This window comes from Virgibacillus necropolis, assembly GCF_044793635.1.
GTDB lineage: Bacteria > Bacillota > Bacilli > Bacillales > Amphibacillaceae > Virgibacillus_F > Virgibacillus_F necropolis_A.
The window spans coordinates 1,614,801-2,537,546 of the sequence record NZ_CP084992.1; the positions used below are offsets into that span (position 1 = coordinate 1,614,801).

At 38.2% G+C, this 922,746-nt stretch carries 875 protein-coding genes, 22 tRNA genes, 9 rRNA genes, 1 other RNA gene, 10 pseudogenes, 7 riboswitches and 8 other annotated features (2 of these 932 running past the window's edge); of the genes and pseudogenes, 458 read left to right on the forward strand and 459 right to left on the reverse strand.

Annotation, left to right across the window (positions count from 1 at the left end; all coding sequences use genetic code 11):
- From LG329_RS07730 to LG329_RS07855, 26 genes are all read right to left on the reverse strand, one after another.
- Positions 1-177: the start of a GntR family transcriptional regulator gene (locus tag LG329_RS07730; protein WP_404455520.1), read on the reverse strand. Its footprint begins 540 nt before the window's first position; only the first 177 of its 717 coding nucleotides appear in the window; it begins with the start codon at positions 175-177; the stop codon falls past the left edge of the window.
- A 98-nt stretch (positions 178-275) separates the two neighbouring features.
- Entirely contained in the window at positions 276-2,132 is a 1,857-nt protein-coding gene (locus LG329_RS07735; RefSeq protein ID WP_404455522.1) for a DUF2264 domain-containing protein, read from the reverse strand.
- Between the two features lie 147 nt (positions 2,133-2,279).
- A complete protein-coding gene (locus LG329_RS07740; protein ID WP_404455524.1) occupies positions 2,280-3,047 on the reverse strand; it encodes a sugar phosphate isomerase/epimerase family protein in 768 nt (255 codons plus the stop codon).
- 16 nt (positions 3,048-3,063) lie between these two features.
- On the reverse strand, positions 3,064-4,062 hold the full coding sequence (locus LG329_RS07745) for a hydroxyacid dehydrogenase (RefSeq protein WP_404455527.1): 999 nt from the start codon (positions 4,060-4,062) through the stop codon (positions 3,064-3,066).
- 144 nt (positions 4,063-4,206) lie between these two features.
- On the reverse strand, positions 4,207-5,031 hold the full coding sequence (locus LG329_RS07750) for a sugar phosphate isomerase/epimerase family protein (protein WP_404455529.1): 825 nt from the start codon (positions 5,029-5,031) through the stop codon (positions 4,207-4,209).
- Positions 5,032-5,079: 48 nt separating this feature from the next.
- Entirely contained in the window at positions 5,080-6,243 is a 1,164-nt protein-coding gene (locus LG329_RS07755; protein WP_404455532.1) for a dihydrodipicolinate synthase family protein, read from the reverse strand.
- Between the two features lie 14 nt (positions 6,244-6,257).
- Positions 6,258-7,406, reverse strand: a complete 1,149-nt coding sequence (locus LG329_RS07760; protein WP_404455535.1) for a Gfo/Idh/MocA family protein — start codon at positions 7,404-7,406, stop codon at positions 6,258-6,260.
- 497 nt (positions 7,407-7,903) lie between these two features.
- A complete protein-coding gene (locus LG329_RS07765; protein ID WP_404455538.1) occupies positions 7,904-9,649 on the reverse strand; it encodes a beta-galactosidase family protein in 1,746 nt (581 codons plus the stop codon).
- 118 nt (positions 9,650-9,767) lie between these two features.
- Positions 9,768-13,445, reverse strand: coding sequence for a polysaccharide lyase family 8 super-sandwich domain-containing protein (locus LG329_RS07770; RefSeq protein ID WP_404455541.1), 3,678 nt, complete (start codon positions 13,443-13,445; stop codon positions 9,768-9,770).
- Between the two features lie 213 nt (positions 13,446-13,658).
- Positions 13,659-14,486, reverse strand: a complete 828-nt coding sequence (locus LG329_RS07775) for a carbohydrate ABC transporter permease (protein ID WP_404455543.1) — start codon at positions 14,484-14,486, stop codon at positions 13,659-13,661.
- 15 nt (positions 14,487-14,501) lie between these two features.
- Entirely contained in the window at positions 14,502-15,380 is an 879-nt protein-coding gene (locus LG329_RS07780; RefSeq protein ID WP_404455546.1) for a carbohydrate ABC transporter permease, read from the reverse strand.
- Between the two features lie 83 nt (positions 15,381-15,463).
- Positions 15,464-16,831 (reverse strand): carbohydrate ABC transporter substrate-binding protein, encoded by a 1,368-nt coding sequence (locus LG329_RS07785; RefSeq protein WP_404455548.1) that lies wholly within the window; start codon positions 16,829-16,831, stop codon positions 15,464-15,466.
- A gap of 380 nt (positions 16,832-17,211) precedes the next feature.
- Positions 17,212-18,042 carry an AraC family transcriptional regulator gene (locus LG329_RS07790; protein WP_404455551.1) on the reverse strand — a complete coding sequence of 277 codons (831 nt, stop codon included), beginning with the start codon at positions 18,040-18,042 and terminating at the stop codon, positions 17,212-17,214.
- Positions 18,043-18,077: 35 nt separating this feature from the next.
- Positions 18,078-18,998 (reverse strand): glycerate kinase, encoded by a 921-nt coding sequence (locus LG329_RS07795; protein WP_404456492.1) that lies wholly within the window; start codon positions 18,996-18,998, stop codon positions 18,078-18,080.
- Complete coding sequence (locus LG329_RS07800; RefSeq protein ID WP_404455554.1) at positions 18,973-19,206, reverse strand: glycerate kinase; 234 nt, start codon at positions 19,204-19,206, stop codon at positions 18,973-18,975. The genes LG329_RS07795 and LG329_RS07800 overlap by 26 nt, the downstream gene beginning before the upstream one ends.
- Before the next feature lie 145 nt (positions 19,207-19,351).
- Positions 19,352-20,344 (reverse strand): LacI family DNA-binding transcriptional regulator, encoded by a 993-nt coding sequence (locus LG329_RS07805; protein WP_404455557.1) that lies wholly within the window; start codon positions 20,342-20,344, stop codon positions 19,352-19,354.
- 252 nt (positions 20,345-20,596) lie between these two features.
- A complete protein-coding gene (locus LG329_RS07810; RefSeq protein ID WP_404455559.1) occupies positions 20,597-21,859 on the reverse strand; it encodes a Gfo/Idh/MocA family protein in 1,263 nt (420 codons plus the stop codon).
- 53 nt (positions 21,860-21,912) lie between these two features.
- A complete protein-coding gene (locus tag LG329_RS07815) occupies positions 21,913-22,530 on the reverse strand; it encodes a YesL family protein (RefSeq protein WP_404455562.1) in 618 nt (205 codons plus the stop codon).
- A 59-nt stretch (positions 22,531-22,589) separates the two neighbouring features.
- Positions 22,590-23,486: a carbohydrate ABC transporter permease gene (locus LG329_RS07820; RefSeq protein WP_404455565.1), complete on the reverse strand. Its 897-nt coding sequence runs from the start codon at positions 23,484-23,486 to the stop codon at positions 22,590-22,592.
- Between the two features lie 12 nt (positions 23,487-23,498).
- The gene (locus LG329_RS07825; RefSeq protein ID WP_404456495.1) at positions 23,499-24,431 is read right to left on the reverse strand and encodes an ABC transporter permease; all 933 of its coding nucleotides are present in this window, start codon (positions 24,429-24,431) and stop codon (positions 23,499-23,501) included.
- A 111-nt stretch (positions 24,432-24,542) separates the two neighbouring features.
- A complete protein-coding gene (locus tag LG329_RS07830; RefSeq protein WP_404455568.1) occupies positions 24,543-26,153 on the reverse strand; it encodes an extracellular solute-binding protein in 1,611 nt (536 codons plus the stop codon).
- Between the two features lie 111 nt (positions 26,154-26,264).
- Positions 26,265-27,884 carry an extracellular solute-binding protein gene (locus LG329_RS07835; RefSeq protein WP_404455571.1) on the reverse strand — a complete coding sequence of 540 codons (1,620 nt, stop codon included), beginning with the start codon at positions 27,882-27,884 and terminating at the stop codon, positions 26,265-26,267.
- A gap of 126 nt (positions 27,885-28,010) precedes the next feature.
- Positions 28,011-28,931 (reverse strand): ROK family protein, encoded by a 921-nt coding sequence (locus LG329_RS07840; RefSeq protein ID WP_404455574.1) that lies wholly within the window; start codon positions 28,929-28,931, stop codon positions 28,011-28,013.
- Between the two features lie 276 nt (positions 28,932-29,207).
- Positions 29,208-30,203, reverse strand: a complete 996-nt coding sequence (locus LG329_RS07845; protein WP_404455577.1) for a Gfo/Idh/MocA family protein — start codon at positions 30,201-30,203, stop codon at positions 29,208-29,210.
- A gap of 515 nt (positions 30,204-30,718) precedes the next feature.
- Positions 30,719-30,916, reverse strand: coding sequence for a hypothetical protein (locus tag LG329_RS07850; protein ID WP_404455580.1), 198 nt, complete (start codon positions 30,914-30,916; stop codon positions 30,719-30,721).
- A gap of 610 nt (positions 30,917-31,526) precedes the next feature.
- On the reverse strand, positions 31,527-32,891 hold the full coding sequence (locus LG329_RS07855; protein WP_404455583.1) for a sugar porter family MFS transporter: 1,365 nt from the start codon (positions 32,889-32,891) through the stop codon (positions 31,527-31,529).
- 162 nt (positions 32,892-33,053) lie between these two features.
- Between LG329_RS07855 and LG329_RS07860 the strand changes: the two genes are divergently transcribed.
- The 4 genes from LG329_RS07860 to LG329_RS07875 are packed head-to-tail and all read left to right on the forward strand — an operon-like array spanning position 33,054 to position 37,754.
- On the forward strand, positions 33,054-34,235 hold the full coding sequence (locus LG329_RS07860; RefSeq protein ID WP_404455586.1) for a galactokinase: 1,182 nt from the start codon (positions 33,054-33,056) through the stop codon (positions 34,233-34,235).
- Positions 34,236-35,237 carry a UDP-glucose 4-epimerase GalE gene (gene galE / locus LG329_RS07865; protein ID WP_404455589.1) on the forward strand — a complete coding sequence of 334 codons (1,002 nt, stop codon included), beginning with the start codon at positions 34,236-34,238 and terminating at the stop codon, positions 35,235-35,237.
- The gene (gene galT / locus LG329_RS07870; protein ID WP_404455592.1) at positions 35,234-36,712 is read left to right on the forward strand and encodes a UDP-glucose--hexose-1-phosphate uridylyltransferase; all 1,479 of its coding nucleotides are present in this window, start codon (positions 35,234-35,236) and stop codon (positions 36,710-36,712) included. Before galE (LG329_RS07865) ends, galT begins: the two co-directional genes overlap by 4 nt.
- 13 nt (positions 36,713-36,725) lie before the next feature.
- Positions 36,726-37,754 (forward strand): aldose epimerase family protein, encoded by a 1,029-nt coding sequence (locus tag LG329_RS07875; protein ID WP_404455595.1) that lies wholly within the window; start codon positions 36,726-36,728, stop codon positions 37,752-37,754.
- A gap of 298 nt (positions 37,755-38,052) precedes the next feature.
- Here the strand turns inward: LG329_RS07875 and LG329_RS07880 are convergent, their stop codons facing one another.
- The 6 genes from LG329_RS07880 to LG329_RS07905 all read right to left on the reverse strand — a co-directional run bounded on the left by LG329_RS07880 (position 38,053) and on the right by LG329_RS07905 (position 41,997).
- Complete coding sequence (locus LG329_RS07880; protein WP_404455598.1) at positions 38,053-39,219, reverse strand: ROK family transcriptional regulator; 1,167 nt, start codon at positions 39,217-39,219, stop codon at positions 38,053-38,055.
- A 467-nt stretch (positions 39,220-39,686) separates the two neighbouring features.
- Positions 39,687-40,637, reverse strand: coding sequence for a nuclease-related domain-containing protein (locus LG329_RS07885; RefSeq protein WP_404455601.1), 951 nt, complete (start codon positions 40,635-40,637; stop codon positions 39,687-39,689).
- 229 nt (positions 40,638-40,866) lie between these two features.
- Entirely contained in the window at positions 40,867-41,085 is a 219-nt protein-coding gene (locus tag LG329_RS07890; protein ID WP_404455604.1) for a DUF2922 domain-containing protein, read from the reverse strand.
- A 33-nt stretch (positions 41,086-41,118) separates the two neighbouring features.
- On the reverse strand, positions 41,119-41,343 hold the full coding sequence (locus tag LG329_RS07895) for a DUF1659 domain-containing protein (protein ID WP_404455607.1): 225 nt from the start codon (positions 41,341-41,343) through the stop codon (positions 41,119-41,121).
- A gap of 109 nt (positions 41,344-41,452) precedes the next feature.
- The gene (locus LG329_RS07900) at positions 41,453-41,593 is read right to left on the reverse strand and encodes a hypothetical protein (protein WP_404455610.1); all 141 of its coding nucleotides are present in this window, start codon (positions 41,591-41,593) and stop codon (positions 41,453-41,455) included.
- A gap of 5 nt (positions 41,594-41,598) precedes the next feature.
- Positions 41,599-41,997, reverse strand: a complete 399-nt coding sequence (locus tag LG329_RS07905; RefSeq protein ID WP_404455613.1) for a nucleotidyltransferase substrate binding protein — start codon at positions 41,995-41,997, stop codon at positions 41,599-41,601.
- 247 nt (positions 41,998-42,244) lie between these two features.
- On the opposite strand from LG329_RS07905, the gene LG329_RS07910 reads away from it, so the two are divergent.
- Both LG329_RS07910 and LG329_RS07915 read left to right on the forward strand, forming a co-directional pair.
- Positions 42,245-42,703 carry a hypothetical protein gene (locus tag LG329_RS07910; RefSeq protein WP_404455616.1) on the forward strand — a complete coding sequence of 153 codons (459 nt, stop codon included), beginning with the start codon at positions 42,245-42,247 and terminating at the stop codon, positions 42,701-42,703.
- Positions 42,704-43,249: 546 nt separating this feature from the next.
- Positions 43,250-44,329: an LCP family protein gene (locus LG329_RS07915; protein WP_404455619.1), complete on the forward strand. Its 1,080-nt coding sequence runs from the start codon at positions 43,250-43,252 to the stop codon at positions 44,327-44,329.
- An 84-nt stretch (positions 44,330-44,413) separates the two neighbouring features.
- On the opposite strand, the gene LG329_RS07920 is transcribed toward LG329_RS07915, so the two are convergent.
- Positions 44,414-45,469, reverse strand: coding sequence for a glycosyltransferase family 4 protein (locus LG329_RS07920; protein ID WP_404455622.1), 1,056 nt, complete (start codon positions 45,467-45,469; stop codon positions 44,414-44,416).
- 145 nt (positions 45,470-45,614) lie between these two features.
- On the opposite strand from LG329_RS07920, the gene LG329_RS07925 reads away from it, so the two are divergent.
- A complete protein-coding gene (locus LG329_RS07925) occupies positions 45,615-46,331 on the forward strand; it encodes a glycerophosphodiester phosphodiesterase (RefSeq protein ID WP_404455625.1) in 717 nt (238 codons plus the stop codon).
- A gap of 508 nt (positions 46,332-46,839) precedes the next feature.
- Here LG329_RS07925 and galE (LG329_RS07930) read toward each other — a convergent pair.
- The 5 genes and pseudogenes from galE (LG329_RS07930) to LG329_RS07950 all read right to left on the reverse strand — a co-directional run bounded on the left by galE (LG329_RS07930) (position 46,840) and on the right by LG329_RS07950 (position 53,366).
- On the reverse strand, positions 46,840-47,856 hold the full coding sequence (gene galE, locus LG329_RS07930; protein WP_404455628.1) for a UDP-glucose 4-epimerase GalE: 1,017 nt from the start codon (positions 47,854-47,856) through the stop codon (positions 46,840-46,842).
- Positions 47,857-47,886: 30 nt separating this feature from the next.
- Entirely contained in the window at positions 47,887-48,693 is an 807-nt protein-coding gene (gene tagH, locus LG329_RS07935; protein WP_404455630.1) for a teichoic acids export ABC transporter ATP-binding subunit TagH, read from the reverse strand.
- 14 nt (positions 48,694-48,707) lie between these two features.
- Positions 48,708-49,535 carry an ABC transporter permease gene (locus LG329_RS07940; RefSeq protein ID WP_404455633.1) on the reverse strand — a complete coding sequence of 276 codons (828 nt, stop codon included), beginning with the start codon at positions 49,533-49,535 and terminating at the stop codon, positions 48,708-48,710.
- Between the two features lie 111 nt (positions 49,536-49,646).
- Positions 49,647-50,819, reverse strand: a pseudogene (locus LG329_RS07945) (CDP-glycerol glycerophosphotransferase family protein); the annotation flags it as partial.
- Positions 50,820-50,837: 18 nt separating this feature from the next.
- The gene (locus LG329_RS07950) at positions 50,838-53,366 is read right to left on the reverse strand and encodes a CDP-glycerol glycerophosphotransferase family protein (RefSeq protein ID WP_404455636.1); all 2,529 of its coding nucleotides are present in this window, start codon (positions 53,364-53,366) and stop codon (positions 50,838-50,840) included.
- A gap of 225 nt (positions 53,367-53,591) precedes the next feature.
- Between LG329_RS07950 and LG329_RS07955 the strand changes: the two genes are divergently transcribed.
- The 3 genes from LG329_RS07955 to LG329_RS07965 all read left to right on the forward strand — a co-directional run bounded on the left by LG329_RS07955 (position 53,592) and on the right by LG329_RS07965 (position 56,238).
- Positions 53,592-54,452, forward strand: coding sequence for a sulfotransferase family protein (locus LG329_RS07955; protein ID WP_404455637.1), 861 nt, complete (start codon positions 53,592-53,594; stop codon positions 54,450-54,452).
- Between the two features lie 225 nt (positions 54,453-54,677).
- Entirely contained in the window at positions 54,678-55,076 is a 399-nt protein-coding gene (gene tagD, locus LG329_RS07960; RefSeq protein ID WP_404455640.1) for a glycerol-3-phosphate cytidylyltransferase, read from the forward strand.
- A complete protein-coding gene (locus LG329_RS07965) occupies positions 55,069-56,238 on the forward strand; it encodes a CDP-glycerol glycerophosphotransferase family protein (protein WP_404455643.1) in 1,170 nt (389 codons plus the stop codon). The genes tagD and LG329_RS07965 overlap by 8 nt, the downstream gene beginning before the upstream one ends.
- Positions 56,239-56,273: 35 nt before the next feature.
- On the opposite strand, the gene LG329_RS07970 is transcribed toward LG329_RS07965, so the two are convergent.
- Positions 56,274-57,344: a glycosyltransferase family 4 protein gene (locus LG329_RS07970; RefSeq protein ID WP_404455646.1), complete on the reverse strand. Its 1,071-nt coding sequence runs from the start codon at positions 57,342-57,344 to the stop codon at positions 56,274-56,276.
- 209 nt (positions 57,345-57,553) lie between these two features.
- Here LG329_RS07970 and secA2 point away from each other — a divergent pair, with 209 nt between their 5' ends.
- Both secA2 and LG329_RS07980 read left to right on the forward strand, forming a co-directional pair.
- The gene (gene secA2 / locus LG329_RS07975; RefSeq protein ID WP_404455648.1) at positions 57,554-59,938 is read left to right on the forward strand and encodes an accessory Sec system translocase SecA2; all 2,385 of its coding nucleotides are present in this window, start codon (positions 57,554-57,556) and stop codon (positions 59,936-59,938) included.
- A gap of 21 nt (positions 59,939-59,959) precedes the next feature.
- Positions 59,960-60,844, forward strand: a complete 885-nt coding sequence (locus LG329_RS07980; protein WP_404455650.1) for an accessory Sec system S-layer assembly protein — start codon at positions 59,960-59,962, stop codon at positions 60,842-60,844.
- Positions 60,845-60,954: 110 nt separating this feature from the next.
- Here LG329_RS07980 and LG329_RS07985 read toward each other — a convergent pair whose 3' ends face one another.
- The 6 genes from LG329_RS07985 to LG329_RS08010 form a co-directional block, all read right to left on the reverse strand.
- A complete protein-coding gene (locus LG329_RS07985) occupies positions 60,955-62,943 on the reverse strand; it encodes an S-layer homology domain-containing protein (protein WP_404455653.1) in 1,989 nt (662 codons plus the stop codon).
- A gap of 410 nt (positions 62,944-63,353) precedes the next feature.
- Positions 63,354-65,096, reverse strand: coding sequence for an S-layer homology domain-containing protein (locus tag LG329_RS07990; RefSeq protein ID WP_404455655.1), 1,743 nt, complete (start codon positions 65,094-65,096; stop codon positions 63,354-63,356).
- 488 nt (positions 65,097-65,584) lie between these two features.
- Complete coding sequence (locus tag LG329_RS07995; RefSeq protein ID WP_404455658.1) at positions 65,585-66,346, reverse strand: hypothetical protein; 762 nt, start codon at positions 66,344-66,346, stop codon at positions 65,585-65,587.
- 960 nt (positions 66,347-67,306) lie between these two features.
- Complete coding sequence (locus LG329_RS08000; RefSeq protein WP_404455661.1) at positions 67,307-70,528, reverse strand: S-layer homology domain-containing protein; 3,222 nt, start codon at positions 70,526-70,528, stop codon at positions 67,307-67,309.
- Between the two features lie 618 nt (positions 70,529-71,146).
- Positions 71,147-72,793 carry a S8 family peptidase gene (locus LG329_RS08005; protein ID WP_404455663.1) on the reverse strand — a complete coding sequence of 549 codons (1,647 nt, stop codon included), beginning with the start codon at positions 72,791-72,793 and terminating at the stop codon, positions 71,147-71,149.
- Between the two features lie 71 nt (positions 72,794-72,864).
- Positions 72,865-74,259, reverse strand: coding sequence for an N-acetylmuramoyl-L-alanine amidase (locus LG329_RS08010; RefSeq protein ID WP_404455666.1), 1,395 nt, complete (start codon positions 74,257-74,259; stop codon positions 72,865-72,867).
- 409 nt (positions 74,260-74,668) lie between these two features.
- On the opposite strand from LG329_RS08010, the gene LG329_RS08015 reads away from it, so the two are divergent.
- The 5 genes from LG329_RS08015 (at position 74,669) to csaB (ending at position 82,432) form a co-directional block, all read left to right on the forward strand.
- The gene (locus tag LG329_RS08015; protein WP_404455667.1) at positions 74,669-76,999 is read left to right on the forward strand and encodes an S-layer homology domain-containing protein; all 2,331 of its coding nucleotides are present in this window, start codon (positions 74,669-74,671) and stop codon (positions 76,997-76,999) included.
- 92 nt (positions 77,000-77,091) lie between these two features.
- Positions 77,092-77,823, forward strand: a complete 732-nt coding sequence (locus LG329_RS08020) for a WecB/TagA/CpsF family glycosyltransferase (RefSeq protein WP_404455670.1) — start codon at positions 77,092-77,094, stop codon at positions 77,821-77,823.
- A complete protein-coding gene (locus LG329_RS08025) occupies positions 77,820-79,376 on the forward strand; it encodes an oligosaccharide flippase family protein (protein WP_404455673.1) in 1,557 nt (518 codons plus the stop codon). The genes LG329_RS08020 and LG329_RS08025 overlap by 4 nt, the downstream gene beginning before the upstream one ends.
- 39 nt (positions 79,377-79,415) lie before the next feature.
- On the forward strand, positions 79,416-81,338 hold the full coding sequence (locus LG329_RS08030; protein ID WP_404455676.1) for a DUF5693 family protein: 1,923 nt from the start codon (positions 79,416-79,418) through the stop codon (positions 81,336-81,338).
- Positions 81,338-82,432, forward strand: a complete 1,095-nt coding sequence (gene csaB, locus LG329_RS08035; protein WP_404455677.1) for a polysaccharide pyruvyl transferase CsaB — start codon at positions 81,338-81,340, stop codon at positions 82,430-82,432. Before LG329_RS08030 ends, csaB begins: the two co-directional genes overlap by 1 nt.
- A gap of 259 nt (positions 82,433-82,691) precedes the next feature.
- On the opposite strand, the gene LG329_RS08040 is transcribed toward csaB, so the two are convergent.
- Together LG329_RS08040 and LG329_RS08045 are read right to left on the reverse strand one after the other, a co-directional pair.
- A complete protein-coding gene (locus LG329_RS08040; RefSeq protein ID WP_404455680.1) occupies positions 82,692-83,021 on the reverse strand; it encodes a hypothetical protein in 330 nt (109 codons plus the stop codon).
- A 193-nt stretch (positions 83,022-83,214) separates the two neighbouring features.
- Complete coding sequence (locus LG329_RS08045) at positions 83,215-83,508, reverse strand: hypothetical protein (protein WP_404455683.1); 294 nt, start codon at positions 83,506-83,508, stop codon at positions 83,215-83,217.
- A 280-nt stretch (positions 83,509-83,788) separates the two neighbouring features.
- On the opposite strand from LG329_RS08045, the pseudogene LG329_RS08050 reads away from it, so the two are divergent.
- Positions 83,789-83,982: pseudogene (locus LG329_RS08050) on the forward strand (IS110 family transposase); the annotation flags it as partial.
- Between the two features lie 114 nt (positions 83,983-84,096).
- Here LG329_RS08050 and LG329_RS08055 read toward each other — a convergent pair.
- Positions 84,097-85,971, reverse strand: coding sequence for an LTA synthase family protein (locus LG329_RS08055; RefSeq protein WP_404455686.1), 1,875 nt, complete (start codon positions 85,969-85,971; stop codon positions 84,097-84,099).
- Positions 85,972-86,124: 153 nt separating this feature from the next.
- On the opposite strand from LG329_RS08055, the gene LG329_RS08060 reads away from it, so the two are divergent.
- Positions 86,125-87,936, forward strand: coding sequence for an FAD-dependent oxidoreductase (locus tag LG329_RS08060; protein WP_404455689.1), 1,812 nt, complete (start codon positions 86,125-86,127; stop codon positions 87,934-87,936).
- 68 nt (positions 87,937-88,004) lie between these two features.
- Here the strand turns inward: LG329_RS08060 and LG329_RS08065 are convergent, their stop codons facing one another.
- On the reverse strand, positions 88,005-89,222 hold the full coding sequence (locus LG329_RS08065; protein WP_404455692.1) for an acyltransferase: 1,218 nt from the start codon (positions 89,220-89,222) through the stop codon (positions 88,005-88,007).
- 247 nt (positions 89,223-89,469) lie between these two features.
- Between LG329_RS08065 and LG329_RS08070 the strand changes: the two genes are divergently transcribed.
- Entirely contained in the window at positions 89,470-90,915 is a 1,446-nt protein-coding gene (locus LG329_RS08070; protein WP_404455695.1) for an MBOAT family O-acyltransferase, read from the forward strand.
- A gap of 12 nt (positions 90,916-90,927) precedes the next feature.
- Positions 90,928-91,998, forward strand: coding sequence for a hypothetical protein (locus LG329_RS08075; RefSeq protein ID WP_404455698.1), 1,071 nt, complete (start codon positions 90,928-90,930; stop codon positions 91,996-91,998).
- A 19-nt stretch (positions 91,999-92,017) separates the two neighbouring features.
- Here LG329_RS08075 and LG329_RS08080 read toward each other — a convergent pair whose 3' ends face one another.
- Positions 92,018-93,067, reverse strand: coding sequence for a glycosyltransferase family 4 protein (locus tag LG329_RS08080; protein WP_404455700.1), 1,050 nt, complete (start codon positions 93,065-93,067; stop codon positions 92,018-92,020).
- Positions 93,068-93,342: 275 nt separating this feature from the next.
- On the opposite strand from LG329_RS08080, the gene LG329_RS08085 reads away from it, so the two are divergent.
- Positions 93,343-93,516 (forward strand): hypothetical protein, encoded by a 174-nt coding sequence (locus LG329_RS08085; protein ID WP_404455703.1) that lies wholly within the window; start codon positions 93,343-93,345, stop codon positions 93,514-93,516.
- Between the two features lie 46 nt (positions 93,517-93,562).
- Here LG329_RS08085 and LG329_RS08090 read toward each other — a convergent pair whose 3' ends face one another.
- The 9 genes from LG329_RS08090 to LG329_RS08130 form a co-directional block, all read right to left on the reverse strand.
- Complete coding sequence (locus LG329_RS08090; RefSeq protein WP_404455706.1) at positions 93,563-95,020, reverse strand: APC family permease; 1,458 nt, start codon at positions 95,018-95,020, stop codon at positions 93,563-93,565.
- Positions 95,021-95,187: 167 nt separating this feature from the next.
- Positions 95,188-98,811, reverse strand: coding sequence for a CDP-glycerol glycerophosphotransferase family protein (locus LG329_RS08095; RefSeq protein WP_404455709.1), 3,624 nt, complete (start codon positions 98,809-98,811; stop codon positions 95,188-95,190).
- A 647-nt stretch (positions 98,812-99,458) separates the two neighbouring features.
- A complete protein-coding gene (locus tag LG329_RS08100; RefSeq protein WP_404455712.1) occupies positions 99,459-100,460 on the reverse strand; it encodes a sulfotransferase family protein in 1,002 nt (333 codons plus the stop codon).
- A 110-nt stretch (positions 100,461-100,570) separates the two neighbouring features.
- Positions 100,571-101,686, reverse strand: coding sequence for an acyltransferase (locus LG329_RS08105; protein ID WP_404455715.1), 1,116 nt, complete (start codon positions 101,684-101,686; stop codon positions 100,571-100,573).
- A 164-nt stretch (positions 101,687-101,850) separates the two neighbouring features.
- Positions 101,851-102,603, reverse strand: a complete 753-nt coding sequence (locus tag LG329_RS08110; RefSeq protein WP_404455718.1) for a hypothetical protein — start codon at positions 102,601-102,603, stop codon at positions 101,851-101,853.
- Between the two features lie 81 nt (positions 102,604-102,684).
- Entirely contained in the window at positions 102,685-103,761 is a 1,077-nt protein-coding gene (locus LG329_RS08115) for a glycosyltransferase family 4 protein (RefSeq protein ID WP_404455721.1), read from the reverse strand.
- A gap of 82 nt (positions 103,762-103,843) precedes the next feature.
- Entirely contained in the window at positions 103,844-104,443 is a 600-nt protein-coding gene (locus tag LG329_RS08120; RefSeq protein WP_404455723.1) for a TetR/AcrR family transcriptional regulator, read from the reverse strand.
- Positions 104,444-104,460: 17 nt separating this feature from the next.
- A complete protein-coding gene (locus tag LG329_RS08125; RefSeq protein WP_404455726.1) occupies positions 104,461-105,477 on the reverse strand; it encodes an ABC transporter permease in 1,017 nt (338 codons plus the stop codon).
- Between the two features lie 3 nt (positions 105,478-105,480).
- Positions 105,481-106,206 (reverse strand): ABC transporter ATP-binding protein, encoded by a 726-nt coding sequence (locus LG329_RS08130; RefSeq protein WP_404455729.1) that lies wholly within the window; start codon positions 106,204-106,206, stop codon positions 105,481-105,483.
- 379 nt (positions 106,207-106,585) lie between these two features.
- On the opposite strand from LG329_RS08130, the gene LG329_RS08135 reads away from it, so the two are divergent.
- The 3 genes from LG329_RS08135 to LG329_RS08145 all read left to right on the forward strand — a co-directional run bounded on the left by LG329_RS08135 (position 106,586) and on the right by LG329_RS08145 (position 108,415).
- Positions 106,586-107,011, forward strand: a complete 426-nt coding sequence (locus tag LG329_RS08135) for a DUF2935 domain-containing protein (protein WP_404455731.1) — start codon at positions 106,586-106,588, stop codon at positions 107,009-107,011.
- Positions 107,012-107,200: 189 nt separating this feature from the next.
- Positions 107,201-107,947: a threonine/serine exporter family protein gene (locus LG329_RS08140; protein ID WP_404455734.1), complete on the forward strand. Its 747-nt coding sequence runs from the start codon at positions 107,201-107,203 to the stop codon at positions 107,945-107,947.
- A 24-nt stretch (positions 107,948-107,971) separates the two neighbouring features.
- Positions 107,972-108,415, forward strand: a complete 444-nt coding sequence (locus LG329_RS08145) for a threonine/serine exporter family protein (RefSeq protein WP_404455737.1) — start codon at positions 107,972-107,974, stop codon at positions 108,413-108,415.
- 103 nt (positions 108,416-108,518) lie between these two features.
- Here the strand turns inward: LG329_RS08145 and LG329_RS08150 are convergent, their stop codons facing one another.
- From LG329_RS08150 to LG329_RS08165, 4 genes are all read right to left on the reverse strand, one after another.
- On the reverse strand, positions 108,519-108,821 hold the full coding sequence (locus LG329_RS08150; protein ID WP_404455740.1) for a hypothetical protein: 303 nt from the start codon (positions 108,819-108,821) through the stop codon (positions 108,519-108,521).
- Between the two features lie 253 nt (positions 108,822-109,074).
- Positions 109,075-112,131: an efflux RND transporter permease subunit gene (locus tag LG329_RS08155; RefSeq protein ID WP_404455742.1), complete on the reverse strand. Its 3,057-nt coding sequence runs from the start codon at positions 112,129-112,131 to the stop codon at positions 109,075-109,077.
- 6 nt (positions 112,132-112,137) lie between these two features.
- A complete protein-coding gene (locus tag LG329_RS08160; protein WP_404455745.1) occupies positions 112,138-112,995 on the reverse strand; it encodes an efflux RND transporter periplasmic adaptor subunit in 858 nt (285 codons plus the stop codon).
- 155 nt (positions 112,996-113,150) lie between these two features.
- Positions 113,151-113,654 carry a competence protein ComK gene (locus LG329_RS08165; RefSeq protein ID WP_404455748.1) on the reverse strand — a complete coding sequence of 168 codons (504 nt, stop codon included), beginning with the start codon at positions 113,652-113,654 and terminating at the stop codon, positions 113,151-113,153.
- 329 nt (positions 113,655-113,983) lie between these two features.
- Between LG329_RS08165 and gvpQ the strand changes: the two genes are divergently transcribed.
- The 12 genes from gvpQ (at position 113,984) to LG329_RS08225 (ending at position 119,732) form a co-directional block, all read left to right on the forward strand.
- Positions 113,984-114,523: a gas vesicle protein GvpQ gene (gene gvpQ / locus LG329_RS08170; RefSeq protein ID WP_404455751.1), complete on the forward strand. Its 540-nt coding sequence runs from the start codon at positions 113,984-113,986 to the stop codon at positions 114,521-114,523.
- Between the two features lie 48 nt (positions 114,524-114,571).
- Entirely contained in the window at positions 114,572-114,853 is a 282-nt protein-coding gene (gene gvpA / locus LG329_RS08175) for a gas vesicle structural protein GvpA (RefSeq protein WP_404455754.1), read from the forward strand.
- A gap of 77 nt (positions 114,854-114,930) precedes the next feature.
- Entirely contained in the window at positions 114,931-115,194 is a 264-nt protein-coding gene (gene gvpO, locus LG329_RS08180) for a gas vesicle protein GvpO (RefSeq protein WP_404455757.1), read from the forward strand.
- A gap of 28 nt (positions 115,195-115,222) precedes the next feature.
- Complete coding sequence (gene gvpN, locus LG329_RS08185; RefSeq protein ID WP_404455760.1) at positions 115,223-116,113, forward strand: gas vesicle protein GvpN; 891 nt, start codon at positions 115,223-115,225, stop codon at positions 116,111-116,113.
- The gene (locus LG329_RS08190; protein ID WP_404456498.1) at positions 116,109-116,882 is read left to right on the forward strand and encodes a GvpL/GvpF family gas vesicle protein; all 774 of its coding nucleotides are present in this window, start codon (positions 116,109-116,111) and stop codon (positions 116,880-116,882) included. The genes gvpN and LG329_RS08190 overlap by 5 nt, the downstream gene beginning before the upstream one ends.
- The gene (locus LG329_RS08195) at positions 116,879-117,133 is read left to right on the forward strand and encodes a gas vesicle protein GvpG (RefSeq protein WP_404455763.1); all 255 of its coding nucleotides are present in this window, start codon (positions 116,879-116,881) and stop codon (positions 117,131-117,133) included. Before LG329_RS08190 ends, LG329_RS08195 begins: the two co-directional genes overlap by 4 nt.
- Before the next feature lie 15 nt (positions 117,134-117,148).
- Entirely contained in the window at positions 117,149-117,949 is an 801-nt protein-coding gene (locus tag LG329_RS08200; RefSeq protein ID WP_404455766.1) for a GvpL/GvpF family gas vesicle protein, read from the forward strand.
- A gap of 14 nt (positions 117,950-117,963) precedes the next feature.
- Entirely contained in the window at positions 117,964-118,224 is a 261-nt protein-coding gene (locus tag LG329_RS08205; RefSeq protein ID WP_404455769.1) for a gas vesicle protein, read from the forward strand.
- Positions 118,205-118,504 (forward strand): gas vesicle protein K, encoded by a 300-nt coding sequence (locus LG329_RS08210; RefSeq protein ID WP_404455772.1) that lies wholly within the window; start codon positions 118,205-118,207, stop codon positions 118,502-118,504. The genes LG329_RS08205 and LG329_RS08210 overlap by 20 nt, the downstream gene beginning before the upstream one ends.
- A 38-nt stretch (positions 118,505-118,542) precedes the next feature.
- A complete protein-coding gene (locus LG329_RS08215) occupies positions 118,543-118,860 on the forward strand; it encodes a gas vesicle protein (RefSeq protein WP_404455775.1) in 318 nt (105 codons plus the stop codon).
- Between the two features lie 31 nt (positions 118,861-118,891).
- Positions 118,892-119,464 (forward strand): YtxH domain-containing protein, encoded by a 573-nt coding sequence (locus tag LG329_RS08220; protein WP_404455778.1) that lies wholly within the window; start codon positions 118,892-118,894, stop codon positions 119,462-119,464.
- 79 nt (positions 119,465-119,543) lie between these two features.
- Complete coding sequence (locus tag LG329_RS08225; protein ID WP_404455781.1) at positions 119,544-119,732, forward strand: YjfB family protein; 189 nt, start codon at positions 119,544-119,546, stop codon at positions 119,730-119,732.
- A gap of 94 nt (positions 119,733-119,826) precedes the next feature.
- On the opposite strand, the gene LG329_RS08230 is transcribed toward LG329_RS08225, so the two are convergent.
- Positions 119,827-120,123: a hypothetical protein gene (locus LG329_RS08230; protein WP_404455784.1), complete on the reverse strand. Its 297-nt coding sequence runs from the start codon at positions 120,121-120,123 to the stop codon at positions 119,827-119,829.
- A 233-nt stretch (positions 120,124-120,356) separates the two neighbouring features.
- Positions 120,357-120,776 (reverse strand): 3-hydroxyacyl-ACP dehydratase FabZ, encoded by a 420-nt coding sequence (gene fabZ, locus LG329_RS08235; RefSeq protein WP_404455786.1) that lies wholly within the window; start codon positions 120,774-120,776, stop codon positions 120,357-120,359.
- A 157-nt stretch (positions 120,777-120,933) separates the two neighbouring features.
- Here fabZ and LG329_RS08240 point away from each other — a divergent pair, with 157 nt between their 5' ends.
- Complete coding sequence (locus LG329_RS08240) at positions 120,934-121,080, forward strand: lmo0937 family membrane protein (RefSeq protein WP_404455789.1); 147 nt, start codon at positions 120,934-120,936, stop codon at positions 121,078-121,080.
- A 430-nt stretch (positions 121,081-121,510) separates the two neighbouring features.
- Here the strand turns inward: LG329_RS08240 and LG329_RS08245 are convergent, their stop codons facing one another.
- The 60 genes from LG329_RS08245 to speE all read right to left on the reverse strand — a co-directional run bounded on the left by LG329_RS08245 (position 121,511) and on the right by speE (position 188,717).
- On the reverse strand, positions 121,511-122,014 hold the full coding sequence (locus LG329_RS08245; protein ID WP_404455792.1) for a DNA-directed RNA polymerase subunit beta: 504 nt from the start codon (positions 122,012-122,014) through the stop codon (positions 121,511-121,513).
- A 45-nt stretch (positions 122,015-122,059) separates the two neighbouring features.
- Positions 122,060-122,890 carry a flagellar hook-basal body protein gene (locus LG329_RS08250; RefSeq protein WP_404455795.1) on the reverse strand — a complete coding sequence of 277 codons (831 nt, stop codon included), beginning with the start codon at positions 122,888-122,890 and terminating at the stop codon, positions 122,060-122,062.
- 10 nt (positions 122,891-122,900) lie between these two features.
- Positions 122,901-123,704, reverse strand: a complete 804-nt coding sequence (locus LG329_RS08255) for a flagellar hook-basal body protein (RefSeq protein ID WP_404455798.1) — start codon at positions 123,702-123,704, stop codon at positions 122,901-122,903.
- Between the two features lie 68 nt (positions 123,705-123,772).
- Positions 123,773-124,774, reverse strand: coding sequence for a rod shape-determining protein (locus LG329_RS08260; RefSeq protein WP_404455801.1), 1,002 nt, complete (start codon positions 124,772-124,774; stop codon positions 123,773-123,775).
- A gap of 487 nt (positions 124,775-125,261) precedes the next feature.
- Positions 125,262-125,573 carry a sporulation transcriptional regulator SpoIIID gene (spoIIID, locus tag LG329_RS08265; RefSeq protein ID WP_404455804.1) on the reverse strand — a complete coding sequence of 104 codons (312 nt, stop codon included), beginning with the start codon at positions 125,571-125,573 and terminating at the stop codon, positions 125,262-125,264.
- 596 nt (positions 125,574-126,169) lie between these two features.
- Positions 126,170-127,198 carry an AimR family lysis-lysogeny pheromone receptor gene (locus tag LG329_RS08270; protein WP_404455807.1) on the reverse strand — a complete coding sequence of 343 codons (1,029 nt, stop codon included), beginning with the start codon at positions 127,196-127,198 and terminating at the stop codon, positions 126,170-126,172.
- Positions 127,199-127,435: 237 nt separating this feature from the next.
- Positions 127,436-128,458: a peptidoglycan DD-metalloendopeptidase family protein gene (locus tag LG329_RS08275; protein ID WP_404455810.1), complete on the reverse strand. Its 1,023-nt coding sequence runs from the start codon at positions 128,456-128,458 to the stop codon at positions 127,436-127,438.
- A 226-nt stretch (positions 128,459-128,684) separates the two neighbouring features.
- Positions 128,685-129,812 (reverse strand): stage II sporulation protein D, encoded by a 1,128-nt coding sequence (gene spoIID / locus LG329_RS08280; RefSeq protein ID WP_404455813.1) that lies wholly within the window; start codon positions 129,810-129,812, stop codon positions 128,685-128,687.
- A gap of 544 nt (positions 129,813-130,356) precedes the next feature.
- Positions 130,357-131,292: an NlpC/P60 family protein gene (locus tag LG329_RS08285; RefSeq protein WP_404455816.1), complete on the reverse strand. Its 936-nt coding sequence runs from the start codon at positions 131,290-131,292 to the stop codon at positions 130,357-130,359.
- The gene (locus LG329_RS08290) at positions 131,293-132,396 is read right to left on the reverse strand and encodes a mandelate racemase/muconate lactonizing enzyme family protein (protein ID WP_404455819.1); all 1,104 of its coding nucleotides are present in this window, start codon (positions 132,394-132,396) and stop codon (positions 131,293-131,295) included.
- A 58-nt stretch (positions 132,397-132,454) separates the two neighbouring features.
- Positions 132,455-133,375: an LD-carboxypeptidase gene (locus LG329_RS08295; protein ID WP_404455822.1), complete on the reverse strand. Its 921-nt coding sequence runs from the start codon at positions 133,373-133,375 to the stop codon at positions 132,455-132,457.
- A 214-nt stretch (positions 133,376-133,589) separates the two neighbouring features.
- Positions 133,590-134,414: a M55 family metallopeptidase gene (locus LG329_RS08300; RefSeq protein WP_404455825.1), complete on the reverse strand. Its 825-nt coding sequence runs from the start codon at positions 134,412-134,414 to the stop codon at positions 133,590-133,592.
- 313 nt (positions 134,415-134,727) lie between these two features.
- Positions 134,728-136,050: a UDP-N-acetylglucosamine 1-carboxyvinyltransferase gene (murA, locus tag LG329_RS08305; RefSeq protein WP_404455827.1), complete on the reverse strand. Its 1,323-nt coding sequence runs from the start codon at positions 136,048-136,050 to the stop codon at positions 134,728-134,730.
- 33 nt (positions 136,051-136,083) lie between these two features.
- Positions 136,084-136,803: a YwmB family TATA-box binding protein gene (locus tag LG329_RS08310; RefSeq protein WP_404455830.1), complete on the reverse strand. Its 720-nt coding sequence runs from the start codon at positions 136,801-136,803 to the stop codon at positions 136,084-136,086.
- 267 nt (positions 136,804-137,070) lie between these two features.
- Complete coding sequence (locus LG329_RS08315; protein ID WP_404455833.1) at positions 137,071-137,301, reverse strand: DUF1146 family protein; 231 nt, start codon at positions 137,299-137,301, stop codon at positions 137,071-137,073.
- Between the two features lie 314 nt (positions 137,302-137,615).
- Complete coding sequence (locus LG329_RS08320; protein WP_404455835.1) at positions 137,616-138,011, reverse strand: F0F1 ATP synthase subunit epsilon; 396 nt, start codon at positions 138,009-138,011, stop codon at positions 137,616-137,618.
- A 117-nt stretch (positions 138,012-138,128) separates the two neighbouring features.
- On the reverse strand, positions 138,129-139,538 hold the full coding sequence (gene atpD / locus LG329_RS08325) for a F0F1 ATP synthase subunit beta (protein WP_404455838.1): 1,410 nt from the start codon (positions 139,536-139,538) through the stop codon (positions 138,129-138,131).
- A 39-nt stretch (positions 139,539-139,577) separates the two neighbouring features.
- Positions 139,578-140,438 carry an ATP synthase F1 subunit gamma gene (gene atpG / locus LG329_RS08330; protein ID WP_404455840.1) on the reverse strand — a complete coding sequence of 287 codons (861 nt, stop codon included), beginning with the start codon at positions 140,436-140,438 and terminating at the stop codon, positions 139,578-139,580.
- A gap of 114 nt (positions 140,439-140,552) precedes the next feature.
- Positions 140,553-142,061, reverse strand: a complete 1,509-nt coding sequence (gene atpA / locus LG329_RS08335) for a F0F1 ATP synthase subunit alpha (protein WP_404455843.1) — start codon at positions 142,059-142,061, stop codon at positions 140,553-140,555.
- Between the two features lie 18 nt (positions 142,062-142,079).
- Complete coding sequence (locus LG329_RS08340) at positions 142,080-142,625, reverse strand: F0F1 ATP synthase subunit delta (protein ID WP_404455845.1); 546 nt, start codon at positions 142,623-142,625, stop codon at positions 142,080-142,082.
- Positions 142,622-143,149 carry a F0F1 ATP synthase subunit B gene (atpF, locus tag LG329_RS08345; RefSeq protein ID WP_404455848.1) on the reverse strand — a complete coding sequence of 176 codons (528 nt, stop codon included), beginning with the start codon at positions 143,147-143,149 and terminating at the stop codon, positions 142,622-142,624. Before atpF ends, LG329_RS08340 begins: the two co-directional genes overlap by 4 nt.
- Positions 143,150-143,326: 177 nt before the next feature.
- Entirely contained in the window at positions 143,327-143,533 is a 207-nt protein-coding gene (gene atpE, locus LG329_RS08350; protein WP_404455851.1) for a F0F1 ATP synthase subunit C, read from the reverse strand.
- A gap of 94 nt (positions 143,534-143,627) precedes the next feature.
- Positions 143,628-144,350 (reverse strand): F0F1 ATP synthase subunit A, encoded by a 723-nt coding sequence (atpB, locus tag LG329_RS08355; RefSeq protein ID WP_404455854.1) that lies wholly within the window; start codon positions 144,348-144,350, stop codon positions 143,628-143,630.
- Between the two features lie 23 nt (positions 144,351-144,373).
- A complete protein-coding gene (locus LG329_RS08360) occupies positions 144,374-144,742 on the reverse strand; it encodes an ATP synthase subunit I (RefSeq protein WP_404455857.1) in 369 nt (122 codons plus the stop codon).
- A 533-nt stretch (positions 144,743-145,275) separates the two neighbouring features.
- Positions 145,276-147,450, reverse strand: coding sequence for a S8 family serine peptidase (locus LG329_RS08365; protein WP_404455860.1), 2,175 nt, complete (start codon positions 147,448-147,450; stop codon positions 145,276-145,278).
- A gap of 404 nt (positions 147,451-147,854) precedes the next feature.
- Complete coding sequence (gene wecB / locus LG329_RS08370) at positions 147,855-148,967, reverse strand: non-hydrolyzing UDP-N-acetylglucosamine 2-epimerase (RefSeq protein ID WP_404455862.1); 1,113 nt, start codon at positions 148,965-148,967, stop codon at positions 147,855-147,857.
- An 18-nt stretch (positions 148,968-148,985) separates the two neighbouring features.
- Positions 148,986-149,615 (reverse strand): uracil phosphoribosyltransferase, encoded by a 630-nt coding sequence (upp, locus tag LG329_RS08375; protein WP_404455865.1) that lies wholly within the window; start codon positions 149,613-149,615, stop codon positions 148,986-148,988.
- Between the two features lie 422 nt (positions 149,616-150,037).
- Positions 150,038-151,273 (reverse strand): serine hydroxymethyltransferase, encoded by a 1,236-nt coding sequence (gene glyA, locus LG329_RS08380; protein WP_404455868.1) that lies wholly within the window; start codon positions 151,271-151,273, stop codon positions 150,038-150,040.
- Between the two features lie 115 nt (positions 151,274-151,388).
- Entirely contained in the window at positions 151,389-151,961 is a 573-nt protein-coding gene (locus LG329_RS08385; protein ID WP_404456501.1) for a TIGR01440 family protein, read from the reverse strand.
- A gap of 53 nt (positions 151,962-152,014) precedes the next feature.
- Positions 152,015-152,455 (reverse strand): ribose 5-phosphate isomerase B, encoded by a 441-nt coding sequence (gene rpiB, locus LG329_RS08390; protein ID WP_404455871.1) that lies wholly within the window; start codon positions 152,453-152,455, stop codon positions 152,015-152,017.
- Positions 152,456-152,511: 56 nt separating this feature from the next.
- Positions 152,512-153,117: a low molecular weight protein arginine phosphatase gene (locus LG329_RS08395; protein ID WP_404455874.1), complete on the reverse strand. Its 606-nt coding sequence runs from the start codon at positions 153,115-153,117 to the stop codon at positions 152,512-152,514.
- A 912-nt stretch (positions 153,118-154,029) separates the two neighbouring features.
- Complete coding sequence (locus tag LG329_RS08400; RefSeq protein WP_404455877.1) at positions 154,030-154,584, reverse strand: manganese efflux pump MntP family protein; 555 nt, start codon at positions 154,582-154,584, stop codon at positions 154,030-154,032.
- 113 nt (positions 154,585-154,697) lie between these two features.
- On the reverse strand, positions 154,698-155,729 hold the full coding sequence (locus LG329_RS08405; protein ID WP_404456503.1) for an L-threonylcarbamoyladenylate synthase: 1,032 nt from the start codon (positions 155,727-155,729) through the stop codon (positions 154,698-154,700).
- Positions 155,730-155,885: 156 nt separating this feature from the next.
- Positions 155,886-156,287, reverse strand: coding sequence for a hypothetical protein (locus LG329_RS08410; RefSeq protein WP_404455879.1), 402 nt, complete (start codon positions 156,285-156,287; stop codon positions 155,886-155,888).
- A 66-nt stretch (positions 156,288-156,353) separates the two neighbouring features.
- Positions 156,354-156,962, reverse strand: coding sequence for a stage II sporulation protein R (spoIIR, locus tag LG329_RS08415; RefSeq protein WP_404455880.1), 609 nt, complete (start codon positions 156,960-156,962; stop codon positions 156,354-156,356).
- Positions 156,963-157,276: 314 nt separating this feature from the next.
- Positions 157,277-158,107: a peptide chain release factor N(5)-glutamine methyltransferase gene (gene prmC, locus LG329_RS08420; RefSeq protein WP_404455882.1), complete on the reverse strand. Its 831-nt coding sequence runs from the start codon at positions 158,105-158,107 to the stop codon at positions 157,277-157,279.
- A 13-nt stretch (positions 158,108-158,120) separates the two neighbouring features.
- The gene (gene prfA, locus LG329_RS08425) at positions 158,121-159,191 is read right to left on the reverse strand and encodes a peptide chain release factor 1 (protein WP_404455885.1); all 1,071 of its coding nucleotides are present in this window, start codon (positions 159,189-159,191) and stop codon (positions 158,121-158,123) included.
- Positions 159,192-159,315: 124 nt separating this feature from the next.
- Positions 159,316-160,890 (reverse strand): FMN-binding glutamate synthase family protein, encoded by a 1,575-nt coding sequence (locus LG329_RS08430; RefSeq protein WP_404455888.1) that lies wholly within the window; start codon positions 160,888-160,890, stop codon positions 159,316-159,318.
- 99 nt (positions 160,891-160,989) lie between these two features.
- Entirely contained in the window at positions 160,990-161,607 is a 618-nt protein-coding gene (locus LG329_RS08435; RefSeq protein ID WP_404455891.1) for a thymidine kinase, read from the reverse strand.
- A 354-nt stretch (positions 161,608-161,961) separates the two neighbouring features.
- Complete coding sequence (locus tag LG329_RS08440) at positions 161,962-162,207, reverse strand: type B 50S ribosomal protein L31 (protein ID WP_404455894.1); 246 nt, start codon at positions 162,205-162,207, stop codon at positions 161,962-161,964.
- Between the two features lie 321 nt (positions 162,208-162,528).
- Positions 162,529-163,809 (reverse strand): transcription termination factor Rho, encoded by a 1,281-nt coding sequence (rho, locus tag LG329_RS08445; protein WP_404455897.1) that lies wholly within the window; start codon positions 163,807-163,809, stop codon positions 162,529-162,531.
- A gap of 370 nt (positions 163,810-164,179) precedes the next feature.
- Positions 164,180-165,148: a class II fructose-bisphosphatase gene (glpX, locus tag LG329_RS08450; RefSeq protein ID WP_404455900.1), complete on the reverse strand. Its 969-nt coding sequence runs from the start codon at positions 165,146-165,148 to the stop codon at positions 164,180-164,182.
- A gap of 89 nt (positions 165,149-165,237) precedes the next feature.
- On the reverse strand, positions 165,238-166,524 hold the full coding sequence (locus tag LG329_RS08455) for a UDP-N-acetylglucosamine 1-carboxyvinyltransferase (RefSeq protein WP_404455903.1): 1,287 nt from the start codon (positions 166,522-166,524) through the stop codon (positions 165,238-165,240).
- Positions 166,525-167,004: 480 nt separating this feature from the next.
- The gene (gene fsa, locus LG329_RS08460) at positions 167,005-167,640 is read right to left on the reverse strand and encodes a fructose-6-phosphate aldolase (protein WP_404455905.1); all 636 of its coding nucleotides are present in this window, start codon (positions 167,638-167,640) and stop codon (positions 167,005-167,007) included.
- 86 nt (positions 167,641-167,726) lie between these two features.
- Positions 167,727-168,590 carry a class II fructose-1,6-bisphosphate aldolase gene (fba, locus tag LG329_RS08465; protein ID WP_404455908.1) on the reverse strand — a complete coding sequence of 288 codons (864 nt, stop codon included), beginning with the start codon at positions 168,588-168,590 and terminating at the stop codon, positions 167,727-167,729.
- A gap of 132 nt (positions 168,591-168,722) precedes the next feature.
- Positions 168,723-169,082 carry a response regulator gene (locus tag LG329_RS08470; protein ID WP_404455911.1) on the reverse strand — a complete coding sequence of 120 codons (360 nt, stop codon included), beginning with the start codon at positions 169,080-169,082 and terminating at the stop codon, positions 168,723-168,725.
- Positions 169,083-169,254: 172 nt separating this feature from the next.
- A complete protein-coding gene (locus LG329_RS08475) occupies positions 169,255-170,868 on the reverse strand; it encodes a CTP synthase (RefSeq protein ID WP_404455914.1) in 1,614 nt (537 codons plus the stop codon).
- Positions 170,869-171,037: 169 nt separating this feature from the next.
- Positions 171,038-171,487 (reverse strand): DNA-directed RNA polymerase subunit delta, encoded by a 450-nt coding sequence (gene rpoE, locus LG329_RS08480; protein ID WP_404455916.1) that lies wholly within the window; start codon positions 171,485-171,487, stop codon positions 171,038-171,040.
- A gap of 616 nt (positions 171,488-172,103) precedes the next feature.
- The gene (gene icmF, locus LG329_RS08485; RefSeq protein ID WP_404455918.1) at positions 172,104-175,346 is read right to left on the reverse strand and encodes a fused isobutyryl-CoA mutase/GTPase IcmF; all 3,243 of its coding nucleotides are present in this window, start codon (positions 175,344-175,346) and stop codon (positions 172,104-172,106) included.
- Between the two features lie 26 nt (positions 175,347-175,372).
- The gene (locus LG329_RS08490) at positions 175,373-176,005 is read right to left on the reverse strand and encodes a TetR/AcrR family transcriptional regulator (protein WP_404455921.1); all 633 of its coding nucleotides are present in this window, start codon (positions 176,003-176,005) and stop codon (positions 175,373-175,375) included.
- Positions 176,006-176,941, reverse strand: coding sequence for a methylmalonyl Co-A mutase-associated GTPase MeaB (gene meaB / locus LG329_RS08495; protein WP_404455924.1), 936 nt, complete (start codon positions 176,939-176,941; stop codon positions 176,006-176,008).
- 33 nt (positions 176,942-176,974) lie between these two features.
- Entirely contained in the window at positions 176,975-178,114 is a 1,140-nt protein-coding gene (locus LG329_RS08500) for an acyl-CoA dehydrogenase (protein WP_404455926.1), read from the reverse strand.
- Between the two features lie 13 nt (positions 178,115-178,127).
- Entirely contained in the window at positions 178,128-179,270 is a 1,143-nt protein-coding gene (locus tag LG329_RS08505; protein WP_404455929.1) for an acyl-CoA dehydrogenase, read from the reverse strand.
- Between the two features lie 269 nt (positions 179,271-179,539).
- Positions 179,540-180,391 carry a 3-hydroxybutyryl-CoA dehydrogenase gene (locus LG329_RS08510; RefSeq protein WP_404455931.1) on the reverse strand — a complete coding sequence of 284 codons (852 nt, stop codon included), beginning with the start codon at positions 180,389-180,391 and terminating at the stop codon, positions 179,540-179,542.
- Positions 180,392-180,595: 204 nt separating this feature from the next.
- Complete coding sequence (locus LG329_RS08515; protein ID WP_404455934.1) at positions 180,596-181,780, reverse strand: acetyl-CoA C-acetyltransferase; 1,185 nt, start codon at positions 181,778-181,780, stop codon at positions 180,596-180,598.
- A 129-nt stretch (positions 181,781-181,909) separates the two neighbouring features.
- Positions 181,910-184,036 (reverse strand): (Fe-S)-binding protein, encoded by a 2,127-nt coding sequence (locus LG329_RS08520; RefSeq protein WP_404455937.1) that lies wholly within the window; start codon positions 184,034-184,036, stop codon positions 181,910-181,912.
- 270 nt (positions 184,037-184,306) lie between these two features.
- Complete coding sequence (gene argS, locus LG329_RS08525; RefSeq protein ID WP_404455940.1) at positions 184,307-185,974, reverse strand: arginine--tRNA ligase; 1,668 nt, start codon at positions 185,972-185,974, stop codon at positions 184,307-184,309.
- Positions 185,974-186,408: a DUF1934 domain-containing protein gene (locus LG329_RS08530; RefSeq protein ID WP_404455943.1), complete on the reverse strand. Its 435-nt coding sequence runs from the start codon at positions 186,406-186,408 to the stop codon at positions 185,974-185,976. Before LG329_RS08530 ends, argS begins: the two co-directional genes overlap by 1 nt.
- A 596-nt stretch (positions 186,409-187,004) precedes the next feature.
- Complete coding sequence (speB, locus tag LG329_RS08535; protein WP_404455946.1) at positions 187,005-187,874, reverse strand: agmatinase; 870 nt, start codon at positions 187,872-187,874, stop codon at positions 187,005-187,007.
- A gap of 15 nt (positions 187,875-187,889) precedes the next feature.
- On the reverse strand, positions 187,890-188,717 hold the full coding sequence (gene speE, locus LG329_RS08540; RefSeq protein WP_404455949.1) for a spermidine synthase: 828 nt from the start codon (positions 188,715-188,717) through the stop codon (positions 187,890-187,892).
- Between the two features lie 157 nt (positions 188,718-188,874).
- On the opposite strand from speE, the gene LG329_RS08545 reads away from it, so the two are divergent.
- The gene (locus tag LG329_RS08545) at positions 188,875-190,926 is read left to right on the forward strand and encodes a transglycosylase domain-containing protein (protein WP_404455951.1); all 2,052 of its coding nucleotides are present in this window, start codon (positions 188,875-188,877) and stop codon (positions 190,924-190,926) included.
- A gap of 391 nt (positions 190,927-191,317) precedes the next feature.
- On the opposite strand, the gene LG329_RS08550 is transcribed toward LG329_RS08545, so the two are convergent.
- Entirely contained in the window at positions 191,318-191,833 is a 516-nt protein-coding gene (locus LG329_RS08550; protein WP_404455954.1) for a YwhD family protein, read from the reverse strand.
- 137 nt (positions 191,834-191,970) lie between these two features.
- Between LG329_RS08550 and LG329_RS08555 the strand changes: the two genes are divergently transcribed.
- Positions 191,971-192,519, forward strand: coding sequence for a hypothetical protein (locus LG329_RS08555; RefSeq protein ID WP_404455957.1), 549 nt, complete (start codon positions 191,971-191,973; stop codon positions 192,517-192,519).
- A 221-nt stretch (positions 192,520-192,740) separates the two neighbouring features.
- Here LG329_RS08555 and LG329_RS08560 read toward each other — a convergent pair whose 3' ends face one another.
- Positions 192,741-193,238 carry a YwgA family protein gene (locus LG329_RS08560; RefSeq protein WP_404455960.1) on the reverse strand — a complete coding sequence of 166 codons (498 nt, stop codon included), beginning with the start codon at positions 193,236-193,238 and terminating at the stop codon, positions 192,741-192,743.
- Positions 193,238-194,548 carry an HD domain-containing protein gene (locus tag LG329_RS08565; protein WP_404455963.1) on the reverse strand — a complete coding sequence of 437 codons (1,311 nt, stop codon included), beginning with the start codon at positions 194,546-194,548 and terminating at the stop codon, positions 193,238-193,240. The genes LG329_RS08560 and LG329_RS08565 overlap by 1 nt, the downstream gene beginning before the upstream one ends.
- Positions 194,549-194,634: 86 nt before the next feature.
- Here LG329_RS08565 and LG329_RS08570 point away from each other — a divergent pair, with 86 nt between their 5' ends.
- On the forward strand, positions 194,635-195,486 hold the full coding sequence (locus tag LG329_RS08570; protein ID WP_404455965.1) for a biotin/lipoate A/B protein ligase family protein: 852 nt from the start codon (positions 194,635-194,637) through the stop codon (positions 195,484-195,486).
- 87 nt (positions 195,487-195,573) lie between these two features.
- Here LG329_RS08570 and pta read toward each other — a convergent pair whose 3' ends face one another.
- Positions 195,574-196,545 carry a phosphate acetyltransferase gene (gene pta / locus LG329_RS08575; protein ID WP_404455968.1) on the reverse strand — a complete coding sequence of 324 codons (972 nt, stop codon included), beginning with the start codon at positions 196,543-196,545 and terminating at the stop codon, positions 195,574-195,576.
- Between the two features lie 188 nt (positions 196,546-196,733).
- Here pta and hemQ point away from each other — a divergent pair, with 188 nt between their 5' ends.
- The 4 genes from hemQ (at position 196,734) to LG329_RS08595 (ending at position 199,346) form a co-directional block, all read left to right on the forward strand.
- Positions 196,734-197,489, forward strand: a complete 756-nt coding sequence (gene hemQ, locus LG329_RS08580; protein WP_404455971.1) for a hydrogen peroxide-dependent heme synthase — start codon at positions 196,734-196,736, stop codon at positions 197,487-197,489.
- A 601-nt stretch (positions 197,490-198,090) separates the two neighbouring features.
- Positions 198,091-198,513, forward strand: coding sequence for a cell wall hydrolase (locus tag LG329_RS08585; protein WP_404455974.1), 423 nt, complete (start codon positions 198,091-198,093; stop codon positions 198,511-198,513).
- 28 nt (positions 198,514-198,541) lie between these two features.
- Complete coding sequence (gerQ, locus tag LG329_RS08590) at positions 198,542-198,946, forward strand: spore coat protein GerQ (RefSeq protein WP_404455977.1); 405 nt, start codon at positions 198,542-198,544, stop codon at positions 198,944-198,946.
- Positions 198,947-199,094: 148 nt separating this feature from the next.
- Positions 199,095-199,346 carry a hypothetical protein gene (locus LG329_RS08595; RefSeq protein WP_404455980.1) on the forward strand — a complete coding sequence of 84 codons (252 nt, stop codon included), beginning with the start codon at positions 199,095-199,097 and terminating at the stop codon, positions 199,344-199,346.
- Here LG329_RS08595 and LG329_RS08600 read toward each other — a convergent pair.
- From LG329_RS08600 to LG329_RS08640, 9 genes are all read right to left on the reverse strand, one after another.
- Positions 199,341-199,709 carry a DUF423 domain-containing protein gene (locus LG329_RS08600; RefSeq protein ID WP_404455983.1) on the reverse strand — a complete coding sequence of 123 codons (369 nt, stop codon included), beginning with the start codon at positions 199,707-199,709 and terminating at the stop codon, positions 199,341-199,343. The two genes, LG329_RS08595 and LG329_RS08600, sit on opposite strands and share 6 nt — an antisense overlap.
- A 21-nt stretch (positions 199,710-199,730) precedes the next feature.
- Positions 199,731-200,030: a YwdI family protein gene (locus tag LG329_RS08605; protein WP_404455986.1), complete on the reverse strand. Its 300-nt coding sequence runs from the start codon at positions 200,028-200,030 to the stop codon at positions 199,731-199,733.
- 688 nt (positions 200,031-200,718) lie between these two features.
- Positions 200,719-200,856 (reverse strand): hypothetical protein, encoded by a 138-nt coding sequence (locus LG329_RS08610; protein WP_404455988.1) that lies wholly within the window; start codon positions 200,854-200,856, stop codon positions 200,719-200,721.
- A gap of 133 nt (positions 200,857-200,989) precedes the next feature.
- Positions 200,990-202,564, reverse strand: coding sequence for an FMN-binding glutamate synthase family protein (locus tag LG329_RS08615; protein ID WP_404455992.1), 1,575 nt, complete (start codon positions 202,562-202,564; stop codon positions 200,990-200,992).
- A gap of 30 nt (positions 202,565-202,594) precedes the next feature.
- Positions 202,595-203,170, reverse strand: a complete 576-nt coding sequence (locus LG329_RS08620) for a cytochrome c oxidase subunit 3 (protein ID WP_404455995.1) — start codon at positions 203,168-203,170, stop codon at positions 202,595-202,597.
- Complete coding sequence (ctaD, locus tag LG329_RS08625) at positions 203,163-205,085, reverse strand: cytochrome c oxidase subunit I (protein WP_404455997.1); 1,923 nt, start codon at positions 205,083-205,085, stop codon at positions 203,163-203,165. The genes LG329_RS08620 and ctaD overlap by 8 nt, the downstream gene beginning before the upstream one ends.
- Positions 205,086-205,120: 35 nt before the next feature.
- Positions 205,121-205,810: a cytochrome c oxidase subunit II gene (coxB, locus tag LG329_RS08630; RefSeq protein ID WP_404456000.1), complete on the reverse strand. Its 690-nt coding sequence runs from the start codon at positions 205,808-205,810 to the stop codon at positions 205,121-205,123.
- 172 nt (positions 205,811-205,982) lie between these two features.
- Entirely contained in the window at positions 205,983-206,285 is a 303-nt protein-coding gene (locus LG329_RS08635; protein ID WP_404456003.1) for a phasin family protein, read from the reverse strand.
- A 2-nt stretch (positions 206,286-206,287) separates the two neighbouring features.
- The gene (locus LG329_RS08640) at positions 206,288-207,907 is read right to left on the reverse strand and encodes an ABC1 kinase family protein (protein ID WP_404456006.1); all 1,620 of its coding nucleotides are present in this window, start codon (positions 207,905-207,907) and stop codon (positions 206,288-206,290) included.
- 257 nt (positions 207,908-208,164) lie between these two features.
- Here LG329_RS08640 and LG329_RS08645 point away from each other — a divergent pair, with 257 nt between their 5' ends.
- Together LG329_RS08645 and LG329_RS08650 are read left to right on the forward strand one after the other, a co-directional pair.
- Positions 208,165-210,306, forward strand: coding sequence for a choice-of-anchor J domain-containing protein (locus LG329_RS08645; RefSeq protein WP_404456009.1), 2,142 nt, complete (start codon positions 208,165-208,167; stop codon positions 210,304-210,306).
- A 218-nt stretch (positions 210,307-210,524) separates the two neighbouring features.
- Positions 210,525-211,874: a YjiH family protein gene (locus LG329_RS08650; protein ID WP_404456012.1), complete on the forward strand. Its 1,350-nt coding sequence runs from the start codon at positions 210,525-210,527 to the stop codon at positions 211,872-211,874.
- Between the two features lie 43 nt (positions 211,875-211,917).
- Here the strand turns inward: LG329_RS08650 and LG329_RS08655 are convergent, their stop codons facing one another.
- The 4 genes from LG329_RS08655 to LG329_RS08670 form a co-directional block, all read right to left on the reverse strand.
- Positions 211,918-212,748, reverse strand: a complete 831-nt coding sequence (locus tag LG329_RS08655) for a sugar nucleotide-binding protein (protein WP_404456014.1) — start codon at positions 212,746-212,748, stop codon at positions 211,918-211,920.
- 15 nt (positions 212,749-212,763) lie between these two features.
- Positions 212,764-213,789 (reverse strand): acyltransferase family protein, encoded by a 1,026-nt coding sequence (locus LG329_RS08660; RefSeq protein ID WP_404456016.1) that lies wholly within the window; start codon positions 213,787-213,789, stop codon positions 212,764-212,766.
- Positions 213,790-214,516: 727 nt separating this feature from the next.
- Positions 214,517-215,911 (reverse strand): L-cystine transporter, encoded by a 1,395-nt coding sequence (locus LG329_RS08665; protein WP_404456019.1) that lies wholly within the window; start codon positions 215,909-215,911, stop codon positions 214,517-214,519.
- A 121-nt stretch (positions 215,912-216,032) separates the two neighbouring features.
- A complete protein-coding gene (locus LG329_RS08670) occupies positions 216,033-216,473 on the reverse strand; it encodes an OsmC family protein (protein WP_404456022.1) in 441 nt (146 codons plus the stop codon).
- A 195-nt stretch (positions 216,474-216,668) separates the two neighbouring features.
- Between LG329_RS08670 and LG329_RS08675 the strand changes: the two genes are divergently transcribed.
- Positions 216,669-216,938: a type II toxin-antitoxin system Phd/YefM family antitoxin gene (locus tag LG329_RS08675; protein ID WP_404456025.1), complete on the forward strand. Its 270-nt coding sequence runs from the start codon at positions 216,669-216,671 to the stop codon at positions 216,936-216,938.
- Complete coding sequence (locus tag LG329_RS08680; protein WP_404456028.1) at positions 216,925-217,260, forward strand: type II toxin-antitoxin system RelE/ParE family toxin; 336 nt, start codon at positions 216,925-216,927, stop codon at positions 217,258-217,260. The genes LG329_RS08675 and LG329_RS08680 overlap by 14 nt, the downstream gene beginning before the upstream one ends.
- 32 nt (positions 217,261-217,292) lie before the next feature.
- Here the strand turns inward: LG329_RS08680 and LG329_RS08685 are convergent, their stop codons facing one another.
- Positions 217,293-217,652, reverse strand: coding sequence for a DUF488 domain-containing protein (locus tag LG329_RS08685; RefSeq protein ID WP_404456031.1), 360 nt, complete (start codon positions 217,650-217,652; stop codon positions 217,293-217,295).
- Positions 217,653-217,732: 80 nt separating this feature from the next.
- Positions 217,733-219,475, reverse strand: coding sequence for a phospho-sugar mutase (locus tag LG329_RS08690; RefSeq protein WP_404456033.1), 1,743 nt, complete (start codon positions 219,473-219,475; stop codon positions 217,733-217,735).
- 188 nt (positions 219,476-219,663) lie between these two features.
- Between LG329_RS08690 and LG329_RS08695 the strand changes: the two genes are divergently transcribed.
- Positions 219,664-220,755 carry an AI-2E family transporter gene (locus LG329_RS08695; RefSeq protein WP_404456036.1) on the forward strand — a complete coding sequence of 364 codons (1,092 nt, stop codon included), beginning with the start codon at positions 219,664-219,666 and terminating at the stop codon, positions 220,753-220,755.
- Between the two features lie 200 nt (positions 220,756-220,955).
- On the opposite strand, the gene LG329_RS08700 is transcribed toward LG329_RS08695, so the two are convergent.
- Positions 220,956-221,810 (reverse strand): GNAT family N-acetyltransferase, encoded by an 855-nt coding sequence (locus LG329_RS08700; protein ID WP_404456039.1) that lies wholly within the window; start codon positions 221,808-221,810, stop codon positions 220,956-220,958.
- Positions 221,811-221,897: 87 nt separating this feature from the next.
- Between LG329_RS08700 and LG329_RS08705 the strand changes: the two genes are divergently transcribed.
- Complete coding sequence (locus tag LG329_RS08705; protein WP_404456042.1) at positions 221,898-222,071, forward strand: SE1832 family protein; 174 nt, start codon at positions 221,898-221,900, stop codon at positions 222,069-222,071.
- A 173-nt stretch (positions 222,072-222,244) separates the two neighbouring features.
- On the opposite strand, the gene LG329_RS08710 is transcribed toward LG329_RS08705, so the two are convergent.
- Positions 222,245-224,089 (reverse strand): cation:proton antiporter, encoded by a 1,845-nt coding sequence (locus LG329_RS08710; protein WP_404456044.1) that lies wholly within the window; start codon positions 224,087-224,089, stop codon positions 222,245-222,247.
- A gap of 340 nt (positions 224,090-224,429) precedes the next feature.
- On the opposite strand from LG329_RS08710, the gene brnQ reads away from it, so the two are divergent.
- The 3 genes from brnQ to recQ all read left to right on the forward strand — a co-directional run bounded on the left by brnQ (position 224,430) and on the right by recQ (position 228,670).
- Entirely contained in the window at positions 224,430-225,731 is a 1,302-nt protein-coding gene (gene brnQ, locus LG329_RS08715; RefSeq protein WP_404456046.1) for a branched-chain amino acid transport system II carrier protein, read from the forward strand.
- Between the two features lie 409 nt (positions 225,732-226,140).
- On the forward strand, positions 226,141-226,194 hold the full coding sequence (locus tag LG329_RS08720; protein WP_382390841.1) for a putative holin-like toxin: 54 nt from the start codon (positions 226,141-226,143) through the stop codon (positions 226,192-226,194).
- Positions 226,195-226,525: 331 nt separating this feature from the next.
- The gene (recQ, locus tag LG329_RS08725) at positions 226,526-228,670 is read left to right on the forward strand and encodes a DNA helicase RecQ (RefSeq protein ID WP_404456048.1); all 2,145 of its coding nucleotides are present in this window, start codon (positions 226,526-226,528) and stop codon (positions 228,668-228,670) included.
- A gap of 299 nt (positions 228,671-228,969) precedes the next feature.
- On the opposite strand, the gene LG329_RS08730 is transcribed toward recQ, so the two are convergent.
- Together LG329_RS08730 and LG329_RS08735 are read right to left on the reverse strand one after the other, a co-directional pair.
- Entirely contained in the window at positions 228,970-230,271 is a 1,302-nt protein-coding gene (locus LG329_RS08730) for a transposase (protein ID WP_404451027.1), read from the reverse strand.
- A gap of 268 nt (positions 230,272-230,539) precedes the next feature.
- Positions 230,540-231,778 carry an aminopeptidase gene (locus LG329_RS08735; RefSeq protein ID WP_404456051.1) on the reverse strand — a complete coding sequence of 413 codons (1,239 nt, stop codon included), beginning with the start codon at positions 231,776-231,778 and terminating at the stop codon, positions 230,540-230,542.
- 268 nt (positions 231,779-232,046) lie between these two features.
- Between LG329_RS08735 and LG329_RS08740 the strand changes: the two genes are divergently transcribed.
- A complete protein-coding gene (locus tag LG329_RS08740) occupies positions 232,047-232,379 on the forward strand; it encodes a winged helix-turn-helix transcriptional regulator (protein WP_404456054.1) in 333 nt (110 codons plus the stop codon).
- Positions 232,380-232,520: 141 nt separating this feature from the next.
- On the opposite strand, the gene hutG is transcribed toward LG329_RS08740, so the two are convergent.
- From hutG to cls, 7 genes are all read right to left on the reverse strand, one after another.
- Complete coding sequence (gene hutG / locus LG329_RS08745) at positions 232,521-233,474, reverse strand: formimidoylglutamase (RefSeq protein WP_404456057.1); 954 nt, start codon at positions 233,472-233,474, stop codon at positions 232,521-232,523.
- Positions 233,471-234,724 carry an imidazolonepropionase gene (hutI, locus tag LG329_RS08750; RefSeq protein ID WP_404456059.1) on the reverse strand — a complete coding sequence of 418 codons (1,254 nt, stop codon included), beginning with the start codon at positions 234,722-234,724 and terminating at the stop codon, positions 233,471-233,473. The genes hutG and hutI overlap by 4 nt, the downstream gene beginning before the upstream one ends.
- 15 nt (positions 234,725-234,739) lie before the next feature.
- A complete protein-coding gene (hutU, locus tag LG329_RS08755) occupies positions 234,740-236,392 on the reverse strand; it encodes a urocanate hydratase (protein WP_404456062.1) in 1,653 nt (550 codons plus the stop codon).
- Complete coding sequence (gene hutH / locus LG329_RS08760) at positions 236,385-237,905, reverse strand: histidine ammonia-lyase (RefSeq protein WP_404456065.1); 1,521 nt, start codon at positions 237,903-237,905, stop codon at positions 236,385-236,387. The genes hutU and hutH overlap by 8 nt, the downstream gene beginning before the upstream one ends.
- An 810-nt stretch (positions 237,906-238,715) precedes the next feature.
- The gene (locus LG329_RS08765; RefSeq protein ID WP_404456068.1) at positions 238,716-240,140 is read right to left on the reverse strand and encodes an alanine/glycine:cation symporter family protein; all 1,425 of its coding nucleotides are present in this window, start codon (positions 240,138-240,140) and stop codon (positions 238,716-238,718) included.
- Between the two features lie 274 nt (positions 240,141-240,414).
- On the reverse strand, positions 240,415-240,930 hold the full coding sequence (locus tag LG329_RS08770; RefSeq protein ID WP_404456071.1) for an acyl-CoA thioesterase: 516 nt from the start codon (positions 240,928-240,930) through the stop codon (positions 240,415-240,417).
- 20 nt (positions 240,931-240,950) lie between these two features.
- Positions 240,951-242,384, reverse strand: coding sequence for a cardiolipin synthase (gene cls, locus LG329_RS08775; RefSeq protein WP_404456506.1), 1,434 nt, complete (start codon positions 242,382-242,384; stop codon positions 240,951-240,953).
- Positions 242,385-242,557: 173 nt separating this feature from the next.
- On the opposite strand from cls, the gene LG329_RS08780 reads away from it, so the two are divergent.
- The gene (locus LG329_RS08780; RefSeq protein ID WP_404456074.1) at positions 242,558-243,115 is read left to right on the forward strand and encodes a short-chain dehydrogenase; all 558 of its coding nucleotides are present in this window, start codon (positions 242,558-242,560) and stop codon (positions 243,113-243,115) included.
- Here the strand turns inward: LG329_RS08780 and megL are convergent.
- Positions 243,064-244,296 carry a methionine gamma-lyase gene (gene megL / locus LG329_RS08785; RefSeq protein WP_404456077.1) on the reverse strand — a complete coding sequence of 411 codons (1,233 nt, stop codon included), beginning with the start codon at positions 244,294-244,296 and terminating at the stop codon, positions 243,064-243,066. The two genes, LG329_RS08780 and megL, sit on opposite strands and share 52 nt — an antisense overlap.
- Positions 244,297-244,482: 186 nt before the next feature.
- On the opposite strand from megL, the gene rarD reads away from it, so the two are divergent.
- The 3 genes from rarD to LG329_RS08800 all read left to right on the forward strand — a co-directional run bounded on the left by rarD (position 244,483) and on the right by LG329_RS08800 (position 247,177).
- Positions 244,483-245,376 (forward strand): EamA family transporter RarD, encoded by an 894-nt coding sequence (rarD, locus tag LG329_RS08790; RefSeq protein ID WP_404456080.1) that lies wholly within the window; start codon positions 244,483-244,485, stop codon positions 245,374-245,376.
- 232 nt (positions 245,377-245,608) lie between these two features.
- On the forward strand, positions 245,609-246,529 hold the full coding sequence (locus LG329_RS08795) for an SGNH/GDSL hydrolase family protein (RefSeq protein WP_404456083.1): 921 nt from the start codon (positions 245,609-245,611) through the stop codon (positions 246,527-246,529).
- A 15-nt stretch (positions 246,530-246,544) separates the two neighbouring features.
- Complete coding sequence (locus LG329_RS08800; RefSeq protein ID WP_404456086.1) at positions 246,545-247,177, forward strand: YpmS family protein; 633 nt, start codon at positions 246,545-246,547, stop codon at positions 247,175-247,177.
- Positions 247,178-247,221: 44 nt separating this feature from the next.
- Here the strand turns inward: LG329_RS08800 and LG329_RS08805 are convergent, their stop codons facing one another.
- Together LG329_RS08805 and LG329_RS08810 are read right to left on the reverse strand one after the other, a co-directional pair.
- Positions 247,222-248,214, reverse strand: a complete 993-nt coding sequence (locus LG329_RS08805; RefSeq protein WP_404456089.1) for a helix-turn-helix transcriptional regulator — start codon at positions 248,212-248,214, stop codon at positions 247,222-247,224.
- A gap of 60 nt (positions 248,215-248,274) precedes the next feature.
- Positions 248,275-248,895, reverse strand: a complete 621-nt coding sequence (locus LG329_RS08810; protein ID WP_404456092.1) for a hypothetical protein — start codon at positions 248,893-248,895, stop codon at positions 248,275-248,277.
- Between the two features lie 429 nt (positions 248,896-249,324).
- Here LG329_RS08810 and LG329_RS08815 point away from each other — a divergent pair, with 429 nt between their 5' ends.
- On the forward strand, positions 249,325-250,947 hold the full coding sequence (locus LG329_RS08815) for an ABC-F family ATP-binding cassette domain-containing protein (protein WP_404456094.1): 1,623 nt from the start codon (positions 249,325-249,327) through the stop codon (positions 250,945-250,947).
- Between the two features lie 279 nt (positions 250,948-251,226).
- Here the strand turns inward: LG329_RS08815 and LG329_RS08820 are convergent, their stop codons facing one another.
- Entirely contained in the window at positions 251,227-252,183 is a 957-nt protein-coding gene (locus tag LG329_RS08820) for an L-threonine 3-dehydrogenase (RefSeq protein ID WP_404456097.1), read from the reverse strand.
- Between the two features lie 36 nt (positions 252,184-252,219).
- Positions 252,220-253,413 carry a glycine C-acetyltransferase gene (locus LG329_RS08825; RefSeq protein WP_404456100.1) on the reverse strand — a complete coding sequence of 398 codons (1,194 nt, stop codon included), beginning with the start codon at positions 253,411-253,413 and terminating at the stop codon, positions 252,220-252,222.
- A gap of 335 nt (positions 253,414-253,748) precedes the next feature.
- Here LG329_RS08825 and LG329_RS08830 point away from each other — a divergent pair, with 335 nt between their 5' ends.
- Positions 253,749-253,877, forward strand: a complete 129-nt coding sequence (locus LG329_RS08830; RefSeq protein ID WP_404456103.1) for a hypothetical protein — start codon at positions 253,749-253,751, stop codon at positions 253,875-253,877.
- 88 nt (positions 253,878-253,965) lie between these two features.
- Here the strand turns inward: LG329_RS08830 and LG329_RS08835 are convergent, their stop codons facing one another.
- From LG329_RS08835 to LG329_RS08860, 6 genes are all read right to left on the reverse strand, one after another.
- Positions 253,966-254,736: a LysM peptidoglycan-binding domain-containing protein gene (locus LG329_RS08835; protein ID WP_404456105.1), complete on the reverse strand. Its 771-nt coding sequence runs from the start codon at positions 254,734-254,736 to the stop codon at positions 253,966-253,968.
- Positions 254,737-255,504: 768 nt separating this feature from the next.
- Positions 255,505-256,440 (reverse strand): ABC transporter ATP-binding protein, encoded by a 936-nt coding sequence (locus tag LG329_RS08840; protein WP_404456108.1) that lies wholly within the window; start codon positions 256,438-256,440, stop codon positions 255,505-255,507.
- Positions 256,430-257,503 carry an ABC transporter ATP-binding protein gene (locus tag LG329_RS08845; protein WP_404456111.1) on the reverse strand — a complete coding sequence of 358 codons (1,074 nt, stop codon included), beginning with the start codon at positions 257,501-257,503 and terminating at the stop codon, positions 256,430-256,432. Before LG329_RS08845 ends, LG329_RS08840 begins: the two co-directional genes overlap by 11 nt.
- 18 nt (positions 257,504-257,521) lie before the next feature.
- Positions 257,522-258,667 (reverse strand): oligopeptide ABC transporter permease, encoded by a 1,146-nt coding sequence (opp3C, locus tag LG329_RS08850; protein ID WP_404456113.1) that lies wholly within the window; start codon positions 258,665-258,667, stop codon positions 257,522-257,524.
- A 1-nt stretch (position 258,668) separates the two neighbouring features.
- On the reverse strand, positions 258,669-259,598 hold the full coding sequence (gene opp3b, locus LG329_RS08855) for an oligopeptide ABC transporter permease (protein ID WP_404456116.1): 930 nt from the start codon (positions 259,596-259,598) through the stop codon (positions 258,669-258,671).
- 179 nt (positions 259,599-259,777) lie between these two features.
- On the reverse strand, positions 259,778-261,484 hold the full coding sequence (locus LG329_RS08860; protein WP_404456119.1) for a peptide ABC transporter substrate-binding protein: 1,707 nt from the start codon (positions 261,482-261,484) through the stop codon (positions 259,778-259,780).
- Between the two features lie 308 nt (positions 261,485-261,792).
- Here LG329_RS08860 and LG329_RS08865 point away from each other — a divergent pair, with 308 nt between their 5' ends.
- Complete coding sequence (locus LG329_RS08865) at positions 261,793-262,161, forward strand: DUF3899 domain-containing protein (protein WP_404456121.1); 369 nt, start codon at positions 261,793-261,795, stop codon at positions 262,159-262,161.
- A gap of 66 nt (positions 262,162-262,227) precedes the next feature.
- On the opposite strand, the gene LG329_RS08870 is transcribed toward LG329_RS08865, so the two are convergent.
- The 3 genes and pseudogenes from LG329_RS08870 to LG329_RS08880 all read right to left on the reverse strand — a co-directional run bounded on the left by LG329_RS08870 (position 262,228) and on the right by LG329_RS08880 (position 267,059).
- The gene (locus tag LG329_RS08870) at positions 262,228-263,910 is read right to left on the reverse strand and encodes a peptide ABC transporter substrate-binding protein (protein ID WP_404456124.1); all 1,683 of its coding nucleotides are present in this window, start codon (positions 263,908-263,910) and stop codon (positions 262,228-262,230) included.
- A 209-nt stretch (positions 263,911-264,119) separates the two neighbouring features.
- Positions 264,120-265,660, reverse strand: a pseudogene (locus LG329_RS08875) (MFS transporter).
- Positions 265,661-266,150: 490 nt separating this feature from the next.
- Positions 266,151-267,059 (reverse strand): DUF1002 domain-containing protein, encoded by a 909-nt coding sequence (locus LG329_RS08880; protein ID WP_404456127.1) that lies wholly within the window; start codon positions 267,057-267,059, stop codon positions 266,151-266,153.
- 180 nt (positions 267,060-267,239) lie between these two features.
- Between LG329_RS08880 and LG329_RS08885 the strand changes: the two genes are divergently transcribed.
- Together LG329_RS08885 and LG329_RS08890 are read left to right on the forward strand one after the other, a co-directional pair.
- Positions 267,240-268,442, forward strand: coding sequence for an MFS transporter (locus LG329_RS08885; protein WP_404456129.1), 1,203 nt, complete (start codon positions 267,240-267,242; stop codon positions 268,440-268,442).
- A gap of 156 nt (positions 268,443-268,598) precedes the next feature.
- Positions 268,599-268,844 carry a DUF1450 domain-containing protein gene (locus LG329_RS08890; protein ID WP_404456132.1) on the forward strand — a complete coding sequence of 82 codons (246 nt, stop codon included), beginning with the start codon at positions 268,599-268,601 and terminating at the stop codon, positions 268,842-268,844.
- 31 nt (positions 268,845-268,875) lie between these two features.
- Here LG329_RS08890 and LG329_RS08895 read toward each other — a convergent pair whose 3' ends face one another.
- The 5 genes from LG329_RS08895 to LG329_RS08915 form a co-directional block, all read right to left on the reverse strand.
- Entirely contained in the window at positions 268,876-270,042 is a 1,167-nt protein-coding gene (locus LG329_RS08895; RefSeq protein ID WP_404456134.1) for an iron-containing alcohol dehydrogenase, read from the reverse strand.
- Position 270,043: 1 nt separating this feature from the next.
- Positions 270,044-270,439, reverse strand: a complete 396-nt coding sequence (locus tag LG329_RS08900) for a RidA family protein (protein WP_404456137.1) — start codon at positions 270,437-270,439, stop codon at positions 270,044-270,046.
- Between the two features lie 70 nt (positions 270,440-270,509).
- On the reverse strand, positions 270,510-271,115 hold the full coding sequence (locus LG329_RS08905) for a lysozyme family protein (protein ID WP_404456140.1): 606 nt from the start codon (positions 271,113-271,115) through the stop codon (positions 270,510-270,512).
- 7 nt (positions 271,116-271,122) lie between these two features.
- Positions 271,123-271,545 carry a hypothetical protein gene (locus LG329_RS08910; protein WP_404456143.1) on the reverse strand — a complete coding sequence of 141 codons (423 nt, stop codon included), beginning with the start codon at positions 271,543-271,545 and terminating at the stop codon, positions 271,123-271,125.
- Positions 271,546-271,703: 158 nt separating this feature from the next.
- Positions 271,704-272,786 (reverse strand): NAD(P)H-dependent flavin oxidoreductase, encoded by a 1,083-nt coding sequence (locus LG329_RS08915; RefSeq protein ID WP_404456146.1) that lies wholly within the window; start codon positions 272,784-272,786, stop codon positions 271,704-271,706.
- 316 nt (positions 272,787-273,102) lie between these two features.
- Between LG329_RS08915 and LG329_RS08920 the strand changes: the two genes are divergently transcribed.
- Positions 273,103-273,885: a serine hydrolase gene (locus LG329_RS08920; protein ID WP_404456148.1), complete on the forward strand. Its 783-nt coding sequence runs from the start codon at positions 273,103-273,105 to the stop codon at positions 273,883-273,885.
- 48 nt (positions 273,886-273,933) lie between these two features.
- Positions 273,934-275,226, forward strand: coding sequence for a hypothetical protein (locus LG329_RS08925; protein WP_404456151.1), 1,293 nt, complete (start codon positions 273,934-273,936; stop codon positions 275,224-275,226).
- 152 nt (positions 275,227-275,378) lie between these two features.
- Here LG329_RS08925 and LG329_RS08930 read toward each other — a convergent pair whose 3' ends face one another.
- From LG329_RS08930 to LG329_RS08960, 7 genes are all read right to left on the reverse strand, one after another.
- Positions 275,379-275,528: a hypothetical protein gene (locus LG329_RS08930; protein ID WP_404456154.1), complete on the reverse strand. Its 150-nt coding sequence runs from the start codon at positions 275,526-275,528 to the stop codon at positions 275,379-275,381.
- Between the two features lie 791 nt (positions 275,529-276,319).
- A complete protein-coding gene (locus LG329_RS08935) occupies positions 276,320-279,490 on the reverse strand; it encodes an SNF2 helicase associated domain-containing protein (protein ID WP_404456157.1) in 3,171 nt (1,056 codons plus the stop codon).
- Positions 279,491-279,594: 104 nt separating this feature from the next.
- The gene (locus tag LG329_RS08940; protein WP_404456160.1) at positions 279,595-281,613 is read right to left on the reverse strand and encodes an ABC transporter permease subunit; all 2,019 of its coding nucleotides are present in this window, start codon (positions 281,611-281,613) and stop codon (positions 279,595-279,597) included.
- Between the two features lie 84 nt (positions 281,614-281,697).
- Positions 281,698-282,882 (reverse strand): MFS transporter, encoded by a 1,185-nt coding sequence (locus tag LG329_RS08945; RefSeq protein ID WP_404456163.1) that lies wholly within the window; start codon positions 282,880-282,882, stop codon positions 281,698-281,700.
- 284 nt (positions 282,883-283,166) lie between these two features.
- Positions 283,167-283,262, reverse strand: a complete 96-nt coding sequence (locus LG329_RS08950) for a putative holin-like toxin (RefSeq protein WP_404456165.1) — start codon at positions 283,260-283,262, stop codon at positions 283,167-283,169.
- A 124-nt stretch (positions 283,263-283,386) separates the two neighbouring features.
- The gene (locus tag LG329_RS08955; protein WP_404456168.1) at positions 283,387-284,103 is read right to left on the reverse strand and encodes a sulfite exporter TauE/SafE family protein; all 717 of its coding nucleotides are present in this window, start codon (positions 284,101-284,103) and stop codon (positions 283,387-283,389) included.
- Positions 284,104-284,222: 119 nt separating this feature from the next.
- A complete protein-coding gene (locus LG329_RS08960) occupies positions 284,223-285,635 on the reverse strand; it encodes an amidase (protein ID WP_404456171.1) in 1,413 nt (470 codons plus the stop codon).
- Positions 285,636-285,869: 234 nt separating this feature from the next.
- Here LG329_RS08960 and LG329_RS08965 point away from each other — a divergent pair, with 234 nt between their 5' ends.
- On the forward strand, positions 285,870-286,961 hold the full coding sequence (locus LG329_RS08965) for an N-acetylmuramoyl-L-alanine amidase (RefSeq protein ID WP_404456173.1): 1,092 nt from the start codon (positions 285,870-285,872) through the stop codon (positions 286,959-286,961).
- Positions 286,962-287,015: 54 nt separating this feature from the next.
- Here the strand turns inward: LG329_RS08965 and LG329_RS08970 are convergent, their stop codons facing one another.
- The 27 genes from LG329_RS08970 to paaA all read right to left on the reverse strand — a co-directional run bounded on the left by LG329_RS08970 (position 287,016) and on the right by paaA (position 311,103).
- Positions 287,016-287,999, reverse strand: a complete 984-nt coding sequence (locus LG329_RS08970) for a Gfo/Idh/MocA family protein (protein ID WP_404456176.1) — start codon at positions 287,997-287,999, stop codon at positions 287,016-287,018.
- A gap of 30 nt (positions 288,000-288,029) precedes the next feature.
- On the reverse strand, positions 288,030-288,653 hold the full coding sequence (gene hxlA, locus LG329_RS08975; protein ID WP_404456179.1) for a 3-hexulose-6-phosphate synthase: 624 nt from the start codon (positions 288,651-288,653) through the stop codon (positions 288,030-288,032).
- A 17-nt stretch (positions 288,654-288,670) separates the two neighbouring features.
- Entirely contained in the window at positions 288,671-289,621 is a 951-nt protein-coding gene (locus LG329_RS08980) for a sugar kinase (protein ID WP_404456182.1), read from the reverse strand.
- A 440-nt stretch (positions 289,622-290,061) separates the two neighbouring features.
- Complete coding sequence (gene rpiA / locus LG329_RS08985) at positions 290,062-290,766, reverse strand: ribose-5-phosphate isomerase RpiA (protein WP_404456185.1); 705 nt, start codon at positions 290,764-290,766, stop codon at positions 290,062-290,064.
- A gap of 84 nt (positions 290,767-290,850) precedes the next feature.
- The gene (locus LG329_RS08990; RefSeq protein WP_404456188.1) at positions 290,851-292,137 is read right to left on the reverse strand and encodes a TRAP transporter large permease; all 1,287 of its coding nucleotides are present in this window, start codon (positions 292,135-292,137) and stop codon (positions 290,851-290,853) included.
- Positions 292,137-292,622: a TRAP transporter small permease gene (locus LG329_RS08995; RefSeq protein ID WP_404456191.1), complete on the reverse strand. Its 486-nt coding sequence runs from the start codon at positions 292,620-292,622 to the stop codon at positions 292,137-292,139. Before LG329_RS08995 ends, LG329_RS08990 begins: the two co-directional genes overlap by 1 nt.
- 60 nt (positions 292,623-292,682) lie before the next feature.
- The gene (locus LG329_RS09000) at positions 292,683-293,705 is read right to left on the reverse strand and encodes a TRAP transporter substrate-binding protein (protein WP_404456194.1); all 1,023 of its coding nucleotides are present in this window, start codon (positions 293,703-293,705) and stop codon (positions 292,683-292,685) included.
- A 35-nt stretch (positions 293,706-293,740) separates the two neighbouring features.
- Positions 293,741-294,379 (reverse strand): bifunctional 4-hydroxy-2-oxoglutarate aldolase/2-dehydro-3-deoxy-phosphogluconate aldolase, encoded by a 639-nt coding sequence (locus tag LG329_RS09005; protein ID WP_404456196.1) that lies wholly within the window; start codon positions 294,377-294,379, stop codon positions 293,741-293,743.
- A gap of 20 nt (positions 294,380-294,399) precedes the next feature.
- A complete protein-coding gene (hxlB, locus tag LG329_RS09010; RefSeq protein WP_404456199.1) occupies positions 294,400-294,966 on the reverse strand; it encodes a 6-phospho-3-hexuloisomerase in 567 nt (188 codons plus the stop codon).
- Positions 294,967-295,013: 47 nt separating this feature from the next.
- Positions 295,014-296,018 carry a LacI family DNA-binding transcriptional regulator gene (locus LG329_RS09015; RefSeq protein WP_404456202.1) on the reverse strand — a complete coding sequence of 335 codons (1,005 nt, stop codon included), beginning with the start codon at positions 296,016-296,018 and terminating at the stop codon, positions 295,014-295,016.
- A 233-nt stretch (positions 296,019-296,251) separates the two neighbouring features.
- Positions 296,252-297,046, reverse strand: coding sequence for an ABC transporter ATP-binding protein (locus LG329_RS09020; RefSeq protein ID WP_404456204.1), 795 nt, complete (start codon positions 297,044-297,046; stop codon positions 296,252-296,254).
- A gap of 1 nt (position 297,047) precedes the next feature.
- Positions 297,048-298,022, reverse strand: coding sequence for an ABC transporter permease (locus LG329_RS09025; protein WP_404456207.1), 975 nt, complete (start codon positions 298,020-298,022; stop codon positions 297,048-297,050).
- Between the two features lie 35 nt (positions 298,023-298,057).
- On the reverse strand, positions 298,058-299,053 hold the full coding sequence (locus tag LG329_RS09030; protein WP_404456210.1) for an ABC transporter substrate-binding protein: 996 nt from the start codon (positions 299,051-299,053) through the stop codon (positions 298,058-298,060).
- A 118-nt stretch (positions 299,054-299,171) separates the two neighbouring features.
- Positions 299,172-300,314, reverse strand: a complete 1,143-nt coding sequence (locus LG329_RS09035) for a Leu/Phe/Val dehydrogenase (protein ID WP_404456212.1) — start codon at positions 300,312-300,314, stop codon at positions 299,172-299,174.
- Positions 300,315-300,353: 39 nt separating this feature from the next.
- On the reverse strand, positions 300,354-300,755 hold the full coding sequence (locus tag LG329_RS09040) for a thioesterase family protein (protein ID WP_404456215.1): 402 nt from the start codon (positions 300,753-300,755) through the stop codon (positions 300,354-300,356).
- A 27-nt stretch (positions 300,756-300,782) separates the two neighbouring features.
- Positions 300,783-301,754 carry an NAD(P)H-dependent flavin oxidoreductase gene (locus LG329_RS09045; protein WP_404456217.1) on the reverse strand — a complete coding sequence of 324 codons (972 nt, stop codon included), beginning with the start codon at positions 301,752-301,754 and terminating at the stop codon, positions 300,783-300,785.
- A 29-nt stretch (positions 301,755-301,783) separates the two neighbouring features.
- The gene (locus LG329_RS09050; protein ID WP_404456220.1) at positions 301,784-302,560 is read right to left on the reverse strand and encodes an enoyl-CoA hydratase-related protein; all 777 of its coding nucleotides are present in this window, start codon (positions 302,558-302,560) and stop codon (positions 301,784-301,786) included.
- A gap of 15 nt (positions 302,561-302,575) precedes the next feature.
- Positions 302,576-303,787, reverse strand: coding sequence for a thiolase family protein (locus LG329_RS09055; RefSeq protein ID WP_404456223.1), 1,212 nt, complete (start codon positions 303,785-303,787; stop codon positions 302,576-302,578).
- Positions 303,787-304,659 carry a 3-hydroxyacyl-CoA dehydrogenase gene (locus LG329_RS09060; protein ID WP_404456226.1) on the reverse strand — a complete coding sequence of 291 codons (873 nt, stop codon included), beginning with the start codon at positions 304,657-304,659 and terminating at the stop codon, positions 303,787-303,789. The genes LG329_RS09055 and LG329_RS09060 overlap by 1 nt, the downstream gene beginning before the upstream one ends.
- A gap of 147 nt (positions 304,660-304,806) precedes the next feature.
- On the reverse strand, positions 304,807-306,330 hold the full coding sequence (locus LG329_RS09065; protein WP_404456229.1) for an aldehyde dehydrogenase family protein: 1,524 nt from the start codon (positions 306,328-306,330) through the stop codon (positions 304,807-304,809).
- An 18-nt stretch (positions 306,331-306,348) separates the two neighbouring features.
- On the reverse strand, positions 306,349-307,131 hold the full coding sequence (locus LG329_RS09070; protein WP_404456232.1) for an enoyl-CoA hydratase/isomerase family protein: 783 nt from the start codon (positions 307,129-307,131) through the stop codon (positions 306,349-306,351).
- Between the two features lie 3 nt (positions 307,132-307,134).
- Positions 307,135-307,908 (reverse strand): enoyl-CoA hydratase-related protein, encoded by a 774-nt coding sequence (locus tag LG329_RS09075; protein ID WP_404456235.1) that lies wholly within the window; start codon positions 307,906-307,908, stop codon positions 307,135-307,137.
- On the reverse strand, positions 307,901-308,206 hold the full coding sequence (locus LG329_RS09080; protein WP_404456238.1) for an EthD family reductase: 306 nt from the start codon (positions 308,204-308,206) through the stop codon (positions 307,901-307,903). Before LG329_RS09080 ends, LG329_RS09075 begins: the two co-directional genes overlap by 8 nt.
- Before the next feature lie 20 nt (positions 308,207-308,226).
- Positions 308,227-308,733: a 1,2-phenylacetyl-CoA epoxidase subunit PaaD gene (paaD, locus tag LG329_RS09085; protein ID WP_404456241.1), complete on the reverse strand. Its 507-nt coding sequence runs from the start codon at positions 308,731-308,733 to the stop codon at positions 308,227-308,229.
- A 146-nt stretch (positions 308,734-308,879) separates the two neighbouring features.
- The gene (gene paaC, locus LG329_RS09090) at positions 308,880-309,695 is read right to left on the reverse strand and encodes a 1,2-phenylacetyl-CoA epoxidase subunit PaaC (RefSeq protein WP_404456244.1); all 816 of its coding nucleotides are present in this window, start codon (positions 309,693-309,695) and stop codon (positions 308,880-308,882) included.
- Entirely contained in the window at positions 309,692-310,054 is a 363-nt protein-coding gene (gene paaB, locus LG329_RS09095) for a 1,2-phenylacetyl-CoA epoxidase subunit PaaB (RefSeq protein WP_404456247.1), read from the reverse strand. The genes paaC and paaB overlap by 4 nt, the downstream gene beginning before the upstream one ends.
- A 59-nt stretch (positions 310,055-310,113) precedes the next feature.
- The gene (gene paaA / locus LG329_RS09100) at positions 310,114-311,103 is read right to left on the reverse strand and encodes a 1,2-phenylacetyl-CoA epoxidase subunit PaaA (protein ID WP_404456250.1); all 990 of its coding nucleotides are present in this window, start codon (positions 311,101-311,103) and stop codon (positions 310,114-310,116) included.
- Positions 311,104-311,312: 209 nt separating this feature from the next.
- Here paaA and paaX point away from each other — a divergent pair, with 209 nt between their 5' ends.
- Positions 311,313-312,140: a phenylacetic acid degradation operon negative regulatory protein PaaX gene (gene paaX, locus LG329_RS09105; protein ID WP_404456253.1), complete on the forward strand. Its 828-nt coding sequence runs from the start codon at positions 311,313-311,315 to the stop codon at positions 312,138-312,140.
- A gap of 57 nt (positions 312,141-312,197) precedes the next feature.
- Here paaX and LG329_RS09110 read toward each other — a convergent pair whose 3' ends face one another.
- Positions 312,198-312,728 carry a gamma carbonic anhydrase family protein gene (locus LG329_RS09110; protein ID WP_404456255.1) on the reverse strand — a complete coding sequence of 177 codons (531 nt, stop codon included), beginning with the start codon at positions 312,726-312,728 and terminating at the stop codon, positions 312,198-312,200.
- A gap of 17 nt (positions 312,729-312,745) precedes the next feature.
- Positions 312,746-314,053 carry a phenylacetate--CoA ligase family protein gene (locus tag LG329_RS09115; RefSeq protein WP_404456509.1) on the reverse strand — a complete coding sequence of 436 codons (1,308 nt, stop codon included), beginning with the start codon at positions 314,051-314,053 and terminating at the stop codon, positions 312,746-312,748.
- 252 nt (positions 314,054-314,305) lie between these two features.
- Between LG329_RS09115 and LG329_RS09120 the strand changes: the two genes are divergently transcribed.
- Entirely contained in the window at positions 314,306-315,943 is a 1,638-nt protein-coding gene (locus LG329_RS09120) for a BCCT family transporter (RefSeq protein WP_404456258.1), read from the forward strand.
- 232 nt (positions 315,944-316,175) lie between these two features.
- On the opposite strand, the gene LG329_RS09125 is transcribed toward LG329_RS09120, so the two are convergent.
- The 5 genes from LG329_RS09125 to LG329_RS09145 all read right to left on the reverse strand — a co-directional run bounded on the left by LG329_RS09125 (position 316,176) and on the right by LG329_RS09145 (position 321,105).
- Positions 316,176-316,379: a hypothetical protein gene (locus LG329_RS09125; protein ID WP_404456261.1), complete on the reverse strand. Its 204-nt coding sequence runs from the start codon at positions 316,377-316,379 to the stop codon at positions 316,176-316,178.
- A 22-nt stretch (positions 316,380-316,401) separates the two neighbouring features.
- Positions 316,402-317,124 carry an aspartate/glutamate racemase family protein gene (locus LG329_RS09130; protein ID WP_404456264.1) on the reverse strand — a complete coding sequence of 241 codons (723 nt, stop codon included), beginning with the start codon at positions 317,122-317,124 and terminating at the stop codon, positions 316,402-316,404.
- 73 nt (positions 317,125-317,197) lie between these two features.
- A complete protein-coding gene (locus LG329_RS09135; RefSeq protein ID WP_404456267.1) occupies positions 317,198-318,682 on the reverse strand; it encodes a UDP-N-acetylmuramoyl-L-alanyl-D-glutamate--2,6-diaminopimelate ligase in 1,485 nt (494 codons plus the stop codon).
- An 88-nt stretch (positions 318,683-318,770) separates the two neighbouring features.
- Positions 318,771-319,958, reverse strand: a complete 1,188-nt coding sequence (locus LG329_RS09140; protein WP_404456270.1) for a carboxylate--amine ligase — start codon at positions 319,956-319,958, stop codon at positions 318,771-318,773.
- A 79-nt stretch (positions 319,959-320,037) separates the two neighbouring features.
- On the reverse strand, positions 320,038-321,105 hold the full coding sequence (locus LG329_RS09145; protein WP_404456273.1) for an AI-2E family transporter: 1,068 nt from the start codon (positions 321,103-321,105) through the stop codon (positions 320,038-320,040).
- 181 nt (positions 321,106-321,286) lie between these two features.
- On the opposite strand from LG329_RS09145, the gene LG329_RS09150 reads away from it, so the two are divergent.
- Positions 321,287-322,714, forward strand: coding sequence for a Na+/H+ antiporter NhaC family protein (locus LG329_RS09150; protein WP_404456276.1), 1,428 nt, complete (start codon positions 321,287-321,289; stop codon positions 322,712-322,714).
- Between the two features lie 190 nt (positions 322,715-322,904).
- On the opposite strand, the gene LG329_RS09155 is transcribed toward LG329_RS09150, so the two are convergent.
- From LG329_RS09155 to LG329_RS09175, 5 genes are all read right to left on the reverse strand, one after another.
- The gene (locus tag LG329_RS09155) at positions 322,905-323,984 is read right to left on the reverse strand and encodes an alanine/ornithine racemase family PLP-dependent enzyme (protein WP_404456279.1); all 1,080 of its coding nucleotides are present in this window, start codon (positions 323,982-323,984) and stop codon (positions 322,905-322,907) included.
- Positions 323,981-325,069, reverse strand: a complete 1,089-nt coding sequence (locus tag LG329_RS09160) for a DUF1611 domain-containing protein (protein ID WP_404456282.1) — start codon at positions 325,067-325,069, stop codon at positions 323,981-323,983. The genes LG329_RS09155 and LG329_RS09160 overlap by 4 nt, the downstream gene beginning before the upstream one ends.
- 401 nt (positions 325,070-325,470) lie before the next feature.
- Positions 325,471-325,794, reverse strand: coding sequence for a class I SAM-dependent methyltransferase (locus LG329_RS09165; RefSeq protein WP_404456285.1), 324 nt, complete (start codon positions 325,792-325,794; stop codon positions 325,471-325,473).
- 162 nt (positions 325,795-325,956) lie between these two features.
- On the reverse strand, positions 325,957-326,520 hold the full coding sequence (locus LG329_RS09170) for a hypothetical protein (protein WP_404456288.1): 564 nt from the start codon (positions 326,518-326,520) through the stop codon (positions 325,957-325,959).
- An 11-nt stretch (positions 326,521-326,531) separates the two neighbouring features.
- Positions 326,532-327,713 (reverse strand): hypothetical protein, encoded by a 1,182-nt coding sequence (locus LG329_RS09175; RefSeq protein ID WP_404456290.1) that lies wholly within the window; start codon positions 327,711-327,713, stop codon positions 326,532-326,534.
- Between the two features lie 738 nt (positions 327,714-328,451).
- Between LG329_RS09175 and LG329_RS09180 the strand changes: the two genes are divergently transcribed.
- From LG329_RS09180 to LG329_RS09200, 5 genes are all read left to right on the forward strand, one after another.
- Positions 328,452-329,705, forward strand: coding sequence for a GGDEF domain-containing protein (locus tag LG329_RS09180; protein ID WP_404456293.1), 1,254 nt, complete (start codon positions 328,452-328,454; stop codon positions 329,703-329,705).
- A 420-nt stretch (positions 329,706-330,125) separates the two neighbouring features.
- Positions 330,126-330,710 carry a TetR family transcriptional regulator gene (locus LG329_RS09185; protein ID WP_404456296.1) on the forward strand — a complete coding sequence of 195 codons (585 nt, stop codon included), beginning with the start codon at positions 330,126-330,128 and terminating at the stop codon, positions 330,708-330,710.
- Between the two features lie 51 nt (positions 330,711-330,761).
- Positions 330,762-331,079 (forward strand): DMT family transporter, encoded by a 318-nt coding sequence (locus LG329_RS09190; RefSeq protein WP_404456297.1) that lies wholly within the window; start codon positions 330,762-330,764, stop codon positions 331,077-331,079.
- Complete coding sequence (locus LG329_RS09195; protein WP_404456300.1) at positions 331,079-331,390, forward strand: DMT family transporter; 312 nt, start codon at positions 331,079-331,081, stop codon at positions 331,388-331,390. The genes LG329_RS09190 and LG329_RS09195 overlap by 1 nt, the downstream gene beginning before the upstream one ends.
- A gap of 75 nt (positions 331,391-331,465) precedes the next feature.
- Positions 331,466-331,828, forward strand: a complete 363-nt coding sequence (locus tag LG329_RS09200; RefSeq protein WP_404456303.1) for a VOC family protein — start codon at positions 331,466-331,468, stop codon at positions 331,826-331,828.
- A gap of 306 nt (positions 331,829-332,134) precedes the next feature.
- On the opposite strand, the gene LG329_RS09205 is transcribed toward LG329_RS09200, so the two are convergent.
- The 9 genes from LG329_RS09205 to LG329_RS09245 all read right to left on the reverse strand — a co-directional run bounded on the left by LG329_RS09205 (position 332,135) and on the right by LG329_RS09245 (position 338,386).
- Positions 332,135-332,575, reverse strand: a complete 441-nt coding sequence (locus tag LG329_RS09205; protein WP_404456305.1) for a peptidase M56 — start codon at positions 332,573-332,575, stop codon at positions 332,135-332,137.
- A gap of 122 nt (positions 332,576-332,697) precedes the next feature.
- A complete protein-coding gene (locus LG329_RS09210; RefSeq protein WP_404456308.1) occupies positions 332,698-333,105 on the reverse strand; it encodes a hypothetical protein in 408 nt (135 codons plus the stop codon).
- Positions 333,106-333,250: 145 nt separating this feature from the next.
- Positions 333,251-334,318: a 23S rRNA (adenine(2503)-C(2))-methyltransferase RlmN gene (gene rlmN, locus LG329_RS09215; RefSeq protein WP_404456311.1), complete on the reverse strand. Its 1,068-nt coding sequence runs from the start codon at positions 334,316-334,318 to the stop codon at positions 333,251-333,253.
- 509 nt (positions 334,319-334,827) lie between these two features.
- Positions 334,828-335,667, reverse strand: coding sequence for a DUF4097 family beta strand repeat-containing protein (locus tag LG329_RS09220; protein ID WP_404456318.1), 840 nt, complete (start codon positions 335,665-335,667; stop codon positions 334,828-334,830).
- Positions 335,668-335,822: 155 nt separating this feature from the next.
- On the reverse strand, positions 335,823-336,179 hold the full coding sequence (locus LG329_RS09225; protein WP_404456321.1) for a hypothetical protein: 357 nt from the start codon (positions 336,177-336,179) through the stop codon (positions 335,823-335,825).
- A gap of 27 nt (positions 336,180-336,206) precedes the next feature.
- Entirely contained in the window at positions 336,207-336,401 is a 195-nt protein-coding gene (locus tag LG329_RS09230; protein WP_404456324.1) for a helix-turn-helix transcriptional regulator, read from the reverse strand.
- Positions 336,388-336,930 carry a DUF6773 family protein gene (locus LG329_RS09235; protein ID WP_404456326.1) on the reverse strand — a complete coding sequence of 181 codons (543 nt, stop codon included), beginning with the start codon at positions 336,928-336,930 and terminating at the stop codon, positions 336,388-336,390. The genes LG329_RS09230 and LG329_RS09235 overlap by 14 nt, the downstream gene beginning before the upstream one ends.
- A gap of 141 nt (positions 336,931-337,071) precedes the next feature.
- On the reverse strand, positions 337,072-337,731 hold the full coding sequence (gene wrbA, locus LG329_RS09240) for an NAD(P)H:quinone oxidoreductase (protein ID WP_404456329.1): 660 nt from the start codon (positions 337,729-337,731) through the stop codon (positions 337,072-337,074).
- Between the two features lie 262 nt (positions 337,732-337,993).
- A complete protein-coding gene (locus LG329_RS09245; RefSeq protein WP_404456332.1) occupies positions 337,994-338,386 on the reverse strand; it encodes a c-type cytochrome in 393 nt (130 codons plus the stop codon).
- A gap of 271 nt (positions 338,387-338,657) precedes the next feature.
- Here LG329_RS09245 and LG329_RS09250 point away from each other — a divergent pair, with 271 nt between their 5' ends.
- The 5 genes from LG329_RS09250 (at position 338,658) to LG329_RS09270 (ending at position 342,805) form a co-directional block, all read left to right on the forward strand.
- Complete coding sequence (locus tag LG329_RS09250; RefSeq protein WP_404456335.1) at positions 338,658-340,103, forward strand: ATP-binding protein; 1,446 nt, start codon at positions 338,658-338,660, stop codon at positions 340,101-340,103.
- A complete protein-coding gene (locus tag LG329_RS09255; protein ID WP_404456338.1) occupies positions 340,096-340,782 on the forward strand; it encodes a response regulator transcription factor in 687 nt (228 codons plus the stop codon). Before LG329_RS09250 ends, LG329_RS09255 begins: the two co-directional genes overlap by 8 nt.
- Before the next feature lie 147 nt (positions 340,783-340,929).
- A complete protein-coding gene (locus tag LG329_RS09260; RefSeq protein ID WP_404456341.1) occupies positions 340,930-341,421 on the forward strand; it encodes a hypothetical protein in 492 nt (163 codons plus the stop codon).
- Positions 341,422-341,489: 68 nt separating this feature from the next.
- Entirely contained in the window at positions 341,490-341,708 is a 219-nt protein-coding gene (locus LG329_RS09265) for a hypothetical protein (protein WP_404456344.1), read from the forward strand.
- Positions 341,709-341,788: 80 nt separating this feature from the next.
- Positions 341,789-342,805: an LLM class flavin-dependent oxidoreductase gene (locus tag LG329_RS09270; protein ID WP_404456512.1), complete on the forward strand. Its 1,017-nt coding sequence runs from the start codon at positions 341,789-341,791 to the stop codon at positions 342,803-342,805.
- A gap of 472 nt (positions 342,806-343,277) precedes the next feature.
- Here the strand turns inward: LG329_RS09270 and LG329_RS09275 are convergent, their stop codons facing one another.
- The 4 genes from LG329_RS09275 to LG329_RS09290 form a co-directional block, all read right to left on the reverse strand.
- On the reverse strand, positions 343,278-343,877 hold the full coding sequence (locus LG329_RS09275; RefSeq protein ID WP_404450537.1) for a response regulator: 600 nt from the start codon (positions 343,875-343,877) through the stop codon (positions 343,278-343,280).
- Complete coding sequence (locus tag LG329_RS09280) at positions 343,874-345,010, reverse strand: histidine kinase (RefSeq protein WP_404450539.1); 1,137 nt, start codon at positions 345,008-345,010, stop codon at positions 343,874-343,876. The genes LG329_RS09275 and LG329_RS09280 overlap by 4 nt, the downstream gene beginning before the upstream one ends.
- An 81-nt stretch (positions 345,011-345,091) precedes the next feature.
- A complete protein-coding gene (locus LG329_RS09285; RefSeq protein ID WP_404450540.1) occupies positions 345,092-346,144 on the reverse strand; it encodes a fatty acid desaturase in 1,053 nt (350 codons plus the stop codon).
- Positions 346,145-346,297: 153 nt separating this feature from the next.
- Positions 346,298-346,780: a PaaI family thioesterase gene (locus LG329_RS09290; protein ID WP_404450541.1), complete on the reverse strand. Its 483-nt coding sequence runs from the start codon at positions 346,778-346,780 to the stop codon at positions 346,298-346,300.
- Positions 346,781-346,954: 174 nt separating this feature from the next.
- Between LG329_RS09290 and LG329_RS09295 the strand changes: the two genes are divergently transcribed.
- Together LG329_RS09295 and LG329_RS09300 are read left to right on the forward strand one after the other, a co-directional pair.
- A complete protein-coding gene (locus tag LG329_RS09295) occupies positions 346,955-347,932 on the forward strand; it encodes an NAD(P)H-quinone oxidoreductase (protein WP_404450542.1) in 978 nt (325 codons plus the stop codon).
- Between the two features lie 97 nt (positions 347,933-348,029).
- Positions 348,030-349,088: an NAD(P)/FAD-dependent oxidoreductase gene (locus LG329_RS09300; protein WP_404450543.1), complete on the forward strand. Its 1,059-nt coding sequence runs from the start codon at positions 348,030-348,032 to the stop codon at positions 349,086-349,088.
- Positions 349,089-349,706: 618 nt separating this feature from the next.
- Here LG329_RS09300 and LG329_RS09305 read toward each other — a convergent pair.
- Positions 349,707-350,033, reverse strand: a complete 327-nt coding sequence (locus LG329_RS09305; RefSeq protein WP_404450544.1) for an MGMT family protein — start codon at positions 350,031-350,033, stop codon at positions 349,707-349,709.
- 101 nt (positions 350,034-350,134) lie between these two features.
- On the opposite strand from LG329_RS09305, the gene LG329_RS09310 reads away from it, so the two are divergent.
- Positions 350,135-350,410, forward strand: coding sequence for a phospholipase (locus LG329_RS09310; protein WP_404450545.1), 276 nt, complete (start codon positions 350,135-350,137; stop codon positions 350,408-350,410).
- Positions 350,411-350,457: 47 nt separating this feature from the next.
- Here LG329_RS09310 and LG329_RS09315 read toward each other — a convergent pair whose 3' ends face one another.
- On the reverse strand, positions 350,458-352,089 hold the full coding sequence (locus tag LG329_RS09315; RefSeq protein ID WP_404450546.1) for a hypothetical protein: 1,632 nt from the start codon (positions 352,087-352,089) through the stop codon (positions 350,458-350,460).
- Positions 352,082-352,837, reverse strand: coding sequence for an ABC transporter ATP-binding protein (locus LG329_RS09320; RefSeq protein ID WP_404456515.1), 756 nt, complete (start codon positions 352,835-352,837; stop codon positions 352,082-352,084). Before LG329_RS09320 ends, LG329_RS09315 begins: the two co-directional genes overlap by 8 nt.
- A 240-nt stretch (positions 352,838-353,077) precedes the next feature.
- On the opposite strand from LG329_RS09320, the gene LG329_RS09325 reads away from it, so the two are divergent.
- The gene (locus tag LG329_RS09325; protein ID WP_404450547.1) at positions 353,078-353,653 is read left to right on the forward strand and encodes a DUF899 family protein; all 576 of its coding nucleotides are present in this window, start codon (positions 353,078-353,080) and stop codon (positions 353,651-353,653) included.
- Between the two features lie 74 nt (positions 353,654-353,727).
- Here LG329_RS09325 and LG329_RS09330 read toward each other — a convergent pair whose 3' ends face one another.
- Together LG329_RS09330 and LG329_RS09335 are read right to left on the reverse strand one after the other, a co-directional pair.
- Positions 353,728-354,537: a YihY/virulence factor BrkB family protein gene (locus LG329_RS09330; RefSeq protein WP_404450548.1), complete on the reverse strand. Its 810-nt coding sequence runs from the start codon at positions 354,535-354,537 to the stop codon at positions 353,728-353,730.
- Positions 354,538-354,693: 156 nt separating this feature from the next.
- The gene (locus tag LG329_RS09335; protein WP_404450549.1) at positions 354,694-354,846 is read right to left on the reverse strand and encodes a hypothetical protein; all 153 of its coding nucleotides are present in this window, start codon (positions 354,844-354,846) and stop codon (positions 354,694-354,696) included.
- Between the two features lie 229 nt (positions 354,847-355,075).
- Between LG329_RS09335 and LG329_RS09340 the strand changes: the two genes are divergently transcribed.
- From LG329_RS09340 to LG329_RS09350, 3 genes are all read left to right on the forward strand, one after another.
- The gene (locus LG329_RS09340; protein ID WP_404450550.1) at positions 355,076-356,062 is read left to right on the forward strand and encodes an ABC transporter substrate-binding protein; all 987 of its coding nucleotides are present in this window, start codon (positions 355,076-355,078) and stop codon (positions 356,060-356,062) included.
- A 126-nt stretch (positions 356,063-356,188) separates the two neighbouring features.
- Positions 356,189-357,400, forward strand: a complete 1,212-nt coding sequence (locus tag LG329_RS09345) for a dicarboxylate/amino acid:cation symporter (RefSeq protein WP_404450551.1) — start codon at positions 356,189-356,191, stop codon at positions 357,398-357,400.
- A 432-nt stretch (positions 357,401-357,832) separates the two neighbouring features.
- Positions 357,833-358,726: a YitT family protein gene (locus tag LG329_RS09350; RefSeq protein WP_404456518.1), complete on the forward strand. Its 894-nt coding sequence runs from the start codon at positions 357,833-357,835 to the stop codon at positions 358,724-358,726.
- 106 nt (positions 358,727-358,832) lie between these two features.
- Here the strand turns inward: LG329_RS09350 and LG329_RS09355 are convergent, their stop codons facing one another.
- The 12 genes from LG329_RS09355 to LG329_RS09410 all read right to left on the reverse strand — a co-directional run bounded on the left by LG329_RS09355 (position 358,833) and on the right by LG329_RS09410 (position 366,841).
- Positions 358,833-359,909, reverse strand: coding sequence for a sensor histidine kinase (locus tag LG329_RS09355; protein WP_404450552.1), 1,077 nt, complete (start codon positions 359,907-359,909; stop codon positions 358,833-358,835).
- Entirely contained in the window at positions 359,899-360,579 is a 681-nt protein-coding gene (locus LG329_RS09360; protein WP_404450553.1) for a response regulator transcription factor, read from the reverse strand. The genes LG329_RS09355 and LG329_RS09360 overlap by 11 nt, the downstream gene beginning before the upstream one ends.
- A gap of 37 nt (positions 360,580-360,616) precedes the next feature.
- Positions 360,617-361,219 (reverse strand): TlpA family protein disulfide reductase, encoded by a 603-nt coding sequence (locus LG329_RS09365; protein WP_404450554.1) that lies wholly within the window; start codon positions 361,217-361,219, stop codon positions 360,617-360,619.
- Positions 361,220-361,236: 17 nt separating this feature from the next.
- Positions 361,237-361,995 carry a cytochrome c biogenesis CcdA family protein gene (locus LG329_RS09370; protein WP_404450556.1) on the reverse strand — a complete coding sequence of 253 codons (759 nt, stop codon included), beginning with the start codon at positions 361,993-361,995 and terminating at the stop codon, positions 361,237-361,239.
- A complete protein-coding gene (locus LG329_RS09375) occupies positions 361,995-362,651 on the reverse strand; it encodes a hypothetical protein (RefSeq protein ID WP_404450557.1) in 657 nt (218 codons plus the stop codon). The genes LG329_RS09370 and LG329_RS09375 overlap by 1 nt, the downstream gene beginning before the upstream one ends.
- Before the next feature lie 139 nt (positions 362,652-362,790).
- Complete coding sequence (locus tag LG329_RS09380; RefSeq protein WP_404450558.1) at positions 362,791-363,576, reverse strand: sulfite exporter TauE/SafE family protein; 786 nt, start codon at positions 363,574-363,576, stop codon at positions 362,791-362,793.
- 42 nt (positions 363,577-363,618) lie between these two features.
- Complete coding sequence (locus LG329_RS09385; RefSeq protein ID WP_404450559.1) at positions 363,619-363,846, reverse strand: sulfurtransferase TusA family protein; 228 nt, start codon at positions 363,844-363,846, stop codon at positions 363,619-363,621.
- Positions 363,847-363,865: 19 nt separating this feature from the next.
- Positions 363,866-364,996 carry an MBL fold metallo-hydrolase gene (locus tag LG329_RS09390; protein ID WP_404450560.1) on the reverse strand — a complete coding sequence of 377 codons (1,131 nt, stop codon included), beginning with the start codon at positions 364,994-364,996 and terminating at the stop codon, positions 363,866-363,868.
- Between the two features lie 12 nt (positions 364,997-365,008).
- Complete coding sequence (locus tag LG329_RS09395; RefSeq protein WP_404450561.1) at positions 365,009-365,581, reverse strand: sulfurtransferase TusA family protein; 573 nt, start codon at positions 365,579-365,581, stop codon at positions 365,009-365,011.
- 16 nt (positions 365,582-365,597) lie between these two features.
- Positions 365,598-365,894: a rhodanese-like domain-containing protein gene (locus LG329_RS09400; protein WP_404450562.1), complete on the reverse strand. Its 297-nt coding sequence runs from the start codon at positions 365,892-365,894 to the stop codon at positions 365,598-365,600.
- Positions 365,895-365,961: 67 nt separating this feature from the next.
- Positions 365,962-366,441, reverse strand: coding sequence for a DsrE/DsrF/DrsH-like family protein (locus LG329_RS09405; RefSeq protein WP_404450563.1), 480 nt, complete (start codon positions 366,439-366,441; stop codon positions 365,962-365,964).
- A 139-nt stretch (positions 366,442-366,580) separates the two neighbouring features.
- Positions 366,581-366,841: a metal-sensitive transcriptional regulator gene (locus LG329_RS09410; RefSeq protein WP_404450564.1), complete on the reverse strand. Its 261-nt coding sequence runs from the start codon at positions 366,839-366,841 to the stop codon at positions 366,581-366,583.
- A 338-nt stretch (positions 366,842-367,179) separates the two neighbouring features.
- Here LG329_RS09410 and LG329_RS09415 point away from each other — a divergent pair, with 338 nt between their 5' ends.
- Entirely contained in the window at positions 367,180-369,567 is a 2,388-nt protein-coding gene (locus tag LG329_RS09415) for an immune inhibitor A domain-containing protein (RefSeq protein ID WP_404450565.1), read from the forward strand.
- A 512-nt stretch (positions 369,568-370,079) separates the two neighbouring features.
- Here the strand turns inward: LG329_RS09415 and LG329_RS09420 are convergent.
- From LG329_RS09420 to cbpA, 8 genes and pseudogenes are all read right to left on the reverse strand, one after another.
- Positions 370,080-371,665 (reverse strand): annotated as a pseudogene (locus tag LG329_RS09420) (FAD-binding dehydrogenase); the annotation flags it as partial.
- A 131-nt stretch (positions 371,666-371,796) separates the two neighbouring features.
- A complete protein-coding gene (locus LG329_RS09425) occupies positions 371,797-372,783 on the reverse strand; it encodes a 2-hydroxyacid dehydrogenase (protein WP_404450566.1) in 987 nt (328 codons plus the stop codon).
- A gap of 33 nt (positions 372,784-372,816) precedes the next feature.
- Positions 372,817-373,674: an aminoglycoside phosphotransferase family protein gene (locus LG329_RS09430; protein WP_404450567.1), complete on the reverse strand. Its 858-nt coding sequence runs from the start codon at positions 373,672-373,674 to the stop codon at positions 372,817-372,819.
- A gap of 118 nt (positions 373,675-373,792) precedes the next feature.
- Positions 373,793-373,993 carry a CDGSH iron-sulfur domain-containing protein gene (locus LG329_RS09435; protein ID WP_404450568.1) on the reverse strand — a complete coding sequence of 67 codons (201 nt, stop codon included), beginning with the start codon at positions 373,991-373,993 and terminating at the stop codon, positions 373,793-373,795.
- The gene (locus tag LG329_RS09440) at positions 373,986-374,078 is read right to left on the reverse strand and encodes a putative peptidoglycan binding domain-containing protein (RefSeq protein ID WP_404456521.1); all 93 of its coding nucleotides are present in this window, start codon (positions 374,076-374,078) and stop codon (positions 373,986-373,988) included. Before LG329_RS09440 ends, LG329_RS09435 begins: the two co-directional genes overlap by 8 nt.
- Positions 374,079-374,122: 44 nt before the next feature.
- Positions 374,123-374,233: pseudogene (locus LG329_RS09445) on the reverse strand (DUF1028 domain-containing protein); the annotation flags it as partial.
- Positions 374,234-374,426: 193 nt separating this feature from the next.
- On the reverse strand, positions 374,427-374,699 hold the full coding sequence (locus tag LG329_RS09450) for a holin (protein ID WP_404450569.1): 273 nt from the start codon (positions 374,697-374,699) through the stop codon (positions 374,427-374,429).
- A 244-nt stretch (positions 374,700-374,943) separates the two neighbouring features.
- A complete protein-coding gene (gene cbpA, locus LG329_RS09455) occupies positions 374,944-375,570 on the reverse strand; it encodes a cyclic di-AMP binding protein CbpA (RefSeq protein ID WP_404450570.1) in 627 nt (208 codons plus the stop codon).
- Between the two features lie 597 nt (positions 375,571-376,167).
- Between cbpA and LG329_RS09460 the strand changes: the two genes are divergently transcribed.
- Entirely contained in the window at positions 376,168-378,339 is a 2,172-nt protein-coding gene (locus tag LG329_RS09460) for an FUSC family protein (protein ID WP_404450571.1), read from the forward strand.
- Between the two features lie 295 nt (positions 378,340-378,634).
- Here LG329_RS09460 and LG329_RS09465 read toward each other — a convergent pair whose 3' ends face one another.
- Genes LG329_RS09465 through LG329_RS09485 form a run of 5 tightly spaced genes read right to left on the reverse strand, consistent with a single transcriptional unit; the run spans position 378,635 to position 383,884 of the window.
- Positions 378,635-380,383, reverse strand: coding sequence for a CocE/NonD family hydrolase (locus tag LG329_RS09465; protein WP_404450572.1), 1,749 nt, complete (start codon positions 380,381-380,383; stop codon positions 378,635-378,637).
- Positions 380,384-380,438: 55 nt separating this feature from the next.
- Entirely contained in the window at positions 380,439-381,113 is a 675-nt protein-coding gene (locus tag LG329_RS09470; RefSeq protein ID WP_404450573.1) for an ABC transporter permease, read from the reverse strand.
- 23 nt (positions 381,114-381,136) lie between these two features.
- Positions 381,137-382,051 carry an osmoprotectant ABC transporter substrate-binding protein gene (locus LG329_RS09475; RefSeq protein ID WP_404450574.1) on the reverse strand — a complete coding sequence of 305 codons (915 nt, stop codon included), beginning with the start codon at positions 382,049-382,051 and terminating at the stop codon, positions 381,137-381,139.
- Positions 382,052-382,069: 18 nt separating this feature from the next.
- Positions 382,070-382,723, reverse strand: coding sequence for an ABC transporter permease (locus LG329_RS09480; protein ID WP_404450575.1), 654 nt, complete (start codon positions 382,721-382,723; stop codon positions 382,070-382,072).
- 15 nt (positions 382,724-382,738) lie between these two features.
- Positions 382,739-383,884: a betaine/proline/choline family ABC transporter ATP-binding protein gene (locus LG329_RS09485; RefSeq protein ID WP_404450576.1), complete on the reverse strand. Its 1,146-nt coding sequence runs from the start codon at positions 383,882-383,884 to the stop codon at positions 382,739-382,741.
- A 272-nt stretch (positions 383,885-384,156) separates the two neighbouring features.
- Here LG329_RS09485 and LG329_RS09490 point away from each other — a divergent pair, with 272 nt between their 5' ends.
- The 4 genes from LG329_RS09490 to LG329_RS09505 all read left to right on the forward strand — a co-directional run bounded on the left by LG329_RS09490 (position 384,157) and on the right by LG329_RS09505 (position 387,380).
- Positions 384,157-384,708, forward strand: coding sequence for a GbsR/MarR family transcriptional regulator (locus LG329_RS09490; protein ID WP_404450577.1), 552 nt, complete (start codon positions 384,157-384,159; stop codon positions 384,706-384,708).
- Positions 384,709-384,764: 56 nt separating this feature from the next.
- Positions 384,765-385,658 (forward strand): 3-keto-5-aminohexanoate cleavage protein, encoded by an 894-nt coding sequence (locus LG329_RS09495; RefSeq protein ID WP_404450578.1) that lies wholly within the window; start codon positions 384,765-384,767, stop codon positions 385,656-385,658.
- A 2-nt stretch (positions 385,659-385,660) separates the two neighbouring features.
- Positions 385,661-386,629, forward strand: coding sequence for an L-carnitine dehydrogenase (locus LG329_RS09500; protein ID WP_404450579.1), 969 nt, complete (start codon positions 385,661-385,663; stop codon positions 386,627-386,629).
- Between the two features lie 271 nt (positions 386,630-386,900).
- Entirely contained in the window at positions 386,901-387,380 is a 480-nt protein-coding gene (locus LG329_RS09505) for a thioesterase family protein (protein WP_404450580.1), read from the forward strand.
- 56 nt (positions 387,381-387,436) lie between these two features.
- Here LG329_RS09505 and LG329_RS09510 read toward each other — a convergent pair whose 3' ends face one another.
- Entirely contained in the window at positions 387,437-388,951 is a 1,515-nt protein-coding gene (locus LG329_RS09510; protein ID WP_404450581.1) for a DHA2 family efflux MFS transporter permease subunit, read from the reverse strand.
- Positions 388,952-389,115: 164 nt separating this feature from the next.
- Between LG329_RS09510 and LG329_RS09515 the strand changes: the two genes are divergently transcribed.
- Positions 389,116-390,012 (forward strand): TetR/AcrR family transcriptional regulator, encoded by an 897-nt coding sequence (locus tag LG329_RS09515; protein WP_404450582.1) that lies wholly within the window; start codon positions 389,116-389,118, stop codon positions 390,010-390,012.
- 93 nt (positions 390,013-390,105) lie between these two features.
- Here the strand turns inward: LG329_RS09515 and LG329_RS09520 are convergent, their stop codons facing one another.
- Positions 390,106-390,861, reverse strand: coding sequence for a hypothetical protein (locus tag LG329_RS09520; protein WP_404450584.1), 756 nt, complete (start codon positions 390,859-390,861; stop codon positions 390,106-390,108).
- A gap of 131 nt (positions 390,862-390,992) precedes the next feature.
- Here LG329_RS09520 and LG329_RS09525 point away from each other — a divergent pair, with 131 nt between their 5' ends.
- Positions 390,993-391,154: a hypothetical protein gene (locus tag LG329_RS09525; protein WP_404450585.1), complete on the forward strand. Its 162-nt coding sequence runs from the start codon at positions 390,993-390,995 to the stop codon at positions 391,152-391,154.
- 183 nt (positions 391,155-391,337) lie between these two features.
- Here LG329_RS09525 and LG329_RS09530 read toward each other — a convergent pair whose 3' ends face one another.
- The gene (locus tag LG329_RS09530; RefSeq protein WP_404450586.1) at positions 391,338-391,916 is read right to left on the reverse strand and encodes a GNAT family N-acetyltransferase; all 579 of its coding nucleotides are present in this window, start codon (positions 391,914-391,916) and stop codon (positions 391,338-391,340) included.
- A gap of 726 nt (positions 391,917-392,642) precedes the next feature.
- Here LG329_RS09530 and LG329_RS09535 point away from each other — a divergent pair.
- Positions 392,643-393,326: a hypothetical protein gene (locus LG329_RS09535; protein WP_404456524.1), complete on the forward strand. Its 684-nt coding sequence runs from the start codon at positions 392,643-392,645 to the stop codon at positions 393,324-393,326.
- Positions 393,327-393,431: 105 nt separating this feature from the next.
- Here the strand turns inward: LG329_RS09535 and LG329_RS09540 are convergent, their stop codons facing one another.
- From LG329_RS09540 to LG329_RS09555, 4 genes are read right to left on the reverse strand one after another with little or no spacing between them, the layout of a single operon-like run.
- Positions 393,432-393,899 (reverse strand): GNAT family N-acetyltransferase, encoded by a 468-nt coding sequence (locus LG329_RS09540; protein WP_404450587.1) that lies wholly within the window; start codon positions 393,897-393,899, stop codon positions 393,432-393,434.
- A gap of 15 nt (positions 393,900-393,914) precedes the next feature.
- On the reverse strand, positions 393,915-395,519 hold the full coding sequence (locus tag LG329_RS09545; RefSeq protein ID WP_404450588.1) for an ABC transporter permease: 1,605 nt from the start codon (positions 395,517-395,519) through the stop codon (positions 393,915-393,917).
- Positions 395,519-396,436: an ATP-binding cassette domain-containing protein gene (locus LG329_RS09550; protein WP_404450589.1), complete on the reverse strand. Its 918-nt coding sequence runs from the start codon at positions 396,434-396,436 to the stop codon at positions 395,519-395,521. Before LG329_RS09550 ends, LG329_RS09545 begins: the two co-directional genes overlap by 1 nt.
- A gap of 12 nt (positions 396,437-396,448) precedes the next feature.
- Positions 396,449-397,081, reverse strand: coding sequence for a TetR/AcrR family transcriptional regulator (locus LG329_RS09555; RefSeq protein ID WP_404450590.1), 633 nt, complete (start codon positions 397,079-397,081; stop codon positions 396,449-396,451).
- A gap of 304 nt (positions 397,082-397,385) precedes the next feature.
- Between LG329_RS09555 and LG329_RS09560 the strand changes: the two genes are divergently transcribed.
- The 4 genes from LG329_RS09560 to LG329_RS09575 are packed head-to-tail and all read left to right on the forward strand — an operon-like array spanning position 397,386 to position 402,915.
- A complete protein-coding gene (locus LG329_RS09560; RefSeq protein WP_404450591.1) occupies positions 397,386-398,720 on the forward strand; it encodes a sigma 54-interacting transcriptional regulator in 1,335 nt (444 codons plus the stop codon).
- Positions 398,721-398,734: 14 nt separating this feature from the next.
- Positions 398,735-400,039: an aspartate aminotransferase family protein gene (locus LG329_RS09565; protein WP_404450592.1), complete on the forward strand. Its 1,305-nt coding sequence runs from the start codon at positions 398,735-398,737 to the stop codon at positions 400,037-400,039.
- A gap of 51 nt (positions 400,040-400,090) precedes the next feature.
- Positions 400,091-401,470 (forward strand): YjiH family protein, encoded by a 1,380-nt coding sequence (locus LG329_RS09570; RefSeq protein WP_404450593.1) that lies wholly within the window; start codon positions 400,091-400,093, stop codon positions 401,468-401,470.
- Positions 401,471-401,499: 29 nt separating this feature from the next.
- On the forward strand, positions 401,500-402,915 hold the full coding sequence (locus LG329_RS09575) for an FAD-binding oxidoreductase (protein ID WP_404450595.1): 1,416 nt from the start codon (positions 401,500-401,502) through the stop codon (positions 402,913-402,915).
- 93 nt (positions 402,916-403,008) lie between these two features.
- Here LG329_RS09575 and LG329_RS09580 read toward each other — a convergent pair whose 3' ends face one another.
- The 4 genes and pseudogenes from LG329_RS09580 to LG329_RS09595 all read right to left on the reverse strand — a co-directional run bounded on the left by LG329_RS09580 (position 403,009) and on the right by LG329_RS09595 (position 406,697).
- Complete coding sequence (locus tag LG329_RS09580; protein ID WP_404450596.1) at positions 403,009-403,665, reverse strand: Type 1 glutamine amidotransferase-like domain-containing protein; 657 nt, start codon at positions 403,663-403,665, stop codon at positions 403,009-403,011.
- A gap of 19 nt (positions 403,666-403,684) precedes the next feature.
- Positions 403,685-404,080: a GNAT family N-acetyltransferase gene (locus LG329_RS09585; RefSeq protein ID WP_404450597.1), complete on the reverse strand. Its 396-nt coding sequence runs from the start codon at positions 404,078-404,080 to the stop codon at positions 403,685-403,687.
- A gap of 202 nt (positions 404,081-404,282) precedes the next feature.
- Positions 404,283-406,182: pseudogene (locus tag LG329_RS09590) on the reverse strand (DEAD/DEAH box helicase family protein); the annotation flags it as partial.
- Between the two features lie 125 nt (positions 406,183-406,307).
- Positions 406,308-406,697: a (deoxy)nucleoside triphosphate pyrophosphohydrolase gene (locus LG329_RS09595; protein ID WP_404450598.1), complete on the reverse strand. Its 390-nt coding sequence runs from the start codon at positions 406,695-406,697 to the stop codon at positions 406,308-406,310.
- A gap of 141 nt (positions 406,698-406,838) precedes the next feature.
- On the opposite strand from LG329_RS09595, the gene LG329_RS09600 reads away from it, so the two are divergent.
- Positions 406,839-407,489 (forward strand): lysoplasmalogenase, encoded by a 651-nt coding sequence (locus LG329_RS09600; protein ID WP_404450599.1) that lies wholly within the window; start codon positions 406,839-406,841, stop codon positions 407,487-407,489.
- Positions 407,490-407,531: 42 nt separating this feature from the next.
- On the opposite strand, the gene LG329_RS09605 is transcribed toward LG329_RS09600, so the two are convergent.
- Positions 407,532-407,738 carry a hypothetical protein gene (locus LG329_RS09605; RefSeq protein ID WP_404450600.1) on the reverse strand — a complete coding sequence of 69 codons (207 nt, stop codon included), beginning with the start codon at positions 407,736-407,738 and terminating at the stop codon, positions 407,532-407,534.
- A gap of 68 nt (positions 407,739-407,806) precedes the next feature.
- A riboswitch (SAM riboswitch) is annotated at positions 407,807-407,908 on the reverse strand.
- 184 nt (positions 407,909-408,092) lie between these two features.
- Between LG329_RS09605 and LG329_RS09610 the strand changes: the two genes are divergently transcribed.
- Positions 408,093-408,872, forward strand: a complete 780-nt coding sequence (locus LG329_RS09610) for a GNAT family N-acetyltransferase (RefSeq protein WP_404450601.1) — start codon at positions 408,093-408,095, stop codon at positions 408,870-408,872.
- A gap of 64 nt (positions 408,873-408,936) precedes the next feature.
- Here the strand turns inward: LG329_RS09610 and LG329_RS09615 are convergent, their stop codons facing one another.
- Positions 408,937-409,536 carry a YpjP family protein gene (locus LG329_RS09615; protein ID WP_404450602.1) on the reverse strand — a complete coding sequence of 200 codons (600 nt, stop codon included), beginning with the start codon at positions 409,534-409,536 and terminating at the stop codon, positions 408,937-408,939.
- Positions 409,537-409,953: 417 nt separating this feature from the next.
- Between LG329_RS09615 and LG329_RS09620 the strand changes: the two genes are divergently transcribed.
- Positions 409,954-410,703: a GDSL-type esterase/lipase family protein gene (locus LG329_RS09620; RefSeq protein ID WP_404450603.1), complete on the forward strand. Its 750-nt coding sequence runs from the start codon at positions 409,954-409,956 to the stop codon at positions 410,701-410,703.
- Positions 410,704-410,838: 135 nt separating this feature from the next.
- Positions 410,839-411,495: a CAP domain-containing protein gene (locus LG329_RS09625; protein ID WP_404450604.1), complete on the forward strand. Its 657-nt coding sequence runs from the start codon at positions 410,839-410,841 to the stop codon at positions 411,493-411,495.
- Between the two features lie 189 nt (positions 411,496-411,684).
- Here the strand turns inward: LG329_RS09625 and LG329_RS09630 are convergent, their stop codons facing one another.
- Complete coding sequence (locus LG329_RS09630) at positions 411,685-413,610, reverse strand: ABC transporter permease (RefSeq protein WP_404450605.1); 1,926 nt, start codon at positions 413,608-413,610, stop codon at positions 411,685-411,687.
- Entirely contained in the window at positions 413,597-414,364 is a 768-nt protein-coding gene (locus LG329_RS09635; RefSeq protein WP_404450606.1) for an ABC transporter ATP-binding protein, read from the reverse strand. The genes LG329_RS09630 and LG329_RS09635 overlap by 14 nt, the downstream gene beginning before the upstream one ends.
- 196 nt (positions 414,365-414,560) lie before the next feature.
- On the opposite strand from LG329_RS09635, the gene LG329_RS09640 reads away from it, so the two are divergent.
- On the forward strand, positions 414,561-415,232 hold the full coding sequence (locus tag LG329_RS09640; RefSeq protein WP_404450607.1) for a response regulator transcription factor: 672 nt from the start codon (positions 414,561-414,563) through the stop codon (positions 415,230-415,232).
- The gene (locus tag LG329_RS09645) at positions 415,229-416,254 is read left to right on the forward strand and encodes a sensor histidine kinase (RefSeq protein ID WP_404450608.1); all 1,026 of its coding nucleotides are present in this window, start codon (positions 415,229-415,231) and stop codon (positions 416,252-416,254) included. Before LG329_RS09640 ends, LG329_RS09645 begins: the two co-directional genes overlap by 4 nt.
- Positions 416,255-416,324: 70 nt before the next feature.
- Here the strand turns inward: LG329_RS09645 and LG329_RS09650 are convergent, their stop codons facing one another.
- Positions 416,325-417,329 (reverse strand): DUF3231 family protein, encoded by a 1,005-nt coding sequence (locus LG329_RS09650; RefSeq protein WP_404450609.1) that lies wholly within the window; start codon positions 417,327-417,329, stop codon positions 416,325-416,327.
- A gap of 194 nt (positions 417,330-417,523) precedes the next feature.
- Here LG329_RS09650 and LG329_RS09655 point away from each other — a divergent pair, with 194 nt between their 5' ends.
- Positions 417,524-417,865: a zinc ribbon domain-containing protein YjdM gene (locus tag LG329_RS09655; RefSeq protein WP_404450610.1), complete on the forward strand. Its 342-nt coding sequence runs from the start codon at positions 417,524-417,526 to the stop codon at positions 417,863-417,865.
- Between the two features lie 107 nt (positions 417,866-417,972).
- Here LG329_RS09655 and wrbA (LG329_RS09660) read toward each other — a convergent pair whose 3' ends face one another.
- From wrbA (LG329_RS09660) to LG329_RS09675, 4 genes and pseudogenes are all read right to left on the reverse strand, one after another.
- Positions 417,973-418,584, reverse strand: coding sequence for an NAD(P)H:quinone oxidoreductase (gene wrbA, locus LG329_RS09660; RefSeq protein WP_404456527.1), 612 nt, complete (start codon positions 418,582-418,584; stop codon positions 417,973-417,975).
- A gap of 360 nt (positions 418,585-418,944) precedes the next feature.
- Positions 418,945-419,553, reverse strand: coding sequence for a flavin reductase family protein (locus LG329_RS09665; RefSeq protein ID WP_404450611.1), 609 nt, complete (start codon positions 419,551-419,553; stop codon positions 418,945-418,947).
- Positions 419,554-419,574: 21 nt separating this feature from the next.
- A pseudogene (locus LG329_RS09670) lies at positions 419,575-420,520 on the reverse strand (ring-cleaving dioxygenase).
- Between the two features lie 435 nt (positions 420,521-420,955).
- Positions 420,956-422,365, reverse strand: a complete 1,410-nt coding sequence (locus tag LG329_RS09675) for a SpoVR family protein (protein WP_404450612.1) — start codon at positions 422,363-422,365, stop codon at positions 420,956-420,958.
- 222 nt (positions 422,366-422,587) lie between these two features.
- On the opposite strand from LG329_RS09675, the gene LG329_RS09680 reads away from it, so the two are divergent.
- Positions 422,588-423,613: a serine hydrolase domain-containing protein gene (locus LG329_RS09680; protein ID WP_404450613.1), complete on the forward strand. Its 1,026-nt coding sequence runs from the start codon at positions 422,588-422,590 to the stop codon at positions 423,611-423,613.
- Here LG329_RS09680 and LG329_RS09685 read toward each other — a convergent pair.
- Positions 423,610-425,301, reverse strand: coding sequence for an IS1182 family transposase (locus tag LG329_RS09685; protein ID WP_404450614.1), 1,692 nt, complete (start codon positions 425,299-425,301; stop codon positions 423,610-423,612). The genes LG329_RS09680 and LG329_RS09685 overlap by 4 nt on opposite strands.
- A gap of 228 nt (positions 425,302-425,529) precedes the next feature.
- Between LG329_RS09685 and LG329_RS09690 the strand changes: the two genes are divergently transcribed.
- Positions 425,530-425,880, forward strand: a complete 351-nt coding sequence (locus LG329_RS09690) for a hypothetical protein (protein WP_404450615.1) — start codon at positions 425,530-425,532, stop codon at positions 425,878-425,880.
- A 194-nt stretch (positions 425,881-426,074) separates the two neighbouring features.
- On the opposite strand, the gene yhbH is transcribed toward LG329_RS09690, so the two are convergent.
- Complete coding sequence (gene yhbH, locus LG329_RS09695; protein WP_404450616.1) at positions 426,075-427,244, reverse strand: sporulation protein YhbH; 1,170 nt, start codon at positions 427,242-427,244, stop codon at positions 426,075-426,077.
- 183 nt (positions 427,245-427,427) lie between these two features.
- Complete coding sequence (locus LG329_RS09700) at positions 427,428-429,323, reverse strand: PrkA family serine protein kinase (protein ID WP_404450617.1); 1,896 nt, start codon at positions 429,321-429,323, stop codon at positions 427,428-427,430.
- A 294-nt stretch (positions 429,324-429,617) separates the two neighbouring features.
- On the opposite strand from LG329_RS09700, the gene LG329_RS09705 reads away from it, so the two are divergent.
- Positions 429,618-430,142 carry a type 1 glutamine amidotransferase domain-containing protein gene (locus LG329_RS09705; protein ID WP_404450618.1) on the forward strand — a complete coding sequence of 175 codons (525 nt, stop codon included), beginning with the start codon at positions 429,618-429,620 and terminating at the stop codon, positions 430,140-430,142.
- An 80-nt stretch (positions 430,143-430,222) separates the two neighbouring features.
- Here LG329_RS09705 and LG329_RS09710 read toward each other — a convergent pair whose 3' ends face one another.
- Complete coding sequence (locus LG329_RS09710; protein WP_404450619.1) at positions 430,223-430,507, reverse strand: hypothetical protein; 285 nt, start codon at positions 430,505-430,507, stop codon at positions 430,223-430,225.
- Between the two features lie 22 nt (positions 430,508-430,529).
- Positions 430,530-431,702 carry a TraB/GumN family protein gene (locus LG329_RS09715; protein ID WP_404450620.1) on the reverse strand — a complete coding sequence of 391 codons (1,173 nt, stop codon included), beginning with the start codon at positions 431,700-431,702 and terminating at the stop codon, positions 430,530-430,532.
- Positions 431,703-431,872: 170 nt separating this feature from the next.
- On the opposite strand from LG329_RS09715, the gene LG329_RS09720 reads away from it, so the two are divergent.
- Both LG329_RS09720 and LG329_RS09725 read left to right on the forward strand, forming a co-directional pair.
- Positions 431,873-432,184: a winged helix-turn-helix transcriptional regulator gene (locus LG329_RS09720; protein WP_404450621.1), complete on the forward strand. Its 312-nt coding sequence runs from the start codon at positions 431,873-431,875 to the stop codon at positions 432,182-432,184.
- A 21-nt stretch (positions 432,185-432,205) separates the two neighbouring features.
- Positions 432,206-433,123, forward strand: a complete 918-nt coding sequence (locus tag LG329_RS09725; RefSeq protein ID WP_404450622.1) for a DsbA family protein — start codon at positions 432,206-432,208, stop codon at positions 433,121-433,123.
- Between the two features lie 441 nt (positions 433,124-433,564).
- Here LG329_RS09725 and LG329_RS09730 read toward each other — a convergent pair whose 3' ends face one another.
- The 3 genes from LG329_RS09730 to LG329_RS09740 form a co-directional block, all read right to left on the reverse strand.
- Positions 433,565-434,020, reverse strand: coding sequence for an SRPBCC family protein (locus LG329_RS09730; protein ID WP_404450623.1), 456 nt, complete (start codon positions 434,018-434,020; stop codon positions 433,565-433,567).
- Positions 434,004-434,363 (reverse strand): MerR family transcriptional regulator, encoded by a 360-nt coding sequence (locus LG329_RS09735; protein WP_404450624.1) that lies wholly within the window; start codon positions 434,361-434,363, stop codon positions 434,004-434,006. Before LG329_RS09735 ends, LG329_RS09730 begins: the two co-directional genes overlap by 17 nt.
- 126 nt (positions 434,364-434,489) lie before the next feature.
- Complete coding sequence (locus LG329_RS09740; RefSeq protein WP_404450625.1) at positions 434,490-435,317, reverse strand: nuclease-related domain-containing protein; 828 nt, start codon at positions 435,315-435,317, stop codon at positions 434,490-434,492.
- A 141-nt stretch (positions 435,318-435,458) separates the two neighbouring features.
- Here LG329_RS09740 and LG329_RS09745 point away from each other — a divergent pair, with 141 nt between their 5' ends.
- The 3 genes from LG329_RS09745 (at position 435,459) to LG329_RS09755 (ending at position 438,140) form a co-directional block, all read left to right on the forward strand.
- Positions 435,459-435,821, forward strand: a complete 363-nt coding sequence (locus tag LG329_RS09745; RefSeq protein WP_404450626.1) for a PadR family transcriptional regulator — start codon at positions 435,459-435,461, stop codon at positions 435,819-435,821.
- Positions 435,808-436,809, forward strand: coding sequence for an HAAS signaling domain-containing protein (locus tag LG329_RS09750; RefSeq protein WP_404450627.1), 1,002 nt, complete (start codon positions 435,808-435,810; stop codon positions 436,807-436,809). The genes LG329_RS09745 and LG329_RS09750 overlap by 14 nt, the downstream gene beginning before the upstream one ends.
- A gap of 545 nt (positions 436,810-437,354) precedes the next feature.
- Entirely contained in the window at positions 437,355-438,140 is a 786-nt protein-coding gene (locus tag LG329_RS09755) for a metal-dependent hydrolase (RefSeq protein ID WP_404450628.1), read from the forward strand.
- A gap of 43 nt (positions 438,141-438,183) precedes the next feature.
- On the opposite strand, the gene LG329_RS09760 is transcribed toward LG329_RS09755, so the two are convergent.
- The gene (locus tag LG329_RS09760) at positions 438,184-438,786 is read right to left on the reverse strand and encodes an SAM-dependent methyltransferase (RefSeq protein WP_404450629.1); all 603 of its coding nucleotides are present in this window, start codon (positions 438,784-438,786) and stop codon (positions 438,184-438,186) included.
- Positions 438,787-438,790: 4 nt separating this feature from the next.
- Entirely contained in the window at positions 438,791-439,525 is a 735-nt protein-coding gene (locus LG329_RS09765; protein WP_404450630.1) for a TIGR02206 family membrane protein, read from the reverse strand.
- Positions 439,526-439,741: 216 nt separating this feature from the next.
- Between LG329_RS09765 and LG329_RS09770 the strand changes: the two genes are divergently transcribed.
- On the forward strand, positions 439,742-439,951 hold the full coding sequence (locus LG329_RS09770) for a hypothetical protein (RefSeq protein WP_404450631.1): 210 nt from the start codon (positions 439,742-439,744) through the stop codon (positions 439,949-439,951).
- Positions 439,952-439,970: 19 nt separating this feature from the next.
- Here the strand turns inward: LG329_RS09770 and LG329_RS09775 are convergent, their stop codons facing one another.
- Positions 439,971-440,522, reverse strand: a complete 552-nt coding sequence (locus LG329_RS09775; protein ID WP_404450632.1) for a hypothetical protein — start codon at positions 440,520-440,522, stop codon at positions 439,971-439,973.
- Between the two features lie 185 nt (positions 440,523-440,707).
- Between LG329_RS09775 and LG329_RS09780 the strand changes: the two genes are divergently transcribed.
- Positions 440,708-441,913, forward strand: a complete 1,206-nt coding sequence (locus LG329_RS09780) for a sialidase (RefSeq protein ID WP_404450633.1) — start codon at positions 440,708-440,710, stop codon at positions 441,911-441,913.
- A gap of 364 nt (positions 441,914-442,277) precedes the next feature.
- On the opposite strand, the gene LG329_RS09785 is transcribed toward LG329_RS09780, so the two are convergent.
- Genes LG329_RS09785 through LG329_RS09795 form a run of 3 tightly spaced genes read right to left on the reverse strand, consistent with a single transcriptional unit; the run spans position 442,278 to position 445,035 of the window.
- Positions 442,278-443,387, reverse strand: a complete 1,110-nt coding sequence (locus tag LG329_RS09785) for an ABC transporter substrate-binding protein (RefSeq protein WP_404450634.1) — start codon at positions 443,385-443,387, stop codon at positions 442,278-442,280.
- A 26-nt stretch (positions 443,388-443,413) separates the two neighbouring features.
- Positions 443,414-444,193, reverse strand: coding sequence for an ABC transporter ATP-binding protein (locus tag LG329_RS09790; RefSeq protein ID WP_404450635.1), 780 nt, complete (start codon positions 444,191-444,193; stop codon positions 443,414-443,416).
- Between the two features lie 20 nt (positions 444,194-444,213).
- Entirely contained in the window at positions 444,214-445,035 is an 822-nt protein-coding gene (locus tag LG329_RS09795; protein ID WP_404450636.1) for an ABC transporter permease, read from the reverse strand.
- Positions 445,036-445,254: 219 nt separating this feature from the next.
- Between LG329_RS09795 and LG329_RS09800 the strand changes: the two genes are divergently transcribed.
- A complete protein-coding gene (locus tag LG329_RS09800; RefSeq protein WP_404450637.1) occupies positions 445,255-448,461 on the forward strand; it encodes an SNF2 helicase associated domain-containing protein in 3,207 nt (1,068 codons plus the stop codon).
- Between the two features lie 705 nt (positions 448,462-449,166).
- On the opposite strand, the pseudogene LG329_RS09805 reads toward LG329_RS09800, so the two are convergent.
- Positions 449,167-449,779 (reverse strand): annotated as a pseudogene (locus LG329_RS09805) (NUDIX hydrolase).
- Between the two features lie 197 nt (positions 449,780-449,976).
- On the opposite strand from LG329_RS09805, the gene LG329_RS09810 reads away from it, so the two are divergent.
- Both LG329_RS09810 and LG329_RS09815 read left to right on the forward strand, forming a co-directional pair.
- On the forward strand, positions 449,977-450,144 hold the full coding sequence (locus LG329_RS09810) for a hypothetical protein (RefSeq protein WP_404450638.1): 168 nt from the start codon (positions 449,977-449,979) through the stop codon (positions 450,142-450,144).
- 28 nt (positions 450,145-450,172) lie between these two features.
- Positions 450,173-450,298: a DUF6254 family protein gene (locus LG329_RS09815; protein WP_404450639.1), complete on the forward strand. Its 126-nt coding sequence runs from the start codon at positions 450,173-450,175 to the stop codon at positions 450,296-450,298.
- Between the two features lie 54 nt (positions 450,299-450,352).
- Here LG329_RS09815 and LG329_RS09820 read toward each other — a convergent pair whose 3' ends face one another.
- The 3 genes from LG329_RS09820 to LG329_RS09830 form a co-directional block, all read right to left on the reverse strand.
- Positions 450,353-450,841: a hypothetical protein gene (locus tag LG329_RS09820; RefSeq protein ID WP_404450640.1), complete on the reverse strand. Its 489-nt coding sequence runs from the start codon at positions 450,839-450,841 to the stop codon at positions 450,353-450,355.
- 147 nt (positions 450,842-450,988) lie between these two features.
- Positions 450,989-452,305 (reverse strand): Na+/H+ antiporter NhaC family protein, encoded by a 1,317-nt coding sequence (locus LG329_RS09825; RefSeq protein WP_404450641.1) that lies wholly within the window; start codon positions 452,303-452,305, stop codon positions 450,989-450,991.
- 454 nt (positions 452,306-452,759) lie between these two features.
- Complete coding sequence (locus tag LG329_RS09830; protein WP_404450642.1) at positions 452,760-452,891, reverse strand: anti-repressor SinI family protein; 132 nt, start codon at positions 452,889-452,891, stop codon at positions 452,760-452,762.
- Between the two features lie 503 nt (positions 452,892-453,394).
- Here LG329_RS09830 and LG329_RS09835 point away from each other — a divergent pair.
- Positions 453,395-455,269 carry a hypothetical protein gene (locus LG329_RS09835; RefSeq protein WP_404450643.1) on the forward strand — a complete coding sequence of 625 codons (1,875 nt, stop codon included), beginning with the start codon at positions 453,395-453,397 and terminating at the stop codon, positions 455,267-455,269.
- A gap of 99 nt (positions 455,270-455,368) precedes the next feature.
- Positions 455,369-455,641 carry a response regulator transcription factor gene (locus LG329_RS09840; RefSeq protein ID WP_404450645.1) on the forward strand — a complete coding sequence of 91 codons (273 nt, stop codon included), beginning with the start codon at positions 455,369-455,371 and terminating at the stop codon, positions 455,639-455,641.
- Positions 455,642-455,846: 205 nt separating this feature from the next.
- Here the strand turns inward: LG329_RS09840 and LG329_RS09845 are convergent, their stop codons facing one another.
- The 3 genes from LG329_RS09845 to LG329_RS09855 form a co-directional block, all read right to left on the reverse strand.
- Positions 455,847-456,266: a MarR family winged helix-turn-helix transcriptional regulator gene (locus LG329_RS09845; protein ID WP_404450647.1), complete on the reverse strand. Its 420-nt coding sequence runs from the start codon at positions 456,264-456,266 to the stop codon at positions 455,847-455,849.
- 71 nt (positions 456,267-456,337) lie between these two features.
- Positions 456,338-457,072: an SDR family NAD(P)-dependent oxidoreductase gene (locus LG329_RS09850; protein ID WP_404450649.1), complete on the reverse strand. Its 735-nt coding sequence runs from the start codon at positions 457,070-457,072 to the stop codon at positions 456,338-456,340.
- A gap of 12 nt (positions 457,073-457,084) precedes the next feature.
- Complete coding sequence (locus LG329_RS09855) at positions 457,085-457,834, reverse strand: SDR family NAD(P)-dependent oxidoreductase (protein WP_404450650.1); 750 nt, start codon at positions 457,832-457,834, stop codon at positions 457,085-457,087.
- Positions 457,835-458,158: 324 nt separating this feature from the next.
- On the opposite strand from LG329_RS09855, the gene LG329_RS09860 reads away from it, so the two are divergent.
- Together LG329_RS09860 and LG329_RS09865 are read left to right on the forward strand one after the other, a co-directional pair.
- A complete protein-coding gene (locus tag LG329_RS09860; protein WP_404450651.1) occupies positions 458,159-458,383 on the forward strand; it encodes a hexameric tyrosine-coordinated heme protein in 225 nt (74 codons plus the stop codon).
- A gap of 330 nt (positions 458,384-458,713) precedes the next feature.
- The gene (locus tag LG329_RS09865) at positions 458,714-460,099 is read left to right on the forward strand and encodes an amino acid permease (protein WP_404450653.1); all 1,386 of its coding nucleotides are present in this window, start codon (positions 458,714-458,716) and stop codon (positions 460,097-460,099) included.
- 197 nt (positions 460,100-460,296) lie between these two features.
- On the opposite strand, the gene LG329_RS09870 is transcribed toward LG329_RS09865, so the two are convergent.
- Positions 460,297-461,283 carry a virulence RhuM family protein gene (locus tag LG329_RS09870; RefSeq protein ID WP_404450654.1) on the reverse strand — a complete coding sequence of 329 codons (987 nt, stop codon included), beginning with the start codon at positions 461,281-461,283 and terminating at the stop codon, positions 460,297-460,299.
- Positions 461,284-461,826: 543 nt separating this feature from the next.
- Positions 461,827-462,306, reverse strand: a complete 480-nt coding sequence (gene rlmH, locus LG329_RS09875) for a 23S rRNA (pseudouridine(1915)-N(3))-methyltransferase RlmH (protein ID WP_404450655.1) — start codon at positions 462,304-462,306, stop codon at positions 461,827-461,829.
- Positions 462,307-462,488: 182 nt separating this feature from the next.
- On the opposite strand from rlmH, the gene LG329_RS09880 reads away from it, so the two are divergent.
- Together LG329_RS09880 and LG329_RS09885 are read left to right on the forward strand one after the other, a co-directional pair.
- Positions 462,489-463,040, forward strand: a complete 552-nt coding sequence (locus LG329_RS09880; protein ID WP_404450657.1) for a PadR family transcriptional regulator — start codon at positions 462,489-462,491, stop codon at positions 463,038-463,040.
- Between the two features lie 11 nt (positions 463,041-463,051).
- Positions 463,052-463,555 carry a DUF4188 domain-containing protein gene (locus tag LG329_RS09885; RefSeq protein WP_404450658.1) on the forward strand — a complete coding sequence of 168 codons (504 nt, stop codon included), beginning with the start codon at positions 463,052-463,054 and terminating at the stop codon, positions 463,553-463,555.
- Positions 463,556-463,582: 27 nt separating this feature from the next.
- Here the strand turns inward: LG329_RS09885 and LG329_RS09890 are convergent, their stop codons facing one another.
- Positions 463,583-464,338, reverse strand: a complete 756-nt coding sequence (locus LG329_RS09890) for an AAA family ATPase (RefSeq protein WP_404450660.1) — start codon at positions 464,336-464,338, stop codon at positions 463,583-463,585.
- Positions 464,339-464,453: 115 nt separating this feature from the next.
- On the opposite strand from LG329_RS09890, the gene LG329_RS09895 reads away from it, so the two are divergent.
- Entirely contained in the window at positions 464,454-464,813 is a 360-nt protein-coding gene (locus tag LG329_RS09895) for a Lin0512 family protein (protein WP_404450661.1), read from the forward strand.
- 47 nt (positions 464,814-464,860) lie between these two features.
- Here the strand turns inward: LG329_RS09895 and LG329_RS09900 are convergent, their stop codons facing one another.
- Positions 464,861-465,334 (reverse strand): helix-hairpin-helix domain-containing protein, encoded by a 474-nt coding sequence (locus tag LG329_RS09900; protein WP_404450663.1) that lies wholly within the window; start codon positions 465,332-465,334, stop codon positions 464,861-464,863.
- A 141-nt stretch (positions 465,335-465,475) separates the two neighbouring features.
- Between LG329_RS09900 and LG329_RS09905 the strand changes: the two genes are divergently transcribed.
- Positions 465,476-466,021 (forward strand): GNAT family N-acetyltransferase, encoded by a 546-nt coding sequence (locus tag LG329_RS09905; RefSeq protein WP_404450664.1) that lies wholly within the window; start codon positions 465,476-465,478, stop codon positions 466,019-466,021.
- A 56-nt stretch (positions 466,022-466,077) separates the two neighbouring features.
- Positions 466,078-466,455 carry a nucleoside 2-deoxyribosyltransferase gene (locus LG329_RS09910; RefSeq protein ID WP_404450666.1) on the forward strand — a complete coding sequence of 126 codons (378 nt, stop codon included), beginning with the start codon at positions 466,078-466,080 and terminating at the stop codon, positions 466,453-466,455.
- Positions 466,456-466,604: 149 nt separating this feature from the next.
- On the opposite strand, the gene LG329_RS09915 is transcribed toward LG329_RS09910, so the two are convergent.
- The gene (locus LG329_RS09915; RefSeq protein ID WP_404450668.1) at positions 466,605-466,829 is read right to left on the reverse strand and encodes a MerR family transcriptional regulator; all 225 of its coding nucleotides are present in this window, start codon (positions 466,827-466,829) and stop codon (positions 466,605-466,607) included.
- A gap of 88 nt (positions 466,830-466,917) precedes the next feature.
- On the opposite strand from LG329_RS09915, the gene LG329_RS09920 reads away from it, so the two are divergent.
- On the forward strand, positions 466,918-467,241 hold the full coding sequence (locus tag LG329_RS09920) for a hypothetical protein (protein WP_404450670.1): 324 nt from the start codon (positions 466,918-466,920) through the stop codon (positions 467,239-467,241).
- 2 nt (positions 467,242-467,243) lie between these two features.
- Here LG329_RS09920 and LG329_RS09925 read toward each other — a convergent pair whose 3' ends face one another.
- Positions 467,244-467,921, reverse strand: a complete 678-nt coding sequence (locus LG329_RS09925) for a RibD family protein (RefSeq protein WP_404450672.1) — start codon at positions 467,919-467,921, stop codon at positions 467,244-467,246.
- A gap of 161 nt (positions 467,922-468,082) precedes the next feature.
- The gene (locus LG329_RS09930; RefSeq protein WP_404450673.1) at positions 468,083-468,379 is read right to left on the reverse strand and encodes a 4a-hydroxytetrahydrobiopterin dehydratase; all 297 of its coding nucleotides are present in this window, start codon (positions 468,377-468,379) and stop codon (positions 468,083-468,085) included.
- Positions 468,380-468,741: 362 nt separating this feature from the next.
- Between LG329_RS09930 and LG329_RS09935 the strand changes: the two genes are divergently transcribed.
- The 3 genes from LG329_RS09935 to LG329_RS09945 all read left to right on the forward strand — a co-directional run bounded on the left by LG329_RS09935 (position 468,742) and on the right by LG329_RS09945 (position 471,771).
- Complete coding sequence (locus tag LG329_RS09935; RefSeq protein WP_404450674.1) at positions 468,742-469,698, forward strand: Fe(3+) dicitrate ABC transporter substrate-binding protein; 957 nt, start codon at positions 468,742-468,744, stop codon at positions 469,696-469,698.
- Between the two features lie 88 nt (positions 469,699-469,786).
- Positions 469,787-470,782 carry a FecCD family ABC transporter permease gene (locus tag LG329_RS09940; protein ID WP_404450675.1) on the forward strand — a complete coding sequence of 332 codons (996 nt, stop codon included), beginning with the start codon at positions 469,787-469,789 and terminating at the stop codon, positions 470,780-470,782.
- Positions 470,779-471,771, forward strand: coding sequence for a FecCD family ABC transporter permease (locus LG329_RS09945; protein WP_404450676.1), 993 nt, complete (start codon positions 470,779-470,781; stop codon positions 471,769-471,771). The genes LG329_RS09940 and LG329_RS09945 overlap by 4 nt, the downstream gene beginning before the upstream one ends.
- Positions 471,772-471,811: 40 nt before the next feature.
- On the opposite strand, the gene LG329_RS09950 is transcribed toward LG329_RS09945, so the two are convergent.
- Complete coding sequence (locus tag LG329_RS09950) at positions 471,812-472,378, reverse strand: hypothetical protein (RefSeq protein ID WP_404450677.1); 567 nt, start codon at positions 472,376-472,378, stop codon at positions 471,812-471,814.
- A gap of 148 nt (positions 472,379-472,526) precedes the next feature.
- On the opposite strand from LG329_RS09950, the gene LG329_RS09955 reads away from it, so the two are divergent.
- Both LG329_RS09955 and LG329_RS09960 read left to right on the forward strand, forming a co-directional pair.
- Positions 472,527-472,850, forward strand: coding sequence for an ArsR/SmtB family transcription factor (locus tag LG329_RS09955; RefSeq protein WP_404450678.1), 324 nt, complete (start codon positions 472,527-472,529; stop codon positions 472,848-472,850).
- 75 nt (positions 472,851-472,925) lie between these two features.
- On the forward strand, positions 472,926-474,230 hold the full coding sequence (locus tag LG329_RS09960; RefSeq protein ID WP_404450679.1) for an NAD(P)-binding domain-containing protein: 1,305 nt from the start codon (positions 472,926-472,928) through the stop codon (positions 474,228-474,230).
- Between the two features lie 290 nt (positions 474,231-474,520).
- Here the strand turns inward: LG329_RS09960 and LG329_RS09965 are convergent, their stop codons facing one another.
- From LG329_RS09965 to LG329_RS10080, 24 genes are all read right to left on the reverse strand, one after another.
- Positions 474,521-474,790 (reverse strand): adhesin, encoded by a 270-nt coding sequence (locus LG329_RS09965; RefSeq protein ID WP_404450680.1) that lies wholly within the window; start codon positions 474,788-474,790, stop codon positions 474,521-474,523.
- Between the two features lie 25 nt (positions 474,791-474,815).
- The gene (gene arsA, locus LG329_RS09970) at positions 474,816-476,588 is read right to left on the reverse strand and encodes an arsenical pump-driving ATPase (RefSeq protein ID WP_404450681.1); all 1,773 of its coding nucleotides are present in this window, start codon (positions 476,586-476,588) and stop codon (positions 474,816-474,818) included.
- Positions 476,589-476,602: 14 nt separating this feature from the next.
- Positions 476,603-476,968: an arsenite efflux transporter metallochaperone ArsD gene (gene arsD, locus LG329_RS09975; protein WP_404450682.1), complete on the reverse strand. Its 366-nt coding sequence runs from the start codon at positions 476,966-476,968 to the stop codon at positions 476,603-476,605.
- Positions 476,969-477,020: 52 nt separating this feature from the next.
- Entirely contained in the window at positions 477,021-477,440 is a 420-nt protein-coding gene (arsC, locus tag LG329_RS09980; RefSeq protein ID WP_404450683.1) for an arsenate reductase (thioredoxin), read from the reverse strand.
- An 18-nt stretch (positions 477,441-477,458) separates the two neighbouring features.
- Positions 477,459-478,760: an arsenic transporter gene (locus LG329_RS09985; RefSeq protein ID WP_404450684.1), complete on the reverse strand. Its 1,302-nt coding sequence runs from the start codon at positions 478,758-478,760 to the stop codon at positions 477,459-477,461.
- 28 nt (positions 478,761-478,788) lie between these two features.
- Positions 478,789-479,133 carry an ArsR/SmtB family transcription factor gene (locus LG329_RS09990; RefSeq protein ID WP_404450685.1) on the reverse strand — a complete coding sequence of 115 codons (345 nt, stop codon included), beginning with the start codon at positions 479,131-479,133 and terminating at the stop codon, positions 478,789-478,791.
- Between the two features lie 621 nt (positions 479,134-479,754).
- The gene (locus tag LG329_RS09995; RefSeq protein ID WP_404450686.1) at positions 479,755-480,039 is read right to left on the reverse strand and encodes a hypothetical protein; all 285 of its coding nucleotides are present in this window, start codon (positions 480,037-480,039) and stop codon (positions 479,755-479,757) included.
- Positions 480,039-480,677 (reverse strand): hypothetical protein, encoded by a 639-nt coding sequence (locus LG329_RS10000; RefSeq protein WP_404450687.1) that lies wholly within the window; start codon positions 480,675-480,677, stop codon positions 480,039-480,041. The genes LG329_RS09995 and LG329_RS10000 overlap by 1 nt, the downstream gene beginning before the upstream one ends.
- 161 nt (positions 480,678-480,838) lie before the next feature.
- Entirely contained in the window at positions 480,839-481,543 is a 705-nt protein-coding gene (locus tag LG329_RS10005) for a DUF308 domain-containing protein (RefSeq protein ID WP_404450688.1), read from the reverse strand.
- A gap of 56 nt (positions 481,544-481,599) precedes the next feature.
- Complete coding sequence (locus LG329_RS10010; RefSeq protein ID WP_404450689.1) at positions 481,600-482,220, reverse strand: TetR/AcrR family transcriptional regulator; 621 nt, start codon at positions 482,218-482,220, stop codon at positions 481,600-481,602.
- Between the two features lie 218 nt (positions 482,221-482,438).
- The gene (locus LG329_RS10015; protein ID WP_404450690.1) at positions 482,439-483,050 is read right to left on the reverse strand and encodes a class I SAM-dependent methyltransferase; all 612 of its coding nucleotides are present in this window, start codon (positions 483,048-483,050) and stop codon (positions 482,439-482,441) included.
- A gap of 215 nt (positions 483,051-483,265) precedes the next feature.
- Positions 483,266-483,484, reverse strand: a complete 219-nt coding sequence (locus tag LG329_RS10020) for a hypothetical protein (RefSeq protein ID WP_404450691.1) — start codon at positions 483,482-483,484, stop codon at positions 483,266-483,268.
- A gap of 28 nt (positions 483,485-483,512) precedes the next feature.
- Positions 483,513-484,223, reverse strand: a complete 711-nt coding sequence (locus LG329_RS10025; protein ID WP_404450692.1) for a class I SAM-dependent methyltransferase — start codon at positions 484,221-484,223, stop codon at positions 483,513-483,515.
- 4 nt (positions 484,224-484,227) lie between these two features.
- Entirely contained in the window at positions 484,228-484,434 is a 207-nt protein-coding gene (locus LG329_RS10030; RefSeq protein ID WP_404450693.1) for a hypothetical protein, read from the reverse strand.
- Between the two features lie 38 nt (positions 484,435-484,472).
- A complete protein-coding gene (locus LG329_RS10035) occupies positions 484,473-484,742 on the reverse strand; it encodes a hypothetical protein (protein ID WP_404450694.1) in 270 nt (89 codons plus the stop codon).
- Between the two features lie 18 nt (positions 484,743-484,760).
- A complete protein-coding gene (locus tag LG329_RS10040; protein ID WP_404450695.1) occupies positions 484,761-485,219 on the reverse strand; it encodes a GNAT family N-acetyltransferase in 459 nt (152 codons plus the stop codon).
- Between the two features lie 25 nt (positions 485,220-485,244).
- Positions 485,245-485,862, reverse strand: a complete 618-nt coding sequence (locus LG329_RS10045; RefSeq protein WP_404450696.1) for an NUDIX hydrolase — start codon at positions 485,860-485,862, stop codon at positions 485,245-485,247.
- 130 nt (positions 485,863-485,992) lie between these two features.
- Entirely contained in the window at positions 485,993-486,442 is a 450-nt protein-coding gene (locus tag LG329_RS10050) for an NUDIX domain-containing protein (RefSeq protein WP_404450697.1), read from the reverse strand.
- A gap of 304 nt (positions 486,443-486,746) precedes the next feature.
- Positions 486,747-487,178 carry a DinB family protein gene (locus tag LG329_RS10055; protein WP_404450698.1) on the reverse strand — a complete coding sequence of 144 codons (432 nt, stop codon included), beginning with the start codon at positions 487,176-487,178 and terminating at the stop codon, positions 486,747-486,749.
- A gap of 154 nt (positions 487,179-487,332) precedes the next feature.
- Positions 487,333-487,536 carry a hypothetical protein gene (locus LG329_RS10060; protein WP_404450699.1) on the reverse strand — a complete coding sequence of 68 codons (204 nt, stop codon included), beginning with the start codon at positions 487,534-487,536 and terminating at the stop codon, positions 487,333-487,335.
- The gene (locus tag LG329_RS10065; protein WP_404450700.1) at positions 487,533-488,099 is read right to left on the reverse strand and encodes a hypothetical protein; all 567 of its coding nucleotides are present in this window, start codon (positions 488,097-488,099) and stop codon (positions 487,533-487,535) included. The genes LG329_RS10060 and LG329_RS10065 overlap by 4 nt, the downstream gene beginning before the upstream one ends.
- Before the next feature lie 603 nt (positions 488,100-488,702).
- A complete protein-coding gene (locus LG329_RS10070) occupies positions 488,703-488,885 on the reverse strand; it encodes a hypothetical protein (protein WP_404450701.1) in 183 nt (60 codons plus the stop codon).
- Positions 488,886-488,906: 21 nt separating this feature from the next.
- Positions 488,907-489,164 carry a hypothetical protein gene (locus LG329_RS10075; RefSeq protein ID WP_404450702.1) on the reverse strand — a complete coding sequence of 86 codons (258 nt, stop codon included), beginning with the start codon at positions 489,162-489,164 and terminating at the stop codon, positions 488,907-488,909.
- 336 nt (positions 489,165-489,500) lie between these two features.
- Positions 489,501-491,216, reverse strand: a complete 1,716-nt coding sequence (locus LG329_RS10080; RefSeq protein WP_404450703.1) for an ABC transporter ATP-binding protein — start codon at positions 491,214-491,216, stop codon at positions 489,501-489,503.
- Between the two features lie 149 nt (positions 491,217-491,365).
- On the opposite strand from LG329_RS10080, the gene LG329_RS10085 reads away from it, so the two are divergent.
- Positions 491,366-491,740, forward strand: a complete 375-nt coding sequence (locus LG329_RS10085) for a DoxX family protein (RefSeq protein ID WP_404450704.1) — start codon at positions 491,366-491,368, stop codon at positions 491,738-491,740.
- Positions 491,741-492,133: 393 nt separating this feature from the next.
- Here the strand turns inward: LG329_RS10085 and LG329_RS10090 are convergent, their stop codons facing one another.
- The 12 genes from LG329_RS10090 to LG329_RS10145 all read right to left on the reverse strand — a co-directional run bounded on the left by LG329_RS10090 (position 492,134) and on the right by LG329_RS10145 (position 507,372).
- Positions 492,134-493,324 carry a S1C family serine protease gene (locus LG329_RS10090; protein ID WP_404450705.1) on the reverse strand — a complete coding sequence of 397 codons (1,191 nt, stop codon included), beginning with the start codon at positions 493,322-493,324 and terminating at the stop codon, positions 492,134-492,136.
- A gap of 39 nt (positions 493,325-493,363) precedes the next feature.
- Positions 493,364-494,161 carry an MBL fold metallo-hydrolase gene (locus LG329_RS10095; protein ID WP_404450706.1) on the reverse strand — a complete coding sequence of 266 codons (798 nt, stop codon included), beginning with the start codon at positions 494,159-494,161 and terminating at the stop codon, positions 493,364-493,366.
- A complete protein-coding gene (locus tag LG329_RS10100) occupies positions 494,158-495,102 on the reverse strand; it encodes a two-component system regulatory protein YycI (protein WP_404450707.1) in 945 nt (314 codons plus the stop codon). The genes LG329_RS10095 and LG329_RS10100 overlap by 4 nt, the downstream gene beginning before the upstream one ends.
- A complete protein-coding gene (locus LG329_RS10105; RefSeq protein WP_404450708.1) occupies positions 495,083-496,402 on the reverse strand; it encodes a YycH family regulatory protein in 1,320 nt (439 codons plus the stop codon). The genes LG329_RS10100 and LG329_RS10105 overlap by 20 nt, the downstream gene beginning before the upstream one ends.
- Positions 496,402-498,219 carry a cell wall metabolism sensor histidine kinase WalK gene (gene walK, locus LG329_RS10110; RefSeq protein WP_404450709.1) on the reverse strand — a complete coding sequence of 606 codons (1,818 nt, stop codon included), beginning with the start codon at positions 498,217-498,219 and terminating at the stop codon, positions 496,402-496,404. Before walK ends, LG329_RS10105 begins: the two co-directional genes overlap by 1 nt.
- A 6-nt stretch (positions 498,220-498,225) precedes the next feature.
- A complete protein-coding gene (yycF, locus tag LG329_RS10115; RefSeq protein WP_404450710.1) occupies positions 498,226-498,930 on the reverse strand; it encodes a response regulator YycF in 705 nt (234 codons plus the stop codon).
- A 150-nt stretch (positions 498,931-499,080) separates the two neighbouring features.
- A complete protein-coding gene (locus LG329_RS10120; RefSeq protein ID WP_404450711.1) occupies positions 499,081-500,541 on the reverse strand; it encodes a peptidoglycan DD-metalloendopeptidase family protein in 1,461 nt (486 codons plus the stop codon).
- A 468-nt stretch (positions 500,542-501,009) separates the two neighbouring features.
- On the reverse strand, positions 501,010-502,296 hold the full coding sequence (locus LG329_RS10125) for an adenylosuccinate synthase (RefSeq protein ID WP_404450712.1): 1,287 nt from the start codon (positions 502,294-502,296) through the stop codon (positions 501,010-501,012).
- A 236-nt stretch (positions 502,297-502,532) separates the two neighbouring features.
- Positions 502,533-503,891, reverse strand: a complete 1,359-nt coding sequence (gene dnaB, locus LG329_RS10130) for a replicative DNA helicase (RefSeq protein WP_404450713.1) — start codon at positions 503,889-503,891, stop codon at positions 502,533-502,535.
- A gap of 86 nt (positions 503,892-503,977) precedes the next feature.
- Positions 503,978-504,424 carry a 50S ribosomal protein L9 gene (gene rplI, locus LG329_RS10135; protein ID WP_404450714.1) on the reverse strand — a complete coding sequence of 149 codons (447 nt, stop codon included), beginning with the start codon at positions 504,422-504,424 and terminating at the stop codon, positions 503,978-503,980.
- Positions 504,421-506,394: a DHH family phosphoesterase gene (locus tag LG329_RS10140; protein WP_404450715.1), complete on the reverse strand. Its 1,974-nt coding sequence runs from the start codon at positions 506,392-506,394 to the stop codon at positions 504,421-504,423. Before LG329_RS10140 ends, rplI begins: the two co-directional genes overlap by 4 nt.
- Positions 506,395-506,424: 30 nt before the next feature.
- On the reverse strand, positions 506,425-507,372 hold the full coding sequence (locus tag LG329_RS10145; protein ID WP_404450716.1) for a YybS family protein: 948 nt from the start codon (positions 507,370-507,372) through the stop codon (positions 506,425-506,427).
- 250 nt (positions 507,373-507,622) lie between these two features.
- On the opposite strand from LG329_RS10145, the gene LG329_RS10150 reads away from it, so the two are divergent.
- From LG329_RS10150 to LG329_RS10165, 4 genes are read left to right on the forward strand one after another with little or no spacing between them, the layout of a single operon-like run.
- Positions 507,623-508,114 (forward strand): hypothetical protein, encoded by a 492-nt coding sequence (locus tag LG329_RS10150; RefSeq protein WP_404450717.1) that lies wholly within the window; start codon positions 507,623-507,625, stop codon positions 508,112-508,114.
- Between the two features lie 14 nt (positions 508,115-508,128).
- Positions 508,129-508,902, forward strand: coding sequence for a molybdate ABC transporter substrate-binding protein (gene modA, locus LG329_RS10155; protein ID WP_404450718.1), 774 nt, complete (start codon positions 508,129-508,131; stop codon positions 508,900-508,902).
- A 17-nt stretch (positions 508,903-508,919) separates the two neighbouring features.
- Positions 508,920-509,597 carry a molybdate ABC transporter permease subunit gene (modB, locus tag LG329_RS10160; protein WP_404450719.1) on the forward strand — a complete coding sequence of 226 codons (678 nt, stop codon included), beginning with the start codon at positions 508,920-508,922 and terminating at the stop codon, positions 509,595-509,597.
- 15 nt (positions 509,598-509,612) lie between these two features.
- Positions 509,613-510,233, forward strand: coding sequence for an ATP-binding cassette domain-containing protein (locus LG329_RS10165; protein WP_404450720.1), 621 nt, complete (start codon positions 509,613-509,615; stop codon positions 510,231-510,233).
- Positions 510,234-510,271: 38 nt separating this feature from the next.
- Here the strand turns inward: LG329_RS10165 and LG329_RS10170 are convergent, their stop codons facing one another.
- The 10 genes from LG329_RS10170 to LG329_RS10215 all read right to left on the reverse strand — a co-directional run bounded on the left by LG329_RS10170 (position 510,272) and on the right by LG329_RS10215 (position 517,716).
- On the reverse strand, positions 510,272-510,535 hold the full coding sequence (locus LG329_RS10170; protein ID WP_404456530.1) for an ArsR/SmtB family transcription factor: 264 nt from the start codon (positions 510,533-510,535) through the stop codon (positions 510,272-510,274).
- A 56-nt stretch (positions 510,536-510,591) separates the two neighbouring features.
- A complete protein-coding gene (locus LG329_RS10175) occupies positions 510,592-511,023 on the reverse strand; it encodes an SRPBCC domain-containing protein (RefSeq protein ID WP_404450721.1) in 432 nt (143 codons plus the stop codon).
- Between the two features lie 146 nt (positions 511,024-511,169).
- Complete coding sequence (locus LG329_RS10180; RefSeq protein WP_404450722.1) at positions 511,170-512,567, reverse strand: sodium:solute symporter; 1,398 nt, start codon at positions 512,565-512,567, stop codon at positions 511,170-511,172.
- Between the two features lie 146 nt (positions 512,568-512,713).
- Positions 512,714-512,944 carry a 30S ribosomal protein S18 gene (gene rpsR / locus LG329_RS10185; protein ID WP_404450723.1) on the reverse strand — a complete coding sequence of 77 codons (231 nt, stop codon included), beginning with the start codon at positions 512,942-512,944 and terminating at the stop codon, positions 512,714-512,716.
- Between the two features lie 21 nt (positions 512,945-512,965).
- Positions 512,966-513,460 (reverse strand): single-stranded DNA-binding protein, encoded by a 495-nt coding sequence (gene ssb / locus LG329_RS10190; protein ID WP_404450724.1) that lies wholly within the window; start codon positions 513,458-513,460, stop codon positions 512,966-512,968.
- Between the two features lie 15 nt (positions 513,461-513,475).
- A complete protein-coding gene (gene rpsF / locus LG329_RS10195; RefSeq protein ID WP_404450725.1) occupies positions 513,476-513,766 on the reverse strand; it encodes a 30S ribosomal protein S6 in 291 nt (96 codons plus the stop codon).
- Positions 513,767-513,897: 131 nt separating this feature from the next.
- Positions 513,898-514,998, reverse strand: a complete 1,101-nt coding sequence (gene ychF / locus LG329_RS10200; protein WP_404450726.1) for a redox-regulated ATPase YchF — start codon at positions 514,996-514,998, stop codon at positions 513,898-513,900.
- Positions 514,999-515,448: 450 nt separating this feature from the next.
- Positions 515,449-515,646 (reverse strand): DUF951 domain-containing protein, encoded by a 198-nt coding sequence (locus LG329_RS10205; RefSeq protein WP_404450727.1) that lies wholly within the window; start codon positions 515,644-515,646, stop codon positions 515,449-515,451.
- Positions 515,647-515,665: 19 nt separating this feature from the next.
- On the reverse strand, positions 515,666-516,589 hold the full coding sequence (locus LG329_RS10210) for a mechanosensitive ion channel family protein (protein WP_404450728.1): 924 nt from the start codon (positions 516,587-516,589) through the stop codon (positions 515,666-515,668).
- Between the two features lie 101 nt (positions 516,590-516,690).
- On the reverse strand, positions 516,691-517,716 hold the full coding sequence (locus tag LG329_RS10215; RefSeq protein ID WP_404450729.1) for a hypothetical protein: 1,026 nt from the start codon (positions 517,714-517,716) through the stop codon (positions 516,691-516,693).
- Positions 517,717-517,805: 89 nt separating this feature from the next.
- On the opposite strand from LG329_RS10215, the gene yyaC reads away from it, so the two are divergent.
- Positions 517,806-518,453, forward strand: coding sequence for a spore protease YyaC (gene yyaC, locus LG329_RS10220; RefSeq protein WP_404450730.1), 648 nt, complete (start codon positions 517,806-517,808; stop codon positions 518,451-518,453).
- A gap of 71 nt (positions 518,454-518,524) precedes the next feature.
- Here yyaC and LG329_RS10225 read toward each other — a convergent pair whose 3' ends face one another.
- From LG329_RS10225 to rpmH, 13 genes are all read right to left on the reverse strand, one after another.
- A complete protein-coding gene (locus tag LG329_RS10225) occupies positions 518,525-519,229 on the reverse strand; it encodes a DUF554 domain-containing protein (RefSeq protein WP_404450731.1) in 705 nt (234 codons plus the stop codon).
- Positions 519,230-519,259: 30 nt separating this feature from the next.
- Positions 519,260-520,420 carry an aminotransferase class V-fold PLP-dependent enzyme gene (locus LG329_RS10230; protein ID WP_404450732.1) on the reverse strand — a complete coding sequence of 387 codons (1,161 nt, stop codon included), beginning with the start codon at positions 520,418-520,420 and terminating at the stop codon, positions 519,260-519,262.
- A 99-nt stretch (positions 520,421-520,519) separates the two neighbouring features.
- Positions 520,520-521,353 carry a ParB/RepB/Spo0J family partition protein gene (locus LG329_RS10235; RefSeq protein ID WP_404450733.1) on the reverse strand — a complete coding sequence of 278 codons (834 nt, stop codon included), beginning with the start codon at positions 521,351-521,353 and terminating at the stop codon, positions 520,520-520,522.
- Entirely contained in the window at positions 521,334-522,107 is a 774-nt protein-coding gene (locus tag LG329_RS10240; RefSeq protein WP_404450734.1) for a ParA family protein, read from the reverse strand. The genes LG329_RS10235 and LG329_RS10240 overlap by 20 nt, the downstream gene beginning before the upstream one ends.
- A gap of 264 nt (positions 522,108-522,371) precedes the next feature.
- Positions 522,372-523,235, reverse strand: coding sequence for a nucleoid occlusion protein (gene noc, locus LG329_RS10245; RefSeq protein ID WP_404450736.1), 864 nt, complete (start codon positions 523,233-523,235; stop codon positions 522,372-522,374).
- 332 nt (positions 523,236-523,567) lie between these two features.
- Positions 523,568-524,284: a 16S rRNA (guanine(527)-N(7))-methyltransferase RsmG gene (gene rsmG, locus LG329_RS10250; RefSeq protein WP_404450737.1), complete on the reverse strand. Its 717-nt coding sequence runs from the start codon at positions 524,282-524,284 to the stop codon at positions 523,568-523,570.
- 19 nt (positions 524,285-524,303) lie between these two features.
- Positions 524,304-526,190, reverse strand: coding sequence for a tRNA uridine-5-carboxymethylaminomethyl(34) synthesis enzyme MnmG (gene mnmG / locus LG329_RS10255; RefSeq protein WP_404450738.1), 1,887 nt, complete (start codon positions 526,188-526,190; stop codon positions 524,304-524,306).
- A gap of 176 nt (positions 526,191-526,366) precedes the next feature.
- Complete coding sequence (gene mnmE / locus LG329_RS10260) at positions 526,367-527,743, reverse strand: tRNA uridine-5-carboxymethylaminomethyl(34) synthesis GTPase MnmE (RefSeq protein ID WP_404450739.1); 1,377 nt, start codon at positions 527,741-527,743, stop codon at positions 526,367-526,369.
- 196 nt (positions 527,744-527,939) lie between these two features.
- Positions 527,940-528,926, reverse strand: a complete 987-nt coding sequence (locus LG329_RS10265) for a M20/M25/M40 family metallo-hydrolase (RefSeq protein WP_404450740.1) — start codon at positions 528,924-528,926, stop codon at positions 527,940-527,942.
- Between the two features lie 184 nt (positions 528,927-529,110).
- Complete coding sequence (gene jag / locus LG329_RS10270; protein WP_404450741.1) at positions 529,111-529,725, reverse strand: RNA-binding cell elongation regulator Jag/EloR; 615 nt, start codon at positions 529,723-529,725, stop codon at positions 529,111-529,113.
- Complete coding sequence (gene spoIIIJ, locus LG329_RS10275) at positions 529,722-530,492, reverse strand: YidC family membrane integrase SpoIIIJ (protein ID WP_404450742.1); 771 nt, start codon at positions 530,490-530,492, stop codon at positions 529,722-529,724. Before spoIIIJ ends, jag begins: the two co-directional genes overlap by 4 nt.
- An 81-nt stretch (positions 530,493-530,573) precedes the next feature.
- Positions 530,574-530,915 carry a ribonuclease P protein component gene (gene rnpA, locus LG329_RS10280; protein ID WP_404450743.1) on the reverse strand — a complete coding sequence of 114 codons (342 nt, stop codon included), beginning with the start codon at positions 530,913-530,915 and terminating at the stop codon, positions 530,574-530,576.
- A gap of 179 nt (positions 530,916-531,094) precedes the next feature.
- Positions 531,095-531,229: a 50S ribosomal protein L34 gene (gene rpmH / locus LG329_RS10285; protein WP_404450744.1), complete on the reverse strand. Its 135-nt coding sequence runs from the start codon at positions 531,227-531,229 to the stop codon at positions 531,095-531,097.
- A gap of 1,004 nt (positions 531,230-532,233) precedes the next feature.
- Between rpmH and dnaA the strand changes: the two genes are divergently transcribed.
- The 8 genes from dnaA to LG329_RS10325 all read left to right on the forward strand — a co-directional run bounded on the left by dnaA (position 532,234) and on the right by LG329_RS10325 (position 542,801).
- Positions 532,234-533,586 (forward strand): chromosomal replication initiator protein DnaA, encoded by a 1,353-nt coding sequence (gene dnaA / locus LG329_RS10290; protein WP_404450745.1) that lies wholly within the window; start codon positions 532,234-532,236, stop codon positions 533,584-533,586.
- A gap of 186 nt (positions 533,587-533,772) precedes the next feature.
- Entirely contained in the window at positions 533,773-534,909 is a 1,137-nt protein-coding gene (gene dnaN / locus LG329_RS10295) for a DNA polymerase III subunit beta (protein WP_404450746.1), read from the forward strand.
- Between the two features lie 252 nt (positions 534,910-535,161).
- On the forward strand, positions 535,162-535,386 hold the full coding sequence (gene yaaA / locus LG329_RS10300) for a S4 domain-containing protein YaaA (protein WP_404450747.1): 225 nt from the start codon (positions 535,162-535,164) through the stop codon (positions 535,384-535,386).
- A gap of 42 nt (positions 535,387-535,428) precedes the next feature.
- Positions 535,429-536,541, forward strand: a complete 1,113-nt coding sequence (gene recF, locus LG329_RS10305; RefSeq protein WP_404450748.1) for a DNA replication/repair protein RecF — start codon at positions 535,429-535,431, stop codon at positions 536,539-536,541.
- Positions 536,542-536,557: 16 nt separating this feature from the next.
- Positions 536,558-536,842, forward strand: a complete 285-nt coding sequence (gene remB, locus LG329_RS10310) for an extracellular matrix regulator RemB (protein WP_404450750.1) — start codon at positions 536,558-536,560, stop codon at positions 536,840-536,842.
- A gap of 53 nt (positions 536,843-536,895) precedes the next feature.
- Positions 536,896-538,821 carry a DNA topoisomerase (ATP-hydrolyzing) subunit B gene (gyrB, locus tag LG329_RS10315; RefSeq protein WP_404450751.1) on the forward strand — a complete coding sequence of 642 codons (1,926 nt, stop codon included), beginning with the start codon at positions 536,896-536,898 and terminating at the stop codon, positions 538,819-538,821.
- 224 nt (positions 538,822-539,045) lie between these two features.
- On the forward strand, positions 539,046-541,577 hold the full coding sequence (gene gyrA, locus LG329_RS10320; protein WP_404450752.1) for a DNA gyrase subunit A: 2,532 nt from the start codon (positions 539,046-539,048) through the stop codon (positions 541,575-541,577).
- Positions 541,578-541,706: 129 nt separating this feature from the next.
- Complete coding sequence (locus LG329_RS10325; RefSeq protein ID WP_404450753.1) at positions 541,707-542,801, forward strand: HD-GYP domain-containing protein; 1,095 nt, start codon at positions 541,707-541,709, stop codon at positions 542,799-542,801.
- Between the two features lie 60 nt (positions 542,802-542,861).
- Here the strand turns inward: LG329_RS10325 and LG329_RS10330 are convergent, their stop codons facing one another.
- Positions 542,862-543,812, reverse strand: a complete 951-nt coding sequence (locus tag LG329_RS10330; RefSeq protein ID WP_404450754.1) for a YaaC family protein — start codon at positions 543,810-543,812, stop codon at positions 542,862-542,864.
- 178 nt (positions 543,813-543,990) lie between these two features.
- Between LG329_RS10330 and guaB the strand changes: the two genes are divergently transcribed.
- The 7 genes from guaB to proC all read left to right on the forward strand — a co-directional run bounded on the left by guaB (position 543,991) and on the right by proC (position 551,676).
- Positions 543,991-545,460, forward strand: coding sequence for an IMP dehydrogenase (gene guaB / locus LG329_RS10335; RefSeq protein WP_404450755.1), 1,470 nt, complete (start codon positions 543,991-543,993; stop codon positions 545,458-545,460).
- 197 nt (positions 545,461-545,657) lie between these two features.
- Positions 545,658-546,998 (forward strand): serine hydrolase, encoded by a 1,341-nt coding sequence (locus tag LG329_RS10340; RefSeq protein ID WP_404450756.1) that lies wholly within the window; start codon positions 545,658-545,660, stop codon positions 546,996-546,998.
- 52 nt (positions 546,999-547,050) lie between these two features.
- Complete coding sequence (gene pdxS / locus LG329_RS10345) at positions 547,051-547,935, forward strand: pyridoxal 5'-phosphate synthase lyase subunit PdxS (RefSeq protein WP_404450757.1); 885 nt, start codon at positions 547,051-547,053, stop codon at positions 547,933-547,935.
- Between the two features lie 15 nt (positions 547,936-547,950).
- Positions 547,951-548,541: a pyridoxal 5'-phosphate synthase glutaminase subunit PdxT gene (pdxT, locus tag LG329_RS10350; RefSeq protein ID WP_404450758.1), complete on the forward strand. Its 591-nt coding sequence runs from the start codon at positions 547,951-547,953 to the stop codon at positions 548,539-548,541.
- A gap of 32 nt (positions 548,542-548,573) precedes the next feature.
- Positions 548,574-548,789 (forward strand) — a binding site (T-box leader).
- Positions 548,790-548,947: 158 nt separating this feature from the next.
- On the forward strand, positions 548,948-550,222 hold the full coding sequence (gene serS, locus LG329_RS10355; protein WP_404450759.1) for a serine--tRNA ligase: 1,275 nt from the start codon (positions 548,948-548,950) through the stop codon (positions 550,220-550,222).
- A gap of 158 nt (positions 550,223-550,380) precedes the next feature.
- Positions 550,381-550,473 (forward strand) — tRNA-Ser (locus tag LG329_RS10360).
- Between the two features lie 123 nt (positions 550,474-550,596).
- Positions 550,597-550,812 (forward strand) — a binding site (T-box leader).
- A gap of 45 nt (positions 550,813-550,857) precedes the next feature.
- A complete protein-coding gene (proC, locus tag LG329_RS10365) occupies positions 550,858-551,676 on the forward strand; it encodes a pyrroline-5-carboxylate reductase (RefSeq protein ID WP_404450760.1) in 819 nt (272 codons plus the stop codon).
- Positions 551,677-551,725: 49 nt separating this feature from the next.
- Here the strand turns inward: proC and LG329_RS10370 are convergent, their stop codons facing one another.
- Positions 551,726-552,412 (reverse strand): deoxynucleoside kinase, encoded by a 687-nt coding sequence (locus tag LG329_RS10370; RefSeq protein WP_404450761.1) that lies wholly within the window; start codon positions 552,410-552,412, stop codon positions 551,726-551,728.
- A 13-nt stretch (positions 552,413-552,425) separates the two neighbouring features.
- A complete protein-coding gene (locus LG329_RS10375) occupies positions 552,426-553,073 on the reverse strand; it encodes a deoxynucleoside kinase (protein ID WP_404450763.1) in 648 nt (215 codons plus the stop codon).
- Between the two features lie 141 nt (positions 553,074-553,214).
- Between LG329_RS10375 and LG329_RS10380 the strand changes: the two genes are divergently transcribed.
- Positions 553,215-553,287 (forward strand) — tRNA-Arg (locus LG329_RS10380).
- Positions 553,288-553,888: 601 nt separating this feature from the next.
- On the forward strand, positions 553,889-555,604 hold the full coding sequence (gene acsA, locus LG329_RS10385; protein ID WP_404450764.1) for an acetate--CoA ligase: 1,716 nt from the start codon (positions 553,889-553,891) through the stop codon (positions 555,602-555,604).
- A gap of 55 nt (positions 555,605-555,659) precedes the next feature.
- Here the strand turns inward: acsA and hmpA are convergent, their stop codons facing one another.
- Positions 555,660-556,904, reverse strand: coding sequence for an NO-inducible flavohemoprotein (hmpA, locus tag LG329_RS10390; RefSeq protein ID WP_404450765.1), 1,245 nt, complete (start codon positions 556,902-556,904; stop codon positions 555,660-555,662).
- Between the two features lie 139 nt (positions 556,905-557,043).
- Between hmpA and LG329_RS10395 the strand changes: the two genes are divergently transcribed.
- Entirely contained in the window at positions 557,044-557,481 is a 438-nt protein-coding gene (locus tag LG329_RS10395) for an Rrf2 family transcriptional regulator (RefSeq protein WP_404450766.1), read from the forward strand.
- A 69-nt stretch (positions 557,482-557,550) separates the two neighbouring features.
- Positions 557,551-558,066 (forward strand): type 1 glutamine amidotransferase domain-containing protein, encoded by a 516-nt coding sequence (locus LG329_RS10400; protein WP_404450767.1) that lies wholly within the window; start codon positions 557,551-557,553, stop codon positions 558,064-558,066.
- A 55-nt stretch (positions 558,067-558,121) separates the two neighbouring features.
- On the opposite strand, the gene LG329_RS10405 is transcribed toward LG329_RS10400, so the two are convergent.
- Positions 558,122-559,417 (reverse strand): LysM peptidoglycan-binding domain-containing protein, encoded by a 1,296-nt coding sequence (locus LG329_RS10405; protein ID WP_404450768.1) that lies wholly within the window; start codon positions 559,415-559,417, stop codon positions 558,122-558,124.
- Positions 559,418-559,537: 120 nt separating this feature from the next.
- Positions 559,538-560,071: an isochorismatase family cysteine hydrolase gene (locus tag LG329_RS10410; RefSeq protein WP_404450769.1), complete on the reverse strand. Its 534-nt coding sequence runs from the start codon at positions 560,069-560,071 to the stop codon at positions 559,538-559,540.
- Positions 560,072-560,155: 84 nt separating this feature from the next.
- Here LG329_RS10410 and tadA point away from each other — a divergent pair, with 84 nt between their 5' ends.
- From tadA to rsmI, 19 genes are all read left to right on the forward strand, one after another.
- Positions 560,156-560,629, forward strand: a complete 474-nt coding sequence (gene tadA, locus LG329_RS10415) for a tRNA adenosine(34) deaminase TadA (protein WP_404450770.1) — start codon at positions 560,156-560,158, stop codon at positions 560,627-560,629.
- A gap of 93 nt (positions 560,630-560,722) precedes the next feature.
- An RNA gene (ffs, locus tag LG329_RS10420) (signal recognition particle sRNA large type) lies at positions 560,723-560,988 on the forward strand.
- Between the two features lie 299 nt (positions 560,989-561,287).
- On the forward strand, positions 561,288-562,988 hold the full coding sequence (gene dnaX, locus LG329_RS10425) for a DNA polymerase III subunit gamma/tau (RefSeq protein ID WP_404450771.1): 1,701 nt from the start codon (positions 561,288-561,290) through the stop codon (positions 562,986-562,988).
- Positions 562,989-563,059: 71 nt separating this feature from the next.
- A complete protein-coding gene (locus tag LG329_RS10430; RefSeq protein WP_404450772.1) occupies positions 563,060-563,377 on the forward strand; it encodes a YbaB/EbfC family nucleoid-associated protein in 318 nt (105 codons plus the stop codon).
- Positions 563,378-563,388: 11 nt separating this feature from the next.
- On the forward strand, positions 563,389-563,985 hold the full coding sequence (recR, locus tag LG329_RS10435; RefSeq protein ID WP_404450773.1) for a recombination mediator RecR: 597 nt from the start codon (positions 563,389-563,391) through the stop codon (positions 563,983-563,985).
- A gap of 15 nt (positions 563,986-564,000) precedes the next feature.
- A complete protein-coding gene (locus LG329_RS10440; RefSeq protein ID WP_404450774.1) occupies positions 564,001-564,216 on the forward strand; it encodes a YaaL family protein in 216 nt (71 codons plus the stop codon).
- A 75-nt stretch (positions 564,217-564,291) separates the two neighbouring features.
- Entirely contained in the window at positions 564,292-564,558 is a 267-nt protein-coding gene (locus LG329_RS10445) for a pro-sigmaK processing inhibitor BofA family protein (protein WP_404450775.1), read from the forward strand.
- Positions 564,559-564,680: 122 nt separating this feature from the next.
- Positions 564,681-564,875 (forward strand): sigma factor G inhibitor Gin, encoded by a 195-nt coding sequence (locus tag LG329_RS10450; protein ID WP_404450776.1) that lies wholly within the window; start codon positions 564,681-564,683, stop codon positions 564,873-564,875.
- Between the two features lie 167 nt (positions 564,876-565,042).
- On the forward strand, positions 565,043-566,029 hold the full coding sequence (locus LG329_RS10455; protein WP_404450777.1) for a cation diffusion facilitator family transporter: 987 nt from the start codon (positions 565,043-565,045) through the stop codon (positions 566,027-566,029).
- Positions 566,030-566,044: 15 nt separating this feature from the next.
- Positions 566,045-567,478 (forward strand): aminotransferase class I/II-fold pyridoxal phosphate-dependent enzyme, encoded by a 1,434-nt coding sequence (locus LG329_RS10460; protein ID WP_404450778.1) that lies wholly within the window; start codon positions 566,045-566,047, stop codon positions 567,476-567,478.
- A 5-nt stretch (positions 567,479-567,483) separates the two neighbouring features.
- A complete protein-coding gene (gene tmk / locus LG329_RS10465; RefSeq protein WP_404450779.1) occupies positions 567,484-568,116 on the forward strand; it encodes a dTMP kinase in 633 nt (210 codons plus the stop codon).
- A 19-nt stretch (positions 568,117-568,135) separates the two neighbouring features.
- Positions 568,136-568,465, forward strand: a complete 330-nt coding sequence (locus tag LG329_RS10470; protein WP_404450781.1) for a cyclic-di-AMP receptor — start codon at positions 568,136-568,138, stop codon at positions 568,463-568,465.
- A 196-nt stretch (positions 568,466-568,661) separates the two neighbouring features.
- The gene (locus tag LG329_RS10475) at positions 568,662-569,102 is read left to right on the forward strand and encodes a YaaR family protein (protein WP_404450783.1); all 441 of its coding nucleotides are present in this window, start codon (positions 568,662-568,664) and stop codon (positions 569,100-569,102) included.
- A 24-nt stretch (positions 569,103-569,126) separates the two neighbouring features.
- A complete protein-coding gene (gene holB / locus LG329_RS10480; protein WP_404450784.1) occupies positions 569,127-570,113 on the forward strand; it encodes a DNA polymerase III subunit delta' in 987 nt (328 codons plus the stop codon).
- 6 nt (positions 570,114-570,119) lie between these two features.
- On the forward strand, positions 570,120-570,947 hold the full coding sequence (locus LG329_RS10485; RefSeq protein WP_404450785.1) for a stage 0 sporulation family protein: 828 nt from the start codon (positions 570,120-570,122) through the stop codon (positions 570,945-570,947).
- A gap of 16 nt (positions 570,948-570,963) precedes the next feature.
- Entirely contained in the window at positions 570,964-571,311 is a 348-nt protein-coding gene (yabA, locus tag LG329_RS10490) for a DNA replication initiation control protein YabA (RefSeq protein WP_404450786.1), read from the forward strand.
- 86 nt (positions 571,312-571,397) lie between these two features.
- Positions 571,398-572,144 carry a tRNA1(Val) (adenine(37)-N6)-methyltransferase gene (locus LG329_RS10495; protein ID WP_404450787.1) on the forward strand — a complete coding sequence of 249 codons (747 nt, stop codon included), beginning with the start codon at positions 571,398-571,400 and terminating at the stop codon, positions 572,142-572,144.
- Positions 572,131-572,388, forward strand: coding sequence for a GIY-YIG nuclease family protein (locus LG329_RS10500; protein ID WP_404450788.1), 258 nt, complete (start codon positions 572,131-572,133; stop codon positions 572,386-572,388). Before LG329_RS10495 ends, LG329_RS10500 begins: the two co-directional genes overlap by 14 nt.
- A 13-nt stretch (positions 572,389-572,401) precedes the next feature.
- A complete protein-coding gene (rsmI, locus tag LG329_RS10505) occupies positions 572,402-573,277 on the forward strand; it encodes a 16S rRNA (cytidine(1402)-2'-O)-methyltransferase (protein WP_404450789.1) in 876 nt (291 codons plus the stop codon).
- Positions 573,278-573,343: 66 nt separating this feature from the next.
- On the opposite strand, the gene LG329_RS10510 is transcribed toward rsmI, so the two are convergent.
- The gene (locus LG329_RS10510; protein ID WP_404450790.1) at positions 573,344-573,622 is read right to left on the reverse strand and encodes an AbrB/MazE/SpoVT family DNA-binding domain-containing protein; all 279 of its coding nucleotides are present in this window, start codon (positions 573,620-573,622) and stop codon (positions 573,344-573,346) included.
- Between the two features lie 279 nt (positions 573,623-573,901).
- Between LG329_RS10510 and metG the strand changes: the two genes are divergently transcribed.
- The 27 genes from metG to LG329_RS10645 all read left to right on the forward strand — a co-directional run bounded on the left by metG (position 573,902) and on the right by LG329_RS10645 (position 602,540).
- Positions 573,902-575,860: a methionine--tRNA ligase gene (metG, locus tag LG329_RS10515; protein ID WP_404450791.1), complete on the forward strand. Its 1,959-nt coding sequence runs from the start codon at positions 573,902-573,904 to the stop codon at positions 575,858-575,860.
- A gap of 63 nt (positions 575,861-575,923) precedes the next feature.
- Positions 575,924-576,688 (forward strand): TatD family hydrolase, encoded by a 765-nt coding sequence (locus LG329_RS10520; protein WP_404450792.1) that lies wholly within the window; start codon positions 575,924-575,926, stop codon positions 576,686-576,688.
- Positions 576,689-576,940: 252 nt separating this feature from the next.
- Positions 576,941-578,146 (forward strand): ubiquitin-like domain-containing protein, encoded by a 1,206-nt coding sequence (locus tag LG329_RS10525; protein WP_404450793.1) that lies wholly within the window; start codon positions 576,941-576,943, stop codon positions 578,144-578,146.
- Positions 578,147-578,294: 148 nt separating this feature from the next.
- Entirely contained in the window at positions 578,295-578,861 is a 567-nt protein-coding gene (gene rnmV / locus LG329_RS10530) for a ribonuclease M5 (protein WP_404450794.1), read from the forward strand.
- The gene (gene rsmA / locus LG329_RS10535) at positions 578,848-579,732 is read left to right on the forward strand and encodes a 16S rRNA (adenine(1518)-N(6)/adenine(1519)-N(6))-dimethyltransferase RsmA (RefSeq protein ID WP_404450795.1); all 885 of its coding nucleotides are present in this window, start codon (positions 578,848-578,850) and stop codon (positions 579,730-579,732) included. The genes rnmV and rsmA overlap by 14 nt, the downstream gene beginning before the upstream one ends.
- A 212-nt stretch (positions 579,733-579,944) precedes the next feature.
- Positions 579,945-580,814: a sporulation peptidase YabG gene (gene yabG, locus LG329_RS10540; protein WP_404450796.1), complete on the forward strand. Its 870-nt coding sequence runs from the start codon at positions 579,945-579,947 to the stop codon at positions 580,812-580,814.
- 262 nt (positions 580,815-581,076) lie between these two features.
- On the forward strand, positions 581,077-581,346 hold the full coding sequence (gene veg / locus LG329_RS10545; RefSeq protein ID WP_404450797.1) for a biofilm formation stimulator Veg: 270 nt from the start codon (positions 581,077-581,079) through the stop codon (positions 581,344-581,346).
- A gap of 172 nt (positions 581,347-581,518) precedes the next feature.
- Positions 581,519-581,701 (forward strand): small, acid-soluble spore protein, alpha/beta type, encoded by a 183-nt coding sequence (locus LG329_RS10550; protein WP_404450798.1) that lies wholly within the window; start codon positions 581,519-581,521, stop codon positions 581,699-581,701.
- A 268-nt stretch (positions 581,702-581,969) separates the two neighbouring features.
- Positions 581,970-583,628, forward strand: a complete 1,659-nt coding sequence (locus tag LG329_RS10555) for a peptide ABC transporter substrate-binding protein (RefSeq protein WP_404450800.1) — start codon at positions 581,970-581,972, stop codon at positions 583,626-583,628.
- A 594-nt stretch (positions 583,629-584,222) separates the two neighbouring features.
- The gene (gene ispE / locus LG329_RS10560; protein WP_404450801.1) at positions 584,223-585,089 is read left to right on the forward strand and encodes a 4-(cytidine 5'-diphospho)-2-C-methyl-D-erythritol kinase; all 867 of its coding nucleotides are present in this window, start codon (positions 584,223-584,225) and stop codon (positions 585,087-585,089) included.
- Between the two features lie 57 nt (positions 585,090-585,146).
- Entirely contained in the window at positions 585,147-585,962 is an 816-nt protein-coding gene (gene purR / locus LG329_RS10565) for a pur operon repressor (protein WP_404450802.1), read from the forward strand.
- 192 nt (positions 585,963-586,154) lie between these two features.
- A complete protein-coding gene (spoVG, locus tag LG329_RS10570) occupies positions 586,155-586,451 on the forward strand; it encodes a septation regulator SpoVG (RefSeq protein WP_404450803.1) in 297 nt (98 codons plus the stop codon).
- Between the two features lie 502 nt (positions 586,452-586,953).
- Complete coding sequence (gene glmU / locus LG329_RS10575; RefSeq protein WP_404450804.1) at positions 586,954-588,327, forward strand: bifunctional UDP-N-acetylglucosamine diphosphorylase/glucosamine-1-phosphate N-acetyltransferase GlmU; 1,374 nt, start codon at positions 586,954-586,956, stop codon at positions 588,325-588,327.
- A gap of 20 nt (positions 588,328-588,347) precedes the next feature.
- Positions 588,348-589,301 (forward strand): ribose-phosphate diphosphokinase, encoded by a 954-nt coding sequence (locus LG329_RS10580; RefSeq protein ID WP_404450805.1) that lies wholly within the window; start codon positions 588,348-588,350, stop codon positions 589,299-589,301.
- A gap of 126 nt (positions 589,302-589,427) precedes the next feature.
- Complete coding sequence (locus LG329_RS10585) at positions 589,428-590,057, forward strand: 50S ribosomal protein L25/general stress protein Ctc (protein ID WP_404450807.1); 630 nt, start codon at positions 589,428-589,430, stop codon at positions 590,055-590,057.
- 126 nt (positions 590,058-590,183) lie between these two features.
- On the forward strand, positions 590,184-590,741 hold the full coding sequence (pth, locus tag LG329_RS10590) for an aminoacyl-tRNA hydrolase (protein WP_404450808.1): 558 nt from the start codon (positions 590,184-590,186) through the stop codon (positions 590,739-590,741).
- Positions 590,742-590,848: 107 nt separating this feature from the next.
- On the forward strand, positions 590,849-591,079 hold the full coding sequence (locus tag LG329_RS10595; RefSeq protein ID WP_404450809.1) for an anti-sigma-F factor Fin: 231 nt from the start codon (positions 590,849-590,851) through the stop codon (positions 591,077-591,079).
- 206 nt (positions 591,080-591,285) lie between these two features.
- A complete protein-coding gene (mfd, locus tag LG329_RS10600) occupies positions 591,286-594,810 on the forward strand; it encodes a transcription-repair coupling factor (protein WP_404450810.1) in 3,525 nt (1,174 codons plus the stop codon).
- A gap of 209 nt (positions 594,811-595,019) precedes the next feature.
- Complete coding sequence (gene spoVT / locus LG329_RS10605) at positions 595,020-595,556, forward strand: stage V sporulation protein T (protein ID WP_404450811.1); 537 nt, start codon at positions 595,020-595,022, stop codon at positions 595,554-595,556.
- A gap of 654 nt (positions 595,557-596,210) precedes the next feature.
- Positions 596,211-597,803: an oligosaccharide flippase family protein gene (locus tag LG329_RS10610; RefSeq protein ID WP_404450812.1), complete on the forward strand. Its 1,593-nt coding sequence runs from the start codon at positions 596,211-596,213 to the stop codon at positions 597,801-597,803.
- Positions 597,796-599,244: a nucleoside triphosphate pyrophosphohydrolase gene (mazG, locus tag LG329_RS10615; RefSeq protein WP_404450813.1), complete on the forward strand. Its 1,449-nt coding sequence runs from the start codon at positions 597,796-597,798 to the stop codon at positions 599,242-599,244. Before LG329_RS10610 ends, mazG begins: the two co-directional genes overlap by 8 nt.
- A 5-nt stretch (positions 599,245-599,249) precedes the next feature.
- Entirely contained in the window at positions 599,250-599,507 is a 258-nt protein-coding gene (locus tag LG329_RS10620; RefSeq protein ID WP_089060964.1) for an RNA-binding S4 domain-containing protein, read from the forward strand.
- Between the two features lie 693 nt (positions 599,508-600,200).
- Complete coding sequence (locus LG329_RS10625) at positions 600,201-600,668, forward strand: DinB family protein (RefSeq protein WP_404450814.1); 468 nt, start codon at positions 600,201-600,203, stop codon at positions 600,666-600,668.
- Between the two features lie 129 nt (positions 600,669-600,797).
- Complete coding sequence (yabP, locus tag LG329_RS10630) at positions 600,798-601,100, forward strand: sporulation protein YabP (RefSeq protein ID WP_404450815.1); 303 nt, start codon at positions 600,798-600,800, stop codon at positions 601,098-601,100.
- A gap of 59 nt (positions 601,101-601,159) precedes the next feature.
- Entirely contained in the window at positions 601,160-601,696 is a 537-nt protein-coding gene (gene yabQ / locus LG329_RS10635) for a spore cortex biosynthesis protein YabQ (RefSeq protein WP_404456533.1), read from the forward strand.
- A 6-nt stretch (positions 601,697-601,702) separates the two neighbouring features.
- Positions 601,703-602,083, forward strand: coding sequence for a septum formation initiator family protein (locus tag LG329_RS10640; RefSeq protein ID WP_404450816.1), 381 nt, complete (start codon positions 601,703-601,705; stop codon positions 602,081-602,083).
- Positions 602,084-602,156: 73 nt separating this feature from the next.
- Positions 602,157-602,540: a S1 domain-containing RNA-binding protein gene (locus LG329_RS10645; protein ID WP_404450817.1), complete on the forward strand. Its 384-nt coding sequence runs from the start codon at positions 602,157-602,159 to the stop codon at positions 602,538-602,540.
- A 485-nt stretch (positions 602,541-603,025) separates the two neighbouring features.
- Here LG329_RS10645 and LG329_RS10650 read toward each other — a convergent pair.
- From LG329_RS10650 to LG329_RS10660, 3 genes are all read right to left on the reverse strand, one after another.
- A tRNA-Met gene (locus LG329_RS10650) sits at positions 603,026-603,099 on the reverse strand.
- A 126-nt stretch (positions 603,100-603,225) separates the two neighbouring features.
- Positions 603,226-604,698: a DHA2 family efflux MFS transporter permease subunit gene (locus tag LG329_RS10655; RefSeq protein ID WP_404450818.1), complete on the reverse strand. Its 1,473-nt coding sequence runs from the start codon at positions 604,696-604,698 to the stop codon at positions 603,226-603,228.
- Complete coding sequence (locus tag LG329_RS10660) at positions 604,688-605,140, reverse strand: MarR family winged helix-turn-helix transcriptional regulator (RefSeq protein WP_404450819.1); 453 nt, start codon at positions 605,138-605,140, stop codon at positions 604,688-604,690. The genes LG329_RS10655 and LG329_RS10660 overlap by 11 nt, the downstream gene beginning before the upstream one ends.
- 374 nt (positions 605,141-605,514) lie before the next feature.
- Here LG329_RS10660 and spoIIE point away from each other — a divergent pair, with 374 nt between their 5' ends.
- From spoIIE to LG329_RS11155, 99 genes are all read left to right on the forward strand, one after another.
- Complete coding sequence (gene spoIIE, locus LG329_RS10665) at positions 605,515-607,968, forward strand: stage II sporulation protein E (RefSeq protein WP_404450821.1); 2,454 nt, start codon at positions 605,515-605,517, stop codon at positions 607,966-607,968.
- A 105-nt stretch (positions 607,969-608,073) separates the two neighbouring features.
- Positions 608,074-608,814, forward strand: a complete 741-nt coding sequence (locus LG329_RS10670; protein WP_404450822.1) for a hypothetical protein — start codon at positions 608,074-608,076, stop codon at positions 608,812-608,814.
- Complete coding sequence (locus tag LG329_RS10675; protein ID WP_404450823.1) at positions 608,777-609,715, forward strand: serine/threonine protein kinase; 939 nt, start codon at positions 608,777-608,779, stop codon at positions 609,713-609,715. The genes LG329_RS10670 and LG329_RS10675 overlap by 38 nt, the downstream gene beginning before the upstream one ends.
- A gap of 87 nt (positions 609,716-609,802) precedes the next feature.
- Entirely contained in the window at positions 609,803-611,197 is a 1,395-nt protein-coding gene (gene tilS, locus LG329_RS10680) for a tRNA lysidine(34) synthetase TilS (protein ID WP_404450825.1), read from the forward strand.
- Between the two features lie 11 nt (positions 611,198-611,208).
- Complete coding sequence (hpt, locus tag LG329_RS10685) at positions 611,209-611,751, forward strand: hypoxanthine phosphoribosyltransferase (RefSeq protein ID WP_404450826.1); 543 nt, start codon at positions 611,209-611,211, stop codon at positions 611,749-611,751.
- Positions 611,752-612,012: 261 nt separating this feature from the next.
- On the forward strand, positions 612,013-614,043 hold the full coding sequence (ftsH, locus tag LG329_RS10690; RefSeq protein WP_404450827.1) for an ATP-dependent zinc metalloprotease FtsH: 2,031 nt from the start codon (positions 612,013-612,015) through the stop codon (positions 614,041-614,043).
- 308 nt (positions 614,044-614,351) lie between these two features.
- Positions 614,352-615,128: a type III pantothenate kinase gene (locus LG329_RS10695; RefSeq protein ID WP_404456536.1), complete on the forward strand. Its 777-nt coding sequence runs from the start codon at positions 614,352-614,354 to the stop codon at positions 615,126-615,128.
- A gap of 220 nt (positions 615,129-615,348) precedes the next feature.
- Positions 615,349-616,224, forward strand: coding sequence for an Hsp33 family molecular chaperone HslO (hslO, locus tag LG329_RS10700; RefSeq protein WP_404450828.1), 876 nt, complete (start codon positions 615,349-615,351; stop codon positions 616,222-616,224).
- Between the two features lie 21 nt (positions 616,225-616,245).
- Positions 616,246-617,157 (forward strand): peptidyl-prolyl cis-trans isomerase, encoded by a 912-nt coding sequence (locus tag LG329_RS10705; protein WP_404450829.1) that lies wholly within the window; start codon positions 616,246-616,248, stop codon positions 617,155-617,157.
- 95 nt (positions 617,158-617,252) lie between these two features.
- Positions 617,253-618,185: a cysteine synthase A gene (gene cysK, locus LG329_RS10710; RefSeq protein WP_404450831.1), complete on the forward strand. Its 933-nt coding sequence runs from the start codon at positions 617,253-617,255 to the stop codon at positions 618,183-618,185.
- Between the two features lie 96 nt (positions 618,186-618,281).
- Positions 618,282-619,112 carry a dihydropteroate synthase gene (folP, locus tag LG329_RS10715; protein WP_404450832.1) on the forward strand — a complete coding sequence of 277 codons (831 nt, stop codon included), beginning with the start codon at positions 618,282-618,284 and terminating at the stop codon, positions 619,110-619,112.
- A 1-nt stretch (position 619,113) separates the two neighbouring features.
- Positions 619,114-619,476 carry a dihydroneopterin aldolase gene (gene folB, locus LG329_RS10720; RefSeq protein WP_404450833.1) on the forward strand — a complete coding sequence of 121 codons (363 nt, stop codon included), beginning with the start codon at positions 619,114-619,116 and terminating at the stop codon, positions 619,474-619,476.
- Entirely contained in the window at positions 619,476-619,976 is a 501-nt protein-coding gene (folK, locus tag LG329_RS10725) for a 2-amino-4-hydroxy-6-hydroxymethyldihydropteridine diphosphokinase (RefSeq protein WP_404450834.1), read from the forward strand. The genes folB and folK overlap by 1 nt, the downstream gene beginning before the upstream one ends.
- The gene (locus LG329_RS10730) at positions 619,958-620,185 is read left to right on the forward strand and encodes a helix-turn-helix domain-containing protein (protein WP_404450835.1); all 228 of its coding nucleotides are present in this window, start codon (positions 619,958-619,960) and stop codon (positions 620,183-620,185) included. Before folK ends, LG329_RS10730 begins: the two co-directional genes overlap by 19 nt.
- A gap of 337 nt (positions 620,186-620,522) precedes the next feature.
- Positions 620,523-622,004: a lysine--tRNA ligase gene (lysS, locus tag LG329_RS10735; RefSeq protein WP_404450836.1), complete on the forward strand. Its 1,482-nt coding sequence runs from the start codon at positions 620,523-620,525 to the stop codon at positions 622,002-622,004.
- Positions 622,005-623,184: 1,180 nt separating this feature from the next.
- Positions 623,185-624,750 (forward strand): 16S ribosomal RNA (locus tag LG329_RS10740).
- 227 nt (positions 624,751-624,977) lie between these two features.
- Positions 624,978-627,898: ribosomal RNA gene (locus tag LG329_RS10745) — 23S ribosomal RNA — on the forward strand.
- Positions 627,899-628,018: 120 nt separating this feature from the next.
- Positions 628,019-628,134 (forward strand): 5S ribosomal RNA (gene rrf, locus LG329_RS10750).
- A 14-nt stretch (positions 628,135-628,148) separates the two neighbouring features.
- Positions 628,149-628,224 (forward strand) — tRNA-Val (locus LG329_RS10755).
- A gap of 18 nt (positions 628,225-628,242) precedes the next feature.
- Positions 628,243-628,318: transfer RNA gene (locus LG329_RS10760), tRNA-Thr, on the forward strand.
- A gap of 39 nt (positions 628,319-628,357) precedes the next feature.
- A tRNA-Lys gene (locus tag LG329_RS10765) sits at positions 628,358-628,433 on the forward strand.
- A gap of 11 nt (positions 628,434-628,444) precedes the next feature.
- A tRNA-Leu gene (locus LG329_RS10770) sits at positions 628,445-628,529 on the forward strand.
- Positions 628,530-628,550: 21 nt separating this feature from the next.
- Positions 628,551-628,625 (forward strand) — tRNA-Gly (locus LG329_RS10775).
- Positions 628,626-628,641: 16 nt separating this feature from the next.
- A tRNA-Leu gene (locus LG329_RS10780) sits at positions 628,642-628,730 on the forward strand.
- 3 nt (positions 628,731-628,733) lie between these two features.
- Positions 628,734-628,810: transfer RNA gene (locus LG329_RS10785), tRNA-Arg, on the forward strand.
- Positions 628,811-628,816: 6 nt separating this feature from the next.
- Positions 628,817-628,893, forward strand: a tRNA-Pro gene (locus LG329_RS10790).
- Between the two features lie 18 nt (positions 628,894-628,911).
- Positions 628,912-628,987: transfer RNA gene (locus LG329_RS10795), tRNA-Ala, on the forward strand.
- A gap of 107 nt (positions 628,988-629,094) precedes the next feature.
- Positions 629,095-630,660: ribosomal RNA gene (locus tag LG329_RS10800) — 16S ribosomal RNA — on the forward strand.
- A gap of 227 nt (positions 630,661-630,887) precedes the next feature.
- Positions 630,888-633,808, forward strand: a 23S ribosomal RNA gene (locus LG329_RS10805).
- 79 nt (positions 633,809-633,887) lie between these two features.
- Positions 633,888-634,003 (forward strand): 5S ribosomal RNA (rrf, locus tag LG329_RS10810).
- The 16S, 23S and 5S rRNA genes sit together here with 9 tRNA genes alongside, the layout of an rRNA operon.
- A 351-nt stretch (positions 634,004-634,354) precedes the next feature.
- Entirely contained in the window at positions 634,355-635,053 is a 699-nt protein-coding gene (locus tag LG329_RS10815; RefSeq protein WP_404450837.1) for an MgtC/SapB family protein, read from the forward strand.
- 253 nt (positions 635,054-635,306) lie between these two features.
- Entirely contained in the window at positions 635,307-635,774 is a 468-nt protein-coding gene (locus LG329_RS10820; protein WP_404450838.1) for a CtsR family transcriptional regulator, read from the forward strand.
- A gap of 15 nt (positions 635,775-635,789) precedes the next feature.
- Positions 635,790-636,338, forward strand: coding sequence for a UvrB/UvrC motif-containing protein (locus LG329_RS10825; protein ID WP_404450839.1), 549 nt, complete (start codon positions 635,790-635,792; stop codon positions 636,336-636,338).
- A complete protein-coding gene (locus LG329_RS10830) occupies positions 636,335-637,402 on the forward strand; it encodes a protein arginine kinase (protein WP_404450840.1) in 1,068 nt (355 codons plus the stop codon). Before LG329_RS10825 ends, LG329_RS10830 begins: the two co-directional genes overlap by 4 nt.
- Positions 637,403-637,414: 12 nt before the next feature.
- Entirely contained in the window at positions 637,415-639,844 is a 2,430-nt protein-coding gene (gene clpC, locus LG329_RS10835; RefSeq protein ID WP_404450841.1) for an ATP-dependent protease ATP-binding subunit ClpC, read from the forward strand.
- Between the two features lie 233 nt (positions 639,845-640,077).
- A complete protein-coding gene (radA, locus tag LG329_RS10840; RefSeq protein WP_404450842.1) occupies positions 640,078-641,451 on the forward strand; it encodes a DNA repair protein RadA in 1,374 nt (457 codons plus the stop codon).
- 195 nt (positions 641,452-641,646) lie between these two features.
- The gene (locus tag LG329_RS10845; protein WP_404456539.1) at positions 641,647-642,744 is read left to right on the forward strand and encodes a PIN/TRAM domain-containing protein; all 1,098 of its coding nucleotides are present in this window, start codon (positions 641,647-641,649) and stop codon (positions 642,742-642,744) included.
- Positions 642,745-642,851: 107 nt separating this feature from the next.
- On the forward strand, positions 642,852-644,321 hold the full coding sequence (gltX, locus tag LG329_RS10850) for a glutamate--tRNA ligase (protein ID WP_404450843.1): 1,470 nt from the start codon (positions 642,852-642,854) through the stop codon (positions 644,319-644,321).
- A 44-nt stretch (positions 644,322-644,365) separates the two neighbouring features.
- Positions 644,366-644,584: a binding site (T-box leader), on the forward strand.
- 58 nt (positions 644,585-644,642) lie between these two features.
- A complete protein-coding gene (gene cysE / locus LG329_RS10855) occupies positions 644,643-645,311 on the forward strand; it encodes a serine O-acetyltransferase (RefSeq protein WP_404450844.1) in 669 nt (222 codons plus the stop codon).
- The gene (gene cysS / locus LG329_RS10860; protein ID WP_404450845.1) at positions 645,292-646,692 is read left to right on the forward strand and encodes a cysteine--tRNA ligase; all 1,401 of its coding nucleotides are present in this window, start codon (positions 645,292-645,294) and stop codon (positions 646,690-646,692) included. Before cysE ends, cysS begins: the two co-directional genes overlap by 20 nt.
- 4 nt (positions 646,693-646,696) lie before the next feature.
- Positions 646,697-647,095 carry a Mini-ribonuclease 3 gene (locus tag LG329_RS10865; protein ID WP_404450846.1) on the forward strand — a complete coding sequence of 133 codons (399 nt, stop codon included), beginning with the start codon at positions 646,697-646,699 and terminating at the stop codon, positions 647,093-647,095.
- A gap of 1 nt (position 647,096) precedes the next feature.
- Complete coding sequence (gene rlmB, locus LG329_RS10870) at positions 647,097-647,840, forward strand: 23S rRNA (guanosine(2251)-2'-O)-methyltransferase RlmB (protein WP_404450847.1); 744 nt, start codon at positions 647,097-647,099, stop codon at positions 647,838-647,840.
- 3 nt (positions 647,841-647,843) lie between these two features.
- Positions 647,844-648,353, forward strand: a complete 510-nt coding sequence (locus LG329_RS10875; RefSeq protein ID WP_404450848.1) for an NYN domain-containing protein — start codon at positions 647,844-647,846, stop codon at positions 648,351-648,353.
- Between the two features lie 157 nt (positions 648,354-648,510).
- Positions 648,511-649,119, forward strand: coding sequence for an RNA polymerase sporulation sigma factor SigH (sigH, locus tag LG329_RS10880; RefSeq protein WP_404456542.1), 609 nt, complete (start codon positions 648,511-648,513; stop codon positions 649,117-649,119).
- A gap of 71 nt (positions 649,120-649,190) precedes the next feature.
- On the forward strand, positions 649,191-649,340 hold the full coding sequence (gene rpmG / locus LG329_RS10885) for a 50S ribosomal protein L33 (protein ID WP_404450849.1): 150 nt from the start codon (positions 649,191-649,193) through the stop codon (positions 649,338-649,340).
- A gap of 36 nt (positions 649,341-649,376) precedes the next feature.
- Positions 649,377-649,550, forward strand: a complete 174-nt coding sequence (secE, locus tag LG329_RS10890; protein ID WP_404450850.1) for a preprotein translocase subunit SecE — start codon at positions 649,377-649,379, stop codon at positions 649,548-649,550.
- A 199-nt stretch (positions 649,551-649,749) separates the two neighbouring features.
- Positions 649,750-650,283, forward strand: coding sequence for a transcription termination/antitermination protein NusG (gene nusG / locus LG329_RS10895; RefSeq protein WP_404450851.1), 534 nt, complete (start codon positions 649,750-649,752; stop codon positions 650,281-650,283).
- Between the two features lie 179 nt (positions 650,284-650,462).
- Positions 650,463-650,888 (forward strand): 50S ribosomal protein L11, encoded by a 426-nt coding sequence (rplK, locus tag LG329_RS10900; RefSeq protein ID WP_404450852.1) that lies wholly within the window; start codon positions 650,463-650,465, stop codon positions 650,886-650,888.
- 158 nt (positions 650,889-651,046) lie between these two features.
- Positions 651,047-651,739 carry a 50S ribosomal protein L1 gene (rplA, locus tag LG329_RS10905; protein ID WP_404450853.1) on the forward strand — a complete coding sequence of 231 codons (693 nt, stop codon included), beginning with the start codon at positions 651,047-651,049 and terminating at the stop codon, positions 651,737-651,739.
- A gap of 67 nt (positions 651,740-651,806) precedes the next feature.
- Positions 651,807-651,957: a sequence feature (ribosomal protein L10 leader region), on the forward strand.
- An 87-nt stretch (positions 651,958-652,044) separates the two neighbouring features.
- Positions 652,045-652,545, forward strand: coding sequence for a 50S ribosomal protein L10 (rplJ, locus tag LG329_RS10910; RefSeq protein ID WP_404450854.1), 501 nt, complete (start codon positions 652,045-652,047; stop codon positions 652,543-652,545).
- Between the two features lie 63 nt (positions 652,546-652,608).
- Complete coding sequence (gene rplL / locus LG329_RS10915; protein ID WP_404450855.1) at positions 652,609-652,971, forward strand: 50S ribosomal protein L7/L12; 363 nt, start codon at positions 652,609-652,611, stop codon at positions 652,969-652,971.
- Between the two features lie 85 nt (positions 652,972-653,056).
- Positions 653,057-653,659 (forward strand): class I SAM-dependent methyltransferase, encoded by a 603-nt coding sequence (locus LG329_RS10920; RefSeq protein ID WP_404450856.1) that lies wholly within the window; start codon positions 653,057-653,059, stop codon positions 653,657-653,659.
- 503 nt (positions 653,660-654,162) lie between these two features.
- The gene (gene rpoB / locus LG329_RS10925; protein WP_404450857.1) at positions 654,163-657,699 is read left to right on the forward strand and encodes a DNA-directed RNA polymerase subunit beta; all 3,537 of its coding nucleotides are present in this window, start codon (positions 654,163-654,165) and stop codon (positions 657,697-657,699) included.
- Between the two features lie 199 nt (positions 657,700-657,898).
- Positions 657,899-661,522 (forward strand): DNA-directed RNA polymerase subunit beta', encoded by a 3,624-nt coding sequence (gene rpoC / locus LG329_RS10930; RefSeq protein ID WP_404450858.1) that lies wholly within the window; start codon positions 657,899-657,901, stop codon positions 661,520-661,522.
- 132 nt (positions 661,523-661,654) lie between these two features.
- The gene (locus tag LG329_RS10935; RefSeq protein ID WP_404450859.1) at positions 661,655-661,909 is read left to right on the forward strand and encodes a 50S ribosomal protein L7ae-like protein; all 255 of its coding nucleotides are present in this window, start codon (positions 661,655-661,657) and stop codon (positions 661,907-661,909) included.
- 150 nt (positions 661,910-662,059) lie between these two features.
- Positions 662,060-662,473, forward strand: coding sequence for a 30S ribosomal protein S12 (gene rpsL, locus LG329_RS10940; protein WP_404450860.1), 414 nt, complete (start codon positions 662,060-662,062; stop codon positions 662,471-662,473).
- 117 nt (positions 662,474-662,590) lie between these two features.
- The gene (gene rpsG / locus LG329_RS10945) at positions 662,591-663,061 is read left to right on the forward strand and encodes a 30S ribosomal protein S7 (RefSeq protein WP_089530259.1); all 471 of its coding nucleotides are present in this window, start codon (positions 662,591-662,593) and stop codon (positions 663,059-663,061) included.
- Positions 663,062-663,225: 164 nt separating this feature from the next.
- Positions 663,226-665,304: an elongation factor G gene (gene fusA / locus LG329_RS10950; RefSeq protein WP_404450861.1), complete on the forward strand. Its 2,079-nt coding sequence runs from the start codon at positions 663,226-663,228 to the stop codon at positions 665,302-665,304.
- A gap of 106 nt (positions 665,305-665,410) precedes the next feature.
- Complete coding sequence (tuf, locus tag LG329_RS10955; protein WP_404450862.1) at positions 665,411-666,601, forward strand: elongation factor Tu; 1,191 nt, start codon at positions 665,411-665,413, stop codon at positions 666,599-666,601.
- A 552-nt stretch (positions 666,602-667,153) separates the two neighbouring features.
- The gene (gene rpsJ / locus LG329_RS10960) at positions 667,154-667,462 is read left to right on the forward strand and encodes a 30S ribosomal protein S10 (RefSeq protein ID WP_089060919.1); all 309 of its coding nucleotides are present in this window, start codon (positions 667,154-667,156) and stop codon (positions 667,460-667,462) included.
- A 32-nt stretch (positions 667,463-667,494) separates the two neighbouring features.
- Entirely contained in the window at positions 667,495-668,127 is a 633-nt protein-coding gene (gene rplC / locus LG329_RS10965) for a 50S ribosomal protein L3 (protein WP_404450863.1), read from the forward strand.
- A 26-nt stretch (positions 668,128-668,153) separates the two neighbouring features.
- Positions 668,154-668,777 (forward strand): 50S ribosomal protein L4, encoded by a 624-nt coding sequence (gene rplD / locus LG329_RS10970; RefSeq protein ID WP_404450864.1) that lies wholly within the window; start codon positions 668,154-668,156, stop codon positions 668,775-668,777.
- Positions 668,777-669,064 carry a 50S ribosomal protein L23 gene (gene rplW, locus LG329_RS10975; protein ID WP_404450865.1) on the forward strand — a complete coding sequence of 96 codons (288 nt, stop codon included), beginning with the start codon at positions 668,777-668,779 and terminating at the stop codon, positions 669,062-669,064. The genes rplD and rplW overlap by 1 nt, the downstream gene beginning before the upstream one ends.
- A gap of 32 nt (positions 669,065-669,096) precedes the next feature.
- Positions 669,097-669,927: a 50S ribosomal protein L2 gene (rplB, locus tag LG329_RS10980; protein WP_404450866.1), complete on the forward strand. Its 831-nt coding sequence runs from the start codon at positions 669,097-669,099 to the stop codon at positions 669,925-669,927.
- Between the two features lie 55 nt (positions 669,928-669,982).
- The gene (gene rpsS, locus LG329_RS10985; RefSeq protein ID WP_404450867.1) at positions 669,983-670,261 is read left to right on the forward strand and encodes a 30S ribosomal protein S19; all 279 of its coding nucleotides are present in this window, start codon (positions 669,983-669,985) and stop codon (positions 670,259-670,261) included.
- Positions 670,262-670,279: 18 nt separating this feature from the next.
- Positions 670,280-670,621 carry a 50S ribosomal protein L22 gene (rplV, locus tag LG329_RS10990; RefSeq protein ID WP_404450868.1) on the forward strand — a complete coding sequence of 114 codons (342 nt, stop codon included), beginning with the start codon at positions 670,280-670,282 and terminating at the stop codon, positions 670,619-670,621.
- Positions 670,622-670,624: 3 nt separating this feature from the next.
- Complete coding sequence (gene rpsC / locus LG329_RS10995; protein ID WP_404450869.1) at positions 670,625-671,266, forward strand: 30S ribosomal protein S3; 642 nt, start codon at positions 670,625-670,627, stop codon at positions 671,264-671,266.
- Positions 671,267-671,284: 18 nt separating this feature from the next.
- Positions 671,285-671,719 carry a 50S ribosomal protein L16 gene (gene rplP, locus LG329_RS11000; RefSeq protein WP_404450870.1) on the forward strand — a complete coding sequence of 145 codons (435 nt, stop codon included), beginning with the start codon at positions 671,285-671,287 and terminating at the stop codon, positions 671,717-671,719.
- Positions 671,709-671,909 (forward strand): 50S ribosomal protein L29, encoded by a 201-nt coding sequence (gene rpmC / locus LG329_RS11005; RefSeq protein ID WP_404450871.1) that lies wholly within the window; start codon positions 671,709-671,711, stop codon positions 671,907-671,909. Before rplP ends, rpmC begins: the two co-directional genes overlap by 11 nt.
- A 26-nt stretch (positions 671,910-671,935) precedes the next feature.
- Positions 671,936-672,199, forward strand: coding sequence for a 30S ribosomal protein S17 (gene rpsQ, locus LG329_RS11010; RefSeq protein WP_404450872.1), 264 nt, complete (start codon positions 671,936-671,938; stop codon positions 672,197-672,199).
- A gap of 49 nt (positions 672,200-672,248) precedes the next feature.
- On the forward strand, positions 672,249-672,617 hold the full coding sequence (gene rplN, locus LG329_RS11015; RefSeq protein WP_404450873.1) for a 50S ribosomal protein L14: 369 nt from the start codon (positions 672,249-672,251) through the stop codon (positions 672,615-672,617).
- A 37-nt stretch (positions 672,618-672,654) separates the two neighbouring features.
- Entirely contained in the window at positions 672,655-672,966 is a 312-nt protein-coding gene (gene rplX, locus LG329_RS11020) for a 50S ribosomal protein L24 (RefSeq protein WP_404450874.1), read from the forward strand.
- Between the two features lie 26 nt (positions 672,967-672,992).
- Entirely contained in the window at positions 672,993-673,532 is a 540-nt protein-coding gene (gene rplE, locus LG329_RS11025; protein ID WP_404450875.1) for a 50S ribosomal protein L5, read from the forward strand.
- A gap of 29 nt (positions 673,533-673,561) precedes the next feature.
- Positions 673,562-673,747 carry a type Z 30S ribosomal protein S14 gene (locus LG329_RS11030; RefSeq protein ID WP_089060905.1) on the forward strand — a complete coding sequence of 62 codons (186 nt, stop codon included), beginning with the start codon at positions 673,562-673,564 and terminating at the stop codon, positions 673,745-673,747.
- 29 nt (positions 673,748-673,776) lie between these two features.
- Complete coding sequence (rpsH, locus tag LG329_RS11035) at positions 673,777-674,175, forward strand: 30S ribosomal protein S8 (protein ID WP_089060904.1); 399 nt, start codon at positions 673,777-673,779, stop codon at positions 674,173-674,175.
- A 31-nt stretch (positions 674,176-674,206) separates the two neighbouring features.
- The gene (rplF, locus tag LG329_RS11040; protein ID WP_404450876.1) at positions 674,207-674,743 is read left to right on the forward strand and encodes a 50S ribosomal protein L6; all 537 of its coding nucleotides are present in this window, start codon (positions 674,207-674,209) and stop codon (positions 674,741-674,743) included.
- A 34-nt stretch (positions 674,744-674,777) separates the two neighbouring features.
- Positions 674,778-675,140, forward strand: coding sequence for a 50S ribosomal protein L18 (rplR, locus tag LG329_RS11045; RefSeq protein ID WP_404450877.1), 363 nt, complete (start codon positions 674,778-674,780; stop codon positions 675,138-675,140).
- Between the two features lie 24 nt (positions 675,141-675,164).
- Complete coding sequence (rpsE, locus tag LG329_RS11050; protein ID WP_404450878.1) at positions 675,165-675,668, forward strand: 30S ribosomal protein S5; 504 nt, start codon at positions 675,165-675,167, stop codon at positions 675,666-675,668.
- A 13-nt stretch (positions 675,669-675,681) separates the two neighbouring features.
- On the forward strand, positions 675,682-675,864 hold the full coding sequence (gene rpmD / locus LG329_RS11055) for a 50S ribosomal protein L30 (RefSeq protein WP_404450879.1): 183 nt from the start codon (positions 675,682-675,684) through the stop codon (positions 675,862-675,864).
- Between the two features lie 31 nt (positions 675,865-675,895).
- A complete protein-coding gene (gene rplO / locus LG329_RS11060) occupies positions 675,896-676,336 on the forward strand; it encodes a 50S ribosomal protein L15 (RefSeq protein ID WP_404450880.1) in 441 nt (146 codons plus the stop codon).
- Positions 676,336-677,628 (forward strand): preprotein translocase subunit SecY, encoded by a 1,293-nt coding sequence (gene secY, locus LG329_RS11065; RefSeq protein WP_404450881.1) that lies wholly within the window; start codon positions 676,336-676,338, stop codon positions 677,626-677,628. Before rplO ends, secY begins: the two co-directional genes overlap by 1 nt.
- Before the next feature lie 33 nt (positions 677,629-677,661).
- Positions 677,662-678,306 (forward strand): adenylate kinase, encoded by a 645-nt coding sequence (locus LG329_RS11070; RefSeq protein WP_404450882.1) that lies wholly within the window; start codon positions 677,662-677,664, stop codon positions 678,304-678,306.
- A gap of 182 nt (positions 678,307-678,488) precedes the next feature.
- Positions 678,489-678,824 (forward strand): RNA-binding protein, encoded by a 336-nt coding sequence (locus LG329_RS11075; protein WP_404450883.1) that lies wholly within the window; start codon positions 678,489-678,491, stop codon positions 678,822-678,824.
- On the forward strand, positions 678,802-679,020 hold the full coding sequence (gene infA / locus LG329_RS11080; RefSeq protein WP_010652072.1) for a translation initiation factor IF-1: 219 nt from the start codon (positions 678,802-678,804) through the stop codon (positions 679,018-679,020). Before LG329_RS11075 ends, infA begins: the two co-directional genes overlap by 23 nt.
- A 35-nt stretch (positions 679,021-679,055) precedes the next feature.
- A complete protein-coding gene (gene rpmJ, locus LG329_RS11085) occupies positions 679,056-679,169 on the forward strand; it encodes a 50S ribosomal protein L36 (RefSeq protein ID WP_002509257.1) in 114 nt (37 codons plus the stop codon).
- Positions 679,170-679,193: 24 nt separating this feature from the next.
- Positions 679,194-679,559, forward strand: a complete 366-nt coding sequence (gene rpsM, locus LG329_RS11090) for a 30S ribosomal protein S13 (RefSeq protein ID WP_404450884.1) — start codon at positions 679,194-679,196, stop codon at positions 679,557-679,559.
- Positions 679,560-679,581: 22 nt separating this feature from the next.
- On the forward strand, positions 679,582-679,971 hold the full coding sequence (gene rpsK / locus LG329_RS11095) for a 30S ribosomal protein S11 (RefSeq protein WP_404450885.1): 390 nt from the start codon (positions 679,582-679,584) through the stop codon (positions 679,969-679,971).
- A gap of 228 nt (positions 679,972-680,199) precedes the next feature.
- Positions 680,200-681,144, forward strand: a complete 945-nt coding sequence (locus LG329_RS11100) for a DNA-directed RNA polymerase subunit alpha (RefSeq protein WP_404450886.1) — start codon at positions 680,200-680,202, stop codon at positions 681,142-681,144.
- 43 nt (positions 681,145-681,187) lie between these two features.
- On the forward strand, positions 681,188-681,541 hold the full coding sequence (rplQ, locus tag LG329_RS11105) for a 50S ribosomal protein L17 (protein ID WP_404450887.1): 354 nt from the start codon (positions 681,188-681,190) through the stop codon (positions 681,539-681,541).
- A gap of 555 nt (positions 681,542-682,096) precedes the next feature.
- On the forward strand, positions 682,097-682,936 hold the full coding sequence (locus LG329_RS11110; protein ID WP_404450889.1) for an energy-coupling factor ABC transporter ATP-binding protein: 840 nt from the start codon (positions 682,097-682,099) through the stop codon (positions 682,934-682,936).
- Positions 682,912-683,784 (forward strand): energy-coupling factor ABC transporter ATP-binding protein, encoded by an 873-nt coding sequence (locus LG329_RS11115; RefSeq protein WP_404450890.1) that lies wholly within the window; start codon positions 682,912-682,914, stop codon positions 683,782-683,784. Before LG329_RS11110 ends, LG329_RS11115 begins: the two co-directional genes overlap by 25 nt.
- Positions 683,777-684,577: an energy-coupling factor transporter transmembrane component T family protein gene (locus tag LG329_RS11120; protein ID WP_404450891.1), complete on the forward strand. Its 801-nt coding sequence runs from the start codon at positions 683,777-683,779 to the stop codon at positions 684,575-684,577. Before LG329_RS11115 ends, LG329_RS11120 begins: the two co-directional genes overlap by 8 nt.
- A 23-nt stretch (positions 684,578-684,600) precedes the next feature.
- Entirely contained in the window at positions 684,601-685,380 is a 780-nt protein-coding gene (gene truA, locus LG329_RS11125) for a tRNA pseudouridine(38-40) synthase TruA (RefSeq protein WP_404450893.1), read from the forward strand.
- Between the two features lie 99 nt (positions 685,381-685,479).
- On the forward strand, positions 685,480-685,917 hold the full coding sequence (rplM, locus tag LG329_RS11130) for a 50S ribosomal protein L13 (protein WP_404450894.1): 438 nt from the start codon (positions 685,480-685,482) through the stop codon (positions 685,915-685,917).
- Positions 685,918-685,936: 19 nt separating this feature from the next.
- Positions 685,937-686,329 (forward strand): 30S ribosomal protein S9, encoded by a 393-nt coding sequence (gene rpsI / locus LG329_RS11135; protein ID WP_404450895.1) that lies wholly within the window; start codon positions 685,937-685,939, stop codon positions 686,327-686,329.
- 235 nt (positions 686,330-686,564) lie between these two features.
- Positions 686,565-687,239, forward strand: coding sequence for a hypothetical protein (locus tag LG329_RS11140; RefSeq protein WP_404450896.1), 675 nt, complete (start codon positions 686,565-686,567; stop codon positions 687,237-687,239).
- Positions 687,236-688,462, forward strand: coding sequence for an efflux RND transporter periplasmic adaptor subunit (locus LG329_RS11145; protein WP_404450897.1), 1,227 nt, complete (start codon positions 687,236-687,238; stop codon positions 688,460-688,462). The genes LG329_RS11140 and LG329_RS11145 overlap by 4 nt, the downstream gene beginning before the upstream one ends.
- 63 nt (positions 688,463-688,525) lie before the next feature.
- Positions 688,526-688,945 carry a DUF948 domain-containing protein gene (locus tag LG329_RS11150; RefSeq protein ID WP_404450898.1) on the forward strand — a complete coding sequence of 140 codons (420 nt, stop codon included), beginning with the start codon at positions 688,526-688,528 and terminating at the stop codon, positions 688,943-688,945.
- A gap of 21 nt (positions 688,946-688,966) precedes the next feature.
- Entirely contained in the window at positions 688,967-689,305 is a 339-nt protein-coding gene (locus LG329_RS11155) for a DUF948 domain-containing protein (RefSeq protein ID WP_404450899.1), read from the forward strand.
- A gap of 48 nt (positions 689,306-689,353) precedes the next feature.
- Here the strand turns inward: LG329_RS11155 and LG329_RS11160 are convergent, their stop codons facing one another.
- Positions 689,354-689,770, reverse strand: a complete 417-nt coding sequence (locus tag LG329_RS11160) for a DUF948 domain-containing protein (RefSeq protein ID WP_404450900.1) — start codon at positions 689,768-689,770, stop codon at positions 689,354-689,356.
- Between the two features lie 143 nt (positions 689,771-689,913).
- Here LG329_RS11160 and cwlD point away from each other — a divergent pair, with 143 nt between their 5' ends.
- Complete coding sequence (cwlD, locus tag LG329_RS11165) at positions 689,914-690,639, forward strand: N-acetylmuramoyl-L-alanine amidase CwlD (RefSeq protein WP_404450901.1); 726 nt, start codon at positions 689,914-689,916, stop codon at positions 690,637-690,639.
- Positions 690,640-690,762: 123 nt separating this feature from the next.
- The gene (locus LG329_RS11170) at positions 690,763-691,821 is read left to right on the forward strand and encodes a P-loop NTPase (protein WP_404450902.1); all 1,059 of its coding nucleotides are present in this window, start codon (positions 690,763-690,765) and stop codon (positions 691,819-691,821) included.
- Positions 691,822-691,972: 151 nt separating this feature from the next.
- Here LG329_RS11170 and gerD read toward each other — a convergent pair whose 3' ends face one another.
- Positions 691,973-692,608, reverse strand: coding sequence for a spore germination lipoprotein GerD (gerD, locus tag LG329_RS11175; protein ID WP_404450904.1), 636 nt, complete (start codon positions 692,606-692,608; stop codon positions 691,973-691,975).
- A gap of 169 nt (positions 692,609-692,777) precedes the next feature.
- Between gerD and LG329_RS11180 the strand changes: the two genes are divergently transcribed.
- Positions 692,778-693,404 (forward strand): KinB-signaling pathway activation protein, encoded by a 627-nt coding sequence (locus tag LG329_RS11180; RefSeq protein ID WP_404450905.1) that lies wholly within the window; start codon positions 692,778-692,780, stop codon positions 693,402-693,404.
- Between the two features lie 235 nt (positions 693,405-693,639).
- Here the strand turns inward: LG329_RS11180 and pdaB are convergent, their stop codons facing one another.
- The gene (gene pdaB / locus LG329_RS11185) at positions 693,640-694,401 is read right to left on the reverse strand and encodes a polysaccharide deacetylase family sporulation protein PdaB (RefSeq protein WP_404450906.1); all 762 of its coding nucleotides are present in this window, start codon (positions 694,399-694,401) and stop codon (positions 693,640-693,642) included.
- 324 nt (positions 694,402-694,725) lie between these two features.
- Between pdaB and LG329_RS11190 the strand changes: the two genes are divergently transcribed.
- The 20 genes from LG329_RS11190 to rocF all read left to right on the forward strand — a co-directional run bounded on the left by LG329_RS11190 (position 694,726) and on the right by rocF (position 708,964).
- Positions 694,726-694,947: a hypothetical protein gene (locus LG329_RS11190; protein WP_404456628.1), complete on the forward strand. Its 222-nt coding sequence runs from the start codon at positions 694,726-694,728 to the stop codon at positions 694,945-694,947.
- 826 nt (positions 694,948-695,773) lie between these two features.
- Positions 695,774-697,339: ribosomal RNA gene (locus tag LG329_RS11195) — 16S ribosomal RNA — on the forward strand.
- Positions 697,340-697,510: 171 nt separating this feature from the next.
- Positions 697,511-697,587, forward strand: a tRNA-Ile gene (locus LG329_RS11200).
- A gap of 14 nt (positions 697,588-697,601) precedes the next feature.
- A tRNA-Ala gene (locus LG329_RS11205) sits at positions 697,602-697,674 on the forward strand.
- A gap of 74 nt (positions 697,675-697,748) precedes the next feature.
- Positions 697,749-700,669: ribosomal RNA gene (locus LG329_RS11210) — 23S ribosomal RNA — on the forward strand.
- 79 nt (positions 700,670-700,748) lie between these two features.
- Positions 700,749-700,864 (forward strand): 5S ribosomal RNA (rrf, locus tag LG329_RS11215).
- 161 nt (positions 700,865-701,025) lie between these two features.
- A tRNA-Asn gene (locus LG329_RS11220) sits at positions 701,026-701,100 on the forward strand.
- 5 nt (positions 701,101-701,105) lie between these two features.
- Positions 701,106-701,178, forward strand: a tRNA-Thr gene (locus LG329_RS11225).
- Between the two features lie 494 nt (positions 701,179-701,672).
- Positions 701,673-701,843, forward strand: coding sequence for a hypothetical protein (locus LG329_RS11230; protein WP_404450907.1), 171 nt, complete (start codon positions 701,673-701,675; stop codon positions 701,841-701,843).
- Between the two features lie 592 nt (positions 701,844-702,435).
- Positions 702,436-702,510: transfer RNA gene (locus LG329_RS11235), tRNA-Glu, on the forward strand.
- 7 nt (positions 702,511-702,517) lie between these two features.
- A tRNA-Val gene (locus LG329_RS11240) sits at positions 702,518-702,593 on the forward strand.
- A 17-nt stretch (positions 702,594-702,610) separates the two neighbouring features.
- Positions 702,611-702,686 (forward strand) — tRNA-Thr (locus LG329_RS11245).
- Positions 702,687-702,724: 38 nt separating this feature from the next.
- Positions 702,725-702,809 (forward strand) — tRNA-Tyr (locus tag LG329_RS11250).
- A 10-nt stretch (positions 702,810-702,819) separates the two neighbouring features.
- Positions 702,820-702,894 (forward strand) — tRNA-Gln (locus LG329_RS11255).
- A 69-nt stretch (positions 702,895-702,963) separates the two neighbouring features.
- Positions 702,964-703,036: transfer RNA gene (locus LG329_RS11260), tRNA-Lys, on the forward strand.
- A 203-nt stretch (positions 703,037-703,239) separates the two neighbouring features.
- On the forward strand, positions 703,240-704,529 hold the full coding sequence (locus tag LG329_RS11265) for a hydroxymethylglutaryl-CoA reductase, degradative (protein WP_404450908.1): 1,290 nt from the start codon (positions 703,240-703,242) through the stop codon (positions 704,527-704,529).
- Complete coding sequence (gene mvk, locus LG329_RS11270) at positions 704,526-705,488, forward strand: mevalonate kinase (protein ID WP_404450909.1); 963 nt, start codon at positions 704,526-704,528, stop codon at positions 705,486-705,488. Before LG329_RS11265 ends, mvk begins: the two co-directional genes overlap by 4 nt.
- A 186-nt stretch (positions 705,489-705,674) precedes the next feature.
- Entirely contained in the window at positions 705,675-706,652 is a 978-nt protein-coding gene (mvaD, locus tag LG329_RS11275; protein ID WP_404450910.1) for a diphosphomevalonate decarboxylase, read from the forward strand.
- A gap of 6 nt (positions 706,653-706,658) precedes the next feature.
- Positions 706,659-707,768: a phosphomevalonate kinase gene (locus LG329_RS11280; RefSeq protein WP_404450912.1), complete on the forward strand. Its 1,110-nt coding sequence runs from the start codon at positions 706,659-706,661 to the stop codon at positions 707,766-707,768.
- A gap of 296 nt (positions 707,769-708,064) precedes the next feature.
- Positions 708,065-708,964, forward strand: coding sequence for an arginase (rocF, locus tag LG329_RS11285; protein ID WP_404450913.1), 900 nt, complete (start codon positions 708,065-708,067; stop codon positions 708,962-708,964).
- A gap of 97 nt (positions 708,965-709,061) precedes the next feature.
- Here rocF and LG329_RS11290 read toward each other — a convergent pair whose 3' ends face one another.
- Positions 709,062-709,220, reverse strand: coding sequence for an aspartyl-phosphate phosphatase Spo0E family protein (locus tag LG329_RS11290; RefSeq protein ID WP_404450914.1), 159 nt, complete (start codon positions 709,218-709,220; stop codon positions 709,062-709,064).
- A 204-nt stretch (positions 709,221-709,424) separates the two neighbouring features.
- On the opposite strand from LG329_RS11290, the gene sigW reads away from it, so the two are divergent.
- The 13 genes from sigW (at position 709,425) to dacB (ending at position 726,011) form a co-directional block, all read left to right on the forward strand.
- On the forward strand, positions 709,425-709,988 hold the full coding sequence (sigW, locus tag LG329_RS11295; RefSeq protein ID WP_404450915.1) for an RNA polymerase sigma factor SigW: 564 nt from the start codon (positions 709,425-709,427) through the stop codon (positions 709,986-709,988).
- A gap of 15 nt (positions 709,989-710,003) precedes the next feature.
- Positions 710,004-710,654: a zf-HC2 domain-containing protein gene (locus LG329_RS11300; RefSeq protein WP_404450916.1), complete on the forward strand. Its 651-nt coding sequence runs from the start codon at positions 710,004-710,006 to the stop codon at positions 710,652-710,654.
- 192 nt (positions 710,655-710,846) lie between these two features.
- Positions 710,847-711,668, forward strand: coding sequence for a diadenylate cyclase CdaA (cdaA, locus tag LG329_RS11305; RefSeq protein WP_404450917.1), 822 nt, complete (start codon positions 710,847-710,849; stop codon positions 711,666-711,668).
- A complete protein-coding gene (locus LG329_RS11310) occupies positions 711,661-712,893 on the forward strand; it encodes a YbbR-like domain-containing protein (RefSeq protein WP_404450918.1) in 1,233 nt (410 codons plus the stop codon). The genes cdaA and LG329_RS11310 overlap by 8 nt, the downstream gene beginning before the upstream one ends.
- Before the next feature lie 93 nt (positions 712,894-712,986).
- Entirely contained in the window at positions 712,987-714,330 is a 1,344-nt protein-coding gene (gene glmM / locus LG329_RS11315) for a phosphoglucosamine mutase (RefSeq protein ID WP_404450919.1), read from the forward strand.
- 131 nt (positions 714,331-714,461) lie between these two features.
- The gene (locus LG329_RS11320) at positions 714,462-715,133 is read left to right on the forward strand and encodes a response regulator transcription factor (protein ID WP_404450920.1); all 672 of its coding nucleotides are present in this window, start codon (positions 714,462-714,464) and stop codon (positions 715,131-715,133) included.
- Positions 715,134-715,203: 70 nt separating this feature from the next.
- A complete protein-coding gene (locus LG329_RS11325; RefSeq protein WP_404450921.1) occupies positions 715,204-716,583 on the forward strand; it encodes a sensor histidine kinase in 1,380 nt (459 codons plus the stop codon).
- A 78-nt stretch (positions 716,584-716,661) separates the two neighbouring features.
- A complete protein-coding gene (locus LG329_RS11330) occupies positions 716,662-717,747 on the forward strand; it encodes an ABC transporter permease (protein WP_404450922.1) in 1,086 nt (361 codons plus the stop codon).
- Positions 717,747-718,415, forward strand: coding sequence for an ABC transporter ATP-binding protein (locus tag LG329_RS11335; protein ID WP_404450923.1), 669 nt, complete (start codon positions 717,747-717,749; stop codon positions 718,413-718,415). Before LG329_RS11330 ends, LG329_RS11335 begins: the two co-directional genes overlap by 1 nt.
- Before the next feature lie 129 nt (positions 718,416-718,544).
- The gene (locus tag LG329_RS11340) at positions 718,545-720,335 is read left to right on the forward strand and encodes a S9 family peptidase (RefSeq protein WP_404450924.1); all 1,791 of its coding nucleotides are present in this window, start codon (positions 718,545-718,547) and stop codon (positions 720,333-720,335) included.
- A 502-nt stretch (positions 720,336-720,837) separates the two neighbouring features.
- Entirely contained in the window at positions 720,838-722,640 is a 1,803-nt protein-coding gene (gene glmS, locus LG329_RS11345) for a glutamine--fructose-6-phosphate transaminase (isomerizing) (protein ID WP_404450925.1), read from the forward strand.
- A 680-nt stretch (positions 722,641-723,320) separates the two neighbouring features.
- Positions 723,321-724,199 carry a pentapeptide repeat-containing protein gene (locus tag LG329_RS11350; protein ID WP_404450926.1) on the forward strand — a complete coding sequence of 293 codons (879 nt, stop codon included), beginning with the start codon at positions 723,321-723,323 and terminating at the stop codon, positions 724,197-724,199.
- Positions 724,200-724,460: 261 nt separating this feature from the next.
- On the forward strand, positions 724,461-726,011 hold the full coding sequence (gene dacB, locus LG329_RS11355) for a D-alanyl-D-alanine carboxypeptidase/D-alanyl-D-alanine-endopeptidase (protein ID WP_404450927.1): 1,551 nt from the start codon (positions 724,461-724,463) through the stop codon (positions 726,009-726,011).
- 95 nt (positions 726,012-726,106) lie between these two features.
- On the opposite strand, the gene metC is transcribed toward dacB, so the two are convergent.
- From metC to LG329_RS11375, 4 genes are all read right to left on the reverse strand, one after another.
- Positions 726,107-727,300, reverse strand: a complete 1,194-nt coding sequence (metC, locus tag LG329_RS11360) for a cystathionine beta-lyase (RefSeq protein WP_404450928.1) — start codon at positions 727,298-727,300, stop codon at positions 726,107-726,109.
- The gene (locus tag LG329_RS11365) at positions 727,297-728,418 is read right to left on the reverse strand and encodes a methionine biosynthesis PLP-dependent protein (protein ID WP_404450929.1); all 1,122 of its coding nucleotides are present in this window, start codon (positions 728,416-728,418) and stop codon (positions 727,297-727,299) included. Before LG329_RS11365 ends, metC begins: the two co-directional genes overlap by 4 nt.
- Before the next feature lie 83 nt (positions 728,419-728,501).
- A riboswitch (SAM riboswitch) is annotated at positions 728,502-728,610 on the reverse strand.
- Positions 728,611-728,666: 56 nt separating this feature from the next.
- Entirely contained in the window at positions 728,667-729,773 is a 1,107-nt protein-coding gene (locus LG329_RS11370; RefSeq protein WP_404450930.1) for a 5-methyltetrahydropteroyltriglutamate--homocysteine S-methyltransferase, read from the reverse strand.
- Positions 729,774-729,836: 63 nt separating this feature from the next.
- Positions 729,837-730,886, reverse strand: a complete 1,050-nt coding sequence (locus LG329_RS11375) for a homocysteine S-methyltransferase family protein (RefSeq protein ID WP_404450931.1) — start codon at positions 730,884-730,886, stop codon at positions 729,837-729,839.
- Between the two features lie 556 nt (positions 730,887-731,442).
- A riboswitch (SAM riboswitch) is annotated at positions 731,443-731,544 on the reverse strand.
- Positions 731,545-731,685: 141 nt separating this feature from the next.
- Between LG329_RS11375 and LG329_RS11380 the strand changes: the two genes are divergently transcribed.
- The 4 genes from LG329_RS11380 (at position 731,686) to LG329_RS11395 (ending at position 736,602) form a co-directional block, all read left to right on the forward strand.
- Positions 731,686-732,618, forward strand: a complete 933-nt coding sequence (locus LG329_RS11380; RefSeq protein ID WP_404450932.1) for a fumarylacetoacetate hydrolase family protein — start codon at positions 731,686-731,688, stop codon at positions 732,616-732,618.
- Between the two features lie 108 nt (positions 732,619-732,726).
- Positions 732,727-734,961, forward strand: coding sequence for a bifunctional 2',3'-cyclic-nucleotide 2'-phosphodiesterase/3'-nucleotidase (locus LG329_RS11385; RefSeq protein WP_404450933.1), 2,235 nt, complete (start codon positions 732,727-732,729; stop codon positions 734,959-734,961).
- A 267-nt stretch (positions 734,962-735,228) separates the two neighbouring features.
- On the forward strand, positions 735,229-735,714 hold the full coding sequence (locus LG329_RS11390; RefSeq protein WP_404450935.1) for a uracil-DNA glycosylase: 486 nt from the start codon (positions 735,229-735,231) through the stop codon (positions 735,712-735,714).
- A 162-nt stretch (positions 735,715-735,876) separates the two neighbouring features.
- The gene (locus LG329_RS11395) at positions 735,877-736,602 is read left to right on the forward strand and encodes an EcsC family protein (protein ID WP_404450936.1); all 726 of its coding nucleotides are present in this window, start codon (positions 735,877-735,879) and stop codon (positions 736,600-736,602) included.
- A 35-nt stretch (positions 736,603-736,637) separates the two neighbouring features.
- On the opposite strand, the gene LG329_RS11400 is transcribed toward LG329_RS11395, so the two are convergent.
- From LG329_RS11400 to LG329_RS11410, 3 genes are all read right to left on the reverse strand, one after another.
- Positions 736,638-738,371 carry an ABC transporter ATP-binding protein gene (locus tag LG329_RS11400; protein ID WP_404450937.1) on the reverse strand — a complete coding sequence of 578 codons (1,734 nt, stop codon included), beginning with the start codon at positions 738,369-738,371 and terminating at the stop codon, positions 736,638-736,640.
- Between the two features lie 308 nt (positions 738,372-738,679).
- Positions 738,680-739,447: a TerC family protein gene (locus LG329_RS11405; RefSeq protein ID WP_404450938.1), complete on the reverse strand. Its 768-nt coding sequence runs from the start codon at positions 739,445-739,447 to the stop codon at positions 738,680-738,682.
- Positions 739,448-739,722: 275 nt separating this feature from the next.
- Positions 739,723-740,640 (reverse strand): aldo/keto reductase family oxidoreductase, encoded by a 918-nt coding sequence (locus LG329_RS11410; RefSeq protein WP_404450939.1) that lies wholly within the window; start codon positions 740,638-740,640, stop codon positions 739,723-739,725.
- Positions 740,641-740,844: 204 nt separating this feature from the next.
- Between LG329_RS11410 and LG329_RS11415 the strand changes: the two genes are divergently transcribed.
- Complete coding sequence (locus tag LG329_RS11415; RefSeq protein WP_404450940.1) at positions 740,845-741,573, forward strand: MerR family transcriptional regulator; 729 nt, start codon at positions 740,845-740,847, stop codon at positions 741,571-741,573.
- Between the two features lie 705 nt (positions 741,574-742,278).
- On the opposite strand, the gene LG329_RS11420 is transcribed toward LG329_RS11415, so the two are convergent.
- Entirely contained in the window at positions 742,279-743,166 is an 888-nt protein-coding gene (locus LG329_RS11420; protein WP_404450941.1) for a TetR/AcrR family transcriptional regulator, read from the reverse strand.
- A 214-nt stretch (positions 743,167-743,380) separates the two neighbouring features.
- Here LG329_RS11420 and LG329_RS11425 point away from each other — a divergent pair, with 214 nt between their 5' ends.
- Positions 743,381-746,524, forward strand: coding sequence for an efflux RND transporter permease subunit (locus tag LG329_RS11425; protein ID WP_404450942.1), 3,144 nt, complete (start codon positions 743,381-743,383; stop codon positions 746,522-746,524).
- A gap of 294 nt (positions 746,525-746,818) precedes the next feature.
- Here the strand turns inward: LG329_RS11425 and LG329_RS11430 are convergent, their stop codons facing one another.
- Positions 746,819-747,421: a Uma2 family endonuclease gene (locus LG329_RS11430; protein WP_404450944.1), complete on the reverse strand. Its 603-nt coding sequence runs from the start codon at positions 747,419-747,421 to the stop codon at positions 746,819-746,821.
- 739 nt (positions 747,422-748,160) lie between these two features.
- Between LG329_RS11430 and LG329_RS11435 the strand changes: the two genes are divergently transcribed.
- The 3 genes from LG329_RS11435 (at position 748,161) to LG329_RS11445 (ending at position 750,181) form a co-directional block, all read left to right on the forward strand.
- Positions 748,161-748,682, forward strand: coding sequence for a superoxide dismutase family protein (locus tag LG329_RS11435; protein ID WP_404450945.1), 522 nt, complete (start codon positions 748,161-748,163; stop codon positions 748,680-748,682).
- Positions 748,683-748,802: 120 nt separating this feature from the next.
- Positions 748,803-749,399, forward strand: coding sequence for an AAA family ATPase (locus LG329_RS11440; RefSeq protein ID WP_404450946.1), 597 nt, complete (start codon positions 748,803-748,805; stop codon positions 749,397-749,399).
- Positions 749,400-749,416: 17 nt separating this feature from the next.
- On the forward strand, positions 749,417-750,181 hold the full coding sequence (locus LG329_RS11445; RefSeq protein WP_404450947.1) for a DUF3891 family protein: 765 nt from the start codon (positions 749,417-749,419) through the stop codon (positions 750,179-750,181).
- Positions 750,182-750,380: 199 nt separating this feature from the next.
- On the opposite strand, the gene LG329_RS11450 is transcribed toward LG329_RS11445, so the two are convergent.
- A complete protein-coding gene (locus tag LG329_RS11450; RefSeq protein WP_404450948.1) occupies positions 750,381-751,520 on the reverse strand; it encodes a conserved virulence factor C family protein in 1,140 nt (379 codons plus the stop codon).
- A gap of 165 nt (positions 751,521-751,685) precedes the next feature.
- Here LG329_RS11450 and LG329_RS11455 point away from each other — a divergent pair, with 165 nt between their 5' ends.
- From LG329_RS11455 to LG329_RS11535, 17 genes are all read left to right on the forward strand, one after another.
- Entirely contained in the window at positions 751,686-752,516 is an 831-nt protein-coding gene (locus LG329_RS11455) for a GNAT family N-acetyltransferase (RefSeq protein ID WP_404450949.1), read from the forward strand.
- Between the two features lie 53 nt (positions 752,517-752,569).
- Entirely contained in the window at positions 752,570-753,127 is a 558-nt protein-coding gene (locus LG329_RS11460; RefSeq protein ID WP_404450950.1) for a sugar O-acetyltransferase, read from the forward strand.
- A gap of 14 nt (positions 753,128-753,141) precedes the next feature.
- On the forward strand, positions 753,142-753,648 hold the full coding sequence (locus LG329_RS11465) for a GNAT family N-acetyltransferase (RefSeq protein WP_404450951.1): 507 nt from the start codon (positions 753,142-753,144) through the stop codon (positions 753,646-753,648).
- Between the two features lie 14 nt (positions 753,649-753,662).
- A complete protein-coding gene (locus LG329_RS11470) occupies positions 753,663-754,094 on the forward strand; it encodes an NUDIX hydrolase (RefSeq protein WP_404450952.1) in 432 nt (143 codons plus the stop codon).
- Position 754,095: 1 nt separating this feature from the next.
- Positions 754,096-754,575 (forward strand): GNAT family N-acetyltransferase, encoded by a 480-nt coding sequence (locus LG329_RS11475; protein ID WP_404450953.1) that lies wholly within the window; start codon positions 754,096-754,098, stop codon positions 754,573-754,575.
- Between the two features lie 71 nt (positions 754,576-754,646).
- Positions 754,647-755,108 (forward strand): GNAT family N-acetyltransferase, encoded by a 462-nt coding sequence (locus LG329_RS11480; protein WP_404450954.1) that lies wholly within the window; start codon positions 754,647-754,649, stop codon positions 755,106-755,108.
- Positions 755,109-755,125: 17 nt separating this feature from the next.
- Complete coding sequence (locus LG329_RS11485) at positions 755,126-755,497, forward strand: VOC family protein (protein ID WP_404450955.1); 372 nt, start codon at positions 755,126-755,128, stop codon at positions 755,495-755,497.
- 67 nt (positions 755,498-755,564) lie between these two features.
- Positions 755,565-755,665, forward strand: a riboswitch (TPP riboswitch).
- Between the two features lie 144 nt (positions 755,666-755,809).
- On the forward strand, positions 755,810-756,640 hold the full coding sequence (thiD, locus tag LG329_RS11490; RefSeq protein ID WP_404450956.1) for a bifunctional hydroxymethylpyrimidine kinase/phosphomethylpyrimidine kinase: 831 nt from the start codon (positions 755,810-755,812) through the stop codon (positions 756,638-756,640).
- Positions 756,637-757,431: a hydroxyethylthiazole kinase gene (thiM, locus tag LG329_RS11495; RefSeq protein WP_404450957.1), complete on the forward strand. Its 795-nt coding sequence runs from the start codon at positions 756,637-756,639 to the stop codon at positions 757,429-757,431. Before thiD ends, thiM begins: the two co-directional genes overlap by 4 nt.
- 6 nt (positions 757,432-757,437) lie before the next feature.
- Positions 757,438-758,094 carry a thiamine phosphate synthase gene (thiE, locus tag LG329_RS11500; RefSeq protein WP_404450958.1) on the forward strand — a complete coding sequence of 219 codons (657 nt, stop codon included), beginning with the start codon at positions 757,438-757,440 and terminating at the stop codon, positions 758,092-758,094.
- A gap of 42 nt (positions 758,095-758,136) precedes the next feature.
- Positions 758,137-758,625, forward strand: a complete 489-nt coding sequence (gene thiW / locus LG329_RS11505; RefSeq protein ID WP_404450959.1) for an energy coupling factor transporter S component ThiW — start codon at positions 758,137-758,139, stop codon at positions 758,623-758,625.
- 10 nt (positions 758,626-758,635) lie between these two features.
- A riboswitch (TPP riboswitch) is annotated at positions 758,636-758,737 on the forward strand.
- A gap of 53 nt (positions 758,738-758,790) precedes the next feature.
- On the forward strand, positions 758,791-759,477 hold the full coding sequence (tenA, locus tag LG329_RS11510) for a thiaminase II (protein WP_404450960.1): 687 nt from the start codon (positions 758,791-758,793) through the stop codon (positions 759,475-759,477).
- A 169-nt stretch (positions 759,478-759,646) separates the two neighbouring features.
- Positions 759,647-760,033 carry a GntR family transcriptional regulator gene (locus tag LG329_RS11515; RefSeq protein ID WP_404450961.1) on the forward strand — a complete coding sequence of 129 codons (387 nt, stop codon included), beginning with the start codon at positions 759,647-759,649 and terminating at the stop codon, positions 760,031-760,033.
- Positions 760,030-760,932: an ATP-binding cassette domain-containing protein gene (locus tag LG329_RS11520; protein WP_404450962.1), complete on the forward strand. Its 903-nt coding sequence runs from the start codon at positions 760,030-760,032 to the stop codon at positions 760,930-760,932. The genes LG329_RS11515 and LG329_RS11520 overlap by 4 nt, the downstream gene beginning before the upstream one ends.
- The gene (locus tag LG329_RS11525; protein WP_404450963.1) at positions 760,913-761,665 is read left to right on the forward strand and encodes a hypothetical protein; all 753 of its coding nucleotides are present in this window, start codon (positions 760,913-760,915) and stop codon (positions 761,663-761,665) included. Before LG329_RS11520 ends, LG329_RS11525 begins: the two co-directional genes overlap by 20 nt.
- Positions 761,662-762,378 (forward strand): hypothetical protein, encoded by a 717-nt coding sequence (locus LG329_RS11530; RefSeq protein WP_404450964.1) that lies wholly within the window; start codon positions 761,662-761,664, stop codon positions 762,376-762,378. Before LG329_RS11525 ends, LG329_RS11530 begins: the two co-directional genes overlap by 4 nt.
- A gap of 128 nt (positions 762,379-762,506) precedes the next feature.
- Positions 762,507-763,919, forward strand: coding sequence for a LysM peptidoglycan-binding domain-containing protein (locus tag LG329_RS11535; protein ID WP_404450966.1), 1,413 nt, complete (start codon positions 762,507-762,509; stop codon positions 763,917-763,919).
- Positions 763,920-763,925: 6 nt separating this feature from the next.
- Here the strand turns inward: LG329_RS11535 and LG329_RS11540 are convergent, their stop codons facing one another.
- Positions 763,926-764,495 (reverse strand): hypothetical protein, encoded by a 570-nt coding sequence (locus tag LG329_RS11540; protein ID WP_404450967.1) that lies wholly within the window; start codon positions 764,493-764,495, stop codon positions 763,926-763,928.
- Positions 764,496-765,043: 548 nt separating this feature from the next.
- On the opposite strand from LG329_RS11540, the gene hflX reads away from it, so the two are divergent.
- From hflX to LG329_RS11560, 4 genes are all read left to right on the forward strand, one after another.
- Positions 765,044-766,315: a GTPase HflX gene (hflX, locus tag LG329_RS11545; protein ID WP_404450968.1), complete on the forward strand. Its 1,272-nt coding sequence runs from the start codon at positions 765,044-765,046 to the stop codon at positions 766,313-766,315.
- Positions 766,316-766,318: 3 nt separating this feature from the next.
- Positions 766,319-767,224, forward strand: a complete 906-nt coding sequence (locus LG329_RS11550; RefSeq protein WP_404450969.1) for a macrolide 2'-phosphotransferase — start codon at positions 766,319-766,321, stop codon at positions 767,222-767,224.
- Between the two features lie 66 nt (positions 767,225-767,290).
- Entirely contained in the window at positions 767,291-768,484 is a 1,194-nt protein-coding gene (locus tag LG329_RS11555; RefSeq protein WP_404450970.1) for a class I SAM-dependent rRNA methyltransferase, read from the forward strand.
- A gap of 27 nt (positions 768,485-768,511) precedes the next feature.
- Positions 768,512-769,171 (forward strand): HAD family hydrolase, encoded by a 660-nt coding sequence (locus LG329_RS11560; protein WP_404450971.1) that lies wholly within the window; start codon positions 768,512-768,514, stop codon positions 769,169-769,171.
- A gap of 44 nt (positions 769,172-769,215) precedes the next feature.
- On the opposite strand, the gene LG329_RS11565 is transcribed toward LG329_RS11560, so the two are convergent.
- Positions 769,216-770,898 carry a M20/M25/M40 family metallo-hydrolase gene (locus LG329_RS11565; protein ID WP_404450972.1) on the reverse strand — a complete coding sequence of 561 codons (1,683 nt, stop codon included), beginning with the start codon at positions 770,896-770,898 and terminating at the stop codon, positions 769,216-769,218.
- A gap of 178 nt (positions 770,899-771,076) precedes the next feature.
- On the opposite strand from LG329_RS11565, the gene LG329_RS11570 reads away from it, so the two are divergent.
- Positions 771,077-772,123 (forward strand): hypothetical protein, encoded by a 1,047-nt coding sequence (locus tag LG329_RS11570; protein WP_404450973.1) that lies wholly within the window; start codon positions 771,077-771,079, stop codon positions 772,121-772,123.
- 42 nt (positions 772,124-772,165) lie between these two features.
- Here LG329_RS11570 and LG329_RS11575 read toward each other — a convergent pair whose 3' ends face one another.
- Positions 772,166-773,737: a M4 family metallopeptidase gene (locus LG329_RS11575; protein ID WP_404450974.1), complete on the reverse strand. Its 1,572-nt coding sequence runs from the start codon at positions 773,735-773,737 to the stop codon at positions 772,166-772,168.
- A gap of 314 nt (positions 773,738-774,051) precedes the next feature.
- Here LG329_RS11575 and LG329_RS11580 point away from each other — a divergent pair, with 314 nt between their 5' ends.
- Both LG329_RS11580 and LG329_RS11585 read left to right on the forward strand, forming a co-directional pair.
- Entirely contained in the window at positions 774,052-774,471 is a 420-nt protein-coding gene (locus tag LG329_RS11580) for a GNAT family N-acetyltransferase (protein WP_404450975.1), read from the forward strand.
- Between the two features lie 367 nt (positions 774,472-774,838).
- Positions 774,839-775,954, forward strand: coding sequence for an IS110 family transposase (locus LG329_RS11585; RefSeq protein ID WP_404450976.1), 1,116 nt, complete (start codon positions 774,839-774,841; stop codon positions 775,952-775,954).
- A gap of 906 nt (positions 775,955-776,860) precedes the next feature.
- On the opposite strand, the gene LG329_RS11590 is transcribed toward LG329_RS11585, so the two are convergent.
- The 6 genes from LG329_RS11590 to LG329_RS11615 all read right to left on the reverse strand — a co-directional run bounded on the left by LG329_RS11590 (position 776,861) and on the right by LG329_RS11615 (position 782,685).
- Positions 776,861-777,466 carry a hypothetical protein gene (locus LG329_RS11590; protein ID WP_404450977.1) on the reverse strand — a complete coding sequence of 202 codons (606 nt, stop codon included), beginning with the start codon at positions 777,464-777,466 and terminating at the stop codon, positions 776,861-776,863.
- 506 nt (positions 777,467-777,972) lie between these two features.
- A complete protein-coding gene (locus LG329_RS11595; protein WP_404450978.1) occupies positions 777,973-778,416 on the reverse strand; it encodes a YaiI/YqxD family protein in 444 nt (147 codons plus the stop codon).
- 15 nt (positions 778,417-778,431) lie between these two features.
- The gene (gene mnmH, locus LG329_RS11600) at positions 778,432-779,487 is read right to left on the reverse strand and encodes a tRNA 2-selenouridine(34) synthase MnmH (RefSeq protein WP_404450979.1); all 1,056 of its coding nucleotides are present in this window, start codon (positions 779,485-779,487) and stop codon (positions 778,432-778,434) included.
- Positions 779,488-779,513: 26 nt separating this feature from the next.
- Complete coding sequence (gene selD, locus LG329_RS11605) at positions 779,514-780,569, reverse strand: selenide, water dikinase SelD (protein WP_404450980.1); 1,056 nt, start codon at positions 780,567-780,569, stop codon at positions 779,514-779,516.
- A 112-nt stretch (positions 780,570-780,681) separates the two neighbouring features.
- Positions 780,682-781,626: a RimK family alpha-L-glutamate ligase gene (locus LG329_RS11610; protein WP_404450981.1), complete on the reverse strand. Its 945-nt coding sequence runs from the start codon at positions 781,624-781,626 to the stop codon at positions 780,682-780,684.
- Between the two features lie 12 nt (positions 781,627-781,638).
- Complete coding sequence (locus LG329_RS11615) at positions 781,639-782,685, reverse strand: LLM class flavin-dependent oxidoreductase (protein WP_404450982.1); 1,047 nt, start codon at positions 782,683-782,685, stop codon at positions 781,639-781,641.
- Positions 782,686-782,753: 68 nt separating this feature from the next.
- Positions 782,754-782,861, reverse strand: a riboswitch (SAM riboswitch).
- Positions 782,862-783,108: 247 nt separating this feature from the next.
- Between LG329_RS11615 and LG329_RS11620 the strand changes: the two genes are divergently transcribed.
- The 5 genes from LG329_RS11620 (at position 783,109) to LG329_RS11640 (ending at position 786,559) form a co-directional block, all read left to right on the forward strand.
- On the forward strand, positions 783,109-783,504 hold the full coding sequence (locus LG329_RS11620) for a GntR family transcriptional regulator (RefSeq protein WP_404450983.1): 396 nt from the start codon (positions 783,109-783,111) through the stop codon (positions 783,502-783,504).
- The gene (locus LG329_RS11625) at positions 783,505-784,608 is read left to right on the forward strand and encodes a DUF1648 domain-containing protein (protein ID WP_404450984.1); all 1,104 of its coding nucleotides are present in this window, start codon (positions 783,505-783,507) and stop codon (positions 784,606-784,608) included.
- A gap of 157 nt (positions 784,609-784,765) precedes the next feature.
- Positions 784,766-785,263, forward strand: coding sequence for a GNAT family N-acetyltransferase (locus LG329_RS11630; protein ID WP_404450985.1), 498 nt, complete (start codon positions 784,766-784,768; stop codon positions 785,261-785,263).
- 361 nt (positions 785,264-785,624) lie between these two features.
- Entirely contained in the window at positions 785,625-786,005 is a 381-nt protein-coding gene (locus tag LG329_RS11635; protein WP_404450986.1) for a hypothetical protein, read from the forward strand.
- A gap of 5 nt (positions 786,006-786,010) precedes the next feature.
- Complete coding sequence (locus LG329_RS11640) at positions 786,011-786,559, forward strand: DUF6155 family protein (RefSeq protein WP_404450987.1); 549 nt, start codon at positions 786,011-786,013, stop codon at positions 786,557-786,559.
- Between the two features lie 163 nt (positions 786,560-786,722).
- Here the strand turns inward: LG329_RS11640 and LG329_RS11645 are convergent, their stop codons facing one another.
- Complete coding sequence (locus LG329_RS11645) at positions 786,723-787,106, reverse strand: VOC family protein (RefSeq protein ID WP_404450988.1); 384 nt, start codon at positions 787,104-787,106, stop codon at positions 786,723-786,725.
- A gap of 131 nt (positions 787,107-787,237) precedes the next feature.
- Positions 787,238-787,588: an ASCH domain-containing protein gene (locus LG329_RS11650; RefSeq protein WP_404450989.1), complete on the reverse strand. Its 351-nt coding sequence runs from the start codon at positions 787,586-787,588 to the stop codon at positions 787,238-787,240.
- Between the two features lie 249 nt (positions 787,589-787,837).
- Here LG329_RS11650 and LG329_RS11655 point away from each other — a divergent pair, with 249 nt between their 5' ends.
- From LG329_RS11655 to ytxJ, 9 genes and pseudogenes are all read left to right on the forward strand, one after another.
- A complete protein-coding gene (locus LG329_RS11655) occupies positions 787,838-788,194 on the forward strand; it encodes a VOC family protein (RefSeq protein ID WP_404450990.1) in 357 nt (118 codons plus the stop codon).
- Positions 788,195-788,319: 125 nt separating this feature from the next.
- Complete coding sequence (locus LG329_RS11660) at positions 788,320-789,156, forward strand: STAS domain-containing protein (protein WP_404450991.1); 837 nt, start codon at positions 788,320-788,322, stop codon at positions 789,154-789,156.
- Positions 789,157-789,470: 314 nt separating this feature from the next.
- Positions 789,471-791,018, forward strand: a complete 1,548-nt coding sequence (locus LG329_RS11665) for a BCCT family transporter (RefSeq protein ID WP_404450992.1) — start codon at positions 789,471-789,473, stop codon at positions 791,016-791,018.
- 140 nt (positions 791,019-791,158) lie between these two features.
- A complete protein-coding gene (locus LG329_RS11670; protein ID WP_404450993.1) occupies positions 791,159-791,980 on the forward strand; it encodes a squalene/phytoene synthase family protein in 822 nt (273 codons plus the stop codon).
- A gap of 405 nt (positions 791,981-792,385) precedes the next feature.
- Positions 792,386-793,486, forward strand: coding sequence for a sensor histidine kinase (locus LG329_RS11675; protein ID WP_404450994.1), 1,101 nt, complete (start codon positions 792,386-792,388; stop codon positions 793,484-793,486).
- Positions 793,486-794,172, forward strand: a complete 687-nt coding sequence (locus tag LG329_RS11680; RefSeq protein WP_404450995.1) for a response regulator transcription factor — start codon at positions 793,486-793,488, stop codon at positions 794,170-794,172. The genes LG329_RS11675 and LG329_RS11680 overlap by 1 nt, the downstream gene beginning before the upstream one ends.
- Before the next feature lie 452 nt (positions 794,173-794,624).
- The gene (locus LG329_RS11685) at positions 794,625-795,044 is read left to right on the forward strand and encodes a DUF6220 domain-containing protein (RefSeq protein ID WP_404450996.1); all 420 of its coding nucleotides are present in this window, start codon (positions 794,625-794,627) and stop codon (positions 795,042-795,044) included.
- Between the two features lies 1 nt (position 795,045).
- The gene (locus tag LG329_RS11690) at positions 795,046-795,240 is read left to right on the forward strand and encodes a DUF5957 family protein (protein ID WP_404450997.1); all 195 of its coding nucleotides are present in this window, start codon (positions 795,046-795,048) and stop codon (positions 795,238-795,240) included.
- An 86-nt stretch (positions 795,241-795,326) separates the two neighbouring features.
- Positions 795,327-795,679, forward strand: a pseudogene (gene ytxJ, locus LG329_RS11695) (bacillithiol system redox-active protein YtxJ).
- A gap of 37 nt (positions 795,680-795,716) precedes the next feature.
- Here ytxJ and LG329_RS11700 read toward each other — a convergent pair.
- Entirely contained in the window at positions 795,717-795,902 is a 186-nt protein-coding gene (locus tag LG329_RS11700) for a hypothetical protein (protein ID WP_404450998.1), read from the reverse strand.
- 673 nt (positions 795,903-796,575) lie between these two features.
- Positions 796,576-796,713, reverse strand: coding sequence for a hypothetical protein (locus tag LG329_RS11705; RefSeq protein ID WP_404456789.1), 138 nt, complete (start codon positions 796,711-796,713; stop codon positions 796,576-796,578).
- A gap of 732 nt (positions 796,714-797,445) precedes the next feature.
- Between LG329_RS11705 and LG329_RS11710 the strand changes: the two genes are divergently transcribed.
- The 3 genes from LG329_RS11710 to LG329_RS11720 all read left to right on the forward strand — a co-directional run bounded on the left by LG329_RS11710 (position 797,446) and on the right by LG329_RS11720 (position 800,544).
- Positions 797,446-798,924, forward strand: coding sequence for an MDR family MFS transporter (locus tag LG329_RS11710; RefSeq protein WP_404450999.1), 1,479 nt, complete (start codon positions 797,446-797,448; stop codon positions 798,922-798,924).
- Between the two features lie 234 nt (positions 798,925-799,158).
- Positions 799,159-799,896 carry a MerR family transcriptional regulator gene (locus LG329_RS11715; protein ID WP_404451000.1) on the forward strand — a complete coding sequence of 246 codons (738 nt, stop codon included), beginning with the start codon at positions 799,159-799,161 and terminating at the stop codon, positions 799,894-799,896.
- Between the two features lie 195 nt (positions 799,897-800,091).
- Positions 800,092-800,544 carry a GNAT family N-acetyltransferase gene (locus LG329_RS11720; RefSeq protein WP_404451001.1) on the forward strand — a complete coding sequence of 151 codons (453 nt, stop codon included), beginning with the start codon at positions 800,092-800,094 and terminating at the stop codon, positions 800,542-800,544.
- A 155-nt stretch (positions 800,545-800,699) separates the two neighbouring features.
- Here the strand turns inward: LG329_RS11720 and LG329_RS11725 are convergent, their stop codons facing one another.
- A complete protein-coding gene (locus tag LG329_RS11725) occupies positions 800,700-802,064 on the reverse strand; it encodes a copper resistance CopC/CopD family protein (RefSeq protein ID WP_404451002.1) in 1,365 nt (454 codons plus the stop codon).
- Between the two features lie 195 nt (positions 802,065-802,259).
- The gene (locus LG329_RS11730) at positions 802,260-802,610 is read right to left on the reverse strand and encodes a DUF1801 domain-containing protein (RefSeq protein WP_404451003.1); all 351 of its coding nucleotides are present in this window, start codon (positions 802,608-802,610) and stop codon (positions 802,260-802,262) included.
- A gap of 168 nt (positions 802,611-802,778) precedes the next feature.
- Here LG329_RS11730 and LG329_RS11735 point away from each other — a divergent pair, with 168 nt between their 5' ends.
- The 8 genes from LG329_RS11735 to LG329_RS11770 all read left to right on the forward strand — a co-directional run bounded on the left by LG329_RS11735 (position 802,779) and on the right by LG329_RS11770 (position 812,697).
- Positions 802,779-803,090: a PadR family transcriptional regulator gene (locus LG329_RS11735; protein ID WP_404456631.1), complete on the forward strand. Its 312-nt coding sequence runs from the start codon at positions 802,779-802,781 to the stop codon at positions 803,088-803,090.
- A 13-nt stretch (positions 803,091-803,103) separates the two neighbouring features.
- Complete coding sequence (locus LG329_RS11740; RefSeq protein WP_404451004.1) at positions 803,104-803,883, forward strand: HAAS domain-containing protein; 780 nt, start codon at positions 803,104-803,106, stop codon at positions 803,881-803,883.
- Positions 803,880-804,800, forward strand: coding sequence for a phosphotransferase family protein (locus tag LG329_RS11745; protein ID WP_404451005.1), 921 nt, complete (start codon positions 803,880-803,882; stop codon positions 804,798-804,800). Before LG329_RS11740 ends, LG329_RS11745 begins: the two co-directional genes overlap by 4 nt.
- Before the next feature lie 44 nt (positions 804,801-804,844).
- Positions 804,845-805,120: a hypothetical protein gene (locus LG329_RS11750; protein WP_404451006.1), complete on the forward strand. Its 276-nt coding sequence runs from the start codon at positions 804,845-804,847 to the stop codon at positions 805,118-805,120.
- Between the two features lie 215 nt (positions 805,121-805,335).
- Positions 805,336-809,028, forward strand: a complete 3,693-nt coding sequence (locus LG329_RS11755) for a 5'-nucleotidase C-terminal domain-containing protein (RefSeq protein WP_404451007.1) — start codon at positions 805,336-805,338, stop codon at positions 809,026-809,028.
- Between the two features lie 680 nt (positions 809,029-809,708).
- Entirely contained in the window at positions 809,709-810,758 is a 1,050-nt protein-coding gene (locus tag LG329_RS11760) for an ArsR/SmtB family transcription factor (protein ID WP_404451008.1), read from the forward strand.
- The gene (locus tag LG329_RS11765) at positions 810,745-811,983 is read left to right on the forward strand and encodes an MFS transporter (RefSeq protein ID WP_404451009.1); all 1,239 of its coding nucleotides are present in this window, start codon (positions 810,745-810,747) and stop codon (positions 811,981-811,983) included. The genes LG329_RS11760 and LG329_RS11765 overlap by 14 nt, the downstream gene beginning before the upstream one ends.
- A 48-nt stretch (positions 811,984-812,031) precedes the next feature.
- On the forward strand, positions 812,032-812,697 hold the full coding sequence (locus LG329_RS11770) for a reverse transcriptase-like protein (protein WP_404451010.1): 666 nt from the start codon (positions 812,032-812,034) through the stop codon (positions 812,695-812,697).
- A gap of 48 nt (positions 812,698-812,745) precedes the next feature.
- Here the strand turns inward: LG329_RS11770 and LG329_RS11775 are convergent, their stop codons facing one another.
- On the reverse strand, positions 812,746-813,765 hold the full coding sequence (locus tag LG329_RS11775) for a YeiH family protein (RefSeq protein ID WP_404451011.1): 1,020 nt from the start codon (positions 813,763-813,765) through the stop codon (positions 812,746-812,748).
- Between the two features lie 116 nt (positions 813,766-813,881).
- Here LG329_RS11775 and LG329_RS11780 point away from each other — a divergent pair, with 116 nt between their 5' ends.
- Positions 813,882-814,778 carry a LysR family transcriptional regulator gene (locus LG329_RS11780; protein WP_404451012.1) on the forward strand — a complete coding sequence of 299 codons (897 nt, stop codon included), beginning with the start codon at positions 813,882-813,884 and terminating at the stop codon, positions 814,776-814,778.
- A gap of 73 nt (positions 814,779-814,851) precedes the next feature.
- Here the strand turns inward: LG329_RS11780 and LG329_RS11785 are convergent, their stop codons facing one another.
- Complete coding sequence (locus LG329_RS11785) at positions 814,852-816,840, reverse strand: acetoacetate--CoA ligase (protein ID WP_404451014.1); 1,989 nt, start codon at positions 816,838-816,840, stop codon at positions 814,852-814,854.
- A gap of 148 nt (positions 816,841-816,988) precedes the next feature.
- Between LG329_RS11785 and LG329_RS11790 the strand changes: the two genes are divergently transcribed.
- Positions 816,989-817,567 carry a cysteine dioxygenase gene (locus LG329_RS11790; protein WP_404451015.1) on the forward strand — a complete coding sequence of 193 codons (579 nt, stop codon included), beginning with the start codon at positions 816,989-816,991 and terminating at the stop codon, positions 817,565-817,567.
- Positions 817,568-817,605: 38 nt separating this feature from the next.
- Here LG329_RS11790 and LG329_RS11795 read toward each other — a convergent pair whose 3' ends face one another.
- The 4 genes from LG329_RS11795 to LG329_RS11810 form a co-directional block, all read right to left on the reverse strand.
- A complete protein-coding gene (locus tag LG329_RS11795) occupies positions 817,606-818,154 on the reverse strand; it encodes a nucleotidyltransferase domain-containing protein (RefSeq protein ID WP_404451016.1) in 549 nt (182 codons plus the stop codon).
- Positions 818,155-818,341: 187 nt separating this feature from the next.
- On the reverse strand, positions 818,342-818,593 hold the full coding sequence (locus LG329_RS11800; protein WP_404456634.1) for a DNA alkylation repair protein: 252 nt from the start codon (positions 818,591-818,593) through the stop codon (positions 818,342-818,344).
- A 15-nt stretch (positions 818,594-818,608) separates the two neighbouring features.
- Positions 818,609-818,782 (reverse strand): YfhD family protein, encoded by a 174-nt coding sequence (locus tag LG329_RS11805; protein ID WP_404451017.1) that lies wholly within the window; start codon positions 818,780-818,782, stop codon positions 818,609-818,611.
- A 124-nt stretch (positions 818,783-818,906) separates the two neighbouring features.
- Complete coding sequence (locus LG329_RS11810) at positions 818,907-820,844, reverse strand: LTA synthase family protein (protein ID WP_404451018.1); 1,938 nt, start codon at positions 820,842-820,844, stop codon at positions 818,907-818,909.
- A gap of 368 nt (positions 820,845-821,212) precedes the next feature.
- Between LG329_RS11810 and LG329_RS11815 the strand changes: the two genes are divergently transcribed.
- Both LG329_RS11815 and LG329_RS11820 read left to right on the forward strand, forming a co-directional pair.
- Complete coding sequence (locus tag LG329_RS11815; protein ID WP_404451019.1) at positions 821,213-822,706, forward strand: peptide MFS transporter; 1,494 nt, start codon at positions 821,213-821,215, stop codon at positions 822,704-822,706.
- A 191-nt stretch (positions 822,707-822,897) separates the two neighbouring features.
- A complete protein-coding gene (locus LG329_RS11820) occupies positions 822,898-823,065 on the forward strand; it encodes a hypothetical protein (RefSeq protein WP_404451020.1) in 168 nt (55 codons plus the stop codon).
- A 354-nt stretch (positions 823,066-823,419) separates the two neighbouring features.
- On the opposite strand, the gene LG329_RS11825 is transcribed toward LG329_RS11820, so the two are convergent.
- The gene (locus LG329_RS11825; RefSeq protein ID WP_404451021.1) at positions 823,420-824,034 is read right to left on the reverse strand and encodes a spore coat protein; all 615 of its coding nucleotides are present in this window, start codon (positions 824,032-824,034) and stop codon (positions 823,420-823,422) included.
- A gap of 64 nt (positions 824,035-824,098) precedes the next feature.
- Positions 824,099-824,551 carry a hypothetical protein gene (locus LG329_RS11830; RefSeq protein ID WP_404451022.1) on the reverse strand — a complete coding sequence of 151 codons (453 nt, stop codon included), beginning with the start codon at positions 824,549-824,551 and terminating at the stop codon, positions 824,099-824,101.
- 144 nt (positions 824,552-824,695) lie between these two features.
- On the opposite strand from LG329_RS11830, the gene LG329_RS11835 reads away from it, so the two are divergent.
- Entirely contained in the window at positions 824,696-825,643 is a 948-nt protein-coding gene (locus tag LG329_RS11835; protein WP_404451023.1) for an MBL fold metallo-hydrolase, read from the forward strand.
- A gap of 138 nt (positions 825,644-825,781) precedes the next feature.
- Here LG329_RS11835 and LG329_RS11840 read toward each other — a convergent pair whose 3' ends face one another.
- The gene (locus LG329_RS11840) at positions 825,782-826,177 is read right to left on the reverse strand and encodes a VOC family protein (protein WP_404451024.1); all 396 of its coding nucleotides are present in this window, start codon (positions 826,175-826,177) and stop codon (positions 825,782-825,784) included.
- 289 nt (positions 826,178-826,466) lie between these two features.
- On the opposite strand from LG329_RS11840, the pseudogene LG329_RS11845 reads away from it, so the two are divergent.
- The 3 genes and pseudogenes from LG329_RS11845 to LG329_RS11855 form a co-directional block, all read left to right on the forward strand.
- Positions 826,467-826,839, forward strand: a pseudogene (locus LG329_RS11845) (BCCT family transporter); the annotation flags it as partial.
- Positions 826,840-826,950: 111 nt separating this feature from the next.
- Entirely contained in the window at positions 826,951-828,477 is a 1,527-nt protein-coding gene (locus LG329_RS11850) for a UDP-N-acetylmuramoyl-L-alanyl-D-glutamate--2,6-diaminopimelate ligase (protein WP_404451025.1), read from the forward strand.
- 345 nt (positions 828,478-828,822) lie between these two features.
- Positions 828,823-830,124, forward strand: coding sequence for a transposase (locus LG329_RS11855; protein WP_404451027.1), 1,302 nt, complete (start codon positions 828,823-828,825; stop codon positions 830,122-830,124).
- A 203-nt stretch (positions 830,125-830,327) separates the two neighbouring features.
- On the opposite strand, the gene LG329_RS11860 is transcribed toward LG329_RS11855, so the two are convergent.
- Positions 830,328-830,717 (reverse strand): hypothetical protein, encoded by a 390-nt coding sequence (locus tag LG329_RS11860; RefSeq protein WP_404451028.1) that lies wholly within the window; start codon positions 830,715-830,717, stop codon positions 830,328-830,330.
- 294 nt (positions 830,718-831,011) lie between these two features.
- Between LG329_RS11860 and LG329_RS11865 the strand changes: the two genes are divergently transcribed.
- Genes LG329_RS11865 through LG329_RS11880 form a run of 4 tightly spaced genes read left to right on the forward strand, consistent with a single transcriptional unit; the run spans position 831,012 to position 834,145 of the window.
- Positions 831,012-831,386 (forward strand): GntR family transcriptional regulator, encoded by a 375-nt coding sequence (locus LG329_RS11865; protein WP_404451029.1) that lies wholly within the window; start codon positions 831,012-831,014, stop codon positions 831,384-831,386.
- Positions 831,387-831,398: 12 nt separating this feature from the next.
- Positions 831,399-832,088, forward strand: coding sequence for an ATP-binding cassette domain-containing protein (locus LG329_RS11870; protein WP_404451030.1), 690 nt, complete (start codon positions 831,399-831,401; stop codon positions 832,086-832,088).
- Positions 832,085-832,918 (forward strand): hypothetical protein, encoded by an 834-nt coding sequence (locus tag LG329_RS11875; protein WP_404451031.1) that lies wholly within the window; start codon positions 832,085-832,087, stop codon positions 832,916-832,918. The genes LG329_RS11870 and LG329_RS11875 overlap by 4 nt, the downstream gene beginning before the upstream one ends.
- Positions 832,919-832,930: 12 nt before the next feature.
- Positions 832,931-834,145 (forward strand): hypothetical protein, encoded by a 1,215-nt coding sequence (locus LG329_RS11880; RefSeq protein ID WP_404451032.1) that lies wholly within the window; start codon positions 832,931-832,933, stop codon positions 834,143-834,145.
- A 119-nt stretch (positions 834,146-834,264) separates the two neighbouring features.
- On the opposite strand, the gene LG329_RS11885 is transcribed toward LG329_RS11880, so the two are convergent.
- The gene (locus LG329_RS11885; RefSeq protein ID WP_404451033.1) at positions 834,265-834,864 is read right to left on the reverse strand and encodes a short chain dehydrogenase; all 600 of its coding nucleotides are present in this window, start codon (positions 834,862-834,864) and stop codon (positions 834,265-834,267) included.
- Positions 834,865-835,091: 227 nt separating this feature from the next.
- On the opposite strand from LG329_RS11885, the gene LG329_RS11890 reads away from it, so the two are divergent.
- The gene (locus LG329_RS11890) at positions 835,092-835,586 is read left to right on the forward strand and encodes a GNAT family N-acetyltransferase (RefSeq protein ID WP_404456636.1); all 495 of its coding nucleotides are present in this window, start codon (positions 835,092-835,094) and stop codon (positions 835,584-835,586) included.
- Between the two features lie 15 nt (positions 835,587-835,601).
- Positions 835,602-836,069 carry an ASCH domain-containing protein gene (locus LG329_RS11895; RefSeq protein WP_404451034.1) on the forward strand — a complete coding sequence of 156 codons (468 nt, stop codon included), beginning with the start codon at positions 835,602-835,604 and terminating at the stop codon, positions 836,067-836,069.
- Positions 836,070-836,525: 456 nt separating this feature from the next.
- Here the strand turns inward: LG329_RS11895 and LG329_RS11900 are convergent, their stop codons facing one another.
- Positions 836,526-837,398, reverse strand: coding sequence for a YitT family protein (locus LG329_RS11900; protein WP_404451035.1), 873 nt, complete (start codon positions 837,396-837,398; stop codon positions 836,526-836,528).
- Positions 837,399-837,726: 328 nt separating this feature from the next.
- On the opposite strand from LG329_RS11900, the gene helD reads away from it, so the two are divergent.
- Together helD and LG329_RS11910 are read left to right on the forward strand one after the other, a co-directional pair.
- Positions 837,727-840,039 carry an RNA polymerase recycling motor HelD gene (helD, locus tag LG329_RS11905; protein ID WP_404451036.1) on the forward strand — a complete coding sequence of 771 codons (2,313 nt, stop codon included), beginning with the start codon at positions 837,727-837,729 and terminating at the stop codon, positions 840,037-840,039.
- A gap of 133 nt (positions 840,040-840,172) precedes the next feature.
- Positions 840,173-840,523, forward strand: coding sequence for a VOC family protein (locus tag LG329_RS11910; RefSeq protein ID WP_404451037.1), 351 nt, complete (start codon positions 840,173-840,175; stop codon positions 840,521-840,523).
- A 93-nt stretch (positions 840,524-840,616) separates the two neighbouring features.
- On the opposite strand, the gene lipA is transcribed toward LG329_RS11910, so the two are convergent.
- Together lipA and LG329_RS11920 are read right to left on the reverse strand one after the other, a co-directional pair.
- The gene (lipA, locus tag LG329_RS11915) at positions 840,617-841,561 is read right to left on the reverse strand and encodes a lipoyl synthase (protein ID WP_404451038.1); all 945 of its coding nucleotides are present in this window, start codon (positions 841,559-841,561) and stop codon (positions 840,617-840,619) included.
- Between the two features lie 3 nt (positions 841,562-841,564).
- Entirely contained in the window at positions 841,565-842,389 is an 825-nt protein-coding gene (locus tag LG329_RS11920) for a biotin/lipoate A/B protein ligase family protein (protein WP_404451039.1), read from the reverse strand.
- A gap of 127 nt (positions 842,390-842,516) precedes the next feature.
- A riboswitch (TPP riboswitch) is annotated at positions 842,517-842,623 on the reverse strand.
- A gap of 298 nt (positions 842,624-842,921) precedes the next feature.
- On the opposite strand from LG329_RS11920, the gene LG329_RS11925 reads away from it, so the two are divergent.
- A complete protein-coding gene (locus LG329_RS11925; protein ID WP_404451040.1) occupies positions 842,922-843,935 on the forward strand; it encodes a S66 peptidase family protein in 1,014 nt (337 codons plus the stop codon).
- A gap of 83 nt (positions 843,936-844,018) precedes the next feature.
- The gene (locus LG329_RS11930; protein WP_404451041.1) at positions 844,019-844,882 is read left to right on the forward strand and encodes an effector binding domain-containing protein; all 864 of its coding nucleotides are present in this window, start codon (positions 844,019-844,021) and stop codon (positions 844,880-844,882) included.
- Positions 844,883-844,985: 103 nt separating this feature from the next.
- On the opposite strand, the gene LG329_RS11935 is transcribed toward LG329_RS11930, so the two are convergent.
- The 9 genes from LG329_RS11935 to trpE form a co-directional block, all read right to left on the reverse strand.
- Positions 844,986-845,306: a type II toxin-antitoxin system RelE/ParE family toxin gene (locus LG329_RS11935; protein ID WP_404451042.1), complete on the reverse strand. Its 321-nt coding sequence runs from the start codon at positions 845,304-845,306 to the stop codon at positions 844,986-844,988.
- Complete coding sequence (locus LG329_RS11940) at positions 845,296-845,559, reverse strand: type II toxin-antitoxin system Phd/YefM family antitoxin (protein WP_404451043.1); 264 nt, start codon at positions 845,557-845,559, stop codon at positions 845,296-845,298. The genes LG329_RS11935 and LG329_RS11940 overlap by 11 nt, the downstream gene beginning before the upstream one ends.
- A gap of 223 nt (positions 845,560-845,782) precedes the next feature.
- Entirely contained in the window at positions 845,783-846,553 is a 771-nt protein-coding gene (gene trpA, locus LG329_RS11945) for a tryptophan synthase subunit alpha (protein WP_404451044.1), read from the reverse strand.
- The gene (trpB, locus tag LG329_RS11950) at positions 846,546-847,763 is read right to left on the reverse strand and encodes a tryptophan synthase subunit beta (RefSeq protein ID WP_404451045.1); all 1,218 of its coding nucleotides are present in this window, start codon (positions 847,761-847,763) and stop codon (positions 846,546-846,548) included. The genes trpA and trpB overlap by 8 nt, the downstream gene beginning before the upstream one ends.
- Before the next feature lie 5 nt (positions 847,764-847,768).
- A complete protein-coding gene (locus LG329_RS11955) occupies positions 847,769-848,368 on the reverse strand; it encodes a phosphoribosylanthranilate isomerase (protein WP_404451046.1) in 600 nt (199 codons plus the stop codon).
- Positions 848,358-849,152, reverse strand: a complete 795-nt coding sequence (gene trpC / locus LG329_RS11960) for an indole-3-glycerol phosphate synthase TrpC (protein WP_404451048.1) — start codon at positions 849,150-849,152, stop codon at positions 848,358-848,360. The genes LG329_RS11955 and trpC overlap by 11 nt, the downstream gene beginning before the upstream one ends.
- A 1-nt stretch (position 849,153) precedes the next feature.
- Complete coding sequence (gene trpD / locus LG329_RS11965; RefSeq protein ID WP_404451049.1) at positions 849,154-850,179, reverse strand: anthranilate phosphoribosyltransferase; 1,026 nt, start codon at positions 850,177-850,179, stop codon at positions 849,154-849,156.
- Positions 850,163-850,762, reverse strand: a complete 600-nt coding sequence (locus LG329_RS11970) for an anthranilate synthase component II (RefSeq protein WP_404451050.1) — start codon at positions 850,760-850,762, stop codon at positions 850,163-850,165. Before LG329_RS11970 ends, trpD begins: the two co-directional genes overlap by 17 nt.
- Complete coding sequence (trpE, locus tag LG329_RS11975) at positions 850,746-852,152, reverse strand: anthranilate synthase component I (RefSeq protein ID WP_404451052.1); 1,407 nt, start codon at positions 852,150-852,152, stop codon at positions 850,746-850,748. Before trpE ends, LG329_RS11970 begins: the two co-directional genes overlap by 17 nt.
- Before the next feature lie 64 nt (positions 852,153-852,216).
- Positions 852,217-852,479, reverse strand: a binding site (T-box leader).
- A gap of 40 nt (positions 852,480-852,519) precedes the next feature.
- Positions 852,520-852,765 (reverse strand) — a binding site (T-box leader).
- A 390-nt stretch (positions 852,766-853,155) separates the two neighbouring features.
- Here trpE and ddlA point away from each other — a divergent pair.
- Entirely contained in the window at positions 853,156-854,262 is a 1,107-nt protein-coding gene (ddlA, locus tag LG329_RS11980) for a D-alanine--D-alanine ligase (protein ID WP_404451053.1), read from the forward strand.
- 495 nt (positions 854,263-854,757) lie between these two features.
- Here the strand turns inward: ddlA and LG329_RS11985 are convergent, their stop codons facing one another.
- The gene (locus tag LG329_RS11985; protein ID WP_404451054.1) at positions 854,758-855,318 is read right to left on the reverse strand and encodes a nitroreductase; all 561 of its coding nucleotides are present in this window, start codon (positions 855,316-855,318) and stop codon (positions 854,758-854,760) included.
- A 228-nt stretch (positions 855,319-855,546) separates the two neighbouring features.
- Here LG329_RS11985 and LG329_RS11990 point away from each other — a divergent pair, with 228 nt between their 5' ends.
- From LG329_RS11990 to LG329_RS12005, 4 genes are all read left to right on the forward strand, one after another.
- A complete protein-coding gene (locus LG329_RS11990) occupies positions 855,547-856,584 on the forward strand; it encodes a PTS transporter subunit IIC (RefSeq protein WP_404451055.1) in 1,038 nt (345 codons plus the stop codon).
- A gap of 98 nt (positions 856,585-856,682) precedes the next feature.
- Entirely contained in the window at positions 856,683-857,132 is a 450-nt protein-coding gene (locus LG329_RS11995; protein ID WP_404451056.1) for a nucleoside deaminase, read from the forward strand.
- Between the two features lie 294 nt (positions 857,133-857,426).
- Positions 857,427-859,226 carry a ribosomal protection-like ABC-F family protein gene (gene abc-f / locus LG329_RS12000; RefSeq protein ID WP_404451058.1) on the forward strand — a complete coding sequence of 600 codons (1,800 nt, stop codon included), beginning with the start codon at positions 857,427-857,429 and terminating at the stop codon, positions 859,224-859,226.
- Positions 859,227-859,328: 102 nt separating this feature from the next.
- Positions 859,329-859,781, forward strand: coding sequence for a DUF2269 family protein (locus LG329_RS12005; protein ID WP_404451059.1), 453 nt, complete (start codon positions 859,329-859,331; stop codon positions 859,779-859,781).
- A 44-nt stretch (positions 859,782-859,825) separates the two neighbouring features.
- Here the strand turns inward: LG329_RS12005 and LG329_RS12010 are convergent, their stop codons facing one another.
- Genes LG329_RS12010 through LG329_RS12020 form a run of 3 tightly spaced genes read right to left on the reverse strand, consistent with a single transcriptional unit; the run spans position 859,826 to position 863,385 of the window.
- On the reverse strand, positions 859,826-861,706 hold the full coding sequence (locus LG329_RS12010; RefSeq protein ID WP_404451060.1) for a fructose-specific PTS transporter subunit EIIC: 1,881 nt from the start codon (positions 861,704-861,706) through the stop codon (positions 859,826-859,828).
- Positions 861,707-862,636, reverse strand: a complete 930-nt coding sequence (gene pfkB, locus LG329_RS12015) for a 1-phosphofructokinase (RefSeq protein WP_404451061.1) — start codon at positions 862,634-862,636, stop codon at positions 861,707-861,709.
- Positions 862,633-863,385, reverse strand: a complete 753-nt coding sequence (locus tag LG329_RS12020) for a DeoR/GlpR family DNA-binding transcription regulator (protein ID WP_404451062.1) — start codon at positions 863,383-863,385, stop codon at positions 862,633-862,635. The genes pfkB and LG329_RS12020 overlap by 4 nt, the downstream gene beginning before the upstream one ends.
- A gap of 222 nt (positions 863,386-863,607) precedes the next feature.
- On the opposite strand from LG329_RS12020, the gene LG329_RS12025 reads away from it, so the two are divergent.
- Complete coding sequence (locus tag LG329_RS12025; RefSeq protein WP_404451064.1) at positions 863,608-864,147, forward strand: HD domain-containing protein; 540 nt, start codon at positions 863,608-863,610, stop codon at positions 864,145-864,147.
- A gap of 347 nt (positions 864,148-864,494) precedes the next feature.
- Here the strand turns inward: LG329_RS12025 and LG329_RS12030 are convergent, their stop codons facing one another.
- On the reverse strand, positions 864,495-865,493 hold the full coding sequence (locus tag LG329_RS12030; protein WP_404451065.1) for a D-alanyl-D-alanine carboxypeptidase family protein: 999 nt from the start codon (positions 865,491-865,493) through the stop codon (positions 864,495-864,497).
- Positions 865,494-865,667: 174 nt separating this feature from the next.
- On the opposite strand from LG329_RS12030, the gene LG329_RS12035 reads away from it, so the two are divergent.
- Positions 865,668-866,288 (forward strand): NAD(P)-dependent oxidoreductase, encoded by a 621-nt coding sequence (locus tag LG329_RS12035; protein WP_404451066.1) that lies wholly within the window; start codon positions 865,668-865,670, stop codon positions 866,286-866,288.
- 92 nt (positions 866,289-866,380) lie between these two features.
- Positions 866,381-867,568, forward strand: coding sequence for an MFS transporter (locus LG329_RS12040; RefSeq protein ID WP_404451067.1), 1,188 nt, complete (start codon positions 866,381-866,383; stop codon positions 867,566-867,568).
- A 136-nt stretch (positions 867,569-867,704) separates the two neighbouring features.
- Here LG329_RS12040 and pepT read toward each other — a convergent pair whose 3' ends face one another.
- Positions 867,705-868,934, reverse strand: coding sequence for a peptidase T (gene pepT, locus LG329_RS12045; protein ID WP_404451068.1), 1,230 nt, complete (start codon positions 868,932-868,934; stop codon positions 867,705-867,707).
- Between the two features lie 68 nt (positions 868,935-869,002).
- Here pepT and LG329_RS12050 point away from each other — a divergent pair, with 68 nt between their 5' ends.
- Genes LG329_RS12050 through LG329_RS12060 form a run of 3 tightly spaced genes read left to right on the forward strand, consistent with a single transcriptional unit; the run spans position 869,003 to position 870,983 of the window.
- Entirely contained in the window at positions 869,003-869,500 is a 498-nt protein-coding gene (locus LG329_RS12050; protein WP_404451069.1) for a GNAT family N-acetyltransferase, read from the forward strand.
- Positions 869,501-869,551: 51 nt separating this feature from the next.
- Positions 869,552-870,394, forward strand: coding sequence for a sulfurtransferase (locus LG329_RS12055; protein ID WP_404451070.1), 843 nt, complete (start codon positions 869,552-869,554; stop codon positions 870,392-870,394).
- Positions 870,395-870,416: 22 nt separating this feature from the next.
- Positions 870,417-870,983, forward strand: a complete 567-nt coding sequence (locus tag LG329_RS12060; RefSeq protein WP_404451071.1) for a DNA-3-methyladenine glycosylase I — start codon at positions 870,417-870,419, stop codon at positions 870,981-870,983.
- A 30-nt stretch (positions 870,984-871,013) separates the two neighbouring features.
- On the opposite strand, the gene bioB is transcribed toward LG329_RS12060, so the two are convergent.
- The 3 genes from bioB to LG329_RS12075 form a co-directional block, all read right to left on the reverse strand.
- The gene (gene bioB, locus LG329_RS12065; RefSeq protein WP_404451072.1) at positions 871,014-872,006 is read right to left on the reverse strand and encodes a biotin synthase BioB; all 993 of its coding nucleotides are present in this window, start codon (positions 872,004-872,006) and stop codon (positions 871,014-871,016) included.
- A 16-nt stretch (positions 872,007-872,022) separates the two neighbouring features.
- Positions 872,023-872,586 (reverse strand): biotin transporter BioY, encoded by a 564-nt coding sequence (locus LG329_RS12070; RefSeq protein WP_404456639.1) that lies wholly within the window; start codon positions 872,584-872,586, stop codon positions 872,023-872,025.
- Positions 872,587-872,768: 182 nt separating this feature from the next.
- Positions 872,769-874,535 (reverse strand): methyl-accepting chemotaxis protein, encoded by a 1,767-nt coding sequence (locus LG329_RS12075; protein ID WP_404451073.1) that lies wholly within the window; start codon positions 874,533-874,535, stop codon positions 872,769-872,771.
- A gap of 172 nt (positions 874,536-874,707) precedes the next feature.
- On the opposite strand from LG329_RS12075, the gene LG329_RS12080 reads away from it, so the two are divergent.
- On the forward strand, positions 874,708-875,220 hold the full coding sequence (locus LG329_RS12080) for a hypothetical protein (protein WP_404451074.1): 513 nt from the start codon (positions 874,708-874,710) through the stop codon (positions 875,218-875,220).
- A 38-nt stretch (positions 875,221-875,258) separates the two neighbouring features.
- Here LG329_RS12080 and LG329_RS12085 read toward each other — a convergent pair whose 3' ends face one another.
- Positions 875,259-876,701 (reverse strand): amidase family protein, encoded by a 1,443-nt coding sequence (locus LG329_RS12085; RefSeq protein ID WP_404451075.1) that lies wholly within the window; start codon positions 876,699-876,701, stop codon positions 875,259-875,261.
- 195 nt (positions 876,702-876,896) lie between these two features.
- Positions 876,897-877,134, forward strand: a binding site (T-box leader).
- Between the two features lie 147 nt (positions 877,135-877,281).
- Positions 877,282-877,509, forward strand: a binding site (T-box leader).
- 59 nt (positions 877,510-877,568) lie between these two features.
- Between LG329_RS12085 and argF the strand changes: the two genes are divergently transcribed.
- From argF to rsgA, 6 genes are all read left to right on the forward strand, one after another.
- On the forward strand, positions 877,569-878,546 hold the full coding sequence (gene argF, locus LG329_RS12090) for an ornithine carbamoyltransferase (protein ID WP_404451076.1): 978 nt from the start codon (positions 877,569-877,571) through the stop codon (positions 878,544-878,546).
- A gap of 48 nt (positions 878,547-878,594) precedes the next feature.
- A complete protein-coding gene (locus tag LG329_RS12095) occupies positions 878,595-879,854 on the forward strand; it encodes an argininosuccinate synthase (RefSeq protein ID WP_404451077.1) in 1,260 nt (419 codons plus the stop codon).
- Positions 879,811-881,199, forward strand: a complete 1,389-nt coding sequence (gene argH / locus LG329_RS12100) for an argininosuccinate lyase (protein WP_404451078.1) — start codon at positions 879,811-879,813, stop codon at positions 881,197-881,199. The genes LG329_RS12095 and argH overlap by 44 nt, the downstream gene beginning before the upstream one ends.
- A gap of 532 nt (positions 881,200-881,731) precedes the next feature.
- On the forward strand, positions 881,732-883,372 hold the full coding sequence (gene abc-f, locus LG329_RS12105) for a ribosomal protection-like ABC-F family protein (protein ID WP_404451079.1): 1,641 nt from the start codon (positions 881,732-881,734) through the stop codon (positions 883,370-883,372).
- A gap of 75 nt (positions 883,373-883,447) precedes the next feature.
- Positions 883,448-884,272, forward strand: a complete 825-nt coding sequence (locus LG329_RS12110) for an aldo/keto reductase (protein WP_404451080.1) — start codon at positions 883,448-883,450, stop codon at positions 884,270-884,272.
- 319 nt (positions 884,273-884,591) lie between these two features.
- Positions 884,592-885,656: a ribosome small subunit-dependent GTPase A gene (gene rsgA, locus LG329_RS12115; RefSeq protein WP_404451081.1), complete on the forward strand. Its 1,065-nt coding sequence runs from the start codon at positions 884,592-884,594 to the stop codon at positions 885,654-885,656.
- A gap of 165 nt (positions 885,657-885,821) precedes the next feature.
- Here rsgA and LG329_RS12120 read toward each other — a convergent pair whose 3' ends face one another.
- The gene (locus LG329_RS12120; protein WP_404451082.1) at positions 885,822-886,361 is read right to left on the reverse strand and encodes an HD domain-containing protein; all 540 of its coding nucleotides are present in this window, start codon (positions 886,359-886,361) and stop codon (positions 885,822-885,824) included.
- A gap of 220 nt (positions 886,362-886,581) precedes the next feature.
- On the opposite strand from LG329_RS12120, the gene LG329_RS12125 reads away from it, so the two are divergent.
- Positions 886,582-886,890 (forward strand): hypothetical protein, encoded by a 309-nt coding sequence (locus tag LG329_RS12125; RefSeq protein ID WP_404451083.1) that lies wholly within the window; start codon positions 886,582-886,584, stop codon positions 886,888-886,890.
- A gap of 65 nt (positions 886,891-886,955) precedes the next feature.
- Here the strand turns inward: LG329_RS12125 and LG329_RS12130 are convergent, their stop codons facing one another.
- On the reverse strand, positions 886,956-887,546 hold the full coding sequence (locus LG329_RS12130; RefSeq protein WP_404451084.1) for a TetR/AcrR family transcriptional regulator: 591 nt from the start codon (positions 887,544-887,546) through the stop codon (positions 886,956-886,958).
- A gap of 86 nt (positions 887,547-887,632) precedes the next feature.
- Here LG329_RS12130 and LG329_RS12135 point away from each other — a divergent pair, with 86 nt between their 5' ends.
- From LG329_RS12135 to LG329_RS12205, 15 genes are all read left to right on the forward strand, one after another.
- Complete coding sequence (locus LG329_RS12135) at positions 887,633-888,175, forward strand: hypothetical protein (RefSeq protein WP_404451085.1); 543 nt, start codon at positions 887,633-887,635, stop codon at positions 888,173-888,175.
- Between the two features lie 87 nt (positions 888,176-888,262).
- Entirely contained in the window at positions 888,263-889,105 is an 843-nt protein-coding gene (locus tag LG329_RS12140) for a VOC family protein (RefSeq protein ID WP_404451086.1), read from the forward strand.
- A gap of 236 nt (positions 889,106-889,341) precedes the next feature.
- Positions 889,342-890,265: a DMT family transporter gene (locus LG329_RS12145; RefSeq protein ID WP_404451087.1), complete on the forward strand. Its 924-nt coding sequence runs from the start codon at positions 889,342-889,344 to the stop codon at positions 890,263-890,265.
- A gap of 17 nt (positions 890,266-890,282) precedes the next feature.
- Entirely contained in the window at positions 890,283-891,341 is a 1,059-nt protein-coding gene (gene fni / locus LG329_RS12150; RefSeq protein ID WP_404451088.1) for a type 2 isopentenyl-diphosphate Delta-isomerase, read from the forward strand.
- An 80-nt stretch (positions 891,342-891,421) separates the two neighbouring features.
- Positions 891,422-892,285 carry a VanW family protein gene (locus LG329_RS12155; RefSeq protein ID WP_404451089.1) on the forward strand — a complete coding sequence of 288 codons (864 nt, stop codon included), beginning with the start codon at positions 891,422-891,424 and terminating at the stop codon, positions 892,283-892,285.
- Positions 892,286-892,351: 66 nt separating this feature from the next.
- Positions 892,352-892,801, forward strand: coding sequence for a DUF2188 domain-containing protein (locus LG329_RS12160; protein ID WP_404451090.1), 450 nt, complete (start codon positions 892,352-892,354; stop codon positions 892,799-892,801).
- 142 nt (positions 892,802-892,943) lie between these two features.
- Complete coding sequence (locus LG329_RS12165) at positions 892,944-893,804, forward strand: MBL fold metallo-hydrolase (RefSeq protein ID WP_404451091.1); 861 nt, start codon at positions 892,944-892,946, stop codon at positions 893,802-893,804.
- Between the two features lie 72 nt (positions 893,805-893,876).
- A complete protein-coding gene (locus tag LG329_RS12170) occupies positions 893,877-894,599 on the forward strand; it encodes a DsbA family protein (protein WP_404451092.1) in 723 nt (240 codons plus the stop codon).
- 709 nt (positions 894,600-895,308) lie between these two features.
- Positions 895,309-896,262, forward strand: coding sequence for an ABC transporter permease (locus LG329_RS12175; protein WP_404451093.1), 954 nt, complete (start codon positions 895,309-895,311; stop codon positions 896,260-896,262).
- The gene (locus tag LG329_RS12180) at positions 896,252-897,202 is read left to right on the forward strand and encodes an iron chelate uptake ABC transporter family permease subunit (protein ID WP_404451094.1); all 951 of its coding nucleotides are present in this window, start codon (positions 896,252-896,254) and stop codon (positions 897,200-897,202) included. The genes LG329_RS12175 and LG329_RS12180 overlap by 11 nt, the downstream gene beginning before the upstream one ends.
- Positions 897,196-897,954 carry an ABC transporter ATP-binding protein gene (locus LG329_RS12185; RefSeq protein WP_404451095.1) on the forward strand — a complete coding sequence of 253 codons (759 nt, stop codon included), beginning with the start codon at positions 897,196-897,198 and terminating at the stop codon, positions 897,952-897,954. The genes LG329_RS12180 and LG329_RS12185 overlap by 7 nt, the downstream gene beginning before the upstream one ends.
- Before the next feature lie 20 nt (positions 897,955-897,974).
- Positions 897,975-898,916: a siderophore ABC transporter substrate-binding protein gene (locus tag LG329_RS12190; RefSeq protein ID WP_404451096.1), complete on the forward strand. Its 942-nt coding sequence runs from the start codon at positions 897,975-897,977 to the stop codon at positions 898,914-898,916.
- 165 nt (positions 898,917-899,081) lie between these two features.
- A complete protein-coding gene (locus LG329_RS12195; RefSeq protein ID WP_404451097.1) occupies positions 899,082-900,815 on the forward strand; it encodes an IS1182 family transposase in 1,734 nt (577 codons plus the stop codon).
- A 318-nt stretch (positions 900,816-901,133) separates the two neighbouring features.
- Complete coding sequence (locus tag LG329_RS12200) at positions 901,134-901,859, forward strand: SurA N-terminal domain-containing protein (protein ID WP_404451098.1); 726 nt, start codon at positions 901,134-901,136, stop codon at positions 901,857-901,859.
- A 214-nt stretch (positions 901,860-902,073) separates the two neighbouring features.
- Positions 902,074-902,448 carry a DUF454 family protein gene (locus tag LG329_RS12205; protein ID WP_404451099.1) on the forward strand — a complete coding sequence of 125 codons (375 nt, stop codon included), beginning with the start codon at positions 902,074-902,076 and terminating at the stop codon, positions 902,446-902,448.
- A gap of 651 nt (positions 902,449-903,099) precedes the next feature.
- Here LG329_RS12205 and hisC read toward each other — a convergent pair.
- The 9 genes from hisC to hisZ all read right to left on the reverse strand — a co-directional run bounded on the left by hisC (position 903,100) and on the right by hisZ (position 911,301).
- Positions 903,100-904,179: a histidinol-phosphate transaminase gene (gene hisC, locus LG329_RS12210; RefSeq protein WP_404451100.1), complete on the reverse strand. Its 1,080-nt coding sequence runs from the start codon at positions 904,177-904,179 to the stop codon at positions 903,100-903,102.
- Positions 904,172-904,807, reverse strand: coding sequence for a bifunctional phosphoribosyl-AMP cyclohydrolase/phosphoribosyl-ATP diphosphatase HisIE (gene hisIE / locus LG329_RS12215; protein ID WP_404451101.1), 636 nt, complete (start codon positions 904,805-904,807; stop codon positions 904,172-904,174). The genes hisC and hisIE overlap by 8 nt, the downstream gene beginning before the upstream one ends.
- A complete protein-coding gene (gene hisF / locus LG329_RS12220) occupies positions 904,798-905,571 on the reverse strand; it encodes an imidazole glycerol phosphate synthase subunit HisF (protein ID WP_404451102.1) in 774 nt (257 codons plus the stop codon). The genes hisIE and hisF overlap by 10 nt, the downstream gene beginning before the upstream one ends.
- Positions 905,561-906,283: a 1-(5-phosphoribosyl)-5-[(5-phosphoribosylamino)methylideneamino]imidazole-4-carboxamide isomerase gene (gene hisA / locus LG329_RS12225; RefSeq protein WP_404451103.1), complete on the reverse strand. Its 723-nt coding sequence runs from the start codon at positions 906,281-906,283 to the stop codon at positions 905,561-905,563. Before hisA ends, hisF begins: the two co-directional genes overlap by 11 nt.
- A complete protein-coding gene (gene hisH, locus LG329_RS12230) occupies positions 906,280-906,885 on the reverse strand; it encodes an imidazole glycerol phosphate synthase subunit HisH (protein ID WP_404451104.1) in 606 nt (201 codons plus the stop codon). Before hisH ends, hisA begins: the two co-directional genes overlap by 4 nt.
- Positions 906,886-907,059: 174 nt before the next feature.
- Complete coding sequence (gene hisB / locus LG329_RS12235; RefSeq protein ID WP_404451106.1) at positions 907,060-907,644, reverse strand: imidazoleglycerol-phosphate dehydratase HisB; 585 nt, start codon at positions 907,642-907,644, stop codon at positions 907,060-907,062.
- A gap of 501 nt (positions 907,645-908,145) precedes the next feature.
- Entirely contained in the window at positions 908,146-909,417 is a 1,272-nt protein-coding gene (gene hisD / locus LG329_RS12240; RefSeq protein WP_404451107.1) for a histidinol dehydrogenase, read from the reverse strand.
- A 6-nt stretch (positions 909,418-909,423) separates the two neighbouring features.
- Positions 909,424-910,050 carry an ATP phosphoribosyltransferase gene (gene hisG, locus LG329_RS12245; RefSeq protein ID WP_404451108.1) on the reverse strand — a complete coding sequence of 209 codons (627 nt, stop codon included), beginning with the start codon at positions 910,048-910,050 and terminating at the stop codon, positions 909,424-909,426.
- Positions 910,051-911,301, reverse strand: coding sequence for an ATP phosphoribosyltransferase regulatory subunit (gene hisZ / locus LG329_RS12250; RefSeq protein ID WP_404451109.1), 1,251 nt, complete (start codon positions 911,299-911,301; stop codon positions 910,051-910,053).
- 103 nt (positions 911,302-911,404) lie between these two features.
- On the opposite strand from hisZ, the gene LG329_RS12255 reads away from it, so the two are divergent.
- From LG329_RS12255 to murB, 3 genes are all read left to right on the forward strand, one after another.
- Entirely contained in the window at positions 911,405-912,205 is an 801-nt protein-coding gene (locus tag LG329_RS12255) for a histidinol-phosphatase HisJ family protein (RefSeq protein ID WP_404451110.1), read from the forward strand.
- A gap of 117 nt (positions 912,206-912,322) precedes the next feature.
- Positions 912,323-913,138, forward strand: coding sequence for an alpha/beta fold hydrolase (locus LG329_RS12260; protein WP_404451111.1), 816 nt, complete (start codon positions 912,323-912,325; stop codon positions 913,136-913,138).
- Positions 913,139-913,238: 100 nt separating this feature from the next.
- On the forward strand, positions 913,239-914,159 hold the full coding sequence (gene murB / locus LG329_RS12265; protein ID WP_404451112.1) for a UDP-N-acetylmuramate dehydrogenase: 921 nt from the start codon (positions 913,239-913,241) through the stop codon (positions 914,157-914,159).
- A 112-nt stretch (positions 914,160-914,271) separates the two neighbouring features.
- Here murB and ehuA read toward each other — a convergent pair whose 3' ends face one another.
- From ehuA to ehuB, 4 genes are all read right to left on the reverse strand, one after another.
- Complete coding sequence (ehuA, locus tag LG329_RS12270; RefSeq protein WP_404451113.1) at positions 914,272-915,042, reverse strand: ectoine/hydroxyectoine ABC transporter ATP-binding protein EhuA; 771 nt, start codon at positions 915,040-915,042, stop codon at positions 914,272-914,274.
- A gap of 240 nt (positions 915,043-915,282) precedes the next feature.
- The gene (ehuD, locus tag LG329_RS12275; RefSeq protein WP_404451114.1) at positions 915,283-915,984 is read right to left on the reverse strand and encodes an ectoine/hydroxyectoine ABC transporter permease subunit EhuD; all 702 of its coding nucleotides are present in this window, start codon (positions 915,982-915,984) and stop codon (positions 915,283-915,285) included.
- Complete coding sequence (locus LG329_RS12280; RefSeq protein WP_404456642.1) at positions 915,984-916,610, reverse strand: amino acid ABC transporter permease; 627 nt, start codon at positions 916,608-916,610, stop codon at positions 915,984-915,986. Before LG329_RS12280 ends, ehuD begins: the two co-directional genes overlap by 1 nt.
- A 212-nt stretch (positions 916,611-916,822) precedes the next feature.
- Positions 916,823-917,725, reverse strand: a complete 903-nt coding sequence (gene ehuB, locus LG329_RS12285; RefSeq protein ID WP_404451115.1) for an ectoine/hydroxyectoine ABC transporter substrate-binding protein EhuB — start codon at positions 917,723-917,725, stop codon at positions 916,823-916,825.
- Between the two features lie 435 nt (positions 917,726-918,160).
- Between ehuB and LG329_RS12290 the strand changes: the two genes are divergently transcribed.
- From LG329_RS12290 to ytzI, 3 genes are read left to right on the forward strand one after another with little or no spacing between them, the layout of a single operon-like run.
- Positions 918,161-919,075, forward strand: a complete 915-nt coding sequence (locus LG329_RS12290) for a ketopantoate reductase family protein (RefSeq protein WP_404451116.1) — start codon at positions 918,161-918,163, stop codon at positions 919,073-919,075.
- 12 nt (positions 919,076-919,087) lie between these two features.
- Complete coding sequence (locus LG329_RS12295) at positions 919,088-919,516, forward strand: GNAT family N-acetyltransferase (RefSeq protein ID WP_404451117.1); 429 nt, start codon at positions 919,088-919,090, stop codon at positions 919,514-919,516.
- Positions 919,517-919,533: 17 nt separating this feature from the next.
- Positions 919,534-919,695: a YtzI protein gene (ytzI, locus tag LG329_RS12300; RefSeq protein ID WP_404451118.1), complete on the forward strand. Its 162-nt coding sequence runs from the start codon at positions 919,534-919,536 to the stop codon at positions 919,693-919,695.
- A 1,023-nt stretch (positions 919,696-920,718) separates the two neighbouring features.
- On the opposite strand, the gene LG329_RS12305 is transcribed toward ytzI, so the two are convergent.
- Positions 920,719-921,288, reverse strand: coding sequence for a M15 family metallopeptidase (locus tag LG329_RS12305; RefSeq protein ID WP_404451119.1), 570 nt, complete (start codon positions 921,286-921,288; stop codon positions 920,719-920,721).
- A 134-nt stretch (positions 921,289-921,422) separates the two neighbouring features.
- On the opposite strand from LG329_RS12305, the gene LG329_RS12310 reads away from it, so the two are divergent.
- Positions 921,423-922,746: the 5' portion of an MMPL family transporter gene (locus LG329_RS12310; RefSeq protein ID WP_404451120.1), read on the forward strand. 875 nt of this gene lie beyond the right edge of the window; only the first 1,324 of its 2,199 coding nucleotides appear in the window; its start codon is at positions 921,423-921,425; the stop codon falls past the right edge of the window.

A 922,746-nucleotide genomic window follows, 5' to 3' on the forward strand; every position in this document is an offset into this window, starting at 1 on the left:
TTCCCGTTCCAGCTCTTGCAACGCCTGCCTAACTGTTATCCGACTTAAATCATAAAGGTCACATAATTCACGTTCAGACGGCAACTTTTCGTTCTCACGGTATGCCTGTGCTTCTATCTTCTTTATTAAATCCTCCATTAATTGCAAATACAATGGCACCCTACTTTTCTTATCCAATGCTTGAAATGTCACCTCCTAATAGTGGTTATAACCAATTGGGTTAAGTATAAAATACTACTTATGAAAAGTAAAGGTAGTTTTTTTAGTTTTTATCCCTACACCTCCTGTTTTTTAATTTTAATGATTCTTTCCCCTTCCCGATGGATAACATAAAAATCATTTTCCCTCATGATTAATTGAGGAGTTGTTTCCATGTGTTTAGAAAAAAATGATTCATCCGTATGTGCAAATACAGCGGCCGCCAGCCAATGATTTCCGATTTCCAATTCCTTTATTAGTGTCGGAATCTCTGAAACATTAGGGTATAACATGTTTGTATTCGGCGCAGTCCTAACCATTTTAAGTTTTCGCTCTCCTAATAAATCGATAATGCAACTTAGCCCAACTGACGATTTTGCAATATCCCAATCTGGCTTCATTAACCCTATATATGGATCGTCCACCGGGATGGCAAACCCTCCCTCCGCTGTGTCTAACATCCTTTCAGTTTGAATATGATGAACACGAATATGCCAGGCATTAATTGGAATGAGCCAAGTTTCTACTAATACATCTTGCCATGGTTTCCATAGTGAATATATATATTCTTTACTCATTTTGACTTTTTCACATTTACGGCGGACACGGTAAAGATTATCCTTTTCCGATAGGGCCAGCATTGAGTCATAGGCACCGTGAGTCAGCCCATACGGCTCTTTTGAAACACTGAACCCAAACTGGTTGGAGTAAGCAAATTTTGCATACTTTTCAGCGGTATGCGCTGGTTCAAAGTCTGCATATTGACCAGATGTTAAAGCATAAACATGCTCATGATCACGACACATAATCATTTGTGAATGTTTCTGCACCTTGATTTTCTCTAACTTTGGCAAACTTTGTTCTTCCTCCGTCCAAAAAGGATGGCTCTCATTTAACGCCAGTACAAGAAAAGACTTCAATGCCCAGTATGGAGATCCGGGTGCATTGTAATTTTCGGACATGATCAAATTTGGGTATGCATATCCTATTGTTAAAACCCCGTCATCTGTAAAAATTGACTGCTTCATCCACCAGCGTAGATGTCTCAATACAATTCCTTTTATAACACCCCATGGAAACGCTTCAACATCTGCAAAAGCTAATGCACTCCAAAAGGAAGTTTGCGCAAATCTATATGTCATGCTTCTGCCAAAAGGAATAGATGATCCATCTTCAGCAAACCAATAAATAAAATCTTTTGCGAATTTTACTGCTCTATCTTTGAATAACTGAGACCGAATAGGATCTTCTTTCTCCATTAACTTTGCGTAGATAAGGCAATAATAATGAATTGCAAAAGATACATAGTAATCTTTCTGATTCGTTAAGCCATCAGAGTACCAACCATCTCCTAAATAAAAAGTTTCGATACGTTCAAAGGCATGCTTATTCGCTTTTTTATCATATTCCATACCTTGTTTGGCAAGCCCGGTATTAACCAAAACTTTAAAAAGATTCCAGTTATTATCAGGAGTCTTTCTTTTGTTAACAACTTTTATCCATTGATAAAAATTCTCTCTTTCCACAGATGTTAAAGAATCCAAAACATTAGAACCACATAGTGCAAGGGTTAAGCCAAATGCTGCCGTTTCTACTGTGCGTTGATCATAATCTTTTGGAAATCCCCAAAACTCCCTGTGTTGGGGGTTTGTTCCATTTTTAATACCTTCTATATAATTATCCCAAATCGGAACGGATCCCCCACCCGCGATTAGAGGTGCTAACCCCCATAACGGACGGGAAAAGGCCTCAAACCCTGCCACTTGTTCACTATAGTGAGTGGCGGCTTTCCCTAGGTATAAGTGTGCTTTATCTGCGCTAAAATAATTTTCTAGTGGTTGGGCAATTTGTTTCATTAAGGTTTGTAAATCTTTTTTTGTTCTTAACGGGTTGTTCTTTATATTTAAAACAGGATTTTTTTCAATTTGTGCCATTAGGGGTTACTCCTTTCAATAATTTTGATTTTAAGACTTTTAGTACTATACTGCCATTATGCATTTCTTTGTGATTTAATTTATCTAGGAAAATAGCGAAATATATAAGACACGATCATTTAATAAAGATATGAATACACCATGATATTACGGCAGGTTACCATACACAACTAAGTTTTTTAATGCTTTAGCATCCTTTAAAAACTGTTCTATATTATCCCCTTTTACAAATTCCATTAATAAGTAATGAACGTTTTTATCTTTTTTTAATTTACTCAAATATTGTTCCCATTCCACTACTCCTTCAGAAAAAGAAAGCCTGTCCGTATAATTCCAATGAAAAACATGAATATGAGTCAACCATGCGCTTAATTTCTCTATACTTTTCAATCGTTTATTTATTGTTTCACCTACAGCTGGTTGCCAGTACAAATGAATATTAGGATGATTTATTTCATTCACTAGAAGCAAGGCACTTTCTACGTTATCAGTAAGTGTCCCACCATGATATTCAAAGTTAATCTCTATATCCTGTTTTTCTGCCAACTCAGCAATTCTTCTCGCATCCTCAACAACGGCTGTTCTATATTTCTCATCTATTTCATGCGAACCTATCTTTCCTGCCCAAACTCGTATAGAAGGTGCCTTTAGTCTTTGTGCAGTTTCCAATACTACATCAAATGGAATACCTTCCTTTTCATGACCTACTCGATAATAAGATCCGTAAGAAACGATTTCCAAATTGGCTTGTTCTGTTAATTCAGCTACTTCAGCAGCACGAATAGTGTCCCCAGGTGGTACATGGAAATCACCACCCCACTCAATTCCTTCCATATTTGCTCCATGGGCAAGTTTAATAACTTGTTCTACTGTTAAATTCCTAAAAGTTACCGAGCATAAACCAATTTTATACATGGTCTCCCTCCAAGTTTTATGCCATTACATCAAATTCCTTTTTAGATACTTGCCATATTAATTGTTCTCCAGAAAGATAGCGCTTAAATTCATCAAGCATATATGCTCCCATTCTTCCACACTCTTGCCCTTCGCTTCCTGCTATATGTGGTGTTAATACAACATTAGGAAGAGAATATAAAAGGGAATCCACGGAAGGAGGTTCTGGATCGGTAACATCTAAAATAGCAGTAATATCACCGCGTTGTTTCAGAACATCTAACATTTCTGTTTCCTTAACTATTGCTCCCCTTGACGTGTTAATGAAACTTGCATATGGTTTCATCAACTCAAAATGTTTTTTTCTTATCAGCCTTGTTGTTTCGTCCAACAATGGTGCATGCAAAGAGACGATGTCTGCTCTTTCAAATATGTCATCTAATGAACATAGCTCAACATTTAGTTTAGCCGCTTCCTTCTTGTCTACGAATGGATCATATGCTAGTACGTTAATATCAAAATGTCGAAGATATTCATTTACTTTTCGCCCAACTGTACTTAAAGAAATAAGGCCTACTGTACTCCCAAACGATCCTGGTATATGATAAAAGGGTTTTTCAGGATATTTTCTATGTTTCTTAACATCAAGAGCAAACTGCCATCCCCTCTTCAAAGAAAACAGTATTTGCGATAACGTATATTCAGCTACCGGAATGGCATTTGCAGAAACGGCATTAGTTAACACGATATTTCTATCCCAAAAAGCTTCGGTTGCGATTGGCTTTATAGAGCCCGCCGCATAAAAAATTGCTTTAAGATTAGGAGCGGCCTCAAGAAATTCCTTATCCAGTTTAGGCCCACCCCATCCAGTAAAAATGACTTCAGCCTCCTGTAAAATAGACTTGTCTTCAATAATATCCTTCGATGATAGTGGCACGGAATAGATGTTAGCCAATTTTTCTATTTCTTTTTTTACAGTAGATGGGTAAACCAGATCAATAAAGTTTTCATCCATTATAAATAAACCCTTAATCATTTTTTTCACCTCTATAAAGTTTTTTAAGCTAATTCCTTTCTAATATATACTACAAACTATTAGGTATGAGAAAAGAGAATAGCCACAACTACCCTCTTTTTCCAACTCTATTTTTTTATCCCATTCATCAATTTCGCTAAATACTTATACATGCTTAACATAACGATCTTTGATCAAAGAAAGTACATCATTACCAGGTTTATCCCAAATCGCTTGGTTCATGATTTCTACCTCGATTGGCCCATTGTACCCTGCCTGCTCGACTGCTTTTCTAATGCGACGGATTTCGATCACTCCATCTCCCATCATACTTCGGGCTTTAAAGGTATCTGTAATAGGAACAGCCCAATCAGAAACATGAAATCCTAGTATACGCCCTGTAGCTCGAACAATTTGGTTATATAAATCAGGATCCCACCAGACATGAAACACATCCACTACTACCCCAACCTGATTATCGTTATATTTTTCTGCCATTGTATTCGCCTGATCCAATGTCACTACTACAGAGCGATCAGCAGCATACATCGGATGAAGTGGTTCAATTCCCAGTTTCACACCATATGATTCTGCGAATGGAACGAGTTGTTCAATCCCTTCCTCGACCCATTTCCGTGAGGTATCGATATCACGGTCAGGGGCAGCGCCACAAACTAATACTAAGACATCCGTTCCTAATTCAGCAGCCTCTTCAATGGCACGGAAGTTATCATCCAAATTTTTTTGCCTCTGTTCCGCTGTAGACGCAGGAAACATACCACCACGACACAGACTGGAAACTTGTAAACCTGAATCCGCCACAATCCTTTTACTCTCAGCAAGACCGACTTCTTGAATTTTATGTCGCCATAAAGAAATCCATGATATTTCTGCTTTTACGCACCCAGCAACCGCTTCTTTTAAATTCCAATTTTCGGTTGTAATCTGGTTTAAACTAAGACTTTCCAGCGATGGTCCATTTCTTACCATTTCCTCAAATCCTCCCTACAAGTTATTTTTGAAAAATCGATTCGCAAATTATCGAATTCTCGCCTGTGCTAAGACAATTTTCATTCTTTCCACAGCAAGATCGGGATTTCGTAATAATCCTGCTTCATCTGCCATTACGAATAGTTCGGAAAGGTGGATGATTGAGCGGTGACCTTCTGCTCCACTAATCATTCGGAAATGAGGCTGATGTCCATTTAAATAAGCCATAAATACGACACCTGTTTTATAGGCATAAGTGGGTGTTTGAAAAATATGACGTGATAATGGAACCGTTTTTTCTAAAATAGAATAATAGCTTTCAAAATCATCCGCATCTAATGCATGAAGTGCTGCAGTTGCCGCTGGAGCAATTGCATCAAAAATCCCAAGCAGCGCATGACTGAATCCTTGCTCATCTCCACGAATTAGATCTGGATAATTAAAATCATCTCCTGTGTACATTTTTACACTTTCAGGAAGAAGACGTCTCATTTCGATTTCACGTTGATCATCAAGCAATGAAATTTTTATACCGTCAATTTTATCTTCGTTTTCCTTGATTACTCGTAAACATACTTCCATGGCTTTATCAACGTCTTTATAACCCCAATATCCTTTTAACGCCGGATCAAACATGTCGCCAAGCCAATGTAGGATAACAGGTTTCAAGACCTTGCTCAAGATATTTCCATATACCTTCTCATAATCTTCAGGACATTTAGCACAGGCTGCCAAAGCCCGGCTTGCCATTAAAATAATCTGTCCACCCTCATTTTCAACAAATTCACATTGTTCTTCATAAGCAATCTGTACATCTTCAAGTGTGGGATTTACTTGCACCAAATGATCTGTACCAGCTCCACAAGCAATCTTCCCATTAACTGATTTCGCTTCTTTAATGGAACGGCTAATTAACGATTGTGCCTGACTCCAGTTTAAACCCATACCACGCTGAGCTGTGTCCATTGCCTCGGCAACAGCTAATCCTTGTGACCATAGATAATGGCGGTACTGCATCGTAGTCTCCCAATCTATTTGACTATTATTAAGTGGATCGGTATCTGCAAATGGATCACTTACCACATGTGCAGCCGAGAAGGCAATACGTTTTTTTAACGTTTTTCCTTCAGGAATATCAAATGAAACAGCATTTTGTGGCTTGAACGTATATAATTCTCCGCCTTTTTTTGGTAACTTTAATTCATTCCCCAACACTATCCCTCCAATTATTTCAACTCAGGTACATCTACCCAACGACGCTCTTCCCATGATTGTAGTGCCAACTCAGAAAGTTGGGTCCCTTTTGCCCCTTCAAGTAAATCCAAAACATATGGTTCATCAGCAACAACATGTTTTAAGAACATTTCCCACTGAATTTTGAAGGCATTATCAAAGTCTGCGTTATCAGGAACTTCTTGCCATTGTGATTCGAAATTAAATGGGTTTGGAATATCAGGATTCCAGATTGGCTTCGGCGTATTAACACGATGCTGAACCTTACAATCTCTTAGTCCAGCAACAGCACTTCCTTCTGTTCCGTCCACTTGGACAGTTAACAGGTCATCACGGTCTACGCGGACAGCCCATGAAGAGTTTGCCTGAACGATAATTCCATTTTCAAGTTCAAATGTACCGTAAGCAGCGTCATCAGCCGTACAGTCATACTTCTCTCCTTTTTCATCAATGCGCTTTTTAATATGGGTAGCACCTAAACATGATACTGATTTAATTGAACCAAATAAATGTTGAATGACATAACGCCAGTGAGCGAACATATCAACGATAATTCCACCACCATCTTCTTTACGATAGTTCCAGGATGGACGTTGCCCTTCTTGCCAATCCCCTTCAAACACCCAATAACCGAACTCCATACGCACACTTAAAATTTCACCGAAGAATCCCGAGTTGATCAGTCGTTGTAGCTTTAAAAGTCCTGGTAAGTACAATTTATCTTGAACAACACCGTTCTTTACGCCAGCAGCTTCAGCAAGTCTTGCTAATTCTACTGATTCATCCAAACTAGTTGCAGTTGGCTTTTCGCAATAAATATGCTTTCCTGCTTCAATAGCCTGACGAATCCCTTCTGCTCTTCGCACTGTCGTTTGTGAGTCAAAGTAAATTTGATTATAATCATCTGCTAATGTTTCCTCTAAATTCGTACCCCATCGTGAAAGGTTATGTTCTTCAACCAATTCTTTAAGTTTATTTTCACGTCTTCCTACCAAGATTGGGTCTGGCATAATCACATCACCATTTGGAAGCTCAATTCCTCCTTGTTCACGAATCGCAACGATAGAACGAATTAAATGTTGATTCGTTCCCATGCGTCCGGTAACACCATTCATAATAATTCCGATATTTTTAACTGACATTGTTTTTCCCCTTCCAAGCTTTTTGTATAACTTTATAATAGGGCACTTTTATAAAGTTGTCTTATAACGCCAGGAAAATAATTCTTAAATTCGGAAGTAATCTCTTCTTGATATCCTACAATGATTTTCAATCTTCATTTTCGTTCGGCAACTGATAACCAATCCTAAATTTTCAGAAGGGAAATTAGTAAAAGAATCTATAGAAAGTAGATAGCGATTCAAACCAACTTTGTAGCAAATTGGGAATATCTCTATATTTCTGCGACAGATAAAGTGCTTTTTATAAGTAAATACTCGTATTACCGTCTTAGGCAAAACACGAGCTTTTTGACTATGTCTTTGATTGTTATCATAAAAAGGGCCCCCTTTCCATTAAGGCCACTGGGCAAAAATAATGGAAATATCCCATCAAAAATACGGACAAAAAAAGCTAACGACAATATATAGGTCGTTAACTTTTTTTCTTAGACAAATACGAACTTTTTCAGACTGTCATGCTATCCTAATTTATGTGTATCAATCAATGAAACTTCGGCGTTTTTCGTACTATGCATTTCAAAAATAATAATTTCGTTTGTTCCCTTTTTTAGAACTGGACCTGGTAAATATAACGTTTCCTGTGGACCAATTTCCCAGTACCTTCCTAAGTTAAAATCATTAACAAGGACAATACCCTTTACCCAGCCTGGCAGTTCGACAAATGTATCACCAATTTCTCTAACTTCAAATGTTCCACGATAAAACAACGGTTGATCAGACGTTTGTTTATTCGTTTGTTCAAATGCTAATTCTGCTAAATTATTCATTGGTAGCGAGTACATCTCCCAATCAAATAAAAACTGGCGTTCAAAACGTACTCCTTCGGTAATCCCTTTTGGGTCGTTCAATAATGGTCCATAATTTATCCGGCCCATGTTTTCTACTAAAATATCAAGTTTAATTCCTTCTTTAGGTACTTCAATCATAAGTGTGTTGTTGTTAAGACGGTCGATTACACCCTTGTATTCCTGGTCCACATATACAATCGCGCGATCTCGAACGTCTTGAATCGTTAATTGAGCTTTCCCGAGTGGCCCTTTTAAATGGTTACGATAAAGGATAAAACCATAATCCTGACCTAATTTTTCCATTGTTTCTGGATGCGTTTTTCTAACGGGTTTACTAATCTGATCCAATGCATTAAATAGATTAATAGATTCTTTCATCTTAACCGTACCATAATCCATTTTAGGAATAGGTTCAGGTAACACAAGTTCGCCTAAATTCATGTGTTTTGAAATAGCTTCGCGTACTGCATGGAACTTAGGTGTGAGATCACCCGTTTCACTTATTGGACAATCATAGTCATAACTTGTAACAGTCGGAGCATATTTGTCATCGTAATTAGCACCATTGTAAAAACCAAAATTAGTACCACCATGGAACATGTAGAAATTAACTGAATCCCCTCTTGCTAGCATTTCTGAAAACGTATCGGCTGTATCTTGCGGATCGCGTTGATGATGTTCTTCACCCCAATGATCAAACCATCCATTCCAAAATTCCATGACAAAGTTTGGTGTGTTAGGAAAGTATTCCTGTAATTTAGCGAAAGACTTCTCTGGTTTTGACCCAAAGTTAACGGTTGCCAACACATTTTTGACTGTCCCCCCTTGAAGCATTAAATCGGTTGGTCCATCGGAGGTAAACAGTAACACATCGACATTCCTTTTTCGTATCGCATCGTTCATGTAATTTAAATAGCGTTTATCATTTCCATAACTTCCATATTCATTTTCAATTTGCATCGCAATTATTGGACCACCATTCGTTTGCAACAATGGCTTTAACTTTTCTAGTAAAACATCATAATAGTTATCTACTTTTTCTAAATAAGGTACATGGTAGGACCTGATCTGCATATTGCGATCCGCAAGTAGCCATGAAGGCAATCCGCCAAATTCCCACTCTGCACAGATATAAGGACTTGGACGTGCGATGACGTATAACCCTAAGCGCTCCGCAATATGGATGAATTCTACGATATCAGCAATACCCGAAAAATTAAATTCACCTTCTTTTGGTTCATGTAAGTTCCATGGAATATATGTTTCGACACAATTGAAACCACAAGCCTTTAACTTACGTAATCGATCTTCCCAATATTCTGGAACAATCCTGAAGTAGTGGATTGCCCCAGATATTAGTTGGATAGGTTTATCATTCATGTATAGTTCTTTTCCCACTACGGTTAGTTTAGACATGACTTGGCACTCCTTTAAAACATAATTAATATCAAACTAGTAACAATAAGTGTTCGCTTAAATGCCTGGATTATCTTAAGCCTTGTTTGACTGTCTGTTGGTCAATTGCTATTTTAATTTATTCATCGTAAGACCTTTTTAAATAGGAAATGTCTTCAAGCAACAATTCTGCAAAGGATGCTTGAATCTTTTTTCCGGATTGTGCTTGAACTTGGTTTTCTAAAGCATTTAAACCATTTATTATTTGCTTCTCGCCGTTTGCTTTCTGAATATGTTTAATCTTCGACAGTAAACTATTTAAAATACCTTGACTAGTAATCCACCCTTGTTGATTTGCGTAATTCACCGCCTCATCCAAATGATCGACATCCATTTTAACGGTGAAGACAAACTCTTTTACTGTCTGATTTCCAGCCAGATCCGACGCTGTTACCTTTACATTGTGCTCTCCGGTAGACAAAGATATTGGATCAAAAGTATAAGGATGCTCCACCTTCGTACCATCCAACTTGACTTCTAAACTGTCGACACCACTTAACGAATCAGTGATGTTGAAATGGATTGAACCTTTATCTGTTCGGTAAACATTTTTTAATTCCTTCGGTGTAATATCGGGTCCTGTCATATCAATCATCACAGTTGACATTTTAATTTCTTCAATATTCGCCGCATTATCGATGCTGTAATATGCCAATTCATGGATTCCTTCATCTGTAATATCAACGGTGTCCCCCTTGGTAAGTAGCCCTCCGTCTAAACTGTACAACGTTCTCCAAACACCACTTTCTTCATCCGTAGCGGTCAATTTCACCGTTTGTTCTGTTTTCTCCCACCCTGATTTGACGTTTTCCGTCGTTATAGGAGGAGTTTTATCTGGATTTGAGGTAATAATCTCAAGATAAGGTTGATTAGATTCGTTTTCCTTTGTATTCATGACCGGCCAATTACCATTGCCAGTAAGTCCAATTGTCACCTCTTGATCACCATCTAGCTGAGACTTTACAAATGAAGTCACATCAAAAGATTGATACTGCCACTCTTGATTAAATATGGATTGGCTTATAAAGTCACCCATATTTGGTCTGTTGTTCCAAGTGACACCTAGTTCTTCCCAATTATCGTTGTTTACGCCAAAAGCCTTTACAGGGGCAGGACCCTTATCATTTTGTGCATAAACATGTATTTTCGCCGCTACTATTTTATCCTCGATTTCAACCGAGTTTAAATTAAACTTCAAAAATGCTTCCCGGGTGAAATTAGCAGATGGGCTCTCTTTTGCAACCATCCATGATCTTGCACCAAAGTTTTGATTTGCTTGTGAACCTCCATTGACAAACGTATCAGCGACAGGTTCCAAGTTTATCTCCTCGCTGACTGGAGGTTGGTAGACAGGGGGAAGCCCCTCAGGAACTTGTGAATTATATTTCAGTTTGATTGTATGTGATCTTCCCATTGAACCACTCACATCTATTTTCACTTTTGTGAAAGGCCGCTTATGCAATACTTGCACCGTTTCATCTTTACTGATCACTTCCATCCCAATTTTACCTACATCTATTATCAACGTATTTTGTGATTGTGTCGGATCGGACACGGATAGCGTTAAAATGTTCCCTTCTTTCTTAACCATAACGGAAGCTGGCTGGTGTGAACGAACATTATCTACTTTACCCGCTTTCCAAAAGTTCATTGCCGTTAGACCGAGCTCTTTTTCCTTAACAGCCTGGATGTCATTCGTGTTTTTAATAATTTGGATGTCCGAATCTTGACTGTACTGCCTTGTTTCAGAAACGTTTTTATTTGGAAGCAGTACATAAGAATAAGAAGCATTTTCCGGATTCGTCCCATGATCAAAAGACATGCTCAAATAGTTTCTTGTGAACGATTCATCTGTTAAAAAAATGTTGGTGTTGATGTCTGTCCACGAACCGATTCTTTCCTCCCGCAATACGGACACATCACGTGACTTCGGGAAATAGTAGCCGATATCCGAATTCGTAACATTCCCTTCCAGATGGGCCCAACGAGCATTTTCAACCGTTTCCGACCGTCCTAACTCGCTACTCCTGACGTCACCGTTTACCGTAAACGTGTTGTCCCCGCTTTCGTTCAGTCCGCGGTTCTCAATAATTGTTTCAATTTCCCGATCATTATTGCTCGTAATACCGGCACCTAAGGCAACTACCTCATTATCAAACATAAACCAGGATTTCTTGCCCTCAAGTGTACCTTCTTCGTAGTTAAACGCCATACCTGTCGTACCATAAAGTCCATTGATTGTTGAACCACCAACCCAACTTTCAGCGCTTCTCGTATCGGGTTTTTGTTTCAGATCCGTTGTCGTCCCCGGTAACCGAAGCGAATCTATTGTTGGCCAGAAGTCATCGCTGTATTGGGTAAGATCGTTATTGTACAGGTAAGTCATTCCACTCCCTGTATACCAACCTTTTAAATTTTCTCTATTACCAGTTTCATAGTTTTGAATACGATTGGAATACATACTAATACCAAAAGTCCAACCGGGACGACGGTGAACAATACGATCCATGGATGAAAACTGGTAATGGCCAATCAGTTCCCCTCTCGGCTCGATTGCCTCATTGGACATCAATGATTTAACCATTATCATATCGTTAATACTCAGATTATTATAATATTTTTCAAACGCGGTATCTTTAACGACCCAATGTTTGACCATACTTTTTAGCTTTTTCTCAATATCAGAAGGAGCGGCTTCGGATAAGCGAAGTAACGCTATAGCCACTGTCCTTCCATTGGAGTGATCTGATGACCCTTGTCTGGAGATAGCTCTACCTCTTACCATGTCCATCATCGCCCCCTTATAAATAAGAGGCTGAAAGGATTCAAAAGCCCATTGGTACACATTATCTATGCCAGAATTTGTAACATGCCAAGAAGAATCGTGTAAGATATACAGCACATCTACGAGATGATTGAGCAATACAATGCCGTAACTTCCGGTATATGCTATATCATTGTGTTGGATAAATGAACCGTCCTTGTAAAACCCATCACCCTTATTCACATAATTAAATAATTGGCTTAAGGCATCACGGGCCATTGTAATTTTTTCGCTGTCTTTGCCAACAATTCCGCGAACAGCTATAATCAATGCCTTGTCAACCCGGTTAGCTCCAGTTGCTTCAATACCATACCTTGTAAGAATTGTTGGATCATCTACAAAGTGATCGATAGCAGCTGTATAATTGTTAATTTGGGCAGAGGTAAGATCCTCATACATTAATACTAAAATATCTTTTATGGCCATAGGTGAACCGATTTCCCAGTCCCACCAATTACCGTACTGAGATGATGATTCATTGTACCGGTTCAGATACAACCAATCCAAACCATAAATAATCCCTTCTCTTAAATCCGAATTTTGATATAAGGACGATCCTTCCATTGTATATGCAAGCGCCATGTCCTTTAGACGTTCATAGCTTTCTGTCATATAGTTTGGAGGGCGTCCCGTATGATTTTCTAAATCGTCCCATAGGTATTCGTGTTCACCTGACTTATTCATAGTTTGCAAGAATCCCGTTTCCTTTTCGTTTGTGACTCTTGTAACTAGGTCTTCGATGTGGTTTGAAATATCGGGATCTGAGGGGTCATAGTCACTTCCGCCGGTAAGGTAATCTTTCCATTTTTCACGCAATTGATCGAATTCGTCTGCTGCATATGCCTCGTTTTGGGAAAATAGATTCAGAAAAGGTGTGATTAACAATACGGATAAAACCATTATTCCTATCGAACGGTACTTTTTTCGATTCAAGTTACCAACTCCTTCATTTTTCAAAAAACAAAAACCTTAACCACTATCTCTAGTGCCAACAACACATACCAAAACCCAAATGACTCATTATTCATCACCTACATAGTGGCTCATATTTCATTTCCCCCAGAACCGAGCAATTCTGGTAAAACTCTTACATATATATAAATTACATCAGCGATGCAAATTCATAGAATTTAGAAAGTGTATCTTTTAACCTTTAATACCACCCATAGTCATGCCTTCTGTTAACTTTTTCTGTGTTAAGGCATAAAGCACAATCGTAGGAACTAATACTATGACAAGAGCAGCAAATAACGCCCCCCAATCGGTGGCAAAGCGCTGTACTTCCATTAAATTGGCAAGTCCTACTGGTATTGTCTTTTTAGCATCAGTTTGTATCAAAACTAGCGCTAATGCATATTCATTCCAAAATGCAAAAAATTGAAAAATAACAACCGTTAAAATCCCTGGTTTGGCAATAGGAAGTATAATTCGGATTAACGTTGAAAAATATCCACAACCGTCTATAGAGGCTGACTCCTCATACTCCTTGGGAATTGTTTTTAGAAAACCGATGAGAAGATATACTGAAAATGGAACGTGACCAACTGCATAGACTACACTAAGCCAAAACAGATTATCCAACATGTGCATATCGCTCATTAGCATAAATAATGGAACCAGTATATAAAGAGGCTCTATAAACAACCCCGCCATATAAAAATTATGTAAGAATTTCTTTCCAAAAAAATTAAATCTTGCAATTGCATAAGCAGTTGGAATGGTTATTATAAGCATCAGAATCATAGAAAAAACCGTTACAAATATGGAATTAAAAATATACTCCCCCATATGAGCCTTTGTAAAAGCACGTACAAAGTTTTCGAAGTGTAAACTAGTTGGTAGTGACCAAGGACTTTCGAGAATCTCTGTATTTGTTTTAAGGGATGCAAATACATTCCAGATAATTGGATATACAAACCATATTGTTATTAAAATAAGAAATAATCTAATTACTATTTTTGAAACTTTTCCCACGGAAGATTTCCCCCTTTAGGTATCCCGTTCTGTAAGTTTATTGCTTAAGAAAGAAAGAAAGATGGATATTATAAATACTGTTACTGTTATAGCCATTGCGTAACCAAAGTTTGCATTGACGAATGCTTGTTGATACATATAGGTCATAACAACCTGTGAGGAATTATTTGGTCCACCTGCTGTCATAACTGTGACAATAACAAAACTAATAACCAATACACCTTTAATGCTAAAAATAATTGTCACCCTAATGATCTCCCACAGCATAGGGATAGTAATCTTAAAAAACTGTTTGGTTGCCGTCGCACCATCCATACTAGCTGCTTCATATAGTTCCTTTGGGATACTGTCCATACCCGCCAAATACATAATCATATAATACCCAGTTGCTTGCCAAATCATTGTTACCGCAATTGCCCATAGTACCGTTTCTGGATTCCCTAGCCAGGTTAGCGCAAGTTTATCAAGCCCTATAAACTTAAGAGCAGAATTTAAAATTCCCATATTTGGGTGATATATAAAAGACCATAATATCCCAATTACAACAAATGATAGAATACTAGGAAAAAAGAATATTGTTCTGTACAAGTCTTTTTCCCTTAACCTTCCATTTGATAATATGAACGCCAAAACTAACGATAAAAATAAGGTCGCTACTGGAACTATCAACATTAGTATCCCAGTATTTATAAGAGCCTTTAAAAAAATCCCGTCATTTAACATATCAGTGTAGTTTTTCAATCCAATAAATTCACTTCCCCCACCAAACGCAGAGTAATTATACATTGATTTCAAAAAGACCTGTATGGTTGGATAAATTATAAAAAAGCAAAATAAAATAAAAGTCGGTAAAAGGCAAACTAGAAGAAAACCTAATCTTTTCTTGTTTTTCATATATTAACACCCCGTAATTAATTAGGAATATCTACTATTACCAAAGCAGATATTCCTTGTTCTCATGGCTTTTATGAAACGGCTTATTCTTTCATACTTTCTTGGACCTGTGAATATACCTCATACATTTTATCTGCCCATTCATCAATGGTCATTTCACCATTCATAACGCTGGCCGCCTGATTAAATAAAATATCTTGTGGCATTATATTTGTACCTTTTGGTAAGGGCTTCCAATCACTAGTAACTGGGGTCATTCCCTCTTCAACAGCCTTGTAAGTGTTATAGGAAGATGGAGTAATATAATCTTTGACAAGGTCAACTGCTCCTTTTACCGCCATAACACCCTTTGCTTTCTTTCCATTTAAGATAACACCCTTATCCGTATACATGTATTTCAAAAACTTCTTGGCCAGTTTCTTATTATCTGCCTCTTTAGGTATATAAATCTGCTCAATAGCAACTTGAGCACTTATAGGATCTCCTTTTTCAAAGGCTGGAATTCCTAAGAATCCAAATTCAAAGCCTTCTTCTCTTGGTGCATCCTTCATTTCCGTTTCAAACCAACTTCCATTAGTTATAAACATTGCTTTACCCTGCATGAATGCTGTTTGTGCCTGAGTATGGTTAAGTGCAACTGTTCCGTTCATCAACATATTTTCTTCTTCTGCAATTGTCTTGAAAATTCCTAATACCTCTTTAGCAACATCAGATTTCCAAAACTCTGGTTCATACCCAAAAAATTGATCTAAGGCTTCTTGCCCTCCTAAGTCATTTATGGCTGGAATAAATATTTCAGCCAGATAGCCTGGAACAGTTCCTTGATAAGTAAAGAGTGCCCTGTCATGTTCTTTCGCTACATTGTTCAAGGCAAAGAATTCTTTCCACGTAGCTGGCGGTTGAATATTATTTTCCTCGAATAACGTTTTGTTATACCAGAGTCCATTAACATTATAATTGTACGGAGCAATATAAATTTTACCATCATCATATGGTGACGCGAATGATGTTTCAAGCATTCCAGGTAATATTTTATCCTTTAGTGGTATGTCTTCATTCAAAGCTTTACTTTCAAACACATCTGTCAAATCAGTTAGCCCATGTTCCTTAATTAGACCTTGCGTCACTCCTGATGGATCCGTTTGATTTAGATAAACTAAATCTGGCGGATTTCCATTAATGATTTTAGGACGTATCATCTCACCAATTTTGGGGTTGGCAGTTATATTTATTTTTGTTCCTGGGTAATCTTTCTCAAAATTTGCAGCGAGTGCATCCCAAAAGTCTCTTCCAAAGCCACCCTCAAAAACCGCAACGTCAAGCTCTTTATTTCCAGACTGTCCATCTTTAGTCTCCTTATCTGTTTTGTTCGAACAGCCCGATATAGCTATTATGCCAAGCATAAACACAAGTAGTAGCATAACTTGAATCATTATACCCCTCTGTTTCATTTGTTCTCCCCCTTAATTAATTAAGTTAACTTATTATCAAATACTACATTTACTACATATTTTTTTGAAAGCGATAACAAAATTTGCAAAAAATAAAAGATTTAATTTCCAACGAGAAATGTACAGGTATAATTTACATCCCAATTGTAAATTATACTCTCTCTTGTTCACTAATAATTGAAAGAATTAAATGTTCATCCGCGCCACTCAGTTATATCATTATTATTATTCTAATCATGTTTAACTGGCGTAGACACCCTCCTTTCAGAATACTCTGCATAGATTTATACTAGTATATTTTTATAAAAGTTTCTTATAATACTAGGAAATGAATTCTTAATTTCGGAGGTGATTTATTTCTTAATAGATCTCTCTAACTTTCAATCTTCATTTATGTCTGGAATTTGATTAGCAATCCGAAACTTATTGGGAGAAAAGTCAGTAAAAATTTTAAAAGATCTATAGAATGTCGATAATGATTCAAATCCAACTTCGAAACAAATTGAAACTATATCTTTATTTGTTTCTATTAGCATTTTTTTAGCTACTTCCATTCTTACCTCGGTTAAGTATTGGATAGGTGTAATATTATATTGTTCTTTAAAAAGGCTATTGATATGACGAACACTTATACCAACTTTAGTAGAAATATCATTTGAATTTATTACTTCAAAGTAATGTGTATCAATATATTTACGGAGCCGTTCAGCACGTAAAATATTAGCATCCAATATCTTTTGGTTTTTATGAGACCGAGCAAGTATAAGTAATAATTCTGATAACAATATTTTCATTGCCAATAAATTAAGCGGCTTTCCTATCGATTGCTCGTATAACATTCTTCTCAATAATTGTCTTAATTCACCCGCTTCAAAAAGATTTACGTCTATTAACTTAGTTTTATTAAGATTATTAAATAGTAATGCTTCTTGAATTTCTGAATCTAGTTTATCGATTTCAAATTCAAGTACTAAAACAGTTAATTTAGAATTAGCCTCAATCGAATGATTTGAATATGGTGTAATGAACGCTACACTATCCTGTGAAAATTCATAGCTCCACTCATTAAAAGTTATTTCACCATTATTTTCTAGAGCGTAAAGAATTTGATAAACTGGGTGATGATGGCTTTTTACGTAATCATTTTCAAAGTGCTTATTTTCTTTTAAGTGAATGCCATGCAAAGTTAAGTCGCTAGTTTTTTCATTCAAAATCTGCCACCCTCTTTCTTAACTTTTAACTATCTTTAATCTATGTTTACTAAATTAGGTCCCATCAATTTAATAACCTGTTTTATTTGTTGATATAACATTACGTCCGCTTGCTCTATACATTTATCTAAGGGTAGCGGTTGGTTTATTATCGAAAAGCATCCTGCAAAACGTTCTCCCAACGCATCTACATCACCAATAACACTTCCTGAAATCAATACAGTAGGTACATTATATTTCCCTGCAAGTTCTGCAATATAACCAGGTGCTTTACCATATAACGTCTGTTCATCACTTTGTCCTTCTCCAGTGATTACTAAATCAGCATCCTGTATTTCATCCTCTATTTTCATTGCATGTGCTAAGAGTTCTGCCCCAGAGACCAAAGTTCCACCAATGGAAAGTAGTGCAAATCCGATACCCCCTGCTGCACCTGCCCCAGGATCATTTTTTATTGATTTACCAATTACAGATTCAATTGTATCAGCGTAAACATTTAGTGCTTTGTCATATTCATGTATTTGATTTTTTGTTGCACCTTTTTGTGAACCATAAATATTAGTAGCCCCCTTGATACCACAGTGCGGATTATCTACATCACAAGCAACCTTAATAGTAGATTCCATCAACCTCGAATCAATGTCAGAAAAACTAACTTTTCTTACGTTATGTATATCTTTGCCGAAAGGACCTACAACATTTTCATGTTTATCCCATGCCTTCATTCCCAAAGCAAGAAGCATCCCCAAACCACCATCATTCGTTGCACTTCCACCTAGACCTATTATAAAAGAAGTACACCCCTTATTAAGAGCGTCAATCATTACTTCTCCTATCCCAAACGAAGTGGTGATGTCAGGGTTTCGTTGATTGGTAGGGACTTGAACTAAGCCTACAATACTTGCGCACTCGATAATGGCTGTTTTAGAATCAACGATTGCATAAGTTGAGTTTATTTTCTCCCCTAGTACAAACTATCGGAACCCTTTTCCCCTTACCTGATATAAGCAATGAATCAAGTGTCCCCTCTCCACCATCAGCCATAGGTTTCATCACTACCCTATGGTTTTTGTTAACATCCAAAATAGCTTTTCGCATTATTTCAGATGCTTGTAAGGATGATAAACTACCTTTATAGGAATCTGGTGCAATTACTATATTCATTAACGAACTCCCTCCTTATATACAATGCCAATAACAACATGAACAAATCCCCCGCTTATCGTTAAACAATCAACAACTATTGTTTCACCCATAGTATCCGTACCGATGTGCGGACATACTTCGACTAAACAAAAATGCCAGACCACTAAGACCTGACACTCTTCCGTACAACTAATTTCGTCGATATAAAAACCTTTTTCGCTATCTGCCTACCTTCCAACCGCTCAATTAACGTATCTACTGCTGTTTCACCCATGAGTTCTGTATATACTTTAATCGTACTTAATGATGGATAGACATACTTGGAAATAGACATATCATTAATACCGATCACACTTACACGGCTTGGAACAGCAATACCCGCTTCATGCAACGCACGTAAGCTGCCAATTGCCATGACATCGCTACTTGTAAAGAAAGCGGTTGGCAATTCATCGCCCAGATCGTCGATGGCTTTTGCCATTAAGTTATAGCCATCATCTACAGAAAAGGACCCAACATAAACAAAGCGTTCATCATACAACCCTTTTTCCTGCATGTAATTTTTAAATGTCTTTTCTCGTAAATCATTTAAAGCATCTGGCTGTCCTTTGAGAAACTCCCGACCACCAATAAATCCGATTTCCTTATGGTCCGTCGAAATAAAATAATCAATAATCTTTTGTGTAGCTTTTTCAAAATCAATTACCACTGCATCGTATTTATCTTCATTCGGGCTGTAGTCAACAAATACTACCGCTGGGTTAATAGCTGTTAATTCTTTTACCTGCTGATCACTAAATTTCCCGACAGCAATTATCCCTTCAATTTCAGCAGCGTTGATATCATCAATATTATTGAAAAAGTAAATATCAGGATTCAAATCAAGCTGCTTACATCGTTGTTCAATTCCTAGTCGAATCGATAAATAATACAGATCACTTAATTCTTCCTTTTCTGTGTACCAATGAACAACAGCGATTTTTTGACCTGTATATCTTTTCCCTGGTCTCTTCCGATAGGAAAGCTCTTCAGCTGCTTCAAATACCTTTTTCTTTGTCTCATCAGCGACAGATAAGCTGGCATCATAATTAAGCACCCGTGATACAGTGGCAGGTGAAACTCCAGCTTTTTGTGCTATGTCTTTAATTGTTGCCATTTACTAAGGCCCCCTTTCTATTACTGAATTATATAGTTAGTATAGCACTTTTTTACTGTAAACCCTGATTTCTACACATCTTTTGCACAACGGAACCCAATATTACCTGCTGAACTATAATTAGTAAAAATTAGGTCTAGTCATTTTTATCTTATCTCCTTTTTCATTAGCTACTTCAAAAAGATAGGAAGAAAAATAACGATAAAGGTCGATATGAAAACCACCCTTTTTTTTAAAACTAGCAAATATCTATCACACGGTTACAAAACTATCATAATAGTAGTCGAGATCTATTGAACTTCCTTTATTCAACCTCGATTCTTCAGCAGCAAAAGCCATTAAGTGACTTCTTAATGAGACAGCAGCGGATGAGCGGCTTTTATTTTCCCCGATTTGTTCTATATCTCGAAGGAATGAACGAATAATCCCATTATCACCACCTCCATGACCTCCTACGGGTTGATCAAAACGAATGGTTGTTTCATGTTTTGTAAGAAAATCAAAAATAGAGATACTGTTATCTTCCATATTACCGCGAATTTCTCCTTTTGTTCCCATTATTTGAACAATACGTGTTTGCTCTCTCGTAAACCCGCACATGCTGAAGGTTGCTGTAGCGCCGTCTTCGAACTCCATATTAACTACTTGGTGATCGACCACATTATTATCCGATTGATAAACACATTTACCATAAGATGTTTCATTTAATGCTTTAATAATAGCTTCATTTGAATCATCTTCCGTAAACTTTCTCGCCCACCCTCTTCCTTCTCCGAGATAGTAACGTCCTGCATGGAAGGCACATTCCGATTCCACTGGGCAACCATCTAGACAACGCTTTGGTGCATCCTCAGGAGCATTTTCTTCGCGAAAGTGCATAAGTGAACCATATGAACTGATTCGTTTACATGTTTTATCCATAACATAAGAAATAATATCCATATCATGGCATGACTTTTGCAAAATCATCGGACTCGATTTTTCCTTGTTATTCCAATTACCACGAACAAAGCTATGTGACATATGCATAACTTCTACATTTTCATTTAATTGCAGGGATACTACATCACCAATTTTACCTTCTGAAATCACCTTTTTAATAGTAGACCAGAACTCTGTGTAACGTAATACATGACAAATAGTTAATTGGCGTTTGTACTTTTTTGCTACACGTTCCATTTCTATACATTCTTTCGGATCAGGTGACATTGGCTTCTCCAATAGTACATGATACCCTAATTCTAAAGCCTTTATTGTTGGTTCATAATGAAATCTATCAAGTGTGCAAACAATTGCTATATCAGCTACTTTCCCGCTCCCCAACATGTCTTGCCAGGATGTAAAGCAATCTTTTGCCTGAATATTATGAGCATCCTTAAATTTATTTCTTCTTTCATCATTTGGTTCGGCTACTGCTACTATTTTTAATTCATTCGGATATTCTAAAGCATAAGGTGCGTAGGCTCTAGCTCCTCTATCACCTGCACCTATAACGATGGCTGTTTTTGGTTCCATATTAATTTCCCCCTTCTATAATTCGTTAGGCATTCTATTGATTCCGTGCTTATTTAAATAGTTGCTTTTTCATACTTCGCAAATGTTTGAGAGGCCCCCCACATCAAAGCATAGGCTGTAACACTCCCACCAAAAAAGAAAAGTAATGCTGGAATCGTGATAAAAGTAATATAATTTATAAGAACAACTCCCACAATCAAAAATACAGTTAAAATGGGGTGGATTATTCCAATTATAAAAGGCCATTTTATATACTGTACTGTTCGCAGGTTAAAATGGACTAATATTGGAAAGAAATACATTAAAACAATTAAATATAAAATGATAACAGCAATAACTCCAAAACTAGCAATAAAATAAACAAGGCTATCTTGGGCACGTAATATTTGTAGTTCAATAGACAGGATGTACCCCAGAATAAATAATAAGCCTCCTAATAAATTGGCTTTAAAAAATTCATTTCGATACGTCTTCCAAAAGAGTTTAAATATCGCTATATCCTTTTCACCCATTATCCATTTTCTTACAACTGCAAACATAGCTGTTGTTGCTGGCGTAAATCCAAAAACTATCAACCCTAAAAGCGTAAAACTGACCCACAATAAATTAACATAGGCAAATTTCATTACCCATACACATAAATTATAGTATCCGTTCACAAATCCTTTCATGCTAAAATCCTCCTATGATTGATAGTTTTGTTCCACGTATATACGTAATAATGAGTGGATTATTCTTTTACTGATCCAATTAAAACACCTTTAACAAAAAATCTTTGTAAGAATGGATATAAGATAAGTAATGGTAATGCCGATACTATGATTACTGCATACTTAACCAATGAAGCTGTCTTCACTTGTTGTATAAAGGATTCAGCATTTCCCGCTCCCTCACCAATACCATCTGCACCTACTTCATTGAGTATAAGAATTTGTCTCAAAATTAGTTGTAATGGGTACATTTTGTCATCTGATAAATAAATGAGTGCATTAAAGTACTGGTTCCATAAACCAACTGCATGGAATAATGCCATAACCGCAATAATTGGCAAAGACAGTGGCAAAACTATCTTTCTAAAGATTAAAAAGTCAGATGCTCCATCTATTTTTGATGCTTCTACTAGTTGGTCCGGTATACTTTGTTGAAAAAAGGCGCGTGCCACAAGTATGGACCATGCACCAACTACATTTGGAATAACAATGGCCCATATTGTATCCAACATACCAAGTGATTGGATAACTAAATATGTCGGAATCAATCCACCGTTAAAAAGCATTGTGAACAGAATAAACCAGAGTATTATTTTTTTCCCCATCGTTTCTTTTCTAGATAATGCGTATGCACATGGTAACAAAACAAATAAATGGATCAACGTACCTACAACCGTGTATATAATCGTGTTTCGATATCCTAACCATATTGCTTCGTTTTCAAAAACTCGCTTAAACCCATCAAATGTAATGTCTACAGGCCATAACCACATTCTCCCCGAGCTTACTGCTGCTGGATCACTTATAGAGGCACTAATAACAAAAACCAATGGATAAATAATGATCAATGTAATTAGTAATACGAATATTCTGTTCAGGACATCAAATGCTTTATCCGATAAACTAAACCTTTTCATAGCTGTCCCCCCTTACCATAAGCTATTTTCACTTGTCTTTCTTGCAATTTGATTGACTGTTATAAGTAATATAATGTTTATTAGTGAGTCAAAAAGCCCGATGGCTGCCGCAAAACTATATTGCCCCTCTAATAAACCTGTTTGGTAAACGAATGTTTGGATAATATCCGATGTCTCAGCATTTAAGGAGTTTTGCATTAACAATACCTTCTCAAAACCAATAGACATGAAATTTCCAATATTTAATATGAATAATACAACGACTGTAGGTAATATAGATGGAATGTTTATATGAATGATTCGTTGTATTCTTGTAGCTCCATCTACCCTTGCTGCTTCATGTAACTCTGGATTGACTCCAGCCAAGGCAGCCAAATAAATAATTGTTCCCCACCCTAAAGTTTGCCATTGTCCGGACCATATAAATATGTGCCGAAACCATTCTGGACTTGTTAAAAAAGGTACTGCTTCTCCTCCAAGTGATACGATAATGTGATTTACTAATCCAGTTACAGGATCCAAAAAGGCAACAAGCATACCAACAACTACTACTACAGATACAAAGTGAGGAGCATATGTAAGCGTCTGTGACCACTTTTTAAAAGGACCGTTCCTTAGTTCGTTTAAAGAGAGAGCAAAAATAATTGGTAAAGGAAATAATATCAGCCCATATACGTTGAGGATGATTGTGTTTTTTAAAAGTCTCCAAAAATAGTAAGAATCAAAAAAACGGGTAAAATGATCAAATCCTACCCAGGGGCTGCCCATTATTCCTAAATTAGCATAAAAATCCTTAAAGGCTATTTGCACGCCATACATGGGGATATAATGGAATATAAGAAAATACAAGAGTGCAGGTAACAGTAAAATATACAATTGCCAGTTTTTTAATAAGCTTTTTTTTGTACGTTGAAACTTGTTATCAACGGTGATCGATGCATCCATTCCACTCTTTTTCAGCCTCATGCAATGACCTCCTAATCCTATTTTTGTTAATGAAAGGAGGAAATTAACTCCTCCCTTCATTTTATAGATATCCTATCACTCTAAAATCGTTTACTTACTTTTATATCTTTCATAAGCTGCTTGTTTAATTTCGAGATATTCATCTAATCCCATATCTTTTATTGTTTCTACGTATTTATCCCACTCTGAAAAGGGAAGATCACCTGTAATAAATTTATCCCGCATTTCTTTAACATACTTTTCAATATCAGCTCCCGAGGACGATAACACTCGGCTTTCCTCTTCTGTATATGTGAAATCAGGCCATACTTCTTCAATCATATCAGGTTCCAGCTTCTTAGCCGCTTTAACCTCTGAAGGCGAACTTTCAGCCCCTTGGAAAAATTCCTTCTTAACAATACCTGGATAACCTCCACCAGGATAAGTTAAATAATTCGATAATATAGGCGCTCCTCCCTCATTCTTGACTTCATCTAAAAACTCGTACTCGCCTTCTGATGTCTCTTTAAAGGTTTTTCCTTCAATGCCCATAAAGAACAGCTTCGCACCTTCATCACTGTAGAAATGGTCCATCCATCTAATTGTGGCTGCAGGATGTTCATTTTTGTCTGTTATGACAAATCCGCCCATATTAAATACTGGTGAGGACATGATGGTAAACAATTTGTCCCCATGAGGGCCTTCCAAGGTCGGCATACCAGTGTAACTTTTCCCTACATCTCCCCCAAAAAGTTCTTCAGGACTGTTAAAAATTGTACTTCCATATAAACCTTTTGAAGCATTTGCGAGATATTGATCCCACTCAATAGTGAAAATGTTTTGCTGAATTAACTTCTCGCTGTATAGCTTGTTCACATATTTCAACGTTTCTTTATATCCATCTGTAATAGGGTAGAACCGTACATTCTTCTCTTGTGGATCCATGTCTATAAATGAAACACCTCTATTACCTACTCCATACGATCCTTGAATCAACTTTACTAAACTATTAATTGAACTAGCACCAAATGGAATTTCATCCGCTTCACCATTTCCATTTGGATCTTTTTCCTTAACTGCTTTTAGATACTGGTAAAATTCTTCTGTTGTTTGTGGCATATCCATATTTAATGTATTTAGCCAATCCTCTCTAATCCAAGGTTTAACATACATAAGAACCGCTAAAAAGTCAGGTGAAAAAATAGTTGGAAACGAGTATATATTCCCATCTGGAAAGGTTATCGACTTTTTTATATCTGGGTACTCTTCCAATAACTTTTTCAAATTAGGTGCATATTCATCAATTAAACCATTGAGCTTAATAAACGTACCTCGTTGCCCATATTTAAAAATATCCAAATTAGAAAAAGAAGCGGAATGGAAAGCATCGGGTATATTTCCGCTAGCCAGTGCTAGATTCCTTTTTTCTTTCAGCGAGGCAGACGGTACCATTTGCCACTTGATATCAATATTAGTCATCTCTTCATATTTATTAAAAATCATGACATCGTTCCAGTCTTCTGCAGTTGCTGGGGTCTGGCCAGCAAAAAAGTCAAGTGAAATCTGTTCTTTTACAATTGGCAACTCTGAATCAGTTACATTTTTTAACTTTTCTTTATCTAACTCTACTTCTTTGGACCCACCAGCTTCCTCATTGGTACACGCAACTAAAAACAATACTACTGTCGCCATTACTAACAATAAAAATTTTCTGATTTTCAATGGTTGACCTCCTTGAAATTTTTACAAGTATGTTATAAGGAGGGGAATACCCCCCATTCATAAATGTCATTTCTCAAATTAATTAGCTTTTCATACACAATTTCATATCCTTTAATTACTTGCATACCTTTCATAGGCAGCTTGTTGAATTTCCATATATTCCTCAAGCCCCATATCTTTCAACGTTTTTACATATTTATCCCACTGCGAAAAGGAAAGATCCCCCGTAATGAACTTATCCTGCATTTCATCAACATACTTTTCGATGTCAGCTCCCAAAGCTGATAATTTTTTATTTTCTTCTAGCGTATATGTGAAATCCGGCCATGCTTCTTCAATAATATTTGGCTTTAACAGTTCAGCCGACTTTATAGATGAAGGTGCGCTTTCTGTCCCTTTAAAAAACTCTTTTTTTATGATTCCTGGGTAACCCCCACCTGGCCACGTTAAATACTTTGACAATTCCTGATCTAATGATAATCCCTCTTTGCTGTTTTTTATTTTATCTAAGTATTCAAGGTCCCCTTCTGCATTCTCTTTATAGGTTTTGCCTTCAATGCCCATAAAGAATAATTTTGCACCTTTATCACTATAGAAATGATCCATCCATCTAACTGTAGCTGCAGGATTCTCATTCTTATTCGTTATAACAAATCCACCTATACTACCTACAGGAGAGGAGAATCCTGTAAACAATTGATCACCTTGTGGTCCAACCAATGCAGGACCAGCAGTGTATTTTTTCCCTATATCACCCGCAAAGAGTTCTTCAGGGCTGTTAAAAACAGTGCTACCATACATACCTTTTGACGCATCTGCGAGGTATTGATTCCATTCAATTGAAAAGATATTTTGCTGAATTAACTTCTCACTATATAGTTTGTTTACATATTTCAGCATTTCTTTATATCCATCTGCAATAGGAAAGAAACGTACCTTCTGTTCCTTTGGATCCATGTCGATATATGGAACACCCCTATTTCCTACTCCAAATGAACCTTCTAACCAACTAATTATGGTACCAATATTCGTCCCACCATATGGAACTTCATCAGCTTTACCGTTCCCATTTGGATCTTTTTCTTTTACTGCTTTTAGGTACTGGTAAAATTCTTCCGTTGTTTTAGGTAAATCCATCCCTAATGCATCGAGCCAATCTTGCCTAAACCAAGGTCTTCCACCCAGTCGAAGCGACGTGAATTCTGGTGAATAAATGGTGGGAAAAGAATATATATTCCCATCCGGGAACGTGAGAGCTTTTTTCACCTCCGGGTACTGTTCAAATATCCTTTTTAAATTGGGTGCATATTTATCAATTAAATCATTGAGCTTGATAAAGACCCCTTGGTTGCCATACTTTAATAGATCTACATTCGGAAAAACTGCAGTATGAAATGCATCGGGTAAATTCCCACTAGCTAACGCTAAATTCCTTTTTTCTTTCAGCGAGGCAAACGGAACCATCTCCCAATTGACATCAATATTTGTCATATCCTCATATTTGTTCCAAATCATGACATCATTCCAATTTTCAGCAGTTGCCGGGGCCTGTCCAGCAAAAATATCAAGAGAAATTGGCTCTTTTACAATAGGCATCCCTGATTCAGTCAAATTTTTAAGTTTCTCTTTATTTAACTCCACCTCTTTTGGTCCGGCTTCTTCATTGGTACATGCAGCTAATAGCATTGCAAATGAAATAGTTATTAAAAGTAGCAAATTTCTGACTTTCAATGATGGACCTCCTTTAACCTTTTGCAAATTTGTAGTGTCCTTCTGAATCGCTTACATGATAAACATCACTAGTATTTTCTTCCTTGATTAGCCCAAAAAATAGTGATGTAAGATGAGTGCAGTGTTCTAACTAGTGGTCTTAAGATTCACCTCCATCCCCTTTAAACCCGCCCCGACAACGCCTGCATTTTCTTTAAAATGACTTGTCTGTAATCTTTGTAAAACAGATAGTTGTTCAGGAATTAAATATTTCAATAATGCCTCTCTCACAATATTTAGTAAAAAAGGATTATTATTGATTACTCCTCCACCAAAAATTATCTTGTGAGGATCCAGCAAACTTACAATAGAATAAATCCCATGTGCTATAGATTCAGCAACTTCATCCATTATGCCTTTAGCAATAGGGTTTTCCTTTTGAAATTCTTTAAAAAAGTCTTCTGTGGTCATGTTAGGATAGCCAAAGCGATCCACGGCAAGCTTTTGAATTGCAGGTCCGGATGCAGATTCTTCTATACTATGCATCCTGTTTGGTGAGGATTTTGCTAGATCTGGTAGTAAACCTATCTCACCCGCAAATCCATTTCCTCGCAAAAACGAACCCTCTTGAATAATCGAACAAGAAATCCCTGTGCTAACGGTTACATATACGAATGTATCTTTACTCGTACTGTCTGAAGCCTTCCATTCTGCTAAAGCTGCCATATAAACATCGTTATCAATTACGATATTTTCAAGCGCATAGTAGTTTCGTAATCTTTCTACAATCGGAAAGTTCTTCCATGGCAAGTTATTTTGAAAAACAGCAATACCATTTTCTCGATCTACTTTCCCGGGAACACCTACCCCCATCCCCTCAATCATTGATATATCTAATTTCGATTTTACTAAAACATTTTCAATACTTTTAGTCACTTGATCAAACATTTTTTCTTTGTCTGAAGGGTTACTTGGCACCTCCACACGATCAATGATTTCACCATGTTGATTAATAATGACTGTAGCAATTTTTGTGCCACCAACATCAACACCTAATCCATATCTCACCAAAAGTCACCTCATTATTTCTTTCAAAATACATAAAATTATGATTGCGCTTACACAAAAATAAAAACAATTAGTAAATATATTTAATAAATTGTTTACTAATTATTTTTCATATTATCACAGCATATTTTATTTGTCTATACATTATTTAGAATATTTCATAAACTAATTCTGGTATGTATAAGGTGATACATACCCGCAGAACAAAATAAACCTCACAACACAAAAAAAGGAACTCGACAACTAGTCAAGCTCCTTCCCTCTTTACTATTCTATTTAACCCAGCTCCACACGCGCGCCCGTTTCAATCGATTCCATACAAGCATCGATTACACGAATATTGTTGAGCGTGTTTTCAAAATCATTATGAAGTTTACGATCTCCATTCAAAATTGCTTGGGAGATATGTTCGACCTGATCACGATATTGATCGGTGTTTACTGTTTCCGTGCGTGTCACACCTTGCTTTTCAACGATGATTAGGCCATCCCCTCCATTTTTGTCTGGTCTGAATGCTCTCGGAATTAGGATTCGCCCTTCTGTACCTACCACTTCGTATTCATTACGGTCTGTCAGATTAAAACTTGAATCAAATGTTGCTTGCATGCCGTTTGAAAACGTTAAATAAGCGTAAGCATCTGTATCTACCCCATTATCTTTTACAGCATTGACCTGAACGGTTTCAGGCTCTGATTGAAGTACGTTACGTATCACATGAATGGCGTAGCAACCTAAATCGTATAGACTCCCGCCACCAGCCTGATATTTCATGCGAACATTACTCTCCCGATCTTTCATGGGAAAGGAATGTGCTGCCCGCATATAAGAAACATCGCCGATCTCACCTGAATCGATGATTTGTTTTACACGGTCATGCTGCGGATGAAAGTGATACATAAATGCTTCCATAAAGATTACTTGGTACTCCTCACAAGTCGCTTTAATCTCTTCGACTTCAGTCGTATTGACCGCTGCTGGTTTTTCACAAAGAATATGCTTCCCTTTCTTTGCCGCTGTAATTGCCCATTCTTTATGTAAATGATTTGGTAACGGGATATAAACAGCATCAATTTCCGGATCATCCAATAATTTTTCATAGCTGTCATGGGTTTTTCCGATGGAAAATTTATCAGCAACAGTTTTTGCTTTTTCCACCCCACTACTACTAGCGATTGCCGTTACTTCTGCGTTTGACGCCCGTTGGATTGCTGGAATCAGTTGTTTCTGCGCTATTCCTGCCGTACTTAGAATTCCAAAACGTACTTTAGTCATTTACGTGCCTCCTCTATTTACTGAATTATCATAATTAATTATACCTTAGAACGGGGGAGGAAAAAAGATTTCCGTTTTTGTGGTTCTAACTTAAATATATCTGGCGGTGTGTATCTAGTTTTTTATGCTGACGATCGACTACTCTTTTTTGTACAGCGGTACGACCAACAAAAGCGGAAGCGCCCGTTTAGCGGCGTATGGATTGTGCCCACGCAACGTGGGTAGTTCGATGTTGCCACGCAAAGTGGCGGTTTTAATCGAACTTCCTTCTTTCTTTTGAGATAAAGGAAACACGGTAAGCGTAAGCGAATAAGGACGTTCGACTATGTCGAACTGTTGTCGTAAGGAGGTAAAGGAAATCCAATAGTCGCTGGGCGCTGGAGCTGGACGTGGCCCTGCATTGTGACCAAAATATTCAATGTCACATTTTATACTTTCCTTACACACCAAAAAGGAACTCGACAACAGAGCAAGTCGAGCTCCTCCCAATAACTTGCATTTTTTCGTTCTTAGGATTACTTTTTAATTAACTTTCTCAACTTTACTATTTCTGTAAGTTGCAATTTTGTTAACTTTGTAATCTGTTCATTTGAGAAATTTTCATGTATTAACTCTTTAGCAAAATCTTTCGCTGCTTCCTCTCTACCCTCTTCCTTCAACTCTTCAAAAATCTCAGCTAATGTTTGAGATGGATTCCTTTTATCTGTAAGCATCTGGTGTGTCCCCTCCTTATTAATAAATGGGATGATATCTTCCTTTAATTTTGTTGTTAACTCATCTGTTACTTGAAGTATATTATCAATGAAATGAAATAAAGCGGATAGATATGTGCGGATGAGGTCTGGTTGTGTGGTTGTTTTTTGTAGAATTTGGATCATCAATTTTCGTTTGAATGCATAACGTTTGTTTGCGTCATGCTTGGTATAACTCGCACGAGTATATTTCTATACATTTTACCACATCCCTCTTCATAGAAAAATTTATCGTATTTACAATTTTATTATAGAATGAACGTTTGGTTTAAGCAATGTTTTAGCGTCGCAAATCACGCTTGAAGGGAGCTTTTTTAATAAACGGGGTTTATTAACTAGTCTTTTCTATTGATCATTCCATCTTTGGTAAGGGTGTTCGATCGGTTAGATGTTAATGTCGATCGATTATCCGCCAATGCCGATCGCTTGCTCGTTGAAGTCGATCGGTCGTGGACAATTATGGATCGGTTACACCAAAATTCCGATCGATTACGATTCCAACCACCTCAAACCGCACTTCTACACAAATAAAGAGGCTTGATATCAAAATCAAGCCCCCAAAACATCCTATTTACACCTTTTGTGCATCTTTTGCCGAAGTCCTCCGGCGTAATTCTGCTTCAATTTCTTCAAGACTGCGACCACGTGTCTCTGGCAAGAACTTTATTACAAAGAATAACGCACCAATACCAATCGCGGCGAAAATCAAGAATACCTGTCCAATTCCGAGTGCACCTGATACCATCGGGAAGAATTGTGCTACTAGCAAACTACCAATGGATAGTGCAAGCGCGGCAATGCCTGTTGCGGCACCACGGGCGCGCATTGGGAATAATTCTGGCAGCATAACCCATAGTACTGGTCCCCATGTGAATGCGAAAAAGACAATGAATAAAGTCAGACAAGCAACAATGATCCATGCACCTAGACTGGAATCCAGTCCTATTGTTTCTAATAGCACAGCTAGCAAAATCAATGATGCGACCATGCCGATATTTCCGATAACCAACAACTTTTTACGGTCAATTTTGTCAATTATCATTAATGCGAAAATCGTAACGACAACGTTAACTGCACCGATTCCAACAGTTCCAAGAATTGCAGTTGCGTCACCTAACCCTGCTTCATTAAAAATGGTTGGGGCATAATAGATGATTGCGTTGATACCAATAATCTGTTGAAATAGCGCAAACACACACCCGACTATGAGCGTTGGACGCAGCCAAGAAGATGACAAGACCTTCCATGTACTATCCGAAACTTTATCTATTTCAATCATTTCGCGAATTTCAGTTTCAACCTGTGCTGGTTTTCTCGTCAAGCTCAAGACACGGCGAGCCGCCTCTTCGCTTTTATGTTTAAGTAGCCATCTTGGACTTTCTGGCATGAATATAACACCAATCATTAGGATCAATGATGGAACAACCGCTAGTCCAACCATCCAGCGCCATCCTTCCATATCTGCGAAAGCATAGTTCACTAGATAAGAAGAAAGAATACCAATCGTGATCATCAACTGGTTTAATGAACCCAATGAACCACGGGACTCTGTAGGTGCCATTTCTGATAAGTATACAGGTACAATCGCTGTAGACCCTCCGACTGCTAGTCCAATGATTAAACGGCCAACTATAAGTGCCTCTAAATTAGGAGATAGTGCTAAGATAAGCGAGCCAATCACAAATATAATAGAGATATTGAATACTAATTTTCGTCGTCCAAATTTATCGGAAAGTGGCCCACTGAATCCGGATCCAAAAATTGCTCCGATCAACATCGAACTAACCACTAATCCTTCCGTGAAGCTTGTCAGAGGTATATCATTTTTGATGAACAATAACGCTCCTGAAATTACGCCCATATCATAGCCGTACAGAAGCCCCCCTAACGCACCGAAGAAAAAAATCATATTTTTATTAATTTTTTTACCCTTCATTACTCTTCAACCTTTCTTTTTTACATTAAATCAAGCAAACGTTTACAAAGTACCTAGTAATTTAGTAAACTAGACTTAATTAATTAAATTAATTATCTTATGGTATTCTAACATATTTTTTCTTATAACAAAATCATACAATTTTTGACAAGGGGTGTAACGATGACTGACCTTAATCTCATGAAAGAATTTCAAAGCGTTTTCCAAACAGATCACGAACCAAACACTTTTTTCGCACCAGGGCGAATCAATTTGATCGGTGAACACACCGACTATAATGGAGGCCATGTCTTCCCTGCATCGATATCTTTTGGTACATATGCAGTTGGAAGAAAGCGGTCTGATCAAAAGTTCCGCTTTTACTCGATGAACTTTCAAGACATTGGAATCATTGAATGCGACCTATCCGGCCTTTCCTATAATGAAGCACACGACTGGGCAAACTATCCAAAAGGAATGGTTACTTATCTTCGGGAGTCTGGTCACGACATTGAATCAGGCGCAGACATTTTATTTTATGGCAACATTCCCAACGGGGCTGGTCTCTCCTCTTCCGCTTCTATAGAAATGGTAACTGGTGTACTAATGGAAACACTCTTTGATTTAAAAGTTGATCGTATCGAGATGATTCAACTGGGGCAGCAGGTAGAGAATCAATACATCGGCGTAAACAGTGGTATTATGGATCAATTTGCGATTGGCATGGGAAAAAAAGATCACGCCATTCTATTAAACTGCGATTCATTGGAGCATGCATTTGCACCAATTGTGTTGGAAAACCATGTTATTATGATTATCAATACGAATAAACAACGTACATTAGCAGGTTCGAAATATAATGAACGACGTGCACAATGTGAGCAGGCTCTTGCTGATCTGCAAACTGCAATTTCAATCAAAAGTCTTGGTGAATTATCAAAAAAGCAATTTGAACAACATAAGTACTTAATCAAAGATGAAATCAATCGAAAGCGCGCCAGGCATGCTGTCTTTGAAAATGCTCGGACATTAGAAGCGCTTGAAAAATTACGTCAGGATGAGCTGGTAGGCTTTGGGAAATTGATGAACGAATCTCATCGATCACTTCAGAAGGATTATGAGGTTACAGGCGTTGAGCTTGATACGGTTGTTCAAGCGGCTTGGGATCAAGATGGTGTTTTAGGTGCCCGTATGACTGGTGCAGGATTTGGTGGATGCGCGATTGCAATCGTTGAGCGTAATCAGGTTGAAATTTTCAAGAAAAACGTGAACTGGATCTATCGTGAGGCAGTTGGCTATGATGCAACATTTTACACTGCAATGATCGGCGATGGCGCTAAAGAAATTTCAGAAGGAGTGTTATAGATGAGTGTATTAGTTTTAGGTGGAGCAGGATACATTGGCTCCCATGCAGTTTATCAGTTGATTGACCAGGGTGAAAATGTGGTTGTTGTTGATAATCTTGAAACAGGTCACAAGGATGCAGTTCACCCGGATGCGGCCTTTTACCAAGGAGATATTCGCAAGATTGACTTTCTACGCGAGGTGTTTCAAAAAGAATCGGTTGACGCAGTCGTTCATTTCGCAGCAAACTCCCTTGTCGGAGAGTCAATGGAAAAGCCACTTAAATACTTTGATAACAATGTATATGGCACACAGGTTTTGTTGCAGGTTATGGTCGAAAATGATGTGAAAAAAATCGTCTTCTCATCAACAGCGGCAACATATGGTGAACCTGAGTCCGTACCGATTACAGAAAAGATGCCAACAAATCCGACCAGTACGTATGGGGAAACAAAGCTGACAATGGAAAAACTGATGAAATGGACAGAGCAAGCCCATGGAATGAAATATGTTTCATTACGGTATTTTAATGTGGCTGGCGCAAGAGAATCGGCTGAAATTGGCGAGGATCATCGTCCGGAAACACATCTAGTTCCAATTATTTTGCAAGCTGCACTTGGTCAGCGTTCGCATATAACCATTTTTGGGGAAGATTATGACACGGCTGATGGCACGTGTATCCGCGATTATGTTCATGTAGAGGATCTTATAAAGGCACATCTGCTAGCATTGGATTATTTGAAAGATGGTGGGGAGAGCGATATTTTCAACCTTGGAAGTAATCAAGGTTTCTCCGTAAAAGAAATGATTGATACCGCACGAACTGTTACCGGCAAAGAAATCCCAGTGGAATCTGGCGAACGACGCGCCGGTGATCCTGGTGTGTTGATTGCTAGTTCGGAAAAAGCTAAGAACGTATTAGGTTGGGAACCAACTCGAACCTCCATTACGAAAATCATGGAAGATGTCTGGAAATGGCACACTAGTCATCCAAATGGCTATGAAGGTGGAGATAATCAATGATTTTTCAACATATTGAAGGACTTATCCAGAAAGCAGTTGAAGTAGCGTTAATTGAACCTGGGGACAGGATTTATACGCGCAACAGAGTTATTAATCTATTAAATTTGGAATCTTTTCCAGAGAATGTTGAGGCTGTGACCGCCGATTCCATTCCAAATTTACTTGAAAAAATGATTGCTTATGCTGTAGAAAATAACGTGATTGAAGATGTTTTTGATGAAAAGGAAATTCTCACAGCGAATATCATGAATTGCTTTGTGGCTCGTCCTTCTGATGTGAACAACGTTTTCTGGAATGAGTACCAGCAATCAGCTAAGGCAGCGACGGATTACTTTTATAACCTTAGTAAAAACAGTAACTACATCCAGATGAACCGAATTAAGAAAAATATCCATTTCAAGGCTTCAAGCATTTATGGCGAGCTTGATATTACGATTAATTTATCAAAACCGGAAAAAGATCCCGAACAAATCAAACGAGAACGCGAAATGAAACAAATTGTAGGTTATCCTAAATGTCTGCTTTGTGTAGAAAATGAAGGTTACACAGGCAGAACCGGGTATCCAGCACGTGCGAATCACCGCGTTATTCGCGTGCCACTTTTGGAAGAAAATTGGTATCTGCAATATTCCCCGTACGTATATTATAACGAGCACAGTATTTTACTTGCAGAAGAACACCGAGACATGAAGATTGATAAAGGTGCATTTGAAAGACTGCTTACGTTTACAGAAAAGTTCCCGCATTATTTTATCGGATCCAATGCGGATTTACCAATTGTTGGTGGGTCGATTTTAAGTCATGACCACTACCAGGCTGGTAATTATGAATTTGCAATGACAAATGCCGCAGATGCATTTTCATTTGAATTAAGTGAGTTTACGGATGTTTCCGCTTCCGTTTTGAAATGGCCTTTATCTGTGGTTCGACTTAACAGTGATGATAAGAGTAAGTTGCTTCAGGCTGCCGATCACATTCTACAAACATGGAGAAATTATTCTGATGATAGTTCGGAAGTAAAGGCATTTTCTGATGATACTCCGCACAATACCATTACACCAATTGCAAGAATGCGTGATGGCGCGTATGAGCTTGACCTTGTCTTACGGAACAACCGTACATCTGACGAACATCCGATGGGCATATTCCATCCACATGCCGATGTACATCATATCAAAAAGGAAAACATTGGATTAATTGAGGTTATGGGGCTTGCTGTTTTACCAGCTAGATTAAAAGAAGAACTAGCAGAAATTCAGAATTTTTTGCTTGGTGAATCAAACGATGTAGCTGATTACCATCAGGAATGGGCTGGACAGATTATGAAAGAAAATGGTCTGCTTTCAGATCATGCACAAGCCGAGCGTCTTTTAGAAAAAGAACTAGGAAAGAAATTTACTAGAGTTCTTGAGGATGCCGGTGTTTTCAAGGAAAGAAATGCATTTGAACGCTTTATCGAAGCAATAAATAAGTAGGTGGCTGATAATCATGAACATCGAAATAAAGGATAGATTAGGCAAATGGAAAGAATTTAAACTAGTAAATGAACAAGGCATGTCTGTTAGTGTACTAGACTTTGGAGGGATCATCACAGAGGTCATTGTTCCTGATCGAAAGGGAAATAAGGAAAATGTCGTCCTTGGCTATAAAAACTATGCTGGTTATGAGGAGAATCCTAACTTTTTCGGTGCACTAATCGGCCCTGTTGCAGGCAGAATTCAAGATGCCTCGTTTGAACTTAATGACCAAACATATTCTCTTGAATCTAATGATGGGGATAACCATCTACACGGGGGATCAAACGGATTTCATCGTGTTACCTGGGATGTTGAGCCATTTGAAACTGGGGATTCTGTTGGTTTAAAGCTTACCCACAGGAGTTCGGATGGTGATCGTGGTTATCCTGGTAATGTAGATGTTGCTGTTACGTATACATTAAATAATGACAATGACTTTATTATTGATTACTGGGCAAGTAGCGATCAGACCACCCCTATTGCACTGACGAATCATTCTTATTTTAATTTAAGTGGTGATCTGAAAAACACTGTTAGTGGGCACCACGTTACAATGGATAGTTCGTCTATTGTTGGGTTGGATTCGGAGCTTATTCCTACTGGAAAACTAGTGGATGTGTCTGGTACAACTTTTGATTTCCGTGATGGACGTCACCTCTCAGAAGGATTTGAGGATGATTCCGAGCAACATAAAATTGCGGATAATGGTTATGATCATTATTTTATGTTTGATAATGAAGGGCATGTTGTTGTTAAAGATGAGGATTCGGGTAGAGTGATGAAGGTCACAACCGATCAGCCTGGCATGGTGATGTATACTGCGAACGGTTTAGCTGAAGGACTGGAATTAAAGGAAGGAAGTTCAAGGAAATATCTTGGGGTATGTTTTGAAACACAAGGATCTCCAGCATCCTTACATCATGAAGGCTTTCCAAATGTGATTTTAGAGGCTGGAACGGAATACAACAAAAGAACAAAGTTTTCTTTTGCCGTAGAATAGTGTCGTTATTTCCCGGGAAATGATGAAATTTCCCTACTACGAACAAAAGCGCAAGCGCCCGGTTATTGCCGTATGCCCTGGACGGAACCGTATGAGATAAAGGAAACACGAAGAGCGCAAGCGATTAAGGACGTTCGACTATGTCGAACTGTTATCGTAAGGAGGAGCCGGAAGGGCACTAGGCAATGGGCGCTGTAGCTGGACGTGGCTGACAGGTAGATCAGTTATCCAAAATTACAAAATTTTATTGTTTCCTAAACACTGAAAAAGAGCTGAACGCCGCTGTTCAGCTCTTTTTTTATACTGGTGCAAATAATTCAACCAATAATAGGGAAATTGCCCCTAGTAAAGTAGAGTCATCACCAAGCCTGGTAACTGACACCTCAGTCCGCTTTGCTTCAGGCGTCAGCGCACGTTGATCAATCGTTTGTTTAATAGCTGGAAGGATGAATTTCGCACTCTTCGTTACCCCACCACCCAATACGATTCTTCCAGGATTAATAAGATGAATTAAGTTTGTTAATCCCACTCCGATTATCACTCCGGTATTATGCAGGACGTTTATATATGCATCGTCACCTCTTTGAGCTCGGTGATATATCTCTTCACCGGTTATGTTGTCTGGCAAGTCTTTGATATCCTTACGGGCTCGCTCTACAATAGCCGCTCCAGTAGCAAAAGTTTGTAAGCAACCACGATTCCCGCATTCACAAACCTCTCCATTAATATCAATTGTCATGTGGCCAAGTTCGCCAGCGAGATCCTGTGCACCGTGATATAGCTTTCCTTTATAAACAAATCCTGCTCCAACTCCATGACCAAGATTCACAGCAACCATACTATCTACGTCATCATGACCACCAAACCACGATTCTCCTAACGCCATTGTTCTTGCATCATTCTCAACCCTGACAATTAAATTGAATTCCGCCTCAAGCTCATCTTTTAAGGGAATGTTTGTTAGGTTGAGGTTCGGCGCAACAAGTGAAGTACCTGTTTCCACATCCACAACACCATGCATCCCCACACCGACACCCATGATTTTGTCTTTATTTGTCGACGGTGCATCAATAATTTTATGTATGTTTTCCTTTATAATAGCCATAAATTGATCATTCGTTATTGGCGTATTAATCCTACTGGCTGTTCGTTCAATAATTTTTCCGGATAAATCTGCAAGAATACACCCAATCGACTCCGGCCCCGCATCTACGCCAATCACATAAAAAGCATCATTATTGATATGAAGCATCGTCGGTTTTCTGCCACCTTGGGAAACACCCAGATTGCTTTCAATTACAATCCCCTGCTCAATCAACTCTTTCACAATGCTACTAACAGTTGGCGGGGTGAGTTTTGTTTCCTTAGCAATTTGCGCCCGTGAAATTGGTTCTGTACTGCGGATTTTGTTTAATATGATTGATTTATTGACTGACTTCATTAACTGAAAAGTACCGCGTTGCATGGATGATCCCCCTTGTTCTAGCTTAACTTAATTATATCATAGTTAATTAAGTTAATTTAGGGATTAGTGTATTTAGAGTTGCGGGTGAGGGATCGTAGCTGGGACCATGCTGAGTGTTGGCTGTCGATCGGTTAATTTGCGGTGTCGATCGGTTATGGCTCTTGACGATCGCTTGTACGATGATGCCGATCGGGTCGAACTCGTTTTCGATCGGTTAGGAAGTACTCCGGATCGGTTGAGGTGCATTCTCGATCGGTTAGCAATCCCGCTGTGTCAATTCTATCATTTTGGTTGTGCTGGGCGCGGCGAACGCGCTAAGTTCCAGCTGTCGATCGGTTGATCTGCGATGTCGATCGCTTGTACGATGATGCCGATCGGGTCAGACACGATTCCGATCGGTTAGGAAGTACCCAGGATCGGTTGAGGTGCATTCTCGATCGGTTAGCAATTCCACAGTATCAATTCTATCATTTTCGACTCCATCTCTTGTATTTTCCATCATATATTAACCCGGAACTTTTTAATAACCTTGTCACAATATGACGAGAGTCGACCTTTAAAAATTTCATACATTCTGTGTTAGTAATTGATGGTTTAATGAGTAATAAATAGTCTGAGATTGCCTTTATATATGCGTCTTTATCCTTTTCACCACATTTGTTACAATGCCAGTTCTTCTGTTTGCGCTCCATTCCCAACTTTCCACATCCTGGACACTGCACCCCGCTTAATATCTTCTGATGATCAATTACATATTCCCGTCTGTAATCGAAATCAAATGTCCCACACTCTCCCAGAATTAAGGCACCAATTTTTTGATGAAGATGTCCATGACGATTTCCCTCCAACTCCTGGTTCATTTTCATAACTTGCTGCGGCATATATTCTCCATGCATGACGACGTCAGATATATCTTTTTCCGCTGGGATTACCTTGAGAATTGTACTTGGTTCACTAATTACAACGAGCGGATAGATTGGAATATCCATAATAGTGTGGTCACTGAGCCATTCTGTTAGCAGGAGTGTGTTTGTTGTGGCTTGTATGATGGGGTTGCGGAATCCTGTTATTTTTCCATTATGTTCGCGGGTAAATTGTTTTAAGATGAAGTTGAAGGTTACAGTACCAGTATAGTTTTTAATTTCGACTACGAAGATACAATGCGGGCCAATAATAAGGGTGTCAATTTGGAAGGATGAACCTTTGTTGTGGAGATACACATCGTGGAGTATCGTGAGGTTATTTTTCAAAAGTGCGGCGGTGAAGCGATCAACAGCTTTCTCGCCATCAAATCCTTTTTGACTATAAGCAAAATCTTCTTCTAGCTTAGGATAGATTTTGCGCCGAGGAGATAGCCTGCGCTTTAGCGCTTCCAATACAGGTATTTCAACCGGGGTTGTTCGTTTTTTGATTATCATATATTACTCCTTTATTCGTTATTTTTCTTTAATAATTAAAAAGATTATACCACAATATTGGAATAATATAGTACTTATTCCCAACACGGGAACGGAATGGCCATTACTGATATTACTGAGATTAGTCTTTGAAATGCCAATTTTTCGAACGAAGTCTGTCTCAAAAAACCCGGAAGATGAAGAAAAAAACCAGCGACAGAATAACATTCATTGTCGCTGGTCCCTTTAATTATGCTAATTCAATGTCCAATACATTACGCTCGACAATACGTGCGCTTTTCACGGCTACAAGATCACCGCCAGATGAAGTGAATGCGTTCTGAGTGATAATTTCATCCATTGCAGCTTGTACTGCAATCGCATCAACTGGTTCAACCGGATTATCAAGTGAGTAAGTCACCACTTTGCCGTCCTGATTTTCAAATTTCATTTCTATTTTTTTCGCCATCATAATCCCTCCTTTCCGCTAGATTTTATACTGTTACGCCTGACTTAACTCAGAACTGTCATTACGTTCAACTTTGTAAAGTGTACGTTGCTGCAACGGCTCAAGCGAAATTGAAATTGCGTATAACTGATCAGGTGTTGCTTCCGTTTTGACGTTATTGAAGCTCTTCGATTTATAAAGCTCCTTACCTGAGATAGCATCAATTCCGTCGTTGAACACTAGACGAAGCGTCGAGTCGATCATATTTGAAGTTGCCATGTGCCTCACCTCCTTTCACCATTACAATCGAATGGCGTTCGGAAAAGGTGGCACGATATTTAAAATAAAAAATATCGCCACCGGATTATGTTTGGTGACGATATTAGTATTATATAGAAGGTTTTGTCGATCGAATGCGACAGATTGTCAAACGGTAAATGGGCTGCAAGATATATGCCTGTTCAATATCTTCAAAGTTTCCTAATGCATTCTTTATTAATTCAATGTCGCGCTCACGTAATCCAAACATGGCTCTTATTCCTCCGACAGCTTGACATATAATACTTTAATAGCTGGAAAATATAATTGCGTAATTTCATTTGCAAACTCTTTTGCTAATGCTTCATCGTATGTATGCGCAGTTAAATTCCTTTTTGATAATGCTCCCAGCCAAATATGACCATCATCTATTAAATCTATTTGGTATGCTTGTTTGATTGTCTCTCTTGGACTTTTAACATTATAACCTTGAACTTCCAAATAATCTTTTAAAACTTTCAATGATAGTTCCAATGTCATTTCAAAAAAATGAACGAATCCTGCTCTCTCTAATTCGTTTTCAATAGTTTGCTTAGAATACTTCTCTAATAATTTATAAGACCTCTCAAAGTTCTCAATACTTTGTCGCCAACGTTCATCCTTCGACTGTTCCACGTGGTACACCTCCACGGATATTGTTATCTATAATTTATATTGTTATTATAGTTCATATTATATAAATGCCAAAAACTTTTGCAGATTAATGTCCAATCAAGGCAATGGATCCCAAGAGACTAAAATCAATCGTTGAACAGATACCTTGAATAATGCCGTTTTCTTTTATATAGAATAGTGTCATAATAATAAAACCATAGTTAATGAATAATATATATAAGTCAAATCGAGGTTAAACGGAGGAATTATGCTAACTTTTGAAGAAAAACTATCCATTATTAATACGTTTCCAGAATTAATACGCAAGGACATCTCAATGGGACGAGTTAATTTTCATTATGAAAAAAGCGCACTCGACAAAAAAATCGTCGTTCATAACCTACACCCAAATGGCAATGGTTTTGTATACACGAGGTCTATAGGGAATTATGAAACAGATAATAAAGGCATGACCAATATCCGGGATTATACAGAAAATGAGTTGGTCGATATTATCCAACAGGCAATTAATTCACTTTCGCCAGAGGCAAATGCTGAAATAATTCCAGATGATGAAACCTGGATTAATGCAAACGAACAAACCTTATTACTTTGCTATGAGGACGGATTGTGGAATGTATACGCTGGACAAGACTTAGATGGATCCTTTCATTCGTATAATCAAGCCACACAGTTTTTGGATGAAGAAGGTTTTGAAAGAAAATAACATTTGGAAAGCTTCAGCAGCTGCTGAAGTTTTTCTCTATTAACGAACCATCCTATTAATAAACCGTAGCTTAAATCGCTCCTTGGGTTTTCAATTCTTAGGACTGTCGCGATCGGTTATCTACTCTTGACGATCGCTTGTATGTCGAGATCGATCGGTTGTCCCCGATGACGATCGCTTGTGTGTTGAGGTCGATCGGTTGTGTACTATTTTGGATCGGTTGCGAAAATATACGTGGAGCTACCGCATGATTTTGCGGCGCTTCTACGCGAATTCAGCGAAGTTCCTGCGCGATTCCGACCACTTTTCCCATCCAACCGAAACCTTTTTCTCTCCTAAACGTCTGTACTAATAGGAAATCATTCAACTGTAATTGTTTCTTACAGAAATGTAATAAAATATTAATTTACGAATAGGAATATTCATAGTAAAATAAAGATTAATGTTTCAAAAATCGATGTATTAATGTAAAATTCGTGGTATCTTGGATATTCACTTCTAAAAATATTACTGTAAAAGTTAGGAAATTAAAGGGGAAAATGTTATATGTCTAAAGAAAAGACAACTCAAACCAGAATGACCAAAAGAGGCAAAAAAAGAAAATTACGCAAACGCGCTTATTTTATTTTAATTCCGGTTTTATTAGTATTTGTAAGCCTACTTACTTACGCAGCATATTTATATACAAAAGCTGATTCTGTTTTCACGGAATCCTACAAAGATGATGGCCGTGCTAAATCAGATTTACGCGAGGAAGCAGTGGATCCCGCGGAGGATAACGTTTCTGTATTAATTATTGGTGTTGACCAAAGTGATGTCCGCAACAATAAAGGAAGTGCTCGCTCTGATACTTTGATGCTTGCTACACTGAATATTGAAGATAAAAGTGTCAAGCTCGTAAGTATTCCACGCGACTCTTATGTATATGTTCCTGAAGTTGATAGGAAGACGAAAATTAATCATGCCCATGCTTATGGTGGTCCACCAGCAACAATCAAAACAGTTGAGAATTTGCTAGAGATTCCTGTCGATTATTATGTGAAAGTTAATTTTGATGCGTTTATCGATGTTGTCAATGCAGTTGATGGTATCAAGGTTGATGTTCCTTATGAATTATATGAACAAAATTCTAATGATGTCCAGGAAGCTATTCACCTATTACCTGGCGAACAACAACTAAATGGTGAAGAAGCACTTGCCCTTGCGCGAACCAGACACTATGATAACGACATTGAACGTGGTAAACGTCAGCAAGAAATTATTAAAGCTGTTGTCCAAAAAGCAACATCACTAAATTCAGTCCTTAAATTTGATAATATTATTGAAGCTGTTGGTGAAAATATGACAACCAATATGACATTCGATGAAATGAAAAGCTTTATCTCGTACGGAACAGGAAGTGGAAGTTTAGAAATTGATACACTAACACTTGAAGGTAGTAACTACCGACCTGGAGATACGTATTACTGGAAGTTGGATGAGATTGCTCTTGAAGAAACAAAAGAGCTGTTGAAAAGTCATTTAGAAATTGACCCAGCTACAGCTAAGCTTTATGAAAATGATAATAATGAAGATTCCGTATCAGCAACATCAGATGATAGTACAGATAGAACAGCCACACAATAGATTAGAAAAAACCTGCTAGCCACAATGGTTAGCAGGTTTTTTTGTCTTGCTTAAATTTTCGAAGTAACTTAGTATACGAATTTCCTATGATTTCTCCCACAAACTCTTCACAAAATTAGTAAGTGGTTTGAAGTCATTATTAATCAGACCTAGACTTTCAATTAAAACTTCAATTGCAAGTAGTGCCACTCCCAGGATAATAATGGAGCCCCATAAAGTTGTCATCGAAAAGAAAATCGCTGATATACTAAACATTGCACTTAATGAATAGATAAACAATACCGTTTGTTTGTGTGTAAATCCAGACTGCATTAGCCTGTGATGCAGATGTGATTTATCCGGTTGTGAAATCGGCTGTCGATTAACTCGTCGTCTAACCATTGCAATCAATGTATCCGATATTGGTACCCCTAAAATAAATATTGGAATAACAAATGAGATCACGGTAATATTTTTAAACCCGAGTAGTGCCAGCACACTAATCATAAATCCGAGAAACATTGCACCGGTGTCACCCATAAAGATTTTAGCAGGGAAAAAGTTATATCGAAGGAATCCCATCGTACTAAAAAATAAAATAAGTGCCATTGTTGAAACGTAAACATCACCCATCAGCACAGCCATTCCGGCGATCGTAAATAATGCGATCGAGGAAACTCCTGCTGCAAGTCCGTCTAATCCATCGATTAAGTTAATAGCATTCGTAATTCCAACTATCCAGAAAATCGCTACAATTGAACTAAGGAATCCGAATTCAATTTGTCCACCGAAAGGCAAATTAATAAATTCAACTTGTAATCCACCCCAGTACACTACTAACAATGCAACTACGATTTGCACTGAAAATTTAATTTTAGCAGAAAGATTGTATAAATCATCGATAATCCCTAAAACTATGATTATACTAGCTCCAGTTACTACAGCAGCATGATAGTCACTATAGGGTTGTAATATGAACAATCCTCCTACAAAACTTAGAAAGATAGCTATTCCGCCTAAAGTTGGTGTTGGTACCTTGTGCGCTTTCCGATAATTAGGTTTGTCAGTAGCATTTAGCTTGATTGCTAGTTTAATAATTAACGGCGTTATAATTAAAGAAATAACTAACGTTAAAGAGGCTAATAGAAGTATCGTGAACAATTTCTCACCTCATTTAGAATATATATACATCCTCACTAATTATATAGGTTTTCGATTAAAATCTCCAATGATATTTTAATAGTTACATATTTTTATCATTTTTTACGTTGTGATATGATTTATTCAACAGTTAGGAGTGGATAGAATGGTTTTAAATTTTGCTCATCGAGGTTCATTGACCGAAGCACCGGAAAATACTGTACCTGCTTTTGAGAAGGCAATCAAACATGGCACAGAAGGAATTGAACTAGATGTCCAGCTAACAAAAGATAATAAACTTGTCGTCTGTCATGACCACAAGTTCACCAAATATAATAAAGACGTAAAAGGTCGAATTCGTGATTTTACATTAGAGGAAATTCGACAAATTGATGTAGGATCCAAATTTTCAACAGAATTTAAGGGCGTAACATTGCCGACATTAGAAGAGGTTCTTGAAATATGCCCTTCTGATGTGAAGCTAAATGTGGAAATCAAAAATATACCCGTGATTTATCCTGGAATAGAAGAAATTTTATTGGATTGTCTGCGGAGCTATGACCGGTTAGATAATTTGGTTATTTCATCATTTGACCATGTAGCACTTGAAAAAATCCAGCAGCTTGCACCTGATGTTGAACTGGGTATGTTGTTTTACTATCGTATTTTACGTGCATGGGATTATGCCAAAAATAGTGGATTAAACATTAGCAGCATCCATCCGAATAATGTCTATACAGATAGAGAATTTGTAGAAAACTGTAAACAGCTTGGCTATAAAGTCTACCCCTATACAGTTAATTCAAAAAAACGTTATGAGGAGTTAGTAGGTTATGGAGTAGACGGAGTATTTTCGAATAACCCGGAGATATTTCGTAATTAATATTGGCTATTTCTAAAAGTTTGTTGTAATTAAAAGCTGTTTTCGTAAAGATTGTTGCTTTTGAGAGAATAGATATAAACTGTGACGTAACTTTAGGTTTATTTCCAAAGACAAGTGCTATTGCTGCCGTCCAGGATCGCTCCGGGCGGATGCTTTCCGCGGGCACGGCCTCAGTCTCCTCGCGGAAGAGCACCGCTGCGGAGTCTTCAGACTCGTGCTGTTCCCGCAGGAGTCACCGCCCTCCACTCACCTGGACTGGTAAAAGCTATTTACGTAAGAATCTTGGTCATTTCTTTCAGTTATTGGCAACTATTATACCAGCAGCCCGTATACACGTAGACTTCTGCGGGAGGACAGGCATCGGTGAGACTACGCAGTGCGTTAGCATAAGGAGGCTCACCAGCCGCCCGCGGAAAGCGAAGTGTATTTCCGGAGCGGCATTACACAAACTTAATAATTGAAAAAGGCTATTCCCACTTATACCACAGAATAGCCTTCTTATAAATATTTACTTTTCCTCATAACCATTAGGATTTTTTTGTTGCCAGTTCCACGAATCCCTGCACATATCATTAATATCTTTTTCTGCCTTCCAACCAAGTTTTTCGTAAGCTTTTGTTGGATCTGCATACGATGTAGCAACGTCACCAGGTCTTCGGTCAACTATTTTATAGTTAATATGTTGTCCAGATGCCTCTTGAAAGGCCTCTATAACTTGTTTAACACTATATCCTTCACCTGTACCAAGGTTAACAATTTCTAATCGATCATTAGCTTCTATATTCTCAAGCGCTTTTAAATGTCCTTTTGCTAAATCAACAACATGGATATAATCCCTAACTCCCGTGCCGTCAACTGTATCGTAATCATCGCCAAATACGTTTAATTCCTGTAGTTTACCGACGGCCACCTGCGTTATATACGGCATTAAGTTGTTAGGTGTACCATTTGGATCCTCACCAATTTCACCGCTGGCATGCGCGCCCACCGGATTGAAATAACGAAGCAAGGTAATATTCCATTTTTCGTTTGAATGTGATAGATCCATTAGTATTTCTTCTATTATTAATTTACTTCTGCCATATGGATTGTATGCCTTCGTTGAAAAAGTTTCTTTAATAGGAAAAGATTCTGGTTTGCCATAAACTGTGGCAGATGAACTAAAGATTAAGTTATATACATCATTTTCTTCCATCACTTCACAAAGATTTAATGTACTGACTAAATTATTCGAATAATATTTTAAGGGTAATGCTACTGATTCCCCTACAGCCTTAAAGCCAGCAAAGTGAATAACTGCATCAATGTGATTATTTTTAAAAACTTTATCTAATTCATCTTTATTTAACAGATCAATAAAATAGGAAGTTACACTTTTACCTGTTATTTCTTCGATACGATCGATTACGAGCTTATTACTGTTGCTTAGGTTATCAACGATTACCACATTGTGGCCTTCATTTACTAATTCAATTGTCGTGTGGCTGCCAATATATCCGGCGCCTCCTGTGACTAGTATATCCATGTAAATTCCTCCTTGTTATGAACAACGGGATTAAAGCTGCGTCACTAATGCACTTTTTTGTTTTTCTTGAGCATTCGTCTTATACTCACTACGTTCTTTTTTTGACATCTTCTTATACTCTTTTAAAAATGCCTCATACTTTGGCAGTACTTCCTCGACAGGTCCAAAGTCCTTCACCAATCCATATTCTAGCCATAGGATTTTTTCGCAAAACTGTTTCATTTGACCAATTGAATGACTAACGAAAATCATGGTTTTACCTTTTTGTTTAAACTCTTTCATTTTAGCCAAGCTTTTTTCAGCAAAGGCCTTATCCCCTACAGAAAGCGCTTCGTCAATGATCATTATATCGGGATCTATGGTGATGGATATCGCAAACCCAAGTCTTGATTTCATCCCGCTTGAATAGGATTTAACTGGCTGATCAATAAATTCACCCAGCTCTGAAAACTCGATAATTTCGGGTTCCAGTTTCTTAATTTGATTTTTACTAAAACCGAGCATTAGACACTTCAGTTCAATATTATCGCGTCCGGATAAATCGCCCTTAAGTCCAGATGCAACAGCAATTAGAGCAACTTGTCCGTTTGTCTGTACCGTACCAGCAGTCTCTGGAACAATCCCAGCGATTATATTCGACAAAGTTGATTTTCCGGATCCATTAATGCCAATAAACCCGATCGTATCCCCTTTTTCAGCCTCAAAGTTTACATCTCTTAGCGCGTAAAAATCTTTCCCATAACTCCTCGGTGTTATAAGATCCAAAAGGCGTTCTTTCGTCCCATTATATAGTTTATATTTTTTTGAAATATTATTAGCTATTATCGATTTTTCCATATCATCACAAGCCTTTACAAGTAATCAATAAAGTGTCTTCTAAATTTAACATGCAGTGCAGAGCCAAATAGGAATAATACAATTACAAATGCCCAGAATACCAATGTATACTCCCAGTGTGTAATAAAGTACCATTCTGTTCCAAATAAGGCAGCCCGGTATCCTTCAATCAAATAATACAATGGATTTAATTTCATGATGTTCATGACTATCGGATAACCCGAAAGAATCGTTAATGGCCACAATACCCCTGATAAATATAATCCCATGCGTAACGTCGAATTCAGAAACATGTGTATATCACGAATTATGGTAGACAATGTTGAAGTAATCAGTGATAGTGCATAGATTAAACAAAATGCAGCAAAGATAAAATAAATAAATTGTAAGTAATAAATGTTTACGAAAAATAATCCTGTAAATTGAAAAATAATAATGGATATACCCAACATAATTAAATGAATATAAAACTGAGAAACAATTGCAAAATTAGGTATTATACTCATTGGAAAATTCATTTTTGAAAGCATCCGTAAGCGGCTATAAATGGACTTTGATCCCTGAATAGTGGATTGGTAAAAGAAATTCCACAAAATAAATCCTCCGAGTAACCAAAGTATGAATGGAGCATCTACTCCTGGTGCAACTTCTATCCCTTCTCTTTGTCTAATTGTTCCAAACACAAACCAATAAATAAGAATTTGGATGGATGGATTAAGTACCTCCCAAGCCATACCAAGGTAGTTATTTTTATTTTTACTTTTTAATTCATATAAGGAAAGTCTTCTAATTAAATAAAAGTGATCTATTTGTTCTTTTATAACTTTAATTGCTGATTTCATAATTGTTTTACCCTTTCAAATCTATACATTGATAGTAATTGCTCTAAATTATACAATCATCCTCTAAAAATGACAATAAAATAATAAGGCTTATACCATATAGGAATAAGCCTATCCATTCATAACCTCATTCACCACACGTTCACTTGCATGTCCATCTTCTAAATAACAAAATTTCTGATAAAAAGCTTCTGTTGTTTCAGATGGGGTAAAACCATTTTGACTAAGGTCTTTAATTTCAGCTATTACTTCTTCTGTCGTTTTAACCAACGGACCGGGAGCCTTTTTCTCAAAGTCAAAATAAAAGCCCCGCAGGTTATCCCGATACTTTTCCATATCATAAACGAAGAATATCATTGGTCTCTTCAGGTTCGCATAATCAAAAAATACAGAAGAATAATCGGTAATTAATAAATCAGATATAAGATATAATTCCCTAATGTCTTCGTGGTATGTGCAATCATATACAAAGCCCTCGTATTCGGTTAAATCTAGTTTCCCAGCAACAAAATAGTGAAGCCTCAAAAATAGGATATACTCATCACCAATTTCTGCTTTTATCCGGGCTAAATCCATCTGTAAGTCAAATTTATTTTTGTCACGATTGTATAATTCATCATCTCTCCATGTAGGTGCATACAGAATGATTTTTTTATCTGTTGGAAAATTGTACCGTTTTTTGATCCCCGTAATTGTATCTTCATTATTGGAATTTATTAAGAAATCATTTCTCGGATACCCTGATTCAATCATTGTCCGATCAAAATGAAAAGCGCTTTTAAATATTTCAGTTGAATAGGCATTTGGCGATACTAGATAATCCCACTTTCTAGCTGACTCCAGAAAATCCCGTTTATATTTATCCGAATTAGAACCGGGCATATGGACCTCATCCATATCTGCCGCTAATTTCTTTAATGGTGTACCGTGCCATGTCTGCACATAAATCGTATTTCCTGGTTTAGGAATCCATAAAGGTAAACGACTATTAGTAATCCAATACTTCGCTCTGGCCATTATGAATAACCACCTGATGGATAAACGCTGAACATGCTTACCATCAGGCTTGGAAAAGTACTTTTCATCGACACTCCAGTACATGTCATAATCGGGATGGTTTTTCAGCATATATTCATATATCGCCCTGGGGTTATCGCTGTATTGCCTCCCTAAAAAGCTTTCAAAAATTATCATCTTATTATTTTTGGGCAATACCCAACCAAGGAATTTAAATACAACTTTATACAGTGTATAAACGATTCCCTTAACTTTTTTCCTCATTTTATCCCTGCTATCAGCAAATCAATTAGTTAATGTCTTGTAAAAACTTTCCATTGCCTCTTCATTAAACGCTTCAACATCAAACTTGTCCTGTTCATTACTCCCTTTAATTACGGATTCCATACCTTCACATAATCCGCTTACAGAGTTTTCCGTCAAGGTTCCATACCTGCCATCCTCTAAGATATATCTGCTTGCAACAATGTCCGTGGAAACGATAGAAAGATCAAGGGCTAATGACTCTAATAAAACGAGTGGATGTCCTTCATAATGGGAGGACAATACAAATGCATCACACATCCCCATCAAATAAAACGGATTCGATTTATGCCCAACCAGGAACACTGATTGCTCTACGCCATGCGCCCGAATCAGTTTTTCCAGCGTTCCTCTTGCCGGGCCCTCGCCGATAATATAAAGCCGTGTATTTTCATACTTTTTGTGGAGTTCCGCAAATGCTTCAATAAGTTGGTCTTGTCCTTTTTCTGGTGACAACCTGCCCATATTAACAAAATTGGTGTAACCATCTTGTTGTGGAAGTGGGACATCATAAATTTCGTTGCCCTTTAAATTCACCAATACAGGTTTATTATTTTTCTCATACACATCGCTGTCATCTTTTGATAACGTCTCAATTTTCTTAACGTTAATCGAGTTAATTAAATAACTAACCTTCGTATCCTCAATATACTCTTTTAGATTCTCTTTGTTTACTTCCATTGTTGCTTCAGAAACACTAATTAGTTCGTCAAAATACTTGTATATGGTAAAGACCCCTCGTAAATTAATATAATGCGGTCTTTTTCCATTTACATTTCTATTCATATCAGAAAGCATATCACTATGCATGACAATCATTTTCTTTTTCGCGTTACCTGCTAATATAACATTCGGCCAGAACATAGCATAGCCACTAAAGTCTATTGCGTAATCAAATTCTACATTACCAAAAATCCGTTTATATTCTCTATTATACATATCAGAAGGAAAGATAGACTTTAGAAATTCTGAAGTCAATCCTCTGTTTTTTATAATATAATTCCGCAACTCTTCCCCTATCGTCTGGCTGATTCGTCCAGATTTAGCAACGAGTCTGGCATTGGGATTCATTTTCATTATATTTGATTTCGCATGTGCACTATTTGATTGATTAATTAAAACGGAAACATCATATTTCGTGTAATCAATATTATCCAATAAATTTAATACAGATCCTGTTATTCCATTATTTTGCAGTCCTCCAGGATAGATCATGATCTTTTCTTTTTTCTCATCAGCTGAGCATGCAGCTTGCTTTTGAACCTTGCCATCCAATCCAAAGATTGTTTTTACGACATTTTCAGTTACATTGCCATAATCATGATAGCAGAACCTGTCCACAAAATGGTTATACGTTTCCTTGTACTTTTCCTGAACCGTATCAATATTGCTGATACTGTCGATTAGACCATCAACATCAGTTGAAATTGGACCGGGTAAATCATTACGATCCAAGTACATGCCACGATTCTCATTGTAATCGTCATAGTCCCACATATAAAATAAAATGGGTTTTCCAGTAACTAAAAAATCAAAGAAAATACTGGAATAATCTGTAATTAAAATATCAGTTACAGCGAGAAGTTCATTCGTTTCAAACGTATCAGATACTAATTTCCCTTCTAGTAAAGCATTCTTTTTGGCATAAGGATACAAAAATGGATGTATTTTCACCACAACTTTATACTCATTACCGACACTTTCTTCTATTCGGGTAATATCATGATAGATTTGTTCAATATCATCACGCGGTTCAGATACTTTTTCACCTTTCCATGTTGGTGCATACAGAATCATTTTTCTATTTTCAAGCTCAATATTTTCCTCTTTTAACAGCTGCTTCATTTCACTTTTATCCGCGTTAACTGTAAGGTCAATTCTGGGATATCCCTCTTCCAGAATTGTACCATTGTAGATATTTTTTAATTTAAAACCATTATTAAAAATGTCCGTTGTGAATTTGTTCGGGCTCAGAATATATTCAGCACTTAGGAAATTCCGCAGCACATTACTCGCTCCGAGTGGTTGCCCTTCAATATCAAATCCCATATGCTTTAACGGCGTCCCGTGCCACGTATTTGTATATACCTGCCCTTCTTTAACGGTATATATATTGGAGAAAGTTGAATTATTAATTAAATATTTGCACGTGGCAAGATACCTATAGTATTGATCACTATTTCGTAAAACGAATCTAACATTGGTATGTTTCGCATACTTTTTTCTAACTGATTTCAAATAATCTTTATCCAATATGACCCATACGTGGACTAAGTCCTTCCAGCGAGGCTCCTGTATAAAATACTTAAATATCGCATAGGGGCTGTCGGTCATTGATTTGCCGTCCCGTGATTCATATAATACGTAATTGTTCTTTAACGGTAATTTCTCATACCATCTCGAATATTTAGCTCTTTTATTAACATCTTTTACTTTTAAATAGTTTTTTATTGGATTTACTAATACCTTTATTCTTCGTTGATTTATTTTTTTTATTGTTTTAGAATCCATTATAGTTTCTCCTTAGCATGCAAATTTAAATAGGATAACTTCATGATAATATCGATACTAATTTTATCGTAGTATTTTGTCAAAATTACTTCGGTTATACTTTACTATACCAATATGCTCATAAATTAATATAGTTCTTCGAATACTATTACGAAAATATGGGTAATTGAATATATAAGACAATTGCTATAAATAAACTGAATTGTAGTAGGAGGAGTATTCATAATGGCACTTTTCAACATGTTTAACAAAAAAACACAGTCTCCAAAAAATAAAGCAGTTACTGTAATAGGATCCGGTAGATGTGGGACTTCCATGGCCACCCGTTCCATTAACTTTCTAGGTGTCGACCTGGGAGAAGGATTTGTAAAACCGAATAAAACCAACCCAAAAGGTTTCTGGGAAAACAGGAAAATAGTTGATATTCACAAAGAAATTAAAAATGAACTCGGTAGCATGCCTTTCCGAAAAGGCTGGCAAAAGACAGGAAAAATTAAACCTTTAAAGCAAAAAATGAAGGAAACCGTAGAAGACCAATTCTCTGAAAAGTCCTTATGGGGATGGAAAGATCCGAGAACGAGTGAGTGCATTGAAATGTGGAAGGAAATCCTGTCTGAACTTAACGTAAAAGCCAATTACCTTATTATGATACGTAATCCGCTCGATGTAGCCGCTTCTTTTAAAAGAGCATATAACAGAGAGGAAAAATCAGCACTAAAACAATGGCAAATCCGAACACTTCTGGCCCTAAGAGGTACAAAAACTGACAGCCGTATAATTGTTGATTACGATGATTTTGTAGAAGATAGTTTTGGTACGGTAAAAAACATTGCGAAATCGTTTGATCTTCCCTTGCCGAATAAAACGGAATTAAAAGGAGAACTCGATTCATTTATCGACCCAACACTACGTCACAGCAGAACCACTTTAAAAGAACTGGCAAAGAGTAGTGAAATTGAAGAGGATATGAAAGAATTATACCGCGTTTGCCTAAAAGCTGCACATTCCCAAGAATATTTAAAATCAAAAAAGTTTTCCATGCATATCGATAAGCTATATTATTCTTTTTTGATTAAGCATTTTTAGATTGGATGAAATTTTTAAGACTGAGCATTATTATAGCGACGTGTTAGAACATGTAGTTGTGATGATGCTCTTTCTTTTTTATAATCACTTTTGTAGTGTATTTTTTTCTCTTTTCCAAGTATAATGAAAAAGAGTATTATTAAGAGAATGTAAACTGTATGTTATAGTAGTGTAAAGAGAATATAGTAATATATATTATATCGCGTCATTAGATGGAGGTATTCTATGAGAAAAGTAATCACATATGGAACGTTCGATTTACTCCATGTTGGTCATATTAATTTATTACGTCGCGCAAAAGAAGTTGGTGACTATTTAATTGTTGCCATATCATCAGATGAATTCAATGCACTTAAAGATAAAAAAGCATATTATAGCTTTGAACAACGTAAGGCAATTCTAGAAGCTGTCCGTTATGTTGACGAGGTTATTCCTGAACAAAAGTGGGAACAAAAAGTAGAAGATGTGCAAGATTATGATATTGATGTATTTGTTATGGGGGATGACTGGAAAGGTGAGTTTGATTTCTTAAAGTATTACTGTGAAGTTGTATACTTACCACGAACGGTTGGTATATCAACTACTCAGATTAAAAAAGATTTGAATAAAGCGCACAATGGTTAGAGAAATAGCAATTACTGTGTACCTTTTTGTTTTTCGTACACTCTTTCATATGTTTAACTTATTTCCTCAAAAGAAGAAAACAGTCTTTGTTGCTTCATTTGGGGATAATATTTTGTTTACGTTGGACGAGTTAGAAAAACAAGTTAATACTCAGGTGATTATTCTCAAAACTTCCCAATGTAAGATTAACTTTGGACATACTTCTACTAGAAAAATTATAATTTTTGAACTATCTCATTTATTTAGTTGGATCCGGTCCATCTATCATTTAGCTACAGCTGACAAAGTATTAGTTGATAATTATTTTGGTTTTTTGGCGGTTACTGACTTCAAACCAAATGTACAGTGTATACAATTGTGGCACGCTGTTGGAGCGATTAAGCAATTTAGTTTAAAGGACCCAACTGTTAAAAATCGAACAGAGCGCGCCAATGCCCGTTTTAAAAAGGTTTATCGACGATTCACTCATATTGTAGTAGGTTCCGAAAAAATGATACCTATTTTCCACGAAAGCTTTGGTGTCTCAAAGCGTGTTTTTTTACGGACAGGTGTTCCACGTACTGATTTTTTTTATGAAACCGCTAAAATGCATGAAGTAGAACAGAATCTTAAATCAACTTTTCCAATAACCAAACGAAAAAAAGTAATTTTATATGCCCCAACATATCGCGATCAGGAACTTGATCGGATGAAAATTGAATTAGACATTAAAAAACTTGAAGCACAGCTTTCTGATGAGTACGTCCTATTCTTACGCCTTCACCCTGCTGTTAAACACAAGTATAAGGATGCAGATTCCAATTTTGTTTATGATGTAACTCATATTGCAGATTTAAATCAGCTTTTAGTTATTACTGATATATTGATCACTGATTATTCATCGATACCATTCGAATTTTCTATGCTGCAACGACCAATCGTCTTTTTTGCATATGATTTAGAGGAATATAATGAAAATGTAGGATTTTGGGAAGACTATGAAACGCTAGTACCAGGACCGGTTGTTCGAAATACAGACGATCTTTTAGAAACCATTGCTGAAAATAAATTTGATTTACAACAAGTGAAAGAATTCGCTGATGAATGGAATCAATATTCAAAAGGAAATTCAAGTGAGAAACTTGTAAAAGCGCTCTATAATGAAGGACCAAATACAAATTAAGCGATCGACCTATATTGTCGATCGCTTTTGTTTACTTATACTTTTTTTAACCCAAAGACTTTACGAATACCATCTATTAAAGGTTGTTGACCATTCAACACGACCCCAGCTAATTCTGCGATGATTTGAACGCCAATAATAATTACCCCAAATATAACCAATGACAATTGCAATGTTGCGCTATTAAATATGATAGCCATCGCACCAAAGTAAGCACTAAATCCATAAATAATAAGAACAGAAGCTTTGTGGCTATACCCCATTTTTATTAACCTGTAATGAATATGTCCTTTATCTGCCGTCCCAATGCCCTGCTTATTTATTATTCTTCTTATTATTGCAAATAAGGTATCAAAAACTGGGACTGCAATTACGATAATAGGAATAACAAAACTAAAGAATGCAATATTTTTAAACAGTCCTAATACCGCCACAACTGCTATCGCATATCCCAAAAATAAAGCACCTGTATCTCCCATGAAAATCTTGGCTGGATAAAAGTTATGATACAGGAATCCTGATGTACCTCCAATTAATACAAGCGTTAAATAGACAACCGTTACTCGAAAATCCATTACTGCCATGATAAAAATACTTACTAAAGCGATTCCTGATACACCCGCTGCTAATCCATCTAATCCATCAATTAAATTGATTGCATTTGATGCACCGACTATCCAGATAATTGTAATGATAAAACTAAAATCGTCAAAATATATAACATCAAAAAAAGGCAGGGTTATTTTTTCAATAACAACTCCAGAAGAAACAACTACAATAGCTGCAGCGGTTTGACCGTTTAACTTCATCAGTGGCTTTATTTGAAATATATCATCCAAGATTCCAGTCATTAACATAATGACCGCTCCAATTGAAATAGCAATCATTTGTTCATGTTGTGGTTGTAAATATAGTAACCCGGCAAATACCCCTAGAAAAATAGCAAGGCCACCCATACTAGCTTTAACTCCATCATGAGTTTTTCTTTTATCTGGTTTATCTACTGCACCTATTTTTATGGCTAGTTTTTTTACAAGAGGAGTTACCAATACTGCAGTAATCGATGACAGTAAAAAGGCTATCACTAATTCCGTTACATTAAACATTTGTGCACCTACTTCAAGTTAAAATATTACTTAATCAATTTTAGCAATCTCTACGTATACACTGCATTTACACAATTTTTGCCGTGAATAACCAATAAGAGGTAAACGCAATATATGAAAAATATGTTTTTTTTAGTTATTAATCATAAGCTTAGTCATTCATGTTATAATATCCCTAGAAAAACAATCAGTTAAGGGGTTTTATGTAGATGAACGTGTTAGAAAAAATAAATCAATCGAAGACTATTCAAGAATTAAAAACATATAATAAAATTGTCGAAAAAATTAATAAAAAAGAGAAACATTTTGAAAGTTTCAGTGATGACCAATTAAGAGATAAAACAATGGAACTTAAAAAACAATTAAACCAAGGAAAGACAATACACGATATAAAGGTTGATGCATTTGCTACCGTTAGAGAAGCATCTAAACGGGTATTAGGACTCAGGCATTATGATGTGCAATTACTAGGAGGATTAGTCCTTTTGAATGGAAATATTGCTGAAATGGCAACTGGTGAAGGAAAGACACTTGTTGGTTCATTAGCTAGTTACCTTGTAGCCCTTGAAGGTAAAGGAGTACATATCATTACTGTTAATGATTACTTAGCACATCGAGATAAAGAATTAATCGGACAGATTCACGAATTCCTTGGACTTTCTGTAGGCCTTAACGTTCCTGGAATAAGCAATTTTGAAAAACAGGAAGCGTATAACTGTGATATTACATATGGTGTTGGAACTGAATTCGGTTTTGATTATTTGCGTGACAACATGGTTGGTTCCATACAACAAAAAGTGCAACGCCCCTATCACTATGCAATTATTGACGAAATAGACAGTGTTTTAATTGACGAAGCAAGAACACCATTAATTGTAGCTGGCAAAGATAAACCGAGTGATAAACTTTACAGTGTATGTGCAAGCGTTGTAAAAGGTCTAAAAGAAGATGTTGATTACATATTCGATCGGGAAATGAAAGTTGTTAACTTTAGCGATACAGGGTTAAATAAGTTTGAAAAGATATTTGGTGTGGAAAATTTATTTGATCTAGAACACAGCACATTATTCCACTCACTATTACAGGCGTTACGCGCTCGCACTTTATTTGAGAGAGATGTTGACTATATTGTTGAAAAAGGTGAAGTGCAGCTCGTCGATATGAACACGGGAAGAGTGATGGAAGGTCGAAGTTTAAGTGATGGTCTTCATCAAGCGATTGAAGCTAAAGAAGGATTAGTAAATACGGATGAAAATAAAACACAAGCATCTATCACTATTCAAAACTATTATCGTATGTACCCTCTATTATCAGGGATGACCGGTACCGCTAAAACGGAAGAATCGGAAATCCGAAAAGTGTACGGTATGGACGTTATAAACATTCCTACAAATAAAGTGAATCAAAGAGAAGACCTGCCAGATATGGTGTTTTTGACGAAAGAACAGAAATATGAACACCTAGTAAAAGAAATTAAAAACAGACATAAAATAGGGCAACCTATTCTCATTGGCACCGCTTCAATATTACAATCAGAAACCGTTGCAGAGTACCTGGAGCAGGAAAACCTCCATTATCAGCTATTAAATGCAAAAAGTGTTAAACAAGAAGCAAGCTTAATTGCATTGGCCGGCCAAAACGGGCAGATAACCATTGCCACAAATATGGCTGGTCGGGGAACAGATATCCTACTTGGTGAGGGTGTAGTTGAGCTAGGTGGTCTCTATGTAATAGGTACGGAACGAAATGAAAGTAGACGAATTGATAATCAATTAAAAGGGCGTTCTGCTAGACAAGGTGACCCAGGATTAACACAGTTTATTGTTTCATTAGAAGATAACCTACCTACTCGCTTCATGGCTGATGAGCTTGAGAGGTTAAAACCAAAATTAAAGACAAATAGTGCTGGTGCAGTAAAATCAGCAAATGTACGAAAGTTAGTAGATACCGCCCAGAAAATTAGTGAAGGCGTGCAATACCAGCAGCGTGAGTATAATTTAAAATTAGAAGATGTTATTAATCAACAGCGTACCGTAATGTATGAATTTAGAGATAGTATTTTAGAGTCTTCCGAAGTATTAAACCTTTTAGCTAAACAGACCGAGGTCATACCAAATCAAATTATTGATATGCATGTCAATACTGACTCTGAAAATTTGCCTGGAGAATGGGATTTACACGAATTAGAAGCTGCATTGAATCAAACTCTAATTACTACAATCTCTTTTGAAGGAAAAGAGCTTGAAACGGTGGAAGATATTAAACAATTTGTTAAACCGCATTTCGAAGAACACCTAAAAACACTTCATTCGTATAGTGAAAATGAAGATATAGAGAAAACGGTAAAAGGGTTGGGACTATCCGTTCTAGATACATTATGGAAACGTCATTTAGATACGATGAATCAACTAAAAGAAGGTATTGGCATAAGACAGTATCAGCAGGAAGACCCGATAGAGTTATTTCAAAAAGAAGGATATACACTTTTTGAAACAATGTACCATGAAGTTGAATATCAACTTGGTATTCGATTGAAAGGGCTTATTCAAGGGATAATTGATAAACAACAAAAAGATGAATTAATTCAAAACTGATTAATGTGAGAGGAAGATATTATGTTAGGTTTTACTAAAAAGCAGAAACAAAGCGATACAACTAATTCGGTAAATGCGGATGAAGTTATCGGATCTGATAATGGTGAGCAGAGCGAAGAATTAATAGAAACCGAACTATCTCTGTCACCAAACTGGAATATCCCAAATGAAGATCGGTATGTATACGCATTTCACAATAATGAAAGCCCAAAACTAAAAGTAAATCAAATTTCGCTATATGGAATAGAATTAAATAAGCTTAAGAATAATAGTTTAGTAGCAACAGCTCTTGTGAAAAATACAATCGGAAAAAGTATTCACTTCGAAAAAGCGTCTATTTTATTATTAGGAGCAAACAAGGAAATTATTGCCAGAAAGGTATTTGATCTTAAACAAATTGGAACAATACCAACAAATTCAGCACGTCCTTGGAAATTTGCATTTTTACCAGAAGATTTAGTTGCGGATACAGACTTTGACATGAACACCTGGTCCCTAGCATTTGAAGTGAGGAAAAAACACCAATTGAGTCTTGAGGATTCATGGGAAAAGTCGATTGCTGAAGAAACAAAAAACAACTTACAAAAAGTAGTAGCTAGTGCTGCACCTTTAAAATCTGGAGAAATAAACTTCATGGGGCTAGAAGCAAAACAAAATGAAAATGGCGACTTAGTTGTAACTATATTAATCCGGAATGGTTCTAACAAAAGCATTACGCTAGAAAAAGTACCACTTGGAGTAAAAGATGCAAGTAATGATGAAATAGCTAAGGGTGGCTTCAAACTAGATGACTTTGTTGTCAAAGAAAATACAAGTAAACCTTGGTCATTCGTATTTCCATCTGCAGTTATTACGAAAGATGAAATAGACCTTTCTAAATGGCAGGTTTATGTTATAAAAAGTTAGGTTGGGGTATAATCCTCAACCTAATTTTTTATCTGATTCCAACTCGAATACTTCGATGGAAAAGGAAAAAACCCATGCAGAGAGTTTACACTACATGGGTTTTATCTCATTTATTCAATTTTAGATATATACTCAAATGACTCTTGGTTGTCGCTAAGGGTATATTTAACTTTATTATCACTCGCTGCCCGAATACCAAGTGCAAATGATACATTAATTCTAAACTGACGATACGGATTAATTTCCACCGATATTCCGTTATCTACCAGTTCCTTTTTACTATATGAAGCGACTACATTATCATCTTCATATACTTCTATATTTTCCACAGTTAATGTTTCATCACTTAGGTTATAAAATGATGTACTTACATTTTTTATAAAACCAAAACTAGTCAAAGCTGCATACGTGTTAAACTGTACTATTGGTTTATCAGTCACTGTAATTTGACTAGATGCTTTTTTTCCACCTTCAGTTTCTACTGTTATTACAGCTGTTCCTTTACTTACTGCTGTAACGATACCGTTGTTATCAACAGTTGCAATATTTGGATTGCTTGATGACCAAGTTATAGATATATCAGAAACTTTTGGTGTTAAAGTAGCAAGAAGTTGATAAGTTCGGTTGGTTATTATCACTTTACTAGTACTATTCAGTGTAATTTGACCTTCATTATAATATTCTATTTTTCTTTCAGCTTCTACCAATCTATTAATCCCTTCAATTGTAGCTTCACTATCAATTGCTAAGGCATTATCTACCAACAACCTTGCTTCCCTTACTACCTCTTTATCTGACAGCTTTATATCAACAGGTAACGCAGCTATCGCTTCTTCCGCTACCTTAACAGCTGGTGTGAGGGCATCATAGTTTATGCTTACTATATAGCTACTATCTTGATTTTGAAAAGAAACTTGATTCTTGCCATGAACGAGTCCCTTTTCGAGTGTTAACGTTTCTTTTGTGCCATCATTAAAAGTTACGGATATAGATGTAGCATCAATAACCTCAATGTCTACAACTGAGTCAGCTACCACAACTTTGATTACAATTTCTTCTGCAGAATTCCCTGCAAGATCCTCCGCATTATAATGAATATTATAAGTACCTACTTTAGTGGTATCTATTTTCGTAAGCTCTTCACCTAGTTCATTTTTAATAACAGAAATAACATTTATTTGTTCATCCTTATTGTCTGAAGCTGATATTTTCGGGATGGTAAAGTCGTTTCCTTTTTCAACATAATACGTGTTCGTTCCTTGTAAGATTAATTGCGGTGCAACCGTATCTGGTTTTTTATACGTTACATTAACAGAGAAATCTTTACCTTCATATTGAAAAGGTACTGTATTTTTTCCATCAGTTAGTGGTGTACTCAATTCTATGGTAGTTGTTTCATTATTTGAAAAAGTAACCCTAACATGCGTTGCGTCTACTACAGTAACTGACTTTACTTCTGTAAATAAATTTCCGTAACTTGTTTCAGTATTAAATGAAAGTAATGCAAAATCGCCACGTTTCATTGGTAAATTAGGACCGAAAGTAGTTTTGGTCATACCAGCTATAAGACCATGAGAATATAAGACTTTGATATCATTTATATACCATGCATCGTCAACTACATCTGTAAATGGAAGAGTTTTCTCTTCTTTTAATTTCAAATCATATCCTTGAACAATCATTCTAGACAATGCTGCTCGAGTAATATTTTCCTTTGTTCCAAAAGTGTTTTCGTTGATACCTACTATAATTTCCGCTTCATATAAAGAGTTAATTGCTCCGGAATACCATACCCCTTGCTTAACATCATTAAAAGGAGCTGGTGGTGCATTCTCAGTATCTAAGTTTAATAAATTCGCAAGCATTACAGATGCTTCAGCACGTGTAATTGAGGCGCCTACTTTAAACTCCCCGTTATCATAACCTTGCACAATTCCAGCATCCGATAAAGCTAGGATTGGTTCAAAATATACCGTTCCTTCTTTTACATCAGTAAATTTGCTGTCTGCTGATACACTAGGTATGGATATAACAGTTGCGATAGCCAAGGCAATCAATAATGTTACAAACATACGGTAAGGAATACTTTTGTATTTCATGTTGTTATTCTTCCTCTCAGATTCTATGTAGCTAGATAAGTGAAGAAAAAATAGCTTCTTACTCCTCACTTAATCTAAACCCTTTATAATTATCTTACATTTAAACATAAAAAGATAGTGCATTTTTGACTTTTTGGGACAATGACCCCCAAAAAATGCAAAAGAAAAACGAATTAACTTATCTGTATTAATCCGTAGTGGTTCTGACAAAAGCATACAAATAAACCTTAGTCATTCGTTATTTCCACTTTGTTTCAAAAAATGAAATAGACCTTTCTAAAATGGCAGGGTGTACATTATAAAAAGTTAGGTTGGGCTAAAATAAAAAAAACCTATAGGTAGACTTTTTTAAGTTGTCTACTCTATAGGGTACATTTTATTTACTCCTGAGGCTTTTAATGAGATCTATTCTACTGTTGACTTTCTGCTTTATTTATAAAAATACTAAATTCTGCTCGTGTTACATTTTCACTAGGTTTGTATTCTCCATCCGGATACCCCATTGAAATACCACTTTGAGCAATGGCATTAATGAAGGATGAAGCCCAATGACTACTTTTAACATCAGAAAAATAACTGTCATTTGTTTTAGGAATGCCATAGGCTATTTGTATAATAACAGCAATTTCTGCTCGTGTCAGATTCGCATTCTTTGCAAATACTTTGTCGCCTCTTCCTTGAAATAACCCTTCATTCTCCACTGCTGCGATTTCTTTATAAAACTTATCTGTTGGTTTAACATCCACAAACATTGGATTTGTTACATTACTGGTATCTAAGTTCAATTCACGTGTTAACATAAGTGCTGCATGTTGACGGCTGATTGATTCATCTGGACGAAAATGACCATCTTCGTGTCCCGAAATTGTACCATTATTATATAGATACATGATTGCTGGAAATGCCCAATGCACAAGACTAACATCCGGAAATACTTGTTCAGGTGCAGTAGATACAGCCATCAATATCGTAGAAACAGAACGTTCATACCCATCTGAAGGTAAGTTCGCCAGCATAATCTTTTCAGTTCCAGGATACCGAACAGCCATTGTAGTTGAACCACCGCCATCCATATTTAATGCACGATAAGCACCCATGCTAACTAGGTATTCTGCAAACTCTGTCAAATTTATTCCATTACTATAACCTTCTTGTCTTCCATCAACAGTTACAAAAAACACCTTCTCACCTGTACGGTCAATCGCAACTGCAGTTCTAGGTGCTCTTGTTCTAGCACTATCGCTATTAGGATCCATTGTTAATGACACTTTTCCATCCTCAACCAACATAGGACCGCTAGCAAGCATAAATGAAGAATTCTTCCATTGTTCATCTATGTCTATTGATAGTTTGATAGAATCTCCTATCTCAATACCTTTCATTTTATCAGAACCTGTGCCATGCGCTGATAATACAAATCCCTTTTTAGGTATCACTGTTTCTGTCGTATCACCTGGGTTACGAATAGATTCAACTGTCCCTGTTACAACTGATCCATATTCTAGACTAGGAGCAGATGGTAATTTAACAACTATCTCCGTCCCCCACTTATTCGTTTCCGTATATTGGCTTGAGAAATGGGATGTATATAGAATTGTATTATTTGGAGAACGTGTTTTATTGGTACTAGTAATATCATAGCTTTTATTGTTATGTATATACTTCATTTCTAATTGGTAGTAATCAATAACCCCTTTACCGTTTGCATTAATACCAAAGGCAATAGGTTCGTTAACATAGTTACTTTCACCTGCGAAAACTTCACCTGCATGGACAAGTCTATTATTCTTGGAAACTAAGTTCATGGCTGTCCCTAAATGAAAGAATGAGCCATTAATTGCTCCTAGTACTGCATGACCTTCCTGATGGTAATCAAGTGCTAATGATGTCGTAGTATGCACCTGATTTAGAACTGATGGAATTCCAACTTCAACACTTGTATATGGATCATTCATGTTGATTTCCATTACTCGTACTGCTTTATTTGTTTCCCCATCCGAAAAACGGATATCCTTATAATTGACTCCTTGTGAAACCTTAAATTGTTCATTTATTGTTGCTGCATTAACAGTTAATGGCGACCCTGCTAAGACTATTAAAATCACTAAGATAAATACTTGTATACTTACTTTATATCTCTTTTGCCATTTCACTAAAATACTCCCCCCAACTAAGTTGTCAATCTACTATAATAGTATTCACGACTCTTTTGGAAATAAATAGATATAGATTAATACTTTTTACTTTGGGTTTATCTTTGTAATACACATTATTCAAAACACAAAAGAAAATTTGCTTTAAATGCATTTGACAATAATTTAAGGGGAATTGAAAATGTTAGTGATCCAAAGTGTTGAAAAAAGTTATCTGATATAAGGTTGAATTAATTTTAAAATACCAGCGATTGATAAAAGGGAATAATTAATAAAGAAGGTTAATCATGTGCTGAACACATCACTACTAGGTTTAGTGAAATATTTGTGTTCCTCCTAAACCATGGATGCTCTCAAACAATAATATAAATTGGGGCAGTTCACTCTTCTCATGTTGCCTTTCAAAATATATATTGTTCGGTTATATTTTCGAAAGAACACAGAAATAACCTGCAGATATTTTACCATCCACAGGCCTTTTCTGTGTTTTATTTTTTTTGTGATATCTGACTTATATCACGTACATAATACGAACTTAAAATGAATGTTATTTCGACAGGATTTCCCTCAATACCGGTATAAGACACTACTAGGTTATCATCATTAAGCGTGATTTCTCCATCTGTATATTTCGTTTTCGTCTCATCACTGTAATAGACATAATTAAACTCAGCTGAGTTTCCAGCTATGTCAATGACTTTTCCACCCCACCGGCCGAAGCCATGGTTTCCTTGATAACCAAGGTGAACATTGTAAGCTTTTTCGGAAGATGTACCAACAGAGAACATATCTCCAACAGGCATTTGATTAATTACACCAGTATATATCTGTTTATCCACTAAATAATCTAAAGCATTAACAAGCAATAGATCCGACTTTTGAATGGATATATCAGCGTCAGTATCCACAATTAGTTCTATCCCAAAGGCTTTTTCAGTTAAAGTACCCACAGTTCCTGAAGCAATTGTTATTTTTGCAGATTTTATAGCTTCTACATTTTCAATGTCGCCATCAAGAATAACCTCACCAATGGTGTCAATTGTTACAGTACCAACAGTTCTTTCATTCACAAAATGAGTGCCATTTTCATCTTCAATTAAAACAGCCCCAAGTGTTCCTTCATTAGTGAATGTATTACTAGCAACATCTTTAATTATCGTGACCTCTGTAACTGTTGTAGTTGCATCAATAATAAAATCAGCGTTTGGTATATTTACAATTAAATCTCCATTGATTGTTAAATTCCTCAAATCAATAATACCAGTTACATTACCACTAATTGTTACATTTCCATTAACGGTAAGTCCTTCACCATTCTTTGGACCAAAGGTGATATTCTTTCCAGATGATGCTACTTTTATGTTTAAATCCCCACTGTAAGTCCCTGTAGAATTAATAATATCTTCATTGCTATTATCGACTTATACCAAGTTAATGGCTTTCGGTTCGATCCTTCACCGTGCAGGCGACTTTCATCGCACACGGCGATCCGTCAGTATAATAGAATTAGTATAACGGGCATGGTTCATAATACCTATAAACATCCCTTAAAAATACCAATCATGAGTTCACATGATTGGTATACTAACCTTTCATACTGACTGTGTTCCTTCGCTCCGGCTAGTTTTACCCTCTCGTTATGTCACCATCACGATACAAACGGCTAGCCATCAACACTACTATGAACCCGCCGCCATCTTATTAGCATCATAAGTGCTAACCCACCTCTTCTAACAAGACATCAAACGTTCCATCATTTCTATCCCTATATTTAATGACCTTAGGTCTCCACTACCCAGGCATAAGAACGAACGGTTTAACAGTCAATTATTCCAATCGCCAAAACATTACTTCAAATGTTTGGATGGATACTAAACTCCTAGCTTGTATTCTTAGTATCAACTAACTTATCCTGCTTCATCATGGATTCGTTTCCTGACCATAATCATTTTTTAAGGAGCCCCGCCTCACCTTTTTGTAAGTACGACTTCACCTGACTTCATCCCTTCAACTGAGTTAGAGCCTCATTGGATGCAGGAGGATTAGGCACACGTTTATAGACTGTTACCATGTATAGGGATTTCACCCATTATTTAGAAGTGATAGTTAAAAAAGTGCCTCCAGAAAGTCGACTCTACATCTATTTCCGGAGGCATCTTTTCACTTATTTCACTAGATAACTAGCTTATAAAGTAACGTTTCGTTTAGTTTTATTTAGAAGTATCCCAGTTACCTTCTTTTACTTCAAGAAGAACAGTTTTTCCATCGCGGTCGATTGTAAGTTCTTGAGAGCTTACATAGTAACCATCGATGTATGCTGCTACTTTATAAGAACCATTTGCAAGTTCGAATTCATTTCCATTTTCATCAGTATGAACAATGTTACCAGCTTCATCAAATACAACAACTTTTGATTTTTGGTCATTTGATGAACCTTCTAAAACAGTATTAACTGTTACAGGGTAAGTAGCTTCTGTTTCACTCATTACAATCTTAGTTTTGAAGTCTTCATTATCCTCTAATGATACTCCTAAAGTTTGTGTATTGTACCCTTCTTCCTCAACAACTATGCTGTATTCGCCTACAGAAAGATTATCGAATAAGTGTTGTGAGTCAGTAGAAACTTGGTAAGCACCTGCTTCAATGTTTACATCTTCCGAACGGTCTGCCCAAGCATCGTAAATTGTAATTGTGTTGGCATTTAGATCTTTGTTAGCTCCATCTACAACAGATACATCGATTTGTGCTGCAGCTTCTTCAAGGCCTAGATGATGATTTTCAACTTTATCTTTGTTGTTCAAAGTAAGTTGTTCAACATATGTTTTGTATTCTGCAGTTCCACCGTTAGAATCAGAATCAACTGCATTATCACGAACAACTACTGTGAAAATTCCTGGCCATAAATCTACACCAGCTTCATATTCAGCAGCAGTAGCTGTATCAACCAAATTTCCGTTTTGGTAGAATGATACAGTTGCGTCACTAACCGCACTTAATGAATCGTTGTTACGCACTAGACCTTGGACACTAGCATATTTAGTTGGGATAACTAAATCCAAACTATTAGATTTAACTACAGCTTCTTTACCTTCAGATACCGAAACTGTGCTTTCTCCAGACTTATATCCAGGTTTATAAATTTCAACAGTATATTTACCAGGTACAAGCCCACCAAATTCACCTGCGGTTGCAGTTTCAGTTGTAGCATCTTTAGTGATCTCATCAACATTGACTACTTCTCTTGCGACCTCTTTACCATTCGAATCTTTTAAAACTACGACAGTTTTATCAACAGTTTCATCAGAAGCTTCACCTGGATTAGTGATATTTACAGCTTCAGCAATTCCTGTAATAGAACCACCTAGTACCGCTTCATATTGTTCACCTTTCACCAACTTAACAGGTTTGTCTTCACCTTCGGTGTCAACATATTTAGAAACATCGGCATCAGTTACAGTAAATGAGTATTCTTTAGCAACTACATAATCTCCTGCAACAACTACAGTATAATCACCAGCTGTAAGGTTTTTGTTAAAGTTGAATTTAACGTCACCATTTACTGAAGTTAAGTCTGAGCTTCCCGCTACAACTGCACCATCTGAATTGTGAACAGTAGCAAATAAATTAGTTTTATTAATTGTTTTTGATACTGGTGCACCTAGATAGAAATCAACATCTGCACCAAGTGCTAATTCAATGTTTTGACCAGTAAGATTTTTTCCTTCTTCGACCGAAAGAGATTTAGTTGTTACAGTGTCTAGTCCAGCTCCACCAGTATATGTTGCTGATAGGTTATAATCGTCAGAAGTTAATTTTAAATCTTCAAATGTATAATTACCATTCGACTCTGTCTTTACAGTTTGACCTGCTAGTTCAACGATTGCATTCTCAACAGGGTCACCATCTCTTGTAATTTTACCGCTGATATCTATTTTCTTAATTTCAGTAAGTTCTGTAGCACCCAGCTCAGTGATTTGACGATTGTCATTTACTGTGAACTCTACAGATTCACTATGATAACCAGTTTTATCGATTGATAATCTGTATTTACCACCGAACTCAATGAAGTTACCAGGAGTAATTCCTTTGTCCGATTGGTCAATAGAATAAGAACCATCTGCCTCAACGTTTTCAGAATGGATAGTAACCCACTCGCCAAGATCTTCACTATATGCTTGGAATGAAACAGTAGATCCAGACACGTCTTCACCAGTTACTTTATTGACAATTTCACCAGAAATAGCAATATCTTCTTGGGAGATTTCTGTGAAGTTTTCTGTAATTACTGATGATACTTTATCATTAGTCACACGAACTTTTTCTGTTTGTGATTCGTAAGAAGGTTTTGTGATATTGATTTCATAGAACTTATCAGTATCAAGATTTTTCACTTGATAGAAACCTTGTGCATTAGTAGTGTACTCTTTACCATCAACAGTAACTGTTGCACCAGCAACACCGACATCTTCACCTTCATCATTTTTTTCAAGTACAAACCCAGCGATTGAAGTTTCTTCATCAACTACAGCTACTTTAGTAGTTTTAGAGATTGACTCATCACCTAGGTAAGCTTTTACAGTTACTTCATACGTTCCAACCTCTAGTACATCTGATGAAAATGAGAATGAACCATCTTCATTTAAATCAGCTGCTTTTTCTTCTCCGTCAATTGTAACGGTAACGCGATCTGCTCCAGATACTTCACCAGTTACATCAATTGTGTAATCTGCATTAGCAACAGCATTTACACTGTCAATTGCGAATCCTGGAATTCCTTCGTCTGGTTTTGGCAACATATTACCAAATTTGTAATCAGTGTTAGCTAATAACCATGCGAAATCTCCACGTTTAATTGGATCATTTGGTCCGAATGTGTTTGCATCTTGACCAGAAATTAATCCGTTAGCGTATAGAGTTTGAATTGCAGGTTGGTACCAAGCTCCATCTTTTAAATCAGTGAATGGAAGGTCTGCTTCTTCACCAGGGATGTTATAAGCCTCTACAACTAGTTGTGCAAATTGAGCACGTGTCATTTGATTATTAACACCGAATGTACCGTCATTTAATCCAACGATATGTCCAGCTTCGTAAAGAGCGTTAATTGAGTTTGTATACCAAACATCTTCCTTAACATCCGGGAAGTCAGTACTAGGTGCATTAGTATCTAGTTCAAGAATCTTTGAAACCATAACTGATGCTTCAGCACGTGTTACAAGATTCCCCATTTTAAACTCTCCATCTGTGTAACCTGTTACAACTTCTGCTTCAGCTAAATCATTAATCACATTAAAGTAACCATGATCTGTTGGTACATCAGGAAAAGTTTGTTCTTGTTCTGCAGCAAAACTAGCTGTAGGTGCTACAGCTGATGCTACCATTGCAGCAGTTGCTGTTGTAGCAAATAGCTTACGACTTGTCTTCGACTTTGCCATTGAATAATTCCTCCTTGTGACTCTTACTATTTTTTTATTATTCTTAGAAACTATTTTCTACATTTTCACTTCTATGTATTATAGATTCCAAGAATAATAATATAAATCAAGCAAAAAATGATTAATATAGTTCTTTTTACGCTTGATTACTATCAACTCTAGGTTTAATTACTTACTACAAGAATATAACACCAAAATTAGCAAAATTCAACAACTATGGTAAATTTTTTACGATTATTTTACAAACTGTAATATTACTGGAAAACCTAGGTAATTTATATATCGACAAGTTGTGCTGATTGTTTAACTTTTTTTGAAATAGTTTTTGATGTGGATCATAGTCTTTTTCACTTATAAAATGTTTTACATAAAGTAATTTACAGATTAATAGAGAAAATTCTTGGTTGTATATAAATGTTGCAAAAATATTTCAATCATATATCAAATACTCTCTATAAATTTTCAACGCTTTTTTGAATGTAGTCGAAAAGAATCACAAACATCAATTTTTTATTTTAATCAAACCATTGTCTTGAATCCTTCTTTTGCACCATTCCTTTTATGTAAGTAATTAAAAAAATCGGGCTGTCATAAATTTGACAGCCCGATTTTTTTACCCTAATATTCTTTTAAAGTTTTTGACAAAATCACTGAAAACTCAGCCCTACTTATATTTTGTTCGGGTTTAAATCTATTATCTGGATATCCACTAAGTATATTTGAATTAAATAATGCATTTACCTCATTGAAATAATATTTTCCTTTTTTCACATCATCAAACGCCTGTTCTTCTGATAGTGGTATATCAAATGCTTTCTGAACCATAACAGCCACATCACCACGGCTTATGAATGACTTCGGCCTGAACGTATCATCAGGATATCCGGTAATTATTTGTTCATTGGTTGCGGAAACAATAAAGCCAGACCCAAAATACTCTTTTTTAACATCACTATATATCGAATCCCGTTGAGTACCGTTTAAGTTTAAGATTGTTCCAATCATCGTTACGGCTTCTTCTCTTGTAATTGAATTAGCTGGTCTAAATGTTCCATCCTGATAGCCGCTAACATACTCTTTTTTTGCCAAGGACTGTACTGAGTCTGAATACCATACGTCTGGCTTAGTATCACTAAAATATAGCGCTGGCGACTGAACTAGTCCATATCCGTAATCCGGATCCTTTCCTTCTCTTCCTAAATCAATAACATTTTCCGAAACCTTAGCTTTAATTTGATTAGTATTCATGTATGGATAAGCTTGTTTATATAATGCAAACACACCTGCAACATACGGAGCAGCCATTGAAGTGCCACTTAAATTATTATAATCATTTTCACCAGAACCTAATAAAACATAGGTGCTATAAATGTTTTCTCCTGGTGCTGTATAGGAAAGTGATGACCCACCATACGAAAAACTAGATTTTTTTAAATCCCTTCCAATTGACCCTACACCGATAACATCTGGGTACCTTGCAGGATACATAATATCCTTTCCAACCTGACCTAATCCGGTTTCATCATTACCTGATGCAGCTACTATTAAAAGGCCAGCATCGTCCGCAGATTCAATTGCAAGTTTTAATGCTATTGTTGAATGTGGTGAGGTAAGACTTAAATTCACGATATCTAAATCATGTTCAACTGCCCACTCAATACCAGCGATAATATCTGTTTGTCTACCTTTTCCATATTGGTTTAATGCTTTGATTGCGTAGATGTTTACGTTTGGAGCCACTCCGACAGTACCAATCATATTATTTTTGGCAGCTATAATTCCTGCTACATGTGTACCATGTCCGTTTAAATCTTGAAAGTTGGGTTCTTCTTCAACAAAGCTTTCCCCGCCAACAACATTCAAATCTGGGTGTTTACCATTTATTCCTGTATCAATGATACCGACTTTTATTCCTTTCCCAGTTAAACCAAGTTTTTTTGTACCTGTAGTAATAGTTTCCTTATATCCCCAGTCAACTACTTCACTCTCTGTAGTTACTACATAATCGTTTTCAACCCATCGAACGCCAGATATTTCTTTTATCTGTTGTAGTCTATTACTTGGGATAGTAATAGAGACAGCATTAATAGAATCCATGATGTGATGTAATTCATATGGTATACCCTTTAAATCCTGTAGATTAATAGCTTCTTCATATCCTACAATTATTCGCTTGTTATTTGCTTCTTCAGCAGTAATGACAATACCGGTGCCCAATAACAAAATCAGAAAGCTAGATACACATATTACTAATTTCGCTTTCATTTAAAAAGTCCCCCCTTAGTAAAAAGAAGCGAACATAAAATGCCCGCTTCCTCCCCGATAATTTATTTAATTTATCTTTCCTGCCATTTATAATAATCCATGACTCCCTGATAAATTGCTTTGGCAGCTAAATCTTTATATCGATCTGATTTCAACTTACTTGCATCCTCATCATTCGTTATAAATGCTAGTTCAACTAATGAAGAAACTAAAGGTGTATCATTAACTACTCGAAAGTCTTTTTCATCTATTCCTCTATCAGAAGTATTAAGCGCATCGACTAAACGTTTCTGAATAAATTTCGCTAAATGACAGCTATCTATTGTACGTGCATTGAATGGTCCTCCATTATCTCTTGTACAACCATCAAATGCAGCGCTTGAGAAAAATGTTTCAGTTCCATTCGCACCTGAGTCATAAAATGCATTACCGTGAATGCTAACAAACGTGTCAGCATTATGGTTAACTGCGTAATCAACTCGTGGATTCAAGTCAATAAAAGTATCAGTCGTTCTAGTCATAACAACTCGAATACCTGCATTATCAAAGTAATTTTTGACCCGTTTTGCAACATCCAGATTGAGTTCTTTTTCAATTATGCCGTTTCCACTAGCACCCGGGTCACTTCCTCCGTGTCCTGGATCGATTGCGACTGTGAGAGGTTTAATGTATTCGCCGTGTACATACCCAGCAATGCTACCATTCTCAACATAATACCATTTACCAGATTTTTTGGTTGCTGTGACAACATCATTTTTATCCAGGCTGCCAATATCTTTGCCACCTGGGCTTTTACGGACATTTAATCCAATTTCTGGTTTAACAATTCGTTTAACTGGCGATATCGATACTTCATCAACCTTAAACGCCGGGTTAAGTGCACGAGCTACAAATAACGAATAATGCTCCCTCGTTATGGGTTGCTCTGGTCGATATTTACCATTACCTGTTCCTGCAGTGATACCAGCTGCAATTAACATTTTAACTTCTTCCGCATAAAACGCATCAGAATCTACGTCTATGAATTGATAATTACTTTTCGCAGATAAATCAAAAGCCTCCGCTATTATTACAGCCATTTCCCCACGAGTCATTGAATTATCTGGTCTAAATTCACCTTCTGGATATCCTGCAATTATTCCCATTTGGTGCGTAGACTCAATGTGTCCTGCCCCAAACGAATCTGGATCAACATCCGTAAAGGAAGAAGATCCGTGAATCTCTTTTAAATCAAGTGCCTCTCCAATCATAAATACAGCTTCTTCTCTTGTAACATCTCGATCTGGTTTAAAGTATCCATCAGGATAACCCGAAATAATACCTTCATTAATCAAAAAGTTGATTTCTTTGGCGTACTTGTCACGAATATCTGGCATAGATTCCGCTGAGACTTTGATTGCAGGTGATAAAATGATACCTCCAATAAACAAAAATACTAAAATAAAAGCTAATTTCTTCTTACCCATCCCTATTCCCCTTTGTTATGTATTAACCATGCTAGTTTGAACTACAATCTAAAATTCTATCGTTATGTTTTATAAAGATATTTAACTTCAACTCTATTACTATATCGCAACCGCTATGATTCTACAAAACATACCACAATCTCCACTATTTTTGAATAGGTATAATTTCATAATATTCGACAACCAACAAGGCTTTACTGCCGTTTTTACATAAAAAATACAATATAGTTAAGTAGAATGATTATTTTTTTATGTAAAATAGACTATATTTTTGTCAAATAGTTTGGTAAATTAATAGATATCATTCTACCTTATATGACGTAATAATCCTACTTTATTCTATAAACTGTTCATCTTTCCACTCGGATCACCGAGAATCTGCATAATACATAGGAGGAATACATTTAAAATGAAAAGAATTTCCACAGTTGTTATTGCTTTAGTTTTAGTTTTGTCCATTTTCACCCCCAAGAATGTTCAGGCTGCTGATGACATTACGGGGCACTATTTTGAAAATAGCATGCGAACATTAATTAAGATGGATATAATGAGCGGATATGATGATGGAACGTACAGGCCGGATAGACTAGTAACACGTGCAGAATTTACTACATTTTTGGTTCGAGCATTAGACCTTTCTTCAACTTCTTCAACTAGTCCATTTACCGACGTTAAAAAAGGAGATTGGTACTTTTGGTCAGTAATGTCAGCTACAAGCTCTGGTCTAATAGGTGGTTATCCTGATAACTCGTTTCGACCTAATAACAAGATTTCCAGACAAGAAATGGCTGCAATGATTATTCGTGCTTTAGATTATAAAGGAATAAGTGCGGGGCAAGCACCATTGGAATTTGCTGATAATTCAAAAATAAATCCTATGTTCCGAGGCGCAATTCAACAGTTATTATATCTCGATGTTATTGCTGGCAAGAAAAGCGGGGATAATGTTTACTTTGCTCCCTTAGACAGTACTACACGAGGTGAAACATCTGCAATCTTACTTCGGATGCTAAATGTTATTGAGAATCCTCAAGAATTTGTTAATTACACAAATTACACAATTGATTTTCAAAATATGATTAGTAAGCAAGTGAGTGCTAATCCAAAAGTTGACGGGGCTGGAATATATCGAGCAAGTAGAGATCTTGTAGCTTACTATTTAAATCCAAATAACTTTTCAAGGGGAACTAGTTCTTATTTACAATTTTTATCACTTTCTCAATCTACTGGTTTAAAGGTACAGGAACTTAATGAGAAAGTTCTTGCAGGGAAAGGTATTTTAGAAGGCCATGCCGATGCATTTATAGAGGCAGGTCAACGATATGGCATTAATGAAGTTTACTTGATTTCCCATGCACTACACGAAACTGGAAATGGCACTTCAAAGCTGGCAACAGGTATAAAAGTTAATGGGAAAATGACATACAACATGTTTGGTGTTGGTGCCAGAGATGAGTGTCCCAATACATGCGGAGCACAACGAGCTTATGATGAGGGTTGGTTCACGCCAAGGGCAGCAATTATTGGTGGAGCTAAATTTATTGGGAAAAATTATGTAAATGCTGGACAAGACACACTGTACAAAATGCGTTGGAATCCATACGGGCTACAAAAAGAAGGTTATGCAACGCATCAATATGCTACTCATGTAAGCTGGGCAGTCCTACAGACTAATAGTATTCAAAAGATATATAATCTTTTAGACACGTACGTTCTTAAGTTCGATGTACCAACATTTAACGATCAGCCAGGTCCAACAGAAAGACCTACAGGTGTTGATCAATACTATGTAGATCGTAGACTTGAAGGGGAAAAAGGTAAAACCACCGCAACTATTGGTCTTAACTTCAGAACTGGACCAACTACTAATTTTGGCGTAATTAAGAAATTACCATTTGGCACAGAAGTAACTCTTATTGGTGAAAACGGTGGCTGGTATAAAATGAAGGTAGATGGGCAAAAAGGTTGGGCATCTGGTAAATACATTTCGCTACAAAATGTTACTAAAGCAAACATAGCTAGTATAAATGATGCGACTGCAAACCAAGAAAAGCCTAAAGAAATAGAAGAAACAACTGATATTGAAATTGATGCTAAAGCTGTCGTTGAAGATCAAAATAAAGAAACTACTCCTTCAACTCAGGAAGAACAAGAAGCTAAATCAGAAGATCCATTATTAGAAGAAGATGATGAAAAAGAAAATAACGAAACAGAATCTTCATTAGATACTAAAGTAGAAAACAAAAACTCTGATAAGAAGAAAGAAAGTAAGGAAATTCAAATTGACTTCACCAAACATGAAGGTATTATGGGAGAAGTTAATATCGATGAGGTTACTTTAAGAAATGAACCAATTACTAATGACAGTTCTTCTATCCTAAAGACGTTACAAGCTAATACAATCGTAGAGGTTTTAGATGAAAAAGATGGTTGGTACTTAGTAAAAATCGATGAGGAACAAGGTTGGGTATTAAGTGAAACAATCACTGTATTAAATGTCTTAAAACCTGATACTACTGATAAGCCTTTCGTAATTAAAGCTGAAGCTAGTACAGAAAGTGAAACTATCGGACATATTGCAGAAAATGACCTCATAATCCTGGCATTGAACAATGAGGGAAAACTTATTAATACCGACGGATGGTATAAAATAGTTTTAAAAGACACGAATCAAGCTTGGGTAAGGTCAACAAATATTAAAACTAAACTACCTGAGCTTCCATTATTAACTATTCAATAAGACAGTTTTTTTGGAAGGGAACATCTACTTGTTTCCTTCCTTTTATGTTATATTATTTAAAGTATTATGCGTAAAAGGAGTACGATTAATTAATGAAACAGGTAACGATAATGGGGGTACCATTTTTACATACGGATCAAGAAAGTTTTGTATCGCTGTTAAATCAACATATTCAACAACGAGACAAAACATTTGTCGTAACAGCAAATCCGGAAATCGTGATGAAAGCCAATGAAAATCATAATTTTATGGATCTTGTTCATCGTGCAACCTATGTTGTTGCTGATGGTATTGGCGTTGTTAAAGCGGCTCAATTATTAAATAGACCATTGCCAGGACGCGTTACAGGGTATGATACGATGGTCCAATTACTAGAAATAGCAAATAAAAAACAATATAGTGTATTTTTGTTAGGTGCACAAAATGAAACATTAAATAAAGCCACAGATAACATTGCGAATGACTATCCTGGTGTAAATATCGTTGGCTCACATGATGGCTTTTTTGACTGGGAAAACAATGACATTGCAAAAAACATAGCAGAATTAAAACCTGATATTACATTTGTGGCATTAGGAGTACCTAGACAAGAAAAATGGATCTCTGAAAACTGGTCCAAATTTAATCAAGGAGTGTTCATTGGGGTTGGAGGTAGTTTTGATGTGGTTGCTGGAACTGTTCAGCGTGCACCTATCTTTTGGCAAAAAGTAAATTTAGAGTGGTTGTACCGTATTGCAAAACAACCTAGTAGATGGAAGCGCGCATTAGCTCTTCCCCGTTTTGCCATTCAAATAATAAAACAGAAAGTCAAGGGATCTTCATGAGCAAGTCAACTTTTGTAAAAAGCACACTAATTTTATCTCTTGCAACATTACTCTCTAAAATATTAGGAAGTATATTTCGCATCCCTCTACAAAACATTGCGGGTGATGAAGTACTTGGTATATTTAGTTTAGTCTATCCAGTTTACATGGTCGCATTGATTCTGTCTGTGGCAGGGATACCAATTGCAATCTCCAAACTTATCGCAGAAGCAAGGTCAAACGACGAACATGCAAATATAAAAGAAATATACATTACTGCAAGTATTCTAGCTATATTATTTGGAATCATTAGCTTTTCGTTAATATATAGCTTTTCCTCATCAATAGCTGCTGCGTTGGGGGGCCCAGGAACGCGTTTGGCTCTTATAGTGGTGGCTGCAACTTTACTTGTCGCCCCATATATGGCAGTTTATCGAGGTTTTTTTCAGGGTTTTGAAGACATGAGACCTACTGCGATTTCACAAGTAATAGAACAATTTATCAGGGTCGGATTAATTCTATTAGTTGCCTATTACTTAGTTAGTAAAGGGTTTTCTAATAATGTTGTTGCAGGCGGGGTTATGATTGGTTCAGTAGCAGGAGCACTAGTTTCCCTTCTTTATCTACGCTTGAAGTACAATCGGTCTCCCTTAAAGTTATCACCAGTAGATAATTTTTCATACCAAAGATTTATCATCTGGAGTAAAAAAATATTAAAAGTTTCAGTTCCTATTGCCATTGGCACAATTACAATGGCCCTATTGAACTTCGTTGATTCTTTCACTATCCCATACGGACTGGAATCTGCGGGATTCGAAACAAGTAATATTAATTATTTATATGGAATATATGGACGTGGTCTTTCTTTGGTACAAATTGCAACTGTACTGGCGACCTCTATTGTTCTTCCCTTAATTCCCTTAATCACTACTAAATTAACAGAAAGAAAATACAGTGAGACTCAAGAGGTTATTGAAAAAACACACAGGATAACACATTTGACTTCATGGCCAGCTGCAATGGGACTATTAGCCTTGACATTACCGTTGAATCTAGCTTTGTTTACAAATCAAGAAGGTAGTTTAACACTAGCTATTTTAGGATTTAGTTCTGTATTTACATCACTTACTGTATTAGGAACAGGAATCTTACAAGGGATGAACCTAGCAAACAAAGCAGCTATTATAATTGTAGTTGGTGTTGTGTTAAAAACTTTCTTTAACATATACCTAATTAATCTATTTGGGTTAAATGGTGCAGCACTTTCGACATTGTTTGTTTATATCATTTTGTTTTGTATAAACAGCTTTTATATTTATAAACAGATGCCATATAAAATTATAAATTCCGATATGTTCAAAATGGTTTTCTCTTCATTAACAATGGGCACAATAATCGGAATACCTACATTGTTCTTTAGTTTTGAGAATTGGACAAGGATACAGGCAATGTCCTATGCACTTATTGCAGTCTTATTCGGCATAGGATTGTATTTTCTGCAATTATACTTAATGAAAGTAATCGACAAAACTACAATCAAAAGCCTACCTATTGTCGGGAAAAGGATGAAGTAACTTTATTTAGAAAAGTGATTAGAAAGGAATGAATGAAAATTGATCAAGCGCCAATGGCTTTGGATTATTATAGCTTTATTATTACTCATCTCTTTACCGGGATTACATGATAGATGGCAAACTGAAGTTAATAATAATACCTATGAAATAGCTACCCCTTATCAGGAAATTCTAAGTTTGACCACAGAAAGCCCAATAACAACAGATGAGGCACTCTCTTCGCTAAAAGAGGCTGGCCTAAATACAGTAAGTCTAAAACCTATGACATTAGATATATGGGAACATCTAGATATAATTACAATATACGGTAAAGAAGAATTGGAAACGGCCCTAATGTTCAGTAATATAGAGGAGGATTACAAACAAAAGCAAGATGGCTTTTATACTACAATACCGAAAGAACCGTTTTACGTTAAGAAAATAAAGGAGAAACTTGATCCGATTGAGGTAACTATTAACAATCAGTCTCTATATTTTTTCCCAGATAAAGAAGGTTCCTTGCGTCATTCTAATCTTGGATACAATAGGAATGCTATCCAAAAAATTAAAAAACATGATCTTAACTATTTATTAAGAGTAGAAAATGCAGACAATACTACCGATGACACCACTAAAAAAAGTGTCATTAAAAAACAAACAATCGAAACTTTAGTTGACTTGAAAGATGAAGACGTTTCTAACCTTTTGTTTTCGGGATCAGAAGTAATTGGATATCCAAATCTCCAAAAAGTGAAAGCCTATTCCGGAAAACTCCAAGAAGCAGGTTATAATTTTTATACAATTGAATTTTTCAACCAAAAGGGTCTGCAAACAATTGCTAAAGAAACGAATTATAATACTATTAGACTTCATAGTTTTGGTTTAGGAAATGAAACTTTTGAAGAGGGTGTAGATAGAGCTGTCAGAGCTATAAAAGAACGCAATATAAGAACCATCTTTTTTCACTTTCCAAACCCAAAACTAGTTGAATCTGTTGATAGTCTGGAAAACGCTACAGAATTTATAAGTGCAGTTAATAAAAAGATGCCTGATCAATTCACTTCAGGTACTCCAGAACCATTTGATAAAATATTTACTCCCGCATGGATTAAAGTTGCTGCACTTATGGCAGGTATATTATTCACTTTCCTAGCATCAGGTATTTTTAACAAAAACACGATAAGAATATCTTCAATAGTATTCATGTTTTTACTAGCGTTATCTTATTTCCTTTTGCAAAATCTATTATTATTAAAGGCCTTTGCATTAATAATTGCCGTTATAACGCCAATTTATGCTGTTATTTCCACTGGTAAAGGAACTACAAATATCAAATATATTACATTTCGATATTTAAGAGCTATAGGTATAAGTTTTGTAGGAATTGTAATTGTAATAAGTTTGTTGAATGGGAATAAATTTATTACTGGATTTGAATTGTTCAGGGGAGTAAAACTAGTATATATTGTACCTATTCTCTTTGTGGCCATCTATTTATATTGGAGGAAAATACTTAGTTATTTTAATGTAAAAAAAATAACTTCTACTTTAAATAGAAATTTAAAATACTGGCATGTGTTAATTTTTCTACTTGTTGGGTTTGTTGGATTTTACTATATCTCCCGTACAGGTAATAGTGGGACTGTCAGTGAATTTGAATTACTGATACGATATAAATTAGAAGAGTATCTATATGTGAGACCAAGAACAAAAGAATTCTTGATTGGATTTCCGTTTTATATTTTAGCCTTATATACAATGGGGATTAACAATAAATGGGGGAAATTCTTACTCATCCCCGGTGTGATTGGGTTTTTATCAATTATGAATACCTTCACGCACTTTCATATTCCGTTAAATATTTCTTTATTACGGACTGCATATAGCATCGTAATAGGGTATATCATTGGTATTGTTCTGATTTATTTATTCAAAATTGGTTTCCGCTATATTTCCAAAGCAATTAAAACGAGGTGGTCCTAATGCACGTCGTACTATCTGGTTATTACGGTTTCGATAACGTAGGCGATGAAGCTATATTGTTTTCTATTATTCGTGCCATGAGAAAAATACAAAACGAAATTGAAATTACCGTTCTTTCAAACAATCCAGAATCGACTATGGAAACATATGACGTCAATGCTGTAAATCGATGGAATTTAAAAGAGATCAGCACTGTGATTAAAAAAGCAGATGGCCTTATAAGCGGCGGTGGAAGTCTCCTACAGGATGAAACCGGACTTAAATCAATCCCATACTATACTGGGATAATAAAAATTGCCAAGTGGTACAAAAAACCTGTTTTCATTTATGCACAAGGCATGGGGCCTTTTAAGCATCGAATAAGTAAATGGATTGTAAAAACAACTCTCAACAAGGTAAATCAAATTACAGTAAGAGATAGTAGTTCTAAAAGCCTTTTAGAAAAAATCGGTGTAAAGAAAACTACTACTATCCTACCCGACCCAGTGATAGGTCTCGATGGTAGCTCATTTAAAAATAATTGGATTCAAAGTCAACAAATTCGCAATCCATTTATCACAGTGAGTGTTAGAGATTGGCCAACTGCAATGCCTTTTAAAGAAAAGATTGCGAGTTGCCTGGATCAACTAGTTCGTAATGGCAATTCAATTGTTTTTGTTCCAATGCATGGTAAACACGATGAAATAGCATCAAAAGAAACCGCTGATTTAATGACAGAAAGAAGTATAATTGCACCATATGATGCGAGTATTGAAGAAAAAATTTCTATTATAGGACACTCAAATCTATTAATTGGAATGAGGTTACACTCGCTTATTTTTTCATCGATAAACTATACCCCTTTTGTTGCTATTTCCTATGATCCCAAAATTGACGCATTTGCATCAATTTATGAACAATCTGTGGTGGGTCATGTTGAGAAGGATGATTGGGACGATAAAAAACTTCTTGACCTTGTTAATAGATCTTTATCATATGGTGTTGCAAAACAAGACATTCTTAAAAATAAGGTGAGAAAAAATCAAAAAGAAGCACTGGATACACCGAGATTAGCTTTCAAACTATTCTCAACTGATATAACAGGCAATGAATAATGATGATAATTTACCCTACCTATACAAAAGTACGGGCCTTATTTCGGCTAAGTAGTTCCGATAACGTGGAGAAAATGCGAAAAAACAATATGAAAAACAAACCAATTAGCAACCATAATCACACACTAAATAACAGTGTAATCAGTAAGAAAGAAGACCGACTTAAGAGTCGGTCTTTACATTTCCATATAATGTAATCTCTAATTAACACACCAGTAGTTCAGTAAGAAATGTTCTATTTAGTAAATAAAATTCATTCCTATTCACCGATAATTTCAGAAGCACCTTCATCTATTTCTATAATAATTTCTACATTATTATCAAACTTAACTGTCCAAGAGTTCCTATTATTTGTTACACTTTTTATTTCCTCACTTTTATATCCTCGTTCTTTAAATTGTTTCCTAGCCAAATCGATTACTTTCTGAGAAGTGTCCATAGTTTCCTGATATACCTTTGGCTCATCTTCCGGAACAAGAGCTTCTTCACTTTTTAATTCATCTTTATTGTCATCCTTGATGGGGTCAATAGATAATGGAATAGCAATTATAAAACAGACGAGCACAATTGCTGATAGCTTTAGTTTCAAAAAAACAAACCTCCTAGTGACAAAATGTATTTAATTAACTTGTACTATTAACATTTTACTAAGTTTATATATATGTTTTAAATTCTTCGATTATTAGGTTAACCTGAGGCGTTAATAGAATTAGCATAGGCTTTGTCTTTTTGAATTATTACATCATTTAGCTTCATAAAAACTTTGTCATTTGTTAGTCTATTTAAAACAAAGATTGATTTAATAGCATTATCATAGTTAACATTCCTGATAAACCAAAAGTAATTAAAACCGTTACTATTCCTCTTAAAAGTAATTTACCGTCTCTTTTGCCTATCATTCCTACTATTCCAAGAAACAAAGTTATCCACGATAAGAAGAAAACAATATTTAAAGCATCTGTACCCGTTGTTTCAATAACAAAATAAGCAAACCCTTTCCATGTCACTACTGTTAGATACAATACTAAGCAAAATAACGAAAGGACAAAAGACCATAGATTTATTCCTTTCCTCATAATTAACACTCCCCTTTTTTAAGTAACCTGCTTCGTTTGTAAAATAAGGTTAACCAGATTTTTCTGGTTGACCATTTTTTATATGCTTTTATTATAACAGTAGCCGGGGTAGAACGTAACTGCTCGTGGGGCTTGGACCACGGCTACTAAACCGTTCGCCCCCTACTTGTAAAAACATGATTTGGCTGGTTGGGATATTGATCCCGTTTAACAAGCAAAGCTATGACATTACAAGGAGGATTAGGGGTACCGGCAAATACGTTTTAGGAGGAGATTTTGAATGAATCCAGTCGTTGGTCTAAATGTTTCTAAAGGGGAAAGTCAGTTCCAAGCATTTTTGGACAAGAAAAAACCGTACCTTAAGAGTTTTAAAGTTGAACACATAGTAATGGGCTAGTGATACTTCACGAATTTTTAAAGCACTTAAAGGAAATTACAGGGCTGAATCCAGCAATTGTTTTGGAAGCTACGGGACAATTATCTTGCTTCTGTGCGATTTGGTCTTATATTTATTATGTTTCTCCACCAAAACGGAACTACTTATTTATTATTTCGGCTCGTTTTTTTGTGTGGTATTAAACGTTGTATTTATCTTTCTGGAAGACCCTTCATATAGATATCAGAGATCTTTTCCAATTTTAATACACGGATGTAATCCTTTTTATATTTATCAAAATCACTAATTTTTTTCCCTGTTACGATATTATAGGCTGTTCCGTCCTCGAATCCTTTTTCTGGAATAAATAGTAATTCCTCATTAAAGAACGATCCAACTGGCAAGTAATATCTAACTCCTAATAAGTTCTTATCATAGTTCAATAAATCCTGTCCAAAGACAACCTGTTCTTCTAATGAAATACCTAACAGGTTAGCTATTGTTGGCATGAAATCTAGCTGACCACTAGTTTTTTCAAAAGTTTTTCCATCTGTAATTCCTGGAGCATGGATAATAAAAGGTATATTTAACCGATCCAGATCTTTATATTCATGTCCTAGAAGGTCGCTGACCAATTCAACATCTTCTTTACTTATGGCACTCTGTTGTAATCCAAAATGATCTCCATAAATTACGATTATACTCTTATCATAGATTCCTTTCTTTTTAAGATCCTCTGTAAAGTCACCTATTGCTCTATCCACATAGTTAATTGACTGTAAATAGGCACCTGTTAGGGACCCACTAAATTTGTCTGGAAGTTCCAGTACCCCTTTATCCTTTGGCAAGCTAAAGGGATGATGACTTGTCAGTCCAATTAAATGGGCATAAAATAATTGCCTTTTTTGATGATGTTTTTCCAACACTGGTAAAGCTTTTTCGAATAATACTTCATCTGATGGTCCAATACCGATTACATCTTCATTACCAAAAAAGTCTCTAGCGTAATACTTCTCAAAACCCAATGCAGGATATAAATCATCCCTATTCCAAAACTCTATATCATCCGCGTGAAAAGTCATAGTTGTATAACCCTTTGATTTCAACAACCGTGGCAAGCTAGGGAATTTTTTATCCCCATAAATTTGGGAAGTAGGATTGAATGCCACTGGATATAGAGAAGTATTTACGATAAATTCAGCATCAGAAGTATTTCCAGGTCCAGTCTGCTGAAAAGTGTTCGGGAAATAAAAGCTATTCTTTAACATTTTATTCAAATTTGGCGTAACTTCTTTCCCGCCCACTTTTAATCCGATAGTGAAATTTTGCATTGATTCTACCTGAATAACGATTAAATTTCTTCCCTCTGCAGCACTAAAATAGTTTCGTTGTTCATTTGGAATTCTTTTTATTCCTTTTATCAACCTAATTTTATCCTTTAGTTCAGATACCTTTTTCACGGAAACATCTACATCAATCTTGATTCGACTTCCTGAACCCGCATAAATTTGTAATGCTTCATAATTTAAAATCCCTTTTTCTTCTGCAGCAACAACATTGTTATTTATCATTTCATCTTTATGAACCATGAAATTTGTAAATGAAATACTTAGCGCTAAAACTAAGACAGGCATAACAATAAGTTTTTTACTTAAAGGTTTGCTAGCTAATGGGTACTTTCTGAACAATAATAAAATGATAAAAATAATAATATCAATGAAAAACAACATATACACAGGCTTAAGTATCGCTGTAATACTTTCATTTATAGTGTCGACTTGTCCTAACTGAAATAAAGCGAAATAGGTTATTATTCTGCCAAAAAATGAATGATAAAGAATAAATGTCAAAAACAGTGCTGAAAATATGATATTCAGTAAAAGATAAAAGTATGGTTTTCCTTTTATCGATATCAACTCTATTATGGAAGTGAATATTAAAATATAACTTGACTCTAAAACAATTGTTTTTGTTATGTTCAGTTCATCAAATAACAAAAATCTTAATATAAGGAACTTAATTAAAAAAATTGTTGTTATGATAATTAAATGGCTTTTTAAAAAGTCTGAAATCCTATCGATTTTCATGTCTTAATTCCCTTCTAACTACTTTTTATAAACTTAATGAGTATTATAAATCAAGGGCAAGAAGAATCTTCTGTCCACTTTAAGTTAGGATGTACATCTCTCAGTAAAATAAAATCACATAATTAAACCCTTTTAATAAAGATGGAGGAAATAATGAAAAAATATATTATCGGAGTAGCTATCATCCTTTATGCTCTCTTACCGAATTTAGATCAACCAACAGCCAATTACAACAACATCGAAAAAAGCTACGATGTTGTTGTAATTGGAGCCGAACCTGAAGGAGTGGCAGCAGCGGTCTCATCCGCGCGAAATGGTAAAAAAACATTACTTGTAGCAAAAAGGGACGGATTGGGCGGTGTAATGACTTATGGCATGTTGAACTTTTTAGATTTAAGTAAGGACAAAAACGGTGATCCTGCTAATGCTGGTATCTTTAAAGAATGGCATAAGTTAGTCGGCGGGAAAACAGGATTTGATATTAAGGTTGCAAAAAAAGCTTTTCTTACATTAGTACTGGAAGAAAAAAATCTTACTTTATTTTTAGAAACGAAAGTTGAAAAAGTTATTAAAAATGGTGATCGCTTAATAGGAGTTCAATTAAAAAATGACTTAGGGGAAAAAACGATAGTTAAAGCAAAACGATTCATAGATTCAACCCAAGATGCTGAAATTGCTGCAAAAGCAGGGGTTCCTTATTTTGTTGGAGGGGAGGATATTGGACTTGAAAATAAAAAAATGGCTGTAACATTGATGATTCATTTAGAAAATGTTGATTGGGAACAAATTAAACAGGCAGCAAAAAGTGGCGTTTTTGGAGGAGGGGAAGTTCATACAAATGTCATCTGGGGCTTCAGTAAGCTACATATTAAATACAAACCAAAACATGCTGAAAAGACAAGATTAAGGGGTTTGAATGTAGTGCGTCAAAATGATGAAAGTGTTGTAATAAATGCTCTCCAAATTTTTGAGATTGATGGCCTTGTAAAAAAATCCAAAGAAAAAGGTATCAAGATAGGAAAAGATGAAACAAGACATATCCTAAAATTTTTAAAGGATAATTTTCCAGGTTTTCAAGAAGCTGAAATTGCAAGTTTTCCGGATGAACTGTACGTGAGGGAAACAAGACATATAAAGGCTGAATACCAGTTACCTTTAAGTGATATTTGGGAAAACAAGGATCACTGGGATAGTATAGGACTTGGAGCCTATCCAGTAGATATACAAGCTACTTCAATCAATGATTATGGTTATGTCTTATGTAATCCAGTTCAATATGCAATACCTTTCCGTTCTTTAGTTCCTCTAAAAATAGATGGATTGCTGGTTGCTAGCAAAGCATCTGGCTATAGTTCGTTAGCTGCATCAAGCGCTAGGGTCTTGCCAGTAGGGATGACTACAGGACAAGCGGCAGGCGTTGCAGCATCCGTATCTATAGATCATAATATAAGCTTTAGAGAAATGACAGGCCAAAAGAAAATTATTACGAAACTTCAGGCCAAATTAAAGAATCAAGGTGCAAATCTCTATCCCTTTGAAATAGATTATCCTTATGAAAGTAAATGGTTTTACCCTGGTTTGAAAACGCTTCTGAATTATGGATTGGTTGTTGGAGGTTATGAAAATAAGCTACCTATTGGGAAGCCAATTGAAGAGTTATCCTTTGCAAATATACTGAGTAACGGCGTTAAGAGAATTGCTAGTCAAGAAGCAAAAGAATTGCGCAAAAACATTCCTACTTTTAAAGAAATGGTAATACCTGAAACAGAGTTAACGCGAAATAAGGCTGCCAAGATGATTCTAACGCTTTTTGGAATTACATACAAAGATACAGAATCCTGGAATAAAGCCTATGCAATTGGATTAATTAATGAACAGATATTTGAAAGAATTACTAAAAATAGTATATTGACAGGTTCTGAGGGCTATTACATTGCCGGGAAAATTTTGGAAAATCTACAATAGAAAGTGCTCTAATAACTGATGTGAAGAGAAATAACCAAAATAAAATAAGAGGAGTCATTTTCCCCCTCTTATTTTGCTTGTTTTCTAATTAAATTTTCTTTTTTTCTTATTGGAAGCCTTTGTTGTTCAGGTAGTTTGCCAAAGACAATCCAATAATGAGGTATATAACGGAATGTGAACCTAACAACTATCCAACTTAGAATCCCAATCAGAAGAAACGTTAAAACCTGCCAGCTATGATAAATTAATGGACTGCCTGATGAAAGGATTCCTCTAAACAGCATTAAAAATAATGGATGGATAAGATATATACCAAATGAAGTAGCACCTATCTCCATGAACAACATTTTCGTTTTATCACCAAATCTCTTGTTTGCTACATGTGCAAGATAAAACAATACTAACCCTGCAAACAAGGCATTGTTAGCCCAGGTGAACTCGTAAATATAACTAGTAACTATTTGTGGAAGTAGAACTGATACTTCCGAATACGAACCTACCCTTACTAGATACATAAAACCTGAATATAAAATTACTATTGCACCATAGCCAATAAATATTGGTAGCATTATCTTGTCTTTATATGATTGGTTCTTCATCTTCTCTCTAATTTGAAAATAATAGATTCCCAGGAAGGCCCCAACAAAATAAAAGGATAAATAAGATAATGAAATGGATCCTTTCAATGTGATATGAAAATAGTTTTTGTTTAGAATTACCCATATCCATTGAAGTAGTATTCCAATCCAAATCGCATTCTTTCTTAAGAAAGGAGATTTCTTAAACATAATCAATAATATCGGAAAAAGGATGTATAACTGCACACTAATAAAAACAAAGTAAAGATGAGGGTGTGCTTTTCCTAAAGCCAATAATGTTAAAAACTTATTCAATGCAAATGATAAGCTTGGATAATCATAATAAATATACCATTTAATTGCAAAATAAATAACAGAAAAAAGGATATATGGAACTAATATAAACTTTAAACGTTTTATATAGAACTTTTTCATTAAAATCCAATTTGTTACTCGTGGATAATAATTATAGAACAATACAAAACTACTCAACATTATAAACGTAGGTGTTCCTAATTTACCAGCTATGTTTAGAAAGTTATATACCGGAAAAAGGAATGAGTCTGTCGATATACTTGTTACCCCACTTGACGTGGAGTGAACCACTAATACAGCTATAATAGCGAATGCTCGGGCCAATTGAATTTCATCTAAACTAATTCTTTTTTTATTATTTATCACTTTATCACCAATTCTCTTAATTTCCATTAACTATCTTATCATTTTTTCCTGTAATATCATAGACAATATTTTGGCTGTCGCTTCTTATCAAGTCCCTCTTCCAACTGCTGTATGATACCTATCCTATGATGTTTATAGTTTCATAGTTCTAATAGATCGATTCTTTACCATGATTATATTTTACTAGAGGTATTATTGTTTACAGACTAATTATGTAGTATGATATTTATTGTCATCCTTACTGGGGATGACTTTGTTATTTAGGGGGATATTTATGCTTTTCAACTCATTTGAATTTATATTTGTATTTCTTCCTTTTGTATTCGTTGGTTATTTCCTTTTGAATAAAATACATATGGGGGCAGCATTACTTTTACTGCTATTATGCTCGTTAGTCTTTTACAGCTGGTGGAATCCAATCTACCTTCCATTAATGCTTGCGTCACTTGGTGCAAACTACTTTTTTGGTATAATGATTACCAAAATAAAGCCTGACAAGAAGAAAAAAGTAGTGTTATCAATCGGATTACTATTTAATGTTTCTCTACTTGGGTTTTTTAAATATACAGATTTCTTTATTAAAAATGCAAATATAGTATTACAAGAAGATTTTAATCTATTGCACTTGGTATTGCCTTTAGCAATAAGTTTCTACACCTTTCAGCAAATTGCTTATTTAGTTGATTCCTACCGTGGCGAAACAAAAGAATACAACTTCGTGAATTATGCTTTGTTTATCTCATTTTTCCCACAGTTAATTGCTGGCCCTATTGTTCATCATAGTGAAGTAATTAATCAATACCAAGATAAAATTAAAAAGAAAATAAACTGGGAAAATATTTCTAAAGGGTTATTTATTTTTTCAATTGGTTTATTTAAAAAAGTAGGGATCGCGGATACTTTTGCAATATGGGCAAATAATGGGTTTTCTTCATCTGAAAGCTTAACCTTTTTTGATAGTTGGATCACCTCCCTATCGTATACTTTCCAACTTTACTTTGATTTTAGTGGGTATACTGATATGGCAATTGGTGCCGCATTACTGTTTAATATTACATTACCAATTAACTTTTATTCTCCGTATAAAGCTGTTTCGATACAGGACTTCTGGCGACGATGGCATATTACTCTATCTAAATTTCTATTAAACTATATTTACATACCTTTAGGTGGGAATAAAAAAGGACCAAGACGTACCTATATCAATATTTTAATAATCTTCTTTGTAAGTGGATTCTGGCACGGGGCTGGTTGGACTTTCGTTGTGTGGGGTTTGTTGCACGGTGGTGCTTCGGTGATACACCGTGGTTGGTCCAAAGCTGGATTCAAGCTACCCAAGTTGGTTGCTTGGTTTATTACTTTTCAATTCATAAACGCGACATGGGTGTTGTTCCGAGCACCAAACTTCGGGACTGCTGTCGATGTTTTATCTGCCATGATAGGATTAAACAAAATTCAAGTTCCAAATCAAATCTTATTGATTTTTAATTGGAATATACCCGAAGCTTATCTTTATACGTTTAACTTGACGAATGATTTATCAAAAACAGTGATTTACCTAATCATAGCTTTGTTTGTTAGCTTATTTTTAAAGAATTCGATTCAACTAACGAAAAATCTGGGGCCAAATCCGGTCTACTCCATTTACGCTGCAATATTGTTCGTTTATGCAGCTTTTCGGTTACAGAATGTTTCCGAGTTTCTATATTTTAATTTCTAGGATGCGATTCTAATGAAATCATACAAAACCTTCGTCCTTATCTTCTTTATTATAATTGGATTACCTCTAAGCACTGTGGCAGCATTTAATTATTATATCGATCCATTATGGACGTTTGACCACTCAAATGACTACAATGACGTACAAACCGTAATTGATGAACGTCAACAGAAAATGAACGATATACACTACGGAAACTTCCACCATGATACTCTACTAATTGGAAGTAGCAGGTCAACTTATATCAATCAGTATTCCTTTGGGGATATGGATGTGTATAACTTTGCTGCAAGTGATTTATCATTTAAAGAATATAAAAGCTTTATAGCATATGCAACCAAAGAAAATGGTGAAGACTTTGAACAAATTATTATAGGTGTTGACTTCTTTAAAAGCAGTATAAAGGAAAGCAAAGAAAACCTTAATTTAAAGCAATATAAAGAAAAATTGAATGAACCCTTTTATCGGTTTAAAAATTTAATTTCGCTTGATGTGTTGGACTATTCAAGGAAAAACTATCGATTATCAAAAGAGGATGAAATTGTACAACTTAGAAATTATAATCGGAGAAATGTAGCATTTGCAAAGTCTATACCAGACGATCTGAAGTTAAAGCAAACAAAGTCAAAAATCAAAAAGTTTAAAGATGTTTTTTATGGAGAGCAATATAGTTATAACCCTGAATTTAAAAAAGTACTAACTGAACTAAAAGAAACAAATCCGGATACAGAGTTCATTTTCTTTACTACACCTATTTCAACACCATTGTTTATGGCAATGGTTGAAGAAGGAGATTTTAACTCATATGTACGATGGCTAAATGATATGGTCATTGTGTTTGACGGAGTATATAATTTTATGTATCCAAATAAAGTAACCAATAATTTATCAAATTACTTTGATGGACATCACTTTTATCCTAAAGTAGGTGATTTGATTGCATCAAAAATAAGTAAATCAAACATGAAAACTGTTCCAAGTGATTTTGGAGTGTTTGTGACTGAACAAACGTTTGATGAACATATTCAAAAGGTGAAAACTTTAGTTGAAGAATATAGAGAAAAGAAGACCTACCTTCAGTGAAGGTAGGTCTTCTACTAGTTTACTTTTTAGATTTGACGCCCTGCATAAGACGCAGTACTGGTCGATAATTATCCCCTATTAACCCAGTTACCTCAACAATCAGCTCGATAGTGACAAGTAACGCAACAATAATAAGTGTAGATCCCCATAATGTTGCACGAGTAAAGATAATTGCAGCAATACTAAAGAATCCACTCATTGCATAGATCATAATAACTGTTTGACGGTGTGTAAAACCTAATCTAATTAAACAGTGATGTAGATGTAATTTATCTGCCATTCCTAATGGTTTCCGTTGAATAATACGACGAATAATGGCAAATATCGTATCTAGCAGTGGAACTCCAAGAATTATTATAGGAACGATCAATGAGAATAACGCCACATTTTTAAATAATCCCATCACGGCTAGTACACTAATCATGTACCCTAAAAATAATGCTCCCGTATCCCCCATGAAAATCTTTGCAGGGTGAAAATTGTAAAAAAGAAATCCTATAGTACTTCCTAATACAACCATACCTATGATAGCGACAAATGTACTTCCCATAGAAATAGCCATTCCCGAAATAGTTAACAATACAATAGAGGATACTCCTGCCGCTAGACCATCAAGTCCATCAATTAGATTAATAGCATTAGTAACTCCCACAATCCAAATAATGGTTAGTGGTATAGCTAAATAGCTAAACTCTATTCTTTCACCAAATGGTAGAGTGATAAATTCAATTTGTACTCCACCTATTACAGTTACAATTGCAGCTGCTAATTGTCCAGAAAGCTTGATTTTTGCGGATAATTCAATTAAGTCATCCAATACACCAACAAAAGTAATTATTGCTGCACCTGCTATTATTGGCCAAGCTGATAATGTATCTGGAAGAAAAAGAAGTATACCCAACAGAGAACTTAAAATAATAGCTAAGCCACCTAATCTTGGCATCACATTTTTATGAACTTTTCTATCGTTTGGTTGGTCAACAGCTCCAATGGAAACTGCTAGCTTTTTTACAAAAGGTGTTAAAATTATTGAAACAATAAAACAAACTACTAGGTCTAAATACTCCATTTATATCCTCCTACTACAATTGCAATCATATATATACTAGTTTTATAGACGAAAAATCTGTTATAAAGGTTTCATCATTTCGAAAAAATCTCTTCATTCAACTTAATTATAAATAAATACCAAAAATTTTCAACCCAAAATTAGTTATATTAATAGTTTTCATATTTTTAATAGGATTCTATATATACCATTTAACTGCCCTCTGATTTGTCTATACAGATTGTAATATGGTAACTTTAAAGTAAGTTTATACTGTGAAGACATAGGAGGATATCATGAACAAAGTCAAATACACTATAATGGGAATTGCCCTTTTTGTTTATACATTAGCTGTTATTGGTTTAACCACGATGATTATTACCCCGGATCCAGACTTCGATCGGAACACCACATTAACAACTGAAGAAATTGACAATATGTGTGATAATCGTGAAGATGTTGGTTTTTAGGAAATAAAAAAAACCTTCGCTCGTAAATATGGAGCGAAGGCTTTTTTTATTCTTCTTCTACGTTTATTTTTTTATCTCCTAAAATCAAATAGTTAAGTTCCTCTTTCGGAATTTTATTGAATTCCGTACGTTTCACTAAATAGAAAACAACTCCCAGAACAATCCAGGCCAGTAATGCAATTCTTGACTCCACGCCAAGAAATGCTGGTGATCCTGGTATTAGCAGTAATCCAATGAAAGTTAAAGTTGCTAGCATCCCGATCACTGAAATAAACTTCTTACCCGGTGCGACAACGTGTTTTGCCGAATTAAATTCACTACCCATTGACCACTTGAAAATACTGAATGCTGTGTAGCATGTATAGAAATAGGCAATGGAGACTCCGATTGAGGACATGTCTACTACCCATAGTAATGCTTCTCTACCAAACCACGGCGCAAACATAGCAACTACAGCAGCAAACATGATGCCGACATATGGTGTCTTATATTTCGGATGTACTTTTGAAAATACTTCTGGCAATATTTTCGCACGTGAAATTGCGAATAATAAACGGCTAGCGGAAATTATAAATCCATTAAGACCTGTGAATATCCCCATACTTAGCGCAATTGCCAGGATAATTAATCCTATCGTCCCAAGCACTTCTTGAACCGCTACTGCAGTTCCCCAAATATTTCCTGCTTCAGCCATTGCCTGCCACGGACTAGCCATGGCTGTCGCGAGAATCATGAAGCTATACAGTATTCCGGAAAATGAAATAGCCAATATAATCAATGAAAATGCTTTTTTAGATGAAAAGTTAAATTCCTCTGCGGCCTGTGGAACGTTGTCAAACCCGACATATGCCCATGGTGCAATCGCTACGATTGATATAATAGCTGCGAATGTCGTTGTATCTGTCGGGAAGTATGGCTTAATATCTGCAAGTGATGTGCCAGGATTTCCACCAATTAATACAGTGATGAAAGCGACACCTGCAAGCATAATAACGCAGAATATAAATTGCATACGTCCGGATAATCCAGTTCCCCGGACATTTAAATATCCAAATATGAGCAGTGTGATGGACGCAATTAAAATTTCCATCCCGTAAACGTCCCATCCAGCTATTTCATACAAATGCAGATTCTCTATAACTTGCGGAAAAATAAATTTAAACATTAATGCGAATGCAGATGCGTTGAGAGCAACAATACATATGTATCCAAGTGTTAGAAACCACCCACAAATAAATGCGTGTGTTCGGCCTAAACTGACAAATGCGTAGGCAAACTCACCACCTGAAACGGGAAAGCTTTTGATCAGGAACCCATAACTCACGGCAATTAACATCATGAGCGCAGCACCAATTAGAAAACCGATGATTACACCAAGTGGACCAGCGCCTTCCATCCAAACAGTTGGTTGGACAAATGCACCCCAACCGATTGAGGATCCAAGGGCGATGGCCCATACCCAGTGTGGCTTTAATGACTTTTTGAGTTTCTTTCGTTCTTCCATGCTTCGACTCCTTTTAAATCAACTCTTTTTATGTTGCCTCTCTTTTATTACAAAATACGTTTATTATCTCGATTTTCATATCATCTATCTATTGACGCAAGATGGGTGCCAATCTTTATTAAAGAAAGGCACCCAGCAATTTATTCATTACTATTTACAAATTTGCTCTACTGAAACGTTTTATAAAATGTGGACATTGCCTGGTCATTATATTTATTGGAATCAAATATATCTTTATTGTACGTATTTTCTTTATCAGCCACCGTACTCAACCCTTTTTCCAGTCCACTTATACTATTTTCAACAAGGAATCCATACTTGCCATCTTCTAATACTGTTCGATTTGCAACTATATCCGTCGCAATAATTTTCATTCCTAAGGTCATAGCTTCTAATAAAACCATTGGCTGCCCTTCATAATGCGAAGAGAGAACGAAGCAATCACATTTGTTCATTAAGAAAAACGGATTTTCAATTTGCCCTAATAGGTAAACAGATTCATTCAACTCTAATTCGTCTATAATGTTTTGCAGATCTTTTTCCAAAGGTCCACGGCCTAAAATGTAAAGTTTACTATTTTTATGTTTCTCATGAAAACTAGCAAATGCATGAATGAGATTATCCTGACCTTTCTCTGGTGATAATCTTCCCATATTAACAAAATTCACATTTTCCTCACTTGGTCCGGGAATAAACCGGTCACCTACTTCGAAACCAAATACTTTTGTTATTACCAATGATCGACTATCAATCCATCCTAAGGAAGTATCATTTTCTTTCATATGGGAATAAATACCTTCTTGAGTGGTTACTTCTTCATCAATATTCACCATCTGTCCATCAAGGGATTTTGGATTATTCATCATTACTTCAGCATCTTGCAAGCCACAGGGCTTATTCCAGATGTAATCAGTTTCTCTTAATTTAATTTTTCCAACTCTTGATACTTTCTTTTTTTCAATAATTGTAGGTGTATCTATAACTTCGAATCCTTTTGCATCCATCCACCCGATTTTCTCATTATCAATATAGAATAGATAATACGTTCCTGCTCTGGTTTCTTTGATCGTGTTAATTTCAACCAGCTGGCCTTCATATTCTGTAGCATCAGCCAATTTTGTTACATTATTACTCGGTAATGCTTTTGACCAGATAGTATGATCTTCAGGCTCAGTTATTGTTGCGAACATTTTATCGTCTATATTTATTTCTTTCAGTGTTCTGTTCTCAATATTGTTTATAAAAGTCTTCTTATTCTTATTATTTCTTGATTTAATATATTTTCTTTTTAAGTCAATTTTCAGCTTATCCAAAACCTTCGTTGTATCGGAAATCGCACATTGATCATAAAAATTTAATGCTCTGTTATCAATCCAACCTATGATCGTTTCGTTAATTACCATTCTGCTGTACGTACTATGTTGTGTTTGTGCTTCTTTATCAATTTTAACAATCATATTATGATAATCCCAACTGGTTGAAACCTTTTCACAGCCTTCCACTTCATAAGGTTTAGAAAAGATATGATTACCTCGTGGCCTTGATACTTTTGCGATTACATTTTTGTCTTCCTCATAAATTATACTGTCTGGTAACAACGTTATTGCATCATCGTTAATCCAGCCAATGATTTGGTTGTTATGGCTAAATTTGTAATACGTAGTTTGTTCAAATTCAGCCTTTCTTGAAATCTCAATTTCGGTATTATCAAATTTTTCTTCAAGGTGTACTTTAGTAGAATTCGCATCATTAGCCAGTACATTCCACACAATACTATTTTGATAATCCGATACAACCGCTCTCGCTTTATGATCTTTCGTTTTTAATGAGGAATCATTACTATCTTCCTCTTTATCTTCATCTGAGTTTTGGGATGCCATTTCTAGAATTTTATTCGGATTGATCGAATTCATAACATAATCAAATTTATTATAATCCGCGTACTCGGACAGGTTCTCCCTATTCAACTCCATTGTTCCTTTAGAAACACTTACAAGCTTATCAAATCGATCATAGATAGAAAATAAACCTCTTAGATTGATTCTATGTGGTCTTCTCCCCTTTATCGTTCGTTCGCTATCGCTGAGCAAATCATTATGCATGAAACAAATTTTTCTTTTTGCATCTGCAACTATAAGGTACTTAGCCCAAAATAAACTATAACCACTAAAATCAATCACATAGTCAAATTTAGTATTACCAAATAAGCGTGCATGTTCCCTGATATAAGCCTCTTCAGGGAAAATTCGCTCACCAAGCGTACCTTTAACTCCTCTATTATGAATAAATTTATCTCTGTATACTTCAGATAGCTTATAGTTAGGTAGACCAGGTTTAAATAGAAAACGTACATTTTCATTTACTTTATCTAAATTTTTCAGCACTTCTTTGTTATGCGGCGTCGCAGTAAAACAACTCACATCATATTTATCGTAATCAATGTTACTCATTAAATTAATAAAAGAAGTTGTGATCCCATTATCCATCATGCCGCCGGAATAAATTAAGATCTTTTCTTTTTTGGAATGTGAATTGGAAACTGTATTTAGTTTTTCTGTAGTATTGTTAAAAATATTATGAACGACTCTTTCTGTTACTTCACCGTACTCGTAATTCGTAAACTTTTGTTGCATATTTAGATACTTATCACGAAAATCGGATTTTACATTTCCTATATTATTAATTGCATCGAGCAATTCTTTACAGTTAAAAACCATTGGACCCGGAAGGTCTTCATTACTCAGATATTGACCTCTTTCTTCCCCATAGACATCATTATCCCAAGTATAAAAAATGATTGGTTTATTTGTCACAAGGAAGTCAAAGAAAATACTGGAGTAATCAGTAACCAGTATATCAATTGCAGATAATAACTCATTTGTATCGACAAAATCAGGAACTAATTTATGCTTAATATCCCTATGCTTAATAGCTTCCTTATATAGGAAAGGATGAACCTTAATCAAAATATTATATTTATCATCCAGTTCTTTTTCCAGATATTTTATATCCGCAATAATTTGATTGATATCATTATTAACCTTTGTGATGTTGGTTCCTTTCCAGGTTGGGGCATATAAAATATTCTCTTTTCCGTCATCAACTTTTAGACCGAGAGATCTTAACTCATCTGTTAGCTGTTCAGGATTAGTATTAAGGGTTAAATCAATTCTTGGATATCCCTCTTCAATAATTTTACCTTCGTATAATCCACTCAGTTTATAGCTATCCATGAAGATGTTAGATGTATACGTATTCGGACTTAATATATAATTTGCACTTAAGAAGTTCCTTACTACATTTTGAGACTGTGATGGATTTCCCGGGATATCAAAACCCATATTCTTAAGAGGAGTCCCATGCCATGTATTGATATAAGTCTGATTACGCTTAGGCGCGAAAAAGGACTGAAAAGTCGCGTTATTAATTAAATATTCACAGCTTGCTAGGCACTTTAGGTAGCTCTTTGAATTTCGCTTGACGAACTTTACATTTGGCATTTCTTTATACTTTGCAATGACACTTGATAAAGCATCAAAATCCTGAACGGACCAAATATGCAAAAAGTCTTTAAACTCTGGACTTTTCAGCATATGTTTGAACATTGCATACGGGCTATCCGTAATACTATTACCATCACGACTTTCGTATAATATAGTGTTCTTTTTCACTGGTAACGTTTCATAGAATTTAGTATATTGATGAACATTCCTGTGTTTTTCTTTAAATAAGTAGTCCGTAATCGGTTTTTTTATAAAATTAATTTTTCTTTTGAGTACCTTCTTATTCACTCGATAATCCCACCCTGAATTTATATTTATCTCAAATACATTATTTGTCTAAAAAATTGTGATAACATACCGCTCCGGATAGTCGGTATTAACTGTGTCATTGCATACCGCTCCGGAAATACACTTCGCTTTCCGCGGGCTCGCGCTGAGCCTCCTCGCGAGCAAAGGCCGCTCACTGCGGGGTCTCATCGTCTTCGCTATTACCGCAGGAGTCTTCGTGTATTTCCTCCGCTGGTACAATGTCCATTAATGGAATGATAGTAATCACTTAATTAACTAGAGCATGAACTTCCACTATTATGGCAGTTGATTTTCGCTGCGGACAGTTGACTCCTGCGGGAACAGCACGAGTCTGAAGACCCCGCAGCGGTGCTCTTCCGCGAGGAGGCTGAAGCCGTGCCCGCGGAAAGCAACTGTCCGCAGCGGAAATCAACATAGCACTTACGTCACAGTCATTCATATTTTGTGGCAAAAACAACAATCTATTAGATAAAAGCCTTTATTTATATATTAATTTATTTTACAAGAGTAATACTATTATTTCAATTAAGTCAAAGACTTTCGACATGATCATATCGTTGATAATCTTTACTATCAAAAAAACGTATTGAATCGTCGATTAGCAACGATTCAATACGTTGTGCAGTTTACTGGTTATTATTTTTCGGAGGCATAACATGAAGTTTTCCATGCTTACGCAAATAAGCCTGGTATAACTTTTCAACCCGTTGTTGAAAAGATTTTGATTCAAGATATTTTTGCGAACGTGCTCCTTCAAGACAAAGTAGGAAAAGCTCCTTTATATCATCTTCAACATCCTGGCGATTCTTAAACTCTTCGATGTCTGTTCCACTATTACTAGTCTGTAAACTCGGGTCAATAAATTCATCTAGTTCATTTTTTATTTTCGTTTCCTCTTGTGGCCATTCAAAATCAAGGGTATTAGAAACTCTACGCATACTTTCGAGACTATTGTTGAATAACTCATCGTATTCAACAATAATGCGTTTTTCCTTTTTTGTCTCCCTTAATGCTAAAAGAGTCCGCAATTGCCATTGTCTCTTTGCCCATGTTTCATCTCTATCGTATGCCCTTTTATAAGAAGCGATAACATCAACAGGATTACGTATAATGATTAGATAGTTTCCTTCTACATTTATTTCCTTCAGGATACCCTTCCACATTTCAAGAAACTCATTGTTACGGGGATCTTTCCAACCCCAGACCTTTTTATTGAAGAATTCCTCCTGAATGTAATCTTTAAGTTCATTTCTATAAGGTCGAACGTCATCAAAGTAAGGAAACCCCTTAGGAAACGGCCTTTTTTTCAGGATCTCACCTATTTTTTTATGTGTATTAACTATTTTTTTATTTTCAAAAAATCCTTTGGGATTAGTTTGATTCGTCTTAATAAACCCCGAACCAAGGTCAACTCCCGCAATATTGATTGCACGTGCAAGGACAGATGTTCCAGATCGGCCTGATCCAAGAACAACTACTGCTTTACTATTTGGCTTTGGTTCTGTTTCTTTCTTTCTCTTAGCTATTTTAAAAGAACCTGCTGCGCTTGCAATAGAACCAACAGCGATTAATGTTTTTTTATTTTTTAAAACCCTCATTAAATCATTCTTTCTTTCACTATTACCCACTCGAAAACGTCCTTTCCTGTATAGGTGATATTCTAAATTATCTTTCTATTAATTATACACTGCCGCTAATTAAATACAAAAAGTTTTCACTTGTACCGTCTATTAACTGATTATGTGGTTTGATATACGTTTCGACTTAAAAACTCTTTGCATTTGAGCTTTTGAATTTTTAGTCCAGAATAGAAAAAGTAGGCTATGATGAATACCGCTGGTGTAAATAAGATTTGCCAAATAATCTGTTCTGTTACTGCAGTGAGTCCGAATTGTTCCATGAACATTCGGATAGCTTTTATTACAAATACATGTGATACATATATTCCTACTGCATTTGCACCTATTTTCGACACAAATGAGTTTTTCCCGATAGCAGGGTATTTTATTATAAATAGAAAAATCAATATGCTCAATGGTATTGTACTGATAAAATAATTTTGGTTTTGTCCACCCAATAGTTGGATGTTAATAAAAGCCTCAGCTATTTGCGCTACAGATAGTACAAATAGGAAACCTATATATTCAATATTAAATATCTTACATGCTAATACGTTGAAAAGCTCATTATATTTCGCAAATATTGCTCCTAATGAACTGTAAAACAAGCCAAAAAATAGTGCGTCACTTGTATCGTATGGAATTTCATATATCCATGAATAGGATTGTCCGAACATACCATATAAATGAAACCCTAAACTAACCACAAATAAAACTTTTAACAGCCTCAATTTCATGAAGATAAAAATTATTATAATTGAATAAATCAAGGCTAATAGAAACCATAAATGATATTGTGGTGAATCTGTCCCATAGTAAATGATATCCAAAATATCAAATTGTGATATAAAACCACTTGTCATTGATGATAGTGCTTCACCCATTTTTTCAGTCTCTATAAATTTTACGAGAAGCTCAAAAATAAAATAAAATATAAACCATGCAATATAAAGTTTTACTAATTTAACCGTATATCTTTTTAAATAGGATAGCTGTTTCTTGAATACATTAACATCTTCCCCATTTTGTATACTGTTCATTTTATGCATGAATAAATAGCCAGAAGTTATAAAGAAAAAGGGCACCGCAAATCGTGCAACTATATCAATAAGAAAATCAACAAATTCACCATCTACATTACCTAGTTGAACATTGCTTACTGTTCCCGTATGAATTGCAACTACAAAAAATATAGCAAAAAATTTCACAAAATCAATACTGTAATTTCGTTCCACTTCCAAACCACTTCCTCATTCCAGCTCCCCATTATTATGCTATAAAATTTCGTTATTGACTTGGTTTGATTGGGGGTCAGTGGATAAAAGGAGATTATACAAAAGACCTCATCCCATAGTACAGGATAAAGGTCTTATGTTTAGAAATATTCGATTATCGCAGGCTATCCTTTTGCATTACTACTTGGTTTTTCAGGAGATTGCGGATTATTATTCTCACCCTTATTTGGTTCCTCATTTGTTCCTGTACCTTCATCCACTTCCGGTTCATCTTCTGTTTGATCATTTTCTGAATTCTGGTCTGAATCCTGTTCAGATCCATTATCATTTTCTTCAGGTTTCTTCGTGTCTTCATCTTTTGATTCATCGGTAGTAGCACCATCGTTGTTTTCCGATGATTCATCTTCGTTATTTGTTGGAGAGTCATCAATATTTCCAGTTGAATTGTCTTCTTCATTATTAGACTGATCTGTTTCGTCATGCTCCTTACTAGGTGTATCCGCTACTTGTTGTGAAGTATCAGGTTCCCAGGTTGATTCATTTTCCGAATCCTTTTCAGCATCATAATCATCGTAATCTACAACTTCGTCAATCTCTTCTTCATTGCTATTTTCTTTATCTGCCTCATCTAATGGATCTTCTTGTTCTTCTTTTTCAGCAAGCGTCATCGTATCACTTGGTACTTTATCATTAATAGGAAATTTAAATTTATCTATAGCAATTTTCCCGGCTGACTGTATTTTTTCAGTTATTTGCGGTGCTACATCTTTCTCTTTAACTTTTTCTTCTGTAGCATCCTGTTGAACAGTCGTTTTCCCGTCGTTAAAATTTTGCAATAAAATAATTGAAATAATGGCTATAACACTAAAAATATTGGCTACAATGATAACTTTTTTCCATTTGGTTTGCTTGTCCATTATACACCTCCATATTACTGTTATATTCTATCATAGTGAACAATTTGCAGGATGTAAATTACTCCTTAGACTTTTATTCACTTATTGATCCTGTTTACGTTTTTTGGTTATTTTTTTGACTGAATCAACTATTGGTCTTTTCCCGTTTAATACCAGGCCTGTAAACTCGGCAAAAACATGAATAATAAATATGACTATAAACGTCACAATTAAGGTAATTGAAATGTTTGTATTTGAAAACAGAATAGCCAAACATCCAAACAATGCACCAAAACAATAAATAATCAAAACCGTTTTGCGATGACTATATCCTGCTTGGAGGAGTCTATAATGTATATGTTTATTATCGGCTAGCATTATGTTTTCTTTATTATAAGCTCTTCTTAGGATAGCAAAAAGTGTATCAAAAATAGGCACCGCTAGTACAATTATTGGGATTATAAAGCTGAATAAGGTAATATTTTTAAACAAACCAAGGATAGATACAACTGCGATCATATATCCAAGAAAGTTGGATCCTGTATCCCCCATATATATTTTTGCTGGGTAGAAGTTGTGAAATAAAAATCCGATATTCGCCCCAATCAGTATGATACTGAGTGATGCTGCTATCAGTTGCACATCTACAATTGCCATAATAAACATACTGATCAGTGCAATGGTGGACACCCCAGTAGCCAATCCATCGAGTCCATCAATTAAGTTAATAGCATTCGTGATACCAACTATCCATAATACAGTTACAAAGACACTTATAAACCCTAAATCAACCAGACCAAACACCGGAATAGTAATTTTATCAATAATGAGTCCAGATGATATTAGAAATGAGGCCGCAATCAATTGGCCAGATAGTTTTATTATCGGTCTAATCTGATACTTATCATCCAGTGCACCGGTAATCACTATGACTAGTGCACCAAGGAAAATTTCTGGAAGGTGCTCATGATTAGGCTGCAAATAAAGTCCAGCCAAAATAACACCTAGGAAAATGGCTAGTCCGCCAAGCCTCGGAGTGATTGCTTTGTGGATTTTTCGATGATTCGGAAAGTCCAATACTTTAAGTTTGAAAGCCAGTTTCTTGACTGGAAAGGTTAGTAGGTAAGTTGAAATAAGCGCTATCAAAAAAGCAATTGACAGATCAACGTAGTTAAACATAGGATTCTCCTAGGAAAATATATATTACCTTTGATTATAGCGAATTACGTCGGGAGTCCGCAACTGAATGCTTGACTCCTGTTTATCGTAACCCAATCCCACCAATAATATAATTCACCGTCCGCTTAATCTCCACTTCATCTTCCCAATCCTTATTCGGTTGAACAATAAACCTGGTTACGAGAAATCCAAGTATAGTGGGACCGATCATGCGGATAATGGTTTCGTTTGGCAGGTCCTGCAATTCACCCTTTTCTTTATAGTAGTCCAATGCCTGACTAACGGCAGGATATACTTTTTCCATAAATGATGTTTTGAAGGAAGCTTGAATATCTGGGTGAAAGGCTAGCTCCTGGATCAGAATTTTTATTAACGGTATATTTGATTTGGCAAATTCAAAACGATTTTTTATAAATGTACATAGTAAATCCTCAAAGTGTTCATGAGATTGCTGGAAGACCTGGTCAACAAACTTTTCAGCAAAAATTGGTACGATTGATTTCATGATTACGGGTGAAACAATGGCTACAAGCAGGTCTTTTTTTGTTCGGTAATGGCGGAAGATGGTACCTTCCGCAACACCTGCTTGTTTGGCAATTTCACTTGTCGATGTGTTGTGATAGCCTTTTTCCGATATGATTTTGATTGCTGCTTCGATGATTTTTTCTTGCTTTGGTGTCATGGTGGGTGCCTCCCTGCTTACAGTTTACGGTGTTTTTTCAATGCGACGATGTTCAGGATAATGAATGCCACTGAAAAACCAAGTATGACGCATATATCTATTGGAATGCTGCTTAATGCCTGGCCACGGATCATGACTTCACGTAATGCGTCTGCCCCGTAGGTTAATGGCATGACTTTTCCTAGCATATCCATCCAGCTTCCCGGTTCAATATGAAAGATACCTGAAAAGAATACTTGCGGAACGATGACGATTGGGATGAATTGAATCATTTGAAATTCAGTTTTCGCAAATGCGGATAGGAGCGTTCCTAGACTTAATGCTGTTAGTGCTAGTAACAAAGTGATGATTAGAACAGCAAATATTGATCCTTCCATATAGATGTCCAGAACATATACCGAAAAAGTTACAATTATAGCAGATTGTATGATGATAAAAATTCCAAATCCACACAGATATCCAACTACGATTTCCCATCGTTTTAACGGAGTTGCCAGAAGGCGTTCTAGCGTGCCCTGTGTTCGTTCCCTGAGAAATGTGACTCCTCCTATTAGAAAAACAAAAAAGAAGACAAAGAAGCCTATTAATACTGGTCCGATGTTATCGAATAAGTCCAGGTCTGTGGATCCGTGTAAGAAATTGATGTCCATATTTAATGAATTCGGATTTAATTGTTTAGACGCTTTGCTTAAAAGTTGCTGGACCGCAGATGTCGCGTTTGGGTCGCTGCCTTCCATTGTCACTTCAACTGTATTTTTGCTCCACTGGATGTAGGCGTCGATATCATTTTTTTCTAGAGCCTGTTGCGCTTCCTGATCGTTCATTTCTTTAATTGTTGCATCCTGGTTTTCCAGGGTTTCCTGCATTGGTGCTGGTATGTCAGAAACCGCGATAGTTGGTTCATAGTTATCCATATCAAGCACAAGCCATAGTAGGGTCATGACAAATAACGGCGCAATCATCATGAGAGCGATGCTACGTTTGTCACGCATAAATTGCTGGACGATACGTTTTATAATGGCACGAATTCGCATACTTTACACCTCCACACTTTTTCCGAAATATAAAAATGCATCTTCTAACGATTGGGTTTCACTTTTTTGCCTTAGATCTGTTGGGCTTCCTTGTGCGATGACATATCCATCGCGAAGTAATGCTAGATTGTCGCATTTTTCCGCTTCATCCATCACATGTGTTGTGATGACGATGGTTGTGCCTTGGTCCTGCAGCTTCCGTAAGTCTTCCCATATCGAAGCGCGAAGGACTGGGTCGATACCCACTGTTGGTTCGTCCAGGATGAGCAGACTTGGTTTGTGGAGTAATGCTACTGCCAAAGACATGCGCCGCTTCATTCCACCTGAATAGTTATCGAGTGGTTTTTTGAGATGGTCGGTTAGATTAACGATTTTCGCTGCTTCAGTAACACGCTCTTTCCGTTCCTTTTTGGGAATGCCATAAATGCTTGCAAAAAATTCAAGATTTTCCTTGGCAGTTAATTCGCTGTATAGTGCATCAGATTGAGCCATGTAGCCAATGTTTTGCATCTGTTTTAAGGATGGCATTTTGTTGTCATCGATTGTGACTGTGCCGTTAGTTGGGTTTAGAAGTCCAATCATAATTTTTACGAGCGTTGTTTTCCCAGAACCTGATGGACCGAGTAAGCCAAATAGCTGACCGCGTGGAATGGTGAGATCGACTTTTTTTAAGACAACTTCTTTATTGTAACTATGCTGGATGTTGTTTAATTCAATAAAGGCAGACATGTGAATCCTCCTCTTATTTCAAATTGTGAGTGATTACTCACTTTTATTGTAGTGTATGCTGGAGTTTTTGTAAAGATGATTGATCGATTGTTGGGGTAGCTCGATCGGTTAGTTCTGTTTGTTGATCTGTTGACGTGTAATCTCGATCGGTTGTGCGCTATTTCCGATCGGTTATCACGGTGTATACGATATTAACGAATACACAAATTCCTGGCCCGGGGTTTCACTACTTCTTTCCTGATTGGACTTTATTCACTATTTTTTGTGGGTTTCATTTTGCAAGCTGATTGGACAAATTGAATAATTATAAACATGAAAAAGCTGTTTGTTTCATAGTTATTATGGATGTGAATTTTTTCATATAAGGGGCTGGGGCAGCGTGCAATTTTACTATGGGAATCAGTGGCCACTGCGTGTGCTTGATGAGGCTGAGTTTTGGAAGGAGCAAGAGGCTGAGCATACGGTAGTAATTCGGGAATTATTGCCTGATTTGGAGCAGGAATTTGTTGATGGGCTAAAACGCTGGGAGGAGGTTTTGGGAACAACCAAGCAGCATGTAAAGCGATTTATTGAGTCGGTGATTCGGAGCAAGAATCACATTCCACCGCAATTGGCGCAGCAAGTGCTAGAATTGGCGTCATTTTGTTTGCAGGAGAGTGTGGCGTTCATCCAATTTTGCCGGAAAATAAAGTCTGAAAGTGCGGCTGTAGTGGATAATCCAATGGCGAAAACGGTTATGGATCATATAATTGATGAATCGGAGTACTTTATCGGGATTGCGCAAACAATTTTATATGAACAATAGATGAATGGTGCTGCTACATGTTGTAGGAGCACTTTTTTGTGCTGTTTGTTGATTTTTGTTACCTGCTGGATTCACTTGAGAAATCAGTTGCTGTCTCCCGTCTAATAAACGAATTTTACCCCTTTTGTGCTATAATATGGAATAACAAAATCGGGTGCGGGTATTTTTTCAGAAAAGGTGGTGTTCTACATGCATAATATGGATGTTTCCATTGCAAAGGTTTGTATGTTGGCGGGTAAAATTATGCTCGAAAGTGGAGCGGAGACTTATCGCGTGGAAGATACAATGAACCGAATTGCGGTATCGTACGGTCTATCAAACGCACAAAGCTATGCGACGCCGACAGGCATTATTTTTTCCGTTGACCGTGTAGAGAAGACAAACTTTATCCGAATATCGAAGCGTTCAACAGACTTACATAAAATCACTGAAGTAAACAGTATTTCCAGAAAATTGACCGGGGATGAATTGGTGCTGTCGGAGGCGTTGGTGCAATTGGAGGAAGTGGATCAGGCCAGGCTGGAGTTTGCTGAATGGATTCAAGTGATTGCAGCTGCCTTCGTTGCTGGATGTTTTACCATTATGTTTGGAGGTATATGGGCTGATTTTATACCTTCCTTGATAGCAGGTGGTATCGGTTATGCGACCATGCTGTGGTTTGATCGATTAGTAGCAACCCGCTTCATTTCAGAATTTATCGCATCTGTAGCAATTGGGGTGCTGGCAATCGTGTTCGTTCAAACTGGTATGGGTGTGGAGCTGGATAAGATTATTATTGGTGCGGTAATGCCGCTTGTACCAGGATTGCACATCACCAATGCGGTGCGTGATTTGTTGGCAGGACATTTGGTTGCGGGTCTTTCAAAAGGTGTTGAGGCTGTTCTGACTGCGTTTGCGATTGGTGCGGGAGTTGCGGTTGTATTTGGATTCATTTAATTTTTTGTGGAAGGAGTGTTGGTCATGATCGTTGCACAGCTTGCGACTAGTTTTATTGCGGCAGCCGGGTTCGGTGTGTTATTTAATGCACCGAGGAAATCGTTGGTGCAATCAGGTCTTGTTGGGATGTTCGGATGGATTTTATACTATGTCCTTGTTGATGGCGGAATGGACGTTGTTCCAGCAACGGTTTTTGCATCAATGCTGGTCGCGGTGCTCAGCCAAATTTGTGCCCGCGCCTTTAAAACGCCGATAATTGTGTTTATCGTATCAGGGATTATTCCCCTTGTACCAGGCGGAATTGCGTATGATGCGATGCGCAACTTCGTGGAAAATGATTATTATACAGCTGTTCAATTGTCAGCAAAAGTTATGTTGTTATCTGGTGGAATTGCGATTGGATTGATGTTTTCAGAAGTGGCCAATCAGATTATCCGGAAGCAACTTGCGAAACGAGTGGAATCATAGGAAAAGGGTTAAGTGCCTGAAGATTGCTAGATGGGCAATGGGCGCTAGAACTAGATACAGGAAAACCGACTTGCGTGATGTGACAAGTCGGTTTTTTTATGGTTTATACTGTTCTGTTACGATCAGACATTGCACCTGTAATTAGTAATGTGAACGCTGTGATAATGTGCATCGTGATACCTACAAATGGAATCCACCCTATAAGCGATGTGACTATACCGAGTATGCTGCCTACTGTTGGGCCGTTGTTGTTTTTCGATAATATTAATGTGATAAGGTGTAGAATAAACATAACCACCAATGGGACGTACCCCTGGGCCATGATAAACAGTCCGCCAATAAACGGAATAGCGAGGAACGCTTCAAATCCCCCTGTGACTAGCCTCATAATTCGTGCTGATGACATTTTGGTGCCTCCGTTCGTCTTATATAATAAATATATTCCCGTTTGATGAGATGCGTAAAACTTGTTGTTGAATGGCTTTGGATTATTTTTTGTCTTCATCGATTGTGTTCCACTCGGTCAACGTGCTGTCTCCCGAGTTTAACAAACTCTCTCCCGGATTCAACGTGCCGTCTCCCGAGTTAAAGCACTTCTCTCCCAAATACACAAACCCGGCCCGACTCTCACCATTTCTCTCCAACCCGGACCTTATTCACTATTTTTTCCGTCTAACTATTTTTGCCGTTAAATCATCTAGCAACGTATATACGACCGGGATCAGTAATAGTGTGAAGATACTTGAGATACCGAGTCCGAATATGATTGTTACCGCAAGTGGCTGCTGTGTTTCTGCGCCTTCTCCTAGCGCCAATGCCAGTGGAATCATGGCTAGGATTGTTGTTAAGGTTGTCATCAAGATTGGGCGTAGGCGGCTTGGTCCCGCTTCGAGAATCGCTTCGTACCGGTCGACGCCTTTTCGCCGTAAAATATTAATATAGTCAACGAGCACGATTGAGTTGTTCACGACTATCCCGGCGAGCATGATGATTCCGATGAATGCTGGAATGCTGAGTGGCAAGCCTGTTATGAATAGACCGACCATGACACCGACGACAGTTGCTGGCATAGAGAACATGATGATTAATGGGAATAGGAAGTTCTCAAATTGCACAGCCATTACAGCGTAAACCAGGAATATTGAGAAGATCAGTGCGATAGATAGGTCGCGGAATGATTCCGCCATATCCTGCGCTTGGCCACCTATCTCGTAGCTGTAGCCTTCTGGTAAGCTAAGATTACTTAATTTTGACTTAATATCATCGACAACACTTGCCAGGTCACGATCGACTACTTCACTTGTTACATTCATTTGCGCTTGTTGATTTTCCCGAAGTAATGTAACCGGGCCTTGCACCTCTTTAAATTGTGCAACGGTTTCAAGCGGAATTGCGCCTCCTGTCGGTGATTGTATTTTCATATCCTTCAGATCACCAATTGTGCTTCGCTCGTCTTCTGGATACATGAGTACAACATTCATTTCATTACCATCTTCGCGAAATTGGGTTGCGACCTGGCCGGTAAACTGTAATTGTACCTGCCCAGTTATTTGTTGTTCCGACAGTCCATATGCCGCTGCTTTCTCCTCATTGATGGACAATGTCATTTGTGGTACACCCTTTGATGCTGATGAAGCCGGATTATATACACCCTCTACATCAGATATGATGCTGACCACTTGTTTCGATAAATCAGCAAGCACTTCATGCTCAGGTCCGTTCAGTTGGATTTGTACTGGATTCCCGGTTCCAAGTCCTCCACCAACCGCACTAACGGTAATTTCCGCTCCAGCGATCGCTTGCAGATCTTCATCGATTTCCTGGACAATATCTGTAGTCGTTTTATTCCGATCGGTTGATGGGATCAATTGAATGGTGTATGTTCCCGTATTAACGCTTGTGTTCGTTGGATCAAAGCCCCCACCACCAACACTTACATAACTTGTTTCAATAACATCTTCATAGTTTATTAGCTTTTCATTCGTTTTCTCAACTATTTCTGAAGTGTGCTCCAGAGAACTGCCTGGCTCTGTTTCCACTCGAATTTCAATTTGCCCCTGGTCAGACGATGGAATGAATTCCGCTCCGATTAATGGGAATAGGGCAAGGCTAGCAACAATTGCGATGAACGTCCCAGCAACGGTTGTCTTCCGGTGTTTGAGTACCCATTTTAAGACACTGCGATAGCCAGAATAAACGCGATCCATGAATCGGTCAAACCAGTAGCGTCTACCTTTATCCTCCATTGCTTTTGACAGTAATTTTGACGAGAGCATTGGCACAAGCGTTACCGCGACAACAAGTGACGCGATAAGTGAAAATGAAACCGCGAGTGCGAGTGGCGTGAATAAATCGGATGCGATACCTTCTACATACACGATTGGTAAAAATACAACCAATGTTGTGGTGGTAGATGCAATAACAGCAGGTGCTAGTTCGGACGCGCCTTTTGTCGCCGATTCAAATACACTATACCCCTTTTGCCTGTATGCAAATATATTTTCCAAGATAACAATCGAGCTATCGACCATCATTCCGATTCCGAGCGCTAATCCGCCCAGCGTTAATACGTTTAGCGTTTCGCCGGTAAAATACATTAGTGTAAACGTTGCGATCACGGCAATAGGAATCGACAATCCAATAACAATCGTTGCGCGTAAGCTTTTCAAAAATACAAGCAGCACGAAGAAGGATATAATTCCTCCGATGATGATATTTTGCACAACGGAACTGATTGATAGCTCAATAAATTCAGAAGTATCGATGATGACGTTTAAGTTTACATCGGATGGAAGTTCTTCCTCGAGTTCTTTCATTCCATCCTTAATGTTTGTTGCGACCTCTACGGTATTTCCGTCCGATTTTTTCATGACAGCTAACACAATTGAGGGTTCACCATTCACGAGCGTGAGTGAATTGGATTTTTTAAAAGTATCCTTCACTTTGGCAACGTCATCAATATGTATGGTTGCCCCTGATTCAGTTTGAACAAGCGTTTGTTTAATATCTTCAACAGACTCAAGTTCACCGGTTATCCGTATTTGCAGGTCTTGATTTCCTTTGTCAACAGCACCAGCTGATGCTGATTGGTTGGTATTGTTTAACGATTGAACGAGGGTTTGTGCTGACACCCCATATTGACGCATTTTTGCTTGGTCGAGAATCAGTTGGATTTCACGTTCTTTTCCACCTTCAACCGTGACAGATGCGACACCGCCTTGGCGTTCCATGTATGGCACGATTTGATCGTCAGTAATTGCCGTCAATGCTGCTGGGTCTTTGCCTGTCAGACCAACCCACATGACAGGCATCTGATCCGGGCTGAACTGTAATACACTTGGGTCCCCTGCCCCTTTTGGCAAAAAGCTTTTTACCTGATCAATTTTTCCCCGGACGTCAATGAGTGCCTGGTCCATGTCTACACCATTACTAAACATCATGACAACCAAGGATGATCCAGATTGTGATTGCGATTGAATCGTTTCAATTCCTTCAACCGAGCTGATTGCTGATTCGATTGGTCGACTAACTAAATTTTCTACCTCCTGTGGTGCTGCATCTTCATAATTCGTTGCCACAACCGCGATTGGAAGCTCGATCTCCGGAAAAAGATCAACCGTTAAACTACGCATGGAAACGACACCCAGTGCGAGGATGGCAAGCACGATCATGATTACACCAACAGGACGTTTAACAGATGTATTTACTAACTTCAAAATGCATTACCCCTCTTTCACAACGTTGACCTTGGCCCCATCAGTTAGCGTCAGTTTGCCACTTGTTACGACTTGGTCACCCTTTTTCACATCGCCTTCGAATGCCGTTTGGTCTGAATGTGTTTCCGTAATTTTTATCTCTTTTTCAATAGCTTTATCGTCTTTAATAATGTAAATAAAAGACTTGCCGCTTTCTTCAACGACCGCTTCTGTCGGTACAATAAGCGCGTCCTTAATCTTATTTTCCGGTACGCTTATTTCAGCAACCATTCCTGGTAAAAAATTGTTGTCATCGTTCGGAATTTTTGCCTCAATTGGATACATCCCTGTTTCGTTTGGAAGTTTACCAATGGATGTGATCTCTGCACTAATTTCAGTTTCATTGATTATGATAGGGTATTTTTCACCTACTTCAAATAGAGACGTCGCTTCAGCGGTAACGGTTAGATTAAGTACTAAATCTTCTAAATCAACAATCACAGCCAGTGGCTTTTCAGTTGTTGCGATCGCACCTTCTTCGCCTTGAAGCTCAGCAATTTCACCTGATGTCTCTGCGTAAATAGTCCGTGTTCCAGCAGGCGTTTGGACGGTCGCTATTACATCATCCTCCTCTACCTTTTCACCATTTTCGACTTCCAAAGTAGTAATCTCACCAGGCGCCTGAAGCATGATGGGCGTTGTGCTTGATGGTGCTGTGCGTCCATATACAGATCGCTCCACGATTAAATCGCCTTTATTGACTGCAGTAATTTCTACCGGTGTTACGGTATCTTTTTTGTCGGCATTATTTTCCTCATCTTGATTACAAGCAGCAAGCATTGTTAATAGAAGTAGTGCTGCCAGCGTTATTCGTACCTTTTTCATATGTAAAAAGCTCCTCTCGCTCTAATTCGTAAGTAATAGGATTGCAGTTTTCTATACGGATGTATATGTTAAAAGGATTCACAATTGCTCACTATTTTATGTTCTGTCAGCTCACGCGTGGGGAGAAATAGAAAAAACCGCATCGAAGCGGTTTTTTAGCCATGAAAATTACCATAAAACGGATTATTTCTTCGTCCAAATAATATGGACCGATTAAGCTTTACGATGAGCTGACTTGCCCGTTTGTGCTGCATATCCAATGTACTCTCAGATGCATTAACATACATTCCGCTTCCATCAGTGAATGCAACAAATGTTTTATCGCCACGTTGCTCATAGAAGTCGATATGGTCATAAGAAAGCCAGACACAATCTTTACTTTTTGTTGATGAAGTTGGCAGCATGTAAACCCCATTATCAGGAATCACAGGTACAGGAATTTTACTATTTATTTTTAAAATATCCTTCACAGCAGTACGCCTACCTGAAAGCGTCGACCCATACAGCAAACATGTATTATCAATAATCTGCTCAGGCTTATGTAAAGAATGCCGTTCAGTTTTCCCTTCTAAAATCAGTGAACGATAAAAGGTAGAATCCTTCGATATAATTGCTTTTGTTGCCCGTGTAATTATGAAAACTGATGTAAATTCTTTCACGATTGTGCTCCTCACAAATTCCAATATATGACTATTGTACTATGCAATATAATTATTTTCTATATATTCTTTTAAAAGATTGAAAATATTTTTAATTCCTTTTCAAAAAAATAATATATTTGTCATAATTGTAATACTCTTCCGCACAAACCCTGTCCCCATTAGCCCTTACCTTTAACGCTTTATTACAGAATAAACCAACTTCTTCCTATATGTTAATTTAACTAGTTTCTTTTTTTACGACACGGGTAATTACAACGAAACGAGTCGCCTAAGGTGGGAAAATATATGTTACTAACTTAGGAGACTTATGGTAAAGGAGGTTACGTATGGATGCATCCCAGAAAATCAAAGATAATTCCGGCGCAACTATTCTTGTCGGAGGTCTTTCGACACTAGCTGCTTCCACTCTTTTAGTCCCTAAAGTTCGAAAGCGTGTGAAGAATGTGGTCAAACGTGCCGACAATCCAACAGAGCTAAAAGACGCAGCTGAAAAAGAAGTTAAAAATGAAATGGCTGATCAAATGCAGGAAAAAATGAAAGAAAGCATGCAAGCCAAGGTCAAGGAAGCAGCCAACACCTTACAAACGAAGAAAAATGAAAATGCGAAAAAAGTACATGCAAACGCGGAAAAAGTGGAAGAAAAAGCTCAAAGCGCTCTACTGAAACTCCGGGAAAAAATTGCAGGTGTAAAGGACGCTGGCGAATCCTTTCAGCAAAAACTGAAGGATAAAACCGGCACAGATAATGGAATCTCTGGAGTGGCGGATATCAAAGGAGCTAACAATATCAAGAGTTCAACACAGATTAAGAGTTCCAATAAGATAAAAGGTCCAAAAGATATCCCACACGCTTCAGATATAAAGTAGAAAAGTGAAAGCGGAAGCGACTGAAAAAATCTAAAGGAGATGTGCATAATGGCTATACAAAAATCAACAGACAGTTCAAGTTTAGCGGAAGTTATTGACAGAATTTTGGACAAAGGTATCGTAATTGATGCATTTGCTCGTGTGTCCGTGGTTGGAATTGAATTGGTTACGGTCGAAGCGCGCGTAGTTATCGCAAGTGTTGATACATGGTTACGTTATGCAGAGGCTGTTGGATTATTGCGTGACGATGTGGAAGAAGACGGGCTCGCTGATCGCTTATCTGCACGTTCAAACAGCATTGGCTATGATGAGGAAGAAGCGAATGCTTAAATCTGTTGGAGCTGCAAGAGGGTAAGTCCTCTTGCATGGCTCTGACACCATTTAACTACTTATAAGGGTGAGGATTGATGATGCAAATCATGGCAGTAGTCAAAGATTTTTTTACTGAAAACATTGCACCACCACACAAAATCATTTCTGTAAAAAAGCAGGAGGAAGGCGGATGGCGAGCGTTGGTGGAAGTAATCGAGGAAAAAGATTACATGAAGAAATACGCCCATGACCAAATGGTTGGGTTGTATGAAGTATTTCTGGATGATGATGAAAATGTTAATGGTTTTTCACGGATCAGTTTACGTTATCGTAGTGTGCTTGAGGAACAACAAGCATAAATCGCACGCGGAATAATAGGAGGAAATCATGGCAGCAACAACCGAACTATACCAGCAATCAACCTATTATAAAAGATTAATAAAGCGCTCATTACGTTACCTTTCATCTGGCTATCCGGTTCATTTCACTGGGGCATCAGGCATTGGAAAAACGACATTGGCACTGCATATCGCAAGACAGCGAGACCGCCCTGTCATGCTCCTAAATGGAAATAAAGATTTATCAAATCAGGATCTGATTGGTGCGTTTACAGGATACAAGAGTAATAAGGTTAAAGATAATTTTGTACGGACCGTTCATAAAACAGAAGAAAGTGTAACGGAATCATGGACAGATGGACGATTATTGGAAGCTATTAAGAATGGGTACACGTTGGTCTATGATGAATTTACCCGTTCAAAGCCTGAAGCAAATAATATTTTTCTTCCTATTTTGGAGGAAAGAGTTTTGCCGTTATATGGTACAAAAAGAAAAAATTCACTCGTTAAAGTTCATCCAGATTTTGCGGTAATTTTCACTAGTAACCCGGCTGAGTATGCGGGTGTTTTTCAATCACAGGATGCATTGCTTGACCGGATGATTACCTTGCCCCTCAATCAGATGGAAGTAGAATCTGAGATTAAAGCTGTCGTAAGTAAAACTGGTGTATCTGAAAATGAAGCGGAAGCAATTGTCGATTTCGTTTCTAAAGCTCGTGAATTGTGCTCGGAAAGTTATGCGCCAGGATTACGCGCATCCATCATGATTGCCGAGATGGCTAAGCGCTACAAGGTTCCTATTGATGGTTCGAATCGTGACTTCTGGGATCTGTGCTTTGATATTGTTTGGTTCCCCCTCCAAGCATGTAGTAATAAAGAAGATTCAAAGCTGATTAGTAAGTTGAAAATGGAATTCAAAAAAATAAAGTCAGGTGATTGAAATGGAAACGAAAACTGGAATTTATGTATTTTGCGGCATTCAAACGAATCAAACTGATTTAACTTTTGGATCAGTTGAATTTGAAAATGGCGTACAAGACACCTACACCATTCATTATAAGGATGCTGCTATGGTTGTTGCGGATGTTCCAATGAAAATTTACCCACCGAAAAAAGATAATCTCATGATGCATCAGCAGGTTATTTCGAATGTAATGGAGCGAATGGATACGGTGATCCCGATTAGCTTTGGCAATGTTTTCAACTCAAAAGATGACGTGCTTGCATTAGCAGAAAGTTTATATCCGCAGCTCGAAAATCTGTTCCCACAGGTGAAGGGAAAAATCGAAGTAGGATTGAAAGTCGTTGGGAAAAAAGACTGGCTTGAAAAGGAAATCCATAAAAATGAAAAGGTGCTTAAACAAAAAGAAATAGTCGGTGGAAAGTCTGAGGCTGCGGGATATTTTGACCGGATTCAGCTTGGTGAAATGGCAAAAGAATTTTTCCATTCGCTGCAGGGTGAAGTGAAAAAAGATATTCACGAGGAGCTTGCACCTTTAACAGAAGCTTCACAGGTCAATGACCCAATTGGTGAAAAAATGTTGTTGAATGCTGCTTATTTAATTGATCGTGGTCAGGAGGAAGCTTTTGATAAGAAAGTCAATGACATTCATGAAAAATGGAAAGACAAAGTTGATTTTAACTATACTGGACCATGGCCAGCTTACAATTTCATCAATATCAAACTAAAGGTGGAGGAAACTTCATGATCCAAAAACTCTTCACTTCCCCATTGAATCTTGTCGTGAAAATTGGAGAAAAGGTACAAGAAGAAGTGGATAAAGAGTTTTATGATTTGGAGCATATTCAAAAGAAATTGATTCACCTGCAAATGATGTATGAGCTAGAGGAAATAAGAGAAGAAGCCTATAAAGAACAGGAAGATGAACTATTGGTCCGTTACGAGATTGCCAAAAAACGGGAAATGGACCAATGGAATGAATATACAAAGCGGAAGTAAAGCGAGGAAGTTATCATGGAAAATCTGATTTATTTATATGGAATTATACCGAATAAAGAAACAGCTGAAACTCCCCTTCCATCGTTAAAAGGAGTCGATGATCAGCAGATTTACACCTTAAACCTTGGTGATGTCGATGCAGTCGTATGCGATGTTAGAGAAGCTGAATTTAATGAAAAGACACTTGAAGAAAAGATGAATAATGTGGAGTGGCTACGCGTGAAAGCATTCCATCATCACGAAATGCTGATGCAGCTTCACGAAACGTATACTGTGATTCCGATGAAATTTTGTACGATTTATCAAAGCAGCTCTAGCCTTATGGATAAGATAGGAGCGCTTAAGGAATCCATGGCAAATTCACTTGATTTTTTATCTGACAAGGAAGAATGGAATCTGAAAATATATTGTGACAACAAGACGCTTCGCGAAGGTATTGGTGCACACAATTTAACAATAGATGAAAAGAAAAAAGAAATAGAGACGCTTTCTCCTGGGAGGCAGTTTTTAGAAAAGAAGAAACTAGAACAGTTAATTGATCAAGAAGTTGAAAAGGAAAAGGACTCTTTTTCCAATAGCCTTCATGATGAGTTGAAAGCCTATAGTATCGAAAATGAAGTCAAGAAAAATTGGAACAAGGATGTTACGGGCAGATCGGAAGAAATGTGCTGGAACAGTGTCTATCTGATCCCATTGTCCGATGTGGAAGCATTCCTTTCCAACTTGAAAACGATGAAAGAAAAATATGAAGCAGCTGGCTGGCAGCTTGAACTCACTGGTCCATGGCCTGCGTATCATTTTGCTAATTTGACATAAGGTGGTGGATCGATATGTCAGAACGGAAAGCTTATGAAAATAAAGACGTTGCATTAATCGATATTCTAGATGTGGTGTTAGACAAAGGTGTCGCAATTAAAGGCGATATTATCATCTCCATCGCAGGAATTGATCTGGTATATCTTGATTTACGAATCCTGATTGCATCTGTTGAAACACTTATTCAATCAAACCGTGAATCGGCCGAACAATTATCATCCAAACGATTTGAGCATGAAGAGGAGGCGTTAAACCGTGTCATCAACAAACCTTGAACAACGGCCTGAAAAAAGTGGGCGCATCAACCTTGATACAGAAGGAGCCGAACAAGGTCTCGCCCAGCTTGTTTTAACCGTAATGGAACTTTTACGTGAATTAGTAGAAAGACAGGCGTTACGGCGAGTGGATGGCGGAACTCTTACGGAAGAAGAAATTGAAAAGTTAGGTGTCTCACTCATGAATTTAGAGACAAAAATGGATGAATTAAAAGAAACTTTTGAGCTGAACGATGATGATCTGAATATTGATTTAGGGCCTTTAGGAAATTTATTATAGGCTTTGAATGTTTAAAGGTTGGTTAAGGAGGGTATATAGTGTCCATTGAACAGTCTACTCAATCAAGTAACCTTGTTGACGTCTTAGAAACTGTTTTAGATAAAGGGGTTGTGATAGCGGGTGATATTCGAATTGGAATTGCAGATGTTGAGCTAATTTCAATCAAAATCCGCTTAATTGTCGCATCCGTTGATAAGGCAAAAGAAATTGGAATGGATTGGTGGGAAACAGATCCATACCTCAATTCACAATCCGCTTTACAGGATCAAGACAAGCTTATTGAAGAAAATGAACAACTTCGGAAACGACTCGATGCCCTTGAGCAAAAGATGACAACTGGGAGTCGGTTAAAATAAATATTAAAATCAAAACAGGGAGGAAACAATCATGGCAGAATTGAAAAAGAAAGCACAAAAGAAGGAAGCAAAAGAAGCAAAGGTTGGGCTGAAAGCGAACAAGAAAGTAGTTACAGCAAGCGTTGTGGGTGGCGTTATTGGGTCTGTTACAACTTTATTGTTTGCACCGAAATCCGGCAAAGAGCTGCGGGACGATATTTCCAGTCAGGTAACCAATGCAAAAGACAAAACTGTTGAATTCAGTGGTAATACTAGAACAAAGCTTTCCGATTTTAAGTCGAATGCTACTGAAAGGTCGAAACATTTAACACGTAAATTTAAACGTGAGGATAATGAAGATGCTGATGAGTCTGAATCTGAATTATACTCCGATGTCTTAGAAGATGCACAGGGCAGTGAAAAAGAGGTTGCTGCAAGTGTAGAGAGCGATGAAAAAACTAAGAAAGATCAGAGTGAGAATAGAAAGCCTGCATCAAGTAGTAAGAGTCCAGCTAAAAAACCAGCAACAAAGAAAAAACCAGTAGCAAGTAACAAAGCACCTTCTGGCAAATCAACTGTTGATTCTGAGTCGAAAGATTCGAAAAAAGGAGCAGCCGCTAAGTAATTGTTCACATAAAAATAGATATTTTTGGAAAATTGTATGATATACTATCAGAAAAGATAGAACTTTGGAGGTATCATACATGGATATTGCCGCACTATCTGTCGCAATGGCGAACCAGCACGTACGCGCAAGCGCCAGCCAAGCAATCATGAACAAGTCAATGGGAGTTATGGAGCAACAAAGCCAACAATTATTGGACATGCTCAAAACCAGTGGCGCCCAAGCACCACATCCATCGCTTGGAAAAGTGGTCGACATACAGGCTTAGTATTTATTTTCTAAGAGCAAAAAAATGACAGGACTTTGATTAGAGTCCTGTCATTTTGGTTTGTAAAAGTGATCCATATAAGGTAGATCCAAGGTTATTGATTTTTTTCCTCATCTTCAATTGTTCCATTATCTCCACCATTTGTTCCGTTGCCACCGTTTCCATTCGTGCCATTTTCGTTTCCGTCCATGCCACCGTTTTCACCATTCATACCGCCATTTTCATTCGTTCCGCCATTCTCTTCCATCTCGTTTTGGCCACCATTGTCATCCTCTTGATTCAGCGGAGCCTCTTCATTTGCTGGCTCTTCCTCATTAGTAGTTCCACATGCTGTTATTAAGGATAACGCCAAAACTGGTGCACCTAACTTTATTAAAAGTTCCTTTTTCATTTTAATTTCCTCCTTTATATGTCACTTTCGACATTAGCTTAACCACAAATTTAAATGTAATACTAATTTTTGTGAACAAATATTGGAGAAATGATTTATTTTGAGCTTTCGGCTTGGTTTGAGTCGCTTTTGGGATGAATAGTTAGTATCATATCAACCTTGGGACAATTATATCGACTGTCATTAAGAACAAAAAAAGTGACCCAGCGCAATACGAGGTCACTCACACTTCACTATTTTATTGCAAACATAATTTCAGCTTCGCAAGCCATTTCTCCATCAACGGTCGCAATGGCTTTTCCTTTACCGATTGGCCCTTTTATTCTTATGATTTCAACCTCGAGTTTCAGCTGATCTCCTGGCTTAACCTGACGCTTAAATCGACATTTATCAATGCCTGCTAGAAAGCCAATTTTCCCTTTATTTTCTTCAATTCCTAGAACAGCGATTGCCCCTACCTGCGCAAGTGCCTCAAGGATTAGAACACCTGGCATTACAGGATAATCTGGAAAATGTCCTTGAAAAAAGGGTTCATTAATGCTTACATTTTTCAATCCAGTAACACGCTTACCCTCTTCAATTTCGATAACTTTATCTACTAATAAAAATGGGTATCTGTGCGGGATTGTTTCTTTAATTTCTTGTATATCCATGGCTAGTCCGCTCCTTCATGATTTTTTTATGTAAAAATTGGACATGTTAAGTGATACCTAATGAGTATTATAGCAAAAATAGGTTTATTTTTGTCAGGATAGAGGAATTTATAACTAACCATTAGTCGTTGATCCCTGCAAGAAAGGAGAAACTTACATGCTTTGGACAGTTTTAATCATTTTACTGATTTTATGGGTGCTTGGATTCCTTTTTGAAATCGCTGGTGGATTGATTCACTTATTGCTTGTTATTGCCTTAATTGTTCTGGTTATACGTTTAATTACCGGTAAAAAGGTTCCTTAACCAATTTATGAAACGCTGTTTTCGCAAAAATTGTTGCTTTTGAGAGAATTGATATATATTGCGACGTAACTGCTGGTTGATTTCCGCTGCAGGGTCTTCAGGCTCGTGCTGTTCCCGCAGGAGTCGACGGTCCTCCGCTCCAATCAACTGCCATAATAGTGAAAGGGGCTATATGGTACTGCTTCCAGACACCATGTTAGCGGAAGAAATACACGAAGACTCCTGCGGAAACAGCGAAGACGATGAGACCCCGCAGTGAGCGGTCTTTGCTCGCGAGGAGGCTCAGCGCGAGCCCGCGGAAAGCGTAGTGTATTTCTGGAGCGGTATGCTATGACGCAATATATATCAACTATGAAGGTGAAAAGCAACAATGCGTACGAAAAGAGCATTATGAAAAAAAGCATGGCTGCAACTCAGCCATGCTTTTCAACTATTCCTTTTTCGTAACTATATCAAAAATATGGCGCCAAGTTTCCATGTCAAGTGCATCACTTGGTTTGCCGCTTCCAATAATGCCATATCCAACCATAGCACCTACAACGAGTGCTATTGCACATAAAAGAAGAACTACGATAATCCGTAACCAAATCGGGAAAGCGCGACGTCTAGGCTTTTTATTTTTTTTCTTTTCAGCCTTTTGTTTTGCCTTTTGTTGCTTACGTGTCATATTCTCAGAAGATAATTCTTCCTCTTGCATAGACTTCTTCTGCCTGCGAGTTTTTTTCTCTGAAGATTTTTCCTTTTTCTTAGGAATTAACTTCTTCAACTTCTTTAGCTTAGGAATTGTTTGCTTTATCTTCTCATTTAGCTTGGGAATAGTCTGCTTTATCTTCTCTTTTATTTTAGGGAGTGTCTTTCTTACCTTCTCCATTGGTTTGGTTATTGGTCGAGTCTTTTTCTCTTCAGTTTTAACTTCAGGTTGACTGTTTGACATGGTTTGTTTCTCCTAACTCTCTTGCAATTGTTCACATTACTTCATTTATCTTAGTTGGTTGACTAGGCCCATCATTTGATCGCTCATTGAAATGGTCTTGGCATTAAATTGATACGAACGTTGTGCCATAATTAGGTCCGTCATTTCTTTCGATATATCAACATTGGATTGTTCCAATGCTCCACTTTTTAACAGTGTATCATTTTGATTGGTTGCTTGTATAATCTCATTTTGATTATAACCTAATCCCTGAAGATCTGGTAAACGAAATGCATTCTGACCAGTTGCTTCGAGCAATCTTGGACGAACCGCTTCAACAATAGAAAGCCTTCCAGCTTCTAATGTTTGATTCCCACGAGTTACAACAATTTGTCCATTGTCACGAATCGAAATGGAATCAAATCCTGATGGAATAACGATTGGGCCATTTTCACCTAATACAGGATTTCCATCATTTGTCGTCAGCATGACAGCTTGATTGTCGTTCACTGGTGATAAGTAAAATGCACCTGAACGAGTATAACGTGTTTCGTCAACGCCATTTTCTGTCACTTGAATTTGGAATAGATGATTTTTATTAAGAAGTGCCGTATCAAGTCCACGCCCAGTTTCTTTAATCGCACCTTGTGTCAAATTGATATTGGTTGATCCGAGCATCGCGCCCGTTCCAATCCTAACGCCATCAGGTGTTAAACGACCTTCCGCATTAGCAGGATCAGTCATGTTGTTAATTTGTTGAAACAATAAAGATGAAAACTCAGCATTGCGACTCTTATAGCCTGTCGTTTGGCTGTTTGCTAAATTGTTCCCAATCAAATCGAGTTTATTTTGCAGCTGATTCATCGTTACTGCTGCTTGGATCATTGTTCTTGACATGAAAGCCCTCCTAACCTAGTCGTCCGACTTCATTAACTGCTTTTGACATACTCTCATCATATGCTTTTAAGACGCGTTGATTTGTTTCAAACATGCGGTATGACTCCATCATTTGTGTCATCGCCTGTAATGAATCAACATTTGATTGTTCTAAAAATCCTTGTTGAATCGTATACGTTGCGCCAGGCGGAACTGCTCCAGCCTCGCCCGTGAACAATCCATTTCCCTCTTTTGCCATTTGAGCGGCATCCGCAGTATATGAAATTCCAAGGGGGATATTTTGTCCATCTACTTGAACGTTTCCATCTTGAGTCACCGTAAAATCATGACCATTTGTTTGAATTCGGTTACCAGCTTGATCCAGTACATAATAGCCTTGATTAGTGACTAAAAAGCCTTGTCCATCAACGGTAAAATTACCATTTCGTGTATAACGCTGTTCACCTGCTTCGTTTTGCACAGTGAAGAACAGAGCACCACTCTCGTCTGGTAGAACACCATTAATCAAAGCCATATCAGTCGATATTCCAGTCTCACGAATATCTCCCTGGACAAACTTCGGTACATTTTCCTGCACATAAACACCAGTGTTCAGTGTTCCAATAGGATGGTTTCCAGGAATGTTAAAGCCACGTTCAGTCGGCAGCTCTGTGGACCCCATTTGCTTCATTAATAATTCAGGAAATGCACGTAATGTTGGCTGATCTGCTTTATAGCCTGGCGTATTCACATTGGCAATATTATTTGCTAATGCCTCCTGACGTCTTTGCTGTGCAATCATTCCACTTGCTGCAGTATAAAATCCTCGAAGCAAAACGTTCAACCCCCTTTGTTGATTGGAAAAATACGAATACCTATTATATATATGGCAAACACAAAAAATTATATGATTTTTTTACGCTCAATTTTATCAATGTTTTCAAGCATGATTCCTGTTCCTCTAGCAACACAATTCATTGGCTCGTCCGATAAAAATACAGGTACCTTTAATTCTTCAGCAAGCAATTGGTCAATTCCGTGGACCAATGCTCCACCGCCTGTCAAAATAACTCCGCGGTCAATGATGTCCGCTGATAGTTCAGGTGGTGTACGTTCCAATACTTTTTTGGCACCTTGCGTAATTAAATTAACTGATTCTTGTAATGCACCAGAAATTTCACCTGAATAAACCGTAATCGTGCGCGGCAATCCAGACACCATATCACGCCCGCGAATATCCATTTCTTCTTTACGGGAATTTCCGAATACTGTTGCAACATTAATCTTTATATTTTCCGCCGTACGCTCGCCAATAAGCAATTTATATTTCTTTTTTATGTATTGAAGAATCTCAGCGTCAAATTTGTCACCAGCCATTTTGATTGACTCAGCAGTAACAATATCACCCATTGAAAGAACTGCTACGTCAGTAGTTCCCCCACCGATATCAACAACCATATTTCCGCTTGGTTGGAAAATTTCCATCCCAGCACCGATTGCTGCAACTTTTGGTTCTTCTTCTAAATAAATTTTCTTACCGCCTGATTTCTCCGCAGCTTCTCTAATAGCTTTTTGCTCAACCTTTGTAATATTAGTTGGGCAGCATATCAACATTCTCGGTTTTGACAAAACTCCACGAACATTAATTTTATTTATAAAATGCTTTAACATCGCTTCTGTTACATCAAAGTCAGCAATAACCCCATCTTTCAATGGACGAATGGCTTCAATATTTCCTGGTGTACGTCCAACCATACGACGCGCAGCTTCGCCTACTTCCAAAACTTTTCCAGTATTCTTATCCATCGCTACAACTGATGGTTCATTTAATACGATTCCTTTACCTTTTACATGAATTAAAACATTGGCAGTTCCAAGGTCAATTCCAATATCACGAGAAAACATTAATCAAGATCCTCCCTGTCGCAATTACTATCTCACATTATCAACGAACACAATGCTACTAATATTATATTTTACCACAAAATCTTTAAAATTAATGCAAAAAAACCAAAATTATGCGGGGTTTTTTGACTATGTGCGGATAGGACTTTTGATGTGGATGGTTGGATTGTGCGAGGGCAGCAATTATCCGTGATTCATGGTTCGTGCTTGCGGGGTTGGATTGGCGGATATATTTGTGGATTGGCGGTTATATTTGATTAATGGCGGTTATATTTTTATATTGGCAGTTATATTTTAAAATTGGCGGTTATATTCTCAGAACGGCAGATAAACCCCAGGAATGGCGGATATGTACTTAAATCGGCGGATATCCCGAGCAGAAATGCCAAGCCTGGATCAAGCAACCACCATAATACCAGCACCCAACCACAACCCCAAAAAAACTCAGCTCATAAAAGCCTGAGTTTTTGGGTCATTGCCCACGTCATTATCCTACTGGTTTGATGGTTGTGGCGTTTTTGGGATCGAGTTTGATTTGTGTAGCGCTCCCGGTTTTGATTTTATATTTTTTTCGGGTTGCTTCACCTCCGCGGAGATGTCGAATTGCTTTGTGGTATTCGAGAATATCCTTAACTTGATTTGCGAGTTTTGGATTGATTTCTGGTAAGCGTTCTGTCAGATCTTTGTGGACTGTGCTTTTGGATACACCAAATTCCTTTGCTATCATTCGGACGGTCTTCCTCGTCTCCACGATATGAATGCCTATCCTGATTGTCCTTTCTTTGATGTAATCGTGCACACCATTCGCCTCCCTAAGTTGATAATTCCGAGGTGTGAAATGAGACAAGGTGATTCTTTTAGTTTGTGGCAGTATTCTTTTTTTAAGGAACGAATTCATGTACTGAAAATAAAAACGCTTTTACAGATGTCAGACTATACGAAACAAGTTCAGCACACTTACATGAATTTATATCGTATAAAATATATGTATAGGGGGTTAGTTACTACGGTTTCCTACATGCCACACAAGCTCTCACCTCAGACATTACTGAATGCTTGGTTTGTAACATTTTATTACTTAAAAGAGCCGTTTATGATTAAATTTATCCCTTTTCCATAAGGGACAAGAAGTATTTTTAGAAAAATGGTACAAAGGAGCAAAAATGCAGGTAAAAAACACTTGCAAAACATAAAAAAAAGCCCTCTGCATATACAGAAAGCTTTCTCTTAATTCATACCATCAATCTAAATCTCCATATCCTGGATCGTCAACATGGATACATGGATCAGGTGTTACCCCTACTGAATTACTAAAAGTAGTTACAACGCTTGTAAAAAATGCTCCAATTTCCCCCATCATGACGCCCCTTTCGTCTTCTAAGAAAGCAATTTAAATTAAGCACCCATCTCTCGTAATGCCAAAATAGGCAATTTACTAAAGAAATGATCGCTCCGCTTTTCAATGAAATAGTTATACGATTGATATAATAAATTTTTATCGTTAGTAGCTAGTCCCAAATAATACATTTGAAAAGGCGAACTTATTGACATATCCCTTAAGTAACTTTCTGCTTTTCTATGGTTCCCTTTAGCAATTTCGATATGGGCTTTTTCGCTTATGTCGTAAGTTGAAATTCCTTCAACCTTTTTATGGTGCGCTGAAAGAAATGGGATGTTAAAGTTTTCAATAATTTCGATGTTATACACTAAACCATGCTCATTTGAAATCTTTTGTCCTTCCTTGAGATGGTACATGCCTTGTTGGTAGGTATCAAATGTGTAGGTCAGGGCTAAATTTATATTTATAGCTGCTTTTGTATTCGGGTTTTGAGTCAAATTTATTACTCGAAAGGCATATTTTCTTGCCATAATGAGCTCATTCTTGACCCAATAGTAGACGAATAATGCCTCATACATCCGTATCCTAAAATAGGAAAGTAGAAATGAATCATTTATAGAGTCAAATAAATTCATTTGTAAATCTAGGAAGTTACCCAATTTCCCAAATTCATGCATGTCATAGTAAGCCATAATCTTCACAAACTCTTTTAAACATAATACTTCTGGTTCATCACTGTTGAGAATTGTTGCGTGGTGTATGATTTCATGTGGTGTAATAAGGTTGAGCTTTCGATCTAGCATCAATTGGTAGATTGCTGCCCATTGATTATTCGACTTCATAGGTGATTCGCTATTTTTATGTATCAGATCTTGCAAATCCTCATAAAAGCCATTCATGTACAGAAACTCCAAGCCTTTTTTCATAATCTCGTTTCTATTGCTTTGCAGGCATAATTTTCGAACTAATTCTAGTACTGTTTGCTCATCGTGCTGCGTTGATAACATGGAAATCACGTGTTCAAGAGACAACTTACCATCGTTGGTGATGGAAAGTATAGACTTAGTTATTGTTGCGGTAGTCATATTACTGTTTCATTCCCCTTACTTTTAAAAACTTTTCTTAAACCATGATATATCGTACCATATATTCCATAGATAGATAGACCTATTCCTTCGACAAATTCTGAACAATTAAAATAAAAAGACAGGTCTATCGCCATTTACCAGTGCCTTATGCCTTATTTATTTATACAAATTTTTTTCTATCAAAGTGCAAAAAAAAATAGCCCTTTAGTTAAAAAAGGCTATTTTTTAGTAATTTTATGCACTAGCACTTGATGCAGATGACTCTGCTTCATCACTCGACTGACCGTCTTCTTGGTTTGTTGAATCGTCAGGAGTCATTTCTTCGTCCTGGTTGGTAGAGTCATCAGGAGTATTTCCTTCGTCCTGATTAGTAGAATCATCTGGAGTAATTCCTTCGTCCTGTTCGATAGAACCATCTGGTGATTCAGTTTCTGGTGCTTCGCTACCATCTTCTGAATTAGTAGCATCGTCCGGTGTTCCACTAGTTTCTTCTTCCGGTGTAGTAGATTGCTCATCTGACTCTTCTGATGTAGCATCACTACCTTTCTCTTCACCGTCTGATTTTGTCTCTTCTTCGACTTTAACTGAGCTTACCGGTTGGTTGAAATACTCTTCCGGATTTACTGGTTCTCCATCTTTTCGGATTTCAAAGTGGACGTGAACAGCGTCTTCCTTACCGAATATGTTTTGACCAGCAGTTCCTAGTACATCACCTTGCTTAACGTTATCCCCAGCCTTAACATTCACTTCTCCAAGACTAGCATAGTAGGTTTTAAGATCACTGTCGTGGGATAGTGTTACTACATTTCCCAATAATGGATCTTCTTCTACATTTTCAACCGTACCACTTAATGATGCTGTTACATCGAACGTTTCTCCGCTTGCAGTTGCAATATCGATACCTGTGCTCTGGTAATACCTGCTGTTGTAAAGAACAAGCGCACTTTCCTTGGTTTTTTCGTCTGCGCTGTAGTCATAGAATTTAGTTACGATTTCTGCTTGATCTTGATTACTCACAGGCATTTTAACAACCTCTTGTTGCTCCAGTACCGGTTGTGCTTCCTCATCAAACGGATCTGTTGCTGTATCAGTTGATTCCTGGCCATCTTGTGCAGGAATTTGATTTTCCAGATTCTGATACCACACAACGAACGTTAGTAGGAGTGCAGCTACCGTTAAATAAACTGCTGGGAAAAACCACTTCTTACGAAATACACGGCTCCACTTTTTTGAACCGCCATTATTTTCCTCTTTCATATGATCATCACCTCAACAACCATTCTGATCAGAAAAAGGAAATTATATACATGGAAGAAAAAAAATTTTGTATAACCGAGTAGTGTTTGTAGAAAACCCGCTAATTATGTGATTTATTTTAGGGAAAGAAAGTATAAAACTTTGGCGTTTATCTGTCTAGCGCAAGCGCCCTAGCCCGCCTGAGGTTTTAAGTCGGGGGTGACCAAGGCGCTTGCGCTTTTCTTATTTACCTTGAAACCAAAGTTGGAGCAGTTTCAGTGACCTTACTTATTTTTACCCCTTGATAATAATAAGTTAGTATTTCTTTGTAGCCTTTACCTTCTTTGGCCATACCGTTTGCACCGTACTGACTCATGCCTACTCCGTGTCCATAACCCTCAGTAGTAAAAATTAAATGATCATTTTTCTTTTCTATAGTAAAGTCACTCGATCTCAATTCTAGCTTTTCTCTTACATCTCTACCTGAAAAAGTTTTATCCGCAATTTTAATTTGATCCACACGTTTGCCATCAGTCCGTGAAATTTTTAGTGACAATTTTTCACTGCTTGGAATGTCGATTGCAAGCTCCTCTTCAACTTCTGTAATTGGTATCGTTTTTTGTTCTAAAAACTCAGGTGAATTTTTGTCCCATGGGCTTGGAACGCTACGTAAATAAGCGAACTTGTTTGGCCAGTAATCCTCTGAGTTTTCCGTGTATCCGTTACTAGTCGAGAAAAATGCCGGCTCAATCGGCTCCTCTTTATAGGTAAGGATTTCTCCTTTAGTTTCCGCTACTGCTTTATTAATCTTGGTCATCTTCCAATCAAAATCTGTACCCCAAATTCTTCGTAACTCCTGCTCATCTTTGTATACCTGGTGCTGAACAGTATCGGTAACAGTAGAGTCGGCATTCTCTGGCTGATGAAGCATGTGTGACACGACATAAGTTCTAGCAGCAAGTGCCTGTGCTTTTAATGCTTCAAGTTCAAACCCTGCAGGCATTTCCGATGCTACGACACCCGCCACATATTCTTCCAACGGGATGTCCTCAACCTGTTCCGAACTGGCACGCATCACCGCTACCGAAAATGGTGAATCGCTTGTTTTCAGCTGTGGGGTCTGCTGTTCGATTTTATCTGTAATTGCCTCCTGATCGTCCATATGAATAAAAGGAGCTACAATAAGTGTCGGCATTATCAGTATGATCATAATCAAACTTCCAATGATCAAGAAACTTGGGCTTTTTAAAAGTGATGTAACACCCGCGCCTTTAAAATGCTGCGATTGATTAAAATTCTGCTTATATTTAAGTGCCTTCTTTCGCTTTATATAAGCATAAGTGTTTTGTTTCCGTTTTTTAGATGATTTGTTCATTGATTGCCTCCTTTTGTTAAAATGGATGGTGTATGTTGGATTGGTTGCTTAGTAAAACCCGCCATATATGCCGTCTTTATAGCGAATGGCGAAGTGCAAAATCAGCAATCTCCTTCTAGTATATCTACTATTAAACGTATACATTTTTTCAAAACAATAGAACAAAAAATTGGATTTTAATGTTGGTAGTTGGTGTGGATGGAGTCGACTATTTATTGGTTTTATAACTGTCATCGCGAGGTGTATATAGAAAAACCGGGCATCCCCAACCCGGTCTTTAAACATGAGAACATACAGCTGTTTATCCTTGGTTTCCCTGGTAAACATAGTTATGACAGACTACTTATAAAACATTTATCCTCCGATCAGCACTGATATCGGCCAATCTACAACAATATCGGCCGTTATTAAAATATAACCGCCATTTTAAAAATATAACTGCCGATATCAAAATATAACTGCCAACTTCAAGATTTATCCGCCGATCAAAAATCTGTCCTATTCCTAGTCCTACTCTCGCTCAACTAATTAAAGGTAATTCCCCTTATTCCACCCAGTAACGTCTGGTAGCACACAATTCTTTTTCATAAATTGTTCCTTTTAATTCAATGATTTCAACCGATTTTCCATTAGTACGTGAATGGATCATGTTGCCATTTCCATAATAAATGCCAACATGATGTAATTTTCCTTTTCCTTCTTCATAAGCAAAAAACAATAGATCACCCGGTAAAAGATTTTCAACATCAACAGGCGCTCCCGCTTCTGCCTGATCTGATGCGTCACGTGGAATCTGATAGCCGCAAGCCTTATGTGTCGCATAACTGAAGCCCGAGCAGTCATAACCAAAGGAGCTCATGCCTCCCCAGAAATAGTCGAGATCCAAGAATTGTTCTCCAATCTTTACGATTTCATCACCATTCTTTTTTTCCATTCCTTGTTGCGTTCCATAAATATGTACTGCCTCATTAGGCAAAAACATTGTGCCGTTAGGTGTCGCTACCTCAATCCTTTTCGGATGCTGATTCACAATAGGCAGGCATGTCATATAGCTTAATTTTACAACTTTTTCACCTTTATCCTTTTCGAGCCATGCTTTCTTCGTTATAATTGCAGCAGATTTTGGTCGATTCCAATAATCCTTTTCTACCTCTTGAAGCTGTGCCAATGGGACCCAGCCCGGGTAGCCACTTGGATCTTTTTTCGAAGGTTGTGCGGGAATTACAACATGCGCCCAATCCCCTTCGATTTCCGTGACCTGAACTACTTCTCCATATAAAAGCTGTGATTGTACGCGGTTTTCATTACACAAAGCTGTTTTCTGTTCTTGTGTTAATTTTGTAACCCAACGGTCGATATCGGTTGGATTAGTTAGGCCCGGTTCATCAATTCCACGTGCTGACTCCTTTGTTGTCCAAACCGTCGCAACCTGCACTGCCGTTACCCAAACTGTCCCTTCATCAAACGTTTGATTAGTCATTTAGTCCATCCCTTTCTGCAGAAAATCTTCCTTGAGCTTAGCTATTCCTAATCCTGGTGCATCATTTAGATGAATTTGTTTTCCCTCATATTCGATACCGCCTTCGATTACGTCACCGGAGAGCATTAAAGGTGCGTCAAAATCAAAACGAGTGATGTTTGGCTGGCTTGCCGCGAAATTGGCTGCAGCAGTAATACCAATTTTCGTTTCTATCATACTTCCAACCATGCATTCTACGCCATACACGTCTGCTAGTTTTGCAATCTTCATTGCTTCGTGAATCCCGCCAGCCTTCATTAATTTGATGTTGATCAAATCGGCGCTGCACGTTTCTAGAATGCGTTTTGCATCTCTTGGTGAAAATACACTTTCATCGGCCATGATCATTGTATCTGTGTTGTCTGTTACATATTTTAACCCTTGTATATCATGCGCTTTTACAGGCTGTTCAACTAGCTCAATCGCAAGGCCACTTTGTTCCATTTCATTAATTGCCCGAACCGCTTCTTTCGGTTTCCAGCCTTGGTTCGCGTCAAGTCTAATTAATACGTCATTTCCAATCTTTTCACGGATTGCTGTGATCCGTTTGATATCTGTTGCGATTTCATCCTTACCAACCTTCACTTTCAATACAGTAAAACCCTTCTTGCAATAATCTTCGGCATCTGCAGCCATTTGCTGTGGGCTGTTCACACTTACCGTATAATCCGTCTCAATTCGCTCATGGTATCCACCTAAATACTGTGCAAGAGGTGAATTCGCCTGTTGTGCAAGGCAATCATACAACGCTATATCAACAGCTGCTTTGGCGCTCGAATTACCCACCAATGCGGCATGTATTTTTTCAAAAATTCGTTCGCTCTGAAGCAATGATTGTCCGATTAGTTGAGGTGTTATTATTTTTGTAACCGCATAATCAATACTCGCAAGGCTATCACCTGTAATGACATGGGTTGGAGGCGCTTCTCCAAAGCCTACAACACCATTGTCACAGGTGATCTTTACAACAACTGTTTCAGCAACCGTTACCGTCCTTAGTGCTGTTTTGAATGGTGTATGCAACGGCACAGCGAGATTAAGAGTTTCGATTTTTTCGATGATCATTTTTCCGCCTACTTTCTACTGTGTCTGGTTCTAGCGCCCATATGTCGCTTCCGCTTTTCTAATGTACTCCTGGATCAATTTTTACTATTTTATCATATGTAGACATTGTTGCTCTAGTGCCTAATGGTATAGCTAAATGTGGTTGGCAATGCCCTATTTTAAAGCCCGACATGACAGGGATTGATAGATTGTTAAAATAATCTTGAAAGACTTGTTCCAATGATAAGGATGCCTTCTCTTTCTTAGGCTCCGCATTTGAAAAGTCTCCGACAAGAATACCAGCTGCATCCGCTAACTTACCCGCCTGCTTTAGCTGGTTTAGCATGCCATCCACCCTATATGGCTCCTCATCTACGTCTTCTATCAACAACATTTTTCCTTTTGTATCGATTTCATATGGAGTTCCAACTGCACTTGCCAGTAACGATAAATTACCTCCGACAATTGGTGCTGTTGCATTTCCATGATTGATGACCTCGAGCTTTGAGGCAATTTGTGAATAAATGAGAGTTGTCGGCTGGAATAGTTGATCAAATTGTTTTAAAGATAAGTCCAGAAAACTATCTTTGCCCACGTCAGAAGCGAGCATTGACCCATGAAACGTTACGAGCCCAGTAGCCTGGTGGATCGCTGTATGTAAAAAGGTAATATCACTATAGCCCCACATAATTTTTGGATTATGTTTGATCATATCAAAGTCAATATCTTGCGCAATTCGTCCTGTTCCATATCCTCCGCAAGCAAAAATAATTGCCTTAATCGTTGGATCCGCGAACATGTCGTGCAGGTCACTTAGCCGCTCGTCATCTGTTCCGGCTAAATAGCCATGGACCTTTTTTATTTTCTTTCCAAGTACGACGCTGAGTCCCATTTTTTCAAAAACAGGAATAGCACGATTCAAGTTTGCTAGATTTGGTGGACTAGCCGGTGCGATGACACCGATTGTATCACCTGATTGAAGCCGTTGTGGTCGTAGCATGGTTTGCCCTCCTTTTTGGGTATTAAGATATCCGCCATTCCAGATCCACAGGAAATTTACTGTTCCTTGAGTTGTTTAATGGATGGCCCAAAATCAAAGTTGCGGTTGATTTTGAGAAGGGAAGGAATTGCAGGTAGCAGAATATTAAGGCATGACGATGATCCAAACGTTAGGATCATCATCGGAAACCTTTTAACACATAATGTAGCATCTTCTATGAAAAGGACGTACGCATCGCTAGCTCCGTCATTACAAGCATTGCTTGATACGCTTCTAAAATATCCTTTGCTTCAAATTTTACGATTGTAGTTCCAGGCTCAATCGTTGTCCCGGGCATTAAATTTGCCCATTCTGCTTGCCCATAATTTGAGAACTCAATTTTCAACGTTGGATTTTCTGGCGGTGTTAAAGGTTTAACATTGTGCCGGTTTTCCAGAGCCTGTGTTACTTTTTCGGTTAAAAGTTCCCCAGCTTTTTTTGGTGTGAGGCTTTTGACAGATGACCTTGAAACGGTTTGTTTAACCGCGGCAGTTGTAACATTAGGTATTAGTTCTTCAGCTTCCTTTGCCGCCTGGTCGTCACCTGCAACCATAAGAATTGGCACCCCATAATGTCCTGCAACATATGCATTTAACCCGAGTTCACCAATTGGTTTATCATTGATGAAAAAATTCCTGACCGCGTGAATCATGGCATGCGACATGACACCGAATTGACCTGCTCTAGCATGGTATCCTACAAACATTGCTCCCTCGTAAGAGTCATCAAATCCTTGCATCATAGAGAACGGTTTGACATCACCTGTAATTAACAGTGCATCTGGATGCAGTTGGTCGATCAATAGGTTGTTCATTTTTGAATGGCTGTCATTAATAACTATTTCAGAGCACCCGAATTTATACCCCGCATCAATTACATAATTCGTTTCGTCAGTCATAATTTTACGTCCCCGGTCATAATTATGTTTGTTGGAATCCACATATGTGTCATCAGGTAATCCTGTAATCCCTTCCATGTCTACTGATATATATAGTTTCATAACTAATCCTCCCAAGTTTTATATTAAATGCTATATATTTAGACTATAGTAAAAATAGTTATTTTTCTATGAATATAATAATAAAAAATTGGTAATACTAAACTTAAAGGCGTAAGTGGCCGTAATTGCCGTATGACCTGTATGGCGCCGTATGAGATATAGGAAACACGAAAAGCGTTAGCGATTCGATGTTGACTTATCGTAAGGAGGAGTCAGAAGGGCACTAGGCAATGGCCACTGTAGCTAGATATATAAATGTACAAAAAACAGATGAAGCATATAATAGCTTCACCTGTTGGGGTTACGTATAAGATTATTTCGTTACCATTGAGTTATGATTAGTACTTTCCTGTTGAAACGTATCAACTACATCGCCATTTTCATCAACACGTTCGATGTCTGCACCTAATGATGCAAGTTTTCCTGCAAAATCAACATATCCACGATCAAGATGCTTTAATTCAGTCACACGGGTAAATCCTTCTGCTCTGAGGCCAGCAATAATTAACGCTGCCGCAGCACGCAAATCAGTTGCCGCTACTTCAGCACCTTGTAAATCTGTAAGGCCTTCAATAATAACACTTCGACCTTCAATTCTCATTTTTGCATTCATACGACGAAATTCTTCTACATGCATGAACCTGTTTTCAAAAACCGTTTCCGTAATAACACTTGTACCTTCTGCGCATAGCATAAGTGCCATCATTTGTGATTGCATATCAGTTGGGAATCCTGGGTGTGGTAACGTCTTAATGTCTGTTGCTTTTAACACTTTCGGACCAATAACACGAATTCCATTATCCTCATCCTGCACAATTACGTCCATTTCCTCTAGTTTCGAAATTACCGAACGTAAATGTTCGCTTACAGCATTCTCTATCAAAACATTTCCACCAGTAACTGCTGCTGCAACCATGAATGATCCAGCTTCTACTCGATCCGGGATAATAGGATGTTCTGTACCATAAAGATACTCAACACCTTCAATACGGATTGTTTCTGTTCCAGCTCCAACGATTTTAGCGCCCATTTTATTTAGATAGTTAGCAAGGTCAACTATTTCAGGTTCTTTTGCACAGTTTTCAAGTATCGTTTTTCCGTCCGCTAATGCAGCTGCCATCATAATATTTTCAGTTGCACCAACACTTGGTACATCCAGGTATATTTTTGCACCTTTCAGACGACCAGAAACATTTGCCTCAACAAAGCCATTGCCAACATGCACACTTGCACCCATTGCTTCAAATCCTTTTAAATGCAAATCAATAGGACGTGAACCAATTGCGCATCCTCCAGGCATTGCAACCTTCGCATGACCATAACGTGTGAGGAGCGGTCCTAATACCAATACAGATGCACGCATTTTACGAACATATTCAAACGGAGCCTCCGTTTTTAATTGTTGCGACGCGTCCACTGTAACTGTATTATTTTCAAACTGTACATCAGCATTCATATTTCGTATAACCTCATTGATGGTGTATACGTCTGCAAGAGTTGGAACATCTGTAATTACACTCTTTCCTTCACTTGCTAAAATACTTGCGGCGATAACAGGAAGAACAGCATTTTTAGCACCTTCAACCTTAACAGTACCATTTAATTGACTCCCACCGCGTACGATGATCTTATCCATAATCCAATCTCCTTATGTTCCAATTTCACTATATTAATATTCAGTAATCAGGATAGGTGTTCCTACCGTCACTTTTGTTTCTCCATTTGTAGTATTCGTAATTGCAATATTTACATTCACGGGATTCCCTAAAATCGTGAATTTTTGTTGCCATGATGGTGTATACCCGTAAATTACTTTTTTATTCATCGATTCTTCAACATTGTCAGTTTGTGTTGAAATGTGTTGAATTTGCAACTTTTCTTTTAACAAATCAACTAAATACACACCTTTAATTATACCATCACTCACAGTTGTCAGACAAGCAAATTTTGTTGAACGGTTTGTGAAATATTGTTGAAGGATTGATTCTTGCAACTCCAAATATCTACTTTTTACAGCCTCACTCCAATTATCACCCGATATCACAGAAATAAGTTCAGGTTTATAATTACTATTTTTTGGAATGACAATACTATAATTTTCGACAATACCTGCATTTTTTTGTACGTTCCTAAATGTGTATTTTATAATATTTTCATCTTCAGAATAAGAGTCTATATAACTATCTTTAAATTGTTTAATAAAACCTAGTAATCTATCTTTTGGCATATTTTCTTTAAATGTCACTTGCCACTTATCTATCTCCAGGTTCGACTCAATAGTTAAATCCGCAAGATTGGTCATTTCGTCCTGTGTAATCAGTTTATTATGTGCCGATACCTGGTTTGTCATACATAATATTAGTATAAAAATAAATGCTATTTTTCTCATAAAAAAACATCCCCCTTGTCAATCTATATATCTAGTATGAACAAGAGGAATGAAAAAAATACTGTATTAAATTTGATTGAAGGCAATGAAAGTATAAATGAAAGTCTGTCTAGCTCCAGCGCCCAGCGCCTAGTGGACTTCCTTCACCTCCGTACGATAAGTCAACATCGGTTCGCTTTAGCTCACCGTGTTTCCTTTATCTCCTTCGGTTCAGTCCAGTCCATACGTCGCTTAACGGGCGCTTTCGCTTTTCTTAACATCCAATTTTTAAAACAAATATGTTAGGTTTTGTGACCAGTTAAGAAAGTCAAGGAAGAAGCGACTTACGCCAGATCCAATAACGATCGTTACAAACAACAATAAAATCCTCGCTTCTAATGCACGACCCTTACGTATGAGCGGATCAAAATTAATTGTTTGCATCACATGCCATGTAATCGCGATAAAAATTAAATGTGAAAGCATACTAGTAATTGCTAGTTGTCCAAATGAAAACATTATTTTCTCTCCTTCTAAGTGAATGATACCCTAAATCCGTACTATATATTTCCCATTGCTACTTTGCCATTATTAAATAAAAATGTCAACGAAATGGAGATGTCTGCGCAGGAATAAATGTGTAGAAAGTGGGGGGATTATTGTCGATATTTCCCGGGGAATATTTATCGTGTAACTCCAAATTTCGAGTGGATACCTTATCCTTTGTAAAGTAGATCATTGGATATTTAAATAACGTGATAATAACTGGCCAATAGTCAACTTTTTAATAATAAAAAGCCTCTCACAACATAAGTTATAAGAGACTTTTCATGCTAACGAGCGATGTCCAATCGGTTCATTGCTCGTTTGAGTGCTAATTCTGCCCGTTGGAAGTCGATATCGTTTTGTTTGGTTTGTAGGCGTTGTTCTGCGCGCGTTTTTGATTCTTTGGCGCGTTCTACATCAATTTCAGTAGGTGTTTCCGCAGATTGAGCAAGTATTGTCACTTTATCTGGGCGCACCTCAAGAAATCCACCACTGACAGCAACTCGTTCCACATCATTTCCGCGCTTTAAACGTACAGCACTTATGGATAGTGGAGCGACTAAAGGGATGTGTCCTGGAAGAATACCAAGCTCCCCAAATTCTGCTTTACAGCTTACCATTTCAAAACTATCTTCCATTACTGGACCATCAGGAGTAACAACACTCACAGTTAGTGTTTTCAATGTAACCCCTCCTAGCGACAGGTAACTATGCAGGACAAAGATCGGAGGTTGAACTCTAACTTTGTCCATTAGGCAGAGAAATCTCTACCAGTTAAGCACGTATACCATGGTGTCGTTTTATTCCGTTTCTTTTGCTTTTTCGACTACTTCTTCAATGCGTCCAACCAGGCGGAATGCATCCTCTGGTAGGTCGTCGTGTTTTCCATCAAGTATTTCCTTGAAGCCACTTACAGTTTCTTGTAAAGGAACATAAGAACCTTTTTGTCCAGTAAACTGTTCAGCTACGTGGAAGTTTTGTGATAGGAAGAACTGAATACGACGTGCACGGGAAACAGTTTGTTTATCTTCGTCTGAAAGTTCATCCATACCTAAAATTGCAATAATATCTTGAAGTTCTTTGTACTTTTGTAAAGTCTGTTGAACTTCTGTTGCAACTTCATAGTGGTCGTTACCAACAATCTCAGGGTCAAGCGCACGAGATGTAGATGCTAGCGGATCTACCGCTGGATAAATACCTTGCTCAGATAATTTACGATCTAAGTTTGTTGTCGCATCTAAATGCGCAAAAACTGTTGCTGGTGCCGGGTCAGTATAGTCATCGGCAGGTACATAAATCGCCTGGATCGATGTTACTGAACCTTTGTCTGTTGACGTAATACGCTCTTGAAGCTGTCCCATTTCTGTTGCAAGTGTTGGCTGGTAACCAACGGCAGATGGCATACGTCCAAGTAATGCTGATACCTCTGAACCTGCTTGTGTGAAACGGAAAATGTTATCAACGAATAATAGTACGTCCTGACCTTGTTCATCACGGAAATATTCAGCCATTGTTAAGCCTGTTAATGCTACACGCATACGTGCACCAGGTGGCTCGTTCATTTGACCGAAGACCATCGCTGTTTTCTTGATAACCCCTGAATCGCTCATTTCGAAATAAAGGTCATTACCTTCACGTGTACGTTCACCAACACCTGCGAACACCGAAATACCACCATGTTCTTGTGCGATGTTGTTGATCAATTCTTGAATTAATACAGTTTTACCTACACCAGCTCCACCAAACAAACCGATTTTACCACCTTTAATATAAGGTGCTAGAAGGTCAACTACTTTAATTCCTGTTTCTAATACTTCTGTTTCTGTTGCTAAGTTTTCAAACTTAGGAGACTCACGGTGAATTGGGTCGCGACGAATACCCGCATCCATTGGTTCATCAAGATCAATGTTGTCACCTAATACGTTAAATACGCGGCCAAGTGTTTCTTCACCAACCGGTACGGTAATTGGTCTACCTAAATCTACTGCTTCCATTCCACGCTGTACACCATCAGTTGATTGCATTGCTATTGTACGAACAGAGTTGTCTCCAAGATGAAGCGCAACTTCTAACGTAAGTAGAAAACTCTCATCTGAATCTTTTCCTTTAAGCGTTACGGTTACTGCATTATAGATTTCTGGGAGATTCCCGTCATCGAACTTCACATCGATTACTGGTCCCATAACTTGTGTAATGTGTCCTATGCTCATCGATTTCCCTCCTTACTAACTTATCAATTGGTCAAAGTGCTACTCTAACGCTGCTGCCCCACCAATAATTTCTGTGATTTCCTGTGTAATTGCTGCTTGACGTGCACGGTTATATTTCAATGATAAATCATCAACAATATCATCAGCATTATCTGAAGCACTACGCATTGCTGTCATTCTGGCAGCATGTTCGCTTGCTTTCCCATCAAGTAATGCACCGTAAATTAAACTCTCAGCATACTGTGGCAGGAGTACTTCCAATATCTTTTCCTGATCCGGCTCATATTCATATTGACTTGAACTGCTACTTGCATTCTCCACTGTTGTAAGTGGAAGTGCTTTTTTCGCTGTAACCTCTTGCGAAATAACACTTACAAAATGGTTATAGAAAATATGAAGTTCATCAATTTCTTCGTTAATAAACATTTGCACGGTGTCATAAGCTAATTCCTTAATTTCAGCGAAATCAGGCTGATCAGCAAGACCAAGTATATGTTTTGCTACTGGCATATTACGTTTTTTGCAAAACTCATACCCAATACGTCCCAAAACAACTATGGTATATTCATCTTTTGACTTGTGATTCTCATTAATCGTTTGATTCAGTTTACGCAAAACGCTACTGTTGTAACCTCCAGCTAAACCACGATCAGATGTGATAACAAGATATCCTGTTTTTTTCACATCACGAGATTCTAACATCGGATGACTAGCACTTGAATTATTTTGGGCTATATTTGATACTACCTCTTGTATCTTTTCACTATAAGGTACAAAAGATTTCGCATTTTGTTCGGCACGATTCAGTTTTGAAGCGGATACCATTTGCATTGCTTTGGTGATCTTTTTCGTTTTTTTCGTTGAATCGATTTTACTTTTAATATCTCTAAGTGATGCCAAGCTTTTTCACCACCCTTTCATTCAAAGGTTGCTTGCATTTCTAACGATTTATCTATACGGTTGTGATCGATTCGCTGCGTAATCCGCCATAATCGATCTCAAACCGTTTCTAATTTAATTTGACGGTAAAAAAGTTTTCTTAAATGATTCAATTGCATTTTTCATGTCGTCAGCTTCTGGTAATTTTCCTGTATCGCGAATAGTCGCAAGTACTTCTTTACCATTTTCATCAAGCCATGAATGGAACTCACTTTCAAAGCGTGTGATGTCCTCTACAGGAATATCATCTAAGAATCCTTTTGTTAGTGCATAAATAATCATTACTTGTTTTTCAACAACAAGTGGCTTGTGTAAGCCTTGTTTTAGTACTTCAACTGTTCGTTGACCACGGTTTAGTTTCGCCTGAGTTGCTTTATCAAGGTCGGAACCAAACTGAGCAAATGCTTCTAGCTCACGGAAAGAAGCAAGGTCTAGACGCAATGTACCAGCAACTTTTTTCATTGCTTTAATTTGTGCAGAACCACCAACACGTGATACCGATAACCCTGCGTTAATCGCTGGGCGTACACCTGAGAAGAATAAATCTGATTGTAAGAAGATTTGTCCATCAGTGATTGAGATAACGTTTGTTGGGATATATGCTGAAATATCGCCTGCTTGTGTTTCAACAAATGGTAGTGCGGTCATTGAACCGCCACCTTTTGCATCACTAAGTTTTGCTGCACGTTCAAGTAAACGTGAATGCAAGTAGAATACGTCACCTGGGAATGCTTCACGACCTGGTGGACGGCGTAATAGTAATGAAAGTTCACGGTATGCAACCGCTTGTTTTGATAAATCATCATATACGATCAATACGTGTTTCCCGTTGTACATGAATTCTTCACCCATTGATACACCTGCATAAGGAGCAAGGTATGATAATGGAGCAGGATCAGATGCACCTGCTGATACAACGATTGTATAATCTAATGCACCATAACGGCGGAATGTCTCAACTGTACCACGAACAGTTGACTCTTTTTGGCCAATTGCTACGTAAATACAAATCATGTCCTGATCTTTTTGGTTGATAATTGCATCTACTGCAACTGTTGTTTTACCTGTTTGACGGTCACCGATAATTAACTCACGTTGTCCACGTCCGATTGGTACAATTGCATCGATTGCTTTAATACCAGTTTGTAATGGTTCATCAACAGATTTACGATCCATTACACCTGGTGCTGCAGATTCTATTGGACGAGTTTTAGTTGTCTCCATAGGACCTCTGCCATCAATTGGCTGTCCAAGTGGATTAACAACTCGACCTAACAATTCTTCTCCAACAGGTACTTGCATAATACGACCTGTACGGCGAACTTCATCGCCCTCTTTAATTTCTGTATATGGTCCAAGGATAACAATACCAACATTACTTTCTTCAAGGTTCTGTGCTAATCCCATTACACCATTAGAAAATTCAACTAGCTCCCCGGCCATAACGTCATCAAGACCGTGAGCGCGTGCGATACCGTCACCAATTTCAATAACGGTTCCGACGTCACTTACTTCAATATCAGAATCGAAATTTTCGATTTGCTGTTTAATCAGTGAACTGATTTCTTCAGCTTTGATGCTCATACCATTTCACCCCTATCATCATTTGTTTGCAGTTACAATACTCCGTTCGATGCGTTTCAGTTTTCCACTAATGGAACCATCGTAAATCGAGTTTCCCATGCGAAGTTTGATACCGCCAATAATCGAAGGATCAACTTTATTTTCAAGTTTAATTGCTTTCTTATCAAAGCGTTTTGCAAATGTATTGCTAAGCTTTTGAATTTCATTGTCGGATAATGTGCGAACAGAATATACGGTTGCTTCAGCAATTCCTTTTGCATCATTTGATAAGTGGATAAATTGTTCCACTATTAATGGCATAAGTTCTGCACGATTGCGTTCTACAAGTAGTTTCATTGTATTTAACATATCTGCAGAAAATCCCTTAAACACTTCCGTTATAAACTGCTTCTTCTTATCATTTGTCACGCCTGGATGCGTCAAGAATGAATGAAGTTTTTTATTTTGTTCAAAGACCTTCTGCACTACAAGTGCTTCTTGGTCTAAGTTATCTAATGTTGACTTTTCAGTTCCTAGTTGAAAAAGAGCCTCTGCATAACGTTTAGCAACTACTGCTTCACTCATCGCTCTTCTCCTACCTCTTGAATGTATTCATTGATCAGTTTTTCCTGATCTTCTGCACTGATTTCTTTCTCAATCACCTTACTAGCAATTAGAACAGATAAAGATGCGACTTTATCCTGTAATGCTTGAATGGCTCTCTCTTTTTCATTACGAATTTCTTCTTGAGCTGAAACTTTAATCCGGTCTGCTTCTTTACGTGCAGATTCGATGATTTCCTGTTCCTGCTTCACACCAATATGTTTTGCATCTTCAACGATTTTTTGCGCTTCTTCTTTTGTTTGGCGTAATTGTTCAGCCGCTTCTTTTGACGCACGCTCTGCTTCAGCACGATTTTGCTCTGCTAATTCAATTTCATTTGAAACATACTCTTCACGCTTTTGCATCATTCCCATGATAGGGCCCCACGCAAATTTCTTAAGCAATGCTAGTAAAATGATGAAGCAGAATAGTTGGACTAACATGTCACCGACATGAAATCCTCCAATTCCAGCATATAGTGTAGAAAACCCAGTGAATGCTTGCACAGAATTCACTCCTTTCGCCTAACTTATTGGGCATTACATTTTTATAAATACCGTTTATCCATTTTCATTAAGGAACATAATAAGGGCGAAGATTCTATTGGAAGACACTCTCCGCCATTGTTATTTCTCAAAGTCTAGCTCCAGCGCCCAATGCTTCAGGCGCTTTCGCTTTTGTTACTACATTACCATTAGTGCGATAACTACTGCGATGATCGGCAATGCCTCAACTAAACCAATACCGATAAACATTGTAGTTTGAAGTTGACTCTTAAGTTCTGGTTGACGAGCGATCCCCTCAACTGTACGTCCTACGATTAAACCGTTACCAACACCAGCGCCTACCGCTGCTAAACCTACTGCAATTGCAGCTGCTATACTTCCCATAATATAAATCCTCCTCGAAATATGTTTTTAATTTTTATTTCCTGCTTTGCCAGTCATGCTGAAAAGCTGGTTAATACACAATTTTGTTTTGACCTTAATGGTCGGTACTTACTTTGTGTGACATGTATACCATTGTTAACATTGTGAAAATAAATGCTTGGATACCACCAACGAATATACTAAATCCTTGCCAAGCCAACATTGGGAGTATTCCACCTACGAATCCCAATACTCCAGAGGCCATTACGCCTGCTAGTAAACCTAGTAGTACCTCGCCGGCAAATATATTACCAAATAGACGAAGGCCTAACGTTAAGGTGTTTGCAAACTCCTCAAGTAGCTTTATAGGTAGGAATGCTGGGAATGGCTTAATGAAGTCTTTACCATATTCCTTAACACCCTTGACCTTAATTCCATAGAAATGTGTTAACAGGATAACCATCGCCGCAAGTGATAATGTAACACCTGGATCAGATGTTGGTGATTTCCACCACAAGTCATGACCGAACACAGCCATGAACGCTACCCCCATTAAGTTACTAACCAGAATGTATGTGATAAGTGTTAACCCCAATGGCAAGAAAATCTTACCTGTATTCCAATCCATCGTGTCATTGATTATGCCTTTGACAAAATCTATGATCCATTCCATGAAATTCTGCGCACCTTTTGGTTTCATCTGCAGTGATCTTGATCCTATCATACAGAGAATAAATACAATTAAGCTCGCAATAATAATCATTAAGACATTCGACATATTAAAATCAAGCCAAGGTATTCCTAATACATCTTCCAGTAACGGTGCTGTATGATCCACGTTATTCACCCCTCTCTCAAGCACTAATCTTTAAATCTAGACACCATAAAATCAATCAGAATGACAATATAAGAAGTCATTAATCCAATTATTACAGCTATGATGTTAAAATAATCTTCGAAACGAAGTGCAAGGATAACTGATAATGCGACGGCAGCAAATCGCGCTACAGTACCAAGTCCTCTTGTGGTTTGCTTTTTTACTACGGCCTCTCCTAAGTCGTAAATCTTCTTTTGTAAGATCCATAAATTATAAAAACTAATTACAGTTCCTAAAAGAAGTCCGAGGAAGATACGAAGATAAGGGGTGAACCCCGCTCCAAGTATCAATAATGCGAGAAGGTAGAGCATCCACATGCGTTGACGGGCTATCATATTTTCATATTGCTTCATGATTTATTATGCCTCCGTCAATGTCAGCTCTGAATTCTACCTTTATAATAGTAGGTTCTGTTGATGAGCTTGTTTCTTCCAGTCCGGGAAATATCCCAACAAGCATGCTGCCTAGAAGGAAGATTATTGTCCCGGAATCAACTATCCAAGTGCTTAGTAAGTTGACTTGATTCTATCTCACTCACACTAAGATTTTTTAGTGAATATGTAAGAAAAATCGGACCATTTGCAGAATGATTTCGTTTATACTTACGTAGTCTCAAATTCGACATAAAAACATAATTATTGCAGTATATTGAAAACCTTATCATTCCACACTACGCAAGTGTACAATAGCCTTAGAGTGTTGTCAATTAGTTTGTGAGATAAAATACAATAGAAAATTAAGGCAAATTATTCACGTTCAGGAAGCGTATTTCGCGTACTTTACGACAAACTCTGCATGCACGTTATACACTTCCTCATAAACACTCTATTAATAGTATAAAGGATAAGTGATTACAATTGCGTGACGTTTTTGTGAACGAATAGATCTATTCTGTAACTATTAATTCCGTTACATAACTATCGTAAGTTCCACCGCTTAATGTCAAGGTCACTAGCACTTTATATTTACCAGATACATCCACTTTCTTTTTATCCAAAAACCCTTCATTCATTCCAACAACTGGTTCATCAATTTCGAACAGCGTTTTTTCATGTACAAGAGTATCCGGATTGTATAAGTCGACTGTTATATGTTCAACATCATCTGTTACATATAATCGATAAACATAGGTGTCATCTGAAAAGGCTTTTAAAGAAAACTCCAGCCCCATTGCTTTTTGATAATCCCCTGTTTCATTAAGGAAAAGATATGGTAACTGATATGTTTTGCCCTCACTGTTTAACGCTAGGTAACCCTGATGGATTCCCTTACTCAACCAGTTTGAGGTAACATCTACTTTTATCGGTATCGTTTTTTTGCCGTTTGCTTTGACCGTAAACACTTGTGGCAGATGCCATCTCAGTCCTTTCTGTTGGTTTGGGATGGTAAAATAATAATCCTGTTCACGATTGGAAGTATTTTCAACTGTTAAATTGACTGTTTTCATTTCTTGATGCCGTTCAACTTTTCCAAAAGATAGCAAAGGTTCGTGCAGAATCGTATCCGTTTGAATGGCTGCTTTTGGTTGTATCAATCCCATTCCTTGTACAATTGGATCCAGGATTTTGCCACTTGTATCGTACAAAGGCTTGGCCGTCGTTTTTAATGCGTTTGTTAATTGATCAACCGTCCATTTTGGATGCGCCTCTTTTACCAATGCTAGCGCACCCGCCACATGTGGAGCCGCCATACTTGTTCCTTGCAAGGATGCATACCCACTTGGAACAGTGCTTAGAATATTGGCTCCTGGTGCAACAACATCTGGCTTAATATCCCAATTTACTGTAACAGGACCGCGTGAACTGAATGATGCAATCGTTTTAGGTATCTCTTGATAGTTTGTTTCCATGTAGAGATCTCCATTTTGTATTTGGTTGAGCAGCCATTGACCTGCACTTTTAGAGACGGATGCGACTGGAATCTGGATTGGGTCCTGTTGATTTGCGACCGAGCCACTAAAGTTCCCTTTTTCATTGTTATAAATGATAACCGCTTTTGCCCCTTTGTCTTGTGCTTCTTTTGCCTTTTCGTAAAAAGGAATTTTATTGCCACGCTGGACAACAGCTATTTTCCCACGGAGATTGTTTTCCTGGATGGATGCTAGCGGATAATCCTTGTTAAAATTCCATGAAGGTGCACCATTCATCGGATTAATTGGGATCGATTTGTCTTCGAGAGAATCGTATAGGTACGGAACTTTTTCAGGATATGTAGATGCCCCAACCGATAACGCTTTTGACGCTGTTGCCGGAGACCCCACCGTCCAATTTGCAGGGCCTGAATTCCCATTGGCGATTACCACTGCTACTCCCAACTTTACTGCACGGTTCACCGCTACACTTGTCGGAAAGTCCGGGCCATTCACAGAATTACCCAGTGATAAGTTGATGATATCGACACCATCATCAATCGCTTGTTCCATAGCGGCGATTACTTGAATCGATGTCCCACTACCACCCGGTCCTAGTGCGCGATAAGCGTAAAGTTCTACATCTGGTGCAACACCTTTAAATTGCCCATCTGCTGCAATAATGCCAGACACATGTGTGCCGTGAAGAGTGGGAATACCTTGCTGCTGCAATGTTTCCATAGGATCGTCGTCAAGATCTACCAGGTCATAGCCGTCAACATAATTAACGTCCAGGTCAGGATGGTTGTAATCAATTCCTGTGTCAATGACTCCTACTTTTACACCGTCACCCGTAAAGCTTGTGTTGTTGAGGTCGTTAGGAATGATAGGTACTTTTTTCGTTTGCGCACGGGTCTCTGATGCTTTGTATGTGCGGACTGGGTGGACCGCTTTCACAAAATCAAGTGAACCCATTTCTGTCAGATTGCGTGGTGAGGACTTCAGTGCCAGACCATTGAACAGTTTATCAAAGGTTGCAACCACTTCCACGTACGGAAAATAAGTATGTAAATAATCCTCACGTTCTTCAGGATCACCTTCCACTTCAATGATGATGGATACGATGTTTTTATCCTCTTGGGCATGGGCAGGATATGGCTGTGTAGTGAGGATAAGTGCCATGATTGCTGTCAGTTTAATGAGTAGTCGCATGATTCGTGAGGTCCCCTTTTTTTAGCAGTTAAGAAAGTATAAATCCTTTCTTACTGCATAAGTGCAAGTAAGGCTTTCGCCATTAAAGCTTGGCGATAAGGCAGGTTTTATAACAAGGAAAGAAAGTATAAAACTTTGGCGTTTATCTGTCTAGCGCAAGCACTTAGCCCGCCTGAGGTTTTAAGTCAAATCTCTTTGTGATAAAAATCATCACTAAGAGATTCGTCTTAAACCTGTCGGGGCTGACCAAGGCGCTTGCGCTTTTCTTATAGCTTTTGAAAAAAGTGGGAAAACATACATGAAAGAGCAGGGTTTTTTGTGGGCGTAATTGGGGTTGATGTACCTATTTTATAAAAATTCACATATAAAAAAAGTACCGCCAGACTGGCAGTACTCCCTCTAAACTATTTAAAATAACCCGATATTGCATCAGCAATTCGCTCGGACGCTTTTCCATCACCATATGGATTAGAAGCTTTGCTCATTTTGTCGTGAGCATTTTTGTCTGATAATAATTCGTTTGCAAGATTAAAAATGGTATCTTCGTCTGTTCCTGCCAGCTTTAATGTTCCTGCATCGATTCCTTCTGGGCGTTCAGTAGTATCACGAAGAACCAAAACTGGTACACCAAGTGATGGCGCTTCTTCTTGCACACCACCAGAGTCAGTTAAAATTAAATGTGCCCGGGATGCGAAGTTATGAAAATCAACTACTCCAAGTGGCTCGATTAATTTAATCCGGTCATCGTCCCCTAATATATTTGCAGCCGTTTCCTGGACTACTGGATTTAAATGAACCGGATAGATCACTTGAACATCGTCATGTGACACGACTATACGTTTGATTGCGCGGAACATTTGCTCCATGTTGTTCCCCAGATTTTCACGGCGATGCGCAGTCATGAGTACGAGGCGTTTGTCGCCAAGTTCATCGAGAATTGGGCTGTCATATGACTCATCGACGGTTGTTTTTAATGCATCGATTGCCGTATTTCCAGTTACAAAAATACGATCTTCAGGTTTATTTTCATTCAACAGATTTTGCTTTGACTTATCTGTTGGAGAAAAATGAAGGTCGGCCATTACACCGGTAAGCTGACGGTTCATCTCTTCCGGATACGGCGAATATTTATCCCACGTGCGTAGTCCTGCCTCTACATGTCCGACTGCAATTTGATTGTAATATGCAGCTAGCGATGCAGCGAATGTTGTCGTTGTGTCACCATGAACAAGCACAATATCTGGTTGTACTTTTTTCATCACGTCATCCAGACCTTCCAATGCACGGGTCGTAATTTGTGCAATTGTTTGGCGTTGTTGCATGATATCAAGGTCATAATCTGGTGTGATATCAAATATCTCTAGAACCTGGTCAAGCATTTCCCGATGTTGTGCAGTAACAGTTACAATTGGTTCGAATTCAAGCTCTCGTTTTTTTAATTCCAAAACAAGTGGAGCCATTTTAATTGCTTCTGGACGCGTTCCAAATATAGTCATTACTTTTATGCGTTTACTCATTATTTGTCACTCCATCAATTATTTTGTACCGTACAAGCGGTCACCAGCATCGCCAAGTCCAGGGATAATATATGCATGTTCATCTAGTTTTTCATCAAGTGCTGCAATATAAATATCTACATCAGGATGTTCTTCTTTTAATTTTTCGACGCCTTCTGGTGCAGCAATTAGGCACATGAAACGGATTTGTTTCGCTCCACGTTTTTTCAATGCCTGGATTGCGTCACAGGCTGATCCACCTGTAGCAAGCATTGGATCAATCACGATTAATTCACGTTCTTCAATATCTGTAGGTAGCTTAACATAATATTCTACTGGTTGAAGTGTTTCAGGGTCACGGTATAAACCCACATGTCCGACACGGGCATTCGGGATTAACTTTAACATCCCATCAAGCATGCCAAGTCCAGCACGAAGAATTGGAATTAGACCAATTTTCTTACCTGCAAGCACCTTTGTATTCGTCTCCATTACTGGTGTATCGATTGTTTTATCCAGTAAAGGAAGGTCACGTGTAATTTCAAATGCCATTAACATGGCTACTTCATCAACAAGTTCACGAAATTCTTTTGTTCCTGTATTTTTATCTCTTATGTACGTTAATTTATGTTGAATTAACGGATGATCCAATACGAGTACTTTTCCCATTTTGCTGATCACTCCTTCATAGTTTCATGCATCTTTAAAATTGTACTGAAAAATCGACAGTGTTTCAAGTAAAGCTCGGTTTTTGTTTATTCATGTCAGTTAAACATAGCTTGGAAAAGACAACCAGATAATATTTATCCGCCGATTTTCATTTATTTCCGCCATTAAACTAGGATATCAGCTGTTATACAGATATATCGTCCGATATAAAAATTTATCGGCCATTATTTAAATATAACTGCCAATATTAAAATTTATCGGCCAATATGCGAATATAACCGCCAATTGGGAAATCCCCAAACCCATTATCCATTAGAAGACTTGGCTTATCGCTAAGCCTTAGTTGCACTTATGCAGTAAGAAAAAATTTCTTAACTGCCAAAAAAGCGCCCCTACTGTTAAAGTAGGAACGCCTCTTTCAATTATGCGTACAACGGATGTTTATTTGTTAAACTATAAACACGGTCTGCAGCTTCTTTTAATTTTGCTTCGTCTTCATGGTTTCTTAGTGTAAATGACATGATGGATGCGATTTCTTCCATTTCATCTTTTCCAAATCCACGACTTGTAACTGCTGCTGTTCCAATTCGAACACCGCTTGTTACAAATGGGCTTTCGACATCAAATGGAATTGTATTTTTATTTGTGGTAATTCCAATATCATCTAATACTTTTTCAGCAACTTTTCCTGTTAAACCAAGCGTTGTTACGTCTAAAAGTAGTAGGTGGTTATCTGTTCCGCCAGATACGATGCGGATACCTTCTTTCATTAATGCATCACTTAATGCTTTTGCATTTTCAATCACTTGTTTCGAATACGTTTTGAATTCGTCAGTTAAAGCTTCTTTGAATGACGTAGCCTTTGCAGCGATTATGTGCATTAATGGGCCACCTTGCATTCCAGGGAATACGGATTTATCAATCTTTTTCGCGAATTCTTCTTTACATAAAATCATACCGCCTCGAGGTCCACGTAATGTCTTATGTGTAGTTGTTGTAACAAAATCAGCATACTGGACTGGATTTTGATGAAGTCCTGAAGCAACTAATCCAGCAATGTGAGCCATATCTACCATTAAATAAGCTCCTACTGCGTCAGCAATTTCGCGGAATTTGGCAAAATCAATGTGACGGGAATATGCGCTTGCACCAGCTACAATAAGCTTTGGTTTTACTTCTTGTGCTTTTTTCAAAACAACATCGTAATCAAGCTGTTCGGTTTCTTTCTCCACACCATAATCAACAAAATTATAAAGTGTACCACTGAAGTTTACTGGACTACCATGTGTTAAATGTCCACCATGATTTAGGTTCATACCAAGAACGGTGTCACCAGGTTCCAGGACAGTGAAGTATACAGCCATATTAGCTTGAGCCCCAGAGTGTGGTTGAACGTTTGCATGATCTGCTCCGAATAGCTGTTTAGCTCTGTCGCGCGCTAAGTTTTCCACCACATCGACATGCTCACAACCACCATAATAGCGTTTGCCTGGATAGCCCTCTGCATATTTATTCGTTAACACAGAACCCATTGACTCCATAACCGCTTCTGAGACAAAGTTTTCTGATGCGATTAATTCAATTTTGTCATGCTGACGTTTTTTTTCATCCTGTATTGCTTGATATAATTCCTGATCTCCTTGTTTTACATGTTCCATAGTTAGAACCTCCTAGAAATATTAGAAAAGCGCAAACGCCTCTACACCCCCCCGATAAGATTAAATGGAACACTCATAGAGGTAGACGTTCGAGCTAGACAGATAAGTACAAAATTTATTTGCAGATTTTGTTTGCTTCTGAATTGGTATAGATAGCTCGTTCTCCACCGATTAATTTTGGCCTAGTTTTCGCCCCTGTTACACGAGCTTTTCCAATCATTTTTTGTGAAAAACGAAGTGGTATTGCAACATGTTTTAGGTGCATTCCTATCATGGTATCGCCAATATCAATACCAGCATTGGCTCGGATGTTTTCTACAACAACCGGATTGTCCATGTGCCTATATGCATAGGAGGCCATAGATCCACCTGCCCGCGGTGCTGGAATGACAGATAATTCTTCATGAAAGCGCGGATCGAAAGCCTCCCGCTCTATAACCAATGCACGGTTTAAATGCTCACAGCACTGAAAGGCAAGGTTCACATTGGTTGCCTTCTTTAGATCCATTAGACCATCAAAAATAACAGCAGCCAAATCCTCGCTTCCGGACGAACCAATATGTTCCCCAGCGACTTCGCTTGTCGAACATCCAATGACGAAAAAATCACCAGGTTTAAGATCATCACGTGTCTTCCACTCGTTTACGAGAGCGTTAATGTTATCTTTTACTTGTTGATGTAGATCGATCACGAGCAATCACCTATCCTATACTGATTAAAATTCGAGTGGCGCCTATGCACTTATTTTTCTTCGTACGTTGAAATTTTTCCAATACGATTGCCGTGGCGGCCACCGTCAAACTCTGTCTCTAACCATATTCTTGCAATCTCGCGAGCTGGTCCCGGACCGATTACACGCTCACCCATTGCAAGCACATTTGAATCATTGTGCTGACGGGTTAGCTTAGCGCTATACATATCATGCACTAACGCACACCTAATGCCAGATACTTTATTTGCTGCTATCGACATACCAATTCCTGTACCACAAATAAAAATCCCACGATCGAACTCACCATTTGCAACTCGCTCTGCAGCAGGTAAAGCATAGTCAGGGTAGTCTACAGAACTTTGACAATCACAGCCTGTATCTTCATATTCTATTCCCTTTTCGTTAAGAAGTTCGATTACTTCCTTACGAAGGGTCATTCCTGCATGGTCTGCTGTTAAAATTACTTTCATGCTTGTCTCACTCCTTATCCATGATTTCCTATAACTCTATTATGCACCATTTCGGTTTATTTTTCGATTTTTTTGACTAGCTGATCAATATACATATCTAGTTCCTTTAATGTCGCTTGATATACCTTCAAATCTCCACCAAAAGGATCTGAAATATCGTAATTTATAAGACTGGATTCAAGTTGCTGAATCGTTTGTATATCCTCACGCAAATACACTGTTAATTGTTGCTCTAGTGTATGTTGATCCATTTTGGGTTGATTTTCCTGAATAAAAGTGGATCGTTTTTCCTGATAGTTGGCGTAAGCTGTTTTTAGCTCCTGCCAAACTTCTTTATCTGCATCAGATACATATTCTTTAAGGGTATAATATTTTTCTTGAAATTTCGGATGATGTAAAATCAATGATTGTTTATGTTGTGTAGTCATCGTTAACACAAGGTCTGACCAATGGAGTAGCTTGTCTGTAACCGGTTGTGAACGATGATCTAGCGTAATCCCCTCTATGTTAAGTGCCTCAATTGCTGTTTGATTTGCCCGCTGATTTTGTCCAGCAAAAATACCCGCAGACTGTACAGTAGCGTGCGGTAGCTTATGATTTATTAAAGCCTCGGCCATCGGGCTTCGACATGTATTACCGGTACAAATAAACAAGACATTCATAGGGAAGTAACCTCCATAGAAAAGCGCAAGCGCCCGGTTATTGCCGTATGACCTGTGCCCACGCAACGTGGGTAGTTCGATGTTGCCACGCAAAGTGGCGGTCTTAATCGAACCTCCTTCTTTTTTTTGAGATAAAGGAAACACGAAGAGCGTAAGCGATTCGATGTTGACCTTATCGTAAGGAGGAGCCGGAAGGGCATAAGGTAATGGGTGCTGGAGCTAGACAAATAAAATATATCCTGCTAAAACTATACCATATAAAGAGGTCACTGTCAGAAAAAAGTGTAAACGATTATCACTGCCTATTTTTGGCATTAATTAAGGCTGTTTTCGTAAAGATTGTTGCTTTCGAGAGAATAGATATAAAATGTTACGTAACCTTAAGTTTATTTTCAAAGACATGTGCTATTACTGCCGTCCAGGATCGCTCCGGGCGGATGCGCACCTTAGGGCACGACCTCAGCCTCCTTGCCCCGGCAAGGGGTATGCCGACGTTGTCCGCAAAGGACGGTTTTAGTCGGCCCTCATCAACGACCACTCTGCGGGGTCTTCGGACACGTGCTGTTCCCGCAGGAGTCACCGCCCGGAACGATGCTGGACTGGTAAAGCTATTTACGTAAGGAATTCTTTGTCATTTATTTCAACTAATGAATTCTGTTATTAGCAACTATAATACCAGCAGCCCGTTTACACGGAGACTCCTGCGGGAAGCAAGAGATCGACGAGACCCCGCAGGACGGCAGTCCGAGGAGGCTCGACACTCGCCCGCGGAAAGCGAAGTGTATACGGGCTGCGGCTGCCTAAGTAACTTGTTTCCATTATCAGTAATACAGATCTAACATAGATAGAAGTTACGTCGCAATATATATCAACTATGAAGATGAAATAGCAACAATGCGTACGAAAAGAGCATTAATTAAAGAGTAAAAGCAGGCCAAACACACATAGAATACTTCCACCCAACATTTCGCTGTAAACACCAAGGAATCCATGTACTTTTTTTCCAGCAATCATTCCAATCCACGTTAATACCATGCTCGCACCACCAAAGAGAACCAACGCGATTGCTGTTTTAACTCCCGACATGCCAAGACTTAAGCCAACCGAAAAACTGTCCAAGCTTACACTTATCGCGAAAAAGATGAGACCAATTCCGGTGGGTTGGATAATTTTTTTAGCATCATGGTTAAAAGCAGAAAAAAACATCTGAGCACCAATAACGATTAATAAAAGACTTCCAATAAAAACAGTGACATGTCCAATTTGGCCAGAAATAGCTTTCCCCAGCATAATACCAATGAATGGCATGATCATATGAAAAACACCGATAACTATCCCTATATATGCAATTCTTTTTAACCGGATCAGCTGCATTCCCATTCCTAGACTAACGGAAAACGCATCCATTCCGAGTGCAAACGCCATAAATAATAATGAAACAAACTCCCCTACATGCTCTTCAATCATCAACCATCCTCCTCAGACTCGTCCATAAAATGTATGCTAGTCCGAGTTGGATTATGATTGAGCTTAATTCGGGTGGTACCTGTCACTTGTCGAAAAATAGTTAAGTAAAGTGTCTATTCTATATGTTTCACGGCCGCTTTTTGTAACCGGTTCATAATGGCTTGTCCGATTCCTGTTTCAGGAAAAACTTCGCAAATGATAAGGTCAGTATCGCCGTTCTTAAAGGAACGTAATACATCATAAAGATTATTTGCAATCTCTGCTAAATTGTCACGAGACCCTAGTTGTTTAACTTGATCTGACTGCAGCAAAAGAGCTGTTTCATCACTTGCCATCACACCAACCTTGTTACCTTTTGTGAGTTCCTGATCGATGACGCTCTGAATTTTATCCACAGAACCTTCAATTAACCACAACGGTACTTCTGGCGCATAATGGGTATACTTCATGCCTGGCGCTTTCGGCTTCCCAAGACCAGTTGCCAAGACAGGATCAACCAGAACGGTACCAACAACTGCTTCAATTTGCTCTTTCGTAATCCCGCCTGGACGTAGGATAATTGGAAGCTCTGTTGTGCAATCAATAACAGTAGACTCCAAACCAACCCCCGTTGAACCACCATCAATTAGTCCGTTAATTTTTTCGTTTAAGTCGACCCATACATGATCAGCGGTAGTAGGACTAGGCTTACCCGATATGTTAGCACTTGGCGCTGCGACCGGTATATCTGCTTCTTTTAACAATTCTAATGCTATTGGATGGTCTGGAATCCTGACACCTATCGTAGGCAAGCCAGTGGTAACATTTTTCGCACATGTACCATTACTTGGTAAAACAAATGTGATTGGACCTGGAGAAAAAGCATCAATCAACTTTTCAGCAAATTCCGGCAAGTTATCCACAAGATCTGTTAATTGTTTTTTTGTAGCAACATGGGCAATTAATGGATTATCTGAAGGACGCCCTTTTGCCTCAAAAATTTTAGCAACCGCTTCTTCATTTGTTGCATCTGCACCCAATCCATAAACCGTTTCAGTAGGAAAAGCAACAGTCATCCCGTTTCTCAGGAATCCTGCTGCTTCTTGTATTTCTTTACTATTTATTTTTTCGTTTTCATGTAGATTCCATCGAACTGTATGTGTCATCATTGCCACCCCATTTCTACCACTCATTCTAATCGATGATAGGAAATTTCGCAAAAGCAATGAATCACTCCGTTTGCTATTGTGGACAAATCGTGGATAAGTTATGGTTTATCCCCAACTTATCCACGGATTGTTAACAAGTCGTGTGAATATCCACTATGAAACTTCATACGCCCACCAGTTTCCACTATTGTGAACAGGTATATTAACAGTGACAGCATCTTTTTGTGGACGAAATTGTAAGGATTCTAATAAAATATCCACTAATGGCTGCTGGCTGTGTACATATACACATGTTGCCTGATTTTCCTTAGCTATCGTTAAGATGGATTCAATAATGACTGGTAATCCATGCGCTGCCCGCTTGGTAACGTGTAGTTTTTTCAACCAGTGAACCCCATTTTCCACTACATCTAAAACAAAACAACCTTCTATTTGCTCGTCCATTTGGACAACGTAGCCTTTTTCCGTTAGCAGGTCCTTATCCACATCCTGGTTATTTAATAAAAATTGATCTAATCTCGCATTTGATACATCTTTTGCTAGAATCAATTCCATCTATTTCACCTCTCCAACTAAATAGTTTCAATCTATTAAAACTATGTTATGCGCGATGGACTAGCATTATGACAGGCCTAACCATTCAAATAGAAAAAATTTAGTTTCAACAGGTTCTTCCTCTTGTTTGATAGCGTCCGGGTCTACTTCACTAGCTTTTACGGTAGCGACGGATGTTCCATTAGCAAAGTCCAGAAAGCATAGCGGTGGGAATAGTACACACCACCAATTCGCCCCTCTTCCTTCACCAATAGTAATCAAAACTGCTTCATATTCGCCTGCAGGATAGATATAGGAGCCGTAAAGTTTTGTTGGAAAAGTTACATTAGGCCCATATTTCACTTCAAATTTTGGTTCCTTATTTTCCTTTTTCAATGTGTCAGCTACAATCGATCTTATTTCGGGAAGTCTGGCCTGAATTAGTTCACGTGCCTCGTTTATATCCGTGATATCTGCCACCCATTTAGATATATTGGCATTCACAGCGTCACGTACTGCGCGTTTTATTTTCTGGTCATGATCGCCATTACTATTAGCTAAAATCCGTAAACGAATCGCCTCGTCCGGGATCACTTGATAATCCATGTTGTCATCCGTTGGTTCACTTGCGCCATTTGACGGCATCGAGAAAAATAATATAAAAAATATAAGTACAAAAAAGATAATCTTCTTCATCAATAGTTCCCCCTCATACGTTTGTTTTTAACAGTATGGGCGGATATAAATAATTTTAAACTAGCAATCTAGTAGAAAATAATTAATAGTTATTTAAGGGGAGAATTTTGAGGATGAGTGGTCCGTGTTTTGGCGCTTGTGGCCCGAGTTTCGGGGCTCGTCTCCCGAGTCTTGGCGCTTGTCTCCCAAGTTTTCGTCTGTGTCGCCCAAGTCTTCGCACTCGTGGCCCGAGTTTTCGTTTGTGTCTCCCGAGTTTAGTGCATTAACTTTTATTCTTTCTAAAACCTGAAAAACTTATCCACAGGAGATAAGTTTTAGATTTGTGCAGAAACGATGCGATCATGACCATTTATATCTTTAATCACTGTCACATCAGCAGCTGGATATTTATTTTTAATTAATGTTTGAACTGCTTGACCTTGTTCATATCCAATTTCGAAAACAACATTTTTAACACCTGTAGGTATGCTGTGGATAATTTCTTTATATGCAGCAAGCCCGTTTTCTTCGGCAAACAAAGCAAGATGTGGATCGTAGTTTTTGACCGTATCTGACAAGGCAGGTTCATCAGACAATGCAATATAAGGTGGATTGGAGACAATCATATCTGGTTCAATTCCTTGTAGCCTAATTGGTTGTAAAAAATCTCCTTCTAGGAATGTGACGTTAGCATTTAGCTTTTCGGCATTTTGCCTAGCGGTCTCAAGAGCTTGGGCTGAAATATCTGTTGCATACATCTCCGCATTAGGCAATTCTAACGCAAGAGTAATCGCAATAATGCCACTTCCTGTTCCCACATCGACTATAGTTTGAACTTTCTCATCCGTAGTTTGAAGAATGTGTTCGATCAGTTCTTCAGTCTCCGGACGCGGAATAAGTACATGTTTGTTGACAAGAAACTCTCTACCATAAAAAGATTCCACACCGATTATGTGTTGAATTGGAACCCCTGTTTCCGCGTGCAGAATGATCCACTTTTTAAACTTATCCACAAGAACAGCAGGAATAGTCTCCTGCATATTCGCAAAAAACATGGAGCGGGACACATTCAAATAATGCTGCAGCAAAATTTCCCCAACAGTAGCTTCCCTATGATGTTTTTCTAAAAAAAGAGAAGCCCATTTCAGGACTTCGTATTGCTTCATTGCTTTTTCCATCTTATTCACCGATTTGCTCAAGTTTTTTTGTTTGTTCTTCCATTTGTAATGCTTCAATAAACTCATCTAATTTTCCAGTTAAAATTTGATCAAGCTTCTGAATAGTTAAATTTATGCGATGATCTGACACGCGGTTTTGCGGGAAGTTATACGTGCGAATTCGCTCTGAACGATCACCAGTACCCACTGCTGATTTTCTTGTTTCATCATATTCCGCTTGTGCTTCACGTTGGAACTTATCAAAAATTCGTGCACGCAAAACTTTCATCGCTTTTTCTTTATTTTTAATCTGAGATTTTTCATCCTGACAGGAAACCACCACACCAGTTGGCACGTGTGTTAGGCGTACAGCAGACATGGTCGTATTAACACTTTGTCCACCAGGTCCACTTGATGCAAATGTATCGACACGAATGTCATTGTCATGAATTTCTATCTCTACCTCTTCCGTTTCTGGCAAAACTGCTACAGTAGCGGTTGATGTGTGAATCCGTCCACCAGATTCTGTCTCCGGTACACGTTGAACACGATGTGCACCATTTTCGTATTTAAGTTTGGAAAATGCACCTCTACCACTGATCATAAAGATAATTTCCTTATATCCACCAACTCCAGTTGAGCTAGCTTCAATTACCTCGGTCTTCCAACCTTGAACCTCGGCATAACGGGAATACATCCGGTATAAATCACCAGCAAACAATGCCGCTTCATCGCCTCCAGCAGCACCACGAACTTCCATAATAACGTTCTTTTCATCATTTGGATCTTTTGGCAACAGTAAAAGTTTCATTTGGTCTTCTAACTCTTCCTGTTTCTTTGCCAGTTCGGAAATTTCAGCTTTGACCATATCATGCATTTCATCATCTAGCTTATCCTCAAGCATTGCCTTGGCATCATCTAGCTGTTCACGGACATCTTTATATTCACGATATACTCGGATAACATCTTCCAATCCAGCTTGTTCCTTGGAATATTCACGTAATTTGCTTGTATCATTGATCACTTCTGGATCACTTAGCATTTGATTTAATTTATCATATCTAACTTCTAACGATTGTAAACGATCTAACAATCCGGCCACCTCTTTCTCATTAACAGTATAATTATAGTATACGAAATGATGTAGGTCAAAGGTGACTTGTTAAGTTGGAATGTTTGGCGCTTTTGGTTTGGACGTTCGGCATTTTTCGCTACACCTATGAACTGGGTTCATCCAGCGGGAAGGTCTTTCCTCTATCATCTTTGAATACGACATGTTCTGATGAAAAGTGTACAGGTGAATCGAGTCCCGATGCTGCAGCAATCCGGAACAGTCCTTTTCGCATCGTAATGACATAGTTTGCGGTACGCCATTTCTTTTCGTCAATAACCAGCGCCTTTTGTAGTTCAGGGTCCGTTGTTGCAACGCCTACTGGGCAAACGTTCGATTCACATTTTAATGTCTGGATACAACCAACTGTAATCATGAATGCACGTGCAATATTTACTAAATCTGCGCCCATACTAAGCGCAATAGCTACTCGATCTGGGGAAAACAATTTCCCAGCAGCGATGATTTTTACACGGTCTCTGACACCATATTTTATCAAAGCAGCATGAACTAGTGGAAGTGCTGATTTAATCGGTAATCCGACACTGTCCGTTAGTTCCTGATAGGATGCACCTGTCCCACCTTCACCACCATCAACGGTTATAAAGTCTGGGCTTTGTCCTAGATCCCTAATATGTTTAGCCAATTCCTCTGCCTCATGAATACTACCAATAACAATCTTCATACCGACAGGCTTGCCCGTATGTTCGCGGATGCGCTCGATGAAGCCAAACAGTGATGGTATATCACCGAAATCCTCAAATCTATTTGGACTATCGATTGATTTAAATGGTTCCACTCTACGGATTCTGGCAATTTCTTCGGTAACTTTTTCAGCATCTATATGACCACCGCGTGTTTTTGCACCCTGCGCTAACTTAACCTCAAATGCTTTCAATTGCGGAATTTTGCTTTTTTCCAATAGTTCATCCCAATCAAAGTCACCATCAGGAGTTCGAACACCAAATAAACCCGGTCCAATCTGCATGATAATATCCACGCCACCTTTAAGATGGTAATCCGATAATCCACCTTCCCCGGTATTCATCCATGCGCCTTTTGCAATTCCCAAACCTTCCGAAAGGGCAGTTATTGCTCGGTCACCAAGGGAACCATAACTCATTGCGGACATACCTATTTGGCCTCTCAGCTTGAATGGATATTTTGTGTTTGGACCTATAATAATAGCATCCTCTTCATCCAATAAATAGGCACTTGATTCATGTCTTTCTAAGCGCTCTTCCCTTTCCGTAAATAATGGATCCTTAATTAAGAGGTAGCGGTCTGTGGTTACTTTTGTTTCCATATCCATTTTCAATTCTTCCGTAAGCTTTGGAAACATAGAATTCCTTACATAATAGCCTGGCGCTTCAAAGTCTCGTTGCGAACCAAAGCCAAGTACATCACGTTTATATTTTGCCTTCTTTACAATGTGCTGGAAATCCCTTCTGGAAAAAGGCTTTCCCTCATTGTCGTTATTAAAAAAGTATTGGCGTAATTCTGGACCTATTTTTTCGAAAAAATATCGCGCTCTACCTACAACGGGGTAATTACGAAGAACCGGGTGCTGCTTTTGAGTACGATCAATAGAATATACATAGAGAACTATAATAATTAAAACAAGTACGATCACGGCTACTGCCACAAAGCCAATAATCGTCATGATATCTGCCAAATTCATTTAACCATCCTACCTTTCACAACTAAGTCGATTAAGTTTAGGATGTTTCATTTGGAGGATAACTATACACAAAAAGAGTGCACGAGGCACTCTTTTTCATTAACTGAAATTTGATAGTGTTTTTAAAATGGGGTTGGTTGGTTTATTAGGAACCTCATGGTGATGACGACATCTTGGTTCATATGATTCTGAAGCACCCACTAAAATAATTGGGTCGTCGTATGAAGCTGGTTTACCGTTAATTAAGCGTTGTGTACGACTTGCAGGAGATCCACAAACTGGGCAAATAGCATTCAGTTTTGTAATCGATTCACTTAGCGCCATTAATTTTGGCATTGGTCCGAATGGTTCCCCGCGAAAGTCAGTGTCAAGGCCAGCGATGATTACGCGAATACCCTTATTTGCAAGCTCGTCCGCTACATCGACAACACTTTCGTCAAAAAACTGAACTTCATCAATTCCGATAATATCTACATTACTGTCAATATGTTCAAGTATTTCTTGTGAATTATTTACAGGTCGTGCAATGGTGGAAGATCCATTATGTGAGACAACTGATTCGTCTGCATACCGGTTATCCAAAGCAGGCTTAAAAACACGTACAGATAGGTTGCCATATGTTGCACGACGGACCCGTCGAATTAATTCCTCTGATTTCCCTGAAAACATACTACCGCAAATTACTTCTACCCAACCACTTTGTTTCATTACGTACATGAGAGGGTCTCCTTTCACAGGTGTTTCTTGTTACACTTATTTTATCACTATATATTAGTTTATGTAGTGGTAATTTTTTTTGGTTACGGAATTCGTCATGTTTTAGTAACAGCAGATACTAATTGGCGAGATTTACCAGCCGTTATTAAAATCTATCAGTCGCCACACGAACGAATATATCCGTTAATAAATAACTCGGCATTCGCTATGTCTTTAATAGCGAATGCCAAAGTTATTACTGATTTCCTTAGAAATCTTATATTTGAAAAGTAAAAAACAGGCAAAATATAGACACTTTGCCTGTTCTTAATATTCAAATCCAGCTTCGGCTCCTAGATCAGTCGCCAACGCTTTTTATTTCATATTATATTTTTTCTTGAATCGGTCTACACGGCCACCGACTTTGTCAGCTTTTTGTTTACCTGTGTAGAATGGGTGTGAATCTGAACTTACTTCCACACGGATTAATGGGTACGAGTTACCGTCTTCCCACTCAATTGTTTCTTCTGAATTTCTTGTTGACCCGCTTAGAAACTTAAAGTCTGAGCTTGTATCAAGAAATACTACTTTTCTGTACTCCGGATGAATATTGTTTTTCATGTCATTACACTCCTTTTTGCCCTGAATCCTTTGGAAAACAGAGTTATTGTAAGAGCCATCATAGGTTTATTACCTTATCGAAACTCACATAAAAAGATTATACCAGTATCAGGTACTAATTGCAATATGATAGCGCAATTCAATCTATCACTTTAATCGAGCAACATCGCTGTACTGTCGCCTTTGCTTTTTATTCAATCCAGCTACGGCTCCTAGTGTCTAGCAAATAGCTAGTCCTGTTGAACGTCCGGCAAGTTCACCGTACTTTTCACAGGCCTTTCTATTTGTACGACACTGGTCAGTCGCCTTCGCTTTTTATTTCTACTTTTTTGTACCTCGTCTGGTCATGTCCTCGTCCATTTGTTGGAAGAATTCATCATTATTTTTCGAGCCTTTTAGACGACGCAAGAAGCGGTCCAGAAAGCTTGAGGAATCCTGCATGGTTTTACGGATTGCCCAAATTTTATCAAGGTGTGATTTCGGAACAAGTAATTCTTCTTTTCTTGTTCCTGATCGTAATATATCGATTGCAGGGAAAATACGACGTTCTGCCAAATTACGGTCCAGATGTAATTCCATGTTCCCTGTTCCTTTAAATTCTTCATAAATCACATCATCCATCCGTGATCCTGTATCAACTAGTGCAGTTGCTAAGATGGTGAAACTTCCACCTTCTTCAATATTTCTTGCTGCACCAAAGAATCGTTTTGGACGGTGAAATGCTGCAGGGTCAATACCACCGGATAATGTTCTACCACTTGGTGGAATTACAAGATTGTATGCTCTAGCAAGTCTTGTGATACTATCCATTAACACAATAACGTCACGCTTATGTTCCACTAATCGCATTGCACGTTCCAATACTAATTCAGATACTTTTATATGACTTTCAGGAACTTCGTCAAAAGTTGAGCTTACAACGTCAACGTCTGGATGTACCGAACGCTCAATATCTGTAACCTCTTCCGGACGCTCGTCAACTAATAAAATAATCAACTTTGCGTTTGGATGATTTTTCGAAATGCTATTCGCTATTTCTTTTAAAAGCATCGTTTTACCAGCCTTTGGAGGCGCAACAATTAGGCCACGTTGACCAAATCCAACTGGTGTCATCAAATCAATAATTCTTGTCGATAACCTTTTTGGTTCTAATTCTAATTTCATTAATCGATCTGGATATAGTGCCGTCAATGCTGGAAAATGAACTCGCTCTTTCGCACTTTCAGGATCGTCACCGTTAACTGCATCTACGTGCAATAAACCGTAATATCTTTCATTTTCCTTTGGTGGACGCACCTTTCCAGATACTCGGTCACCGTTTCGCAAATCAAAACGACGGATTTGTGATGCAGATATGTATATATCCTCTGCACTTGATGAGTAGTTAATCGGACGTAGGAAACCAAATCCCTCTGACGGAATAATTTCTAATACGCCGTTCATGAATAAAAAGCCATCTTTTTCTGCTTGTGCTTTTAAGATAGAAAAGATAAGTTCACGTTTTGTTAGTTTTGCATAATAAGAGACTTTGTATTCTTTCGCTAATGCATAGATATCTTTCAATGTTAAGGTCTCTAAATGAGATATTGTTAATTCAGCCATAAAATCACCACGCCTATTTATTTTTACATTCTGTTTTTGAGAAACTATCTATTATTAATATAATTGGTTTTTCTTTTACTAAATTCCGTGAATTTCTCATACTTTTCTTCAGTGAAACATGTAATCAATGAGATTTCCTCTTCAAGTATGAAGGTAAGTTCATGAAAATAGGAAGAATTGTCGGAAGCTAGAGTAGGAGTTTCTTTAAGGTATTGGTATAAACTATATTAACCATTCTTTACTACTAGTAAACATCTATAATTTTAAACGTTTCATAATCAAGATTCAACTCTATTTTTTGTCGACTTTTGAAAAGTTTTATTAATAGATAAGGAAGCCATCACTTATGGCTTCCTTAGTCCTATTTATTTTAAGGTTCCATGACAAGGTTTGGTTTCTTTTGCAGACTATGCTCACCATCGATAAACCTTACAGTTCCGCTTTTCGCACGCATAACAACTGTTTGGGTAGTTGCTTTCGTACCTTTGAATTGAACGCCTTTTAGTAATTCGCCGTCTGTTACACCTGATGCAGCGAAAATAGCGTCATCTCCACCACAGAAATCATCCATCGTTAACACTTTATCAAAATCAGTAACGCCCATTTTCTCACAGCGTTTACGTTCTTCATCATTTGATGGAATTAACTTCCCTTGTAGCTCTCCTCCCAGACACTTCAGTGCTACAGCAGCTAATACACCCTCTGGAGCTCCTCCGATACCAAATAAAATATCTACACCAGTGTCATCAAAGGCTGTATTCATTGCGCCAGCTACGTCACCATCTGAGATTAGCTTAATTCTAGCTCCAGCATCACGAATCTCTTCAATTAACTTTGCATGGCGAGGACGATCTAGTACAGTCGCAACTAAGTCTTCTATAGCTTTCCCTTTTGCTTTTGCTACGATTTGCAGGTTTTCAAGTGTGGAATAGTTAATGTTCACTTTCCCAACAGATTCCGGTCCGACCGCAAGCTTTTGCATATACATGTCAGGAGCATGTAAAAGGGATCCTTTGTCTGCAATCGCGATAACTGCTAATGCATTCCATGTCCCTTGGGCAACAATATTTGTTCCTTCCAACGGATCAACTGCAACATCGACGCTTGGGCCAGTTCCAGTTCCAAGCTTTTCACCGATGTATAACATTGGTGCTTCGTCCATTTCTCCTTCACCAATAACAACTGTTCCTTGCATCGGGATTGTATCAAAAACATCACGCATAGCAGATGTTGCTGCATCATCAGCTTCATCTTTCTTTCCTCTTCCCATCCAACGAGCTGAGGACAATGCAGCAGCTTCCGTTACACGAACTATTTCCATGGTCAAACTTCTTTCCATGATAAATTCTCTCCCTCATATTATGTATTTGGTAATTTATCAGAATTAACAACAACACCTGACCTAGAAAATAGGCCAGGGATGAATTATTAGGAATTCTGAAATTGCTCTACCTCATGATCTGACATTTCTTCACGCCATACTTTTGCACCTAGGCTGATTAATTTGTCTGTGATCTTTTCATAGCCACGATCAATATGCTCTAGACCAGTGATTTCAGTAACTCCGTTTGCCATAAGTCCAGCAATTATTAAGGCTGCTCCAGCGCGCAAATCTGATGCTTTTACGCGGGCACCCTCAAGCTGAACAGGTCCGGATACAATTGCTGATCCACCTTCAACTTTGATTATAGCATTCATTCTTCTTAATTCGTCAATATGCTTTAAGCGAGCAGAATAAATAGTATCCGTTACTACGCCTGTATTAACCGCCTTCGTTAATAATGTGGTAAACGGTTGTTGTAAATCAGTCGGAAAACCTGGGTAGACCAGCGTTTTTATATCAACACTTTTCAATGGACCCCTTGGGGCTATTAAAAGTTGTTCATCACTTTCCTCAACCGTTACACCCATTTCACGAAGTTTTGCCAAAACAGACTCTAGATGTTGCGGGATCACGTTATCAATGATCACTTCACTACCAGCTGCTGCAGCCGCAATTGCATATGTTCCAGCCTCAATTCGATCTGGAATAATCGTATGTGTACAACCATGGAGTGAATCCACTCCTTCAATACGAATTACGTCAGTCCCAACACCTTTAATCTTTGCACCCATATTGGTTAACAATGTGGCAACATCAATTATTTCTGGCTCTTTAGCTGCATTTTCAATGACTGTTCTACCTTTTGCCTTAACTGCTGCGAGCATAATATTAATCGTTGCGCCAACACTGGAAACATCAAGGTATATACGTGCGCCAGTCAGTTCTTTTGCCCGTATATAGATAGCTCCTTGTTCATTCGTAACCTCTGCTCCAAGCGCTTCAAAACCCTTAATATGCTGATCAATTGGTCGAGGTCCTAAATGACAGCCACCTGGCAAGCCAATAACAGCTTGATTAAACTTTCCTAACATTGCCCCCATAAAATAATAGGATGCACGTAGTTTCTTAACCTTACCATTTGGTAATGGCATTGAAATCATGTGTTCAGGGTCGATACTCACCTTTTGACCATCCCATTCGACTTTCCCACCGATTTCTTCAAGTAAGTCTCCAAGGGTGTAAACGTCAGAGATTTCTGGTAACCCCTCAATCGTTACGTTTGAATCAGCCAAAATGGCAGCAGGCAAAAGTGCAACTGCACTATTTTTCGCACCACTAACTCGAACTTTACCTTTTAAAAGATTTCCGCCTTCAACTAACATTTTTTGCATTTAGATACCCCTCTTTTCGAGGTTGTTCAAATATTATTGAACACTCATGTTTGATTTGTTGATCTTAGGTTGCACAATTTTTCCAAATTCATTCTAATAAATTCCTGTTTTTGGTAAGTTTTAATACCTAAAATGGAACAGAGCTTACATTCCAGGCTGTTAGAATAAATCTAGAAGGTTTTTAAGCGTGAAGCAAACAGCCAACCCTAAATATCGGCCATTTGAAACCAATATCTGCCAATTTACCAATATATCTGCTGATTTTGAAAAATAACCGCCATTAATCAGATATATCCGCCAATCAGCAAATATATCAGCAAATTGAGTTTTAAACCGACAGTCGCCTTCGCTTTTCCTTGTCTAGCTATGGCTCCTAGCGACTAGCAAATAGTTAGTCCTGATGAACGTACGTGAAATTCGACGTACTTTTCACATTCCTATCTATTTGTACGTCACTGAGGCAAGCCCACTTCGCTTTTCTTATTTATTCCAGTCTGCTAAGAATTTTTCAATTCCTTGGTCTGTTAATGGATGTTTCACTAATTGACCTAGAACTTTATATGGAATTGTTGCAATGTGTGCACCATTTAGTGCTGCATCAGTCACATGTAGAGGATGTCTGATTGATGCTGCAATAATTTCTGTATCAATACCGTGACGGTCAAAGATTCCAGCAATGGTTGCAACTAGATCCATTCCGTTTTGTCCGATATCATCAAGACGGCCTAGGAATGGTGAAACGTATGAAGCACCTGCACGAGCAGCTAAAAGTGCTTGGTTTGCGTTAAATATTAAGGTTACATTTGTTTTAATATTCAAGTCACTGAATGCTTTAACAGCTTTTAGTCCTTCAAGTGTCATCGGTACTTTTACCGTGATGTTAGGTGCAATAGTTGCTAATTCTTTACCTTCTTCAATCATACCTTCTGCATCTTCCGCAATTACTTCTGCACTAACAGATCCAGAAACTTCTTCTGTAATTTCTTTTAAACGCTCATGGAAAGATACGCCTTCTTTTGCAACTAGGCTTGGGTTTGTCGTTACACCAGCTAAAACACCCAATGCATTAGCGGAACGGATATCATCAATATTTGCTGTATCAATAAAAAATTTCATATACTATTTCCCCACTCTCATACGTTGTTTTTTATCTTCTGCCCAGGTCTTAAGCGGAAACCCCTGTCGCCAATAATCGACACTGCTTAAGCTTGGTTAGATGAACCAAATTCGCGCATTTTGCCAATAACTGTTTCTTTAATAGCGTCACGTCCAGGTCCCATGTATTTTCTTGGATCATACTGTTCTGGTTGTTCAGCTAATACTTCGCGAATTTTTTTCGCTTGTGCTATTTGGTTTTCCGTATTTACATTAATTTTTGCGCTACCTAATGAAATCGCGCGTTTAATATCATTTGTTGGAATGCCTGTACCACCATGCAATACAAGTGGGACATTTGTAAGGTTCATTACTTCTTCCATGCGATCAAATCCAAGGTTTGGTTCACCTTTGTATGGTCCATGAACAGATCCTAACGCTGGAGCAAAGCAATCAACATTTGTTTCTTTAACTAGTCTTTCACATTCTGATGGGATTGCGTATGCTGCTTCTGCATCTTCAACAATTAAATCGTCTTCTTGTCCACCAACACGGCCAAGTTCTGCTTCTACAGAAACACCATTGATGTGTGCTAATTCTACTACTTTTTTAGTTAAGGCAATGTTGTCATCCAGTGGATCATGTGATGCGTCAATCATAACAGATGTAAATCCTGCTTGAATTGCTTGGGCACATTTTTCAAAGCTTGAACCATGGTCGAGATGAATTGCGACAGGAACAGTAGTCCCGTATTCTTCCATAAGTGCTTTAACCATCGCTACAACTACTTTAAAGCCACCCATATATCTAGCCGCACCCTCCGAAACTCCTAAAATTACTGGAGATTTCTCTTCTTCAGCAGCCTGAAGAATTGCTTGTGCGTATTCCATATTATTTACATTGAATTGACCAACTGCATAACTATTTTCTTTGCCCGTCTCGAGCATTTCTTTCATTGATACTAATGGCATGAAAAAATCCTCCTCTTAGATGAGTCCGATCACCTATTAATTTAATTTAGCTACAGTATTAGAATACCAATTAGAGCATCAAGTCGCAACAAAAGAGTGCAAATGTAAGATTACGCTATTTACCCCAATTTTCTACTTTACGATTTCATTAACAATATCGCATACTTCCATGATATTAAATGGTTTAGCCATTACTTGCTTGACCAACGTACACGACTCCGCCTCTTGCATTGCTTCTTCCGCTAATCCGCTCATTAAAATAGCGGGAAGGATTATTTTTTCGCTTTCCATTTGATGAAGGACTTGTATCCCATCCATGATTGGTAGTTTGTAATCTAACATAATTAAATCAAAAGTAGACGTATGAATATGATCTAAAGCTTCTTTTCCTGTATTAGCTGTTGTTACTTGATACCCTTCATTTGTGAATACTTCATCTAGTAAAAAACGAATACCAGGCTGATCATCTACAACTAAAATATGCTTTCTCATCTCGTATATTCAAACCTTCCTTTATTCTCTTTAAGTCGGTTGCCCTATTACCACATTTCTCTATAATGTATAATTATTCCTGCTTTTTCGCATAAAAAACTAGTGCCAAAATTTCGACGGCATCTATCCGACAAAACCCGCATTCTAGTTAGGTGCGGGTTTGTCAGCTATATTATTTGTTATTTTTAGTCATGTCTACAACCGCACCAATAAATCCTTTAAATAAAGATTGTGGGTTCGTTGGGCGTGATTTAAATTCTGGATGAAATTGGCATGCAACAAACCATGGATGATCGGTTACTTCAATCGTTTCAATTAAACGGCCATCAGGACTGGTTCCTGAAAAAATAAACCCGTTATCTTCCATTTGTTGTCTAAAATCATTGTTAAATTCAAAACGATGACGATGACGCTCATACACCAAGTCTTCATTACCGTATGCTTCTTTTGTTTTTGTTCCATCTTGTAATTTACAAGGGTAAATACCAAGTCTCAGTGTCCCACCAAGATCTGATATATTTTTTTGTTCTGGTAATAAATCAATGATCGGGTATGGCGTGTTTGGATCTATTTCCGCAGAATGTGCACCATCTAAGTTTAGTACATTTCGTGCAAATTCGACCGTTGCAAGCTGCATTCCGAGACAGATACCAAAGAATGGTATATTGTTCTCACGAGCATAGCGAACCGCTTCAATTTTACCTTCAATTCCACGATCTCCAAATCCACCTGGTACAATTATTCCATCAACACGGGATAACTCTTGTTTAATGGTTTCCTTATCTAGTTTCTCTGCATTAATCCAATGAACCGTTACATCAGTGTCATAAGGATACCCTGCATGTTTTAAAGCTTCTACAACTGATAGATATGCATCAGGTAACTCTACATATTTTCCGACTAATCCTATTGTAACGGTTTTCGATAAATGACGAACTTTATTTACCAATTCCTTCCACTCAACCATATCTGCTGGTTGACATGCTAATCCGAAGTGATCGCAAGCTAATTGATCTAATTGTTGCTCCTGTAAAGCAATAGGAACTTGATACAGAATATCTGCATCACGCATTTCAATAACTGCTTGTTCGTTTATATCACAGAATAACGCAATTTTTTCTTTCATATCCTTACTAATTGGTAGCTCCGTTCGCAATACTATAGCATCAGGTTGGATACCTAATGATCGCAATTCTTTCACACTATGCTGGGTAGGCTTTGTCTTCATTTCACCTGCAGCTTTGATATAAGGAACCAGTGTACAATGAATGTACATAACATGTTCACGGCCAATGTCACTTTTAATTTGACGTATTGCTTCTAAAAACGGTAGAGATTCGATGTCCCCAACCGTTCCTCCAATTTCTGTGATAACTACGTCAGCCTTTGTAGCTTGACCAGCACGATAAACCTGTTCCTTAATTTCATTTGTAATGTGCGGAATTACCTGAACTGTTCCACCTAAGTAGTCCCCGCGACGCTCTTTTTTAATAACACTAGAGTACACCTTACCTGTGGTGATATTGCTATATTTATTCAAGTTAATATCGATGAAACGCTCATAGTGACCAAGGTCAAGGTCGGTCTCTGCGCCATCTTCTGTTACAAAAACTTCACCATGCTGATATGGACTCATTGTTCCAGGATCAACGTTAATGTATGGATCAAATTTTTGAATAGTTACCTTCAGTCCGCGATTTTTTAACAAACGGCCTAAAGATGCTGCTGTAATTCCTTTACCCAACGATGAAACTACACCGCCAGTTACGAAAATGTATTTAGTCACGTTGCATCCCTCTTTCCTATACCTTATCATTTCAAACTTTAGAAATAATATTTCTAATAAAACAAGAAAAGCGCTCCCCCACTATTCAGGGGGAACGCTTTGTAAATGTAAATTCAAGAGCCCAATAAAAATTGTAGCATACGGGTCAAAAAAGTCAAGTGTACTTGTGCTATTTTTGATCCTCTTCGTCATCGTCGTCTTCGTCATCATCGAAGTCATCTTCGTCATCAAAATCATCTTCATCTTCGTCTAAATTGTCTAAATCATCATCTAATTCTTCGATATCATCTTCAACAATATCCAACTCTTCTTCATCTTCTTCAAAGTCATCTTTTTTCTTTTTAGCTTTTTTCTTTACTGGTTTCTTTTTCTTAGGAGCTGCTTTAACTTCTTCATCACGTTGGTCAACTGAATACCAAGTTTTTAATCCCCATAAATTAGAGCCAGTTGTCATAAAACGGCCATCAATATTCAAATCTGTATAAAACTGTGTAATATTCGATTCTTTTTCTTTCTCACTAAATCCTTTTAAATCTGCAATTTTTTTGAAAATATCTCTAAAGTCCATTGCCTTCTTTTTATCCAATAAAATTAAATTTGCTAATTCAATCATGGACATTTTAGAGATCTCCTCGTGGCTATATTTTTTCAAGCTCACGGTAATGCACTCCCTTTATATGTAAAATTATTAGTTAATATTTTCTTATTCCGATAACCATACCATACATTATAAACAAATCTATACCAAATATGCTAGAGAAATACACAAAAAAGTTGAGAAAACACATATGTTTTTCTCAACTTTTAAAATTAATCAATATTTTGTACTCGTAAAAAACCAAAACATTTCATTTGCCAGTTACGGCTATTTAATAAAAAACCGATTGTAACTAGCAACCCAAATACTTATATCCGCCGTTTTGAAGATTTATTAGCCATTCCATGAATATATCCGCCATTCGCCTGCCTGCGCTTTTCTCTCTGGCTAGCTTCGGCTCCTAGCGACTAGCAGATAGTTGGTCCTGATGAAATGTACGGTAAATTCGCCGTACTTTCACAGTCCCATCTATCTGTACGTCGCTGACCAGTCGCCTACGCTTTTCTCTTCTGGCTAGCTGCGTGGGCTAGCGGCTCGAGGCATAGTCAATAGACACTCCGAGAACAAAAGACCGTGTTCTCTTCGGTCTCTTGTCTATGCTTTTCGCCGCTGGGCAAGCCCACTCCGCCTTTCTTTACTACATATTCCTTCTATACTGTCCTCCGACTTCGTATAGGGCGTTGGTGATTTGGCCTAGGCTTGCTACTTTTACGGTTTCCATTAGTTCAACGAAGATATTTCCGCCACCAGCTGCTACTTCTTTCAGGCGGGTAAGTGCTACTTCGGTTTGTGTTTCATTCGTTTTTTGGAAATTGTGCACACCGTTGATTTGATGTTCTTTTTCTTCTTTAGATGCACGTGCAATTTCCATGGAATCAATATCTTCTTCTGAAGGTGGATTTGGACTCAAGTACGTATTTACCCCAACAATTGGTAATTCACCTGAGTGTTTTTTGCCTTCATAGTACAGTGATTCTTCCTGAATTTTACCACGTTGATATTGACGTTCCATTGCGCCAAGTACTCCGCCACGATCGTTCATTTTTTCAAATTCTTGTAGAACTGCTTCTTCGACAAGATCTGTTAATTCATCGACAATAAATGATCCTTGTAGTGAATTCTCATTTTTTGTCAAACCAAATTCCTTGTTAATGATCATTTGAATTGCCATCGCACGACGTACGGATTCTTCTGTCGGTGTTGTGATTGCTTCATCATATGAGTTTGTGTGCAGGGAATTACAGTTGTCCTGAATTGCCAATAACGCCTGCAGCGACGTGCGAATATCATTAAAGTCAATTTCTTGTGCGTGCAGGGAACGTCCAGAAGTTTGAATATGATACTTAAGCTTCTGACTTCTTTCGTTTGCACCATATTTATCACGCATGGTGATTGCCCAAATACGGCGTGCTACACGACCGATTACCGTATATTCTGGGTCAAGTCCGTTTGAGAAGAAGAATGATAAGTTTGGCGCAAATTTATTAATGTCCATTCCTCTACTTAGGTAGTACTCGACATACGTAAACCCGTTTGCCAATGTGAAAGCTAATTGTGTAATTGGGTTCGCACCAGCTTCTGCAATATGGTAACCGGAAATAGATACAGAATAGTAGTTACGTACTTCTTTATCAATGAAATACTGTTGAATATCGCCCATCATACGTAAGGCAAATTCTGTTGAGAAGATACATGTATTTTGCCCTTGATCTTCTTTTAAAATATCCGCTTGAACTGTACCGCGAACTACCGCTAATGTTTCGTCTTTCAACTTCACATATTCTTCTTGATTTGGCTGACGATCATTTTCCCCAACGAACTTATCAACCTGCTGGTCAATTGCAGTATTGAAAAACATCGCAAGGATAATTGGCGCTGGCCCGTTAATTGTCATGGACACAGATGTCATTGGGTTGGTTAAATCAAAGCCGTCATAAAGCTTTTTCATATCTTCCAATGTACAAATACTTACACCACTTTCACCAACTTTTCCGTAAATATCCGGTCGTGGTGCTGGGTCTTCACCATATAATGTTACTGAGTCAAATGCTGTTGATAAACGTTTCGCATCGCTATCCTTTGAAAGGTAGTGGAAACGACGGTTTGTACGTTCCGGTGTACCTTCCCCAGCAAACATGCGGGTTGGGTCTTCCCCTTTACGTTTAAATGGAAATACACCTGCAGTGAATGGAAATGCACCTGGAACATTTTCTTTCATTAACCATGTCAAACGCTCGCCCCAGTCGGTGAACTTAGGGAACGCCACTTTTGGCACTTTAATACCGGCAAGTGATTCAGTGCTAATGTCCATTTCAATCTCTTTATCACGAACAGAGAATGTCATGGTGTCCTTGCCATAGCTGTCTTGTGTTTCATCCCATTTAGCCAGCATTTTTTTTGCTTCAGGATCAAGCTTTTCTTCATAGGATTCAATGGTTTGATCGATTGTAGCCACGACATTTTCATCGTCGATTGTCTCTTTTACACCTTGAAGTTGAAACAATTTACGAGCAATGTCGCTTTGTTTTTCCGTTTTGGCATGATAAGTACGCACATGTGTACCAATCTCACGCAAATAATGACGGCGTTCATTCGTGATAATCATGTTTTGTTTTTCTGCGATAATGTTACGGTCAAAGCCGATGTCATCGCTCCAGTCATACTTTTCATTTAATGTATCAATAAGTGATGCAAAAAGTGCGTTTGTTCCTGCATCATTAAATTGACTTGCGATTGTTCCAAATACAGGGAACTTTGTTTGGTCCTGGTGGAAAAGCATATGGCTGCGTTCATATTGTTTACGAACCTGATTTAATGCATCTTCAGATCCTTTTTGCTCAAATTTATTAATAACGATAAAGTCAGCAAAATCAATCATGTCAATTTTTTCAAGCTGTGATGGTGCACCAAACTCAGCTGTCATGACATACATCGATAGATCTGTAATTTCTGTAATTGCCGCATCACCTTGCCCGATTCCACTTGTTTCCACAATAATAAAATCATAGCCGGATGCGCGTACAACATCAATAACATCCTGAATCGCTTTTGATAACTCACTTCTTGAATCACGGGTTGCAAGGGAACGCATATAAACGCGGTCTGTAAAGATAGCATTCATGCGAATACGGTCACCTAATAGTGCGCCACCAGTTTTCTTTTTCGTAGGATCAATTGAAATTACAGCGATTTTTTTGTCCGGAATTTCATTGATATAACGACGGATTAATTCATCGGTTAATGAACTTTTACCAGCACCACCTGTACCTGTTATTCCTAATACAGGCGTAGGTTTTGTCGTTTTTTCCTGAAGTGACTGAAGGACCTTCTGTTTGTCTTCTTCCGCTACTTCATTATTTTCCATATAAGTAATAAAGCGTGCCATCGCCTGACGGTCGCCTGTAATTAATTTATCCTGATCTTTTTCCACGTCAATTGGCGGAATGAAATCACATTGTTCGAGCATGCGATTAATCATACCTTGAAGTCCGTATTTACGACCATCTTCAGGAGAAAAAATCCATGATACTCCGTATTCGTGAAGCTCTTTAATTTCACGAGGGATGATTACTCCACCGCCGCCACCATATACATGAATGTGGTCAGCGCCGAGTTCCCTTAATAAATCAACCATGTATTTAAAATATTCAACGTGACCACCTTGGTAAGATGATATCGCGATACCTTGTGCATCCTCCTGAATTGCTGCATGGACAACCTCTTCAACTGAGCGATTATGTCCTAAATGAATAACTTCTGCTCCGCTTGCTTGTAGAATTCTACGCATGATGTTAATCGATGCATCATGCCCATCAAACAAACTTGATGCTGTGACAAATCGAACAGGATTTGTAGGTTTATAAACTTGTACTTGTTCCATCATCAAGCCTCCCATCTATTTTTTAACTATTTTATAGGCTGTTTATTCGTTATATTTAACCCCTGTAATAGGTAATGAATTTGACGATCAACATATTCATCTAATGTAAATTGCTTTTGCAGCATCCATCTTCTGAATCCCCACATTTGACCTTGAATGAAAATGTTATTTGCTAAAAGCTTTGCATCCTGTTCAGAAACAGAATTTGGAAGACACGTGACAATAACGCGTTCAAGCATTCCTACCATGTCACGTTCCTTTTGCAGAACGTACTCTTTTGTTTCTTTTTCGAGCGACTTAACCTCTTGGTACATGATGACGACTTCTTCCTGCATTTCATCCATCAGCTGCAAATATGATTTAACAACATTGATAAAGTTTTCCACCGATGGATCCTTTAAGTCAATCGCCGCTTCAAGGCGTTCTCTCACTTGATGATAAATCGCATCACAGACAAGAAATAATACATCTTCCTTGGTGCGAATATATTCATAAAGCGTACCAATGCTAAAGCCGGACTCCTTGGCGATTTCACGCGTTGTTGTCCGGTGAAAACCTTTTTCTTTGAAAAGGGTAATCGCTCCTTTAATCATTTGGTTGCGCCTTTTTTCAATCAGGTTTTGATCTTTTACAGAAGAAAGGATTTGTTTTTGGGTCATTTAGTATTCCCCTTCCTTTTTCCATTTTTGATACCAATCTATCGCTTGCTGATATGGGTCACTTTCCGCATGAATTGGTGAAAAATCAGCATTTGTGTCGATGAAGCCTTTCACATCACGCCATATTTCCTCCCGAACCAGTTCATAGACTTCTAACCTTCGTTGTTCGGTACGACGTTTCGCACCTTCATCTGTTGCATATAAAAAATCGTGATGTTCGTTTATTTTTCCCCAAAGCTTATCAATGCCTTTGTTCTCGGTACTGATTGTTTTAATAATTGCTTTTTCGTGGTTCTCTGTAGCTGTCATCATGACCAGCTCTTTCAAAAGTGCCTTCAACTTTCCGTAGCCTGGTAAATCACCTTTGTTAATCACGAACAAATCGGCAATTTCCATGATGCCAGCTTTGAAAATTTGCAGGACGTCGCCACTGTTTGGCGTTAATACTAATGCTGTGGTATCCACTACTTTCATAATGTCGAGTTCCGATTGCCCCACACCAACTGTCTCCACAATAACAACATCAAATCCATAAGCATCACATATCCGGAGTGCATCTTTTGTAGCCCGTGCAAGCCCACCTAAACTACCGCGGGTTGCCATACTTCTGATATACACCCCATCATCTGTGAAATGTTGGTTCATTCGAACACGGTCACCTAACAATGCACCACCAGAAAACGGACTAGTTGGATCAACAGCAATTACCGCAACTGTTTTTCCTTCCGCTCGAATATGGGAGATTAACTGATTCACAAGTGAGCTTTTTCCCGCACCTGGAGAACCTGTAATCCCGATATGACGCGCATGCTTTTCCATGGAAAACACATCACGTAATAGTGATAGTTTTTCAGGATGGTCATTTTCAACCAAGGTAATAGCTTTAGCTAATGCTCGTATATCCTGTTTTTTCATCCGCTCTACTAGTGTGTGCATTGGGGTACATCCTTTCTTACATCATCCGACAAGTTATTTCGTTAGCATTCTTCCAATAACTAAACGTTGGATTTCGTTTGTTCCTTCATAGATTTGTGTGATTTTTGCATCGCGCATATAGCGTTCTACTGGGTAATCTTTTGTATAACCATAACCACCAAATACTTGAACCGCTTCAACGGTAATACGCATTGCTGCATCACCTGCAAATAGTTTAGACATAGCTGACTGTTTACCGTACGGCAATCCATTTGATTCAAGCCATGCCGCCTGATAGGTTAGTAGTCGTGCAGCTTCTATGTCTGTCGCCATGTCTGCCAGCTTGAAAGAAATTCCTTGGTTATGTGCAATTGGCTTACCAAATTGTTCGCGTTCTTTCGCATAATCAACCGCTGCATCAAGTGCACCTTGAGCAATACCTAATGCTTGAGCCGCAATACCATTACGTCCACCATCGAGTGTTGACATCGCAATTTTAAAGCCATCACCTTCAGCTCCAAGCATGTTTTCTTTTGGAACACGGCAGTTTTCAAAAATTAATTCTGTTGTAGGAGATGAACGGATTCCTAATTTTTTCTCCTTTTTACCGAATGTGAATCCTTCTGTTCCTTTTTCCACGATGAATGCGCTGATTCCTTTATGTTTAGCATCCGCATCAGTTTTTGCAAAAACTAAATAAATATCTCCAACACCACCGTTTGTGATCCATACTTTGCTACCGTTTATAATGTAATCATCGCCATCTTTTTTTGCAGAAGTGCGCATGGAAGCTACATCACTGCCAGCTCCTGGCTCTGACAATGCATACGCTCCAAGTGCTTCACCTGTGGCCAAGCGAGTAAGGAAGTTTTTCTTTTGTTCTTCGTTTCCGTATGTGAAGATTGGCCAGCTGCAAAGTGAAATATGTGCAGAAAGTGTTACACCTGTTGATGCACAAAGGCGTGAAAGCTCTTCAACTGCGATAACATAGCTCACATAATCTGATCCAATCCCGCCATACTCTTCTGGCCATGGAATACCAGTTAGTCCAAGTTCCGCCATTTTATCAAAAATCGCGCGGTCAAAGCGTTCTTCTTCGTCGCGCTCTGCAGCAGTAGGCTCCACTTCCTTTGTTGTAAAGTCACGGACCATTTTACGTAGCATTTCTTGTTCGTCTGTTAGTTGAAAATTCATTTTTGTTGCCTCCCTAATCTTTTAATAGACTTTTTGCTATTACAATATGTTGAATCTCACTTGTACCTTCGTATATTTCAGTGATTTTTGCATCACGGAAAAATCGTTCAGCAGGATAATCCTCTGTATAACCATAACCACCATAAACTTGAACAGCTTCAATCGCTGTATTTCTTGCTGTTTTTGATGCTAGTAGTTTTGCCATGGATGCTTCTTTATTACATGGAACATCAGCTTGAACCATTGCCGCTGCTTGATAGACTAGTAGTTTCGATGCTTCGACATCTGTAGCCATATCAGCCAATTTAAAGGAAATCCCTTGATTATGTGCGATTGGCTTTCCAAATTGTTCTCGCTCTTTTGCATAGTTCACGGCATGTTCAAGCGCCGCTTCACCGATACCTAAAGCCTGTGCCGCAATACCGATTCGGCCAAAGTTTAAGTTAGCCATCGCAATTTTAAAGCCTTCTCCTTCATTCCCTAAAAGCTGTTCTTTTGGAACAACACATTGGTCAAAGTTTAACTCAACCGTTTTTGTACCATGTAATCCCATTTTCTTTTCTGTTTTCCCAACCGTCAAGCCTGGAGTATCTTTTTCCAAAATAAATGCGCTAACACCTTTTGCACCTTTTTCATCACTGGTTCTAGCGAATGTAATGTATGTATCCGCTACACCACCGTTTGTAATAAATGTTTTAGATCCATTTATAATGTAATTGTCTCCATCTTTTTTAGCCCTGGTTTTCAAACTTGCAGCATCAGAACCTGCACTTGATTCAGTCAATGCGAACGCGCCTAAATACTCACCGGAAGCAAGTTTAGGTAAATACTTTTTCTTTTGTTCTTCCGTTCCAAAATAAAGAATTGGATTTGTACCAACTGATGTATGAACCGATAAAATGACGCCAAGTGCTGCGCTTACTTTTGATATTTCATGAATCGCTATTATATAGGAAGTGAAATCCATGCCACTTCCACCGTACTCCTCAGAAATCGGGATCCCCATTAAACCAAGCTCTCCCATTTTTTGAATCAATTCCTTTGGATGGCGATCCTCTTCTTCCATTCGTTCAACTTCTTTTGCTACTTCTTTTTGTGCAAAATCCCGAACCATTTTGCGCATCATTTCTTGTTCTTCGGTAAAATGTATATTCATAAAATGCCCCCTTGTTTCTTCTTGGTGTCTTTGTTTATTTTTATTTTCGCGTGATTTTTGGTGATTTTTGTGTTTCGCCGGTGATTCATGTGATTTCGCCGGTCAGCCTTGTAAAGCAGTACGCTTCTGACCAGTCGCCTCCGCTTTTCTTGTATAGCTGCGGCTCCTAGCGACTAGCAAATAGGTAGTCCTGATGAATGTACGGAAAGTTCACCGTACGTTCACATTCCTATCTATTTGTACGTCACTGGCAGTCGCCTCCGCTTTTCTTAGTCATACTGATAGAAGCCGCGTCCACTTTTCTTACCGAGCCAGCCGGCTTTTACGTATTTACGCAATAATGGACATGGGCGGTATTTACTGTCGCCAAATCCTTCATAAAGTACTTCCATAATATAAAGACATGTATCTAGACCGATGAAATCGGCTAATGTAAGAGGTCCCATTGGGTGATTCATACCGAGCTTCATCACCGTATCAACGTCTTCAACAGAAGAAACACCCTCGTAAACTGTATAGATTGCTTCATTAATCATTGGCATTAAAATTCGGTTTGCAACAAAACCAGGGAAATCTTCTACTTCAACAGGTACTTTGCTGAGTTTATTTGTCATTTCCTTAATTGCTGTGTACGTCTCATCACTAGTTTGCAAGCCTCGAATGATTTCGACAAGCTTCATAACAGGTACTGGGTTCATAAAATGCATGCCAATCACCTGGTCTGGGCGATTAGTTGCAGCAGCAATTTCCGTAATTGGAAGAGAAGATGTGTTTGACGCTAAAATAGCATGTTTCGGCGTGATTCTATCAAGTTCGCCAAATACTTTCTCTTTTACATCCATATTTTCAACAACCGCTTCAATTACAAGATCGCAATCATGTGCATCCTTCAACTCGGATGACGGAGACAAGCGATTCAACGTTCCGGTCTTATCAGATTCGCTGATTCTTTCTTTTTCGACTGCTCGTGTTAATAATTTTTCAATACGCTTCAAGCCTTTATCGATTGCTTCCGCGTTCATGTCATTCAGTAAAACGTCAAATCCAGCTTGTGCACACACTTGTGCAATTCCGCTTCCCATTTGACCTGCACCAATGACCATAACCTTTTTAATTTCCATGATGTTTGCCTCCTTGTTCAGTTCAATCGATCGACATTTCGATGTTTTCGATCGACATTCCACCTTTACCGATCGTGTCCCAGATATAACCGATCGACACGCTTGTGTAACCGATCGAGTTTTGGGACGGACCGATCGACTTTATTTGCACTTTCTCCACTTTTCTTATTGTCTAGCTGCGGCTCCTAGAAGCTGCCGCTTTTCCTATTTAGGTACTTCTACCAAAATTGCGTCGCCTTGACCGCCGCCACTGCAGATTGCAGCGACACCAAGTCCACCACCGTGGCGTTTTAGTTCATGTATTAATGTTAAAATAATGCGCGCACCACTTGCTCCGATTGGGTGTCCAAGCGCTACAGCTCCACCGTTAACATTTACTTTTTCTGGATCAATCCCTGCGATTTTTCCACTTGCAAGTGACACAACAGCGAATGCTTCGTTGATTTCAAATAAATCAATGTCATCTTTAGAGTGACCTGTCTTTTCTAGCAATTTATTAATAACAAGGCCCGGTGTTTCTGGGAAGTCTTTTGCTTCCACTGCAACTTCTGCATGGCCAAGAACTGTTGCCATTGGGGCTTTGCCTAATTGTTCTGCTTTCTCGTCTGACATGACAACAAATGCACATGCGCCATCATTGATTCCAGGTGCATTCCCTGCAGTAACTGTTCCATCTGAACCAAACGCTGGGCGTAATTTTGCCAATCGCTCTAATGTAGTATTCTTACGTGGAGCTTCATCTGTATCAACAACGATTGGGTCACCTTTACGTTGTGGAACCTCAAGAGACACAATTTCTTCAGCAAATTTACCATCATCAATTGCCTTTACTGCACGTTGATGAGATCGGTATGACCATTCGTCTTGCTGCACTCTTGATAATTCGTGTTTCTCCGCTGTGCTATTTCCGTAAGTACCCATATGAACATTTTTGAAAGAACATGTTAATCCATCATGAATCATCATATCTTTTACCGACTTGTCACCCATGCGGTTGCCCCAACGAGCATCAGGTAAGAAATATGGTGCATTGCTCATGCTTTCCATTCCACCAGCAACAATTACAGATTCGTCACCAAGACGAATCAATTGGTCTGCTAGTGTTACACTGCGCAAGCCTGACGCACATACTTTGTTAATGGTTTCTGTTTTTACGTTCCAAGGAATTCCAGCTTCCCTCGCTGCTTGTCGTGATGGAATCTGACCTTGACCACCTTGCAGGACGGTCCCCATAATTACTTCATCAAGTTCCGCTTCATCTAGCCCCGCACGATCAAGTGCTTCGCGGATAGCCTTTCCGCCTAGTTGTGATGCCGTAAAAGGTTTTAGTGCTCCTCCAAATTTTCCAAATGGTGTACGCGCTCCGGATACAATAACAGTTTTTGCCATGACTCCAACATCCCTTTCTTATTTAAAAAGTAATTTGATTGATAACGCTTTCTTTTTGAATTTTGATCGAACGCTCGCTCAGTAGTGATTCATAAATTAGAGAGGCAATAAATCTACCTCTCTATCATTTTAAGCTGATTTCTCTTGTTCTTCAACAAGTACTGACAATGCTAGAATTTCCGCAACGTCCATTGTACTGATATCCTCTTCTACTTCTTTTGCTTTTGTACCATCACTAAGCATGGTTAAGCAATATGGACATGCACTGGAAATCATCGTTGGTTCAACCTTCATAGCCTGCTCTGTACGAGAAACGTTGATGCGGTTTCCAGTAGTTTCTTCAGACCACATTAATCCACCACCTGCGCCACAGCACATTCCATTTTCACGGTTACGATCCATCTCTACTAATTCAAGACCTGGAATCGATTTAAGAATTTCACGTGGTGGGTCATAAACGCCATTATATCTTCCTAGATAACAAGAATCATGATAGGTTAAGCGTTCATTTATTTCACCCTGTGGACTTAATTTTCCATTCATTACGAGATCATAAAGCATTTGTGTATGGTGATGTACCTCTGCCTCGTAACCGAAATCAGGATACTCATTTTTGAAAATGTTGTAAGCGTGCGGATCGATTGTAACGATTTTTGTCACGCCATTTTTCTCAAATTCTTTAATATTCTTCTCAGCAATCTCCTGGAATAAAAATTCATTCCCGATACGACGAGCCGTATCCCCAGAGTTTGCTTCCTTATTACCCATAATTGCAAAACTAATTCCAGCTTGGTTCATCAACTTCGCAAATGCTAACGCAATTTTTTGACTGCGGTTATCATAAGCCCCCATTGAGCTCACCCAGAATAAATATTCAAATTCTTTTTCTTCTTTTTTCAATTCTTTAACAGTTGGAATATAAACTGTCTCATCAAGTTCGCGCCATTTGATGCGATCTTTTTTCGATAATCCCCAAGGGTTACCTTGGCGTTCGATGTTCATTACTGCACGTTGTTGATCTTGGTTCATTTTTCCTTCTGTCATAACAAGGTAACGACGCATGTCAATGATTGTACCAACGTGTTCATTCATTACCGGACAAGCATCCTCACAGTTACGGCATGTTGTGCAACCAGCAAGCTCTTCTTCGGTAATAACATCACCGATTAGGCTAATATCCTGTATGCTTTTTTCAGCTGCTTGTTGGCCACCACTTTGAGTCATGCTTGCCAATTGGTTTCCAGACGTTCCTGAAAACGCATAGGACGGAACCCATGGTGATTTACCTGTGACCGCTGCACCTTTTGCAGTTAAGTGATCACGAACTTTTACCATGATATCCATTGGTGACAGCATTTTCCCTGATCCTGATGCAGGACAAACGTCTGTACAACGTCCACACTCTACACAGGCATAGAAATCAATCATTTGATGTTGCTCAAAGTCTTCTACTTTCCCTACTCCAAATGAAATTTCTTCTTCACTTTCTTCTGCATCTTCATCAATATCAAAATCTAGTTTTTTTAGTTTACCAGGTACACGTTTACTTAAAAATACGTTAACTGGTGCTGCAAGTAAGTGTGCATGTTTTGATTGTGGAACATAAACTAAGAATGTCAAAATTGTCACGGTGTGTACCCACCACGCTACATAGAACAGAATCATAGCTGCAAGTGGACTTAACCAACCAAACGCCAATGCTACTAAACTAGCAATTGGTTCTGACCAGGTCGCCGCCTCGCCATGCCATACCATTGCAAATCCATTTCCTAGTAAAACGGATATCATTAATGTTCCGATGAAAATTAATACTAGACCTGCTTTAAAGCCTCGTTTTAGGCGAACAATTTTCTCAATATACCTACGATAAAATGCCCAAATAACAGCTACTAAAATCGTTAAAGTAACGATTTCCTGAAAAAATGTAAAAGCAGGATATAACGGTCCAAATGGCAGATGATTTCCAGGCGCAAGCCCTTTAACAAACATGTCAAGCGCACCAAATTGAACGAGTAAGAAACCATAGAACATCATAACGTGAATGGTTCCTGACTTTTTATCCTTTAACAGCTTCGATTGACCGAAAACAATTTTACCAATTCGACGAAAGCGTTCTTTAAAGTCTCGGTCAAACTCCGATTTCTTACCGAGCCTGATGTAAGCTACACGTGTGGCCACGACTTTAGCGAATAAATACAAGCCATAGATGACAATAGCAATAAATGCTACCATATTAAGAAGTAAAAATGTATCCACTATCCGCTCCCCCTTTAAATTTAGTATACCGAAAAATGTTAGCGATTGCATTTTTCGGAAAAATATATATGTTTGGATAGAAAAATTCCCCTATACTAAACTATTACATTCTTAGTTTAATCATGAATGATCATTCAGTCAACACAAATTTAGCGAAAATTGTAGAAAAGAAAAAATTCCCTAGCGTAAAAACACTAGGAAATTTTAATCCTAACTGTGTTAATGACAGCTCCATCCCCCGTGTGCTGAGGTTAAAACCCAAGCTTCATTTTACATTTTCTCTGGTGCTGTAACTCCAATTAATTTAAGTCCATTTGCAATTGTTGTTTTCACTGCTTCCATTAATGCCAGTCTTGCTTTCGTTAATTCCTGATCATCGCTGAATACTTTTTCAGCGTTATAAAAGCTGTGCAATAATGTTGCCAGGTCAAAAACGTATTGTGTCACTTTATGCGGTGTACGCTTGACCGCTGCATCTGCGACTGTTTGCGGAAATTCGCCAAGTTTTTTCAATAAATCTGTTTCTTTTTCAGCCGTTAACAGGGTTGCATCAAAATCGCTATGAGTCGCGAATCCTTTTTCCTCTGCTTGCGTAAGCATCGTACAAATTCTTGCATGTGCATATTGTACATAATAAACAGGATTTTCATTTGATTCCGAACGTGCAAGATCCATATCAAAGTCAAGTTGTGAATCGTTGGAACGGGTTACAAAGAAGTAACGTACCGCATCTATTCCTACTTCTTCCATCAATTCACGTAGCGCAACAGCTTTTCCTGTTCGCTTACTCATTTTTACCTTTTCCCCGTTTTCAAACAGGCTCACCATTTGGATCGTTTTAACTTCAAATCTTTCTTTATCATAGCCAAGTGCCTGGATCGCTGCACGCATTCTTGGAATATACCCGTGATGGTCTGCGCCCCACACGTTAATTACTTTGTCATAGCCGCGATTAAATTTATCCTTATGATACGCAATATCTGGTGTTAAATAAGTGTAGCTTCCATCCTGCTTGATTAATACACGATCCTTGTCATCACCAAAATCAGTTGAGCGGAACCATGTTGCACCATCTTTTTCGTACATGTAATTTTTATCCCGTAAAATATCTAGTGCGTTTGATACTTTATTTTCCGTGTATAGGGATGTTTCAGAAAACCAGTTATCAAATCCCACACGGAAGTCAGCGAGGTCTTCTTTAATTTTGCCAATCTCATAGTCGAGTCCATACTTTTTAAAATATGGTAGGCGCTCTTCTCTTTCGACATTAGCCCACTTATCGCCAGCTTCCTCAGCTAATTTTTTACCGATTTCGATTATATCAGCACCATGGTAGCCGTCTTCAGGCATAGCAACTTCCTTATCAAGTGCTTGCAGGTAACGCGCTTCGATTGATAGTGCAAGGTTATCGATTTGATTACCAGCATCATTAATGTAATATTCACGTTCCACTGCGAATCCCGATGCATCAAAAACATTGCAAAGAACATCACCAAACGCCGCACCACGTGCATGGCCTAAGTGTAAGTCACCAGTTGGGTTAACGGATACGAACTCTACTTGGACTTTTTCGCCTTGACCAGTATCTGTTTTCCCGTAATCTTCTCCAGCTTTCAGGATCGTGGAAACAAGCTCTCCAAGATAATCATTTTTCATAAAAAAGTTAATAAATCCTGGTCCAGCAATTTCTACTTTTTCAATTGAAGCTTTGGTGTTATCTAATGATTCAACAATTTCCTCAGCAATTTTGCGTGGCGCTTTTTTTGCAATTCGAGCTAGCTGCATCGCAATATTGGAAGCAAAATCTCCATGTGCCTTATCTTTCGGTTTTTCTAAAATTATCGTTGGCAGTTCGCTTTCATTTGCAAGATTCGCTTTTATAACGGCTGCTGCAATCTCTTCTTTTAATGTTTCTTCGGTTTGCGCAAGTATATTCACTAGGAATCCTCCTTTATTAGTAGGGTCAATTGATGTTGACGCTCTTCTTGTCCGTTTAATTTTACGTTAAATGTTAGGGAAAGTTTCCCTGGCCCGTTTTTACTTATTAGGCGATATCCAAGTTTGTGTGTATATGTTTCCATATGTATGTTTACGTGTGGATGCTTAAATAAATTTTCTGTCGTTTGATTCACACGGAATTGCTGGTGCATTGTGATGTCACCTGTTCGTTTAATACTCACTTTATCATTTTGGATTGTAATCAGGTTTTTAATTAAAAGATCGTCGTCATTTTTTTCCTGAAAGGTAATGACGTCCATGTTGTTTCGTTGATATAAATCACCTGTAAAGTGGGTTGTAGTTTGTTCGGTTTCCTTATCTTCAGTAATTTCCATATGAAGGGAGCCCGATACAGATCGATGTTGTGCTTCCATTCTATCGCCCCTGAATAAATCGTATAATTTCTTATTATACCGATAAACGAATGGCGATATCAATATATATGGAGAATTTTTTTGGGTGGTTGTACGTTTGGAATAATGTGAAGATCGATATATCGGCTGGACGGTTGATATTTTTGGTTGAAAGTCGATATAAAATGCGACGTAACTAAAAATCATGTTCTGTGTCCTGCGACCGCTACGGAAAAATCACTACGCTTTCCGCGGGCTTGCGCTGAGCCTCCTCGATCGCAAAGAACGCTCACTGCGGGGTCTCATCACTTCGCTTTCCCGCAGGAGTCTCCGTGTTTTTCCTCCGCTAGGGTGGTATCCAATAATGGAATGATAGTAATCACTTTATTGATTAGAGCATGAGTTTCCACTATTTTGGCAGTTGATTTTCGCTGCGGACAGTTGACTCCTGCGGGAACAGCACGAGTCTGAAGACCCCGCAGAGTGGTTTTCTCGAGGAGGCTGAGGCCGTGCCCGCGGAAAGCATCCGCCTGGAACGATCCTGGACGGCAGCAATAAACACCACATAGAGGCTCGTCTTAAGCTTGTCGGGGTTGATCAAGGTGCTTTCGCTTTTCTTATACCCAACCAAGCAACATCTCGCGCACGAATTTACTTGCTGCGATTGCTGTTTGTTCGGACGGATCATATGCTGGTGCGACCTCAACCAAGTCAGCGCCAATTACATCTATATCAGAATCAGCAATTAACTGAATGGATTCTAATAGTTCACTTGAAGAAATTCCACCCGCTTCGGCTGTGCCGGTTCCTGGTGCGAATGCTGGGTCAAGTACATCGATATCAACTGTGACATATACTTTGCGCCCACTTAACGTCGGCAAAATTTTTCGTAAAGGCTCTGCAACGTGAAACTTTGACATATGCATGCCACTTTCCTTGGCAAACTGAAATTCTTCACGCATGCCTGAACGAATCCCGAACGAATAGACGTTTTCAGCGCCAATCAATTCACAAACTTTACGAACCGGTGTTGAATGGGATAGCACTTCACCTTCATATTCCAAACGCAAATCGGCATGTGCATCAATATGTATGAATGCCATATCTGGATACTTGCGGTGCATAGCTTTTATCACCGGCCAAGTCACCAGATGTTCGCCACCTAGGCCAAGTGGAAATTTGCCTAATCCCAAAAGCTTATCGATATATTCTTCAATCAGCGTAAGGCTACGTTCGGCATTTCCGAATGGTAGTGGAATATCTCCTGCATCAAAATAGGATACTTCTTCCAAATGCTTGTCCATGTACGGGCTATATTCCTCGAGACCAATTGACGCTTCACGGATCCTGCCAGGGCCAAAACGTGACCCAGGACGAAAGCTTACAGTCCAGTCCATTGGCATCCCGTAAATTACTGCTTGAGCCTCGTCGAAGTTATCGCGGGACATGATAAAAACTTTTCCTGAATATGCCTCATCAAACCGCATGGTGGCACCTCTTTTCTATTCGGTTAACTCTTTTACAAACCTCGGTAATGCAAATGATGCAAAATGAAGTTCTGGCGTATAATACTTTGTTTCAATATCCGTGAATCGTTCTTCTTTAACTTTTAACGGGTTGTGAATTTTACTTCCCATTGTAAAAGTCCACAATCCACTTGGATAGGTTGGAATGTTTGCTGTATATAGTTTTGTTACAGGGAAAATATCTTTTACATCATGAAAAACCTGATGAATTAAATCTGCCTTGAACCATGGATTATCTGTTTGCGCTACAAAAATTCCATCATCTTTAAGCGCACGGGAAATTCCTGCATAAAAGCCCTGGGAAAATAAATTCACTGCTGGGCCGACTGGTTCTGTTGAATCGACCAAAATTACGTCAAATTCACGTTCACTTTTTGCAATATACATGAACCCATCATCAACTAATACCTCTACACGTGGATCATCAAGTGAGCCGGCAATAGATGGCAGGAACTTTTTCGAGTATTCAATGACTTTCCCATCGATATCTACTAATGTCGCTTTTTCTACTGATTGATGTTTCAGCACCTCACGGATTACACCGCCATCGCCACCCCCAACGACTAACACGCGTTTCGGATTTGGATGTGTGAAAAGTGGTACATGTGCAACCATTTCATGATAAACAAATTCATCTTTTTCCGTTGTCATAACCATATCATCTAAAACGAGCATATTGCCCCATTCTTCTGTATCAAGCATTTTCAAATCCTGAAAGTCTGTTTTTAAAGCTGCTAAGGTTTCGTTAACTTTTGCCGTAATTCCGAAGTTAGCAGTTTGTTTTTCTGTAAACCAAATACCCATTTTTACATCTCCTTCAATCAATCATGAAACAGTAAAATTATAGTCAATTTCTCCGAAAAAGCAAGCACTTTCAGCTAATTTAATCTAACAAGTTTAATTCGTTCTATCTTTTCCCATAATGGAACTAATGTACACTTAAAAATTGGAGTTAATGCCTATGAAGAATTTCTTGTTAAAATATAAGCTTTTAAGTGGATTAATTGGAATTATCCTTCTTATCGGAGTCTCTCTAGCAGGGATCTATTTGGCGAGCTTTTTACTAGGACCGCCAGCACTTAAAGCTGAACAAAACACGATTTACTATAGTGCAGCAGATACGGTAATCGGTGAGGAAACAGGTGCGGAAAGTCGCTACTGGGTTGGGCTTGATGAAATGTCTCCCTACTTTAAACAAGCGATTTTAGCTATCGAGGATCAGGAATTTTATGAACATAATGGATTTGATTACTCCCGTATTGCTGCAGCGGTTCTTGAGAACGTCAAAAATATGTCTTTAGAAGAAGGCGCCAGCACCCTTACCCAGCAATACGCACGCAATTTGTTTTTATCTTTTGAAAAGACCTGGACACGTAAAGTGAAAGAGGCCTTTTATACCGTTCGCCTAGAAATGTATTATTCAAAGGACGAGCTATTAGAGGGCTATCTAAACACAATTTATTACGGGCACGGGGCATATGGAATTGAGGCAGCCAGCAGGCACTTTTTTAACAAGTCTGCAGATGAGTTAACACTGGCTGAAGCTGCGATGCTTGCAGCGATTCCTAAAGGGCCGACTTATTACTCCCCTTTCAATAACTTGGAAAATGCTACACGCAGGCAGCAACAAATCCTATATGAAATGAAGGAACAAAATGTAATTAATGAACAGGAATACTTCTTAGCAACACATGCAAAATTAAATTATGCGGAACCGAGTAAACAAACGAAAAAGGTTATTGCACCATATTTCCTGGACACTGTATTACTGGAAGCAGCAAATAAATTAGATCTCGACCGGGAAAAAGTTCGTTCTGGTGGTTACAAAATTTTCACAACGCTAAATGTTGGAATGCAACAAAAACTAAAAAAGGAAGTTACCGAGACTGTTAACCCTTCAAGTTCGATACAACTTGGTGCGGTTGGGATGGATCCGGAAAACGGCGCTATTCGGGCGCTTGTTGGTGGTCGTGATTATAGTGAGAGTTCATTTAATCGTGCTACCAATGCGAAACGAATGGCTGGGTCAGCCTTCAAACCTTTTTTGTACTATGCCGCATTGAGACATGGCTATACACCTACAACGATGTTGATGAGTAAGCCTACCGCATTTAAACTTTCTGATGGCAAAGTTTATCAGCCGAGTAACTATAATGGGTATTATGCGTACAAACCTATTACGTTGGCGCAGGCACTTGCTTTGTCTGATAATGTTTACGCAGTAAAAACGAATCTTTATTTGGGAGTAAATAAACTAATCGACTCAGCACGTAAATTTGGGATCGACAGTAAATTACCGCCAGTACCATCACTTGCGTTGGGAACAGCATCTGTAACGGTTGAAAATATGGTCACAGGATATGGAATTCTTGCAAATGGCGGGGAGCGGATTAAGGGCCATACGATCACAAAAATTATCGATCGAAATGGTGATGTGGTTTATGATGCCCCTAATGAAGAAGGTAAGCAAATTTTAGATAAAGAAACAGCATTTATACTAACTGACCTCATGAAAGGTATGTTTGACCATTCACTTGATGGATACATGTCCGTAACAGGTTCACCGATTGCAGATAGGTTAACGCGTGATTATGCAGGTAAGTCAGGAACTACTGCTTCAGACAGCTGGATGATTGGATACAGTCCTAACTTGGTTACAGGTGTTTGGGTCGGATATGATGATAATCGCGAATTAGATAAAGCTGCAGAAAATCGCTATGCAAAAGATATATGGGCTGGGTTCATGGAAGCTGCTCATACAGAGTTACCAAAGGTGGATGTAGATGTTCCAAAAGGCGTTGTCGGAGCATGGGTTGACCCTGTTTCAGGCGGCCTCGCAACCCCTTATTGCCCTAGCGGAACACTCATGTATTTTGAAAAAGAAAATGTACCAGCCAAACATTGTGACACTCATTTACCGGAGGATGGTAATGAAAAGGTTAAAGATAAGGAACCTTCTAAGGATGAACATAAAAAAGGTGTTTTCGAGCGGATCTTTGATTATTTGTTTTAGTATGCGAGGGTGATTTGGGGTAGCTCTCCCGAGTTGTGTCGGTTGTCTCCTGAGTTTGGTGTGAGCTCTCCCGAGTTGTGTCGGTTGTCTCCTGAGTTTGGTGTGAGCTCTCCCGAGTTGTGGTGACTGTCTCCCGAGTTTAGTGCGGGCTCTCCCGGGTTGTGGTGCCTGTCTCCCGGGTTTAGTGTGAACTCTCCCGAGTTGTGAAGCTTGTCGCCGAAAAAATCGAAAAAAAGCCGACACACTGGTAAGATGTCCGTCTTACCACGTGGTCGGCTTCTTTTTTGTCCTAGCAATACATGTGAAAGTCCATGTATACATATTCTACAAATTCTTGTCTAAAAGTACAAGAATTTCATCTATTATTCACGATTCGTTCACAAATTGTTCATTATTTCGGCAGCACTTCTTTTAATTCATCTGTTGAATTGTTCCACATTTCCTCATTAAAGTCGACAAGAAAATCCTTCAACAATTTTTTCGAATGCTCATCCATATGTTCGAGCATAATTTTGCCTTTTAATGACTTGTCCATATGTGTCACATGTTCTGGCATTGACTTATATGCGCGTTTAATTTCGCGGTCTACACGAATTTCACTACCACAAACACCAGCATAATATGGACCAATTTCGCCTTTCTCAACGGTTACCCAGACAATCCAATACAATTTGCCATTCGGAACATCGTCTTTGTTAGGCAAAAATTTCACTCGACGCTCAACTTCACTACGAGCATGCATAGCGCCCATATCAACAAAGGCACGGTCTTCATTCGGATCAATGATTACTGGGGACATATTTTCAAGACTTATCGCACCAACGCCATATCCACCATGCCCGTCAGTTGAATCATCTTTAAGTATCGTAAATGGATTCGTATTCTTTTTCGGTTTATCTTCACTCATTTAAAGGACCCTCCTTTTAAAACTTTGCGTATATTGTAGCACAAGTGAATTTATCTTTTCACTTCATACACCCTGATTATTTTTTGACTAGTCAGTAAATTAATGGTATATTACTATTTAATTGGGGGGTGTAGTTCATGAGGATAAAACTATTCGTTGTTTTTTTACTGGCATTCATATTTGTTACCGGATGCACAGAATCAGATCCTAAACTCGACCCAAAAGAACAAGCCAAACAAGTAGCGACTGATTTTAAGGAGAAGCAATATAAGATTAAGTATGAGGAGATTGCTGACCTCGATCTTAGAGAAGCCTTAAGAATAATTGATGACAGAGTCAAACCACTGCTTACAAAACATGCATTTGATACGAATACTATGGTAAATAATTTTCGGGAGACTGTTGATGTATCAATACTTACAAAAAGCAACCTTTCTCTAAAAAATATCGAATTTGAATTTAAGGAAAAAACAGATGATACGTATATTTTTGACTACAATGTCGAGGTATTTTTTGAAAAATACAATGATGATATCCTTACAGAGACAGAATCAATTACAGGTGAAGTAAAAGTTACAAATACAGAGGATGGATTTCTGGTAAGCAATAGTACCCAAACTCACTTTCCACTGAAACATATTGAAGCGATTCAGAAGAAATTTGGAGTGCCTGTTGGATATTACTAGGTCTGATCTATGAACTAAGAAAAGCGCAAGCGCCTTGGTCAGCCCCGACAAGTTTAAGACGAATCTCTTAGTGATGATTTTTATCACAAAGAGATTTGACTTAAAATCTTGAGGGGCTAGGCGCTGGAGCTAGACAGATTAACGCCAAAATTTTATACTTTCTTACTGCCAAAAAAAGTCGCCCAGAATATTAAATCTAGGCGACTTTTTTAAGTTTCATTTTAATTTTTCTTCAATTGGTCAATAAACGCCCAAGCATCCTTTACTTCTTCTTCTGTGAAGTTTTGTTTAGGTTTAACGGTATGAATTTTTTCAACAACTTCTTCTTGTGAAAGGTCATCAAAATACAGCATAGTTGAAACAAGCTCCAGAAAGCGGGAACTCCTCCCTCTCAATAGTCCAACTTGTTCCTCTATTTCAGGCATGTCTAAAGTAAATTGATTCAAAAACTCTCTTCCGTTATCGGTTATTGCATAATTATATTGATAATAATTGCTTTTATCCTCTTTAACTTCATTAATAAACCCTAGATTACAAAGCTCTTCGACTCTTAGAGTAAGTTCTTCCGAATATGGGCCATAAAAATGAAATTGATACTTTTCTTCAAATGGAACCTTGCATTTCTGTAAAATATAAATCATTTTTTGCAGTTTTTTTCGTCCAGATACTTCTTTTGTTACCTCGAAAAAGTGCATTAATTTGGCATGATTTGTTAACATTATATATTCGCTCCTTGGATATTCAATAGCTCCATGATACGTTTTTTAGCGGCGCTATTTTGTTCGAGATTTTCTAATAAGTCTGCAGGAAAATACAGCTTGTGATCGGTTCGTTTTTTACCTGAAATTGATTCTACTATATCGGAGTGACGGGAAAGTTCTTTCAACTCATTGTTTGGCATTAGCAAATGAATTGGCAGGCGCTCCTCCTCTTCACCCGGTCTGTAAAAATCGTACGGCAAGTCTGACGACGAATCGACTTCAAGATAATATTCAGGATCGATATCCACTTCCTGAAACAATTTATATAACTCCATCCATTCATTCATCTGACTGTTGGGGTTAAACTCAATATACTTAAACAGGCGACGATTCATAAATCGCTCACATAAATCCCGAAGAATGGCATCGTCTTCTTCCTGCCATAATTGGAAATAATAGGATACAACCGCTTCATCCAATTTTAAATAATCCTTTAAGTCCACCTTCTCATGAAAAAAAGAAATAAAGTGAATCGGCTCGAGTTTAAAAGTATACTTTGATTCAAATAAATATTTCGCCCGGTGAAGAATTTTTGATAAAATTACTTCAGCACTGCGCGTAACAGGATGAAAATAAACCTGCCAGTACATTTGATAACGGCTCATGATATAGTCTTCTACCGCATGCATTCCACTCGATTTAATAACAACCTGATCATCGATTGGTCGCATTACCCGTAGAATACGCTCCATGTCAAAGTGACCGTAGCTTACACCGGTAAAATAAGCATCTCGTTGCAGGTAGTCCATCCGATCGGCATCAATCTGACTGGAAATTAAGCTGACAACTAATTTATCTTCATATGTTTTTGCGATGACATCTGCGACTTTTTGTGAAAAACCTTTAGATACGCGTTCTAAAATTTTATGTACATGTGTGTCACCAATAATAATTGCCTGAGTAAAATATTCATGGTCAAGCTTAAATACTTTTTCAAACGAATGCGAAAATGGCCCATGACCCAAGTCATGCAACAATGCTGCACAAAGGCAAAGTAACCGTTCATCGTTATTCCAATGCGGCTTGTCCTGAAAATTGTTAATGATTCGTCTTACAATTTCATAAACACCTAACGAATGATTAAACCGACTATGTTCAGCCCCATGAAACGTTAAATTCGTGGTGCCAAGCTGCTTGATACGGCGCAATCGCTGGAATTCAGGTGTTGCTATCAGATCCCATATCACCTGATCCTTCACATGAACATAGCGGTGAACCGGATCTTTGAAAACTTTTTCCTCATATAATTGTTCATCTTTATACGCCATTTTTTCACAACCCGTTTCTATACGACAATTTTGTTATATTATATAATAGATAGCAAAAGTAAAAAAGACATAAAAGGGAGAAAATCATGCAATCTTGGAAAGAAATCATACACCATCCGACATTCCGCTATATGGACCAATCGGATGAACATAAATTTTATAATGAACCGATTAGTGCATTAACCTCTTTCGCCATCGATGATACGTTAGCACTTTCTGTCGGGGACGGGGAATCTGCTCCTACTATACGTTTATGGGTACATCCAAACACAGTTGTACTTGGAATTCCTGATGCAAGGTTGCCTTTTATTGAAGAAGGTGTTGGGCTTTTATCACATCGTGGGTACCATGCGGTTGTAAGGAACTCCGGGGGGCTAGCCGTCGCCCTTGACGAGGGGGTACTCAATATTTCCCTAGTTTTGCCTGACGTAAAAAATTTATCGATTAATACTTGCTATGAAGCTATGGTAAGTTTTGTTCAATTTATGCTTGCAGACCTTACGGATGAAATCGAGGCCTATGAAATTGTCGGGTCCTACTGTCCAGGAGATTATGACCTAAGTATTGGCGGCAAAAAATTCGCAGGCATATCCCAGCGCAGAGTCAAAGAAGGCGCCGCAATTCAAATTTATTTGGATGTGGAAGGTCATGGCCAGGAACGTGCTGCATTAATTCGTGATTTTTATGAAATTGCGTTAAAGGGGACGGAAACAAATTTCTCATTTCCTGATGTGGTGCCGGAAACGATGGCGTCTTTGTCAGAATTATTGCCAAGAAAAATTACAATGGATGAGATGAAACAGCGCGTGTACGGAGCTTTGGAGGAACTGAGCGAAAATATTGTCACTGCTGAATTTTCCTCGGGAGAACGGGAGAACTTCGTGAAAAGATTAGAGCAGATGAAAAAACGGAATGAGAAGATTGCGGATATGCAGTGAAGTATCGATTTTATAGGCTAGGCTGTGCCAGCTGGGTTCGCAAATTTAAAAAGCTTGCAGGGCCGATTCCCGCAAGCTTTTCACTCATTATTTTGACTGAACTGCCGTGATTAATGCCAAGTTATAGACATCATCGGAGCTGCACCCGCGTGATAGATCATTGACGGGTTGATTTAGACCTTGTAACACCGGGCCGACTGCTTCAAATTCGCCAAGTCGCTGTGCTATTTTGTAGCCAATATTGCCAGCCTCCAGACTTGGGAAAATAAAGACATTCGCATCTCCTTTTAGCGGTGAATCTGGAGCCTTTTTCTCGGCAACGCTTGGTACAAAAGCAGCATCGAATTGAAATTCACCATCTATTAAAAGCGCAGGGCTTTTTTCCTTAGCAAGTTTCAGCGCTTCTGCAACCCGCTCTGTTTCATCTGATTTAGCCGATCCTTTTGTTGAAAAGCTTAGCATTGCCACGCGTGGATCTACCCCAAACAATCCAGCAGTTACAGCACTTTCCACTGCGATTTCTGCAAGATCCTGACTATCTGGTGCAATGTTGATCGCACAGTCAGCAAACACATATTTTTCATCACCGCGAACCATGATAAATACGCCAGAAGTTTTTTTAATTCCTTCTTTTGTTTTAATAATCTGCAGTGCTGGACGAACTGTTTCCGCGGTAGAATGGGTTGCCCCACTTACTAGTCCATCTGCTTGATTCATATACACAAGCATCGTCCCGAAATAATTTTCATCCAGCAAAATTTGTCGAGCATCCTCGGATGTTACCTTACCTTTCCGACGTTCAACAAACGTTTCGACCATTAATTCAAATTCCTCGAATTCACTCGGATCCATGATTTTACATGATGAAACGTCAACGCCAATTTCTTCAGCACGTTGCTTAATTTTACTTTTTTCGCCAATTAAAATTGGTGTCAAAATGCCTGCTGCTCCTAGTTGGCTTGTTGCTGTTAAAATTCGTTCGTCCGTTCCTTCTGGAAAAACAATAAATCTATTTGAACCTTCCAATTTTGCTTTTAATTCGTCAAAAAAATCACTCATGACCAAGCACCTCCACGTCCTATTTATTCCTACTATTATATGATAATGCAACTATGGATACATGAAAAGCAACTCACTTATCTTTGAATTGCCTAATTCTAACCCTTTGTCCATGATTAATATTCCCTCAATATGGTATAGTAAATCCATAAGATGATAATTTTTTACACATAAGGGAGCGATATATAATGGCAGCAGCAGAAGCAGTAGAAACCATGGATGGCTGGTATTGCCTGCACGATTTACGTAGCATTGATTGGGCGTCTTGGAAAATGGTTTCAAGCGAGGTGCGACAAGCAGCAATAGACGAATTACATACCCTTTTAGCAAAATGGGATGCTGTTGAAGAGGCTAAAGAAGGCAGTCATGTTGTATATACAGTTGTTGGTCAAAAGGCAGATATCATGATGATGATCCTGCGTCCAACAATGGATGAGTTAAACGAGGTGGAAACAGCATTTAACAAAACAAAGTTCGCTGATTTCCTGTTACCATCCTATTCATATGTATCAGTTGTCGAGCTTTCAAAATATTTCCCACAGAAAAAAGATGTGGATCCTGAAACATTGCCAGAAACGCAAGCACGTTTAAAACCAATTTTACCGAAATGGGATTACATTTCATTTTACCCAATGAACAAGCGTCGTGCTGGCGAAGAAAACTGGTACTCTCTAGATTTTAAAAACCGTGCGAAGTTATTATATGAACACAGCAAAACTGGTCGTAGTTATGCTGGTCGTATCAAGCAAATCATTACAGGCTCATTCGGATTTGATGATTGGGAATGGGGCGTAACTCTATTTGCACACGACGCAATAGAGCTAAAACGCATTGTATATGAAATGCGCTTTGACGAAGTTAGCGCCAAGTATGGTGAGTTCGGCGAATTTTTCGTTGGAAACCACCTACCAAATGAAAAAATTGCAGCATTTCTTCAAGTATAATAGTAGACGCACCAGCATGATTCATGCTGGTGCGTTTTTTTGTGTTTATAGACTTTATCACGACCGGGAACTGGGTGCTGGTTTTGAATCGATTTTGAATCGGCGGTTATATTTTGATATTAGCCGATATATTTGGATAATGGCAGTTATATTTTTATATTGGCTGTTATATTTTAAAAACGGCTGATATATTTGTAGATTGGCGGAAATAGCTGTGAATCGGCGGATAAACTGTCTTTCTTCTAATGGTTTTATTATGCATTCACAGTTCTCTCTGCTAACCACGGCTCCTAGAAGCTGCCGTCATAAGCAATGAACACTCCGAGCACTAAGATGGTGTGCTCTACGGTCCCTTGCTTACGCATTTCACCGCTGAGCAAGCCCGCTACGCTTTTCTCTTTGTCTAGCTGCGGCTCCTAGCGACTAGCAGATAGTTGGTCCTGTTGAACGTACGGAAAGACCACCGTACTTTTCACATGCCCATCTATCTGTACGTCGCTGAACAGTCGCCTCCGCTTTTCTCTTCTGTCACACTGCCTAGGTTCTAACATAGAATATCCTGCATATAAATAAATTAGTATTTGGAAAAGAGGTGGCCCTAATGCCGAGAATTAACCCTACTGAAAAGGGTGTGGCACTTCTTGCGAGATTAATGCGTGCCGAGGCTGAGGGTGATGGAAAGTTAGGAATGCTGATGGTTGGCAATGTTGGGGTAAATCGAGTCGTTTCAAACTGTTTAGATTTCACCCAATTGAGAACAGTTCGGGATATGGTATTCCAAAGTCCAGGTGGTTTTGAAGCTACGATTCACGGATACTTTTATCAACGTGCGCGAGAAAAGGATAAAAGTCTTGCACGAAAGACAATAAAAGGTGGCCGTTACCATCCTGCTTCGTATGCACTTTGGTTTTTTGCGCCTCAAGGGAATTGCCCTGCACAGTGGTATGGCCAAAGGCTTGTTGGGCGCTATAAATCACATTGTTTTTTTGCGCCGGACTCATCAGAATGTCCGAGAGTTTACTAATTTCAATTAATTACCAGGAGGTTTTTTTATGAATGAAAATGAAAATCAATATCCGTACTATTACTACCCACAAGCATCTCCAGCATACTATCCAGGATACGATTATCGTCAAATGCAAATGATGCCCCAGCAACAACAACAGCAACCACCGCAACCGCAACAAGATCAAACAATGCTTCCAGATATGGAACAATCCTACATTGAAAACATTTTGCGATTAAATATAGGTAAAGTAGCAACTGTTTATATGACTTTTGAAAACAATGCAAAATGGAATGCTAAGATTTTCAAAGGAGAAATTCTAGCGGCAGGAAGAGATCATATCATTTTAAAAGATTTGGAAACGGATAAAAGATACCTATTATTGATGTTATACTTGGACTACATCACATTCGATGGGGAAATAAACTATACCTATCCATATGGACCTTAATAATTTAATAACATTAAGGTAAGATACCTACTCCTAAACTATCAGTAAAGGATGACCCATACGGAATCGATCCACGCATTGCACAGTGGGATCTTTATCCTTATATGTGTCATCCTTCTTTTATTTTAATCTCTATAGGGGGATCACAATGAGACATCCATATGAAAAGTTCGTACGATTAGAATTAATTATACTTATTTTAGCTGTACTAGTCGGGGTTCTCGTACTAATCAAAGGGTTTATCTTTTTAGCGATTCTGTTAATCTACTTGATTGCATGTGGTTTATGCTGTGAAGCAATGATTGAATTTCATACACACAATCAAAATAAAGCTTTCAAACATTTTTTGCAGGCTTTATTACTTTTTGTATTTACAACCTATATCATATTCCACTTATAAATACTTCGAGACTGCATAACCGAGCAGAATCCAACCTGCTAGGAAAGCTACTCCACCAACTGGCGTTATCATCGCGAATGTTTTAATTCCAGTTGTTGAATAAATGTACAGGCTTCCTGAAAATAATAAAATTCCTATAAAAAACAACCACCCTGCCCAAAGCATTCCTCCACTTTGGAATTTCAATAGTAATAACCCAGTTACAAAAAGTGCCATTGTATGGAACATTTGATAGGTTACAGCTTTCTCCCATGTTGCTATCGCTTTTTCTGATATTTTACCTTCTAAGCCATGAGCACCAAATGCTCCTAGCGCTACTGCTATAAACCCGTTTATTACACCGAGAATTAGAAATAATTTCATCATTACACCTCTTTTATCTTATTAAAAGTCTAAAATAGACTTCCCATTTGCGTCGTCTTTTTCCACTTCTGATTCCTGTTTACTATTAGTTTTCACAGAGCTACTACTACCAAGCATTGCCTTCATTTCTTCACTGGAAATATCCATTGAATTTGTAGACTTTTTCACTAGCTCATCTTGTTCTCCGTCTATCAGTAGATCACTTAAAAGTCGTACATTTTCAATATGCTTTACCATTTGGCGTTGATTGTTTTGATATGATTGAGCCTGTTGTAACTCATGCATCATTTTTTTTAGTATCGTTTCATTCGGAATCGCCATCTTAACCACTCCCTTACATAAATTCCATGTCCTAGTATAACATGTGATACGTACATTATTTATTACGAAAGGCTGTTTTCGTAAAGATTATTGCTTTTGAGAAAATAGATATAAACTACAACATAACTGCTGGTTGATTTCCGCTGCGGGGTCTTCAGACTCGTGCTGTTCCCGTAGGAGTCAACGGTCCGCAGCGAAAATCAACTGCCATAATAATGAAAGGGGCTATATAGTACTGCTTCCAGACACTAGGTTAGCGAAGGAAAAACACGTAGACTCCTGCGGGAAAGCGAAGTGATGAGACCCCGCAGTGAGCGTTCTTTGCGATCGAGGAGGCTCAGCGCAAGCCCGCGGAAAGCGTAGTGTATTTCCGAAGCGGTATGCTATGACACATTTCATATCAACTATGAAGATGAAAATGCAACAATTCGTATAAAAAGAGCCTTACGATAAAATGAAATGTTAGAAAAAAATCGGCATTCGCCTCGATTCTAACAAAATTTTTCTTAGCAGTTAAGAAAGAAATCCTTTCTTACTGCATAAGTGCAACTAAGGCTTTCGCCATTAAGGCTTGGCGATAAGCCAAGTTTTCTTATAATGGCATTTCCTCAAAACATCTATACTTTCCCTAAGTATAAATAAGCCTTGGATAGAGCTCCAAGGCTTTTATCATTTGATTATCCAATTTTTATGCATTTATTCGATCTTTCAGTTCTTCTAGATAGCGCTCATACACCCATTGCAAAAACTCAATCTCCTGTTTTTGCAAATGACGTCCAAGCTTCTCTTCGGTATCCTGTTCTAATACATTCAAAAAGCCCTCCACGCTATAATTCCCCCTAATAAACCGTTAAAAAAGTATCATCTTTTCTAATTGTACATGGAAACTAAAAAGGAATCAATATAAAAATTAATAATTTGCTAAATATACAGAAAACAATCAAAATCGACATAATTCATTAGCTTGTATGGGAATAATTCATCACTTTATATGCTTTATTTAGTCGATCTTTATAGGCAATATGTTCCCGTGTGAATTTCGTTGGACTATCAATACCTGCAACTGCCGCCATATCAAATACTCCTTCACGTAAAGCTATCAGGTAATTACAAACGCGATATTTTTTCTCTTCGATGCTTAATGCTTTTTGCAAATCAGGATCTGTAGTTGCAACACCCACTGGACAATTATTTGTGTGGCAAACCTGTGCCATGATACAGCCAACAGATAACATAAATCCTCGTGCAATGTTAATCATATCTGCCCCCAGAGAAAGTGCCATCGCAATTTTATCTGGAGTTATTAATTGACCTGACGCTATAATTTTTGTGCGATCACGCAACCCATATTTTTTTAGTAAATCATCAAGTAAAGGTAATGCTGCATATGTAGGTAACCCAACTGATTCTGCTAATTCATAATAGGTTGCACCGGAACCACCATTACCACCATCAACTGTTATGAAATCTGGTACAATATCTAGTTCCTTCATCGCTTTTACATAGGTTTCCACTTGCGCTTCGTCACCAACAACAATTTTAGTTCCAACAGGTTTCCCACCGATATCACGCATTTTATCAACAAACTCTAGTAATCCTTCTGCATTATTAAATTCATGGAAACGGTTTGGACTGTTAATTGTTTTCCAAGGTTCGACATTACGAATTTCGGCAATTTCTTCCGTTACCTTCTTACCTTCTACATGTCCTCCTCGTTGTTTTGCCCCTTGAGCAAGCTTGAGTTCAAATGCTTTTATTTGATCGATATCGCTTTTCTTTTTAAAAAGTTCCCACGAAAACTCGCCATCTGTTGTACGAACGCCAAATAAACCGGCACTGATTTGCATGATAAGATCGACATCACCTTTTTGATGGTAAGGAGAAATGCTTCCCTCACCTGTATTCATCCACGTACCACCAGCCATACCGAGCCCTTTCGAAAGAGCCGTTATCGCGTTATCCCCTAGTGAACCAAAACTCATTGCGGATTGGCCAATAAATCCTTTAACTTTAAAAGGACTCCGAACAGTATCCTTACCAAGAACGATCGCATCATCATCCGTTAAATAAAATGGATCCAGTGTGTCTTCGTCATGGTGTTCTTTTCTATTAAATAGTTTTTCATTATCGATTTGATATAACCTAGTCCTGATCTTCGGTTCCTGATCTATCTTCATTTCCTCCCGTTGACTAGGAAACAAGTTGTTTACAATATAAAAACCCTCTTCATTAAAATCACGTTCTGAACCATACCCTATCATTCTATTATTATATTTTGCTGCTTTGTATACGAATTCGAATTCTCTACGATTGAAAGGTTTTCCTTCATTATCATTGTTGAAAAGATATTGTCGTAGCTCCGGACCTATTTTTTCTGTAAAATACCGGATCTTCCCTAATACAGGATAGTTCCTAAGAATAGAGTGCTCCTGTTGTTTTGTATCAAGGGCGTACACGCGCATGAAAATAAACAATGGTACAAGAACAATCAATGCTACAATTACAATTAACGCGATCAATAAACCTGTTGTCATCTAATTTCTCCCCTTTTTTTATCTTTTTTTCTAAATAACATATGGTAGATAAACGATTATGATAATAAATACCCAGATGACATCCACAAAGTGCCAGTAATACTGAAAGATGCGTTGCTTTTCAATATATAAACCATAAGGCATATTCATTCTTCTATATTGTATAAGAAGGAGAACCATCCAACAAGCGCCGAACGTTACGTGTGCTGCGTGAAGGCCTACAAGCACATAAAATGATGACATAAATACGTTTGCTGTTAAACCATTGCCCTCCATAGTATATTTATAGAATTCATGGATTTCTAGACCTAAAAAAGTTAGACCGAACAACAAAGTTAGGACGAGGCCAGTCACAATTTTTATTCCCTGACGCTTATCTAATCCTATTTCAGCGATCAATAATGTGCCACTGCTAGAAAGCAAAAAGACGGATGATAACACAAGACTTTTCACTTCAAACAATTCATTGGGCTTCGGATAAGTTGGAGGTGGCGTAAATATCAAATATGTCGCAAAGAGTGTTCCAAACATGACACTTTCCACAAATAAATAGATAAAAAATCCAAGTCGCTTATCTTTAAATAATGCTTCCTGATAATTATTCATTGGATTCAGCCTCCTCCCGGTAATCCTTTTTACGTTCATCAGTTACTGAGCGAATGATGAATAATACAAATGTACTTAAGCCTCCAAGAACCGCCATCCAATACCATGAATAAATCATACCAATACTCATGATCGACAAGGAGACAGCTATTAATAATGGCTTAATCGTTTCCACAGCTATCGGAGCTGGCCGATTATTTGTCGTAGTCTCTAAATTTCGTCCTTCAACCTTTGCATACCAATAAGGATCCATCTCTTTAACTATTGGCATCGGTTCAAAGGTATGTTCCTGTGATGGTGATTCCACCGTCCATTCAAGTGTACGCCCGTCCCATGGGTCATTACCGACTTTTTCCCCATATTTATGTGTTTTATAGACATTCCACGCAACAAATAACATACTACTACCCATAATAAAAGCACCAATCGTACTTGTTAGATTTAATACGAATAGCGAATCACCATAACTATAAGTGTACACACGGCGCGGCATCCCTTGAAGACCTGTAATATGCATTGGTAAAAAGGTCATATGGAAGCCAATTAGAAATAACCAAAAGTGCCATTTTCCAAGCGTCTCATCCAAAACCTTTCCAGTAAATTTAGGATACCAATAATATAATCCTGCAAAAATACCTAAGATTGTTGATCCAATAATCGTGTAATGGAAATGGGCCACAACAAAATGGGTATCATGATACTGGAAGTTAGCGGCAGCGACAGACAGCATTACTCCTGTCACACCACCCATTACAAATGTTGGGATGAATCCAAGCGAAAACAACATTGGAGTTGTCATTCGAATTACTCCTCCGCGCATCGTAAACAACCAGTTAAATATTTTGATTCCGGTTGGAACTGCAATCAGCATGGTGGTGATCGCAAAGAACGTATTTGCCATCGGGCCAAGTCCTACGGTAAACATGTGGTGTGCCCAAACCATAAATCCCAGAAACCCAATTAACGCCAATGAGAGCACCATTGCTGGATATCCGAATATACTTTTTTTCGAGAAAGTCGAGATGATATCTGAAAAGATACCAAACGCAGGTAATGCCAGAATATATACCTCCGGATGCCCAAATATCCAAAATAGATGCTGCCAAAATACTGGATTACCAACCTCCCCAGAAAAGAAGCCAGTGCCAAACATACGATCAAACATTAGCAAGTATAATCCCATTGATAGAACGGGGAACGCAACCAAAATTAAAAACGATGTAATTAGTGCAGACCATGGAAAAAGTGGCATTTTGGTCAGCTTCATGCCTGGTGCACGATGCCGAATGATCGTTACTATCATATTGATCGCTGTAAAAATTGTCCCCAGACCAGAAACTTGTAAACTAAAAACGTAGTAATCGTTTCCAACATCAGGAGTAAACGTATCAGTCGATAATGGCGCATAGCCGGTCCAACCAGCATTTGGTGCACTATTAAAGAAAAATGACATGTTAAATAAAATCGCGCCTGCTAAAAAAAGCCAGAAGCTAACTGCGTTCAAAAACGGGAATGCCAAATCACGTGCACCTATTTGAAGTGGAACTGCAATGTTCATCAACCCGATTAATAAAGGCATCGCTACAAAAAAGATCATCATGGTACCATGCGTGGTAAATAACTCATTATATTTATCTTGTTGGAACACCCAAAATTCGGCGTGGGGCTGCGCCAACTGCAGTCTAATTAACAAGGCATCTACTCCTGCACGCAGAAAGAATAACACACCAAACAACACGTACAGCGTTCCGATCTTACGATGATTCGTTGTACGCATATAACTCCATATAAGTGGCAGCTTTTGTTTTTTCAAAACGTATATTGTCATAAAAATTCCTAATATAATGGTAAAAGCCCATGCTGCCACAACATCTGAAGGGATAAACATGGTATCTCCGAAAAATGGTATCGTCATTAATTACACCCTCTACCTATAAGATTCGATTTGGTTTATTTTCCCAACCATTCCTCATAGTCTGCGATTGACACGACTTCAGTTGTAAACTGCATTTTGGTGTGCTGGACCCCACAGAACTCTGCGCATTGCCCTTCATAAGTACCTTCTTCAGGATTAACAATTTTGTATATCAATTCTTTACCAGGTAACACATCAGTTTTACCTGCGAGCTTCGGAATCCAAAATGAGTGAATAACATCCTTAGACTTCAAATGGAAAACAATAGTATTATTAGCAGGAATGATCAGTTTGTTTGTCGTTTCTTTTCCATTTTCATAACTGAAAGTCCAAAAATACTGCTGTCCCGTCACATTAACATGTACCGCCGATTGTTCAGTTTCCTCAGAAGACGAAAGGATAGGTGATTGATTATATGTAATGGCTACAGTCGGCACTGCAAGAACTGCCAGTAATAAAACAGCTAATGTAGTCCAAGTAATTTCAAGCTTTTTATTTCCTTTCACATCTTTAGGAAGCGTATCTTTATTCAGACTAGTTTCTCTGTACTTCCACACAAATCTCGCAAACAAAACAAATACAATCAGCAACACAACCATCATGAGACCAAAACTAAACCAAATCAAAAAAGCCTGGTCTTGTCCTGTTTCACTTTTTGCGTTTAATACGGTTATATCGCAACCTGCCAAAAGTAAAAATAGCGGGATTGTTAGTAGTTTTTTCATAGAAACAATCAGCCTCTTTCAAAATGATAGTAATAAACTTATTACCGATAAGCAGTAGTATTAAACATGGCGACTTGTATCCGCCATTCGAAAATTCCAGATCTAAACCCGACCACTTTAATGCACAACAAAAAAACAAGACTGCCCTTTACTAATAGGACAGTCTTGCATCTTATTCTTCCAGCTTTAATTTCGATTCTAACTCTGTAATTCTCGCTCGTAATTCATTGACGTCTTCCTTCGTGGCTATACCTAAATCATTCGCCATTGCCTGCGTTTGTTCATATTGTTTTGTACTCCACTCATCTTTCGTTGTTTGGCCTTTATCGAGGAAGTTTTGCATAACGGTTCTAGCTTGATCACGTGTTAATTCGTTCTTATCCACTAATTCCTTAAGCTTATTATCCAGCTTTTCCTTACTGCTAACTGCTGCACCCAAGCCTAATAAAAAACCTTTTTTCAAAAAATCACTCATCATCATGACCTCCTATTTCTTAATCCTATCATTCGGTAATGCTTTATTAAAAGAATAACTAATGTAATCGAAAATACACCAGTTATTAGATACCCAATAATCCCATAGACGTAGACACCAGCATACATTCCCCCTGCTATCATGATAAAACTAATTAACTCTACAAATAAATAAAAATGGTGATACAACTGTGTTTGTTGTTTTTCTTTCTCCCATTGCCTATTCTTTTCCCCATTTTCCAGCCAACCTAACATAGCCTTCGGAAAGGATAGAATTGGTTTTGCTGCATCTTTAGCAACTTGTTTATAGATGGAATCGGTGAAACCTTTCCCGCCAATCCACTGTTTAATTTTAGGTTTTGCCCATTTCTCAATATCTACATCTGGATAAAGACTGATTAATAAACCGAAAACTATCGAAATTGCTCTTCCCAAGTAAGCATAATCTGCTGATAGTTGGATTGGTTGATCTTTGATAAATAAACGAATATCGTCCTTTATCGTATCCATTGTATGTGTGTCCATTTTCGTAAATGATCCATTTTGGTACATGGCAATTGTTTCTTTGATCATTTTCTTAAGCTTACCACGATTAGCGTTCGGTAAGACAAAATTCATATCGTCCAGGGTTTGTACCACTTTATCATAATCATCCATAATTAGCCCTTGGATTATCTGTTTAAAATAATGTGTATCCTGTTTCCGCACTTCACCAACCATTCCAAAATCAATAATCACAATCGTGCCATCCTGTTGAATCAACAAATTTCCTGCATGCGGATCAGCATGAAAATTACCATCATGTAAAAACTGATCCAAGTAAACGTCAAATAGTTCTTTAGCCGTTTGCTGAATATTAATGTTGTGTTTATTCATGTAAGAGAGATCGGTTATTTTCGCACCGTACATCCATTCCATAACCAGTACCTCTTTTGTACAAAGTTGTTCCATATATTCTGGTATATAAATAGCTGTATTCGATTTATAACGTTCTTTAAAATAGTTACCAAATGCTAGTTCCTGTTCAAAGTCCAACTCTCGATTCATGACATATATTAACTCACGGTATAATGCATTTAAATCTGCTTTTTTCCCAAAATTGGTTAGAACTTTCATCATCCAGAATACAATTTTCATTGCGGTGAAGTCCATATGAAAGATATCACGGACACGATACCGCTGAACCTTTATCGCAACCTCTTTCCCGTTCTTTAACTTCCCTTTATAAACTTGTCCGATCGAAGCTGCTGCCACAGGCTTATCTTGCACTTCCAATAGATGGTCATATATATCCCCACCCCACTCTTTTTCCATTAATGATTTTGCATAAGAAAAAGAAGAAGGAGATACACGGTCTACAAGTCCCGCCAATTCCTGTATAAAAACATCAGGCATAAAGTCTGCACGTGTACTTAAAAACTGCCCTACTTTTATTAGTACACCACCCAGTTTAACAGCAGTTTTTCGATACTCTCTAGCCTGCTTCTTTAATAGGTTATTCCATTTTTGCCTAGTTCGATCATCCCAAATACGATGTCTTATATGGAATAAGGAAGCTTGACAAATAAATTTAAATATCATCCAGACAATGACCGAACATCGATATACAACATTGAATTTCATTCCGTTTTCCACATACAACACCTCGCCATACTTTACCCTTAAAGTATATGTATTTAAACAAGGAAAATTCCCTTAAAACATGAACAATGTGAACTGTTGTAGGAAAGATTAGACTTTTTGCCTATGATTTTGCGAGATATGTCGAAAGAATAGTCCGAATTAACTATTCATAATTTTTTGAAAATAAACACCTATTCGTTTATACTAGTACATATGGCGCGTTTCACAGGAGTTCAAAAAAATTCGGGAGGTTCTTTATGAAGAAATTGGTAGCGTTAACATCTACATTAGGTTTAGCATTATCGTTAGTTTTACCTAGTGCATCTTTTGCAGCAAATACAGAGAACAATGTGAAGAATGACACCATAGAAAATTGGGATGCAGAAAGATATGGTGATGTAAAAGACATCACTTCTGAACTAAATAAATTATCAAAAGATGAGGACTTCCAAGAAGAAGCACAGGAAAAAATTAGAGAAGCTGCGGAAGGGTTAGAAGCAAGCGAAACGGATGGCGCATCTACCGCATCAAACGATCAGCAATTCACCTTTGATGGCGGTACGAAGCAATTTCTTGATAGAAATTTAGCGTTTCAGGAATATACCTTAAGAAGTGTGGGAGAAAACGTGGAAATCTGGGTTGCAAATGACTTAGGCTTCCCTGAGGGAGATCCACGCCCTGATCAGGTTGTCACCCAAGAACAAGTGGACAAGCTAGCTGCTGAGTTTGATTCAAATATTTATCCAACGGTAACAAATTTCTTTGGTACTCCTGATTCTCTTACAGGTAGCAATGCTGTTTTGGAAGATATAGGCGCTGTACCTGAAGGATATTATGAAAATGGTAACGACAAAATAATGCTATTAGTGAGTAACATTCCAGACGAAAATTACACTGATCCAACTTACCCATTTTTCGTTGCTGGATTCTTCTGGCAAACTCTTGAAATGTACACAGACAGAAATATTATTTCAATTGATTCAAACAACTGGGAGGAACGTCTGGAAAGTACGTTCTACGGTACAACTATTCATGAAATGCAGCATTTAATTCATGCTGATAATGATAGTGATGAAACTTCATGGTTAAATGAAGGATTCTCAGGCTTTGCTGAGTACCTAGGTGGCTATGGTCATCCATATGGACATATTAACTTTTTCTTAGACCATCCAGAAAACTCATTAGTAAACTGGGATGAGCACGTAGACGCTGAAACAGGTCCAGAAACACTTGCAGATTACGGAGTGTCGTACTTGTTTACCCTATATAACTATGAACAATTTGGGGAAGACTTCATTCTAGATGTAGCAAAAAGTCCATTAAATACGATAGACAGCTATGAACAAGCGTATAAAGATAACGGTATAAACGAGACTTTCCAAAGTGTCTATGAAAAGTTCGTCGCAGCAGTTTTAATCGATGACCAAGATAATATTAAAGGCAAAAAAGGAATTTATGGATTTGATAGCATTGATTTAAGAGAGGTTCCTGTTGACGATGGAGAAGTTCGTGGTATGACAGTAAACCTTGATAAAGCAAAACTATATGAAAAAGATGGTGTTCCTGCTTGGGGCGCTGATTACCAAGTACTAGACTTCGATAGTAAAATTAAAAACATTACCTTCGATGGTATAGACTTTCTACCAATTCAGTGGGAAACTGTTGCAGACCCTCAAGATGAATCGAATCAAGTCTTCTGGGGTGGTAATAGCTCAGAAGCTGATAACAATTTAATTTTCAAGGCTGATCTAACAGGTACAACGGATCCTACCCTTACCTTTGATCATCTTAAACAAATTGAGGAACAATGGGACTTTGGCGTTGTCCAGGTTTCTACTGACCAGGGTGAAACATGGACAAGCTTAGCTAATGAAAACACTCGCTCCGATGTAGTAGATGCAGGATATCCTACGATTAAGGAAAATCTTCCTGGCTTCACTGGTGTTAGTGAAAACTGGGCGGAAGAAAGCTTCGATTTATCAGCGTATGTAGGACAAGAAGTTTACATTTCCTTCCGTTACCTAACTGACTGGAGCTACCAAGAAGAAGGTTGGTTTGTTGATAATATTGAAATTCCAGAAATTGGACTATCATTTGACGGAACAAGTACGGACAGCTTTGTATCAAAATCAGAACTTCTTCAAAACTATGTAAACTATTCGGTTACATTCGTGAATAAGGATAAACATGATAAATACAAAGTAATGCATATTGATCCATTCAATGTAACCGATAAAGATGCACTGCAATTACGCCAATTGTTTAAGAAAGGTACAAACTATATGACAACTTGGTATGCGGCACCATCTGATCAACGTAACCCTGTACCATTCGAGTACAGCATTGAATTGAAGGATAATAATGGAAATAACGGAAAACATAAAGGCAACAATAAATAATTAACTATTCGCGCCGAATACCTGGCAACCAACGTTGATTCGTTGATTGCCAGTTTTTTTCATGAATTATTATTGGTATACTTGCATGAGAGTCGCTATATTAATATCTTGTCCAATATCCTCGCATTTCCTCCGAATCGCTTATACAAAATAGGTTTTGCTATTTTCGCAATTTCTCGTATAATGAAAAGAAATAGAAATCAGACTGGGGGAACACCATGAATAATCAAAACTACAAACTAATAGATCATCTTAAATTTATCATTCCATCATTACTTGGTATTTTCCTATTTATGACCCCTGTTCCATCCGGGGATGGGATGACGATTCCAATTGCTTTAATGGCAGGTTGGATCCAAGGACTACTTGCAGGCTACTTATCACTTATTATGATGTGGATAATTATTATAACTGCTCTAGGTACAGTTATTGTAAAAATAATTGGTGGTGACAAACTAAATCGTACACCATTTTTCAAACAGCTATTTAACGTTACACCGTTTTGGGCATTTACGCGTGTAGTTGCTGCGGTTTTTGCAGTTATGGTCTACTTTAAATTAGGTTCAGAAGTAATTTATGGTGAAAGCACTGGACAATTGCTTTTAGGTTCTTTACTTCATGTTTTATTTGCCGTGTTTTTATTTGCGGGTTTATTTTTGCCTTTATTGATGAACTATGGCTTGCTGGATTTATTTGGCACATTAATGACTAAAATAATGCGCCCACTATTCCGATTACCGGGACGTTCTTCCATAGACGCACTTGCTTCATGGATTGGTGACGGAACGATTGGAGTACTACTTACTAGTAAACAATATGAGGAAGGCTATTATACCAAGCGTGATGCAGCTGTTATTGCAACTACCTTCTCTGTTGTATCAATTACTTTTACACTCGTCGTAATTGAACAAGTTGGTCTCGGAGACATGTTTATCTCATTTTATTTAACGGTAATTATCGCTGGACTGGTTGCTGCATTCATTATGCCGCGCATTCCACCTTTATCCAAATATGCAAACACCTATATCAATGACGCAGAAGACGATATGGACGAATCTGCTCCTGAAGGACATAATATGTTAACATATGGCTACAAAAAAGCACTTGATCAAGCTAAAAAAGAATCAAGCGTTCTGAAGTTTTTTAAAGAAGGCGGACAAAATATTTTAGACATGTGGATGGGTGTCGCACCAATCGTTATGGCAATTGGTCTAGTAGCCCTAATGATCGCAGAGTACACCCCTACCTTTACATGGTTGGGTATGCCATTCATCCCATTGCTCGAACTGATGAATATTCCATTCGCTCAAGCAGCCTCCGAAACAATTTTGATAGGTTTTGCTGACATGTTCTTACCATCTATTTTAGCAGCATCTATTGAGGCTGAAATGACTCGATTTATTATTGCAGCTTTATCTGTTACACAATTAATTTACATGTCAGAGGTAGGTGGCTTGATACTCGGTACAAAAATCCCTGTATCCTTTGTACAATTATTCATCATTTTCCTACTTCGCACACTCATATGTTTGCCTATCATTACGTTAATTGCACATATGTTATTTTAATCACCTAAAAGCCGCTTCGACAATGTCGAAGCGGCTTTTGTTTTTAACGAAACCTTTGATTCGTTACTTCCTTAATTTTATCTGTGATTAGTGACGTATCTTTAGGGATTTCTGTGTCTATTTCCTCTTCCTCAGAACCCTTGATTACTAATGTTTCATCATAACCCATTTGACGGGCAGTTGCTTTCATGAAATCGTAAAAGCTTTGTTTCTTCTCAGGTCCGACATGATAAACACCTGTTACATTATTAAACACCATTTCCTCGAGAACGTTTGTTAAATCTTCAATGTGTACAAAGGATCGAGTTAAATCATCTCTGAAATCTATCGGTTTAGTTGACCGTAAATGATAAGATAAACGATCTGTCCGATCATCTAATTTTCCTACCGCATTCTCTCCATAAATCGGTCCCGCTCTCAATATGACATAATTAGAAAACTCGTTATCAATTAAACGTTCTGCCTTAACTTTTCCATTTGCATAGTTACTAAAACTATGGTCATCTGGTAAAGTTGATAACGGATCCTCTTCACTATATGGTCCATCACCATGGGAAAATACAAAGTCCGATGAAATGTAAACCAATTTAGTCTGCGGTGTAAGATGTGTTAATAAGTGCATCAGACCTTGATCGGTAAGTTTGTGTTCATTTGGACCACTCATTACAGCCCATACCACAACATCAGGCTTCTCACTTTTAAAAAAATTGGAAAATGATTCTGGTTCATTTACATCTAACTTATATAAATCATCAAATAAAGCTGGTTCCTTCAAGTACGTTCCAACAACATCTGCTTCTGACGCATGCTTTAACTTCTCGTATACGGTTGCCCCTACATATCCACTTGCACCAAATACACATATTTTCATCATACTCACCTTCCTATTCTATTTATTTAGGTGTGAAGGTTCTGGCTGGTTGTGTTTACTCCTTTTGTTGGAATTACGCAATATAGATGTTTTACCCTCAATGATTGGTTGTGAAACTACCTGAATAGGTTTACTTGATAATAATAGTACAATAGCCGCAGCAATTACTGCTAATCCTACTAAATCCATAACGCCATTTACTTCAAATAAATTTGTATCACGGAAAAATTGTACGAAAAATCCATGAAGTAAATAGACATAAAGTGTTTGAGTTCCATACTTTGTAAGCAAATTATTCTTTGTAGGGATCCATGCTAAAACACTCATTGCCATAGCAGCTGAAGTTGCATAAACGAGTAAACGGGCAACAACACCAAATTCTGGTAGGCCTAAATCGATATACGACTTCGAAGCTAGTAACCATCCAGAGTTAAAATCTGGTGCGATAAAAATCGCGATTGCAACAATTGCCATTACTGCTAATGAAGCAAAACGCATACTTTTTCTTTTTAAAAACATCACATGATCTTTTGTTAACCAATACCCGATTAAGAAGAATGGGAAGAATACAAAGGTCCGTGACAGACTAAATGTGTGGCCTATTTCACCAAAGTACCCAACGATTAAACCTATCCCCACTGCTAATGTCATACTTACCAACGGTGGCATTTTCTTGAAAAAATAGAGCAATAGATGCCAGCTAAATAAACTGAATAAAAACCATAATGACCAATGTGGATAGAAGATACCTGTTTGCCAGTCATTATGACCTAGAAAGAGGTAATATCCTGAATATAATAATTGGAAAATCAAATATGGCAACAACAGTTTTTTCGCTAAATTCATGATATATTTTTTATTCCCTAGTCCTTTTGCGAAAAATCCCGCTAAAAAAATAAACGCAGGCATGTGGAAAGTATAGATCCACATATATAATGTGTTAATTCCTTGTGATCCATCCGTAAACGGCTGAATTAAATGACCAAAAACAACTAAAAATATAAGTGCTAACTTCGCATTATCGAAATATGCAGTTCTTTCCATTTATCTCATTCCTTTTATGTTAATATCCTGTGTACCATTACTATACCCGCTTCTTAAAAGAAATACGTAACAATTTAGTAGATTTCATGAGGTTGTTAAAGGAATGTAAATGGAATGAAATAAAGAAACTAGCACGTAATAATTGTAAAAGGCTATATTCCCAAAGATTGTTGCTTTATAAGGGAATAGATATATATTGCGGCGTAACTTCTATCTAAGTTAGATCTGTAGTACTTATAATGAAACAAGTTACTTAGGCAGCCGCAGCCCGTATACACTTCGCGCACCTTAGGGCGGCTGGTGAGCCTCCTTGTGCTAACGCACTGCGTAGTCTCACCGATGCCTGTCCTCCCGCAGGAGTCTACGTGTATACGGGCTGCTAGTATAATTTTTTGCCAATAACAGCATTCATTAGTTAAAAGAAATGACAAAGAATTCTTACGTAAATAGCTTTACCAGTTCAGCATCGTTCCGGGCGGTGACTCCTGCGGGAACAGCACGTGTCCGAAGACCCCGCAGAGTGGTTTTCTCGAGGAGGCTAAGGCCGTGCCCTAAGGTGCGCATCCGCCCGGAGCGATCCTGGACGGCAGCAATAGCACATGTTTTTGGAAATAAACCTAAACTTACGTCGCATTTTATATCAACTATGAAAAATGAAAGCAACAATGTGTACGAAAAGAGCCTTGTAAAAAAAGCCGCTCCTCAATGGAAGCGACTTTTTCTGTACCTATAATGAAGTATCTTTTTCAATTGCCGTTTTATCATGAAACGTTTTTATGTTCAACTTCCCTAATATCCGCGATGATAACGTTCCGGATAAAATGGAGTCATTCACATTAAGCGCTGTGCGCCCCATGTCTATTAAAGCTTCAATGGATATTAAAAGACCCGCTAATGCTACTGGAAGGTTCATAGATGAAAGAACGATTAAAGCCGCGAATGTAGCACCACCACCGACGCCCGCAACTCCAAATGAACTAATACCGATAATTAACACAAGCTGCAAAATGAATCCTGGCGTTAATGGATCGATACCAACTGTTGGCGCAATCATAACTGCCAGCATAGCTGGGTAAATTCCTGCGCAACCATTTTGACCAATTGTTGCACCAAATGATGCTGACATATTTGCTATACCTTGGTCCACACCCAGGGAGTTCTTCTGTGCTTGAATCGTTAGAGGTATCGTTCCTGCACTTGAACGGGATGTAAATGCAAAACTTAATACTGGCAAAACTTTTTTCAGATACATCATTGGGTTTAAACCAAATACACCAACTAGGACTAGATGAATTATGAACATAACGAATAGCGCAACATAGGAAGCGATAACAAATTTACCTAATTCAATGATTCCCCCTATATCTGTGTTCGCCACGGTAGTTGCAATCAATGCAAGAATTCCAAATGGTGTTAACCTGAGAACCATGGTAACGATACGCATAACTACTGCATAAACAGCATTCACGATTCTAGTAAACATTTCTGCATGAACAGGATGTTTTCGACGTACTCCCAGGACGGCAACCCCTACAATTATTGAGAAAATTACTACTGCGATAGTTGATGTAGGTCGGTCTCCAGTCATGTCCAGGAATATATTAGAAGGAATGAATGATAGAATTTTTTCTGGTGTAGATAAATCTTCCACATCTCCAAGCCGTGATTCCAGCAGCGCTCCCCGATCATTCTCTGCCTGGCCCGCTTCAATTTGATTGGCGTTTAAATCGAATAATGCTGCACTTCCAATCCCAACCAAGGCGGCGATCATTGCTGTAGAAACAAGGATTCCAATTATCCATGCAGCCATCTTTCCTAGTTCTGATGATTTTTCGAGATTGATTATCGATTGAATAATCGACACCATAACGAGTGGCACTACAATCATCATTAACAAGCGAATATATCCCCGACCGACTACGTTATACCATTCGGTTGTTTCATTTAAAATATCTGACCCGGTGCCATAAGCAGTTTGAAGAATAGCCCCTAATACAATTCCGAGTCCAAGACCGGCAAAAACGCGCTTGCTGAATGAGAAGTGCTTCTTTTGCATAAAGATTAAAAGGGCGATAATACCTAGTAAAAGTGCGATGTTAAGCAAAACATATACTAAACTCATCGTCATTACCTCCTTTTTCGTAGTTGTTTAATATATGCTTGAAAAAAGTGATTTACACCTTTGGACAAGTTTAATAAAACAAAAAAACGCTAACATATTTTATGTCAGCGTAGGCGTTATCCTATTTTATTGTTGGTTGAAGTTCCATCTCCACATTGCCCTGTAGCGCACGTGAGATCATACAGCTTTTCTCCGCTTTGGTAACTAACTTTTCTACTTTGCTGTAATCCGCTTCGGTCGCGCTTGCTGTCAAACTCACAGATGGCTTATGGATGATTTTTTTATAAGTAAATACCCCATTCGTCACATCCACTATTCCATCAGATTCTAACGACATTTCGTTTAACGGAAGATCTGCTCGTTCAATCATTGCTGCTAAGGTTATTAAATAGCAAGTAGCAGCAGCACCTAAAAGCATTTCATCTGGATTCGTACCAACACCAGGTCCGTCCATTTCTGGTGGGATGGAGATTTTCGTTTTTAAATTTCCCGCTTCTATATATCCTTCACTATTCCTACCGCCTGGCCAGTTTGCTTTAAGTTCAAAAAGATGTTCTGCCATATAATCACCTCTTTCTAAATTTCATTTTACCGCAATTCTTACCAAATATTAAATGAATGACCTGCTTACTACCAATTGATCTGCTACTGTTATGATAAACGGCTACCCATCGCAATTCAGGAAACTTAACGAATTTTAATCATATAATTATGGTATAATAATACTATAATTATATGATTGGAGGGAATATATATAATGCTAATAAAATCATCAACAACACTACGAAATGATTACAATTACATCTCACAGTTAGCTCGTGAAAAAGCAGAGCCAGTTTATATTACAAAAAATGGTGAAGGTGACCTGGTACTCATGGATATAGATACTTTTGAAAGAAGGGAGAAGATTCTTGAGTTAAAAGAAAAGCTTCTTGAAGCAGAAGAACAACGTTTATCAGGAAAAGATACTATCTCACTCGAAAATGCGCATAGGAATCTAAAGGATAAGATTGATGGAAAAATATAATATAGAATTACTTCCAATAGCAAATGATGATCTTCATGATATTTTTGACTTTATATTGCTTGACAACCCAGCTGCTGCAACGAAAATGCTTGAAGCAATTTTTACATCAATAAAACATTTAGAGAACTTTCCTAAAGCAGGTGTTTCACTAACGCAAAATTCTTTAAAACTATACTCTTTTCGAATGATAACAATTAATCCCTATGTTGTATTCTACCGTTTGATTAACGATAAAGTTTATATTTATCGAGTGCTACATGGAGCTAGAAATTATACGGAAATACTGGCAAATAATAACCAAATAAACAATAAAGAATTGTAGAGAAATAAGTAAACTCCATTCACGAAGTCTACTTATTGGTGATCCAATATTTCTTTTAACACGCTTGCTTGGTTATATTTCTCTTCTTTTGAGGCATATAAAAGCGTTACACTTTTTTGATGTTTCTTCGTAATATCTTTTAATTCCTGAAGTGCTTCCTGCTGCTCTCCATTCTGTAACTCTTTCTTATACTTCTGTTTAAAATCATCGTACTTGTCCGGATCGTGGCCAAACCATTTGCGTAAATCTGCTGACGGTCCAGCCTCTTTTATCCAATGGTCAAGCTTGGCATCCTCCTTTGACATTCCTCTCGGCCAAACACGATCAACTAGAACGCGTACTCCATCATTCTGGGATGCCTCTTCATAAATTCGTTTCATCTTTACGGCCATACCGAAATCCCTCCTATTACATCAATACCCGATTTGAATTAAAATAAGCAACCAACACAGAGTTGATTGCTTAAGTATACTTAACCATGTTGAACGACACGGTTTATCACTTGATCCATAGCTTCTTTTAAAGATTCAAGACTTTTTTGGCTTATCTCTTTTGTTTCTTGACACACACCGTAATAGCACTTAATTTTAGGCTCTGTTCCAGAAGGACGTAGACATACCCAACTATTTTTATCCAGGATGAACTTAAGCGCATTTTCTTTTGGAAGATCCATTGTTTCCTGCTCATTACTTTCTCCAAAAATAGTACGCTCACCTGTGGCATAGTCTTCCATCTTCTCCACTCTAAGCCCTGCTACTTCAGTCAATGGATTTTTCCGAACATCTTCCATAATCAATGCAATTTTGTCCGATCCTTCTTTACCTTTAAGCGTTAGCGAGGACATCCCTTCTAAGAAATACCCATGTTTCGCATAAAGGCTATCTAATGCTTCAAGTAGGGTCTTCCCTTGCTCTTTCCAATAGTATGCCATTTCACATGCCATCATGGCAGCTTGTACAGCATCTTTATCTCGTGCAAAGCTGCTAATCAAATAACCGTAGCTTTCTTCAAAACCGAAGATAAACGTCTCACCTGTACTATCAAATTGACGAATCTTTTCACCAATATATTTAAATCCTGTTAACGTGTCGATTGTTTTTGCCCCATAATGGGTAGCGATTGCTCTTCCTAATTCCGTTGTCACAATTGTTTTTAATACACGTGCATTTGATAGCATAGCCTGATCACTGTGTGACAATGAATAGTCTAATAATAAAGCCCCTAACTGATTACCAGTTAATACTTTAAATGATTGATCCGCATCCCTGACAGCAACACCTAATCGATCAGCATCCGGATCCGTTCCAATTAAAATATCAGCATCTACGTTATTTCCTTTTTCAATTGCCATTTTAAATGCTTGATGTTCTTCTGGATTTGGTGATGCAACAGTTGAAAATTCCGGATCTGGCTTGGCTTGTTCCTCAACGATATGAACATGTGGAAATGACAGTTGCGCAAGTCCCCTTAAGACTAAATCGTGGGATGTTCCATGAAGTGGGGTGAAAACGATATCTAATGCTTTATCCTTTTCAAGTTCCGCTTCTCCGAGCTTGGATATTTGTTTCAATTGCTCCAAATAGGCATTGTCTACTTCACTACCAATCCAGGTTAACAAACCTTTATCTTCAAGTTCAGTTTGTTCGATAAAAGGCACAGTCAGTTCGTTTTCAGTTTGTTCAATATAGGAAATAATTTCAGCTGCCTCATCAGGTACAATTTGTCCACCATCTTCATTGTATACTTTAAAGCCATTGTATTCCGGCGGATTATGGCTAGCTGTAATCATTACCCCTGCTACTGCTCCTAAATTACGAACAGCAAATGACAATACTGGTGTTGGGTGAAGCTCGTTGAATACGTATGCTTTTATACCATACGAGCCGAGAACCTTAGCAGTCTCGAGCGCAAACTCCTGCGACATGTAGCGTGAATCGTATGCAACAACCACTCCACGGTCATTCACATTTACGCAATTTACTTTTAAATAATTAGCAAGACCATTAACAGCCTTTCGTATAGTATAAATGTTCATCCGGTTAATACCAGGTCCTAGAACACCGCGCATTCCACCTGTTCCAAATGATAATTCTTTATAAAAAGCATCTTCTAATTTTATTTTATCGTTTTTAATATCCTTTAAATCCTTTTTCAAGGAAGGATCTAAGTTTTGAAAAGAATTCCACTTCTCGTAAGCTGTTTCCCATTTATTCATGTAATATATCCCCCTATTACAACCCTTATTATTCTTCTTCAAAGTTTAGCACATTTTACAATTTAATTCTATTTACCTATGTATCGTTTATTGGTAGGAATAATTGGCAAAAATTATAGAATTCCGCTTCCTATTATATCCATTAACGGGTAGAATGAAAGGAACTATATATTTTCATAAAGAAAGGTGTGATACATTTGCATAAAAAGCGATGGTTCAAGACACTTACATTATTCATCATGATATTTCTATTAATTCTATTAATCTCTGCAACAAACTTTATATTTGATCCAATATTTAAATACATGGGTGCGGTAGCTATTCCGATCATAGGTGCTGGTGTACTCTTTTATTTAACAAAACCAGTTGTCAGGATTTTAGATAAATATAAAGTACACCGCGTATTTTCCATTATTATTGTATTCCTGTTACTCTCTTTACTTATATACCTAAGTGCTACATATATTGCACCAATTGCTCAAAAACAATTCTCCAATCTGATTGATAATGTTCCAGGTATGGTAGAAGGTGCACAAGATTTAATTACATACTGGCAATCTAATCAAGATGCACTGCCTGCAGGTGTTGATGATACGATAAATAACATCACATCAAATTTACAGTCTTATGTCGAAACTGCTACATCATTTTTGTTTGGGTTTATTGGACAATTAATCAGTTTTGTCTTTGCTATTGTACTTGTACCATTCTTTTTATTCTTTATGCTTAAAGATGGTGAAAAATTTGCTCCTTTTATCACCCAAATTTTTTCAGAGAAAAAAGCTGATAATATTAAAAGCCTTCTGCACAAGCTCGATGATGCACTAACGTCGTATATTCAGGGGCAGCTTATTGTTAGTTTTTCAATTGGGGTACTATTGTTTATTGGGTATCTCATCATTGATTTGCCTTATGCACTTACGTTAGCGCTGTTTGGGATGTTAATGTGTGTCATTCCATTTATTGGCCCATTTATATCAGTCATTCCGGCTATAATCGTTGGGTTTTTCCAGGATCCAATGATGGCAGTTTGGGTTGGAATTATTATGATCGTGGCTCAACAAATTGAAGGGAACCTGATTTCACCAAATGTGATGGGGCGTGCATTACAACTGCACCCACTCACCATTATTACAATCATTTTAGCAGCGGGGAGCATTGCTGGATTCTTAGGTATCGTGTTCGCAGTCCCATTCTATGCCGTTGTCAAAACAATCATCGTCCATTTTTACCAAACTTATGTAGAATCACAAGAGAGTAAGAAGGATGCATTGATATAAGAAAAGCGCAAGCGCCCGTTAAGCGACGTATGGACTGGACTGAACCGAAGGAGATAAAGGAAACACGGTGAGCTAAAGCGAACCGATGTTTGACTTATCGTACGGAGGTGAAGGAAGTCCACTAGGCGCTGGGCGCTGGAGCTAGACATATAGAATAAATCCCGCTTAGATCAATCAAAAATCTAAGCGGGTTTTTCTGATCATTTTTTTGAGTTAAATTCATATACCACAGATGTGCCAACCTCATAATAGCCAATTTTTTTATAAATACGATTGGATGTTGGATAATCTGCGTCAGTGTAAAGGCTGCAAAAATTCGCTCCATCCCGCAGTAACTTACTTGTGAACGCTGCAACTGAACTTGTCGCGTACCCTTTTCGTTTATGTTCATCAGGCGTAAAAACAGCATTCACTGTCGCACCGTTCTTTGTGCTTCTTGAACGATTAATCATTGAAACAGGCTTACCATTTACTTTCCAAAAATAAGCAGAACGATTATTTAAAAATTGAGTTGCTAGGTTTTCTGCATCTCCCTTTGTTGTTGCCTCATTTACTTTTCGCCCAAATTGAACGAGCCATTCTGAAATAAGCTGGTAATCATTAGCATGTGCTTCGACTAAATCACCGTCAGTTTGAGGTACAGAATTAACCTCATCCAGCTGATAAATAAGTTGTTTCATATGTACACTAGACAACACATCATTTAATCTTTCCCACTCTTCAACAAATGGTTTTACGAGAGTTTCTGGACCAAGTATTCCTGGAACACCCAAATTATTGTCCCGTAAAAATCCTGCAATCGCTTTTGGGACACCTTCCTCGATTGAATCCACATCTGGGAAAATCCAATTATTTGGAGGTGTTTGCATAAAAGCAAATATAACTTCCCCGTCTTCTTCCACATATCCCAAAAACACGTCTTTGTAAACAGAACGTCCCTCCGCAATCCGATTAAGAAGTCCCAGCATCAAATTATTGCATGCTTCTTTTTTTAATAATAATGGTTCTACTAAATCTGAATACTTTTCTGCATCATTTTCAAAATGAAGATTCATCTTTTTTCCCCCTTTTTTGAGATTGTAATATAGTATACACTACTATTAAGAGGATTTTATCAGAAAAAATCACTAGGGGTGAAAGAATTGAAAACAAAAGATATAGAAGCAAAATTAGTAGAACTAAAGGCAGATTACGCCCGTATTATGGGTGATATGGATAAAGTGGAAGCGGTAGGTCAACGAACCAACATCGAAGAAAAACAACTTGAACGACTAGAAAAAGAAATTTCCGAACTTAACAGGCAGTTAGAGGAATAACACTTTTGCCGGGTGCTTGGCCATGGTGTTTTATCGGGGACTTCTAGCTTTTATCAGGAATTTTGCACGTTTATCAGGATAATTCGAATTTTATCAGGAAATCGTCCGTTTTATCAGGAACTTTATATTTTGGACAAAGTCAAAGGAGACCCGTCAAAAGAGTCTCCTTTTCCTTATTGATTATTATTACGCTTGTTTTCTAGTTTTTCTTTAATTTTTTTTTGTTCCTTATTTGGTGGCGATAAACTCACCACGATATCACCGGCTTCCGGTGTATTTTTCATCTCTTCGGCATAATAATACATTTTACCAGAAGGCTTCAACATGTATAACAAAACAGCCTCATCGTCCCGTTCACTTAGGTAACGGCTATAATTATATTGTGCTGTAATTGTCGTTTGACGGAAAACATAACCACTTTTTATTTTATTGCTGAGATCCTCCATCGAAATTTCTTCTTTAAATAGGATTTTCCCACCAATTTTATCAACAATGTTATTCATATTATCAACCAAGGTATACGGACTTGATTTATATACATTTGTCCTACCATATTCCGGCATAAACGTTGTACAAACTAACGCATTATACGAATGGAACTCAGTCGCTGCAATTAAGTAATCATATGGCGTTGTATCTAAATGATATTCGGTTTGTTCAGAAAGCACTTCCCCATGGTAAAACGGTATTCCGGCCTCGCGTGCTTTTCGAAGACGTTCCCATGAAGAATCAACAATAATTACTGGCGCCTTCACTTTTGTTAATGACTTAGCTAATTCAACTGTAAATTGATTGCTTCCTACAATAAGTGTACCTGGACGTCCCTCCATGGATAGATGGAGTTTTTTGGCCATCCACCGAATAGAAAACCCGTGGGCAACAACGGTGAAAAACACAAGTCCAAACGTGAGCGTTGTTATGATAGAAGCGTCCTCATATCCAGCTTCACTTAGTATGGATGCAAAGTAGCTGGACACGGTTAATGCAACAATTCCACGTGGTGCAATCCAACCCACTAACAATTTTTCATTCAACGACAAATCAGTATTTATAGTTGATAAGAAGATGGATAATGGTCGAACAACAAACATCATCAATAGAACGTATCCGATAATCTCTGGTTGAAAGATTTTTAATAATACTTCTACCTGTAACGACGCAGTCAGCATAATAAAGATTGCTGAAATTAATAGCATAGACATGTTTTCTTTAAAGTGCCTCATATCAGCAACAGAACTAATTCCCATGTTTGCAAGCGTCATACCCATAGCAGTTACCGCAAGTAACCCTGTCTCATGCATGATTTCATCCGCTATAGTGAAACACAAAATAACAACTACAAATACTGCCGGCGACTTCAAATATTCTGGAATATTACCTGTTTCAAACATCCAGCCAATTCCGCGGCCACATGCCCATCCAAGTATTGCTGCAAAAATGGATGCTGCAAAGAATAAGATAAGTTGAGATCCATCTGGGTTATTTGCTGTAAAATATGCAATAATTTCAAATGCAAATACAGCGAGTAATGCACCAATTGGGTCAACAATAATACCTTCCCATTTCAAAATCTTCGCTGGCCGAGGCTTTAATTTGGATTGTCGTAATAAAGGCAAGATTACAGTTGGTCCTGTTACAATAAACAGTCCTCCAATTACAAATGCGACTGTCCATGATAACCCTGCTATATAATGTGCAGTAAGTGATCCTAAAATCCATGCAATAAATGCACCCACTGACGAAATCCGGAAAACCGGCTTCCCTAATCCACGTAATTCTTTAAAGCTTAAGTTCAAACTACCTTCGAATAAAATAATCGCTACTGCGACAGTAATAATTGGGTTATATAAATCTCCAAAGTCTTCCTCAGGATTCATCAAACCAAATATCGGACCAACCAATAGCCCTGCTACAGACATGACAACAATAGCTGGCATACGATAACGCCAGGACAACCATTGAGACCCAATCCCTAAAAGACCGATAAGCATAATTTCAAAAAGAACAGATGGAACCATATCAAACCCCCTCTTGATATCATTATCAAGGTTTTTATATAAAATCATTTTAAATGTGAATAATGCTAATGTAAACAATTTTAATCCGTTTACAAATAAAAGTTTCCATTTATTTATTCACATAACTGTTAAAACTCTTTGTTAAGTTATGTTGACAAGCTATTACAAAAATTGTTAAGATTGTTCTTGCTTTGTGCATGATTCAAAAAGTTTTAGATACGCGGAGTATTTTATCATAAATTATCTGATAATATTGAAAACAATCCTGGGATTGTTCCAATATTTGTAAGCGTTTACGGCTGTCATGCATTTATTAGTCTAACCAGAAGGAGCTATCATCATGAAAAAAGATACATTTATAATTGGATTTATGCTTTTTGCGTTATTCTTTGGTGCTGGTAATTTAATATACCCTCCAACCCTCGGAATTGATTCAGGTACTTCTTATTGGGCAGCTATCGCTGGATTTGTGATTACCGGTGTCGGATTACCAATCCTTGCTGTGACAGCCATTTCTTTTGTCAAAAATGATGCACGGGAATTAGCTGATAAGGTTCATCCATTATTTGGACTTATTTTTACATCAGTTGTTTATTTAGCAATCGGACCATTTTTCGGTATACCACGCGCTGCATCGGTCGCTTTTGAAATGGGTGTAGAACCATTTACAGCAGGCATTTCGTCTACACTTGTTTTATTTATATTTACAACGATCTTCTTTATATTGGTTTATGTAGTCAGTTTAAATCCATCCAAAATGGTGGACCGTATCGGTCAATATTTAACACCAATTCTATTAATTGCAATCATCGCTTTAGCTGTTGGTGGATTTATTCTGTTAGATAGCCCTATGGTAGACCCTATTGAAAAATATGCATCATCACCATTTTTCACTGGCTTTGTTGAAGGATATTTAACCATGGATGCAATCGCTGCCTTGGCATTTGGTATTATCGTTGTAAATGCCTTCAAAGAGCGTGGAATTACAACGCAAAGCGAGCTTGTAAAATCTACAATAAAGGCAGGTATCATTACAGGTACTGGTTTAATTATCGTGTACGGATCCATCGGTTGGATTGGTGCAAAAATGGCGACAATTGGGGATTACAGTAACGGTGGCGACATTCTATCCAGCGCCGCAGAGGTGCTATTCGGTAGCTTCGGTGCATTGTTATTAGGAGTCATTGTAGCCTTGGCATGTTTTACAACGTGCGTCGGATTAATTGTTGCTTGCGGACAGTTTTTCACCAAGATTACACGCTTAAGTTACAATAAGATAATCTTATTGACTACAGTTGTCAGCTATCTTATTGCTAACCAAGGATTAAACACGATCATAAGTTATTCTGTACCGGTGCTCGTTTTTATTTATCCGATCGCAATTGTTTTGATCATATTAACCTTTATACAAAATCTATTTCACGGTGCTCGCCCTGTTTACCAAGGGGCAATTCTTTTTACAGCCGTTACAAGCTTATATGATGGACTACTTGCATTTGGTATGGATTTATCAACGGTTAAGCCATACATGGAAATGTTACCATTTTTCGCACTAGGCCTAGGTTGGATTGTACCAGCTTTAATCGGTGGAATTATTGGCTTAATTGTAAGTAAAGTAGCAAATCCTAGTTACGCTAATTAATTTAGAAAAGCGCAAGCGCCCGTTAAGCGACGTATGGACTGTGCCCACGCAACGTGGGTAGTTCGATGTTGCCACGCAAAGTGGCGTTTTTAATCGAACATTCCTTCCACCAGGAGATAAAGGAAACACGGTGAGCTTAAGCGAACCGATGTTGACTTATCGTACGGAGGTAAAGGAAGTCCACTAGACGCTGGGCGCTGGAGCTAGACAGAAAAAATGTGTCTTTAATTACCAAAACACCGCCTTTCCCAAAAAAGGCGGTGTTTATAGTTTTTGCTATTATTCCCAAATGCATCATGTTTTTTGCTATAATGAACTTAGTGTAACAAGGCTTATTCATGGGTGGTGGCTCACTCCCTTTTTAGAAAGGGGGTGATGCGATATGACGGTTTTCGAAACTATTTTCCTGATGATTTCATTTGGAACTTTAATTGTTGCGATACTGTCAAATCAAAAAAAATAACCACCCTATGAGCCTTGGTTAGCAATTAGGGTGATATTTCACTTCTACTTGTGAGCCGCCCCTTTGAAGGGCTGTTACACTCAGGCTGAATGGTGTTAGCGCACCGTTCAGTCTTTATTATTGTATTAACTTCTATTTATAGTATACCTTATTTTAACTTATTGTTAAACATTTTGCCAACTTTCCATTATCTGAAAGCTGTCTACTCGAGTGAATATGGCTCAAGTTCACAACAACTTCTTCAATTATAAAACTTTATTGTCTCCCAATAGTAGGCTTATGTTTCTTCAATATTTTATGATAGAATTAGTTGTAATGAAGGAGGATCATGATGATCGCTGAAGCAGAAAAAGTCCTACAAACATATTATGGTTTTCCAGCCTTCCGACCAGGCCAAAAAGAAACCATATCAAATATTCTTCAATTAAAAAACACACTAGCTGTTATGCCTACTGGTGGCGGTAAATCAATATGTTACCAAATTCCTGGGTTGACACTCGATGGAGTCGCGATTATTATTTCGCCCCTGATTTCCTTAATGAAGGACCAGGTAGACGCATTGAACTCGCTTGGTATTGCAGCTACATATATAAACAGTTCCTTATCAACAACTGAACAACAGCAACGTCTTCGGGATATTGAAGCACGTCGTTATAAATTTGTCTACGTCGCACCAGAACGTTTTGAGTCATCTTTTTTTGTCCAATTGGTAAAACGGTTGCCCATCGCTTTAGTGGCGTTTGATGAAGCGCATTGTATTTCTCAATGGGGGCATGATTTTAGACCCAGTTATCGCTCAATTGTACCGAATTTGAAAGCTCTGTCGAACATACCCGTATATGTAGCATTGACGGCAACAGCTACAGAGGATGTCATTTCAGATATTCAGACGCTGTTACATGTTGAGGATGATCATGTCATTAATACCGGTTTTGAACGCGATAACCTTGCTTTCCATATCGTGAAGGGAAAAGACAAACCGAGCTATGTCAGATCCTTTCTTTCCGAACGAAAAAATGAATCTGGTATTATTTATACGGCAACGCGTAAGCAAGCAGACACCTTATATGATCAATTGACCACAAAAGGATTTTCCGTTGCAAAATATCATGCTGGTATGTCTGAAGATGATCGTAAAAAAGCCCAGGCCGCGTTTATACAAGATGAGATTCAAGTCATGATTGCAACGAATGCTTTTGGAATGGGCATCGATAAATCCAATGTTAGATATGTCATTCACTATGCAATGCCAATGACAATTGAATCCTACTATCAGGAGGCTGGACGTGCGGGACGAGACGGTGAGCCAAGTGATTGTATCTTGCTTTTTTCCGCACAGGATATTCAGTTACAAAAGTTCTTAATTGAACAGTCTTTCATGGATGATGATGCAAAGCGGGCAGAATATCGTAAGCTCCAGGCCATGATTAACTATTGTCATACCCATAGCTGTTTAACGTCGTTTATATTGGATTATTTTAATGACACTACTGTTAAAAAAACATGTGATCGTTGCAGCAATTGTATGCACCGCACAGATCAAACCGACATGACAAAGGAAGCGCAAATGATACTGTCCTGCGTGAAGCGGATGGGTGAACGATTTGGTGTGAGCATGACTGCAAAGGTCCTTAAAGGATCCAATGATAAAAAAATTAAGGACTTTAAATTAAATTTAATTTCCACGTATGGAATTTTATCCAATTATACAGAAAAAGCCTTAACAGAATGGATCCACTTTTTAATCGCAGAAAAAATACTTGCAACCGAAGAAGGCCGCTACCCTACTTTAAAATTGAATCAAGAATCAGTTGATGTACTAAAAGGAAAGCGAACCGTTTGGATGTATTCAACCGTTATCCCAACTGGGGAAACCGCAGATTACAAAGAAGATCTGTTTGAAGAATTAAGGCAACTGCGTAAACAAATTGCTGATGAAAATGGTGTACCGCCATATGTCTTATTTTCAGATGCGACATTAAAGGATCTTAGTCGTTATTTTCCAGATTCAAAAGATGATATGTTAACAATTAAAGGAATTGGCGAGAAAAAGTACGAACAATATGGTGAAGCATTCTTGGAAGTCCTTCAGGCATGGCGTGAAAGAAATCCGGATGTAAAAATGAAAGTTAGAATTGCTGATAATGCCCCGGCCAAACCTAAGCCGAAAGCAACGTCTGATGAACCTAGTCATCTAGCAAGCTATCAAATGTTCCGATCTGGAAAATCAATAAAAGATATTGCTGTCATTCGCGAAATGTCACAGCAAACGGTTGAAGGGCATATTTTCAAAGCTGCGAAAGAAGGATTTCCACTTGCATGGGAAATCTTTTTCACAGCAGATGAAGAGAGAAAAATCTTGGAAGTACGTAATGAAATCGATGAGCCCAAGTTAAAGCCGTTGAAGGATTTGCTACCAGAAGGGTACAGTTACACGAAAATCAAAGCTGTTTTAGTGAAAAATGAATATATGTGATAGTGAAGATGCACCTCATTAGTTGGGGTGCATTTTTCAATGGATTGGCGGATATACAGTCTGCCAGCAGCACACAATCCAACGAAAAACTAGTAAGAAAAACCGGGCATAGACCGCCCGGTCCTTTTCTGTGCTAGAGAACATCCGTTAGTTTGTATTCCTGGCCATGTATTCCCTTGTAATACTCTGGATACATTTCTCCACCACAATGTTCGCATCTAAACTGAGGCGGATCCGTTGGATCACCGCCATCCATCAAATCAAAATCTCTAACTACATCATAAGGTATTTTTTCTTCCTCATGACACGTTAAACAAACAAAGTTGATTTTCGTTTTCTTTTTCGCTAAGTGGTCGTTCCCCTTTTTCTTTTTCCCTTTTTTGCGGTTTTTGGATTGGTGTGTAATAAGCTATCACCCTTTCTAAGTACTTTCTTGCTTCCTTGGTTAAAGCTACTTTTATTTCTAATTGTCCATTCTCAAGACAGACCTCTCCCTGATACACATAATAATTATTGCAGTGCGGGCATATTAGGGGATCTTTTTGTCCACCAGCGATAACACGTTCTCTCCATGTTTGACGGCGTATTGTTTTCCACACTTTTATGATCCAACGCCGCCTTCCTTCTTGCCACTTACTTAATAGCTTCTTACTTAGACGTTTACTTCTTCTTGAATACATACCATAGTGGCGTATTGTTTTAAATTGGTCATCTGGTATATGACGAATCAAACGACTGATAAAGGCTTCCACCGTCAGCGTTTCATGCTTTTCTTTCCCATCTGTTTTATCGATGTATTTAAAAGTCACCTGTTGTCCATCATATGCCTCGATCCGATTGACTCCAATCGCTGGTCGACGAATATAACGGCCAATGTAACGAAGTTGTTCCTTTATTTTCCCCTTCTGTTTCGGCGCATGCACATAGAAGCCTTCCCCATTTTCGGAAAAAGCCTTTTGCAGTCGTGGTTGTACACGCCTCTTTTCCTGTTTGGTTAAGTTCCTACGGATTAACTTTAATACCACCGTTTGCCATTGCTTTCGAAGCATTTGGAAAGGGATATAATCATAGTCCTTCCATTTTCCTTTTCTCGTTATCCCTCCCATGGTTACCAACATATGGACATGGGGATTAAAATTTACCCTGGAGCCAAATGTGTGTAATCCGGAAATGATACCTGGTGTCACCTTTGCCTTCTTTTGAAAAAAGTTTGTAATTAATTTAGCTGCCTCATCCATTAGCGGTTTCAAAAGATGACGGTGTAAAAGAAATATTTCCCGTAACCCTTCATCGATTGTAAAAATCATGTGCCGATGATTTACCTGTAAAACGTCTTCCGTTAATAATCGGCTCCACTCTTCACTTTCCCCAATAGAACAGGTCGTGCAAAAACGCCCTTTACACCGGAATGCTACTTTATGTACGTCGTTACAGCCCTCGCAAACAAAGAGTTTGAATCCATTTTTCATATCTCCACAGCCTTGAAATTTTTCTACCTCCTTCAGAACGACTGGGCGGATTTTTTCTCTGTGTTTCTTCTTGAATGTTTCCCAATGATTGTAGTTATCAAAAAAGATTCGTTTCAGAATATTTTTCTCCATACATAGAAACTACCACAGTTACCTTTACTGTAGTAGGGGTTAATTTTATACTTTCTTTCCTTTTAAGAAAACGCAAGCGCCTTGGTCAGCCCCGACAAGTTTAAGACGAATCTCTTAGTGATGATTTTTATCACAAAGAGATTTGACTTAAAACCTCGAGGGGCTAGGCGCTGGAGCTAGACAGATTAACGCCAAAGTTTATACTCTTTCTTTCCTTACACAAAAAACACCGCTCCCCCAAAAATCAGGAAGCGGCCCTTCAAAAATATTATTTAATTTCAAATGCCCATGTACCGTTACGGAAAACAGCTTCTGTTGTTCCGTCTTGTAACACACCATCAATATCAAGGTTTTCGGATCCAATCATGAAATCAACATGCGTTAAACTGTCGTTTACACCATGCTTGTCTAGTTCTTCACTATCCATGTCAGCTCCACCTTCTAAATTGGTTGGATATGCTTTTCCAAGTGCAATATGGCAGGATGCATTTTCATCGAATAATGTGTTATAGAATATCAACCCGGACTGTGATACAGGTGATTCATGCGGCACCAATGCAACTTCACCTAGACGTCTTGCACCATCGTCTGTATCCAGTAGATGTTTTAATGTGTCCTCGCCTTGCTCTGCTGTATATTCAACTACTTTTCCATCTTTAAATGTCAACGAGAAATTATCGATTAGACTTCCACCGTAATTTAGTGGCTTCGTGCTTGAAACAGTACCATTAACACCATATTTGTGTGGCATAGAAAAAACTTCTTCTGTTGGCATATTCGGATTGAAGGTAATGCCTTTTGCAGAATCAGCAGATCCACCCTTCCATACATGTCCTTCTGGTAGTTCCAACTCTAGGTCAGTTCCTGGAGCTTTATAAATTAACTTCTTATAGTTTTTCTTATTCATTAGCTCGCGTGCTGTTTTTAATGTTGCGTTGTGCGCATCCCATGCTGCGATTGGATCTTCCTGGTCAACACGAACAATTTTTACAATGGCATCCCAAAGGCTTTCGATTGCATCATCTTTTGATTGGTCTGGAAAAATTTTCTGCGCCCAATCACCTGTTGGAATTGAAATAATTGACCATGTAATCAGGTCATTCATGGTGTATTTGCGGAAATTAGTCATCGCCTGTGCAGCAGCTTTATTTGCTTTTGCAACACGTGAGGAATCAATATCCTTTAACAAGTCTGGGTTTGTCGAACGGATCGACAACACTGCTGCACCATCTTCTGCATACATGTCATGTAATTTCACTCGCCACTCAGGGAAATCCGCAATTACTTCATCTGGAGCATTTTCATATTTTAATAATGTAAGTTCATCATCTACCCAATTAATATGTACATCTTTAGCACCTAATTCATATGCTTTTCGAACTACAATTTTAGTAAAATCTGCTCCTTCAATTGGTGCATTAATCATTAGTGCTTGATTTTTTTGCAAATTCACACCTGTTTTTAATGCAAGTTCTGCATACTTTTCTTTTGTTTTTTGGTTGGTCATCCTATTCCCTCCGTAGAAATCATATATTTCGTGTACCGTTATTATTTCATAAATCACCTGAAATTACCAAGTAATTAAACAAATTATCCAAAAATACTATTACCAATTTCTTCATATTCCTTCGTTTTATAATAGGTGCAACTAATTTACGCAATCTAATGAATGTGTTATACTGTCATCAAGTTACTTTTCGTAATTAATAATAAGAAAAATTCTTAATTTAAATAACGTCAATAATAATATATAAACCATTTAAGAGGTGGTCTACATGGAAGAGTTATGTCCGCGATTTGAAAATGCTATGCAACTTGTCAGCAAACGCTGGGTTGGCTTGATTCTATTCGATCTTTTAGAAGGCAAAAAACGTTTTTCTGAAATGGAAGCAGACTTACCTATTAGCGGAAGATTGCTTTCTGATCGATTAAAAATGTTGGAACAGGAAGATATTGTTGAACGTAACATTTACTCTGAGTTCCCTGTTCGAATCGAATATTCACTGTCTGTAAAAGGGAAAGCACTAGAACCAGTAATTCGTGAAATTCAGCGCTGGGCTGAGGACTGGGTTACGTTAGAAAATCAAACCGAAAAAGAAGTAAAATAAATAATGCGCTGAAAGGCTGTTCAATTTGAATAGCTTTTTTTCATGCGCAATTTTCAACTATATCGCGCGGTAACGCTGCTCTTCTCAATTTGACAGCCTACCGCACAATCCCCTTTTATAATTAATTTTTCTCCTAATTCGTTAAACCCCAAGCTTCTTCCCTAACATAAACTGCATCATGACATTCGCTGCAACCCTACTAGTCATGTTTCGAATATCGATGGTTGGATCAATTTCAACAATATCCATAGCCTTAACCTTTGCATGTTGAGCTGCTAAATGCACTCCTGCTAAAAGCTCACGGCTATCCATACCGCCAGGTCCAATCGCTGGGCACCCCGGTGCAAATGCTTGGTCCAGCACATCCATATCGACAGATAAATAGATAACATCTACCCTGTCAGCAAGCTTTTTCATTTCACGTTCTAAAATTACCAGGATCGATTCACGAAACAAATCCTGCATGGTATATACAATAACACCTTGTTCTTTTGCGTAATCATCATATCCTTTGGCATTGGTAAAATCCCGAATACCAATTTGGATTAAATTTTCACCGCTTAATACACCGTCTTCTATCAAACGTCTGAATGGAGTACCATTTGTAGGTCCGCCATCCTCCACGTTGCGTAAGTCATGGTGGGCATCAAATTGAATTACCCCGACAGACGAATATTTTTCTGAAAAAGCCTTAATGGATGAGTGGCTGATCGCATGATCACCACCAAGCACCATCCAATTTTTTGCAGCATCTGTTTGATAAATATCGTAAAGACCTTCATACAATCTTTGCTGATTACCTATTACATCAGTTGGATCCATATAAATGTCTCCGAAGTCTATAATTGATTCGGTAAAATCTACCCCAGTATCTCCTGAAAACGTTGTGTAGCTTTGTAATGCTGATCGAATTGCAGACGGGGCGAAGGACGCCCCTGAATGACTAATAGATGACTTGGAAAAAGGTGCTCCTGCAATTGCGAACACTGCATTTCCACCATCTTCCCAAGGCACAAGCAGCTCACGAACTTTTGTTGTGTAACGATCTTTAAAAATTGCTTCCCCAGCAGGTTTAACGTGTCTCAAGTTCGTCATCGTATTGCCTGCCTTTCATATAATACAGATCCATTTTTCACGACTGTGTTTACATGGTTAACCCCGTAATGATACGGAATGTACATATAATTTGGTGCATCCCATAGAACAATATCTGCTTTTCTACCCGTTGCGATTGTTCCTGCTTCTGAGCCACGGCCTATCGCATGTGCCGCATTAACGGTTACAGCATGCCAAATTTCTTCAGGGGAAAGCTTTAATTTTAGTGCCGCAATCGACATAATAAGCTGTAGGTTTTCAGTTACAGAGCTACCAGGGTTAAAGTCTGTTGAAATCGAAATTGCCGCACCAGCGTCCACCATCTTGCGTGCAGGTGAATACGTATCTTTTCCAAGATAGAAGCTAGTTCCTGGCAAAATAACCCCTATCGTATCTGATGCTGCTAATTGCTTAATCCCTTCGTCAGATGCAACAGCTAAATGGTCACCACTAATCGCTCCAACTTCAACAGCCAGCTCTGTTCCGCCTAACGGATCAATTTCATCTGCATGAATTTTAACACCAAACCCTTTTTCCTTCGCAGCTAGGAGGTACTTTCTCGATTGTTCTACTGAAAATACACCTGTTTCGGTAAAAATATCCACGAATTCTGCAAGATCCTTATCCTTAATTTCATCAAACATCTCAGTCATTTCATCCAAAAAAGCATCTGGATTTTCTTTAAATTCCGGTGGGATGGCGTGTGCACCAAGAAAAGTTGAAACAAGGTCTAATGGATGCTGCTCGCCCGCTTCTTTTGCAACATGAAGCTGTTTAAGTTCTGTTTCTTTATCCAATCCGTACCCACTTTTTGCTTCAACCGTTGTGATCCCATGCATAGCCATGCGGTCTAAATGGAATAAAGCCTTTTCCAATAAGTCATCATAAGCTGTTTCTTTTGTGGAATTTACCGTTGATAAAATACCTCCACCTTGTTTCAAAATATCAAGATATGGAACTCCCTGTTGTTTTAACGCCATCTCTTTTTCACGTGAGCCGCCAAAAACTAAATGTGTATGTGGTTCAACTAACCCAGGTGTAACCAGCTTACCCTTTGCATCGATGGTACGGACAGCTTGGATGCTAGTAGCCTTCTCGGACGAACCAATCCATTCTACTTTTCCATCCCGAACAGCAACTGCCGCATCCTCCATCACGTTAAGGTCCTTCATGTCATTGCCTTTTACAGGGCCTTTTTTATCCATTGTAAGTAATTGTCCAATATTTGTAATAAGTAAATCTACGTGCATGATGTATGCTCCTTTCTATTTTTTCGTTGGGATTTTAATATCATGTTCCTCTGCAAAATCAATAGCAGATTCATAGCCTGCGTCTGCATGGCGAATAACCCCCATACCAGGGTCTGTTGTTAGAACACGCTCAAGACGTTCGTGGGCTAAATCTGTGCCATCCGCTACAGCAACCATTCCAGCATGCAGTGAATAACCCATACCAACGCCACCCCCGTGGTGGAAGGAAATCCATGAACCACCCGCAGCTGTATTAATGAGTGCATTTAATACAGCCCAGTCACCTACAGCATCACTACCATCCTTCATTCCCTCTGTCTCACGGTTTGGTGATGCAACAGAGCCACAATCCAGATGGTCGCGCCCGATAACGACAGGTGCCTTTAATTCACCTTTTCGAACAAGTTCATTAATTGCTAGACCCATTTTCATGCGCTCACCATAGCCTAACCAGCAAATTCTGGATGGAAGTCCTTGAAAAGCAATTTGATTCTGCGCCATGTCTATCCAGCGAATTAATGCTTCATTTTCTGGGAATAATTCTTTAATCAATCGATCTGTCCGATATATATCTTCTGGATCACCTGAAAGTGCTGCCCAGCGGAACGGCCCTTTTCCTTCCGTAAATAATGGACGAATATATGCAGGCACAAAGCCAGGAAAATCAAAAGCCTGTTCCACACCCTCGTCATGTGCAACCTGTCGAATATTGTTTCCATAGTCAAACACAATCGAGCCTTTTTCCTTAAATAAAAGCATCGCTTCTACATGTTTCGCCATACTTGCCTTGGATTTGACTGTATAAGCTGCCGGATCATTTTTACGTAAAACTTCTGCTTCATCAACAGTAAACCCAACTGGAACATAGCCATTCAACGGATCATGTGCGGATGTTTGATCTGTTACAATATCAATTTTAATATCTTTGTTTAAAAGTTCATGATGAACCGCAGCCGCATTTCCAAGGAGTGCAATGGAAAGAGCTTCTCCGGCACCTCTAGCCTTTTTTGCCATAGAAATTGCTTCATCAATGCTTTCCGTCATGACATCGCAATACTTTGTCTTCAAGCGCTTTTCAATGCGACTTTTATCGACATCTACTGCGATAACAACCCCTTCATTCATTGTGACAGCGAGCGGTTGCGCCCCACCCATACCACCAAGTCCGGCTGTTAATGTAATGGTTCCTTTTAACGAGCCATTATAATGTTTTTTGGCTAGGGAAGAAAAGGTCTCATATGTTCCTTGCAGGATCCCTTGTGTCCCAATATATATCCAGCTACCTGCTGTCATTTGTCCATACATCATCAAACCTTTTTGATCGAGCTCATGGAAATGTTCCCAATTCGCCCACTTTGGCACTAAAACAGAGTTAGACAATAATACACGCGGTGCATGCTTATGCGTTTTAAATACACCAACAGGTTTACCAGATTGGACTAGCATCGTTTCATCATTTTCCAGATTGCGTAATGTATCAACAATTGCGTGAAAAGCATCCCAATTTCGAGCAGCCTTTCCAATGCCACCATACACAACAAGTTCTTCCGGGTTTTCAGCTACCTCTGGATCCAGATTGTTATACAGCATACGTAATGCCGCTTCTTGCTCCCAGCCTTTACACTCCAGTTCTAATCCTTTTTTAGCTCGCACATCAACCTTATTCATGAAAAACTCCTCCTTTTAAACTTACACGTGATTGCTCATCGTTTTTTAACCAGTTTGCTAGATTTGTAATATCTGTTGAAAAAATTCGGTCTGCTGTAATGCTGCTAACAACCTGACGTGCGCTATCGTAAAACTCTTTGGTCATGGATCCCATTTTTTCAGTCCCACGATATTCAACTGCCTGCATCGCACAAATTAATTCGATGGCTACCACATGTCTTGCATTTTGCAGCATCTGCAGTGCATGTCGTGCAGCAATCGTACCCATACTGACATGGTCCTCCTGGTTGGCAGACGATGGAATGGAATCAACGCTCGCTGGATGTGCTAGTGTCTTATTTTCCGATACAAGTGATGCCGCACTATATTGCATAATCATTGCACCAGACTCAAGACCAGGGTTAGGACTTAAAAATGCTGGTAAATCATTTAATTGTGGATTCACCAATCGTTCAATACGACGTTCAGAAATATTAGCTGTTTCAGCAATACCAAGTTTAATAAAATCCATGGCAAACGCAATTGGTTCCCCGTGGAAATTTCCACCTGAAATTACCTTATTCTCTTCAGAAAAAATCAATGGGTTATCTGTCACAGCATTAATTTCTGTTAAAAGTTTATCTTTTGCATAATTAATCGTTTGCCAGCATGCACCTAGAACCTGTGGGATACACCTTATTGAATAAGCATCTTGCACACGTAATTCACCTTGTTTTGTAATAAGCTTACTATCTTCTACGATGCCGCGAATTCGTTCTGCAACATCCATTTGCTCCTTGTGACCGCGTGCCACGTGCAGGTCAGCGTCAAATGCATCAATAATTCCTTGTAGCCCTTCCATTGTCATCGCAGCAATCAATTCACTTTGATGGAGAAGTTTTTCCGCTTCGAGATATGTGACTACACCAACAGCGGTCATTGCTTGTGTTCCATTGATTAACGCTAGCCCTTCTTTTGCCTTCAATGTTAAGGGGGCAATACCCTCTTTATTTAATGCTGCACTCGCTTCCATCTTTTCTCCACAATACATTACCTCACCTTCTCCCATTAACCCAAGTGCCAAATGGGAGAGTGGTGCAAGGTCTCCGCTTGCGCCAAGTGACCCCTGCTGTGGAACTACAGGGTGGATGCCACTGTTTAATAATGCGAGAAGTTGATTGACTAACACAAGGCGTACACCAGAGTATCCTTGGGATAATGCATTTGCCCTGAGAAGCAGCATTGCCCGTGTAATATTCTCAGAGAATGCTTCCCCAACACCGCATGCATGGGAATGAATCAAATTAAGCTGTAAATCATCTAGATCTGAATCATCAATGACAACATCACTAAATTTTCCAAAGCCAGTATTGATACCATACATTGTTTTTTTATCTTTAATAAGGTTATCAACTGTTTCCCGGTTTGCTTCAATATTAATACATGCTTCATTTGCCAATTCTACATTCTCATTGTCGAAAATAACGCGTTTTACCTCATCAAATGTTAATGTTTTTCCGGTTAAAATAACCATGATAAACCTCCTCGGTACCGCTTTACTATAGTAAAGCGATGAAAATAAAAAGAGGCTGCGGTTAAAAACCGAGCCTCTTTGAATCATTTAATTGATTAAATTTTATGTTGCTGCTTTTCATTAAAAGCACCCCAACTGTTAGAAAATTCTTATCCTTATTGTAAGCGTTTTCTGGATAAGTTGCAACTATGTTTCGAAAATTCCGTACTGTGTGATAGGCCGGTATCATTCGCAACCCCACGATTAAGTCCATATAATTGTGTAAAAAATAAAGCGCAAGCGCCCCGGCCAGGCACTTACGCTTTTTTTTAAGGCTGTATTCGTAAAGATTGTTGCTTTTGAGAGAATAGATGTATATTGCGATGTAAGTGCTATGTTGATTTCCGCTGCGGACCGTTGCTTTCCGCGGGCACGGCTTCAGCCTCCTTGCCCCGGCAAGGGGTATGCCGACGTTGTCCGCAAAGGACGGTTTTAGTCGGCCCTCATCACCTACCACCGCTGCGGGGTCTTCAGACTCGTGCTGTTCCCGCAGGAGTCAACGGTCCTCCACTCCAATCAACTGCCATAATAGTGAGTGAAAGGAGCTATATAGCACTGTTTCCAGACACCATGTTAGCGGAGGAAATACACGAAGACTCCTGCGGAAACAGTGAAGACGATGAGACCCCGCAGTGAGCGTTCTTTGCGATCGAGGAGGCTCAGCACGAGCCCGCGGAAAGCGTAGTGTATTTCCGGAGCGGTACGCTGTGACGCAGTTTATATCAACTATGAAAATGAAAAAAGCAACAATGGGTACGAGAAGAGCCTTTATTAATTATTCTCTTTTTTTCCTTCTTTACGTTCCCATAGTTCAATACCATCCTGATTATCTAACACATCACGGTAGAATACTGGATCTTTTCCTTCTTTCCGTTGACGCTGATAATCCTTTAAAACTCGATTGGCAATTTTAAATAGTTTACTGATTGCATACAAGTTGATTAACGCCATGATTGCCATTGATAAGTCAGCAAGCGCCCATACTAAATCAAATGATACCACTGCACCAAAAATTACCATTCCAAGAACTGCCAGCCGGTAGATGAATAGAGCAGTTTTACTTTCTTTGATAAAACCAATGTTATTTTCCCCGTAATAATAATTACCAAGGATGGAGCTGTATGCGAATAAGAAGATTGCTACAGCTATAAAGATTGATGCCCAATCTCCGATATGCGTTTGGAATGCATTCTGCGTCAACTGAACACCTTCAAGCTTACTTCCTTCATAGCCACCGGCAGAAATGATGATAAACCCTGTTGCACTACAAATTAATATAGTATCAAAGAATACACCTAAAGACTGGATCAGACCTTGTTTTGCTGGATGTGTTACTTCTGCAGTAGCAGCCGCGTTTGGTGCACTACCCATACCAGCTTCGTTTGAGAATAAGCCACGTTTAATACCTTGCATAATTGCTGCACCAAATCCCCCACCTGCTACCTCACGAATACCAAATGCATTCGAGAAAATAAGTGAAATCAAATCAGGAACTGCTGCGATATTTACAATTAAAATATATACAGCAAGGATAATATAAAAAATAGCCATTATCGGAACTATGTATTGTGTTACATTGGCGATTGATTTCAATCCACCGAAAATAACCATAGCCGTTAGGATGACAAGAACAATAGCCATCATATTCTTACCAAAATCAAACTGATTAGCAAATGCTAAGCTGATTGTATTTGATTGTACAGCGTTGAATACGAGACCGTACGTAAATGTAATTGTAATCGCAAAAAGAATTCCAAGCCAACGCTTTTTCAATCCTTTTTCCATATAATAAGCGGGTCCACCACGGTATTGATTTTTTTCAGACACTTTATATACTTGCGCGAGTGTGCTCTCTACGAATGCTGTTGCTGCACCCAACACAGCAATAACCCACATCCAAAAAACTGCCCCTGGACCACCAATTGCTACGGCAGATGCAACACCAGCAAGGTTTCCTGTTCCAACACGCGATGCGGCACTAATTGCAAATGCCTGAAAGGATGAAGTTCCTTTCTTCCCTTCCGCACTTATTGTTCGTTTATCAAATAGGACACGAAACATTTCAGGTAGGTATCTAAATTGCACAAACTTTGTTTTAATCGTAAACCATAACCCGAGACCAATTAGAACAATAATTAGCACATATGTCCATAAAACATTATTTATATCTCCGACAATACTCTCGATGAAACTCATGTTGTTTTCCCTCCAAATAATCTATAAATTTTAAAATGGCATGTATTTTATATACCCTTAATCATTTGCAAGTATTCTACAAATTCAAACAAATAAACCCAAAAATTGAGCCTTCACAATTTTATCATAAAAGATAAAAATATACATAATTTTTTTCCATTTATGACATTGTCAAAACTTGGTGAAAACGCTAGCTATGGAGGCTCACATGTTCGACTACGATAATGAAAAATCAAAAAACCGCCTCACAATGGAAGCGGCTGAAAATTTAAATCTATCGGTCCCACGGAAAGTCGGTACCAAATGTTGTTGCTAGTTCTTTTGAGTTTGCACGGCGTTCTTTCCGGTGCTTCGCTCTAACGGGTGCATGATCATGAAGCTGTTTTTCAAAATCTGTCTCTGGTACGACAGATGTAACAGGTATTGGCTTTCCATTTTTATCAACCGCTACAAACGTTAGAAACGCTGTTGTACATACCTTGCGCTCTCCTGTTAATAAGTGTTCTGTCACTGCTTTCACAAAAACTTCCATCGATGTATTGTGTGTCCATGTTACAAAGGCCTCGACACAAATTGAATCTCCCTCTTTTACAGGTGCGAGAAAATCAACTGAATCGGTAGATGCGGTAACGACTGTTTCTCTGGCATGACGAACTGCTGCAATTGCCGCTACATCGTCAATATGTGCCATAAGCTTTCCACCGAACAATGTTCCGTGTGTATTGGTATCTGGCGGAAGAACGTGTGATGTTTTAACCGTTAATGAATTTCTACAAGTATTGCTTTCCATAATTTATCCTCCTAAATGGTTTATAAGATTGGTGAGAGCAGTCGTGAAATCGATTCTTTAAACCGAATTCCGATCGACCGTTTTTCATATAACTTCCTAGTCATTTGAGTGGAATGACTAATATCCTCCATATAACTAGCCAATAACTTTTGTGCAACAGTCTTGTCATACAAAAATGCGTTTCCTTCAAAATTTAGCCTAAAACTTCGCACATCAATGTTTGCAGTTCCAACTGAAGCAATTTTACCGTCTACAACAATGGTCTTCGCGTGAAGGAATCCGTTTTGGTAAATATACACGTCCGCACCGGCTTTAAGCAAATCGCCAATATACGAAAGGGTCGCCCAATATACAAAAGGATGATCTGGCTTATTCGGAATCATAATCTTCACATCAACTCCTGAAAGACATGCAATTCGTAATGCATCTGCAAGGCTTTCATCAGGAATGAAATAAGGGGTTTGAATATAAATGTATTTTTTTGCTGATAAAATCATCTTTATATAGCCATTCTTGATTTGTTCCCATTCAGAATCCGGTCCACTTGTAACAATTTGAATCCCAACATCACCAGAAGGTACTGAATCATAAAACCGGTCATTATATAAAATGTCATTCCTTGAAGCCTGATTCCAATCGAGGATAAAGCGTGTTTGCATATGATTGACGGCATCCCCGACTACACGCAGATGCGTATCACGCCAATAACCAAATTTTGCGTCTTTCCCTAAATACTCGTCACCAATATTAAATCCACCTATGTAACCAATCTTGCCGTCTATGATGGTGATTTTTCTATGGTTACGGTAATTAATTTTCATATTGATCTTGGGGATTTTAGGAGGGAAAAAAGCTTCGACCTGGCCCCCCGCATGACGTATTCGTTTAATGAACTTTCGACTTAATGTCCGTGATCCCATATCATCGTACAAGACACGAACCTCCACACCCTCATTTGCTTTTTTCACTAATACATCCGCAATCCGCTTCCCAAGTCCATCATAACGGATGATATAATAAAGCATATGAATGTGATCGGTGGCCCTTTCCAGGTCTTGTATTAGCGCTTTAAATTTATCTTCCCCATCTGTATAGATATCGACCTTATTATCTTGTGTAAAAATCGCATCATTATTTCGTAAATGCATATAATACAGATCTTTATATTCACTTAATTCTTCATGTTTAAACGTAAACGTATCCTCTTCTATGGCGCGAAGTTGTGATTGCACAGATCTTTTAACGCCCAGCTTGCTTTTCGTCTCCCATGTAAAGATACGTTTGTTACTAATCTTTTTACCGAAAACTAAATAAAGGAAGAACCCTGCGATTGGAATAAAAAGTAACACCATTAACCATGCCCATGTAGATGTTGCATCTTTTCGTTCGAGGAAAATGATGGTGGTTGCAAGTACAATATTAGATATAATAACAAACCCAAGTAATAAAGGCATAAAATCCAAGGCAGTCTACTCCTCTCTTAACTATCAAAGTTCATCAAAATTTTAAAGTCAGTCCATACTCGCTTACGTTTTCGGGGGTATTCAAGGCGCTTCCGCTTTTCCTCTATCCATAATATAGCACAATTTAGCCCGACAAGTTAATATTGGTATAAGGGGGGTTTTTTATGAAAAATAAAAAATATGCATTGGTGATCGGTGGAACCGGTATGCTGGCTCAAGTTTGTCATGCACTCGTTAATGACTATTATTATGTATCCGTCATTGGTCGTAGTACTATTCGCCAACAACAATTAAAAGATTCAAGCAATGAACCTGATAAATTTCATGGAATTGAAGTGGATTATCATGATGATGGTCGTTTTAGACAACAGTTACAAAAGGCTTTTCAAGCATTTGGTACGCCTGACCTTGTCGTTAGCTGGATTCACGGTTCTGCTCCCCAGGCACTTGATTCGTTAATCGATGAAATAACAAGAATCAATAAAACAAAGACCTGGAAGTTATTCCATGTGCAGAGTAGTTCCCGTTTTTTTGAGAAAGAAAACACGCCTGTACCTGAAAATTGTCAGTACAGACGTGTCTATTTGGGGTTTATCCTGAATGATTCAACATCGCGCTGGTTAACACACAAAGAAATATCCGATGGTGTCATCCGCGCTATTCATGCGGATCAAACGGAATCCGTAGTTGGCACTTTGGAGCCTTGGGATAAACGACCCTGAATCTGGTTCAAAGCCTGCTCTAAATCTGCCCAAATATCTTCCCAAGCTTCAAGCCCAATAGATAAGCGAATTAATTGATCGCTTATTCCCATTTGTTTACGTTCTTCTTCTGGAATAACGGAATGCGTCATACTTGCTGGATGCTCGATAAGTGTCTCTGCGTCACCTAAGCTCACTGCAATTTTTAAAAATGACAGTTGATTCAACAAGAACTGAGCATCTTCCTTCGTTCCGTCAACGGTAAACGAAATGACACCACCGCCACGCTTCATTTGTTTTTGGAAAATCGGATAATCCGCGTGGTTTTTATCGCTTGGATAATAAACACGGTCAATTTTAGGATGATCTTTTAGCTTTTCAAAAATTTTCTCTGCATTGTCCGAATGACGGTCCAATCGAACCGGTAATGTTTTTAATCCACGAAGTAATAACCATGCATCAAATGGTGAAATAATGCCTCCAATATCCTTTTGAGTAGTCATTGCAACCGAGTCTAAAAATTCTTTTTTCCCTACAACTAAACCAGCGACAACATCACCATGTCCGCCAATGTATTTCGTTGCACTATGGAGTACAACGTCACAACCAAGTTCAAGTGGTTGCTGTAAATATGGTGATGAAAAGGTATTATCCACCACAACTGGTATATTAAATTCTTTTGCCACACTTGCAACCATTTGTAAGTCGATTAATTTCATCGTTGGGTTGATTGGCGTTTCCACATAGATACATGTTGTTTCTGGGCGAATTAAATCTCTTATAGCTGCTTCAGAATCCATGCTTGAAAAATCATGTGCTATATTATATTTTTCTTTCATCATGGTCAATAAACCAAATGTACATCCATATAGGCCTGACGAGCAGATAATATGGTCATTTGCTTTGGTAAGTGCGATTAATACTGCTGAAACAGCTGCCATCCCTGATCCAAAAGCAAGACCACGTTCCCCTTTTTCCAGTGCAGCAATTCGTTCCTCTAATACAGCGACTGTTGGATTTCCAAGTCGCGAATAAATGTAACCATCTTCTTCCCCAGCAAATCTGCATTCTCCTTGCTCAGCGGAATCGAAAGTAAAAGTAGAAGTTTGAAATAACGGTGTAGCCAAGCTACCCAACATATCTTTTGCGTCATATCCCTCATGTATGACCGTTGTTTCAAAACGCTTTGAATTGGTAGTCATCATTTTCTCCCCCAATAAATTTTACATGTGTACTACCATTATCATATATGATTTCCAGTTGTTTTGAAAGCGTTTCCCTACATTATTATACAGAACAAGGTTATTGCATTTTGTCCGAAATAACTCTAAACTTATCTTACTTTAAGTATGAATAATGCTAGATGAATAGATTGGAAGTGCAGAGAAATGGAACAAAGTGACGAAAAACTGGGCATAATATATACGGCTAGCGCATATTTACTTTGGGGATTCCTTCCAATATACTGGAAGCTCATTCAGGGGGTAGCAGCGGGGGAAATATTAGCACACCGTATTATTTGGTCATTCTTATTTATGGTTGCTGTGATTCTTGTGATGCGAAAAGGCAAGTCTTTTATCAAAGAATGCAAGCTAATTATCCGAGACAAACGTAAATTGATTGGAATTACACTTGCATCAGTCATGATTAGTATAAATTGGCTCACCTATATTTGGGCTGTCAATAATGACCATGTCATCCAAGCAAGTCTGGGATACTATATTAATCCATTAGTCAGTATTTTGCTCGGAATTATTGTTTTAAAAGAATCCTTGACCAGGCGACAATTATTGTCCTTTATTCTTGCTGGCGTTGGGGTAATCTATTTAACCTTTAGTTACGGCGTATTTCCATGGGTTGCGCTTCTGCTTGCATTTAGCTTTGGTTTCTACGGTCTTTTGAAAAAAATGGTCGACATTGGTGCCATGTTCGGTTTAGCAATTGAAACGATGATCGTTACACCTTTAGCACTTATTTATGTACCCGTTTTCAGCGAAAATACCTTTGTACAACATGACATTTTATCCAGTACAAATTTATTATTAATTGGGGCTGGTATCGTAACGGCAATTCCATTATTATTATTTGCAAGCGGTGCAAAAAAAATCCCACTATCCATGGTCGGGTTTTTGCAATACATTGCACCAACCATCATGCTCGTCTTAGGTGTATTTGTATATCATGAAACATTTTCAGTTTCTCACCTTGTTTCATTTATGTTAATCTGGATAGCATTAATCATCTATATGGGATCCGCACACCGCAGACGTAGAAAAGCTTAGCGGGCTGGTCAGCGGTGAAATGCGTAAGCAAGAGACCGTAGAACACATGATCTTAGTGCTCTTAGAGGCTATTGCTTACGTCACGAACCGCTAGCCCGCAAAGCTAGACAAAAAAATCAGAACCGATATGGAATTAATTGTGATACTTTCATTAAAAAAGGGTATACAATGTAAGGGGAATTAAACACCCTTTTAACATAGAAAAAATATACTATTCGTAGGTGTGGTCATCATGAGGAGAAAAACAACTATAATTATATTAGGAGTTCTTTTGTTAGGTTTAACGGCTTTTACAATCCTATCAAATATAAACTCCCCCATCGACAAAGCGATAGACAAAGCAAAAATTGAAGAAAAAAAAGATAAACCAGATAAAGAAGCAGACAAAGAAGAAGAAAAAAAAGAACCAATCGACGAAAAAGAAGAAGAAACAGAGGATAATGTTGCAGGAAAAGTGAAAGACTTGGTAACGGGCGCTGTTCAAGAGACTGTTGATTTTTTCACAAATAATGAAGCAAGTGTTGTAGCTATTGGTGATTCATTAACACAAGGCGTTGGTGATGAGTCTGGTAACGGTGGTTATGTTGGAATGTTAGAGAAGGCCTTAAATTCAACGGAGGAAACTACTGTTACATTTGACAATTACGGCAAACGTGGCCGTCGTGCTGACCAACTGTTGAAGTATCTTGAAGATCCAAAAGTAGCAACATCCATTTCCGATGCAGATATTGTATTAATTACAATTGGTGCGAACGACATAATGCAGGTTGTTAAGGAAAACTTTGCAAATATAACCATGGACGACTTCAAGGAAGCACGAGTGAAATACGAGGAGCACTTAAAGAAAATTTTCGAGAAAATTTATACATTAAATCCGAACGCTGAAGTTTATTTGCTGGGTTTTTATGATCCATTTGGTAAATATTTCCCCAGCATTAAGGAGCTTGGAGTAATCGTTCGAAATTGGAATGAAACCGGTAAAGAAATCACAGAGAAATATAACAATGCCACATACATTCCGACAATTGATTTATTCGATGATCCTAATGTAGATTTATTTTGGAGGGATAACTTCCATCCAAATTATAAAGGTTATCATCGAATAGCAGAGCGAGTTTTAGAATACTTGCACAAAGATAATAATGAGGTATAAGAAAGGTGGGCAGCTATGAAAAGACGAGACAAACAAGTAAAATCAAAATGGAAGAAATACTTTTTTCTCTTGCTCACAATTAATGTAGTTATTGTGTTAGGTATTATGCTATTAATTTTTTGGCCTGTTTCAAGTTCAACCATACCTTCTACAGAAGAGGTTGATGAACAAAAGAGCTCGCAATTTACTGTGCGAACATCGAAGGATAATTTAAATGAACTAGTCAATGCATATCTTGATAAATTACTAGATAATTCACGACACCATTATAGTATTGAATTAAAGGAAGATGTTCATTTATTAGGGGAACTACCTGTATTCTCCTCAACAATTCCACTCTCTGTTCACTTTGAACCACTTGTACAAGAGAATGGGGACGTCATTTTAAAACAAAAATCTATTTCAGTTGGATTGTTGGAGCTCCCAAATCAAAAAATTATGGAGTATATGAAAAAGTACTTACCTATGCCTGAATGGGTTACCGTGAATCCTAAAGAAGAAGAAATCTATGTAGCTGTTACAAATATGGATATACGTAGTAACTTTAAAGTGAGCATCGAAAATTTCGACTTAGAAGCTAACAATCTTGCATTTAAAATTCATGTTCCTTATAAAACATTGGGTATAAAACCTGATAGTAATGAATAAAAGAGAGGTCTAAAGCAAATTTCACGATTGCTTTAGACCCTTTTTTATTCTTCCATATATACTTCATTCATTTGTTTGATTTTATCTTTCACTCTATCTACCAAGTGGTCAGGCGATAACACCTTTGCCTGGTTACCCCAAGTCAAAATCCAATTGATTAGACCACCAGATAACTTGGCTTTTGTCGCTAATACAAAATGCTCGTCATCAATTTTTTTGATATCCGCTTCTTTTCCAAATCGATCCAGTACAACATTAACTAATTCTAAGTGGAAGCGTATTTTAATCCAAATTTCTTCTCCTGCAAACATGTGAAAGCTTTGATTTATGTATTCTTGCAAATGGAAGTCTTTGCTTTTCACAAAGGATTGCTCACTAACTTCTATATCGCGAATCCGGTCTAATCGGTAATGCCTGATTTCCTCAGTTTCTTCAAAATATCCAATTAAATAATAGAAATCATTTTGCCAAATTAATGCATATGGCTCAACATGGTAGTATTCACCCTTGCGATGAAACTCAAATTCTTTTTCAACATTATATTTGCCATATTTATAATTTAAAACTTTTCCTTCTGAGATAGCACGGTGAACACAATCAATGTTGAGTTTAACAAGATCATAGTCCGCATTCGTTGATTGACTAAATAAAATCGGTTCTGGCAATGTTTTTCCAATTTGCTTACTTGTTAACTGCTTCATTTTTTTGATTAATTTTTTCTTTTCATTTGTCGTAATAAATCGCGCTGATAAAATAGCATCAACCATTAATCGCAATTGATATGTTTCAAATAATCTGCCTTGGTGGCTATAATAAATCTTTCCAAACTTCCCTTTATTTTTTACAATTTCAAAATCCAGCTCGTCCAATATTTCCAGATCTCTCTTAAGCGTACGGTGATCAACTGTCATTGGATCGCCAGTGGTATTTCGTAATTTTTCACTCAGTTCATCGATTCCTACTTCGTTAACCTCATCTGTTTCCGTAAACAGAATTTCTTTTACCTTTAATAATCGATAATTACTGCCACGTTCCATTTCCTATGATCTCCCTTCTAATATCAAAAAAGAGCCATCTACAAATGTATATGGCCCTCCTTATCTAATCACAAATCGTTTTACCTTTGATAATAAAAATGTAAATGATTGCTTTGTTAAAACAGTTTCACTACTGATTAATCTCGGTTCTACAATATTGTCTTTATAGTCACTGAGCTTACCTTGATAAACCAATTGTAAACCAGATAATCCTCTGATATCTGAAGGTGTTATAAAACATTCCGGTTTCGTAAGCTGAAATCCTTCTACTCCTCGTAAAACAGTCGCAACAAATTGAGAACAAAACATTGCGTGTTCACGATTTATTTCGATTTGCAGCATAACACCAAAAAGTCCTAAAAAATTATATTTATAATCGCCTGCTTGTAGCTCAATTTCTTTTATCTTTGTTTGGACCTTTTGAAATTCAGCATCAGATAAATGATAAGCATAGATGGCACATGATGAATTTTTCAAAAAGTCGCTGTGAATATTCTCTTTCACAAATCCCCCGATAAACGGATTTCTTGGATTTTTTCTACCGAAACTATAGACTTCCTGCAATTCATCGTCAAATGAGATGGACACATGGTTTAAGCCTTCCTTTGTGCAATAATTAATTGCCCGGGATAAATAAGTTCCAGTATCTGTAAAGAGAAAGTAAAGCGTTCTTCCTCCCATGGCATTCCCCTCCGTGTGACGGTATGCTTTTAACACTTTTTTATTGTGTTGATTAATTGTTACACATTTACTGAAAAAAATATAGTCTTTTTCAAAAAATAAATTTAAATTTACTTTAAAAAGTGAATTTTTAAAAAATAATTCCTTGCAGTTAAATTTACTTTCTTTACTATATGAAAATACTGCACAAAATTCTACATTTTCATGGAAATTAATACTTAAGATTGACTAATTGGTATAAATGCCGTAATCTAACGTTGATGCAATTTTTTCACTATAAAATTTACAATTTCAATGTATTAAATATTAGAAAACCCTTATGCACTAAGAAAGGATTTATACTTTCTTATCTGATAAAATATATACGAAGGCTTTCGTCATTAAATATTCGTGATAAGCCAAGTTTTATTAATGGAGGAAATGACACATATGATAAATGTTTCAAATGTAAGCTTACGTTTCGGCGATAAAAAGTTATTTGAGGATGTAAATTTAAAATTTACTCCTGGAAACTGTTATGGATTAATCGGAGCAAACGGCGCTGGTAAATCAACTTTTATAAAGGTTTTATCTGGTGAAGTTGAACCTCAAAGTGGCAATGTTTCCTTGTCTTCTGGTGAGCGAATGGCTGTTTTAAAACAGGACCACTTTGCTTATGAGGAAAAAGAGGTCCTAGATACTGTTTTAGTAGGACATGAACGATTATATAAGGTGAAACAGGAAAAAGATGCTATTTATATGAAAGCTGATTTTTCTGAGGAAGATGGCATGCGCGCTGCTGAACTTGAAGGTGAATTTGCGGAAATGAACGGTTGGGAAGCAGAATCAGATGCGGCAGTTCTTTTAAAGGGACTTGGTATCGATGATAAGTTTCACGACAAAAAAATGTCTGACCTAGCTGGTGATCAGAAGGTAAAAGTTCTCCTTGCACAAGCATTATTTGGTAATCCAGATATTTTGTTACTGGATGAGCCGACAAACGGATTAGATATCCAGGCTATTCAATGGTTAGAGGATTTCTTAATTAACTTTGAAAACACTGTAATTGTTGTTTCCCATGACCGTCACTTTTTAAATAAGGTTTGTACCCATATTGCAGATGTTGATTATGGTAAAATCCAGATTTATATTGGTAACTATGACTTCTGGTATGAATCAAGCCAGCTTGCTTTACAAATGGCACAGGAAGAAAACAAGAAAAAAGAAGATAAAATTAAAGAATTACAAGCTTTTGTTGCACGGTTTAGTGCGAACGCATCAAAATCTAAACAAGCGACTTCCCGTAAAAAATTGCTTGATAATATCACGCTAGACGATATAAAACCTTCATCAAGACGCTATCCATTTGTTAATTTTAATCCTGAGCGTGAAATTGGAAATGATTTGCTTCGAGTTGAGGGCTTAACAAAAACAATTGGTGAGAAGAAAGTACTGGATAACGTGAGTTTCACCGTTAATAAGGACGATAAAATTGCCTTTGTTGGTCGCGATGATATAGCAAAAACTACTTTACTCAAAATCATTATGGGTGAAATGGAACCAGATGCAGGGACTTACAAGTGGGGCGTCACAACATCCCAATCCTATTTCCCTAAAGATAATGCAAAGTATTTTGAGGATAATCAGCTTCCACTAGTTGATTGGTTACGCCAATATTCACCTCAAGATCAAACTGAAACATTTTTACGAGGATTCTTGGGTAGAATGTTGTTCTCTGGAGAAGAAGCACTTAAGAAAGCCAATGTGCTCTCAGGGGGAGAAAAAGTACGTTGTATGTTGGCAAAAATGATGCTCAGCAGTGCAAACGTGTTAGTCTTAGATGAACCAACAAACCATCTGGATTTGGAATCTATTACAGCACTTAATAATGGCTTAATTAAATTTAAAGGCTCTATTTTATTCACATCACACGATCATCAGTTTGTTCACAGTGTGTCAAACCGGTTGATAGAAATTACTCCTAAAGGAATTGTGGATAAAGAAATGACCTACGACGAATACGTACAGGATAAAAAGTTACAAAAAGATATCGCAGAAATGTATGCAGGGTAATGAAGAAGGAGCGACACCGAAATTGGGTGTCGCCCTTTTTTTATTGAATCAAACATCGTTCTAGGAAATGTGTTATCCGCCGATTTCATGTTTTATCCGCCAATTTGAAAATATATCGGCCGTTAAATTCTTTTATCGCTGATTCTACAAAATAACCGCTGATGTAAAAATATAACCGCCATTACTTAAAAATAACTGCCAATCCACAAATATATCCGCCAATCAGATTTCCATCAAAAATAAAGGCGCCCAGCCAAAGCTAGGACGCCTCCATACACCTTAAACGGTCTTATTAAATTTTGCTTCTACTTTTTCCAGCATATCTTTCGTCATTTTATCTAGATCATACTCTGCTTTGAAGCCCCATTCCTTAGCGGCTGCGGAGCTATCAATTCGATTTGGCCAGCTCTCTGCAATATTTTGGCGAACCGGGTCAACATCATAATGAAGCTCGAACTCAGGCATATATTTTTGTATAGCCTTTTCAAAATCCCCAGGTTCTGCTGAAATGGCAGATATATTAAACGCATTGCGGTGTTCAAGCTTGCTGGCATCAGCTTCCATCAATTGTATGATTGCATTCAGGGCATCTGGCATATACATCATATCCATGTATGTACCTTCCCCAATATAAGAAGTATACGATTGGTTTTTCACAGCTTCGTAATAAATTTCAACAGAATAATCCGTTGTTCCGCCTCCTGGTGGCGCCACATAGGAAATCAAGCCAGGAAAACGAACACCGCGAGTATCAACACCAAAACGAGAATAGTAGTAGTCACAGAGTAACTCTCCAGCTACTTTGTTGACGCCATACATCGTTGTCGGGCGTTGAATAGAATCTTGCGGTGTATCATCTTTCGGAGTGTTTGGACCAAATGCCCCTATGGAACTTGGTGTGAAAAATTGTAGGTCAAGCTCACGAGCAACCTCTAAGGCATTCACTAATCCACCCATGTTTATATCCCAAGCTTTTTTCGGGATTGCTTCTGCTTTTGCTGATAGTAATGCTGCTAGATGCATGATGGTATCTACACCATATTGTTTTGATACCTCGAATAAACGATCATAATCTGTTACATCAACAATTTCGAACGGTCCATCAGCATCGTCGTGGTCGTCTCTTTTTTTTATATCTGTTCCAACCACATTTTCTTTACCATATGTTTCACGTAATTTCGTTACAAGCTCAGAGCCAATCTGCCCTAAAGCCCCTGTTACTAAAATCTTTTTCATTCGTTTTTACCTCCAACATTTCTATAGCAGTAGAAATTACGAAATGATACCCATTTCTTTTCCTACTTTTTCATATATACGTAACGCATCATCAAGCATTTCCTTCGTATGTGCTGCACTTGGCATGTTGCGCACACGGCCAGTTCCTTTTGGTACAGTTGGGAATACAATTGATTTGCAATAAACGCCTGCTTCATATAATTTTTTACTAAACTTCTGTGTATCCAATTCATCACCGATGACACATGGTGTAATTGGTGTTTCGCTATCACCAATATCAAATCCTAATTTTTTCAATCCGTCTTTTAGGTAGTCACTATTTTCCCAAAGCTTTTCATTTAACTCAGTACTTTCCATCAATATCTCAATTGCTTTAGTACTCGCAACTGCATCTGCAGGGGTAACAGCAGTCGAAAACAAGAATGGACGAGAACGAACCTTGAGCCAATCAATTAAATTGCTTTTACCGGCAACATATCCGCCAACTACACCGATTGCTTTCGACAATGTACCCATTTGAAAGTCTATTCGGTTCTGTAAGCCAAAGTGTTTTACTGTTCCAGCACCTTTCCCCATTACACCAGATCCATGTGCATCATCTACATATGTGATTAAATCGAACTCCTCTGCAATATCAACAATTTCAGGTAATTTAGCAACGTCACCGTCCATTGAAAATACTCCGTCGGTAATAACCATGATTTTATTATAATTACCGGACTCTACAGCTTCTTTTGCCTTTTTACGTAAGTCATCCATGTCAGAATGGTTTACGCGAATAATCTTTGCCTTAGATAAACGACAACCATCAATAATTGATGCGTGGTTTAACTCATCGGAAAGAATCGCATCATTTTTGTCCATTACAGCTGAAATTGCTGCCATGTTACAATTGAAACCCGATTGATACGAAATCGCAGCTTCCGTATCCTTAAATTCAGCTAGCTTTTTCTCAAGCTCCACATGGACATCTAACGTACCATTGATTGTACGTACGGCACCCGCACCTACGCCATGAGAATCAACAGCTTCTTTTGCAACCTTTTTCAAACGTTCATCAGTTGCTAACCCTAAATAATTGTTAGATGATAAATTAATTAATTCTTTGTCATCTATTGTAATGACTGGTCCATTTGGTCCTTCAACAGGTTCAATGTCATTATAAAGACCTTTTTCTTTTAAATCGGCAATATTCTCTTCTAAAAATGAATGTAATGCTTTACTAGTCATAGATTATATCCTCCTTATCATTATGTAAGCGCTCTATCATTTACCGTTAAAAACCAGTATACACTCCGTCTTTAATAGCTAGCTTAACTCATGTGTAAAATTCGACACAAGTTACTTGCGCATTCCATATTACAGTTTACCATATTTCGCTAATTATGTTTAATAAGAGCTAAATTTAGTATACACATTCAAAGCACTACCATACATTCATTAATTTTTGTCGAAACCTTTCATTTTTGTAAGAAATTTGTCTGTTTTTGTCATAAAAAAACATAGTAAAATAGTCACTTTTTTAATATACTAATTAGTATGAAGAACTTATCGGGGGGAAAAAAATGAAAAGAATGTTAATTGCACTATTCCTTATGCTTATTATCGGATTTGGCATTGTTGGATACACGCAAACAGGTGATCCAAACCAAACAATTGAAAAAGAAACAAATTCATCATCTATTAAACTATAGGTTTATTTGACATATATAAGAAAAGGAAAGCAACTAACAAAATTAGTGCTTTCCTTTTATATTGCTCGCTTTTTCTATTCAATTGTTATTATTTTAAAATTGTTACGTTAACTGTTTGTCTTCCCCATGCATATGCTTCATCTTTAGTTTGAACATGAACGTCGATTTCATTTCCATTAATTGCTCCACCAACGTCTCCAGCTACAGCACGTCCATAACCTTCAACATAAACTTCAGTACCCAATGGAATGACGTTTGGATCTACTGCAATTACTTTTTTATTTGGATTAGCATTTAAGTCAATTCCTGTTGCTGTTACTCCTGAACACCCAGGGCAATCAGCTGTATATGCAGTAGCTTCTACACTAATTGTTTTACCTTCTGAGCTATTATCTTTTTCGTTATTTGATTTTTCTACTTCTGCTGTTTCAGTTTTTGTTTCTGCTTGAGTAGTAGTTGCGTTTGATTCTTTTGCTTTTGCTGGCTGATTGTCTTGATCCTGATCTATGTTGACACCTTTAATTTCAAGTTCTTGTCCAATTGAGATTACATCAGACTCTAATTTATTCCATTTTTTGATATTGTCAACTTTGACGTCGAATTTTTCTCCAATTCCGATTAACGTGTCGCCTTCTTCAACTTTATATATTTCATTAATAAACAATTTTTGTTTTGGTTGAATCACTGTAGTTTTCAACGCATTTATTTCAACTAAATCGTCAACCGATGTATTGTATTCTTGTGCTATGTCCCAAAGAGTATCTCCTTTTTCTACTTGATATTCCTCTGCTGAGACGTTTGTAATTCCTGCGCCAGCAATAATGATACTCATAGCAAGAGCTGCTATTAATTTCTTCATAGGTGTTGTCCCTCCTCAAATTTCTGACATTGCCTATATTATCACAGCGAAATAGGTAATGCAGTTACAGAGAAGTTAAGAGTCTATTACAAGCATTACTAAATAATCATTGATATATTACAATTATGATAGGTTTATAACAAAGGACTGTTTTATTACAGGTATTCGGGTATTAAGGACTATAAATTGTGGTATTTTTGAGGACTTTCGACAAAAATCTATCATTCTAGTATATGTTTTTTGCAATACAATTCGGGAATATTATTAGTTGTGGGCTAAAAACGAACAAAAGTGTAAGCGACCGATGTTTATCTTCATAGTTGATATATAATGCGACGTAACGAAAAATCATGTTCAGTGCCCTGCGACCGCTACGGAAAAATCACTACGCTTTCCGCGGGCTTGCGCTGAGCCTCCTCGCGAGCAAAAACCGCTCACTGCGGGGTCTCAAGACTTCGCTTTCCCGCAGGAGTCTCCGTGTTTTTCCTCCGCTAACATGGTTTCTGGAAGCAGTAATATATAGCCCCTTTCACTGTTATGGCAGTTGATTGGAGCGGAGGACCGTTGACTCCTGCGGGAACAGCACGAGTCTGAAGACCCCGCAGCGGTGGTCTTCCGCGAGGAGGCTGAAGCCGTGCCCGCGGAAAGCAACGGTCCGCAGCGGAAATCAACATAGCAGTAATGTCGTAGCAGTTTATATACACAAAAAAACCTTGCTATCTTTAATAAGAAAGCAAGGTTTTTTTGATTACTATATTTGTTTCTTCTTTATTTAGATTCCAATTCTTTTTTATACTGTTCAAATTCAGTTGGCGTACAACGCACCCAGTGTCGTGGAGCAACTTCTCTAAATTCCATTTCTTCATCCACGTTGTGTACTGTTGGATCGTATTCAACACGTTTACGATTACGTTCATACTCTGGATCTGGTAGTGGAATCGCGGAAAGCAATGACTTTGTATATGGATGTAACGGATTTCGATACAACTCATCACTATCAGCTAGTTCTACCATGTTTCCATAGTACATAACTCCGATACGATCACTTAAATATTTTACCATTGATAAATCATGTGCAATAAATAAATACGTCAAACCGTATTCACGTTGCAGCTTTTTCAATAAATTTACTACCTGCGCTTGGATTGACACGTCAAGTGCTGAAATAGGCTCATCGGCAATAATAAATTCTGGTTTAACAGCTAATGCTCGAGCAATACCGATACGTTGTCTTTGCCCACCACTAAATTCATGTGGGAAACGTGTCGCGTGTTCTTTGTTCAGACCAACTGTAACAAGCAATTCCTCAACGCGCGCTTTACGCTCTTTCGCGTCTTTTGCAAGATTATGCACATCGATTCCTTCTGCAATGATATCCATAACGGTCATTCTTGGGTTAAGTGAAGATGAAGGATCCTGGAAAATCATCTGCATTTTGCGATTGAATTTTTTCATATCAGCTGTAGATTTTTTACCGTGGACATCTTCGCCCTTATATTTTACTGTTCCGTCAGTCGCTTCATATAAACGAATGATTGTTCTTCCAGTCGTAGATTTACCACAACCTGATTCCCCAACCAATCCAAATGTTTCACCTTGATATATATCGAAATTAAGGCCGTCAACAGCTTTGACTACACCTTTTCTGCCAATTTTAAAATGACGCTTTAAATTACTAACTTCTAATAGTTTTTCAGCTGTCATGTACTTCACCTTCCTTAACGTCAGGAGTTGTACCAGTTGATGCAAAGCCGTCCATTCGTCTTTGTACCGCTGCTGGTGGCTCCATTTTTGGAGCATCTTCATGCAATAACCATGTCGCAGCATAATGTGTATCTGAAACCTTGAACATTGGTGGTTGCATTTCTTCATCTATTTTTAATGCATATGCATTACGTGGTGCAAATGCGTCACCCTTAGGTGGATTTGTCATATCCGGTGGACTACCTGGAATAGTGACTAGGTCGTCAGTATTATCATCCAGCGTAGGCATTGATCCTAAAAGACCCCAAGTATATGGATGTTTTGGGTTATAAAAAATTTCCTCTGTTGTACCAATTTCAACTATTCTACCTGCATACATAACCGCAACTCGGTCTGCAACGTTTGCTACAACACCTAAATCATGTGTAATAAAAACAATTGCACTACTTGTTTCTCTTTGGATATCTTTCATTAATTCTAAAATTTGCGCTTGAATCGTAACATCTAGTGCAGTAGTTGGCTCATCCGCAATCAATAGCTTTGGATTACATGCGAGTGCTATCGCAACAACAACACGTTGACGCATACCACCAGAAAATTGGTGTGGATATTGATGCAAGCGTTTATCTGCATTTGGAATACCTACAAGCTTTAATAATTCTACTGCACGTTCACTTGCGTCTTTACGATTCATTTTCTGATGTTTCATTAAGCCTTCCATAATCTGATTTCCAATTTTCATTGTAGGATTTAATGATGACATTGGATCCTGGAAAATCATGGATATATCTTTTCCGCGAATCTTTTGCATCTCTTTCTCAGACTTATGAACTAAATCTTCACCTTCAAACATGATTGATCCTTCTTTAATAACACCCTGTGGCTTAGGCAGAAGACGCATAATAGCTTTTGTCGTAACAGATTTCCCTGAACCTGATTCACCAACAATTGCCAGCGTTTCTCCTTTGTTTACATCAAACGATACACCGCGCACCGCTTGTACCTCGCCGCCAAAGGTGTTAAATGATACGTTAAGATCGTTAACCTCAAGTAATTTGCTCATTTATAAACACCTGCCTTTTTATTTATGCATTTTAGGGTCAAAAGCATCCCGCAATCCATCCGCTACAACGTTAAACGCAATCATAATTACGGAAATAACAATTGCTGGATATAAAAGTAAGAACGGGTAGATTCGAAGATAATCAAATCCTGTATTAATTAGTGTACCAAGTGATGCTTCCGGTGGAACTAACCCAAGTCCAATGAAGCTTAGAAATGCTTCGAAGAATATCGCACCAGGAATCGTGAACATTGTATTAATAATAATGACACCACTAATATTTGGTATTAAATGCTTCGTGACTATTTTTGAAGCTTTTGTACCCAACGTTCTCGATGCTAATACATATTCCATGTTTTTAAGTTTTAATATTTCCCCTCGGACTAACCTGGCCATTCCTATCCAACCGGTAATCGTCAGGGCTATGGTTATTGAAAGTATACCTGGCTGCAGGATGATTATCATGAGTAAAATAACAACCAAGTTTGGAACCCCTACAAGCACTTCAATAATCCGTTGCATGACATTATCTATTCGACCGCCAGCATATCCAGAAATACCACCATATGCTACACCGATGATAAGGTCAATTGCTGCAGCTAAAAAGGCAATGTATAACGATACACGTGTACCTTTCCATAATCTTGTCCATTGATCTCGACCTAAATTATCTGTTCCTAGCCAGAAATATGTGTCATCCAAACCTTTTGCCTCATAGACATGGTAAGTAGCTTCAACTACTGCCGAATCTTTTGTACCATTTCCTTCATCAACTACTTCGATATCTATAAAATCTTCTTTGTTATCATATCGCATATAAGCATTCTTAGTAGCGTCTTCAACATCGTCGCCATCATACTCACCACTTAAAGTTCCGTCAAAACCTGACCATTCAGCATCATCCAACCAACTCACTCTTGGTGGCATTGTTCCTCTTGTAACGTCTTGATCATTATAGCCGTATTCGTTCATTCCCGGGCCAAAAAAGCTCATAATTATAATAATAAACAGGATAATCACGGAGACTATTGCTAATTTGTTTTTTAAGAATGTTCTAGTTGCATCCTGTAAAAACGTTCTACTTGGTTTTTCAATTTTTTCACTTGTATCTTCTTGACGTTCGAGGGGTTGTAATAGTTCTTTAGGTATTTTATTCTGATCCATTTTAACTCTCCCCTCCTGATACTCTAATTCTAGGATCAATTATTCCGTATAATAGATCAATAATTAATATAATAACTACAAACAATACTGAAAACAGCAGTGTAGTTCCCATTATTGTAGGATAATCATTTACCATAATTGATGATACGAACTGGTCACCTAACCCAGGTATTGCAAAAATTTGTTCAATTACAAGTGTTCCTGTCATTAAACTAACTGACATTGGTCCCATTATCGTAACAAGTGGGATCAAAGCATTACGTAGTCCGTGTTTAAAGATAATACCTGTTTCCGTAACACCCTTCGCTCTAGCGGTAAGAATGAAATCCGACCCTAGAACTTCTAACATTTCTGTTCGTGTAAAACGAGCAGATACTGCCAATGGGAAAATCATTAATGCAATCGTTGGTAACACTGAGTACTCCCAACCTTCCCATAGGGCTACAGGGAACCAACCCAATTTAACTGCTAATCCCCATTGCAGAAGGCCTGCAAATACAAAGGATGGGATTGATGTACCTAATACTGCTAAAACCGTGGAACCATAGTCGAGAAATCCATTATGGAAAACTGAGGCTACTAAACCAAGGAGTATTCCTAATAGTGTACCAACTATCATAGCTTGAAGACCAACCTGAAACGATGGACCAATTCTATCCATAATAATATCTGTTACAGGTGTATTAGAGAACGCAAATGAGATTCCTAAATCACCTTGCAAAAGTCCACCCATATAATTCAAGTATTGGATTGGAACCGGGTCATCAAGTCCGTATTTCTCTAATACAACTGCAGCTTGTTCCTCTGATAGTTTGTTTTCAGCACTAAGCGGACTCCCTGGTAATAGTTTCATAAGGAAGAACGATATCGTAGCAATTAAAAATAAAGTTATAGCCATGTACATAATACGTTTTAGTAAATACCGTGCCATACTTGCACCTCCCAAGAATTTTGTAAATTCATGTTGAAAAAGTTCGATTGTTTAAAATTATACGACTTTTTTATTGCATTGGAAAAGAGAGTATATGTCCACTTAGGAATATACTCCCTTTACCAATTACATAACCTAGCATATTCTAATTAGTTACCTCTAAGAATACAAATCTTTGGTTATTCAGCTGCTCCAACACTTGCCCACTTGTATTCATAAGTAGCACCCATTGGGTTGTTAATTACACCTTTAATAGAGGGTGAGATTAATTGTGCACGAGCACTTTGATACAATGGTGCAACTGCCGCATCTTCAGCTAAGATTTTTTCAGCTTTTAAGAAAGCTTCAAAACGTTTAACAGGATCAAGAGCTAATTCATTTACAGTACTTTGAACTAATTTATCATACTCAGGATTTGAGTAACCCATCTTATTGTTTCCACCATCAGTTAACCATAGGTTCAACCAAGTGTATGGATCAAGATAGTCAGGACCCCATCCAGAGAATTGAATATCATAGTCCATGTTAGTATCTAATTCTAAGCGTTGTTCGAATGGAACTTGCTTCAACGTAATTTCTAATCCTTCAAGGTTAGATTCCATTTGGTTAGCAAGATATTCGTTCATGATTTTAGTAGTTTCGCCATCTCCACCTAAGAATTCAAGGCTAACTTCTGTTTTACCAATTTCTTCTAAACCTTTTTTCCATAGTTCTTTAGCTTTTTCTGGATCGTATGTTACTAAATCTCCATTGATTTCGCGGAAATCCTCACCAGTTTCAGGATGAGCAGAGAAATCAGCAGGAACATAACCGTTAGAAACGATAGATCCATTATTGATAACTTCATCAACTAAAGCTTGCTTGTTAATAGATTTGCTTAATGCTTTACGGATATTAACGTTAGCAAGTGCATCTGAAGTTGTTTGGTTAAATTTCAAATAGAATAAAGATGTTTCTGGTGTAATTGTAAAATCATCATGTGATGAATATTTATCAACTAGTTCTGCAGAAATACCTGCACGTTGAACTTCACCTTTTTCATATAAGTCCACTGCAACTTGTGGATCTTTTACTACATCATAAGTCATTTTTGTTAATTGTACAGTTTCAGCATCCCAGTACTTTTCATTTTTTACTAAGTCCCAAGAAGTTGAAGTACTCTTCCATCCATCTAGTAAGAATGGTCCGTTAGCTAATAACGTTTCAGAGCTTGTAGCATATTTGTCGCCTTGTGCTTCAACGAATTTTTGATTTAATGGTAAGAATGTACCGAAAGCTGTTAATGATTCAAAATATGGTGTTGGTTTCTCAAGCGTAACAACTAATGTATAGTCGCCTTCCGCTTTTACACCTAATTCTTTTACAGGTTTTTCGCCAGCGCTAATTGCTGTAGCGTTTTTAATTACGCCACCCATCATGTATGGGCCATACTCAGAGCCTGTCTTAGGATTCACAGCACGTTGCCATGCATAAACGAAGTCATGCGCTGTTACTGGATCCCCGTTTTCCCAAACTGCATCTTCACGTAAAGTGAATGTCCAAGTTAGGGCATCTTCACTTACTTTATGTTCTGTAGCAATACCTGGCGTTAATTTAGCATCTTCCCCTAGACGATATAGACCTTCCATAGTAGTTCCTAGGAATTGGAATGCATATTCGTCAGTAGCTAAAGAAGCATCCATTGTAGGAATAGTATCCCCATTTAATAAATTAAGTACTTGTTCAGCTGGCTCTTCTGCAGGTTCTTCTGCAGGTTCCTCAGTTGTTTCACCTGAGTCGCCATCTTTTGTTTCTGTGCTGCCCTCTTCTCCACTAGAGCATGCAACCATGAATATACTTAGCAAAAGACCTAATGCTAATAGTAATGAAAATTTCGACAATTTCATGGTATGTTGACCTCCCCTTTTTTGTTTTTCTAAAAGCTTGTGTAGAAAAATTATCTACAATAAGCATTATACAATTTTTCAAACTATTTTGCATTACTTTTTTTAATAAATTTTTTCAAAACTCTATTATAATAACAATCTCGTTACAAAAGATAGGTCTATATACCTATACAATTTTACTTACTTTTAACATTATTCCGTTCATAAAGCATTAATCTTATTCCTATACTTTCATTTTAGAATCTAATATTATAATCATCCTATCTTTGCTATAATTAGAGATATTCTATTTCAAAGGGTGTACAAGTATGATTTATTTAAAAAATAAATGGATTTTCTTTCTAATTAATATCTTTGTAACCATTCTACTATTTATGACCTCTTCTCCAACATACAATCTAACGCATTTCATTAATTCTTTATTTTATGTATTGTTAGTGTATCTCATCTTATTGTTATTTTTATTTATTATAAAAGGACGCTTTTTTGATGGGATCACATGGAGTTTTCGAAGATTCCGTTCAATTATGTCCAAAAACAGGGATTACTTAGAAGAACTGGGAGATAATCCAATGCTTTCCGAACGCATTAGCATCACCTTTTACCGATTTATTGCATTTCAAACATTCGCTTTATTGGTTTTTCTGATGCTATTGCTCGTTATATATTATATATAACTCTACAGTCCCACATTGAAAAAGAGAGTATATTCCGCTATGGAATATACTCTCTTTTTACTCTAGTTATTCTGATGCCCCAACACTTGCCCATTTATAATCATAGGAAGAACCCATTGGGTTTCTAATAACTCCTTGTATTTTCGGCGAAATTAATTGTGCACGAGCTCTTTGGTACAATGGAACAACCACTGCATCTTCAGCTAAGATTTTTTCAGCTTCTAGAAATGCCTCGAAACGTTTAACCGGCTTAAGTGCCAATTCATTTACAGTACTTTGAATTAACTTATCATACTTAGGATTGGAGTAGCCCATCTTATTGTTTTGACCATCCGTCAACCATAAGTTTAAGAATGTGTATGGATCAAGAAAGTCAGGAAGCCATCCATTGTATTGAATGTCATAGTCCATGTTTGAATCCAATTCAAGCTTTTGTTCAAAAGGGACTTCTTTTAAAGTAATTTTAAGTCCTGGAAGATTTGTTTCCATTTGGTTAGCAATGAATTCGTTCATGAGTTTAGTCGTTTCACCATCGCCACCTAAAAATTCAAGCTCAACTTTTTCCTTACCAATCTCCTCAAGACCCTTTTCCCATAGTTCTTTTGCCTTTTCTGGATCAAATGTTACGAGATCTCCATTGATTTCACGGAAATCTTCACCAGTTTCAGGATGTTTACTGAAATTTTTAGGTATATAACCATTAGCAACAACTGATCCATCATTTAAAATTTCGTCAACTAGTGCTTGCTTGTTTATCGATTTACTAATCGCTTTACGGATGTTCACGTTTGCAAGTGCATCTGAAGTAGTTTGGTTAAGTTTCAACCAGAATAAAGTTGGTTCAAGTGTAGTTGTATAGTCATCATCTGATGCATATTTATCAACCAGATCAGAAGAAACACCTGCACGATCCACTTTACCTTTTTCATAAAGATCCACACCAACCTGTGGATCTTTAACTACATCAAAAGTCATTTTTTCCAATTGTACTGCTTCAGCATCCCAGTAATCTGGGTTCTTTTTTAAATTCCAATTTGTTGAAGTACTTTTCCAATCTGTTAATAAGAATGGCCCATTAGACAGTAATGTATCAGAGCTTGTTGCGTACTTATCGCCTTGCTTTTCAACAAATTTTTGATTTAAAGGAAAAAAGGTACTAAAAGCTGTTAAGGATTCGAAATATGGTGTTGGTTTTTCAAGTGTAACAACAAAAGTATAATCTCCATCAGCTTTTACACCTAATTTCTCAATCGGCATATCACCTTTACTAATTGCTGTTGCGTTTTTGACAACGCCACCCATCATATATGGTCCATACTCAGATCCTACTTCAGGATCTACAGCACGTCTCCACGCGTAAACAAAGTCATGTGCTGTTACAGGATCTCCATTTGACCACTTTGCATCTTCACGAAGATTAAATGTCCAAACTGTTCCATCTTCACTTACCTTATGGTCCTTAGCTATGCCTGGAGTTACTTCTACATTTTTACCTAGACGGTAAAGACCTTCCATCGTATTTCCAATATAAATAGCAGATAGTGCATCGGTCGACAAAGTAAGATCCATCGTTGGAATCGTATCACTTTCTAATAGATGTAGTACTTGCTCAACATCTTCGCCAGTCTTTTCATCCGAGTCTTCATTGCTTGATTTTGTACTGCTCCCATCATCACTAGAGCATGCTGCCAGGAATATACTTAGCAAAAGCCCTAGTACTAAAAGTAATGTTAATTTTGATAATTTCATCGTATGATGACCCCCCTATTGTGTTTTATAAATGCCCGTACACGGATTTATCTACAATTAGAATCATACGATTTTTCAAACTAGTTTGCATTACTTTTATTTAAGACTTTTTGGCAAAACTCCACTAGAATAACATTATGATTAAAAAGATACATCTTTTTGCCTACATTAACTTTGTGTGTTTTTTACTATAACTAGTATAAATTACATTACGCATTTCGTTGTTTACTATATTTAACAATGTAAAATCCGGTCAGCGTTACCAATACTGCTAAAATACCTGCCGTTATGAATAAGTGGTTAAACCCTGTTTCCATTATTGTGGTAACTGTTGTTTCTAATTTTTCTTGCATAGTACTATCTGTAACTTGACCAATTCTTTGTTGGATATCACCATAATTCAATTCGTTTTGTGCTTCAAAACTAACAACATCTTCACCGAACTTACCCTAACTGTTGGCTCGATGTTTGTAAGACTTCCTGTTATGTATCCAGCATAAATAGTTGGGAATAACGTTAACCCAATCTGGCGAATTAAAGATAAAGTGCCGAGCGCAGAACCCTGCTCCCCGTCTTTAGCACTTTCACCAACTAACACATTTAATGGTGCCCCAAGCAATATTCCAAGTCCAACACCAGCAAGAACACTAGCAATTATAAATGTCCAGACTCCCGCCACCCATAGTGGGAACATGAAAAACCCTATAATCCCAATTACACCAGAAATAATTATGGTTTGCGCTGTACCACGTTTGTCCGTTAAATATCCACCTAATCCTGCTCCAATTCCTGATGCAAGTGCAAGTGGGGTTAACCAATAACCGGCATTTTCAACTGGCACTTGTAATACTTGTTGTACATATGCCGGGATGAAAATAATTCCAGCAAGAAATCCTCCAGACAAAAATCCTAACAACAACGTTATTTGAAATAACTTTGTTTTTAACAATGAGAAAGCGAGAATAGGATCCCCACCACGCGACTCAACACGCCGCTCGTAAACTAATAAAACAACAAATAAAGCAATTCCTATAATAAGAAATGGTAATACATTAGCCTGCATTACGCTTTCTATAAACGATTGACTATCCAACTTAGTAATTCCATACATGAGTGAAAGGATAGCTCCTGCCAATAGAATGCTTCCTACAAAATCCAGAGCTTTGGACTCGCCAGGATAGGATTCATCAATCTTCACAACTCCACCTATAATAAGAAATAGTGCAATCGGTAGGTTAATCAAAAATAACCAGTGCCAGGAACCAGTAATGTCTAGTATTACTGCACCAAGGTTTGGACCTATTACCGCTGCAATTCCGTGCATACCTCCCAAGAGCCCTAGTGCACGGCCTTGTTTATCCTTTGGTAAGGTTGCTAAGATATGCGAACTTCCAATGATAAATATCCCGCCACCACCGATGGCCTGAATGACACGAGCAACCAGCAAAAAGGTAAATGAAGGACTTATCGCAACGAGTAATGAACCAATCGCAAATAAAGTTATTTCTATTATAAATAATCGTTTTCGCCCGAACCTATCTGACAGCTTTCCTACGATTGGCACACTTACTGCAATTCCGAGTGTGTAAAGGGTTATACTCCACGTTCCCCATGATGGCGATACATTAAATGAATCATTAATTGTGGTTAGTGCAGTGCTTATGATTCCGTTATCTAGTCCGGCCATAAATACACCAATAGTAAAAAGTGTAATCGCCCATTTTTGTGATCCTTCATTCTGTTTGGACATTTCTCGTACCTCCAATACACTTGAAAATAGAGCCCTTTAAAGAGCTCCATCCTACTTCCTTGCCACGTCCAGCTTCGACGCCCATTGCCTACGCTTTTACTATTGGCCTTTTTCGTAAGTTTAGTTGCTTTTCATCTTCATAGTTGATATAAAATGCGACCTAACCAAAAGTCATGTTCAGTGCCCTGCGACCGCTACGGAAAAATCACTTCGCTTTCCCGCAGGAGTCTCCGTGTTTTTCCTCCGCTAACATGGTGTCTGGAAGCAGTACCATATAGCCCCTTTCACTATTATGGCAGTTGATTGGAGCTGCGGACAGTTGACTCCTGCGGGAACAGCACGAGTCTGAAGACCCCGCAGCGGTGGGCTTCCGCGAGGAGGCTGAAGCCGTGCCCGCGGAAAGCAACTGTCCGCAGCGGAAATCAACCAGCAGTTACGCCGCATTATATATCTATTCTCTTAATAGCAACAACCTTTACGAAAACAATCTTTAATTAAACAACCCCTTAAAGAAGTTACTTAACGCTTGGAAAAACTCACTAAAGAAATTTGCGACTTTGGTCCAGAATCCTTCATCTAATCCTAGCTCATCCACTTTATCTTTAATCGTATTTGTTAAGTCCTCCAGTTGATTTTTCACTTTATCAAAATCAATATTTAAATCACGCATTTTGTTAAAAAGATCTATAAGCATTTGGCGATCCGCTTCGCTTAATGAAATGTTTAACTTACTTAATTGATCTTCAACAATTTGTTGTACCTCTTCTTTTGTTGCTGGGTTTTGTTCCGCAATATCTTTTTTAATTTCAGTTAAAAGCTCACTTACCTTTTCCTGACTTAGCCCATCTTTTTTGGCAAGATCAGTTGCAACCCCAAGCTCCTCATTAGCAAGTTCCATCCGTTCTTTATCTAACTCAACACCTTGTACATCATACGCTTTATAGATTCCAGTAAGCGCAGAATGCCCACTAACTTTAACAGGTGATGCGACATCTACCGTTGCGTTCTCCACACCTGCAGTTAACAAGGCGTTTGCATACATTTCACTTGTTACTTCTGTAATATTATCAGGAGTTTCTATATTAATTGTTAAACCTGCGCCTTCTTCCTCGCGCACAATTTTAGCCGATGAAAACATACGAGCATCAGGGTTTCCGTTAATATATTTTGCTGCATCGTCACCAGTTATTGTATATTCTTCTACCGTTTCATCATTTTTTACATTTAACAACTCACGGACTTCATTTTTTTGTGCGTCAGATAAATTAGCACCCAACACAAGAATTGGAACACCTAACTTTTCATTAATACTGGTTGTTGCGTATGTTGGCTTGGATACACCAATTATTAAGACAAAAGCTACTACTAGCATCATTGCAATTTTTATGGATTTCATCATTATTTATGTCACTCCTTCTTATTGCTTATTTTAACACATTCTTCCTTTTAGTGAACCTGAGCATATACCTTTAAAATTACATCGAACTTCTATATATTTAGGGTACCGAAATAAAATGCAAGAAAGAAGGGATTTATCATCACTGATCAAAATCCTATTGTAAAACGCAACTTAATCATTATGTGGTTCTCAAATTTTTTCATAGCTGGAAGTATGACCATGATACTTCCATTTATATCCTTATATATAGAAACGTTCGGTAACTTTTCCGATACCTATGTACAAAGTTGGTCAGGTTGGATCTTTGGTATTACATTCGTATCAGCTTTTATTTTTTCACCCGTCTGGGGCAGAATTGGTGATAAATTTGGACGCAAAAAAATTCTAATCATATCTGGCCTTGGATTAGGCTTATCTGTATTATTAATGGGGTTTGCCACTTCCGTATGGCAGCTTTTTTTATTGCGCTTGTTTATGGGAATCTTTACAGGATTTATCCCAACCTCACAAGCAATGATTGCTACCCAAACTCCTAAGAAAATTGCTGGGAGTGTTCTTGGCACTTTACAAACCGGAAGTATTACGGGTTCACTTGCAGGACCACTACTTGGTGGTGCGTTAGCAGACATCTTCGGTTATGCAACGACATTTAAATGGACGTCTATTGCGGTATTCTTGTCTGCATTCATTGTTTTATTTGGAATAAAAGAACTGCGAATGAAATTTTCCGACGATGAAGAGTATACGGCCTATTCAAGTAAACAGGTTTTATTGCATATTGTCCGCCACCCAGTATTGCTCATCGTCATGTTAATTTCCATGCTTGTTCAAGTCGCTCATTTCAGTATACAACCAATATTATCGTTATATGTTGCAGATATACATGGAACAGCCAGTATTGCCTTGTTTTCAGGTATGGCTTTTTCCGCAGCAGGCCTTGGCAATTTATTGATGGCAAAACGCTGGGGCAGTATTGGTGACCGATTTGGTTACGTAAAAATAATGATCTTCCTATTATTTATGGCTGGTATAGTTTATTTCCCCGGGGCGTTTGTTACAAACATCTGGCAATTAATTGTGCTTCGCTTTTTACTTGGAATATCGATAGGCGGTATCATACCGGTTCGAATTGCTTACATTCGACAAGAAGCACCACTTTCCATGCAAGGTGAAGTACTCGGATACAACACAAGCCTTCGTTTCTTAGGTAACGTAATCGGTCCTGCACTTGGCGGAATGTTAGCTGGTTTCTTCGGATTTTCGGCTGTGTTTTTTGTAACAAGTGGTTTGCTAGTACTGAGCGGTGTTATCATGTTGGTAACTTGGTATCGTCACGAATACGGAGGAAAACTTCAGCAGGCGTTTTCATCGCATCGTAATTAGGAATTCGTGAGCCGATGGGGCCGGGGTGATCGGTTGTGGCTCTTCTTCCGATCGGCCATCCAATATCCAGCAGTCTTTCATGATTGAATTTGTAGCCTGAATGTGCTACAACTAACAGAGTTAAGAATAATATTTGTAAGAAAGAAAGTGATAGCAATGGGTATAGTCATAGTCGACGTTTGCGACGGAAATGCCATCACTACTATTAATATAGAAGAAATTATTGAGAAAGAATTTCCGGAAGTTGCGGTATTGATGAATGAATGCCTGTCATTTTGCGGGTTGTGCCGACTTAAGCCATATGCGTTAGTTAATGGAAAACGCGTTTCCGGCAACACACCTGAAGAATGTTTAGATAAAATAAGAGAAGCAATAAGAAAAGAACTAGCTGTTTATGAGTAACAGCTAGTTCTTTGTTTACTGGTTTCTTCTATTATAAACTTGCCTGATAAATTTTTTCCGAGTCTTCTTTATTAAGCTTCTTAAAGTTTCCATATTCTGCACGAACCTGAACAGTTTTTCCTGCCATGGTTTCAACTGTGCTTTCATCAATATCGTAATCTGCAAGTTTATCTGGCGCACCAATGCTATTCCAGAATTCACGTAGCTTCGAAATTCCTTCTTTTGCAACGTCGCGGTCTGATTTCCCTGATGGGTCAACGTCAAATACACGAACAGCTAGTTGCTTAAAGCGAGCGACATTTTCGTCCAGCACATGGTTCATCCAGTGCGGGAATAGGATTGCGAGTCCGCCACCATGTGGAATATCATGAACTGCAGATACCGCATGCTCCAAGTTGTGTGTTGCCCAGTCTCCCTGATATCCCATGTTCAGCATATCATTGAGTGCTAGTGTTCCACTTAACATGATTGTTTCGCGGTACTCATAGTTATCCGGTTCATCCAGTAATTTTGGAGCAGTTTCAATTACTGTTCGTAAGATTCCTTCACAAAACCGATCTTGAATCGGAGTATTCGATGTATGATGGAAATAATGCTCCAAAACATGCGACATGATATCCACCATGCCATATACCGTTTGCACGCGAGGTAAAGACATCGTATGTGTTGGATCTAAAATGGAAAACTTAGGACTTGTGTGTGGGGATCCCCAGCCATGTTTTTCATTCAATTCCCAATTGGTAATAACAGAACCACGATTCATTTCAGAACCAGTTGCCGCAATTGTTAAAACTGTTCCAAACGGTAGTGCGTCTGTTGCTTGTTCTTTCTTCGTTACAATATCCCAAATGTCAGCGTTGGATTTTGCACCTGCAGCAATTGCCTTTGTACAATCAATCGTACTTCCTCCACCAACTGCAAGTAAAAACTCGATTCCTTCTTTTTTACAAATCTCAATTCCTTTGCGCGCGGTTGTAACGCGAGGATTCGGTTCCACACCAGACAACTCGTGTACCTCTGCACCAATCTCGTTTAATTTTTCCATTACATTATCATAAATGCCATTTCGTTTAATGCTTCCTCCACCATAAACGATTAACACTTTTTTTCCGTATGTTGGAACCTCTGTCGTTAGAGCGTCCAATTGCCCTTTACCAAAAATCAATTTTGTTGGATTATGATACGTAAAATTATTCATGTTATATTAACTCCCGTTCTTCTTTCGTGTAAACAACGACATCCATTTCCACTAAAACATCTTTAGGCAAGCGACTAACCTCTACTGTCGCACGTGCAGGATATGGCTTTTCTAAATACGAACCATATAATTCATTTACTGTACTAAAATTGTTCATATCATTGATAAAGATTGTAAATTTCGCAACATGTGAGAAATTTGTATCCGCTTCTGCTAATATCGATTTTAAATTATCCATTACCTGTTTTGTTTGTGCTTCGATGCCTTCCACCACTTCTCCTGAGGAAGGGTCAATTCCGATTTGCCCGGAGACATATAAAAAGTCCCCTGCTTGAATTGCTTGTGAATACGGCCCAATAGCTTCTGGGGCATTTTTTGTATGTACTTCTTTTAACATTTACAAAAAACCTCCTTGTTTCTTTTATGTCATTATAATCCTTCTTTATTAAAAACCGAAATAACTCGATTTACTCATCACTTATTTTCTCACGCATCGCCATTATATCCTGCACATAATAAATATCCCCATAACAAGCATTTATTTCCCGTGCACCTTCACGTAAACATCTGAACTTGGCTTTATTAGCAGCATTTTGATACATTTTTTGAGAGAAATCAATGGCTACCTCCTGGGTGTATTTCCCCTGATTTTCCAATGCGTATTCAATAAATCCTCTACCAAAATTATAGGATTGAATCGCCAGGTGCAAATCACCTTCTGCATCATGTAGGGTTTTGGAAAAATAATAGACTCCCTGTTTAATAGAAATTTCCGGGTCTTTAATACAATTTCTTTCCCCACAATAACTTTCGGAGGATTGCATGGGATCGGTTCCACGTCCACCAGATTCCTGCATCATCATTGCAAGCAAGATATCCACATGATTTTCAATATCATATTTTTTTGCATACTTTTCCACAAGTGGTTGGTACTGTTTTACTTCATCACTTAGTATATCTTCATCTACCTTGAATTCTGTTTGTGCTAAAAGCGAGATAATAACAAGTAATCCAATGATTGAACCCGTTGTAATTAACGTATTGCGGATTGCTATTTTTGTTTTACGTCTCATGTTGTTTTCAATCCTTTACTAACTTGATCGATAATCCTACGATATTTCCATATAACATGTGTCCGATAAGCCAATAGGAAAAGGCAGTTCCATCCATAAGCTCTGGGGTTCTATTGGAAAAAACCGTAGTACCCCATAGTAACATACCAACTATTATATTGATGCATATATAAATGGAAGGTTTTTGATGTAGATTATAGTGCTTCAAGCTATAGTAAAGTAAGATAACGAGAATTATAGATATACACACATGCAGTGCGAATTCTGTTAACTCGTTCCAGTTCCATGTATGAATAACAGGAAAATAATCAACGTTGAGTAAAAGTGTATAAACCATTTCGCCAGTAATTGATTGAATCAGTTTGAAAACATAACCAAAGATGATGCCAGATATAATACCAATACCACTTAGTAATATAATTTTATTCATAAGTTATCCCCAACTTATTAGTGTATATGTGAATTTTTTTACCGTATTTCGTACTAGAATTTATGTTCTGCACAAAATATTGAGTTATCCTCAGCCTTATCCACAGGTTGTGAATAAGTTTTATACTATGTCCACAGATCTATAGTTTTCTACACACATCAATCATCAAGCTCTAACCCAAGCTGATCTGTTTCCTCTGTATCTTTTCCGATTAACGATGCGAGGATATCCACAACTGGATCTTCATTCACTATCGACCCTACTCCTTGGCCTGCCCATAGAGATTGAAACTCGGAGACGGCAAATTCTTTAGCCGCCCCGCGAATGTCTTTCGTTAATTCGTTTTGGATTGGAAAAGGCAATATTTCACAATCACTTGTCTCCACCTCTTGAATAAAACGATTAAATACAGCCCGTGCTGGCCTTCCTGAAAAAGCACTAGTAATAACGGTATCCACAGACGAAGCTTTCATTAATGCCCGTCTGTACGCACTATTTGTTCCAGCTTCCTTTGCAACTAAAAATTTAGTACCAAGCTGAACACCAGCTGCCCCCATCCTTAAAAGCGCGTCAATTTGTCCGTTATTTGAAATTCCACCGGCAGCTACAACGGGTACATCAAGGTTGTACAAAAATTCCTGAACCAAGGAAAGTAAGCCAACATTGCATCCATTTGGATATTTATTTACATCAAAAGTACCTCGATGTCCCCCCGCTTCAAAACCTTGTGCTACAATGATGTCATATCCTGCTTCAACTAATTCGTTTGCCTCATCCAAATTAGTCGCCATGCCGATTAATTTGACATCATTCTTTTTCAGACGCTCAATTAAAACAGACGAAAGCACACCAAAAGCTGTACTAACAACCGGTATATCCTGCTCAATAACGACATAAACCTTTTCCTGTAAATAATCATAAACTTTCACAGATTGCTTTCCCGGATCAATTTCTAGTTCATTTCGATATTTTTCCAAAAAATGCTGCATTGGTGCCACATCACTGGAAAACGATTCTAGGTTTGCAGCAAATAAATTTACCGCGAATGGCTTGTCTGTTAATTGTTTTACCGCTTGGATTTCATTCCTTAAAGACGAAGCACTCATATAGCCAGCTCCAATCGTCCCAAGCGCACCGGCATTTGCCACCTCAGCGACCAATTTAGGAGTTGTAATTCCTCCCGCCATTCCTGCTTGAATAATTGGTATATGTAGATTGATAGTTTCTAATAGCTTACCCATGCTGCATCCCCTCCGATTCATCATATCTTTTATAGTAAACATACCACAAAAACGGACAATTATATGCGAATATTGTATTAAATTATTAACCCTAATATTTTATGGTAAAAATTTCCTCCACTTATTGGACATATAATAGGTACTTTTGTCAACTTTCATATCTTTCCTTCTTGACAATATTAAGAAAATTCCGTACCATAGTAGGGATTAAAGTTGTCTGTCGTTAAATATTTCGTTAATTATGACATTTTAATAATGTGGATGTTTTTTGAGGCTTACTGTACATTTGTAGCTAAATATGGAGGCGGATATAGGAATGAATTTCCAACTGATGGAAGCTACTATTCATGAACTAATCAGTGATACTATCGATCATTTTTCGATCTATATCCACACCAAAGACGGGGATATTTCAATTAATGCGCATGAACCAAAACGAGCAGCTGGTACAATAAAAATTCCAATTCTTATTGAAGCATATCGCCACTTAGAGTCAAATATCGTTCAACCGGACGCATTAGTTTATATTGAGAACGATATGAAAGCAGGCGGTAGGGGTGTTATCAATTACTTAACAAACTCTAATGTGTACAGCTATAAAAACTTGTTAGAACTGATGATCATCGTTTCGGATAATACGGCCGCAAATATCATACTTGACAAAATTGGTATGTATACTGTGAATGAACTAGCGACAACCATTGGCTGTGATCACACAAAAATAGGGCGAAGATTCATGGGTCATCAAGATCCTACATTAGATAATTACACGAGCGCCCGTGACATGGTTAGATTTTTACACCTTATAGAAAACCATAACGAAATAGTAACGGATACTAGTAGGAAAGATATTAAAAAAATATTGCTTCACCAACAGATTAATCACAAAATAGCTTCCTACGCTGAACAAAAAACAAATGTAAATATATACCACAAAACCGGCGAGTTGCCAGGCATTGAACATGATGTGGCGCTAGTAACCTATCGAGAAAAGAAAGTCTATATGGCTATATTGTCAGAAAATTGGACCAACAATGGAACAGGTAAAGATTATCTAGCAGATATCGGTAAAATCGTACTAGAATACACAAAAAGTTGATACTTATAACCATTTAATAGAAAAGCAAACAAATACGGAGGTCTACAAATGAAAATTAAAATTGCAGTATTTGGTAGGGAAGAAATAGTTGAGCGAATGAATGATTATGTTGCGGGTGAAGATGATGTTGAAATAATTCCTTTCATCTATTCAAAAACAGTAGAAAATATTGATTTGATTGAGAAAGCGTTTATGTGTGACGTCTATTTATTCGGTGGGTCACTTCCTTATCTATACGCTAAAGAGAAGATTGATAAAAAGCGTTTGCCTGCAGTACAAGTTGCATTTGATGAATATATGATACTGACATCTTTTTATCGATTGAAAAACAAATATAATCAAGCATTAGATCGCATTTCTATTGACGTGTTGGACAAGGAATATGTAGACGATGTAATCAGCGAATTAAATATGGAAGATCAGGAAATATATACCTACAGCTATGGTGAGGACCCTGTATTAGATATTGGAAAAATATTTCATTACCATAAAACACTTTTCCAAGAAGGAAAAATTGATTATGTATTAACTTCAATTGAAGAAGTGGAACAAAGGCTAATTGAAGAAGGAATTCCAACTAGCTGTATGATCATTCCAAAACTAAACCTAGAACACGCCGTTGAAAAGGCAAAGTCAATCGCAACCTTAAACAAAAGCAAGAGTGCACAAATCGTCTCTGGATTTGTACAAATTAAAGAATTTGATAAAATTGTAGCGCAAAAAGGGGAACTTTTAGCACAAGAAATGTTGCTAAAACTCCGTCAAATTCTATTAAAATTCGGTCACCAAACCTATGCATCCGTTCTAACAAATGGAGATAACCAATTCTCCATATTTGGTACGAGAGGCATTCTGGACCACATTACAAACCATTATCGTGATTTTCCATTACTACAGGAAATTGCACGTTCATTAGGTATTCCGGTAGAGATTGGCTTCGGTTTAGGATTGACAGCGAAGCAAGCTGAAGATAACGCAAAGCTTGCACTTGAAACATGCAGCCATTCAGAGGAAAGCAGCTGCTTTATCGTAAACGAGCGAAAAGAAACAATTGGACCGCTTGGTGTGGCTAAACATGTAGATACATCACAGCTTTACCACGCGCTCATTCACCGTGCTAGATTAAATAATGAATTATCCTATAACTTTATTGATTTCATTAACTTGCGAAACAACGAACCATTTTCCGCAAATGATATTGCAAACTATTATCAGGTGACGAAACGCAGTGCAGAACGTACAATACACAAACTTTTAGCGGGAGAAGTGATCCGCGTTATCGGAGAAGAAAAACCATATGTAAAAGGTCGTCCACGTAAGTTGTTTGAACTAACAATTTAGTTTATTGGAACTGTGGTAAACAACTGAAATTGCAAATATATCTATTATAAATGTGAAATTCAGCAATTCAATAATTTTAAAACAGAGCTTTGGGCTTCCCCAGCTCTGTTTTTATGTACAAAAAAATACCCCTTTTATAAAGGGATATTGCGTTATCCTTTATCATTAAATAAAAAACCCATAACTTGTTCAAATAAAGCAACATCATCTGTAATTAAAAAGATTGGTAACAATAAGATGGCAAGTACTACCGCAAGATTTGCAACAAAAAACTTCATAAATCCTTTTGCAATTTTCTTCATTTGTTACATCCCCTTTTTATTCACTATTTTCCCGTTATGCCTTACTACAAATTATTTTTGACGGCTGAACAGGGAAGTATACCTTGCGTGATATATCATCATACGCAATTTCCTTTTTTTAGTTGACGAAGCCTCCTCCACCAATTAACCAACAGGATGAATTGGTACTCTTATTTTATCAGATAAGTGCGAAAAATTCAGGTGTTTTTTTAAAGGCTGTTTTCGTAAAGATTGTTGCTTTCGAGAAAATAAATATATATTGCGACGTAACTTTAAGTTTATTTCCAAAGACATGTGCTATTGCTACCGTCCAGGATCGCTCCGGGCGGATGCTTTCCGCGGGCACGGCCTTAGCCTCCTCGAGAAAACCACTCTGCGGGGTCTTCGGACACGTGCTGTTCCCGCAGGAGTCACCGCCCGGAACGATGCTGGACTGGTAAAGCTATTTAAGTAAGAATTCTTTGTCACTTCTTTCAATTAATGAATGCTGTTATTGGCAACTATTATACCAGCAGCCAGTATACACGAAGACTCCTGCGGGAGGACAGGCATCGGTGAGACTACGCAGTGCGCTAGCACAAGTAGGCTCACCAGCCGCCCGCGGAAAGCGAAGTGTATACGGGCTGCGGCTGCCTAAGTAACTTGTTTCCATTATCAGTAATACAGATCTAACATAGATAGAAGTTACGTCGTAGAGTTTATATCAACTATGCAGATGAAATAGCAACAATGCGTACGAAAAGAGCCTTTAACAAAAAAAGCCATGTGCATATTGAAATGCACATGGTTGTTTAGATACTTAATAATTCTCTTATATCACTCTCGCTAAGGCTGGATAACATTTGTTCACCAGGCTGAATTACTTGATCAATTAATTCACGTTTCTTTTGTTGCAGTGCGTAAATTTTATCCTCAATTGTTCCTTTGGTAACCATTCGTATGACCTGGACAACCTTCTTTTGTCCAAAACGATGAGCACGTCCTGTTGCCTGATCCTCTACTGCTGGATTCCACCATAAATCATAAAGAATGACTGTATCCGCACCTGTTAAATTCAAGCCTGTTCCTCCCGCTTTTAACGAGATAAGAAATACACTTTTTTCTCCATTATTAAAACGTTCACTCATTTGCACGCGTTCCTGTGATGGGGTTTGACCATGCAAATAAAAATAGTCGATTCCATCCTCTTCTAGCTTTTTCTTAATAATATCATGCATGCTTGTAAACTGTGAAAAGATCAACATTCGCTTTCCACTTTCCGCTGCATTGTTAACTGTTTCCATTAACTGCTCTAACTTACCTGACTTTCCTTCGTAATTTTCAATAAACAAGGATGGATGACAACAAATTTGCCGCAGACGGGTAAGACCTGCTAGTATCTTCATCCGATTTTTGTTAAAGTCCTGATTACTAAGGCTTTGAGCTGTTTCTTGTTGAAGCTCACGTAAATAGCCAACATACAGTTCCTTTTGTTGTTTGGTTAATTCGGAAACATGAACGGATTCGATTTTGTCTGGAAGCTCTTTTAATACATCCTTCTTCAACCGTCTTAAAATAAATGGCTTCGTAAGCATGGCAATTTTAGAATTGGCCAGTTGCTTGAAGTTCCGTTGACTTGGCATTAAACCTGGCAAAATAACCTGGAAAATCGCCCACAATTCTTCAATGGAATTTTCAATCGGTGTTCCGCTTAATGCGAATCGATGTCCCGCTTTAATTTCCCGAATAGCCTGCGATGTTTTCGTCGCATAGTTTTTAATATATTGAGCTTCATCCAAAATCATGGAGTGGAATGTTATATCCTGATAAAGTGCGATGTCCTGCCGTAAAGTAGCATAGGACGTTATCCACACATCATCGTCTGTTTTTGGATCAATCATTGCCATTCGTTCTATTGGACTGCCTGCGATCACACGGACACGTAAATCCGGTGCAAACTTTTCACATTCGTTTTTCCAGTTGTATAATACAGATGAAGGCGCCACAATCAAATGCGGTAGCTCCTGTTTTAACGAGAGCATATAGGCAATACTTTGAATAGTCTTCCCAAGTCCCATATCATCTGCCAAAATGCCACCTAAATGATAACTACTCAGTGACTTAAACCATTGAAATCCCGTCTCTTGATAATTGCGTAGCGAGGCATTTAAATTCTCTGGAATCTCGTATACCTGCTCTTCTGGTGATTTCAGATGATGCAAGAGCTTTCGAAACGTCGGGTCATAGTTTTTCTTCGTATCAATAAGCGCATCAACCTGCGCACCTCTGTAAGCTGGTAACTGGACGCTTCCATCCTGTAGGTCAGTCTTCTTCAAGTCTAATTCCGACATCAACTCTTGAATGGATATAAATTCGTCACCTTCAAGTGATAATAATGCACCACTATCCGTACGGTAATAACGTTTTTTCTCTAAAACCGCGCTTAGGATCTGATTAATTTCATTATCTTCTATTCCATCAATGCTGAATCCTATTTCGAGTAAGTTGTTTGAAGACTCTAATCGTACACTCGTACTGGGAATAGGGTCATTTTCAATGAAAAACTTGCGAATATCTGAAGTCAAAAACAGTTCCACATACGATTCAAACATTGGCAATACATCATATAAAAATTCATACAGAACTTCCTCATCCGCATCGATATATAATTCTTTGCCATTAAAGTGAAAATTAGCATGTTCGATTAACTGCATAATTTGTTGTTCTTTTTCCACGTCACGAATAATCAGGACATCCTCTTCTTTACGTCCATTAAATGGGTCGACCTGGTATTCCCCATAATGATATTCCAATCTACCCGTAAGCCAATCCGCTTTTAAATCAATATATAGTTTTGCCTTTAATGGAACCTGAATAATCTCGGAGGCTACACTTTCAGAAATCTTTACTTCGCCAACCTTTTTTAATGAGGGTACAACCTCTGATAAAAACACATCCGCCTGATCTGCCGGAATTGGCAGATTCGCATTGTCCCTTGATAGATCACTGACCTGTTCCAGCAAAGGTACTTGATCTTTTTTTGGAAAATAAAAAGTACCACTATCGAATAACAATTCATAGTTAGAAAAATACATAGCATCTTGCCTACCTGTTATTGCGAGCGCAAGTTCTTTATTATTACTTTTTTCCAACTTAAACTCAAAAGGAAGTTCATCCTCCACAATCGAAATGTCCTTGAAGACATTCTGTTCGGTATCCACAGCAAAGTCGCGATCAACCAATTTCTTCAATAAAGGTTTCGCAAGCAGTGGAGATATCGAGATGGAGCGTCCTTCTGAAATATGTGTTTGATAGCGGTATAACGAATGGCCATCATATAGCCGTTCATTTTGTACAATGGACATGATGAGCTCGAATAGTTCTAGGTCCTCGTCTGAAAAGTAGTGCAGTTCCGGATTATACGTAAATGTTTTGGTGAAATAATGCTCATGTTCTTGAAACACATCCTGCAAAAACCCATGCATATCTTTCACAACTAAGCGACGTTTTTCCCCTACCTTCAGTTCAAGAAATAACGTATCATTATATGCCCATTTACAAATATACTCTACCTGTAGCTGCTGACGATTAATGCTTAAGCTACTTGCACGCTTTTGTTGCTGTATATCCGTAATCGATTGAATAAAATTCTTTGTCGTTTGAAATTTGTCAACATGTCGTCTATTATCCTGTTCCTTGTGTCTTTTGCCAATTGCAAATAACACCGCAACAATATGTTTACACTGATTGTACGTTCGAAATGCAGCACAGTCACAATAGGCGTCTGAAAGTTCATGTGGCAATCGTTTCGTATTCACTTCCACAAAATAATTTTCACTCCCATAAACCGTAGCCGTCCAAACGTGAAAATTAATATCGTATAATAATTCGGTTACTCTTCCCTGATGAAAATACTCTAGGCCACGTTCATACACCTGGGAAGGAAATAATCGTTGCATATGGAAAATATCATAGCTTTTCAAATCAGGTTAACCCTACCTTCTTGTATTCATTACTTATATTGTATACAAAATATCAATCTTTTTAAACCAAATTGAGCCCCTTTGGTTAAAAGGAACTCAATTTTTCACCTTTTATCATGTTCAGCCCTTTGAAAACTTTCCGTAGTTGGCTGGAATTTTGAAGCTTCACTTTGAACCTTCGTCTTCCCTTTACGCTTATTTTTCCGGAATTTATAAACCACTCCAACCTTAGTCTGCTGGATTTCTTTTACGCCCTGAATGATAAACTGCATCGCATAAATGCTTAGCATGAAGGCTAATAGTACCCAGATGATGAGCCAATATCTCCCTGAAGAAAGAGCGTGCATGGTATTGCCAATTAATCCAGACCATTCGTAGGTGATTGATCTAGGAGGTGAAGGCATCATACCAAAGTCACGGTTTGTACCACCAAAGAAAAAGTTGAATATCCCTAAATGCATAAAGATCAGGAGCACCTGGATAAATTGTTGGCCAAATAAAATGGTCATCCGCGTACCAATATGCGGGAGTATATGCCGCCAAAAGATATGAAACCTGCTACCACCAAGAACCTTCGCACTCATTATAAATTCATAGTTTAATATACGTTTCATTTCATTTCCTAATAACATAGATGTCAGCGGAACAACCAAAACAGTTAAAATAATAATCTCCAGCACAATTCTCTCGGTAAAGGAATAGGCGAATCCACCGAACTGCTCCATCAATATGGGTGCGAGTAATAAATATGCAATTACACTTAACGGCAGAAAGTGTATCGAATCTACCATTTTTTCAATCCAATTTTGTCGTCTCGGTCCAAACGCAAAAGCATAAAACACTCCACCAATTAACCCAATAAATACTCTTAAAACAGCGATGATTATAGCGAATATTAATGTATATTTCGCTCCAATCACTAGCATGTCATAAATACTATATCCCGCACCATCAGACCCTAGTAAAAACGGCTCTGTCGGTGCATGTGGTGGGGTACTTTTAATTGACACCCCATCGTCTTCGTAAAGTATCCCTACTTTGTCGATGTGATTGTCCGTTGTAATAGAATAAATGAGGCTGTAGCTAATTAAACCAATGAAAAATAAACTACCAATTGCGAACTTGTAATTTTTCATGTGGGTTAAAAAGATTTGTATAGGCGCCCATGGTTTGAACCTGTACCAGTTGACATGCTTCATCCCAGTAAACATATTTTTTATATACTGGAAAGGTTGAAAAGAATGCCGCTTATTCATTTTTATTTGATGATTATATAGTGGGTCCTGATTCAACCAAAGATCAATTAACTGGAAAAATAAAAAGAATGGTGTAAACAATAGGATTAGTGCCACGGCTATTGTCATCGGCTGAAAGCTCCCAACGACATAAAACGTGAGACCATGAACATTAAAAATTCGTTCAATAATAAATTGACTTGAGAGTGTTGCCCAAATGATAACTTTTGAATGGTGAAACGTTGTCGGCAAAATGTTTTTCAATACATGACGTAATAGAATACCCATCTTCTGAATGCCTTTGCTTTTCAGGAACCCGACATAATCCTTCAAAAACTCCTCTTCTATCATCAAAAGTATAATCTTAAATAGGGAAACCATCGGCAGAATAGCCAATGTGATTATAGGACCAAGATATGCCTGTTTATCCATATAAGACGCTACTCTGAACAACTCTAAACCATATGTTTTATACACATAAATAACAAACGCCTGCAGAAGTGCTGCAATAACGATATCGGGAATTGACTCTAAAAAGTCCAGAACACGCTTTATTCCCTGCAAGATTTTTTGCGGCAAAAAATTCGCAAAGAACGCGAAAATAAAAGCAAGCGAAAATCCTAGCAATAATGCTCCGAGCAAGATTTTCATGGAATAAATAAATGGCTCCCACAATGTTCCAACAAGCGAAAATTCCCCAGGTGATCGGGGTACTTGATAAACCCAGGAAGCTGGTTGAATGAATGTAAGTAGAAAATCTCCTAACGCCTCAAAATAACCCAAAGGATTTGATAGTCCTGCATCTGCAAAAAATTGCGGAAATACACTTATACAAATAATTCCGAAAACTCCAAGTAAATAAAAAACCCCTACTCTGATGAATTTCATAATTACACCCCAAAAACTCTTTTTCTCTATTATTTACGGTAAGATAAGTCTACTACTAATTGACTAATCTCGCCACCCCACTTATCACTTTTTCGATTTTAATAGTAGGTAAATATATAGAAAGATTGATAGCATAACCGAACCAGCAGAGGTTACATAAATGACACTGTAATCATACATAAAGGCCAATTGACCAAATGTAATTGCCCCAACTCCCACACCTAAATCAAAGAATGAGAAAAATGTCGCGTTTGCCATTCCTTTTCGATTATCTGCAGCCTTATCAACCGCCCATGCCTGTAGTGCTGGTTGTACACTCCCAAAGCCCAAGCCATACATTCCGCCTGCGATTAGCATAACTAGTGTGCTTGGTAACCATGAAAGTAATAGCATGGAACCAAAAATTAATAAAGTTCCTGGAAGAAATACAAAAATATGACCCTTTGAATCATATATTTTCCCAGCAAACGTGCGAGATATCATTAAAAATATCGCAAATACCAGGAAGTATGATTCAATCCCCGGAATTCCTTTTTCCGTTGCATATAGTGGAAGGAAAGATGCGATTCCGCCAAAGCTAACCGTAATAAAGAATAATAACAATGATGGCTGGATTGCTGTTTTTTCAAAAATATCAAATTTAACAGTAACTGTTTTATTTGGTGATTGTTCCACTTTTTTATAACGAATCCTGGTGGATAACAAAAATGCCATAAATCCAAGTGCCGCACAAATCAAAAATAGTTCTTTAAAAGACATTACACCAACAAGTGTCAGACCAAGTGAAGGTCCGAATGCCAAGGCAAGATTACCGGATAGCCCGAAATAGCCCATCCCTTCCCCTCTGCGCTTTGGCGGGATTAGGTCCGTTGCGATTGTTCCTGTAGCTGTTGTTGAGAAACCCCAGCCGATTCCTTGTACCATCCGCATAATAAATAAAAAGAAAATACTCGCGATAAATGCGTATGTACCAACGGATAGAACAAAAACAGCAAGGCCAAACATATAGACAAAACGTCTACCCTTGGATTCCAATGCATGTCCTGCATAAGGTCGCAAAAGTAACGCGGAAAAAGTAAAAATACCAGTTATAAGACCAATTAATTGATCACTGCCCCCGAGTTCCTTCACAAATAATGGAATCGTTGGAAGTGTCATTTGGAATCCAAGAAAAATAAAGAAATTAGCCATGCAGATAAGAACAAAATCCCGTGTCCAGATCTTATCTGGTATAGTAGCCGTTTTTACCGCAGTAGATTGAGTGCTCATCTATGACATCCTTTCTTCGGTACTCGAAATATAAGTATACATGAGCAACGTATGATTGGGAATGGGTATAATTGTTTTTTTTATTTGTGCAACCAGGGCGACGGTTGAATGGCATTTTTGAATAAAATTTATTGCATGAAATTGGTATAAATGACCTACTTAATAACTATATATGTAAGACCACAGTATGAACTGTGGCCGGTAGATAAGCGGTCCCCCCAGGGGAGTCGGCTACTCTATCTAGAATAGACCTCTTCCATTACTTGTCGGGTAAATAGGGAGGTCTATTTTCTATTGATCAGTGTAATGATCAATGCGAGTAAGGTAATCAATAAGGAACCGAATCCAATTAGTACCACCAATACTTCGTATAAACTCACAAGGCACCACCTCCATTCGGAAGGCTAGCCTGACACATCCCTAAAAGAACTTTATCTATTAGTAGTATATTAATCTCCCTTCCTCAAGGGAACGTACATTCACACATAATGCGTGTCCATTTTTCTAAAGCTGTTGAAGAAACAAATATAAACCTGTAAAAAGCAACAGGATATATGTCATGATTCGAAAAAATTGTTGGTTAATCCGTTTAAACAAAAGCTGCCCGATGATTAACCCTACGATTACCATTGGTAGTCCCTCAAGGCTGGAAATCCATATAAGTTTGGTGGTCCCTGCAAAAATAATTTGAATTACCAGACTTACAAAATAGATAAATAAATAAAAAGCTAAGGTAGTTGCCCTCAGTGCTTCCTTAGATGTATTTGTCCCGGAAAAATACAATAATATCGGTGGACCCGGTATCCCAATACTAGTCGTAAAGGCACCTGAAAATCCACCAATTGTAAAGTCTCGTTTGTTTGTTTGGCTTATTCGATAGTTTAAGATTAGTAATAACGTTAAAACCAAAATCAACACACTTACACATAACTTTAACAGCGTCATATCCAGGAGAAGGAAAATCGTTATCCCAATTGGCAAGCCTACTAAACTCCCAAGTATAAAGCGTTTCAAGATTGCAAAGTCTACATCATGTTTTATTTTTGAAATAAGAGCAAGCGATATAACCAAGGATAGAATTAGGTTAATTTGAATGGCTTCCCGTGGTTCAAAAAGCAATAGAAGAAATGGGGTAGCCATGATTGAAAACCCAAACCCTGTACTAGTTTGAAGAATCGAAGCAACTAATATTATGATGAAAAAAATGATGAATGTATCCACGAAAACACCTGCTATGCTTGTAATTTGAGTCTACTGACTAGTTTAACATGACGTAAACTTTATGTCCTGATTAAAATTGGAGCTTGAATAAAAGCGCTACACCAACGTAGCGCTTTAGTTTATTTTATAGCGGGAAACCCACCAATCAGCTGTTCATAAGCGTGACTTGCTCGTAATACTAGTCCATCGTTGAACCTATTCCCAGCTAGCTGCATGCCAATAGGTAATCCGCTTTTAGTAAATCCTGCCGGGATGGATGCGGCTGGTAAACCAGTCATATTATATATATGTGTCATCATCCAATCTGAATCCGCTTCAATTTTCTTTCCTTCAATTTCTTCCGGCCCTAATAAATGATAATCAAATGCTGGAACCGAAAGCGACGGAGACATCACAAGGTCATACGTCTCAAAATGTTTTTGAAGCTCCCTCCAAACTATTGTCCGCTTCTGCTGGTAACCAATATATTCGCTTGTTGGGATATCAAACCCACGTTCAATCATCGTTTGGTAGGACGGTGTTAGTAGTTCAGGAACATCCCGCAACATTGATGCCCCGCCAGCCGCTGCTGCCGCATACCATGTATTTTTGAAAAATCCCAGGAATTGATGAAGCGTCATGCCGAAATCCATTGATACTTCTTCTACTACTGCCCCTAGTTCCTGCCACTTTTTCACTTGTAGATCGATTACTTGTAATACCTCTTTATCCACCGTATACATGCCAAAATCTTTTGTATAGGCTATTTTTATACCATTCAAGTTACCTTCCACCTGATTGACTAAATTCTCATCAAACCTAGGCAATGAAAATGGATCTGTCGTCGATGGCCCTTGTGTTACATCAACGAATAAAGCTGCATCCCGGACCGTTTTTGTCAACGGACCATGATTCACGAATGGATTGTTCGTGCCGAATGCGTTGACTAAACTGTTGTCCATTGGGATTCTTCCATATGATGGTTTAAATCCATACACTCCACAAAAGCTTGCCGGGATACGTACCGAACCTCCCCCATCACTTCCTTCAGCAAACGGAACCATATTAGCTGCAACTGCAGCAGCTGAACCGCCACTAGATCCACCTGCTGTTTTTTCTAGATTCCATGGGTTTTTCGTTGCGCCAAACAACAGATTATCTGTCGTTCCTTTATGACCAAAGTCAGGTGTATTGGTTTTCCCTATTATAATGGCACCAGCCGCTTTTAAGCGCTCCACTACTGTTGCATTACGGTCAGGTACGTTATCACCAAAAACCTTTGTTCCAAAAGTGGTTCTAATCCCCTTTGTAGGTGTTAAATCTTTAATTCCAACAGGTACACCATGTAAAGGTCCGAGTTTTTTTCCATCCACGACCTCTCGTTCTGCTTGTTTTGCCTCGTCCATCGCATTTTGATTTATTGTTACAAATGCATTAACTTGATCATTTTGACTTTCTATTTGATTCATATAATAGTCCATCACCTCAACAGGTGAAAGGTCTTTTGTTTTAATTTTTTTTGCTAGATTGTCTGCTGTATGATTTGCAGTCACTATGGCACCTCATTCCTTCAAGTTGAGTAGAATCAATTGTATCATTTTTTCCATTCAGTTATTATTCCAAACGATTGCATACACCTCTTAATACCTACTATCATTTATCGTAAGTTGAATTTTCTGTAAAATAATGAGGAATTTGAATGATTTTCCCCATATATTGTTTGAAATCTAGTATAATAGGAAATAATTTATTACATGTTTTTTATAACAATTAAAAAGGAGGCCGTAATGAAGAACTTACGACTATTACTCATCGGAATCAGTGTATTGCTATTATCTTTTATTATTGCACCAACCGTTGATGCCCACTCTGGTAAAACATACGAGGTTGGAACATCGTCACTTAATGTCAGGAATGCACCATCAAATGATGCTAAGATTATGGGACAATTAATTCCTGGTGATCAAGTTGTTGTTTTTAAAGAACTATATGGATGGGCTCAAACGTATTATGGAGGTACGGAGGCATGGGTCGCATCACAATACTTATACCCATTAGAGGATGCAGAACAACCCACAACCACCTCAGCAAAAGAAAAGGTAACAGTAAACGCTGACGGGGTGCATGTACGCAGTGGTCCTAGTACGGACTATTCAATTATTGGTTATACAACAACAGGAGATACATACACAAAAATTGAAACATCCAATGATTGGCATAAGGTTATACTTCAGGATGGTTCAACAGGTTGGATTGCAGCCTGGCTAACAGACACATATACACCTGTAGCTTCCACCGAAAAGACACAAGCCCAACACGAACCTGAACAAAACGCTAATGGCTCACTTGATGGTTTGAATATAGTGCTTGACCCTGGTCACGGAGGTAAAGACCCTGGTGCAATAGGCTTCAATGGAGTCCTGGAGAAGGACCTAACATTATCAACAACTAAAATTGTTGCTTCCTATCTTCGGGATGCTGGTGCAACAGTTAAGGTAACCCGACTAAGTGACCAATACTTATCCTTAGAGGAACGCGTACAATTTAGTAGCTTATTTCAAACAAACGCATTTATTAGCCTACATTACAACGCCTATCCAATTATGACTGTAAATGGAATTGGCACATATTATTACGCTAACGGTCAAGGGCTTGCTTCATCTATTCAAAACGCAATTGGACAACAAGTTGCACTGAATGATCGGGGAATCCATTATGGAAACTATCATGTATTACGAGAAAACCGTGATCTGGCAGTGCTAGTTGAACTAGGATTTATTACTAACCCAAATGACTTGTTTACCATCCAAACAAGCGAATACCAAAATAATGTTGCTCAAGCAATTACAACTGGTGTTAAAAACTATTTTCTTAACTGAGAAAAGAGAAGCTGTCCAGCCAATTTGGTGTGGGACAGCTTCTTTATCTGTTATTTACTTTTCATTCTTATACAAAATGCAGTTTTGTTTTCGTGCCGCTTCTGTAATCGAGAGTACGGAAAGACTTAAATCTTTTAGTCTATTATATTCTTGATCATCATTTGTTTCTATAATTCTCATGAAGTTCTCAACCTCGAATATCATATCAAGATCCCAATCCACTGTCTCTAACGAAACTTTTTCTTTTGAAGCGATTTTGATTAATCGCAAATCCGTAATGGTTCCTGCATTATCAAACCGTAATGTGCCTTCTTCACCATGGATTTCACAAGAATTAAAGGAATTGGATATTTTTGAACAAATAATGGTACTAGTGAAGTCTTCATACGTTAAAACTAGCGTGCCATTTCCATCTACGCCACTTTCAAGCATGACTGGATGATACGATATTCCTTGAGGTTTTCCAAATAAAGTTACTGCTATGTACAGAGGATAGACTCCCAGATCAACTAATGCTCCACCAGAAAAGTCCGCCGAAAAGATATTAGGTGTTTCCCCTTGCAAATACTGATCATAACGAGATGAATATTTGGAGCGATGTAGCATCATACTGCGAACCTTGCCGATATCGGGTAATCCTTCTTTTAAGCGCTGAAAATTTGGTGAATGTATGTTACGCACCGCTTCAAATAGGTAGACGTTATTTTCTTCAGCAACTTTATATGCGTCACTTAACTCTTTCGTATTAGAAAAAATAGGTTTTTCACAAATAACATGCTTTTTATGCTTTAAAAACAAAATAGCTTGTTCAAAATGAAGTGAATTAGGTGATGCAATATACACACATTCAACCTCGTTGCTTTTTGCTAGTTGTTCCAAATCTGTATAAGCATTTTCTGCACCATGTATCTTTGCAAAATCCTTTGCCTTTTGTACTGAACGTGAATATACAGCAGTGAGTGTAAAACCTTTCGTTTCCTTTGCAGCCTCAATAAATGAGGCTGTAATCCTGCTCGTACCTATTGTAGCAAAGTTCACTTATCTCACTCCTTTACTTCAACTTACTAATTATAATGCATGGATCATTTCTTTCATCTTAGCAGCAGTTTCACTAGGATTTTCAGTCTTCGTAATTGCGCTACCAATAATTACTACGTCTGGTTTCTCCTCAACTATTTCAGATAATGATTGCAGATTGATGCCACCAGCAACTGCAACCTCAAATTCAAGGTCTTCTACCAATGAAAAAAGTTCGGTATTAAATGTACCTTCCTTTTGCTTATCCTTTCCAACGTGAAGGCTTACAAGGTCAACGCCCAATTCGTGTAGTTCTTTCATTCGCTTCTTACTAGTTACTTCCAATAAATCTACCATTACTCTTTTCTTATATTGTTTTGCTATTTTCATCGTATCTGTAATAGTTAAATCAGATGAAAAAGCCATAACCGTAGTAATGTCCGCCCCGGCTTCAAAGGCTTGTTTCGCTTCATGTCCACCAGCGTCACATGTTTTCATGTCCGTAACAATCGTTTTATTAGGAAATAACTTTCTTATTTCCCTGACAATCGACATCCCATATTCTTTAATAACACCTGTTCCCACTTCAATAATATCGATTTCCTTCTCTGTTTCTTTGACGATCTGCAGACATTCTTCCCTTGTTAAACGGTCTAAAGCAAGCTGTAATTTCATGTTTACATCCCCCTCGTCTATCTTTCTATTCTTTCTATCTCTCCTAGCTCCATTTGCACATCTTCTAAATATGGCAAGCCTTCATTATCACCTGATACACTAACCACCATTGATCCTATTTTATTAGCAAATTCAAGTGTTTTCTTCAATGGCCATTCATGTAAAATGCCATAAATAACACCAGCATCAAACCCATCGCCAGCACCAACGGTATCCACTACTTTTCTTGGTTTAATGGGAGGAACTTCAATTAATTTGTTATTAAAATAACCGACTGAACCCTTTTCACCTTGTTTAACAGCAATATAAGAAATCCCTAGTTCCTTTGATTTCTCTATTATTTCTTTCGGGTCACTTACTCCCAAAATAATATCCATTTCTTCGTCTCCAGCAAGTAAGATATCTACGTTTGGAAGAATAGTTGATAATGCTATTTTCGCTTCTTCTTTACTCCATAACTTCAACCGAATGTTCGGGTCAAATGAGATTTTTAGTCCATGCTTTTTCGCCAATGAAATTGCCTTTTCAATAATAGGTATGTTTTTCGGATCAATTGCTGGAAAAATCCCTGTTATATGCAAAATTTTAGCTTCTTCAAAATAAGTCTCATCCAAATCTCCTGGTGTCATCGTCAATGTAGGGGAATTTTCCCGATAGTAAAATGTTCGAACGCTACCATCTTCCATAATTTCTTTAAAGTTTAATGATGTTGGGTAACCATCCATCAATTTCACTTGAGAAATATCAATTCCTTCTCCACGAACAAAGTTTCGAATAAATTTGCCAAACTCATCATTCCCTAATCTGCTAATCCATCCAGATTTTAATCCTAGACGTGCACATCCAATTGCGAAGTTTAATTCAGCGCCGCCTATTCTCTTTTCAAATGCATTTACAAACCTCATTGGCCCCGTTGATACAGGGTTGAACGCTATCATTGCATCCCCAATTGTTATTACGTCCTTCACGATAATTCCCCCTTAGAATAATTTAGGCTCTTTTCGTACACATTGTTGCTTTTCATCTTCATAGTTGATATATACTACGACGTAACTGCTGGTTGATTTCCGCTGCGGACAGTTGCTTTCCGCGGGCACGGCTTCAGCCTCCTCGCGGAAGACCACCGCTGCGGGGTCTTCAGACTCGTGCTGTTCCCGCAGGAGTCAACTGTCCTCCGCTCCAATCAACTGCCATAATAGTGAAAGGAGCTATATGGTACTGCTTTCAGACACCATATTAGCGAAGGAAAAACACGGAGACTCCTGCGGGAAAGCGAAGTGTTGAGACCCCGCAGTGAGCGTTCTTTGCGATCGAGGAGGCTCAGCGCAAGCCCGCGGAAAGCGTAGTGCTTTTTCCGCAGCGGTTGCAGGACACAGAACATGATTTTTGGTTATGTCGCAGTCTATATCTATTCTCTTATAAAGCAACAATCTTTGGGAATACAGCCATAATTTATAATGTCTATTTCCTGATCTTTCCCAATAATAACTTTATCTGTCATCTCAATAAACAATCCCGTTTCTACTACTCCGACTAATAGCTTCAAATTTTCATGAAGCGTTTTGGGATCTGAAATACGCTCAAACCTACAATCAAGTATATGGTTTCCATTATCCGAAATAAAAACTTGATTATCTTTCACTCTAATTTCAGGTTTGCATCCTAATTGTGAAATTTTTTTTGCTGTAATTTCCCATCCAAAGGGGGTTACTTCTATTGGTAAAGGGTAACTCCCTAGTTCAGATACCATTTTTGATTCGTCTGCAATGATAATTAAATGATTAGCAAATGAATCAATTATTTTTTCTCTAACGAGTGATCCCCCTCCACCTTTAATAAGGTTTAACTGTCCATCAATTTCATCAGCACCATCAATTGCTATATCAATTTCATCTATTTCAGCGAGCGTTTTTAAAGAAATTCCAAATTCGTGTGCCCATCTCTCCGTTTTCCGGGAGGAAGGTACACCATGTACAACTAATCCTTTTTTTACTAGTTCACCTAATTTTTTCATCATCCAGTAAACCGTTGTTCCCGAACCTAATCCAACTGTCATTCCATCTTCAATAAATTGAACGGAATGTTCACCTGCAATCTTTTTTTGATTATCCACTTTCTTCCCACCTACCTATTTCTTTAAAACCAACAAATGGCCCCAATAGTTAACTGGAGCCACTTGTGTAATTGATTTTTTTATCTAGAATAATCCCGGGTTAATCATTTTTGGAATATAGAATGCTACATCCGGGAAAAAAGCAATAAAGAGTAACACTACAACAATAATAGCAATATATGGTAGTACCGCTACTAGAGAACGTTCAATGGATAGATCCCCTATCTTCGCCGCCAGTAATAAACACAACCCATATGGTGGTGTTATTAGACCAACCGCCAATGTGATTACTACTATTAATCCTAAATGAATTGGGTCAACACCAAACTGAATTGCTGTTGGTAAAATAACTGGAACGAATAGGATCATCGCTGGGATAGCGTCCATAAATGTTCCTATGAATAAGAAGAATCCAATAATAATTAGTATAAATACCCACTTAGCATCAATGTTACTAGCAAAGAATTCTTGTGCTAATGTTCCCAATCGATAGTAACTCATCAATTCACCTAAAGCACTTGCTGCTGCTAATGCAAAGAGGGATAACGAACTAAGTGCCAAGGTATCAACTAATATCTTAGGAATATCACTAAGCTTTAACGTTCTATAAAAGAACATACTTATTAGAAGTGTATATAAGGAAGCTACTGCTGCAGCTTCAGTTGCTGTGAAAAACCCAGAAATAATTCCACCAATAATAATAACAGGTGTAAACAATGCAGGAATCGTTTCAACTAGTAATTTGAGAAACTTACCAACGGCCACACGGTCATATCTTGGATATTTCTTTCTGATTGCCATGATATAGATGAAAACCATCATACTTAATCCAATCAATATTCCTGGTACAATTCCACCAAGGAAAAGTGCTCCTACTGATGCATTGGTTAATCCAGCAAAAATAATCATCGGAATACTTGGAGGAATGACAACTCCAATTGTTGAGGAGGCTGCTGTTACTGCAACGGCTGTTTCTTTGTCATATCCTTTTTCTTTCATACTAGGGATAAGAATCTTTCCTACTCCTGCTGTATCAGCTTGTGATGCCCCTGATACACCTGCAAACATCATCGATACTAAAATGTTTGCATGAGCTAATCCACCTCTAATTGGCCCTACTATTGCTAGAGATAGCTCTATTAATTTTACTGAAATCTTACCGGAGTTCATTAAGTTTGCTGCTAAAATGAATAATGGAACTGCTAACAAAACGAATGAATCTAATCCATTAAACATTTTCATTGGAACCGTAAGTTCAGGGATATACGGTATATCAAAAATACCTACAAGAGCTACAATACCAATAACGAAAGCAATGGGTATCCCTATTAGCATTAATACAATAAATAGACCTAACAATATGAATCCCATTACTCTTGCACCTCCTTACCCTGTAATAACTTTATATGGTTCAATAAATGGGAAAGCGAATAGATAACCATTGTAATACCCATGATAGGGACGGAAATCCAGACATACCCCATCTTCATTTCCGGTAACGCCACCCAATTATAATCCCAAAAGTTTTGAACAACTTTTATACCATAAAAGAAAATAGCAAAATTAAATAAAATGAGAATAAGATCATTGAAAATACCCAGGGATAGTCTAGCTTTGCGTTTTAACTTTTTTTCAAAGAAATCAAAATTAAAGTGTTCTCTTCTATTTACCATTACCGACGCACCCATGAAGACTGCCCAAATAAAGGAATAGTTCGCCACTTCTACAGTCCAAATTGCCGGAATTCCTAAATGCCGTGTTGCAATTTGTATCATAATAACGATAAAGAATATGGATAAAAATATAACACCTGCTGTCAATTGCACTTTTTCAAGTGCTTTAACGAAACGGTTCATTGTATAGCCTCCTAACGAAGCCTAAAGGAAAGGACACATAAAGTGTCCTTACTTTAGTTGTTATTTTGCATCTCTAATTTTTTGTAGCATATCTTCTACACCCATCTCTTTAGCTGCTTTATCTTGTAGTGGTATAGCTAATTCAATGAATGGTTCTCTGTCGATTTGGTTAACTTTTGCACCTTCGTCAATTGCTTTTTGTTTGTATTCTTCTTCTTGCTCATAAAGTGCTTTTCTTTCTGCTTTAACCGATGCCTCAGCGGCTTTTAAAATAGTTTCCTTTTGCTTATCAGTATAATTATCAAACTTTTTACCGTTTACTAATAAGAATCTAGTTGTGTAATCATGACCAGTTTCTGTAATATACTTACCATTAGCTGTTGTATGGTGGTTTTGCTGTACAAAGTATGGATAAGCATTTTCTGCTGAATCTACTACATCCTGCTCTAGTGCCTGGTATAATTCACCCCATGCCACATCAGTTGGAATAGCGCCCGTTTGTTTCCAATAATCAGCAACAACACCAGATGTTTGTGTACGAATTGTCATACCATCTAAATCAGACATTTTATTTATTGGTTTTTTACCATAATAATGTCTTACTCCTGCAGTCCAATAACCGATAAGTTTAAAATCATTGTTTGACTTTTCATTAATGATTTTTGCCATTTTATCTCCAACTTCGCCATCTACTACTTTTTCCCAATGGTCATAACTCTCAAATAGATATGGAAAGGCAAATAAATTAACCTCTTCTATACCTGTTTGGGTCATGAAACCTGGAGAAACAAGTACAACATCAGCAGCACCTAATTTAAGTTTTTCAACTAGCTCTGACTCCTCGGTTCCAAGAGTTCCAGCGTGTACTTCTACTTCAATTTTGCCATTTGATTCTTTTTCAGCTACTTCTTTAAATTTTAATAATCCATCTTGATAAGGATTCTTTGGTGATGTCTGGTTATGAGCTGCAATTATTTTTATTTTGTCGCCACCTTCACCTGAACCCTTATCATCGCCGCATCCCGCAAGTACTGCGAAAGCTAATAGTATTAATACAAATGGAATTAACTTAAACTTTTTCATGTTAAATCTCTCCTTGGTTTTTATTTAGATAAAAACTAATGCTTTAATTCATCTAATTTATTTACAAACTGTGATGCTGTTTCAGTCAATCGTTGATAATCTTCTGCTGTTTGGAGCTTGTCAGCATTTACTAGATTACTACCAACACCTACTGCAACACCCCCTAGATTGAAATAATCATTCATGTTTTGCAGTGTAATGCCTCCCGTTACCATTAAAGGAATATGCGGTAGTGGCCCATGGATACTTTTTATATACTTGGGACCAAATACATCTGCCGGAAAAACCTTTATCATTCCTGCTCCGTGCTCATAGGCAGTTAGAATTTCTGTTGGCGTCAAAGCACCAGAAATAGTTAATATCCCGTATCGGTTCGAAAATTTTATAGTCTCTGTATTCAGTGTTGGGGATACAATAAACGCTGCCCCCGCCATGATGACCGCTCTAGCTGTTTCTGCATCCAATACGGTGCCTGCACCTACTAAAACTTTATCGGCAAATTCGTTAACCACCATTTCAATCAGAGTCGTAACTTTCGGTGTTTCAGCAGTTATTTCAATTGTTTTGACTCCACCTTTATACAAAGAATCTACTATTGGGATAATGTTTTGTTCATTAGCCTTTCGGATTACTGGAACAATAGGATTTTCTCTGATTCTATCAATAACAACCATCGTCTCATCCTCTCTCTCTTTTATTCTAAATTTGCATGTAGTTTATTTAGTTGTGCATTACTTTGTTCATCCCTTTTATTTTGTAAAAGGTGAACCATTAATGCGTCTAAAACTAAATGTGCTGACTGATCGAACTGACTTCCAAGTGGTTGTATCGTTTTAGGCTCATGCGCTTCACGTTTTTTCGTTGCTGCAGGAATGAATAGGGTACAATCACTAAGTTGACCGATTTTGGAATCTCTATTTGTAGTTACAAGAGCCAATTTAGCACCAACTTCTTTTGCTTTCTGTGCGAATTGTGCTAAAGAACCTGTACTACCTGATCCAGAAATTACGATTAATAAATCATCGCTTTCTATACTTGGCGTGATGGTTTCTCCTACCACAAAAACCTGATACCCACTTTGCATTAAGCGCATAGCAAATACTTTTCCAATTAAGCCTGAACGACCAGTTCCAGATATAAAAATTCGGTTTGCATTCTGAAGTTCATTTCCTAACTGGATGACTTCATTTTCATCAATTTGTTTTAAGACATTTGTGATTTCATCTGCAACGGTATGAATGATTGTTTTCAAAATCTTCATCCCCTTTCGTGTTAATTATTAGCGCTTTTATTTGTAAAATTTGTTAACTAGCAAGATGAACGTTTTATTAATACAGGTTCAAAGCGATAGATTTCCTCTGTATCCTCTGTATTAGTCTTTTTAATTTTATTTAAAAGTAATTGCGCAGCTTTATTCCCCATCTCAAATGTTGGTTGAGCTATCGTCGTTAAAGAGGGATTATAAAAACTTGCAAATGAAACATCATCAATTCCGATCAAGGCAACATCTTCTGGTATTTTGATAGCATTTTCTTTGGCATATTTTAAAATCTCTATTAAAGCTAAATCATTCATAGCAAGAATCGCTTCAGGCGGTTTTGGTAACTCCAGCATTTCTTTTAATCCTTCTTGTATGTGGTGAATATCTAAACTTTTAATATACTCAGGAACAATAGGTAGATTATGTTTTTGCAGCGCTTGTTTGTATCCACTTATGCGTTCCAACCTTGGTGTTATTTTTTCAACTGTCGAAGGAGTAATAATTCCAATTCGCTTGTACCCCTGTGATATAAATTCTTCTACTGCAATTGATGCTGCATTTTCGTTGTGCAACATGATTGAACTTACCGGTACTTCTGGAATTCTTCGGTCCATAAATACGATTGGATAATTTTCCTCAACCATCCGTTTGTACAATTCAACATTATCCCCAGTTGGGAAGACGATGATGCCATCCACTTGTTTCGCTCGAAGCATCTCAATATACTTCTTTTCCTTAATTGGCTCGTCATCTGCATTACACACAATAATATGAAAACCTAGTTCATTACACACATCTTCTATCGATCGAATTACTTGTGTTGAAAATTCATGTAAAATATTCGCCACAATTACACCAATGGTAGTGGTAGATTTTTGTTTCAAACTTCTTGCTACTATATTTGGTCGGTAACCTAATTCTTCAATAGCTAATTCTATTTTCTTTTTCGTTTTGACAGCCATATAGTCATATCGTTTGTTCAAATATTGGGAGACTGTGCTTTTTGATACCTCTGCATATTCAGCCACATCTGCAATCGTAACCGTTTTCATTTAATTTTCTCCTATGTCATATTTAATACTGTTTTTTATCACTAAACCGGTTTAGTAAACCGATTTAGTAAAGTATAAAATAAATGAAAGCGTTTTACAACAGTTTTTTGTAATTAATTTATTTATTTTAGAATTGTCTTTTTATTCCAGTGATCTTTTATAAGAATAATATTAAGAAAAAGAGACTAAACTCAAATGAGTTAGCCTCTTCTCCATCAATATTTATTCACAAATTACCCCAACACAGCCCGATCGCTCTCAAACTGGGCTCCGCGTATTCGCTGGAATTCGTGCAATAGTTTTTCAATCGTTAGCTGCTGTTTTTCTTTACCAGCTACATCAAAAATAATTTGACCTTTATCCATCATAATTAACCTATTTCCCAAGTCTAAAGCCTGTTGCATATTATGCGTAACCATCAACGTGGTAAGTTCAAATTTTTCCACCACATCATGCGTAAGCTTCGTAATTAGCTCTGCACGTGCTGGGTCTAATGCTGCAGTATGCTCATCCAACAACAGTATTTTTGGTTCGGTAAAAGTGGCCATTAATAACGAAAGTGCTTGGCGTTCTCCCCCCGAAAGTAAACCTACTTTTGCTGAAAGACGATCTTCCAATCCCAAATTCAATGTTACTAAGTATTCCTTGAACAACTTTTTTCGTTTTGCCGTCACTCCAGGTCTTAGTATTCTTTTTTTGTCACGTGTATAGGCCATCGCCAGGTTTTCCTCAATTGTCATTGATGGTGATGTCCCTGACATTGGATCCTGGAACACACGACCAATGAATGCTGAGCGCTTATATTCGGGCAAATGGACGACTTGCTTATCATTGATATATACATCCCCAATATCAGGACTTAAATTCCCGGAAATGACATTCATTAAGGTAGACTTTCCTGCCCCGTTACTTCCGATAACAGTGACAAAATCCCCCTTTTCTAGTTCCAGATTGATAGATTGCAATGCTTTCTTTTCGTCAGGGGTGTCTTCATTAAACGTAATCGCAATATCCTGTAATCGAAGCATGTTACACCTCCATCTTAAGCTGGGCTCGTTTTTGCATACGCCGCTTTTTTTCTTTACGAGCAGACAGTATTTTTGGTGCCACTAGAGCTGCAATTACCAGTAAAGCAGTAATTAGCTTCATATCACCCGTTTCTAGAAATTCAACACGAAGCGCTAGGGTTACTACAATCCGATAGACGATTGCCCCACCGATGACAGCAATTGTTGTTCTGGCAATCGTTTTCGTACCAAACAAAGCCTCTCCAATTATTACAGATGCAAGTCCGATAATAATCATTCCAATTCCCATTCCGACGTCCGCGAATCCTCCATGTTGAGCAATTAATGCCCCGGAAAACGCAACAAGCGCATTTGAAATCCCGACACCTACAATAATGAGGGAGTCAGTATTAGCTGACAGACTTCTAATCATCTTTTTATTGTCACCTGTCGCACGAAGCGCCAGACCAACATCAGTCTTTAGGTAATAGTCTGTTAACAATTTGATAACGAATGTTATTACTATCATCAAGATAACTATTGACCAAGTACCAGGTAATTGTTCTATACCAAGCATTGCTAATAATCCATTTAAAAATGTATCGATACCAGTCGCTGCCCAAATAGATTCCAGTTGTTTAAAGATTGTTGATTCACGTAATAACGATAGTGTGGGTTGGCCCATGATCCGCAAATTAATAGAATATAGGGCAATCATCATTATTATTCCTGACAGTAGCGCATTAATTTTCCCTTTTGTATGGAGCACACCTGTTACACAACCAGCTAGAAATCCTGCAAATGCTGCTAGGATCGTTGCTAAGATTGGTGGTACCCCATTAATCATTGAAATGGATGCTACTGCCGCACCAGTAACAAAACTCCCATCCACGGTTAAGTCTGGAAAATCCAAGACGCGAAAGGTTAAGTAAACTCCTAAAGCCATGATTGCGTATATTACGCCTGATTCTACAGCACCAAATAATGATATAAGCATGATATCCTCCTGTTCGCGTCTAGTTAAGTATTAATCTATTCTTGCTCTACAAGTTTTGCTTTTTCATCCCACTCCGTGTTCCATTCAACACCTTGTTTTTCTGAAGCCTGTTTATTAATAAATAATTGAATTTCTGCTGGATACTCAACAGGGATGTCTTTCGTTGTTTTCTCTCCTGTTAAAATCGCTGCAGCCATTTCTCCAGATCGATATCCAATTTTGTGGTAGTCAATTCCGAAAGTGGCAAATCCACCCTTTTTCAATGAATCTGGTTCGCCAACTATAAGTGGAATATCCTGCTCATTCGCTACACCTATAACACTATCCAATGCGGAAACTACCGTATTATCCGTTATGATATAGAAAACATCTGCTTCACCAACGAGTGTAGTAGCCGCTTGCTTCACTTGTGCGGAACTAGCTACTGTACGTTCGGAAAGGCTTAAGCTTGTGCCCTCAACAGCTGCTTTTACATCTTTAATTTGGCTTATAGAGTTTTGCTCCCCCGAATTATAGATCAATCCGACATTAGCACCTTCGAAATTCGCATCGATAAATTCAACCGTTTTTTGAATGGCATCGGGATGAAGATCGAGTACACCCGTAACATTCTCACCAGGTTCATCCATCGACTTAACCAATCCGGCTCCTACTGCATCTGTAACAGATGTAAAAATGATAGGAATCTCGCTTGTCGCTTGTACTGCTCCAAGTGCACTTGGTGTGGAATTGGCAAAAATCAGGTCTACATTATCTGCAACAAAGTTATTAGCAATTGGGGCTACATTATTCTGATCCCCTTGTGCGCTTTGTAAGTCATATTCTACATTTAATCCGGCGTCTTTCAATGCTGCTTGAAACCCTTTGTAGGCTTCATCAAGTGATGGATGTTCAACAATTTGAGTTGCCCCAACTTTATATGTCTTTCCTTCACCGTCCCCACTTGCTTCTGAAGATTCATCCGAACTACAAGCTACTAAAACCATCATACTAATCATTGCTATTGCTATTAATAGTAGACCCTTTTTCATTACATTTCCCCCCAAATAGATATTATAATTTTTAGAATATTTTCTAACATTATATCAGAACCTGCCGTTGAGTCAAGTCTTATTTGGGCCTTTAGACATACCGGATAACACGTTAAAACTATTTCCGAATGTCCCATTTAGGCTTAATTGATGGTGTATAGAAACTGTTTCTTTTCCCTCTACCTTCCATTAGCTTTTCACAAATTTGATTGGCCGCTTCCATCGTCGTTATCTGATTAAGCTCAGCCTCTTGATATACCTTGAGAATTACGTTATAAATCTCTCTTGTTTTCATCAGTACTCTTTCTTTATTTGCCCCATAAAGCTCATCAGCAACTTGAATTAGCCCCCCTGAGTTAATAATATAATCAGGGGCATACAGAATTCCCTTTTCTGCTAGCTGGATACCATGTTCTTCTGTTGCCAATTGATTGTTTGCAGATCCGGCAATTGCTTTCACTTTAAATTGAGAAATCGTATCATCATTCACGATGCCGCCAAACGCACATGGAACAAAAACATCCGCTTCTTGAGAATAAATGTCATTATTACTTACTACTTTGACAGATCCCGACATTGTTTTCGCTCTTTCCTGAATCGCTTGAATGCTTTTTTCATTAATATCAGTCACATAAAGGTCTGCACCTTCATCAAGCAGTCCTTCCGCCACTTTAAAACCAACTTTACCAAGTCCTTGAATCGCATATGTGACACCTTGTAGATTGTCTTTGCCAAAGAGTATTTGATTTGTTGCTTTAATACCGCCTAACACCCCTGTGGCTGTTGGAATTGAAGAATCCCCACTGCCTCCATATGCTTCTGGAACCCCTACAATGTTATTGGTTTCTTTTTTGGCATAAACGAAATCATCCATGGTAGTCCCCATATCTGTACCTGTATAAAAACGACCACCCAGTGATTCAACAAACTGACCAAAAGCACGGAAAAGCTCTGGTGACTTATCTGTGAGAGGATCACCAATGATAACGGCTTTTCCTCCACCAAAATCTACATCTGCCGCAGCACATTTATAACTCATTCCTTTTGATAAACGAAGTACATCATTAAGTGCCGCATCAAGACTCCGATAAGGCTGCATTCTACAACCGCCGAGTGCTGGCCCAAGAGTTGTGTTATGGATAGCAATAATGGCCCTTAGCCCAGTGGCTTTGTCATTGCAGAATACTACTTGCTCATGTTCAGACATTTTATCCAGAAAAACAAAATCCTCATTTATGCTTGATTCTGTTACGAAGCTCATCCAAGACCCCCAATATTGACGAAATAGTTATAAACACATTTAATAGGTTTGTTTTGATGATAGTTTCTGGCTGATTAAATCTTTTGGCAAAATCACCTGTTTGACCTCGCCTTTTCCTATTAAGCCATGTTCATTGAATGCCTCAACTTTTGTAAGAACTTGCTGATTATTTTTGTTTTCAATCAGGGTTGCTGTTAATTTCACTTTTGAATGTAGAGGGGACGGATCAATGTGCTTTAATTGAACGGCAGCCCCCATCCCCTCCTCATGTTCCTCTAAGAATGGAAGAATGATTTTTCTTGAGACCCATTCCATGTGGTATACCATTGCAACCGTAGAATAAACAGGATGTACCACATTTCCTTCAAAGCTTGCAAACATATCTTCTGTGACTTCTATCTCGATTGTTTCGGTTCTGCCTATTTCCATTCCTGATTTCATCTAATCACCCCAAATCGTTAAGCTCATTTATACATTCTCCTCTTGAATGGCATCTAATAGATTAGCTGAATGGTTCATTTGCTCTTTTGCCTCTTTAACCATTCCTTCGAGCAATTCCTTGACAGTAGGTATGTGTCTGATTAATCCTGCCACTTGCCCACTATTGATGAAACCATTCTCCATATCACCTTTAAGCGCACCTAAAACGTGCAGCTTTTCTGACGTTAACTCGCCATATTGCTCGACTGTCATTCCCTCTTTTTCAAAATTAAATAGCTTTGTAGCATAAGGGTTTTTCAAAATTCGCCTGACCCGTCCAACCGGTCGGCCGATAATCATTGTTCCGGTGTCTTCAGCTTCGATAAGCCGCCTCTTATAGTCCTCATGAAACGGTGCTTCTTTCGTCGCAATGAAACGAGTACCTATCTGGACACCACTCGCACCAAGCATGAAAGAAGCTGCTAATCCTTTTCCATCTCCTATTCCACCAGCTGCTAATACAGGAACCTTTACATGCTGTACGATTTGTGGAATTAATGTAAAGGTAGTAAGTTCAAGATGTGAGTTAATCCCCGCTGCTTCAAACCCTTCCGCCACAAGAATGTCAGCACCGGCTTCTTCGGCCTTTTTAGCATGTTTGACAGATGCAACAAGCGCGATGACTTTAATGTTATGTTCGTGAAAAAGCGGAATGTAAGATGACGGATTTCCTGCAGAAAGGGTGACCGCATCTACATTATGTTTAATCACTAACGCTATTAATTCATTAACATGTGGTGTCACACTAATTGCAATGTTTACGGCAAATGGTTTGTCTGTATTCTGTTTAGTTTCAAGGATTATTTTTTCTACTTCATCCGGTGACATGGTGCCGCAACCGATTGTTCCAAGCCCCCCCGCTTCTGAAACAGCAGTCGCTAGTTGTGAATTGCTAATATTCCCCATTCCACCTTGGATGATTGGATAGCTAATATTAAGTAGTTTGCAAACTGGATTCATGATTCCTCCCCCTCAAATCATATGCCCATTTATTTCCCTTTAAATTCTGGGCTTCTTTTCTCGTTGAAAGCATGCAACGCTTCCATACGATCTTCTGTCGGAATGATTACTTCATATGCTTTTGATTCGATCGCAAGTCCTGTATGTAAATCTGTATTCATTCCTTGAGTAATCGCATGTTTCGCTTGTTTAATAGCAATCGGACCATTTTTCATCATAGCAGTAGCTAGTTGTTCGCAAGTAGCAAGTAACTTTCCGGTTTCCACCACTTGTAAAACTATACCAAGATCAAGCGCTTCTTCGGCCGTGAATTTTTTAGCGGTAAAAATTAACTCTTTCGCTTTCATTTCACCGACTAATCTTGGCAGACGTTGCGTACCACCGGCCCCTGGAATGATTGCCCAACTTGTTTCAGTCAGACCCATTTTCACTCCTTCAATGGCGATTGAAAAGTCACAGGCGATCATCAATTCAAATCCACCGCCAAACGCATAGCCATTTACCGCAGCAATTGTTGGCTGCGGTAATTCCGCAATACTGGTAAATACATCCCGAATTGCTTTAACATTACGCCTGACTTCTGTTTCAGATAGATTTTTTCTCTCTTTTAAATCAGCTCCGGCACTAAAAGCTTTCTCCCCAGCACCTGTAAAAATTACTACTTTCATCTCTGCGTCAAGATGAATAGCATCCGTCACCTGCTGAAGCTGGTGAAGTGTTTCATAATTGAAACAGTTCAATGCTTCCTCTCGATTGATTGTAACGTATGCAATATTATTTTCCTTTTTGAATAAAACAGTCTCCATCGATTTTTACCCCTTTTAATGCTCTTCCGTTACATTTTCTACAATAGTTGCGATGCCCTGACCGACACCGATGCACATCGTTGCAAGACCATATTTTGTTTGCTGCCTCTTCATTTCATAAATTAGCGTTGTTAAAATACGAGCACCACTTGCACCTAGTGGGTGACCGAACGCTATTGCACCACCATTCACATTAACCTTTTGTTGATCAAATTCCATCTGACGAATACATGCAAGCGACTGAGACGCAAATGCTTCATTTAATTCTATTAATCCTACGTCACTTACCTTTAAACTGGCACGTTCAAGTGCTTTTTGCGATGCGTAAATTGGACCAAGACCCATCACTTCCGGTTCCAATCCAGCGGTGGCTCCAATTTTATATTTCACTAGTGGTTTGAGGTTCAGTTCCTTTGCCTTTTCTGCACTCATTACTAGTAAAGCAGATGCTCCATCGTTCACGCCTGAAGCATTTCCTGCTGTAATTGTTCCACCTTCAAAAATCGGCTTTAATTTCCCTAGTTTTTCTTGCGTTGATTCTGGACGTGGGTGCTCATCTTTTTCTACTATTACTTCATTGCCTTTACGATCCGTATAAACGACTGGAACAATTTCATCTGTGAATTTATTTTCCTCCATTGCTCTTTTAGCACGCTGCTGACTTTCAAAAGCAAACTGATCCTGTTCTGCACGAGTTATCTCATAACGCTGTGCCACATTTTCAGCTGTCTGTGGCATCGTATCCGATCCATACATTTTTTCCAGCTTCTTGTTTGTAAAACGCCAACCTATCGTCGTATCGAAAAGTTCCATATTGCCACGTGGGAACTCTTTTTCCGGTTTGGCCATCACGAATGGTGCGCGTGACATGCTTTCCGTGCCACCTGCAATATAGATATCCCCTTCTCCAATCGCGATTGCACGTGCCGCGTACATTACGGCATCCAAACCTGACCCACATAGACGATTAATCGTTGTTCCCCCTACCGTGACAGGTAACCCCGCTAGCAATGCCGACATTCTGGCCACGTTACGGTTGTCTTCGCCAGCCTGATTGGCGTTACCCAAAACGACATCTTCAATTTGTTCAACCGGAAGTTCAGAATTTCTGTCAACAAGCGCTTTAATGACAGTTGCTCCTAAATCATCGGGGCGAACATCTTTTAACGCACCTTTATACCTACCAAAAGGGGTACGGACAGCATCTACAATAACTACTTCTCTCATTATTTAATCAACTCGCCTTTGCTCGTATAGTCGTAAACTCCTTTTCCTGACTTTCGTCCAAGTCGGCCTGCCTTGACGTATTGTTCAAGAAGAGGAGCGGGTCGGAACTTTTCCCCAAGTGTTTCATGCAGATATTTTAAATTATTTAGACGCGCATCCAGTCCAACTAAGTCACCAAGTTCAAATGGACCCATCGGATAATTTAAGCCTAATCGAATCGCTTTATCTATATCTTCCGCTGTCGCCACGCCTTCTTGCAGCATGTGAAAAGCTTCATTTCCAACCATTGCACTAATTCGGCTTGTGACAAACCCAGGAAACTCATTCACGTCAACAGTTTCCTTACCCATCTTCTCAGCAGATTCGCGAATGATTTTTACCGTTTGCTCGCTCGTTTCCAGTCCTTTTACAATTTCCACGAGAGGCATTAAATGAACAGGATTGAAAAAGTGCATCACCGCTACTTTCTCAGGGCGTTTTGTAAAGGAAGCTATTTCTGTTGGGCTAATGGTCGACGTATTTGAGGCAAAAATTGTGTGGTCTGGTGCATGCTCTTCTGCCATTTCCATTACGCTTTTCTTTAGCTCCCGTTTTTCTGGAACTGCTTCAATTAAGAGATCGGCCGATTCTATTGTGGTTTCAAAATGTAACGAAGTATGTAGATTGTCTAATAGATTTTGCGCCTGTATATCTGTCAGCTTCCCTCTTTTAATTCCTTTTTGAGTTGTCTGTTTCGCGTGTTCATATGCTTCCTGTAACTGCTTTTCAGATATATCAACCAATGTCGTATGGAAACCAGCAAGGGCCGAGACATACGCAATGCCCCGCCCCATTACACCAGCTCCCATGACAGTAACGTTTTGAATTGCCATGGTCAGCCTTCCCTTCCTTTAAAAATTTACATCCTACTCCGGGGACTCGAGACATAGGCATTAGACTCTTGAGCACGAAAGACCATGTGCTCTACGGTCTCTTGTCTATGCTTTTCGTCGCTGGGCGAGTCCACTCCGCTTTTATAATTAAACTCCAAATGGATTGATTGGTTTTGGCCCGTAATAGGAAAGAACACTTTTATCTTCCATATATAGATCAAGGGTTTCGACACAAAGTTCTCGACCGAATCCGGATTGTTTATATCCTCCAAATGGTGTCCCAGGAAATGCCGAAAATGGACTATTGACCATTACGATTCCAGCTTCAATTTTGTGAGCAACACGTGTTGCTCGTGCTTGGTTAGTTGTCCAGATTGATGAACCTAATCCATATCTCGTATCGTTTGCACGCTTGACAACATCTTTTTCATCGCTAAACTTTTCTACTACAACTACTGGACCAAATATTTCTTCTTTAACAGCTTTCATGTCTGGTGTTACATCGGTTATAACGGTCGGTTCATACCAATGTCCGTTTTCAAAACCTTCAATTGTTGCCTTTTTACCGCCTGTAGCAATCGTTGCACCAGCTTCTCTAGCAGATTGAACATATGCATCGATTACTTCCACCTGATCATTGCTAATAATGGAGCCAAGGTGTGTTCCTTTATTAAAAGGGTCTCCTGATTGCAATTTCTCTGTTTTAGCAATAAATTTTTCCATAAACTCATCGTAAATCGATTCATGAACAAACATTCTCGACCTAGCTTCACATGACTGTCCGGTATTAAAGAAAATACCGAACAAAGAACCTGGTATAGCCGCTTCTAAATCAGCATCTTCAAAGACGATATTTGGTGACTTCCCACCTAACTCAAGTGTAAGGCGCTTTATTGTTTGTGAGGACTTTGCCATAATATCTTTTCCTGTTGATGTTGAACCTGTAAAAGCAACCTTATTGATATCATCATGTTCTACCAGATAATCTCCTACGACACTGCCTGAACCAGGAATTGTATTGACTACCCCTTCTGGTACACCTGCTTCATGGCATATTTCGTTAAGAATAATGGCTGTAATTGGCGTTAGACTAGCCGGTTTGATGATAACCGAACAACCAGTAGCTATCGCAGGTGCTATCTTCCACGCTGCCATCATCATTGGATAGTTCCAAGGTATAATTTGTGCACAAACACCAACTGGTTCTTTGTTTGTATAGTTAAAAAATCCATAAGGCATATTATTGACAGTCCCACGATGGCCAACAATTGCGCCAGCGTAGAATTCAAAGTCCTCTATCGACTGGTTAATTTGGATCTGTGCAGCACTCGCTGCTTTTCCACTATTTAAAACTTCCATTTCAACAAGCTCATTAAATCGCTCGCGCATAATTGCTGCAATTTTATTTAACACACGTGAACGTTTGCCAACTGGATACTTCCGCCATTTCCCATGATCAAATGCATTCCTTGCTGCTTGTACTGCCATTTCTGCATCTTCTTTATTTGCTTTAGCAACGGTTGCCAGTACCTCTCCTTTTGCTGGATTATACGTTTCAAACACTTCACTTGAACTGCTTTCTACGCGTTCCCCATTAATAATCATCGCATAGTGATCACGTTTCATTGGTCTAACCTCTGTTACTGCTTCTTTTGCTACTGTACGTTCCATTTCTCGTCACTCCTTCTATTAATTTCCGACAAAGTTCGGTTTGCGTTTTTCTTTAAAAGCCTGTAATCCCTCTTGATGATCATTAGACTTGCCAGCAATACGTTGTGCCTGTGCTTCCTTTTCCATCATTTCTTCATAAGGGAGATGCATGCCGTCCATCATATAACGTTTGATTAATGAGAATGATTGAGTTGGCAATGCTGCTAGAGATTCAGCAAATGCTGCCACCTTTTCTTCCCAATCCGTGGATTCAATCACCTCTGTTGCAAGTCCCAATTGATGTGCCTCAGACCCTGTAATTGGTTTACCAAGTACAGACACTTCAAGTGCTTTCGCATAGCCGATAAGGCGTGGCAGAACATATAGGAAGCCCGAATCAGGTATCAATCCTATGTTCATAAAAGCACTAACAAATTTACTTTCTGGTTTCACCAACCTAAAATCGGCTGCTAATGCAAGGCTCATTCCCGCACCCGCTGCAATACCGTTAACTGCTGCTATGATTGGCTTAGGCGTTTGTTTGATTGCCTTCATCATCGGATGGTAACGGGTACGAAGAAAATTTCCGTGATCGGTATCCTCATCTACTCCGGCCAAATCCTCACCAGCGCAGAATGCCTTTCCTTCTCCTTTAATGACAATACATCTTACCGCTTCATCTTTACTCGCTAGTTTTAGCGCATGAATAATTTCTTTGTTCATTTCCCTTGTAAAAGCGTTAAACGATGACGGTCGGTTTAAAACAATTGACGCAACAGCATTATTTTTTTCATAGATAATAGTTTGGTAGTCTTTTCCCATTTCTCACACTCCCCTGAAAGATGGTCTACGTTTTTCTATGAAAGCTTCCATTCCCTCTTTTTGATCTTCAGAAGCAAAAGCTAAGTAAAAGTTCTTCCGTTCCAATTTCAACCCCTCAATTAAAGACAAATCACCCGCTGCATCCACCGCCTCTTTGATAAGACGCATAGATATTGGTGCCTGCTTCGCCAGTTGGCTTGCTAGCTTCATAGACTCTTCCTCCACCAACTCAGCCGCAACGACTCGATTAATGACACCATATTGCAATGCTTCCCCAGCACTCATTGGTTGACCTAACCAAATCCATTCCAACGCTTTTGCCCGCCCCATTGCTTTTGCTAAAAACTGTGTACCACCTGCCCCAGGCATTATCCCAAGTGTTACCTCAGGAAAACCGAATTTGGCATTTTCGGCTGCCACAATCAGATCACAATGAAGGGCCAGTTCAAAGCCACCCCCTAAAGCAAATCCTTTTACCGCTGCAATAGTAGGCTTTTTAATTAATGTCATGCGATCCCATACTGCGAATGGATTTGCAAGCTCTAAAGTTAAGGCAGTTTCTTCCACCATTTCATCAATATCAGCACCAGCTGCGAACGCCTTTTCATTACCTTTTAACAAAATAACTCGTATCGAATCATCACGGTCAAACTCTTCCATTTGGTTTACAATTTCATCAACCATCTTTCGGTTCAAAGCGTTGGCTACTTCAGGACGATATAGTTGAATAATCCCTACTGTATCCTCTCTAGCAACTTTTATATGTGCCTCAGTCATTCAGTTCTTCACCAATCATTAAGGTTACAATGTCGCCCGCAAACTTCATCACGTCTTTTCCAGAAGCCTTTCCTTCATCTGTTTTCATAGCCTTTTGCAAAGACTCATGGTCATCATAAAACATTTCACATAACAAATAGTATTCACTTTTCCCCATTGGAGAGCCTACAATTTTTGTTACTTTCATTTCTCTTAGACCAGGTATTTCTTTTGTAATTGGAGTATGTTTATTAAAATAATGCTCGTCAAAAGCTTCCTTATCTTCCGGTTGTTTGTATAAAGCGATTAGTTTGACCATAATTTAAAACTCCTTTTCTATTAACTTTTAATAGTAGATTGCTTTACTACTGGTTTCATAGCTTCAAATGGATTTTTGCAGGACCCACAGTATAAAATGCTTCGACAAGCTGTTGGTCCAAAAACATTATCCATTGATGTATAATCAGATCCGCAATAAGGACAATCAACCGTCCATTCATCTCCTGGATGATAGTTTTCAGGAGGTGGGGAAATGCCATGTTTTTTTAAATTTTCCTTTCCCTCAGCGGTAATAGCATCAGTCGACCAATTATGTTTAAAGGAAAACTCTACGTGACAATCTTGTACCCAATCAACTGCTTCCATTGCTTTTTTCACATTTAATTCAATGAAATCGAGTGCAGGACACCCTGCAAAGGTTGGCACCATTGTAACGGAGACCCTGTTTTCATTTACATCGACACTATAAACCATGCCAAGATCTACAACACTGACTGAGGGAAGTTCAGGATCATCAACTGTTCGTAATACTGCGTGTATTTCCTTTTCCTTTTGTTTTTGCGTCATGAGCGTTCACTCCTTTCACTTGGTGTCATTGAAGGATTTTCGGCCTAGCATTATTACGTTTTTGTACCTCAATCCGATGAGATATCTGCCGATTTACAACTATATCGGCCATTACGCAGCGATATCCGCCAATCCGCTTTTCTTTTCTACCATATTGCTTCTTTATCGCTGTTATATACTTCAGCAAGTGTTTGTAAGGCTTGCTCTAGATCAGCCGTGTGCTCACCATTCCTGCCACTGCCGTACTTCTTGCTTAGTGGGGAAGTTGGTGTAACGGTTAATGTTGCTGATACTTCTTCCAGCCATCGTTCTTTCAAGGTATCCTCCCCGCAGATTAACTGATGCTCTTCCATTGCATCGGCTTCAGACCCCAACTCTAGAACGTCCTGAAATTCATTCCATGCTTCCTCTACCCTTGACTGAATCCTTGTTTGAGCATCCTCTGTTGATCCCTGAAGTTGTTTAATCCACATTTTCCAATGCGCCAAATGATATGTTTGCTCCATTAATACTTTTTGAGCAACCATAGCAAGTGGCTGATAAGAACCATTTGAAACCGCTTCCAATTTTACTTTTTTAAAAGCCTCATACAAATAGTTTCGAACGACGGTAAGAGCCCAATCATAATACGGTTCTTCAAAGTAAGCGCCTTCCCCATTTCTTTTTTCCAAATAAGTAGCGTTCCGTCTCTCTTCTGGCGAACGTTCATGTGCAAGTACATCAGCTGCCCCTGCATCTAATTCTTCTAACAAGTTATAATACAAAACTGCATGACCCATCGTGTTCTGCGTAATCGATGAATAAGCAACATCCGCTTCAATATGCGGCGCTAGCCCTAACCATTCAGAACCTCGAAATGAGACGACAAGGTCATCATCCGCTAGTTGGTAAAGCAATTCAGTTAATGCTTTCAAATATGAAGCGTCTTGCTTCGCTTGTGTCGCCGACTGCTTTTGCGTCATGACTTTTTCACCTCTTTCCAGGACATGATTTCTTTTTCATCCAACATACCCTGTTCTTTTTCCTTCCACTTTTTCCTTAAATAACCGTATCCTTTTGTTGTCCGATACTCTTTGTTATCCAAGCGTTTCGTCCATTGCTGCCGTTCCGCACTACTCATTGAACGAATATTACTCCTTTTTACAACCCACACATCTATCACGTCTTCTCGACGCATAAAATTTTCCTGAGCCATATTCAGTGCCATTTCCTCGTTTGGTGCAAGTAAACTAAATTGGTGCTGGATCGGTGCCTTTACGCCTTTTTTGCTGAACACTTCATATTCCTGGTAAAAATTAGACCCGTCATGGTTTCCCACCATAATTTCTCCCCCCTCTTAAAAACGCTATATTCGTTCTGTCGTTTATAGAATCTTCCAACCTATGAACCAACAGGCTCTGGTGCTAATGCCTGCCTTACCCAGCGATTGTTTTCATATGCAATTTCCCGCAAACGTAATCGTTCTTTTGAACGTGGACCATTATTTTTGATAATTTGTTTGAATTCTTCCCAATCAGGTTGTTGGTAAATCCAAACCTCTTTTTCCTTGTCATAATGCACGGTTTCATCTGGTACAGTTAATCCTAAAGAGAAAACACGCGGTAAGTACTTATCCAAAAATGCTTGGCGTAGTTCTTCATTCGAGCTTTTACGTATACGATATTTCTTCATCACATCCTGTTTTGAAGAACCTGTAGTCGATGCCGAACCTGGGCCAAAAAACATTAATAGGGATGGCCACCAACGATTTAGTGACTCCTGTAATATTTCCCGTTGAGCTTTTGTACCCTCAGCTAACGCCATGATTATCGATTCGCCATGCTGGGCATGAAATACTTCTTCCGCACATATACGCTGAAGCGCTCTTTGGTACGGTCCATATGAAGCGTCTAGCATATTCGTTTGGGAAATAATTGCCGCACCGTCAACTAACCAGCCAACCATGCCAGCATCTGCCCATGTTTTCGTTGGCATATGAAAAACATTATGAAACTTTAAATCTCCATTTAATAGATCCTGCATCAAATTTTCTCTGTTTTTTCCATAGGGTTTCATTAAATCTTCCGTTACACGCAATAAAAGCTGGCCATGGCCCATTTCATCCTGTACTTTTGCCATAATGCCTAATTTCCTTCTTAGTGTGGGAGCTTTTGGTGTCCATTCTTTTTCAGGAAGTGCACCCATAATTTCGCTGATTCCATGCATAGAAATGAGTTTAATAAGTGATTCACGGTACTCTGTTGGCATCCAATCATCAGCCTCTATTTTTTCACCCGATTCGATACGGGCCATAAACCTTGCATATTTCTCTTGATCCTCTTCAACATGCGCATTGGTTACCGAGTCCGCGTCCTCCACATAGTTATACATCACAACATCTCCCTATAACGTTTATATAACGCAAGTATAACAAAGTGTTATACTGTTATCAATAACTAAATTTTCTATATTTTACTATTACTTTAAAACATTATGAATCAATTTAAATTAAAAATAGTGGATGTTTCTATTTTTTATAGTACAATACTTATCAGGTTGTTTAATATTATCGTTAGAAGCGTAATTAGGAAGGAATTCAAATGGAAAAAACAGTTAGCACCCGTTCAATGATTTTTACACTTTACGGAGATTATATAAGTCATTATGGCAACGCAATCTGGATTGGAAGTTTAATTAGATTGCTTAAAGAATTCGGCCATAATGAACAGTCCGTACGCGCTGCTATGTCGCGCATGAGTAAGCAAGGCTGGGTTCAATCAGAGAAAAAAGGAAATAAAAGCTATTATTCTTTAACAGACCGCGGGGAAGCCCGTATGGATGAAGCATCCAAGCGAATTTATAAATTAGAATCTCCTGAATGGGATGGAGCGTGGAGAATGCTCATATACACAATCCCGGAGGAAAAACGTCACTTGCGAGATGAATTAAGACAGGAGTTAATCTGGAGTGGGTTTGGCGCTTTGTCTACTAGTTGTTGGATCACTCCAAATCCCATGGAGCAGCAAATTAAACGTCTGGTTGAAAAATATGAAGTCGGTTCTTACGTTACTTTTTTCCGGGCTACACACGAAGGAATGAGTGATCATGCAAGCTTAGTAGAAAAGTGCTGGGATTTAGACAAGATTAATGAACGATATTCCGAGTTTATCAAGGAATATAGTCAAGACTTTATCATAGACAAACACAATATCGTAAAGGGAGATTTAAGTGATGGAAGTTGCTTTGTTAAGCGGGCATTGCTTGTACATCAGTACAGAAAGTTCCTATTCATTGACCCAAGCCTCCCACAGGAACTATTACCTGAAAAATGGATCGGTGACTCAGCAGCTCATCTGTTTGGGGAGTATTACCGAATTCTTGAGAAACCCGCTACACGGTTCTTTGAATCGGTGTTTGAACAGGGTTAACACTCAACACTAAAGTTAACCACCCTAAACGCTTTCTGGCATGTAGGGTGGTATTTTTTACCTTTTTATTTCCTCAAGCACCTCTATTTGTCTAAACTCTTGTCCTTTTTGAACATACGTGTTTATTGTTTCTTCAATCATTTCCATATCCTTATCGGTCAACGATCTCACTACTTTTCCTGGCGAACCTAACACTAAGGAACGGGGTGGAATCACCTTTCCCGAAGGTACCAGACTATTTGCCCCTACAATAGAATATTCTCCTATTTCCGCACCGTCTAACACCGTTGCACCCATACCTACTAGTGCTCCTTTTCTTAATGTACATCCATGTATAATGGCATTATGGCCAACAGACACCTCGTCTTCTAGTGTCAGTGGAAATTTTTCATAAAGGTGGCACATGGTGTTTTCCTGGATATTGCAGCGTTCCCCAATTCGAATTGGCCCTTCATCTCCCCTGAGTACAACATTAAACAAGACCGTTGAATATGCCCCGATCTCTACATCCCCAATCACCTTTGCGCCATCTGCAATATAAGCAGTTTCATGAATACGTGGTGACTGATCTTTGTAACGGTAAATCATGTATTTTCCTCCTTCAATCAAACGGTTTGTTTACTCCTTTGATCAACGACCCGAACCGCTTTGCCTTCTGATCTGGGTATCGACTTCGGAGACAGCACATTAACAACGATTGTTACTAAACATTCTTCTTTGACCATCGACTGAATGCGTTGTTTTAATTCCAATACCTTCACATGCTCATGGTTATTTTCACATTCCAAAAAGGTTTCTTCAGACAATTCGACGTTTAACTCTACCGTATCCATATATCCGTCTTTTTTCAAAAAAACTTGATAATGCGGTGCCAGTTCTTTTACTTTTAGCAAAGAACGCTCCATTTCAGACGGAAAAACATTGACCCCGCGAATGATGAGCATGTCATCAATGCGACCCTTGATTCGTGACATACGTATCGTCGTCCGCCCGCACTTGCACTTCCCTCGGATAACAGCGGCAATATCTCCAGTCCGATAACGTATAATTGGGAAAGCTTCTTTCGTTAAGCTTGTAAAAACTAATTCACCATATTCCCCATCTGGAAGAGACTCCAATGTATCAGGATCAATCACCTCTACAAAAAAGTGATCCTCTTGAATGTGTAAACCATTCTGTTCTTCGTGACATTCAATCGCCACACCTGGACCGACAACCTCACTAAGTCCATAAATATCCACTGCCTTGATGTCCATCCGTTCTTCCAATGCATTTCTCATCTCATCAGACCATGGCTCCGCACCGAAAATGCCATATTTAAGACTAGTTGATCGTGGATCTCCACCCTCCTCCTCCATTTGCTCAGCAATTCGCAATGCATAAGAAGGTGTGGCACAGATAACTTTAGGCTTAAAATCCTCGATTAACATAAGTTGGCGTTTTGTATTTCCACCAGAAACTGGAACAGTAGTAATACCTAGTTTTTCCCCTCCATGGTGAAGTCCCAGACCACCAGTAAACAGTCCATATCCGTATGCATTATGCATGACATCCCCAGGGTTTCCACCTGCTGCAGCAATCGATCTAGCCACGATCTCCGCCCAATCATCAATATCCTTTCTCGTATAACCGACGACTGTTGGCTTTCCACTTGTTCCTGAAGAAGCATGCAGGCGAATAATATCTTCCATTGGTGAGGCAAAAAGACCGTATGGATAATGATTTCTTAAATCTTTCTTTTCCGTAAAAGGAAGCTTCTTAATATCTTGTAGAGACTGTATGTCATGCGGTTCAATTCCCATTTCGTTAAACTTATCTTGATAAAATTTAACATGATTGTCCACCCGTTGAACAGTATGCTTTAACCTTTTTAACTGTAATGTTTCCATTTCACTCCGCTCTAATGTTTCCATCTCTCCATTAAAAATCACCCTGAATCCCCCCTTTATATATTTTTGATGATGGTTATAACATAACAACTATTATATGTGACGTTAAAAATTCGTTATAAAAATGATATCGCTTACATTTCAGAATGTCAATTTAATTTTGAATAGTTTAGTCAATAATTGTTCGTCTGCTTTTCACCAATATGTATGTATTTTATTTGTTGGATAAAACTAAGCAATGGACTTTTGAATTGTTAAGAAAGGTTGAAGGATTTTATGAAAAAAAGTGTAATTGATTGGCCTACTTTTATAGGGGCATTGGTATTAATTCTTGGCGTTTCTATTCCACTTATCTTATTTCCTGAGGGTGGGGCAAAGGTTGTAAATATAGCAAATGATTTTATGACCGAAAACTTTGGAATGCTCTATCTTTTGGTTGGCCTAGCAGCCTTCGCATTTCTGGTGTTTGTTGCATTCAGTAAAAATGGACAAATTAAGTTAGGAAACGCTGACGAAAAAAAGGAATTTGGTACATTTTCTTGGGCTGCAATGCTTTTTGCTGCAGGAATAGGTTCAAGTATTCTTTACTGGGGTATGATCGAATGGGCTTATTATTATCAAGGTCCACCATTTGGACTTGAGCCTAAATCAAATGAAGCGATTCAATGGGCATCCTCTTATGGTATTTTCCATTGGGGTCCAATTGCATGGGCAATCTACACACTTCCCGCCTTACCAATTGCTTATTTCTATTATGTTCGCAAAAAACCAGTACTTAAAATCAGCGAAGCAGTAAGACCTGTTTTAGGTAGACTTGTGGATGGCCCGATTGGGGTTATTATCGATGTTTTATTTATGTTTGGTTTACTGGGTGGCGCTGGGACAACCCTAGCCCTTGGGACGCCGATGATTGCGGAAGGAGTACATGACATAACTGGAATCCCAATCACATTAGGGTTAAAGACAGGTGTCATGCTTTTATGTACAATCATTTTTGCTATAAGTGCATACTCAGGCTTACGTCGCGGTATAAAAATATTAAGTGATGTTAATCTATGGCTTGCTATTTTTGTATTAGGATTCATCTTTATATTTGGTCCTACATTGTTTATTAGTGAAACAACGATAAGTAGTATAGGAATTATTATGGATAACTTTTTCCGGATGGCAACATGGTTAGAACCATTTCAAAACTTAGCTGGATTTACAGAAACTGGGTTCCCTGAAGCCTGGACTGTTTTTTACTGGGCATGGTGGGTTGTATATGCGCCATTCGTTGGACTCTTCGTTGCTCGTATTTCACGAGGACGCACGATACGGGAAATGATTCTTGGAACCATGATTTACGGTACTATAGGCTGTATTCTATTCTTCGGTATTATGGGTAACTTTGGGTTGTATTTACAACTTACAGGAAGCTTCGATGTCATTAGCTTTATGAATGAATTCGGCGCACCAGCAGCAATTATCGCCATTCTTCACCAATTACCAATGGCGAATGTTATGGTAGCAGTTTTTACCGTGCTAGCTATAATATTTTTGGCGACAACATTCGACTCATCATCCTATATTCTGGCTGCAGTTGTTCAAAAAGAAGTTCAATCAGAACCATTACGTTGGAATCGTTTATTTTGGGCATTTACCTTATGTCTACTACCGCTTGTATTAATGTATATCGGAGACCTTGAAACACTACAAACCGCTAGTATTGTTGCAGGATTCCCCGTTATATTTATCATGATGCTGTTAGCATGGTCATTTATGAAGGCATCGAACAGTGATATTAAAGAATCTAAAGGATACGAGCCACCAACAATCCACATTAACCGCAGAGAAATACTGGAACGGATAAGAAAAAGAGAGAAGAAACGATCTGCATTAGAGGCTATGCAGGATAAAAATATAGACGAATAGACTAGGTTCAATTGAAGTTCCAATTATGGTCGAAGTTAGTGAAAAAAATGTGGCTTTCACTATTGGCGGTTATTTTTCATAATGGCCGATATATTTGTAAATCGGCATTTATCCAAGTGTAACGGCCGATAAACATACTAATCGGCGGATAAAAAGTTCGTCTTAACTTATTAGGGCAAGTAAAAAAAGGCCGGTTCCACCCATCAAAGGTGAACCGGCCTTACCTAATTATTTACCTATTAATTCTCACTTCATACCATAATTTTTTAGGGGTAGAATTGTTGGTTTCAGGCAATTTCGTTACTTTGGACTTTGGGAACTTAAGTCTTACATACTTCAACTCCGCGTTTGTTAATCGCAATTCCCTTACACAAGCTCCATCTTTAAAAGAATCTGACAAAAACTCATCCAACCGCTTATCCTTTTGATGATTCATTCGCCATTCCTCCTATAGAGAGTTATAGAACTTTCGTGCTTTTTTTAACCTTTTTGCCTGATTGAATAATTGATTGCTCTACTAAAACCTGCATGGCATCTACCGTGTATCGACTTGCTTCGTCACTTAATGGGATGCACGATAATTCGGTACAACCAAGGATAATGCACGTACAGCCTTCCTTAAATACAAGCTCATTTATAATGCGATCAAGTTCACTAGAATCGACTGTTTCATCTGCTTTAAACTGATAAATAATTTGCATAACTTTTGCCTGGATATGCTGATTAGGTATAACTGCTTCCATACCGAATTTCTGGCAGCCTTTTTGATAAATACCACTATTGATTGTACCATTTGTAGCCAAGATTCCTACTTTAGCATGACCACCATACGTTTCATCAATGTACTTTGATGTTTCATCAATCATATTAATAATGTTTATGCTGGTCATCGTCTGCATAGTATCATAAAAATAATGGGACGTGTTACATGGAATAGCAATGTTGGCTACGTCCGTTTTCTCAAATAGCTCTAGATCGCTTTTAATCGCCTTTAAAAAAGCTTGTTCGTTCTCATTCAAAATTGCATCAGTTCGATCCGGGATTGTCGCGTGATTTAAAATAATCATGTCCAGATGGTCTTGATCTTTTTTAGCTAACGTGTGTTCAATAACTTGTTCAAAAAATAAAGACGTTGCCATCGGACCCATTCCGCCTAATACCCCTAACTTCTTTTGTTCCATTGGTAAACCACCTACTTTATCACGTGTATATATATTTTACGGTAGAAACAATTGCTTTCTGGTGGTTATAGGCTTATAACTGTACAAATTGCTTCTTTCTCTTCAGTGCTTCTAGAGCTATTTCGGTTTCATTAAAAGGCACTTCACGATCGCCAATCTTCTGTGTTGTTTCATGCCCTTTTCCTGCAATAAGTATCGTATCATCTTTTTCACTTATATTGACCGCATGTTGTATAGCTTCTTCACGGTCTAGTACAGTTTTATATTTACCGTCGAAACGATCCATCGCTTCGGAAATTTCATTTATAATCATCAGTGGATCATAATTCCTTGGGTTATCAGAAGTTACAACAGAGAAGTCTGCAAACTTTGATGCAATACGACTCATTCCAACACGCTTCACGCGTCCTTGATCACTAGTATCTGCATAAACGCCGAATACTAAGATTATTTTTCCTTTTACATATGGGCGAATGGTCGTTAATGCTTTTTCCAATGCATCTTCCGTATGTGAAAAATCTACAATAATCTTGTAATCATTTTCTTTGTAGACCGTTTCTAAACGACCTTTAATGCCTTTCACATTTTGAATACCTTGTTGAATATCTTTTAGCGAGACACCATTGCAATACGCAGACGCTATCGCTGCTAAACTATTGTACACATAGATGGCACCGGGTATATTGACCGTAATTTCAACACTTCCCGATGGTGTATTAACCGTGTAAGTAGTCGTATCAAATGAATAACGTATATTGGTTGGGTAGATATCAGCTTTATGTTCAATTCCATACGTAATTAACGTTGCTTCATAATCCTTCACTCGATTAATTAACCTTCTGCCATATTTATCATCCACATTAATAACATTGAATTCTTTTGTCAGATCAAAAAGTTCAGCCTTTGCTTCAAAATATTCGTCCATATTTTTATGCAATTCCAAATGGTCAGGTGTAAGGTTTGTAAAAATTCCTGTATTAAAGCTGCTATAAGCCACGCGCTTCAGGTTTAACGAGTGTGAAGACACTTCCATAATGCAATTATCAACTTTTGCATCCTTCATTTCCAAAAAAGTGCGCTGCAAATAAAGCGATTCTGGTGTTGTATTCTCATTTTGAACCAGCTTATTGTTGATCAACGTACCAATTGTTCCAATTAGACCCATTGATTTTTTTGCCTGTTCAAAAATCGACTTGATAAAATATGATGTTGACGTTTTGCCATTTGTTCCTGTTAATCCAATAACATTTAACTGCTCAGTAGGATTATGGAAGTAATTAGCTGAAACCCGGGCTAGTGCATCACGTGAATTAACCACTTTTAAGACCGTAACATCTTGTTCAATTGGGATATCCTTTTCGAGTATGATTGTTGATGCACCTTGCTTAATCGCTTTATCAATAAACCGATGGCCATCAACAGCAAAGCCTGAAATTGCAACAAAGATACTATTTTCTGCAACTTCCCTAGAATCAAAGGTGATTCCACTAATTTCTTTATTTAAGTCCCCTTTAACGTTGTCGAATTCCAGTCCTTGTACGATAGAGGTTAATAACATCTTCTCAGCTCCTCGGGTTGTGTCATTGTTACCGTTACTCTATTTGATTATATAGTTTGTTAAAATAAGTGTTGGTATACTAGTTTTGTTACTTAGAACGGGAAGAAATGCGGAACTTCTTGTCAACTTTTGACTTTATAAAAGTTATTCCCGGCTTTGGATCATTCCAATCCCATATCGCATTTGCTTTTGGACGAACAAGGGATTTCAGCACGGTCCCAATAGAGAGTTGCCCAGTTTTCACATAGTCTTTCACTGCAAGCATATCTTCATATCCATACCAGAATGCCGTGTTTGTATCTGATTGAATTGCTTTAGGTTCCAATGGGTTACCCGTTAATTCCATATACGTGATATAAGGCATATTAAGTCCGATTTTGCTTAACATCTGATTAAAGTTTGTTATGCGTGCATTGATTTCGATTAAATAATAATCCCCAGTTTGTGCATCTTTTTTAAATTCAATTTCTGCGAATCCTTTAAAACCTATTTCTTCTAAGAATTTGGATCCTATTTTGTAAAGTTCTGGTATATGTTTTTGTACAATATATACGGATGCTCCAAAATTAATCGGGTATTGACGGTGTTTTTGACACGTTGCCCAATGGGTCACCTTTGCATCCTGATTTAAGTAGGCATCAAATGTATGCATATGGTTATCAAACCCAGGAATAATGCGCTGCACAATTACTTCCAGATTAGCATCCTTCGCTTGTTGTATAGCTTCATCCAGCTCGTCTCTTGTGTGTACTTTAAACAACTTCCGTCTAAACTTCGCAACAAAGGATGGTGAATCTGTTGGTTTTACAAGGCAAGGAAATTGAATAATTGAATCGACCTTTTCATAAAAATTCGGATCATTAACCTGGATGGTTTCAGGTACTTTGATTCCTTTTTCCATTGCAAGTTGATGAAGTGTATCTTTATTCATTACTTTCGTATAAAGCCCTTGTTCCGTTTGCGGGATCAAATAATACTTTTTAAGCTCGTCCAACCTAGTGTCAATCACTTCCAGATACGAGTCATGACAAGGAATTAACACTGGTTTTGCATCCTGTTTCTTTGCATAATCAATTAAAAAATCAAGAAATGCATCGGAATCATTTTTATAATGCGGGGCGATTATTTTTTCTGAGCAATATTTCGACTCTGCCCCATACCGATCTTCTTCGGTATAATCGACGGCTACTGTATGAATGTCGTGAATTCCTAAACATCTTATTGCGCTTAATCCAATATAATAGTTGTTTCCTAAAATAACTGCTTTATTTTGCATTCTATCTACTCCTCGATTATCTACATTACGTTTAACTCCATTATACAATAAATTTCATTCTATGAATATGTTAGACAGATTACGATTTTCGGAGCTGGTAAAATTTATAAAAGTTCTTAATGGTAACTTTCAATACTGCGTACAGTGGAATTGCAATTAATATCCCTACAAACCCATACAGTGACCCTGCCACGACAAGTAATAAGATAATGGTTAATGGATGTAACTGTAGTCTTTTTCCAAAAACAGCCGGTGAGACAAGGTTCCCTTCCAATTGCTGAACAACCAGAAGAATGATCAAAACATAGAACACCATTACCGGGTCCTGAATTAACGCAATTAATATGGCAGGTAAAACACCTATAGCAGGTCCAATCAAAGGAACTACAGCAGTAATTATGACAAACAGGGCGAGAACCAGGGCATAATTCAGATCAATCATCATATACCCTATATACATGAGTGTTCCATCCACCAGTCCTACCGTCAGCTGCCCAAGAATATAAGATGCTAGCGTACGGTCAATATCCTTTAATATTCTTTCTCCTTCATCCAAGTGCTTATCAGGGATAAAATTAAGCAAGTATGGTAGAAGTCTTTCCCCATCTTTCAAAAAATAAAATAGTATAAACGGAACTATAATAAGGACAGTTGCAACACTAGTAATTGCACCAACAATTTCGGTTATGTTATCCCCAATTGTTTGTGCCAGGTCACTTAAAAAAGTTATGGTTTTTCGTTTAATTTCCTCAACCGACAACATGCCAAAGTTATTTTCCGCGATCAACTCTTTTGTTTGTTCAACCGTATTTTCTACTTTTGATGGAAGCTGATCAGTCAGTTGCTGTGCCTGATCGGCAATCCTTCCGCCAACAAGCTGGATAAACAGGAATACGATAACAGCAACAAGTGCATATACTGCTAAAATCGCAATAGAACGGTTCATATATTTAGGCTTCGAAAATAGCCTCACCACCGGCCGAAGAACGTAATAAAACAAACCGGAAATAATAATTGGAAAGAAAAGAATTGCAATTAATTTTTGGAATGGATCTAGGAAAAAATCAACTTTTCCCAGGAAATAAATACAGAGTAAAACCAGCAATGTACCTGTCGCATATTTAAAAAATGGCTTTCTTATCCACATTTCAGCACCTACTTCACGGTTATCTATTACCTATTCTTTACCTTTTTTGAGATTATAGTAAACAGCAAATGCGGAAATTTAGCAAACAATGACGATTTCTATCCCGTTACGGAAAAGGCGGACACAATTTGAATGAAAAACGCAGAAATGGGACATGGTATCTGTGGAAGGAGTGGTTATCATGGAACATGCGTGGTTGTCTTTAGTACCTTTTTTAATCGTAATTGGAATGTCTATTTGGTTGAAGAAAATCATGCCGGGACTAGTACTCGGCTTATTAGTTGGAGCATTACTCGTTGAGGTAAACTTATTAGATGGAACGCAGGAGACAATTACATATATCATAACTACACTATCCGACAAAACAAACATTCAAATTATCGCCTTTCTATATTTGTTTGGTGGTCTTGTTGGCATGATGACTATTTCTGGCGGGATAAAAGGGTTTGCGGAATGGATTGGCGAAAAGATAGACTCCCAGCGTGGGTTGCTCATATTAATTTGGCTTACGCTTCCGTTTACTTTTATGATGCCAATGTTCCGAATCCTGATGATTGGACCTGTTATAAAATCAATTATGGAAAAAATGAAACTTTCCAAACAAAAAGTTGGCTTCACGATGGACGTTTCAACTGTTTCTGTTATTGTTCTTCTACCGGTAGCGACCGCTTTTGTCGGCTTTATGATTTCATTGGTAGAAAGCGGGATACAAAAACATCAGCTCACAGAATCGTCCTATGAGGTATTCTTATTAAGTATTCCATTTAACTTCTTCGCAATTACGATGCTTCTGATGGGCATAATCCTTACCTTTTGGAAGCCGGGCAAGAAAAAGGAAGGATCGGAATCAGGACAAAAAAATAAGTCGAAAAAGGAAAAACCAGACCTTCATAATCTAGGTCGTAAAAAGGAATTGTCTATGGTTAAAGCGCAGCCTTGGAATTTGATTATTCCCTTATTTCTTTTATTAGGCTTATCTCTATTCTTATTGTGGCAGGATGGTGTTGCAAAGGGTGCAGAAAGCATTTTTCAAGCTTTTTCGATGGCAAATGCGACATTTGTGATGTTACTAGCTGTTTTTATTACACTTATAGTTACATTCGCTTTCTACATGATCCGTCGTCAATCACTGGATGAAACCATTTACCATTTTTTCGACGGAGGAAACAAATTAATGCAGGCAATTATTCTCCTGATTTTAGTATGGGCACTTTCACTCGTAGCTGAGGACTTAGGCTTTTCTAAATTTATAAGCTCCACCCTTGGAACATTTTTGCCCACTTTCACCATTCCAGCAATTATATTTCTGATTGGTGCAATTGTGTCCTATTTTATTGGATCATCATGGGGAACATGGGGATTGTTCATGCCACTTGGAATCACACTTGCCACAGTTACTGGGGCATCGTTACCAATAACAGTTGGTGCAGTTTTCGCAAGTGGATCGTTTGGTGCACTAACTTCACCTCTTGGAGATACAACAATAACGACCGCATCCATTTTGGAAATGGATCTCGTCGAATATGCCCGATATAAATTGAAGTTCGCATCAATTGGGGCCGGAATAGCGATTGCATTGTATCTTGCAGTTGGATTCTTTTTTGTTTAATTGTGGATGTGCTGCGGGATTTGAGATATCGGTATTCGCTCGATTTTAACGAGTCTCATACCGATTCACAAAATTCCCAGTCTAAATAGTGATAAAAACAGAGGGAAAATACGAGGAAAGACATATTACCAGATTCGTTGAAAATATAAAAAGCATCAAGAGGATTCTCCACGTAAATCATTCTTTGTAATTAATTGATGTATTTTTTCGTAACATATACAGACGTCATAACGGAGAGGAGCGCACCATAATTAAGGGAAAACTTGACCTCGTCTCCTACTTTTAAATCGACATTTCTGGCATCAAGAATTGTATGATCACTACTTGATCCAAGAATTTCAATATCCAATTCAGGTGTTAGCCCTGTTACAAGAACATCTTGAGATCCGAAAGCAACGATAGCTCTCCTTATCAGTCCACGATCGCAAAATTCAGGAAGTCTTCCGAAAGCATCCTGCCCGGTTTCCCCATATGGAACGGATGGCTTTACTTTCGATTCAATCACCTCTGAAACGAAAGTAAACGCGTCTGTAAATAATCCAGGGATTGCTTTCCGGTCAAGCGTTTCACGTCCCAAATATATTGATTCTCCCAATCGTAAATTGTTGATTTTACCGATACTTTCATTAGCCGTAAACCAATTGTAGTTAGCTGAATTTCCTCCTGAAATATATAGGAGAGGGAGCGAAAAATTCGCTTCAATATTGACGGCTAGTTCCGATAAGTATCTCATGTTTTCCTCGCTTGGTTTGACACCTCCAAAGCAGGCAAAGTTTGCACCTATCCCTACAATCGAAACTCCTGATAATTGTAAGACCTCTTGAACAAATCTCTCGAGGTTTGAGGGAATAATCCCTTCTCTTAAATCTCCCATTTCAATCATAAGTATTATTTGATGCACCGTATTGGATACATCGGCACTTGCAGCCAGCCTTTTGATGACGGCCAACTCAGTATTCATACTGATATCGGCATATTTAATGACTGCTTCAACTTCACTAAGGGCGGGGGACCTTAGAAGAACGAATTGTGCATTTACTCTAGCAACCCGCATTTTTCTGATATTTTCTATTTTAGAATCAGCAAGCATATGAATCCCTTTATTCACAAAAATACTTGCGATATCTGGATCACCGCAGACAGTTTTCGTAACTCCCATAAGTTCGATTCCTTTTGAACCATATAACTGAACCAGCTTTTCTGCATTATGTGCGATTTTGGCAAGGTTAATCTCAACCCTAGAAACGGTCGGTGCGGCAGTTACAATCAATTGACTAGCACTTTATTCTTTTTGTTCTTTAATTCCGGGTAAATTTCGAAGAACCTCTCAATCAACTTGTCACATCCATACTTTATAACATCAGTCGTCGGAAGGTTTAGATCCTTTTCATACTCCGTAATAGCCTCAAGCACCTCTGCATCAGACATATTTTCATGATTGATAGTAACAGCTACAACCTTTGACTTTGAAAAAGCTTCAATCAGATCTATCTCACTTTGTAATGTCGGCATTTTCATATAGCTAAAATCACCAAGATTTTCTCTTTTCGGTGGATGCTGAACAATAATAGCACTTGGTCTTGATCCCCTGATAATTGAACAGGCACTGATATATGCAGGATGGCTTAATGCCCCTTGTCCTTCAACAATTATTATATCCGGATGCTCATTATCATAGGCTTTCATGATTTGATTTTCGATCTCACCTGTCATAAATTGTGAAGGGATTGCATCTATTGCCACACCGTATTTCGCACCCTGAATCAAGCCTGTTTGCCCCGTCGCCACAAAAGCAACGTTAAGCCCCTTTTCAATTAACTCTTTTACTAGTATTACTGATGTCGTTCTTTTACCGACAGCACCATCTGTACCAAGCACAGCTACAATGGGGATTTTGACGTCTAAAATTCTTCCTGAAAATAGGTGCATATCTTTCTTTTGAGGGGGCTTTCTAACATCATTGATTGTTACTCCATACTTAACGGAATTTTCCACAAACTGTTCATCATCAGTAAAAAATTCATGAAGTGTGTTGACAATATTCATCCCCTGTTTCATTGCCTCTAACACAATATCTCTTTCACTACTTTTTAGAAACCCTTCGGAAGGGGCGATTCCATAAATGAACTGATCTGGTACTTTGGACAAGTTTTTAAGTGCCTGGTCAAGATTTGCGAATACCGGAATGTTGTTAGGTTTCTTTTCAAGATATTCCCCCGCGTCCATACCAGCTTTCGTACTGTCAATCACTCCGAGAATTTGATATTTACCCGAGCTTCGAACTAATCCATTGGCGGTTTTCCCGTCCATTGTTCCGAATCTGTTTTCGCAATAAACAACTGCTGTTTCCTTCATAAACTTCCACTCCCATAAATTTTTTTCCTGTCATGTTTTCACATAGTGGAAAAAATTACCATTTAATTGTATACAAAAAACACCTTAACATATGTAGAAAACTGACAGGCGAAGAGCCAAAATACTAATCATGCAAGGTGTTTTGTTCGAGGTATTCAATTTATTTTCACTATATTATCATTATAGCACAAGTTACGAAATAAAGATTTTTGTCATATATAAACACTCATACTTAAAATGTTATTAAACTGGTGCATCTCAACCTGATAGTTATGGTTAGTAAGCCAGGTCGACCAGCAGAGATTGATCTGCATAAAACTCATCTTCTATAGCTTCAATTGCCTCGTTATTTCCCTGGAAATGATTCATCATTTTTAAGCAATGCTGTTCATTTAAGAACATCAATCAACAATACAAATTTGCCCATTGTCTTTTAACACACGATCCATTTCCTGTAAGGCTAGTACCTTTCCACTATCAGGAAAATGGTGCAATGCGTAGCTTGAGACGACACCCTCTACATGGTTATCCACTAAAGGCAAGGCCAAGAAATGCCCCTTTTTAGTGTCAATCTTAGGATGCTTCTCATTACACAACTGAAGCATTTTTTTAGATTGACCCACGCCATTTACACTTACATTTTTTTCCAATATATTCGGGCCAAGATTCCCTATTCCCACACGAATATACAGACAAGTATCACCTGAATCCATTTGTATTGTCATAGCCACCTGACGGTTAATGATATCGGTTGAATTTTTATCTGATATGGGTATGAGAGAACTATAAACGTCAACGTAAAGGTCAAGCTTTTTTTAATGCACGGTGATGTTGTGTATAAACTCCAAAATAAAAAGTGCAGCTCATAATCAGCTGCACTTCATTAGTTATTTATTCATACTGGAGAAAAAATCACCTAACGGATCATCGTCAAGCTCTATCTCTTCATCTGAATCTGATTGTTCATTTAAACCTTCCTGCATATCGTCAAGTAAACCTTCCTGCATATCGTCAAGATTTATATCCCCAAGTCTATCCTCACTAGCAGCTGCTAATTCGTCCTCACTATTATCCATTTCTTCAAATAATAGTGACTCATCCACGTGATTGGACCCATTATTTAATGAAGCCAACAACGAAGTAGCACGTAATGGATCACTTAGTAACTGGTACAAGATAGAACCAATTAAAGCTTCAGAATGTTCATGCTTAATCCAGCTTTTTTGTTCCTTTGACAATTGCTTCGGAAGGGGAATCGTGATTGATTCACGTTCCCTGGTATACGTCTCATTTACCCCTTTTAATACATATTGGGCAATTTTACTGGAGAAATTTCGGCGTTCGGTTTCTTTTAATTTTTGTAATAACTTTAAAATATGGTCTGGTGTATCTGATGGAACACGAAAAGTGATTGATTGTCCGCGTTCTATACTTTTTTTAGTATCTGACATACCCCATCACCTTACTTTGCTTTTTCTGTAGTTTTTTCTTCTTTCGTATCTTTACTATCTTTCATATTTTTTGCAACAAAATCTGAAACTAATTTGTAATAAGCATTCGCCATCATCCAAATACTTTCATTTTCATCCTCAAAAAATTCGATATTAAATCCATCAAGTTTATTATTAAGTGCTTTAATGTATTCTTTTAAAACAGCAGATCCTCCACCAACAAAATAGCAGATTTCTGATTGCGAATTTTTTGCCCAGACATTACGTAAGTAGCGATACTCCTTCTTAGCAAGTTCTAACAAAATTCGATCTGTTATGTCGTGTACGTTTGTCCGGCTTCCTTTTACCATAATATGATGGCGGTCGTTTTTACGCGTGATAATATCCACCACATCACGGCGACTATCTAATTCAACACCATGTTTTGTGCGGATTTCTTCACGAATTTCTTCTAATGATTCAGCTACACCTAGATTAAAGCCTTGTGCCTTATCATCATCAACATTACGGTTGCGGATAACCGCGATATCTGTTGAAAGACCACCAATATCCTGAATTAATATTTGTTTATCGATTAATTCCTTATTAATTACGTTTCTATCATTATCCATGATTAGATTGACATATGCTGCAAACCCCTCTGGATATACCTTTACCTCATCAAATTTGATATTTACTTTCATACCTTGATATTTCGGTGTAACTAAAAATTCAACCTGGTGTACGGAACCTAAAAGCTGTGAACGATAGCCAACATCTTTTCCTTCTTTTACTTCACGAAGCGGTAGGCCTGTCCCTAGTGTATAGTTTGCATCAATCACGTCATTCTTACCTGCTTTGAATTGACCATTACTTACAGCATCTATAGCTAAGGATGCAATTAACATTACAACCGTTTGATCTTCTTCCGATTTACTACTCCCTGGGTCAAGCTCAGTAGAATTATTTGTCTTTGTCGCTAGATTACCAACACGGTATACAGCATTATTTTCTTCTAGGGCAGGGGAGTGGACTTTAATATGTATATTGTCCAGCGGATCCTTTTCATCTAATTCTTCAATTCCTATTACAGGACGATCCTCCATGTCACGTGCAATTACATTCGGTATATACAATTCATTTTCAAGTTTTCCAAAGTTTGCTTTTAACGCATCATTTCCAACGTCTACTGCAGCAATTCTAGATTTAGTCATTTATCATCATTCTCCTCTCAAAAGTTAGTACACTATCAATAATAGTTTATTCCATAAAAAATGGCAATCAGACTTTTATCGCATTCTTTTTTGTGTACTTGTATACAAAAATGCAATCGCTATTAAATCAATGTGTGTGCTTGATTGTTTACAAGTATACAATTTTGTGTACTTGTTGTTTGCACTTTGTAAACATGTAAACAATTTTGCAAACATGACTATTTTTGTAATAAATTTCCTATTATTTATCTTTATAGAGATTAAAAATAATATATTTTTGCTCGTAGTTTTTAAAAGATGAATGTGAAAACAGGACAAATTCAAACCTTAGAATAGTGCATTACTAAAAATTATGAAGTGAATACGAATATCCAAATAAAAAAAGTATTTCATAGTATACAAGTACAAGAGTGGCAAGTAGACGATGCAAAGGTTGCAAGATTATGTGAAATCGCCCACGAAACAACCAAATTTGCGTCTGTATCACCCCCCCTACTCCACCTATTCAGAGTCCAAAATGCATACTGATGAAGGAAGCTATCCTACCAATCTAAAAAGTACTAATTATATAACCTCAAAGCATCAACTATAATATCTAAAGTAAAGAAACAGTATTTTATAAGAGGGATTTGATCATCATTATATAAAAGACTTTATTTATAGGTATAAAGAACCGGGAAAAAAGGTATAGAAATCTTTCAACAACTAGTATAAGATGGATTAAAGGGGGAATTGCTTATGCCAACAGAGAAAGGAATAATATCTATAATTTTTGCTGTTTCATTGGCAATTTCAGTTCCTTTCGGTGCTATTTTAGTAGATATGGAGACATACCTAATAGCTTTAGTTTTATACCTTATTTTCTCTCTTCTTTACTTCAACCTACGAATATTTAGCAAAAAAGGAAAGGTAAACATTGATTATGGTACATCGTATAGCATGTCCTTTGTCCTGTTCGCCGGTCCATTAGGCTTGTTAATCTACGAAACAATCTACCGTACTACTGTTTATTTTTACAAAAAAAAGACCAACACGGCCGATTCTGATGAATTTATGCATTTATTTTATAATATAGGCTCTTTTGTACTAGCAAATTCTTTAGCGTTTTACCTATACATAAACGTTTTTCCAATGATAGAAAATGCATCCTTTGAATATTGGGTTCTATTTTTTGTACTAGTGTTCGGTACAGCTATGCTGACGGACACATTTCTTGTTATCATTTGTTATTTCTTAGGCGAGTTAAACACTAAACAAGAAATAATCGATTTTTATAAAGGCAGGAGCTGGCTCGATACCGGAAAAGTAACCCTTACGAATGGATTATTACTGGTTTTCCTCAATGAAGGTAAATGGGAGGTTATTGTAGCATTTTTCATTCTAAATTATCTTGTGAGTCGTTCGTTCATTGTAAAATCACAAAGCCTACAGTATCGTGCTGAACGAGACAAATTCGAACAAATGGCATACACTGACTTTTTAACAGGAATTCCAAACCGTGCGCATATGGATAAAACCATGAAGATTTTGCAGGATTCTGGAGAATATTTGGGTGTGGTAGTAGCTGATATTGATCATTTCAAAGTAATCAATGATTCCTATAACCATGCGGTTGGGGATATAGTTATTCAACATTTCGCAACGTTATTACAGGATAATCTAGAAAAAGATGCTTACATTTTTCGTAGTGGTGGTGAAGAATTCACATTGTTTTTACGTAACCAAAGCTATGAAGATACGGTCAACCTTGTTGAGACGCTCCAATCATGCGTGGAGCGGAGTATAGTTGATGCCACCTTTAAGAATTCGGATGTCCAAATTCAATATACCGCTTCATTTGGGCTATATTACTACAAGGTAAACAATAACTTTTCACTTGAGAAAGCTTACATTTATGCTGACAACCTTTTGTTTCATTCAAAGAAAATCGGTCGGAATCGTGTAAGCGTTACAAACGGTATGATTGATGTACCATTATCAAACAGATACTAACAAACTAACGTAACACATTTTGAAAAAAGATGTGTTACGACCTTCTAAAGTATCTGCACGTAAATAAACCTCTCCCTTATCACCAAATAGGAAGAGGTATCAAAAGCAACAGTATTTAATCAAAACATATCCCCCCTTTTACCTTGTACTTACTTTCGTGTACGGCGACTGTCGATTAGTGGTTGCAATTCGTATAAATTAAACATGTCATGCCCTCCTATATCTTTGATACTCCAAGTATAGGCAGGAATTAAGTTTTCCATAACAGCTAAGAGCCTGAAATTCACTCAATCTACAGACTGATTTTTATCTAAGTCCTGTACAGGTAAACGACTCGATCAATAAACAGTTCCTTGAAATTATTTGCTACAAATGCTAAAATGACTGATATTCATTCATTTATAAAAAGAGGTGACAATCATGCGTGTAAAAAAGCAGGAAAAGTTCGACGCAATCCTTGATGCAGCATTTAAAGTAATCGAGGAAAAAGGGTTTGAAAACACATCCATTTCAGATATCGTCAAGCGTGCTAATGTTGCGCAAGGCACATTTTATTTATATTTTAAGTCAAAAAATGATCTTGTACCCGCTATCGCAGAAGAATTACTTTCTAAAACATACAACATGGTTATGGAGCATGTGGAAGATACCATGACTTTCGATCAAAAGTTAAAAACAATAATTGATGTGACCTTTGAAATAACGGAAAATTATAAAGAGGTAATCGTGTTATGTTACTCAGGACTTGCTTATGGCCACTCATTTGGAAAGTGGGAAGAAATGTACGTCCCTTACTACAACTGGATGGAAAAACAACTGAAACTAGCACAGGAACGCAATGAAATCGCTCAGAATACCAAAATTCAATTCAGTGTGCAGGTTATTATCAATATGATTGAACAAACTGCTGAACGCAGGTATCTGTTTAACAGTACTACAGGCGTGGACAACATTGGCGATCTTAAGAAAGAACTCTTTAATTTTGTAAAAAGAGCAATGATTTAATTTTTAATAATAAAATGAATGACAGTCATTCATTAATGTGAGGTGTTCATCATGTCATGGATTTTACTTGTAATTGCTGGTGGTTTAGAAGTGTTCTGGGCGTCATATCTAAAGTATGCAGATTCCTTATTAGAGTGGGGATTGGTTGCTGTTTTTATTGTAATTAGTTTCGGATTACTAACGCTGACATTTCGCACCATTTCGGTTGCTGTAGCGTATACAGTATTCGTTGGTATAGGAACAATTGGCATTTATCTCGTTGGAATTTTAACCGGAGAACCTTTTTCTATCAAGCAGCTATTCTTCTTTTTGCTTCTAGTAATAGGTGTTTTAGGAATGAAAGTTACTACAAAAGAAGGTGAAAACTAATGGCTTGGATCTTTTTAATGGTTGCTGGTATAGAAGAAATCATTTCAGTTAGCTTGTTGAAATACGTGCACGAATATAAGAAGAAATGGCCCATGATTGTCATTGTAGTGGGATACGCACTTTCCTTCTCCTGTATGGCATTCGCCATGAAAACTATTACGCCAGGAGTTGCTTACGCCGTTTGGACCGGGATGGGCAGTGTAGGGATTACACTCGTCAGTTACTTCTGGTTTAAGGAAAAAATTCATTTACCCCAGTTAGCCTGTCTTGCATTGATTGTTATTGGCATTGTTGGTCTTAAATTGAATTAAAAGTCTTGCAGGAGTTTTGGGGGCGGGCGAAGAAATAATAATGTAGATGAAGTTAATACCTGAGGAGAGATGACAATGAATAAAATCAGTCAAATCGGAATTCCCGTTAAAGATATAAATCGAGCTATTCACTTTTATAAAGACTTACTTGAACTCCCCCTACTTTTCAACACGGGCAGTATGGCTTTTTTTGACTGTGATGGGCTCCGACTAATGCTAAGTCTACCTGAAAAAGAAGAATTTGCTCATGCAAGCTCTGTCGTTTACTTTCAAATTGATGATATTCAGGAGTCTTATGAGGACCTTACCGAAAAAGGTATCCCATTTATTGATGAGCCACATATGATTACAAAAATGGGAAATACAGAAACCTGGATGGTGTTTTTCAAGGACTCCGAAGATAATACACATGCTTTGATGAGTGAAGTTGAGAATTAATGTTTAAGGAGAATGTTTATATTTCACCATTTAACAGCAATCAAGAATTGTTATTCACTTAATTTGCTCCTTCTAGTGTCCACCACAATAACCTGATTATTACCCCATGCCTCTGTAAGGAGGAACGGGCATGTTTTTAGCGCATTTCTGCTTGCGCATACACAAACATCAAGGATACTATGTAAAACCAACAGAAAGACCTCGTATGGATGCGCTTTTTGAGTTCGAAAGAGCGGATCGGTTAATAAATCAAGTAATGTTTTTTTTAGTAAAAAATATAGGATGGCACCGCCACCCGAAATCTTACTATTTTCTTTTAGTAAAGTGAATGGTTTGTGCAATGCAGAATATGTGAAATATATCTGACCAAAGGATAAAGTAATCATACGTTTCTCCAGATATATTTATTGGAGTGGGATATTCTACAATTAGAGCGGCCTGCCTCATCATTTCTAAAGGCTGGTCTATAGATGGAAGTATCAAGCGGACCTCTTCACCATCGATACATTTGCGGAAAATAGATGGATTTGTCCCGTACGGATTTAATTGATGGAAAGCTTCTTGATATGCTAGTTCATTAATCGTTGCACCACCACTGGATATAGCAGAGAGTTGAAAAAAGCCATCCTCCGCACCATACCTTTCATCATAACCAGGGATTTGCATCCAATGAGCTGGAAATCTCAAACTAACCTTGTATGTTGAACTTTTATAAACCTTTGTCGGAAAAAGACTGGGGTAAGACATTCAAGCACCTCCACGATAAACTTACCTATAGCCTATGTAGAGGAATTAAACCGGTGATTACTTTCTTCACATTGAAAAAGGGAGCCGATTTAACGACTTCCCCTTATCCTACTTCCCTTATGTTATTGAGGTTTATTTTGTTGAGCTTTCTGCGCTGCTTGTTGTGCTTGCTGCGCAGCTTGTTGAGCCTGCTGAGCTTGCTGTTGTGCTTGTTGTTGTTGTGCTCCCTGAGTTGCTTGTGCTTGTTGTGATTGCTGTTGTGCTCCTTGAGTTGCTTGTGCTTGAGTTGCTTGCTGACGAGCTTGCTGCACTTGTTGTTGCGCTTGCTTGAACTGTGGATCTTGCTGAGCAGAAGGTCCAGCTTGAGCCTCAGTATTTTGTAGTGCTTGCTCTGCTTGTTGCAATTGTTGTTGTGCTTGTTGTAACTGTTGTGGATCCGCGCTAGCCTGTGCCTGTTGAACTGCTTGTTGGGCGCGCTGAGCTTGTTGAGCAGCTTGCTGTATTTGTTGCTGTGCGTTTTGTTGTGCCATTGTGTAAAACCTCCGTCTATTTTTTTGAGCTTCCATGCACTCTGTATATATAGTTCACATGTTCATTTAAATTATGTATAATATATTTCGGAATTTTAAATGCCAAAAAACACGCCTGATAAGTTTCAGGCGTGCTTCTTGTAAATTATATTATTTTCTCTTTCTTAATTTGCTTGCTTCGTAACTGTCCGCAGGCTGCATCGATATCTGCACCGTTTTCCCAACGTACTCCACAGTTTATCCCATACTTTTTCAACGTTTCAAAAAATGCCTGAATTGTTTCGGATTCACTTCGTTGGTATTGGTTATGCTCATCAACAGGGTTATATGGAATTAAATTCACATAAGTCAAATGGCGCTTGTCAGCAAGCAATTTCGCAAGCTGTACCGCTTCTTCCTTATGGTCGTTAACATCCCGCAGCATAATATACTCGTACGTTATGCGTCGATTCGTTTTTTCTAAATAATAATCGACTGCCTTCATTAGTTTGTCTATTGGAAATGCCTTATTAATTTTCATAATCCGCGTTCGTAGCTCATCGTTTGGTGCGTGTAACGAAATTGCTAAGTTAACTTGTATTCCAGTATCTGCGAATTCATATATTTTATGTGCAAGCCCACTAGTTGAAATCGTAATATGTCTTGCTCCGATACAGAGCCCTTTATCATCATTAACTACACGTACAAAATCAATCATATTTGTGAAGTTATCAAAAGGTTCACCGATTCCCATAACAACAATATGACTAACTCGTTCTTCGTTACCTTGTTCATCAAGATGCTTCTGTACATTCATAATTTGTTCAACAATCTCTCCAGCAGAAAGATCACGACTTTTCTTCAATAGTCCACTTGCACAAAACGTACAGCCAATATTACAGCCTACTTGCGTTGTAACACATACTGACAGACCATAATTAAACCGCATCAAAACAGTCTCAATTAAATTGCCATCTTCTAATTTAAATAGAAATTTTATTGTGCCATCCTTCGACTCTTGTTTGACTGTCTCTTCTAAAGTGTATAAAACAAAATGTTCCTCAAGTAGTGCAATGCAATCCTTGTTCACGTTGTTCATTTGAGCGAATTCTGTTACACGCTTCTTATATAACCAATTCCAAACCTGTTGTGCCCGGAATTTCTTTTGTCCATGACCCTCTAACCATTCCGTAAGCTGGTCAAATGTAAGACCATAAATGGATTTTTTATTCATTGTGTACCCTCTTTTCCACGATGCATTCCTTTACCTTCCTATACTACTGAAAATTTGTGTATGAAGCAAATGGTTTGTTGTGGAAAATGTTAGTTTGCAAAGAACAAAAGCGCAAGCGCCCGTTTAGCGACGTATGGATTGGACTGAACCGTATGAGATAAAGGAAACACGGTAAGCGTAAGCGAACCGATGTTGACTTATCGTAAGGAGGTAAAGGAAATCCAATAGTCGCTGGGCGCTGGAGCTGGACGTCGCCCTGCATAGTGACCAAAATATTCAATGTCACATTTTATACTTTCCTTACTGCTAAGAAAAGCGCAAGCGCCTTGGTCAGCCCCGACAAGTTTAAGACGAATCTCTTAGTGATTATTTTTATCACAAAGAGATTTGACTTAAAACCTCAGGCGGGCTAGGGTGCTTGCGCTAGACAGATAAACGCCAAAGTTTTATACTCTTTCCAAATTAAAAAGCCAGAACCAATATGGCCCAGCATTTAATCTGTACGGTTATTAATTTACCTTAATATCACCTGAACTTGTTCTAGCGTTAATACTACTCTCACCAGTTCCTCGGGATGCGGATGCGCGATGGTCCGATCTTTCCTTAAACTCTAATCCGTCAACCCGAACATTTACATCACCTGAATTAGCCCTGCATTCTAAACTTATCGATTCAGGTAGTTCATCAACGTGTATGTCCACATCACCACTGGATGCCTTACATTCTAAATTTCCGCTTATTGTGTCATTATGATAAAAGATGTCTCCCGATGATGCATCTAATCTTACATCATTACATACAAAACCCCGTAATTTTATTTCACCACTACTAGCACGTAACATCGCTTTTCCAGCATCGTTTCCGTTTGCAATGATATCACCACTGGATGTTTTTACAAATAAACGATTCTCTATTTTTAATCCTGAAATAGTTTGGCTTCCAGATGAGGATGTACTTGTTAACGACTTTGACGCTAATTTATTGATTCTAATATCTCCAGACGATGTCCCCGTTTGAATATCTTCATAGTTTTTTTCTGGTAATGTAACCTTCAACTTTACGTCACTGATACTAATATTGATACCAAAATGGAAACTAACAGATTGATTATTGCTTTTAAAGCTTATATCCAGCCTATTTGCTTGCTGTAAAATTTTAAACTCATACTTTTCTGCTAAGTTTTCACTCATTTTACCATCTAAAAAAACACCTATATCATCCCCCGCTACAGGAAGAACCTCTATATCAGCTGAAGATGTTGAAATGCTTATGGTATCAATTTGTTCCGCATTTACCGTTTCTTGTTGGTGAATATCAACCATACTCTTTTTTAATCCAAACGCTACCATAGTTTATCAGTACCCCTTTTCAGAATTCTTTCCACTATTCTAGCACCTTTTCAAAGCCGTTTAATCGGTCTGTAGACGGATACGTTCTACTGCGGTGGGACTTTATTGCCCATCTTTTGAAGTAACCAAATCATTCCCTACCTGCTTCTCGCACTTCACTTTCTATTCTTCACTTCATCCATTTTGGAATAAAAATCCTTTTCCATGTCCCGTTCGAAGAAATTTCCAAACTTGCACAGATAAGCAATACAATCCGAGACTTCCTTTCCCATTTCAACTGAAACCTGTTCCTGAGCCTGCCTAAATGCAGTGACCTCATCAATTCCATCTTCCATTTTTTGCTCTGCTGTCACACAAAGCTCCCGTAATAATTCTGCAATTTCCGCTACTTCCGTTGTCAGCAGCATGTGGTTGGTTAACAGTGACACTTTGCTTCGTTCATAAGAATCTTCTTTAATGTGAAAGTTTAATTCTTTTTGATATCCTTTGGTGAATTCCTGTAAGTTCCTCATTACACACCTCATATTTTTGATTAATTTTTATTCTTCCCCAAACAAGTCATCAAGTGTTTTGGAGAGGTTTTTACATATAGAAGTACATAGACTAAGGCTTGGATTATACTTACCGAGTTCTATCAGTCCGATTGTCTGCCTGGATACTCCAACCAATTTAGCCAGCTCCTCCTGTGATAAATCCCTTTCGACCCGCGCCATTTTCATTTTAATGTTTTTCATTCCAGTCACCATTTTCCTCATCATTGCCTAGTTCATTTTCTATAGCTTTTTGGCTTCGTTTATTTGCAATAGCATAACTTCCACCAAGAAAGATAACAAAAAAGGGAATATAAATCACGAGTGAAACAAGAAACACCATAATGAAATAGGTAATAGATGTACCCACCGTATCCGCAAACAAAATTGCACTTCTGATACCAAAAAATAATGCGATAGCAAACCCTGCTACCAAACCGCCAATTATATTTTTCTTGGATAAGGAAGTTTTTTGGTTCCTGTCATGCAGTTCAGCTTCGGCTGAAAAAATTCCTAAACTACTCGAACGGAAGATATAGTAAGCTCCTTGAGCAAATAAAATCACTAACTCGATTACCATCATTTCTATTTCGAATCCTAATAAAAATGATTTAACAGCAATTGAAAGACCGCAAATGACCGAAACAAGTACGTACATTTCACGATAAATCTTATTTTGAATTTGAGTGATTCGTTCATCGTTTACCTTTTTTGTAAAACCAAATAAATTCATTTTCATCAACTCCTTATTAGGTAAGACTTTCTTATATTATACAATACTTCTTACATTTTGCAATATATATATTACATAAAGGAATATAAAAAAACCAAACCGCTGCATCCTCTGCATCGGTCTGGTTTTGAAGAATAATTCTTATTTCGTTCCGTTTTTCACCATAGTGGCAACTTCAACTGTGCGTTTAGCTTGATGTTTGACCGCACCTTGTACATCTTCTACCATTTTTCCATCCTGTCCAACTGAAACACTCGTTCCGTATGGGTTTCCGCCAGCGCCGAATAATACTGGATCAGTATATCCAGGAGCTGCTACAATTGCACCCCAGTGGAACATGGAAGTGTATAGAGCTAATAATGTAGCTTCCTGACCACCATGTGGATTTTGGGCAGATGTCATACCACTAACTACTTTGTTAACTGTCTTTCCACTTGCCCATAATCCGCCTTGTAGATCAAGGAATTGTTTCATTTGTGATGGCATATTACCAAAACGAGTTGGAATGCTAAAGATAATTGCATCAGCCCACTCAAGATCATCAGATGTTGCTTCGGGAACATCTTTTGTCGCTTCAACGTGTGCCTTCCAGGCAGGATTAGATGCAATCGCTGCTTCTGGAGCAAGTTCAGGTACCTTTAACACCTTAACTTCTGCACCAGCTGCTTTAGCACCTTCCTCAGCCCATTTTGCCATCTGATGGTTTGTTCCTGTTGAACTATAATAGATCACTGCTAAATTTACATTCGACATAGTATCCGTCTCCTTCTTGTTACCAAATAATGTATTGAAAAAACCCATGTTTACACTCCTCTTATTTATTACCAATTAGTTCTTTATTATCAACCCAATTAGTAATGTGTTAAATAAGTTACTTAACGTAAGTTAGTATATTAAAATAATGTTATGGTGTCAAGTAAGTTGTGACGAATGATCTAAATGGCATTTTTTTGTATTACCCGATAGATACTAAAAAACATGTATAGAAATGAAAATAACCCAAGAAACGGACACCATTATGGCGTTCGATTTCTTGGATTATTAGGTAACCATTGCTATGTTATTATTTACCCATTGCCGCTACTTTCTCAGCAATATATGCAGAAACGTCTGCAATTTCCTGTTCAGAAAGCTGGCCTTCAAATGCCGGCATTCCACCGCCACCACTTTTTACTTGCTCAACTACTGCATCGTAATCACTTGCCATTTCATTTCCTTGTAGACCTGGTGCGCTTCCACCAGCACCTTCCTGCCCGTGACAGGACATGCAGTTACTTTGATAGATCTCAGCACCGTTTGCAGCATCTCCTTGCATGGTTGTTTCGCCGCCGCTGTCGCCACCAGTATCACCGCCTGTATCAGTGCCTTCCTCATCTCCACCGCCACCACAAGCAGAGATAACCATTACCAATGCCAGAAACAGTAAGGAAACCAAAAGCTTTTTATTCTTTAGCATGAATTCATCTCCTATTTATTGTTTGTTAACTATACCTATTATAATGTTACCTTTATAAACAATGGTAAAACCTATTATTTGTGTTTTGTCATTAAATATTCATATTTTGCCGACAGTTTTTGGACACAGACAACTCTTCTTTTTGTCGATTTGCCAATTAGGTGCAAATAATAATGTTTATTAAAATTTAATACTTTTTTCATGACCTGTTTAGATTGTGGGTTTATATTTAAACTATAGAATATATAACAACTTGCTAAAGGAGAATAGTATGTCAATCCGCAAACGTCTTTTTCTATCAAATGCCGCAATGGTATTGATGCCAATTATTATCTTCGTGTTATTAATTATTTTATTAAATATAGTTCTAAACGGTGGTACGAACGGATTCGATCATAATGGATGGAATTCAACTGAGGAATCAGATGCTGAACTATTTACGCAATTAACTAAAATTGCTTCACTACAACAGGAAAAATTATCTAACCATGAATACCTAGATACATTAACAAATAAATTAGAAGGTGAAAACAGCGGATTTATCATTAGAAAAAAGGATAAGGTTTTATACACAGGTAAACATTTACAGGATATATCAAGTGATTCCCTTCCCGCTTTCGGAAATGAGGGCTATGATCCAGTAGCATGGCTTGGTCATGATCAATATTCGATACGACAGCATGACTTTTTCTTTAATGATGGTACAAAAGGGTCTATTTTATTAATAAATCAAGCTCCGGGTTTTGTGAAATTTGCAAGAACATATTTCCCGATTTTATTTATCAGTTTGCTGCTTATTCTTGTGCTGACGAACTTGCTATTATCTTATTTCATGTCGAAAAAGATATTAAAGCCAGTAAATCAATTATCTGTTGCTTCCGCTAAAATCAGTGAAGGGAACCTTGACTTTAGTGTCTACAGCGATGGTAAGGATGAATTAGCCATGTTAGTTAAATCCTTTGATGATATGCGAGCAAGGCTGAAGGAATCGACAGAACTAAGGGAGAAATATGAGAATAACCGTAAGGAATTAATCGCAAATATTTCACATGATTTAAAAACGCCGATTACTTCTATTCTTGGATATGTAGAAGGTATCCAAGACGGGGTCGCAAATACAGCGGAAAAACATAAACGATATCTTGATACTATTCATGCCAAAGCAGGATATATGGACAGATTAATTAACGAGCTCTCCCTTTACTCGAAATTAGAAGTTAAAAGTCTGCCTTTCCATTTTGAAAAGGTTAACATCAAAGCATTCATGGAAGATTACCTGGAGGAAGCTAGATCAGATTTAGATGAAAAGGATGTTGAATTAGTTTTAAATACAACTGATAGTCATTCAATTGTACTATTGGACAGAGATAAACTAATACGGGTGATGAACAACATTATATATAATAGTGTAAAATATATGGATAAAGACCAGTGCTGTATTGAAATGTCACTTAAAGATGCAGGATCGATGATTGAAGTGATGATTAGTGACAATGGACCAGGGGTATCTTCCGAAGAGATTTCCGACATTTTTAATCGCTTTTATCGGTCAGATCCCTCACGAAACACAGGTGGAAGCGGTCTTGGTCTTGCCATAGCTGCCCAAATTATTGAAGCACACGGTGGTACCATTTGGGCAGCTAGTTCCCCGGGTGAAGGATTGCGCATTTACTTTACACTTAAAAAGCCAGCTGATAAAGGTGATGAACATGTGTAGAATATTAATAATTGAAGATGATCAGAGTATTGCCGAACTTGAAAGGGATTATCTTGAAATTGAAGGCTTTGAAGTGGAGATAGCTTCAGAAGGCAATAGTGGCCTTGAAGCCTCTTTGAGTCACAACTACAATTTAATTTTACTTGATTTAATGCTTCCTAATGTTAATGGATTTGAACTTTGCAAACAAATTCGAAATGAAACCAATATCCCTATTCTAATGGTCACAGCCAAAAATGAAGACATCGACAAGGTACGTGGGTTTGGACTGGGGGCTGATGATTATATCGTCAAACCATTCAGCCCAAGTGAACTAGTAGCACGGGTAAAGGCTCATTTAGCCAGATATGACCGGTTAATTCACAAGGAAACTCCTGCTGAAGAAATTCAAATACGTGGACTTCACATTAAAAAGTCTTCAAGACAGGTATTTATAAATGGAAAAGAAGTTATTTTAACAACGAAGGAATTCAATTTACTAACATTTATCGCCATGCACCCTAACCAGGTTTTCAGTAAAGAACATCTATTTGAAAAAATTTGGGGGCTCGACTCCATGGGTGACACTGCAACTGTAACCGTTCATGTGAAAAAGATCCGTAAAAAAATTGAAAAAGATACAACCAACCCCCAATATATAGAAACTATTTGGGGAGCAGGCTACCGCTTCAAAGGGTAAATAATATACGAACCACTCAAACTTCAGCAACAGTTTGAGTGGTTTTTTTATTCTTTATGAATTGTTTATAAATGCTTTAGAAGAAGTTTAGATGTGGCTGGTACATTAGAACAGTAGAACAATAACTTGCACAAGGAGGTGAAGGAAATGAAACTTTCCATCACACCAAAAAGATGGCTCCTGATCGTTCATATCTTATTTGCAGCGATTATGTTTGGTAATATGGTTACATTTCTTATCTTAAGCATTACTGTGGCCACTACAGACGATGGAAAACTTATTGAAACCAGTTACCAGATCATGTATTTACTTTCTGGGACATCTATTAAAGCATCTACAATTGGCGCTACTGTATCTGGAGTACTCCTTTCTGTTTGGACGAAATGGGGCTTATTCAAATTTTATTGGATTATAGCAAAGCAAGGTCTCACCGTGCTGTTAATCGGATTAAACCTGTGGGGGATGCTTACTTGGACTCTTCAAGCCTTGACGTTTACACAAATGGGCGGAGAAAGAACGGACATATTCCTTGTGCAAGCAGAGCTTTGGACGGGCATCATCATTCAATTACTATCACTGGTAATCATGTTTGCTATTTCCGTATTTAAACCTTGGGGAAGACGCGTTGTTACCCCTTGATAATAGCACTTGTCGTTGCATTTGGAACGCAAAGATAAGTAAAAAAATTACTTAAGGAGTTGATTAGTATGTACTGGGAACATTTTCATCCATTTGGATTCTTTTTCTTCATCATTTTAGTTGGTTTACTCATTTCATCTATCATTATGTGGAGGCGCAGACACGGAATGTGTTATCACGTCAATCGACAACCACACAGTGCCTTTTCCATCTTGGAGAATCGCCTGGCTTCTGGGGAAATTAACATTGAAGAATATAATCAAATCAAAGAAACACTGGAAAAATAAGTTTTAATATATGTTAGCTTCAAGCCGATAGTTGGACGATTATTTATAAACATCGTATCATCTCTTATTAGATAGGAGTGATAAATGTGCCTTTAACAAAACGTTTTAACCATATACCTTTATCAGTCTTGGACCTAGCCCCAATTAATGAGGGAAGTAATCCAGGGCAGTCATTTAAGAATAGTGTTGAACTAGCACAGCACGTTGAAAATTGGGGATTCAACCGCTTCTGGCTAGCCGAACATCACAACATGCCTGGTATTGCTAGTTCTGCAACTTCAGTCATCATTGGCCATATTGCCGGTGCAACAAAAGAGATCCGCGTTGGATCAGGTGGGGTTATGCTGCCAAACCATGCTACGCTCGTAATTGCTGAGCAATTCGGTACTCTCGAAACGTTGTATTCAGGACGAATCGACCTTGGCCTTGGACGTGCTCCTGGAAGTGATCAAGCAACCGCTTATGCGCTACGTCGCACATTAAACATGCGCGTTGATGATTTCCCGGCACAGGTAGAAGAACTTCAGGAATACTTTGAGGGCAGCCCTGATGCACGTGTGCGCGCTGTTCCCGGTGAGGGTCTTGAGATTCCAATCTGGCTTCTTGGTTCAAGTGGATTTAGTGCTCAGCTTTCGGCACAAAAGGGATTGCCTTTTTCGTTCGCAAGTCACTTTGCACCTGACTATACTATTCCAGCATTAAACCTTTATCGTGATAACTTTAAACCATCGACCACACTCCAGGAACCATACGCAATGCTTGGAGTAAATATCATTGCTGCAGATACCGATGACGAGGCTAAATGGTTAGCTACCTCTCAACAACAGCAATTTTTAGGCATAAGAAGAGGGGATCCAACAAAGTTGAAACCACCCATCGATAACATTGAAGAATTATATTCTGCTGCTGAGCTAGCAGCAGTTGAAAAAACACTTGCTTCTGGCACCACCATAGTTGGTGGACCTGAAACAGTGAAACAGAAACTAGCAAGTTTCATCGAAGAAACACAAGCAGACGAAATCATCGTAAACACACAAATTTATGATCCAAAAGCAAGATTGCGCTCCTATGAAATTGTTGCGGACATGATGAAGTAGATTAACGGTTCCGTTACCTATCGCAAACATTAAATTTGTAATGTAAAATGACCATCATTGTATGCTAATGATGGTCGTTTTATGCTGGTATAGTAGTATTTTCGGTTTAATATCTATTAAAATTGCACTCCAATTTGAACCTACAATTTCGTATGCAAATTGGCATACATAAAAGAAAGACCTTGAATAAAAGAATACCTAAAGTTACTTTCGGGGACATCAGACACGTTATTTATAGAAAACAACCAATATTAAGGTGTTAAACGGACACCAGGTTCCCTATTTGGAAGGAATACCCCTATATTACTTTGATATATGTTAAATAAGAGATTGTATGACCGCATACCTCCCAAAATCACTGTTTTAATAGAAATAACGAACCGTATGTCCTCCAGTTCCAGCTAATAGCTAGCCAGCGTATATTTCCACTTTTCTTCGCACCTTATGTTTTAGTTCTTTGGAGTCGTCGCATTCATTTAAACCACCCTTTTTCCTTGAACCTGGAGATGGCTTCAATACGGTTTGTCACATCCAGCTTATCCAATATTACTGAAACGTAATTACGAACGGTACCAGTAGTGATAAATAACTGACTTGCAATTTCTTTAGTATTTTTCCCGTTGGCAATTAAATTAATGACCTGTTCTTCTCGTTCGGTCAAGGGACTACCGGTGCTGTATGCCATATCAATTAATTCTGGGGCGTAAATTTTCCTTCCATCCATGATGGTTCGGATTGAGTTCGCTAAATCCTCACTTGGACTATCCTTCAACAAATATCCGTTCACATCCGCTTTACGTGCTCGTTCAAAGTAGCCAGTTCGAGCAAATGTGGTTAAAACAATGACTTTACAAGGGTCATCCTTCAGTTCTTCAGCAGCATCCAGTCCACTTTTCAATGGCATTTCAATATCCATCATACAAATATCGGGTTGGTGCTGTTTCACCAAGGCTAAGACCTCTTCACCGTTACTTGCTTTCCCGACCACCTCCATGTCCCCTTCTAAGTCCAGTAAAGAACCAAGAGCACCAAGCAACATCTGCTGGTCTTCAGCAATTACTATGCGAATCATAACAACCCCTCCTCTTTCGTATGTTTAATCACATGTGGCACTTGAATCTTAAGCGTTGTTCCGTCAGATGAATCAAGATCTAACCGGCCGTTCACAAACTCTAAACGTTCTCTCATCCCTTGAAGTCCATTGCCTTTATACGAATCGACTTCATTCGGAATTCCAACTCCATTATCGTGTACAGTAATGACCAATTCTTTTGGTAATTGTTTAACCTCTACATTACACAGGGTTGCTTGACTATGTTTTACAACGTTTGTCACAGCTTCTTTCAAACTCATACTCAACACATTTTCGACCAAAAGAGGAACGTTTGTTAACGTCAGGTCACCCTCCAGGTTAAACTCTATTTGTGCTGCGTCCAGAATTTGTTCAACGCGTACAATTTCATCTTCAAGCTTTGCACCTCTCATATTTGAAACCATTTCACGAACCTCATTTAATGCTGTTCTGGCAGTTTGATGAATATCGTTAATTTCTTTTTTGGCAGCATCAGGTTTTATACTCACTAATTTACCAGCTAAATCACTTTTCAACCCGATGAGTGAAAGTTTTTGTCCTAATGTATCATGTAAGTCACGTGCAATTCGCTGACGCTCTTCCATTACGACCAACTGGGAGATTCGTTTATTAGCGTCCTTTAATTGTCCCTCTAGTTTTTCTTGCTTGATGCGATTATGCATATTAAATGGGAGCAAAATAACACCTATTACACTTATTATAATGAATGGAATCTGCATTAGAAATGCTTCACTTTGTATGAAAAATCCAATACTGACCGCTACAACTGTCGTTACTAAATGGACGGCATATAAAGTTATAAATCCTATTTTATTTTGGATATTTCCAATATAGAACGCTAAGAAAAGTGAAAAATAAACATATCCAAAAAATAACGTCATCACAATGCTAATCGTCATTTCTATACTTACCGATAAATAAACTGGCCAGCCTTCTGATAAAAACGATAACCGGTACGTAGCAAAAAATAATATGGTCATCGTAATACCTATGATTATTTCAGTTGTTGATGACCCATGGAAAATAAAATAGAAAGGGAGAACACAAAAAATAATCCAAGCATAGGAGCTAAGACCCGTGTTTCTTGGAATTATATGATACCAATTTTGCATCGAAAACCCTCCTTTTCTAACTTTATTGTATATCAAGAAAACCCTTCATGACTAGCTGAAGGGCTTTCCAACTATACCTATTTACTTTTCCTGAAAGCTTGACCTTCTTGTATTCAAATCCACACTTGCTGAAGTCTCTTTCAAAATACCTTTAACTTCTTTAAAGCTTTTAAACGATTTACTTGTCTCGTCCCACAAGCGGAAGTTAATCGATTTCAAACTAGTAGCTAACGTAATCGTAGTTGCTTTTTGTAATGGTGGCGTCGATTCATGTGCCTTTTCCAAATTGTAGTTAGGGACTCTTGGACTTAGATGATGCACATGGTGATATCCAATACTACCAGTCATCCACTGCAGAATCTTCGGTAACTTATAAAAAGAGCTACCGTCCACAGCTGCCTTGACGTAATCCCACTCATCTTCATTTTCAAAATAGGTATCTTCAAATTGATGCTGTACGTAAAATAACCAAATACCTAGCGAACCTGCAATAAATAATATTGGAAGATGTACAATTAGAAACGCCTGCCATCCGATCGTCCAAATCAATAATGCGTATATAGCAAAAATAGAGACATTGATTAAATGCGTATTTATACGTTCCTTTCGTTTAGCATCTTTTCGATTAAAACGTCCGGAAATTAAATAAAGATAAATCGGACCGAGTCCAAACATAACTAATGGGTTACGGTACATACGATAGGATAACCTGCCCCAAAATGACGCAGCCTTATATTCTTCAACCGTCATAACCCATACATCGCCAGTTCCGCGTTTATCCAAGTTACTACTTGTGGCATGGTGAATGGAATGCTCTCTTTTCCATTTTTCAAAAGGGAATAAAGTGATGATTCCCGTTATTGTACCAACAATTCTATTCGCCTTTTTATTTTTGAAAAAAGACATATGCGTACAATCATGGAAGATGATAAAGATTCGTATGACAAACCCTGATGCAACAACTGCCAATGCAAGGGTTAACCAAATGGATATAGACAAACTTTGGTATGCAAGGAACCAAAGGATGAAAAAAGGCAGTAATGTATTAATTAATTGTTTAATGCTTGCTTTCATATCCGCAGTTGCGAATGGTGCGACATTTTTTCTTAATTGTGTTTGTTTTTGTTTACTCATAAGATCCTCCTATGGTAAGGATTAAATTTCTATTATTATTTGAATAAAAATTATCTTTATTCTATTTCCTATCATAAAAGAGGATGTTGTCCCAAAGAAGTCATAAACGTCAAGTAGCATACATGACAAGTGTCATATATGCTACTCAGATTTCTATTTCTTTGCGAATGTATCAGGCATTACAACGGCAATCACTTCACCTTTTGCACAAATTTTACCATCTGCAAATACTTCTGTATGTACTTTCCACTTTTTAGGATGAACCTTTTCAATTGTCCCGATTGCATTTAGTGGAACGTCTTGTGGCGTTGGTTTCATAAAGTCGACATGCAACGATCCCGTCACAAAACGGGGTGGTTCAACACCCGCACCAGGCTCATGCCCATTCTCCCGATGTAATGCAAGAGAAGCTGACCCTGTTCCATGGCAATCAATTAATGATGCGATTAAACCTCCATAAACAAAACCTGGTATTGCTGTATGTTCAGCTTTAGGTCTATAGGTAGTAATCGTTTTATCACCTTTCCAACCCGTGCGAAAGTGATGACCGTTTTCATTCATCCTTCCACACCCATAACACCAGGCAAAATCTTCTGGATACTCATCTTGAACTGCGTGAACGGTTTTTTCTGTCATTATGTTTCCTCCCTTTTGATATTAATGGTTAGCATCATTTTTTCATACTACTCTGCTTTTTCTATTATACATTTTTTTGCAATTAAATTTTTAGTTTATATAGAAATACTCATGTAAAATGACTAATGAAATAGTAAAATTAAGACAATAATAATTACTCAATGAGGTGACAATATGAAAGCAATCGTTGTAGAACAGCCAGGTGGCGCAGAGCAATTACAAATAAAGGAACAACCTAAGCCAGACATAAAAGCAGGAGAATTACTGATAAACGTAAAAGCAGCTGCAATAAATCGAACTGACATTGTAAGCCGAGAGGGAAAGTCTGGATATCTGGATAATCCAATTTTGGGTGTTGAAGTATCAGGAGTTGTGGAAGAAACCGGACAAGGTACAAACATCAAACCCGGTACACGTGTGATGGGACTTGTAAATGGTGGTGGCTATGCAGAATATGCTGTAATGCCGGCTGACAGAGCAATGATCATTCCTGAAAACCTTTCATTTGAAGAAGGTGTTGCCATTCCAGAAGTTTTCCTGACAGCATTTCAAACCTTATTCTGGTTAGGTGAATTACAATCAAATGAAACCGTACTGATTCACGCTGGAGGTAGCGGTGTTGGTACTGCAGCAATTCAACTTGCCAAGCAATTTGCGAATGCAAATGTAATTACAACAGCGGGTTCCAGCAAAAAACTGAATTATTGTCGTTCGCTAGGCGCAGATCATTGTATTAACTACAAAGAACAGAGTTTCGAGAAGGAAGTTTTAAAAGCAACAAATGATCAAGGTGTCGATTTGATTCTTGACTTCATCGGTGCTTCGTATTGGAAGAAAAACTTAGCTAGTCTGAAGATAGATGGCAGGTGGATTTTGATTGGCCTTTTAGGTGGTGCACAACTTGAAAAAATAAACCTAATGGAACTGATGGCAAAGCGCGTCCAATTAAAAGGTACTTTGCTTACACCGAGAAGTGATCAATATAAAGCAAATCTTACTCATGATTTCGTACATAAAGCCCTTCCCCTATTTGACAATAAGGAGATAAAACCAGTAATTGACCGGGTATTCTCTTTCGAAGAAGTACAAAAAGCTCATAAACATATGGAAGGCAATAAAAATATCGGGAAGATTATTTTAAAGGTAGATTAAATGCTTCGGTATTAACGCTTGATTATTCTAGTGTTATTCATTTATTTTTGGTAATCTTATGGTAGAAGCATTAACTAACAGAGATGAGGTTTTTTACATGAAACGACTAGTCATTTTAGGTGGCGGATATGGTGGGATGTTAATTTTATCAAATCTATTGGACAAGCTGCCTGATGATGTACGCATTACGCTTATCGATCGAAATCCCTATCACTCCTTAAAAACGGAGTATTATGCAATTGCTGCAGGTACAACTTCTGACAGAAATGTCCGTGTTGATTTTCCAACCCATGATCAGGTGGATTATGAATTTGGAGAAGTTGCACAAATTGATACCGAAAATCAACAAATTTCCTTCCATGACAAAAGCAATACTGTACCCTATGATTACTTAGTTATTGGACTAGGTTGTGAGGATAATTATCACGGGGTTCCAGGAGCAAATGAATTCACCCAAAGTGTTCAAACATTTGCTAAATCTCGACGTGCTGGACTTGAGGTTGGAAATTTGAAGGCGTTTGGAAAAGTTACAGTTGTAGGGGCGGGCTTAAGCGGCATTGAAGTCGCTTCTGAAATCCGGGAGAGTAGACCCGATTTGAATATCCGACTACTTGATCGAGGAGAGACGGTATTAAAACCATTTAACTCTAAAATTCAAGAATATGTGGAAGATTGGTTCGTAAAAAATGACGTGGAAGTCATCCATAATGCGAATGTTGAATATGTGGAAAAAGACGGCGTCTGTAACAATGGTGTCTGCTATGTTAATGATGTCACCATTTGGACAGCGGGAGTTCAACCGAATTATTTAGTAAGAGAACTACCTTTTGAAAAAGATGTACAAGGAAAAATTGTATTGAACTATTTCTATCAAGTTCCATCACATCTTAATGTGTATGTAGTCGGCGATTGCGCTTCTTCTGCTCATTCTCCAAGCGCACAATTGGCAAGGGAGCAAGGAGAACAAATTTCCGAGATATTAACTTCCGTATTCAAAGGAGAAGTTCCACAACAAGCTAAAGAAATAAAACTAAAAGGTACACTTGGTTCACTTGGTAAATCAGATGGATTTGGTAACATGTTCCAAAAAGCAACAACTGGATTTATACCTAGGATCGCAAAGTCTGGTGTACTATGGTTAAATAAACGTCACTAATTTTCATTGGCTGTTTTCGTAAAGATTGTTGCTTTTGAGAGAATAGATATAAAATGCGACATAACTTCTATCTATGTTAGATCTGTTTTACTGATAATGGAAACAAGTTACTAAGGCAGCCGCAGCCCGTATACACTTCGCTTTCCGCGGGCGGCTGGTGAGCCTCCTTGTGCTAACGCACGGCGTAGTCTCACCGATGCCTGTCCTCCCGCAGGAGTCTACGTGTATACGGGCTGCTGATATAATATTTGCCAATAACAGCATTCATTAGTTAAAAGAAATGACAAAGAATTCTTACGTAAATAGATTTACCAGTCCAGGTGAGCGAAGGGCGGTGACTCCTGCGGGAACAGCACGTGTCCGAAGACCCCGCAGAGTGGTTTTCTCGAGGAGGCTGAGGCCGTGCCCGCGGAAAGCATCCGCCCGGAGCGATCCTGGACGGTAGCAATAGCATATGTCTTTGGAAATAAACTTAAGTTTACGTCGCATTTTATATCAACTATGAAGATGAAAAGCAACAATTCGTACGAAAAGAGTCTTTTCTTTAGTAGCCTTTGCTTCTCCACCACAGGGATTGCAAAGGCTATTATAATTAATTCCTACTAATCCCAAGATATTTTAAAGCTCATCTATAAAAGATTCTGCTTGGTATTGATAGTTTTCCAAATCGACTCGACCATCCTCACTAACATCAATTCCCTCATCCTCAAGCAAGTTTTTTTGTGTCCAGACACCTTCATCACTTTTCAAGGCAATCTGACCTTTAATGTTTACGACACGATGCCAAGGTAAATCATATTTTCGACTCATCGAGTGGAGAATTCGAACAACTTGTCTTGCCCCTCGTGGACTCCCGGCAAACTTTGCAACCTGACCATATGTCATAACCTTTCCCACTGGTATTTGCTTTAAAATATCAATCACATTAGCAGTGAATGGCTTCATAATGTTGCCCCTTTCTCATTTTCATAGGTAAATACACAAAACGAATAGACACACCTCGCATATTATGTAGTATTCAAATGTAATTGTGAGGAGGAAGTGTCATGACAAATAGATCATTTCCAAGGTTTTGTATATTTCCTGGTTACAATTGGTGCGGACCTGGATGTAGTGGACCTGGCGCACCAATTAACAAAGTCGACGCAGCATGCAAAGCGCATGACGAATGTTATCGTTGGCATGACTCGCGTTGTGAATGTGATAAAGAATTTTTACGTAGATTACATGCCTGTCGGAATCCTCATACAAGAGAAGGGCGACAAGCCAACGTCATCTATAACTATATGAAGGCTCAATCATTTTTCACGTGTGGTTTTTAATAGGATACCGTATTGTCTTGGTATCCTTGTTAATTTGGCATTTCCTTTTATAAAACTCTAGCTTTAGGAAAGAACTTCAACCAGCTAACGATCGTTGCGATTAATAAAACAACTAGATACAAATAAACTCCATAGCTATACGATAATACGAAAAAGTGAATGAGTGCGAAAACCCCAGATACCAATGTAAGTAAAATATTTAAACCTGTATTCATATCCTGTGCGAACTCAAATGATTGGGTAAAAGGATAAGTTTCACCATTCAGTAACCTATATGAAATAATAATCAGCAGACATCCTGCCAAAAACACAACAATCAAGTCAGGTACAATTCTTACAGAAAAAATCCAAATAAACGCCGCACTTAATACTATAAAAACAGGCAAATAAAGCTTTACTAGATATGCTTTTATTGTACCGCGGTGAAGGGATCCCAGATCCTCAATTGGTGTTGCGCGAAAAACCCAGCTTCCTTTATAGTTCTCCGAGAATTTCAGCATATGAATCACTGCCGGAATCATGATACTACTAAAATATATGGTTAAATACATGTTACCCTGCCCAATATCAGACAACGAGCCATCGCTTAAACCATTAAGTAAAAAAAGAAACGGAAAAACAAGCGCAAATCCAAGCGAAGGATAAACTTTCAATTTAAATTCTCTTTCTTTTTTCATCATCAGTGATGCAAGGCGAAAGAACACTCGCTCTTCCCTATTAAAGCAAACTAATCGTGCCCATAGAAAATCAAGCACATACAATTTCTTTTTGTTTTCCCCAGAATCACCAATTAGTTTTTCTAAATTACGTTCAAAAGAAGGCATTAAACGATAATAAATGATAATAGAAATAACCGGTATTAACAAAGCCGCCATTGCCAAATATATTATCTCGCTGGACATATTCTGATTAAGCAACCATTCAAATGGCGCCGCGAACCAAATCGGTGGTATGAAAGCGTGCCACCAGCTGAATGTATAAGAAACAGTTAGATCTACAATTTCGAAAGACCTTATTAACAGTTGATAGCCGACAATTATACCCACAGATAAAAGGATTTGGACATAATTGATAATATCCTTCAATCTTTCCCCATTAAAAAACTGCAATGTAACGATATATATTAGTGCTGTGAGCGCAATGATAAATAGAACATTAAATATTAAAACCCCTAAAAAAAGCAGTGAAAAAACAATACCTTTGTTGATTATCATAACGATAAATGGAATCGCAACAAACGCCCCTGTCAATAAAGACATATAAATACTGACATGAACCATTTTTGCTGCACTAATTGTTTTCTTACTTACAGGTTTCGTACTTAATATATTTTTATCCCTAACATCTAAAAGCACGGATGAAAAATCTGAAATCATAGAAGTCATCAGGAGAAACATTATTACTCCAAAAGTAAGGCTCATTTGTAACATATAATTATCACCTAGAAAAATAAACGGAATGAGAATGAGACCATAAAGTCCATACAACCCAAGCGATTTCAGAAACTGATTTCCTTCTTTCTTTTTCGAGGCATTCATATTAAGGATAGTAGGTACACGTCTTTGATCCATTGTTAACTTCAACTGAAGGATCTTTCGCATAACATCATAATCAATTCGAAGCATTTTAAATAAAAATTTACATGTATCAAGAAACTTTAGTGATCGGAAATCATTCATTTTCTTTCCCCTCACTGACAATTCCTACAAAATTCCCTGCAATACCCTTATGCTCATCAAACCCTGTGAGTTGGTTAAATATTTCTTCTAGTGTACCTTCCTTACTTTGCTCTCTTAATTCTTCAAAAGTTCCATCAGCAGCGATCTTTCCATCAACCAATAACACAATACGATTGCTGATTTTCTCCACAACATCCATAATGTGCGAGGAATAGAAGATAGTTTTACCCTGTGCAGCCAGCTGCGCAAGAATTTCTTTAATAATCATTACACTATTTGCATCCAAACCATTTAACGGTTCATCGAAAAATAATAAGTCAGGATCGTGCAACAGGCTCGAAATGATTAAAACTTTTTGCTTCATTCCTTTAGAGAAAGAAGAAATTCGTGTATGGAACACATTATCCATCCCAAATTCATTCATTAATTTTCTGGCTTTCAAGCCCGCTTCCACCTTACCCAATCCGTATAACTCGCCAATGAACGTTAAGTATTCACTCGCGGTGAGATTATCATAAATATCTGCATTCTCTGGAACATAGCCAATCTTTCGTTTATATGTATGATCACCAGAAGCTATGTCCTGTCCGAAGATTTCAACCTTCCCCATATAATCTTCAATTAATCCTAGCATTATTTTTACTGTCGTACTCTTACCGGCGCCGTTCGGACCAATGTAGCCTATCACTTGTCCCTGGTACACATCTAAATTAACCTCATTTAACACCCGTTTTCCACCAAGGTGCATGGTTAAATCAGTAAGCGACAATACCTTTTCTGCATTTCCCAATCATAATCATCCTTTAAACATAATAGTATAACTATTCTAACATACTACCGGCCGGGTTTGGTGGCGCCTGTCACTTCCCGGTTTTTGTCGATTTTTGTCGATAAAAATACCCGGTAGTAGATAAAGAAGGAAATTTTCACTTAATATCGAATAGGGAATAGGTAGGTAATATAATTATTTCCAGGAAGGGTGTAAACAATGTCCGAACAAGCTGTTGCAGATAAGATCTATGCATTGGAACAAGAGATTTCCAAGAAAAAAGAGGAATTGGCAGTACTACGAAGAGATGAAGAAAAACTTGTCATAACCGATTACGAATTACGTGATAAGAATGGGAAAAAAATAGCCCTTTCAGAATTATTCAGAGACAGTGACACGCTATTTGTCATTCAAAATATGGGTAGTTCCTGCAGTTACTGTACATTGTGGGCTTACGAGATTAACGGAATTCTACATCATCTTGAAAGTATTGCACCTGTAATTTTGGCATCATCCGACGAGCCTGAAACGATGCGCGATTTTGCTGAGGGCAGGAATTGGAATTTTAACTTGGTTTCTACAGCGGGAGCTGAATTCAAAAAAACACTTGGATTTGAGCCAAAGCAAGCCTCCCCACATCCAGGTGTATCTATTTTGAAAAAGAAGGATGACGGAACGATTTTCCAATATACCAAGGCAAGTTTCGGTCCTGGAGATGATTTCTGTGGCATGTGGTCCTTCGTTCGAATGTTACCGGAAGAACAAACGAACTGGCATCCCAAGAAAAATTATTAAGAATAGGAATAGCCCGCTGAAGACTTAATTCAGTGGGCTATTTTCACATCTTAAACTTACCTCTCTCGACTTGATTATGGCTCGCGTCTATAGACTGCCGCATTAATCAATCCTCCTACCAGTAGAACAACCGCTGTCAGATAGAACCATATCATTAAAACGACCATGTTCCATAGCTGCCCATAAAATATGGAGTAGTCGCTTATACTGACATAGTTTGAAAAGCCGATTGAAACGACTTGCCAACCGATTGTTGCAAAAATCGCACCAGGAAAAACCATCCTCCAAGGCAACCTGATACTCGGTACAACCTTATATAATAGTAAAAAGAAAAAGTATAAAAAAATGGTACCAATACCCCATTTAGCAATAAACCATAAATCAAAAAATGAAGCATGCACTTTAATCCTAGGCAAGACAAACGTACGCACAATATCCTCAACAATTGGAACCAGCAAGGATAATGACAAAAGCATCATAAATCCAAATGTGAGTAGTAAATCGTTTATAATTCCATGTAGAAAGAAAGATTCCCGCCTAATTTTATATGCTTTATTTAATGAACGAACCAGTGATTGTACTGCCATAGATGCCAGCCAAAATGCCGCTATCACACTAAAAGACAGCCACTGACCTTGTCCTTTATCCAAAATGCTTTCCAAGGTACTACTGATTACCCTGTACGTGTCTCTCGGAGCAAAAGGTTCTATCAACACTAAAATGTTTTCTAATTTTACGGGCAGAAAACCAATAAGTGTAAAAACGAAAATAAAGAAAGGAAATAAGGATAGCATGAAATAGTAAGCCATTTGCGCGGACTGATCATAAAAACGTTCTGCAAAAAATCGTATAAGGATTTGCTTAGTACTTTTTAAAAGTCTCACTGATGAATCCTCCTTTCCCTCCATTTGGCTTGTTCTGTCCTTTCAGAATAATACTATGTTTAAAGTCGTTACTTATCTCTAAAATTTAATTTCGTTCAAAACTTTTTAGACAAAACAGGACCTGCCACTATGACAAGTCCTGTTTAGCAAAATTAATTATGATTTATCCTTCTTGCTTCGATATTCGTTCGGTGCTTCACCAGCATTTGCATTATAATTCTTAAACTGAGCTTTACGCCCGTTCCGATGCTCCCCACTATTCTCGTTTTCTTTAAATTGATTATTAAATTCCTTTTCCTTATTGACCATTTCATTACCCCTTTCCAATAAACAAGATTGCTTTAGTTTTTGGATTTGGGTCATATTTATTCATACCGCTATTTTTGAAAAAAACCAAGCAGTGTCAGGCATCAAGGATTATATCAAATTCTCATTGACTTCCTTAGAACTACTTGGTACTATTTAATTGATAATGATAATCCTTATCAATTAAGGGTTTTTCACTACAAAAAAAATCTCCCAAAGGAAGGTTGTTTTTATGAAAAAGGTTACGCTATTTGTACTTATATTGCTTTTTCTAACTGCATGCGGTGAAAAATCCGCTCAAGAGGACTCTGATTCAACAAAGGAAAACGCAGCAGATCTACGGACAGTAACAATTGAAGATGGAATCCAAGAAGTGAAAATCGAAGGGACTCCAAAAAAGGTTGTCGTATTAGAATGGACGTATGTTGAACATCTTTTGCCCCTGGGAATTCAACCAATCGGCGTGTCAGATGTTGAAGGATATAACAAATGGATAAATGTTGGAGATCCATTAAGTGAGTCTGTTAAAGATGTAGGTACCCGTGCTGAACCTAACTTAGAAGCTATATCTCGTCTAAATCCCGATTTAATTATTGGAGTCAAATACCGTCATGAAGGAATTATAAAACAATTACAGGATATTGCCCCTACTGTCATGTTTGCACCGTATTCTCAGGAAGGAGCTAAAAACCAATACCAGCACATGTTAGATGAATTTCATACCATTGCAAAAATTTTCGACAAACAAGCGAAAGCTGATGAAGTGGAGCAACAACTTGAAAAAACATTTAAAGAGCAGGGACAGCGAATTGCAGATGCAGGATATAAAAATTTAGATGCTGTTGTTACGCAGGCTTTCACATCACAAAACGCACCAGTATTACGCTTATTCACGGATAATTCCGTAGTTGCTGGAGTGCTAGAGAAAATGGGAGTCAATAACGCTGTCACATCTGATAAACCAGAAATTTATGGTTTCCTATCCGTTTCAGTTGAAGCGTTGCAAAATTACCAAGACAATCATTTCTTTTATTTAGTTCAAGAGGACGATACTATTTTCAGTGAACAGCTGGCTGATAATCCAGCTTGGACCAACCTAAATTTTGTAAAAGAAAACCATACATATAAGCTACCAGGTGATATGGGAACCTTTGCAGGACCGCTGTCAGCTAAAAGATTGTCGGTGGAATTTGCAGATGCTTTGGTTAATAATAAATAAAACTCAAATAATGACCAGAAAGAAATCATCCTTCCCAATCGGAATTAGATGATTTCTTTTTTTGTGAACAATAGATTGGTACATTACAATTAGGGAAACCTATAAGTAAGAAGAGGAGGTTGTTTCATGAAGGCGATTTGGAAAGGTTATTTAGATGCTTCACTTATTTTGAAAATTACCGTTGCACTTATTCTTGGTATTATTGTCGGGGTTATATTTGGTAAAGATGCTGCAGTATTAGCGCCATTTGGGGATCTTTTAATTCATTTGTTGAAATTCCTTATCATTCCGCTAATTTTATTTACATTAATTGTTGGGGTTAACCAAACAAAAATAGGTAACCTGGGTCGTATGGGGGGAAAGGTTTTTGCCTATTACCTGCTGACTTCTGCCCTCGCAATTATAGTTGGGATCGCTGTTGCAAGCTTTTTTAACCCTGGAACTGGAATGACACTGGATACTAGTGAAAAGTTTGACGTCCCGGACAATCCGGGCACAATAAGTGTTCTATTAAGCATCATTCCTGAAAATATTTTCACTGCGTTTAGTGAGCTTAATCTATTAGGTATCATTTTTACAGCAATTGTTTTCGGAATTGCGATTTCATCATTACGTTCATCGAAGGAACACGCTGAGCTAGGAGAACATGTCTATAAAGTTATTGACGGACTGAATGAAGCGACTTTATCTATTATGAAGGTCATCCTTCAATACGTTCCAATCGGAATTTTTGCCATCATCGCAAAAACCGTTGGCAATCAGGGTGCCGAAACGCTACTTTCACTTGGAAATATGATTCTCGTTCTTTATGTTGCCTTAATTGTACAGGTTGGAATCTATGTCATCTTAATGATTCTTTCAAAAATCAAGCCGACCAGGTTTTTTACGCATGCACGGACACCAATGATTACTGCTTTCGCTACCCAAAGCAGTTCCGGTACATTACCACTTACATTAAATGCGGCAAAAAATCTGGGGTTATCAAGAAGCTTATATGGGTTTAGTCTTCCGTTAGGAGCCACGATTAACATGGACGGTGCGGCTATCCGGATTGCAGTATCCGCTGTATTTGCTGCCAACATTGTCGGAGACCCGTTAAGCTTTACAGATATGCTTCAAGTAGTGTTGGTTGGTACGTTGGCATCTGTTGGTACAGCCGGTGTCCCTGGGGCAGGTATTATCATGATCGCCACTGTTTTTGCACAGTTAGGTCTACCGATGGAAGCTGTTGGTTTATTAACTGCAATTGATGCACTAGTTGGTATGGGTTGTACAGCTCTGAATGTCACAGGTGACTTAGTCGGGACAACCATTATTAATAAATCGGAAGAAGAGTAAGAAAAGCGCAAGCGCCTTGGTCAGCCCCGACAAGTTTAAGACGAATCTCTTAGTGATGATTTTTATCACAAAGAGATTTGACTTAAAACCTCAGGCGGGCTAGGCGCTGGCCTGGCCGATAAAAACGCCACGTCCTGTGGCTTTATCGGCACTAGTACGTCCTGTACTTCGGAGCTGGACGCGGCCCCGCATAGTGACCAAAATATTAAATGTCACATTTTATACTTTCCTTACGTACAAGAAGGTAAACAGTTCTCATAATAACTAAAGAATGTTAAAGACTGAACAATCCCTTCTAATCAAGGGATTGACAGTCTTTTTTTGGTATTCTTACTAATATTTACATCCAAATTTGTACAGGATATTAATAATAAATGATATAATAAGTATGTTATTTAAAAATATAGGGGGAAAAATATGCAGGAAGACCAAATGCCACAAGACTTTGTCAACGTAAAATCTGCAAATCGTCAAAAAAAATTAACAAAAGCCAAGTTATTAAAACGAATGATTTTTGTCCCATTAGGTGCACTTTTAGTAGCTGCGGGACTGGAAATATTTTTAGTACCAAACAACATAATTGATGGAGGAATCATCGGAATCTCCATTCTAACTGCCTATTTATCTAACATTAATCTCGGATTATTGCTTGTCCTCTTTAACCTTCCTTTTTTAATACTCGGCTATAAACAAATCGGAAAAACTTTTGCCCTTACCACTTTAGTGGGCGACCTTATTCTTGGGATCGGGGTAGCATTATTTCACCCTGTTCCAGTTTTAACAGAAGATCTCCTGCTCGCCTCTGTTTTCGGTGGTATATGCATTGGGGTTGGCGTTGGTCTTGTCATACGTCACGGTGGATCACTTGACGGGACTGAAATATTGGCAATTATATTCAACAAGGCAACCCCATTCTCTGTCGGTGAAGTTGTTATGTTTATGAATGTCTTCATTCTAGGAAGTGCTGGATTTGTCTTCGGCTGGGATCGTGCTATGTACTCGCTAATCGCCTATTTCATTGCATATAAAACAATCGACCTTACGCTTGAAGGATTGGATCAGTCCAAATCAGTTTGGATTATAAGTGACCAATATCAAGAAATTGGTGAAGCCATAAACGCTCGTCTTGGTAGAGGTGTAACCTATCTCAATGGTGAAGGTGCATACACAGGAGACGATAAGAAAGTTATTTTCACTGTCATTACCAGACTTGAAGAAGCTAAGGTAAAAAATATCGTGGAAGATAAAGATGAATCTGCATTTCTTGCGGTAGGTGACATTCACGATGTGAAAGGTGGACGCTTTAAGAAAAAAGCGATTCATTAATAAGCTAAAAAAATAAACATGTAAAAGGATAAATGGAACGCTTTACCACCACTCTATCATCCTTTTATATGTTTATTTTTATGTAAATTGTTTACAAACACTTCACCTAAGCGAGCGGCAAAGTAAACCAGAAAGTATTGTGATTCCCTTTTGAAGTAATTCCAACATTACCGTGATGATGTTCGATTATTTCTTTTGAAATAGCAAGCCCAAGTCCTGTCCCTCCTGTTTCGCGGTTGCGGGAAGCGTCTATACGATAAAATCGCTCAAAGATTTTATTGTATTCTGCCGGCGGAATTTTTTGACTCGGACCTGTAATAGAAAATTTGTATTCGGATTTTATTTTTTCCCCTTTAAGCATAATAGGACCAGTTCCTTGATAATAACGAATGGCATTGTCGATCAAATTGCTGACAACCTGTGGAATCCCTCCACTATATACGTTCACTATTCCATGATCAGTTTGAACGTCTATTGCAATGTCAGCTTTCTCAAGCGACCAACGAAACATTTCTACAGATTGTTCAATCAGCAGATACATGTCCACCGAGGCTTTCTCAGAAAGTTGTTGCTGTGTGACATAATCCCATTCCTTAAGTTGCTCAAGTTGTTCAACCATTCCCGTAAGACGTGTGGATTCTGCGTGGAGTGACTGATATAATTTCAGATCCCCTTCAATCACCCCATCTTTCAATGCATTCAGATACCCATTTAGATTGGACAAAGGTGTGCGAAACTCATGAGACAAGTCTGAGACGAGTTTTTGTCGATGTTGCTGGTTTCTTTTCAGTTGCAGAATTAACTCATTAAAATGACCAATTAATTGTCCAGTTTCATCATCAGATGATAACTCAATGGGACGCGGATATTGGCCTTGTTTCATGCTTTTGGTAGACTCAATCAGCCTTCTGAGTGGGTGTATTAGTTTTTTCGTTAAATAAAAATGAATCACACTACCAGTTACAATTGCCGTAATGCTAAATATCCACAAATAATTAAAAAGCGTTGAATTAAATTTATTTTGCTTCTGATCATTCATCGTTCCCATTCCATCAACTAAAAAACATGCTGTATTGTAGATCGCAAAACTACTAAACACAATAAATGATGCAACTACCACTATATTTATAAAGGTCAAACGCCATAAAAATTGTTTTGGAAGCCATGATTTTTTAATGAACAAATTTATACCCCATTCCTCGAACAGTGCAAATACGTTTCGGGGAAGCCGTATTATCCTCAATTTTTTCCCGGAGTTTCTTTATATGTGCATCAATGGTACGATCCAGAACAGTTTTATCAGCATATGGATATAGTTGATTAATTAGGTCTTCTCTTGACAGAACTACATTAGGATTTTCCATGAAATGAAAAAGAAGATTGAATTCATGCTTCGTCAGATTAATTTGTTTATCATAAAGCAAAACCTCGCCTTTTCGCGGTTTTATACACAATCCGTCACAGACAACCTTTTGACAAAATTGCCCCGTCCTCCTAAGAACTGCTTCTACATGAGCTACAAGTTCATCTGGGTCGAATGGTTTCGTCAAATAATCATCAGCACCTATTTTTAATCCATTAATTTTATCCTCTGTTCGAACTTTAGCAGATAGCATAATAATCGATACTTCATTTCGTTCCTGTTCGCGTACCCATTTACAAAATTCCTCGCCACTAAGTTTAGGGAGCATTAAATCAAGAATAATTAAACACGGATGATAAGTTAAAAAAACATCCTTTGCAGTTTCACCATCAACAGCCTCAACCACGTCATATCCTGCCTTATTCAAATATATGCTGACAAGCTCACGGATCATTTTATCGTCTTCCACTACCAATATCGTTTGTTTCACGAGATCACCTCACTTTTTAGTTTACTAAATTTGAGGCCTATTGTATCTTCTCAAATCCTTGAACCATCATTTCGTAATTTAAAGCACCAAATGCTTTATTTCGAATGCGGCCAGCAGAATCGATTATAAAAGAAGTAGGAATGGGTTGAATTTGATAATCACCTGATACAGCCAATTGTTTATCTAACAATACTGGGAATGTTATTCCGAACTCATCAACAAATTTTTGAACATCTTCTGTACCTGATTCAGATCCAGTTAAATTAACAGCTAAAATCACTACATCTTTGTTTTCATGAAACTTCTGCAAATCAGGCATTTCAGCCCGACAGGGTGGACACCATGTTGCCCAAAAATTTATCATGACCTTTTTACCCCTAAAGTCCGAAAGTTTTACTGTCTTCCCATTCAGCGTAGACAGCTTGAAGTCCGGAGCGATTTGTCCTACTTCAAGACCTACTTCATCCGACTCAACGACCTCCTCTTCCTTATCATCATCCTTAGGTGGGGATGTTATTGTATTGTCCGAAATAGATTCAGCCTTTTCTTGAATGGCCGTATCTTCAGACGAAGCGATGAAATCATACACTGCGAAGCCAAGCATCCCCACAACAATCACAATAAGAATTGCCTTTTTCATTGATACACCCTCCGTTCTTATCCTAATTTAGTTAACCAAGTATTCTGTACAAGCTGCAGTAAAAATGCAGAGATTCGTGGCATTAAGCCAGAGAATAATATAAGACCCATCACAATCATGACCACTCCACCTATTTTCATAATGATTCCACTATGACGGACAATCCATTTTGTGGACCCAAGAAAGAAGGTCAATACAAGAAACGGTAATGCAAAACCGATGACATACATGATGGTATAAAATACTCCTTGTCCAGGGTTACTAGCTGCTAAAAATAAAATGGAAGCAAAAATTGGCCCGATACACGGTGTCCATCCAGCTGCAAATCCCATACCAACAAAAAAGGTTCCTAGATAGCCCATGGGTTTTTTTGAGTAATGAAAGCGCCTTTCCTTCATTAATGCTGTGAATTTAATCCACCCGCCAACAAATAGCCCCATGAAAATAATAAATACCCCAGCTATACGCTGGATGAGTAATCCAGAATCACCTGAAAGTAATTCTTGAATCCATTGACCTAAAAACGAAGCACCGACACCTAAACTAATAAAAATCAGGGAGACTCCGAGTAAAAAAAATATGGAATGGCTCAATAACTTTTTACGGATTTCACCATCATGGTTGCCTTGAAGTTCTTTGACACTGATACCTGTAATATACGATAAATAGGCAGGGAAAATCGGTAACACACAAGGGGATAGGAAAGATAGCGCTCCAGCGCCAAGCGCCAGAAACATTCCTACCACCAACATTGTATCTGCTTCTATTCCACCCATCATGACACCCTCTTTCTTAATGTAGATAACGCGATACTACTAATAGCAATAATGCCATAGAAGCCTTGATCCAAGTAAAATTGGAATACACTTGTATGATGAAAAATAGATAAAGCGAGTTGTCCCAGACTCCACCCAAGAATGCTTACAAACATAAGCTGTGCAGTTGTCACTTTCTCCTGTAGCAGGATGATAATAATAAGTAGTACCGCAAGTAATCCTATGTAAACCCAAGTGAGCACTCCATCTCCTACCATGATTTGAATAAATTCATACACAAAGGAAGCAGATAAAAATACATACATCCAGGATAAGAGAAGAAGTAGTAAATGCTGATAATGTTTAACTACTTTGAATTTGCCATATATCAAAGTGAGTAAAAATGCCACATAGAAAGCCTTTGAATCACTTGGATAAGCCAAAATAGCACCTGGGTCACTTATGAATGTGGAGATATTTGTCAGAATTTTTCCAACCCACAATGAAATGACAAATACAACTAGAATAGATCCAATTTCATCTATACGTTGCTTCGTTTCTAACTTTGAAAAAGGACTGGTGAACCGAAAAAATATAAATCCCACAACAAAACTGCCAATAAGTAGGATAAGCGAACTTTTGATAATGAGAGGACCAATTATCCAAGCTGATGGCATAGTAGTAATTCCTCCTAAATGAGTTCTAATAGTAATTATATAAATGGAATATGAAAATTTGATGAAAGTAAAAAAAAGAACGGCAAAGGTTTTATAACTACCCCAACCGTTCCCCCATATAATACAATATAGAACCGAATTAACTTAAAAGATCCATCCAAATTTTAATTGCTGTTGCTATTATTAAAATTGCCAGAATCCATTGCAGATACTTTGTATTAACCTTTTTCCCTAATTTCGCCCCAAGTGGTGCAGCGATTAAACTTGCTATAATCATGATAACTGCTGGGACAAATAGTACCTGACCAGCTATTATTTTACTGGTTGTCGCACCGATGGAAGAGATAAATGTAATTGCCAAAGATGTTGCAATTGTAATTCTTGTTGGAACCCTAAGAACCACTAGCATTATAGGTACTAACAAGAATGCTCCACCTGCACCGACAATGCCTGCGCTCACCCCGACAAGTAGCGCGAGTAGTGCTGAAAGCAATCTATTAAATCTGTCCATGTTCAAAGGTACATCATCAATATCTTTTTTAGGCACCAACATTAAAACTACAGCGATTAAAGCCAACACGCCATATACCATGTTAATTCCGTTTTCGGTCATATGAGAGGAAACAATACCACCAACAAAACTACCAATTAAGATACTGATACCCATATATCCTATGATGATTTTATTTAAATACTCCCCTTTTCGATATACCCATACCCCACCAATTGTCGCAAAAAATACTTGAATAGCCGTAATACCTGAAACTTCAAATGCACTAAATTGAGCTATTCCCAAAGCTGCAGGAATATATAACAACATGGGATAGATAATAATGGAACCACCTATTCCAAGCATTCCAGAAACAAATGAGCCAATGAATCCAATAAGAAAAATTGACACAATGAAAATAATACTAAACTCCATACTGCATTACCCCTAACAAGAGGGTCCCCAAAGATGGGTTCCTCATGCTTTTTTAATCCAAAATTTTAGTACCCCGTCTTCTTCCATGTCTTCTAATAGTTCATGACCACCAGATATCGTCCATGCAGTAAGGTCACTTTTAGCTCCTTTATCTGTCGCATGTACCTCTAACACATCACCAGAGTTTATTTTTTCCATTGCCTTTTTTGTTTTAACAATCGGCATTGGGCATGCCAGTCCTTTGGCATCTAATACTTTAGTTGATTCCATTTATATTTCCTCCTCTGACTTAGCCTTCAACCGCACAACGGTTTGGGCCAGTTTCCATTTCTCTTTGTTTTTCACTTTCCGGATTGATTTTACCCATGTTTATTTTTCGAATATCTTCATATGCATTTGGTTGTGGTGGAAGATTTTCCGTAACCATTTTTCTAAATTCATTCTCATCCTCTATCTGTAATCCCGTGTTTTTCTGATATAAATCTCCTAAACGAGCGGAAACACTGCCATCTTTTCGGAGCTCTTCCGCAAATGAATAATGGGCGGGTAACACAACTAAATCTTCGGAAAGTTCTTTGTAACGGTTATAAAGCGTGTTACGAAGATCGCCAATCCAATCTTCTGCCTTTCCAGCTAAATCTGGACGGCCGATTGATTTCACAAACAGTATGTCCCCCGTTAATAAATACGTATCGTCAATGATGAACGAAGTGCTTCCAATCGTATGCCCTGGTGAGTACATTGGTTGTACGTTAACCGTTGTGTTTCCGACAACAATATCATTTCCTTCTTCTAAAGCAGCATAATCAAACGTTACTTCTGTTGCATCCTTTGGCGGTAGGTGATAGCTTCCTCCTACTTTTTCTGCTAACATTCGTCCACCGGAAATGTGGTCTGCATGTAAGTGTGTGTCGATAACATGCTTAATTTGTACGCCATTTTCTTCCGCAAATTTCTCATAAACATCTATCATTCTTGCCGCATCCACAACTGCTGCTTCTCCGTTTGATTCAATAAAATAAGATAAACATCCTTTACCTAATCGAACGAATTGATAAAGTTTTCCCCCACCATTTAAATCAGCAATTTTCACGGGTTCTACATGTTCACTCCAGGCTTTCATTCCACCTTCAAGGTCAAAGACATTGGTGAAACCTGCTTCATTTAGCATTTCGGCGATCATTTGTGAGGACCCACCCTTTGCACAAACAACGATAATTTCTTGGTCTTTGTCTAGCTTATCAGTTACTGGTTCAATTCCATCGAGTAAATCAAAGTATGGTACGTTGATTATTTTTACTTTTTCACCTTCAATTTTCCAATCAGCAAATTCATCTTTATTTCGAACGTCCAGAATGAATGTTTTTTCATGGTTCACTATCCTTTTCGCCAATTCTTTCGTAGTTATAGTTGTTGGCATCACTCTTACCTCCTAGCTATTATTGTCTAATGGGCCATCCCACTTTGACATTCCGGGTATCACATTTTTAACGTTCTTAAAGCCATTTTCAAATAGCGTCTGTGCAGCTAAATCACTTCGATTACCTGTACGACAAATAACATGTACTTCATTATCCTTATCAATTTCTTCTAATCGTTCTTCTAGCACCCCAAGGGGTATATTCACAGCATCTGGTATATGACCAAACGCAAATTCAGCTGGTTCACGAACATCTAGAATAACAAGTGATTCTTCTAGCTTTATTTTATTTTGTAGTTCATCCAAACCAGTAGTCGTTTCATGTTTTATTTCCTTTTTGATTTCCACATCACTCGCTTTTCGCAAATAATGCTTTAATACATCAGCGTCTTCTATTGTTCCAAGATAGTGATGCCCTGTACTCGTCGCCCATGCTTTAAAATCCGCTGTGGATCCTTTATCAGTCGCTTGGACTTCGATTACCTGACCAGGTTCCAGTTTTGTTATAGCTTTTTTAGTTTTAACAATTGGCATTGGACACGCTAATCCTTTTGCATCTATCGTCTCATTTGTTGTAATGTTCATGTGAATTTCTCCTCCTTTACTTTACTTCGTCTTTCCAAGCCAACATACCGCCTGCCATATTGGTAACGTTATATCCCTTTTCTATTAAAAATGCGCATGCCTTACCACTTCTGCCACCAGACCGACAAACCATAAAATGATGTTGACCCTTTGGGATTTCATCTAGTCGATCTTGAATTTGACCCAATGGAATATGGCGTGCACCTGGAATTATTCCCTGAGCTACTTCCTCATCTTCTCGAACATCGATAACACTAATGTTCTTTCCATTTTTCAATTTCAAAGCTAGGTCCTTTGTTGTAATTTCTTTCATTCTTTATCCCTCCAAATTTATCATTATTATACATATACCTGTATGGGTATAATGTTTTGTAAAAAAATTATATAAATAAACTTATATTGCCATTTTCTGCATCACCAATATAGGCTGCAACTCCTGCATACTCTATTTCATCAAGTAATTCTTCTTTTTGCAGTCCAAGCAAGTCCATCGTCATCGTGCAGGCAATCAATTTCACATCTTGTTCCTGTGCCATTTCTACTAATTGAGGTAGAGGCATGGCATTGTGTTTCTTCATCACACTCTTTATCATTTTAGGTCCCATTCCCAAATAATTCATTTTGGACAGACCCATTTTTTCTGTGCCTCTTGGCATCATTTTTCCAAATAACTTCTCCATAAGTCCTTTTTTAATTGGAACTTGATTTTCTTTACGAAGTGCATTTAATCCCCAGAAGGTATGAAAGATTGTTACCTCGTGGTCATAAGCCGCTGCACCGTTAGCAATGATATATGCAGCCATCGCTTTATCATAGTCACCACTAAATAACACAATCGTTGTTTTCTTTTTATCTGACATTTACATTTCTCCTATCCTATGATTAATTATTACCATTACCCGTATGGGTATTATACCTGTTAAAAAAATAGGGTTAACCGTATTGCTTAACCCAGTTATCATCCTAAAACCTGGACTTTATATTGTCAAATATTACTTTTTATCGGCTTTTAACAAGTAAATTTACCGCTTCTTGTATAATTGCTTCGGAACTTTCGTCATTATCCTTCGCCTCACGAATGCATTGCTCCAGATTTGTGCTAACAATTAATGCAGCAGTTCGATCCAAAGCAGCCTTTGCAGCTGACATTTGTACGATAACATCTTTACAATCTTTTTCATCGTCCAACATTTTTAGCAAGCCTCTAACTTGACCTTCTATACGTTTAACTCTATTTTTCACTTTATCATCGTATTCCATTGCTACACCTCTTTCTATCAATTGCTAGGCTTAGCATATACCCCGTAAGGTATATTGTCAAACTTAAACGTTAAAAAAAATATCTTACAAACTAAAAACGATTTTTGTAGTTCAAATTCACTATCACATTTCAGTACATTAGAACCATTTTTCTCCTTTTACGCTAGAAATATTTACAATATTTTGTTTAGACTTTATTATTAGACTGTTACCAAACTTCTTTCTTAGGAAGTTTAGTTACTCTACTTAGAAAAAGAATAGGGGGAGGTCACTACATAAATTATTTTAAGATTTAGGGGCAGTTAAATCTAAATACTTTATAGGAGGAAAAAGACTTTATGAAAAAGGGACTCATTCTATCTACTACTCTAGCGCTTACACTAGGGTTTGGAACAGTAAATATTAGTGCAACAACAGCACATGTTCCTGAATCTAACAATCTATCTGCAAAAGTTACATCGTCAGTTGGATCACCAGTAGATTTAGGCATTGCTAACGATGAGAAATTAATAGAGATGTTAAAAGAAAATGGTACGATCGCAAAAGATGCAAGTGCCAAAGAAGCGCAAAAGGCTTTGAAAAAATTCCTAAAAGGAAAAGCCAAAAACGCTAAAGAGACGAAAGATAAACTTCCAAAAGGCTTAGATGGCGACATGAAAGATAAAGCGAAAACGCATGATAATGGCCTTACAAATGGTAAGGGTAATAAGCTTGGTCATGCTAAAAAGCAAAACATTACTTCTGTGGAAAAAGAAGTTTATAACGGCGAAACACGTTCTGATAAAGTTCTAGTATTAGCAATCGATTTCCCAGATTACGAGAAAAGCTCTATTGAACAAGAAGAAACAGACATGTGGTATGAAAATTACCCACTTTCACATTTCCAAAATATGATTTTTGGAGAAGATGGATATGAAGGTCCTAACGGAGAAAACCTAATATCTATGAAACAATACTATGATCAACAATCTGGTGGTAGCTATACTGTAGATGGTACAGTTGCTGGATGGTATACAGCTGAGAATCCTGCTGCTTACTATGGCGGTAACTTCCCTGCTCCAGATGGCAGTGATGCACGTCCACGTGAACTAGTCTTTGAAGCTTTAACAAAAGCTGGACAGGATCCAAACGTTGATTTAAGCGAGTATGATGTTTGGGATCGTTACGATTACGACACAGATGGCGTATATGATGAGCCAGATGGTGTAATCGACCATTTAATGGTTATTCACGCAGGTGTTGGTGAAGAAGCTGGTGGTGGAGCACTTGGCGGCGATGCAATTTGGTCACACCGTTGGAACCTTGGACAGTTAACTGCAGTCCCAGGTGGTACATCTGATAGTGATCGTTTCGGTGGACAATTGGCAGCTCTCGATTACACTATCGAACCTGAAGACGGCGCTGCTGGTGTTTTTGCTCACGAATATGGTCATGACTTAGGTCTACCAGATGAATATGACACGATTTACAGTGGTGCTGGTGAAGCAGTTTCTTACTGGTCTCTTATGGCAGGCGGAAGCTGGGCAGGAGATATTCCTGGAACAGAGCCTCCTGGAATGAGCCCGTTTGCTAAAGAAATGCTCCAAACGTTACATGGTGGTAACTGGTTAAGTGGAACTACACTAGAATCAAATGAAATCACAGATGGCGGTACTTCTGTACTTCTTGACCAAGCGGTAACAAAAGGTACAAACAATGACGCTGTACGCGTTGATCTTCCTGCAAAATTAAATGTATTGAACACTCCAGCTGCTGGAGAATTCGAATATTATGGTGGTAAAGGCGATGAAGCCGACCACAAAATGGTAACAACAGTTGACTTAACTGATGCTACAAATGCAACACTTGATTTCGATGCTTGGTATAACATCGAGTCAAATTGGGATTATGCAATGGTTCAAGTTTCAACAGATGATGGTGCTACATGGACATCACTTTCAAGTGACCGTACAAGCTCTGTAGTTGATCCAAACGGCTATCCTGCAATTAAGGAAAACTTACCTGGATACACAGGTTCAAGTGATGGTTGGGTACATGAATCAATTGACATTAGCGATTATGCTGGTCAAGAAATTAAAATTCAATTCCGTTCTATGACTGACTGGGCAACAAACCTAGATGGATTCTTTGCTGATAACGTTAAAGTAACAGCTGATGGTAGCGAAGTATTCTTTGACGGAGCTGAGGCAGATCCTCAATTTGATCTAAATGGATTTGAAAAGCATGATGGTAAATATAAAACTGAACACTACTATTTATTAGAGTGGAGAACGCATAACGGTGTTGACGAAGGTCTTGCTCACATCCGTCGTGGTGCTAGCTTAATGAGCTTCGATCCTGGTTTAGTTGTATGGTATGTGGATGAATCATATGATAACAACTGGACAGGCGTTCACCCTGGTGATGGTTTCCTTGGAGTAGTTGATGCTGATCAACACGCTATATACTGGAGTGATAAAACAGTAGCTTCTACCCGTTACCAAGTACATGATGCAGCATTCAGTATCGATAAATCGGAGAAAATGTTTATCGATTACTCAGATCTACTAGGTCGTACAATGAAAGACAACTTTACAAAACGTACTCCATTGTTTGACGACAGTGAAGACTGGAGTAACCCAGGTTTAGTAGACGCTGGACGTAATGTACCAGAATACGGATTGAAATTCCGTGTTATTGGACAAAGCGCTGACGAAACTGTTGGTAATGTATTGATTTATAAGTAAGGATTTTAATGAAAGGATCGGGCTAGTTGCCCGATCCTTTTCTATGTTAAAAACCTTCAAACCCGGCTTCTCAAAATGTCTAAAAAAAGCCCATGGCCATGTGACATATCCGCCGATTCACGGGTATATCTGCCATTCTGGAAATATATCTGCCATTATTAAGATATAACCGCCAATTTAAAAATATAACTGCCAATATTGAAGAATAACCGCCGTTATCAAATTATATCGGCCAAGCGCCCCCCCACGCCTGACTTACTTAACGAACAAAAGCGCAAGCGCCCGTTTAGCGACGTATGGATTGGACTGAACCGTATGAGATAAAGGAAACACGGTAAGCATAAGCGAACCGATGTTGACTTATCGTAAGGAGGTAAAGGAAATCCAATAGTCGCTGGGCGCTGGAGCTGGACGTGGCCCTGCATAGTGACCAAAATATTCAATGTCACATTTTATACTTTCCTTACACAAAAAAAAATCTACCTTCTGCAAATAGCAAAAGGTAGATTCCTCTATTTTAATGTCTGAGCAATAGCCCTTCCCGCTTCACGTCCAGTAAATAAACATCCACCTAAAAACGTGCCTTCCAACGCTCGATAGCCATGTAGCCCTCCGCCACCGAATCCAGAAACTTCTCCAGCTGCATATAAACCAGGAACCGCTTCTCCAGTTTCATTAAGCACCTGTCCAGATAAATCCGTTTGTAATCCACCCAACGTTTTACGACTAACGATATTTAACCGAACAGCAATAAGTGGTCCGTTTTTCTGATCTAGTATTTTATGTGGTGTGGCAACGCGAATTAATTTATCACCCAGATAATTACGTACTCCCCGTATCGCAGTTATTTGCAAGTCCTTCGTATACGCATTATCTACTTCTCTATCGCGCGCCTCTATTTGTCGCGCTATAGCGTCACGATCTAGTAATCGTTCACCTGTTAACTTATTCATGCCAATAACTAGATTATCAATATTATCTGCTACAACAAAGTCCTCGCCCTTGTCCATAAATGCCTTTACGGGAGACGTTGGTCCAGGCAGTATCCTGCTCAATACCTTTTTAATACTTTTGCCAGTTAAATCAGGATTTTGTTCAGAACCAGAAAGCGCAAATTCCCGTTCGATAATTTTTTGTGTCAAAATAAACCAGGAATAATCATAGCCAGTTTTTTGTATCGCTTCCAGGGTGCCCAGTGTGTCAAATCCGGGAAAATTCGGTGCCGGGAATCGGTTCCCTTCTGCATCCAACCAAATGGACGACGGACCAGGCAGAATACGTATACCATGCTTGTCCCATACTGGATTCCAATTTTTTATCCCTTCTGTATAGTGCCACATGCGATCACGGTTAACAATTCGGCCGCCAGCATCCGACCATCCACATGCGCTGGCACACCTGTTATCATCTTTTTAGGGGCTTTACCAAGTCTACTAGGCCAGTTTTTACGGATTAGGTCATGATTAGCCCCTATACCACCACTAGACACTAGTACAGCTTCTGCACGATGGGAAAATTCACCAATAACATCCCTTGAACTTTCCTCCCCCCGGGCAGCAAAGCTATCAGCAAGTACAGCTCCTGCTACACCGACAATCGCTCCATCATCCGTAACCAAATTATCCACACGATGACGTGGTTTATACACAACGTTACCGTTTTTCATATGCTCGCGTACTCGTTGTTCAAACGGCGCAACAATGCCAGGTCCTGTGCCCCATACAATATGAAACCTTGGTACTGAATTTCCATGTCCTTCAGCAAGATAACCACCACGTTCAGCCCAACCAACTACAGGAAAAAAACGCATTCCCATACGCTGCAGCCATTCACGTTTCTCGCCAGATGCAAAATTAACATAAGCTTTTGCCCATTTTTTACCCCAGTAATCTTCATCATCTTCCTTATCGAAGCCAGCAGTTCCAACCCAGTCCTGCCAAGCTAAATCCTTTGAATCCTTTATTCCCATCCGACGCTGTTCTGGTGAATCTACTAGAAATAATCCTCCGAAAGACCACCATGCCTGCCCACCAAAAGATGCCTCTGGTTCTTGATCTAACAGCAATACTTTTTTACCGGCATCCGCGATTTCAGCAGTTGCAACTAAACCAGCAAGCCCAGCACCCACTACGATTACATCTATGTCCATGAAGTTACCCCTTTAGCTTTTAGAATCACACCAAATTGAACCTTTCCTCCAAAATTATCCACCAATTTAATCTTCTCCTATTACCGCTTCATTACTTCCTTATTCACTAAATTATCTGGCTCTTGATTTTGTAGCCCTTGACCAAGGTTTTTAACTGCCAACTCAAACATTTTCATTCTAGTCTCAAGTGTTGCCGAACCTATATGAGGGACTGTCATAACATTTTCCAATTCAAGAATTTCGTGATCCGTTTGAATTGGCTCTTGTTCAAACACATCTAAAGCCGCTCCTAAAATTTCTCCTTCTTTCAACGCCTTGACCAATGCCTGTTCATCCACATTTTCACCACGTGAACCATTGATGAAAATAGCAGATTGTTTCATGCGGGAAAACTGCTCGGCTCCCATAATATGCCCCGCTTCTTTATTCGCTGGAGCCATAACCAGCACAAAATCAGACTCTGTCAATAGCTCATTCAAATCACAATACGTTGCATCCACTTCTTCAGCGACCTTATCATTTTTCGTTCGATTATGATAAAGGATTTCCATATTAAAACCAAAATGGGCACGTTTCGCTACAGCAGAACCAATTCGCCCCATTCCAATAATACCGAGTTTCTTATGATGAACATCGACCCCATAGTTTTCCAAACCAATCATATCCGTCCATTTCTTTTCCTTTACTAAACGGTCAAGCTCGGGAATTCTTCGTGCAGCAGCAAGCATCAACGTCATCATCGCATCGGCAGTAGTGTCATCTAATACACCGGGCGTGTTCGTACCCATCACGCCATGTTCCGTCATTGCTTTTATGTCAAAGTTGTCGTAGCCAACCGAAATATTGCTAACGATTTGTAGCTCAGGAGCATTCGCCAAAAGCTCTGCATTAATCGGAAGTCCCATACCTATCAGGCCTTTACAATCCTTTAACTCTTCCAAAAAAACCTCATACTCTTGTTTAACATCCGTAAAGTGAACAAGGTTGAAACGTTCTCTTAGTTTTTGAATGCCGATATCTGGTAGGTCATGATAAGCAATTACTTTAGGTTTTACGTTTGTACTCATACACTGATTCCTCCTATTTCTACTTTCAAAGTTCTATAATTCCTGTTCCATCAGATAGGGATTAGTACAAATTACGTTCTTCACCCGCTTGATCGTATCAGGTTTAATAGGTACATTTTTGTTCCGGTTAAGGTAGATCCACCTAAGACAAGCCAACGCTTCAAATAGTTCAATTTCATCATCCTGCAACGGATTTTCCAATAAATATGCGGTATGAAATATAGAAGAATACTGATCAGATGGACTGTAAATCTTGAACAATGTATTGGACCATGCAAAATCATACCTCTTATCACCCAGTTGACCGTTCGTCCAATCTATAACAGTATATCGCCCATTATCCTCCACAATATTTTCAAAATGAAAATCTCCATGAATAACACAGTTCTGCCTAATTTCAGTCTTTCCAACCAATTCGGTAATGGTTTTATGTAAGTCCGGAAAAGCTTCTATTCCAGGGTAGAAATAACTAATAAAATCATACTTTGGCAGCGTAATATCTATTTTTTTCAGTGGTGTTTTATGTATGCTGGATAAAATAGATGCGATTTCAGTCAATGCTTCTTTACTTACATGCGTAGCTGGTGTCCCATCGTAAGAGGTTAGAAGTACACTATCCTCTTCAGAATTAATTCCCCATCCGATTGCTTTAGAAACAGATAATCCACGTGCAGAAAGAGTATTCAATAAGTGGTACTGAAATTGAATATTGGGTTTCGAATCAAGAGTCCAGCACTTCAAGACAAAGCTTTCTTTTTCTGTGCTGATTTTCATTACTTCCGCTTCATTTCCCTGATTCATCGTGTGAACACTTAAATCTGACTGTCCTAAAAGTTCATCTAGTTTAACCGATTTCTCGTTCCAATCAACGTCATGAAATAGATTTTGCATACATAATTCCCCTTTTATTTCCACACTTTAACTATTCTCCATTACATGTCAATTTCCCTGCTAATCGACAAAGAAAAGCGCCAGGACCATTTGATCCTGGCGCTTTTTCTTCTTTATCCTACACCCTCGGTTTACTCTCAAATCCTACCTTCTTATGTGTGCCATCACAATATGGCTTCGCCTGAGAATGCCCACATCTACAAAGTGAAAAAATCCTTTTCGTGGTATACGCATTTCCTTCTCCATCCACCAATTCGATGTCACCCGATACTAGCAAAGGCCCATTATCATTCACTTTAATTTGTAGTTTATCACTCATGAAAATCCCCCTTATTTATCATGAAATCTAATACTTCTTTATCAATCTTTCCTTTTTCCAGTTTTCGTTCTTCAAAGTTTTCCACATGAAGAAAAGATGTCAAACCTTTATGTAGTGCTTCATCGTCTACAAACCTGCTTTAGCCCATGGAACAACTGAGCCAACCCCAAGAAACTTCGATTGCACAGCAACACCTAGCTCATTTGTTTCAGGGTCAAATCCCGCTATTGAAAATGTCATTGATACCATGTCCCCTCTATTAACAATTTACTTTTCTATATGCTTCTTTATTCATAAACTTCGACGAATACAATTAAAATTCCTTTATTTATGGGAGCACAAATAGGATACAAGAGCGTATCGTAAACTTGTACCCATATGGATAAATTATTTGGGACAACTGATTGGTTATCTACATGGCCTGATCCTTCCCTTACGGCTGCTTCCCTTTTGTATATCCTTCCTTTGTCTTCTTAGCTAGCTCAAATAATCCTGTTCCAGATAATCCTGCAAGAGCGCCTGCCCATAAACGCATGACTAAATCTAGATCAGTGAACGGATAAGCCATAGCACCAATTAATAGCCCGATTGAAACACTCACTAATGGAATAAAGTTTTTCTTCAAATTGAAAGTCCTTTTAATTAATTCAATTAAGGACAAAATGACTGGTGCTATTACGGATGAAAATAATAATACTTCTTGCATAATAAATTCCCCCCGTACCATTTTATGTCCACTTCTCTCGAATGGTTGGTACAGACGTTTAGTTTTAATAAGAAAAGTGCAAGCGCCTTGGTCAGCCCCGACAAGTTTAAGACGAATCTCTTAGTGATGTTTTTTATCACAAAGAGATTTGACTTAAAACCTCGAGGCGCTGGGCGCTGGAGCTAGACAGACTTTCGTTTATACTTTCCTTGCTCTCAAAAAAAAAAAGAGCCCTAATGGCCCTCTAATTCAACTTCTCGACATCTGTAACTTGGAAGTTATTTTTGTATAACTCTTTCTTAATACGCTCTACTTCATTTGAATTTACATTTTTCGGTAACACGATACATACTCTTCTTGCGTACTTTGAGTCGTTATTCAGTGAAATAACACTTTGTACGTTGCAATGCTTATTAACAACTTTTAGCATTTTCTGTAATGCTCCTGAGAATTCAACGGTACCAATGGTCAAGGAATAACTACCATTATTCGCTCCCCAGGCATTCTCTAGTACCGAAATCACATTCGCATGTGTTAGAATTCCTAAGAATTCTCCCTCTGCATCTACAATTCCCAAATATGGTAGCTTTTTAATACTGGAAAACACTTTAAAAAATGAGTCGTTTTCCCTGACCCAACCTTCTTGATCTCTCATAAGTTCCTTCACTGGACCGTTCAAACCATGTTCTTTTTCATATTCCAGGATATGGACCTTGTAAATATTACCGAGAAACTTGTTTCTTTCTTCATCTAGGACTGGTATACACCTGAATCCGGACGAGTTCAATTTATCCATTGCTTTTTCCATACTATCCGTTTCTTTAACATAAATAACTTCCTGTCTCACTACATAATCATTACTTACAATCATTTTTTCAACCTCCCAAGATTCTAAGTTATTCAGCACACATGTTATATATGCAAAAAATTTCATGATGCTTTTATTATTTTTGCCATTATAACATCAAAGAAAAGTAATTTCTCCTGTCATTACTTAAATTCGACCTTATGCTCTGTTTTTCCTTCAAACCACAAGAATTGTTCATTGGTGGATTGGTTATACAAATGGTAGTATAAAGAACATAAGAACAAAAGCGCAAGCGCCCGTTTAGCGACGTATGGATTGTGCCCACGCAACGTGGGTAGTTCGATGTTGCCACTCAAAGTGGCGGTTTTAATCGAACTTCCTTCTTTCTTATGAGATAAAGGAAACACGGTAAGCGAAAGCGAACCGATGTTGACTTATCGTAAGGAGGTAAAGGAAATCCAATAGTCGCTGGGCGCTGGAGCTGAACGTGGCCCTGCATAGTGACCAAAATATTTAATGTTACATTTTATACTTTCCTTACAAATTAGAAAACTTGGCTTATCGCCAAGCCTTAATGGCGAATGCCTTAGTTGCACTTATGCAGTAAGAAAGGATTTCTTACCTGCTAAACAAGAAGTTTCGGAAAAGAGTGGTGACGCATTGGGACATTTACATATCAAACACCACTGGCTCGGAAGGCTGCTGGCTTCAGATCCAGGACGAGTACGGTTTCAGAAGGCAGGGAAAGCAACCATCAGTTTAATGTCGGCTGTCTTCACGACCTTATTGATTTTACGCTTATCAGGAAATGACCTCCTTACACCGGCTATTGTATCTGGAATGGTCGGAATGATGGGTATCATGATTGTCATGGACGATTCAAAAAAAGAAAAACAAATAACGACTTTATTACTCGGTGTTTCCGCTGCAGTTGGGATTACAGGGGGATCTTTACTAGCAGGCAATCTCTACTATATTGACGTGTTAATGATACTCGTTATCTTTGGTGCCTTTTACTTAACGCGGTTTGGTGTTCGTTACTTTTCCATTTGCATGATCGGTTTTATAACGGTTTATATTTCTTCCGTTTTGAGCCTTTCATCAGACCAATTACCGTGGTTCTATATGGGTATCTTAATCGGGGTGATTTATGCGTTCTTGTACAATTTCATTTTATTTAAAGACTCAGCACAAATTTTAAAACGGAGTATCCGGTCCTTTCATATCCAAAGCAATTTGACGTTTAATATGTTAATAAAAGGCATTCAGGATACAGAGCCAAACCCTAAGCGAATCAAAAATCTTAGGAAAACTGTTCGTAAGCTCCGCGATTACGGTAGAACTGTTTCTGGAAACCTTAACGCACAGGACATAAAAGAAATATGGCCTGGCCTTGATACCGCGCAATTACGACTGTATGTGTTCGATACGGGTATGTTGATTGAAACGTTAACTGAATCCATATATAAATTGAAAAAAGCTGATGCACTTGAGATAGAGGAACTGCGCAGATTGCTTGTTTGGGTAATAGCCTGTCTTCGTGATGCCAGAGTGCTTGCACAAAATTATGATAAGCAAGATTTAGAAGAAGCGGAATTAGCCGTACAGGGACTTCGTCTAGCCATAAAGGATCTTCTCATTCAGAAAGAACAACCTGAAGGATGGGTTTTTCTTATTCGTCGGATTGAATCGATTGCGAATCATGTGGTAGAAGGTGTGGTCAGCATACAAGAATCCCTGCATGAAGGTAAATCCGCGCAAAGTAATCAAGAGGATAATGAGGCAGACGATGACGAAGATGACTCTACTGATAATAAGAAAGAACTTAAGCCTTCTACAAAAAAGGCTTACCAGGCACTTGTTGCAGGAATTATCGCTATAATCGTTGGTCAAATCATTTCGCCAACCCAACCATATTGGGTGCTTCTTACAGCATTTATTGTTCTACTCGGAACAGAATCAGTTGGGCGAACCTATAAAAAAGGATTCGAGCGCTCATTTGGAACGATAATTGGAGCAGCACTAGGATTTGGCCTTGCAAAAATATTTTCCGGCCACTCCACCATTGAGTTGATTCTTTTGTTTCTGGTAGTTTTCTTAGCGTTTTACCTCGTTACCGTTTCCTATACCATGATGAGTATGTTCATCACGATGCTAATTGCCTTTATGTACGATATTTTACTCGGAGGAGTCACCCTTCAATTAATCGGTGAACGCGTCATCGATACAATTGCAGGTGCCATCATTGCTTTTGCAGTATCAGCAGTTATTTTCCCTAAGAAAACAAAGGACAAAGTCGCAGATAGTATTGATGAATTTTTAACCGAACTGAAACCATATGTAACCGGCTATGTGCAGAGTTTTCGTGAAGATGTTTACGTGAAAGATCTTGCGGACAACGCGTTTACGTTGGATCAAAAGCTTCAATCAATTGAAGACGAGGCTGGCCCGCTGCTTAACCGGCCGGAAACGATTAGTAACTCTGGTATCGCCCGCTGGATTACCATATTCACAGCGATCAACTATTACGCCAGACACCTGGTCGCTTCATCGTTTAGAGGGAATTTCGAATACCCAGAGGAGTTAAAGGAAACCTTTAAAGATGTCGAGGAAAAACTGGAACATAACATTGACACTCTTAGCAAACTTATCCTAGGAACCGAACGTACTGGCAGGATTTATAGCTTAAAAAAAGAACGGGAACAAATCGAGCGCCTTGCTCCAAATAGGGACCAAGCCCACCGAGACTTAATCCATCACCTTTATTATGTGTGGCGAATTAATCAGTCCATTGTGGCCTTGGGTATCGATATGGGGGCAGAGGAAAAATAAAAATTTCATACGGGGAGTTATGTTATCGGGCGGAAGATTGGCTATAGCTGAAGTGCTTTATCTGCCGATTCGCAGCTTTATCCGCCAATCTATAATTATATCGGCCGTTTTAAAAATATAACCGCCATTTTAAAAATATAACTGCCAATATTGAAATATAACCGCCAATATCAAAATATATCGGCCAATCGGACATTATATCCGCCGATTGAACATCGGACCATATTTGTACAAACCCTATTCAAAATAAAAATCATCCTGTGTACATATTTGTTGAACACAGGATGATTTTTATTTATTCATTCGACTGTATAATCGGAAGAACAACATGGGAAGGATACGTTTCATTGTGATAGATCCTTTGATTTGCAGTTTTGTAATCTGAACTATTCAACATCGTTTTCCCTGTATTTAGATTCGCATCAAAACGCGGGAAATTACTGGATGAGACTTCAATCCTTATCCGATGGTTTGAAAGAAACAGATTGCTGGTTGCCCACAAATCAATCTCATACTCTACCACTTCCCCGCTCAAATCTGCCTCAGGCTTGTAACCGTTGCGATACCTTGCACGGACAATACCATCTGCTAAATTATAAGCTGTTCCATCCGGTAATACATCTATCAGTTTTGCAGTGAAGTCAGTGTCTTTCACATCTGTCGACGCCCAAAGCTTGACTTTGATAGGACCTGTTACTTCAACCGGCTCATTTAGAGGCTCAGTTGTATAGACTAATACGTCATCTCTTTCCTCAATCTTCCGTTGGTCTTGTGGGCCAGTTGTGTTAACACCATCGTACAAGGTGCATCCACCTAATGACGGCACTGGATTTTCAGGATCGTACACAAAATCATCTGTCGGTTCCTGACCTGGTTTTCTCGTGGACAGTCTTCCGTCACCACCTCCAGTATTGGCACTACCCTGGCTGTGTAGATAATATGGTACATAGTTTGTACGCGCAAGAGGCCACTCCTGTTCATCGCGCCACTGATTCATACCCATTACAAAGATTTTAACCGGAGCTTCATCAGCAATATGTGAATCTTTCCCCTTCAACCAGTAGTCAAACCAACGGATGTGGAGATTTGTCAGATCTTCTTTATGGTCTATCCAATCTTCTGATGCATGGGAGCCAAACTTTCGCTCTCCAATCACCGAACCGAAGTCACCGTGAGCCCAGGGTCCAATGATTAATTTCTGGTGCTCTCGTATACTTTGGCCGTCCGCCTTACTGTTCATTTCCGTGTAATTGTCAATCGTCGAACCTAGCAAACTATCGTACCATCCTCCAAGATGATATGCCGGAACATTAATCCGATCATATTTGTCTACTAGACTTGTCCTTTGCCAATCATTATCTTCCATTCCACGTTCCAGTTGCTCAAAGAAGTACTTTGCTACACCGAGTTCTTTTAATAGTGGCCAATCCTTAATTGGTGCATGACGATACCATTCTTCTATATGGTCGATACCATTAGCCAGCTTTTTCATAACTTTGCCATACTCAACTGGATCTGTGTACTTTCTTTTGATAAGATCCGGAGCAATTGATTCAAGGACCCAGGTTTTCGATCCACCTAGTCCATATGCGCCATGATAGTACGCATTACCTTTTCGTTGATCACTTAATGTTTGGGCAGGGAAAATTGCCTGTAAACTCGGCGGTCGCTCCGTCGCTGCCAACAGTTGCGTAAAGCCATAATAAGAGAGTCCGAACATCCCGACCTTCCCAGAAGAGTAGGGTAATGATGCCGCCCATTCAACCGTATCGTAGCCATCCTCAGCTTCATAGATAAACGGTTCAAAATCTCCTTCAGATTGAAAACGGCCTCTCACATCCTGAATAATGACGACATAACCATTTTCAACAAGCCGATTTGTATCCAGATAGCGGTGAGAATAAAAAGGTAAATCCTTACTGTACGGAAGGCGTGTTAATAATACAGGAAACTCACCTTCCTCTTGAGGACGGTATATATCAGCATAAAGAACTGTACCATCCCTCATTGTGCATGCAACATTCTTTCCTAATAAAATCTGCATATAAAATACCTCCTTGTTCGGGGAGCTGGCTGCTAGGCAACAAAGGGAAACTCCGTTATGCTGCCGCTTCCGTTTTGTCTGTACTTTTTACTTTGACTGGTGAAAGTAACCGCTCCAGCCATCCCATTACCACATCGGCAACCACTGCCATCAATGCTGTCGGGATTGCCCCCGCCAAAATAATAGCCGTACCATTTGTGGCATTTGTTCCACGGATGATAATATCTCCCAAACCGCCTGCACCAATAAACGTACCAATCGTAGCAATACCAATTGAAATAACGAGTGCGGTCCTAAGACCCGCCATAATAACGGATAATGCAAGGGGCAATTCAACCATTCGCAATAATTGAAGTTTTGTCATTCCCATACCACGTCCTGATTCAATCAGTGCATTATCTACACCACGAATACCCGTATACGTGTTCTTTAAAATTGGTAAAAGTGAATACAGAAATAAAGCAAAAACGACAGTATTAGCGCCAAGGCCCATAGCTAACATAAGAACTGCCAACATGGCCAGGGCAGGAATCGTTTGAATAATGTTCGTTAGTGAAATCACCCAAGCGCTTAACTTGGCATGACGTGCAATAATGATGCCGACAGGAATAGCAACAATCGCCGCAAATAACACACCGTAAGCGGACATTAGAAAGTGGCGTAAAAATTGTTCCCATACGTAAGCCATATTTTGTGAATAGTACAACCCTAAATCTGTAAGTGTTTCCATAGTAACTTCACCTCCTAGAGATTTTACTCGAAGTAATTATTTTTCTCCAAAAATTCTTCAGCAACAATCCTTGGTTCTTTCATCTTTACGTTCGCCTGATAATTCATCTCTCGCATTTTTTTCGTGCTAATTTCTCCAGCTAGCTTCTTGATAATATCGCGAAGCTCAGGATGCTTTTTAAGCACTTCGTTGCGGACTACCGGAGAACTATCATATGGCGGGAACAAATGTTTATTGTCTTCCAATGTCACAAGGTCAAAAGCCTCTAGACGCCCATCAGTGGTATAGGCAAGTACAACATCCATTTCTCCACTTTCAACAGCCTTATAAACCAGACCAATGTTCATAGGAAAAACTCGGCCGAATTCAAATCCATACGTTTTAATAAACGAATCATACCCGACAGCCGGACGTCTGATCCATGCACTGTCGACACCCAATCTCAGTTCAGATGCGATTGATTTAAGGTCAGAAACAGTTTTTAAGTTTTCTTTTTCTGCTAATTTACTTGTTACAGTAAAAGCATACGAATTAGCAAAACCGTATGAATCAAACCATGTCTGATTGAATTGTTGTTCAAATTCTCTTTTTACTATTTTCATGGCTTTTTCAGGATCTTTGACTGGCTTCATACCCAATGCACCAACTAAATCCGTCCCCGTATACCTGGTAGCGGTGATATCAACCTCATCTGCCATCATTGCCTGGTGTTGCACAGTGGAAGACCCCATGTTCGTGATCATTTCTGTTTGAAGGTCTGTGTAATGATCGACCATAAGACGTACCATATTACCCATAATTGCCGATTCCGCTGTTCCCAACGTACCAATCGTGACTGTTTTTTCAGCAGGACCACTAAGTCCAGGCAGAGAACAACCACTCAGTAATGTTAATGCAAGTAATAATGCTACTACTGATTTTTTATTTACCGTAAACACTTGATGTAATCCCCCTTTCTATATAGCTTCCTGCGAATCTCTAATACCTTTTGGCGTCGCTCGTTTCTCAAGGCGTCCAAGAAGCAAGTCCGTAATTAATGCTAACAACGTAACTGGTACAGCACCTACAATTATTAGATCTGGTCGATATAGGTTCATTCCGTTAAATATATAGTCACCTAAACCACCAGCACCGATAAACGAGGCAAGGGTTGCCCAGCCAATTAAGTAAACCGTTGATACACGAATTCCAGCCATAATAACTGGGATTGCTAATGGTATTTCAACCGTGATAATACGCTGCCAGACGTTCATTCCCATTCCACGCCCCGCTTCCAATAAGCTTTTATTGACACCGTTGATACCTGTAAACGTGTTCCTCAACATTGGTAGCATCGAATAGAAAAATAATGCCGCAATAGCGGGAATTTTACCAACACCGAGAACTGGGATGAAAAAGGCAAGAATTGCAAGGCTCGGAAAGGTTTGAACGACTCCGACTGTCCCTATTACAAACCCTGCAACCTTTGGGACACGTGTAAGCGCCACTCCAAGTGGGATCGCAACGAGCACACCAAGGACAACCGCAGTAAGTGAGATATAAAAATGTTCCCATATTTTCACTAACAATTGGTCGCTGTTATTGGTTATAAATTGTATAATCTGATCCATATCCTTTTCTCCTTCCTATACACTTACTGTATGAATATTATCTTCTTCTCCCCAAATAGAGTCATATACAACATCCGCAAGACTCGCTCTGGTCACAATACCTTTGAGACGATGTTTTTCATCAACAACAGGTACGTATTTCATGCCTCTTCTCAAAATTTTATGGATTGTATCACGAAGTAAAGTCCCTTCTGGAACCGTATATAATTCTGAATCCAGCACATCACCGACTTGTGCTGCCTTCTTACGATTTTGATCAATGATTTCAATATCAATGTAACCTTTTAACACACCTTGACCATTAACAACAAGTAACGAGTCTACCCTGCGCTGTTTCATTATTTGAATGGCATCTGATAATGACTTGTCCTCTGTAACTGTTGCTGGATCAGCACTCATAATCTGTTCAACGGTTTGAATGTTTGGTCTCGCCTGTACTAAGCGCTCTTTACCAATAAACTCTTCAACAAAATCATTAGCTGGATTTCGCAATATTTCTTCAGGTGTACCGACTTGAACTAGCTCCCCGTCTCGCATAATCACAATTCGATCAGCCAGCTTTAAAGCTTCATCCATATCGTGTGTAACAAACACAATTGTTTTCCCTAGTGATTGTTGCAACTTTTTAAACTCTTCCTGTAATGCGTCTCTTGTTATCGGATCAAGTGCACCGAATGGCTCGTCCATTAAAATAAGGGGTGGATCTGCAGCAAGTGCACGTAATACACCAATACGTTGCTGTTGTCCCCCACTTAGTTCATGTGGATAGCGATTCAAATACTCTTTTTCCATGTCTACAAGTCGCAGTAACTCTTCTGCGCGTTTTATACGTTTACCTTCCGGCCATTTCAAAAGTTTCGGTACAAGTGATATGTTTTCCTGAATCGTCATATGTGGAAACAGTCCAATTTGCTGAATAACATAGCCAATTTCGCGTCTCAGCTGCACCAAATCCTTTTCTAAAATGTTCTCTCCTTCTATATGAATGCTTCCTTCTGAAGGTTCTATTAAACGATTAATCATTTTCATTGTTGTTGTTTTCCCGCAACCACTTGGTCCGATAAAAACAACAAATTCCCCTTTATCTACCTCCAGGGTCATATCATCAACGGCTTTTTTTCCTCCATCATACACTTTTGATACGTGATCGAATTTCAGCAAGTGAAAGACACCTCCAAATTTATTTTTTATACGTTACATCTTTTTGGTAACACTAAATAAAAGTATAGATTAAATTACATAAAATAAAAACCTTATATATTGTACATATAATCCATAAAGTTTATAAACTTTTTATTGTATAAAGTTTATATTTGATTTGCTTAAAATTCCCCTAGATTACTTTGAAATACTTTACTATGCTAGTTTTCCATTTTTTAACCAGTTGTGTTACATTGTTTCTATAAAGTTAGATAGTCGAAAGGATGAAAGAAATGGAAGAAGAAAAACCGTTCGACCAAACAAGAAAAATTGAAGAACAATTTGTAGAAAAAATCGCGGAGAACATGCATACATTTGGGATTTCAACAACCGTTGGACGTGTACTCGGGACTATTTATATGAACAGAAAACCGATGACTCTTGATGAATTATCAGAGAGTATTGGAATGAGTAAAACCCGAATGAGCCAGGTTGTGCGTGAAATGTTAGATCTCAATATTGCAGAAAAGGTTTTTGAAAAAGGTGTACGTAAAGACATGTACAACGTTGAGCGTGATTATTATCAAACCTTTATATCACTATTTACATCTAACTGGCGCAAAGCTATAAATAAAAGCAAAATGTTCGAGCAAAAGCTTCAACGAGAACTAGCTAATATAGACGGAACATTAAATGAGGAAGCCGAAGAAAAAGTAAATGAATTACTTAAGGAAACGCGCATTTGGCTGGATTACTATGACTGGATCAATCGCCTTACCGAGTTTTTTGAAAGTGGCGAGGTTTTTAAACACGTACCAATTCGTGAGGATCAGGTAAATAAATAATAAATTATCTATAATACGTACTTCCTAGATTAGAAGATACACAAGGAGGAGTTATCATGCAAAAAAAAGTCATCATATCTTGTGCAATTACAGGTGCTGGAGCTACTACGGATAAAAGTCCACACGTTCCAGTTACACCAAAGGAAATTGCAGATTCAGCAATTGAAGCAGCGAAAGCCGGGGCAACAATAGCCCATATACATGTCCGCGATCCGAAAACTGGAGAGCTCAGCCATGACCCAGAGTTATTCCAGGAGGTAGTGGAAAGGGTACGCGAATCCGATACAGATGTCGTTCTTAATATCACAGCCGGTGGTGGAGGCGACTGGATTCCTAGTAACGAAGACCCTACAACAGGTGGCCCAGGTACAGACATCCAGACTCCCGAACAACGCCATGAACCAGTTGGCAAATTATTACCAGAAATATGTACACTCGATTGCGGAAGCGTTAATTTTGGTGAACAAATATACATTAGCCCGACTGATTGGTTACGCAAACAAGCGCGCCTTATTCAACAAAGTGGCGTAAAGCCGGAATTAGAGTGTTTTGACACTGGACAAATCCGCTTCGCTAAACAGCTAATAAATGAAGGTCTCATTGACGGGGACCCAATGTTTCAATTTTGCCTAGGCATCCCATGGGGTGCAGAAGCCGACGCAGAAACCATGCTTTATATGCGTGACAAACTTCCAGAGAATGCTAATTGGGCAGCATTCGGAATCGGACGTATGCAAATGCCAGTTGTAGCACAGTCCATTCTTCTTGGTGGACATGTTCGTGTCGGATTAGAAGACAACCTTTATTTGAAAAAAGGGGTATTAGCAACAAATGGCCAGCTTGTTGAAAAAGCTGTATCCATTATCGAAAGCCTTGGATCTGAGCCAATGACACCACAAGAAGCTCGCGCACAACTAGGGTTAAGAAATCCACATGGAAAGGCTGATTAATTATGAGTGAAACAAAAAATACCATCCAACGCGTTACCGTTGTGGGTACAGGTGTTATCGGAAATGGCTGGATTGCCCGCTTTTTGTCCCAAGGCTATGAAGTAACAGCAACTGACCCTGCTCCAGATGCGGAAACAAAAATGCGTGCAGCAATAGACAATGCATGGCCCGCACTAGAGAAACAAGGCTTATCTGATGGAGCCACAAAGGATCTTCTACATTTTGACTCAAACCTTGAAAGTGCTGTTGCAGACGCAGACTTAATTCAAGAAAATGCACCGGAACGGGAAGAGTTGAAACGGAAATTGCTAGCAGACATTGACCGCTTAGCGAAACCAGAAGCCATAATAGCATCCAGTACTTCCGGAATCATGCCAAGCACACTACAAGCTGACTGTGCACATCCAGAACGTGTTATTGTTGCACACCCGTTCAACCCTGTATACCTTGTACCACTTGTGGAACTTGTTGGTGGTAAACATACTGCACCAGAGAATATTAAAAAAGCAGAGGCTTTTTATACATCAGTGAACATGAAGCCGCTTATCATATCTAAGGAAATTGAAGGCCATGTGGCTGACAGGCTGATGGAAGCAATCTGGCGCGAATCTTTACATCTCGTTAATGATGGTATTGCTACAACAGAAGAAATTGATGCCTCCATTGTCTACGGACCAGGTTTACGTTGGGCATTAATGGGACCATTTCTAACGCTTCACCTAGCAGGTGGCGAACAAGGTATGCGACACATGCTTGAACAATTCGGACCGGCATTAAAGCTACCATGGACAAAACTCGTTGCTCCAGAACTAACCGACGAATTAACCGAACGCGTTGTTGAAGGCTGTGAACAACAAACGGAAGGCCACACCATTACTGAATTAGAACAACGTCGCGACAATTTTTTAATAGAACTTCAACAGTTGCTTGAAAAATATTGGCCAGCAGCAAATTTAAACGGAAAAATATAAATAGGACCGGGCGCCCGGTCCTATTTATATCTAATGAACACGCATATCACATTTCTGAGTTATCGGGCGGAAAACCTGGCCCTAGCCGAAGTGCTTTATCCGCCAATTCGCAGCTATAACTGCCGTTCTACAAATATATCGGCCGTTTTGAAAATATAACTGCCATTTCTAAAATATAACTGCCAATATTGAAATATAACCGCCAAAACCAAAATATATCGGCCAATCTAACATTATATCCGCCGATTGAAAATCAGAAGGGAGTACTCCAATGTCATCAAAAGATAACGTACTAATGAAAGAACACGTCCGCCCCGAGTGGGTCGACTATAATGGACATATGAACGACACAGAATATTCCCGGGTATTCAGTCTCGCTGTTGACCAGTTTATGATTGAAGTTGGTATTGACGAAAACTTCCGGAATCAGCAGAATTATACCATCTATACGTTAGAAACACATTTGTGCTACTTGGCTGAAGCACATGAAGGCGAACCGCTTCAGGTAACCGTACAAATACTGGATTATGATGCAAAACGATTGCACGTATTTTTCGTTATGGAAAACAACGAAGGAAAACGCCTAGCAACTAGTGAGCAAATGCTAATGGGAATGGACATGAAGGAAGGACGCCCTGCTCCTTTTCCTTCGACCATTGACTCAAAAGTGTCGAACCTGGCAAAAGTCCAAGAAAATTACCCAACACCTGATGAAGCAGGAAGAAAAATTGGCATACGAAAAAAGGGCTAAAGCAAAAACCATGAGGGTGGTGACCATCCTCATGGTTTTTATTGTACATTATTTTATTACTCCGCTGCAGTTTCAGCGGTTCTGACCGGTTGGTGCTCTTCTGGTTTTTCCTCTTGAGGCGGCTTCACCCTTTTAAGGAAGAACGCTAAGATTAACGCAACGCAGGCAATCAGTGTCGAAACGAAAAACGTAAAGTTTATTCCATGCAACATCGCTTGATTCATAATTTGTTGTTTCATTTCAGCAGCCGCTTGTGCATCCGCATTTGCCAAAGCATCCGAAGCTAGGTCCTTCGCTTTCGATTCTGTACGATTATTCATAACCGTAATTAACAAAGCAGAACCGATTGCACCAGATACCTGTTGTAGTGTGTTGTTCATCGCTGTACCGTGAGGGTTATCTTTCGCTGGTAGCTGATTTAAACCATTTGTCATAACTGGCATCATCACCATCGACATCCCTAACATACGAAATGTGTACAAGATTACTAGACTGGAATATGGCGTATCCATAGTGATTTGACTGAAGTAATAGGATGTAATAACGGTAATTGTCAAACCAATTACTGCAAGAGTTCTTGCCCCATACTTATCAAAAAGTTTCCCAGTAAGGGGTGACATAATCCCCATCACAATCGCCCCTGGAAGCATCAATAAGCCAGAATCCATCGGTGAAATGCCACGAAGCGTTTGAACATAAATTGGCATCAATATCATTGCCGAGAACATTGCAACCGCAATAACAATGGATATTGCGGATGATAGTGCAAACATTGGATGTTTATAAATCCGAAATTCCAACATTGGATCCTCCAGCCGCAGTTGGCGTAATACAAAGGTAATTAAAGCTAGTGCACCAATGATAATCGTTCCATATACGACCGGGCTATCCCATCCTTTTTCTCCAGCCGAACTAAATCCATATAACAGTCCACCAAAACCAATACTCGATAGAATTAGTGAGAAGACATCCAGTTTAATTGCCCGTTGTGGCGTAAGATCTTTCAGCTTAAAGATAGAAAGCGCGAGTGTTATCAAAGCAATCGGCAACACTATATCGAACAACATTCTCCAGCTGTAATGCTCAATAAGCCACCCAGAAAGTGTTGGTCCAATTGCTGGTGCTGTAATCATCACAAGCCCAAATAAACCCATTGCTGAACCCCTTTTCTCTACTGGAAAAGCTGTCAGCATTACATTCATTAAAAGCGGCATCATAATCGCAGATCCAGATGCTTGAATCATTCTAGCAGCAAGTAAAACACCAAAAGTAGGTGCCAGACTTGCTAGCAATGTTCCTGCACTAAACAGACTCATTGCCACAATAAATAACTTTTTATCTGAAAAGCGCTGGATAAAGAAAGCGCTCGCTGGTATTAAAATTCCATTAATGAGCATATATCCTGTGGAAAGCCATTGCACAGCTGTTGCCTTTACATCAAATTCCTCCATAATTGCTGGAAGTGCAACGTTTAACAATGTCTCATTTAAAATAGCAACAAATGCCCCAATAAATAATATTGCAATCATGCCATAAGGGGGTTTTTTTAGACTCTCATTTGCGTTTGGCATGTTTATCAGACCTACTTTCAAATTTAAAATTAATAAACCACTCAAGTATTTTATACCAACGGTCTAAAAAATGCAATAAAAATTTTAATTTTATTTAAAAACATTGATGTATAAGCGTTGGTATCATATAATTAAAATAGACTATGATTACAAAAGGGGAAAATATGAATAAAAAAAAGAAACAAATAATCGATGCTGCACATCAATTATTTATCGAAAAAGGATTCGCATTAACTTCAATTCAAGATATTTTAAATAAAGCCCACATTGCAAAAGGGACTTTCTATAATTATTTCAATTCGAAAAATGAATGCTTGCTGGCAATTTTAGAATTCGTAAAAGAAGAAGTCGATCAAAAACGGAGGGAACTAGCCCAGGGTAAGGAAAACGACGACGAACAGGTCTTTGTCGATCAAATGGCCGTACGTATGAACATGAACCGCCAACATCATTTACTTGTCGTTTTCGAATCTGTTTCATTCTCAGATGACATTGAGTTGAAGGCCTTTATGAAAGAGCAACATAACAAGGAACTCAGGTGGATTACAAAAAGACTTGAAGATATATACCCACCTACCGCTAAACGATATACCCTTGACCATGCAGTGATGCTGGTCGGTATCGTACATCATATCATGCATGTTTGGAAGCTAGGCTCAACAACAGAAATCGAAACCGAAAAGATTATCCAATATGCACTTGCGCGAGTAAAGGCAATGATTAATGAACAAATACAAAGTAAGGAAGTCTTTTTCCCAGAAAGTTGGCTCACTCAGGCAATCGATTGTGACACAATAGATGTTTCTGAAACGAAAAGAAAGACAGTAGAGCAGTTAAAAAGTCTTGCTGAAAAAGTCGGTCACGAGGAGACCAAAAAGACTGATTATATTCAGTTCGTATTAACTGAATTGCAGGCAGATGAGCCCCGTACCTTTTTATTGGAAAGTATACTTATATCGCTAGAACATGCTTTTAAACACTCAACCTATGATTATGAAGTTAGAAGCATTTCTAAAATGGTATGGGGAATAATTGATCATATTGAAGAAAATAAGCATTAGAATAACTTGGCATGCGAAGTTTTTCTTTATTACTTTCCTGTAACCTTCTTCAGAAGCAAAATAAATATCCCCGGCAATGTGCCGGGGATATTTCTAATGGTGGTAACCGAAATAAAATTTGTTTTTCTTTTCTTCAAATGGGAATAGCTTAAGTTCTTTTGCCTTATCATAATGATTGGTAACTATCTCATTAAATAATTGTTTTGCACTTTTGTTTTTCGTATCAATCCCTAATTTTTCAGCTGATTGTATAATTTTCTTTTTATGAATCTCTTTCACTAATTCATGTGTGTCTTTGCCTTTTGTTTTAATACCCAATGAATCTGCTTCATTCCTAATAATTCTTTGAAAGACTTCTTTTCTTAATTCCTTAAATTCCTTACCCTTTGCTTGGATCCCTAACTCATCAGCCTGTTGCTTTAACATTGCTTCATAGACTTCCTTTGCTAAATCTTTAGGCTTTTTTCCCTCTGTTTTAATGCCTAGTTCCACTGCTTTTTCCTTTACCTTAGCATGGTGCACTTCCTTTGCAATCTCTTTAACCGTTTTTCCTTCTGTATTAATGCCTAATTCTTTTGCGGCTTGTTTTATTTTAGCTTCAGACACTTCGTTAGCTATTGCGCGAAGGTCTTTACCCTCTGTTTCGATTCCCAGTTCCTTTGCCTGCAGCATTATCAATGTTTCATGCTTATAAAAGCCAGGATTTTGCCTATGTTTATCGTCTATAATGCTACGACCCTGATCAGATTTCGATACCTGATCATTATCAGAATCAGCAAAAGCAGATGGAACGCTAATTCCGAGGGTTAATACTAAGCTAAGTACTACAAATAAACCTTTCTTCATCATGTAAACATCCCTTCTTGATGTAATTTTTATGCACTATTACCTAGCATTTCCCAATGTGGGGATTAAATGAATGAAAAGTTTAATAACAGCGGAAACTAAAATTATCTAAGTTGAAAGTAGAGGTGTAGAGAATGGCGGACAAGGAATATCGTGAATATAGAACTGGTCAAGGTGTACCAATGACTGGGGAATACTTATGTCAGTCCGGAAAAAAAGCAACATTAAATGAAAAAGAGGAATTTCCAGCATGTCCAGTTAGTAATCAGGAAACAACCTGGACCCATCATGATTAAGAAAAGCGTAAGCGCCCGTTAAGTGCCGTATGGACTGGACTGAACCGAAGGAGATAAAGGAAACACGGTGAGCTTAAGCGAACCGATGTTAACTTATCGTACGGAGGTGAGGGAAGTCCACTAGGCGCTGGGTGCTGGAGCTAGACAGACTTTACTCTAGATAGTTAATTAAAACAAGGGTATTTACCCTTGTTTTAATTGAGCTGCATACTCCGACCTGAGCATCGAAAATACAACCGTATCATGAAACATTTCACCGTCAAAATCAGTTTGCCGCATCACGCCTTCTTTCGTAAACCCATACTTTTTCAAAATCTTTTCCGATCCCGTATTGCCGGCAAAAGTATCACCTACTATGCGGTTCAACCCAAGAGTCTCGAAACCAAAAGCGAGAATCGGCCGAAGAATTTCAGTCATTACACCATTATTTTGATATTCCTTACGAATGATAACACCCAATTCAGCCTTCTTATGCCACAAATTTAATTTGTGCAAATGAAATTGACCAACAATTTCGCCATTCTTATTATTCACGATTACCCATGGAATTTCCTTTCGATCATCATAGCGTTCCAGCTGCATATGGACTATCTCCAGCATCTCCGCTCCTGTCTGAACCGGATGCGGTGTAATAAACTTCATCGTTTCCTTATCACTAACAAAAGAAAATAATTCTGCTGCATCATCTAGTGTTATACCTCTTAGCATGTAATTTTCCGTTACTAACCTAGGTATAGTGGTGAAAATAGCTTCAATTGACATACGGGTTCCTCCAGTTAGTTTTTCACTTATTTCTATTACTTGTAGTGTATCATTTATGTCCCGTTGGATATGTCATTTTTCAAAAGGCTTTTTCGTAAAGCTCTTTTCGTACGCATTGTTGCTATATCATCTTCATAGTTGATATATTGCGTCATAGCGTACCGCTGCGGAAAAATGGTGTCTTGAAGCAGTACTATATAGCTCCTTTCACTATTATGGCAGTTGATTGGAGTGGAGGACCGTTGACTCCTGCGGGAACAGCACGAGTCTGAAGACCCCGCAGCGGTGGGCTTCGAGGCCACTGAAAAAGTGGTGGATTTTAAAAATTTAACTTTACACCTTAACTTAGCATTTCGAATATACGGAGACTCCTGCGGGAAGTAAGAGATCGGCGAGACCCCGCAGGACGGCAGTCCGAGGAGGCTTGACACTCGCCCGCGGAAAGCGAAGTATATTCGAATATGCGATGGTAGATCCACATATTTAGTATTATATTTAACTTTTTCAGTAGCCTCGTGGGCTTCCGCGAGGAGGCTGAAGCCGTGCCCGCGGAAAGCAACGGTCCGCAGCGGAAATCAACCAGCAGTTACGTCACAGTTTATATCTATTCTCTCAAAAGCAACAATCTTTACGAAAAGAGCCTTTCGAAAAACGAAAAACTGGGTTAAATGGATGGTATTGGGAAAGAATAGAATGAAACGAAAAAATAGGAAGGGCGGTAACTACATGTCCATGGAATGGTTTAACAGAGTAACTGGTGAGCTTCAAGATAATCTGAAATCGATTTGTGAAAAATACGACCAAATCGGTCATATGACTATCGATCAGAGTACAAAACATCCACGAATCGATTTTTTTGTCGAGACGGAAGACGACGAAAGGGATTTCTTCTGCACCATCCTTTTTGATCCATATAATGAAGAGTTTTACTTAGAAAGTTTTGATTTGGATCTCGAACAGCCAGCAAGAATTATTCTAGCTGAAAGTAATGATGTGATTGATGCTGTCCATGAAAGCTTTCATGATTTTATGAACGGCGAAAGTGAAGTGTACTATGTAGATGAGAACAGTACCGAAGCGGAATATGTTATAGAAGATGACGGGGAGGAATATTACATCGGTGAAGCTTTAGATGAGGAACACACCCTTGAGGAAATTGTTGTTGAATGGGAAACGCCTGAAGTCACCGCTTTCCAGATAGAGGATGAAGTTGAGGTCACCTATCAATTTGGGATAGTCACCAATAATGGTGATGGCGTTCTCAGAAGGGTCAACCGGGTTTGGGCAGAAGATGGGGAGCTATACAAAGACGAAAGTGAATTCTCCTTTACAAAAGAAGAAGCTAGCACAATCATCGCCATGATCGCGAGCAACATGGATACGATGACTGGATTAGAAGATCTCATATAAAAAATGAAATGGCTTAGTTATTCCACTGAGCCATTTCTTATATTTATTTTCAATTACTTATTTAACTAAAGCAACAGTTATACTGGATAACTTTTCAGTAGAAACCTAAATATATTTGGAATAAGTAGGTTCACCAAAAGTTAGGATACTATCATCTTTAAATCCTAACTTTATATAAAATAATTTTCCCGCATCATTTTCGGGATGAACAGTTAAACGAAGTCGATGACAAGAAGGATGAGTTTGTTTAATATGCTTAAATAACTCATTTAACGCTTTGGAACCTATTCCACTTCTCTGAAATCCTTTATCAATGAAAAAATGGAAAAGCCAATAGTCTTCTTTGCTTTCAGGTGCATAATGCAGATTGAAGAAGCCTACCATCTGCTTTTCATTATAAATACCATATGGCTCAACTACTCTACCATCTGGTCTGATATAGGCCTTAGCAAGTGCAATAGCGACAGGAGGTGTAACAGAAGCAACAAATTCTTGTTGCTCAACATGTACAGATAGCGCTAAAGCTTCTCGCCAGTTTTCTGAGTTTATTTTTATAAGTTCTATTTCAGACATCATACTAACCCCCTATTAACCTTCAATATCTCTTTTCTTATATCCAATAAATCCTGCAACCATTAAAATAACTGCAATTATTGTTAAGATGAAGATCGGCATAAATTCGAATTCCTCAATTGGTAGTTGAGGAATATGTCCGAATGGAGAGAGTTTGCCCACCCATTCCGGAAATTGGAATAATCCACCTAGATAAAGAACAATAAATGAGTAAAATACGTAAAGCCAAAGGAGAATGTTCCGCTTCGGTATAAACCCAATAAGAAACACTGCAATACCAATCATAACTAACATGGCTGGGTAGTATGCAATTGCGGCTCCATAAATCATTCCAAACTCGAAGCCTTCATCTGTGACAGCAGCTCCCGCAGCCCATAACCCAATTGCAGCAAAAGAAATCATTATAAATCCATTAACAACCGAGATAATCAGATAACTTCCCATAAGCCTCGTACGTGAAACAGCTCTTCCCAGTAGATGTTCAATACGATTCTTTTTCTCTTCTGCATAAAGTTTATTCATTGCCATGATAGGAGCAACCGTTGCGAGTAGCGCCATGATAATCATTAACATCGGAATAAACTGTTCCGTTATTGAATAGCCCTCAGCAGTAGTCGCTAACATCTGCTCCATCATTTCATTACCTTGAAAAAATGATTCCAGGTCACCCATAACAGATCCATAAGATAGTCCCATCAGGAGCATACCAACTGCCCAGGCAATCGTACCTGTACGCTGTAGTCTCAATGCAAGACCTAATGGACTCTGTAAAAAGGAAGAAGCGTATTTTCTTCCTGGTCTGGAAGGGAAAAATCCAGCTTCCAAGTCCCGTATAGCATTCAAGTAATTTGCTAGAATAAATAGAATGATAGATACCCCAAGCATCAATACAATCGGCCACCAATTATTGCTAGAATAGGCCTCTGTTTGCGTCACCCACCCTAAAGGAGACAACCAGGATAACGATTCGTTACCAACGTCACCTATAGCGCGTACCAGATAAGCGAGAATTAGTACTGCTATTGAAAAGCCAACCGTACCACGTGAACTCTCTGAAAGCTGTGCAAATAAAGCAGTTACACCCGCAAAGATAATGCCAGTTGAGCCTAAAGCGGCTCCATATAATAAAGACCCCTCTAAATCCATACTTTCTATCCCTAAAGCATATAAGCCAAAACCGGTAATAAGAGCTAAAATTACATTCGTTACACATAAAACGAATAACGTAGCGTTTAAGTTAGATAAACGCCCTGCTGGTAAGGACCGAATCATTTCAATTCGTCCATCCTCTTCATCTGCTCTCGTATGTCGGGTCACCAGTAAAACACTCATCAAACCAACAACAACCGCAGTTAGAAGCAGCATTTGATGTGTCGTCATGGCACCAATCGTATAGTTTTCCAGATTACCAGGGCCTACCATCGCTGTCATTGCAGGGTTTTTCATCGTTTCCGCCATAACATCTCTTGCTTGTTGGGTTGCGTATAAATCAGTAAAGGAAACAGGTACCATTAATGTGAAAAAAGATAGTCCAATTAACCATAATGGAATTCGAATTCGGTCCCGCCGTATAATTAATCGAGAGAGTGAACCCGTTTGTTTAAATAAGTTTCCTGCCATTAGGAAACACCTCCTACCCCTCTATTCGCAGTAGTATCCGTTCCATCATAATGTCGCATGAATAAGTCTTCTAATTTTGGTGGTGCGCTTTCTAATTTAACAATTCCATATTGGGAAATATGTTTCATTACATTGTCCATTTCTTCTGTATCTACTTGGAAAGACAGACCTTGCTCCTTTTCTTCTATATCATGAACACCTTTTAATTCGGATAAGGAAGTCATTGGCTGTTTAGTCTCGACAAGCAGATTTGTTCGTGTTAAATGGCGTAATTCACTCAACGTTCCCGTTTCAATAATTTTACCCTGGCGAATTATACCGACTCTATCACATAGTTTTTCTACTTCAGATAAAATATGACTGGAAAGCAGGACACTTTTCCCCTCGTTTTTCGCATCCATCACACACTCCTGAAAAACTTGTTCCATCAATGGATCAAGACCTGATGTCGGTTCATCAAGAATATATAAATCTGCATCCGATGAGAAGGCAGCTACTAACGCCACTTTTTGTCTATTTCCTTTTGAATACGTTCTACATTTCTTCGAAGGATCTAAATCAAATTTCCGGATCAGCTCTTCTCGTCTGTTTTTATTATTTCCTCCACGCAATTTCACAAATAGATCAATTACTTCCCCACCAGTTAAGTTTGGCCATAAATTCACATCACCAGGAACATAGGCAATGCGTTTGTGAATATCCACCGCACTTTTCCATGCATCCTTGCCAAAAATCTTTACTTCACCCTCTGTTGCCTTCAAAATACCAAGCAGCACACGAATGGTTGTCGATTTACCAGCACCGTTTGGACCAATGAAACCAAAAACTTCGCCTTTATTCACTTCCATATTAACCCCATCTAGCGCCGTGAACTTACCGAACTTCTTCGTTAAATTAGTTACTCTCAGCAAACTCATTTTGAATCCCCCTTATTTTGTATAAAAACTTGTTTTTAGAACATCCAGGTATTCATAAAATTCGTCCCAGTACGGTTCGATATCAATCAAAGCAATTGGTTGATCTTTGAATTGTTTCATCAACTCATTTTGATATCCCTCTATTGACCAGCGTATAAGCTTAAAGGCTTTATCCACATTGACATCATCACGGAATAATTTTGGGTCAATGTTGTCATACAACATTGACGTACCAACCTTTTGCACGTCAGAAAGCCGTTTTTCCAATTCCTCAGGTAAGTTCGCTTCATCATTTAAAAATACGATAGCTATAAAATTACTAACATTTGGATACTCATGGAGATACGCTAATTTCACGCGGGCTATCTCCTTTAACCGCTCAATGAAATCGGGTTCTGTCATATCAATCAGGCTGAAAAACTCCGTGGTCACAATGTTAATTGCATGATCAATCAGATACAGGTAAAGATCCTTTTTATTATTAAAATAGTAAAAAAGCATTCCTTTCCCTATTCCCGCATTCTTCACAATTTGATTCGTTGAAGCTCGCTCATATCCATTCTCCGCGAATTCCTGTAAAGCAGCATTCAAAATTCGTTTTTGCTTAGCATCATCGAGGTTATGAAATGTTGGATTAATAGCCAATCACCCTCTCTTACAGTATTTTTATTCTTACTTATTCTTACTTAGACCACTTTGGTCGATTTGAGTGTAACACCATTAGACCACACTGGTCAATATATATTTTGCCTGTGAAAAATTATATGACGATAGTGCAACACTTACTGGATTACCTTATTTTTTGCTTACGATTAAACAACGAATAAAAATAACAGAAAATATCGATTAGTCTTGCATATCAAAATTCTATTATGTATACTCAATATACAAAATTGAATAATTATTTAAATATGGATTGAAAGATGTATCAAAGGATGTGAATAATCCCGTGCAAAGTTTATACCTGCTTCCAAATGCGGAAGAGGAGATCATCGATTCGTATGATGAAGACATTATTGTAACGAATCGGGATGGAAAAATTATTAAGGTTACACATATCAGTGGCTTGAATTACGACTTATCAGCAAATGATTTATTAGGACAATCTGTCTATGAGTTAGAGGCTAAGGGAATTTTTTCTCCAGCTATCACGCCTTTAGTTTTAAAACAGAAAAAGAAGGTTGCGCTCGTCCAAACCACTTTGAATGGAAGAAAGGTACTTATTACAGCTATTCCACTGTTTAATGAGGTGCACGAGGTAGAATTTATAATTAGTTATTCCTATGAGGTTTCAGAATTACACGACCTTCAGGATTATCTACATGAACTTGAAGGTGAAATGTCAACGGTCAAAGGGGAACTGGCATTACTTCGGGAAGAAAGTTTAAGTATCGAAGGGATTATTTCGGAGAGTAAATCGATGAAACAAATCCTGAAAACAGTGAACAAAATTGCCCCACTTAATGTCCCAGTTATTTTACAAGGAGAAAGTGGTGTGGGGAAATCCACAATAGCTAAACTGATTCATAAACAGAGTGCACGACGAGATGGGCCGTTTATCGAGGTGAATTGTGCTACCATCCCGGACGCAATTTTTGAACATGAATTAGTTGGCCGGTCTGAGACAGGGTCTGATAATAAAATTGGGTTTCTCCAAGTGGCCCAATCTGGGACATTATATCTGCAGGGTGTAGATGAGCTTTCATTAGCCTCTCAAACCATTCTATTAAAAGCGCTGCAACAAACAAAAGGTACCTTTAGAATTGTCAGTTCAACCGAGCTGCATTTGGAGAATTTAGTGGCACAAAAACAATTTAGGGAAGATCTATTTTACTTTTTACACGTTGTTCCTATTCAAATTAAACCGCTACGAGAGCGATTAGAGGATTTAAGTAAAATTATCCAGAAATACGTTGATAGGTATACAGCTGAATACCAGGTTAGTAAAAAGCTTTCAGATAGTTTATTTCACGAATTGTTACATATGGAATGGAGCGGCAACCATTTGGAAGTAAAGAATTTAATGGAACGGTTAATCGTTCAAAATGAGTCAGCTATCATAACCAAGAATGATTTACCCGTAGAGTATCGAAGGAATGACTCTAGCCTTGATACGTTCGAAATTGACGGACGTACATTACCCGCAATTCTCGAAAAAGTAGAAGAAGAAGTTTTGATTAATGCGCAAAAGAGATATAAAACAACTACTGAAATGGCCAAGATTTTAGGGATAAGTCAACCGTCAGTGGTTCGTAAACTAAAAAAGTATTCAGATAAACTATAATGGGGGATTTTTAAATGGTAAAAACAGAACGCAATTGGCAGGAATTAGTGGACTCAATTGGTAATTTCCTTGCACCAAGTATGGCAAAAGATCATCCAAACTTACCTGTTGTAAAGGCGGAAGGATGTTATTACTACGGTGCAGATGGTAAAAAGTATCTTGATTTCACATCAGGCATTGCTGTGGAAAACGTTGGTCACAGACACCCTGCAGTTGTACAAGCTATTAAAGACAGTGCGGATCATTTAGTACATGGTCCATCAGGCGTAATTATATATGAATCGATTTTAAAGCTAGCGGAAGAACTTCAATCCATACTTCCACCTAAGCTAGATAACTTTTTCTTTGCGAACAGCGGGACAGAAGCCATTGAAGGCGCATTGAAGTTAGCAAAGTATGTGAAAAAACGTCCGTATGCCATCTCTTTCACAGGTTGTTTTCATGGACGTTCAATAGGTGCTTTAAGCGTTTCAACATCCAAAAGTAAATATCGTAAGCATCAACAACCATCATGGCTTACATACCAACTACCTTACGCGCATCCGGAAGACTGCCCGGAAGGAATGGACCCGGAAGTATTTTTTGCCGAAAAGTTAGAAAGAGATGCGGAAAATTTATTTAGGCATCAAGTTGATCCAGAAGAGGTAGCATGTATGATTTTGGAACCTATCCTAGGTGAAGGTGGATACATTATCCCACCAAAATCATGGTTGAAGAAAGTCCGGGAAATATGTAATCGCCATGATATATTACTTATCTTTGATGAAGTCCAAACTGGATTCGGACGTACAGGTAACTGGTTTGCTGCCCAAACATTTGATGTAAAACCCGACATTATGGCAGTCGCAAAAGGAATAGCAGCAGGGCTCCCTCTTAGTGCAACAATAGCTTCTAAAGAGCTAATGGATCAATGGCCATTGGGTGCACACGGCACTACTTTTGGTGGTAATCCAATAGCTTGTGCGGCAGCCCGAGCATCACTTGAAGTAATTAAGGAAGAAAAACTCCTAGAGAACGCTAACTTAATGGGGGAATACACACTTGAACGATTGGGCGAAATCAAAGAAAAGTATCCAGTAATTGATGATGTTCGTGGTGTGGGCCTAATGGTTGGAATTGCACTGAAAGACCTTGAGACAGGTAAACCAGATGGTGACACTGTAATGAAAGTATTGAATGGTTGTTTAGAAAAAGGCGTTTTATTTTATCTTTGTGGAAACTCTGGTGAAGTAATTCGAATGATCCCTCCTTTAACTGTTACAAAAGATCAAATCGACCATGGATTAAATGTACTTGAGGAGGTTTTTGCGGCATTATAACGAAACAAATTGGGGCATGAAAAGGTTCATATAATACGAGGGGGCTTGTCAATGAATATGAATAGTAAATTGGAGCAACTAAATGAGAGTGAAGTGAAAAAGGGAACTGATATAGGAGGTTTAATGAAATTTTTGATTCCTTCTTTATTCGGTGTATTTATCTTCTTATTTCCTGTTTTTATTGAAGGTACATTTAACATACCACTAGGAATCATAACAGAATTTTTAATTAGCTTATTAGCTGATGTACTTCCTGCAATTGTTACGTACGTTATATTAATTTCCGGTTTATTTACATTAATTACAACCATATTTAAACCAAAAGTAATTTTAAATTCAAATCTATTAAACTCATTATTCAACGTATCCATGTTCTGGACAGTTACAAGAATACTAGGAACAGTCTTTGCGTTTATGACTTTTTATGGGGTAGGCTTTAATTTGATAAACTCAGAAGTTACCGGACAAGTAATGTTTGGCTTACTTACCTCATTAATTGTATGGTTCCTAGTTGCATCCTATTTAATGCCATACCTAATTAATTTTGGTGCAATGGAGTTTTTTGGTACATTGCTTAGAAGCGTAATAAAACCACTCTTCACGTTACCTGGACGTTCAGCCATTGATTTATTAGCTTCATGGGTTGGAAACGTAAATGTTGGCGTCGTCATAACACGAGAACAGCACCGAGATGGATTTTATACAGGTCGGGAAGCTGCTGCAATCGCAACTTGCTTTTCATCCGTATCGCTTCCATTTTGCCTTGTAATAGCAGGAATGTTGAATATTGATCATATGTTTCTACCTTTATATTTAACAATTTGTATCGCAGGGGTTGTAAGTGCCGTTATTGTTCCAAGGATTCCACCGCTTTCCAGAATCCCAGATACTTACATGAAGGAAAATGACTATAACGAATATATTCCTGAAGGTGTATCTAGGTTTAAATGGGGACTCGATCAAGCAATTAAACGAGCAAAAGATGCAGGTTCGTTTAAAGATCAAGTTAAACAAGGAACTGACGTATTCCTGGGCATTATTTTCGTTTTAATGCCACAAGTTATGGCCATTGGTACAATCGCACTTATCATTGCTGAATTTACATCAGTCTTTGAAGTTATCTCCAAGCCAATGGTTCCAATTTTACAAATGCTACAGATCCCAGAAGCTGCCGAGGCTGCTCCAGCTACTATAGTCGGGTTTATTGACATGTTTATACCGGCAGTTCTAGCAACTGGAATCGATGCAGAAATTACTAGATTTGTGATTGGTGCATTATCACTTGTTCAAATCATCTATTTGACCGAGATGGGAACCTTACTAATTATTTCAAAAATCCCTGTTGGTGTTGGACGCTTGTTCCTAGTATTTATGGAACGTACATTAATCTCATTGCCAATTATCGCTTTAATGGCTCACCTTATTTATTAGCGGGGATGTACTAATCTGAACGGGAGAGAATGATTATTTCTCTCCTGTTTTGTTTATCAAAACTTCAAATTTCCAAGGGGGTATCACAAATTTATATTAAACATCTTATTGATAGAATCGGCAGTAATAAAGTCAGTCAAAATGAAACTGAATTGTTTCGTCACAGCCATGATGAATCACCCCATAAGACTATTGAGCCAGATGTCGTTTGCTTTCCGGAATGCAAAGATGATATTAAAAATATTGTAGAAGTAGCACATGCACATCGTGTTCCTGTTACAGCGTTTGGTGCAGGATCTGGATTGGAAGGACAGGCCATTCCGATCCATAAGGGTATTTCGATTAATTTTGAAAATATGAACGCTGTAGTGGATTTTTCACCAGATGACATGACCATTACCGTACAGCCAGGCCTTACACGTTTACAATTGAATAAACTGGTAAATAGAAAAGGCTTAATGTTTCCAATTGATCCTGGTGCGGATGCAACAATTGGAGGAATGGTTGCAACGAACGCAAGTGGAACGACAGCAGTACGTTACGGCTCTATGCGGGATCAACTGCTTGATTTGGAAGTGGTTTTAGCCGATGGTACAGTGATTCATACTGGTACACATGCTAAAAAGTCATCGTCTGGTTACAATTTAACAGGTTTATTCGCTGGTTCTGAAGGTACATTAGGGATTATTACAGAAGTGACATTACGACTTCATGGAATACCAGAGTATACAATGGTAGCGCGATGTACCTTTGATACACCAGAAAAATGTGCCCAAGCAGCCCAAACTATTTTGCTTAGTGGTATTCCAGTAATGCGCATGGAGCTGGTTGATGCTCAAAGTATTTCACAGGTGAATATGTATGGGGGATACAATTATCCAGTCAAGCATTCCTTGTTTTTTGAATTTGCAGGTTTGAAGGCTGCTGTTGAAGAGGAGATTAAACTAGCGCAAGAGTTAATGAACGATCTTGACTGTCAGGACTGGAAAGTAGCCACTGACCCCAAGGAACAGAAGGAACTTTGGAAAGCACGCCATGAGCTATCATATGCCTATGGACATATAAAAGGAATGGCCGATACAGGTGCAGATGTTTGCGTGCCAATTTCGCGACTTCCAGAACTCGTTGTCTATGCACGTGAACTTATTGAACAAAGTGGATTAGAAGGTGGCATCTTAGGACATGTAGGTGATGGCAATTTTCATACCATCGTAATCTTTGACTCAAATAACCCAGGTGAACAAGAAAAGGCTGAATATACAAATGAAGCCCTTGCCATGCGTGCAATTGAAGTTGGTGGAACTTGTACAGGAGAACACGGCGTAGGACTTGGTAAGATGAAACTCCAAAAGGCCGAGCACGGAGATGCAGTTGGGATTATGAAGGGTGTAAAACAAATGCTTGATCCGGAAGGGCTTTTGAATCCGGGGAAGATATTTTATTAATTTAAGGATAATGGTTTAGGTGCTATTTTTTAACTAGCACCTAAACCTAATAATCTTAAGTTACTATTATGCGCTAGCGAATCGATTCCTTTTCTAATTAATCTTTTTCAAAGTGTCTTCAACTATACGATAAACTCCGTAACCTTCAGTAGCTACAAGTCTATCATTTTCTAAATAAATACCAGTCTCTTCATCTATAGCGTAATTCATGTAATCTTTATATTTATTTACCGCTTCTCTCAGGTGACATTCATCATCCCATTGTGAGAAATGTACTGCTATTACTACGTCAGAAATTAATCCCAAACCATTTCTTTGTTGAAATTCATTTTGTTCATTATCTTTAGCAGAAATAATACAAACTTCAGGGCTTATTAATGCACCAGCTGAAAAACCAGCTACAGGAACTCCTGCAACATAGCTTTTCCTTATAGCATTTGATAACGGTGTATCTACAATATAGTCAGCATATAGATTTGTATCACCACCATTAATAATAATCCCAGAACTATTATTTATACAGTCGATAGCCTCTTTTATAGGTGTTGAAGGAAGCGGCAGAATATGAAATTCGTTCAATCCTAAATCTCTTAATTCATCTGTATACTTGGACATGTATTCTTCCCAACCGTCCCTTTCTACAAATAAAATTGAAATTGGTTCATTGGTTGTTGTCATTGCTACAAATCTATTTGCCATGTCTGACGTGAATGGAGGTCCTCCCCCGAATAGAAATAGATGTTTGTCCATTTGATCACCTTTTGCTTTTTTATTTCATAGCTTGATATTCTCTGTCTAAAATGCTCATCATAACATCCGTCTCATATTTACCTTCAATTAGTGCTCCCTCACGTTCTACACCCTCTTTAAAAAATCCACATTTCTCATAACAAGCTATTGCTCTATGATTGTATTCCAAAACCCTTAAATCAACCCGGTGAAGACTTAATTCTTCAAAAGCATACTGTAATACTAATTGTGTGATTTCAGTTCCTAAGCCTCTCCCCCAAACAGATGAGTCAAATAAACCAACAGCATACTTCGCACGATTATCCTGGTCAGATACTGTGAGTCTGGCTTCGCCTATGCAACGGCCTTTATATTCCACACACCAATTTAGCTTTTCCTTTAGGATGCGATCGATAAGATATTTTGCACTATCCATAGTGAAGGGTTCTAAATTTTTAGTACTCCCACCGTACAATCTAATAAGTTCCAGACTTCGTCCACATTTAAAACGATCCTGAACATCACTTCCTTGATAACAAGCTTTATCATTATATTGTGAATGGAAAATAAATGACCTAAGAGGTGATCAACTTGAACGATTCCCCAATTATTAAAGGCAACCATGTTTTACTTAGAAAACCAATTCTATTTTTCAACTCAACATACGCATCTTTTAAAATTTTCATTGCTGTTAAGTTACTGTTATTAATCGCTTTAAAAATTTGCTTCTTAGCAATTTCTTCAAAGTTAACCGTCGAAACACCTTTTATATAACTGGTTTCAGTAGTATGGCGACGCACATTATCCTTATTCTGTGATTTATCTCCCGATAGTGCAATTGGAATTAAATAGTTGTTTTTGTAATTTCCAATAAAGTCGATAATAGAAACGAAATCTTTTTGGTTATGTTTACGCAGGCCCCGACCAAGCTGTTGAATGAAAATTATACTGGATTGGGTTTGCCTTAGCATAACTACTTGATTAATACTTGGAATATCGATTCCTTCATTAAAAATATCCACGGTAATAATGTAATCAAGTGCACCATTTTCCAGTCTATCTACTTGATGCATTCTTTCTTCTTGTGAATTATCACCCGTTAATGCAACTGTACAAAATCCTTTTTCATTCAATGCTTTTGATAACTTATATGCTTCATCTTTTCTGCTACAGAACATCAAACCTTTTACTCTATCACCAGAAAATCCATAGTAATTAATCTTATCGATGATATGATTTACACGTTCTTCAGTAACAAGTTTAGATAAGATTGTTGTATCATCAATAGTTTCGCCATTATATTCAAGTTCGGTTACACCAAAGTAATGAAAAGGACAAAGCATATCTTCTTCTAGTGCTTCTTGCAGACGAATTTCATAAGCAATATGATAATCAAATAGCTCATAAATATTAAAATCATCGGTACGTTCAGGTGTAGCAGTCATGCCCATTAGAAATTCAGGTGTGAAGTAGTCAATGACTCTATTATAAGATTTAGCACCAGCTTTATGAACCTCATCAATTAAAACGTAGTCAAATTCATCGCGATCGAATTGATGTAAGGTACTTTCTTTAGAAATAGTTTGGATCGTCGCAAATAAATATCTGGCATCTGTTTGTTTACTTGAACCTGATAGTATTCCAAATTCTTTATCTAAGCCACCTAAGATTCTTTGAAAATCTGACTTCGCTTTATTCAGAATCTGTTCCCGATGGACAACAAAAAGCATTTTCTTCGGTGCAAATCGCATGACATCAAATGCTGAAAGATACGTTTTCCCTGTCCCTGTAGCTGAAATAACCAACCCTTTGTTATGACCAGCATCTCGTACAGCTTGTATCTCTTGCAATGCTGCTTCCTGCATCTTGTTTGGTTTAATCTTCAGCGCATCTTTTAGGGGATTGGCATTATATTCGGTAGGTAATTCAATCACCTTTTCTGACGTTCTATAATCAATTGGTGTATATACTTTCTCGTAATTATTAACCCATTCTTCAGTCAATGATATTGCATCATCCCAAACCTCTTCAAATTGATTTTTAAAATGATTGACCACTTCTCCATTTTCATGTGAGGTTAGTTTTACGTTCCATTCATAATTGACTTTAAGTGCATGGGCAGTTAGATTTGAGCTCCCAACAATTAAAGAATAATAATTATCATGGTCAAATATATATCCTTTTGAATGGAAACCTTCTAGATTAGTCAATCTTACTTCGACATTTGTTATCTTCATTAGCTCTCTAAACACTTTAGGTTGATTGAAATTTAAAAATGTAGAGGTTAGTATCCGACCTTTTACCCCTTTGTTTTTCAAGTCCAAAAAATGGGATTTCAGTGTTGCAAGCCCACTTTCTGTTATAAAAGCAACTGAAAAAATAAATGACCAGTTCTTCTAGCAATGAAGTTAGTACGCTTTCATTTTGTTTCGTGTTATTTACTAGTAGCTTCGGTGTATAGCTACCTGATTTAGTATGTTTTTGATCAATAAATCCTTTATGTAATGATGCTTCTAGATTTTGAATAAAATTTTCCATGTAAACCACCAATCATTACCAATATATAGGTTAATTCTACTACTCTAGTTTTAAGTTCGCAAACTTATTTTAAAATATTCAAAAAGCTATCCATATTTAGAATAGCTTTGAAGTATTTTATAGATTTATTTACTAGATAATTTTTCAATTGCTGGAATATCTGCCGGAGCCCAATCTAACGATACTAGTTCATTGGGAGACAACCACTTTATTGACGCGTGTTCTGTTAACACTGGCTTGCCTTCTATAAGTTTACAGGAATATGTAGTTAAATGAACGATACCAAAGTCATATTCATAAACAGTGTGTTCTACTTTCTCTCCAATTTCTATTTTGCAATGCATTTCTTCATCAATTTCTCGCTTTAAAGCTTCTTGTGGTGACTCGCCTTTTTCTATTTTCCCGCCTGGGAATTCCCATTTATAAGGTAATGTTTTAGTTGTTCCCCTTTGTGCACATAGGATTTTATTTTCTTCAGTGATTACTGCCCCCACTACATGAATATCTTTTTTCATTGTTACCTCCTTGCATATATCTGCGAATTTTCATTTTTATTAATATAGATTTATCTTATCACATAAAAATAACTTTATTTAAGAAGGGTTTAATAACTCTGTATAGAATTAATTCTATTATTAAGAAAATCTATAGAGGAAGTGATTCATATACCAACCAACCGATTACCCATACTTATTCTAGCAATGAGTCTAATCTACATTGTTCTGGTCCCACAAGAACCACTTGGCCTTAAACTTTTATTTAAACTAATCCCAATGGTTCTAATAATTATTTATGCAACAAGGCAGTTGCCAAGAAAAAAGTCTATTACGCATTGGTTGATTTTAACTGGCCTTTTCTTCTGCATGATCGGGGATGCCACTTTGCACTGGTTTGTCATAGGATTATCAGCCTTCCTCATCGGTCATGTGTTTTACATGGCAGGTTTTTTTACACAATGGAAGTTTTCCAAGATTCGTTTTGCGATGATTATTCCTATTGTTGTGTACGGCTTTTTCATGGGCCTGAAGCTAGTTGATGCTTTGAATCGGGATGGGAATGAGGAACTGTTAGTGCCTGTCCTTCTTTATATAATTGTCATTTCATTGATGGCCTGGTCAGCGATTTTGACTGGGAATAAGTGGGCGATCCTGGGGAGTCTCTTATTTGTTGTTTCCGATTCAATCTTGTCTTGGAATATGTTTATAACGCAGGTGAATTATTCTGGTTTACTTATTATGACAACATATTATGGAGCACAATTCCTTATTGCACATAGTTTGGGTACAATTGCGACGGGTAAGTCATAATAGAGAGGAATACAACATTCCTCTCCTGTTCAATTGCTTCTATTATCTATACACATTCTTTTTCATCGATTTCCTATTACTTTCCATCAAAGGAACAATAAACCTCTCATGCCGCTCTTTATTATACGATTCTATCTCTTCCGGTGTCATATCTTTGACTACTCTTGATGTATTTCGTGCCTGCAGACTTTTAAAATGCCTCTTTGTCAATTGCTTCACCTTTCCATCTTTAACGAATACACGTTTCATCCCAAACTCCTCCTTAATAATATGTAAAAACCCCTTAATGCTTTGATTGCATAAAGGGGTCTTCTACCGATTCATCATCCAAAGCAATCGCTTTGCTGGTGGAAGCACCTTACTTTAGCAGGTTGCTGTGACGTCGTTAAGCCAGTTCTCTCGGTCACTCTTGATAACTATTTAATTACTATTAGTATACATGGGACGCGCTAAAATGTCTTTTTTAACCCAGCCCTTACCATTCTTTTTTATCAAACTATACTCATTGCAGCTATTATCCATATATTTTCCTTCTATTCTGTAAAAAAATAATATATGTTAAACTACTGTTAAAAAATGACTCATTATAGGAGATTAAAATTTATGAACAAAAAGGAATTACTCGCAGTCTTTCACAGGGAACTTCGACAAGAGGCAGAGACACTTGGTTTTACTAGAGAAGAAACGGATAATGTAGTTCGTCATCTATCCCAATCCGGGGATAAAAACTTCATCATATCATCCAATTTAGATGATATGAACGCAAGGGGAATTATTAAAGAAGAAATAAACTATTTTCAAGAACTTGAAAAGGAGTTCGAATGGAAGGTTTATAGTTACGATCATCCAACTGATCTAAAAGATATCCTTCAACAAGAAGGTTTCACAATCGATAACCCTGAGGCGCTCATGGTTATGAAGTTAGATGAAAATCTCCCGTTGCTTCAGTGTCCCCAACATAAAAAGTTATCACAAATTACGGATGAAAAGGGCATTCAGGACATTATAGCCCTTGAGGACTCTATTTGGAATGAATCACATGCTGAGCTAGGCACAAGGCTGTGGCGCGATAAACAGAGCAATCCTGAATCATTATATCTTTACGGTATTTATGAAGGGGATAAGCTTGTAAGTGCGGCTTGGATGTATCTAGAGAGTAATTCTTCCTTCACTAGTCTTTGGGGAGGTTCCACGTTGCCAGCATATCGAGGTAAAGGCTTCTACCGTGCTTTACTAGCTGCCCGAGCGAAAAAGGCGTATGAAAAAGGGCATCCTTTTCTTACTGTAGATGCTAGTCCAATGAGTAGACCTATTTTAGAGAATTGTGGATTTCTATGTTTAGCATATTCCTATGGCTGCCAGTCACCATCTTTTAGAAAGTAGTGGACAGACGACTGCAAACTAAAAACCCACCACCAAAAAATCATTTGGCGGTAGGTTTTATTAACTAAGACATCCACTTCGGCGGATTGTTTTTATCCCAATAAATCTCACCAATTTCATGGTGATTTTCAAAATTATCCGCATTCACATGATAGTGGAAATTGAACCAGTAGCCCTCTTGTGGACGTTTATCACGTCTTACATCAAATCTAGCAATATCCTTTTTCGTGCGGTAATCATAAATGGTAAAGATTTTTTCGCCGAATCCTTTTGATGGGCTTTCGGTGATTGCTAAGTATGGTGATTTTTCTTCTCCCGCTTCTTCTAAAATCTTATTAAGTACTTCTTCCATATTTGGTAAAATAGTAGTCGTGAAGTCATCTTCTACTTGCCCTACAATTTTAGGCCCTAATTTCGTAATGGTTTGTTCTTTCGCTTGTTCTGTTAATACATGTATATAATCCGCTTCATCAAGCGTGGGATCTATTTCATCTTCTTCAGTAACCTCGGAAACAGGGACAAATACATCCTCTTTGCTATCTTCCCTTGAAACGGCTTCATTACTTTCCTCAGCATTGGCATCTAAATAGGTTGGCGGGATATACATCCCCAAAGTCATAAATGTAATCAGGATAACTGATATTTTTCTAATCCAGAGCTTCATGTGTATAACACCTCTTTTTATGTACCTTCTCTAATTAATTTTACCACGTTAAAGTAAATTGTCTATAAAACTTTTAACTTTTCACCAAATTGTAAAATCTTCGCAATAACAAAAGCGCAAGCGCCCGTTTAGCGACGTATGGATTGGACTGAACCGTATGAGATAAAGGAAACACGGTGAGCGTAAGCGAACCGATGTTGACTTATCGTAAGGAGGTAAAGGAAATCCACTAGTCGCTGGGCGCTGGAGCTGGACGTGGCCCTGCATGATGACCAATATATTCAATGTCAACATTTTATACTCCTTTACCAATAAAATAGACTCGGGAAAATATATTCTCCTCACACGAAGGTTCGACAGACTATTCTCTTGAAGCCATCTATACTATGGATAAGATAATAGAAAGGGAGTGTTTTTTTGAGTAAAATCTTTAAATCGTTAACATTAGTTCTACTTGTTAGTTTGCTATTTTCTTCAACTGCTTTTGCAAAAAGTAATAATGCTAAGGAGTCACTTGTAGCTTTAGGGGACTCTATTCCGTATGGGTTCAACTTAGGTCAAAATAACCATGCACCTTCAAAGTATGCCTATCCATATTTAATTGGAGATGATGGTGATCTACGGGTACGAAACCTTGGTGTTCCGGGCTGGCAAACAGATCAGATGTTAACTGCATTGAAATCAGATCAAAAGTATCGCCAAGCAGTTAGGCATGCTGATTACATTGTCTTAACCATCGGAAATAATGACCTGCTGCAGGCATTAAAAGTTGCACAAGTGGAGAGCAATGGAAACCCGCTTCTATTTATGCAATTCCTACAACAACAGATTAAAGACAGCAATTTGTTTGGAAACATTGGTGGAATAATCAAGGAAACTCGCTCACTTACTGATGCTCCAATTGTCATATACAATGTCTACAATCCGTTCCAACCAGACGATCCTTTGCATGTTGTCGGGGCAAAGATCCTACCTGCTATAAATAAAAACTTCATGGATTTAACAACTTATTATAATGCTTTATATGGCAATGTGCTTCTAGCTGATGCGTATGCAGCATTTGGTAGGGATCAAGCAGCCTATGTGCTACCAAATGACGTTCATCCTACCATTCAAGGTCAAATAAAACTTGCTGAAGTCGGCTTGGATGCATTAAACCTAAATTAACTATATAAAACAAGCAGTTCAGTGTGATACTGGGCTGCTTGTTTATATTGTTTTCTAGTTGCATTCGTATCAACAAGCGAATATTTTTTCAAAAGTAAGCAAAGATAATAGAAAAAATACAAGGGAGACTTTTCAATGAGACTAAAATGGCTATTCATCAGTATTATTAGCTTACTTTTGTTGCTACTTGTTGCGTGTAATAATAATAATGAAAACGCACTAGATCCTTCAAATCAAGAAAACATAAACACAGATGACACTTCATCAAGCATATATATAGGTGCACCGAGTGATGGTGAATACACGGATACCCAGGAAAACTATGACTACAACTTATCTCAAGAAGACAACGATGAGCCATTACAAAAACAAACCAATGATGATAATGATAGCCAACCTCTATCTCCGGAAGGAATTAGTGATTTTGAGGCAGCCGTAATTGAACTAACAAATGCCGAGAGAAAAAAGGCTGGATTATCCGAGCTACAGCCAGATACACGTTTAAGCCGTGTAGCCAATCTAAAATCAAAGGAAATGGTGGTTAAGGATTACTTTTCACACGAAAGTCCTTCATACGGTTCTCCTTCCGAAATGATGAATGAATTTGGTGTATCCTATCAAACGGATGGTGAAAATATCGCTTATGGCCAAAAAACACCGGAACAGGTTGTAAATCAGTGGATGGACAGTGCGGGCCATCGAAAAAACATATTAAATAATGATTTTACACATATTGGTGTTGGATTTGTGAAAGACGGATATTACTGGACTCAGATGTTTATTGAAAAGTAAGGAAGATTCTAGAAAACGTCCCCCGAACTTACGGGAGACGTTTCTTTTTTAAAAGAAAGAAAATATAAAACTTTGGCGTTTATCTGTCTAGCTCCACGAGGTTTTAAGTCAAATCTCTTTGTGATAAAAATCATCACTAAGAGATTCGTCTTAAACTTGTCGGGGCTGACCAAGGCGCTTGCGCTTTTCTTACTTATTCACGATTTTATTGTACGTATTTACTGTCAACACATAATAGCCTAAATAGATAATAACAAAGGCAGCCATAGCCGTTACGATTGGAACAATAATATTGGCACCTATTAGATCAGATATAAAATTCGTCGTAAAGTTTAAGATAATACTACCGTGTAAGATACCTACTGTTAAAGGCAATCCGAACACAAAAAATGTTTGTTTATTGATTGATTTACGAATATCCTTTTTACTTACACCAATCTTACGCAAAATCTTATAATTACCCTTGGCTTCATTAGCTTCTGTTAGTTGTTTAAAATAAATGATACTTCCAGTTGCCGCTAAGAAAACAAGCCCCAAGAATCCAAGGATGAACAGCATCAATGCGTTCCCTTCTTTTCCTTCCTTGTATTCGATATAGAACGATGATGATGTTTGAAAATCTCCCCCTATAAATTTTGCTAATTTTTTAGATGTCGCTTCTGTCGTTTTCTCGCCTTCCACTTCATAAGCCTTATAGGTTATGGCTTCCTTTTGCTTGTCAAGTTCGACAAACGTGTCATCGCTAACCACGACATAGAAATCCGGAAAATCGAAAGGTAAAACATTACCTTCAACCATATTGACAAACGTTAAGTTTCGGTTGCCCTGAGGCAAATTCAACGTCATTTCTTTCCCTTTAAATTTTGACTCCGTATACTCCGTAAACCTTGGTTGGATCACTACAGCTTGATTTTCAGATAGTGTTACCGTTTGTTCTCTATCTAGAGCCTTTGACACCTGATTAAATGTAGTTGCAGAGATGACTTTAATTGGATTCAATTCATAATCTAATTGAAACAAAAGCTCTCCCTTCACTTTAATTACAGAAATTTCAAGCTGTGCTTTTATCGGATGATTTTTATCATCTTCTATAATACTTTTTACTTTTGTATCAAACTCTTCCCCTTTTGACAAATGAGCATAGCTAAATGGAACAACTTCTTTAGCATTCTTTTCATTGCCATAATATCCGCTATATGTTGCACCGAAGAAGCTGATTGTTGCGGCACTCAATAATGCGATCACGGTGAATGTACGCGCATTTCCTTTGATCCGATGCAGCAACTGGGATGTCTCAATTAACCGGGTTCCTTTGTAGTAACGTGACTTATTCCGTTTAGATAGCTTTAATAAATAAACCGTTACAGAACGGAAAAATAAATGCGTTCCAATTATTAGACCAATTAAGGCAACTCCGTAATTTTTTATTAAATAATCAAAGTTAAATTCAGCAGGAAACGGCCTTAATATGAGCCAGTAACTACCTGCAAGCAGAATAACCGCCAGTACAGTTGAAACAAGTGAGGCCTTTGGTTCTTGTTCTCCTTGTTTCGCCGCATGAAATAGTTCAATTAATTTAAAACGGTAAATCAATCGATAGCCTTGAATGGATGTAAATAAAATGATTACCATAAATACAATGACCGTTTGGATAATTGCTTGGATGGATATGCCGAAATCTATTTCAGCAGTGGAACCCATTAGATTGACCAATATCATAGAAAACAGTTTGGATAGTAATGTTCCAAGCAGGACCCCGATTACTAATGCAATCAATCCCATAATTAAATTTTCATAGAACAGCATTTTTCCAATTGTCTTCTTAGGTAAACCAAGCATGGAATACAATCCGACTTCTTTCTTCCGTTGTCTTGTAAAGAATGAATTTGAATATAGTATAAAGACAGCTACAAATAGAATTAATATCACAGCTGACACCATAAACATGAAGCTCATCGTATCAGACAGTTCCATGCTTTCTTGAATTTTTTCACTATACTGCAACGAAACGAACGTATAATAAATAACGATGCTGAAAACCAGTGAAACAAAATAAACCAGATAGTTACTGAAATTCCCTTTAATGTTTTTACTCGCTAAACTAAATAATGTCATTTGCCCCACCCCCGAGCGCAGACAAAACATCTAACACTTTGTTGAAATATTCTTTGCGGGATTCCTTGCCTTTTACAAGTTCGGTGAAAAGTTTGCCGTCTTTTATAAATAAGATACGCTGGCAATAGCTCGCTGCATATGCATCATGTGTTACCAATAAAATGGTCGCCTGATCTTCTTCGCTTAGCCCCTTCAGGCTTTCCAACAAGTCTGTTGCTGACTTGGAATCTAATGCTCCTGTAGGCTCATCCGCTAGTATAAGACTAGGTTTTGAAACGATTGCACGAGCAGCCGCTGTTCGTTGTTTTTGTCCACCAGATATCTGGTAAGGATTTTTTTTTAAAATGGAATCAATCCCAAATTTATTAGCCACCGCGTTTACTCTGCTTTCCAATTCTTTGGCATTCATTTTTGCTAATGCGAGTGGCAGGATTATATTTTCTTTTACCGTTAGGGTATCTAGTAGGTTATAATCCTGAAAAATGAACCCCAGTTTATCTCTCCTGAATGCTGACAACTGTTCCTCATTCATGTTGATGATACTTGTACCATCAATCGAAATATCACCAGATGTTGCTTCATCTATCGTTGCCAATATATTTAAAAGTGTGGATTTTCCAGCACCTGAAGGACCCATAATCCCAACAAATTCACCTTGTTTTACGGTTAAGTCGATCTCATCCAGTGCGGCAAACACATTTCCTTTTGCTCCATATACTTTCTTAACTCGTTTTGCATCTACTATCGTTTTCATTTATTTTATTCCTCCATTTAAGAGCTTAATTTCTTTCTTAATTTCATTCTACAATAAGTAATCATTATCTAATCTTACGGTTACTAGTTCTAAACTTACATTTTTGTCACCACGATGCAAAATTTGTTTATTTCGATTAGTATTAGATAAAGGATGATTCACATGCTAATGAAATGAACGATCGGGAGTGAAACAAATGAAAATTATGATCGTAGAAGATGAACCAACGATTAGAGATATGCTTGGAGAAACAATTGAAAAATGGGGATTGGAAGTAGTTAAATTAGAAGCATTTGATATGGTTCTGCAGGAATTTTTAAATGAAAAGCCCGAACTTCTATTATTAGATATTAACCTTCCTTCATTTGACGGATTTTACTGGTGCAACAAAATTAGAGAGGTCTCAAAAGCACCTATTATATTTATTTCATCTCGTAATACACCAATGGATATGATTATGGCAATGAATATGGGCGGAGATGATTTTATTCAAAAGCCGTTTGATACGGATGTATTAATGGCCAAAGTCAACGCTCTCCTACGCAGGTCCTACTCGTATACGGATACACAGTCAAATGTGCTCGAGCATGATGGAATTGTCTTGGATTTAAAGGACTGGGATGTACGTTGCGCGGATAAAAAAGCAGAACTAACAAAAACGGAATTCATTATTTTAAAACTCCTTATCCAAAATAAAGGTAACATCGTCAGTCGAAATAAGATCATGCGAACGCTTTGGAAAGATGAAAACTTTGTAGATGATAATACATTAACAGTAAACGTAAATCGATTACGTAAGAAACTAACCTTACTTGGCAAAGAAAACTTCATTACCACTAAAAAAGGCGAAGGGTATGTCATTCAATGAGTTTTTTAGAATACGTAAAAGATAAACGTTATTTCATCCTATTTTACCTAATTATCATATCATTCATATCACTGATTATGTTCGTCGGTTTTAATCAGGGAAATCCGTTTAACAAAATCGTGTACACCAATATTATCTGCTTTGTCATTGCAAGCATGTACATTACCATTGGCTATTTCTATCGAAGGAAGTTTTACCAAGAAATGAAGGACCTGATTGAAAGTAGTCAGGAAGAAACGATGGCTATGATGCCTGATGCCCAGAATAACGAGCAGAAGCTAATCTTTAACCTTTTGAAAAAAACACATAAGGAGCACGCGAAACAGTTAGAGACTTTATACGATCAAAAACGCGATCAACAGGAGTTTATTATGTCATGGATCCATGAAGTAAAAATTCCAATAGCGGCATGCCGTCTACTAATGGAAAACAGCGAAGATAAATCAACAGATTTTCTAATTGATAAATTTGAGGATGAGCTCCATAAAATTGATGATTACGTCGAACAGGCACTTTACTACTCTCGTATTGATTCATTCTCGAAAGACTATTTCATTTCAGAGATTAACACTAACCAACTTATCAAAAACAGTGTAAAAAAATACGCCAAACTATTTATTAATAAAGGGATTCATTTTGAAATGGATGACACGGAACAGCTTGTCCAAAGTGATAAAAAGTGGTTTGGATTCGTTATTGATCAACTGTTTGCAAATGCCTTAAAGTACACAGATGAGGGTGGCACAGTCGCTGTTTTATTTGAAGAAGATCGCGCGGAAAAGCGCCTTCTAATTCAAGATAATGGAATTGGCATCGCGCCTGAGGATATAAATCGCGTGTTTGAAAAGGGCTTTACCGGCGCTACCGGAAGAAACCACGCTAAATCGACTGGGATGGGGCTATATCTCGCTAAACAATTGGCGAATAAATTAGGACACAAAATTACGATTGAATCGGAAGTGAACGAATATACAAAGGTTACGATCCATTTCCCTAAAATCCGAAATTACTACCAACTTTGAAAAACCGACACTAGCGCTATTGTGTCGGTTGGATTGTGCACTAATTATATATGAAACAATGCCACTGTTATTATTTTTCCTTTGCAATTTCTTTTCTATTAGGAGCAAGTGGCGGTTGTTCTAACCATTTATTTTGTACCATTATATTAAACCACTTCTTTGTAACCTTAAGATTTCTTAAAATGGTGGTTTCGTAAGTAGCTACAAGGTCTGTTCGCATAGCTGATGCTAAACCGGTTCCATAATATGCTTGTGCAACTTGAGATAAAAACCCAATATGATACATCATTAACTTATCGGAAAATGGAGATTCAGTAGAAGTTGTCACTTCTGATTCCCATGACCCCGGGGATGGCAAATTATCTGTTTGCAAAATTTTTGAAAAGCCTTTTATGTGTCCATTAGCAATATCCACGGAATAACTGAAAAACTTTCTTACTTCTTTTGATTGAGCAACTTGACTGAATGCGATACAGAGCGTTTTAGCCATAATGCTTTTTTTAATGCTTAAAGAAATACTGATGATTTCTGTTGCAGCTAAATGTCTCCCTTTTCCAAAAAATCCATCGGTAAAATCTTTCGTAGTTATAAACTCAGGGCTCTCCTTAGGATAAAGATAAGGGTCTCTCTGAAATTCCCCTTTCTCAAGCAATAACTGAACGGTTTGATGATACATGTTTTTTCCATCATTTTGACACGAATCATAAAAATGTCGTAAGTCCTCTCTGACAGATATACCTAATGAAGTTGTGTGTCCAATCAAACCATGTAACGTCATTATATATAAATAATTTAAGCAAAATACGTCCGTGAACAATCTTGGTGTACCTTTATTTAGATCAGATTCAGAAAATCCAATTGGAACTGGAAACCCCGCCTCCTCTATAAAATGTACTATTTGTTTCTTTTGCTTTCCAAATGTCTTTAAAGCATCCTCAAAAATGGCTTTTATAGAATCGTCCTCAATAATAGAGACCATATATCTAATTATTACATCAGACATTGTTCCGTTTATATACTCTCCCCACAGTGAGCCAATTTCGGAAGATGTGAGTTTTAATTTATCCTTAGTCACCTTATCACCTCTTGATTATGATTTACCAATTTATCAATAGATATTAATTTTTTTATTGATATAGGTGATTTAATTCAATATTCAATCCAAAGTAAGGACTGCCGAATATTTGGAAAACCCTTTTATAATTAAAAATCAACTCTGTTATAATAAATTGAAACGTACACTTAATAATAAATGGAGGAACTAGAATAATGCTTGATTTACCAAATTGTCCAAAATGTAATTCAGAATACACTTACGAGGATGGAAGTCTTCTGGTTTGCCCAGAATGTGGTCATGAGTGGACTTTAGAATCAGAAAATGAAAATGGTGAAGAAGAAAATATTATCAAAGATTCAAATGGAAACGTCCTAAACGATGGCGATGCTGTAACAGTCATCAAAGACCTCAAGGTAAAAGGAAGTTCATCAGTAGTAAAAAGAGGTACAAAAGTCAAGAATATCCGATTGATTGATGGAGACCATGATATTGATTGCAAAATTGATGGATTCGGAGCGATGCAATTAAAATCTAAATTTGTTAAGAAGGTATAGATGCGATTTAAAAGCAACAGGCATATGGACTTTCCTTACGTACAAACAAAGAGAGCCAATCAAAATCAGATTGGCTCTCTTCCTATATATAGATTATTCTTATTGTCTTATTGATTTCCTTTTTTAACCCATTCCGCAACTGTAACGGTACGTTTAGCTTGATGTTTCACAGCACCTTCAACGTCCTCGACCATGTTACCATCTTGACCAACTGTTACACTTGTTCCATATGGATTTCCACCAGCCCCAAACAACACGGGATCACTATAACCAGGGGAGGCAATAATAGCACCCCAGTGCATCATAGAAGTATATAAAGATAACAATGTAGCTTCCTGACCACCATGTGGGTTTTGTGCAGAAGTCATAGCACTTACTACTTTATTCACTGTCTTACCATTTGCCCATAGTCCACCTTGCGTATCAAGAAATTGTTTCATTTGTGAAGGCATGTTACCAAAACGCGTTGGGGCACTAAATATAATAGCATCTGCCCACTCAATATCATCCGATGTTGCCACTGGAACGTCTTTTGTTGCTTCTACAGTTGATTTCCATGCTTCATTTCCCTCAATTACTGATTTAGGAGCTAATTCTTCTACTTTTAAAACTTTAACCTCAGCCCCTGCTTCTTTTGCTCCTTCTTCAGCCCATTTTGCTAATTGATAGTTTGTTCCACCCATGCTGTAAAAAACTACCGCTAACTTAACGTTTGACATATTTTCCATCTCCTCTGATTTTCCAAATAATTTATCTAAAAATCCCATATATTTTACACCTTCTTTTTATTTAGTTATTAATTCCCTTTATAAGAACCACCTCCATTGAAAATTAATAATTCTTTCAATGCTTTACTGTCCTTTTTATTCCCTGTTTGTAGGAAATTTATAAAGTTTTTGTTTGAGGTGATTTAGGTATTGAATCAATTTAATTTTATATCTCGATTTAAATATATTAACTTGTATTTATGCTATAGCTTTACCGAATTATCTAAAGTGAATTATTTTCCTCAACTTTAGTTGAAATTATAATGCTGGATACCATTTACTGGCAGCTCAATTATATGATGAATACCAGTTCTATTTAGGTCGTTCTATCTCAAAGGTCTGACCGACTTTTGCATAATTAGCACCTGCCAACCGGCTTACAGCAGCTAATCCTTTTGGATCGATTCTTCCATTGTCATAGATATCATTTTCTATATGAAACTGAATAACTTTTCCGATGATCAAATCACAACCAGGTAAATCTTTATCCCCAAATTCCAGGGAATGTTCTAATATGCACTCCATTCGAATTTTTGCTTGTTCAACACCTGGAACTGAAATTTTCATACTTTCCGTTCGGGTAAATTCCGCTAACTCAATTTCACTCTCATCAGGAGGTAAACTGGCAGCAGTTTTATTTACCTTTTCAACATTTTGTTCATCAACAATATGGACGACAAATTCTTTTTTCTTCAAAATATTTTTAGCAGTATCTTTCTGTCTCCCTCCACCACGTTGTATCGATAAAGAGATCATTGGGGGATTAGCAGATACAATATTAAAATAACTAAAGGGAGCACCATTTAAAACGCCGTCTTCAGACAAAGTTGTAACAAAAGCAATTGGCCTTGGTATAATGCTTCCGATTAGAAATTTATAATTCTCTCTTTCGGTATTTGTGTAGGGATCAATTGAAAGCATAGAAATCATTCCTTCCAGATATTATTCTAATTCTCTCACCTTAATCGGTATCAATTGACGCTCAAGTTGCTCCCTATATTTTTCATACTGTACAGGCAACTTTAATTGCTCGCCCATTGTATCTTGTGATTCATCATTAGCGAATCCAGGAGGATCTGTTGCAATTTCAAATAGAATTTCTCCATGTTCCTTAAAGTAAATGGCATTAAAATAATTTCTATCCTGAACAGGAGTTACACCATAGCCATTTGCCGCAACATATTTCTGCCATTCTAATTGATCATTATCATCGATGGCTCTAAATGCGATGTGATGAACTGTTCCAACACCCATTTGACCTCTTCCAGTCGGAATTGCTTTTAGGTCGATTATATTCCCAATGTCAGCTGAAGAACGGAAACGGATAAAGTCTCCCTCATTACCAATAAGTTCAAATCCCATTACCTTTTCTAACAGTTCTGCTGTTTTGTTCGGTTGAGCGGATAATAGAGTTGCACCCCCGAAACCTTTGATCGCTACTTCCGAAGTTATCCCTCCAGAAGTCCAATCATTGACCTCCCCTTCTTCTCGTTCAATAATTTCCAATTGAAGCCCGTGAGGATCTTCAAATTTTAAAGACTGTTCACCAAAGCGCTCTGTTTTAATAAAGGGAACAGTGTACTTTTCTAATCTATGTTCCCAAAATTCCATAGCCCCTTTTGGAACCACATAAGAAGTAACACCTACCTGACCGTCACCAATCTTTCCTTGATAAGCATCAGCCCATGGAAAAAATGTAATAATTGTTCCTGGTTTACCGCCTTGGTCACCAAAATATAGGTGGTAAGTAGTAAGTACCTGGGTCATCAAAATTTACTGTTTGTTTTACTAAACGTAAGCCTAAAACTCCAGCATAGAAATCTACATTCTCTTGTGGATGACCTACTATTGCCGTTATATGGTGAATACCCATTGTTTTTTTATTCATCTAATTCCACTCCTATTTATAAATTAAGCTTACCCTTTGATATTAGTAATACTATAATCAGGTAGAAATTTGCTTGCTGACCGTCTTTCTTTTACTAATTGTATAAAAGTTGATATTTACCTGTAAATTTCCGCGGCTGAATTTATTTTTAATTAATATATTATGAAATCGAGATAAATACCCAAAAAATTTATACACCTTATGTGTGACGCCAATCCTTTTAACAAGGCTACCTTTATATATATCTCGAATTCGAGATAATTATATAATTAATACCTTCCTTTTGTCAACTACTTATAAACTTATTATCGCGATTCCCTAATCTCTCTCCAACTTATTCAATAGGCGAGGATGGTATTATAATAAAGTTAATAAAGCCCCATCCAATTAAATTTCAGATAGGGCTGCTGTAATATTTTGTTTGTAATTATTTCTTTACAAATGCTTCCGATGTACCCGCTTCCCATCATACGAATAAAGAACCTTCTTTTCCTCCACATAAGTTTCCATGTGTACGATTCGACCCCATAGTTGATAAATATATGGGAGCACGTTTTCCAAATACCCCAGGTTAAGCTCCGTTCCTTCATAGTAGTGTGTTAAATAAAGCTCTCCGTTCCGCATGTAATCACCGTCATCCACACAAATATATGGAAAGCCACCATTCACTCGCATGTGGATTAGCTGATCTCGTACTTGTTCATAATCCTTTTCGGTAATTCGATAATCACGACCTTGTTTTTCGAACAAATACATATCCTCTCTTGAGACAAGTTCTTTTGTTAAATAGTTTCGGATAAATGAAATGTCAGATTCAATCTCGCGTACCTCAAACATTTTTTCTCTTCCTGAATTCGGTTCAACTCCTAAGCGCATCATTTCTTCTGTCGGGTTATTATAGCGCTCTTCAATATCTTCAAATATCTTCACGCCAAGATAATAAGGATTGATTTGCTGTCTGGAAGGCTGCACAACATTCGCATTCAATGACGCAAATTCAACTGCTTCATCGGAAGTGATGTCCATTTCCCTTAAAATTCGTTGGTGCCAGTACGAAGCCCAGCCTTCGTTCATGATTTTCGTTTCAAGCTGTGGCCAGAAATAAAGCATTTCCTCGCGCATCATCGTTAAAATATCCCGTTGCCACTCTTCCAGTTCCCGACTATTCTCTTCAATAAATAGTAAAAGGTCTTTTTCAGGTTTTGGTGGAAACTTTTTTCGTTGTTTACCTGTATTTACTTTCTTGTCTTCTCCCGCACGATCCAAACTCCATAAATCATCATAAGGCGACTTAGGTCCAGGGTTTTTCTCCTCTTCTTCGTCCGTTTCTACCAGTTTCGGTCTAACAATCGATGGGTCAATATGTTCTTGAATTGATAAAATTGCATCCAAAAAGCGTTCGACCTCGTCCTTGCCATGAATCATCTCATATTCGGCAATTCGTTCTGCCGTAGCCGTCATACTTTCTACCATATCCCGTCTTGTATTGGAAAAACGAACGTTATTTTTGAAAAAATCGCAGTGTGCGAGTACGTGTGCAATGATTAACTTATTTTGAATAAGGCTGTTTGTATCCAGCAAAAACGCATAACAAGGATTTGAATTAATCACAAGCTCGTAAATCTGACTTAATCCAAGGTCATACTGCAGCTTCATTTTATGAAACTGTTTTCCAAAACTCCAATGGGTAAACCGCGTTGGCATACCATACGCACCGAATGTATAAATAATATCAGCAGGACAAATTTCATAACGCATCGGATAAAAATCAAGTCCAAATCCGGACGCTATTTCCGTGATTTCATCAATTGCTTGATTGAGCGCCTTCATTTCCGTCACTATCATCCCTCCAAGTTTCCTTTCTATAGTCTATGAAGCTATATAGAAATCTTGAACAAAATTCGTGTTTAAGTATATTTTGTTCTGTAAAAATAATTCGGAATATCATATAATGCAGGTAGATTATTGTTCGTAATTTTTCCACTATAATCCAAGGGAGGTGCTCTTGATGATCATGAAAACAGAAATGTGTACTTGTTATTAAATTCAATAAAATGAGGTGGCATCATGCTAAAAGATAAGAGAGAGCTTGATAAGGTCGTAACAAATATCCATGACAATACAGGACTATCCGGGGTTGTTTACATGAAAGACGGGGATGATGAGCTCTTTCAATCAGCATATGGTTATGCAAATAGGGCTGAAGAACTGCCTAACAACATGAATACGCGATTCGGCATCGCATCAGGTTGTAAATTGTTTACAGCTATAGGCATTTGTCAGCTGGTTGATAAAGGGACACTTTCTTTTCATACACGCCTGAAAGACTGTCTGGATATCTCGTTTCCAAACTTCGATGAAAGCATAACGATTCATCATCTTTTAACGCACAGTTCCGGCATACCGGATTATTTTGACGAGGATGAGATGGATGATTTTGAGGAGCTTTGGAAGGAACAACCTACGTATCTATTTCGCAATTTAAAAGATTTTTTGCCGATGTTTCAAAATCATCACATGAAATTCCAACCAGGTGAAAAATTTCATTATAATAATGCTGGATTTATTGTATTGGGATTAATTATCGAAAAACGAACAGGGCTACGATTTACAGATTATATTGAGTCGGAAATATTTAATCGATGCGGGATGAAAGATTCCGGTTATTTTTCATTAGATAACCTTCCGAAAAACACAGCCTATGGGTATATAGATAATGATGAAGATGGGACATGGAGAACCAATGCATTTTCGATTCCTATTAAAGGCGGGGCAGATGGCGGAGCATTTATTACAGCACCTGATATGATGAAATTGTGGGAAGGTTTATTTAACCATGAACTGTTAAGTGAAAAATGTACGAATGAATTATTGCAGCCACTTATAGCTGTAAAAGGTGATGCATACTACGGATATGGCATTTGGATCAACAAAAGAAACGATACCATTTTCAAATACCATGTTATGGGCTATGACCCTGGTGTGAGTTTCCATTCATCCGTGTATCCTGATCTCGGAATTAAATTGGTTGTGCCTTCAAATAAAGAAAAAGGGCCATTTGAAGTGACAAAAGCGATTGAAGATTGGCTTTAGTACAGATAAGAGGCTGGGACATAACTAGCCAAAATTAACTTAAAAATGGTTCCGATCATCGGTTTTTGATGATCGGAACCATTTTTCGTTGGATTATTTTCATTATCTTTTCGTTGATTTATCTTCATGGCGGTGTACTTCCTCAAGTTTACCGCCATGAATGCAAATCCTAATTCATTTTCTACCTTCTCTTCACCCCTCACAGACATACGAGTGAAGCACAAATTAGCCTTCAGGAATCCGAAGACTGGCTCCACATCGATTTTACGATTGCCGTAGATTTCACCAGTTTCCTCTTCCGAAAGCAGCTGCCTAATATATGCTTTTTGGCGTTCCCATTTTTCATTGTAATAAATTTTTCGATTATTTCCTTCCTTCGCTTTGGTGCATTGGGAACGCAATGGACAATCTGAACAGTCCTCACACTCATAGACTTTAAACGTTCGTGTCAGTCCGTATTTGTCTGTTCGATTGGACACGTGCCGGAACATCAATTGTTTTCCATTTGGACAGGTAAACGTATCGTCTTCCTTGTTATATTCCCAATTGGCTGTATGGAAAACGTTATTTTTATGTTTCTTTTTCTTCTCTTTTCGATACTGGTTATAGGTAATCAGCGGGGTGCGTTTTCGATTCTCCATGACATCTTCGTAGTTTTGTTCACTTCCGTACCCTGCGTCAGCGACAATATGCTTCGGCAACTTAAAGAAATTGTTCTCTATGTTATCCAGAAATGGAATGAAGGTGCGTGTATCTGTCGGGTTTGGGAATACATCATAAGCGAGCACATATTGTCCTTCCGTCGCAGCCTGCACATTGTAACCTGCTTTTAGTTGACCGTTCTTCATATAATCATCTTTCATTCGCATAAAAGTGGCATCATGATCCGTCTTCGAGTAACTGTTGCGTTCTCCAAAGACTTCCATGTCGTTTTGGTATTTTTGTTTACGCGCCACAAAATCTTTAAATTGTTTGCGGTATTGTTTGGGTGCTTTGCGCTCCGATCGAACTTGTTTTCGTTCGCTACCGACCTCGCTCGCTTCTATTTTTTTGTCGTAGGTCATTACCTCGTCATCAAGCTGTTTCACGACTTTTGTGAGTTCGTCAGTGGAAAGTTCGTCCGAACTTTCGCGTTCAATGCCTGGAATAATTTCTTTTTCCAATAATTCATCATACATTTGGTTGGACTTTTCCACCAAATTAACACTGTACCTTTCAATCGATTTACGCCATACAAACGTAAATTTATTAGCATTCGCCTCAACCTTGGTTCCATCAATAAAAATCGCTTCTTCATCAATCTGTTTTTCTTTCACCAACTGACAACGGAATTGCACGAAACACTGACGGAGTATTTCTTTAACCTCTGGATGCACACGAAAACGATTGATGGTACGATAACTTGGTTCATATCCTTGCGCTAACCACATCATACGCACACTGTCTTTGAGTAACCCTTCGATTTTTCTTCCAGAAAAAACCGACTGCGTGTAGGCACACAAGATAACTTTCATCATCATTTGCGGGTGATAGGCTGGACATCCAGTTTCACGAGAAAAGGTAGCGAATGCTTCATCCGGAATCTGTGTTACAACATCATTTACCGCATAGGCAATATCATTTTTGTCCAACTTTATTTCTAAATCTAGCGGCAAAACAACTTGATTTATGTTATAATTTTTAAACATAAGAATCCCTCCGATAGTTATTGTGTAGTTACTTTAATTCTATCAAAAGGGGTTCTTTTTGTTTAGTGAAAATATACGATTATATAATAAAAGCGCGGTATTTCACCTACACGGTGAGTACCACGCTTTTATTTATTTACTGAGTTTTGTCCCAGCCTCATTTATCTTGCTCTTTTTTCTGTATTACTTTGTCAAACAAGGAAAGTATAAACAGTAGAGGTGATTATTATGGAACAGCAATTTCTATCTGTTGAAGAATTTAACGAGTTAATAAAACAATGGACAGGGAAAAATATTAAGATTTCAAAACAGGAAATAAGAGATAATGATGAAACGCTAATGAAGCTGGAGGACATATCCTATTCAAAAGATACGAGAAGGATTGATGGTTATGAGGCCATGCATGCTATTCAATTTAACGGTTCAGGAAAAATAGAAAACGAAGATCATAATTTTAAGCCCCTGCCGTCATCAACGTATGAAATACCGCTTGAGGACACAACGCAATATCAGTATGACGGATCACGTTTTGCGTTAAACACCGACCGGGGTGCGTATACGATTGAACTAGAAGATTAATTGGTGGAGCTGTAGTATTGCGGTTGGCATCGGCGTTCTTGCTACGTTCACCGGCGAAATTACAGTTTTCATCGGCGAAAATTGAAATTTCACCGGCGATTTCCGAGCGCTCACCGACGAACATTTGTGTTTTACCGGTATTTCAACTTCAACACAGCACAAAGCGGCACCCTTCCAAGGGAGTGCCGCTCTATTTATACTTCCACAGATTCTTTTCTAAAAAAGCTTTTCATGGCATGGTACACATCGCGCTTTTCTTTCATAATATAATGACGGAACTTTGGATTGTCGAGACTGTTGAATGCATTCATTAAAGTAGTGTGGCGGCTACGTTCATTCACTTCTCCATATCCAAACATGTTGGAAACTTCCATAATTTCCTGAACCAGTTTCCTGCACCTTACATTATCGGATGCGATATTGTCACCGTCTGATATGTGAAACGGGTAAATATTAAATCGCACCGGATTGTATTTTTCTTCAATAAGCTCCAGCGCTTTTAAATAAGCGGATGAACAAATTGTTCCACCACTTTCACCTTTTGAAAAGAACGCTTCTTCTGTCACAACTTTTGCCTCTGTATGATGGGCAATAAATTCAATTTCAACGGTTTCATATTTGGTGCGCAAAAACTTTGTCATCCAGAAAAAGAAGCTTCGTGACATATATTTTTCAAATGTACCCATGGATCCACTTGTATCCATCATCGCTAGCACAACTGCTTTTGACTCGGGCTTTGTCACGTCATTCCATGTCTTAAAACGGAGGTCATCATTATGAATCGGGGTAATACCAGCGTTTCCTTCTGTTGCATTCCTTTTTAACGCCGTAAGGATGGTCCGTTTTTTATCTACATTACCCATTAGACCTTTTTTGCGTACATCATTGAACTCTACTTTCTCGTTCTTTATCTCCGCTTGTTCCTTTTGTTGTAAATTGGGGAGTTCAAGCTCTTTGAACAAGGCTTCCTCTAATTCAGATAGGGACACCTCTGCTTCATAGTAATCTTCACCAGGTTTGTCGCCGGCTTGTTGCCCTTTTCCAGGCCCACTCTTTCCTTGACCCTTGTCACTCGGTTCACGAGCGATGACATCACCGACCTGACTATCTCCATCTCCTTGACCAACATGCTTCGATTTATCGTAATTGTATCGAATCTTGTATTCATCTAAAGAACGAATTGGAATTTTGATAACATCTCGGCCATTTGACATAATAATTCTTTCTTCACTAACGAGATCTGGCAAATTATTTTTAATGGCGTCTTTTACTTTATCCATATGGCGTTGTTGATCTTGAAAGCCTTTTCGATGGAGGGACCAATTTTCCTTGGAGACGGCAAAACTACTCTTTTCTTCTTGCATCGTTTCCTCTCCTATCTATGCTTTTTTTATCGTATGCAGACGGAAACAAGTTGTTGTCAAATTTTTGGTGTAATAGAAAAACTCAGCATATCTATTCTGATTCTAATTTCCTATAATTTTTTGGGTATAAAAATAACAAGACTTTGTTAAAATCAGTCTTGTTATTTTTACACGATAAACTAGTTACCTGTTAAGCAAGCTTCCGACATAACGCAATAATTCATTGGCAGAAATAGAGTTATAACCATATTCATCAATCAACCTAGCAATTACTTCGTTAACCTTCTTAAGCTGTGATTCATCTGGCGTTTTAGACGAGGTAGTAATTTTAACAATATCCTTTAAATCAGCAAACAGTTTCTTTTGAATCGCTTCTCGCAAACGCTCATGTGAAGTATAGTCAAAACGTTTGCCTTTTCTTGCATAAGCGGAAATCCGAATAAGAATTTCTTCACGAAAGGCTTTTTTAGCATTTTCCGAAATACCAATTTGTTCTTCTATAGAACGCATAAGCTTTTCATCTGGATTCATTTCTTCTCCTGTTAGCGGATCTCGCAATCTATTTTTATTGCAATATGCTTCCACATTATCCAGATAGTTGTTCATTAACGTTATAGCAGATTCTTCATACGAGTACACGAATGCCTTTTGCACTTCTTTCTTCGCGATTTCATCAAACTCTCGTCTCGCGACAGCAATATAGTTCATATAATCTTCTCGATCTTCATCTGAAATCGATGCATGCTGGTCAAGTCCATCTTTCAATGAACGCAACACATCCAAGGCATTAATCGCAGGTACTTCTTTCCGAATGATGGTAGAGGAAATCCGATTGATTACATAACGTGGATCGATCCCATCCATCCCTTCATCAGCGTACTCATTTCGTAATTCATCTACATCAACTTGATTAAATCCTTCCACACTTTCCCCGTCATATAGACGCATTTTTTTAACTAGATCAACGCCTTGTTTTTTGGAACCTTTCAACCTTGTTAGGATAGAAAAAATAGCAGCAACCCTCAGTGCATGCGGAGCAATATGAACATGTGACATATCACTTTCGTTAATCATCTTTTCATAAATAAGCTCTTCTTGACTCACTCGTAAGTTATAAGGAATTGGCATAACAATAATTCTAGAATGGAGTGCTTCATTCTTTTTATTCGAGATAAAGGAACGATACTCCGCTTCGTTTGTATGAGCTATTATCAGCTCATCGGCTGAAATCAAGGCAAACCTTCCTGCCTTAAAGTTGCCTTCTTGGGTCAACGACAGTAAATGCCAGAGGAACTTTTCATCACATTTCAATATTTCCTGAAACTCCATCATTCCTCTATTTGCCTTATTTAATTCCCCATCAAAGCGATAGGCACGTGGATCTGATTCGGAACCATATTCCGCAATCGTTGAAAAATCAATGCTCCCTGTTAAATCAGCAATGTCCTGTGACTTCGGATCAGAAGGACTAAACGTACCAATTCCAACACGTTTATCCTCAGAGAAAAAGATCCGTTCAACCTTTACATCTTCCATACGGCCATCATATTCCTGTTCAAGCCTCATCGTATTCAATGGCGACAAGCTACCCTCAATGCGAATCCCATATTCCTCGAAAAAGTCCGCGCGTAAATGGTTTGGAATAAAATGAAGTGGGTCTTCATGCATCGGACACCCTTTAATCGCATAAACCGCACCTTCATCAGTTCTGGAGTATTGTTCAAGACCACGTTTTAGCATCGTCACAATTGTCGATTTCCCACCACTAACCGGACCCATTAATAATAAAATTCTTTTTCGTACATCGAGTCTCTTTGCAGCCGGATGAAAATATTCCTCGACCAATCGTTCTATCGCATCTTCTAGTCCAAAAATTTCCTCCCCGAAAAACTGGTACATTTTACGACCATTTCTCTCAGCCAAGCCAGAACTTTTAACCATATTATAAACGCGTGAATGTGCTGTCTGGGCAACTTCAGGCCTTTGCTTCACAATTTCCAAATACTCTTCTAGTGTTCCTTCCCACATGAGCCGTCTTTCTTCTTCCCGATAGCCTCTCACTTTATTTAAAATATCCATTTTTAGGTTCCCTCCATCTATGTCAGGGTTTATATATCGTATGCATGGGTACACGTCATGATACCCACTAGTTTTATAATGAATAGATTTTTTCTAAGGAAACAATGTGTTTAAATTAAATAAAGTACGAATTGTCCAATGGGATCTCCATTTCAATCTATTAAATTTTATTATTAATTAATTGATCTTCTTATGACCTCCAATGTATATGTTAATTTCATAAAAACTGCACTTAAATCGAAATTAATTTTACCTTCTGATACACTTGAAATAATATAGTATGGAGGGATCTACATGCGACTTAAAGATAAAAAGGTAATTGCACTAGTAGAAAATGATTTTGAAGATCTAGAGCTCTGGTATCCGGTTTTGCGCCTACAGGAAGAAGGCGCTGAAGTCCATTTGGTTGGTAAAGAAGCTAACAAAACGTACATTGGAAAATATGGTGTACCTGCCGAATCGGCATATGCCTTTACCGATATTAAGGCAGAAGATTATGATGCGATTCTTGTTCCTGGCGGTTGGGCACCGGATAAGTTACGCCGTTACCCAGAAGTTCTGGATTTCGTTCGGGAAATGGACAATGCAAAAAAACCAATTGGCCAAATATGTCATGCTGGCTGGGTACTCATTTCGGCAGATATTCTGCAAGGGAAAAACGTAACCAGCACACCTGGTATCAAAGACGACATGACAAACGCTGGGTCTAATTGGAGTGATGAACCTGTAGTTGTTGACGGCCACATCGTATCAAGCCGTCGCCCACCAGATTTACCACCTTACGTGAAGGCTTTCGCGGACAAATTGGCAGAAAGCTAAAAACAAAAGCGTAAGCATACAACAATTTTTAGTTTCCTAAAGAACACAGAAAGATCCCTGCAGCGTTAACTGCGGGGATCTTATTTTTGCCTATATTCCTTAAATGCATCAATAAATTTTTGTGGTGATGTTTTTACTGTGTAGGTGTACAGCCCCCCATTCGTGTGTAAATAGAGGAGACCCCCGGTGCCACCAATGGCCCGGTAAGATACATCAAGTACATCCTGAATAGGAAATTTCCGATGCTTGGTGACAATTTTATCACTATATAAATAGATGTTGCGTTCGTCTTCAATGTTAAATTGCTGAATACTGTTTACTTCTCTCTCAACCTTAATATACGGCTGTACAGCTATTAAATGCATGCAATCCCTCCAATCCGCTTCTCTACAAGTTTTCTATAAACAAACGGATTACATCAGCTCCACCAATGAATGTTCCGAGTGAGCTTCCTATATTCGCCAATACAACAACAAGCAGAATACGTGATACCTTGTTCCTCCAAAAACCTTTTACAGTAAATACATCTTCCGATAGATTTTCAAAATCACCTACATTCGGCCTGACGAAATAGGCCTGGGCAAACCCTGCAAACCATCCAGCAGCGGTTATTGGATCCAGCGACGTAATTGGCGCTGCAACAAAAGCGGTCAGAATAGCAAGCGGATGCCCCATAGCAATTATTACTCCAATTGCTGATAAGGATCCATTCCAAAGCACCCAACTAAGGGTCTGTTGCAATGCAGCTTCAGGGTTTGAATAAAAGGTATATGCAATTATCGAAAGAAGAAAGATTGGAATGAACCAAGCAATGATTTTAGGTATTTTCGACTTAGGAGGAACCTCAGATAACCGTTCTAAATCATGTTCCCTTTTTATCTCCTCTTTAATACCAGGAACATGCGCAGCTCCTAGAACAGCGACAATCTTATTTCCTGGTGCCTCTTTAATTTTCTGAGATAAATACTGATCACGCTCATCAATTAGAGGCCTCTTTAATTTCGGAAAATGTGTAGTCATATCGTCCAGCATCGAATCTAACATATCCTGGGACTTCATTTTTTCCAGGTCCTCTTCTGAAATCGTTTCTTTTGTAAAAATACTACCGACAACCTGCATAAGCAGGATAAACTTTCCTTTTAGTCCAACTCCACGCCAAACACGTGAAAAGGTAGTTTGAATGTTGCGATCCGCTAATACCAGGTCAGCATCTATTTCCTTAGCTGACTCAATCCCCTGAATCATTTCTTGTCCAGCATTAATACCAAGTTGTTTGGCCATGCGTTTTTGAAAGGAAGATATAGCAAGATTCATTAAAAGCAATGTCGCTTTTTTTTCTTTAATAACCTTAAATATATCCATATCGCGCCATTTATTTCCATCCATAATCGATTGATAGCGCTGCTCGTCTAATTCTATACAAACAGCGTCTGGTTTTTCTAATTCAATAACTTCCTTAACCTGCTCCGCGCTATGCTTTGAAACGTGTGCAGTTCCAATAAGTATAAACTCTTTATCATCTATATGTATTCTCGTAATATTTTGGTTTTCCTCAGACATAAACGACCAACTTTCTTTATATTAACAACGTACTACTTCAAATAATAAACTAGTTCAGCTTAAATTAGAATTATTTTAGTGTTATTTGTGTAAATTATTAATAGTATATTATTTATACTTGATATATTTTATATATCCATATATAATGAATTTACAAGGTGGTGATTCTGATGGATATTTGTCCTTATCTAGAATACTCATTTCAAATTTTAGGAAAAAAGTGGAACGGATTAATTATTCATTATCTGTCCCTTTGCCCGGAAGGAACAGCTCGCTTTTCAGAAATAAAAAAAGATCTTACAGATATTACGCCCAAAGCACTTTCAACAAGATTGTCCGAGTTGGCCGAGTACGGTCTCATAGAAAAAAATGTAACAGCCACAACTCCAGTAACTATTTCATATGAATTAACAGAAAAAGGGAAATCCCTGACAACAGCGCTTGAACCAATTCAAGAATGGGCTAAAAACTATAAAGATTAATAAAGAAAAGAGGAAAATACAATGACTAAAAATAAAATGGTTTGTGATGTAGAAACAGGCGTTTGCGGTGAAGTGGGAGAAGAAACAATGGAAACTATCGATCTAAACAAGCCTCAAAAAACAATCGATCTCTATTATGTGACAGATCCTATCTGCTCTCATTGTTGGGCGCTTGAACCAGTTTTCCGTAAATTTGAGGAGCAATATGGACAATACATCAAATTCCATACGGTAATGGGCGGCCTACTGGAAGGCTGGGATGGATTTGCTGATGTACAAAATGGTATTGGCGGTCCATCTGATGTTGCCGGTCACTGGAGAGAAGTCGGAGAGCAAACCCGGATGCCGATTGATGGTTCACTTTGGTACGATAATCCTGTCCAATCATCCTACACGCCGTCCCGTGTGTTTAAAGTCATTCAGCAAAAGGATGAGCAGCTAGCTAACATCTTTTTACGCCGAGCAAGAGAAGCAGTTTTTGCATTTAATAAAAATATTGGTGAAGACCAGGTTTTGATAGACTTAGTAAATAACCTTGGTCTTGATGGTGAAAAGACAGTAAAGGAAGCTGGACTCTCATCTGGACAACAGCTTTTGGATCAAGACTTTGAACTAGCTGGATCACTTGGCGCTCGTGGATTCCCAACGATAGTCATGGTTAACGAGGAAAATAAAGGTGTTAAAATTGTTGGTGCAAGACAACTAGAAAACTATGTACAGGGACTAGAGCAAGTTCTATCAACTGATAACATCCAAGCTCAAAAACTACCTACCCTTCCAAATTTACTTGAGAAAGAACCTCTTTTGTTTTCAAAAGAAATTGAAGTTATGTATGACCTTGAACAAAATGAGGTTAATGCATTTATTCAAAAAGAGCTTTCCGAAGTTGAGTATCAAACCGGAGAAGTTCTCAATGAACTATTTCTAGAAAAAAGGTAAAACGAAAGCACCGTAATTCCGCGGTGCTTTTTCTGGCTCAATATGAACTAGGCTGCTTATTCAAAATGCCTCGTTAGCTATATTAACTGGAACTGACGGACATACGATTCGCTATTTCTATTAAAACAGTGATTTTGACGAGGTATTTGGACATACGATCCCCTATTTAACATATATCAAAGTAAAATAGAGGTATTCCTTCCAAATAAGGAACCTGGTGTCCGTGAACACCTTAATATTGTTTGTTTTCTATAAATAACGTATCTGATGCCGCGAAAGTAATTTCCTTTATTCAAGGTCTTTCTTTTATGTATGCCAATTTGCATACGCCAAATGTAGACTTACACTTTCTATTGTAACCTGAAATTTTTAATGTTAGCGATAGGTAACGGTACCCGTTAATAATTCCACGGTGCTTTTTTACAATATAAAGGCCTATTATTAGGAATCCTTCAAAGCTTCATCACGAACCAGATTCACAAAATCATTAACTACTTTTTCGTTATTCTTCTTTCCTCCTAATTTTAACATCGCTCTTCCCAGAAAGTTTATTCCCTCGTTTTGACCCGAATATATTAACGTTGTTTGTTGATCATTTTCTTTCAGTAACGTAAATGTCGTTTGAATTTTAAAAGCCTTAGCTAAAACGAATTCTATTTTCTCATGTTTCCTTTGATCAGTATTTTCGTACTCGATAATTGTTACAACGTAGGTTTCTTTTCTTTTACCTTCCTGATAGGTCTGTTGATACGTTGAACCTATAACACCTTCTTTAATTTCTATCGGTTTATGCTCAACTACATTTGGCATTATCCTTTGAATCTGTTCACCATCAAACAGTTCCCACACAGTTTCTATATCAGTTGGGATCATTATTTCCTTACTCCATTGAATCATTTTCCTCAACTCCATTTCCATAATCAATAAATTCATCAATTACATTAATCAGTGACTCTATTTCTGTTACTTGTTGTTTCAACTTGTTTTTCTTCTCTTGCAATATCTCTTCAAGTTCATCCAATGAACGCTGCTTTACCACTTCTAACATTTCTTGAATAGAGAAGTCGAACTTACGTAGATAAAATAGCAACCGCGCAGTTAGATAAGAATTGTTGTCATAGTAAGAATAACTATTAGCAGGGTCAATATATACAGGCTCCAGAAGTTTAATTTCTGCATAATACCTCAACGTCTCTTTCGTCAATTCTGTCATTAATGCAAACTCACCAACACGATACATTTTATTCCCCCTTCATTATCTACTATAAACCATGTGGTGCACTACATAGTCAATTACGTATGAAAAACTATAAAAAGAAACCGGCTCTTTTATGGCTGAACCGATTTCTTAAAAAATTGAGAGTTGTCATCTTTGAGTTTTCTGGTGTTCATAACAATATAGATTTCCCTTGAACCGCTTATTTGTTAAACAATAAGTTGCTACTTTCTGGGAGATTGGTTGATTACAAACCACACAATTCAAGTCACCTTTCATGTTACTTTTATCAGACTTTACTTCCTCTATGCTGCTATTGTGTTTTTCTCTAATTCCCGGATCAGTAATGTTTGCCTTAGCAAACGCATTATAGATGTGCAAAATATCATACCCCGATAGGAAGGGCTCCTTATACTTCAATTTTGCTATAGAAACTTTTCTATGTATTGACTCAGACAAATAAAAATCATAAATCACCAATTCACTTGAAGAAATTTCTCTAAGATCTAAGTCTACTTTCAGTTTACAACGTTTCGTAAACGAGATTATTGAATTAAAATAATTATAATATTTTTTATCAATGTACTTTTTTAAAGCCTCTATATGGCCATAGTTTTGAATTAATGGACTCAACATTTTAAACTTTCCGTTAACAAGCCACATTTTTCTATTCTTTCCGCCATAGATAGTCCCCTGGTAGTTCTTTGTTTCGATTACAAAAATACCATACGGAGTGATGACGAGATGATCTATTTGGGAATAACCAGAAATTGACCTTTGATTCTTGATTAGTAAGTCACTTAAATATTTGTGTTCTTTCGGAAGCTGAGAAAGCTGAATATCAATCTTATACTCGCCAATCTCTCCTTTTCTTACCGCAACTTCTTTATTACTTTTTTTGTCCCGCTCACTATTATTAATTGTTTTTTTATTACTAACTTCTTTTCTCTTTTTAAACAAATTCAGTAACATCAACATTTATAAACTCCTTAATACAATCTGATTACCGCTAATATCGGCTGAATTCATAATAAATTAAAGGCAATAATTCCACTTATATTATTGTGTACTTTACAATAGTGTACGACATACACTATACTATATTCAGGAGTTGATCAAATGAGCGATGCAAAAGAACATATAGACAAATTAATGCAGGAATTACGAAGAGGAACGATTACGATTGGTGTATTGAGCCAGCTTTCAGAGCCCCATTACGGATATTCACTGGTTACAACACTAGATGATAAAGGTGTTCACGTGGAACCAGGAACGTTGTATCCATTACTTAGACGGCTGGAAAAACAGGGATTATTAGAGAGCAAGTGGGATACGAATGAAGCTAGACCAAGAAAGTATTATTTATTAAGCGAAACAGGAAAAGAAGTATTCGATTTACTGTGCGAAGAATGGAAAAGTATTGTTACAAGTTTGGACCATTTAATTGATGATGGGGGAGGAAAAAAAGATGGAGACAATTAATAGGTACATTTATGCTGTCACACAAAGGTTGCCTCAGTCGCAAAGAGAGGATATCTCCATTGAGCTGAGAGGCCTAATTGAAGATATGTTGGATGAACGTACTCAAGATAAGGATGCAACAGATAAAGATGTAGAAGAAGTACTCCTGGAATTGGGTAACCCTAAGCATTTGGCACAACAGTATCGAGGATCGAAAAGGTATTTAATTGGCCCTGAATTTTTTGATACTTATATTTGCGTACTAAAGATTGTTTTATGTTCAATAATTATATCTATGGGCGTTATTTTTGCTATCGAAATCATTTTGAATCCAATTGCAATTCTTGATCACTTTGTTGGTTTTATTGTCTCGATGGTTACAACAATTCCACAGGCTATTGGATGGGTTACAATCGGGTTTGTATTAATCGATTACTTTGGCGGTGTTAAAGCAGAGGATTTAAAAATTGAAAAGACATGGAAGCCATCTGATCTTTCACCAATACCGAATCCAAAAAGACAAATTAAACGAAGTGAACCGATTGTTAGTATTGTGTTTTATGTACTGGTTATTATGTTATTTGCCTTCTCAAGTAATTATTTTGGAATTTATGTTTTTAAAGATGATGAACTTTCTTCCGTTATTCCATTTCTAAACGAAGAAACTTTCTCTTCCTATTTACTATTTATTATTTTGATTCTGGGGATTTCCATTTTAAAGGAATCGTTAAAACTTATCACAGGAGAATGGACACTTAAACTAGTTTTATACACGGTTTTGATTCACGCGGTTTCCTTAATCGCTGTATTCTTTATGATTACAGGGCCTGCATTTTGGAATCCTGATTTCATGGCAGAACTAGCTCAAGCGGGAATTGTAACTGAAGGAAGCGAAGGATATAATACCGTAAATGAAATTTGGAGTACTTCTACGTTATGGATCTTGATTTTCCTTATTGTTGGCCTGGTTTGGGATGCAATAAATGGATTTATCAAGTTACGGAAATAATTTTATAAGAATTACCAAAAACGCCTCTTTCGAAGAGGCATTTTTTAGTATTCTTCAGATTTGACTCTTTTCGTACGCATTGTTGCTTTTCATATTCATAGTTGATATAAACAGTGCCCTGCGACCGCTACGGAAAAATCACTTCGCTTTCCCGCAGGAGTCTCCGTGTTTTTCCTCCGCTAACATGGTGTCTGGAAGCAGTACTATATAGCCCCTTTCACTATTATGGCAGTTGATTTTCGCTGCGGACAGTTGACTCCTGCGGGAACAGCACGAGTCTGAAGACCCCGCAGAGTGGTTTTCTCGAGGAGGCTGTGGCCGTGCCCGCGGAAAGCAACGGTCCGCAGCGGAAATCAACCAGCAGTTATGTCATAGTTTATATCTATTCTCTTAAAAAGCGACAATCTTTAGGAATACAACCTTAGATTTAACCTCGATATTCCCGTTACCGCAAAGAGTGAAAAAACTTTTGATGTTCATCAAGTTCTTATTTATCATTTTCAATAATAAAATGGTATGAAGATTTAATTTCAAGGGGGCATTTGATGAAAATTTTGCGACTTGGTCATGCCATGTATGTTTTAAAAAGCAAGGAAGAAAAAAACTATCTGATTGATCCGTTTTTTGATTTAAATCCCGGTTTCCCTCAGCACTTAGATAACGAGGAATTCTACCAATCAATAGATTGTATTTTTCTAACACATGGTCATTTTGATCACACCAGCGGGCTTGCTAAAATAGTAGAACATAAGCCTGATATTATGATTGTAGCGCAATATGAACTGGCTTTGATACTCCTTCAACAAGGTATCAAAAATGTACTTCCTATTAATCTGGGAGGGTCCGTTGCACTTGATGATGTTAATGTAACGATGGTACAAGCAAAACACACGTCTTCTTATCAGGAAACAGAAAATAATCCAATATATGCTGGTGAGTCAGCTGGTTATATTTTTGACTTTGTAGATGACTATACGCTCTACCATTCGGGCGATACAGCTTTAATGTCAGATATAAAGTTGATACAAGACGTTTATTCCCCAGAGATTGCTATATTATCTTCATCAGGACATTTTACAATGAGGCCAAAAGAGGCAGCTTATGCCGTTAAACATTTATTAAACGTTAAAATTGTTATTCCAAGTCATACTTTTCCTACGAAAGAAACAGCAGCATCTCCTGAATCTTTAACTCAACTGCTGCAGGCATTCCCTGTAGTGGAATATATGATTGATAAAGATAACGATTTAAAAGAATTGCTAAAGGATTATCAAGAAACATCCGTAATTACACTTGCTTACGGAGAAGAAAGAGCATTCGATAACTCCTAAAACTCATTCACCTTCTTTTTCTAGAAGGTGAACCACACTTAGCCTAGTTCAATCTATAGATTAAAAATCGCTCATACGGATCATTTTTATATGCTGGCAGTGTGATTTCTTCTTTCAATTCAAAAGAGGTGTCGTTTTCCAGGAAAAAGATATAATCATCTGATACATAATATAAAATCAGTTCAATTTCTCGTTCTGCCTGTTCAGATGAAAGCAATATTTTGTTTATGATCTTCATGAAAATCTCTTTAGAAAATGGATTGAAAAAATAAAAATGATTTTCTAATGGATCAATCTGGTATTCTTCTGCCAGGCAGCAATAGAAATTTACTTCATCTTTACTTTTTTTAGTTTTTTTCAAATAACTACTTCGGTTTTCAACTGCTACTTGATAGAAAGTTTCGTCCATTTCTATTCCTACAACAGATGCATCATAAAAATAGTTTACATAAAAGTTCAATCTTCCTTTACCACACCCAAAATCAACGAGTCGATCACTGCTTTTCAACTCATAGTTCGAAAATAAAACTTCTAACGCACTATATTGCGTTGGCTCATAGGGATGATAATGAAAAGATTTATGGGATTCCTTTTGGTAACCCCCGGTATGTATGTTCAGTAATTTATCATAATAGTAGTCTTTCATTATTTCACTCCGCTCTTGATGAAGGACTCTCCGGGCTAAAATTATCTACTTTATTTTTTCCTTTAGCAAAAGAATTCACTACAGCATAGGCGATTAAATACCCGCAAAAAGTAACGAATAGCACACCCGCTATATAAATACTATCTGGCCACTCTCTAAAGAAGGGGCGATATTTCAGGTAAAAGTAATTACCGTCTATTAAAGGATTTAGAATATATACAAATGCAATATAAAGCACAAAGAAGAAATAAGCTCTTAGTAGCCCCTTAAATTTGGGCCTCCAATTATAGGCTATGTATCCGAAATAGGGCAATAATATTGTCACGGCATGATTGATTACAAATGAAATGCCAATGACATGATCTACAGGATAAATTCTCTGCGGATACAAGAACGAACCATAGGCGTATAGACCAAAGAAAAACATTATGTCCAGTGCTTTTGTATTTTTTGTCAAAAGAAAATAAATACCAAGCAAGGAAGAGATACGGCAGATATGAAGTGGAAGTGACTCAGAAATATTAAAGCCCGTCTCTATGAAATACCACGAATAAAGTACGATCTGCTGTATGATTGATACTAATAAAATGATAGTACCAATTCCACTTGCCTTTGCTCTAACCTGACCACGATTTAATAGGAGTGCAGCTAACGCAACTACTACTATCGAAATATAAATAAAATGATGCAAACCAAAGGGACTAACAAAGTTTGCTTCTTCACTCCACCAGCTAATCATAGTGAACAACACTCCTAAATAATGGTAAAACGTTTGGATGTTATTTATTAATACTTTTTACTTGTTAATTTTATGATCTACACAATAGATCATAAGGACCAACTTTTAACACCTAAATTATAACATTTTCCAGTCCAATTATATGTATAAAACCGGTTGTTATTGATAGTTATCTGTGTATAATAGAAATCACATTAAAACTGGAGAGTGATATTTATGAGTAAATCAAAAGCCCTAAAAAAGCGGGAAAAATTAGTACGGGAAGGACGACGGAATCCAGAAAGTGGAAGAAGCCCCTTTGCTCAACTTGATTTACGACCACGCAAGACTAAAAATAAGAAAGACCTCTTATATAAGAACAAACACAAGAATCGTAATCCTAAACAACTGGAAAACGATTCTTCTTTATTTAACAAGGCTTCTTAACAGACCCATAATAATATACTTATACCTTTTTCCAAACAGTTGAATACTTCTTTTGATACTTCGGATCCTCTTCCAATTCAATCAATTCCAATGCTTTTATCTTTATTTCTTCAACTTTTACTTCATCAAACAGTTTCCTAAGTCCCTGAATGATGTCGTAGCGAATAAGTGTACAATTTTTTTCATCAACGCAATCTTTATATCGACCTTCAAGACTCTCTACAACCATTTTCCTATATTCAGAGTTTAGAGTTCCCACTTTCCATAATGCCTGCAGGGTATGTCTTGCGGTAACAAACCTTTTATCCTTTGTCACTGCTAAGATAGCAGGAAAATCTTTTAACATCCTGTTCTCAGGATCGCTCTTAGCCAGGTTACAGAGTAATTGTGTTGCGATTGCTCTACGGTGATTATCCTTATGCGTTAAGTCATCCATCAAGCTATCCCATACCTCATAAGCCCATTCCACTTTTTCTTTGGTAGCATTTTTGAGGTAAGTGAATGCTTCGTAGCGTATATTCTTATCATCAGACTGCAAATTTTCAACATGTGATTTTGTATTACTGTCCATTATGTATCTCTCCCTAGCTAGTTAAAAAGCCTCTTTAGTAGTGTTTATGTATATACATATATTCTATAAACGATAGCAAACTCCTTTTTATCGACTACCTTTTTGTTATATTCACCTACATTCATTCCCGTTTAGCCCAAAGATGCATATACTGACTCTGTGAAAAAAATAAAGGAGGCATATTGATGTATAGACATCCATATCAAGGACCACCATTTAATCCGCAAAATTATTATTATGGTCAACCTGATAACTATGTTCGTCAACGGCCAAGTGCACAGGAAGTTATGCAGACACTTCGTTCGCAACACGATAACTTATATTCCGAATTAGAGCAAGCTGGTATGAACCGAGGTATAGTTGATTATATATTTTTACTTGTTGTTAGTTATACACTCAATCAAGCAAACACAAACCAATCAGCTAATCAAATTTATAACCAATTTCAAAACCGATTCCCCTGGCTCAATTTGATATTCAGGCAATTTAACATTTCTCAGAACTTATCGGATCGAATATTGGTGCGAGTAATTCAAATCGTGTTAAATGCAATCGGAGGCGGAGGTGGCCAACCTGATCAAGACTGGACGGGTTGGGAAAGCTTAGGAGGAACATTAACTTCTGGCCCCGCAGTATCTTCCTGGCAGCCAAATCGTCTTGATGTTTTTGCAAGAGGAACCGGTCAAAGTCTGTACCATAGATCGTGGAACGGACGTCAATGGAGCGGTTGGGAAAACCTTGGCGGTACGTTAACCTCTTCACCGGCTGCGGTGTCTTGGGGACCAAATCGAATTGATGTCTTTGCTAGAGGAACAGATCAAAGTCTATATCATAAGTGGTGGAACGGATCCAGTTGGAGTGATTGGGAAAACCTCGGAGGTACGTTAACAAGTGCCCCTGCAGTCTCTTCACGCCGTTCAAACCAACTAGATGTCTTTGTAAGGGGAACGAATCAAAGGCTCTATAAGAAAACCTGGAATGGTTCTAATTGGGAAGACTGGGAAGATCTTGGTGGCACTTTAACTTCTGCACCAGCGGCAGTATCTTGGGGACCAAACAGGATCGATGTATTTGCAAGAGGACAAAATCAAGATTTAATTCACAAATGGTGGAACGGATCCAGTTGGAGTAATTGGGAAAGCCTTGGAGGAACCCTTACATCAGGACCTGCAGTTTCCTCAAAACGTCCAAACCGCCTACAAGTATTTGTAAGAGGAACGACTAATGAACTTTATATGAGAGAATGGAATGGCTCTAGTTGGTCTAATTGGCAAAACCTTGGCGGAAACCTTACCTCTGAACCAGCAGCGGTGTCTTGGGGACCAAACCGGACTGATGTATTTGCAAGAGGGCAAAATGATAACCTCATACATTTATATCAAGGGCGATAAAATAAGTTTGATGACATTACGAGAATAGTAGTTTATTAAAATTGGCTCATGCCGTTGAGTGCAGGAGCCAATTTTAGTTTTTATTTGCTTAGAAAACCAGGCAAATCATCCCGTCCCCTGCAATCGACCTTAACTCGAAGATATATATCCGCCGTTCTGTACTTATATCTGCCGTTACAAAAGGATATCGGCCAATATACAATTATTATAACCGCCATTATAAAAAAATAACTGCCAATATCAAAATATATCCTCCAATATGCAAATATATCCGCTGATGTAAAAATCCCAGCTCCATGCACAATGTCTTTCCTAACAAAACAAAAGACGAGAGCAATCAGCCCTCGTCTTTTAAATTTTGCCTTTATTCATATTCACCAATAATCTCAACTGCTTTTTCTGTAAGAGACGTATCAACAGCTTTATCGAAGTCTAATTCACCGCGGATAGCCCCATTTTCCTGATACATTTTATATTGACTTTTTATATCGTCGACGAACATTTCACCATTTGGATTCAACCCTGTGACAGATACATTCTCCCATAACTTAGGATCTTTTAATGCTGTATGTTCTGTCATAATCTTAATCACTTCATCTTTACCTTCACCTTTAATAAATGCATCATTATAGTCACGCACACCTTTTAAATATGCGGCCATAAACCTTAAGGAAACATCCTTTTCTTCATTGATAAATTTAGGTGATCCAAGTACCATAGCGATTTGAGCTTTTGGTGCAAAGTCAGTAGCATCCCCAAATCGAACATGGATATCTTCTTCAACACCTTGCGTAATTAACGGTTCAATTTGAAGTGCTGCGTCAATCGATCCATTTCCAATAGCTGCAAGCATGTTTCCGAAATCAGGCATTAAAACGAACTCTACGTCATCTTCTGTTAAACCTGCATGTTCCAACATTTTATGAAAAATATAATCATCAACTGCATTTTCAGTAGATACCGCTATTTTTTTGCCTTTTAAATCGGAATACTCCTTAATTTCATCCTGTGAATCCTTACCAATTACAAATGTGAAGTAAGAACTTCCCTCTATATTGTGCCCTTTGTCTGCGATAATTTTGACGTTAATTCCTTGGGCAATTGCATTAAAAAATGATGCAGAGGAGATTCCCCCAGCGATATCAACTTCACCAGCAGCCAGCGCGGGTAGCATGTCATCACTATTTGCAAATTTGGCGAACTCTACTTCAATATTGTAGTCTTCAAAGTATCCCTTTTCTTTGGCAATATAAAAGCCTGCCCCGGAAGCAGATCCATCCTCTGCAATTACTACTGTCGCTGTCTCCTTAAGTGGTGCCAAATCACCTGAAGGATTCTCTTCACTTACCGCGTTACTATTTTCACTAGATTCTCCACTATCGACAGGTTCCTCTGCATTATCTGAAGAACAGCCGCTTACAGCTAATGCGAACAAAAATAGTGGAATTAAAAATAGGATTTTGAATTTCCCCATAGTACATCTCCCTTCCTTCCGTACACCTAATTTCTTGAACTTTGCACCTCATCCTGCAGATGATTCCAAATTTCCACAAAACTGTCTGCCATTTCTTTATCAGCACGCACCTGTTCCATATTTCTTGGCCGCGGTAAGTCTATGACTTTTTCCTCGATAATTTTTCCGGGTTGAGAACTCATTAATAAAATTCTGTCGCTGAGTAACAATGCTTCATCAATGCTATGTGTAATAAATAGAACAGTCTTTTTTGTTTCTGACCAAATACTTAATAATTCTTCCTGAAGAATAAATTTGTTCTGTTCATCCAATGCCGCAAAAGGTTCATCCATTAATAAAATTTCAGGATCATTTGCAAAAGCACGCGCAATGCTTACTCTTTGTTTCATTCCCCCAGATAGATCCTTTGGATAAAGATTTGAGAACTGCTCAAGTCCGACTTTTTTTAAATAGTAGGACGTTCGTTCTTTTACAACATCTTTTGGTAAATGCCTCATGTTGAGCCCAAATGCAACATTCCCTTCAACAGTTAACCACGGGATAACCCCTTGCTCCTGAAATACCATTGATTGTAATGGACGATCTTCTTTATCCTGGGATATCGTAAAGTTACCAATACTTGGCTTTTCCAATCCTGCAAGAATACGAAGTAAAGTCGTTTTCCCACATCCGCTTGGTCCTACCAGACATACAAATTCCCCGTCCTGAATATCTATTGATATCTCTTTTATAGCAGTGACACTTCTATTTTTCTTATAAAACACTTTTGTCATGTTTTCGATTGAAATTTTGGGTTTTTCCCCCATCGAATCACCTCACTAATAATCTATCTCCATGGCAGCAGTTTTTTCTGAAATCCCCGCAGAATAAGTGAGAATAGATATCCGAAAAATGATATTAGCACGAGTCCCACATACATCTCATTTATCAAAAAGGCACTAAATGAGGTCCAAATTAAATAGCCAATACCGGAATTTGCACCCATCATTTCTGCTGCAACAATTGTCAAGAGTGCAATTGCCTGCCCCATTTGAATTCCTTCCAACATAACTGGGAGCGATCCAGGCAAAGCAATTTTAAAGAAGAAGTCTTTGGAATTAGCACCATAGTTTTTTGCAACATCCAAATAGGTTCTATCGATATTTACAACACCTGCTACTGTATTAATAATGACTGGAAAAAACACACTCCCTGCAATTGTTACAATCTTGGATACTTCCCCTATCCCAAATATGATTAAAATAATTGGTAGTAATGCCAACGTTGGAATTGGCATAAGTGCCATCACTAGCGGAGAAAAGAAATGCCGTAGTGGTGAATACAAGCCCATTAATAGTCCAAGAACAACAGCTGGTATAACACCTAATAAAAATCCTGCAAAGATTCTATATAATGAAATCCCTATATGACTAAATAATTCTCCACTTGTTCCCATCGTAATAAACGTTCCGACTATTTCTGTTGGCGGCGGAAAAAACCGCGCATCCACTAATCCAGTTCTAGATAAAATTTCCCATAAAATTAAGATGAAAATGGGAGAAGATATGGTTAACACTTGTTTAAATCGATTTCTTATTTGTCTCTTTCTCCATTCTTCTTGTTCTACTGCAATGGGATCATGTTCTACATTAACGTTTTTTTCCTTCATTCTTCACCACCTCTTTAATACAAATAATATGTGCATTCGCCCAGAAGTGTGAACGTTACAGATGAACACTTTTACACAGCTGGTCCAAAAATAGTTAACCAAACAAAGGCAGAACCTTAAGTTGATTAGGTTCTGCCTTTGTTTTTACTATATGGTACAATCGTGATATCAAGAGTGAATAACAATAGAAATGAAACATCCTCAGAAGGAGCGAGGCATTTGAATATAGAATTAAATCATAAAATCATTGAAAAAATGTGCGGTACAGTCTCCTTCAAAAGAGGAGATTCTTTTTATCGTGCTAATAAAGTAATATTTGATAATCACAGTTCCGATGCTTGTAAAGCAACAGTCAGAGGAACGGAAGATTTCCATGTCACTATTGAAAAGAAGCCTAGTGGAGGTTTCCGCACGAATTGCAGCTGCCCAACGCTACCTTCTTTTAAAAATGACTGTCAGCATATTGCGGCTGTTTTACTGGCGATTTATGAGCAACACCGCCAAGAAGCGATTCCTGCTGATCGAGGCAGCCACAATCAGGATCTGACAGATGGTTTATTGACTCTCTTCGATGATCAGCCTACACGGTCAAGCGGCCATCAGCTTCATTTTGAAAACAGGCAAGTGCTTGATGCAAAGTTTACATGTAAACCCGTCATCATGGATAAGGGGCGTCACATGTTTGGAATAGAAATAAAGATTGGTCAAACCAATGTGCAAAACATCCGGCGATTTCTAAGGCAAGTGAAACAGGGCAACCCAAGTGTGCTATCCATTTCATTCACGTATAACCCGATCCTTCACTGCTTTCAAAAAGAAACAGATGCTGTTATTCAGAAGCTTATCCAAGTAATTGATGATGAAAAAGTGTACGGTGACGAACAATCTGACCTTACTATCAATGATCACACGTTACTCATTCCACCATCATCTTGGGGACAGCTTCTTCCTCTACTTACACAATCACCATTGGTGAAAATGGCGTATAACTCGAAAACATATGATGGCCTACAGTTATCGTACGCACAACTTCCTTTACAGTTTGATTTTACAGAAGCAGGCGGAAAAGACTATCAGCTGAAAATCAAAGGGCTGAATCAAATGATTGTGTTGAGTTCCTATAATTCTGTTCTATCTGGCGGAAAAATAACCGAGCTGAAAAGCAAAGACTGCCAACGTCTCTCTGAATTACAGCAAATGCTGGATGCTTCAGAAACCAATCAAATTTCGATACCAGATAAACAGTTGAAATTGTTCCTGGAAAAAGTAGTTCCAAGTTTAAAGAAAATAGGGGATGTCAACCTATCTGAAGCGATTTCCAATCAGATGATGAAGTCACCCCTGATTGCCAAGCTATACTTGGATCGTGTAAAAAATCGCCTGCTCGCTGGACTTGAATTCCACTATGAAAACAATGTGATTAATCCCTTAGAAAGTCATGAACTACCGGGTGGAGCCACGCTTGTAAGAGATATAGAGAAAGAAGACAAGATTTTACAACTGATGAAGGATAGCTTGTTTGCAAAAACGGATGGCGGATACTTTTTGCATAATGAAGAGTTGGAGTACGAGTTTTTGTACCACGTTGTTCCCAAACTGCAAAAGCTTGTACAAATCTATGCAACAACGTCAGTTCGAAATCGGATTACCAAAGGAAAGTCCATTCCCCAGGTTAGAGTCAAGGTGAAAAAGGAACGGACAAATTGGCTTGAATTCAAATTTGAAATGGATGGTATTCCTGAAAAACAGATACGTGAAATTCTAGCGGCACTAGAGGAAAAAAGGAAATACTATCGATTAAGGAATGGATCCCTTCTTTCACTAGAAACAAGGGAGTTTGAAGAAATCAATCGTTTTCTAAACGCAGTTCCAGAACAAAAAGAAGATCTGGAAAGTGGCTTGAATATACCAATCATTCGTGGCCTTCAGGTACTTGACTCTGTTGATGATAGTAATGTATTTTCACTAGAGGAATCGTTCCCTCAGTTCTTGGAAGACATTCGTAATCCAGACAGTTTGGAGTTCATGGTGCCAAAAAATTTAGATTCAATCTTGAGAGATTATCAAAAAGACGGCTACATATGGATGAAGAAACTTGCAAGCTATGGATTTGGTGGGATTCTTGCGGATGATATGGGACTTGGTAAAACGCTGCAAAGCATTACATTCATTCAATCAGAGCTACCTCGCATCCGGGAAAAAAAGCTACCTGTCCTTATTGTTTGTCCATCTTCTCTAACGTATAACTGGCTTAATGAAACCACAAAATTTGCTCCTGATATAAATGCCAAGATAGTGGATGGGAATAAAACAGAACGGATCAGGATTCAGAAGGATGTAATGGATATGGACGTTGTCATTACCTCCTATCCGTTGTTGCGCACAGATATAAAGTGGTACGAGAAACAGACCTTTCAAACTGTGTTCTTTGATGAGGCACAGGCATTTAAAAATCCTGTGACACAAACAGCTCGAGCAGTTAAGAAGATTCAGGCGGATTATCGATTCGCTCTTACAGGAACACCTGTAGAGAATTCACAAGAGGAGCTGTGGTCAATTTTTCACGTCGTCTTTCCTGAACTTTTTCAGGGGCTAAAGGAATACAGTAACCTTTCAAAGAAAAAGATCGCCCGGAGGATCCGTCCGTTTTTACTTCGTAGGTTGAAAAAGGACGTCATTTCAGAGCTTCCTAAAAAAGTCGAGGCAACGGAATCCGTGGAGTTGTTTCCTGATCAGAAGAAGCTGTACGCTGCCTACTTGGCGAAGCTACGACATGACACATTGAAGCATCTGGATAAAGATACACTCAGAAAAAATCGTATTAAGGTTCTAGCTGGCCTGACTCGATTACGGCAGATTTGTTGCCACCCGGCTTTATTTGTGGACGGCTATAAGGGGAAATCAGCAAAATTTGAACAACTGATGCAGATCGTGGAGGAATCAAGGCAATCCGGAAGAAGGGTATTGATCTTCTCACAATTTACGAAAATGCTTGAGCTCATAGGTAGAAGTTTATCAACTCAGGGTTTACCTTTTTTCTACCTTGATGGACAAACCCCATCAAAGGAACGAGTAGAAATTAGCAATCGATTCAATGCTGGTGAACGTAATATATTCCTCATCTCCTTGAAAGCTGGCGGGACAGGTCTCAACCTTACAGGCGCCGACACCGTTATCCTATATGACATTTGGTGGAACCCTGCGGTCGAGGAACAGGCGGCTGACCGCGCTCATCGGATTGGGCAATCAAATGTTGTACAGGTCATTAAGCTCGTTGCCCGTGGAACAATCGAGGATAAAATGAACGAACTGCAAGAAAAAAAGCGACACCTCGTTGAAGAAATCATCAACTCCGATGAAAAATCACCGTCTTCTCTCACCGAGGAGGATATTCGGGAAATACTTGACGTAGAAATGAAGACATAAGTCATTTTTGGCTTATGTCTTCATTTTGAATTTTTGGATTAGGCTTTAGCTAATCACATCAATGGGGCACTTTTGCAATGTAAGGTGAATTGGTACCCTTGAAACTATTTTCGCGGACACCAGATCCTTTATTTATAGAAAAGCTGCAATATTAATGTGTGAACGGACACCAGATCCTTTATTTGGGAAAAATGCCCCTGTTTTACCTTGATATAGGTTAAATAAGGGATTGTGTGACCGCATACCTACCCAAAATCATTGTTTTAATAGAAATAGCGGCTCGTGTGTCCGCGAGTTTCAGTTAACGAGGTGTTTTGAATAAGTAATTACACCCGCTTTTTAGATTTAAGTTAATAATAATGTAGTAATCGTAATCTACAGTATAAATTATTTCAACCTATCAGCTAAACAGGATTGGATAGAGTTTGGTAATGATCGAAAGAATAGTCCTTTATATTTTATATCTAATAGCCCGGCAACGAAAAAAATAACAATGATTATTAATATAGGCGGCTTCTTCACTTTGATTTCCTCCAATTGTTCTTATTTTAAATTCAGGACTCCCATGAAAATTATTATCTTACCTCACTTATGATACGGTTCTCCATGCCGCCGGTTTGAAGGGTAAAATAAAAACAAAATGAAAAGGTAGACATAAGCCAATTTTGGCTTATGTCTTTTTATGATTAAACTCTAAAAGACGCCTTAACTAATAACATCAACAAAGTGAGCAAGAATTTTTGCAGTCAGACCCCAAATAACCTTATCCTCATATATGAAGAAATATTCGTCGATTTTTCCTGCGCGCCAATTATAATCATGACCACCAACAATTAGATCAAATGGAAAGTCGTCCTCGGGTACCATTTTCACGTCTATAGAATAAATTTTTGGACGCCTTTTTAGAAAGAAGGATAATGGTACTGTAAATACTTCTTCGACTTCTGCGGGATTCGGTTTGAAAGATTCTTCGCCATCAATGAACCCTACGTGCGGATAAACAATCATTCCAAATGGAGATACCAGAATCTAATGGGAAAACATCGGAAATTTGCTCTTTATTAATTCCTAATTCTTCTTCTGTCTCTCTTATTGCTGCAAACTGATCAGTTATATCCCGCCTATCCATTTTTCCTCCTGGAAAACAGATCTCTCCAGGCTGTCTTCTTAATTTATGTGAACGAACCTCAAAAAGAATATGTATTCCGTTCTCCTTTTGAATGAGCGGCAATAGGACAGCAAACTTGGAAAACTCCTCACTTCCAAGAATAGAAGAAGAATGTTCTTTTACTTTTTCGCGGATTGTTTTCGAATCCATGTACTCACCTCAAACTTATATGCTTAATTTTACTATAGCACAATTGACAGTTTATTTGGATAACTGGGAGATACGGATACAAGAAGGAAGTGTAAATTCAGTTGAATTCTGTTAGTTAATTTATCGTCAACCTGATCATTTTGTACGAATATTTCATTCACCTTGTCCCATACTAATGCAAAAAAGGAGGGACATTCTTGGCTAAACGAACAAAGAAAAATGACGCACAGCAAAAGAATAAACAAGGATTTGATTCCAGTAAAACGGATTCGGAATTCTCTAAGGAATTCAGTGGTAGTGCCAATGCAAATCGGGCACACAAAAAGAAAGCAAAAAAAGAAAGAGCATCTAAAACACAAAATTAATGGATTATGAAAAGGAGTACTTATAAATATGGCTAAACCTAAACAAGAACAAGAACGAGAATGGAGAGACAGAAAAGAATCACAAAATCCACACGGAAAAGTTAAATCTTTTGAGCAGCTAGCTAACGATGCAAAAAAGGTTGAAAAAAAGTAGGTCGACAAAAAGTGAATTTAAAGCAGTGGGGGCGGACTCCCACTGCTTTACTATCTACAGACTTACAAGCAGGCTGAAGACTAAAGAACCTATCATGACTGCTCCGATAATTCCCAATGTTCGGTACGCAATCTTATCGGAGGCGGATTTCAGCACACCAATAAAACCAACGATTCCGGCAACAGGTAGTAATAGATGAGCAATAGTGACTAGAAAAAACAACGTCTCAGACGGCCTTGTGATGTCAGGAATAACTTGGGAAAAGTTGACTAGATTCAGTAACATCCACAATACAGAAAGCACACCAATTCCGATTGCACCTGCACGTGGCCGCAACCAAGTAAGTAATAGTACGATTATAAACAACACATTGGCGATGGCCAGCGGTGGAATAAATTGCTTTAAAATAAACACCATTGGAATAGCATTCACCACAATCATGGCAATAGCTACTATACGTTGCAGAGTCAGCCATCCCCTCATCGTTCTAACTGAAGGAATAGTTTCCCCTTCCGATTCATGTTTTATTTCTTCATTACTCATATTAATTTCCCCTTTAGTAACCATTTTGATAGATTAACAACTAATCTGCCTTCACTATCATAGCTACTAAATCTGAATTAATTATAAATAAATCATAAAGAAAGCATAAAAAACACAAAAGTTAAGTGTATATATAGGGATCCCTTATTAATTAGTAGCGTTTCTTTCCGCTTTCCCTTTCTCTCCAAAATGTGGAAAACCAATCAAAATGGATATTACTCCACACACCCCAATTAATACCGGATAATATGAATATTGCAATATGCTAACCGGTGAAATTTGTGCGACTCCTGCCGCTACAAGTAATTGTGCTCCATATGGGAGTAATCCTTGAATACAGCACGAAAAAACATCAAGCAAGCTTGCCGATTTACGCGAATCAATTCCATACTTATCCGCAATATTTTTGGCTAGTGGACCGGTAATGATAATAGAAATCGTATTATTTGCCGTCGAAAGATCAGTTAAACCCACAAGTCCAGCAATGCTAAATTCAGCGCCCTTTTTTGATTTTATATTGCGAGTAACCCTGTAAAGCAGATAATCGATGCCACCATTATGTTTGATTACTTCCACCATACCAGCAATCAAAATGGCAAGGAATGCAATTTCATACATTCCAGCCATCCCTTCGCCAATTTTTTGGATAATACTCATCAACTGATAACTGCCATCCACTAACCCGATAACTCCTGCAAATACTACCCCAATGGAAAGTACGAGGAACACATTTACCCCTGCTAGTGCAGTGATAAGTACACAAATGTATGGCAAGACCTTAATCCAGCTATAGGATTGTTGTGTGATGGTTGCTTGTTCCCCCATTGTTATAATTCCGAGAATAATACATGTGATGATCGCCGCTGGTAAGACAATGAAAAAATTCACTTTAAACTTATCTCTCATTTTTGTACCTTGTGTTCTTACCGCTGCAATCGTCGTATCCGAAATAAATGACAAGTTATCACCGAACATTGCACCTCCAATGACAGCTGCCATTGAAAGTGTCAGCGAAATATCTGTTTGACCACTAATTCCGACCCCTATTGGTGCAAGCGCTACAATCGTTCCCATGCTTGTCCCCATAGATAAAGAAATAAAACAAGCAATAACAAATATACCTACCATTAATAAATTTTGTGGTACAACCGACAGCGCAAGATTTACCGTGGAATCAACAGCACCCATCCCTTTTGCCACTTCGGAAAATGCCCCAGCTAAAAGGAAGATAACTACCATTAACATAATGTTCGTATTCCCAGCACCCTTACAAAAGATTTCAACCTTCTGATCAAACGACTCTTTCCGATTCATGGCTAAAGCAACTGCAGCAGCAATCGCAATAGCCACAATCACTGGAAATGTATAAAAATCTCCTGTTACAACGCCAGATCCAATAAATAATAATAAAAACACTACAAACGGCACTAATGCCCATGGATTCCCTTTTCTGTCTGCACTCATGAAGAACACCCCACTATTTTTCACGAGGCCACTGAAAAAGTGGTGGATTTCAAAAATTTAACTTTACACCTTAACTTAGCATTTCGAATATACGGAGGCTCCTGCGGGAAGCAAGAGATAGGCGAGACCCCGCAGGACGGCAGTCCGAGGAGGCTTGACACTCGCCCTAAGGTGCGCGAAGTATATTCGAATATGCGATGGTGGATCCACATATTTAGTACTATATTTAACTTTTTCAGTAGCCTCATTTTTCACACGAAAAGACCCCTTCTTATCAAACAACAAGAAGAGGTCTTATAATCAATAAAACACAGTTCTTATCTTAACAAATCAACAAAATATATTTATAAAATAAACCAAAGAATACAATATTTCACTTCTCTTCGCAAGGTCTAGATAACAGAATAGCACTTTTGCCATTACAAATAAAACCCAGCCTTTTGTAATTTTATCGTTAGATACCCGTTACCTTTAATCGATTCTTCTCTAAGTATGCTAAAACTTCCTCTTTACCTAAGCCTTGCATTTTCGCTTCCAAAATCAACTTAACCCATTCTTTATCGAGCGTTATATTCTTATTAGACAATTCCCCATTCCCCCTAATTTTATCTATAATCTATTTAAATTAATACATCCCCTCACTTCTTCAGCTGTATGAACAAATGCGCAAGCGCCCGTTTAGCGACGTATGGATTGGACTGAACCGTATGAGATAAAGGAAACACGGTAAGCGTAAACGAACCGATGTTGACTTATCGTAAGGAGGTAAAGGAAATCCACTAGTCGCTGGGCGCTGAAGCTGGACGTGGCCCTGCATAGTGACCAAAATATTCAATGTCACATTTTATACTTTCCTTACACATAAAAAATGTCATTTATCATCATATTTAAACTTAAAATAAATTGGTTGTTGGCGAGTATAAAAATTACTAACAATTTCAAATTACCATGGGTATTTTTTCCTGCATAGTAACTAAAGTTATATTTTAACAACTTTTATTCCTAAAAATGCTTTTATGTAGAAGGAAACAGAAGGCCAATGTCAAATATATACAATAGTAGTAATAAGTATACTCAGGAGGAAACAAGATGGAGGAAAAGCAAGGAATATATATACCGGTGAGGTTTAACACAATGTTAAACAGGGCTCTGCGTAACAAAAGCACATTCATTACAGCACCAGCTGGATATGGAAAAACAACCCTCGTCATGCATTGGAGTCAGCTATCCATACATTCATTTGTATGGCTTGAAATGATGAGCTCATTTAATAACCCAGTTACTTTATCTACCCATTTAAAACGAGTCGTCGATGAAACATTAAACAATAAAGTGGTAATTGTAATAGATCATGTACATCTCTTAGAGCAACCGGAAGCATTCGCTGAATTAAATAAATCGATGCTACAGGCACCTCCTCGCATTACTTTTATCCTACTTTCACGTAAAGCCTTACCATATTTAAAAAACTCTTCGGCTCTACAACATCAAACTTATCAACTTGACGCGGAGGAAATAAAGTTCTCCCGTGAAGAGGCTGAAGTATGGCTATCCCTACGATCTTCCTATTCAATTGAATTAACTGAAAATCAACTAACAGACCTACATACAATAACTGACTGTTGTCCTGCTTTACTTCAAATTGCCTACCAACATTATGTTCAACATGATAGACCAATAATTGATGATCAAGGCAGAGTAGCTCCATTGCTAGAGGATTATTTGCTTAATGAATGGCTAGGGCAACTTCCTAAGGATACCTTACAGCAATTACGACCGTTAGTCATACCACCCTATTTATCATTTGACTTCGCAAAGGAATTAATGCAAACGGAGACTGAGCCTCTCTTTCATATTCTTGAACAGCATTTAATTCTAACTAAATCTCTAGTAAATAACCGTTGGCTGCATCGTTTTCATCCACTAGTAAGGGCTATTATCAATGAAAGATTTTCTTTGTTTGATAACGAGCTAAAAGTGAGGGGAAAAACGGCTATATTTTTGGAAAAAGAAGGATTACTCAAAGAAGCTATTGAGGTAGCAATCCAAGGCCACAATCCGAGGTTGGCACTGCAATATATAAAGAAAATTGCTCCAGAAACTCTTTTATTTCAGGATTATAAAACACTACAAGACTGGCTGAATCGCTTGGGTCCTAAGCAATTTTCTCAGGATGAAGAAATCCTTTCGCTTTATAATTGGGTTTTAACTATGCTGAATTTATCCAATGATTTAGACCCTCTTATTACGGATACAAAGAAAGATCTATGGACACCATTTATATCGCTTAATCAAGGTAGTATGCCCTTTATTAGTAATCATTTTGGATTCGAGGGTGATATCAATAGGGTATTAAGTGAATACCAGGTTTCTGGCTACAAGGATGAATATCCAGCATTCTCGCCTTTCCGTCATTTAGCAATTGCAGAAGCGTCTTATGAACAAAACAACATAAGCGTAGCAAGGCTAAATTTAGAACAAGTATGGCTATCAATAAAGTCAAATGATTTTCCTGGACTGTCCATTCCCGCATTATGGTTGGACCTGCTTTGTCATAAATCGGAAGGTAGGATACAAAAAACACACTATATTATCCAGGAAATTTACTATCGATCCCTACATACTTCCATTCCGGCTTGGAGAAGAATGGGTAAAGCGTCAAGAACATACGTCCAACTTCAGGAAGGTCTTCATGATGAAGCTGAAGAATGGGTATTTGAGCAAAAGAGTTTGATGAACATCAATTGGGATCAATGGACAAGCTTTGAATATTTTACTTTAACTCGAGCCTTACTCGCTTTTCAAGAGACGGAAGAAGCTAACTATTTGCTCAACCGAATGATTACATCGAAATCTTTTGGAAAAAATCAAAGCGTTCACCTGAAGCGAAGGATTCTTCAAACGATTACATCAATCAAATTAGAACGACATTCAGAAGCGAAGATCTTTTTACAAGAAGCCTAAGAAATCGGATATAAATATGGCTACACAAGAGCCTTTCTTGATGAGGATCCTACTTTATTCTTAATTTTCCCTGATGTTGAAAAAGAACTTCCTACCCATTTGCAACAATACAGCGAACAATTATTACGATTAGTTAATAAAGAAGAGTTAAAAGAAATCAATGTCAATCCCAAAATGAAAGAGGCATTAACACTTCGCGAACTTGAGATCATTAAATATATTCGGAAGGGATTCTCTAATCAAGCCATTGGCAAGCAAATGCATATAAAAGAAGGTACAGTGAAAGGTCATCTTAACCGGATTTTCAAAAAGTTAAATGTTAGAAATAGAATACAAGCTGTCAAAACTGCTGAAAACCAACTGTTGCTTTAAGCTGATACCTTGGTTAAAAGGACAGGAGTTCGGATTTGGAATTCCGCTGGGATATAAAACAATTCCCCGAACAATAATGTTTGGGGAATTGTTTATATCATCTTCTTTAATTGTATGGACTTGGCGTTTTTCCGTAAAACTGCAGCCATTACTTTCATCTTGATTCCGGAAAATAACGAATCCACTTATGAAAAAGTTTTTTCGCTTAAATAAAATTATTTAACTTCTCATAAATGCTTAATAAATGCTGCCTTTCCTCTTCTGTTAATTTTTCAAACAGATCTCTACGCAATGTTTGCCCCTCATTATGTGCTTTGTTAAGCATATCAATTCCCTTGTCTGTAATTGCTAAGTAATTAATCCTCCGGTCGCCATCATCTACAAGTCGAGTAGCTAATTCTTTTTGAACAAGTTTTTCAGATAAGTGAGTTAAAGATGGTGGAGTTAATTCTAAAGCTCGTGCAATATCCGAGGGACGACTTTTTCCATTTTTGTTCAAGTGGCTGAGTACAAGAATATGGGAGATACCGAGGCTTTCTTTGAACATTTTATTCCACTGAATAATTAAATTGTTCGTGACCTGGTCCATGGAATGAATAAGTTCAAAAATAGTTTGTTCCTTCATTTGCTTTAATCCCTACTTTCCATACTAATAAGTGCCCCAAGGAAAAGAGGCTCTTACTGTATATAACTATTCTATTGAGCGGAAAACCCACCGTCAATAACTAATTCCGAACCAGTGATGTAAGATGATTCATCTGATGCTAAGAACAACGCTGCGTTTGCAATATCTTCAGGTCTACCTAACCGTTGGAGCGGTGTTGCTTGAACTAAACGATCTAGAAGCTCTTTAGATGTGCTTAATGATTGAGTCATTGGGGTTTCAATTATTCCTGGAAAAAGAGTATTCACACGTACTCCTTGACGGCCAAAAGTCGTTGCTGCCGCTTTAGACATCGCACGCACTGCCCCTTTGGACGCAGAATAATGATTAAATCCTTGGCCGATTTGGGCAGTATAAGAAGAAATATTAATAATTGAACCTTTCTTTTGAGCAGCCATATATGGAGCCACATGCTTTATACCTGCAAATGGACCAAAGCCATTAATGGAAAGCATTTTTTGCCAATCATCGATATTGATTTCCTGGTATGGTTTTTCTGATGAAATACCAGCGTTATTAACAAGTATATCAATTTTTCCGAAGCGATTGTTCACTTCCTCGGCTAATACCTTCCACTCATCATCTGAAGCAACATTTAATTTCAGCCCATATACATCTTCCTTTTGACTTGCTTTTTCGAGTGCTTCCTCATTTATATCTGCGGCAATGACAATTGCGCCTTCTTGACTGAACAGATCGACCATACGTTCACCAATTCCTGAAGCTCCCCCAGTAATTATTACTACTTTATTATCTAATCGTCCCATTTTAAATCCTCCTTAACGTAATTTAATTGATCCACCATCAACCATAATTGTTTGGCCAGTAATATAATCGGAATCACTGCTTGCTAAGAAGACAGCTACTCTACCAATATCTTGTTCTGGATCACCAAGACAACGAAGTGGAATTTTATTAATCATTGCATCATATAATTTCGGGTCGGCTTGACGCCATTGTTCAACACCCGGCGTATTTGCTATTGGCGAAATTAAGTTCACATTAATTCCATCAGGGCCCCATTCGTTCGCTGCTACACGGGAAATTCCTCGAATAGCTTCTTTAGCAGCAGCATAGGAGGTTTGAGTAACTTGTCCATCAATTCCAGCGCCTGAAGCAAAATTAATGACTTTACCTTGCGAATTCTTTAATTCAGGATAGGCTGCTTTCATGAAATTGAATGTAGGATAGAAACCCGTCCCAAACGATAAGTCAAAGTGATCCATGGTAGTTTCAACAAAAGGTACCTGCCTTGATACATGTGCATTATTGACGAGAATATCTAAATTACCGAACTTATTTATAACCTCCGTGACTATTTCATCAACGTTTTCTTTGCTAGAGATATCTTTAATAAAAAGTAAACCCTCAGTATATTGATTTACTTCAGCAAAGGTTTCCCTTCCTTTTTCTTCATTTACATCAACAATTGCAATATGGGCGCCTTCTTTGGCCATAGCAAGAGCAATCCCTCTGCCAATCCCAGAAGCACTACCTGTTATAATCCCAACTTTCCCTTGTAATCTCATTCGTATTACCCCTTTTCATATATTTAGACATCTAAATATTAAACATCTAAATAATAACAAATGTTTTTATATAGTACAACAGAAGTGAATTTTGACTACGCGGTTGTTAGGTTTTATAGGCGTTAACATAGTTCGCTTATATAAAAAGCCTTTAAATAATAGTTTGTTCCATCTTTTCAATGAACAATAGGCAAAAGTGTACATAAAATGTAGTGTGGTTATTTAGGTCTCGATTACAGCGAGCATGGAGAAGGGTGGACTAAAAGTTTGCACTTCGTAATGAAGATGTACTCAAAATAAATGAAAATAAAGGGGATAAGTTTCATGGAAACCTGGATTAAAAGTTTAAAAACAAATACACCACAAGAGGGATTTGAATTAGCAATTTTATTAGCAAGAAAGGGTGTCGCATATACACAACCTTCTGCTGATGTTCGAAAAAAGTTGCGACCAAAATATGCAAAAAACGCAGATAGCCTAACTTTTGCCTCACAGGTTATTGCCAGCCACTTTCAAACAGTAGCCGCAGCAAATAACTACTGGAAATAAAAAGAATAGGGCTATGGGATCGACCCTCGCTGTACTATCTAACCAGTTTTCCACATCCATCCGGGGCAAACTGACATCGCATAAGGCAATTTCGGGAAAAGTGAAGCAGCTGACGGGAACGAGTAAAAGTTTGGTTGAATGGATTTAGAACCTATTGCAGTTTATTTAAGCAAGTTGATGACTTGAGGGGATTTCTTTAAGGGATGTTGTAAATAGATTAATCAGGGAACAAGCGAAAATTATCGGTAATTCGACAAAATCCATTGACCTATAAGAAAGAAACTTATAGACTCTTTATATAATTTAGGAAAAATGGGGTTCTAATATAAAGTGAAGTTATTCAGGAAAAAGAGTGTAGAAGAATTATTTAAGAAAAGTGGAGATGTCCAGCTAAAGCAAACGTTAGGTGCATTTGATTTAGTACTGCTAGGAATTGGTGCCATTATTGGGACAGGTATATTCATCCTTCCTGGAACTGTAGCTGCGAGTCATTCTGGACCCGCTATTGTTTTTTCATTTATTATAGCTGCTATTGTATGTGCATTTGCAGGTATGTGTTATTCAGAATTTTCTTCATCTGTACCAGTTACCGGAAGTGCTTATACGTATGGATATATTGTATTTGGAGAACTAGTTGCATGGATAGTTGGATGGGCATTAGTGTTAGAATATGGCTTGGCCGTTGCTTCCGTATCAACTGGTTGGTCCTCTTATTTGTCTGCTTTGTTAGAAGGATTTAATATCACCATTCCAAAGGCAATATCAGGTCCTTTTAACCCGGCAGAAGGAACTTATATAAATGCACCAGCTATTGCCATCGTGCTTGCCATTGCCTTTTTATTAACTCGTGGAATACAAGGATCAGCAAAGCTTAACAAGATTATGGTATTTATTAAAGTAGGTGTCATTCTTCTATTTATTGTAGTGGGTGTATTTTTTGTGAAACCTGTTAATTGGCAACCATTTATGCCATTTGGAATAAGTGGAGTAATGAGTGGGGCAGCTCTTGTTTTCTTTGCTTACCTTGGGTTTGATGCAGTTTCCTCAGCAGCTGAGGAAGTTAAAAATCCACAACGTAATTTGCCAATCGGAATAATTGGTTCATTAGTAATCTGTACAATACTTTACGTAGTGGTTTCACTTGTGTTAACTGGAATTGCCCCCTATACACAACTAAATGTAAGTGACCCAGTTAGTTTTGCAATGCAGATTATTCACCAAGATTGGATAGCAGGTATAATTTCACTTGGCGCTGTTTCCGGAATGATGACCGTTATACTTGTGATGTTATATGGGGGAACGAGACTTCTTTATGCACTTGGCCGTGATGGATTACTGCCGAAAAGTATGTGTGAGCTGAATAATAAATATAAGACACCTGTTAAAAACACATGGACTTTTGCAATACTTACGGCTCTTTGTGCTGGGTTCATTCCGCTTTCTAGACTTGCGGAATTGGTGAACATGGGAACATTAATTGCGTTTACAATTGTTTCAATCGGAGTTATTTTCTTAAGGAAAAACAAAAATATACCAAGCGAAGGTTTTAAGGTACCGTTCTTTCCTGCTCTACCGATTCTTTCATTCCTATTATGTATATTTTTAATTACTCAACTATCTGTTTTCACATGGATTGCATGTGGCGTTTGGTTTATTTTTGGTTTGATCATCTACTTTACTTATGGCAGAAAGCATAGCTTGATGAATAAAGAATAAGAAAGACATGAAGTGAGCGTACATTGTAATGGAGACAATGTACGCTCACTTTTCTATTTTGGCCAACGAGTCAGATTCCAGTTTAGTGGATAAAACGTAAACGATAATTTGGTGTATGTCTTTTAAAACCTGGACGATTAAGTTCTTATAAAAACCGCATCTTTTATAATACGGTTCTTAGTAATTCACTGGTAAAATTATTTCTTCAAATTATTGTTTTCAATAAATTGATCAAAATCGTCGTTTGATTGTTGATCAATTCGGTTTTGATTATATTTTCCGTACTCCTGAATGGCTATTTGATCAGCCACTGATTTTGAAACCCTTCCTGCGTTTTCAAGGATTTCACGTTCATTAAATTGAAGAAATGCATTAAGTTTATCAATCCAATCCTTCATATACATTGGTCGTTGTCTGTCCGCTTGATCTTCAGCATAATCTAAATACATGGTGATAATTCTATTAAGCGACTTTAACTCCTTTTCAGATAAGTAATTTTTAGCAACTTTGACATCCTGTTTGCGCACTTTATCACCTTTCCATGAAGTTAGACCCATATTTTCTTTTTCTGCTTTTGCTCTATCTGCTATGAGTTCAGCAGCCGTTTGGCCATGAATTGCAAAGTGAAGTTTATTTTGAACAGTAGCAAAGAATTCCTGTGTAATTTCTGCTTTAGAATCATAATCAACTGAAGTGGCATATATATCTGTAATCTTTTGATAGAACCTTTTCTCCGAGGCACGAACATCACGAATTCGCTCAAGTAATTCATCGAAGTAATCTTGTCCGAAGTTACGCATTTCTTTCAGACGGTCATCATCCATTGTAAAACCTTTTACGAGATATTCATTTAAACGTTCTGTTGCCCACCTACGGAACTGTGTGCCTCGATGGGAACGAACTCGGTATCCGATTGCGATAATCATTTCGAGGTTGTAGTGCTTTGTTTTATAATTCTTGCCATCTTTCGCAGTTGTCAAGTAAAACTTGACAACTGAATCTTCATCTAATTCCTTCTCTTCAAAGATATTTTTTACATGTAGACTTATATTCTGCTTTGTTGACTGATACAACTCTGCTATTGCATTTTGCGTCATCCAAACTGTTTCGTTCTCTAACCTAACATCTATTTTTGTGTTTCCTTCTTCTGTTTGGTAGATTAATAAATTTGTTTCATTCTGCAATATTTTCACCCCTTAAATTCCTCACCTTCGTTAATCCTTATAAATTGAACTCCCAACTTTCCTTCAATGAAGCATCTTTCTTTTAATTTTTCTGGAACCTTCTTTTTTTACTACTGTATAGTATCTCGAGCAATATTGTTTTTCTACAAGCATAATGATATTTTTTATGAGAAGAGTTATATTATGAGGAGTCGTTTTATACATCTCTTCAATTGCTTTTTGTGTCATCCAGGCAGTGTCATTCTATTAAACGAACTTCTACTTTAGTATTTCCGTCTTCTGTTTGAGAGGTTAAAGTTTTTGTTACATTTGGCATTTTACCTATCAACCCCTTTTTACACTCTACTAACTATTATTATACTATTTAAATATTAACAAGGGAACATTCATTCCTATCCTATTATTGATAAATTATCTCTTCAATTAAATAAAACAAAACGCCATAGACTGATTAAACAGTTCAAGGGGTTATTAGTTCTAAATTTTTACTTATTTGTTCTAATATGCTTCTACATATCTTAATTTCAACTTTTGGTCTTACCACTATTTGTGATACGGTTCACCCCTTATAATCCTGAACCCACGATACACCTGCTCCACCAACACCAACCGCATTAACTGATGTGGAAAAGTCATCTTAGAAAAAGACAATGCCAGGTCACTCCGCTTCTGCACCGCTTCGCTAATCCCAAGCGATCCACCGATCACAAATGCAATCTTACTTTTACCATACGTAGCGAGCTCGTCCATTTTCGCAGCAAGCTGTTCCGAACTCAGCATTTTCCCACCAATTTCTAACGTAATGACATATGTATCTTGGCCAACGTTCCCTAATATCCGCTCGCCTTCCTTCCGTTTCACTTCCACCATTTCTGCTTCACTCATATTTTCTGGCGCTTTTTCATCAGCAACTTCGATGATATCTACTTTCGCATAGGCAGTAAGGCGTTTCAGGTACTCTTGGATACCTTGTTTTAAGTATTTTTCCTTTAATTTACCGACTGTAATTATAGTAATCTTCATAAGAATATACGTCCTTTTTGTTTAATTGATGTTTTCAGTTTACCAAAATAACTTTAGAAAAACAGCTGTACCTCTTAGAGAGGTGAAAAAAGTAGTGAATTATCTGACTTCCGCTTTTCATTTCACACATTTTCATGTATTATATATCTAAAAGATACATATCATATTGATAGGTGGTTTATATGAAGAAGACAAATAATAATACTAAATACGCCATATTGGGAATTCTCACTACAGATTGTCGTTCGGGCTATGCGATAAAACAAATGATTGACGGTAGCCTGAATCACTTTTGGAAAATTAGCTATGGCCAAATTTATCCCACATTAAAACAACTGGTGACGGATGGATTAGCCACTGTGCAGGATACATCCCAAGAAGGGAAGCCTGATAAGAAGGAATATTTTCTAACTTCAAAAGGTGCAATGGAACTGCGGAACTGGCTACAGAATCCTATAGAAGAGATACCTACTGAGAAAAATGAAGTGTTATTAAAGCTCTTTTTCAGTCGTCACCAGAGCAATGACGAAACGATCAGCCATCTTGAGCATTTCAAGCAGAAACTTCATGAACGCTATAGCACGTATGAAGCGATTGAAAATAGGATAACTTCCCATTCGTATGATAGTCCAGATGCACAGTATTGGCTTTTTACCTTAGATTATGGAAAACGGACCACAATTTCGGCAATTGAGTGGTGTGTAATAACGGTTGAAAAAATTAAAGATTCTTAGGAGGAATTATAATGGGGAAATCGATTTATGAGGGCCGGTATACTACTAAAAACGATCAGGACATGGTTGTATTTCTTATAGGAATGAGGATAAACAAAAGACGCGCTATACGGAAGTGGCTGCCCGTATTTACAGCAATGCCTGGTATGATCAAGGAGCTTTACCAAAATAAAGAAGATCTTGGTTTTCTATCAATGGAAAGTTTCTTCGGACTGCGAACAACTGTTATGATTTCATATTGGCGGTCAACAGAAGATCTTCTTGCTTACTCTAAAGGCCAGAAACATTTAACAGCATGGAAAAATTTCAATAATAAGGTAGGAAACAATGGTGCAGTAGGTATATACCACGAAACCTACGTCGTACAAAAAGGAAATTATGAAGCAATCTATGGTAATATGCCACTTTATGGACTCGCCAAGGCGTCAAAACACATCCCCATCACAGCGGAAACAATTTCTGCTAAAAAAAGAATGAAACCTGTTCAAACCAATACTGCACAGACAAAGCCTTAGTCAAATTACTGACTGAGGCTTTGTTTTTTACTGAAATAAATGATGGAGTAGTCGCTCTTTATCATCAAAAAACTGTTTCATGATTGAATACTGACTCGTATCTTCTAATGTTGATTCACTCATGCCTTCTTCTGTTAACTGAATGATTTTTGCATGTTCGTATGCCATGATAATCGGTGAATGGGTAGATATAATAAATTGGGAGCCTTGGTTCACAAGGTCATGAATTCTTGCAAGCATGGACATTTGTCTTAATGGCGACAAAGCCGCTTCTGGTTCATCCAAAATATAGACCCCATTACCCGAAAACCGGTTCATAAATGCCGCGAAGAATGCCTCCCCATGTGATTGTTCATGTAAGGACTTTCCACCATAGGAATCGATAACTTTTGGACTACCGGGTTCGGCATCCAACGATTCTATATTGGTTGATACATTGTAGAAAGTTTCTGCTCGGAAGAAAAAACTGTCCTTTGGTTTATTTGCACCTTTTGCGATACGCAAATAGTGATCAAGGTTAGAGTGAGAATCATAGCTGGAAAAGTTAAAGTTACGTGTTCCACCTTCTGGATTAAATCCTAATGCAACCGCAATTCCTTCCAGCAAAGTAGACTTCCCCATACCATTTTCGCCAACGATGTATGTGACATTCGGATGAAGATTCAATTGTTGAAAGCTTCGAATTACAGGTAAATTGAACGGGAATGTATCACGAGCTGGTAGTTGTTCACTTTTTAAATCTAGACTTTTTATGTATTGGGTATGAGAATCTAGCATTACCATTTGATACACGCAACCTTTCCAATGTATATTTCTCATTTTATCAAAACTATAATTGTTTGTATTTCAATCTGTAAGGGAAACATGTTTATTAATTAGTTATGAAGGAGTGATCTTGATGCAACAAATACTGTTTATCCAAACTGGTACCGGCATAGATGTGCATGGCCAAGATGTAACAAAGGCATCTGTACGTGCTGTTCAGGATGCGATTCATTATAATTCGATGCCTGGAATTGAAAAAAACTTGCCTGATCAGCGACTTGAGAATATGAAAGTAAATGTGAAGCTTGCACTTCCTCTAGACCATGACCAGCTTGATGTGGAAATGGTAAAAGATATGATTCCATATGGTACTGTGACGGTTGAGATTGTATCTGGTGGTATGGCCACCACCAGCGGAATTTTCCTTGAAGACAAGGCAGATAAAAACGATTTGATGTATATCGTAAACGCCGCAGTTGAGGTTGGGTATTAAGAATTAAAGCCTAAAGCCCAATGGTTTTAGGCTTTTTTTAACACGGCTTAATTCTTTGACTCCGCATCATACCAAGCAAGCTCTGGTCGTGTCTTGGGATAACCGTTTTGTTCACGGTACGCTTTTCGTTCAGCCGTAAAATCAAACCACTTTTTATCACAACCTGGATAATGAGCATGATAGACTACACATCTTAATGAATCCTCTACACACGGATCCATCCAATAGCCATATTGCTTCTCAGCACGGTTAGTTAACGCTGCACCTGTTTCACCTTTGAAGTCATCGAATGAATAGTAACCCAAATCTATTACAAGGTTTGCAAGCTTTGGCCCAATGGAGGGAATGGTTTGAAAGATTGCAAGGCCACGTATATACGTAGAGCGTTCTAACGGGGCTTCAAGAGCAATTGCTAAATCGCTCGTATCCATTTGGGATATCTCGCTGAGTTTAATCTTGTTAGCTCTTAGGTTGGATCTTTCCTCTAGGGTTAAAGGTAATTTTGGTGAAGTTGCTTTCATATAGATCACCTCGTCCTTGTTAATTATAATCGTTTTTCAAAGCTTTAAAGTGGCACTTATTTGCAAAATAAATATGTCTATTTCAGTATACAACTGTGGTATGATAAGGTCTATACTAACACTTTAACGGGGGCGCTTTTTATGTTTTTCCATGAAATTGACGATGATCTGACACTAAAGCTTATGGAACTAGACGATGCCAAGGAATTATTCAACTTGACCGATGCCTCACGCGAGTATTTACGTGAATGGTTGCCTTGGGTAGATGGAACAACTACAGTTGATGATTCACGTGGATTCATTGAACATACCTTGCGTGGATTTAAAGATAAAAAAAGCATGACTATGGCAATTCGATATAAAGGTAAACTGGTTGGTACTGCTGGCTTCAACAGCTTAGACTGGTCAAACAAGATTGCCTGTATCGGGTATTGGCTTGGAGAAAACTATCAGGGAAATGGAATTATGACCCGTGTGACACATCATTTGACGGACTATGCATTTACCGTACTTGATTTTAATCGCGTTGACATTCGTGCAGCACATGAAAATACGAAAAGCCAATCTATTCCAAAACGCTTGGGGTTTGTGGAAGAAGGGCAAATTAGACAGGCGGAGTGGTTGTATGATCATTATGTGGACCATGTTGTTTATGGGATGCTTGCGAGTGAGTGGGAGAATCAGTAGAGAAACTTAAGGGAAAACGCTATTTATTAGTAATACCAGAAAGGATTTGATAAAACATGCGGTTTTATATTGCCTCAAGCTTTCAAAACAAGGATATGGTGCGCTATGCTTCACAAAAACTTATAGCAAAAGGGTTCACACATACATACGATTGGACGATGAACCAACGTGCTACAGAGCCTGAATCTCTATATGCGATCGGTGAGCAAGAAAAGAATGCAGTACAAAATTGTGATGTTTTCATAATGCTGATGCCTGCAGGAAAAAGCAGCCATGTAGAACTTGGGATTGCGCTTGGTTTAGGGAAGCTTGTCTATATCTATTCACCTGAGGAAATAGCTCCATCTGACGATTCTACCTTTTATTATGTAGATGGTGTGACACGCATTTATGGTGAAATTGATCATTTCCTTTCAATGATTGGTGTCGTATAGAACTATTAGTTAGGCTTGTGTTGTTCATCTAGTGTTTCCAGCACGCTAATCATGTCTGTTATTTGTTCTTTTTTCAGTTTGATAGCCTGTTCTTCCAGCTTAACTTGGTGCTGCTTTTCTCTCATTTTGCTGGTTACTTCTGTTAGTAATTAGGGTGAACCACACCCGTTACTACGCTTCACCTCAAACATCATCTGAATTTCCCTGAGAGACAAATCCAAGGCTTGCATCTCTTTAATAGCTTCAAAATCCCCTATATCCTTTTCACCGTAAATTCTCCGCTTATTACTCCACGACGGTTCTAATAGATTCAGCTCTTCATAATGACGGACTGTATCCTTTGTTGTTTGTACCTTTTCGATAAAACTCTCCAATTTTCATATTTTTTCTCCTCGTAAACGCTTTACATGGGGTTAGCCCCACTTTGTATGATAGACGTATCATACAAAAGGATGTGGTGAAATGATCCATGGAATATTAATTATCTTGTATTGTTTTGTTAGTTTACTAGGTGGAATAGTTCAGTTACGAACCAATCATCTTGTCCCTGCAAAAATAAATGCATTATTATTTTTTATGGGTAGTCATTTGTTGTTTATTATATTAGGTATAACTGAACTGATCAGTTCTGTTCTGTACGGTTGGCTGCTATTAGCTACACTCCTCGCTGTCATTTCCAGAATCACAAACGGACTCGTTCTTTTTGGAAAAAATAACTGGCACCATTATATTGTTACAGGCTCTATCATGTTACTTATTTTCACTTTACACCTTTATGGTATTTGAAATTACTCAACACCATAGTGAAGCCATATCGCGCCATCTTTTCCTAGAGGTTTTGTATCCAGAAGTTTTAGTTTGGTAGCACCTGCAAGTGATGTTAGATCATCGCAATCGAAAACTGTAGGTGTTACTTTACCTCCAATAGCTATGGGGGCAATCACCAAGCTAATCTCATCTATCAATCCAGCTCTCAAAAATGCACCGTTTATTGACCCACCACCACTTAATCCTATTCTTTTAAAACCTCGATCATATAATTTTTGAAGTGCCAGCTGTAAATCGATGTGATCTCCTTTTCCCGCTTGTATGTATGAAATACCTTTACCTTTCAACTGTTCTACATAATGATCATTCACATTCTCTTTTGTTACTACAAGTAGACCTTCTGTTTGGTTCCAATTCATTCTTCCTTTACCATCAAAAACAATATAGGCCTTAGACTTTTTTGGCTGATAAATAGCCTTTTCCATATCTACCCAATCATTACTCCAAACCATCAAGCTCTCACTGCCAGATACCATACCATCACAATCCAACTCGTCAAATAATTGATGGGTAAATTCATTAGCACCACCGTCAATGTCTTTGGCAGTCCACTCCATAACGTTATGTTCAGGCGCAGTTGTTATTCTTCCATCAATGGATGAAAATACATTTACTATTACCTTGGGTTTCCGATTCATTAATAATCATTCTCCTTTAGAATCTTTTCACCAGTATTAGAAAACTTGGTTTATCGCCAAGATTTAATGGCGAAAGCCTTAGTTGCACTTATGCAGTAAGAAAGGATTTATACCTTCTTAACTGCTAAAACACCTGAAAAATTATTGTCAGTGCATATTTACTATTTTTCAGCCTGTACATAGAGTTCATCAACACGCTTTGCCATTTCTAAATCCAATGCTGTTAGTCCTTTTTCCTGCCATGATGAAAACTTAACGGTTACTTTTTTGTAATCGATGGAGATTAATGGATGATGTTGCTTATTTTCAGCAAACTGCGCTACTTGATCCACAAACTTAACTCCTGAGAGATACTTTTTGAAACGATATTTTCTTTCAATCCAATTTTCATCGACACGCTCCCAATCAGCTAAACTTGCTAGTTCATTTGTGATTTGTTCATCGCTTAAACGGTCCATTTATTAAACCTCCTTTAATTTATCCACATGTTTAGTTTAACAAATATTTTTAATCATTGCCCAAAACAGATAAATTTTACACTTGTGCACAGGTTATCAACAGGATTTTGGGGATAACTGTGTGGAAAAGCTGTTTTTATGCTGTTAATAACAATTATCCACAATTTAGATTCTGCCAATCCATCGTGAAGTTTAGAACTTTTTTTAGCCAGCTCCAATATATCACAGCTTAATCCAGATATATTAGTTTCTACATAGAATTTTAAAAATTCTTCAAAAAGTAGTGGACTTTTCAACTGATAATGATTATCATTATTATCAGAGTGTGAAACGTATATATAAACTGCACAGGAGGTTACAAAATGAAGCAGAAAAAGTTTTCTTTTATTATAGTTATGATTTTAGCTCTTATAAGTTTAGTTGCTTGTGGAACAGTTAGTGGTGAGGATGCAACCAAGAATGAAAAGAAAGATGACGCAAGTGGTGAAACCATCACAGTAAAGCATGAGATGGGTGAAACAGAAGTTCCTGCAAACCCGAAGAAAATCGTTGCACTAGAGTTCTCATATGTGGATGCGCTAGCAGCACTTGGGATCTCACCAGTTGGGATAGCGGATGATAACGATGAAAGCCGGATCATCGAGCCGATTCGTAAAAAGATTGATGATTACACGTCTGTTGGGACACGAAAACAGCCAAGCATGGAAATCATCAGCTCGTTAAAGCCCGACTTAATTATTGCTGACTTACAACGGCACAAGGATGTTTATGAACAGCTTTCAGATATTGCTCCAACTATTATGCTGACTTCTCTTTCAGCTGACTATAACCAGATTTTAGAAGGCTTTGAAAAGATTGCGTATGCGGTTGGTAAAGAGGAAAAAGGCAAAGAAGTGTTAGAATCACACAAAAAACGTATGGAAGAAATTAAAGCAAAGGTTCCTGAAAATGAGGATCGTACTGTTTTACCTGCAGTTGTTACCGCCGACGGATTTTATGCCCACAACATGGCTTCTTATACTGGCTCATTGCTTGAATCAATCGGTTTGAAAAATGCGATTCAGGACGGCAGTGATCGATACAACAAAATTAATCTAGAACAGGTTGTGAAATTCAATCCAGATGTCTTTTTCTTCATGCAAGCTGGTGAAGAAACCATCGTAGATCAGTGGAAAGACAACCCGTTATGGCAAAATATTAATGCAGTGAAAAGTGACCAAGTTTACACTGTTGATCGAAATACATGGTCCAGGTTCCGTGGATTAATTTCTTCTGAGGCAATTTTGGAAGAAGCTACTGAGAAACTTTATGGCAATTAAAAGAGGGCGAGAAACTAATTCTCGCTCTTTCAATTGGTTACTTTTAAGTATGGTTAGATAGAATTGTTCGGGCAAATGAGGGAGTTATATGGAATCCAAAACGATAAAGGTCATTTTATTTATAGGTGCCTTTCTTTTATTACTTCTAAGTGTAATGGCAAGTCTTCGTATAGGAGCTGTATCCATTGATTTTGGGGATATTTTTCAATCATTTATATCAGATGAACAAACGAAGAAATTTTTAATCGTACAGAATTTACGATTACCTCGAACTTTAATTGCGATTATAATTGGCGCAAGTCTTGCAATTGCAGGTGCGATTATGCAGGCTATCACATTGAATCCACTGGCTTCACCGCAGGTCTTTGGAGTTAATGCTGGGGCGTCATTAGTAGTTGTCCTAAGTCTTGTATTTCTACCAAGCATCTCACAAAGTTCACTTGTTTATTTTGCATTCCTAGGTGCTATTTTGGGTGGATCCATAGTCTATTCCATGGCATCAAGTTCGGCTGGAACATCTCCAGTCAAATTGGCGCTGGCTGGTATAACAGTCCATTTATTTCTATCTGCCATTATTGAAGGTATCGTTCTTTTTCATGAGGATTCCACGCAAAGTGTTTTGTTTTGGCTTGCTGGCGCTATTGACGGCGCTAGTTGGAATGAAGTACATATTATTTGGCCATGGGCAACTGCTGGCATCATCATTGCAATAGTACTTGCACGGCAGCTAACAATTCTTGGACTTGGTGATGACATGGCAAAAGGCCTCGGACAGAACGTTGTCGTGATTCGTTTGTTTTTCAGCCTACTTGTTGTAGTACTTGCTGGTGCATCAGTCTCTGTTGCAGGACCAATCGGATTTGTTGGATTAATTATTCCACATATCGCAAGAAAGTTGATTGGGATTGACTACCGGTGGATTATTCCGTTCTCTGGATTATTAGGTTCATTGTTGTTAGTCAGTGCGGATGTATTATCTCGATTTATTGCATTTCCAGCTGAATCACCAGTAGGGATTGTTACTGCATTGATCGGTGCTCCATACTTCTTATATCTGGCACGAAAAGGGAGTAAAGAATCATGAGAAAGAGGAAAATTATCCCAAAAACACGTTTATTATTGTTAATTTTAATTACCCTAATTACCGCGATTTTAGCTGTTGGTGTCGGCGCAATCTTTATTAGTCCAATTGAGTTGTTACAGTCACTAGTTGGAAATGGAAAGGATAGCGCCCACTTCATTATTATGAATTACCGCTTGCCACGTATCGTTATGGCTATCCTTGTCGGTGCCGGACTTGGCGTTTCTGGTGCTATTTTACAAGGGATTATTCGAAATCCCTTAGCTTCCCCAGACGTTATTGGTATTACAAAAGGCGCTGGGCTAGCTGCTGCGATTGTGGTGATACTCTTCCCACATGCACCTATTATCATGCTGCCGTTATCCGCACTTGCTGGCGCTGGAATCATTACAGTCATCCTGTACCTTTTTGCTTATAAAAAAGGCGTTAATCCATCAACATTAGCACTTGTCGGAATTGCGCTAGGCGCAATTTGTCAGGCAGGCATTCAATTTTTAATGGTAAAATTCCCTATCCAAATCAATGCTGCACTCATTTGGTTAACCGGAAGTCTGTGGGGGAAAAGCTGGAATGATGTCCTCTTATTGGCACCTTGGATTGTTGTGTTAGTTCCAATCAGCATATTATTAGCTAATCGCTTGGATATTCTCAACTTAGGTGATGATGTTGCGGAAGGACTTGGTGAAAATACTAGACGGACACGCCTAATCCTGCTAATTGTTGCAGTCGCATTGGCTGGATCCTCGGTGGCAGTTGTTGGATCACTTGGATTCCTCGGTTTAATTGCACCACACATCGCACGACAGCTAGTGGGAAATCGCCATAGTCTGTTGCTACCAACCTCCGCGGTAATGGGGGTATTGCTTCTCTTACTTGCAGACGCGCTAGGCCGTGGTCTGGCACCACCAGCTGAAATACCTGCTGGGATATTTACCGCCGTACTTGGTGCACCGTATTTCTTATTTTTGTTACGGAAGTTAAAAGCGAAATAGAGTCAAAAAATGAACGAGCTTGGAATTGCGCTCGTTCATTTTATGACCTCAAACGTCTAATCAAAATAATTCCAGAAACACCCACAATTCCTAACACGGCCCATGTCACAATGACCATCATGCTCATTCCTGTCATCTGGTCCTCCAAATGTACCTTTTCAGTTGGATCTTTTCCCATTCCTAATACTTCTAAGTCAGCTTGGGCATCTGTTATGGACTGCGTTCTTGAACAAAGATTTACATTTAATTCACCGTCGCGTTCAGAAGCATAGACTAAGTATCTTTCATTTAAGGTAAACTCATACCCACAACTTGCAGAACTCCTCGCTGTTTTCACTATTACTTGTGATTGATTGACACCTTTCCAAGTCTTATCCACTTGAAACAATACGCTTATCGGATCAGCAGATGATTGAAGCATATCAAGCTTGGACTGATCAACCTTTTTAACAACTCTTCCGGAAAAAACCGTAGCTCCATCACGATTGAGCACTTCTGTCACGGTTCCAGGTTCCGCACATGAACAGGCAAAACTTTTGGAAGGTACATAAGTAATAATCGTAGTTACTGCCAAAACCATTAGCATCAAATATGCAGTCCTTCTCAATTAAACCAACTCCTCTTAATAAGTAAGACGAATCAATTTGAAAATGGTTACCGAATATTATAAATCAATTTATTTTGATTTATCCGTTGACACCTTAGTTTTGGGGGTGTATGATTAAATCAATAAAAGTTGATGAAAAGGTGAAAAGATGAAAGAATTTAACCTATTACAAGATGAAAACCTGGAAAAAACCTTTGAAAAGTATGAAATAAAATACAAAGCCATTGCGGATAAAAAACGCCTTCAGATTATGCACCTTCTTACAAAAAACGGAGAAATGTGTGTTTGTGATATTGAGCCATTAATAGATATGACACAATCCAAATTATCGTACCATTTAAAAATTCTATTGAATGCTAATATTATTTTGAAGGAGACTCGTGGCACATGGAGTTACTACAGTCTAAATAAAGAAGAAGCGAATCATTTACTTAGTAAAGAACTTTGCTGTTTATTTGTTCCTGCAAAATAAGCAGTACATTTTTCTATATTAAATCAACTTTTTTTGATTTATTAATTGTTCATTAAATTTTAAAGGAGAGATTGCATGTTATCAAAATTACCAACTGTCGTTATTGGAGCAGGTCCAGTGGGGCTTGCCGCAGCTGCTCACCTAAACGCCTACAACCAGCGTTTTCTAATTCTTGAAAAAGGGGGTAATGCCGGAAGCAACATTCTTGAATGGGGGCACGTGCAACTATTCTCACCATGGGAATTTAACATCGATGAGTCTGCTAAAAAATTACTACACCAGACCGATTGGAATGAACCTGATGCACAAAAACTGCCTACGGGCGAAGAGCTTGTAACGGAATACCTTAAGCCATTAGCTAACCTACCACAAATCAAAGAAAACCTTGTTTACAATGCGGAAGTTTTAACTATTACAAAGAAAAACATTGATAAAATGAAATCTGCTTCACGCGAAGAACTACCCTTCGTGCTGTATGTTCTCATTAACAATACTGTCGAAAAAATAGAAGCAAGAGCAGTCATAGATGCTACTGGAACTTGGAATAATCCAAACCCTCCATTTGCAGACGGGGTGTGGAGAACTGACGGATTGAATAAAAAGTTACACACTCATATTCCTGACTTTTCTAAGGCAGAAGAGCTTTTCAAGAATAAACATGTCGCGGTTATTGGCAGTGGCCATTCTGCTTTAAATTCACTAAATGATTTGAATGAACTTAAAGATAAATACCCCGCTACAAACATTTCATGGATAGTTCGTAAACAACATGCACAAGAGGCTTTTGGTGGCGAAAAAAATGATGAATTAGCTGCTAGAGGTAAACTTGGATCAACAACACATCAACTAGTTGATAATGGTCAAATAAACGTCCACTCCAATTTTTATGTTGAGGAAATTAACGAGCATGATGGCTCTTTCGAGATTCAAAGCAGTGAAGGATTTACAATAAGTGAAGTAGACGAAATCATTGTGAATACAGGTGCTAGACCTGACTTTTCTTTTTTAAATGAAATGCGGTTAGACGTTAGTCCGATAGTTGAAAGTACAAAAGAACTAGCACCGCTAATTGATCCAAACCTTCATAGTTGCGGAACTGTTCGTCCACATGGTGAAAAAGAATTACGTCAATCAGAAAAAGGTTTTTATATAGTTGGAGTAAAAAGTTATGGGCGTGCCCCGACATTTTTAATGACAACAGGATATGAACAGGTACGTTCGATTTCAGCTTATCTATCCGGCGACTATGAAGAGGCTAAAAAAGTTAAGTTGAAGCTACCAGAAACGGGTGTTTGTCAAGTTAATCCATCTCCACGGCAACTGCCATTATCTGGATCCGAATCTAAAGGTGGCTGCAGAAGCAAGAGGAATAGTTGTTAATGGTTTAAGATATCAAAGATGACTTCATTCGACTGAAGGGGTTTATAGTATTATGCCAAAAGTAAAAACAACCGACAATTCAAAGGTTATAAAAAGTATTGCTATTAGTTTTGGTTATTACTCTTATCTTTGCTGGAACAGTATACTGGCTAGTTTCTTTTGATCTACCAATCGCTTTCTGGGTTATCGTTACCTTATTAGTATTGTTAGGGGCTACTGCTATATCAACACTGACAGACTCTTGATTCTTTTCAAACCTCAACATAGAAAAAGGTCTCAAATGAGACCTTTTAACAACAACTATCCAAACCTAGCAGGACAAATCTATCTCCCTCTTTATCTAATGTCAGATCATCAACAGAACTTCCTACCTCTTGGTCAATTGCTACACGAACTCCATTTACGTCTTTAATGACATCTGCTTCCTCTGGACTATCAAGTGATAATCCAATCTGAGGTCCACAACAGCCTGCACCTGCAGAATAGATACGAATTCCTTCACCGCCACGTTCTTCAAAAATATTGTGCAATGTTTCTTTTGCCTTTTCGGTAATATTCATAATGTTTCTCCTCTCCATTTAACTATTAGTTGCTAATATAATCCTTCAGCTTTTCATAGCCTATCTTTTCTTCACTGATCCATGGAATAATAGCGGCTTTTTCAGCTAATTCATCCCTAATCTTTTTAATCCACTTTATCTCTGTCTTAGCTCTACCTGCTAATATAGGGTCTTTTGTTTCTGTAGCCTGGAAGCTTTGGTTAATAACCCACCATTCAGGTTTAATATTTGCACGGATTAAGTCATCCTGTAGTCTGCCGGCCTCTAAAACTGGCGTTGTTTCCGCTAATGTAACAATAACAACACTAGTCTCCTCAGCATTCCGCAGTCGTGGAAGTAAATCCCGCACACTGTCTGATACATCACCTGTAGAACGGGTCAACTCTTTATGATATTCTTCAGCAGAATCTAATAAGAGTAACGTATGACCAGTTGGCGCTGTATCAATAACGACTATTTCATCATCTGATCTAGCCACTTTTTCAGCAAATGCCTGAAAAACTGCAATTTCTTCCGTACATGGCGAGTCCAGATCCTCCTGAAGATACGCAAGCCCTTCTGCATCAAGTTCTTTGCTTGCTTTTTTCAACACGTTTTCTTTATAAGCATTAACTTCTTCTTTAGGGTTGATAGAACTAATCGTTAATAGGTTATTATCAATACCATTTGAAAATATATACTCTAAATGAGCTGCAGGATCTGTAGTTGTCAAATGAACTTTGTGCCCTTTTTCAACTAATCCTACCGCCATAGATGATGCGACAGTTGTTTTTCCTACTCCGCCTTTTCCCATTGTGAGGATGACTTTTGTTTTATTTTCAGAAAAACTATCAACCATGGTATTCAATTTAGGTAAGACTACATTATCCTCACTTGAAACCTGATTATCTTTGGCTTGCAAAAAATCATAACTGAATAAGTAACGAAGGTTCGCAAGACCTGTAAGTTGATAGGAAACAAACGGCAATGAATAAATAGCCATTTGCTTCAGACCATCAGGAATTTCCTTTATTGCTGCCTGTTGCCGTTGATAGAATGCAGTCGAAACTTCATCATTAGAAACGTGCTTTTGTAATAACCCATTCACGATAAGTGCCTGGTTTCTTATCCCAATTTCATTTAATTCATGAGCTGACCGATTCGCTTCCTGTAAGGATGCTACTTCAGGTCTTGCCACCAGGATTAAGGTAGTTTTATCTCCATCTGACAGTGCATCTACAGTTTGTTTATATAGCTCTTTCTTTTCTTGAAGTCCGGATAATGGACCTAAACAAGAGGCTCCGTGTGTGCTTTCCTCTAAAAAACCATTCCAGGCAGTTGGGAGTTGTAACAATCTCAATGTATGTCCAGTTGGAGCAGTATCAAATATGACGTGATCATAATTGTGAACTGATGGATTGGAAATAATTGTTGCAAACTCGTCAAACGCCGCCATTTCTACTGTACACGCCCCAGATAGTTGTTCCTCCATTTTGGTTATAACGGAACCTGGAAGTTTATTCCGATAAGGTCCAACAACCTTTTCCCGGTAAATCCTTGCAGCTTCTTCAGGATCAATGTTTGACGCATCTAGATTTTCTATATTCGGTACAGGCTTTGGTGAATTTGTTAATTCTACTTGTAATACATCCTGTAAATTAGACGCTGGATCCGTACTGACGAGTAATACCCTTTTTCCTGAATCAGCCAAATGAATGGCTGTTGCACATGCAGTGGAAGTCTTACCTACGCCACCCTTGCCAGTAAAAAACAAGAAGGGGGTTTTAACCAAGTGCTTTGGACTAAAAGTTTGGAACATATTCTTACACCTCGCTATTTCAATTGATCAATATCTATCATTACACGATTATCAGGTCGATCATTTAACTCTTCTGATGCGATATTAAACCACATTGAAAGTTGCGCATTAGATGGATAATCAGATTCCAAAACAATTTCTCCATCTAACATAACCACTGGTAAACTGTCAGGACCTTTTTCCTCAAGGAAGTTATTCACGATTTTATTATCAACGAACTCCCCTGGCTCATTTGCAAGATTATAACGTTTTATATTAAAACCCTTCTTTTGAAGAGAAAATACAGCACTAGCTACCCGTATAAGCTCCGGGTCTACACTAGGTCCACATACTCCTGTTGAACAGCACATAGCTGGGTCAAAAATTTCAAGTTTGGTCATGCTAACCCTCCGTTGTAAATCTATTTTAGTCCTTTTGAAGCTTGTTAAGCTATTATTGGCCCGTTTCAGCGAAATTCTTTATGCGCTCGCCTATTTCATCGCGTACCTGTTGAAAAACCTTCCATTTTTCCTCGTCTGTTCCTTCAGCTTTTGCAGGATCATCAAAGCCCCAGTGTTCGCGTTTTACATGGGGTGGTGTCATTGGGCACTTATCCGCTGCATCCCCACATAGTGTAATAGCCAAAGTGGCGTTATTCAAAATTTCAGGTTCAATTATTTCGGATTTTTGATCCGAAATATCAACATCAACTTCCTGCATCGCTTTAATCGCATTTGGATTCAAGCCATGCGCTTCAATTCCTGCACTTTTCACTTCCCATTCGTCACCTAGGTATTTTTTTGCCCAACCTTCAGCCATTTGGCTTCTGCACGAGTTTCCTGTACATAAAAAGTAAATTGTTTGTTTAGACATAGAGTAAAGTCTCCTTTTTTATAAAATAATCCAAAGCCACAACGCAAGTCCTGATAGCGTTATGAACAATGTTGGTATGGTAAGAATAATTCCGACTTTAAAATAATAACTCCATGAAATCTTAAACCCTTTAAGTGATAAAACATGAAGCCATAACAACGTTGCGAGCGAACCAATCGGTGTAATTTTAGGACCTAAATCTGATCCAATTACATTGGCATAAATAAGTGCTTCTTTAATTCTACTTGTCGTTTCCACCTCTGAAATAGCGAGGGCGTCAATCATAACCGTCGGCATATTATTCATTATCGAAGACAATATCGCCGCAATAAAGCCCATACCAATCGTGGCAACATATAGACCCTGATCAGCAGTCCATTGGATTAATGTAGCCAGAACACTTGTTAATCCGGCGTTCTGCAGACCATACACAACCACATACATTCCAACTGAGAAAAAAACAATTGCCCAAGGTGCACCTTTTACTACTGTTGAAGTTTCAACAGCAGGACTTCTTCTAGCCATGATCAGGAATAGAATTGCTATGATACCAGCTACAATGGATACTGGAACATTAATGACTTCACTACCAAAGTATCCAGCCAATAATGCAGCTAATACTACCCATGAAATTCTAAACATGGATTTATCTCTAATTGCTTCTTTTGGTTGTTTTAACTGAGATAAATCATAGTTCTTCGGAATGCTTTTACGGAAAAATAAATATAATACCAAAATACTTGCACCTATGGAGAAGAGATTCGGAATAATCATTCGTGAAGCGTATTCCACAAATCCAATTCCAAAATAATCGGCAGAAACAATATTAACTAAGTTACTTACAATCAACGGCAGTGATGCGGTATCTGCGATAAAACCACTTGCCATAATAAAAGGTAAAATCATTTTTTCTTTAAAGTTTAAGTTTCGCACCATTGCCAATACGATTGGCGTTAAAATAAGTGCTGCACCGTCATTCGCAAAAAACGCAGCAACAACAGAACCTAATAAGATGATATAGACAAACATTCTAACGCCATTACCTTTGGCAATACGCGCCATATGTAATGCAGCCCATTCGAAAAAGCCAATCTCATCCAAAATAAGCGAAATTAAAATAACAGCAACAAACGTTAGCGTTGCATTCCACACAATTCCTGTAACCGTAAGTACATCACCCCATGTGACTACACCCACGATTAATGCTAGGATCGCACCGCCACACGCACTCCATCCAATACCTAAGCCTTTAGGCTGCCAAATGACTAATACTAATGTAGCCACAAAAATTCCTATGGCTAAATAAACTAATGAATCCAATCAAAATTCCTCCTCGTATACGAAAAAACTACGTGCAGCTAATCCGTTTTCCTTCTGCTTCTAAGCCTTCTAACTTTTCTTTCTGATCTGGAATATGTTCCAGAAGAGTCATAACCAACGGATAACTCACACTCTCTTTATTTAACGAATAAAAAATCCATTGCCCTTTTCTTTTTTCTTTTACAATGCCAGCATCTCTAAGTTTACGAAGATGTTGACTAATTGAAGGCTGGCTCATTTCGAACACTTCAACAAATTCACAAACACAGCATTCATTATCTTTTAACAAACCAACCATTGTTAGTCTCGTTTTGTCACCTAATAATTTAAGTGTCAATGCCGCTTTTTCAATATCAATTACAGTTTTCAGCATATCTAAAGCGCCTCCTCATTCATTCGCGTATTAGTATATAACAATTTGCTTATATGTTGCAATAAAAAAATTCTCAACCAATGATGTCGAGTAAAGATTTTAAACAAAAGGCTCTTTTCGTACGCATTGTTGCTTTTTCATCTTCATAGTTGATATATATTGCGACGTAACTGCTGGTTGATTTCCGCTGCGGACCGTTGCTTTCCGCGGGCACGGCTTCAGCCTCCTCGAGAAAACCACTCTGCGGGGTCTGCAGACTCGTGCTGTTCCCGCAGGAGTCAACGATCCTCCGCTCCAATCAACTGCCGTAATAGTGAAAGGAGCTATATAGTACTGCTTCCAGACACCAGCGAAGGAAAAACACGGAGACTCCTGCGGGAACAGCGAAGACGATGAGACCCCGCAGTGAGCGGTTTCTGCTCGCGAGGAGGCTCAGCGCGAGCCCGCGGAAAGCGTAGTGATTTTTCCGTAGCGGTACGCTATGACACAGTATATATCTATTCTCCCAAAAGCAACAATCTTTACGAAAACAGCCAAACAAAATTAAAAGAGGACCAGACGTATCTAATCCCCTTAAATGCAAGCCGAAGCTATACAGAACAATTCATTTAGATTATGTTATTAATTCAATTGCTTATTATTTTCACCCCTGACAATAATGTCTAAAGGGATTTTTTCAACCGCTAATTCTTCTCTTTTTATATCAATAATTGCTTCCACATAATCTACAATTTCTTCTACCTTTTTATCCGTGTTCCACCACCATTTTGACTCGTGCAAATCGGTTTTTATAATAATCTGCAAGGGTTTCGGATGGAAGGAAGAAGCAAACCCTCTATATTCATCAAACTTTTTACTTGTTTCCTCCATGATTGATCTAAAAATAGGCGCCCATTTTTGATCCATTACTTGAACCTTGCTTTTTTCTTTATTGCAAGGTCTATGCTTACATTTGTTTTTGAGAGAACGGCATTCTTAATACGTTTTTCTACATTATCCACAGTACCATCGTTATGTTCATCACTATATGGCAGCATAATTTCCACGTACAGTTTAGGTTTCCTTGGGGAAATTGCCAAACTACCTATTTCAAATTCTTCCTCCTTTAGAATCTTCTCTGCTATTAGTAATACTTCCCCGGCAAGCTCTCGCATTGCTTTATCTTCCTCGCTAAGGTCCATAACATCATGACTCATAACCCTGAATTTGACACTAATATCATCAAGTTCAACATCATCTGCAATGTCATAAATAAGAGCTTTCATGTTGCCGCCGTGCTTATCCTCTATTTCTTGACTTTGAAGTTGAACACTTACAATTCGTTTATCAAAACTAAATCCTACTGAAGCTTTCCCATCGTATTTATTATGGAATTCCTTACTTACCTTTTCCAATAACTGGTCTATTCTCTGATGATCTTTCTTCGTATCTTTCATGCTTTCAACCAATGTCATTTCATCATTATTTATATTTCCTATTAAAAAAGGAAAAGCAAAGATACAAACAACTACTACAACTGACAAAACAAGCAACTTTTTATTCATCAAACCGCCCCCAACAAAGGAAATGTCTGTTAGTTATAGTATGCTTGTATTGTTTTTTAATGACATTGTAGAACATATAATATGTTATGTGTTGCACAAAAAATAAGAAAAGAGATTCCTAGTTATAGAATCTCTTGTTAAGCAATATTATACTATCTTTGTTATGTTTTTAATATTTGTCTCCAGTATTGACGCTCACCTTCATCACGGACAACGATGTCCAACTTTGCAAGTTCACTGCGCAGGTCTTTAATTTCATCCTTTTCTTTTTTCTTTAACGCCTTTTCTCTTGCCTTCATCAAGGCATTTACTGCAGGTGAAAGGTCTGGAGTATCCAGAACCCAACGACGATACTGATCCTTGTATGGATCGCCCTCTGCTGACCATGGATATCCATGTTTTTTGAATGCATTGGAATAGTGTTCAGCGTTTTCATCAGTTTTTTCACGTGCAATTTCGCGTCCAGAAGTATCTAAAAAAACAAGTTGTTTATCCTCAGAAAAGACAGTATCAATACTCTTCAATACAATAGTTTGCTTATTTCCATCCTTATCCAATTGAGTCTCTTGATCAGTGACAGTCACAATTAGACTCTCCCTAATTGATATATAAGCTATCGCAAAACCTGCTATTAAGCCAATAAGTGACATAATAACATCAAGCAATGGGCCACTAAAAGAGTTGATCAACTCAATGGGACCTTGAAATGGCACCCATGGTAGTGTTAATGCCCACGCTGCTATTCGCGGGAGAAAATAACCCAGTATAAGTCCCAAAGCCCCAAATAAAATATATAAGCCAATGCCTATTTTTGTGGTAATACCCACGATTGTTTTTTCTTGATAGGATGATTTCTGTGCCGTCATTCGGTTTCACCTTCTTTATTTACTTTATCCCACATTAAGGTTATAACTCTAGTAAGTTATGCTTTTGTTGCTTTACTAATAATGTTTACGAGTTCACTGCTATATGTTTCTATATCAACCTTTTTTGTTGTAACACTATTAATCATATACTCACCAATAGCACCTTGAATCATGGTAGCCATAACATCTACATTAAATGCTCCAAAGTCTCCACTACCTTGGCCGTTACGTAATATTTGTTTAAGCTCATGCAGTAATACTTCTTCTTCGTCATCACCTAATTTATAGTATGGGATGTTATCAGGCGTTCTAGCGTTAAAGATAATTTCTATTAAAGCTGCATTATGTGTGTGATACTTACCCTGATAATCTAAACTAGCTAAAATAAATGCATTCAATTTCCCCTGAACAGTACTTTCTCGACGTACCCGCTCCAGGATATATAACTCTGACCTTTCTATAAGTTTCATCAGGAGGTGATTCATTAAATCATTTTTATCTGTGAAGTGGTAAGAAATCAAAGCCGTGCTAATCCCTGCTCTTTTAGCAATCTGGGAAAGGCTAGCTTTTACATATCCAATTTCATCAAGCGTTTTAATTGCTGCCTCTATGATTTGTTCGCGTCTTGCTTCTGAAATAAAAGACTGTTTACCACTCGTTTTATTATTTTCATTCATCATCTCGCCTCAATTACTGTTTTAGTAGCTGCTTTTTTGCCAAAAGTTCCATGCATAACTAGGAATCCCTCTTATTTTGATTGGTTAATTAATTTTTTGATTGAACGGTCAACCAAATTATAGCGCAGGGAAATTTTGCTGTCAATACGACACTTATACTTAGTGATATTCGCCTACCATAGAAAGCACTTGCGAGTAGAACTCCTTTTCCTTTTGGATTAATTTCTCAAAATTATCGACTGAAATGCAAAGCTTCCACCTACAACTTCATCTGAAACTACATCAAAACGTTCGATTGTGAAAAATTCGGCAAGTAGCTCTTTGATCAAGTCATCTTCATAGAAGGAAAAAAACCGCTTCGGCTCATAAAAATCATCTTCCCACACACCTTCCGAGTTTTTGCCACCATATACACCCATGAAAAACAGCCCAGATGGTTTTAATACTCGCTTGATTTCTGAAAGGACAACGCTTATTTCATCTTTTGGGACGTGAAGCAAACAATTCATCGCCCATACCGCATCAAAATGATTATCCGGAAATCCCAACTCATCAAAACTCATGACATCAGCAATTAGTCCTTTATTTCCACACAGTTTCACCATCTCAGGTGAAATATCCGTACTATATGTATCTATCCCTTGTTCTTTAAAAAATAGACTATCTTTTCCCGGCCCTGCTCCAATTTCTAATAGATTAGACTTATTTTCATCTATTAAAAACTTGTTGAAAATATCGCGCTCTTTAATTTTCCAATCTTGCTGCCTCTGTGAGTCCCGCTCGTTTGCTGATTTATTATAGGAATCGATAATATTTATTTTATTTGTCATTGGTTTCCTCCAAATTTCGTTTTAATTACCTTCCGTATAACAAAGGAAGGAACCAAATAACTACTATAAATGTAAACGAAGTTGTTAGCCAAAACGTGTTCATCGACGTCTTTTCCTCGTATCTGATCTTTTTTAATATCGAAACTAAATTCAAACAGAATACAATGCAAGCTACTACAATAAATACGAATCCCATTTTACTACCACCTAAATATTTAATTCTGAACCTGGATCATTAACACTTTATGTCCATTTTCATTAAATTCATCTTTATCTTCATCATAAAAATAGTCCTGAATCAATAAATAAATCATAATTGAGAAAAAAATAAATGTTCCGGTGACAACCAGGGCGAGAAAGGATTTAACTATTATACTCAGAACTTTAAACCATTTATAATTATGCCAGTTCTTTATTCCCCCGAATACGTTCATTATTCCACCGCCTCATTACTGGTTTCCATTATTTTCTTGATTTTGCCTTGATAATTAAAAAATGCGGATTTTCCATTAAGTACTTATAGGAACTTGGACTTTTATTTTTCATCGTTTCTTGGGGCTGGGGTTCGATCAAACCCTCGACAGAGAAGAATTTCGTGGTGTCTGTTACGGTTTCCTGCAATGATCTTCTATAAAAACTAACATCGATTGTTATATTTGGTTTTTCCCATGTATCGGTTAAAAGTGTCTTCTGAAAGTAATCCTCTATATCGAACTTTGTAAAGTCCATAAAAGGGTGATGTACTGAAAACAGTAGCGTACCGTTTGGCTTTAATACTCTATTTAATTCACTAAAGGTAAACTCCCAATCCTTTATATAGTGAAGGGTTAATGAGCTAAGTATGAAGTCGAATTGATTAGCTTTAAAAGGTAGATTATCTTGTAAATCATGACAAACGATTGTTGCCCTGTCTTTTAATCGCCTTTTAGCAGCAGCTATCATTTCCGTACTTAAATCAATTCCAGTTACTGTTGCCCCTCGCTCTACCAATGCTTCCGAATACCAGCCAGCTGAACAGCCTGCATCCAGAACATTTAATCCATGTAATTGTTCGGGGACTTGATTCATCATTGCCGGCCGTTCATAATCGGTATTATATGGACTTGAATGATCAACATTCTCTTCGTATGCTTTAGCCAAATCATTGTATGTATCTTTCGTTGATTTCTTCAAGATATTATCTCCCTTCCTTAATCATAAAAACACCTATCAGAAATAATATGATTGTTATTAATAGCAGAAATGATAAACCTATTTCCACATAAGTAATAATAGAGAGGATCAGCATCGAAATTGTAAATAATACTGCTGTTAATACATCGATTTTGTTTCTTGAATCTGTTTTACGCTTTCGTAGACCATTAACGATTCCTGCTGCCCCCAAACCCACCATTACTATCCAGATTACATAATTTAATTCGATTACCGCTCACTCCCTTTTTTATCTGCAAGGTAGAAAACTGTTACACCAAAACAAAAAATAATTAATGAGAGTAGCATGTATGCGGCTCCGTCAATTCCTTCTATCTCCACATTTCCTATGTACATAATAATGATTGCTACTAATATAGAAATAATGCTGGGCGCAAGTATTACTAGTTTGGGTTTATTGTTTTTTCTAAACCCACGAGTTAGGCGAATAACAATAATACCTATTAGAATTCCTATAACTGCAAATACAACAAATAACAAACCACACACCTCCACATGTTAGTTTAAAGGTTTTTTGAAAACAAAACTAACTTTATTATAGTCCATTCTCGACTCATAAAAGCGATGAGCATCTGTTCGTTGCAGCCCAGATGACAACGCTACACTTTCATAACCGTTCTGCTTAGCCCAATCATGTACATGTGATAGAAGTGTTTCGCCATGGCCCTGTGAACGCATTCTTTCATCTGTAACAAGATCACATACCCAAACAAACCGACCATAATATAGCGTTATCATGGGTTTGAATCCAACAACCGCAGCAATCCTATCTTGTTCGTATAAAGCAAAAAGCCTATACATATCTTTTTCTTTAGCTTCACTAACCAACTCGACAAATGTATTCTCATCCAGGTGAGTCCTTAATTGTTTCATAACTGGGAAGCCATCCAGAATTTGTTTTTTAGAATTCAGTTCTCTAATTGTTATGTCTGTATCCAATGCACTATCTCCCCACATAAGTTTTATACTATAATCTCATATGTTAATCCACAATAACCGCTTTATCAGGATTTCTCTGAAGATCAAAAATTGCCTTGATTTGTGATTCTGTATTCCTATTAGTTGAAAGCTCCGGCAAATTATTTTCAGAGAAAAAATTTATATCTTTTGTCTCTATCCCAATACTAGCTTGTCCACCTATTATCTCGCAATGAATAAATACTTTGTAATAATGGTAGGGTTGCGGTGGATGAGGATGTTTATTCATATCCATTAATGCAAGTAGTTTCACTGGAGCTACAGTATAACCCGATTCTTCTTTTATTTCCTTGACAATATTCTCAGAAGGGGATAAACCTATTTCACAAAAACCTCCAGGTAAAGACCATTTGTTATCATGTTTTTCTCTAACCAATAATATTTTCCCATCTTTAAACACCGCCCCGCGAACATCTACTTTGGGCGTTTGATAGCCTGGTTCATTTGTGAACAATTCTTTGATTTTCGTCATTTCTAATTCAGTGTATTCTTCCATTATTTCGGCACTAATGCTTCGCAACTCTTCATAGCGCTCCACATCGTATACATCTTTCGAAAAAGTTAACCCTGCCTGGGATAAGGATTGTATTCTTTTTGCCCACTCCAACCATTTATAACTCATTGAGAAACACTCCATTTTAGTATTTATGTATTAATAATTACATCGGCTTGTTCTTTGATCCATCCACCCCAAGAATAAAGCGATTACCAAACCCTATTTTACAACTATATGTTTACTTGCAAAAATGAAATTAAACGTAATCCAAAATTTTTAAATCTACTTTATCGAAATAACCAATATCTTCATTGGTGTCCCAAAGTTTTATCTGTGTTGTCTCTTCGTTTTCTTTAAAGGGTTGTAACTTTCTTATTGTTGAAAAATAGACAGGATTATACTTAATAAATGTATTCCTATTATCCCTGACCTTAATTAAACCTTTAAATGTTAAATCTTTTACTTCTTGTCCAGTTTCCTCATAAAGCTCTCTGATTGCACATTCTTTTGGAGTTTCGCCTTTTTCTCTACGACCTGCAGGTAATTCCCATTGATTTCTCGATTTGTTAAAACATATAAGGTACTTATCCTTACATCGAATTACTGCAAAGAATCCCTCTACTGGTTGATATTGATATATCTCTGTTTCATTTATTTTAATAAAACCAAGAAACTGTAGCCCACACTTATTTTTAATGTTATCCAATAAAGCCCCTCCTGGAAAAGTAACTAAAGCAACACAGTTACCACAATTAAGAAGTTACCTTTCAAGTTAATTGTCACGCCCCTCAGGTGTTCTTTTTATAAAAAAATGATGATAACATTATTGATATTCCAAGTGCTATGAAAGCAATAGCCATGGATTGATTATCTAAAACGGTATTCTTCATGAAAATTGAAAAGCTACCAAATATAAATAATAGGAACCCTATACATAAGTTTATTTTTCCAAAAAGTGATAAGTCTTTCATATACTTCACCCCGTTTAACTTAACTTGTGTGGTATTTTTCTACATGTTCCAATCATCTTCCCATTGTTTAGGAATCTGTATTCCTGCTTGTTTAAGCGCAACAAAATATTGCCCCTGATGAATACCCTCGTGATGCACCGCTGCATTTAAGAGCTCTTCAATTGATAGATTTTCCGATCCCATTTCTATTTTTTCAACTTCTGTATGTAAGAACTTATATGCTAGATCGTCTCTGCTTCTTTTCAGTTCAGCAATAAGGTTGGACTCATTTGATATAAGTTCCCCTGGAAAGGTTATAATGCCTGTATGCAGGCCATCACGATATATGTCCCGGATTCGCACCATATGAATGAATAGCTTTCTTAACGTGCCTAATTCTGCTATTAGCTTACTGTCCCATTGCTCTTCTGATATATCCTCAGCTAACCGATTTGTCATAGTGGCAGCATATATGAAACCTTTTGTATCCATAAAAATTTATTCACTCTCCACTTTGTACTAGATATATTTTTTACCATTAGATATTTTTCCTTAGAAGATTTTTATTCTTCCTGTTAACCCGATTAGATTTAATTTAAAGTCCATAGGTTACTGGTACTTCAAAGATACGAGTACCTATCACATATTATTTTCTTTTATTTCTATAAATGCGATTACTTGTAAAAAATATTACCATCCCCGCATTAAAAATGATAAAAGATATCCCGAGTTGACCTGTTGTGGATGCTATATAAATGGAATGAACTAATAATGCAATCCAATAAAACCATAGCGTAATAACTACTGATTTGTGAGTATTTCTTCTTTCCTCATCATTTGATTTTTTCATTCCTCTACCTCTATTGAAAAATCAAGCAGCTTATTTCCGTTGTCATTTATAGTTAATGTAACATCGCCCGCTTCTATAAATGTGTACGGAGATAATTTATATAACTTTTTGATATCATGTACATCTTTCAATCTATTAACTGACGAACTGTCTTGCTGAACAATATTGGCCTTCCATCTTACTTCTTTTCCGGATGGATAGTTTACAAGTATTTCGACATCGTCATCTAGATTTAAATCCTCCCAGGAAACCAGATTTATTGCTGTTGCCTGATCTTTTGTTACTAATCCATTTGCGTAGTAACCAATTTCGCCAATTTCGCCAAAAACTGTATAACTACTACCATCTACACTAATATCCAGGAAAGGTGGTTGATAGGTTATTTTGGCATAAACTCCATATGAAAGTGATAAAACTGCCGCAATAGACAGACCAATTATAAGTTTTTTGAAAGCACTATTTTTGAAGTTACCCATCATTTCAGAAGCTCCGGCGAATTTGTCTATTAAAAGCAAAACAATAAGGACGAAAGCTATACAAATGCCAACAACAATATAAAACATTTAACCAATCCTTTCTTGGTTTTTAGGATAAAGAAATTTAATGAAGACCCAAATAGTTTTCAATTACAAAGGAAAATCAACTGAACGTACCTGGTCGGATATAATAAATAGTTACAAACGGATTAAAATGAACGATTTACATTTGATTAAAAAGATACTCAGATATAAGCATCCAGTTAGGCATGTATAACAAAAATGGCACGAGTAAATAAACGATGGTATTTATGTCGAACCTCACTTTTTTCGGAAGTAATAGTAATACAATGATAAAGTATAGCGGAAAAATAAAAGTAAAGATTTGTGCGTTTATCAAAATCCCCAGAGGATTTGTGCCAATCCAAACCAACACCAAAAGCCAACAATATTCTAATGCCAGATACGACCCAATTGACCACCAAAACCACTTTGGCTGTTCCCACTTTATCTTTTCCAAAAGAGCCAACCCCTTTAACACCTATTTTGGAGTATCAGTAATTTTACGGATATATCAGGGAGTTTTTATGTTTTATCAGGAATTTTCCAGATTTATCGGGATTTCTTGGTATTTATCAGTATTTAGCCTCAAATATGATAAACGCAACCAACTATTCGCCGTCATGGCATTCACGAAGGGTACTGTTCAACATAGTTATCATAATCCAGCACTTCGATTACGCCTGACCACAATTTTCGCTGGTGTGATTGGTTATACAGATCATACTCTTGATTAACCCGGTCTTCGGAAATTGCGTAGGATAGAAGTCTTTTTATAGAGGAATCGTTGAATGACCTTACTTCTACTTTCAAACCAAACACTCCTTCACACACCTACACCTCGCCAATTCCAAACGCAAGAAGTAAGATGTACACAATTGAACCAAGTGCAATTATATTTAAAATCAGCAACACCCATCTGCTCCAGCCTGCTCCTTTTACTGCTGATACAATACCCAACAGCGGAAGTGCTACCATGACGATAATTACTATAATTCCTAAAGACCAAAACGCAAAACCAGTGGCTAATAACGTAAAAATTGCCATATATATAAGAAAAAGTACTAGTGAAAAAACGCTAAAGATATTCATGTTAAAGACCTCCTTAGTTAACCACGTACAATTAGTTTTTTTACCTACATTAAGTTTAACATTTAACCGACCAAATTATTATAAAATTTAATCATTTTAAAAGAAAAACAACCTTCATACACTGGTGAGTGTATCGTCAGCTTCAAAATACCGGTGAAACAGCGAAATTCACCGGTGGAGTCCCATATTTCGCCGGTGCCGGGTGAAAATCGCCGATAAAACACAAAAATTCACCAGTGAAACCAAAAACTTCGCCGGTACCTGCCCGCGTGCCTAATACAAAATTATATAAAAAAAAAGAACCCAGCCACATTCAACTGGATCCTCATTATAAAATTAGTGCATCTGCACTCTATGCAGGTTGGCAAAAATGCCGTCACGCTCTATCAGTTCTTCGTGGTTACCCTGTTCGGCAATGCCTTCTTTTGTAACAACCATGATCCGGTCGGCGTTCTTGATGGTTGCCAGGCGATGTGCTATTACAAGGGTTGTTCGGTCTTTGGCCAGTTCGGTTAATGCTTTTTGGATAATCATTTCGGTTTCGGTATCGAGTGCTGATGTTGCTTCATCCAGGATTAGAATCGGTGGATTTTTTAAAAACATCCGTGCGATAGCAATCCGTTGTTTCTGACCACCAGACAGTTTCAAGCCACGCTCTCCGACTTGGGTTTCATAGCCATGTGGTAGCTCCTTAATGAATTCTTCCATATGGGCATCCTTGGCCGCTTTTTCAATTTCTTCATCGGTTGCATCCAGTCTGCCGTATGCGATATTTTCCCGCAATGTTCCGGTGAATAAAAATACATCCTGTTGTACGATTCCAATTTGATGGCGGAGGGATTCTTTCGTCATATCGCGTAAATCAATTCCGTCAATACTAATACCGCCACTATCTACATCATAAAAACGTGGGATAAGTGAACAAATTGTTGTTTTACCTGCCCCAGATGGGCCAACAAACGCAACGGTTTCTCCTGCCTCTACGGAAAAGCTAAGGTCCTTCAATACGGCTGACTGTGTTTTTTCGTAGCCAAAAGTGACATTATCAAACCTGATGTCACCTTTTAACAAATCGATATCACGAGCTCCCTTATGGTTAACTACCTCAGGACTAACGTCTAGCAAATCTGTGAACCGCTTAAACCCAGCCATTCCTTTTGGATATAGTTCTAGCAGCGCACTGATTTTTTCAATCGGCTTGAAGAGAACGTTTGTAAATAAAATAAATGCAACAAGGTCTCCATTTGAAATCTCATTGTTGAAGTTTAGCCATGAACCTACGACCAACACAACCAAGACGATTAAACGCATCATCATATATATATTGGAATGCACGAAAGCCATAACCTTATATGCACTAATTTTTGCCGAGCGGAAGCTATAATTATCTTTTGTGAAACGAGTCATTTCGTGTTTTTCATTTGTGAATGATTGGACAACGCGTACACCTGATACAGCGTCTTCCACACGTGCATTCACATCTGCTATGTCCGTGTACATCTTTTTCCATGCTGCATTCATCTTGATGTTACTGAACGTGATTAGCCAAACCAGGATAGGCACCACAAACAGAATAATTAATGCAAGCTTAGCGTTATACGTGAACATAATCCAGAACGCACCAATAAAGGTCATAATGGCAATGAAAAAGTCTTCTGGACCATGATGAGCAAGCTCACCAATATCAAATAGATCATTCGTGATTCGGCTCATGATATGTCCAGTTTTAGTATTGTCAAAAAATCGAAAGGATTGCTTTTGTACATGGTTGAACAAATGCTGCCGCATGTCCGTTTCGATATTTACTCCAAGCTTGTGCCCCCAATAGGTGACAACGTATTGAAGAAATGTGCTAAGTAAGTATAAAAGTAATAGCCCAATACTAACAAGGACAATTAAGTCCCAGTTACCACTTGGCAATAATTTATCAATAAATTTTTGAACCGCTACTGGAAAAGCAAGTTCCAGTATGGCAACAATTACTGCACAGCCGAAATCTATCAAAAATAATCGTCTATGTGGTTTGTAATAAGAAAAAAAGCGTTGTATCACGTGTTGCACTTCCTTTTCAGTATGTATAAAGCAAATTATAAGTCTAATCCTGTCGAATGGCAATAGGAAGAACTTCCGAAAAAGTACTTGTCAATGATTGGCCAAGTCCTGCATATATATGAAGAAAGTGCCCAGGGAGGTGTTCATGTATGAAAATGCCAATGGCAAAATGGATTTGTTACGCAGTTGGCTATGTATTTATCACCACCGGAATTGTAAAGTTATTGTTGGATGACTTCCAAACATATTTCAATAATTTGGACTTGCCATTTCCACAAACACTTTTGCTGATCGTAGCTTTAACAGAAATCGTGTGTGGTGCTTTAATTGCTGGCAGATTTTATGTGAAAGAAGCTTCGGTACCACTCATTATTATTATGTTAGCCGCAATTTTCTTAACCAAGCTACCGTTTCTTACCGAACAAGGATTCTTCCAATTCCTGTATGCAGCCAGACTTGATATTGTATTGTTAATTTTATTACTTTTACTGTGGAACCATGTGCGAGGACAGAAGTTTAGCTAGACAGAAAGAAATGCGGTGCTTCTGAGCATCGCATTTTTACTTATCCACAGACTTATACACATATGCACACACGTTCTTATAAATGAGGAAGAAAGAAAAACCGGGCATAAATCGCTCGGCCATTTTTATAGATTTAGGGGAAATGTGGATATAATAGGCACAGACTCGAAGTGCTTTATCGGCCATTTCGTAACTATAACCGCCAACATCAAAATATATCTGCCAATTTGAAATTATATCCGCCGATTGAAACTCTAAATCCTAAATCCTAACTATCCCCCCTACTAGCTTAAGCCTCACCTTTATTTGGCCAAATCCGAGGGTTATACTGCTTGCGCACTAGATAGACAAAGTTCCACCTCCACAAACTAGTGGAGGTGGTCAATTTACGCCTTAACGCTGTTGCCCTAACTTTATGGTTGTTGACTGCTTTTTACTATCTCGATAGAAGGTGACTTTTAAATCGTCGCCTACTTCTTTTTCTTGATAAAGTATTTTACGTAAATCAATCATATTCAAGATCTCTTTACCGTCAACATGCGTGATGACATCCAGTCGTTCAAGGCCTGCTTTATCTGCTGGCGATAATCGTTCGATGCTCCAAATATAAACGCCGCCTTTTACATCATCCGGAAGGCTTAATGTACTATCCCACTCTGTCTGCGGTACTTCTTCAAGCGAATAAATTTCAACACCTAAGTATGGCCTGGTAATTTCGCCTTCTGTTTCAAGCTCATTCACAAGCGGTCTTGCCGTATCAATTGGAATAGCAAATCCAATTCCTTCAACCGCTGTTTCGTTAATTTTCATCGAATTAATCCCAATAAGCTGCCCTTTGATATTGATAAGCGCACCACCGCTGTTTCCAGGATTTATTGCTGCATCGGTTTGGATTACCTCAGCCTGCCAATCGGCTCGTCCGTCTTGGTTAAAATCCTGTGGAACCGTGCGTTGCTTTCCGCTGATGACTCCTTGTGTAACAGAACCCGAGAACCTCATACCTAATGGATTACCGATTGCGATTGCAGGCTCGCCAACCTTTACATCATCTGATGAACCCATTTCTATGACTTGCTTTACATGTTTACTATCTACACGTAGAACGGCTAAATCTGAGAACAGATCGCTACCAAGAATTTTTGCTTCAATATGTGTGTCATCAGATAGTACTACTTCAACAGTATCCGCGTCTGAGACAACATGATGATTCGTAATCACATACGCATAACCATCTTCTTTTTTATAAATCACACCGGATCCTGTACCGGCCTGACTTTCCTGTTGCTGCCAAAAATCCATCTGTTGCTGAATATTGATTACTCCAACTACTGCAGGGGCAACTTTATCAACAACATCTGTAATTTGTGTAGACACGTCCACATTAACATAACTACTTCCTGATTGCTGATTCACATTCCCGGACTCAGAATCGTTCATCCATGCTTGTGGAAGGATATTTGACTTTAATAATGAGGGCATTGCGATAACGACAACTAAGACGCCGATGATAATACCTATAACTACAGGGAAAAGCCAAGATTTCTTTTTCTTATGTGGTGGATATTGATTATTGTAATCATCCATCCTATCATCCCTTCCATCACACGTGGCGTCTTGCCATACTTATACTACCTCATACAAGTCCGTTGCTTTCTTCGGGTCTGTATCCATGATCTTGATTGTCTTGTTGACTGCAACGCCACGCTCTTCTAACACATTGCTAACCGACATTCGGGCTAGATCTTTCATATTATTATCTTGACTTAAATGTGCTAAATAAATACGTTTTGTTTGATTGCCAATAATATCATATAGTGCTAAACCGCAATCTTCATTTGAAACATGTCCAGAATCACCGAGTATGCGTCGTTTGACATTCCAGGGATATCGGCCCATCCGAAGCATCCCCACGTCATGGTTCGCCTCAAATATATAAGCATCTGCATCTTCTACTGTTTTCTTAATACGTTCAGAAACGTAGCCAAGGTCGGTTACCAATGCAACCTTTTTATTGTCATGGCGAAAGGTATAAAACATCGGTTCCGCTGCATCATGTGAGACACCGAATGACTCAATGTCCATGTCGCTAAATGTTTTTACTTCTTCCATACCAAAGTGAAATTTCTGGTCCAACGCAATTTTGCCTATTGAACCTTCCATTGCTTTCCACGTTTTTTCATTTGCATAGATTGGTAAATTATATTTACGAGCGATGATTCCTAGACCCTTTATATGATCACTATGCTCATGCGTAACCAATATACCAGTTAGTTTCGTCGGATCAACACGTACTTCACTTAGAAGCTTGTCCATTTGCTTTCCGCTTAATCCAGCATCCACCAAAATTTTTTCTTTTTCTGATTCAATATAAAAAGCATTCCCTGTACTGCCTGATGCTAGTACACTAAAACGTAAAGTCATTCCAATTCACTCCGATTTATTACTTCTAATCGCTTCGATAAGAGATTTACAAAATATTGCTTCAAATCCTTATTTCCTTCAATAGTACCCACTTTTGCAATAATTTCCTGAATTGCCTTATTTAGGAATTCAACGTCATCACTTGAGAATATATATCCTTCAATCGCATTAACAAAGTAATTACGCTCATCATTAACTGTTACTTTCCATGTTGGCGCAAATACTTGTGGCCCATCTGGAAGTGGAAGCCTTGTATGATAGCCAATTTCTGCATTTGATATTTCATCCCCAGGGTTTAACTCATTGTTCTGATTAAGGACTTTGATTGACTGTAGTGCCTTCATTAATAAAACCTTAGAGTCGTCCTGTTCTTTTACTTCTCCAAGCAACGTTTGTGTGTAAAAATTAATTTCATTTTTATCATTTAGGAATAATAAAACAATTCCATTCTGATTAAAATAAATCGGCCGCTTATTTTTTTCCTGGAAAAATAGTATAACATTCAATTCTTTATTCCAATCCCAAAAAACATAACTATCACTGGAAATTAAGGGTACCTTACTTTTAACCAAAGCTTCTATTTCTTCATCAGATGCATCCTCTGGAATAGGTAGCGGATCCTTTTGCCTGGAAATAATAAATTCCTGATCAATCACTACAGTTTCCTGACTTTCCAGAGATTTGAGTGGTTTCAAGGCATCTTCACTAAATTGCTGTTGTTGAACAGATATATAAGAATCCTCTAAATCTTTGTCCGGTAGTTCTTCTTCATTAAATTTTATATTATCTGCTTTCAAATTTTCCTGTATGGTTGATTCTTGTTCTTCCGTTAATGACTCAACATCTGTCTCTTGTTGCTTCGATATATATTGTGTAAGTAAATATATGTCTAGAAGAAGGAAACAGAGGATAAAAAGTGTTTTAATTTGGCTCCATTGCATCCACTGCTCCCCCCTTTTTCGGTTCAAAATCGATTAACTGCCATTCATCATCTAATTTTACAAACCATGCTGGAGTTAATGTTACCGAATAGGATGAGTCATCATTATACTCATACTCATATCCTATTTTAATATCTTGTATCGCAGCAAGATCGTACACATTAGAAAATTCACGCTCCAAATAGGAAATCAATTCCACACCTGATTTAAGTGTTATTTCTTCCTTTTCTGGTAAAACCCGATTCAAACTAATTAGCGGCCTATTATAAATATATAAGTTACCGTTATTTCTAAATTGTTGTTCAATAGTTGAAAGGTTCGTATCACTGAAAGCAGGATACCCCTCATAATACATCCGGTAACGAATCATATTAATTTGTGAGTTAATTTTTACAAGCCGGAAATTATCAGTCCACCCTTTATGATCATTAATTTTCAACCTACTATACTGCAAAAGATCCAGTGCAGGGATTCGGTCAAAACCGGCATCAGAATACGCTGAGTTGATAAACTGGGCAGTTCTGCCACTATTCGATAATTTTAACTCACTAATACCATCTGTAAAAGAACTTCCCGATTTCTCAACTAAGGTAGTTTCACTAAATAATGCATCTACTAAGCCTTTAGTTGGGGCGATATGCGTAACTGTATAACGCCTTTTATACAATGTTACACTATCAAGGGGAATATATATTGGGTTATTACCTATTTCAAATGTGATTAATTCGTTTAAGCCATTTTTCTCTTCCATATATGACAACAATAAATTATATTTACTTGCATTATTTACTATTGCCGTTGCCAGTGTCCGTCCACTTTCTGACATAAAGTGCATGGTTATTGAGGCATTAACTTGATTTAGTGTAAAACCAATTTTTTTAAAGGACAAATTAGGTAAGTCAACTGAATCCGAATTGTTAATCCTGAATAGGCTTCGTACTATTTCCATTGGAAGGGCTTCTGGAAATATAACTTCTACCCTTCTATTACCAATGGACTGTTCTTTTTCTTGTGCTAATTGGAAGTCATTTAGTCTCCAGGATTGCATTTCCTCGTATAAACGCTGCCCACTATCATTATTCGCAAAACTATAATGCTCATTATTCGTGTGAAAGAGAATCGTACTTGGTCTAATCAGATCTTGATTTGTAAACGTTTTACCACCAATGTTAACATTTTGTAGATCTTGATCAGGTAATACATCATCGTTCGGTTGAAAACTCCATAGTCCAAATGTCAACAACAAGCTAATTCCCACTAACATTGTTAACGTAAAGGATTTAATCGACTCCAACTTCATTATTTATTCCTCCGCTTCTGGTTCATTAGCGGCAGTGTAAAGAGGATGGTTGTCCCTTTACCTTCTTTGCTTTTCGCCCAAATCCTACCGTAATGTGCTTCAACCAGTTCCTTTGCAATCGCAAGGCCTAATCCAGTTCCACCAAGCTTACGGTTTCTTGCTTTATCCGCGCGATAGAAGCGCTCAAAAATCTTGTCCAGTTTTTCAAAAGCGATGCCTGGCCCGTCATCCTGAATACTGATTAACAGTTGATGATTATTTTTTTCAACTTTAAAAAGAATTGTACCACCATTCGGGGAATATTTAATTGCATTTGAAATAATATTATCCAACACCTGTGTCATCTTATCTTTATCTAAATAAACGTAATTCTGTCCTTTTAAAAGATCACGTTTCAGATTAATTTTCTCCGCAACGTTCATTTCAAAGCGGTCTATGATTTGATGGAAGTACGCAATAAAATCCGTTCTTTCTTTATGCAAACCATACTCTTTATGATCCATTTTTGAAAGCTGCAGAAGATCGTTGACCATTCTAATCATTCGTTCCGTTTCATTTTGCGTTACACCTAAAAATCTAGGCGCAATTTCCTTGTCTTTCCATGCGCCATCCGTCAATGCTTCAATATAACTCCGCATAGTAGTCAACGGTGTTCTAAGCTCATGTGATACATTTGAAACAAAATCCCGACGTTCTTGTTCTACTTTTTCTTGTTCCGTAACATCACTAATAACCGTAATAAACCCAGTGATTTCCTCATCGTCATCTGAAATAATTGAAAAGTTTGCTCGAATTAGAAAATCTTCATCTTCCTCACCAAAGTCAATGATCATTGACCCAGTATCCTGTAATTCTGAAATATCCACTACTTTATCACTCAGCTGTAAAACATCTAGTAAAAATTCACCTTTTACATCATCTGGGTCCTTATCAATCAACTTAGCTGCAGCGTAGTTCATTAAAGTGACAGCGCCAGTATGATTGGTTGCAATTACACCATCAGACATATTCGACATAACTGAACTAAGCTTTCGCCGCTCCTCTTCAGTTGTAGCGTATGAATGCCTAAGTTTATCATTTAAGTCATTAAATGTTTCTGCAAGATTCCCAATTTCATCCGTGCTATATACCTTTACCTTCTGTGAGAAGTCACTCTTTGCCATGGTTTGTGCTTGACGTCGCATTTCTTTAATAGGTTTGGTAATGGTTCTTGCTATTAAGACAGCCAATAAAGCTGACACAGTAACCGCAAGTATCGATCCTTTAAGAAATATTTGACTGATATCTTCTAGTTGCTTGTAAACACTTCCCATGGAAGCTTCCAGGTATATCGCACCTACCGTTTCACCACTACCATCTTTAAGCGATACCGCTAGTACATAAAATCTTTTTTCGGTTTCTGGTTTATAGACAACCTTTCGATCGGGAGTTCCATATAATAAAACATTTTGAACTAATTTATTTGTATTTCTTTTACCAATATTGTCTGTATAATCATTTGTACCCAATATGCGGCCTTGTATGTTTACAACCTGCAGGCTCGTAATATCATTACGATCTATATCTCCTACAATGCTTTGTATTTCTGTCTTTAAATCCGTCTCTCCCTCAACACGCTCTTTAGCAAAAGCTTGCTCTAGATTAAGACTGAGGTATTCGACCCTACTATTGACTGATTCCATAAAGTTTGCCCTCAGCTTATCCTCTAATTCTCCCACAAAATAAGATCCAATTACCTGAATTGCAACAAGTAATAGCAAGATAAAAATAATGATAAACTTTAATTGAATGGAACGAAAGAATCCTACCTTTCTCATAAAAACCTACTCCTGCTCAGGATTACGTAAATAATACCCGACACCTCGACGTGTCACGATCCAATTTGGATTACTTGGACTTTCTTCAATTTTTTCACGCAAACGACGAACTGTCACGTCTACTGTTCGTACATCTCCAAAATAATCATAACCCCACACTGTTTCAAGCAAATGTTCACGGGTCATAACCTGACCTATATGTCTTGCTAAGTAATGCAGGAGTTCGAATTCACGATGTGTTAATTCAACCTGATCTCCATTACGCGTGACTGCATATGCGTCTGGGTGAATCACCAAACTACCAATGACGATGTCTTTTGTTGTTTTCACCGCATCATCTGGAACTGCTTGTAAACGACGTAGGTTTGCCTTCACTCTCGCAACAAGCTCGCGATTACTGAACGGCTTTGTAACATAGTCATCTGCACCAAGCTCAAGTCCTAATACTTTATCGATTTCGGAGTCCTTTGCTGTCAGCATAATGATTGGCATGGATTGTGTTTTACGAATCTCACGACACACTTCATTCCCATCTTTATTTGGCAGCATAATATCTAATAAGACTAAGTCTGGTTTTTCCCGTTCAGCAAGCTCGATTGCTTCGTCTCCATCATATGCACAAACTACTTTATATCCTTCTTTTTCTAAGTTGAATTTTAATATATCTGCAATTGGTTGTTCATCATCTACTACTAATATTTTTTGACTCAATTTAGCCACATCCTTTTATGACATTCTTATTTTTTAGTTTATCATATTACGAAAGAAAACTCTCATCAGTTGTGCGAAGTAAAAAGTACCTTATATAAGAAAAGACTAACTCGTTCAATAAATCGAGTTAGTCTTGTTTGTATAATTGATTTAGAAATAGCTTGCTGGCCTTTCTAATGAGCCATTTACATGGACTTCAAAGTGTAAATGAACACCTGTCGAGTTCCCTGTAGTTCCCATGACTCCAATTTGACTGCCGCGTTTTACTGTTTGACCAGTTTGAACGCCTATTGAAGAAAGGTGCGCATATATCGTTCTCATACCATTATTATGATCAATCACAATCTTGTTTCCGAAACTTCCATCACGCCCCGCTTCAACTACAACACCGTTATCAGCTGCCAGGATTGCCCGGTTGCTTGGACGAGCGATATCCATTCCTTTATGCATACGGCCCCAACGTTGACCCACATCACTCGATACATATCCACCAATAGTCGGCCAGTGTAAGTTTCCAGTTCCGCGTGAAGAGATCACTTTAGTTCCTTTAATGATGATGTCTTTCACAGGCTCTTTTGTGACAGTTTCTGTTATTACTTCTTTAGCGGTTTGCTGTCCGTTTGTCATTTCAATAGCATAATGTACTTCTCTTTTGCCATCTGTACCATCTTGCTTAGTTTTTTCTTCACCTTTGTATAAATCATCTGATTCAATAATTTTCGTTTCATGTTTAATGGTTTCTTCTACCAATTTTTCTTTTTTAACAATTACATTTACAAAAGGAGCGTATTCCATCACGTTCAGTTCTTCTCCAATTTGTAAAATAGAATCTTCTGTTAGTGATGAGTTTAGTTCTAGTAACTTCTTGGTTGATAGATCATACTTGCTTGCAATTTGCCCAAGTACTTCTCCTTGCTCAACTTTATGTTTCTTCACTTCTAAAGTTCCTTTTTCGATCATCTTGACCCCTTGTTTAACTGTCAAAACATCCTGTGGTGAAGTCTTTTTTTCTTCCATTGTTACTTTTTCAGATAAAGTTACTTCAGTAACAGTGGAATCACCTTTGGATAAACTTGTTTCATCCTGTTTCGGTTCGTTCTTTTTCGTTTCATCTTTTGCTTCTATTTTATTTAATATGTCCTCACTTACATATTTTGCTTTGTAAGCTTTTAAGACCTCTTGAACTATTTTTTTGTTGTTAAAATACCCAACTGTTTTATCAGCAATTTTTAACTCAACCGCTTTTGCTTTAATGGAAAGCCCATTTTCTAATGTCTTTGCTACTTTCTCATTATTGTATGTAGGATTGAACACTTTCTCAGGTATAAGTGATACCTTTTCGCCGATTGCAATGGTATATTTATTGAACTGTTCTTCACCTGTTGCAATTTTTGCATCGATTTTATCCTGTACAACGGACCGATCGTCAACTTTCCCAATATGTTTCCCATTCATATAGACATGGTACACAATTCCGAGTTCATTGGATGCAGCCAATACTGTAGTTGTGAAAATTAAACTGAAGGCTAAGCAAGTTAATAATACTACTTTGTTCAAAATGCTTAAGTGCCTACGTCTTCCTTGCATTTTAGTATAATTACGATTAAACACGATGGTATTTCCCCCTGATCATTTAAAACATTTCTCTAATATAAGTAGACTTTCTCAATGTCCTTTCCTAATTTATCATAGGTTTAGTTAATTAGTAACAGGGTATAGTGAACTGTAATCGAACTGTATAATAACTTACAATTTCTTACACTTTATTCGATGTAAAATTACACAATAAAAGAAATAATAGTATTTTGGGATAATATATTAATCTTTTTTTCGACATACATTACAATATTATTACAAAAAATTATGTCGAATTTCCTGTTTTTATGGAAATATAAGTAAATTAGCATCCGCATTTCATGAAAGTCAGAGAATATAATATTGAATAAGACAAGTTTAAAATAATCAACTTTCCTCAATTCAGGAAAGTATTGAAAGCAAAAAAAGATAACTCAACCAATCGTCCTAGGAACGAGATTGAGTTATCCTTTTTATTTATAATGTCGCTCAGAGCTTTTGCTTTTAGCTATATACGCTACGTACGACGTTTGTTTGGGTTCTGTCTGGTCCAACTGAAAAGATTGATAGTGGTATTTCTGTTAATTGTGAAATACGCTCTAAATAATGGCGTGCATTCTCTGGTAAATCATGAAGACTTCTTACCCCAGTAATATCCTCTGTCCAACCAGGCATTTCTTCGTATACCGGCTCACATTCCGCCAAAATGGATAAGCTGGCAGGAAATTCATTCATTACTTTCCCTTTATACTTGTATGAAACACATATTTTCAATGTTTCAATTCCCGTTAATACGTCAAGTGAGTTCAGTGATAAATCTGTGATTCCACTAACACGTCTAGCATGTCGCACAACAACACTATCAAACCAACCTACACGACGTGGTCTTCCAGTAGTCGTTCCATATTCACGGCCAACTTCACGTATTTGATCGCCGACTTCATCATGTAATTCAGTTGGGAAAGGACCATCTCCAACACGTGTTGTGTAGGCCTTTGATACACCAACAACATGATTGATTTTCGTAGGTCCAACACCTGAGCCAATTGTAACTCCGCCAGCAATTGGATTGGACGATGTAACAAACGGGTATGTTCCTTGATCGATATCAAGCATAACCCCTTGAGCACCTTCAAACAACACACGACGACCATCGTCAAGCGCGTCATTTAATACAACAGATGTATCAACTACATACTTTGCAAGCTCTTGCCCATATTCATAATACTCATCGACAATTTCGTCCACACTAACAGGGTCGACTTCATATACTTTTTCGAATAAGCGATTTTTCTCGTTTACATTTTGTTCTACTTTTGCACGGAACGTATCTTTGTCCAGAAGATCAGCAATACGGATCCCAACACGCGCAGCTTTATCCATGTACGCTGGACCGATACCTTTCTTCGTTGTTCCTATTTTATTTATTCCTTTTTCTTCTTCTTGAAGGATATCTAATTTTAAATGGTAAGGCAAAATAATGTGCGCCCGATTACTAATACGCAAGTTATCTGTTGTAACGTTACGCTCATGTAAATATGCAAGCTCTTCTTTAAATGCTTTCGGGTCAATAACCATTCCATTTCCTAATACGCAAGTTTTATCTGAAAAGAAAATTCCAGATGGAATTAAATGCAACTTGTACGTAATTCCATCAAACTTGATTGTATGTCCAGCGTTATTACCACCCTGGTATCTTGCAACTACTTCTGCATTCTGAGAAAGAAAATCGGTAATCTTACCTTTTCCCTCGTCTCCCCATTGCGTTCCAACTACTACTACTGAGGACATAGTGCACCTCCACTGTATAATCATTTGTATTTTAGTAAGTAACAGCGTAATTTTATCAATATCACAGGAATTAGTCAAGTTAGAACACGAACGTTGCGTTAATAAAATTTAGTAACGTTCGGCAAAAGTGAGATTATGTTGATGCTAAGCTACTATCGCTTGATATTTAACTCCACAATCGATCTTCGTGTAAAAATCAAAAAAAGTGCGCCTCTTCATAATGAGACACACTTTTCTTAAGCCGGTGGAACATCACTATCTGAGTATCGATGGTCCAAATCAACGAATTTGTTGTATTCTTTTACAAATGCTAATTCGACATTTCCAACCGGGCCATTACGTTGTTTGGAAATAATAATTTCAATTATATTTTGTTTTTCTGATTCGGAGTCATAGTAATCATCACGGTATAAAAATCCAACGATATCGGCATCTTGCTCAATACTTCCAGATTCTCGTAAGTCTGACATCATCGGTCGTTTATCCTGTCGGGACTCTACACCACGGGATAGCTGTGATAATGCGATTAAAGGTACATTTAATTCACGAGCTAGTCCTTTTAGTGAACGGGAAATTTCAGATACCTCTTGTTGTCTGTTATCACGCGAATTGGGGCTTCCTTGAATTAACTGCAGGTAATCAATTACGATCATGCCAAGTCCATGTTCCTGCTTCAGACGTCGACATTTTGAACGGATTTCACTTACACGAATTCCAGGTGAGTCGTCAATGTAGATTCCCGCATTCGACAAACTACCCATTGCCATTGTCAGCTTACTCCAATCCTCCGCCTGAAGGCTCCCCGTCCGAAGTCTTTGCGCATCGATGTTTCCTTCTGCACAAAGCATCCTTGAAACTAGTTGATCTGCACCCATCTCAAGGCTAAAGATAGCAACGTTTTCATCGGTATTAATCGCGACGTTTTGTGCAATATTCAAGGCAAATGCCGTTTTACCAACAGAAGGTCGTGCAGCTATAATAATTAGATCATTTCGTTGAAAGCCTGAAGTAATTCGATCCAAATCACGGAACCCGGAAGGAACACCGGTCAAATCTGCACTTTGGTGGTGCAAACTTTCAATATTATCGTAAACGTCTATTAGGACATCTTTAATTGCTTGAAATGCACCAGAATTTTTTCGATGTGAAACTTCGAGAATATTTTTTTCCGCTTCGTTTAAAACATCTTCTATTTCATCTTCCTTGGAAAAACTTTCTGTAACAATATCTGTCGCTGTACGGATCAATCGACGTAATACTGATTTTTCTTCGACAATTTTGCTATAGTAACTAATATTTGCTGCAGTTGGCACGCTTCCGGCTATATCCGTTAAATAGGAGACCCCTCCTACTTCATCAAGTGTTTTAGCATTGGATAACGATGTGGTTACGGTAACCAAATCAATTGGTTCACCTTTATCGGAAAGCTTCATCATTGTTTCATAAATACGCTGATGACTCGCCCGGTAAAAGTCCTCTGGCAATAGTACTTCAGATGCACTAGAGAATGCTTCGGGTTCTAAAAATATCGCACCGATTACTGCTTGCTCTGCTTCTATATTATGTGGTGGTGTTCGATCATTCCATTCACTCATACTTTTCCCCCTCTTGTAGAGGTATATATTTCAAAAAAAAGAAAGGCTCACTCCTCATCAGAGTAACGAGCCTGGATACTTATAACTTATTTTTCAGATACATGCACTTTAATGGAACCAGATACCTCTGGAAGAATTTTTACTGGAACCGTTGTATAGCCAAGTGCACGTATTGGTTGGTCAAGTTCTATTTTACGTTTGTCAATTTTATATCCATGTTCTTTTTGTAATGCTTCAGCAATCTGCTTGCTTGTAATGGATCCGAATAGACGGCCTGCATCACCTGATTTCGCCTTTAACTCTACTGTTAATTCAGCTAAAGTATCCTTTAAAGCAATTGCTTCTTCTTTTTCCTTTTGTTCGAGTTGATCTTCTTTACGTTGCTTCGCTTCTAATGCTTTCACATTACCTGTATTTGCTTCCTCAGCTAATTTATTTTTCAGCAAATAGTTCCGAGCGTAACCGTCAGAGACATTCTTCACTTCGCCTTTTTTACCTTTACCTTTTACATCTTTTAGAAAAATTACTTTCACTGTACGTCTCCTCCTTCTAAATACTCCTCAAGTATATCCCTTAATAGTGCTTCTGCGTCCTCTATCGATGTATCTTTAATCTGTGTGGCTGCATTGGTTAAGTGGCCTCCACCATTCATTTTTTCCATGATGATTTGAACGTTGACATCGCCGAGCGACCTAGCACTAATTCCAATTTTACCATCACTACGCTCCGATATTACAAATGATGCGTTTATACCACTCATGGTTAAAAGTGTATCTGCGGCTTGTGCGATTAATACGGAGCCATAAACTTCACCATGTTTTCCTTTTGAAATGGCAATGGAATCACGATAAACCTCAGCACGCTCTATTAACTTACTCCGTTTTATATATACATCTAAATCTTCTTTCATAAATTGCTGAACTAAAATCGTGTCTGCACCTTTCGAACGTAAATAAGATGCTGCATCAAATGTTCTTGAGCCGGTGCGTAATGTGAAACTGTTCGTATCCACAATAATTCCCGCTAGGAGTGCTGTTGCTTCTAACATTTTCAACTTAAGGCTCTTCGGTTGATATTCAAGCAATTCTGTAACTAATTCAGCTGTTGATGATGCATAGGGTTCCATATATACCAATGTAGGGTTTTCAATGAACTCCTCTGCACGACGGTGATGATCAATCACCACTTTGTATTCTGTTTTGTTTAAAAGTTTTTCGTTAGATACAAGTGTTGGTTTATGTGTATCTACAACAACTACTAAGCTGCGATTCGAAATTATACTCTCTGCAGCTTCAGGATCAATGAATTGCTGCCATAGACTTTCCTCTTCCTGAATTGCATCGACTAAACGATAAACCCCAGTACTAACATCATCAGGATCAAAGACTATATACCCATCAACGCCATTCGTTTTGGCGATATTTAAAATACCTATTGCAGCTCCAATAGAATCCATGTCTGGTGATTTGTGCCCCATAATAATAACATTGTCGCTTTCCTTCACTAGCTGTTTTAACGCATGGGATATAACCCTAGCTCTAACACGCGTCCGTTTTTCCATTGGATTTGTTTTTCCACCATAAAACCGAACTTTTCCAGAATCATCCTTAATTGCTACTTGGTCGCCTCCACGTCCTAACGCTAAATCAAGACTTGATTGCGCTAACTCTCCAAGCGATGGAAGGTCTATACTTCCGAGTCCAATCCCAATACTAAGAGTGATTGGAATATTCTGATCAGCATTTAGTTCTCGAACTTCATCCAAAATATCAAACTTTGATTTTTCAAGTTGGTGTAAAATTTCTTTTGTCCCAACTGCGATAAATCGATCCTGTGATGTCCGCTTCAAATACATCCCGTTTTCGTGGGCCCAGTTATTTAATACAGAAGTAACCTTTGAATTCAACTGGCTTTTAACCGTGTCATCCATGTTTTGCGTAATTTCTTCATAGTTGTCTAAGAAAATAATGGAGAGTGTGGTTTGTTCATTATGATAAAGCTGTTGAATTTCTGTTTGCGTAGTACGGTCAAACAGATATAATAACCGTTCCTCTTTTTTTATAGAGGTTTGAAATTCGTAGCCATCTAGTTGAAACCAAGTTTCACTTTTATTTTCCTTAATCATTGGAGTCAACTCTTCCGACAATAAATTAAGCGATTTCCCCACTAAAGTATCCTCAGCTGCAAATCGATTCATATACGGATTGGCCCACTCAATATAGTAATCTTCATTAAATAACACGATACCTATTGGCATTTCTAACAACGCTTCTTCACCAACTTTACGTACACGGTGGGAAAGCGTTGATATATATTCTTCCGTCTGATTCATTAACGTTTTTTCCGTTCGGATACTATAGAAAAAAGATCCAATAAGAACAACCGTCATCACGAGACCTATTATCCATTGAAAGTACCAAATAAACCCAAGCAAAATAATAGATAAAATATAAATTATCCACAAATGTCTGCTCAGTGTTGGTTTCTTTTGCATATCTGGCATGGAATTCAACTCCTATACCTTATTCCTGTTCTATTTATTATCCTTTGAAATGCGATCACGTAGTCGAAATCCTATATCTATTATACCTAAGATGCGTACAAGATAAAGTAAAATAAATGAAAATAGCAATGTTACTATTACACATATTATTGGAAATGCCTTCGATTTGTTCTTTTGATGAGCATAGAAAAAGATAAAAGAAAAACCTTGAAGAGTCATTAAAAGCCCTGCTAACACGAGAACATTATTAATTGCATGATAGAAAGCACTTGATGGATCATACTCGAACATGGTAAGAATTACTGCGAAAAAGTAAATCCAAACGAGTGAAACCGGGAACCGTAAATCCCGAAAAGGTGGAAAAGCGAATTTCTTTTTTTCCAAACGGTTGATCACTTTATAACCAATCCATTGGCTGACAAATGCTAACAGAATAGCAACAGAAGCAACTCCAACTGGGATTAAATCTTTTAGCATATTCGCTTGTTGTTTCATGATTTCCAGTTGTTCCCCTGATTGACCACTTAGACCAACCTGTTCCATTAAGAACTTACTCATCTGCACTGACTCATCAATCATCGTATTAATTTCACTTACCCAGTTAACGTTAAATACAAGCTGACTGATTAGGAAAGTAAACAGTAATCCAATGATAAACCCAAACATTCCACGGGCCCACGTTTCATATGGTGTTAGTTTTTTATGCATTGCGCCACCAATCATTATTCCGCCCAGCCCCATCAGAATAGTAATTGGTATAGAAAATACTGTTGCAAAAAGCGAAGATAACAAAATAGAAGCAGCAAACATGATTAGTGATGGCTTCCAGTCGTATCTATACGCAAATATAATAAACGGTATTGGCAATAAAAAAATTGCAATTATTTCTATTAGTGGGACAAAAACAGACATCAATAATAAAATAATGTATATTGCTGTAAGAAGCGCCCCATCTGTTAGTATTTTTGATCGATTCATCTATTCCTGCACCTCATTAATGTATATAAATCGCCTGATTCTTTTAATCTCATTATAATATGATAACACGATTTCCGTACTAATTGGGGAACGATTTATTGATTGCATTTTATTTCCCGGGCAATAATTGTCGAATAGTATCAAATAATAATAAAATGTCATCAATTATTCATGGCCAAGTAGCGACTTTATCACTTTTTTTTACTATAATAGTACAAGCAAGTGAATAATTCGTTAAGGATGAATACTTATGATATTTCTTAAAGCCTTTTTACATAGCATAAAATTACCAAACAAAAATGCTGTATTTAAGTTGAATCGTATTGGAATGGATATAACAGTCGTGTATATGTTTATCATTATGGCTATCGTTGCTATTCCTGCACTTTTCGACCGAATAACAGGGTCTAGTGATCCCGGCTCTGATATGGCATTTTTCTTTCTACTAATATACTTCTTTATGTTTTATTATCTCCCATTAACGATAATCGTATTTGTTGTTATATCTGGAGTAGCATATCTATATACTTGGGTTGCCAAAATCCTTAAGCGAAAGTTGCGCTTTCCTTTACTATGGAAAATGGGCGCCTATACAACAACGATTCCGTTTTTTATTTACACGATTATTGCCATGATTTTTTCCATAGATGATAGCATGCTATGGGTCTTTTTCATCTATTCTCTAATTGTTTTACTACTAATAATAACGGTTTATCCAAAGCGTAAAAAACGAAACGTGTAAAGGGGGCTGCTATGGTGAGACAACTAGTAATCCTATGTATGTTTTTTTCATTGTTAGTAGCCTGTAGCAGTGGTCCTGAATCATCTGACACAGAGAAGAAAGAAATCTTTATTTCAGCAGCGGCCAGCCTATCTGGTGCTCTTAAAAAGATTAGTGAGGATTTCGAGGCGGAACATCCTAATGTAAACATTACCCTCAATTTCAGTGGATCTGGAAAATTAGCACAGCAAATTCAACAAGGTGCGCCGGTTGATGTATTTTTATCTGCTGATCAAAACTGGATGGATGTATTGGAGCAAGATAACCTGATATTACCTGGTACACGGGTTAATTTCGCCAAAAATAGTCTGGTTTTTATTTCACAAAAAGAAACCGATAAAAAAATACATACTTTAAAAGATATTGACCCGGGCTCTATCGGACAAATTGCAATCGGCAACCCCAAAAGTGTCCCCGCTGGAAACTACACGAAAGAGGCCTTAACCAATCTTGGTCTATGGGACAATCTTATCGAACATTTCGTTTATGCAAAAGATGTTCGTCAGGTACTTACCTATGTGGAATCAGGAAATGCTGAAGTTGGCTTTGTCTATGGCAGTGACCTTCACCGGACAGAAAGTGTTCAAGTATTAACTGAAGTTGATTCAGACTTGTATTCGCCAGTTGTTTATCCAGCAGCGGTGCTATCTACAGGTGAAAGCCCAGAGCTAGCGAAAGTTTTTCTAAGTTATCTTCAGTCTGATTCTGCACAGGCTGTTCTTGAAAACTATGGTTTTATGAACTATTAGAGCGGAGGTGCGATGTATTGAACTATACACCACTTGTTTTATCACTAAAAATAGCAGGTATTGCCACATTCATCGTACTTGTTTTCGGGATACTTTTTGCCAGATTACTAGCAAGAAATCAGTTCCCCGGGAAACGAATTATTGAATCAATTTTAATGCTTCCATTAGTGCTCCCACCTACAGTTGTAGGATTTGGATTATTATATTTGTTTGGAAAAAACGGGCCAATTGGAAGTTTTTTGTTACAGGCCTTTAATTTTCAAGTTGTCTTTACATGGATTGGTGCTGTTATTGCCGCCACAGTAGTCGCCTTTCCCTTAATGTATCAAAGTGCGTCGGCCGCTTTTCAAACTTATGATCCTAATATTGAAAATGCTGCTTATACATTAGGAGCCTCTAAATGGCGTGTTTTCTGGACTATATCATTTCCGCTTGCATGGCCTGGGCTTCTAGCAGGGCTTGTACTGACTTTTGCAAGAGCACTTGGTGAGTTTGGTGCAACGCTGATGATCGCAGGGTACATACCCAACAAGACAGATACCATTCCGCTTGCTATCTATTTTGCCGTGGAATCAGGTAATACAGATAAGGCTATTTTTTGGGTGATTAGCATGCTTGTCATTGGATTCAGTGCAATATTATGGCTAAATTGGTGGAGTGGTCGTAATATATTAAAGTTTACTAGCGAAAAGTAATGGAGGCCCACAAAAATGCTTACAGTAGCTATCACTAAAAAGCTGAAAAACCTTTTAATAGATATACAATTCAACGTTGACAACGAAATAGTTGTCTTGTTCGGACCATCCGGATCAGGAAAAACAACTTTATTAAACTGTATTGCAGGATTAGTCCATCCGGATACAGGAACTATAAGATTAAAAGAAAAAGTACTTTTCCATGAAAATGAAAAAACGACGCCCGTACAAAAGCGAAATATTGGGTATCTATTCCAGGACTATGCATTATTCCCCCATATGACAATTGGAAAAAATATCCAATATGGCATGAAAGACACCGATTTGGCGAAAAAGCTAATTGATGTAGTTGGCATTAAACCGTTATTGAATAGCTATCCAAAACAAATTTCAGGTGGAGAAAAACAACGCGTTGCACTTATCCGGGCATTAGCAATGAAACCAGATGCATTATTACTCGATGAACCTTTTTCTTCATTGGATGAAGAAACACGTATCGAATGTCAGTATGAATTAATCCGCCTCCATAACACGTGGAATATTCCGATCATTATGGTGACCCACGATTTTAATGAAGCAACCAAAATTGGTAATCGGATTATCAAAATAGAAAATGGAAAAATGAAAAGAAATTAGGTAAACAAGTGGATCCATCTAGACCTTCTTGTCACCTATTATTCCTGATTGTTCTCAACATGCTGCTTTAGCATGGAGATCTTATTATCCCAGTATTGTTCAAAGAATGACAGCCAATGTTTTAATTCTACTAGCTCTTCTGGCAGAAGGGTATAAATTTTTTCCCGACCGGTTTTTCGACCATTAACTAACTTTGCTTCCGTCAGTACGTTCAAATGTTTCACTACTGCTGTTCGACTCACCGGAAAGTTTTGGCTAATTCCTTTAATAGATAAGTCTCCCTTGGCAAGTAATTCAAGCATTTGCCTTCTTGTAGGATCAGCTATTGCCTGATAGACATCATATTTGGGAGCAGCTGTCACTCTTCTTCAACTACCTTTCGCAGGCCATTATCTACAAGCTTGTCCCAACCGTTATTCATTATATTTCTAGTTGTCAGGTACGTTCTGGATTGTCCAGGTATTGTTTCATCTGGTTCTCCCCATCCTGAATGAATTAAAGTAAATGAAGTTCTTTCTTCTATTGCTTCTAATAAAAAAGATACTTCCCAACCAAACTCTCCCCATGAAAAGGTTAATTCTTTAGGCGGATTTATTTTTATTACTTTGCACAATGACGTTTCGAATTGCGATTTAATATAAAACTGATGTCCTTCAATTGGTTCAAAATCATTCGGCATAAACCATTCAGCAATGCCATCAGATGTGGCAACTGCCTTCCATACCTTTTCTATTGGTGCATCAAATACTACCTGCTTTTTTATTTCTGGAACTTTATTAGTTTCGCTCACAACAATTTCCTCCTCATTTTAAAATAACACCTTTTGGTTATATTTATATATTATAACACCATATGGTTATATGTAAAGTGGGAATACCACACAAAAAGACTCTCCGCTACAATAGGAGAGCCTTTCGATGATTACCTATACTACTTTTATGCTGCTTGTGCTTTACCATTCGTCGTCATCAATGTTACAACAATCAGCACGATAACAGCTACAGGAAGTGCCACAATAACACTGTTTAATTCAAATGGTTTTGCTAATACAATTTCCCAAGTCAATGTGGTTACAACTCCTGCAATCATGGATGAAATACCGCCAACCGCATTGACACGTTTCCAGAAGAAAACTGCCAATAGAGCTGGTGTTAACCCTGCTCCATAAACGGTATATGCATACATTTGTACTTCTAATACGGTCGGGAAATAGCTTATCAAAATATACGATAACAAACCTAATACTACAATAAATATTTTTGTCATTATCAATAACTGCTTATCTGTTGCGTCCTTTTTGATAAATTTCCCAACGATATCATACGTCACATTCGTTGCAGCTGATAATAAATAGGAATTACCTGTTGTCACGATGAATGCTGTTGCAGCAGCAAGTAAGATACCACCAATGATTGTCGGCATTACAACTGTCGTTGCCATTAGAGCCATTCCGGGAGAAATATCTGGAAACATTGAACTAGACGCAAAAGCGATAAATGAAATAGAAGGTGAAATAAGAATCATTCCTATTAGCCAACCGATTTGTGCCTTTTTAGACGATTTATCCCCTTTAGACGATGCAAGTCGTTGATACATATTTTGGTCACCTAAAAGTAAAAACAGCGATGGTAACAAAAAGCCTAACAATTGAACATTGCTCAGTGTACTCGTTACGGTTAAATGTTCAGCTGGCACATTTGCGGTTATTTCATCCCATCCACCTGCAATCACAAAGATCGTCGGAAGTGTTATAAATAAGGCCGCGATTGCTAAAAATGCACTCAATGCGTCAGTCGGAGCAACAGATTTTAATCCACCAATAGTTGCTAGAAATATAATTAATACTGTACCGATGATGGTTCCAGTTTCAACAGACATTCCTGTAGTTAGGTTTAAAATAAAGCCGATTCCCGTCATCTGATACGAAACAATCCCCACGAAGGCTAAAATAATAATAATACTCGCAATCATGCGTGCAGTTGATCCGTATTTTGCCTCAAGAATTCCCGAAACGGTATATTTCCCAAACTCTCGTATTTTAGGAGCAATTAAATATAGGATACCGATACCTACTAACGTTGGAATCATCATTAATAAAGCTGGAATAATTCCATATGAAAATGCCATCGAAGTTTCGCCGCCTGAGATACTTCCGCTACCAGTCCATGTAGCAAGCAACGTACCAGTTAGGACAATCGTACCAAGTCCTTTTCCTGCAAGGATAAAATCCTCGCTACTAGATACTTTCTTTGAATAATAAATCCCCATGATAACCATGATTATACCGTAACCAGCGACAAACCATAACAACGTTGGATTATGTGTAATTTCCATTTAAGTTCCTCCACTTTTTATTTCTTATGGTTAGCTTTTACCAAATATAAAATAATATGAGAAACTTTAATGTGAAAAGAAATATAAAAGGCACAAAAAAACCTTCCTCCCGCAGTTCATACGAAAGAAAGGTTTTATATGGTTTATTACTCTGTTACGAAAGGCAATAATGCCATTGTACGAGCACGTTTTACAGCTTTTGTAAGTTTACGTTGATACTTAGCAGATGTTCCAGTTACACGGCGAGGAAGAATTTTTCCACGCTCAGAGATGAAACGTCTTAGTAAATCAACATCTTTGTAATCGATGTGTGTAATTCCATTTGCTGTGAAATAGCACACTTTACGACGCTTTGCGCGTCCGCGACGAGCTGCCATCAAATATCCCTCCGTTTCATTTTAGAATGGTAAATCATCGTCTGATATATCGATAGGTTGGCCGTTATTTTTAAACGGGTCCTCTTCGTTTTGGTTTTGATTTGATTGATTTTGATTTTGGCTTTGATTCTGATTACGGTTCTGATTCTGTTGATAGCCTGAGCCTGATGAACCTTGACTATTACCTTGCGTGGATCCTTTGGTTTCCAAAAATTGCACACTGTCTGCTACAACTTCTGTCATGTATACCATTTTACCATCTTGACCTTCAAAATTACGCGTTTGCACACGTCCATCAACACCGACCATGCTACCTTTTTTCATATAGTTAGCAAGATTTTCTGCGGGCCTGCGCCATACAACACAGTTAATAAAGTCCGCTTCACGGTTTCCTTGTTGATTGGAGAAAGGTCGATTAACAGCTAAAGTAAAATTGGCTACTGCCACTCCAGTTGGTGTATAACGTAAATCAGGATCCTTCGTTAACCTGCCTACAAGTACGACACGATTTAACATCAGAACCACCCCTTATTATTGATCTTCTACTCGAATTGTCATATGGCGAACAATATCGTCTGAGAATTTAGCTAAACGATCAAACTCATTAAGTGCAGCTTCATCACTAGAGAAATTCACAATTACATAATATCCATCGCGATAATCATTGATTTCATATGCAAGGCGTTTTTTGCCTTTTTCATCAACTTTTTCAATCTCCGCCCCATTATCTGTTAAGATCTTGTGGAAACGCTCCATAAGTGCTGTTTGCGCATCCTCTTCCATGTCTGGGCGAATGATATACATAATTTCGTATTTTGTCATTCGTTACACCTCCTTTTGGTCTTAGCGGCCCTCATTTAGCATGAGAGCAAGGAGTAATTTAAAGTTAATTACTCACAATAGTGTATTATACCAAAATACTATATAAAAAACAAGCATTCGAGGGATCCTTTTTATACGTTAAAACGGAAGTGGATGACATCGCCATCTTTTACAATATATTCTTTACCTTCTAATCGAACATTTCCTTTTTCCTTAGCTTGTGCCATAGCACCTGCATCAACGAGATCATCATAGGAGACCGTTTCAGCGCGAATGAACCCGCGCTCAAAGTCAGTATGAATAATACCTGCCGCTTGTGGAGCTTTAATTCCTTTTTGGAATGTCCACGCACGAACTTCTTGCTCCCCTGCTGTAAAATATGTCGCTAGGCCCAGCAGCTGATAAGATGCTTTAATTAATTGGTCTAATCCTGATTCATCAATTCCAAGCTCTTCTAAAAACATTTCTTTCTCATCCTGATCAAGCTCTGCGATTTCTGATTCAATCTTTGCACAGACTACAATTACTTCTGCATTTTCATTCGCTGCAAAATCTTTCACTCTCTGAACATACTCATTGCCTTCTGGATCGGCAATTTCATCTTCTGAAACATTTGCCACATAAAGAATTGGTTTACTAGTTAATAAATGAAGCTGTTTAACCACTTTCCATTGATCTTCGGTGAAATCTAGCGCACGTGCTGATTTATCATTCTCTAACCCGTCCTTAAGCTTCACCAACACATCATACTCTGCTAATGCCGCTTTGTCTTTTTGACGAGCTAATTTTTCAACACGTTGAAAACGCTTTGTAACTGTTTCCAAATCAGCTAAAATCAGTTCTAAATTAATAATCTCAATATCGTCAATTGGATCAATGGTTCCAGACACATGAGTTATGTTTTCGTCAACGAAACAACGAACAACGTGACAAATTGCATCTACTTGGCGAATATGGGATAAAAATTGGTTACCCAAACCTTCTCCTTTACTCGCACCTTTCACAATACCTGCAATATCTGTAAATTCAAATGCTGTTGGTATTGTTTTTTTCGGTTTTACTAATTCAGTTAATTTATTCAAACGATTGTCCGGAACTTCTACAATACCTACATTTGGATCAATCGTACAAAACGGATAGTTTGCCGATTCTGCCCCTGCTTGAGTAATCGCATTAAATAATGTTGATTTACCCACGTTAGGAAGGCCGACAATTCCTGCTGTTAAAGCCATGAAACTTTCACTCCTTAAGGATATCATTCATATGAACGTTCTAGTCTTCCCAATTATAATACAAGGATAGAATTTGACAAGCAAAGAAAAAGCAAAAATACGTTATTTTTGCTTACGATTTTTGCTGAATCGTTCATGGAAATTTACTTTTGAATTTTTAATCTCGAACAAAATGACATTATAAATAGAAATTAATAAATTTTATTAGAAAACTTGGCTTATCGCCAAGCCTTAATGGCGAAAGCCTTAGTTGCACTTATGCAGTAAGAAGGATGTATTCTTAACTGCTAAGAAAAGCGCAAGCGCCTTGAACACCCCCGAAAAGCTTAAGACAAGCCTCTATGTGGCGCTTTCTTGCCACAAAGAGGGATTGACTTAAGACCTCGAGGGGGTAGGCGCTGGAGCTAGCCAGATTAACGCCAAAAGTTAATACTTTATTATCTGCCTTGTTTAATCTTCGCCTTTTTCAAGTACTTTTTTCATCTTTTTACTAAATTCTCTACGCGGGATCAAAACACTGTGCTCACAACCCTGGCACTTAATCCGAACGTCCATGCCCATGCGAATTATTTTCCAACGGTTTTCTCCACACGGATGCGGTTTCTTCATCTGAACAATATCATTTAAAGCAAAATCTTTATCTACCATAATATGATACCTTCTTTCCTTATTCTTGATCTCGTTCTTGAATTTTTTCTTTTACTCCTTCAACATCTAATGCGGTTGGAGTCTCATTTCGTGAGTACATAACAAGACGTGGTGATGGAATTTGAATACCTTCATTATAAAGGCGCTCTTTTACTTCTCTACGAATTACTCTTGCACCCGCCCATTGATAAACTGGTAGCGTTTCGGCTATTACTCGAATAACAAAGTGAGATAGTTCTAATGTTTGAACTCCAATAATTTCAGGTGTTCCAACGATCTCTCCATATTTATCTGGCAATTCCCTTGCCATTTCTACAATAACTTTTTCTGCTGCTACGATATCACTTTCATATGGTATGTTAATATCCACGACGGCCAATCCATTATGCACGGAATAATTCGTTACTTGGGTTACATTTCCGTTTGGTAGTACATGCTGTTCTCCTGTCCAGCTCTTAATTTTTGTGGTTCGCATTCCAATCTCTTCAACAGTACCTTCAACATTTGATGTGAAAATGTAGTCACCAACCGAAAATTGATCTTCAAAAATAATAAAGAAGCCCGAAATTATATCTCGAACAAGATTTTGTGCACCGAAACCAATCGCAAGTCCTGCAACTCCAGCCCCAGCAAGTAAAGGTCCGATTTGCAAACCGAAACCTTCATCTAGAATCATAATAAACGCTGTAAAATATACTGTGTAAGTTAAGCTGTTATGCAGTAATTTTTTTAATGTGGTTTCTCTGCGCTCCGTAATCCGAAACGGACCACTTTGTCTGCTGATAAATGCTTTATCAATTATCTTTTTACCAACTTTAATAATAAGCATAGCGATTATGATAATGAAAATTATATCCAATATCCCTTTACCAATCGTTAGCCAAAGTTCTGGTCCCGATAAATAGTTCCACAATTTATCAATCTTTTTATTTACAAAGTCCACGATAATGCCCTCCAAAAACTTACTAGTTAGCCAGATTTAGTTTATATATTGATAGTACATCATTTCCCCCGCTAATGAAAAGAATATGGATGGGCAAAATATCAAACTGTATGCTTATGTTTATTATTCCATATTGGATAGAGTATTAACCTCATCAGGACATATAAATTTAAAATTCCGTATATTGGATATATATAACTAATTAACGTAGAAAAGCCAAACGTTGTAAATGGAATCATGATAAGGATGGCAAACACAGCAATCACCCATAAAGGCGATTTCCAGTAGCTTTGAATACGCGTTGTCAGTCCTAATATTCCAGAAGCCGCAGTAGTAAATATCGCAAACCACAGCATGATCGACATAAACACCAGCACCCCGAAAGAGTAATGTTTTAGAATTGCAAATAACGGTATCTCATAAACAAGTATTTCCTCTGCTATCTGTATCAAACTATTATTATATATATAGGAAATAACACCTAATACAATCCCGCTACCAATACCAGTAAACATTATTTCTTTCTTTGATTGAATTTTGTTTCCTATTGCCCCAAGTACTGCGATTAAAGGTAATATGTTTAATGCAGTAAATGGAAATGCCGCTGTCCAATTTCGTTGCTCATGCCAATGGGAAAAGAGTGCTAGCTTTTGATCAAATGTAAATAACAATAATATCGAAATAAGCCCAAGTAGTAATATAGGCAAGATAAATTGATTAATCATTAACAATCCATTTATCCCTCTTACAAATAAAAGAACAAGCAGAACTGCAATGAATGCTACACCCCACCAATAAGAAAAGTAGAAGGCTTGCCCTGTTGCACCACTACCAGCGAGCATTACGACTGTTGTCGTAAATAAATACAAAAATATCATCACATCATATATTTTTGTAAGCCTTTTCCCAACAATAACTCGCAATACTGGCAAATAATCTTTTGATTGTTTTTGATAGGCTACTTGCATAACCACAATACATGATATTGAGAATAAAATAGCAAACAATACAATAGCAAGTCCACTTTCATGGCCAAAAAACTGCCATAATTCCCGACCAGATGCATACCCTGCCCCTATTGTTGTTCCAATAATTAAAAACATCCATTTAAGCCCTGAGCTCCACATTCGCTTTCCTCCAATTAATAACAAAATCGATGTATAGTTATCTTTTTTAAGTCGTATACTATAACCAATATGTTTGTGGAGGATAAGCTATGAATCTAAAAAAACAATTTGTTACAGAAAATGAACAAGAAAATATGCGTTTAATGTACTCAGATTCATTGATTGCAAGTATCATGAGCGAAAAAATAATTTCATGGCTTCCAGAGGTACCAAAAGAATATATTGTTGTTTGTATAGGAACAGATCGTTCAACTGGAGACTCACTTGGTCCATTAACAGGGACTTTTCTGCATGACCACAAACCAAAGTATTTATCTGTTTATGGAACGATTCATGACCCTGTTCACGCAACTAACCTGGAGACCTATATAAAGTTAATCAATAATCAACATAGAAACCCTTACATTATCGCAGTTGACGCATGTTTGGGGAAATCAACGTCTGTTGGGAATATCATCCTAGGAAAAGGATCCTTGAAACCCGGTGCTGCTTTGAATAAATCCCTTCCGCAAATCGGTGACATTCACCTTACTGGAGTTGTAAATATTAGTGGTTTTATGGAGTTTTCTATTTTACAAAATACACGGTTATCTATTGTAATTGATATGGCTAAACAATTAGCAAATCTATTAATGATGATAGATAATAGACTGCAACACAGCATCACAACTCCATCCATCGTTATGCCTGCAATAAATCAAGAAAATCTAGTAGAACAAAAGCAGAAGCGCGTATGAATTGGGTAGATTCAATTAGATAAAAACTTCTACTAAGCAAGTTTAGTAGAAGTTTTTTGAAGCTTTCTTATCTATATCAATTGGTAAACATAATAAATTATTATAACAGTTGCTAGTGATGGTAATAGGTTTCCAATACGGATTTTAGTTATCTTTAATAAATTTAACCCGATAGCCACTATCAGTAAACCACCGACTGCTGTTAGCTCTACAATAAATCCATTTAAAAAGCTTTCAGGCAGCCATTTGGTGATTTGTGTGGCTAAAAGTGCAATTGACCCTTGGTAAAGTACAACTGGTATTACAGAAAATACTACACCAAATCCGAGTGTTGTGGTTAAAACAAGTGCCACAAATCCATCAATAATTCCTTTTGTAATTAAAATTTCATGATCTCCACGTATACCACTATCTAAAGCCCCAATGACGGACATTGCACCAATAACAAAAATAAGTGAAGCAGTAATAAATCCCTGAGAAACACTAAAGTTTTCATTTTTAGTTGTAAACTTACTGCCAATCCAAGCACCTAATCGATTTAATCCTTCCTCAACATGAATGAGTTCCCCGATAATAGCACCTGTGAGAAGGCTTAATAAAACAACGACTATTACTTCTGTAGTAAATGCCATTTGTAATCCAATTAACACTACTGCCAACCCTATGCCATGCATGACAGTCTCTTTATAGCGTTCTGGTATTTTTGTGAAAAATAATCCAAGCAAGCTACCAGCGATTATGCAAACTCCGTTGACCAACGTACCATATAAAACCATTGCCCCATCTCCAATAATTCAAATATCGTATTAAAATTCTTTATATGACGTTACAATTTCCTTTATCGCTGAGATGAATTCAGTTACTTCATCTTCTGTATTATAGATGCTTAGACTTGCTCTCACGACACCTTGTTCTGTCGTATGTAACGCTTCATGTGTTAATGGACTGCAATGTAACCCCGCACGAACTGCTATATTGTAATGGGAATCAAGAATCATGCCCACCTCTTGTGACGGTACTTTTTCAATGTTAAAGGCTACTATAGGCATGCGAAATGTGTCAGAACTCGGACCATAACAAGTAACTCCATCTATTGCCTCCAAACCCTTACAAAGGAGGTTAGCTAAAATTGTTTCACGTGGAACAATTTCTTTGCTTCTCTTTTCATATTCAATTAAGGCTGCATAAAGTCCTGCTATACCTGGGGTGTTTAATGTTCCACTTTCAAGAAATTCCGGCAATTGTTTAGGTTGATTTGGAGAAGATGAAAACGATCCTGTTCCACCGTGGTGAATTGGAGATAAATGAACCTTTCCTTCCACCAACAATACACCTATACCTTGTGGACCTAGTATTCCTTTGTGTCCAGGGAAAACCAACATATCAATTTCCTGTTTAGTCATATCTATCGACATATGGCCAGCGGTTTGAGATGCGTCGATAAGTGTGTATATCCTATTCTTCCTTGCTAATGCTATAATATCATTTATTGGAAAAATACGTCCCGTAACATTTGATGCGTGAGTCATTGCAATTAATCGCGTATTTGACTCAATTGCTTGCTCAACTGCTTTCACAAATGAGCCACCTTCATTTTCCTTCGAGTTATCTACATAGGTGATTTTGACACCAAACTGTTCCTTTATGTACTCCAGTGGTCTGCGTATAGAATTGTGTTCATAAGCTGAAGCAATAACATGGTCATTTTTTTGCCATGACAATCCCTTAATAGCTTGATTTAAACCTACTGTAGCATTCTGATAAAACAAAACTTGTTTTGGATTGCTGCAACCAAAAAGTTCAGCGGTTTTAATTCGTGTATCTCTGATGATCCCCGATGCTTGCCTTGCTAGTGCATGTCCTCCCCTTCCAGGATTAGCTCCAACAGCGTTGACAGCATGAGCCATAGATTCGGCAACGACTGGCGGCTTCGGAAAAGATGAAGCGGCCTGGTCAAAATATATCATTCTTCATTCACCTGCCCTCAATAAAATACACTTTCGTAGGTGCAAAAAAAGACTGACATCAGCTTAAATGCCAATTAAAATCAGTCTCTAACATGCTATTTATGAATCTAGCGCTTCAATAATACGATCTAGGTCATCATTTGAGAAAAATTCAATTTCAATCTTCCCTTTTCGTTTGCCACGCTGGATGCTAACAGAAGTCCCTAACCGATCTCTTAAGACAGACTCTCTTTCCTGAAGAAAGATATCCAGCTTTGGCTTTGGCTTTTTCTTAACAGGTTTCTTATTCATTTCAATAATCATTTGTTCAACCTGACGGACATTTAGCTTTTCTTTAAGAATCCTTTTTACAAAGGGAATTAGATGACTTTTATCTTTTATTCCTAATAATGCACGACCATGTCCCATGGAAAGTTCACCATTATTAATATATGCTATGATTTGGTCTGGAAGTGAAAGCAATCGCACTAGATTTGCAATATGTGATCTACTTTTACCAAGTCTCTTAGATAATTCATCCTGCGTTATCTTTAATTCTCTTATTAAATTTGCATAAGCCTGCGCTTCTTCAATGGGTGTTAAATCTTCACGTTGAAGGTTTTCTAAAAGGGCAATCTCCATCATTTTTTCATCTGTCAGGTCTTTTACGACTACAGGAATATTCTCTAACCCAGCTTCTTTTGCTGCCCGAAAACGACGTTCACCAACAACTATTTCATACCCTTTTATACTCTTTCGTGCAATTAACGGCTGTATAATACCATACTCCAGAATGGAATCCTTTAATTCTTCAATGGCATCCGCATGAAATGTTTTTCTAGGTTGATAAGGATTTGGTCTACAATCCTTAATTGCTATATCTTGGACAGTTTCTACCTTTTCATCAACTTCTGGAAAAAGTGCGTTAATACCTTTACCTAACCCTTTCACCACTAGCCATCACTTCCTTCGCTAATTCAAGATAAACTTCTGCACCCCGTGATTTCGGATCATACGTGATAATCGGTTGGCCATGACTTGGGGCCTCACCTAACCGTACATTTCTTGGAATAACTGAATTATATACTTTGTCCTGGAAATATTTTTTTACTTCTTCAATTACCTGTATACCAAGATTTGTACGTGCATCAAGCATTGTAAGTAATACGCCTTCAATCATTAAATCTTTATTTAAATGTTTTTGTACCAATCTAATGGTATTTAAAAGCTGACTTAGCCCTTCCAACGCGTAATATTCACATTGAACAGGTATTAAAACAGTATCAGAAGAAGTTAAAGAATTGATTGTCAATAATCCCAATGAAGGAGGACAATCAATGATAATATAATCGTAGTCTTCTTTTACCTCTTCTAATGACTTTTTCAAACGGATTTCCCTTGATATAGTTGGTACAAGTTCTATCTCTGCTCCAGCTAGCTGAATTGTGGCAGGAATAATGTCAAGATTTGGAAGACTCGATTGTGTAATAATTTCCTTAGCAGGTACATCTTCAACCAACAAATTATAGATACATTGGTTAACATCTGCTTTATTAACTCCCACTCCACTTGTTGCGTTTCCTTGTGGATCTATGTCTACGAGTAATACTTTTTTATCTAAGTGCGCAAGACAAGCGCTCAAATTTACTGCTGATGTGGTCTTTCCTACGCCACCCTTTTGGTTTGCCATGGCGATTATTTTACCCATGCTGTCACCTACCTAACATTCTATAGTTATAATTCTATCATTTTTTAATGAAAATAGCGGAAAATGTTTTAGATTGTAAGAAAAACGTAATTTATGATAAATGAGCAAAACGGTTTTTCAAATTCGGACATGTTTTCCCGTAAAAAATTCATTTATTAACATCAAAATTAACATGTATTGTAAAAATCTCCATTACCTGTTGAAAAAAACCCATCTATAAAACAGAAGATGGGTAGATATGAAGGTATATGAATGAATAATTTATTATTTATTCTTTGGGATTTTAATCGTAAATTGATAATAATCCTCTAAATCTTTTTCATCTGTTTCAACGTCGACTCCAGTGTCCGTTACCATCGTTAATGATTGTCTAATGGTATTCACTGCAATTCGCATATCTTTATTAACGCCTTTTAATTTAGGCTTCTTCTTTTTCGGTTCGTCTTTTTTGTTTTCCATCTTTTCTATTCGTTCTTCTGTCTGTTTTACATTGAGATCATGTTCAATGATTTCATGTAAAAGCTTTGATTGCTTTTCCGGGTCTTTTAATTTTATCAAAGCTCTAGCATGACGTTCAGTAATAGCCTTATTCAATAAAGCTTGCTGAACAGCGTCATCCAACTTTAATAATCTTAGTTTATTTGCAATCGTTGACTGGTTTTTACCTAATCTTTGTGCAAGGGCTTCCTGTGTAATCGAATGTAGTTCTAAAAGTCTTGCATATGCACGTGCTTCTTCAATAACTGTTAATTCTTCCCGTTGAAGATTTTCAATTAACGCTACAGAAGCCGTCTCTGTGTCAGTCATTTCTTGAACAATCACAGGAGCATTTTCCCAGCCCAACGTTTGTACTGCACGCCACCTACGTTCACCAGCAATTAATTCATAATCATCCTCTTCAAGCTTACGAACTACAATTGGTTGGATCATTCCATGTGTTTTAATTGTCTGCGCTAATTCAGAGATTTTTTCTTCACTGAATATAGATCTTGGTTGAAATCTATTCGGCTTAATTTTAGTTACATCAAGTTGAATCACTTCATTAGGATGATAGGTCTCTTCTTCTGATTCAGAATCTGATTTATCTTTATCTCCTAACCCGAAAATCCGGTTGAAAGGACGTACCATTATCAGACACCACCTTTATTCATAAAACTTGTTGTGAAAACCTTGTATCAATATATATGTTAATTGTTCCACGTGAAACAATTTACTAGTATTCTAGATTTTGCAACGAATCGAAGTACTGCGAAAGTCACTCTTTTATGTAAAAGTCATTCATTGAATCTACTTATCTTACACAATAATATGAGCGAAAGCGCTCATTTATTATGGTATAAGATGGAAAAAACAAGAAAAACGCTGCAGTAAAAACCGCTGCGTATTTTAAATCTCTGCTCCTATTTTACCATATTTAAAATGAAAAGGTACCAATTAGAAAAAATATATTTGCTGAACACCTATAATATAGGTGTTTTATTTGGTACCCCTGCTTTTCTTGGATATTTATTTGGAGTCTTTCTTTTTTTATCAATTATAATAATTGAACGTTCACTATCTTCTTCAGGTAAAGTGAAGTTATGGACAGCATTCAATTTTCCGCCTAGTACTTCAATAGCAACTTCCGCATCCTTTAATTCTTCAGAAGTTTGGGCAGCCTTCATGGCAATAAACTTACCGTTTTTCTTTGTTAATGGTAAACATAGTTCACATAAAACACTCATTCGAGCCACTGCACGTGCTGTAACAATGTCATATTTCTCCCTGAACTTACTATTTTTCCCGAAGTTTTCAGCTCGATCATGATAGAAAGCTACTTGATCTATGTCTAAATTTGTAGCTAATTGATTTAAAAATACGATTCTTTTTTGTAAGGAGTCTACAATAGTTACATTTATATGTGGAAAGCATATTTTAAGTGGGATGCTTGGAAACCCAGCACCAGCTCCCACATCACAAATATGCACTTCTTTTGTAAAATCATAATGAAATGCCGCTGTTATCGAATCATAAAAGTGTTTTAAATAAACATCTTTTTGTTCTGTTAAAGCAGTCAGGTTCATTTTTTCATTCCACTCAACAAGTGTGCGAAAATAAATATCAAACTGTTCAATTTGTCTATCATTTAATTTAATCCCTTTTTGTTCAAGTTCGTGTACAAATAAGTCTGGGTTCATAATTAGTTCTCCTAACTAGTTAATTAGCAATTCGCGCGATTTTTCCTTGTTCAATATACACGAGTAGAATGGATACATCTGATGGATTTACCCCGGAAATTCTTGATGCCTGTCCTACCGAAAGCGGACGGATTTTTTTCATTTTTTCACGTGCTTCCGTTGCGATACCATTAATATCATCATAGTCAATATCTTCGGGGATCTTTTTATCTTCCATTTTCAGCATTCTGTCCACTTGATCAATAGCTTTTTTAATATAGCCCTCATACTGAATTTGGATTTCTACTTGTTCTTTTACTTCATATGGTAGTTCTTTTTCAAAAGGAACCATTTGTTCAATTAACTGATATGAAACTTCAGGGCGTTTCAATAAATCTAAAGCCTTTAATGGCTCTTTGAGTGGTGTTGCATTAACTGTTTCTAGAAGTGCCTGAATTTCTTCTTCTGGTTTAATAGTAATTTTAGCTAAACGTTTTTTTTCTTCTTCGACTAAAGCTTTTTTCTCAAGGAAATTATTGTATCGTTCTTCTGTAATTAATCCAAGGTTATGCCCCACTTCTGTCAAACGGAGATCGGCATTGTCATGTCGTAACAACAAACGGTATTCCGCTCTAGAAGTCAACAATCGATAGGGCTCATTTGTTCCTTTAGTAACTAGATCATCAATTAACACACCAATATAAGCTTGGGATCTGTCTAAAATCAACGGATCAAGTCCCAATACTTTTGCTGCTGCATTTATCCCTGCCATGATTCCCTGTGCACCGGCCTCTTCATACCCAGATGTACCATTAATTTGACCTGCTGTATAAAGTCCAGGAATATTTTTCGTTTCCAATGTTGGCCATAGCTGTGTTGGAACTACTGCGTCATATTCTATCGCATAACCAGCACGCATGATTTCAGCATTTTCTAAACCAGGAACAGTTTTAACGATCTCATGTTGGATATATTCTGGAAGTGATGTTGATAAACCTTGCACATAAACTTCTTCTGTTTGCCGTCCTTCAGGCTCTAAAAATACTTGGTGACGTGGTTTATCGTTAAAGCGTACAATTTTATCTTCAATTGATGGGCAATAACGTGGGCCAGTTCCCCGCTTCATACCTGAATACATAGCAGATAAGTTTAAATTATCGTTAATAATTTGGTGCGTATATTCATTCGTATACGTTAACCAACAAGGAATCTGATCTGTAATATATTCTGTTGTTTCATACGAAAAGGCTTGTGGTTTCTCATCACCAGGCTGAATTTCTGTTTTTGAATAATCAATTGTATGGCTATTTACTCGTGGTGGTGTACCTGTTTTAAAACGTGTCAATTCAAATCCAAGCTCTTCCAGGTGTTCAGAAAGCTTTACAGATACACGTTGGTTGTTCGGTCCACTCTCATATTCCAAATCTCCCATTAGAACTTTTCCGCGCATAAATGTACCAGTAGTAATAATAACTGTTTCTGCGTGATACGCTGCCTTTGTCTCGGTTACTACACCTTTACAAACACCATCTTCAATAATAAGTTTTTCAACCATACCTTGTCTTAAGGTTAAGTTCTCTTCGTTTTCAATGATATTTTTCATTTCCCGTATATATAAAGGTTTGTCAGCTTGTGCTCGAAGCGCTTGTACTGCTGGACCTTTTCCTGTGTTTAACATACGCATTTGGATGTGTGTTTTATCAATAACCTTTGCCATCACACCACCAAGTGCGTCAATTTCGCGCACAACGATCCCTTTTGCCGGTCCACCTAGTGATGGATTACACGGCATAAAGGCAACCATATCTAAATTAAGTGTCAACATTAAGGTTTTTGCACCCATCCTAGCTGCAGCAATCCCCGCTTCCACTCCTGCATGACCTGCTCCAATTACGATAACATCATAACGGCCTGCATCATATGCCATAATTTTTCATCCCTTCTATATAAAAACCGAATAACTTCTATTTTTTCTTGCTTTTTTTGTCTAGCTGCGGCTCCTAGCACTTGCAGATAGTTTGCCCTGATGAATGTACGGAAATTTCGCCGTACTTTCACAGTTCCATCTATCTGTACGTCGCTGTACAGTCGCCTCCGCTTTTCTTATTTCCCTAGGCAGAATTGTGAAAATAACTGATCAATCAAGCTATCGCTTGCAGTATCGCCAATTATTTCACCTAATAGTTCCCATGTCCGAGTTACGTCAATTTGTATTATATCAAGTGGCATCGCCATTTCTAGGCTTGCTACTGCATCTTCTAAGGATTCTTTTGCTTGTTTTAAAAGCTGAATATGACGGACATTCGACACATAGGTTAAATCTCCACTATCTATTTCACCCGTAAAGAAGGTTTGAGCAATTGCTTTTTCTAATTCGTCTACCCCTTCTTCTTCAATCAATGATGTCGTTATAATCGGCTTACCCTCAGCCAATTTTTTTACACCATCCAAATTCAGCTTAGCTGGTAAATCTGTTTTATTTATAATCACAATATATTCTAATCCCGTTACTGCTTCAAATAATTTTTCATCTTCAATAGTTAGTTCTTCATTATTATTTAAAACAAATAAAATAAGATCTGATTCTTTAAGCACTTTTCTTGATCGTTCGACACCAATTTTTTCGACAATATCTTCAGTTTCCCTAATTCCCGCAGTGTCGACAAGTCTAAGCGGTACTCCGCGAACATTGACATATTCTTCGATAATATCACGCGTAGTACCCGGTACATCGGTAACAATCGCTTTATTTTCCTGAACAAGTGTGTTCATCAAGGAAGATTTTCCAACATTAGGTCGTCCAATAATAGCTGTTGCGAGTCCTTCACGTAAGATTTTACCTTGCTTAGCAACCTCTAAAAGCTTTTCAATTTCATCATGGACTTCTTTTGTTTTCACACGCATCATTTCATGTGACATTTCTTCTACATCATCGTATTCTGGATAATCGATATTCACTTCCACATGCGCGACCGTTTCTAGAAGCTCTTGTCTTAAACGCTGAATTAAAGCAGATAGTCGCCCATCCATTTGTTTTAAAGCAACAGACATCGCTTTGTCCGTTTTTGCTCGGATTAAATCCATAACCCCTTCTGCTTGCGATAAGTCGATTCTTCCGTGGAGAAATGCTCGTTTTGTAAATTCCCCTGGTTCTGCTAGTCGCGCACCTTTACTCAAAATTATTTCCAAGACACGATTGATGGATACCATGCCACCATGACAATTTATCTCGACCACATCTTCACGAGTAAATGTTTTTGGTGCACGCATGACTGAAACCATTACCTCTTCTGCTACCTCATTTGTTTCTGGATCAATTATTTTACCATAGTGAATGGTATGTGAATCCACTTCATCTAAATTTTTCCCCTGAAACAAATTATTGGAAATGGATATAGCATCTGGACCACTTAATCTAACGATCGCAATTGCACCTTCACCAATCGGGGTTGATATTGCTGTTATTGTATCTGTCTCCACGTCTTTCACCTACTTTTATCGCATCTATTTATATCTATTATTAGCATTTATTTTTTTATCGTCACTAACTAAATAGAATATCACATTTTAACTAAAAAATAAACTTATCCACAAAGATAATAATTCCAATAAAAAAGAGTTGCTTATCCACATGTGAATAAGCAACTCTTTTTCTTCAATTATGTTATTAACAGTTTTATAAATGAGGTTCCTCATAATAATAATCCACAGGTACTGGAGCTACAGTAGCCTTTTCAAGCGCCGGAGTATCTTTTCTAGCTACTTGATAGATTGCTGCACCAACAATATTTGCTACGTCCTTTAATTTTTCTTTACTAATGTGTTCAATTGTATCGTCTTCCGTGTGATACCAAGGCTCCAACGGTGTATGAATGAACAATGCTGCTGGAATTCCTAAATTATGAAATGGAACATGATCACTTCTACCAAGTTCACTGTATGGTACAAGTTCACTTACTCTCGATCCTGCTGCTGCTCCAAGATCTGTAACCAAATTTTTCTCACCATCTGCTGTAAACATCACTAATTCTCCTGCATCCTCACTGCCAACCATATCCATTTGGAACTGAGCTACTGTTCTTTCTATTTCCTCTGGTGTCATCGCTTCAGCATACTTTCGTGAGCCCCAAAGTCCATATTCTTCTGCACCAAATGCCACGAATTTAATTGTCGTGTCTGTTGGCGTGTTAGCAAAAACTCTTGCTAATTCTAGTAGTGCCGCAGTACCTGATGCATCATCATTTGCACCTTGTCCCCATGGTACAGAGTCATGATGTGATCCAACGATTATAGCTTGGCCCGTGTTATGCTTTTTCATTGGTTCTTTTACCGCTTCTACATTATATGAGGTAATTTCTTCACCATCCCATGTTTGAAATGTGAACGGATAGACATTAACATCCTCATACCCAAAGCTTTCAAATTGTTCTATCAGGTAATCAACTGTTTGTTCTTCACCTTCTGTACCAGCGCCACGCGACCCAATAACCTCTGATAAATGATAGACATGTTGATAGATATTATCAACCTTAATCCTTTTAACCACCTTATTATCAAAGGCTTGACTGCCTTGTCCGCTTGGTGCTGCATAGACCGGTGTACACATGAGCGCAATAATCATCACAACTAAACTAGCAAATTTTACATGTTTCAATGTATCCACTTCCTCTCCTGTTATTATTTTATAAATAATTCTAGGAAATTAAGTGAATACCTTTATCTTTTGAGAAAATGAGGAAAAGGTAGTGGTAAAATTTGTAAGAATCATACAATCGTACTACCTAATTATACCTATATATAATACGATGCAAAAAACCCCGGTTTCCCAGGGTTTTCGCTAAGCTTTATTATGGTTTTATTACAATATGGCGATGTGGTTCGACACCATCGGAATACGTAGAAATATTCTTATTACCTTGCAATGCACTATGAATAATTTTACGTTCATAAGCAGGCATAGGCTCTAACGCCACTTTTTTATTTAATCGTTTTGCTTTATCAGCCATTTTTAATGCTAGTGATTCAAGGGTTTCTTTGCGACGACCACGATAACCTTCTGCATCAACTGTAACCGAATAAAACTGTTTTCCATCCTTGTTCAATACTAAATGCACTAAATACTGCAATGCATTCAATGTTTGACCACGTTTCCCTATTAATAGGGCTATTTTTTCACCATTTAATTCAAATGTTACATGATTGCCATCAATGGTAGTTGTGATTTCAACTTCAACACCCATATTTTTTGTCAATTCATGGATATACTTTTCTGTTTGTTGGATTTGATTTTTAGAAAAAGTAACTTTCACAATTGATCTTTTTGAACCAAAGACACCAAAAAGCCCTTTTTTACCTTCGTCAATAATAGCAATATCCACTTGGTCCCTAGATGTGTTTAACTGCTCTAATGCTGATTGGACCGCTTCTTCCACCGATTGACCAGTAGCAGTTATTTCTCTCACTTTTTGTCTCCTCCAGTACTAGCATCTTTCATCATTGGCTTACGAATAAAAACAGTTTGTGCAACCATGAAGATGTTACCTACAACCCAGTATAGTGCTAATGCAGCTGGGAAGAAGATTGCAAATACAGCGATCATAATTGGCATAACATATAACATTACCATCATTTGTGGGTTTTGACCCGCCGGACTCCCAGCCATCATTAATTTTTGCTGTAGGAAAGTTGCTGCCCCAGCAACGATTGGAAGAATAAAAAATGGATCCGGTGCACCCAGTTCAAACCATAAAAAACTATGTTCTTGAATTTCCTGATTTCGCATAATCGCATGGTAAATAGCGATTAATACCGGCATTTGTACAAAAATAGGCAAACACCCTGCCAACGGATTTACCCCATGCTTCTGGAATAAAGCCATTGTTTCTTTTTGTAATTTTTGCTGTGTATTTGCATCCTTTGAGCTATATTTCTTTTGAAGTTCCTTAAGCTCAGGTTGTACATCCTGCATTGCTTTTGAACTTTTTAATTGTTTAACATTAAGTGGTAATAGTACTAACCGAACTATAATAGTTACAACAACAATACCCAAACCATAGTTATTACCAAATAATTCAGCGAAATATGTGATCAACCATGACATAGGAAATACAAAGTATTCATTCCAAAAACCTTCACTATCAGGTGTAATTGGTTCATTAATATTCATACAACCGGAAAGCAACACAACTAACCCTATCATGCTTACTAGCAATAAAAACTTCTTTGACACTAGATTTCCTCCTTACAAAGCCCCTATGTATACATATATTCTATCATTAAAGCGTTTAATATTTAATCATAAACTTATAATTTATTTTTTTAATAAACGTTCTTTTGATAACAAATGAATCAAACTCTTTTTAAACTGTTCATACGTCATATCTTTTGTTGGTTGTCTTGCAATGATAATGATATCTCTTGGTTTGGAAATCTGCACTTCTAGGTCCTGGAACGCATGACGTAAATGACGTTTTATTCGATTTCGTGTAACAGCGTTTCCAATTTTCTTCCCTACAGAGATCCCGACTCGAAAGTGGGTTTGTCCTTCTTTTTCCATATAATATAGCACCAGCTGGCGGTTGGCGAAAGACTTTCCTTTTTTAAATACAAGTTGAAACTCTTCATTATCTTTTATACGAAACGCTTTTTTCATTTCAATCACCTTTACTATATAAAAGCGCAAGCGCATGTCAGGGGTAGACGCTTGAGCTCAAATCAATGCAATTAACTCTATCTATATAATAAGCAGTGATCCCATAGCTCCTCCATTGCAAGAAGGAACAGGAAACACTGCTTCTCTTCTGAAAAAAAACCACTGACTTGATCAGCGGTCTATGCAGATAGTACTTTTCTTCCTTTTAGACGACGACGCGCTAGTACTTTACGTCCGTTCTTCGTAGCCATGCGTGCACGAAATCCATGTACTTTTTTGTGTTTACGGTTATTTGGTTGGTACGTTCTTTTCATCTATCTTACACCTCCCTGAGGAATTAAAAATTCAAACTAAAACATATCCAATAGACAGTCTAAATTATTATACGTAAAACATGTACCATCTGTCAACTTCCTTTTAAAATTCAGTTACCCACAGGCTATTGTTTACTCTTTGTTTCGACATTTTTTTATCCACACAATTTATCGACAGGATAATCACAAAATATAGTGGTGTGGATAAAACTTGTCTACAAGGGGTGGTTTTTGTGGATAAGTGTCGAGAAAGCCATTGCATTAAAGTCTTTTTTTTGGTATTATATTTGTGTTTTAAGATGTGGAAAAGTGAAAAATGAACAAAAGATATCCACATTCTGTTAATAACCTGTGGATACTTGTTCACACCACTGTTTATCAACTTATCAACAATTATGTGGAAAACGTACATAACGTTTCCTAACTACTTATGTAAAGCTATTTATTATCCACACGTCAAAATAAACAATTTTTCTACTTACTTCCTATTTTTCCTAATTAGTAAGGTAGTTTTTAAATTAAATCCTTGGAAATTTATACTTTCCATAAGAGGAACAAAAGCGCAAGCGCCCGTTTAGCGACGTATGGATTTTGCCCACGCAACGTGGGTAGTTCGATGTTGCCACTCAAAGTGGCGGTTTTAATCGAACTTCCTTCTTTCTTATGAGATAAAGGAAACACGGTAAGCGTAAGCGGTTAAGGACGTTCGACTATGTCGAACTGTTATCGTAAGGAGGTAAAGGAAATCCAATAGTCGCTGGGCGCTGGAGCTGGACGTGGCCCTACATGGCTACCAAAATATTCAATGTCAACATTTTATACATTCTTTACTTATTAGAAAACTTGGCTTATCGCCAAGCCTTAGTTGCACTTATGCAGTAAGAAAGGATTTATACTTTCCTAACTGCCAAAAAATGCCTTTCCATCTTTCAAAACTTCGTTAAGCGCTGAAAGATTGAGAGAGGCTTTTTGTATCATATCTTGCTGAAAGGAGTGAACCAAACTTGGAAAACATCGAAGAGTTATGGACGGCTACGCTTGAAAAAGTTGAAGAAAAGGTTAGTAAGCCGAGCTTTGACACATGGTTGAAAAATACAAAAGCAGAAAAGCTTCAAGAAGATACATTAATTGTCTCCGCACCAAATGAATTTGCACGAGACTGGCTGGAAGGTAGATACACTGTATTAATTTCAGAAATATTATTTGAAATAACTGGTGCATCGTTAAAGACCAAGTTCATTATTCCTGAGACAAATACTGAAGCGGATGAAGTAAATTCAACTCCAAAGTCCATTCCTGCTGTTCAAAATAACCAGAGTACAGATGCTCCCAAAACAATGTTAAATTCAAACTATACGTTTGATACCTTTGTTATTGGATCAGGAAACCGTTTTGCTCATGCTGCTTCACTTGCGGTAGCGGAGGCTCCAGCAAAGGCCTACAATCCACTTTTTATATATGGTGGAGTTGGACTTGGTAAAACCCATCTCATGCACGCAATCGGTCACTATGTTCGTGATCATAACCCAGATGCGCGAGTGGTTTATTTATCATCTGAAAAATTTACGAATGAATTTATTAATGCCATCATGGATAACAAAACAATTAATTTCCGTAATAAGTACCGTAATGTAGATGTTCTACTAATAGATGATATTCAATTCATCGCTGGAAAAGAATCTACGCAAGAGGAATTTTTCCATACCTTTAATACCTTACATGAAGAAAATAAACAAATTATTATTTCCAGTGATCGTCCACCTAAGGAGATTCCGACACTTGAGGATCGTCTACGTTCTCGGTTTGAATGGGGATTAATTACAGATATTACACCACCAGATTTAGAAACGCGTAGTGCAATTTTAAGTAAGAAGGCTAAAGCAGAAGGACTCGACATTCCAAATGAAGTCATGCTATATATAGCCAATCAAATTGATACAAATGTTCGCGAACTTGAAGGTGCCCTAATACGCGTTGTTGCCTATTCATCGCTAGTCAATCGAGATATAGATGCTTCTCTTGCAGCTGATGCGTTAAAGGATATTATCCCAAGTAAAAAGCCAAAAGTTGTTACCATACAGAAGATTCAACAGGTTGTTGGTGAGAAATACAATATTAAGCAGGAAGACTTCATAGCGAAGAAACGAACCAAATCCATTGCATTTCCTAGGCAAATAGCGATGTATCTTTCAAGGGAAATGACCGACTTTTCTTTACCTAAAATTGGTGAGGAATTTGGTGGCCGTGATCATACAACTGTCATTCATGCGCATGAGAAAATATCTCGAATGCTAGAAAACGATACAACCATAAACCAGGATATTGATGAAATTAAAGAGGAACTGAAAAATTTATAAGTTACCAACATGTGAATAGTGTGTATAGAGGGGTCACACTTGTCAACAAACTGTCCACAGGGGTTGGAACTCTATAAATACAGTAAAAAATGAGTTATCCACATAATCACAGTCCCTATTACTATTACTACTATTTTTTATTAATAAAAATATATATAAAGAACTTCCATTAGGAGGATTTATTTCATGAAATTTAAAATTCAACGCGACAAATTAATTACAAGTGTTCAAGATGTCATGAAGGCTATATCATCTCGTACAGCAATTCCAATATTGACTGGTATGAAAATTGAAGCAACAAATGGTGGAATTACCCTTACAGGAAGTGATTCTGATATTTCCATTCAGTCCTTTATACCTGTAGAAGAAGATGGAATCGTTCATGTAGAGGATATTGAAACTGGCAGTATTGTACTACAAGCTCGATATTTCCCGGATATCGTTCGTAAACTTCCAGAAAAAACAGTAGAAATAACAGCTGATGAAAACTTAAAGGTAACAATCCGTTCTGGTAAAGCTGAATTTAATCTAAATGGACAAGATGCTGAAGAGTATCCACAACTACCAATGCTCCAAACAGATGAAAGCTTTGAAATGCCAACAGATCTACTAAAAAGTTTAATAAAACAGACTGTATTTGCTGTCTCTACCATGGAAACACGTCCAATTTTAACTGGAGTCAAGCTTAACTTTTCAAATGAAACATTGAGCTTCACTGCAACAGACAGCCATCGCTTGGCATCTCGTGAAATTCCTGTTCAACAATCCCAGTTTGATATCCCTAGTGTTGTTGTACCTGGAAAAAGTCTAAATGAACTTCATAAAATTTTATCTGATACCGAAGATCCAGTTGAAATTAGCGTAACGAATAACCAAATTCTTTTCCGAACCAAGCATGTGTATTTCTTATCTAGATTACTAGATGGAAATTACCCAGAAACATCACGATTAATACCAGAGGAAAGTAAAACTGTTATCCATGCAAAAACAAAAGATTTATTAAATACAATCGATCGTGCTTCCTTACTTGCAAAAGAAGATCGTAATAATGTTGTTCGCCTTGCAACAAAGGATAGTCAATTAATTGAGATTACAAGTAATTCACCAGAAGTTGGTAGAGTTGTAGAGGAAATGACTGTTCAATCAATTGAAGGTGAAGATTTAAAAATTTCTTTTAGCTCCAAATACATGTTAGATGCATTAAAAGCTATTGAAAATGATGAAGTAAAGATTGAATTTACGGGTGCGATGCGTCCATTTATTATCAGACCAGAAAATAATGACCCAATCTTGCAGCTGATTTTACCAGTCCGGACATACTAAAATTGATTAATAAGCAAAAAACGCTCTTCATTTTCTAAAAATGAGGGCGTTTTTTGCGTTGTATTGTAAAATTAAAGCGTTTATATAACGTTAATAAACAATTTTAGGCTACTTCCTTCCCTAAACACCAAAACTTTAGTAAAATAGATAGAAGGCACTTGTATTTGATTATTTGAACGTATTTTAATTTGCTTAATACCTATGCTATTAATAAATCATATACAAACTCTATAAAAGAATTTGGTGAAAAAAATGCATGAAAAAATAGAAATTACTACGGATTATATAACCCTTGGACAGTTTTTGAAGCTCGCAAACATTTTTGAATCAGGTGGGTTTATAAAGTCTTTTCTACAAGATCAAGGCGTAATCGTTAATGGTGAATTAGAAAAACGACGAGGCAGAAAGCTTTACCCGAATGATTTAGTAGAAGTGGAACAAGCAGGTTCATTTGAAGTAGTAAAAAAAGAAGATTAAATAGTGATAACAATTATTTTAAGAAATAAATGAGGAATAATCATGCATATTCAGCAATTACAATTAAAAAATTATCGAAATTACGATGTGTTAGACCTCGCTTTTGATGATAAAGTGAATGTGATAATTGGTGAAAATGCACAAGGGAAAACAAACCTGATGGAAGCTATTTACGTTTTAGCTTTTTCAAAATCACATCGCACCCCACGGGAGAAAGAACTTATCCAGTGGGAAAAAGAGTATGCTAAAATAGAAGGTAAGATAACGAAAAGAAATCAATCTTTTCCGCTTGAAATCATCGTGTCAACAAAAGGGAAAAAAGCAAAATTAAATCATCTTGAACAAAAGCGGTTAAGTGATTATATCGGAGCATTAAATGTAGTTATGTTTGCCCCAGAGGACTTAACTTTAGTAAAGGGGCCGCCACAAATTCGCAGGCGGTTTATTGACATGGAACTTGGTCAAATACAGCCACGCTATATTTATCATCTTGGACAGTATCAAAAAGTTCTGAAACAACGAAATCATTTACTGAAGCAAATGCAACGTAATCAACAAAAAGACCCTGCAGTACTTTGGGTTCTGACGGAACAATTAATTGAGCATGCAACAATATTATTGGAAAGAAGGTTTGCTTTCCTTGATTTGTTGCGTAAATGGGCCAGGCCTATACATCATCAAATCAGTCGAAGTCTTGAACAACTGGAAATTAAATATGCAGCAACGATAGAAGTATCAGAAGATGCAAATAAGGCGACAATAGAAAATAGATACTTATCGAAATTTCAAGAAATTGAAACAAAAGAAATAGATCGTGGAACGACACTCATTGGTCCGCATCGCGATGATTTACTTTTTTACGTGAATAATAAAGATGTGCAAACGTATGGTTCACAAGGACAACAGCGTACAACGGCTCTTTCGATGAAGCTTGCGGAAATTGAATTAATTTATAATGAGGTTGGTGAATACCCAATACTTCTGCTTGATGATGTTTTGAGTGAATTAGATGATTATAGACAATCACATCTACTCAATACAATTCAGGGAAAAGTACAAACTTTCGTTTCCACTACGAGTGTTGATGGAATAAATCACGCGACATTGGAAAAAGCAGAACTATTTCGAGTAAACAATGGCAAAGTAGACACATAGAGGTGGTATAGATTATATGTTTATTCATATCGGAAATGATAATGTGATTCAATCAAAGGATGTAATTTCTATTATTGATCGTAATATTATTTCCTCATCGTCCATTATGGAAGAGATGATTCAACGTGCAACCAAAAACAAATCTATAGTCACACCAACTGAGGAAGCAAAGTCTGTTGTGATAACAAAGGATTTAATATATTTTAGTTCATTATCAGTCGCAACACTTAAAAAACGAGCAAGCATGATTTCAACTATAAGTAAGCTAGATGATTACACAGATGAAGTAGAGAATGAATAGATACAGTTTTTAAAAGAGGGTCAATCTCTTATTAAAGAAATGTGGGTGAAAAGATGTCGTCAGAAAATAATATTACAAGTGAAGAAGCCTATGGCGCAGATCAAATTCAGGTGCTGGAAGGTTTGGAAGCTGTTCGCAAAAGGCCAGGAATGTATATAGGTTCTACGAGTGAAAGAGGCTTACATCATCTTGTATGGGAAATTGTTGATAATAGTATTGATGAGGCACTAGCAGGTTATTGTGATCAAATTGAGATTATTATTGAAAAGGATAATAGTATTACGGTTAAGGATAATGGCCGTGGTATTCCAGTTGGCATTCAAAAAAAGACTGGTCGTCCTGCTGTTGAAGTTATTATGACGGTACTTCATGCGGGTGGTAAATTTGGTGGGGGCGGTTATAAGGTTTCCGGTGGATTACACGGAGTAGGCGCATCGGTTGTTAATGCTCTTTCAAGTAATCTAGAAGTTTATGTTCATTTAGATGGTAAGGTTCACTTTTTAGGCTTTGAACGAGGTGTTCCACAGGAGGAATTAAAAGTTATCGGTGATACTGATATTACTGGAACCATTATCCACTTCAAACCAGATACTGGTATCTTTACTGAGACTACATCTTATGATTTTGATACGCTTGCACTTCGTGTGCGCGAGTTAGCCTTTTTAAATAAAGGACTTAGTATATCACTAGAAGATAAACGAAATGATCAAGAACCTGTTAATTATTATTATGAGGGTGGAATTAGCTCCTATGTAGAATATATCAATCAATCACGTGAGGTTCTTCATGAACCGTTTTATACAGAATCAGAAGATCAAGGGATTACAGTCGAAGTCGCAGTACAATATAACGACGGTTTTGCTAGTAATATTTATTCCTTTGCAAATAATATCCACACACATGAAGGTGGAACACATGAATCAGGATTTAAAACAGGATTAACACGTGTAATCAATGATTATGCTAGAAAAAATAATTTATTCAAAGAAAATGACCCAAATTTAACTGGAGATGATGTGCGAGAAGGTATGGCAGCAATTATCTCGATTAAGCACCCAGATCCACAATTTGAAGGCCAAACGAAAACAAAGCTTGGAAGCAGTGAAGTTCGAACTGTTACGGATTCCATGTTTAGTGAAGCATTCTCTAAATTTTTATTTGAAAATCCTTCCGTTGCAAAAATAGTAGTTGAAAAAGGCCTAATGGCATCTAGAGCACGTGCGGCTGCAAAGAAGGCACGTGAATTAACGCGCCGTAAAAGTGCTTTAGAGATATCAAACTTACCTGGTAAACTTGCAGATTGTTCTTCAAAGGATGCCAAGATAAGTGAGCTATACATTGTTGAGGGTGATTCCGCAGGTGGTTCAGCTAAGCAAGGAAGGGATCGCCACTTCCAGGCAATCCTTCCGTTACGTGGTAAGATTTTGAACGTAGAAAAAGCAAGACTTGATAGGATATTATCTAACAATGAAGTAAGAGCGATGATTACGGCACTCGGGACGGGTATTGCTGAGGATTTTGATATTTCGAAAGCACGTTACCACAAGGTTGTAATTATGACAGATGCTGATGTTGATGGTGCGCACATTCGTACTCTATTATTAACGTTCTTCTATCGTTACATGCGGCCACTTTTAGAAAAGGGCTATATCTATATAGCTCAACCACCATTGTACAAAATACAGCAAGGTAAAGCTGCTTACTATGCGTATAATGACAAGGAAATGGATCGTATTTTAGCAGAAATCCCTAGTAGCCCGAAAGCAGGAATACAAAGATATAAAGGACTTGGAGAGATGAATGCAACACAACTTTGGGAAACTACAATGGACCCAGATTCGCGTACATTATTACAGGTTGATTTGAATGATGCTATTGAAGCTGATCAAGTCTTTGATATGTTGATGGGTGACAAAGTAGAACCAAGACGTAACTTTATCGAAGAAAACGCCCAATACGTAAAAAACCTGGATGTATAAAAGAAAAGCGGAGTGGGCTGGACAGCGACGACAAGCATAGTCAAAAGACCGTAGAGCACACGGTCCATCGTGTTCGGAGTGTCTATTGACTATGACGGCAGCTTCTAGGAGCCGTAGCTATAAAAGAAAAGCGGAGGCGACTGTTCAGAAGCGGACGCATAAGCAAGTAATTAAAGAGATAGATAGTGATTGTCACAGATTTAATGTGACGAGGAGGTAACAAAATGGCGGATCAAGAACGGTCTAATGTTCAAGAAATAAATATTAGTCAGGAAATGCGTACATCATTTCTTGACTATGCAATGAGTGTAATTGTATCTCGTGCATTACCAGATGTTCGTGATGGCTTAAAGCCTGTTCATCGTAGAATTTTATATGCAATGAATGACCTAGGTATGCATTCGGATAAAGCACACAAAAAGTCAGCGCGTATTGTCGGAGAAGTAATTGGTAAGTATCATCCACACGGTGATTCAGCTGTTTATGAAACGATGGTACGTATGGCACAGGATTTTAGCTATCGTTATATGCTTGTAGATGGCCATGGAAACTTTGGTTCCGTTGATGGGGACTCTGCTGCGGCTATGCGTTATACAGAGGCACGTATGTCCAAAATATCTATGGAATTATTACGTGATATAAACAAAGATACCATTGATTATAGAGATAACTATGATGGTTCTGAACGTGAACCTGTTGTTTTTCCATCCCGTTTTCCTAACCTAATTGTTAATGGTACTTCAGGTATTGCAGTTGGTATGGCAACCAATATTCCACCACATAATTTAGGGGAAACGATTGATGCTGTTTTAGCCATCAGTAAAGATCCTGAAATCACCATTGACGATTTAATGGAGAATCATATCTATGGACCAGACTTTCCTACAGCTGGTCAAATTCTTGGGCGCAGTGGAATACGTAAGGCATTTGAAACTGGTAAGGGTTCAATAACTATTCGAGCAAAGGTAAATATCGAGGAAAACAAAAATGGAAAATCAACGATTATTGCTACTGAGCTTCCATATCAAGTAAATAAAGCAAAGTTAATTGAAAAAATTGCAGACCTTGTTCGCGATAAGCGCATTGAGGGCATTACTGATTTACGAGATGAATCGGATCGTAATGGCCTTCGTGTTGTTATGGAATTGCGCCGGGATGTAAATCCAAATGTTGTATTAAATAATTTATATAAATATACGTCGTTACAAACGACCTTTGGTATAAATATGTTGGCATTGGTTGATGGACATCCGAGAGTATTAAATATTAAACAATCTTTGGTACATTATCTAGATCATCAGAAGGTAATCATCAAGCGTCGAACGGCTTTTGAATTAAGAAAAGCAGAAGCCCGTGCTCACATTCTAGAAGGATTGCGTATAGCATTAGACCATCTTGATGAAGTTATTGCGTTAATTCGTCAGTCAAAAACTGGCGATATAGCACGCGATGCATTAATAGAGCGTTTTGGTCTGTCTGAGAAGCAAGCTCAAGCAATTTTAGATATGCGTTTGCAACGTCTAACAGGTTTAGAACGAGAAAAAATTGAAAATGAATACAACGAACTCATTCAGTTAATTGATGAGTTAAAAGCAATTTTAGCGGATGATGAAAAAGTATTAGAGATTATCCGTGAAGAATTAACGGAGATTAAAGAACGCTATAATGATCCACGTCGTACGGAGATTATGGTCGGAGGAATGGACTTCATTGAAGATGAGGACTTAATTCCAGAAGAAAGTATCGTAATCACACTTACACATCAAGGATATATTAAGCGTCTACCAGCATCTACGTATCGTACGCAGAAACGTAATGGTCGTGGTATTCAAGGAATGGGTACAAATGATGACGACTTTGTTGAGCATCTAGTATCTACTTCTACACATGATACCGTCTTATTCTTTACTAATAAAGGTAAAGTGTATCGTGCCAAAGGATATGAAATTCCTGAGTTTAGTCGGACTGCAAAAGGGATTCCTGTAATTAATTTATTACAAATTGAAAAAGAGGAATCAATTAATGCTGTAATCACAGTTAACGAATTTGCGGATGACTGGTTTTTATTCTTTACGACACGAAAAGGTATTTCGAAGCGGACAACTTTATCGCAATTTGCGAATATCCGAAAAGGTGGGTTAATTGCAGTTAACCTGCGTGATGATGATGAACTTATTTCGGTTCGCTTAACGGACGGAACGAAGGACATTATGATTGCTACTAATAATGGCTATTTAATCCGTTTTCCAGAAGATCAAATCCGTTCCATGGGTCGTACAGCGGCAGGGGTTCGAGGTATTTCCTTGCGTGGCGATGATGAAGTTGTATCAATGGAAATCCTGGAAGAAGGATTACAGATTTTACATGTTACGAATAAAGGGGTCGGAAAACGTACACCTGAAGATCAATATCGAATCACCAAACGTGGTGGTAAAGGTATTTTCACATGTAAGCTGAATGAGGATACTGGACACGTTGTTACAGTGAAGGCAGTTACGGGAGAAGAAGACATTATGCTCATTACTGTTGCTGGTGTTTTAATCCGAATCCCAGTCGCTGGTATTTCACAATCAGGACGTAATACGCGTGGCGTTGGTTTAATTCGTTTACAGGAAAATGAAGAGGTTGCCACAGTTGCGAAAGTTGAGCCTGAAGAGGAAGAAGAAGTTATCGAAGAAGATGTAAACGCTGAAAATTTCTCCGAGGTAACTGAAGAAATAACAACTGAACAAGAAGATGGTAATCAAGAAGAATAGGTTAACAACAGGATGAAGTAGCATTTTTTAAGGCAACTCTGTAGAGAAGTGAAAAGGAAATTTCTCTTTGAGTTGCCTTTTTTTAATATAACTTCAGCGCTTGCGCTTTTCTAAAAGGGGGGAATTGGCATGCGTGTGGAACCGTCACAATTAGTTCCAGGCTGTATGTTGTTACACGATGTAAAAGGGAAATCGAATCGGGCAATCATTCCTAAAAATACCGTTCTAACCGAGGAACATATTATGATATTGGAAAAATTTTTTATTACTTATGTCGATGTGGGTTCAAAGCTTTCAGATGGCAAAACTTTTACACCAAATATTGTTCAAAAGAAAAAGGAATCTAAGAAGCGAGTAGAGCCGACAAATGATGTTAGCAAACTTTCATTTGCTGATCATTATCAATTTGTGGTTCAAAGTTATAAGAAGTTATTTACTTCCTGGCAAAATAATATCCAGGTTGATATGCCTGCGGTACGAAAACTAGTAATGCCATTATTCGAACGCATCGATCGAGATGATGCAGATGTTTTTACCCTGCATCAATTTAATACGAAGAATGATTATATGTATCATCATAGTGTTTCAGTAAGTATAATTGCAGCTTATTTAGGTAAAAAGATGGGATTTTCTAGTGGAGATTGGATTCAAATAGGGTTTGCGGGCTTTTTAAGTGATTGTGGTATGGCAAAGGTTTCACCATCTATTCTGAATAAAAAAACGTCATTATCAGTTGAAGAGATTAATGAATTGAAAAATCATCCTTCGTATTCATACCGTATGGTCGAACATATTCCAACAATCACGCAAATTGTAAAACTAGCTATTCTGCAGCATCATGAACGAATAGATGGAAGCGGCTATCCATTTGGTTTACAAAAAGAAAAGATTCATACTTACTCTAGAATTATTGCTGTGAGTGATATATACCATGCGATGACATGTGATAGATTGTATCAACCAAAACAATCGCCATTCCAGGTGGTTGAGGAACTTTCACGTGTTAAATACACAGATTTTGACTACCAGGTGGTAGACACGTTCACGAAAAGCTTAGCTAATTTTTCCATAGGGACAAAGGTTAGGTTGTCTAATGGACAAGCTGGAGAAATTGTATTTGTAGAAGATAAGTTCCCTACTCGTCCAATGATACAGCTTTGTCAATCAGAAGAAATTCTGACACTTAAAAACAATACATCCATTTATATTGAGGAAATAATCTAAACAAATGCCACAGAAGTAATTTCTGTGGCATTTTTACACAACATCACCATGATAAAGAACCTATTGTCTTTGTTGTAACCACTCTCCAAGCAAATTTTCAACTTTATCCACCACAATAGTTAAATAATGGACAATGATCGAATAGTCTACCCCATATTTTGTTGCAAAAAGTTCCCCCCAATACTCGGTTTCATATCGACTAATCATACTTAAGTTATAAAGTAATAAATAATGTATTAAAATCTCTGGTACAGAAACAAAATAAGTACGGTCACAAGGGAAATATATCTCTTGTTTTTCCCAATGACAATAAAAAGGTCCGTTCAACTGTTGAATAGGCTTTTCTATTCTCACCAATAGATGTTTCTTGGTTGATTCTACTTTTTTAATTTCAGGTAAATAGGTGCTTATCCGCTTAATGAATGCCCGTTCTGTTAAATGGTAGTTATCGATTATCGAAATCGGAAAGCATAATGTAGTTGAGTCAATCCTTCCAATGGAAATACCTTTTTCCTCATTGTTAAAAGCAAAAAAGTCATTCATTTCAGGGATTAACCTAAATAAAAAGTCCATTTTAACTTTGGTAATAGGTGGTGTTTTTAATGAGAATAGATAATTACATGAGTATGTAAATAAGCCATTCTGTTGAACTTTCACTTCATCTTGGATAAAGGTATAATCTTTCTTCTTTCGTTTTCTAGCAGACACCCCGTGTGCTAAAATTGATGTAGATTCCGGATAATTAGGACGGTTCGTTAGTAAGCAAGCCTTTATAATATGACCCATCCCATAGAAATATAATAGCGGTTTAAGTCGTATATCTCCTTTTTTTCCTTCCGTTAAAAAAAGCTGTCCCTGATCTAAGTAATACATAAATGTTCCGCTGTTTTCATAGCTTTTTGCCCCGGTATTCACCCCATCAATCGTTGCATAACAATTTTCTAAAAAGTTTTGACTGGAATGGAGGTTTTGTAGCGAGTTATAAAAGGCTGATATATCCTGTTTTGTCATACATTTCCTCCTCACAGAACAATTACAATATTTTGAATCAATTTTCTTTTTTAACTTTAGTAACAACCTGTTGAAAAACACATTTCGATACCGTATTCTAAGTAACAATTAGTGTAACCTTATATATAAATTATACGCATATAACGTATGCCAAAAAATTACAATTAGGAGGATAAAGATGCGCAAGGATAAGTTTGTTAAAGAAGGATTAACGTTTGATGATGTATTGTTGGTACCAGCAAAGTCAGAAATACTCCCTAAGGATGTAGAACTAAAAACAAAGCTTTCAGAAAACATAAAGCTAAATGCTCCGTTCATTAGTGCAGGCATGGATACTGTGACAGAAGCAGAAATGGCTATAGCAATGGCACGTCAAGGTGGATTTGGTGTCATACACAAAAACATGTCGATTGAAGATCAAGCAGAACAGGTTGATCGTGTAAAACGTTCTGAAAGTGGTGTTATTACAAATCCTTTCTTTTTAACTCCTGAACATCAAGTCTTTGATGCTGAACATTTGATGGGAAAGTTTCGCATCTCTGGAGTCCCAATTGTAAATAATCAAGAAGAACAAAAGCTTGTAGGTATTTTAACTAACCGTGACCTACGTTTTATTCAGGATTATTCCATATTAATTCATGAAGTAATGACAAGTGAAAACCTTGTAACAGCACCAGTTGGAACAACGCTTGATGGAGCTGAAAAAATTCTGCAGCAATATAAAATTGAAAAATTACCACTTGTTGATGATGATGGTGTATTAAAAGGATTAATTACGATTAAAGATATTGAAAAAGTGATTGAATTTCCAAATGCAGCTAAGGATGCACAAGGAAGATTATTGGTAGGAGCGGCTGTTGGTGTAACAGTTGATGCCATGAAACGAATTGAACATCTGGTAAATAGTGGTGTAGATGTAGTTGTAATCGATACAGCACATGGCCATTCACAAGGTGTACTAGAGCAAGTGAGACGTGTAAGACAAGCTTATCCAGATTTAGATATTATCGCAGGAAATGTTGCAACCGCTGAAGCTACGCAAGAATTGATTGAGGCTGGCGTAACGATAGTAAAGGTTGGAATTGGACCTGGTTCTATTTGTACTACACGTGTAGTAGCAGGTGTTGGAGTTCCGCAGATCACTGCTATTAATGATTGTGCAATGGCAGCTTCTGAATACGGTGTTCCAATCATAGCAGATGGTGGAATTAAGTATTCTGGAGATGTTGTTAAAGCCCTGGCAGCAGGTGCTCATGCTGTTATGCTTGGTAGTATGTTTGCTGGTGTTTTAGAAAGTCCTGGCGATACAGAAATTTTCCAAGGCAGACAATATAAAGTCTATCGGGGAATGGGATCTGTTGGAGCGATGAAAGCAGGCTCTAAGGACCGCTATTTCCAAGAATCAGAAGAAACGAAAAAGCTTGTACCAGAAGGGATCGAGGGACGAGTTGCATATAAAGGACCACTTGCAGATACAGTTCATCAACTGATTGGTGGATTACGGGCAGGAATGGGATATTGCGGAACAGCTACTATTACGTCTTTACGAAATGATGCGCGATTTATTCGCATTACCAATGCTGGTTTACGCGAGAGTCATCCACACGATGTTCAAATTACGAAAGAAGCACCAAATTACTCGGTATAAATATTATACAATTTAATGTCGTTATGTAGGTGAAATATCCTAGTAGAAAAAATAGATAGGGAATATTCCCCGTCTATTTTTTTGCTGTTTTATGTGGTAAACTATCAAAGATGCATACAAAAAAATAGATATACATATCGTGACTTTTCCAACAAAATTGAGGGTGAAGTCTGATTTAACAGGTGGAGGTAGAGAAAGTGAAACACAACGTAAAGAGAAATTTGTCATTATTGCTCGTAGCATTTGTAATGATGGCAACGGTATTCGTACAACCTTTGGCAACACAGGCAGCAAAGACAGTTGAACTTGAAGCAGAATCAGCAATTTTAGTTGACGCAGAAACAGGGAAAATCTTATTTGCTAAAGATGCTGATATAGCACTACCACCAGCTAGTATGACTAAAATGATGACCGAATACCTTGTATGGGATGCGATTGAAAGTGGTCAAATCAGCTGGGATACAAAAACGAAGATCAGTGACTACGCGTATAGTATTTCTGCAAGCCCACTCCTTTCAGGAATTGGATTGCGTCAGGATAAAGAATATACGGTAAAAGAATTATATGATGCGATGGCGATTATCTCTGATAATGGTACTACAATTGCACTTGCTGAACTAATCGCAGGATCAGAAGGCGATTTTGTAAAAATGATGAATAAAAAAGCAGAGGAAATGGGATTACCAGATTATAAATTTGTTAATTCTACAGGCCTACCCAATTCCTTGTTGGGTGAAAATGTACCAGAGGGAACAGACCCAAATGCGAATAACTTATTATCCGCAAGATCTGCAGCGTTACTTGCATATAACCTTATTAATGATCATCCAGAAGCATTAAGTGTATCAAGTCAGATCTCTTTAGACTTCGAAGGCTATAAAAATGTCGAGAATTTAAACTGGATGCTGCCACATAAAGCAACATTCTTACAGCAATTCAACTACAAAGGTGTAGATGGTTTAAAAACCGGTCATACAGATATTGCTGGATATTGTTTTACAGGAACAGCAGAACGGAATGGGCAACGTCTTATTTCTGTTGTAATGAAAACGGATAGTAAAGCAAAGCGTTTTCATGAAACCGCAAAACTTTTCGATTATGGTTTTTCAAATTTCGAAACAAAAGAATTATTTGCTAAAGGCCATCAAGTAGATGGTCAAGAAGCACTTCCTATTGCCAATGGAAAAGAAGAAACAGTTGAAATTGCTACCAATAAAGCTATTAAAGTACCTGTACAACAGGGACAAGCAGAGAAATATACACTAAAATATACGATAGACAAAGAAAAGTTAAACAAAGATGGGGAATTAACTGCACCAATCGAAAAAGGGGAAAAGATTGGCACTGCAGAATTAATCTTTGAAGGCGAAAATGATTTTGGTTATATATTTAACGCAGAATCGAATAAAACAGTTGATATAATAGCACAGGATTCGGTAGAAAAAGACAATTGGTTTATGCTGATTCTAGGTTCAATTGGCGATTTTTTCAGTAATTTGTTTTCTACAATTGTTGACACTGTTAAAGGTTGGTTCTAAGTAGTATAATAATCTAAACTAAAAAGTTTCAGAAAAATAGGGGGATTTACGAATGACAAATACAGGAACAGAACGTGTAAAACGTGGAATGGCAGAAATGCAAAAAGGCGGCGTGATCATGGATGTTGTGAACGCTGAACAAGCAAGAATCGCAGAAGAGGCAGGAGCAGTTGCTGTAATGGCGTTAGAACGTGTTCCATCTGATATCCGCGCTGCAGGAGGAGTAGCCCGTATGGCTGGTCCTGAAATTACAGAACAAGTAATGAATGCAGTATCGATTCCTGTAATGGCAAAGGCTCGTATTGGTCATATTGTTGAAGCACGCGTATTGGAATCAATGGGTGTAGACTATATTGACGAGAGTGAAGTATTAACTCCAGCAGATGATGTATTTCATTTAAATAAATCAGATTATACGGTTCCGTTTGTTTGTGGATGTCGTAACCTCGGGGAAGCTGCACGTCGAATTGGTGAAGGTGCTTCCATGCTTCGCACAAAAGGTGAACCTGGTACAGGAAATATTGTCGAAGCAGTTCGTCACATGCGCCAAATTCAATCAGAAATCCGTCAATTATCTGCAATGTCTAAGGATGAAGTTATGACATTTGCTAAAAATATCGGTGCTCCATATGAGCTATTACTACAAATCCGCGAAGAAGGTCGCCTGCCAGTTGTTAACTTTGCTGCAGGAGGAGTTGCGACGCCTGCTGATGCTGCATTAATGATGCAACTAGGTGCTGATGGAGTATTCGTTGGATCAGGTATCTTTAAGTCAGATAATCCAGCTAAATTTGCAAAAGCTATTGTTGAAGCGACAACACATTACACAGATTACAAGCTAATTGCTGAGCTTTCAAAAGGCCTAGGTACTGCTATGAAGGGTATCGAAATGAGCACGTTAGATGCATCTGATCGTATGCAAGATCGTAGCGAATAGAAAGAAGGAATTGGTATGACAACAATTGGTGTACTTGCACTTCAAGGTGCAGTTCGCGAACATATTCGTTCTGTCGAAGCATCTGGTGCAAAAGCAATTGAAATTAAACGTACAGAACAACTTGAGCACATCGATGGATTAATACTTCCAGGTGGAGAGAGTACAACGATGCGGCGCTTAATTGATAGCTATGGGTTTTTCACAGCACTGCAGGAGTTTGGCAAAAAGGGCAAACCTATTTTTGGTACCTGTGCTGGATTAATCCTGATGGCTAGTAAAATAGAAGGTCAAGATCATGCTCATTTGAGTTTGATGAACATGAAAGTTGCACGAAACGCATTTGGTCGCCAGGTAGCAAGCTTTGAACAGGAACTCGCGATTAAACATGTAGCTGATGATTTTAATGCAGTATTTATTCGGGCACCATATGTGGTCGAAGCAGGGGCAGAAGTAGAAGTTCTGGCAACTCATCAGGATCGAATTGTGGCAGCGAAACAAGGTCACTATTTGTGTACTGCATTTCATCCGGAGTTGACCGATGATAACCGTTTTGTAGAATATTTTGTCAAAATGGTGGAACAATCTGTAGAAACACTTGCATCTTAATAAAAAGTTATGTATGATATATCATAATAATTTAAACAGTAATGCAAGGAAATAGTAACAGTGGAGCTTTCTGAAGAGAGTCGATGGTTGGTGTAAATCGATGTTAGTTACCTGCGAATCCATCCTTAAACTGGTTTACTGAACACTAAGTAGGTGAACCCGGGTTAAAACCGTTAACATTTTCGAGCCGGAAGAGTTGATCTCTTCAATCAGGGTGGCATCGCGGGAATTATACTCTCGTCCCTATTTTTGGGACGGGAGTTTTTTGTGATTTTAAAGGGGGATGCTGTGGGGGAGTGTATCGGCCGATATATTTTATAATTGGCGGATAAATGCTTATCCCAAGGCAATGAATCCAATTTATGCAACACAACACTTTATCAATTTTTAAGGAGGAGTTCAAACCATGTTAGACATGAAGTATTTACGTACTAATTTTGAAGAAGTAAAAACGAAACTTGCACATCGCGGGGAAGATTTATCTGAACTAGATAGGTTTGAGGAACTTGATGCCCGTCGCAGAGAACTAATCGCTGAAACAGAAACATTAAAAGCGAAACGCAACGAAGCATCTAAGCAAATTTCTGTTTTAAAAAAAGAGAAAAAGGATGCAGAACCAGCAATTAAAGAAATGCGTGAAGTTGGGGATCAAATCAAGGTTCTGGATACGGAATTAAAAGAAATTGAAGTGAAATTGGAAACAATGTTACTATCTATCCCAAACCTTCCTCATGAGAGCGTACCAATCGGAGAAGATGAGGATGAAAATGTGTTGGCACGTGCGTGGGGTGATGTCCCAAGCTTTCCATTTGAAGCACAGCCTCACTGGGATGTTGCGACTAATTTAGAGATTTTGGACTTTGAAGGTGCAGCAAAGGTTACAGGAAGTCGTTTTGTTTTTTATAAAGGACTTGGAGCTCGTTTAGAGCGTGCATTATTAAACTTTATGATGGATTTACATGCAGATGAGCATGGATATGAAGAAATGCTACCTCCATATATGGTAAATCGCACAAGCATGACTGGTACTGGGCAACTACCAAAGTTTGAAGAGGATGCCTTTAAAATTGCTGATTGGGATTATTTCCTAGTGCCAACTGCAGAGGTTCCTGTAACAAATTATCATCGTGATGATATTTTACGTAATGATGATTTACCAAAAAAATACGTGGCATTTAGTGCATCTTTCCGTTCTGAAGCGGGATCTGCTGGAAGAGATACACGTGGATTAATTCGCCAGCATCAATTCAACAAAGTAGAACTGGTTCATTTTGTGAAACCAGAAGAGTCATATGATGTGTTAGAAGAGTTAACAGGGCATGCTGAGAAGGTTTTACAGCTGTTGAAATTACCTTATCGTGTAATGAGCATGTGTACGGGTGATTTAGGCTTCACTGCTGCTAAAAAGTATGATATTGAGGTATGGATTCCAAGCCAAGATACCTACCGTGAGATTTCTTCTTGCTCTAACTTTGAAGATTTCCAGGCAAGACGTGCAGGTATTCGTTTTAGACGTGAAGAAAAGGGTAAACCAGAATTCGTTCATACTTTGAATGGATCTGGACTCGCAATTGGCCGTACGGTTGCAGCAATCTTGGAAAACTATCAGCAAGAAGATGGCACTGTAGCAGTGCCTGAAGTGTTACGTCCTTATATGGGTGGGAAAGATGTAATTAAATAAACTATACTAAAAACCTAGGTCCCTATATTGTGGTACCTAGGTTTTATATATATTTCAACCACTTCTTTATTTCATTTGGCAAATAAATTTATTAAAAAATCTTCCACAGATAATTGACAAGCTATTTTTACCATGATATATTAGTACTTGTCGATTACGGAGGTATACCCAAGTCTGGCTGAAGGGATCGGTCTTGAAAACCGACAGGCGGGTCAAACCGCGCGGGGGTTCGAATCCCTCTACCTCCTCCATTTATTAAATAAGTGAATAGATATATACATACTTAAAACCGTTACTAATTTGTAGCGGTTTTATTTTTTTACTACTTGACATTGGGATTACGTGGAAGTATAGTATTCTAAATCGCATAACTATAAAAAACAATGAACAGGCCAAGTAAATGATTGTCTACACTGAAGAGAGTGGAATTCATCGGCTGAAAAATTCCATCGTTGTAGCATTATTGAATCCTACCTGGAAGTCGTTAGATAAAAGCTAACCGCAGCTTATTCTGCGTTATCAATGTAAAGTGGGCAGTAATTTGCCAACTAAGGTGGTACCGCGGATATAAACCCCAATCCGTCCTTTTTGTGAAGGACAGATTGGGGTTTTTTGATTATAAAGGAGGTAAAACCATGTTGAATAAAATTTCATTTGTCGGCGCAGGGTCAATGGCGGAGTCTATTATTGCTGGAATTGTAAATGAAAGGCACCTGCATCCAGAACAAATTTTTGTTACGAATAAAGACAACGAAGAAAGGTTGAAACGTTTAAAAGAACGTTATCAGGTGCAATGTACAACAGATCGTCAAGCAGCAATAACAGATGCAGATATGATTGTTTTATCAATGAAACCATATGATTTAAATGATGCTGTTGAAGCAATTAAGGCACATATCAAACCAAATCAAGTAATTGTTTCTGTGTTAGCCGGTGTATCAATTGCATCTATTTCCACTATTGTTGGAGATGGAGTACCAGTCGTTCGTACGATGCCGAATACATCTGCGTCAATCGGTTACTCTGCAACGGCTATCGCAAGGGACATTACGGTAACCGATGAACAGTTAGATGAAATTGTTTCACTTTTTAACACGATTGGAACAACTACAATTATAGATGAAAAAGATATGCATACAGTGACAGGACTTTCCGGAAGTGGACCAGCGTATATCTATTATTTAGCGGAAGCTATGGAAGAAGTTGCAGTTCAGACTGGATTAGATAAAGAAACCGCACAGGAATTGATCATGCAGACGATAACTGGTGCAGGAGAAATGTTGAAGCGTTCTGGTGATTCAGCAGAGGTTTTACGTAAAAAAATTACAAGTCCAAACGGTACAACCCAAGCTGGGCTTGAAACGTTGGATGAGTTAAATTTTCAAAAGGCAATTAAGGAGTGTGTGAAAAGTGCACGCGAACGTTCTATTGCGTTAGGGGAAAAAAATAAGTAAATTAAAAGAGGTAGTTCATTTTGACTAGTGAATGAACTACCTCTAACTTTTATTTTCTTACCAGTTCTCTTGTTTTCCATTTTCTTGATTGTTGAATAAAATGGCCAACTTTTTCCAGAATTGGTTCGATGGATTCTTCTTTTTTCATTAAATCGTAATCTGAAATTTTGATTCGCAGTATCGGACAAGAATTAAAATTGTTAATCCAATTTTCATATCGTGTATACATTTCTTCCCAATAGCTTAATGGGGTGTTCTTCTCCATCTCACGGCCGCGGACCTTGATGCGATCCAATACTTCATCAAGTGTACCCTCTAAATAAATCAATAGATCCGGATGTGGGAAGTACGGTGTCATCACCATTGCTTCAAAAAGATTGGTGTATGTCTCATAGTCGATTTTTGACATTGTTCCATTTTCATAATGCATTTTTGCAAAAATGCCTGTGTCCTCATAAATAGAACGGTCTTGGATGAACCCGCCGCCATATTCAAATATTTTCTTTTGTTCTTTGAATCGTTCTGCTAGGAAATACACCTGAAGATGAAAGCTCCATCGTTCAAAGTCATCATAAAATTTTCCCAAATAAGGATTTGATTCAACTTTTTCAAGTGATGTTTTAAATTGTAGTGCATTTGCTAGTGCATTTGTCATCGTTGATTTACCTACACCAACCGTTCCGGCAATAGTAATGATACTATCGTTCGGAATATGATACTTCTCACGTAAATTCATTATTTTGTCCCCTTTATCGTTGCACTGTTGCTTTATGATTGTTTAAATGGCTTTCCACTTGTTTGATGATCGTATTTAAATCTTCCTGCTGCTTCACAAAATCCATTTCGTCACCATTGATTCGGATGACAGGGATATCAGGATGCAATGCCTCAAACTGATTCATATAATCCTCGTAATCGCTTGCTAACTGTGCCAGGTAGGAAGGCTTAATATTCTGCTCAATTTCACGTCCGCGTTGTTTGATCCGTGAAAGAACTGTATCAAGGCTTGCATGTAAATAAATCATCATGTTTGGAACTGGCATATCTTTTGTTAAAATATGATAGATTTGCTCGTATTTTTCAAATTTATCCTGTTGTAATGTACGTTTTGCAAAAATCATGTTTTTGGATATATGATAATCGGCAATAACCGCTTTATGTTCATGTAAGTATTTTTTTTCGATGTCTTCTAATTGTTTAAATCGATTGCATAAAAAGAACATCTCTGTTTGAAAACTCCACTCGTCAATGTCATCGTAGAATTTTCCTAAAAAAGGATTTTCTTCCACAATTTCTTTTAATAAATGGAAATCAAAATGGACAGATAATTTCTTTGCTAAGGATGTTTTCCCAATGCCAATTGGTCCTTCTATGGCAATGAACGGAACCTCTGCCATGTGTATTCCCCCATTCAATGTCTAGATTATCGACAGATGTACTTTATTTTATCATAACCTAGTAGTCTAATCCATATAGATAGAAGAGTCTTTTCATCCTGGTAAAAATTTTGTATAATAGAGAATGCACGTTAAAATTATGCCCCCGTAGCTCAGGGGATAGAGCATTAGTTTCCTAAACTATGTGTCGCAGGTTCGAATCCTGCCGGGGGCACTTTTATTACTTTCCTTCAAAAAACTCATTAGCTGGAACTGGCGGTCATACGATCCGCTATTTCTATTAAAACAGTGATTTTGAGCAGGTATACGGCCATACGATCCCCTATTTAACATATATCAAAGTAAAATAGGGGTATTCATTCCAAATAGGGACCCTGGTGTCCGTTTAACACCGTAATATTGATTGTTTTCTATAAATAAGGTATCTGGTGTCCGCGAAAATTGGAGTACGAGTTATACTGCAATTTTAATGGATATTAAACCGAAAATACTACTATACCAGCAAAAAATGACCATCAAATTAACAAATTGATGGTCATTTTACTTTACAATTTTAATGGTTGCATTTCTTTCGAATTCATTTCCCAAATAAAACCTTAAAAAACTTCCACATCTACTTTTGCACGTTCTCCGGTTATTTATATATTTACCTCAGGCTGTTTTGCGATGTTTAGCATTTTTCACATTATTCTATGTTAATTACTTTAAAAATCGGACGTGATGTTCTAAAATAGTAAATAGTTACCTAAATAGTTTAATTATTTTTAATTGCATGTTTGTAATCGGTTTCAAAAAAAGATGATGAGGTGATTTGGATGGAAATGCAACGTATACCTGCGCGAGAAGGAAATCATAATTTACAAGACTATGATCAAGAGCGTTCGGGATTCTCGTGGGAAGCTATAAAAAAGAACTTTAGCTGGAATGAAACTGGAAAAGTAAACATTGCGTACGAGGCAATTGATCGTCATGCGGAAAATCCAGATAAAAAAGATAAAGTAGCATTATTGTATTCATCGCCAGACCGAGAGGAACAACTAACATTTGATGATATTCGTAAGAAAAGTAATCAGTTTGCAAATGTACTAAAAAGTTACGATGTGAATAAAGGGGACCGTGTCTTTTTGTTCCTACCGCGAACTCCTGAATTCTATGTAACATTCTTTGGTATTTTAAAAACAGGTGCTATTGCTGGGCCGTTGTTTGAAGCATTTATGGAGCAGGCCGTTCGTGACCGTTTGAAGGACAGTGAAGCAAAAATGCTTATTACAACCCCAGAGCTTTTAAAACGTGTTCCACAGGAAGATTTACCGGATCTTGAAAAAATTGTTCTTGTTGGAGAATCAAACGAAACAGGAGATAAATATATTCAATATGCGGATGAAATGAAGGATGCATCTACTGATTTTAATATAGAATGGGTCGATTTAGAAGATGGTATGGTGCTGCATTATACGTCAGGATCAACTGGTAAGCCTAAGGGCGTCTACCATGTTCACAATGCCATGGTCCAACAGTATGCAACAGGCAAATGGGTTGCAGATTTAAATGAAGATGATGTTTATTGGTGTACAGCGGATCCTGGCTGGGTAACCGGAACAAGCTACGGAATTTTTGCACCATGGTTAATAGGTGTAACGAACGTCGTCCGTGGAGGGCGCTTTAGTCCAGATGATTGGTACGGTACAATTGATAAATATAATGTAACTGTCTGGTATACAGCACCAACAGCGCTAAGGAAATTGGTAAGTGCTGGTGAGGAAAAGGTGAAAAATCATGACTTTTCATCACTTCGTCATATAATGAGTGTTGGCGAGCCGCTAAACCCTGAAGTTATTGTATGGGGATTGAAAGCATTTGATATGCGTATCCATGATACATGGTGGATGACAGAAACTGGAGCGATGCTAATCGTGAACGTACCTTCTATGGAGATGCGTCCAGGGTCAATGGGTAAACCAATTCCTGGAGTTGAAGCAGCGATTGTTGATAACGAAGGGAATAAGCTCCCACCAAATCAAATGGGTAACCTTGCAATTAAAGAAGGATGGCCTGCAATGATGCGGAAAATTTGGAACAACCAAAGTAAGTTTGAAAGTTATTTTGTGAATGGATGGTATGTATCTGGCGATAGTGCTTATATGGATGAAGATGGGTACTTCTGGTTCCAAGGACGCTTAGATGATGTTATTAATACGTCTGGTGAGCGAGTAGGTCCTTTCGAAGTAGAAAGTAAACTAATTGAGCATCCAGCTGTTGCAGAAGCGGGTGTCATTGGTAAACCGGACCCAGAGCGTGGCGAAATTATTAAGGCCTTTATTACACTGAATGACGGCTATGCAGATTCAGATGAGCTACGTGAGGAAATTCGTCAATTTATCAAAACAGGCTTAAGTGCTCATGCGGCACCACGTGAATTGGAAGTAAAAGACTCCATTCCAAAAACGCGCAGTGGTAAAATCATGCGCCGTTTGCTGAAATCCTGGGAACTAGGATTACCAACGGGCGATACGTCAACATTAGAAGAATAGATTATTCAAAAAGGGGTGCCAACTTGGCACCCCTTTTGAATGTTATGAAATAATCCTATCCAGCGGTAATGCTTGATGCTGGTCCAAAGAATTCATAATTAATATCATTATCGTCAACACCGAATCCTTTTAATACACGGTACATTGCGCGCATAAATGGAGCTGGTCCACAGAAATAGAAGGATGCATCATTTGTTGGTATAACAGATTTGATCCACTGTTCATCAATATATCCTTCTTTGTCATGGTTCTTCATTAATTTATCTTCATTAGATGGGCGATCATAGATAACATAAGATGACACCTGGCTATGTTTTTCGGAAATTTCTTTTACTGCATCACGCATCGCATGGACATTACTAGATTGTGCAGCATGAACAAAGAATACCTTGCGTTCCGGTTGCTGTTTAACAACACTTTCAAGCATACTAATCATCGGAGTTAGACCTACACCACCACTCATTAATACTAATGGACGGTTATCTGTTTGATCGAGAACAAAGTCACCAGATGGCGCAGTAATTGGGAGGATGCTACCAGTATCCAAATTTTCATGTAAATAGTTGGATACAATACCGGCTGGTAAATGATTGATTGCATCCTCGCGTTTTACACTAATTCGGTAATATCCTTCATCAGGCGCACAAGATAAACTATACTGGCGCAAATGAACATGTGGTTCTCCTTCAATTTCTGCTTTTACAGTAATATATTGTCCGGGTTGAAAAGCTGGGAATGGATTGTTGTCAGCAGGTTCCAGGTAAAATGATGTAATGACATCACTTTCTTTTACCTTTTTAGTTACTTTGAAATTACGAAAGTCTGTCCATCCTCCAACTGTATCTGTCATTTCTTTATACATATTTTTTTCTATCTCAATGAATACAGATGCAATAACACCATACGCACGTTCCCATGCGTCAAGCACATCTGCATTTGCTGCGTCACCAAGCACTTCTTTCATAGCCAGCAGTAAGTATTTACCTACGATAGGATAATGTTCAGGTTTTATATTTAAACTTTTATGTTTATGAGAAATTTGCTTTACGGTCGGAATAATTGTTTCTAATTGATCTATATGATAGGCAGCTGCATAAACAGTATCCGCTAATGCTTTCGATTGATCCCCTTTTCGTTGGTTCGTTTGATTAAAAATATTCTTAAGTTCAGGGTGGTTTTCAAACATGCGTTGATAAAATACTTTTGTAATTTCTGCGCCATGCTCTTCTAAAACTGGGACGGTAGCCTTTATTATCTCAATTGTATCTTTATCTAGACCTGTTTTTGTTTCTGTTACCAAAACAAACACTCCCTTTAATTATTAAACATGTATTTTGTATACATGTTTTTTGTATAATCAAAGGATAGCACGATTTAATAGGAAATACAGTACATTTTCTGTTACAATTTTGTTAACGATTTTGATGAGGTGTATTGCTATGCAATTGAAAAAATATACAGACTACGCATTACGTGTGTTGATCTTTACAGGGACAAAGGACGCGGATCAACTAGCTAGTATAAAAGAAATTTCAGAAACATTCTCTATTTCGCAGAACCATTTGGGTAAAATTGTATTTGAGTTAAATAAACATGGATATCTGGATACAGTAAGAGGGCGAAATGGCGGAATTCGTTTGGCGAAGCCACCTGAAGAGATGAATGTAGGTGAAATTGTTCGTAAATTTGAAGATGATTTTATGATCATGGAATGCTTTGATAAATCAAGGAATCAATGTGTCATCACGCCGGCCTGCAAGTTAAAACATGCTTTAAACGAAGCGGTGCAAGCATTTTTACAAGTTCTTGATCAATATACTGTTAAGGATTTAATATCCAATGGCAGTCAATTAAAAAGATTAATGGGGATCAATTAAAGAAATGTTTTAATTTTAACCAGGTGGGAAAACTCATCTATGTATCAACTTCTAAAGGAGCGGATAACGATGGTTAAAACAATAGCATGTGTTATTACAGACATGTTTGAAGATGTTGAATATACAAATCCTGCTAAAGCATTCAAGGATGCTGGGCATAAGGTAGTATCAATTGAAAAAGAAAAAGGTAAGAAAGTAACCGGTAAAAATGGGGAAGCTTCAGTAACGATTGATGAAAGCATTGATGATGTTAATCCAGATAACTATGATGCATTATTCATTCCAGGTGGTTTTTCACCAGATCAGTTGCGTGCAGACGACAGGTTCGTAGCATTTACGAAGCATTTTATGGATGTGAAAAAACCTGTATTTGCAATCTGCCATGGGCCACAGTTGTTAATTACAGCAAAAACATTAGAAGGTAGAATGGCAACAGGTTATAAATCTATTCAAGTAGATATGGATTATGCTGGAGCTAAGGTAAAGGACGAAGAAGTGATTGTTTGCAACAATCAATTAGTGACAAGCAGACAACCTGATGATATTCCAGCATTTAATCGAGAAGCATTAAACTTATTGAAATAAATGTAAAGGCCACGTGAACGAGAAGGCACTCACGTGGCCTCTTTATCGATAAATATTACTCTCTTTTCACTATGTTAAAGTTCGATTGTAAAAGTAGCCAGTTTTGAGGAAATGCTAATCCTAGCTTCCAGTAGCTAATGCCAAGTAAATTTAGCTCCTTTATCATGTCAAACTTAGCCTGAATGGATCTAGCATCCTCAAACCATACTTCGTGTTTATTTCCCTGGGAATCAAAATAGGTGAAAAAAGGGGCTTGTGCTTCTTGATCGTATTCAATTGCAACATTTTGTGTACGCGCTAAAGTGATTGCCTGTTGAGGGCTTAGTGCTTCTGCTAATTCTCCACCTTCCACGTATGGCAATGTCCAATCATAGCCATATAAGTTTTGACCGAGTAAAATTTTTTCAGAAGACATGACGGATAATGCAAAGTCAACAACTTTACGCACTTCATCTATTGGTGAAACGGGAAGGGGCGGGCCACCGCTATAGCCCCATTCGTAAGTCATCAACACGACAAAGTCACAAATTTCACCATGTACGGCATAATCATGAGCCTCGTACCACGCGCCTTCTTGTGTTGCGCTTGTTTTTGGAGCAAGAGCAGTCGACATGAGTAATCCTGCCTGCGATAAGCGTTCCTTCGCTTTTCGCAAAAAGTTGTTATATGCCTCGCGATCTTCAGGTGGTAAAAACTCAAGATCAAAGTGGACATCCTTAAAACCGACTGTTGATGCGATATTTACAATGCTATCTAACAGCTTGTTCTGTACAGCTTGAACCGTTAAAATAATGTGCCCAAGTTCTGCACTAAATTCGCCATTTTCCAGATTGGTTACAGCAAGCATTAGTGTTGTATTGTTACTATCTGCAATCGTTTTGAAATTATTTAATGGGGGAGCGTTTAGTGTGCCATCTCGGTTGATGGTATAACTAAACGGTGCTAGATAAGTTAAGAATGGTGATAATTTTCTGGCTGCGGTTTCCAACGTATCAGATACTGTGTCGCCGTATGGCTCAATATATGCATTTGAAACAATGTTTGGTTGTGGTTGAGGTGGAACTGGAATGTATAATCGGAATCCCACAGGCAGCATGTTCCCAGCTGAAATATTGTTAACTTGTGCTAATTCCTGATAAGGTATACCAAATTTTTGAGCAATTGAATATAAGCTATCCCCACTTTGGACAAAGTAAAATTGTCCAACAATTGGAATCACGAGTGCCTGCCCAACTACAAGCGTACCTGGTGCATCTAATTCGTTGGCATTAATAATTGTTTCCATTGGCGTGTTGTATGTATTTGCTATGTTAAAAATTGTATCCCCTTGTTTTACAACATGAATCTGCATAAATAAACCCTCCTCTAACCGATGTCTATTATCAAGGTATGAAAAGGGTTGCAGATATATGCTTGTATAAAAATGTATAAAATTTTTGTGCTTATTTGCTTAGGTCCAGCAGTAGCACCGTTATAAAGGCTCTGTTTTTGCATTCATAACCGATCGCATCAAGTATAAGGCGTATTCATTACCTTGTTTTTCATTTGAAGCTGTACAATTTTCAGGTACCTGAAGCGAGTACTCATACATATAAGCATCCTTAGCTGTGAACAAAATACAAATGTCACCAGCAATACCGGCTAATATAAGGTTTTTTTTGCCAAGTTGAAACAATAGCGACTGTAGCGGAGTTTGGAAAAAGGCAGAGTGCTTGGGTTTAATTAAAAAGTAATCATCATCATCTGGTTTCATTGCTTCGATTATTTCTCGATTCATTTCATTTTTACAATGATCCGTTAGCATATGATAATCTGCTTGCCACATGCCATAATGATCATTAACATAAATGACAGGGACATCATTATCCTTGGCATACCGTTTAAGTTTTTTTAAATATGGTAAAATTTCTATTGTATGCTCGACTAGTTTTTCTCCACGTTCGAAGTTAAAATCATTAATAATGTCAATAAAAATAACAGCAGTATTTTGCAAGGATTGTTCCATGAATATGCTCCTTCTCTGTATGTTCTTATACTATTCTTATCCTAAACAGGATTTTTAAAACTTTTTAAGGCGGTGTGATTGATCATGGACGACGTATATATGCAGGAAGCGATAGCACAAGCATTACATGCAAAAGAAAAAAATGAAGTGCCGATTGGTGCTGTGATTGTCTTTAAAGATGAGGTTATCGCAACTGGTTATAATGTTCGTGAAACAGTACAGTCTACATTATCCCATGCTGAATTAATCGCAATTCAGGAAGCCAATGAAAAAATTGGAAGCTGGCGTTTGGAGGATTGCACACTGTATGTCACGTTAGAACCATGCCCGATGTGCGCCGGTGCTATCGTTCAATCAAGAATCAAGCGTGTTGTATTTGGTGCTTTTGATCCGAAAGCAGGGTGTGCGGGATCTTTAATGAATTTATTGAATGATAACCGTTTTAACCATCAAGTAGAGCTTACGACCGGGGTAATGGAAAAAGAATGCAGCCAATTGCTGACTAACTTCTTCCAAAAGCTGCGAATGAGGAAGCGAAACGGTCGAAAAACAGAATGACAGTTGGTATATCATCTGCCATTATTTCACAAGCCTGATTCTTACCCGGTTTCCTATTGCAATCTTAACCCAAACTAGTTATAATGGAACTTGCCGTGCTAGGTGGGGAGGTAGCGGTGCCCTGTACTCGCAATCCGCTATAGCGGGACTGAATTCCTACCTGAGGTATGACGACATTATGGTCTGCCGTAAGGGATTGGTGTTGACGCTCAGGTCCTGCGCAATGGGAACTCATGAATTCTGTCAGGTCCGGAAGGAAGCAGCAGTAAGTGATCATTCCCGTGTGCCGCAGGGAAGCCTAGGCCGAGCCATGAACTTATGTAACGCATAGGGTCGCCATATCGATGGTAGGTGCACGGTATTACATAAACAGCAAAGCCTTTGTCAGTATTAACTGGCAAAGGCTTTTTTTACAAGGAAAGAAAGCATAAAACTTTGGCGTTTATCTGTCTAGCTCCAGCGCCTAGCCCCTCGAGGTTTTAAGTCAAATCTCTTTGTGATAAAAATCATCACGAAGAGATTCGTCTTAAACTTGTCGGGGCTGACCAAGGCGCTTGCGCTTTTTTAAATTAAGTTACAATAAACTTACCTCAATGGTTCACATTCACCCCCTAATTCGGGTATAATTAGATAGAAATAATAAAGGGGAACAGCCATTATGAGCTATCAAGCATTATATCGCGTATGGCGTCCGAAGAATTTTACGGATGTTGTGGGACAATCACATATAACACGTACATTGCAAAATGCGATTGAGCAGGAAAAGTTTTCGCATGCATACCTTTTTTCAGGCCCTCGCGGAACTGGAAAAACGAGTGCTGCAAAAATTTTCGCCAAAACGATTAACTGTGAAAAAGCACCCGTTCGAGAGCCTTGTAATGAATGTGCGGCATGTCGTGGTATCCAGAATGGATCGATTTCGGATATCATTGAAATGGATGCTGCTTCACACACAAGTGTTGAAGATATTCGTGAAATTCGTGACAAGGTAAAATATGCATCAAGTGTCGTTCCCTACAAAGTGTACATTATTGATGAAGTACATATGATATCTGTTAATGCCTTTAATGCATTATTAAAGACGCTAGAGGAACCACCAAAGCATGTAGTGTTTATTCTAGCGACAACGGAACCACACAAAATTCCATTAACCATTATTTCAAGGTGTCAGCGATTTGATTTCAAGCCAATATCAAGTCAAGCAATCGTGGAAAGAATGCATGCAATTATGGAACAGGAACAAGTTTCTGTTTCACCAGAAGCGTTTGAAACAGTAGCTTTAGCAGCTGAGGGTGGAATGCGTGACGCGCTAAGTATCCTGGACCAGGCAATATCGTATAGTGGAGAAAGTGTTACATTACAAGATGTTCTTGCTGTAACAGGAGGCGTTTCACAACAAGTTCTAACGGATATCGTTCAAGAAATGTATGAACAAAATGTACAAAAGGCATTAAAACTTTTAGACGATATAATTCAAAATGGAAAAGATCCAGGAAGATTTGTATTTGATCTTATTTATTTCCTGCGGGATCTATTGCTTTATCAGAGTGCCCCATCACTTGAGGGTATTTTAGAGCGAGCCATGATTGATGATCGATTTAAAGAACTAGCAGGGCTTGTGACTGTTGATTGGATTCAACATGCAATTATGGAACTGAATCAATGTCAACAAGAGATTAAATGGAGTAACAGTCCGAAAGTCTTTATCGAAATTGCAATTTTAAGTCTATCAATGAACGAGACAAAGCAAGTTGCGAACACGGAATCTGTACACACAGCGGTTAATGATGAAGCGCTTCACAAACTGGCAAACAAAGTGGATATGCTTGAAAAAGAGCTGCAAAAGTGGAAAAACCAGACACCTGCAACTAACACTGCTTCACCTAAAGAAACGAGGCGAACACAACCTAGAGCATCTAAAAACGGTTATAAAACGCCTTATGAAAAAATTCGTCACGTCTTACAGGCAGCTGAGAAGGCTTCATTAAAACAAGTTCAATCTCAGTGGGGGTCATTTTTAAATGCGTTAAAGACGACAAATGCACCTGCCCATGCGACGATTCAAGATAGTAAACCTGCTGCAGCATCAGATAAAGCCCTCGTTGTTGCATTTAAATATGAAATACATTGCTCCTTGTTTTTAGACAATCAGGAGACCGTTGAATCAGTTTTAGCAAAATCAATTGGAAAAGAATTAACGATTATTCCTATACCAGAGAATAATTGGCAGGAATTACGAAATGAATATATAAATAAACAAGAAACAAATACAACCAATCAACAAGAAGAAACTGCTGATCCGCTTGTAGAGGAAGCACGAAAACTTGTTGGTGATGACTTGTTAGAGATACATGATTAATAGAAAAGCGGAGGCGGCAGCTTCTAGGAGCCGCAGCTAGAAAATAAACAAACATATTAGGAGGAGTTACAATGAAAGGTAATATGGGAAACATGATGAAACAAATGCAGAAAATGCAAAAGAAAATGATGGCAGCACAAGATGAATTACAAGAAATGACGTTTGAAGCATCAGCTGGCGGTGGAATGGTAACTGTTTCAGCTAATGGTAAAAAGGAAATTACAGATGTACAGATTAAAGAAGAAGTTGTGGATCCAGATGATTTAGATATGCTTCAGGATTTAATCCTAGCTGCAACAAATGATGTACTAAAGCAAATTGAAGATAAAACAAACGATACTATGGGACAATTCACAAAAGGAATGAATATGCCTGGAGGAATGTTCTAGGAGGCACCTTGATGTATTATCCAGAACCGATTTCTAAACTGATTGACAGCTTTACAAAATTGCCAGGGATCGGACCGAAAACTGCAGTCCGACTGGCTTTTTTTGTTATTAATATGAAGGATGATGATGTACTTAATTTTGCTAATTCATTAGTAAATGCAAAGCGTGAGCTTACACATTGTTCTAACTGTGGTCATATAACAGACCAGGACCCATGCTCGATATGTCAGGATCAATCACGTGATCAATCGATTATTTGCGTGGTACAGGATCCAAAGGACGTAATCGCAATGGAAAAAATGAAGGATTTCAGAGGGAAGTACCATGTGCTTCACGGTGCTATCTCACCTATGGATGGTATTGGTCCAGAGGATATTAACGTACCTGATTTAATTAATCGTCTAAAGAAAGAAGATGTAGACGAATTAATTCTAGCTACAAACCCAAACATCGAAGGGGAAGCAACGGCGATGTATATTTCACGCTTAGTCAGACCATCTGGCATTCGTACAACACGAATTGCTCATGGGTTACCAGTTGGCGGCGACTTGGAATATGCAGATGAAGTAACTTTATCTAAAGCGCTAGAGGGACGAAGAGAATTGTAGGAGTTAGGTGAGAGCATGGGAAAAAAACACAAAAAAAAGCACGTTGATGAAAAGCTGCTTGATACAATTTTTGTTCTAGAACGAGAATGGAAGAGTATAGAATCAATTGTTGCGAAAAGTATTGAGCCAACCACCACAGTGATGAATAAAGAGAAATCTGCACAGGCAAAATATTTATTCTTACTTCGCGAGGCTAGGCACCGAAAAATTAGTGCCATTCGTTATGATTAATATACGATAATTTGGTCTTTTTCCTTGTTTCTTTTCATATGTAGTAAAAAGGGACAAGGGAAGGAGTAGGTCATGTTGAGTTCAACATTGGTCATTTCTATACTGGTTGGATTGATTGTATTGGTTTTATTAGTCGGGGCCCCAATCAAGCCTATGCGTATAGTTGGACAAGGTGTGGTGAAATTAGCAATTGGTGTCTTGTTTTTGTTTTTCTTAAATGTATTTGGTGGTGCAATTGGCCTTCATATACCTATTAATCTTTTTACAACTACAATTGCCGGTTTCTTAGGCGTTTTTGGTTTGGCCTCTCTGACAGCCATTCATATTTTTCTAATTGTGTAGTGTAGTACAGACACATTTTCAGGTATTTCCTCATATACTTAATTTAGAAAGTTTCATTGATTAAAAGAATCTATGTATATATTCGTTAGATTAGGAGAGACTAAACTAACGGAGGTGGGGAAATGAAATCAACTACTATTGCAATGGAATGCTGTGGCATTTGTGAAGAAGAAAAAGAAAGAGGAATTCATTTATACACACTTTTTATCTGCTGTGAATGTGAACAAAATATTATTCATACTGAGCCAAGGGAAGAAAAGTACAATTATTACCTACAAAAATTAAAAAATATGAATCAACCAAGATTATATTCATAGTTAAACATAAGCCTTCTGCGTAATTGTATGCAAAGGCTTTTTTTGTTTGCAAATTTGATGGTTTTTCTTCGCCTATCTTGGTAATCTAATGAGTAAGATAATGACGGTTTGGCACAATATGATAAGTGGGTGGAAATAAAATTTGCAGCAGATGAAAGGAGTAAAACATGAAAGAGCTTCTAGGACTATTAAAAAAAGGTAGTAGATCCGCTTTATGGGCAAGTATCATGAACGCGGTTATTGCCATTATAAAAGGTATTACCTTTTTTATCACAGGGAATGTAGCGATGTTTGCTGAATTGATGCACAGTATTGGAGATTCAGCTAACCAATTTTTTGTATTCATTGGATCAGCTTTAAGTAAAAAGGCGCCAACTGACCGTTTTCCAGGGGGCTTTGCGCGGTTGGTAAATTTAGTCTTACTTGGTGCTGTATTGATTGTCGGAATTTTGGCTTATGAAACGATTGTAAAAGGGATTCACCATATCATGGAACCTCCTGAATCAGGCTCATGGTTTTGGCTGAACATCTCTGTTCTAGGGGTCGCTGCAATACTGGAGTCTGTCGTTTTGGTTAAAGCGATGAAAGAGATAACGGAGGACTTATCTGGTGATGATATAAAGGGATTTAGTATCGTGACAGAGAGCTTTAAGAACGTAGGTAAGGCAAAGCCAGCGACTAAGTTAGTATTTTTAGAAGACCTCGTTGCTACACTTGGTGCGCTGATCGCAATGGTAGCCATTATCATTGGAAGATATACACCGTTCATTCAAGCAGAAGGTTATGCTTCAGTTATCATCGGACTTATGTTGTTCTATGTTGTGGGACGTATTTTCCTTGATAATGCTGCTGGTGTTTTAGGTGTTTCAGATGAAGATATGGAGAAAAAGATCGGTGAGCTAGTATTTTCGGAACCTGATGTTAAAGACATAAGGACATTAATGGTTATCAGAGAAGGCGATGAATTGCATGTTGAATTAAAAATAGAATTTGACCCTGACAAGACAGTAAAAGAGGCAGATAAAATTCGTGATAATATTGAGAAAAAGATTTTAGACGAAAAAGGTGTAACAGAAGTAATCATTGAATCTGATGTTGACGATCAAGTTCAAAGCTGGAATAAGGCCAAGAAAGAAGCGGAAGATAAATCTTAAAAAAGGGGTACAAAAATGAAACGAAACCATAAGGAAACACCGCTTTACAAAAAAATAGTGAATTTCACCAGCAAAAATCCGGTTTCGTTTCATGTTCCAGGTCATAAAAATGGTACGCTATTTCCTGAACATGCTAAAGGATTTTTTAACTCCATATTATCTATTGATATGACTGAGCTGACTGGGTTGGATGATTTACATGCCCCGGATGGCGTGATTGCAGAGTCTGAGGTACTCGCAGCAGATTACTTTGGTGCAGACCATACATTCTTTCTCGTTGGCGGTAGTACTGCTGGTAATTTAGCTATGATTCTTTCTGTTTGTTCCGACGGAGATAAAATAATTGTTCAACGTAATTGCCACAAATCCGTGATGAATGGACTAGAGCTTGCGGGTGCGAGGCCAATATTTGTTGCGCCACAGTTTGATACGATTGTCGATCGCTATACAAACCCAACTTTCGATTCTATGAAACAAGCAATCGATCATAATCCAGATGCAAAAGGAATTGTCTTAACTTATCCTGATTACTATGGGAAAACATATGCGATTAAAGCGATGATTGATTATGCGCATGACCATGATATTCCGGTATTAGTTGATGAAGCGCATGGTGTACATTTTTCAATAGGGGATCCTTTTCCACCATCCGCATTGGATTTAGGAGCCGACCTGGTTGTTCAGTCTGCACATAAAATGGCTTCAAGTATGACGATGAGCTCGTATTTACATATAAAAACCCCTTATGTTTCAAAACGACATATTGGCCATTATTTGCAAATGATTCAATCAAGCAGTCCATCTTATCCGCTTATGGCCTCACTTGATTTGGCTCGTTCGTTTTTAGCCACAAAAAGTCCGGCTGATATCGATGAAATTTTAAATAGTGTACAAGAAGTTCGATCCATTCTTTCTGTAAGCAATTTATGGGATGTTTTACCGATAACTGACCAGGATGATCCTTTAAAAATTACATTACATACTAAACCAGGACTATCAGGATTCTTAGTTGCTAAAGCCTTTGAAGATGAAAACATTTATCCAGAGTTAGCAACACACAACCAGGTTTTACTAATTCATGGACTTGCATATTTTCAAAGAATGGATTATTTGAGAAACTCGTTAAAAATAATTACGGAACAATTAAAAATAATGGACAACCATGCTACAATAGATGTAAGAAAGCTTTTTCCTAGACCAATAGAGGAATTAGCAATGGAATACAAGCAAATGAACAAGCATTTAACTTTCCGGGCATCGTTAGACCAAACAGTTGGGGCAATTGCTGCTGAATCTGTTATTCCTTATCCTCCAGGAGTACCTTTAATTTTGAAAGGAGAGCGGATAACAGCTAAGCACATAGCGCTACTGAAAGAACTCATTCAACAAGGTGCAAGGATGCAGAACGACGATATAGATAAGGGAATTCATATATATAAAGGGGAATAACCGTTGTGAGTGGATACTTTATTACGCTTGAAGGTGGAGAAGGCGCTGGTAAAACATCCATTCTTCAATCAATTGAACAAGAACTATTAGAAAAAGGGTTTGATGTTTTAGCGACTCGCGAACCTGGCGGGATTGAAATCGCAGAGGAAATCAGACATATAATTTTGGATCCGGAAAATACCGCAATGGATTCTCGGACAGAGGCATTGTTATATGCGGCAGCTAGAAGACAGCACTTAATGGAAAAAGTATTACCTGCATTAGAACAGGGCAAAATTGTATTGTGTGATCGGTTTATTGACAGTAGTCTAGCGTATCAAGGCTATGCTAGAGGTCTTGGTATCGAAGAAGTATTCACAATCAACCAATTTGCTATTCAAAATTGTATGCCTGATTTAACATTATTTTTTGATATTGAACCAAAAAAGGGATTAGAGCGTATCATCACGAATAAAGATAGAGAGAAGAACCGTTTAGACTTAGAAGAACTTTATTTTCATGAACAAGTATATGAGGCGTATCATTTACTTGTGAAAAAGTTCCCAAAACGAATTCAGGTCATTGATGCAGAACAATCAATGGAACAGGTAAAAATACAGGTCATGAAGAAGATTGAGCGTTTTATATCAAAATTATAAATCATAGGGAGGTTACATGATGAAGCTAATCATTGCAGTTGTTCAAGATAAGGATTCCAATCGATTGGTGGATGCTCTAGGTGATGAAAATTTTAAAACGACTAAACTTGCAACAACTGGAGGCTTTCTAAAGGAAGGAAATACAACGTTAATGATCGGTTGCCAAGATGAGTATTTAGACGAAGCCTTAGATGTTATTCGTGATAATTGCTCACAACGGGAACAAATGGTGGCACCTATTTCACCAATGGGTGGCAATGCCGATTCGTATATTCCGAAACCAGTACAAGTCGAGGTCGGTGGCGCAACTGTATTTGTTTTACCAATAGAATCATTCTTTCAATTTTAGAAAGAAAAGCGTAGGCGACTGGTCAGAAGCGGACGCATAAGCAAGGAACCGAAGAACGCAAGGGTTTAAGCGTTCGTAGTGTTCATTGCTTATGACGGCAGCTTCTAGGAGCCGAAGCTAGCCAAGAAAAGCGTAGGCGACTGGTCAGAAGCGGGTTTGCTCTGACAAGAAAAGCGCATGCAAAGGGGATAATCTGATGAAAATTAGTCAAGATCTCCGTTCGCAATTGGACGCAACTAACAAACAAACACGATCAACATTTGAGGGTAAGCAATCATTTGATGGGCTAGTGCAAACGCATTCGCATAAGCTAAAGGCACAAGAGCTCCAAGCTTTAATGAAGAGTATCACCGTTCAAGGTGATAAACTAGCGCGACTCCGCTCATTTAAGGATCTAGTAAAGTTTAAGCGAATGGTAAAAGGGTTTCTTCAGGAAACGATATATAATGGTCTCGACCTTAAGCAGTCACATAGCTTTGGGTTAGAAAGTCGTAACCAGAAACTATCAATCGTGAAGGAAATTGATGAAAAGCTAATTGAGTTGACAGAAGAACTGATGAATCAAGAAAAGAAAAACGTTGATTTGCTTGGGTTAATTGGAGAGATTAAGGGTTTATTAATCAATTTGTATACTTAGTTCGTTCAAAAGAGGATGGGAATCATGAAGAAATGGTCTGAAATAGCTGAAATTCAGCCTTTAGCAAGTAAAATATTGACAAACAGTATACAGAAAAGCCGTATTTCCCACGCGTACCTAATTCATGGAGAACGTGGAACAGGGAAAGAAGCGATTGCACGAATACTTGCGAAGGTTTTATTTTGTGAGAACAAAATAGATGCGGACCCTTGTGATAACTGTCTAACATGCAAACGAATTGACTCTGGTAATCACCCTGATGTTCATTGGATTGAACCTGATGGTCTATCAATTAAAAAAGAACAAATTGAAGATTTACAAAAAGAGTTTAAATATAGCGGGCTCGAGTCAGCACGAAAAGTATATATCATAAAAGATGCTGATACTTTAACTACTAATGCTGCAAATCGTATATTAAAATTTTTAGAAGAACCCAATATGGAAACCACTGCCATCATGCTAACTGAAAATAGCCAATCAATTCTGTCAACCATTCGTTCCCGATGTCAGGTGCTTGATTTACAGCCATTAAATCCTGACCAATTTCAAAGACAATTACTAGAATCTGGGGTGTTCGAAGGTAATGTAGCCCTTGTTAGTGCATTAACGAATAATATAGATGAAGCAATTGCTCTAAACGAGGATGAGTGGTTTGCACAGGCTAGAAAATTAGTGGTACAATTGGTAGAAATGTTTATCGTTAAACCTGAAGAAGTATACTTATATATTCATAACCAGTGGCTAGTCCACTTTAAAGAGCGAAAACAAATAGAGCAGGGACTTGACTTACTATTGTTAGCCTTTAAAGATATTCTTCATTACCATATTGAATACGAAAATTTAGTTCTATATCGTAAACAGGATGAAAAGGTAGAACAAGCAGCATTGTTTTTTTCGCAAGAGCAATTATTATCTATCTTGCAAAGTATTCTTCAGGCAAAACGAAAATTGAAGCAAAATGTTCATCAAACATTAGTGATGGAGCAGCTTACACTTCATATTCAGAGGTGATCTATATTGATTGAAGTTATTGGTGTCCGTTTTAAAAAAGCGGGTAAAATATATTATTTTGATCCAGGAGACCATGATATTATCCTAGATGGATATGTCATCGTTGAAACGGTTCGAGGTATAGAGTTTGGAAAAGTGGTTATTGCTAGTAAACAGGTCGACGAGGAAGATGTCGTTCTTCCACTTAAAAAAGTCCTTCGTTTGGCAGATGAAAAGGATAAGATGACAGTTGTTGAGAACCAGCAACAATCAGAAACCGCATTCCAAACATGTACCGAAAAGATTATTGAACATAAACTAGATATGAATCTAGTAGAGGTAGAATATACATTTGACCGAAATAAAATTATTTTTTATTTCACAGCAGATGGACGAGTTGATTTCCGTAATTTAGTTAAGGATTTGGCAGCATTATTCAAAACAAGAATTGAACTTCGCCAAATCGGTGTACGGGATGAAGCCAAAATGCTAGGTGGAATTGGCCCGTGCGGTCGTATGCTTTGTTGCTCAACGTTCTTAGGTGATTTTGAACCAGTCTCTATAAAAATGGCAAAAGATCAAAATCTATCTCTTAATCCAGCAAAGATTTCTGGGTTATGTGGGCGTTTGATGTGTTGCCTGAAATATGAAAATGACGATTATGAGACGGCGAAACGTAAGCTACCAGATTTAGGTGAAAAGGTTAAAACGCCATTTGGTAGAGGAAAAGTAGTTGGTATGAACATCCTTGAAAGAATCGTGCAAATCGAAATTCCTGAAAAAGAGCGTGTAATCGAATATACTTTAGATGAGCTAATTGATGAAGGAATAATCAAAGCGCAAGCCACAGAATAGTGGGGTGTATGATGGCGTGAACAAGCGAGAAGTGTTTGAGCAAGTATCAGATATGGAAAAGCGAATAGGCGAGCTATATGAGCAACTAGGTGATTTAAAGGATCATTTAGGTAATTTGCTTGAGGAAAATAATCGGCTTGCAATGGAGAATCATCATCTACGTAATCGTTTGGATGGAAATGAAGACCATGATGAGAAGGTTGATGATACCCATGATGCTGGGAGTGAAATCCCTGGAGAAGGGTATGATAATCTGGCAAGGCTGTATGATGAAGGTTTTCATATTTGTAATGTTCATTTTGGCAGTCCAAGGCAAGACGAAGATTGTCTGTTTTGTTTGATGTTTTTGAATAAGAATAAATAAGCTAGTTAAATCGGCTGTCTCGTTGTCTTTGATAAAGACAAGAAGAGGCAGCTTTTCTTACATAATTAATGGGAAGGATTATACATATGGTAGAGCTATTTGATGACGAGCGGCTTGACTATTTATTGAAAGAGGAGGATATGCAGATTATTCAAAGTCCAACTGTTTTCTCTTTTTCACTTGATGCCGTGTTACTTGCACATTTTACCTATGTTCCAATTAAGAAAGGTAAAATACTGGATTTATGTAGTGGGAACGGTATTATTCCACTCCTTTTATCGCGAAGATCACATGCCCATATTACAGGGGTAGAAATTCAGGAGCGGTTGCATGGAATGGCAACACGCAGTTTGCATTTAAATGGACTGAATGACCAAATCACTATGCTTCATGGGGATCTAACTGATATGCAGGATAAATTAGGGCATAGTACATTTGATGTTGTCACATGTAATCCACCCTATTTTAAAACACCTGCAACAACTGAACAAAATAAAAATGACTTTTTGACGATTGCCCGTCATGAAGTGTATTGCTCGTTAGAAGACGTGGTAAAAGCATGCAAGCTACATGTTCGTCCTGGCGGCAAGGTATCAATGGTTCACCGTCCAGGTAGACTTGTTGATATCCTTACATTATTCCGGAAATACAAGCTTGAACCGAAGCGAATGCAGCTGGTTTACCCAAAAAGGGGTCGCGATGCAAACATGCTGCTGGTGGAAGGGGTACGAGATGGAAAAGCAGACCTCACTATTTTACCTCCATTATATATTTATAATGAGGATAACACCTATACGACAGAGGCTGAGGAAATTATATATGGAAGAGAGTAGACATGTCGTTTATATTTTAAAATGTAAAGATTCAACACTGTACACGGGTTATACAAACAATCTAACACATAGGTTACACATGCATGAATGTGGAAAAGGCGCAAAATATACACGAGGTCGTGGGCCATTCCGTGTTGAATATGTCGAACGGTTTTCGACAAAAGAAGAAGCGTTGAAAAGGGAATATGCGATTAAGCAGCTTAAAAGAACTGAAAAAGAACACTTGATATCGTTGAACAAATAAGAGGTGGGACAGAATGAAAAGTCAAAAAAGCTTTGAATCAACTGAAAAAGGAACTGCATATATTGTTCCAACACCAATTGGGAACCTAGAAGATATTACCTACCGTGCATTGAAAGTATTACAATCAGCTTCATTAATTGCAGCAGAAGACACACGTAATACGAAAAAGTTACTGACGCATTTTGAAATCACCACATCTTTAATTAGCTATCATGAACATAATAAGGAATCACGTGGAGAGCAGTTACTAAATCGGTTGGAAAATGGTGAATCAATAGCTTTTGTAAGTGACGCAGGAATGCCTGGAATTTCTGATCCCGGATATGAAATGGTCCAATCAGCAATTGCGGAGTCTATTCCAGTGGTGGTTTTGCCTGGGGCTAATGCAGCGTTATGTGCACTGGTAGGCTCTGGATTACCAACGAGTGAATTTTTATTCTACGGATTTTTACCCAGAAAAAAGAAGGACAAGCTCAAGGAGCTTGAACGAATGAAATCCCTAACGGCGACCCTGTTATTTTATGAATCTCCCCATCGACTAAAAGAAACAGTCTCCGCTATCCATGAACAACTTGGTGATCGACAACTAACACTTGCTAGAGAATTAACAAAACGGTTTGAAGAATATATTCGTGGATCAATAAGTGAGATTATGGAATGGATTGAACAAACACAACTAAAAGGGGAATTTTGCATTGTTGTGGAGGGAAGTGAAGATACACCTTTATCACAAGAGGCGCTGTGGTGGAGCCATTTATCTGTATTAGAGCACGTAACACATTATATGGGTGAAGAAAATTTATCGAGTAAAGAAGCGATAAAAAAAGTAGCGATTGATCGTCAAATGCCAAAGCGTGAAGTCTACCAAACCTACCATATTGATGAATAAGAAAAGGAACTGACGTTAATTTAATTACGCGTCAATCCCTTTTGGCACATGGAGTTTATTAATCTTTTATACGCTAAAGCGTGTTTGTATTTCTTTGACTAATTCTTTTGCTCCCTCAGGACTGAGTGTCAATTTTCCATTAGCCAATGATAGATTACCATCGGAGGTTTCGCCAGTAATTTGACACGTCATGCTTGGCTTATACTTTTTAAGAACAATCCTGTCGGTATCAACATAGATTTCCAAGGCATCTTTCTCGTGAATATCAAGTGTTCGTCTAAGCTCAATTGGGATAACTACTCGACCAAGTTCATCAACTTTGCGGACAATTCCAGTAGACTTCATTTTTAATCTCCCTTCTGAAGGTAATAGACTTAAATTCGTCAATATTCGACATGTTTCTAGCAATATAGTACCAACCTTTTCCAAAAGTGTCAATTAATTTTAACCAAAAATAAAAATAAATGTGAAAATTTAGTCTTTAACTAAAAAGAATTATTAATTGTCGTTTTTTGGGGTTATAATGGTAACCATTATTCTATATTGGAAATCTTATGATAAAATCGCTACAATAGTAATAGTTTATCAATCGACGTGATGGAAATGGAAAGAGGAGGTAATTCCATGGCAAATGAAAAAAAGACATTCTATATTACAACACCGATTTATTACCCAAGTGGTAAATTACATATTGGTCACGCGTACTCAACGGTAGCTGGCGATGCAATAGCGCGGTATAAACGGATGCGCGGATACGATGTAATGTATTTAACCGGTACAGATGAACATGGACAAAAAATCCAACGTAAAGCAGAAGAAAAAGGGGTAACCCCGCAAGCGTATGTTGATGAAATTGTCGAAGGTATACAAGGACTATGGAAAAAACTAAAAGTGACAAATGATGACTTTATACGCACAACTGAGGATCGCCATAAACAAATTGTCGAGAAAATTTTCACTCAGCTCCTGGAACAGGGTGATATTTATTTAGATCAGTATGAGGGTTGGTATTGTACTTCAGATGAATCATTTTTCACTGAACGCCAATTAGAAGACGGACATTGTCCTGATTGTGGTGGGAAAGTTGAAAAAGTAAAAGAAGAATCCTATTTCTTTAAAATGAGTAAGTATGTTGATCGTCTAGTAAAGTATTACGATGAACATCCAGAGTTTATTCAACCAGAAAGTCGAAAAAATGAAATGTTAAACAACTTTATCAAACCGGGACTTGAAGATTTAGCTGTATCACGAACTTCCTTTGATTGGGGTGTTAAGGTTCCTAGCGATCCAAAGCATGTTATTTATGTTTGGATTGATGCATTGAGTAACTATATAACTGCCCTTGGCTATGGTACAGAGAATGATGAGAAGTTCCAAAAATATTGGCCAGCGGATGTACACTTAATGAGTAAGGAAATTGTTCGTTTTCATACGATTTATTGGCCAATCATGTTAATGGCACTAGACCTGCCGTTGCCTAAAAAGGTATTTGCACATGGTTGGATCTTAATGAAGGATGGAAAAATGTCGAAATCAAAAGGCAACGTTGTTGATCCAATCCAATTGACTGATCGATATGGCTTAGATGCATTGCGTTACTACTTGTTGCGGGAAGTGCCGTTTGGTTCTGATGGCGTATTTACGCCAGAAGGATTTGTGCAACGAACCAATTACGATCTGGCAAACGATTTAGGGAATTTATTGAACCGTACTGTAGCAATGATTGATAAATATTTTGACGGCTCAGTCCCAACATATAAAAAGGCTGAGACAGAAGTGGACGCAAGCCTGGAGAATTTTGTAACAGAAACAATTAAACAAGTAGAAGATTCACTTGAAAATATGCAGTTTTCAGTTGCACTTTCAGAATTATGGAAGCTTGTAAGCCGCACAAATAAATATATCGATGAGACGGAGCCGTGGGTTTTAGCTAAAGAAGATTCTAAAAAAGAACGTCTTGGTAATGTGATGGCACATTTAGCTGATTCACTTCGCATTATTGGTGTAATGCTACAACCATTTTTAACAGAAGCACCTAATGAGATATTCCGTCAATTAGGCGTATCGGATGATAATCTGAAAGAATGGGATAGTATTCATGAGCTTGGTCAGATTAAAGATGGATCGCATGTTACAAAAGGCGAACCAATTTTCCCACGATTAGATGTGGAAGAAGAAGTACAGACCATTAAAGCTATGATGCAGAACCCAACAGCGACAAAAGAAGAACCAGAGGCTGAAGAAGCGGATGCAAAAGATCTTATTGCGTATGACGATTTCATGAAGCTTGATATGCGTGTTGCTGAAGTTTTAAAAGCTGAAAAAATGAAAAAGGCTGATAAATTATTAAAGCTGCAACTTGATTTAGGCGGTGAAAAACGTCAAGTAGTGTCTGGACTTGCAGAACACTACAATCCTGAGGTTTTAGTGGGCAAGAAGGTTATTTGCGTAACAAACCTAAAACCAGTTAAATTACGTGGTGAAATGTCTGAAGGAATGATTTTATCTGGTGAGGATGCTGATGGAAAGTTAGCTCTTGCAACAGTTGAACAAACACTTCCAAACGGATCAGTTGTAAAGTAAATAATACAAAGTCTGGCCTTTACTAATAGAGGTCAGGCTTTTATCTATAAAAGGAGTAATAATATGCTATTTGATACGCATGTCCATTTAAATGCAAGACAATTTGAAGAAGATAGAGAAGAAGTCATAAAGCGAGCGTTTGATGCTGGTGTCACACAAATGGTCGTAGTTGGATTTGATAGGGAAACCATTCCACTTGCAATTGAAATAGCTGAACAACATGATACAATCTATGCTGCAGTTGGCTGGCATCCGGTAGATGCAATTGATATGACTGAGGGTGATTTAGCTTGGATTGAGGAGCTATCTGCCCATCCAAAAGTGGTTGCCATTGGCGAAATGGGGCTTGATTACCACTGGGATAAATCACCAAAAGACATACAAAAGGAAGTATTTCGAAAGCAAATCCGGCTGGCTAAAAAAATAAATATGCCAATCATTATCCATAACCGTGAGGCAACGGAGGATATAATCGAAATTTTGCAGGAAGAAAGCGCAAAAGAAATTGGTGGTATCATGCATTGCTATAACGATAGCGTTGCCTATTTACAAGCATGCTTAGATATGAATTTTTATATATCACTTGGCGGTCCAGTGACATTTAAAAACGCTACTGACCCTAAAGAGGTAGCAGTTGAAGTTCCGCTCGATCGTATACTTGTGGAAACAGATGCGCCATTTCTTGCTCCACATCCGAATCGTGGAAAACGAAATGAACCAAGTTATGTAACATTAGTAGCTGAAAAAATAGCTGAATTACGGCGGATTTCGGTTGAAGAATTAAGTGAAATTACAACGGAAAATGCACGTAGATTTTTTCAAATATGATAAGAAATTGTAATAAAACAAGCTAATTCTACCTATTTTGGGGAGACGGGATATAATGCCTGTCTCTTTTTTTATGAAATTATCGATTTACGTAATCCCTTGACTAGACTGTAATCGCGGGGGAAAATCATGCTTTAAAAATTACAGGGTTATTTTTTGTAACTCAATTGTAAAGAAACCGTAACCCTATGTATTTTGACTTAACATACAACTGTTTATATAATCAAAGTCGATATAAAGGAGGCAAGAAGCATGAAGGTAATTTCAAAGCTATTGCCGGCATCGAAAATGAAGCTGGTTATTTCGAGTATTGGTATTTTAGCACTTGTTATTTTTTCAACTTTAGTGGTAATGGAAGCTACTAAAGCAGAAGTAGTCGTAATGAACGATGGGGAAAAAGAAACAGTGACAACACATGCGAATACAGTAGATGAACTGCTTAACGAAGTAGGAATAATTGTTGATCAACACGATGCAATTTCACATACAGGCGATACAGAAATCAAGGATGGCATGAAGATTACATACAAGCAATCGACACAAGTAACAGTTACGATTGACGGACATAAAAAAGAATATTATACATTTGCTGAAACAATTGGTGCATTTTTAAATGAAAACAATCTAACTTTATCCAATCATGACGAGGTATCACATAAACCAGAAGACAAGATTGTAGATGGTCTTGAGCTAAGGATTCAGAAGGCATTCAAAGTTGTAGTGAATGTTGCTGGAAAAGAGAAGAAATTCTGGACTACAGGTGGAACGGTAGAGCAATTATTAAATTCTAATAACATCAAATTGAATGATCCAGATAAAATGAACGTTAATTTGAAGGATCAGGTAAATCCAGATAAACCAATTAACATTGTTCGAGTAGATAAGACTGAGGTTGAGGTAGAAGAAGCTGTTGCCTTTGAAACAGAGCGAAAAGAAGATGGTTCACTTGCTAAAGGTGAGGAACGGGTAGTTGCTGAAGGAAAAGAAGGAACGGTTGTCAAAACCTATAAAGTGATTAAGGAAAATGGTAAAGAAGTTAGTAGAAAATTAATTCATGAAGAAGTAATTGAGGAAAGTAAAGCTAGAGTAATTGCAATTGGTACAAAAGAACAACAAACTGATCTTGTAACTTTAGCTAGTACTGAGAAAAAAGAACCAGAAGCAAACGGAAAAGTTTTATATATGTCTGCTAGTGCATATACGGCAAATTGCTCGGGATGCTCAGGCTACACAGCAACCGGAATAAACTTAAACGCTAATCCAGGTGCGAATGTAATTGCAGTAGATCCTAGTGTTATTCCGCTAGGTACGCATGTATATATTCAAGGATATGGTGAATATGTTGCTGCCGACACGGGTGGACACATTCATGGAAAACGTATTGATATGCATTTTGCAAGCAGAGATGCTGCATTAGCATTTGGCAGGCGTACTGTTAAAGTTACCATTTTAAATTAATACATGATATAAATGCTCTTGCCATGATAAAATGGTAAGAGTATATTTTTTTGCATGGAAGAAAAGTTCAAAGGATATCAGTTTAAGATTAACTTAACTATTTGAATACCAGGTTTTTCTTTAAAACCCCTGAAAAGAGGAATTTATATTGACGATCAAAGAAATTATCGTTGTCGAGGGGCGAGACGATACAGCAAAAATTCGCCTTGCTGTTGATGCCGATACAATTGAAACGAATGGATCAGCAATAAATCAAACTACATTAAAGCAGATTCAGCATGCACAAGCGAAGCGTGGGGTAATTATTTTTACTGATCCGGATTATCCAGGGCAACGCATTCGTAACATCATTAATGAGCATGTGCCTGGCTGTAAGCACGCATTTTTAACACGGGATGATGCACGTGCAAAAAATAATAAAGGGATCGGAATTGAGCATGCCTCTATTGAGTCGATTCAAAAAGCATTACAGGATGTTTATGAGTTAAAGGAATTCTATGAAAGTGATATCTGTAAAGAGGATTTAGTTGAATATGGTTTAATTGGTGGACCTAGAGCAAGCTATAGAAGAAAGAGACTGAATGAATTATTACAAATCGGGCATACAAACGGTAAACAGCTGCTTAAACGATTAACCATGTTTCAAATTACACACAATCAGTTTGAACAAGCAATTCAACAAGTACTTCAGGAGGAAAATAATGAGCGCGAATAACTATATTGCTACACCAAAGCGGACGAAGGAAATTTTGGCTAACTATAAGTTTTTCTTCAAAAAAAGCTTGGGACAAAATTTTATTATTGATGCAAATATATTGAAAAATATAATTGATCACACTGGAATAGATAAAGATTCAGGTGTAATTGAGATTGGACCAGGTATCGGGGCATTAACCGAACAATTAGGCCTGCACGCAAAAAAGGTCCTAGCCTTTGAAATTGATCAGCGCTTACTTCCCATTTTAGGGGACACATTAGACCAATACGAGAATATCCAGTTCATCCATCAGGATATATTACAAGCAGACGTTAAAGCATCAATAAGGGATAATTTTAGTGAGGACCAAGACGTTCATATTGTTGCAAATTTACCCTATTACATTACGACACCTATTTTAACAAAACTATTGCAAGAGAAATTACCTGTAGAAAGTATAACCGTTATGATTCAAAAAGAGGTAGCGGAACGGATGGCGGCAAAACCAAGTACTAAAGCCTATGGTTCTTTAACAATTGCTATTCAATACTACACAATGGCTGAAGTTGTTATGCATGTACCAAAGAGTGTGTTTATGCCACAGCCTAACGTTGATTCAGCAGTTCTGAAATTAACCATACGTGAAAAGCCGCCTGTCTATGTTGCTAACGAGAAATACTTTTTCTCCATGGTACAAGCTTGCTTTAGTCAACGCAGAAAAACACTTCGAAATAACCTAACAAACTATTTGAGTGGGGAATACGATAAAGAAACCATCTCCATGATGTTAGACAACATAGGAATTGATGGGATGAGGCGAGGGGAGTCCTTAAACATGGAGGAATTTGCCACATTGGCCAATACCTTTTATGAAGCGAAGCAGCATTAATAGAACGCTATTACCTTATTTTGGGTAATGGCTTTTTTCTTGTCTAGCGTTTACGACTTCTCGAGCACTAAGCCTGTGTGCTCTTCGGTCTCTTTCTTACGCATTTCACCGCTAAGCAGTCGCCTCCGCTTTTTTTGCACATACCCAGTCTTTTTACATAGGTTATGGTATATGAATGCTTTCAGATAGCTTGAGGGCTGTGAGGTGGCATAATGGACTTGATAACAGGTGATATCGTTTCCCGGATTTCATATAAACATGATTTATTATTTCGTATTTCTTCTATATCAAAGGATCTCGCTACGTTACACGGGAAGGATCTACGATTAGAAGTGGACGCACCACTCAGCGACCTTGTTCGTGTGGAAGAAAGAGATTTAGTTAAAAAACGTGAAAAAGAAAAAGAAGAAGAAGAGTTTTCCTATCGGTTATTTCGTCAGGATTATCAATTTATGAAAGAAAAGCGAGAATACCAAGCAACAGATGGTTTCCATCATGAATCATCCTATTTTCACTTACCTGCAAAAGTATTGCATATTGATGGAGATCGAAATTATTTAAAAAAGTGTATTGAGCTATATCAACGTATTGGATTACAAGTGCATGGTGTTTATATAAATGAAAAGGATATGCCACTGGAAATTGGACCGTTAATTGAAAAAATACGCCCGGATATTATTGTCATCACTGGTCATGATTCCTTTTCAAAAAACAAAGGAACGAGAAGTGATCTACGTGCATATCGTCACTCTAAATATTTCGTTGAAACAGTTAGAGAAGCAAGACAAATCTTCCCTCAATTAGATCAACTTGTAATTTTTGCAGGGGCATGTCAATCCCACTTTGAATCACTTATACGAGCGGGTGCTAATTATGCTAGCTCGCCTTCCCGAATTAACATACATGCACTTGATCCTGTTTATATAGCAGCAAAAATTGCATACACCCCTTTTATGGAAAAAGTAAGTGTATGGGATGTATTGCGCAATACATTAACCGGTGAAAAAGGCATGGGAGGATTAGAAACACGTGGTCTCCTCCGTACCGGTATGCCATATCTAGAAGAATCATCCGATGAGTAAATGAAGTGTGTAGATTTTCTAGTTAATTAGAGGGTCTACATTCCTCAATTTTTTATCCAATAAAAACCTTTTTAGGAACAAAACTTGGAAACCAACCTATATTTTTTCAATTTCTATACATATTTTTCAACTTTTTTGAAATAATAAAGCAAAACGTGGTTTTAGTTGTTGACATGAAAAAAGATATATTGTTATAATATAAAGTTTTACTTGACCGCTAATACAAGCACGTGCTATAATATAGGAAGTGAGGTGGAGTGTATTGGCTAAAACATTAATAGAGATTAAGCAAGGTCTTGAAGGTCACATTGGTAAACGATTAAGATTGAAAGCCAACGGTGGAAGAAGGAAAACAATTGAACGATGCGGGATTCTGGCAGAAACCTATCCTTCTGTTTTCATAGTTGAGCTTGATCAAGACGAAAACTCATTCGAACGTGTTTCATACAGCTATGCAGACGTTTTAACAGAAACAGTTGAACTAAGCTTCCAACAAGATGATAGAACAACAGCAATGGTTATGGAGCAGTAAACATTTGTTTACTGCTTCTTTTTGTATACGTTTATATTTTCACCTAGTTCAAAGTTATATTCCATAAAATATTTCCTTTTTTGTATACATATAACGGGTGTATGTTGTGTTTAAAAGCACATGCTAAGGTTGTCGTAACAAGGATGCTCAAGTAGAAAGGGGTTGTTCTTTCATGGGAAGACGACGGAGTATGATGTCTGATCAATTGAAAGAAGAAATTGCTAAAGAGTTAGGCTTTTACGACACCGTACAGCAGGAAGGCTGGGGCGGCATTAAATCAAGAGATGCAGGGAACATGGTGAAAAGAGCAATTGAAATGGCCGAGCAAGGTATGCAACAAAAAGGCGAACCCTAATGGGTTTGTCTTTTTTCGCTAATATAGAGTTAATTTCAACCATTTTTTACTAATGAAAAACAGGTATTTAGAATTAATTTTAGAACAAAATATGTATAAATAGGTCTTTATACTCATTTTATCAGTCAGAAACCTTGATGTGGCTGATTTTAACATTTTTGTTAACATAAAAAACATGCAAGACTGTTTGAAAAATTGTATAATTTTAATTGCGTGTTTTTTTCATTTAGAGGAAATACACAAAATCAAAAAGGGGAGTTATTACAACATGAAATTTTCGAAATTTTCATTGCTGTTAGCAATTGCATTATTGTTAAGCGTTTTCATGGTCGCGTGTTCAAGTGGTGATGATAGCGGATCAGAATCAAGTGGCGGCGAAACCGATGGCAAGCAAGTACTTAATTTAACGAATGGGGATACAATTCCTTCCATGGACTCTTCGTTAGCTGCCGATGAATATGGTTTTCAATTCTTAGGTGCAACAACAGAAGGTCTTTATCGTCTGGGTAAGGATGCAAAAATTGTTGATGGTATTGCAACAGAACATAAAGTAAGTGAAGATGCATTAACTTGGACGTTTACATTACGTGAGGACGCTGTTTGGTCAAATGGTGACCCAGTAACAGCACACGATTTCGTATATGCATGGCGCCGAGCAATCAATCCTGATACTGGATCTGAATATGGTCCATACATGATGAATGGTGTTATCAAAAACGCAACAGAAATTAATAGTGGCGAAATGCCTGTTAAAGAATTAGGTGTAAAGGCTAAGGATGATTATACTTTAGTTGTATCACTTGAAAAGCCAATCCCATACTTTGAATCACTGACTACTTTCGGTACATTTTTACCGTTAAATCAAGAGTTTGTTGAATCAAAAGGTGATAAACATGGTACAAGCTCTGATACATTGTTGTCAAATGGGCCATTTAAACTTACCGATTGGACAAGTACTGCTACATCTTGGAATCTTGTGAAAAATGAAGATTACTGGGATGCAGAAACAGTTTCCTTAGATAAAATTACTTTTGATGTGGTTAAGGATCCACAAGTAGCTGTAGATTTATATGAAAAAGGTAAAGTAGATCGTGCTGGTCTTTCTGCAGACCTTGTAGACAGATATGCATCACACGATGATTATACTGTAACACCAGAAGCGTCTGTATTTTATTTGAAATTTAACCAGACTACTTCTGAAGCATTAGCTAACAAAAACATTCGTAAAGCGATTAGTCGCGCATTTGATAAACAGGCTTTAGTGGATGAAATCTTAAATAATGGTTCAATTGTAGCAACTGGTTTAATTCCTAAAAACTTCGCACCAATGCCAGAGTCTGGTGAAGACTTCCGTGAGGTTAGTGGAGATTTAGTAACATATGATCCTGAAAAAGCGAAAGAGCTTTGGAAAAAAGGCTTAGAGGAAATTGGCAAAGAAAAAGTTGAAATTGAATTCTTAGCTGGTGACGGTGAAACATCTAAAAATATGAACGAATACCTTGCAAATCAATTAGAAACTAACCTTCCAGGTCTAAAGGTTACCTTGAAGCAAGTTCCGTTTGAACAACGATTGACTTTAAGCGAAAATATGGAATATCAATTACAATTTTATGGTTGGGGACCAGATTATCTTGACCCTTATACCTTCTTAAATATGTATGTAACAGATAGCCAATATAACAAAATGGGATATTCAAGCAAAAAGTATGATGAACTAATGAAGAAAACAGCAACTGATTATGTGCTTGACCCTGTTAAGCGTTATAACGCGTTTTTAGAAGCAGAAAAGTTACTACTTGAAGATGCTGCAATTGCACCTATTTACCAAAGTGCACGTGCAGAGTTAATTAAACCTTATGTAGAGGGTGTTATCAGCAACCCATTTGGACCAACATATGAATGGAAATGGGCTTCTATAAGTAAATAATTAATTTTGTTTTAAATAATCCATGACAGTCATCCAAACTGTCATGGGTTATTTTTTCTTAGAAGGTTTACTTAGCGTTCTTTTATTAGAAAAGCACAAGCGCCTTGGTCAGCCCCGACAAGTTTAAGACGAATCTCTTAGTGATGATTTTTATCACAAAGAGATTTGACTTAAAACCTCGAGGGGCTAGGCGCTGGAGCTGGATATGGCTTTGCATGGTGACCAAAATATTTAATGCACATTTTATACTTTCCTTACAGGTAATAAAACTTAAGCATGTCGCTAACCAGTCGCCTTCGTTTTTCTGTCTAGCTGCGCGGGCTAGCGACTCGAGACATAGTCAATAGACACTCCAAGCACGGAAGCCCTTGTGCTTTACGGTCTCTTGACTATGCTTGTTGTCGCTATGCAAGCCCACTACGCTTTTTTTCTGTCCAGCTGTGGCTCTTAGCGACTAGCAAATAGTTAGTCCTGATGAATGTACGTAAAGTTCAACGTACCTTCACATGCCTATCTATTTGTACGTCGCTAAGCAGTCGCCTTCGCTATTCTAATATGATACAATTTGTTTAGATTTGTGAGGTGGTGGTTGATATGGTGTTTTTTGAGAATGCTCCGGCAAAAATTACGTTGTCGGTAGATGTCCTAGGTAAGCGTGTTGATGGTTATCATGACGTGGAAATGGTAATGACTACGGTCGATTTAGCTGATCGTGTTGCGTTAACCTCATTAGAGGTTGATTATATTGATGTCTCTGCAGATAATCAATATGTACCGAACGACGAACGAAACCTGGCATATAAAGCCGCACTTGCTCTTAAAAACAAATACCATATCACACGCGGTGTACGGATTGATATTGAAAAGAATATTCCTGTTTCTGCGGGATTAGGTGGGGGCAGTAGTGATGCTGCCGCTGTGCTACGTGGTCTGAACAAATTATGGGATCTGGATATTCCGCTGTCAGAATTGGCCGATCTTGGTGCCAGTATTGGTTCTGATGTTCCTTTTTGCGTGTATGGATCAACAGCTCTTGCTAGTGGGCGGGGGGAAATTATCGAGGAACTTTCGCCTCCACCAGTAACTTGGGCGATTTTGGCCAAGCCTAATATTGGAGTGTCTACACGAGTGATTTTTAATCAGTTAACATTAGAAAATTTACCCCATCCTAATACAAAAAGAATATTGGAAGCCATTAACCAGCAAGATTTTTACAAGCTTTGCGATCACGTAGGTAATGTTTTAGAAACCGTTACAACCTCGCTATATCCTAATGTTCAACGAATAAAAGAAAAAATGGTCCAAGCTGGATCCAAAGGGGTTCTTATGAGCGGAAGTGGCCCCACTGTTGTCGGTCTTGTTGAACACCAGCATAAAGCAATTCGGATTTATAATGGTCTTCGAGGATTTTGTGATGAAGTTTATGTCGTTCGTATCATCGGTTATTCTACCACTTGCTAAAACACGTATAAAAATGATATATTTAATAGTAAATATTCGGTTTTTAGAGGTGTCGACATGAGAAGAAGTGATAGGTTAGTTGCTTTAACAAATTATTTTTTAGAAAATCCTAGGGAACATATATCATTGCCTTATTTTTCAAAGCAATTTAATGCGGCGAAATCTTCTATCAGTGAGGATTTAGATATTATAGATAGAGTTTTTTCAGATGAAGGAATCGGACGATTAGAAACGATTGCTGGTGCTGCTGGTGGAGTGAAATACATTCCGGATTATGCTTTGGATAAAAGTAAGCAATTCATTGATGATTTATGTGAAACGCTAGAAGACTCTGAGCGTTTACTGCCAGGTGGATATCTTTATATGAGTGATATATTAGGGAATCCAACATTGGTTAAACAAATTGGTCGTATCTTTGCATCACAATTTTCAGGGTCTAATATTGAAGCTGTTGTAACAGTTGCGACAAAAGGAATACCATTAGCATACGCAGTAGCTTCATTTTTGAACGTTCCAGTTGTAATTGTCAGGCGGGATCCAATGGTTACAGAAGGTTCTTCAGTTAGTATTAATTATGTTTCTGGTTCGTCTAGGAAAATACAGACGATGGTTCTTCCGAAAAGAAGCTTAAAGGAAGGTGCGAACGTTTGTATTATCGATGATTTCATGAAGGCGGGCGGAACGATTAATGGTATGGTCAGTCTGCTTGCAGAAATTAATGCTAATGTTAAAGGTATTGGAGTCTTAGTAGAAGCAGACGATGAAGAAGATGAACGTGTGGTTGAAAATTATTTATCATTAGTAAAAATTACCCACGTGGACTTGAAAAGAAAACAAATTGATGTTAGCCCTGGTAATTTTCAGGCTAAATAGGGTCAAAAGATAAAATCTTTCTATCAAGGTTTTATCTTTTTTCTATGGGTAAAAAGCTGAATTTGATGAAAATCTTCTATGTTTTCCTACTTTTTAATTAAATTTTTAATTTTTTTTAATTTTAAGCAGGAATCAGCCATGTTTTGTAGAATTATTAAGTTAAGTTCAAAAGGGAAAAGGTGGTGAAACATCATGGAAATAACTGACGTAAGATTACGCCGCGTAAACACAGAAGGAAGAATGCGGGCAATTGCTTCCATAACGTTAGATCAGGAATTTGTAGTACATGACATCCGCGTAATTGACGGAAATAATGGACTATTTGTTGCAATGCCATCTAAACGTACTCCTGATGGTGAATTCAGGGATATCGCACACCCTATCAATTCAGGAACTCGTGGGAAAATTCAAGATGCAGTTTTAGAAGAATATCGACGCGTGGGTGAAGCAGAAGCAGAAGTAGAATTTGAAGAGGCAGGAGCTTCCTAAAAACATAGGTTCAACAGGGGGGACTAATCTATACAGATTAGCCTTCTTTTTTTATAAGGAAAGAAAGTATAAAATTTTGGCGTTTATCTGTCTAGCTCCAGCGCCTAGCCCGCCTGAGGTTTTAAGTCAAATCTCTTTGTGATAAAAATCATCACTAAGAGGTTCGCCTTAAACTTGTCGGGGCTGACCAAGGCGCTTGCGCTTTTCTTATATAGAAAAGCGGAGGCGACTGTTTAGCGGCTTACAAATAGATAGGAATGTGAAGGTGCGTCGAACTTTACGCACTTTCATCAGGACTAACTATTTGCTAGCCGCTAGAAGCCATAGTTAGACAACAAGAAAAGCGGAGGCGACTGTTTAGATAAATGCAAGATACTTATCTTATCGCTATTCCTAGAAAAAAATACCTCTTAAAAAATTGTCCTTCATCTGTCTATATCTGTTGAAATCGTTTGCTTTTTGAGATATATTCATAATGGATAAACAGAATGGAGGTTACTTCATGACAAATCGTTATGCTGTTATTCTTGCAGCAGGTCAAGGTACCAGAATGAAGTCGAAATTATATAAGGTACTTCATCCCGTTATGGGCCGACCAATGGTACAACACGTAATGAATCAAATTAATACTGTAGATTTAGATGAAATTGTAACAATAGTAGGTTTTGGCGCTGATGCCGTTATAGAAAAAATTGGCAATGCAAGTAAGTTTGTTGTCCAGGAAGAACAATTAGGAACTGGACATGCAGTACAACAAGCAGAATCAATACTGAAGGATAAAGAGGGAACGACGATTGTTGTTTGTGGTGATACACCGTTAATCACAGATAAAACCTATCAAGAACTTTTTAACCACCACGAGAAAGAAAATGCACAGGCAACAATTCTAACAACTAAAATAGAAAATCCTACTGGATATGGTCGTGTCATCCGAAACGATCAAAATGTAGTAGAGCGCATTGTTGAACAGAAGGATGCGAATGATGCTGAACTAGCAGTAAATGAAATAAATACTGGTACATATTGTTTTGATAATCAAGCGCTTTTCAATGCATTAAAAGAAGTATCGAATGATAATGCGCAAGGAGAATATTATCTTCCAGATGTGATAGAAATCCTGCGTGATAAAGATGAAAAAGTGTCAGCATTTTTAACTCCTAATGATGAAGAAACATTGGGTGTGAATGATCGAGTGGCACTCGCTGAAGCAGAAAAAGTAATGAAAAAGCGTATTAATGAAAAACATATGCGTAATGGAGTAACAATTATTGACCCTGACAACACATATATCGGTCCAGATGTTATAATTGAACAAGATGTACAAATTCATCCTGGTTCTATTATAACTGGGAATTCATCGATTAAAAGCAATGCAGAAATCGGCCCACATACAGAAATTACAAACTGTTCTATTGGGGAAGAAACGATAGTTCGTCAAAGTGTTGCGAATGACAGTCAAATTGGAGCACGCGTGAAAATTGGTCCATACGCACACATTAGACCTCAAGCTTCTATAGGTAATGAAGCGAAAATCGGTAATTTTGTCGAGGTGAAAAAATCTGTCATTGGAGACAAAAGTAAAGTTTCCCATCTAAGTTATATAGGGGATGCTGAAATAGGTTCAAATGTTAATGTTGGTTGCGGAACAATCACGGTTAATTATGATGGCAAAAATAAATATTTAACAAAAATTGACGATGACGCTTTTATTGGTTGTAATTCGAACCTGATTGCCCCGGTAAACATTGGTAAAGGTTCTTTTGTGGCAGCTGGCTCGACCATCACAAAGAATGTTCCTGAAGATTCCTTGTCGGTTGCGCGTGCACGACAGGAAAACAAAGAAGGATATGCAAAAAGGTTAAATAATAGAAATTAAGATTAACGGAGGGTTTTTTCATGACATCAGGCTATAAGGATCCATCTTTGAAAGTATTTACGTTGAATTCAAATCGTAAATTAGCAGAGGAAATTGCAAATCATATTGGTACAACCCTTGGTAAATGTACTGTTTCTGCATTTAGTGATGGCGAGATTCAGATTAATATAGAAGAGAGCATTCGCGGTTGTGATGTTTATGTTGTTCAGTCAACAAGCTCCCCGGTTAATCAACACATAATGGAGCTACTCATTATGATTGATGCATTAAAGCGTGCTTCAGCTCGTTCCATTAACCTCGTTATGCCTTACTATGGTTATGCGCGTCAAGATCGTAAAGCACGCTCTAGAGAACCGATTACAGCTAAGCTTGTTGCAAACCTATTTGAAACGGCTGGTGCAGATCGTGTAATCACACTTGACTTACATGCACCACAAATTCAAGGATTCTTCGATATGCCAATTGATCACTTGCAAGGTGTACCAATATTAACTGATTACTTTAAGAAGAAAAATCTTGAGGATATTGTAGTAGTTTCACCAGATCATGGTGGAGTGACACGCGCTAGAAAAATGGCTGATCGCTTAAAAGCACCGATAGGCATCATAGATAAACGCAGACCACGTCCGAACGTAGCAGAAGTTATGAATATTGTAGGTAACATTGAAGGAAGAACTGCTATCCTAATTGATGATATTATCGATACGGCAGGTACGATTACTCTAGCTGCGAATGCTTTAATTGAAAACGGGGCAAAAGAAGTCTATGCTTGTTGTACACATCCAGTGTTATCAGGCCCAGCTATGGAGCGCATTGAAAACTCAAAAATAAAAGAGCTAGTTATAACAAACTCTATACCTTTAGAAACCGATAAATATATTGATAAAGTTAAACAGCTTTCTGTAGCACCACTAATTGGTGAAGCTATTATACGTGTTCATGAAATGGAATCAGTAAGTATACTATTCGATTAATGGTTTAAAAGTAAACAAATACGGGAATTAATAGTAAGTAGCTATTCGATATTTATATAAATCTAATCTAAAAAAGGGATTTAAGCTTGGCTAATGCTAAGTTTTTAAATAATGGAGGGTGAAAACATGGCGGTTAAATTAAAAGCAACGAAACGAAACGATCAAGTACATTCAGCACTAAGAAAAATCAGGGAAAGTGGATTTGTTCCTGGAGTAGTTTATGGTAAAGAAAAGGAATCCAAATCAATTACGGTAGAAAGTATTGAACTAGTTAAGACTGTCCGTGATGAAGGTAGAAATGCAATTATTTCATTAGATATCGAAAATGATACATCTGTAGATGTAATGTTACACGATTATCAAATGAATCCGATTAAAGATGAACTTGTACACGTAGATTTCTATATTGTAAATATGTCCGAGGAAATGGACGTTGAGGTATCACTTCATTTAGAAGGAGAAGCTCAAGGTGCAAAAGATGGTGGCGTATTACAACAACCAATGCATGAATTACAAGTACGCGCGAAGCCTGGTGATATTCCAGATGAAATTTCTGTAGATGTATCTAAACTAGAAATTGGTGACAGTATCGCAATTGCTGACTTACCAAAAGGGAAAAAATATGAATTTCTTGATGATCCGGAAACAACTGTTGCAACGGTTGTTCCACCAGATACAGGAGATAATGAAGACGATGAAACAGACGAAAATGCTGAACCAGAACTAGTAGGTGCAGAACCAGAAGAAGAAAAATAGTAGATAAACGAATCATATATTAGTACAAGCAGCCCTCCTGTGAGACAGAATGTGATATACATTCTTATAGGAGGGATTGTTGTATGTCAGAGTGTAGTTTATTTCTAAATAAAAGGAAGTATTATAATGAAGTGTATAGTTGGACTTGGAAATCCAGGTAAAAAATATAGTACAACTCGCCATAACATAGGTTTCATGGTCATTGATGAGTTAGTGAAACGCCATTCATTTGAATTAAATAAGACTAAGTTCAATGGTAAATATGCACTTGAACATATTGGTAATCAAAAGGTCTTACTGCTTCAGCCTCAGACATATATGAATTTGTCAGGTGAAGCAATAAGACCTATAATGGATTATTATGATATCGCTACGGAAGATGTGGTTATTGTATATGACGATTTGGATCTACCAACGGGTAAAATTCGGTTGCGTCAAAAAGGTGGACCTGGAGGCCATAATGGAATTAAATCAACCATTAGTCATTTAGGTACAAAAGAATTTAAACGCATTAGAGTCGGTGTTGGACGACCAACCACACCACAACCCGTAATTGATTATGTACTCGGATCATTTCCAAAAGAACAAACAGACGATGTTCAAGACAGCATAGTAAAATCTGCGGACGCCTTTGAAGCATGGCTTGAAAAACCGTTTATAGAAGTTATGAATGAATTTAATTGAGAAAAGCAAACCAAATGAAGCCACAACCTGACAACAAGATTAGGTATAAAATTACTTATTTCGGATAAACTCTAGGATACCCCATGTTTATTCGAGGAGGTATATTTATGTCTATTGTCTATACATGTAGACATTGCGGTAATGAAGTTGGAAAGATAGAACAAACGGTCATTGATTCTGCAACACTTGGTTTTGATAAATTGTCAGTTGAAGACCAAAAAGAAATGATACAATTCAAACAGAATGGGGATGTCCAAATCAAAACGATTTGCGAAAATTGTGAAGCAGCGCTCGGACAGAATCCACACTATCACGAACTTGATTTTTTTATACAATAGAATAGTTGAGCAAAGCTTTGGTTCTATAACCAAAGCATTTTTGCGCTCTACCTTCAGTAAATAAATATACATATTATGTTATGGTAAGTTGGGAAAGTCGACGGTAGCGATTGTTGATTATTCGCCTGAGATATTCAACAGTTGAGAAATTAATCGACCGTGACTATCAGGTACTTACGCTTTTCAGACTTTTGGGGGTTATTATTTTGAAAGGTATTGATAATTTTTTACAATCTAAAGACGATATACAGTCGATTATAAGTGGGATTGATTCTGGAATGCAGGAACAGCTTGTAGCAGGACTTTCGGGGTCAGCTAGGAGTTTGCTTGTTTCTGTTATTGAAGAGTCGATAAATAAACCCGTATTGTTGATTACACATCAACTTGTCCAAGCGCAGCAATTATATGATGACTTATCAGAGTTTATGGGCGATCAAAATGTCCATTTATATCCTGTTAACGAACTAATTGCTTCGGAAATTGCAATTGCTAGTCCGGAGCTCAGGAGCCAACGAATAGAAGCTTTGACGGAATGGTCTAAAAAGAAATCAGGAATTTTGATTGCTCCTGTTGCTGCATTGAAACGAATTTTGCCACCAATTAACTATTGGGAGAAATATCAACTCCGCTTTACGCTTGGGGAAGATATAAACATAGATACATATCTAAGCTCACTTGTAGATATGGGTTATGAACGCCAAACGATGGTGACAACCCCGGGTGAGTTTAGTCGTCGTGGTGGAATAATTGATGTTTATCCTATTACAGAGGGACATCCTATTCGGATTGAACTTTTTGATGAAGAGGTAGACTCCATTCGTTATTTTGATGCAGAGACACAGCGCTCACTCGATAAAAAGAAAGAGGTTATTATCGGCCCCGCTACAGAGCTTCTGTTAACGGAGGAAGATTTACTTTCAGGAGCGAATCGGATTGAAACTGCATTAGCAGATACACTAAAGAAGTTAAAAACAAACGATGCAAAAGAAACATTATCGGAAGCATTAAATCATGATCTTGAACGATTGAAAAATCTTGAGCATTTTCAGGAGATGTATAAATATATTGGTTTTCTCTATAATAATCCTGCTAGTTTATTAGATTATTTACCAAATAATGGTTTAATTATTCTCGATGAAATGAGTAGAGTCCAAGAAACAGCAACAAATATTGATACGGAAGAGGCTGAGTGGTACAGTAATTTGCTTGAAGCAAATAAAATGGTACAAAACAGCAAATTCTCTTTTGATTGGCATGAAGTATGGCAAAATATGAATCAGCCAAGACTTTATATGTCCGTTTTCATGCGGCATATACCGAACACGCAGCCACAGAATATCATTAATCTATCATCTCGTTCGATGCAAGAGTTTCATGGACAAATGCATCTGTTTAAAAATGAATTAAAACGATGGTCAAAAAGTGAGTCATCCGTTGTTATACTTGTTCCAAACAAGCAACGCATGGAAAAAGTACATTCCATTTTTGCCGATTATGAAATTGATGCAGGTAAAACCACAAATTTACAACTACCAGTAGAAAAACCTACTATCGCGATTGGGAATATTAGTAGTGGGATCGAATTGCCGATGCATAAATTGGTATTGATTACGGAAAATGAATTATTTAAGAAAAAAACAAAGCGGGTAAGAAAAAAACAAAAGATATCTAATGCAGAACGGATTAAAAGCTATCAGGAATTAAAAGTTGGCGATTATGTTGTACATGCAAACCACGGTATAGGTAAATACATTGGTATTGAGACACTCGAAATGAGTGATATGCACAAAGATTATATGCTGATTAGCTATGCGAGTGATGACAAGCTCTTTGTACCTATTGACCAAATAGATTTGGTTCAAAAATTTGTTGGGTCGGAAGGAAAAGAACCGAAGCTTTACAAGTTAGGTGGCAGTGAATGGGCTAAGGTTAAACGGAAGGTACAATCGTCTGTTGAGGATATTGCAGATGACTTGATCAAGCTTTATGCAGAGCGTGAAGCTAAAAAAGGGTTTGCATTTTCGGAAGAGACAGAAATGCAACGCGAATTTGAAGCCGCTTTTCCTTATCAAGAAACAGAGGACCAAGTTAGATGTATCGAAGAAATTAAACAGGACATGGAAAAAGTTCGTCCAATGGATCGTTTGTTATGTGGAGATGTCGGTTACGGGAAAACAGAAGTGGCTATTCGGGCAGCTTTTAAAGCTGTAGCGGATGGAAAGCAGGTAGCAATTTTGGTTCCTACAACAATTCTTGCACAACAGCACTATGAAACATTCCGTGAACGGTTTCAGGAGCAAGCAATTATTATAGGATTGCTGAGCAGGTTCCGTACTGCAAAACAGTTAAAAGAAACAACAGCTGGTTTGAAAAGTGGACTAGTCGATATTGTAATCGGTACCCATCGTTTATTATCAAAAGATGTAAAATACCGTGATTTGGGATTGTTGGTCGTTGATGAAGAGCAACGATTTGGTGTTAAACATAAAGAAAAAATAAAACAGATGAAGACAAATGTTGATGTGTTAACGTTAACCGCAACACCAATTCCGCGTACCTTACACATGTCCATGCTTGGCGTGCGTGATTTATCTGTTATCGAAACGCCACCAGAAAACCGGTTCCCGATTCAGACCTATGTAGTGGAGTACAACCCAATTTTAATTAGAGAAGCAATTGAGCGGGAAATGGCACGGGGTGGACAGGTATTTTTCTTATATAATCGTGTAGAAAATATTGATTCTATCGCTCGTGAGATAGGTTCTTTAGTGGAGGATGCAAAAATTGCAATTGCCCATGGACGGATGAATGAAACGGAGCTTGAAAATGTCATGTTTGGGTTTTTGGAAGGCGAGTTTGATGTTCTAGTCAGTACCACTATCATCGAAACTGGTGTAGATATTCCAAATGTAAATACGTTAATCGTGTATGATGCAGATCGAATGGGCTTAAGTCAGCTTTACCAGTTACGCGGAAGGGTTGGTCGTTCAAATCGGGTGGCCTATGCCTACTTTACGTATAAAAAAGACAAGGTACTTACAGAAATCGCAGAAAAACGTTTACAGGCGATAAAAGAATTTACTGAGCTTGGTTCGGGTTTTAAAATTGCGATGCGTGATTTATCTATTCGTGGTGCAGGTAACTTATTAGGTGCCCAACAACATGGATTTATTGATTCAGTTGGATTTGATATGTACTCACAAATGCTGAAGGATGCAATAGATGCACGTAAATTTGGTAAAGATGTCATCGACATGAAGCCATTTGAACCTGAACTAACACTTAAAATTGATGCATATATTCCAGATACGTATATCAAGGATGAAAAGCAGAAAATTGATATGTACAAACGCTTCCAAACGTTAACATCTGCTGATGACTTCGATGACTTGCGAGAAGAGCTAATCGACCGATTTGGTGACTATCCAGAAGAAGTGGCAAACTTATTTGATGTATCAACCTTAAAAATGCATGCAAGAAATCAACGAGTTGAAGCAATCACAGAAAAAAATAAAAAGATCGAGTTGCTAGTTGACGATAACCGTAGTCAGCAAATTGACGGATCCAAACTATTTACGCTCGCAAATGAATTTGGGCGTGGAGTTCAGCTTGGTACAGACAATCAAAAACTGAAAGTTACAATCCAATGGGCAAAGGATGCACAGCATGATCGCTATGACCTGGTTGCTCGGTTTATGGAAAAATTATCAAATGTTAATCGAAATGCTTAAGGAAATGTAAGGCTGTATCAGTATAAAATATAAAAAATCAAAGTTATTTGCCATTATTTCATGATAACAAGCCAAGATTTTCTAATTTGATGCATAGTTTTTTCCAGATGAATCATACTAAATTTACAACTGGTGTTTTCTTCAAGTTCTATGTAAAAGTGGAAATTGAACCAGAAATGATCATCATAGGAAAGTGAGGCTACATTAGAATGAAGGCAACAGGAATTGTGCGTCGAATTGATGATTTAGGCAGAGTGGTTATTCCGAAAGAAATTAGAAGAACATTGCGTATTCGAGAAGGAGATCCATTAGAAATATTTGTGGATCGTGAAGGAGAAGTTATTTTAAAAAAATATTCACCTATAAATGAATTAGGAAGCTTCGCAAAAGAATATGCAGAAGCATTATTCGACTCCTTGCACCAACCGGTACTAATTTCCGATCGGGATGAAATAATCGCAGTAGCAGGGGAGTCAAAGAAAGATTACTTAAATAAGAGTGTTGGTGAACAAGTTGAAAAAGCGGTTGAAAGTCGCTCTCAATTATTTGAGACAGAATCAAAAAAGGTTGAAATTCTACAAGGAAAAGAAGAAGAGATCTCATCCTATTGTATAAGTCCAATTATTGCAAACGGTGACCCGATAGGCTGTGTGATTATGTTTGCGAGAGACGGAAAACAACTTAGCAATGTGGAACAAAAGGCTATTGAGACTGCATCAAACTTCTTGGCAAAACAAATGGAATAATCTATTTAGAGTAAGAAAATGGTCAGCCGTTGTGCTGGCCTTTTGCTTTTCAATAAGCTTTTTTCGTAAAGATGCTGCTTTCGAGAGAATAGATACAAACTGCGACGTAACCAAAAATCATGTTCAGTGCCCTTGCGACCACTACGGAAAAATCACTACGCGCACCTTAGGGCTTGCGCTGAGCCTCCTCGATCGCAAAGAACGCTCACTGCGGGGTCTCATCACTTCGCTTTCCCGCAGGAGTCTCCGTGTTTTTCCTCCGCTAACAAGGTGTCTGGAAGCAGTACCATATAGCTCCTTTCACTATGATGGCAGTTGATTTTCGCTGGGGACATCAACCAGCAGTTACGCCGCAGTTTATATCAACTATGAATATGAAATAGCAACAATGCGTACGAAAAGAGCAAGAGCCTTTCAATAAGACTTACGAAAAGTTTCACTTATGTTTTTGTACTTCGCTGACAGTCGTCTCCGCTTTTCTATTGTCCAGCTGCGGCTCCTAGAAGCTGCCGTAATAAGCAATTGACACTCCAAACGCCAAAAACCAGGCGTTTTGCGGTCCCTTGCTTATGCGTCCGCTTCTGACCAGTCGCCTTCGCTTTTCTTGTCTGCTATAATGATAAAAATTGGGTTATTTGGAGAAAGGCGTTAGTCATGGGCGGAAATGAATCGAACAATCTGGTGAAAGGAGCATTGATCCTTACACTTGCAGGACTCATTAGCAAAGTATTGAGTGCTGGATACCGAATTCCATTACAGAATTTAACCGGCGATATCGGGTTTTATATTTATCAACAGATTTATCCTTTTCTTGGGATGGCAATTGTCCTTGCATTGTATGGGTTTCCATCGGCCATATCAAAAATGACAACAGAGTTTCATGTGCAAGGAAAGCCAATTTCCATGAAAAGTTTTTACATACCGTTCTTTTTTATATTATTGATTATTAATGGAGCTATTTTCATTTTCATGTATTTAAACGCAACGGGTATTGCTGCATGGATGGGTGATAAGAATCTTACAAAGGCACTTCAAACAACTGCATTTGTCTTTCTGATCATTCCTTTTACCGCACTATTGCGTGGTGTGTTTCAAGGTAATTATCAAATGCGGCCAACTGCACTTTCGCAGGTTGGTGAACAATTGGTTCGGGTGTTTATCATCATTACGGCAGCGGTTATACTCGTCAATCATCAGGGAAATATATACGTGATTGGTCAAGCGGGAGCCATCGCTGCCATTGCAGGAGCGCTAGTAGCTGCAATTATTCTAGTAATATTTTTTATAAAAAAAGCAACATGGTCACGTGAGCATTATGCGATTCCGTGGGGTTATTACTGGAAAATGCTATTATTCTTCGGAGTAATGGCCGCCCTAAATCATATGATTTTGCTGGTTATTCAACTAGCAGATGCATTTACACTTGTTCCAGGCTTACAAGATTTTGGTCTAACTCAAGTAGCTGCTATGGAGGCAAAAGGTATATTTGATAGGGGACAACCGTTGATCCAGTTGTGTACGGTAATTGGTTCCTCGTTCGCATTAGCACTTATCCCGAATTTATCAAGGCAAAAGTTAAAACAACATCCTGATGAAACATACCACTTTGTTAGAAGTGCCTTGATGTTCAGCTTTTACCTAACAGTTGGGGCAACTATTGGTATTATCCTTATTTTTCCGGAGACAAATAGCTTATTATTCCTAAATCAGAGCGGAACGGATAGTCTTCGTATCCTAATGTTTTCTATCGTTTTTTGCTCACTGGCGATAACCGCAACATCTATCCTGCAAAGCTTAGATCGTATAAAACGAACCGCATTTTTCATCCTTACTGCTTTATTTATAAAGTGGATTGGTAATCAGTTACTAGTTCCATTGTTTGGTATTACGGGCAGTGCAATTGCAACTGTATTGGCACTGGTATTCTTATGCTTTCTAGTATTTCGGGCTTTACGAATAGAATTGCCAAACCTATGCCTTTTTAAAAAAATGAAGTGGCGCGCACTTGTAGGAGCAAGCGGTGGAATGGCAGTTTATGTAATAGGTCTAGATTGGATTGTTCCGGATAGTTTTTATATTGATCGTTTCTTGTTATTTGTATATGTTATATTTGTAGCACTATCAGGAGCGGTTCTTTATTTATTTTTACTACTAAAATTCCATGCATTTACGGAAAAACAACTACGGATGTTGCCATACGCATCATTTTTTATACGGGTTCAAAGAGGGAGGAATAGTCATGGCTAATAAAATTGAAGTTATCGGGCTGGGTGCAGGTGACATCAATCAATTGCCTCTTGGCATATATAAAAAACTAATCAATCACAAACAACCCATCTATACACGTACCAATGATCATCCTGTTATAGATTCACTATTACAAGAAGGGGTTAGCTTTGAGGCTTTTGATCATTATTATGAGAAGAACGATCAATTTGAGGACGTTTATGTAAAAATTGTAGATGAACTATTGGAAAGAGCAAAGGATAATTCTATTATTTATACAATACCAGGACATCCGATGCTTGCTGAAAAAACCGTGCAGCTTTTATTAGAACAAAAAGAGAGCTCTGTGGAAATAGTTGGTGGACAGAGTTATTTAGATGACCTTTTTACGGTATTAAAAATTGATCCAATTGAGGGATTCCAGTTTATTGACGGCACATCATTTGATCGCAGTCAGCTAAACTATCGACACCATCTTGTGTTCTGCCAAGTGTATGATGCGTTTATCGCATCAAACGTTAAGCTAGCCTTATTAGAAGATCTCACGCCTGACTATCCAATTAAAGTTGTGGAAGCAGCGGGGAGTAAGTCAGAAATAATTACAACGATCCCTCTTGAAGAATTGGATCATGCACTTGAGGTTGGTAATCTAACGAGTGTATATGTGCCCCCTGCGCCAGCTGATATGTTGAATCATACGTTTAATCGATTAAGAGAAGTAATCAGCAAATTGCGTGGACCTGGTGGCTGTCCGTGGGATCAAGAACAAACACATGAAACATTACGAGAGTATGCGATTGAAGAGGTCTATGAATTAATAGATGCAATAGATAATCAGGACGATGAAGGAATTATTGAGGAATTAGGCGATATCTTGCTGCAAGTTATGCTTCATAGCCAGATTGGTGAGGATGACGGCTATTTTATGGTTGACGATGTCATCAAATCTATAACAGACAAAATGATACACCGCCATCCACATGTTTTTGGGGATACAAAGGCCGACACAGTTACACAAGTATATCAAAACTGGGATGCTCTGAAGAAAGAGGAAAAGGGCAATGAACGAACGTCCCACTTAGACGGAATTCCAAAACATTTCCCGTCTCTTTCAAAAGCTTCCGAACTACAAGAAAAGGCAGCAAAGGTTGGCTTTGAATGGTCTAACACAGAACCCGTTTGGCAAAAGCTTGAAGAAGAAATTATGGAAGTAAAAGAAGCGATTGAAAAGAAAGAGAATAGTGAAGTTGAAAAGGAATTTGGTGACGTACTATTTGTCATTGCAAATCTAGCAAGATATTATAAAATAAATGCAGAAGTAGCATTAAATCAAACCAATCAAAAATTCATGTCACGTTTTCGGTATATAGAGAAACAACTTGAAGATGAGGGAAAACAGCTTGCCGATGCATCATTAGAAGAGATGGATTACTATTGGAATCAAGCTAAAGGGGAAGAGTGATAATTATGCGTTTAGATAAATTTTTAAAAGTATCACGTCTGATTAAACGGCGTACATTAGCTAAAGAAGTAGCGGATCAAGGAAGAATCACCGTCAATGGTAATCAAGCAAAAGCAGCATCCACCGTTTCGAAAGGCGACGAACTTGTCATCCGTTTTGGTCAAAAACTAGTAACGATCAAAATAAATGACTTAAAAGAAGTTGTTCGAAAAGATGAAGCGGAAATGTTGTATAGTGTTGTGAAGGAAGAGAAGATCGACTAATCATATGGCGATGCCCGTATGATTGGAAAAGTAAATAGGTTTAAATTGAGAAACTCAGTGTCTAACTGAGTTTTTTATTATTAAAGGCTCTTTTCGTACGCATTGTTGCTTTTCATCTTCATAGTTGATTTATATTGCGACGTAACCTTAAGTTTATTTTCAAAGACATGTGCTATTACTGACGCCCAGGATCGCTCCGGGCGGATGCTTTCCGCGGGCACGGCCTTAGCCTCCTCGAGAAAACCACTCTGCGGGGTCTTCGGACACGTGCTGTTCCCGCAGGAGTCACCGCCCTCCACTCACCTGGACTGGTAAAGCTATTTATGTAAGAATTCTTTGTCATTTTTTTAACTAATGAATGCTGTTATGGGCAAATATTATACCAGCAGCCCGTATACATGTAGACTCCTGCGGGAGGACAGGCATTGGTGAGACTACGCAGTGCGTTAGCACAAGGAGGCTCACCAGCCGCCCGCGGAAAGCGAAGTGTATACGGGCTGCGGCTGCTTAAGTAACTTGTTTCCATTATCAGTAAAACAGATCTAACATAGACAGAAGTTACGTCGCATTTTATATCTATTCTCTTAAAAACCAACAATCTTTGGGAATAGACCTTTATTAAAAGAGGATTTCTTTTGATTAACACGAATATATAAAGGTAATAACAAAATTGAATATTAAAGGGGGGATACTGTGTTATCTTTGTTTCGTTACAATTGGGAGGTAAGAAATGATTGGTTTGAATGGTGTGAGCAACTATCAGAGGACGAGTTACTACGCAAACGTACGGGTGGTGTAGAAGGTATTCTCCATACTCTTTTTCACATAGTAGATGTTGAATATAGTTGGATAGCTGTCCTGCAGGGAAAACCCGAATTTTATGATCCGTTTGATGATTATCAGACTCTAGATCAGGTGAAAAGCTTATCGGAAAGCTTCCATATTGAGGTTAACAACTTTTTGGAAAAATGGTCGGATGAGATGGAGGGCACTACCTTGACTGAAACACTGGAGGATGGACGAATTCTAACTTTCACACATGGCGATATTTTGCGACACACGATTGCCCACGAAATTCATCACATCGGTCAACTTTCTGTGTGGTCCAGGGAACTTAATTTGCAGCCTATATCAGCGAATTTACTTAATTTTGGTAGATAAATCTGGTTAAAAATAGTAGGAATACTTCAGTCTATTAACCAGTTTTGTCTTCCTTTACTCGCTTTTCCAATTTAGTTCTATACTTGTCCTCCTTTTCATATAGTTATAATGATAAGGAGGACGATTGTTATGAATTACTATGAAAAGGATACCCAACCACATGTGACTCAGCAGGATCACTCGCTTAAGATTAACAACCGAAAAAGTGTTGAAATTAGCGGTGTGAAAGAGGTAGATAGTTTTGATAATGAGGAATTTTTGCTGGAGACGGTAATGGGATTTTTAATTGTGCGTGGCCAAAACCTTCAGCTGAAAAATTTGGATGTTAGCGAAGGTCTGGTTTCGATTAAGGGCAAAATATATGAGCTTTCCTATGTAGATGAACACCAACAGGAGAAAGCTAAGGGATTCTTTAGCAAGCTGTTTAGATGATCCTATCCGTTCAGTTTATGACGATGCTCGCCATGGTTTTAGGAGGGTTCTATTTGGGTATGATACTGGATACATTCCGGCGAGCATCCCCACATTGGAAAAACTCAGTATTTCTCTCTTATCTTATGGAGACCATTTTTTGGTTTTCTCAAACGTTATTATTATTCTATATCTTATATCGTGTAAACTCCGGTGAATTACGATTTTATGTATTTGTGGCTTGCCTATTAGGATTCGCAACTTATCAAGCGTTGGCTGCTACAGCGTATAAAAAATTGCTTGAACATATGATTCAGTTGGCCTTGTCAGTGTACCGTTTTTTTGCAAAAGCGATTCGTGTATTAATTGTTACACCTATTGTTTTTGTTTTTTCATTGCTATTCTCAGCAATCTCTTATACACTTCAAGTACTTTTTATTGTATTATTAACGATAGCTAAAATAATTTTTGCTCCTTTTAAATGGATATTCATGTTAATTTATGGGTTACTTCCAGAAGTAATAAAAAATTATTTACACAAAATAGCAGGATTTTATAGTACAATGGAGAATATATCTAAGAAATGGTTGAAGTATATCAGGTTTAAGAGGAGGTAGTGGGCTGTGACCGCCAAGGAAAAAACGGTAACAAGATTAAGTTCGGATTATATGCAGCAATATGATGCTCATAAGGGCAGACAGAAACGGAAAAAACAACGTCTAATTCGCCGTCTTGTGTTATTTTCTATCGTAGCAATTATTGCGATCGGTAGTATGGCTACATTTCACGTTAAACAACGTGTACTTCAAGCTGAAAAGCAAGAACAGTATGAACAAATGCAGGAAAAGATGGCAAAACTTGAGAGTAAAGAAGCGAATCTTAATGAGGAAATACAGCTTTTACAAAACGAGGAATATGTATTGGAGATAGCGCGGACAAACTATTTCTTCTCTAAAGAAGGCGAATTAATTTTCAAATTGCCCGATGAGGAGCCATCTTATTGACACACTTTCATTACTTTAGCTATAATATAATAGTAGTATATTATTTAAACTTTTAAGGAGGAGCATTTTTTTTATGTCAATCGAAGTAGGCAGCAAGCTGCAAGGTAAGGTAACGGGTATCACTAATTTTGGTGCATTTGTAGAACTTGGAGAAGGGAAAACAGGTCTTGTCCATATTAGTGAGGTTGCCGATAACTATGTTAAAGACATTAATGAACACTTAACTGTCGGTGACGAAGTTTTGGTGAAAGTTATTAATGTTGAAAAAGATGGTAAAATTGGTCTTTCCATTAAAAAGGCTAAAGATAAGCCGGTTCGCCCAAGAAACAATCGTGACCGTGGCGAAACATTTGAGTCAAAGATGAATAAGTTTCTAAAGGATTCGGAAGACCGTTTAGCCTCTTTGAAGAAGCAAACGGAAACCAAACGCGGAGGCCGAGGTGCTAAGCGAGGATAAAGATTGCTGTCTATAAAGATGCTCTATCAAAATAGATGACGACAGGTACCGCTTTTTAAAGTGGTACCTGTTTTTTGTGTGTAAGGAAAGTATAAAATGTGGCATTGAATATTTTGGTCACTATGCAGGGACACGTCCAGCTCCAGCGCCCAGCGACTATTGGATTTCCTTTACCTCCTTACGATAACAGTTCGACATAGTCGAACGTCCTTAACCGCTTACGCTTACCGTGTTTCCTTTATCTCAAAAGAAAGAAGGAAGTTCAATTAAAACCGCCACTTTGCGTGGCAACATCGAACTACCCACGTTGCGTGGGCACAATCCATACGTCGCTAAACGGGCGCTTGCGCTTTTGTTCTGTACAAGAGAAAGTTCGCAATCCAAACGAGGGTTAATATATAGTTGAACTCCTTGCGTGTAGCCATTAATCTACACAAAAAAAGGATTGAATCCAATTTGGACTCAATCCTTTTTTCAATTATATATAGCGGCGGAGGGGATCGAACCCACGACCTCACGGGTATGAACCGTACGCTCTCGCCAGCTGAGCTACGCCGCCAAATTTAGCCACAAAAATTATAATACAACACAAAGTGAGTAGTGTCAATGCTTTCTCTTGTTTTCAGATTATATAAAAAGCGAGCTCCACTAAAGAGCTCGCAAATCTACCAACACTACACTTTTCTTAAGGTGTATATGTTTCTTCTTCTTCAGGTTTGGTGCGTTTTATGAAGAATGACAAGATAAAGCCTACCACAGCAAACCATGTCGCAACCATAAAGGCGTCATTTATTCCTTCAATTGTTGCTAAAGATTTAATTTGAGCAAATTCCTGATCGTTTGGCATCCCCGATTTTGGTAAGAATTCTTTTACGTGATCTGCCGTTTGATTGCTCATAACCGTGATAAGGAATGCAGTCCCAATCGCGCCTGAAACTTGCCTTAATGTGTTCGACATCGCAGTCCCATGCGAATATAGCTTTTGTGGTAATTGGTTTAAACCCGCTGTCATGATTGGCATCATGATCATGGATATTCCAATCATTCGTCCACTATAAACAACCATCATATACGTATAGCTAGTTGTATCTGACAATTCGGTAAAGAAAAATGTTGTTATTGTAATGATTGCCAAACCGACAAGTGCTAGCGGACGGGCGCCAATTTTATCGAACATTTTCCCGGTTATTGGTGACATAACTCCTGATATAATTGCGCCAGGTAATAACAATAGGCCTGATTCAAGCGGCGAAAAGTCACGAACGTTCTGTAAATAGATTGGGATGAGCAGCATGGCAGAGAACATTGCCATTGTAACAACCACGTTAATAACAGTTGTCAGCGAAAACATACTATACTTGAAAACACGAAATTCTAACATAGGCGTTTTTATGCGCATTTGTCTAACTACAAATATGACCATTGCTACAACGCCAATGCCTAATGTGGTTAGAACAATGGAGTCTGTCCATCCATTTTCACCTGCACTACTAAATCCATATAATAAACCACCGAATGCAAATGTTGAAAGGATTATAGAAGGAATGTCAACTTTTGGATTAGATAATTTAGTAACATTTCTTAAGATGAAATATGCAATAATTACATCAATAATGGCGATCGGTAATACAATGAAAAAAAGGACGCGCCATGAGTAGTTCTGTACAATCCATCCTGATAAAGGTGGGCCGATAGCTGGTGCAGACATCATTGCAAGACCAATTAGTCCCATGGCTCCACCACGTTTTTCAATTGGGAAAAGACTAAGAATAACGACTGATAGTAGTGGCATCATAATCCCTGCGCCAGCAGCTTGGATAACCCGCCCAACGATGAGCATAGAAAAACCTGGTGCTGTTCCACAAAAGAGGGTACCAAGTGCAAATAAAGACATTGCTGTTAAAAGTAATTTACGTGTTGAGAATTTTTCCATTAAAAATGCTGTAATAGGAATAAGTATTCCGTTGACAAGCATATATACGGTTGTTAACCATTGTGCTGTATTAGCGTCTATATTTAAATCCACCATCATAACAGGTAATGCAACGTTCATTAACGTTTGATTTAAAATAGCGACAAATGCACCTAGAACCATTACAAAAATAATGGGGCCTTTCGCTACTTTTCCTGCCTCGATAAAGGCGCTTCTATCTTTCAACTTCATCATCTCCGGTGATTTTGATTTTTTCTTTGATAGTTTCATGAAGGTCTTTTAATTTTTCAAGATCCGCATCATCGACTTCATTTAATCTTGATAATCGGTTATAAAATAGTGCGTGTCCCTCTTTCTCTTTGGACGCTCCAAGCTTGGTTAATGTTAGAACAATTGAACGTCGGTCTTTCTCGGAGCGCTCCCTTATTATATATTCTGCCTTTACTAAACGATCCACCGTGCTACTAACCGTACTTTTACCAACGCTCATTTTATTTGTTAATTCTTGTAAGCTTATATTTGGATTATCTGATAATATTTTTAATATTTGCAGCTGAACAATTGTTACACCCAGCTCATTCGCATGTTGCCACATTTGTTTATAAAAAAAACGATTCACTTCACGAAATGACTGGATAACCTCATGAATTTTTTCTTCCGATTCCATACTATTTCCTCCTGTACATAAAAATAGTTCTTGTGCGAACAATTCGCATAAGAACTATTATATGAAAATCGATAGGGCAATGCAAGAGTTTTTCTAAAGAATTACAAAATCTGTAACTATATCGAATTTTGAAGGTAAAACAAGATGTATAACGATTGACCGGAAACATCCACTTTTTGGAGTGTTTCCCACATACTATTTACTTAAATTAGTAAAACTGTGTAGTTATGAATGTGAGGATTGCGTTTATTCTTGTAGAAAAGTGATTGATTAATAAAGAAGTTAGTCGAACGATTTTATGAATATAGTCTGTTGTTTTGACAAAATAAAAATCTATCCTATGATTTAATTACTCCAAGAGGGAGTGGATTTGTATGATGGATTCAATACCAGGAGTGGAATCTAAGACGTTCGGGGCAGGACAAGGTGTCATGAGTAAGTGGCGGAAAAAGATATACTCAAAAACACAATCTATTTTACTGGAAAAAGGTTGGCTATTTTTTATTGTCGGCTTTTTGTTAGGACGAGCTGTTATTTTATCTGTCGTATCACCATTTTCTGTAGCATTTTTAGCTGCCATTTGGCTTGTACATAAAGAAAAAGCGGCTAAAGTTATGCTAGCAGTTTTTGCGGGAGCATTAAGTTACTCGGTTGATCAAGGTATATTTATATTACTTGCAATGCTTGTCTTCGTTTTTCTTGCTGGTTTGTTTAAGCATATAAAAAATCAACAAGGAGCGATATTGTTATTTGTTTTTCTAGCAACCATTGCACCACGTTTAATGCTATATTCTATCGCTGATAAACTCACGTCCTACGAATGGATGCTTTTATTTGTTGAAGGTGTACTGGGTACGGTCCTATTATTGATATTTATGCAAAGCATTCCATTATTATCACCAAAAAAATATAAACCCACTTTAAAAAATGAAGAAATTGTTTGTATGATTATTTTGCTATCGTCCATATTAACGGGAACAATTGGCTGGGAGCTATATGGGGCATCAATGGAACAAATATTTTCTCGTTACTTTGTTTTGATGTTTGCATTTATTGGGGGGGCCGCAGTTGGATCGACCGTCGGGGTTGTAGCCGGTCTCATACTTTCGCTTGCGAATGTTGCGAATCTTTATCAGATGAGTCTTCTTGCTTTTTCCGGGCTGCTTGGCGGATTGTTAAAAGAAGGGAAAAAGTTGGGTGTTGGCATCGGTTTACTGGTCGGAACCTTTTTAGTAGGCATTTATGGGGATGCCGCAAATTTGGTTCCATCTATTATGGAGTCATCTGCAGCTATTTTATTATTTTTCCTTACTCCAGCAAGCTGGTTTAAGAGACTTTCCAGGTACATTCCGGGAACAGAGGAGTATACAAATGAGCAAGAACAGTACTTACAAAAGGTGCGAAATGTAACAGCTAAAAGAGTTGAGCAATTTTCCGATGTTTTTGAAGCGCTATCAAAGAGCTTCCAAACTGTTGAGTATAGCCCATCGGTACAAGATGCTGACGATAAGCAGGAAACGGATTACTTTCTGAGTCAGGTGACGGAAAAGACGTGCCAGGGGTGCTTTATGAAAAATCGATGCTGGCAACAACAATTCGATAAATCCTATTCTTTAATGGAGGGATTGAAAAATGATCTAGTTGAAAACCGAGAACCGACTCCTAGGGATGTTAGAGCCTTTGAAAACCATTGTGTGAAGTCAAAAAAAGTGATGGATGTGATGAAAGAGGAAGTAACCATTTTTGAGGCAAATCAACGATTGCAGAAGCAAGTTTCGGAAAGTAAACGTTTTGTGGCAGAACAGCTACAAGGTGTGTCGGAGGTGATGGATGATTTTGCAAAGGAAATATTAAAGGAACGTCATCACCATGAACAACAAGAAATGCAGATTGTTCAAGGGCTGGACCATATGGGCATTGAGGTGGAAAAATTAGATATTTTTAGCTTGGATAAAGGGAATATAGACATAGAAATGATGGTGAATTTGTACGAGTATCGTGGGGAGGGTGCAAAATTAATTGCTCCAATGCTGTCAGACATTCTGAATGAAGTTGTCATCGTAAAACAGGAAGAAATTTCACCATTTCCAAATGGTAGCTGCTTCATCGTATTTGGCTCTGCAAAAGAGTATGAGGTAGAGACTGGGGTATCTCATGCGGCCAAGGGCGGTGGTGTCATTTCTGGAGATAGTTTTACAACGATTGAACTTGGGACAGGCAAGTATGCGATGGCTATTAGTGATGGAATGGGTAATGGCGAACGTGCACATGAAGAAAGTGTTGAAACATTACGCTTACTGCAACAAATTTTACAAACAGGGATCCCTGAGAAAGTAGCAATAAAATCGATTAATTCGATCCTTGCCTTACGTTCAACCGATGAAATGTTTGCCACATTGGATCTTGCCGTTATTAATTTACACAATGCAGCAGTACGCTTTTTGAAAATAGGTTCGACACCTAGTTTTATTAGGCGGGGCGACCAAATGATAAAGATAGAGGCTAGTAATCTACCTATGGGAATCATTCAGGAATTCGATGTCGACATTGTAAAAGAACAATTATTGGCTGATGATCTACTCATCATGATGAGTGATGGTATTTTTGATGGACCGAAACACGTTGAAAATGTAGACGTTTGGTTAAAGCGAAAGATACGTGAAATGAAAACAGAAGATCCACAGGAAGTGGCAGACTTATTATTAGAAGAAGTAATTCGAACTAGATCAGGAGAAATTAATGATGACATGACAGTTATGGTTGCAAAAATTAATAAGAACTCGCCGCAATGGGCTGCTATCCCAGCGGGGCATAAACATGCACAGTGACGTATCTGAAGATAGTATGAGGGAGTAAATGAATGCGCTACCACCTCCGTATATTTTCTTGTTATTTTGGCGATGATGGTTAGGAACGAGTTGGAGGTGGAATGTATGAAAAAAGGTACGTTAAAACAAATTTTGTTAATCACAGACGGTTGCTCTAATAAAGGAGAGGATCCCGCCGCTACGGCTGCACTTGCGCACCAGCAGGGAATTACAGTAAATGTAATTGGTATTTTGGAAGATGACCAAACAGAACAGCCTGAGGGACTAGAAGAAGTAGAAGAGGTTGCGCTTTCTGGTGGAGGCGTAAGCCAGATTGTTTATAAGAAATCCTTATCACAAACAGTCCAAATGGTGACAAAGCAAGCGATGACTCAAACCTTACAAGGTTTCGTTAATCAGGAATTGCAACAGATTCTTGGGCCAAATCAAACAATGGATGAGCTGGAACCTGAGAAACGTGGAGAGATTATGGAAGTAGTCGAAGAGTTAGGAGAAACGTGTGATCTGGAAGTTCTTGTTTTAGTAGATACGAGTGCTAGTATGCATGATAAGATACCTACCGTAAAAGAAGCACTGATTGATTTATCCATTAGCTTAAATGCGCGAATAGGCCGAAATCGATATAGTGTCTTTACCTTCCCTGATAGGCGTAAAGATATCAAACAGATATTGGATTGGTCACCGAAGCTTGACTCCATATCTGCTATTTTCCCAAAACTGACAAGTGGAGGAATTACGCCGACAGGACCAGCACTACGCGAGGCAATGTACCAATTTGGTAAAAAAAGCTTGTTAAGGAGCTTTAACGATGAAGATGAGCCACCAATCGAAGAAGCATGGTATTGAACTTAAACCTGGAACATCTATAGTAGGGAAATGGCATAATAAACGCTATGCCATTATTAAAAAGTTAGGTAATGGTGCTATTGGCAGTGTCTATCTTTGTGAGGTAGGCGGGAAGCGTGTAGCACTAAAAATCAGCGATAAAAGTATGTCCATGACCATGGAGGTCAATGTGTTAAAGTCCCTACAAAAGGTCCAAGGTAAAACTCTTGGGCCTTATTTAGTTGATGTTGATGATTGGGTAACACCACATGGTCACGTTTTATCATTTTATGTTATGGAATATTTACGCGGGCAATCGTTATCCACTTTCATTAAACAAAACGGTAATACGTGGGTTGGTGTATTTATGTTACAGCTACTTGATGATTTAGCTGAGCTCCATAAAGCAGGGTGGGTATTTGGAGACTTGAAAGAGGATAACCTTCTAATTCTTCATTCTCCGCCAAAAATTCGTTGGATTGATGTAGGGGGAACAACGCAAATTGGCCGAGCAATAAAAGAATATACAGAGTTTTACGATCGTGGATATTGGGGAATGGGTTCTAGAAGGGCTGAACCAAGCTATGATCTATTTGCACTAGTAATGGTTTTTGTCAAATTATATTATCCAAATCAGTTTGAAAGAGGCAGCAACCCCGAAACAGCAATCCTGTCTAGGATAAAGAACGTTGCACCGTTAAGACCCTATTTACCTTGTCTCGCAAAAGCTATTCAAGGAAAATATCAATCTAGTGCAGAAATGAAGCGGGATGTAGAACAGATATTGAATAGTCCAAAACCAACTTCAAAACCAGTTCTCTCGCGGAAACGACGCAAACAGAAAGCATCTATTTTGGTCGAGTCAACAGGTATATCGTTAATTGCACTATTCTATTATATCGTTTCTTTAATCTTGCCTTAAACGAAACGGTGTTCTTTAATAATAAGCATAAGGTATGGTAGGATATAGAAGTTCCACTAATTTTCTAATATGAAGGATGAAAGAAAAATGAAAGATAGTGTGCTAACATTTATGAAACAGAATGGATTAATCGAACCTAATTCAACGCTATTAATTGGTGTTTCAGGTGGTCCAGATTCGATGGCACTTCTTTATTTTTTTCATTCAATAAGAGTGGAGTGGAATTTAACGCTTGTTGCTCTCACAGTAGATCATCAGCTGCGCGGAGAGGAATCGATAGAGGATCTTCGCTTTGTGGAAAGAATATGTAAGGAATGGAATATTGAATTTTGTGGAACTTCTTTGGACGTTCCTTCGTATAAAGAGAGTAAGCATGTTGGAACCCAAGTAGCTGCTAGAGAAATTCGGTATCAATTCTATTTTGATAAAATGCAGGAATATAATGCCGATTATTTAGCACTTGGTCATCACGGTGATGATCAGGTTGAAACCATGCTAATGGGCTTTGTACGTTCCTCTAACAGTAGAGCAATATCTGGTATGCCAGTAAAACGACGATTTAATAGTGGGATGATCATTCGGCCATTTTTAGGTGTAACTAAAAATGATATCAAGAATTACTGTCAAGAATACGATATTCAATCAAGACTTGATCCATCTAACCTAGAAACTGATTATACAAGAAATTATTTTCGTCAATATGTTGTCCCATTACTAAAAGGTCAAAATAGTAATATACATACTACAGTGCAACAATTAAGTAAGTCCATGCAATCGGATGAAGGTTACTTAACTGGAGAGGCAGAAAAGCTTGTGGAACAGGTGGTAACACTAAGTGAAAATGAAAATTGTGCTACATTTGACATAGATTTGTTCCAAGGGTACCACACTGCTTTACAAAGGCGAGCCTATCATCTAGTATTAAATTATCTATATGATGAATTGCCTAAAAATTTATCGTATATGCATGAGGAACAGTTTTTTGCATTATTAAATAGTCAAACGGCCAATAGTAGATTGGACTTTCCTTTCGATTTAAAGGTGGTTAAATCCTATCGCAAGCTGGTAATTTGCTTCGAAAATAAATTGCCTCAATCTTTTCCTTTTCATAAAGTCATAAACATACCTGGTCAAGTTTCATTACCGAATGGATCAGCTATTCACGCTGATTTTATAACGGATTCACATAACCCAAGTAAGGATTATTATTTATGTGTCAGGAACCAAGTTGCTTTGCCATTACATATTAGAACGCGAAAGCCAGGGGACAGAATGACGTGGAAAGGACTAAAGGGTAGTAAGAAGATTAAGGATATTTTTATCGATGAAAAAATTCCAGCAGGATTACGTGATACATGGCCGATAGTGACAGACGACAACGGTGAAATCTTATGGCTTGTAGGTTTGAAAAAAGGTGAGCCAAGTAACCAATCAAAAGACACCTCATTTATTCAACTATATTTAGAAAAAGCTACTGTGTAGGAGGAACAAACATGCATAACGATATTCAGCAGATATTAGTTACAAAAGAAGAAATTGCAACAAAGTGTGAAGAGATCGGCAAGCATTTAACTGAAGAGTACGATGGGAAGTTCCCGTTGGCAATTGGGGTTTTAAAAGGTGCAATGCCATTTATGTCAGATGTACTACGTTATACAGACACTCACCTGGAAATGGATTTTATGGATGTTTCCAGTTACGGTGGGAAAACCCGTTCATCTGGGGAAGTGAAAATTGTAAAAGATTTGGATACAAAGGTAGAAGGCAGGGACTTACTAATTATTGAAGACATCATTGATAGTGGTCTTACGCTCAGTTATTTGGTGGATTTGTTTAAATATCGTAAAGCAAAATCAATACGTATTGTTACTTTATTAGATAAACCTTCAGGTAGAACAGCAAATATTAAAGCAGATATTATTGGCTTTAACGTACCAAATGAATTTGTAGTCGGTTATGGATTGGATTACGAAGAAAAATACCGAAACCTACCGTATATTGGCGTTTTAAAACCAAAGATTTACGGTGGCGAATAAGGTCTAGAGGAACTTACATTATTTTTCACAAAATGATCGGTATTACTTCGCACAACATGATGTAGAATAGTAATAGTATAAAATCTTGGCTAGTCGTCAGGAACGAATGATTCTCTTATACATATACCGGTAAACCTTTAGATTTTACTAAAGTAAAAAAAGTTTAAAAACAATGGCATATTTGAGTGGAATTAGTTGTATTGAAACTTTTTCATATGGTACTATGTTATATAGTTTTTCCCGTTTGGGAGGAGGTAAGTAATGAAACGATTAATGCGGAATGTGTTCTTTTGGTTCTTAATTTTTCTAGTTGTTGTAGCAGTTATAGAATTATTTAGGGGGCAGGATGAACAGGCAGAAGAATTAAATGTTGAAGAATTTATGCAGGCACTAAACAATGGTGATATTGCAGAAATGACGATGCAACCTGTAAATATGGTCTACAGAATAACAGGTGAACTGGAAGATGGGGATAAACAATTCATTGCCCAAGTACCAGATAACACAGAAATCATTGCAAATATTACAGAAAAAGCTACGGAACAAAGTGTGTTAAATATTGAGCAAGAAGAGCAACCAAGCGGATGGGTTACGTTCCTAACAACGATGATTCCGTTTTTAATAATAGGATTATTTTTCTTCTTTATACTTAGCCAATCACAAGGTGGCGGTGGCGGCCGTGTGATGAATTTTGGTAAGAGTAAGGCGAAGATGTTCTCAGAAGATAAGAAAAAGGTACGATTTAAAGATGTAGCGGGTGCAGACGAAGAAAAGCAAGAACTTGTAGAAGTTGTGGACTTTTTGAAGGATCCACGCAAGTTCTCAGCAGTAGGAGCTCGAATCCCTAAGGGTGTTCTTTTAGTAGGGCCTCCTGGTACAGGTAAAACATTACTTGCACGTGCAGTTGCAGGGGAAGCTGGAAAACCATTCTTCTCTATTAGTGGTTCAGACTTCGTTGAAATGTTTGTTGGTGTAGGTGCTTCTCGTGTACGTGATCTATTTGAAAACGCGAAGAAAAACGCACCATGTATTATCTTTATTGATGAAATTGATGCAGTTGGTCGTCAGCGTGGAGCTGGTCTTGGTGGTGGTCACGATGAACGTGAACAAACACTAAACCAATTACTTGTTGAGATGGATGGTTTTGGCGTAAATGAAGGAATTATTATTATCGCAGCAACAAACCGCCCAGATATTCTTGACCCAGCGCTATTACGTCCTGGACGTTTTGACCGTCAAATTACAGTAGACCGTCCTGATGTTAAGGGCCGTGAAGAAGTATTGCAAGTTCATGCAAAAGATAAACCAATGGATAACACTGTTGATTTAAAAACAGTCGCAATGCGAACTCCTGGTTTCTCTGGCGCAGATTTGGAAAACTTATTGAATGAAGCAGCATTGGTGGCAGCTCGTGGAAGTAAATCCTCAATTGACATGCTAGATGTTGACGAAGCAATTGACCGAGTTATTGCAGGTCCACAGAAAAAAGGAAAAGTTATTTCGAAAAAAGAACGCGACATTGTTGCCTATCATGAAAGTGGACACACGATTATTGGTATGGTATTGAATGATGCAGATATGGTCCATAAAGTTACGATTGTACCTCGTGGTCAAGCCGGCGGATATGCTGTTATGCTTCCTAAAGAAGACCGTTACTTTATGACAAAACCGGAATTGTTCGATAAAATCACTGGATTATTAGGTGGACGTGTAGCTGAAGAAGTTATCTTTGGTGAAGTAAGTACTGGTGCATCTAATGACTTCCAACGTGCTACAGCTATCGCACGGAAGATGATTACCGAGTATGGTATGAGTGATAAAATTGGTCCATTACAATTTACAAGTGGTGGAGGCAATCAAGTATTTCTTGGACGTGATATTCAAAATGAACAAACTTACAGTGACGAGATTGCTCATGATATTGATCAGGAAATGCAAAACTTTATTAACTTCTGCTATGATCGTGCAAAACAAATTCTTACAGATAACAAGGATAAATTGGAACTTGTTGCACAAACTCTTTTAAAAGTAGAAACGCTGGATGCAAAACAAATTAAAGGGTTGTTTGAGGATGGAGTGCTTCCTGAACCTGCAGAAGATGTATCAATACCGACTACAACTTCTACAGAAGAAGATAAGGATCTTAGAGTAAATATCCAATCAAAACAGGATGATGCTACACCTGAAACTTATGAAGAAGCAAAAGAACAAGCTGACAAAGAATTGGAAGAGGACCTTCATGATGAAAAATCTGATGAGCCTTCTTCAGATGACGAAAATAAGAATAGCTAATAACTAATAAAAATAACCCCTCAATCGATGAGGGGTTATTTTTATAAGGAAAGAAAGTATAAAATTTTGGCGTTTATCTGTCTAGCGCAAGCGCCCTAGCCCGCCTGAGGTTTTAAGTCAAATCTCTTTGTGATAAAAATCATCACTAAGAGATTCGTCTTAAACTTGTCGGGGCTGACCAAGGCGCTTGCGCTTTTCTTATGTCTTCCACTTTTATTATATGAGTTATACTGAAATTAAAATTGTGATATATTTAGGTAAGAAAATGGAAGTATTATTATGTTAGATGGGAAGGTATGATTTTAAAAATGCTTTTTGTTCTGGATGTTGGGAATACTAACACCGTTCTAGGTGTATTTGATGATGATCGTTTAACACATGAATGGCGAATTAAAACCGATCGCTATAAAACAGAAGATGAATTTGGTATGCTAATCAAGTCATTATTGGAACATAAGGGAATTTCTTTTAAGGATATTCAAGGAATTATAATATCTTCGGTAGTACCTCCAATCATGTTTGCTCTAGAGAAAATGTGTAGAAAATATTTTAATCAGGAAGCATTGGTTATAGGAAAGGATAATGTTCAATCCCATTTACCAATGAAATACCCGAACCCGATGGAAATTGGAGCAGATAGAATAGTGAATGCAGTTGGTGCTTTAGAAGAATACGGATCACCACTCGTGATTATCGATTTTGGAACTGCTACAACATACTGTTATGTGAATGAAAAGAAAGAATATGAGGGTGGTGCTATTGCCCCCGGAATTCATATATCACTTGAAGCATTATACAAAAAGGCATCAAAACTTCCAAAAGTGGAAATTACAAACCCATCAAACGTTGTTGGAACATCTACTGTAGAAGCAATGCAGGCAGGGATATATTATGGGTATATCGGGCAAGTTGATGAAGTAGTATCAAGGATAAAGGAACAGGCGAGTGAAACTCCGACTGTGGTTGCTACCGGCGGACTTGCGAAGTTAATAGCAGATGATTCAAAAACAATAGATCATGTAGATGCAAACCTGACTTTAAAAGGATTGTATATTATTTATAAACGCAACCAAGAGGAGAACTAGCAAATTTGTATAGCTGCGTCTCCTAGCGACTTGAAATGTAGGTCGCTTTGCTTTTCTGCATGTAAGGAAACGGCAGTATAAGATTTGGCGTTAATCTGTCTAGCGCAAGCGCCTAGCCCCTCAAGGTTTTAAGTGATAAAAATCATCACTAAGAGATTCGACTTAAACTTGTCGGGGCTGACCAAGGCGCTTGCGCTTTTCTAACAAAGGAGAGACTGAAATGAAAGATTATTTAGTAAAGGCAACAACATATAACGGAATGGTTCGAGCATATGCAAGTGTTACTACAGAGACAGTAAGTGAGGCCCAACGACGTCATGATTCATGGGCAACCACATCTGCAGCTCTAGGGCGTACAATTACAGTTTCTGCTATGATGGGGGCTATGTTAAAGGGCGATGATTCCATAACGGTTAAAGTGGAAGGGAATGGTCCAATAGGTCCAATTATCGCAGACGCTAACACGTATGGAGAAGTTCGTGGCTATGTAACAAATCCCCATGTTGATTTTGAATTAAATGATAAAGGAAAATTAGACGTAGCAAGAGCAGTCGGTACAGAAGGAAATATTAGTGTTATCAAAGATTTAGGATTAAAGGATTATTTCACAGGTCAGGTTCCAATTATATCAGGAGAAATAAGTGAGGATTTCACGTATTATTTTGCTAATTCCGAGCAGGTTCCATCCGCAGTAGGTGCCGGAGTATTGATTAATCCTGATCATTCTGTTCTTGCTTCTGGTGGTTTTATTATACAAGTTATGCCAGGAGCCGATGAAGAGATTATTGAGCGGTTAGAGGAACAAATACAGACATTCCCGGCGATCTCTACACTGATTAGGGAAGGGAATTCACCCGAAGAAATTTTACAACGGTTATTTGGTAATGAAGAAATAAAAATGCATGAAACACAGCCTATAGCCTTTAAATGTAAATGTTCTAAAGAACGTATTGAGCAAGCAATTACCGGGTTAGGAAACGGGGAAATACAACAAATGATTGACGAAGACCATGGCGCAGAGGCAACATGCCATTTTTGTAATGAGGTTTATCAATTTAACGAGCAGGAGCTTGAATCACTAAAACAAACAGATTAATAACAGGATAGGGAGCTTTATATGCCAAAAAGATTATTACTGGGGATTATAGTTGTACTGTTGATCACGAACATAGCAACACTTTTATTTTGGAACAAGGAAGATCAAAATATCGAATTGGATAATGAAGACGCTAAAGTGAATGTTAAAGAGCCTGTTGCTACAATTGAAGGTGAAACCATTTCTTATGATGATTGGATGTCTGAGCTTCGTGCGATACACGGAAAAGAACAATTAAAGCGAATGATTGATTCAGAAATTGTTCATCAATTAGCAGATGAAAATGGAATAGAAATAAGCGAAAAGATTATTGAACGTGAACTTGCTTCATTGACTGGTATGCAGGGTCCTATGACATCAGAAGAGGTAAAGCAGAAAGAAAAAGAATGGCGAAAAGATATTATCTATCGTTATCAATTGGGCGCACTACTAACGATGGATACATCTATTCCGGAAGAAGAAATGAAATCTTATTACGATGTTTACAAGGATCAATATAATTTTTCTGCATCAATGAAAGTTTCACATATTATTGTAGATGATATGGAAACGGCTGAGAAAGTAAAAAAGGAATTGGACAATGGTGCATCCTTCTCATTGCTTGCAAAAGAATATTCAATTGATGAGGATACTAAAAAAGATGGCGGTTACCTTGGTTATTTCCAAACCAACAGCCAATTTTTACCGAACGGTTACGTTGAAGCAGCTAAGAAAATGGAAAAAGGAACATATAGTGAACCATTTAAAAGTAATACTGGCATAGCTATTATCTTTCTTCATCGTTTGTTACCAGATATCAATTTCACTTATGAGGAAATAAAACCATATCTAAAAAGGGAACTAGCACTAGACAAACTCAACCAATCATTAACCACAGAAGTCCTTTGGGAAAAATTAGATATTGAATGGGTATATGAACAAGGTAAAGAGTAGCGATCATTTCTTCTTTTTGTTTGACAATTCTTACTTTAAGACGTACATTATAAATAAATCCTACAATAACACTGGGAATTAGGAGGAAGTTATTTATGAGAGTTGCAGATAATATCGCGGGTTTAATTGGTGAAACTCCATTGGTTAAATTGAATCGTTCGGCAGATCCAGATAGTGCAGATATTTATTTAAAACTAGAATATATGAATCCGGGGAGCTCGGTAAAAGATCGTATTGCATTAGCAATGATAGAAGCGGCAGAAGAAGAAGGTATTTTAAAAGAAGGCGACACCATTATTGAACCAACAAGTGGCAACACAGGTATTGGATTGGCAATGGTTGGGGCTGCTAAAGGCTATAAAACGGTATTGGTTATGCCAGATACCATGAGTAAAGAACGTCAAAATTTACTACGAGCATATGGGGCTAAATTAATTTTAACTCCAGGTTCCGGTGGAATGAACACTGCTATTAAAAAGGCAGAAGAATTAAAAGAAGAAAACGGCTATTTTATGCCACAACAGTTTAACAATATGGCAAATCCAGATGTGCACGCACGTACTACAGGAAAAGAAATCGTAGAACAAATGAAAGATGGATTAGATGGTTTTGTATCAGGTATCGGAACTGGTGGGACAATTACCGGAGCAGGTAGAGTACTAAAAGAGCATTTTGACGGAGTTAAATTATATGCAGTTGAACCAACTGACTCCGCTATATTATCCGGTGGTTCCCCTGGCCCGCATAAAATACAAGGGCTTGGAGCAGGGTTTGTTCCAAAAGTGTTAGATACGGAAGTATATGACGAAGTAATCCGCATTACAAATGAAGAGGCATTCTCAACGGCGCGACAAGTTGCAAAAGATGAAGGTATTCTTGGTGGAATATCTTCAGGTGCTGCGATTGCTGCTGCTAAACAAGTGGCGAAAAAACTTGGAAAAGGTAAGAAGGTTGTTGCAGTACTTCCAAGTAATGGGGAACGTTATTTATCAACACCGCTTTATGAGTTTGATGAGAACGATCAATAAGTTTTAGTTAAGGACTGGTACCTGAATATTCGGTACTAGTCCTTTTTTTTAAGCAATGATACAATAGTGTAGAAAATAGCACTGGAAGAAGGTTAGATGATGCAAGCAATTTTGAAAACAAAATCGAAAACATACGACTTATCTGATCGAACATATATTATGGGGATTTTAAATGTAACGCCGGATTCTTTTTCAGATGGGGGAAGTTATACAACAATAGAAAAGGCTGTTGCACAAGCTGTTGAAATGGAGAAGCAGGGCGCCGATATTATTGATATTGGTGGAGAATCTACTCGTCCTAATCATGATCCAGTATCTGAAGAGGAAGAAATCAGTCGCATTGTACCAGCAATTAAAGCTGTTAAAGAATCAGTCAATATTCCCATTTCAATTGATACGTACAAAGCAGAGACGGCAAGAGCTGCATTAGAAGCTGGAGCGGATATCATCAATGATGTTTGGGGTGCAAAGAAAGAGCCCGAAATAGCAAATATTGCTGCGAAGTATGACGTGCCAATCATATTGATGCACAACCGGACAAATAAGAACTATGAATCCCTTATAGAAGATATGAAAAAGGATTTATTAGAGAGTGTTGAAATTGCTTTGCAGGCTGGTGTAAAAAAAGAAAACATCATTCTTGATCCTGGAATTGGTTTTGCCAAGACAGTAAAGGATAATCTTGTAGCTATGAATCATTTAGAAGTATTTGTGGAAATGGGATATCCTGTTTTGCTGGGGGCATCACGTAAATCGTTTATTGGAAACATTTTAGATGTGCAACCTGAAGATCGTGATAACGGGACAGGCGCAACAACCTGCATGGCAATCCAAAAAGGTGTACAAATTGTTCGAGTCCATGATGTAAAACGAAATGTGGAGTTAGCTAAAATGATGGATTCAATGGTAGCTGGAGGTAATAGATAGGATGGATAAAATTATGATGAGAAATCTACAGTTTTATGGATATCATGGATTACTTCCAGAGGAAAATAAATTGGGACAACGATTTAATGTCGACGTTGAACTAGTAGTAGACTTGAAGCAGGCCGGTGTCAGTGACAAAATGGAAGACTCTATTCATTACGGCCATGCATATGACGTGATTCAGGCAATTGTGGAAGGCAAGGCAAAAAATCTCATCGAGGCAGTAGCAGAAGAAATTGCTAATAAGCTCTTATCTAGTTTTGACTTATTACAGGCTTGTCAGGTGAAAGTTGTGAAACCGGATCCGCCGATTCGCGGTCATTACGAATCTGTTGCAGTAGAAATTTATAGGGAGAAAAAATAATGAATACTGTATTCTTAGCACTTGGAACAAATATTGAACCACGTTGCACTCATTTACAAAAAGCATTACATGACCTGGGTGCGAATGAACATATTATAATTAAGGATAAATCCACCGTTTACGAAACTGCCCCAGTTGGATATACTGACCAGGCAGATTTCTTAAACATGGTTATACAAATAGAAACAACATTTTCACCGATAGATTTATTAGATGTATGTCAACAAATTGAGCAGGGTCTAGGGCGCAAGCGTGAAATTAGATTCGGCCCCCGCACGATAGACCTTGACATTTTAATCTATAATCAAGAAGATAGAAAAACAGAACGATTAATTTTGCCGCATCCACGAATGCATGAACGAGCTTTTGTACTTATACCATTATATGAATTAAACCCAGAATTACTAATCGGTAATAAAGGGAAATGTGTGTCAGATTACGTGGGCGATTTGAGAGAGCAAGATGTAAAGGATGTTAGAGCATGGACACCGTCAGAGTAGGTAGACGAATAAAAGCATTTCGTAAATTAAAAGGCTATACACAAATAGATTTTGCAAAGACATTGAACGTTTCAATCGGGGAACTTAGAGGTGTGGAACGTGGTGAGAAGGAAGCACCTAGCGTGTTTCTTGATCAAGTTGTAGCAACATTAGCTATTACAAAAGAAGAGTTAATCGGGCAAAGTGTAAGTTTAGAAGAGGTAGAGTAATGTTTTAAATTGGTGATATCACAGATTTCAGATCCAACACCGAAGCAAAAAATTGGTGTGTGTATGTTGCATGTGGATAGACTTATTAAGCTGAAGGGCGATAGGGTCGCACTCATGGAAATGCGTAAACATGCTTCATAGTATCTGAAGGGACTTAAAGGAAACGGTAATGTTCTTATTCCCAGTGTTTAACACCATCGGGTTGTAAACGATTGATCCTGCCTGTTTCGTACGGGCAGTTTTTATTAGTTTACAAGTGCATGGGTAAATGCATGAAATATATTCAGACTTCCTATATAATGAACGATAAATGATTGTACTTATTGGAGTGATAATATTGTCAGAGGAAATCAATGAACAAATGCGCGTACGACGCGATAAATTAGCAACCTATCAAGAACAAGGGATTGATCCTTTTGGTGGGAAATTTGAGCGTACTCATTCAACTGAATCGTTAGTTGAGCAATACGACGAATTTTCAAAAGAAGAATTAGAGGAAAAAACAGATCACGTCACAATCGCTGGACGTATGATGACGAAACGAGGAAAAGGGAAAGCTGGATTTGCACATGTTCAAGACTTAAGTGGTCAACTGCAAATTTATGTGCGAAAAGATATGATCGGTGATGATGCCTATGAAATTTTCAAAACAACAGATATGGGCGATATCATAGGTGTGACTGGCGTGATGTTCAAAACCAAAGTTGGTGAACTATCTGTAAAAGCTACTGAATTTCATTTATTATCAAAATCACTACGTCCCTTACCAGAAAAGTATCATGGATTAAAGGATGTAGAACAACGATACCGTCAACGCTATCTAGATTTAATTACGAATGAAAGTAGTAGGGATACATTTGTATTGCGAAGTAAAATTATTCAATCCATGCGTCATTATTTAGATGCACAAGGATTCTTAGAAGTGGAAACGCCTATGATGCATAGTATTGCTGGTGGTGCTTCTGCGCGTCCATTTGAGACACACCATAATGCATTAGATATTCCATTATATATGCGCATTGCGATTGAACTACATCTTAAACGTCTAATTGTCGGTGGATTGGAAAAGGTATATGAAATTGGACGAGTCTTCCGTAATGAAGGTGTTTCAACAAGACATAACCCTGAGTTTACAATGATTGAACTTTATGAAGCATATGCTGATTATCATGATGTGATGGAACTAACGGAAAATATGGTAGCACACATTGCCAAAGAGGTATTAGGAAATACCACATTAATGTATGGTGAGGAAGAGATCTCACTAGAACCCAAATGGAAGAGACTGCATATGGTTGATGCTGTCAAAGAATATACAGGTGTAGACTTCTGGCAAAACATGAGTGATGAAGATGCGCGCGCGTTAGCAAAAGAACACGGCATACAAATTCAAGGTTCGATGACATTTGGACATGTAGTGAACGAATTCTTTGAACAAAAAGTAGAGGAGAAGTTAATTCAACCAACCTTTATCTTTGGTCATCCAGTTGAAATCTCACCACTTGCAAAGAAAAATAAAGAAGATGGACGTTTCACAGATCGGTTTGAATTGTTTATTGTTGGGCGTGAACACGCAAATGCCTTTAGTGAATTAAACGATCCTATTGATCAACGAGGACGTTTTGAAGCACAACTTAAAGAACGTGAACAAGGAAACGACGAAGCTCATCTGATGGATGATGATTTCTTAGAAGCGCTAGAATACGGAATGCCTCCTACTGGAGGACTCGGTATCGGTATTGATCGTCTAGTTATGCTATTAACAAATTCACCTTCCATTCGTGACGTATTACTATTCCCACAAATGCGTAACAAATAAATGTAAGGGTAAATAGGTTAAAAAAGATATCCTAGTAAACTTCTAATAGAAGAGTTTGCCAGGGTGTCTTTTTTATAGGCTCCTTTCGTACGCATTGTTGCTTTTTCATCGTCGCAGTTAATATATACTGCGACGTAACTATTATCTAAGTTAGATCTGTAGTACTGATAATGGAAACAAGTTACTAAGGCAGCCGCGGCCCGTATACACTTCGCGCATCTTAGGGCGGCTGGTGAGCCTCCTTGTGCTAACGCACGAGGCTACTGAAAAGGTTAATAATAGTACTAAATATGTGGATCCACCATCGCATATTCGAATATACTTCGCGCACCTTAGGGCGAGTGTCAAGCCTCCTCGGACTGCAGTCCTGCGGGGTCTCACCGATCTCTTGCTTCCCGCAGAAGTCTGCGTGTATATGGGCTGCTGGTATAATATTTGCCAATAACTGAAAGAAATGACAAAGAATGCTTACGTAAATAGCTTTACCAGTCCAGCATCGTTCCGGGTGGTGACTCCTGCGGGAACAGCACGTGTCCGAAGACCCCGCAGAGTGGTTTTCTCGAGGAGTCTAAGGCCGTGCCTGCGGAAAGCATCCGCCCGGAGCGATCCTGGACGGCATTAATAGCACATGTCTTTGAAAATAAACTTAAAGTTACGTCGCAATATATTTCTATTTTCTTAAAAAGCAGCAATCTTTACGAAAACAGCCTTTTTATAAGTAAAGAATGTATATAATGTTGGCATGGAATATTTAATGATCTTGCAGGGCCGTTTTTTCTCGTAATGTGGATTGTCTGAGTATGTACTAAACTGCCGTCAACAGGGCGTTTATTACCCTTTAAGGATGGTTGCGACAGGTGTATATTCTGGTGCTTAAAGAGTTTGATTATTATGGAAATAACTTCCTTTTAATTCTTTTTAACATTTCCCTTGCTTTCATATTAGAATCATGGTAAATTAGTTTACGTTGTCTTTTGAACAACTCACAACTTGTTTTAAAAAATAAACAAAAAAAGTTATTGACTTTGTATTTTATAAGTGTTATATTTATAAAGTCGCCAAATTAAAGACGACATTTAATTTGCTCCTTGAAAACTGAACAAAACAACCAAGTATGTCAAGTAACGAAACAAAGCTAAGACAATTGATAGAATCGATTGGTGTTGATTCTATTCAAACTTTTTTGGAGAGTTTGATCTTGGCTCAGGACGAACGCTGGCGGCGTGCCTAATACATGCAAGTCGAGCGCGGGAAGCAAGCAATCGCCCTTCGGGGCGTGAGCTTGTGGAACGAGCGGCGGACGGGTGAGTAACACGTGGGCAACCTACCTGTAAGATTGGGATAACCCCGGGAAACCGGAGCTAATACCGAATAATACTTTTTATCACATGGTAGAAAGTTGAAAGGCGGCTTTTGCTGTCACTTACAGATGGGCCCGCGGCGCATTAGCTAGTTGGTGGGGTAATGGCCTACCAAGGCGACGATGCGTAGCCGACCTGAGAGGGTGATCGGCCACACTGGGACTGAGACACGGCCCAGACTCCTACGGGAGGCAGCAGTAGGGAATCTTCCGCAATGGACGAAAGTCTGACGGAGCAACGCCGCGTGAGTGATGAAGGTTTTCGGATCGTAAAACTCTGTTGTTAGGGAAGAACAAGTACCGTTCGAATAGGGCGGTGCCTTGACGGTACCTAACCAGAAAGCCCCGGCTAACTACGTGCCAGCAGCCGCGGTAATACGTAGGGGGCAAGCGTTGTCCGGAATTATTGGGCGTAAAGCGCTCGCAGGCGGTCTTTTAAGTCTGATGTGAAAGCCCACGGCTTAACCGTGGAGGGTCATTGGAAACTGGAGGACTTGAGTACAGAAGAGGAGAGTGGAATTCCACGTGTAGCGGTGAAATGCGTAGAGATGTGGAGGAACACCAGTGGCGAAGGCGACTCTCTGGTCTGTAACTGACGCTGAGGAGCGAAAGCGTGGGGAGCGAACAGGATTAGATACCCTGGTAGTCCACGCCGTAAACGATGAGTGCTAGGTGTTAGGGGGTTTCCGCCCCTTAGTGCTGAAGTTAACGCATTAAGCACTCCGCCTGGGGAGTACGGCCGCAAGGCTGAAACTCAAAAGAATTGACGGGGGCCCGCACAAGCGGTGGAGCATGTGGTTTAATTCGAAGCAACGCGAAGAACCTTACCAGGTCTTGACATCCTCTGATAGCGATAGAGATATCGTGTTCCCTTCGGGGACAGAGTGACAGGTGGTGCATGGTTGTCGTCAGCTCGTGTCGTGAGATGTTGGGTTAAGTCCCGCAACGAGCGCAACCCTTGATCTTAGTTGCCAGCATTTAGTTGGGCACTCTAAGGTGACTGCCGGTGACAAACCGGAGGAAGGTGGGGATGACGTCAAATCATCATGCCCCTTATGACCTGGGCTACACACGTGCTACAATGGATGGAACAAAGGGAAGCGAAGCCGCGAGGTGTAGCAAATCCCATAAAACCATTCTCAGTTCGGATTGTAGGCTGCAACTCGCCTACATGAAGCCGGAATCGCTAGTAATCGCGGATCAGCATGCCGCGGTGAATACGTTCCCGGGCCTTGTACACACCGCCCGTCACACCACGAGAGTTGGCAACACCCGAAGTCGGTGAGGTAACCTTTATGGAGCCAGCCGCCGAAGGTGGGGCCAATGATTGGGGTGAAGTCGTAACAAGGTAGCCGTATCGGAAGGTGCGGCTGGATCACCTCCTTTCTAAGGAAAAACAGAAAGCAGAAGCTATTCGTAGCTGAAGCCGTACTGTTTAACGGAAGATCGGTGACGCTTGTCGTCATCGATAAGACCTGCCATTGGTAGGCCTTGACATATAAGGTTGTTTGTTCAGTTTTGAGGGATGCGAATCTCTCTTTTTGTACCTTGAAAACTAAATAAGAGCAAGATAGACAACGACATCAAAAACGTAAGTTCTTAATCATAAAGATAGTTAAGTGAAGAAGGGCGCACGGTGGATGCCTTGGCACTAGGAGCCGACGAAGGACGGGACTAACACCGATATGCCTCGGGGAGTTGTAAGTAAACTTCGATCCGAGGATTTCCGAATGGGGAAACCCACTGTTCGTAATGGAGCAGTACGCATATCTGAATACATAGGGTATGTGAGGCAGACCCGGGGAACTGAAACATCTCAGTACCCGGAGGAAGAGAAAGCAAATGCGATTTCCTGAGTAGCGGCGAGCGAAACGGAATCAGCCCAAACCAGAAAGCTTGCTTTCTGGGGTTGTAGGACACTCCTTTGGAGTTACAAAGAAATTCTTTAGACGAATCGATCTGGAACGATCAGCCATAGCGGGTAAGAGCCCTGTAATCGAAAAAGAGTTTCCTCCGGAGTGTATCCTGAGTACGGCGGGACACGAGAAATCCCGTCGGAATCCGGGAGGACCATCTCCCAAGGCTAAATACTCCCTAGTGACCGATAGTGAACCAGTACCGTGAGGGAAAGGTGAAAAGCACCCCGGAAGGGGAGTGAAATAGATCCTGAAACCGTGCGCTTACAAGTAGTCGAAGCCCGTTAATGGGTGACGGCGTACCTTTTGTAGAATGGACCGGCGAGTTACGATCGTATGCGAGGTTAAGTGGAAGACACGGAGCCGCAGCGAAAGCGAGTCTGAATAGGGCGAAATAGTATGCGGTCGTAGACCCGAAACCGTGTGATCTACCCATGTCCAGGGTGAAGGTCAGGTAACACTGACTGGAGGCCCGAACCCACGTATGTTGAAAAATGCGGGGATGAGGTGTGGGTAGGGGTGAAATGCCAATCGAACACGGAGATAGCTGGTTCTCTCCGAAATAGCTTTAGGGCTAGCCTCAACATATGCGTACTGGAGGTAGAGCACTGATTGGACTAGGGGCCCTCACCGGGTTACCGAATTCAGTCAAACTCCGAATGCCAGCTACGTTAAGTTGGGAGTCAGACTATGGGTGATAAGGTTCATAGTCGAAAGGGAAACAGCCCAGACCGCCAGCTAAGGTCCCAAAGTATACGTTAAGTGGAAAAGGATGTGGAGTTGCCCAGACAACCAGGATGTTGGCTTAGAAGCAGCCACCATTTAAAGAGTGCGTAATAGCTCACTGGTCGAGTGACTCTGCGCCGAAAATGTACCGGGGCTAAACGTATCACCGAAGCTGCGGATTGTTCTTAGAACAATGGTAGGAGAGCGTTCGAAGTGCTGTGAAGTCAGACCGTGAGGACTGGTGGAGCGCTTCGAAGTGAGAATGCCGGTATGAGTAGCGAAAAAAGAGTGAGAATCTCTTTCACCGAAAGCCTAAGGTTTCCTGAGGAAGGCTCGTCCGCTCAGGGTTAGTCGGGACCTAAGCCGAGGCCGAAAGGCGTAGGCGATGGACAACAGGTAGATATTCCTGTACCACCTCATGAATGTTTGAGCGATGGGGGGACGCAGTAGGATAAGGAATGCGCACGATTGGAAATGTGCGCCCAAGCAGCAAGGGAGTTGGATTGGCAAATCCGTCCAACAATTCTGAGCTGTGATGGGGAGGGAACTATAGTACCGAAGTTCTGGATTTCACACTGCCAAGAAAAGCCTCTAGTGAGTTCATAGGTGCCCGTACCGCAAACCGACACAGGTAGGCGAGGAGAGTATCCTAAGGTGATCGGGAGAACTCTCGTTAAGGAACTCGGCAAAATGACCCCGTAACTTCGGGAGAAGGGGTGCTCCTTTTAAGGAGGAGCCGCAGTGAATAGGCCCAAGCGACTGTTTAGCAAAAACACAGGTCTCTGCGAAGCCGAAAGGCGAAGTATAGGGGCTGACACCTGCCCGGTGCTGGAAGGTTAAGGGGAAAGGTTAGCACCTTCGGGTGCGAAGCTTAGAACCGAAGCCCCAGTAAACGGCGGCCGTAACTATAACGGTCCTAAGGTAGCGAAATTCCTTGTCGGGTAAGTTCCGACCCGCACGAAAGGTGCAACGACTTGGGCACTGTCTCAACGAGAGACCCGGTGAAATTATACTATGCGTGAAGATGCGCATTACCCGCGACAGGACGGAAAGACCCCGTGGAGCTTTACTGTAGCCTGATATTGAATGTTGGTACAGCTTGTACAGGATAGGTGGGAGCCTTAGAAACCGGAGCGCTAGCTTCGGTGGAGGCATCCGTGGGATACCACCCTGGCTGTACGGACATTCTAACCCAGGACCGTAATCCGGTTCGGAGACAGTGTCAGGCGGGCAGTTTGACTGGGGCGGTCGCCTCCCAAAGAGTAACGGAGGCGCCCAAAGGTTCCCTCAGAATGGTTGGAAATCATTCGCAGAGTGTAAAGGCATAAGGGAGCTTGACTGCGAGACCTACAAGTCGAGCAGGGACGAAAGTCGGGCTTAGTGATCCGGTGGTTCCGCATGGAAGGGCCATCGCTCAACGGATAAAAGCTACCCCGGGGATAACAGGCTTATCTCCCCCAAGAGTTCACATCGACGGGGAGGTTTGGCACCTCGATGTCGGCTCATCGCATCCTGGGGCTGTAGTCGGTCCCAAGGGTTGGGCTGTTCGCCCATTAAAGCGGTACGCGAGCTGGGTTCAGAACGTCGTGAGACAGTTCGGTCCCTATCCGTCGTGGGCGTTGGAAGTTTGAGAGGAGCTGTCCTTAGTACGAGAGGACCGGGATGGACACACCGCTGGTGTACCAGTTGTTCCGCCAGGAGCATAGCTGGGTAGCTACGTGTGGAAAGGATAAGTGCTGAAAGCATCTAAGCATGAAGCCCCCCTCAAGATGAGACTTCCCATCACTTCGAGTGAGTAAGATCCCTCAGAGACGATGAGGTTGATAGGTTCGAGGTGGAAGCGTGGTGACACGTGGAGCTGACGAATACTAATCGATCGAGGACTTAACTAACAAATTATGATGTACGTGTCTATAGCGCTCTTATTTAGTTTTTAGGGTACAAAATAAAAAAAGTACTTGCATTTTGAAGCAAGAACACATATAATATATCTTGTCCTTATTAAAAAAAGGTCTGGTAGTAATAGCGGAGAAGTCACACCTGTTCCCATGCCGAACACAGTAGTTAAGCTCTCCAGCGCCGATGGTAGTTGGGACTTTGTCCCTGCAAGAGTAGGACGCCGCCAGGCTTTACATAAGTATCGGAGGATTAGCTCAGCTGGGAGAGCACCTGCCTTACAAGCAGGGGGTCGCAGGTTCGAGCCCTGCATCCTCCACCATTTATTTTTTATAATAAAGCCGGCCTAGCTCAACTGGTAGAGCAACTGACTTGTAATCAGTAGGTTGGGGGTTCAAGTCCTCTGGCCGGCACCATTTTTAACTTTGATAACAAAATAAAGTATTAATTAGTACGAGCCATTAGCTCAGTTGGTAGAGCATCTGACTTTTAATCAGAGGGTCGAAGGTTCGAATCCTTCATGGCTCACCATTTAGATTATCGCGGGTGTGGCGGAATTGGCAGACGCGCTAGACTTAGGATCTAGTGTCTTTTGACGTGGGGGTTCAAGTCCCTTCACCCGCACCATTTAATTAGTTAATTAATGAAGCGGAAGTAGTTCAGTGGTAGAACATCACCTTGCCAAGGTGGGGGTCGCGGGTTCGAATCCCGTCTTCCGCTCCAAAAAAGCCAAAGTCATGCCGGGGTGGCGGAATTGGCAGACGCACAGGACTTAAAATCCTGCGGTAGGTTACTACCGTGCCGGTTCGAGTCCGGCCCTCGGCACCATAAGCGCCCGTAGCTCAATTGGATAGAGCGTTTGACTACGGATCAAGAGGTTAGGGGTTCGACTCCTCTCGGGCGCGCCATATAATCGGGAAGTAGCTCAGCTTGGTAGAGCACATGGTTTGGGTCCATGGGGTCGCAGGTTCGAATCCTGTCTTCCCGACCATTTATAAAACTCAAGTTTGGGGCCTTAGCTCAGCTGGGAGAGCGCCTGCCTTGCACGCAGGAGGTCAGCGGTTCGATCCCGCTAGGCTCCACCATAATTAATTTGCTCCTTGAAAACTGAACAAAACAACCAAGTATGTCAAGTAACGAAACAAAGCTAAGACAATTGATAGAATCGATTGGTGTTGATTCTATTCAAACTTTTTTGGAGAGTTTGATCTTGGCTCAGGACGAACGCTGGCGGCGTGCCTAATACATGCAAGTCGAGCGCGGGAAGCAAGCAATCGCCCTTCGGGGCGTGAGCTTGTGGAACGAGCGGCGGATGGGTGAGTAACACGTGGGCAACCTACCTGTAAGATTGGGATAACCCCGGGAAACCGGAGCTAATACCGAATAACACTTTTTATCACATGGTAGAAAGTTGAAAGGCGGCTTTTGCTGTCACTTACAGATGGGCCCGCGGCGCATTAGCTAGTTGGTGGGGTAATGGCCTACCAAGGCGACGATGCGTAGCCGACCTGAGAGGGTGATCGGCCACACTGGGACTGAGACACGGCCCAGACTCCTACGGGAGGCAGCAGTAGGGAATCTTCCGCAATGGACGAAAGTCTGACGGAGCAACGCCGCGTGAGTGATGAAGGTTTTCGGATCGTAAAACTCTGTTGTTAGGGAAGAACAAGTACCGTTCGAATAGGGCGGTGCCTTGACGGTACCTAACCAGAAAGCCCCGGCTAACTACGTGCCAGCAGCCGCGGTAATACGTAGGGGGCAAGCGTTGTCCGGAATTATTGGGCGTAAAGCGCTCGCAGGCGGTCTTTTAAGTCTGATGTGAAAGCCCACGGCTTAACCGTGGAGGGTCATTGGAAACTGGAGGACTTGAGTACAGAAGAGGAGAGTGGAATTCCACGTGTAGCGGTGAAATGCGTAGAGATGTGGAGGAACACCAGTGGCGAAGGCGACTCTCTGGTCTGTAACTGACGCTGAGGAGCGAAAGCGTGGGGAGCGAACAGGATTAGATACCCTGGTAGTCCACGCCGTAAACGATGAGTGCTAGGTGTTAGGGGGTTTCCGCCCCTTAGTGCTGAAGTTAACGCATTAAGCACTCCGCCTGGGGAGTACGGCCGCAAGGCTGAAACTCAAAAGAATTGACGGGGGCCCGCACAAGCGGTGGAGCATGTGGTTTAATTCGAAGCAACGCGAAGAACCTTACCAGGTCTTGACATCCTCTGATAGCGATAGAGATATCGTGTTCCCTTCGGGGACAGAGTGACAGGTGGTGCATGGTTGTCGTCAGCTCGTGTCGTGAGATGTTGGGTTAAGTCCCGCAACGAGCGCAACCCTTGATCTTAGTTGCCAGCATTTAGTTGGGCACTCTAAGGTGACTGCCGGTGACAAACCGGAGGAAGGTGGGGATGACGTCAAATCATCATGCCCCTTATGACCTGGGCTACACACGTGCTACAATGGATGGAACAAAGGGAAGCGAAGCCGCGAGGTGTAGCAAATCCCATAAAACCATTCTCAGTTCGGATTGTAGGCTGCAACTCGCCTACATGAAGCCGGAATCGCTAGTAATCGCGGATCAGCATGCCGCGGTGAATACGTTCCCGGGCCTTGTACACACCGCCCGTCACACCACGAGAGTTGGCAACACCCGAAGTCGGTGAGGTAACCTTTATGGAGCCAGCCGCCGAAGGTGGGGCCAATGATTGGGGTGAAGTCGTAACAAGGTAGCCGTATCGGAAGGTGCGGCTGGATCACCTCCTTTCTAAGGAAAAACAGAAAGCAGAAGCTATTCGTAGCTGAAGCCGTACTGTTTAACGGAAGATCGGTGACGCTTGTCGTCATCGATAAGACCTGCCATTGGTAGGCCTTGACATATAAGGTTGTTTGTTCAGTTTTGAGGGATGCGAATCTCTCTTTTTGTACCTTGAAAACTAAATAAGAGCAAGATAGACAACGACATCAAAAACGTAAGTTCTTAATCATAAAGATAGTTAAGTGAAGAAGGGCGCACGGTGGATGCCTTGGCACTAGGAGCCGACGAAGGACGGGACTAACACCGATATGCCTCGGGGAGTTGTAAGTAAACTTCGATCCGAGGATTTCCGAATGGGGAAACCCACTGTTCGTAATGGAGCAGTACGCATATCTGAATACATAGGGTATGTGAGGCAGACCCGGGGAACTGAAACATCTCAGTACCCGGAGGAAGAGAAAGCAAATGCGATTTCCTGAGTAGCGGCGAGCGAAACGGAATCAGCCCAAACCAGAAAGCTTGCTTTCTGGGGTTGTAGGACACTCCTTTGGAGTTACAAAGAAATTCTTTAGACGAATCGATCTGGAACGATCAGCCATAGCGGGTAAGAGCCCTGTAATCGAAAAAGAGTTTCCTCCGGAGTGTATCCTGAGTACGGCGGGACACGAGAAATCCCGTCGGAATCCGGGAGGACCATCTCCCAAGGCTAAATACTCCCTAGTGACCGATAGTGAACCAGTACCGTGAGGGAAAGGTGAAAAGCACCCCGGAAGGGGAGTGAAATAGATCCTGAAACCGTGCGCTTACAAGTAGTCGAAGCCCGTTAATGGGTGACGGCGTACCTTTTGTAGAATGGACCGGCGAGTTACGATCGTATGCGAGGTTAAGTGGAAGACACGGAGCCGCAGCGAAAGCGAGTCTGAATAGGGCGAAATAGTATGCGGTCGTAGACCCGAAACCGTGTGATCTACCCATGTCCAGGGTGAAGGTCAGGTAACACTGACTGGAGGCCCGAACCCACGTATGTTGAAAAATGCGGGGATGAGGTGTGGGTAGGGGTGAAATGCCAATCGAACACGGAGATAGCTGGTTCTCTCCGAAATAGCTTTAGGGCTAGCCTCAACATATGCGTACTGGAGGTAGAGCACTGATTGGACTAGGGGCCCTCACCGGGTTACCGAATTCAGTCAAACTCCGAATGCCAGCTACGTTAAGTTGGGAGTCAGACTATGGGTGATAAGGTTCATAGTCGAAAGGGAAACAGCCCAGACCGCCAGCTAAGGTCCCAAAGTATACGTTAAGTGGAAAAGGATGTGGAGTTGCCCAGACAACCAGGATGTTGGCTTAGAAGCAGCCACCATTTAAAGAGTGCGTAATAGCTCACTGGTCGAGTGACTCTGCGCCGAAAATGTACCGGGGCTAAACGTATCACCGAAGCTGCGGATTGTTCTTAGAACAATGGTAGGAGAGCGTTCGAAGTGCTGTGAAGTCAGACCGTGAGGACTGGTGGAGCGCTTCGAAGTGAGAATGCCGGTATGAGTAGCGAAAAAAGAGTGAGAATCTCTTTCACCGAAAGCCTAAGGTTTCCTGAGGAAGGCTCGTCCGCTCAGGGTTAGTCGGGACCTAAGCCGAGGCCGAAAGGCGTAGGCGATGGACAACAGGTAGATATTCCTGTACCACCTCATGAATGTTTGAGCGATGGGGGGACGCAGTAGGATAAGGAATGCGCACGATTGGAAATGTGCGCCCAAGCAGCAAGGGAGTTGGATTGGCAAATCCGTCCAACAATTCTGAGCTGTGATGGGGAGGGAACTATAGTACCGAAGTTCTGGATTTCACACTGCCAAGAAAAGCCTCTAGTGAGTTCATAGGTGCCCGTACCGCAAACCGACACAGGTAGGCGAGGAGAGTATCCTAAGGTGATCGGGAGAACTCTCGTTAAGGAACTCGGCAAAATGACCCCGTAACTTCGGGAGAAGGGGTGCTCCTTTTAAGGAGGAGCCGCAGTGAATAGGCCCAAGCGACTGTTTAGCAAAAACACAGGTCTCTGCGAAGCCGAAAGGCGAAGTATAGGGGCTGACACCTGCCCGGTGCTGGAAGGTTAAGGGGAAAGGTTAGCACCTTCGGGTGCGAAGCTTAGAACCGAAGCCCCAGTAAACGGCGGCCGTAACTATAACGGTCCTAAGGTAGCGAAATTCCTTGTCGGGTAAGTTCCGACCCGCACGAAAGGTGCAACGACTTGGGCACTGTCTCAACGAGAGACCCGGTGAAATTATACTATGCGTGAAGATGCGCATTACCCGCGACAGGACGGAAAGACCCCGTGGAGCTTTACTGTAGCCTGATATTGAATGTTGGTACAGCTTGTACAGGATAGGTGGGAGCCTTAGAAACCGGAGCGCTAGCTTCGGTGGAGGCATCCGTGGGATACCACCCTGGCTGTACGGACATTCTAACCCAGGACCGTAATCCGGTTCGGAGACAGTGTCAGGCGGGCAGTTTGACTGGGGCGGTCGCCTCCCAAAGAGTAACGGAGGCGCCCAAAGGTTCCCTCAGAATGGTTGGAAATCATTCGCAGAGTGTAAAGGCATAAGGGAGCTTGACTGCGAGACCTACAAGTCGAGCAGGGACGAAAGTCGGGCTTAGTGATCCGGTGGTTCCGCATGGAAGGGCCATCGCTCAACGGATAAAAGCTACCCCGGGGATAACAGGCTTATCTCCCCCAAGAGTTCACATCGACGGGGAGGTTTGGCACCTCGATGTCGGCTCATCGCATCCTGGGGCTGTAGTCGGTCCCAAGGGTTGGGCTGTTCGCCCATTAAAGCGGTACGCGAGCTGGGTTCAGAACGTCGTGAGACAGTTCGGTCCCTATCCGTCGTGGGCGTTGGAAGTTTGAGAGGAGCTGTCCTTAGTACGAGAGGACCGGGATGGACACACCGCTGGTGTACCAGTTGTTCCGCCAGGAGCATAGCTGGGTAGCTACGTGTGGAAAGGATAAGTGCTGAAAGCATCTAAGCATGAAGCCCCCCTCAAGATGAGACTTCCCATCACTTCGAGTGAGTAAGATCCCTCAGAGACGATGAGGTTGATAGGTTCGAGGTGGAAGCGTGGTGACACGTGGAGCTGACGAATACTAATCGATCGAGGACTTAACTAACAAATTATGATGTACGTGTCTATAGCGCTCTTATTTAGTTTTTAGGGTATAAATTATACCTTTTTCTTACATGAAATTGTCTGGTAGTAATAGCGGAGAAGTCACACCTGTTCCCATGCCGAACACAGTAGTTAAGCTCTCCAGCGCCGATGGTAGTTGGGACTTTGTCCCTGCAAGAGTAGGACGCGGCCAGGCAATCTAGGCGAAGATACGTTCAATCGTATCTTCGCTTTTTTTGTTTAGGAAACTATCACACTTTGTAATTGTGGATAACTGATCTACCTGTCAGCCACGTCCAGCTCCAGCGCCCATTGCCTAGTGCCCTTCCGGATCCTCCTTACGATAAGTCAACATCGAATCGCTTACGCTCTTCGTGTTTCCTTTATCTCATACGGTTCCGTCCAGGCCATACGGCAATAACCGGGCGCTTGCGCTTTTGTTGTTTAGCGGTTCTTATAAAACCCGTCATACTAAATATTCCATCTATATATTCTCTGTATTATATTGTAAAATGAGTAGTATACATAGATAATTGAGGTGTTCATAATGGATGGATATATCGATCAAATTTTTGGGGAAAATTTTACTATAATTATGATAAGGGTAGTCGTTGCATTATTACTATCAGGTCTAATTGGTTTTGAACGTGAATTAAAAAATCATTCTGCTGGATTTCGTACCCATATTCTTGTGGGAGTTGGTTCTTGTTTAATGATGCTTTTATCATTATATGGATTTGAAGCATTTATAGAGTCCTCTGATAATATTCGTTTTGATCCAGCGCGGATACCTTCTTATGTAATAAGTGGCATTGGTTTCCTTGGTGCCGGAACAATTATGGTGAACGGGATGACAATTCGTGGATTAACTACTGCAGCATCAATATGGACAGTTGCTGGGCTAGGTCTTGTAGTTGGGGCCGGTATGTATTCAACAGCAGTTTTTACAACGTTTGTAATCTTGCTTAGTTTAGTTTTCTTAAATAACTTTGAAAAGCTCTTCAAAAAAGGTATATATTCTGACCTAATTGAAATCGTTGCATTACCGGGACTTCAAGTCAATAATATTGTATCTATATTTGAATCATATGATTTAACAATTAAAAAAGTCGAAATAGAACGGATAGATAAAGACACACGTAACATTTTTATTAAGATTGATCAAAATAATGGATTAGACCGAGTAGCATTGTTTGAAGAAATATCAAAAGTGGATCAGGTAAAAAATATTATTGAAAGAAAATAAAAGCTATTATGTATATCAAATGGCACTTGTATCAGGGCAAAACCCGAGCAAGTGCTTTTTTTATTCTAAATTTTTCGTTTTAATTTCATTTCTATTGGCGAAAATAAGGTTGAACAATGTATTTGCATCTGCTATTTTTTTGCGTATAATATAAATAAAGTCAAAGATAGTCAAAGTCAATTAAATGTAACTTACGCAAGATGCACTTTTATTATCAATAACATCAATCATATGATAACGAGGAGGAGCACTTTTGAGTAATATATCTGATATCATTGAACAACATTTAAAAAAGATATTGGAAGCAACACGACAAGATGTTATCGAGATTAAACGAAGTGAAATAGCTGATCAGTTTCAATGTGTTCCATCGCAAATTAATTATGTGATTAATACGCGTTTCACTGTGGAAAAAGGATATATAGTGGAGAGTAAACGCGGTGGTGGAGGGTATATACGAATTATACGTATTAAGTACCAGGAGAAATCAGATTTAATTGATGAAATCATCGAAATGATTAATCCTACTATCACGCAGCAAGCATCAATTGATATTTTAGAGCGTTTATTAGAAGAAGAGTTAATTACAGAACGTGAAGCTAAAATTATTCTTAGTGCAATGGACCGCAATGTCCTAGCATTTCAGTTGCCGCTTCGTGATGAAGTAAGAGCTCGAGTATTAACAGCGATGCTAACCACATTGAAATATTTGAATTCATAGGAGGAGGGGGAGCTTATGGAATGTCAGGAGTGTAATCAACGTCCTGCATCTTTACATTTCGCACAGGTCATTAACGGAAATAAAACAGAGATACATCTGTGTGAAGTTTGTGCTAAAGAAAAAGGTTATATGACATATCCGGAGGAAGGTTATTCACTTCATAGCTTACTAACAGGACTCTTTAATTTTGATTCTACATCTTTTGGTACACAAAATACATCTACCACTCAGCAAACAAAGGAATTGCAATGTCCCAAATGTGAAATGACATTTTCTCAATTTAAACGAGTTGGTAAATTTGGTTGTGCGGAATGTTATCATACATTTTCAAATCGTCTGGATTCTGTTTTCCGCCGAGTCCATAGCGGAAATACGAAGCATTATGGAAAAATACCTAAACGTCAAGGTGGTAATTTACACACAAGAAAACAAGTCGATGAATATAAAGAAAAGTTAGCACATCTAATTGAAGATGAGGCCTTTGAGGAAGCTGCAAAAGTTCGTGATAAAATACGCGAACTAGAAAAAGAAATGCATCGGACTGAGGGCGGTGATCAAGCATGACGTTGCAGCATTTTATGAATGAAGCGATCAGTCCATGGATGCGTGGTGAAGGGCCGGATAGTGATATTGTTTTAAGTAGTAGGATTCGTTTAGCGCGTAATTTCGCTTATGCCGCATATCCAATCATTGCCGAAAACGAAGAACTGGAAAAAATACGAGAGTTTTTCCAAAAAGAATATGAACATCAATCGTTTCAGGATTATGAGGATTTTCAATTTGTATCAATCCGTGATTTGAGTGCTATAGAAAAACGTGTTCTAGTTGAAAAACATTTAATCAGCCCTCATCTCGCAAAACACGCAGACAATGCAGCATCTCTAATTTCGAAGAGTGAACAGGTTTCTGTGATGATTAATGAAGAGGATCATATTCGAATTCAGCTTTATTTTCCAGGGTTTCAATTAAATAGAGCATTGGAAAAAGCGTTTGAATTTGATGATTGGTTGGAAGAGAAAATTAATTATGCATATGATGAAACTAGGGGATATTTAACAAGTTGCCCAACAAACGTTGGCACCGGAATGAGAGCCTCTGTCATGATGCACCTACCAGCATTAACGCTCACACAGCAAATAGGTCGTATGATTCCAGCTATCAATCAGTTAGGGCTTGTGGTACGTGGGATTTACGGAGAGGGTAGTGAGGCTGTAGGTAATATCTTTCAAATTTCCAATCAAATTACACTTGGAAAATCTGAGGATGATATCGTACATGACTTACAAAGTGTTGTACAACAGTTAATTGAACAGGAACGATCAGCAAGAAATACAATTATGGAACAATCCAGTACACGACTTGAGGACCGTATATACCGCTCTTATGGAGTATTAGAATACAGTCGGGTTATTGAATCAACCGAAGCAGCAAAATGCTTATCAAATGTTCGACTCGGAATCGATTTGGGTATGATTAAACATGTATCCAGAAGCATACTTAATGAATTAATGGTTCTAACTCAACCCGGTTTTCTGCAACAATATGCGAAGAAGTCTTTAACGCCAAAGGAACGGGATGTACTAAGAGCTACACTCATTCGTGAACGATTACAATTAGAGAAAAAGTAGGAGGAAATCCATATGATGTTTGGACGTTTTACAGAAAGAGCTCAAAAAGTATTAGCATTATCACAAGAAGAAGCAGTTCGACTTGGACATAACAATATCGGCACAGAACATATATTATTAGGCCTGGTACGTGAAGGTGAAGGCATCGCAGCTAAGGCATTGCAATCATTAGGCCTTGAGATTGAAAAAATTCAACAGGAAGTAGAGCAATTAATTGGTGTTGGAAAGCAACCAATGCAGACGATACACTATACCCCACGTGCTAAAAAGGTTGTTGAGCTTTCTCAGGATGAGGCAAGAAAACTTGGTCATTCTTATGTAGGTACCGAGCATATTCTACTCGGACTTATTCGAGAAGGAGAAGGCGTAGCAGCGCGGGTTTTAAATAACCTAGGTGTTAGCCTTAATAAGGCTAGACAACAGGTTTTACAGTTGTTGGGTAGCAACGAGTCACAAGCAAACCGTCAAGGTCGTGGTAGTCAAGCAACGAACGCAAATACGCCTACACTTGATTCATTAGCGCGTGATCTAACCTCTATTGCAAAAGAAGGCAATGTTGACCCGGTAATAGGACGCGGGAAAGAAATTGAACGAGTGATTCAAATACTTAGTCGTCGTACCAAAAATAACCCAGTGCTCGTTGGTGAACCAGGTGTTGGTAAAACTGCTGTGGCAGAAGGATTGGCACAACAAATCATTGATAATGAAGTACCAGAGACACTTCGTGATAAGCGAGTTATGACACTTGATATGGGTACTGTTGTAGCAGGTACGAAATACCGTGGTGAATTTGAAGACCGATTGAAGAAGGTTATGGAAGAAATCAGGCAAGCTGGCAATATTTTATTATTTATTGATGAATTGCATACGTTGATTGGAGCAGGTGGAGCAGAGGGCGCGATTGATGCGTCAAATATTTTAAAGCCATCACTTGCTCGTGGAGAGCTTCAATGTATCGGTGCAACTACACTTGATGAGTATCGTAAATATATTGAAAAAGACGCTGCCTTAGAGCGACGTTTTCAACCGATTCAAGTAGATGAGCCAACACTTGAGGAAACGATTCAAATTTTACGAGGACTTCGTGATCGCTATGAAGCACACCATCGTGTATCGATTACAGATGATGCGATTGATGCAGCCGCAAATCTATCGAACCGGTATATAACGGACCGGTTTTTACCAGATAAAGCTATCGATTTGATTGATGAAGCTGGGTCGAAGGTACGCTTACGTTCGTATACAATCCCACCAAATCTAAAGGAATTGGAACAAAAGTTGGAGGATGTACGTAAGGAAAAAGATTCAGCTGTACAAAGCCAAGAGTTTGAAAAGGCTGCTTCTTTACGTGATTCAGAGCAAAAGCTTCGAGAAGAATTGGAACAAACGAAAAATAAATGGAAAGAAAAACAAGGCCAAGAAGATTCCGAGGTTACAGTGGAAGATATTGCAGCAGTTGTTTCTATCTGGACTGGAGTTCCTGTAGCGAAGTTGACCAAAGATGAAAGTGATCGATTATTGAACATGGAAGGCGTCCTGCATAACCGTGTGATTGGTCAGGAGGAAGCTGTAAAGGCTATTTCAAAAGCAATTCGTCGTGCCAGAGCTGGGTTGAAGGATCCAAAACGCCCAATCGGTTCGTTTATCTTCCTTGGTCCAACAGGCGTAGGTAAAACGGAACTTGCACGTGCCTTGGCGGAGTCTATGTTTGGTGATGAGGATGCGATGATTCGCGTCGATATGTCAGAGTATATGGAAAAGCATTCCACATCTCGATTAGTTGGTTCACCTCCAGGCTATGTAGGATACGAAGAGGGTGGACAATTAACTGAAAAGGTTCGTCGTAAACCATATTCAGTAGTATTACTTGATGAAGTAGAGAAAGCACATCCTGAGGTTTTTAATATTTTATTGCAAGTATTAGAAGATGGTAGATTAACTGATTCAAAAGGTCGCCTCGTAGATTTTCGTAATACAGTACTCATTATGACTTCAAACGTTGGGGCAAGTGAGTTGAAAAAGAATAAACATGTAGGCTTTAATCTAGAGGAAGAGGGTCTGGATTATAAAAACATGAAGTCTAAAATCACCGATGAAATGAAGAAAGCATTCCGCCCTGAATTCCTAAATCGAATTGATGAGATCATTGTGTTCCACTCACTTGAGAAAAAACACATGAAGGATATTGTAACGCTCATGGTCGAACAGCTTCATCGACGTTTGAAACAAAATGAAATTGACTTTACAGTAACAGATAAAGCAATTGAAAAGATCGCAAACGAAGGATTCGACCCTGAATACGGTGCACGCCCATTACGTCGTTCCATTCAAAAAAATATTGAGGATTTACTTTCAGAAGAATTACTCAAAGAAACCATTGCAAAAGGACAAAAGGTAAAAGTTGGCTTAAATAATAAAGGTGACTTTATAGTATTGCCATAGAACATCAAAAGCTGGACTTAGCAACAATGGAAGTTATTAAAAAAACATCTGTAAAAAGCTAGAAGGCTTCAACCTTCTAGCTTTTTACAATCCTTTTATAAAATGTAAACGTAATTAAATGGGATATGTGGCACAAGTATGGAAAAAATTTTTATAAATTGATAGAAACCTGTAACCTACACGGTACTTATTTCGTATACAATAGATAGACAGGGTGAAAGGGATGAATCATTTTGGCAAAACGTAAGGTTAAATATGTATGCCAAGAATGTGGCTATGAGTCTGCCAAGTGGATGGGTAAATGCCCAGGCTGCAATAATTGGAACACACTTGTAGAAGAAATTGAGTCTTCAGGCAAAAGCGGTCGTCATGCCAGTTTAGGCAGTCCAAATCAACAACGTAAACCAGAGAAAATAACAGCAATAGAATCAGATAAAGAACCTCGGATAACAACGAAAATGAAGGAGTTTAATCGTGTTCTTGGTGGAGGAGTGGTGCCAGGTTCGCTTGTGTTAATTGGTGGTGACCCTGGAATTGGTAAATCTACATTACTTTTACAAATTTCATCCCAACTAGCGGACAAGCAATTGCCAGTACTCTATATTTCTGGCGAAGAATCCGCCAAACAAACGAAACTCCGTGCAGATCGTTTAGCGATTAAATCCGATTTGTTGTACGTACTTGCAGAGACAAATTTATATGATATATCGAATCAAATTTCTGAGTTAAAGCCATCGTTTGTTGTAATTGATTCGATTCAAACTATATTCCGCGAAGAAGTAACCAGTGCTCCCGGCAGTGTATCACAGGTACGCGAGTGTACGAGTGAGTTAATGAAAATTGCCAAATCAAATGGAATTCCAATATTTATTGTAGGTCATGTAACAAAAGAAGGATCAATCGCTGGGCCACGACTACTTGAGCATATGGTAGATGCTGTTTTATATTTTGAAGGAGAGCGTCATCATACGTTTCGAATTTTACGTGGGGTAAAGAATCGTTTTGGAAGTACAAATGAAATGGGTATTTTTGAAATGAAGGAAGAAGGCCTTAGAGAGGTCATGAATCCCTCTGAGATATTTCTTGAGGAAAGATCACGAGGCGCGGCTGGGTCAACTATCGTTGCTTCTATGGAAGGGACAAGACCAGTACTTGTGGAAATACAAGCATTGATTTCGCCATCAAGCTTTGGTAATCCACGTCGGATGGCAACTGGAATCGATAATAATCGTGTACCGTTACTTATGGCAGTGCTAGAAAAACGGGTAGGTCTAATGCTGCAAAATCAGGATGCATATATAAAGGTTGCTGGTGGAGTGAAATTAGATGAGCCTGCTATTGATTTAGCGATAGCGGTAAGTATTGCATCAAGTTTTCGTGATCAGCCTACAAAACCGGATGACATTTTTGTCGGAGAGGTTGGCCTTACTGGTGAAATAAGACGTGTCTCTCGAATTGAGCAAAGGGTTCAGGAAGCAGCTAAGCTTGGATTCAAGCGGGTTTTTTGCCCGAAGAAAAATTTAGATGGATGGACACCACCAGCTTCCATTCAAGTGATTGGTGTGAATACTGTGCAGGAAGCACTAGATTCAGCGGTTTCTAGGTAAAATGCAATATGCAAGCGAATTCCAAATTCATACAAATTGACACATAAGTACTATTGTGATAAAATTTTATGTTTACTAAATTGACTGAAAATAACAGTTGTGCTATTCTTTAGATACAGAAAAGACTATATATAGCTTGATGCGTGGTTATTTTTTTAAAAAATAGGTAATACTGAAGGACAGGAGGTGAATATGGTGCTGAAAAAAATTGTGCATTTATTTTTTCTTATTGCAGGAGGTACCATTGGATATTTATATATCCCAGATATTATTAAATTGTTAAGTATAACGGATGCGAATTGGGCAACTTCCCCGTATTTAGGGCTATTGTTAGGTGCTATCATTATATTTCTTATCACATATTGGGCGACAGACTATATCGTAGGGTTCCTGCGATGGACAGAAGATACACTTATCAAGGTGCCTGTAGGTGATTTATTCTTTGGAAGTTTAGGATTAATAATCGGATTGGTAATTGCATTTTTGATCAATATTCCATTAAAGGATATTCAAATTGAATTGGTTTCACAGGTTATTCCGCTATTTTTAACGTTTTTCTTAGGTTATTTTGGATTCCAGGTTGGATTTAGACGCCGTGACGAGTTTTTGAACTTATTAATGATGAATAAGAAAGACAGGGATAAAAGAAAGCCCGAAGAGAATGAAACTACTGAAAAGATTCAACCTAAGGCAAAAATACTAGATACAAGTGTAATTATCGATGGACGTATCGCCGATATATGCCAAACTAGTTTTTTAGAAGGAACGATCGTTATCCCGCAATTTGTTTTAGGTGAATTACAGCATATTGCTGATTCATCTGATGTATTGAAGCGGAATAGAGGACGGCGTGGACTGGATGTCTTAAATCGAATTCAAAAAGAAATACCAGTAAATGTTGAAATCTATGAAGGTGACTTTGAGGAAATACAAGAGGTTGATAGTAAGCTGATCAAGCTAGCAAAAGTAATTGACGGAATTGTTGTAACAAATGACTTTAACTTAAATAAAGTTTGTGACTTTCAAGGTGTACATGTTCTCAACATAAATGACTTGGCAAATGCTGTTAAACCAGTCGTCTTACCAGGCGAGGAGTTAATGGTCCAAGTGATTAAAGATGGTAAAGAACAGAATCAAGGAATTGCTTATTTAGATGATGGCACAATGATTGTAGTGGAAGAAGGACGTAATTATATTGGTAAAACAATTGAAGTATTAATTACAAGTGTTCTTCAAACATCTGCAGGAAGAATGATTTTTGCAAAACCTAAATTACTTGAAAAAGCACAGTAAAAAGGGTATAACTTAAAAAGGATACAAAAAGTGATAACAAGTTATGTTATCGCTTTTTGCTGTACGGAATAAAAACTAAAAACTGAGTTGTGGAAGGGGTAAACATCATGACTAACGATGTTCGTGTAAGATACGCGCCAAGTCCTACTGGTCATTTACATATTGGAAATGCGCGCACAGCATTATTTAACTATTTATATGCAAAACATTTTGATGGCAAATTTATTATTAGAACAGAAGATACTGATGACAAGCGTAATGTTGCTGGAGGAGAAGAAAGTCAGCTATCATTTTTGAAATGGCTAGGAATTGAATGGGATGAAGGTGCTGATGTTGGTGGTGACTATGGTCCATACCGCCAAATGGAGCGATTAGATTTATATACGAAATATGTAAATGAGCTTTTGGAAAGTGGCCTTGCATATAAATGTTACATGACAGAAGAAGAGTTAGATGCAGAACGAGAAGAACAAAAGGCAAATGGACAAGTTCCCAAGTATTCTGGCGCGCATTGTAATCTTTCAGAAGAACAAATTGCTGCGTTCGAACAAGAGGGACGTTTGCCTAGCATTCGTATGCGTGTTCCTGCCAATAAAACATATAGGTTTAATGATATTGTACGTGGGAATATTACCTTTGAATCAAGTGATTTTGGTGATTGGGTTATCGTGAAAAAGAACGGTATTCCAACTTATAACTTTGCTGTAGCTATTGATGACCATTTAATGCGTATTACCCATATACTCCGAGGTGAAGAACATATTTCAAACACGCCTAAACAAATGATGATTTATGAAGCGTTTGGCTGGGAAGCGCCAACTTTTGGACATATGACGTTGATTTTAAACGAAGAACGTAAAAAGCTAAGCAAACGTGATCAACATGTTTTACAATTTATCGAGCAATATCATGATTTGGGTTACTTGCCTGAAGCAATGTTCAATTTCATTACATTACTTGGATGGTCTCCGGTTGGTGAGGAAGAAATTTTCGACAAAAATAAACTGATCGAAATCTTTGATCCGGAGCGTTTATCGACATCAGCTGCCATATTTGACCCACAAAAGTTGAAGTGGATGAATAATCAATACATCAAAATGTTTGACCACGAGACAATTGTGAAATTAACTTTACCGCATTTGATTGAATCAGGTCGTTTACCTAAGGATATGGACAATGAGAAAAAAGCTTGGGCGGAAAACGTGATTTCATTATACGAAGAACAGCTTCGTTATGGTGCAGAAATCGTTGAATTAACGGATATGTTTTTCAATGAAAAAATAGAGTATGATGAGGATGCGATGGAGGTTCTGCGTGGAGAACAAGTTCCTGAGGTATTGCAGGTGTATGCGGATAAGCTGATTCATCTGGATGAATTTAATAAAGATACAATTAAAGCGGCAATAAAAGAAACACAAAAAGAAACGAAACAAAAAGGGAAAAAATTATTCATGCCAATCCGTGTCGCAACCACGGGTCAAACACACGGTCCAGAACTTCCTATGGCAATTGAATTGTTAGGGAAAAGTGTGATTATTAAACGGCTTGATGAAATTTTACATGAATTAAAAGCTTAATTTGTTCACAATCAAATGAAAATGTAATATAGTAATAAATACAATAGTGAACGTCGATAAGGAGAAGTAGAAAACCTCTAGCTTATTTAGAGAGAATCATCACCGGCTGAAAGTGATTCTAAGCGATGTTTTCGAAATGCACCTTAAGAGTCTGTTATGGAAATTTAAGTATATAACAGCGGCACTCTTCCGTTATTAGAGGTGAAGTTGGGAGCATAACTCTGCTCCAAACAGAGTGGAACCGCGCCATAAGCGTCTCTGTGTAGTAAATACACAGGGGCGTTTTTTATTTATTGTCTATAAAGAAGGTGGTGTTAGAAAATGGGAATCTTAAAGCGGATGAAAGCAGATATGGATGTTGTATTCGAACAAGACCCGGCAGCTCGAACTTATTTTGAAGTATTTTTAACTTATTCAGGGTTACATGCAATATGGTCACATCGAATTGCACATACTTTTTATAAACGGAATTTATTTTTTATAGCACGTGTCATTTCACAACTTAATCGTTTCTTTACTGGGATAGAAATACATCCTGGCGCCCGTATTGGGGAAAGGTTTTTCATTGATCATGGAATGGGTGTGGTCATTGGTGAAACATGTGAGATAGGGAATAATGTTACTATCTTTCAAGGCGTAACCCTAGGTGGAACAGGAAAAGAAAAAGGAAAACGGCATCCGACCATTAAAGACAATGCTCTTGTTGCAACAGGTGCAAAGGTCCTGGGGTCGATTGTGATTGGTGAGAATTCAAAGGTTGGTGGTGGATCAGTTGTTTTACATGATGTGCCAGATAACTCCACCGTGGTAGGTATACCCGGGCGTGTAGTCGTTCAAAATGGTGAAAGGCTCAGACGCGATTTAGATCATCACAAAATGCCAGACCCTATTGATGATCGTTGCAATCAGTTGGAGACGGAAGTTCGTTTATTAACTGCTGAAATAGCAAAATTGAAAGAGGGGAATCAGAGTGACAATCACAATATATAATACATTAACTCGACAAAAAGAAGACTTCAAACCGTTGCAAGAAGGTAAGGTTAGCATGTACGTGTGTGGTCCAACGGTTTATAACTATATTCATATCGGGAATGCGCGCCCAGCAATTGTTTTTGATTCTGTTAGAAGATACCTGGAGTACAAAGGCTATGACGTTAATTATGTATTAAACTTTACGGATGTCGATGACAAAATTATTAAGGTTGCAAATGAATTAGGGGAAGAAATTCCTGAGCTAACAAATCGTTTTATCGATGCCTATCAAGAGGATATCGCTGCACTAGGGGTGAAAAAAGCCACACATAATCCGCGTGTTACGGAAGCGATGGATGATATTATAACGTTTGTTGCGACATTAATTGATAAAGGTTTCGCTTATGAAGTAGACGGAGACGTTTATTTTAAGCCTCGTTCTTTTGATGATTATGGAAAGCTTTCACATCAGTCAATCGATGAGTTGCGCTCTGGTGCTCGAATTCAAATCGGTGAGAAAAAAGAGGACCCGCTTGATTTCGCATTATGGAAAAATGCAAAAGATGGTGAAATTGCTTGGGCTTCACCTTGGGGACAGGGACGACCAGGCTGGCATATTGAATGCTCTGCAATGGCTAAAAAATATCTTGGTGAGACGATTGATATCCACGCAGGTGGTCAGGATCTGACATTTCCGCATCATGAGAATGAAATTGCCCAATCTGAAGCAATGAATGGAAAATCATTTGCTAGATACTGGATGCATAATGGCTACATTAATATTGATAATGAAAAAATGTCTAAGTCTCTTGGGAACTTTGTCTTAACAAAAGAATTAATCGAACAGCATGACCCACAAGTCATTCGGTTTTTCATGTTAAGTGTTCATTACCGTAATCCGATTAACTTTAGTGAAGAATTATTAGAAGGTACAAAAAATAGTTACGAGCGAATTAAAAATGCTCTTGATAACCTAGATCATAGAAAAAACACAAGTACAAACTTTGACCAACAGGTAGAAGAATGGGAAACAAAAATTACTAACCTTAAACAAAGCTTTGAGGAAGCAATGGATGATGATTTTAATACAGCAAATGCAATTTCTGTCTTATTTGATTTAACAAAAGAAGCGAATCTATATTTGAAATCAAAGCACACATCAACACAGGTTATTCAGTCATTCCAAGATAGTATATCCACTATTTTATCTGTACTTGGGATCCAAATTGAACAAGAAAAGGAACTACTTGATGCAGATATAGATGCATTAATCCAGGAACGAATTGAGGCGCGTAAAAATCGTAACTTTAAGCGGGCAGATGAAATCCGTGATACATTAAAGGAGAAAAGTATCCTGTTAGAGGATACCCCTCAAGGCATAAGGTGGAAAAGAGGCTAGTAGTATGGATTTAGATGTTAAACAGCTGAAGAGTCTTGCCTTAGCCTACATGGGTGATGCTGTGTATGAAGTCAGTGTTCGTGAACACTTGATTCGTACAGGACAGGTGAAGCCAAACAATCTTCATAAAAAGGCTATCTCATTTGTTTCGGCAACTGGGCAGGCTAAGGTTATCTTAAGCTGGTTAGAAAGAAAAATTTTAACGGATGAGGAAGAACGGGTTGTCTCACGAGGCAGAAATGCAAAGTCGGGGTCCATACCAAAAAACACAAGTGTTCAGACCTATCGCTATAGCACGGCTTTTGAAGCTTTGATTGGCTTTCATTATCTACAAAAAAATGAAGAGCGATTAGAGGAATTATTGGATAAAGCAATTCAATTTATTGAGGAAGGGAGTGTCTGAATTGGACCACGAAATCATTATTGGAAAAAATCCAGTATTTGAAGCATTGAGATCAGGTCGTTCAGTAAATAAGGTATTAATTTCTGATCAATTAAACATAAACGCAAGTAAAAAAGTAAATCAATTGGCAAAAGAAGCTAATACAGTTGTACAGAAAGTGCCAAAAAGTAAGCTTGATCAACTAGGTGAGGGGAGTCATCAGGGAGTTCTCGCATATGTTGCATCCTATCAATATGCTGATTTAGAAGATTTATTTCAAGTTGCATCAACAAAAGATGAAGCACCATTTTTTATTATATTGGACGAGCTTGAGGATCCTCATAATTTGGGTTCCATTTTACGTACTGCTGATGCCACAGGAGCGCATGGTGTTATCATCCCTAAAAGGAGATCGGTTGGCCTGACAGCAACTGTTGCGAAAACTTCCGCTGGTGCAATTGAGCACATTCCAGTTGCGCGAGTAACCAATATCGCTACTACTATTGAAGAATTGAAGAGTAGAAACGTATGGGTGGTCGGAACCGCAGCAGATGGTACAGAAGATTACCGCGCACTAGATGGAGCAATGCCTATCGCGTTAGTTATTGGTAACGAAGGAAAAGGGATGAGTCGCCTTGTCCAAGAAAAATGTGATTGGACTGTAAGCTTACCATTGAAAGGAAAGGTATCTTCCTTAAATGCATCTGTAGCATGTAGTTTATTGCTCTATGAAGTATTCCGGAAAAGATTTCCGTTAGGGAAATAAATGATGGATGTACTAGTTGTAGATGGATATAACATCATTGGCGATTGGGAAGATTTAAAACGGTTGAAGGATATTGATCTTGAGCAGGCCCGCAACCGATTAATCGAAAAGATGGCTGAATATAAAGCATTCACTGGTTACCGAGTAATTATTATCTTTGATGCATATTACGTTCCCGGAATCGCAAACAAAATAAACGAATATAAAGTCGAAATTATCTATACTAAGGAAAATGAGACTGCAGATGAACGAATCGAAAAGCTTGTAAAAAGCTTGAAAAATGTAGTGAATCAAGTATACGTTGCTACCTCTGACTATGCGGAGCAACGTACTATATTTGGAAGAGGTGCATTACGAAAGTCTGCAAGAGAATTGTATATCGAACTAGTAGATATGGAAGCGGAAATCGAAAAAAGTATCAAGCAGCACGAAAAAGCAAATAAACATATAAAAATTCCACTAACAGATGATATTTTAGAAAAATTCGAAAAGTGGCGCCGTGGCAATGAATAAGGCGGAAAAAGTCGATATATCGCATTAAGTAATCGGATTTCATATTGACGATATGGAAACGCTTCCTGTATACTAACTCTATAATTGACAGGTTTTGTGTCGGGGGGTCTTTTTTGTGAAGGTCAAGCAGCTAGAGACAGAAAACGATAACTTAAACGTGCTTGATGACGATGCTATCATTCATTTGATTCATCAAGGTGATAGCCGTGCGCTTGATTATTTAATTCACAAATATAAAAATTTTGTGCGAGCAAAAGCACGAACCTATTTTTTAATTGGTGCTGATAAAGAAGATATTGTACAAGAAGGTATGATAGGTCTTTACAAAGCAATACGAGATTTTGATTCGGACAAGCTATCATCATTTAAAGCTTTTGCTGAATTGTGTATCACAAGACAAATTATTACGGCAGTAAAAACGTCAACAAGACAAAAGCATATACCGTTAAATTCATATGTGTCACTGGACAAACCAGTGTATGATGAAGAATCAGATAGAACGTTACTGGATATTATTGCAGGATCAAGAGCGATTGATCCGCAAGAATTACTCGTAAATCGAGAGAAGTTCGCTGATATGGAATCTAAATTGTCGGAATTATTAAGCGAGTTAGAGAAAAAGTCACTGCATTTATATTTAGATGGTCAATCCTATCAGGAGATATCTGTAGAATTAAAACGACATGTGAAGTCGATTGATAATGCGTTGCAAAGGGTGAAACGTAAGTTTGAACAATTAATAGAATCACGAGAGATAACCCTGTAAACAAGCATTGACACATTAATCTAACAATGCTACATTAATAGAAGTGAAAAACCCTTGTATGGGGTGATAAAATGAATAAAAAGGTAACTTTATCGTGTGCAGAATGTTCAAGTAGAAATTATTCAACTAATAAAAATGTATCCACACAACCAAACCGACTAGAAGTTCGAAAATACTGTAAAACATGTGGAAAACATACGCTGCACCGTGAAACTAAATAAGACGAATCCTTCTTAGTAGAGTTTGGGGGTACTACCATGAAGCTTTTTCAATTTTTTAAGAATGTATCACGTGAAATGAAGAAGGTTAGCTGGCCTAAAGGGAAAGAGCTAACAAGTTATACGGTTACTGTAATTGCAACAGTGGTATTTGTAGCGGTTTTCTTTACAGTTATCGACCAATTGATTACACTGGTATTAAATAATTTTTAAATGCAATTATTGAATAATAACACTATATTTATGTTATAATGAAAATTAATAGCGCTTTTCAAAAAAACCCGACTTACGGGTTTTTTAATATTGTAGATTTTTTTAGAGCGGATGGTTTCTCGCTTATGCGTGTCAACCCAGACAGTCACCTCCGCTTTTCTAATTAAGGGAGGGAAGGACAATATTTTGTCCTGTTTAAATGGAGAAAAATTGGTATGTTGTTCATACGTATTCGGGTTATGAAAACAAAGTAAAAACAAATTTAGAAAAACGTGTAGAAACGATGGGGATGGAAGATAAGATTTTTCGAGTTATCGTTCCGGAAGACGAAGAAACAGAAATTAAAAACGGAAAAAAGAAGGTAACTAAAAAGAAATTCTTCCCTGGCTATGTTTTGACTGAAATGGTCATGACGGATGATTCCTGGTATGTTGTCAGAAACACACCTGGTGTAACAGGATTTGTTGGTTCTAGTGGACATGGTTCAAAGCCGACCCCGTTACTACCTGATGAGGTAGAAACAGTTCTAAAACGAATGGGTGTTACAGATGCAGTAACCCAAATTGATTTTGACTTAAAAGAAAATGTGCGTGTGAATGATGGACCATTTGCGAATTTCACTGGATCGATTGAACATATTGACATTGATAAGCAAAAAGTAAAGGTGCATGTTAATATGTTTGGTAGAGAAACTCCTGTTGAACTTGATTTCTCACAAATAGAAAAACTATAAATAGAAGCAAGTGAAATATATTTTAGTATTGAATCTACCACAATATCTTGCATTCTTTTCTAATTCATGCTAAAATTCTCTTGTTATTTATGTCCTCGATTTAAGAGGGAAATGGCTAATAATGAGTGGGAGGGTATAAACCCTATTACCACATCACGGACTTTAAGGAGGTGTGTCTCGTGGCTAAAAAAGTAATCAAGATTGTAAAACTACAAATTCCGGCTGGTAAAGCAAATCCAGCACCGCCAGTAGGACCAGCATTAGGTCAAGCAGGTGTTAACATTATGGGATTCTGTAAAGAATTTAATGCTCGTACGCAAGATGAAGCAGGTATGATTATCCCGGTTGAAATTTCGGTATTTGAAGACCGTTCATTTACATTTGTTACAAAAACTCCACCTGCTGCTGTATTGTTGAAAAAAGCAGCTGGAATCGAATCTGGTTCTGGTGAACCTAACCGTAATAAAGTCGCTACTGTAAAACGCGATAAAGTAAAAGAAATTGCGGAAACAAAAATGCCTGACTTAAACGCCGCTGATGTAGAAGCAGCGATGCGCATGGTTGAAGGAACTGCACGTAGCATGGGTATTACGATAGAAGACTAATACCTTTATGCTTTTCAAATACGACCTGGGTTGCGATAGTGGGATTCCATTTCTCGCAGCCTTTTTCGTGAAAAGTAACAGGTATGCTTTATAAAAGCCACGGCGCTTTTATAAGTGGGAGGTATTACCGCTATTACCACAAATGAGGAGGAAACAAAATGAGTAAAAAAGGTAAAAAATATCAAGAAGCTCTTAAGCTTGTTGATCGTACAAAATCATATGATGTGAAAGAAGCTATCACTTTACTGAAAAAGGCTTCTCGAGTTAACTTTGATGAAACAGTAGAAGCAGCTTTCCGTTTAGGTGTAGACCCTAAGAAAGCTGATCAACAAATCCGTGGAGCTATGGTATTGCCACACGGTACTGGTAAAACACAGCGTGTGCTTGTGTTTGCTAAAGGTGAAAAAGCTAAAGAAGCAGAAGCGGCTGGCGCTGATTTTGTCGGAGATCAAGAAATGATTAATAAAATTAACCAAGGTTGGTTTGAATTTGACGTAATCGTTGCAACTCCAGACATGATGGCTGAAGTTGGTAAATTAGGTCGTGTATTAGGACCAAAAGGACTAATGCCTAACCCTAAAACAGGAACAGTAACATTTGAAGTTGAAAAAGCAGTGAACGATATTAAAGCTGGTAAAGTGGAATATCGTGTTGACAAATCAGCTAACATTCATGTTCCAATTGGGAAACTTTCTTTCGATGATGAAAAATTATTCGAAAACTTTGTATCCCTTACAGAGCAACTTGTAAAAGTTAAACCACAAGCTTCAAAAGGTGTTTACATGCGCAATGTATCTGTAACATCTACAATGGGACCTGGTGTTAAAGTTGATGTATCTGAGTATCGCTAAATTTTAGTCACCCAAAAGTTTTTGGCTTGACTTTTAATACGTGATTCGATATACTGAATCTCGTTATAAATATGAATACGTTGTACCGTAGACAGTAGGTGCGAGAGATCGCTTAATTATCCTGCCGAGGTGTTTAAAAGCAAATTAGATGAATCGTTTAGATTGTCATTTGTTATAAAAAACCTCCATGTCTGCATGGGGGTTTTTCTTATCTTAGACACGAAGTCTTGCTGCAGCGTCGAACCCAGGCGTCGTAAGCTTTTCTTACTTTTCGGTATAATGATTTTTTAATAGGAGGTGGAACAATGTCAAACGTTATCGATGCAAAAAAGCAGGTTGTTCAAGAAATTACTGATAAGTTTCAGTCTAGCCAATCATCTGTACTAGTTAATTATCGTGGCCTTGATGTTGCTGAAGTTACAGAACTTCGTAAACAATTACGCGAAGAAGGCGTTGACTTCAAAGTGTACAAAAACACTATGACACGTCGCGCTGTTGAGCAAGCAGAATTAAACGAATTGAGTGATACGTTAGTTGGACCTACAGCAATCGCATTTAGTAAAGAGGATGTAATTGCACCAGCTAAGATTTTGAGCAAATTTGCTAAATCTCATAACGCACTTGAAATTAAAGGTGGAGTTATTGAGGGGAAAGTAGCATCACTTGAGCAATTAAGTGAACTTGCAGAACTACCAAACTACGATGGTCTAGTATCTATGCTTCTTAGCGTGCTTCAAGCACCTATTCGCAACTTGGCGTATGCTACAAAAGCTATCGCAGAACAAAAGGAAGAACAGGGAGCATAATATTGCCGCGTTGCAATTTATCGTTCCAAAAAAAATTACATCTAAATCAGGAGGAAATATATTATGACTAATGAACAAATTATTGAAGCAGTTAAAGAAATGTCAGTTTTAGAATTAAACGATCTTGTTAAAGCTATCGAGGAAGAATTCGGCGTAACAGCAGCAGCGCCAGTTGCAGCAGCAGGTGGAGCTGGAGCAGAAGCAGCTGAAGAACAAACTGAATTTGATGTAGTACTTGAAAGTGCTGGAGCATCAAAAATTAAAGTTGTTAAAGCAGTACGTGAAATCACTGGTCTTGGTCTTAAAGACGCAAAAGACTTAGTAGATAACGCACCTAAAGCTATTAAAGAGGGCGTATCTAAAGAAGATGCTGAAGAAGTTAAAGGTAAACTTGAAGAAGCAGGCGCAGCTGTAGAAGTTAAGTAATTTTATAAGTGGAGCTCGTCGTTATACGACGGGCTTTCTCTATATGATCTTCTCTATCACAAAACACAACAAAGTAGGTGCTAGAATGTCTGAGCATTACTTTTCACAACAACCCCAATCTAAAAGTTCACCCAAGACATGGAGTTATCGGTTACGAGAAAAAGAGTATACATTTACAAGTGACTATGGTGTTTTTTCAAAAAATGAAATAGATTATGGTTCACGGTTGTTAATCACACAATTTACAGAGTCGAAAGTTTCAGGTAGTGTATTAGACCTTGGATGCGGCTATGGACCGATAGGTATAACTATAGCAAATACATACCCGAATAGGAACGTTGTGCTAGCAGATGTGAATGAGCGTGCAATTCAACTCGCGGAACAAAATGCTAAGCAAAACAAGGTTCGAAATGTCGAATGTATAAAAAGTGATCGATTTTCAAATCTAGTTAATCACACTTTTGCGTCAATCGTTACAAACCCTCCTATCAGAGCCGGTAAAAACGTTGTTCATGCAATGATAGAAGAAAGTAAACCTTCACTAGACAAAAATGGTGAGCTGTGGGTAGTTATTCAAAAGAAGCAAGGCGCTCCTTCAGCAAAAGAAAAAATATTTAATGTGTTTGGAAACGTAGAAGTGGTTGCAAAAGACAAAGGATACTTTCTATTAAAGGCTATTAATGTTTGACCTTGCTTTTTACTTATGATATTATAATAAAATGCTAATATGGAATTTCTTTGTCAAGAAGAATTTTCATTATATAAGAAACGTATATTTCATCGGTATTCGGAGACAATGGTAAGGTAAAAAATATACACGTGGGGTTTTTTGATGAAAAAGCCTTTTTTCTTTTTGAAAGTTAGAAGTAGTACGTAGGTCATTTGTTATACTCAAACACTTGATTTTTTATGCCGATGAAAGGGTAGCTATCAAAATGGTAGAAACCAATGCGTACCTTTTAAAAGAAGAAAGCTTGTGATTTTCTATGTTGCAAGTTTGTTCAGTATGTTTAAAGTTATAATTGCTTTACCAAACAAAAGTTTCAAAGCTTGATTGTATGAGTTAAGATCCGAAAAACATTACTAAGATAGAACTATAGTCTTAGTTTGTTTTTCTAATATAATAATTATTTTTCACCAGATTCCTGATAAGGAACAATTGAAAAATACTTGATTTGAGGGGTGAAGCAGTTGACAGGTCAACTAGTTCAGTATGGACGGCACCGCCAACGCAGGAGCTATGCGCGCATCAGTGAGGTGTTAGAATTACCAAATCTAATCGAAATTCAAACCGCTTCTTATCAATGGTTTTTAGAAGAAGGTTTGAAAGAAATGTTTAAAGACATTTCACCTATTGAAGATTTCACGGGTAATCTATCACTAGAATTTGTTGATTATACGCTAGAGGATCCAAAGTATCCTGTAGATGAATCAAAGGATCGAGATGTGACTTATAACGCTCCACTTCGCGTGAAGGTTCGTTTAATTAATAATGAAACCGGTGAAGTGAAAGAGCAAGAAGTGTTTATGGGAGACTTCCCACTTATGACAGGCACAGGTACTTTTGTCATTAATGGTGCAGAGCGTGTTATTGTATCACAGCTCGTTCGTTCACCGAGTGTCTATTATAATGAAAAAATTGATAAGAACGGAAAAAGAGGCGTTACTGCAACCGTGATTCCGAACCGCGGAGCATGGCTGGAGTTTGAAACAGATGCAAAAGACGTTGCTTATGTTCGTATCGATCGTACACGTAAGTTGCCTATTACAGTGTTGCTTCGTGCTCTTGGTTTTAGTACAGATCAAGAAATTATTGATCTACTAGGCGAGAACGAATACTTAAAAAACACCTTAGACAAAGATAATACAGAAACTACTGAAAAGGCATTATTAGAAATCTACGAGCGACTTCGCCCTGGTGAACCGCCTACAGTAGATAATGCTAAAAGCCTATTAGTTTCACGTTTCTTTGATCCAAAACGTTACGACCTAGCACATGTTGGTCGTTACAAAATGAATAAAAAATTAAACATTAAAAACCGTCTATTTAACCAAGTGCTTGCAGAACCAATCGTTGACCAGGAAACTGGTGAAGTTCTTGCACAAAAAGGGGACAAATTAGAACGGAAGTTACTAAATAAAATCATTCCATACTTGGAACAAGAAGATGGTAAGGTTGGCGAGCAGCAAGTTGAGTTGCAAGAGGGCGTTCTTGAAGACCCGATTAAGCTTCAGACAATTAAAATCGTTGATCCGACTGACCCAAGTGGGGAACGTGAGTTGAATGTGATTGGTAATGCTAGTGTAGATAGAAGCATTAAGAATATCACTCCAGCTGACATTTTATCTTCAGTTAGTTATTTCTTTAACTTACTACACCGTGTTGGTGATACAGATGATATTGATCATCTGGGAAATCGTCGCCTTCGTTCAGTAGGTGAACTATTGCAAAACCAATTTAGAATTGGGTTATCCCGAATGGAACGTGTTGTGCGCGAACGTATGTCTATTCAGGACACATCAAGCGTTACTCCACAACAGTTAATTAATATTCGTCCGGTAATTGCATCTATCAAAGAGTTCTTTGGTAGTTCGCAGCTTTCGCAATTTATGGATCAAACCAATCCATTAGCAGAACTGACGCATAAACGCCGTCTGTCAGCACTTGGACCTGGTGGATTAACACGTGAACGTGCTGGCTTTGAAGTTCGTGACGTACATTATTCACACTATGGTCGCATGTGTCCAATTGAAACACCAGAGGGACCAAATATTGGATTGATTAACTCATTATCAAGTTATGCTAAGGTAAATAAATTTGGCTTTATTGAAACGCCATATCGCCGGGTTGATCCTGATAGCGGTTTGGTAACTGCTCAAATTGATTATCTTACAGCTGATGAAGAAGATAATTATGTAGTGGCACAGGCCAATGCTAGATTAGATGATACTGGTCATTTTATAGACGATGAAGTTATCGCTCGTTTCCGTGGTGAGAATACCGCTGTACCTCGAGCGAATATAGACTATATGGATGTTTCACCTAAACAAGTTGTTTCAGCAGCAACGGCATGTATCCCGTTTCTGGAAAATGATGACTCGAACCGCGCGTTAATGGGAGCTAACATGCAACGTCAAGCAGTACCATTAATGCAACCTGAGGCGCCAACTGTTGGAACAGGAATGGAATATGTTTCTGGGAAAGATTCTGGGGCAGCGGTTATTTGTCAAAACCCTGGTATTGTTGAACGTGTTGAGGCAAAAGAGGTTCATATCCGTCGAGTATCAGAAGTAGACGGTAAAGAAGTAAAAGGTGATATTGAGCGATATCGCTTGCAAAAGTATATCCGCTCAAACCAAGGTACTTGTTACAACCAGCGCCCAATAGTAAGTCAAGGCGATCGTGTAACGAAAGGTGAAATCCTTGCTGATGGACCATCGATGGAAGACGGCGAACTAGCATTAGGTCGTAACGTTCTAGTTGGATTCATGACTTGGGAAGGTTACAACTATGAAGATGCAATTATCATGAGTGAACGCCTTGTAAAAGATGATGTATATACATCAATTCACATCGAGGAGTATGAATCGGAAGCTCGTGATACCAAACTGGGACCTGAAGAAATCACCCGCGATATTCCAAACGTTGGGGAAGAGGCATTGAAAAACTTAAATGAACACGGGATTATCCGTGTCGGTGCAGAGGTTACTGATGGAGATATCTTAGTTGGTAAAGTAACACCAAAAGGGGTTACAGAGCTATCAGCTGAAGAGCGTTTATTACATGCAATTTTCGGAGAGAAGGCCCGTGAAGTCCGTGATACATCATTACGTGTACCGCATGGAGCTGGCGGAATTGTTCTAGACGTCAAGATATTTAATCGTGAAGATGGAGATGAACTGCCACCTGGTGTTAACCAACTCGTTCGTGCTTACATTGTACAAAAACGTAAAATATCTGAAGGTGACAAAATGGCTGGCCGTCATGGTAATAAAGGTGTAATTTCAAAAATATTACCTGAAGAAGACATGCCGTTCATGCCAGATGGAACACCAGTTGATATTATGTTGAACCCACTAGGGGTACCATCGCGAATGAATATCGGACAAGTGTTTGAAATGCACTTAGGAATGGCTGCACGTGCGCTAGGAATACATGTTGCAACTCCTGTATTTGATGGTGCAAATGAAGAAGATGTATGGGAAACATTGCAAGAGGCAGGAATGCCAAAGGATGCTAAAACTATTCTGTATGATGGACGATCTGGCGAGCCATTTGATAACCGTATTTCTGTTGGTGTCATGTATATGATTAAACTAGCACACATGGTTGATGATAAGCTTCACGCTCGTTCAACAGGGCCATATTCACTAGTTACTCAACAGCCACTAGGTGGTAAAGCACAGTTTGGTGGGCAACGTTTTGGTGAGATGGAGGTATGGGCACTTGAAGCATATGGTGCTGCATACACTTTGCAGGAAATTCTTACTGTTAAATCAGATGACATTGTTGGTCGTGTGAAAACGTATGAATCTATTGTTAAAGGTGATAATGTTCCAGAGCCCGGAGTTCCAGAATCATTTAAAGTATTAATAAAAGAGCTTCAAAGCCTTGGTTTAGATGTGAAAATGCTTTCTAGTGATGAACAGGAAATCGAATTACGTGAACTGGAAGAAGAGGAAACTGAAGCGGCGAGCAAGCTTAACTTAGAAATAGAAGAAAAGTAATAAAAGCAAAGGAGCACTAACTTCCGTGAAATAGCAAGTTTCAGGGAAGTTAGCATCTCCGGCTTTATCATATAAATTCTGTTCTACTTAAGTAAAGTTCAGTATAAGAAAAACTTCGCCATTCGCTATTGAGGATAAGGCGAATGCCGAGTTTTACTAATAAATGGTAAAATCGGACACTAAAAGGGAGGTAGGCCCCTTGCTAGATGTAAATAACTTTGAGTATATGAAAATCGGTTTAGCTTCACCAGAAAAAATCCGCTCGTGGTCTTACGGCGAGGTAAAAAAACCAGAAACAATTAACTACCGAACATTAAAACCTGAAAAAGATGGCTTGTTTTGTGAGCGAATTTTCGGGCCACAAAAAGACTGGGAATGTCATTGTGGAAAATACAAACGTGTACGCTATAAAGGCGTTGTTTGTGATCGATGTGGAGTAGAGGTTACAAAAGCAAAAGTGCGTCGTGAACGTATGGGGCATATTGAATTAGCTGCTCCAGTTTCACACATTTGGTATTTCAAAGGGATTCCGAGCCGTATGGGACTTGTTTTAGATATGTCACCACGTGCTTTGGAAGAAGTTATCTATTTTGCAGCGTATATTGTTACAGAATCAGGTAATACACCACTTGAGAAAAAACAATTGCTTTCAGAAAAAGAATATCGTGCTTATTATGATAAATACGGTAAATCTTTCAAAGCCCAAATGGGAGCTGAAGCAATTCGAAAACTTTTACATGATATCGACCTTGAAAAAGAGGTAGTTGCATTAAAAGAAGAATTGAAAACAGCCAAAGGACAACGCAGAACTCGTGCTATTAAACGTTTAGAAGTGTTAGAGTCATTCCGTCATTCCGGAAATGACACGTCATGGATGGTATTAGATGTATTACCAATAATTCCGCCAGAAATTCGTCCAATGGTTCAACTTGATGGTGGACGTTTTGCGACATCAGATCTGAATGATTTATATCGTCGTGTAATCAACCGTAACAATCGTTTGAAACGATTGCTTGATCTTGGAGCTCCAAGCATCATCGTACAAAACGAAAAACGTATGCTGCAAGAAGCTGTTGATGCATTGATAGATAATGGACGTCGTGGACGCCCAGTGACTGGTCCGGGTAATAGACCACTAAAGTCTCTTTCACATATGTTGAAAGGGAAACAAGGTCGTTTCCGTCAAAACCTATTAGGTAAGCGTGTTGACTATTCAGGTCGTTCCGTTATCGTTGTGGGTCCACACTTGAAAATGTATCAATGTGGATTACCAAAGGAAATGGCGCTTGAATTGTTTAAGCCGTTTGTCATGAAAGAATTAGTTGGACGTGGTATTGCACATAATATCAAATCAGCTAAACGTAAAATTGAGCGTATTCATCCAGATGTTTGGGATGTTTTAGAAGAAGTTATTCGCGAGCATCCGGTATTACTAAACCGTGCACCTACATTGCATAGATTAGGAATCCAAGCCTTCGAACCAACATTAGTAGAAGGTCGTGCAATCCGTTTGCATCCACTAGTTTGTACAGCATACAATGCCGACTTTGATGGTGACCAAATGGCAGTGCATGTTCCGCTATCTGCTGAGGCACAGGCCGAGGCGCGTATCTTGATGTTAGCTGCCCAAAATATTCTTAATCCAAAAGATGGTAAACCAGTAGTTACACCATCACAGGATATGGTATTAGGTAACTATTATTTAACATTGGAACGCGAAAATGCCGTTGGTGAAGGTAGTGTGTTTAAAGATACAGATGAAGCGTTAATTGCATATCAAAATGGATATGTTCACTTGCATACTAGAGTTGCAGTTCAAGCAAGTAGTTTGAATAACAAAACGTTTACTGAAGAACAGCACAATCAATTGTTGCTAACTACAGTAGGTAAGTTAATATTTAATGAAATATTACCAGAATCATTCCCTTACATTAATGAGCCGACAAATAGTAATCTTGAAGTTCGCACTCCAGCTCATTATTTCGTTGAAAAGGGAACAAATATAAAAGAAGAGATCCAAAAGCGTGATGGTATTTTACCGTTTAAAAAAGGTATCCTAGGTGATATTATCGCGGAAGTATTTAAACGATTTAAAATTAGTGAAACATCTAAAATGCTTGACCGTATGAAAGATCTTGGTTTTAGTTACTCAACAAAAGCTGGTATGACAGTAGGTATCTCAGATATCGTGGTACTGAAAGAAAAAGAAGTAATTCTTGACGCTTCTCAAACGAAAGTTGATAATGTTCAGAAGCAATTCCGTAGAGGTTTAATCACTGAAGAGGAACGTTATGATCGAGTTATCGCAGTATGGTCACAAGCAAAAGATGATATCCAATCTAAATTAATGAAATCCTTAAACTCTAGAAACCCTATCTTTATGATGAGTGATTCTGGAGCAAGGGGTAACGCATCTAACTTTACCCAGCTTGCTGGTATGCGTGGATTAATGGCCAACCCGGCTGGACGTATTATTGAGTTGCCGATCAAGTCAAGTTTCCGTGAAGGATTAACTGTACTAGAATACTTTATTTCTACACACGGGGCGCGTAAAGGACTTGCCGATACGGCACTTAAGACGGCTGACTCTGGTTACCTAACACGTCGTTTAGTTGATGTTGCACAAGATGTTATCGTAAGAGAAGCAGATTGTGGTACAGATAGAGGGTTAAAAGTTTCTGCTATTCAAGATGGTGCGGAATTGATTGAACCACTAATTGACCGTTTAATTGGCCGAACTATATTTGAAACAATTCGCCACCCTGAAACAGGTGATGTAATTGTTGAGGACGATGAAGTGATTTCAGAAGATCAAGCAAAACTAATTGTGGATTCTGGAATTGAAGATGTAACGATTCGTTCTGCATTTACATGTAATACAAAACATGGCGTATGTCAAAAATGTTATGGACGTAACCTTGCAACAGGTGATGAAGTTGAAGTAGGAGAAGCAGTTGGTATTATTGCTGCTCAATCTATTGGTGAACCAGGTACACAGTTAACCATGCGTACATTCCACACAGGTGGGGTTGCCGGAGACGATATCACTCAAGGTTTACCACGTATCCAAGAGATTTTTGAGGCACGTCATCCAAAAGGGCAAGCTGTTATTAGTGAAGTTCAGGGTACGATTCACGAGATTAAAGAAGTTAAAGATAAACAAGAGATTGTTGTTCAAGGTGAAGTAGAACAACGCGCATATACTGTTCCATATAATGCTCGTATTAAAGTAGCAGAAGGGGACGAAGTTATTGCTGGGCAGGAACTAACAGAAGGTTCCGTTGATCCTAAAGAACTTCTTGAAGTTCAAGGTGTTGATGGAGTTCAATCATACCTTCTTCGTGAAGTCCAACGAGTTTACCGTATGCAAGGTGTAGAAATCGGCGATAAGCACGTTGAGGTAATGGTTCGTCAAATGCTACGTAAAGTACGCGTAGTTGATTCTGGAGATACAAGTGTATTACCTGGATCATTATTGGAAATCCACCAATTCAAAGATGCTAACCACGGTATTTTAAACGATGGAAAACAGCCTGCTGTTGGTAAACCTGTATTGTTGGGTATTACTAAAGCATCTCTTGAAACAGATTCATTCTTATCTGCAGCTTCATTCCAAGAAACAACTCGTGTGTTAACGGATGCTGCAATCAAAGGTAAACGCGATGAATTATTAGGATTGAAAGAAAATGTTATTATTGGTAAACTTGTCCCTGCTGGTACAGGAATGCAACGTTACCGTAAAATCCAGGCTTCCTTAGACGATTTGCAAACAGAATCGGATGAAGTTAATGAAGCCGAAGCTGAAACAGAAACAGTAAAATAAATTAAGGTTAAACAAGTGATGTAATGATCAGGAGCACCAAAAATAGTAAAATTTATGTTGACATTAAAAAACTAGGATGATACTATATTCAGGGTGCTTCTGATTATACTTGTTGCTTTGGAGGATATATTGATGTCTTATGAAAAAGTAACCCAAGGACAGTCACGTCTTATAATCGGGACGAAGCAAACACTGAAAGCTATGAAAAATGGCGAAGTAAGTGAAGTGTTTCTTGCTGATGACGCTGATAAACAGCTAACAGGAAAGATAGCTGATTTAGCTAAAGAGCTAGATGTAACGTGTCACCAAGTAGATTCCATGAAGAAGCTAGGAGCCGCTTGCGGCATAGACGTTGGTGCATCTACTGTAGCAATTAAAATAAATTAGTTTTGGCGGTTAGTTTTACCCGCGAAAGCTTTGTTTTTTGCTAAAAGATGAACCACCTGGATATGTGGTCTTACAAGAAGTAATAAATTCGGTGGTTGCTAGTCTTTATTTTTGCTAGTAATTTGTAAATATGAAGGGAGGATAACTATAATGCCTACTATTAATCAACTTGTACGTAAAGGTCGTGTAAGCAAACCAAGAAAGTCTGACTCTCCTGCACTAAACAGAGGGTATAACAGCTTTAAAAAGAAATTAACGAATGAAAACTCACCACAAAAACGTGGCGTTTGCACTCGTGTTGGTACTTTAACACCTAAGAAACCAAACTCAGCACTTCGTAAATATGCACGTGTTCGTTTGTCAAACAACATGGAAGTAACAGCATATATCCCTGGGATTGGACACAATCTACAAGAACATAGTGTTGTATTGATCCGTGGTGGTCGTGTAAAAGACTTACCGGGTGTTCGTTACCATGTTGTTCGTGGAGCGTTAGATACAGCAGGTGTACAAGGACGTGCTCAAGGCCGTTCAAAATATGGAACAAAACGCCCTAAAAAATAATACTAAAAGCGCAGGCGCCCGGTTATTGGTGTAGAGCCTGAAGGGCACTAGTCAATGGGCGCAGGAGCTAGATAAGAAAATATTTAGAATTGAGATTGAGGAAAGGAGGGGAGACATATGCCACGTAAAGGACCAATACCTAAACGCGATGTCTTGCCGGATCCACTTTATAATTCAAAACTAGTGACTCGTTTGATCAACCAAATCATGATTGACGGGAAACGAGGAAAAGCGCAAAAAATTCTTTATAATGCATTTACATTAATCGCAGAGCGTAGTGGACAAAATGCTATGGAAGTTTTTGAACAAGCAATGAAAAATGTAATGCCAGTACTAGAAGTTCGTGCACGTCGTGTTGGTGGATCGAACTACCAAGTACCGATGGAAGTACGCCCAGAACGTCGTCAAGCACTTGGACTTCGTTACGTTGTGAATTACTCACGACTACGCGGAGAAAAGACAATGGAAGAGCGTCTTGCAAATGAAATTCTAGATGCTTCTAACAACACTGGAGCTGCAGTTAAAAAACGCGAAGAAATGCACAAAATGGCGGAAGCAAACAAAGCATTTGCTCACTACCGCTGGTAAGAAATGCGCAAGCGCTTTGGTTAGGCTCGAAAAGCTTAAGACGAGACTCTGTGTGACACTTTTTGTCGCAGAGAGGATTGGCTTAAAGCTTCAAGGTGCTAGGTGCTAAAGTAAAACAAGTAAGAAAAATCCAAAAAAGCTTTTTACAGGAAGGAGAAGAATACATGGCTAGAGATTTCTCCTTGGAAAAGACACGTAATATTGGTATTATGGCGCACATTGATGCTGGAAAGACCACTACTACTGAGCGTATTCTTTTCTATACAGGACGTATTCATAAAATTGGCGAAACCCATGAAGGTGCATCACAGATGGACTGGATGGAACAAGAGCAAGAACGTGGAATTACAATCACTTCTGCTGCAACAACAGCTGCATGGAGAGAACACCGCATTAATATCATTGATACGCCAGGCCACGTAGACTTCACAGTTGAAGTTGAACGTTCCTTGCGTGTACTAGATGGAGCGGTAACAGTTCTTGATGCGCAATCAGGTGTTGAACCACAAACAGAAACAGTATGGCGTCAAGCGACAACATACGGTGTACCACGAGTTGTATTCATTAATAAAATGGATAAAATCGGTGCAGATTTCTTATATTCTACAGGAACTTTGAAAGAACGTTTGGGAGCAAATGCACATCCAGTTCAGCTTCCAATCGGTGCTGAAGATGACTTTGAAGGAATCATTGACCTTGTTACTATGGAAGCTTACTACTATGAAGATGACTTAGGAACAAGAGCAGAGTCTCGTGCAATTCCTGATGAGTACAAAGATAAAGCTGATGAATTACGCGCTGCTTTATTGGAATCAGTTTCTGAATTAGATGAAGATTTAATGATGAAGTACCTTGAAGGTGAAGAGATTTCAAATGAAGAGCTAAAGAACGCGATTCGTGAAGCTACATTGAATGTTGAGTTCTACCCAGTGTTTTGTGGGTCAGCATTTAAAAATAAAGGTGTACAATTAATGCTTGATGGTGTTATTGATTACTTGCCTGCACCAACTGATGTTCCTCCAATCGAGGGTATCGTTCCAGGTACAGAAGAAAAAGTAACACGTAAATCAGACGATAAAGCACCGTTCTCAGCACTAGCGTTTAAAGTAATGACAGATCCTTACGTTGGTAAATTAACATTTTTCCGCGTATACTCTGGAACTTTAGATTCTGGTTCATATGTGAAAAACTCTGTAAAAGATAAGCGTGAACGTGTTGGACGTATCCTACAAATGCACGCAAACTCTCGTGAAGAAGTTTCAACTGTTTACTCTGGTGAAATTGCTGCCGCAGTAGGTTTGAAAGATACTTCAACAGGGGACACACTTTGTGATGAAAAAAACATTGTTGTTCTAGAATCGATGGATTTCCCTGAACCGGTTATCGGTGTAGCAATTGAACCTAAAACAAAAGCAGACCAAGATAAAATGGCAATTGCTTTAGGTAAACTTGCTGAAGAGGATCCGACATTTAGAACAGAAACTAACGTAGAAACTGGTCAAACTATTATCTCTGGTATGGGTGAACTTCACCTTGATATTATCGTTGACCGTTTAAAACGTGAATTTAAAGTAGAAGCCAACGTAGGTGCTCCACAAGTTGCTTACCGTGAAACATTCCGTGGCTCTGCTGAAGTAGAAGGTAAATTCGTACGTCAGTCTGGTGGACGCGGGCAATACGGACACGTTTGGGTTAAATTTGAACCAAACGAAGAAGGTGCAGGCTTTGAATTTACTAACAAAATCGTTGGGGGTTCTGTACCAAGAGAATACATCGGATCTGTTGAACATGGTATTAAAGAAGCAACAGAAAGTGGTGTATTAGCAGGATATCCATTGATCGATATTAAAGCGACACTTTATGATGGTAGTTATCATGATGTTGACTCGAATGAGATGGCATTTAAAATCGCTGGGTCTATGGCATTAAAGGCTGCAAAAACTAAATGTAAAGCAGTTCTTCTTGAGCCAATTGAGAGAGTAGAAATCGTAATTCCTGAAGAATACATGGGAGATATCATGGGAGATGTAACATCTCGTCGTGGTCGTGTAGAAGGTATGGATGCGCGTGGACCTGCTCAAGTAATTAAAGCATTTGTTCCACTTTCAGAAATGTTTGGTTATGCAACTGCATTACGTTCAAACACGCAAGGCCGTGGACAATTCACTATGCATTTTGATCACTACGAAGAAGTACCGAAAAGTATTTCTGAAGAAATTATCAAAAAAAATGCCGGTGAATAATTGATTTTTTGTTAATCTTCAAGTATAACTTTTATTGAAGGCTAAGATTTTAGTACTTAATAAAACTATAAAAAACACTTTTATTTATCTAAAGGAGGAACTATAAATGGCTAAAGAAAAATTCGATCGCTCGAAAAGTCACGTAAATATTGGAACTATTGGACACGTTGACCATGGTAAAACAACGTTAACAGCTGCAATCTCAATCGTAATGCACAAGAAATCTGGTAAAGGTACAGTAATGGCTTATGACCAAATTGATGGTGCTCCAGAAGAAAAAGAACGTGGAATTACAATTTCAACTTCACACGTTGAGTACGAAACTGATACTCGTCACTATGCACACGTTGACTGTCCTGGTCACGCTGACTATGTTAAAAACATGATCACTGGTGCTGCACAAATGGACGGAGCTATCCTAGTAGTATCATCTGCTGATGGCCCAATGCCACAAACTCGTGAGCACATCTTGCTTTCACGTAACGTTGGTGTTCCGTCAATCGTAGTATTCCTTAACAAAACTGATATGGTAGATGACGAAGAACTTCTAGAACTAGTAGAAATGGAAGTGCGTGACCTATTAACTGAGTATGACTTCCCTGGTGATGATGTACCAGTAATCAAAGGTTCTGCTCTAAAAGCTATCGAAGGCGATGCTGATTACGAAGCAAAAATCATTGAGTTAATGGACGCGGTTGATGAGTATATTCCAACTCCAGAACGCGATACTGACAAACCATTCATGATGCCAGTTGAGGATGTATTCTCAATCACTGGTCGTGGTACTGTTGCAACAGGACGTGTTGAGCGTGGGGAAATTAAAGTCGGTGACGATGTAGAAATCATCGGTCTTAATGAAGCGCCAGCTAAAACAACTGTTACTGGTGTTGAAATGTTCCGTAAGCTTCTTGACTATGCAGAAGCTGGAGACAACATTGGTGCACTACTACGTGGTGTATCACGTGATGATATCGGACGTGGACAAGTGCTTGCAAAGCCAGGTTCAATTACTCCACACACTAACTTCAAAGCTGAAGTTTATGTATTGTCAAAAGAAGAAGGTGGACGTCATACTCCATTCTTCGGAAACTATCGTCCACAATTCTATTTCCGTACTACTGACGTAACTGGTGTTATCCAGTTGCCAGAAGGCGTTGAAATGGTTATGCCTGGCGATAACATTGAAATGAGCGTTGAGTTGATTTCACCAATCGCTATTGAAGATGGTACGCGTTTCTCTATCCGTGAGGGTGGACGTACAGTTGGATCTGGCGTTGTATCAACAATCGAAAAGTAATTAATATAAAATGAGACAGGTAGCGTGACGACGCTGCCTGTTTTTTTGTATTTTAAAAAAGTCAGTAACGGCTTGGGTTCTCTGGCATTACAAGGTTTTGGGCCGTAGCAGGGTGCCAGGCACTTGGTGGAATTCACGCTCTTGGTTGATGAGCTGTTTTAAAAAGCGTACACGTATGGTGACAGAGACACCACCAAGTGCCTGGCACCCGAACTCCGGTATTTGATTCCTCTTATTCCGAGAACTTAAGTGCTTCTCACTTCCTCCATACTTTGTTTTTCGACAAAGTAACCAAAACTTCTACAAAAATTATTCTCCACCCCTTGCATTCTATGAAAAAAGTTTGTATAATACATAGATGTGCAAATACGTATTAAATAAAAATAATGTATTGCATTGGCCGAGTTTTTTCTATATAATGAGAATGTTGGTCATAAAAGGCGATGAAGTGAAAGGTTATTGATACACCCGGCCCCTTTGCCATGGCGGGTGATTGAAAAATTTTCACGGAGAATGTCTATTATAAAATGGGCGAAAAAAGGAGGGAAAATAATGGCAAAAGAAAAGATTCGAATCCGTTTAAAGGCGTATGATCACCGTATTTTAGATCAATCTGCTGAGAAAATCGTAGAGACAGCGAAACGTTCTGGTGCAAATGTTTCAGGACCAATTCCGTTGCCTACTGAAAAATCTGTTTATACTGTATTGCGTGCGGTGCACAAATACAAAGATTCACGCGAGCAATTTGAGATGCGTACACATAAACGGTTAATCGATATTGTTAATCCAACACCACAGACTGTTGATTCGTTAATGCGTCTTGACTTACCGTCTGGTGTGGATATTGAGATCAAATTATAATAAATTATGTTTTACTATAGGAGGTGTAACGGATGACGAAAGCAATCTTAGGTCGTAAAATCGGCATGACTCAGTTATTTTCTGAAGACGGTGAATTAGTTCCGGTAACAGTAATCCAAGCTGAGGCAAACGTGGTTTTACAAAAAAGAACTTTAGAAAATGATGGTTATGAAGCAATTCAACTTGGTTTTGCTGATGCAAAAGGAAAGCACGTTAACAAGGCGAAAAAAGGTCATGCTGAAAAAGCAAGCACTAACACTAAGCGCTACGTTCGTGAATTCCGTGACGCGGAACTTGATGAGTATGAAGTAGGTCAAGAAATCAGCGTTGATGTTTTCCAAACAGGCGATAAAATTGATGTATCTGGTAAATCAAAAGGAAAAGGTTTCCAAGGGGCTATTAAACGCCACAATCAACAACGTGGTCCAATGTCACATGGTTCACATTTCCACAGAAGTCCAGGTTCAATGGGGATGGCGGCTGACCCAGCACGTGTCTTCAAAGGAACTAAATTGCCAGGTCACATGGGTAGCGAAAATGTAACTATTCAAAACTTAGAAGTGGTTAACGTAGATACAGAGCGCAACCTACTATTAATTAAAGGTAATGTTCCTGGTGCAAAAAAATCGTTAGTTAAAGTAACGAGTGCAATAAAGGCTAACTAATCACATAAACGAAGGGAGGATATGTCATGCCTAAAGTAGCACTATTTAAACAAGATGGTTCACAAGCAGGAGAAGTAGAATTGAATGATTCTGTATTTGGTATCGAGCCAAATGAACATGTATTACATGATGCGGTAGTAATGCAACAAGCATCTAAGCGTCAAGGTACACATGCAGTTAAAAATCGTTCTGATGTACGCGGCGGTGGTCGTAAACCATGGCGTCAAAAAGGAACTGGCCGTGCTCGTCAAGGTTCTATTCGTTCGCCACAATGGGTTGGTGGAGGAGTAGTATTCGGACCTACACCACGCAGCTACAGCTACAAGCTTCCAAAGAAAGTACGTCGTTTAGCACTTCAATCTGCTTATTCTTCAAAAGTGAAAGAAGAGAATCTAGTAGTTTTAGAAAACATCGCATTCGATGCTCCTAAAACAAAAGAAGTAGTAAATATGCTTGGCGCACTTAAAGTTGATGAAAAAGTGTTAATCGTAACAGCAGAGAAAGACGAGAATGTAATTCGTTCTGCAAATAACCTTCAATCAGTTAAAGTACTTACTGTTGAACAGGTTAATGTCTTAGACTTGCTTATGCATGACAAGCTGATCTTGACGAAGGATGCAGCTGAAAAAGCAGGGGAGGTGCTTGCATAATGAAAGATCCACGTGATATTATTAAGCGCCCTGTCATTACAGAAAACACTGCTGATTTAATGGCAGATAAAAAATACACGTTCGAAGTTTACCCAAAAGCAAATAAAACAGAGATTAAAGACGCTGTTGAATTAGTTTTTGGAGTAAAAGTTGTAAAAATAAACACAATGAATTTAAAAGGTAAGTTCAAGCGCATGGGTCGTTACGGTGGATACCGTTCAGACCGCAAAAAAGCTATTGTACAGCTTTCTGAGGACAGCAAAGAGCTAGACTTTTTCGAGGGCTAAGAAACTCGTAACATGTGAAGGAGGGAAAAAAGATGGCGATTAAGAAGTACAAACCAAGCACAAATGGTAGACGCGGCATGACAACCTTAGATTTCGCAGAGATCACAACTGACAAGCCGGAAAAATCCTTGTTAAGCCCGCTTTATAAGCGTGGTGGACGTAACAACCAAGGTAAATTAACCGTTCGTCATCAAGGTGGCGGTCACAAGCGTCAATACCGTATAATCGATTTCAAACGTGATAAAGATGGAATACGCGGACGCGTTGCTACGATCGAATATGATCCAAACCGTTCAGCTAATATTGCATTAATCAATTATGTTGACGGAGAGAAAAGATATATTTTAGCTCCTAAGGGAATTAAAGTAGGCCAAGAAATTGAATCTGGCAAAGATGCAGACATCAAGCTAGCTAACTCACTTCCACTTCAAAACATTCCAGTGGGTACAATTATCCACAATATTGAATTGAAGCCTGGTCGCGGTGGACAATTAGCAAGATCTGCTGGTGCTGAAGCACAAATTCTTGGACGCGAAGAAAAGTACACACTAGTACGTTTATCATCTGGAGAAGTACGTAAAGTTCTTTCAACTTGTCGTGCAACAATCGGTCAAGTTGGAAACATTGAACACGAGCTTATCAAAGTTGGTAAAGCAGGACGTTCTCGTTGGTTAGGCAAGCGCCCAACTGTACGTGGTTCTGTAATGAACCCTAACGATCACCCACACGGTGGTGGTGAAGGACGCGCACCAATCGGACGTAAATCACCAATGTCTCCTTGGGGCAAACCAACACTTGGTTATAAAACTCGTAAGCGTAACAAACCTACCGATAAATTTATCGTTCGTAAACGTAAAAAATAACGGATTATAGCGGCGGGAATTAACCCGTCTCTCAATTACGAAAGGAGGTTTATCCATGGGTCGTAGTTTGAAAAAAGGACCTTTTGCAGATGACCATCTATTGAATAAGATTGACAAGTTAAACGAAGATGACAAGAAACAAGTAGTAAAAACTTGGTCTCGTCGCTCAACTATTTTTCCTACATTTATTGGTCATACTGTAGCTGTATATGACGGACGTAAACACGTTCCGGTTTATGTTACAGAAGATATGGTCGGACATAAATTAGGTGAATTCGCGCCAAGCCGTACGTATAAAGGACACGCTGGCGATGACAAGAAAACAAAACGCTAATGAGAGGAGGCACTCAACATGCAAGCTAAAGCCGTTGCAAAATCTGTTCGTATTGCTCCTCGTAAAGTACGTTTAGTAGTAGATTTAATTCGAGGAAAAAATGTTGGTGAAGCTGTAGCAATATTACGCCTTACTCAACGAGGTGCTTCTCCAGTCGTAGAAAAGGTTCTGAATTCTGCTATTGCAAATGCAGAACATAACTACGAAATGGATCCTGAAAACCTAGTAGTTTCAGAAGCATTCGTAAATGAAGGTGCAACATTGAAACGTTTTCGTCCACGTGCACAAGGACGTGCAAGTAAAATCAATAAACGCTCAAGCCATGTAACAGTGGTTGTATCAGAAAAGAAGGAGGGATAGTCAGTGGGTCAAAAGATAAATCCAGTGGGTCTTCGTGTCGGCGTCATTCGTGACTGGGAGTCAAAATGGTATGCAGGCAAAGACTATGCAGACTTACTACACGAAGATATTAAAATCAGAGAATATCTGGAGAACCGCTTACGCATTGCTGCTGTTTCTTCTATTGAAATCGAACGCGCAGCAAACCGCGTGAACATTACTATTCATACTGGTAAACCTGGTATGGTAATTGGTAAAGGCGGATCCGAAGTTGAAGCACTACGTAAATCATTAAACAGTTTAACTGGCAAACGTGTTCACATTAACATCGTTGAGGTTAAAAAGGTTGATTTGAATGCAAAACTAGTTGCTGATAACATTGCTCGTCAATTAGAAAATCGTATTTCATTCCGTCGTGCTCAGAAGCAAACTATTCAACGCGCAATGCGCGGTGGAGCAAAAGGAATTAAAACACAAGTTTCCGGCCGTTTAGGTGGAGCAGACATTGCTCGTGCGGAACATTACAGTGAAGGAACAGTGCCACTACACACATTGCGTGCTGATATCGATTATGGTACAGCAGAGGCTGATACTACTTACGGTAAATTAGGTATTAAAGTGTGGATCTATCGTGGAGAAGTCCTTCCAACTAAAACTACAAAATAAGGAAGGGGGATATGCATTATGTTAATGCCCAAACGTGTTAAATATCGTAGACAACATCGTGGTCGTATGAGAGGTCAAGCAAAAGGCGGAACAACTGTAGCTTTTGGTGAGTACGGTTTACAAGCTATTGACGCATCATGGATCACAAACCGCCAAATCGAGGCTGCTCGTATTGCAATGACTCGTTATATGAAACGTGGTGGTAAAGTTTGGATCAAAATCTTTCCAGACAAACCATATACTGCAAAACCCCTCGAAGTTCGAATGGGTTCCGGTAAAGGTGCTCCTGAAGGATGGGTTGCAGTAGTAAAACCTGGTAAAATTATGTTTGAAATCGCGGGTGTAAGTGAAGAAGTTGCACGTGAAGCTTTACGTCTTGCTTCTCATAAACTACCGATTAGAACTAAGTTCGTAAAACGTGAAGAAATTGGTGGTGAAATCAATGAAGGCTAATGAAATCAGAGAACTAACCACTGCCGAAATTGAACAAAAGGTAAAAACGTTAAAGGAAGAACTATTTAATTTACGCTTTCAGTTAGCAACAGGATCTTTGGAAAACACTGCACGTATTCGCGCAGTACGTAAGTCCATTGCTCGTTTGAAAACAGTTGCTCGTCAACGTGAACTAAGTGTAAATAACTAGAAACCCGAGAGGAGGTTAGCCTCAAAATGACTGAACGTAATAATCGTAAAGAGTACACAGGTCGTGTTGTATCTGACAAAATGGATAAAACAATTACTGTATTAGTTGAAACATATAAATTTCATAAATTATACGGTAAGCGTGTTAAATACTCTAAAAAATTCAAAACTCATGATGAGAATAACCAAGCTAAAAATGGTGACGTTGTTCGTATCATGGAAACTCGTCCGCTATCAGCTACAAAACGTTTCCGTTTAGTAGAAGTTGTGGAAGAATCGGTAATTATATAATTAAAGTTCGGGTTCGCTCGGAAGGTATCCGAAGGGAGGTCACAGCGATATGATTCAACAGGAGACTCGTTTAAAAGTGGCAGATAACTCTGGAGCACGTGAAGTACTAACTATTAAAGTGTTAGGCGGTTCTGGACGTAAAACTGCTAACATTGGTGATGTAATTGTTTGTACGGTCAAACAAGCAACACCAGGTGGCGTTGTCAAAAAAGGTGAAGTAGTAAAAGCGGTAATTGTACGTACGAAAAGCGGTATGCGTCGTAAAGATGGATCATACATTCGTTTCGATGAAAATGCTGCTGTCATCATTCGTGATGATAAAGGTCCAAGAGGGACTCGTATTTTCGGACCAGTAGCACGTGAATTGCGTGATGCAAAATTCATGAAAATCGTATCTCTAGCACCAGAAGTATTATAAGTAGTAATGAAAAGCCTTGTAGGGAGGTGCGTCAAGCATGCATGTAAAAAAAGGTGATAAAGTAAAAGTTATTTCCGGTAAAGACCGTGGAAAACAAGGTACTATTTTAGAAGCATATCCGAAAAACGAACGTGTACTAGTTGAAGGAATTAATATGGTTAAGAAACACGCTAAGCCTTCTCAGGATAATCCGCAAGGTGGAATTCTAAACCATGAAGCACCAATTCATGTTTCTAACGTAATGCCAATTGATCCTAAATCCGGAGAACCAACTCGTGTTGGATTCGAAGAACGTGACGGAAAGAAAGTCCGCATCGCTAAAAAATCCGGTGAAGCATTAGATAAATAATTTAGCGACGAAAGGAGGGCGACATGATGAACGAATTAAAACAAAAATATCAAGATGACGTAAAGCCATCTTTGATGAATAAATTTAATTATAAATCAGTAATGGAAACACCACATGTAGAAAAAATCGTAATTAACATGGGTGTTGGTGATGCAGTTCAAAATTCAAAAGTACTAGACAGCGCTGTTGAAGAGCTTGCATTAATTTCTGGGCAAAAACCAATGGTTACACGTGCGAAAAAGTCAATCGCTGGCTTCCGTCTACGTGAAGGAATGCCAATCGGAGCAAAAGTAACACTTCGCGGCGTGCGCATGTATGAATTTCTACAAAAACTTGTGCAGGTTTCACTTCCACGTGTTCGTGACTTCCGTGGGATTTCTAAAAAAGCCTTTGATGGCCGTGGAAACTACACATTAGGTGTGAAAGAGCAACTAATTTTCCCAGAAATTAACTATGATAAGGTAAGTAAAGTGCGCGGTATGGATATTGTAATTGTTACAACATCAAATACTGACGAAGAAGCGCGTGAACTTTTAGCTCAGCTAGGCATGCCTTTCCAAAAATAAGCTTAGAGCTAATACAAGGAGGGAAAATTGTGGCTAAAAAATCGATGATTGCGAAACAAAAACGCCCACAAAAGTATAAAGTACAAGAATATACGCGTTGTGAACGCTGTGGCCGCCCACATTCTGTAATTCGTAAATTTAAACTATGCCGTATTTGTTTCCGTGAACTTGCCCATAAAGGTCAAATTCCTGGTGTCAAAAAAGCAAGCTGGTAAACCCCGATTTGGGAAGGAGGTAATGAGTAATGGTTATGACAGATCCAATCGCAGATATGCTTACTCGCATTCGTAACGCAAACATGGTGCGCCATGAGAAATTAGAGCTTCCGGCTTCTAAGATGAAAAAAGAAATCGCTGATATTTTAAAACGTGAAGGTTTTGTACGTGATTATGAATTCATTGAAGATAACAAGCAAGGTGTTCTGCGTATTTTCCTTAAGTACGGTGTAAGTAGCGAACGAGTAATTACAGGTATCAAACGTATAAGCAAACCAGGACTACGTGTTTATGCAAAAGCTGATGAGGTACCACGTGTACTTAACGGTTTAGGTATTGCTATCGTATCAACATCTAAAGGTGTGTTATCTGATAAAGAAGCACGCACTCAAGCTGTTGGCGGCGAAGTTCTAGCATATGTTTGGTAATTAACATTTTTAAAGACAGGAGGTGCATGGAATGTCTCGTATAGGACTTAAGCCAATTGAGATTCCAGATGGAGTCGAAGTTAAGTTAGATGGAAATACTGTTACAGTTAAAGGTCCAAAAGGTGAATTAACTAGAAACTTTCATAATGATATGAAAGTTGTTATAGAAGATAATGTAGTAACTGTTGAACGTCCAAGTGATCACAAGGAACATCGTGCATTACATGGTACAACTCGTAGCATTATTAGTAATTTGATTGAAGGAGTTCATAAAGGTTTTACAAAAAACCTTGAACTTGTTGGAGTTGGGTACCGCGCGCAAAAGCAAGGCGAAAAAGTCGTGCTTAATGCAGGTTATTCACACCCAGTTGAAATCGAACCTAAAGAAGGTATTGATATAGAAGTTCCTAAAAACACGCAAATGATTGTTAAAGGAATTGACAAAGAACTAGTTGGAGCAGTTGCCGCTAAAATCCGTGCAATTCGCCCACCTGAACCTTACAAAGGTAAAGGAATTCGTTATGAAGGCGAATATGTACGCCGTAAAGAAGGTAAAACTGCTAAGTAAGATTGGTTAGGGAGCAGAAAGGAGTGACCTATAGATGATCACAAAACCTGACAAAAATATATTACGTAAAAAAAGACAAAAGCGTGTTCGCAAAAACCTTTTTGGAACAGAACAACGCCCGCGCTTAAATGTATATCGTTCAAACAATAACATTTATGTTCAATTAATTGATGATGTTAACGGGGTTACACTAACAAGTGCTTCTACTGCAGATAAAGAATTGAATGTTGAAGCAACTGGTAATGTTGAAGCTGCTATAAAAGTCGGAGAAATGATCGCTAAACGTGCCCAGGATAAAGGTTACAAATCAATTGTGTTTGATCGCGGAGGCTATCTTTATCATGGACGTGTAAAAGCATTAGCAGATGCTGCTCGCGAAGCAGGTCTTGAATTTTAATCGATAGATAAAGGAGGGACATAGATGCGTACAAGCATAGACCCGAACAAATTAGATCTTGAAGAACGTGTTGTAACGATTAACCGTGTTGCAAAAGTTGTTAAAGGTGGACGTCGTTTCCGTTTTGCTGCATTGGTTGTAGTTGGAGATAAAAACGGTCATGTAGGTTTTGGTACTGGTAAAGCACAAGAGGTACCAGAAGCAATTAAAAAAGCAGTTGATGATGCTAAGAAGAACTTAATTACTGTACCTGTAGTTGGAACTACTATTCCACATGAAATTCATGGAAGATTCGGCTCAGGTAATGTATTAATGAAACCAGCAGCAGAAGGTACTGGAGTTATCTCTGGTGGCCCTGTTCGTGCGATTTTAGAACTTGCAGGTGTTGGTGACATTTTGACTAAGTCACTTGGTTCAAATACACCAATCAATATGATTCGCGCTACATTAAATGGACTAACAAACTTGAAACGCGCAGAAGAAGTAGCTAAGCTACGCGGGAAGTCTGTAGAAGAACTGTTAGGATAAGGAGGGAAATACTATGTCTAAAAAATTAGAAATCACCCTCACGCGCAGCGTTATTGGTAGATCAGAAGTGCAAAAGCAAACTGTTCAATCATTAGGGCTTAAAAAAATTCGTCAATCCGTACTTCGAGAAGATACTCCAGCCGTTCGCGGTATGGTTAACAAAGTATCCCATCTCGTAGCGGTTAAAGAAGTTTAATTACACATTAGCGTATAGAGGAGGTGCTCGTATGAAACTTCATGAATTGAAGGCAACAGAAGGAAGCCGTAAAGAACGTAACCGCGTAGGTCGTGGAATGTCTTCTGGTAACGGAAAAACTTCCGGTAGAGGACATAAAGGACAAAAGTCACGTTCAGGTGGCGGAACTCGTCCGGGCTTCGAAGGTGGTCAAATGCCTTTATTCCAACGTCTACCAAAACGTGGATTTACAAATATTCATCGTAAAGAATTTGCTGTAGTAAATCTTGATGCTTTAAATCGATTCGAAAATGGCACTGAAATTACACCAGAACTTTTACTAGAAGAAGGTGTAGTAAGTAAACTTAATGCAGGTATTAAGGTACTTGGTAAGGGTGCTGTTGAAAAGAAATTTACTGTGAAAGCTCATAAGTTCTCTGCTTCAGCTAAGGAAGCTATTGAAGCAGCGGGCGGTCAAGTAGAGGTGATTTAATGTTCCGTACAATTTCCAATTTTATGCGCGTGGGTGATATCAGACGGAAAATTATTTTCACATTATTAATGTTAATCATCTTTCGTCTTGGTACGTTCATTCCAGTGCCATATACAAATAAAGAAGCAATTGATTTTATGAATCAACAAAATGTTTTTGGTTTTCTAAACACATTTGGTGGTGGGGCACTACAAAACTTCTCCATTTTAGCAATGGGAATAATGCCTTATATCACAGCATCGATCATCATGCAATTACTTCAAATGGATGTTGTACCGAAATTTTCTGAGTGGAAAAAGCAAGGAGAAATGGGCCGCAAAAAGCTGGCTCAGATCACCAGATATGGAACAGTTGCACTTGCATTTGTTCAAGCAATCGCCATGTCCATTGGGTTCAATGCAATGGCAGGCGGTGATTTAATCGAAAACCCTAGTGTCCTAACATTTCTTGTCATTGCCATTGTCTTAACAAGTGGAACGACTTTCTTAATGTGGATCGGGGAACAGATAACTGCAAATGGTGTTGGAAATGGAATCTCCATTCTAATCTTTGCTGGTATCGTAGCTGCAGTTCCTAATGGAGTTAAACAATTATATAGTCAGTATTTCGTTAATCCTGGCGATGAATTGTTTATTAACGTTGTGATTGTAGCGATGATTGTGTTAGTTGTTATCGCGGTTACTGTTGGGGTAATCTTTATCCAACAGGCACTTCGTAAAATACCTGTTCAATATGCAAAAAAGCTTGTTAACCGTTCACCGGTTGGAGGCCACTCTACACATTTACCATTAAAGGTTAATGCCGCAGGAGTTATTCCAGTAATTTTTGCTATCGCATTTATTATCGCGCCAAGAACGATTGCAGGATTTTTTGAAGGAAGTAATATTGCAGGAACAATTGAAACGATTTTTGATTATACCCAACCAATTGGGATGGTCATTTATGTTGTATTAATTATTGCATTCACATATTTTTATACATTTGTTCAGGTTAACCCGGAACAAATGGCTGAGAATTTACAAAAACAGGGTGGATATGTTCCAGGGATTCGTCCAGGGAAGAACACAGAAACTTATCTAACACGAGTAATGTATCGTCTTACATTTGTAGGTTCGATCTTCCTTGCTGCTGTTTCTGTACTACCTATCGTTTTAGGCGGATTGGCTGATTTACCTACCGCTGTACAAATCGGCGGAACAAGTTTACTAATCGTTGTAGGTGTTGCGTTACAGACAATGAAACAATTAGAAAGCCAACTAGTGAAACGCCACTACAAAGGTTTTATAAAGTAATACTTGTTACCAATGAGAGCGAGGGGAAAATTGTTGAATTTAATTTTAATGGGTCTTCCTGGTGCTGGTAAAGGTACTCAGGCGGAAAAAATAAGTGAAAAATATAACATCCCTCATATCTCAACAGGAGATATGTTCCGTTTAGCAATAAAAGAAGGAACAGACCTTGGAAAAAAAGCAAATGCATTTATGGATCAAGGAGATCTTGTTCCTGATGAAGTAACGATTGGAATTGTTGAAGAGCGTTTACGTAAAGATGATTGTCAAAATGGATTCTTATTAGATGGGTTTCCACGGACAATTGCTCAAGCAGAAGCTTTACAATCGCTTTTGGCCAACATGGATGAAGACATTGACTACGTACTGCATGTAGATGTTCCTGAAGAACAATTAGTGAAACGTCTTACCGGTCGTAGAATTTGTCCGACATGTGGAGCTACCTATCATGTCATGTACAATCCTCCAAAAGAGGAAGGTATATGTGATAAGGATGATAGTGAGTTAATCCAACGTAAAGATGATACACCAGAAACAGTTAGAAACCGTTTAGATGTTAATATCAATCAAACGAAGCCGCTTCTGGATTTTTATCAAGAAAAAGGATATCTTGTAACCGTTGATGGAGATAAAGAAATCGATGTAGTATTCCAGGATATTCAAGCCAAAATAGAAAAATAAGCAGGAAACTGTATAAATTTCACGTGTTGTGTGCATTTCTGTTTATTAAAAGGTATAATATATGGCGTGATGGAATGACAAAAGCGCATACTGAAGTGACACAGGATGTTACTAGTATTATTAAATAGAGCCCTTTTAAAAAGGTAGCATTTAAACTATAGCCTAAGTGAAGGTGATCGTTGTTGAGCGAAGCTGATTCGATTCCGCAAGTAGGTCAAATCGTTCGTATTATGCAAGGCCGCGAGATGGGTCAATACGCGGTTGTTATTAATATGGTTGACAATGGGTATGTCATGCTAGCAGACGGGGAAAAACGAAAGTATGATCGACCAAAGAAAAAGAATATACATCATATTGAAGTTATGGATTACATTTCCCCTGAAGTCCAAAATAGCCTTCTAGAAACTGGTCGTGTCACAAATGGTAAGTTGAGATTTGCCATAGCTAAATTTGTCAATGAAGTTGTGACTGATTTGAAGAAGGGAGACCAACACGATGGCGAAAGACGATGTAATTGAAGTAGAAGGTACAGTAACGGATACATTGCCAAACGCAATGTTTAAAGTTGAGCTTGAAAACGGTCATACGGTTTTAGCACATGTATCAGGAAAAATTCGTATGCATTTTATCCGTATTTTACCTGGTGATAAAGTGACAGTTGAACTCTCACCGTATGATTTAACTAGAGGACGGATTACGTACCGTTATAAATAACCGAGAGAGCTCCGATATAAAAGGAGGTAAAGATGATGAAGGTAAGACCATCTGTAAAACCAATTTGCGAAAAGTGTAAAGTTATTAAGCGTAAAGGCAAAGTAATGGTGATTTGTGAAAATCCAAAACACAAGCAAAAACAAGGCTAATAAACAAGGAGGTGCATTGAGCTTATGGCACGTATTGCAGGTATAGATATTCCACGTGATAAACGTGTAGTTATTTCATTAACATACATTTATGGTATTGGAAAAACAACTGCACAGGAAATCCTTAAAGAAGCAGGCGTTTCAGAAAACACTCGTGTACGCGATCTGACTGAAGATGAGTTAAGTAAAATTCGTAAAGCAATGGACGAATTTACTGTAGAAGGTGATCTTCGTCGTGAAGTATCCCTAAATATCAAACGATTAATCGAAATCGGATCCTACAGAGGAATCCGTCACCGCCGTGGGTTACCAGTGCGTGGTCAAAAAACGAAAAACAATTCACGTACTCGTAAAGGTCCACGTCGCACAATGGCTAACAAGAAAAAGTAACGTGAAGGAGGTAAGCTAATCAATGGTTCGTAAAACTAATACGCGAAAGCGTCGTGTGAAAAAGAATATTGATACCGGTATTGCACATATTCGTTCTACATTCAACAACACAATTGTTACGATTACGGATGTGCAAGGAAACTCTATTGGATGGAGTTCAGCAGGTGCACTTGGCTTTAAAGGTTCTCGTAAGTCAACACCATTTGCAGCTCAAATGGCAGCTGAAACAGCAGCTAATACAGCAGTAGAAAATGGCATGAAAACACTAGAAGTAACTGTTAAGGGACCTGGTGCTGGTCGTGAAGCAGCAATCCGTTCCCTACAAGCAGTAGGTCTAGAAGTAACAGCTATTCGTGATGTAACACCAGTTCCTCACAATGGTTGTCGCCCACCAAAACGTCGTCGTGTATAATTGTACCGTATATAATTTGTCACCCTGTCTATAATGGGTTATGATAGCTAAAAGTGTGGGAAGTAAAAAGGTAAGGTCTTTTTATCATCCTAGCCGACAGCATCGATGAACGACAGAAAATACGAAAGAAATACAATAGTGCAGAAACGCCACTGCCTATTTGGGGAATTTCGGTTAGACCGCTATGTCTAGCCGGGGTTTCGACGTTTTTAAGGAGGGTTTTGTTGAATGATCGAAATTGAAAAACCAAAAATAGAAACAGTAGAGATCAGCGATGATTCCAAATTTGGTAAATTCGTCGTCGAACCGCTTGAACGTGGATATGGTACTACTCTAGGAAACTCCTTGCGTCGTATCCTATTATCCTCACTTCCGGGCGCTGCTGTAACAGCAGTTCAAATCGATGGAGCACAACATGAGTTTTCAACGATTGATGGTGTTGTAGAAGATGTTACAACAGTCATTTTAAATCTAAAAAAACTTGCTCTTAAAATTTACTCTGATGAAGAAAAAACTCTAGAGATTGATGTGCAGGGAGAAGGAAAAGTTACGGCTGCAGATCTAACGTTTGATAGTGATGTTGAAGTATTGAATCCAGAACTTCCAATTGCTACTATTAATGGCAAAGGAAGCCTGCATATGAAAATAACTGCTGAACGTGGTCGCGGTTATCGCCCTGCAGAGGGGAATAATCATGATGATCAACCAATAGGCGTTATTCCAGTTGACTCTATTTTCACACCAGTATCACGCGTGACATATCAAGTTGAAAACACTCGTGTCGGACAAAGCGCGAATTTCGATAAGTTAACATTAGATGTGTCTACAGATGGAAGCATTCGTCCTGAGGAAGCAGTTTCTTTAGGTGCAAAAATATTCAATGAACACCTTAATATTTTTGTAGGTTTAACTGACGAAGCACAGAATGCAGAAATTATGGTTGAAAAAGAAGAAGATCAAAAAGAAAAAGTAATGGAAATGACAATCGAAGAATTAGATCTTTCGGTTAGATCCTATAATTGCTTGAAACGTGCTGGTATTAATACCGTACAGGAACTTGCAAATAAATCTGAAGAAGATATGATGAAAGTGCGTAATTTAGGCCGTAAATCTCTTGTTGAGGTAAAAGTTAAACTTGAAGATCTTGGCTTAGGCTTACGTAATGACGATTGATATAAGACACCTTTAGATATTCATAAAAAGGGAGGGATAGTCCATGGCTAGAAAATTGGGTCGTACTACCGATGTACGTATGGCATTACTTCGCAACCTTGCATCTGATTTAATCATTCACGAACGTATTGAAACAACAGAAGCAAAGGCGAAAGAATTAAAATCTGTAACAGATAAAATGATTACACTAGGCAAACGCGGAGATTTACATGCGCGTCGTCAAGCTACATCATTCTTATACAACCAAGAAGCAAGTGAAGACGAAAGTGTTATTCAAAAGCTTTTCGGTGAAATCGCAGAACGTTATGAGGAACGCCAAGGTGGATATACACGTGTTCTTAAGCTTGGAGCTCGTCAAGGTGACGGAGCAAAAATGGCAATTATCGAACTAGTATAATGAAACCATACGCGTTAAGGGCAGGACTGAATCTCTTCCATGAGGTGAAGCCAAGCCCTTTTTTTGTAGAAAAGAATAATGAAAAGTGGTGGCGACTGTTCAGCGACGTACAAAAAGCGTTAGAGAAGTTCGACTAAGAGCGCCACGTCCTGTGGCAACGTCGAACTACCCTACATCCTGTAGGGCATGTGAAAGTACGTTGAACTTTACGTACATTCATCAGGACTAACTATTTGCTAGTCGCTAGGAGCCGGAACTAGCCAATGAAAAGTGGAGGCGGCTGTTCAGCGATGTAAGCGGACGCTGAATTCGCTATATTCATGATAGGACCCTAATATCAGGGCTAAGCGGACACAGTGTACGCTATTTGCGAAAAAACACGATGAAATCACTGCTTTTTTCACAATAACGGAACCTATGTCCGCAAACATAAAAATTGGGGGCATTTTTACCACATAACGGAACCTGAGTCCACTAAACATAATTATAATTAAGAAAATCTGAATAAAAACAACCCCAGGCCAATGAGCAGAGCTAGAGGAGGACAAACAGCCTATGCGAAAAAAATTAATAGAGTTTAGAAATGTATCGTTTCGATATGGAGAAGAGGAGCCCTGGGTATTAAAGAATTGTAGCTTTCATATTTTTGAAAATGAATGGGTTGCCATCATTGGACACAATGGTTCAGGTAAATCCACCATCGCCAAGCTGTTAAATGGATTACTTTTTCCACAAGAAGGCGTAATTATGATTAATGGCCAACAGGTTACGGAAGAGTCTATTTGGGATATACGGAAAGATGTTGGTATGGTCTTTCAAAACCCGGATAACCAATTCGTTGGTACAACTGTGCAGGATGATGTTGCTTTCGGGATGGAGAATCGTGGTGTCCAACGCGAGGAAATGATAAAGCGGATTGATAGATATTTGAATGTTGTAGGTATGCAGGATTATCGAATGACTGAGCCGCATCGACTTTCGGGTGGACAGAAACAGCGTGTGGCGATTGCTAGTGTGTTAGCTATATCACCACAGGTTCTTATTTTGGATGAAGCAACGGCGATGCTTGATCCAAAGGGTCGCATGGAAATTATGAATACTGTTTCGAGTGTACAGAAGGAGCATCAGCTTTCATTGATTACGATTACACATGATTTGCAGGAGGTAGTTCAGGCAGAACGGGTAATCGTCATGAATGAAGGGGAGATTTGGGACGAAGCTAGTCCGCGTGAAATCTTTTCAAAAAAGGTGGAGTTGCGTGAAATTGGTCTAGATGTTCCTTTTGTAGCTATTTTAGTTGATGAACTAAAACAAATGGGCATTCCTATTACAAATGAGGCCCTAAACCAAGAGGAACTGTTGGAGGACTTATGGACATTACATTCAAGAACGTAAGCTATATATACCAACGAAATACACCATTTGCACATAAAGCAATAGAGGATTTGTCATTCCAGATACCATCAGGTTCTTTTGTCGCGATAATTGGTCATACTGGGTCAGGAAAATCAACTCTTATTCAACATTTAAACGGTCTTGTTATGCCAAGTGAAGGGGAAGTGACCATTGGGGACTTTCAACTAAAAGATGGTGAAAAGCCAAAGAACATGAAAGAATTACGTAGCAAGGTCGGCGTTGTTTTTCAGTATCCGGAACATCAATTGTTTGAAGAGACGGTAGAAAAGGATATCGCATTTGGCCCTGAGAATTTTGGTGTGTCTGCTGATGAGATTAAGACACGTATCAGGCAAATCAGCCCATCTGTTGGTTTAAATGATGAATTACTGTCACGTTCTCCGTTTGACCTTAGTGGAGGACAAATGCGACGGGTTGCTATTGCGGGAGTTCTCGCAATTAAACCGGAAGTACTTGTACTGGACGAGCCAACCGCAGGACTTGATCCTCGAGGTCAGAAGGAAATCATGGAGATGTTTGAAACATTGCATCATGAACAACAGCTGACGACGATTCTTGTCACGCACAGTATGGAGGATGCGGTAAAATATGCTGATCACGTCATTATTCTGAACAAAGGTAAGAAGTATATGGAAGGTAAACCTGAGGATGTGTTAACGCAACAGGAAGCTTTGAATGACGTGCAGCTCGATGTCCCTGAAGCGGTTCAATTTTTAAAGTCATTTGAGAAAAAATTTGGCAATCATATACCTTTTCACCGACAATCGACTAAGGAAATCGCTCAATCAATTCAGCAACTGTTAAAGGGGGCTGAATCACTTGAATAATGCATTGATTATCGGTCAGTATGTACCAGGTAATTCGCTCGTTCATAAATTGGATCCACGCTCTAAGATAACGGTTATATTCTTTTTTGTGTTTGTCGTATTTTTTGCGAATTCAGTTTTAAGCTACGGAATTCTTACCGCATTTGCATTAGCGAGCATGTTTACTACTAGAATTCCAATACGCTTCATTATTAAAGGATTAACACCAGTATGGTTTCTAATTATATTTACTTTTTTCCTGCACCTTTTTGTAACGAAAGAAGGTACGGTCCTATTTGAAATTTTTTCATTTAATATTTATTCTGGTGCACTTATTAAAGGTTTCGCAATATCAATGCGCTTTTTCCTATTAATATTAGTAACGTCTTTACTAACACTTACAACAACGCCAATTGAAATTACCGATGCGATAGAAGATATGCTGCATCCGTTGAAAAAAATTAAATTCCCTGTTCATGAGCTGGCACTAATGATGTCTATCTCACTTCGGTTTATTCCAACTTTAATGCAAGAAACGGAAAAAATTTCACGGGCACAAGCCTCCCGCGGTGTTGATTTTCGAACTGGAAAAATAAAAGAACGGGTAAAAGCAGTAGTTCCTCTCTTAGTTCCTCTTTTTGTAAGTGCGTTTAAACGTGCTGAAGAGTTAGCGATGGCTATGGAAGCACGCGGATATCAAGGTGGCGAAGGTCGTACAAAACTACGGGAATTAAAGATAGAAAAAAGAGATATTGCTATATATATATTATTTATTTGTGTCGTTGCAGGCATGCTATTGACTCGAAGTTATTAAGTAGGGAAAGGGCTGGACACGGTATGGAAAAAGTTAAATGTGTTATCAGCTATGACGGTACCAATTTTTCAGGATTTCAAATCCAGCCCAAAAAGCGTACCGTGCATGGTGAACTTGAAAAAGCGTTGAAAAAGATTCACAAGGGTGAGCATATTCGATTGCAGGCATCTGGACGCACGGATACAGGAGTACATGCGAAGCGTCAGACCATCCATTTTGATACACCCTTTGATATTCCGGAAGAAAACTGGAAACGGGCGTTTAACACTCTATTGCCTGATGATTTGTATGTACGTGAAGTAGAGAAGGTATCAGCATCTTTTCATGCAAGGTACGATGTTATAGAAAAAGAATATCGTTATTATGTTTGGAATGAAAAAGAACGTGATGTGTTCAAACAGAACTATGCATACCAATTCCCTTATCAATTAGATGTTAATTCTATGCAACAGGCTTGTAGCTATCTGGAGGGCGAACATGACTTTACCACCTTCTCCTCGGCTAAAGCGACTACAAAAGGTAGTAAAGTTAGAACGCTTTATCAGGTAAGTTGCACAAAACGTGGCAGTGAGATTGAATTTATTTTCAGGGGGAGCGGTTTTCTATATAATATGGTTCGGATCATTGTTGGGGCAATGTTGGATGTTGGCCAAGGAAGGCGGAACCCGCTGGATATAAGTAAACTATTGGAACAAAAAGATCGGCAGCTTTTGGGAGAAACGGTACCACCTCAGGGATTATATCTGTGGAATGTTAAATATAGTGAACAAGTACTTGACACAGAGGTATCATCTAGTATATGATGATATATGGCATTTTATTTCAAAACCATGATTAGCCCCGGAATCTAATTATGATGAAATAAACGAAAATGATTGATGTAAATTAGGAGGGAAACTATCATGCGTACAACGTTCATGGCTAATGAAAGTAATATTGAACGCAAATGGCTTGTTGTAGATGCTGAAGGTCAACGTCTAGGTCGTCTAGCAAGTGAAGTTGCGACTTTGTTACGTGGCAAGCATAAACCAACGTATACACCACATACAGATTCTGGTGATAACGTTATTATTATTAATGCAGAGAAAATCGAACTTACTGGAAATAAAATAAACGATAAAAAGTATTACCGTCACACAAACCACCCAGGTGGATTGAAAGAACGTAATGCTAACGAAATGCGTACAAAATATCCTCAGCAAATGCTTGAACTTGCTGTTAAAGGTATGTTACCAAAAGGTCCTTTAGGCCGCAAAATGGGTAAAAAATTGCACGTATATAAAGGTTCAGAACATAACAACCAAGCACAAAAACCAGAAGTTTACGAACTTCGCGGATAATTAAAAGGAGGTTACCCAAATGGCACAAGTACAATACTACGGCACAGGTCGTCGTAAGAAATCAACTGCACGTGTACGTCTAGTTCCAGGCAACGGTAAAGTTGTTGTAAATGGTCGTGAAGCTCAGGCTTATTTCCCATATGAGACGCAACTTCTTATTTTAAACCAACCGCTTGCTGTTACAGAAACAGAAGGCACATACGACGTTTTAGTAAACGTTCATGGTGGAGGATTCACTGGTCAAGCTGGTGCTATCCGTCACGGTGTTGCTCGCGCGCTCTTAGAAGCGGATCCAGAATACCGCGCTTCTCTAAAACGTGAAGGCTACCTAACTCGTGATTCTCGTATGAAAGAACGTAAGAAATACGGTCTTAAAGGTGCTCGTCGTGCACCACAGTTCTCAAAACGTTAATATATCACAATACCAAATACCCTTTTTTCCATTCTTGGAGAGAGGGTATTTTTTATGCTCATTTATCGGGATTGAAATAATTCGATTTTCCTCATTGTGTAATAATTTTTTTTGATATACTTTCGAAATTAAAAAAATGATAGAATATTATCGAATGTTGCGTTAAGATTGATATGGAATAGAAAACCAATTCGGCAATTATTTTACATAGAAACGTAGAAAAGGAATGTATTATATGACATACCATTTTAATCTGATTAAATTCTTTTTTCCAATTGATGATCACTTGTATCGAATTAAACAGTCAGAAAAGATTTATAACCTATGGAAGGTTAGTGGCTTGCTTGTCCTATTAAGTATGATAATTTATGCTTGGATGGCTTCTCTTGGAATGGGTACAGACCTGATCTCCAAGGGTGCAATTGGGCTGAGTGAACTGCAATATGAACAAAGTAAACTCTGGTTTGTGCTTGGAAGAATTGGGTATGCCATTTTATTGACTGCATTCATTTTATTTGTGCCTGCACTTATTTTTCACTTAGTAGCCGATATACCGTATCAAAAAGTATTGATTATGCAGCAAGTAGTATTATTCGTAATGCTAATCGAACGTGTTATTTGGATACCGTTATTCGTTTATTTTGGATTGGACTGGTACGTGTCACCTTTCTCATTTGGTGTTATTGTATCTTATTTAACAGAAGCAGATTGGCCTGTTTATTTTTTCGGGGCTGTTTCACTTGTTCAACTATGGATCATTTGGTTTCAAATAAAATACATTAGCTATTTATCCTCCATTAAAAAACATTGGATTTGGATAAATGTTATCTCTTTACATCTGTTTTACTGGTTTATTGTAGCGTTCTTAGCGTACTTTGATAGTTTTATGATAAGTGGGTGGTTTGAATGAATCGGGGCAGGATTTTAATCACTAGTATCATTCTGTTTATTGGAATCAATGCTTTATTAGTCTATCTGGATGATAATGGAACGATAGAAAGAAAGTCCTATGTAAGCGAATGGTCAGAAGTTTTTACAGCGAATTTATATAAAAAAATGAATAAACCAGGTGTTCTTACTTCAACTGCAGAAAACGATGTCTATTTTGACAAAAGTTTAGGTAGTTTCCAGGAGTTTTTGGTGCAAAAGGGAACACAAGTAAATCAAGGCGATCAGTTATATACTTATCGAGTTCATGATTATTATGAAACAAAGGCCTATTTAACAAATGAAATGTCTAGAATCAATGGTGAGATTGCTGCTATTGAATCAGCTATTTCGGAGATTTCTTTGTATCAAATTCCAAGGTCATCTGCGCCAATCAATACAGATGAGGAAAGTACCGACATTATAATATCTCCAAATCCGCCGATAGAAGCAGAATATATGAAGGAGCAATATCTAACAGAAAAAGAAAAAGAATTAGCCCGAGTAGAGGCACAACTGGAAAGTGTTCAGTCACAGCTAACAGAGCTTGAATCTGGTGGCGAGATGATAACAGTGGAAAGTCCCTATCAAGGGAAAGTAACGGTTGTATCCGAAGACCTAGGTGATCCAATTATTACGATAAATTCATCGACATTACATATAGTTGGGGAACTGACTGAACAAGAACGGACGATAATTAAAAAAGAAATGCCTGTTGAGATTTCGATTAATGAAAACAATACTACTTTGAAAGGTACTATCACAAGCGTTAATGATTTGCCAAACCAAGTCGAATTGCATGATAATAGTAAGTATCCATTTAGTGTTTCTTTTTCGAAGGATGCGGAACTAGAAAATTTATTGCCAGGGTATCACGCTAGTTTAGCAATCACATGGAAAGAATCAAGAGATGCAACTGCTTTATTTGAAGATGCAATTTTTAGCGGGTCCATTTGGAAAATGACGAATGGCGGTAATCTTCATAAGAAAAAGGTTAAAACTGGTATAGAAATGGCTAGTATGCAAGAAATAACGAAAGGCGCTAAGCCAGGAGAGTGGGTTGCTAAAAATCCACAGCCGCAATTTCGTTCTGGTGCTACCTTTCTAACACCACTGAAGTTGAGTCAAGTTCGGTGGAGTGATACATTTGACTATGAAAATAAAAACTGGAGTAAGCATGTAGTTATGGGGATTTTATCAAGATAAATGAAATCCGTTTAATATACTGCAGATAGTGGAATAATTGATTTAAAAGGAGGGGAACGCGTCATGGAGTTTGTTTATATAGGTGTATTACTATGCGCTTTAGGTTTTGGAATTATTGCTATATTCACTGCTAAAGTTTTGAAACGAACTTCTCGTACACTCGAAACTTTGGGTAATACACTTGGTGAAGTTGAAACAAAACTGCAATACATAACATCTGAAATAGAAGTTACCGTTAAGGAAACAGATAAAACAGTTGATGATGTAGAAGATAAATTAAAAGCCGTTGATAGTATTTTCGACACACTCGAAAACGTGGGCAACTCTGTAAACAGCTTAAACAAGGTCTTGCATCATCAATCAAAGAAACTTTCAAATGATCGAGCATTACAAATTGTAGAACCTATTGCTCGCAGTGTTCAGTGGGGTGAAGTCGTCTTTCGTTTGTATGCTAAATGGAAAAAGCCAGGCATAAAAAATTAAAATCGTGAAAGAGGGAGAAATATGAGTCTAACTGGGTTAGGTGTATTAATCATTGGTATAGCATTTGCTGCCTTAGCACTCTTTATAGCAAAATTACTTAGTAACTTGGCATCAGTACTTGATGGGGTTGATAAAACAGTAGAACAACTCCCGAATCAAATAGATGAAGTGTTAAAAGAAACCAGTAATCTGATTCGACATAGTAATGATACGATTGCAGATGTTAATGAGAAGCTAAAAGGGCTAAGTCCTTTGTTTTATATGATTGGAGATGTGGGTGAAGCGTCCAGAAAACTATCTTCATCTTTAATGGTTACAAGTACATCTTTTAGAACTAAATCAAGTGATAAAAAAGAATGAACTTGATAAAACCCCCAGACAAAATAATTGTCTGGGGGTTTTGATTACTTATTTACTTCTTCTTTGTATTAAATAATACCCTAATGTCATTGCGCCATATAATCCTTGAAGGTTGTGACGTTCCGAATAATCTTTTCCATCCTCTGCCTTTGTTTGCATCTTAGCTGAAACATCAACCAATGAAGAAGAAAGTTTTTGGGATGCTCTTCCCACATCACCAACGATAGAAAATAGAGGGCTTAATTCCTTAACTTGGGTGTTCACTTTCGTAAGGGTTTCCGTACTAGCTTGTAGTGTGTTTTTCGTCTGATCAGTTATTAAATTTATATTGTGAGGTAGATCATCTGTAGTTTTTTGCACACTAAAAAATAAATTAGATAAATTATTGAGCGGTTTTATTAATACTAGTACTAATCCAACAAATGCAATTCCGATTACAAGTACACCAATTCCTAACCAATCCATTTGACTAGTCTCCTTTTTTAATTATTGTTTTCTATTCTTACTACCACTATACCAAAGATTCAAACCCTCACAAAGTGTGAAGTGGCATATATGGTTATCTTGTCCCATACAATAGTGAAAGCAGATGATAAGGGGCGAGATGAATGAAACGACTTGGAAATGTGATGATTTGGTGCTTCGGACTAGTATTGTTAATTATATTGATTCAACAACCAGTAGGTAGTCCAGTAAGTACATGGAGCTCATGGTCATTACCGCTTGCAGGAAAAACGATTGTCCTTGATCCGGGACACGGGGGGCCTGATGGCGGGGCAGTTGGGAAGGATAAAACCTTAGAAAAAGGGATAACACTAACCGTAGCAAAAAAAATTCAAAGTTATTTACAGCAGACTGGTGCGATTGTTTATTTGACACGTGAAAAAGATACGGATTTGGCAGATCCGGATACAAAAAGCTTGTCACGACGAAAAGCTGAGGATTTACGTAACCGTCTTCAAATAATTGAGGATAAAGAGGCAGACTTTTTTCTCTCGATTCATTTAAATGCGTTACCTTCAACTAAATGGAGCGGCGCACAGACGTTTTATTATCCTAAATCAGATAAGAGTGAACATCTAGCAAAAATGATTCAAGCTGAAATCATTCGTAACCTTGGAAATACAGATCGAACAGCGTTGCCGTTAACGGGGATGTACTTGTTAAAGCATGCGAATGCTCCGGGTGCCTTAGTTGAGATTGGGTTTTTATCAAATGAACGAGAACGTGAATTATTAAAAGAGACGGATTATCAAGAAAAAATGGCAGCAAGCGTCTATAATGGAATCTTACGTTATGTTACAGAGGATATTGAGAAAGATGAAGATGACTAGCAGGAAGAATCTTCCCTATACGCTTTAATACTTAGATTTTACGTCATTTATGTTATACTAGCGTTGTATATTTATTATGACGAGAGTAATTCGTCAATGCTTGTAAAGGGAAGGTGACGCATTTTGTTAACGAACGAGGAAATTATACAACTACTCAACCCTGTAAAGGATCCATTTTTACATAGAACACTAGAAGAAACTGGCGGCGTGAAAGAAATCAATATAAAAGAAGAGAAAAAGCATGTCAGTGTAAAAATTGGTATTGGAAAAACAAATACCGCTGAACAGATGCAATTACAACAAGAAATTGTGGGTATTTTAAAGAAAAACGGCGTTACAACAGTTGGACTTCGTTTTGAAGAATTACCAGAAGAGATAATAAAAAAATATCAGCCTGCTGTTGAGGAGGAGCAAGAAGCATCCTTGATGGGTGGCAGTAAAGGAACGAAATTTATTGCTATTGCAAGTGGTAAAGGTGGAGTAGGTAAATCTACAGTAACAACTAACCTTGCAATGTCTCTAATGCGCCTAGGCAAAAAAGTAGGTATTATCGATGCGGATATTTACGGATTTAGTATCCCTGATATGATGGGTGTAGAAAATCGTCCTGCTGTACGTGGTGAAAAAATCATACCAGTGGAACGATTTGGTATTAAGGTTATTTCAATGGGCTTTTTTGTGGAGGACAACTCTCCTATTATTTGGCGTGGACCAATGCTCGGGAAGATGCTTAGCAGCTTTTTCAAGGAGGTAGAATGGGGCGACCTAGATTATCTTTTACTTGATTTACCACCGGGTACTGGTGACATCGCAATGGATGTTCACGAAATGCTTCCAACATGTAAAGAGGTTATCGTAACAACGCCACATCCAACTGCAGCATTCGTAGCGGCTCGCGCTGGACAAATGGCATTAAAAACGGACCATGAAATTCTTGGTGTTGTAGAAAACATGGCCTATTTTGAAAGTAAGAAAACGGGTGAGAAGGAATATGTTTTCGGACAAGGTGGGGGTCAAAAGCTTGCTGATGTATTGAAAACGAAAGTACTTGGGCAGCTTCCATTACAACAACCGTATGAAGAAGAGGATGTTTTTGCTCCTTCAATCTATCAAGAGGATCACCCGCTTGGAAAAGAGTACCATAAAATTGCTGCAAAAATTGTTGCAAAGGTAGAGGAATAAAAATAAGAGGTGGCTAAAATTAGTCACCTCTTTGTATTTGGACCATTTCTGTTTTAGCTCCAGCACCCATTGGATTAGTTCAAGCCAAAAAGCATCATATAGGCTTGAATTAAGCTTGTTGGGGGCAAAGACGCATTCCTTTGTCCTAAATTTATTTACTTTCGCCTCCACCACCACCAGCGCTGCCTTTACCTTTTTCCTCACTGCCACCTTTTTGTTTTTCTCCACCTTCCTTACTCTTCTGCTGTTCAGAAGCGGCTTTTAACAGGATCTCTTGAATTTTAGCTTGGAATAAAGGGGTTGCCAAAGTTTTTTGGATTGTCTCCTCCAAGTGTGCGGTGAATTTCTGACTTTTTAACACTTCAAGCATTTGTTCATTAATCTCAGGGTTTTGTAGTAATTCAAGCATTTGCTTTTGATATTCCGCATCGTTCATTAATTTTTTTATTAACTTTTTATGTTGTTCTGCCATTGACTTTGCATAAGTTTCCACAAATTTAGGATCCTCAAAGAGCTTTGTCCACATTTGTTTACCTTTTTCAGAGGAAAGTACACTATTAATGGAATTTTTCACAACATCAGCGTCGATGACTAAACTTTCCTTCATTTTTTCATCTTTTAAAACTTTTTGTAAAGCCTTTTTTCCATCATCTGTTTGTAATATATCAACAACCATTTTTTTCGTTTGATCATAATCAACCTCTTTACTTGCTGCGCTCTCATTTGTGCAAGCGCCAAGTGTTAAACAAGAAAGAGATATAAATAATACAAAAAACAACCGAAGCATCTTCTAATCCTCCTTCCTCTCAAGGTTAATATGCGAGGAAAAGCGGAAAAATATGCACTTCATTAAGGAAAAAAGCTTGCTTTCATGGTAAAATACGGAGGACTGTAATTTAAATGAAATGATAATTGAAACAGTGAATATGTCTTTATTTTGGCAGGAGGATATGATAGTGAATAGTCGTAAATGGGTAGGTTTATTTTTAAAAACTTTAATTCTTGGGGGATTAGCTGGTCTGATAACCAGTTTTTTTGTGAAAACCGAGGACTATATAAGAGTATTGAATCCGATTGATTTATTTGGATTATTAGGTGTAGTTCTTTTCTGCTTTGGATTAGGGCTTGTTTTTAGTTTAGTGAGTCAAACGGGCTTTTTTGCTTATTTATTTATTAACCAATTTGGATTAGGCTTTTTCCGTTCGTTTTGGCCAACCGTTCAGGTGCTATTAATTGCATTCGTTGTATTTGATTTGGTTTATTTTCCATACACTTCCACAGACGGTGAAGGGTCATTAATGGCATATATTTTAATGTCTGCTGCAATTTTAGTATATGGATTGGTTATTGCAAAAATTAAAGCGAAACAAACCAATCAACGTGCATTTATACCAGCATTATTTTTAATGGTTGTTATGACAGCGGTTGAATGGGTGCCAGGTCTTAGAACAAGTGGAACGGATTATGCATGGTTAATGATTATTCCATTACTTGTTTGTAATACATACCAATTATTGGTATTGCACCGATTGACAAACAGTGATCAGAAAGAGAATCCTAAATCTAAATCAAATAAAGCATAAAAAAGAAAAGCACAAGGAGCTTCGATCGTAGAATTTCCTTGTGCTTTTGTCTGTCTAGTTCTGGATTCTTGCTTATGTGTGTCACCCCAGATCAGTCGCCTCCACCTTTTTTTATTCTAGCTGCGGCTCCTAGAAGTTGCCGTCATAAGCAATGAACACTTCGAACGCATAAGTCCTTGCGTTCTTCGGTTCCTTGCTTATGCGTCTGCTTCTGAACAGTCGCCTCCACCTTTTTTTATTCAGCGAGTTTTGATTTGGAGTGTGCTTGGTTGTAAAGTTCTGAAACGGAAACAAACTGAAATCCTTTCTCTTTAAGTCCTGGTAAAATTGTTTCGAGAGCTTTAGCTGTTTGTTTTACGGAATCTGAAGCATGAAGTAAAATAACATCCCCGTTTGACGTTTCCTTCATAATAGTATCCACAATTTTTTGTGTGCCGGGATTTTCCCAGTCATCTGCATCCACTCTCCAATGGACAACTTTTAAACCTTGTTCTTCAGCTAACTTAATAATTTCCTTGTTAATGTGACCACTTGGCGCTCGCATTAATGTGATTTTTTCATATCCCAGCTTTTTAAAAATCTCTTTAGCATACAGTATGTCTTTTTTCACCTTATCAATTTCTTGTTCGAGGTAACTTTTATAACGGTATCCAAGCATCCCGAGCTCATGATTGTTTTCTTTGATTTTTTCAAGTATGTCAGGATGTCGTTCAGCCCATTCTCCACTTACAAAGAAGGTAGCTTGTACATCATGGTTTTCCAATTGTTTTAGAATATCAAATACCTTTTTCTCTCCCCAGCTGATGTTAAATGTTAACGCGATGTCATTTTCTTTTGAGTTCCCTTTTACAAAGGCTGCGGGTTCGTCTGATGATGAAAATACAGAAAAGCTACCAGTACTTTCAGACCAAATAACCACGCTAGCAATTAATGCAAATAAAACAATATAAAGAAACCTTTTCCACTTTGAAAAGTGCCATGCATAAAAATAACCCATATCAAAACCCCCCATTTACTCTTGTAACTAGTCTATGAATGAGAATGGATAATATGAACAAGCTAATTAATATATAGGGGAGATAAGAAAATAAAAATAATGATGAAAAAGGATGAAAAGATGGGAAATTGGGGAATAAGTAAAATAATTATGAATGACATCTAATTAAGGTGCTTAGTGTGGATTATTATGATAGACGATTGATCAACCGACTTAATTCTACATTTTTTACGAATTAATGTGTTACATACAGATAAATCATAATTAGAAAAATACTGGGTAAATAAATAGCTAATTAGCTTTAGAAGGTTCGAGGTGAAAGTAATGTTAGGATTATTAATTAATGATATGGAACAAAAGGAAATTGAATATCTTGTAAAACGCGAAATGGAAGAATTGCTGATGGATTTGGAAGATCATCGAATTGATCAGGTGGTAAAACGAACAATGAGGGAAAGATATTCACTTTTATTCCAGTTATTTCGTCGAGTTGCTAGCGAAAAAGAATGTTTAAAATATATGCCAAAGCGCTCAAACAATCAATAAGAATATGGATGACTTAAAGAAACTAGTAGGGGCTTGTTATGATAAAGCCCCTACTAGTTTTTATTTAGTATAAATCCTTTCTTATCGCATAAGTGCAACTAAGGCTTGGCGATAAGCCGAGTTTTTTAACAAGTAAAGAATGTATTAAATATTAACATTGATTATTTTGGTCACCATGTAGAGCCACGTCCAGCTCCCAGTGACTATTGGATTTCCTTTACCTCCTTACGATAACAGTTCGACATAGTCGAACGTCCTTAACCGCGTACGCTTACCGTGTTTCCTTTATCTCAAAAGAATGAAGGAAGTTCGATTAAAACCGCCACTTTGCGTGGCAACATCGAACTACCAACGTTGCGTGGGCACAATCCATACGTCACTAAACGGGCGCTTTTGCTTTTGTTCAGAAAATAAATTTACCGGTATAAATAAAAGGCTCTTGGCATTAAATGTTGGCGGAAAACCAAGGTTTTCTACTGTTGACCGCATAAGGAGAAGTGAATCGGAACCTGTCTAGTCATTTAAAAACAATAAAATGTTTTGGTGTTTTTTTGTGGATTGTGTTGAAATTGTGTTTATAATATGCTATATTATTTCTTGTTGTCAGCAAGATTTATAAATAAGTCTAGTTCTTATGAAAAAGTTTTTAATTGATTTTAAAAATCTGTTGACAAAAAATCGTATGCATGGTAAATTATATCTTGTCGCCAAAAACGACAAAGGATGAATTGCTCCTTGAAAACTGAACAAACAACCAAGTATGTCAAGTAACGAAACAAAGCTAAGACAATTGATAGAATCGATTGGTGTTGATTCTATTCAAACTTTTTTGGAGAGTTTGATCTTGGCTCAGGACGAACGCTGGCGGCGTGCCTAATACATGCAAGTCGAGCGCGGGAAGCAAGCAATCGCCCTTCGGGGCGTGAGCTTGTGGAACGAGCGGCGGACGGGTGAGTAACACGTGGGCAACCTACCTGTAAGATTGGGATAACCCCGGGAAACCGGAGCTAATACCGAATAACACTTTTTATCACATGGTAGAAAGTTGAAAGGCGGCTTTTGCTGTCACTTACAGATGGGCCCGCGGCGCATTAGCTAGTTGGTGGGGTAATGGCCTACCAAGGCGACGATGCGTAGCCGACCTGAGAGGGTGATCGGCCACACTGGGACTGAGACACGGCCCAGACTCCTACGGGAGGCAGCAGTAGGGAATCTTCCGCAATGGACGAAAGTCTGACGGAGCAACGCCGCGTGAGTGATGAAGGTTTTCGGATCGTAAAACTCTGTTGTTAGGGAAGAACAAGTACCGTTCGAATAGGGCGGTGCCTTGACGGTACCTAACCAGAAAGCCCCGGCTAACTACGTGCCAGCAGCCGCGGTAATACGTAGGGGGCAAGCGTTGTCCGGAATTATTGGGCGTAAAGCGCTCGCAGGCGGTCTTTTAAGTCTGATGTGAAAGCCCACGGCTTAACCGTGGAGGGTCATTGGAAACTGGAGGACTTGAGTACAGAAGAGGAGAGTGGAATTCCACGTGTAGCGGTGAAATGCGTAGAGATGTGGAGGAACACCAGTGGCGAAGGCGACTCTCTGGTCTGTAACTGACGCTGAGGAGCGAAAGCGTGGGGAGCGAACAGGATTAGATACCCTGGTAGTCCACGCCGTAAACGATGAGTGCTAGGTGTTAGGGGGTTTCCGCCCCTTAGTGCTGAAGTTAACGCATTAAGCACTCCGCCTGGGGAGTACGGCCGCAAGGCTGAAACTCAAAAGAATTGACGGGGGCCCGCACAAGCGGTGGAGCATGTGGTTTAATTCGAAGCAACGCGAAGAACCTTACCAGGTCTTGACATCCTCTGATAGCGATAGAGATATCGTGTTCCCTTCGGGGACAGAGTGACAGGTGGTGCATGGTTGTCGTCAGCTCGTGTCGTGAGATGTTGGGTTAAGTCCCGCAACGAGCGCAACCCTTGATCTTAGTTGCCAGCATTTAGTTGGGCACTCTAAGGTGACTGCCGGTGACAAACCGGAGGAAGGTGGGGATGACGTCAAATCATCATGCCCCTTATGACCTGGGCTACACACGTGCTACAATGGATGGAACAAAGGGAAGCGAAGCCGCGAGGTGTAGCAAATCCCATAAAACCATTCTCAGTTCGGATTGTAGGCTGCAACTCGCCTACATGAAGCCGGAATCGCTAGTAATCGCGGATCAGCATGCCGCGGTGAATACGTTCCCGGGCCTTGTACACACCGCCCGTCACACCACGAGAGTTGGCAACACCCGAAGTCGGTGAGGTAACCTTTATGGAGCCAGCCGCCGAAGGTGGGGCCAATGATTGGGGTGAAGTCGTAACAAGGTAGCCGTATCGGAAGGTGCGGCTGGATCACCTCCTTTCTAAGGAAAAACAGAAAGCGGAAGCTATTCGTAGCTGAAGCCGTACTGTTTAACGGAAGATCGGTGACGCTTGTCGTCATCGATAAGACCTGCCATTGGTAGGCCTTGACATATAAGGTTGTTTGTTCAGTTTTGAGGGATTAATTTTCCTTCTATACTTATAATATAGATGGGCCTGTAGCTCAGCTGGTTAGAGCGCACGCCTGATAAGCGTGAGGTCGGTGGTTCGAGTCCACTCAGGCCCACCATCTATAATTTATACGGGGCCTTAGCTCAGCTGGGAGAGCGCCTGCCTTGCACGCAGGAGGTCAGCGGTTCGATCCCGCTAGGCTCCATTTTGTACCTTGAAAACTAAATAAGAGCAAGATAGACAACGACATCAAAAACGTAAGTTCTTAATCATAAAGATAGTTAAGTGAAGAAGGGCGCACGGTGGATGCCTTGGCACTAGGAGCCGACGAAGGACGGGACTAACACCGATATGCCTCGGGGAGTTGTAAGTAAACTTCGATCCGAGGATTTCCGAATGGGGAAACCCACTGTTCGTAATGGAGCAGTACGCATATCTGAATACATAGGGTATGTGAGGCAGACCCGGGGAACTGAAACATCTCAGTACCCGGAGGAAGAGAAAGCAAATGCGATTTCCTGAGTAGCGGCGAGCGAAACGGAATCAGCCCAAACCAGAAAGCTTGCTTTCTGGGGTTGTAGGACACTCCTTTGGAGTTACAAAGAAATTCTTTAGACGAATCGATCTGGAACGATCAGCCATAGCGGGTAAGAGCCCTGTAATCGAAAAAGAGTTTCCTCCGGAGTGTATCCTGAGTACGGCGGGACACGAGAAATCCCGTCGGAATCCGGGAGGACCATCTCCCAAGGCTAAATACTCCCTAGTGACCGATAGTGAACCAGTACCGTGAGGGAAAGGTGAAAAGCACCCCGGAAGGGGAGTGAAATAGATCCTGAAACCGTGCGCTTACAAGTAGTCGAAGCCCGTTAATGGGTGACGGCGTACCTTTTGTAGAATGGACCGGCGAGTTACGATCGTATGCGAGGTTAAGTGGAAGACACGGAGCCGCAGCGAAAGCGAGTCTGAATAGGGCGAAATAGTATGCGGTCGTAGACCCGAAACCGTGTGATCTACCCATGTCCAGGGTGAAGGTCAGGTAACACTGACTGGAGGCCCGAACCCACGTATGTTGAAAAATGCGGGGATGAGGTGTGGGTAGGGGTGAAATGCCAATCGAACACGGAGATAGCTGGTTCTCTCCGAAATAGCTTTAGGGCTAGCCTCAACATATGCGTACTGGAGGTAGAGCACTGATTGGACTAGGGGCCCTCACCGGGTTACCGAATTCAGTCAAACTCCGAATGCCAGCTACGTTAAGTTGGGAGTCAGACTATGGGTGATAAGGTTCATAGTCGAAAGGGAAACAGCCCAGACCGCCAGCTAAGGTCCCAAAGTATACGTTAAGTGGAAAAGGATGTGGAGTTGCCCAGACAACCAGGATGTTGGCTTAGAAGCAGCCACCATTTAAAGAGTGCGTAATAGCTCACTGGTCGAGTGACTCTGCGCCGAAAATGTACCGGGGCTAAACGTATCACCGAAGCTGCGGATTGTTCTTAGAACAATGGTAGGAGAGCGTTCGAAGTGCTGTGAAGTCAGACCGTGAGGACTGGTGGAGCGCTTCGAAGTGAGAATGCCGGTATGAGTAGCGAAAAAAGAGTGAGAATCTCTTTCACCGAAAGCCTAAGGTTTCCTGAGGAAGGCTCGTCCGCTCAGGGTTAGTCGGGACCTAAGCCGAGGCCGAAAGGCGTAGGCGATGGACAACAGGTAGATATTCCTGTACCACCTCATGAATGTTTGAGCGATGGGGGGACGCAGTAGGATAAGGAATGCGCACGATTGGAAATGTGCGCCCAAGCAGCAAGGGAGTTGGATTGGCAAATCCGTCCAACAATTCTGAGCTGTGATGGGGAGGGAACTATAGTACCGAAGTTCTGGATTTCACACTGCCAAGAAAAGCCTCTAGTGAGTTCATAGGTGCCCGTACCGCAAACCGACACAGGTAGGCGAGGAGAGTATCCTAAGGTGATCGGGAGAACTCTCGTTAAGGAACTCGGCAAAATGACCCCGTAACTTCGGGAGAAGGGGTGCTCCTTTTAAGGAGGAGCCGCAGTGAATAGGCCCAAGCGACTGTTTAGCAAAAACACAGGTCTCTGCGAAGCCGAAAGGCGAAGTATAGGGGCTGACACCTGCCCGGTGCTGGAAGGTTAAGGGGAAAGGTTAGCACCTTCGGGTGCGAAGCTTAGAACCGAAGCCCCAGTAAACGGCGGCCGTAACTATAACGGTCCTAAGGTAGCGAAATTCCTTGTCGGGTAAGTTCCGACCCGCACGAAAGGTGCAACGACTTGGGCACTGTCTCAACGAGAGACCCGGTGAAATTATACTATGCGTGAAGATGCGCATTACCCGCGACAGGACGGAAAGACCCCGTGGAGCTTTACTGTAGCCTGATATTGAATGTTGGTACAGCTTGTACAGGATAGGTGGGAGCCTTAGAAACCGGAGCGCTAGCTTCGGTGGAGGCATCCGTGGGATACCACCCTGGCTGTACGGACATTCTAACCCAGGACCGTAATCCGGTTCGGAGACAGTGTCAGGCGGGCAGTTTGACTGGGGCGGTCGCCTCCCAAAGAGTAACGGAGGCGCCCAAAGGTTCCCTCAGAATGGTTGGAAATCATTCGCAGAGTGTAAAGGCATAAGGGAGCTTGACTGCGAGACCTACAAGTCGAGCAGGGACGAAAGTCGGGCTTAGTGATCCGGTGGTTCCGCATGGAAGGGCCATCGCTCAACGGATAAAAGCTACCCCGGGGATAACAGGCTTATCTCCCCCAAGAGTTCACATCGACGGGGAGGTTTGGCACCTCGATGTCGGCTCATCGCATCCTGGGGCTGTAGTCGGTCCCAAGGGTTGGGCTGTTCGCCCATTAAAGCGGTACGCGAGCTGGGTTCAGAACGTCGTGAGACAGTTCGGTCCCTATCCGTCGTGGGCGTTGGAAGTTTGAGAGGAGCTGTCCTTAGTACGAGAGGACCGGGATGGACACACCGCTGGTGTACCAGTTGTTCCGCCAGGAGCATAGCTGGGTAGCTACGTGTGGAAAGGATAAGTGCTGAAAGCATCTAAGCATGAAGCCCCCCTCAAGATGAGACTTCCCATCACTTCGAGTGAGTAAGATCCCTCAGAGACGATGAGGTTGATAGGTTCGAGGTGGAAGCGTGGTGACACGTGGAGCTGACGAATACTAATCGATCGAGGACTTAACTAACAAATTATGATGTACGTGTCTATAGCGCTCTTATTTAGTTTTTAGGGTATAAATTATACCTTTTTCTTACATGAAATTGTCTGGTAGTAATAGCGGAGAAGTCACACCTGTTCCCATGCCGAACACAGTAGTTAAGCTCTCCAGCGCCGATGGTAGTTGGGACTTTGTCCCTGCAAGAGTAGGACGCCGCCAGGCAGTTTTTTTATATATTTTTATATTGACTTTGTGTGACGAGCAAGTCTATTTATGCGAGGAACGCTCTTGGTAACGAGCAAGTCTTTTTGTGCGAGGAACGCTCTTGGTGACGAGCAGGCCCAAACAAGATTATATTACTATGATATACTACTTTAGATTATTCCACAGTAGCTCAGTGGTAGAGCTATCGGCTGTTAACCGATCGGTCGTAGGTTCGAATCCTACCTGTGGAGCCATATATGCTTCCATAGCTCAGTCGGTAGAGCACCACCATGGTAAGGTGGGGGTCATCGGTTCAAATCCGATTGGAAGCTCTTAATAGTCAATGCCTAAACTTTTTATGTAAATAAGAGTTTAGGCATTTTTTGTTTTAATAAAAGGGAGAAAAGTATAATTCTGACGTGCCGAAGATAGTTTAGTTAGTTATATTGAATTAAGGATATTGCAATCGGCGGATATATTTACAAATTGACCGATATATTTTGATTTTGGCGGTTATTTTTTATAATTGGCAGATGATTTTTTATAACGGAGGTTAAATTGGAAAAACAGCCGATATCTTTATTGATTGGCGGTTATTAAATGCAAATCGGGCGATACATACAATCCAGTTATCTTTTTTTAGCTATGTACCCATTATAGAAAGGAAAATTCGGATTGGGGTGCCTAGTGTTCCTCATATTAAAAGATGTGAAGATTTATGGAGGATCAAGAAAAATTTCCAACTATAGGATATAATATCAAATAGAGCGAAATGTAATGATTTATTTTGACTATAGGAAATACAGAATAAATAGGGGGTTATGAAATGGGAAATGATATTCCAATACTAATAATTATTGCTATAGTTGTAACGGTTTTTGAGGTATTATTAGCTTTATATCTGATCAAAAAACAAAATTTTAAGCCAGCACGGGCACTTTATATGTCAGTGCCAACCGTGGCCATCATTTGGTTTGTTGCAATTATATCCTCATAAGAAAAGCGCAAGCGCCTTGGTCAGCCCCGACAAGTTTAAGACGAATCTCTTAGTGATGATTTTTATCACAAAGAGATTTGACTTAAAACCTCGAGGGGCTAGGCGCTGGAGCTAGACAGATTTTATACTTTCTTTCCTAGTAAAAAAAGCACTTCACTAGTTGAATCAATTAGTGAAGTGCTTTTCATAATCATTTAAGATAGCGTCCACTGTGTCTCGCGAGATAAATAATACTTTGTTGCCTTTGCCAGGTCTTTTTGCTACAACGCTCTACAAAGGATGGTTATCCTCTGATAAATGCTTACTCTCTTTGGTTGTCTATAATTTACATGGTATGGTCAAAATAACTGTATTAAGATTGAAACCTGGACTAGAATAACTAAGTTTCTTCTGATTCTACTACCAATCAGAATAATATCTTTCCATTTGTGAAGACTAAAAATCGTATGTTAAAAATTAATGTTTTACATTTCGTTAAAAAAATTGATTAAAATGTCGATTTTCCCTTTACAAAGAGAGAGAAACTGTATATAATAAAATTCGTTGGTTTTCGACAGTATTACATAAAATTTTAACGTTGAAAATAACTCTAGGCCCGTTGGTCAAGTGGTTAAGACACCGCCCTTTCACGGCGGTATCACGGGTTCGAATCCCGTACGGGTCACCATTAATGTGGAGGATTAGCTCAGCTGGGAGAGCACCTGCCTTACAAGCAGGGGGTCGCAGGTTCGAGCCCTGCATCCTCCACCATTTATTATTTAAACTATGCCGGCCTAGCTCAACTGGTAGAGCAACTGACTTGTAATCAGTAGGTTGGGGGTTCAAGTCCTCTGGCCGGCACCATTTTTTATGTATAACATTTGGAAATGTGGTAATTATATGGAGGGGTAGCGAAGTGGCTAAACGCGGCGGACTGTAAATCCGCTCCCTCAGGGTTCGGCAGTTCGAATCTGCCCCCCTCCACCATCAATTATATTGGGCTATAGCCAAGCGGTAAGGCAGCAGGTTTTGATCCTGTCATTCCCAGGTTCGAATCCTGGTAGCCCAGCCATTTATAACTTATATTGATCACCTTGTGTATCAACTTTACCACGATAAAAACGTGGTTTTTGTATGTAAAGAGCCATTAGCTCAGTTGGTAGAGCATCTGACTTTTAATCAGAGGGTCGAAGGTTCGAATCCTTCATGGCTCATCACTTTAATTAAAATTCTAGCATTGAGACATAATACATAGTATAATTGCAGGTGAACAAGGTCGTTATGAAAATAAACAACCTTGTTTATTTGCATTTTGCGCTATTTTTTTACATAATAGATAGAGTAAAATTTAATGCGATAACCAAAAATACAATAATAATTGTTTATATATTGATACACAAAAAAGGATGATTTTTGTATGAATACTTCTAGAATTCCTGGCTTTTATAATATGACTGTAGAGGATCGTAGAATGTTGCTTGCTGAGCAGGCTGGTTTTACGGAAGAAGAAACAGCTCATCTGTTATCAACTAATCCATTATCACTTGATACGGCAGATAATATGATAGAAAATGTTATAGGAACTTTTCAGTTGCCATTAGGTGCGGGATTAAACTTCCTTATAAACGGGAAAGAATATATAGTACCGATGGCCATTGAGGAACCATCTGTTGTGGCATCTGCCAGCTATATTGCAAAGATTGTTCGCAATGCAGGCGGATTTACAACAGAGGCTACGGACAGAGTTATGATCGGCCAGATTCAAGTAGTTGGATGTCCTGATCTTAATTTAGCCAAAGAAGCACTTTTGAAAGAGAAAGATATGCTTCTAGAGGGAGCTAATGCAGCCTATCCAAGTATCGTCGCTAGAGGTGGCGGAGCACAGGATTTAGAAGTACGCATAATAAATGATGATTCAGGTTCAAAATATGGTCAAATGCTTGTATTACACTTGTATATTAATACATGTGATGCAATGGGTGCCAATATCATTAATACAATGGTCGAAGCACTTGCTCCAGTTGTAGAAGATTTAACAAAAGGAAAAGTTTATTTACGTATTCTTTCTAATTTAGCTGACAGATGTATGGCGCGTTCTAAATGTGTAATACCACCTGAACTACTAGAGACTGGTGATTATTCTGGTGAAGAAGTCCGTGATGGGGTTGTACATGCTTATGAATTTGCTGCATCTGATCCATATCGTGCAGTTACGCACAATAAAGGAATCATGAATGGGATTGACCCAATTGTAATTGCAACGGGAAATGATTGGCGTGCAGTTGAGGCAGGAGCTCATGCTTATGCAGCACGATTTGGCAAGTATAGTTCGATGACAGAATGGTATGTTGATGATAAAGGTAATCTAGTTGGTGAACTTGAGTTACCTATGTCTGTCGGAACAGTTGGTGGTTCGATTCGTGTACACCCAATTTCACAACTAGCGCATAGGATGTTAGATGTAGAATCTGCCCAAGAATTAGCGCAGGTTATTGTATCAGTAGGACTAGCACAAAATTTAGGTGCTTTAAAAGCTTTAGTGACGGATGGTATTCAAAAAGGTCATATGGCTTTACATTCTCGCTCTGTTGCGATGGCAGCAGGGGCTAAAGGAGAGCTGATTGATATCATTGCTGAACAATTAATAAATGAAAAAGAAATCCGTGTCGGGAAAGCTAAAGAATTGGTGGAAAAGAGTAGAAGATGAGTGTAGAAAAGGCAACAACTTCAGAACAAACAGCTATAGGTATAGCTCATAGTAAGTTAATTCTAATTGGTGAACATGCGGTTGTACACGGACAGCCAGCGATAGCTATTCCATTCCCTTTGGTTGGGATAGAAGCCTTAGTAGAAAATGTTCCAGGTGCAGTAAAAATAGATAGTACGTTTTACCATGGTCCGATTAACAAGGCTCCAGATGCATTAGACGGGTTAATTAACTGTGTTAAAGCATCATTAGATCATTTAGAAATGCCCCACAGTGACCTTTTGATCCGTATCAAGTCTTCCATACCACCAGGCAAAGGTCTTGGATCGAGTGCATCAGTTGCAATCGCTGTTGTCCGGTCTTTATTTGCGCATGCTGACAAAGAGCTTTCAGAAGAAGAACTGTTAATGCTAGCAAACATTTCCGAAACTTATGCACATGGCGCACCTAGTGGAATCGATACGCTAACGATTACATCAGAATCACCCGTTTGGTATGAGAAGGATCTTCCATTCCACTTTATTAAGCCTAAAACTGATTTCCACTTTGTTGTAGCAGATTCGGGTCGAAAAGGGGATACGCGATTAGCAGTTGAATCAGTTGCGGATCTACTTAAGTCTGCACCTAGAAGAATTCAAGCTAGCCTTGATCGAATAGGTGACATAACTCATCAAGCAAGAAGAGCTCTTGAAAAAGCTAGTAAACAGCTTTTAGGAAAAACATTAAATGAAGCACAAAAAGAGCTAGAAGCACTTGGGGTAAGTGATGCAGGACTAAACAGGCTTATTTATGTTGCCCGTCAAGAGGGTGCTCTTGGCGCTAAATTAACAGGTGGCGGAAATGGTGGATGTATTATTGCCTTAGCTCGCAATGAGGCGCATTCTAAACAGCTGTGTGAAAGGCTGAAAAGTTTTGGTGCCCATGCAGTATGGCCATTTGTATTGCGTAAACAAAAGTAAATTTTAGTGGATGTTCAAAAAGTCCGGTAAAAATGACACATCGAATTTCTTCGTTAGCTTGCTTTTCCGTTGCTCACGTATTAAATTGCATACGTTCCGCTACTCAAAGCTACGCTGCCTCGAACTTCTTGGTCCTTTTTATCCTCCTTTTTGAACAAGTATTATAAGTAGAAATGGGGATTATGGATGAAAGCAACGGCAAAGGCACATACCAACATTGCCTTAATTAAATATTGGGGAAAGCGCGATGAGTCGTTGATTTTACCAATGAATAATAGTCTTTCTTTAACTTTAGATGCTTTTTATACGGAAACAACGGTTACGTTTAACCATGACCTTGATGAGGATATATTCTATCTAGACAATGAACTAATTGTGGGCGATCAGTATACAAAGGTCTCAAATTTTCTTGAACTTATAAGAAATTTTGCGGATATTCCTAATTTGTTTGCAGAAATTCGCTCAACAAATGCAGTTCCAACCGCAGCAGGGTTTGCTTCATCAGCGTCAGGTTTCGCAGCACTTGCAGCAGCGGCAACACGTGCACTTGATTTACAAATTGATGAACCTACATTATCTCGTCTTACAAGACAAGGATCCGGTTCAGCCTGTCGTTCTATATACGGTGGTTTTGTAGAGTGGGAAAAGGGTGCAGAGGATGATGGATCTGATTCCTATGCTGTCCACATTGCTCCACAAGATCATTGGGATGTACGGGTAGCGGCTGTTGTTTTATCCTCTGACATGAAAAAGGTTTCAAGTCGTGAGGGAATGAAACGGACAGTAGAAACTTCACCATTTTATTCCGGCTGGGTAGATAATATCCCAACAGACTTAACGCAAATAAAAGCAGCTATTCATGCCCGTGATTTTGAAAAGATGGGTGAAATTGCCGAAGCAAACTGCCAAAAGATGCATGCAACGACGTTAGGTGCAAACCCGCCTTTTACCTATTGGCATGATACAACTCTAACGGTCATGCAAACAGTTCAATCACTTCGTGCAAAAGGAATTGCTGCTTATTTTACTATTGATGCTGGTCCAAACGTAAAGGTTCTTTACCAACCGGAAAACGAAGAGGTTGTTCAACAAACACTCCTCAACATACCTGGTGTAACGAACGTGATTTTAAGTCGTTCAGGTCAGGGAATCACCTATAAATAGGGGATGATGATAGTGACGAATACAACATTGACCATAAAGGTTCCAGGTAAACTGATGATTGCAGGAGAATATGCTATATTAGAAGCCTATCAACGATCAATAGTAATGGCTGTTGATCGTTTTGTTTATGCCAAAATTACATCCAGTAGCGAAAGTCATGTATCCCTTCCAAAATTAAACCTCGAAAACTTATCATGGAACTTTAAGAATGAAAACATACATATTGCAACAAATGACAAACGTGTAAATTTTGTTGAAAATGCAATGAACATAGCATATCGTTATATAATCGAGCAGGGACAAACCTTTACAAATTTCGATCTTTCCGTTACTAGTGAATTGGATGATGAATCCGGAATTAAGTACGGATTAGGTTCAAGCGCAGCGGTTGTTACAGCAGTGGTTAAAGCAATTATTGAAAAACATGAGATACCTTGTACTCCTACACTTCTTTTTAAACTGGCAGCAATTGCACATGTTCAGTCGCAAGGAAGTGGTTCTGGTGCAGATGTTGCAGCTTCATCATTTGGTGGGATGTTGACATATACATCCTTTCAAGCGGAATGGTTACTAGAGAGAACCGGAAACGCAACATCGATAACAGAAATGGTTGAACAGGATTGGCCGTATTTTTCTGTTAAAGCTGTGGGATTACCGAAAGATATTCAAATGATGATCGGCTGGACAGGTAACCCAGCTTCTACAAAAGATTTTATTAAAAAAATTAATGTATTAAAAGTTCATAAATCGGGCTTGTATAATCAGTTTATTGAGCAGTCATCTAATGCTGTGAAAATGATCATACAAGGAATTGAATCAAATGAAAGTAAGCAAATATCTAATGGTATAGCTTCAAATAGAAAAGCGTTAGCTCTGTTAGGCAAGCGTGCAGAAGCGGATATTGAAACGTTACTACTAAAAACATTATCTGATATCGCAGAACAGAATGGTGGTGCAGGTAAGCCTTCCGGTGCTGGTGGAGGAGATTGCGGAATTGCATTTCTTCCTAGTAAGGAAAAAGTGAACCAGGTTATACAAGAATGGGAAGAAGCCGGAATTAAGCCATTATCACTTAGCGTGTATCCTGACGGCGCGAAATCAAGTACTGTCTCTTAACCGAGACTGGTACTTGATTTTTTTTGAATACTATTAATATAAGGGGAGAATTTATTAAGTGGGTAGTATTAGTTCCACTGGCTGCATTTACAACCTTGATAATCGCTTTAAAGCTAATCTTATCTGGTTTGGAAGATCGGTCCGGAAGGTCTTAAGGTCAGTTCGCCGATGAAACGTAAAATTTCGCCGGAGTCGATAAACCCTTCTACATCCCATGGTATTTTTAGACATTATTATGTCCAGTTGAGTCATTACCTGACTTTTCGTTAAACTATAGAGTAGAGGAGGTTTCAACTATGAAGAAAAACATTTCGATTATTGGAGTTCCAATGCATTTGGGACAACCTCGTCCAGGAACAGATCTTGGACCGGACGCGATCCGTCATGCTGGTGTTGTTGAAAAATTAAAGCGTTTACAACATGATGTGGAAGACTTAGGAGATATAAAAGTAGGCTCTGCAGGTGGTGAAGAGCAACGTGAGGATAACCTGTTAAATCTGCAATCCATTATTGATGCATCTACAATTCTTGCTGAAAAAGCGGATGATGTAGTAGCGGATAAACGTTTCCCATTATTATTTGGTGGAGATCACAGTATGGCTATTGGAAGTCTAGCTGGGATTAGTAAGCATTATGAAAATCTAGGTGTCATTTGGTATGATGCACATGGAGATTTAAATGACAGTGCAACATCACCATCAGGGAACATTCACGGTATGCCACTTGCTGCTAGTCTGGGAATTGGTCATGATAAACTTACATCCGTTCACGGTGCAGAACCGAAAGTTAAACCTGAGAACTTAGTAATCATTGGTGCTCGTGATTTAGACCCTGGTGAAAAAGAACTTATCAAGGAACGCGGAATTAAAGTATATTCAATGCGTGAAGTTGATGAACTAGGAATGGAAGCTGTTATTCAAGAAACGATTGCTTACCTTAAAGAGCGCACAGATGGTATTCATTTAAGCTTAGATTTAGATGGATTAGATCCTAGCGAGACGCCTGGTGTTGGAACGCCAGTTGTTGGAGGGCCATCGTACCGTGAAACACGTATTGCGATGGAATTATTACACGACGCGGACGTACTTACTTCTGCTGAATTTGTTGAAGTAAATCCGTTACTTGATGATAAAAATAAAACAGGCATTGTAGCCGCAAACTTGATTAGTGCATTATTCGGTGAAACATTAAAATAATAATCAATCTGTGATAAAATGAATAAAAGAGACAGTGAATTTCCTTTTGGATGTCACTGTCTCTTTATGTATGATTTCACACAGGTGAGTGCTTCAATTAAGCACTTTTCACTGTCTTATGGTAGGTATTAAGGAGTGAATCCAACCGCTTACTAGATTTTACAACTGCGTCAGAAGTATAGTCATGGGAATAACTCAAAGTAATCATTTCATTTCGACATTGTTCAATTTTTTTCAATAAATTGTAATTATCCACAAAACCTTCCCCCAATCTAGTATACTATACTAAGAAATACCCATATATTTGAAATTATAAACATTAGAAAACTTGGCTTATCGCCAAGCTTTAATGGCGAAAGCCTTAATTGCACTTTGCTAAAAAATTATTTTTTTATTTATGAAACCTTTTCTTGGTTCATTTCGTAACATAAATACCGCACCAATAGCGGAGGTACTTGCTATGGATTTAATAATTAAAGAAAAAATAAAACAAGTGAAAAAAGGTGATCAAGCTGCATTTGAAGATGTGGTCACTTTTTATCAACATAAAATTTACCAGCATTGTTACCGAATGCTTGGTAATGCGCACGAGGCGGAGGATATAGCGCAAGAGGCTTTTATTCGGGCATACATGAATATTGATTCGTATGATATAAATCGAAAATTTTCAACATGGCTGTACCGTATCGCGACGAATTTAACCATCGATCGAGTACGAAAACGAAAGCCAGATTATTATCTTGATGCAGAGATTAAGGGTGCTGATGGACTGAACATGTACTCCCAACTTGAATCAGATAATATTTTGCCAGAAGAGGAAGTAGAAAACCTTGAGCTAAAGAGCTATATTCATCATGAAATCTCAGAGCTCCCACCTAAGTATCGATCGATTATAATTTTGCGATATTTAGAAGAGTTTTCCCTACAGGAAATAAGCGACATCTTAGATATCCCTTTGGGAACCGTTAAAACGAGGATTCATCGGGGAAGGGAAGCTTTAAGGAAGAAGCTTCGTCACGTGTAAAGGAGTGTGAGCAAATTGAATTGCGAAAAAGAAGCTATCATGCTTATGCATAAATATTTAGATGGTGATTTAACCAAACCAGAAGAAACAGAGTTACGAGGGCACTTGGAAACTTGTGAGGATTGTCAAAAGCACTTTCATGAATTGAAACGCACAATTACCTGGGTACAGAGTGCCGAGAAATTACCCGCCCCCGAAGGCTTTACAAAAAGTGTGATGGATAAACTACCAAAGGAAAAGCGAAGAATCAGCTATAAGCGCTGGTTTAAGGCGCACCCAGTTGTCACAGCTGCTGCTATATTTTTTATTTTCATGTTTAGTAGCGTACTTTCAGCATGGAATCAAGGCAGTGAATTAGTTGTTTCCAAGCAAGAGAATTTGGTTATTAAAGGCGATACCGTGATTGTGCCAGAGGGTGTCACAGTTTCTGGAGATTTGGTAGTTAAAAACGGTAATCTGAAAATTGATGGTACAGTTGATGGGAATGTAACCCTATTCAACGGTAACTTAATAGATGATTCGATTGATGGCGAAGGACTAATGGCGTCAGTCGGTAAGGTTAATGGAGATTTTGAACAAGTTGATCAGGTGTTTGAGTGGATGTGGTATCATTTGAAGGAAATATTCGAAGCTGTCTTCTCACTTGGTCAAGTATGGGTTAATTAATGCCCCCCTAATTTTGGAGCTTTCTGCTATATCAGAAGGCTCCTTTTTTTATCCGGAAGTGTAACGTTATGCCGTTTCATCTATGTAAATTTTATCCTTATTACTGGCATGTTTAACAGCAGAATATGATATAATAATAACCATTACGAAATAAGATAAAATAAGAACCTATGGACAGAAGGATGTGTAAACATGCTTGACGGGGGATTAGATGCTTTAGACATATTGCGTATCAGCGTAGATATAGCTGTCGTCTGGTATGTATTATATAAATTAATCATGCTTATTCGCGGTACAAAAGCAATCCAACTACTTAAAGGAATTGTGGTTATCTTACTTGTTTGGATAATCAGTCTTGTTTTTAATTTACAAACCATTCAATGGTTAACAGATTATGCAATAAGTTGGGGATTTGTAGTTATTATTATTTTGTTTCAACCTGAGTTAAGACGTGCACTAGAGCAACTTGGTCGAGGCAATATATTCTCAAGAAATACAAAATCCGAAGAAGAAATATTGGAACAAACGATAGAAGCATTTATACATTCCTGCGGATATATGGCAAAACGCCGTATCGGTGCTCTTATTACTATAGAACGTGAAACAGGAATTGGTGATTATGCCGAAACAGGAATTCCAATAAACGGGAAGCTAACACATCAGTTATTAACCAATATTTTTACACCGAATACCCCACTTCATGATGGTGCTGTTATTATGCGAGGGGAAGAAATTGTTGCTGCTGCATGTTACTTGCCATTATCAGAAAGTCCTTTTATTTCAAAAGAGCTTGGTACGAGACATCGCGCTGCAATGGGGGTTAGTGAAGTTACCGATGCACTCACGATTATTGTGTCGGAGGAAACTGGTAATGTATCCTGTACAAAAAATGGCGAACTGCACCGTGATTTAGACTTAAATACACTAAGAGAACTCTTACGAGAAAATTTATCATTATCGGTAAAAGCCCCTGAATCAAAGTCATGGAAGTGGAGGGGAAGAAAGAATGGATAATTGGTTTAAAAGTAAATGGTTTGTTCGTATTATCTCGCTTGCATTTGCTATTTTGCTATATGTATTTGTTTCCTTAACCTTATATGACAATCAATCAGAGAACGATTCCAGGTTTTCCTTAAATGATTCTGACGACATCGAAACAATTGAAAATTTCCCAGTTGATATTCAAATTAATGAAGAAAAATATGTTGTTAGCGGTGTACCTGAGTATGTTACTGTTCAACTTCAGGGAAGCCCAGGTGTGTTGGTCCCGGCTGTTCGCCAACAAAGTTTTGACGTATATGTCGACTTAGAAGAATTAGGTGCGGGCGAACATACAGTTGAAGTCAAATATGCAAATGTGCCTAATAACCTAGGTGTATATATTGAACCTAAAGAAATTGATGTGGTGATTGAAGAGCGTTCATCTGAAGAGTTTAGTGTGAACGTTGATTTTATAAATACAGACAAGCTTCCAGATGGATTTGAACTTGGTTCTTCTGAAGTTGAACCGAAAACCGTTACCATTACAAGCTCGAATGAAATCATCGATCGAATTGGTATTGTAAAGGTATTTGTTGATGTAGCTGGCTTAGAGGAATCGATTAATAGTAGAGAAGTACCAGTGAATGTATATGATAGCCAAGGAAATGAATTGAACGTAAACATAGAGCCGCAGAATGTGATTGTTTCAGCGGAACTGTTGAACCCGAGTAAAACTGTTCCAGTAGCTGTTCCTACAACCGGTAAGCTACCTGAAGATTATAAGCTTTCTTCTATTAAGGCTAATGTCGACGAAGTAGAGGTTTTTGCAACGAGTGCAGTATTGGAAGGTATTGAAAAAGTTTCAACAGAGGAAATAAACTTATCAGATATAACTGAATCTCAAACAATCGAAACAAAACTAACATTACCAGATGGTGCAAGTGTTCCAAAGACGGAAGTAGTTGAAGTAGTAATTGAATTAGAGCGGGCAAGAACGATTAATGATGTCGGAATCGATGTTGAGAACCTTGATGATGGACAAGATATATCGTTTATTAATCCAGGTGAAGCCACGATGAATGTGGTTGTAGCTGGATCCGAAAAAAGTATTAGTGAATTAAAAGCAGAAGACATTCAATTAGTCGTTGATGCAGAGGGGCTTGGAGTAGGAGAACATCAGGTACCCATAACGATTCAAGGACCAGAAGATGTTACAGTTAAAGCTGAAATGGAAAAAGTCACGATTGAAATTACGTAATGCTGTTCCAGCAATTACAAAAAATTCATAAGTTGTAATAATAATCTCAGGCAACAATACAGGGATATATGGGAACAAAAGGAGAGGTACTGCATGGGTAAATATTTTGGTACAGATGGTGTCCGAGGGATAGCGAACGAAGAGTTAACACCGGAATTAGCATTTAAACTAGGACGTTTTGGTGGATATGTGTTAACAAAAGAAACAAAGAAACCTAAGATTTTAATTGGTCGGGATACACGAATTTCAGGGCCAATGTTAGAAGGTGCATTGGTCGCTGGCTTATTATCAATTGGTGCTGAAGTAATGCGTCTAGGCGTTATTTCTACTCCTGGTGTTGCATATTTGACGAAAGCAACGAAAGCCGAAGCTGGTGTCATGATTTCAGCTTCACATAATCCAGTAGAAGATAACGGAATCAAGTTTTTCGGTCCGGACGGATTTAAATTAACCGATGAACAAGAGGAAGAAATTGAAGAGTTAATGGATAGTGAAGATCTTCTACCACGCCCAATTGGCGAAGATGTAGGACAGGTTAATGATTACTTTGAAGGCGGACAAAAATATATTTCCTTCCTAAAAGGAACAGTGGATAATGAATTTGAAGGTATGCAAATAGCATTAGACTGTGCAAATGGTTCTACCTCAAGCTTAGCATCTCATTTATTTGCTGATCTTGAAGCGGATATTTATACCATTGGCAGCTCTCCAGATGGCTTGAATATAAATGATGGTGTAGGTTCAACGCACCCAGAAACCCTGCAAGCATTTGTCTCAGATAAAGGTGCTGACATAGGTCTTGCTTTTGATGGCGATGGTGACCGCTTAATTGCTGTAGATGAGAAAGGTCAATTAGTTGATGGCGACCAGATTATGTATATCTGTGCTAAATATATGAATGAAAAGGGACATCTTCATCATAATACGGTTGTATCAACCGTTATGAGTAATCTGGGCTTCTATAAAGCATTAGAGGAAAATGGTATGCGCAGTGACAAAACAGCAGTTGGTGACCGCTACGTAATGGAAGAAATGCGTAAAGGTGGTTATAACCTTGGCGGTGAGCAATCAGGACACATTATTTTCCTTGATTACATCACAACTGGTGATGGCCTATTATCTGCATTACAACTTGTAAATGTGTTAAAAGAAACAGGAAAACCTTTATCAGAACTAGCAGGAGAAATGGAAATTTTCCCTCAGGTACTGAAAAACGTTAAAGTGACCGATAAGAAAAATGCATTAACCAATCCTAAGATCCTTGAAGCGATTGATCAAGTGGAAGAAGAAATGGGTGGCCAAGGGCGCGTGCTTGTTCGTCCATCAGGTACTGAACCACTTGTCCGAGTAATGGTTGAAGCATCAACTAAAGAAGACTGCGAAAGATATGCAGATCGCGTTGTAGCCGTAATTGATGATTTATTGGGAATGAAATAAACATGTATTTGAATTCTGCTCCCCAAGTGGGGGCAGTTTTTTTTGTTGGCTACATTATATAATCCCTAGTCATTCCCCACGCTCTATAATATGATAATATTAAATCAAATATGCATGGGAGTGACGTCATAATGATTACTATCTTACTAGTAGATGATGATCCACACATCAGAGAACTGCTTCGTTTTTATATGCAAAAAGAAGGATATCGCACAATTGAAGCGGGGGACGGGCAAGCCGCACTTGAACAATTAGAAGAACAAACCATTCACCTTGCAGTGGTAGACATTATGATGCCACATGTGGACGGTTATGAACTATGTAAAGAAATTCGAACATACTACGACATCCCGGTCATCATGCTGACTGCTAAAGGTGAACTGATTGATAAGGAAAAGGCATATACGGCTGGAACGGATGATTACATCGTGAAGCCTTTTGAACCGAAAGAAGTTTTATTCCGGATTAAAGCTTTGCTTAGAAGGTTCCAAGTGATGAACGAACAAATCATTCACATAGGTGATACTGTAATAGATCGGAAAAGCTATGAAGTACGAGCGAATGGAAAAACAGTTATTTTACCGTTAAAAGAATTTGAGCTACTCGCACAGCTGGCGAATTATCCAAATCAAATCTTCACAAGGGACCAATTAATAGAGCTGGTTTGGGGAAATGACTTTGTCGGAAATGATCGGACAATTGATGTACATATTAAACGTTTGCGTGAGCGTTTTGCTGAAAGTAACCATGACTTTTCTATCAAAACAATACGCGGTGTGGGCTACAAGCTTGAACAGGTGTAACAACCTGTTCATGTTCTGTTCATACTAGTGGAGTAGTCTGCAACAAAACGAAGATTATGGAGGAATTACTGTGCGAACACTGTATGTACGGATCATTGTGGTGACGATGGCAATCATGATTGCGAGTGCTATCATTGCTTTTTTCGCATCGAATATTTATTACCAAAATTATTTAAAGCCAAAGAATGATGCGAAAATCACCCACATCAGTAAGAATATTGTAGATATCTATAAATCGAATAATAAGCAGGACATTTCAACTTATCTGGAAGGAATGACTGATCTAGGCTACAAGTTTTATTTAGTTGATGATTCCGGAAATGGACAGGTATATGGTGATCCATTTCGAATAAAAAATTTAGACCCTATTAGCGTCGAGAAAGTTTTACAAGGTGAAGTTTATCATGGGGTTGAAAATTATCCATGGAAGCCTTTTGTAACTGGTTTTTTTGATAATGAATTGAAGAATACAATTGGTGTTCCGCTTGATGTAAATGGAAAAAACTATGCATTATTTGTCCGTCCGAACACTTCGCAGCAATTTGGAGAAATGCGGTTTTTCCTTGCAGCGTTACTTACATTGGCGCTAATCTTTTCATTTTTATTAGTGTTAATTAGTACAAGCTATATTGTAAAACCAATTAAGCGATTAACCGAGGCAACAAAGAAAATAGCGGCTGGGAACTATCACATGAAACTGAATGTTAATCGTAAAGATGAGATTGGACGACTTGCACGGGATTTTTCAAAAATGAGTGATAGTTTGGAACAGACGGAGACAAAACGGCAAGAGTTTGTTTCCAATGTCTCACACGAGATTCAGTCACCATTAACCTCCATTCAAGGCTTTACCGAATTGGTAAGAGATGAAGAAATGACGGATGTGGAGCGACATCATTATTTAACAATTATTGAAAAAGAGAGCAAACGTGTATCATTATTAAGTAGACAGTTACTTACACTATCGATGCTCGACCATGACGAAAGTGGAAACAATGCATTCCCTGTATCCATTGATGATCAGATTAAGGATGTTGTTTCGACGACAGAATGGCAGTGGCGAGAGAAAGACCTAATCATTGATTTAAATTTACATGCAGGTAAAATCACTGGATCAACTGATTTAATTCAACAAATATGGATGAATCTAGTGACAAATGCGATTCGCTATACAGATAACGGTGGCACGATATCAATTACAACTGAAGAAGATAAAGATGGTATTCATGCGTACATTGAAGACACTGGTATTGGAATGTCAGAAAAAGATGTAATGCAGATTTTTGATCGATTCTATAAAGTGGATAAAGCGAGAACCAGAAGTGAAGCGAGCACTGGACTTGGGCTGGCAATTGTGAAGAAAATAATCGAAATCCACAACGGAACTATTGAGGTAGAAAGTGAGATAGGAAAAGGATCTACCTTTCATGTGTTCCTGCCGAAAAAGTAAAAAGTAATCAATCGTTCATCTTCTATTCATATTACCTATGTAAGCTATGGGTGTAGTGATTAGGAGGGAGCGATTTTTATGTTTTTAGCGATAAGAGAATTATTACATGCAAAATTCAGGTATATATTAATCGGAGTTATTATGGTGCTAATTGCAATGTTGATTTTTATAATATCAGGATTGGCAAAAGGACTATCAGCAGACAATGCTTCTGCAATACAAAATTTACCGGCAGATTATGTGTTACTGGAAAAAGACGTTGAGAACCGGATTACAAGATCGGTATTTTCAGCGGGAAAGTTGGACGCAATTCAAGAAACAAATGGTGTTGAAACAGCGGTACCCCTTTCAGTCAATATGACAAGCGCATCTGAAAAAGGTTCAGACCAGAAAATTGACGTTGCATTATTCATGACTGATGTAGAAAGCATGCTAATGCCAGCGGTAACGAGTGGACAATCTTTAACGGCAACTGGAGCATCGGAATTAATTTTAGATGATTCTATGAAGCAGGAAGGGGTCAACCTTGGTGATGAACTGAAAATAGGTGGTTTTAATCAAACTTTTACTGTAGTTGGGTTTACTGAGCAATCTCGGTTTAGTCACACACCTGTTGCATATGTGAGTAGTGATGCACTTGGCACAACTGATGGAAAAATCAGTGCAGTAGCACTTCAGGTTAAAGACGGCAACATGGATGCTGTTAAAAATCAGCTTTCAGGAAACTACGATATTTTGACAAAGGATGAACTATTAAAAGGGATACCGGGTTACTCGCAGGAACAGGCATCACTTAACATGATGATTGTATTCTTATTTGTGATAGGTACGTTTGTATTAGCTGTATTTTTCTACGTTTTAACATTACAAAAAACAGATCAATTCGGTGTGTTAAAAGCGTTAGGTACGAAAACATCCTATTTAATACGAAACGTGATCTCACAAGTCGTGTTACTATCGGTAATCTGTATTGGCATAGCACTTGGTTTAACTTATGGCGCAGCGGCGTTATTTCCGAATGATTTACCGTTTCAATTGAACATCGCGAACATGCTGCAGTTTTCCACTGTATTGTTGGTGGTTACGGTTATTGGATCCTTATTATCGCTCATTCAAATTGTGAAAATTGATCCAATCCGAGCAATTGAAGGAGGAGCTAATTAATGAAAACACTAGAAATGGATAATGTCACCAAAGTCTATCACGACGGCCCAAAGGAATTTAAAGCAATTGACCAGGCGTCACTTGCGGTTGAAGCGGGTGAATTTGTAGCAATTATTGGCCCATCAGGTTCCGGGAAAAGTACACTGTTGTCAATAGCGGGAGCATTGTTAACTCCGACTAGTGGACAGATACGGATTGCGGATAAAGATCTATCATCTTTATCCTCTAAAAAGGTTACACAGCTACGTCTTGATAAACTAGGATTTATCTTTCAATCCGCAAACCTTGTTCCGTATTTAAAGATTAAGGACCAGCTTGGCTTGATCGGTAAACTAGGAAACTTGAGTAAAAAGGCTACAGAAAAACGGACAAAAGATTTGCTTGAACATTTCGGACTTGGTGAGCGCCTTGATCATTTTCCAAGTGAGCTCTCAGGCGGGCAACGCCAACGTGTAGCAATTGCACGGGCACTCATGAATGACCCAAGTATTATTTTTGCAGATGAACCAACCGCAAGTCTGGACTCAAAGCGTGGATTAGAAGTTGTTGAAATGCTGGCAGATGAAATAAAAACCCGTAATAAATCGGGTATCATGGTTACACACGATGAACGCGTGCTGCACTTATGTGATCGTGTGATCACGATTAAGGATGGCAGGCTGGTATAAGTGTTTATCCATAAATATGATTCGCCATTCATCAGACCCTATCAAAGCGAATAAATATAAGGTATACTGATATTTAACAATTCAAACATCTTAGAACTTCATAGAAACAAACAAATCAGGGGGACTATGATGATGCAATTTCCGAAACCGACTGTAGAGCAATTCTTTCGCACGTATGCTATTACAAACTTTGCAGTAAGCAAGGATGAAAAACGTCTTATTTTCAATGCAAATCTAAATGGAAAAATGAATTTGTGGGCAATGGATTTACCAGATACATTTCCATACCTTTTTGCTCACCAGGAACAGTTAAGTAGTTTTATTCAATTTGATCCGAATAATCGTTACGTACTGTCAGGCTTTGACCAGGACGGTGATGAGAACCAGCAAATTTATGCTTTACCTGTTGAGGGTGGATTGCCACAGCCGCTTATAACTGGAAGTTCTGAAGATAAATTCTTTTTTACGCATTTAAGCGAGGATGGAAAACGTGTTTATTACATGACATCTGACGGAAATGAATCTTTTCTAAACACACATGTACGTAATTTGGAGGGTCAATCTGACCGGCTTATTCATTCAGGAAAAGATGCACTTACCAACTTAGCTGCCGTTTCAAATGATGAGAAGAAGTTTGCATACCTGATGTCCTATGCTAATACGTATGTAACTGGATTTGTGAAAGTGGATGATCAGGAATACAACCTTACACCTGACGCTAAGAAAGTTCACATCACGTTTGATCCTATTTTTGTAGATGATTCTACCATATACTTCGCTACCGATTATGATAGCGAATACAGCTATGTAGCAAGTTTTGATATAGAAACAAAGCAATTTTCGTCAGTTGTTTCACTTGAAGGAGAGAGTGTGAAAACTTTAGAGTTTGATAAACATAAACAAACTCTTTTTATCCTTACTGAAAAGGGAGTAGCAGATTATTTATATAAATATGACCTAGCAACAGGCGACTTAGAAGAACTAAGTCTACCAGTCGATGTAATCAACCAATTGAATGTGACACAATCGGGTTCGCTTTTTGTGCTGGGGATAAGCGCTACGATTCCGCACAATATCTACCAATCAACTGATGGTTTGAGCTGGAAGCGGCTTACGAATAATACAGTCTTAGGTGTTAGTGGGGAAGAAATGGTAGTGCCAGAAGTCGTTTCTTACGAGTCATTCGATGGGATGGAAATGGAAGCATTATTATTTAAAGCAAGGCCAGATAATGATAATGGTCATACGATTTTCTGGCCGCACGGTGGGCCACAAGCAGCAGAAAGAAAAGTATTCCGCTCGTTATTTCAATGCTTCTTAAACCGAGGTTATAGCGTCTTTGCTCCAAATTTCCGAGGTAGCACGGGTTATGGTTCATCTTTTGTAAAACTGGTAGAGCAGGACTGGGGAGAGGGACCAAGACTCGATTGTGTAGCGGGTATCGAGTGGCTATTTGAAAACGGAATTACCGACCGGGACAAACTATTTCTGGTTGGAGGTAGTTTTGGTGGATATATGACACTTTTACTTCATGGTCGTCACCCAGAATATTTCAAAGCGTGTGTCGACATCTTCGGCCCATCTGATTTATTTTCGTTTGTTAGTTCCGTTCCTGATCACTGGAAGCCAATTATGGAACGATGGATTGGAGATCCAGAACGAGATAAGGAACGCTTTATCCGAGATTCACCAGTAACGTATCTGGATACGATGACAAAGCCTATGCTGGTGATTCAAGGGGCAAAAGATCCACGTGTCGTGAAAGCAGAGTCCGATCAAATTGTTGAAAAGCTTCAAGAAAAGGGTCGTGATGTGGAGTATTTTGTAATGGAAGATGAGGGACACGGATTTTGGAAAAAAGAAAATGAAATCAATGCTTATTCACGGATGTTAGATTTTTTGGATAAGCATAAAGGGTAGGAAAGTTAAAAGCAGGTTAACCAAAGAAATGGTCGACCTGCTTTTTAAGTTTTGCTGAGTGGAATATATAATTTGAACATTTTAGTTGTATAAACATACACTTATAACAACATACACAAAATTACCATTGACCAAACAATTCTTTATCGGTTAAAATATAGTGTATTGTGATTGGATAAATCATTCACAGGGAAACTTTAGTCAAAAATAGAAAGGAGCATCGTAAACCAAATAGCAACAAAAGCGCCTGAACTATTCACAGAGACGACTCACAATGAATAGTTGACGAGGAGGAGGATTATCGATTTTTTCGGCGGATACCTCCCGATTGCACATCTCAATCGTTATACCTTATTCAAAAAACAATGAGGCAACTTGTTGGCCAAATGAATAAGGCAAGATGAAACATTAAACGACCACGAGAAAGGGGCAGTAAAACGCCCCAGTATTATATAAATACAGGTTTTTTGTCTGCCCCTTCCGTTCAAGGAGGATACACATTATGTGTGGAATAGTAGGCTATATCGGACAAAACGATACAAAAGAAGTTTTATTAAATGGGCTTGAAAAACTGGAATACCGCGGATATGACTCCGCTGGGATTGCTATCTTAAACGATGATGGAATGAATCTTTTTAAAGTAAAAGGACGTATTGCAGCGCTTCAAGAGCGTGTAGACGAGACAACACATGCCACAATGGGAATTGGTCACACACGCTGGGCAACCCATGGCGTGCCAAGTGTTGAAAACGCGCATCCACACCAAAGCACTTCAGGTCGCTTTACAATCGTTCACAACGGAGTTATTGAAAACTACCAGGACTTAAAAAATAGCCATCTACAAGATGTGAATTTTGTCAGTGAAACGGATACAGAGGTAATTGTACAATTAGTTGAGAAGTTTTTTGATAAATACGAGGATACGGCTGAGGCTTTTCGTCAAACTGTTAGCCTATTAAAGGGTTCATATGCACTTGGATTAATCGATCGTGAAGATCAAGACATCATTTATGTGGCAAAAAATAAAAGCCCATTATTGATTGGTTTAGGCGATGGATTCAATGTTATTGCTAGCGATGCAATGGCAACCCTTAAAGAGACAGATCAGTATCTGGAAATTCATGACAAAGAGGTTGTACTTGTTAACCGTAACTTTGTTGAAATTCAGAAGCTTGATGGAACTCCTGTTAATCGTAAACCTTTTACAGCGCAAATCGATGTGAGTGATATCGAAAAAGGAACATACCCACACTTTATGCTGAAGGAAATCGATGAACAACCATTTGTTATGCGTAGAATTATTAAAGAATATCAAGGTGAAAATAACGAATTAAAGCTTGATAACGATATCCGTGAAGCAATGAAAGCCTGTGACCGTGTCTATATCATAGCTTGTGGAACAAGTTATCATGCAGGATTAGTTGGAAAGCATTTCATTGAAAAGTTAGCGAATATTCCAGTCGAAGTTCACGTAGCAAGTGAATTTTCATATAACATGCCATTACTATCAGAAAAACCATTGTTTGTGTTTATCTCACAAAGTGGTGAAACGGCTGATAGTAGATCCGTATTAGTAAGAATTAAAGAAAAGGGATATCCAGCACTTACAATTACAAACGTGCCAGGATCCACCCTTTCTCGTGAAGCAAATTACACGTTAAATCTTTATGCAGGACCAGAAATCGCAGTAGCATCAACTAAAGCATACACCGCCCAAATTGCTGTACTAGCGATATTAGCAGTGGATTCCGCAAGGGCAAAAGGTTTATCTTTAGATTTTGATCCAATGCAGGAACTTGCAATTGTTGCTAACGCAATGGAAATTTTAACAGATCAAAAAGAAACTATTGAAGATCTTGCGAAAAGCTATTTAGAAACAACACGTAATGCATTCTTCATCGGTCGCAGCAGTGACTATTATGTTTGTCTTGAAGGGTCATTAAAACTAAAAGAAATCTCCTACATTCAAGCAGAAGGTTTTGCTGGCGGCGAATTAAAGCACGGAACAATTGCTTTAATTGAAGAAGGTACACCAGTCATTGCAGTTGCAACACAAGAAGACGTGAATTATGCAATCCGTAGTAACGTACAAGAAGTAGTGTCACGCGGAGCAAACGCAATGGTAATCAGCATGCGCGGTCTAGAACAAGACGACGATGCTTTCGTTTTACCACACGTTCATGAGCTATTAACACCGCTTGTTAGTGTAGTTCCATTACAAATCTTGGCTTATTATGCAGCATTACATCGTGATTGTGATGTTGATAAACCACGCAACCTCGCAAAAAGTGTAACGGTTGAATAGTATAATTATCAGGTATACATAGATGTGTACCTGATAAAGAGAACTCTGATGTGATTACAACATCAGAGTTTTTTTAGTATCTACGACCGGCAGGGAAAGGGTCTTGAAGGAATAGATATAAACTGTGAAGTAACCAAAGATCATGTTCAGTGTCCTGCGACCGCTACGGAAAAATCACTACGCTTTCCGCGGGCTTGCGCTGAGCCTCCTCGATCGCAAAGAACGCTCACTGCGGGGTCTCATCACTTCGCTTTCCCGCAGGAGTCTCCGTGTTTTTCCTTCGCTAACATGGTGTCTGGAAGCAGTATTATATAGCTCCTTTCCTATTATGGCAGTTGATTGGAGCGGAGGAAAGTTGACTCCTGCGGGAATAGCACGAGTCTGAAGACCCTGCAGCGGAAAGCAACCATCAGTTACGTCGCAATTTATCAACTATGAAGATGAAAAGCAACATTGCTTACGAAAAGAGCCTTAAAAATAGATACTTATTCAACAGGCATCCTTACTAAGACTTATTTCGGGATAAAATCAATAATTGACTGAAAAATCATTCAATGATAATATAAGAAAATTGAAAGACATCCACTACCACATGTGAGATAACATACAAACTCTTTATCCTATAAAAACTTATATATCAATAGTACTTAAGAAATACGGAAGCAAAGGAGGTGCACGTATTGTTTGAGAATAATGAATATCCGAACTCCAAACACGACATTAGACGCGAAAATCTGCGTGCTGACTGCGAGAACTGCTTTGGCTTGTGTTGTGTTGGGCTAAACTTCTCAGCTTCGGCAGACTTTGCAATTGATAAAGATGCTGGTAAGCCCTGCCCTAATCTGCAATCGGACTTCCGTTGCGGCATATACAAGGACCTTAGAGAGCAGGGATTTAAAGGTTGTACTGTTTTTGACTGCTTTGGCGCAGGACAAAAGGTTTCCCAAGTTACTTTTGGAGGAGTCGGTTGGCGTGAAGGTCCAGAAACGGCGAAGAAAATGTTCGATGTACTCCCTATTATGCAACAACTTCATGAGATGCTCTGGTATCTAACTGAAGCTTTGACGTTCAGAGCGTCTCGTTCGATTCATAGAGAGATTAGCCTCGCTCTGGCAGAAACGGAACGACTTACTCAACTTAAACCGGATTCACTCATGGAATTAGATGTTCCATCACATCGAGAAGGAGTAAACAATCTCCTTTTAAGGACAAGTGAATTAGTCCGGGCCGAGTCACGTCGCCAACTGAAGCCTTCCAAAAAAAGTCGGAAAGTCGACCGACGAGGGGGCGATCTTTTAGGTGCAAATTTAAGAGGTGCTGATCTTAGAGGAGCCGATTTAAGAGGAGCATTACTTATTGCTGCTGACCTCCGGGAAGCCGACATAAGAGTGACTGACTTTATCGGGGCTGATTTACGAGACGCCGACCTAAGAGGAGCTAATCTCACTGAAAGTATCTTTCTCACTCAAGTTCAGATTAACTCGGCGAAAGGCGATGCACATACAAAATTACCGCAATCACTTACCCGTCCAAATCATTGGTGTGTTTTTGAACAATAAAAACAAATAAAATAACTTAAGACATCCCAATCTCCATGTGCTACAAATAAGAGATTGGGATTTTTATTTAATTGTTAATGGGGTACCATAAGTTTTACATTACTTTTTGTCGCAGTTTGACGGGCAGTAAAACCCCCAATGCATGAAGTTTCACTTTATGTAGTTAAAAAGAATGATTTTTCACTGAATAAGTTACATTTCAATCGATAGATGGTATAATTTACTGAAATATACGAAAATTTATAAGGATGTGGACGTGCAATGAATCGTAAAGGCAATTTGAATAAGGTTTTCCTCATTTTTCTAATGGCAATACTTGCATTAATGCCTTTGACAATGGAAGAAAACACATCGGTTGTGATAGCCTCAGATGACACAAAAAAGGTAGTATCTGAAGAATCCGCAGAAGTTGCATCCAATGAATCTACACAGCTAAGTGAAAAGGTTGATGAAATATTAAATGATGAACGTCTTGAGGGTGCTCTTACTGGAGTAAGCATCCGAAGTGCGAGTAGTGGTGAATCTCTTTATTCGCATTCCGGGGATATTCGCCTTCATCCGGCTTCCAACCAGAAAATAATGACTGGTGCAACTGCACTGGATGTACTTGGACCGGATTACCGCTTCTCAACTGAAGTTTTGACTGATGGTAAATTGAAGGGCAAGGTCCTTAAGGGTAATTTGTATTTGAAAGGGAAAGGCGATCCAACGCTAATGAAGAAAGATTTAATTCAATTCGCTAAAGAGTTGAAAGAGAAAGGAGTCCATAAGATCAAAGGTGATTTAATCGGGGACGATAACTGGTTTGATGATGTTCGACTATCCACGGATCTGAACTGGGATGATGAGTCGTATTACACGGGAGCACAGATTTCTGCATTGACCATTGCTCCGAATGATGATTACGATGCTGGAACAGTTATTGTAGAAGTGTATCCAGGAGAAAAAGCCGGTGCAAGCCCTGAAGTAAAGCTAATACCGGAGACAGACTATTTAACTATAGTTAATAAAGCAAAAACCGTTAGCGGAGGCGAATCGAAGGATATCTCCATCGAACGTATACACGGAACAAATAATATCGTAATAGAAGGAAACATTCCGCTAGATGGTTCAAAATCCAGGGTATGGAGATCAGTATGGGAACCAACAGGATATGCGTTAGATGTCTTCAAAAAGGCATTGGAAGAACAGGGTATACAGTTAATTGGAAACTCAACAGTCAAGTTAGGTGTTACACCTGAAAAGGCAACTGTTCTTACATCGAAACAATCGATGCCGCTGAAGGATCTTTACATCCCATTCATGAAGCTAAGTAATAATGGTCATGCAGAAGTTCTTGTAAAGGAAATGGGCAAGTTCGTTCACGGAGAAGGTAGTTGGGATAAAGGAATTGAGGTCATGGAAGAGAAACTTTCCGAATTTGGGGTGGATACGGATACAGTTTTGCTGCGTGACGGGTCGGGTATGTCTCATAAAAATTTAATTCCTGCAGAACAGCTTACCAAGTTCCTATATGAAATACAGGATGAAAGCTGGTTCCCGGTATTTGAGAAATCACTGCCGGTGGCGGGTATGTCAGAGCGTTTGGTAGGTGGGACACTACGTGGTCGAATGACAGGTGATTCCACGAAAGGAAATGTTACAGCTAAAACTGGCTCACTGACTGGAGTCAGCACACTTTCTGGATATGTCACATCTAAAGACGGTGAAGAGCTAATCTTTTCTGTGATGATGAACAATTATATAGATGGATCGATGACTGAGATTCAGGATGAAATTGCTACTACGTTAGCGGAACACGATTTTGAATAATAAAACCGAACTATACTTGAAGCAGCCGCATTTTCAACAGAAAAATGCGGCTGCACGCTGTCAAAACAAACACAGCGAATATTGTTAACACCTTTCTAATTAGTTATTCTAACCTTCGATATTTGGTGATGTGCTGCATGTAATGCTTGATTTAGATCTGCAATTAGATCATCCACATGTTCCAATCCAACGGAAAGTCTAAACAATCCATCTGTAATCCCTCTTTTCTTTCTTTCTTCTTTTGGCAATGCAGCATGGGACATAGTAGCTGGATGAGAGAGAATTGTCTCGACTGCTCCAAGACTAACAGCGAAAATTGGCAGTCGAATTTGGTCGACAAATGCTTTAGCTTCTACCTTATTTGCTATTTCGAATGATAGAACCGCTCCTGAACTCTTGGATTGGTTAACATGGATGGAATAACCCGGATGAGAAGATAAACCCGGATAGAACACCTTCTCAATTAATGGATGACCATTTAGATAGACAGCTATTTTGTGTGCTGATTCGGATGACTGTTTTAAACGGGGTCCCAACGTTTTAATACCTTGGATTAAAAGATAAGAATCCTGTGCACCTAATATGGATCCAAAGGAGTTCTGAATAAAGGCTAATCTTTCGCCGAGTTCTTCATTCCTTGTTACAGCCAAACCGGCAATAATATCACTGTGCCCAGATAAAAATTTGGTAGCACTATGAAGTACGATATCCACACCCAGTTTAATTGGTTTTTGATAAAGTGGTGTCATAAAGGTATTGTCTAGAAAAGTTAAACAATTATTTGCTTTTGCGATTTTTACAACCCCTTCAATATCTGTAATGTTTAAACATGGGTTAGAAGGTGTTTCGATATATATAACCTTTGTATTTGGTTTAATGGTATTGGCAAGATGGCTTAAATCAGTGGTATCTACAAATGTGTGATCAATCCTGTATTTGTTTAACACTTCCGTAACAAACCTATAGGTTCCTCCATAAACATCTTTGGAAACTAAAACATGATCACCAGCAGAAAGCAGCATGAAGGCTGAAGAGATAGCCGCCATTCCAGAAGCAAATGCTAACCCCTTGGCACCACTTTCTAACTCAGCAATTGTTTTTTCCAATACTTGCCTTGTAGGGTTTCCCGACCGGCTATAATCAAATGGGCCAAAGTGATCGAAGCTTTCCTGGTGAAAAGTGGATGATAGATAAATAGGTACGTTTACTGCACCCGTTTTCTGTTCAACGTCTACATTTGATGAAGCATGAATTAATCTTGTCTCTAATTGATCCTCGTAAATACTCATAACTTGACCTCCTCCTTTTCTAATACAGAAAATACTTGATTTAAGTCTGTTATTAAGTCTTCGGCCTGTTCAATTCCAACAGAAAATCGTAATAATCGATCATCAATTCCACGACGAATCCGTTCTTCAAGCGGAATGTCTGCATGGGTTTGGGTTGAAGGATAAGTAATGAAACTCTCCACTCCCCCAAGACTTTCCGCGAACGTTATTAACTGAAGATTTTCTAAGAAAGGTTCAATCCATTTACTTTCTTTAAGGCGAAATGATAGCATACCACCTTTACCTGGGTACAAAACGTCAGAAATCATTGGTTGATTTGATAAATAATCCGCTATCTTTTTTGTATTTTCACCATGTTGTTTCATCCGTAAGGCAAGTGTTTTTAATCCCCTGATTATAAGCCATGAATCAAAGGGAGATAAGACGCCGCCAGAAGCGTTATGGATAATGGATAATTTTTCGCAGATTGTTCTCCCTTTAGCAATTACTAATCCAGCCAGCACATCATTATGTCCACCAATGTATTTAGTAGCGCTATGAATAACGATATCGGCACCTAACTCTAATGGTTGTTGAAGGTAAGGGGTTAAGAACGTGTTGTCAACGATAAGTAATAGGTTGTGTTTATGAGCAAGTGTTGCGTACTGCCTGATATCAATTTCCTGCATTAACGGGTTAGTTGGAGTTTCAATAAATAATGCCTTTGTTTTGGTTGAGATTAACTTCTCCGTCACGTCTACTTCCTTAAAGTCTGTATACGTTGTCTGTATATCATAGATAGCTGAATAATGTGCAAGTAAACGGTAGGTGCCACCATAAATATCTTCTGGAACAATTAATTCATCACCCGAACGGAAAAGGGAAAGAGCTAACTGTATAGCTGCCATTCCAGAACTGCATGCATACCCACAATCACCAGCTTCCAGGTTGGCAATTCCTTCTTCCAAAATAGCTCGAGTTGGATTTTTTGTACGCGTATAGTCAAATCCAGTTGACTTACCAATTCCTTGATGCTGGTAAGCGGTAGATAAATAGATTGGTGGATTTACGGCACCAGTAATCTCATCACGCTTGTTACCTAATTGCACCAACCTAGTTTCTAAACTCTTATTTGTCATGTGATTCACCCTTTTCAAAAGAAATCGGTAAAAATGTTAAGGACCCTCTTATCAAGAAGAAGGTCCCTAAAACGAAAACAATCTTCTTATCTTTGTAGGTAAGTAATTACCTATTGGAGTTAGCACCGTGACCTAAACAGGCTGGTTGCTGAGACATCACAGGGCCAATCCCTCCGTCTCTCTTGATAAGAATAAGTATATTAATTTTTTACTGGCAGTCCTTAGATTGTAATGTTTAAAAGGATGTATTACTTCCAAATTTCTTTTGCCACATCGACGACAAACTTCAATTTATTCCACTGTGCTTCCTCGGTTAATTTATTACCAAGGTGAGTTGAAGCGAATCCACATTGTGGACTTAAGCATAATTGTTCAAGCGGCACGTATTGGGAAGCTTCTTTAATGCGTGCTTTAATTACTTCTTTGTCTTCAAGTTCGCCGTTTTTGGATGTGACGACACCTAGAACTACTTGTGCGCCTCCATTCGGAATATATTCTAACGGTTTGAAATCTCCGGAACGTTCATCATCATATTCCAAAAAGAAGCCATCTACCTTCTCTTTTGCTAATAACGTCGGTGCGATAAGTGCATAACTTCCTTCAAATGCCCAAGTAGATTGATAGTTTCCACGACATAAGTGTGTTGTCACAACTAAATCTTCGGGTTTATTTTCTAAAGCTCCGTTGATTACGCGTAATGCCAGGTCGATTAATTGTTCTCTTGAATACTTCCCATCATTGAATGGAATTTCGGGTGCGGAAAGCCCAGCAATGTAAACATCATCTAATTGTAAATAACGTACACCAGCTTTGTAAAAGGCTTGAATTGCATCTTGATACGCTTTTATAATATCATTCGCATACTCTTCAAGATCTGGATAAACAGCTTCGTTATGAATACCAACGTTAAATAATTGATTTGGACTCGGTATTGTTTGTTTAACAACTGCCCGACCGTTAACGATTTCGTTCAATTCAACAAAGTCTTTTATATGAGGGTGGTCTGGATTAAAAGTAATTTTCCCTGTATTTCGCACGTTATATTTCTCTGTTTCTACACCTTCAGCAAATAGGTATCCTTGTTCAGGCACATATCCTTCCACCCCATTTAAGTGCTCTAAAAAGTCTAAGTGGAACCAGGTGCGCCTGAATTCGCCGTCTGTAACCAGTTCTAATCCAATCTCAATTTGTTTATCAACAACCCGTTTAATTTCTTTTGTTTCAACCTCACGTAATTGTTCTGCCGAGATAGTACCTTCTTTGAATTCCTTTCTCGCTTTGTGCAGATTATCTGGTCGTAATAAGCTCCCAACATGATCTGCTCTGAATGGTGCTTTCGTTAATGTGATTGACATTTTATATTCCTTCTTTCTTTTTTATTTATCTTTGAATGTTATTCCTTAATATACTTGCACATATTACGCTTTTAACCGATAGTCTAAATTATGTTCCTTTAATGTTTTGTCTTTTCCAAACAAGAAGTGTTTCTCCATATCAGGTGAATACTTTGAATTAACTGCTTCAAGTCCCACTGCTTCTGTCACGGCACGCAACATAGCTGGAGATGCACCACAGCACAAGCCGATATAATTAATACCGATATCTTTTGCTTCTTTTGCCCATGCCGCTAATTCATAACGATTATGATAAAGTGGATCAAGTGCAGTTGGAAAGGTCGTTTCTAACGGTAAATGGCAGCTGCATCCTCCGTCAGGTAAATTAAAGAATGTCGGATTATCTTCTGTTGTACGATAAGGGATAGGCAGGCCACCTACATATCCATCAACATTTTTCCGTATATCAGCAAGAAATGGTTGCATCGTATCAGGCCCTCGGAAACAATTCATCCCAACAACAAGTGCCCCTTTTTCGGATAGTATTTTACAAGATTCAGCTACCGTATGGCCATCTCTTAAAATGTTTTCACCCATTAATCCAAACGTAATAACTGCAGGTAAATCCTGTTTTAGGATTTCTTCCAATGCTATAAGCGCCTCTTCATGGTAATAAAATGTTTCACCATTAATGAAGTCAACGCCTTCTTCCTTGCACCACTTCACCATTTCAGCAAATATACTTCTTACTTTATCCTTTGATTCATGATCTTCTGGATCAAAGATATTCGTATTAGATATATTTCCAGCCACTAATGCTTCTTCTTTCGGATGCTCTTTAGCAACTTCTTTTGCGAGACGAATAGCATTTCTATTTAATGGTTCTAATAACTCTTCTTTACCAATAATACGCATTTTCTCCCTGTGTGCATTATAGGTGAATGCCAACACAACATCTGATCCAGCATTCATGTAATCTCTATATGCTTGTTTAAGTGCCTCGGGATTATCAAGTGCCACTTCTGGAACGAAGGAACCTGCTTGTAAATACCCTCTTCGTTCTAGCTCAAATAAATATCCTTCTCCTGCAATGACAGTACCTTCTTTTAACCGTTCTTCTAAACTACGCTTCATCCCTTTTCCTCCTCCTATACATTTCGTGCTGGGTCTTAAAATAAAGGCTCTTTTCGTACGCATTGTTACTTTTCCATCTACATAGTTAATATAAACTGCAGCGTAACTGCTGTTGATTTTCGCTACGGACCGTTGCTTTCCGCGGGCACGGCTTCAGCCTCCTCGCGGAAGACCACCGCTGCGGGGTCTTCAGACTCGTGCTGTTCCCGCAGGAGTCAACGGTCCTCCGCTCCAATCAACTGCCATAATAGTGAAAGGAGCTATATAGCACTGCTTCTAGACACCATGTTAGCGAAGGAAAAACACGGAGACTCCTGCGGGAAAGCGAAGTGATGAGACCCCGCAGTGAGCGTTTTTTGCGATCGAGGAGGCTCAGCGCAAGCCCGCGGAAAGCGTAGTGATTTTTCCGTAGCGGTTGCAAGGCACTGAACATGATTTTTAGTTACGCCGCAGTTTATATCTGTTCTCCCGAAAGCAACAATCCTTACTAAAACAGCCAAAATAAAAAACCTCTTCTGTAAATAAGAAGAGGTTTAGGCACTGTGGCTAGTTACTCTTCTTATCTTCAAGCTTTACGCTTCTGGAATTGGCACAGTACTTACATAAGTCTGTTGCCGAGGTATCTAAGGGCCAGTCCCTCCACCTCTCTGGATAAGAAAATTACATATTCAATTAAGTTATTAATGAACACAATACCTAAGATAACATCGATTGTCAAGAGAAAATTTTGAATATTTTTAGATTAAAATATGGTACGATAAATAAAAATACAATCTAAAGAATTGAGGAGTGTTACGTCATGAAATTAGTTAGCTATAAATTTAAGGGGAAACCCGGTGCTTTTCGAATAGGGTGTGTAGTAGATAATAAAGTAATTGATCTGCAGGAAAGTTATCGTGCACTGCTGATTTCTAAACAAGAAAAGGATGCAATCTATTCAATTGATAACCTTCTTCCATCTGATCCATCTTCATTTTTTTCAATGGGAACAAGTGCAATAGAGCGGGCAAAGGAAGCTTGTGATTACAGTGCAATTTATGCTGGTGACAGTCTAATGTTTGATCAGCATGAATTGCAATTGAGTACGCCAGTTCCGGCTCCTTCCAAGATCCTTTGTGTTGGTAAAAATTATGCCGAACATGCAGCTGAGATGGAGAGTGATATACCTGAGTTTCCTGTTCTTTTTGCAAAATTCAACAATGCATTAATTGGTCCTGAGGATGATATTGAAAAGTCCGCTTTCACCGACAAGCTAGATTACGAAGTTGAGTTAGCGATAGTAATTGGAAAAGAAGCGTCGCATGTTAATAAACAAGAAGCATTGGACTATATTGCTGGGTATACAATTGGTAACGATATATCCGCCCGTGACCTGCAAAAAAGAACAGCTCAATGGTTACAGGGAAAAACGTTGGACCGCAGTACACCGGTCGGACCATGGGTAGTTACGACAGAAGAAGTTCCTGACCCATCCAACTTAGCTATTCGTTCATTTGTGAATGGTGAGGAGCGTCAGAACTCAAATACAAGCCATTTAATTTTTGATGTTCCATTCCTTATTGAGTTTATTTCCGGTTTAATCACGTTAAAACCAGGAGATATTATCTTGACGGGCACACCAAATGGGGTAGGTTTTGCTATGAATCCACCACAATTTTTAAAAGATGGTGATGTCGTATCATTAGAAATAGAAAAGTTAGGAAAGCTTGAAAACAAAGTAATCGAACGATAACAATAAAAATAAATTGATTCATATGACCCCTGCCATACAGACTATTTCCAAATATCTATCAATCCCTTAACCTAGAAAGTGACAAAAAATTTTGAAAGGGGTTACAAAATGAGAAGAGGTATAAATGGAAAAGTCTTTTTCTTTATTCTCATTGCGGTGCTAATGTTTGTCCCATTCAGTGGCAACACTACAAATGCGGAAACGACGGAAAACAGCATTGTTAATTTGAGACTCATGGAAACAACAGATATACATGTGAATCTTGTAAACTATAACTATTATCAGGACACGCCCACAAATCAATACGGTTTAGCTTTGACGGCAACACTTATTAAGCAAGCGCGTAGTGAATCCACAAACAGTATGTTGTTTGACAACGGCGACCTGCTCCAAGGAAATCCACTTGGGGACTATGTTGCTAGAAATGGTCTTGAAGAAGGGGAAGTTCATCCTGTATACAAAGCAATGAATTTATTGAACTATGATGCAGCAAACATCGGGAATCACGAGTTCAATTACGGGATTGATTTTTTGAAGGAAGCGATAGATGATGCTAATTTCCCGTACATCAATGCTAATGTGTATTATGATGATGGAGACAGCGATCCAACTAATGATCAGCACTTTTTTGAACCATATAAAATCATGCAAAAACAAGTGGTAGATACGAACGGTAGTACACAAACCGTAGATGTTGGGGTTATTGGTTTTGTTCCACCACAAATCATGCAATGGGATAAGGCTAACCTTGAAGGAAATGTTATTACAAAAGGTATCTATGAAACTGCTAGTAAATATGTGCCAATCATGAAGGATCAGGGCGCTGATATTATTGTAGCAATTCCTCACTCTGGTCTTGGATCAGTTGAACTCCAAGAGCGTGAAGAAAATGCAACTTACAATTTGACGGAAGTGGAAGGCATCGACGCGATTATGTTTGGACATGCCCACGAAGCTTTTCCAAGTGAAACATTTGCGGGAATCCCAGGCGTAAACTTGGAAAAGGGAACCATTAATGGAGTCCCATCTGTTGAAGCAGGTTATTGGGGAAATCACTTGGGAATTATTGATCTGAAACTTGAAAAGAACGGTGAGGATTGGGACGTCATTGATTCTAGTGCAGATGTACGAGCTATTTATGATGAAACCACCGGAGAAGCACTTGTTGAGCCAGATCAGGAAATTCTTGATGCCGTTTCAGAAGAACACCAGGCAACCCTTGAGTACATTCGTTCAGAAGTCGGTGAAACAACCGCACCGATTTACAGCTATTTTGCATTAGTAAAAGACGATCCTTCTGTACAAATCGTTTCAAATGCACAAAAGTGGTATACAAAAGAAGCGATAGAAGGAACAGAATATGAAGGGCTGCCAATTTTATCAGCTGCTGCACCATTTAAAGCTGGTGGAAGAGGAGGTCCCGGATACTATACGTATATTCCAGAAGGACCGGTTGCTATCAAAAACATTGCAGACCTTTACGTATACCCGAATACCCTGAAAGTTGTAAAACTGAATGGAGAGCAGATTCGTCAGTGGCTTGAAATGTCGGCTGGACAGTTTAACCAAATAAATCCAGAATCCTCCGAGCCACAGTCTATGGTCGACCTTGACTTTTCAACATATAATTTTGATGTAATCGATGGGGTAACATACGAAATTGATGTTACTGAACCATCCCGTTATAATAATGACGGTGAACTGATTAACCCGAACGCACAACGTATTACAAATCTGCGTTACAATGGTGAACCTGTGCAAGATGATCAAGCGTTTCTAGTTGCAACGAATAACTACCGGGCAAGCGGAGGTGGAAACTTCCCTAATTTAGACGGTAGTCAAATTGTTCTTTCTCCACAGATACAAAACAGACAAGCGGTCATTCAGTATATTCAGGAAAACGGTACGATTGATCCATCGGCAGACGGTAACTGGTCATTTGCTCAAATGGAAGGTGATCCACAGTTGACATTCCAATCATCACCTGATGCACAACCGTTCATCCAATCAGATGGAAATATCACCTATATCGGTGAAGGTACAAACGGTTTTGCGAAATATGGGATTGATTTATCAAAACCTGTGACACTTTCAACTCCTCAGGAAGATGTAGCTGATTTTGTAGAAGCGGGTAAAATTGATCATCCACTTGCTGTTCAACTTACCAATAAACTGAAACAAGCTGAGCATCAATTGGAAAAAGGTCATAAGCAGCAAGCAATGAAGAAAATGGAAGGGTTCCTGAAGCATTTAAATAACAAGGCAATGGATAAATTTATCACAGCTGATGCGAAGGAAAATTTAAATAATGCTGCCAATGAACTATTGGACAGTTGGAAATAACTAAATTCACAACTATCATTTCATTGTTAGAAAACTTGGCTTATCGCCAAGCTTTAATGGTGAAAGCCTTAGTTGCACTTATGCAGTAAGAAAGGATGTATACTTTCTTACTGCTAAAAAAATTTAATTTGGATACCTTAATTGTAAAAGAACGCAAGGAGGGTAGAACATTGACAGACTTTTGTCCAGTTTCATTAACAGAAGAATTGACCCCGTCTGACTGTACAGACTGCAAAGGAATGTGGCCTTTACGAGCATGGTTCGAGGATGGTATGGGGCGAAGGTAATCCAGATGCTCCGATTATGATTATTCTCGATAACCCGGGCGCGCGCGAAGATCGTGAAGGTAATGAATTTGTTTGTGGAACTAGGCAGACCTTGCAACAAGCTGTTCATGATGTTGGACTGAAGATGGATGACCTGTATGTGACATATATCCTAAAAAGAAGAACTGTACGAAAATACGAAAAGGAGCGGGTTCGTCAGATCTGTATGAACCATCTGTACCGACAACTTAGAGCCAAACAACCTAAATTGATTTTTTGTTTGGGAAATGTGGCAGTGCAATCTTTTTTTCAGGATCCCGATGCTGAAGTAAAGACGTTACGTGGATCAATGCATGATGTACATGGATATCAAACGACTGTAGCCTATCATCCATTAGCCGTGCGCCGTCGTCCCAATTTACGGTCAAAATTTATAGAAGACTGGACATATGTTGCGAAGTATTATTTAAATAGTATTTCAATATAATAAACACACGGCTCCGATTTCTAGTAATATTATCGGGCGTGTGTTTTTTTGTAGGTTTGGAAACACGTTAATGAATTTTTGCTCACATAATAATAGTCACTGGAACGTACCAGTGTATTATAATAAAATAAAGGCCAATAAAGAACTTAGGATGGTATGAACATGAATGAATATGAAGTAAAAGTTTATCAAGAGTTGGAAGCTTGGCAGAGAAAAATTCTAAAGGGGCCAGGTATCGTAAACCGTTTATCGAAGAAAGCACAACTGAAAGTAACGGAGATGATTCCTGAGAGGGTCCATAAAGTGTTAACCGAAAGTATTAAGAATATGGTAAAGGCAACACTGTTTGGTTCAAATATAACGACCAGGAAACTAAAAGAAACTGGAATGGATCTTGAGGAACGTGATGAACTTCTTAGAAAAAAACTAACATCTTATCGGAAGACAGCGGTTATTGAAGGAGCGGGAACGGGTGCAGGTGGTATTCTGCTTGGTATTGCTGATTTCCCATTGCTTTTATCAATTAAAATGAAGTTTTTGTATGAAGCAGCAACCGTTTATGGGTTTGATACGAAGGAATTTGAGGAGCGCTTATTTATTCTGCATGTGTTCAAGCTAGCCTTCTCGAGTGATGAAAAGCGAAAAGAAACATTTCGCATCATAGAAAATTGGGAGGAAGAAAGGAAGACACTTGTCGATATGGATTGGAGAGAATTCCAGCAGGAGTACCGGGACTATATCGATTTAGTGAAAATGCTTCAATTAGTACCTGGATTTGGAGCAATTGTCGGAGCTTATGCCAACTATAATCTTCTTGATCATCTAGGGGAAACGGCGATGAATACGTACCGATTGCGTATAATAAAAGCATCCCCGAAGGACTGGTGAATAAATGTCCCTGAGGATGCTTGATTATTTCTCTACTATGTCAATTGCTGTTCAGCAAACTCACGATATAAAGCGTGTTTTTGGATCAATTCCTTATGGGATCCACTTCCTGTTACTTGTCCATTTTCGATAAAAACGATTTTATCTGCATCAACAATTGTTGATAGCCGGTGGGCAATGACAAAAGTTGTACGTCCCTCCATTAATCGTGCTAAAGCTTGTTGAACTACGCTTTCGGATTGACTATCTAAACTTGCTGTTGCTTCATCCATCATAAGAATCTTCGGATCCCGTAAAAAGGCTCGTGCGATAGCAATACGTTGTCTTTGGCCACCGGATAGTTTTATACCACGCTCTCCAACTTCTGTGTCCAATCCATTTGGAAAGGCATGAATGAATTGATCGGCATATGCCATTTTGGCAACATCCCACAGACGTTCATCGGGTATTTGCTCCCAATTATTCAATCCGTAGCATAGATTTGCACGAATCGTTCCAGCCATCATCGCACTTTCCTGTGATACGTAGCCAATTTGACTACGCCATGATTTCATCGCTAAATCATTTATAGGGGTGCTCCCGATTCTTATTTGCCCTGTGGTTGGCTTATAAAATTGTTCTAGTAATCCAAACATAGTTGTCTTACCACCACCAGATGGACCTGCAAATGCAATCATTTCACCAGGTTGGGCGTCGAAGGACACATTTTTAAGTACAGGTTCGTCTTCGCTATAAGCAAAAGACACATCTTTAACGTGAACGGGTTCGTTAGCAATATCTATTTCTAAACCTTCCTGTCCTTCTTCAAGGGGTAATTCTAGAATTTCAATAATACGCTCTGTTGCACCTTTTGCCTTTTGTAATTGTGTGAAAAACATTGCAAATGATGTAATCGGCATAATGATTTGGAAAAGATAAAGCAAAAAAGCAACAAGTGAACCAGTTGACATGGTTCCATTGGCAACGCGCATTCCGCCGTATCCAATAATCATAACAATGACTACCATGACAACAAGATACATAATTGGTGCAATAAAAGCAAAAACACGAGCTTCCTTTAATCCGAACCCCAGTAATTTTCCAATTCCGGATAATCCTTTTGTTTCTTCATTTTTTTCTGCATTTGATGATTTCATCAAACGAATCTCACCAAGCGTTTGTTGAATGTGTCCTGTGAATACAGCAGTTTCATCTTGTAGGCCGCGAGAGATTTTTGCCATTTTACGTCCTAAAGGGATCATAATAGCCAGTGTAATAGGTACGGAAAGTAACATTAATAGCGTCATTTTCCAATCCATAATTAATAAAATTGTAACGGCACCAATTATAGAAATAATACCTGTTATGAATTGTGGGAAATGATCCGAAATTAATTCTCTTACTATACCTGTATCGTTAACAACACGACTTACTGTTTCTCCACTTGATGTTTTATCAAAATAGCCGACAGGCAAGCGGATGAGTTTTTTCCACATGCGATCACGGAGGTTGGCGACAATTTTTTGTCCCACAGCAGCAAGTAAGTATATAGAGAATCCATTTACAACTGCCTGAATAATAAATGCAACTGCGATACCTACTACTAGTGGGATGCTAATTGATGACACCGAGAAATCATCCACTAAGTTTTTGGTTAGTAAAGGTACAACAAGGCCTGCAAGCGTGGTAATTATACTTGCGATTAGCCCGATTGTTAGGGCGAGTTTTGGGACCTTGGTTGATAGTATAAGGGATAAGAAGGGTTTTAAACTAGTTGGTTGTTTTTCCATCTTTTGTGGCTCCTGTCACCTGAGATATTCTTCATTGTAGCATATGTAATTTCGGGAAAATGCTAGTGTGAGTTTTGAATTCAAAAGAAAATCCTAACTAGAAAAATCTAGGTTAGGATTTTTTGATTAAACGGAAAGAAGGTATAAAACTTTGGCGTTAATCTGTCCAGCTCCAGCGCCTAGCCCCTCGAGGTTTTAATTCAAATCTCTTTGTGATAAAAATCATCACTAAGAGATTCGTCTTAAACTTGTCGGGGCTGACCAAGGCGCTTACGCTTTTCTTAACAATTGATGCTTTGTTTGTCTTGTTATTTTTCCTCTTTCTCTGAACTGTTCTTCCCTGAAAGAAACCATCCGCCTATAGCAAGGGCTAGGAGAATGCTCCAGAAAATGATTGTCCATCCAGTGCTATGTGGGAAAGAGTGCGGTAATACATTAATGTCATCGTGTGAAAGTGTAATAACGGCAAGCTTTACACCAACCCATGCAACGATAAGGTATGCTGTTGTTTCTAAACCAGGACGTTTGTCCAGGAGTTTTACAAACCAGTTTGCTGCGAATTTAATTAAAACTAATCCGGCAACAGTACCAGCAACGATTACTGCAAATATTCCACCATCCATACCACCGAACTGAGGCAGAGGTGATGGAGGCAATGTGACGGCAAGTGCTACGGCTGCAAGGATTGAGTCAATTGCAAAAGCGATATCCGCTACACCAATCTTTGCAACTGTAGGCCAAAATTTTGCATCCTTTTCTTCTGCTTTATTTGTATCATCTTCATCTTTCGAACTGAAAAACGTATGAATAACATGTTTAACACCCAAATAAATGAGGTATGCTGCTCCGATTGCCTGAACCTGCCACACACCTGCCAAAAACGATATGAGAAAGATAGCGGCAAATCGAAAAACAAAAGCCATCAAGATACCATAGTCTATAGCGCGTTTTTTTTGTTCCTCAGGTAGGTTCTTTGCTATAACTGCCAGAACGAGTGCATTGTCAGCAGACAATATCCCCTCTAGTCCAATTAGTATTAATAATGTCCAACCATATTCTAACCAAATTGATTCCAAATGTACTTCTCCTTCCTAATTATAAAAAAATAGAGGCTTTTACCACTTAGTATGGTAAAGGCCCCCAAAAAAATGTATAGACCTTTACCACATAGGCAAAGGTCTTGCTAACAACACCGTAAAGTTGCCAGAAATGCCGAGAATGACTAATCTCACTCTGTAATGACGACATTACTGTTAAAGCTACTCCCCTTTGAAATTCTATTAATAGTTAACCATTTTCCTGATCATATGTCAATAATTTTGTCAGCAAACAAAGTAAATTCTTAAAAGCATTAAGGCAGTTCATTTCCTGCGGCTAAATAGATTTCATACCATTCTTTTCTCGTAAGTTCAATTTCGGAAGCTTTGGCAATGCCGGCTAAACGTTCAGAATTCATCGTACCAACAATTGGCTGGATTTTTGCAGGGTGACGCTGGATCCATGCCACAGCAATTGCTGAGTCGGTTACGCCATATTTATCGGCAACTTCTTGCAGTTTAGCGTTGAGCACCGGGAATTTTTCACTCCCAACAAATACACCCTCCATCATTCCATATTGAAATGGGGACCATGCTTGGATTGTCATATCGTTTAGACGGCTGTAGTCCAGAATACTACCATCCCGAACAATAGATGGATCATGGTGCATATTCACATTGAATCCAGCGTCAATCATGTTGGTATGCATGATGCTGAATTGAAGTTGGTTCACAATCAAGTTCTGATCAAGATATTTTTTCAAAAGTTCAATTTGCATTGGATTTTGATTACTCACACCGAAATGTCGAACTTTACCGCTTTCCTTTAACTTTGTGAAAGTTTCAGCCACCTCTTCTGGTTCAACTAATGTATCTGGTCGATGAAGTAGGAAGATATCGATATAATCAGTATTCAGACGCTTCAGGCTACCTTCAACTGACTCCAGAATATGCTCTTTGGAAAAGTCGAAAAATCCTTTACGAATCCCACACTTGGTTTGTAAAATCATTTTTTCGCGAATAGAAGGATTCTTGTTAAATGCTTCTGCAAAAATATCTTCAGATTTCCCGTCACCATAAATATCTGCATGATCAAAAAAGTCAATTCCGACATCCATCGCGTTTTCAATTACGTGAGCTGCTTCTTTTTTCGAGAGGTCCTTCATACGCATACAACCTAGTCCAATATCAGATACCTCTAAATCGCTTTTACCTAATTTAATTTTTTTCAAAAGAACACCTCTTTTCATTGGATAAGTCAATTTTATCGCAATTTGACGGGCAGTAAAACCCCACTGAATAAAGTTTAGCTTTAACACTAATAGTTAATGCTTATCTCTTTTCTGATTTTTTTCATATTACTCTTGCGCCTGACGTAACGTAATGATTTATAGTAGAATTACCGGTAAAAAGCTAGCGAAAAAGAAGGGATGTATATGAAACGACAGTGGAAAGTAGGAGAACTTGCAAAGTTAACAGGATTAACCGTAAGAACCTTGCGATACTATGATCAGATTGGATTATTTTCTCCTTCTGATTATTCTGAATCAGGTCATCGGCTTTATAATAAATCTGACCTCCAGGTGCTGCAACAAATCATGTCATTAAAGCAAATTGGTTTGTCATTAGAAGATGTTCAGTCAGTTTTACAGGGTGACAATAGTAAAAGTGCATCAGAATTAATTTTTGTTCAAATGGCTCGTTTGAAGGAGGATATTCAAGTACAGCAAGCCCTTTTGGATGAGTTAGAAAATGTATCCTCATTAGTCCGCAATAAACAGCCATTACAAGTTGAAGATTTAATTAAATTATTAGGAGCGATGAAAATGAGTAAAGAAAAGTATTTCACAAAAGAGCAGTTAGATCGAATGAAAGAACAATATGAAAATAGCGATTCAGATACCTTGAAAAAAGAAGGGGAAAAGTTTAATACCGTTATGGATGAAATTCGTAACCACATGAAACAAGGTAGTCCTGCAACGGACAAACGTGTTCAAAGTTTAGCTAAACAATGGCAAGAGCTTGTAGGTAAGTTTGCTCCACAAAATGACCCTGAATTTATAAAAGCTGCGGAAAAATTCCATGCGGAAAATCCAGGGAATGACCTGCAAAATGGTGTAGATGCTGAAATTTATCAGTACATTGGGAAGGCCTTGCAGGAGTAAGTAACTTAATGACAGAAAGAGGGAGAACTTTTTGAGGAACGGGTTCCGTTTCCTATCGCAAAAACCTAATTTACACCTATAAAGTAGTGGAGATGTATATCAAATAGCACCGCAAAACGCGGTGCTATTTGATATCTTAAAAAAATAGCCTAGCTTTAGTATTATTTTTATTGCTTGCTCAAAAAAACTCGTTAGCTGGAATTGGTGGACATACGGTTTGCTATTTCTATTAAAAAAGTGATTTTGAGGAAGTATGCGGACATACAATACCTTATTTAACATATATCAAAGTAAAATAGGGGTATTACTTCCAAATAGGGCACCTGTTGTCCGTTTAACACCTTAATATTGCTTGTTTTCTATAAATAAAGTACCTGATGTTCGCGAAAATAATTTAAGGTATTCCTTTATTCAAGATCTTTGTTTTATGTATCCCAATTTGCATAAGAAATTGCAGGTCTAAATATAGACTAACACTGGCTATTGTAATCTAAAAAATCGGGGTACAATTCACATTAAAACTTTAATGGATATTAAACCAAAAATGCTACTATACCAACAAAAAATGACCACCAAATTTTAGCATACAAATTTGATGATCATTTTACTTTATATTTTTAAGGTTTGCGATAGATAACGGAACCCGTCACCTGTTGGGTTTACCCTCTTTTTGCCTTATTGTACATCTGTGGTCACGGAGTTGTTTTACAATATCCTTATATTAAGCTTTTCTGATATTAATTTCCGATACCTGTCAAATTTTTGTATACCTTTAAAATTTGCAAGCATTCCTTGGATCACAAATTCTTTAGGATCCTCTTTTTTTACTTCTGAAATTAAAAAGTCAATTACACCTTGTAGCTCATTAACCATTTTATCTTCGAGTTCATAATTGTTAAGCATTTTCTGCATGTCTAACAAGTGGCCAACGACCTCTTTTTTTGCTAATTCTTCTGGTTCTCTAATATCAGAAAAAATAGGTGCCATTTTATCTTCCGTAAGTACCGGTTGTATTTCCTTTGATAGTAAGTTTACAACTATGTCATCTAAGCGTTCTACTATAAATGAAGCAAGTTCAGGAATCTGTATGTCTATGTCACCATGAATTAAAACTTGCATGTAGCGGCTTTTAATTCCTTCGAATATGTTGGACATATCCATAACATAAGGTTTTATATCTTGCCCATAAATTGAAATAAACGTTTCTTTATACCATTTGTGTGTTTCGAATTCTTTGAATCGAATAAATTCAAAAAGTTCCTTGTTTAACGTAATTGCTTGTTCTTTAAACTGTGTAAGAATGAAGCTTTTATGTCTTAGTATTTCATAAAATTGTACTTCTACCTGTTTTATAAAGTTTTCTTTTGGACTTAACTGTTCATCCGTGGCATTTTGTATGTTTTCCTGCATCAAATCATAATAGTATTTAAATATTTCAAGCAACAATTCGTCCTTAGAGTGAAAGTGTAAATAGAAGGCACCCTTTGAAACATTGCTTTTTTCGGCAATTTCCTGAATAGATGTAGAATAAAACCCTTTATCTGCAAAAAGGTCTATGGAAGTAACGATTATATTCTTTTTCTTTTCATTCATAAGTTCACGACCCTGTACATGACCAAGTGGTCATTTTTATTTTGACCAAGTTATTTACAATATATAATAGCAGATTTTACATGATTGACACAAACTTTTCAATATATTAATTTTAAGCCATTTTATGGTTGATTAATTAACAATAATCGTTTATATTAAGTAATGTTCTGACCAGTCAGTCAAATGAATAGATCGTAATGAAGGAGTGTACTACTTGAAGAAAATAACTAATTTCTCTCTTAATAATAAATTTGCTATATGGATTTTAACCATTATGGTTGTTGCTGCAGGTTTATATTCGGGTTTAAATATGAAACAAGAAACAATGCCTGATATTACCTTGCCGAACGTATCCGTAATGACTACTTATCCAGGGGCAGCACCAGATGAAGTTGCAGAGGAAGTAACGGTGCCAATTGAGCAACGGATACAAAACTTAAAAGGAGTCGAACTTGTTAGCTCTACTTCTTTAGCAAATGCTTCATCTGTACAAATACAGTTTAGCTTTGATACAGATATGGATGAGGCAACGAATGAAGTAGAAAGTGCATTATCTAATCTGGATTTGCCTGAAGGGGCGAACGATCCACAAGTTTCACGATTAAGTATGAATGCATTTCCGGTTATAGCTTTAAGCATTAGTGATGCAGATCATACTTTAGAGCAATTGACGACAACGGTAGAGAAAGATGTTGTTCCAACTCTAGAAGGTATTGAAGGCGTTTCTGATGCGCAAATTACTGGACAACAAGTGCAAAAGGTTAACATTAATTTTGATGAAGACCAACTGGCTAAATATGGTTTAAATCTAAAAACGATAAAACAATTGATTCAAGGATCAGATATATCTTTTCCATTGGGTTTAACAAATTTTGATGGGGAAGTTAAAAATCTGGTCATTGATGGAAATGTTGCGACTGTTGAGGATTTGCGGAATTTAGAAATACCTGTTACGCCAACACAAACAGGTCAACCAACCCAACAGGGAAGCACACCAACCCAAAATCCGGGACAACAAGGTCAAACCCAACAAGCACAGGGGTCAATGGAATTACCGACAGTACAATTAAACGAACTTGCTGAGATTAAAGTTGTAGGGGAAGCTGAATCTATCTCAAGAACAAATGGTGAAGATTCAATCGGTATTCAAATTGTAAAGGCAGCTGATGCAAACACAGTTGATGTTGTCAATGGAGTGAAAGATGCTCTCAGTAACTTTGAGGACGATCTTGGTCTTACAATAACAACTACTTTTGACCAAGGGGAACCAATCGAGGAAGCTGTTAGTACGATGCTGAGCAAAGCTTTGTTTGGTGCGATTTTTGCGGTTGTGATCATTCTACTCTTTTTAAGAAGTATTAAGACAACACTAATTTCAATCGTATCGATCCCATTGTCATTACTAATGGCAGTATTCTTGCTGCATCAAATGGATATAACCCTTAATATTATGACATTAGGTGCACTTACAGTTGCAATTGGACGGGTAATTGATGATTCGATTGTAGTTATCGAAAATATATATAGACGAATGGCCTTACCAGGAGAAGAACTTCGTGGAAAAGATTTAATACGCGAATCGACAAGACAGATGTTTATACCTATCTTTTCTTCGACAATAGTAACGATTGCTGTATTCTTGCCGCTAGGTTTAGTTAGTGGGCAGGTTGGTGAGATGTTCTTACCATTTGCATTAGCGGTTGTCTTTGCTCTATTAGCATCCTTGATTGTTGCAGTAACAATAGTTCCTATGCTTGCACATTCATTGTTTAAAAAAGGATCAAAAGACGGCGCGGCAAAAGAAAGTAATAAACACAACGAGAAACCTAATAAACTAGCTAATTTTTATAAAGGTATCCTTAATTGGACATTAAATCATAAAGTGATTACTTTCGGAGGAGCATCGGTAGTATTAGTTTTAAGTCTGTTCCTTGTGCCGATCATCGGAGTAAGTTTCTTACCAACGCAAGAACAAAAAATGCTGATGGTTACGTACAGTCCTGAGCCTGGGCAAACAAGAGAAGAAGCAGAAGAAATAGCACTTGATGCAGAAGAATTCTTTAGTGACCGCGAAGGCGTTACAACCTATCAATATTCATTAGGCGGTGGAAGCCCAATGGCAATGATGGGTATGGGCGGTGGAAATTCAGCATTATTCTATGTTGAGTACGCTGATGATTTTGAGAATTTTAGTAATGAGGGTACAAAAGTTACCGATTCTTTAAACAAAACCACTGATACTGGTGAATGGGGAACAATTGACTTTGCTAGTATGGGAGCAAGTGGATTACAGTTGTTCGTCTATGGAGAAAATATAGAAGAGATACAAAGCGCTGTTGGTCAAATTCTACCTATTATGAAAGAAAACAACGATTTGGAAAAAGTTGAATCAAGTATATCGGAAGCATATGATCAATATACCTTGGTAGCTAATCAAGAAAAGTTAAGTCAATATGGACTGACAGCAGCACAAGTTGGAATGAATCTAAGTAGTGCCGGCGAAGCACCAATTCTCACAACGGTAAAACATGATGGAGAAGATGTGAATGTTTATATCGAAGTGGAAGAAGAAAAGTATAACAGTATTGAAGATCTAACAAATTCAGAAATACAAACTCCACTCGGCACCACTGTAAAAGTGAAAGACGTGATGGATGTTGAAGAAGGAAAGTCTCCAGACACTATTGATCGCAGAGAAGGCAAAATGTATGCATCAGTTAGTGCGGACGTGAAGACTAATGATGTAGCAGCCGTTTCAGCTGATGTTGAAAATGAAATAAGTGAGCAAGACTTGCCAGGCGGAGTGAATGTTGAGTTTGGCGGTGTAACAGAACAAATAAATGAGTCGTTCATGCAGTTAGGGTTGGCAATGCTAGCAGCAATAGCCATTGTTTACTTTGTCCTTGTAGTAACATTTGGTGGGGCACTCGCACCACTAGCGATTCTATTCTCATTACCATTTACCATCATCGGTGGTTTAGTAGCACTTTGGATTGCAAATGAACCATTAAGTGTATCAGCTATGATTGGTGCATTGATGCTAATTGGTATTGTAGTAACAAATGCGATTGTATTAATTGATCGTGTTATTCACAAAGAAAAAGAAGGACTTTCTACAAGAGAGGCTCTTCTAGAAGCTGGTGCTACTCGTCTACGTCCTATTTTAATGACTGCTCTTGCTACGATTGGTGCGCTTATCCCGCTAGCAATCGGAATGGAAGGCGGAGGTCTAATTTCAAAAGGACTAGGATTGACAGTAATTGGTGGGTTAACAAGTTCAACGTTATTAACACTTGTTATTGTACCGATTGTATATGAAGCATTCGCTAAATTTAGGAAAAAAGATATAAAAGAATAATGATTTTCAATAAAGCCTTGCTTATCCTTCCTTTTGGAATGATTAGCAAGGCTTTTTAACGTGTAAGGAAAGTATAAAATGTGACATTGAATATTTTGGTAACTATGCAGGGCCACGTCCAGCTCCAGCGCCTAGCCCGCCTGAGGTTTTAAGTCAAATCTCTTTGTGAAAAATATCATCACTAAGAGATTCGTCTTAAACTTGTCGCGGCTGACCAAGGCGCTTGCGCTTTTCTTACTACTTACCTATAAGAATCGCAACAAGAGAAAGGAAGACTATACAGCTGAAAAATCGTTATTCATCCGAGAGATGGGGGATGTTTTCCATAACCGCAGCCATTGTGAAAGAAATACATGGGATATTTGGGGAGTTGACAGGGTCGTCTTTTTGAAAAATATCAACAAGATTGTACTGATCATCGTGAAGGATATGCTTTTCCAAAATGCCAGTATTGGGTTCCACAATCCAGTATTCAGGAATGCGGAATTTAGCATACGTTTTTAATTTATCAATTTTATCTCTTTTTAACGTTGAAGGAGAAAGAATTTCCACAACAAGATCTGGCGCCCCCTCTATTCCTCGGTTACTTATTATATCGATACGTTTTCGACTAATAACTACAAGATCCGGTTGCCGTACTTCAGTAGATGACAAAATCATGTCAACAGGTGCATATAATATAATGTAATCTGATTCGCAGCTTTGTGTAATGTTCTTTTGAATCTCAAAACTAATTAATTGGTGTATAACTGATGGCGCAGGGCTCATTAGCTCAAGTTGTCCCCCTGATAATTCATAATAATTGCCATCATCAATTGATGCGTAGTCATTATACGTGAGGTTATTTTCTCTCAAAATATTGTGGTTTAATTTGTCATTTTTACTTTTATCACCCATCTATAGTCCTCCTTAGAGCGTTTATAATTAGTATAATATATCTGCAGGAAAATTCCAGTTTAAAATAGTGACTAGTCAGAATATATGGCCGTGATAAATAATTGACTTTAAAAATCAAATATTCCACTCGCTAATATAGCTAAAGTTTTTTCACAGGCCCTTTTCGGATGCATTGTTGCTTTTCAACTTCATAGTTGATATAAACTGCCATGAAAATTAACTTCTCTGTGGTGTAGCGCTGGTATTGCGCTACATGAATGACTGCGAAGTAACCAAAAATCATGTTCAGTTGCCCTGCGACCGCTACGGAAAAATCACTACGCTTTCCGCGGGCTTGCGCTGAGCCTCCTCGATCGCAAAGAACGCTCACTGCGGGGTCTCATCACTTCGCTTTCCCGCAGGAGTCTCCGTGTTTTTCCTTCGCTGGGGGTTGTGTCCAATAATGGAATGATAGTAATCACTTTATTGATTAGAGCATGAATTCCCACTATTATGGCAGTTGATTTTCGCTGCGGACAGTTGACTCCTGCGGGAACAGCACGAGTCTGAAGACCCCGCAGCGGTGGTCTTCCGCGAGGAGGCTGAAGCCGTGCCCGCGGAAAGCAACCAGCAGTTACGCCGCAATATATATCTATTCTCTTATAAAGCAACAATCTTTAGGAATACAGCCTTTCACAAAAAAGACGTATAGGCATATGATGTGTAATCACATGAAAAAATGTAGGAGGATTACACAAAGATGTATTCATATAACTATGGGCAATATGGCCAAGACTATCAAATGTATTATCCTGTAAGGGTAGCAAGGGCATATGCTGAAATAAGTGGTAGTGAGCTTGCTCCTGATCTGCACGGATATGTTGTGTTCACTGATGTTCCTTATGGGACAGATGTAACGGTGGAAGTAACAGGATTGCCACCTTATAAGCCTGCTCAAGGAGATCAGGCACCGATAGGACCATTTGGATTCCATATACATCAACATGCTAATTGTGGAATGGGTGATAAGCCAGATCCTTTCCAAGAGGCAGGGGGGCATTGGAATCCAACAGATCAACCACATGGGAATCATGCTGGTGATTTTCCGGTGCTTTTTTCGAATAATGGCTACGCTAGAATGTCATTTTTTACAAACGCATTTAATGTAGAAGATGTAATTGGCAAGACAATCATGATCCATCAAAATCCTGACGATTACCGTTCACAGCCATCAGGAGACTCTGGAAAAAGGATAGGTTGCGGACCAATACAGGCTCTATAAATACATGGTATGAGGATGATCCTTCAAGGGTCATCCTCTTTTAGTTAGATTAGCTTATTTAATTATTCTATTGCATAATTAAGGAAACAAAAATAATACTCTGTACCAAGAGGTGATCTTTTGATTATATGGATTAATGGAACATTTGGATCAGGTAAAACTACAGCTGCTTATGAACTACAAAGAAGATTACCGCAAGCGATTGTTTACGATCCGGAAAGGTTTGGATATGTATTAATGGCTAACGTTCCAAAGGATATTCAAAAAGATGATTTTCAGGATTACCCTTTGTGGCGAGAAGCAAACTTTTCTCTATTAAAGCAAATAAATGAAGAATATAAAGGAATCATAATTGTTCCTATGACACTTACCAATCAATTGTATCATGGAGAAATTGTTGGTAAATTGAAAGAACACGGTGTCGAAGTAAAGCACTTTACTTTATCAGCCTCAAAACTAACGATTCAAAAACGGTTAAGAAAAAGACTGGAAGGTAAAAACTCCTGGGCATATCAACAGATTGAAGAACGTCTTAATCATTTATCGAAGGATACTTTTAAAGAACACATACATACAGATACTATGTCTATTAATAAAGTTGTAGAAACCATAGCTGAATTAGCCAACATCCCACTGTTACCGGATCATCGGACAAGGTTTACAAAATTCATGGACAGGTTAAAAGTTAAGTTGAAGGAAATTAGTTTATTCAAATAGTGTGAAGGGGTGGTTATATGATTATACGTGAAAGACCAGACGATATAGTTATGATCACGCAGGATGATCATGCGCGGATCTCAGGCATCTTTTCATCTTACTGGAAAAAAGCCTTTTTCAATGATGATAATAAAAGAAGGTCTGTGGAGTTAGCTATTTATGAACACGATAGAGGATGGATTCCGGTAGATTCGAAACCGCTTTGGAATGACAAAACCAATTTACCTTATTCCTTTATGGACTTACCAACTGAACCTAAACTTGTTTTCTATAAGAACGGGATTGATGAAGTAGAAGGGATGGATTTTTACGCTAGCCTATTGTGTAGTCATCATTATTCTCGTTTTACTAAAAATGACACTGACGAGGAGTCGCTAAAGTTTTTAAAAAATGAACAGGAACGTCAGAGTCGAATAAAAAAGCTAATGATAGATTTTGATAAGGAAGCTTATCAGTTTCATTATGATCTATTGAATTTTTGTGATAACTTATCGTTATTTGTATGTTTAAATGAACCAGGTGCCACAAAGAAAGAAGAACACTCCTTTTATAAAAATGGGTTGCCTATTCCTTCCACATTTTCATTTTTTGAAGGCAACCAATTAGATATTTGTTGGAGGGACGGGCAAACTATTTTATTATCCCAATTGCCTTTTGATGCCCCTGTTGAAATTGAAATAAAACAGAAGGTAGTGTCGAGAAAGCGAATAACCGAAGAAGGTATTTTGTCAGCATATGAAAATACACCTGAAGAAAGCATTCAAGTTAGAGTTACTGGCTAATATAGACGTTCGAATGACGATTAACAAGTATTGGCGAAAAGCATGTTTTAATGGTATACTTAATTCTTGCGATGAGCTGATTTGCATAAGACGAAAAATAAAGCTATACATGTGAATGTGAACACATGGTTTTTCGCCGCAAATACAGAAAAGACGTCTATACATTTGTATAGGCGTCTTTTCTACTATCTAGGATTCGTTATTTCTGTTTGGTTGCTTCTGTCATCTGATGCCAGATAGATCCCTTGGCCTTCTCGCCGCCTTCAATTCGAGCTAGTGCCATTTTTACCTGCATGCGAACCTCGAACTCTGGATCATCGCTTGCTTGTTGTAAGGCAGGAATAGCAGATTCGTCACCGATTTCGTATAGAAACATAGCCCCACGCCAGCGAACAATACGGCTCTTATCAGACAATGTAGCTATCATTTCAGGAATAGCATCCGTAAAGCCAAGGTCTGACAGGCAATCGCCAGCAGTACGTCGAACATTTACTGCTTTATCTTTTAGAGCTTTATATAAATACGGGAGTACTTCTTGTTCTTCGATCATTCCAAGATATGCGGTAGCAAGTCTCCTAATCGATCCTTTTTCATCACTTAACGCTTTGTCCAAGACCGGTAAATCCTCCACTGTTGGAACCATTCGGTCAAGTGCAGCATAACGTTCTTTCCAACTTGGGTTGTCCAGCATATCAAGTGTAACTTTTTTCTTTTGGACCTTTGGTATCTGTTCATTAGAATTTTCGTTTAGCGCGTTAGTTACCAATTCTTCTAACCTTTCTGAGTCGTAGCTCGCAGACAACTCTTCAACGACCTCTTGTCCAATTTCATTTACATCACCATAGCGCGGACTTTGTTCCACCCATTTTCTCTCCATCAACATATTAGTGGATGCTTCTGAGGCTTTCATAGTTGCATTCATAAACCTTTCGGGAATTCCGAAGCGTTGTTCATCTTCCCCGTCTTCAAGTTTTACTTGAACCGGAATTCCGCGAAACATTTGAATGAAGACTTTGATTTCACCAAAAGAATCATCTGGTGTGGTTTGTTCCATAGTTGCTGATTCTGCATTCTCTTCTGCAGAACCTAAGACATCTCGTACTTCTGGGAGAATATCTTCCCAGGCTGTTCTCGCATTACGCTCAAGTGCAATAAAATCAATGACATGATAGAGACCTTTTACGCCCTTTATCGCAAATAACTCTTTGATATAATCGGGAGCACTACTTAAATCATCATCAAGTTTATAGTTTCGTGTCTGTCCATCTGGTAAATGTTCATCCACGTTTATTTTCATGGAATGTGGACTTGGTGTAGGTTCAATCGAAACAATTTTCATATCACATTCTCCTCAACTACATGTTATGACTGATTTTAACAAAGTCAAGTCAGTTTATCCATTTTTCGAATTTGCGAAAATTATTTCCCGCTTTTTGAAGGAAAATGAAGGAGTCACATAGAAGTTAGTATAGTTAGAAAAAGCGTATAATTAAGGAGCACTAACATGTTAAATGAACAAAAATTAGAAGATATCAAAACACTGCAAGATAGAAGTGAAAAAGAGGAAAACATCCAACTCAAGCTAAATTGGGAGATGTTAAAGACAAGAAAAGAAAACGAGAAGATGGACTTCTTTCATTATGAAAATGATGTATTAATCGGATTTCTGGCCGTATACAGATTTGGAAATGAATACGAAATTTGTGGGATGGTTCATCCGGATTTTCGTCGACGTGGAATTTTCACTGGGTTATTTACCGATGCGTCCGCAGCCATTCCCGACGATGCAAAAAGAATTTTATTAAATACACCAGCAAAATCCCAATCCGCGAAGTACTGGTTGCAAACAATAGCATGTGAATATTCATTCTCGGAATTTCAAATGAAATGGGAATCCACAAACCTAGAATCAAACGGCAGTTTTGTCCAATTAAGAAGAGCGACTGCTGAGGATTTTGAAACTAAGGTTCAATTAGATGTAGCATGCTTTGGAATTGATGAAGCAGGAGCGCGGGAATTCAATGAAGATAATGGTGAAAATGATAAGAAAGTTTCTTATATAATCGAAGCCAGCCATGTGCCTGTTGGTAAAGTAGGCATTTTACAAGATGAAAAAGAAAGCTACATTTATGGGTTAGCTGTGTTTCCAAAATATCAAGGGCAAGGATACGGTCGGGATGCACTCACACAAGTGGTGCTAGATGAGCAAAAAACAGGGAATGACATTCTATTAGAAGTTGCTGCGGAAAATAAACATGCATTAAAGTTGTATGAGGACTGTGGATTCGTTTCTTATGAAGTACAGGATTATTATCAGTTTAATAAGGTTAAGTAGTAAAAATAAAATTTTATGAACAAAGTACCTAAATAAAATCTAAGGAGACAATTATGACCAAAAATGAAAAACAAAAAATGCTAAACGGTGAGTTATACAATCCGTTTAGTCCCGAATTAATAGAAGAGCGTACTAATGCAAGAAGGTTAACCCGATTGTATAATCAATCGCTAGAAACAGAGGATTTAAAACGGACTGAACTTTTAAAAGAACTTTTAGGGTCAACGGGTGAGAATTTATACATTGAACCCAGCTTCAAATGTGATTATGGTTACAACATTCATGTTGGTGAAAACTTTTACGCTAATTTTGATTGTGTCATTCTAGATGTTTGTGAAGTGCGGATAGGAAAGAATTGTATGATTGCACCTGGTGTCCACATCTATACAGCCACACACCCGATAGACGCTGAGGAAAGAGTGAGTGGTGCTGAATATGGGCAGCACGTTACGATTGGAGACAATGTTTGGATTGGTGGCAGAGCCGTAATTAATCCAGGTATTACGATAGCGGATAATGTTGTTGTAGCGGCTGGGTCTATTGTAACGAAAGACGTCCCAGAAAATGTTGTAGTTGGTGGGAATCCTGCAAAAATAATTAAACATATTTAAAGTGGGTGGAGATAGTGAAGCGATTAGTACGACCATCAATGGAGTGGAAAAAGGAACATCAAGACTATGTAGCAGAATGGGGATCTTCCAGAATGGTGCCGAGCAGCTACAATTTGGACGGACATGCTAGTTATCAAGATTATTTAAAAGCATTGGCGATCCGGGAAGAAGGTAACAATCCATGGCTGCCAAGTTCTAATTATTTTCTAGTTAATGAGGAGAACCGCATTTTGGCAATGGTCGATATACGTCATGAGTTAAATGAATTTTTGCTGAATGTTGGTGGGCATATTGGGTACAGTGTACGGCCGTCTGAACGGAGAAAAGGTTATGCATCTCTCATTTTGGCAGAAGCATTGAAAAAATGTGGAGAGTTAAACATAGAACGTGTGTTGGCAACATGTGATGAAGACAATATTGGTTCAGCTAAAACCATTTTGAATAATGGTGGCGTAGAGGATAAAAGTTTCACAGAAGAAGACGGAAATGTGAAGCGAAGATTTTGGATAGAAAATAAATAAAGGAGCGAATAAAGTTGAAACGAGTAGATGTTGCCTATTCACTTATTTTTGATGAAGTGGAAAGTAAAATATTAATGGTCAAGAACAACAAATATAACAACTGGACATTGCCTGGCGGTGCTGTCGAGGTAGGGGAAACATTAGAAATGGCTGCCGTACGTGAGGCTAAAGAGGAAACTGGATTCACTGTTGAGGTAGGCGATATTGTTTCCGTGAATGAAGCTTTTATGGAAGCAGACGGCCACCATGCCTTGTTTGTTACTTTCCGAGCCAAAGCTGTTGGAGGGGAGCTGGCAATTCAGGACACCGATGCAAGTGTTGGTATTTCAGAAGTGAAGTGGATTGACTTGGATGCTGCCGCTGAATTGATGCCGTATCATAAAAATGGCTTGAAGGTCATGCTGGAATCGTCCATTCCTTATACATTTCAAGGTGTGAAAAAATAACATGGCATACAAATTTGCAAAAATGAATCAACAAGAGGCAGAAAATATTGCGTATAACTGGCATTATGCCGGTGAATATGCTTTTTATGATATTCAGGCTGATGAGGAAGATTTTAATGAATTCATCGATCCGGAGCAACGTGGTGATAAAATTTTCGTAGTAATGGAAGAGGATGAAATCGTAGGATTTTTTAGCTTTAATCAAACTTCTCCGACTACAATCGATATTGGGCTTGGCATGAGACCAAACCTAACTGGGAATGGAAATGGTCTAGCGTTTCTTGAAGCGGGATTAGCATTTGCTAGGTCGGAATTCAATCCTGAAATATTTACGTTATCTGTGGCTACCTTTAACCAAAGGGCGATTAATGTATATAAAAATGCAGGATTTGTTGAAATAGAAATATTTATGCAGAAAACAAATGGTGGTAACTATGAATTTGTGAAAATGAAGAAGAAGGTGAGTCCTTATGATCGATAAATTTAGCGTAAAAACACCTTTTCATGATGAACGAATGATCTAGTTGCACATGTAGGTAAGGGTGAAAATTTATGGAATTAAAACGATTTGAATCGCGTATGATTCATGATGTAGCTACTTTATTCAAGGAAACAATTTTAACCATCAATCGAAAAGATTATTCGGCTGAACAGGTTGAATTATGGGCAGATAATAGGCAAACACTTGTTGAGTGGGTGGATCACCTTCAACATAGCTTGACCTACGTTGCGACAATTGATGGAAGAATTGTAGGTTTTGGTAATCTGACAGAAGAAGGTCTAATTGATTTACTATATGTTCACAAAGACCATCAGGCACAAGGAATTGGTTCTAAGATTATGGAACAGCTTGAATTTGATGCAAGGTTGCACAATATTCTTCGGTTAACTACTGAGGCAAGTATAACTGCGAAACCGTTTTTTCTATCACTTGGTTTTCAGGTTCAACAGGAACAAAATAAGCTAATTGCAGGTGTTAAATTTATCAATTATAAAATGACCAAAACTATTTAAGCGGAGGGGTCCTTATGATGAGTCCAATTAAAAGCCAGATCAATACGATTTTTGTTCACGTTAGTAATTTAGCTAAATCTGTCGAATGGTATTCGTGGTTACTTGGACAAACCTATGAACTATCTAAGATTTCAGATCCTGTCTACAATATGAATATTAACCATCATACCGGTTTAACACTGGATGCAGGTCCAGAAAAGGAAAAGAAAGTAATAAAGCCATCTTCATATCCACTGTTCAATTTCCATACAGATGATATACATGCCGCTTATGAATTCGTGAAAAAGTCGGGAATTGAACTTGATTCGGACCTTGAGGAATTTGATGACTTTTCATTTTTTACGGTAAAGGATCCGGATCAGCATGTGATTATGATTTGTACGGGATAAGAAATAGTCCTTATAACGAATTGACAAAAAAAGGCATCCATGTTTTAGTAAGATTATAACTTAATAGAAAGTCCACTAGGGGTGCCGTTTGGCTGAGATAAGGAAAACCTTTATCCCTTAGAACCTGATCTAGTTCATACTAGCGTAGGAAAGTGGAGGCCGGTTGTTTAAGTAAAGGCAGATGTGTCTTCGTTAAACGTTATCTACAAAACCACTCCAATTTCTGGTGTGGTTTTTTTGCACTTAAAAAAACACAACAGTTATTCCACTACCCCTTTTGGATTTTCAATTTATTCTGAAAGGGGTTCTTCTATGAAACATTCTATTCCAACTGTACTTACCATTGCTGGTACCGACCCGACTGGGGGTGCTGGGATCCAGGCTGATTTAAAGACATTCCAGGAGCGAGAAGTATACGGGATGAGCGTTGTGACATCGGTTGTCGCCCAGAATACGCTGGGGGTTCAGGGTGTTGAGCATTTGTCCGCCCCGTTCATTAAGAAACAAATAGAAAGTGTACTCTCCGATATCTCACCAGACGTTATCAAAACAGGCATGATTGCAACTACTGAAATGATGGTGATTATTGCGGAGGCTATCAAGAAGGGCTCAATTCCTTATGTGATAGATCCTGTAATGGTAGCTAAAAGTGGGGATCATTTAATGGATGTAAATTCGAAGCAGACGATGATTGAAAGACTGATACCCCTTGCGACAGTTGTTACACCGAACATACCAGAAGCGGAAGTACTACTATCAGAATCTATCGAATCGATAGCAGATGCAGAAGATGCGGCAAGACGTATCGTTCATGAACTTGGAGCTGATGCAGCAGTTGTTAAGGGTGGCCATTTTAAAGGAGATGCTGTCGATGTCTTGTACGACGGTTCCAGCATTCACAAGTTTCCAACTAGTCGATTAAACACCAAGCATACACATGGGACTGGGTGTACGTATTCAGCTGTTATTGCTGCCGAACTAGCAAAAGGTAAGTCAATCTATGAATCTGTTATAACTGCAAAAAAATATATCACAGATGCGATTCGCTATAGCTTAATGCTTGGAAATGGAAATGGACCAACGAACCATTGGGGCTATCGACTTCAAGGGTTACCAAAAAATAATGGGAGGGTTTTTCAATGAACTACCTGGAACAGATAAGAAAACAAAAACCACTGATTCACAATATCACAAATACGGTTGTGGCTAACTTTTCAGCGAACGGATTATTAGCAATTGGAGCGTCTCCGGCCATGGCGAATGCCCCTGAAGAAGCGGCTGAAATGGCATCTCATGCTGATACGCTTGTGCTGAATATTGGTACATGTACACAAAGCCAGGTAGAGGCAATGATTCTTGCTGGAAAATCAGCCAACAAAAAAGGAATTCCTGTAATTTTAGATCCCGTTGCAATTGGCGCAACAGCTTTTCGCACGGGTGCAATCAATCAAATTTTAAACAAGGTTGATGTGTCTGTTATCCGAGGAAATGCTGGTGAGATATCAGTGTTGGGAGAGTTGGATACCGAAATGAAGGGTGCAGATACCTTAGTGGATGAAATCGATCCTGAAGTAGCCATCCATGTTGCTAAAAATTATGGGGCAGTAGTAATTGCAACTGGAAAAACAGATACCATTACTGATGGCAATAGCTTTACACAATGCAAGAACGGAGTGGCTATGCTTCCGTATGTTACGGGCGCTGGATGCCTGTTAACAGCGGTGGTGGGAGCTTTTTCAAGTGTCAGCATTGACCTTTACGAAGCTTCTGTAAAAGCAGTGTGCAGTTATGGTGTGGCAGCAGAGCTTGCGATGGAATTCGCTAAGGGTCCAGGGACATTTCTGCCAGCCTTCTTGGATGTGCTATATGAATTAACAGAGGAAATGGTTCAGACGAAAGCGAACATTCGTGAGCTTAGTTTAAAAGGAGAATAAAGCCTAATGATAGATGAAAAGAGTCTTCGTTTATATTTTATAATGGGTAGCGCTAACACAACTAGAGACCCTGAATATGTACTACAACAGGCAATTGATGGCGGCATTACGATTTTTCAATTTCGGGAAAAAGGGATTGCTGCTAAAACTGGTGCCGAAAAGTGTAAGTTAGGTATTCAGCTGCGTAATGTTTGTCTTAAAAATAACATTCCCTTCATCGTGAATGATGATATTGATTTAGCTGTTAAAATTCAATCCGACGGGGTCCACATTGGTCAAAAGGATGAATCGGTGGTTAACGTAAAAGAAAGGCTCCCAAACTATATGTGTGTTGGTGTTTCAGTTTCAACTGTTGAAGAAGCTATCCTTGCTGAGCAACAAGGTGCTGATTACCTTGGCGTTGGGCCAATTCATGAAACATCTAGCAAAGCGGATGCGCTTAAGCCAATAGGAGTAAAAAGGATAATGGAAATTAGTGAGAATGTAACAATTCCTATTGTAGCTATCGGTGGGATTAAAAAGGAAAATGCAAGGCAAATCATGAAAGCCGGATCCGCAGGGATATCAGTGATTTCAGCAATTAGTCAGGCGGAAAATTGTAAAGAAGCGGCACATAAGTTAGACGTAGCCACAAGATTACTAGAAATAAATGGCAGTAATTAAGGGGGTGAGTGATTAGGACAAAATTTGGCGAGGGGGAAATGTATGTTTCGTACAAGAGTTTTAACAACAATGGCAGTTTTTATTGCATTGGGTACAATCGGGGCGCAGTTGCTTTGGTTTCCAGCGGGAATTGCGAAGGCATACCCTGTTCAGCATGCGGTGAATGTAATGGCAGCAATAACATTGGGGCCTGGACCTGCAGTCGTTATTGCGTTCATGACAGGTCTAATTCGTAATATGCTTGGACTTGGGACATTGCTTGCTTTTCCAGGTGGAATGATCGGAGCATTTTTAGCGGGTCTATTGTATAAAAAATTCCGGCGGAAAATACTGGCTGTGGTCGGGGAAGTAGTTGGAACAGGAATAATTGGATCGTTATTTTCTGTACCATATGCAAACCTGTTAATGGGCAGTTCGCTTGGCGCATTTGTATTTTTACCATCATTTTTTGTGAGCAGTATTTCAGGAGCGTTTATCGGCTACTTTGTCGTGATTCGTGTAAAACAAACCAATCAATTACAGAACGTATAGCACTTACAAGGAAGTCTACTAGGGGCGCAACATGCTGAGACAAGGAACAATTCTTGGTCCCTTTGAACCTGAACTGGATAATGCCAGCGTAGGAAAGTAGTGAGGACGGAACCCTCCATTTGTCACTCTTCTAGTAGCTTCAAACAAATTCAAGGAGGCATTTTAATGACTTTCACTGAAACGTTACGCAAAGAAAACCAAGATGTTTATGAGGCGATTTTTAACCATTCCTTTGTACAAGGAATTGGTAAAGGTAGTGTTCCAAAAGAGGCATTAGCACATTATATAAAAGCTGATTATGAGTACTTAAATGCGTTTATGTACATTTATGGAATAGCAATCTCCAAGTCAAACAACCGAGGGGATATTAGCTTTTTTAACAACCAGATTGATTTCGTGTTAAATAGTGAAGTCCATCCACACAATAACTTTTGTGAACAAATTGGTGTAAGTTATGAGGAACTCCAAGGCTATCCACTGCCACCAACAGCAGATCATTACGTGAAGCACATGATGTACCATGCACATATGGGAAGTCTAGCTGAAACAATTGCAGCACTTTTACCTTGTCCATGGACATATTTAGAGATTGGACAGGAATTAATGCACGATTACCAACCTGCGGAAGATCATCCATTCCACCCGTGGATTTCGTTTTACGCGAATGAAGAGGTTGCGGAAATTACTATGCAGATGCGAGATATGTTGGATAAATTAGCTGCAGATGCAAGCCCTGCTGAACTAGAACAGATTAGAATTGCATTTAGAAAAAGCTGTCAATTGGAGTTGTCATTCTGGGAAATGGCATATACCTGTGAAGTGTGGCCAGTTGGCGACTATGTAAAAGTGTAAATTAAATAGATATAGCAATAGGTGTCTTCCTAATGGGAGGCATCTTTTTTTCGACAAAAACCGGGAAGTGACAGGCACCGCCACAAAAACTTCTTGCTTTATCTAACGCAGGGTAATATACTAGGTTACAACACTAATGCACTAACTTTGATGAGAAGAGGGATCAAATTTGATTCTTAACACAGACAGTACGAAACCAATTTATATACAGATCTCGGAGTGGATTGAGGCAGAAATTTTGAATGGGAATTTTCAACAGGGTGAAAAGGTTCATTCTCAATACACGCTTGCAGAAATGTTTACGATTAATCCAGCCACAGCAGCAAAGGGATTAAATATTCTATCTGATGAGAACATACTTTTTAATAAACGTGGACTTGGAAAGTTTGTGTCAGATAATGCTATTGGGATTATTATGGAAAAAAGAAAAAATAAAAACCTGAAGGGTATGTTAAAAGAACTAATTTTGGAAGCTGATCGGCTACATGTTAGTGAGGATGAATTAATCGAGATGATAAAATCCTTCACAAACGAACGTAAGGGGGCAGAGGAATGAATATCATCGAATGTACGGATTTAACAAAAAAACATGGGCGTTTGACAGCGTTGAATGATATATCTATAGCAATTGAAGAAAATAAAGTGACAGGTTTAATTGGCGCAAATGGTGCAGGTAAAACCACTTTATTAAAAATATTGGCAGGATATTGGTGGAAAACTTCCGGTGAGGTAAAAGTATTTTCGGAACAACCATTTAATAACATCAAGGTTTCGGCAAACACCATTTTTGTTGATGACCTAATGGATCTTCCTACCGCTTTAACCCTTTCTGAAATACTGCATGAAGCTGAACGTGTATACGAAAAATGGGACAATCAACTTGCTTTTCGTCTATTTGATTATTTTTCTTTTAATCCTAACCAGGTACATAGTAGTCTTTCAAAAGGAAAGAAAAGTACATTTAATATGATTTTGGGATTGTCAGCCCGATGTGCGTTAACGATTTTTGATGAGCCAACTACTGGAATGGATGCAAGTGTGCGGAAGGATTTTTATCGAGCGTTATTAAAAGATTATTTGGCGCATCCCCGATCTATAATTATCTCCAGTCACTATTTAGATGAAATGGAAGATATATTGGAAGAAGTATTGCTGATTGAAGATGGGGAGAAACGTCTTCATGTGCCAATTGATGAATTGAAAGAATACGCGATTGGTGCAACCGGAATGTCACAAAACATTAACGTGCTGACAAATGGCAGGGAAGTTTTTTTCAAAAAGGATTTAGGTAATAATCGTACATATGTCGTAGTCAGGAATAACTTTTCAGAAGCTGATTTAGAAAAAGCAAGGGAGGCTGGATTAGTAGTTGCCCCGGTGTCTTCCGGTGATTTATGTGTGTACATGACTAATAAAAAAGCAGGGGGAATTGACGATGTCTTTAACAACGATTAGTACCGGTAATCTTGTGAGAAAGCAATTCCAGTATAAAATGAAAGCTTATATTGGTGTATTTAGCTCGTTAATGGTGTTACAGATATTGGCTATTTTGTTTTCATTGGGTGGAAGTGGGGGATCTGGTGGTAGTGGCTCCCATGGTATAAGTATAAATGTTAGGTATTACTCGGCAAGTATCGTAGTCGTCTTTACGATGCTGTGGGCTTTTATAAGTGCAATATTGATTACCACAAAAGCATATCGGGAAGATGATTTTACCTTTGTCACGAATCGAGTGACGGCCAATCTATCAAACATTGTCTTTTTAGGAACTGCTAGCATAATAGGTGGAGTTACTGCCGTATTATCAGGGTATCTATTAAAAGTAGTTATGTATTATGTGCCTGACAGTGGCCAGTTTATTGGTATTAGCTCAGGACCTAGTCCGCTGGAACTTTTATTTGGGCTTTTTGCCACGATTCTGTTTGTATTTATGTTCAGTTCTCTTGGGTATCTTGTTGGAACTTTGGTACAGTTACATAAAATATTTGTAGTTGTATTGCCAGTTGTGTTTTTTGGCTATATAACTTTTGGAGAACAGCGTATAGGTATTCATCCGTTAATACAGTTAGGTGAGTTTTACTTCCAGGAAACATCTTTTCCGTTATTTTTATCAAAGGCAGTAATTACAATCGCCATACTTTTTACTGGATCTGTATTGTTGTCAAATCGAATGGAGGTTAGACGATGACGACTTTCTTTTTTACAATCCTACCAATTATTATTCTAGCTATTATTTTTGGGTTTGTTGTTTTTATAACCAATCGAAATGCAAAAAAGAAGAGAATGTTTATATCTGGCCGAAAAATTCAATGGATATTTGGAGCTTATTTTGCAGTTTTACTTATTTCCGTAGGGTTATTCTTTATGATACCAACAGAAGCAAATTCAACTACAAATATGGAGGTCAATGAAACAAATTCCCTTTCTATATATGTGGATTTTAGTAATGGGAATGTGTCCCGCATTAACAGTAATTTCATTGATAAACAATGGAGTTTTGAATATGAAGGCGATAAGCTTTCCATGAAAGTTTTTGATAATAATATTTCTACTAAGACAGCCATTTTTGTAGGAGGAAAGAGTAATGAAAGCAACACTATTGATGCTACTTATTATCAAACACCAACATATGTTGGGGGAATTGATGTCACAAACCAGATAAAACCACCAGGTGTTAATTTAACGAGTGAAACATTAACTATAGATAGTCCTGAGCGAACGGAATTTCATTTTAATATGTTTAAACAAGAATTTCCTGTAAATCAATTTATAGGTGAAGAACACGACGTTGAAAGCAGTAGATCTATTATAAGAGGTGAACAAATACTTTATATACGTATACCTAAAGATATTAAACTACTAAAAGATAATTACGCAGGTATTGAGTATATTGATGAATGATTAATTAACAAGGAAGACATCTGAACAATGGCTTGTCAAAACGATTTCCTCCACCCACTTATAACACTATAGGCTCCTCTTGAATATCATGACAGATAGAAGCAGAAGTGATAATTGGAGGAGAGAAAATGGAAATACATGTAGTGCAACGTGGAGAAACTTTGTGGAGAATAGCACAGGGTTATGGAGTAGATATTAATCAGGTTATTTTAGTGAACCAGTTGGATAATCCTGATGTGCTTGTGGTGGGTCAATCGCTAGTGATTCCTAATCTGCAACAAGAATATGTAGTTACACCAGGAGATAATTTATGGGCTATCGCACAACGCTATGGGGTAACGGTAGCGGAGCTTGCTCAGGCAAATAATATTACAAATCCCGCGCTGATTTATGTTGGTACCTTGCTTCAGATTCCGTATGTTACCCATGTTGTTCAGGTCGGTGAATTTTTGTGGGGAATTGCACAGCAATATGGCGTTCCTGTAAATCAGATCACTGACGCGAATAATATTTCGAACCCGTCATATATCTATCCGGGCCAACGGTTAAGAATACCGGCTTCAGCTAAACCAATAATTGAAGTGAATACGTATACTACTCAACTGAATGAACAGGGAAGACGTGAAGTACTTGCTTTAGGAAGTAATTTCACTTACCTTTCACCATTCATGTATAGTGTGCAGGCAGATGGAACGATAACAGAATTGCAGGAATCTCAAGTGTTAGAAGCTGCTAGAGCGACGAATACTGCTCCCCTTCTTGTATTAACAAACTTTACGGAAGGAGAGTTTAGTTCGGATGTGGCTGCAACTATTTTAAGAAATCCTGAGCTACAAGAAACCTTAATTTCAAACATCTTGGAAACAATAAGAGCAAAAGGCTATACCGGTATAAATATTGACTTCGAATATGTTTATCCAGAAGACCGGGAAAATTATAATGCATTTTTACGTCGTCTCGTGGCACGCTTTCATCCTGAAGGATTAGTTGTTTCTACAGCTCTGGCTCCAAAAGATAGTGCTGATCAGGAGGGCTTATTATATGAAGCGCACGACTATGAGGCACATGGGAATATTGTTGATTTTGTAATCATTATGACATATGAATGGGGATGGGCTGGGGGAGAACCGTGGGCAATCGCCCCAATTAATGAAGTACGTGAAGTGTTAGATTTCGCTGTAACCGTAATCCCGCGCGATAAAATTCTAATGGGTGTGCCTTTGTATGGCCGTGATTGGAATATTCCTTGGCAGGAGGGAACGATTGCCAGAACCATAAGTCCAAAGGAAGCTGTAAATTTAGCTGCCGAATATAATGTGCCGATTCAATATAATGAAAGCTACCAATCTCCATTTTTTCAATATGTAGATGAAAGTGGTCAGAGGCACGAGGTCTGGTTTGAAGATGCCAGGAGTGTGCAGGCTAAATACGATACTGTAAAGGATTATAATCTAAGAGGTATTAGTTATTGGGTGCTTGGTAATCCATTCCCAGAAAATTGGGCCGTCCTAGGAGATAATTTTACTATTAGAAAGTATTAAAACAAATTATATTATAGCAGAATCTATTAAATCTCCATTTTCTTGCGGTTCTATCTGGTTAATAAATTCTTTAAGATTGCCATTATAGACTAATTGAAAATTGGAGGCCTCCTGTAAATCATGTGGTGTCACGAGTGATAATGGTTTTGTGAAATCAATAATGCCACATTCCTTTAAAACAGTCGCAACAAACTGTGAGCAAAAGTAAGCATTTTCTCTTTTAATTTGTTTGTTTACTGTAACTGCAAATAATCCTAATAAATTGTATCGATAGAGGTGCTTTTGTGCCTCTATTTTCTTTATATAACGATTGACTTTTTGAACCTGAATATCCGTTACCTCACAACAATAAATTGCACATCTGGCCTGCTTAAATAAACCATCTTGAATGTCTTCTTTAACAAAGCCTCCGATAAAAGGATTTCTTTCGCTTTTTCTTCCGAAGCTGTATACGTCCGTTAAATGCGGATCAAAAGAAATGGATGCGTGATTATACGGTTTTCTGGTGTAATACTTAATCATTTTTGTGAAAAGTGTTCCAGTGTCTGTCAGGATAATAAATACCTTATTTTCCATAATAAATCTCCCCTCGTACTATCATCTTTTTTTATATTAAGGTGTGTTTGCAATATAGGTAAGCACCCAGAGTAATAGTTGATGATAGGACCTGAGACGTATATTGAATATTGGTAGTAGATCATGCTGATTATTATATGAATTTTCATACATTAAATTGTTTTTACATCATTGTTATGGTATGATTATTCTAATCTTAATTAGAAATGGAGGGTTTCCTTGTGTGGATTGTTAGACTTCGATTCCAAACTTTGAACCGTTAATTTAATACGTTCAAAAGCTCTGCTTGTGTTGTAGAGTAGACGGGATTAGTCTGTCCATTTGTAAGGAAACCTTTTTATATACGATGCGATAAAAAGAAGGGGAGTAGTCTACCTTCTTTTTGTTACCTGAAAATACTTAATATGAATCTATGCTAGCCCTTTTACAAGGGGGATTTTTTAGCATATCATTTTTGATGTTGGAATTTGTATTGAGGATTTCCCGTTTACTTAAACACAGGCAGATGTCTGTGTTTTTTTAGTATGCAAAAATGGAGGGAAATAGATATGAAACGAAAAGCTGTTTTAGTTGGGGTAAATGTAAAGAATAATCACGAGGAATTTGAACATTCCATACAAGAATTAGAAAACTTAGCTGCCGCATGTAACATTGATACTGTTGGTGTAATCACCCAAAATTTAGATCGGGTTAATCAAGGACATTATATTGGAACAGGAAAAATTGAAAAATTACAGGCGATGGTTAACGAGAAAGAAGCAAATGTGGTTATTTTTGATGACGAATTATCATCTTCACAAATTAGAAATTTAGAATCGTCCTTGGACTGTGGAGTTATTGATCGCACGGTGCTTATACTGGAAATCTTTGCAAAACGTGCAAAAACGAGAGAATCTAAACTTCAAGTAGAAATTGCCAGGTTGAGATACATGCTACCAAGATTAATAGGTAGCCGCGAGTCACTTGGACGACAAGGTGGAGGAGCGGGACTGAAAAATAGAGGTGCAGGAGAAACAAAGTTAGAGCTGGACCGGAGAAAAGTTGAAGTAAAGATAGCACAATTAAATAAAGAGCTGGAAAATGTAGTAGATCAACGGAAGACACAAAGAAAAAAGCGTAACAAAAATGATATTCCGGTTGTTTCCCTTGTAGGTTATACAAACGCAGGTAAATCAACCATGATGAACGCGGTATTAGAATTATTTAATAATGAAATGGATAAACAAGTATTCGAGAAAGATATGCTGTTTGCAACGTTAGAAACCTCAGTAAGAAAGGTGAAATTAGCGACAAATCAAACCTTTTTATTGACCGATACGGTAGGATTTATTAATAAGCTGCCACACCATCTCGTAAAAGCATTCCGATCAACATTGGAAGAAGTGATCGAAGCGGATGTTCTCATTCATGTGATAGACGTCTCAAATCCATATCATGAAGAGCAACGAAAGCTAACGAATGAAATAATGCAGGAAATTGGCATAGAAGATATTCCGATTATCTATGCTTATAACAAAGCAGATCTATCGGATCGGAAGTTTCCAGCTGTTGAAAATAATTGTGTGTATCTTTCTGCGAGAAACAAAGTTGGAATTGGGGCGATAGCTCAATTAATTAGTGAGTATATTTTTGAGGATTATATTCAATATGAATTATTAATCCCATATACAGATGGCCATGTTGTTTCATATTTTAATGAGCATGGGAATGTATTACAGGAAGATTATGAGATGGAAGGAACGAAATTAATAGTCGAATGTAAAATCGCTGATGCTGAAAAGTTTGAGCAATATGTAAGAAATACAAAAAAGGAAGTGTAATTTATGACTCTAACAAATGATCAAGTAATAGAAAAGGCTAAGCAACATGGATTGGAGCTACGTCAGGAATCACTGAAATACAACGAATCAGGGCTTGACTTTCAAGTAGTATTTGCAATGGATTCAAAAGGGGAAAGATGGGTTTTGCGGTTCCCAAGACGTGAAGACGTGGTTCCAACAGCTAAAAAAGAGAAAGATATTTTGGAATTAGTAAAAGGAAGACTACCAGTTCAAGTACCGGATTGGATAATATTTTCTGAAGAATTGATTGGCTATAAGCTATTAAAAGGAATTCCCGCTGGAACAATTGATATGGAAGCAAAGGCATATGTATGGGAAATTGATGAAAAGAATGTTCCTGACAATTTCCATGAAACATTAGGAAGTGCTATGGCAACGTTGCATAAGGTCAATCATGATGATGCAAGAGAAGCGGGATTATCTGTGCAAACTCCTGAAGAAATAAAGATGTCTATGCAAACAAGAATGGATAACGTGAAGAAGCAATTTGGTGTGAATGAAGAGCTGTGGAACCGTTGGCAAAAATGGTTGGCTAATGACACGATTTGGCCGGAACAAACTGCATTCATTCACGGAGACTTGCACGCAGGTCATATTTTAATTGATGAAGAAGCCCGGGTTACTGGTTTCATCGATTGGACAGAAGCACATGTTGATGATCCGGCTAATGACTTTGTTTCACATTTAGCAACTTTCGGTGAAGATGCATTGAAAAAATTAATAAGTGCATATGAAAACGCAGGTGGCTATGTATGGCCATCAATGTTTGAGCATATTGTAGAGCTATCGGCTGCATATCCAGTAGGAATTGCAGAATTCGCTATGAAGTCCGGGTTGTCAGAATATGAAGCTATGGCTAAGCAAACACTTGGGCTAGAAGCGGAATAAACCAATGTATTTTGCCTTTTTCCTTTAGCATGCGATAATAAGGAAAACAGTTGATAGGATGAAAATATGACAAAAGTAATTGAATTAAACGTTAAGTCTAACTATATAGCAGAATATAAAAAAGGCTATCCTTTGATTAATAAGGACACCATTATGAACACAAATGCGCTTAAAGAAGAGGGAAGCATTGTTCATCTTATAGATGAAAATCGCCAATTTATCACAAAGGGCTACTACGGAAAACAGAATAAAGGTTTGGGTTGGGTGTTGACACACAACAAAACTGAAGCGATTGATTTTGCGTTTTTTAAGTCGAGATTAGAGGTCGCACTGAACGCTAGACAGTCCTTCTATAAAAATACGGAAACTACTGCGTTTCGCGTATTTAATGGTGAAGGCGATGGAATTGGCGGTTTTACCATTGATTATTTCGATGGCTATTATTTGATCAATTGGTATAGCGCAGGCATTTATTCATTTAAAGATCATGTAATCAGTGCTATTGATGAACTTTGTGATTACAAAGCTATTTATGAAAAGAAACGCTTTGATACGAAAGGCCAATATATTGACGATGATGATTTTGTAAAAGGGACACGCGGAGAATTCCCGATTATCGTGAAAGAAAACGGGATGAACTATGCGGTCTATTTGAATGATGGTGCAATGGTGGGTATTTTTCTAGACCAGCGAAAGGTTAGAAAAGCAATTCGGGATGAGTATTCCAAAGGGAAAAATGTCTTGAATACTTTTTCGTATACAGGAGCATTTTCAGTAGCAGCGGCACACGGTGGAGCAATGAAGACGACAAATGTTGACCTTGCAAAGCGTAGTAAAAGTAAAACGATTGAGCAATTTAGTGTAAACAGCATAGATTATGAGCAACAGGATATCAAGGTAATGGATGTCTTTGAGTATTTTAAATATGCGAAGCGAAAAGAATTGAAATTCGATGTGGTTGTTTTGGATCCGCCTAGCTTTGCTCGTTCAAAAAAACATACATTCAGCACAGCTAAGGATTATCCGGCGCTAATTAAGGATACGATTGCCATTACCGAAAAAAATGGTGTCATCGTTGCATCAACTAATAATGCATCATTTGGCATGCGAAAGTTTAAAGGATTCGTTGATAAAGCTTTTAAGGAAATGAATACAAACTATAAAATTTTGGAAGAGTTTTCTCTGCCATCTGATTTCAAAACGAATCCGATCTTTCCACAAGGTAACTATTTGAAGGTATTGATTGTAGAGAAGAGGTAATTATTCTATTTCAGGTGGTGCCTCGTAATGATTAAAACAGTTATTTTTGATTTGGATGGTACCTTATTAAACCGTGATGAATCAGTTAAACACTTTATTTTTGGTCAATATGAGCGGAAGAACGACTATTTAAATCATATTCCTAAAGAAGCGTATACAAACCGGTTTATTGAGTTAGACAATCGAGGTTATGTTTGGAAAGATAAAGTGTATCGGCAGTTAGTAGAAGAGTTTAATATTAAGTTAACATGGGAAAGCCTTCTAGATGATTACGTGAACGAGTTTAAGTATAGCTGTATAGCCTTTCCTAATCTTATTTGTATGCTGGAAGAGTTGAAAGATAACTCAACCCACATAGGCATCATCACAAATGGGAAAGGTCAATTTCAAATGAACAATATAAAGGCATTGGATATTGAAAAATATTTTGATACTATTCTTATATCTGAATGGGAAGGTATCAAAAAGCCTGATCCATTAATTTTTCGAAAGGCATTAAACCAACTCAATACTGAGCCTTATCAAAGCATCTTCGTGGGCGATCATCCCGAAAAAGATATTCAAGCCGCACACAAGATTGGGATGAAAACCATTTGGAAAAAGGATAACTTTTGGCATGATGTATGTGCGGATTACAGAATTGATAATTTGAGTGAAATACCGGCTATTATTAAAAGTGGGAAATAAGGAAAAGGTGCTAATCAAAATTAATGATTAGCACCTTTTCGCTTTCATACATCAATCTGGGATTTATTAAATGCCGTTAGCATTTTTACAGTTGTATCACGAATAAGCCTCGGAAGTATTTCAAATGAATATGGCTTATACACACGCTCTGTCCATTTATGTCCATCTTTCCCGTACACTCCCATGTTAATAGAAGGAACATTTAACTTTCTGATTTCCTGAAACGGAATTGGATAAAGTGTATCCATTTCTGGTAAGTTGTTTATTAATGCTGCAATCTCTGCATCTGTCTCATGCAAGGAGAGGAAGCTTCCATCTGCTAAATAAGGAAAAAACTTATTGATGGAAAATACCTCATTTGTCTCTTTGCTTGCATCATCAATCACCTCATGAATCACCTGTAAAAGCATTTTATCCTTTTGATTATTTTCATTTAAGAAATTATGCGGAAGGTAAGGAGGTGCATAGAAAATGATAACCCTAGGCTTTTTATCTGGGTCTAGTTGCTGTAACTCCTCCGCAATTTTAAAACAAAGCATTCGTTCATCCAAATAACTGTATTCGTTAACCACTTGTTCCGAAACAGACCTTGGATCTAGCTCCATTGTTTCTAGTTCTGCAATAAAGTTTTCAAGTGTCGTTACTTCAATACTCCATTTCTTTCCGTTAGCTGCTGGTAAGTTACTGCGTTTCGCAAATTCACCATATTGCCTAGAAGCTTCTTCAGCAACTTGGACACAGGCCTCATTTGTTATTTTTTCAAGCTTATCCATTACTTCTTTTGCGGTAGATTCATAAATGAAGTAGTTAAAATACAAATAACAACTTTTCGCAGTTTGAACATTGTATGAAGTCTTCGTGTCTTTTTGATACAAACAAGACGGTGGCAAAATTAGTTCCCCATCAATGTTTTCGGTTAAATCTAAGTTATTATTGATACGTCTATTAAGTTCTGACGATATAAGTGTCGGGTCGATTCCAGATAACGTGTCACCTACGTGGGTTTCCCTACCGTAAATGTAAAAGCTTGGCAGTAATTTGCCTGCAGAGCCTGTATAAATATATCTGTGTGGATCATTTTCATACATAGGTGTGATAAAGTCTGTATTTATTGCGGCTACATAGTCCAAATCCTTTTCCGCTTTCATCCTATTAATTTCAGAAATGGCTGAGGTAACGCCTTTGTGTTGACTTTCTTCGTCGGAATTCGTCATAAATAAAATATTGCCCGGTAATTCATCTAGATGCTCTGAAAAATAGAGTAAATTGGCTAAGTGAACAGCTATACCACTTTGCATATCAACGGATCCTCTGCCAAAGAGAAAATCACCCGAATGGGCATCCTTTTGAACGTCTCGATTAAATGGATATTCCTTGAAATACGCTTCTAATGCATCGGAATTTAATGCGTCTTTTTTTAGACTACCAAAATCATCAATCCCAACTGTATCCATGTGGGCATGATAAATAATCGTTTTGTTTGAATCTGATGGAGATTCTAAAAACGCAAAGATATTTTTTCTGCCAAGCGGGTCATTTGGAATCGTTTGTTCCCAGACGTTGGCTGGATTCATTTCAAACAATGGAAGCGTTTGCAAAAATTCCTTAACTGTATCAGCTAGATCCAATTCACCACTAGTACCGTTTATACTTTCAATTTGAATTAGTTGTCGTGTTATGTAATCAATTTGTTCTACCTGAGTTAAATTTTTTATGTACTGATACATGTGAGCCCTCCTTTTATTCCATATAAAACAGTATATCAGATTATAACGTTACGTCGAGGTGAGTTTTCCCAACAGTTTTTGCATCAGCAAAATAGCGTAATAATTTTTACTTAAGGAGTAACCATTAATTGCTTTCAAACGTAATATATATTACTATATAAAGTAAGGAGGCGATTATGTGGAAACTCTTAGCTTAAACGTTTCGTTGTTACGAAGACGTGTGCCTAACTTAACCAGTGCCGCGAAGTCTGTTGGTTTACGACCTGCAACTGTATCAAATTTATGTACTGGGAAAATCCCTGTCGGTAGATCAGAAGTACGCACCTTGGTTGCCCTTGCATCACTTGCTGAATGTAGTTTGGATGAATTGATTATTAGAGGGGAGACGGTTGAGATGATCGAAACAAAAATTAAGACACTTGATTTGTTTGCACCACTAGCTCAAGGAGGTACAGTTGGATTGGTATCACGACCTGGTATGGGTCAACTTGTAGTTGTGACAGAATTGTTTTACCGCTTGCGTAAGGATGGTTTTGTAACAGTTTTATTAAAACCAGAAGGTGATTATCCGGAAATAAGTGACATTCTGGATTATGTGGATATTGCAGCAACATCAATTGAAGATGCCTATGAAAAAATGGCTGCAGCTGGAAAAGACAAGGAAATAGCATTTGCGGCTGACCGTAGCCATGTTTTAACGGGTAAGATTTATGAATTACAAGAGCAATTAGAAGACATTGGCGTTCAGAATGTCACGACGTTTTTAGTTGATTTAAAAGGTGAAGTTGTAGATGAGGATCTTCCTTATGGACCGCTTGAAACACTATGGCGTTTTGATGCAGATCTCTCTGTTAGATATAAATTTCCTGCAGTGAATCCAGTCTATTCTACATCATCTGTCCTGGAAGGCGCACATATTGATCAGCACCACTTTACAACTCAGCAACGTGCACAGAAATTGTTGCGCAGGTATCATGAATTACGATCGTTGGTTAATGTTAAAGGACTGGAAAGTATTCCGAAGTCTGAAATCACAACCTATAAACGTGGCGAGCGATTAGAAGCATATTTGACTCAGCCGTTTTACGTTGCTGAAGAATTCACTGGTCAAAAGGGTGAGTCAGTAAGTCTTAAGAATACAATTAATGATGTGCGTAAAATATTGGACGGAAGTTCAGACTCAAAAGACGTTGAAGCGTTAACCTATATTGGGAAACTTTCCTGATAAATAAAGTGGGTGGTGCCACAGTGCACCACCCGAATCCAATTAATAAACCCCAACGTTATTCCAAGCTTCGGAAACTGCGTTTGCTGCAGAACCTCCGTATAGATCGATTGCTGACTGTTCCAATGCTGCCCTTGCATAAGAGAAGTCACTGTTTGGGGTAAGATATACTGTTAGGGCACGGTAGTAAATTTGTTCCGTTTTGGAAATTCCTAGACTATTGATTGTATAGTAAGCGGCTTTATTAGGAATACCACTGTTAATGTGAACTCCACCCCAATCACCTTCACGCGTTACGGGCAAGTCTCTGTACTCATTCATATGGTCAGGCTGATTATAGACGTTTGGGTTGGACATAGATCGAAGTGCATCCCCAGAACGGTATGGAGTATACACATCCTCGCCCATTAACCAATCTTCAGAGTCGACAAAGAATCCAAATACATCGGAAAATGATTCATTTAATGCACCTGATTGAGATTGATAGACAAGCCCAGCAGTGGTGTCAGTTACCGCGTGTGTAAGTTCATGTGCTACAACATCATTTGCGCCAGATAGGTAAGTGAAAGTTGTTCCATCTCCATCACCATAGATCATTTGGTTTCCTGTCCATGCAGCGTTATTATAATTGTTTCCATAATGAACAGTGGATACGATGTCTGCACCTTGGTTATCGTAACTTACTCGGCCAAATGTATTATAATAGTAATCAAAAACTTCTCCAGCATAAAAGTGTGCGTCAACCGCGGCTTTTTGTTGTTCACTAAAGAAAGTATTTCCTGTATCTGTCACATAATATCCAGGTAGAGATGATCCTCCATAGTTATCAAAAGTCGCGATAACACCATTCATTGGTTTTGTGACGTCATGTAGATAATAAGTACCGTTCGTATAGTACGTATTCAAATACTTGGTATCACCTAAAACACCAGTTCCAGTACCTGTTGCTTCTTTTACTAGATTAATAGCTTGTAAGACTTCACCTGTTTCGGCATTTACATATACTTGCCAGTTAGCCGGATAGGGCACAGAAAACTGTAATTCCACATGATAAGCAAGTGAATAATTACCATCTTTATGAAAGATAATTAAATCACTATTTTCTGTTAAGGTATGGAAGGAGTTTCCCTTTATTGATTTAACTTTTTTATTTGCATCTTCACGGTTTAAATCAATATGTTTCCATGCAGCATCGAGTGCATCTTTTTTGTTAAGTTCACGTTGCTGTTTTAGTTTAGTGGGTGCATCTTTATGAAAGTCTCCATTGACTGATGTAACCTTACCATTTTCGTTGGTATGTACGACCACTCTGGCATTGGCAACAGGAATATTCTCAACAACTGGTTGGAATGTATAATGAGTCATACCTAAGTCATCCTGTTCCGCCTTCACAAACTCTAAATCTTTATTCGGATTTATGCCCAGCTCTGTAGCATTTTCCTTGAAAAAACTCTGTACAGCCTGCTTCGAAACTGCCTTAGATGCATGAAAGTTCTTTTTCACAAATTGTGGACCTTCTACGCCTTGGTCTCCTGTATCTGCGTGTGCAAGTGTACCTCCTGAAATAATACTGGTCCCAAGTACAAGTGACGCTACTAATGGCTTCCACTTCATATAATTCCTCCTATTTTTCAGATAATTCAAATATAGCAAACTGATGCTGTATATAATATAGTCTGATAGATTGATTATAGATTGGGTAATCTTCTCTAACAATTGTAAAATTATGTTGAAAAATAGGAGTAAATAGCTTGTTTGTTTTTATTGGGAAAGGTGCCTGCAACCATTGTACCCAGGATTTTATAGGTACTTCTTCATATTTCGACAATAATAAAAGTTAATCTTGCAAAACTAAGAAGTAACACGATAGTATAATAGTCTGTAGCTTAATTGAGTAAAGAATAGTCTAGAAAAGAGGGAACGATAAAATGGAAATAACCGATCAGTTCAATCCAGATGATGTTAACTACATCAAGAGAAAAGTAATCGAATATAATATGGAAGAACTCCCAGACCATATTAAGACGTCAGATGAAGATATTAGTTTTATTTTAAGAGATGATTTTGGTGACATAGTGGGCGGAATTACTGCCAATATGTTTTGGCATCATATTCATATTGATTTTTTATGGGTAGACAAACGTTTTCGAAAAGAAGGTTATGGGAGTCTTCTATTAAAAAAGCTGGAAGACTTTGCGAAGGAGAATGCTTGCAGATTAATATATTTAGATTCGTTCAGCTTCCAGGCCCCAGGGTTTTATCAGAAGAATGGATATAAAATTTTCGGGAAAATAGATGACCATCCAAAAGGATATGACCTGTATTTTTTGCAGAAGCGTTTGACGTAGTATTTCTAAACATATCAACAGTCAATTGATAACTTTTATTAGGCTTTTTTAGTAAGGCTGTTTTCGTAAAGGTTGTTGCTTTTGGGAGAATAGATATAAAATGCGACGTAACTTCTATCTATGTTAGATCTGTTTTACTGATAATGGAAACAAGTTACTTAAGCAGCCGCAGCCCGTATACACTTCGCTTTCCGCGGGCGGCTGGTGAGCCTCCTTGTGCTAACGCACTGCGTAGTCTCACCGATGCCTGTCCTCCCGCAGGAGTTATCATGAACGAAACTAGCCCCTTGTCGTAATAACGTAGGTTAATTTGGGTATAGAGTAGTACAAACCAAATCAGAGCTATAATACGAAAGGAGCTAGTAATATGAATAATACCACAAAATACGTCGGTTTAGACGTATCAAAAGAAAAGATTGCAGTAGCGGTTGCAGATGAGGGACGTTCTAAACCGAGATATGTTGGTATGATTGACTATACGGTAGAAGCAATTAGAAAGATAATGAAAAAACTAGGAGAGCCGAAACAGCTTCAAGTTTGTTATGAAGCCGGACCAACTGGATACGGACTCTATCGACTTCTTAACAGTATGGATATTGAATGTGAAGTAATTGCACCATCGTTAATACCAAAGAAACCTGGCGAACGTGTAAAGACTGATAAACGTGATGCCATTAATCTCGCAAAACTTTATCGTGCTGGGGAATTAACACCTATCTATGTACCAACAGAAGATGATGAGGCACTACGTGATTTGGTTCGAGCACGCGAGGATGTAAAGGAAGATGAATTAAGAGCTAAACATAGACTAACAAAATTTCTTCTAAGAAATGAAATCAAACCGCCTAAAGGAACCAAAAAATGGACAGTGAAATATTGGGATTGGCTGGATAAAATGACATTTGAACGGTCTGCATCCCGGGTGGCATTCCAAGAATATTTGCAGCAACTAAAAGAATTTCAGCAACGATTAAAAGTATTGGAAGAGGAAATTGAAGACCAAGCCAAAGAAGGTGTCCACGCACCAATGATCCAAACCCTTATGACATTACGAGGAGTAGCAATTATTACAGCAACTAGTTTGGTTGCGGAAATTGGATCATTCAAGCGATTTCAGACACCAAAACAATTTATGGCATACACTGGACTGGTACCAAGTGAAAGTTCCAGCGGTGAATTACGTAGATTAGGTAGCATAACCAAAACAGGGAATCAACATGTTCGAAGATTGTTGATAGAGGCCGCGTGGGGCTATAGATATAAACCCGCAGTCAAAGGAAAGCTGAAGAAACGACAAAAGGGACAGCCGTCGAATATCTTAGGAATTTCATGGAAGGCTCAAAACCGCTTGCACAAAAAATATTTTTGTCTATTAGGACGTGGAAAAGAGAGTGGGAAAGCAATTACGGCAGTAGCAAGAGAACTGGCAGGATTCATTTGGGCAATTTCCCACGAATCTAATTGTGAAGCTAAAACAAATTAAACTCCAATAAGCTAAAAAAGGATGAACATTCATTTGAAAAGGGAATGAGTATAGGGCTCGGAGGCAAAGGTGAAAACCGTAAGGGAGAACGCACGACGTAGACTTGTGCTAGCCATAAATTGGTGAACGCACGGCAGGAGTTCGTGTAAGATCCTTAGACGGAGAGATAAAATGTGAGAACCCACGGATATCAGTATGCTCATCGGAGTAGAGACTTTTGCCTTCGTGCCGTGTATTTATCTCCTTTATAAAATAAGAAAGGGGTAAATCATTATTCTTGGCTTATTATTAGCAAGCTAAAAGAAAGGAATTATTGTAGCAAATGGCAGCTTATAGAATATAACTCAAAAAAGGAGCCTAAAAAAGACTCTTAAATTAAGGTTGTCCAAAAAACTATATTTAAATAAGTGTGTGGGGTGACTTGACAGTTTCGTTCATATCAGTCTACGTGTATACGGGCTGCTGGTATAATATTTGCCAATAACAGCATTCATTAGTTAAAAGAAATGACAAAGAATGCTTACGTAAATAGCTTTACCAGTCCAGGTGTGTGGAGGGCGGTGACTCCTGCGGGAACAGCACGTGTCCGAAGACCCCGCAGAGTGGTAGATAATGAGGGCCGACTAAGACCGTCCTTTGTGGACAACGTCGGCATACCCCTTGCCGGGGCGAGGAGGCTAAGGCCGTGCCCGCGGAAAGCATCCGCCCGGAGCGACCCTGGATGGCAGTAATAGCACATGTCTTTGAAAATAAACTTAAGGTTACGCCGCAGTTTATATCAACTGTCCTATCTGTTATATCGGCCGTCATCATAATGGTGAATAACTAATGCAAACGTTAGATACAATAAAAAGTCGGTATCAGGATAATTGGTCCTAATACCGATTAGCTTCCTAATTTCAAGAATCAATCTATAACTTTAAAACTTTCGAGCATGGAGTCAAACCGGACGCCGTGACCCTCGGAGGCTGCAAAGAAATATATTTGTTTTACTAGAAATACATTCTCACCGGCTTCAAAGAAATAGTATTTATAAACAAGACTATCCCAATTTTGTTGGTCTTCTGTCATGTATTTCACTACTTTTCCTTTCAATGGAACCGTCACATCTTCTGTTCTCTTCACTTTTAATCCATAATTATTTACTTCTTTTTCTGCTTTAGCCATTTCTTCTTCAATAGTTGTGTTTGCAGTTTGAATAATTTCCATTGAAACTTCCGGGTATTTCTCTTCTAGTTCATTTTGCAGTACAATTTTATCACTTTCTTCGTTTCTTTCCATTTTGTACCTGGATTCATCCACATAAATGATATAACGATGTTCTTCATTTGTTTCAAGCGATACATCCGTTTTTTCTGTCTGACCTTCAATTTCCAAACTGATTTCTTTTTCCGGTTTAAACATTTCATTTAAGTTATGATTCACTGCTTGATCTGTTTTAAGACCAAATCCTATTACAACTAACATAACCACAGCAATTACAGCCACAATAAGACGACCATATTTTTTCATACAGTTTTCACCACTTTTAGCAACTTTTCAATAGTATAAGTAAGTATCCTAAGAATGTGAATGAAAAGGTGGTCAGAGGCGTTTAACGGATTCCGTTTCTTATCACAAACATTAAAAATGTAATGTAAAACGAACAACAATTTTTATGCTAATTTGATAGGTAACAATAGCCAGTGTAAGTCTACATGTAGCCAACAATTTCGGATGCAAATTGGCATTCATAAAGGAATACCTTAAATTATTTTTGCGGACATCAGATACGTTATTTATAGAAAACAAACAATAATAAGGTGTTAAAGGACACCAGGGGCCTTATTTGGGAGAAATACTCCTATTTTACTTTGATATATGTGAAATAAATGATTGTATGTCCGCATACCTACTCAAAATCACTGTTTTAATAGAAATAGCGAATCTTGTGTCCGCCAGTTCCAGTTAATATGTAGCTAACGAGGTGTTTTGAAAAAGCAATTAAAATAATTCGGAAACTATCTAGTTCATAACTGTTACTTAGCTTCAAGCTTTCTCAGAAGAAGATTACTAAATTTCTGTTGATCTTCTTCTGTGAATGCTTTTGGTCCTTTAGTTCTTTTGCCACTCTTTCTTGCCATTGCACTTGTGTATCGTGTATGTAGCAACTGATCAATATTTTCTTGTGTGTATTCAAATCCTTTATGGTGAAGGACAATGCAGCCTTTACCCAATGCAAGTGAAGCTAATCCATAGTCCTGGGTTATGATGATATCCTTTGCCTCGGCCATTTGCATGATCCGAAAATCTGCAGAGTCTGCCCCTGTGTCAACATAGGTTGTTTCTACACCAGGCGCCGTGTCTCCATGCGAATAATGGGCGAAGCTTTTGACGAGTATCACAGGTATTTCTGCATCAGCTGCTATCGAAATGATACTATCTTTTACCGGACAAGCATCAGCATCTACATATATTTTCACGAGGGTCACCTCATCCTACGAAAGTTTTTGTTGCTTCATTTCTATTTCTTTTATTAAGCCTTGAACCTGCTGGAAGGCTTCTTCAATTGTCTGTGCTTGTATCGTGATTATTTTGTCATTCGGGTATACCTTAGTGGCATGCTCGTATCGTGGATCATAGTAATATTCAAGTAACAATTGGACAGCAGAGCTATATTCTTCATTAGTCAAATGATCGTGAATATCTTTAGCAATAGGTGTATGGATCCGCTTTTTAATAAGGTTAAATGCTTCCATGAATTTTTCTGGATTGTTCCATGGTTGATAATCATCTAAAATATTTTTAATCCGCTCCTCCACTGGGAGGTCAACGAAAACCTGGATTCCATTTTCTTTATGGTTGTATAAAAAATCAGGTATTGTCACTTTACCAATCCGTTTGCTTTCTCCCTCCATAAAGAGAAAGGGGGCATTTTGATGTTCTGACAAAGCTTCAACTAATTGGGATTCGAATTTCTTTTGGTTGCTGGGATCCAAACCGATTTGTCCAAAAATAGAGCCACGATGACTCGCCATTCCCTCTAAATCTAGTACAGGATAACCATTTTGACTGAGTTTTTCCAAGAGAATAGTCTTTCCAGATCCAGTATATCCGTTTAGGACATAAGCTTCTGATTTCAATTGATAATTATCTAATGTATGGACTACCCACTGCCGGTATGATCTAATTCCACCACTTAAGCGGAAGGACTGATTTCCTATTAAATCCAGTACCGTCGCAGCAGTCTTACTTCGCATTCCTCCACGCCAACAAAAGACGGTTTTGGACGTTTCAATGCTAGCAAAGGCGTTTATGAAGTCGGGAAGCTTTGCCGAGAAGATTTCCAATCCACGTTCCTTGGCAGCTTCAGATCCTACTTGTTTATATATCGTGCCGACCTCAGCACGTTCATCGTTATCAAAAATCGGGATGTTAATGCTGCCAGGGATTGTGGCTTCGTCAAATTCCTTTGGCGAACGAACATCAATCATCGTATGGGCTTCTTTATTTTGTAAGTCGAATAATTCTTTTAGTGTAATATCGTGAACCATTATCATTACCCCTTATATTGAACGAATTAATTCTTGTCTACAATAATATGTCCAGTATTTCCATCTGTAACTTCGCCTATAATCTGTGCTTCAACGCCTTTATCCTGAAGGTCTGTAAGCAGATTGTCTGCATCCTTATCAGAAACAGAAATTAATAGACCTCCTGAAGTTACGGCATCACACATTATCCATTGATCGTATTGGTCCATTGAATCTGCATAGGTGACCGCATCTGCCAGGTGTTTAAAGTTGTTTTTTGTTCCACCAGGTACTGACCCTTCTTCTGCAAGTTCCTTTACGCGTGGCAAAACTGGAACTTTATCATAAAAAATTCTCATATCTACCGAGCTGCCATTAGCCATTTCGGACGCATGACCGAGTAAACCGAATCCTGTAACATCTGTACATGCGTGCACATCATATGCATTCATCGTTTCGGATGCTGTTTTATTTAAAGTAGTCATCACATTTGTTACGCGTTCAATTTCTTCATTATGTAATAATCCGTTTTTTATGGAAGTTGTTAAAATACCAACACCGATTGGCTTTGTCAAAATAAGCTTGTCACCAGGCTTGGCTCCAGTATTTGTACGAACTTTATCAGGATGAACAATTCCGGTAACTGCTAAACCAAACTTTGGTTCTTGATCATCTATCGAATGACCACCAACAAGTGCTATGTTTGCTTCCTTAAGTTTATCACCTGCTCCACGTAGAATATCAGCTAGGATACTCTTATCAAGAGTTGATATTGGAAAGGCCACGATGTTAAGTGCGGTTATTGGTTTGCCGCCCATAGCGTAAACATCACTAATCGCATTCGTTGCTGCAATTTGCCCGAATGCGTAAGGATCATCCACAATGGGGGTGAAAAAATCAACCGTTTGAACAACAGCTGTGTCATCACTCAGCTTATATACACCTGCATCATCACTGGTATCAAGACCAACAAGAACGTTCGGATTAGGGGTTGCAGATGGCAATTCGCGGAGAACCTGAGATAAATCAGCGGGACCTATTTTACAACCACATCCACCTTTTGAAGATAATGATGTAAGTTTAACTGTATTTGAATTATCCATTAATGACCAACCTTTCATTAATATGTTATACATCAAGTTTATCATAGGATGGTAAATAGGAAAGAAATTAAAACTAAACCCCATTTCACCTAATGAAATGGGGTTTAGTCTATTATTGCTTCACAACACTCAATTGATCACCCAAATACTTCGCCAATTCCAACATTCCATATGTGTCAGCTTGGGCTTCTGCATCGGAATTATAGTTTGTATTTGTATTAACATCATAGGTGTAAATCTCGCCGTCATGGTCGTAGATGAATTCAATGCCAGCTACTTGTATATCGTTATTTCTTAGAAAGGTTTCATATTTTTCGATAATAGGATCCTGAAAACCTTCAACAATCTGGAATTTTGGTTTTTCGGAAACTTCCTCTCCTACCGGGCAATTTAAATCATCAATTTTGCATGCATCTGCAGGGCAAAGTTCAAATCCTTCCGATGTATCAACTCGAACAGCATAAACAAACTTTCCACCAACAAACTCACAACGCGTAATATAAGGTTCTGGTGCTTGAATATATTCCTGAATTAGTGTGATGCCATCAACGGAAGGATCAAAAGATGGGCCATCAAGATATTCCTGCAATGCTTCGATAGAATGGAAAAGCTGTACACCAAGTCCTTTTCCAGCGCGATTATGTTTTGTGATAAATGAGCTTACACCTAAATCTTTAGCTGCCTGGATAATTTGCTCTCCTCCAACAGCGGCGACTGTTTTCGGTGTGCGTACACCGGCATCATCCAATGCCATATATTGATTTACCTTACTGACCTCAAGTCGAAGTGCACGACTCCCGTTAACTACTTTACGCCCATGACGCTCGAGCCATGCTAATACTGCTTCCGTCAATTCTGGTGCAAACCTATTACCCCGTGTATGGGAGGATGCACTCATCCGACTGTAAAAAACGCCCTCGGGAGGGACCGTTGATAAATCGACTGTTCCTTTATCTAAATGCCATTCTTCATAAGGAAGATTTAATTGTTCCAACCGCTTAATTAGATGTGCTGTCCATTCTTTATTTTCATGGATAATATAGACTTTTTCCGTCATAAAAAGAACCTCCTATTTTATAGCTTTACGCTTTTCTTCTACTAATGGCATTACTTGTTTTGAGAACCGTTCCATTTCCTCTAACTGTGGAGAAAACTGCAGAAGTAAAAGATCTACACCAACATCTTCAAATCCGATAATTCGTTCAGCAATCTGTTCGGGTGTACCAATTAAGTTTGGGCGCAATCCTCGGTTGGATACGGAGTAATCATTCAATTTCACTTGCTGCTCAAGTTGTGACTTACCAACAAAGTCCTGATATCCTGCGTAACCACTCGCGTCTTTTACATCTGTAATTCGCTTCCATTCTTCTAATGCTTCTTCTTCACTGTCGCGACAAATAATATAAGCAGCTAATCCGAATGATTGTAAGGCTGGTTTACCTGCTTTGGCGCGGAGTGTTTTCATATCCTCAACTTTTGTCTTGATTTCCTCAACTGTTCCCCCGTGCATAACATAAGCATCACACGAATTTACAATTACTTGTTTACCACGTTCACTTTCTCCACCTGCATATAAAACAGGATTCGGCCGTTGTACTGGCTTTGGTTCCAAGTGGGCATCTGAAACCTCATAAAACTTTCCTTTGTAGTCAAATGTTCTTTCTGTCCACATACCTTTTAATACGTCTAAAAATTCCTCTGTACGTTTATATCGTTCATCGTGTTCTGTGAAGTCTCCGTCGTATTGACGTGCTTCTTCTTCCCACCAACCGGATACAATATTTAACGTAAAACGTCCATTTGAAATGTGATCAATATTTGCTGCCATTTTAGCTGTGACAGCTGGATTATGGAACACTGGCCGTACTGCAGCCATAATTTCAATTTTTTCCGTGACGGCTGCAAGCGCCGCGGCTGTTGACCATGCTTCTATTGAGTCATGTTCAATACCTTTGATATCATTCAAATATAATTCCGCAATTAATGTTGTGTCATATCCCCATTTTTCAGCGGATTGAACTACCTGCTTAGCATAATCATAGGTTGGTGGCATATTTTCATCGTCCACATTTCGTAACCAACCGCCGAAGATAGGTAACCAAAAACCATATTTCATCTGATTTTCCCCCTGCTTTGTATAGTAAAAAAACCTCTTCGATAAGAAGAAGTTTTGTATACAGCTTCATCTTATCTGTCAGAGCAACTGCTCTGTTGGATTTAGCACCTTTTTGAATTTCTCCAAAAGGTTGCTGGGCTTCATAGGGCCACTCCCTCCACCACTCTTTATAAGAACATTTATAAAATTATAGTAATCATACCAGAAAACTATGAATTAAATCAATTGTTTCATTTCCTCTCTTCAGCATTTTTTAAATGTATGAAAGCAATTTTTTAAAATATGGATAAACGTACTGGTGCAAATCGTTTAACGAATTGCTATCGGATTAGATTTACAATAATTATTTTTCTTGCTTTTTTGTAATAACTGTTATACTATTAATATAACAAACATACAAATTAAACAAGAAGGTGACTCAAGGTGTATATAAATCTTGATTTAGAAGCAGTAGAACCTATTTATACACAGTTAAAAAATCAAATAATAGCAGGGATTGCTAAAAAGGAAATTGTTCCGGGGGAGGGTCTGCCATCAGTACGATCTCTTGCAGCTGATATCGGAATAAATCTCCACACAGTAAATAAAGCCTATCAACAACTTAAGCAAGAGGGATTTATTTTAATTCATCGACAAAGGGGAGTAGTTGTTAATCCAGAGGGTGTGCCAAAAGCAGATGATGAATATCTCGGTCAGCTTAAACACACATTACATCCTTTAGTTGCGGAATCCGTATGCCGGGATGTAAATGAAGAAGACTTTTTACAGCTTTGCAGGGGATTATTTAATGAATTTAAAGAGGGAGAGGGTGACAAGTAAATGAATGTGACGATGGTTATTTTACTTTTGGTAATTATGATTCCTGTGTTTATTTCACTCATGTTTATTCCATATTGGACGAGGAAAACAGAAAGCTTTGGCGTCTCGATACCAGAGGAAATTTACCATAGCCCGGAATTAAAATCTATGCGTAAGCGATATGCTGTTTTAACAGGAATAATGAGTACGCTTGTAGCAATTATATTTCTGGTCACGGGTTTTTATTTTGAAGATGCAGAAACGATGAGTATTCTTTTTTCTATAATTATTGGACTATTTATGATAGGAAGCTTTTTCATTTACCTTAAGTTCCACCGTGAAATGAAGGTTTTAAAAAAGAACAAAAACTGGTCAGAAAAAAAGTCACAATTAGTCGTTGTGGATACAAAGTTTCGTGATCAAAGGCTTACCCATTCGAATCTTTGGTTTATTGTTTCATTTATCATTGCGTTTGCATCCATATTTATTACGTTTCGATTCTATGATCGAATTCCAGATAGGATACCTATGCAGTATGACTTTGATGGAAATGTCACAAATTGGGCAGATAAATCGTATCGATCATTATTACTCATGCCAATTATGCAGGTTTACTTGACATTACTCTTTATATTTATAAACACAATAATCGGTAAAGCAAAGCAACAGGTTAATGCTGAAAACCCTGAAGAATCAATGCGTCGGAATGTTATTTTTAGAAGAAGATGGTCAGCTTATATCATTATCACTGGAATTACTTTAATGATTTTGTTTACCTTGATACAATTATCATTTATTTTCCCAATCAACCAACAGTTGCTGGTCATCGCACCACTAATCTTATCAATTGGTGTAACGGTCGGGGCGATTGTTCTTTCGATTACTACAGGGCAGGGTGGCAGCCGGCTAAAAACGAGTAATGGAGCAAATGGAAAAGTCATTGACCGTGATGATGATCGCTTCTGGAAACTTGGTGTGTTTTATTATAATAAGAATGATCCATCCATCTTTTTGGAAAAACGATTTGGCGTCGGCTGGACAAATAACTGGGCCCATCCATTATCGTGGGTTTTCATCTTAGTAGTTATTGCTGGAGCAGTTGGTATACCATTTTTGTTACAATGAATGACAGTATTAGATTTCCAAGCGGCGGATATATTGTGGAATTGGCGGATAAAACACTGCGAGTCGGAGTTTGATTTTCACTATAGTCATGTTTTTCACACAAACAGTTAAATTATATAAAAAGGACCGGGCAACCAGATTTTTCTAAGGAGAGTAAATGAACGTGGTTTTAATAAATGAGATGCAAGATAAAGACGCAGAACAAGTACTAGTAATTTTTCAACAAGGAATCGAAACAAAAAATGCAACATTTGAGACAAAAGTTCCTACATGGGAAGCGTGGGATCGCGGCCATATTTCTTCATGCAGGCTTGTTGCTCGCGAGGGGGACCAAATGATTGGCTGGGCTGCGTTGAGTCCGGCTTCATCACGTGAGGCTTATGTTGGAGTAGCTGAAGTAAGTATCTATTTACGGTTAGATAGTCTTGGAAAAGGTGTGGGAAGTCGGCTATTAGGTGAAATAATAGAAGAAAGTGAAAGGCATGGATTTTGGACGCTGAAATCAGGGATCTTTCCGGAAAATAAAACAAGTATCGCATTACATGAGAAATTTGGATTTCGGGTGTTGGGAACCCAGGAACGTATTGGTCAGATGGACGGCGTATGGCGTGATGTTGTGCAGATGGAAAGGCGGAGTGAAGTGGTTGGAGTATGATTAACCACTAAAAAATAATTATAAGAATTTGTTAACCCATATCCCTGTTGTTATTTTAAAGTGGGGATAAGGGTTTTTTGGCAGTTAAGAAGTATAAAACTTTGGCGTTAATCTGTCTAGCGCAAGCGCCCTAGCCCACCTGAGGTTTTAAGTCAAATCTCTTTGTGATAAAAATCATCACTAAGAGATTCGTTTTAAACTTGTCGGGTTTAACCAAGGCGCTTGCGCTTTTCTAATGCCTAAACATTCGAATATCGAAAGCATTTTAGTTATAATTTTACTAGATGGTATGGAAATGCAAGCTTTGATAATCTAGTATTTTTAAATACTAAAACTGGTAAACGAAAAGGGTTTGATTGGTTTGACTAGAAAGAAAATTGAACAAAGAGTTAGGAGACATGCTTCGGAGTTGGTGTATAAAAAGGGATACGTCAGCCCGGTTGATCTTCTAGTAAAGATGGAACGAGTCACCCCAAAGCAAGTGAATGATTGGAGGTTAAAGAAAATCCCTTATTTAGAAAGAGTAATAGTTGGTAACCTTGCAAAGCTAAATCATGCACTAAAAACACTAAATAAATTTGCTAATGAACAAAATTTGAAACCGTCCATTACTGTTTATAAATCTTGGGGGAAAGGACCGAAAAAGAGACTTCGGTTTTCTAAATCTGGAAATCCGTTTATGGAAAAATTGTATTCTACCCATTATGTGAGGAAAAAACAAGGTACAGAGAGTGAGGATTAGTAAAAATGGCAAATGTTAATAAAATCAAAATCCCAGAAATGAAAAAGCAATTAAAAGAATTCAGCCAAAAAGAGTTGATCGGTCTAGTTTCTGATATATATAAGCTAAATCAAGATGTGCAACATTATTTATCGGTGAAATTTTTGGGTGAGGAAACGATTATTGGTCTGTTTGAAAACGCAATGAGAGAAATTAAATACGAATTCTTTCCGGATAAGGGGTTTGGTAAAATGAGGTTAGCTAAGGCCAGGGGCGCCATTACCAACTTTAAAAAGCTTACCAATGATCATCATCGTACAATCGAACTAATGGTATTTTATGTAGAAACAGGAACGAAATTTACTACTACATACGGTGATATTGATGAAAGGTTCTATGACAGTATGTGTTCCATGTACAATAAGGTAGTAACCGAATGTGAAAAGGATAAAAAACTTTTCTATGATTTCAATGATCGTCTGTATGCTATAGTAGTTGAAACTGAAGGCATGGGCTGGGGTTATCATGATGAATTGAGTTATATGTACCATTCAATTAGTTGGTTGGATGAGTAGAGCGCTAAAAAATAACCCCTTGAAGGGTTCATACTGTTAAAGGTATGAATTCCAAGAGGTTATTGTTACTTAAATAAATTATAATGATAGTTTGTATAACACAGTTTTTCCATAATCACACTGTTGTGGACTAGAAAGCTTGAGATGCGATTCTTTCATAGTGCTATTCACTTTTTTCCATAACTGCAAAATAATTTCCTTCACTATCTGCGAAGTTAAATACTTTACCCGAAGGCATATTAACAATTTCTCCTACTGTGATATTATTATTTGATAAGCCTTTGTGTAACTTATCGAGGTTTTCTGTGAAGAACATTAAAGAAGGTGTACCAAGGTTTAATTCCGGTGACATTTTGGCTATTAATTCCTTGTTGTGAAGTATAATACTTGTTTCAGCTTTCTTAGAGGGAGCTATTTCAATCCATCTCATTCCTTGGCCATCATCTTCTCGAGAAATTACACTAAACCCTACTATTTCGGTCCAAAACTTCACTGCTTCATCCTGATTAGTTACATATAACATTATTTGACCAACCTTATTAATCATCAAATTCACTCCTTTTAGTAACTACTTCGACATTTTATAATTAGTTCCTGCATTTTCGTTAAATATCTCTATCCTTGAAAAAGATGCCTTTCTTGTTAAAGAAAAGCATCCGTTTAAGCATATAATTAATCCTACTTTTTTACCGCTGCAAACTCATGAACCCATACTTTCATTTTAGGAGACCAAGGCATTCCGGGGTGTGATGAAAGAATAGAGTTCTTGTATTCTTCTACAGTCTCGTATCCTTCCTGTTTTGCATTTTCATCGGTTAATTCACCAAGGGTTTGTTCATAGATGTCTTCCACCACAAACTGATAATTTTCGAGTTTCATAATTTCTCCTACATCTGCGTATCTACCGTTTCGACGGGTAGCTGTCTTTTGACCTTTAATTACCTTTTCAACATCTTGCGGAACCGTAACTAATCTTTCAATTGAACATGTTTTTGGAGGCAATTCTTTATTACTATTTTGTTCGGTCACGTAAACCCCACCTTTTATTTAGTATTAAGTCTATTATATATGAAAGTAGCAGTATTGATGAATAAATGCAAAAAGAAGAGGTTTAAATGGTGTACAGAAATAGTACATATCCAATGCAGGGTTATCAAGTTTTTTATCGAATGTATATTAATAGAATACTTAGATGTAAAGCGGACATGGATCTTATCAAGAAATATAGGATGAGGCTTTTTTAATGAAATAAATTGAATACAAAAGGAGAGAAAAAGCATGTTAAATAAGGTATGTGTCTTAACCATCAAGGTACACAATATTGATGCGGCTGTTGATTTTTATACAAACACATTGGATTTCAATGTATCTAATCATTATGGTGAAAAAATTGTCAGCTTAATCAATCCAGAATTCACAATTGTGTTAGAAGAAAATGAAGAGGAATCATTAATGTCTGGTAATAATGTCTTGCTAGGATTGGTTTCAGAGAATGTAGATGAGGATATGAAAATGCTACTATCAAAAGGTGTAAAAATGGTTTTCTCTGAGCCAAGACCATGCCCACCTGGACGTTATATTGTAATAGAAGATCCTTCAGGAAATCATATTGAATTACTGGAGTTTTCAAACTAGATTTGGCCGTTGAGAATGTCTTATATGGGAATGAAAGTTAAATATTGACTGTGCAAAACAGGCGCCAAATCTCTTTGTGTAGTATAATAAGTACTATCAATTATAAAAAATAAGGTGGCTCCGTCATGTCATTAAATCGTCAATCACTAATTGAAGAAATTAAATTGGTAGGCAATAAAATAGAAGAAAAGAAGTATGATATTGCACGTGAAATGGCTGAAGACCGGGATAGTGATACAGATCAAGCGCTTGAGATTCGTGTGAAGATTGTTCATATAATTGCGGATTCATTTGATCAAGGTCAAGATTCTGAAATTATGGATCGAATAACAGAATGGGGAAAGATGACTGGGGAACTAGCAATTACATATGGTGTTGCTTTAGATGAATCATTAAAAAGTGTCTCAAATATACGAGTAATACTTGGGAAGAATCTAGAGGAAATTGTACAAACTAACAAGTTGTCGATTGAAACGGTTTTTGAAGTAACCCGAAAAATTGATCGATTATTAGATCAGGCGGTGTATGCCTATAGTACAACCTATGTTAAATCATATAAAGAAATAATAGATAAGGCCAAAGAGGACTTTTTAACACTGTCTGCCCCAGTAGTTCCGATACTTGATGGGATTGCAGTGTTACCAATTATCGGTGGGATTGATACGGATCGTGCCGATGTACTACTACAAACTGCATTGCGTGAATCCGCACAACGGGACTTATCGCATTTATTCATTGATCTTTCAGGTGTTGCGGTTGTGGATACGATGGTGGCACATTACATCTTCAAAATTATTCAATCACTTGAATTAGTTGGGGTAAGAACTGTTCTTGCTGGTATCCGTCCGGAAGTTGCGCAAACGATGGTAACGTTGGGAATTAATTTTTCACAGGTGAAAACATACAGTACAATGCAACAGGCATTGTCCAGACATATGACATCAGAAATTCTGATTAAATAATACAAGGTAGTGAGTTAAAGCTATACAACTATTTCAACATGGTTGTATAGCTTTTTTGTTACAATACCGCATATATCAAGTAGCTTATGCAAAATATATAGTTGAGCTGACATGAACTAGTCTGAAAGTTGACTTGCTATATGCTCATCTCTATAATGAGAAACTATGTGAATTAACCGAGCAAGCTGACGTAGCATTAGTCAGAGTTTATCTAAATGATTGTAAAAAGAGATGCTATCTTTTTTCCATAGTAAATGTGACATATGGAATATCGAGTAATAGACACTTGCTCCTAAACAACTAGGAGGACAAACGTGCCAGAAAATAAGAAACATAAATTGGATTGGACAGTATTTTTAGTAAGTGGTGGATTTTTAATTTTGTTCATTGTTTTATCATTTTTCAATAGTACGATGGTTGATAATGCGATTACCAAATTATTTGGCATATCAGCTAAATTCTTTGGAGCGTATTGGCAGCTATTGTTACTTGGAAACTTTTTTATTGGGATATTTTTAGCATTTTCGAAATATGGTAAAGTGCGTTTAGGTAATCAAGAGGAACCAAAATATAGTTATTACAAATGGGTTGCCATGATACTTTGCACATTGCTAGCAAGTGGTGGCATATTCTGGGCAGCAGCTGGACCGATGTATCATTACATGGATACTCCGCCATTATTTGGTGGCGGATCAGGAAATATCCCGGCAGCATTCGCACAATCGTTTATGCACTGGGGATTTTTAGCTTGGGCGATTTTAGGGACTCTTGCTACGATCGTAGTAATGCATGTTCATTATGGTAAAGGATATCCATTACGTCCGAGGGCAATATTATATCCGATTTTTGGTGAAAAGATATATAAAAAAAGTATTCTTGGTTCTACGGCTGACATTGTATCTATCATTGCAACTGTTGCTGGTACGCTCGGGCCGCTTGGATTCATTGGATTACAGATATCATACGGTCTTAATTATTTATTTGGTGTACCAAATACAATTACAGTAAGTATTATTGTTGTAGTTGTACTTGTGGGTATTGCTGCAATTTCTGCAGCGACAGGAGTAGACAAAGGGATTCTGCTGTTAAGTCGTATAAATATTGGGATGACAATAGGTTTAGGTATCATCATTCTTATTGTTGGACCTACATTGTTTATCATAGATGCATTTGTTAGTGGTACCGGATTCCGTTTGCAACACTTTTTCACGATGAGTTTATATCGGGGGGATAGTGCATGGCTTGGGTCATGGATTGTATTCTTCTGGGGATGGTTCATCGGTTATGCTCCAATGCTGATCATATTTATTTCCCGAATTTCCCGAGGGAGAACGATTAAAGACTTAATTATTGCCGTATCAATTGTAGCTCCTTTGGTTAGTAATTTCTGGTTTTCTATTGTAGGTGGAACTGGTGTGTTTTTTGAAACAAAAAATCCTGGATCAGTTTCTACAGCGTTAAGTGAGGCTGGAATGCCTGCTGCAGTGATGGCGATTACGGATCAGCTTCCATTTAGTACAATTATGGCTGTTGCATTTCTTCTCGTATCAATTGCTTTTGTTGCGACAACGGCTGATACGATGTCATATACAGTTGCGGCAACATTGACAGGGAATGACCATCCACAACGATGGCTCCGGGTTTTCTGGGCATTAATTTTTGGCCTTACTACAGTAGTGATTCTCACGATTGGTGAAAATAGTATTGCCTCAATCCAAAACTCTATTGTCATAACAGCCGTTCCAGTGTCGTTTCTATTACTGCCACCGCTTTGGTTAGCTCCGAAGGTAGCTAAGACGATGGCGCTTGAACAAGGCATCGTCTGGGAAAGAGAGCACATTAAACCGAAAGCTAAAAAATAAGTATTAACGATTGCTGTCGATCCAAGTGTGCAATTTACTTGGATCGACAGTTATTTTAATCAAAGTAAAATTCATATAAATTTGTCGGATTTTTTGTTATACTTAACTATACCTCGTAGTTTACGAAGGAGGATAAAAAGTTGAGAAACGGAACGAAATTGCAAAAAGAAGCAATGCACATGTTAAAACTTACAAGCAGAACATTTTACATACCGATTAGTCTTTTAAAACCTACCCTAAAAGAGACTGTAGCTTCTGCGTATTTGTGTATGCGGGCAATTGATGAAATGGAAGACCATGAAATGTTGAAACCAGAGATAAAACAACATTTGTTAGAATCCACTAGTATACTTTTGACAAAAAGTGAATTTGACAATAATGCCTATCTTAATCTAATAGATCCTTATAAAGATATACTACCTGAAGTAACGGTGCGGCTTGGGGATTGGATCAATTTCTGCCCTGATGAAATTGTTGAAAAGATTAAAGAATCAACAAGTATTATGGCAGCCGGCATGGCTAAGTGGGTAGAAAAAGACTGGCAAATACAAAGCAAAGAAGATTTGGACGACTATACATATTATGTTGCAGGGTTGGTTGGAGTCATGCTTTCAGATATATGGAAATGGTATGATGGAACAGAGACGGACCGTGATCTTGCTATTGCATATGGACGGGGTCTGCAAACTGTAAACATTCTGCGTAATCAAGAGGAAGATAAAGAGCGTGGGGTTAGTTTTATTCCGGATGGCTGGAATAGAGATGATTTGTTTCAGTATACGGAGCAAAATTTACAACTAGCAGATGAATACATGAAGGATATAAAAACCCGCAATATTCTACTGTTCTGCAGGATTCCATTGGCACTTGCAAAAAGAACACTTAAAGCATTAAAGAGTGGTAGAGAAAAAATCTCTCGTAACGAAGTAGAAACTATTGTAGATGAGATTACAAATGAATAGATAATGATTAAGGCACAGTTCATCGGGAGCTGTGCCTTTTGCGAGCAAGGAAAGTATAAACGAAAATCTGTCTAGCACCAGCGCCTAGCCCGCCTGAGATTTTAAGTCAAATCTCTTTGTGATAAAAATCATCACTAAGAGATTCGTCTTAAACTTGTCGGGGCTGACCAAGGCGCTTGCGCTTTTCTTATGTGTAAGGAAAGTATAAAATGTGACATTGAATATTTTGGTCACTATGCAGAGCCACGTCGAGCTCCAGCGCCCACCGACTATTGGATTTCCTTTATCTCATACGGATCAGTCCAATCCATACGTCGCTAAACGGGCGCTTGCGCTTTTGTTCCTAATTTAATAATTATTTAACATTTGCTGTATATGATATATACCAAGAGAGTGGGTGTGAAATTGTCTATTAAAAAGCGATTAATTTTTTCCAATATAGCAATGATTATTATTCCAATAGTTTTCTTCTTTTTTATCGAAATAATCGGCGGGTTTGTCTTATTCTATCTGTTTAACGGGGAACCAGAAGGCAAACAATTGAATATGTTTTTAACTTATAGGTTTATAGGATTGTTGTTGGTTTTAGTAATCACAAATGGACTACTGACGTATTTCGTTTCAAAAAGCATTATCAATCCAGTTAAAAATTTATCCGTAGCGGCACAGGAAATAAGTGAGGGTAATCTTGATTTTAGTATTGAGTCAACGAATAAGGATGAGCTTGGCCAACTTTCAAAAACATTTGAAGTAATGCGTCTAAAGCTAAAAGAAGCAGAAGAAGTCCATGTGCGATATGAAGAAAACCGTAAAGAGTTGATTGCAACTATATCGCATGATTTAAAAACACCTATGACGTCAATCAAAGGTTATGTTAAAGGGATCCGTGACGGTGTGGCAAATAATCCTGAAAAGATGGAGCGTTATATGGACACAATCTACACCAAGGCAAATGATATGGACCAGTTGATCGATGAACTTTTTTTATACTCAAAATTAGATTTACAACGTATTCCTTTTCAGTTAGAAGAAATCGATCTCCATAATTATTTGACTGATTTTATTGAGGAGTTAAGATTTGACCTTGAACAAAATGGTGGTACGGTTTCGTACGACGCAGATCTAGAAGATTCTTACGTAGTGAAGGCAGACAGAGAAAAGTTAAAGCGGGTAGTAACAAATATTGTTCAAAATAGCCTGAAATATATGGACAAAGACTGGAAAGAGATCCAGGTCAGTTTACAATCCGAGTCAGATCAAGTTGTTGTTAAGATAACAGATAACGGTAGTGGAGTAGATGAAGAAGCAATCCCATTCATTTTCGAAAGTTTTTATCGTACTGATTCCTCGAGAAATTCTACAACCGGTGGTAGTGGACTTGGATTAGCGATTGTTAAAAGAATTATAGATGATCATGGCGGTGCTATCTGGGCAGAAAGTGAATTAGGTGAAGGGACCAGCATTTATTTTACGCTTAAAAAACCTGTAGATGAGAAGGTGAGATAGTGAAGAAAGTTTTAATCATCGAGGATGAACAGAGTATCGCAGAATTGGAACGGGATTATCTAGAAGTTAATGGATTTTCCAGTGATATTGCGATGACAGGTGATGAAGGGCTTGCTAAAGCATTGAGTAAATCATATGACCTAATCTTGTTGGATCTAATGCTTCCAGGATTAGATGGATTTGAGTTATGTCAAAAAATCAGAAAGACAGTCGATATCCCAATTTTAATGGTAACGGCAAGAAAAGAAGATATTGACAAAATTCGCGGATTTGATCGTGGTGCCGACGATTATATTGTAAAACCATTCAATCCAAATGAATTGGTTGCACGGGTTAAAGCCCATATAGCCAGGTATAATCGATTGGTAAATCGTGAGAATACACAAAATGATTTACAGATAAAAGATATTTACATTGAACGCAACTCACGAAGAGTATTAGTTAATGAAGAAGAAAAAATATTTACAGCCAAAGAATTCGACTTATTGGTGTTCCTAGCGACCAACCCAAATCGCGTATTTAGTAAAGATCACTTGTTTGAACGGATTTGGGGCATTGACTCGATGGGTGACCTGACAACAGTAACAGTTCATATTAGAAAGATTAGAGAAAAAATTGAAGTTGATCCGTCCAATCCTGAATATCTTGAAACAATTTGGGGGGTAGGGTATCGCTTTAAAAAATAACCAAACTATACAAATCGCGGGAGTTCTTTATGAGCTTCCGCGATTTTTTTTACGCGTAAGGAAGCAGCAGTCTAAGAAGAACTTTGTTATTCGCTATTAAAGAATATGCGAATGACGAAGTTTTTTCTTAGCAGTTAAGAAATCCTTTCTTACTGCATAAGTGCAACTAAGGCTTGGCGATAAGCCAAGTTTTCTAATAAGGAAAGTATAAAATTTTGGCGTTTATCTGTCTAGCTCCAGCGCCTAGCCCCTCGAGGTTTTAAGTCAAATCTCTTTGTGATAAAAATCATCACTAAGAGATTCGTCTTAAACTTGTCGGGGCTGACCAAGGCGCTTGCGCTTTTCTTATGTTTAAGGAATATTTAACAATTTAATAAGATGTATTTTAGAACTGCTTTGTATGATAAGAAAGAAGTCATCATAAATCATAATTTTACTAGGAGGAACCATCATTGGAAAAAAGAAAAACAAGAATTCGTGTGGGTAGAATCCTGTATCTTATACTAGCTATTTTATTTGCACTATGTATCACCGCACAGATTTTTATAGCAGGATTAGCTACTTTTGTAAATCCTATTAATTGGATGAAACACACTACATTCGTACATCTTTTTGGATTCAACCTACCAATACTCATGCTTGTGTTTGCATTTGTAGGAGCGCTTCCTAGATGGGCATATTGGCAACTCTTAGGTCTGCTTGGATTAATTTTTACAATGTACTTTTCTGCAAATATGTCAGCGGTTTTGCCGTGGATATCTGCGTTGCATCCACTCATAGCTGTCCTGTTATTCATTCTGTCATGTGCAATTGTTTTAAAAACATGGAAATTAATTTTAAACAAAGAAGATAACCAGAAAGGTGGGAGTTAATATGCGCACATTTTTAGCAATATTAGTTGGTTTATTTGGAGGATTCATTCTTGGTATCGCATTATCAAGTTTTATAGGAATTTTGGGAATGACATTTCTTGGAGAGCCAATTGGGATAAAGTTTTTATCTTATTACACCGCATTTATCTGTGCAGTATTAGTACCAATCCTTGATCAAAAAAGTAGAAACAAGTAAGTAGAAACTGTTATTTTGATTATTAGTAATTAGAAGTATATGATTTAGATAATGATAATCTATACAAAACCTTAGGAGGTAAAATAATGACACAAATTAATGAAATCGGTAAACTTGAGGATTGGGAACAGGTATGGAATAATTCAGCTAAGAATCCCGTCATTATTTTCAAACACAGCACAACATGTCCAATTAGCGCAGGGGCCTTTAAAGAATATCAATCGTTTTTGGATTCATCGGACGAAACAGTTGATTGCTATACTGTCAAAGTGATTGAAGCAAAGGATGTTTCCAATCGTATCAAACAGACACAGATGTAAAGCATGAATCACCGCAGATTTTATTGATTCATAACAAAGAAGTTGTGTGGCACACATCACACAGTAAGATTACGGAAGCAAGTATTGAAGACGCTATCCAAAGCAAGTTAATAAATTAGAATTAACAAGAGACCACCGTTGGTCTCTTGTTAATGATTATTTTCCAAGTAAGGCTTTAACCCCAAGATATAACAGGGCTAATCCAAATACAATTACAGCAATTCCGCCAACGATTTCAAAAAATCCAGCTAGTCCAGCGGTAATAACTGCTGATGTTGGAACGCTGGCCAGACCAAATCCTGCTAAAATACATGCTAAATATAATAAAGCTAATTGATACATTACCAATCCCTCCTTCCCTTCATAATTTATGAGGGAAGGAGGGATTGTGTTTGGGTTGTATATTTTGCATTTGTTAATTTATTTCTTGTGAGGATTTAAAAGAAAAACTGTAATCCCAAAGATTGTTGCTTTCGGGAGAATAGATATATACTTGCGACGTAACTTTAGGTTTATTTCCAAAGACATGTACTATTGCTGCCGTCCAGGATCGCTCCGGGCGGATGCTTTCCGCGGGCACGGCCTTAGCCTCCTCGAGAAAACCACTCTGCGGGGTCTTCGGACACGTGCTGTTCCCGCAGGAGTCACCACCCGGAACGATGCTGGACTGGTAATGCTATTAACGTAAACATTCTTTGTCATTTCTTTCAACTAATGAATTCTGTTATTGGCAACTATACCAGCAGCCCGTATACACGTAGACTCACCAGCCGCCCGCGGAAAGCGAAGTGTATACGGGCTGCGGCTGCCTAAGTAACTTGTTTCCATTATCAGTACTACAGATCTAACTTAGATAGAAGTTACGAAGCAGTTTATATCAACTATGAAGATGAAAAGCAAAAATGCGTACGAAAAGAGCCGAAAGAAAAGAGCCGAAAGAAAAGAGAGAGTCAGAAGGTGCCAGATATTTTGACAGTAGAGGATAATTTAAATTGAGTCCGGCACCATAAGTAATCTATTGTGAGTTATCTTCTTGTTGCTCTGTAGGTTCCTCGCTTGGATCTGGCTCATCTTCATCGACGCCATCACAGCCGAATAAGAATCCCACTGCTAGGATTGTTGACAATGAAGCAAGCGTGTATTTTTTCTTCATTATTTTTACCTCCTTTCTACTATTTTTAACATGCCCAGATATATGAAAATGTATAAATCCATTCTTTAGATTTGCATTTAATTTGAAGCAGAGAAAAAGAGTGTGATTCACTTTGGAGAACACACTCTTAAGACATAATTCCTACCTAGCGATGATTACCCCTTCATAACAGTTTAATAACACTGAAACGATTGGATTCTATTTAAATCTATACCGAAATAAACCCACCTGTAGCCGGTCCATCTGAATCCAGATACGGAACGTCTGCCAACAAACACTGGGAAAAACCAAAAAGCATCGCGGAATAACCAAACATATGTGAAACGAAAGAGACAACCTTGAATGGCACCTGGGTCTACAGCAAAAAGTTGATGCTCCTGCTGTGTTGGAGTGAAAGATGGTGGTGGGGAAGTAGGTGCGTTGGGCTGTCCTCCACCCGGCGGTGGTCCAGGCGGCTGTCCCCCACTTTGAGATCCAGGGAAAAAGTCGGAAAGAAAATCTGGAAGGTTGAACTGCCTACCCTCTCCATTGGGTCGTTTATTGTTATTCATTTTTAGTATTCCTCCTCTGAAAAGTCTTCCCTTTACTATATGGTCGTTTGTCTGGAGTGGGAATAATTTTTCATATTTCTAAAGGAACATTTTTTCTAAAAAAATAATGGTATAATTATGTTCCCTAATACCAAATAAAAAGATATACTTGCGAAAGAATAAATAAAGGAGATTTAATTGTATGAGTAATGATACGGAAGAAAAGAAATATGAATATTTGGCTGATGATCCAAACGGTAAGGTAATGCCAATCATGCTATCACTAATTATCGGTGCATTTTTTGCCATCTTAAATGAGACGCTGTTAAATATTGCTCTTACTACATTAATGGAAGAGTTTAGCGTTTCGGTTACAACAGTGCAGTGGATGGCGACTGGGTTTATGCTGGTGATGGGTATTGTAATTCCTGTATCAGCAGTATTAATGCAATGGTTTACAACGCGACAGATGTTTCTAGGAACAATGTCTGTCTTTACCATTGGAACGATTATTTGTTCAATCGCTCCAACTTTCTCTGTGCTACTTGTTGGTCGACTTATGCAAGCTATTGGAACAGGACTATTAATCCCAATCATTTTTAATACATTCCTGTTAATCTTCCCACCGAGGCGACGTGGCGCGGTGATGGGTATAGTTGGTCTTGTAATCATGTTCGCACCTGCAATTGGGCCAACTTTATCCGGAATTATTGTAGAACATATGGGATGGCGTTATTTATTTATTACTGTTATTCCGTTTGCTTTATTTTCGATAGCCTTTGCATATAAATACTTAACTAATGTGTCAGAAATTACAAAGCCAAAAGTTGATATTCTATCCATTGTCTTTTCAACTATTGGTTTTGGTGGAATTGTGTTTGGTTTTAGTTCCGCTGGTGGTAGCGATGATGGGTTTCTTAGTCCTGTTGCTTATTTGCCTATTTTGATCGGGGTTATTGCATTGCTATTTTTTTCATTTAGACAATTTAAACTTGACGAACCGTTACTTGATCTACGGGTGTTTAAATTCCCAATGTATACACTTGGTGTTGTGATGTTTCTCATCATTATCATGGCAATGTTTGCATCAGAGATTATTTTACCAATATATATGCAGGGGCCATTAGCATTGACAGCGGCGACGGCAGGATTAGTTTTATTGCCAGGCAGTTTGTTGAATGGACTTTTATCACCTGTTATGGGGAAATTATTTGATAAATTAGGGCCACGAGCTTTAATGATACCTGCAACATTCGTATTATGCGGAACCATGTTAATCATGACGAGATTAGATTTAAATACACCAGTATGGGTAATTGTCGTTAGTTATATTTTATTAATGATTTCCATTTCAGCTATCATGATGCCAGCAGAAACAAATGGCCTCAATCAATTGCCGAAACATCTATACCCGCATGGAACGGCAGTTATGACTACCTTACAGCCTGTGGCAGGAGCTATCGGTGTTTCCGCGTTTATAAGTATTATGAATGCCAGAAAAAACAGCATCTTAGATAAAGCGTCTACTCCTACTGATCCGACCACAATAAGTAAAGCGATGGTCTCAGGTGTAGAATTAGTGTATCTTATTGCGTTAGGATTTACGATAATCGCATTGATTGTTTCATTCTTTGTATACCGTGCGGAACCCCCAAAGGAAGTGGAAAATGAAACTCATTAATAATTAATGGGTTTTATTTTTTTACCTACGTCTAGCTCCAGCGCCCATTGCCTAGTGCCCTTCCGGCACCTCCTTACGATAAGTCAACATCGGTTCGCTATGCTCATCCGTGTTTCCTTTATCTCATACGGTGTCGTCCAGGACATACGGCAATAACCGGCCGCTTACACTTTTGTATTTGACTCTAACGTTACGTGATACTTTATAGTAATAAATGAAGGGAGGTTATCACCTATGAAGGTCAAAGAAGTTGCAGATTTAGTGGGAATTAGTGTGCGCACACTACATCATTACGATGAAATAGGATTATTGACCCCTGAAGATACAACTGATTCAGGTTACCGGATATATTCGAAAAACGACCTCACCACCTTACAACAAATATTATTTTTTAAAGAACTTGGCTTCCCTTTGAAAAAGATTAAAGAAATTATGGTCAGTCCTAGCTTTGATCGTAACGAAGCATTAGCAGTTCAACGAAATATGCTTTTAGAAAAAAGACGACGAATGGATAACATGATTTCGATGATTGACAAGACAATTCAAAACTCGAAAGGAGAAATTAATATGAGTGAAAAAGAAAAATTTGAAGGCTTTGATTTCAGTAACAACCCATATGAGCAAGAAGCTCGTGACCGCTGGGGTGATAAAGCAGTAGATGAATCAAATAACAAAATTAATAATATGTCTAAGAATGAACAAAAAGCGCTTGGTGACGAATTTAATGCTCTCTATAAAAAGTTAGCAACCCTGCGTCATCAATCACCAGAGTCTGATGAAGCTCAAGAGGGTATTGGCGAGTGGTATGATTATTTAAATAAGGTCGGAAACTATTCATTAGACGCTTTCAAAGGCCTTGGGCAAATGTATGTGGATGATGAACGATTCACTAAAAATATTGACCAATTTGGTGAAGGTCTGGCTGTATTTATGCGAGATGCGATGGCGGTTTATGCTGATCGAAATAAATAGGTCTATTACACGTAAGGGAAGTATAAACGTTTTTAGGAAACGTCGGTATAAGTAAAACTTCGGCATTCGCTATTAAGGGCTAGGCGAATGCCGAGTTTTTCTAAATTTATCGGCCACCTTTACCTATATAAAAACGATTGTAACTATGAGCGTAAGTGTTTTAAAAAAATACTTTAAAGGGAGAGTAACGCAGCCATGATTGTTAAACTGAACAACCGAGATAAATCCGAGGTGCAAAATATTTTAAACGTACAGCTGCTAGCTTATCAAGTAGAAGCTAATCTTATTGAGTTTGACGGAATACCGCAATTAAATGATACAGTTGATTCAATAATGGGTAGCAATGAAACTTTTATCGGCTATAAATATGAAAGGGAACTGGCCGGATTTATTTCTTATGAAGCATTAGAAGATGAACTAGACATTTGTAGGTTAGTTGTTCATCCCAACTATTTTCGTAAAGGAATCGCAAGTAAACTATTAAATTATGTGATGAGTGAGAATTCAGAGGTCAACCGATTCACGGTAAGTACTGGGTCAAAAAATATTCCTGCCATTAGTCTATACGAACGATTTGGATTTACACCTTATCAGAAGGTAGAAGTGGCTACTGGTATTTATATTACATTGCTTGAGAAAATTACATAACAACGAGCCCAAACATTGTTTAGGCTCGATATTAAATTGACTTTGTTTAATTGTACAGAATTGAATGTTCGTGCTAGGCAAGAACATTCAAATTATGTTGCCTTTGATTGAGACCTTTTGGCTTTTTCATCACTCCCTCAAAATGATTTAAATCCTTATTTTATTGACATTGCAAAACTTATTCTATCTTGATTTATAGTGCTGAACTCTTGTGTAGGGCTGACAAAGGTTAAAATGCCAACTAAAAGAACAATCCCTATCATTAGTGCAAAATCCCATTCTATAAGGTGTTTCAATTTTGTATTTTGCTTGTTTTTCAATGCTTTGCGCACGATAGATCCGATTATGATTACAAGAAGTACAGCAAGTATTTTTAATAACAATACTTTGCCCCAAAGCGTCTCCCAAAGTATTGATAAATTAGGCAAAAAGATTATTGCCATTAAACTGCCTGTAACACTAAGTGTTAGAATACTAATCAATGCATATTTCGAAAACCTGGGCAAAAATCCAATTATGAAATTACGATGATGTTTCCAAAAAACTATAATAAGGAATAACCCACCTATCCAAATTGAAGCTGCAATTAAGTGAGCCATATCTAGAATTGATGTGATAAATAACGGTTCATAAGTTATGGCATGACCAGCTATGACTTCGCCAATTAGTAATAAGCTAATCCAAAGACCATCAATGATTCGTGAACGATGTAGGATAAGGAATCCCAACATACTTGTTACAAACATGAGAAGCCATGCAAATCCGAAAGCTGTTTGGAATAATAATGATTGCAGGTCATTAATACCAGTTATCAAGCTATTAAACTGTAAGTAACCATATCCAAGTAACATGATGAAAAGAAAGAAACGTAAAACCATAGATCCTTTTATATAGGACGCTTTTGCAGATGAGGTTAGAATAGATGATGCGATTCCCCAAAATACCCAGCCAGCAAGAGCAAGAATGCTAAAATAATATAGTAAGCGAATAAGATAAGTTGAGGTTGAATGATCATGCTGTGTTTCCCCATTGGATACTTGTTTTGGTGTTTGCATATCTTTATCCTTAACCGTAATCTTCTGATGCTCTTTCTCGTCTTGGTCCAGTTCAGTCATGGGCACTTCTTTATTTTTCTCGGGTTCTGGTACAGTTAATGTGAAGTTGTAGGTCCCTTCTACAGGGTGTCCATCTGTTGAAACAATCTGATAGCTTACTTTGTATTCACCAGTTTTTAGTTCTGGTAGCTGTAACAAAAGGCTTTTTTGATCGTCACTTACATTTTCTGTTGTACCCTTTACCTGCTCGCCACCTTGGTTATAAACGGTTATGGAAGAAAGATCAGGTTCAATTTTTGAACTGAATGTTAATGTAATGTTTTTGGGTGATTTTTTCAGTTGACTATCTGGTGCAGGTTTTGCTTCGACTAAAGAGGTATGTGCAGAGGCAGTTGATGGAAGCATTATAGATAAAAATAGTAAAAGTAATATAGCGATATGAACGGTCCTTTTTTTTATTCGCACTGTGGCACCTCCTTTTCATTAAGTAAACGATTCAAAATCGATTTTAGATCACTTAAATGTAAAATAATTAAATTAATACCAATTAGGGTACTTCAAATAATTAAGCGAAGGAGGAAATAAACTTCTGTCATTATACACCAGTGGAGATTGATACTGATTGTAGTTGTTGGGGAGAGAACCGGAGAGAGGAATTTATCAAGTCTCCAGTTCGATTGCTTCCTGGATCAGTGCAATATATTTATCGTGTTGAATGTCATCAATAATTTTCACTCTAATATGTCGCATCTTTTTTCCTGTTCCTTCAAGAAGTGCATCTTTGTCAGCAAGTGTTGCCCCGAAATAGAATCCAAAATTCACATGTTTTTGGGCAGTTTGGATATAACACACCATACCATTTTCGATATAACTTGGTTTTCCCCATTTAATTTCCTCTTGAATATCAGGTGATGCTTCAAAAACAATTTCTCTTAATCGGGTAGCAATTTCCTTGATTGGTGATGATAAATTCTCGATAAACGAATCGACTTCTTTATTTTTTTTCAACATGTTTAATCACTCCTTATTTGTAATTATAAACGTTTCGCTGCTTAAAATACTACTGTAAACCATTTTTAAATGTATATCTTGCAATACAAGGTATATAGATATATACTAAACATATATCTTGCATTACAAGGTATTAGAAAAGGTGATGGTTAATTGTCTACAACTCAGATGTTAAAAGGAATATTAGATGGTTGTTTGTTAGCAATTATTAATGAAAAAGAAGTCTATGGCTATGAATTAGCCGAAAAACTTCAGAATTATGGTTTTGATTCTTTTAGTGAAGGAACGATTTATCCTTTATTATTGCGCATGCAAAAAGATAATTTGGTGACATCTACACTAAAAAAATCGACAGCAGGTCCGAAAAGGAAATACTATTCGCTTTCGGAAAAGGGCGAACAGGAATTAGAGCATTTTATCGATCGATGGAATTCTCTACAAACAAATGTGAATCAAGTATTGAAAAAAGATAACCAATAAAGGGGCTGGTCGTGTGAAAAACTGTGAAATAATTCTTTCTAAAGAAAGTAGGAAGTTTTTAGATGATTTACGACTATATTTACTTTCTAGTGGGAAAAAGTCTGGTGAAGTGGAAGAGATTGTTCATGAATTAAAGGTTCATTTAATGGAGTCCGAAAAAGAAGGAAAGCCAATCGAAAAAATAATTGGGCGAACACCAAAAGAATATATGGAGCAACTATCAGATGAAATGCCTAATGATTACCTCAGTTGGATTAAATATTTACCCATTATTGCTTTAGGTGCATTTTCATTCATTATTATTGGAGATGCGATTCGTGGAGAGCTTGTGTATTCTATGTTGCAGTTAGTGGGTTATCCGGTAATTTCACTATTATTTATTTTTGTTTTGATGTATGTTTTTAAGTATACAGCGGGAAATTCCTTATCAAAAGTGAAAGAAATATTTATTTTCTTATGTATAGGGATGTTACCTATTGCTCTGTTTGTTGGTTTAATTGTTTTAGACCGCACTATTGATACCCCGCTTGTTCACTTAGGCTCTACTGGCAGTATAATTGTGACCAGCCTTGCAATTATTACTATGATTTTGCTTTCCGTATGGAGTAAGACTTGGATTTTGATCATCTTGTCGCTAATTATTTTTGTGCCTGAAATTATTTTGAATGAAACTGCAATTCAAGAAAGTACGAAGTCCATGTTGAATTTATTTATAATTATCATTGGGGTAGGAATCTACCTTCTTATTTCAAGCAGGTTAGAAAAAAATAAGGGAAGGGGTAGTAATATATGAAATTAAAAGACAATGATCTTCCAACAGAAGTAATTAAATGGATTATTAACGCTGTAAATCCAAATGCTACTGTTAATTCTATTGAGCGATTGAAGGGGAGTACTTCATCTACGCTGCACAGCATCTCACTTCAGGTTAATCAGTCTAATTATGATGTTGTGTTACGACAATTTGATAATAAAAAATGGCTACAGGAAGAGCCTGATTTAGCATTCCATGAAGCAGAAAGTCTTCGTTTTGCAGCAGATGTGGAAGTTCCAACACCGAGTATTATAGCATTTGACGAGGGTGGGATTGTGTGCGGAAACCCACTTGTTCTAATGACGAAGCTGGACGGAGCTGTGGACATTTTGCCAGCTAACATGGATCATTGGGTGCGTGAATTAGCCCATTCGCTTGTAAAAATCCATGCTGTGGACACAACGGACTTTCAGTGGACTTATTTCACCTATAATGATAAAACAAAATTAGAAGTACCAAGCTGGTCAAAAGTTCCTGATGTATGGCAAAAAGCAATAGACATTGTAAAGGGGCCACAACCAACTGTCAGCAAACAATTTATCCATCGGGATTACCACCCTACAAATGTGTTATGGAAAAATAATAAAGTCAGCGGTGTGGTCGATTGGGTGAATGCTTGTTATGGACCAGCAGGAATTGACGTTGGCCATTGCCGGCTAAATCTGGTGAAGTTGTACGGCGTGCAAGTTGCAGATCAATTTTTATCGGCGTATCTATCCCTAGCTGGTGAAACTTATACCTATGATGTTTATTGGGATATTTTATCAGTAATGGACGGTGGTTCAGATGTATATCCAGGTTGGGAAGTGTTTGGCGTTAAAGGGTTAACGGACGGGATGATGGAAAAGCGTTTAGATACATATCTGAAAAGTTTGATTAATAGACTAGTAATATGAAAAAAAGTGGTATATAATTAAAAAATTGGAGGGGGATTGATTAAGTGAAAGCAAAATTAGATGCAATTTTAGAGTCATTAGAAGATTTGAAACACGGTCAAAAACAATTTGAAGAAAAGCTTGAACTGTTGAATGAAAAGTTAATTGATTTTGGGTTAAGATTAGATAATTTTGAAACCAAATTAGATTATATAGATGAAGAGTTTGACAATTACATGGTTGAAACAAGAAGCCGGTTTAAGTATACATTTGCAAATATGGATGAGCATAAAGCACTTTTTGAAATGATTGAGAGTCAAAACCACACATACCGACATTGATTACAACACCTCAGAGACTCCACAACTCCACCACATAGGCAATTTTAACTGTTTTTTGAAAAATCGCTCTAATCTAGTAATATTTTACTATAAATTTACAAAAATTGAATTGTAACCTTCTATTGAGTATGCCATATTAATAGTGTGTCATATTCTTTTTTATGTCATGTTATAAGGTGAATGTGATGTAAATATATCATAAACGGAGGGTATCAATGAAGAATTCTACTGTTAAAAAGATGTTGAATCTCTTTCTTATTTTCACGCTAGTTTTTATGAATTATTCCACTATTTTAGTTACAACTGTATCAGCGGAAAGTAATGAAGTTGTAGCAGAGGATTTATTTGTTTCAGAGTATATTGAGGGAAGTTCGTATAACAAGGCAATTGAAATTTATAATGGAACTGGTACTGAAGTAGATTTATCGAACTATCAAGTAGAGTTATATAGTAACGGTGCTACAGAGGCCAGTCAATCTGTGACATTGTCAGGTACATTGCAGCACGGTGATGTGTTTGTTATTGCACATAAAAGTGCTGACTCCAGCATTTTAAGCCAAGCAGACCTACAGGATTCATCTGTCGTTAATTTTAATGGTGATGATGTAGTTGTTTTGAAAAAAGGCGAAACAGTCCTGGATGTATTTGGTGAGATTGGCGCGGATAGTGATTTCGCCAAAGGTGTGACACAAGTAAGAAATCCTTCAATTACAAAACCAAATGCAACCTATGATAACGCGGAGTGGGCGGACTATGCATCAAATACATTTGCATATCTTGGTTCCCATACAATGGATGGCGTTGATCCAGAAGATCCACCGGGTGACCCAGATGATCCGGAAGCACAAGCGTATACTATTGCAGAAGCTAGAGCATTAAATGATGGAACTGCTGTAATAGTAGAAGGTATCGTAACAGTTGATAATACTGCAATAAGTAATGGCGCACAATTTACTACATACATACAAGACGAGACAGGTGGCATTAACTTATTTGCATTTGAGCAAGGCTCTATTCCTGATGTAGAAGAAGGGGATAGAGTAAAAGTAACGGGTGAGCTAGATTCGTATAATGGCTTGAAAGAGGTAGTCCCAAGCTCGGTTGAAGTGTTAGAGCAAGGTCAGGCTTTACCTGAAGCACAAAATATTACATTAGCAGACCTTCAGGACCCAGCAGTAGCAGAAGCCTATGAGGGTGAACTGGTTCATCTAACAGGCTTTATCAATAATATTCCCGATACTCCTGCTGGTGGTGGCTACAATATTTCGTTAATAGATGCTGACTATAATGGTACAACACTAAGGGTTATGGAAGGATCTCTTGATACGTCATTGATAGAACCGGATAAGTGGTACGATATTACAGCGGTTGTTAGCCAATATAATTCTTATCAACTAATACCGACCGAACAGGCAGATATTCAGTTAGCAGACGTGCAACCTGAACCGCCAACTGCAGCTGGAGTCTATGAATCTACAGTTGACCATGTTACAGATGGGGATACGATTCATTTAGCAACACCTGTACTTGGGGGTACAAAGGTGCGTTTCCTGAATATCGACACTCCAGAAACATATACAGCGCATAACGATGATCCTGCCCGTGATGAAATTAATGCAAATCAAAAAGCCATGGGAGAAGAAGCTAAATCATACATGAACGAACTTCTTCAGCCTGGTGATGAAGTGTTGGTTAAAATTGGGGAAGAACCAACTGATCAATACGGAAGATTGTTAGCTGAGGTTATCCGTAAAGAAGACGGCGTAAACATTAACGTCGAAATGGTACAACAAGGTTATGCAGTAACATACTTTATTGCACCATTTGATGAAGAGGTTTATCCGACCTATCAAAATGCAGTGAAAGAAGCAAAAGATGCTGGACTTGGAATTTGGAATCCAGAAAATCCTCTTTTAGAATTACCGTTTGTATTCCGAGCAAATGATGATCAAAAAGGATTTTCCAAATACGTTGGGAACTCCGATACAATGAAATATGTTTTACCAAAGGATTGGGCAGACGTTCCTGTGGAAAACCGAGTGTTTTTCTGGGAAGAACAAACTGCACAAGATTATGGATATACCTTTGTTGGTGATGGGGGAGAAAACCCAGATAACCTTAAGGTACAATTATTAAGCATGAATGATTTACATGGGAAGATTGATCAACAATATGAGCTAGACCCTGATGGGGATGGAACTTTTGGTACGTATGGAAAAATGGATTATGTCGCAGGGGCAATAGAAGCCCGTGAACAAAGAAATCCAAACACGTTAGTTGTTCATGCTGGTGACATGATTGGCGGTAGTTCACCAGTTTCGGGATTACTTCAGGATGAACCAACAGTTGAAATCATGGAAGAGATAGGCTTTGATGTTGGTACTGTTGGGAATCATGAATTTGACGAAGGTACAGAAGAACTAATGCGTATGGTAAATGGCGGGGAACATCCTGATGGTTTAGGAACTGAGAATTATGATGGGATGAATTTTCCAGTACTATGTGCAAACTGTGTATACAAGGACACAAATGAAACATTCTTGCCTTCTTATCATGTTGAAGAAATTGATGGAGAAAAAATAGGCTTTATAGGTGTTTTAACACAAGAAGCAGCAGGTATGGTAATGCCTGCCGGGATTCAGGATATTAAATTTATTGATGAAACAGAACCTGTAAATAATGCAGTGACAGAGCTCCAAGCACAAGGGGTAGAGGCGATTGTTTTGTTAGCCCATATTCCTGCAGAACAGTCAGGTACTAGTGCAACCGGGCAAGCCGCTGATCTAGCAAATGAAGTAAATGATGAAGTAGATGTTATTTTCGCAGCGCATAATCACAAGGTAGTTGATGGTGTTGTCGATAATAAATTAATCGTTCAAGCTTATGAGTATGGAAAAGCTTTTGCTGACGTAGATTTAGAGATTGATCGTTCAACTGGTGATATTGTGAAAAAAGAGGCAGAGGTTGTGTATGTTGACCAAAGCCAAGTAACACCTGATCCAGCAGTAACAGCTATCCTAGCAAAATATACAGAGCAGATTGCACCAATAATGAACGAAGTAATAGGCTATAATGCAGCAGATTTAACAGGCGACTACTCCAATGATGGAGATCACGGACTAGGAAATCTAATAGCTGACGGTATGAATGCAGAAATGGGTAGTGATTTTGCTATGATGAATGGTGGCGGAATTAGGGCAGATTTACTTGCAGGTGAGGTTACCTGGGGTGATTTGTACAACATCCAGCCATTTGGCAACACACTAATGATGTTTGAAATTAAAGGTGCAGATCTTTATCCAATTATTCAAGAACAATTGTCTGCAAAATATGGACCGGACTACAGCATTAGTGGATTCCATTACACATGGAATTCTGAAATGAATGAGGTCGTTGCTATCACTTTACCTGATGGAACCTCGGTTGATATGGATAAAACATATACATTAACTGTGAACAACTATATGGGCACTTCAGCTGGTCCAATAAGTGAACTAGGTGTCAATCCGGAAATGGGCCCAACCGATTTGGATGCTACAGTAGACTTTATTGAAAGCTTGAATAGTTCGGAAGCTAACCCATTTGAATATGGACCAGAAGGACGTATTACTACTACAACTGAGTTGCCTGGTGAAGAAGAGCAACCAGAAGTTATTGTTACACCGAAGAAAAATAATGGTACCGCAACCGTCCATACAAAAGATTTAGAAGCACTAGAATCAGGCGTGCGCGTTATAATCAATATTCAAAATGACAAAAAGCCACGCAGATTGTTACTGAATAAAAGACAAGTAGATATATTGAAAGAAAAAAATGTGACATTGGTTGTTGAGAATGATGTGACATCGAAAACGTTTATTATGGCGGATATGCCAAGCGGAGTTTTGAAGGTTAGTTTAGAACAATAGATTATTTAGTTGATGAAAAGGATTCAGCAATTGATGCTGGATCCTTTTCTAATCTTTTTGCAAGGCTCTTTTCGTACGCATTGTTGCTTTTCATCATAGTTGAAATAAACTGTGACGTAACTTTAGGTTTATTTCCAATGACATGTGCTATGCAACCGTCCAGGATCGCTCCGGGCGGATGCTTTCCGCGGGCACGGCCTTAGCCTCCTCGAGAAAACCACTCTGCGGGGTCTTCGGACACGTGCTGTTCCCGCAGGAGTCACCGCCCTCCACTCACCTGGACTGGTAAAGCTATTTATGTAAGAATTCTTTGTCATTTCTTTCAACTAATGAATGCTGTTATTGGCAAATATTATATCAGCAGCCCGTATACACGTAGACTCCTGCGGGAGGACAGGCATCGGTGAGACTACGCAGTGCGTTAGCACAAGGAGGCTCACCAGCCGCCCGCGGAAAGCGAAGTGTATACGGGCTGCGGCTGCCTTAGTAACTTGTTTCCATTATCAGTACTACAGATCTAACATAGATAGAAGTTACGCCGTTTATATCTATTCTCTCGAAAGCGACAATCTTTACAAAACAGCCTTTTGAAAAAAATTTTAATATATAATTCAATAATTATTGAATTATATATTCTATGCATGTAGAATATAAATAATTAATTAAAACGAGGTGACGATATGGATGTATTGAACATGACAAGTCGAAAAAGAGAAACCTATCAAATTAAGCTGGAGCATTCCTTATTATGGGAGTGTGCACTAGGGATTGCAGCAGTTACGAATGCAAGACTACTTGATACGCTTGAGCAACCGGATGATTATTGGAACGGTATTAAGCAATCTTTATCTGACAAAATGTTAGAGCACCTTAACTATGTAGAGAAAAATAATACATGGAAGGCTTTGCTGCAACTCCTACATCAGAGAAATTTTAAGGATTTAGCTGAATTTAATACATACATAGAAAATCTCAACTCAGAAGAAATGAAACATAATTGTCTACCGTATGTAGGGAGTCGTTACAAAAATAGTAGAGAACAAGCTTCATCTGGTGATAAATCAGCAATCAACGATTTAAAGAATATTACTAAAGAAAACCCATTTTTTCCTGCATATATCGAGTATATATGTACAGTTGATATAGAAATTTTAAAGAAGCATTTATGTTTTGTGATGGAGGGATGGTACAAAGCTGCAATTGAACCTGAAGCAAATAAGATTCAAGCTATTTTAGAACGGGATTTTAACTCAAAAAATCATATGCAAAAAAAGATGTCATCAGAGGAATTAGTTGAATGGGCGACTGGTGGGAGTACCTATTATCCAGAACCAGGTGTATATCATGTACTTCTTATTCCGCAATATGTTTATCGTCCATGGAATATTGAGGCTGATATCGAGGGAATCAAAGTTTTTTATTATCCTGTTGCGAATGAAAGCGTACATCCAGGTAGTGATTTTCAGCCTAATCAATTTCTAGTTAACAAGTATAAAGCGCTTGGTGATGAGGTCAGGCTTAAAATAGTTAAATATTTATCGGAAGGTGATTCGACCCTTCAGGAACTAACAAACAAATTGGAAATGGGGAAATCGACTGTTCACCATCACTTGAAAATACTTCGATCTGCAAAGTTAGTTGAAATAATTGAATCAAAGTATAGGTTGAAGAAAAATACATTAGATGCTTTGGCTAAAGAATTAGAGCAATTTGTTTATGGAAAGCAATAATGCCAAGGCAATAGAAGGGGGGCATCCACAGCTATCAAAAAACTATCCTGTATTTCGCTTTATGGGAGGAAATTTAATTTCTTTTTTTGGTGATCAAATTTACCTAATTGCGATACCGCTAATTGTACTTGCCATTACTGGTTCGCCTTTAAGTATGGGGATCGTAGCGGCACTCGAGCGTCTGCCTATTTTATTACAACCAATCACGGGAATTCTGTCTGATCGATTAGATCGAAAAAGACTATTACTAATTTGTGATCTTGGAAGATGTCTGATTGTAGGTTCCATGGGAGCATTCTTTATACTCAATCAATTAGAGATGTGGCATTTGTATAGCGGTGCTCTATTAATTGGGTTGTTAAGCCAAATTTATAACACTTCTCAATTTGCTTCTGTACCCAACATGGTTAGAAAAAATGATCTTCATGCTGTTAATTCGATAAATACTGGTATTTTTAATACAGCAGTGTTGGTTGCACCAGGATTGGGTGCATTATTAATAAGCCTATACAATCCAGGGTATGCATTGTTAGTTAATAGCCTTAGTTTCTTAATTGCCTTCACTGCTATTTTGAGTATTGATATAAAAGTTGCTGTTCCGAAAAAACAAGAGAAAAGAACTTTTCTCGAAGATATCAAAGAAGGGTTTCAATTTGTCATTAAAACTAAGCCTATATTCTTTACGAACCTAGCGATGATCGCATCAGTATTTGGAACTACACTCTTTCTTACGATGTTTATTTTTTATCTAAAAGATACAATGGAATTGACAACAACTCAAATCGGATGGCTTTTATCTATTGGAGGAATAGGTGCTATCTGTGGGGCGCTATTTACAAATTTATTGAGAAAAAAATTTTCTTATCGAAGGATTTTATTTCTAGCTTCTATAGCTGGTGGAACATCAATTATATTGTTTAGTCTCACAGATTCATATATATTACTTATTTTCTTCAATGCTATGGGGACTGTATCTGTTTCTATGAAAAGCCCTTGTATCGTCACGATTAGGCAAACTCTAACTCCGGATCACTTATTAGGACGCGTACAAGCTACAAGCCGTTTCATGACATGGATTCTTATGCCGGTAGCTGCATTCTTAGCCGGGCTTATGGCAAATCAAATTGGAACAGATACTACCATTTTTATTGGTGGATCTATTACAACTATTGCTTCTTTTATTTATTTGCATCCATCACTCAAATATAGATGGGTTGAAGTATAGTTGTATGGCACATAGGCTAGATTAAGTGTACAGGAGGGACGGGATAAGATGAAGGTTAAATTAAAGTGGCTGTATAAGGGTGAGAAAACGGAGGAAGTAGAGTTTGAATCAGCATGGACATCACAGGATTCCATGGAACATCTACTAGCTGATATTGAAAAAACAGGCCGTGTGAAAGAATTAGTTATTATCGATGAGATGGAAAATGAGTGGACACAAAAGGAATTTAGTAAGTTAAAGGAAACAATAGAACATGAGGCACATGATGTAGTCGTCTATTTTGATGGTGGATTTGATCGAAACACAAGCAGTGCCGGATTAGGTGTTGCGATCTATTATCAAAAGAATCATGTACGCTATCGTATAAGAACGAATCAATTTATTAGTGCAATGGAGACAAATAGTGAAGCGGAGTACGCAGCGTTACATTATGCAGTGATGCAACTAGAGGAATTGGGTGTACATCATCTTCCGTGCACATTCAAGGGAGATGCGCAAGGTATATTAAAGCAGTTGGAAGGTACATGGCCGTGCTATGAGGAAAAATTAAACAATTGGCTTGATCGAATTGAACTGCAATTAGAGAAGCTTGGAATCAAACCTTATTATGAGGTGATTAGTAGAAAAGAGAATAAGGAAGCGGATCGTCTTGCAACGCAGGCGTTAGTTGGAGTAGATATAAATAGTGAAAAAGAGTTAGAGAAGGATTCGTAGTTATTATTATCCATCTCTGCATCAAGCTTAATGCAGAGATGGGAAGAGCTAGATTGTTAAATAAGCTAAAACCGATAAACAAAGGGAAGTTATGGTCATCGCAATTAATGGTTTTAATGCTTTTGTCCGTAAATCACGAAGACTTACATTAAGACCAAGGCCGACCATAGCAGCGGTTAATAACCAATTTGTTATGGAGAAGATTATATTCATGACATCATCAGATACCGGAATAGATTGGCCAAATACATAGCTTCCTAAAACACTTAATGCGATAAAACCTAATAAAAACCAAGGAAACTCAATTTTGGCATCAGGTTGCTCGGAATTTTTATTTTTTCGTTTTATGATATAAATAAAGACAAAACAAACTGGGATAAGTAAAAACACGCGTCCTAATTTTGCAAGTAATGCAATTGCAAGTGCATCGTCGCCTGCCGGTGCTGCTGCAAGTGCCACTTGGGCAACTTCATGAATACTCGACCCTGTCCATATACCATACTCAATGGCTGAAATAGGCAAGAGTGGTCCAATTATGGTATAACCAATGGCAAATACTGTTCCCATAAGTGCAATAATACCAACCCCAATGGCTGTATCCTCGTCTTTTGCTTTTACTATTGGTGCAACTGCGGCTATTGCCGCGGCTCCACAAATCCCTGTTCCAACACCCAATAACAAGGAAATTGTTTTATCTGCTTTTAACACCTTCGCAAGCCAGACTGTTACTAGGATGGCAAAAATAATCACTAATGCATCACGTAAAAGTAACCCTAGGCCATCTTGAATAACTGTATCAATATTTAATTTAAGACCGTATAAAATAATTGCAGCTCGAAGTAACCGCTTTGATGAAAATGCAATACCTGACCGGATGGCTTCTGGATATCCAAAAAATTGCCTGTAAACAACTGCAATTATTATTGCACACGCCAACTGTCCAATTTTATCGAATCCTGGTACCATCGCCAGTAAATAACCCAATAATGCAATGAAAAATGTGAATGCTATTCCACCTATCCACTTACTAAAAGGTGGTCTTATTTTTTCTACCTTCTGTGAAGCCATTGTGACACCTCCCATATTTAGGATAATTGATATTTATCTATAAGAAAAATAAATAATTATGATAGCTATAATAAGTAAAATGTTATAATGGGATAACAAAGGTTGGTGAATACAAAATGGATCAACACCTACAAGTATTTGTGACAGTGGTTGAAAAGCAAAACTTTTCCAAAGCTGCAGAGGAGCTGCATATGACGCAACCTGCAGTAAGTCAGTATATACGCGCATTTGAAAATAATATTGGGACAAGATTACTAGAACGTAGCAATAAATATGTCCGGTTAAATAAGGTAGGGGAGATTGTTTATCATCACGCAAAAGAAATCCTGGGACTTTACACCAAGATGCATAACCTAGTAGATGATGTAACAAACGTTGCAAATGGTCCAATTACCATTGGAGCAAGCTATACATTTGGCGAGTATGTCCTACCACATATTATTGCTGAATTACAAGCAGCTTATCCAGATATTAAACCTACCGTTATGATCGGAAACACAACTGAAATTGCTGAATTAGTGGCGGGTTATCAGTTAGATGTAGGTATTGTCGAAGGACATTTTAAAGATCAGCAATTAAAAGTAGAGGAGCTTGCAGAAGATGAGATGGTTGTTGTAGTCTCTCCTGATCATGTTTTATCACAGCATGATGGAAACGTGGAAATGAAGTTCTTGCAAAATGAAACATGGATCGTCCGCGAAATTGGATCAGGTACCCGTGAAGCTACCGAAAATATGTTTCGTCAATTGGGGATTGTGCCAACAAAATATATGAGTTTTGGAAGCACCCAGCCCATAAAGGAATCAGTAGAAGCGGGACTTGGTATTAGTTTGTTATCAAAATGGGCTATTCAAAAGGAGTTAAGAAATGATGATTTGAAAATGTTAAAAGTTGAGGGCCTACCATTCAAAAGGCAATTTTCAGTTGTCACAAAATCACCTTTTCAAACAAAAGCATTGGAAGTGTTTATTTCATTATTGCAGGATGAAAAAATGGCACCAACATTAAAGTGATGAAGGTATATACCAAAATATATACAACAGACTGCCACCCTAATACATGAAGTGACAGTCCATTTAACAAATACTATTTAGTTTCTTGCTGCTCCCTGGCAAATTCAACAAAGTAATCCAGTGAATTTGGATTGCTTAACGAACCTTGATTAACAACTTTATCTACCGATTTACCCATTAATATTTTCTTAACAGGGATCTCTAATTTTTTACCATTTAATGTCTTTGGTAAATCCGGAACACTGTAGATACTAGTGGGAACGTGTCTTGGTGAACATTGCTTTCTGATTTGTCCCTTGATCGCTTGTTTAATGTCGTCAGTTAACTCCATGCCTTCCTTCATCAAAACAAACAAAGGAGTGTATGAATCGCCATTTCCATCAGGGATATCAACAATTAGACTATCGGCTATTTCGTTCACCTGATCAACTGCGCGGTAAATTTCACTCGTACCAATTCGGATTCCACCGCGATTAATCGTTGCATCTGAACGGCCATAAATAACGCATGTATGCCGATCTGTTACCTTCAAATAATCTCCATGTCGCCAAATCCCTGGAAATACATCAAAATAACTTTCATGTAATCGGCTACCATCTTCATCGTTCCAAAAGTAAATAGGCATGGAAGGGAATGGCTCCGTTAAAACGAGTTCCCCAACTTCGTTAATCTCAGGCTGACCATCATCGTTAAAGCTCTCAATTTTAGCCCCAAGACCGCGGCATTGTAATTCCCCGGCATATACCGGCAAAATCGGAACTCCTAAAATAAATGCGGTACAGACATCAGTTCCACCACTTGCTGAGGCAATCCATAAGTCTTCTTTCACATTGTCATAACACCATTGGAATCCCTCTGGTGGTAAAGGTGAACCAGTCGAGCTAATATTTTTCAAACTGCTTAAATCAAATTCTTCTTTTGGAACAAGTTCATCTTTCATACAAGCAGTTATGTAACTTGCACTTGTTCCGAAAACAGTCATATTTGTTTGTTCAGCGAGTTTCCAAAGCATTTTTTTATCTGGAAACCCTGGATTTCCATCGAATAAAATAATCGTACTGCCAGTGAGCAGGCCGCCCACAAGATAGTTCCACATCATCCAACCAGTTGTAGTAAACCAAAAGAAACGGTCGCTTTCGTCCAAATCAGCATGGAAGGTCAAGGCCTTCAGGTGTTCCATTAAAATTCCGCCTTGACTCTGCACAATTGGCTTTGGCTTCCCGGTAGTACCAGATGAAAAGAGGACCCAAAGTGGATCATTAAACGGTACATGCTCAAAGTGAAGCATGATATCCTTGCCCGAATTAACAGCATGATCCCAAAGTGTTACGTTTTTTAATCTATCAAAGTTTGCATTTTCATTTAAGTATGGAATCGCGATTGTAGCTTTCAATGTAGGAAGCTCAGACTGAATGTTTTCTACAATCTCTGTCCGGTCAAAATCTTTCCCGCTATAACGATACCCATCAACTGTTATCATAACTTTTGGTTCTATTTGCTTAAAACGATCAATAACACTCTGAGTTCCAAAGTCTGGTGAAGCGCTTGACCAGACCGCGCCAAGGCTGGCAGTCGCAAGGAAAGCCACTACTGATTCATAGATATTTGATACATAAGCTACAACACGATCGCCTTTTTCAACACCTAAATGTTTTAATGTCAATTGTAATGAAGCTGTTTCTTGGTATAATCGATCCCATGATATCTCTGATTTTTCCCTAACTTCCGATGTGTGTATAATGGCTGGCTTATGTCGATCACGGTTTCTGAAAATATGTTCAGTGTAGTTAATCTTTGAACCTTCAAACCATTCTGCCCCAGGCATTTTATGACTTGTTAACACATTCTGATAGTTTCCCTTCGACTGTATTTCGAAATACTCCCAAAGTGATCCCCAAAAAAGCTCTAATTCATCAACAGACCACTTCCAAAGTGAATGATAGTCCTCGAAATGTAAATCTTTATGTTTTTTTAACCAATTCATATATTGATAGATATTGGAATCTTGTTTTCTTTTTTCACTTGGTTCCCAAAGCAGTGTTCCTTCTTCCGTTCGAGCCATTTTACCCCTCCTGAATTTACAGTCACTACTACTATTATATGAAACCGCTTACCGACTGTAAAGCTAATGGGCGTGTGTAACTATTGATTAATCCAACACTTATGCTACGATACTAGTAGAATTTGTAAATGTGAGAGGAGCTATTTACTTGGAAAAAACTCGTGATCAATATGGTCTAACTGATTTTGTGAAGGAAATGACAGCAGTAGTAGAGGGAAATCTGGAAGATGCTAAGCGGGTGAAGGAAGCGGAAAGATTGGTTGGGAAATTAGTTCGAACAAAATCATGGCTGCAAACAGAAGAATTAACATCGAATGACAACCATTATGCACGGTATTCATTGTATCACGATCCACAAGATCGCTTTGAAGTGATTGCGCTTGTATGGAAACCTGGACAACGCACACCGTTGCATGACCATGATGGAACATGGGGTGTGGAAGGTGTTTTTTCTGGAAGAATCAAGGTAGATAATTATTTACAGGTAGAGAAAATGTCAGATGATGTAATGAAGCTATGTCATACGGGATCTTTGACTGTAAGTGAGCAAAGTACAGCTCAACTTTTGCCACCAGCCGATTGTCACATTCTTGAAGCGGATGGAGACCAAACAGCTATCACCATTCATGTTTATGGCAAACGACTGAACAGCTTCCTAATATATGACTCGCTTGATAAAAAAGATACATATACCGTCCGTAAGAAGAATATTGGGTATACATCATAGCGATTTACAGAAATGGGAGAATGAAATTTGTCCCAAATTTATATGTTTAATATTTGGTTTAATTTCAATCGTAAATCAATCGGCAATGGTTTTTCCATTGATCTATATAGTAAAGATGGATTTTCTATGCCGTTTACATTCCAATACCTTTCAATTAAATTTGCTTTATATTGTTTGCCGGGAATAAGGGAGTATAGGATATACCAGTCTTCTAACGATGACAGCGGTACCTGTACATTCCTTATTTTTTTGTAGTTTGTAATAGACAAATGGTCAAACGTTAAATCATAAATCCCTTCCTGATGCCTTATATTAAACCCACCCATAACATCAATAGAGGTACCATCAAGATTAAAGTTAGAAAAGTGTTCGGTCAGGAAGGGTTCTTTGCTTATAGTTTCTTCTTTTTTAGCGTATTTTGATAAAGTTATTTCCACTTCTTCTGCAGTTGTCTTGTCCACCAAAAGGTCAATGTCATTTACCGTACGGACTAATCCATAACAGGAAAGGATATAGGATCCACCTACGGCCCATGTCACATTTATATTATTTAATATAGTTAATAACTTCATTAACTTTGTTTCCATCCAATCCCTCCAACGATTTAAGTATAACAAATCCGTTAGTGAAAGAGTTGGAAATATTCAATCGTTGATTCAAATTAAACTAATAAATAATGAACATATTGGTAGTTGAAAAATACCTGAGTAAAATAAACCTAAATGTAAAAACAGTATCTCCCCATCATGAGAGGTACTGTTTTAGATAAAAAGCTTATGATTTACGGTTATACTCTGCGTATTTTACAAAAGATTGCTCATCTTCAATAAGGCCGCATGACCCACATTGAACTTTGTATTTGGGTCCGTTGTACTGTGTATGAAATACTTCAATGTCGCCACTGGAATAGTCATTCGTCACTTCACCAGAGTGTGGATCTAATTTGACCGGTTTTGCTATTTGTTCAATTAGATTAAACCGTGAACGATTTGTTTTGCAATTGGGGCATAGGTATTGTTGCATGATTAACACCTCCTACCTTTATTTCTCTTTTGCACGTTTATCTGCAGCCTCACTTCTTACTTGTGCTTCTTTATCCTCGTGGTCCGCAAATTCCTCAATAAATTCAACATCTCTGCCATCTTTTATATTGCTTTTTGGCGTTTGAGCCAAATGATTCGTACCTTTTGAGTGATTATGTTCATCTCTTCCCATGTGATCCACCTCATTTCAAGAATAGTTTCCGTTAGTTTACGCAAAATCTAATTAATTAAACAAAAAAGAAGTAATCAAATGGAGAAAGTCCTCCTTTGATTACTTCTTACTAATTCATTAAATACTATTCTTCTTCTTGTTTAGCGTTTTTACCGTATGAAAATTTGGATGTATCCACAGGTTCCCAATTTTTATTAGGTGTATAGAAACGCAATAAGTCACCGTAAAGTACTTTGTCTGACAGCTTTAATTCATGGTGTACTTTTTCTTGTAATTCTTTCATTTCTTTCGTTGGTTCAATCTTTTCACCAGTATCATTGTCATAAAACTTACCTGAAGCAACAGTATATTCTGGTGTAACAAAATCACCATCCCGGAACACTACATACTCTTTGTGTCCTTTAGAAAACATATCCGTCCCAAATTGGATGTAGTCTTGAGCATTAATTCCAACTAAATGAAGCAACGTTGGCATGACATCAACTTGACTGGAATATTCATGAACGGTCCCTTTACCATCTACACCTGGAATTTTAATCATATATGGAACTCGTTGTAATTGTGTGTGTTTAAAATCGGTGATCTTTTCACCAGTTATTTGTTTCATAGCAGCATTATGATTTTCTGAAATCCCATAATGGTCTCCGTAAATCATGATAACCGAATCCTTATACAACCCTGATTCTTTTAGGTCAGTAAAGAATTGTTTCAACGCTTCATCCAAGTATCTTGCAGTTTGGAAATATCGATCAACAGATGGATCACCAGTTTCTGCAGGCTTTATAGAAGCCTCTTCCGGACTAATTAAATATGGATGATGGTGAGTAAGTGTCATCATGTGAGCATAAAATGGCTCTTCTAGCGACTTAAGCATAGGCATTGATTCTTTGAAGAATGGTTTATCCTTTAAGCCGTACCCTATGACGTTTTCTTCAGTCATATTATAGTAGCTTGAATCAAAGAATTTATCGATTCCAAACTGTTTATATACCTCATCGCGATTCCAGAAGCTTTTGTTGTCACCATGGAATACTGCATTTGTATAATCTTGATTTTGTTTTAATATTGCTGGTAAAGCTTGATACGTATTATTACCCTTTGTTACAAACGCTGCACCTTGAGGTAAAGGATATAAAGATGTATCCAATAATAACTCAGCATCAGCTGTTTTCCCTTGTGCTACTTGATGGAAGAAGTTATCAAAATACGTAAAGTTTTTGCTTTCATCGTGCACCAATGAATTTAAAAATGGTGTGACTTCTTCACCGTGTAACTCATAATCAATTAAGAATGATTGAAAGGACTCCAGGTGAATTTTGATGATGTTCTTACCTTCTGCAACTCCAAATAATTCTGGATTTGGTTCAGCATATTTGTTTTTTGTATAGTTTTCTACTTCTGTAATATCACTACTATCTGCAAGTACACGCTGTGTTGATGAGCGCAATGTTTGAAGCGCGTCATAGATAGCGAAATTGTATGATCCCAAATATTTCACAATATAATTACGGTCAAAAGTTCTTGTTAAAAGTTCTGGACGATCTGCTTCAGCTAATCCTAGATTAATAGAAAAAGCCATAACTCCTGCTGCAAGAACTAGTAATGGTTTTTTCTTCTGCATGCGAGCGACAGACCAATCATTCTTACTCCATATAAATAGTGCGATAAGAATAATGATATCTACTGCGTAGAATAAGTCATGCCAAGCTACTAAATTAGCAATACTTCCACCCAAACTTCCGAAGTTACTAGTTTGTGTAAGTGTTGGTAGAGTAATATAATCGGCAGCTGAACGGTAATAGACAACGTTAGCATACAACATAAAGCTCATTAGAGAGTCTATAACAATGATCCATATTCCTGCCCTTTTTCCTTTTGCAAATAAAGCAAACCCAAGAAATATTAGCGCTGAGCTAAGAGGGTTAAAGAATAATAGAAACTCCTGAATCCCATTTTGGATATCAAGGTTAAATTCATAGACATATATTAAATAAGATTTAATCCATAGTAAAAGTACTGCAACAAAAAAGAATCCCATCTTTGAAAAAAGTTTATTCTTCATTGTTTCACCTCAAATTTTCATTTTTATAATCGAGCTCATTATTTGAACATCGATTGTTTAGTTTAACTGAAAAACGTTTTTGATTCAAGCGTATTCACAGATTGTACATATATGTAATGTAAATGTAAATAGAAATTCAATTAAGATTTTTTACAAACTTTCGTCAATTGACAAATAAAAAAAGTCCGAATATCATTGTTCTGTTGCAATTTTCCCCGGTTTAACGTACCGATTGAATTAACAGAAAAATGCGCACTTTGCACTTTTTCTAAGATATCTTTCTAAAGACAAGTCTAAGAAAAACATTGTCATTCACTAGTGAGGTAAATGCGATTTTTTCTAAAAACTACAAAGGAGTTACATACATCATGGCGAAATTTGATCGACAGAAGATTGTCCAGAGTGTCCCTCAACGTGGGTTTTTTGGACAACCAAAAGGTTTATTCACACTATTTTTTACTGAGTTTTGGGAGCGCTTTTCTTATTATGGAATGCGCGCTATTTTACTATTCTATATGTACACCGAGGTTGTTGATGGTGGACTAGGAATTAGTATGGAAACTGCTACTTCCATCATGGCGATCTATGGTGCACTTGTTTATATGACTGGCGTAATTGGTGGTTGGATTGCAGATCGTTTGTTAGGTACCCAGCAAACCGTTTTCTATGGTGGGGTCTTAATCATGATTGGTCATATCGTCCTTTCACTACCAATGGGCGTTTCAGGGTTATTCTTATCGATGTTCTTCATTATTATTGGTACAGGTTTATTGAAACCTAACGTTTCAAGTGTGGTGGGTGACATGTATAGCCCAGAGGATAAACGTCGTGACTCTGGCTTTAGTATTTTTTACATGGGAATCAACATGGGTGCATTAATTGCGCCGCTTATTGTTGGTACAGTTGGACAAGAATACAATTATCACTATGGATTTAGTATAGCGGCATTTGGTATGTTACTTGGTCTGATTGTGTTTCTTGTAACACGTAAGAAATATCTTGGTCTCGCTGGAACATATGTACCAAACCCATTAGGGGACGGTGAGAAGAAAAAGGTTATTAGAATGTTTGGAATAGGTGCAGTCATTATTGCTATTTTACTTGCTATTACCATTCCAACAAATATACTAACGATTACAACATTTACTTATTTAGTTAGCTTTTTAGGTATTGCAATTCCAACTGCATACTTTATTGTTATGTACCGAAGTCCAAAAACGAACGAAGATGAACAATCTCGTATACTTGCGTATATTCCATTGTTTATTGCATCTATGGTATTCTGGGCAATTCAGGAGCAGGGTTCAATCATCCTTGCATTGTATGCTAAAGAACGTACGGAACTAAGTTTTGCCGGCATTGATTTATATGCATCATGGTTTCAATCATTGAATCCACTATTTATCATTTTCCTAGCGCCAGTATTTGCTACTTTGTGGATTAAGCTTGGAGATCGTCAACCATCAACACCGACGAAGTTTTCTTTAGGAATTATCCTTGGGGGAATATCGTTTATGGTTTTAATTTTCCCTGCTATGATTAATGGTACAGAAACACTTGTAAGTCCATTATGGCTAGTACTTAGCTTCTTCTTAGTTGTGCTTGGTGAGCTTTGTATATCACCTGTAGGATTATCAGCAACAACAAAATTAGCACCTAAGGCATTCTCGGCACAGACCATGAGTCTATGGTTCATGTCTAATGCAGCTGGACAAGCAGTAAACGCTCAAATTGTTAAACTGTATGATCCTTCAACAGAGATCATTTACTTTGGTGTAATTGGTGGATTTGCTGTGATAGCTGGTTTTGTACTATTAAGTTTCTCAAAAAAAATCCAAACCTATATGCGCGGAGTGTTGTAGGAACGGAAACGGTGGCGGAAGCAGTGCCTGCCACTTCCCGATTTTTGTCGAATAATAAAACCGTCTATTTGCCTTTTTGCGAATAGGCGGTTTTATTTTTACATACGTATATTATTAATGGAATGTCGAAAACTAATTGTGTTAGGCACTCCCCTATTTTTGTCGAATATACGTGGAAGGGATGATTTTAGATGGTTGATAGAGAACATACATGTATGGCCTGTGAAGGCACTGGTATGCTCGCGGATGACGAAGGCTGGCAATATAAATGCAGTATTTGCGATGGCGGGGGTATGCTGAATGATACCAACCCAACGAAATTATTCGATGTAGATGCTAATAATCGCTTGCTGGATTAAAATTGCGAAAAGACAAAAACTACCTACTCGTATTTGTGCGAATAGGTAGTTTTTGTTTTTCATGTCAGGCAACGGACGGGTTTCTGATCAGTCGCCTTCGCTTTTCTTGTCTAGCTGTGGCTCCTAGAAGCTGCCGTCATAAGCAATTGACACTCAAAACACCAAAAACCAGGCGTTTTGCGGTCCTTTGCTTATGCGTCCGCTTCTGACCAGTCGCCTTCGCTTTTCTCTGTCTAGCTGTGGCTCCTAGCGCCTAGCAAATAGTTAGTCTTGATGAAAGGTACGTATAGTTCGACGTACTTTCACAATCCTATCTATTTGTACGGCGCTGATCAGTCGCCTTAGCTTTTCTTTCTAATGTGGCATGGTTCCTTGGACAGGTGCAAAGCTGTTCATTATTATTTGCATATCCTGTGGAGGTAATTGTGGAACCTGGTAATATTGATTTTTATTTTGAAATAAAAATACTTCATATGCCATTTCGACGATATTCGGAACGCTGTCAGCGAATACACGTCTGAGAACAGGATTAGTAACTTCGAGTGAAGTCATGGTGAATGCTGAAGCCGTTGATTTCATAACTCCAAGCATATACCCTGATACACATTCGTCATTTATTTGACTAACAGATTGACTTGGAGACTTTGGTGCAGATGGTTGCAGCCCATAAATGACATCATTACTTTGTTCCATCTTATAGGTTTGCGTTTTGACAGTTGGTTCTTGACCAGTTTTCATTGTCTCAACAATTGTGTTATAAAGCTGAGTCAAAAATGTACGATGGCGTTGCTGCATCGTTTTTAATTCTGGACTTTTGATATGCTGTTCATATAGTAAATATTGTTCCAAACCACCTGTTAATGTTGACAATGCTTCGTGTGCGTCGAAAAGCTCATGTCCACCATGGCTTACCTGTGCTGGCATTTGAGATGTACCCTGTAGGTTTTGTTGTTGATTTTGATTTTGCACGTAAAAGCCTCCTTAAAAGTAGTCGAAGTTATTTTGTGCTGAATCCACCTTCTTATACTGATGCTTAGGAGGAAGTTTTACCCACGCTTCTCTTAAAAGCCTCCACTTTTACTGTTGTAGCCTCAAGCAATTGTCTGACGTTTGCTGTATTAGGGTATTCCTTTTTTGCCTCAGCTAGGAGTGGGTATAAGCTTTTCTCAATGTTTTCATAGTCCTCTGGGTATTTTTCTTCCACCTGTTTTTCGATTTGATCCCAGTCTTCACCTAGCTTTTTTGTAGCAGCTATTCTTTTTTCAGTGTTTTCTGTATCACCAACTACTTTTTCTAATTCACCTAATGAAACAAGAACCTTATCAAGCCCTTTAGTCAGTGTAGAATTCATACTTGTCACCTGGACTGAATCCCGTTTGTTAGTGGATTCGCTCTGATTTGTATTTTCCTGTCCCGCGTCGCCAGTATTTAAAGCTACAGTCGCCACTAATACAATTGTTAATACTAAGTAAAAAATATTTTTCATACTATAAACCCTCCTATTGGATAATATTTCTTAGTATGTTAAATTTTTGATACATTATACTGTGTTATTTTTCGACAAGTGACAGGCACCACCAACGGCGTGTTATAATTAGCTCAGGAATTAATTTAAACAGGGGGTTTTGTAATGGAAGCGAAAAGACCTATCCGAATAGAGGATCGAATTTACCTGATTGATGGATATGACCTAGGAAAACCAGAACGAACTGGTACATATGTGATTGACGAAGAAGAACTTACTTTAGTTGAGACAGGACCAAGTCCATCCATTAAATATGTAAAGCAAGGTTTAGATTCACTAGGCTTTTCTTTAACAGATGTGAAATATATTATCGTGACACATATTCATTTAGACCATGCGGGTGGTGCAGGGCTATTAATAAAAGATTGTCCAAATGCTAAAGTAGTTGTTCACCCGAAAGGGGCTCGTCATTTAATCGATCCTAAAAAACTTGCGGCGGGTGCTCGTGCTGTGTATGGAGATAGCTTCACTGAATTGTTTGATCCAATAGTGCCCATTCCAGAAGACAATTTACTAATTAAGGGGGAAGGGGATGAGTTGAAGATTGGTGCTAAGTGTACGCTTGAATTCCTGGATACACCAGGTCATGCTAAGCATCACTTTAGTATTTATGATCCAATCAGCAATGGTATTTTTACCGGTGATACGATAGGAATCCGCTATGATCAGTTAATTCGTGATGGAGTTAATTTTTTCCTACCATCTACATCACCAAACCATTTTGACCCAGAGGCCATGCAAAAGGCTATAAATCGAGTAGGTGAGATAAATGTTGACCGGATTTATTATGGTCACTTTGGAATGACAAAAGAGATTGATGAAGCATTGGACCAGGCTACCTATTGGCTGGACGTTTTTGTGGAAGAGGGAGAAAGGGTTTATGCTGCAGGAGAAGGTTACGCAGAACTGGCAACAAGGTTGTTGTTTCATGTCAAAGAACATTTACGAAAATTAAATGTCCCAGATGATCATGATGTGTACTTTTTAATAAATTTAGACATGCAGGTGAGTGCATTAGGAATAATTGATTACTTTCAAAAGGTGAAAATGTAACTAGAAAACTTGGCATTCGCCAAGACTTTATGGCGAATGTCATAGTTGCGCTTATGCAGTTAGGAAAGTTTTCTTTTCTGCCAAAAAAACCTGTCACTTGGTGAATTCTTTTCGCCAAGTGACAGGCATCAAATCAAGTTATTTGGTATAATTCAGCTCCCATGAAATCCCGTTCTTATCTTTAACAATAGCGTGTTTGGCGCCCCAGAATGTGTCCTGTAATTCCATCTTGATTTCTCCGTCTTCAGCCAAAAATTCATATATCTTTGTAATTTCCTCTTCACTATCAAGGTCTGGACCAAGCAACATATTGGTTCCATTAACCAGCTGATTACCAAAAATATCAGCAAAGTAAAGAATGCAGTTCTCATTTATATGTAGTTCGGCATGGATGTATTTACCCTCGTGACCTTTAAACATTTCAATTCCATCTGAAAGCTGTGTATTTTTAATTTCGCCACCAAATGCCTTTTGGTAATATTCCACTTCTTCTTTGCAATTTTCAATTCTAATGTGTGGTACTAATTTTTTCATGCTTATTACCTCCTATTTTCTTTATTGTACATTTAATTTGGAAGGTAGGAAACTATGGTATCCAAGTTGTTTAACAAGGCTACATTTTGGGTATATGTTTTGACATTAAGGCAAATGCTTTTAAATGAAAATAACTACATACGAGGTGGAGTAATGAGGAATGTAACAATAGTCTTATGGTATGCACATGTTATGTGCGTTGCAGTTGTTATTTGGGGATCTGTTGCACCAAAAAATCTGCAGGATTCACAGCAGATGTAACATAATTTATTTCAGTGCATTTTGGTTGGTCGCGAAAATATCCGAGCTTTCATTGGAAACATCGACATTTGGTGTTTTACAAGAGTATCCATTAGGAACATTGATGTCGATTATAACTATAATTGTCGTTGCTTTCTTTTTCATTACTTCGGCTGATTCGGCAACGCTTTGTGCTTGGAATGTTGAGTACGAATGGACATATCAATCCTTCAAATTCAGTGAAAATTGTCTGGGGCTTAGCACAGTCAGCTGTGGTGGCAATTGTGGTTTATTTTGGAGGAACACAAGGGTTGCAAAAAATCCTGATTATTGCAGCATTACCCTTTTCGATAGTTATTATTTTAATGGGTGCCTCCTTCTTTAAGGCTGTAAAACAAGAAAGTCGTGATAGTGTTAAGTAGCCTTGTTAGTAAAAATTGAGACGAATAGCATGTTTTTCTTAGTCAAAAATAAGTAATATTAAAATTTTCGTGTATCTATCGATTTAGGTGAAACTGTAACGAGGTGCAACTATGGATATAAACTTCGAAAAAGACAATGGAATAGGTATTTTGAAAATATATGGGAAAAAGCAAAACCTTATTTCCTCGATAACGTATGATTCTCGAAAAGTTGTCGATGGTTCTGCTTTTGTTTGTATTGCAGGCCAGAATGATGATGGACATGATTTTATGGTGGACGCAGTCGAACAAGGCGCAACTGTTTTGCTTGGCGATAATGAAAAGGCATTAAATGATATGAGTCAACGGTTCCCTGATCGCACTTTTCTATATGTAGATAATGTTCGAGTTGCAGTAGCAAAATTAGCAGGAATTTATCATGATTTCCGGTACAAGGATTTATACACTATTGGTGTAACAGGTACCAATGGAAAAACAACAGTCGCAAACTATGTAAAATCACTATTGAATATTTTAGGGTTGCCGACTGGGTCGATAGGTACGACTGGTGCATGGAGTTCTAAAAGTAAATTGGATTTTATGCAAAGCACCCCAACTACTCCTGAATCATCTGATATCCATGATATTTTTGACCAGTTATATGCATCTGGAGATAAAGCTGTAGCGATGGAGGTTTCTTCTATTGCGGTTGAACAAAAGCGAGTAGAGGGTATTCAATTTGATGTAGGTGTACACACAAATCTGTCTCCAGAACACATCGAATACCACAAGAACTTCGATAACTACAAAAAGGCAAAGCTGAAACTGTTTGATCAGGTGAAAACGGCTGTTGTAAATGTCGATGACCATGGAATGGCCACTGAAATTCTCGAAACATTTAAAGGGGATATTTTCACGTATAGCTTATCAAAGGTATCGAACGCAGACGTCATAGCCACGAACATTAGAGTAAACGGTAATGGTTCATTAATTGATTTGGAAATCATGGGTGAAACATTTAATGTCCGCACACCTGTTTTTGGTGGTTACAATGTTGCAAACCTTTTATCGGCAGTGTGTGTTGCACTTGATGCGGGTTTTTCTGCAGAGAATATTGTACAAGCATTATCACATATTGAAAGTCCAGAAGGTAGGTTTGAGCTTATCAAAGAAGGCACTGCTGGAAGGGGAATTATTCTTGATTATGCGCATACCCCTGTAGCACTTAGAAGCTTATTATCAGAAGTTCACAAACTAACATACAATCGCCTGATTGTGATGATAGCAGGAGTCGGGATTCGTGACTTTAACAAGATGCCAAAAATGGCAAATGTGGTGGACGGTGAAGCTGATTCTATTGTGATAACGGTTGATCATCCAGGATACAATGATCCAAACAAAATTATTGCACAAGTTCTTGCTGGTTTTTCAAATCCGCAGGCTAAAAATATCTATCCAACATTAAACCGTGAGGATGGTGTGAAAGAAGCATTATCTTTAGGAATGACGGGGGATGTTATTGTGCTTACTGGCGGATGCATAAATGGAGCGCAGATCGTACAAGGAGAAAAAGTACCACATTCTGATGAGATGATTATCCAGGAATATTATAATGAATTAAAGTCTAATAATGGAATGGAATTACAACAGGATTTATAAAACAAGCCTGCCATCGATTTTAATCGGTAGCAGGCTTGTTTGTTTAAGAGCAAGGAAAGTATAAACGAAAGTCTGTCTAGCTCCAGCGCCCAGCGCCTAATGGACTTCCTTCACCTCCGTACGATAAGTTAACATCGGCTCGCCTTAGCTCACCGTGTTTCCTTTATCTCCTGGTGGAAGGAATGTTCGATTAAAACCGCCACTTTGCGTGGCAACATCGAACTACCCACGTTGCGTGGGCACAGTCCAGAGGTCGCTTAACGGGCGCTTGCGCTTTTCTTAAAAGGAAAGAAAGTATAAAATTAACCCCTACTACAGTAAAGGTAACTGTGGTAGTTTCTATGTATGGAGAAAAATATTCTGAAACGAATCTTTTTTGATAACTACAATCATTGGGAAACATTCAAGAAGAAACACAGAGAAAAAATCCGCCCAGTCGTTCTGAAGGAGGTAGAAAAATTTCAAGGCTGTGGAGATATGAAAAATGGATTCAAACTCTTTGTTTGCGAGGGCTGTAACGACGTACATAAAGTAGCATTCCGGTGTAAAGGGCGTTTTTGCACGACCTGTTCTATTGGGGAAAGTGAAGAGTGGAGCCGATTATTAACGGAAGACGTTTTACAGGTAAATCATCGGCACATGATTTTTACAATCGATGAAGGGTTACGGGAAATATTTCTTTTACACCGTCATCTTTTGAAACCGCTAATGGATGAGGCAGCTAAATTAATTACAAACTTTTTTCAAAAGAAGGCAAAGGTGACACCAGGTATCATTTCCGGATTACACACATTTGGCTCCAGGGTAAATTTTAATCCCCATGTCCATATGTTGGTAACCATGGGAGGGATAACGAGAAAAGGAAAATGGAAGGACTATGATTATATCCCTTTCCAAATGCTTCGAAAGCAATGGCAAACGGTGGTATTAAAGTTAATCCGTAGGAACTTAACCAAACAGGAAAAGAGGCGTGTACAACCACGACTGCAAAAGGCTTTTTCCGAAAATGGGGAAGGCTTCTATGTGCATGCGCCGAAACAGAAGGGGAAAATAAAGGAACAACTTCGTTACATTGGCCGTTATATTCGTCGACCAGCGATTGGAGTCAATCGGATCGAGGCATATGATGGACAACAGGTGACTTTTAAATACATCGATAAAACAGATGGGAAAGAAAAGCATGAAACGCTGACGGTGGAAGCCTTTATCAGTCGTTTGATTCGTCATATACCAGATGACCAATTTAAAACAATACGCCACTATGGTATGTATTCAAGAAGAAGTAAACGTCTAAGTAAGAAGCTATTAAGTAAGTGGCAAGAAGGAAGGCGGCGTTGGATCATAAAAGTGTGGAAAACAATACGCCGTCAAACATGGAGAGAACGTGTTATCGCTGGTGGACAAAAAGATCCCCTAATATGCCCGCACTGCAATAATTATTATGTGTATCAGGGAGAGGTCTGTCTTGAGAATGGACAATTAGAAATAAAAGTAGCTTTAACCAAGGAAGCAAGAAAGTACTTAGAAAGGGTGATAGCTTATTACACACCAATCCAAAAACCGCAAAAAAGGGAAAAAGAAAAAGGGGAACGACCACTTAGCGAAAAAGAAAACGAAAATCAACTTTGTTTGTTTAACGTGTCATGAGGAAGAAAAAATACCTTATGATGTAGTTAGAGATTTTGATTTGATGGATGGCGGTGATCCAACGGATCCGCCTCAGTTTAGATGCGAACATTGTGGTGGAGAAATGTATCCAGAGTATTACAAGGGAATACATGGCCAGGAATACAAACTAACGGATGTTCTCTAGCACAGAAAAGGACCGGGCGGTCTATGCCCGGTTTTTCTTACTCTTCTTCTGTCTTCATAAAGGTAAGGATAAAAAAGAACGCGAAGCTTAATAGCATAATTGACCCACCAACGATGAAAAATACATTGGTTAGCGTATCATTCAAATCGAATGGTCTTACGTAGTACAACCACATACCAGATGTTAATCCGATTGCACCTATGATTGCTGAACACACATGAAGCGTTGATAGAATTTTATTTGCTGGTGTGAATACTTTGTAAAAAACGGACCATGCAAATAATGACAGCCAGCCAACAACTAGGATATGAGCATGTATAGTCTTGAATTCATATCCGCCCGAACCAGCCATATGTGATCCGAGAAATGCACCGACTAGCGCGAATGCAGCTGAGAATCTTAGTAAGACTTTACTGTATTTATTCAAAAATTATCTCTCCTTTACGTTCCAAAGTAATTGGTTTAACCATTATAACAATATAATAAAGTACTTTTGTGAACTGAGTATGAACAGTCAGTAACAATGTTCATATTAAGCCTTAAATATATAATTTAACAATCCTAGCATACCAAAAATATAGGTAATGGAGTATTAAAAAAATAATATTGACAAACTTGGTGTATTAAGACTATAATACACATATAACATGTATGAACCACTTAATACACACACTAAAACAAGCAAATGATACACATCTAAGATTGTATAGGAGTTGTTTAGATGAATGTGAACTTTAATAATCGTGATCCAGTCTACCTGCAGGTTGTTCGATCCTTCAAGGAACAAATTGCAATCGGTGAATTGGCGCCTGGGGAAGAGATTCCTTCAAGAAGAGAACTAGCGAATCGAATCAAAATTAATCCGAATACTGCGCAGCGAGCGTACAAAGAAATGGAGGAGCAGGGTTTGATCCATACAGAGCGAAATCATCCAAGTAAAATCACTAGTGATGAAAAAATCCTGGGAAAGGTACGAGAGGAATTGTTAGAACAAGCAGTTGATGATTTTGTGGCATCTGTACGATCAATTAATGTTCCAATCGAGGAGTTACTTCGGTTAGTAGAAAAAAGCTATACATCAGTAGGCAATGAATAAGGGGGCTTGAAAATGATAGAAGTAAAAGAACTTACTAAAAAGTTTGGTCGTAAGGAAGTACTAAAAGGCGTTTCATTTACAGCAAATAAAGGTGAGATCACCTGTTTAATAGGGATAAATGGAGTTGGAAAAACAACTATTTTAAACGCAATTATGGCACTTACACCGATTAATAAAGGACAAATATTAATAAATGGTGAAACAATTAATAAGAAATCATTCGAAAAAGTTACGTTTATTCCAGATGCAATAACGATGCTACCGCAAATGAAAATTTCTGAAGCAATGGAGTTCATGAATGACTTTTACACATGCTGGAACCAAAAGCGTGCAACCGAGTTACTTGGTTTCTTTAAACTAGACGAAAGTGACAGAATTTCCTCGTTATCAAAAGGGAATACAGCAAAAGTTAACCTATTACTTGGCCTTGCAATGGATGTGGATTACATATTAATGGATGAACCGTTCTCTGGAATTGACATGTTTAGTCGGGAGCAGATAGCTAATGTGTTCACAAGTCATTTGATTGAAGGTCGTGGCGTTATTATAACAACACATGAAATAAATGATATTGAGCATCTAATCGATAAAGTTGTTCTATTAGATGAAGGGATTGTTATAAAGGAGTTCAACGCAGAAGAAGCTAGGCAGAATGAAGGGAAGTCTGTGGTGGACGTAATGAGAGAGGTGTATCAAGCATGAAAAGCTATTTGAAGCTGGTCAATTTTGAATTCAATCGTTCTGTAAAAATATTTGTAGTCCTACTAGGTATTACACTTGTTGCACAAATCGCTGGAGTTATTGTGTTATCAAAAAAATATCTAGGAATAGCCAATGAAAAGATATATGAAGAGTTAATGTCAAAAGCGGAATTTTTATCTCAATTTGGCCAAATGAGTTTCCTGCACATAATAAGAAGTACATGGTTTTTGGGACCAATTGCTTTATGTGTCGCAGCCGTAGCGTTCTATATTTTCCTAATTTGGTATCGTGATTGGTTTGGGAAAAATACATTTATTTACCGGTTGTTAATGCTACCAACTACTAGATTAAATGTTTTTTTCGCTAAAATTACGAACATTTTATTAATGACATTTGGCTTTGTGGCTTTTCAACTTATTTTGATCCCGATAGAATCAACAATCTTGAAATGGATGGTTCCAAGTGGATTTCGAATGGATATGAGTGTCGAAAATATTACAACGAGTTTACCTCAATTAAACATTATTGTTCCAAACAATATCCTTGAATTTATATTATATTATGGAGCAGGATTTATGGTTGTGTCCATTCTATTTACTGCAATCTTATTTGAACGAAGCTTCAGGTGGAAGGGGATTTTTGCTGGGATTCTATATTGCTTAGTTGCTGTAGCAGTATTTATTTCACCTCTACTTTTGGATGAATTTGTACTTAATGGGTTTCTCTATCCGATGGAATTGTTTGTACTTGAGATCGTAATGGGATTGATCATTATTACAGGATCATTGTGGATGAGCGGATTCTTATTAAAGAAAAAGATAACTGTATAGGGAGTGTGTAGAATGAAAAAGTACTGGAAGTTCACGGCGATTGTTGCTGTAATTGTGCTTGGTATTGGAACGTTTTATGTTAATTCTGCCATGTCGGCGAAACAATACCCAGAGTTTATCATTAAAAAGCAGAGCGGTAACGCAGAAGAAATAAAATCATTAGTGTTGGAAGGGAATTATCATGAGGGAGGACCTATGGTTAATGCTAATACTAAACTAAAAATCACCTCTGATGGTTCTGAATATAGAAGTAATACCTCATTTTTAGATCAAATAAAAGGACATCCGGCGCCAATGATTAAGGAGCTGCAGGAAGAATATCGTAATTTCATGAGAGGTAAAGGTATCGGGGTAGATTCATTTTTTGAAAACAAGCAGTTTGTCGCTTATGCAGAGGTGGAGTATGAAATAGGTAGATTGGCATCAAGTGATTATAAGTTTGCTATATCCGTGCTAGACAAAGATAAGGGTAGTACAACTTCCTTTTCTATTAAAGTTCCGGATAGTTCAGAAATTCAGCATATGTTTGTTGACGATGTCCAGATCGTTGATAACAAGCTAAATCTGATTACCCAAAATATGGTTAGAGAAAAAGGACGCCATATTAGCGGAAAACATGTTTACACGGTTGACTTATCTACCAAAAGAATAATCAGTCATGAAGCGATTTTTTCCATTCCTGAGCAACAAGGAGAATCATTTATTGATGCACGCTTAATCAAAACGAACCCTAAACAAGCGCATAAAAATCTTGTATTCTTAAAAACAGAAAATAAGGTTGTACAACAGGCGAAAAGGTTAGAGGAAACAACCCTAGAGCTTATCTCTTACAATTTGGAAACAAAAGAAAAAGAGGAGGTTGATTTGCCGAATAGCTTGAAAGAAAGTCAAGTGAGTTTTTTTGATGGTTCAACAATTTACCTTACAAGCTATAACGAGAAAAACCTAGTTGTTACTCTTTATAATATAGAGAAAAATAAAGTAGGTAATGAATTCACTGTGGAGCTGTCAAATATAAAAGATAATATGGAACCGCCAATTATTGCTGTTAAGGATGGTAAGTTGTATGCGACAACACATGTTACGAATTTAAAAACAAAGGCTAGTGTTACCGTTATTGATGTAGAAACTGGTGAAACACTTTACGAGGGTGAAGTAATAAGAAAGGATCCGCCTGAAAATACAGATCAATTTGAGTTATACCTGTTCGAAATGTTGATAAAATAGGTCAGAAAGAGAGCTTGCTTTATAATTAAAGCAAGCTCTCTTTTCTAGTTTATTCTTTTATAGATCTTGAAAGGAATCTTTTAAGGAATTCATGTCCTTTTAGCCTTGCGTGGTTCTTTTCAATAAACCTCGTAATTCTGTCCGGTTTGGGCACCGTAAACGCTCTTTTTAAAGGCGATTGCCACACGACCTGCAGGAACAGGTTCAAATCCTGGGAAGTAATCACGGAGTCTATCCCATGATTCTTGAACGGCGTTAGGACTAACACTGTTTATTCGTATACCTCTTGGCATTTCAATTGACGCTGATTTTACAAATGCTTTAACCCCGCCGTTTGCCATTGCTGCGGATGCCCCTTGTAGTATAGGGTCATCCATCATAATGCCGGTAGTTAAGGTGAAGCTCCCATTATTATTCACGTAGTCTAATCCTAGTAGTACTAAATTGACTTGACCTTTCAATTTACTTTGGATACCCTTTTCGTTTTTCTCTGGTGTCAGTTCTGTAAGTGGACTGAAGTTTGCGCCACCTGCTGCGTTAACAACGGCATCAATTTTTCCAACTTGTTCATACATGTTTTTGATACTATCCTGAGATGTAATATCAACTGATATATCAGAACCATTTCTTCCAGCGCAAATAAGATCATGTTCCCGTCCTAGTTCTTTGATAACTTTTTTTCCTATCGTTCCGCTAGCACCGATCACAAGTATTTTCATATTGTTTAACCCCTCTCCTACATAACATTATCTTGACTTGTGTGGGAAGAAAAAGCCCCCACTGAATGAAGTTTTACTTTATCGAATATTCAATGTATATTATTAACGTTAGGTTTCTTTAATGCTATACAATAAATTTTTTATATTCCTCTGTATATAAATCTATGTCATACAATAAATTTTATGTGTGAATGGGCATTTTGGATGTGAAGGGAGGGATTAATTTGATGATTACGACAAGAAGGTTGCGGTTAAGAGAAATGAATATGGGAGATGCCGATTATCTCATGGAAATCTTCAGTGACCCGATCGCAATGACACATTATCCATCAACTAAAGATCAAGATGAAACTATGAAATGGATAGAATGGACGCTTAGTAATTATAGGAATTATGGTATTGGGTTATGGATTGTGGAAGATAAAGAATCAGGTGAATTTCTTGGGCAGTGTGGGATTGTACCACAGAAATTTGAAGATGACGTAATGATGGAGATTGGTTACCTTTTCAAGCGAAGTGCGTGGGGGAATGGATATGCTACGGAGGCTGCTTTAGCATGTAAAAATTACGGCTTTAAGGAAAAAAACTACGCCAAATTAATTTCACTAATTGACCTCGAAAATGAACCATCTATTAAGGTGGCAGAGCGTATTGGCATGAAATGTGAAGGTACTGTTCATAGGTGGGGGAAAGATGTTTATTTGTATTCGTGTAAACGATAGAAAGGGAGAATTTAAATGGTTAAAAAATCAGTAGAAACAATGTGGGAAAACTATTTACATAGCCTACCTGCATCAGAACGTGAAAATAAAGAATATACATCATGGGCATTTGGGAGCGATGCAACCTTAGCGGAAGAATTAGCGGGTCTGGTAAAGGATGGCGAGAAAACAGCAACATGTTCATTACACATGCTTTATGAAGTGGACAACGATCCATTACCATTTAAAGGTGAATTAAATATCATTACTGATTGGGATGGTGAAGCGGAAGCACTTACAGAAACGATTGATGTACAGGTATTACCTTTTAATCAAGTCAGTGCTGAGTTTGCCGCAAAAGAAGGTGAAGGAGACAAATCCTACAATTACTGGAGACGTGTTCATGTCGAATTTTTCTCAAACGAATTGAAGGAAATAGAAAAAGAGTTTGATGAAAACATGTTGGTAGTTTGTGAGGAATTTAAAGTCATATATAAAAACTAACGGAATCGGCTAGAAGTGGTTCAAATGCTTTCTGTTCAGAAACCTATCGCAAAACACCTTGTTAGTTATAATAACTGGAACTGGAGGACATAGGATCCGCTATTTCTATTAAAATAGTGATTTTGGGGGTTATGCGGACATACGATACCCTATTTAACATATATCAAAGTATAATGGGGCTATTCCTTCCAAATAAGGAACCTAGTGTCCGTTTAACACCTTAATATTGTCTGTTATCTATAAAATAAGGTATCTGATGTCCTTGAAATAAATTTTGGTATTCCTTTATTCAGGTTCATGCTTTTATGTATGCCAATTTTATTGGGTATTTAACCGAAAATACTATTACACCAATCAAAAAACCATCAAATTAGTATTCAAATTGATGGTCATTTTATAGTGCATTTTTAATGTTTGTGATAGGTAACGGAACCCGTTAAGATGAAAGCCTTTTTCTTATAGCTTTTGACCGTAGTATTTGTCCAATGAAAAGCCGCGACCAAGTATCTCTGATGCATTGATAAATATGACGAATGAGGTTGGTTCCTCTTTTTGGAGAAGCTTTTTTAAATACACGGCTTCTGATTTTTCAGTAACACATAACAGCATGGTTTTATTTTGATTCGAATAGCCGCCAACTGTCCGGATTTTTGTTAGGCCACGATCAATTTCATTTTTAATAAGTGATTGTACTTTTTCTTCTTTCTCAGTAATGATCAGAATAAGCTTGGTTGAGGATGTACGCAATTGAACCCGATCGATTACTTTACTTGTTACATAAATACACATTAAAGCAAATAGAGTAAGCTCTAAATTAAATACGATTATGGAGGAGATAACCACTGCACCATCTACAATTAGTTGGGAATATCCACTCGATAAACCAGTGAACTTTTTTACGATTTGGGCGATTGCTGCGGTACCACCTGTCGAACCATTTCCTTTGTACACTGTCCCAAGGCCAATGCCAAGCACAATCCCACCATATATTGCTCCTAATAGGGGATTCGTAATGGTGTACGGGATATCAGCACTTAACCAAATAATGAACGGCACCCAGAAAGTCCCTAATAATGTTTTTCCCCCAAAGTCCTTACCTAGAATTAGTAATCCGATGATAAAAACAGGGATATTAATTAAGAACTGTGTATAGGCAGGACTTAGCCCATATAATTCGAATAATATCGTACTGATCCCGGATATTCCTCCTGCAGCAAGCTTAGAAGGCAATAAAAACATATTATAGGAAAGCGCTACAAGTGTAGCTCCTACTATAATAAGTGTGTATTCAATAATTACGCGATTTACTCTTGGTTGTTTTTCTTTCATTTCTATGTAATTCCTTTCTGTTGAACAAAGAAGTCTGCTTTTCGACATTAATGCAGGCTTGTTAAGTTTAAATTTGTTTCGGTTGCATGTCAATTTAATCAAAAAACCCGACCTCTGGAATTCCAAAGGTCGGGTTAGCTATTTTGTAAAAAGAAAATCAATTAAAAAATGATAATTCATATTGCCATAGATGAATTATAGTGGTAAGATAGGAATACTGTTGACTTATTTTTAATAAAACATATAAATATCATCTATTTAATTATAACATTGATATTTTGTAAAGTCAACTGACGCGCGTGAAATTATTTGAAATGGGGTTGGTTTAATGAATCGAAAAGCTGACGACCGTGCTGCTGAGCAACGTCGAGTGGATAATGTAGTGCGTGAAATTAAGAAAAAGGCAGCTGGATTGTATCATAAAGCCCAGGGACTGAAAGAGAGTGTTATCAATCTCAGGAAAGACTTTTGGGAAGATGTTAAGGTGAACTTGGATGAGCCCGATGATGTAATCGAAACGCAAGCTAGTATAAAACAACAAGCAGAACTACTATCAGACAAAGAAAGAGGTCATGGAAAACTTAATGAACACCTTAAAACATTAAATAAACTAAAAGAGTCACCATATTTTGGTCGAATTGATTTTTTAGAAGACAGGGAGTCTAATGAAGATCAGATATACATTGGTGTAGCTTCCATGATGGATAAGGAAGATGAAAATTTTTTAATATATGATTGGCGTGCCCCTATTTCTAGTATGTACTATGATTTTTCACCCGGTGAAGCGTCCTATGAAACGGTGGAGGGCACTATTACAGGTGAAGTTACATTGAAAAGACAATTCATCATAAAGAATGGATATCTCACTGGAATGTTTGATACAGGTGTAACCATTGGAGATAAGCTTCTACAACAGGCACTTGGAAATAACGCCAGCACTTCCATGAAAAGTATTGTAGCAACTATACAAAAAGAGCAAAACCAAATAATACGTAATGAAACTAGTAAGTATCTTATCGTTCAAGGTGTGGCGGGAAGCGGGAAAACCTCGGCGGCCCTACAACGTATTGCATATTTGATGTATCGTTACCGTGAAGTGCTTAGCGGAGAAAACATTATTCTATTTTCACCAAATCCATTGTTTGCAAGTTATGTTGCGAAAGTCCTTCCTGAATTAGGGGAGGAAAATATGCGACAAACTACCTTTTTAGATTACCTAGAAGCAAAAATCGAGTCACATATTTCTATTGAATCACCATTCAAACAAATGGAAACTGTCTTAACAGGGGAAAAAGATAGTAATTATGCTATTAAAATGGAAAGTATTAATTATAAATCAAGTATAGAGTTTAAAGATGTAATCGATGGCTTTGTTTCTAAGTTAGGTCAAGACGGTTTACTTTTTAAAAATATCACTTTCCGTAAACAAGTTCTTGTATCGAAAGAACAAATTAGTGAGTATTTTTACTCACTAGATCAATCAATAGCTATACCGAATCGGATGGAACTCGTTTCGAAATGGTTAATAAAAGAAATAAGCAAACTTCAGAAGCAAGAGCAGAAAGAAGACTGGGTATTAGATGAGATAGAGTTGTTAGATAAAGAGGATTTCCTTCGAGCACACCGAAACGTTGAAGGTGATAGTGAAGATCATGATACATTAATTAACGAAGAAAACTATTTAAGGAAAGAATTGGTTAGAAAAAGATTTGCATCCATAAAAAAACAAGTAAGGAAAATGGGCTTTGTGCACATACTTGCGACTTATCGGAAATTATTTAGTGAATGGAACTTTAGTGAACAACCTTTACATTGGGATAAAATTTGTGTTCAAACATTCGCGGAACTGTCTAATAAGTTTTTAACATGGGAGGATGCAACACCATTTGTATACTTCCAAGGTCTCCTGATAGGTGACACTGCAGATCGATCTATACGGCATCTGTTTATTGATGAGGCTCAGGATTATTCTGCATTTCAATATGCGTATTTTCAACAAGTATTTCCTTTTACAAAAATGACTTTATTGGGAGATTTAAACCAGGGAATATATCAACATGCAACACAGGAATATGCATTTTTACCGGAGGAGATAAGAGAGAGGTACGAAACAATCAGTTTGAACCAAAGTTATCGTTCTACTAAGCAAATTGTTGAATTTACCAGATGTTTTGCCGCTGGAGGGGAATTAATTCAACCGTTTAACCGGGATGGTGAAAAGCCTGAACTTGTGAAGGTTGAAAGTAGTGCAAATAGAAATGAACAGTTGATTAAAATGGTAAATAAGCTACTCGAAGATGGTCATGAAACAATAGCAATTATCTGTAAAACATTAAAAGAAAGTGAAGCGTTATTTGATTTATTAAGCGGAAAATTGTCTGTTAAACTAATAGATGAAGATACACATACTTTCCAAAAAGGAGTACTGATTCTTCCGGTCTATTGGGCAAAAGGGATTGAATTTGATGCGGTAATCATACCTGATGCATCACATCAACAATATGCAGGTGAATCTTCGAGAAACCTCTTCTATACGGCTTGTACAAGAGCAATGCATGAACTTATTATGTTTACGATAAATGAACCATGTGCTTTCATACAAGAATCCCCATCCGAAAAGTATAAAATATTAGGCGAATAAACTAAGGGAATTCCATAAACGGAATTCCCTTTTAAAATATATAATACCCAATATATTTATCAAAAAAGAGGGTTTTTTGTTGAAAGTATCGAAATTAGAACTAATAGTTTATAAAAATAAATGAGGTGTTGAGATGAATCCAATTATTAATCAAATAGGAACTGTCTTTGTACCAGTGCGTAACATTGAAAAAGCAAGGGATTGGTATTGTGATATTTTAGGATTGCCTGTGACTGAGGAGGTTTTATTTGGTCACTTATATGTTATACCAATGCAAGGAACGGGGATAGTTCTGGACAGCAAAATTTATCAGCCGGAACGAATTTATCAAAGTCCGCCATTCCACTTTAATACATCTGACATTGAAAAGGCTTATGAATTTATGAAAGAAATGGGAGTAGAGATGGTGACAGAGGTTGAACATAATCAATGGTTTAATTTTAGAGATCCAGATGGAAATGTACTGATGATTTGTGAGTGCTAGTGAGAGGTGCGGGTTAGTATTGTATAAGAAGTCATTAAAAAATATCGAGTAGCCACTTGAGTGGCACCCGATATTTTAATGGAAACATTTACATCAAAAAGTAAAGTCGACCTGCTTTTTTTCGTTCGTTTCGTATTCTTTCATATACTTAATTCTGCGTTGTGCTGATGTTTGACTAACTTGTTCATCCGCATGGTAGGAAGAACGAACAAGTGGTCCAGATTCACAATGCTGGAAGCCTTTTTTCAGCGCTATTTCTTTGAGTTCAGCAAACTCATCTGGATGATAGTATTTCTCAACTTTCAGGTGTTTTTTAGTTGGCTGCAAATATTGACCAATTGTCATAATATCCACATTATGAGCCAAGAGATCGTCCATTGCCTGCACAATTTCTTCCTTCGTTTCACCTAAACCTAACATGATACTTGATTTAGTCGGGGTCTTAGGTGCAATTTCTTTCACCCGTTCTAATAATTGTAAGGATCGATCATACATCGCACGGGCGCGTACTTTCTTGGTCAATCGTCTTACTGTTTCAATGTTATGGTTAAAAATATCTGGTTCACTATCCATCAATGTATGAAGACTCTCGTAATCACCTTTCATATCCGATGGTAAAATTTCAATTGTACATCCAGGGTTAGCGCGGCGAATAGCGCGAACTGTTTCAGCAAAAACAGCAGCACCGCCATCCTTCAAGTCATCCCGTGCAACCGCAGTTACAACTGAATGCTTTAAGCCCATGATAGCGACCGACTCAGCTACCCTTTCTGGCTCACCCCAGTCCAGTTCATTAGGAAGCCCGGTTTTTACTGCGCAAAAACGACAGCCCCTCGTGCATGTGTCACCTAAAATCATAAACGTAGCGGTTTTTCTTTCGCTCCAGCATTCATGGATGTTTGGGCAACGAGCTTCTTCACAAACGGTATTTAAATTCTTTTCCCGCATCAGTTTTTTCAATTTATTATAAGATTTGTTCGTATTAATTTTTGTTTTAAGCCACTCTGGTTTTCGTATGTATTCTTCTTGTTTTGTCACCTGTCACACACTCCTCTGATGATATAAATTCCATTCTTCTTGGGTATATTTAGTCTTCGCTAACTCATGAACCTCTTCCCATTGACTATCAGATAGTTCTAGTGGAACCAAATCCATATGTAACTCCGTTTGGAATCCCTTCCGAAATGCTTCTCTCAAATCATCGTATGTATGTCGCTTCTTGGTGATTTCGTTTATGGTAATTGCTTTTTCTGAAAAAGCTTTACGCTTTTTTTCCCTTATTTTTTCAGTTGGAAACCTGAACAAATCAAATAGCATGTCTTTATTCATGCTCATTGGAATGGATCCATGCTGCAATAAAACGCCTTGCTTTCGGGTTTGTGCATTTCCGCATATCTTTTTGCCGTCAACAACCATTTCATAAAAGGCAGGCTGTTCAAAACAGACATCTGTTCTCGTGCTGCTTTTTTCTTGAATCGTGTAATCTGCTGGAATCCCTAAATTCTTATAGCCTTTTAAAATTCCTTTTGAAAGCATGTAGTATGCTGAACGAATTGTTTTAGGAATATAGTCTTTGTTCTCCGATACGACGATGCTGTAGGTCAACTCATCATCATGCAATACAGCACTTCCGCCGGTTAAACGTCGTACAAATTCACAGCTATGTTTTTCTACATTTGGAAAATCTATCGCCCGTTCTGCATTCTGGAAATGACCAACAGAAAGACTCGGTTTTGACCAGCCGTAAAACCGTAATGTAGGCGGAATCTTCCCTTCACTATGCCAGTTAAGCAATACCTCATCCAACGCCATATTGACCGCAGCACTATGATAACCAGTATCTATGAATCCCCATGGTTCATTCAAATTGTTTCACCCCCCCAATTTCACAGTCAGTCGAGAAGTAAGCTCACTTCATTTATTTTATCCAAATAAAAAAACTGCATTCCCCTAGGAGAATGCAGTCTATTGTGTAAGTAATTATGTAAAAATATACACGTCGACCACACTTCCCCACGCTAGTATTATCTATTTCGGGTAAAAGGGTCAGAACAAGAGCAGTCCTTCTCAGCCATTTAAATAGCCCCCCTAGTGTTTCCATTTATATGCAGTTTTCTATATTTATCTTAACGAGTAAAAGGGGGATTGTAAAGGAGGAAATATCAGATAACAGTCGATGGCATTTTTAGAAAACTTGGCTTATCGCCAAGCCTTAGTTGCACTTATGCAGTAAGAAAGGATTTATGCTTTCTTAACTGCTTAAAAAGGACTTTTCAATTAAATGAAGAATATGTATGTATAGCTATTCTGGCATGCACGCTAGTTGAACCATAAAAGACACACTGTTTTTTCTAAAGAAATGTATTATACTAATAAAAAAATAATGGGGGATGCGACTATGATTACATATCCAATTCTAAAAAAAGGAGCAACAATTGGTGTTACTGCACCATCATCTGGAGTAGAACCAGAGTTACATGACATGTTCAAGCAGGCATGCATTCGAAGTGAGGAACGGGGGTATCCGGTAGTATGCGGTGAGACCGTTTGGACACAGGATAAGGCTAAGTCTGCCTATGCACAAGTAAGGGCAAAAGAATTTAATAAAATGATGCAGGATGAAAATATCGATATTATTATCCCTCCATGGGGTGGGGAGATTCTAATTGAGATAATGGACAAATTAGACTTTGATTCTTTTCAGAAAAAATGGGTTTTAGGTTATTCGGATATTAGTGTATTACTACTGGCCACCACATTGAAAACAGGAATGGCGACAGCTCATGGAACTAATTTTGTAGATTTACGCGGGGAATACTCAGATGAAACAACAGCTATGTGGGAGAAAGTTTTATCAACGATAGAGGGGGAATCAATCACCCAGTATTCATCTGACAAATTCCAAAAGACTTGGGATCATGAAAACTTATCACCAGTAGTGTTTCATTTAACGGAGCAAACGGAATGGAAAACTCTATCGGGTGACTATGCCACGCTAAAAGGTAGACTGCTAGGCGGTTGTATAGATATAATCAGACATTTAATTGGTACACCATACGGAAATATTCATCGGTTTCAGAAAGAATCCATCAATAGCGAGCCTATCCTATGGTATTTTGAAAACTGTCAGTTAAACACAACAGATTTGCGCAGAACACTTATCCAGATGAAGCTAGCAGATTGGTTTGATAATTGTTCTGGGGTCATATTCGGTAGAAGCAGTGCGAATAAAACAGTTGAAAATTATGATGTAGAGGAAGTCTATAAAAATCTAGAACAAGAGTTAAACATACCAATTATTTATGATATTGATTGTGGTCACGTCCCGCCGCAAGTTACGCTTATTAACGGTGCTTATGCTGAGGTTGAAGTACGGAGTGGGAAAGGTAAGCTTGTGCAATCCTTTAATTAGAATTTTCTGTCCGTAAAAAGCACAGATTAACAGGATGATAATTTATTTGATTGGTACAGTTGTAGTAGAAGGGGGAGGAAGAAATGGAAGGTCTTAACCGGATGGCTAATAGCATTGATTTTATCGAAAATAATGTAGAAAATGAACTGAAAATTGATCAGGTGGCCACCGTTGCGTGCATGTCAAAATTCCACTATCAACGCATGTTCAGTATGTTGACAGGAGTGACAGTTGCTGAATACATCCGGAGAAGAAGGTTAACACTGGCAGCACAGGAGCTAACACATGCCAATCGCAAAGTGATCGATGTCGCGCTGAAGTATGGCTACGAGACACCAGAGTCATTTTCTAAAGCATTTCGTAAAATTCACGGCATCAGCCCATCAGCTGTTCGCCAAAACAGTCAACAACTAAAGGCCTTTCCCAAGCTTTCCTTTCAAATTCAATTAAAGGGTGATGTGGAAATGGAATACAAGATTGTTGAAAAAGATGCGTTTCAAGTAGTAGGAAAAGGGATTAGGACTTCGATTGTTAATGGCGAAAATCACCGGCAAATCCCAGCTTTTTGGGACGAATCAAACAGTAACGGGTTTGTAGAAGAGCTTGAAAAAGATTGCGGACCTATGAGTATAATGGGTGCTTGCATGGAGTTTGATGCTACTCAGGAGAAACTAACTTATTTCATTTGTGCTGAAAAAAACAAACAGGATATCCCATCAGACTGGGAGGAAAAGAAGATTCCAGCCTCTACATGGGCGGTGTTTGAATCAGTTGGGGCTATGCCAGATGCGATTCCAAAAACATGGGATCGAATTTTTTCCGAATGGTTCCCATCAACAGGTTATGAACATGCCAGTGGGCCTGAACTAGAGGTATATTCTACGGAAGGTGATACAACTTCCGAGGATTACCGTTGTGAAATATGGATACCGATTGTGAAAAAGTAGTATATTTATTGAAAAACGCGTGTTGTGATTAGATGTGATAGTCAATCGACGGGAGTTGGCGAGTTTTGGAGATTCGGGTTCAGGGAAAAACATAGTAACATAACTACAAGTATTTTTGGTAGTTTTGACGAACATAAAGGATACGCATAATCGTAACCTTTTTCTTATCATTCTGCGTTAAAAAGAAAATAATATAGTTATCGACGATTAATTTGCGATATCCTTTTTGCTTTAAGACTTCATCTTTTACAAAGTTAGCAGAGTAAGGGAAGTCCTGTAAACGCATGATATTTTTTTCGATTCTATCTAAAATATGGTCTGCATAATTTATTGAAGTCGATTCTTCCATAACGTAAATGTATATTCTTTCTAAGTCACTGTTCGCTTTTTGGGTCATTTTAACGGTAAATTTACTATTTTCCATATTTATTCCTTAAATTCTTAAATACTTCTTCACCATCCAGAAGAGAACCTTCATCTGATAATTGTGCTTCCGCTTCAGCAAGTTTCTTATAAATATCAGCTAAGGCGAGTTTCTTTTCGTATGTTTCCATGCTCATAACAACTAAATCGCCATAACCATTTTTGGTTATATAAACAGGCTCTTGGGATTCGTGGCACAGTTCAGATATTTCGGTGGTGTTTCTTAAGTCCTTAATCGGTCTAATTTCAGGCATATAAATACCTCCTTCAAAATTATTATGACCTTATTATAGCATAATTATGTATTTTATTAACGTTATGTGTTCAGAAGTTGATAAAAGCCTCTTTTTTAAATAGCAAATGATGAAGTTTGTACCTTCGGAAAGAAAGTCTGCTTGCCAATTGCTCCACAGGAAATGCCCGTATAAGAAAAGCTTCGTCATTCACTATTAAAGACTAGGCGAATGACGAGTTTTTCTAATCAGCCATTTTAATTAAATCTTTTATTTCGTCCCTTTTTCCCTCATGGAATAAGTCAACAATCTTACTGCCAACAATAACCCCGTCACAATTTGCACCTAACTCTTTAGCTTGTTCAGGACTAGACACCCCAAATCCTGCTAAAACAGGCACACGAGAAATATTTTTCAGGTTTTGTAAAAAGCCTTTCACATTATCACCATGCGATGCTTTTGCGCCGGTTGTTCCTGTAACAGATACCGCGTATAAGAAACCTTCTGATCGTTTAGCAACTTCAGTAAGCCTGGATTCATCACTTGTTAAAGCAGCAAGTCTAATAAAAGCGATGGACTTTTCCTGAAGAAAACTACCAATATATGCTTCTTCCTCGAGTGGTAAATCCGGAATGATCACTCCATCAACGCAAGCTTCCATACAGTCATTAGCAAATTGCTCAACCCCAAATATAAAAACTGGATTAAAGTAGGTCATCAAAATGATTGGAATGTCTCTATCTTTATTATCCTTTAGCGTCTGGAGAACACCTGAAAGTGTAGTTCCATTATTAAGTGCCCGTACTCCAGCATTTTGAATAGTAGGACCATCTGCGACCGGGTCAGAAAATGGAATGCCAAGCTCGATTGCATCCGCCCCGCACGATTGCAAAAACTCAATTCGTTCATCTAAATTTTCTAAGCCACCATCGCCAGCCATAATATATGGAATAAACAACTTTTCGTTCTTAGCTAATTTCTCTTGAAAAGCCTGATCAATACGTGATTTACTCATTACCATATCCCTCCAATGCTGCTTTAACTTGTTCTACATCTTTATCCCCACGACCTGATAAACAAATAACTAGAGTCTGATCCTTAGTCATAGTCTTAGCGTGTTTCATAGCAAAAGCTACCGCATGCGCGCTTTCTAGTGCTGGAATAATACCTTCTTTTTTTGATAATACTTGAAAAGCTTCTAGTGCTTCTTGATCTGTTATCGATGTGTATGTTACACGTGATGTCTCGTGCATGTGACTATGCTCAGGGCCAACACCGGGATAATCTAGTCCTGCTGAAATAGAATGGGCTTCCTGAATCTGTCCATGTTCATCCTGTAGTAAATGTGACATTGTTCCATGCAATACTCCAACATTACCAGCCGTTAGAGTGGCGGCATGTTTATTAGTCTCTACACCTGAACCACCAGCTTCTACCCCGTAAAGCGCAACATCTGTATCTTCAACAAATGGATAAAACATACCCATCGCATTACTTCCTCCACCAACACAGGCAATAACTGCGTCTGGTAGTTTACTAGTTTGATCAAGCATTTGTTTTTTCGTTTCGTTTCCGATCACTGCCTGAAAATCACGAACAATTTTTGGGAATGGATGTGGCCCTACGACAGATCCTATTATATAATGTGTATCTTCAACGTGGCTTGCCCAGTAGCGTAATGCCTCATTTACTGCGTCCTTCAGGGTTCCGCTTCCTTGGGAGACACTCTCGACTCGAGCGCCTAACAGCTCCATCCGAAAGACGTTTAGCTTTTGTCTGCGAATATCCTCTTCACCCATGAACACGACGCACTCTAATCCTAGAAGTGCACAAACTGTAGCCGTCGCAACCCCGTGCTGGCCGGCGCCTGTTTCAGCAACAACTTTTTTCTTGCCCATTCGAAGTGTCAACAAAGCTTGCCCAACCGTATTATTAATCTTGTGTGCACCAGTATGGTTTAAATCTTCTCGTTTCAAATAAATCTTAGGTCCGCCGAGCATGCTCGTTAATTCTTCTGCGAAATAAAGCGGCGTTTCTCGTCCAACATAGTCTTTTAGATAGTAGTTTACTTTATCTATAAAACTTGGATCCTGCATTGCCTCATCATAAGCTTCCTCTAATTCTATTAATGCTGGCATTAATAGTTCTGGAACAAATCTTCCCCCGAAACTCCCATAACGGCCGGTTATATCTGGCATTAAATAAGCTTTTGTAGTGGTTGTCATGTCAATCATCCTTTCACTTGTGAAATAAATTTTTTAATCTTACTTAGGTCCTTACTGCCGTTTGTTTCAATACCACTTGAGACATCTACCGCGATTGGACCTGCTAAGTTTATAGCTTGTTGCACATTATCAGGGGTCAGTCCCCCAGCTAAAATTAGTTTGTTGCTATCTAGATTCAGTTCCTTTAATACTGTCCAATCGAATACGGTACCATTTCCACCGCGATTTGCACCATATGGACTATCAATTAGGTAGTAGTCACATGGAAATTCTTTTATTTTAGAGAGGTTTGCTTTTGTTGCTGGAAACGCCTTGATCACCGGATAGGGTAGTTGCTCAGAAAACTCTGCTACTTCATCTCCATGGAGTTGAATAAAATCTAATCCTACTTTTTCGGCGATGGATATAATAGTTTCCACCGTTTCATTTACAAATACGCCAACCTTCTTCACAGACGATGGAACGATTGAAGTAATTTCTGCAGCGAGTTCAGGTGTTATGGACCGTTTACTTGGTGCAAAAACAAAGCCGATAAAGTCTGCGCCCGCTTGGACTGCTGTTTCTGCTGCTTCACTGGTCATAATTCCGCATGTTTTAACGAGCACTAAAATTCACGCCCTTAACTAGAAGAGGTACTTGCAAATCGAAAAACGTTGCGGCTAGATCTTCTGATCTCATTAACGTTTCCCCAACGAGGATGCCTTTTGCCCCGGCTTGTGCGGCACGCTCTACGTCATCGCGAGATCTGATGCCACTTTCACTAATTAGGATGGTAGACGGGTCGTTGACCATTGACGCTAGTCTTTCGGTAACACTCAAATCAACTTCAAAGGTTTTTAAATTCCGATTGTTGATTCCGATTATGTTAGCGCCTAACTTAATTGCTACTTCCATTTCAGCTTCATCATGCACTTCGCACAAAACCTCTAAGTTTTCCTGTTTTGCATAGTGGTAAAGCTCATGTAGTTTGCTTTCAGATAATGCGGCCACGATAAGTAGTATGATGTTAGCCCCAGCTTGTTTAGCTTGATCAATCTGAATTTGGTCAATCATGAAATCCTTGCAAAGAAGGGGAAGATTAACAGCACTGCGAACCGCCCGTAAATCCTCCATTGATCCATTGAAAAATGTTTGATCGGTTAAGACGGAAATGGCACTTGCTCCCAATCTTTCATATTGTTTAGCTTGCATGACTGGATCAACAGCCATGTCAATTGCCCCTTTTGACGGGGAGGAACGCTTAATTTCAGCGATAATTTGCATGTAATTCCGACTAGGGAAAATTGGCTTTATTTCCTTCAAATGATCATTAGATTGGTCGATTCCATCTGATTGAAGCTGTGCGACTACTTTTTCCTTTTGTGCGATTATCTTATTTAAAATCGTCATTTTATATCACCTCACTGGGGGTTTGTCTGCTGTAATCAATTAATCGGTGAAGCTTATCTAAGGCGGCTCCTGAGTCAATACTTTCCTTTGCCAACATAATGCCTTCTTGGATTGTACTAGCTGTTCCATTTGCAAAGAGTCCTAGTCCTGCATTCAATAAGACCGTGTCAAGGTATGGCCCCTGTTTCCTTTGTAATACATTTTGCAAAATAACCGCATTATCCTTTGCATCCCCACCACGGATTTGGTCATTTGTATACTTCGGTAATCCAACTTCTTCTGGATTTAGGGTAAATGCTGAAGTTTGCCCATTTTCAAGTAATGCTAAATGGTTTTTACCAGCGAGCGACGCTTCATCCATGTAACCTGCACCATTTACGACTAATGCACGTCGTCTTCCAAGTTTTTTTAATGATTCTGCCATCATTCCTAACATGTCACGGCGATAAATTCCAAGTAGCTGAGAATCAAGTTCGACAGGGTTTGTTAATGGCCCGATGAGATTAAATATCGTTGGAAGACCTAATTCTTTTCGAACCTTCATAAATCGTTTGAGATTAGGATGAACATGTGGTGCATATAGAAATGCGATTCCATTTTCCTGTAAAATTTCTTCTGTTTGTTCAGGCTGAAATGATAACGAGATACCTAAGTGCTCCAATACATCTGCGCTCCCAGTTTTACTGGAGATACTACGGTTACCATGTTTCGCAATCGACGCACCTGCACCTGCAATAACGAATGCTGCTGTAGTGCTGATGTTAAAGCTGTGTGACTGATCACCGCCAGTTCCGCAGTTATCCATAACATGATGGAGGGATGTTGGCACTGAAGTTGACTGAGCACGAATCACTTCAACAATTCCAGCAATTTCATCTGCCGTTTCTCCTTTTGCCCTTAAAGCCGTTAATAATGAGGCAATCTCCGTATCGGTAACGGTTGTTGTGAAGCAATGCTCTGTTGCTTGCTTCATTTCTTCTATGGCCAGGTTTTCTTGATTCATTAATTTTTCAAGATGTTGTTTCATAGTGTTGCTCCTTTCTAATTTCTTTTAAGAAATTCTGAATTACATTCTTGCCAGCCAGTGTCCCGATTGACTCCGGATGAAATTGTATTCCGTATATAGGATAGCGGTAATGTTTGATTCCCATAATTTGATTGTCGTCTAAGGATGTTGCAACAATTTCCAACTCTTCTGATAATTTTTTTCGATCAATGACTAAAGAGTGATAACGCATTACTTCTAAAGGTTGCGACAAATAACTGAACAAGCCTAAACCATTGTGTGTAATCAATGATGATTTGCCATGTTTGATCACACTAGCTTGCTTTATTTCACTGCCTAATGCAGAAGCGATGATCTGGTGACCCAAACATATTCCGAGAATAGGTATCTTTTGATAAAAATGTTTAACTATATCAATGCAATTTCCCGCTGTCTCTGGTGTCCCAGGTCCTGGCGAGATAATAATTGCCTCCGGATTTAGTGCAGTAATGTCATCATTAGTAATCTGGTCATTCCGCAACACACGAACGTCTACATTCTCGCTTGAAAAATAGTGGTAGACATTATAGGTGAATGAATCATAATTATCAATGAGTAGAATCATGATTGCTCACCTCCATTAAAGATTTTGCTTTGTGCAGTGTTTCGTTGTACTCATTTTCAGGAATAGAATCATGAACAATACCGGCGCCAGTCTGTAGATAGGCTTTATTGTCTTTGATGACGAGTGAACGGATAGCCAGTGCCATATTTACATCATGATTAACGTTTATATAGCCAACCCCACCACCATAGACACCACGCTTGCTTTCTTCCAAATCGTTAATAATTTGCATTGCGCGGATTTTTGGTGCCCCTGAAACTGTTCCAGCGGGTAAACATGCGATTAATGCATCAATACTTGAATAGCTAGCGTTTAACCTTCCGTGTACTTCAGATACGATGTGCATCACATGCTGATATTTTTCCACCTTCATATAAGTCGGAATCGTAATACTATCAATTTCAGATACACGACCAATATCGTTTCGGCTTAAATCTACCAGCATTCGGTGTTCCGCAATTTCTTTCTCATCGGCAAGGAGATCTTTTGTCAATGCCACATCTTCAACTTCTGTCTTTCCACGTGGACGTGTTCCAGCTATAGGATTTGTAACAATCTGCTGTCCAGTTGTTTGGATTAAGCTTTCTGGTGAAGCGCCTAGAACCTGATAAGCTTCAAAGTCTATATAAAACATATATGGCGATGGGTTAGCCTTTCTCAGCTTTCGATAAAAAGAAAGTGGATTTCCGTTGATGTTAGCTTTCATCCGCTGGGATAATACGATCTGAAAGGCATCACCTTGCTGGATGTGTTTTTTAGCAATAGTTACTTTCTCCATAAATTGTTGTTTATCCATTTCAGGGTGGAAGGTCATTGCTTCATCTGATGTAGCTGTATTTGGAGTGGCGATTAACGCGTTTTTTAAATCCGCCAGTCGTGCGTCTAGTACATTTTCCGATTCCTGATCAGGATTCATTGCAATTAAGTAAGCTGATTCATCACTATGGTCAAAGGCAATAATACTTTTGTACAACATAAGATGGACATCAGGCATTTCAAGATTATCCGATAAATCATCTCCAATCTGTTCATAAGAACGAATAGCATCATATCCAATATATCCGATCGCGCCACCAGCAAACGGAAGTGGAAGGTCTATTTCCAGTTTGGGAAGCATTTTTTTTAATACGGATAGGGCAGCTGATTCTTGGGTCTCCCTGGTTCCTTTTTCGTGATCCAAAATGATAGTGTGGTTACCTTCTCCTATGAATTCCTGATAAGGGTCTACACCGATAAATGAAAATTTTCCTTTTTTCTCGTGCGGAAAGGAACTCTCTAACAGAAACTTCTTCGCCCCTTGAAGATTTGAGTAAATTCCTATTGGTGTTAACGTGTCAGCGTTCTGTTTTATAAATTTGTATGAAAGTGTAGCTTGCTTTTCAATTTGCATAATTTGTAATCTCCTTTTATAAAAGAATAAAAAAAGTCCTCTATAAACACAGGTAAATGTGTTTATAGAGGACGATTGTGACCGCGGTGCCACCTCTGTTGAAGGGAGTTTACTGACTCTCTTCATCTCAAGTTCAGGTACAAAATGTAAGCTTAACGCCTCATCTTAAACCCTATCCGTGTAACGGCGGAGCTCCGTGTTTCCCTACTTTGTTCAAGAAACATCTCGTAAGGCCATTCAACATACTTTCACGTACCGGAATCACACCACCACCGGCTCTCTGTAACGCTTCAGCGTATGTCTACTCTTCTTACTCATCGATTTTATTGTATTGAATTTTTGGGTACACAAAAAGGTCCCCCATCCAGAAAAGGACGAGGAACCCGTGGTACCACCTTTATTAGCTGCCTAAACAGCTCACTTTACTATCAAGTTAAAACTTAATAGCTGTCTTTTTTATCGATAAGACGTTCGCCAAAGCCTACTGCATAACAAGTATGGTTCGGTTTGGAAGTTCGGAAGGCCATTCATCAACGTCCCACACTGGTTCACACCACTACCAGCTCTCTTTGGAGGAAACATTTTGAGTACTAATCTTCGTCATCACTCTTCACGATTTAATTATTGAAATTAATACTAGGGGAGAATTTTATAAATGTCAAGGGTTATTTTAAAAAATGGTAATATTTCTTCTGTTATTGACTGCTCGTTTTGTGGTATTTTATTAGTAAGGTACTTTACAAAAAAAAGTGGGTCGGTTTTTTAAAACGGCGGATATATTGCCAGAACGGCCGATATATCTTGATTTTGGCAGTTATATTTTATTATTGGCGGATATATTTTCAAAGTGGCGGTTATTTTTAAAAAACGGCGGTTATCCTTGTAGATTGGCAGATAAAAGTGTAAAACGGCGGATAAAATAACTCCGAGGTCTACTTCAGCCAGTTTATACTATCGAGTCTCTCTAGTTTTAATAAGGATTTATAGGAAAGGGCGTTTTATGATGGGGAAAATTAAAGTAGGTATTATTTTTGGCGGGAAGTCAGCAGAGCATGAAGTGTCCTTACAATCAGCGAAAAACATTGTGGATGCGATAGATAAATCAAAGTATGAGGTTGTTTTGGTTGGAATTGATAAACAAGGTAAGTGGCATATCAATGATCAAACATCATACTTACTAAACGCAGAAAATCCAAAATTAATTCAGTTAAATAAATCGAATGAAAATGTGGCAATTGTGCCTGGTGAAACGAACCATCAGCTTATTCATGCAACAAAAGATGTAACTATTGATCAGTTAGATGTTATTTTTCCAATTGTTCATGGTACGTTAGGTGAAGATGGCAGTATGCAGGGTATGCTGCGTATTGCGAATTTACCATTCGTTGGTACGAGTGTATTAGGCTCGGCTGTTTGTATGGATAAAGATATTGCAAAAAGGTTACTGAAAGAAGCGGGAATCAATGTGGCAAAGGGGTTCGCGTTCACTCGTGCTAAGAAAAATAAAATTGATTTTGATGAAGTGAAGAATCAATTAGGTTTTCCAATGTTTATTAAACCAGCTAATCAGGGTTCATCTGTTGGTGTAAGCAAAGTAAACACAAAAGAAGAGTTTGATGAGGCCATTCGTGTAGCATTTGAATATGATCACAAAGTTATCGTCGAGGAAAACGTTGTTGGTCGCGAGATTGAGTGCGCAGTCCTTGGGAACGAGGATCCAAAAGCATCAATTCCAGGTGAAATTTTGCCGCAAACGGAGTTCTATTCGTATGAATCTAAGTACATTGATGAAAGTGGTGCGAAACTTGCCATTCCTGCAGAATTACCAGATGAGATGGTAGAAAAAATCAAGGCTGCCGCAATTAATGTATTCGAAACATTGGAATGTGAAGGGTTAGCACGCGTCGATTTCTTTTTGAAAGAAAATGGCGAAATCTATGTAAATGAAGTGAATACTTTACCAGGTTTCACGCGTATCAGTATGTATCCTAAATTGTGGGAAATAAGTGGTATATCTTATCCGGAATTAATTAATAAATTAATTGAATTGGCAATCGAACGTCATGAACTTAATGGCATGTTAAAAAGTGCTGTTTGGGATGAAGCGTAGTACGCATTGTTTCTTTTCACCTTCATAGTTGATATATTGCGACGTAACTGCTGGTTGATTTCCGATGACATGTGCTATTTCTGCCGTCCAGGATCGCTCCGGGCGGATGCTTTCCGCGGGCACGGCTTCAGCCTCCTCGCGGAAGACCACCGCTGCGGGGTCTTCAGACTCGTGCTGTTCCCGCAGGAGTCACCGCCCGGAACGATGCTGGACTGGTAAAGCTATTTACGTAAGAATTCTTTGTCATTTCTTTCAACTAATGAATTCTGTTATTGGCGACGATTATATCAGCAGCCCTAAGGTGCGCGATGTGTATACGGGCTGCGGCTGCCTAAGTAACTTGTTTCCATTATCAGTACTACAGATCTAACATAGATAGAAGTTACGTCGCAGTCTATCTCTTAAAAAGCAACAATCTTTGGGATTACAGCCTATATAAATAACGGTCGATTAGTTATGAAAAAGACACCAGCCCGCGGGTTGGTGTCTTAACATTTAACCTTCAAAAGTTGTGAACTTTTCTTCCGCAGATTTCCGCAGTTTAGCAATTGGAGCTTCATCAAAGTACCCCATATGGATAAACCCAACAATCTTTTCATCCTCATTCACATCTAAAATCGTTTTTACCACAGGGTCATAGATATGTGGATTAGTTTTCCATACAACGCCAAGCTGTTGTTCCCATGCTAGTAATTGAAAGTTGTGGATCATCGAAGCCGTTGCCCCGAAATTTTCATCATATTGCTTCTGATTGTCAGGGACATCCATAACTACAACTAGGATTGCGCTTGGTTCATTTAAATAATCTTCCCGGTTTTCTTGTTTTTCCTCCGGATAGGTAGCCGCTATTTTTTTAGCAAAAGCTTCTTTTTGATCTGCTCCAACAAAAATAAAGCGCCATGGTTGCCGCATACCGTGAGTTGGTGCCCATATAGCACTGTTTAGCAATTCTAATATAGTCTTTTTTTCTACTAGTTTATTATTATATCCTTTTTTCACCGAACGTCGTGCCTGTATTAGCTTTGCAAGTTCAGTAAATTGTTTTGTTTGTTCCATTTGCATATCCTCCTATAAACATACACTATATATACTATGACAAATAATTGATAATTATTATCAATTAAATTGTAACGAATTGGGCATTATAAAGCAATGAAAATATTTTTTGGTAAATTTAAGAAAATACTTGCCATGTTAAACTAATCACGTAATAATAGAAATGCTAAATAATTTATTATTCGTAGGTTAAATATGTGAATTATTTCACAATAGGGAGAGAGGAAAATGAAAGCGTTTTTGCAACGAAAAGGTATTTCATTATCGTGGAAGGAATATATTATTACCGCGTTAAGCTATATGGCGTTAGGACTTTTTTCATCATTAATTATTGGCTTAATCATAAAAACGACAGGTGAACAATTAGCACCATGGCTTCCACAGGATATCGAAACAGCTCTTATAAATATGGGTAAATATGCAATGGAAACAAAAATTATGGGTGGTGCCATTGGGGTAGCCATTGCCTATGGATTAAAAGCACCACCATTAGTGCTGTTTTCTGCACTTTTTGCTGGAGCATTCGGGGCAGAGTTGGGTGGTCCAGTAGGAAGCTACGTTGCGACCTTATTTGCTACGGAATTTGGTAAGCTAGTATATAAATCCACACGCGTAGATATCATTGTTACGCCATTTGTTACAATATTGGCCGGGTTCTTAACCGGAACGTTCATTGGTCCACCAATCAACACGTTTATGATTTGGTTTGGCGAAGTAATCAATTGGTCGACATCACAGCAGCCGTTTATTATGGGCATCCTGGTAGCAGTCCTGATGGGGTGGGCGTTAACAGCACCAATTTCAAGTCTGGCTATTTCTATCATGCTTTCCCTTGATGGACTTGCAGCAGGTGCAGCAACGATTGGATGCGCTGCTCAAATGATTGGTTTTGCTGTTATTAGCTATCGGGACAATGGGCTTGGTGGGTTTTTTGCCCAAGGAATTGGGACATCCATGCTTCAAGTTGCAAATATATTAAAGAAGCCTATTATTATCGTTCCACCTACCATAGCGGGAATAGTTCTGGCACCATTCGCAACGGTTTGGCTAGAGATGGAGAACAATGCACTGGGAGCAGGTATGGGAACTAGTGGATTAGTTGGTCAAATCATGACTTTCGAAACCATGGGATTCACACTAGATGTCTTCTGGGCAGTGTTGATTTTGCATCTTATTGCACCTGCAATTATCAGTTTATTAGTTGCAGAGTTCTTCAGGAAAAAGGGTTGGATTAAGCCTGGAGACATGAAGATTTCTTACGAATAAACAAGACGGCAGTTATCGTTTTCTAGTAACTGCTATTTTGTACTCAACTTTTATCAACATCATGCATGTTATAATGACGAAAATGGAGGGATATGAAAATGGATCAGTTTATGGAACGAGCAGTTGAATTAGCGCTGGAAAATGTTCGCGAGGGTGGTCAACCATTTGGAGCGGTTCTAGTGAAAAGTGATGAAGCTGTTGCAGAAGGTGTAAATGAGCTGCATAGAAATTATGATGTTAGTGGTCATGCAGAACTACTCGCGATGCGAAAAGCCCAGCAACAATTCAAAACGAATGATTTATCTGGATATACTATGTACGCAAGTGGAGAGCCTTGTCCGATGTGTTTAACAGCGATGTACTTTGCAGGAATTGAAAACGTTTATTATTGCGCATCGCTTGATGAAGCTGTAGAGGCTGGCTTAACTAAATCTAAAGTTGTTTATGAGGATTTGAAAAAAGCGAGGGAAGAACGACAGTTGAATATGATCCATACACCATTAGAAGATCAAGCGAACCCAATGGTTGAATGGAAAAGGAAACAATAATTAAAAATATATTTGACAGATCAAGTGAATCTACGTATGATAAAGAAAATAAAGAAGAGGAGGACCTATCCGACAATGAAGTAAAAACACGTTTATCCAGTTATGTTTGAATAAAATCAAACGAGCGTTTCTGTCTGTATGAAACGAATGGGATACGTGTGAACTTTTTTAGGATAGCCTTTTTTACGACAAGTAAATTTTCTGAACGTACGTCTATCCATATCACGAAATTACCCATTCACAGGCAGCTACCTGTGATTTTTTATTGGACTTTTTTAGACCGGGGGTATGTGAATGTTTATAGTTAAAGCAAGAGCATTACGTAAAGATTGGAATGGGGAGACCCTGTTCGAGAATATAAATATTGAATTAAAAAAAGGGGAACATTTAGCTTTATTTGGAAGAAACGGTGTTGGGAAAACAACACTTTTAAACGGATTGATTGGAAAGGTTTCCTTTGACGCTGGTACCGTTCAACGTCTAGTACCTCTAGAAAAGTGGGGAATGCTGGAACAGGATCCGATAATAAATGCAAGAATAAACACGTTTGAATTTGTCCAATCAGGTGCAAATGATCGGTTTCATTTAAAAAAGGAACTTGAAACTCTGCAAGGAAAACTAAATAACGCAAGTACCAATTTACTAGATAAATATAATACGGTTTATGAAAAATTTCTAGCAATGGATGGCTACAGTTTAGAATCGGAAGCAGAAAAATGTTTACATGAAGTAAACTTGTCTGAACGAACCTGGAAAACTGATTTTAGTCAGTTAAGTGGTGGTGAAAAAACACGTGCTCAACTGGCCCGCATTCTAATGCAAAAGCCAGAATGCATTTTAATGGATGAGCCAACTAATCACTTGGATCAATCGACGATAGAATGGTTGGAATCATGGATGCAGTCATATACTGGTGCGGTTTTATATGTATCGCACGATAGATATTTTTTAGACAAAACAGCGCATGCCATGTATGAACTAACTAGCGATACCTCGGAACGTTTTATCGGGGGATATAGTGAGTATAAAAACCAAAAGGAGCTAGAACGACGGACTCAGGAAGCTCTTTATCAAAAGCAGAAACAAAAACGCGCTGCATTGGAACAAACAATTCGAAACTATCAGCAGTGGTTCCAGCAAGCTCATAAAGCGGCGGGGACAGACGACTTTGCCCGTGCGAAAGCGAAGAAAAACGTGTCACGTTTCAAAGCAAAGGAAAAAGAATTAGAGCGCTTGGAAAATAAACAAGTCGATAAACCAAGGGATGCAAACCAGCTAAATGTAAAGCTTGAGGGAGGTTCGTTTTCTGCAAAACGTTTGGTCCATCTGGAAAAAATCTGCTTCCGGTATGAGAATGAAGAGCCATTATTTTTGGATAGGTCAATGTCCGTATATCGAGGCGATAAACTTGCCGTAATAGGAGCAAACGGGACGGGGAAATCGACCTTGCTAAAATTAATAACTGGTAACCTCACTCCCAATGACGGTAGTATTCGATTTAATCCACAAACAAAAATTGGATATTTTGCACAGGAGCTTGATAATCTGGATGAAAACAAAACCCTGCTTGATAGCATGTTGGAATTACCTGACATGACACAAACGGAAGCGCGAACTATTCTGGGATGTTTTTTGTTTTCTCGTGAAGCTGTTTTTAAACAAATTAAGAACTTAAGTATGGGGGAGAAATGCCGTGTCGCATTTCTGAACCTATACTATAGCAATGCAAATTTATTGGTTCTCGATGAGCCGACCAATTTTCTGGATGTAGCTACGAAAGAAGTTATAGAAGAGGTTTTACAGGGATATCCTGGCGCATTGATCGTTGTGTCGCATGATCGATTTTTTGTACAAAAAATTGCTAATCGAATCATACAACTTGGGGATAATCAGTGGGTGGATTACCATGGATCATATGAGGATTTTATAGAAGATTTCTCAAAGGAAAGGTCAGAGCATGATACAGATATTCAAGAGTTGGAGCTTCGCTTAACGCAATTAATGGTTACTGAAGATGTGGAAGGTGAAGCGGAACAAGGTAGAATAATGGAGGAAATTCGCGAAATAAAGCAAAAGCTAGCAGATCTTAAGTGAATTGTTGAAAAATGCTCATAATAGTAAAGTGTGTGGCTGCCCTTCACTTAGTCAAATGGTGTATGATTGAATTACATTATTTGGTTATGTGGAGGGAAATCCATGACACTTTATGCGTTTCTTGTATTTATTCATATTTTTTCCGCTATTTTAGGTATGGGACCTGGCTTTGTGATGATTTATATTGTTAAAAACGCGACGAATATGAACGAATTGCGCCATGCGTATTCGATTCGTAATCGTCTACATATTTTTGTGATGGTTGGAGGTACGCTCTTACTTATTACAGGCCTTCTTATGGGGGTATTAAATCCTTTGCTGTTTCAAGCGGGATGGTATGTTGCCAGTTTAGTCCTGTTTTTAATTGCCTTAGCGCTTGGACCGACTTTTTTGTCTTCGCGATCGAAACCGATTAAAGCTTTATTAGAAAGTCAATCAGAAGAAAGAATTCCCGATGAATACTATCCGTTAGCAAAAAAACTATTTTTCTTTGAACGTATTGAGAATGTGATTTTTATGGTCGTGATTGCGCTGATGATTACGAAACCATTTTAATGCATAATGAAATGAGCTTCCCGAAAAAGGAAAGCTCATTTTTGTTATGCAGCGTTTTTTGCTAGATTTTTTTTCAATATACCAGCCATTAACGCAGTGACGATAGATCCGATAATGATCGCAAGAATGTATAATAAAGCCTTGCCAACGCCGCCATCTACAAGTGGTATAACAAAAACCCCTCCGTGTGGTGCACGTAATGCAATATCAAACAGCATGGTTAATGCACCTGTTACCGCAGCTCCAGTCACTGTTGATGGAATTACCCGGGCCGGATCGGCAGCTGCGAGCGGGATGACTCCCTCCGTAATGAAGCACGCACCAAGCGCGTAGGCTGTTTTTCCAGCTTCACGTTCTGTTTTCGTGAAGCGGTTTTTGAATAATGATGTTGCGAGTGCCATTCCTAGCGGTGGCACCATTCCTGCAGCCATAACAGTTGCAATAAAGGTGTAGTTTCCTGCATCAAGCATTGCAATACCGAATGTGTATGCTGCTTTATTGACAGGTCCACCCATATCGAATGCCATCATTGCCCCTAGAATTAATCCAAGAAGTATTTGGTTTGTTCCGCCCATACCTTCCAAAAATGTTGAAAGACCTGTATATATCTTTGTTAATGGCGGGTTAATCAGCATCATGATTATTCCAGTAATCGCGATACTAAATAATGGATAAAATAAGACCGGTTTTAATCCTTCAAGTGAATCTGGTAAACCAGCAAATGCTTTCTTAACGAGCAATGTTACATAACCAGCTAGAAAACCGGCAATTAAGCCTCCAAGAAAACCTGATCCGCTGGCTGCACCTTCAGCTCCAGTTACAGTTATTGCAATTAGTCCACCTACCATACCTGGTGCGAAACCTGGTCGTTCGGCAATACTTGAGGCGATAAAACCAGCTAAGACTGGAACCATTAAGAAGAATGCTTTTTCACCACCAATTGTGCTCAGCATCTTAGCGAATTCATTATCTGATTCAATCCCCCAGAAGAATGATATCGCAATTAAAATACCACCACCGACAACGAAAGGAAGCATGTTTGAAACACCGTTCATTAAATGTTTATAAAAGCCACTTCGGGATTCCTTTTCACTTGTATTTGATTCGGACTTTTTTGGTTGATACAACGGAGCATCCTGGTTTACTGCTCGATTCAAAAGGTCTGTTGTTTCATGAATTGCTTTTCCAACGCCTGTTTCAATCACAGGCTTACCTGCAAATCGTTCCATTTCAACCTTCGTATCCGCAGCTACAATTATAGCATCAGCCTCAGCAATTTCTTCAGCAGTTAAACGGTTCTTAACACCACTGGAGCCATTTGTTTCCACTTTAATGGAAATCCCCATTTCTTTTGCAGTTTCATTTAACTTTTCAGCAGCCATATAGGTATGGGCAATTCCTGTTGGACAAGCTGTTACAGCAAGAATCCTTGATGACTTAGATTCTTCAGTTTCTTCAGGGGTGTCTACTTCGATTTCTTTTGCATTTACTGCTTCTAATACTTCTTCCTTCGATGTAGCCTGATATATTTTTTCTCGAAACTTCTCATCCATCAAAAAAGTCGACAATCGAGATAAGGCTTCTAGGTGGGCGTTATTCGCGCCCTCACTAGCCGCAATCATGAAAAATAAATGCGCAGGCTGCCCATCTAATGAATCAAAATCAATCCCCGATTCTGAACGGCCAAATGCAATTGCGGGATTCTTTACTGCGGCAGACTTTGCATGTGGAATAGCAATGCTTTCGCCGATTCCTGTTGTGCTCTGTTCCTCGCGGTTAAAAATATCGTTAATAAATGATTGCTTATCGTTAAGCTTTCCCGCATAATCGAGCTGGTCAGCTATTTCGTTTAAAACATCGTTCTTTGATTGAGCCTGTAAATCTAGAATAATAGTATCCTGACTTAATAATTCCGTAATTTTCACTTAGATCACATCCTCTTCTTTGTAAGGGTATAGGGTAACTTTTGAAACTAATGCTTCAACATCTGTCTTATCACATAAGTCGGTACGGAATGCGGTGGCACTGCCACTTGCGATTCCATAACGAAATGCCTCCGTAACATCATTGCCTTGAACATAGGCCGCAATGAATCCTGATACAAGGGAATCCCCGGCACCGACAGTATTTACAACCTTGCCTTTAGGTGCTTCCGCCAGTAGAACTTGCTCTTCCGTTACTAAGATAGCTCCGTTTCCACCCATTGAAACAATGACATGTTTGATGCCTTGTTTAACTAGTTTTTTCGCATAAAAAATGGCCTCTTTTTTCGTGGATATTTTCGTATCAAATAATTCCCCGAGTTCATTTTCGTTTGGTTTAATTAAAAAGGCTTTGGTATCTATTAACTGTTTTAATGCGCTGCCAGATGTATCCAATACAAAATGGATTCCTTTTGTATGGCAAGTAGTTGCTATTGCCTGGTAGAAAGCGTTTGGAATAGTGTCTGGTAAGCTGCCTGCTAAAACGAACCAATCTCCAGTATCAAGCTGTTCTAATTTTGCCAGCAATTCTTCCCGCTGCTCATGCGTCGTATTTGGTCCCGGTCCATTTAACTCCGATTCGTTAGCAGCTTTGATCTTTACATTAATGCGTGTTGGTTCATTTGTTGCAATGAACGTTGTTTTAATTCCTTCATCATGTAAAAAGTTTTGAATGTATTCACCAGTAAAACCACCAGCGAAGCCAAGTGCTACACTATTGACGTTTAAGCGGTTTAATACACGTGATACATTGATTCCTTTTCCACCTGGGAAAAAATAAACTTCCTCCGTACGGTTTAATTTCCCTGGATGAAATTCCGGTAAATAAACCGTATAATCAATCGATGGTGTAATGGTGCATGTATAAATCATGGTGATACCACCTCTATAGTTGTTTTGTCGGTTATGGCTTTATAGTTTATTTCAGATAAAGAACCCGTTATTAAGGTCGCTTCAGATAGATCGCAAATTTTTGCGAAGCTAACTTTATCTAGTTTTGTATGATCTGCTAAAACATACGTTTCTTTAGCGAGCGTAAGGGCAGTATGTTTGATGTTTGCTTCTTCTGGGTCAGGTGTAGTATACCCAAAATCCAGGTGAAACCCATTTACACCAAGGAAACATTTATCAAATCGGTAGTTTTCCAGTGACTGAACTGCCTGCTGACCGATTAATGCACTTGTTTTTTGTTTTAAAAATCCACCTGTTAGATAGGTAGTTATGCCATTTTTCATTAACAAATCAACATGTGTCAAACCATTTGTTACGACAACAACCTGTTTGACTTTTAAGTAAGGGATTAATTGCAAAGTTGTTGTACCAGCATCAAGGAAAATACAATCTTCTTCCTGTATGAATTCAGCAGCTAGTTTGGCAATCCTTTGCTTTTCCTCAAGGTTTCTCGTAGATTTTTCTGCGATACTATATTCTTGCAGCTTTTTCTCGGTTAGCGTTGCGCCACCGTGAATGCGTTGTAATTTATGCTGTTTTTCTAAGTCCGTCAGGTCACGCCTGATGGTTGATTCAGAAGCGGAAGTAACCTCGTGAATTTCCTGTGTGGTTACTGTTTGCTTTTCATCTAAAAGCTCTAGAATAATAGCGTGTCGTTCATTCGTAAGCATATGCACATCACCCTTGTTTACTTAATGGTTACAAGTATAGGGGAAACGGTTACATAAATCAATCACAAACAATCATTTTCAATCATAATCATTCATAAATGTTTGGGATAGGGTTAATTAGGTAATTATATATTGCAATACAGATACCACCATGCTATTGTATTAAACAATATATTTTTTTCGGAATAAGATATAGGATTACTTAGAAAGGAGGGGAATCGCATGCGAAACGTAAACTTAGAAGAGATATTTAGACATCCAATTACACAAAAATATTTGAAGCGATCAGGGATGGAACATGCAATTTCAGTCGCGGAATATGCTTGTAATTTTGCGATTAAGAACCAAGTAGATCCAGACTTAGCCACAAAGGCAGCATTACTTCACGATGTTGGACATTATACCTGGTATCGTGACGGAGAATGGGATTATGAACTATATCGTGAAAATGATATTCATGCGATAAAAGGAGCAAGCCGTGCACACAAGCTATTAATTCGAATTGGCGAAGATCGGCATGCCGCAAAGGAAATTGCCGTGGCAATCTTACTTCACACCGATTCTTATTTGCCTGAAGGCCACTTGAATTTAAAACCACTTCAATATGTCGTCTCACTTGCGGATGAGGCAGATGAAGAGTCAGATGGCAAACACCACTATCGAACCATTGATGATAGAGCTGCGATGGAACGAATTCGCAATCTGGACAGAAAGATTGATAAAATAAAGGAAAATGAACAGTTTAATAAAATTATAAATTAGGAATTGCTAGGTTTAGAGTAAGCTCATTTAACTAATAAATGATGCTTATTTTTATGGAGAGGAGAGGGGGAAAGGCATTAGATGTGCTTTGTTAGCTTTCTATTTCCGCTGATTTACATGGATATCCGCCGAACCACTAAGATATCTGCCATTATTCTGATTTAACCGCCATTATAAAAATATAACCGCCAATTTGCGATTATATCCGCCATTTAGAATTTACTTAAACCAACCCCCGTTAGAAAACTTGGCTTATCGCCAAGCCTTAGTTGCACTTATGCAGTAAGTAAGGATTTATGCTTTCTTAACTGCTAAAAAAGACCCGGAATAACCGGATCTTACTTCATCTATAATGCACCAAGATACTTTTCTAAAATAATGTCTTCTTCATGAATAACTGTTGCCACTTTTTTACCAACGTAACGCAAATGCCATGGCTCATATTGGTATTTTGTGAGAGCTACTTTGTCTTCTGGGTATCGAATAATAAAGCCATATTCATGTGCGTGAGCTTTCACCCATTTACCTTCATCTGTATCTGCAAAATCCGTATTTAGGTTAAAGTTAATATCTGGACTTGTTACATCCATGGTTAATCCAGTTTGATGCTCACTTTCACCAGGTCGTGCGCTATACTTATTTGCTGCTTCTTCGCCGTCTCTTGCTACATAGGATGTGAAAAGTGTTTCCTGTCTGTTATAGGAACGATAGCCGGATTGGGCATACAAGTTGAGTCCTGCTTTGTCAGAAGCCTTAAACAAATCTTCCAGCGCATGAGCAGCTTCCTCGCGCATATATCGCTTCGGTAAATCCTGTGTAAATGGAAAACGAACATTAGGTGCTATAAGATCATTCGGAATATAATCACTTGGTAATGCATGACTTTTGTTAACTAAAACTAAAATATCTGATGGGTTATCGACTATGACTGTTTCTTTTGGATTAGAAATAGGAACACTTCCCTTCCCGGGTTCAACTTCAAAATTCCCAGTTAATGCTTTTTCTAGCCATTGCTTCGTAGCTTTATTATATTCTCCAGATGCTGGTAGCTTAACTTGCTGTGCTTGAAAATCTTTTACTGCTTCAGTTGTTTTTTTATCAAATGCTCCGGAGATAGTAAGCTTGTATCCAACCTTTTCCAATGCAGTTTGAAGTTTTTTAACTTCTTCTCCGTGATCACCATTTTTCAAGGTAGGTTCCGGTAAAATGACTTCATTTTTCTGTTGTTTTGTTTCAATAGAAGTATCCTTTTTATTAGAAGGATTGCTAATAGTTGATTCTGTGCATGCTGTAAGTAAAGTTGTTACCGAAATTAGTAAGATAATCGGTAAGAGTTTTGTTTGCATCTAGTGTAACGCTCCCTTGAATTAATAACGACATCTATCAGTATAGCATGTGTATGCATGTCACTTCACGAGATTTTTTTAACAAATAGTTTCCAAGAGTAATTGATTGCTAGATGTACAGTACTTTTATAAAATTGTCTTAAATTCAATTTCGAATCAGGAAGAAGTGGTTTTATGAATATAATGATTTTAGGGGCTACGGGAAGAGTCGGTCAAAAAATAGCTGAATTTGCTTTGGCAGATCAGCATGATGTTATTGCATTTGTCCGTACACCAGAAAAACTAAATCTAACCGGTGATAATCTGACAGTTATTAAAGGTAATGTATTAGATGAAATGGCCTTAAATGAGGCAATGAAAGATGTAGATTTCGTCATTAGTGCGTTAAATACAGATAAAAATAATACACTTTCGCGTAGCATGCCACATATAGTTGAGGCAATGGAAAAAAATCAACTCTCACGAATTGTCACTATTGGAACAGCTGGAATATTGGATAGTCGTACGGAAGCCGGTTTATATCGTTTTCAATCAAGTGAAACAAAACGGAGGCAAACTTCTGCGGCCGAGGACCATTTAGCGACATTTCACTGTCTGGAGAAATCTAATTTGGATTGGACAGTAGTTTGTCCGACATATTTGCCAGATGGTGTAGCGGAAGGTAATTATCGTGTTGGAAGAAATGTTCTTCCCGAAAATGGGAAGCGGATTTCAGTTGGTGATACAGCGGAGTTTGCATATTCATTGATAGATAATAATGACTTTCTTAAGGCACGCGTGGGGATTGCCTATTAGTTTGTAGACGTAAAAGCTTGTAACAACACACACCTACCATTTCCTTTTCATATCCTTAGTAAAAGGAACCTCATACTGAGGAGGATATGAACATGGAAAAGGTTGTAAGTGCTGATTCAGATAGCAAGACGCCAACTTATGTAATCATCACATCGCTCCTTTTTTGGTGTGCGCTGATTGTTGTTTCTAGTGTTTATATAATGACTCCTCTAGTTGGTACATTAGTTAGTGAGTTCCATGTTTCACAAACAATGGCAACATGGACTAGTAGTATTTTTTCACTGTTTTATGGCCTTGGCTTCTTACTATTTGGGCCATTATCCGATCGTTTTGGTCGGAAGCCTATTATCGTGTTCGGCCTCTGTGTACTTACTGTGGTCACAGTGTTTATTGGGTTTACAACGGAATTTTATTTACTAGTGATTTTGCGTGGGGTACAAGGACTTGTTTCAGCTACATTTGCGCCTGCTGCATTAGCATATGTATTTGATGTATATCCAAAAGAAAGGCTGGTTACCACAATTGGATTTATCAGCTTTGGCTTTTTAACTGCAGGTATTTTCGGCCAAGTATTTGCAGGTGTTATAAATCAAATTTTTGATTGGAATACGGTTTTTTTGTTTTTTGGCGGAATGTATTTTTGCACGATTATTGCTGTAATCTTGATACTACCCAGCACTAAAAATCACGTGACTGATGTAAGTGTAAGTAATTTTTTGAAGCAAACAATGAGTATTTTTACACAGAAGAACTTCCTTTTATGCTATGGCATTACGCTTATGCTTCTTTTGACCTTTATTGGAATGTATACGGTATTTGGTGACTATCTAAGTGGTGCCATATTCAATCTCTCAAAGAAGGAAATATTAGTTGTGCGCGCTGCAGGATTGATTGGAATGATACTGTCACCATTTACAGGTATTTTCGTTAAAAGGTACGGATTGCTGCTAATACTTAAAATGGGCTTAGCATTATCTGTCGTTGGACTACTGGTTTTAGGGTTCAGTCACAATCTTTTTATTATTGTATCTATGAGCGTTGTTTATGTGGCAGGCATTTCACTGACCTTTCCAGCAATTATGACGTTAATTGGTGAGTTAGGTGGCGCAACCCGAGCAATTGCTGCTTCGTTCTACACATTTATTTTATTCATCGGTGCAACGGTGGGCCCAATTGTCGCTATTACGATAATGCAAACAGGAAGTTATGTTTTGACTTTCGGAATGTTAGCATTGTTATTATCGATTGGACTTGCTGCTTCATTTTTTATAAAATATTAAAAGTCAATGAAAAGCCAGGTTGCCACGTCCAGCGCCGCCTAGCCCACCTGAGGTTTTAAGTCAAATCTCTTTGTGATAAAAATCATCACTAAGAGATTCGTCTTAGACCAAGGCGCTTGCGCTTTTCTTCTTCGCTTTAATTTTCTTCAAACAACCTGCAAATTTCAACAATCACATTTGTTGCCTTTTCCATATTATCAACAGAAATATATTCGAACTTACCGTGATAATTTTCCCCGCCTGTAAAAATATTTGGTGTCGGTAGACCCATGTATGATAACTGTGATCCATCAGTTCCACCACGAACTGGTTTGATAAGCGGTTTTATATTTAAATTTTCCATCGCTTTTTGTGCGACATCTACAATTTCTTTAAACGGTTCAATTTTTTCTCCCATGTTGTAATATTGATCTTCCATTTCAAGTTTCGCACGGTTTGTCCCGAATTTTTCCTGGATTTCTTCAACAGCTTTCTTCATTAAAGCCTTACGTGATTCAAAATTCTCTTTATCAAAATCTCGAATGATATAAGAAACGTGCGTCTTTTCTACATCACCATCGATTGAACTTAAATGATAGAATCCTTCATATTTCTCTGTGTGTTCTGGAGTTTCAAGTTCGGGAAACTTACTGATAAATTCAGCAGCCATGGTTCCTGAATTAACCATCTTATTTTTGGCGGTACCTGGGTGTACACTGTTTCCAATAAACGTAACTTCTGCCGCAGCTGCATTGAAGCTTTCAAATTGTAGTTCCCCAAGTGGACCACCATCCATTGTATAAGCAAACTTGGCATTAAATGCGTCAACATCGAATTTATGTGGCCCACGTCCAATTTCTTCATCCGGTGTAAATGCTACACGAATTTTGCCACGTTTTATTTCAGGATGATCAATTAAGTACTCCATTGCAGTCATGATTTCTGCAATACCCGCTTTATTATCGGCCCCTAAAAGTGTCGTTCCATCCGTTGTTATTAACGTGTGTCCTTTATAGCTTGGTAGTTCGGGGAACTCTTTCCCTGACATCACAACATTTAACGCTTCATTCAACACTAAATCATTTCCATCGAAATTTTCTACAATCTGAGGGTTAACATTCTCCCCAGTGAAATCTGTAGCTGTATCAACATGTGCTAAAAAACCGATAGTTGGAATGTCTTTATCTGTATTAGCAGGAAGTGTCGCCATTACGTAACCATTACTGTCGATTGTTACATCACTCATACCAATCTCTTTCAATTCATCTACCAATAAATTAGCTAATGTTAGCTGGCCGGGTGTGGAGGGGGTTTCCTCAATTGTTTCATTAGATTGCGTATTTATTTTTACATATGTAGTGAGTCGGTTAATTAAATCCTGCTTCATTAATTGTCATCTCCTAATAAGTGATTTGATTTAAGCTTATTTTATCATAGTTAGAATGAGGTGGGAGAATGTTAAGAGAAGCGACTGTTCATGATGCCAAGGCATTACTAGCGTTAATAAAACAAGTAGAAGAAGAAAGTTCCTACATGCTATATGAAGCGGGTGAAAGAAATACCACCCTGGAAAGTCAGAGAAAAATGCTTGAATTCTTTGAAAGTAAAGAGAACTCTACTATTTTTGTTGCTGAAGAAAATGTAAGATTAATAGGATATCTAATTGTAATTGGGGGTGATTCCAACCAGCAAAGGCACCGCGCATACCTGGTGATTGGCATTCTAGCGTCTCATAGAGGAAAAGGTTTTGGGACAGCATTATTTAAAGAAGTCGAAAGTTGGGCAAAGTCTAAGGCGATTTATCGATTAGACCTAACAGCCGTCGTAGATAATGAAGCTGGTGTTAATTTGTATGAAAAAGCCGGATTTGAAATAGAGGGCGTTAAAAGGGATTCTTTAAAAATAGACGGAGAATATGTTGATGAAGATTATATGGGAAAATTGCTTGATTAGGAGTAATGTGAAATACTTTTGATAGATAGGAATAATAGGAGGAGATAATGGATGTCTTATTTAGTTTCGGTTGATTGGTTGAAGAAGCAATTGGAAAATCAAACAGATGACACGGTCGTTGTAGATGTACGTTTTTCACTAAAAGAGCCTGACGCGGGAAGAAAAGCATATGAGCAAGGACACATTCCTGGTGCCATGTATTTGGATTTGAATAAAGACTTGTCTAGTCCTAAACGGGAGCATGGGGGAAATCACCCACTTCCTGACACGGAAACATTCGCTGAAAGACTTGGAGAGATAGGAATTGATCATCAAACTATAGTCATTATTTATGATGAAAGCAATGATATGTTTGCTGCGCGTTTGTGGTGGTTGCTTGATTATATGGGACACGAAAAAACTTATCTATTAGATGGTGGAATAAAACGATGGATGGAAAAGGGAAATGTTGTTACAACGGATATTCCGGTTCCGATAATGAGGAGTTTCCAGCCTGCTGTGAAAGAAGATAAGAAAGTAGACATAAACGATGTGAAAGATAAATTAAAGGATAAGTCTGCATTATTAATAGATTCGCGTTCAAAGGATAGATATTTGGGCAAAAATGAACCGATGTATGCAAAGTCCGGTCATATTCCCGGCGCAAAAAACTTTTTCTGGAAAGACGTTTTACAAGAAGATGGCCTTTGGAAAAATGGTGAAGCATTACAATCCAATTTCACAAAATTAGATAAGGACGATGAAATTATTGTGTCATGCGGATCTGGCGTATCTGCCTGTCCAAACGTCATCGCACTCAAAGCGGCTGGATATAAAAATGTAAAGCTATACCCTGGAAGCTATAGCGATTGGATCTCATATGAAGAAAATCAAGTAGAAACAAAAGAAGAATAGTTTTTGAATAGGGGAATGCAAAATGAAGAAACGATGTGATTGGACAACCTCTGATCAGATATATATCGATTATCATGATTATGAGTGGGGAAAACCTAAACACGATGATCAAGAATTGTTTGAAATGCTTTGTCTGGAGGGAGCGCAAGCTGGGCTGAGCTGGATTACAATTTTAAAACGTCGGGAAAATTACCGTAAAGCATTCGATAACTTTGATCCAGAAGTGGTTCAGGGCTATGATGAGGAAAAAATCCAGGAAACCTTACAGGACGAAGGTATCATTCGTAATAAATTAAAGGTCCGTTCGGTCGTGACAAATGCACAGGCGTTTTTAAAGGTGAAAGAGGAGTTCGGAACTTTTGATGCATACATTTGGAAGTTTGTTGGTGGGAAACCGGTTTTGAACGAATGGGAAAAACATGCGGATGTCCCTGCTTCAACAGATGAATCTGTGAAGATGAGTAAAGACTTAAAAAAGCGAGGATTTAAATTTGTAGGGCCGACCATTTGTTATGCCTACATGCAATCAACCGGGATGGTAAATGACCATACAAAGGAATGTTTTTTGTATCATGCAGGGAGGGGCTAGCCTGGATTCTGGGCTGCCCTCCATAAATTATCAAACTGAGACTTCACTTCCTTTATAATCAATCTCAAATCCAAGGTCTCTTAACATTTGATGGTCTTTCGTTCCCTCCTGCCCAGCTGTTGTCAAATAGTCTCCAATAAAAATAGAGTTTGCTGCATATAAACCAAGTGGCTGCAGGCTTCGTAAGTTCACTTCACGTCCCCCAGAAATCCGGATTTCTTTAGTGGGATTTATGAAGCGAAATAAACTCAATACTTTTAAACAATATAATGGGTTTAATTCATCGGTACCTTCCAATAATGTTCCATCCATTGCATGAAGAAAGTTAACTGGGATAGAATCCGCATCTAACTCTTTCAAAGCTATTGCCATATGTATGACATCTTGTTTGGTTTCTTTCATTCCCACAATGACACCTGAACATGGTGAAATTCCAACGTTTTTAGCCTCATTAACTGTTGCAACACGATCTTGATAGGTGTGACTTGTAGTTATATTATCGTGATGGTTTTCCGATGTGTTGATATTGTGATTGTAGCGATCAACACCGGACTTTTTTAGTTGTTGGGCTTGTCCAGGTTTAAGTATTCCGAGACACGCACAAACTTTTAATTCATATTTTTCTTTTATTTCCTTCACTGCTTCTGTAACTTGATTTAACTCTCGGGTTGTAGGGCCACGTCCGCTTGCGACGATACAATATGTACCTGAATTTAACAGGTGCGCTTTTTCCGCGCCAGCTACTATCGTATCTTTATGCATCATGCGATATTTTTGGATTGGATTACTCGAATCCCGCGACTGAGCACAATATCCACAGTTTTCCGGACACGCTCCGGATTTAGTATTAATAATCATATTTAATTTCACTTTGTTTCCATAATAATGTTTTCTAATTAGGTAAGCACTATTTAACAGCTCTAGAATTTCTTCATCTGGGCATTCCAAAATTTCCATTGCTTCACCTTCTGTAATCTCATATCCATCAACGACATTGTTTGCTAGTGATTTAAAATCCAACATGATACTCCTCCTTAATTTAGGCTACATTTTTTTGGTTCTTATCCTGAACTTTTGTAATACTACTTCTTTTTAAACGGAAAGCAAAAAAGCCTGCTAAAACAGATAGAACAATATCCTTTGGTAGTGGAACCATCATCCATAACCATGCCAATTGATAGGTGAATCCTTCTGGAGCATCAAACCAAAAGACGTAAGCTGCATACATCCAATTTGTGCCGAAGATATAGTTACTAGTCATTCCTACCAATGCTGCAGTAACATAAAAAGGTAGGCTTCGTTTTGTTTCCACAATTTTCCCCGCTACGTAGGCAACTAAAATAAAGGATAAGATGAAGCCAAACGTCGGAGACATAATTGCTGCAATCCCACCCTTGAATTGAGCAAAAATTGGTGCGCCCGCTAATCCCAGAACCATATAAACGAACATAGAGAAAGCTCCTAATCGACTTCCGAGAACTATTCCTGCTAATATAGCAAAAAACGTTTGTAATGTAATTGGAACACCTCCAACTACTAAAAAGGGTGCAATCGATGTTATATTAGCTCCAATCGCTGTTAACGCCACAAATAAACTTCCCATCGTTAAATTTAGTGGTGTCCATTTAGTATTTTTCACATAAAAGGCTCCTCTCTGTTTTATATGTTAACCAATAATGTTTATGGTTAACATATAAAACAGATTACCATATTATGAAAGTAAATTCACGGGTTTTTTCCAAACAAAAAACAGCTATCCGTATGAGATAGCTGTTTGCATGTACGCTATTTTAATTTGAAAGCTTTTAATTCATTATTTAGCTGTTCAGCAAGGGTGGCAAGTTCATCCGCACTATGGGAAACCTCTTCCATTGAGCTTGATGTCTGTTGAGCTGATGCTGCAGCTTGTTCGACACCAGCAGCTGACTCCTCTGAAACAGATGCAATTTCTTCAATTAAATTATTCATCTCGTTACTATTTGCAGCAATTCCTTTTAGGTTGTTAGAAATTGCAATGATCTTGGTAGTCATATCAGAAACAGAATCATTAATTGTTTCAAAGCTTTTACCTGTAGCTTCGATTTGATTGGTTCCTTCTTTAACTTCGCTATACCCACTATTTAATGATACAACAACATGGTCTGTTTCGTTTTGAATGGTGGATACGATGCCGGTGATTTCCGATACAGAAGATGTTACCTGTTCTGCTAGCTTTCTAACTTCATCAGCAACCACAGCAAAACCTTTACCATGCTCACCTGCGCGAGCTGCTTCAATTGCAGCATTTAATGATAGCAAATTTGTTTGATCAGCAATGTCTTTAATTACTTTTACTAATTTAGAGATTTCGGCCGACTGCTTATCTAGGCCTTGAACCTTATCAACAGCGTCTGAAACAATAGTATCGATTCGCTTCATTTGATCCATGGATTTTTTCATTAATGCTGTACCTTCAGCGGTTAAATGCATAACTCCATCTGACTTACTTGCAATATCTTGTCCATCCTGTTCAGATTGACGAACAATCTTAACGAAGTCATTCATATTTTCTGATAGATCCGATGCACTATTTGCTTGTGTTTCAGATCCTGAAGACAATTCTTCCATTGTTGAGGCAATTTGTTCATTACCCTCTTTAACTTCATTAGCTGATTGGGTTAGGTGATCACTTCTAGATGAAACAGATTCAGAAGCGGCTGCCACTTTAGATACGATGCTACTGATATTGCTTTTCATTTGATTTACTGCATCAGATAATTGTCCGATCTCATCATTTCCCTTATAATCCATGGACTTGACTGCAAGGTTACCATTTGCAACTTCATGCGTAATCGAGACTACCTTTCGAAGGTTGGCGGAAATTCTGCGGCTTATCAATAGTAATAAGGCAATACCGATAATAATTGCCACTCCATTCGCGACGCCCAGAACAACAATGCTTTTATTCATACTTTGTTGTGCGTGACTGACTGCCTGTTGTTGTTTATCCTTTACAATGGTAATTAGTTCATTTAATAGTTCAACGTTTTGTTCGCGAAGACCACTAGCCTCTTCTCGTAAGGTAGGGAGTTTTTCTGGTTCCCTGGCAACAGCATGTGGAATGTCGGTTAAAAAAGCTGTGTTCAATTTTGTGTCGTTTTGCTGTATGGTAGTAAAAATTTCTAGTTGCTTTTCTGTTTCCATTTTCGGCTTTAGTTTTTCTTCTAGTGCGCTGAATTTTTCTCGGTATTCATCGTACTTTTCTACATACTTGCGATCCTGTGTAATAATAAAATCTGCAATTTGAATGTCTTTCAATTGCATAACAGATGCAAGTTCCATCAAATCATTGACCCGTTCACTTCTACGGTCTATCGCTTGAATATCTTGTTGTCCTCTATCCAACTGCAAATACACGATTAACCCAGCAACTATAAATAATAGTGCTGTTAGTATGTAAACGGAAAGATACTTTTTGGCGATTTTCAAATTCTTCCAACCAAATCTACGTTTGGAAGGGATTTTTATTTTTTTTACTTCAGGTACCCCAACCTTGTTTTTCTCTTTCTTCATTATGTATGTCCCCCAGTTAATTGATAAAACTTTACCTATATATCGACATTTTTCATCTAAGTATTAAGTACTATTTTAAAAAATCTAACATTTGAATTGATCCTTGCATATGTTGTAGAATATCAAATTGTGTGTGGAAGTGACACAAATCAATTATAGCTAGGTGATTTACATGATAGGTACAGCTTTTTTAGAGGAAAATAAAAGTAAAGACGATATAAAAGAGGAGTTGGACACACTAGAAATTCAACTTTTCCGTATGCAAAATAATATTAAAGAAATAGCCAAAAAGTGGGAGATCATAAGTATTGATCAAACCAATGATAATAACTGGGTGGTTATTTATGCTGATAAGGGAACAGAGGCATGTCAAATTATGCTCCATGACTGTGACGCAGCATTTCGTGGTGATTGGAATGCCGCAATTCAGGCTGAATATAAAAACGAAAATACCATTCATATTGCGGATATAAAAGGGCAACAGAACAAGGGTTACGGTTCTATTTTAATGAATTATTTAAAAGAATTGGCCCATAACGAAAACGTGCAGTATATTACCGGAGATATAGTTGAGCGTGACTTTGATCATGTGAACCGGTTAATGCATTTTTATAGAAAACACAATTTCGATGTAAAAATTGATCATACCGAACAATACGGCGAGATCATCTGTAATGAAAGATAAAACGAACGGCCTTCTATTATGGAGACCGTTCGATTTTTTTATTCTAATATAGGTGATTTTCGGTGGTTGGTTGCCTGTTCATAGGCATATGCTATTTCAATTAACTTTCCTTCAGAAAATGCCTGACCTGTAAAGGTAGCTCCGACTGGTTTTCCAGCGTTTGTGTAACCTGCTGGAACTGTAATGGAAGGATATCCTGCTCTAGCAGCAATACTGGAACCATCGTTGTTCGGAAAAAAGATTGTATCTAATCTGTGTTCATTTATTACTTCCTGTATCTTTTCTTGTGAAATCCTCAAGTCGGTTAGTCGGTCTGTGATATATTCCTCTTCCGTTAAAGTACCACTTTTCGTTTCAGATCTGGTTAATCTAGTTTGACCATAGTTTAATGCCTTATCTGCATGTGACTGATTAAAATTAATGACTTCAAGTAATGAGTGAACAGGCGAATGAGCTGGGAGTTTTCCTAAATAAGCGTTCACGCCATTTTTAAATTCATGAAAGAGAACACTTGAATCTGGAAGATTATCTGGTAAATCTATTGGATCAACAATAGTGGCACCCAGTTTCTTCATATCTTCTAGTGCCTGATTTACAAGCTGTAATTCCGAAGCATCAAGTTTACTAAGGTAGTTTCGCGGTATGCCGATTCTAGTATTTGTTAACCCACTTTTGATTAAGAAAGGCGTATAGTCGGTGATTCTGTCATGGTTCATTGCGGTAGCGGAGTCCACATCATCCTCACCAGTAAGTGCACCAAGTAGAATGGCGGCATCTTCGACTGTACGAGTCATCGGACCGGCAGTGTCTTGACTATGTGCGATTGGAATAATCCCAGTTCGGCTTACTAGTCCTACTGTTGGTTTAATGCCAACAAGTGAATTGCTGCTGGATGGACTTAAAATGGATCCATCGGTTTCGGTTCCGATAGCAGCAGCTGCTAAGTTAGCGGCAACCCCAGCGCCAGAACCTGCGCTAGAGCCCCCAACGTCAAATTTGCCAGGACCATAAGGATTCAAAACTTGGCCACCACGTGAGCTGTATCCATTTGTCATTCCTTCCGTCATAAAATTAGCCCATTCGGTTAAGTTAGTTTTTCCTAGAATGATAGCACCAGCAACGCGAAGTTTCTTGGTGACAAACGCATCTTCGCTTGCGTAATGATTTGCCAGAGCGACTGACCCTGCACTAGTATGCATTTTATCTCCCGAATCAATATTGTCTTTAATTAAAATCGGAATGCCGTGAAGAGGCCCACGCTTACCAGATTTTGCACGTTCTATATCGAGCCCTTCTGCAATATGCAAAGCATCCGGGTTAATCTCGATTATGGCATTTATTTTTGGACCACTAGAATTATGTTTAGCAATTTGTTCAAGGTACATTTTTGTTAGTTCAAGTGCAGTTAATTCACCAGAATCCATTGCTTGTTGAATGGTGTTTATTGTAGTTTCATTTAGATTGAATGATTGTGTAGACATGTGGTGACCTCCTGAAAAAGTATGTAATAGGTATATATTCTATTAATAGTAGGCGAATTCCTTTAAAAATATAAAACTATGGGTGGGAGTTATATATATTCCGTTAGAAATTACAATTATATTTGCAATTGGGGAAAAAATCTTTAAATTCCGCTTGACTTATAATGACAATACTGTATAATCCTAAATTAATAACAAAAATCAATGAACAAAGAAAAGTAGTTGCATAGACTTGTTTTCAGCGAATCGGGGTGGTGGGAGCCGATACAAATATGTAATGAACCGCACTTTGGAGATGTCTTCCCGAACAGGCGCAGGAGCCTTCAGTAGGGTAGGCCGGGTGATCCTCGTTAACAGACACTTAAGCCGATTCCGCATTGCGGAATAATCAGAGTGGTACCGCGGGTATAATATATATACGCCCGTCTCTTCTATCTATAAGAGACGGGCGTTTTTTGTGCTTTTAGAGGTATATCTGCTATTGGTATTAAGTATAATTATTCTAAGACTTTCGCTATAGGATATAGGCGATAAGCCAAGACTTTGGATAAAGAAGCCTAATTTGTCTTTTAATAAATAACATAATTTGATGAAAAAGAGAGTAGTTACATGGATTTGCGATCAGCGAACCGGGATGGTGGAAGCCGGTGCAGATATGTAATGAACCGCACTTTTGAGATGTCTACCTGAACAGGCGTAAGGCTTAATAGGGAGGATCGGGTTGCTTCCGTTAACGAGCACAAAGCTGATTCCGCATTGCGGGATAACCAGAGTGGTACCGCGGGTGATTTTAACGCTCGTCTCTTTTACTAAAGAGACGGGTGTTTTTTTAATACCATTTTAACACCATAAAAGGGAGTGTGAAGGATGTCAAAAGTATACCAGGCAAACCTGATTAAGCAAGTGCCATTTGAATTTAAAGGAAAAGATTTTATCAAATTAGTTGAATTTGAGCCATATGAAATTCACTTTCTCTTAGAACAAGCCTTGGAAATGAAAAAACTTCAGAAAAAGGGTATCCCTCACCCGTATCTGAGCGGGAAAATTTTGGGGATGATATTTGAAAAGTCATCAACACGAACAAGAGTCTCCTTTGAGGTTGGCATGATGCAACTCGGTGGGCAAGCCATCTTTTTAAGCTCCAAGGATATTCAACTCGGACGTGGCGAAACAATTGATGATACAGCCAAGGTTTTATCACGCTATGTCGATGGTCTGATGGTTAGAACGTTCGCTCATGAATCGATAGAACAATTTGCGTTGCACTCCGATGTGCCGGTTATCAACGGTCTGACTGATTTGCATCATCCAACACAAGTGTTAGCTGATCTATTAACGATATATGAGCAAAAAGGGAAGCTGGCAGGACTCAAGATGTGCTATATCGGTGACGGCAACAATAATATGTGTCATTCATTTCTAGAGGGCGCAGCGAGTGTCGGCATGCATCTGTCAATCGCCAGTCCAAATGGTTATGAACCCAACCTTGAAATTTTTGAAAACGCCAAAAGAATTGGGCAATCGTCGGGCAGCCAGATCCAGTATACAACTTCCCCTCAAGAAGCAGTTGAAGGAGCGGACATTATTGTTACTGATGTGTGGAGTAGTATGGGGCAGGAGGAAGAACAGCAGGAGCGCAAGGAGGCTTTTGCTCCTTATCAAGTGAACCAGACACTCTGTTCCCGTGCCAAGGAGGACTTTATCTTTCTCCATTGCTTACCGGTACACCGCGGGGAAGAAGTTACATCGGAAATCATTGATGGACCGCATTCAGTTGTTTTTGATGAAGCCGAGAATCGTTTACATGCACAAAAAGCAATCTTAAAAAACTTAATGGAAAGTTAATTTTTAGATAAAAGGGATTTCAATAACATAAAAAAGGAGAGATTCATAATGGAAAAAGAAAAAGTAGTTTTAGCATATTCAGGTGGTTTGGACACGTCAGTTTCGGTAAAGTGGCTCCAAGAAAAGTATGGGTATGAAGTAATTGCCTTAGGGTTAAATGTTGGGGAAGGGAAAGATCTTGAAGAGATTAAACAAAAGGCTATAAATGTAGGTGCGATTAAATCAATCGCCATTGATGCCAAAGAATTGCTGGCAGAGAATTATCTCTTGCCGGCGCTCAAATCAAATGCGTTGTATGAGGGTAAATACCCACTTTCTTCGGCGTTATCAAGGCCGTTAATTTCCAAGTTGTTAGTGGAAGTGGCAGAACAAGAAGGAGCTGTCGCCGTAGCCCATGGATGTACCGGAAAAGGTAATGACCAAGTACGGTTTGAGGTGTCAATTCAAGCGCTTAACCCCAAATTAAAAGTGATCGCGCCAGTTCGTGAATGGGGCATGACAAGAGATGAGGAACTCAGCTATGCAAAAGAGAAAGGTATACCAGTTCCTGTGAATCTCGACAACCCCTTCTCCATTGATGCAAATATTTGGGGGCGTGCCTGTGAAGCTGGTGTATTGGAAGATCCATGGGCGGAAGCGCCAGAAGCGGCTTATGAATGGACGAATCCGATTCAAATGACACCAGATGAACCGGAATATATGGAGATTGCGTTTAAAGAGGGAGTACCAATTTCATTAAACGGTGAAGAGATGCCTTTGGTCGCTTTAATTGAAACACTTAATGAAAAAGGTGGTATCCATGGCGTTGGTCGGATCGATCATATTGAAAACCGGTTAGTTGGTATTAAATCACGTGAAGTGTATGAAAACCCCGCTGCAATGATTCTAATAAATGCTCACAAAGAATTAGAGTTTCTAACATTAACAAGGGAAGTTTCACAATTTAAATCTACAGTAGATCAACAAATGGCTAAAGTTATATATGAAGGGCTATGGTATTCGCCAATCAGACTTGCTTTGGACGCGTTTATTAACGAAACGCAAAAAGTGGTTTCCGGAAAAGTTAAGGTTAAGCTTCATAAGGGGTCACATACTGTTGTTGGTCGTGAGTCAATAAATAGTCTCTATAACGAGCAGTTGGCCACCTATGCAAAGGGAGATGCTTTCGATCACAATGCAGCAGTTGGATTCATAAAACTATGGGGGCTTTCAACAAAAGTCTATTCAGAAGTCCATAATCATGACAAAGGACAGGAGGATAATGATGAGCAAACTTTGGAGCGGGCGATTTACCAAGGAAACAAATAAACTAGTTGATCAATTCACCTCATCGATTTCGTTTGATCAAAAGTTAGCAAAAGAAGATATTCAAGGTAGCCTCGCCCATGTTCAAATGCTGGGTGAGTGCAAGGTTATCACGACTGAAGAAGCTAAAACCATTCAGGCAGGTCTGGAAACGATTCTTCAAAAGTTGGAAAAAGGCAATATTGAATTCTCGGTAGAACATGAAGATATTCACATGAATTTGGAGAAACTTTTAATTGATGAAATAGGCCCTATTGGTGGAAAACTTCATACTGGCCGTAGTCGTAATGACCAAGTTGCAACAGATATGCATCTATATTTACGTACTAAAATAGATGAACTGATTAAATTACTTGAAAAGGTCCAACTGGCGATAATAGATCAGGCAAAGGATAATATTGAAACCATTTTACCTGGTTATACACATCTTCAAAGAGCGCAACCCGTTTCCTTTGCTCATCACTTGTTAGCTTATTTCTGGATGTTTGAAAGAGACAAAGAAAGACTCCAAGACAGCTTGAAGCGGGTCAATGTTCTTCCTTTGGGTGCTGGAGCGTTGGCTGGAACGACTTTTCCAATTGACCGCGACCGGGTTGCCGAACTTTTAGAATTTAATAGCGTTTATCCAAATAGCATGGATGCTGTAAGTGACAGGGACTTTATTCTTGAATTTCTGTCTAACGCATCCATTCTAATGGTACACCTTTCAAGGCTATCGGAAGAAATGGTCATTTGGAGTAGCCAGGAATTTAATTTTATTGAAATTGATGATTCGTTTTCCACAGGATCAAGTATTATGCCGCAAAAGAAAAATCCTGACGTCCCTGAATTATTGAGAGGGAAAACTGGAAGGGTGTTTGGGGATCTAATCGGGCTGCTGACCGTATTAAAAGGATTGCCTTTAGCCTATAACAAGGATTTACAAGAAGACAAAGAAGGAATGTTTGATACAGTTGATACATTAGAAGGCTCCTTAACACTACTCGCACCAATGTTAGATACAATGAAGGTAAATGATAAAACGATGCGAAAGGCTGTCACACAGGATTATTCAAACGCAACAGATATTGCCGATTATTTAGCAACAAAGGGGATGCCATTTCGACAAGCACATGATGTAGTTGGACGGACAGTTCTTTATGCAATTGAAAAAGGAAAATATTTATTGGATTTAAATTTGGACGAATATAAAACATTTAGTCCTTTATTTGAAGAAGATATATTCGAAGTCCTCAAGCCAGAACATGTTGTTGGAGCACGAAAAAGTAAAGGCGGGACCGCGCCGGATCAGATAGAACATCAGCTCAAATTGGCTGAAAGTAAGCTGGAATTACAATTCAATGCTTGACTTTAACCTTTTTTTAGAATAAACTAAAAACAATATATTGAAGGAGGTGGGAGACATGTTTCAAACTGGTAAAGGCATATCAAAATTCAGAGAATACATCTGGATGTGTTATGCGATTTTTTCTGCAATTTGTTTTCAACAGGATAAGTCTGTCCTTTTTTAAAACAAATGAATGAAAAATACCAGTTAGAGACATCTACCCACAAACGACTTTTTACGTGAGACGACAGGGAGTAGTATATCTTTGTCGTCTTTTTGTATTGGAAATTTGGATGCTGAAGTGCAAAAACAGCCACGTCCAGCTCCAGCGCCCATTGCCTAGTGCCCTTCCGACACCTCCTTGCGATAAGTCAACATCGGTTCGCTTCCGGGAAGGCCGACTAAAAACGGGCTTGCCGCCCAACGTCGGCATACCCCTTTTGCAGGGGCATGTTTCCTTTATCTCATACGGGGTCGTCCAGTTCATACGGCAATAAACGGGCGCTTACGCTTTTGGTTTTTAGATGTTCTCTGCTATGCGGAGGAAGAGAAAATGATTATTTGTAGTTTAAAAAATGTCACACAAACATATGGTGCTAACACTATTTTCAGTAATATGACATGTGAAATAAAAGAAAATGAACGAATCGGACTTATTGGTAGAAATGGAGAAGGTAAAACCACATTATTACATTTACTAGCACGGAAAACAGATCCCGCAGAGGGGACTATTAGTTGGAAGAAAAATTTAACCGTTGGACTTTTGCAACAATCCCCGGATGTATTAGATGAAAAGAAAATGGAAGCATTACTGTATGATGTATTTGATTCATTAACCTCTTTAAAGGGTAAAATGACCGAATTAGAAAACGCTATGGCAACTGAGGAGAATCCTGATAAACTTACCCGTTATATAGAGAAATATGGTGTATTACAGGAAAAGTTCCAAGAAGAGGGTGGTTATGAAATTGATTCACAAATCAGGCGAATCATGAGTGGTCTACAAATCACGGATCTGGCTGAAAAGAATTGGGAGCAATTAAGCGGTGGCGAACGGACAAAGGTTGGATTGGCGCAGTTGCTATTAAAAGCTCCAGACTTGTTATTGTTGGATGAACCAACAAACCATTTGGACTTGTTTGCAATTGAATGGTTAACTGATTTTATCAAGAATTATCCTGGAACAGTTATTATCGTGTCACATGACCGTTACTTTTTAGATGAAACGGTTACATCCATTTTAGAGATGGATCAGGGTGAACTTATACGATACCATACAAATTACTCAAACTACGTGAAGGAACGTGAAGCACGCCTTTTGATAGAGTTTCAGCAATACCAGGACCAACAAAAGAAAATGAAGAAAATGAGAGAAACGATTAAGCGATTAAAAGAATGGGCGAACCAAGCAAATCCACCTAATGACGGATTACATCGTCGAGCGAAAAGCATGGAAAAAGCACTAGCGCGAATGGAAATGTTGAAGAAGCCAATTCTGGAACAAAAAAAGATCAACTTAGATTTTCAGATGAATAAACGAAGCGGAAAAGATGTCGTCATTGTTGAAGATGTTTCAAAAAGATTTAATGAAAAACAATTGCTTACGAATGTAAATATGCACGTCAGATTTCAAGAACGAATTGCTATTATTGGTGAAAATGGTTGTGGGAAATCAACACTTTTAAAAATGATATTACGATCTGAAACATTCGATGAGGGAGATATCCACCTTGGAAGTAATCTATCGGTGGGTTTCCTTTCACAAAACATGCTTGAAATAAATGGAGAACGGACGATTATTAATGAATTTCGTGATCAGGTTCATGTGACAGAAGGTGACGCGCGAGGGATATTGGCTAAATTCCTGTTCTATGGCAATACCGTTTTTCAAAAGGTAAACAGTTTAAGTGGCGGAGAACAAATGCGGTTGCGTCTAGCGCAGCTTGTTCACCAGGATCACAATTTGTTAATTCTTGATGAGCCGACTAACCACTTAGATATCGAATCAAAAGAAGTTTTAGAGGATGCATTAGAACAATTTGACGGAACAATTATAGCAGTTTCGCATGATCGTTATTTTCTGGATCGGTTGTTTCCACTTACTTACTTGGTTGCCAACGAAGAGTTAACTAGGTTTGAGGGAAGCTTTACATTTGCGCGAAGGAAATGGACTGAACTAGGAGTTACCAATTAGTAATAGGCCAGATTATTTCCTGCCTTTCTTCATTATGATAAACTACAACAATAAAGCAAGAAAGGATGCGATTAAATGAAATTTATTACATTAAATAATGGCCTTCGTATGCCACAACTTGGCTATGGCGTGTGGCAGGTTCCTGAAGATGAAGTGACACCAGCAGTAGCAAATGCAATTGAGGTTGGCTTTCGTTCCATTGATACAGCAAAAGTATACAAAAATGAACGTGGAGTAGGCGAGGCGATTGCAAAAAGTGGCGTTCCCCGCGAGGATCTTTTTATTACGACAAAAGTTTGGAATACAGACCAGGGCTATGACAATACGTTAAAAGCATTTGATGAAAGTTTGGATAAATTAGGCCTTGATTATGTTGATCTATATCTTATTCACTGGCCAACACCAGAGCATGATGACTATGTTGAAACATATAAAGCGATGGAAAAGCTTTATAAAGATGGTCGCACGAAAGCAATTGGAGTTTGTAATTTTAATATCGAGCATTTACAACGTTTGTTAGACGAGTGTGAAGTAACCCCTGTAGTCAATCAGGTTGAATGTCATCCATACTTACAACAAACCAAACTACAGGAGTTCTGTCAGAAGAACGACATTTATTTAGAAGCATGGAGCCCATTAATGCAAGGTGGCGAAGTGTTAGATAACGAAGTGACGAAAGAAATTGCTGGTCAATATAACAAAACCCCAGCACAGGTCATTATTCGTTGGCATTTACAAAGCGGAAGAATTGTTATTCCTAAATCTGTAACACCATCACGTATTGAAGAAAACTTTGATGTGTTTGGATTTGAACTAAGCAAAGAAGATATGGAGAAAATTGCTACACTAGATCGAAATGGCCGTAAAGGTCCTGAGCCAAGTGAGATGAATGTACGATAGAATAGGGGAAACAGGCGTGGAGTGAATTTGCGCCTGTTTTTTTGTTTATATTTGTATTTCCTGGGAAATAATTATCAAATCTTGTCATTTTCTAGTGTTATGGTAAAACACAACTCGAATTTTGAATTAAATAAAAATTATTAGAGCATTAAAAGTAATTTTGTAGTATACTAATAGAAATCTTGTTCATCCATTTTGAAAGGAGTGGTGTTTTATGGCTTTTTATAAGAATGTATTCAACCAACAAACACGGATCAAAGTGGAGGAACGGTCAGCGTAAGCACGGTCTTTCCTCCAACATACAAGGAGGAAATTTTAATTGAATAAACTTGAAACAGTTGGATGGGATCAGCCTATCCAGGATATTAACGAAGACAAAATTGCCCGCGTTATTGCGGTTCAGAAAAATAGTTATCGAATTTTAGATGGTGAAATGGAATACTTTTCACATTTGAGTGGAAAATTTATAAATCAAGCAGTCAGCCCGCTTGATTATCCCGCTGTAGGCGACTGGGTGGAAGTTCATAAGTTAGTAGACGAACGAAAGGCAGTAATAAATTCTATCCTGCCAAGAAAAAGTCAATTCGTTAGACAGGCTGCTGGAACGAAAACTGAGGCACAAATTGTTGCAGCTAACATGGATACAGTCTTCATTGTAAATTCGCTAAATCATGATCTGAATTTGCGTCGGATTGAAAGATATATACTATCGACTTATGAAAGTGGAGCAACTCCTGTTATTGTTTTAACAAAAAGAGACGAGTGCACACAAGAGGAAGTTGATGTGATTATTGCGCAAGTTGAGGAAGTTGCGATTGGCGTACCAATCATTCCAATTAGCAACATTACAATGGAAGGTATAGAGGAACTGATGACTTATTTACCACCTGGAAAAACGTCAGCTTTGCTCGGTTCATCTGGAGTAGGTAAATCAACGCTTGTAAACAAGTTAATTGGAAATGCCGTTCAAGTAACGAAGGATGTGCGTGATGCTGACAGTAAAGGTCGTCATACAACAACTCACAGGGAAATGTTCCTATTACCGAATGGGTCATTGTTGATCGACACCCCAGGTATGCGGGAATTGCAACTATGGGAAGGGGAGTCAGCAATTGACGCTACTTTCCAGGATATCGAGTCACTAGAAAGTGAATGCAAATTTACGGATTGCCAACATGAAACAGAACCAGGATGTCGTGTGCAAGAAGCAATAGCAAATGGGGAGTTATCAGATGATCGTTACCAAAGCTATTTGAAATTGCAGCGGGAACTGGCATATGAAAAAAGAAAACAAGACCAAAAAGCGCATTTAGAAGAAAAAAATAAATGGAAAAAGATTAGCAAGCAACAAAAAAACAATTATAAACATCGGAAAAATCGATGATAGAGAGAAAACACCTTCCTGATATGAACTAAGGGAGGTGTTTTTTATAGCAGTTTAATTTGGAGAGTAGACAGAAGTTACTAATGATAGGCTACTTATCTGCCGTTTTACACATATATCCGCCAACCGATCGTTTTAACCCCAAATCCGAAGCTGGATGAACCGTTAACCAAATACTCGCTTCACTGCATCCATATATTCGGCAAAATAACTTGGAACATTATCAGGTTCGATTCCAACATACATATTTTCAGAAATGGAGGTGTTGTACCACTTTTGTTGCTCAACTCCTGCATTAAAATTCCGCCACACAGCATCCCCCTGCAAATCAAGATCCTGTTCTAATCCAAGTAAGTTATCTAGTTTATCCGCGACGATTAAATATTTTACTTCATTCTCAGCATGCTTCACGGTGTCGATTGTATGCTGTTTCCGTTCTTGCCATGATTTTGACTTATCTTCAGTGTGGGCTGCAACAAGTTTTGCTACCCTTGAACCAAATGCAGCTTCAATATCTTCCATTTCAAAAGGCGTATCTTCCACAACATCATGTAAATAACCAGCACAAACAACTTCATCTGAAAATCCGGCACGTTCTAACTTTTCAGCAACCCGTATTGGATGTGTTATATAAGGTGCATTCGAATTCTTCCTTGTTTGCCCTCGGTGGGCCTTCTCTGCGAAGTCTTTGGCTTTTTGTTTCAATTTTATTGCCCCCTTATTATCGTTATATGCCTAGGATTTTTATTTTATATTCCATAACAGAATAGTAGCATAATATGTTACTATATACATGATATTAGACTGAATATTATATTATCAGAAAATCTTTTCATTTTATACTTCTATGACCCTCTAACTATTCAAACGATTATAGCTTGACAGCCTGGAAATCTAAACAATGCTGGTTCAGGAGGTGAAGAGAATGTTCAAAAAAATTTTTGTTATATCCCTTGCGCAAATTATATTCATCTATCTGTTTTCATTGGAGCAAAATGTTCAAGTTGGTGAGGTAATCTTTCCTTTTGGTATTGTCATGATTATTATATCTATCATGTTCACGTTAGGAGAGAATGGACTTGATGTAAAGAAAGAAGGAATTAGAGGAATTGGCCTTCTTTTTATGAAAGATAAACCTACAGAAAATACTGGTCCTCATAAACTTACATTATTTAATTCATTTTTCCTGTCATCGTGCTTTGTAATGTTTTTTGGTATTTTAATAAGTCTATAGTGTAAACGCATAAAATCCTAGACCCACTATTAGACGGATCTAGGATTTCTAATCCTTACAAATGACTAATTACATAAAGCTTTTAAATGATACTTCAATGTTGTCTGCATCTTTTCAACAGAAAATCGATCAGGATGCAGGATGCCATGTAATGCCATCCCATCAATTAATGCATATAATCTTTCAATTTCAAGCGATTTGTTCAAAGCCTGACTTGCTAACCCTGATTCAATCAGTCCTTCAACTACCATTTTGGATGCGCGATGCATTTCATCATATACTTCTTGGCTCAATGCTTTTAAGTTAGGATCGACGAGTGTTTTCGATGAAAAAACCATCCATACCTCCATTTCAATTCTTCGTTCTTCATCAATTGGCAAAAACTCGCTTAATAGTTCCTGCATGGACTCGAGTGGTGGTCCATCATAGTATTTGTTTTCTGCTCGATTTCTCACGCGATCTGATACAAGCTTCATCGAAAATGCAAATAACTCGGACTGTGTTGAAAAGTAATGACGTAATGACCCAACAGACATGTCAGCGACTTTTGCAATTTTACGGACAGTCGCCTGCTCTAGACCTTCATCAACGATGACCTTCCATGTTGCTTCTGCTATTTTAATTTTCCTTTTTTCGTGATCAACTATTTTTGGCATAATTATAATATAACACAAGTGTACTATTTAATCAGGTTGTGCTATATTATAATTAATACAATCGTACCAAAAAGGAGTTAATCATTATGTTGGCTTGGTTTATTGTTGCTTGTGAAATTGGATTCTGGATATTTGTTTTAGCAGGTCTTGTAGCTCGTTATGTGTTTCATAAGAAAAAACTTGGAGCATTTTTACTGATATGTACCCCTATTGTGGATGTATTATTACTGATTGCAGCTGTTATTGATTTGAAAAATGGCGCAGTGGCAACGACAGTTCATGGTATAGCTGCGATATATATCGGGGTCAGCGTGGCGTTCGGTCATCAAATGATTAAATGGGCTGATATTCGATTTGCATACCGGTTTGGAAATGGACCAAGACCTGATAAGAGTAAAAAGTACGGAAAAGATTTTGCGAAAAAAGAACGCACGGGCTGGTACCATCATCTTATAGCATGGATTGTAGGGGTCATCATTTTAGGAGCAATTATTTTATACATTGATAACCAAACTCAAACGGAGGCACTGTATCAGACAGCCAGACTTTGGACGCTTGTGCTTGGGGTAGACTTTTTAATCAGTTTTAGTTATACAATTTTCCCGAGAAAGGATCCACGAACATCCTAGTTGGGGGGGATACCGTATCTCTTTCAAAAAAATCGAAAAACCAGTAAACTATATGTAATTATATTCGATTAAAAGGAGATTCCATCTATGACCTTTCATACCGATGAAACAAAGTATATTAATCATATTCATTTAAAAGTTGCTAATTTAGAACGGTCACTTAACTTTTATCAAAACATACTAGGGTTTCGAGTGGTCGAACAACAGCCGCACCTTGCAAAGCTTGCGGCAGGTGGAATTATGCCAGCGTTAACAATTGAGCAACTAGAAAATCCCAGGCCTTTGGATCCACGTAAAACTGGTCTTTTTCACATTGCATTTTTATTGCCGAAGCGAGCGGATCTCGCGAAGATGCTCAGGCATTTGATTCATACCGGATACCCTATACAAGGTGCTTCCGATCATTTAGTTAGTGAAGCACTATATATTGCTGATCCTGATGGGAATGGCGTGGAAATATATACTGATCGTAATCCAATCGAATGGAATTGGCTTGGTGACCAGGTTGAAATGAGTACATTACCATTGGATGCTAATGCACTAATGCAAGAAGTGGCTGAGAATGGCTGGGAAGGGATGCCAGTTGGAACAATAATTGGTCATATTCATCTGCAAGTAGCCGACCTCGCTATGATCGAGGAATTCTATACACAAGGATTTGGGTTTCAAATTGTGAGTAATTTTGGAGAACAAGCATTATTCCTATCATCAGCAGGCTATCATCATCACATTGGGTTGAATACTTGGAATAGTAGAGGTGGAAGTGTCCCGACTTCTAATGAAATTGGTTTGAAGAGTTATACGATTGTCGTTCCAGCTAGTGAGAGAATGAAAATCGTGGAGCGATTACAAAACTTAGATGTCCATGTTGATCTAGATGGGGAACAATATCTCGTTACAGATCCTTCAGGAAATCATATATATTTTTAATAGGAAAGAAAGTATAAAAATTTGGCGTTAATCTGTCTAGCTCCAGCGCCTAGCCCCTCGAGGTTTTAAGTCAAATCTCTTTGTGATAAAAATCATCACTAAGAGATTCGTCTTAAACTTGTCGGGGCTGACCAAGGCGCTTCCGCTTTTCTTAACTCAGCTAACCTTCGTGGTTGGCTATTTCGATAGGCATTTGATATAGTTCTTGCATAAAAGAAAATGGAAGAAGGATCGGTATGAAGCAGGAACAATCTTTAGCTATTTATTTTTGGATGCTACTTGTTCCGTTGTTTTGGGGTGGAGCATTTGTTGCTGCAGAGCATGTTATTACGGAAATACCACCAGTTACTGCTGCTGCATTCCGATTTGGAACAGCTGGAATATTACTATTAATCTATGTTTTATGGAAGAGAAAATTTGATGCAGAGGCTTTGAAAAAGCAATGGAAGGCCATATTAGCGATGGCGATAACTGGTATTTTTGGATACAACATATTCTTTTTTATAGCGCTCGATATCACTTCAGCTATAAATGGATCATTAATCGTTGCTACAACACCAGTACTCATTACGTTTGGGGCTGTTTTGTTTTTAGGTGAGGTGTGGAATAAACAACTTGGATTCGGGTTATTATTATCTTTAGTAGGGGTAATTGTTGTCATTTCAAGAGGGTCATTGGCAACATTATTATCACTTGAATTTAATGCTGGTGATCTTCTATTTATTGGTGGGTTACTTTGTTGGGTGGCACACGGTCTTTTTGGCAAAGTTGCAATGCGTGATGTTTCGCCAATTGTTACAACGACATTTACTACATTAGTTGGTTCGATTTTTCTGGGAATTATTTCTCTATTTGAACAAGGTTGGGGCGATATTTTACAGATGTCCACACAGGCTTGGGGAGAAATGATTTTTATGATCATCTGTTCATCTGTGATCGGATTTTTACTGTGGAATAGTGGGATAAAACAAATCGGTGCCAGTAAATCTAGTATTTATATGAATTTAGTTCCAATAAATACTGCATGGTTAGCTGTCGTATTATACAATTCTACTATCACCTGGACCCAAATTATTGGTATGATTATGGTAATCATGGGTGTTTATTTTGTAACATTGCATCCTTATTTACAAAATAAACGAAGAGCCGTAGTAAAATAAATGTGGAGGGTTTACACATGGATATAGGAATTAATAAACGTAAAACAGAACATATTCGTTTGTGCTTGGACGAAAATGTGGAAGGTATTAATAAAACAACAGGTCTTGAAGGGATTTCATTTATACATAATGCATTACCAGAAATTGACTTTAAGGATATTAAGTTAGATTCAACGTTTTTAGGCAAAAAAATCAAAGTGCCATTTCTTGTCAGTTCCATGACAGGCGGATCCGAGTTGGCAGAAGAAATTAATGGTAATTTAGCAAAAGCCGCTGAACAAAAAGGATGGGCAATTGCACTTGGATCAACCCGTGCTTTACTTGAAAGTGATGCACACAAGGACTCTTTCCTTGTCCGCCAGCATGCACCAACTGCACCGTTAATTGCTAACATTGGCGCTGTTCAATTTAATTATGGCTATGGAGCTGAAGAGTGCCAACGAATCGTTGATTTAACAGAAGCGGATTCGATAGTTCTTCATCTAAATAGTTTGCAGGAAATAAACCAAGATGAAGGGGATACCAATTTTCATGAATTGCTTCCTAAAATAGAAGAAGTATGTAAGAAACTAACAGTTCCAGTCGGCGTCAAAGAGGTTGGATTCGGAATCGATGGTACAGTTGCACGACGGTTATACGATGCTGGAATTTCGTATATAGATGTTGCGGGTGCAGGTGGAACTTCATGGAGCCAGGTAGAAAAGCTTCGTTCAAAAGAGCCACTAAGAAAAGCTGCAGCAGAAGCTTTCAACAGCTGGGGCATTCCAACGAAGGATTGTATCGTATCCGTTAGAAGTGAGTTAGGTTCAACGGTTCCGGTTGTTGCAAGCGGGGGAATGAAAACAGGTGTTGACGCTGCTAAGGCATTGACAATCGGTGCGGATGTTATTGGCTTTGCTCGTAAGCTATTGCAAGCTGCAACAGAATCAGAGGAAGCGGTTATCGAGGCAATGGAACAAATTGAATTGGAACTGAAGATGACGATGTTCGGTATTGGTGTCAAAACAATTGATGAACTAAAAAATACAAATCGCGTATCCATTATGGGGCGTTCATTATTAAACGGAAAAAGCTGAAACTCTAACTTGAGTTTTAGCTTTTTTGTTACATGAATTTATTCCCTTCAACCAATACTATGAAAAGGAGGGATAGTGTAATGAATGCTTTTATATTATCGTTATTTTTGTTTATGGTTCCATTAGGAAATACCCCCCAACAGTTAACCGTGACTGAAAAAGGAAAAACACTGGAAACAGTTGAACTGGAACGGTTTGAATTGCCTTACCTTAACAGTTATTTTATAAATGATGTAAAGTTAAAGCTTTTGCTTGATTCACTAGATGAAAAAATTTACAAAGAACCAATTAATGCAACGTTAAATAAATCAGGTGAAATAGTTCAAGAGAAATTAGGAATTGCATTAGACCGACGTAAATTTCATGCATTATTCCTCAAGTCCTTCTATCTAGGAGAACCGGTAGAAATTAAAATCCCCAAAAAAGATATCTTTCCACGGGTAGATACAGAACTATTGGCTGAGATTAAGGAAAAGGAAATTGGTCGTTATGTTACGTATTTTAAGAAGCATAATAAAGAACGTTCACATAACATCAAACTTGCTACAGAAGCAATAAATAATTATGTGGTCTTTCCGGGCGAAAAGTTTTCGTTTAATAAAATTGTAGGCGAGCGTACTGAAGAAAAAGGGTACAAGAAAGCCCCAGTTATTGTAAAAGGCGAGTTGGCAGAGGATATTGGCGGTGGGATATGTCAGGTATCGTCCACCTTATATAATGCTGTAAGCTTAAAAGGCGTAAAAATTGTTGAACGTTACTCACATAGTCGGAGCGTGCCATATGTTCCACCGGGACGTGATGCTACTGTTAGCTGGTGGGGGCCGGATTTTGTATTTAAAAACATGTATAACCAACCAATTTTAATTCGGGCAAAATCGGTCGGTGGAAGGATGGATATTGGTATTTTTTCTTCGAACACAGTGGAACTTTACTCAGGGAAGTAAATGTCATGCTGTTTAATTCAATATGTACTGGGTATTGTACATAAAAGGGATTAAAGGAGGATAAAAATGCCTTGGACTATGGATGATTATCCATCTTCACTGAAAAACTTGGACAAAGTTGTACGGAAAAAAACCATTGATATTGCAAATTCGATGATAGATGAAGGGTACAAAGAAGATCAAGCTATTCCGATCGCAACCAGTCAAGCTAAAGAATGGTATAACAACGCTGGTCATAGAGAAATCAATGAATACGAAAAAAACGGAAAGCCAAGCGAGCGTAGTGAAGCAGGAAGAAAACATGAGAGTAATCCTGAACGACTTAGGGAAGCTGAACAGGTAGTTGCTCATGAAGGTGGTTGGGCAGTAAAATCAAACAATGCCAAGCGACCAAGTGATGTTTTTGATGAAAAAGATGACGCAATTAAACGTGGTCGTGAAATTGCTAATAATAAAGGAACAAAACTAACGATTTATAAGCAGGATGGATCAGTGCAAGAAGAACAATTGTATTGATTGATGCCCCAAGTTCGCAATTTAATAGTTCATAATGCGTATAAAAAGAATGCTCTTTACTACAATTTTAGTGGGAGCATTTTTTGTTGGTTAATTTCTCGCTTTCTCACAAATACTAAGGAGAAAATGGAGGATTTACGAAATGGATAAACAAACGAATGAAAATAATCTATTGCGATTTATTCCTATGACATCCATCACAAGCGGGACTGGTCATGAAGTGCGAAATGATGTTTATTATTATACAGATCAAATAGTTAATATTGGTTTCATTGGCACGCCAGGAAGGGGCGAGTGGGTTCTTGTAGATGCTGGTATGCCAAATGCTGCGTCTGAAATAAAGTCAGTCGTTGTGGATCGTTTTGGCCGGGAAAGCAAGCCAGCTGCAATTATTCTTACACATGGGCACTTTGATCATGTAGGGGGGCTTGTAGATTTAGTTGAAGAATGGGAAGTTCCTGTCTATGCCCACGAAAGTGAAGTTCCTTATTTAACTGGGGAAAAATCATACCCTGAACCTGACTCGACTGTTGAAGGTGGACTAGTAGCAAAGGCATCATCACTATTTCCGAATGAACCGATCAATCTCCATGGAAATGTTGAACCTCTGCCTGATGATGGAAGCGTACCTGAACTTGATGACTGGAAATGGATCCATACACCGGGTCACGCACCAGGTCATGTTTCCTTTTTCCGAGAAAAAGATCGTACACTAATTTCTGGCGATGCATGTATTACGGTTAAACAGGATTCATTTTATAACGTTCTGATGCAAAGTCCTGAATTAAATGGACCTCCACGATATCTTACTACTGATTGGCAGGCAGCGTGGGATTCAGTTAAGAAGATTGAGGCATTGAACCCAAGTACAATGATACCTGGTCATGGTGCGGTAATGGACGGGGACAAGTTGAAAAATGGGTTAAAACAGCTAGTTGAAAACTTTGATCAAGTTGCGGTTCCAGATTATGGGAAGTATATTGATAATAAGGATCTACATTAGACTCTAAGCACAATGTTACGATAAACCCTTATCCTATGCTACAATAACTAACAGAAATGAGGTGTTAGTTATATGAGAATTGACGTCTATTCAGATTTTGTATGTCCATTCTGCTACATCGGTAAACGCAGACTGGAGTTAGCGTTAGAACAATTTTCAAATAAAGACAAAGTAACCATCACATATAAAAGTTATGAGCTTGACCCAAATGCAGAAGTAAACGCTGGTAAAAATATTCATGAGTTATTGGCAGGGAAGTATGGGATGAGTGTGGAAAAAGCGCGTCAGTCAAATGAGAATTTGGCAAATCAAGCAGCAGAGCTTGGCTTGACCTACCGATTTGACACGATGCAGCACACCAACACATTTGATGCACACCGCCTGGCAAAGTATGCTGATAAACAAGGCAAAGGTAAAGAGATGACTGAGAGATTGTTACAGGCATACTTCACCGATTCTTTACACATTGCTGATAACGAAACATTGACGAAATTAGCTGGTGAGGTAGGGTTAGATAAAGATGCTGTTCGAGATGTTCTTGAGTCGAGTGATTTTGCAAAAGCGGTCAGGGGCGACGAAAAGGAAGCGCAACAAATTGGTGTACAAGGAGTACCGTTCTTTGTCTTCAATGAGAAATATGCGGTTTCAGGCGCACAGCCTCCAGAAGTATTTTCAGAAGTAATTGAAAAGGTCTGGGAAGAAGAAAACGAACAACCAACATTACAAACATTAAATCCGAAAAAGTCAGAAACAACATACTGTACTGGTGATGGTTGTGATGTTGACTCTGAATAAGCAAATTTTATAAAAGGCTAACAAATAGAAGGGATCACCCCTACATTTGTTAGCCTTTTTTCTTTTGTTGGAAAATATTGTTTAAAGGTATTGACGTTATTTATTCCTATGCTATAATCAGTTATGGAAGCTAATTGATAATGAATATCATTATTAATTAAAGTGAATTGAAGGTGATTACCATTTTAAATAATGGCTGTATTCCCAAAGATTGTTGCTTTATAAGAGAATAGATATATACTGCGTCATAGCATACCGCTCCAGAAATACACTACGCTTTCCGCGGGCTCGCGCTGAGCCTCCTCGCGAGCAAAGACCGCTCACTGCGGGGTCTCATCGTCTTCGCTGTTTCCGCAGGAGTCTTCGTGTATTTCTTCCGCTAACATGGTGTCTGAAAGCAGTACCATAGAGCCCCTTTCACTATTATGGCAGTTGATTGGAGCGGAGGACCGTTGACTCCTGCGGGAACAGCACGAGTCTGAAGACCCCGCAGCGGTGGAGATGATGAGGGCCAACTAAAACCGTCCTTTGCGGACAACGTCGGCATACCCCTTGCCGGGGCAAGGAGGCTGAAGCCGTGCCCGCGGAAAGCAACGGTCAGCAGCGGAAATCAACCAGCAGTTATGTCGCAGTTTATATCAACTATGAAGAAGATGGAAAGCAACAATGCGTATGAAAAGAGCCTAAATAATAGAAGAAGGACTGACTTATGAAAATTCGTTACCTTTTAATTACTGTTTGTATATTATCCATCACTTCCATATTTGTGGGCGTTTCGAATGTTTCGGTTTGGGATGTTTTTCATTTGTCAGAAGACCAGATTGACATTTTGATGATCAGTCGGATTCCGAGGTTAGCGAGTATTTTAATTGCTGGAATGAGCATGAGTATTTGCGGGCTAATTATGCAGCAATTGAGCCGTAATAAATTTGTTTCACCAACAACAGCAGGTACACTTGATTCTGCCCGACTTGGAATTTTGGTTTCATTAATGGTCTTTACATCTGCAAGTCCCTTAGAAAAAATGTTGGTTTCCTTTTTATTCGCGTTGATTGGGACATTCATTTTTATGAAAATCCTCGACAAAATTAAATTTAAAGATGCTATTTTCATTCCCTTAGTAGGGCTGATGTTTGGGAATATTATAAGCTCGGGAGCAACTTTTTTTGCTTACAAAAATGATCTTATCCAAAACATGTCTTCCTGGATGCAAGGGGACTTTTCCATGATCATGAGTGGGAATTATGAATTAATGTATGTTAGTATTCCGATCCTAATCGTTGCTTATCTGTTTGCTAACAAATTTACCATAGCAGGAATGGGAGAGGATTTCTCCAAAAATTTGGGGCTCAATTACAAGCAGGTAGTGAATATTGGATTAATCATTGTTGCACTAGTTACTGCTTCTGTCGTTTTATCCGTCGGGGTTATTCCATTTTTAGGACTGATCATTCCGAATATCGTAACCATTTACCAAGGGGATCACTTGAAGAAAAGCTTATTACATACAGCACTATTAGGTGCAGCGTTTGTCCTCGTTTGTGACATTATCGGTCGAGTCATTATCTATCCATATGAAATTCCAATCAGCTTGACTGTTGGGGTAATTGGAAGTGGCGTATTTATATTTTTACTGCTAAGGAGAAAGAAATATGGGCTATAAAAAAAAGACGATAATCCTAGCAGTTCTGGCAGTGGTATTGGTAGCAATTTACTTGTTCTATGATTTAAGCGGGAATATTGGTTACATCTTGCCAAGAAGAATTATGAAAATAGTTGCCATAATCATAACTGGTGCGGCTATAGCATATTCAACAACGATATTCATGACAATCACGAACAATCGGATATTAACACCGAGTATTATGGGACTTGATTCCTTATATATGTTAATTCAGACATGTATCATTTTTATATTTGGCACGCAATCTCTTGTGATGTTGAGTAGCCACTTCAACTATTTTATATCGATTGGTTTCATGGTGATATTTTCTTTAATCTTATATCGTTTTCTTTTTAAAGGAGAAAAGAATAATATTTATTTTCTATTATTGATCGGTATGATATTAGGAACATTCTTTGGTAGCTTTACATCTTTTATGCAAGTATTAATTGATCCGAATGAATTCATGATTGTACGTGACAGGATGTTTGCGAGTGTCAATAATGTTAATGTGGAGCTTGTTTATTTATCAGTTGGACTAATTACACTCGTTTTCATTTATTCACTGCGCTTTTACAAGTATTTAGATGTGTTGTCATTAGGGAAAGAGGAAGCAATTAATTTAGGTGTTCCATACGAATATGTTGTGAAGCGCCTGTTGATTATAGTCGCAATTTTAATATCAATTGCTACAGCATTAATCGGTCCAATCACGTTCTTGGGATTGCTTGTTGTAAACCTTGCGTATGAATTTTTGAAAACATATCGTCACTTTTACTTAATAATAGGTTCAGCATTAATCAGTATCATTGCATTAGTAGGTGGTCAATTTATCGTGGAAGAAATATTTACGTTTCAGACAACGATTAGTGTGATTATTAACTTTGTCGGTGGTGTGTATTTCATCTATCTTTTATTAAAGGAGAATAAATCATGGTAGGTATTAAAGGTGTTTTTAAAAACTATAACCAAAAGCGTGTGATTGATGATGTTTCGTTAACCATAGAGAAAGGCAAAATCACCTCTTTCATTGGTCCAAATGGTGCCGGGAAAAGCACTTTGATATCGATGATTAGCCGCTTAATTACAAAAGATCAGGGTGAGATTACGATTGATGGTAAAGAAGTAACAGAAACCAAAAGTAATGATTTAGCTAAAAAAATATCTATTCTAAAACAATCTAATGCCATCAATCTTCGTTTAACGATTCGTGAACTTGTTTCATTTGGACGTTTTCCGTATTCACAGGGGAAACTGAAGAAAGAAGACTGGGATAAAGTAGATGAAGCAATTGATTACATGGAGCTTCGCGATATGCAGGACCGTTATCTTGATGAGCTAAGTGGCGGGCAGCGTCAACGCGCGCACATCGCAATGATTATCGCGCAGGATACCGAATATATTTTGCTTGATGAACCGCTGAATAATTTAGATATGCGACATTCGGTACAAATTATGAAAACGCTAAGAAAACTTGTAGATGATTTAGGGAAAACCATTGTAATTGTCATTCATGATATTAATTTTGCATCCTGTTATTCTGATCAAATTGTTGCGCTTAAAGATGGTCAAATTGTTAAACAGGGACCTACCTGTGATGTTATTGATGAATGTGTTTTGAAAGATATTTATGATATGGATATGGATATTAAAACGATCAATGACCAACGTATATGTGTTTATTTTGGATAAAAAATAAAGGGGATATTAAAATGAAAAAATTAATTGTGTTAATTATGGTTAGTTTGTTTGCGATTGTTATGACCGCGTGCGGTACAGAAAAAGATGATAGTGCAAATGGGGATACAAAAGAAACAATCACTGTTACGCATGATTTAGGAAAAACAAAAGTATCAAAAAACCCCGAAAAGGTAGTTGTGTTTGACTATGGGACATTAGATACATTAGATAAATTAGGAATTGATGTAACAGGTGTACCACATGGTAGCATGCCTACATATTTATCAAAATATGAAGGTGAAGAATATGCAAATGTTGGTAGTTTAAAAGAGCCGGACTTTGAAAAACTTTCAGAAATAGATCCAGATTTAATTATTATTTCAGGGCGTCAATCATCCTTATATGAACAATTATCTGAACTTGCTCCAACTATTTATCTTGGTGTAGACACAACTAATTATATGGAATCCTTTAAAAGTAACTTAGATACAATTGGTACTATTTTTGATAAAAAAGATGAGATTGAAAAAGAATTAACAAAAATAGAGGAATCAATTTCAAAATTACAGGAAAAAGCGGCTTCATTGGATAAAAAGGCACTGATCACGTTAGTAAGCGGCGGTAAAATTAGTGCATACGGATCCAAATCACGATTTGGTATGATCCATGATGTATTTGGTGTGGAAGCTATCGATGATTCAATTGAAGCATCGACACATGGAATGAATGTATCATTTGAATATGTGGTTGAACAGAATCCAGACCTTTTGTATGTGATTGATCGTGGTGCGATTGTTGGTGATGAGTCATCTGCAAAACAAGTGGTTGAAAATAAACTTGTAAAGAAAACAAAAGCATACAAAAATGACCATATCGTATACTTAGACCCAAATTATTGGTACCTTTCTGGAGGCGGACTTGTTTCTGTTCAGGAAATGGTAAACGAAATTGCGGATAGTTTAAACAAATTTTAATTGTAAGAGGCTGGGACAAAACTCAGTAAATAAATAAAAGCGTGGTACTCACCGTGTAGGTGAAATACCGCGCTTTTATTATATAATCGTATATTTTCACTAAACAAAAAGAACCCCTTTTGATAGAATTAAAGTAACTACACAATAACTATCGGAGGGATTCTTATGTTTAAAAATTATAACATAAATCAAGTTGTTTTGCCGCTAGATTTAGAAATAAAGTTGGACAAAAATGATATTGCCTATGCGGTAAATGATGTTGTAACACAGATTCCGGATGAAGCATTCGCTACCTTTTCTCGTGAAACTGGATGTCCAGCCTATCACCCGCAAATGATGATGAAAGTTATCTTGTGTGCCTACACGCAGTCGGTTTTTTCTGGAAGAAAAATCGAAGGGTTACTCAAAGACAGTGTGCGTATGATGTGGTTAGCGCAAGGATATGAACCAAGTTATCGTACCATCAATCGTTTTCGTGTGCATCCAGAGGTTAAAGAAATACTCCGTCAGTGTTTCGTGCAATTCCGTTGTCAGTTGGTGAAAGAAAAACAGATTGATGAAGAAGCGATTTTTATTGATGGAACCAAGGTTGAGGCGAATGCTAATAAATTTACGTTTGTATGGCGTAAATCGATTGAAAGGTACAGTGTTAATTTGGTGGAAAAGTCCAACCAAATGTATGATGAATTATTGGAAAAAGAAATTATTCCAGGCATTGAACGCGAAAGTTCGGACGAACTTTCCACTGACGAACTCACAAAAGTCGTGAAACAGCTTGATGACGAGGTAATGACCTACGACAAAAAAATAGAAGCGAGCGAGGTCGGTAGCGAACGAAAACAAGTTCGATCGGAGCGCAAAGCACCCAAACAATACCGCAAACAATTTAAAGATTTTGTGGCGCGTAAACAAAAATACCAAAACGACATGGAAGTCTTTGGAGAACGCAACAGTTACTCGAAGACGGATCATGATGCCACTTTTATGCGAATGAAAGATGATTATATGAAGAACGGTCAACTAAAAGCAGGTTACAATGTGCAGGCTGCGACGGAAGGACAATATGTGCTCGCTTATGATGTATTCCCAAACCCGACAGATACACGCACCTTCATTCCATTTCTGGATAACATAGAGAACAATTTCTTTAAGTTGCCGAAGCATATTGTCGCTGACGCAGGGTACGGAAGTGAACAAAACTACGAAGATGTCATGGAGAATCGAAAACGCACCCCGCTGATTACCTATAACCAGTATCGAAAAGAGAAGAAAAAGAAACATAAAAATAACGTTTTCCATACAGCCAATTGGGAATATAACAAGGAAGACGATACGTTTACCTGTCCAAATGGAAAACAATTGATGTTCCGGCACGTGTCCAATCGAACAGACAAATACGGACTGACACGAACGTTTAAAGTCTATGAGTGTGAGGACTGTTCAGATTGTCCATTGCGTTCCCAATGCACCAAAGCGAAGGAAGGAAATAATCGAAAAATTTATTACAATGAAAAATGGGAACGCCAAAAAGCATATATTAGGCAGCTGCTTTCGGAAGAGGAAACTGGTGAAATCTACGGCAATCGTAAAATCGATGTGGAGCCAGTCTTCGGATTCCTGAAGGCTAATTTGTGCTTCACTCGTATGTCTGTGAGGGGTGAAGAGAAGGTAGAAAATGAATTAGGATTTGCATTCATGGCGGTAAACTTGAGGAAGTACACCGCCATGAAGATAAATCAACGAAAAGATAATGAAAATAATCCAACGAAAAATGGTTCCGATCATCAAAAACCGATGATCGGAACCATTTTTAAGTTAATTTTGGCTAGTTATGTCCCAGCCTCTTTTATAACGATCTATCTCACACGGCGACTTTCAATTATAGGTTCCAGTTCATAAAGGTTTATCATGTAAATCCCTCCGTCTTTTCTTTTCATAATTCTTAGTATAGAAGGGAACCACATTTATCGAAACGGCTAGTGGCATGAGTTTCACTCATTCCCAAGTCTGATTTCTTATCGGTCCATGGATAAAAGTCACTAATGTGGCAAAAGTAAGGGATATAACCAATGAAAATGACTTCAAAGTGTAAAAAACACTTGTGAATACGTATCATGAAAGGTTTTTAAGAGTTTTTTTGCAAAGTTAGTACTTGCATTGGCTATAAGGAATGTGTTTGAATGAAAGGACAAAGTTAAGAAATGAGGGAATTCATCGATGAAAAAGATGATCATGTTAGTTTTAGCATTGAGTTTAGCAACAGTTTTAGCTGCATGTGGTGATGATTCTGCAAGTGATAAAAACGCTGACAAAAACAATGATAAAAAATCAGAAGAAACAGCGCAACCTGCCAAAAAAGAGGTTGAAATTACAGATAAAGAAAAAGTGGACAATGATAAAGTTGTCACTAAGATAAATGGGCAAGAAATCAAGGGTAAAAAATATAATGCTTCATATGCTCAAACAAAGATGTTAATGAGTCAATATGGGCAAGATGTAAGTGATTTGAAAAATGTTAAAAAACAAGCATTAAATGTTATTGTTCAACAAGAACTTCTTAAACAAGATGCAAAGGAAAAAGGCATTGAAGTTTCAGAAAAGGAAGTCCAAAAGGAATTTGAAACCATTAAAAAGAATAAGGCTGATCAGCTGGCGGCGGTGTTGGAAAAACTACACCTAACTGAAGCTTCATATAAAAAGCAGTTAGCATTTGAGATTACACTTTCAAAGTATATGAAACAGGAAATTAAAGCTACAGAAGTTTCGGATAAAGAAGTACAAGCGTATTATGATAAGCTAAAAGAACAAAGTAAAGATATTCCTAAATTAGATGAAATGAAAAAACAAATCAAAGGTCAATTGGAACAACAAAAACAACAAAAGCAGCTACAGGCTAAAATAGAGAAACTAAAAAAGAACGCAGAAATTAAGCACATGATTTAACAATCAACTAACCCTCTCCGGAATTATTACTGGAGAGGGTTTTGTGTTATCTTTTAGCAGTTAAGAAAGCATAAATCCTTTCTTACTGCATAAGTGCAACTAAGGCTTGGCGATAAGCCAAGTTTTCTAAAAGTTCTTTCAAGTGAATAAAGGTAGGTTGGATGCTATAATAGAAAGTAATTACTTAAACTATTAACTATAGCTGGTGTGAAGAATGAGACAATTGATAAGAATGTTATTAATAATTGGGGGAACTATATCCTTAGTATTAGGGTTACTCGGCATCATTTTACCATTGTTACCGACAACCCCACTTTTGCTACTTGCCGCTGCTTGTTATGTAAGGAGTTCGGATAACTTTTACCAAAGGTTGATCACAAATAAATGGATCGGACCATATATTGAAAACTACCGTGCAGGAAAGGGAATACCTTTAAGGGCTAAAATAATCGGTGTTTTTTCATTGTGGATTTCAATGGGGTATACCATATTCTTTATAATTCCCCTAGTTTTTATTAAGATATTTTTATTTCTCATTGCCGGATTTTTCACCTTGGTGATTCTTAAACAAAAGACATTGCATACGTAGTGGTAGCCTTTTTGTACGCATTGTTGCTATTTCATCTTCATAGTTGATATATACTGCGACGTAACCAAAAATCATGTTCTGTGTCCTGCAACCGCTGCGGAAAAAGCACTACGCTTTCCGCAGGCTTGCTGAGCCCCCTCGATCGCAAAGAACGCTCACTGCGGGGTCTCAACACTTCGCTTTCCCGCAGGAGTCTCCGTGTTTTCCCTTCGCTAATATGGTTTCTGAAAGCAGTACCATATAGCTCCTTTCACTATTATGGCAGTTGATTGGAGCTGCGGACAAGTTGACTCCTGCGGGAACAGCACGAGTCTGAAGACCCCGCAGCGGTGGTAGAAGATGAGGGCCGACTAAAACCGTCCTTTGCGGACAACGTCGGCATACCCCTTGCCGGGCAAGGAGGCTGAAGCCGTGCCCTAAGGTGCGCAACTGTCCGCAGCGGAAATCAACCAGCAGTTACGTCGTAGTATATATCTATTCTCTCGAAAGCAACAATCTTTACGAAAACAGCTTATCACAAAGAGATTTGACTTAAAACCTCAGGCGGGCTAGGTGCTGGAGCTGGACGTGGCTGTTTATGCACATCAGTAATCCACACCTTCGAAATCTATAGTTTCCTGGTAGACGATAAAAAAGCGTAGTAAGGCCGAATTAATGCCTTACTACGCTTTTCGTATGAATGAAGGAGTTAAGCTTGCTGAGCAGCAAGGTCATGTCATCATCTGTTCCAATTGTAATTCGTAAATAATTATCAATTGGGGCTTTATTGAAATGTCTAACCAAAACATTTTGTTCTTTCAGCTTTGCATAAATATCGAACGCATCCATTTTATAATGCTGTACAAAAAGAAAATTTGTATCGGACGGTATCAATGAAAACCCTATTTTTTTTAAATCTTCCGCAACCCATTCCCGCGTATTTGTTACTTTTCTGGTTGTTTCATTAAAATAATTAACATCCATCATAGCAGCCTCAGCGCCGGCAATTGCCAGACGATCAAGCGTATAGGAATTAAAGGAGTTCTTGACTCGATTTAACGCTTCGATTAATTCCGGATGCCCTAGTGCAAATCCAACACGCAAACCTGCAAGAGAACGAGACTTTGACATGGTCTGTACAACGAGTAAGTTTTCGTATTTATTAACCAATCCTACAGCAGACTCTTTTGCGAAATCAATATATGCCTCATCTATAATGACAACACGATTAGGGTTATTTTCTATTATGTCGGTAATATGTTTCAAGTCCAGGTACAGACTTGTTGGTGCATTTGGATTTGGGAAAATGACACCGCCATCTGTTTGAAAAAATTTATCCATGGCTAATGAAAAGTCACGATTAAGTGGGATCTCCTCATACGGAATATCAAACAACTTCGCATAAACAGGATAAAAGCTATAGGAGATGCTTGGGAAGCGAATCGTCTTACCTGGCTCAAAAAAAGCCATAAAACTAAATGCAAGTACTTCATCCGATCCGTTTCCTACAAAAACTTGTTCCGAGTCCAGGTGATAATAATTAGCGATCTTTTTTCGCAATGAATCAACACTTGGTGAAGGGTAACGATGCAATTTGCGCTTTAATTCAGCTTGAATTGCTTCCGTTACCTCTGGAGAAGGAGGGTATGGGTTTTCATTGGTGTTTAATTTTAGCAGACCATCCATTTCGATTTGTTCACCAGGGACATAAGGTTCTGTACGCGACACAGCGGAGCTCCAAAATTTATTCACGTTGATTACCTTCCTTTTGAATATGGCGTCCATACAATTCTTTCTTAATATCATTAATGGACACACCTAGTATCTCCATTAATACAAGCGTGTGGTAGGTAAGGTCAGAAATTTCCCAGACGACCTCTTGCTTATCATTATTCTTTGCGCCTATGATAACTTCACTTGTTTCTTCGCCTACTTTTTTCAACACTTTATCGATACCTTCATTAAATAAATAGGTTGTATAGGACCCATCAATTGGATTTCTCCGTCTTTCATTAATTTTTTGGGTTAGTGTATGAATCACATTTCGTTCGTTTGGATTATTCGCATAAAGTGTGCGGTAAAAGCAGGAATCTTCACCTGTGTGACATGCTGGACCTTGTGGGTCTACCTGTATTAATAATGAGTCAGCGTCACAGTCAAACGTAATTTTTTGCACGGATTGTTTATTGCCTGAAGTCTCACCTTTATTCCACAATGTTTGTCTAGATCGACTATAAAACCATGTCTCATTCGCTTCCATTGTTTTTGTTAGGGATTCGTGATTCATATACCCGAGCATTAGCACATCGCCAGTGGTGGCATCTTGTATAATTGCAGGGATCAAGCCGTTCTCATCAAATTTAAGTTGATCTATTTGCATGTTTTCACGCTCCTTATCGCAATATTGTTACGAACTAGATAGTCTTTTAAGTCTGGAATTGATATCTCATTATAATGAAATACCGACGCAGCAAGTGCCGCATCTGCCTTACCTTCATTTAAAATAGTAGCAAAATGTTCCATCTTTCCTGCTCCACCACTCGCAACGATAGGCACATTAACCTGCTCAGCAATTTGTTTTGTCAATGAAACATGGTAGCCATCTTTTACACCATCGACATCCATTGCATTAATAACTAATTCACCTGCACCAAGCTTTTCGCCCTGAATAGCCCATTCAATTGCATTTATATTCGTGTTAACCCGGCCACCATTCAAAAATACCGAGCATTCGTTTTCAGTAGTTGTTTTGGTGTCGATAGAAAGAACAATGCATTGACTCCCAAACTTTAGTGCAGCCTCCGTCAGTAAAGATGGATTTTTGACAGCTGCACTGTTGATGGAGACTTTATCTGCACCAGCGCGAAGGACCCGATGGACATCGTCAACCGTGCGAATTCCACCACCAACAGTAAATGGAATCGTAATTTCAGCAGCGACCTTTTCCACAATATCCAGAAAAATATTCCGGTTATCACTTGAGGCTGTAATGTCATAAAAGACAAGTTCATCTGCACCTTTATCACTGTATTGTTTCGCGAGTTTTACTGGATCGTCCACGTCCTGTATGTCCTGAAACTTTTTTCCTTTTACGACCCGACCATTGTTTACGTCTAAGCATGGGATAATTCGTTTAGCGAGCATTTTTTTCACCTTTTAGGAGTTTGCTTAATGTGAGAGAACCATTATATAAGGCTTTGCCGAGAATTCCCCCATACATATCCATTGTGTCAAGTAGGTGAATATCATCCATGCTTGATATACCTCCTGATGCGATAATGTTCTGGTTCGTTAGCTTATTTATTACTTCCAGCTCGTGGAAATTGGGTCCTGCTAGCATTCCATCTTTTAAAATATCTGTATAAATAATGGTTTTCACACCAAGTAGATCTAATTCTTTTACCAGATCAACTGCTTTGATATCACTGGTTTGAATCCATCCGTTTGTTGCAACCATGCCATCACGTGCATCGATAGAGACAGCAATTTTATCTCCATAGGTCGATAGTGCAGCGCGTAAAAAGGATTTATCATTAATTGCGGCTGTACCAATTATCATTCGGGATACACCGATTGAATGGTAATCCTCTAGGCTCTGTAACGAACGTATACCGCCACCTATCTGGACAGGGATTTGAATGGATTTAACAATTGCCTCTATCGTTGTTAAATTGGTCATTTCACCAGTTTTTGCTCCATCTAAATCAACGATGTGAATGTAAGTTGCACCCTCGCTTTCCCATTGTTTTGCAATGTCTACCGGAGAGTCACTATAAATTTGTTCTTGGTCATAGTCACCTTGGGTAAGGCGCACGCACTTGCCATTTCGAATATCAATTGCTGGAAAAAGTATCATGAAATCATCTCCCCGAAATTCTTTAAAAGCTGCAGACCTGTTTGGCCACTTTTTTCTGGATGAAACTGCATACCAACTACATTATCTTTTTGTACTATCGCTGGTACTAGGTCACCGTAAACACAACTGCTTACAAGTGACTCTTTCATCCATTCAGATGCAAAATAGGAATGGACGAAATAAACATATGCGTCATTTTCGATATTTTTAAGAATTGGACTTTCCTGATGATGTGTCAATGTGTTCCAACCCATATGTGGCACCTTAACAGTCGGTGCAATTTGTTCAATTTTTCCGTCTAGTAACTCGAGTCCGTTCCATTCTCCATCCTCAAAGCTCAGGTCGTATAACAGTTGCATGCCTAAACAAATGCCGAGGAAGGGTTTACCTGATGATGCTTCTCGTGTGAGCACGTCAATTAAATCTTGTGCATTGAGCGCCTTCATTGCATCATTAAATGCACCTACACCAGGTAAAATAATTGCATCACTTGCTTTAATAATCTTTTCATCAGATGTAATACATGTTTTTAAACCCAATTTATCAAAAGCAAACTGCAAGCTCTTTAAATTTCCAGCGCCATAATCTACAATTGCAATCATTACGATGTCTCCTTTTTATAAGTACGTGTTCATAAAGTTGGCAAATTAGAAACAAGAAGTTCAAGGCGGTGTAGTCCTGAGGACCGGAATGTAGGGTATTCCTACATGAGGACCGGAAAGACAAACCAACGAAGAAATTCGACGTTTATCATTGGATGACTTTTTGAACACCCTTTATAGGCTGCCTTTTGTTGACGGAACACCCTTGATCCTAGGATTTTCCCGCGTTGCTTCATCAAGTGTCCTACCAAATCCTTTAAAAATTGCTTCGATTATATGATGGCTATTTTTTCCATAGTCTAATTCGATATGAAGTGTGAGGTTAGCGTGGCGAACAAACGCCAGGAAAAATTCCTCGACAAGCTCTGTATCGAAGTCACCAACTTTATCCTTCATTCCATCTACTTTAAAAACCAGAAAAGATCGCCCGCTGATATCGATGGAGATGGTGGACCGTGCTTCGTCCATTGGTGTTGTAGTCGTTGCATAGCGGTTAATGCCAATTTTCGAACCTAAAGCTTGATCAAAAGCCTGACCTAATACAATCCCAATATCTTCAACTGAGTGATGTTGGTCAATTTCAAGGTCGCCTTCACATGTAAGGCTAAGGTCGAACAATCCGTGTCTGGTCATGAGTGTTAACATGTGGTCTAAAAATCCAACACCTGTATGTATGGTGGAATTCCCATTCCCGTCAACCTGGAAATTAGCTTTTATGAATGTTTCATTTGTCTTTCGCTCAATCGTGCCTGTTCGCATGTTCCCCATCCTTTCTTGTTAAAATATTTGGCTCTTTTCATACGCATTGTTGCTGTTCATCTTCATAGTTGATGACTGCGACGTAACTGCTGGTTGATTTCCGCTGCTGACCGTTGATTTCCGCGGGCACGGCTTCAGCCTCCTCGCGGAAGACCACCGCTGCGGGGTCTTCAGACTCGTGCTGTTCCCGCAGGAGTCAACTGTCCGCAGCGAAAATCAACTGCCATAATAGTGAAAGGAGCTATTTAGTGCTGCTCCCAGACACCATGTAGCGGAGGAAATACACGAAGACTCCTGCGGAAACAGCGAAGACGATGAGACCCCGCAGTGAGCGATTTTTGCTCGCGAGGAGGCTCAGCGCGAGCCCGCGGAAAGCGAAGTGTATTTCCGGAGCGGTCGCAGGGAACTGAACATGATTTTTGGTTACGTCGCAATATATATCTATTCTCTTATAAATCAACTGTCTTTGGGAATACAGACAGGTATTTAAATCATAAGAGCTTAACCTTTTCTAACTCGTATTGCGTTCGCGTGTGCGGTTAATCCTTCAGCCTCAGCCAATGTAACGATGGAGTCGGCCGCGGCAGAGAGTGCACTTTGCGTATACTGAATGACACTCGACTTTTTAACAAAATCGTAAACGCCAAGCGGAGAAGCAAATGCGGCTGTACCATTTGTGGGTAGCGTATGGTTAGGTCCAGCGAAATAATCTCCTAATGCCTCTGGTGAATAATTCCCCAAAAATATTGCTCCCGCATTTTTAATCTCAGATAAAGCGTTATAGGGATCACTGATCATGAGCTGCAAATGTTCAGGTGCAATTTCATTTACAACCTCAAAGGCTTCATCAAGCGTTGGGCAAACAATCATGCGTCCGTTACGTTCTAGTGACACTTGGATAATATCTTTTCGATCAAGATCAGCCGTCTGCAATGTTACTTCTGTCTGGATAGCCTCTGCTAGCTCTTCAGAAGTAGCGATGCATATTGCGCTAGCTTCTTCGTCATGTTCTGCTTGAGAGAGTAAGTCTGCAGCAACAAAACGAGGGTTTGCAGATGCGTCAGCAACAATACAGATCTCACTTGGACCAGCAATCATATCAATCGATACATCGCCATAAACCACTTTTTTTGCCTGGGCTACATAGGTATTACCTGGACCCACGATTTTGTTTACCTTTTCAATCGTTTCTGTTCCATAGGCTAGGGCAGCGATAGCCTGAGCGCCACCAATCTTATAAATTCGATCAACACCAACTACCTGTGCTGCTACAAGGACATATGGATTTATTGTTCCATTTGCTTGTGGCGGTGTGACAATGCTAATGGACGGAACGCCTGCGAGTTTAGCAGGAATTACATTCATGAGAACTGTAGAAGGATATGCAGCTTTTCCACCAGGTACGTAGACACCTACACGCTCAAGAGGGGTAACCTTTTGTCCTACATACACATCACTTTGTTCGCCAATGAACCAGGAGTTTTGTTCTTGTGCCTTATGAAAGGTGGTGATATTTTTCTGTGCTTCTTTAAGTGCCTGGATAAAGGATTCACCAACTAATTCACGTGCATCTTTCATTTCCTGTTGACTGACTTGTAGGTCGGTGAGCGAAACACCATCAAATTGCTTTGTATAATCGAACAGAGCTTTGTCACCTTGCTCACTCACTGCAGTAATAATTTGTTCGACACGCATGCGCACTGATTGCTTATGCTTGATCCCAGTTGAACTGCTCTTCTTTGATAAAAACTCCGATTTCGTTACGACTTTCATTTTTTATCACCCCAATACATTTCGTAGTCGATTTAATATGTCATGAATACGGGTTGACTTTGTCGCAAAGCTTGCTTTATTGACAATGAGTCGTGTGCTAATTTGATCAATTGTTTCAAATACGCTTAATCCGTTTTCTTTTAGTGTGGTTCCAGTTTCCATAATGTCTACAATTACATCAGCCATTCCAATTAAAGGTGCTAATTCTACAGAGCCATTTAGTTTAATCGTTTGGATCTGTTTTCCTTTCTTTTGGAAAAATGAAGACGCTATTCTCGGATACTTAGAAGCAACAGTTAGCTTTTGTTTTTCGGTATAAGTCTGTTTATCTACTCCTGCAACTACAAATTGACATGCACCCAATTTTAAATCCATCATGTCATATAGATTTGAATTTGATTCCTGGATATTATCTTTTCCGGCAATACCAAGGTCAGCAGCACCGGTGTCCACATAAGTAGGAACATCTATTGCTTTCACGTAAACCATTTTTATTCCCATGGTATGATCATAGAAAATTAACTTCCTAGATTTAGGGTGAAAATCTTCAAACTGGATACCCGCTTGAGATAACAAATCAATTGCCTGTATTGCTGTTCGCCCCTTCCCAAGGGCTAGAGTTAGGTAATCCAATTATATTTCCTCCTTGTTGCGTAAAAGCAGTTCCAATAGATTATGAGAATTAGAAAATGATGTGGTCCCTCGAATACCCTCAACTACTTGTTCCGAATTTTTGTATCGAATGATAATTGTTCCTTCTAATAAAAAGGCATCCTCAGATTGTGACGTAACAATGACACGTAATCCATTCTCCCTTAGCATTTCAGCAGTTTGAATTGCTTCCTTTTGTCGCTTGCCATCATATGTCAGCACTGCATCTATATGTGGTATGTCAGGTTTGAAAAGGTTATTTTGAGTAAGTGCTTCAAGTAATGCATCACTATCACATGCAAAGCCGATTGCTGGGAGTGCGCGTCCCATCTGTGATGCTAGTTGATCGTATCTTCCACCCATCAATACTGGTTTTCCTACGTTTTCTACATACCCCTGAAAAATAATGCCTGAGTAATAATCCATATGATTGATCAGACCTAAATCAAGTGATACGTATTTATCCACTTTGTATAGCTCTAACATGTGGTGTAATGCTTCTAGTTTTCGTATTTCTTCTAACATGGAACCACTTAATGAAAGAGCTTTAGCACTTTCAATTACTTCATTAAATTCGCCATATAAATATGGGATTTGTATAAGTAGCTGACATAAGGCTTCGGGTAACTCTCGTTCAGCTAAAAAAAGTTCCAACTCCGATATATTTTTTGCCCGAATGAGCGATTGCAGCTCCTTTCTTTCAGTTTCAGTAAGTGAAACCTGTTCTAATAATGGTCGAAAGAAGCTTGCTAAGCCAACTTGGATTCGAATCGAATCAAATCCTAAACTACGTAAAATCTGGGCTGCTAAAGTAATGACTTCCGAATCTGTTTCAGTGGAGCTTGGTGCAAAATTTTCCACACCAGCCTGTGTCCATTCTTTTTTCCCTTGTTGCTCATCAGACATCCGAAAAACATTTTCTATATAGAAAAGGCGTTGGTTTGAGAGCGGTATAGGAGAAGCTGCGGACACTTGCATCTTCGTGATTGGTATTGTGACATCCGGACGCATAACAAGTACTTTTCCAGAAGGATCAATTATCTTTATCATGCTGTCAGGCTCAACAGTCCCTGTAATCGATTGATACAAATCATAGGATTCAAATGTCGGTGTTTTTATTTCGCTGTAACCAAAAGTTGAAAAATTATTTTTTATGATACGAAACAGGGATGCTTTTTTAGAGAACTCACCTGTACTCAAACCATCTGAACGGTCAATACTAGTTTGGTTCAAGATAATCACCCTTTTCACTTTATTGCTTTATCGCTTTATCTAATTAAAGTTATTTGATAGTATAGTAGGTAATAAAGAAAAAGTCAACACAAGGAGTGAGTTTATGTTTGATTACCATGTTCACAGTAATTATTCCGCTGATTGTGATACACCTATGGAAAGAAGTATTGATCGTGCTATTAAGTTAGGCCTTAAAGAAATTTGTTTCACAGAGCATATCGATTATGAATATCCAGATCCAACGATTGATTTTGACTTAAATCTATCAAGCTATGATACAAAAATAAAACAACTACAGGATAGGTATTACGATTTTATTAAGATTAAAAAAGGCGTTGAAATAGGGGTTCAGCCGCATTTGCTAGATCGCTATGAACAATTGATGGGAAAAGAATCCTTTGATTTCGTCATCTGTTCCATGCATACAGCAAATAAAAAAGATCTGCATTCAGGTGAATTCTTCAAAGATATGACAACAGTGGAGGCCTATGAAACATATTACAATGAGTTACTTTATTGTGTAAAAAATTATCAAAAGTACTCTATACTTGGACATATGGATCTGGTAAAACGATACAAAGCAGAACCAACAGGTAATGATTTTTTTGACATTATATCTGCAATATTTAAACAAATAATTTATGATGGGAAAGGGATAGAACTAAATACATCAGGTATTCGATATGGTTTAAATAATGGGATGCCAAGTATCGATATTTTGAAATTATATGTTGACTTGGGTGGAGAAATAATTACGTTAGGGTCAGATTCACACGCTGAACAAACCATTTCGTTTCAGTTCAAGGAATCACTTGAATTATTAGAACAAATAGGTTTTCGTTATATTGCATCTTATGAAAACCAAGTTCCCACATTTCATGCTATAAAGAATATAAAAGCTTAAAATTTCCCCTCTAATGCTAAGGCATTTAAGTATTTTAAATGATATAATATATACTGATTGGTTTATTCTAAACTTAAAATGCTAAACATAAACATAGTAGGTAGGGGAGTAAGATTGTTGAAAAAGAAATACATTATACGAATGACAGCTTTCATAATCTTCATTGTTAGTATGGCTGTAATTACCTATATGCCTAATGAAGCTGAATCACAGGAACATCCTTCGCCTGCGACTGTTTTTGTTCATGGATATAAAGGGACATTTAACTCATTTGGCAACATGTTGTACCGTTTTGAAGAAAAGTATAACTGGGGAAATAAAGCGCTTATTTACCGGGTATCGAGTGAAGGAGATATAAGAGTTTTCAACTTGAATAAAGGAAAGACGGAGCCAGTTCTTATTCAGGTAATATTTGAAAATAACCGTGCAAGCTTTGAAGATAGTGCTAAATGGCTGTCATTTGTTCTGCATCATATGAAAAAACAGTATAACATCGATAAAGTAAACATCGTTGGCCATTCCATGGGTGGCTTAATTTCAGTCAAATATATTGAGGAATACCAGGACGACAGTCTGTATCCTGCAACTGAAAAACTCATAACTATTGGTAGTCCTTTTGATGGTATATACAGTCAAACCTATTTCCAAATTAATCGCGATGCAGCTGCAACCGACCTGAAACCAGATTCAGCAGCATTACAATTGCTACGCTCGACTAAACAAACAATCCCAGGTGATCTAAAGGTATTAAACATTGGCAGCACTGGCGATACAGTAGCAATGCCAAAAAGCGTGAATGCATTACGAATGATTATAGCACCGGATCAATTGGAAACAATTATGATCGAAAACAATGAATTGGGACACAGTGAATTACATGAAAATCAACGAGTAGATCACTTGATAAAGTCATTTCTTTGGCACGATCATTAAAAACGTCGAATAGTATAGTCGTACGAAATTATTATAAAAAAATCTAAGACTTTTCGCCTTGTGGCAGAATAGGTCAATATTTCTAAAAGGAATGATTTGAGTGGAAAATTATCATCATACGTATGAAAAATTAATTGAAATTACATCTGAGAAAAATGTGATGGTGAATGAACACTTGAACAAACATACATATACACGATTAGGTGGGAAGGCAGATTATTTTGTAACTCCTGAAACTTATGAACAAGTACAGGATATAGTTAAGTTTGCCAACACGGAAAAATTACCATTCACATTACTCGGCAATGGTTCTAATTTAATTGTTAAAGATGGTGGGATCCGTGGAATCGTATTAAATCTGAAGCAATTAACATCTATTCAAACTGACAATACAACAATAGTAGCACAAAGTGGTGCAAGAATTATTGATACATCACGCGCGGCACTAGCTCAAAGCCTAACAGGGCTTGAGTTCGCATGTGGGATTCCAGGTTCTGTTGGTGGAGCGCTTTTCATGAATGCGGGTGCGTATGGCGGTGAAATCAAGGATGTATTAGAAAGTACCTTGGTGGTGGACCGAGAAGGCAATTTGCTTGAGCTTTCAGCAGAGGATTTAGACTTGGATTACCGTACCAGTAACATTCCTGATAATGGATATATTGTGTTAGAAGCAACATTTTCCATGAAAAGAGGGGACTATGACGAAATTAAATCAATTATGGATGATCTAACGTTTAAAAGAGAATCCAAGCAACCTCTGGAGTATCCATCTTGTGGTAGCGTGTTTAAACGGCCACCAGGCTACTTTGCTGGGAAATTGATTCAGGACAGTGGTCTCCAAGGGAAGCAAATAGGAGGAGCGCAAGTATCTAAGAAGCATGCTGGGTTTATCGTGAATATAGACAAATCTTCTGCAGAGGAATATATAGGCCTTATTCATTTTGTTCAAGACACTGTGAAAGAAAAGTTCGGGGTAAGTCTGGAACGTGAAGTTAAGATAATTGGAGAAGACCTGAAATAGAGAAGTTGTGGATATTTGTTAGCGACAAGTTAAAGGATATGCATAGTTAAACTTAAGGGTAAAATAAAAAGCTGATCCCAGGATTTTCATCCATGGGTCAGCTTTTCGTTTCTTATGTCCTAAACCGATGTAAAAAGCTCTGCAGCCTTTCGTTCTCGGAATTCTCTAGAACTTCAATTGGTGGTCCTTCTTCTGCAATGACACCATTGTCCAGAAATAAGATTCGATCCGCAATATCACGGGCGAATTCCATTTCGTGTGTAACGAGCACCATCGCCATTTCACCTTCTTTGGCAATTTCGCGTATTACCTCAAGTACTTCGCCGACTAACTCTGGATCTAATGCCGATGTAACCTCATCAAACAACATTATTTTAGGTCGCATAACTAAAGCACGGGCCATTGCCACACGTTGTTTTTGCCCACCTGAAAGTTGGCTTGGATAATTATCCAGCTTATCGCCAAGTCCAACTTTTTCTAACATTTCAATCGAACGTTGTTTAGCAGCCTTTTTATCTTCCCTTTGTACATGTATGGGGGCAGTCATACAGTTTTCTAAAATGGTCATGTGCGGGAATAGGTTGAAGTGTTGAAAAACCATCCCGATATCACCGCGTACCTGACGTAAATGCTTTTCATTTGCTGGGACAAGCTGCTCGCCCTTTTTCATGTGCCATAGATTTTTTCCATCTACAATAATGCTACCTGCTGTTGGTTGTTCTAAAGTCATCAGCATGCGAATAATGGTTGTTTTACCAGAACCACTTGGACCTATAACTGCAACCTTTTCAGCTGGTTTAATATCCAAATTAATTCCTTTTAGTACTTCTACATCTCCAAAAGCCTTATGGACATCCTGGTATCTTACAATAGGTTCAGACATTACATCACTACTCCTTTTCGTTCTTTTAAGTCGGAAGTTATACGTTTTTTACGGTTGTTTGCTGATCTAATTGCCTAATATGTTGTTTTTATAAGAAAAAGTTTTCGTTGAACGAGTCGATATCCGCCAATCCACGAATATAACAGCTGATTTTCAAGAATACCGGCCAATCTTCAAATATATCGGCCGTTTCGAAAATATATCCGCCGTTATGGGAAACAGCCCGCTCCGCTTTTCTTCTTAATTTGCTTTACTTCCTGTTGGTGCTTTTTTATCAAAACGTCGATTGAATTTACGTTCAAGTTTATTAATTAATATTGCAGATGGATAACTTAACACTAGGAATAGGATTGCCACAATTGTTAGTGGCTCTAGATACTTCCAGTGCTGAGCACCATAGTTATTTGCCATAGCGAGAATACCTACAACACCTACAGTTGATGCTAATGGAACCTCTTTAAACATAATAATTAAATAGTTTCCTAGCATTGGAATAGTAGGAGGTATAGCTTGTGGCAAAATTATCTTTGTCCATTTTCTTCTGGTAGAAAAGTTTAATGCTCTGGATGCTTCCCACTGTCCCTTGTCCACACCTTCAATTCCGGTTCGATACACTTCTCCAATATACGTGCTATAGTGAATACCCAGACCTAGTACCGCACTTGTAAATGGATCCAATGTTACTCCGACAACAGGTACCATTGGCCATGCGTAATAGATAAAGAATAATTGTACCAAAGGTGGGGTGGAACGAATAAATTCCATTATCCAAAATAAAACCCATCTAATTGGTCTTATTGGTATTTGCCTCGTAAGTGTCCAAAAGAATCCAAAGATTAATGCAAATAAGTAACATGCAATTGTTAATGCAACGGTTATGGCTAAACCTTCTAATACTACAGGGAAAGCTTCGAGAAATACATCCCAACTCCAATTACCCATTAGCTTGCCACCCCTTTCTTAGAAGCACTTTCCATTTTCTTTGTAAGCCAAATTAATGGTAGAGCAAGAATGAAATAGAATACTAGAACCAACAAATAGACTGTTGGTGCTTGAGAAAGATTAGAGCTTCTCAACAGATCTCCGTAATATAAAATATCTGCCAAGCCTATTAATGATACCAGTGATGTAGATTTTAACATCAGAATAAGATAGTTTCCGAATTCAGGAAGCATCATTCTAAGGGCTTGAGGGAAAATTACAAATCTCATGCGTTGAAAACGCGACATGTTTAGTGCTGTAGAAGCTTCCGTTTGTCCTTTTGCGACATTTAAAATCGAACCACGAACAACTTCAGACATGTATGCTCCGTAGTTTAATGAAATGGCAAGTACACCAGCCCAGAAATCACTACCTATTTCGATACCAAATAAAATAGGTAATGCATAGTAAAGCCAGAATAATTGTACGATTAAAGATGTCCCACGAAAAACTTCTACATAGAAGCCAGTGAACTTACGGAGAATAACGTTATTTGAAAGGCGGCAAAACCCTGCAATAAATGCCATTAGATACCCTAATACTATCGAGGCTAGAAGTACCTTAACTGTAATTTCTACACCTTTCATTAAAATGGGGAAAATTTCAATTATTGCATCGATGGTAATCACTCCTTCTTTGTTGTTATATTTTTAAAACAAAAAGCATAGGGTCTGACCCCCCTGGGTGGGGGAGCCGGACCCTATGGAGTCTATGCTTTATACTTTAAGAAAGTATAAGCCTTTATTAAGTAGAAATGTAGAAAATTTAAGGCGTTCTAATATGTTAAAAGGCCCAATTTTTAGTATTGTTCACCGCTGCATACACCTTCTGTAGTGATATCTGCCGGTACTGAATTATTTTCAGCACTAAAGCCGTTTGCTTCTAAAAGTTTCTTTACTGTTCCGTCTTCTTTTAGTTCAGCTAGCTTTTCATTATATGCTTCACGTAGTGTGTCACTATCTTTATGAAATGCTGCAGCACCGTAACTTGGAATACCTTTAATATCAGGTTGCTCAAAGTCGGTAATGAACTCTAAATTATCTGACTCAGATGTTTCTAAAGCCATTTTGAGTGACATTTCTGTACCAGTTGTTGCAGACGCACGTCCAGATGATACTGCTGAGAATGTTGCTGGGATATCTGGTGCGCTTTGAATTTGATCTTGACTTACACCTTCAGATTTAACATACTCATTCTCTGTAGCTCCCTGCATGATGGATACAGTTGCGTCTGGATTCTCTGCAATATCTTTATAACTGTGAAGATCTAATGGGTTTCCAGCTTGAACGACTAATCCTTCCCCATACATCATCTCGGGTGCACCAAAGTCGACATTTTCACAACGGTCAGGGTTTATTGCCATCCCAGCTGTAATAACATCAAATTTCCCTGCATTTAGACCCGGAATTAGCTGACTAAAGTCTGCCAATTTACCTTCAACTGTATCAATTCCAAGCTCTTTGAAGACCGCCTCAGCGATATCAACTGCAGCGCCTTTTAATTCACCGTCTTCTTGGTATGCGTATGGTTTTTCATTCGCAAATCCAACTGTAACTGTACCTTTCTCTTTCAAAGTTGTTAATAAATCCTCACTACCTTCTCCTTCTCCTTCTCCACCTGAACCACTAGACTCCTCGGAACCACATGCTGCAAGTAGAATTAATGAAAAACAAAGTACAGAAAAGATTAATAATTTTCTCATGTCTTAAAAGCCCCCCCTTAAATTTTGAAAAAAAAGCATTGCAATTTTGGTCAATGCTTTGCTTAAATTGATGCTGAACTGTGACGAATAAACTAGGTATATATAACCTGATTCACTCGAAAAAAAATATCATGTTATGTACGTGATATATAGTTGAAGCAGACACTCTTTAATATTATCGATATTTCAATTCTTTCTCAAATACGATATATTTTGATAATTTTAAATAAATTGGCAAATATGTTCTATAAATCTATTAAGCTATGTCATTCCATTAATTTCTAACGTATCTTATCATTTACTTGGATATGCTTCATATTTGCTTTTAATTACATGTATATTAAAAAAACGCATATATAAAGTAGATAATAGACAAATCAGCTATAAAAAAGGTACGATAACAACTAATAAGTAGGATTATTTGGAGGGGATTTTATGGATATTGTAATAATTGGTGCAGGAGCACTTGGAGCATATTTTGGAAGTCGCTTTCATGAGAGTGGGGCAAATGTAACCTTTTTAGTTCGGGAAAAACGCGCCAGGCAAATACAGGAAAACGGAATCAAGATTTCAAGTCCAAAAGGTGATTACAAGATAGATAATCCTAAGATCGTGACAGATGTAACAGAAATTAAACATGCTGATCTTGTTTTAGTAAGTGTAAAAGGCTACCATATCCAAGGAACAAAGGATAGCTTGAAAACTCTAACGGGAAATGGGGCATATGTATTACCTGTATTAAATGGTATCGAACATATTAGCATGTTACAGGATCAACTTGGAAAAGATTTTGTTCTAGGGGGTCTTTCATTTATTATTGCAACATTGAATGAAGAGGGGCACGTTATCCATTCAAGTGATTTTGATAACCTGATTTTCGGGCAACTCCAACCAACACAAACAACTATATGCCAGAATTTAGACGATTTGATGGAGAAAACAAAAATTGATGGAAATAACAATGAGGCTATTTTAAAAGAACTATGGAAGAAATATATGTTTATTACTGCATTTTCCGGTGTTACGACTGCTGCTAATTTATCGATTGGATCAATACGGGAAGAAAGTGATACATTTCGTATTACAGAAATGATTTTACATGAGATGAAAGTTTTAGCAAAAGCCTATAACGTAGAAATCCTAGAAGAGGAAGTGGAAGCTGCTAAAGATAAAATGCTCAGCTTACCAGCTGACTCGACTTCATCGATGCATCAGGACCGTAGAAAAGGGTTGATGCTGGAAGTGGATCATTTACATGGTGGTGCAATCCGATTAGCAAAAGCAGTTGGCGTAGAGATGCCGTATACAGAAACAATCCATGGTTTAATCAAGCCTTTTGAGAACCAATAAGGAGTTATATTCATGTATAAAATTAGAGAAGCACAGGAAAGTGATTATAAAGTAATTAACCAGTTAACTAGTTCCCAAAGGAACATGCATCTAAATGAAAAGGATAGTATAATAGAACAAGACTTATATAATGAATCGCTTCTCAAAGTGGACACTAGATGGTTTGTTGTGGAAAAGTCTGGTGAAGTACTAGCGTTGATCTTTTTCACAATTGATGTGGAGAGTAGAGGGATTGACGTTAAGAAATTCACCATTGATTCCGAATACAGGAAAAAAGGACTTAATGAACATCTGTACAAAAAGATGGAACAAGTAGCAAATCGAAAAAGTATGACGTTTATGCAGGTTGACATTTCTCAGGAACAGCGGGAGGTTATTGACTTCTTCGAACAGAAAGGCTGGAAGACAGAGAATAATTACTATGTAAAATATATAAAGTAAGTAAAGGGGTAACACGTATGACGGGTTATATAGTTTTAGGAATTGGAATTATCCTGGCAGTATTAATCTTGACACTAATCACAATTAATAAAGGCTATGCATATAAACATTCGATTGACGCATTGCCAGAGGATCATGATAATGAGCAAAATGGTGAAGATAAAACAAATAATCAATGAGTAAAAAGACCGCGTAATCATAATAGGATCTGTTTCCTATTGCAAAATATTAATTTGAACTGGCGGACATACGATTCGCTATTTCTATTAAAACAGTGACTTTGAGGAGGTATGCGGCCATACAATCCCCTATTTAACATATATCAAAGTAAAATAGGGGTATTCCTCCCAAATAAAGAACCTGGTGTCCGTTAATACCTTAATATCGGTTGTTTTATACAAATAACGTATCTGAAGTCCGCGGAATTTTGGGTATTCCTTATTTGCATACGAAAATGTAGGTCTAAATGTAGACTTACACTGGCTATTGTAACGTGAAAAATCAGGTTACAAATTACACCATGATTTTAATTTATATTGGCTGGATTCCCAAAGATTGTTGCTTTATAAGAGAATAGATATATATTGCAACGTAACTGCTGGTTGATTTCCGCGGGCACGGCTTCAGCCTCCTCGCGGAAGCCCACGAGGCCACTGAAAAAGTGGTGGATTTTAAAAATTTAACTTTACACCTTAACTTAGCATTTCGAATATGCGATAGTGGATCCACATATTTAGTACTATATTTAACTTTTTCAGTAGCCTCGAAGACCACCGCTGCGGGGTCTTCAGACTCGTGCTGTTCCCGCAGGAGTCAACTGTCCGCAGCGAAAATCAACTGCCATAATAGTGAAAGAAGCTACAAAGTACTGCTTCCAGACACCATGTTAGCGGAGGAAATACACGTAGACTCCCGCGGAAAGCGAATTGTATTTCCGAAGCGGTATGCTATGTCGCAGTTTATATCAACTATGAAGATGAAAAGCAACAATGCGTACGAAAAGGGCCTTTATATTAAACCGAAAATACTATTACGCCAACAAAAAAACGACCATCAATTTAGCATACATATTGATGGTCGTTTTACGTTACGCTTTTAATCTTTGCAATAGGTAACGGAACCCGTTAGTAATGACGTGGTCTTTTTGTATCTAAATAATGTATAGCAATAATACTGCTCACAACTAATACGTTGAACAAGTATTATTTTTTCTTTTCTTCCTTGATATTTGGTCGTAAACCTTTTTGCAGCTGACTAATACTTAATCCGAAATCCATTTGTAAATGTGGGTAGTCTTTGAAGTTAGCCCAGTCACCGCCCCACTCAAATCCTAAGTCTTTGGCAATTCTTGCAGATTCAAACCAATCCTTCTTACCATTATGATTTCCGTCATACGTTATGTCCCAAATGACTTTACCATCCTCATTGCGTATTGCATAATCAAAAGCTAAGCCATAATTATGATACGATTCGCCACCTTCAGCATGTGTAACAATGTTTCCACTGGACATCCGTCCTTGTGCATATAATTCATTTTGTTGCTCCTTAGAACGCCATTTTTCTGTAATAACTACATCAATTCCTATGGAAGCTGTTTTTTCAAGAAGTTTGTCCTTCTTTTGTTTCACAATAGGATGGAGTTCCATTGGTAAGGATGCATCATCACCTAATTCTATATATCTATCATTTAATTTGTTATATAAAAAAACAATTGCTGTAAAAAATACAATGATGATTATCCATGTCAGGATATCTTTGTTTATTTTTTTCAATCAAATAGTTCTCCTTATTCATTATATTATCTTTATCATACCAGAGTTGAAAAGGTCATATCAATTTACAATGATTGATAGTTAATTTAAAGTGAAGTATATAGTTTAAGTGAATCATACGTGGAGGGATTGGATTGAAAAGAATTCTAGATGCTATTACAGGTTTTTCTTCCGATAAAAAGGGCGCCAAAATTGTATTGCTTGCCTGGATTTTAGTGGCAACTGCATTATCTTTGTTTGCACCAGGTACGAGTGAATTTAGTGAGAACACAAATAAAACAGGTTTACCAGAGGATTCACAGTACAGTGAGGCACAGGAAATCGCTAGTGAATACTTTGGTAGTTCAGGAACACCTGGAATTTTAGTTTTTTATAATGAATCAGGTATCACTGAAGGGGAAATACAGTCGATTAAAGGCTTTAGCCAAAAAATTATTGAGAAACAGGATAATGAATTAGCTAATGTCAAAGAAATGATTCCTTTTTCTAAATTGCCACAACCAGCTGCTGCTTCATTTATTTCGGAAAATCAGACAACATTATTCTTACCGATTGTTCTACAAGGTGATTTAAGAACTGAAGAGCTTAAGTCAACACTGGAAAAGATAGAAAAACTATCAAGCACGGTTATTGAAAGTGACCAGCTCCAACTGACTATTACAGGCCCAGCTGGTATTGCTGTTGACTCAACTGCACTTTTTAAAAATGCAGATGTTGTGCTGATTCTTTCAACAGTTGCATTAATTTTCGTATTATTAATTGTAATTTACCGGTCACCAATCTTAGCAATTATCCCTTTAATTGCGGCTGGGATTGTCTATATGGTTGCCGACAGAGTGCTTGGGATTCTCGGATCCTATGGACTAAATATGGATACCCAATCAATCTCCATTATGTCGATTCTATTATTTGCAGCACTGACAGATTACTCCTTGTTTATTATTGCAAGGTTCAGGGAGGAATTACACAAGAGGGAAAATAAAAATATCGCGATGCGTACTGGGATGAAGCAGGTGGGGGTGCCTATATTTTTCAGTGGTGCAACCGTAATTGGTGCGATGCTTGTATTGTTATTCGCGATTTTTCAAACGTATCATGACTTTGGCCCAATATTTGCTGTGGCAATGGTTATTATCCTTACTGCTGGATTAACACTTTTACCTGCAATGTTTGTTCTTGTTGGGAGAAAATCGTTCTGGCCAATCATTCCAAAGGTCGAAGCGATACAAAAGGAAAAGGGAATATGGTGGAAAATTGCACATTTTGTAACACGTTTTCCAGCATTGTTAGGTGGAACGATTCTGATTTTCTTAACAATCGCAGCACTCAACATTGGGAATATCAGTTATACTTTTAATTTACTAAAATCATTCCCAGAGGATTTACCTTCCCGCGTTGGATTTGAACATTTAGAGGAAAACTTTGCACCAGGAGAACTGGCTCCTACACCTGTTATCG

Bases quoted from the DNA above. Each gene is read 5' to 3' on its own strand.
- LG329_RS07735 (WP_404455522.1), bottom strand. From the start codon at position 2,132: ATGGCACAAATTGAAAAAAATCCTGTTTTAAATATAAAGAACAACCCG.
- LG329_RS07740 (WP_404455524.1), bottom strand. From the start codon at position 3,047: ATGTATAAAATTGGTTTATGCTCGGTAACTTTTAGGAATTTAACAGTA.
- LG329_RS07745 (WP_404455527.1), bottom strand. From the start codon at position 4,062: ATGATTAAGGGTTTATTTATAATGGATGAAAACTTTATTGATCTGGTT.
- LG329_RS07750 (WP_404455529.1), bottom strand. From the start codon at position 5,031: ATGGTAAGAAATGGACCATCGCTGGAAAGTCTTAGTTTAAACCAGATT.
- LG329_RS07760 (WP_404455535.1), bottom strand. From the start codon at position 7,406: ATGTCAGTTAAAAATATCGGAATTATTATGAATGGTGTTACCGGACGC.
- LG329_RS07765 (WP_404455538.1), bottom strand. From the start codon at position 9,649: ATGTCTAAACTAACCGTAGTGGGAAAAGAACTATACATGAATGATAAA.
- LG329_RS07780 (WP_404455546.1), bottom strand. From the start codon at position 15,380: ATGAAAAACAAGAAAAGATTAGGTTTTCTTCTAGTTTGCCTTTTACCG.
- LG329_RS07785 (WP_404455548.1), bottom strand. From the start codon at position 16,831: ATGAAACAGAGGGGTATAATGATTCAAGTTATGCTACTACTTGTGTTT.
- LG329_RS07800 (WP_404455554.1), bottom strand. From the start codon at position 19,206: ATGAATATAGTAATTGCACCAGATTCCTATAAAGGTAGTTTATCATCC.
- LG329_RS07805 (WP_404455557.1), bottom strand. From the start codon at position 20,344: ATGGCAACAATTAAAGACATAGCACAAAAAGCTGGAGTTTCACCTGCC.
- LG329_RS07810 (WP_404455559.1), bottom strand. From the start codon at position 21,859: ATGGAACCAAAAACAGCCATCGTTATAGGTGCAGGTGATAGAGGAGCT.
- LG329_RS07815 (WP_404455562.1), bottom strand. From the start codon at position 22,530: ATGAAAGGATTTGTGAACGGATACTATAATTTATGTGTATGGGTAATG.
- LG329_RS07820 (WP_404455565.1), bottom strand. From the start codon at position 23,486: ATGAAAAGGTTTAGTTTATCGGATAAAGCATTTGATGTCCTGAACAGA.
- LG329_RS07825 (WP_404456495.1), bottom strand. From the start codon at position 24,431: ATGGATGCATCGATCACCGTTGATAACAAGTTTCAACGTACAAAAAAA.
- LG329_RS07845 (WP_404455577.1), bottom strand. From the start codon at position 30,203: ATGACTAAAGTACGTTTTGGAATTCTAAGTACGGCAGGAATAGCGCAG.
- LG329_RS07850 (WP_404455580.1), bottom strand. From the start codon at position 30,916: ATGCTTACAGATAAAAGGAATCCATCTCAAACATTAGCTGAGATTTTT.
- LG329_RS07855 (WP_404455583.1), bottom strand. From the start codon at position 32,891: ATGAAGGGTAAAAAAATTAATAAAAATATGATTTTTTTCTTCGGTGCG.
- LG329_RS07860 (WP_404455586.1), top strand. From the start codon at position 33,054: ATGACTGACCTTAATCTCATGAAAGAATTTCAAAGCGTTTTCCAAACA.
- galE (WP_404455589.1), top strand. From the start codon at position 34,236: ATGAGTGTATTAGTTTTAGGTGGAGCAGGATACATTGGCTCCCATGCA.
- galT (WP_404455592.1), top strand. From the start codon at position 35,234: ATGATTTTTCAACATATTGAAGGACTTATCCAGAAAGCAGTTGAAGTA.
- LG329_RS07875 (WP_404455595.1), top strand. From the start codon at position 36,726: ATGAACATCGAAATAAAGGATAGATTAGGCAAATGGAAAGAATTTAAA.
- LG329_RS07880 (WP_404455598.1), bottom strand. From the start codon at position 39,219: ATGCAACGCGGTACTTTTCAGTTAATGAAGTCAGTCAATAAATCAATC.
- LG329_RS07885 (WP_404455601.1), bottom strand. From the start codon at position 40,637: ATGATAATCAAAAAACGAACAACCCCGGTTGAAATACCTGTATTGGAA.
- LG329_RS07890 (WP_404455604.1), bottom strand. From the start codon at position 41,085: ATGGCGAAAAAAATAGAAATGAAATTTGAAAATCAGGACGGCAAAGTG.
- LG329_RS07895 (WP_404455607.1), bottom strand. From the start codon at position 41,343: ATGGCAACTTCAAATATGATCGACTCGACGCTTCGTCTAGTGTTCAAC.
- LG329_RS07900 (WP_404455610.1), bottom strand. From the start codon at position 41,593: ATGTTTGGATTACGTGAGCGCGACATTGAATTAATAAAGAATGCATTA.
- LG329_RS07910 (WP_404455616.1), top strand. From the start codon at position 42,245: ATGCTAACTTTTGAAGAAAAACTATCCATTATTAATACGTTTCCAGAA.
- LG329_RS07915 (WP_404455619.1), top strand. From the start codon at position 43,250: ATGTCTAAAGAAAAGACAACTCAAACCAGAATGACCAAAAGAGGCAAA.
- LG329_RS07925 (WP_404455625.1), top strand. From the start codon at position 45,615: ATGGTTTTAAATTTTGCTCATCGAGGTTCATTGACCGAAGCACCGGAA.
- galE (WP_404455628.1), bottom strand. From the start codon at position 47,856: ATGGATATACTAGTCACAGGAGGCGCCGGATATATTGGCAGCCACACG.
- tagH (WP_404455630.1), bottom strand. From the start codon at position 48,693: ATGGAAAAATCGATAATAGCTAATAATATTTCAAAAAAATATAAACTA.
- LG329_RS07940 (WP_404455633.1), bottom strand. From the start codon at position 49,535: ATGAAATCAGCAATTAAAGTTATAAAAGAACAAATAGATCACTTTTAT.
- LG329_RS07950 (WP_404455636.1), bottom strand. From the start codon at position 53,366: ATGGATTCTAAAACAATAAAAAAAATAAATCAACGAAGAATAAAGGTA.
- LG329_RS07955 (WP_404455637.1), top strand. From the start codon at position 53,592: ATGGCACTTTTCAACATGTTTAACAAAAAAACACAGTCTCCAAAAAAT.
- tagD (WP_404455640.1), top strand. From the start codon at position 54,678: ATGAGAAAAGTAATCACATATGGAACGTTCGATTTACTCCATGTTGGT.
- LG329_RS07965 (WP_404455643.1), top strand. From the start codon at position 55,069: ATGGTTAGAGAAATAGCAATTACTGTGTACCTTTTTGTTTTTCGTACA.
- LG329_RS07970 (WP_404455646.1), bottom strand. From the start codon at position 57,344: ATGTTTAATGTAACGGAATTAGTGATAGCCTTTTTACTGTCATCGATT.
- secA2 (WP_404455648.1), top strand. From the start codon at position 57,554: ATGAACGTGTTAGAAAAAATAAATCAATCGAAGACTATTCAAGAATTA.
- LG329_RS07980 (WP_404455650.1), top strand. From the start codon at position 59,960: ATGTTAGGTTTTACTAAAAAGCAGAAACAAAGCGATACAACTAATTCG.
- LG329_RS07985 (WP_404455653.1), bottom strand. From the start codon at position 62,943: ATGAAATACAAAAGTATTCCTTACCGTATGTTTGTAACATTATTGATT.
- LG329_RS08000 (WP_404455661.1), bottom strand. From the start codon at position 70,528: ATGGCAAAGTCGAAGACAAGTCGTAAGCTATTTGCTACAACAGCAACT.
- LG329_RS08005 (WP_404455663.1), bottom strand. From the start codon at position 72,793: ATGAAAGCGAAATTAGTAATATGTGTATCTAGCTTTCTGATTTTGTTA.
- LG329_RS08010 (WP_404455666.1), bottom strand. From the start codon at position 74,259: ATGGGTAAGAAGAAATTAGCTTTTATTTTAGTATTTTTGTTTATTGGA.
- LG329_RS08015 (WP_404455667.1), top strand. From the start codon at position 74,669: ATGAAAAGAATTTCCACAGTTGTTATTGCTTTAGTTTTAGTTTTGTCC.
- LG329_RS08020 (WP_404455670.1), top strand. From the start codon at position 77,092: ATGAAACAGGTAACGATAATGGGGGTACCATTTTTACATACGGATCAA.
- LG329_RS08025 (WP_404455673.1), top strand. From the start codon at position 77,820: ATGAGCAAGTCAACTTTTGTAAAAAGCACACTAATTTTATCTCTTGCA.
- csaB (WP_404455677.1), top strand. From the start codon at position 81,338: ATGCACGTCGTACTATCTGGTTATTACGGTTTCGATAACGTAGGCGAT.
- LG329_RS08045 (WP_404455683.1), bottom strand. From the start codon at position 83,508: ATGAGGAAAGGAATAAATCTATGGTCTTTTGTCCTTTCGTTATTTTGC.
- LG329_RS08055 (WP_404455686.1), bottom strand. From the start codon at position 85,971: ATGAAAATCGATAGGATTTCAGACTTTTTAAAAAGCCATTTAATTATC.
- LG329_RS08060 (WP_404455689.1), top strand. From the start codon at position 86,125: ATGAAAAAATATATTATCGGAGTAGCTATCATCCTTTATGCTCTCTTA.
- LG329_RS08065 (WP_404455692.1), bottom strand. From the start codon at position 89,222: ATGGAAATTAAGAGAATTGGTGATAAAGTGATAAATAATAAAAAAAGA.
- LG329_RS08070 (WP_404455695.1), top strand. From the start codon at position 89,470: ATGCTTTTCAACTCATTTGAATTTATATTTGTATTTCTTCCTTTTGTA.
- LG329_RS08075 (WP_404455698.1), top strand. From the start codon at position 90,928: ATGAAATCATACAAAACCTTCGTCCTTATCTTCTTTATTATAATTGGA.
- LG329_RS08080 (WP_404455700.1), bottom strand. From the start codon at position 93,067: ATGGAGTATTTAGACCTAGTAGTTTGTTTTATTGTTTCAATAATTTTA.
- LG329_RS08085 (WP_404455703.1), top strand. From the start codon at position 93,343: ATGAACAAAGTCAAATACACTATAATGGGAATTGCCCTTTTTGTTTAT.
- LG329_RS08090 (WP_404455706.1), bottom strand. From the start codon at position 95,020: ATGGAAGAACGAAAGAAACTCAAAAAGTCATTAAAGCCACACTGGGTA.
- LG329_RS08110 (WP_404455718.1), bottom strand. From the start codon at position 102,603: ATGGACAAGCAAACCAAATGGAAAAAAGTTATCATTGTAGCCAATATT.
- LG329_RS08115 (WP_404455721.1), bottom strand. From the start codon at position 103,761: ATGTTTAACTACGTTGATCTGTCAATTGCTTTTTTGATAGCGCTTATT.
- LG329_RS08120 (WP_404455723.1), bottom strand. From the start codon at position 104,443: ATGACACCAAAGCAAGAAAAAATCATCGAAGCAGCAATCAAAATCATA.
- LG329_RS08125 (WP_404455726.1), bottom strand. From the start codon at position 105,477: ATGCGAATTCGTGCCATTATAAAACGTATCGTCCAGCAATTTATGCGT.
- LG329_RS08130 (WP_404455729.1), bottom strand. From the start codon at position 106,206: ATGTCTGCCTTTATTGAATTAAACAACATCCAGCATAGTTACAATAAA.
- LG329_RS08140 (WP_404455734.1), top strand. From the start codon at position 107,201: ATGCATAATATGGATGTTTCCATTGCAAAGGTTTGTATGTTGGCGGGT.
- LG329_RS08145 (WP_404455737.1), top strand. From the start codon at position 107,972: ATGATCGTTGCACAGCTTGCGACTAGTTTTATTGCGGCAGCCGGGTTC.
- LG329_RS08150 (WP_404455740.1), bottom strand. From the start codon at position 108,821: ATGTCATCAGCACGAATTATGAGGCTAGTCACAGGGGGATTTGAAGCG.
- LG329_RS08160 (WP_404455745.1), bottom strand. From the start codon at position 112,995: ATGAAAAAGGTACGAATAACGCTGGCAGCACTACTTCTATTAACAATG.
- gvpQ (WP_404455751.1), top strand. From the start codon at position 113,984: ATGGATGCATCCCAGAAAATCAAAGATAATTCCGGCGCAACTATTCTT.
- gvpA (WP_404455754.1), top strand. From the start codon at position 114,572: ATGGCTATACAAAAATCAACAGACAGTTCAAGTTTAGCGGAAGTTATT.
- gvpO (WP_404455757.1), top strand. From the start codon at position 114,931: ATGATGCAAATCATGGCAGTAGTCAAAGATTTTTTTACTGAAAACATT.
- gvpN (WP_404455760.1), top strand. From the start codon at position 115,223: ATGGCAGCAACAACCGAACTATACCAGCAATCAACCTATTATAAAAGA.
- LG329_RS08195 (WP_404455763.1), top strand. From the start codon at position 116,879: ATGATCCAAAAACTCTTCACTTCCCCATTGAATCTTGTCGTGAAAATT.
- LG329_RS08200 (WP_404455766.1), top strand. From the start codon at position 117,149: ATGGAAAATCTGATTTATTTATATGGAATTATACCGAATAAAGAAACA.
- LG329_RS08205 (WP_404455769.1), top strand. From the start codon at position 117,964: ATGTCAGAACGGAAAGCTTATGAAAATAAAGACGTTGCATTAATCGAT.
- LG329_RS08220 (WP_404455778.1), top strand. From the start codon at position 118,892: ATGGCAGAATTGAAAAAGAAAGCACAAAAGAAGGAAGCAAAAGAAGCA.
- LG329_RS08225 (WP_404455781.1), top strand. From the start codon at position 119,544: ATGGATATTGCCGCACTATCTGTCGCAATGGCGAACCAGCACGTACGC.
- LG329_RS08230 (WP_404455784.1), bottom strand. From the start codon at position 120,123: ATGAAAAAGGAACTTTTAATAAAGTTAGGTGCACCAGTTTTGGCGTTA.
- fabZ (WP_404455786.1), bottom strand. From the start codon at position 120,776: ATGGATATACAAGAAATTAAAGAAACAATCCCGCACAGATACCCATTT.
- LG329_RS08240 (WP_404455789.1), top strand. From the start codon at position 120,934: ATGCTTTGGACAGTTTTAATCATTTTACTGATTTTATGGGTGCTTGGA.
- LG329_RS08245 (WP_404455792.1), bottom strand. From the start codon at position 122,014: ATGTCAAACAGTCAACCTGAAGTTAAAACTGAAGAGAAAAAGACTCGA.
- LG329_RS08250 (WP_404455795.1), bottom strand. From the start codon at position 122,890: ATGTCAAGAACAATGATCCAAGCAGCAGTAACGATGAATCAGCTGCAA.
- LG329_RS08260 (WP_404455801.1), bottom strand. From the start codon at position 124,774: ATGTTTTCTCGTGATATTGGAATTGACCTTGGAACTGCCAATGTTTTA.
- LG329_RS08270 (WP_404455807.1), bottom strand. From the start codon at position 127,198: ATGACTACCGCAACAATAACTAAGTCTATACTTTCCATCACCAACGAT.
- LG329_RS08275 (WP_404455810.1), bottom strand. From the start codon at position 128,458: ATGAAAGAGGAAAATAATGGCGGTTCAAAAAAGTGGAGCCGTGTATTT.
- spoIID (WP_404455813.1), bottom strand. From the start codon at position 129,812: ATGAACAAATCATCTAAAAAACGGAAACAAAACACTTATGCTTATATA.
- LG329_RS08285 (WP_404455816.1), bottom strand. From the start codon at position 131,292: ATGACTAATCAAACGTTTGATGAAGGGACAGTTTGGGTAACGGCAGTG.
- LG329_RS08290 (WP_404455819.1), bottom strand. From the start codon at position 132,396: ATGATCATCGAAAAAATCGAAACTCTTAATCTCGCTGTGCCGTTGCAT.
- LG329_RS08295 (WP_404455822.1), bottom strand. From the start codon at position 133,375: ATGCTACGACCACAACGGCTTCAATCAGGTGATACAATCGGTGTCATC.
- LG329_RS08300 (WP_404455825.1), bottom strand. From the start codon at position 134,414: ATGAAACTATATATATCAGTAGACATGGAAGGGATTACAGGATTACCT.
- murA (WP_404455827.1), bottom strand. From the start codon at position 136,050: ATGGATAAGATCATCGTACGCGGTGGGAGTCAATTAAATGGTACTGTT.
- LG329_RS08310 (WP_404455830.1), bottom strand. From the start codon at position 136,803: ATGAGAAAAATAGCATTTATTTTTATACTAATATTATGTATGACAAAC.
- LG329_RS08315 (WP_404455833.1), bottom strand. From the start codon at position 137,301: ATGTTTTCATTTGGACAACTAGCAATTACTAGTATGCTTTCACATTTA.
- atpD (WP_404455838.1), bottom strand. From the start codon at position 139,538: ATGAGCATAGGACACATTACACAAGTTATGGGACCAGTAATCGATGTG.
- atpA (WP_404455843.1), bottom strand. From the start codon at position 142,061: ATGAGCATCAAAGCTGAAGAAATCAGTTCACTGATTAAACAGCAAATC.
- LG329_RS08340 (WP_404455845.1), bottom strand. From the start codon at position 142,625: ATGAGTGAAGCAGTAGTTGCTAAACGTTATGCAGAGGCTCTTTTTCAA.
- atpE (WP_404455851.1), bottom strand. From the start codon at position 143,533: ATGGGAAGTATAGCAGCTGCAATTGCAGTAGGTTTAGCAGCGGTAGGC.
- LG329_RS08360 (WP_404455857.1), bottom strand. From the start codon at position 144,742: ATGAAGCAATATGAAAATATGATAGCCCGTCAACGCATGTGGATGCTC.
- LG329_RS08365 (WP_404455860.1), bottom strand. From the start codon at position 147,450: ATGCGACTACTCATTAAACTGACAGCAATCATGGCACTTATCCTCACT.
- wecB (WP_404455862.1), bottom strand. From the start codon at position 148,967: ATGAGTAAACGCATAAAAGTAATGACTATATTTGGAACGCGTCCAGAA.
- upp (WP_404455865.1), bottom strand. From the start codon at position 149,615: ATGGGAAAAGTACTCGTATTGGATCATCCGTTAATTCAACATAAATTA.
- glyA (WP_404455868.1), bottom strand. From the start codon at position 151,273: ATGGAACATGTAAAACAAGGAGATCAGGAATTATATCAAGCAATACAG.
- rpiB (WP_404455871.1), bottom strand. From the start codon at position 152,455: ATGAAAGTAATTTTAACAGCAGACCATGCAGGAATGACCCTTCGTAAG.
- LG329_RS08395 (WP_404455874.1), bottom strand. From the start codon at position 153,117: ATGAATGTCTTGTTTATTTGTACCGGTAATACATGTCGAAGCCCGATG.
- LG329_RS08400 (WP_404455877.1), bottom strand. From the start codon at position 154,584: ATGATTGAAGAGCATGTAGGGGAGTTTGTTTCATTATTATTTATGGCG.
- LG329_RS08405 (WP_404456503.1), bottom strand. From the start codon at position 155,729: ATGACACATACAGTTCGATGGAATCTACATGAAAACGAAAAAATAAAT.
- LG329_RS08410 (WP_404455879.1), bottom strand. From the start codon at position 156,287: ATGGAATTGATTCTAGCAAAAGATGTATCAAATGCGAGATTAGATCAA.
- spoIIR (WP_404455880.1), bottom strand. From the start codon at position 156,962: ATGAAGAAGATTATCTTTTTTGTACTTATATTTTTTATATTATTTTTC.
- prmC (WP_404455882.1), bottom strand. From the start codon at position 158,107: ATGAAGCAATACGAAGTCCTGAAATGGGCTTCTCTTTTTTTAGAAAAA.
- LG329_RS08430 (WP_404455888.1), bottom strand. From the start codon at position 160,890: ATGAATTTGGCAGATATCATGACGATTATTGGCTTTGTGGCAGTAGCC.
- LG329_RS08435 (WP_404455891.1), bottom strand. From the start codon at position 161,607: ATGTACGTAATGAAACAAAGTGGTTGGGTAGAAGTAATTTGCGGTAGT.
- LG329_RS08440 (WP_404455894.1), bottom strand. From the start codon at position 162,207: ATGAAAAACAATATTCATCCGGAGTACAGAAAAGTAGTATTTCTTGAT.
- rho (WP_404455897.1), bottom strand. From the start codon at position 163,809: ATGGCTGAATTAACAATATCTCATTTAGAGACCTTAACATTGAAAGAT.
- glpX (WP_404455900.1), bottom strand. From the start codon at position 165,148: ATGGAAAGAAGTTTGACCATGGAAATAGTTCGTGTAACGGAAGCTGCT.
- LG329_RS08455 (WP_404455903.1), bottom strand. From the start codon at position 166,524: ATGCAAAAAATGTTAGTTGAAGGCGGAAATCTTTTAAAAGGTAAAGTT.
- fsa (WP_404455905.1), bottom strand. From the start codon at position 167,640: ATGAAATTTTTTATTGATACAGCAAATATTGATGATATCCGTTCCGCT.
- fba (WP_404455908.1), bottom strand. From the start codon at position 168,590: ATGCCATTAGTATCAATGAAAGAAATGCTCGAGACGGGCAAAGAAAAT.
- LG329_RS08470 (WP_404455911.1), bottom strand. From the start codon at position 169,082: ATGAGAAAGCATATTTTAGTTGTAGATGATCAGCCTGGTATTCGTTTT.
- rpoE (WP_404455916.1), bottom strand. From the start codon at position 171,487: ATGTCCATGATTGAATTAGCAAATTTAATTTTATTGGATAAAAAGAAG.
- icmF (WP_404455918.1), bottom strand. From the start codon at position 175,346: ATGGAACAAGTACAAGTTTATAAACCTACAAATCCTGTTCGATTTGTC.
- LG329_RS08490 (WP_404455921.1), bottom strand. From the start codon at position 176,005: ATGACCCAAAAACAAATCCTTTCTTCTGTAAAAGATCAAAACCTGATT.
- meaB (WP_404455924.1), bottom strand. From the start codon at position 176,941: ATGCACACACTAGTAGAGCGGATGAAAAAACAGGATATACGAGCATTA.
- LG329_RS08500 (WP_404455926.1), bottom strand. From the start codon at position 178,114: ATGAATTTTCAACTAACAGACGAACAAGAAATGCTACGTAAAATGGTC.
- LG329_RS08505 (WP_404455929.1), bottom strand. From the start codon at position 179,270: ATGAATATACATTTTACCGAAGAACAAGAAATGATGCGCAAAATGGTT.
- LG329_RS08510 (WP_404455931.1), bottom strand. From the start codon at position 180,391: ATGGAAATTAAAAAGGTTATGGTCATTGGTGCAGGTCAAATGGGAAGC.
- LG329_RS08515 (WP_404455934.1), bottom strand. From the start codon at position 181,780: ATGGCAAAAACTGTTATTGTATCCGGAGCGCGTACACCATTTGGAAAA.
- LG329_RS08530 (WP_404455943.1), bottom strand. From the start codon at position 186,408: ATGGAAGCACAACATCGATCTGTATCGGGCTCCCTTCATATGGAAATT.
- speB (WP_404455946.1), bottom strand. From the start codon at position 187,874: ATGCGGTTTGATGAGGCATATTCAGGAAAAGTTTTTATCATGTCCCGC.
- speE (WP_404455949.1), bottom strand. From the start codon at position 188,717: ATGGGTATTTGGTTTACAGAAAAACAAACTGCTAACTTCGGAATTACG.
- LG329_RS08545 (WP_404455951.1), top strand. From the start codon at position 188,875: ATGAAGAATTTCTTGTTAAAATATAAGCTTTTAAGTGGATTAATTGGA.
- LG329_RS08550 (WP_404455954.1), bottom strand. From the start codon at position 191,833: ATGAGTGAAGATAAACCGAAAAAGAATACGAATCCATTTACGATACTT.
- LG329_RS08555 (WP_404455957.1), top strand. From the start codon at position 191,971: ATGAGGATAAAACTATTCGTTGTTTTTTTACTGGCATTCATATTTGTT.
- LG329_RS08560 (WP_404455960.1), bottom strand. From the start codon at position 193,238: ATGTTAACAAATCATGCCAAATTAATGCACTTTTTCGAGGTAACAAAA.
- LG329_RS08565 (WP_404455963.1), bottom strand. From the start codon at position 194,548: ATGGCGTATAAAGATGAACAATTATATGAGGAAAAAGTTTTCAAAGAT.
- LG329_RS08570 (WP_404455965.1), top strand. From the start codon at position 194,635: ATGCAATCTTGGAAAGAAATCATACACCATCCGACATTCCGCTATATG.
- pta (WP_404455968.1), bottom strand. From the start codon at position 196,545: ATGAGTGATTTTTTTGACGAATTAAAAGCAAAATTGGAAGGTTCAAAT.
- hemQ (WP_404455971.1), top strand. From the start codon at position 196,734: ATGGCAGCAGCAGAAGCAGTAGAAACCATGGATGGCTGGTATTGCCTG.
- LG329_RS08585 (WP_404455974.1), top strand. From the start codon at position 198,091: ATGCCGAGAATTAACCCTACTGAAAAGGGTGTGGCACTTCTTGCGAGA.
- gerQ (WP_404455977.1), top strand. From the start codon at position 198,542: ATGAATGAAAATGAAAATCAATATCCGTACTATTACTACCCACAAGCA.
- LG329_RS08595 (WP_404455980.1), top strand. From the start codon at position 199,095: ATGAGACATCCATATGAAAAGTTCGTACGATTAGAATTAATTATACTT.
- LG329_RS08600 (WP_404455983.1), bottom strand. From the start codon at position 199,709: ATGAAATTATTTCTAATTCTCGGTGTAATAAACGGGTTTATAGCAGTA.
- LG329_RS08605 (WP_404455986.1), bottom strand. From the start codon at position 200,030: ATGGCGATTCCGAATGAAACGATACTAAAAAAAATGATGCATGAGTTA.
- LG329_RS08615 (WP_404455992.1), bottom strand. From the start codon at position 202,564: ATGACAACAGGTTTATTGATCGCGTTAATTGTAATTGTAGCATTGATT.
- LG329_RS08620 (WP_404455995.1), bottom strand. From the start codon at position 203,170: ATGAATAATTATCAGGAAGCATTATTTAAAGATAAGCGACTTGGATTT.
- ctaD (WP_404455997.1), bottom strand. From the start codon at position 205,085: ATGACGATACCATTTTTCGGAGATACCATGTTTATCCCTTCAGATGTT.
- coxB (WP_404456000.1), bottom strand. From the start codon at position 205,810: ATGAAAAAACTACTAACAATCCCGCTATTTTTACTTTTGGCAGGTTGC.
- LG329_RS08635 (WP_404456003.1), bottom strand. From the start codon at position 206,285: ATGAGTGATTTTTTGAAAAAAGGTTTTTTATTAGGCTTGGGTGCAGCA.
- LG329_RS08640 (WP_404456006.1), bottom strand. From the start codon at position 207,907: ATGAAATTCAATGTTGTATATCGATGTTCGGTCATTGTCTGGATGATA.
- LG329_RS08645 (WP_404456009.1), top strand. From the start codon at position 208,165: ATGAAGAAATTGGTAGCGTTAACATCTACATTAGGTTTAGCATTATCG.
- LG329_RS08650 (WP_404456012.1), top strand. From the start codon at position 210,525: ATGAATAATCAAAACTACAAACTAATAGATCATCTTAAATTTATCATT.
- LG329_RS08655 (WP_404456014.1), bottom strand. From the start codon at position 212,748: ATGATGAAAATATGTGTATTTGGTGCAAGTGGATATGTAGGGGCAACC.
- LG329_RS08660 (WP_404456016.1), bottom strand. From the start codon at position 213,789: ATGGAAAGAACTGCATATTTCGATAATGCGAAGTTAGCACTTATATTT.
- LG329_RS08665 (WP_404456019.1), bottom strand. From the start codon at position 215,911: ATGAGTTTAGTATATGTTTTGCTTAACATCGCACTTTTACTAGGTATT.
- LG329_RS08670 (WP_404456022.1), bottom strand. From the start codon at position 216,473: ATGGCAGAACATCTTTTTGAACTTAAAGCAAACTGGCCAGGCGGTAGG.
- LG329_RS08675 (WP_404456025.1), top strand. From the start codon at position 216,669: ATGCTAATAAAATCATCAACAACACTACGAAATGATTACAATTACATC.
- LG329_RS08680 (WP_404456028.1), top strand. From the start codon at position 216,925: ATGGAAAAATATAATATAGAATTACTTCCAATAGCAAATGATGATCTT.
- LG329_RS08685 (WP_404456031.1), bottom strand. From the start codon at position 217,652: ATGGCCGTAAAGATGAAACGAATTTATGAAGAGGCATCCCAGAATGAT.
- LG329_RS08690 (WP_404456033.1), bottom strand. From the start codon at position 219,475: ATGAATAAATGGGAAACAGCTTACGAGAAGTGGAATTCTTTTCAAAAC.
- LG329_RS08700 (WP_404456039.1), bottom strand. From the start codon at position 221,810: ATGAATCTTCATTTTGAAAATGATGCAGAAAAGTATTCAGATTTAGTA.
- LG329_RS08710 (WP_404456044.1), bottom strand. From the start codon at position 224,089: ATGGTTCCATCTGTTCTTTTTGAAATTATGCTTATCGGTCTTTTAGGG.
- brnQ (WP_404456046.1), top strand. From the start codon at position 224,430: ATGAAAAAAGATACATTTATAATTGGATTTATGCTTTTTGCGTTATTC.
- recQ (WP_404456048.1), top strand. From the start codon at position 226,526: ATGATCGCTGAAGCAGAAAAAGTCCTACAAACATATTATGGTTTTCCA.
- LG329_RS08730 (WP_404451027.1), bottom strand. From the start codon at position 230,271: ATGGAGAAAAATATTCTGAAACGAATCTTTTTTGATAACTACAATCAT.
- LG329_RS08735 (WP_404456051.1), bottom strand. From the start codon at position 231,778: ATGACCAACCAAAAAACAAAAGAAAAGTATGCAGAACTTGCATTAAAA.
- LG329_RS08740 (WP_404456054.1), top strand. From the start codon at position 232,047: ATGGAAGAGTTATGTCCGCGATTTGAAAATGCTATGCAACTTGTCAGC.
- hutG (WP_404456057.1), bottom strand. From the start codon at position 233,474: ATGACGAACTTGAGACACGTTAAACCTGCTGGGGAAGCAATTTTTAAA.
- hutI (WP_404456059.1), bottom strand. From the start codon at position 234,724: ATGCACGTAGATTTACTTATTACAAATATTGGACAATTACTTACAATG.
- hutU (WP_404456062.1), bottom strand. From the start codon at position 236,392: ATGAATAAGGTTGATGTGCGAGCTAAAAAAGGATTAGAACTGGAGTGT.
- hutH (WP_404456065.1), bottom strand. From the start codon at position 237,905: ATGGTTATTTTAACCGGAAAAACATTAACATTTGATGAGGTAAAACGC.
- LG329_RS08765 (WP_404456068.1), bottom strand. From the start codon at position 240,140: ATGAGTTTCATCGAGAGTATTGTCGGAGATATAAATAATGTTTTATGG.
- LG329_RS08770 (WP_404456071.1), bottom strand. From the start codon at position 240,930: ATGGAAAGCAATACTTGTAGAAATTCATTAACGGTTAAAACATCACAC.
- cls (WP_404456506.1), bottom strand. From the start codon at position 242,384: ATGCCTTTATTACTTGGGTTTGTTATTATATCTAATATTGTACTTGCA.
- LG329_RS08780 (WP_404456074.1), top strand. From the start codon at position 242,558: ATGAAAAATAAAAAATATGCATTGGTGATCGGTGGAACCGGTATGCTG.
- megL (WP_404456077.1), bottom strand. From the start codon at position 244,296: ATGACTACCAATTCAAAGCGTTTTGAAACAACGGTCATACATGAGGGA.
- rarD (WP_404456080.1), top strand. From the start codon at position 244,483: ATGGAACAAAGTGACGAAAAACTGGGCATAATATATACGGCTAGCGCA.
- LG329_RS08795 (WP_404456083.1), top strand. From the start codon at position 245,609: ATGAGGAGAAAAACAACTATAATTATATTAGGAGTTCTTTTGTTAGGT.
- LG329_RS08800 (WP_404456086.1), top strand. From the start codon at position 246,545: ATGAAAAGACGAGACAAACAAGTAAAATCAAAATGGAAGAAATACTTT.
- LG329_RS08805 (WP_404456089.1), bottom strand. From the start codon at position 248,214: ATGGAACGTGGCAGTAATTATCGATTATTAAAGGTAAAAGAAATTCTG.
- LG329_RS08810 (WP_404456092.1), bottom strand. From the start codon at position 248,895: ATGGGAGGAAGAACGCTTTACTTTCTCTTTACAGATACTGGAACTTAT.
- LG329_RS08815 (WP_404456094.1), top strand. From the start codon at position 249,325: ATGATAAATGTTTCAAATGTAAGCTTACGTTTCGGCGATAAAAAGTTA.
- LG329_RS08820 (WP_404456097.1), bottom strand. From the start codon at position 252,183: ATGAAAAAGATTTTAGTAACAGGGGCTTTAGGGCAGATTGGCTCTGAG.
- LG329_RS08825 (WP_404456100.1), bottom strand. From the start codon at position 253,413: ATGACTAGTAAAGCATTACATTCATTTTTAGAAGAGAATATTGCCGAT.
- LG329_RS08830 (WP_404456103.1), top strand. From the start codon at position 253,749: ATGAAAAGAATGTTAATTGCACTATTCCTTATGCTTATTATCGGATTT.
- LG329_RS08835 (WP_404456105.1), bottom strand. From the start codon at position 254,736: ATGAAGAAATTAATAGCAGCTCTTGCTATGAGTATCATTATTGCTGGC.
- LG329_RS08840 (WP_404456108.1), bottom strand. From the start codon at position 256,440: ATGACAGCTGAAAAACTATTAGAAGTTAGTAATTTAAAGCGTCATTTT.
- LG329_RS08845 (WP_404456111.1), bottom strand. From the start codon at position 257,503: ATGAGCAAATTACTTGAGGTTAACGATCTTAACGTATCATTTAACACC.
- opp3C (WP_404456113.1), bottom strand. From the start codon at position 258,667: ATGGATCAGAATAAAATACCTAAAGAACTATTACAACCCCTCGAACGT.
- opp3b (WP_404456116.1), bottom strand. From the start codon at position 259,598: ATGGCACGGTATTTACTAAAACGTATTATGTACATGGCTATAACTTTA.
- LG329_RS08860 (WP_404456119.1), bottom strand. From the start codon at position 261,484: ATGAAATTGTCGAAATTTTCATTACTATTAGCATTAGGTCTTTTGCTA.
- LG329_RS08865 (WP_404456121.1), top strand. From the start codon at position 261,793: ATGATTTATTTAAAAAATAAATGGATTTTCTTTCTAATTAATATCTTT.
- LG329_RS08870 (WP_404456124.1), bottom strand. From the start codon at position 263,910: ATGAAATTATCAAAATTAACATTACTTTTAGTACTAGGGCTTTTGCTA.
- LG329_RS08880 (WP_404456127.1), bottom strand. From the start codon at position 267,059: ATGATGAAATCCATAAAAATTGCAATGATGCTAGTAGTAGCTTTTGTC.
- LG329_RS08885 (WP_404456129.1), top strand. From the start codon at position 267,240: ATGTGGTTCTCAAATTTTTTCATAGCTGGAAGTATGACCATGATACTT.
- LG329_RS08890 (WP_404456132.1), top strand. From the start codon at position 268,599: ATGGGTATAGTCATAGTCGACGTTTGCGACGGAAATGCCATCACTACT.
- LG329_RS08895 (WP_404456134.1), bottom strand. From the start codon at position 270,042: ATGAATAATTTTACGTATCATAATCCAACAAAATTGATTTTTGGTAAA.
- LG329_RS08900 (WP_404456137.1), bottom strand. From the start codon at position 270,439: ATGTTAAAAGAAGTACATACAAAAAATGCCCCAGAAGCTATTGGGCCG.
- LG329_RS08905 (WP_404456140.1), bottom strand. From the start codon at position 271,115: ATGAGACGTAAAACAAAAATAGCAATCCGCAATACGTTAATTACAACG.
- LG329_RS08910 (WP_404456143.1), bottom strand. From the start codon at position 271,545: ATGAATAAAATTATATTACTAAGTGGTATTGGTATTATATCTGGCATC.
- LG329_RS08915 (WP_404456146.1), bottom strand. From the start codon at position 272,786: ATGGGTAAGCTATTAGAAACTATCAATCTACATATACCAATTATTCAA.
- LG329_RS08920 (WP_404456148.1), top strand. From the start codon at position 273,103: ATGAATTTCCAACTGATGGAAGCTACTATTCATGAACTAATCAGTGAT.
- LG329_RS08925 (WP_404456151.1), top strand. From the start codon at position 273,934: ATGAAAATTAAAATTGCAGTATTTGGTAGGGAAGAAATAGTTGAGCGA.
- LG329_RS08930 (WP_404456154.1), bottom strand. From the start codon at position 275,528: ATGAAGAAAATTGCAAAAGGATTTATGAAGTTTTTTGTTGCAAATCTT.
- LG329_RS08940 (WP_404456160.1), bottom strand. From the start codon at position 281,613: ATGAAATTCATCAGAGTAGGGGTTTTTTATTTACTTGGAGTTTTCGGA.
- LG329_RS08945 (WP_404456163.1), bottom strand. From the start codon at position 282,882: ATGAGCACTCAATCTACTGCGGTAAAAACGGCTACTATACCAGATAAG.
- LG329_RS08965 (WP_404456173.1), top strand. From the start codon at position 285,870: ATGAAGAACTTACGACTATTACTCATCGGAATCAGTGTATTGCTATTA.
- hxlA (WP_404456179.1), bottom strand. From the start codon at position 288,653: ATGAAATTACAGCTTGCTTTAGACCGTTTAACAAGGGAAGAATGTCTG.
- LG329_RS08990 (WP_404456188.1), bottom strand. From the start codon at position 292,137: ATGGGATTCATATTGTTAGGTCTATTTATTGTATTAATGCTAATAGGG.
- LG329_RS08995 (WP_404456191.1), bottom strand. From the start codon at position 292,622: ATGAACCGTTTCGTTAAAGCACTTGAAAAAGTGCAATTGACAGCAGGT.
- LG329_RS09000 (WP_404456194.1), bottom strand. From the start codon at position 293,705: ATGAAAAAGTTTAAGTTAATTCCATTTGTATTAATACTATTAGCTTTC.
- LG329_RS09005 (WP_404456196.1), bottom strand. From the start codon at position 294,379: ATGGTTGTTATTGATAGAATCAGAGAAAATCCTATTGTTCCAGTAATC.
- hxlB (WP_404456199.1), bottom strand. From the start codon at position 294,966: ATGAAGATTTTGAAAACAATCATTCATACCGTTGCAGATGAAATCACA.
- LG329_RS09015 (WP_404456202.1), bottom strand. From the start codon at position 296,018: ATGAAAACGGTTACGATTGCAGATGTGGCTGAATATGCAGAGGTATCA.
- LG329_RS09020 (WP_404456204.1), bottom strand. From the start codon at position 297,046: ATGCTTCGATTACAGGATATTGCGATTACGTTTAATGAAGACACCCCT.
- LG329_RS09025 (WP_404456207.1), bottom strand. From the start codon at position 298,022: ATGCTTATATCATTATTTGGTGCTGTAGAATCAGGCGTAATATACGCA.
- LG329_RS09030 (WP_404456210.1), bottom strand. From the start codon at position 299,053: ATGAAAAAGGGTCTACTATTAATAGCAATAGCAATGATTAGTATGATG.
- LG329_RS09035 (WP_404456212.1), bottom strand. From the start codon at position 300,314: ATGAGCTTCGTAACAGAATCAAGCATAAATGAGGATTTTGTTTTTCTG.
- LG329_RS09040 (WP_404456215.1), bottom strand. From the start codon at position 300,755: ATGAAATCAGGAATGGAAATAGGCAGAACCGAAACAATCGAGATAGAA.
- LG329_RS09045 (WP_404456217.1), bottom strand. From the start codon at position 301,754: ATGAATCCAGTTTGCAAACTACTTAATATTAGCTATCCAATCATCCAA.
- LG329_RS09050 (WP_404456220.1), bottom strand. From the start codon at position 302,560: ATGGAGACTGTTTTATTCAAAAAGGAAAATAATATTGCATACGTTACA.
- LG329_RS09055 (WP_404456223.1), bottom strand. From the start codon at position 303,787: ATGAGAGAAGTAGTTATTGTAGATGCTGTCCGTACCCCTTTTGGTAGG.
- LG329_RS09060 (WP_404456226.1), bottom strand. From the start codon at position 304,659: ATGGCAATTCAAAACGTTACTGTCATGGGAGCTGGTGTAATGGGGCGG.
- LG329_RS09065 (WP_404456229.1), bottom strand. From the start codon at position 306,330: ATGGAACGTACAGTAGCAAAAGAAGCAGTAACAGAGGTTAGACCAATG.
- LG329_RS09070 (WP_404456232.1), bottom strand. From the start codon at position 307,131: ATGGGAAAAGACTACCAAACTATTATCTATGAAAAAAATAATGCTGTT.
- LG329_RS09075 (WP_404456235.1), bottom strand. From the start codon at position 307,908: ATGACTGAGGCACATATAAAAGTTGCTAGAGAGGATACAGTAGGGATT.
- LG329_RS09080 (WP_404456238.1), bottom strand. From the start codon at position 308,206: ATGGTCAAACTAATCGCTTTATACAAACAACCGGAAGATAAGGAAGCT.
- paaD (WP_404456241.1), bottom strand. From the start codon at position 308,733: ATGACGCAAAAACAAAAGGAAAAGGAAATACACGCAGTATTACGAACA.
- paaC (WP_404456244.1), bottom strand. From the start codon at position 309,695: ATGACGCAAAAGCAGTCGGCGACACAAGCGAAGCAAGACGCTTCATAT.
- paaB (WP_404456247.1), bottom strand. From the start codon at position 310,054: ATGGTGGGAAACCATGACGGGTCTAATTTTTACCAGGAATATGAAGTG.
- paaA (WP_404456250.1), bottom strand. From the start codon at position 311,103: ATGTATAACTATGTGGAGGACGCGGACTCGGTAACCAATGCGCATGTT.
- paaX (WP_404456253.1), top strand. From the start codon at position 311,313: ATGGAAAAAACAGTTAGCACCCGTTCAATGATTTTTACACTTTACGGA.
- LG329_RS09110 (WP_404456255.1), bottom strand. From the start codon at position 312,728: ATGATTTACCGTTACAAAGATCAGTCACCACGTATTCATGAAACTGCT.
- LG329_RS09115 (WP_404456509.1), bottom strand. From the start codon at position 314,053: ATGGAAACATTAGAGCGGAGTGAAATGGAAACATTACAGTTAAAAAGG.
- LG329_RS09120 (WP_404456258.1), top strand. From the start codon at position 314,306: ATGAAAAAAAGTGTAATTGATTGGCCTACTTTTATAGGGGCATTGGTA.
- LG329_RS09125 (WP_404456261.1), bottom strand. From the start codon at position 316,379: ATGAATCATCAAAAGGATAAGCGGTTGGATGAGTTTTTGTCAGATTCT.
- LG329_RS09130 (WP_404456264.1), bottom strand. From the start codon at position 317,124: ATGGAACAAAAGAAGTTAGGGGTATTAGGCGGAATGGGTCCGATGGCA.
- LG329_RS09135 (WP_404456267.1), bottom strand. From the start codon at position 318,682: ATGTTATTAACCTCTATCGTACAAGGACTGGAATTCGACAACGTTAAA.
- LG329_RS09140 (WP_404456270.1), bottom strand. From the start codon at position 319,958: ATGCAAAATAAAGCAGTTATTTTAGGAAACAACTATTATATTGGATTA.
- LG329_RS09145 (WP_404456273.1), bottom strand. From the start codon at position 321,105: ATGTGGATAAGAAAGCCATTTTTTAAATATGCGACAGGTACATTGCTG.
- LG329_RS09150 (WP_404456276.1), top strand. From the start codon at position 321,287: ATGGAACATGCGTGGTTGTCTTTAGTACCTTTTTTAATCGTAATTGGA.
- LG329_RS09160 (WP_404456282.1), bottom strand. From the start codon at position 325,069: ATGAAGGAAACAGCAGTTGTTTATTGCGAAAACAGATTCGGAACAATG.
- LG329_RS09165 (WP_404456285.1), bottom strand. From the start codon at position 325,794: ATGACAATACAAATGGATTCAGGTGATACTTGTCTGTATATTCGTGTG.
- LG329_RS09170 (WP_404456288.1), bottom strand. From the start codon at position 326,520: ATGTCAGATACTAAAAAAAGTATAGAACGCGGACAATCAATCACTTTT.
- LG329_RS09175 (WP_404456290.1), bottom strand. From the start codon at position 327,713: ATGACTAAATCTAGAATTGCTGCAGTAGACGTTGGAAATGATGCGTTA.
- LG329_RS09180 (WP_404456293.1), top strand. From the start codon at position 328,452: ATGCCAACAGAGAAAGGAATAATATCTATAATTTTTGCTGTTTCATTG.
- LG329_RS09185 (WP_404456296.1), top strand. From the start codon at position 330,126: ATGCGTGTAAAAAAGCAGGAAAAGTTCGACGCAATCCTTGATGCAGCA.
- LG329_RS09190 (WP_404456297.1), top strand. From the start codon at position 330,762: ATGTCATGGATTTTACTTGTAATTGCTGGTGGTTTAGAAGTGTTCTGG.
- LG329_RS09195 (WP_404456300.1), top strand. From the start codon at position 331,079: ATGGCTTGGATCTTTTTAATGGTTGCTGGTATAGAAGAAATCATTTCA.
- LG329_RS09200 (WP_404456303.1), top strand. From the start codon at position 331,466: ATGAATAAAATCAGTCAAATCGGAATTCCCGTTAAAGATATAAATCGA.
- LG329_RS09205 (WP_404456305.1), bottom strand. From the start codon at position 332,575: ATGTCTTACCCCAGTCTTTTTCCGACAAAGGTTTATAAAAGTTCAACA.
- LG329_RS09210 (WP_404456308.1), bottom strand. From the start codon at position 333,105: ATGGCACAACAAAACGCACAGCAACAAATACAGCAAGCTGCTCAACAA.
- rlmN (WP_404456311.1), bottom strand. From the start codon at position 334,318: ATGAATAAAAAATCCATTTATGGTCTTACATTTGACCAGCTTACGGAA.
- LG329_RS09220 (WP_404456318.1), bottom strand. From the start codon at position 335,667: ATGGTAGCGTTTGGATTAAAAAAGAGTATGGTTGATATTCACCAACAA.
- LG329_RS09225 (WP_404456321.1), bottom strand. From the start codon at position 336,179: ATGAGGAACTTACAGGAATTCACCAAAGGATATCAAAAAGAATTAAAC.
- LG329_RS09230 (WP_404456324.1), bottom strand. From the start codon at position 336,401: ATGAAAAACATTAAAATGAAAATGGCGCGGGTCGAAAGGGATTTATCA.
- LG329_RS09235 (WP_404456326.1), bottom strand. From the start codon at position 336,930: ATGAATTTATTTGGTTTTACAAAAAAGGTAAACGATGAACGAATCACT.
- wrbA (WP_404456329.1), bottom strand. From the start codon at position 337,731: ATGGGTTTTTTCAATACATTATTTGGTAACAAGAAGGAGACGGATACT.
- LG329_RS09245 (WP_404456332.1), bottom strand. From the start codon at position 338,386: ATGCTAAAGAATAAAAAGCTTTTGGTTTCCTTACTGTTTCTGGCATTG.
- LG329_RS09250 (WP_404456335.1), top strand. From the start codon at position 338,658: ATGTCAATCCGCAAACGTCTTTTTCTATCAAATGCCGCAATGGTATTG.
- LG329_RS09255 (WP_404456338.1), top strand. From the start codon at position 340,096: ATGTGTAGAATATTAATAATTGAAGATGATCAGAGTATTGCCGAACTT.
- LG329_RS09260 (WP_404456341.1), top strand. From the start codon at position 340,930: ATGAAACTTTCCATCACACCAAAAAGATGGCTCCTGATCGTTCATATC.
- LG329_RS09265 (WP_404456344.1), top strand. From the start codon at position 341,490: ATGTACTGGGAACATTTTCATCCATTTGGATTCTTTTTCTTCATCATT.
- LG329_RS09275 (WP_404450537.1), bottom strand. From the start codon at position 343,877: ATGATTCGCATAGTAATTGCTGAAGACCAGCAGATGTTGCTTGGTGCT.
- LG329_RS09280 (WP_404450539.1), bottom strand. From the start codon at position 345,010: ATGCAAAATTGGTATCATATAATTCCAAGAAACACGGGTCTTAGCTCC.
- LG329_RS09285 (WP_404450540.1), bottom strand. From the start codon at position 346,144: ATGAGTAAACAAAAACAAACACAATTAAGAAAAAATGTCGCACCATTC.
- LG329_RS09290 (WP_404450541.1), bottom strand. From the start codon at position 346,780: ATGACAGAAAAAACCGTTCACGCAGTTCAAGATGAGTATCCAGAAGAT.
- LG329_RS09295 (WP_404450542.1), top strand. From the start codon at position 346,955: ATGAAAGCAATCGTTGTAGAACAGCCAGGTGGCGCAGAGCAATTACAA.
- LG329_RS09300 (WP_404450543.1), top strand. From the start codon at position 348,030: ATGAAACGACTAGTCATTTTAGGTGGCGGATATGGTGGGATGTTAATT.
- LG329_RS09305 (WP_404450544.1), bottom strand. From the start codon at position 350,033: ATGAAGCCATTCACTGCTAATGTGATTGATATTTTAAAGCAAATACCA.
- LG329_RS09310 (WP_404450545.1), top strand. From the start codon at position 350,135: ATGACAAATAGATCATTTCCAAGGTTTTGTATATTTCCTGGTTACAAT.
- LG329_RS09315 (WP_404450546.1), bottom strand. From the start codon at position 352,089: ATGAATGATTTCCGATCACTAAAGTTTCTTGATACATGTAAATTTTTA.
- LG329_RS09320 (WP_404456515.1), bottom strand. From the start codon at position 352,837: ATGCACCTTGGTGGAAAACGGGTGTTAAATGAGGTTAATTTAGATGTG.
- LG329_RS09325 (WP_404450547.1), top strand. From the start codon at position 353,078: ATGTCCGAACAAGCTGTTGCAGATAAGATCTATGCATTGGAACAAGAG.
- LG329_RS09335 (WP_404450549.1), bottom strand. From the start codon at position 354,846: ATGGTCAATAAGGAAAAGGAATTTAATAATCAATTTAAAGAAAACGAG.
- LG329_RS09340 (WP_404450550.1), top strand. From the start codon at position 355,076: ATGAAAAAGGTTACGCTATTTGTACTTATATTGCTTTTTCTAACTGCA.
- LG329_RS09345 (WP_404450551.1), top strand. From the start codon at position 356,189: ATGAAGGCGATTTGGAAAGGTTATTTAGATGCTTCACTTATTTTGAAA.
- LG329_RS09350 (WP_404456518.1), top strand. From the start codon at position 357,833: ATGCCACAAGACTTTGTCAACGTAAAATCTGCAAATCGTCAAAAAAAA.
- LG329_RS09365 (WP_404450554.1), bottom strand. From the start codon at position 361,219: ATGAAAAAGGCAATTCTTATTGTGATTGTTGTGGGGATGCTTGGCTTC.
- LG329_RS09370 (WP_404450556.1), bottom strand. From the start codon at position 361,995: ATGGGTGGAATAGAAGCAGATACAATGTTGGTGGTAGGAATGTTTCTG.
- LG329_RS09375 (WP_404450557.1), bottom strand. From the start codon at position 362,651: ATGCCATCAGCTTGGATAATTGGTCCTCTCATTATCAAAAGTTCGCTT.
- LG329_RS09380 (WP_404450558.1), bottom strand. From the start codon at position 363,576: ATGGAGTTTAGTATTATTTTCATTGTGTCAATTTTTCTTATTGGATTC.
- LG329_RS09385 (WP_404450559.1), bottom strand. From the start codon at position 363,846: ATGGAATCAACTAAAGTATTAGATGCCAAAGGACTGGCATGCCCAATG.
- LG329_RS09390 (WP_404450560.1), bottom strand. From the start codon at position 364,996: ATGCCAACAACTATAACTACGAAAGAATTGGCGAAAAGGATAGTGAAC.
- LG329_RS09395 (WP_404450561.1), bottom strand. From the start codon at position 365,581: ATGAACATTACAACAAATGAGACGATAGATGCAAAAGGATTAGCGTGT.
- LG329_RS09400 (WP_404450562.1), bottom strand. From the start codon at position 365,894: ATGAAAGAAATTACAACAAAGGACCTAGCTTTGAAATTGAAAAATGGA.
- LG329_RS09405 (WP_404450563.1), bottom strand. From the start codon at position 366,441: ATGTCAGATAAAAAGAAAACAACGATTGTGTTATTTAGTGGTGACTAT.
- LG329_RS09410 (WP_404450564.1), bottom strand. From the start codon at position 366,841: ATGGAATACGATGATAAAGTGAAAAATAGAGTTAAACGTATAGAAGGT.
- LG329_RS09415 (WP_404450565.1), top strand. From the start codon at position 367,180: ATGAAAAAGGGACTCATTCTATCTACTACTCTAGCGCTTACACTAGGG.
- LG329_RS09425 (WP_404450566.1), bottom strand. From the start codon at position 372,783: ATGAGTACAAACGTAAAACCTAAAGTAATTGCTTATCATGACCTACCA.
- LG329_RS09430 (WP_404450567.1), bottom strand. From the start codon at position 373,674: ATGCAAAATCTATTTCATGACGTTGATTGGAACGAGAAATCGGTTAAA.
- LG329_RS09435 (WP_404450568.1), bottom strand. From the start codon at position 373,993: ATGAGTGATAAACTACAAATTAAAGTGAATGATAATGGGCCTTTGCTA.
- LG329_RS09450 (WP_404450569.1), bottom strand. From the start codon at position 374,699: ATGCAAGAAGTATTATTATTTTCATCCGTAATAGCACCAGTCATTTTG.
- cbpA (WP_404450570.1), bottom strand. From the start codon at position 375,570: ATGATTGTAAGTAATGATTATGTAGTGAGACAGGAAGTTATTTATGTT.
- LG329_RS09465 (WP_404450572.1), bottom strand. From the start codon at position 380,383: ATGCAGATTTTATTAGGAAAGAATGTTGCATGCACAATGAGGGATGGT.
- LG329_RS09470 (WP_404450573.1), bottom strand. From the start codon at position 381,113: ATGGAAACACTTACAGATTTAGGGTTGTACTATTCACAAAATATGGCT.
- LG329_RS09480 (WP_404450575.1), bottom strand. From the start codon at position 382,723: ATGGATCAGATTATACAATTTATAACCAATAACAGCGACCAATTGTTA.
- LG329_RS09490 (WP_404450577.1), top strand. From the start codon at position 384,157: ATGGAAGAAGAAAAACCGTTCGACCAAACAAGAAAAATTGAAGAACAA.
- LG329_RS09495 (WP_404450578.1), top strand. From the start codon at position 384,765: ATGCAAAAAAAAGTCATCATATCTTGTGCAATTACAGGTGCTGGAGCT.
- LG329_RS09500 (WP_404450579.1), top strand. From the start codon at position 385,661: ATGAGTGAAACAAAAAATACCATCCAACGCGTTACCGTTGTGGGTACA.
- LG329_RS09505 (WP_404450580.1), top strand. From the start codon at position 386,901: ATGTCATCAAAAGATAACGTACTAATGAAAGAACACGTCCGCCCCGAG.
- LG329_RS09510 (WP_404450581.1), bottom strand. From the start codon at position 388,951: ATGCCAAACGCAAATGAGAGTCTAAAAAAACCCCCTTATGGCATGATT.
- LG329_RS09515 (WP_404450582.1), top strand. From the start codon at position 389,116: ATGAATAAAAAAAAGAAACAAATAATCGATGCTGCACATCAATTATTT.
- LG329_RS09520 (WP_404450584.1), bottom strand. From the start codon at position 390,861: ATGATGAAGAAAGGTTTATTTGTAGTACTTAGCTTAGTATTAACCCTC.
- LG329_RS09525 (WP_404450585.1), top strand. From the start codon at position 390,993: ATGGCGGACAAGGAATATCGTGAATATAGAACTGGTCAAGGTGTACCA.
- LG329_RS09530 (WP_404450586.1), bottom strand. From the start codon at position 391,916: ATGTCAATTGAAGCTATTTTCACCACTATACCTAGGTTAGTAACGGAA.
- LG329_RS09535 (WP_404456524.1), top strand. From the start codon at position 392,643: ATGTCCATGGAATGGTTTAACAGAGTAACTGGTGAGCTTCAAGATAAT.
- LG329_RS09540 (WP_404450587.1), bottom strand. From the start codon at position 393,899: ATGTCTGAAATAGAACTTATAAAAATAAACTCAGAAAACTGGCGAGAA.
- LG329_RS09545 (WP_404450588.1), bottom strand. From the start codon at position 395,519: ATGGCAGGAAACTTATTTAAACAAACGGGTTCACTCTCTCGATTAATT.
- LG329_RS09550 (WP_404450589.1), bottom strand. From the start codon at position 396,436: ATGAGTTTGCTGAGAGTAACTAATTTAACGAAGAAGTTCGGTAAGTTC.
- LG329_RS09565 (WP_404450592.1), top strand. From the start codon at position 398,735: ATGGTAAAAACAGAACGCAATTGGCAGGAATTAGTGGACTCAATTGGT.
- LG329_RS09570 (WP_404450593.1), top strand. From the start codon at position 400,091: ATGAATATGAATAGTAAATTGGAGCAACTAAATGAGAGTGAAGTGAAA.
- LG329_RS09575 (WP_404450595.1), top strand. From the start codon at position 401,500: ATGATTATTTCTCTCCTGTTTTGTTTATCAAAACTTCAAATTTCCAAG.
- LG329_RS09580 (WP_404450596.1), bottom strand. From the start codon at position 403,665: ATGGACAAACATCTATTTCTATTCGGGGGAGGACCTCCATTCACGTCA.
- LG329_RS09585 (WP_404450597.1), bottom strand. From the start codon at position 404,080: ATGGATAGTGCAAAATATCTTATCGATCGCATCCTAAAGGAAAAGCTA.
- LG329_RS09595 (WP_404450598.1), bottom strand. From the start codon at position 406,697: ATGAAAAAAGATATTCATGTAGTGGGGGCAGTAATCACTGAAGAAAAT.
- LG329_RS09605 (WP_404450600.1), bottom strand. From the start codon at position 407,738: ATGAAACGTGTATTCGTTAAAGATGGAAAGGTGAAGCAATTGACAAAG.
- LG329_RS09610 (WP_404450601.1), top strand. From the start codon at position 408,093: ATGAACAAAAAGGAATTACTCGCAGTCTTTCACAGGGAACTTCGACAA.
- LG329_RS09615 (WP_404450602.1), bottom strand. From the start codon at position 409,536: ATGAAGCTCTGGATTAGAAAAATATCAGTTATCCTGATTACATTTATG.
- LG329_RS09625 (WP_404450604.1), top strand. From the start codon at position 410,839: ATGAGACTAAAATGGCTATTCATCAGTATTATTAGCTTACTTTTGTTG.
- LG329_RS09630 (WP_404450605.1), bottom strand. From the start codon at position 413,610: ATGACATTATTTAGTTTAGCGAGTAAAAACATTAAAGGGAATTTCAGT.
- LG329_RS09635 (WP_404450606.1), bottom strand. From the start codon at position 414,364: ATGAAAACGATAGTAGATGCAAAACGAGTTAAGAAAGTATATGGAGCA.
- LG329_RS09640 (WP_404450607.1), top strand. From the start codon at position 414,561: ATGAAAATTATGATCGTAGAAGATGAACCAACGATTAGAGATATGCTT.
- LG329_RS09645 (WP_404450608.1), top strand. From the start codon at position 415,229: ATGAGTTTTTTAGAATACGTAAAAGATAAACGTTATTTCATCCTATTT.
- LG329_RS09655 (WP_404450610.1), top strand. From the start codon at position 417,524: ATGCTTGATTTACCAAATTGTCCAAAATGTAATTCAGAATACACTTAC.
- wrbA (WP_404456527.1), bottom strand. From the start codon at position 418,584: ATGTCAAACGTTAAGTTAGCGGTAGTTTTTTACAGCATGGGTGGAACA.
- LG329_RS09665 (WP_404450611.1), bottom strand. From the start codon at position 419,553: ATGCTTTCAATTGATCCCTACACAAATACCGAAAGAGAGAATTATAAA.
- LG329_RS09675 (WP_404450612.1), bottom strand. From the start codon at position 422,365: ATGATAGTGACGGAAATGAAGGCGCTCAATCAAGCAATTGATGAAATC.
- LG329_RS09680 (WP_404450613.1), top strand. From the start codon at position 422,588: ATGCTAAAAGATAAGAGAGAGCTTGATAAGGTCGTAACAAATATCCAT.
- LG329_RS09685 (WP_404450614.1), bottom strand. From the start codon at position 425,301: ATGTTTAAAAATTATAACATAAATCAAGTTGTTTTGCCGCTAGATTTA.
- LG329_RS09690 (WP_404450615.1), top strand. From the start codon at position 425,530: ATGGAACAGCAATTTCTATCTGTTGAAGAATTTAACGAGTTAATAAAA.
- yhbH (WP_404450616.1), bottom strand. From the start codon at position 427,244: ATGCAAGAAGAAAAGAGTAGTTTTGCCGTCTCCAAGGAAAATTGGTCC.
- LG329_RS09700 (WP_404450617.1), bottom strand. From the start codon at position 429,323: ATGGATATTTTAAATAAAGTGAGAGGCTATCGGGAAGAAGAAAGACGG.
- LG329_RS09705 (WP_404450618.1), top strand. From the start codon at position 429,618: ATGCGACTTAAAGATAAAAAGGTAATTGCACTAGTAGAAAATGATTTT.
- LG329_RS09710 (WP_404450619.1), bottom strand. From the start codon at position 430,507: ATGCATTTAATAGCTGTACAGCCGTATATTAAGGTTGAGAGAGAAGTA.
- LG329_RS09715 (WP_404450620.1), bottom strand. From the start codon at position 431,702: ATGTCTGAGGAAAACCAAAATATTACGAGAATACATATAGATGATAAA.
- LG329_RS09720 (WP_404450621.1), top strand. From the start codon at position 431,873: ATGGATATTTGTCCTTATCTAGAATACTCATTTCAAATTTTAGGAAAA.
- LG329_RS09725 (WP_404450622.1), top strand. From the start codon at position 432,206: ATGACTAAAAATAAAATGGTTTGTGATGTAGAAACAGGCGTTTGCGGT.
- LG329_RS09730 (WP_404450623.1), bottom strand. From the start codon at position 434,020: ATGATTCAATGGAGTAAGGAAATAATGATCCCAACTGATATAGAAACT.
- LG329_RS09735 (WP_404450624.1), bottom strand. From the start codon at position 434,363: ATGTATCGTGTTGGTGAGTTTGCATTAATGACAGAATTGACGAAAGAG.
- LG329_RS09740 (WP_404450625.1), bottom strand. From the start codon at position 435,317: ATGTTGATGTTACTGAATTTGTTTAAAAAGAGAAAAGAAGTTAGTAAT.
- LG329_RS09745 (WP_404450626.1), top strand. From the start codon at position 435,459: ATGAGCGATGCAAAAGAACATATAGACAAATTAATGCAGGAATTACGA.
- LG329_RS09750 (WP_404450627.1), top strand. From the start codon at position 435,808: ATGGAGACAATTAATAGGTACATTTATGCTGTCACACAAAGGTTGCCT.
- LG329_RS09755 (WP_404450628.1), top strand. From the start codon at position 437,355: ATGAAAATTTTGCGACTTGGTCATGCCATGTATGTTTTAAAAAGCAAG.
- LG329_RS09760 (WP_404450629.1), bottom strand. From the start codon at position 438,786: ATGAAAGACTACTATTATGATAAATTACTGAACATACATACCGGGGGT.
- LG329_RS09765 (WP_404450630.1), bottom strand. From the start codon at position 439,525: ATGATTAGCTGGTGGAGTGAAGAAGCAAACTTTGTTAGTCCCTTTGGT.
- LG329_RS09770 (WP_404450631.1), top strand. From the start codon at position 439,742: ATGAGTAAATCAAAAGCCCTAAAAAAGCGGGAAAAATTAGTACGGGAA.
- LG329_RS09775 (WP_404450632.1), bottom strand. From the start codon at position 440,522: ATGGACAGTAATACAAAATCACATGTTGAAAATTTGCAGTCTGATGAT.
- LG329_RS09780 (WP_404450633.1), top strand. From the start codon at position 440,708: ATGTATAGACATCCATATCAAGGACCACCATTTAATCCGCAAAATTAT.
- LG329_RS09785 (WP_404450634.1), bottom strand. From the start codon at position 443,387: ATGGGGAAATTCAAAATCCTATTTTTAATTCCACTATTTTTGTTCGCA.
- LG329_RS09790 (WP_404450635.1), bottom strand. From the start codon at position 444,193: ATGGGGGAAAAACCCAAAATTTCAATCGAAAACATGACAAAAGTGTTT.
- LG329_RS09795 (WP_404450636.1), bottom strand. From the start codon at position 445,035: ATGAAGGAAAAAAACGTTAATGTAGAACATGATCCCATTGCAGTAGAA.
- LG329_RS09815 (WP_404450639.1), top strand. From the start codon at position 450,173: ATGGCTAAACCTAAACAAGAACAAGAACGAGAATGGAGAGACAGAAAA.
- LG329_RS09820 (WP_404450640.1), bottom strand. From the start codon at position 450,841: ATGAGTAATGAAGAAATAAAACATGAATCGGAAGGGGAAACTATTCCT.
- LG329_RS09825 (WP_404450641.1), bottom strand. From the start codon at position 452,305: ATGAGTGCAGACAGAAAAGGGAATCCATGGGCATTAGTGCCGTTTGTA.
- LG329_RS09835 (WP_404450643.1), top strand. From the start codon at position 453,395: ATGGAGGAAAAGCAAGGAATATATATACCGGTGAGGTTTAACACAATG.
- LG329_RS09845 (WP_404450647.1), bottom strand. From the start codon at position 456,266: ATGAAGGAACAAACTATTTTTGAACTTATTCATTCCATGGACCAGGTC.
- LG329_RS09850 (WP_404450649.1), bottom strand. From the start codon at position 457,072: ATGGGACGATTAGATAATAAAGTAGTAATAATTACTGGGGGAGCTTCA.
- LG329_RS09855 (WP_404450650.1), bottom strand. From the start codon at position 457,834: ATGAGATTACAAGGGAAAGTTGGGATTATAACAGGTAGTGCTTCTGGG.
- LG329_RS09860 (WP_404450651.1), top strand. From the start codon at position 458,159: ATGGAAACCTGGATTAAAAGTTTAAAAACAAATACACCACAAGAGGGA.
- rlmH (WP_404450655.1), bottom strand. From the start codon at position 462,306: ATGAAGATTACTATAATTACAGTCGGTAAATTAAAGGAAAAATACTTA.
- LG329_RS09880 (WP_404450657.1), top strand. From the start codon at position 462,489: ATGAAGAAGACAAATAATAATACTAAATACGCCATATTGGGAATTCTC.
- LG329_RS09885 (WP_404450658.1), top strand. From the start codon at position 463,052: ATGGGGAAATCGATTTATGAGGGCCGGTATACTACTAAAAACGATCAG.
- LG329_RS09890 (WP_404450660.1), bottom strand. From the start codon at position 464,338: ATGGTAATGCTAGATTCTCATACCCAATACATAAAAAGTCTAGATTTA.
- LG329_RS09895 (WP_404450661.1), top strand. From the start codon at position 464,454: ATGCAACAAATACTGTTTATCCAAACTGGTACCGGCATAGATGTGCAT.
- LG329_RS09900 (WP_404450663.1), bottom strand. From the start codon at position 465,334: ATGAAAGCAACTTCACCAAAATTACCTTTAACCCTAGAGGAAAGATCC.
- LG329_RS09905 (WP_404450664.1), top strand. From the start codon at position 465,476: ATGTTTTTCCATGAAATTGACGATGATCTGACACTAAAGCTTATGGAA.
- LG329_RS09910 (WP_404450666.1), top strand. From the start codon at position 466,078: ATGCGGTTTTATATTGCCTCAAGCTTTCAAAACAAGGATATGGTGCGC.
- LG329_RS09920 (WP_404450670.1), top strand. From the start codon at position 466,918: ATGATCCATGGAATATTAATTATCTTGTATTGTTTTGTTAGTTTACTA.
- LG329_RS09925 (WP_404450672.1), bottom strand. From the start codon at position 467,921: ATGAATCGGAAACCCAAGGTAATAGTAAATGTATTTTCATCCATTGAT.
- LG329_RS09930 (WP_404450673.1), bottom strand. From the start codon at position 468,379: ATGGACCGTTTAAGCGATGAACAAATCACAAATGAACTAGCAAGTTTA.
- LG329_RS09935 (WP_404450674.1), top strand. From the start codon at position 468,742: ATGAAGCAGAAAAAGTTTTCTTTTATTATAGTTATGATTTTAGCTCTT.
- LG329_RS09940 (WP_404450675.1), top strand. From the start codon at position 469,787: ATGGAATCCAAAACGATAAAGGTCATTTTATTTATAGGTGCCTTTCTT.
- LG329_RS09945 (WP_404450676.1), top strand. From the start codon at position 470,779: ATGAGAAAGAGGAAAATTATCCCAAAAACACGTTTATTATTGTTAATT.
- LG329_RS09955 (WP_404450678.1), top strand. From the start codon at position 472,527: ATGAAAGAATTTAACCTATTACAAGATGAAAACCTGGAAAAAACCTTT.
- LG329_RS09960 (WP_404450679.1), top strand. From the start codon at position 472,926: ATGTTATCAAAATTACCAACTGTCGTTATTGGAGCAGGTCCAGTGGGG.
- LG329_RS09965 (WP_404450680.1), bottom strand. From the start codon at position 474,790: ATGAATATTACCGAAAAGGCAAAAGAAACATTGCACAATATTTTTGAA.
- arsA (WP_404450681.1), bottom strand. From the start codon at position 476,588: ATGTTCCAAACTTTTAGTCCAAAGCACTTGGTTAAAACCCCCTTCTTG.
- arsD (WP_404450682.1), bottom strand. From the start codon at position 476,968: ATGACCAAACTTGAAATTTTTGACCCAGCTATGTGCTGTTCAACAGGA.
- arsC (WP_404450683.1), bottom strand. From the start codon at position 477,440: ATGTCTAAACAAACAATTTACTTTTTATGTACAGGAAACTCGTGCAGA.
- LG329_RS09990 (WP_404450685.1), bottom strand. From the start codon at position 479,133: ATGCTGAAAACTGTAATTGATATTGAAAAAGCGGCATTGACACTTAAA.
- LG329_RS09995 (WP_404450686.1), bottom strand. From the start codon at position 480,039: ATGGATCAAAAATGGGCGCCTATTTTTAGATCAATCATGGAGGAAACA.
- LG329_RS10000 (WP_404450687.1), bottom strand. From the start codon at position 480,677: ATGAATAAAAAGTTGCTTGTTTTGTCAGTTGTAGTAGTTGTTTGTATC.
- LG329_RS10005 (WP_404450688.1), bottom strand. From the start codon at position 481,543: ATGACGGCACAGAAATCATCCTATCAAGAAAAAACAATCGTGGGTATT.
- LG329_RS10010 (WP_404450689.1), bottom strand. From the start codon at position 482,220: ATGAATGAAAATAATAAAACGAGTGGTAAACAGTCTTTTATTTCAGAA.
- LG329_RS10015 (WP_404450690.1), bottom strand. From the start codon at position 483,050: ATGACAAATAAAATAAATATTATCGATTCCTATAATAAATCAGCAAAC.
- LG329_RS10020 (WP_404450691.1), bottom strand. From the start codon at position 483,484: ATGAACGTATTCGGGGGAATAAAGAACTGGCATAATTATAAATGGTTT.
- LG329_RS10040 (WP_404450695.1), bottom strand. From the start codon at position 485,219: ATGTGGGGAGATAGTGCATTGGATACAGACATAACAATTAGAGAACTG.
- LG329_RS10045 (WP_404450696.1), bottom strand. From the start codon at position 485,862: ATGAGTTATAAATGGTTGGAGTGGGCAAAAAGAATACAATCCTTATCC.
- LG329_RS10055 (WP_404450698.1), bottom strand. From the start codon at position 487,178: ATGGATACAAAAGGTTTCATATATGCTGCCACTATGACAAATCGGTTA.
- LG329_RS10060 (WP_404450699.1), bottom strand. From the start codon at position 487,536: ATGAAAAAATCAAATGATGAGGAAAGAAGAAATACTCACAAATCAGTA.
- LG329_RS10065 (WP_404450700.1), bottom strand. From the start codon at position 488,099: ATGTTTTATATTGTTGTTGGCATTTGTATAGCTTTCGTCCTTATTGTT.
- LG329_RS10075 (WP_404450702.1), bottom strand. From the start codon at position 489,164: ATGAATATCTTTAGCGTTTTTTCACTAGTACTTTTTCTTATATATATG.
- LG329_RS10085 (WP_404450704.1), top strand. From the start codon at position 491,366: ATGAAAATGCCAATGGCAAAATGGATTTGTTACGCAGTTGGCTATGTA.
- LG329_RS10090 (WP_404450705.1), bottom strand. From the start codon at position 493,324: ATGGATGATTACAATAATCAATATCCACCACATAAGAAAAAGAAATCT.
- LG329_RS10095 (WP_404450706.1), bottom strand. From the start codon at position 494,161: ATGACTTTACGTTTTAGTGTACTAGCATCAGGCAGTACAGGGAATGCT.
- LG329_RS10100 (WP_404450707.1), bottom strand. From the start codon at position 495,102: ATGCAATGGAGCCAAATTAAAACACTTTTTATCCTCTGTTTCCTTCTT.
- LG329_RS10105 (WP_404450708.1), bottom strand. From the start codon at position 496,402: ATGAAGTTGGAGTCGATTAAATCCTTTACGTTAACAATGTTAGTGGGA.
- walK (WP_404450709.1), bottom strand. From the start codon at position 498,219: ATGAGAAAGGTAGGATTCTTTCGTTCCATTCAATTAAAGTTTATCATT.
- LG329_RS10125 (WP_404450712.1), bottom strand. From the start codon at position 502,296: ATGTCCTCAGTAGTAGTAGTTGGAACGCAATGGGGAGACGAGGGAAAA.
- dnaB (WP_404450713.1), bottom strand. From the start codon at position 503,891: ATGAGTGAATGGAATGATCGAACACCACCACATAATATAGAAGCAGAG.
- LG329_RS10140 (WP_404450715.1), bottom strand. From the start codon at position 506,394: ATGCCAGATATGCAAAAGAAACCAACACTGAGCAGACATTTGTGGATA.
- LG329_RS10145 (WP_404450716.1), bottom strand. From the start codon at position 507,372: ATGAATCGATCAAAAATACTAACAGATGGGGCGCTTCTTACAGCAATA.
- LG329_RS10150 (WP_404450717.1), top strand. From the start codon at position 507,623: ATGATATTTCTTAAAGCCTTTTTACATAGCATAAAATTACCAAACAAA.
- LG329_RS10165 (WP_404450720.1), top strand. From the start codon at position 509,613: ATGCTTACAGTAGCTATCACTAAAAAGCTGAAAAACCTTTTAATAGAT.
- LG329_RS10170 (WP_404456530.1), bottom strand. From the start codon at position 510,535: ATGCTTGAATTACTTGCCAAGGGAGACTTATCTATTAAAGGAATTAGC.
- LG329_RS10180 (WP_404450722.1), bottom strand. From the start codon at position 512,567: ATGGAAATTACACATAATCCAACGTTGTTATGGTTTGTCGCTGGTTAC.
- rpsR (WP_404450723.1), bottom strand. From the start codon at position 512,944: ATGGCAGCTCGTCGCGGACGCGCAAAGCGTCGTAAAGTGTGCTATTTC.
- ssb (WP_404450724.1), bottom strand. From the start codon at position 513,460: ATGTTAAATCGTGTCGTACTTGTAGGCAGGTTAACGAAGGATCCTGAT.
- rpsF (WP_404450725.1), bottom strand. From the start codon at position 513,766: ATGACAAAATACGAAATTATGTATATCATTCGCCCAGACATGGAAGAG.
- ychF (WP_404450726.1), bottom strand. From the start codon at position 514,998: ATGGCTTTAACAGCAGGAATTGTCGGCCTTCCTAACGTGGGTAAATCA.
- LG329_RS10205 (WP_404450727.1), bottom strand. From the start codon at position 515,646: ATGGTAGATAAAGATTTTGCTTTAAATGATATTGTTCAGATGAAGAAA.
- LG329_RS10215 (WP_404450729.1), bottom strand. From the start codon at position 517,716: ATGTGGAGCTCAGGGCTTAAATGGATGTTTTTAATTATTGGAACAACA.
- yyaC (WP_404450730.1), top strand. From the start codon at position 517,806: ATGAATCTAAAAAAACAATTTGTTACAGAAAATGAACAAGAAAATATG.
- LG329_RS10225 (WP_404450731.1), bottom strand. From the start codon at position 519,229: ATGGTTTTATATGGTACGTTGGTCAACGGAGTTTGCATAATCGCTGGT.
- LG329_RS10230 (WP_404450732.1), bottom strand. From the start codon at position 520,420: ATGATATATTTTGACCAGGCCGCTTCATCTTTTCCGAAGCCGCCAGTC.
- LG329_RS10240 (WP_404450734.1), bottom strand. From the start codon at position 522,107: ATGGGTAAAATAATCGCCATGGCAAACCAAAAGGGTGGCGTAGGAAAG.
- noc (WP_404450736.1), bottom strand. From the start codon at position 523,235: ATGGTACGTCCTTTCAACCGGATTTTCGGGTTAGGAGATAAAGATAAA.
- rsmG (WP_404450737.1), bottom strand. From the start codon at position 524,284: ATGAACCCAGACTTATTTGTACACGAACTTGAACAAAAAGGGATTAAA.
- mnmG (WP_404450738.1), bottom strand. From the start codon at position 526,190: ATGGCATATGATGCAGGCCGTTATGATGTTATCGTAATTGGAGCAGGT.
- rnpA (WP_404450743.1), bottom strand. From the start codon at position 530,915: ATGAAAAAAGCGTTTCGTATAAAAGATAATGAAGAGTTTCAACTTGTA.
- rpmH (WP_404450744.1), bottom strand. From the start codon at position 531,229: ATGAAAAGAACGTACCAACCAAATAACCGTAAACACAAAAAAGTACAT.
- dnaN (WP_404450746.1), top strand. From the start codon at position 533,773: ATGAAATTTAAAATTCAACGCGACAAATTAATTACAAGTGTTCAAGAT.
- yaaA (WP_404450747.1), top strand. From the start codon at position 535,162: ATGCATGAAAAAATAGAAATTACTACGGATTATATAACCCTTGGACAG.
- recF (WP_404450748.1), top strand. From the start codon at position 535,429: ATGCATATTCAGCAATTACAATTAAAAAATTATCGAAATTACGATGTG.
- remB (WP_404450750.1), top strand. From the start codon at position 536,558: ATGTTTATTCATATCGGAAATGATAATGTGATTCAATCAAAGGATGTA.
- gyrB (WP_404450751.1), top strand. From the start codon at position 536,896: ATGTCGTCAGAAAATAATATTACAAGTGAAGAAGCCTATGGCGCAGAT.
- gyrA (WP_404450752.1), top strand. From the start codon at position 539,046: ATGGCGGATCAAGAACGGTCTAATGTTCAAGAAATAAATATTAGTCAG.
- LG329_RS10325 (WP_404450753.1), top strand. From the start codon at position 541,707: ATGCGTGTGGAACCGTCACAATTAGTTCCAGGCTGTATGTTGTTACAC.
- LG329_RS10330 (WP_404450754.1), bottom strand. From the start codon at position 543,812: ATGACAAAACAGGATATATCAGCCTTTTATAACTCGCTACAAAACCTC.
- guaB (WP_404450755.1), top strand. From the start codon at position 543,991: ATGCGCAAGGATAAGTTTGTTAAAGAAGGATTAACGTTTGATGATGTA.
- pdxS (WP_404450757.1), top strand. From the start codon at position 547,051: ATGACAAATACAGGAACAGAACGTGTAAAACGTGGAATGGCAGAAATG.
- pdxT (WP_404450758.1), top strand. From the start codon at position 547,951: ATGACAACAATTGGTGTACTTGCACTTCAAGGTGCAGTTCGCGAACAT.
- serS (WP_404450759.1), top strand. From the start codon at position 548,948: ATGTTAGACATGAAGTATTTACGTACTAATTTTGAAGAAGTAAAAACG.
- proC (WP_404450760.1), top strand. From the start codon at position 550,858: ATGTTGAATAAAATTTCATTTGTCGGCGCAGGGTCAATGGCGGAGTCT.
- LG329_RS10370 (WP_404450761.1), bottom strand. From the start codon at position 552,412: ATGAATTTACGTGAGAAGTATCATATTCCGAACGATAGTATCATTACT.
- LG329_RS10375 (WP_404450763.1), bottom strand. From the start codon at position 553,073: ATGGCAGAGGTTCCGTTCATTGCCATAGAAGGACCAATTGGCATTGGG.
- acsA (WP_404450764.1), top strand. From the start codon at position 553,889: ATGGAAATGCAACGTATACCTGCGCGAGAAGGAAATCATAATTTACAA.
- LG329_RS10395 (WP_404450766.1), top strand. From the start codon at position 557,044: ATGCAATTGAAAAAATATACAGACTACGCATTACGTGTGTTGATCTTT.
- LG329_RS10400 (WP_404450767.1), top strand. From the start codon at position 557,551: ATGGTTAAAACAATAGCATGTGTTATTACAGACATGTTTGAAGATGTT.
- LG329_RS10405 (WP_404450768.1), bottom strand. From the start codon at position 559,417: ATGCAGATTCATGTTGTAAAACAAGGGGATACAATTTTTAACATAGCA.
- LG329_RS10410 (WP_404450769.1), bottom strand. From the start codon at position 560,071: ATGGAACAATCCTTGCAAAATACTGCTGTTATTTTTATTGACATTATT.
- tadA (WP_404450770.1), top strand. From the start codon at position 560,156: ATGGACGACGTATATATGCAGGAAGCGATAGCACAAGCATTACATGCA.
- dnaX (WP_404450771.1), top strand. From the start codon at position 561,288: ATGAGCTATCAAGCATTATATCGCGTATGGCGTCCGAAGAATTTTACG.
- LG329_RS10430 (WP_404450772.1), top strand. From the start codon at position 563,060: ATGAAAGGTAATATGGGAAACATGATGAAACAAATGCAGAAAATGCAA.
- recR (WP_404450773.1), top strand. From the start codon at position 563,389: ATGTATTATCCAGAACCGATTTCTAAACTGATTGACAGCTTTACAAAA.
- LG329_RS10440 (WP_404450774.1), top strand. From the start codon at position 564,001: ATGGGAAAAAAACACAAAAAAAAGCACGTTGATGAAAAGCTGCTTGAT.
- LG329_RS10450 (WP_404450776.1), top strand. From the start codon at position 564,681: ATGAAATCAACTACTATTGCAATGGAATGCTGTGGCATTTGTGAAGAA.
- LG329_RS10455 (WP_404450777.1), top strand. From the start codon at position 565,043: ATGAAAGAGCTTCTAGGACTATTAAAAAAAGGTAGTAGATCCGCTTTA.
- LG329_RS10460 (WP_404450778.1), top strand. From the start codon at position 566,045: ATGAAACGAAACCATAAGGAAACACCGCTTTACAAAAAAATAGTGAAT.
- LG329_RS10470 (WP_404450781.1), top strand. From the start codon at position 568,136: ATGAAGCTAATCATTGCAGTTGTTCAAGATAAGGATTCCAATCGATTG.
- LG329_RS10475 (WP_404450783.1), top strand. From the start codon at position 568,662: ATGAAAATTAGTCAAGATCTCCGTTCGCAATTGGACGCAACTAACAAA.
- holB (WP_404450784.1), top strand. From the start codon at position 569,127: ATGAAGAAATGGTCTGAAATAGCTGAAATTCAGCCTTTAGCAAGTAAA.
- LG329_RS10495 (WP_404450787.1), top strand. From the start codon at position 571,398: ATGGTAGAGCTATTTGATGACGAGCGGCTTGACTATTTATTGAAAGAG.
- LG329_RS10500 (WP_404450788.1), top strand. From the start codon at position 572,131: ATGGAAGAGAGTAGACATGTCGTTTATATTTTAAAATGTAAAGATTCA.
- rsmI (WP_404450789.1), top strand. From the start codon at position 572,402: ATGAAAAGTCAAAAAAGCTTTGAATCAACTGAAAAAGGAACTGCATAT.
- LG329_RS10510 (WP_404450790.1), bottom strand. From the start codon at position 573,622: ATGAAGTCTACTGGAATTGTCCGCAAAGTTGATGAACTTGGTCGAGTA.
- metG (WP_404450791.1), top strand. From the start codon at position 573,902: ATGGCAAATGAAAAAAAGACATTCTATATTACAACACCGATTTATTAC.
- LG329_RS10520 (WP_404450792.1), top strand. From the start codon at position 575,924: ATGCTATTTGATACGCATGTCCATTTAAATGCAAGACAATTTGAAGAA.
- LG329_RS10525 (WP_404450793.1), top strand. From the start codon at position 576,941: ATGAAGGTAATTTCAAAGCTATTGCCGGCATCGAAAATGAAGCTGGTT.
- rsmA (WP_404450795.1), top strand. From the start codon at position 578,848: ATGAGCGCGAATAACTATATTGCTACACCAAAGCGGACGAAGGAAATT.
- yabG (WP_404450796.1), top strand. From the start codon at position 579,945: ATGGACTTGATAACAGGTGATATCGTTTCCCGGATTTCATATAAACAT.
- LG329_RS10550 (WP_404450798.1), top strand. From the start codon at position 581,519: ATGGGAAGACGACGGAGTATGATGTCTGATCAATTGAAAGAAGAAATT.
- LG329_RS10555 (WP_404450800.1), top strand. From the start codon at position 581,970: ATGAAATTTTCGAAATTTTCATTGCTGTTAGCAATTGCATTATTGTTA.
- ispE (WP_404450801.1), top strand. From the start codon at position 584,223: ATGGTGTTTTTTGAGAATGCTCCGGCAAAAATTACGTTGTCGGTAGAT.
- purR (WP_404450802.1), top strand. From the start codon at position 585,147: ATGAGAAGAAGTGATAGGTTAGTTGCTTTAACAAATTATTTTTTAGAA.
- spoVG (WP_404450803.1), top strand. From the start codon at position 586,155: ATGGAAATAACTGACGTAAGATTACGCCGCGTAAACACAGAAGGAAGA.
- glmU (WP_404450804.1), top strand. From the start codon at position 586,954: ATGACAAATCGTTATGCTGTTATTCTTGCAGCAGGTCAAGGTACCAGA.
- LG329_RS10580 (WP_404450805.1), top strand. From the start codon at position 588,348: ATGACATCAGGCTATAAGGATCCATCTTTGAAAGTATTTACGTTGAAT.
- LG329_RS10585 (WP_404450807.1), top strand. From the start codon at position 589,428: ATGGCGGTTAAATTAAAAGCAACGAAACGAAACGATCAAGTACATTCA.
- pth (WP_404450808.1), top strand. From the start codon at position 590,184: ATGAAGTGTATAGTTGGACTTGGAAATCCAGGTAAAAAATATAGTACA.
- LG329_RS10595 (WP_404450809.1), top strand. From the start codon at position 590,849: ATGTCTATTGTCTATACATGTAGACATTGCGGTAATGAAGTTGGAAAG.
- spoVT (WP_404450811.1), top strand. From the start codon at position 595,020: ATGAAGGCAACAGGAATTGTGCGTCGAATTGATGATTTAGGCAGAGTG.
- LG329_RS10610 (WP_404450812.1), top strand. From the start codon at position 596,211: ATGGGCGGAAATGAATCGAACAATCTGGTGAAAGGAGCATTGATCCTT.
- mazG (WP_404450813.1), top strand. From the start codon at position 597,796: ATGGCTAATAAAATTGAAGTTATCGGGCTGGGTGCAGGTGACATCAAT.
- LG329_RS10620 (WP_089060964.1), top strand. From the start codon at position 599,250: ATGCGTTTAGATAAATTTTTAAAAGTATCACGTCTGATTAAACGGCGT.
- yabP (WP_404450815.1), top strand. From the start codon at position 600,798: ATGAATTACTATGAAAAGGATACCCAACCACATGTGACTCAGCAGGAT.
- yabQ (WP_404456533.1), top strand. From the start codon at position 601,160: ATGATACTGGATACATTCCGGCGAGCATCCCCACATTGGAAAAACTCA.
- LG329_RS10645 (WP_404450817.1), top strand. From the start codon at position 602,157: ATGTCAATCGAAGTAGGCAGCAAGCTGCAAGGTAAGGTAACGGGTATC.
- LG329_RS10660 (WP_404450819.1), bottom strand. From the start codon at position 605,140: ATGGAATCGGAAGAAAAAATTCATGAGGTTATCCAGTCATTTCGTGAA.
- spoIIE (WP_404450821.1), top strand. From the start codon at position 605,515: ATGATGGATTCAATACCAGGAGTGGAATCTAAGACGTTCGGGGCAGGA.
- LG329_RS10670 (WP_404450822.1), top strand. From the start codon at position 608,074: ATGAAAAAAGGTACGTTAAAACAAATTTTGTTAATCACAGACGGTTGC.
- LG329_RS10675 (WP_404450823.1), top strand. From the start codon at position 608,777: ATGAAGATGAGCCACCAATCGAAGAAGCATGGTATTGAACTTAAACCT.
- tilS (WP_404450825.1), top strand. From the start codon at position 609,803: ATGAAAGATAGTGTGCTAACATTTATGAAACAGAATGGATTAATCGAA.
- hpt (WP_404450826.1), top strand. From the start codon at position 611,209: ATGCATAACGATATTCAGCAGATATTAGTTACAAAAGAAGAAATTGCA.
- ftsH (WP_404450827.1), top strand. From the start codon at position 612,013: ATGAAACGATTAATGCGGAATGTGTTCTTTTGGTTCTTAATTTTTCTA.
- LG329_RS10695 (WP_404456536.1), top strand. From the start codon at position 614,352: ATGCTTTTTGTTCTGGATGTTGGGAATACTAACACCGTTCTAGGTGTA.
- hslO (WP_404450828.1), top strand. From the start codon at position 615,349: ATGAAAGATTATTTAGTAAAGGCAACAACATATAACGGAATGGTTCGA.
- LG329_RS10705 (WP_404450829.1), top strand. From the start codon at position 616,246: ATGCCAAAAAGATTATTACTGGGGATTATAGTTGTACTGTTGATCACG.
- cysK (WP_404450831.1), top strand. From the start codon at position 617,253: ATGAGAGTTGCAGATAATATCGCGGGTTTAATTGGTGAAACTCCATTG.
- folP (WP_404450832.1), top strand. From the start codon at position 618,282: ATGATGCAAGCAATTTTGAAAACAAAATCGAAAACATACGACTTATCT.
- folB (WP_404450833.1), top strand. From the start codon at position 619,114: ATGGATAAAATTATGATGAGAAATCTACAGTTTTATGGATATCATGGA.
- folK (WP_404450834.1), top strand. From the start codon at position 619,476: ATGAATACTGTATTCTTAGCACTTGGAACAAATATTGAACCACGTTGC.
- LG329_RS10730 (WP_404450835.1), top strand. From the start codon at position 619,958: ATGGACACCGTCAGAGTAGGTAGACGAATAAAAGCATTTCGTAAATTA.
- LG329_RS10815 (WP_404450837.1), top strand. From the start codon at position 634,355: ATGGATGGATATATCGATCAAATTTTTGGGGAAAATTTTACTATAATT.
- LG329_RS10825 (WP_404450839.1), top strand. From the start codon at position 635,790: ATGGAATGTCAGGAGTGTAATCAACGTCCTGCATCTTTACATTTCGCA.
- LG329_RS10830 (WP_404450840.1), top strand. From the start codon at position 636,335: ATGACGTTGCAGCATTTTATGAATGAAGCGATCAGTCCATGGATGCGT.
- clpC (WP_404450841.1), top strand. From the start codon at position 637,415: ATGATGTTTGGACGTTTTACAGAAAGAGCTCAAAAAGTATTAGCATTA.
- gltX (WP_404450843.1), top strand. From the start codon at position 642,852: ATGACTAACGATGTTCGTGTAAGATACGCGCCAAGTCCTACTGGTCAT.
- cysE (WP_404450844.1), top strand. From the start codon at position 644,643: ATGGGAATCTTAAAGCGGATGAAAGCAGATATGGATGTTGTATTCGAA.
- LG329_RS10865 (WP_404450846.1), top strand. From the start codon at position 646,697: ATGGATTTAGATGTTAAACAGCTGAAGAGTCTTGCCTTAGCCTACATG.
- LG329_RS10875 (WP_404450848.1), top strand. From the start codon at position 647,844: ATGGATGTACTAGTTGTAGATGGATATAACATCATTGGCGATTGGGAA.
- rpmG (WP_404450849.1), top strand. From the start codon at position 649,191: ATGAATAAAAAGGTAACTTTATCGTGTGCAGAATGTTCAAGTAGAAAT.
- secE (WP_404450850.1), top strand. From the start codon at position 649,377: ATGAAGCTTTTTCAATTTTTTAAGAATGTATCACGTGAAATGAAGAAG.
- nusG (WP_404450851.1), top strand. From the start codon at position 649,750: ATGGAGAAAAATTGGTATGTTGTTCATACGTATTCGGGTTATGAAAAC.
- rplA (WP_404450853.1), top strand. From the start codon at position 651,047: ATGAGTAAAAAAGGTAAAAAATATCAAGAAGCTCTTAAGCTTGTTGAT.
- rplJ (WP_404450854.1), top strand. From the start codon at position 652,045: ATGTCAAACGTTATCGATGCAAAAAAGCAGGTTGTTCAAGAAATTACT.
- rplL (WP_404450855.1), top strand. From the start codon at position 652,609: ATGACTAATGAACAAATTATTGAAGCAGTTAAAGAAATGTCAGTTTTA.
- LG329_RS10920 (WP_404450856.1), top strand. From the start codon at position 653,057: ATGTCTGAGCATTACTTTTCACAACAACCCCAATCTAAAAGTTCACCC.
- LG329_RS10935 (WP_404450859.1), top strand. From the start codon at position 661,655: ATGTCTTATGAAAAAGTAACCCAAGGACAGTCACGTCTTATAATCGGG.
- rpsL (WP_404450860.1), top strand. From the start codon at position 662,060: ATGCCTACTATTAATCAACTTGTACGTAAAGGTCGTGTAAGCAAACCA.
- rpsG (WP_089530259.1), top strand. From the start codon at position 662,591: ATGCCACGTAAAGGACCAATACCTAAACGCGATGTCTTGCCGGATCCA.
- fusA (WP_404450861.1), top strand. From the start codon at position 663,226: ATGGCTAGAGATTTCTCCTTGGAAAAGACACGTAATATTGGTATTATG.
- tuf (WP_404450862.1), top strand. From the start codon at position 665,411: ATGGCTAAAGAAAAATTCGATCGCTCGAAAAGTCACGTAAATATTGGA.
- rpsJ (WP_089060919.1), top strand. From the start codon at position 667,154: ATGGCAAAAGAAAAGATTCGAATCCGTTTAAAGGCGTATGATCACCGT.
- rplC (WP_404450863.1), top strand. From the start codon at position 667,495: ATGACGAAAGCAATCTTAGGTCGTAAAATCGGCATGACTCAGTTATTT.
- rplD (WP_404450864.1), top strand. From the start codon at position 668,154: ATGCCTAAAGTAGCACTATTTAAACAAGATGGTTCACAAGCAGGAGAA.
- rplW (WP_404450865.1), top strand. From the start codon at position 668,777: ATGAAAGATCCACGTGATATTATTAAGCGCCCTGTCATTACAGAAAAC.
- rplB (WP_404450866.1), top strand. From the start codon at position 669,097: ATGGCGATTAAGAAGTACAAACCAAGCACAAATGGTAGACGCGGCATG.
- rpsS (WP_404450867.1), top strand. From the start codon at position 669,983: ATGGGTCGTAGTTTGAAAAAAGGACCTTTTGCAGATGACCATCTATTG.
- rplV (WP_404450868.1), top strand. From the start codon at position 670,280: ATGCAAGCTAAAGCCGTTGCAAAATCTGTTCGTATTGCTCCTCGTAAA.
- rplP (WP_404450870.1), top strand. From the start codon at position 671,285: ATGTTAATGCCCAAACGTGTTAAATATCGTAGACAACATCGTGGTCGT.
- rpmC (WP_404450871.1), top strand. From the start codon at position 671,709: ATGAAGGCTAATGAAATCAGAGAACTAACCACTGCCGAAATTGAACAA.
- rpsQ (WP_404450872.1), top strand. From the start codon at position 671,936: ATGACTGAACGTAATAATCGTAAAGAGTACACAGGTCGTGTTGTATCT.
- rplN (WP_404450873.1), top strand. From the start codon at position 672,249: ATGATTCAACAGGAGACTCGTTTAAAAGTGGCAGATAACTCTGGAGCA.
- rplX (WP_404450874.1), top strand. From the start codon at position 672,655: ATGCATGTAAAAAAAGGTGATAAAGTAAAAGTTATTTCCGGTAAAGAC.
- rplE (WP_404450875.1), top strand. From the start codon at position 672,993: ATGAACGAATTAAAACAAAAATATCAAGATGACGTAAAGCCATCTTTG.
- rpsH (WP_089060904.1), top strand. From the start codon at position 673,777: ATGGTTATGACAGATCCAATCGCAGATATGCTTACTCGCATTCGTAAC.
- rplF (WP_404450876.1), top strand. From the start codon at position 674,207: ATGTCTCGTATAGGACTTAAGCCAATTGAGATTCCAGATGGAGTCGAA.
- rplR (WP_404450877.1), top strand. From the start codon at position 674,778: ATGATCACAAAACCTGACAAAAATATATTACGTAAAAAAAGACAAAAG.
- rpsE (WP_404450878.1), top strand. From the start codon at position 675,165: ATGCGTACAAGCATAGACCCGAACAAATTAGATCTTGAAGAACGTGTT.
- rpmD (WP_404450879.1), top strand. From the start codon at position 675,682: ATGTCTAAAAAATTAGAAATCACCCTCACGCGCAGCGTTATTGGTAGA.
- rplO (WP_404450880.1), top strand. From the start codon at position 675,896: ATGAAACTTCATGAATTGAAGGCAACAGAAGGAAGCCGTAAAGAACGT.
- secY (WP_404450881.1), top strand. From the start codon at position 676,336: ATGTTCCGTACAATTTCCAATTTTATGCGCGTGGGTGATATCAGACGG.
- infA (WP_010652072.1), top strand. From the start codon at position 678,802: ATGGCGAAAGACGATGTAATTGAAGTAGAAGGTACAGTAACGGATACA.
- rpmJ (WP_002509257.1), top strand. From the start codon at position 679,056: ATGAAGGTAAGACCATCTGTAAAACCAATTTGCGAAAAGTGTAAAGTT.
- rpsM (WP_404450884.1), top strand. From the start codon at position 679,194: ATGGCACGTATTGCAGGTATAGATATTCCACGTGATAAACGTGTAGTT.
- rpsK (WP_404450885.1), top strand. From the start codon at position 679,582: ATGGTTCGTAAAACTAATACGCGAAAGCGTCGTGTGAAAAAGAATATT.
- LG329_RS11100 (WP_404450886.1), top strand. From the start codon at position 680,200: ATGATCGAAATTGAAAAACCAAAAATAGAAACAGTAGAGATCAGCGAT.
- rplQ (WP_404450887.1), top strand. From the start codon at position 681,188: ATGGCTAGAAAATTGGGTCGTACTACCGATGTACGTATGGCATTACTT.
- LG329_RS11110 (WP_404450889.1), top strand. From the start codon at position 682,097: ATGCGAAAAAAATTAATAGAGTTTAGAAATGTATCGTTTCGATATGGA.
- LG329_RS11115 (WP_404450890.1), top strand. From the start codon at position 682,912: ATGGACATTACATTCAAGAACGTAAGCTATATATACCAACGAAATACA.
- truA (WP_404450893.1), top strand. From the start codon at position 684,601: ATGGAAAAAGTTAAATGTGTTATCAGCTATGACGGTACCAATTTTTCA.
- rplM (WP_404450894.1), top strand. From the start codon at position 685,480: ATGCGTACAACGTTCATGGCTAATGAAAGTAATATTGAACGCAAATGG.
- rpsI (WP_404450895.1), top strand. From the start codon at position 685,937: ATGGCACAAGTACAATACTACGGCACAGGTCGTCGTAAGAAATCAACT.
- LG329_RS11140 (WP_404450896.1), top strand. From the start codon at position 686,565: ATGACATACCATTTTAATCTGATTAAATTCTTTTTTCCAATTGATGAT.
- LG329_RS11145 (WP_404450897.1), top strand. From the start codon at position 687,236: ATGAATCGGGGCAGGATTTTAATCACTAGTATCATTCTGTTTATTGGA.
- LG329_RS11150 (WP_404450898.1), top strand. From the start codon at position 688,526: ATGGAGTTTGTTTATATAGGTGTATTACTATGCGCTTTAGGTTTTGGA.
- LG329_RS11155 (WP_404450899.1), top strand. From the start codon at position 688,967: ATGAGTCTAACTGGGTTAGGTGTATTAATCATTGGTATAGCATTTGCT.
- LG329_RS11160 (WP_404450900.1), bottom strand. From the start codon at position 689,770: ATGGATTGGTTAGGAATTGGTGTACTTGTAATCGGAATTGCATTTGTT.
- cwlD (WP_404450901.1), top strand. From the start codon at position 689,914: ATGAAACGACTTGGAAATGTGATGATTTGGTGCTTCGGACTAGTATTG.
- gerD (WP_404450904.1), bottom strand. From the start codon at position 692,608: ATGCTTCGGTTGTTTTTTGTATTATTTATATCTCTTTCTTGTTTAACA.
- pdaB (WP_404450906.1), bottom strand. From the start codon at position 694,401: ATGGGTTATTTTTATGCATGGCACTTTTCAAAGTGGAAAAGGTTTCTT.
- LG329_RS11190 (WP_404456628.1), top strand. From the start codon at position 694,726: ATGTTAGGATTATTAATTAATGATATGGAACAAAAGGAAATTGAATAT.
- LG329_RS11230 (WP_404450907.1), top strand. From the start codon at position 701,673: ATGGGAAATGATATTCCAATACTAATAATTATTGCTATAGTTGTAACG.
- LG329_RS11265 (WP_404450908.1), top strand. From the start codon at position 703,240: ATGAATACTTCTAGAATTCCTGGCTTTTATAATATGACTGTAGAGGAT.
- mvk (WP_404450909.1), top strand. From the start codon at position 704,526: ATGAGTGTAGAAAAGGCAACAACTTCAGAACAAACAGCTATAGGTATA.
- mvaD (WP_404450910.1), top strand. From the start codon at position 705,675: ATGAAAGCAACGGCAAAGGCACATACCAACATTGCCTTAATTAAATAT.
- LG329_RS11280 (WP_404450912.1), top strand. From the start codon at position 706,659: ATGATAGTGACGAATACAACATTGACCATAAAGGTTCCAGGTAAACTG.
- rocF (WP_404450913.1), top strand. From the start codon at position 708,065: ATGAAGAAAAACATTTCGATTATTGGAGTTCCAATGCATTTGGGACAA.
- sigW (WP_404450915.1), top strand. From the start codon at position 709,425: ATGGATTTAATAATTAAAGAAAAAATAAAACAAGTGAAAAAAGGTGAT.
- cdaA (WP_404450917.1), top strand. From the start codon at position 710,847: ATGCTTGACGGGGGATTAGATGCTTTAGACATATTGCGTATCAGCGTA.
- LG329_RS11310 (WP_404450918.1), top strand. From the start codon at position 711,661: ATGGATAATTGGTTTAAAAGTAAATGGTTTGTTCGTATTATCTCGCTT.
- glmM (WP_404450919.1), top strand. From the start codon at position 712,987: ATGGGTAAATATTTTGGTACAGATGGTGTCCGAGGGATAGCGAACGAA.
- LG329_RS11320 (WP_404450920.1), top strand. From the start codon at position 714,462: ATGATTACTATCTTACTAGTAGATGATGATCCACACATCAGAGAACTG.
- LG329_RS11330 (WP_404450922.1), top strand. From the start codon at position 716,662: ATGTTTTTAGCGATAAGAGAATTATTACATGCAAAATTCAGGTATATA.
- LG329_RS11335 (WP_404450923.1), top strand. From the start codon at position 717,747: ATGAAAACACTAGAAATGGATAATGTCACCAAAGTCTATCACGACGGC.
- LG329_RS11340 (WP_404450924.1), top strand. From the start codon at position 718,545: ATGATGCAATTTCCGAAACCGACTGTAGAGCAATTCTTTCGCACGTAT.
- glmS (WP_404450925.1), top strand. From the start codon at position 720,838: ATGTGTGGAATAGTAGGCTATATCGGACAAAACGATACAAAAGAAGTT.
- dacB (WP_404450927.1), top strand. From the start codon at position 724,461: ATGAATCGTAAAGGCAATTTGAATAAGGTTTTCCTCATTTTTCTAATG.
- metC (WP_404450928.1), bottom strand. From the start codon at position 727,300: ATGAGTATTTACGAGGATCAATTAGAGACAAGATTAATTCATGCTTCA.
- LG329_RS11365 (WP_404450929.1), bottom strand. From the start codon at position 728,418: ATGACAAATAAGAGTTTAGAAACTAGGTTGGTGCAATTAGGTAACAAG.
- LG329_RS11370 (WP_404450930.1), bottom strand. From the start codon at position 729,773: ATGTCAATCACATTAACGAAAGCACCATTCAGAGCAGATCATGTTGGG.
- LG329_RS11375 (WP_404450931.1), bottom strand. From the start codon at position 730,886: ATGAAGCGTAGTTTAGAAGAACGGTTAAAAGAAGGTACTGTCATTGCA.
- LG329_RS11380 (WP_404450932.1), top strand. From the start codon at position 731,686: ATGAAATTAGTTAGCTATAAATTTAAGGGGAAACCCGGTGCTTTTCGA.
- LG329_RS11385 (WP_404450933.1), top strand. From the start codon at position 732,727: ATGAGAAGAGGTATAAATGGAAAAGTCTTTTTCTTTATTCTCATTGCG.
- LG329_RS11390 (WP_404450935.1), top strand. From the start codon at position 735,229: ATGGTATGGGGCGAAGGTAATCCAGATGCTCCGATTATGATTATTCTC.
- LG329_RS11395 (WP_404450936.1), top strand. From the start codon at position 735,877: ATGAATGAATATGAAGTAAAAGTTTATCAAGAGTTGGAAGCTTGGCAG.
- LG329_RS11400 (WP_404450937.1), bottom strand. From the start codon at position 738,371: ATGGAAAAACAACCAACTAGTTTAAAACCCTTCTTATCCCTTATACTA.
- LG329_RS11415 (WP_404450940.1), top strand. From the start codon at position 740,845: ATGAAACGACAGTGGAAAGTAGGAGAACTTGCAAAGTTAACAGGATTA.
- LG329_RS11420 (WP_404450941.1), bottom strand. From the start codon at position 743,166: ATGAATGAAAAGAAAAAGAATATAATCGTTACTTCCATAGACCTTTTT.
- LG329_RS11430 (WP_404450944.1), bottom strand. From the start codon at position 747,421: ATGGGTGATAAAAGTAAAAATGACAAATTAAACCACAATATTTTGAGA.
- LG329_RS11435 (WP_404450945.1), top strand. From the start codon at position 748,161: ATGTATTCATATAACTATGGGCAATATGGCCAAGACTATCAAATGTAT.
- LG329_RS11445 (WP_404450947.1), top strand. From the start codon at position 749,417: ATGATTATACGTGAAAGACCAGACGATATAGTTATGATCACGCAGGAT.
- LG329_RS11450 (WP_404450948.1), bottom strand. From the start codon at position 751,520: ATGAAAATTGTTTCGATTGAACCTACACCAAGTCCACATTCCATGAAA.
- LG329_RS11455 (WP_404450949.1), top strand. From the start codon at position 751,686: ATGTTAAATGAACAAAAATTAGAAGATATCAAAACACTGCAAGATAGA.
- LG329_RS11460 (WP_404450950.1), top strand. From the start codon at position 752,570: ATGACCAAAAATGAAAAACAAAAAATGCTAAACGGTGAGTTATACAAT.
- LG329_RS11475 (WP_404450953.1), top strand. From the start codon at position 754,096: ATGGCATACAAATTTGCAAAAATGAATCAACAAGAGGCAGAAAATATT.
- LG329_RS11480 (WP_404450954.1), top strand. From the start codon at position 754,647: ATGGAATTAAAACGATTTGAATCGCGTATGATTCATGATGTAGCTACT.
- LG329_RS11485 (WP_404450955.1), top strand. From the start codon at position 755,126: ATGAGTCCAATTAAAAGCCAGATCAATACGATTTTTGTTCACGTTAGT.
- thiD (WP_404450956.1), top strand. From the start codon at position 755,810: ATGAAACATTCTATTCCAACTGTACTTACCATTGCTGGTACCGACCCG.
- thiM (WP_404450957.1), top strand. From the start codon at position 756,637: ATGAACTACCTGGAACAGATAAGAAAACAAAAACCACTGATTCACAAT.
- thiE (WP_404450958.1), top strand. From the start codon at position 757,438: ATGATAGATGAAAAGAGTCTTCGTTTATATTTTATAATGGGTAGCGCT.
- thiW (WP_404450959.1), top strand. From the start codon at position 758,137: ATGTTTCGTACAAGAGTTTTAACAACAATGGCAGTTTTTATTGCATTG.
- tenA (WP_404450960.1), top strand. From the start codon at position 758,791: ATGACTTTCACTGAAACGTTACGCAAAGAAAACCAAGATGTTTATGAG.
- LG329_RS11520 (WP_404450962.1), top strand. From the start codon at position 760,030: ATGAATATCATCGAATGTACGGATTTAACAAAAAAACATGGGCGTTTG.
- LG329_RS11525 (WP_404450963.1), top strand. From the start codon at position 760,913: ATGTCTTTAACAACGATTAGTACCGGTAATCTTGTGAGAAAGCAATTC.
- LG329_RS11530 (WP_404450964.1), top strand. From the start codon at position 761,662: ATGACGACTTTCTTTTTTACAATCCTACCAATTATTATTCTAGCTATT.
- LG329_RS11535 (WP_404450966.1), top strand. From the start codon at position 762,507: ATGGAAATACATGTAGTGCAACGTGGAGAAACTTTGTGGAGAATAGCA.
- LG329_RS11540 (WP_404450967.1), bottom strand. From the start codon at position 764,495: ATGGAAAATAAGGTATTTATTATCCTGACAGACACTGGAACACTTTTC.
- hflX (WP_404450968.1), top strand. From the start codon at position 765,044: ATGAAACGAAAAGCTGTTTTAGTTGGGGTAAATGTAAAGAATAATCAC.
- LG329_RS11550 (WP_404450969.1), top strand. From the start codon at position 766,319: ATGACTCTAACAAATGATCAAGTAATAGAAAAGGCTAAGCAACATGGA.
- LG329_RS11555 (WP_404450970.1), top strand. From the start codon at position 767,291: ATGACAAAAGTAATTGAATTAAACGTTAAGTCTAACTATATAGCAGAA.
- LG329_RS11560 (WP_404450971.1), top strand. From the start codon at position 768,512: ATGATTAAAACAGTTATTTTTGATTTGGATGGTACCTTATTAAACCGT.
- LG329_RS11565 (WP_404450972.1), bottom strand. From the start codon at position 770,898: ATGTATCAGTACATAAAAAATTTAACTCAGGTAGAACAAATTGATTAC.
- LG329_RS11575 (WP_404450974.1), bottom strand. From the start codon at position 773,737: ATGAAGTGGAAGCCATTAGTAGCGTCACTTGTACTTGGGACCAGTATT.
- LG329_RS11580 (WP_404450975.1), top strand. From the start codon at position 774,052: ATGGAAATAACCGATCAGTTCAATCCAGATGATGTTAACTACATCAAG.
- LG329_RS11585 (WP_404450976.1), top strand. From the start codon at position 774,839: ATGAATAATACCACAAAATACGTCGGTTTAGACGTATCAAAAGAAAAG.
- LG329_RS11590 (WP_404450977.1), bottom strand. From the start codon at position 777,466: ATGAAAAAATATGGTCGTCTTATTGTGGCTGTAATTGCTGTGGTTATG.
- mnmH (WP_404450979.1), bottom strand. From the start codon at position 779,487: ATGGTTCACGATATTACACTAAAAGAATTATTCGACTTACAAAATAAA.
- selD (WP_404450980.1), bottom strand. From the start codon at position 780,569: ATGGATAATTCAAATACAGTTAAACTTACATCATTATCTTCAAAAGGT.
- LG329_RS11610 (WP_404450981.1), bottom strand. From the start codon at position 781,626: ATGACGGAAAAAGTCTATATTATCCATGAAAATAAAGAATGGACAGCA.
- LG329_RS11615 (WP_404450982.1), bottom strand. From the start codon at position 782,685: ATGAAATATGGTTTTTGGTTACCTATCTTCGGCGGTTGGTTACGAAAT.
- LG329_RS11625 (WP_404450984.1), top strand. From the start codon at position 783,505: ATGAATGTGACGATGGTTATTTTACTTTTGGTAATTATGATTCCTGTG.
- LG329_RS11630 (WP_404450985.1), top strand. From the start codon at position 784,766: ATGAACGTGGTTTTAATAAATGAGATGCAAGATAAAGACGCAGAACAA.
- LG329_RS11640 (WP_404450987.1), top strand. From the start codon at position 786,011: ATGGCAAATGTTAATAAAATCAAAATCCCAGAAATGAAAAAGCAATTA.
- LG329_RS11645 (WP_404450988.1), bottom strand. From the start codon at position 787,106: ATGATTAATAAGGTTGGTCAAATAATGTTATATGTAACTAATCAGGAT.
- LG329_RS11655 (WP_404450990.1), top strand. From the start codon at position 787,838: ATGTTAAATAAGGTATGTGTCTTAACCATCAAGGTACACAATATTGAT.
- LG329_RS11660 (WP_404450991.1), top strand. From the start codon at position 788,320: ATGTCATTAAATCGTCAATCACTAATTGAAGAAATTAAATTGGTAGGC.
- LG329_RS11690 (WP_404450997.1), top strand. From the start codon at position 795,046: ATGCGCACATTTTTAGCAATATTAGTTGGTTTATTTGGAGGATTCATT.
- LG329_RS11700 (WP_404450998.1), bottom strand. From the start codon at position 795,902: ATGTATCAATTAGCTTTATTATATTTAGCATGTATTTTAGCAGGATTT.
- LG329_RS11705 (WP_404456789.1), bottom strand. From the start codon at position 796,713: ATGAAGAAAAAATACACGCTTGCTTCATTGTCAACAATCCTAGCAGTG.
- LG329_RS11710 (WP_404450999.1), top strand. From the start codon at position 797,446: ATGAGTAATGATACGGAAGAAAAGAAATATGAATATTTGGCTGATGAT.
- LG329_RS11715 (WP_404451000.1), top strand. From the start codon at position 799,159: ATGAAGGTCAAAGAAGTTGCAGATTTAGTGGGAATTAGTGTGCGCACA.
- LG329_RS11720 (WP_404451001.1), top strand. From the start codon at position 800,092: ATGATTGTTAAACTGAACAACCGAGATAAATCCGAGGTGCAAAATATT.
- LG329_RS11730 (WP_404451003.1), bottom strand. From the start codon at position 802,610: ATGTTGAAAAAAAATAAAGAAGTCGATTCGTTTATCGAGAATTTATCA.
- LG329_RS11735 (WP_404456631.1), top strand. From the start codon at position 802,779: ATGTTAAAAGGAATATTAGATGGTTGTTTGTTAGCAATTATTAATGAA.
- LG329_RS11745 (WP_404451005.1), top strand. From the start codon at position 803,880: ATGAAATTAAAAGACAATGATCTTCCAACAGAAGTAATTAAATGGATT.
- LG329_RS11755 (WP_404451007.1), top strand. From the start codon at position 805,336: ATGAAGAATTCTACTGTTAAAAAGATGTTGAATCTCTTTCTTATTTTC.
- LG329_RS11760 (WP_404451008.1), top strand. From the start codon at position 809,709: ATGGATGTATTGAACATGACAAGTCGAAAAAGAGAAACCTATCAAATT.
- LG329_RS11765 (WP_404451009.1), top strand. From the start codon at position 810,745: ATGGAAAGCAATAATGCCAAGGCAATAGAAGGGGGGCATCCACAGCTA.
- LG329_RS11770 (WP_404451010.1), top strand. From the start codon at position 812,032: ATGAAGGTTAAATTAAAGTGGCTGTATAAGGGTGAGAAAACGGAGGAA.
- LG329_RS11775 (WP_404451011.1), bottom strand. From the start codon at position 813,765: ATGGCTTCACAGAAGGTAGAAAAAATAAGACCACCTTTTAGTAAGTGG.
- LG329_RS11780 (WP_404451012.1), top strand. From the start codon at position 813,882: ATGGATCAACACCTACAAGTATTTGTGACAGTGGTTGAAAAGCAAAAC.
- LG329_RS11785 (WP_404451014.1), bottom strand. From the start codon at position 816,840: ATGGCTCGAACGGAAGAAGGAACACTGCTTTGGGAACCAAGTGAAAAA.
- LG329_RS11795 (WP_404451016.1), bottom strand. From the start codon at position 818,154: ATGGAAACAAAGTTAATGAAGTTATTAACTATATTAAATAATATAAAT.
- LG329_RS11805 (WP_404451017.1), bottom strand. From the start codon at position 818,782: ATGGGAAGAGATGAACATAATCACTCAAAAGGTACGAATCATTTGGCT.
- LG329_RS11810 (WP_404451018.1), bottom strand. From the start codon at position 820,844: ATGAAGAATAAACTTTTTTCAAAGATGGGATTCTTTTTTGTTGCAGTA.
- LG329_RS11815 (WP_404451019.1), top strand. From the start codon at position 821,213: ATGGCGAAATTTGATCGACAGAAGATTGTCCAGAGTGTCCCTCAACGT.
- LG329_RS11820 (WP_404451020.1), top strand. From the start codon at position 822,898: ATGGTTGATAGAGAACATACATGTATGGCCTGTGAAGGCACTGGTATG.
- LG329_RS11830 (WP_404451022.1), bottom strand. From the start codon at position 824,551: ATGAAAAATATTTTTTACTTAGTATTAACAATTGTATTAGTGGCGACT.
- LG329_RS11835 (WP_404451023.1), top strand. From the start codon at position 824,696: ATGGAAGCGAAAAGACCTATCCGAATAGAGGATCGAATTTACCTGATT.
- LG329_RS11840 (WP_404451024.1), bottom strand. From the start codon at position 826,177: ATGAAAAAATTAGTACCACACATTAGAATTGAAAATTGCAAAGAAGAA.
- LG329_RS11850 (WP_404451025.1), top strand. From the start codon at position 826,951: ATGGATATAAACTTCGAAAAAGACAATGGAATAGGTATTTTGAAAATA.
- LG329_RS11855 (WP_404451027.1), top strand. From the start codon at position 828,823: ATGGAGAAAAATATTCTGAAACGAATCTTTTTTGATAACTACAATCAT.
- LG329_RS11865 (WP_404451029.1), top strand. From the start codon at position 831,012: ATGAATGTGAACTTTAATAATCGTGATCCAGTCTACCTGCAGGTTGTT.
- LG329_RS11870 (WP_404451030.1), top strand. From the start codon at position 831,399: ATGATAGAAGTAAAAGAACTTACTAAAAAGTTTGGTCGTAAGGAAGTA.
- LG329_RS11875 (WP_404451031.1), top strand. From the start codon at position 832,085: ATGAAAAGCTATTTGAAGCTGGTCAATTTTGAATTCAATCGTTCTGTA.
- LG329_RS11880 (WP_404451032.1), top strand. From the start codon at position 832,931: ATGAAAAAGTACTGGAAGTTCACGGCGATTGTTGCTGTAATTGTGCTT.
- LG329_RS11885 (WP_404451033.1), bottom strand. From the start codon at position 834,864: ATGAAAATACTTGTGATCGGTGCTAGCGGAACGATAGGAAAAAAAGTT.
- LG329_RS11890 (WP_404456636.1), top strand. From the start codon at position 835,092: ATGATTACGACAAGAAGGTTGCGGTTAAGAGAAATGAATATGGGAGAT.
- LG329_RS11895 (WP_404451034.1), top strand. From the start codon at position 835,602: ATGGTTAAAAAATCAGTAGAAACAATGTGGGAAAACTATTTACATAGC.
- LG329_RS11900 (WP_404451035.1), bottom strand. From the start codon at position 837,398: ATGAAAGAAAAACAACCAAGAGTAAATCGCGTAATTATTGAATACACA.
- helD (WP_404451036.1), top strand. From the start codon at position 837,727: ATGAATCGAAAAGCTGACGACCGTGCTGCTGAGCAACGTCGAGTGGAT.
- LG329_RS11910 (WP_404451037.1), top strand. From the start codon at position 840,173: ATGAATCCAATTATTAATCAAATAGGAACTGTCTTTGTACCAGTGCGT.
- LG329_RS11925 (WP_404451040.1), top strand. From the start codon at position 842,922: ATGATTACATATCCAATTCTAAAAAAAGGAGCAACAATTGGTGTTACT.
- LG329_RS11930 (WP_404451041.1), top strand. From the start codon at position 844,019: ATGGAAGGTCTTAACCGGATGGCTAATAGCATTGATTTTATCGAAAAT.
- LG329_RS11935 (WP_404451042.1), bottom strand. From the start codon at position 845,306: ATGGAAAATAGTAAATTTACCGTTAAAATGACCCAAAAAGCGAACAGT.
- LG329_RS11940 (WP_404451043.1), bottom strand. From the start codon at position 845,559: ATGCCTGAAATTAGACCGATTAAGGACTTAAGAAACACCACCGAAATA.
- trpA (WP_404451044.1), bottom strand. From the start codon at position 846,553: ATGAGTAAATCACGTATTGATCAGGCTTTTCAAGAGAAATTAGCTAAG.
- trpB (WP_404451045.1), bottom strand. From the start codon at position 847,763: ATGACAACCACTACAAAAGCTTATTTAATGCCAGATATAACCGGCCGT.
- trpC (WP_404451048.1), bottom strand. From the start codon at position 849,152: ATGACGATTTTAAATAAGATAATCGCACAAAAGGAAAAAGTAGTCGCA.
- trpD (WP_404451049.1), bottom strand. From the start codon at position 850,179: ATGAAACAACATCTTGAAAAATTAATGAATCAAGAAAACCTGGCCATA.
- LG329_RS11970 (WP_404451050.1), bottom strand. From the start codon at position 850,762: ATGATTCTACTCATTGATAATTATGATTCATTCACCTATAATGTCTAC.
- trpE (WP_404451052.1), bottom strand. From the start codon at position 852,152: ATGCAAATTGAAAAGCAAGCTACACTTTCATACAAATTTATAAAACAG.
- ddlA (WP_404451053.1), top strand. From the start codon at position 853,156: ATGGGGAAAATTAAAGTAGGTATTATTTTTGGCGGGAAGTCAGCAGAG.
- LG329_RS11985 (WP_404451054.1), bottom strand. From the start codon at position 855,318: ATGGAACAAACAAAACAATTTACTGAACTTGCAAAGCTAATACAGGCA.
- LG329_RS11990 (WP_404451055.1), top strand. From the start codon at position 855,547: ATGAAAGCGTTTTTGCAACGAAAAGGTATTTCATTATCGTGGAAGGAA.
- LG329_RS11995 (WP_404451056.1), top strand. From the start codon at position 856,683: ATGGATCAGTTTATGGAACGAGCAGTTGAATTAGCGCTGGAAAATGTT.
- abc-f (WP_404451058.1), top strand. From the start codon at position 857,427: ATGTTTATAGTTAAAGCAAGAGCATTACGTAAAGATTGGAATGGGGAG.
- LG329_RS12005 (WP_404451059.1), top strand. From the start codon at position 859,329: ATGACACTTTATGCGTTTCTTGTATTTATTCATATTTTTTCCGCTATT.
- pfkB (WP_404451061.1), bottom strand. From the start codon at position 862,636: ATGATTTATACATGCACCATTACACCATCGATTGATTATACGGTTTAT.
- LG329_RS12020 (WP_404451062.1), bottom strand. From the start codon at position 863,385: ATGCTTACGAATGAACGACACGCTATTATTCTAGAGCTTTTAGATGAA.
- LG329_RS12025 (WP_404451064.1), top strand. From the start codon at position 863,608: ATGCGAAACGTAAACTTAGAAGAGATATTTAGACATCCAATTACACAA.
- LG329_RS12030 (WP_404451065.1), bottom strand. From the start codon at position 865,493: ATGCAAACAAAACTCTTACCGATTATCTTACTAATTTCGGTAACAACT.
- LG329_RS12035 (WP_404451066.1), top strand. From the start codon at position 865,668: ATGAATATAATGATTTTAGGGGCTACGGGAAGAGTCGGTCAAAAAATA.
- LG329_RS12040 (WP_404451067.1), top strand. From the start codon at position 866,381: ATGGAAAAGGTTGTAAGTGCTGATTCAGATAGCAAGACGCCAACTTAT.
- pepT (WP_404451068.1), bottom strand. From the start codon at position 868,934: ATGAAGCAGGATTTAATTAACCGACTCACTACATATGTAAAAATAAAT.
- LG329_RS12050 (WP_404451069.1), top strand. From the start codon at position 869,003: ATGTTAAGAGAAGCGACTGTTCATGATGCCAAGGCATTACTAGCGTTA.
- LG329_RS12055 (WP_404451070.1), top strand. From the start codon at position 869,552: ATGTCTTATTTAGTTTCGGTTGATTGGTTGAAGAAGCAATTGGAAAAT.
- LG329_RS12060 (WP_404451071.1), top strand. From the start codon at position 870,417: ATGAAGAAACGATGTGATTGGACAACCTCTGATCAGATATATATCGAT.
- bioB (WP_404451072.1), bottom strand. From the start codon at position 872,006: ATGTTGGATTTTAAATCACTAGCAAACAATGTCGTTGATGGATATGAG.
- LG329_RS12070 (WP_404456639.1), bottom strand. From the start codon at position 872,586: ATGGGAAGTTTATTTGTGGCGTTAACAGCGATTGGAGCTAATATAACA.
- LG329_RS12075 (WP_404451073.1), bottom strand. From the start codon at position 874,535: ATGAAGAAAGAGAAAAACAAGGTTGGGGTACCTGAAGTAAAAAAAATA.
- LG329_RS12080 (WP_404451074.1), top strand. From the start codon at position 874,708: ATGATAGGTACAGCTTTTTTAGAGGAAAATAAAAGTAAAGACGATATA.
- LG329_RS12085 (WP_404451075.1), bottom strand. From the start codon at position 876,701: ATGTCTACACAATCATTCAATCTAAATGAAACTACAATAAACACCATT.
- argF (WP_404451076.1), top strand. From the start codon at position 877,569: ATGTCAAAAGTATACCAGGCAAACCTGATTAAGCAAGTGCCATTTGAA.
- LG329_RS12095 (WP_404451077.1), top strand. From the start codon at position 878,595: ATGGAAAAAGAAAAAGTAGTTTTAGCATATTCAGGTGGTTTGGACACG.
- argH (WP_404451078.1), top strand. From the start codon at position 879,811: ATGAGCAAACTTTGGAGCGGGCGATTTACCAAGGAAACAAATAAACTA.
- abc-f (WP_404451079.1), top strand. From the start codon at position 881,732: ATGATTATTTGTAGTTTAAAAAATGTCACACAAACATATGGTGCTAAC.
- LG329_RS12110 (WP_404451080.1), top strand. From the start codon at position 883,448: ATGAAATTTATTACATTAAATAATGGCCTTCGTATGCCACAACTTGGC.
- LG329_RS12125 (WP_404451083.1), top strand. From the start codon at position 886,582: ATGTTCAAAAAAATTTTTGTTATATCCCTTGCGCAAATTATATTCATC.
- LG329_RS12130 (WP_404451084.1), bottom strand. From the start codon at position 887,546: ATGCCAAAAATAGTTGATCACGAAAAAAGGAAAATTAAAATAGCAGAA.
- LG329_RS12135 (WP_404451085.1), top strand. From the start codon at position 887,633: ATGTTGGCTTGGTTTATTGTTGCTTGTGAAATTGGATTCTGGATATTT.
- LG329_RS12140 (WP_404451086.1), top strand. From the start codon at position 888,263: ATGACCTTTCATACCGATGAAACAAAGTATATTAATCATATTCATTTA.
- LG329_RS12145 (WP_404451087.1), top strand. From the start codon at position 889,342: ATGAAGCAGGAACAATCTTTAGCTATTTATTTTTGGATGCTACTTGTT.
- fni (WP_404451088.1), top strand. From the start codon at position 890,283: ATGGATATAGGAATTAATAAACGTAAAACAGAACATATTCGTTTGTGC.
- LG329_RS12155 (WP_404451089.1), top strand. From the start codon at position 891,422: ATGAATGCTTTTATATTATCGTTATTTTTGTTTATGGTTCCATTAGGA.
- LG329_RS12160 (WP_404451090.1), top strand. From the start codon at position 892,352: ATGCCTTGGACTATGGATGATTATCCATCTTCACTGAAAAACTTGGAC.
- LG329_RS12165 (WP_404451091.1), top strand. From the start codon at position 892,944: ATGGATAAACAAACGAATGAAAATAATCTATTGCGATTTATTCCTATG.
- LG329_RS12170 (WP_404451092.1), top strand. From the start codon at position 893,877: ATGAGAATTGACGTCTATTCAGATTTTGTATGTCCATTCTGCTACATC.
- LG329_RS12175 (WP_404451093.1), top strand. From the start codon at position 895,309: ATGAAAATTCGTTACCTTTTAATTACTGTTTGTATATTATCCATCACT.
- LG329_RS12180 (WP_404451094.1), top strand. From the start codon at position 896,252: ATGGGCTATAAAAAAAAGACGATAATCCTAGCAGTTCTGGCAGTGGTA.
- LG329_RS12185 (WP_404451095.1), top strand. From the start codon at position 897,196: ATGGTAGGTATTAAAGGTGTTTTTAAAAACTATAACCAAAAGCGTGTG.
- LG329_RS12190 (WP_404451096.1), top strand. From the start codon at position 897,975: ATGAAAAAATTAATTGTGTTAATTATGGTTAGTTTGTTTGCGATTGTT.
- LG329_RS12195 (WP_404451097.1), top strand. From the start codon at position 899,082: ATGTTTAAAAATTATAACATAAATCAAGTTGTTTTGCCGCTAGATTTA.
- LG329_RS12200 (WP_404451098.1), top strand. From the start codon at position 901,134: ATGAAAAAGATGATCATGTTAGTTTTAGCATTGAGTTTAGCAACAGTT.
- LG329_RS12205 (WP_404451099.1), top strand. From the start codon at position 902,074: ATGAGACAATTGATAAGAATGTTATTAATAATTGGGGGAACTATATCC.
- hisIE (WP_404451101.1), bottom strand. From the start codon at position 904,807: ATGCAAATAGATCAACTTAAATTTGATGAGAACGGCTTGATCCCTGCA.
- hisF (WP_404451102.1), bottom strand. From the start codon at position 905,571: ATGCTCGCTAAACGAATTATCCCATGCTTAGACGTAAACAATGGTCGG.
- hisA (WP_404451103.1), bottom strand. From the start codon at position 906,283: ATGATACTTTTTCCAGCAATTGATATTCGAAATGGCAAGTGCGTGCGC.
- hisH (WP_404451104.1), bottom strand. From the start codon at position 906,885: ATGATTGCAATTGTAGATTATGGCGCTGGAAATTTAAAGAGCTTGCAG.
- hisB (WP_404451106.1), bottom strand. From the start codon at position 907,644: ATGCGAACAGGCACGATTGAGCGAAAGACAAATGAAACATTCATAAAA.
- hisD (WP_404451107.1), bottom strand. From the start codon at position 909,417: ATGAAAGTCGTAACGAAATCGGAGTTTTTATCAAAGAAGAGCAGTTCA.
- LG329_RS12255 (WP_404451110.1), top strand. From the start codon at position 911,405: ATGTTTGATTACCATGTTCACAGTAATTATTCCGCTGATTGTGATACA.
- ehuA (WP_404451113.1), bottom strand. From the start codon at position 915,042: ATGTCTGAACCTATTGTAAGATACCAGGATGTCCATAAGGCTTTTGGA.
- ehuD (WP_404451114.1), bottom strand. From the start codon at position 915,984: ATGGGTAATTGGAGTTGGGATGTATTTCTCGAAGCTTTCCCTGTAGTA.
- LG329_RS12280 (WP_404456642.1), bottom strand. From the start codon at position 916,610: ATGAAAGGTGTAGAAATTACAGTTAAGGTACTTCTAGCCTCGATAGTA.
- ehuB (WP_404451115.1), bottom strand. From the start codon at position 917,725: ATGAGAAAATTATTAATCTTTTCTGTACTTTGTTTTTCATTAATTCTA.
- LG329_RS12290 (WP_404451116.1), top strand. From the start codon at position 918,161: ATGGATATTGTAATAATTGGTGCAGGAGCACTTGGAGCATATTTTGGA.
- LG329_RS12295 (WP_404451117.1), top strand. From the start codon at position 919,088: ATGTATAAAATTAGAGAAGCACAGGAAAGTGATTATAAAGTAATTAAC.
- ytzI (WP_404451118.1), top strand. From the start codon at position 919,534: ATGACGGGTTATATAGTTTTAGGAATTGGAATTATCCTGGCAGTATTA.